This is a genomic window from Kouleothrix sp. 19917 (genome assembly GCF_057073505.1).
Map to the genome: position 1 here is coordinate 7667865 of NZ_CP097099.1, position 922746 is coordinate 8590610.

Annotated in this window: 755 protein-coding genes, 3 tRNA genes, 5 pseudogenes, 1 CRISPR repeat array and 1 riboswitch (2 of these 765 running past the window's edge); of the genes and pseudogenes, 351 read left to right on the forward strand and 412 right to left on the reverse strand. The window is 63.2% G+C overall.

Annotation, left to right across the window (positions count from 1 at the left end; all coding sequences use genetic code 11):
- The 3 genes from M1P90_RS30790 to M1P90_RS30800 form a co-directional block, all read right to left on the reverse strand.
- Positions 1-827, reverse strand: the start of a protein-coding gene (locus M1P90_RS30790) for a hypothetical protein (RefSeq protein WP_483699579.1). The gene continues 1882 nt to the left of window position 1, outside the view; the window shows 827 of its 2709 coding nt (coding positions 1-827); its start codon is at positions 825-827; the stop codon falls past the left edge of the window.
- Between the two features lie 2 nt (positions 828-829).
- Positions 830-2167 (reverse strand): hypothetical protein, encoded by a 1338-nt coding sequence (locus M1P90_RS30795; RefSeq protein WP_483699580.1) that lies wholly within the window; start codon positions 2165-2167, stop codon positions 830-832.
- A 638-nt stretch (positions 2168-2805) separates the two neighbouring features.
- Entirely contained in the window at positions 2806-3087 is a 282-nt protein-coding gene (locus M1P90_RS30800; protein WP_483699581.1) for a transposase, read from the reverse strand.
- Positions 3088-3513: 426 nt separating this feature from the next.
- Between M1P90_RS30800 and M1P90_RS30805 the strand changes: the two genes are divergently transcribed.
- The 3 genes from M1P90_RS30805 to M1P90_RS30815 all read left to right on the forward strand — a co-directional run bounded on the left by M1P90_RS30805 (position 3514) and on the right by M1P90_RS30815 (position 6823).
- On the forward strand, positions 3514-3861 hold the full coding sequence (locus M1P90_RS30805; RefSeq protein ID WP_483699582.1) for a hypothetical protein: 348 nt from the start codon (positions 3514-3516) through the stop codon (positions 3859-3861).
- 445 nt (positions 3862-4306) lie between these two features.
- On the forward strand, positions 4307-5965 hold the full coding sequence (locus tag M1P90_RS30810) for a S1C family serine protease (protein ID WP_483699583.1): 1659 nt from the start codon (positions 4307-4309) through the stop codon (positions 5963-5965).
- Between the two features lie 267 nt (positions 5966-6232).
- Positions 6233-6823, forward strand: a complete 591-nt coding sequence (locus M1P90_RS30815; RefSeq protein WP_483699584.1) for a hypothetical protein — start codon at positions 6233-6235, stop codon at positions 6821-6823.
- Positions 6824-7040: 217 nt separating this feature from the next.
- Here the strand turns inward: M1P90_RS30815 and M1P90_RS30820 are convergent, their stop codons facing one another.
- The 4 genes from M1P90_RS30820 to M1P90_RS30835 all read right to left on the reverse strand — a co-directional run bounded on the left by M1P90_RS30820 (position 7041) and on the right by M1P90_RS30835 (position 13055).
- A complete protein-coding gene (locus M1P90_RS30820; protein ID WP_483699585.1) occupies positions 7041-7253 on the reverse strand; it encodes a hypothetical protein in 213 nt (70 codons plus the stop codon).
- Between the two features lie 1204 nt (positions 7254-8457).
- Positions 8458-8829 (reverse strand): FHA domain-containing protein, encoded by a 372-nt coding sequence (locus tag M1P90_RS30825; RefSeq protein ID WP_483699586.1) that lies wholly within the window; start codon positions 8827-8829, stop codon positions 8458-8460.
- A gap of 150 nt (positions 8830-8979) precedes the next feature.
- Positions 8980-9618 carry an FHA domain-containing protein gene (locus tag M1P90_RS30830; RefSeq protein ID WP_483699587.1) on the reverse strand — a complete coding sequence of 213 codons (639 nt, stop codon included), beginning with the start codon at positions 9616-9618 and terminating at the stop codon, positions 8980-8982.
- Positions 9615-13055: a protein kinase domain-containing protein gene (locus M1P90_RS30835; RefSeq protein WP_483699588.1), complete on the reverse strand. Its 3441-nt coding sequence runs from the start codon at positions 13053-13055 to the stop codon at positions 9615-9617. Before M1P90_RS30835 ends, M1P90_RS30830 begins: the two co-directional genes overlap by 4 nt.
- A 39-nt stretch (positions 13056-13094) precedes the next feature.
- On the opposite strand from M1P90_RS30835, the gene M1P90_RS30840 reads away from it, so the two are divergent.
- On the forward strand, positions 13095-13232 hold the full coding sequence (locus M1P90_RS30840; protein ID WP_483699589.1) for a hypothetical protein: 138 nt from the start codon (positions 13095-13097) through the stop codon (positions 13230-13232).
- A gap of 195 nt (positions 13233-13427) precedes the next feature.
- Here the strand turns inward: M1P90_RS30840 and M1P90_RS30845 are convergent, their stop codons facing one another.
- The 6 genes and pseudogenes from M1P90_RS30845 to M1P90_RS30870 form a co-directional block, all read right to left on the reverse strand.
- Positions 13428-14201: a tetratricopeptide repeat protein gene (locus M1P90_RS30845; protein WP_483704713.1), complete on the reverse strand. Its 774-nt coding sequence runs from the start codon at positions 14199-14201 to the stop codon at positions 13428-13430.
- The gene (locus tag M1P90_RS30850; RefSeq protein WP_483699590.1) at positions 14182-16749 is read right to left on the reverse strand and encodes a protein kinase domain-containing protein; all 2568 of its coding nucleotides are present in this window, start codon (positions 16747-16749) and stop codon (positions 14182-14184) included. Before M1P90_RS30850 ends, M1P90_RS30845 begins: the two co-directional genes overlap by 20 nt.
- 92 nt (positions 16750-16841) lie before the next feature.
- Positions 16842-17417 (reverse strand): IS630 family transposase, encoded by a 576-nt coding sequence (locus M1P90_RS30855; protein ID WP_483699591.1) that lies wholly within the window; start codon positions 17415-17417, stop codon positions 16842-16844.
- Between the two features lie 5 nt (positions 17418-17422).
- Complete coding sequence (locus M1P90_RS30860; RefSeq protein ID WP_483699592.1) at positions 17423-17884, reverse strand: helix-turn-helix domain-containing protein; 462 nt, start codon at positions 17882-17884, stop codon at positions 17423-17425.
- Between the two features lie 349 nt (positions 17885-18233).
- Positions 18234-19325, reverse strand: a complete 1092-nt coding sequence (locus tag M1P90_RS30865) for an IS4 family transposase (RefSeq protein ID WP_483699168.1) — start codon at positions 19323-19325, stop codon at positions 18234-18236.
- A 186-nt stretch (positions 19326-19511) separates the two neighbouring features.
- Positions 19512-19679 (reverse strand): annotated as a pseudogene (locus tag M1P90_RS30870) (tyrosine-type recombinase/integrase); the annotation flags it as partial.
- Between the two features lie 723 nt (positions 19680-20402).
- Between M1P90_RS30870 and M1P90_RS30875 the strand changes: the two are divergent.
- From M1P90_RS30875 to M1P90_RS30895, 5 genes and pseudogenes are all read left to right on the forward strand, one after another.
- The gene (locus M1P90_RS30875; protein WP_483699593.1) at positions 20403-21164 is read left to right on the forward strand and encodes a P-loop NTPase family protein; all 762 of its coding nucleotides are present in this window, start codon (positions 20403-20405) and stop codon (positions 21162-21164) included.
- A 14-nt stretch (positions 21165-21178) separates the two neighbouring features.
- Positions 21179-22345 (forward strand): DNA polymerase Y family protein, encoded by a 1167-nt coding sequence (locus tag M1P90_RS30880; RefSeq protein ID WP_483699594.1) that lies wholly within the window; start codon positions 21179-21181, stop codon positions 22343-22345.
- The gene (locus M1P90_RS30885) at positions 22342-22596 is read left to right on the forward strand and encodes a hypothetical protein (RefSeq protein ID WP_483699595.1); all 255 of its coding nucleotides are present in this window, start codon (positions 22342-22344) and stop codon (positions 22594-22596) included. The genes M1P90_RS30880 and M1P90_RS30885 overlap by 4 nt, the downstream gene beginning before the upstream one ends.
- Before the next feature lie 98 nt (positions 22597-22694).
- Positions 22695-23195: pseudogene (locus M1P90_RS30890) on the forward strand (PHP domain-containing protein); the annotation flags it as partial.
- A gap of 95 nt (positions 23196-23290) precedes the next feature.
- Positions 23291-25705 carry a DNA polymerase III subunit alpha gene (locus M1P90_RS30895; RefSeq protein ID WP_483699596.1) on the forward strand — a complete coding sequence of 805 codons (2415 nt, stop codon included), beginning with the start codon at positions 23291-23293 and terminating at the stop codon, positions 25703-25705.
- Here M1P90_RS30895 and M1P90_RS30900 read toward each other — a convergent pair.
- From M1P90_RS30900 to M1P90_RS31020, 25 genes are all read right to left on the reverse strand, one after another.
- Positions 25665-26195 (reverse strand): Uma2 family endonuclease, encoded by a 531-nt coding sequence (locus M1P90_RS30900; RefSeq protein WP_483699597.1) that lies wholly within the window; start codon positions 26193-26195, stop codon positions 25665-25667. The two genes, M1P90_RS30895 and M1P90_RS30900, sit on opposite strands and share 41 nt — an antisense overlap.
- Before the next feature lie 358 nt (positions 26196-26553).
- On the reverse strand, positions 26554-27978 hold the full coding sequence (locus tag M1P90_RS30905; protein WP_483699598.1) for an ATP-binding protein: 1425 nt from the start codon (positions 27976-27978) through the stop codon (positions 26554-26556).
- Positions 27979-28400: 422 nt separating this feature from the next.
- The gene (locus M1P90_RS30910; protein ID WP_483699599.1) at positions 28401-30251 is read right to left on the reverse strand and encodes a VirB4 family type IV secretion system protein; all 1851 of its coding nucleotides are present in this window, start codon (positions 30249-30251) and stop codon (positions 28401-28403) included.
- A 10-nt stretch (positions 30252-30261) separates the two neighbouring features.
- The gene (locus tag M1P90_RS30915) at positions 30262-30945 is read right to left on the reverse strand and encodes a hypothetical protein (protein WP_483699600.1); all 684 of its coding nucleotides are present in this window, start codon (positions 30943-30945) and stop codon (positions 30262-30264) included.
- An 85-nt stretch (positions 30946-31030) separates the two neighbouring features.
- Positions 31031-31387 (reverse strand): hypothetical protein, encoded by a 357-nt coding sequence (locus M1P90_RS30920; protein ID WP_483699601.1) that lies wholly within the window; start codon positions 31385-31387, stop codon positions 31031-31033.
- An 18-nt stretch (positions 31388-31405) separates the two neighbouring features.
- A complete protein-coding gene (locus M1P90_RS30925) occupies positions 31406-31702 on the reverse strand; it encodes a hypothetical protein (RefSeq protein WP_483699602.1) in 297 nt (98 codons plus the stop codon).
- A 58-nt stretch (positions 31703-31760) separates the two neighbouring features.
- Entirely contained in the window at positions 31761-34643 is a 2883-nt protein-coding gene (locus tag M1P90_RS30930) for a M23 family metallopeptidase (RefSeq protein WP_483699603.1), read from the reverse strand.
- Positions 34643-36961, reverse strand: coding sequence for a hypothetical protein (locus tag M1P90_RS30935; RefSeq protein WP_483699604.1), 2319 nt, complete (start codon positions 36959-36961; stop codon positions 34643-34645). Before M1P90_RS30935 ends, M1P90_RS30930 begins: the two co-directional genes overlap by 1 nt.
- Before the next feature lie 11 nt (positions 36962-36972).
- The gene (locus M1P90_RS30940) at positions 36973-37704 is read right to left on the reverse strand and encodes a hypothetical protein (protein WP_483699605.1); all 732 of its coding nucleotides are present in this window, start codon (positions 37702-37704) and stop codon (positions 36973-36975) included.
- Positions 37705-37723: 19 nt separating this feature from the next.
- Positions 37724-38524 carry a hypothetical protein gene (locus M1P90_RS30945; protein ID WP_483699606.1) on the reverse strand — a complete coding sequence of 267 codons (801 nt, stop codon included), beginning with the start codon at positions 38522-38524 and terminating at the stop codon, positions 37724-37726.
- A gap of 10 nt (positions 38525-38534) precedes the next feature.
- Positions 38535-39485: a type II secretion system F family protein gene (locus M1P90_RS30950; protein ID WP_483699607.1), complete on the reverse strand. Its 951-nt coding sequence runs from the start codon at positions 39483-39485 to the stop codon at positions 38535-38537.
- A gap of 12 nt (positions 39486-39497) precedes the next feature.
- Positions 39498-41549, reverse strand: coding sequence for an ATPase, T2SS/T4P/T4SS family (locus tag M1P90_RS30955; RefSeq protein WP_483699608.1), 2052 nt, complete (start codon positions 41547-41549; stop codon positions 39498-39500).
- Complete coding sequence (locus tag M1P90_RS30960; RefSeq protein ID WP_483699609.1) at positions 41546-42796, reverse strand: AAA family ATPase; 1251 nt, start codon at positions 42794-42796, stop codon at positions 41546-41548. The genes M1P90_RS30955 and M1P90_RS30960 overlap by 4 nt, the downstream gene beginning before the upstream one ends.
- A 45-nt stretch (positions 42797-42841) precedes the next feature.
- Positions 42842-44062: an ATPase, T2SS/T4P/T4SS family gene (locus M1P90_RS30965; protein ID WP_483699610.1), complete on the reverse strand. Its 1221-nt coding sequence runs from the start codon at positions 44060-44062 to the stop codon at positions 42842-42844.
- Positions 44063-44081: 19 nt separating this feature from the next.
- A complete protein-coding gene (locus tag M1P90_RS30970; RefSeq protein WP_483699611.1) occupies positions 44082-44981 on the reverse strand; it encodes an SAF domain-containing protein in 900 nt (299 codons plus the stop codon).
- A 24-nt stretch (positions 44982-45005) separates the two neighbouring features.
- The gene (locus M1P90_RS30975; RefSeq protein ID WP_483699612.1) at positions 45006-45533 is read right to left on the reverse strand and encodes a TadE/TadG family type IV pilus assembly protein; all 528 of its coding nucleotides are present in this window, start codon (positions 45531-45533) and stop codon (positions 45006-45008) included.
- Positions 45533-46084, reverse strand: coding sequence for a TadE family protein (locus tag M1P90_RS30980; RefSeq protein WP_483699613.1), 552 nt, complete (start codon positions 46082-46084; stop codon positions 45533-45535). The genes M1P90_RS30975 and M1P90_RS30980 overlap by 1 nt, the downstream gene beginning before the upstream one ends.
- Before the next feature lie 50 nt (positions 46085-46134).
- Positions 46135-48042: a hypothetical protein gene (locus M1P90_RS30985; protein WP_483699614.1), complete on the reverse strand. Its 1908-nt coding sequence runs from the start codon at positions 48040-48042 to the stop codon at positions 46135-46137.
- Positions 48043-48064: 22 nt separating this feature from the next.
- On the reverse strand, positions 48065-48769 hold the full coding sequence (locus M1P90_RS30990) for a hypothetical protein (RefSeq protein WP_483699615.1): 705 nt from the start codon (positions 48767-48769) through the stop codon (positions 48065-48067).
- Between the two features lie 336 nt (positions 48770-49105).
- Entirely contained in the window at positions 49106-49312 is a 207-nt protein-coding gene (locus tag M1P90_RS30995) for a hypothetical protein (RefSeq protein WP_483699617.1), read from the reverse strand.
- A 178-nt stretch (positions 49313-49490) separates the two neighbouring features.
- On the reverse strand, positions 49491-49670 hold the full coding sequence (locus M1P90_RS31000; protein WP_483699618.1) for a hypothetical protein: 180 nt from the start codon (positions 49668-49670) through the stop codon (positions 49491-49493).
- A gap of 57 nt (positions 49671-49727) precedes the next feature.
- On the reverse strand, positions 49728-50633 hold the full coding sequence (locus M1P90_RS31005) for an NADP-dependent oxidoreductase (RefSeq protein WP_483699619.1): 906 nt from the start codon (positions 50631-50633) through the stop codon (positions 49728-49730).
- A 199-nt stretch (positions 50634-50832) separates the two neighbouring features.
- A complete protein-coding gene (locus M1P90_RS31010; RefSeq protein WP_483699620.1) occupies positions 50833-51438 on the reverse strand; it encodes a response regulator in 606 nt (201 codons plus the stop codon).
- 14 nt (positions 51439-51452) lie between these two features.
- A complete protein-coding gene (locus tag M1P90_RS31015; RefSeq protein ID WP_483699621.1) occupies positions 51453-52028 on the reverse strand; it encodes a CAP domain-containing protein in 576 nt (191 codons plus the stop codon).
- Positions 52029-52261: 233 nt separating this feature from the next.
- Positions 52262-53704: a two-component system sensor histidine kinase NtrB gene (locus M1P90_RS31020; protein ID WP_483699622.1), complete on the reverse strand. Its 1443-nt coding sequence runs from the start codon at positions 53702-53704 to the stop codon at positions 52262-52264.
- 456 nt (positions 53705-54160) lie between these two features.
- Here M1P90_RS31020 and M1P90_RS31025 point away from each other — a divergent pair, with 456 nt between their 5' ends.
- Complete coding sequence (locus tag M1P90_RS31025) at positions 54161-55252, forward strand: IS4 family transposase (RefSeq protein ID WP_483699168.1); 1092 nt, start codon at positions 54161-54163, stop codon at positions 55250-55252.
- A 26-nt stretch (positions 55253-55278) separates the two neighbouring features.
- On the opposite strand, the gene M1P90_RS31030 is transcribed toward M1P90_RS31025, so the two are convergent.
- Positions 55279-55977: an RNA-guided endonuclease InsQ/TnpB family protein gene (locus M1P90_RS31030; RefSeq protein ID WP_483704715.1), complete on the reverse strand. Its 699-nt coding sequence runs from the start codon at positions 55975-55977 to the stop codon at positions 55279-55281.
- A 713-nt stretch (positions 55978-56690) separates the two neighbouring features.
- Here M1P90_RS31030 and M1P90_RS31035 point away from each other — a divergent pair.
- Together M1P90_RS31035 and M1P90_RS31040 are read left to right on the forward strand one after the other, a co-directional pair.
- Entirely contained in the window at positions 56691-57014 is a 324-nt protein-coding gene (locus M1P90_RS31035; RefSeq protein WP_483699623.1) for a cupin domain-containing protein, read from the forward strand.
- A gap of 208 nt (positions 57015-57222) precedes the next feature.
- The gene (locus M1P90_RS31040) at positions 57223-58296 is read left to right on the forward strand and encodes an IS701 family transposase (RefSeq protein WP_483699624.1); all 1074 of its coding nucleotides are present in this window, start codon (positions 57223-57225) and stop codon (positions 58294-58296) included.
- On the opposite strand, the gene M1P90_RS31045 is transcribed toward M1P90_RS31040, so the two are convergent.
- The 4 genes from M1P90_RS31045 to M1P90_RS31060 all read right to left on the reverse strand — a co-directional run bounded on the left by M1P90_RS31045 (position 58262) and on the right by M1P90_RS31060 (position 60712).
- Positions 58262-58573: a cupin domain-containing protein gene (locus M1P90_RS31045; protein WP_483699625.1), complete on the reverse strand. Its 312-nt coding sequence runs from the start codon at positions 58571-58573 to the stop codon at positions 58262-58264. The two genes, M1P90_RS31040 and M1P90_RS31045, sit on opposite strands and share 35 nt — an antisense overlap.
- Complete coding sequence (locus M1P90_RS31050; RefSeq protein WP_483699626.1) at positions 58570-59685, reverse strand: DmpA family aminopeptidase; 1116 nt, start codon at positions 59683-59685, stop codon at positions 58570-58572. The genes M1P90_RS31045 and M1P90_RS31050 overlap by 4 nt, the downstream gene beginning before the upstream one ends.
- 116 nt (positions 59686-59801) lie before the next feature.
- On the reverse strand, positions 59802-60221 hold the full coding sequence (locus M1P90_RS31055; RefSeq protein WP_483699628.1) for a P-loop nucleotide/nucleoside kinase family protein: 420 nt from the start codon (positions 60219-60221) through the stop codon (positions 59802-59804).
- Complete coding sequence (locus M1P90_RS31060) at positions 60218-60712, reverse strand: hypothetical protein (RefSeq protein ID WP_483699629.1); 495 nt, start codon at positions 60710-60712, stop codon at positions 60218-60220. The genes M1P90_RS31055 and M1P90_RS31060 overlap by 4 nt, the downstream gene beginning before the upstream one ends.
- 195 nt (positions 60713-60907) lie before the next feature.
- Here M1P90_RS31060 and M1P90_RS31065 point away from each other — a divergent pair, with 195 nt between their 5' ends.
- A complete protein-coding gene (locus M1P90_RS31065; RefSeq protein ID WP_483699630.1) occupies positions 60908-61528 on the forward strand; it encodes a class I SAM-dependent methyltransferase in 621 nt (206 codons plus the stop codon).
- A gap of 58 nt (positions 61529-61586) precedes the next feature.
- On the opposite strand, the gene M1P90_RS31070 is transcribed toward M1P90_RS31065, so the two are convergent.
- From M1P90_RS31070 to M1P90_RS31085, 4 genes are read right to left on the reverse strand one after another with little or no spacing between them, the layout of a single operon-like run.
- Positions 61587-64601 (reverse strand): DNA polymerase III subunit alpha, encoded by a 3015-nt coding sequence (locus M1P90_RS31070; protein ID WP_483699631.1) that lies wholly within the window; start codon positions 64599-64601, stop codon positions 61587-61589.
- A gap of 9 nt (positions 64602-64610) precedes the next feature.
- Complete coding sequence (locus M1P90_RS31075; protein WP_483699632.1) at positions 64611-64865, reverse strand: DUF6504 family protein; 255 nt, start codon at positions 64863-64865, stop codon at positions 64611-64613.
- Positions 64862-66055: a DNA polymerase Y family protein gene (locus tag M1P90_RS31080; RefSeq protein ID WP_483699633.1), complete on the reverse strand. Its 1194-nt coding sequence runs from the start codon at positions 66053-66055 to the stop codon at positions 64862-64864. The genes M1P90_RS31075 and M1P90_RS31080 overlap by 4 nt, the downstream gene beginning before the upstream one ends.
- Entirely contained in the window at positions 66052-66819 is a 768-nt protein-coding gene (locus M1P90_RS31085; RefSeq protein ID WP_483699634.1) for a RecA family protein, read from the reverse strand. The genes M1P90_RS31080 and M1P90_RS31085 overlap by 4 nt, the downstream gene beginning before the upstream one ends.
- Before the next feature lie 499 nt (positions 66820-67318).
- Here M1P90_RS31085 and M1P90_RS31090 point away from each other — a divergent pair, with 499 nt between their 5' ends.
- Positions 67319-68479 (forward strand): nSTAND3 domain-containing NTPase, encoded by a 1161-nt coding sequence (locus M1P90_RS31090; RefSeq protein WP_483699635.1) that lies wholly within the window; start codon positions 67319-67321, stop codon positions 68477-68479.
- A gap of 4 nt (positions 68480-68483) precedes the next feature.
- On the forward strand, positions 68484-72398 hold the full coding sequence (locus M1P90_RS31095) for a hypothetical protein (protein ID WP_483699636.1): 3915 nt from the start codon (positions 68484-68486) through the stop codon (positions 72396-72398).
- A 27-nt stretch (positions 72399-72425) separates the two neighbouring features.
- Here M1P90_RS31095 and M1P90_RS31100 read toward each other — a convergent pair whose 3' ends face one another.
- The gene (locus tag M1P90_RS31100) at positions 72426-73292 is read right to left on the reverse strand and encodes an alpha/beta fold hydrolase (RefSeq protein WP_483699637.1); all 867 of its coding nucleotides are present in this window, start codon (positions 73290-73292) and stop codon (positions 72426-72428) included.
- A gap of 38 nt (positions 73293-73330) precedes the next feature.
- Here M1P90_RS31100 and M1P90_RS31105 point away from each other — a divergent pair, with 38 nt between their 5' ends.
- Positions 73331-73867, forward strand: coding sequence for a hypothetical protein (locus tag M1P90_RS31105; RefSeq protein ID WP_483699638.1), 537 nt, complete (start codon positions 73331-73333; stop codon positions 73865-73867).
- Positions 73868-73910: 43 nt separating this feature from the next.
- Here M1P90_RS31105 and M1P90_RS31110 read toward each other — a convergent pair whose 3' ends face one another.
- The 3 genes from M1P90_RS31110 to M1P90_RS31120 form a co-directional block, all read right to left on the reverse strand.
- The gene (locus tag M1P90_RS31110) at positions 73911-74438 is read right to left on the reverse strand and encodes an NUDIX hydrolase (RefSeq protein ID WP_483699640.1); all 528 of its coding nucleotides are present in this window, start codon (positions 74436-74438) and stop codon (positions 73911-73913) included.
- 89 nt (positions 74439-74527) lie between these two features.
- Entirely contained in the window at positions 74528-75820 is a 1293-nt protein-coding gene (locus tag M1P90_RS31115) for a hypothetical protein (RefSeq protein WP_483699641.1), read from the reverse strand.
- Positions 75821-75836: 16 nt separating this feature from the next.
- Positions 75837-76865 carry an NADPH:quinone reductase gene (locus M1P90_RS31120; protein WP_483699642.1) on the reverse strand — a complete coding sequence of 343 codons (1029 nt, stop codon included), beginning with the start codon at positions 76863-76865 and terminating at the stop codon, positions 75837-75839.
- Between the two features lie 350 nt (positions 76866-77215).
- Between M1P90_RS31120 and M1P90_RS31125 the strand changes: the two genes are divergently transcribed.
- From M1P90_RS31125 to M1P90_RS31140, 4 genes are all read left to right on the forward strand, one after another.
- Positions 77216-86305, forward strand: coding sequence for a polymorphic toxin-type HINT domain-containing protein (locus M1P90_RS31125; RefSeq protein WP_483699643.1), 9090 nt, complete (start codon positions 77216-77218; stop codon positions 86303-86305).
- 3 nt (positions 86306-86308) lie between these two features.
- Positions 86309-86563, forward strand: coding sequence for a DUF7660 family protein (locus tag M1P90_RS31130; RefSeq protein WP_483699644.1), 255 nt, complete (start codon positions 86309-86311; stop codon positions 86561-86563).
- A 74-nt stretch (positions 86564-86637) separates the two neighbouring features.
- On the forward strand, positions 86638-87402 hold the full coding sequence (locus M1P90_RS31135) for a polymorphic toxin-type HINT domain-containing protein (protein WP_483699646.1): 765 nt from the start codon (positions 86638-86640) through the stop codon (positions 87400-87402).
- 122 nt (positions 87403-87524) lie between these two features.
- A complete protein-coding gene (locus M1P90_RS31140) occupies positions 87525-88010 on the forward strand; it encodes a hypothetical protein (RefSeq protein WP_483699647.1) in 486 nt (161 codons plus the stop codon).
- A 231-nt stretch (positions 88011-88241) separates the two neighbouring features.
- On the opposite strand, the gene M1P90_RS31145 is transcribed toward M1P90_RS31140, so the two are convergent.
- The 5 genes from M1P90_RS31145 to M1P90_RS31165 all read right to left on the reverse strand — a co-directional run bounded on the left by M1P90_RS31145 (position 88242) and on the right by M1P90_RS31165 (position 94071).
- On the reverse strand, positions 88242-88592 hold the full coding sequence (locus tag M1P90_RS31145) for a hypothetical protein (RefSeq protein WP_483699648.1): 351 nt from the start codon (positions 88590-88592) through the stop codon (positions 88242-88244).
- Positions 88592-89581 carry a hypothetical protein gene (locus M1P90_RS31150; protein WP_483699649.1) on the reverse strand — a complete coding sequence of 330 codons (990 nt, stop codon included), beginning with the start codon at positions 89579-89581 and terminating at the stop codon, positions 88592-88594. The genes M1P90_RS31145 and M1P90_RS31150 overlap by 1 nt, the downstream gene beginning before the upstream one ends.
- A gap of 4 nt (positions 89582-89585) precedes the next feature.
- A complete protein-coding gene (locus tag M1P90_RS31155; RefSeq protein WP_483699650.1) occupies positions 89586-90410 on the reverse strand; it encodes an ATP-binding protein in 825 nt (274 codons plus the stop codon).
- Complete coding sequence (locus M1P90_RS31160) at positions 90379-91929, reverse strand: hypothetical protein (RefSeq protein ID WP_483699651.1); 1551 nt, start codon at positions 91927-91929, stop codon at positions 90379-90381. The genes M1P90_RS31155 and M1P90_RS31160 overlap by 32 nt, the downstream gene beginning before the upstream one ends.
- Before the next feature lie 879 nt (positions 91930-92808).
- Positions 92809-94071: a tyrosine-type recombinase/integrase gene (locus tag M1P90_RS31165; protein ID WP_483699652.1), complete on the reverse strand. Its 1263-nt coding sequence runs from the start codon at positions 94069-94071 to the stop codon at positions 92809-92811.
- A 1196-nt stretch (positions 94072-95267) separates the two neighbouring features.
- Between M1P90_RS31165 and M1P90_RS31170 the strand changes: the two genes are divergently transcribed.
- Both M1P90_RS31170 and M1P90_RS31175 read left to right on the forward strand, forming a co-directional pair.
- Positions 95268-95432, forward strand: coding sequence for a hypothetical protein (locus M1P90_RS31170; RefSeq protein ID WP_483699653.1), 165 nt, complete (start codon positions 95268-95270; stop codon positions 95430-95432).
- A 695-nt stretch (positions 95433-96127) separates the two neighbouring features.
- Positions 96128-99157 (forward strand): aminotransferase class III-fold pyridoxal phosphate-dependent enzyme, encoded by a 3030-nt coding sequence (locus tag M1P90_RS31175; RefSeq protein ID WP_483699655.1) that lies wholly within the window; start codon positions 96128-96130, stop codon positions 99155-99157.
- Between the two features lie 199 nt (positions 99158-99356).
- Here M1P90_RS31175 and M1P90_RS31180 read toward each other — a convergent pair whose 3' ends face one another.
- A complete protein-coding gene (locus tag M1P90_RS31180; protein ID WP_483699656.1) occupies positions 99357-100832 on the reverse strand; it encodes a DUF7379 domain-containing protein in 1476 nt (491 codons plus the stop codon).
- 237 nt (positions 100833-101069) lie between these two features.
- Here M1P90_RS31180 and M1P90_RS31185 point away from each other — a divergent pair, with 237 nt between their 5' ends.
- Entirely contained in the window at positions 101070-101426 is a 357-nt protein-coding gene (locus M1P90_RS31185; RefSeq protein WP_483699657.1) for a DUF952 domain-containing protein, read from the forward strand.
- Positions 101427-101520: 94 nt separating this feature from the next.
- Here the strand turns inward: M1P90_RS31185 and mvaD are convergent, their stop codons facing one another.
- Both mvaD and M1P90_RS31195 read right to left on the reverse strand, forming a co-directional pair.
- Positions 101521-102540: a diphosphomevalonate decarboxylase gene (mvaD, locus tag M1P90_RS31190; RefSeq protein WP_483699658.1), complete on the reverse strand. Its 1020-nt coding sequence runs from the start codon at positions 102538-102540 to the stop codon at positions 101521-101523.
- A 68-nt stretch (positions 102541-102608) separates the two neighbouring features.
- Positions 102609-103868: an alginate lyase family protein gene (locus M1P90_RS31195; RefSeq protein WP_483699659.1), complete on the reverse strand. Its 1260-nt coding sequence runs from the start codon at positions 103866-103868 to the stop codon at positions 102609-102611.
- A 276-nt stretch (positions 103869-104144) separates the two neighbouring features.
- Here M1P90_RS31195 and M1P90_RS31200 point away from each other — a divergent pair, with 276 nt between their 5' ends.
- Complete coding sequence (locus M1P90_RS31200; RefSeq protein WP_483699660.1) at positions 104145-105257, forward strand: TRM11 family SAM-dependent methyltransferase; 1113 nt, start codon at positions 104145-104147, stop codon at positions 105255-105257.
- A 230-nt stretch (positions 105258-105487) separates the two neighbouring features.
- Here the strand turns inward: M1P90_RS31200 and M1P90_RS31205 are convergent, their stop codons facing one another.
- Both M1P90_RS31205 and M1P90_RS31210 read right to left on the reverse strand, forming a co-directional pair.
- The gene (locus M1P90_RS31205) at positions 105488-106126 is read right to left on the reverse strand and encodes a response regulator (protein WP_483699661.1); all 639 of its coding nucleotides are present in this window, start codon (positions 106124-106126) and stop codon (positions 105488-105490) included.
- Between the two features lie 74 nt (positions 106127-106200).
- Entirely contained in the window at positions 106201-107127 is a 927-nt protein-coding gene (locus tag M1P90_RS31210) for a DNA adenine methylase (RefSeq protein ID WP_483699662.1), read from the reverse strand.
- A 136-nt stretch (positions 107128-107263) separates the two neighbouring features.
- Between M1P90_RS31210 and M1P90_RS31215 the strand changes: the two genes are divergently transcribed.
- The 12 genes from M1P90_RS31215 (at position 107264) to M1P90_RS31270 (ending at position 117908) form a co-directional block, all read left to right on the forward strand.
- On the forward strand, positions 107264-107446 hold the full coding sequence (locus M1P90_RS31215) for a hypothetical protein (protein WP_483699663.1): 183 nt from the start codon (positions 107264-107266) through the stop codon (positions 107444-107446).
- Positions 107443-108192, forward strand: coding sequence for a DUF2270 domain-containing protein (locus M1P90_RS31220; protein WP_483699664.1), 750 nt, complete (start codon positions 107443-107445; stop codon positions 108190-108192). Before M1P90_RS31215 ends, M1P90_RS31220 begins: the two co-directional genes overlap by 4 nt.
- A 238-nt stretch (positions 108193-108430) precedes the next feature.
- A complete protein-coding gene (locus tag M1P90_RS31225; protein ID WP_483699665.1) occupies positions 108431-108814 on the forward strand; it encodes a zinc-ribbon domain containing protein in 384 nt (127 codons plus the stop codon).
- A 133-nt stretch (positions 108815-108947) separates the two neighbouring features.
- Entirely contained in the window at positions 108948-110069 is a 1122-nt protein-coding gene (locus tag M1P90_RS31230) for a site-2 protease family protein (RefSeq protein WP_483699666.1), read from the forward strand.
- A 91-nt stretch (positions 110070-110160) separates the two neighbouring features.
- The gene (locus M1P90_RS31235; protein ID WP_483699667.1) at positions 110161-110586 is read left to right on the forward strand and encodes a zinc ribbon domain-containing protein; all 426 of its coding nucleotides are present in this window, start codon (positions 110161-110163) and stop codon (positions 110584-110586) included.
- A 150-nt stretch (positions 110587-110736) separates the two neighbouring features.
- Positions 110737-112452, forward strand: a complete 1716-nt coding sequence (locus M1P90_RS31240; protein WP_483699668.1) for a hypothetical protein — start codon at positions 110737-110739, stop codon at positions 112450-112452.
- Between the two features lie 125 nt (positions 112453-112577).
- Positions 112578-112778, forward strand: coding sequence for a hypothetical protein (locus M1P90_RS31245; protein ID WP_483699669.1), 201 nt, complete (start codon positions 112578-112580; stop codon positions 112776-112778).
- Positions 112779-112861: 83 nt separating this feature from the next.
- Positions 112862-113860: an AAA family ATPase gene (locus M1P90_RS31250; protein ID WP_483699670.1), complete on the forward strand. Its 999-nt coding sequence runs from the start codon at positions 112862-112864 to the stop codon at positions 113858-113860.
- Positions 113861-113894: 34 nt separating this feature from the next.
- Positions 113895-114281 (forward strand): hypothetical protein, encoded by a 387-nt coding sequence (locus M1P90_RS31255; protein ID WP_483699671.1) that lies wholly within the window; start codon positions 113895-113897, stop codon positions 114279-114281.
- 102 nt (positions 114282-114383) lie between these two features.
- Positions 114384-115271, forward strand: coding sequence for a DUF58 domain-containing protein (locus M1P90_RS31260; protein ID WP_483699673.1), 888 nt, complete (start codon positions 114384-114386; stop codon positions 115269-115271).
- A 40-nt stretch (positions 115272-115311) separates the two neighbouring features.
- Positions 115312-115992: a Uma2 family endonuclease gene (locus M1P90_RS31265; RefSeq protein WP_483699675.1), complete on the forward strand. Its 681-nt coding sequence runs from the start codon at positions 115312-115314 to the stop codon at positions 115990-115992.
- Between the two features lie 2 nt (positions 115993-115994).
- A complete protein-coding gene (locus M1P90_RS31270; RefSeq protein ID WP_483699676.1) occupies positions 115995-117908 on the forward strand; it encodes a VWA domain-containing protein in 1914 nt (637 codons plus the stop codon).
- A 139-nt stretch (positions 117909-118047) separates the two neighbouring features.
- Here the strand turns inward: M1P90_RS31270 and M1P90_RS31275 are convergent, their stop codons facing one another.
- Positions 118048-118713 carry a hypothetical protein gene (locus M1P90_RS31275; RefSeq protein WP_483699677.1) on the reverse strand — a complete coding sequence of 222 codons (666 nt, stop codon included), beginning with the start codon at positions 118711-118713 and terminating at the stop codon, positions 118048-118050.
- 67 nt (positions 118714-118780) lie between these two features.
- On the reverse strand, positions 118781-119815 hold the full coding sequence (locus tag M1P90_RS31280) for an SDR family oxidoreductase (protein WP_483699678.1): 1035 nt from the start codon (positions 119813-119815) through the stop codon (positions 118781-118783).
- Between the two features lie 251 nt (positions 119816-120066).
- Between M1P90_RS31280 and M1P90_RS31285 the strand changes: the two genes are divergently transcribed.
- Entirely contained in the window at positions 120067-120714 is a 648-nt protein-coding gene (locus M1P90_RS31285) for a TetR/AcrR family transcriptional regulator (RefSeq protein ID WP_483699679.1), read from the forward strand.
- 83 nt (positions 120715-120797) lie between these two features.
- Here the strand turns inward: M1P90_RS31285 and M1P90_RS31290 are convergent, their stop codons facing one another.
- Positions 120798-121958, reverse strand: a complete 1161-nt coding sequence (locus M1P90_RS31290; RefSeq protein WP_483699680.1) for a glycosyltransferase — start codon at positions 121956-121958, stop codon at positions 120798-120800.
- 240 nt (positions 121959-122198) lie between these two features.
- Between M1P90_RS31290 and M1P90_RS31295 the strand changes: the two genes are divergently transcribed.
- The gene (locus M1P90_RS31295; protein ID WP_483699681.1) at positions 122199-123104 is read left to right on the forward strand and encodes a GNAT family N-acetyltransferase; all 906 of its coding nucleotides are present in this window, start codon (positions 122199-122201) and stop codon (positions 123102-123104) included.
- A gap of 293 nt (positions 123105-123397) precedes the next feature.
- Complete coding sequence (locus M1P90_RS31300; RefSeq protein WP_483699682.1) at positions 123398-124339, forward strand: NADP-dependent oxidoreductase; 942 nt, start codon at positions 123398-123400, stop codon at positions 124337-124339.
- A 95-nt stretch (positions 124340-124434) separates the two neighbouring features.
- Here M1P90_RS31300 and M1P90_RS31305 read toward each other — a convergent pair whose 3' ends face one another.
- Positions 124435-126531, reverse strand: a complete 2097-nt coding sequence (locus M1P90_RS31305) for an ABC transporter permease (protein ID WP_483699683.1) — start codon at positions 126529-126531, stop codon at positions 124435-124437.
- 92 nt (positions 126532-126623) lie between these two features.
- Between M1P90_RS31305 and M1P90_RS31310 the strand changes: the two genes are divergently transcribed.
- The 3 genes from M1P90_RS31310 (at position 126624) to M1P90_RS31320 (ending at position 130848) form a co-directional block, all read left to right on the forward strand.
- Positions 126624-127259 (forward strand): CGNR zinc finger domain-containing protein, encoded by a 636-nt coding sequence (locus M1P90_RS31310; RefSeq protein WP_483699684.1) that lies wholly within the window; start codon positions 126624-126626, stop codon positions 127257-127259.
- Between the two features lie 410 nt (positions 127260-127669).
- A complete protein-coding gene (locus M1P90_RS31315; protein WP_483699685.1) occupies positions 127670-129511 on the forward strand; it encodes a bifunctional metallophosphatase/5'-nucleotidase in 1842 nt (613 codons plus the stop codon).
- A gap of 239 nt (positions 129512-129750) precedes the next feature.
- Entirely contained in the window at positions 129751-130848 is a 1098-nt protein-coding gene (locus M1P90_RS31320) for a Gfo/Idh/MocA family protein (RefSeq protein WP_483699686.1), read from the forward strand.
- An 83-nt stretch (positions 130849-130931) separates the two neighbouring features.
- Here M1P90_RS31320 and M1P90_RS31325 read toward each other — a convergent pair whose 3' ends face one another.
- Positions 130932-132059 carry an AI-2E family transporter gene (locus tag M1P90_RS31325; RefSeq protein ID WP_483699687.1) on the reverse strand — a complete coding sequence of 376 codons (1128 nt, stop codon included), beginning with the start codon at positions 132057-132059 and terminating at the stop codon, positions 130932-130934.
- Between the two features lie 147 nt (positions 132060-132206).
- Between M1P90_RS31325 and M1P90_RS31330 the strand changes: the two genes are divergently transcribed.
- From M1P90_RS31330 to M1P90_RS31410, 17 genes are all read left to right on the forward strand, one after another.
- The gene (locus M1P90_RS31330; RefSeq protein ID WP_483699688.1) at positions 132207-133646 is read left to right on the forward strand and encodes an O-antigen ligase family protein; all 1440 of its coding nucleotides are present in this window, start codon (positions 132207-132209) and stop codon (positions 133644-133646) included.
- 64 nt (positions 133647-133710) lie between these two features.
- Complete coding sequence (locus M1P90_RS31335; protein WP_483699689.1) at positions 133711-134679, forward strand: type I phosphomannose isomerase catalytic subunit; 969 nt, start codon at positions 133711-133713, stop codon at positions 134677-134679.
- A 350-nt stretch (positions 134680-135029) separates the two neighbouring features.
- Positions 135030-136424 (forward strand): phosphomannomutase/phosphoglucomutase, encoded by a 1395-nt coding sequence (locus tag M1P90_RS31340; RefSeq protein ID WP_483699690.1) that lies wholly within the window; start codon positions 135030-135032, stop codon positions 136422-136424.
- Between the two features lie 64 nt (positions 136425-136488).
- Positions 136489-137607 carry a phosphohexomutase domain-containing protein gene (locus M1P90_RS31345; RefSeq protein WP_483699691.1) on the forward strand — a complete coding sequence of 373 codons (1119 nt, stop codon included), beginning with the start codon at positions 136489-136491 and terminating at the stop codon, positions 137605-137607.
- A gap of 257 nt (positions 137608-137864) precedes the next feature.
- Positions 137865-139058 carry a gluconeogenesis factor YvcK family protein gene (locus tag M1P90_RS31350; protein ID WP_483699692.1) on the forward strand — a complete coding sequence of 398 codons (1194 nt, stop codon included), beginning with the start codon at positions 137865-137867 and terminating at the stop codon, positions 139056-139058.
- 402 nt (positions 139059-139460) lie between these two features.
- On the forward strand, positions 139461-140834 hold the full coding sequence (locus tag M1P90_RS31355) for a GlmU family protein (RefSeq protein ID WP_483699693.1): 1374 nt from the start codon (positions 139461-139463) through the stop codon (positions 140832-140834).
- Positions 140835-140837: 3 nt separating this feature from the next.
- Positions 140838-141824: a gluconeogenesis factor YvcK family protein gene (locus M1P90_RS31360; RefSeq protein ID WP_483699694.1), complete on the forward strand. Its 987-nt coding sequence runs from the start codon at positions 140838-140840 to the stop codon at positions 141822-141824.
- Positions 141825-142099: 275 nt separating this feature from the next.
- The gene (locus tag M1P90_RS31365; protein WP_483699695.1) at positions 142100-143203 is read left to right on the forward strand and encodes an aminopeptidase; all 1104 of its coding nucleotides are present in this window, start codon (positions 142100-142102) and stop codon (positions 143201-143203) included.
- A 49-nt stretch (positions 143204-143252) separates the two neighbouring features.
- On the forward strand, positions 143253-145334 hold the full coding sequence (locus tag M1P90_RS31370; protein WP_483699696.1) for an NAD(P)/FAD-dependent oxidoreductase: 2082 nt from the start codon (positions 143253-143255) through the stop codon (positions 145332-145334).
- A gap of 922 nt (positions 145335-146256) precedes the next feature.
- The gene (locus M1P90_RS31375; protein ID WP_483699698.1) at positions 146257-148545 is read left to right on the forward strand and encodes a lamin tail domain-containing protein; all 2289 of its coding nucleotides are present in this window, start codon (positions 146257-146259) and stop codon (positions 148543-148545) included.
- A 195-nt stretch (positions 148546-148740) separates the two neighbouring features.
- A complete protein-coding gene (locus M1P90_RS31380; protein WP_483699699.1) occupies positions 148741-149850 on the forward strand; it encodes a nucleotidyltransferase domain-containing protein in 1110 nt (369 codons plus the stop codon).
- Between the two features lie 204 nt (positions 149851-150054).
- On the forward strand, positions 150055-150321 hold the full coding sequence (locus tag M1P90_RS31385; protein ID WP_483699700.1) for an HPr-rel-A system PqqD family peptide chaperone: 267 nt from the start codon (positions 150055-150057) through the stop codon (positions 150319-150321).
- Between the two features lie 11 nt (positions 150322-150332).
- Entirely contained in the window at positions 150333-151241 is a 909-nt protein-coding gene (locus M1P90_RS31390) for a hypothetical protein (RefSeq protein WP_483699701.1), read from the forward strand.
- Positions 151238-151831 (forward strand): S24/S26 family peptidase, encoded by a 594-nt coding sequence (locus tag M1P90_RS31395; RefSeq protein ID WP_483699702.1) that lies wholly within the window; start codon positions 151238-151240, stop codon positions 151829-151831. Before M1P90_RS31390 ends, M1P90_RS31395 begins: the two co-directional genes overlap by 4 nt.
- Positions 151832-152045: 214 nt before the next feature.
- Positions 152046-153071, forward strand: a complete 1026-nt coding sequence (locus tag M1P90_RS31400; protein ID WP_483699703.1) for an ABC transporter ATP-binding protein — start codon at positions 152046-152048, stop codon at positions 153069-153071.
- Positions 153065-153877 carry an ABC transporter permease gene (locus M1P90_RS31405; protein ID WP_483699705.1) on the forward strand — a complete coding sequence of 271 codons (813 nt, stop codon included), beginning with the start codon at positions 153065-153067 and terminating at the stop codon, positions 153875-153877. Before M1P90_RS31400 ends, M1P90_RS31405 begins: the two co-directional genes overlap by 7 nt.
- Positions 153878-153946: 69 nt before the next feature.
- Positions 153947-154684, forward strand: coding sequence for a hypothetical protein (locus tag M1P90_RS31410; protein ID WP_483699706.1), 738 nt, complete (start codon positions 153947-153949; stop codon positions 154682-154684).
- 69 nt (positions 154685-154753) lie between these two features.
- On the opposite strand, the gene M1P90_RS31415 is transcribed toward M1P90_RS31410, so the two are convergent.
- From M1P90_RS31415 to M1P90_RS31440, 6 genes are all read right to left on the reverse strand, one after another.
- A complete protein-coding gene (locus M1P90_RS31415) occupies positions 154754-155467 on the reverse strand; it encodes a hypothetical protein (RefSeq protein WP_483699707.1) in 714 nt (237 codons plus the stop codon).
- A 160-nt stretch (positions 155468-155627) separates the two neighbouring features.
- A complete protein-coding gene (locus M1P90_RS31420) occupies positions 155628-158432 on the reverse strand; it encodes a VWA domain-containing protein (protein ID WP_483699708.1) in 2805 nt (934 codons plus the stop codon).
- Between the two features lie 395 nt (positions 158433-158827).
- On the reverse strand, positions 158828-159682 hold the full coding sequence (locus M1P90_RS31425) for a sulfurtransferase (protein ID WP_483699709.1): 855 nt from the start codon (positions 159680-159682) through the stop codon (positions 158828-158830).
- A gap of 53 nt (positions 159683-159735) precedes the next feature.
- On the reverse strand, positions 159736-160746 hold the full coding sequence (locus tag M1P90_RS31430) for an MBL fold metallo-hydrolase (protein ID WP_483699710.1): 1011 nt from the start codon (positions 160744-160746) through the stop codon (positions 159736-159738).
- A 350-nt stretch (positions 160747-161096) separates the two neighbouring features.
- Positions 161097-161570 (reverse strand): DUF3592 domain-containing protein, encoded by a 474-nt coding sequence (locus M1P90_RS31435; protein WP_483699712.1) that lies wholly within the window; start codon positions 161568-161570, stop codon positions 161097-161099.
- 112 nt (positions 161571-161682) lie between these two features.
- Positions 161683-162630, reverse strand: a complete 948-nt coding sequence (locus M1P90_RS31440; RefSeq protein ID WP_483699714.1) for a Gfo/Idh/MocA family protein — start codon at positions 162628-162630, stop codon at positions 161683-161685.
- Between the two features lie 294 nt (positions 162631-162924).
- Here M1P90_RS31440 and M1P90_RS31445 point away from each other — a divergent pair, with 294 nt between their 5' ends.
- Positions 162925-164580 carry a peroxidase family protein gene (locus M1P90_RS31445; RefSeq protein WP_483699715.1) on the forward strand — a complete coding sequence of 552 codons (1656 nt, stop codon included), beginning with the start codon at positions 162925-162927 and terminating at the stop codon, positions 164578-164580.
- A 209-nt stretch (positions 164581-164789) separates the two neighbouring features.
- Here the strand turns inward: M1P90_RS31445 and M1P90_RS31450 are convergent, their stop codons facing one another.
- The gene (locus tag M1P90_RS31450) at positions 164790-166850 is read right to left on the reverse strand and encodes a clostripain-related cysteine peptidase (protein WP_483699717.1); all 2061 of its coding nucleotides are present in this window, start codon (positions 166848-166850) and stop codon (positions 164790-164792) included.
- Positions 166851-167264: 414 nt separating this feature from the next.
- Positions 167265-168725, reverse strand: coding sequence for a glycoside hydrolase family 13 protein (locus M1P90_RS31455; RefSeq protein WP_483699718.1), 1461 nt, complete (start codon positions 168723-168725; stop codon positions 167265-167267).
- Between the two features lie 213 nt (positions 168726-168938).
- On the opposite strand from M1P90_RS31455, the gene ygfZ reads away from it, so the two are divergent.
- The gene (gene ygfZ / locus M1P90_RS31460) at positions 168939-169919 is read left to right on the forward strand and encodes a CAF17-like 4Fe-4S cluster assembly/insertion protein YgfZ (RefSeq protein WP_483699719.1); all 981 of its coding nucleotides are present in this window, start codon (positions 168939-168941) and stop codon (positions 169917-169919) included.
- A 35-nt stretch (positions 169920-169954) separates the two neighbouring features.
- Here ygfZ and M1P90_RS31465 read toward each other — a convergent pair whose 3' ends face one another.
- The 3 genes from M1P90_RS31465 to M1P90_RS31475 form a co-directional block, all read right to left on the reverse strand.
- The gene (locus M1P90_RS31465) at positions 169955-170938 is read right to left on the reverse strand and encodes an alpha/beta hydrolase (protein WP_483699720.1); all 984 of its coding nucleotides are present in this window, start codon (positions 170936-170938) and stop codon (positions 169955-169957) included.
- A 106-nt stretch (positions 170939-171044) separates the two neighbouring features.
- Complete coding sequence (locus M1P90_RS31470; protein ID WP_483699721.1) at positions 171045-173639, reverse strand: protein kinase domain-containing protein; 2595 nt, start codon at positions 173637-173639, stop codon at positions 171045-171047.
- A gap of 252 nt (positions 173640-173891) precedes the next feature.
- Entirely contained in the window at positions 173892-174167 is a 276-nt protein-coding gene (locus tag M1P90_RS31475; RefSeq protein ID WP_483699722.1) for a hypothetical protein, read from the reverse strand.
- Positions 174168-174585: 418 nt separating this feature from the next.
- Between M1P90_RS31475 and M1P90_RS31480 the strand changes: the two genes are divergently transcribed.
- The gene (locus M1P90_RS31480) at positions 174586-178095 is read left to right on the forward strand and encodes a S8 family serine peptidase (RefSeq protein ID WP_483699723.1); all 3510 of its coding nucleotides are present in this window, start codon (positions 174586-174588) and stop codon (positions 178093-178095) included.
- Positions 178096-178219: 124 nt separating this feature from the next.
- Here the strand turns inward: M1P90_RS31480 and lysA are convergent, their stop codons facing one another.
- Together lysA and tpx are read right to left on the reverse strand one after the other, a co-directional pair.
- The gene (gene lysA / locus M1P90_RS31485; protein ID WP_483699724.1) at positions 178220-179542 is read right to left on the reverse strand and encodes a diaminopimelate decarboxylase; all 1323 of its coding nucleotides are present in this window, start codon (positions 179540-179542) and stop codon (positions 178220-178222) included.
- A gap of 66 nt (positions 179543-179608) precedes the next feature.
- A complete protein-coding gene (tpx, locus tag M1P90_RS31490; RefSeq protein ID WP_483699725.1) occupies positions 179609-180118 on the reverse strand; it encodes a thiol peroxidase in 510 nt (169 codons plus the stop codon).
- Positions 180119-180309: 191 nt separating this feature from the next.
- Between tpx and M1P90_RS31495 the strand changes: the two genes are divergently transcribed.
- Positions 180310-181167: a hypothetical protein gene (locus M1P90_RS31495; RefSeq protein WP_483699726.1), complete on the forward strand. Its 858-nt coding sequence runs from the start codon at positions 180310-180312 to the stop codon at positions 181165-181167.
- An 89-nt stretch (positions 181168-181256) separates the two neighbouring features.
- Here the strand turns inward: M1P90_RS31495 and M1P90_RS31500 are convergent, their stop codons facing one another.
- From M1P90_RS31500 to glpA, 3 genes are all read right to left on the reverse strand, one after another.
- On the reverse strand, positions 181257-182516 hold the full coding sequence (locus M1P90_RS31500; protein WP_483699727.1) for an anaerobic glycerol-3-phosphate dehydrogenase subunit C: 1260 nt from the start codon (positions 182514-182516) through the stop codon (positions 181257-181259).
- Between the two features lie 227 nt (positions 182517-182743).
- Complete coding sequence (gene glpB, locus M1P90_RS31505) at positions 182744-183979, reverse strand: glycerol-3-phosphate dehydrogenase subunit GlpB (RefSeq protein WP_483699728.1); 1236 nt, start codon at positions 183977-183979, stop codon at positions 182744-182746.
- Positions 183980-184066: 87 nt separating this feature from the next.
- On the reverse strand, positions 184067-185911 hold the full coding sequence (glpA, locus tag M1P90_RS31510; protein ID WP_483699729.1) for an anaerobic glycerol-3-phosphate dehydrogenase subunit GlpA: 1845 nt from the start codon (positions 185909-185911) through the stop codon (positions 184067-184069).
- Positions 185912-186546: 635 nt separating this feature from the next.
- On the opposite strand from glpA, the gene M1P90_RS31515 reads away from it, so the two are divergent.
- The 4 genes from M1P90_RS31515 (at position 186547) to M1P90_RS31530 (ending at position 191055) form a co-directional block, all read left to right on the forward strand.
- Positions 186547-187860: an ATP-binding protein gene (locus M1P90_RS31515; RefSeq protein WP_483699730.1), complete on the forward strand. Its 1314-nt coding sequence runs from the start codon at positions 186547-186549 to the stop codon at positions 187858-187860.
- 152 nt (positions 187861-188012) lie between these two features.
- Positions 188013-189074 (forward strand): hypothetical protein, encoded by a 1062-nt coding sequence (locus M1P90_RS31520; protein ID WP_483699731.1) that lies wholly within the window; start codon positions 188013-188015, stop codon positions 189072-189074.
- Entirely contained in the window at positions 189059-189970 is a 912-nt protein-coding gene (locus M1P90_RS31525) for an AAA family ATPase (RefSeq protein WP_483699732.1), read from the forward strand. The genes M1P90_RS31520 and M1P90_RS31525 overlap by 16 nt, the downstream gene beginning before the upstream one ends.
- On the forward strand, positions 189967-191055 hold the full coding sequence (locus M1P90_RS31530; RefSeq protein WP_483699733.1) for a hypothetical protein: 1089 nt from the start codon (positions 189967-189969) through the stop codon (positions 191053-191055). The genes M1P90_RS31525 and M1P90_RS31530 overlap by 4 nt, the downstream gene beginning before the upstream one ends.
- A 249-nt stretch (positions 191056-191304) precedes the next feature.
- Here the strand turns inward: M1P90_RS31530 and M1P90_RS31535 are convergent, their stop codons facing one another.
- Positions 191305-191529: a hypothetical protein gene (locus M1P90_RS31535; protein WP_483699734.1), complete on the reverse strand. Its 225-nt coding sequence runs from the start codon at positions 191527-191529 to the stop codon at positions 191305-191307.
- 153 nt (positions 191530-191682) lie between these two features.
- Here M1P90_RS31535 and M1P90_RS31540 point away from each other — a divergent pair, with 153 nt between their 5' ends.
- The 4 genes from M1P90_RS31540 to M1P90_RS31555 all read left to right on the forward strand — a co-directional run bounded on the left by M1P90_RS31540 (position 191683) and on the right by M1P90_RS31555 (position 198399).
- Entirely contained in the window at positions 191683-195084 is a 3402-nt protein-coding gene (locus tag M1P90_RS31540; protein WP_483699735.1) for a GAF domain-containing protein, read from the forward strand.
- A 10-nt stretch (positions 195085-195094) separates the two neighbouring features.
- Entirely contained in the window at positions 195095-195679 is a 585-nt protein-coding gene (gene aat, locus M1P90_RS31545) for a leucyl/phenylalanyl-tRNA--protein transferase (RefSeq protein ID WP_483699736.1), read from the forward strand.
- Between the two features lie 307 nt (positions 195680-195986).
- Positions 195987-197606, forward strand: a complete 1620-nt coding sequence (locus M1P90_RS31550) for a DUF4153 domain-containing protein (protein ID WP_483699737.1) — start codon at positions 195987-195989, stop codon at positions 197604-197606.
- Positions 197607-197961: 355 nt separating this feature from the next.
- A complete protein-coding gene (locus M1P90_RS31555; protein WP_483699738.1) occupies positions 197962-198399 on the forward strand; it encodes a response regulator in 438 nt (145 codons plus the stop codon).
- 167 nt (positions 198400-198566) lie between these two features.
- On the opposite strand, the gene metK is transcribed toward M1P90_RS31555, so the two are convergent.
- From metK to mtnA, 8 genes are all read right to left on the reverse strand, one after another.
- A complete protein-coding gene (gene metK / locus M1P90_RS31560; RefSeq protein WP_483699739.1) occupies positions 198567-199778 on the reverse strand; it encodes a methionine adenosyltransferase in 1212 nt (403 codons plus the stop codon).
- A gap of 63 nt (positions 199779-199841) precedes the next feature.
- Positions 199842-200225, reverse strand: coding sequence for a hypothetical protein (locus tag M1P90_RS31565; protein WP_483699740.1), 384 nt, complete (start codon positions 200223-200225; stop codon positions 199842-199844).
- A gap of 84 nt (positions 200226-200309) precedes the next feature.
- Positions 200310-201572, reverse strand: coding sequence for an adenosylhomocysteinase (gene ahcY / locus M1P90_RS31570; RefSeq protein WP_483699741.1), 1263 nt, complete (start codon positions 201570-201572; stop codon positions 200310-200312).
- A gap of 268 nt (positions 201573-201840) precedes the next feature.
- Positions 201841-202077 carry a hypothetical protein gene (locus tag M1P90_RS31575; protein ID WP_483699742.1) on the reverse strand — a complete coding sequence of 79 codons (237 nt, stop codon included), beginning with the start codon at positions 202075-202077 and terminating at the stop codon, positions 201841-201843.
- On the reverse strand, positions 202074-203075 hold the full coding sequence (locus M1P90_RS31580) for a Gfo/Idh/MocA family protein (protein ID WP_483699743.1): 1002 nt from the start codon (positions 203073-203075) through the stop codon (positions 202074-202076). Before M1P90_RS31580 ends, M1P90_RS31575 begins: the two co-directional genes overlap by 4 nt.
- Before the next feature lie 145 nt (positions 203076-203220).
- Entirely contained in the window at positions 203221-204201 is a 981-nt protein-coding gene (locus tag M1P90_RS31585; RefSeq protein ID WP_483699744.1) for a carbohydrate kinase family protein, read from the reverse strand.
- A gap of 25 nt (positions 204202-204226) precedes the next feature.
- Positions 204227-205282 (reverse strand): uroporphyrinogen decarboxylase/cobalamine-independent methonine synthase family protein, encoded by a 1056-nt coding sequence (locus M1P90_RS31590; RefSeq protein ID WP_483699745.1) that lies wholly within the window; start codon positions 205280-205282, stop codon positions 204227-204229.
- Positions 205283-205293: 11 nt separating this feature from the next.
- On the reverse strand, positions 205294-206370 hold the full coding sequence (mtnA, locus tag M1P90_RS31595; RefSeq protein WP_483699746.1) for an S-methyl-5-thioribose-1-phosphate isomerase: 1077 nt from the start codon (positions 206368-206370) through the stop codon (positions 205294-205296).
- Positions 206371-206412: 42 nt separating this feature from the next.
- Positions 206413-206594: riboswitch (SAM riboswitch) on the reverse strand.
- Positions 206595-206798: 204 nt separating this feature from the next.
- Between mtnA and M1P90_RS31600 the strand changes: the two genes are divergently transcribed.
- The 5 genes from M1P90_RS31600 (at position 206799) to M1P90_RS31620 (ending at position 213308) form a co-directional block, all read left to right on the forward strand.
- Positions 206799-207572 (forward strand): MBL fold metallo-hydrolase, encoded by a 774-nt coding sequence (locus M1P90_RS31600; RefSeq protein ID WP_483699747.1) that lies wholly within the window; start codon positions 206799-206801, stop codon positions 207570-207572.
- A 239-nt stretch (positions 207573-207811) separates the two neighbouring features.
- A complete protein-coding gene (locus M1P90_RS31605; RefSeq protein ID WP_483699748.1) occupies positions 207812-210271 on the forward strand; it encodes a glycosyltransferase in 2460 nt (819 codons plus the stop codon).
- 9 nt (positions 210272-210280) lie between these two features.
- The gene (locus tag M1P90_RS31610; protein WP_483699749.1) at positions 210281-211333 is read left to right on the forward strand and encodes a GHMP family kinase ATP-binding protein; all 1053 of its coding nucleotides are present in this window, start codon (positions 210281-210283) and stop codon (positions 211331-211333) included.
- A gap of 161 nt (positions 211334-211494) precedes the next feature.
- Entirely contained in the window at positions 211495-212052 is a 558-nt protein-coding gene (locus M1P90_RS31615) for a PepSY domain-containing protein (protein ID WP_483699751.1), read from the forward strand.
- A 293-nt stretch (positions 212053-212345) separates the two neighbouring features.
- Positions 212346-213308, forward strand: a complete 963-nt coding sequence (locus tag M1P90_RS31620; protein WP_483699753.1) for an alkaline phosphatase family protein — start codon at positions 212346-212348, stop codon at positions 213306-213308.
- A gap of 152 nt (positions 213309-213460) precedes the next feature.
- Here the strand turns inward: M1P90_RS31620 and M1P90_RS31625 are convergent, their stop codons facing one another.
- The 8 genes from M1P90_RS31625 to M1P90_RS31660 form a co-directional block, all read right to left on the reverse strand.
- On the reverse strand, positions 213461-214852 hold the full coding sequence (locus M1P90_RS31625; RefSeq protein ID WP_483699755.1) for a HAMP domain-containing sensor histidine kinase: 1392 nt from the start codon (positions 214850-214852) through the stop codon (positions 213461-213463).
- Positions 214839-215528: a response regulator gene (locus M1P90_RS31630; RefSeq protein ID WP_483699757.1), complete on the reverse strand. Its 690-nt coding sequence runs from the start codon at positions 215526-215528 to the stop codon at positions 214839-214841. The genes M1P90_RS31625 and M1P90_RS31630 overlap by 14 nt, the downstream gene beginning before the upstream one ends.
- A 17-nt stretch (positions 215529-215545) precedes the next feature.
- Complete coding sequence (locus tag M1P90_RS31635; protein ID WP_483699759.1) at positions 215546-216913, reverse strand: bifunctional DedA family/phosphatase PAP2 family protein; 1368 nt, start codon at positions 216911-216913, stop codon at positions 215546-215548.
- Positions 216914-217096: 183 nt separating this feature from the next.
- The gene (locus M1P90_RS31640; protein WP_483699761.1) at positions 217097-219754 is read right to left on the reverse strand and encodes an FtsX-like permease family protein; all 2658 of its coding nucleotides are present in this window, start codon (positions 219752-219754) and stop codon (positions 217097-217099) included.
- On the reverse strand, positions 219751-220476 hold the full coding sequence (locus tag M1P90_RS31645) for an ABC transporter ATP-binding protein (RefSeq protein WP_483699762.1): 726 nt from the start codon (positions 220474-220476) through the stop codon (positions 219751-219753). The genes M1P90_RS31640 and M1P90_RS31645 overlap by 4 nt, the downstream gene beginning before the upstream one ends.
- The gene (locus tag M1P90_RS31650; protein ID WP_483699763.1) at positions 220460-221125 is read right to left on the reverse strand and encodes an ABC transporter ATP-binding protein; all 666 of its coding nucleotides are present in this window, start codon (positions 221123-221125) and stop codon (positions 220460-220462) included. Before M1P90_RS31650 ends, M1P90_RS31645 begins: the two co-directional genes overlap by 17 nt.
- Before the next feature lie 11 nt (positions 221126-221136).
- Positions 221137-221757, reverse strand: a complete 621-nt coding sequence (locus M1P90_RS31655; RefSeq protein WP_483699765.1) for a hypothetical protein — start codon at positions 221755-221757, stop codon at positions 221137-221139.
- Between the two features lie 151 nt (positions 221758-221908).
- Complete coding sequence (locus tag M1P90_RS31660; protein ID WP_483699767.1) at positions 221909-222208, reverse strand: hypothetical protein; 300 nt, start codon at positions 222206-222208, stop codon at positions 221909-221911.
- A gap of 469 nt (positions 222209-222677) precedes the next feature.
- Between M1P90_RS31660 and M1P90_RS31665 the strand changes: the two genes are divergently transcribed.
- On the forward strand, positions 222678-226058 hold the full coding sequence (locus M1P90_RS31665) for an ATP-binding protein (RefSeq protein WP_483699768.1): 3381 nt from the start codon (positions 222678-222680) through the stop codon (positions 226056-226058).
- Between the two features lie 215 nt (positions 226059-226273).
- On the opposite strand, the gene M1P90_RS31670 is transcribed toward M1P90_RS31665, so the two are convergent.
- The 9 genes from M1P90_RS31670 to M1P90_RS31710 all read right to left on the reverse strand — a co-directional run bounded on the left by M1P90_RS31670 (position 226274) and on the right by M1P90_RS31710 (position 237603).
- Positions 226274-227068: a PIG-L deacetylase family protein gene (locus M1P90_RS31670; protein ID WP_483699770.1), complete on the reverse strand. Its 795-nt coding sequence runs from the start codon at positions 227066-227068 to the stop codon at positions 226274-226276.
- 184 nt (positions 227069-227252) lie between these two features.
- A complete protein-coding gene (locus M1P90_RS31675) occupies positions 227253-228287 on the reverse strand; it encodes an SIS domain-containing protein (RefSeq protein WP_483699771.1) in 1035 nt (344 codons plus the stop codon).
- Positions 228288-228484: 197 nt separating this feature from the next.
- Positions 228485-229417, reverse strand: coding sequence for a 1-phosphofructokinase family hexose kinase (locus tag M1P90_RS31680; RefSeq protein ID WP_483699773.1), 933 nt, complete (start codon positions 229415-229417; stop codon positions 228485-228487).
- Positions 229414-230340 carry a carbohydrate kinase family protein gene (locus M1P90_RS31685; RefSeq protein ID WP_483699774.1) on the reverse strand — a complete coding sequence of 309 codons (927 nt, stop codon included), beginning with the start codon at positions 230338-230340 and terminating at the stop codon, positions 229414-229416. Before M1P90_RS31685 ends, M1P90_RS31680 begins: the two co-directional genes overlap by 4 nt.
- A 371-nt stretch (positions 230341-230711) precedes the next feature.
- Positions 230712-231497 (reverse strand): DeoR/GlpR family DNA-binding transcription regulator, encoded by a 786-nt coding sequence (locus M1P90_RS31690; RefSeq protein ID WP_483699776.1) that lies wholly within the window; start codon positions 231495-231497, stop codon positions 230712-230714.
- Between the two features lie 22 nt (positions 231498-231519).
- Complete coding sequence (locus M1P90_RS31695) at positions 231520-233556, reverse strand: DUF5107 domain-containing protein (RefSeq protein WP_483699777.1); 2037 nt, start codon at positions 233554-233556, stop codon at positions 231520-231522.
- Positions 233557-234185: 629 nt separating this feature from the next.
- Positions 234186-235445, reverse strand: a complete 1260-nt coding sequence (locus tag M1P90_RS31700; protein WP_483699778.1) for a Gfo/Idh/MocA family protein — start codon at positions 235443-235445, stop codon at positions 234186-234188.
- On the reverse strand, positions 235442-236695 hold the full coding sequence (locus tag M1P90_RS31705; RefSeq protein WP_483699779.1) for an alpha-L-fucosidase: 1254 nt from the start codon (positions 236693-236695) through the stop codon (positions 235442-235444). Before M1P90_RS31705 ends, M1P90_RS31700 begins: the two co-directional genes overlap by 4 nt.
- Positions 236696-236703: 8 nt before the next feature.
- On the reverse strand, positions 236704-237603 hold the full coding sequence (locus tag M1P90_RS31710) for a carbohydrate ABC transporter permease (RefSeq protein WP_483699780.1): 900 nt from the start codon (positions 237601-237603) through the stop codon (positions 236704-236706).
- 369 nt (positions 237604-237972) lie between these two features.
- Between M1P90_RS31710 and M1P90_RS31715 the strand changes: the two genes are divergently transcribed.
- Positions 237973-238953 carry an IS110 family RNA-guided transposase gene (locus tag M1P90_RS31715; RefSeq protein WP_483698797.1) on the forward strand — a complete coding sequence of 327 codons (981 nt, stop codon included), beginning with the start codon at positions 237973-237975 and terminating at the stop codon, positions 238951-238953.
- Between the two features lie 49 nt (positions 238954-239002).
- Here M1P90_RS31715 and M1P90_RS31720 read toward each other — a convergent pair whose 3' ends face one another.
- From M1P90_RS31720 to M1P90_RS31730, 3 genes are all read right to left on the reverse strand, one after another.
- Positions 239003-239890: a carbohydrate ABC transporter permease gene (locus tag M1P90_RS31720; protein WP_483699782.1), complete on the reverse strand. Its 888-nt coding sequence runs from the start codon at positions 239888-239890 to the stop codon at positions 239003-239005.
- Positions 239891-240002: 112 nt separating this feature from the next.
- Positions 240003-241544, reverse strand: a complete 1542-nt coding sequence (gene ngcE / locus M1P90_RS31725; RefSeq protein WP_483699783.1) for an N-acetylglucosamine/diacetylchitobiose ABC transporter substrate-binding protein — start codon at positions 241542-241544, stop codon at positions 240003-240005.
- A 489-nt stretch (positions 241545-242033) separates the two neighbouring features.
- The gene (locus M1P90_RS31730; RefSeq protein WP_483699785.1) at positions 242034-242252 is read right to left on the reverse strand and encodes a hypothetical protein; all 219 of its coding nucleotides are present in this window, start codon (positions 242250-242252) and stop codon (positions 242034-242036) included.
- A gap of 385 nt (positions 242253-242637) precedes the next feature.
- Between M1P90_RS31730 and M1P90_RS31735 the strand changes: the two genes are divergently transcribed.
- Both M1P90_RS31735 and M1P90_RS31740 read left to right on the forward strand, forming a co-directional pair.
- Complete coding sequence (locus M1P90_RS31735; protein ID WP_483699786.1) at positions 242638-243081, forward strand: hypothetical protein; 444 nt, start codon at positions 242638-242640, stop codon at positions 243079-243081.
- Between the two features lie 362 nt (positions 243082-243443).
- Entirely contained in the window at positions 243444-244304 is an 861-nt protein-coding gene (locus M1P90_RS31740) for a pyruvate, water dikinase regulatory protein (RefSeq protein WP_483704717.1), read from the forward strand.
- 209 nt (positions 244305-244513) lie between these two features.
- On the opposite strand, the gene M1P90_RS31745 is transcribed toward M1P90_RS31740, so the two are convergent.
- The 4 genes from M1P90_RS31745 to M1P90_RS31760 all read right to left on the reverse strand — a co-directional run bounded on the left by M1P90_RS31745 (position 244514) and on the right by M1P90_RS31760 (position 249452).
- The gene (locus M1P90_RS31745; RefSeq protein ID WP_483699788.1) at positions 244514-245476 is read right to left on the reverse strand and encodes an integron integrase; all 963 of its coding nucleotides are present in this window, start codon (positions 245474-245476) and stop codon (positions 244514-244516) included.
- A 119-nt stretch (positions 245477-245595) separates the two neighbouring features.
- Complete coding sequence (locus M1P90_RS31750) at positions 245596-247482, reverse strand: TolB family protein (RefSeq protein WP_483699790.1); 1887 nt, start codon at positions 247480-247482, stop codon at positions 245596-245598.
- 63 nt (positions 247483-247545) lie between these two features.
- Positions 247546-248232 (reverse strand): LuxR C-terminal-related transcriptional regulator, encoded by a 687-nt coding sequence (locus M1P90_RS31755; protein WP_483699792.1) that lies wholly within the window; start codon positions 248230-248232, stop codon positions 247546-247548.
- Positions 248233-248474: 242 nt separating this feature from the next.
- Positions 248475-249452: an AAA family ATPase gene (locus M1P90_RS31760; protein ID WP_483699793.1), complete on the reverse strand. Its 978-nt coding sequence runs from the start codon at positions 249450-249452 to the stop codon at positions 248475-248477.
- 309 nt (positions 249453-249761) lie between these two features.
- Between M1P90_RS31760 and M1P90_RS31765 the strand changes: the two genes are divergently transcribed.
- From M1P90_RS31765 to M1P90_RS31775, 3 genes are all read left to right on the forward strand, one after another.
- Complete coding sequence (locus M1P90_RS31765; RefSeq protein ID WP_483699795.1) at positions 249762-251021, forward strand: hydantoinase/carbamoylase family amidase; 1260 nt, start codon at positions 249762-249764, stop codon at positions 251019-251021.
- Positions 251022-251130: 109 nt separating this feature from the next.
- Entirely contained in the window at positions 251131-251649 is a 519-nt protein-coding gene (locus M1P90_RS31770; RefSeq protein ID WP_483699796.1) for a GNAT family N-acetyltransferase, read from the forward strand.
- A gap of 78 nt (positions 251650-251727) precedes the next feature.
- Positions 251728-252399 carry a hypothetical protein gene (locus tag M1P90_RS31775; RefSeq protein ID WP_483699797.1) on the forward strand — a complete coding sequence of 224 codons (672 nt, stop codon included), beginning with the start codon at positions 251728-251730 and terminating at the stop codon, positions 252397-252399.
- Positions 252400-252553: 154 nt separating this feature from the next.
- On the opposite strand, the gene M1P90_RS31780 is transcribed toward M1P90_RS31775, so the two are convergent.
- The 13 genes from M1P90_RS31780 to hemG all read right to left on the reverse strand — a co-directional run bounded on the left by M1P90_RS31780 (position 252554) and on the right by hemG (position 267928).
- Positions 252554-253678 carry a glycosyltransferase family 9 protein gene (locus M1P90_RS31780; protein WP_483699798.1) on the reverse strand — a complete coding sequence of 375 codons (1125 nt, stop codon included), beginning with the start codon at positions 253676-253678 and terminating at the stop codon, positions 252554-252556.
- A gap of 215 nt (positions 253679-253893) precedes the next feature.
- Entirely contained in the window at positions 253894-255180 is a 1287-nt protein-coding gene (gene hemL / locus M1P90_RS31785) for a glutamate-1-semialdehyde 2,1-aminomutase (RefSeq protein WP_483699800.1), read from the reverse strand.
- A gap of 144 nt (positions 255181-255324) precedes the next feature.
- A complete protein-coding gene (locus M1P90_RS31790) occupies positions 255325-256854 on the reverse strand; it encodes a DHA2 family efflux MFS transporter permease subunit (RefSeq protein ID WP_483699801.1) in 1530 nt (509 codons plus the stop codon).
- A 230-nt stretch (positions 256855-257084) separates the two neighbouring features.
- A complete protein-coding gene (locus M1P90_RS31795; RefSeq protein ID WP_483699802.1) occupies positions 257085-257696 on the reverse strand; it encodes a P-loop nucleotide/nucleoside kinase family protein in 612 nt (203 codons plus the stop codon).
- A 16-nt stretch (positions 257697-257712) separates the two neighbouring features.
- Complete coding sequence (gene hemB, locus M1P90_RS31800; RefSeq protein ID WP_483699803.1) at positions 257713-258699, reverse strand: porphobilinogen synthase; 987 nt, start codon at positions 258697-258699, stop codon at positions 257713-257715.
- A gap of 332 nt (positions 258700-259031) precedes the next feature.
- A complete protein-coding gene (locus tag M1P90_RS31805; protein ID WP_483699804.1) occupies positions 259032-259835 on the reverse strand; it encodes a uroporphyrinogen-III synthase in 804 nt (267 codons plus the stop codon).
- A complete protein-coding gene (gene hemC / locus M1P90_RS31810; protein WP_483699806.1) occupies positions 259832-260797 on the reverse strand; it encodes a hydroxymethylbilane synthase in 966 nt (321 codons plus the stop codon). Before hemC ends, M1P90_RS31805 begins: the two co-directional genes overlap by 4 nt.
- Positions 260798-261140: 343 nt before the next feature.
- Complete coding sequence (hemH, locus tag M1P90_RS31815) at positions 261141-262088, reverse strand: ferrochelatase (RefSeq protein WP_483699808.1); 948 nt, start codon at positions 262086-262088, stop codon at positions 261141-261143.
- Between the two features lie 89 nt (positions 262089-262177).
- Positions 262178-263248, reverse strand: a complete 1071-nt coding sequence (gene hemE, locus M1P90_RS31820) for a uroporphyrinogen decarboxylase (protein WP_483699809.1) — start codon at positions 263246-263248, stop codon at positions 262178-262180.
- Positions 263249-263403: 155 nt separating this feature from the next.
- Entirely contained in the window at positions 263404-264099 is a 696-nt protein-coding gene (locus tag M1P90_RS31825; RefSeq protein WP_483699810.1) for a chlorite dismutase family protein, read from the reverse strand.
- A 176-nt stretch (positions 264100-264275) separates the two neighbouring features.
- Positions 264276-265526 carry a glutamyl-tRNA reductase gene (gene hemA / locus M1P90_RS31830; protein WP_483699812.1) on the reverse strand — a complete coding sequence of 417 codons (1251 nt, stop codon included), beginning with the start codon at positions 265524-265526 and terminating at the stop codon, positions 264276-264278.
- 251 nt (positions 265527-265777) lie between these two features.
- Positions 265778-266443 carry a MerR family transcriptional regulator gene (locus M1P90_RS31835; protein WP_483699814.1) on the reverse strand — a complete coding sequence of 222 codons (666 nt, stop codon included), beginning with the start codon at positions 266441-266443 and terminating at the stop codon, positions 265778-265780.
- A 21-nt stretch (positions 266444-266464) separates the two neighbouring features.
- Complete coding sequence (hemG, locus tag M1P90_RS31840) at positions 266465-267928, reverse strand: protoporphyrinogen oxidase (protein ID WP_483699815.1); 1464 nt, start codon at positions 267926-267928, stop codon at positions 266465-266467.
- A gap of 327 nt (positions 267929-268255) precedes the next feature.
- On the opposite strand from hemG, the gene M1P90_RS31845 reads away from it, so the two are divergent.
- Entirely contained in the window at positions 268256-269887 is a 1632-nt protein-coding gene (locus tag M1P90_RS31845; protein WP_483699816.1) for a hypothetical protein, read from the forward strand.
- Between the two features lie 74 nt (positions 269888-269961).
- On the opposite strand, the gene mug is transcribed toward M1P90_RS31845, so the two are convergent.
- On the reverse strand, positions 269962-270546 hold the full coding sequence (gene mug, locus M1P90_RS31850) for a G/U mismatch-specific DNA glycosylase (RefSeq protein ID WP_483699817.1): 585 nt from the start codon (positions 270544-270546) through the stop codon (positions 269962-269964).
- Between the two features lies 1 nt (position 270547).
- Entirely contained in the window at positions 270548-270826 is a 279-nt protein-coding gene (locus tag M1P90_RS31855) for an Lrp/AsnC family transcriptional regulator (RefSeq protein ID WP_483699818.1), read from the reverse strand.
- 796 nt (positions 270827-271622) lie between these two features.
- On the opposite strand from M1P90_RS31855, the gene M1P90_RS31860 reads away from it, so the two are divergent.
- The 15 genes from M1P90_RS31860 to M1P90_RS31930 all read left to right on the forward strand — a co-directional run bounded on the left by M1P90_RS31860 (position 271623) and on the right by M1P90_RS31930 (position 286540).
- Positions 271623-271964, forward strand: coding sequence for a hypothetical protein (locus tag M1P90_RS31860; protein WP_483699819.1), 342 nt, complete (start codon positions 271623-271625; stop codon positions 271962-271964).
- A 50-nt stretch (positions 271965-272014) separates the two neighbouring features.
- Positions 272015-272572: a protein-tyrosine phosphatase family protein gene (locus M1P90_RS31865; protein ID WP_483699820.1), complete on the forward strand. Its 558-nt coding sequence runs from the start codon at positions 272015-272017 to the stop codon at positions 272570-272572.
- Between the two features lie 237 nt (positions 272573-272809).
- A complete protein-coding gene (locus M1P90_RS31870; RefSeq protein WP_483699822.1) occupies positions 272810-274957 on the forward strand; it encodes a hypothetical protein in 2148 nt (715 codons plus the stop codon).
- Positions 274954-276147, forward strand: coding sequence for a glycosyltransferase (locus M1P90_RS31875; RefSeq protein WP_483699824.1), 1194 nt, complete (start codon positions 274954-274956; stop codon positions 276145-276147). The genes M1P90_RS31870 and M1P90_RS31875 overlap by 4 nt, the downstream gene beginning before the upstream one ends.
- Complete coding sequence (locus M1P90_RS31880; RefSeq protein ID WP_483699825.1) at positions 276065-276844, forward strand: glycosyltransferase family 2 protein; 780 nt, start codon at positions 276065-276067, stop codon at positions 276842-276844. Before M1P90_RS31875 ends, M1P90_RS31880 begins: the two co-directional genes overlap by 83 nt.
- 213 nt (positions 276845-277057) lie before the next feature.
- Positions 277058-277546, forward strand: coding sequence for an IS200/IS605 family transposase (gene tnpA, locus M1P90_RS31885; RefSeq protein WP_483699827.1), 489 nt, complete (start codon positions 277058-277060; stop codon positions 277544-277546).
- Between the two features lie 92 nt (positions 277547-277638).
- Positions 277639-278313 (forward strand): class I SAM-dependent methyltransferase, encoded by a 675-nt coding sequence (locus tag M1P90_RS31890; protein WP_483699828.1) that lies wholly within the window; start codon positions 277639-277641, stop codon positions 278311-278313.
- Positions 278314-278316: 3 nt separating this feature from the next.
- Positions 278317-279516: a glycosyltransferase family 4 protein gene (locus M1P90_RS31895; protein ID WP_483699829.1), complete on the forward strand. Its 1200-nt coding sequence runs from the start codon at positions 278317-278319 to the stop codon at positions 279514-279516.
- Positions 279517-279555: 39 nt separating this feature from the next.
- The gene (locus M1P90_RS31900) at positions 279556-280254 is read left to right on the forward strand and encodes a class I SAM-dependent methyltransferase (RefSeq protein WP_483699830.1); all 699 of its coding nucleotides are present in this window, start codon (positions 279556-279558) and stop codon (positions 280252-280254) included.
- Positions 280255-280263: 9 nt separating this feature from the next.
- Positions 280264-281190: a glycosyltransferase family 2 protein gene (locus tag M1P90_RS31905; RefSeq protein WP_483699832.1), complete on the forward strand. Its 927-nt coding sequence runs from the start codon at positions 280264-280266 to the stop codon at positions 281188-281190.
- On the forward strand, positions 281187-282077 hold the full coding sequence (locus tag M1P90_RS31910; protein WP_483699834.1) for a glycosyltransferase family 2 protein: 891 nt from the start codon (positions 281187-281189) through the stop codon (positions 282075-282077). The genes M1P90_RS31905 and M1P90_RS31910 overlap by 4 nt, the downstream gene beginning before the upstream one ends.
- Positions 282078-282115: 38 nt before the next feature.
- Positions 282116-283402, forward strand: a complete 1287-nt coding sequence (locus M1P90_RS31915) for an oligosaccharide flippase family protein (RefSeq protein WP_483699835.1) — start codon at positions 282116-282118, stop codon at positions 283400-283402.
- Positions 283402-284739 carry a polysaccharide pyruvyl transferase family protein gene (locus M1P90_RS31920; protein WP_483699836.1) on the forward strand — a complete coding sequence of 446 codons (1338 nt, stop codon included), beginning with the start codon at positions 283402-283404 and terminating at the stop codon, positions 284737-284739. The genes M1P90_RS31915 and M1P90_RS31920 overlap by 1 nt, the downstream gene beginning before the upstream one ends.
- Positions 284736-285899: a glycosyltransferase gene (locus M1P90_RS31925; protein ID WP_483699837.1), complete on the forward strand. Its 1164-nt coding sequence runs from the start codon at positions 284736-284738 to the stop codon at positions 285897-285899. The genes M1P90_RS31920 and M1P90_RS31925 overlap by 4 nt, the downstream gene beginning before the upstream one ends.
- A 38-nt stretch (positions 285900-285937) precedes the next feature.
- Complete coding sequence (locus tag M1P90_RS31930) at positions 285938-286540, forward strand: sulfotransferase family protein (RefSeq protein ID WP_483699838.1); 603 nt, start codon at positions 285938-285940, stop codon at positions 286538-286540.
- Positions 286541-286674: 134 nt separating this feature from the next.
- Here the strand turns inward: M1P90_RS31930 and M1P90_RS31935 are convergent, their stop codons facing one another.
- Positions 286675-287052 carry a hypothetical protein gene (locus M1P90_RS31935; RefSeq protein ID WP_483699839.1) on the reverse strand — a complete coding sequence of 126 codons (378 nt, stop codon included), beginning with the start codon at positions 287050-287052 and terminating at the stop codon, positions 286675-286677.
- A 607-nt stretch (positions 287053-287659) separates the two neighbouring features.
- Between M1P90_RS31935 and M1P90_RS31940 the strand changes: the two genes are divergently transcribed.
- Complete coding sequence (locus tag M1P90_RS31940; protein ID WP_483699840.1) at positions 287660-289108, forward strand: CARDB domain-containing protein; 1449 nt, start codon at positions 287660-287662, stop codon at positions 289106-289108.
- A gap of 749 nt (positions 289109-289857) precedes the next feature.
- Here M1P90_RS31940 and M1P90_RS31945 read toward each other — a convergent pair.
- Together M1P90_RS31945 and lgt are read right to left on the reverse strand one after the other, a co-directional pair.
- Complete coding sequence (locus tag M1P90_RS31945; protein WP_483699842.1) at positions 289858-291324, reverse strand: Kelch repeat-containing protein; 1467 nt, start codon at positions 291322-291324, stop codon at positions 289858-289860.
- A 64-nt stretch (positions 291325-291388) separates the two neighbouring features.
- Positions 291389-292375, reverse strand: coding sequence for a prolipoprotein diacylglyceryl transferase (lgt, locus tag M1P90_RS31950; RefSeq protein ID WP_483699844.1), 987 nt, complete (start codon positions 292373-292375; stop codon positions 291389-291391).
- Positions 292376-292516: 141 nt separating this feature from the next.
- Here lgt and M1P90_RS31955 point away from each other — a divergent pair, with 141 nt between their 5' ends.
- The 10 genes from M1P90_RS31955 (at position 292517) to M1P90_RS32000 (ending at position 303236) form a co-directional block, all read left to right on the forward strand.
- On the forward strand, positions 292517-293299 hold the full coding sequence (locus M1P90_RS31955; protein ID WP_483699845.1) for a class I SAM-dependent DNA methyltransferase: 783 nt from the start codon (positions 292517-292519) through the stop codon (positions 293297-293299).
- Positions 293300-293310: 11 nt separating this feature from the next.
- Positions 293311-294081 (forward strand): type III pantothenate kinase, encoded by a 771-nt coding sequence (locus M1P90_RS31960; RefSeq protein WP_483699846.1) that lies wholly within the window; start codon positions 293311-293313, stop codon positions 294079-294081.
- A gap of 33 nt (positions 294082-294114) precedes the next feature.
- Complete coding sequence (locus tag M1P90_RS31965) at positions 294115-294831, forward strand: ubiquinone/menaquinone biosynthesis methyltransferase (RefSeq protein ID WP_483699847.1); 717 nt, start codon at positions 294115-294117, stop codon at positions 294829-294831.
- A 9-nt stretch (positions 294832-294840) separates the two neighbouring features.
- On the forward strand, positions 294841-295755 hold the full coding sequence (locus M1P90_RS31970) for a DUF4230 domain-containing protein (RefSeq protein WP_483699849.1): 915 nt from the start codon (positions 294841-294843) through the stop codon (positions 295753-295755).
- 16 nt (positions 295756-295771) lie between these two features.
- Entirely contained in the window at positions 295772-297550 is a 1779-nt protein-coding gene (era, locus tag M1P90_RS31975) for a GTPase Era (protein ID WP_483699850.1), read from the forward strand.
- Between the two features lie 225 nt (positions 297551-297775).
- Positions 297776-297907 carry a hypothetical protein gene (locus M1P90_RS31980; RefSeq protein ID WP_483699851.1) on the forward strand — a complete coding sequence of 44 codons (132 nt, stop codon included), beginning with the start codon at positions 297776-297778 and terminating at the stop codon, positions 297905-297907.
- Positions 297908-298039: 132 nt separating this feature from the next.
- Complete coding sequence (rlmN, locus tag M1P90_RS31985) at positions 298040-299161, forward strand: dual-specificity RNA methyltransferase RlmN (RefSeq protein WP_483699853.1); 1122 nt, start codon at positions 298040-298042, stop codon at positions 299159-299161.
- Between the two features lie 176 nt (positions 299162-299337).
- Positions 299338-301470, forward strand: a complete 2133-nt coding sequence (ppk1, locus tag M1P90_RS31990) for a polyphosphate kinase 1 (protein WP_483699855.1) — start codon at positions 299338-299340, stop codon at positions 301468-301470.
- A gap of 5 nt (positions 301471-301475) precedes the next feature.
- The gene (gene thpR / locus M1P90_RS31995; RefSeq protein ID WP_483699856.1) at positions 301476-302066 is read left to right on the forward strand and encodes an RNA 2',3'-cyclic phosphodiesterase; all 591 of its coding nucleotides are present in this window, start codon (positions 301476-301478) and stop codon (positions 302064-302066) included.
- 3 nt (positions 302067-302069) lie between these two features.
- Positions 302070-303236 carry an AI-2E family transporter gene (locus M1P90_RS32000; RefSeq protein WP_483699858.1) on the forward strand — a complete coding sequence of 389 codons (1167 nt, stop codon included), beginning with the start codon at positions 302070-302072 and terminating at the stop codon, positions 303234-303236.
- Here the strand turns inward: M1P90_RS32000 and M1P90_RS32005 are convergent.
- Positions 303233-303898, reverse strand: a complete 666-nt coding sequence (locus tag M1P90_RS32005) for a hypothetical protein (RefSeq protein WP_483699860.1) — start codon at positions 303896-303898, stop codon at positions 303233-303235. The genes M1P90_RS32000 and M1P90_RS32005 overlap by 4 nt on opposite strands.
- Positions 303899-304220: 322 nt before the next feature.
- Between M1P90_RS32005 and M1P90_RS32010 the strand changes: the two genes are divergently transcribed.
- The 4 genes from M1P90_RS32010 to M1P90_RS32025 all read left to right on the forward strand — a co-directional run bounded on the left by M1P90_RS32010 (position 304221) and on the right by M1P90_RS32025 (position 309409).
- Positions 304221-304688 carry an SLOG cluster 4 domain-containing protein gene (locus M1P90_RS32010; RefSeq protein WP_483699861.1) on the forward strand — a complete coding sequence of 156 codons (468 nt, stop codon included), beginning with the start codon at positions 304221-304223 and terminating at the stop codon, positions 304686-304688.
- Between the two features lie 179 nt (positions 304689-304867).
- Positions 304868-306673 carry a cellulase family glycosylhydrolase gene (locus M1P90_RS32015; protein WP_483699862.1) on the forward strand — a complete coding sequence of 602 codons (1806 nt, stop codon included), beginning with the start codon at positions 304868-304870 and terminating at the stop codon, positions 306671-306673.
- Positions 306674-306925: 252 nt separating this feature from the next.
- Positions 306926-308263 (forward strand): hypothetical protein, encoded by a 1338-nt coding sequence (locus M1P90_RS32020; RefSeq protein WP_483704719.1) that lies wholly within the window; start codon positions 306926-306928, stop codon positions 308261-308263.
- Between the two features lie 162 nt (positions 308264-308425).
- Positions 308426-309409: an HD domain-containing protein gene (locus M1P90_RS32025; RefSeq protein ID WP_483699863.1), complete on the forward strand. Its 984-nt coding sequence runs from the start codon at positions 308426-308428 to the stop codon at positions 309407-309409.
- A gap of 85 nt (positions 309410-309494) precedes the next feature.
- Here M1P90_RS32025 and M1P90_RS32030 read toward each other — a convergent pair whose 3' ends face one another.
- Positions 309495-309968, reverse strand: coding sequence for a methyltransferase family protein (locus M1P90_RS32030; RefSeq protein ID WP_483699865.1), 474 nt, complete (start codon positions 309966-309968; stop codon positions 309495-309497).
- Between the two features lie 118 nt (positions 309969-310086).
- On the opposite strand from M1P90_RS32030, the gene M1P90_RS32035 reads away from it, so the two are divergent.
- The 6 genes from M1P90_RS32035 to M1P90_RS32060 all read left to right on the forward strand — a co-directional run bounded on the left by M1P90_RS32035 (position 310087) and on the right by M1P90_RS32060 (position 317479).
- Positions 310087-310959 (forward strand): AAA family ATPase, encoded by an 873-nt coding sequence (locus tag M1P90_RS32035; RefSeq protein WP_483699866.1) that lies wholly within the window; start codon positions 310087-310089, stop codon positions 310957-310959.
- Positions 310960-310963: 4 nt separating this feature from the next.
- Positions 310964-312124: a vWA domain-containing protein gene (locus M1P90_RS32040; protein ID WP_483699867.1), complete on the forward strand. Its 1161-nt coding sequence runs from the start codon at positions 310964-310966 to the stop codon at positions 312122-312124.
- A gap of 120 nt (positions 312125-312244) precedes the next feature.
- Entirely contained in the window at positions 312245-313141 is an 897-nt protein-coding gene (locus M1P90_RS32045; protein ID WP_483699869.1) for an FAD binding domain-containing protein, read from the forward strand.
- Between the two features lie 277 nt (positions 313142-313418).
- Positions 313419-313913 (forward strand): (2Fe-2S)-binding protein, encoded by a 495-nt coding sequence (locus M1P90_RS32050; protein ID WP_483699871.1) that lies wholly within the window; start codon positions 313419-313421, stop codon positions 313911-313913.
- Positions 313910-316384: an aerobic carbon-monoxide dehydrogenase large subunit gene (locus tag M1P90_RS32055; protein WP_483699873.1), complete on the forward strand. Its 2475-nt coding sequence runs from the start codon at positions 313910-313912 to the stop codon at positions 316382-316384. The genes M1P90_RS32050 and M1P90_RS32055 overlap by 4 nt, the downstream gene beginning before the upstream one ends.
- A 114-nt stretch (positions 316385-316498) precedes the next feature.
- On the forward strand, positions 316499-317479 hold the full coding sequence (locus tag M1P90_RS32060; RefSeq protein WP_483699875.1) for an XdhC family protein: 981 nt from the start codon (positions 316499-316501) through the stop codon (positions 317477-317479).
- Between the two features lie 72 nt (positions 317480-317551).
- Here M1P90_RS32060 and M1P90_RS32065 read toward each other — a convergent pair whose 3' ends face one another.
- The 4 genes from M1P90_RS32065 to M1P90_RS32080 all read right to left on the reverse strand — a co-directional run bounded on the left by M1P90_RS32065 (position 317552) and on the right by M1P90_RS32080 (position 322169).
- Positions 317552-318028 (reverse strand): DUF2231 domain-containing protein, encoded by a 477-nt coding sequence (locus M1P90_RS32065; protein WP_483699877.1) that lies wholly within the window; start codon positions 318026-318028, stop codon positions 317552-317554.
- Between the two features lie 201 nt (positions 318029-318229).
- Entirely contained in the window at positions 318230-319699 is a 1470-nt protein-coding gene (gatA, locus tag M1P90_RS32070; protein ID WP_483699878.1) for an Asp-tRNA(Asn)/Glu-tRNA(Gln) amidotransferase subunit GatA, read from the reverse strand.
- Positions 319700-319798: 99 nt separating this feature from the next.
- On the reverse strand, positions 319799-321286 hold the full coding sequence (locus tag M1P90_RS32075) for an undecaprenyl-phosphate glucose phosphotransferase (protein ID WP_483699880.1): 1488 nt from the start codon (positions 321284-321286) through the stop codon (positions 319799-319801).
- Positions 321240-322169: a glycosyltransferase family 2 protein gene (locus tag M1P90_RS32080; protein WP_483699881.1), complete on the reverse strand. Its 930-nt coding sequence runs from the start codon at positions 322167-322169 to the stop codon at positions 321240-321242. The genes M1P90_RS32075 and M1P90_RS32080 overlap by 47 nt, the downstream gene beginning before the upstream one ends.
- A 218-nt stretch (positions 322170-322387) precedes the next feature.
- Here M1P90_RS32080 and M1P90_RS32085 point away from each other — a divergent pair, with 218 nt between their 5' ends.
- The 3 genes from M1P90_RS32085 to def all read left to right on the forward strand — a co-directional run bounded on the left by M1P90_RS32085 (position 322388) and on the right by def (position 323796).
- Positions 322388-322642, forward strand: a complete 255-nt coding sequence (locus M1P90_RS32085) for a type II toxin-antitoxin system Phd/YefM family antitoxin (RefSeq protein WP_483699882.1) — start codon at positions 322388-322390, stop codon at positions 322640-322642.
- Positions 322639-323058, forward strand: coding sequence for a PIN domain-containing protein (locus M1P90_RS32090; protein WP_483699883.1), 420 nt, complete (start codon positions 322639-322641; stop codon positions 323056-323058). The genes M1P90_RS32085 and M1P90_RS32090 overlap by 4 nt, the downstream gene beginning before the upstream one ends.
- Before the next feature lie 177 nt (positions 323059-323235).
- On the forward strand, positions 323236-323796 hold the full coding sequence (gene def, locus M1P90_RS32095) for a peptide deformylase (RefSeq protein WP_483699884.1): 561 nt from the start codon (positions 323236-323238) through the stop codon (positions 323794-323796).
- A gap of 72 nt (positions 323797-323868) precedes the next feature.
- Here the strand turns inward: def and M1P90_RS32100 are convergent, their stop codons facing one another.
- The 3 genes from M1P90_RS32100 to M1P90_RS32110 form a co-directional block, all read right to left on the reverse strand.
- Positions 323869-325623 (reverse strand): CopD family protein, encoded by a 1755-nt coding sequence (locus M1P90_RS32100; protein ID WP_483699885.1) that lies wholly within the window; start codon positions 325621-325623, stop codon positions 323869-323871.
- 92 nt (positions 325624-325715) lie between these two features.
- Entirely contained in the window at positions 325716-326348 is a 633-nt protein-coding gene (locus M1P90_RS32105; RefSeq protein ID WP_483699886.1) for a hypothetical protein, read from the reverse strand.
- A 119-nt stretch (positions 326349-326467) separates the two neighbouring features.
- Positions 326468-326968, reverse strand: coding sequence for a hypothetical protein (locus M1P90_RS32110; protein WP_483699887.1), 501 nt, complete (start codon positions 326966-326968; stop codon positions 326468-326470).
- A gap of 175 nt (positions 326969-327143) precedes the next feature.
- Here M1P90_RS32110 and M1P90_RS32115 point away from each other — a divergent pair, with 175 nt between their 5' ends.
- Complete coding sequence (locus M1P90_RS32115; protein WP_483699889.1) at positions 327144-327596, forward strand: DUF6992 family protein; 453 nt, start codon at positions 327144-327146, stop codon at positions 327594-327596.
- Positions 327593-328639, forward strand: coding sequence for a serine hydrolase domain-containing protein (locus tag M1P90_RS32120; RefSeq protein WP_483699890.1), 1047 nt, complete (start codon positions 327593-327595; stop codon positions 328637-328639). The genes M1P90_RS32115 and M1P90_RS32120 overlap by 4 nt, the downstream gene beginning before the upstream one ends.
- Before the next feature lie 205 nt (positions 328640-328844).
- On the opposite strand, the gene M1P90_RS32125 is transcribed toward M1P90_RS32120, so the two are convergent.
- On the reverse strand, positions 328845-329342 hold the full coding sequence (locus M1P90_RS32125; protein WP_483699891.1) for a ClbS/DfsB family four-helix bundle protein: 498 nt from the start codon (positions 329340-329342) through the stop codon (positions 328845-328847).
- Between the two features lie 112 nt (positions 329343-329454).
- Between M1P90_RS32125 and M1P90_RS32130 the strand changes: the two genes are divergently transcribed.
- On the forward strand, positions 329455-331179 hold the full coding sequence (locus M1P90_RS32130; RefSeq protein WP_483699892.1) for a CocE/NonD family hydrolase: 1725 nt from the start codon (positions 329455-329457) through the stop codon (positions 331177-331179).
- A 119-nt stretch (positions 331180-331298) separates the two neighbouring features.
- On the opposite strand, the gene M1P90_RS32135 is transcribed toward M1P90_RS32130, so the two are convergent.
- Positions 331299-331697: a hypothetical protein gene (locus M1P90_RS32135; protein ID WP_483699893.1), complete on the reverse strand. Its 399-nt coding sequence runs from the start codon at positions 331695-331697 to the stop codon at positions 331299-331301.
- 246 nt (positions 331698-331943) lie between these two features.
- On the opposite strand from M1P90_RS32135, the gene rpsO reads away from it, so the two are divergent.
- The 4 genes from rpsO to M1P90_RS32155 all read left to right on the forward strand — a co-directional run bounded on the left by rpsO (position 331944) and on the right by M1P90_RS32155 (position 335483).
- Positions 331944-332213, forward strand: coding sequence for a 30S ribosomal protein S15 (gene rpsO / locus M1P90_RS32140; RefSeq protein WP_483699894.1), 270 nt, complete (start codon positions 331944-331946; stop codon positions 332211-332213).
- Between the two features lie 280 nt (positions 332214-332493).
- Positions 332494-334746 carry a polyribonucleotide nucleotidyltransferase gene (gene pnp / locus M1P90_RS32145; protein ID WP_483699895.1) on the forward strand — a complete coding sequence of 751 codons (2253 nt, stop codon included), beginning with the start codon at positions 332494-332496 and terminating at the stop codon, positions 334744-334746.
- Positions 334747-334870: 124 nt separating this feature from the next.
- A tRNA-Gly gene (locus M1P90_RS32150) sits at positions 334871-334945 on the forward strand.
- 115 nt (positions 334946-335060) lie between these two features.
- The gene (locus M1P90_RS32155; RefSeq protein ID WP_483699896.1) at positions 335061-335483 is read left to right on the forward strand and encodes a response regulator; all 423 of its coding nucleotides are present in this window, start codon (positions 335061-335063) and stop codon (positions 335481-335483) included.
- A 61-nt stretch (positions 335484-335544) separates the two neighbouring features.
- Here M1P90_RS32155 and M1P90_RS32160 read toward each other — a convergent pair whose 3' ends face one another.
- The 3 genes from M1P90_RS32160 to M1P90_RS32170 all read right to left on the reverse strand — a co-directional run bounded on the left by M1P90_RS32160 (position 335545) and on the right by M1P90_RS32170 (position 337904).
- Positions 335545-335994, reverse strand: a complete 450-nt coding sequence (locus M1P90_RS32160) for a Fur family transcriptional regulator (protein ID WP_483699897.1) — start codon at positions 335992-335994, stop codon at positions 335545-335547.
- A gap of 283 nt (positions 335995-336277) precedes the next feature.
- On the reverse strand, positions 336278-336856 hold the full coding sequence (locus M1P90_RS32165; RefSeq protein WP_483699898.1) for a hypothetical protein: 579 nt from the start codon (positions 336854-336856) through the stop codon (positions 336278-336280).
- Between the two features lie 367 nt (positions 336857-337223).
- Positions 337224-337904, reverse strand: coding sequence for a hypothetical protein (locus tag M1P90_RS32170; protein ID WP_483699899.1), 681 nt, complete (start codon positions 337902-337904; stop codon positions 337224-337226).
- Positions 337905-338152: 248 nt separating this feature from the next.
- Here M1P90_RS32170 and M1P90_RS32175 point away from each other — a divergent pair, with 248 nt between their 5' ends.
- Entirely contained in the window at positions 338153-338515 is a 363-nt protein-coding gene (locus M1P90_RS32175) for a response regulator (protein WP_483699901.1), read from the forward strand.
- A 63-nt stretch (positions 338516-338578) separates the two neighbouring features.
- Here the strand turns inward: M1P90_RS32175 and guaB are convergent, their stop codons facing one another.
- The 3 genes from guaB to aroF all read right to left on the reverse strand — a co-directional run bounded on the left by guaB (position 338579) and on the right by aroF (position 341638).
- Positions 338579-340054 (reverse strand): IMP dehydrogenase, encoded by a 1476-nt coding sequence (guaB, locus tag M1P90_RS32180; RefSeq protein WP_483699903.1) that lies wholly within the window; start codon positions 340052-340054, stop codon positions 338579-338581.
- 217 nt (positions 340055-340271) lie between these two features.
- Positions 340272-340541, reverse strand: a complete 270-nt coding sequence (locus tag M1P90_RS32185; protein ID WP_483699904.1) for an acyl-CoA-binding protein — start codon at positions 340539-340541, stop codon at positions 340272-340274.
- A 29-nt stretch (positions 340542-340570) separates the two neighbouring features.
- The gene (gene aroF, locus M1P90_RS32190; RefSeq protein WP_483699905.1) at positions 340571-341638 is read right to left on the reverse strand and encodes a 3-deoxy-7-phosphoheptulonate synthase; all 1068 of its coding nucleotides are present in this window, start codon (positions 341636-341638) and stop codon (positions 340571-340573) included.
- Positions 341639-341968: 330 nt separating this feature from the next.
- On the opposite strand from aroF, the gene M1P90_RS32195 reads away from it, so the two are divergent.
- From M1P90_RS32195 to M1P90_RS32210, 4 genes are all read left to right on the forward strand, one after another.
- Positions 341969-342709, forward strand: coding sequence for a DUF4388 domain-containing protein (locus M1P90_RS32195; protein ID WP_483699906.1), 741 nt, complete (start codon positions 341969-341971; stop codon positions 342707-342709).
- Between the two features lie 319 nt (positions 342710-343028).
- Positions 343029-344744: a hypothetical protein gene (locus M1P90_RS32200; protein ID WP_483699908.1), complete on the forward strand. Its 1716-nt coding sequence runs from the start codon at positions 343029-343031 to the stop codon at positions 344742-344744.
- 182 nt (positions 344745-344926) lie between these two features.
- Positions 344927-346111, forward strand: coding sequence for a radical SAM protein (locus M1P90_RS32205; RefSeq protein WP_483699909.1), 1185 nt, complete (start codon positions 344927-344929; stop codon positions 346109-346111).
- Positions 346111-347844: an MptA/MptB family glycosyltransferase gene (locus M1P90_RS32210; RefSeq protein ID WP_483699911.1), complete on the forward strand. Its 1734-nt coding sequence runs from the start codon at positions 346111-346113 to the stop codon at positions 347842-347844. Before M1P90_RS32205 ends, M1P90_RS32210 begins: the two co-directional genes overlap by 1 nt.
- Before the next feature lie 69 nt (positions 347845-347913).
- On the opposite strand, the gene M1P90_RS32215 is transcribed toward M1P90_RS32210, so the two are convergent.
- Positions 347914-348864, reverse strand: a complete 951-nt coding sequence (locus tag M1P90_RS32215; RefSeq protein ID WP_483699912.1) for a GNAT family N-acetyltransferase — start codon at positions 348862-348864, stop codon at positions 347914-347916.
- Positions 348865-349140: 276 nt separating this feature from the next.
- The gene (locus M1P90_RS32220; RefSeq protein ID WP_483699913.1) at positions 349141-352509 is read right to left on the reverse strand and encodes a S8 family serine peptidase; all 3369 of its coding nucleotides are present in this window, start codon (positions 352507-352509) and stop codon (positions 349141-349143) included.
- A 337-nt stretch (positions 352510-352846) separates the two neighbouring features.
- Between M1P90_RS32220 and M1P90_RS32225 the strand changes: the two genes are divergently transcribed.
- Positions 352847-353860 (forward strand): NAD(P)/FAD-dependent oxidoreductase, encoded by a 1014-nt coding sequence (locus tag M1P90_RS32225; protein WP_483699915.1) that lies wholly within the window; start codon positions 352847-352849, stop codon positions 353858-353860.
- Between the two features lie 89 nt (positions 353861-353949).
- Here M1P90_RS32225 and M1P90_RS32230 read toward each other — a convergent pair whose 3' ends face one another.
- A complete protein-coding gene (locus M1P90_RS32230; protein WP_483699917.1) occupies positions 353950-355044 on the reverse strand; it encodes a DUF1786 domain-containing protein in 1095 nt (364 codons plus the stop codon).
- 147 nt (positions 355045-355191) lie between these two features.
- Here M1P90_RS32230 and M1P90_RS32235 point away from each other — a divergent pair, with 147 nt between their 5' ends.
- Both M1P90_RS32235 and M1P90_RS32240 read left to right on the forward strand, forming a co-directional pair.
- Entirely contained in the window at positions 355192-355701 is a 510-nt protein-coding gene (locus M1P90_RS32235) for a hypothetical protein (protein WP_483699918.1), read from the forward strand.
- Positions 355702-355991: 290 nt separating this feature from the next.
- On the forward strand, positions 355992-357161 hold the full coding sequence (locus tag M1P90_RS32240) for an acyl-CoA dehydrogenase family protein (RefSeq protein WP_483699919.1): 1170 nt from the start codon (positions 355992-355994) through the stop codon (positions 357159-357161).
- A gap of 172 nt (positions 357162-357333) precedes the next feature.
- Here the strand turns inward: M1P90_RS32240 and M1P90_RS32245 are convergent, their stop codons facing one another.
- The 3 genes from M1P90_RS32245 to lepB form a co-directional block, all read right to left on the reverse strand.
- Complete coding sequence (locus tag M1P90_RS32245; protein WP_483699920.1) at positions 357334-357549, reverse strand: heavy-metal-associated domain-containing protein; 216 nt, start codon at positions 357547-357549, stop codon at positions 357334-357336.
- 12 nt (positions 357550-357561) lie between these two features.
- Positions 357562-358704: a glycosyltransferase family 4 protein gene (locus M1P90_RS32250; RefSeq protein WP_483699922.1), complete on the reverse strand. Its 1143-nt coding sequence runs from the start codon at positions 358702-358704 to the stop codon at positions 357562-357564.
- 61 nt (positions 358705-358765) lie between these two features.
- A complete protein-coding gene (gene lepB, locus M1P90_RS32255; RefSeq protein ID WP_483699923.1) occupies positions 358766-359509 on the reverse strand; it encodes a signal peptidase I in 744 nt (247 codons plus the stop codon).
- A gap of 192 nt (positions 359510-359701) precedes the next feature.
- On the opposite strand from lepB, the gene M1P90_RS32260 reads away from it, so the two are divergent.
- The 8 genes from M1P90_RS32260 to M1P90_RS32295 all read left to right on the forward strand — a co-directional run bounded on the left by M1P90_RS32260 (position 359702) and on the right by M1P90_RS32295 (position 369231).
- A complete protein-coding gene (locus M1P90_RS32260) occupies positions 359702-360691 on the forward strand; it encodes a radical SAM protein (RefSeq protein WP_483699924.1) in 990 nt (329 codons plus the stop codon).
- A 236-nt stretch (positions 360692-360927) separates the two neighbouring features.
- Positions 360928-361671: a 23S rRNA (guanosine(2251)-2'-O)-methyltransferase RlmB gene (rlmB, locus tag M1P90_RS32265; RefSeq protein WP_483699926.1), complete on the forward strand. Its 744-nt coding sequence runs from the start codon at positions 360928-360930 to the stop codon at positions 361669-361671.
- A gap of 217 nt (positions 361672-361888) precedes the next feature.
- Positions 361889-362359, forward strand: coding sequence for an HAD family hydrolase (locus M1P90_RS32270; protein WP_483699927.1), 471 nt, complete (start codon positions 361889-361891; stop codon positions 362357-362359).
- A gap of 162 nt (positions 362360-362521) precedes the next feature.
- Positions 362522-365668, forward strand: a complete 3147-nt coding sequence (locus M1P90_RS32275; RefSeq protein ID WP_483699928.1) for an AfsR/SARP family transcriptional regulator — start codon at positions 362522-362524, stop codon at positions 365666-365668.
- A 376-nt stretch (positions 365669-366044) separates the two neighbouring features.
- Positions 366045-366590 (forward strand): DUF5317 family protein, encoded by a 546-nt coding sequence (locus M1P90_RS32280; protein ID WP_483699929.1) that lies wholly within the window; start codon positions 366045-366047, stop codon positions 366588-366590.
- Positions 366556-366849, forward strand: a complete 294-nt coding sequence (locus tag M1P90_RS32285; protein ID WP_483699931.1) for a hypothetical protein — start codon at positions 366556-366558, stop codon at positions 366847-366849. Before M1P90_RS32280 ends, M1P90_RS32285 begins: the two co-directional genes overlap by 35 nt.
- Before the next feature lie 231 nt (positions 366850-367080).
- Entirely contained in the window at positions 367081-368250 is a 1170-nt protein-coding gene (locus M1P90_RS32290) for a sensor histidine kinase (RefSeq protein ID WP_483699932.1), read from the forward strand.
- A 102-nt stretch (positions 368251-368352) separates the two neighbouring features.
- Positions 368353-369231, forward strand: a complete 879-nt coding sequence (locus M1P90_RS32295) for an FHA domain-containing protein (RefSeq protein ID WP_483699934.1) — start codon at positions 368353-368355, stop codon at positions 369229-369231.
- A gap of 79 nt (positions 369232-369310) precedes the next feature.
- Here the strand turns inward: M1P90_RS32295 and pstB (M1P90_RS32300) are convergent, their stop codons facing one another.
- The 5 genes from pstB (M1P90_RS32300) to pstS form a co-directional block, all read right to left on the reverse strand.
- Positions 369311-370171 carry a phosphate ABC transporter ATP-binding protein PstB gene (pstB, locus tag M1P90_RS32300; RefSeq protein WP_483699935.1) on the reverse strand — a complete coding sequence of 287 codons (861 nt, stop codon included), beginning with the start codon at positions 370169-370171 and terminating at the stop codon, positions 369311-369313.
- A gap of 9 nt (positions 370172-370180) precedes the next feature.
- The gene (pstB, locus tag M1P90_RS32305; protein WP_483699937.1) at positions 370181-370978 is read right to left on the reverse strand and encodes a phosphate ABC transporter ATP-binding protein PstB; all 798 of its coding nucleotides are present in this window, start codon (positions 370976-370978) and stop codon (positions 370181-370183) included.
- Positions 370979-371025: 47 nt separating this feature from the next.
- Positions 371026-371895, reverse strand: coding sequence for a phosphate ABC transporter permease PstA (gene pstA, locus M1P90_RS32310; RefSeq protein WP_483699938.1), 870 nt, complete (start codon positions 371893-371895; stop codon positions 371026-371028).
- Positions 371892-372869 (reverse strand): phosphate ABC transporter permease subunit PstC, encoded by a 978-nt coding sequence (gene pstC, locus M1P90_RS32315; protein WP_483699939.1) that lies wholly within the window; start codon positions 372867-372869, stop codon positions 371892-371894. Before pstC ends, pstA begins: the two co-directional genes overlap by 4 nt.
- A 122-nt stretch (positions 372870-372991) precedes the next feature.
- Positions 372992-374284 (reverse strand): phosphate ABC transporter substrate-binding protein PstS, encoded by a 1293-nt coding sequence (gene pstS / locus M1P90_RS32320; RefSeq protein WP_483699941.1) that lies wholly within the window; start codon positions 374282-374284, stop codon positions 372992-372994.
- Between the two features lie 507 nt (positions 374285-374791).
- Between pstS and M1P90_RS32325 the strand changes: the two genes are divergently transcribed.
- The 6 genes from M1P90_RS32325 (at position 374792) to M1P90_RS32350 (ending at position 384298) form a co-directional block, all read left to right on the forward strand.
- The gene (locus M1P90_RS32325; protein ID WP_483699942.1) at positions 374792-375358 is read left to right on the forward strand and encodes an LOG family protein; all 567 of its coding nucleotides are present in this window, start codon (positions 374792-374794) and stop codon (positions 375356-375358) included.
- Between the two features lie 74 nt (positions 375359-375432).
- On the forward strand, positions 375433-376404 hold the full coding sequence (locus M1P90_RS32330; RefSeq protein WP_483699943.1) for an STAS domain-containing protein: 972 nt from the start codon (positions 375433-375435) through the stop codon (positions 376402-376404).
- Between the two features lie 154 nt (positions 376405-376558).
- Positions 376559-377710, forward strand: coding sequence for a GAF domain-containing protein (locus M1P90_RS32335; protein WP_483699944.1), 1152 nt, complete (start codon positions 376559-376561; stop codon positions 377708-377710).
- A 103-nt stretch (positions 377711-377813) separates the two neighbouring features.
- Positions 377814-379958: a GAF domain-containing protein gene (locus M1P90_RS32340; RefSeq protein WP_483699945.1), complete on the forward strand. Its 2145-nt coding sequence runs from the start codon at positions 377814-377816 to the stop codon at positions 379956-379958.
- Positions 379959-380145: 187 nt separating this feature from the next.
- Entirely contained in the window at positions 380146-382830 is a 2685-nt protein-coding gene (locus M1P90_RS32345; RefSeq protein WP_483699946.1) for an ATP-binding protein, read from the forward strand.
- Between the two features lie 79 nt (positions 382831-382909).
- Positions 382910-384298 carry a hypothetical protein gene (locus tag M1P90_RS32350; protein WP_483699948.1) on the forward strand — a complete coding sequence of 463 codons (1389 nt, stop codon included), beginning with the start codon at positions 382910-382912 and terminating at the stop codon, positions 384296-384298.
- 271 nt (positions 384299-384569) lie between these two features.
- Here the strand turns inward: M1P90_RS32350 and M1P90_RS32355 are convergent, their stop codons facing one another.
- The 5 genes from M1P90_RS32355 to coaBC form a co-directional block, all read right to left on the reverse strand.
- Complete coding sequence (locus tag M1P90_RS32355; protein ID WP_483699949.1) at positions 384570-385337, reverse strand: prepilin peptidase; 768 nt, start codon at positions 385335-385337, stop codon at positions 384570-384572.
- Complete coding sequence (aroE, locus tag M1P90_RS32360; RefSeq protein WP_483699950.1) at positions 385337-386191, reverse strand: shikimate dehydrogenase; 855 nt, start codon at positions 386189-386191, stop codon at positions 385337-385339. Before aroE ends, M1P90_RS32355 begins: the two co-directional genes overlap by 1 nt.
- A 20-nt stretch (positions 386192-386211) precedes the next feature.
- Positions 386212-387309 carry an endolytic transglycosylase MltG gene (gene mltG, locus M1P90_RS32365; RefSeq protein ID WP_483699952.1) on the reverse strand — a complete coding sequence of 366 codons (1098 nt, stop codon included), beginning with the start codon at positions 387307-387309 and terminating at the stop codon, positions 386212-386214.
- 72 nt (positions 387310-387381) lie between these two features.
- The gene (locus M1P90_RS32370; protein WP_483699953.1) at positions 387382-388530 is read right to left on the reverse strand and encodes a HEAT repeat domain-containing protein; all 1149 of its coding nucleotides are present in this window, start codon (positions 388528-388530) and stop codon (positions 387382-387384) included.
- 5 nt (positions 388531-388535) lie between these two features.
- The gene (gene coaBC, locus M1P90_RS32375) at positions 388536-389777 is read right to left on the reverse strand and encodes a bifunctional phosphopantothenoylcysteine decarboxylase/phosphopantothenate--cysteine ligase CoaBC (RefSeq protein WP_483699954.1); all 1242 of its coding nucleotides are present in this window, start codon (positions 389775-389777) and stop codon (positions 388536-388538) included.
- Between the two features lie 255 nt (positions 389778-390032).
- On the opposite strand from coaBC, the gene M1P90_RS32380 reads away from it, so the two are divergent.
- Complete coding sequence (locus tag M1P90_RS32380; RefSeq protein WP_483699956.1) at positions 390033-391088, forward strand: multicopper oxidase domain-containing protein; 1056 nt, start codon at positions 390033-390035, stop codon at positions 391086-391088.
- Positions 391089-391213: 125 nt separating this feature from the next.
- Here the strand turns inward: M1P90_RS32380 and M1P90_RS32385 are convergent, their stop codons facing one another.
- The 4 genes from M1P90_RS32385 to M1P90_RS32400 form a co-directional block, all read right to left on the reverse strand.
- On the reverse strand, positions 391214-392593 hold the full coding sequence (locus M1P90_RS32385) for a UDP-glucose dehydrogenase family protein (protein WP_483699958.1): 1380 nt from the start codon (positions 392591-392593) through the stop codon (positions 391214-391216).
- A gap of 302 nt (positions 392594-392895) precedes the next feature.
- Entirely contained in the window at positions 392896-394116 is a 1221-nt protein-coding gene (locus M1P90_RS32390; RefSeq protein WP_483699960.1) for a zinc ribbon domain-containing protein, read from the reverse strand.
- Positions 394117-394189: 73 nt separating this feature from the next.
- The gene (hisC, locus tag M1P90_RS32395; RefSeq protein WP_483699961.1) at positions 394190-395263 is read right to left on the reverse strand and encodes a histidinol-phosphate transaminase; all 1074 of its coding nucleotides are present in this window, start codon (positions 395261-395263) and stop codon (positions 394190-394192) included.
- Between the two features lie 57 nt (positions 395264-395320).
- On the reverse strand, positions 395321-397588 hold the full coding sequence (locus M1P90_RS32400; RefSeq protein WP_483699962.1) for a sensor histidine kinase: 2268 nt from the start codon (positions 397586-397588) through the stop codon (positions 395321-395323).
- Between the two features lie 366 nt (positions 397589-397954).
- Here M1P90_RS32400 and M1P90_RS32405 point away from each other — a divergent pair, with 366 nt between their 5' ends.
- Positions 397955-398686, forward strand: coding sequence for a SirB1 family protein (locus M1P90_RS32405; RefSeq protein WP_483699963.1), 732 nt, complete (start codon positions 397955-397957; stop codon positions 398684-398686).
- 183 nt (positions 398687-398869) lie between these two features.
- Here the strand turns inward: M1P90_RS32405 and M1P90_RS32410 are convergent, their stop codons facing one another.
- The 5 genes from M1P90_RS32410 to M1P90_RS32430 all read right to left on the reverse strand — a co-directional run bounded on the left by M1P90_RS32410 (position 398870) and on the right by M1P90_RS32430 (position 405379).
- Positions 398870-399766: a YitT family protein gene (locus tag M1P90_RS32410; protein WP_483699964.1), complete on the reverse strand. Its 897-nt coding sequence runs from the start codon at positions 399764-399766 to the stop codon at positions 398870-398872.
- Between the two features lie 221 nt (positions 399767-399987).
- Positions 399988-401101, reverse strand: a protein-coding gene (gene prfB, locus M1P90_RS32415) for a peptide chain release factor 2 (protein ID WP_483699965.1) whose coding sequence is annotated in 2 segments (ribosomal slippage) — positions 399988-401040 and positions 401042-401101 — 1113 coding nt in all. Because the reading frame shifts where the segments join, the coding sequence is not laid out codon by codon here.
- Positions 401102-401123: 22 nt separating this feature from the next.
- Complete coding sequence (locus M1P90_RS32420) at positions 401124-401894, reverse strand: SIR2 family NAD-dependent protein deacylase (protein WP_483699967.1); 771 nt, start codon at positions 401892-401894, stop codon at positions 401124-401126.
- Between the two features lie 91 nt (positions 401895-401985).
- On the reverse strand, positions 401986-404139 hold the full coding sequence (locus M1P90_RS32425; protein WP_483699968.1) for a hypothetical protein: 2154 nt from the start codon (positions 404137-404139) through the stop codon (positions 401986-401988).
- Positions 404140-404512: 373 nt separating this feature from the next.
- Positions 404513-405379, reverse strand: coding sequence for an alpha/beta hydrolase (locus tag M1P90_RS32430; protein ID WP_483699969.1), 867 nt, complete (start codon positions 405377-405379; stop codon positions 404513-404515).
- Positions 405380-405514: 135 nt separating this feature from the next.
- Here M1P90_RS32430 and M1P90_RS32435 point away from each other — a divergent pair, with 135 nt between their 5' ends.
- A complete protein-coding gene (locus M1P90_RS32435) occupies positions 405515-408013 on the forward strand; it encodes an ATP-binding protein (RefSeq protein ID WP_483699970.1) in 2499 nt (832 codons plus the stop codon).
- Between the two features lie 112 nt (positions 408014-408125).
- On the forward strand, positions 408126-409022 hold the full coding sequence (locus M1P90_RS32440; protein WP_483699972.1) for an NAD(P)-dependent oxidoreductase: 897 nt from the start codon (positions 408126-408128) through the stop codon (positions 409020-409022).
- A 233-nt stretch (positions 409023-409255) separates the two neighbouring features.
- Here M1P90_RS32440 and M1P90_RS32445 read toward each other — a convergent pair whose 3' ends face one another.
- Complete coding sequence (locus M1P90_RS32445; RefSeq protein ID WP_483699974.1) at positions 409256-409987, reverse strand: ZIP family metal transporter; 732 nt, start codon at positions 409985-409987, stop codon at positions 409256-409258.
- Between the two features lie 289 nt (positions 409988-410276).
- Here M1P90_RS32445 and M1P90_RS32450 point away from each other — a divergent pair, with 289 nt between their 5' ends.
- Positions 410277-411467 (forward strand): aspartate aminotransferase family protein, encoded by a 1191-nt coding sequence (locus M1P90_RS32450; RefSeq protein WP_483699976.1) that lies wholly within the window; start codon positions 410277-410279, stop codon positions 411465-411467.
- 70 nt (positions 411468-411537) lie between these two features.
- On the forward strand, positions 411538-412257 hold the full coding sequence (locus M1P90_RS32455; RefSeq protein WP_483699977.1) for a rhomboid family intramembrane serine protease: 720 nt from the start codon (positions 411538-411540) through the stop codon (positions 412255-412257).
- A gap of 156 nt (positions 412258-412413) precedes the next feature.
- Here M1P90_RS32455 and M1P90_RS32460 read toward each other — a convergent pair whose 3' ends face one another.
- Entirely contained in the window at positions 412414-413157 is a 744-nt protein-coding gene (locus M1P90_RS32460) for a hypothetical protein (RefSeq protein ID WP_483699978.1), read from the reverse strand.
- 106 nt (positions 413158-413263) lie between these two features.
- Positions 413264-414856 carry a UDP-N-acetylmuramoyl-L-alanyl-D-glutamate--2,6-diaminopimelate ligase gene (locus M1P90_RS32465; protein ID WP_483699980.1) on the reverse strand — a complete coding sequence of 531 codons (1593 nt, stop codon included), beginning with the start codon at positions 414854-414856 and terminating at the stop codon, positions 413264-413266.
- Positions 414857-415076: 220 nt separating this feature from the next.
- Between M1P90_RS32465 and M1P90_RS32470 the strand changes: the two genes are divergently transcribed.
- Both M1P90_RS32470 and M1P90_RS32475 read left to right on the forward strand, forming a co-directional pair.
- Positions 415077-415952, forward strand: coding sequence for a DUF1206 domain-containing protein (locus M1P90_RS32470; RefSeq protein ID WP_483699981.1), 876 nt, complete (start codon positions 415077-415079; stop codon positions 415950-415952).
- Positions 415953-416026: 74 nt separating this feature from the next.
- Positions 416027-416911: a DUF1206 domain-containing protein gene (locus M1P90_RS32475; protein ID WP_483699983.1), complete on the forward strand. Its 885-nt coding sequence runs from the start codon at positions 416027-416029 to the stop codon at positions 416909-416911.
- A 141-nt stretch (positions 416912-417052) separates the two neighbouring features.
- Here the strand turns inward: M1P90_RS32475 and M1P90_RS32480 are convergent, their stop codons facing one another.
- The 10 genes from M1P90_RS32480 to M1P90_RS32525 form a co-directional block, all read right to left on the reverse strand.
- On the reverse strand, positions 417053-417796 hold the full coding sequence (locus M1P90_RS32480) for an SGNH/GDSL hydrolase family protein (protein WP_483699984.1): 744 nt from the start codon (positions 417794-417796) through the stop codon (positions 417053-417055).
- Between the two features lie 106 nt (positions 417797-417902).
- Positions 417903-418640 (reverse strand): HAD family hydrolase, encoded by a 738-nt coding sequence (locus tag M1P90_RS32485; protein WP_483699986.1) that lies wholly within the window; start codon positions 418638-418640, stop codon positions 417903-417905.
- A 1-nt stretch (position 418641) separates the two neighbouring features.
- Complete coding sequence (locus tag M1P90_RS32490; protein WP_483699987.1) at positions 418642-418914, reverse strand: DUF2203 domain-containing protein; 273 nt, start codon at positions 418912-418914, stop codon at positions 418642-418644.
- A 247-nt stretch (positions 418915-419161) separates the two neighbouring features.
- Entirely contained in the window at positions 419162-420259 is a 1098-nt protein-coding gene (locus M1P90_RS32495; RefSeq protein WP_483699988.1) for a lipid II:glycine glycyltransferase FemX, read from the reverse strand.
- Between the two features lie 17 nt (positions 420260-420276).
- Entirely contained in the window at positions 420277-421080 is an 804-nt protein-coding gene (locus M1P90_RS32500; protein WP_483699989.1) for a PIG-L deacetylase family protein, read from the reverse strand.
- A gap of 3 nt (positions 421081-421083) precedes the next feature.
- Complete coding sequence (locus tag M1P90_RS32505) at positions 421084-421998, reverse strand: HEAT repeat domain-containing protein (protein WP_483699990.1); 915 nt, start codon at positions 421996-421998, stop codon at positions 421084-421086.
- Between the two features lie 96 nt (positions 421999-422094).
- Positions 422095-423996 (reverse strand): hypothetical protein, encoded by a 1902-nt coding sequence (locus tag M1P90_RS32510; protein WP_483699991.1) that lies wholly within the window; start codon positions 423994-423996, stop codon positions 422095-422097.
- The gene (locus M1P90_RS32515) at positions 423993-424148 is read right to left on the reverse strand and encodes a hypothetical protein (RefSeq protein ID WP_483699993.1); all 156 of its coding nucleotides are present in this window, start codon (positions 424146-424148) and stop codon (positions 423993-423995) included. Before M1P90_RS32515 ends, M1P90_RS32510 begins: the two co-directional genes overlap by 4 nt.
- 116 nt (positions 424149-424264) lie before the next feature.
- A complete protein-coding gene (locus tag M1P90_RS32520) occupies positions 424265-425239 on the reverse strand; it encodes an ROK family protein (RefSeq protein ID WP_483699994.1) in 975 nt (324 codons plus the stop codon).
- Positions 425240-425414: 175 nt separating this feature from the next.
- Positions 425415-428858, reverse strand: coding sequence for a lamin tail domain-containing protein (locus M1P90_RS32525; RefSeq protein WP_483699995.1), 3444 nt, complete (start codon positions 428856-428858; stop codon positions 425415-425417).
- Positions 428859-429275: 417 nt separating this feature from the next.
- Between M1P90_RS32525 and trxB the strand changes: the two genes are divergently transcribed.
- The 3 genes from trxB to M1P90_RS32540 all read left to right on the forward strand — a co-directional run bounded on the left by trxB (position 429276) and on the right by M1P90_RS32540 (position 433461).
- Entirely contained in the window at positions 429276-430259 is a 984-nt protein-coding gene (gene trxB, locus M1P90_RS32530) for a thioredoxin-disulfide reductase (RefSeq protein WP_483699997.1), read from the forward strand.
- A gap of 102 nt (positions 430260-430361) precedes the next feature.
- Complete coding sequence (locus tag M1P90_RS32535) at positions 430362-432212, forward strand: SWIM zinc finger family protein (RefSeq protein WP_483699999.1); 1851 nt, start codon at positions 430362-430364, stop codon at positions 432210-432212.
- Between the two features lie 16 nt (positions 432213-432228).
- A complete protein-coding gene (locus tag M1P90_RS32540) occupies positions 432229-433461 on the forward strand; it encodes a molybdopterin molybdotransferase MoeA (protein WP_483700000.1) in 1233 nt (410 codons plus the stop codon).
- 382 nt (positions 433462-433843) lie between these two features.
- Here the strand turns inward: M1P90_RS32540 and M1P90_RS32545 are convergent, their stop codons facing one another.
- Complete coding sequence (locus M1P90_RS32545; protein WP_483700001.1) at positions 433844-434782, reverse strand: hypothetical protein; 939 nt, start codon at positions 434780-434782, stop codon at positions 433844-433846.
- Positions 434783-435081: 299 nt separating this feature from the next.
- Here M1P90_RS32545 and M1P90_RS32550 point away from each other — a divergent pair, with 299 nt between their 5' ends.
- Both M1P90_RS32550 and M1P90_RS32555 read left to right on the forward strand, forming a co-directional pair.
- On the forward strand, positions 435082-435567 hold the full coding sequence (locus tag M1P90_RS32550) for a peptidylprolyl isomerase (RefSeq protein WP_483700002.1): 486 nt from the start codon (positions 435082-435084) through the stop codon (positions 435565-435567).
- A gap of 159 nt (positions 435568-435726) precedes the next feature.
- Entirely contained in the window at positions 435727-436464 is a 738-nt protein-coding gene (locus M1P90_RS32555) for an RraA family protein (RefSeq protein ID WP_483700003.1), read from the forward strand.
- A gap of 246 nt (positions 436465-436710) precedes the next feature.
- Here M1P90_RS32555 and M1P90_RS32560 read toward each other — a convergent pair whose 3' ends face one another.
- The 9 genes from M1P90_RS32560 to M1P90_RS32600 form a co-directional block, all read right to left on the reverse strand.
- Positions 436711-436932, reverse strand: coding sequence for a helix-turn-helix transcriptional regulator (locus M1P90_RS32560; RefSeq protein WP_483700004.1), 222 nt, complete (start codon positions 436930-436932; stop codon positions 436711-436713).
- A complete protein-coding gene (locus M1P90_RS32565) occupies positions 436925-437350 on the reverse strand; it encodes a hypothetical protein (RefSeq protein WP_483700005.1) in 426 nt (141 codons plus the stop codon). The genes M1P90_RS32560 and M1P90_RS32565 overlap by 8 nt, the downstream gene beginning before the upstream one ends.
- 314 nt (positions 437351-437664) lie before the next feature.
- Positions 437665-437754: transfer RNA gene (locus M1P90_RS32570), tRNA-Ser, on the reverse strand.
- Between the two features lie 71 nt (positions 437755-437825).
- A tRNA-Arg gene (locus tag M1P90_RS32575) sits at positions 437826-437902 on the reverse strand.
- A gap of 49 nt (positions 437903-437951) precedes the next feature.
- Entirely contained in the window at positions 437952-438731 is a 780-nt protein-coding gene (locus M1P90_RS32580; protein ID WP_483700006.1) for a tyrosine-protein phosphatase, read from the reverse strand.
- A gap of 54 nt (positions 438732-438785) precedes the next feature.
- Positions 438786-439457 carry a CpsD/CapB family tyrosine-protein kinase gene (locus tag M1P90_RS32585; RefSeq protein WP_483700007.1) on the reverse strand — a complete coding sequence of 224 codons (672 nt, stop codon included), beginning with the start codon at positions 439455-439457 and terminating at the stop codon, positions 438786-438788.
- Positions 439458-439504: 47 nt separating this feature from the next.
- Positions 439505-440179, reverse strand: a complete 675-nt coding sequence (locus M1P90_RS32590; RefSeq protein ID WP_483700008.1) for a YveK family protein — start codon at positions 440177-440179, stop codon at positions 439505-439507.
- Positions 440166-440792: a hypothetical protein gene (locus M1P90_RS32595; protein WP_483700009.1), complete on the reverse strand. Its 627-nt coding sequence runs from the start codon at positions 440790-440792 to the stop codon at positions 440166-440168. Before M1P90_RS32595 ends, M1P90_RS32590 begins: the two co-directional genes overlap by 14 nt.
- The gene (locus M1P90_RS32600; RefSeq protein WP_483700010.1) at positions 440789-441880 is read right to left on the reverse strand and encodes a glycosyltransferase; all 1092 of its coding nucleotides are present in this window, start codon (positions 441878-441880) and stop codon (positions 440789-440791) included. Before M1P90_RS32600 ends, M1P90_RS32595 begins: the two co-directional genes overlap by 4 nt.
- Positions 441881-442076: 196 nt before the next feature.
- Between M1P90_RS32600 and M1P90_RS32605 the strand changes: the two genes are divergently transcribed.
- Both M1P90_RS32605 and M1P90_RS32610 read left to right on the forward strand, forming a co-directional pair.
- Entirely contained in the window at positions 442077-443084 is a 1008-nt protein-coding gene (locus M1P90_RS32605; RefSeq protein ID WP_483700011.1) for a DinB family protein, read from the forward strand.
- Positions 443071-443808, forward strand: a complete 738-nt coding sequence (locus tag M1P90_RS32610) for a hypothetical protein (RefSeq protein WP_483700012.1) — start codon at positions 443071-443073, stop codon at positions 443806-443808. The genes M1P90_RS32605 and M1P90_RS32610 overlap by 14 nt, the downstream gene beginning before the upstream one ends.
- On the opposite strand, the gene M1P90_RS32615 is transcribed toward M1P90_RS32610, so the two are convergent.
- The 18 genes from M1P90_RS32615 to mraZ all read right to left on the reverse strand — a co-directional run bounded on the left by M1P90_RS32615 (position 443805) and on the right by mraZ (position 463194).
- Positions 443805-444059: a hypothetical protein gene (locus M1P90_RS32615; protein WP_483700013.1), complete on the reverse strand. Its 255-nt coding sequence runs from the start codon at positions 444057-444059 to the stop codon at positions 443805-443807. The genes M1P90_RS32610 and M1P90_RS32615 overlap by 4 nt on opposite strands.
- Positions 444060-444152: 93 nt before the next feature.
- A complete protein-coding gene (ftsZ, locus tag M1P90_RS32620; RefSeq protein WP_483700014.1) occupies positions 444153-445325 on the reverse strand; it encodes a cell division protein FtsZ in 1173 nt (390 codons plus the stop codon).
- A 76-nt stretch (positions 445326-445401) separates the two neighbouring features.
- Positions 445402-446649, reverse strand: coding sequence for a cell division protein FtsA (ftsA, locus tag M1P90_RS32625; protein ID WP_483700015.1), 1248 nt, complete (start codon positions 446647-446649; stop codon positions 445402-445404).
- A 72-nt stretch (positions 446650-446721) separates the two neighbouring features.
- Complete coding sequence (locus M1P90_RS32630; protein WP_483700016.1) at positions 446722-447564, reverse strand: cell division protein FtsQ/DivIB; 843 nt, start codon at positions 447562-447564, stop codon at positions 446722-446724.
- 72 nt (positions 447565-447636) lie between these two features.
- The gene (locus tag M1P90_RS32635) at positions 447637-448743 is read right to left on the reverse strand and encodes a D-alanine--D-alanine ligase family protein (protein ID WP_483700017.1); all 1107 of its coding nucleotides are present in this window, start codon (positions 448741-448743) and stop codon (positions 447637-447639) included.
- Positions 448744-448799: 56 nt separating this feature from the next.
- Positions 448800-449723: a UDP-N-acetylmuramate dehydrogenase gene (gene murB, locus M1P90_RS32640; RefSeq protein WP_483700018.1), complete on the reverse strand. Its 924-nt coding sequence runs from the start codon at positions 449721-449723 to the stop codon at positions 448800-448802.
- A gap of 6 nt (positions 449724-449729) precedes the next feature.
- On the reverse strand, positions 449730-451010 hold the full coding sequence (locus M1P90_RS32645; protein WP_483700019.1) for a tetratricopeptide repeat protein: 1281 nt from the start codon (positions 451008-451010) through the stop codon (positions 449730-449732).
- Positions 451011-451082: 72 nt separating this feature from the next.
- Positions 451083-452483: a UDP-N-acetylmuramate--L-alanine ligase gene (gene murC / locus M1P90_RS32650; protein WP_483700020.1), complete on the reverse strand. Its 1401-nt coding sequence runs from the start codon at positions 452481-452483 to the stop codon at positions 451083-451085.
- An 11-nt stretch (positions 452484-452494) separates the two neighbouring features.
- Positions 452495-453121, reverse strand: a complete 627-nt coding sequence (locus M1P90_RS32655; protein WP_483700021.1) for a hypothetical protein — start codon at positions 453119-453121, stop codon at positions 452495-452497.
- Between the two features lie 116 nt (positions 453122-453237).
- Positions 453238-454515, reverse strand: a complete 1278-nt coding sequence (gene ftsW / locus M1P90_RS32660) for a putative lipid II flippase FtsW (protein WP_483700023.1) — start codon at positions 454513-454515, stop codon at positions 453238-453240.
- 53 nt (positions 454516-454568) lie between these two features.
- On the reverse strand, positions 454569-455438 hold the full coding sequence (locus tag M1P90_RS32665; protein ID WP_483700024.1) for a rhomboid family intramembrane serine protease: 870 nt from the start codon (positions 455436-455438) through the stop codon (positions 454569-454571).
- A gap of 20 nt (positions 455439-455458) precedes the next feature.
- Entirely contained in the window at positions 455459-456820 is a 1362-nt protein-coding gene (gene murD / locus M1P90_RS32670) for a UDP-N-acetylmuramoyl-L-alanine--D-glutamate ligase (protein WP_483700026.1), read from the reverse strand.
- Positions 456821-456833: 13 nt separating this feature from the next.
- Positions 456834-457919 carry a phospho-N-acetylmuramoyl-pentapeptide-transferase gene (gene mraY / locus M1P90_RS32675; RefSeq protein ID WP_483704721.1) on the reverse strand — a complete coding sequence of 362 codons (1086 nt, stop codon included), beginning with the start codon at positions 457917-457919 and terminating at the stop codon, positions 456834-456836.
- Positions 457920-457993: 74 nt separating this feature from the next.
- The gene (locus M1P90_RS32680) at positions 457994-459457 is read right to left on the reverse strand and encodes a UDP-N-acetylmuramoyl-tripeptide--D-alanyl-D-alanine ligase (protein WP_483700027.1); all 1464 of its coding nucleotides are present in this window, start codon (positions 459455-459457) and stop codon (positions 457994-457996) included.
- Between the two features lie 93 nt (positions 459458-459550).
- On the reverse strand, positions 459551-461359 hold the full coding sequence (locus M1P90_RS32685; protein WP_483700028.1) for a peptidoglycan D,D-transpeptidase FtsI family protein: 1809 nt from the start codon (positions 461357-461359) through the stop codon (positions 459551-459553).
- A 24-nt stretch (positions 461360-461383) separates the two neighbouring features.
- Positions 461384-461773: a hypothetical protein gene (locus M1P90_RS32690; protein ID WP_483700029.1), complete on the reverse strand. Its 390-nt coding sequence runs from the start codon at positions 461771-461773 to the stop codon at positions 461384-461386.
- Positions 461774-461783: 10 nt separating this feature from the next.
- On the reverse strand, positions 461784-462728 hold the full coding sequence (gene rsmH, locus M1P90_RS32695) for a 16S rRNA (cytosine(1402)-N(4))-methyltransferase RsmH (protein ID WP_483700030.1): 945 nt from the start codon (positions 462726-462728) through the stop codon (positions 461784-461786).
- Between the two features lie 34 nt (positions 462729-462762).
- On the reverse strand, positions 462763-463194 hold the full coding sequence (gene mraZ / locus M1P90_RS32700) for a division/cell wall cluster transcriptional repressor MraZ (protein WP_483700031.1): 432 nt from the start codon (positions 463192-463194) through the stop codon (positions 462763-462765).
- 403 nt (positions 463195-463597) lie between these two features.
- On the opposite strand from mraZ, the gene moaC reads away from it, so the two are divergent.
- On the forward strand, positions 463598-464092 hold the full coding sequence (moaC, locus tag M1P90_RS32705; protein WP_483700032.1) for a cyclic pyranopterin monophosphate synthase MoaC: 495 nt from the start codon (positions 463598-463600) through the stop codon (positions 464090-464092).
- 171 nt (positions 464093-464263) lie between these two features.
- Here moaC and M1P90_RS32710 read toward each other — a convergent pair whose 3' ends face one another.
- Complete coding sequence (locus tag M1P90_RS32710) at positions 464264-464707, reverse strand: hypothetical protein (protein ID WP_483700033.1); 444 nt, start codon at positions 464705-464707, stop codon at positions 464264-464266.
- A 367-nt stretch (positions 464708-465074) separates the two neighbouring features.
- On the opposite strand from M1P90_RS32710, the gene M1P90_RS32715 reads away from it, so the two are divergent.
- From M1P90_RS32715 to M1P90_RS32765, 11 genes and pseudogenes are all read left to right on the forward strand, one after another.
- Positions 465075-465383 carry a hypothetical protein gene (locus tag M1P90_RS32715; protein ID WP_483700034.1) on the forward strand — a complete coding sequence of 103 codons (309 nt, stop codon included), beginning with the start codon at positions 465075-465077 and terminating at the stop codon, positions 465381-465383.
- Between the two features lie 10 nt (positions 465384-465393).
- Positions 465394-465612, forward strand: coding sequence for a hypothetical protein (locus M1P90_RS32720; protein ID WP_483700035.1), 219 nt, complete (start codon positions 465394-465396; stop codon positions 465610-465612).
- Between the two features lie 149 nt (positions 465613-465761).
- The gene (locus M1P90_RS32725) at positions 465762-467969 is read left to right on the forward strand and encodes a protein O-mannosyl-transferase family (protein ID WP_483700036.1); all 2208 of its coding nucleotides are present in this window, start codon (positions 465762-465764) and stop codon (positions 467967-467969) included.
- A 62-nt stretch (positions 467970-468031) separates the two neighbouring features.
- Positions 468032-468700 carry a CDP-diacylglycerol--glycerol-3-phosphate 3-phosphatidyltransferase gene (pgsA, locus tag M1P90_RS32730; protein WP_483700037.1) on the forward strand — a complete coding sequence of 223 codons (669 nt, stop codon included), beginning with the start codon at positions 468032-468034 and terminating at the stop codon, positions 468698-468700.
- A gap of 239 nt (positions 468701-468939) precedes the next feature.
- Positions 468940-469425: pseudogene (locus tag M1P90_RS32735) on the forward strand (MFS transporter); the annotation flags it as partial.
- Between the two features lie 13 nt (positions 469426-469438).
- Positions 469439-469927: an MFS transporter gene (locus tag M1P90_RS32740; RefSeq protein WP_483700038.1), complete on the forward strand. Its 489-nt coding sequence runs from the start codon at positions 469439-469441 to the stop codon at positions 469925-469927.
- 18 nt (positions 469928-469945) lie between these two features.
- A complete protein-coding gene (locus tag M1P90_RS32745) occupies positions 469946-470173 on the forward strand; it encodes a PucC family protein (RefSeq protein WP_483704723.1) in 228 nt (75 codons plus the stop codon).
- A gap of 348 nt (positions 470174-470521) precedes the next feature.
- Positions 470522-471325: a tryptophan synthase subunit alpha gene (gene trpA, locus M1P90_RS32750; protein WP_483700039.1), complete on the forward strand. Its 804-nt coding sequence runs from the start codon at positions 470522-470524 to the stop codon at positions 471323-471325.
- A gap of 76 nt (positions 471326-471401) precedes the next feature.
- Complete coding sequence (locus M1P90_RS32755) at positions 471402-471632, forward strand: Lrp/AsnC ligand binding domain-containing protein (protein ID WP_483700040.1); 231 nt, start codon at positions 471402-471404, stop codon at positions 471630-471632.
- 91 nt (positions 471633-471723) lie between these two features.
- Positions 471724-472839, forward strand: coding sequence for a citrate/2-methylcitrate synthase (locus M1P90_RS32760; protein WP_483700041.1), 1116 nt, complete (start codon positions 471724-471726; stop codon positions 472837-472839).
- 267 nt (positions 472840-473106) lie between these two features.
- A complete protein-coding gene (locus tag M1P90_RS32765; protein WP_483700042.1) occupies positions 473107-474246 on the forward strand; it encodes an acyl-CoA dehydrogenase in 1140 nt (379 codons plus the stop codon).
- Between the two features lie 70 nt (positions 474247-474316).
- Here M1P90_RS32765 and M1P90_RS32770 read toward each other — a convergent pair whose 3' ends face one another.
- Complete coding sequence (locus M1P90_RS32770) at positions 474317-475369, reverse strand: hypothetical protein (RefSeq protein ID WP_483700043.1); 1053 nt, start codon at positions 475367-475369, stop codon at positions 474317-474319.
- A gap of 342 nt (positions 475370-475711) precedes the next feature.
- Here M1P90_RS32770 and M1P90_RS32775 point away from each other — a divergent pair, with 342 nt between their 5' ends.
- Positions 475712-476266, forward strand: coding sequence for a hypothetical protein (locus M1P90_RS32775; protein WP_483700044.1), 555 nt, complete (start codon positions 475712-475714; stop codon positions 476264-476266).
- 201 nt (positions 476267-476467) lie between these two features.
- Here M1P90_RS32775 and uvrA read toward each other — a convergent pair whose 3' ends face one another.
- From uvrA to M1P90_RS32790, 3 genes are all read right to left on the reverse strand, one after another.
- The gene (gene uvrA / locus M1P90_RS32780) at positions 476468-479371 is read right to left on the reverse strand and encodes an excinuclease ABC subunit UvrA (RefSeq protein WP_483700045.1); all 2904 of its coding nucleotides are present in this window, start codon (positions 479369-479371) and stop codon (positions 476468-476470) included.
- A gap of 256 nt (positions 479372-479627) precedes the next feature.
- On the reverse strand, positions 479628-481211 hold the full coding sequence (locus M1P90_RS32785; RefSeq protein WP_483700046.1) for a type III PLP-dependent enzyme domain-containing protein: 1584 nt from the start codon (positions 481209-481211) through the stop codon (positions 479628-479630).
- Positions 481212-481839: 628 nt separating this feature from the next.
- The gene (locus M1P90_RS32790) at positions 481840-484734 is read right to left on the reverse strand and encodes a VWA domain-containing protein (protein ID WP_483700047.1); all 2895 of its coding nucleotides are present in this window, start codon (positions 484732-484734) and stop codon (positions 481840-481842) included.
- 163 nt (positions 484735-484897) lie between these two features.
- Here M1P90_RS32790 and M1P90_RS32795 point away from each other — a divergent pair, with 163 nt between their 5' ends.
- Entirely contained in the window at positions 484898-486934 is a 2037-nt protein-coding gene (locus tag M1P90_RS32795; protein WP_483700048.1) for a hypothetical protein, read from the forward strand.
- 96 nt (positions 486935-487030) lie between these two features.
- Here the strand turns inward: M1P90_RS32795 and M1P90_RS32800 are convergent, their stop codons facing one another.
- Positions 487031-487816 (reverse strand): DM13 domain-containing protein, encoded by a 786-nt coding sequence (locus M1P90_RS32800; RefSeq protein WP_483700049.1) that lies wholly within the window; start codon positions 487814-487816, stop codon positions 487031-487033.
- 281 nt (positions 487817-488097) lie between these two features.
- On the opposite strand from M1P90_RS32800, the gene M1P90_RS32805 reads away from it, so the two are divergent.
- Positions 488098-488685 carry a peroxidase-related enzyme gene (locus M1P90_RS32805; protein ID WP_483700050.1) on the forward strand — a complete coding sequence of 196 codons (588 nt, stop codon included), beginning with the start codon at positions 488098-488100 and terminating at the stop codon, positions 488683-488685.
- Positions 488686-488751: 66 nt separating this feature from the next.
- On the opposite strand, the gene M1P90_RS32810 is transcribed toward M1P90_RS32805, so the two are convergent.
- Positions 488752-489405: an HAD family hydrolase gene (locus M1P90_RS32810; protein ID WP_483700052.1), complete on the reverse strand. Its 654-nt coding sequence runs from the start codon at positions 489403-489405 to the stop codon at positions 488752-488754.
- A 127-nt stretch (positions 489406-489532) separates the two neighbouring features.
- A complete protein-coding gene (locus M1P90_RS32815) occupies positions 489533-490498 on the reverse strand; it encodes an MBL fold metallo-hydrolase (protein ID WP_483700053.1) in 966 nt (321 codons plus the stop codon).
- Between the two features lie 74 nt (positions 490499-490572).
- Between M1P90_RS32815 and M1P90_RS32820 the strand changes: the two genes are divergently transcribed.
- Both M1P90_RS32820 and M1P90_RS32825 read left to right on the forward strand, forming a co-directional pair.
- Complete coding sequence (locus M1P90_RS32820) at positions 490573-491358, forward strand: inositol monophosphatase family protein (RefSeq protein WP_483700054.1); 786 nt, start codon at positions 490573-490575, stop codon at positions 491356-491358.
- Positions 491359-491392: 34 nt separating this feature from the next.
- Positions 491393-491770 carry a response regulator gene (locus M1P90_RS32825; RefSeq protein WP_483700055.1) on the forward strand — a complete coding sequence of 126 codons (378 nt, stop codon included), beginning with the start codon at positions 491393-491395 and terminating at the stop codon, positions 491768-491770.
- Between the two features lie 160 nt (positions 491771-491930).
- Here M1P90_RS32825 and rpsI read toward each other — a convergent pair whose 3' ends face one another.
- The 40 genes and pseudogenes from rpsI to M1P90_RS33025 all read right to left on the reverse strand — a co-directional run bounded on the left by rpsI (position 491931) and on the right by M1P90_RS33025 (position 515543).
- Positions 491931-492329: a 30S ribosomal protein S9 gene (gene rpsI, locus M1P90_RS32830; RefSeq protein ID WP_483700056.1), complete on the reverse strand. Its 399-nt coding sequence runs from the start codon at positions 492327-492329 to the stop codon at positions 491931-491933.
- A gap of 62 nt (positions 492330-492391) precedes the next feature.
- Positions 492392-492832: a 50S ribosomal protein L13 gene (gene rplM / locus M1P90_RS32835; protein ID WP_483700057.1), complete on the reverse strand. Its 441-nt coding sequence runs from the start codon at positions 492830-492832 to the stop codon at positions 492392-492394.
- A gap of 9 nt (positions 492833-492841) precedes the next feature.
- Positions 492842-493588 (reverse strand): tRNA pseudouridine(38-40) synthase TruA, encoded by a 747-nt coding sequence (gene truA, locus M1P90_RS32840; protein ID WP_483700058.1) that lies wholly within the window; start codon positions 493586-493588, stop codon positions 492842-492844.
- Between the two features lie 24 nt (positions 493589-493612).
- Positions 493613-493963, reverse strand: coding sequence for a 50S ribosomal protein L17 (rplQ, locus tag M1P90_RS32845; protein WP_483700059.1), 351 nt, complete (start codon positions 493961-493963; stop codon positions 493613-493615).
- A gap of 99 nt (positions 493964-494062) precedes the next feature.
- A complete protein-coding gene (locus tag M1P90_RS32850) occupies positions 494063-495031 on the reverse strand; it encodes a DNA-directed RNA polymerase subunit alpha (protein WP_483700060.1) in 969 nt (322 codons plus the stop codon).
- A gap of 89 nt (positions 495032-495120) precedes the next feature.
- A complete protein-coding gene (rpsD, locus tag M1P90_RS32855; protein ID WP_483700061.1) occupies positions 495121-495741 on the reverse strand; it encodes a 30S ribosomal protein S4 in 621 nt (206 codons plus the stop codon).
- A 21-nt stretch (positions 495742-495762) separates the two neighbouring features.
- Positions 495763-496185 (reverse strand): 30S ribosomal protein S11, encoded by a 423-nt coding sequence (rpsK, locus tag M1P90_RS32860; RefSeq protein WP_483700062.1) that lies wholly within the window; start codon positions 496183-496185, stop codon positions 495763-495765.
- 81 nt (positions 496186-496266) lie between these two features.
- On the reverse strand, positions 496267-496650 hold the full coding sequence (gene rpsM / locus M1P90_RS32865; protein ID WP_483700063.1) for a 30S ribosomal protein S13: 384 nt from the start codon (positions 496648-496650) through the stop codon (positions 496267-496269).
- A 53-nt stretch (positions 496651-496703) separates the two neighbouring features.
- Positions 496704-496820 (reverse strand): 50S ribosomal protein L36, encoded by a 117-nt coding sequence (gene rpmJ / locus M1P90_RS32870; RefSeq protein WP_409571225.1) that lies wholly within the window; start codon positions 496818-496820, stop codon positions 496704-496706.
- 119 nt (positions 496821-496939) lie between these two features.
- Positions 496940-497161 (reverse strand): translation initiation factor IF-1, encoded by a 222-nt coding sequence (gene infA, locus M1P90_RS32875; RefSeq protein WP_409571226.1) that lies wholly within the window; start codon positions 497159-497161, stop codon positions 496940-496942.
- A 16-nt stretch (positions 497162-497177) separates the two neighbouring features.
- Entirely contained in the window at positions 497178-497942 is a 765-nt protein-coding gene (map, locus tag M1P90_RS32880; protein WP_483700064.1) for a type I methionyl aminopeptidase, read from the reverse strand.
- Positions 497920-498585: an adenylate kinase gene (locus M1P90_RS32885; RefSeq protein WP_483700065.1), complete on the reverse strand. Its 666-nt coding sequence runs from the start codon at positions 498583-498585 to the stop codon at positions 497920-497922. The genes map and M1P90_RS32885 overlap by 23 nt, the downstream gene beginning before the upstream one ends.
- 66 nt (positions 498586-498651) lie before the next feature.
- Positions 498652-500004, reverse strand: a complete 1353-nt coding sequence (secY, locus tag M1P90_RS32890) for a preprotein translocase subunit SecY (RefSeq protein WP_483700066.1) — start codon at positions 500002-500004, stop codon at positions 498652-498654.
- Between the two features lie 85 nt (positions 500005-500089).
- Positions 500090-500593 (reverse strand): 50S ribosomal protein L15, encoded by a 504-nt coding sequence (gene rplO, locus M1P90_RS32895; protein WP_483700067.1) that lies wholly within the window; start codon positions 500591-500593, stop codon positions 500090-500092.
- A 41-nt stretch (positions 500594-500634) separates the two neighbouring features.
- The gene (locus tag M1P90_RS32900; protein ID WP_483704725.1) at positions 500635-500985 is read right to left on the reverse strand and encodes a DUF4332 domain-containing protein; all 351 of its coding nucleotides are present in this window, start codon (positions 500983-500985) and stop codon (positions 500635-500637) included.
- A pseudogene (gene rpmD, locus M1P90_RS32905) lies at positions 500977-501171 on the reverse strand (50S ribosomal protein L30); the annotation flags it as partial. The gene M1P90_RS32900 and the pseudogene rpmD, both read right to left, overlap by 9 nt.
- Positions 501171-501716: a 30S ribosomal protein S5 gene (gene rpsE, locus M1P90_RS32910; RefSeq protein WP_483700068.1), complete on the reverse strand. Its 546-nt coding sequence runs from the start codon at positions 501714-501716 to the stop codon at positions 501171-501173. The gene rpsE and the pseudogene rpmD, both read right to left, overlap by 1 nt.
- An 84-nt stretch (positions 501717-501800) precedes the next feature.
- Entirely contained in the window at positions 501801-502166 is a 366-nt protein-coding gene (gene rplR, locus M1P90_RS32915) for a 50S ribosomal protein L18 (RefSeq protein WP_483700069.1), read from the reverse strand.
- Between the two features lie 85 nt (positions 502167-502251).
- Positions 502252-502815, reverse strand: a complete 564-nt coding sequence (rplF, locus tag M1P90_RS32920) for a 50S ribosomal protein L6 (protein ID WP_483700070.1) — start codon at positions 502813-502815, stop codon at positions 502252-502254.
- 15 nt (positions 502816-502830) lie between these two features.
- Positions 502831-503229, reverse strand: coding sequence for a 30S ribosomal protein S8 (gene rpsH / locus M1P90_RS32925; protein WP_483700071.1), 399 nt, complete (start codon positions 503227-503229; stop codon positions 502831-502833).
- A gap of 66 nt (positions 503230-503295) precedes the next feature.
- A complete protein-coding gene (locus M1P90_RS32930) occupies positions 503296-503481 on the reverse strand; it encodes a type Z 30S ribosomal protein S14 (RefSeq protein ID WP_483700072.1) in 186 nt (61 codons plus the stop codon).
- Between the two features lie 71 nt (positions 503482-503552).
- Entirely contained in the window at positions 503553-504095 is a 543-nt protein-coding gene (gene rplE / locus M1P90_RS32935; RefSeq protein ID WP_483700073.1) for a 50S ribosomal protein L5, read from the reverse strand.
- Positions 504096-504177: 82 nt separating this feature from the next.
- Complete coding sequence (gene rplX / locus M1P90_RS32940) at positions 504178-504510, reverse strand: 50S ribosomal protein L24 (RefSeq protein WP_483700074.1); 333 nt, start codon at positions 504508-504510, stop codon at positions 504178-504180.
- 60 nt (positions 504511-504570) lie between these two features.
- Positions 504571-504939: a 50S ribosomal protein L14 gene (gene rplN, locus M1P90_RS32945; RefSeq protein WP_483700075.1), complete on the reverse strand. Its 369-nt coding sequence runs from the start codon at positions 504937-504939 to the stop codon at positions 504571-504573.
- Positions 504940-504941: 2 nt separating this feature from the next.
- Entirely contained in the window at positions 504942-505202 is a 261-nt protein-coding gene (gene rpsQ / locus M1P90_RS32950; protein WP_483700076.1) for a 30S ribosomal protein S17, read from the reverse strand.
- 17 nt (positions 505203-505219) lie between these two features.
- On the reverse strand, positions 505220-505414 hold the full coding sequence (gene rpmC / locus M1P90_RS32955) for a 50S ribosomal protein L29 (protein WP_483700077.1): 195 nt from the start codon (positions 505412-505414) through the stop codon (positions 505220-505222).
- Complete coding sequence (gene rplP / locus M1P90_RS32960; RefSeq protein ID WP_483700078.1) at positions 505411-505836, reverse strand: 50S ribosomal protein L16; 426 nt, start codon at positions 505834-505836, stop codon at positions 505411-505413. Before rplP ends, rpmC begins: the two co-directional genes overlap by 4 nt.
- Before the next feature lie 14 nt (positions 505837-505850).
- Positions 505851-506681, reverse strand: coding sequence for a 30S ribosomal protein S3 (rpsC, locus tag M1P90_RS32965; protein WP_483700079.1), 831 nt, complete (start codon positions 506679-506681; stop codon positions 505851-505853).
- Complete coding sequence (gene rplV / locus M1P90_RS32970; RefSeq protein WP_483700081.1) at positions 506682-507023, reverse strand: 50S ribosomal protein L22; 342 nt, start codon at positions 507021-507023, stop codon at positions 506682-506684.
- 2 nt (positions 507024-507025) lie between these two features.
- The gene (gene rpsS / locus M1P90_RS32975) at positions 507026-507313 is read right to left on the reverse strand and encodes a 30S ribosomal protein S19 (RefSeq protein ID WP_483700082.1); all 288 of its coding nucleotides are present in this window, start codon (positions 507311-507313) and stop codon (positions 507026-507028) included.
- Positions 507314-507436: 123 nt separating this feature from the next.
- Entirely contained in the window at positions 507437-508261 is an 825-nt protein-coding gene (gene rplB, locus M1P90_RS32980; RefSeq protein ID WP_483700083.1) for a 50S ribosomal protein L2, read from the reverse strand.
- Positions 508262-508327: 66 nt separating this feature from the next.
- On the reverse strand, positions 508328-508612 hold the full coding sequence (rplW, locus tag M1P90_RS32985; RefSeq protein WP_483700084.1) for a 50S ribosomal protein L23: 285 nt from the start codon (positions 508610-508612) through the stop codon (positions 508328-508330).
- Positions 508613-509278 (reverse strand): 50S ribosomal protein L4, encoded by a 666-nt coding sequence (gene rplD, locus M1P90_RS32990; RefSeq protein WP_483700085.1) that lies wholly within the window; start codon positions 509276-509278, stop codon positions 508613-508615. It lies immediately after the preceding gene.
- 17 nt (positions 509279-509295) lie between these two features.
- Entirely contained in the window at positions 509296-509931 is a 636-nt protein-coding gene (gene rplC / locus M1P90_RS32995; RefSeq protein ID WP_483700087.1) for a 50S ribosomal protein L3, read from the reverse strand.
- Between the two features lie 114 nt (positions 509932-510045).
- Positions 510046-510354 carry a 30S ribosomal protein S10 gene (gene rpsJ, locus M1P90_RS33000; protein ID WP_409571247.1) on the reverse strand — a complete coding sequence of 103 codons (309 nt, stop codon included), beginning with the start codon at positions 510352-510354 and terminating at the stop codon, positions 510046-510048.
- 81 nt (positions 510355-510435) lie between these two features.
- Entirely contained in the window at positions 510436-511641 is a 1206-nt protein-coding gene (gene tuf / locus M1P90_RS33005) for an elongation factor Tu (protein WP_483697167.1), read from the reverse strand.
- Positions 511642-511746: 105 nt separating this feature from the next.
- Positions 511747-513852, reverse strand: a complete 2106-nt coding sequence (fusA, locus tag M1P90_RS33010) for an elongation factor G (protein ID WP_483700088.1) — start codon at positions 513850-513852, stop codon at positions 511747-511749.
- 59 nt (positions 513853-513911) lie between these two features.
- Positions 513912-514385 carry a 30S ribosomal protein S7 gene (gene rpsG, locus M1P90_RS33015; protein ID WP_483700089.1) on the reverse strand — a complete coding sequence of 158 codons (474 nt, stop codon included), beginning with the start codon at positions 514383-514385 and terminating at the stop codon, positions 513912-513914.
- A 55-nt stretch (positions 514386-514440) separates the two neighbouring features.
- Positions 514441-514875, reverse strand: coding sequence for a 30S ribosomal protein S12 (rpsL, locus tag M1P90_RS33020; protein WP_483700090.1), 435 nt, complete (start codon positions 514873-514875; stop codon positions 514441-514443).
- A gap of 296 nt (positions 514876-515171) precedes the next feature.
- Entirely contained in the window at positions 515172-515543 is a 372-nt protein-coding gene (locus M1P90_RS33025) for a response regulator (protein WP_483700091.1), read from the reverse strand.
- Positions 515544-515727: 184 nt separating this feature from the next.
- Between M1P90_RS33025 and M1P90_RS33030 the strand changes: the two genes are divergently transcribed.
- Entirely contained in the window at positions 515728-517335 is a 1608-nt protein-coding gene (locus M1P90_RS33030; RefSeq protein WP_483700092.1) for a helicase HerA domain-containing protein, read from the forward strand.
- Between the two features lie 56 nt (positions 517336-517391).
- On the opposite strand, the gene pgl is transcribed toward M1P90_RS33030, so the two are convergent.
- Positions 517392-518135, reverse strand: a complete 744-nt coding sequence (gene pgl, locus M1P90_RS33035) for a 6-phosphogluconolactonase (RefSeq protein ID WP_483700093.1) — start codon at positions 518133-518135, stop codon at positions 517392-517394.
- A gap of 398 nt (positions 518136-518533) precedes the next feature.
- Here pgl and M1P90_RS33040 point away from each other — a divergent pair, with 398 nt between their 5' ends.
- Positions 518534-519175: a histidine phosphatase family protein gene (locus M1P90_RS33040; protein ID WP_483700094.1), complete on the forward strand. Its 642-nt coding sequence runs from the start codon at positions 518534-518536 to the stop codon at positions 519173-519175.
- A 103-nt stretch (positions 519176-519278) separates the two neighbouring features.
- Positions 519279-520211: a GNAT family N-acetyltransferase gene (locus M1P90_RS33045; RefSeq protein WP_483700095.1), complete on the forward strand. Its 933-nt coding sequence runs from the start codon at positions 519279-519281 to the stop codon at positions 520209-520211.
- A 64-nt stretch (positions 520212-520275) separates the two neighbouring features.
- Here the strand turns inward: M1P90_RS33045 and M1P90_RS33050 are convergent, their stop codons facing one another.
- Both M1P90_RS33050 and M1P90_RS33055 read right to left on the reverse strand, forming a co-directional pair.
- On the reverse strand, positions 520276-521448 hold the full coding sequence (locus tag M1P90_RS33050) for an AI-2E family transporter (protein WP_483700096.1): 1173 nt from the start codon (positions 521446-521448) through the stop codon (positions 520276-520278).
- Positions 521445-522734, reverse strand: a complete 1290-nt coding sequence (locus M1P90_RS33055) for an AI-2E family transporter (RefSeq protein ID WP_483700097.1) — start codon at positions 522732-522734, stop codon at positions 521445-521447. The genes M1P90_RS33050 and M1P90_RS33055 overlap by 4 nt, the downstream gene beginning before the upstream one ends.
- Before the next feature lie 361 nt (positions 522735-523095).
- Between M1P90_RS33055 and M1P90_RS33060 the strand changes: the two genes are divergently transcribed.
- The 3 genes from M1P90_RS33060 (at position 523096) to M1P90_RS33070 (ending at position 526987) form a co-directional block, all read left to right on the forward strand.
- Positions 523096-524139 carry a polyprenyl synthetase family protein gene (locus tag M1P90_RS33060; RefSeq protein ID WP_483700098.1) on the forward strand — a complete coding sequence of 348 codons (1044 nt, stop codon included), beginning with the start codon at positions 523096-523098 and terminating at the stop codon, positions 524137-524139.
- Positions 524140-524339: 200 nt separating this feature from the next.
- Positions 524340-525374 carry a sigma-70 family RNA polymerase sigma factor gene (locus M1P90_RS33065; RefSeq protein ID WP_483700099.1) on the forward strand — a complete coding sequence of 345 codons (1035 nt, stop codon included), beginning with the start codon at positions 524340-524342 and terminating at the stop codon, positions 525372-525374.
- Between the two features lie 227 nt (positions 525375-525601).
- Positions 525602-526987 carry a hemolysin family protein gene (locus tag M1P90_RS33070; protein ID WP_483700100.1) on the forward strand — a complete coding sequence of 462 codons (1386 nt, stop codon included), beginning with the start codon at positions 525602-525604 and terminating at the stop codon, positions 526985-526987.
- Positions 526988-526993: 6 nt separating this feature from the next.
- Here M1P90_RS33070 and M1P90_RS33075 read toward each other — a convergent pair whose 3' ends face one another.
- From M1P90_RS33075 to M1P90_RS33090, 4 genes are all read right to left on the reverse strand, one after another.
- On the reverse strand, positions 526994-527437 hold the full coding sequence (locus tag M1P90_RS33075; RefSeq protein WP_483700101.1) for a MaoC/PaaZ C-terminal domain-containing protein: 444 nt from the start codon (positions 527435-527437) through the stop codon (positions 526994-526996).
- Between the two features lie 12 nt (positions 527438-527449).
- A complete protein-coding gene (locus M1P90_RS33080; RefSeq protein ID WP_483700103.1) occupies positions 527450-528292 on the reverse strand; it encodes an SDR family NAD(P)-dependent oxidoreductase in 843 nt (280 codons plus the stop codon).
- 2 nt (positions 528293-528294) lie between these two features.
- Positions 528295-529086 (reverse strand): exodeoxyribonuclease III, encoded by a 792-nt coding sequence (locus tag M1P90_RS33085; protein ID WP_483700104.1) that lies wholly within the window; start codon positions 529084-529086, stop codon positions 528295-528297.
- A 101-nt stretch (positions 529087-529187) separates the two neighbouring features.
- On the reverse strand, positions 529188-531182 hold the full coding sequence (locus tag M1P90_RS33090) for a sensor histidine kinase (protein ID WP_483700105.1): 1995 nt from the start codon (positions 531180-531182) through the stop codon (positions 529188-529190).
- A 264-nt stretch (positions 531183-531446) separates the two neighbouring features.
- Between M1P90_RS33090 and M1P90_RS33095 the strand changes: the two genes are divergently transcribed.
- From M1P90_RS33095 to ftcD, 8 genes are all read left to right on the forward strand, one after another.
- Positions 531447-532034 (forward strand): PH domain-containing protein, encoded by a 588-nt coding sequence (locus M1P90_RS33095; RefSeq protein WP_483700106.1) that lies wholly within the window; start codon positions 531447-531449, stop codon positions 532032-532034.
- A gap of 87 nt (positions 532035-532121) precedes the next feature.
- Entirely contained in the window at positions 532122-532604 is a 483-nt protein-coding gene (locus M1P90_RS33100) for a hypothetical protein (protein ID WP_483700107.1), read from the forward strand.
- Between the two features lie 52 nt (positions 532605-532656).
- Positions 532657-532911, forward strand: a complete 255-nt coding sequence (locus M1P90_RS33105) for a CBM96 family carbohydrate-binding protein (protein ID WP_483700109.1) — start codon at positions 532657-532659, stop codon at positions 532909-532911.
- 69 nt (positions 532912-532980) lie between these two features.
- Positions 532981-533472 carry a hypothetical protein gene (locus tag M1P90_RS33110; RefSeq protein ID WP_483700110.1) on the forward strand — a complete coding sequence of 164 codons (492 nt, stop codon included), beginning with the start codon at positions 532981-532983 and terminating at the stop codon, positions 533470-533472.
- Between the two features lie 180 nt (positions 533473-533652).
- Positions 533653-534135 carry a hypothetical protein gene (locus tag M1P90_RS33115; protein WP_483700111.1) on the forward strand — a complete coding sequence of 161 codons (483 nt, stop codon included), beginning with the start codon at positions 533653-533655 and terminating at the stop codon, positions 534133-534135.
- Between the two features lie 525 nt (positions 534136-534660).
- The gene (locus M1P90_RS33120; protein ID WP_483700113.1) at positions 534661-535197 is read left to right on the forward strand and encodes a hypothetical protein; all 537 of its coding nucleotides are present in this window, start codon (positions 534661-534663) and stop codon (positions 535195-535197) included.
- Positions 535194-538292 carry a hypothetical protein gene (locus M1P90_RS33125; protein WP_483700114.1) on the forward strand — a complete coding sequence of 1033 codons (3099 nt, stop codon included), beginning with the start codon at positions 535194-535196 and terminating at the stop codon, positions 538290-538292. The genes M1P90_RS33120 and M1P90_RS33125 overlap by 4 nt, the downstream gene beginning before the upstream one ends.
- Positions 538293-538540: 248 nt before the next feature.
- Positions 538541-539434, forward strand: a complete 894-nt coding sequence (ftcD, locus tag M1P90_RS33130) for a glutamate formimidoyltransferase (RefSeq protein WP_483700115.1) — start codon at positions 538541-538543, stop codon at positions 539432-539434.
- 163 nt (positions 539435-539597) lie between these two features.
- On the opposite strand, the gene M1P90_RS33135 is transcribed toward ftcD, so the two are convergent.
- The 4 genes from M1P90_RS33135 to M1P90_RS33150 form a co-directional block, all read right to left on the reverse strand.
- Complete coding sequence (locus M1P90_RS33135; protein WP_483700116.1) at positions 539598-540863, reverse strand: DNA adenine methylase; 1266 nt, start codon at positions 540861-540863, stop codon at positions 539598-539600.
- A gap of 224 nt (positions 540864-541087) precedes the next feature.
- The gene (locus tag M1P90_RS33140) at positions 541088-542131 is read right to left on the reverse strand and encodes an SPFH domain-containing protein (RefSeq protein WP_483700117.1); all 1044 of its coding nucleotides are present in this window, start codon (positions 542129-542131) and stop codon (positions 541088-541090) included.
- A 177-nt stretch (positions 542132-542308) separates the two neighbouring features.
- The gene (locus M1P90_RS33145) at positions 542309-542896 is read right to left on the reverse strand and encodes a TFIIB-type zinc ribbon-containing protein (RefSeq protein WP_483700118.1); all 588 of its coding nucleotides are present in this window, start codon (positions 542894-542896) and stop codon (positions 542309-542311) included.
- A 62-nt stretch (positions 542897-542958) separates the two neighbouring features.
- Positions 542959-544890 carry a DUF2207 family protein gene (locus M1P90_RS33150; RefSeq protein WP_483700119.1) on the reverse strand — a complete coding sequence of 644 codons (1932 nt, stop codon included), beginning with the start codon at positions 544888-544890 and terminating at the stop codon, positions 542959-542961.
- A 243-nt stretch (positions 544891-545133) separates the two neighbouring features.
- Between M1P90_RS33150 and M1P90_RS33155 the strand changes: the two genes are divergently transcribed.
- From M1P90_RS33155 to M1P90_RS33165, 3 genes are all read left to right on the forward strand, one after another.
- Positions 545134-546735 (forward strand): DUF1800 domain-containing protein, encoded by a 1602-nt coding sequence (locus tag M1P90_RS33155; RefSeq protein WP_483700120.1) that lies wholly within the window; start codon positions 545134-545136, stop codon positions 546733-546735.
- Positions 546736-546843: 108 nt separating this feature from the next.
- Positions 546844-548031: a DUF1501 domain-containing protein gene (locus tag M1P90_RS33160; protein ID WP_483700121.1), complete on the forward strand. Its 1188-nt coding sequence runs from the start codon at positions 546844-546846 to the stop codon at positions 548029-548031.
- 399 nt (positions 548032-548430) lie between these two features.
- A complete protein-coding gene (locus M1P90_RS33165) occupies positions 548431-548901 on the forward strand; it encodes a plastocyanin/azurin family copper-binding protein (protein ID WP_483700122.1) in 471 nt (156 codons plus the stop codon).
- A 55-nt stretch (positions 548902-548956) separates the two neighbouring features.
- Here the strand turns inward: M1P90_RS33165 and M1P90_RS33170 are convergent, their stop codons facing one another.
- Positions 548957-549703: a cysteine peptidase family C39 domain-containing protein gene (locus M1P90_RS33170; RefSeq protein WP_483700123.1), complete on the reverse strand. Its 747-nt coding sequence runs from the start codon at positions 549701-549703 to the stop codon at positions 548957-548959.
- Positions 549704-549837: 134 nt separating this feature from the next.
- Here M1P90_RS33170 and M1P90_RS33175 point away from each other — a divergent pair, with 134 nt between their 5' ends.
- A complete protein-coding gene (locus tag M1P90_RS33175; RefSeq protein WP_483700124.1) occupies positions 549838-551028 on the forward strand; it encodes an alanyl-tRNA editing protein in 1191 nt (396 codons plus the stop codon).
- Between the two features lie 133 nt (positions 551029-551161).
- Here the strand turns inward: M1P90_RS33175 and M1P90_RS33180 are convergent, their stop codons facing one another.
- Positions 551162-551386: a hypothetical protein gene (locus M1P90_RS33180; RefSeq protein WP_483700125.1), complete on the reverse strand. Its 225-nt coding sequence runs from the start codon at positions 551384-551386 to the stop codon at positions 551162-551164.
- 293 nt (positions 551387-551679) lie between these two features.
- Here M1P90_RS33180 and M1P90_RS33185 point away from each other — a divergent pair, with 293 nt between their 5' ends.
- The 6 genes from M1P90_RS33185 to M1P90_RS33210 all read left to right on the forward strand — a co-directional run bounded on the left by M1P90_RS33185 (position 551680) and on the right by M1P90_RS33210 (position 559381).
- Positions 551680-554268 (forward strand): ATP-binding protein, encoded by a 2589-nt coding sequence (locus M1P90_RS33185; protein WP_483700126.1) that lies wholly within the window; start codon positions 551680-551682, stop codon positions 554266-554268.
- A 60-nt stretch (positions 554269-554328) separates the two neighbouring features.
- The gene (locus M1P90_RS33190; RefSeq protein WP_483700127.1) at positions 554329-554541 is read left to right on the forward strand and encodes a hypothetical protein; all 213 of its coding nucleotides are present in this window, start codon (positions 554329-554331) and stop codon (positions 554539-554541) included.
- A 255-nt stretch (positions 554542-554796) separates the two neighbouring features.
- Entirely contained in the window at positions 554797-556797 is a 2001-nt protein-coding gene (locus M1P90_RS33195; protein ID WP_483700128.1) for a variant leucine-rich repeat-containing protein, read from the forward strand.
- Between the two features lie 62 nt (positions 556798-556859).
- Complete coding sequence (locus tag M1P90_RS33200) at positions 556860-557861, forward strand: ATP-binding protein (RefSeq protein ID WP_483700129.1); 1002 nt, start codon at positions 556860-556862, stop codon at positions 557859-557861.
- Positions 557858-559021: a vWA domain-containing protein gene (locus M1P90_RS33205; RefSeq protein WP_483700130.1), complete on the forward strand. Its 1164-nt coding sequence runs from the start codon at positions 557858-557860 to the stop codon at positions 559019-559021. The genes M1P90_RS33200 and M1P90_RS33205 overlap by 4 nt, the downstream gene beginning before the upstream one ends.
- Before the next feature lie 105 nt (positions 559022-559126).
- A complete protein-coding gene (locus M1P90_RS33210; protein WP_483700131.1) occupies positions 559127-559381 on the forward strand; it encodes a Flp family type IVb pilin in 255 nt (84 codons plus the stop codon).
- A gap of 76 nt (positions 559382-559457) precedes the next feature.
- Here M1P90_RS33210 and moeB read toward each other — a convergent pair whose 3' ends face one another.
- The 14 genes from moeB to M1P90_RS33280 form a co-directional block, all read right to left on the reverse strand.
- A complete protein-coding gene (gene moeB, locus M1P90_RS33215; protein ID WP_483700132.1) occupies positions 559458-560609 on the reverse strand; it encodes a molybdopterin-synthase adenylyltransferase MoeB in 1152 nt (383 codons plus the stop codon).
- A 78-nt stretch (positions 560610-560687) separates the two neighbouring features.
- Positions 560688-560966, reverse strand: a complete 279-nt coding sequence (locus M1P90_RS33220) for a MoaD/ThiS family protein (protein ID WP_483700133.1) — start codon at positions 560964-560966, stop codon at positions 560688-560690.
- 83 nt (positions 560967-561049) lie between these two features.
- Positions 561050-561517 (reverse strand): M67 family metallopeptidase, encoded by a 468-nt coding sequence (locus tag M1P90_RS33225; RefSeq protein WP_483700134.1) that lies wholly within the window; start codon positions 561515-561517, stop codon positions 561050-561052.
- 83 nt (positions 561518-561600) lie between these two features.
- On the reverse strand, positions 561601-562563 hold the full coding sequence (locus tag M1P90_RS33230) for a PLP-dependent cysteine synthase family protein (protein WP_483700135.1): 963 nt from the start codon (positions 562561-562563) through the stop codon (positions 561601-561603).
- Positions 562564-562565: 2 nt separating this feature from the next.
- Complete coding sequence (locus M1P90_RS33235) at positions 562566-563003, reverse strand: SufE family protein (protein WP_483700137.1); 438 nt, start codon at positions 563001-563003, stop codon at positions 562566-562568.
- Positions 563004-563083: 80 nt separating this feature from the next.
- Positions 563084-563941 (reverse strand): sulfurtransferase, encoded by an 858-nt coding sequence (locus M1P90_RS33240; RefSeq protein ID WP_483700138.1) that lies wholly within the window; start codon positions 563939-563941, stop codon positions 563084-563086.
- 87 nt (positions 563942-564028) lie between these two features.
- Positions 564029-564343, reverse strand: coding sequence for a non-heme iron oxygenase ferredoxin subunit (locus tag M1P90_RS33245; RefSeq protein ID WP_483700140.1), 315 nt, complete (start codon positions 564341-564343; stop codon positions 564029-564031).
- Between the two features lie 10 nt (positions 564344-564353).
- Complete coding sequence (locus M1P90_RS33250) at positions 564354-564734, reverse strand: hypothetical protein (RefSeq protein ID WP_483700142.1); 381 nt, start codon at positions 564732-564734, stop codon at positions 564354-564356.
- A gap of 174 nt (positions 564735-564908) precedes the next feature.
- Positions 564909-566324 carry a Fe-S cluster assembly protein SufB gene (gene sufB, locus M1P90_RS33255; protein ID WP_483700143.1) on the reverse strand — a complete coding sequence of 472 codons (1416 nt, stop codon included), beginning with the start codon at positions 566322-566324 and terminating at the stop codon, positions 564909-564911.
- 68 nt (positions 566325-566392) lie between these two features.
- The gene (gene sufU, locus M1P90_RS33260; protein WP_483700145.1) at positions 566393-566803 is read right to left on the reverse strand and encodes a Fe-S cluster assembly sulfur transfer protein SufU; all 411 of its coding nucleotides are present in this window, start codon (positions 566801-566803) and stop codon (positions 566393-566395) included.
- A gap of 92 nt (positions 566804-566895) precedes the next feature.
- The gene (locus M1P90_RS33265) at positions 566896-568140 is read right to left on the reverse strand and encodes a cysteine desulfurase (protein ID WP_483700146.1); all 1245 of its coding nucleotides are present in this window, start codon (positions 568138-568140) and stop codon (positions 566896-566898) included.
- Between the two features lie 14 nt (positions 568141-568154).
- On the reverse strand, positions 568155-569366 hold the full coding sequence (sufD, locus tag M1P90_RS33270) for a Fe-S cluster assembly protein SufD (RefSeq protein ID WP_483700147.1): 1212 nt from the start codon (positions 569364-569366) through the stop codon (positions 568155-568157).
- A 59-nt stretch (positions 569367-569425) separates the two neighbouring features.
- Entirely contained in the window at positions 569426-570211 is a 786-nt protein-coding gene (sufC, locus tag M1P90_RS33275) for a Fe-S cluster assembly ATPase SufC (protein ID WP_483700148.1), read from the reverse strand.
- Positions 570212-570251: 40 nt separating this feature from the next.
- On the reverse strand, positions 570252-570923 hold the full coding sequence (locus M1P90_RS33280) for a helix-turn-helix transcriptional regulator (RefSeq protein WP_483700149.1): 672 nt from the start codon (positions 570921-570923) through the stop codon (positions 570252-570254).
- A gap of 167 nt (positions 570924-571090) precedes the next feature.
- On the opposite strand from M1P90_RS33280, the gene M1P90_RS33285 reads away from it, so the two are divergent.
- The 3 genes from M1P90_RS33285 to pstB (M1P90_RS33295) all read left to right on the forward strand — a co-directional run bounded on the left by M1P90_RS33285 (position 571091) and on the right by pstB (M1P90_RS33295) (position 574211).
- The gene (locus tag M1P90_RS33285) at positions 571091-572266 is read left to right on the forward strand and encodes a substrate-binding domain-containing protein (protein ID WP_483700150.1); all 1176 of its coding nucleotides are present in this window, start codon (positions 571091-571093) and stop codon (positions 572264-572266) included.
- Between the two features lie 236 nt (positions 572267-572502).
- The gene (locus M1P90_RS33290; protein ID WP_483700151.1) at positions 572503-573255 is read left to right on the forward strand and encodes a hypothetical protein; all 753 of its coding nucleotides are present in this window, start codon (positions 572503-572505) and stop codon (positions 573253-573255) included.
- 113 nt (positions 573256-573368) lie between these two features.
- Positions 573369-574211, forward strand: coding sequence for a phosphate ABC transporter ATP-binding protein PstB (gene pstB / locus M1P90_RS33295; protein WP_483700152.1), 843 nt, complete (start codon positions 573369-573371; stop codon positions 574209-574211).
- A 149-nt stretch (positions 574212-574360) separates the two neighbouring features.
- On the opposite strand, the gene M1P90_RS33300 is transcribed toward pstB (M1P90_RS33295), so the two are convergent.
- The 3 genes from M1P90_RS33300 to M1P90_RS33310 all read right to left on the reverse strand — a co-directional run bounded on the left by M1P90_RS33300 (position 574361) and on the right by M1P90_RS33310 (position 576140).
- Positions 574361-574756, reverse strand: coding sequence for an MmcQ/YjbR family DNA-binding protein (locus M1P90_RS33300; protein ID WP_483700154.1), 396 nt, complete (start codon positions 574754-574756; stop codon positions 574361-574363).
- 17 nt (positions 574757-574773) lie between these two features.
- Entirely contained in the window at positions 574774-575397 is a 624-nt protein-coding gene (locus tag M1P90_RS33305) for a TMEM175 family protein (RefSeq protein WP_483700155.1), read from the reverse strand.
- A gap of 125 nt (positions 575398-575522) precedes the next feature.
- Entirely contained in the window at positions 575523-576140 is a 618-nt protein-coding gene (locus tag M1P90_RS33310) for a hypothetical protein (RefSeq protein ID WP_483700156.1), read from the reverse strand.
- A 177-nt stretch (positions 576141-576317) separates the two neighbouring features.
- Here M1P90_RS33310 and M1P90_RS33315 point away from each other — a divergent pair, with 177 nt between their 5' ends.
- Both M1P90_RS33315 and M1P90_RS33320 read left to right on the forward strand, forming a co-directional pair.
- Positions 576318-577106, forward strand: coding sequence for a DUF2270 domain-containing protein (locus tag M1P90_RS33315; RefSeq protein WP_483700157.1), 789 nt, complete (start codon positions 576318-576320; stop codon positions 577104-577106).
- A gap of 33 nt (positions 577107-577139) precedes the next feature.
- Positions 577140-578651 carry a 1,4-alpha-glucan branching protein domain-containing protein gene (locus M1P90_RS33320; protein ID WP_483700158.1) on the forward strand — a complete coding sequence of 504 codons (1512 nt, stop codon included), beginning with the start codon at positions 577140-577142 and terminating at the stop codon, positions 578649-578651.
- Between the two features lie 159 nt (positions 578652-578810).
- Here M1P90_RS33320 and M1P90_RS33325 read toward each other — a convergent pair whose 3' ends face one another.
- From M1P90_RS33325 to M1P90_RS33340, 4 genes are all read right to left on the reverse strand, one after another.
- Positions 578811-579386 (reverse strand): hypothetical protein, encoded by a 576-nt coding sequence (locus M1P90_RS33325; protein WP_483700159.1) that lies wholly within the window; start codon positions 579384-579386, stop codon positions 578811-578813.
- Between the two features lie 217 nt (positions 579387-579603).
- Positions 579604-579831: a hypothetical protein gene (locus M1P90_RS33330; RefSeq protein WP_483700160.1), complete on the reverse strand. Its 228-nt coding sequence runs from the start codon at positions 579829-579831 to the stop codon at positions 579604-579606.
- Positions 579828-581837 carry a hypothetical protein gene (locus M1P90_RS33335; RefSeq protein WP_483700161.1) on the reverse strand — a complete coding sequence of 670 codons (2010 nt, stop codon included), beginning with the start codon at positions 581835-581837 and terminating at the stop codon, positions 579828-579830. The genes M1P90_RS33330 and M1P90_RS33335 overlap by 4 nt, the downstream gene beginning before the upstream one ends.
- 13 nt (positions 581838-581850) lie before the next feature.
- The gene (locus M1P90_RS33340) at positions 581851-583338 is read right to left on the reverse strand and encodes a hypothetical protein (RefSeq protein WP_483700162.1); all 1488 of its coding nucleotides are present in this window, start codon (positions 583336-583338) and stop codon (positions 581851-581853) included.
- 347 nt (positions 583339-583685) lie between these two features.
- Between M1P90_RS33340 and M1P90_RS33345 the strand changes: the two genes are divergently transcribed.
- Entirely contained in the window at positions 583686-585386 is a 1701-nt protein-coding gene (locus M1P90_RS33345) for a Dyp-type peroxidase (RefSeq protein ID WP_483700163.1), read from the forward strand.
- A 193-nt stretch (positions 585387-585579) separates the two neighbouring features.
- Here M1P90_RS33345 and apaG read toward each other — a convergent pair whose 3' ends face one another.
- From apaG to M1P90_RS33440, 19 genes are all read right to left on the reverse strand, one after another.
- Positions 585580-585972 (reverse strand): Co2+/Mg2+ efflux protein ApaG, encoded by a 393-nt coding sequence (gene apaG, locus M1P90_RS33350; RefSeq protein WP_483700164.1) that lies wholly within the window; start codon positions 585970-585972, stop codon positions 585580-585582.
- 80 nt (positions 585973-586052) lie between these two features.
- Positions 586053-586979 carry a ketopantoate reductase family protein gene (locus M1P90_RS33355; RefSeq protein ID WP_483700165.1) on the reverse strand — a complete coding sequence of 309 codons (927 nt, stop codon included), beginning with the start codon at positions 586977-586979 and terminating at the stop codon, positions 586053-586055.
- Positions 586976-587371 carry a VOC family protein gene (locus M1P90_RS33360; RefSeq protein ID WP_483700166.1) on the reverse strand — a complete coding sequence of 132 codons (396 nt, stop codon included), beginning with the start codon at positions 587369-587371 and terminating at the stop codon, positions 586976-586978. Before M1P90_RS33360 ends, M1P90_RS33355 begins: the two co-directional genes overlap by 4 nt.
- A 1387-nt stretch (positions 587372-588758) precedes the next feature.
- Positions 588759-589595, reverse strand: coding sequence for a 3-methyl-2-oxobutanoate hydroxymethyltransferase (panB, locus tag M1P90_RS33365; RefSeq protein WP_483700167.1), 837 nt, complete (start codon positions 589593-589595; stop codon positions 588759-588761).
- A 228-nt stretch (positions 589596-589823) separates the two neighbouring features.
- Entirely contained in the window at positions 589824-591053 is a 1230-nt protein-coding gene (locus M1P90_RS33370) for a M20 family metallopeptidase (protein ID WP_483700168.1), read from the reverse strand.
- Positions 591054-591144: 91 nt separating this feature from the next.
- On the reverse strand, positions 591145-591975 hold the full coding sequence (locus tag M1P90_RS33375; protein WP_483700169.1) for an energy-coupling factor transporter transmembrane component T family protein: 831 nt from the start codon (positions 591973-591975) through the stop codon (positions 591145-591147).
- A 332-nt stretch (positions 591976-592307) separates the two neighbouring features.
- Complete coding sequence (locus M1P90_RS33380) at positions 592308-593171, reverse strand: hypothetical protein (protein WP_483700170.1); 864 nt, start codon at positions 593169-593171, stop codon at positions 592308-592310.
- Between the two features lie 227 nt (positions 593172-593398).
- Positions 593399-595228 (reverse strand): ABC transporter ATP-binding protein, encoded by a 1830-nt coding sequence (locus M1P90_RS33385; protein ID WP_483700171.1) that lies wholly within the window; start codon positions 595226-595228, stop codon positions 593399-593401.
- A 66-nt stretch (positions 595229-595294) separates the two neighbouring features.
- Positions 595295-595882 carry an ECF transporter S component gene (locus M1P90_RS33390; RefSeq protein WP_483700172.1) on the reverse strand — a complete coding sequence of 196 codons (588 nt, stop codon included), beginning with the start codon at positions 595880-595882 and terminating at the stop codon, positions 595295-595297.
- A 283-nt stretch (positions 595883-596165) separates the two neighbouring features.
- Positions 596166-597062: an alpha/beta fold hydrolase gene (locus M1P90_RS33395; protein WP_483700173.1), complete on the reverse strand. Its 897-nt coding sequence runs from the start codon at positions 597060-597062 to the stop codon at positions 596166-596168.
- A gap of 260 nt (positions 597063-597322) precedes the next feature.
- Positions 597323-598096, reverse strand: coding sequence for an arylamine N-acetyltransferase family protein (locus tag M1P90_RS33400; protein ID WP_483700174.1), 774 nt, complete (start codon positions 598094-598096; stop codon positions 597323-597325).
- Positions 598097-598338: 242 nt separating this feature from the next.
- A complete protein-coding gene (locus M1P90_RS33405) occupies positions 598339-599421 on the reverse strand; it encodes a DmpA family aminopeptidase (protein WP_483700175.1) in 1083 nt (360 codons plus the stop codon).
- Between the two features lie 17 nt (positions 599422-599438).
- Positions 599439-600335, reverse strand: a complete 897-nt coding sequence (locus tag M1P90_RS33410) for an alpha/beta hydrolase (RefSeq protein ID WP_483700177.1) — start codon at positions 600333-600335, stop codon at positions 599439-599441.
- 465 nt (positions 600336-600800) lie between these two features.
- Positions 600801-601172: a VOC family protein gene (locus M1P90_RS33415; protein WP_483700178.1), complete on the reverse strand. Its 372-nt coding sequence runs from the start codon at positions 601170-601172 to the stop codon at positions 600801-600803.
- A 62-nt stretch (positions 601173-601234) separates the two neighbouring features.
- Positions 601235-602182: a helix-turn-helix transcriptional regulator gene (locus M1P90_RS33420; RefSeq protein ID WP_483700179.1), complete on the reverse strand. Its 948-nt coding sequence runs from the start codon at positions 602180-602182 to the stop codon at positions 601235-601237.
- A 36-nt stretch (positions 602183-602218) separates the two neighbouring features.
- Complete coding sequence (locus tag M1P90_RS33425; RefSeq protein WP_483700180.1) at positions 602219-602824, reverse strand: class I SAM-dependent methyltransferase; 606 nt, start codon at positions 602822-602824, stop codon at positions 602219-602221.
- 47 nt (positions 602825-602871) lie between these two features.
- Entirely contained in the window at positions 602872-603252 is a 381-nt protein-coding gene (locus tag M1P90_RS33430) for a DoxX family protein (protein ID WP_483700181.1), read from the reverse strand.
- A gap of 73 nt (positions 603253-603325) precedes the next feature.
- On the reverse strand, positions 603326-603571 hold the full coding sequence (locus M1P90_RS33435; protein WP_483700182.1) for a hypothetical protein: 246 nt from the start codon (positions 603569-603571) through the stop codon (positions 603326-603328).
- Between the two features lie 455 nt (positions 603572-604026).
- Positions 604027-604884 carry an AraC family transcriptional regulator gene (locus M1P90_RS33440; RefSeq protein WP_483700183.1) on the reverse strand — a complete coding sequence of 286 codons (858 nt, stop codon included), beginning with the start codon at positions 604882-604884 and terminating at the stop codon, positions 604027-604029.
- Between the two features lie 31 nt (positions 604885-604915).
- Between M1P90_RS33440 and M1P90_RS33445 the strand changes: the two genes are divergently transcribed.
- Positions 604916-605509 (forward strand): LysE family translocator, encoded by a 594-nt coding sequence (locus tag M1P90_RS33445; protein ID WP_483700184.1) that lies wholly within the window; start codon positions 604916-604918, stop codon positions 605507-605509.
- A 6-nt stretch (positions 605510-605515) separates the two neighbouring features.
- On the opposite strand, the gene M1P90_RS33450 is transcribed toward M1P90_RS33445, so the two are convergent.
- From M1P90_RS33450 to M1P90_RS33470, 5 genes are all read right to left on the reverse strand, one after another.
- Positions 605516-605680 (reverse strand): glycine zipper domain-containing protein, encoded by a 165-nt coding sequence (locus tag M1P90_RS33450; protein WP_483700185.1) that lies wholly within the window; start codon positions 605678-605680, stop codon positions 605516-605518.
- 17 nt (positions 605681-605697) lie between these two features.
- A complete protein-coding gene (locus M1P90_RS33455) occupies positions 605698-606876 on the reverse strand; it encodes an ABC transporter permease (RefSeq protein WP_483700186.1) in 1179 nt (392 codons plus the stop codon).
- 25 nt (positions 606877-606901) lie between these two features.
- Complete coding sequence (locus M1P90_RS33460; RefSeq protein ID WP_483700187.1) at positions 606902-607636, reverse strand: ABC transporter ATP-binding protein; 735 nt, start codon at positions 607634-607636, stop codon at positions 606902-606904.
- A gap of 509 nt (positions 607637-608145) precedes the next feature.
- Positions 608146-608547, reverse strand: a complete 402-nt coding sequence (locus M1P90_RS33465) for a secondary thiamine-phosphate synthase enzyme YjbQ (protein ID WP_483700188.1) — start codon at positions 608545-608547, stop codon at positions 608146-608148.
- Positions 608548-608899: 352 nt separating this feature from the next.
- Complete coding sequence (locus tag M1P90_RS33470) at positions 608900-610690, reverse strand: ATP-binding protein (protein ID WP_483700189.1); 1791 nt, start codon at positions 610688-610690, stop codon at positions 608900-608902.
- 372 nt (positions 610691-611062) lie between these two features.
- On the opposite strand from M1P90_RS33470, the gene M1P90_RS33475 reads away from it, so the two are divergent.
- On the forward strand, positions 611063-611770 hold the full coding sequence (locus tag M1P90_RS33475; protein ID WP_483700190.1) for an N-acyl homoserine lactonase family protein: 708 nt from the start codon (positions 611063-611065) through the stop codon (positions 611768-611770).
- An 89-nt stretch (positions 611771-611859) separates the two neighbouring features.
- Here the strand turns inward: M1P90_RS33475 and M1P90_RS33480 are convergent, their stop codons facing one another.
- The 3 genes from M1P90_RS33480 to M1P90_RS33490 form a co-directional block, all read right to left on the reverse strand.
- Positions 611860-614463: a S8 family serine peptidase gene (locus M1P90_RS33480; protein WP_483700192.1), complete on the reverse strand. Its 2604-nt coding sequence runs from the start codon at positions 614461-614463 to the stop codon at positions 611860-611862.
- Positions 614464-614691: 228 nt separating this feature from the next.
- A complete protein-coding gene (locus tag M1P90_RS33485) occupies positions 614692-616842 on the reverse strand; it encodes a WD40 repeat domain-containing serine/threonine protein kinase (RefSeq protein WP_483700193.1) in 2151 nt (716 codons plus the stop codon).
- 11 nt (positions 616843-616853) lie between these two features.
- Positions 616854-617501 (reverse strand): FHA domain-containing protein, encoded by a 648-nt coding sequence (locus M1P90_RS33490; RefSeq protein ID WP_483700195.1) that lies wholly within the window; start codon positions 617499-617501, stop codon positions 616854-616856.
- A gap of 334 nt (positions 617502-617835) precedes the next feature.
- Between M1P90_RS33490 and M1P90_RS33495 the strand changes: the two genes are divergently transcribed.
- The 3 genes from M1P90_RS33495 (at position 617836) to M1P90_RS33505 (ending at position 621239) form a co-directional block, all read left to right on the forward strand.
- Complete coding sequence (locus tag M1P90_RS33495) at positions 617836-618027, forward strand: hypothetical protein (RefSeq protein WP_483700196.1); 192 nt, start codon at positions 617836-617838, stop codon at positions 618025-618027.
- Between the two features lie 202 nt (positions 618028-618229).
- The gene (locus M1P90_RS33500; RefSeq protein WP_483700197.1) at positions 618230-619243 is read left to right on the forward strand and encodes a LacI family DNA-binding transcriptional regulator; all 1014 of its coding nucleotides are present in this window, start codon (positions 618230-618232) and stop codon (positions 619241-619243) included.
- A gap of 64 nt (positions 619244-619307) precedes the next feature.
- The gene (locus M1P90_RS33505) at positions 619308-621239 is read left to right on the forward strand and encodes a glycoside hydrolase family 127 protein (protein WP_483700199.1); all 1932 of its coding nucleotides are present in this window, start codon (positions 619308-619310) and stop codon (positions 621237-621239) included.
- A gap of 114 nt (positions 621240-621353) precedes the next feature.
- Here M1P90_RS33505 and M1P90_RS33510 read toward each other — a convergent pair whose 3' ends face one another.
- The 4 genes from M1P90_RS33510 to M1P90_RS33525 all read right to left on the reverse strand — a co-directional run bounded on the left by M1P90_RS33510 (position 621354) and on the right by M1P90_RS33525 (position 625119).
- Positions 621354-621971 (reverse strand): hypothetical protein, encoded by a 618-nt coding sequence (locus tag M1P90_RS33510; RefSeq protein WP_483700200.1) that lies wholly within the window; start codon positions 621969-621971, stop codon positions 621354-621356.
- Between the two features lie 740 nt (positions 621972-622711).
- Positions 622712-623521 carry an RNA polymerase sigma factor gene (locus tag M1P90_RS33515; RefSeq protein WP_483700202.1) on the reverse strand — a complete coding sequence of 270 codons (810 nt, stop codon included), beginning with the start codon at positions 623519-623521 and terminating at the stop codon, positions 622712-622714.
- A 172-nt stretch (positions 623522-623693) separates the two neighbouring features.
- Complete coding sequence (locus M1P90_RS33520; protein WP_483700204.1) at positions 623694-624362, reverse strand: zf-HC2 domain-containing protein; 669 nt, start codon at positions 624360-624362, stop codon at positions 623694-623696.
- Positions 624352-625119, reverse strand: a complete 768-nt coding sequence (locus M1P90_RS33525) for a sigma-70 family RNA polymerase sigma factor (protein WP_483700205.1) — start codon at positions 625117-625119, stop codon at positions 624352-624354. Before M1P90_RS33525 ends, M1P90_RS33520 begins: the two co-directional genes overlap by 11 nt.
- Before the next feature lie 136 nt (positions 625120-625255).
- On the opposite strand from M1P90_RS33525, the gene M1P90_RS33530 reads away from it, so the two are divergent.
- On the forward strand, positions 625256-628123 hold the full coding sequence (locus M1P90_RS33530) for a CHAT domain-containing protein (protein WP_483700206.1): 2868 nt from the start codon (positions 625256-625258) through the stop codon (positions 628121-628123).
- Positions 628124-628189: 66 nt separating this feature from the next.
- On the opposite strand, the gene M1P90_RS33535 is transcribed toward M1P90_RS33530, so the two are convergent.
- The 3 genes from M1P90_RS33535 to M1P90_RS33545 all read right to left on the reverse strand — a co-directional run bounded on the left by M1P90_RS33535 (position 628190) and on the right by M1P90_RS33545 (position 629729).
- Positions 628190-628372 (reverse strand): hypothetical protein, encoded by a 183-nt coding sequence (locus M1P90_RS33535; RefSeq protein ID WP_483700207.1) that lies wholly within the window; start codon positions 628370-628372, stop codon positions 628190-628192.
- Positions 628373-628728: 356 nt separating this feature from the next.
- Complete coding sequence (locus M1P90_RS33540; RefSeq protein ID WP_483700208.1) at positions 628729-629148, reverse strand: barstar family protein; 420 nt, start codon at positions 629146-629148, stop codon at positions 628729-628731.
- Positions 629145-629729 carry a guanyl-specific ribonuclease gene (locus M1P90_RS33545; protein WP_483700210.1) on the reverse strand — a complete coding sequence of 195 codons (585 nt, stop codon included), beginning with the start codon at positions 629727-629729 and terminating at the stop codon, positions 629145-629147. Before M1P90_RS33545 ends, M1P90_RS33540 begins: the two co-directional genes overlap by 4 nt.
- Before the next feature lie 386 nt (positions 629730-630115).
- On the opposite strand from M1P90_RS33545, the gene M1P90_RS33550 reads away from it, so the two are divergent.
- The 3 genes from M1P90_RS33550 to M1P90_RS33560 all read left to right on the forward strand — a co-directional run bounded on the left by M1P90_RS33550 (position 630116) and on the right by M1P90_RS33560 (position 633733).
- The gene (locus M1P90_RS33550; protein WP_483700212.1) at positions 630116-630709 is read left to right on the forward strand and encodes a hypothetical protein; all 594 of its coding nucleotides are present in this window, start codon (positions 630116-630118) and stop codon (positions 630707-630709) included.
- A gap of 61 nt (positions 630710-630770) precedes the next feature.
- On the forward strand, positions 630771-632528 hold the full coding sequence (locus M1P90_RS33555; RefSeq protein WP_483700213.1) for an ABC transporter ATP-binding protein: 1758 nt from the start codon (positions 630771-630773) through the stop codon (positions 632526-632528).
- Positions 632529-632944: 416 nt separating this feature from the next.
- Complete coding sequence (locus M1P90_RS33560) at positions 632945-633733, forward strand: energy-coupling factor transporter transmembrane component T family protein (protein ID WP_483700215.1); 789 nt, start codon at positions 632945-632947, stop codon at positions 633731-633733.
- A gap of 179 nt (positions 633734-633912) precedes the next feature.
- Here M1P90_RS33560 and M1P90_RS33565 read toward each other — a convergent pair whose 3' ends face one another.
- The 3 genes from M1P90_RS33565 to lipA form a co-directional block, all read right to left on the reverse strand.
- Positions 633913-636969: an alpha-mannosidase gene (locus M1P90_RS33565; RefSeq protein WP_483700217.1), complete on the reverse strand. Its 3057-nt coding sequence runs from the start codon at positions 636967-636969 to the stop codon at positions 633913-633915.
- A gap of 161 nt (positions 636970-637130) precedes the next feature.
- Positions 637131-637916 carry a phytanoyl-CoA dioxygenase family protein gene (locus M1P90_RS33570; protein ID WP_483700219.1) on the reverse strand — a complete coding sequence of 262 codons (786 nt, stop codon included), beginning with the start codon at positions 637914-637916 and terminating at the stop codon, positions 637131-637133.
- 188 nt (positions 637917-638104) lie between these two features.
- Positions 638105-639037 carry a lipoyl synthase gene (gene lipA, locus M1P90_RS33575; protein WP_483700221.1) on the reverse strand — a complete coding sequence of 311 codons (933 nt, stop codon included), beginning with the start codon at positions 639035-639037 and terminating at the stop codon, positions 638105-638107.
- A gap of 185 nt (positions 639038-639222) precedes the next feature.
- Here lipA and M1P90_RS33580 point away from each other — a divergent pair, with 185 nt between their 5' ends.
- The gene (locus M1P90_RS33580) at positions 639223-641211 is read left to right on the forward strand and encodes a sensor histidine kinase (protein ID WP_483700223.1); all 1989 of its coding nucleotides are present in this window, start codon (positions 639223-639225) and stop codon (positions 641209-641211) included.
- Here the strand turns inward: M1P90_RS33580 and M1P90_RS33585 are convergent.
- Positions 641208-644348, reverse strand: a complete 3141-nt coding sequence (locus tag M1P90_RS33585; protein ID WP_483700225.1) for an ATP-binding protein — start codon at positions 644346-644348, stop codon at positions 641208-641210. The two genes, M1P90_RS33580 and M1P90_RS33585, sit on opposite strands and share 4 nt — an antisense overlap.
- Before the next feature lie 431 nt (positions 644349-644779).
- Here M1P90_RS33585 and M1P90_RS33590 point away from each other — a divergent pair, with 431 nt between their 5' ends.
- Both M1P90_RS33590 and M1P90_RS33595 read left to right on the forward strand, forming a co-directional pair.
- A complete protein-coding gene (locus M1P90_RS33590) occupies positions 644780-645610 on the forward strand; it encodes an alpha/beta hydrolase (RefSeq protein ID WP_483700227.1) in 831 nt (276 codons plus the stop codon).
- Positions 645611-645868: 258 nt separating this feature from the next.
- On the forward strand, positions 645869-647041 hold the full coding sequence (locus M1P90_RS33595; protein ID WP_483700229.1) for an STAS domain-containing protein: 1173 nt from the start codon (positions 645869-645871) through the stop codon (positions 647039-647041).
- A gap of 107 nt (positions 647042-647148) precedes the next feature.
- On the opposite strand, the gene M1P90_RS33600 is transcribed toward M1P90_RS33595, so the two are convergent.
- Complete coding sequence (locus tag M1P90_RS33600; RefSeq protein ID WP_483700231.1) at positions 647149-648831, reverse strand: FAD-dependent thymidylate synthase; 1683 nt, start codon at positions 648829-648831, stop codon at positions 647149-647151.
- 277 nt (positions 648832-649108) lie between these two features.
- Between M1P90_RS33600 and M1P90_RS33605 the strand changes: the two genes are divergently transcribed.
- The 4 genes from M1P90_RS33605 (at position 649109) to M1P90_RS33620 (ending at position 655736) form a co-directional block, all read left to right on the forward strand.
- Positions 649109-652156: an ATP-binding protein gene (locus tag M1P90_RS33605; RefSeq protein WP_483700232.1), complete on the forward strand. Its 3048-nt coding sequence runs from the start codon at positions 649109-649111 to the stop codon at positions 652154-652156.
- Positions 652157-652211: 55 nt separating this feature from the next.
- Positions 652212-653756, forward strand: a complete 1545-nt coding sequence (locus M1P90_RS33610; RefSeq protein ID WP_483700234.1) for a UxaA family hydrolase — start codon at positions 652212-652214, stop codon at positions 653754-653756.
- A 178-nt stretch (positions 653757-653934) separates the two neighbouring features.
- Complete coding sequence (locus M1P90_RS33615; protein ID WP_483700235.1) at positions 653935-654387, forward strand: pyridoxamine 5'-phosphate oxidase family protein; 453 nt, start codon at positions 653935-653937, stop codon at positions 654385-654387.
- A gap of 29 nt (positions 654388-654416) precedes the next feature.
- On the forward strand, positions 654417-655736 hold the full coding sequence (locus M1P90_RS33620; RefSeq protein WP_483700236.1) for a sedoheptulokinase: 1320 nt from the start codon (positions 654417-654419) through the stop codon (positions 655734-655736).
- Positions 655737-655844: 108 nt separating this feature from the next.
- Here M1P90_RS33620 and M1P90_RS33625 read toward each other — a convergent pair whose 3' ends face one another.
- Positions 655845-657680 (reverse strand): binary toxin-like calcium binding domain-containing protein, encoded by a 1836-nt coding sequence (locus M1P90_RS33625; RefSeq protein WP_483700238.1) that lies wholly within the window; start codon positions 657678-657680, stop codon positions 655845-655847.
- A 722-nt stretch (positions 657681-658402) separates the two neighbouring features.
- Between M1P90_RS33625 and M1P90_RS33630 the strand changes: the two genes are divergently transcribed.
- The 7 genes from M1P90_RS33630 (at position 658403) to M1P90_RS33660 (ending at position 674572) form a co-directional block, all read left to right on the forward strand.
- Entirely contained in the window at positions 658403-660994 is a 2592-nt protein-coding gene (locus M1P90_RS33630; protein ID WP_483700240.1) for a PBP1A family penicillin-binding protein, read from the forward strand.
- Between the two features lie 238 nt (positions 660995-661232).
- Positions 661233-667862 carry an Ig-like domain-containing protein gene (locus tag M1P90_RS33635; RefSeq protein WP_483700241.1) on the forward strand — a complete coding sequence of 2210 codons (6630 nt, stop codon included), beginning with the start codon at positions 661233-661235 and terminating at the stop codon, positions 667860-667862.
- A gap of 20 nt (positions 667863-667882) precedes the next feature.
- Entirely contained in the window at positions 667883-669091 is a 1209-nt protein-coding gene (locus M1P90_RS33640) for a peptidoglycan-binding domain-containing protein (protein WP_483700242.1), read from the forward strand.
- Between the two features lie 253 nt (positions 669092-669344).
- A complete protein-coding gene (locus tag M1P90_RS33645; protein ID WP_483700244.1) occupies positions 669345-671411 on the forward strand; it encodes a substrate-binding domain-containing protein in 2067 nt (688 codons plus the stop codon).
- A 278-nt stretch (positions 671412-671689) separates the two neighbouring features.
- Positions 671690-672541: a GNAT family N-acetyltransferase gene (locus tag M1P90_RS33650; RefSeq protein ID WP_483700245.1), complete on the forward strand. Its 852-nt coding sequence runs from the start codon at positions 671690-671692 to the stop codon at positions 672539-672541.
- Between the two features lie 65 nt (positions 672542-672606).
- Positions 672607-673317, forward strand: a complete 711-nt coding sequence (locus M1P90_RS33655) for a CTP synthase C-terminal region-related (seleno)protein (RefSeq protein WP_483700246.1) — start codon at positions 672607-672609, stop codon at positions 673315-673317.
- Positions 673310-674572 (forward strand): ArgE/DapE family deacylase, encoded by a 1263-nt coding sequence (locus M1P90_RS33660; protein WP_483700248.1) that lies wholly within the window; start codon positions 673310-673312, stop codon positions 674570-674572. The genes M1P90_RS33655 and M1P90_RS33660 overlap by 8 nt, the downstream gene beginning before the upstream one ends.
- A 57-nt stretch (positions 674573-674629) precedes the next feature.
- Here M1P90_RS33660 and M1P90_RS33665 read toward each other — a convergent pair.
- Positions 674630-674695 (reverse strand): annotated as a pseudogene (locus M1P90_RS33665) (pentapeptide repeat-containing protein); the annotation flags it as partial.
- Positions 674696-674782: 87 nt separating this feature from the next.
- On the opposite strand from M1P90_RS33665, the gene M1P90_RS33670 reads away from it, so the two are divergent.
- The 5 genes from M1P90_RS33670 (at position 674783) to M1P90_RS33690 (ending at position 682505) form a co-directional block, all read left to right on the forward strand.
- Entirely contained in the window at positions 674783-675223 is a 441-nt protein-coding gene (locus tag M1P90_RS33670; protein WP_483700249.1) for a hypothetical protein, read from the forward strand.
- A gap of 23 nt (positions 675224-675246) precedes the next feature.
- On the forward strand, positions 675247-676143 hold the full coding sequence (locus M1P90_RS33675; RefSeq protein ID WP_483700250.1) for a sugar phosphate isomerase/epimerase family protein: 897 nt from the start codon (positions 675247-675249) through the stop codon (positions 676141-676143).
- A 1008-nt stretch (positions 676144-677151) separates the two neighbouring features.
- Complete coding sequence (locus M1P90_RS33680; protein ID WP_483700252.1) at positions 677152-679590, forward strand: immune inhibitor A domain-containing protein; 2439 nt, start codon at positions 677152-677154, stop codon at positions 679588-679590.
- Between the two features lie 391 nt (positions 679591-679981).
- Positions 679982-681619, forward strand: a complete 1638-nt coding sequence (gene pgi / locus M1P90_RS33685) for a glucose-6-phosphate isomerase (protein WP_483700253.1) — start codon at positions 679982-679984, stop codon at positions 681617-681619.
- A gap of 355 nt (positions 681620-681974) precedes the next feature.
- Entirely contained in the window at positions 681975-682505 is a 531-nt protein-coding gene (locus M1P90_RS33690; RefSeq protein ID WP_483700254.1) for a hypothetical protein, read from the forward strand.
- Between the two features lie 8 nt (positions 682506-682513).
- Here the strand turns inward: M1P90_RS33690 and fdhD are convergent, their stop codons facing one another.
- From fdhD to M1P90_RS33730, 8 genes are all read right to left on the reverse strand, one after another.
- On the reverse strand, positions 682514-683362 hold the full coding sequence (gene fdhD, locus M1P90_RS33695; RefSeq protein WP_483700255.1) for a formate dehydrogenase accessory sulfurtransferase FdhD: 849 nt from the start codon (positions 683360-683362) through the stop codon (positions 682514-682516).
- A 213-nt stretch (positions 683363-683575) separates the two neighbouring features.
- Entirely contained in the window at positions 683576-684463 is an 888-nt protein-coding gene (locus M1P90_RS33700) for a formate dehydrogenase accessory protein FdhE (protein ID WP_483700256.1), read from the reverse strand.
- The gene (locus tag M1P90_RS33705; RefSeq protein WP_483700257.1) at positions 684441-684800 is read right to left on the reverse strand and encodes a hypothetical protein; all 360 of its coding nucleotides are present in this window, start codon (positions 684798-684800) and stop codon (positions 684441-684443) included. The genes M1P90_RS33700 and M1P90_RS33705 overlap by 23 nt, the downstream gene beginning before the upstream one ends.
- Before the next feature lie 3 nt (positions 684801-684803).
- Positions 684804-684959, reverse strand: coding sequence for a hypothetical protein (locus M1P90_RS33710; RefSeq protein ID WP_483700259.1), 156 nt, complete (start codon positions 684957-684959; stop codon positions 684804-684806).
- A gap of 224 nt (positions 684960-685183) precedes the next feature.
- Positions 685184-686107 carry an NrfD/PsrC family molybdoenzyme membrane anchor subunit gene (gene nrfD, locus M1P90_RS33715; protein WP_483700260.1) on the reverse strand — a complete coding sequence of 308 codons (924 nt, stop codon included), beginning with the start codon at positions 686105-686107 and terminating at the stop codon, positions 685184-685186.
- A 193-nt stretch (positions 686108-686300) separates the two neighbouring features.
- The gene (locus M1P90_RS33720) at positions 686301-687164 is read right to left on the reverse strand and encodes a 4Fe-4S dicluster domain-containing protein (protein WP_483700261.1); all 864 of its coding nucleotides are present in this window, start codon (positions 687162-687164) and stop codon (positions 686301-686303) included.
- Between the two features lie 88 nt (positions 687165-687252).
- The gene (locus M1P90_RS33725; RefSeq protein WP_483700262.1) at positions 687253-689949 is read right to left on the reverse strand and encodes a molybdopterin-dependent oxidoreductase; all 2697 of its coding nucleotides are present in this window, start codon (positions 689947-689949) and stop codon (positions 687253-687255) included.
- A 63-nt stretch (positions 689950-690012) separates the two neighbouring features.
- Positions 690013-690615, reverse strand: coding sequence for a twin-arginine translocation signal domain-containing protein (locus tag M1P90_RS33730; RefSeq protein WP_483700264.1), 603 nt, complete (start codon positions 690613-690615; stop codon positions 690013-690015).
- Between the two features lie 280 nt (positions 690616-690895).
- Here M1P90_RS33730 and M1P90_RS33735 point away from each other — a divergent pair, with 280 nt between their 5' ends.
- Complete coding sequence (locus M1P90_RS33735) at positions 690896-691300, forward strand: RidA family protein (RefSeq protein WP_483700266.1); 405 nt, start codon at positions 690896-690898, stop codon at positions 691298-691300.
- A gap of 260 nt (positions 691301-691560) precedes the next feature.
- On the opposite strand, the gene M1P90_RS33740 is transcribed toward M1P90_RS33735, so the two are convergent.
- Positions 691561-692133 carry a hypothetical protein gene (locus M1P90_RS33740; RefSeq protein WP_483700267.1) on the reverse strand — a complete coding sequence of 191 codons (573 nt, stop codon included), beginning with the start codon at positions 692131-692133 and terminating at the stop codon, positions 691561-691563.
- Positions 692081-692821 (reverse strand): hypothetical protein, encoded by a 741-nt coding sequence (locus M1P90_RS33745; RefSeq protein WP_483700269.1) that lies wholly within the window; start codon positions 692819-692821, stop codon positions 692081-692083. Before M1P90_RS33745 ends, M1P90_RS33740 begins: the two co-directional genes overlap by 53 nt.
- Positions 692822-693067: 246 nt before the next feature.
- Between M1P90_RS33745 and M1P90_RS33750 the strand changes: the two genes are divergently transcribed.
- Positions 693068-693253 carry a DUF6494 family protein gene (locus tag M1P90_RS33750; protein ID WP_483700270.1) on the forward strand — a complete coding sequence of 62 codons (186 nt, stop codon included), beginning with the start codon at positions 693068-693070 and terminating at the stop codon, positions 693251-693253.
- A gap of 149 nt (positions 693254-693402) precedes the next feature.
- On the opposite strand, the gene mobA is transcribed toward M1P90_RS33750, so the two are convergent.
- Positions 693403-694041, reverse strand: a complete 639-nt coding sequence (mobA, locus tag M1P90_RS33755; RefSeq protein ID WP_483700271.1) for a molybdenum cofactor guanylyltransferase — start codon at positions 694039-694041, stop codon at positions 693403-693405.
- 167 nt (positions 694042-694208) lie between these two features.
- Between mobA and M1P90_RS33760 the strand changes: the two genes are divergently transcribed.
- The 6 genes from M1P90_RS33760 to M1P90_RS33785 all read left to right on the forward strand — a co-directional run bounded on the left by M1P90_RS33760 (position 694209) and on the right by M1P90_RS33785 (position 702521).
- Positions 694209-696323 (forward strand): NAD(P)H-dependent oxidoreductase subunit E, encoded by a 2115-nt coding sequence (locus tag M1P90_RS33760; protein WP_483700272.1) that lies wholly within the window; start codon positions 694209-694211, stop codon positions 696321-696323.
- Between the two features lie 586 nt (positions 696324-696909).
- A complete protein-coding gene (crcB, locus tag M1P90_RS33765; protein WP_483700273.1) occupies positions 696910-697287 on the forward strand; it encodes a fluoride efflux transporter CrcB in 378 nt (125 codons plus the stop codon).
- A 20-nt stretch (positions 697288-697307) separates the two neighbouring features.
- Positions 697308-697958 (forward strand): 2Fe-2S iron-sulfur cluster-binding protein, encoded by a 651-nt coding sequence (locus tag M1P90_RS33770; protein WP_483700274.1) that lies wholly within the window; start codon positions 697308-697310, stop codon positions 697956-697958.
- 70 nt (positions 697959-698028) lie between these two features.
- Positions 698029-700269, forward strand: a complete 2241-nt coding sequence (locus M1P90_RS33775) for a molybdopterin oxidoreductase family protein (RefSeq protein ID WP_483700275.1) — start codon at positions 698029-698031, stop codon at positions 700267-700269.
- Between the two features lie 92 nt (positions 700270-700361).
- Positions 700362-700937, forward strand: coding sequence for a YdeI/OmpD-associated family protein (locus M1P90_RS33780; RefSeq protein ID WP_483700276.1), 576 nt, complete (start codon positions 700362-700364; stop codon positions 700935-700937).
- Between the two features lie 426 nt (positions 700938-701363).
- Positions 701364-702521: a 6-phosphofructokinase gene (locus tag M1P90_RS33785; RefSeq protein ID WP_483700277.1), complete on the forward strand. Its 1158-nt coding sequence runs from the start codon at positions 701364-701366 to the stop codon at positions 702519-702521.
- Positions 702522-702589: 68 nt separating this feature from the next.
- Here the strand turns inward: M1P90_RS33785 and M1P90_RS33790 are convergent, their stop codons facing one another.
- The 7 genes from M1P90_RS33790 to M1P90_RS33820 all read right to left on the reverse strand — a co-directional run bounded on the left by M1P90_RS33790 (position 702590) and on the right by M1P90_RS33820 (position 710903).
- Complete coding sequence (locus tag M1P90_RS33790) at positions 702590-704569, reverse strand: ATP-dependent helicase (RefSeq protein ID WP_483700279.1); 1980 nt, start codon at positions 704567-704569, stop codon at positions 702590-702592.
- Between the two features lie 196 nt (positions 704570-704765).
- Positions 704766-705527, reverse strand: a complete 762-nt coding sequence (locus M1P90_RS33795) for an STAS domain-containing protein (RefSeq protein ID WP_483700280.1) — start codon at positions 705525-705527, stop codon at positions 704766-704768.
- A complete protein-coding gene (locus M1P90_RS33800; protein ID WP_483700281.1) occupies positions 705524-705916 on the reverse strand; it encodes a DUF7793 family protein in 393 nt (130 codons plus the stop codon). Before M1P90_RS33800 ends, M1P90_RS33795 begins: the two co-directional genes overlap by 4 nt.
- Before the next feature lie 451 nt (positions 705917-706367).
- Positions 706368-707168, reverse strand: coding sequence for an alpha/beta fold hydrolase (locus M1P90_RS33805; RefSeq protein WP_483700282.1), 801 nt, complete (start codon positions 707166-707168; stop codon positions 706368-706370).
- A gap of 23 nt (positions 707169-707191) precedes the next feature.
- On the reverse strand, positions 707192-707803 hold the full coding sequence (locus tag M1P90_RS33810) for a dihydrofolate reductase family protein (RefSeq protein ID WP_483700283.1): 612 nt from the start codon (positions 707801-707803) through the stop codon (positions 707192-707194).
- Between the two features lie 132 nt (positions 707804-707935).
- A complete protein-coding gene (locus tag M1P90_RS33815; RefSeq protein WP_483700284.1) occupies positions 707936-708946 on the reverse strand; it encodes an RNA polymerase subunit sigma-70 in 1011 nt (336 codons plus the stop codon).
- Positions 708947-709964: 1018 nt separating this feature from the next.
- A complete protein-coding gene (locus tag M1P90_RS33820) occupies positions 709965-710903 on the reverse strand; it encodes a PQLLE family protein (RefSeq protein ID WP_483700285.1) in 939 nt (312 codons plus the stop codon).
- A 368-nt stretch (positions 710904-711271) separates the two neighbouring features.
- Between M1P90_RS33820 and M1P90_RS33825 the strand changes: the two genes are divergently transcribed.
- The 8 genes from M1P90_RS33825 (at position 711272) to cas2 (ending at position 720312) form a co-directional block, all read left to right on the forward strand.
- Positions 711272-712249, forward strand: coding sequence for a helix-turn-helix transcriptional regulator (locus tag M1P90_RS33825; protein ID WP_483700286.1), 978 nt, complete (start codon positions 711272-711274; stop codon positions 712247-712249).
- Between the two features lie 177 nt (positions 712250-712426).
- Positions 712427-714622: a CRISPR-associated helicase Cas3' gene (gene cas3, locus M1P90_RS33830; protein WP_483700287.1), complete on the forward strand. Its 2196-nt coding sequence runs from the start codon at positions 712427-712429 to the stop codon at positions 714620-714622.
- Positions 714623-714650: 28 nt separating this feature from the next.
- Positions 714651-715298: a type I-C CRISPR-associated protein Cas5c gene (gene cas5c / locus M1P90_RS33835; RefSeq protein ID WP_483700288.1), complete on the forward strand. Its 648-nt coding sequence runs from the start codon at positions 714651-714653 to the stop codon at positions 715296-715298.
- A 2-nt stretch (positions 715299-715300) separates the two neighbouring features.
- Positions 715301-717061 carry a type I-C CRISPR-associated protein Cas8c/Csd1 gene (cas8c, locus tag M1P90_RS33840; RefSeq protein WP_483700289.1) on the forward strand — a complete coding sequence of 587 codons (1761 nt, stop codon included), beginning with the start codon at positions 715301-715303 and terminating at the stop codon, positions 717059-717061.
- Positions 717062-717107: 46 nt separating this feature from the next.
- Positions 717108-718034, forward strand: coding sequence for a type I-C CRISPR-associated protein Cas7/Csd2 (gene cas7c / locus M1P90_RS33845; RefSeq protein ID WP_483700291.1), 927 nt, complete (start codon positions 717108-717110; stop codon positions 718032-718034).
- Complete coding sequence (gene cas4, locus M1P90_RS33850; RefSeq protein ID WP_483700293.1) at positions 718035-718676, forward strand: CRISPR-associated protein Cas4; 642 nt, start codon at positions 718035-718037, stop codon at positions 718674-718676.
- Between the two features lie 314 nt (positions 718677-718990).
- Complete coding sequence (gene cas1c, locus M1P90_RS33855) at positions 718991-720022, forward strand: type I-C CRISPR-associated endonuclease Cas1c (RefSeq protein ID WP_483700294.1); 1032 nt, start codon at positions 718991-718993, stop codon at positions 720020-720022.
- The gene (gene cas2, locus M1P90_RS33860) at positions 720022-720312 is read left to right on the forward strand and encodes a CRISPR-associated endonuclease Cas2 (protein WP_483700295.1); all 291 of its coding nucleotides are present in this window, start codon (positions 720022-720024) and stop codon (positions 720310-720312) included. Before cas1c ends, cas2 begins: the two co-directional genes overlap by 1 nt.
- Positions 720313-720522: 210 nt before the next feature.
- Positions 720523-724449: direct repeats of the CRISPR family, unit length 37 nt; unit sequence GTCGCACCCGGCGTTCGCGTCGGGTGAGGGTTGAAAC.
- A 693-nt stretch (positions 724450-725142) separates the two neighbouring features.
- On the opposite strand, the gene M1P90_RS33865 is transcribed toward cas2, so the two are convergent.
- Complete coding sequence (locus M1P90_RS33865) at positions 725143-725658, reverse strand: DUF1684 domain-containing protein (protein WP_483700296.1); 516 nt, start codon at positions 725656-725658, stop codon at positions 725143-725145.
- A 128-nt stretch (positions 725659-725786) separates the two neighbouring features.
- On the opposite strand from M1P90_RS33865, the gene M1P90_RS33870 reads away from it, so the two are divergent.
- The 3 genes from M1P90_RS33870 (at position 725787) to M1P90_RS33880 (ending at position 728677) form a co-directional block, all read left to right on the forward strand.
- On the forward strand, positions 725787-726920 hold the full coding sequence (locus tag M1P90_RS33870) for an aminotransferase class V-fold PLP-dependent enzyme (RefSeq protein WP_483700298.1): 1134 nt from the start codon (positions 725787-725789) through the stop codon (positions 726918-726920).
- 97 nt (positions 726921-727017) lie between these two features.
- Positions 727018-727851, forward strand: a complete 834-nt coding sequence (locus M1P90_RS33875; protein WP_483700299.1) for a PPK2 family polyphosphate kinase — start codon at positions 727018-727020, stop codon at positions 727849-727851.
- A gap of 172 nt (positions 727852-728023) precedes the next feature.
- Positions 728024-728677: a Yip1 family protein gene (locus tag M1P90_RS33880; protein ID WP_483700300.1), complete on the forward strand. Its 654-nt coding sequence runs from the start codon at positions 728024-728026 to the stop codon at positions 728675-728677.
- 139 nt (positions 728678-728816) lie between these two features.
- Here the strand turns inward: M1P90_RS33880 and M1P90_RS33885 are convergent, their stop codons facing one another.
- The 5 genes from M1P90_RS33885 to M1P90_RS33905 all read right to left on the reverse strand — a co-directional run bounded on the left by M1P90_RS33885 (position 728817) and on the right by M1P90_RS33905 (position 738239).
- Positions 728817-730736, reverse strand: coding sequence for a molybdopterin biosynthesis protein (locus M1P90_RS33885; protein WP_483700301.1), 1920 nt, complete (start codon positions 730734-730736; stop codon positions 728817-728819).
- Positions 730737-730835: 99 nt separating this feature from the next.
- Complete coding sequence (locus M1P90_RS33890; protein WP_483700302.1) at positions 730836-732068, reverse strand: molybdopterin molybdotransferase MoeA; 1233 nt, start codon at positions 732066-732068, stop codon at positions 730836-730838.
- A gap of 399 nt (positions 732069-732467) precedes the next feature.
- Positions 732468-733859: an MFS transporter gene (locus tag M1P90_RS33895; RefSeq protein WP_483700303.1), complete on the reverse strand. Its 1392-nt coding sequence runs from the start codon at positions 733857-733859 to the stop codon at positions 732468-732470.
- A 480-nt stretch (positions 733860-734339) separates the two neighbouring features.
- A complete protein-coding gene (locus M1P90_RS33900) occupies positions 734340-735125 on the reverse strand; it encodes an enoyl-CoA hydratase/isomerase family protein (protein ID WP_483700304.1) in 786 nt (261 codons plus the stop codon).
- A 441-nt stretch (positions 735126-735566) separates the two neighbouring features.
- Positions 735567-738239 carry a PAS domain-containing hybrid sensor histidine kinase/response regulator gene (locus tag M1P90_RS33905; RefSeq protein WP_483700305.1) on the reverse strand — a complete coding sequence of 891 codons (2673 nt, stop codon included), beginning with the start codon at positions 738237-738239 and terminating at the stop codon, positions 735567-735569.
- Between the two features lie 332 nt (positions 738240-738571).
- Here M1P90_RS33905 and M1P90_RS33910 point away from each other — a divergent pair, with 332 nt between their 5' ends.
- Positions 738572-739336 (forward strand): 3-hydroxyacyl-CoA dehydrogenase, encoded by a 765-nt coding sequence (locus M1P90_RS33910; protein WP_483700306.1) that lies wholly within the window; start codon positions 738572-738574, stop codon positions 739334-739336.
- 132 nt (positions 739337-739468) lie between these two features.
- Here the strand turns inward: M1P90_RS33910 and M1P90_RS33915 are convergent, their stop codons facing one another.
- Together M1P90_RS33915 and M1P90_RS33920 are read right to left on the reverse strand one after the other, a co-directional pair.
- Positions 739469-739999: a hypothetical protein gene (locus M1P90_RS33915; protein ID WP_483700307.1), complete on the reverse strand. Its 531-nt coding sequence runs from the start codon at positions 739997-739999 to the stop codon at positions 739469-739471.
- 174 nt (positions 740000-740173) lie between these two features.
- Positions 740174-740788 carry a sigma-70 family RNA polymerase sigma factor gene (locus tag M1P90_RS33920; protein WP_483700308.1) on the reverse strand — a complete coding sequence of 205 codons (615 nt, stop codon included), beginning with the start codon at positions 740786-740788 and terminating at the stop codon, positions 740174-740176.
- A gap of 220 nt (positions 740789-741008) precedes the next feature.
- Here M1P90_RS33920 and M1P90_RS33925 point away from each other — a divergent pair, with 220 nt between their 5' ends.
- Complete coding sequence (locus M1P90_RS33925) at positions 741009-742466, forward strand: aspartate ammonia-lyase (RefSeq protein ID WP_483700310.1); 1458 nt, start codon at positions 741009-741011, stop codon at positions 742464-742466.
- Positions 742467-742544: 78 nt separating this feature from the next.
- On the opposite strand, the gene M1P90_RS33930 is transcribed toward M1P90_RS33925, so the two are convergent.
- Positions 742545-744914: a protein kinase domain-containing protein gene (locus tag M1P90_RS33930; protein ID WP_483700311.1), complete on the reverse strand. Its 2370-nt coding sequence runs from the start codon at positions 744912-744914 to the stop codon at positions 742545-742547.
- Positions 744915-745272: 358 nt separating this feature from the next.
- Between M1P90_RS33930 and M1P90_RS33935 the strand changes: the two genes are divergently transcribed.
- The 8 genes from M1P90_RS33935 to M1P90_RS33970 all read left to right on the forward strand — a co-directional run bounded on the left by M1P90_RS33935 (position 745273) and on the right by M1P90_RS33970 (position 755510).
- Positions 745273-746382 (forward strand): ArsA family ATPase, encoded by a 1110-nt coding sequence (locus tag M1P90_RS33935; RefSeq protein ID WP_483700312.1) that lies wholly within the window; start codon positions 745273-745275, stop codon positions 746380-746382.
- Between the two features lie 203 nt (positions 746383-746585).
- The gene (locus tag M1P90_RS33940) at positions 746586-747077 is read left to right on the forward strand and encodes a hypothetical protein (protein ID WP_483700313.1); all 492 of its coding nucleotides are present in this window, start codon (positions 746586-746588) and stop codon (positions 747075-747077) included.
- A 411-nt stretch (positions 747078-747488) separates the two neighbouring features.
- A complete protein-coding gene (locus M1P90_RS33945) occupies positions 747489-749963 on the forward strand; it encodes a glycosyltransferase family 39 protein (protein WP_483700314.1) in 2475 nt (824 codons plus the stop codon).
- Positions 749960-752152 (forward strand): glycosyltransferase family 39 protein, encoded by a 2193-nt coding sequence (locus tag M1P90_RS33950; RefSeq protein WP_483700315.1) that lies wholly within the window; start codon positions 749960-749962, stop codon positions 752150-752152. Before M1P90_RS33945 ends, M1P90_RS33950 begins: the two co-directional genes overlap by 4 nt.
- A 41-nt stretch (positions 752153-752193) precedes the next feature.
- Positions 752194-752814 carry a bifunctional phosphoserine phosphatase/homoserine phosphotransferase ThrH gene (gene thrH, locus M1P90_RS33955; protein WP_483700316.1) on the forward strand — a complete coding sequence of 207 codons (621 nt, stop codon included), beginning with the start codon at positions 752194-752196 and terminating at the stop codon, positions 752812-752814.
- Positions 752815-753042: 228 nt separating this feature from the next.
- Entirely contained in the window at positions 753043-753972 is a 930-nt protein-coding gene (locus M1P90_RS33960) for a glycosyltransferase family 2 protein (RefSeq protein WP_483700317.1), read from the forward strand.
- Positions 753972-754976 carry a lysylphosphatidylglycerol synthase transmembrane domain-containing protein gene (locus M1P90_RS33965; protein ID WP_483700319.1) on the forward strand — a complete coding sequence of 335 codons (1005 nt, stop codon included), beginning with the start codon at positions 753972-753974 and terminating at the stop codon, positions 754974-754976. The genes M1P90_RS33960 and M1P90_RS33965 overlap by 1 nt, the downstream gene beginning before the upstream one ends.
- Positions 754977-755099: 123 nt before the next feature.
- Complete coding sequence (locus M1P90_RS33970; protein WP_483700320.1) at positions 755100-755510, forward strand: FixH family protein; 411 nt, start codon at positions 755100-755102, stop codon at positions 755508-755510.
- 124 nt (positions 755511-755634) lie between these two features.
- Here M1P90_RS33970 and M1P90_RS33975 read toward each other — a convergent pair whose 3' ends face one another.
- From M1P90_RS33975 to M1P90_RS34000, 6 genes are all read right to left on the reverse strand, one after another.
- Entirely contained in the window at positions 755635-758388 is a 2754-nt protein-coding gene (locus M1P90_RS33975; protein ID WP_483700321.1) for an ATP-binding protein, read from the reverse strand.
- Entirely contained in the window at positions 758385-758972 is a 588-nt protein-coding gene (locus M1P90_RS33980) for a PP2C family serine/threonine-protein phosphatase (RefSeq protein WP_483700322.1), read from the reverse strand. The genes M1P90_RS33975 and M1P90_RS33980 overlap by 4 nt, the downstream gene beginning before the upstream one ends.
- A complete protein-coding gene (locus tag M1P90_RS33985) occupies positions 758965-759402 on the reverse strand; it encodes an anti-sigma regulatory factor (RefSeq protein ID WP_483700323.1) in 438 nt (145 codons plus the stop codon). The genes M1P90_RS33980 and M1P90_RS33985 overlap by 8 nt, the downstream gene beginning before the upstream one ends.
- A 186-nt stretch (positions 759403-759588) precedes the next feature.
- Entirely contained in the window at positions 759589-759819 is a 231-nt protein-coding gene (locus M1P90_RS33990) for a hypothetical protein (protein WP_483700324.1), read from the reverse strand.
- A gap of 80 nt (positions 759820-759899) precedes the next feature.
- A complete protein-coding gene (locus M1P90_RS33995) occupies positions 759900-760964 on the reverse strand; it encodes a 6-phosphofructokinase (RefSeq protein WP_483700325.1) in 1065 nt (354 codons plus the stop codon).
- Between the two features lie 242 nt (positions 760965-761206).
- The gene (locus tag M1P90_RS34000) at positions 761207-762244 is read right to left on the reverse strand and encodes an E3 binding domain-containing protein (RefSeq protein ID WP_483700326.1); all 1038 of its coding nucleotides are present in this window, start codon (positions 762242-762244) and stop codon (positions 761207-761209) included.
- A 209-nt stretch (positions 762245-762453) separates the two neighbouring features.
- On the opposite strand from M1P90_RS34000, the gene M1P90_RS34005 reads away from it, so the two are divergent.
- Positions 762454-763344, forward strand: a complete 891-nt coding sequence (locus tag M1P90_RS34005; protein ID WP_483700327.1) for a hypothetical protein — start codon at positions 762454-762456, stop codon at positions 763342-763344.
- A gap of 63 nt (positions 763345-763407) precedes the next feature.
- Here M1P90_RS34005 and M1P90_RS34010 read toward each other — a convergent pair whose 3' ends face one another.
- The 4 genes from M1P90_RS34010 to M1P90_RS34025 all read right to left on the reverse strand — a co-directional run bounded on the left by M1P90_RS34010 (position 763408) and on the right by M1P90_RS34025 (position 767679).
- Positions 763408-764394, reverse strand: coding sequence for an electron transfer flavoprotein subunit alpha/FixB family protein (locus M1P90_RS34010; RefSeq protein ID WP_483700328.1), 987 nt, complete (start codon positions 764392-764394; stop codon positions 763408-763410).
- A 129-nt stretch (positions 764395-764523) separates the two neighbouring features.
- A complete protein-coding gene (locus tag M1P90_RS34015; protein ID WP_483700329.1) occupies positions 764524-765300 on the reverse strand; it encodes an electron transfer flavoprotein subunit beta/FixA family protein in 777 nt (258 codons plus the stop codon).
- A 120-nt stretch (positions 765301-765420) separates the two neighbouring features.
- Positions 765421-766665 carry an acyl-CoA dehydrogenase family protein gene (locus M1P90_RS34020; RefSeq protein ID WP_483700330.1) on the reverse strand — a complete coding sequence of 415 codons (1245 nt, stop codon included), beginning with the start codon at positions 766663-766665 and terminating at the stop codon, positions 765421-765423.
- A gap of 219 nt (positions 766666-766884) precedes the next feature.
- Complete coding sequence (locus M1P90_RS34025; RefSeq protein ID WP_483700331.1) at positions 766885-767679, reverse strand: IclR family transcriptional regulator; 795 nt, start codon at positions 767677-767679, stop codon at positions 766885-766887.
- A gap of 232 nt (positions 767680-767911) precedes the next feature.
- Between M1P90_RS34025 and M1P90_RS34030 the strand changes: the two genes are divergently transcribed.
- The 4 genes from M1P90_RS34030 to M1P90_RS34045 all read left to right on the forward strand — a co-directional run bounded on the left by M1P90_RS34030 (position 767912) and on the right by M1P90_RS34045 (position 772254).
- Complete coding sequence (locus M1P90_RS34030) at positions 767912-768568, forward strand: class II aldolase/adducin family protein (RefSeq protein WP_483700332.1); 657 nt, start codon at positions 767912-767914, stop codon at positions 768566-768568.
- 888 nt (positions 768569-769456) lie between these two features.
- On the forward strand, positions 769457-771013 hold the full coding sequence (locus tag M1P90_RS34035) for a sensor histidine kinase (protein ID WP_483700333.1): 1557 nt from the start codon (positions 769457-769459) through the stop codon (positions 771011-771013).
- A 15-nt stretch (positions 771014-771028) separates the two neighbouring features.
- Positions 771029-771688: a response regulator gene (locus M1P90_RS34040; protein WP_483700335.1), complete on the forward strand. Its 660-nt coding sequence runs from the start codon at positions 771029-771031 to the stop codon at positions 771686-771688.
- A 56-nt stretch (positions 771689-771744) separates the two neighbouring features.
- On the forward strand, positions 771745-772254 hold the full coding sequence (locus tag M1P90_RS34045; RefSeq protein ID WP_483700336.1) for a cyclic nucleotide-binding domain-containing protein: 510 nt from the start codon (positions 771745-771747) through the stop codon (positions 772252-772254).
- A gap of 79 nt (positions 772255-772333) precedes the next feature.
- Here M1P90_RS34045 and M1P90_RS34050 read toward each other — a convergent pair whose 3' ends face one another.
- Positions 772334-773110, reverse strand: a complete 777-nt coding sequence (locus tag M1P90_RS34050) for a sortase (protein WP_483700337.1) — start codon at positions 773108-773110, stop codon at positions 772334-772336.
- A gap of 135 nt (positions 773111-773245) precedes the next feature.
- Here M1P90_RS34050 and M1P90_RS34055 point away from each other — a divergent pair, with 135 nt between their 5' ends.
- Together M1P90_RS34055 and M1P90_RS34060 are read left to right on the forward strand one after the other, a co-directional pair.
- Positions 773246-774091, forward strand: a complete 846-nt coding sequence (locus M1P90_RS34055; RefSeq protein ID WP_483700339.1) for a GNAT family N-acetyltransferase — start codon at positions 773246-773248, stop codon at positions 774089-774091.
- A gap of 13 nt (positions 774092-774104) precedes the next feature.
- Positions 774105-774968, forward strand: a complete 864-nt coding sequence (locus tag M1P90_RS34060; protein ID WP_483700341.1) for an alpha/beta fold hydrolase — start codon at positions 774105-774107, stop codon at positions 774966-774968.
- Positions 774969-775071: 103 nt separating this feature from the next.
- On the opposite strand, the gene M1P90_RS34065 is transcribed toward M1P90_RS34060, so the two are convergent.
- Complete coding sequence (locus M1P90_RS34065) at positions 775072-776721, reverse strand: DEAD/DEAH box helicase (protein WP_483700342.1); 1650 nt, start codon at positions 776719-776721, stop codon at positions 775072-775074.
- Positions 776722-777003: 282 nt separating this feature from the next.
- Between M1P90_RS34065 and M1P90_RS34070 the strand changes: the two genes are divergently transcribed.
- A complete protein-coding gene (locus M1P90_RS34070; RefSeq protein ID WP_483700343.1) occupies positions 777004-777723 on the forward strand; it encodes an SDR family oxidoreductase in 720 nt (239 codons plus the stop codon).
- Positions 777724-777847: 124 nt separating this feature from the next.
- Here the strand turns inward: M1P90_RS34070 and M1P90_RS34075 are convergent, their stop codons facing one another.
- From M1P90_RS34075 to M1P90_RS34110, 8 genes are all read right to left on the reverse strand, one after another.
- Positions 777848-778837, reverse strand: coding sequence for a hypothetical protein (locus M1P90_RS34075; RefSeq protein ID WP_483700345.1), 990 nt, complete (start codon positions 778835-778837; stop codon positions 777848-777850).
- Between the two features lie 362 nt (positions 778838-779199).
- A complete protein-coding gene (locus M1P90_RS34080; RefSeq protein WP_483700347.1) occupies positions 779200-780225 on the reverse strand; it encodes a phosphotransferase family protein in 1026 nt (341 codons plus the stop codon).
- Between the two features lie 118 nt (positions 780226-780343).
- Positions 780344-781102 carry a WecB/TagA/CpsF family glycosyltransferase gene (locus M1P90_RS34085; protein ID WP_483700349.1) on the reverse strand — a complete coding sequence of 253 codons (759 nt, stop codon included), beginning with the start codon at positions 781100-781102 and terminating at the stop codon, positions 780344-780346.
- A gap of 293 nt (positions 781103-781395) precedes the next feature.
- A complete protein-coding gene (locus M1P90_RS34090; protein ID WP_483700351.1) occupies positions 781396-782052 on the reverse strand; it encodes a 50S ribosomal protein L25 in 657 nt (218 codons plus the stop codon).
- A 110-nt stretch (positions 782053-782162) separates the two neighbouring features.
- Entirely contained in the window at positions 782163-783068 is a 906-nt protein-coding gene (gene folP / locus M1P90_RS34095) for a dihydropteroate synthase (RefSeq protein WP_483700353.1), read from the reverse strand.
- A 71-nt stretch (positions 783069-783139) separates the two neighbouring features.
- On the reverse strand, positions 783140-783370 hold the full coding sequence (locus M1P90_RS34100; protein ID WP_483700355.1) for a hypothetical protein: 231 nt from the start codon (positions 783368-783370) through the stop codon (positions 783140-783142).
- A 33-nt stretch (positions 783371-783403) separates the two neighbouring features.
- Positions 783404-784063 carry a DedA family protein gene (locus M1P90_RS34105; RefSeq protein ID WP_483700357.1) on the reverse strand — a complete coding sequence of 220 codons (660 nt, stop codon included), beginning with the start codon at positions 784061-784063 and terminating at the stop codon, positions 783404-783406.
- 137 nt (positions 784064-784200) lie between these two features.
- Entirely contained in the window at positions 784201-785958 is a 1758-nt protein-coding gene (locus M1P90_RS34110) for an Rqc2 family fibronectin-binding protein (RefSeq protein WP_483700359.1), read from the reverse strand.
- 61 nt (positions 785959-786019) lie between these two features.
- Here M1P90_RS34110 and M1P90_RS34115 point away from each other — a divergent pair, with 61 nt between their 5' ends.
- The 8 genes from M1P90_RS34115 (at position 786020) to M1P90_RS34150 (ending at position 793561) form a co-directional block, all read left to right on the forward strand.
- Complete coding sequence (locus M1P90_RS34115) at positions 786020-786652, forward strand: guanylate kinase (protein WP_483700361.1); 633 nt, start codon at positions 786020-786022, stop codon at positions 786650-786652.
- A 30-nt stretch (positions 786653-786682) separates the two neighbouring features.
- Complete coding sequence (locus M1P90_RS34120; protein ID WP_483700363.1) at positions 786683-787201, forward strand: GatB/YqeY domain-containing protein; 519 nt, start codon at positions 786683-786685, stop codon at positions 787199-787201.
- A gap of 57 nt (positions 787202-787258) precedes the next feature.
- The gene (locus M1P90_RS34125) at positions 787259-789475 is read left to right on the forward strand and encodes an HD family phosphohydrolase (RefSeq protein WP_483700365.1); all 2217 of its coding nucleotides are present in this window, start codon (positions 787259-787261) and stop codon (positions 789473-789475) included.
- Positions 789476-789501: 26 nt separating this feature from the next.
- The gene (gene ybeY / locus M1P90_RS34130; RefSeq protein WP_483700367.1) at positions 789502-789978 is read left to right on the forward strand and encodes an rRNA maturation RNase YbeY; all 477 of its coding nucleotides are present in this window, start codon (positions 789502-789504) and stop codon (positions 789976-789978) included.
- An 8-nt stretch (positions 789979-789986) separates the two neighbouring features.
- Positions 789987-790409 (forward strand): diacylglycerol kinase family protein, encoded by a 423-nt coding sequence (locus M1P90_RS34135; RefSeq protein ID WP_483700368.1) that lies wholly within the window; start codon positions 789987-789989, stop codon positions 790407-790409.
- A gap of 15 nt (positions 790410-790424) precedes the next feature.
- Positions 790425-791648 carry a glycosyltransferase family 4 protein gene (locus M1P90_RS34140; protein WP_483700369.1) on the forward strand — a complete coding sequence of 408 codons (1224 nt, stop codon included), beginning with the start codon at positions 790425-790427 and terminating at the stop codon, positions 791646-791648.
- 78 nt (positions 791649-791726) lie between these two features.
- Positions 791727-792422, forward strand: coding sequence for a hypothetical protein (locus tag M1P90_RS34145; RefSeq protein WP_483700370.1), 696 nt, complete (start codon positions 791727-791729; stop codon positions 792420-792422).
- A complete protein-coding gene (locus M1P90_RS34150; protein ID WP_483700371.1) occupies positions 792422-793561 on the forward strand; it encodes a phospholipase D-like domain-containing protein in 1140 nt (379 codons plus the stop codon). Before M1P90_RS34145 ends, M1P90_RS34150 begins: the two co-directional genes overlap by 1 nt.
- 171 nt (positions 793562-793732) lie before the next feature.
- Here M1P90_RS34150 and M1P90_RS34155 read toward each other — a convergent pair whose 3' ends face one another.
- Entirely contained in the window at positions 793733-794074 is a 342-nt protein-coding gene (locus M1P90_RS34155) for a hypothetical protein (RefSeq protein WP_483700372.1), read from the reverse strand.
- A gap of 530 nt (positions 794075-794604) precedes the next feature.
- Here M1P90_RS34155 and M1P90_RS34160 point away from each other — a divergent pair.
- Positions 794605-795540, forward strand: coding sequence for an undecaprenyl-diphosphate phosphatase (locus M1P90_RS34160; protein WP_483700373.1), 936 nt, complete (start codon positions 794605-794607; stop codon positions 795538-795540).
- Between the two features lie 262 nt (positions 795541-795802).
- Positions 795803-797248 carry a beta-ketoacyl-ACP synthase II gene (gene fabF / locus M1P90_RS34165; protein ID WP_483700374.1) on the forward strand — a complete coding sequence of 482 codons (1446 nt, stop codon included), beginning with the start codon at positions 795803-795805 and terminating at the stop codon, positions 797246-797248.
- Positions 797249-797348: 100 nt separating this feature from the next.
- Here fabF and M1P90_RS34170 read toward each other — a convergent pair whose 3' ends face one another.
- Positions 797349-797744, reverse strand: a complete 396-nt coding sequence (locus M1P90_RS34170) for a response regulator (RefSeq protein ID WP_483700375.1) — start codon at positions 797742-797744, stop codon at positions 797349-797351.
- Positions 797745-798113: 369 nt separating this feature from the next.
- On the opposite strand from M1P90_RS34170, the gene holB reads away from it, so the two are divergent.
- From holB to M1P90_RS34200, 6 genes are all read left to right on the forward strand, one after another.
- Positions 798114-799145 (forward strand): DNA polymerase III subunit delta', encoded by a 1032-nt coding sequence (gene holB, locus M1P90_RS34175; RefSeq protein WP_483700376.1) that lies wholly within the window; start codon positions 798114-798116, stop codon positions 799143-799145.
- Between the two features lie 235 nt (positions 799146-799380).
- Positions 799381-800481, forward strand: coding sequence for an ABC transporter ATP-binding protein (locus M1P90_RS34180; RefSeq protein ID WP_483700377.1), 1101 nt, complete (start codon positions 799381-799383; stop codon positions 800479-800481).
- Positions 800482-800502: 21 nt separating this feature from the next.
- Positions 800503-801405, forward strand: coding sequence for an ABC transporter permease (locus M1P90_RS34185; protein ID WP_483700379.1), 903 nt, complete (start codon positions 800503-800505; stop codon positions 801403-801405).
- Positions 801402-802268, forward strand: a complete 867-nt coding sequence (locus M1P90_RS34190; RefSeq protein WP_483700380.1) for an ABC transporter permease — start codon at positions 801402-801404, stop codon at positions 802266-802268. Before M1P90_RS34185 ends, M1P90_RS34190 begins: the two co-directional genes overlap by 4 nt.
- Positions 802269-802368: 100 nt before the next feature.
- Positions 802369-803610 (forward strand): ABC transporter substrate-binding protein, encoded by a 1242-nt coding sequence (locus M1P90_RS34195; protein WP_483700382.1) that lies wholly within the window; start codon positions 802369-802371, stop codon positions 803608-803610.
- 185 nt (positions 803611-803795) lie between these two features.
- The gene (locus M1P90_RS34200) at positions 803796-804266 is read left to right on the forward strand and encodes a GNAT family N-acetyltransferase (RefSeq protein WP_483700383.1); all 471 of its coding nucleotides are present in this window, start codon (positions 803796-803798) and stop codon (positions 804264-804266) included.
- Positions 804267-804411: 145 nt separating this feature from the next.
- Here the strand turns inward: M1P90_RS34200 and M1P90_RS34205 are convergent, their stop codons facing one another.
- Positions 804412-805239, reverse strand: coding sequence for a VanW family protein (locus M1P90_RS34205; protein WP_483700385.1), 828 nt, complete (start codon positions 805237-805239; stop codon positions 804412-804414).
- A 323-nt stretch (positions 805240-805562) separates the two neighbouring features.
- Here M1P90_RS34205 and hemW point away from each other — a divergent pair, with 323 nt between their 5' ends.
- From hemW to M1P90_RS34220, 3 genes are all read left to right on the forward strand, one after another.
- Positions 805563-806798 (forward strand): radical SAM family heme chaperone HemW, encoded by a 1236-nt coding sequence (gene hemW, locus M1P90_RS34210; protein ID WP_483704727.1) that lies wholly within the window; start codon positions 805563-805565, stop codon positions 806796-806798.
- Between the two features lie 14 nt (positions 806799-806812).
- Complete coding sequence (locus M1P90_RS34215; RefSeq protein WP_483700387.1) at positions 806813-808675, forward strand: MutS-related protein; 1863 nt, start codon at positions 806813-806815, stop codon at positions 808673-808675.
- A 167-nt stretch (positions 808676-808842) separates the two neighbouring features.
- The gene (locus M1P90_RS34220) at positions 808843-809151 is read left to right on the forward strand and encodes a putative quinol monooxygenase (protein WP_483700389.1); all 309 of its coding nucleotides are present in this window, start codon (positions 808843-808845) and stop codon (positions 809149-809151) included.
- 39 nt (positions 809152-809190) lie between these two features.
- On the opposite strand, the gene M1P90_RS34225 is transcribed toward M1P90_RS34220, so the two are convergent.
- Positions 809191-810054: a hypothetical protein gene (locus M1P90_RS34225; protein ID WP_483700390.1), complete on the reverse strand. Its 864-nt coding sequence runs from the start codon at positions 810052-810054 to the stop codon at positions 809191-809193.
- On the reverse strand, positions 810054-810644 hold the full coding sequence (locus M1P90_RS34230) for a hypothetical protein (protein ID WP_483700391.1): 591 nt from the start codon (positions 810642-810644) through the stop codon (positions 810054-810056). Before M1P90_RS34230 ends, M1P90_RS34225 begins: the two co-directional genes overlap by 1 nt.
- 1396 nt (positions 810645-812040) lie before the next feature.
- Between M1P90_RS34230 and M1P90_RS34235 the strand changes: the two genes are divergently transcribed.
- From M1P90_RS34235 to M1P90_RS34255, 5 genes are all read left to right on the forward strand, one after another.
- On the forward strand, positions 812041-813360 hold the full coding sequence (locus M1P90_RS34235; RefSeq protein WP_483700392.1) for a branched-chain amino acid ABC transporter substrate-binding protein: 1320 nt from the start codon (positions 812041-812043) through the stop codon (positions 813358-813360).
- Between the two features lie 89 nt (positions 813361-813449).
- Positions 813450-814784 (forward strand): branched-chain amino acid ABC transporter permease, encoded by a 1335-nt coding sequence (locus tag M1P90_RS34240; RefSeq protein WP_483700394.1) that lies wholly within the window; start codon positions 813450-813452, stop codon positions 814782-814784.
- A gap of 7 nt (positions 814785-814791) precedes the next feature.
- Positions 814792-816552 carry a branched-chain amino acid ABC transporter permease gene (locus M1P90_RS34245; protein WP_483700396.1) on the forward strand — a complete coding sequence of 587 codons (1761 nt, stop codon included), beginning with the start codon at positions 814792-814794 and terminating at the stop codon, positions 816550-816552.
- 4 nt (positions 816553-816556) lie between these two features.
- Complete coding sequence (locus tag M1P90_RS34250; RefSeq protein WP_483700397.1) at positions 816557-817402, forward strand: ABC transporter ATP-binding protein; 846 nt, start codon at positions 816557-816559, stop codon at positions 817400-817402.
- 98 nt (positions 817403-817500) lie between these two features.
- Positions 817501-818214 (forward strand): ABC transporter ATP-binding protein, encoded by a 714-nt coding sequence (locus M1P90_RS34255; protein ID WP_483700398.1) that lies wholly within the window; start codon positions 817501-817503, stop codon positions 818212-818214.
- Between the two features lie 88 nt (positions 818215-818302).
- Here the strand turns inward: M1P90_RS34255 and M1P90_RS34260 are convergent, their stop codons facing one another.
- The gene (locus M1P90_RS34260) at positions 818303-819556 is read right to left on the reverse strand and encodes an MFS transporter (protein ID WP_483700399.1); all 1254 of its coding nucleotides are present in this window, start codon (positions 819554-819556) and stop codon (positions 818303-818305) included.
- A 102-nt stretch (positions 819557-819658) separates the two neighbouring features.
- Between M1P90_RS34260 and M1P90_RS34265 the strand changes: the two genes are divergently transcribed.
- Complete coding sequence (locus M1P90_RS34265; protein WP_483700401.1) at positions 819659-820267, forward strand: CGNR zinc finger domain-containing protein; 609 nt, start codon at positions 819659-819661, stop codon at positions 820265-820267.
- A 2-nt stretch (positions 820268-820269) separates the two neighbouring features.
- Here M1P90_RS34265 and M1P90_RS34270 read toward each other — a convergent pair whose 3' ends face one another.
- Complete coding sequence (locus M1P90_RS34270) at positions 820270-820842, reverse strand: histidine phosphatase family protein (protein WP_483700402.1); 573 nt, start codon at positions 820840-820842, stop codon at positions 820270-820272.
- A 364-nt stretch (positions 820843-821206) separates the two neighbouring features.
- On the opposite strand from M1P90_RS34270, the gene M1P90_RS34275 reads away from it, so the two are divergent.
- Both M1P90_RS34275 and M1P90_RS34280 read left to right on the forward strand, forming a co-directional pair.
- On the forward strand, positions 821207-821752 hold the full coding sequence (locus M1P90_RS34275) for a hypothetical protein (RefSeq protein ID WP_483700403.1): 546 nt from the start codon (positions 821207-821209) through the stop codon (positions 821750-821752).
- A gap of 545 nt (positions 821753-822297) precedes the next feature.
- The gene (locus tag M1P90_RS34280; RefSeq protein WP_483700404.1) at positions 822298-823086 is read left to right on the forward strand and encodes a helix-turn-helix domain-containing protein; all 789 of its coding nucleotides are present in this window, start codon (positions 822298-822300) and stop codon (positions 823084-823086) included.
- Positions 823087-823229: 143 nt separating this feature from the next.
- Here the strand turns inward: M1P90_RS34280 and M1P90_RS34285 are convergent, their stop codons facing one another.
- On the reverse strand, positions 823230-823607 hold the full coding sequence (locus M1P90_RS34285) for a cupin domain-containing protein (protein WP_483700406.1): 378 nt from the start codon (positions 823605-823607) through the stop codon (positions 823230-823232).
- Positions 823608-823800: 193 nt separating this feature from the next.
- Here M1P90_RS34285 and M1P90_RS34290 point away from each other — a divergent pair, with 193 nt between their 5' ends.
- A complete protein-coding gene (locus tag M1P90_RS34290; RefSeq protein WP_483700407.1) occupies positions 823801-824520 on the forward strand; it encodes an arsenate reductase/protein-tyrosine-phosphatase family protein in 720 nt (239 codons plus the stop codon).
- A gap of 1 nt (position 824521) precedes the next feature.
- Positions 824522-824932 (forward strand): arsenate reductase ArsC, encoded by a 411-nt coding sequence (locus M1P90_RS34295; protein WP_483700408.1) that lies wholly within the window; start codon positions 824522-824524, stop codon positions 824930-824932.
- A gap of 273 nt (positions 824933-825205) precedes the next feature.
- On the opposite strand, the gene M1P90_RS34300 is transcribed toward M1P90_RS34295, so the two are convergent.
- Positions 825206-826231: a hypothetical protein gene (locus M1P90_RS34300; protein WP_483700409.1), complete on the reverse strand. Its 1026-nt coding sequence runs from the start codon at positions 826229-826231 to the stop codon at positions 825206-825208.
- Between the two features lie 124 nt (positions 826232-826355).
- Positions 826356-828356, reverse strand: a complete 2001-nt coding sequence (locus M1P90_RS34305) for a LamG-like jellyroll fold domain-containing protein (RefSeq protein WP_483700411.1) — start codon at positions 828354-828356, stop codon at positions 826356-826358.
- 695 nt (positions 828357-829051) lie between these two features.
- Between M1P90_RS34305 and M1P90_RS34310 the strand changes: the two genes are divergently transcribed.
- Positions 829052-831388, forward strand: a complete 2337-nt coding sequence (locus M1P90_RS34310) for a hypothetical protein (RefSeq protein WP_483700413.1) — start codon at positions 829052-829054, stop codon at positions 831386-831388.
- Between the two features lie 18 nt (positions 831389-831406).
- On the opposite strand, the gene M1P90_RS34315 is transcribed toward M1P90_RS34310, so the two are convergent.
- The 3 genes from M1P90_RS34315 to M1P90_RS34325 form a co-directional block, all read right to left on the reverse strand.
- Complete coding sequence (locus tag M1P90_RS34315; RefSeq protein ID WP_483700414.1) at positions 831407-834322, reverse strand: BTAD domain-containing putative transcriptional regulator; 2916 nt, start codon at positions 834320-834322, stop codon at positions 831407-831409.
- A gap of 489 nt (positions 834323-834811) precedes the next feature.
- On the reverse strand, positions 834812-837904 hold the full coding sequence (locus tag M1P90_RS34320; RefSeq protein ID WP_483700415.1) for an ATP-binding protein: 3093 nt from the start codon (positions 837902-837904) through the stop codon (positions 834812-834814).
- Between the two features lie 219 nt (positions 837905-838123).
- A complete protein-coding gene (locus M1P90_RS34325) occupies positions 838124-839089 on the reverse strand; it encodes an SMP-30/gluconolactonase/LRE family protein (protein WP_483700416.1) in 966 nt (321 codons plus the stop codon).
- Between the two features lie 310 nt (positions 839090-839399).
- On the opposite strand from M1P90_RS34325, the gene M1P90_RS34330 reads away from it, so the two are divergent.
- The 3 genes from M1P90_RS34330 (at position 839400) to M1P90_RS34340 (ending at position 843344) form a co-directional block, all read left to right on the forward strand.
- Complete coding sequence (locus M1P90_RS34330) at positions 839400-840173, forward strand: glycosyltransferase family 2 protein (protein ID WP_483700417.1); 774 nt, start codon at positions 839400-839402, stop codon at positions 840171-840173.
- Positions 840139-840810, forward strand: coding sequence for a class I SAM-dependent methyltransferase (locus M1P90_RS34335; RefSeq protein WP_483700418.1), 672 nt, complete (start codon positions 840139-840141; stop codon positions 840808-840810). Before M1P90_RS34330 ends, M1P90_RS34335 begins: the two co-directional genes overlap by 35 nt.
- A gap of 146 nt (positions 840811-840956) precedes the next feature.
- Positions 840957-843344: a hypothetical protein gene (locus M1P90_RS34340; RefSeq protein ID WP_483700419.1), complete on the forward strand. Its 2388-nt coding sequence runs from the start codon at positions 840957-840959 to the stop codon at positions 843342-843344.
- Positions 843345-843396: 52 nt separating this feature from the next.
- On the opposite strand, the gene M1P90_RS34345 is transcribed toward M1P90_RS34340, so the two are convergent.
- Positions 843397-843816: a hypothetical protein gene (locus tag M1P90_RS34345; protein WP_483700420.1), complete on the reverse strand. Its 420-nt coding sequence runs from the start codon at positions 843814-843816 to the stop codon at positions 843397-843399.
- Positions 843817-843989: 173 nt separating this feature from the next.
- Here M1P90_RS34345 and M1P90_RS34350 point away from each other — a divergent pair, with 173 nt between their 5' ends.
- From M1P90_RS34350 to M1P90_RS34370, 5 genes are all read left to right on the forward strand, one after another.
- Entirely contained in the window at positions 843990-846704 is a 2715-nt protein-coding gene (locus M1P90_RS34350) for an ATP-binding protein (protein WP_483700421.1), read from the forward strand.
- A gap of 203 nt (positions 846705-846907) precedes the next feature.
- Positions 846908-847522, forward strand: coding sequence for a Uma2 family endonuclease (locus M1P90_RS34355; RefSeq protein WP_483700422.1), 615 nt, complete (start codon positions 846908-846910; stop codon positions 847520-847522).
- A 13-nt stretch (positions 847523-847535) separates the two neighbouring features.
- Positions 847536-850073 (forward strand): alpha-L-rhamnosidase-related protein, encoded by a 2538-nt coding sequence (locus tag M1P90_RS34360; RefSeq protein WP_483700423.1) that lies wholly within the window; start codon positions 847536-847538, stop codon positions 850071-850073.
- Positions 850074-850383: 310 nt separating this feature from the next.
- Positions 850384-852624: an HzsA-related protein gene (locus M1P90_RS34365; RefSeq protein ID WP_483700424.1), complete on the forward strand. Its 2241-nt coding sequence runs from the start codon at positions 850384-850386 to the stop codon at positions 852622-852624.
- A gap of 289 nt (positions 852625-852913) precedes the next feature.
- Positions 852914-853489, forward strand: coding sequence for a hypothetical protein (locus M1P90_RS34370; protein WP_483700425.1), 576 nt, complete (start codon positions 852914-852916; stop codon positions 853487-853489).
- A gap of 90 nt (positions 853490-853579) precedes the next feature.
- Here M1P90_RS34370 and M1P90_RS34375 read toward each other — a convergent pair whose 3' ends face one another.
- The 4 genes from M1P90_RS34375 to M1P90_RS34390 form a co-directional block, all read right to left on the reverse strand.
- Entirely contained in the window at positions 853580-854818 is a 1239-nt protein-coding gene (locus M1P90_RS34375) for an MFS transporter (protein ID WP_483700426.1), read from the reverse strand.
- A gap of 6 nt (positions 854819-854824) precedes the next feature.
- Positions 854825-856414, reverse strand: coding sequence for an NAD(P)-binding domain-containing protein (locus tag M1P90_RS34380; protein ID WP_483700427.1), 1590 nt, complete (start codon positions 856412-856414; stop codon positions 854825-854827).
- A 281-nt stretch (positions 856415-856695) separates the two neighbouring features.
- On the reverse strand, positions 856696-857655 hold the full coding sequence (locus M1P90_RS34385) for an arsinothricin resistance N-acetyltransferase ArsN1 family A (RefSeq protein WP_483700428.1): 960 nt from the start codon (positions 857653-857655) through the stop codon (positions 856696-856698).
- Positions 857656-857699: 44 nt separating this feature from the next.
- Positions 857700-858068, reverse strand: a complete 369-nt coding sequence (locus M1P90_RS34390) for an ArsR/SmtB family transcription factor (protein WP_483700429.1) — start codon at positions 858066-858068, stop codon at positions 857700-857702.
- A gap of 176 nt (positions 858069-858244) precedes the next feature.
- Between M1P90_RS34390 and M1P90_RS34395 the strand changes: the two genes are divergently transcribed.
- The 13 genes from M1P90_RS34395 to M1P90_RS34455 all read left to right on the forward strand — a co-directional run bounded on the left by M1P90_RS34395 (position 858245) and on the right by M1P90_RS34455 (position 874334).
- Positions 858245-859519, forward strand: a complete 1275-nt coding sequence (locus M1P90_RS34395) for an ABC transporter substrate-binding protein (RefSeq protein ID WP_483700430.1) — start codon at positions 858245-858247, stop codon at positions 859517-859519.
- A gap of 108 nt (positions 859520-859627) precedes the next feature.
- Complete coding sequence (locus M1P90_RS34400; RefSeq protein WP_483700431.1) at positions 859628-860482, forward strand: ABC transporter permease subunit; 855 nt, start codon at positions 859628-859630, stop codon at positions 860480-860482.
- Positions 860483-860571: 89 nt separating this feature from the next.
- Entirely contained in the window at positions 860572-861363 is a 792-nt protein-coding gene (locus M1P90_RS34405) for an ABC transporter permease (protein ID WP_483700432.1), read from the forward strand.
- A gap of 360 nt (positions 861364-861723) precedes the next feature.
- The gene (locus tag M1P90_RS34410; protein ID WP_483700434.1) at positions 861724-862758 is read left to right on the forward strand and encodes an ABC transporter ATP-binding protein; all 1035 of its coding nucleotides are present in this window, start codon (positions 861724-861726) and stop codon (positions 862756-862758) included.
- Positions 862759-863156: 398 nt separating this feature from the next.
- Positions 863157-865307: a beta-galactosidase gene (locus tag M1P90_RS34415; protein ID WP_483700435.1), complete on the forward strand. Its 2151-nt coding sequence runs from the start codon at positions 863157-863159 to the stop codon at positions 865305-865307.
- A 360-nt stretch (positions 865308-865667) separates the two neighbouring features.
- Complete coding sequence (locus tag M1P90_RS34420) at positions 865668-866780, forward strand: phosphotransferase family protein (RefSeq protein WP_483700436.1); 1113 nt, start codon at positions 865668-865670, stop codon at positions 866778-866780.
- Positions 866781-866950: 170 nt separating this feature from the next.
- Entirely contained in the window at positions 866951-867514 is a 564-nt protein-coding gene (locus M1P90_RS34425) for a Uma2 family endonuclease (protein ID WP_483700438.1), read from the forward strand.
- Positions 867515-867539: 25 nt separating this feature from the next.
- The gene (locus M1P90_RS34430) at positions 867540-868955 is read left to right on the forward strand and encodes a radical SAM protein (RefSeq protein ID WP_483700439.1); all 1416 of its coding nucleotides are present in this window, start codon (positions 867540-867542) and stop codon (positions 868953-868955) included.
- A 910-nt stretch (positions 868956-869865) separates the two neighbouring features.
- On the forward strand, positions 869866-871287 hold the full coding sequence (locus M1P90_RS34435; RefSeq protein WP_483700440.1) for a dihydrolipoyl dehydrogenase family protein: 1422 nt from the start codon (positions 869866-869868) through the stop codon (positions 871285-871287).
- 191 nt (positions 871288-871478) lie between these two features.
- On the forward strand, positions 871479-872207 hold the full coding sequence (locus M1P90_RS34440; protein WP_483700441.1) for a TIGR04282 family arsenosugar biosynthesis glycosyltransferase: 729 nt from the start codon (positions 871479-871481) through the stop codon (positions 872205-872207).
- Positions 872204-873034, forward strand: coding sequence for an alpha/beta fold hydrolase (locus M1P90_RS34445; protein ID WP_483700442.1), 831 nt, complete (start codon positions 872204-872206; stop codon positions 873032-873034). The genes M1P90_RS34440 and M1P90_RS34445 overlap by 4 nt, the downstream gene beginning before the upstream one ends.
- 469 nt (positions 873035-873503) lie before the next feature.
- Positions 873504-874028 carry a glycine/sarcosine/betaine reductase selenoprotein B family protein gene (locus M1P90_RS34450; RefSeq protein ID WP_483700443.1) on the forward strand — a complete coding sequence of 175 codons (525 nt, stop codon included), beginning with the start codon at positions 873504-873506 and terminating at the stop codon, positions 874026-874028.
- An 18-nt stretch (positions 874029-874046) separates the two neighbouring features.
- Positions 874047-874334, forward strand: coding sequence for a hypothetical protein (locus M1P90_RS34455; protein ID WP_483700444.1), 288 nt, complete (start codon positions 874047-874049; stop codon positions 874332-874334).
- Between the two features lie 47 nt (positions 874335-874381).
- Here the strand turns inward: M1P90_RS34455 and M1P90_RS34460 are convergent, their stop codons facing one another.
- Entirely contained in the window at positions 874382-874921 is a 540-nt protein-coding gene (locus M1P90_RS34460) for a GNAT family N-acetyltransferase (protein ID WP_483700445.1), read from the reverse strand.
- A gap of 8 nt (positions 874922-874929) precedes the next feature.
- Positions 874930-875331 (reverse strand): DUF1801 domain-containing protein, encoded by a 402-nt coding sequence (locus M1P90_RS34465; protein ID WP_483700446.1) that lies wholly within the window; start codon positions 875329-875331, stop codon positions 874930-874932.
- A 50-nt stretch (positions 875332-875381) separates the two neighbouring features.
- Here M1P90_RS34465 and M1P90_RS34470 point away from each other — a divergent pair, with 50 nt between their 5' ends.
- Both M1P90_RS34470 and M1P90_RS34475 read left to right on the forward strand, forming a co-directional pair.
- Positions 875382-876056, forward strand: a complete 675-nt coding sequence (locus M1P90_RS34470; RefSeq protein WP_483700447.1) for a TIGR04283 family arsenosugar biosynthesis glycosyltransferase — start codon at positions 875382-875384, stop codon at positions 876054-876056.
- A gap of 144 nt (positions 876057-876200) precedes the next feature.
- Positions 876201-877385 carry a TolB family protein gene (locus M1P90_RS34475; RefSeq protein WP_483700448.1) on the forward strand — a complete coding sequence of 395 codons (1185 nt, stop codon included), beginning with the start codon at positions 876201-876203 and terminating at the stop codon, positions 877383-877385.
- Between the two features lie 278 nt (positions 877386-877663).
- Here the strand turns inward: M1P90_RS34475 and M1P90_RS34480 are convergent, their stop codons facing one another.
- The 4 genes from M1P90_RS34480 to alr form a co-directional block, all read right to left on the reverse strand.
- Positions 877664-878344, reverse strand: a complete 681-nt coding sequence (locus M1P90_RS34480) for a TIGR04283 family arsenosugar biosynthesis glycosyltransferase (protein ID WP_483700449.1) — start codon at positions 878342-878344, stop codon at positions 877664-877666.
- A gap of 21 nt (positions 878345-878365) precedes the next feature.
- The gene (locus tag M1P90_RS34485; protein ID WP_483700450.1) at positions 878366-879937 is read right to left on the reverse strand and encodes a M1 family metallopeptidase; all 1572 of its coding nucleotides are present in this window, start codon (positions 879935-879937) and stop codon (positions 878366-878368) included.
- 190 nt (positions 879938-880127) lie between these two features.
- The gene (locus M1P90_RS34490) at positions 880128-881048 is read right to left on the reverse strand and encodes a nucleoside hydrolase (RefSeq protein ID WP_483700451.1); all 921 of its coding nucleotides are present in this window, start codon (positions 881046-881048) and stop codon (positions 880128-880130) included.
- Between the two features lie 315 nt (positions 881049-881363).
- A complete protein-coding gene (alr, locus tag M1P90_RS34495) occupies positions 881364-883943 on the reverse strand; it encodes an alanine racemase (RefSeq protein WP_483700452.1) in 2580 nt (859 codons plus the stop codon).
- A gap of 557 nt (positions 883944-884500) precedes the next feature.
- Here alr and M1P90_RS34500 point away from each other — a divergent pair.
- Positions 884501-885667, forward strand: a complete 1167-nt coding sequence (locus M1P90_RS34500) for an MFS transporter (protein WP_483700453.1) — start codon at positions 884501-884503, stop codon at positions 885665-885667.
- Between the two features lie 631 nt (positions 885668-886298).
- Here the strand turns inward: M1P90_RS34500 and M1P90_RS34505 are convergent.
- Both M1P90_RS34505 and M1P90_RS34510 read right to left on the reverse strand, forming a co-directional pair.
- Entirely contained in the window at positions 886299-889760 is a 3462-nt protein-coding gene (locus tag M1P90_RS34505; protein ID WP_483700454.1) for a GAF domain-containing protein, read from the reverse strand.
- Positions 889761-891183: 1423 nt separating this feature from the next.
- Positions 891184-895602, reverse strand: a complete 4419-nt coding sequence (locus M1P90_RS34510; protein ID WP_483700455.1) for a histidine kinase N-terminal 7TM domain-containing protein — start codon at positions 895600-895602, stop codon at positions 891184-891186.
- A gap of 439 nt (positions 895603-896041) precedes the next feature.
- On the opposite strand from M1P90_RS34510, the gene M1P90_RS34515 reads away from it, so the two are divergent.
- From M1P90_RS34515 to M1P90_RS34600, 18 genes are all read left to right on the forward strand, one after another.
- Positions 896042-896266: a hypothetical protein gene (locus M1P90_RS34515; protein WP_483700456.1), complete on the forward strand. Its 225-nt coding sequence runs from the start codon at positions 896042-896044 to the stop codon at positions 896264-896266.
- 152 nt (positions 896267-896418) lie between these two features.
- A complete protein-coding gene (locus M1P90_RS34520) occupies positions 896419-897096 on the forward strand; it encodes a response regulator (protein WP_483700457.1) in 678 nt (225 codons plus the stop codon).
- 839 nt (positions 897097-897935) lie between these two features.
- The gene (locus M1P90_RS34525; protein WP_483700458.1) at positions 897936-898931 is read left to right on the forward strand and encodes an AfsR/SARP family transcriptional regulator; all 996 of its coding nucleotides are present in this window, start codon (positions 897936-897938) and stop codon (positions 898929-898931) included.
- A gap of 159 nt (positions 898932-899090) precedes the next feature.
- The gene (locus M1P90_RS34530; RefSeq protein WP_483700460.1) at positions 899091-901544 is read left to right on the forward strand and encodes a DUF4012 domain-containing protein; all 2454 of its coding nucleotides are present in this window, start codon (positions 899091-899093) and stop codon (positions 901542-901544) included.
- 445 nt (positions 901545-901989) lie between these two features.
- The gene (locus tag M1P90_RS34535; RefSeq protein WP_483700461.1) at positions 901990-904338 is read left to right on the forward strand and encodes a tyrosine-protein kinase domain-containing protein; all 2349 of its coding nucleotides are present in this window, start codon (positions 901990-901992) and stop codon (positions 904336-904338) included.
- A gap of 49 nt (positions 904339-904387) precedes the next feature.
- The gene (locus M1P90_RS34540; protein WP_483700462.1) at positions 904388-905677 is read left to right on the forward strand and encodes a nucleotide sugar dehydrogenase; all 1290 of its coding nucleotides are present in this window, start codon (positions 904388-904390) and stop codon (positions 905675-905677) included.
- Positions 905678-905782: 105 nt separating this feature from the next.
- Positions 905783-906709, forward strand: coding sequence for a WxcM-like domain-containing protein (locus M1P90_RS34545; RefSeq protein ID WP_483700463.1), 927 nt, complete (start codon positions 905783-905785; stop codon positions 906707-906709).
- Positions 906710-906772: 63 nt separating this feature from the next.
- The gene (locus tag M1P90_RS34550; protein WP_483700465.1) at positions 906773-907900 is read left to right on the forward strand and encodes a DegT/DnrJ/EryC1/StrS family aminotransferase; all 1128 of its coding nucleotides are present in this window, start codon (positions 906773-906775) and stop codon (positions 907898-907900) included.
- Between the two features lie 127 nt (positions 907901-908027).
- Positions 908028-909494 (forward strand): oligosaccharide flippase family protein, encoded by a 1467-nt coding sequence (locus M1P90_RS34555; RefSeq protein ID WP_483700466.1) that lies wholly within the window; start codon positions 908028-908030, stop codon positions 909492-909494.
- Entirely contained in the window at positions 909491-910528 is a 1038-nt protein-coding gene (locus M1P90_RS34560) for a glycosyltransferase (RefSeq protein WP_483700467.1), read from the forward strand. Before M1P90_RS34555 ends, M1P90_RS34560 begins: the two co-directional genes overlap by 4 nt.
- Before the next feature lie 16 nt (positions 910529-910544).
- Positions 910545-911798, forward strand: coding sequence for a glycosyltransferase family 4 protein (locus M1P90_RS34565; RefSeq protein ID WP_483700468.1), 1254 nt, complete (start codon positions 910545-910547; stop codon positions 911796-911798).
- Positions 911799-911828: 30 nt separating this feature from the next.
- A complete protein-coding gene (wzy, locus tag M1P90_RS34570; protein ID WP_483700469.1) occupies positions 911829-913175 on the forward strand; it encodes an O-antigen polysaccharide polymerase Wzy in 1347 nt (448 codons plus the stop codon).
- Entirely contained in the window at positions 913172-914314 is a 1143-nt protein-coding gene (locus tag M1P90_RS34575; RefSeq protein WP_483700470.1) for a glycosyltransferase family 4 protein, read from the forward strand. The genes wzy and M1P90_RS34575 overlap by 4 nt, the downstream gene beginning before the upstream one ends.
- A 39-nt stretch (positions 914315-914353) precedes the next feature.
- Positions 914354-915589 carry a glycosyltransferase gene (locus tag M1P90_RS34580; protein ID WP_483700471.1) on the forward strand — a complete coding sequence of 412 codons (1236 nt, stop codon included), beginning with the start codon at positions 914354-914356 and terminating at the stop codon, positions 915587-915589.
- A gap of 119 nt (positions 915590-915708) precedes the next feature.
- Positions 915709-917634: an asparagine synthase (glutamine-hydrolyzing) gene (asnB, locus tag M1P90_RS34585; RefSeq protein ID WP_483700472.1), complete on the forward strand. Its 1926-nt coding sequence runs from the start codon at positions 915709-915711 to the stop codon at positions 917632-917634.
- 5 nt (positions 917635-917639) lie between these two features.
- A complete protein-coding gene (locus M1P90_RS34590; RefSeq protein ID WP_483700473.1) occupies positions 917640-919850 on the forward strand; it encodes a bi-domain-containing oxidoreductase in 2211 nt (736 codons plus the stop codon).
- Between the two features lie 2 nt (positions 919851-919852).
- Positions 919853-920956 (forward strand): non-hydrolyzing UDP-N-acetylglucosamine 2-epimerase, encoded by a 1104-nt coding sequence (wecB, locus tag M1P90_RS34595; protein WP_483700474.1) that lies wholly within the window; start codon positions 919853-919855, stop codon positions 920954-920956.
- Positions 920953-922746 carry the 5' portion of a heparinase II/III family protein gene (locus M1P90_RS34600; RefSeq protein WP_483700475.1) on the forward strand. It continues 354 nt past the right edge of the window, so only the first 1794 of its 2148 coding nucleotides appear in the window; it begins with the start codon at positions 920953-920955; its stop codon lies off the right edge, out of view. Before wecB ends, M1P90_RS34600 begins: the two co-directional genes overlap by 4 nt.

A 922746-nucleotide genomic window follows, 5' to 3' on the forward strand; every position in this document is an offset into this window, starting at 1 on the left:
ACAGCTCGGGCAGCTGCCGGCGTCACCAGCGCATGCTGACTGTCCGTGCTTGATGCGGTGTGATCAGGCATCGCTCGGTTCACGTTGATACGCTCATCGGCCGCGTCTGCTGCTTTGGCCGCAGCCGAAGGCAGGCGGTTCGATCGCCTTGCATGCCGCCACTGCTTGAGACCGAACCAGTATCGAGGGAAGCGCACGGTTGGCAGGTGTAACGCCGGAAGTTCGATCCCGGGCAGCCGGGAGCGTGGAAGTCTGAGTTGCAGCAGGCGCGCCAGCAGCTGTCTGCGCGGGAGGTTCAGATCGATACCAGCGGCTGCCGCGAGCTCCCTCGTGAGCACCCCCTGTTCGGACAGGCTGCGTAAGACCCTCAGATTGCTCGCGCGGGTGACCGGGTCGGATGCGGCAAGCAGCTGCTCGACATTTTGATTGGTGTAGGTCATGCGCCGCCCGTGGAAGCGGACCAAAAGCAACGGTACGGCGCTCAGGCCCGCGAGCAGCACTATCCACGGCCAGATTGCCTGCGAGCGCAGCACGATGGCCGCAACGGGCGAAACGGCAGGCGCGCCAGATGGCACTGCCTCGGCAAGCGGGGCCGTGACCGACGGTGCCGGTGATTGGGTGGCTGCAGTCGGCGTGGGCGCTGCGAGCGATGCACCATTCGGGTCACCACCGGACAGTGCCACGCGTGTGACCACCGGCTGTGGCGCCGTTTGAAGATAGACGGGGCCGGGCGGCCGTACGAACACCAGGATGCCGGCCACTGCTCCGGCGAGCAGCAACACCAGACCAATCAGCAAGACCTCAAGACGCTGCATGACGCCGCCCATCGTTACCTCTCCCCTTCTGGCAGGTCGAGCAGCCAGGCCTGCTCGCCGCTCTGGAGCAGCAGTTCGCTGCCCTGCCACAGGCCCACCAGATCCGGTGCGACTGGCAAGCGCGGCAGCGTGGCCTCCCCAATGAAGATATCATCCTGGTAGCGCCCGATGATGACTCGGTCATTCCGAATGGTCAGTACGCGCAGCGAGCCATCGGCGAGGCGCGTCAACGCCCGGCCTTCAAGCGCTCGTTGCCGCTCGGGAATGAGCGAACTGAGTGGCGCGCTCCAGAGGAACGAGACTCCGTCCGGATCAGGCGCGAGCCACAGAAGCCCACCCGCGTCCCAAGTCAACGGCACAATCGCTCCGGCGTAGGATGCACGCGGAAGATCCGCGATCGCCGCGGCAAGCACCGTCGGCGCAAGCCGCAGGAGTGTCAGGGTCAGCCGTTCGTCCTGGAGGCTGTGGATGACCACCGCGCTGCTATCTGGCCGCCAGGAAAGCCGCACAATCTGCCCCGGCACCGCCACCACCGGTGTGCGTATCTTGGCTTTGCTCATGAGATACACCTGCTGCCCGCCAGATGCGAGCAGCTCAGCCTCCAGCAGGCTGGAGCCATCGGGTGCGAACCGCAGCAGCGCGAGTGGCGCGGAGATTGGGAGCGTCCAGGGTGCGCCCCAGCCACGCACCTCAATCGTGCCAGTGGATCGGTCAGTGAAGTCCAGGGCGGCATTCGGGCGGTACACGGCCTCGATGAGCTGGGTATGGACATGCACCTGATCGGCCAGACCGGCGTAGGCGTCGAGCGTGGGCAGTCGCTCCACGCCCTGTACGCTTACGGCCACGATCTGGCCGGGCTGCGGCGAGGGCGTTCCCTCGAGCGGCTGGGCGGTGGTGTGCTCTGCCGCAGGCGATGGGTTCAGAACGCTCTGGACGCGCCATGCGCCGTCGGCCCACCACACCTGCGCAATATGGCTGCCGGGCGCCGCCGGAGGCACGAACCGCTCGCGCGGCTCAGCCAGGCCGGTGGGAAGGGTGATGGTCAGCGCCTGGCTGGCATGCAGGGTGAGGTCGGCCCACGCGGTTCGGCCATCGGGCATGGTGGCGCGTAGGGCATGCGGGCCAGCATAGACTGGATGTGGCCAGCTGCGATCGTCGACCCACACGCGCGCTCCTGGCACTGCGACGATTGCAATTGTCGCGCGCTCGCGCCAGAACGGCGGGATCAGACCGCTGGCAAGACCGGCGCTGATGCTGACGATAATGACGACAGCGAGCGAGCGCCCGCTCCAGCGATAGATGATCCGTGCCAGCAGCGCGTCCAGGTTGATTCGGTAGCCAGCAATGCTCATACGTGTGATCGACCAACATAAAAAGCCCGTCGCGTTGGACGAGCGTCGTACGACCTCGCGCCACGCAACGGGCTCAACTGCCCCTGCTCAGGAATATGCAATTCGGGTAGTGGGTACAGCCAGACATTCTGGCGACCGTCTGGATAGTAGCATGTTCAGGGTGCGAATACCAGAGACCCGTATGTCCCAGATAGCCCTCTGCACATGGGTGGCGTCTGTCTAGGACTTATGGCGTTGAGCCAGGCTCAAACATGATACGGTCACTGGGTTGAGCGGAACTTGGCACCGTGCGCTCTCGCCGTCCCATCGCGGAGCAGTCAGTCGCAGTGGTATCTCTGGCGTACTGAGCCGATGGCCTCAAAGACAAGGGTGATTAGGACAGCAACTCGTAAACAGATGGCAAGAAGCGATAATGACGGCCCAACGGATTAGCGCTCAGTTGTTTCGGTGTCTCTCGGCAAACGGGCGATCGTGCGCGCGAAGCGGTCAACTACACCGCCGTGTTGGGCCGCGTCGAAGTCAGCGCATTTTCATCATTTGCGCACGACTGGTACATACGACCTGATCGGAGTCTGTCAAGGAGTGTGGAAATGGCACTCCGGTGGTTTACTCGGTCGGAAAGCGCCCGGCGAAACGGATTACGAGCTGATTGCGGATACGCGCCGCGCCCAATCTTGCGGCGGGATCGTCCATTTTCGTGTAATTTCACTCGTCACCAAAAACAGCAGCTTGCGCCCCGCCTCCGCGCTCGGAAATGAGCCTTTGGTTTTCGTGACCTTGCGCAGTTGCCAGTTGTACACCTCAATTGTATTCGTCGTGTAGATCAACCGTCGGATTTCCGGCCCATACTCAAACATCGTGGCCAGGTCTTCCCTATCTGTTTCCCACACCGCAACGCCACCGGATAGTTGCTGTTCCACTGTTCGGAGACCTCCAGCAGTCGGCTTTCGGTCGCCTCGCGCGTCGGTGCTTGATAGATCGCCCGCAGATCTCCGCGAACATCTTCCGGTCCTTCCAGCTCACATAACTCAAGCTCGACCGCTTTGCCGAAGAAGTCGTTAAGATTTGGCGGCGCTCACAAACTCCTGCTAGATGCGCTCATCTGGCTAGTTGAAAACCTCACCATTTACACACCCTATTTGTGCAGTCTCTCACGCACTGCTGATTTATTTTACATGCGTTGTATAGGTGCAATAAACTATACCTTTCCAAGATTGATACCTCCCTATTCTGTCAGCCATTTCGGAGATAGACAAGCGAGCGTTTTGGATGCACGTGGACTATGCTATTCCTACTGAATACATACGTCGCGCGATTGCGGCGTATCATCACTCAAGGAGGATAGCATGCCTTTTGGACAATCGTTTTTCATTAGTCGGCTGGTTGGAGGAGTAGTAGAAGCAGTGACAGGTGATAAAGAGACCGCCCGAACAGCTCGGAATATTACGCGGGTGGTGCTGTTAGTGGTAACATTGGATGTTGGTGGTCATCTACTGCATAGTGTGGCGGATCATGCAGCGGATGCCGCAACAGATCACCTCAGCGATACAGCAATTGGTCATGCCGCTGACACAATTGTGCCGCATTTCAGTAGTGCTTCGGGTGTTATCTACGACCGGACTTCAGACCTGGTCGCTGGTTATGGACACGATGCAGCAGGAAATGCTGTCGATAGTCTTGGTTATCCACGTTAAGAGACAGACCCACGGCGTCGTACACAGCAAAACCCTGCCAGATCAAAGTATTGATCTGGCAGGGTTTTGCTGCAAATGGGCAGGCGAAAGGAAGGAAATGCGCCTGAGTAATTCTAGCAGCGCTCTGGCATTTGTTGTTGCGCTGGTGTATCGCCGAACTTTCTTTTGGCGGTACGTCTGACATTGCTATAAGTGTGTAGCATTACACAACAATAGGCGTATCAATGGCTGCGCTAAGTGTATCACGACTTGCATCCTGAGCACGCAAAAAGAAGCTCACCCTACCAGCGAAAGAAAACCCCTGGACTGGTGATTGACGTACCGAATGCATCCTCCGGATTTCTTCAGGAAAACCAAAGCTTCGTGACCTCAAAAATCAGGCCGCTCAAGACTATGATGGCTTCAATCGTACTTCGACCCATATAACAAACAAAGGAGCCATCTAATGAAACGCGTACGCTTGGTCCTGTTGTTCGCTTTGCTCGCTACTGTACTCAACGCCTGTGGCTCGCTGAACGCGGGTGAGAACCCTACTCCCCCGCCATCTACCACGGAAACCAACACGCATCCAGGGGGCGACCGACCTTCGCCTACGCCAATCCGCGCGCCTAAAGAAATCGCTGCGCTGCTGCGCTCTTCGACAGTGATGGTGCGGGCTGATTTTCCAGAAACAGCGGTGAGTGATGCGGGGTATGGTTCCGGCACTGGTATTATGATCACCGCCGATGGGTATATTGTCACAAACGCGCATGTGGTAGAGGGTGCCTCGGCGGTAACTGTGGCAGCAGCGGGTTCCTCGCAGCAACGACCAGCGCGTGTTGTAGGCCGTAGCAGTTGCGACGACCTGGCTGTTCTGAAAGTCGACAATGTGGATGGCTTAACGCCGGCAACGCTTGGGCGCAGCGGCACCCTGGAAGTTGGTGAGCAAGTATATGCCATGGGCTATCCGCTGGGCGATCAGGTTGGCATCGAACCATCGTTTACACAAGGGGCCGTGTCGAAGCACGATGTGGAGCTGGATCAGTATCAAAGCCTCATCCAGACCGACGCCACGATTAACCCCGGTAACTCGGGTGGCCCGCTGATCAACCAGTACGGCGAAGTGGTGGGTATCAACTCGCTGGGAATTCATAGCGACCGAGTCAGTAATATCAATTTCGCCATTAGCATTGATGCAGCCAAAAGCGTTATTGAGCGCCTGCGGAGTGGAAGCAATCAGCAGTGGCTGGGGCTCAACCTGGTGCCTAATACCTATAAGAACTATTTCGGCACCGAGCAGGGAATGGTAGTCGCTGGCGTCGATAGCGGCAGCCCGGCAGCCAAAGCGGGAATCCTCCCAGCATCGTTGCTGCTGGCCCTGGAGGGCTCGAATGTCAACTCGATGGCCGACGTGTGCAAGATCCTGCGTTCGCACGGTGATGGCGACCAGCTGAAAGTCAAGCTATTCTACACCGACCAGAAGAAAGAGTGGCTGTTTAACGGCGAGGTCGCACTTGGCGCACCTGAGCAGACCGATGAAATCAACCCGCAGCAGATTCCCGCGCCTACACCCGCGCCGCAGGCAGACTTTAGCGATGACTTCAGCACCAACAGTTCGGGATGGGACACAAATAACAGCGCGGGTTTGCAGGAAACGCTTAGCAATGGCGCATATACCATTATCCTGAAACGGTCATCGGCCTATGTGCTGAGCGCGTTGCACATTGACCAAAACATCCCAAACAGTGCAGTGGCCGTTGATGTACTGATCCACGGGAATGCTCGCGCTGGCGTGGCGCTGCGCCATAGCAAAAACCAGCAGGGTAACAGCTACATTGCCTGCTGGATCGATGGCGGCAATCAGTATGGCTGCTTTGTCACGGTCAATAATCAGTTGACAACATTAGCCGATGCGACGACATCGGATGCCATTCAGGCAGGGCAGGTCAATCGCGTTGCGCTGCAGACGGCAGGCCAGCAGATTAAGCTGCTGATCAATGGCAAGCTCGTGGCCAGCTTCACCGACAGCCGGGTGGCAACGGGTGTACCGGCGCTGTATGTTGAGAATTTTGATGGCGCCGCGGGCGCGTCGTTCGACAACCTGGCGTTGTATCTGCCCAAATAGCCCTCAACCTGCTCATTCCGGTTCTCGTGTGCCACGCTCGGCTTCGCCGGGCGTGGCACACCCAGTGTGTGCCCTGCCAGCACTTTGCTCTCTCTACCACGTCCTCCAGCACGCCCCGCCCACGCGCCCAGGCCGGCAGTGCCATACCTGCTGGACTTTTTCGTCAGCGAATAATCAGCCAAACGGCGTGGTATCGAAGGCCTCCTTATGCGACACTAAGGCCATCGAACGAACCACTCAATAGAGAACAGCATCAAGGAGGAATGGATGAAAAAGCTCGCCCTGTTCTGCCTGACAGTCCTGATCGCGCTTCTGGCGACCGTTGCACCCGCGCCCAAATCAGCCGCCGCCGCTACGCTTGCACGCTACTATGGCACGATGACGACCACTGTTCGGCTTGTCAATGTATACGGCCAGTACGCTGGAACATACGCCTTCCGCACCAATGTCGTTATCTATGTCGAAACGCCACTGGTATACCGCGGGCTTCGCGAAACCAACCCTTTCAACCTCGCAATTCAGTCGTATCCATTACGCAATGCCTATGGCGAAGCTAGCATCTATTCTGCGCGCCCATACACATTCCTGGCGCAATACTGGCGCTATTCGATGCTCAATAGCACGCAGTTTTCAGGTTCGCTTGTCAATAACTTCGTTCCACAGGGATTGGGCGCAAACCTCATTACTGTACCGACTGAAATCGCGCCGGGTATCTGGATGCCGTTTTCACAAGCAATGGCGAATGGAACCAGAATGAGTGGGAGCATCAATGCCCAGCAGGCGATTATCAATGTGAGCGGCAATATTACCTCGCTGAGCAACCCATTCTCAATAAGCATCAACGCGCGGCGCTTTTAAACTGAATATCTGCTTTGGAGTATCTTCAGGCGGGCTTGTTAAGCTTTCTGCGCTTGGTACGGCATCCAGCGCAATTGAACTGTGGTGATGTGTGAGGCGCGGTTGGAGATACAGTTGCAAGAATAAGTTTGTGGGGCAAACATAAAAGTGGCGACGAGGCAATTTACCTCGTCGCCACTTGCTCGTTGGCGTTTATACTGCAGCGGCCTCAGCTTTCTTAGCGCGGGCGCCTTAGCTTGTCCTGACTTTCACACTGGGTTGACCGACTGGCTTGATTAGTTGTGCGACAGGTGAATCGAATCGACGATAACGCAACGGCAAGCGCTTCAGCATCGTTATTCTTGCCATAATAATTGAGCGTCTGCGCGATGATCTCGGCGCTAGAGCGCGTTGCACCAGTCTGCTTGGCTTCCCAGGTCGGGTAGGCCATGCAGCTCTGCACCCCGATCTTTCTACCCAGCCTATTATACTAAATCTCGTTGATCACTGGTATTTGCGAGCGTACATGATCGCTTACTAAAGCGGAATGTGCTCCATCGAAAACTCAAGCGATCAAGCGGATTTGGTATTATTCGTTACCGCTTATTCTCCTGACGCGTCGAGCCCTCATCATTCCGCAGGATGCAGTTCGTGTAGATGATCAGCGTGGCTACTGAGTTGTCCTTGGTTGTAGGCGCAATTCGGATGCGACACCCAGACCACCGGCGATTTTGATGATGTTTTCGTGCTTGAATAGAGCAGTCATTGTTTCTCCTTCGAAAAACAACTCAGACTGCCAGATCGTGGCATGAACGAAGGAAGAGAAACAAGTGGATCACCAAAGAGCGTGAGCGTCAGAAGACGGCGTCTCCGTTGTGCGCCAAACGCAACGATTGCCGAGGAATCAGCAAAACTTATCGGCACGAACATCAACGGATGCAGGCAAGTATGTAGGAGTGTGGAAAGCGGGGCTATATTCAAATACCAAAAAGGCGCGGTGGAACGGCAGGCGCGGATAAGAATAGGTGGGCAAGCGACAATCAACCGAGGATCGAACAACAGATAAGGTGCAGCATTAGAAAATAGCGATGATACGATTGCTCGATGCGGTCGTTCAGCAGTTTCCTGCCGTTAGGACGTTGAACGGGCTGAGCAAGCTGACAATATAGTTTCTCGCCTGGGGCAGCGTCAAACTGATAGCCGAAGGCAAGACGGCGTGGTTGCTGATCTGGGACGCGCCATGTGGCACACTCGTAAAGAAGTCAGGACGTGAGTGCGGACGCATAATCGCCAAGTCAAGGCCGGGCAGATGTGCGGTGTGCGTATTGTGATGTGCTTCTTGCCAAGTAAGAGCCCGTGGCTCAATCCGAGCGAACCGAAATGCGTTCACGGCAAGCGCCGTGTTTTTGGAGGCCAATCGAGTGCTGAGTGCCGACGAGGTTGATTAGCGCGTGTGTGCGATCTTTGCTTGTTCCCGCGAGTCTCATCCTGCTATTTGCGCATCTGTCTCTTGATTGTGCACTAGCAATCAAGATACCCGATAACGGGCGCGACACTGTAAAGTGCCACGCTCGTTATCGGCTGTGCGCATAAATGCCGTGTATTGCTAGCGTTCGTGAATTAAGTCTGCGTAGGCGACGTCGTCCGATCAGCCATCAGCATTCTGCTGGCACATCGCTTGACGGGTAGAGCGATATCGCGGTGCTTGAGCCAGCAGTGCGAAATTGAAGCACTGCGCCGTCCCCCCCTATCCCGATCAGGTCATGATCGTGGAGTATGTGCGACTGAGTAATACGGCGGCCATTGAGAAAAGTGCCATTGGTGCTACTCGTATCAATAATTAAAAATCCGTATTCGTGTACTTCTATACATGCGTGCAGCCGTGAAACAATTGCGCGGCGGATAATAATCTGGCAGAGTGGAGAGCGGCCGATTGTGCATGTGTCCGTCGTGAGGACAAACTCGTTTGGCTGAATATCTGGTTCGAGCGCAACAAGGCGCGCGCAGTTTGTGCGATAGCTCGACATCGTCGCAACATTCCTATCCGGGGCTGGATGAGCTCGCCGCCACGCTGCGGCTGGCGATAAAGTGCCCCGAAGAAGTGTAGCGCGCGAAAGAAAACACGGGAAGCGGTACAACCTCCCAGAAAGCTGACAATTTCAGGAGGTTCGCCGAAACTAGAGCGTGAGCTCATAGCCAACACCACGACGCGTTTTGATCAGATCGGCGGTTGGATCAATCTGGCGGATCTGGCTGCGCAGATTCGTCACGATCCGGTCGAGCGCATCGGCGTCCATTCCAGGATCATAGTCGCGTCCCCAAATCGCTTGCGCACAGCTTTCGCGTTGACAGATGTCGCCAGTGTGTTGATACAGGTGATGGAGCAAGCGAAACTGTGTTGGAGGAAGTTCGAGCGGTTGTGCACCGAGGAAAAACAGCATCGTCCGCTCGTCATAGCGTAGGCGGCTTGTTGGCACAAACGTCGGGTCTGCGTCAAGAAAGCGCAGCAGGGGCGCAGGGGCGCCAAGACCGATCGTGTCTCGATCGCCTAACAAGTGGGGCTCAGCTAGCTTGCGCCCATTGACGAACGTGCCATTGGCGCTGCCGGCGTCGTGCAGGAAATAGCGTGGGCCTGCGCGTTCAATCCGCGCATGAAGCCGTGAAACAAGTTGGCGCTGTACGATGATCTGACAGATCGGCGAGCGGCCGATGGTGCAGATATCGCTCTCGAGCACAAAGTCGGCCGGCTGCACCTCCGTCGTATGCTCGGCTATTGCGATCAGACGTCCCGGTGGAAGATGAATACTCGTGCTCATGGGGTTGCCTCCAGCGCACATGCAATTGCTTGATCAAGCGTCATAGTCTGCCCCTCGTCCCAGGCGGCGTGAAATGCCGCGCTGCTCACGCGCTCCTGAATGGTTTCAATCAACTGCTGGCAAAGTGGCTGATCAATCGGCGTCAAAGGAATGCGATTGACCTCACGCAGCGCCGCTGCTGCGCTTGCAAGCTGTGTTGCGCGTATGGGTTGCCCGAGGGCGTGAGCAAGGTCGGCAAACCCCTCGAGCACTTCGCATATGCCGGTTGTGTTTTTGGTATCCTGCCACAGTGCGAGACTTTGGGCAAAATGAGCATATGCAACCTGCAGCTTTCCCTGCGCAAGCTCTACGATACCGAGATTCTCATGCGTCATTGCGAGCCCGCGGCGATCGCCAAGTGCCTCGCGCAGTTTCAGTGCTTCAGCGTGAAACGAATACGCGCGTAGATAGTCTCCAGAGTAGCGCCAGGCCATGCCCAAATTATCGAGCACCACAGCTTCGCCCCATGCTTCGCCGATCTCTTTGAACAGCGTAAGGCTTCGCTCATAAAAAGAGCGTGCACGCTCCACCTCACCTTGCTCAAGCAGGCCATTCCCAATATCGACGAGCGAAGCCGCGACGCCACGCTTGTCGCCGATCGCTTGCCGCAGTGCCAGGCATTCTTCTTGTAATGTCTCAGCATATAAATACATGCGCTGGCTGCGGGCCGCTGCGGCTAGGTGATCGAGGGCAAGTGCGATACTTCGATCATCGCCCAATGTGCGGTAACGCTGGAGGCTTTCTTCGAGCGTCGCAATTGCTTGTGAATATTCCTCGAGATCTTTGAGGGCGATGCCCAGGTTTAGAAGCCCAGTCGCAATTCCATACGCATCATGTGTTTCTTGCCAGAGATCGAGCGCATTTTGGAAAAGGGTTTGCGCCTGAGTCGGCTGGCCTTGAGCGCGCGCAATACATCCAAGGGTGTTCAGCGCGGATGCACGTTCTTCCCGATCGTCAGATTGGCGCGCTAATTCAAGCGCGCGCTCTTCCCAGGCAATTCCGTGTTGATAATCGCTGAGGTCATACGCACTGCGCCCGAGTGTATTCAGCAGTTTGATGCGCCACTTCAAAGACAGCGTGTCCTGATATGCCAAAAATCCTTCGAGCCAGCTCCGCGCTTCGCTCAAGTACCCACGCGCTCCCCAAAATCGGAGCAGCCATACAATAAGCGGAACGCCAATATCAGGTTGCCGTGTTTGCTCAGCCCATTGAAGCGCCGCGCGCACATTCGCCAGCTCCGTATCTACGAGCGCGAGCCATCGGCGCTGATCGGGTCCGGACAGGTGTGGCCGGGCTTGTTCAGCAAATGCGACGTAGTATTGCGCATGCGCTTGTCGTAGCACCTGTTCTTCGCCGCTATCTCGGAGGCGTTCCTGCGCATACTCCCAAATGATCTCCAGCATCAGGTAGCGCGGCTCATCCTCATCATGCGCCACGCGATACACCAAGCTTTTGTCGTTGAGTGATTGAATACCATCCAGGATGTCGATCGGCAGGTCGCCGTTCACATTGCACACCGCCTCGACAGATGCGAGCGTTCGACCGCCAAGAAAGACACTCAGGCGACGAAACAGGAGTTGTTCGTCGGCGCTGAGTAGCTCGTAGCTCCAATCAATCGCGCCCCGAAGTGTCTGCTGACGAGTTGGCAAATCACGCGCACCTCCCGTCAGCAGCTTGAGCCGGTTGCTCAAACGGTCGAGGAGTGCTTGTGGTGTCAGCACGCGAACCCGCGCCGCCGCAAGCTCGATCGCCAGTGGTAATCCGTCCAGTCGCGTGCAGATTGCGGCGATGGCCGCTTCGTTCTGTGCGGTGGCTTGAAAATCCGCCCGTGCCGCCTGCGCGCGCTGCACAAACAGTTCGAACGCTGCAGCGTGTGGCAGCGGTGCTATTGGAAGTTCATATTCACCACGCAACCGAAGGCTTTCGCGGCTGGTCACCAGCAGCTTGAGCTGCGGTGCCGCCTCGAGCAGTTCAACCAGGTGCGGTCCAGCGGCTATCACTTGTTCGAAATTATCGAGCAGGAGTAGCATCTGTTTTTCGCGCAGAAACTGCTGGAGCGACTCACGTAGTGGTTGAGAGCTGCGCTCACGCACTTCCAATACCTGCGCGATCGCCGAAAGCACCAATTCCGGCTCGCGGATTGGCGCGAGCGACACAAAAAACACGCCATCCTTATAGGTGTGCGCAGCTTCGCTTTCTAGTAGCTCGGCTGCGATCTGGATACTCAAGCGGGTTTTGCCGGTGCCGCCCGGCCCGGTAAGCGTGAGCAACCGCAGATCGCTGCGCGCGAGCATATCGAGAGCGACGCGTGTCGCCTTGGCACGCCCGAGGATGGGTGAGAGTGTTGCCGGGAGATTATTGGGTGCGATCCATGCCGCAGTTTGGGTGGTGCGAAGATAGTCAGCGATTTGGTCGTCGATGGGCGAGGATGTGTGCAACGTGATCTCGACGGCACTCGCCTGGTGCAGACGCAAGCGTAGCTCGGCGGCGCTGGATGGCCGCTGCGATGGCTCAAGGGCAAGCGCCTGTGTCAAAAGCGTGGCGAGTGCCACTGGCACGTCGGCTCGGAGAGCGCTGATTGGCACGAGCGGATCTGGCTGTCCCGCCGCAACTTCGGCCACACGGCGCAGCGCATCGATCGGTGCGCTTCCAGTTAGTAGATGATAGCAGGTGGCCGCGAATGCAAACAGATCGCTACGGGCATCGGTTGGGACACCACGAATCTGCTCTAGCGGCGCATATTGAGGCGTATAGCCGAATACACTCTGGACAGATGCAGTCTCATCCTGATTGGATCGATTGTCTTTGGCTAATCCAAAATCGAGTAACACCAGCATGCCATCCGCAGTGAGCTTCAGATTCTGCGGCTTGATATCGCGGTGGATGATCGCCGTTTCCTGGCCATGGAGATAACTGAGCACATCCAGTAATTGGTCGGCCCAACGCTCCACTGTCATCACTGGAAATGGTGTCGATTGGCGCGCGAGCAACGTTGCTAGGTCATCGCCGGGAATATATTGCATGACCAAGAAGAGGCCAGTGGCGTCCGCAAAATAATCGCTGACAAGCGGCAAGGCTACGTGGCGCAGCCGGGCGAGCATGTGTGCTTCGCGTGCAAATCCTCGATCGAGCGCGGGAGTTCGTTGAAGTGTTTGTTTTAGTGCGACGGTCACGGCGAGCCGTTCATCAAAGGCGGCGTAGACCGCTCCCATACCCCCCTGGCCCAGAAGATGTTGTATCTGATATCGGTCATGGATGCGTGTGTGCGGTGTGAGCACGTCGTTTCTCACCCTCTCTTCCTGGCAATCCAAACTCCGGAATTCGTCAGCTTGAGCAAAGGTTATCGACCTCGTATGAGCCGTGCTGGCGATGTAAAGTATACCCAAGTCATCGCACACATTGCTTATGTATTTGCTAAGTAGCCAAGGAGAGCAGCCATGAAACTTAGTCTACGCAGTCGTGTCGCTCGTCCGCTGTTGATGGTGATCGCGCTCAATGAGATCACGATCCCAACCGAGATCTATCCCGGCTATTGGATGCCATTACCCAGGCGCTTGCAAATGGCACGCAAATGATCGGCACATTCGACCAGCAAGGCAATCTATCGATCCGCATCACGGACAATATCACGAATGAGTCGGCTCCTTTTGTTGCGACGATTGTTGCGCAGCGGGTTGGCTAGCTAGGTCTGATGCAGGAATTCGAGGTCCGCCGGGCTGATGCAATTCCTCGCATCGGCTCGGCGGACCTCGACGTGTACGACCGTGTGCTTACGTCGACCCACCCAGCGCATAATCGATCGCCTGCTCAAGTGTCATAGCGCAGCCCTCAGCCCAGGCTGTGTTGAAAGCCTCGTCACTAAGCTGTGAATGAAGGCTATTCATAAAGATACTATGTTCCTGTATTTGCATTGGTGTAATGGATTTTCCAATTGCAATGCGTATACTATCGGCTGCGGACGCCAGACGTGTTGCACGTTTCGCCTCCCCCCATTGTAAAGCTTGTCTTGCGAGCATATCCAAGGAGAGGCTTATTAATGGTTTATCCTCTAATAGGCGCTGGAGACGTAACCCTTCTTTAAAATACTCTTCGGCAAGCTGGAAGTGCTCCTGTAATTGGTACGCCATAGCGAGATAAAGCAGTGAATAGGCTATACCCCAGCGATCACTAATAGCACGTTGTATCGACAACGCTTTTTCGCAGAACTTCATGGCTTCTAGTCCATTCCCCTGCCAAACAGCGGCTATTCCTTTGTTAAGGAAAATTGTCGAAATGCCCTCTTTGTCACCTATCTCTTGGCGCATGGAAAGGCTTTCATCATGAAATTGACGTGCTTTTTCAAAATCCCCCTCTTCAGCACAAATATTGCCGATATTATCTAAAATCGAACTAATATTATACTTATCTCCAAGTGCTCGAGCTATATCTAAGCTTTCTGAGTAAAAATACCGAGCATCACTATAATTATTTTGATCCTGACACATTGCTCCTAGATTTAGCAGCGTTGTAGCAATTGCTCTTTGGTCATTGAGTTGACGAAATATTTTTTATACATTCTTCATATGATTCTCGTGCGACCGAAAAATCTCCTTGCTGGCGTGCAATGTTTCCTAAATTGCCAAGAGATGCTCCAATACCCCACTGGTCGCCTGTGATCTTTCTAATACTGAGGCTTTCCATGTGAAAAGTACGAGCTGCAGCATAATCACCACATTGTTTCGATAAATTACCAAGATTATTCAGGACTTGAGCAATTCCACGCTGATCATTCAGTTGGCGATAAAGGGTAAGAGAATCTTTCAATGATAGCTGTGCCTGTTCATAATCACCTTGAATAGTTGCTAAGTTACCGGCTTCGCAAAGCGACTGCGCATGTAATTCAGGAGAGATTTCTGTAGAGTTTGTGAGGAACAGATGCATCCATTCTCGTCCCTCGGTCAATTTTCCATATATACTCCAGAAACGAGATAATGTTATACACAATCGTAAACCTTTTTCCACAGCTTTACGTTGGACAAGCCAGCTGAATACTATCCGTTCATTATCACTTTCATCAGCTAATCGTGCTAACCAGAGCGCCTGATTCGCACCACGAAGTTCGGGTTCCGCCTGTTCTGCTAGCCACAGATAATACTCCGCGTGGGCTCGCCGCAGGGCATCTTCCTCACCGCTCGCCTTAAGTTGCTCCTGAGCATACTCCCAGATTGTTTCCAGCATCATAAATCGCGGCTCGCCATTGACGCCTTCTTGCTGGTAAAGCAGGCTCTTATCGAGCAGCGATTGTATGCCGTCCAGCACATCGATCGGCAGATCGATGGCTGCGTTGCATACCGCTTCGGCCGCCTCCAGTGTTCGCCCGCCGATAAACACACTCAAGCGCCGAAACAGCAGTTGCTCGCCAGCATCAAGCAATTCATAGCTCCAAGCGATGGTGCTGTGGAGCGTCTGCTGGCGCGTGGGTAGATCGCGCGCCCCTCCGGTTAGCAGCTTGAGGCGATTGCCTAGGCGCTCCAGTAAAGCCTGTGGCGTGAGAGCGCGAATCCGTGCAGCTGCGAGCTCAATTGCCAGCGGCAATCTATCCAATCGCGCACAGATGTCGGTGATCAGGTGTTCGTTCTGCGCGTCGAGCTTGAACTCAAACCGCACCGCTTGCGCTCGCTGTACAAAAAGCTCCACAGCTGCGGATTGCACTAAGGGAGATACTGGCAGTTCATGCTCGCCACGCAGCCGCAACATCTCACGGCTGGTGACCAGTAGCTTCAGATGAGGCGCACCTTCAAGCAAGTCAACCAGTTGCGGCCCAGCCGCTACAATTTGCTCGAAGTTGTCGAGCACAAGCAAGAGCCGCTTCTCACGCACGAAGTCGTGCAGCGCATCGCGAAGCGACTGTCCACCACTCTCACGGACCTCAAGCACCTGAGCGATCGCTGAAAGAACGAGTGCAGGGTCGCGCACCGGCGCAAGCGACACAAAGAATACGCCATCGGCCCAATATGATGGTTCATCTACAGTTGATGCCTTGATAGCGATTTCGAGACTCAAGCGCGTCTTGCCCGTGCCTCCCGGTCCAGTCAAGGTCAACAACCGAATGCTATCCTGTTTGAGCATCTCGATCGCTCGGCGTATCTCGTCCGCACGTCCAACGATCGGCGTCAATGCAACAGGCAGATTATTCGGCCGGAGTCGCGTTTCCTGTGGCTGTCTTTGCAGCTCAGCCGCTTTTTCGATCTGGGCAGCGTCAGGCACGACCACTGCTGTGATTTCGGCGACACTCGCCTGGTGGAGTAATACACGCAGTTCGGCGGCACTGGCTGGCCGTTGTGCGGGGTCGAGCGCGAGACCTTGTGTCAATACTGCTGCAATGGCAGGTGGTATTCCTGCCCACAAAGTATTCGTTATAAACAGCGGATCGGACTGACCTGCTACGACATTGGCTGCACGGCGCACCGCGTCAATCGGCGCCATTCCCGTCAGCAAGTGATAGCATGTTGCGGCGAGCGCGAAGAGATCGCTGCGCGAATCGGTGCCGGTGCCGTGGATTTGTTCAAGTGGCGCGTACTGGGGCGTGTATCCGAAGAGGCTGTGTATCGCATTTGTGCTATCGCTTCCCGTAGGGCCTTTCGCAAGGCCAAAATCGAGCAATACGATTGAGCCATCTGGCGTGCGCTTGAGATTCTGGGGTTTGATATCGCGGTGGATGATTGGCGGCTGGTGCGTGTGCAGATATGTGAGAATATCAAGCAGCTGATCGGCCCAACGCAACACATCAATCAATGGAAAAGGCGCCGACTGGCGCGCCAGGAGTGTCGCGAGATCATCGCCGGGAATATATTGCATGACTAAAAATTGGCCATCTGCCTCGGCGAAATAATCGCTCACGAGCGGCAGCATTGGGTGGCGCAATCGGGCAAGCATCTGCGCTTCGCGCTCAAACGCCCTGTCGAGGGTGGCACTGTGCTGAAGCGTTTGCTTCAGCGCGACGTTCATCAATAACCGTTCATCGAAGGCTTCATAGACGGCGCCCATACCACCTTGACCAAGCAAGCGTACGATCTGATAGCGTTCTTGCAATCGTGTGGTAGGGTGCAGCATATCCATATTCCCGTATTGGCGGCTCTACAGCACCTGCCAACCGAATACGTCGTTGCAAGTGGCAGTGCGGCGTGGGCGATACTATAGCAATCCTATGAGACTTGTAAATCAGGCAGGTACATTCGGAGCTTCTCGAAGTCAAACACTATGGTGTTGAGCGCTTCTTCAAACAACTCCATCGTGCTCTGAAAGTGCTCCTGGCACCGATACCAGCGTTTGCGCACATATTCCTTTGCCTGGAGCCACACGTGCTCGATTGGGTTCTGTTCCGGCGCGTTTGGCGCAAACTGCACGCACGTGATTGGCCAGTGCTCACGCGAGTGTCCGAGATTGACACCTTCCAGGTATTCTTGCATCTCGACACTGCGATGGTAGGACGCGCCATCCCAACATAGGATCAGCCGTTTGTGCGCGAATTGTTCGCGCAGATACTCAACAAAGATTAGTGTCCATTCAGTTGTGCCCGCTTGAAGTGGCACCACAATCAATTCGCCTGTATAAGCATCGAGCGCGCCATAGTAGGTTTGACGGTCACGCGGATTGTGGATTGGAACCGAGATGCGTGTGTTGCTCGGTCCCCAGGCATAGCCGCACACATCGTCACCACTCAGGTGGCATTCGTCGATGTACAACACAATCGTCTCTTTGGCCACGATCTGTGCTGCCAACGGCTTCAAGAGTTCCTGAATAGCTTTTTTTTCGCCGCAACTTGCGCGTCATCGTGCTTGGGATTGCGAGCGTGAGAGCGTTTATACGTAATCCCTGCTTCGGCGAACAATTCGTAATAGCTTTGCTTGGATTTGTACACCACTGCATAGGTGGTTTCGATATGGCTGCGGAGCTGTTCCAGTGACCAGGATTGCTCGGCTTTCAGCCAGGTAATGACGGCCTGGCGTTGCTCAGATGTCAGAAACGGCTGCGCACCCTGATATTTGAGCCGAAGGCCATCAACGCCAGTCGCTTCATAGGCTGCTTTGACCTGACTAATGAAACCAGGGGTCACGTCAAGCATCGCGCAGATCGTGGCATACGGATAGTCTTGGAGAGCGAGTTTGACCGCCAGGGCACGTCGATATTCGCGTGAGTCGCGATGCTCGTTGAGAAAAGCGTGTAAATCGTCTGGTATCGCATGCATCACGGTGCTCCATCCATTACTGGTTCAACCCAAATACGTGATTGGAGACACAGTGTACCACTGTTTATAATTCACGCAGGATTGCTATATATAGAGAGGATGATATGGTGTATTGTGCCCGAAGACGATGAAAAAAGCAAGATAGTAGCGACTGTTGACTTTACTCAGATATATTAAACACTGGCATTGCTACTCAAAAATACCAGTCCATGAAATGCTTGTTGCTCAGGTTGTGGGGTGAGAACTGTGTAATTCATCCTCTCACAGAGAATCTGTTTGGTGTTGAGGAGGTTAACGAACCACTGATATTCCCGCTTAGTGCTCGTAGTTTCCCAGAATAGCTATCTAGCTACCCGACAGTTTGTCTGCTGATAGGAGTGAATTGCATCACAAACGGCCGCGCGTTCTTCAGGCATCGGTAGATCCAGCGAAAACCGATCTGGAAAATGCTCAGGTCGCGCCGGTCGTGACGGTCAACCTGACTGCGCAGCCCACGCTTGACCACCCGTGCCCCGCTTGTCATCAGCCAGTCGTAGACCAGCACCACCGCCAGCGTCAGCCGCGACAGTCGCGCGAAGTGCCGCAGATGTGAGCGTTCCAGATCAAAGCCCTGCCCCTTTAAATCGCCAAACAGCTCTTCGATCCACATCCGGCGCCGATACGCCTGCAACACCGCTCGCCGCGTCGGCAGATTGCTCGCCAGCAACCACGCTTCCTTTTCGCCGGCTGCCCACTCTGCCAGCAGATTGACCTGCCGCTTGTGTGTGCGTGTCAGCCGCGCGCCTTCCAGCCAGAGATGCTGCCCAGCCTGCTCCACCTGCTGGCCAAATGCCTGCCACTCCGGCGTTTCGGCCGCTTGCACCTGATTGTTCGGTTTCTGGCGCAGCACGTAGCTCCAGCCCCACGCCTGCAGTTGCTCCTGCACCTCGCAGGCTTCGAACTCGCTATCACCGACCAGTGTCACACGGACATCGAGCGGCATCAACTGGCGGACAACGCTGAGCAGGGCCAGTTGCACACGCGCCGAGCAGTGACCTTTCGCGCCCGGCTGCCAAGTCCAGGCGATCGGAATGGCGCGGCGTCGAAACGCCACAGCGACCATCACGAGCCGATGCGAGAAGCTGACCTTGCTGGCATCGATAATCAGACGGACCTGAGCAGTGGAGCGCGCTTGGGCAAGCAGCCAGGCACGAGCAAACGGCTCATACAGCGGACGAACACGCAGGGCAGGATTGTCGAGCAGTCGTTCGAGCCGACGCACGATACTGCGTTCGGTGGCCTTGCCGGGAATACGAAGCGCGATGTGGGCGAGGTGAACCGACTTGGCGAGCAGAATACCGGCCATCAGGGCGGCTAGGGTGCGGAGACGGGTAATGCGCTGATGAGGATGCAATTGCTGCAACTGCTGCAAGCTTGTATGATACACACGGTTGATCGACATCTGGTTCCTCCTTGGACAGGGTGGATTGTGTTCACCACCACTGTACTCAGAAGGGCGATGTCGATCAACTGCCGCTCGTGATATCGTCGGTGAACCTGTACCATCACCTCTCTCTTGAAACTGTCGGGTAGCTAGAATAGCTATTAGAGAGAAGCAATTTCACAGATGCGCTTGTCCACACATCACTCATTCCAAACCACCTGATCGTGCCTCGCGTTTGGTGGTTTCGCCACAGTGATCATAGCGGCTGGTAGTCTCGGAGCTGGCGTGGCCAGCCATACGTTGCACAGTGGCAATATCGACGCCGGCGTCGAGCAGATCATTAATAAAAGTCCGCCGGAGATCGTGCGGCGAAAAGTCTTTTACTGCTGCCTGCTGGGCGCGTTACAGAAACGCGCCCAGGACGGCTTGGTCACTCAACCGCCGGATAATGATCTTGCCAGCTTTGTTCACTGGACACAGCAGCGCCCCCGTCTCCGTGCCCCGAACCGTGAGCCAATCTGCAATCGCTGCTGCTGGCCGCCCGCGTCAGCGTAGCTGACATTGGCGGAGGTGTAGACCAGCACAAGGATTTTTCTACGATACTGCCTGGGTGATGTTGGGTACGTTGGATTGTTGCGCGGCTGCAGGCATATGCGTTGTAGCATCTGTGCACATGAGGATCATGAGAAACAGAAATATAGCGGGTATACGTGAAGAGAAGAAGGCGCGCATGCTTTTCGAACTTTCTTCAAATTGGACGTTTGGTGTTATGGTGTTTGCATGATAAACGGAGCTGGAGGGGTTTTTGGGAGGGATTTTTGGGCGGACGTATGCAATACGCTGCAATGAAAGACGGCGAACACGCAGGTCGACCCTGACATTATGGGCGGACACGTAGGCCGGCGGCGGACGAGATAGAGGAATATCCCAGCATGCGACGCTCGGTCGCAGTGTACTCATTTCCGCCCCTGTCATCGTATTGTCACGTACAAATGTGCTACTTTCCTATAGGATAAACCCCCGCGTCTCAATCTTCTCTCTTGCTTGCGGGCAGCGCGGCCGACTGGCCGGGCTGTGTGTTGGATGGAGCAAGCAATGGAGGAGACGCAGGCTGCCACGCTGCAGCAGCTGATCCGCACGGTCCAGCGCCGCTGGGGTGCGCGTGCCTTGCGCTGGCTGGCGGAGGCGCGAATGCAACCACCGGCGGCCCTGGCGACCGGATTTCCGCAGCTGGATGCGGCGCTCATCATTGGCGGTGTGCCACGCGGTCGGCTGACCGAGCTACTTGGCACGCCGACCTCGGGGATGAGCAGCATTGCGCTGACCGTGCTCGCGCAGGCGCAGGCGGGTGGTGAGCTGGCCGGCTACCTCGACCTGAGCAAGACCTTTGATGCCGAATACGCCTCCCTCCTCGGCGTCGACCTCGCGACGCTACTGCTGGTGCGACCAGAATCTGCGGCTGATGCACTGGAACTCGTGCTGGCGCTGGCCGGCAGCGGCCTGAGCGTACTGGTGGTGGATTGCCTGGCGGTGCTTCAGAGCGTGCCGACCGACGCGATGCTCCTGGAGCGAGCGCTGCGGACGTTGCCCAGCGTGCTCAGCGGCTCACCGTGCGCGGTGCTGGCGCTGACTCCATTGCCCTATTCCCCCGAGATGACCCGCTCGCTTGGCTTTACCGGCTCGCTGGTGGCACATGCTGCGGCCGTGCGGCTGCATGTGGCGCGCGAGGCGTGGGTTGATGCGGCGTATGGCGCGCCCGGCTGCCACGCGCGGGTAACGGTGTTGAAGCATCAGCTGGCCGCACAGGGCGGCGACGCCCAGTTGCTGATTCGCTTTCCTGAAGGGCAGTGGCCGTGAGTCTGGTGGCGTGTGTGCAGATTGCGAACCTGCTGATTGCGCTGGCGCGGCGGGATGACGCGACGCTGCGCGACCGGGCGCTGGTGCTGTATACGATCCAGAAGGGCCGCGCCGTGGTGGTTGCGGCGTCGGACGAGACGGGCGTGGCGGCGGGAAGCGCACTGCAGCGGGCACGGGTGCGCTGCCCACACGCGAGCTACCTGCCAGCAGACCCGGTGCGGGAGGCACAGGCAAGTACGGCACTGGCTGTGCTGCTGGGCACATTCAGCCCGAGGGTCGGAGCTGTGGGCGCAGCGCCCGACCTGGTGCTGACGCTCGACCTGGGGCGGGCGGCGGTGGCGCAGGCGATGGCGCTGGTGGCCCAGCTGAGAGCGCGGATTGGGGATGAGCTGGGGCTGACGTGCGCACTGGGCGTGGGAACAACGCCGCTGGTGGCCCGGTTAGCGGCGCAGCGCGCGGGGAGTGGTGCGGCGGTGCTGGTGCCGGCCGAGCAGGAGCGGGCGCTGCTGGCACCGCTGCCACTCGAGGCACTGGGCGTAGAGGCAGCTCTGGCTGAACGACTTCAACGACTGGGGCTTCGCACAGCGGGTGATGTGGCGCGGGTACCGCTGGATGGCTTGCAGGCGCAGTTCGGCGCAGACGGACGCCGGCTGTACCTGCTGGTGCGAGGGCAGGAAGCGCTACCCATCCGAACGGTAGCGGATGCTCCCGCACTCGAAGTGCGGCGACGCTTTGCTGGGGCAGTGCGCGACCGCCACGTGCTGGGGCTGGCCGTTGCACAACTGGCCAAGCGGTTGAGCGCGCGCTTGGCGGCGGGCGGCTGGTCGGTGGGAGTGGTTGGTCTGACACTGGAGCGGGAAGATGGCGAGCCGCTTATGCTAGAGCGTCGGCTGGCCGAGCCGACGAGTGATGGTGTGCGAGTAACGGCGGCGCTGACTGGGCTGTTCGATACGGCGAGGCTGGAATGCGGCGTTGAAGCGGTCGTGGCGCGGGCAGATGGGCTGCGGGCGGAGGTAGGCCGGCAGCTGGAGCTGTTCGAGCCAGCCGGCGGACAGGTGATGCGGCTCAGTGAGATTACCGAGCGGCTGGGCGATCGCTTCGCGGGGAGCGTGCTGCGGGCTGAGCTGGCTGAACCTGGCGCAGCGCTGCCCGAGCGGCGCGTGCGGCTGGAGCGGCGATGAGCCGTTTCTGGCCGGATGGAGTGTCCATTGCGGTTGAGTGCGATGCGCTGGCGACGCCGCTGGCCTTTGTGTGGGATGGGCATCGACATATGGTCGAGCGCGTCCTTGACCGCTGGCGGGTGGACGAGGGCTGGTGGCAGCGGCGCGTGTGGCGCGAGTATTTTCAGCTGACCACCCGCAGCGGCCTACTGGTGCTGATCTTCCACGACGTCCGCGCGCGGGAGTGGCGGTTGCAACGGCTGTATGACTAGCGAGGGGATGGGGGATAGGGGTTGGGGGATGGGAAGCCGAAACCGAGAACCCAAAACCAGAGCGCAGACACCACGCACCGAATTGTGGAAAGAGGATCGTGTCGAGTCCGTGGTCCAGGATTGACTACGTCGAGCTGCACTGCCATTCGGCCTTCAGCCTGCTCGATGGCGCATCGACGCCCGAGGAGCTGGTGACGCGCGCCGGCGACCTGGGTATGGAGGCGCTGGCGCTGACCGACCACGATGCGCTGTATGGCGCGGTGCGGTTTGTGACGGCGGCGCGAGCACGCGGCATACGGCCAATCCTGGGGGCTGAAGTGACGCTGGAGGATGGTGCACACCTGATCCTGCTGGTCGAGGATGCGCGTGGCTGGCGCAATCTGTGTGCGCTGATCAGCGCGGGGCGGATGCGCGCAGCGAAAGGGCAGGCCGCGCTACTGTGGACCGAGTTGGAAGCGCACCACGACGGGTTAATTTGCCTGTCGGGCTGCCGGCGCGGGCCGGTGGCGAGCGCGCTGCTGCGCTGGGATCGGGCAGGAGCGTTTCGCGCGGCCAAGCGCCTGCGTGCAATCTTCGGGCCGAATCATGCGTGGATTGAGCTGCAACACCACCTGCGGAAAGATGACAGCGCACTCTGCGAGAACCTGGTGTCGCTGGCGCAGCACGTGGGGCTGGGGCTGTGGCGACGAATAATGTGCACTACGCGCGACGCGATGGCCAGGCACTGCAGGATGTGCTCACCGCGATTCGTACGCGCACGCCGCTTGATCACCTGGGCGCGGCGCGGCGGCCGAACTCGGAAGCGTACCTCAAAACCGGCGGACGCCTGTACCCGCTGTTTCGGCACTACCCCGAGGCGTTGACGAACACGCTGCGAATTGCCGAGCTCTGCCAGTTCACGCTCGACTATGGCTTGCAAGAGCTGCCAAACTTTCCAACGCCGCCCGGCCTGGATGTGGCGGACTACCTGCATGAGCTGTGTCGGCAGGCGCTGCCGTGGCGCTATGGCGCGCCCTCGGAGCGCGTGTGCCGGCAGCTGCAGTATGAGATCGCGATTGTGGCGCGTGCCGGTCTGGCAAATTACTTCCTGATTGTCTGGGACATTGTGCGCTATGCGCGCACGCACGGCATCCGCTGCCAGGGGCGCGGCTCGGCAGCCAACTCGCTGATTGCCTACCTGCTGGCGATCTCGCCGATCGACCCGCTCGAGCACGACCTGGTGTTTGAGCGCTTTCTCTCGGACGAGCGGCCAGCACTGCCGGATATTGATCTGGATGTCGCGGCCGACCGGCGCGAAGAAGTGATCCAGTATGTCTATCAGCGCTATGGGCGCGACCACGCGGCGATGGCGTGCACGCATATCACCTTTCGGGCGCCCAGCGCGCTGCGCGAGGTCGCCCACGCGCTCGATCTGCCACCAGTGCTGCTTGGCCAGGCCCAGCAGGCGCTCGATCGAACGGCAGATGCTGGTGGAACGGCAGCGCTTGCAGCGGCGTTGTGCCAACAGCTGGACGGGCTACCGCGCCACCTCGGGCAGCACAGTGGCGGCATGGTAATCACCGGCGCGCCATTGGCCGAGCGCGTGCCGATTGAGCCGGCGGCAATGCCAGGGCGCGTAGTCGTGCAGTGGAACAAGGATGCGCTCGAAGATGCCGGGCTGGTCAAGGTCGATATTCTGGGGTTGCGCATGCTGGCAGCGATCTCGGAGGCAGTTGAGCTGATTGGGCAGACGAGCGGCCACGCGCCGGATTTGGATCGGCTGCGGTTTGACGACCCCGAGGTCTACGCGATGATTGCGCGGGCGGACACGATTGGCGTGTTTCAGGTCGAGAGCCGCGCGCAGGCGCAGGTACTGCCGCGCTTGAAACCGCGCTGTATGGCCGATCTGATTGTGGCGATCTCGCTGATTCGACCGGGGCCGCTACAGGGCGATATGGTACACCCGTACCTGCGGCGGCGGCAGGGACTGGAAGCGGTGCGCTATGCCCACCCGCTGCTCCAGCCGGCGCTCGAAGAAACACTGGGTGTGATCCTGTTTCAGGAGCAGGTGCTGAAGGTCGCGCGCGACCTGGCCGGCTTGACGGCGGGGCAGGGCGAGCAGCTGCGACGGGCGCTGGGGAGCACACAGAGCGTCGAGCCGCTGCGCGAGGCGTTTCTAGAGGGGGCGGGGAGGAATCGTGTACCACCTGGCGTGGCAGCAGCGGTGTTCGAGCAGCTGCGGGCGTTTGGCGGCGATGCCTTTCCGAAGAGCCACGCGGCGGCGTTTGCGGTGATTGTGTACCAGAGCGCGTGGCTGAAGCACTATCACCCGGCAGCATTTTTCTGCGCGTTGCTGAACCATCAGCCGATGGGCTTCTGGCCGCCATCGGTGCTCATCGGCGATGCCAAACGGCACGGGGTACATATTCTGGGGCCGGATATCAACGCGAGCGCCGAGCACTGCACCCTGGAGAATGGCGCGATTCGGCTGGGGTTGGCGTATGTACGCGGGCTGGGGGCGGCTGCGCTCGCGCGGATTGTGGCAGCGCGGCCGTATGCGAACCTGGCTGACCTGTGCCGGCGGACGCGGCTGCCACGCACGCTCATCGAGCAGGTGATTGCGAGCGGGGCGTTGGATGGCTGGGGCGTGGCGCGGCGGCAACTGCTGTGGGAGCTAGGGACGCTACGCTATGCGGCCGATGAGCTGGAACTGCCCATTCCGCACGCCGACCCGCATCTGCCGGTGGAAACACGCGCGGAGGCGTTTGCCGGCGAAATCGCCACACTGGGGCTTTCAGCGAGCGGGCACGTGATGGCGTTCTCCCGCGCCTGGCTGGATGCCGAGGGCGTGCTGAGCAGCGCGACGCTGGAAGGAGCCGACGATGGCCAGCGCGTGCGGGTGGCGGGGCTGTGCGTCGTGCACCAGGCGCCGCCGACGGCGAAGGGCTTTCACTTCCTGACGCTGGAAGACGAGTGGGGCATGGCGAATGTGATTGTGTCGCTGGGACTGGTGGTGCGCGACGGCGCGCACCTGCACGGTGGGCGGGTGCTGCTGGTTGAGGGCGTGGCGCAGCGCGAGGGGGATGTCATCAACGTGATTGCGCAGCGGGTGGGGCCGCTGGGAGTGTAGGTCGGCCGCCGACACGCAGGTCCGCCGGGACAGGGAGGTTCGCTGGTGGATGCGGAAATGACGAATCTCGCCCAGGCGCGGCTCGACGACGAACACATCGCGCACGCCCATAGAGAGGTACCAGGGCGGATTGATGCTGAGGTCTTTTTTCGTAGCCGGGGCTGACGATTTCGATTACCGCTTCGGGCACCTGCTCCCTGGCCTCGTCGATGCCGGGTGGCTCGGCACAGAAGATAGCAATGTTGGGGCGCTTGAACGAACCATCGGGAAAAAGCAGGCGTGGATCGGAGAGATGAAAGCCGCCGCCCGCGCCGCCCTGAGCGAGCGGCGCAATGCTGGCGCGGATGCGATCAATGAGCTTCTGGTGGCGCAGGCTTGGCAGAAGCTGCCAGGTGTGCACGCCGCCGGTGATTTCGAGCTTGATCAGGCTGGAAGCCTGGCAGGTGAGGCGATCGAGCTCGGCGGCAATATTGGTGGCAGTGGATGTCATAGCAATGTTCCTTGACCGTGATGCCGAACGGTTGGGATGAGTATAGTATGGATGCGAGGGAGAGGGGCCTGTGCGGGTGGGACTCAAAATTTTGCGGCCGAAGCATGATTTGGCGCAGCAGAGCCATAGGCACAGTTTCACACATATGAGCGCTTTTCCGGTTCACCGCTTCCTAAAGCAATTGCCATACGAGCTTCGCAAAAGTTTGAGCCCACCCAGCCTGTGCAATAGGTCGCAACAGAAGTCGGCGGACAAGAAGGAGCCCCTCCTTCGAACTGCGGCCTTCGACAAGCTCAGGACAGGCCGAAACCTACCTGGACGGGACACTGGGTGCAGTTGCTCTCGGTTTGTCGGAACGTTAGCCGAGGTCATCGTAGAGTGTTGGTAGATCAACAAGCACTCCGTTGTGCTCGCGGAGCAGAGCCTGCGCTTGGGCAGTGGCACCAGTGCGCGCGAACAACGCCGGAATTGCGCGCCACCCTTCTCCTTGATCAGGAAGCGCAGCGATTGTTTTCGGTACGGTATGGCCGAGCAGCTGCCGAACAACCTGGCGGCTGACCTGATCAGTGCCCCACTTGCATTCGCCAACCAATATCACGCGCTCGCGCCAGTTGACGGCCACCACATCCGCTTGCACGCCACGGCTCCAGTGGCTTCCGATCGCCTCCGGCTTGAATGATACGCCGCCCCGCATCCCCTGATGAAATACCCAGGTGCGTGCTACTTCCTCCCAGGCGGTCTGGCCGACAAACGCACGGAGCCCACTTTGGATCTCGGCGAGCACGCTGTCGGGCTGGTAGGCGATCTCGGCTTCACGCGGTCGCAGAAAGCGGAAATAGAAGCGGTGAAATGGATCGGTCAGGTGATAGCGGCCCTGTTTCGAGCGGTGCTGGAGCGCGGGAGGTACCGTGGCTGGCACCCGGCGCTCGACGAGGCGGAGCTCTTGCAAAATACCAAGATACTTGGTGAGATTCGTGGAGGCCGTCAGCGTCGCGTTTGCGATGTCTTTGAGCGCATGGGCGCCTTCGCCGATCGCATTCAGGACGGTCAGATACGTGCGGATATCGCGAACCTCGTCGGAGAGTAGCAGCTCAATCTCTGAGAGCGCCACGCTCGATGGCGCCAGGATGGACTCGCGAATGTTGTCGCTCAGCGAGCGATTGGCATCGAACCAGGACAGGTACGCCGCAACCCCACCGACCATTGCGTAGACCGCAATCTGCGCTTCGGCACTCCACGCGGGGAAGAACTGACGGAGGATCGCGAACGGAAACGGTTGCAAGCGGTATTGCGCGGTGAGCCGGCCGAACAGCGGCGTCTGCTGGCTGAGGATGGTTTCCATGGTGCGAATCTGCGACCCGCACAGGACGAGAATGAGATTGGAGTGCTGGAAGTGGATGTCCCAGGCATACTGGAGTGCCGAGAGCATGGCGCCATCGGCCTCGATCGCCCACGGCAGCTCATCAAGCACCACAATACGTCGATCGTTACGAATAAGCTCAGCCGTATCATCCCAGAGCTCTGACCAGCTCGCAAAGGTTGGTGTCGTGGTGCTCGCAGCTCGACCTCGCAGCGCCGCGTAGAGCTTGCGGCGCTGGAGCTCGGCAGGTTCCTTCTGCGCCATCCAATAGGTCCAGGGAAGCGTGTTTTGGCTGACCCAATGGCGAAGCAACGCGGTCTTGCCGACGCGGCGTCTCCCGTACAAGAGCAGCAGCTCACCGCCGCGCTCGCGTTCCAACAGCTGTCCAAGCAGTGCCAATTCGTCGGTTCGGTCAAGAAACATAGGAGACCTCATATGGAAAGACATCGCTAGAGTATTATACTCTAGCGATGTCTCTTTTGGGTAAGATCGCTGGGCACGGTATTCGCAATCGCCGAACAATCGAATTGGTTTCGCAGGTCAAATGTTTGGCGATAGGAACACTTCAGCTTGAACGTTGCACACTGGGCCGCTTGTGTATCACAGTGCATTACCGATGCCGATAAGGTTGCACGTGGTGGTTGGTGTGTCCGTGCCTGAAGCATCGCCAGGCGGCCGGGGTGACCACAGGGTCAACACCAATACACCGCACAGCGATCAGGCGCATGCGGCGGCGTTCTGTCCAGAGACGGTCAATTGGTGCCGGCGAAGCAGGGTATCTCCTATCTTCCTGGTGCCACGTGCTGCAACTTCTCGACCACTACTTTCCGGTTGCCGTACAGCACCTACTCTGCTGCACCCGCCACAATCCGATCAATCGGCTCCGGCCAGCGCGGAATCATGAGCGGGGTGCGCTCGCCATCGGCCAGCAGAAGCGCGGTTGAGCCAACACCTTTCACCATGCGGCACGATGCCAGGTAGGCGGTCTCCTGCTCGTTTAACTCAAGAATGGCAGCTGCGCGGGTGACCGCATCTGAGTCCCGGTTGAGCCCAAGGATGAGCTTGGTTCTGGCGTTCTCCAGCAGCACGCGGGTCTGATCGCTGCCATCAAGGTCATCCAGGCTCTGCGTGATCACTGTGGCCTTGAACTGCAGCGAGCGGCCGATCCGAAAGATCGTCTGCATGGTTCGCGCGCCGGCCTCGGAATGCAACAATGCGTGCGCCTCGTCGAGCACAAGATGTGCCCGCCGCCCCGTTGGGCGATTGATTGCGACGCTTACAAAGAAGTCCATCACAATCACGGGTATCAGCCGTTCCAGGACCTCATCGTTGGAGCGCAGCAGCGCTGAGAGGTCAAGTGCCAGGAGCGGATTGTCCGTTGGGATATTCGACGGATGGTTGAACACATTGCCGACCGTGCCGTGCGTGAACAGTGTCAGTGCGCGTGCCAGGTTCTCGTTGACCTCACTCAGTTGCGCTTGCACATCGGAAAAGGTTGGCATGACGCTACTAAAGGTGCGCGGGTCGCTGGTGATGCCGCGCAGGTCATAGGCTGCGGCGATGGCAGCCTCGATCTGGGCCATGCCAACCGCGTCGACCTGTGTGCCCATGGCCTTGAGCTCACGGACGATCAGCGCCTTGACTACGCTGATGCGCTGCCCAAGCAGATCTTCTTCGAGCATTGTGACGACCTGGGCGCGCTCGGGCGTCAGCTTTGGCAGCTCGAGTGGGTTGATATGGTAGCCGCTTCTGCCGGAGAGGGAAATATACGCACCGCCGAGCGCACGCACCAGCCGACGATACTCCTGAAACTTTGGGTCAAGAATCAGCAGCGCATCTTCTCCCAGCGCCAGCTCCTGCGCCATCAGCCCGCTCATTGCATAGGTCTTGCCACTGCCTGACTCGGCGATAATCAGGGCGTGTGGGTTGGTCGCGGTCCAGCGATCCCAGAGAATCGGCGCACCGGTTCGCGGTTCTTCACCCCACACGATTGGCTGTCCGCCGCTGCGCCGCGTCAGGCCCGTTGCGGCGGTCGGCATGCCCATAGCGGCTGCCTGCCCGCTGGTATCGTGCAGCAGCCCCGGCTCCGTATACCCCAGCGGCAGCGACTGCCTATAGCCTTCCCACTGCTGAAACTGAACCACACTCAGCACAATGCCCTGCTGCGCAGCCGCCAGGCGCACTGCGTCGACACGCTCGGCCAGGCCGGCACGATCGGGTGCCGCAATGGTGATCGTCACGGCATACTGGAACAGCCGATCCGCCCCAGCCACCAGGTCGCGTCGGAGCGTCGCCGCCGCCTCCATGCCCTGCTCGGCATCCAGGTCCAAATTCGTGCCGGCCTGCAGATCGCCTGCGAGCGTGCCGAGCGCAGCGTCCTCGCTTCTGGCCAGCACACGGCGCGCCAGTGCGTCAGGGACTGGGACAATGTGCTGGTGAACCGTAATTCCAGGCGCATCAAGCCCAAGGCCCGCGTCGTTCAGCCAGGCCAGTGGCAGCACGGGCGGAAAGCCGCGCAGCTCCAGCGTCGTCAAATAGCTGTCGCCAACCTGAATCATGTGGTGCGACCGGCGATCGACGCCATCTGGAGCGAGAAGCTCCGCCAGCGTCGTCGCGCCAAGCTGTATACGGGTGCCTGCTCGTGCGGTGCCGATGGTGGAGATGATCGGCTTTTGAAGCGCATCTCGGAGTGCCATAGGATTATCCTCATTGTTTTAGCCTGCTAGGGGTCACGACTCGCCGTACGCGTTCGAGTACGGTCCCGGCCAATGGATAGCGCTGGGCGCGCACAGGATCGGCAAGACGGTAGAGCAGGCGCGCGATCTCCTCGGCTTCCATCAGCCGCGCTGCCGGCGTGCCGCCGAGTTGGCTGAGCGCGTCGGCCAGGCGACGCGCCTGCTCAACTGCGTGCGAGAGCGCTGAACTGGCAAAGGTGCTGCCTGTGACCATCTTTGCCCCAGGACGGTGGCCGAGCAAGCGTAGAATGTCCAGGCTGCTCGCTCCGCGCGCTTCTACGCCGCTCGTGACTGTGATCGCCCAAATCACCTCCTTGGCGCGGCTACCGCTTTGCGCGGCAAGCTCGGTCAGATAGTCAGCGATCGCGCCGCGTACCCCCGCAAGCACGGGCGTATCGCTGTCGTCCCGGCGGCTGAGCAAGCTCGCAATCTCGCCAGCCAGATCGGGCGGTTGGTCGACCACATAAAGGTCGATTGGGGCGTCCAGCGACAGCAGCAGCCCGTGGTACTCGCTGCCAGCCTGACCGCGTGCCGCGCGCGACAGCAGATCCCAAGGCGGCGCGCCGCCACTCACCAACCCTACCGCGACACCGTCGGGCCGCAGCAGTGCGCCGCGCACGATCTGGGACGGGAACATCTTCCGAAGCTCATCCATGGTTCTCTCCGAGAGCATTGCAACAGGCGATGTGCGATCAGAAATCCGAAAATACGCTCCCGCAATCCCGGTCTGCCCGCCCCAGTCACGTTTGCCAGCGCGGCCGGCGCAGCGTGGGCAAGGAGCTCGTCTCCGGTGGCAGCACGATGCTTCGTGGCTCAAGCCGCAAGCGATGGCGGCGCCACGCATGGCGAAGCAGAAGCCGGGTCAGCTCGGTGGTCGAGCGCCCCCAGCACCGCAGCTCAAACACGAGCAGCCCGATGACAATCAGGACGCCAGTCAGCTTGACCGTCCGCATCATATCGGCTCCGGCGACGATCATCAGCCCCCCAATGAAGATCAGCCCGGCGGTGACCACAAAGGCGCGCGCGGGAACACGCGCGCTGGCAATCTGGATGGACGACCGCACGCGCAGATTGCGTGGAACGGGCGCGCTCAGCATGCGGTTTTCTCCTGCGCACTAGAGGGCTGTCTGCGCCCACTTCACCAGTAGGTCAGCCTTGGCGGCGACGGCGAGCAGCACGACCATGATCAGCGCATCTTTGCCCGCCGCGCCAAGGTCGCGCGGCGACGTGGCAATGTGCTTAAACAAATCGATCACAAAGTAGATCGTACCGACCGCCGCCAGAATTTTGACCAGCCATTTGAAGATGTCCGTGAGCAGATTAGTTGGGTCCAGTGGTGGTGGTGAGGACAGCACTGCCAACGTGAGATCACCGGACCGCAGCAGGACACACGTGCAAAGTTGGTGGACCATTGGATTCTCCTTTGATAGCATTTGATGAAACAAGCGAGGTGAGCACGGCAGCAATGGCCTACGAACACCAGGGCCAGCCGCTCCAGAGTGAGCAGAACCAGGCCCCAACGCTGCCGCCGCCGTAGCGGCCGCCATCAGCATATGGCGACCAGTACTGGCCAGCCGGCGTGGCGTTTGGAATAGGCGTGAACACAAGCGCGTTTGGGTAGCCTGGTGGGGGCAACTGATACGGCGCGCCCTCGGGAATGATCGGCGTCGGCGTGCTGCCACGGCGTTGGTTGACCGGCGATTTTACGGCAGGCACCGCCCCGCCGGCCTGGCCGGCATTACCCGGAGCCCGTGGGAGAAACGCCAGCGGGTCAGCCATGTCGGTCAAGCAGCTGGCATCAGCCGGCGGTGTGCGTCCCTGCAGCCACTCCGGCGTGCAGATATCAATGAACGGCCAGCTGCCGTCGTAGCGCTTGACCTGCATCCCAAGGTGCAGATGCGGGCCAGTCGTCCGGCCGCTCAACCCAACAAAGCCAAGGGTCGAGTCAAGCTGATACACCCGGTCGCCGGCGCGCACGGGCGGACCACAGCCCGCGAGTGTCTCCACTGGGCTGCCAAAGCGCGGCGCTTCGACGACACACAGTTGCTCGGCCTGCTGCGGAGTACGCGGCTCGCTCCCCTGGTTCGAGCCGCCCGCGCAGCCGAGCGTGGCCCACGCGATATCAGGAAACGCGGCCTGGAGGGTCGGCACATCCCAGACCTGGAGCATCGCGCTGGTCCAGGCAACGCTGTCGGGATGCCACTCGTAGTGCCACCACTCGGCGGTGTCGCCCTGAACCGGGATGCGCTGCCAGCCGTGCGCCTCAAAGATGGCCGTGATATCCACGTTGTTCACATAGAGCCGGAACCTGCGCCCCTCAGCCACGCGCACGAACGGGCCACGCTGATTCACGTCCACGGCCCGGCCAGCCTTGTGCCAGGAGGTCTGGAGCACACCGGCTTTGCTGGTCGTGAATGATGGCGCGCGCAGTGCATCGGCCAGGACCGCCAAGGCGTCCACGCCGCTGCGCTCCGCAATCTCAGCGCGCACCATGGCGAAGCTTGCCGCTGCCGGCGCGCTCAGGCGCGGATTTGGCGCGGTCACGTTCGGCAGGCGCACCAGCGTCTGCGGCGCGCAGTCTGGCTCGCTGTGGCCAGGGCCACCAGGCTGCGCCGGCGTGTCAGTCGGGTTCGGCGTTGCAGTCGCCACGACCGGTGTTGGCGTGCCCTGTGCCACGTGCAGGGCGAGCGTGTGTCGCAGCTCCGGCGCATCGCCGTCTGGCGGCACGACGATTGTCAGATTGAGCGTCGGGTCGCCAAACGCGGCGCTCACGCGCAGTGGGATGTGGAGCTGCGCGGGCGTACGCACCGCGCAGCTGATCAGGCCAGCTGTGCCAAAACACTCGGGTGGCAGAGTGAGCGTCAGCCGCTGTGCGTCGCGCTGCGCCATGCTGATAATAATGGAGGCGGTGCGTGCTGGCGGGCCGCCAGTGATCGCCACACGCAGCACGCTGCTTCCGCCAGCGTCGACGGTTGGTGGTATGAGTGTCGCCGTCATCTGCCGTGCCGCTGGCGTTGGAGCGCTCTGGCGGACTACGCCGCCTTGACCGAGCGGCGCATCTGAGCGCTGGGATGTTGGGTTGGGTGTTACGCTTGGCGTCAGTTGAACCGTATCGCCGGTGCCGTCGTTCTGCACCGCTCCGTCGCCGCTAGTGGTTTGGGGCGGTGCGGCGGCTGCGACCCATGGATCGGGCATGCTGGCGAAACGCTCGCGCTCGGTCGGGATGTCGCTGAGGTTCCATGCGCAGCGCGTCCAGCCTCCGGCGAGTGCCGCACACAATCGTGGCCGCCCAGTGTGGCCATCAAGCGCTGCTATCGCTGACGTTGCAAATGGAGCCACAGCGCGCAGATCACCGGGCGCCGCGACCTGCGCTGGCGCGACGCTCAGGGGCGTGAGCGTGGCCGTCGCTGTGATTGGCGGTGGCGGTGGCACCAGATGCGCGCGAAAGCGCAGCGCGATATCCTGCGCGCGCTGTCCGACCTCGATTGGAGTCTGCCAGCGCAGCTCGGCGCGCTGTGGATCGCCGGCGCGCGCCACCGGCTGATCGGCAATCCAGCCGCGCCAGCCGCCGCCGCGCTGACCCCAGACCACCGTCGTCGTGCAGGTCGCGGGTCGATCGTAGAGAAATACGACCGTTCCAGGGTCGCTGCGCGTTGGAATAAAATTTGGCATGTCGTTCAAGCACATCATCTCAATGCCACCATTCGTCAGGTCGGGCGTGAGCGGGCCGCGGCCGATCGGCTGATAGCGCGCATACGCGTCATAGCGCCCATAGTCGTCGTCAATCCGTCCCTGGAGCTGCACATACAGCCGGTACGGCTCCAGGTGCGCGTAGATTGTCTGGTGATCCTGCGCGCCATTCGCCACCGTCACAATCTCACCGCCGCCCGTCTTGGACGGGTCACCACTTGCAGCCGCATCCCAGCCGACATACTGCACGGTGCCGTCGAACATCGACGGCGCGCCGCAGTGGTAGCCAAACGGGCACATCCCGGTTGGGTTGGCCAGATCAAGACCGTCGTGAAATTCGCTGCCGCCGTGCGGCGCGTCGCGCCAGCCAAAGCGGCTGCTAATCGTCCAGCCGCTGGCCTGATAGGTGCCGGCCGCATCAGTCGCAACCGATACCGGCCACACTGCGGTCGACGACTGAAACGCCGCACCAATCACGGCAACCAGCAGCACGACTAGTGCGACCACGGTAATTGCCGCCGCGACAACCGCCGCGCCCTTGACGCCGAGCGCAGCGCCGAGCTTGGTGAGCGCCTGCCTTGCAACCTGCCGGGCGGTGTGCTCGATAGCCTGCTGGGCGGCGCGCTCGGCAACCGATGGCTGCCCCTGCTCATCCCCGTCCATCAGTCGCTCTCGGTATCCGCCTGCCGGCGACGCGCGCGCAGCATGGCAATCGTCTGGGAGCGAGCGCGCGAGGGCGATGCTGTCGCGTCGGGCTGAGTCGTGCTCGCTATCGTCTGCACTGGGCGTTCCGTCGCTGCTCGGCGGTAGACTCTCCTCGTCCCGCGCTGTCCTGGCTGCACGAGCGGCGGGCGCTGCTCAGCAGGTGTCTGCGCGACCCTCACCGCGACGGCGCGCGAGCGCGCCAGCTCATTGCGGGCGTCCTGTGTCGGCGCGCCGGCGATGCGCCGGACAAATGGGCTAGCCGAGTCAGTGCCGTGACGCAATGCGTAGGGCGCGGCGCGCAGCGACTGCGGCAGCCGCTCGTTGGCGAGCGCGGCGGCTGCCGCGCGCGTCGCCGACGGGTGCTGCTGGCCTTCGCCCGCTGTCAGCACCTGCAGCCGCGCCCGGCTCGTCGTGAGGCGCCGTTCGAGCTGCCGATGCTCGTCATGCAGCGCGGACGGGTCGCCGCCGGTCGCTTCACGCATGGCGAGCTCGCGCGTGACGATCGGCAGGCGCTGCTCGTCGGCCCCGATCTGCTGCGTGAGGCCATCACGCTCCAGCGCGTGCAGGCCGCTGACCTCGGCCAGCGCTGCCCGGTGCGTGTCGCGCCGCCGCGCCCGCTCGGCGTCGCTGAAGCGCGAGGGCCGCGCGATAGTGCCGCCGCGTGCGAAGCGATCGTGCAGGCGGGCCTTGCGGCTCAGCGCATCGGCGCTGCTCGTGTCGCCCTGCGCGCGCAGCTCGCCGGCCCGCTGACGCATCAGCGTCGCGCGCCTGCGCGCCTGCTCTGGACGTGCGTTCGGGCGAGAGGCACCTCCATCACTGCTCGCTGCGGCCGTATACCGCGCGCTCGCGCGCTCGCTGGCCCAATTGGATGGGGTATCGCTCACGCGAAACGATTCAGGCGGTGCACCCTGACGCTGCGCGGCGGCGCTGTGGGCCGGGTCGCCCGTGGCTCCGCTGCGCGCTTGCTGGTCCTGGGCTGGGGATGCGGCGCTCGCCGTGCGTTCGCTCGGACCAGCAGATCCAGCAGGCGGGTGGGCAGCGCGCGCTGCCGTTGCTCCGCGCTGGCCAGCCATACCGCGCAGCGCGCTACCGGCGACCTGGTAGCGCAGGAACGCCAGCATTCCGCCACCGCCACCGCCGATCGCCGACGCCGCGATGCCGATGACGGATTTTCCTGAGAGCGCCGTGCCCATCATCACAATCGACAGCACGAAGCCGACAAATGCGTCGCCAGCGGCCTGGCCCTGATAGGGCTGCAATATCGCGCTGATGACGATGAAGATAATCACCAGGTTGATCTGGGCAAGCAGCAGCTCGATCAGCTTCTCAAACCAGCTGCGAAAGCGCGCGCTGGTTGCACGGTCCATCAGCAGCGCGCCGGCGATCGGCGCCATCGCCAGCAGGATGATGATCTGCACCAGCCGCGCAAAGCTCTTCAGAATGAGCAGCAGAATGATTACCCAGAGTGTGAGGAACAGGATGTTTGAGCCAATGTTCAAATCGCCGACATCCTGACTCGGAAATGAGAGCGACGCGCGGGCGAGCAGCAGGTTGCTCAGCCCATTGAAAAAGTCGATCAGCAGCTTGCAGATCGGGCCGGTGGCCTGAATGAAGCTGAGCGAGACCATGAAGGTGAGCAGCAGCCCTTTGCCCTCGGCGGCCAGTGCGCGCGGCCCCTCGACGATCATGTGCCCGAGCCGGACGGTAAACAGGATCGTGACCAGGCCTGCCGCGATACTATTGAGAACCGCCCAGATTGCGCGCACGCCGGGATGGTCATAGGTCAGACTGCCGGGCGTGCAGAACACAAAGTTGGTCGCGGCATTGTCGCAGCCAGTGGGCAAGACCGAGGCCGTTCCCAGAAATGCCGTAGCCGCCTTCTGCGCCATGCCGCCAAACATCTTGACGATCCCAGCAAAGATGCCCATGCCGGCGTCCAGAATCCAGTTGCCGGGGTTGAGGTCGCGCCCAAGCCATGTGATCGGACCGCTATCCTGGCCGCCTTGCAGTGCCGGAAGCGGCGTGGCACTCGATCCACGCACGAAGGCAGCCGGCGGCAGCTCGCGCACGCCACTCCAAGGCGTGCCAGTGGTGCTCCTGCCAGGCGACGTTGGTGCGTTTCCCACGCCTCCCTGGTTCTGCGGCTGCGGCCCGCGCGTGCCTGGCGCGTCGGCCAAGGCTATAACAGGCGTTAGCGCCAGGCCGAGGATGAGCGCCAGGAGCGCGAGGCCAACGGTATAGCCGATTCTGGACTGGAATGTCTTGCTGAATTGCACGGCTCGCATCCTCAACCAATCACGCTTACGCTGGCCACCGTCGTGATCTGCCAGCGCTTGCCTGTCGCGGCGCGGTGCAGCTCGTAGGTGGTATGCATCAGGATGCCGCGCCGGCTGCTGATCACCTGGCCAGCAACGCTGGTGATGTCGTCCCACTGCTCCTGCGTCTCGACACGTGCGGTGTCGCCTGTGGCGGCCACTTGCAGCACGCCCCAGCGTGTGAGTGTCGGCTCGTGGGTCTCTGCGCGAGTCGCGCGGCGCGCAAACTCAGCCTGAACCTCAGCCCAGGCGGTGCCATCGGGGGCTAGGTAGGGCGCCATGACATCGGCCCGACCGAGCAGTGCCGCCGTGATGCTGGCCTGGTTGTAGGCGGCAACGACGGCCACCAGATCGGATTGTTCAGCATTGGCTCCGCGCCGATCCGTGTCCTCGTCCAACGTGCTGAGCTGCACCACGGCGCTGCCACTCACCTGAGCCGGCCCTGCTGTGCTGGCACTGCCTGCGCTCGATATGAGGAATGGTCGCAACGCGAGCCCAATGATTAGCAGCCCGATCAGCGCCCCGAGCCACTGCAGCAGGCGCGGGTGAGAGACTGCTCGCCCGAGCATGCGATCCATCGCTGGGAGCATCATAACGCGCTCAAGGCTGACTGCCGGCTGCGCGTGCTGCTTGCCCGCGGCAGCCAGGGCGCGGCGACGCCGCGGGCGGCGAAGGATCCGGCGCGCTCGATCTGGATGTGCCATGTGGCTCGATGCTCCCGTGCTAGCCGCCGATATGTGCCAGCGCGCTGCCGCCGCCAGTCATCACAAACAGGAGGTTGCCCAGAATGCCGACGACCAGGCTGATCGCCACCAGGCCAAGCAGGTACATCGTGCGACGCTTGAGCATGCGCGTGAACTCGTCGCGCAGCAGGGCGTCCAGCGTGGCCTCGTGAGCGGCCAGAACCTGCTGCACATCGCTGCCCTCGCTCTCCGCCTGCGCGAGCGCCTCGCATACATCAGTCAGCTCCTGACAGCCGCGCGCGCGGGCAATGTGCCGCAGCGCCTCGAATGGTCGCAGCCGCCGCTCGTTCATCACAGCGAGCGCCTCAGCCACGAGCTGCTGCATCGATAAGATCCGCTTGGCGGGGCGGACGGCATAGCGCTCCAGCAGCGTCGCCGGCGGGTCGTAGCCGGCCAGCGCCACGCGCACGTAGCTGACGAAGCCGGGGGTCAGCAACCGCAGTCGCCTGCGCTGCTTTTGTGCCTGCACGATCGGTTTGCGGGGAATGATCACACCGACATAGAGGTACAGCCCGAGCCCGGCGGAAAGCAACAGGGTGCGGTTACCCTCTCCTGCGCCACCACTGAGCGCAAGCACGAGCGGCATCGCCGCGAGCGGGATCGCCGCAGCCTGGCCAAGCACGAAGCGGCCGCGCAAGCCCCAGGTTGTCGGTAGCGTGCGCACGCCCGCAAGCGCAATCCGCGCGCGCTCTAATTGCATTAAGCCAAGTGCAGCGAGCAGCACGCCTGCGAGGGCGACGCCGGCGAATGGCGCGCCGGGAGTCAGCAGAAAATCAGGCATCGAAGGTCCTCTAGTAATCAAGATCGTCGGCCCGCGCGAGCAGAAAGCCGCCAATAAACGGGGCGATCAGCGCCGTGCCAACCACCAGGCCGACCGCCAACCCTAGCGGCCCCTGATACGCCAGCGTGACGCGCGTCCACTGGGTCAGCGCAAGGTAGGCCGCCATGCTGATACCAGCCAGACCGATCGCGATCCCGCTGTAGCGCATCTGCGACAGCTCGGTCGCGGCCTGGCTGCGGCGCTGCTCGGCGGCGTGCATGGCCGTGTAGGCGGCCTGCATGCGTCGGATCAGTACATCGTGCGTCTGACCAAGCGCGACGTCCATATGCCCGAGCAGCGCCGCGTGACGGCGACTGGGCGTCTGCGCGAGCAGCGCGGCGACAACCTGCTGCGGCGTCGCCAGCATGCTGCTGTCGAGGGGGGTGCCGATGTGCCTGATGATGTATGTCCACTCGGCCTTCAGCGGGCTATCGGGCATATCCACGACGACCTTTTCGAGCGCCGGCTGGATGCCGCTGCCGCTGCGCAGCTGCGCGCCAAGCCGTCCGACGGCTGCCGGCAGCGCGCGGTCGAGCGCGGCCACATAGCGCTGTTCCTGCATCCACAGCAGCAGCCAGATCAGCAGCGCTGTGGCCGGTCCGGACAGGAGCAGCGCGACGAACAGTGGAGTCACCTTGCTCAGCACGACGAGCACGGTCAGAACAGCAGCCAGGCACACCGCCAGCAGGCGCTGCTCGCTGATGATCGGCGGTGTCCAGAGCAGCGTGGCCTCGATCACACTGCTGCGCCCGCGCGCGGCGCGCCGATGGAGAAACAGGTGCAGGCTGGCGCGTAGCTTGCCCCGCAGCAGCAACGCAAACAGCAAAATCGTCCCCATCGCGAGCCAGAGCGGCACTGCCGTCGCGATCCAGGCACTCTCCGGATGTGTGAAGGGCGAGTCAGTCAGAGCGGTCGTGTTCACGAGCACATCCTTTCAGCATGTTTCCTCAGCCAACGCCGCCTCAAGCCCGATCCGCTGCGCGCGAACTGAGCGCAGTGCCTCAGTGGATCCCTCGCCGCGCGTGAGCAGCGTTTGCATCGCGGCCTCGCGCACGCGAATGAGCGGCAGCGCGACGTGTGGCGGCAGGTCGGCGACCGCAACGCGCTTGAGAATCTCGACCGCGGCGTTCGGATGGCCCTGACCCAGCGCAGTCTCGGCCTCCATCCGCGCCTCCTCGGCCGCGGCCTCTTGCGCCAGACCAGCCTTGATCTGTGTTTCGAGCTGCTCCCAGCCGCCCGTCGGCGCCGCCGCGGCGGCGCATCCGAGACTGCTCAGCAGCGAGTCCAGCGCAGTGCGGGCATCGCGCCAGCGCCGGCCCTGTGTGAGTTGCTCAAGCTCCGCGAACTGTGCGGCCGCCGTGGCTGCGAGTGAGGCAAACGTGCCGGGCGCCTGGGCCAGCGCGCGCTGTGCGATGCCGATCAGCCGCATATCGCGGCGCTGCGCCCATGCGCTGCTGAGCGTCGCCAGCGCGCGCTCGGCCTCGCCGGCCAGCAGCAGCCGCTCGGCTCGGCCGATCGCTTCGGCGACCATGTCCAGCGTAGTCGCGACCACGCGGATCTGCGTGAGCGCGTGAGCGCGCGTGAGCTTCTCGCGCAGCGCCTCGCCCGTGCGATCTGGGCCGCCCACCCACTCCAGCATGCCGCCAGCAGTAATCCGTGCGGCGCTGCTCCATACAATCGCGCCGTCCGGCTGCACATCGACCTTGATCAGCGGGATGACGCGCGGCTTGACCAGGCCATCCTCCACACTGCACCCGTCGAGCAGCGCGATCTCGGTCACGAGACGGCGCCCACGCTCTTCCCAGAAGTCGACGTTGATCAGCACATCGAAGCCGGTGCAGGCGTCGCGCAGCGCATCATCCCGGCGCGCCTCGTACATATACGCGCCCGGCAGCGCCGCGCACGACGCAAAGCGCTCGATTGCCTCGGCACACGAGCGCGCGTGCAAGGTCGAGATCACTGGGTGATCAGACAGCACCAGCGCAAGGATGGCACCAGCCTCGTTGCCGCGGATCTCGCCCGGCAGCAGCAGATCCGGTGTCTGCCGCAGTGCCTCCCGTGCGACGCGCCCGAACGCCGTAGGGTCACGCTGGGTGTCGACCAGCTCGCGCGTCCAGATATCGGGGCGGCGGATGCCAATCTCCATCGTGTGATCCTCGATCGTCAGCATGTGCGGATCGCCCGGCCAGGAATTCGCCAGCGCCTCCAGCAGGCCGGTCTTGCCGCTGCCGGTGCGGCCGGCGATCAGCATCGAGCAGCGCGCCCGGCTGAACAGCGTGAGTAAGCCGGCGACGCTGAGATCGAGCGTGCCGCGCTTCAGAACGTCGTCTATGTCCCATGCCTCACGCCGCCCGCGCCGGATGCATACCAGCGCGCCCTCGACCGTGCGCGGCGGGATCGAGACGTGCATGCGCGTGCCGTGGGCGACCGGCAGGGTCGCCTGCGGAGTCTCGGCGTCCAGGCGCACGCCAAGCACGCTGGCCAGCAGGAGCGCGCGTGACTGAACCTCGTCGGTCGAGCCAAACGCCTCAGGCACGGTGACAAACGGCTTGCCAGCCTCCTGCACGCGGATGTGCCGCCCGACGATCTTGATCTCGTTCACACGCCCATCGTCGAGATAGCGCTGGGCCGGTCCCCAGCCAATCGTCGCGGCGAACAGCGCGACCAGAGTCTCGTCATCGGCAGGCACATGGGCAAGCGGCCCGCCGCGCTGGCGGTGCTCAGCAATTGCTGCACGCAGCACGCGGATGACCTCGGCGTTGCGCTCGGCGGCCGGCGCGAACGGGTCAAGGTACTGCGTGCGCGTCTCGTCTGCGAATGCGCGTTGCAGCACGTCGCGCGCGCCCTGCAAGATCGCGCTCTCGCGCAGCGCGGCCTCGCGCGCCAGCGTCACGTTCTGCGCGCCCATCAGAACGGCCAGCCCGCCGTCCTCATCGACGTACAGCGGCGCGGGGCGTGCGGCAGTATAGTCCGGTTGGGTACTCATCCGCGCACCTCGGCTGAGCTAAACGCCGGCACGGTGGTCGGCTCCATCGCGATCTTCTCGCCACGCAGGCGCTGCCAGAGCGAGGACTTCGGCACGGGCAGGGCAGGTGTGAGGCTGGTCTGGTCACACAGGCGCTGCACGATCTGGTGGACGGCGCGTGAAAACGCGCTGTGCGGTGCAACATCGAGCGGCGAAAGGTAGCGATCGCCCTCCTCATCGGCCATCGACACCTGGCGCGGCGCGCGCGGCAGCATCCCAAGCGTGCGCGCGCGCGGCCAGGCCTGCGCAAACAGCGGCACCACGCGATTGATCGGGACAGTCACGCCCCGCTCCGGCTCCATATACAGCAGCAAGCAGCGGTCGGTGAGATCCGGCGAGTGATGCTCGAACACCCTGAGCGCGTTGCCGACACCGGCGCGCTCCTTGCGGCCGGGCGGCGTCGGCAGCACCACGTAGCCGCCGCTGCGCGCGGCGTCAATCGCGTACGGGCGTTTCTTGATCTCAGGGCCAGTGTCGAGCAGGACCACATCATAACCGTCCAGCGCGCGCACCGCCTGCATCATCGCCTGCCACTCACCCAGGTTCAGGTCGAGCGGGTTGGCGGTCTCCTCTGCGCCGAGCAGAAAATGCAGGCCGCTCGGCGCGTGGGTGTAGATATGCCGCCGCACGTTTGCAGGCGTAAATGCGCCCGGCCCATCCTGCTTGAGATAAAGGTAGGACGGAAAGCCCGACGGAATGCGGAAGGTCGGGACAAGGCCGGAGTTGGAAAGGTCGCCGTCGACGATCAGCACCTGCAGGCCGCGGCGCTTCAGCCCTTCGGCCAGCATCGCAACCACCAGCGTCTTGCCGATGCCGCCCTTGGCGCCAGCGATCGCGATCGTGACCTGACCGGCGGCGGCCAGCTTGCGCAAGCCAAGCTGCGCGCCGATCCACCCTGCCAGGCTGGTCGCATCGCGCGCCTCAGAGACCGGCAGGCCGGCGTCGGCGAAATCGGACCGGTGCACCATGCCGACGCTCTGCAGGCCGACCAGAATGGGCACGCGCGCGCGCTGGGCCGCGCGGATCACATCCCACAGCTCGGTGAGTGTACCCTTCGTATCCTCGACATAGATCGCGTCGGGCGGCTGCTCGCTCGCGATCAGGCTTGTGAGCCGTATCAGCGAGGGCAGGGTCAAGACCTGCAGACCCTGATAGCCCCGCAGTGCCTCGGCCAGGCCGGGGGTGGTTGTGACAAGAAAAAGTTCCATGTTCGCTCCATACTGCTGCTGTTCCTGGCAGCCTGAAGATGTTCGTTAGAAACGGCCGCGCCCCCATTCGCCCTGGACCGGGTAAGCCTTCTGCACCTGCTGGGTCTGCGGGCTATAGACGAATAACGGGTTCGTGGTGTACTTGTCGCCAGTCTGCCCGCCTGCGCCCATCACGGTGACTTCCTCGATCTGGCCGACCACGCGCGTGCCACCATAGCGCCCGATATGCGCCACGAGCAGCGGCACCGCGCTCGAGGTCAGCATGCCGCGCACGATGTTGGCTGGCACGTCGCCGCTCTCGCACGCCATGCGCTCCAGGTTCTTGAGCGCGCCTTGGGTATCCGGCGCGTGGATGGTGCCGATGCCGGGGTGGCCGGTCGCCGCAGCGCGCAGCATCGCCAGCGCCTCCGGCCCACGAACCTCGCCGACCACGATCAGGTCGGGCTTCTGCCGCAACGCAAAGCGCACGCAGTCGGAGAAGGTCAGGCCGCTCCGCAGCACCTCCATCATCACACTGTCAGGCAGATCCGGCAGCTCGCGCGCCTCCTCGATCGTCACCACCCGCTTTTCCTCGCCGATCGCCTGCAGCAGCGCAGCGGCAAGGGTCGTTTTGCCGCTGCCGGTGCCGCCAGCGATCAGCAGCGAGACGCCCTGCCGGAGCGCCGTAAGCAGCAGCTCGGCCGCCGGTCGCGGCAGAATCCCATCCAGGACGAGATCGTCGAGCGTGCGCCAGCGCCGCGGCAGCACGCGCAGCGCGACGGTCGAGCCGCCAGGCGAGGCTGGCGGGCGCGTGATCGCGAAGCGCAGCCGCTGATCGGCGGTGCCGATCAGGGCATGCGCAGGCCAGGCCATGGCACGCAGGTCGCTCACATCCGCCAGCTGAACCAGACCGCTGCGCAGCAGCAGCTGGCGCTGCACGAACGCCACCCACTCGGCGTGCAGCGTGACGCCGCTGGCCATGCGCTGGCCGTGTTCGACGATCGTCACATCGCGCCCGGGGCCATTGATGAGAACGTCCGAGACCGCCGATCCGCTCGCGAGCCATGGTTCCAGCGGGCCGTACCAGGGCGTCACCGCCCACTCCGCGATCGTCATGCCGCTGGCCATGCCCGCACGCATCAGCGTGTCGCTGACGCCGCGCTGCCAGTGGCGCAGTCGCCCGGTCTGGGTCAGGAATACGAGCTCTTCGAGCCGGCTTTCGGGAGTAGCGCTGCTGTCCTCAGCGCCCGGCTCAGGGCGCTCATCGATTGCTGCTGGTGCTGCCACCGTGCATACTCCTGTTCAATTATGGCGTCGTGGCAGGCGCGGCCGTGGGTCGTGCTTCCTGGCCGGGAAGCGCGTTGCTGCTGCCTGGGATGCTGCCGCCCATGCCCTGCGGACGATACAGCGTCAGGGTGTCCGAGACCGTCATCGTCAGGCGGTCGGTCGTGATCTGGCTCGCGTCCAGGCGGTCCATGGCCGGCAACTCGTCCGACGACGCGCCGTAGCGCTCGCCCCACAGCTGCACGCCAGCCGCCTGCAGCGCCCAGATCGTATGCGACTGATAGGGCGTCATCTGCAGATATGCCAGCTCCTTGCCCTCATCGACGTACAACACCTTGACCCGCTGCATCAGGCGGCAGGCGAAAGGGCGACCCTGCGGCGCGTCGTCCGCGTTCTGGCCAGGCGCCGACGCAGGGCTGGCGTCGCCGCCGTTGGCACGGCAGAGCTGTGCGTCACCACTCGCGGCGTTGTAGCCGACGTTGACCAGATCGCGTGCGGTCAGCGGGCCGATCGTGGCGGTCGAGAACGGCACGGGCACGGTATCCTTGTCGAGCTGCTGGCCAGACGGGTAGACGGGCTGGTCTGGCGCGCGGTCGAGCAGCATGCTTGGCTGTAGCAGGTCGTTTGGCCCGATCTCGCGTGCGGCCCACCTGCCGACCACCGCGCTCGCGTCGCCGATGCCGGCGAGCTGGATTGGCCGGTGCAGCGGCAGTTCGATTGTGCCGAGGTCGTCGGCGCTGATCTGCTGGCCGAACGGCACAGCGCGCACCGCAACAAGCGCCGTTTCGGTGCGCCGGCTCTCAAAGTAGCCGTACCCTGCCGCGCCGAGCGCGATAATGATTCCAAGCACGAGCAGCAGCACTGGCGCGAGACTCGACTTCTTGGGCGTCAGCGCTTGCCCGATCGGTTGTGAGAGTGACATATCCATTCCTCCGTTGTATCGCCGCTAGGTTCCAAGGTGATCAAGCGTGTCAGCCGCGTCGATCTGCGGCGTCCAGACGCCCCAGCCGAGCAGTCCGGTCATGCGCGGCCGCAGCGTCGCGCAGACTGCCGGGGTGGTGAAGGTCACCGACGGGCGGCCGTTCGGAAACGTACAGGTTCCGCCCTGCGGCAGAAAGGTCCACTGCACGCGCGCGGACGTCTGATCGGGCGTCTCCGCGACGCCGCCAACGCCGTGCAGGTTGGTGACAAACACCGTGCAGGCCAGCGCCCGGGCGCTGCTTGCCGTCACGCTCGCGCAGCCCGTACTGCTGCTCGCGCTTTCGCGCAGCACCTGACCGTTCCGCGCAAAGGCGGCGTAGTCGAACGCCTGCACCGACGAGCGCGTGGCCTGCTTGAGCGCATCTTCAACCGCCGCCAGCTCCTGATAGCGCGCGCCGATCTCAATGCAGCTCAGGACCAGCATCATCAGGACTGGCAGGATGAGCGCGACCAGCACCAAAGCCTGACCGGACGTGCGCTGCTGGTATTGCATTACTGTGCATCCTTTTCTGCCAGCCGCGTCGCGCGGAGGTCGGCGCGCGCTAGCTGGAACGGTCCAAGCGGCGCCCAGACCGTGTCCTGATAGGTGATGCGCACGGTGATCGGATCGTAGCGCCGGCACGGCGTGCGCGCGCAGCTCACGGTAATTGCGGCCCTGGTGGAATCCGTCACCATACCGCTGTCGAGAATCACGCGCGCGGTGCTCGCGACCGTCCCCGACGGATGCGGGCCGTTGCCCCAGGTGCCGTTCTGCCCGTCGGGTCCGCCGAGCAGCGCGGCCTGGTGTGCCGCCGCACGCACCGCCTGCGAGACCGTGTACTGGGTCATCAGGATCTGCAGGCCGTCCAGACCACCCAGGATCACCAGCATGAGGATGCCGATCACCAGCGCCATCTCCACCATTGCCTGGCCGCAGACCGGGGAATGGGAGGCGGGGGATGGAGGATAGGCGGATAGCAATCGGCGCGGCGCTGGCCGAAGCCATCCCCTGCCCCACACGCGCAGGGCCACAGGTCGTTCTTGTTGCATATCATGCCTTCTCATCGTAACGGTGTCTCTCGATCTTCCATTCCCTATCCTCCATCTCCCATGTCCTACTTCGCGCTTCTCGGCATCACCAGCGATACGCCGAACGTGCCAGTCGCGGTGGTGGTGCGGCTGGCGACCACCGCCCCGGTTGCCACGTTCACGACCTCGACCACGATCCGCACCTCGACCTTCAGATCAGCCTGGCGAAGCCGGCCAAGCGTGTAGGCATAGACATCCGGGCGCATGGAGCGCGGCGCGCTGGCCGCCCAGTAGACGTGTGCCTGGCTGGCCATATCGGCTTCGGTTGGAGTGGTGCTGTCGCTGAGTGACGCACCGCCGATGTAGCGGTAGCCACAGGTTGCGCCGCTCGATCCGCTGCGGAGCGCGCCACTGCCACGGCAGCCCGCGCGGCCCAAGCCATCAGCGGCGCTGGCCGCGCGCTGGCCGAGCGAGCTGACATAGCTCCAGCCATCGACATGGGCTCGGAAGGCGTAGCTGGGATAGCTGGGCGCGGCCGGGTTGAGGACCATCTGCACGCGCGGCGTGAAGTCAAGCACCTCGCCCGCTGGCCAGGCGATCGTCCCGCCGCTGGACCGGTAGACCGCGCTGCGTGTGTCGCTATCGCCGTTCTTCGGATCCAGCGTTGAGTGAATGCTGACGGTGAAGCTGGCCTGCGGCAGCGGCGGCGGCGGCGGGAGTGGCGTGGGCGTTGGCGGCAGCGGCGCTGTGAACGCGGCAACCGTCCAGCGCGGCGCTTCAATCCAGCACGACCCCTGGCCGTTCCAGCTCCACGCGAGGTAGCTGTGGCCGGCTTGCGGGGTAAAGCGCACCAGCGAGCTGCCCAGGTCTGGCGCGATGTACTTATTCACTGCCGGCGTGCGCTGGACCGGCCACCACGCGCCGCTGTGCAGGCGATCGAAGTTGGCGTAGACCTGTGACGACTCCGGCAAAAACTGGAGCGCTGGTGCGATCTGCGCGGTGATAATTTTGAGCGTGCGGTTCCACTTGATCACCCGGCCGTCGGCAGCCTTGAGCTCCTTGGCATCGCGCGTGTCAATCAGGAGCAGGTCCTGCGCGGTCGTCAGGTCGCGCAGGCCAAAGGCGATGTGCGCCTGGCCCGGGTGGTTGTCGTCGTACGCCCCGCCGTCAACCGGGCCGGTCTTCATATGCGCGAGGTCGTAGACAATCGTGAGCGGCATTGCGAGCGGAACGGGCGCCGCCGGGCGCGCGGCTGGCGGAATGCGGGTCACGCTAAACGGGTAGGCCTCCCAGATCGGCACGCCCTGCTGGCGTGCGCCGCTTGCATCGATAGAATCGATTGGCGTGTCCCAGGCATATTCGGTCGCGGGCACGTTTGGCACATCAATGCGCAGATTGGCGCGTGTGTCGAACTTGCCACGCGAGCTGGTGCACGGCTGCGGCGGCGTGGTGGGAACAGGCACGTTGGTAGGCGGCGGCATTGGCGATGGTGTGACGCCCGGCGGCAGCACGACGGCGGTCGCGGTTGCGGTTGGGATAGCTGTGGGGATCGCCTGGCAGGTATCGTTGTGCTCGAACGCCCAGTGCTGGTTGCTCGGCCCGCTCCAATGCTCGCGGCCCTGCGCGTCAAAGGTCAGCGTCCAGTAGCCGCCGTGGTGCCAGATCCCGGCCGACCAGTAGTAGTCGATGCTGCCAATATGGCATTTGTCACGCGACACATAGGTCGGGTAGCCGCCGTGCTGCGAGCGATCCGCGCCCACGGCAAAGTCGCGCCCGACCGACTGGCGATCCGGCTTGTACTCATACAGCGTTGGGCTGCCGGGCTTGACGCTGCTGCTGCAATGGCCGGCGGTGTCGCAGCCTCCGCTGACCACCTGGGCCTTGACCCAGCCGGCGGGTGGAGCTGCCGCAGGTGCAGCAGCGGCAGGTTGCGCAGCAGGGATGAACGCGGCGCTCGTGGCGAGGATGAGAATCAGGATGAGAGAACGCTTCATGGCGAAGACTGCTCCTTGGCTGCTACTGGACGAGAATGACGGCCGATGCCATATCCCAGGCTGCCTGGGGTGGAAAGACGGCAATGCCAATGTGGGCTGCGCGGCCGGTCAGCGGCAGCGTTGTCGCATCGAACCCGTCCGCAGCGCACCCACTCGCAGCCGCATCACTGGAGTGATTATGCAGCGGCGCCCTCGCCTCAGCAGGTGTGTCCAGGCCCAGCGGCAGCACGCTGCGCACGGTGTATGTGCCTGGCAGTTGCATCAGTGAGAACGAGGGCTCGTGTACGAGGCGTAGCCAGGCCGCGCCGGCTGTCTTGTTCAGCTGTGCATCGAGTGTCAGAGCGGGCAGCTGTCGCGCCTGCCGCGCGCAGTTGATGGCGGCGAGCAGACTGGCCTCCCTCTGCTGAAGCAGAGCGGCGCTCCAGGCGGCCTGGGCCGCTGCCACCGTCTGCGGGCCAGCGTCGGCAGGCGCCGGCGTATCGAGCACGCTCGCGTTGGCATCCGTAAGCGCCGCCGGGCTGGCGTTTGAATTGCTGCTACGCGGCAACACCATACCAGACGCGCTATTCGAAACCGAACGCGGCGCGCCGGCGTCGCCGAGCAGGTGGACGCCGAGCGCCGGGCCGCCCCATCCGACCAGTGCCAGCGCGACAAGTGCCAGGATGACGATCCCGCCCGCAGCGATGCCACGCCAACGGTTCCACAGATAGAACAGCCAGATTCGCATACCATCTCCTTGAGATACCAAAAAGCCCGCCACGCGGCGTGAGCGTCAAAAGACCTCACACCACGCAACGGGCTGCACCTGCCCCTGCTGAGGGATAGATTGTTCCAGATATTACTGCACTTACTATAGCGCGTGTATTGCCATGCGGCTAGATACCTGTATGTCCCTATCTGTTGCCGCCAAGCGGGCTATGCATGCATAGGACTACTGGAGACTGTTACTGGGATCCGTCTCGGCCATTGGCCAGGTAGCGAAGTTGTCAATGCGTTGGTCCAAGGCGCGACAGGGGTGAAATTGGGTGTTGGTCGGCGTCTTTTGGACTGCTTGGAAGCTGTCCTAGCGAGCGCCGAGCTGGACTTCGCGCGCCGTGCCGTGCAGTGGATCGAAGTACAGCCGCGGTAAGATCATGGTGTTAGCGCCAAACAGCACAAACTCGTAGACTGGCGCGCCGTCCAGCCCCTGTTGAGCATGGATATCTTTCGGTGGCGGCGGCAGGACGGCCACATCGCCGGCTTCGAGCACGCGCTCCTCGACCAATTCCACGCGCGGAGCCTGGGCCCTGGCCGTCGTCCAGCCGTCGCCAGATTTGATAGCGGTCGCGCCCGCGGTAGACCCCAACGATCCCCCAACTGCCATGGTTATGGATGGGCGTGAGTGCGTCTGGGTCGAAGCGCCCGCGCACCAGCGTGAGACCACTTTCATCGGTATACTGCGGCCCGGATTATCGCCCGTGGTGGATATTGCCGGCCAGTTCGTCATGCACCTGGTCGACGACTGGGCTTCTGACCAGATCGCTCATCACCGCCGCGAGCCGCTCCAGAACATCGTCATTCACATCGCCAGCCGCTAGAGTCGCCTTGACATCGGCGATGAAATCATCAATCGTGTGATAGCTTGGCATTGGCTCCTCCTTGCATGCACCGCCCACCATCGACAACATTCTGCATTTGCAATTACACTAGCGCGCCTCAAGCACCAGTTTACCGCGCAGGTGGCGCCCTTCGCTGACACGATGCGCCTCAGCGGCGTCGGCCAGCTTGTAGCGTGTGATCGCCGGCGGCCACACCGCGCCGCTTGCCAGCAGCTCGGCCATGCGCTCCAGGTGGGCGCGGTCGCGCTCGACCGCCGGGCGCAGCACCTGCACGTCCTGTCGGCTCGGCACGAATCCTGTCGGCGCGGCGGCGATCCACACCAGCCGACCGCCGGGCTTCAGCACCTCATACGAGCGCACCTGCACCTCGCCGCCCACCGTGTCGAACACCACGTCGCATGGGCCGGCCACCCTGGTGAAATCCTCGGTGCGGTAGTCGATCACCTGATCGGCCCCAAGCTGGCGGACGTAGTCGTGATTCTCGGCGCTCGCCGTGGTGATCACTCGCGCGCCGATGTGCTTGGCGAGCTGAATGGCGAACCCCGCCACGCCGCCAGCGCCGCCCTGGATCAGGATCGTCTCACCAGGCTTGAGCTGCGCGGTGTCTTCGAGCGCCCAGAGCGCAGTCAGACTCATCAGCCCCATCGCCGCCGCCTCGACGTGACTGAGCTGCGGCGGTTTCCTGGCGACGATCGCGGCCTTGATCGCCAGCTTTTCAGCATACGCGCCCTCCACTCCACGCTCCGTGACGCCGAACACAGCGTCGCCGACTGTGAGATCGTCGACCCCTGCGCCAACCGCGCTGACCACACCGGAAAAGTCGCGCCCGAGGATGTGCGGGAATGGCAGATCGCCATATGCGCCGCGCCGCACCTTGGAGTCGGCGGCATTGACACTGGCGGCGTAGACATCGACGACGACATCACCCGGACCAGCGATCGGGTCTGGTGCGTCGCCGTAGCGCAGCATGTCAGTCCCGCCGAAACCAGTCAACAGGATCGCCTTCATACCATTCCTCCCTGGCATTGGTCATATAGGTGTCCACCAGAGCCGAGCGAGGCTCATTATAGCCGACAGCAAGGAGCGATGGATTGATTCGGATTGTTGCTCAGGCGTGGAGTTGCAGCCATGGGTCACTCGCTGACGCGTCTCCCTCTGCCTCGGTGGATGTAGAGATTGAGTTCCTGCCAGGCTACTGGTGCGTCCTGCTGGCTTCGCGAAGCAGCTTGCGCGCCTGCAATACCTCGCGCGCCGGCGTCGCGAAGCGGCTGCAGTATTTGTCGAGCCACATCAGCGCGCGCTGAACCTGATCTTCAGGTAGCGGAGCGCCGTGTTCTGCCGCTCTTTGTGCCTGTTCCAGGAGCAGATCGCCACTCTGGCGCTGTGCCCGGATCCATGAGTGATCTGGCAACGGCACAACCTCGCTCGCGAGCGCCTGCCGCATAAGCCGGCCAAGCGAGAACACCATATCGGGATGTTTGCGGATCGGCTGCTCGCAGCCGAGTTCCAGCAGCATCGGCCAGGACTGCTCGTGTGCGCTGAATGGCAAGATGGGCACGCGCGGCGCGAGCGTGCGGATCTGCACGGCTGTCAGATTGCCGTCCATGCGGGGCATGGCGATATCAAGAACAACTAGGCGCAGCTGCCCGACGTGCTGGCGTGCCAGCTCGACGCCCGCAACCCCATCGCGCGCCCAAAAACACTGATAGCCAGGAAAGGTGCGCTCGGCTAGGCGCACGAGCGAGCGCCCCAGCAGGGCATCGTCGTCGATAATCAGGACAACGGATGGTGAAGTCATAGGGTCTTGCCGATCTAGCAGCTGAGCGGGTCGCTACACGTCGTCGTCGTGAATGACCAGGTTTTATCGAATGGTGCTCCATCGAGCATGCCGGCGACACGCACGGTCAGCTCGGGCAGGCTGGACGAGTCGGCCGAACCGCGTGCGAAGTCGAGCACGTCGACAGCTTCGACCGCGCTGCGACCGTGGCCGTAGCCCAGATAGGCGTGGGTTGGGGTGAGGATGTTGATCCGGTGAAACACCGTGGCCATCAGCCCATCGATCGCGCGGAGCGGATCGTCAAAATAGTTCATGACTTCCCAGCCGGCTGCCCACGGATAGCCGGCTGCGACCGCGCGATCGCCCGGCATTATCCCGCTGAAGCCCGGCTTGCCACGCACCTCACCGTGCGGGCCGTTTGTCCAGGCTGATGGGTCATTGTGATTGCGCAGATCATAGTCGGCGTGGTGTTGCGCCGCCGCGAGCAGCGTGGGGTGCGGCTCTAGGGGTGGAACGCCGGCCAGCGCACGATAGGCGTTGATGCGGTCGAGCGCGAGTTGCTCGGGTGGCGTGCCTGGCTGCGGCGTTGGCAGGCTGTTTGATACGCTCATCTTGGCCACCAACGGCAGCCTGACCAGGTACGGGCCGTCCGCGAAACCCGCGACACAGGTTTTGAGGTAAGAGTAGTGCAGAGTGCCAGCGCCAGAACAAGCAAGATGCAGACGTATCGTCGTGGGTGGGTGAGGTGCATGAATGTGAAGCTCCCAATGCTGCGTCGCGCGATAATCACGTTTGTGTCGTCAGAAGGTCATGACAAGAAGTATACACTATTTCGTGTTGAGCTTCAATTAAGGAACGGTTCTTGTCTACCAAGTGTTCTCGGCTGATCTTGAGGGCCGCACAGGAGATCAATTGTCACGGTCGTGCCGTGTCCTGGACAGCTTGCGACCTGGATGCTCCCACCGTGCTGCTGTATGATCTCGGCGCAGGTCGCGAGCCCGAGACCTGAGCCACGACCCGGCGCTTTGGTGGTAAAGTAGGGCTCGAACATCCGCGCCTGGGTCGCAGCATCCATGCCCGTGCCGGTGTCGCTGATGCTCAGCCGCACGTACGGGGCCGGCTGGCTGCCATCCGGCTCCAAACCTTTCTCTCCAGAGGCAAGATTCGTTGTGCCGATCTGTAGCCGTCCGCCACCGGGCATCGCATCGCGGGCATTGATTGCCACATTCAGAACGACTTGCTCTAGCTGGCTCGAATCACCCCAAACCGGGGCGAGATTTGGTGCGAGTGTCAGACACACGGTGATGTTCGGCCCGAGAAGGCGCTCGATAAAGTGCACGAACTGTTGAACCAGGGCGTTCAGATCGAGGGTGCGTGGCGAAAAGGGTAGCGGCCGGGTGAGCGAGCGCAGCTGGCGAATAAGCGTCGCGGCCTGGCTCGTAGCGTGGCTGATCGACGCAAGATCGCGATAGAGCTCATTGTCTGGCGCTAGAATCTGCATATCCAGAGCGGCAATGCCCGCGATGCCGGTCAAGAGGTTATTGAGATCATGGGCCACCGTCCCAGTAATATGGCTGATACGCTGAAGGTGCTCACAGCGCTCGATCTCGGTTCGGTGCGCTATACGATCGGTGATGTCATGGCCCACGAGGACGAGCGCTGCTTGCTGATGGTTGCCGGTGCGTGCTCCATGCGCTTCGATCCAGCGCCACGTTCCGTCGGCGTGGCGCAGACGAAACGTCGCCTGGTCAACTCCACGACCCCAGATGCGCGTGAAGTGGCTCGTGAGCTCACTCCTGTCGGCAGGATGCACGTACTGAAGCAGCGGATTGCCCAGGGCGAGGGCGGGATCACATCCCAGGATCGTTCGGAAGGAAGGGCTGGCATAGCACATCTGGCCGTCAGGAGTGGCAAGAGCAACGAGCGCCGCTGGCTGTGCGCTGACGAGCTGCCGCAGCCGGGCTCGGGCTTGGAGCGCGGCCCGGTGCCATCCGAGGAGACTGTTGATTGTTGCGCCGAGCATGAAACAAACGCCTGAGCTACCGATGACCGCTGAAGAGCGGAATATGGACATGTCGCTGAAGCGTGCAAGCAGACCCGCAAGGAGCAGCGCCAGCAATGTGCAGCTGATGCCGAGCAGCAAGCGGTCGGCGTGGCGCAGGCTGATTTCGCTGAGCGTACCGCGGGTGACACCGTTGAAGGAGTGTTTCGTGGTTGCGTATGACTTGTAGCTGCGTTGGAGGGCGCCGAGGAGGGACCAACTCCTACGCTTCGTTATGGTTTCCACACCACTGATCTTTGTCCGGGTGTCGTGCTGGTTCTTCGTTCCATGAGCGACACCAATCCGAATCCATTGTGTCCAGGCCACATGCCATAGGCGGGCGTTGAACAGACCGAGTATATCAAAAGAACGTCGGGCGTACAGATATATTTATTGACTTTTTGGTAACTATTTCACCATTATCTATGATGACTTTGCATTAATCGTTATATATTACTGCATAAATTGACAATAGACTTCGCTGGTGTACGATATATGACGCAAATGCGTATATTACATTCAACGAGCATAAGTTCTACCGAATCGGCTATCACAGTTCCTTTGTGACTAGCTACCCGACAGTTTCAAGAGAGAGGTGATGGTACAGGTTCACCGACGATATCACGAGCGGCAGTTGATCGACATCGCCCTTCTGAGTACAGTGGTGGTGAACACAATCCACCCTGTCCAAGGAGGAACCAGATGTCGATCAACCGTGTGTATCATACAAGCTTGCAGCAGTTGCAGCAATTGCATCCTCATCAGCGCATTACCCGTCTCCGCACCCTAGCCGCCCTGATGGCCGGTATTCTGCTCGCCAAGTCGGTTCACCTCGCCCACATCGCGCTTCGTATTCCCGGCAAGGCCACCGAACGCAGTATCGTGCGTCGGCTCGAACGACTGCTCGACAATCCTGCCCTGCGTGTTCGTCCGCTGTATGAGCCGTTTGCTCGTGCCTGGCTGCTTGCCCAAGCGCGCTCCACTGCTCAGGTCCGTCTGATTATCGATGCCAGCAAGGTCAGCTTCTCGCATCGGCTCGTGATGGTCGCTGTGGCGTTTCGACGCCGCGCCATTCCGATCGCCTGGACTTGGCAGCCGGGCGCGAAAGGTCACTGCTCGGCGCGTGTGCAACTGGCCCTGCTCAGCGTTGTCCGCCAGTTGATGCCGCTCGATGTCCGTGTGACACTGGTCGGTGATAGCGAGTTCGAAGCCTGCGAGGTGCAGGAGCAACTGCAGGCGTGGGGCTGGAGCTACGTGCTGCGCCAGAAACCGAACAATCAGGTGCAAGCGGCCGAAACGCCGGAGTGGCAGGCATTTGGCCAGCAGGTGGAGCAGGCTGGGCAGCATCTCTGGCTGGAAGGCGCGCGGCTGACACGCACACACAAGCGGCAGGTCAATCTGCTGGCAGAGTGGGCAGCCGGCGAAAAGGAAGCGTGGTTGCTGGCGAGCAATCTGCCGACGCGGCGAGCGGTGTTGCAGGCGTATCGGCGCCGGATGTGGATCGAAGAGCTGTTTGGCGATTTAAAGGGGCAGGGCTTTGATCTGGAACGCTCACATCTGCGGCACTTCGCGCGACTGTCGCGGCTGACGCTGGCGGTGGTGCTGGTCTACGACTGGCTGATGACAAGCGGGGCACGGGTGGTCAAGCGTGGGCTGCGCAGTCAGGTTGACCGTCACGACCGGCGCGACCTGAGCATTTTCCAGATCGGTTTTCGCTGGATCTACCGATGCCTGAAGAACGCGCGGCCGTTTGTGATGCAATTCACTCCTATCAGCAGACAAACTGTCGGGTAGCTAGCCTTTGTGACACTCCGCACGGCCTAAAGACCGGCGGCTTCTTGGGGCAACCCGCCCACTGGCGAGCTTACGCCCCAACGGACTTGTCCAGCCCGGTTCAGGATGTTGATGGCTGCGTTGTGATCTCGATCAATACTTAGGCCACAGCAGCAATCAATCCACCGATCTGATAAAGAAAGCGTCTCGAAGATATGCCCGCATTGGCTACACGTTTTGGATGTATTCCGCGGGTCTACCAAACACACCACACGGCCAGCCTCTGCCGCTTTGCTCGTGAGGTGTCCAACAAGATAGCCCCAGGAGGCGTCCAAGATGCTTTTTGCCAGATGTCGGTTCCGCACCATGTTCGTGATGCGGAGGTCTTCAAGCGCGATTCGGTCGTAGCGCGAAATCAGCCGATGCGCCAGCTTGTTCAGAAAATCCTTGCGCCTGTTGGCGATCCGTTCATGCTCGCGCTGAAGCGCCAAAACCACTTTACGTCGGTTTGCGCTTCCCTTTTTGCACCGGGCAAGGCGTCGCTGCAACACTCGCAATTTACGCTGCGCGGTGCGATACAGAGCAGGATGCCCTTGCTTCTCGCCGTCGCTCGTGGTGATCAGACTGGCGATCCCAACGTCTACACCTACATCCCGTCCGACGAGGGTCTGCGGTGCGGCTTCGACTGCGCAAGCGAAGCAGGCGTACCACTTGTTGGCGCGGCGGGTGATGCGAAGCGTTTTGATCTGCCCTTCGAGCGGGCGATGCTAGCGGACAGCCACACGACCGATACCCGAGAGTCGCAGCCGCCGTCTGTCGATCTTGAAGCCATTTCCGTACTCCTTGAAGCCGAAACTGGAAAAGCGGTTGCGGCTCTTAAACCTCGGGAAGCCGGGCGTCTCGCCTCCCTTGATGCGTCGGAAAAACGCCTGAAACGCCTTGTCCAGATCAGTGACGACGATCTGCAAGACGTGACTATGGATACCTTTGGCGTAGGGGTTGCTGGTCTTTTGCTCCTTCACCAGAGCCAACTGAGCGAACTTACCCACCGTCTCAGCGCGCTGTGCATAGGCATCTCGACGTTCCGCAAGACACTGGTTATACCAGCGACGGCAGGTCTCGAGCGTGCGAGAAAGCAGCCGTGTTTGCGGCTTGCTGGGATACAGACGGTAGCGAAAGGTCTTGATCACCATGCGAGAATGTTACCCGAAACTATGTTCGACTGCAAGTGTCTTTACCGCATCAAGACAGCAGAAACAGCGTGCGCCCTGGACGTAGCTAAAGCCAGCGCCTAACCGCACGCGCTCAAGCGCGGCGGCTTGCGGCGGGCTCTATAAGGTCAGGATAGCGGAATTAGTATAGCTTGCCTGGGTCGGACGTGTGGTGAGGGTTATTCGCAATGCAGTCTCCACGACTGTTGGCTGCACATTCCTAGGTTACAAGAAAGGATCGATGCTCCATGTACATCACCGACTATCGCGATCACATCGGCTCCAGCGGGGAGAAGTTCTTCAAATCAACGCTGTTTCAGAGCTCGCACTTACTGCTTGGCTTGAATTGTCTGGAGGCCGGCCAGACCCAGGCGACGCATACGCACGCCGACCAGGACAAGTTCTACTTTGTCGTCGAGGGCCAGGGCGAGTTTGTAGTCGCGGATGCGACCTATCAGGCTGGGCCAGGCATGGTGATTTGGGCTCCGGCTGGGGCGCCGCATGGCGTGACGAACCGCGGCGATACACGGTTGGTGCTGCTGGTGGGAATCGCGCCGGCGCCGGGTGGATAAACGCAATCGATTGTATCGCGATCAGCTGGCGTCCCAATAGCCAACAACCGGCAGCGCCTCGTGCGCGCCAGGCCAGGGCGGCATGGTCGCAATCAGCAGGTGCAACTCGTTCACGCCAATCGCGCGAAACTGAAACTCCGTGCCGACCGGAATGGTGATACACTCACCTTACGCAGCAGGCATCGTGAGTGTGTAGTAGACTGCTGGTATGAAAGACAACGAACTGCTTGACTTGTATAGCGACTATCTGATTAGTGCGTTTGGGCAGACCACCGCGACCGGACTTGCGACCTTGCTCGATGGTCACATCAGTCATGACCGCGTGCAACGCTTTTTGGCCGGTACCAAACGGACTTCGAGCGACCTGTGGCAGACGGTCAAGCCACATGTGCGCGCCATTGAGCAGCTTGATGGCGTGCTCATCCTCGACGATAGTATTGCGGAAAAACCCTACACCGATGAGAACGACATCATCTGCTGGCACTACGACCACACCCAAGGTCGCTCAGTCAAAGGCATCAACTTTCTGACCGCACTCTATCACGCCCAAGGCCTCTCCCTGCCCGTCGGTATCACCCTGATTGCCAAAACGGAACACTACGTCGATCAGAAAGACGGCAAGACCAAGCGCCGCTCACCGACGGGCAAGAACGAGTACTTCCGTGCGATGGTGCAGCAGGCAGTCACCAACCAGATCCCGTTTCGGTACGTGCTTAACGATGTCTGGTTTGCTTCTGCTGAGAATATGATGTTCATCAAGCATACGGTCAAGAAAGAGTTTGTGATGCCCTTGAAGACCAATCGCAAGGTTGCCTTGAGTGCAAGCGACAAAAAGCAAGGTCGTTATGTGAGAGTGGACACGCTGGTTCTGGAAGCACACGCTGTGCGCGAAATCGAGCTCGAAGGAGTGGATTTTCCGCTCCTGCTAGTCAAGCAAGTCTTCGAAAACGAAGATGGAAGTCGCGGTGTGTTGTATCTGGTGACAAGCGATACCACGAGAAGCTACGACGACGTGACCACACTCTATCGCAAACGGTGGAACGTGGAGCCATATCACAAATCGCTGAAACAGAACGCCGCGTTAGAGCGTTCGCCAACCCAAACGGTGACCACACAAACGAATCATATCTTTGGTGCCTTGTGTGGCTACATTAAGTTAGAGTTGCTCAAACAGCGAACCAGCCTGAACCATTTTGCGCTGCGGGCCAAGCTATACACTCGTGCCGTGCGTGTTGCCTTTGATGCCCTCAGCGAGTTGCAACCAACCCGCTTGGCTGCGTAAGGTGAGTGATACACATTCCAGGCACGAGATCGCTAATCTCTGCTTCCACTGGCCCGCGACGCCACACCTGGCCACGGCCTGCCAGGCAATACCAGATCTCCTCGACCGTCTGGTGGACGACCGCGTGCGAGACTGCGCCGGCGGGCAGCGTGCAGTAGGCCAGACTGCCGCCGCGCACGCGCAGCAGGCTGCGTATGGCCGACCCATCCGGTGCGAGGTGATCCGGCGCGGCTGGTAATTGCATACTCTGGAAGTGTGCTGGTGTCTCAGGTGTCATACAGCTCCTCCAGTGCGCAGGAGCGTGCGCACCTGGTCGAGAGGCAGTGCGCGGCCGACGTGGCCGCGATAGCCTTGCACGGTTTCGGCCATGCACAGCGAATTGTCGATCGCTTCCTCGGTGGCTTCAATCACCGCCTGAAACAGCGGCGAAATTGCATCATTGGCAAGCTCCGGTCCAGTTGGCGGGGCCGCACCCCTGCGGCGGCGCACACTTTCAGCGGTTGAGAAAGCGATGACGTAGTCGCCCGAGCCATTGCTCATCGCCGCGCCGGTGCGCGCCAGGCCAGCGAGTGCGCGGGCAGCCAGGCGCCGCAAGTTGCGATCGCTCAGCGGCGCGTCGGTCGCGACGACGATCATGATCGAGCCATCTGCGTCCCCGCGATCGAGCGCGTCTTTGAGATAGTACTGGCCCAAGGCTTGACCGACAGGAGCGCCAGCCATCTGGAGCACTCCGCCGAAATTCGACTGTACCAGCACGCCGACGGTCGCGCCGCCAAGCGACGCTGGCGACACCCGCGAGCTCGTTCCAATACCGCCCTTCCAGCCAAACGCGATCGTGCCGGTTCCCGCGCCGACCGAGCCTTCTTCAACCGGGCCACCGCGCGCCTGCGTGATCGCCTGCTCGATCGTCGCAGCGGTTAGCCTTCGCGCGCGGATGTCGTTCAAGTAGCTGTCGTTGGTCTCGCCGACCAGCGCATTGATTGAGACCACGTCGTGATTGGCCGGATCGGCGAGCGTCCAGTCGAGGATTGCGTCGGCGGCGCGTGGCACAGCCAGCGTGTTAGTGAGTACGATCGGCGTCTCGATCTCGCCCAGCTCGTGCACCTGCGTGTAGCCCATGAGCTTGCCGTAGCCATTGCCGACGACAATCCCGGCCGGCACGCGCTCACGGTACAGATTCCCCGCGTGTGGCAGGATGGCGGTCGCGCCGGTGCGAATGGATTCACCCTCGATCAGCGTGATATGCCCTACCAGCACACCATCGACATCGGTGATCGCGTTGAGCGGGCCAGGAGGCAGAATGCCGGGGGCGATGCCCAGACTGCGCGCGCGAGCACGCCGTGTGGGGATGCCTGTAGGCGTGAAATCGTCATGTTCTGGCATCAGCATTGCGCGCTCTCATACGCCTGGACAAACGGCAAAACGATGGCGAGCAGATCCTCAATTGGCTGGTCGGAAGAGACGATCAACGTATCTGCTGGGAGATGGGCATACCAGGCGGTTTCTTAGTCGAGGGTCGTCTGGTCGTGTGTCCATTGCGAAGGGCCAGCGGGCCGCGCCTGCAATCGGGCTTGGCGGACAGCGAAGGGTGCGATACAGCGAACGACTTTCAACTGACCTCCTGCCTCCTGCGCGATCGTGCGCGCACGCTGGAGGATAAACGGCTGCCGCCCGGCGGTATCCAGAATCAGCGATTGTCCTTGCTGAACCATCAGCGCATGGGCGAGCGTCAGCGCAAGCTCGTAGGCCAATGGCCCAGCCTGCACTTGGGTGAGCGATGCCGCGAGCAAGACGATATTGAGCAGATCTTTATCGATAACTGGCCATCCCAATCGGCGTGCCAGCGCAATAGCAAGCGTCGATTTGCCCGTTCCCAGCAGCCCAGCCAGTAGAACCAAGGTTGGCTTCGCAGGCGCATGAATCATTGTATCTCCTCGTCCCAGCCGTCCGGTTCCAGCGCGACGATACGCCTGGCCGTTGGCGCGATATAGACGCGATAGGAGGCACCGTTCTTCACATCCCAGATGTGTACCGGGAGCCGGAAGGATTGTCCGTCGATCAGGAGATTCCAGCCGGCGCGACTGCGCATCTGAACGCGGATGGCTCCCGTAAGGCATTCGACGCGCGCCTCACTGGCCGCCTGCCGTGTTCGACGGAAGTCGATCGCGCCGACGACCAGGTCCGCAGCGGCGAGGACAGCTGCGAGAATCCATTGGATCGGGGCCAGCGGCTTGCTGGCCACAGCGTACAGAATCGCGGCGAGCGCCAGACCGATCAGGAGCGCGCCCAGCAGATTGCGAACGCCGCTCCGGACAAGCGCGCGTGCCTGCCGCTGGCTGAGCTGGCCACGTCGGTTGGCCTCCAGATCCTCACGATCAAGGTGGAAGCGGCGCAGCAACTCCTCGCGGTGACCCATCTGACACCTCGCGCTCATCGGGCGGGGCTGTCTCCAAAGTCCTGGAGGGCACTCTACGTATCACACGTATTCCGACACACAAAAGCGCGCACAAGTGTACCACAGGAAATGCTGCTGGCAGAAGGCGTACCGCCGCATTCTGGCTGTGCAGCTATGCTAGAATAATCGTCTTGATGCCCGAAAGGGAAAGATTGCATGGCTCAATCCGAAGAACAAGCACGCTGGTCGCACTACTATCAAGCACTCGTTGGTCGTCCACCTCGACCGCTCTTGATTGAGGCGCTTACCGCCTGTGGTGACGGAGCCGTAGCCGCACCGACGCGATGGGCGGCTGACTTGGGCTGTGGTGATGGTACCGAAATGCTCGCCTTGCTCGAAGCCGGCTGGCATGTGCTCGCGATTGATCGACAATCCGAAGCGATTCAACTGGTGCAGCGGAAAGTCGCACCTGAGCTTCAGCCGCGATTACAAACGCGCGTGACCGCGTTTGAGCACGTGGTGCTGCCCCCGGTGGATTTTGTCTATGCGGGCTTCAGTCTGCCGTTCTGTACGCCACAGCACTTTCCGCGCTTGTGGGCCGGTATTGTCGTGACCCTCGCTCCGGGCGGGGTGTTCGCTGGTCAGTTGTTTGGCGAGCACGATAGCTGGGCATCGAACCCGGAAAGAACATTTCATACCCGTGCAGACGTACAGACACTTCTTGCACCTTTTGAGATCGACGTGCTGCGGGAAGTTGAGGAGGATGGGAACGCCGTCAGCGGCCCAAAACACTGGCATGTCTTCCACATCATCGCTCGCAAGCGCCATGCTCCATAGAGACAGGTGTTTGATTGCACAACCTCGCATAATACGATCGTTTGGCGGCAGGGGAGATCTAGGATATCGCCAGCGGCTCGACACGCTGCGCGATGACGTTGATGACCTCGGCCTCGCGCTGCACCACCCCTTCGACCAGCAGCACGCGCCCGCTGTGCAAATGCCGGCCATCGCGCATTATCAGACCAGGCGAAACAATAATATTGGCCATACCATATTCGTCGTCCAGGCACAAAAAATGGAATCCCTTGGCAGTTGGTGGCGCCTGGTGGACGACGCACAGGCCGGCTATGCGCACGCGCTGGCCGTCGTCACAGCCTTCCAGCGTCGCACTGCTGTGCATCCCAGCGGTATCGAGCCAGGCGCGATAGAAGGTCATAACGTGCTCGTTCGGCGAGAGACCGAGTGTATCCATCTCGCCCGCGAATGCCTCGGCGCGCGACTCTGGCGGCAGCTGCACCTCGGTGTGCGGAATGGGCAGGTCAAGCTCGTCCTCCGCATAGCGCAGCGTGCCCAGTTCCCAGAGCAGCTCTCGCCGCGCGATGCCCCAGCGATCGAGCGCACCTGCCTGGATCAGCCGCTCGATCAGCAGTCGTGGCAGTCGTGTGCGGCGACACAGATCCGCCAGGCTTGAGAACGGCCCAGCGCACCGAACTTCTTCGAGCTGGGCGAGACGATTGGCGCCAAACCCAGCGACATAATCCAACCCCAGGCGGATGCCGTCCCCCTCTAACGAACAGCGCGTAGCGCTCTGCGCAATATCCACGGGCAGCATAGGGATGCTGTGGCGCCTGGCGTCGCCAACGATCACCGAGGGAGGCCAAAAACCCATGGGTTGATTCCGCAGGATCGCACAGTAGAATGCAGCTGGATAATAGCACTTCAGCCAGGCCGACTGGTAGACGATTACCGCAAACGCGGCCGCGTGGCTTTTCGGAAAGGCATAGCCACCAAACGCACGCAGTTGATCGAAGACCGCATTGGCGACCGATGCCGGTACCCCTTTGGCTTGGGCGCCAGCCATAAACGCGTCGTGCAGCTGCGCGATCGCTTGGTCAGCGCGTTTGTTCCCCAATGCTCGTCGTAACTGCTCGCCCTGTCCAGGCGTGAAGCCTGCCAGGTCGCGCGCTACCTTCAGCACCTGCTCCTGGAACAGGATGACGCCAAGAGTCTCCGCGAGCGCGCCTTTCAACAATGGGTGTTTATAGGTGACGGATTCCAGGCGCTGGCGACGCCGCAGGTACGGATGCACCATATCGCCCTGGAGCGGCCCTGGCCGGATAAGCGAGATCGCGATGATCAGGTCGCCCATGCTTCTGGGCTTCAGGCGCGGCAGGATTTGCGCCTGCGCGCGACTCTCCACCTGAAATACTCCTATGGTGTCGGCTCTGGCGATCAGCTCAAACACCGCTTGATCGTCGAAGGTCAGGCGGTCGAGATCGAGCCTGGCGCCTGTCGCTGCATGCACCAGGCGAACCGCCTCGGTCAGCGCCGAGAGCATGCGCAGGCCAAGCAGGTCAACCTTGACCAGTCCAACTTCCTCCAGCGCATCTTTATCCCATTGGACGACCACGCGCCCCGGCATCGCCGCTGGCTCGATCGGCAGCCGCTCAGCCAGCGGTGCAGCGGTGATGACCATGCCACCGCTGTGCTGCCCAAGATGGCGCGGCAGACCGTCGATCTGCCCACAAAGCTGGGCAATCATGGTCAGTACGCCGCCGTTCTGCAGTTGCTCGGCCTCAAGCGCCTGCTCGGCCTGCCTCAGCAGCTCGACTGGCAGATCGAGCGCCCTGGCGATATCACGCAGCGCGCTGCGGGCCTGAAAGGTGATCACGGTGCTGACCATCGCCGCGTGCTCATGCCCATAGCGCCGATACACATACTGGATCACCTCCTCGCGCCGGTCGGCAGCGATATCGAGGTCGATGTCGGGCATCGATGGCCGCTCGTCAGAGAGGAAGCGCTCGAACACCAGATCGTGCGCGAGCGGGTCGATCGGGGAAATTGCCAGTAGGTAGGCGACCAGCGAATTCGCGGCCGAGCCGCGCCCCTGGCAGCGGATGCCTTGGGTGCGCGCAAAGCATACGATATCCCAGACAATCAGAAAGTAGTTCGCCAGGCTGGCGCGGGCAATCACCGCGAGCTCGTAGCGCAGCTGCGTGCAGACTCGCTCGGGCGGGTCGCGGTAGCGCCAGGGCAGCGCTTGCTCGCAGAGTTGCGCCAGATAGGCAGCCGGACTCAAGGCATTGGGCGTCGGGAATCCTGGTAAGTCTTGCAGCCCGTAGCGCAGCTGGAATGTGCAGCGCTCGGCGATGCGACGGCTGTTTGTCAGCGCATCCGGATAGGCGCTGAACAGTGGCAAGAGGCGCGCGCCGGTTTTCAGATAGTATTCGGAATTTGGCCGGAGCGCCGTGCCAGCTGTATCCAGAGGTGCGCGCTGCCGGATCGCGACGAGCACATCCTGGAGCGGCTGACCATCGCGGCGGGCATAGTGCACGTTGTTGGTCGCCACATAGCCGAGCCTGAGATGGCGGGCTAGCGAGACCAGACTTTCCGCGAGCATCGCATCGTCTTTGCGCAGGTGCTGCTGGATTTCGATCCAGAAGTGGTCAGGCCCGAACAGGTCGCGCAGACGGCGCGCTCGCCGAAAGGCGGCGGTACGATCCCACGTCCGCAGCGCGCAAGCGATCGGCCCTTGCCGGCAGCCTGACAGGCAGATCAGGCCATCAGTGTGCCCATCGAGATCGGCCCAGGCCAGCTTGGCCCGGCCTTTGAGCGCGCGCATCCGCGCGCGGCTGATCAGCTGGCACAGATTCCGCCAGCCAGCCTCGTTTTCGGCCAGCAGGGTCAGGTGGTGATCGCTTTCCAGGGTGAGCTCGGCGCCCAGAATCGGGCGGATGCCGCGCGCCCTGGCGGCGGTCACGAACGGCACCGCGCCATAGAGCGCATCGTGGTCGGTCAGCGCCAGCGTGTCCATGCCCAGGTCGGCCGCGCGTGCGACCAGCTCAAATGGCGACGAGGTGCCATCAAGCAGGCTGTAGTAGGAGTGGCAGTGCAGCTCCACGTAGTCCATGGTGCGCCGCTAGTCATACACGCGCTGGAGCCGCCAGGCGTCGTCGCGCACATCGTGGTAGATCAGCACCAGTAGTCCACTCTGGGTGGTCAGCGTGAAGTACTCGCGCCAGACACGTCGCCGCCACCAGCTTTCGTCCACTCGCCAGCGCTCGAGAATCGTCACAACGATATGCTTATGGCCCTGCCAGGCAAACGCGGTCGGCGCGGCCAGCGCGTCGCAACTCACCGTGATTGGCAGCCCGTCTGGCCAAAAGCGGCTCATGCCCGATCACGCGGCTCGAAGCGCACGCGCCGCTCGGGCAGCTGTGCGGCCGAGTTGGCGACGGTCGCGCGCACGAAGCTGCCGGCGTAGCGTGTGCTGAGGCGCTCCAGTGCGGTGTCCAGTTGCTTGGGCCGGCAACTCGCCGGAGCGAAGAGTTCGAGCTGTGCGGCTACCGTTGGTACAAGCTCGCTGATCTCTAGGGTGAGGGCTTCAATGCCCGTGTCGAGTATCGCGGCGCGGCTGAGCGCCAAGAACACCTCCCTCAGCTTGCTCGGATCAGCGGTTGGCGCGCTGAGCGTTCGCTGCTGCGACCACGGCGCGCCGTCTTCGAGGTGCAACGTTAGCCTGATCGCCCGCGCAGCCCACCCGCCGGCATCAAGCTGCGCAGCGAGGCGATCGACGAGCCGGCCAATCGCCGCTTCGAGGAGCGTGCGATTGGAAAGCGGTCCGGCGAATCGCGCGGTACGGTCGAGCGCCGGTAGGGTTGTGGTCACGCCGATCGGCATGTCGTCGCCGCCGCGCGCCAGCTGGTAGAGCAGAGGCGCGCTCGCGCCGAACTGCGCCTGTAATGCGTCCAGCGGGAGTCGCGCCAGGGTGCCGATCGTGCGCAGTCCCAGCAGGTGCAGCCGCTGGACAATCTCAGCGTCGATCGGCAAGGCCGCGACTGGTTGCGGAGCAAGCAGTGACAGCTCGTGGCCCGGTGGGATAACAGCTGCCGAACCCGAACCAGCAACCGCCGCCGCGCGCCGCGCGACGAATCGCTTTGCCGCGACCCCGAGCGCGGGCGCGAGGCGGAGAGTCGTCTCGATCTGCTGGGCAAGCCGCTGTACGACGGCAATCGCCTTTGGGAGGCCGATGCGCCCCAGGTCGAGATCGACGAGCGCGTCTGCACCGGCCATGCTAAACTCCACGCGCGGACTGAACGTCTCGAGCAGGTTTCCAAGCCCGGCGCATGCCTGGCGGTCGCGCTCGGGATCGGCCGCCTGGTAGACGGCCTGTGGGCAGCGTGCGATCGCCTGCCGTAACGGCATGCCTGCGGTTGCGCCGGTATCGTCGGATGCGGCGGCGACGATCGTGCGCTGTCGCTCGGCGGCGTAGAGAATGAGTGGATGATCGGCCAGCACTGGCTGATCGCGTCGCGCAACGGCTATTGCAATGTTTGGAATCAGGACACTCGCGATGAGAGTCATATCGGTTCCCCGCGATCTTCAAAGTGAATCAGCACGCGCGCCTGTCCGTCTGGCGCCGCGAGCCGGTGCTTGAGCACGGCGATGCAGGCGGCCGCGCCGGGCAGGCCCAGTCCTGTGGGCAGCCAATCCTCGCGCGCGACATGCAGCCGGATGGTCGCGGCGTGACCAAGCAGCGAGCCGCCGAACGCGAACGATCGCGTCATCGCCGGGCTGTAGGGTAGGAGTGTGAGCGCGATCAGTGCGCAGGGCGAGGCGGCCAGCGGGCCGGGCAGGACGCGCAGCGCCTGCCCCAGCAGCGCCGCGTCGCGCGGCTCGGATTGGAGGAGCGCCAGCGAGTCGACGACCAGCACGCCGACGCCACCGCTGGCGACGAGCGCGTGGATAAGTTCTAGCGCGTCGGCGGCATTTGGCGGGCGCACGAGTAGCAGCGCCGCTAGGTCGACGCCGACGCTCGCGGCATACTCTGGGTCGAAGGTGCGGCTAAGATCCACATAGGCTACAACATCGCCCTGCGCCTGTGCGCGCGCCATTAGGCTGAGGACAATCGTGGACATGCCCGATGTTGGCGTGCCGAGGAATTCAGTGATCCGACTACGTGGAACACCGCCGATGCCGAGCGCTGCGTCTAGCTCAGCGAAGCCGGTCGAGACGACTGGAATGGAATCGTTCGTTGGCTGACCGAGGCGGCGCAAGGCACGAGCGCCCCAGCGTCGCTGGATCGTCGTGATAAGCTGCTGCAACGTGGCACTATGGTCGCGGCCCACAGGCGAACTCCGCAGATATTCAAGCAGACCGAACAGCAGGGTTCAGTCGCCCGCGACCGGATTGTGAACGAATGTGCGGGTAAATATCCTATGTCAAAATAGCACATTTGTACGTGACAAAGTGATGACATGCAAGATCTTTGGCAGAATGCTATAGTTCATCGCAGGAACGAGCAGCACATAAGCGGAGGATAGAGCGTTGGTTCGGTGACTACGCGCTCCATCACTCAGTGGCTGACTCTGTCGTGTCCTGTGCGTAACCATGACGAGGATGTGATTGTCACGAGGCATCCTGAACACAATACTGCAGATGGCGAGAGGTGCCAGATCGAGCAGGCGCTTGCATAGGTGGTCGGTCTGCATTCTCAGATAGTGCCCTGGCATCCATAGTGAGGGTGGGTTAGAATAAGCTGTAACCTTTATCCTTGGCTATGTCCAACCTCAAGGAAATCTGCGAACAGATGGAGCCCGAACAAATGCAACAGCCAGAGCTAGAGCTATGAGCAGCGGTGGTGTCTCAAGTCCTATCTCCACTGGGGGAGGCGGAACCTTCTTCGAGCAGCACGTGAACGCCCACTGGCTCGCTCTGCTGCTCGTGGGAGGTATCCCGCCGATTCTCCACGACTGCAGCGTAGTGGAAGTCCACCTGCAAACCGAGCATCTCGGCTGGCACACGGACGACTTTTTGATCGTCGGCCGAAATGGCGCGGGCGGTCGCCGTAAGCTCGTCGGACAGGTGAAGCGGACGTTCACAGTGAGCGCGACCGATGAGGAGTGCAAGAAGACGATTAGTGACTACTGGGCTGACTTCAAAAGTCCTCAGCAGTTTGCCTCTGATGTTGACCGCTTCGCCCTTGTTATCTTACGTGGGACAAACGTCTTACTTGAACACTTCTCGGGGCTGCTTGATTGCGCTCGCTTCGCCCATGATGATGCTGAGTTTGAGCGTCGGCTTGCCAAACGTGGGTTGATCAGCACGCAGGCAGTTCGCTACTGCGCCGAGCTACAGACTATTGTGAATGATGTTGAAGGCCAAGTTGTCTCACGCGCAAGTCTCTGGCCCTTCTTACGTGTGTTGCATGTGCTCAGCCTGGATCTTAACAGTTCAACGCGGCAGACAGAGGGGGTGATTAGGAGTCTGCTTGCACATACTGCTCGTGAGCAGGATGCACTTGGCGCCGCAGAGGCAACGTGGAACGCACTTCTCCGTGAAGTCGGCGAAGGCATGCCCGGGGCACGCTCATTCCGGTACGAAGATTTACCGGAGGTACTGCGCCACCATCACTCCGCCCTCGAGGGGGCCGAGCAGCGCATCATGCGAGCACTGCAAGATCACTCAACGCTCATCCTTGACGGCATTCGATCCACGATCGGTGATAATCTACATCTTGAGCGGAACCAGCTTGTGCTACAGGCGATGGAGCACCTTGAGGCGAGCCAGGTTGTTCTTATTACGGGTACCTCAGGCAGTGGAAAGTCGTCCATCGCAAAGGAGGTCATTACCCTCCTGGCTGAAGATCATTTTGCATTTAGCTTCCGGGCTGAAGAATTTGCGCAAGCTCACCTCGACCAAACGCTCTGGCAAGTCCAGATCCCTGCGAGCGCGGTCACGGTAGGTGCATTGCCTCGCTGGGCAGAGCCGAAAGGTACTGCTCGTTGAGAGCGTGGAGCGGCTGCTCGAAGCTTCTACCCGCGAGGCCTTCACTGACTTGCTGTCATTGGTGGGGCGCGATCCTAGCTGGCGTCTCGTTCTAACCTGTCGTGAATACTCGGCAGACCTCGTCCGAGCGAGCTTCCTGCAAGCGGCACGTATCCAGCATGCTGTCATGTCAGTTCCGCCATTGAGTGATGATGAGTTATCAGCGGTGGAAATCGCTTACCCATTGCTCGCTCGCCCACTTGCCCATCCAACGCTCCGTCGTCTGCTGCGTATCCCCTATATTCTTGACAAGGCCATCCAGATCAATTGGGCAGAGGAGCGCTCTCTTCCGGAGAGTGCACGGGACTTAAGGGAGCTCTTCTGGCGTGACATCGTACGCGTGGCTCATCGCGTGGCTGGTGGCATGCCTCAACGTCGTGAGCATGGACTCACCGAGATTGCGCTTCGACGAGCTCGTGCGCTCAGCTTATATATTGCATGTAACGATCTCGATGCAGAGGTAGTTGCGAGCCTTCGGCACGACTCGCTTATTGCGGCGTCGCCCGGAAGTAATGCCCTGGTAGCGCCCGCCCATGATGTTCTTGAGGACTGGGCGATCCTACGCTGGGTAGATGATCAATACCAATTATACGAAGGTGCAATTCAACCATTCTCCACAGCACTCGGGACGTATCCAGCCATACGTCGAACCTATCGCGCCTGGGTAACTGAGCTTGTAGCACGTGATTCTGAGATGGCGGGACGCCTATTTCGAGATGTCATTCAGGCAGATGAGCTACCCGCTCACTTCCGCGACGACACGCTTGTCTCTCTTCTGCGCTCGCCATCCTCGCCGATGTTTCTTGAGCGCCATAGCGCTGCGCTTCTGGCACAGGATAAGCAGTTGCTCCATCGCGTTATTCACCTCCTACGTGTCGCCTGTGTGACCCTCCCTGATTGGGTAGCGAACATAGCTACCTCTGGCTCTCAGTTTAACGTGCCAGATGGCCCGGCGTGGGCTTCTCTTTTGGGTCTGATAGCGAGACAGCTTCACCTCTTCGTTGACAGAGAGCGCCTCCTACTTCTGGGTCTAATCGAGGACTGGGTACGAGGCGTCTCCTGGCAGACACCCTATCCGCCAGGCGCTGACTCTGTTGCGGCAATCGCATATTGGCTTCTTGCAGGCTTTACTGACTATCAGTCGGATGGTCTGCGGAATCGGACTCTCAAGGTCATCGCTAAAATCCCAAACGCTGATCGTGAGCGCTTCACAGCTCTATTTCAGGAAGGCCCTAATACCAACAGGCGCAACCGTGTACCGAGAGAGCTGCGGCAGATCATCTTCGATGGATTGGAAGGAATGCCGGTTGCGCGCGACATGCCAGAGCTTCTTATAACACTTGCGAAAGAGTACTTGCTCTGCTCAGAGGATGATCTTCGACGTGAGCGCGGCTTTGGTGGCAGCGTACTGGAGCGCGAGGAGCGCTTTGGCATGCGGCACGGCACCAACCACGACTTCTTTCCTCCCAGCGCATATCATGGCCCGTTTCTTCCACTGCTTCGCGATCACCTGCGCGAAGGGATTACACTCATCATTGACATAGTTAATCACAGCGCTGATTGGTATGCTCACCCACGAGTAGACCTTGGATCCATTGCTCCACCCTACGAGATCAGCCTGAGCTTCGCAGATGGAACGTCACGAAGGCAGTGGTGCAACGAGCGCCTGTGGTGTCTCTATCGTGGGACGTCTGTCGGCCCGCATGCGCTGCAGTCAATCCTGATGGCCCTGGAGCTGTGGCTGCTAAACTATGCGGAGGAGCAGCCTCGTGAGATAGACGCCCTTTGCCTGGACATTCTAAAGCGAAGTGACTCTGCGGCGCTTACAGCGGTTGTTACGAGCGTGGCAACCGCCTTCCCGCATGTATGCGGTGAGACTCTCTTAGTTTTGCTCCAATCTCCCGTGTGCATGCAGCTTGATCGATATCGGCTTGCTCATGAGTCCTCCGCCGGGCGGAGTCTCATACCCTTGCCGATCAGACACCGGCTTTACGAGGAGGAGCGGACGGCGTCACATGCACGGTCGCATCGGCGGAAGGATTTTGAAACAGCCATATTAACACTTCAGTTAGGGCCCCATGCGCCGCGAGTACACGCTATTCTCGATCAGCATCATGCGGCACTGCCTCCTGTAGAGGAGCAGACGGAAGCCCAGCGCATCTGGCGACTTGCCCTGGCTCGTATGGATCTGCGAAAGTACCGTGTTGCTGAAAATATACCTGAGGTCGCTGATCCTGGCTCAACAGATGACCCCCAGGAAGTCCCTCCGAACAGCAGACAGAGCTATGTGAGTCTTGAGCCCACCACGCCCGATCCTGACATACAGGAGATGATGGAGCGAAGCGCTGCTCATATGCGATCGTTGGAAACGGGACTCGGCCTGATGATGTGGGCGCATAAAGCCTTCGATAGAGATGCGGCTGCCGATCCTAGCCAATGGCGGCAACGGCTTACGCAGGCCCGCGAGCTCACAGAAACTACTTCGAGTACCGAGGAGAATAATCTAGGACGCGATGGTCCAGGGTTTGTCGCTGCCGTCTGCGTACGCGACCACTGGGAGGAGATGTCAGCCGAGGAGCAAGACTGGTGCATCCGTACTACCTGCTCGGAGGTAGAGCGAGATGCTGATCGCTGGAATCAAAATGCGCGTATCCAGCGGAACGGGATGTCCGCTGATCGGGCCTGTGCGTGGGTGCTGCCAATATTACTTGGAAAAAGCCTCGTTGATGGGCAGCGTGCTCACGTTCATCAGAGATTTGTCATGGCCCTGACCCATGCAATTACCGAGGTTCGCGGGTACACAGCACAGAGTGTTGGCAGGCACCTATGGTCATCCAATCGAGAGTTGACCCTTCGCTGCATCAATGCGCTGGCGGCAGAAGCGACACTGGCAACCTCTTTGATGGAGGAGGAAGATAGACGACCCTATGAAACTCGTCGGCAGCCCGATCTGGTTGAGGCAGAGGCGGCTCTCGCTGTGCGTCAGCAGCTCTCTATTGGTGCTATCGCAGCAGATGCTTACCAGGCCATGGATCCAACGACATGGTTTGGGATGGATGCAAATCAATTATGCCTTGCCATCCTGAGTCAGGCACCATCTGAAGAGCTCTCAATTATGGCATTCGAGCGGCTTGGGCAAACATTCGTAGAATGGTGGGATAGAGACGAAGATCGACATCAAAGGGATTACGAGCAAGAAGCAACGTTAGCTCAGCTTCTTGAATACTTCCTGTTACGCACATCCACTGCTGCAGCTACAAGAATTCTCCAGCCTATTCTCGAAGCTGTTGAACGCCATCCGAAAGAGGTGAAATCCATTTTGGAGGGACTTATCGTCGCTGAAGCTCATGAGCACAATACCTCGCACTTCTGGGCACTTTGGGATCTGTTCGCAGTGCAGATACAACGAGCTAGCTGGCTCAGGACGATTGATAGCGAGCACGCAACAGGAGGCGAGATGATATCAATCATCTTCCTCGGAATAAGCTGGAGGGAGGGTGTCCGCCACTGGCAAAGCCTGGAAGGATATGCTGAGCGCCTTCACACCTTGTTTGAGGCACTGCCACCTTCATCCACCGTCTTGGAGGCGTACGTGCTGCTCCTCTACAGTATCGGCGAACAGTCACTCCCTCAAGCATTCAGTCATATCGCGAGGCGCATCACGCAGGGAGATGCTCGGCAGATGATGAAAAGTTCGAATACTGTCTTCCTGCTTGAGGTGCTGCTTCAGCGCTACGTCTATGGGCGACCACTGGAGCTGAAGAGCCAGCCAGAGCTACGGCGGGACGTTCTCTACCTGCTTGACGAGTTGGTGGAGCAAGGTTCGTCTGCGGCTTTCCGCATGCGTGACGATTTTGTGACGCCTGTTGTAAGAAGCTGAGAATTATTTCTAGTACGAAGGATAATCTCAGATGTCCCAGCTGCTCGCCCCAAGCTCCTCGACATACGCTCGTAGCACTCCTCGTAGCGTCTCAGCATGCGTCACCCAGAGATGATGATCGGCGCCTGCAATCATGTGGAATGAGGCATTGGGGAGCAGCTCGGCGACCTGCTCCATGGGCCAGCTTGGGCGAATATCCTGGTCGCCGTACACAAACAGCGCGGGCTGCTCCACCTGGCTGATCTCCTTCAGCAGCGACGGACGCTGAATATATGCTTTCCAGGAGCGGTTGACCTGGGCATTGACCTCCATATTGGGTGGATAGTCAAAGGGCGGGAGTATCTCCAGCCCCTGGTCGCGCCGCTCGCTGTAGATACGGTGCCACTCGCGGTCATTATGGATGCGCCCGCCGGACATGCAGACGAAGCCCAGCACGTGCTCAGGATAGGCCAGCGTATAGGCCAGCGCGAGATCGGCTCCGGCTGAGTGCCCAGCGACAATCCAGCGCTCGATGCCATAGTGCTGGCGTACCGCCTCCAGGTTAGTCAGACAGGTCGCAACGCTATAGGCTGGCAGCGGGTCAGAGCGACCGCAGCCGCTTGCCTCAAAGCGAATCACCTGCGCCATGTCATCCAGCATTGCCCCTACCGGTGCCAGGTAATCGCAGCAGCCTGGCCCACCGCTGCAAAGCACAAGCGGTATGCCATTGCCTTGCGTAACTGTCCAAAGCCGGGCACCCTCGCTACCCACAAACTGCTCGCTCAAGCTGTCCTCCACTGTGTATTCCAGGTCGTATAGAACGGGTACAATCGCGCTTGCGATCGACTGCACGCCTGAGGCGCAGGTCTGCATACCTAATCCATACCCTCCTCCTGCCGCCAGCAGGATGTGCATAGTGTACTGCTTTGTTGAGCAGTCCAAGGAGGAATACGATGTCCACCGCTTCCCGACGCTCGCGCCAGCCCGTGCCTGATACTCCGGTAAAGCTCCCGACACCACCGCGTGTGCTGCATCAGACTGAGCATGTTGCTGTCGGGATTGTGCAGCATCCCCGAACCGCGCTGTGGGTCGCCTGGCTCTGGAAAGACCCCTATTTCTGGTACCTGATGGGCTATGAGCAGCAGGAAGAGGCCATCGCATGCGCCCACGCCTGCTTCGGGGTGTTTGCACAATCAGCGCTGCAGCGAGCTGAAGGAATCAGCGCTGCTATCAACGAGATTGTGTGGCAGCGGGATCATGACCTTTTCCCGCCACCGCACGAGGCACGCGTCGAGATTATGGAGCTGCTGGGCCATCCACTATCTGAGCTACCTGCCCTTGTCTGGCCAAAAAAGGATCTGCGCTCTACCCAGGCTGTAGAGGAGGCGTTTGTCGATCTTATGGCGCATATCATTATCCGGATTGCGCAAGAGCAGCAAGCTGAGCAAGCGAAAATAGCTAAGCCTACTGAGCCTTCTTCTGCGGAGTAAGAACGGGATGCGAGCCGCAGCGTGATTAGCATGCATCCCGAGCTCATGACTTCCACAGTGCAGCGAGGAGCGCCCGTTCGCCCTGCGAGATAGGTAATGTCTCGACCGTTGCGCGTGGCTGAAAACCCGACTCTAGCTCATAGCCATCAATCTCGCGCATTCCTGCGTCGTAACGGTCGGCGATTGCTGTATAGACCAAGTGGAGAAAGTCGGGATAGGGATAGCGGTACTCCTTGGGCCTCGGTGTGAGGTGCTGGAAGTGGACCAGGCCAATCAGGTGGGCATCTCGAATGCTCCAGCCGGTCTCCTCCAGCACCTCGCGCTGCAGCGTCTGCATAATTGTCTCGCCCGGCTCACGCCGTCCACCTGGCAGGATATGCACACTGATGGGGTCGCGTACCACCAGAAGCTGGTCGTCCTTTCGCACCAGCGCACGCACCGAGCTGACCAGGTCGAGCGGCGGCAGCGTGGCTGTGAGATACGTGCGCACTCGAAAACGCAGCGGTGGCCAATCCGCCTGCTCATCAGCCTGGAGCACAAGTGGAGCAACAATCTGGCTCACATCGGTCATACGTGGAATGTTCCTTCAGGCGAGACTTCTCCCAAGAGGCTAATTGCACAAAAAACCAGTTGCGCCTTGGCACCGAGCTGAAACACGCTTTATGCCTCATCGCGTGCCTGGATCTCCTGGAAGACCTGCTCCAGGTAGTGGCGAAAGCTAGGATAGCGAATCTCGCCTGGTACCCAGTGCGCGAAAAACCAGGTCTGCCAGGCGTCTCCATCTGCCTGCGGCGGAATCAGCAGCACCAGCTCCGCAGCGTCACGCTCGCTCACCTGGATACAGGTATCCATAACAGTAGGCATGTCATCGCCGGGGTACGTTTTCAGAATAGCAAGCATCTCCGCATCTACGACGTTGCGCAGGTAAGCGATCTGCTCGACCGGGAGCAGTGCTGGTACGGTGCTCGAAAGCGCGCGAAAGCCATTCGATGTGATAGTCTGCTGGCAATGGACGCCAAGGCGCTGCTCCGTAGCTGCTATGGCCTGCTCGCTGGAGGGTGCCTGTCCTAGCCAACGGCTCTTCCGTGCGACACTGCTGGTGCTCTCCGGGTTGTTCAGGATCGCCTGCGTGCTCAACGCCTTGAGCAGACGTTCCCACGACCAGGCTCCATAGACCAGCGTGCGTCCCTGTCGCATGCGTGCCGCAACCGCAGCCTGGAGATCACGCAGATAGATCTGGCATGTTTCCGGTGTCACTCCAAGCGGCTCGGCCAGGATACCCTGAAGCAGCAACGGTGCGAGGTGGCGATTAGAAGCCATCGTGGGAAAGAGATACTGATGCTGTGCATACTGCTCGGCCCAGCGCTGTGCGTAACCTATCGCCTGTGCAGTCAATCCGTTGCGTGCTGCCAGCTCAGCGGCCAGGCAGGTCGCACTCGCAAATAAATAGTCTGGCTGATTGTGGTCATCAAACTGAACGATGTATTTCTCCAGACCTAGCAGCGCTTCACGCTCAGCATCAGGCGTAGGCATCCTACCGAGTTTGCCTGGACAGGCTAAGCGGCGGCTTCGACGAAAGAGATCGAGTCCGGTGAGATCCTGCCACGAGCCCGGCTTGAGCGGGATACCCCAGCGGTCATCTGCCATATACCAGCGATGCGCAACCTCAATCGATGCGATTGACTGCGGCGCAAATGGGACGCCTGCAGGACGGTGCCCCGCGGCAGCCCAGAGCACCTCCATCGCCTGATCCGGCAGCCAGGTGTGTCGTCCATGCGGCCAGCCAGAGCCCCAGAGCGTTGTGAAAAGCTGGTTGGCCTGGTCGAGATAGCCTGCGGTCGCCAGGTAGAGCGCGGCATCGGTCACAGTGCCGTACATCCGGTCGTTGTCGCCGGATTGGATCGTCTTGAGCGCATGCACGCCAAGGATGTGTGCAACACGGGTTTTGGCCATGAGAGCGCTCGCAATGTTAGTCTGAAAGGCTGCTGCCCAGATCAACCAGCACTTTCCCCGCCGTATGGCCCGTCTCGACCGCCTCGTGGGCGGCGGCAACCTCGTCTAGGCGGAAGCGTTGCACCGCGACGGGATGCAGGAGCCCAGCTTCGAGCGCGGTGGTGATATCCTTGATGGCCTCCTGGTGGGCTGCCTCGCCCATGACATAGACCAGCACGAAGCGCACCGTGATGTCTTTGCCTAAGAACTGACCAAAGGGAATGCTCGGCGTTGGATCAGCGTCAGAAGAGTAAGTCGCTATCACACCGTTGGTCTTGAGCACCTGGAGGCTGATAGGCAGGTTGGCGCCGAAGGCCACCTCGACGATGCGGTCGACGCCTGCACTGCCGGTGATCTCCTGCACCTTTGCGACCACGTCCTCCTCGCGATAATTGATGACATGCTCAGCCCCGATGGCGCGCGCCTGCTCGGCTTTCTCGGCTGAGCTGACGGTGGCAATGACTGTCGCCCCACCCCACTTCGCAAGCTGCACCGCATACTGGCCCACGCCGCCTACCGCGCCAGTCACGAGCACCGTCTTGCCCGTAAGTGGGCCATCGGCAAACAGGCAGCGATGCGCGGTCATGGCGGGAACGCCCAGGCAGGCTCCGTCAATGAAGCTTACACCATCTGGCAGACGTACGGCGTTGCTGCTTGGCACGACCACGTACTCTGCGCCCGTCCCGAAGGCTCGCCCGCGCTGCGCCTCGTAGATCCAGACCCGCTCGTCCACGCGTGACGCTGGCACAGCTGCGCCCACGGCATCGATCACGCCGGAGCCATCCTGGTGAGGGATAACACGTGGGTATGGCATGCTCGGCTGCCTGCCCCAGCCGGTCCGCCCTTTGGTGTCAGAGGGGTTGATACCGGAGACGGCAACCTTTATCCGTACCTCGCCAGCGCCAGGCTGCGGGATAGGAATCTCGCCGACCTGGAGTACCTCGCGCGCAGGCCCGTTGCGCTCGTACCAGGCCGCGCGCATCTGCTGAGGACTTGATGTAGCCATGACTTTTCTCCTCTCAATGATTTGCCTGGATGCTACCACTAGGTTGCAATGCTGTCACGAGGGCAGTGAGACCTACGCCCTTGCCTAAATACAGAGAGCGCTGCATTGATAACAAAAGCACTCTTTTCGCATTTTGTAATGCTGTTTTGTATCAAAAACCACAAATGCGCTCACATTACAATTCGTTGTCACTTCAAACGCCTTCTTGGAGCGGTGGAACAGATCTTGATACATAAAAACCCCTCTTATTTCACTTTCATACAATTTTGTGTCTCCAAAGGAATGATAGGATAGTTTCCGCCTAAGATATGTACCCCACAATTTCTCTGGAACGAGAAAGGTCATCCTCGATGGGACGCTATTCGCCGCTCGATACCGCTATCCGCCTCTTTCTCGTTCTGGTTATTCTTTGCTCCAACGGTGCCGCACTATCGGCACCGTTGGTTTTTGCCTCAAATCAGACATCATCCCTAGCTGCACGCACTGCTGCACCGCCTCACTTGATATATGCTGATCCCGAAAATCTTCCTACAGGTGCTGGTGCAAGTGCTGCCATTCCGCAAACTATGCGCGATCAGGTATCACTTCCAGGGTATACCAACATTGTCGCTATCGCGAATAACTACACCCAGCTATGGTTGGGAGATACCTATGGATGGCAGCCAATTACTCCACCAAAAAGCGGCTGGAAGTGGCTCAATATTGTCGCTAGTCCTCTCAACCCTGAACATTGGATGCTTTATGGCCTTCCTATTACGGATACCAATAACCTCCAGGTAGCTGATAATCACATTGTGGGACGTGGAAGCACCTTCTCGCCCTTCTGGCGAACGATGAATGGTGGCCGAACTTGGCAAGAAGTTATCTTACCTATTCCTACAGATGGTACACGCAACGGACAAAACTTTGTTGCGCACACAACAGATATAAGTGCATCGGGACAAGAATGGTTTGACGTCGCCTGGAGCCGTGCAGATGCTGATACTGTTTCCATCTTTGGGATGGTCAATAGCGGTGATTTTAGTGATGTTCTTCCTGTTGTCTGGCGAGGATCGAGTACCACCCTGTCAGCTATTGAGATCCCGCTTCAGCGTAAGGAAGATGGGAATTGGATAACTATTAGCCTTGGCGGTAGGGGAACTGGGAGTATTGCTGCTGGAAACAATGGTGACACGGTCGTGCGTGTATCGTATAGCGGCGCCTATACTGTTTACGGGTATATTCCGCCAGCATCAACGACGTTTATGCGCACTGGACGTATTGAGTCGCTGGACTTCACGCCACTTATTCTCTGGCCCGGAAATAATCTAGGGCTCCTGGGCTATAACCTTAGTACCCGTGAGCTCGTCAGAAACAATGATTACACTGCTAGTGTATGGGCAGATAGTCGAACCAATATTGGTGATGATACGCCCGATGATTGGTCATGGAATCACAAGCTGTTTGCCGTAACCCGTGATGCTGTATTTATTGGCAGTCACAATCTTAACGACAATCACGGTGTAGCTGCTATTCGCAATCTCGATAGCTTTCCTTCGACATCGATAGAGCTGGATCCACAGCCGGGCCTGCCCTATGCGCATGATTCCTTCAACTATATTCGCGCTGACCGTCAGCAGCAGGTCGCGGTGGCGGCCTTGTCTTCCCCAGGAGCGCTTTATCTCAGAGAAAATGGCGGCTGGCTCTCGCAATGGAGACGCCTTAGCCGACCACGTCTCTCGCCAACCAGCGATGAGCTCGATATCAATGCCTTCGAGATTGTTCGTGTACCAGGAGCTGTTTCCTCTGAGGTAGCGCGTAATCCAGGCAAGCAACTTGGCTGCGTCTGCGAGTTTGTCCATGATCCAGTCAGTGTACGTAGCGGCAACTACTGGACTCAGGCGCTCGATCTTCGTGTTGAAGGCACGGGACCAGATATAAGCTGGGCACGCACCTATTCAGCTCAGGCTGTACCCGAGCAAGCTCAGAGCGCTATTAGTCCAGGCTGGCGACATTCCTTCGGGATGCAGCTGAGTACACCCGATGATAAAGGGCGTATACGTATCCTGAGCGATCAGGGCAATAACCTTATCTTTTTATCTACCTATGATCCCACAACTTTCCGTCCGTCGGTAGGAGTGCATGGGCTCCTTACGCACGACGTAAGCAGTGGCAGCTATACCTATACCGCTCCTGACAACACTCGCTGGATCTTCAACTCGACAGGAAAGCTTACTCAAACTATCGACCAGCTCAACCGTGGAGTGAGTCTTGTCTATAGCGGGGGGGATTTGGTACGCATTGAGGATGAGACAAATGCAAACCGCAAGCTCACCCTGACCTATCAGAGTGGGGATATTCGTACTATTAGTAGCGGCAGTCGCACCGTTACCTATACCTATGACCTGGCCCACACAAAGCTGGAGCAGGTCACGGATGTCATGCAGCGCTCAACGGACTATATTTACGGAGATGTTGCGACTATCTCCGGGACACTTGGACTCCTAGAGGAAATCAAGGACACAACCGGACATACGACCGAGAGTATTGAGTACGACTCAAATATCCGTGTGACTCATCAAGACCTACCAGATGGCACCTCGCGTACTTTTAGCTATAGCGCAACCCAAACAACCATTACGACTAGCAGTGAATCAACACAGCTTGATGTTGATATCTACAGCTTCGATCCTGTAACGAAGGGTCTGACAGGCGTGTCCCATAATGGTGCCAGCGTTTATGCAGTTGCGCTTGATGGCAGCTACAGTCCGGCAGTCGTAAGCAACGGAAATGGTGGGCTTACCCAAACTATTTTTGATAATGATGGCCGTCCGATTTCCAGCATCAATGCGAATAGTGGCGACACATATATCACGTATGACAGCGCGGGTAAAGGTCGTGTTACGGATGTCGTTGATCCTTCAGGCGCAAGCAGCCATATTGTGTACAAAGATTGGGGTGGTATAGAAAGTCAGACCGTCGGTATCAAGGCGGGATGGTCTGATGGTGAGACCACAACCTTCGAGTATGCCGAGGTCAATGGTGCTCATCTCTTGACCAAGCGCACCGACCCGAACGATGTCATAACAAGCTATGAATACTATACCGGCACGACTGAGCTTGCACGCCGCAATCTGTTGCGCTGGGTTAAGGTTGGTACCGGCCCAAGTGCAGTGGTTACAACATACGACTATGATGCGCTTGGGCGACGTACCAGTACTACCATCGCCCCTGGTACTTTGCTTGAGCGCACTGACAAGACCGAGTACAACGCCGACAACACCATTGCTCGAAGCATCCTGAACTACAAGGATGGCGTCTTCGCTCCCGAGCATCCAGATGAGGATGTCATTACGACCTACTACTACGATACGCTAGGTCGATTGGTCGGCGAGAAAGACACCTATGGAGTCGTCAATACAACACGCTATGACGAGCAAGGTCGAGTTGCCTGGACACAGCGTAATGTTGTGACAGACCCTTTTGTCGATCCATTCCCGCGTGATGACTATCTACAGCCAGAGATTCAATCCTTCAACAAGGCATTCCCCTATCAGAATATATATACCACGTACACCTATGATGGACGGGGTAATGTCACGGATATTCAGGAGTACGGCATCCTGAAAGGAACATTCGACACGACATCACGACAGTTCCACTCGCCTGGGAGTCGCGTCACACATATTGAATACGATATTCTCAACCGGCCAACTATTGTCACCCGAAATTACAACCCGAGCGAGCCAGTTGACACATTACCTGATGTCAATGTACGCACGATTACCTACTACGATGGCAATGGTAACCCGACCTGGCAGCGCGATGAGCTTGGGCGCTGGACTCGTACCCAATACGATAACCTCGATCGTCCAGAGCTCATTATTAGAGACTATGTTGATGGTGACCCTGAGACGAAGACGGAGTATGGCGAAGATGACTTTACAACTAATATGTTCTATGACCAGCTTGGCCGTCTGAGCTATCGCGTTGAAAACTATGTTGACTTAGGATTTGACCCAACAAAGCCCACAGAAGACCGCATCGAAATCTTCCAATATGACACATTAGGCCGCATTACGCAGCGAAAAGCCAATTCCTATAATAGCGGAACATACACAGGTACAGATGTTAATCTTACATGGAGATATATTTACAATGCGAAAGGGCAGCTTATTGCTGAGCAGAGTGAGCGTGGTGTTTGGAACGGCTACACGTATGATGCGCTAGGTAGAGTAGAAACAACTACCGAGAACTGCGATGGTATCTATACAAGTAGTGTTTTTGAGGGCTGTGATGATGCAGCCGGGGCAGGTTTATTCCCAAGAAGGAATATTCGTAGTCATACTACGTATGACAAGCGTGGTCGGGTTTCGGAAACGATTGCGGGCTATGAAGACGGCATGTTCGATCCGGATCTTCCCGATCGCGACGTTGCGACGCTTTTCACCTATGACGCGCTAGATCATATTGTAGGTACCACATACAACTACCAGCCAGGTGCTCCTGCGGATGAATCTACGAATGTCGCTGAAGAGCGGCAGTACGATGCGCTGGGTCGTATCACCGCCAGCATCGATCCATTAGGCAAGCTTACTCAGTACGAATATAACCGGCTTGGGTTACTGCGCGCACAGACAGACCCGCTTGGGCGGGAGACGAGCTTCGGGTATCAGGCTGACGGAACTTTGCGCTGGACAGTGACGCCCGATGGGCGCTTCCAGGTTCACTTTCTCGATGGTCTGGGACGCACCAATATCACGGTGGTGAACTACGAGGATGGCATCACCACTGCATTGGTTCCCGACACCGACCTCCGAGCAGAAACGGTCTACGACACTGGTGGACGTATCACGGATGAGATTGATGCAGCCGGACGAAAAACGAGCTTTGGCTATGATCGGCGCGGCTTGTTGACAAGCGTCACCGAGAATGCCCAGAGTGGTACATGCCTGAATAGCCCCTGCAATGTGGTCACGCACTACGAGTATGACCGCATGGGCAACCGTACAAAGATTACGGACGCAAATGGCAATATACGTACGGCTCTCTTTGATGCCGCAGACCGCCCATATGAGACATCTGATGGCGCAGGCCATACTACGACCCGCACCTACACGTATCAGAACAATGAATTACATCTGCGTCAAGAAGATGAGCGTGGCCCGGACTATGCCCTGACCTATCAATTCAACCCAACTGGCGATCTGGAAAGCATTGCGTCTCCAAGCCTAGCGCACATTACTAGCCTTAGCGACTCAGCGGTGTACAACCAATACGATGTGCTGGGGCGAAGAACGCGGGTTGAAGACGGCATAGGCTGGCGTGTTGATACGCTCGATCCGCTGGGGCGGGTGCGCCAGAGCGAGCGCCATACCTACGATGAAGAAGAAGCAGACTATGTACTGAAATATGAGTACAACGCGCGTGGGGATCGTACAAAGCTCACCTATCCAGAAGATAGCACAGTCCTTACTTATGAGCACTATGATGATGGACAGCTTGAAAACGTCAAACAGGATGGGCAGCCGCTTGTTCATTACACCTATGATGAGGCTGGGCGACTTTCGGCAATGGGACGGATGGAGCCGCTCGCAAACACTGGTCTGCTGACTACGACCTATGAGTATGACGATGCCGATCGACTGATCGCACAGCATACTGATACCCTCTCCGGGATATTAGGCGTAAGCATTCTCCGCGACCTGGCGGGATTACCGGCCAAGACGACCTGGCTTGAGATGGCTTCGTTGATGGCGGCAACGGCTACTCCGCGCTCGCTCTTGCCCTATACACCAACCGCGACGGCAACGCCCACAGCTACTGCGACCTCCACGCCTACTGCAACGTCTACTGCAACAAGTACAGCCACGGCGACCAGCACGCCAACGGCTACGGCAACTCCAACGGCAACCAGCACACCGACTAGCACGCCAACAGCATCGCATACCCTGACGCCAAGCAATACCTATACGCCCTCCAACACACCGACGCGCACCCATCCGCCCACCTATACGCCGGTGCCCTATGGACGCTTCCAGATCAACTTCCAGCCTCTAGCGGCTGCTGCGCCCTCTGGCTATACAACTGATGCCGGTCGAGTCTTTGGCGCGCGTGGGGATGGCACGTACTCGTATGGCTGGTCGGAGAGCGTGGAAAGCCTGACGGCTGACCGCAACGCGGTGAGTGACCAGCGCTACGACACCTTTGCGCCGTTTCCCTCGGCGGCTGGCTCGTACTGGCGCATTGATCTTGGCAATGGCGAGTATGACCTGACGCTGGCGGCGGGCGATCCGAGCGGCACCACCGACTACGAGCATGTGCTCGCGAACGGCGTCACGCTGGTGGACGGTGGAATCTCGGCTTCCCAGCCCTGGGTCATGGGCAAAGCACGCGTGACGGTCTCGAATGGCACGCTGTACCTGACCAAAGGCGCGAACGCAGTCAATACGAAGCTGCTGTTCCTGCATATCGTCAAGGCTGACACTGCCACTACGCCCACCAGCACGGTGCAGCCCACCATCACGCCCAATCCGGCCCAGAGCAGCACATCCACGCGCACGCCTGCGGCATCGCATACGCCCACCAGCACGGCGGTGCCCTTTGCCACACCCATGGCGATGTGGGTGAACTTCCTGCACTACACCAGCGTGCCGTATGTGCCGGGCTACTCCTTCGACATCGGCTCGCCCTATGGCATTCGCTCGCAGGGGCAGCACGCCTTTGGCTGGTCACGTGAACTGTCGCAGACGGGCAAAGACCGCAACCTGGTGGATGACCAGCGCTTCGACACCTTTGTGCGACCGAATGCGGGCGACGAGTGGACGGTGGATGTGCCTAACAACCGTTACTACAGCGTGTTCATCGTGTCGGGTGATCCGATTGTGCTGCAAGATGCCGAGGCCGACCTGCGCGTCAACGGAACGCCCGTGGTGGAAGGGCTGGCGAGCGAGGAGGCACCCTGGCTGAGCGGCGACGCCACGCTATACGTGAGCGACGGCAAGATTCACATCCAGGCAGGCGGCAATCACTACCTGCTGCCGATCAACTTCGCGCATATTCGCGAGGTAGCGAATACGCCCACTACGCCGCCAACGCCAACCTACTCGATGGCACTGACCCGCAGTCCGACGCCAACGTACACACCGAGCAATACACCAACCAACACCCGCACGCCCACGAATACGGCGACACCAACGCGCACGTACACACCCAGTACTACTCCTACGCCGACGGCAACGAACACACCAACGAGCACCTTCACACCCACGCCGACCAATACGCCGACAAACACCTTCACACCGACGCCGACGGCAACCTTCACGCCGAGCAACACGCCCAGCGTGACCAATACCCCCTCATCGACGAAGACGCCGCCGCCGCCGCTGCCAACCGTGAACACGACCGGCGTGAGTACGCACGTCGAGTACGCCAGCTATGATGGGTTGTACCGCCTGCGTGGGACGGTGCGCCATGCTGATAACCTGATTAGCTCACAGGCGATGTTCTATGACGCGGTAGGCAACCGCGTGGGCCTGGCGCTGGGTGATACCCCTGCGCAGGCGCTGAGCTTTGACGGGGCCAACCGGATTGATGACCCGCAGGTCAGCTATGACGGGGCAGGCAACCGGACGGGTGTCCAGGGTGACACAGCAACGTATGATGCCTTGAACCGGCTGACGAGCACGACCAGGGGCGGCGTGACCACCGACTATGCCTACGACGGTGACGGCAACCTGCTCTCCATTACACGAGGTGGCGTCACCACGGAGATTGTCCAGGACACCACGCTTGGCCTGCCGCAGATGCTCCAGAAGGGCAGCACCAGCTATCTCTACGGGGCTGGGGACGACCGCCTGGCGCTCTTGAACGGCACGAGCCGGATCTGGACGCTGGATGACTACCTCGGCTCGGTGCGTCACCTGATGGATGACGACGGTGATATTCTCGCAGCGTATGACTACGACGCCTGGGGCGTGGGCAAGACCGACGACGGGCTGGGCTTTACGGGCGAGCTCCAGGATAACGGCCTGATCTATCTGCGTGCGCGCTGGTACGACCCGCAATTCGGTACCTTCACGAGCAAGGATCCATTCGAGGGCTTCGAGCGGTCGCCGTATTCCATGCATCCGTATCAGTATGGCTACTCCCAGCCGACGAACCTGACCGATCCCAGCGGACGCTGTCCGAACTGGGCGCTCTGCCCACCGTCCCTTGATCCACGCAATTGGGATTATCAAGGCACCTGGGAGTACTTTCAGTCGCTTCATGGCGTTAAGCGAGGTGCAAATGCCATCGAAACCTTTGGCCAAATTTGGCTCAATATCACCGGACCTGGAAATCCTGTGAATATGTATCTCACGGTAGAGGAGACGCGTAAACGGAACGAGCAAATCTTAGAGTTCGCACGTCAAGCTCGTGCTGCGGGCTACGGGCCGGTCGATATTTATGCCATGCTTGCGTCCCAACAATGGTTTGAGTTCTGGCAGGGCGTGCGTCGACCAATCGATAATCTTGTAACGGGTTGGAACTGCGGCGACAGCTATGTTTTTGGAAGCGGAGTTATCGGGACAGGTAACTATCTGATTGCTGCGGCTGGATTCATCGAAAGCGCAGGAGCCTGGCTGAAAAGTCAGGGTGCCTTCTCAAGGGTTGCTCCCGCTGTACGGGAGGGGCCAATTATCGAGGAAGCTCCTCCAGGCAAGCTCAAACCTGCGGTGGAAAGTCTCCCGTGCAACAGCTTCGCCGCTAATACGCCTGTACAAACGCCTGATGGCGACACGCCCATCAGCGACATTAAGGAAGGCGATCTCGTCCTGGCGTATAACGAGGCATTAGGCACGACGGGGACGTACACCGTTACGGATGTCCTGATCCACAATGACCCGCTGATCGAAACGCTCACGCTCGACGGTGAGCAGATCGAGACCACGCCAGAGCATCCCTTCTACGTGCTGCTGCGCGGCTGGGTGGATGCGGGTAAGCTACGTCTCGGTGATAGCGTGCGCAAGGAGGACGGCAGCTACGGCACGGTAGACCAGAAGGCGATTGAACGCCGTACCCAGCCGATGTACAATCTCACCGTGGACACCGCCCACACCTTCTTCGTGGGACAAGAAGGCTGGTTGGTGCACAATGGCGATTGCATTCTTCGCAACCCTGGCGAGATTCGATATACCCAGGACAGCATTAGTGCTAGATTTAAAGACGGTGGAAGTGTGGATGATTTGATAGATGGTTTAAAAAGTGGCAGCATCTCAGCCGATGAGATACCAGCTATTCGCATATTTGAGAAGGAAGGTAAACTTTATACACTTGACAATCGAAGACTCTATGCTTTTCAACAGGCAGGCGTACCAGTACGTACTGTTCTCGCTTCGCCACGCGAAGTACTTGCAGAAGCTTGGAAGTTTACAACCAAGAACGATGGGGTTTCTATCATCGTCAGAGGAAGGAGATAGGAAATGGAGTTACACCAAGAGGTAGCAGGAATTACAACTCGTATGGAACTGATAGAATTAATAAATAAATTACGTGCAGATTTCATAGAGCACCCAGATACCTGGGAAAACCCCAATATTGATTCTTTTCTAGAAGCAATGTCTGCATGGTTACGGGATATTGATGGTTATTATAAAAATCGAGGAGAGACTTTCTCGGAAACGCCTAATTGGCGTACTATAGGAGAACTTCTCTTGGCAGCAAAGATTTATGAATAACCTCAGCTTGGCGCTGCTATATTGGTCATCGGTAGTATAGTCCTCTGGCTGACACACGCTGTCAGCCTTTTTCTTTGTGCAACAGCTTCGCCGCTGATACGCCTGTACAAACGCCTGATGGCGATACGCCCATTAGCGCGATCAAGGAAGGCGACCTCGTCCTGGCGTATAACGAGGCATTAGGCACGACGGGGACGTACACCGTCACAGATGTCCTGATCCACAACGATCCGCTGATCGAAACGCTCACCCTCAATGGCGAACAGATCGAGACGACGCCAGAGCATCCCTTCTACGTGCTAATGCGTGGCTGGGTGGATGCGGGCAAGCTACGTCTGGGCGACAGTGTGCGTAAGCAGGACAGCAGCTACGGGACGGTAGACCAGAAGGCGATTGAACGCCGTACCCAGCCGATGTACAATCTCACCGTGGACACCGCCCACACCTTCTTCGTCGGTGAAGCAGGCTGGCTGGTGCATAATGTTGATTGTGCAGGCAACACTAAAGTTTATCATGGGACAGATGCTGCTTCTGCTGCTGACATTGAAGCGAATGGACTTAACGCCAACAAGTGGCAGAATGCTGGTGGTAGCCAGGTCTATGATCAAAAAGGCTTTTCTGTCACCACGGATCCCGAAATAGCACAACAGTGGGCAGAATGGCGGGCAATGGAGCGAGGTGGCAAACCAGTCGTGCTAGAAGCAGATCGTGCAACTCTACAAAATGTTTTACACGATACGCATCCCCAATATAGTATCGATCCTTTTGAACTCTTTATTGCTCCAAGGGATTTTTCTAAAGTACGTGGTGGTGTTTTTCGTCAAACTAATGCAGAGTAAGAGTTTGCGCTACAGTAATAACACTTGGTACTGTAGTGCATCTCATGCAAGAGTGACCTTGAATATTATAAATTCGAGCCACTTTTGATAGCCTTATGCAACAGTAATCAGAGGAGCTAAGTATGAATATTGCAGCCGAAATTGATTATTACGGATCAAGTGTTGCTGTGTTTGACCCTCAGAAAGTACTCGAACGGCTTTCGGAAGCATTCCCGATGGTCACTATCGATTACCAGGATCTAGCACAAAATGAAGTAGATAGCCTTATTGATTTTCTTGACACAAATAAGACTCCTGAACCGAGACGCGGTCACATGCTGCGCCAAATTCAAGGTAAGGCCAGCAGGATTGGTCCAGTTTATAGTTTCTCTCTAGATGTTCCAGAGCAAGGGATCTTGAGTGGTAAAGCTGGACGCTATCATGTCACGTTTTTTTTCGAGCGTAGCTTAAATAGCGCAATAGAACAGGCAATTATTCGGTTTCTTCAGTCGCTTCAGTTAGGTACGATAAGAAGCGATACTGAAACCTTATACTTTCGAATGCCGCACCCAGAGTATCCAGAATATTGGGTTCTTGGAACAGACTTACCTTCTCCTACTCAGCTGTAGCCAAATTTATCCATAATTTTGAGGCAAAAGTGACGAGTAGCTTCACAGGTGATGCTTTTGGCATTAACCAGACTGGCTGCAGATGGGTAATCTACCTCGTATGTATTAATGTCTATCTTGCGCGTGTTTGTTTCATTTAGAACTCCATCAAGAAGCGTTGTTTTGTCACACATATGTACAGAAGTCGATGATAAACTCGCGATAGTTAGATTACCCATCAATTGGTATTGACTAAACCTCGACACCGATTACAGCGAACGGGTCGTCCGAGTGCATTATTGATTGATCAGGTTGCGCACTGCATTGCCCTGTACTCTCAATGCTTGCATTGTTTATAGTTTGCGGAATACCAGCTTCGGGTTGCACTAAAAGAGGTCGCAGCTTATCAAATACTTCTAACGCTAAATCCTCCACCAACAGTCCAGCTACCTCGCGATCCATTCCATCTAGGTCAAGCCCGGCAGCCTCAGCACCCAGAATGATCAGGGCACGGGTTGCGGCATTCACCGGCCCGGCCTGATCGATGAGCGCGCGCAGCGCCGGGCTGACCCGCACCGGCAGCATTTTCAGCTTCGTTGTCATCAAGTGACCCTAGCGCTGGCTAAGCGTCGCGCCAGGCGCGCATAGCCCCGCGCAATGGCGGTCTGCGGCTGCGGTACGACCTGGGCATGCTGGAAGCGGCGCTGGATGACACTGACGAGTTGCTCTATCTCCGCACCACCACCGCCCAATAGCACCGCATCGAATTGCCCACCGCTGCCCCAGGCCTCGACCAGACGCGCAGCAATCGCCTCACCGTTTTCTCGCAGTGGTCGATCCCAGCCTGCGGGAAGCTGCCGGGATTTCGCCGCTATTACCACCTCGCCTGCGCGTATGGCCTGGTCAGTCTCATAAAGCGTAAGCTCGCGCTCGAAGGCGGCGCTGAGATGAGCACGCATCTGCTGAAGCGGGCGTGCAGTTCCAAGGTTGTAGGTGTCCAGGCTGGTGGGAATGGGCACGAGCTTGCGCAGCACCGCCACGTCGACCGTGTGGTGCCCCAGGTCGATCACTGCGACTTGCCCATTGAGCAAGGCCGGGTCGCCGACGATCTGACCGTGGTTGTCCAGGGCAGCAGCATAGACCAGTCCCAGTGGTTCGGGAATGACCCGAATGCCCGTGTAGCCACTGTGCGCCGCGCGCAGGTGCTCGCCCAGCAGCTTGGCCTTCTCGACATCACTCGCCCAGGTCGCTGGGAGACCCGTGACGCAGTAGCCGGGGAGCCCACTGTTCATCACGCCTAGCCGCTGGAGCGCGCCATGCACCAGCACCGGAATAAAGGCTGGGTCGAGGAGACGCTCCTGCGCCAGGATGGTGAGCGGCGAGGGTGCCAGCAGGGCATCTTCGCCGACCCACCAGGTGGCGTTCGCATGCTCGACCGTTTCAGCCCTGGCAATCGCGCCAGCAACCATTCGCGCGGCACGACCAACCATTGCGGGGAAGATGACCGGCTCGCGCTCCACGCCGTCGCGGTCGATGATGACGTACTTCACATAGCCATGCCCAATGTTCGGGCCGTGTCCTGCCAGGTTCATGGTGTTATCCCTTTCGCTGCTGGTCAGATGCTGTTGTCGTGCTCAACCGGCGGCGGTAATCTGCCGCCTGGATAGGAATGACCTCCCCATTGATCGCGGGATCGTACATACGTGAGGCGATGCGCGGGTCAAGCTGGTCGAGCCGCACATTGCTGGTGAAGATGGTTGGTAGTCGCTCGTTGTAGCGATGGTTGATGAGCTGGTAGAGCTTTTCCCGCGCCCACAGCGTTGCGCTCTCGGTACCCAGATCGTCCAGCACCAGCAATCCCACGTTGCGCACCAGGTCGAAGCGCTCGTCGTAGGAAACGGTGCTTTCCGGGCTGAAGGTGGCGCGCAGGTGGTCGAGCAGGTCGGGTACGACCACGAAGAGCACCGGCACGCCGTGAGCGAGCACCGCGTGGGCGACCGCCGCAGCCAGATGCGTCTTACCACAGCCGTAGGGACCAAGCAGGGTCAGCCAGCCCTCCGGGCGACGTGCAAAGGTTTCTGCTCGCTGGTAGGCGACCTGGACACCAGGCACAAGCTGGTCAAAGCTGGCGAAGGTCTTGTCCCGAAATGCCGCCAGGTTGCTCAGACGCTCTAGCTCCGCCCGGCGCTTGCCTTCGATCTCGGCCTGCTTGCAGCGGCAGGGAAAGAGCTTCGCGAAGTCGGGATGCCCATATGGCACCTGCCTAGTCAGCCAGCCGAACCCATCGCACGCCGCACATGCTTCGGGTTTGGTGGGCTCTTCGGTTTCCTGGGCTGACCCTGACTGAGCGAGCAGGCGAAAGTCGGCCATGCTGATGGGCTGTGGCGTCTCAGCGTCGGGCGCTGCGTGCAATGAGCGCACGGTACACCTCCTCGTTGCTGTGCTGAGAATCGTCGACTACCTTCCTGCGCGCGATTCGCTCCAGGGCTTCCGTCTCGCTCACACCTTCCGTAAGCAGCGTGAAGAGCTCCAGCAGCGCCTGCCCACTGGTCCCTGGCGGAGCAATTGCGCGAGCCCGCTCCGCAAGCAATACCTGGTGTTCGTTGTCGGGTGGAGCTTCAACCGGCGCGATATGCCGCCATGCTTGGCTCATGTCCTTGCGCTGCGCATGTGCTGCCCAGCGCTCCAGCTCGTCAGGGAGGGGCGGAGATAGTCGCTGCTTCATCTGCGTGATAGCGAAGCCAACCGGGTCGGTGAAGCGTGCCTGCATGCCTGGATGGCTGACCACTGCCTGCCACTGCGCAATGAGCGCTACCGGAACACCTGCGAGCGCCGCCAGGTTTCGCACGCCCATGGCGCGGAGTATGGCTTCGACTTCGGGACTGACGGCAGCGCTGGTTGCCGGTTTTTGCTGATGCTGCTGAACGAGCGAACTACCACCGCCACCTCCCTGATCCCCTGGCGGTGGATTCATTCCTTCCGTCCTTGAATTCCATGAATCCCATGCATACGATGTGCTTGTCTCACGTACACGGGCTTTTGGACGTTCTGGAAGGGAATACACGATGGTTCCTGACGCAGGCTTTTTCGATCCGCTCGCTGATCTGCTCAGTGATCCGCTAAGCGATCCGCTAAGCGATCCACTCGGTGATTCGCTCGCTGATCTGCTCTGGCAATCACGCTCGTCATCGGAGAGATCACCGTCTGAAGACCGCCGCAATCTGCGCCAACCGAAGGTACTGAGGCGAATAGTGGCCTGCTCACCTTCCCCTCCACATCGCACATGGCCATCAGCCACTGCGGTGAGCAGGTCATCCAGATTTTGTGGTATCTGAGGCTCGCCGTCTCGCAGCAGCCCAAACTGCCACAACCGCTCCGTTGGCATGATCTCAGCAATTGTCGCAATCGCGTATGTCCCGATGTCAACGAGATCGAGCAGCGGATGGTCGAAGTAGCGTGTAATCAGGGCGGGTCGCCGCCCTGGCTGTGCGTCGCACCTTCCCAGGTAACTATCGAGGAGGTCGAGCGGAACACGCCGCGTATGGACATCAGCAGGTTTTCCAAGTCGTAGATCGTTGAACTGCCAGCAGTGGTTGCCCCAGGTCGGCAGCAGGCGAAGTTTGACCGTTTGCTCCCGTAGAGCGAGGAGCCAGCCCGTGGCAATGAGCTGCTGAATGCGTCGCATAATCGCGGCACGGCTATGATGGTTGCCAGACCATGCTGCCAGGTCATTTGCGGAAAGTGGTGCAGGGCCGCGCTCGGTCAGTGCGCAACGGGCGACTGCAATGTAGACTCCTATTGCCAATGGGTCGTACACGAACGCTCGTAGTAGTTTTTCGGGAATACGCAGATAAGGCCGCACCCGTTCGGCGATGGGTGCTGCGATCTGTCGTTGATTAGAGGTAGGCAATAGCTGGCCCACCTGCTTCGGAGAGGACATCAGAGAGTGCTCCTTCACACCTGGAAGGCGTCTTGACACGCGATTCCGTGGGTGCTCTAGTGAGCGGCAACACGAGGCCGGGTGGCTGAAAAGCTTCAGCTACCTGCGCAGGGGGAGGCTCTTCGACGGGTTTGGCAGCCGGTGTCGATGAGCCTTTTTGCTCCCATGTTATTGCTCACGGCAGAAGAGTTTATCCGAGAGTAATCAGGCAGGCGCTAAGGTGGTATCGGTGCCGGAAGGTGTGGGCAATCTCCAGGTCTTGGAGGCACCTGGTAGCTACTACGTTCTCGCAAGCGCATCGGGTATCTGGTGAAAAGAGACGGGGTAGGTCGTTCCGACGGAGATCGAAGGTTCGATTTGTGCGCACGTGTACATACGTAATAGCGCTTCAGGATGCGGTCAATAGCTCCGGTTTCATGTAGCCAAACATGTAGCCAAAGTGATGAAAATGGGCGTACATGGGCGGATGTGGGCAGATACCCGATCCTGACTAGAATGCGGAAAAGTACGTGTGCGGACACGCGCGAATTGGCCCAAATCTGACTTCCAAGCAGAATGTCGTCGGTTCGAGCCCGATCACCCGCTCCACATTTTAAGGCATTAGGACGCGATCGGCGACCATGGCTGATCGCGCCTTTTTGCCCGTTTACCCCCCTCATGTAGCCAAAAATGTAGCCAAACGTGTAGCCAAACTCCGCGAATTCGTGAGTACAACGGCGTACGCTGGCACGCGGAATTTTGAAAAGTGCCACTGCTTTTTCCAAAAAGGGCATGTGTAAGGCGTTCTCGGAGCGCTGGTTTGCGGCATCAGGAAAGCCCAGAACGGCACTACGCTCAATATGCCTTTCATGTGAAACAGATGCATGATACCCCTGGTCGTTAAAATGTAACGGCATAGCTGTACCTCTCGCTTAAACTTTTGCGCTCCCGCAGGGTCTTTAGCCCCTTCTGGGGTTTCGCTGGCGGCTCCGGCTTTGCCGTGTCTTCGTCAGTCGCCTGGAACAGGCTATCCATCGCTCTAGCTGCCACACGGCGGGTTTCCGGGAGCACATGCCCATAGGTATTCATGGTCAGCCCGATCTGGGAGTGTCCCATGATATCCATCACGATGCGCGGGTGAACGCCCTGCGCGATCAGCATGGTTGCGCAGGAGTGGCGTAGGTCGTGAAAGCGGATCTCTGGTAAGCCCGCCTGCTCCAGCACCGCCTTGAAGTGGCGCACCAGGCTGCGCGGCTCCAGTGGCGTGCCGCGCTCCGAGGGAAAGACCAGCCCATGGTCTTCCCAGTCCTCGCGCCGTGCGCGCTCTTCAGCCTGGCGCTCTGCATGCATAGCCAATACGCGCTCGACTTTGTTCGGCATGGGCAGCACGCGCACGCCGCTGCGGGTCTTGGGCTGGGCAATCACGATCCTGTCCCCAACGCGCTGGATCGTCTGTATGACCTGCAGCGTATGGGCCGCAAAGTCAATGTCTTGCCAGCGCAGCCCCATGATCTCGCCCTTGCGCAGCCCGAGCAGCAGCGCCACATGGTAGAGCGCCTCATAGCGATGCCCGGCTACAGTGGTGAGCAGACGCTGCCCCTGCACGTGACTGAGTACCGCCATCTCCTTACGCTCGACCCGTGGCGTCTCGACCAGGATGGCCACATTGCGCATAATCAGCCCCCAGCGCAGAGCCTGGTTGAGCGCGCGCTGTAAGACGGACTGCGCGTACTCCACCGTGCGTGCGCCCAGCGGCCCGCCGTTGCGTCTGCCGCGCGTCAGGAGATCGTTGATAGCTGCCTGAACCTGCTCCGGCGAGAGCCTGGAGAGCTGGTAGCGACCCAGTCGTGGAATAAGGTAGCGCTGCACAACCTCCGTATAGCTGGCTGCCGTTTTGGGGCGTCGGTGGGGCCGCACGATCGTATCCAGCCAGCGGTTGAGAAACTGCTCAACCGTCTGCCGCTCGACCACCAGCGACACCCCCGCAGCCTGATCGCGCTGTAGCGCCCTAAGCTTGTCGGCGACATCCTTGCGCGTTGTGCCGTACACGGTCTTGCGGCGACGCTTGCCATTCACAAAACCCAGATCGACCGTAGCGCACCACTTCCCGTCACTTTCGCGCTGGTAGATGCCACCCTCGCCTTTTCCTCTGCGACTACTCATTGGGTCCGTCTCCTATCAGGCGTATGAATATCTCCAGTCTGTCTGGAGAGCGAGTCGTCCAAGACGGCATGTGCAATGCGCCTGGTCGTCGTATATATAATGGAAGGAGCTGCATCTCTCCCTCTGTAGCGGTGTCCTGGATTGGCTCTGTCATCCCATGGAGTGCCGCACTTGACAGAAAGCACAAAACGCCCGACACTCTCCGCAGAGAGCATCAGGCGTTTTGGAAAGCTATGCTGGGCTATGGCTATTGGCGCGCAGGCGTATGCACAGGTATACGTGCGGACAGGCGACGAAAAGCGCTCCTGAAAGCCCTGAACATCCCCTCCTGCATGTAGCCAATCATGTAGCCAGAGGGACAAAAATGGGCAGATAGCGGCGAACGAGATGTTCCCACAAAACCTGATTGGAATGCGGAAAAAGATGCCTGCGAACGCGCGCGGATGGCGCTGCGCCGGACTGTTAATCAGTAGGTTCCAGGTTCGAATCCTGGTCGGGGAGCCAGCATCAGAAGGCCCTGGACAATGGCGTCCGGGGCTTTCGCTTTGTCCTTTTTTTGGGCGTATGCGATACGCCTTTGCCCAGGGCGCTTCGCCCCGTACCCTCGCTCTGGGTATTGAGTCGGGGCCTGCGCGGCCCCGTTCCCCGCGGTTAGGGGGCTTTTCGCAGGCCGCTTCGCCCCTACACCTCGATGGGTGGTTGAGTCGGGGCCTGCGCGGCCCCGTTCCCCGCGGTTAGGGGCGGCCGCCCGCCCCTAACAACCCCGCCGTCGGGGCGCTGCCCCGAACCCCAAAAAGAGCGTGGCCGGCTGACGAAATGATCTGCGTTCATGCCTCCGTTGTGCTCACCGCCGGCATCAAACGATCAGTGAAAGAGTGGATATAGAAAGCTGGTACATCATCATTCGACTGTTGCCAGCTTTTGGCACAACGGAGGCATGACAGACAAGCTTGACCTGTGATACCCACATCAAATTTGGGGTTCGGGGCGATAGCCCCGACGCCGGGTGCCGGGGCGGCGTGAGCCCCTGCGGCCTTGCGGCCTGAGCAAACTGGTATACTCGCAGGTACTGCGTAGGTGGGGCGCGGCGGACACGCAGGTCCGCCCAGACATCCAAATACAGACAGCGTATAATACGCTGCACGGCGACGTATGCAATACGCCGCGACCACTTCGCCCGTGAGAAAGAAAGTACCATGAACCTCCAGGAACTCAACCTGCGCAAGCTCTTTGCGCTGCTTGGTCTGCTCTTCGTCGTCGCGTCGGTTGGCGCGATCTTTCTTGCGCCGGGCACCTTCTGGAACTGGGGGCTGCTGCTGGTGGCGCTTGCGTTTCTGTTTCTTTCGCGCCGTGCGGCGTAGCCTCCCGCGTTTGGCGGGGAGCTTTGCCCCTGCACCCCGCTCGGGTGATTGAGTCGGGGCCTGCGCGGCCCCGTTCCCCGCTCTGGGTATTGAGCCGGGGTCTGCGCGGCCCCATTCCCCGCGTTTAGGGTGCTTTTTGCTTTTTATCGGGCGCTTCGCCCCTCTGCCCCAATCGCGGTATTAAGTCGGGGCCTGCGCGGCCCCGTTCCCCGCGGTTAGGGGCGGCCGCCCGCCCCTAACAACCCCGCCGTCGGGGCGCTGCCCCGAACCCCAAAAAGAGCGTGGCCGGCTGACGAAATGATCTGCGGTCATGCCTCCGTTGTGCTTACAGCCGGCATCGAAAATGAATGAAAGAGTTGATTAGAAAGCTGGTACGCCATCATTCGACCGTTGCCAGCCCAATGGCACAACGGAGGCATGACAGCCAAACCTCGCGCTTGATACCCACATTAAATTCGGGGTTCGGGGCGCAAGCCCCAGCGCCGGGTGCAGGGGCGGCGTAGCCCCGGCGGCCTTGCGGCCCGAGCAAACTGGCATGAAGCTGGCACTGGCAAAGATGCAAAAGAAGGCACTGCGGCCTGAGCAAATTGGCATGGGGCAGGCACTGCCTGCGGCCCTCGCGGCCCGAGCGAGTTGCAAATTCCCCCACTATCGCTACCATAGGCGCACACCGTTTGAAGGAAGCGAGAGCACCTGTGAAATTCACCCCTGCCGAGGCGGCGCAGGCCGCCCGAACGCTCTATGGCATTGTGGCGGAAGCCCAGCCGCTGCCCGGCGAGTACGACGACAACTTCCACCTCCAGGCTGCCGACGGCGCGGTCTATGTGCTGAAGATCATGCACGCCGACCGCGAGGCTGCGCTGATCGCGGCGCAGTGCGGCGCACTGGCGCACCTGGCCGAGCGCGCGCCCGAGCTGGCGCTGCCCCGCGTGTTGCCCGCGCTCGACGGCGCGACAATCTCCGCCATTACCGATGCGAGCGGCGCGGCGCGGCTGGTGTGGCTGCTGAGCTACGTGCCCGGCGAGCTGTACGCACACGCCCGCCCGCACACGCCCGCCCTGCGGCGCAGCCTGGGCCAGCTGCTTGGCCGCATCGACGCCGCGCTTGGGGATTTCGAGCACCCGGCGGCGCATCGCGAGCTAAAGTGGGATCTCCTGCGCGCCGGCTGGGTTCGTGAATCGCTCGATGCCGTTGCCGCGCCCGAGCGGCGCGCGCTGGTGGCGCAGGCGCTGGCGCTGTACGATGAAATTTCGCCCACGCTGGCCGGGCTGCGCCAGAGCGTGATTCACGGCGACGCGAACGATTACAACGTGCTGGTCGGCCCGCCCGGCATTGCCCGCGCCGCGCTGAGCGTGATCGACTTTGGCGACATCATGCACACGGCCACGGTGGGCGAGCTGGCGATTGCGGCGGCCTACGCCGCGCTCGGCACGCCCGATCCGCTGGCGGCAGTGGCCGAGGTCGCGGCGGGCTACCACGCCGCGCTGCCGCTGGCCGAAGAAGAAGTGGCCGTGCTGTTCGCGCTGGTGTGCGCGCGCCTGGCCGTGAGCGTGGTCAACTCCGCGCAGCGCGCCGCCCTGCTGCCCGACGACCCCTACGTGACGATCAGCGAAGCGCCGGCCTGGGACGCGCTCGAACGTTTGCTGGCGAACAACCCGCGCTTTGCCCACTACACCCTGCGCGCCGCCTGCGGCCTGCCGCCCGTGCCGCGCAGTGCTGCGGTGGTCGAGTGGCTGCGGGCGCAGGAGTGCGCGCCGGTGCTGGGTTTCGACCTTGACGCCGCGCCGAGCGTTACATTCGACCTGAGCGTGGGCAGCCTGCTGCTGGGGGCCGACCCGCACAGCGCAGAAACGGCCGCGCTGACCGAAACGCTCTGGCGCGAGATGCAGGAGCATAGCGCGCGCTATGGCATCGGCCGCTACGACGAGCCGCGCCTGATTTACACCAGCCCGGCCTTCGCCTCTGGCGCAAGCGCGCTCGACGAGCACCGCACAATTCACCTTGGCATCGACCTGTGGATCGAAGCGGGCGCGCCAGTCTATGCCCCGCTGGCCGGCACGGTCGAGCTGGTGGCGAACAACGCCGCGCCCAAGGACTACGGCCCGCTGGTGGTGCTGCGCCACATGGCCGGCGACGGCACGCCCTTCTTCACGCTCTATGGCCATTTGGGCGAAGAAACGCTGACGATGGTCCAAGCCGGCCAGCCAGTCCAGCGCGGCCAGCAGATTGGCGTGATCGGCGCGCCGCCCACCAACGGCGACTGGCCGCCGCACCTGCATTTCCAGATCATCACCGACCTGCTCGACTTTGGGCGCGATTTCCCCGGCGTGGCCTACGCCAGCGGGCGCGCATTGTGGCGCAGCCTCTCGCCCGATCCGAACGCGATCCTGGGCATCCCAGCCGAGCGTTTCCCCGCGCCCGCGCCAAGCCTGGGCGAAACACTCGCTGCGCGGCGGGCGCTGCTGGGCGGCAACCTGAGCATTTCCTACCGCGAGCCGCTGAAGATCGTGCGTGGCTGGCGGCAATACCTCTACGACGACACTGGCCGCGCCTTTCTGGATGTGTACAACAACGTGCCGCTGGTGGGCCACAGCCACCCGCGCGTGGTGCGTGCCGCGCAGGCGCAGCTGGCCCTGCTGAACACCAACACGCGCTACCTGCACGACGCGATTGTGCGCTACGCCGAGCGCCTGACGGTCCTGATGCCCGCGCCGCTGCGGGTGTGCTACTTCCTCAACTCGGCCAGCGAGGCCAACGAGCTGGCGCTGCGCCTGGTGCGCACTTTCACCGGCCAGCGCGACATGATCGTGCTCGACGCGGCCTACCACGGCCACACCAACGCCCTGATCGACATCAGCCCCTACAAGTTCAACGGGCCGGGCGGCGCGGGCCAGCCCGATTGGGTGCATATCGCGCTCATCCCCGACGACTATCGCGGCGCGTACCGGCGCGGCGACCCACAGGCCGGGCCGAAATATGCCGCCCACGTTGGCGATCTGATCGCGGGCGTGCAGGCGCAGGGGCGCGGCCTGTGCGGCTATATTGCCGAGACGCTGCCAAGCGTCGGCGGGCAGATCGTTTTCCCGCCCGGCTACCTCGCCACGGCCTACGAATACGTGCGCGCTGCGGGCGGCTTGTGCATTGCCGACGAGGTGCAGGTGGGCTTTGGGCGTTTGGGCACGCAGTTCTGGGGCTTCCAGACGCAGGATGTGGTGCCTGATATTGTGGTGCTGGGCAAGCCGATTGGCAACAGCTTCCCGCTGGCGGCAGTGGTCACCACGCCCGAAATCGCGGCGGCGTTCGACAACGGCATGGAGTTCTTCAGCACCTTTGGCGGCAACCCGGTGGCCTGCGCGGCTGGGCTGGCGGTGCTGGATGTGTTGGAAGAAGAGAAGTTGCAGGCAAATGCACAGCAGGTGGGCGAGTACACCCTCGGCGGCTTGCGAGCGCTGGCCGCCCGCCACACGGCCGTTGGCGACGCGCGGGGTATGGGGCTGTTCCTGGGGCTTGAGCTGGTGCGCGACCGCGCCACGCAAGAGCCTGCCGCCGAGATTGCGTCCTATGTCGTCAATCGCCTGCGCGAGCGCGGCATTCTGGCCGGCACCGACGGCCCGTTCCACAACGTCATCAAAATCCGCCCACCGCTGGTGTTCGCCCGCGCCGACGCCGACGCGCTGCTCGCCGCCCTCGACGATATTCTGGCCGAAGATTTCGCGCGCGTGTGAGGGCGTATGCAATACGCCCGTGCCTCAATGCCCGTGCCTCAATGCCCGTGCCTCAATGCCCGTGCCTCAATGCCCGTGCCTCAATGCCCGTGCCTCAATGCCCGTGCTTCAGCAGCGGGCGTATTGCATATGTCAAGGGCGGGTAAGCCAGGTAGCGGGTAAGCCAGGTATGGGTGTATTGCATACACCCATACCTGGCTTACCCGCCCGGCGCGAGGTGCTGCCGAATAAAGGCCTGCACGCCCGCATCCTGAAAATAGCTGGAATGATCGACGGCGGCGCGAAACTGCTGGTCGGCGGTGAAGGTGCGCGAGCCGGCGTCGATGTCGAGCGCGCTGGCAGTATTCACCACCAGATCATTCGCTTCGCCCATAAACACCTGCATCGCCAGCGCGGCAAATGCCTGCTTGAAGCCCTGCTGCATCACATCCGAAATTGCGAAGCTGGAGGTGACGGCCGCGTAGGGCACGCGATCATTCACGCCCGCCGGGTTGGCCGCATTGATCTGTTTCTGGAAGCCGCTGCCAGGCGTCATGGCGGCGATGCCGGGCAGGTCGAAGGTGCTTTGCGCGGCGGCCTTCAGCACCAGCTCCAGCAGCGCCGGTGCCCAGAAGCCCGCGCCGCTCAGCGTCCCCAGCCAGCTGCCCAGCGTCAGCCCCACCGACACCAGCCGATCCCAGCGCGCCGGTTCGGCCAGGCGTGTGCCGGCGTGCGGCGAGCCAGCCGTGAGCAGGCGGCGCGGGCGGAATTTCGGCGTGCTGTCAATCAGCTCGACCAGGCTGCGGATTACCAGTCCGCCGCGGCTGTGCGCCACCAGATCGACGCTCAGCTGCAGGTCGTCGGGGATCATTTCCAGCAGAGTGCGGGCATTTTCCAGCGGCGTGCGCGTGGCGGTCGGGTGGTCGTAGCCGATCACGGCATCGTAGCCGCTCGCCAGATCGGGCACGAATTGCCCGCCGCCGCTGCCCGCCACCGAGCTGCCAAAGCCGTGCACATACAGCAGCACGCGTCGCTCGCCGCCGGCGGGCAGCAGATTGCGCCACATCTCGAAGCCTTGCAGGCGCTGCCAGCCATTGCTGCCATGCGAAGAAACCACCGGCTCGGGCTCGAAGTGGCGCACCGTCGCCAGCAGCGCTTTGTCGAGCGGGCTGCGGATGACCTGCAACACGCGCTTGGTCACGACGCCAGCCACCGCGCCGCCAATCGCGTCTTCCAGCCCCAGCGTGCGCGCGCGGGCGCGTGGGCCGGGCCCGCCATCGCCAGCGACTGGATGCACCGGGAAGCGCAGCACCGTGGGCGTTTCGTCGCCAAGCGTGCGGGTTGCCACCGTGCCACGCTCGGGCAGCGTCACGTCGTAGATGATGCCGTCGGGCGTGTGTACTTCTTGCAGCAGCGCATACACCGCCGCCTCGCTGGGCCGGTATTCCAGCGCGCCATCGGCCGCTTCGTCGCCAAGCGTGCGCGTGGCGGGCGGCGCCTGCACATCCAGCGTAATTGCCGGCTCGGCGGGCGCAAACACCTGCAGCGGCGCCGTGATCGGCGGCAGGTCGCGCTCGCTCAGCACCGCCGAGTCTTTTGGCGCGACATTCACACTGCCATGCCAGGCCGGCGCTGGCTGCAACTGAAGTTTGGGCGTCAGGTCGATCGGCGGTGAGTTTGGGGGTATTGCGGGCATACGAACCTCCTTGGAATAGTGACATTCCAGTGGTATGCGCCATTGTACCATTTGGCAGAAAAAATGCTTCAGGGGCCTGGCGAACCAGACCCCTGAAGCAAGAGAAGAGAGGAGAAGGAGATAATGGGATTATATCATACCTTTAATAGTTTGCAAGCACCTTTTTCTCCTGATGGCACAGAATATGCTATGCTACGCGCCGCTTGAAAACGCGCACGACGAAAGTGAAGGGAACACATGATCTACCACCTTGCGCCGGCCGAGCGCTGGCACGCCTGGCCCGCCGAACAGCCTTATTTGCCCGCCGAGTTCGCTGCCGACGGTTTTGTGCATTGCACCGGCGAAAGCGATACCATGCTGGCCGTGGCAAACCGCTTCTACCGGGGCGCGCCCGGCGATTTCGTGATGCTGCTGATCGACCCCGAGCGGCTGAGCGCGCCGCTGCGCTGGGAAGCGCCCGCCGACCCCGCGCCGAATGCCGGCCCGCAGCTAGCGCCGCTGTTCCCGCACATCTACGGCCCAATCGACCGCGCGGCGATTGTGGATGTGCGCGCGGTTCAGCGCGCAGCCGATGGCGCGTTTGTGGGCTGGTAGAAGCTATTTCGTCCGATTCTTTACCAGGAAGACACGAAGGCACGAAGACTCATGAATCTTCGTGCCTTCGTGTCTTCGTGTTTATAACAGGAGTTTACCCAACGACGCGAGCGCCCGCGCCGGCGTTGTTCGCAATCGTGAACTGCACGCCCGGCAGCTCGCGCAGCCGCCGCTCGACCTCGGCGCGGTCGGCCGCCGCGCAGATCACATGCACATTCGGCCCGGCGTCAATCGTGAAGTACGATTGCAAGCCTTCGGCGCGCCATGCCCGCACCGCGTGGATCACCGCCAGCGTGCCGCTGTTCCAGTAAAACGAAGGCGGCGTCGAGGTCATGCAGACGACGTGCATGGAAACTGCGTCGGCCTCCATGGTTGTGCCGAGCAGCTCGAAATCGCGGGTGGCGATGGCCGTGCGCGTGGCGGCCATGCGCGCCGGGATCTCGGCCAGGCGCGTGGGGAAGTAGGCGCTGGTGACGGCAAGCTGGTGGTTTTCGGCGCTGCCGATCTTTTTCGCTCCGGCATCGACCACCGCCACCACATCGGCCAGCGCCCAGTGCTCGGGTGGGGCCAGACTCACCGCATACGATTCCGTGTCCCAGCGCCCCGCATCAAATGGCCCTTCGGGAATGACCCACTCGACATAGCCGGTTGGAATCGAGCGGCAAGCCGAGCCCGAGCCGCCGTGGCGCGTCAGGATGGTGAGCTGGCGCTCGTCGAGATCGAGCCGCAGGGCAGCAGCGCCCGCCAGCGTCAGGGCGGCAAACGCCGCCGCCGACGAGGCAATGCCCGCGTCCGACGGAAAGGTGTTGGCCGATTCCACGCGAGCGCACGCCGCCACGCCCGCCAGCCCACGCAGCCGGTCGAGCTGGGCCACCACGCGCTCGCGCGGGCGGCCAGTCGCGGGCGCGGCGGCCTGCCCGAACAGCGTGATCGTCACCTCGTCGTCGGGCAGGTCGGGGTCGAAGGTCACGCTGGTCGTCGTCAGGCAGGTGTCGAGGTTCAGCGAGATCGAGCCGTTGAACGGCAGGGTGCGGGCGGCATCCTGCACGCCCCAGTATTTAATAAAGGCAATATTCGCCGGCGCAATTGCCGTAGCAGAAGTGGTTGTGCTCATAGGCGTTCTCATGCTCCCGTGCAGAATTACGCCATAGCATACCACATCGGCGCGTGCCGCCGTTTGCGCTACTGGCCCAGCAGGTTCAGGCTGCCATACAGCGCCGTGCTGTAGCCCGGGTCGGCCCAGTTCGACCATGTGTAGGGCCGGTGTTCGGCCAGCACGGGCAGGTAGGCTGGCGAGCGCCAGTAGGCATACGCCACCTCCCAGCCCGAGCGGTTCGCTGGCGGTACACAACTATTCGCAGGGTAGGGCCAGGTGCAGCGCTTGGTAAATGCATCCATGACCTTGGGTGCCAGGAAATCCCAGCCGTTTTTCAGCCCCACGCCGCGTGGCGTGCGATAGGTGTACAGCGAGCCGTCGCCCTGCCGCCGCAGGACTTCGGCGAACACGGTTTTCATGCTCATTGCCACCTGGTTGTAGGAAAGCGGGTCCTCGCGGCGATTTTCCTCGGTGATCGAGCCATCGCGGCACATGCCATAGATCCAGTCGTTGTCGATACATGAGTCATCCGCAGTCGCGGCGCTGCTGGTATCCGGCTGGCCGTCGAGAAGCTTTTTCCAGTTGGCGATGGCGGCGCTGCGCTCGCCCGGCAGGTTGGCGTACACCGCCACGCTGAGCCAGAGCAGATTGCCCGCGTCGGCCCAGTTGTTTGTGCGCCGAGCGGCAATTTCGGCCTGCGGCAGCGCGAATTTGCGCAGAAACGCAATAAACTCGGCACGGTCGCCTTCACCCCAGCCTGGCGTGCTGGTGAGCAAATCGGCGCCCCAGATCATGGCCGGCATCAGCCGGCTCCAGTCAAGATTCGATTGTTTTTCGCCACCGTTAATTGTGGTAAGTGTCCGCATCCAGACGCGGATAAACTCAGCGCTCTTGTCGCTATACGCGGTGTTGCCCGTCATTCGGTATGCAACCGCCAGCAGGTAGGCGTTTTCCGACGCAAGATTTAGGCAGTCGTAGCCTTGTTTCACAGTGTTTGTATAAACGCTCACGGCGCAGGGCGTGTCGCCCATGGCCTCGTCCGCGTTTTTGAAGAGCGAACGGACCGCAGTGCGCGCCGGCTCGATCCGCGCATCGTACTGCGCTTTTGCGAACAACAGCTCGCTGGGCTGAATGATCATCCCCAGCGGCGGGCGCGGGCGGCGGGCGATTGGCACAAACACCGTAAATGGCGCTTCTGCGGCGCTGCGAAGCTGTGCGGGTAATAGAGGGGTGGAGGGAATAGGCTGCGCCAGTGCGGCCAACGAAGGAACAAGCGCGAGAACCATCAGGAGCAGTGAACCTACCGTGCGGGCAAGACGATAGGAGAAGCGGCAGGAATGCGGCACGAAATTCTCCTTTTATTCAATTCTTAACAAGCTCCTGGAAGGCGACTCTAGCATATCGGTACAGCCGAGTCAACGTGTCGGAAAGTGATTCCGATGAGAACTTGCTCTCAATCTTTTCATTGCCCGAACGGGTTTACGTGTCAGCGATTCGGAAAGCGGCTACACATGGGGATGTGGATAAGTCGAAAACATGGCGTTGATTTGGCATGATTGGCTCTTGCCATTGCATGAGTTTTTCGGTATGATACGCCCATCGCACAACAGCAAGGAACATCTATGCACCAGCTGCTCCCGCGCATGGCCCCGATCGACGACAGCCCGTTCGAGCTGGCAGACGAGCCGCTTGTGCTCGACCGCGCACAACTGCATGGCGCGCTGACGCGCCTGGCCGAAGCGGCCACCATGCCCGCCATTCGCCAGGGCATCGACGCGCTCGGGGCGCAGCTTGCCGACGCCGCCAGCCCGCTGCGCGCCGCCGAGGGTGTGCGTTTCGCGCCCGACTACCTGCGCGCCGAGCTGGCGCAGATTCGCGCGGCCTACACCGTCGAGCGCGCGCGCTACTACATTGGCCGGCTGATCAAAAGCGTTACCGAGGTGCGTACCGGCGCGGTGAACGACATCAACCTGAATCGCTGGAAGGAATACGAGGATATTTACACCGACAGCCTGTGGGTGGTGAACCGGCGCGACAGCACGGGCGCGCACCACGCCGGCTACTGGGGCAACTTCATCCCGCAAATTCCGCACCAGATGATGCGGCGCTACACCCGCCCCGGCGATTGGGTGATCGACCCGTTTGCCGGCTCGGGCACCACGCTGATCGAAGCGCGCCGGCTGGGCCGCAACTGCCTGGGCGTCGAGCTGCAAGCGCCGGTGGCCGAGCGCACCCGCGCCCAGATCGCCGCCGAGCCCAACCCGCACGGCATTGTCACCGCCCTCGCCAACGACGATTGCCTGGCCGCCGATTACCGCGCCCTGCTTCGCGCCCACGGCCGCGATTCGGCGCAGCTTGTGATCCTGCACCCGCCCTACTACGACATCATCAGGTTCAGCGACGACCCGCGCGACCTTTCCAACGCCACCTCGCTCGACGCCTTTCTGACGATGTTGGGCACGCTGGTCGATCGCGTGAATGAGGTGCTCGACTCGGGGCGCTACCTCGCGCTGGTGATTGGCGACAAATACGCGAAGTGCGAGTGGATTCCGTTGGGCTTCCAGGCGATGAATGAGGTATTGCAGCGCAATTTCCTGCTCAAGAGCATTATTGTGAAGAACTTTGAGCAAACCGCTGGCAAGCGCAGCCAGGCCGAGCTATGGAAATATCGCGCGCTGGTGGGCGGATTCTATGTCTTCAAGCACGAATATATTTTCGTGTTCCGCAAGCGCTAGGCCAGCGGGCAGAAGGCAGTATGCGGCAGGCAGTGAGCAAATTAAGCTCAAACTGCCCCTGCCGCCTGCCACCTGCCGCCTGCCGACTGCCGACTGCCGACTGCCGACTGCCGACTGCCACCTGCCGACTGCCGACTGCCGACTGCTCGCTGCCGACTGCCGCCTGCCGACTGCCGCCTGCCGCCTGCCGACTGCCGACTGCCGCCTGCCGACTGCCACCTGCTCGCTGCCTACAGTTCCACCAGCCCCAATTGCGCGGCACGGCTGACGGCCTCGGTGCGGTTGCCCACGCCCAGCTTGGCCAGAATGGCCGAAACGTGAAATTTCACGGTGCGCTCGCTGATCGTCAGCTCGCCCGCGATCTCCTTGTTCTGCCGGCCACGCGCCAGCAGGCGCAGCACATCCAGCTCGCGCTCGGTCAGCGGCTCGGCGAGGCTGCTTGCGGCCGGGCTGCTGACCTGGCGCAGCAGGCGCGCCGCCACCACCGGCTGCAAAAGCGAGCCGCCGCCGTGCACCACCCGAATCGCCTGAAACAGCTCGTCGCGCGGCGCGCCTTTGAGCAGGTAGCCCTGCGCGCCGGCCTGCACCGCCGCCAGAATGCGCTCGTCGGTATCGAAGGCGGTGAAGATCAGCACGCGCGCCTCGGGCCGCGCCACGCGAATCGCCCGCAGCGCCGCCACGCCATCGAGCTCAGGCAACTCTAAATCGAGCAAAATCACATCGGGCTGCAGCGCGGCCGATTGCGCCACGGCCTCGGTGCCGCTGGCCGCCATCCCAACGATCGCAAAATCCGCCTGGGTCTCGAGCACGGCGCTCAGGCCCTCGCGCACAATCGGGTGGTCGTCGGCGATGAGAATACGGATCGTCATAGATTACGAAAGGGTGAAAGGGTGAAAAGGTGAAAGGGTGAGGCTCTGTTTCACCCTTTCACCTCTTCACCCTTTCAGGTTCCCGGCGTGTAGCCGCACACGATTAATTCTTCGACATTGCCACGCTTGCGCCCGTCGCAGTTGATTTTGCGGCTGGCCAGCACCACGGAGGTGCTGACGGCGTGCGCAGCGTACAGCTCGCGCGACAGCGGCGTGTGCGAGTTGCTGAGCATCACATACACTCCGCGCTCCATCAGCTCATCGAACAGGTGCGCCAGGCGGCGCTGATCGTCGGGGCCAAATGTCTGCCCGGTGTAGTGCGTGAACGACGCGGTCGCGCTCATCGGCACGTAGGGCGGGTCGAAATACACCAGGTCGCCCGGCTCGGCGCGCGCCGCGACATCGCCAAAATCGCCAACAAACAGCTCGGCGCGCTTGAGGGCCGCGCTGGCCGCGCGCATGTTGTCGGGGTCGCAGATCAGCGGGTTTTTGTAGTAGCCAAACGGCGCGTTGAACTGGCCCTTGTTGTTCAGGCGGTACAGGCCGTTGTAGCAGGTGCGGTTGAGGAAAATCGTGCGGGCGGCGCGCTCGACCGCGCCACGCTGCGCGAAATCGGGCCGGCGATCCCAGCCGCGCACATCCATGAAATACTCGCGGTCGAGCCGGTGGCGCTCGTGCTGCTTCAGCGCGGCAATCAGCGCCTCGGGTTCGTCGCGCACAACCTGGTAGCACAGCACCAGCTCGGGGTTGAAATCGCACAGCAGCGCGCCATCGTGGAGGCGGCCGGAGTTATATAAGTGGAAAAACAGCGCAGCGCCGCCCACAAATGGCTCGTGGTAGCGGCGAAACTTGCGCGGCAAACGGCGCGATAATTCGGGCAAAAGCTGGCCCTTGCCGCCCGCCCATTTCACAAACGGGCGCACAGCAGAGAGGGCCTCGATCGCCATCGAGGACTGGGTCATGGTGCCAACCGGCTCTGTTTCGCACGCGGTCAGAGACATGGTCCCGCGACAGCGCTGATACTTCTGAATGCCGGCCGATTATAGCATACCTGGTAACACATTTGTTGCATATATGGACAATGATTCTGCGGCGCTGTATAATACTCGGCACACATTCCACTGGCATCGAGGTGCTATGAATCGCATCGGCACGAATCGCTGGCTCATTCTTGCGGCGGTGCTGCTGGCCGTCTGGCTGATCTGGAGCCGGCTTCGGATCATCTTTGTGGTGCAGCTCAACATCTGGAGCCTGCTGCTGATCACGGGCCTGCTGGCGCTCGGCATCTACGCCGCGCTGCGGCAGTTGCGCGCGCCATGACGAGTGTTTCGACCGAAGAGCCAAGCGCGCGCATTACCACCCCCGAGCGCCCCACAATGCTCGGGCCATCGGTACGCCCGCTCACCGCCACTGAGTTCAACACCGCCATGGTGCACCTTTACCGCGGCGAAGTTGGCCGCGCCAACACCTGGCGCATGCGCCTCGACGGCACCACCAACTGGGCCGTGCTCACCACCGGCGCAACGCTCTCGTTTGGCTTCAGCAGCGAAAAAAACACCCACGTGATGATTCTGGTCAACTCGCTGCTGATCTTCTATTTCATGTATATTGAAGCGCGCCGCTATATGTTCTACGACCTGTGGCGCACGCGCGTGCGGCTGATGGAAACCGAATTTTTCGCCGAAATGCTCACGCCCGAGCGCCCCGACGAGATCGACAACTGGCGGCAGCTGCTGGCAAGCGATCTGCTGCACCCGCGCTTCAGTATTAGCCTGTGGGAAGCGCTGGGGCGGCGGCTGCGGCGCAACTACATCTGGATCTTTGGCGTGCTGCTGATTAGCTGGTGCGTCAAAATTGTGATCCACCCCAACTCGCCGCCGTCCTTCGCCGAGCTGTTTGAGCGCATGCGCATCGGCCCGATCCCCCCGTGGGCTGTGCTGCTCACCGGCGTGATCTTCAACGCATTCCTGGTTGTGCTGGCGATCAGCAGCCCCGAGCGCACCAGCGACGAAACCGCCTCGCGCCAGGAAACGCGCCGCCGCCTCACGGGAGACCGTCTCGCATAGGGCGTCCTGGTGCTGCATTGGCCCGTAAAAGTTGGGTATACGCGTTGTTGTCGTGCGCAAGAAAACTGCCTCTTGAAACTATGTACAATTTATGCTATGATGTCGCCATGTTCAAACGGTTTGGTTGCTACGAGATGCCTCAGACCCCGCCTGCGCCCCAGGACGTGTGTTCCCCGCTCATCGTTTTCCCAAGCCTGCTGGACAGCGAGTTTTTTTCACTACAAGGAGTAGGCGAGCGATGAGCTACGCGGACAAGACCCTCACGTGTCGGGATTGCGGTTCGGAATTTGTCTTCACAGCGGGCGAGCAAGAGTTCTATGCCCAGAAGGGCTTCACCAACGAGCCCACGCGCTGCCCGGCTTGCCGGCAGGCGCGCAAGGCATCGGGTGGCGGGCGCAGCAGCAGCTACAGTGATCGCGGTGGTTACAGCGATCGCGGTGGCTATGGCGACGACAGCTATGGTAGCAGGGGCGGCTACAGCAGCGGCGCGCGCGAGATGCACACCACCACATGTGCTTCCTGCGGCAAAGAGGCCAAAGTGCCGTTCGTGCCCCGCGGCGACAAGCCGGTGTACTGCTCGGATTGCTTCCAGCAGCAGCGCCGCGCGACTTCGCGCTGGTAAGCACCACCTCGGCAAATTTGCGGCGGCTGGCTTCCAAGCCAGCCGCCGTTTTGATTCTCCGATGGTATAATACCGGGCGCGCGCTGCTTTACTGGCCGATCGGCCAGGCGTACTGCGCGCCCACATATACCCTATGCCGATACTGACAATCGCCACAATTGCGGGGGTGCCCATCCGCTGCCGCTGGAGTTGGCTGGGCATGCTGGTGCTTGCCACGGTTTTGCTGCACTGGATGTACACGCCGCTGGCCGGGCCATCCGGCGCATGGCTGCTGGCCGCCGTTGCGGCGCTGTTGCTGTGCGCGTCGGTGGTGCTGCACGAACTCGGGCACGCGCTGGTCGCGCAGCGCTACGGGCTGGAAGTGCATGGCATCACCTTGTTTGCGCTGGGCGGTGGCACCGAGATCGGCGAAGCCGCGCCCGAGCCGGTGCGCGACCTGCTGGTTGCGGTGGCTGGCCCGGCAGCGAGCGTTATTCTGGCGCTGCTGGGCGGGCTGCTCTGGTGGCTCCTTCCTGTGCCGGCCTTGTCCACGCTCGCGCTGCACCTGGCCCTCACCAATGGTGTCGTGGCGCTGTTCAACCTGCTGCCCGGCTACCCGCTCGACGGCGGGCGCATTCTGTGGGCCATGCTTTTCTACCTGAACGACGACGCGGTTGGCGCAGCCTGGGTGGCCGCGCTGGCCGGGCGGGTGTGCGGCTGGCTCTTGTTTTTCGCGGGCCTGCTGTATACCTTTGGTACGGGCGACCTGCTGAACGGCAGCCTGGCCAGTCTGATCGGCTACTTTCTGGCCCGCCACGCGATTATTGGCTACCGGCGTTTTAGCGTGCAGCACGCCCTGAGCAACCTGTCGGTGCACGACCTGATGCAGCGCGGCTTTCGCGCCGTTGCGCCCGAGCTGCCGCTCGACCAGTTCGTTGGGCGCTATGTGCTTGGGCAGCTCGATCAGGGTTTCCCGGTGCTGCTGCTGCCCGAAGCCGATGCGCCACAGCCGCTGCTTGGAATGATCACCATGCGCAACCTGCGGCGCTTCCAGTTCAACGAATGGGCGCGCACCCGCGTGGGCGAAGCGATGACGCCGCTGCACCGCATTCGCGCGCTGCCGCCCGAAATGCCCGCTGGTGAGGCGTTTCGCACCCTGCTGGAAAGCGGCGAAGAACAGCTGCCAGTGATGGATGGCGCGGTGCTGCTGGGCATGCTGCGGCGGCGCGATATGTTTGGCTATATCGAGCGCCAGCGCAAAGCCCAACGCTCATAATAACGCAGCGCGCAGCGCCCGGGAAGGTATGCTATACTGGCGGCATCAGGTAGGCATTGCTGAATACCAGGGCATCAAAGGAGCACAGCACATGGTTGAACGTATCTGCCCGGCATGCCAGCACGGCAACCCGCTGAACGATCACTACTGCGGGAAATGCGGCGCGCCGCTTGAGCGCCAGCTTCCCGCCCGCCGCGATGCCGCGCCGATGGTTGTTGCTGGCCGCCAGCTCCCGGTGACCTGGCAGCAAGTTGGCAAAACCGTCGCGCTGAGCGCCGCCGCGCTGGTGGCCGAAGCCGGCCTGACATGGTTGCGCCACCGTATGGAAAATACTGCGCCCGCATCTACCGCACTGGCGCGCCCCACCACGGCAGCCGCCAGCACTCCCGCAATCACAAAAAGCCCGGTTGGCAGCGTGGTGACGATTGTGAGCCAGCGCGTGATTGAAGTGTGGGAAGGCGCGGACGGGAAAAAGCAGATCAGCGAACGCCACTTCTGGCGCCGCACCGAAGAATAAGCTCCCTATCAGGCGCGCGCTATTCTGCTGGCGCGCAAGCCGTGCTATCGTACCCTTGCGGAACATAACTTGCTGTTATTTCGTCATACTGACAGCGGGCAGGCAATGGGCACGGCCTGATAAGCGGGGCGCTCCTGTCGGAAACCACCTATGGCTCAGGCACTATCAACCAGCGAATATATTCAACGGCGGCTTCAACCCATGCGGCGGCGGCTGCAGCTGCGCGACTGGCTTTTGCTGGCGACGCGCACGCTTTGGCTGGCGCCGGCGGGCTTTGCGTTGCTGCAAATTATTGGCCGCCTCACGCCCATCCCCAACCTCCTGCTGTGGTCGCTGCTGCCGCCGGCGCTGTGGCTGCTCTTCATCATTGGCGCGCTCTTGTTCCGCCGGCTGCCTGCCGCCCAGGTGGCGCGGCGCGTCGATCTTGAGCTGGGGCTGCGCGAGCGCCTTTCTACCGCGCTTGAGCTGAGCAGCCAGAAGGCCGAAAACCCGCTGGCTGGCCAGCAGCAGGACGATGCGCGCACGTTCGCCGAAACGTTGCGCCCGCGCATGCTGCCGCTTGCCATCGCAGTTGCGCGCCGCCCGCTGCTCATGGCACTCGGCGCACTCGCGCTTGGCCTGGCGCTGGCAGTGCTGCCCAACCCGCAAACGGCGGTGCTGGCCGAGCGCGCGGCGGTGCAGCAGGTGGCCGCGCAGATCGCCGACCAGACGCAGGAACTGCGTCAGCAGATTGCGCAAAACCAGGCGCTCACACCCGAAGAGCGCGCTGCGCTCGACAAGCAGCTTGCCGAGCTGGAGCGCCAGCTGCGCGAAAACCCGGGCAGCCGCGAGCAGGCGCTGGCCGATCTTTCGTCGGTGGAGAACCAGCTCCAGCAGCGCATCGACCCGAGTAGCGATGCCCGCCGCTCCGCGCTGGAGAACCTTTCGCGCAGCTTGCAGAACACTTCGGGCCAGAATGGCCAGCAAACCGGCGATGCCAGCCAGGTCGCCCAGCAGCTTGATCAGCTTGCCCAGCAGCTCAGCCAGATGACGCCCGAGCAGCGCCAGCAGCTTGCGCAGAACCTGAGCCAGCAGGCCCAGCAGCAAAGCCAGAGCAACCCGCAGCTGGCGCAAAATCTGAACCAGGCCGCGCAGGCGCTCCAGCAGGGCAATACCCAGCAGGCGCAGCAATCGCTTCAGCAGGCCGCGCAGCAGGCCCAGCAGGCGCAGGCCCAGCAAGCCCAGCAGCAAGCGCTGCAGCAGTCGCTCTCGCAGCTGCAGCAGAACCGCCAAAGCGTGGCGCAGGCTGGTCAGCAGAATCAGCAAAACCAGCAAGGCCAGCAAAACCAGCAGGGGCAGCAGGGCCAGCAAGGCCAGCAAAACCAGCAGGGGCAGCAGGGCCAGCAAGGCCAGCAAAACCAGCAGGGGCAGCAGGGCCAGCAGGGCCAGCAAGGCCAGCAAGGGCAGCAAGGGCAGCAAGGGCAGCAAGGGCAGCAAGGGCAAAATGGCAGCTCCGGGTCGGCGCAGAACGGCGGCCAGCCGGGCAACCCGAACGGCCAGAGCAGCCAGCAGGGCCAGAACAATGGCAATGGCGGCAACGAAGCTGGCAGTGGTCACGACGACATGATCTACCAGCCCTACAAGCCCGGCAATGGCGCTGCGCGGCCCGAGGAAATCCAGGGCCAGCAAGGCCAGGGTGGCTCAACGCAGACGCAGCAGGGGCAAACCAACCTGCCCGGCGCGGCTGGCCCGGCGCAGGTGCCCTACCAGGAAAATCTGCCCACCTATCAGCGCGCCGCCGGCGAAGCGCTCGACCAGAGCGCCATTCCGCCGCATCTGAAAGACTATGTTCGCGACTACTTTTCTAACCTCGAGCCCAGGCGCTAAACGCCCTGGCGCAGTTCTTACTCGATTGCAGACGTTTTTACGGACAGTGGCGTCCCTCATTGCCGGTCTCGGTCGAGACGTATACGCAAAGCAGCACCAGGCCGTGCTGCGTAGAGGGTGATACCATGATCGTACCTATTGTTGGAATGCTTGCAGTGTTTGTGCTGATCGGCAGCATGTTTCTGGTGTATGGCGCGCGGCGTGCGTCACAGGTTCCTTCCAAAGCAATCACGGTTGCGTTTGCGCTTACCGCAGCATCCTGGTTTGCATTTCTGATCGCGCTGATTGGCGCAACGGTGATTCTGCTGGCGCTGCCACGCGTGTAAGCGCGGCGGCTCACACTCACCGAGCGCGTGCACAAGCGAAGCAGGGCGGCCCAGCCAGCGTGCCGCAGGAGCAGGAGTTTCACATGACCAACCCAACCTCAGCGCCGCGCTTTGGCCCGGAAGAATTCCGCCAGCGCGCCGCAATGATCGAAGCCGAGATCGGCCAGGTGATTGTGGGCCAGCGCGACCTGATTCGCCAGACGCTGATTGTTCTGCTGGCGGGCGGCAATGCCCTGCTCGAAGGCGTGCCCGGCCTGGCGAAAACAACCCTGGTGCGCACGCTCTCCGACGTGCTCGACTGCTCGTTCAACCGCATTCAGTTCACCCCCGACCTGATGCCCGCCGATATTGTTGGCACCACGCTGATCAGCGAAGATGATGCCGGCCACAAGGCGTTTCGCTTCGAGCCCGGCCCGATTTTCGCCAACCTGGTGCTGGCCGACGAGATCAACCGTGCCACGCCGAAAACGCAAAGCGCGCTGCTGGAAGCCATGCAGGAGCACACTGTCACGGTGGCGAAAACCATCCACCAGCTGGCCGACCCGTTTTTCGTGCTGGCGACGCAGAACCCGCTGGAGATGGAAGGCACCTACCCGCTGCCGGAAGCGCAGCTCGACCGCTTCTTCTTCAAGATCCTGGTGCCGTTCCCCAGCACCGCCGAGCTGGTTGAGATCGCCAACCGCACTACCAGCGAGCGCACGCCGCAGACGCGCAAAGTTGCGAATGGTGCGCTGGTGAGCGCAATGCAGAAGCTCGCCCGCAGCGTGCCGATTGCCAGCCATGTGCTGGCCTATGCCGCCCGCCTGATTTCCGCCACGCACCCAACCGACGCCAGCTCGCCAGCTGTGACGCGGCAGTATGTGCGCTATGGCGCCAGCCCGCGCGGCATGCAGGCGCTGATCCTGGCTGGCAAAATTATGGCCCTGCTCGACGGGCGCTTCAACGTGGCGTTCGCCGATTTGAAACTGGCTGCCCTGCCCGCACTCCGCCACCGCATCATTCTGAACTTCGAGGCTCAGGCCGAGGGCATAGATCCCGACGATGTGATTCGCCAGCTGGTCGAAACGGTCAAGACCGAGTAGGCCAGCTTCGCCTGAATGCCAAGCGGAGCAAAGCATGGTGGTGCGTATCCCCGCAGTGGTGGTTGCGCTGGCCCTCGGGCTGGCGCTCGATGCTGGAACATTTGCGCTGGCGGTTGGGTTGAATGCTGCGGCGGTGGCGATTGTGCTGCTGCCACTGTGGGCCGCGCTTGGCGGCACCGTGGCGGCCCGCTGGGCCAGCCGCACCGCGCCTGCGCCGGGCCTGGCGGTGGGTGTGCTGCTGGTGGCCTGCCAGCTTGGCGCAGCCTTTGGCCCCTACCCCGCCATCCAGCCACTGATCGACCCGCGCCTGCTGCTTTTGCAGCTGATTGCCGCGCTGGGCGGCGGCATGATCGGGATGGTACTGGTGCGCCGCGCCGCCGGGTCGGTTCAGCCCGCGCCAACGCTCACGCCGCTTTCGTAGCAGCGACATTGCTGGAAGCGTGAACGCGCATCCTGAGTAGCGCAAAGCGCGTATCGAAGGGTGCGCTTGCCTATTTTGAGCCCACGAAAGTAGACACAAGGCATGACTGTCGCCCCGGCACCCTTATTCGACCCAACGTTTCTGCGCAAGCTCGACCGGCTGGCGCTGCTGACGCGCCGCGCGATGGCGGGCGACTTGCAGGGCGAGCGCCGCAGCCCACGCCGGGGCAGCTCGGTGGAATTTGCCGATTTCCGCCCCTACGCGCGCGGCGACGACATTCGCCAGATCGACTGGAACCTGTACGCACGCATGGAGCGCTTTTTCCTCAAGCTGATGGTGGCCGAGGAAGAGCTGACTATTCACCTGCTGCTCGACAACACCGCCTCGATGGATTGGGGCGAGCCGAACAAGCTGCTCTACGCCCGGCGCGTGGCGGCGGCGTTTGGCTACATCGCGCTTTCCAGCCTCGACCGCGTGACAGTGACGGCACTGGCGGCCGGCAAGGGCCAGCAGCTGCCCAGTGTGCGCGGCAAGCGTGGCGCGCTGCCCCTGTTCGATTTCATTCAGAAGCTGCCCGGCGGCGCGGGCGGCAACCTGCAGGCCACCGCCAAGCGCTATATCCGAACGGCGCGCAATGTCGGCCCGCTGCTGCTCTGCTCGGACCTGATGGACCCCGAGTGGAAAGAAGCGCTGCGCACGCTGACGGCACGCCCGTTCGAGATCACGATTGTGCACACGCTGGCCCCGCAGGAATTGCGCCCCGACATCGACGGCGACTTTCGCCTGCTGGATGCGGAGGGCGGCCCTGCGCTCGAAATCACCGCCGACCTGGAGGTGCTGCGCCAGTACGACGAGCACCTGCGCGAGTGGCGCGCCGAGATCGAGAGCTTTTGCAGCGGGCGCGGCATCAACTATATTTTTGCCGACACCTCCGTGCCGGTGGAAGATTTCGTGCTGTCGAATTTGCGGCGGCGCAGTGTTGTGCGGTAGAATCACAGTGTGACGGCGAAGATAGTACACGAGCAAGCCTATGAGCATACAAACATCAATGCTTACCAGCCGGGCCGTTGAATACCCCGATAGCGATGGGCAGCCTATGGCCGATAATACTAGACAGTTCCGCTGGATTGTGACGATTCAGGGTGGGCTTGACGCGCTGTTTCAAGGTGACCCACAGGTCTTTGTGGCTGGCGATTTATTGTGGTACCCGGTTGAAGGCAGGCCGCAGATCCGTGTTGCGCCCGACGTGATGGTGGTATTTGGCCGCCCCAAGGGCGACCGTGGCTCGTACCAGCAGTGGAACGAAAGTGGTGTTGTGCCGCAGGTCGTGTTCGAGGTGCTTTCACCCGGCAACACACTGCCAGAAATGCTGGGCAAACTACGCTTCTACGAGCGATATGGCGTCGAGGAATTGTACCTGTACGATCCCGACAGTGGCGCGCTCAGCGGCTATATTGGCGGCCAGGGCGAGCTTACAGCCGTGCCTGAAATGCATGGCTGGGTGAGCCCGCGCCTGGGCGTGCGCTTTGAAATAGCAGAAGGTGAGATGCGGCTGATCCGACCCGATGGCCGCCCCTTTGAGTCATATGTTGCTCTGGAACGCGCCCGCGAACAGGAACGTCAACGCGCCGAGACAGAACGTCAACGCGCCGAGCGCTTGGCCGCGCAACTTCGCGCGCTAGGCATCGAACCCGATCAGGCGGAACCGTAGCAGTGTCCTTTCTCACACCACTCGCGCTGATTGGCGCAGTTGTTCTCGGCCCGATCATCGTGGCCATGTACCTGCTGAAGCTGCGCCGCGAAGAGCGCCGCGTCTCGTCCACGTTTCTGTGGCAGCGAGTCGTGCGCGATGTCGAGGCCAACGCGCCTTGGCAGAAGCTGCGCCGCAACCTCTTGCTGCTGCTGCAGCTGCTGCTCCTGCTTCTGCTGGTGCTGGCGCTGGCACGGCCCTTTTTCCTCACCAATGGCATTGCGGGCAAGAACCTGATCATTGTCATCGATCGCTCGGCCAGCATGGGCGCGGCCGACGGCTCGCCCACGCGCCTCGATGCGGCCAGGCAGCAGGCGCTCGCGCTGATTGGGCAGCTGGCCGATGATGGGCGCGCAACCGTGATTGCGGCGGGCGGCCAGACCGAAAACCTCGTGTCGGCCAGCACCGACCGCCGCCAGCTGCGCGACGCGATTGAGGGCATTCAGCTGCGCACCGGCGGCGGGAGCGACCTGACACAGGCGCTGACGCTTGCCGCTGCGCTGACCGCCCGCACCGCCGACAGCGAGATCGCAATTATTTCCGACGGCAATGTTCCCTCGCTCGAAACGCTTCAGCCGGTGCCGGCCACCGTGCGCTACTTCCCGGTTGGCACCAGCCGCGATAACGTGGCGATGAGCGCGATGGCAATGCAGCCCAGCCCGGCTGGCCAGACACTTTTCGCCCAGGCCACGAACTACGGGCCGAATCAGGTTTCCCGCCGCCTTGATCTCTACCTCGACGACCAGCTGTTCAACGCCTACAACCTGACGCTCGCGCCCGGCGCTGATCAGTCGGTGGTGGTGGAAGTGCCCGCGCAGGTGCGCAAGGCCGAGGCGCGCCTGACCGACCCCGGCGCGGCCGACGCGCTGCCGACCGACGACCGCGCCTGGGCGGTGAGCACGCTGGGCGAAGGCACGACGGTGCGGCTGGTCAGCCCCGGCAACCGCTTCCTTGAAGTTGGGCTGGCGCGCTTGCCGAGTATCAAGGTTTCGGTCGTGCCGACCAGCACGGCCACCTTTACCGAAACGGCTGCGCAGGTGCCGCTGACGATTTTCGACGCAGTGGTGCCGACGCAGCTGCCGCCCGGCAACCTGCTGTTTATTGCGCCACCACGCTCCACCAGCTTCTTCTCGGTCACTGGGCAGATCGATTTGCCGGCGCTGCGGCCCGTTCCCGGCGACGAGCCGCTGCTGCGGAATGTCAAGCTCAGCGATGTGAGCGTGCTGAAGGCGAACAGGATTCAGCCGGGAGCGTGGGCGCGCACGGTGGTGGATGGCGATGGCGGGCCGATGCTGGTGGCGGGCGAGCGCGATGGCCGCAAGATCGTGGTGCTGGCGTTCGATCTGCACAATTCCGATCTGCCGGTGCAGGTCGCTTTCCCGCTGCTGCTGTCGAATTTGGTGAGCTACCTGGTGCCGGGCAGCGGTGCCGACGCCGCGCAGCTTGCGCCGGGCCAGCCGCTGGCGCTGCCGGTGGATGCGAGCATTACGGCGGTGCGGATCAGCCACCCCGACGGCAGCATTGTGACGCCTGAGGCGCGCAATGGCCAGGTGATCGACGCCGACACGGGCACGCCCGGCGTGTATGTGGTTGAGCAATTTCAGGGCGAGAAGCTGGTGGCACGGCAGCGTTTCGCCGTCAACCTGTTCGACCCGGCCGAGTCGGCGGTTGGGCCGCAGGCCGAGCTGAAGGTGCCACAGGTGAGCGGCTTGCAGCAGGCCACCACGGCCGAGCGCGTGGGCCGGCAGGAGTTCTGGCGCTGGCTGGCGGCGCTGGCGCTGGTGGTGCTGGTGGTGGAATGGCTGGTGTACCAGCGCAACGGCATCGCCTTCCTGCGGCAGCGCTGGCGCAACTGGCGCACGCGCCCGGCGAGCTAGATTCTTGGGTAACATTATTGCGGGTGTCCTGACGAAAGACGAAGGACGAACGACCAACACAACTTGGTCGTTCGTCCTTCGTCTTTTGCCCCCAAAATCTTTTCGGGGAGTGTTTGCGATGCTGACTTCTGCGTGCTGCCTACTGCTTCAGTGTCCCGCGCACAATGCGCGGCGCAGGCAGGTCGGTGTTGTCAATCACCAGTGTGGCGTGGTGCGCGGGCGCGCAGGCGCGCATGTAGAGCTGCTGGCCGAGAATATAGCGCTGGTTCATGGGCGCGTCGAGCGCGGTTGGGCCGGCGTCGCGGGTGGCGAAGCGCGGCACCGACACGGCAAAATCCACATCCAGAAAGATCGAAAAGTCCCAGTAGCCGCGCAGCTCGGGCCGGTGCAGGAAAATGCCATCCAGCACAAGAATGTCGCCGGGGGCGGCCTGCGCCTCGGGAATGTCCACCGCCGCGTCGCTGCGATGGTCGAACGCGGCGGTGCGGTAGCGCCCGCTGCCGCCCGGGCTCAGCGGGTCGAGCAGGGCGGCGCGCAATTGGGCGTAGTTGTAGGAATCTTCGAAATAGCCCTGCGGCGAGTTGCGGCCCTGGCGGTAGCGCAGCGCGCGTGGGTTGTGGAAGCCATCCACCGAGGCGCGAATGACGGGCCGGCCACGGGCAATCAGCGCCGCCGCCAGCTCGTCGCCAAAGACGGTCTTGCCGGCCCCATCCACCCCGTCGATGCCCACGCGCAGCACGCCGGGTGCCGGCAGGCGCACAATCACGGCGGCCACCCGTTCGATAAGCATGTCGCGCTGTTCCATAGTGCTCGCTCCGTAATAGGATCGAGCGCCATGGTATGGAGAACAGCCGCGCGCGTCAATGTCGTTCTTACCGCGCCGACGGCGCAAGCTGCGCGGGCACTTGCGTGGGCTGGTTGGCGCGAAACCATGCTACTTCGTCGCGGACGGTTTCGGCAAAAGGCCGTAAGTTCGCGCCCAGCTCGCGCACCGCCTTGGCCGAGCTGGTGGTGTTGCGGCGGTAGACGCTCTGTACCGCGGCGCGCGTGATCAGCACCGGCCGGCCCGTCAGCCGATTCCATGCTTCCAGCACGGTTGCCAGCGCCAGCGCGCCGGCGTAGGGCAGGTGCCAGCGCGGCGCGGGCACGCCACTGTTGTGCTGCAGCAGCGCAAACAGCTCGGTGAAGGGCACAAAGGTGTCGCCGCCAACGATGTAGCGCTCGCCGCTGCGCCCACGCTCAACCGCGTTAATCATCGTTTGGGCGACATCGCGGGCATCGACGGGTGCGCCGCCGCCATTGGGCACGCCCGGCAGCCGGCGGTTGAGGTAATCGAGCACAAGCTGGCCGCTGCTGGTTGGCGCGGCGTCGCCGGGGCCAAACATCCAGGCCGGCAGAATCAGCACCACCGGCAGCGCGCTGTGCTTGAGGAATTCGGCGATGCGCTGCTCGGCCAGCACTTTGCTTTTCATATACAGGTTTTCGGTCGCGTAGCTGTCGGGTGGCGTGCGCTCGTCGCCCACCAGCGTGCCCGGCTCAGCGCCGATCACGCCGTTCGAGCTGGCGTAGATCACTTTCCCCACGCCTTGCTGCTCGGCAGCACGCAGCAGCGCCATGGTGCCATCGACATTAATCGCCTTTAAGGTGGCCCAGTGGTCGCCCGGCTGGTAGTATTCGCGGAAGTAGGCCGCCGTGTGAAACAGCACATCGCAGCCGGCCAGCTCGCCCGCGAAATCAGCCACGTTGGTCATATCGCCTTCGACCAGCTCGACATCCAGCCCCGTCAGAAGCTGCGCGGCCTTGGCGCGCGAGCGCACCAGCACGCGCACGCGATGCCCCTGCTGCACAAGCAGCCGCACAAGATTGCCGCCCAACAGCCCGGTGCCGCCCGTCACAAATGCTTGCATGGAAACCTCGCTTCTTGCTTTACGCTGCGCCGTGGGGTATAATGCGCGCCAGATATGTGAGCGAAAGCTCATGATTATAATATGAGCAATGGCTCATATTGTCAAGAGCTGGATTCATACTATTTTTGCGCTGCTGCGCGCAGGATGACGAGCCACAGAGAACACCGAGAACACGGAGTTGGATCTCCAGCCCAGTGCCCTCTGTGCGCTCTGTGGCCCAAATGCTATTTCGCCAGAAGGAGCCGCGCCCCTTGCCGAACAAGCCCACAAACGAAACCGCCACAATGCGGCGCAGCCCGCAGCAGGCGCGCGGTCAGCAGCGCGTGGGGCTGATCCTCGACACAGCCGAGCAGCTGTTTGCCGAGCGCGGCTACGACGCGGCCAGCACCAACGAGCTTGCGGCGCAGGCCGGTATTCCGATCGGCTCGGTTTATCAGTTCTTCCCAAACAAAGAGGCTATTCTGCACGCGCTTCTGGCGCGCTACCGCCAGGAGCTTGCTGCCCTGTATGCCGAGCGTCCCACACCCGCTGGCGAGCCGCTGGCCGATGCGCTGGCGCGTGTGCTGGACGTGCTGACGAGCTATGGCGGCGATCATGCCGGCTTCAGCCGCATGGTGCTGCAAGCGCCGGCTGGCTCGGCGCTCGCCACTGCCTGCAGCGACCTTGCGAACGACATCATGGCGCGTATCGACGCGGTGCTGGCCGCGCACGCGCCCGCGCTCCGTGCCGAGCAGCGCCGCCTTTTCACCAGCGTTGGTTTCACCGCCGTGGGCGCGATCCTCTCGCAGGCGCTTTCCGCCAAGCAGGCGGGCGACATCGACGTCGGGCACGCGCTGATTGAGCAGGCGACGACGCTGCTGGTGGGCTACCTGGGCGCGGCGCTGGGCAGTGCGCGGTAGCTGCTGACGACCACCGACCGCGGACAACCGACGATGGGCGAACCCCTTTTCGTCTTTCGCGTCTTATGTGTCGGCCAAAAAAACTACCGAAACCTGCGCCCCTTCCATGTCACGCCGCGGCCCAGGCGCAGGCGCAGCAGCCCCCAGCCCGCCAGCCCGAAATAGATCGCCGTGCCAAGCGGGAACAGCGCGCCCCACCACGGCGCGAGCCGGTAGCGCCGCGCCGCCAGCACGCCCCAGCACAGCAGCGCCACGCCCAGCAGCGCCACGCCATGCGCCAGCAGCACCAAGCCCAGCGCCGCGCCGGGCCGCGCCCAGGCCAGCAGGGCACCCGCCAGCAGCAGGTAGCCCGGCGCAAACGCCACCAGCGACTGCCGCGCACCCACCCAGAACGAGCGCGCGCCGCCGCTCTGATAGCCCGCCACCGCATTCTTGCTCAGGCCCTCGGCCAGGCTGGCCCAGCCGTCATACATGCGCACGGCAATGAGCTCGGGCGCGTGCGCCGCCGCAATGCGGTAGCCCGCCGCCTTCACGCGCTGGCCGAGGTCGGTATCTTCCAGAATGCTGGCGCGCACCGCCCGATGCCCGTCGGTAGCATCGTAGACCGTGCGGCGCAGCATCAGGCAGGGTCCGTTGGCAAACGCAACCGGCGAGCGCGGGTCGCTCACGCGGGCGAGCGGATACAGCGCGGTGAGCAGCGCGAAAAAAGCCGGCAGCACGATCTTCTCGGCGGGCGTGCCCAGGCGCAGCTGCGGCAGAAGCGTCAGCAGGTCGAGCTCGCCCGCCTCGGCGCGCTGGACGAGCGCGGCCAAAAGCTCGGGCGCGGGCAGCACGTCGGCGTCGAGAAACAAGAGCCACGCGCCGCGCGCCTGCCCGGCCGCCTGCCAGCAAGCCCAGCACTTCCCAGCCCAGCCGTCGGGCAGGGCAGCGCCGGAAATCACATCAAGCGCAGGCAGGCATTCCGCATAGCTGCGCGCCAGTTCCGCCGTACCGTCGGTCGAGCCGTCGTCCACCACAATCACCTCGAAGCTGCGGTAGCGCTGCGCGGCCAGCCCAGCCAGGCAGTTCCCCAGCCGCGCGGCCTCGTTGCGCGCCGGAATAAGCACCGACACCAGCGGGCCGTCGGGCGGTTGCGCCAGGGCTGGCCTAAGCGTGGGCGCGCGCGCGTCGGCCAGCAGGTCGGCGGCATACAGCGCGGCCACGCCCAAAGACAGCAGCGGAACCAGCAGCAGGAACACAAGCATGGCGGGCCTTATGCAAGCGCGCAAACCGGCGCTTCGGAAGACGGGCGAGGGCGCGGCGGATTTTTCTGCACAATGGCTGTTCGCGCTCTGCCCAGCCGTAAACGACCGGGCTGCAAAGCGACGCCCGCTGAAGCAGAATTATCCATCACACCTGCCCGGCGATCATACCATGCCTGGCGCAGGGCATTGATGTATAATAGGATACTCACTCGTTGCCCACCCGCAGAAGAACCGACGGTTATGCGCTTGTTCCGACGCAGTCTCGATCTCAGCCTGGCGGACGTTCGCCCGGCCACGCTGGATGATCTTGGCGCTATTTCACGCCTGCTGCGGCACGGCGCGCATCACTATGCCAGCTACCCCTACCCACATTTGCCTTCGCTGCTGGCGGGCGCGCCGGCGGTGGTGCTCAGCACTGGCCGCGAGGTTTGGGCGGCGGCGCTGGCCGGCTGGAACGTGCAGGGCGCGAGCTGGGTGCGCGCCTTTGGCATTGGCGACGGCCTGCTGGTCGGGCCGGTGTTCGATGCGCTGCTGCCGCTGTTCCACGAGCAGTTGCGCGCCCAGCAGGTGCAGGCGGTGTTCTATGCCGGCGATGAGGCGGCCGACCTGTGGATGCAGCCGGGTCTGGCGGCGCGTGGCTATGTGCGCGAAACCGACGTGGTGGTGTACGAGCAGGTGACGCTGGAAGTGCCCAGCACTGGCAGCACCGCCGCGCGCCTGCGCCGCGCCGAAGCTGTCGATCTGCCCGACGTGCTGGCAGTCGATCGCGCCTGCTTCTCGGCACACTGGACCAAGGACGATCAGGTGCTGGGGCAGGCGATATTCGAGGCGCCCTTCTTCGTGGTGGCCGAGCTCCAGGGCCGGGTGGTCGGCTATGCCTTCGCCACCAGCCACTTCGGCGGGCGGCTGGTGCATCTGGTGCGCATTGCGGTGCTGCCCGAGCTGCAGGGCCAGGCGGTGGGTGTGCGCCTGCTGGCCGAAGTGGTGGCGTTTGCGCGCGGGCGCGGCGCTGGCACGCTTACGCTGAACACACAGGCCCACAACCTGCGCGCCCAGCGCCTGTATGAGTGGTTTGGCTTTCACCGCACCGGCGAGCAGCAAACCGTGCTGCGCTTCGATCTCCAGCACCGCGCTGAAGATACGTAATTCTCACGATAGTATCCCAGCGAAATACACGCTATCCTCTCTCTATCGCGCAGATGTGGTACGTGGTGGCTTGGCGGCAGGGGCGCGAACTCCTCGGCACAATCGTTTCTGGCATGCCTGAATAATACGCGCTTCGCCGTAGCACGCTCAATGGCTATTGGTGCCCGATGGCTGGCCTTGCTGTGCCTGCCTGTTGCTGCCCGGCAAGGCGCTTGGGGTTCATCGTGAGTCTATCGCCCAGGTCACTCTGGGCGGCTAGATACGTTTTTCGTTCCTACAAAGGAGATTGCACGATGGCAATGATGCGAGCGGTTGGGATGGATGGCTATGGCGGGACTGACGTGCTGCACTACCAGGAAATGCCGCGCCCCGAGGTCGGGCCGGGCGAGCTGCTGGTGCGCGTTCGTGCAACAACAGTGAACCCATTCGACACGGTGATGCGCGCGGGCTACGTGGCTGGCTGGTACCAGTACGCATTTCCGCTGGTACCGGGCCTGGATGTTGCGGGCGTTGTCGAAGAAGTTGGCGCAGACGTAGAAGGTTTTGCGCCCGGCGATGAAGTGTTTGCACGCCTCGACCCCGCGCGCAATGGCGCAAATGCAGAATACGCTGTGGTTGCTACTGCCGACGCCGCGCCCAAACCGCCATCGCTGAGCTTTGCCGAAGCGGCCGCGCTGGCCCATGCCGGGCTCTCGACCTGGCGCTCGCTTATGGACGACGATCTGCTCGTGCCCGGGCAAACCGCGCTGATCCATGGCGGGGCGGGCGGCGTCGGCAGCATTGCCATCCAGCTTGCGAAATCGCATGGCGTGCATGTGATCGCAACGTCGTCGCCCCGCAATCTCGATTTTCTGCGCGAGCTAGGGGCCGACGAAGTGATCGACTACACGGCCACGCCCTTCGAGCAGGTGGCGCACGATGTGGATGTGGTGCTCGACACGGTGGGCGGCGACACGCTGGAGCGCTCGTGGGGCGTGCTGAAGCCGGGCGGTATTCTGGTGTCGCTGGTGCAGCCGCCCGGCGAGGAAGCTGCCGCTGCGCACGGCGTTCGCCAGAAGTTTGCCGTGGGCATTGGGCCCGCCAGCGCGGTGCTGCACGAGCTGAGCGCGCTGGTGGCGGAAGGCAAGCTGCGGCCAATTGTCGACTCGGTGCTGCCGCTGAGCGAAGCCAGCCACGCGCACACGCTGGTGGAAGGCCGCCATACGCGCGGACGCGTGGTGCTGGTGGTGGAATAAGCTTGGGCTTGATTAGAACGGTTCGCACAGCGCACGACGTTCTGCAAAGAGCGTCGTGCGCTGACTCCTGAATTCTGACTCCTGACTCCTGCGTATCACGCCTCGCGCGGCTTGGCCGTTCGCCCAAACAGCCGCCCCAGCCCGCGCCGCGCTTCGGCCGGCTGCGCCGAGCGCCGCGCCCGCACAAACACCGCCAGGTACAGCGCCAGCCCGAAGTAGAGCGAGTTCAGCGCGCGAATATCGAGCAGCGCCAGCACGCCCTCGCGCGACGTGTTCAGGCTGTCGAGCCACGCGCCGAGCAGCGGGATGCCGAGCTGGTCGATACCCGCCACCAGCAGCGCGCCCAGGATCGCGCCCGGCACGCTGCCCGCGCCGCCAATCACCACCATCGCCAGCACCATGGCCGACACGCGGAAATCGAACTGGTTGGGATCGACATAGCTGAAAATGCTGGCGAACAGCGAGCCAGCCAGCCCGGCGATCACCGAGCCAATCACAAAGGCCAGGTGCTTCGAGCGGGTGATATCGACGCCACAACTGGCTGCCGCCACCTCGTCGGCGCTGAGCGCGGCCCACGCCCGCCCGATCCGCGAGCGCGCCAGCCGCATGCACGCCACCGTTGCCAGGATCAGCGCCAGCGCGGCAAACAGATAGGCTTCGGTGGTGGTGCCGAGCCGGTAGCCAAACAGAATCGGTGGCGGCAGCGCCGCCGCACCGCGCTCGCCACCCGTCCACTGATCAAGGTTCACAAAGCTCTGCGGGATGATCAGGCCAAACGCAACCGTCACAATCGCCAGGTAATCGCCGCGCAGGCGCGTGGCCAGCGCCCCGTTGATCACGCCAAAAATCATCGAAACGACCGTGCTGACCGCCAGCACCAGCAAGAAATCGAGCCGCGTGGGCAGCCATGCGCTGAGCTGCCCGCCCGTGAGCATCGCCACTGTGTAGCCGCCCAGCGCGAAACACGCGGCATAGCCCAGGTCGAGCAGGCCGGCATAGCCCAGCACAATGTTCAGGCCCACCGCCAGCAGCATAAACAGCAGAATCTTGATCGCCACCAGCTCGTAGTGCAGGCCCAGCGCCAGATCGAGCAGCGGATAGGCCACCACCAGCAGCAGCAGCGCAGCCGTCAGGCGCGGGCGCAGCCGGCTCACCGGGCGCTCGCCCAGCTCGTCGGCGCTGATACGCGCGCCCGAGTCGTCACTTTCCGCGCCGCCAAGCAAGCCACCCGGCCGCAGCGTCAGCGCGCCGATCAGCACCACCATCAGCAGCACCGGCGTCCACTGCGAGGCCAGGAAATAATCGCTGAACGCCGCCAGAATGCCGAGCAGCAAGCCGCTCAAAAACGCACCGCGCGGCCGGCCAATGCCGCCGAGCACGGCAGCAGTAAAGGCGAACAGGCCGCTTTGCACGCCATATTCGGTGTAAGGGTGCTGGTAATAAATCGTGAAAATAAACGCCGCCGCGCCCGAGAGCGCGCCGCCAATCGCAAAGGCTAAGCGAATTGCGCCGTGGTGGTCGATGCCGCACAGCCGCGCCATTTCGGCATCCTGCGCGCAGGCGCGCAGCGCCCGCCCGGCCCGCGAGCTGCGCAGAAACCAGCCCACCAGCAGCGCCAGCGCCACGGCAAAAAGGAGCACCAGCAGGTCTTTCAGCGTGTAGCTCACTTGGAGTTTCAGCCCGCTCGCCTGCACCAGATCGAGCTTGGGCAGCAGATCGTGCACACCCAGGCGCGGCACTTCGGGCACACCCGGCGTGCTGTGGTGCGCGCCCGGCACCGATTTGTCGCTGGTGCGCCACAGCAGCGCGGCCTCGTAAAGCATGAACGACAGCCCGACCGTGGCGATCAGCGGGGCCAGGCGCGAGCCGCCGCGAAACGGCCGAAACGCCACCCGCTCGACGGCGACATTCAGCGCGCTGCCAAAGGCCATTGACGCGAAGAGCGCGAGCGCCAGCCCGCCCACGAGCGGCAGCGCGGCCATGCCCGGGATGAGATCGAGCCCGCGCACCACCACCACCACCAGCACAGTCGTCAGCGCAAACAGGTCGCCATACGCGAAGTTGAGCATGCGCACCGCGCCATACACCAGCGTCACGCCAATCGCGTTCAGCGCGATCACCGCGCCGTTGGAAAGCCCGATCGCCAGGATCTGGAGCATGATCTCGGCGCAGCTTGTGGTGCCACAGTTCATAGTGTTCCTTTTGGCCGAAACGCCGAGCTGTGCTATTATTCTAACCGCCAGGGTGGTTAGAATCTAGCCGAAAAGCGAAGCGCTGTCAAGCGATGACGACGACCAGAACAATCAATACCTTTGCGGGTGATCTGCGGCTGGTGGGCGGGCGGCTGGGCCTGGATTTTGTGAATACGGTGAACGACCACGCGCTGCCGCAGCCCCGCGATCACTGGCGTGATTACGGGTTATTTCTGATTTGGGCGCAGCACGCCAGTGCCGCCACGCCCGCCCAGCTTCAGGCAGCATCCCGCGCCGCCACAGCCCAGCCCGCTGCCGCGCAGGCCGCGCTGGAGCTGGCCCGCCGCACGCGCCGCGCGCTGTATGGCGTATTCAGCGGCAATGCCGCCGGTCGCCCCTTCGCCCCCGCCGACACCGAGGCGCTCAACGCGGCGCTGGCGCGCATGCCCGCGCCGGCCCAGCTCGACCCGGGCACAAACCCGCTCGGGTGGCGCTGGCCCGCCGATGCCAGCCCGCTCGACGTGCCGATCTGGCCGGCGCTGCTTTCGGCGGCGGCGCTGCTGGCCTCGCCCGAGCTGGCGCGCGTGCGCGAGTGCGCCGGCGAAGGCTGTAGCTGGCTGTTTCTCGACACCAGCCGCACCGGCAGCCGGCGCTGGTGCTCGATGGAAGATTGTGGCAACATCGCCAAGGCGCGGCGCTACTACCGGCGAATGACAAACGACGAATGACGAACGGCCAGAACTACCGCAAAGAGCGCAAAGGGCGCAAAGAATTGTGGATTGCAGGTTCAGCAGTTCTGCGGCTCTTGATTCTACGGTTCTCTGCTCAGCCGATCACCCCGTCATCTTGTCATCTTGTCACCCTTGTGCCGACTGCCAACTGCCAACTGCCGTCTGTTTGGTTCTGCGGTTCTGCGGTTCTTCGCTCCCGGTTCTGCGGTTCTCGGTTCTGCGGTTCTTGACATCCGCCTAACGATATTTTAACCAGAGCTTGCGCCAATCGCCCTCAAGAAGTGTGGTAAGATAGCCCCGTCCACACTGCACCTCGATAACGCTCAATACGCTTGCGGCACTCGGGCAGCCCTTGCCCGTGCCCGCCTGTTCAGCATCGCCACTTGAGATTTGCAAGAGGGAGGGTTATGAACATCTCGCGACGCTCGTTCATCCGCTACATGGCCGTTGGCGGCAGCACGCTCGCCTGGGCGTGCACCAGCATCTCGTTCGCCCACGCGGCCGGCCCGGAAACCTTCAAGCTGCGCATCATCCACACCAACGACCATCACGCCCGCATCGAGCCGGTGACGGGCGGCACACCGCCTGCGCCCATCCACGGCGGCGTTTCGCGCCGCAAAAAGCTGATCGACGCGATCCGCGCCGAGGGCGGCAACCAGGTGCTGGTCGACGCCGGCGACATCTTCCAGGGCACCTTGTGGTTCAACCAGTACCTCGGCCTGGCCGACCTGGAGTTCTACCACTACATGGGCTACGAGATGATGACGATCGGCAACCACGAGTTCGACAAAGGCCCCGAGCCGCTGGCGAACTTCATCAAGCAGGCGAAGTTCCCGGTGCTGAGCGCCAACATCGTTGCCAGCTCGTCATCGCCGATCAGCGGCCTGTACAAGCCCTGGATCATCAAGGAAATTGGTGGCGAGAAGGTCGGCTTCTTCGGCCTGACCACCGAAGAAACGCCGGGCATCTCCAGCCCGGGACCAACGCTGCAGTTCACCAACTATATCGAAGCGGCCAGGAAGGCTGTGGCCGACCTGAAGGCGCAGGGCGTGAACAAGATCATTGCGCTGACCCACATCGGCATCACCTTCGACCGCGAGCTGGCGCGCCAGGTCGATGGCATTCAGGTGATCATTGGCGGCCACTCGCACACCCCCATGGGCCCGATGGTCAGCCCGGCCGACCCGGCCCGCCCCTACCCCGAGGTGATTGCATCGCCGTCGGGCAAGCCGGTGGTGATGGCGACCGACTGGGAGTGGGGCCGCTGGCTGGGCGACCTGACGGTTGGCTTCGATGCAAATGGCGACATCACCAATGTGCTGGGCGCGCGCCCAACCGAGGTGGCCGCCAGCCTTGCGCCCGATGGCGCGCTGGAAAACCGCATTCAGGTGCTGGCCCAGCCGCTCACAGCCTTGCGCACCAAGGTGGTTGGCGAATCGGCTGTGGCGCTGAATGGCGTGCGTGGCGATGTTCGCACCAAGGAAACCAATCTGGGCAACCTGATCGCCGACGCCATGCTGGAAAAAACCCGCTCGGCCGGCGCGCAGGTGGCGCTGATGAATGGCGGCAGCATCCGCGCCAGCATCGACGCGGGCCAGATCACGCTGGGCGAGCTGCTCGACGTGCAGCCCTTCAGCAACACCATCGGGCTGGTAACTGTCACCGGCGCGCTGCTGAAAGAAGCGCTGGAAAATGGCGTCAGCCAGCTCGAAACGGTGGCGGGCCGCTTTGCGCAGGTGTCGGCAATCCGCTATAGCTTCGACCCTTCGCGCCCGGTGGGCGACCGCGTGACGGGCGTGCAGGTGGCGGATGGCAAGGGCGGCTATGCCCCGCTCAATCCTAGCGCCAGCTACCGGCTGGTTTCCAACTCGTTTGTGATCGCCGGCGGCGATGGCTACACCGCGCTTGCCAAAGGCACCGACAAGATCGACACTGGCATTCTGGATATCGACACCACGGCGGATTATGTTGCGGCGCACTCGCCGATCAATGCGCAGGTGGAAGGCCGCATTGTGGTGAGCGGCACGCTGCCCGGCGCGTCGGCCCCGGCACCGAGCAGCGGCGCGGGCCAGGTTCCGGCGCAGCTGCCCAACACCGGCGGCGATCTGTCGCCCGTGTGGATGCTGGCCGCCCTGGGCGCGGGCGCGATCGGCAGCGGCTTGCGGCTGCGCAACCGTGCGCGCGTGGCCGAGGGCGCGGAAGAAGTGGCCGAAGAGGTGGCAAGCGAAGAGCAGGAGCCGGTTGCGTAGCCCCTGGCTTCCCGGCACGCAGGGCGGGGTGACGCTGTCGCCCCGCCCTGTTGTTTGTATGTTTCTGACGAATACCAAAAAGATCAAGCCACGGAGAACACAGAGCGCACGGAGCGAATAAGCACGAACAGCTTCGGAATACAAGGCGTCCGAAAGCCAAGAGCACCCTAAATAGAACCAAAATTCCGTGTCCTCTGTGCGCTCTGTGGCTAGTTTCTCCTCACAGCAAAGGAGCACCCATGCCAGCCCGCGACCTGAACATTGCGATTGTTGGCTGCGGCAATATTGCCGGGCCATACGCCCACACGCTCAAGCCCTACGAGCACATTCACCTGCTGGGCGCAACCGACATCGACCCGGCGCGCGCCGAGCGGCTGGTGGCCGAGTATGGCGGCACCGCCTACCCCTCGCTCGACGCGCTGCTGGCCGACCCAAACGTCGATGCGGTGGTGAACCTTTCCATCCACCACGCCCACCCCGCCGTGATCACGCAGTGCCTGGAAGCGGGCAAACATGTGTACAGCGAAAAGCCGCTGGCGATGCGCTACGCCGAGGCGCGCGCGCTGGTCGATCTGGCCGAGGCAAAAGGCCTGCGCCTGAGCTGCGCGCCAATGACTTTTATGGGCGAGGCGCAGCAAACGATCTGGCGCGAGATCCGGCGCGGCACCCCTGGCCCGGTGCGCATGGTGTATGCCGACGTCAACTGGGGCCGCATCGAGAGCTGGCACCCCAACCCCGGCCCCTTCTACGAGGTTGGCGCGCTGTTCGACGTGGGCGTCTACCCGCTCACGCTGGTGACAACCTTCTTCGGCCCCGCGCGCCGCGTCACCGCCTTCAACACCGTGCTTTTCCCCGACCGTGTTACAAAAGAAGGCGTGCCCTTCCACATCGACACGCCCGACTGGGCGGTGGCGGCGGTGGAGCTGGCCAATGGCACAGTGGTGCGCCTGACCACCAATTTCTATGTTGGCCACCATGGCAAGCAGAAAGGGCTGGAATTCCACGGTGACCTGGGCTCGCTCTACCTCGGCAGCTTTCAGGATTTCAACGCCGCAGTGGAGTTTGCGCCGTTTGGTGGCAGCTACGCCCCAATTGAGTATGCGCGCCCGCCCTTCACCACCACCATCGGTGAGCGCGTGATGGCGATTGAATGGGCGCGCGGCGTGCTCGACCTGGCCGAGGCGCTGGGCGAAAACCGCCCGCAGCGCGTAACCGGCGCGCAGGCCGCGCATGTGGTCGAGATCTGCGAGGCGATTAGCACCTCGGCGCGCGAAGGCCGCCCGGTCGATATTCACTCGGAGTTTGTGCCGCCCACGCCGCTGGACTGGGCGGAGTAGTCTCGTACTCGTGTGAATGCTTGATGATTACGCACTACGCACTACGCTCTTTTCAGAAGAGTGCGTAGTGCGTAGTTCTGTTTCTAGCGCCCTTCGCCCTCGGTCACAGCCGGCGCGTCGCGGCGGGGCGGGCGGGCCGGCGCGGGCACTTCCAGCGGCACCGCTGGCACAACTTCCTCGAAGCGGTAGAAGTGATCGAACAGCACCTGCAGCACCACCGTGAATGGCACCGCCAGCAGCGCGCCCATAATGCCGCTCAGCTCCGCGCCAATGAACAGCGCAATAATAATCACCAGCGGGTGCAGGCCCACGATGTCGCCCACCACCTTGGGGTAGACAATATTCGCCTCAACATTCGCGATGACAAGGTAGAGCACCAGCACCCCCAGCGCCAGCCACGGCGACGACGACGACAGCGCCACCAGCATGGCCAGGCCGGTCACAATTGCGCCGCCAACGTAGGGAATCAGCTCCATAAAGGCCGCAGCCAGCCCAAGCGCAAAGGCGTAGGGCACGCCCATCAGCCCCAGACCAATGCCGAAACATGTGCCATAGAACAGGCACACCAGCAGCTGGGCGCGCACCCAGTGGCCCAGGCGCTCGCCGATCTGGCGCGCAAGCTCGGCGGCAGTGGGGCGCTGCGTGGGCGGGAAAAAGCGCGCAATAAAGCGCGGCGCAAACTTCCCGTCGACGGTCAGGATAAAGGCGATCACCAGCACCAGCAAGCCACTCAGCAGCGCCGAGGTGAGCGTGCGGCCCAGGCCCACCAGCAGCGCGCCCAGGCCACCCACCACCACGCCGATCTGGTCGCTGAGCTGCTGGGCCAGGTCGTTGAACTGCAATCGCTGAGCAAAGGCCGGCAGGTAGGGCGCGATCCACGTGCCCGGCGCGTCGATCAGCGTTTGGGTGAGCGTGGGCAGGCTGGTACTGAGCTGATCGACCTCGTCGAGCAGCACTGGCACCATAACCGCCGCCACCACGCCCAGCACCAGAAACAGCGCCACGTAGATCAGCACAATGCCAACCGCGCGCGGCACGCGCTCGCGCTCGAACCAGCTCACCGCTGGCGTGATTGCCACGGCCAGCAGGATGGCGATAAACAGCACCAGCAGGATACTGCTGAAATTGAACACCAGCCACACCAGCGCGGCGGCTGCCAGCAGCAGCGCCACCCCGCGCGCCGTGACGGTGAGGGAGATCGATTTGGGCATGCGTTCCTCGTTCTGCTTGTTGCTGCCAGCGGCGTTCATGCATGCTTGAGTATAGCACTGCGAGTGCCAAGAGGCACGGCCTACGCCCTGGTGTGGTACAATCGGCAGGAATTCGACCTTTGCTTCGGCCACACGAAAGAAACACGGATGCCCGCACTCCGCGCACGGCTGACCGCGCTCGAAATCCTCGTCGGCATGGCGCTGGCGCTGGCGATTTTCCACTTTGGCGGCGCGCTGCTGCCCGCGCTGCTGGGCCTGGCATTGTTTGGCGCGCTGGCCCTGCTGCGGCCCGACCTCGCGCTGCTAGCCGTGCCGGTGACAGCGCCGCTCTACCTTATTCCAACCGCAATTGGCGGGTTGCGCGCGCAGGGCTTTATGCTGCCGCTGCACGAGGCCGCGCTGCTGGTTACGGCGCTTGCTGCGGCTGCGCGCTCGGTGTGGGAATTGGCGCGTGGCAATGCCAAAGTGCCGCGCCTCAGTGTTGCGCTGCTGGCGCGCGAATATGCGCCGCACATCTTGTTTCTGCTGGCTGGCGCGCTCGGCGTGGCGCTGGCGGTCGCGCGCGGCCCGGCGCTGATCGAGTTCCGCCGCCTGATCATCGAGCCGCTCGTGTTTTACGCGCTGGCACGCCACCAGCTGCGGGCCGCGCCCACACGCAGCGACAATGCGCCGCCCCTGGTGGCCGCGCTGGTGCTGGCTGGCGCGCTGGTTGGTCTGCTGGCGCTGCTTCAGTATGTTGGGCTCGATCTGGTGCCGTTTTTCGGGCAGAAGCAGTGCTTCGCGCCCGACGGCGGGCCGTGCAGCAACATTGTGGTGGATGGCGGCCTGCGGCGCGTGCAGTCGGTGTACGGCCACCCAAACAACCTCGGCCTGTTTCTCGGGCGGGTGTGGCCCTTCGCCACCATGCTGACGCTGGCCGCGTGGCCGCGCCGCAATGCACGCTGGGCCTGGCTATTAGGCACGCTGATCTGCCTGGGCGGGCTGGTCGTCTCGTTTTCGCGCGGGGCATGGCTGGGCGCGCTGGCGGCTGCGGCGGTGCTGGGTTTCGGCCTGTTTGGCGCGCGCCTGCGCGGGCGCTCGCGTGGTTCCGCGCTGGGCGTGGCGCTTGGAATCGTTATTGCTGCGCTGGTTCTGGGCGGGCTGGCGCTTTCGCTGCGCGGCGATGTGCGCGGCGGCAGCACGCCAGTGCGTTTGCTGCTGTGGCAGGAAGCGCTGGGCTACGTTCGCCTGCACCCGCTTGGCATCGGGCTCGATCAGTTTGGAACCTACCACGACCCCAAGTCGGGCCTGAGCCTGATCGACCCGGCGCTGATCGGCACCAGCGAGCAGTTCGCCGCGCACCCGCACAACCTGCTGCTCGACATCTGGCTGCGGCTCGGGCCGCTCGGGCTGCTTGCGTTTGGCTGGCTGCTATGGCGTTTTTTCCGCAACGCAATGCGGCCCGAACATACCGCGTTGATGCTGGGCGCGCTGGCGGCCATGGTCGCGGCGCTGGCGCACGGCCTGGTCGATAATTTCTACTTCGTGAGCGACCTTGCGATTGTGTTCTGGTTGTTGATTGCGCTGAGCGAGTCTGATCGGGCGTGACGGGCGGTAACCCTGTGTGAATACGCAACAGCCGCGCAATCTGCACATATAAAGGAGCATCGCGATGGCACTTTCTCCGCTGATTCTGGAGCGCAAGCTCGACAGCCGCCTGTGGGGCGGCGATACCCTGGGCGATTGGCTGGGCCTGCCCAGCGCGCCCGCGCACCTGGCCGAGTCGTGGCAGGTGTACGAGCACAATCGCGTGGCCGAAGGGCCGTTCGCCGGGCGCACGCTGGCCGAGCTGGCGCAGGAGCAGGGCGCGGCGCTGCTTGGCACGCGCCCATTCGCGCGCGGCGGCGCGGATTTCCCGCTGCTCGCGAAATTCATCGACGCAGCCGACCACCTTTCGGTGCAGGTGCATCCCGACGACGCCTACGCCCACACGGTCGAGGCGGCAAGCGGCTTCCACGGCAAAACCGAGGCGTGGTACATCCTGCGCGCCGCGCCGGGCGCCGATCTGATCCACGGCCTGACGCGCCCCACCAGCCGCGACGAGTTCGCGGCGGCGCTGCACGACGGCACGCTGATGGAGCTGATGCGCCGCTCGCCCGCCCACGCTAGCGACACGGTGTTTGTGCCGGCCGGCACCATCCACGCGATCAACGCCGGTATTATGCTGTTTGAAATTCAGCAGAAATCCGACCTGACCTACCGCGTCTACGACTACGACCGCCGCGACGCGAACGGCCAGCTGCGCGAGCTGCATGTCGAACGCGCACTCGACGTTTCGAACTTTGGCGAGCAGCCGCCCGCGCTGGTGGCGCCCACGCCAATCGACGAAGTGCGCACGCTGCTGGTCGAGTGCGCCTACTTCGCCATGGAGCGCTGGGATGTGCGCGCGCCACTGCCCGCCAGCACCGACCCCGGCAGCTTCGAAATTCTGACCGTGATCGATGGCGCGGCCGAGCTGGCCTGGCCGGAAGGAACGCGCAAACTGGTGCGCGGCGAGTCGGTGGTGCTGCCGGCCGCGCTGGGTATGTACCAGCTCAACCCCGCGGGCGCGGCCACGCTGCTGCGCTGCACGGTGCCGTAGCGTGCCAGGGGAAGCGCAGAGCGCTGGGGCGCAGAACATAGAGCGGTTGCAGTTTGGCAGGACGCAGTTGGCAGGCAGCATAGAGCCAAGAACCGCAGAACCGGCACTTGCAAACCTGCAACCTGCAACTTGCAACCCTAAAACTCCGTGCCTCTGTGCCTCTGTGGTGAAAGTTCCTGGCTTCTTTATGTGAACGATTTTGCTTTTAGAAAAGCGCCAGTTCTTGACGGAATAAGATCTTTCATTTACCATCCATTGCTGCAAGTCAAACCGCTTATCTCATGCTCTTTCAGCCACTCGCGGCGCTCGGCGCTTGCGCCGTCGGGCCGGCCTCTGCCGAGGATCTACGCATGACCAATGCTGTCAATCCCACGATTTTTCGCGCCTACGATATTCGTGGTGTGGTCGATGTCGACCTGTCCGTGGCGGTGTATGGCACGTTAGGCCAGGCCGCCGGTACCTATTTTCGCGGGCGAAACCCCGACCGCAGCAGTTTGCGCGTGGTGGTAGGCCGCGACGCGCGCCTGACCTCGGCCGACTACACGGCGGCCCTGATTGCGGGCCTGCGCTCGACTGGCTGCGACGTGATCGACATTGGCATGGTGCCCACGCCGCTGATGTATTTCGCGGTGGCCTACCTCAACGCCGACGGCGGCGCGGTGGTGTCGGCCAGCCACAACCCGCCCGAGTTCAACGGCCTGAAGCTGCGCCAATCCTCGGCCCAGTTCGGCGGCGAACCACTTGCGAGCGACCAGATCCAGGAAGTTGGGCGCATTGCCAACAGCGGCGAATTCGCCAGCGGCGCGGGCAGCTACGAGCAGATCGACATCAGCGACACCTATGTGAACGATGTCGTTGCGCGCATGAAGCTCGAACGGCCAGTGAAAATCGTGCTCGACGGCGGCAACGGCTCGGGCGGCCCGCTCGGCCTGCGCACCTTTGAAGCGATTGGCTGCGACGTCGTTCCGCTCTACATCGAGCCCGATGGCACCTTCCCCAACCACCACCCCGACCCGCTGAAAGAAGCGAATATGCGCGACCTGATGGCCAAAGTGCGCGAAACTGGCGCGGCGCTGGGCATCGGGCTGGATGGCGACGCCGACCGCCTGGGCGTGGTCGATGGCAGCGGCACCATGGTCTTTGCCGACCGCTATATGATCGCCATGGCGCAGCACGCCCTGCAAAGCGGGCCGGGCGCGGTGATCTACGATGTCAAGTGCAGCACCGTGCTGCGCGACGCAATTCGCGCCTTTGGCGGCACGCCCGTGATGTGGAAAACCGGCTACCCGAACGGTTCGGCCAAAATGCGCGAACTGAACGCGCCGCTGGCCGGCGAGCTGAGCGGGCATATTCTGACCAACATCCAATACCACGCCTTCGACGACGGAATTTTCGCCGGCTGCTACCTGCTGAAAGCGCTGGAAGCGCGCGGCGAAACGCTTGAGCAGGCGCTCGCGCCCTACCCAATCCTGCCATCGCTGCCCGAAGACCGCATTCATGTGGACGAAGCCAGCAAGTTCAAGATCATCGAGCATGTGCGCGACACCTTTGCGCCCACCTACGATGTCAGCGACGTCGATGGCGTGCGGGTCGATTTTGGCGACGGCTGGGGCGTTGTGCGCGCCTCGAACACCGAGCCAGCCATCACCACGCGCTTCGAAGCCAGCACGCCCGCGCGCCTGGAAGAAATTCGCGCCCTGATGCTGGGCGCCGTTGCGGCCTACCAGCCAGCCAGCGCGCACTAACCCGCTAAACAATGCAACTCGCCAATATACAACACAACACACGCCAATGAGCCAGCGCCCGCGATTGACCCGACAATATTGGGATGGCACCACCGCCGCCGATTTCACGCTCGACGGTGTGTATCAGCGCTGCCAGCAGATCGGCCAGGTGCTGCAGGCACAGCGCTGGCGCTGCCTGGTGACGCACGACACGCGCTTTATGGCCGGCCAGTTTGCGCGCTACGCCTACCAGGTGCTGCAGGCGCAGGGCGTCACAACAGCGTTTTTCAGCCCGCCCGCGCCTTTCCCGGCCGTCGAACTGGCGCTCGAGCAGCGCCGCGCCGACGCCGCCCTGCTGCTTTCGGCGCGCAACTTGCCATTCTGGTATAGCGGCATGGTGCTGATGACGCCGCCGCTCGATCAGCCGCTGCTGGCAGCGCCCGCAATACCCACGCCGCGCGACCCGGCAATTGGCTTCCCGCTGCCGCCCTTCGACGCGGGCGACCCGGTGCAGCTCGATCTGCGCGCGCCCTATCTTGAAGCCCTGCGCAGCGCGATCGATGTCGACCTGATCCGCCGCGCCACGCTTACGGTCTTTGTCGACCCGATGAATGGCACGACCAGCGGCTACATTCCCGCCGCGCTTGGCGATAACGGGCAGACCAAGGCGATCGAGATCAATCGCGAGGTCGACCCGCTGTTTGGCCGCCAGCCGCCCCAGCCCACCGAGGCCGGCTTGCAGCGCCTGCGCAAGCTGGTGAAAGAAAGCGACTCGCACCTGGGCGTGGCGCTTTCGGCCGATGGGCGCGCAATTGCCGCCGCCGACAACACTGGCGAGCTGGTGACGCCGCACGACCTGGCGCTGCTGCTGGCCGACTACCTGCACCGCGAGTATCGCCAGCGCGGCATCGTCGTCGTCCCGCCGATTGCAGAAGGAATGGACGTGTCGGCGCTGCGCAGCTGGGAATCGGCGGCTGGCCTGAAGGTGGAGTTTGCGGCCGACCCGGCGCAGCGCATTGGCGACCTGCTGGCCGGCGACCGCAACAGTCTGCTGGTGGGCGTGACGCCCAACGGCGAAGTGACGCTGGGTCGCTACGGGGCATCGCCCGACGCGGTGCTGGTATCGCTCCTGCTGATCGAGATCGCGGCGCGTTTTGGCAGCCGCCTGCGCACCCTGCTCGATCAGGTGCGCGGCAAACAATAGTTCGCATTGTCTTGGTGCACGCTAATTTCTCTGGAAAATAAATACCCTACACCCAGCTTCCAGGAAGCTCAAGCCAGTTTTCTTTCAACCTGATACTCAGATAAGCTTCCTGGAAGCTTGCCCGTTGTATGAAATAACGTATTTTCCAGAGTACTAATGCATACGAATGCAGGAATGGGCCGTAGCTCCCTGACCTGCCTGGCAGCGCCGATGGCCATGTGCGCCGTTGCGGCGCTGCCCGCACCATGAGATCTGGAATGCAAATAATCGCGAAACGGCTCGCCGCCCTGCGCCATTTGTGGTCGCCGCTGATCCTGGCGTCGTTGGGCATCGTTGGCATATCGCTTGGGCTGGCCTACTTCGTCATCGCCTTTTATCACACCGTGTCGCTGCCCGGCTTCTTCTACTACCTCACGCTCCAGTTTCTTGATCGCTGGCTGCGCGGCTGGCTCCTGCTGCTTGTCGGGGCAATTCTGCTGGCCGCCGGCATCTGGAAGCTCAGCGGCGTCGCCGTCATCCCGCTCGACGCCACACCGCGCGGCGAAAACGAGTTTGTGCTCGGCTTTCGCCGCTCCAGCCGCGCGCCGCGCATCACCGTGCTGTCGGGCGGCGCGGGCCTGCTCATCCTCGCCAGCCTGGGCCGCTACGCCAGCCGGCTCACCTGCATCACCCCCGTGCAGGACCCGGTGGAATACTACTATCGCGCTTCGAGCCTCTACCATTTCGAAAATGTGATCTTTGTGCCGCCCATCCCGTCGCAGCTCGAAGTCGAAGTGGAGCTTGACGATGGCACGCATCACAATATCAAGGAAAATATCTCGCATCGCGAACAGCTCGCGCAGCGCCACGCCATCGATTCGCGCCTGATGAGCAGCGACAGCCATCCCTTGCCCGCGCAGCAGCCGATCTTCCGGCAGGCCAGCGACGCCCTGCGCAACGCCGACGCGATTGTGCTGGGGCCGGGCAGCCTGTTCGAAAGCATTCTGCCCAACTTGCAGCTTCCCGAGGTGCGCACCGCCATCCGCGCCAGCCGCGCGCGCACGATCTATATTTGCAGCCTGATGACCGAGCCGGGCCTGACCACCGGCTTTGGCGTGGCCGAGCATATTCGCCAGATCGCGCGCTACGGCGGCTTCACGCCCGACTACGTGCTGGTCAACGCACAGCGCATCGACCCGGACGTGCGCCAGATGTACGAGGCCGCACACCAGTCGCCGGTGTTTATGAACCCCGAGGAATACGAAGAAACGGTGGTGAGCAACACCGACCGCGTGACCTCGCGTGATGTGGTGGTGGAAGGCGCGGTGGTGATCGAGGCCGATCTGGCCAGCTCGGTGGTGCAGCTCACCGCTTCGCTCGACCAGCCCGGCGAAGGCCGCACCGTGCGCGTGCTGCGCCACGACCCCGACAAGCTCGCGACCGCGATTCTCGAAATTCTGCGGCGCGAATAGCTATGCGGGTTTGCAAGTCGCAGCCGTGGCGTATCGCATACGCCTGTTGCAAGTCGCAGCCGTGGCGTATCGCATACGCCTGTTGCAAGTCGCAGCCGTGGCGTATCGCATACGCCTGTTGCAAGTCGCAGCCGTGGCGTATCGCATACGCCTGTTGCAGGTTGGCGGATCGATGGCACCCTTCGATACGGCCTGGCGGCCTACTCAGGATGCCAGAATGTCGCATCTTCGCGCTCTTTGCGTTTCGTTCTTCTCGTCGTCAATCGTCCATCGTCACTCGCGCAATCGTAAATCGTAAATCTTCGCGCCCTTTGCGCTCTTTGCGGTTCATTCTTCTCGTCGTCAATCGTCCATCGTCACTCGTGCAATCGTAAATCATAAATCGAAAATCGAAAATCGCACATGTCCGACACAGTTATTCTATTCGAAGACGAGGGCTTTCAGCTCTTTCTGCCGCTGGTGTATTCGCGCCCGGTCTACGAGCTGCGCTGCGGCATCTTCACGCTGCGCGAGCGCCTTTCGGCCATGCTGGTGCGCCAGCCCGCCGCGATCTGCCGGCCCCACCTGGCGGCGGTCTATGGCGCGGGGCGCTGGCCGCTGCGCCTGCTGGCCGAGCAAAACCCGCTTCTGTTCGTGAATGGCCGCGCCACCGACGTGCCCTGGCTGGCCGCGCTCATGGCCGAGCCGCTCAATACTATCTACATTTCCGCCGGGCCACAGGGCCAGCCCGTGCTGGTTGGCGCGCGCCTTTCGCCTACGCTCGCCAGCGCCGTGCTGCTCGACATGCTGGAGCAGCGCGTGGCAAGCGCCCTGGAAGAGCTGCGCCGCTTTGCCCGCGTGGTCGAAGTACAGGCATCGCTGCTCGTTTACCCGTGGGATCTGATCACTGCCAATGGCGAACAGATCGCCCGTGACGTGCCGCTGCTGAGCCGCGCCGCCGGCTGGGCCAGCGCCGCCGACCGCCCAATCGAGCGCGCCGATGTGGTGGTGCACAATCCTGCCCAGGTCTGGCTGCACCCGCAGGCACGGCTCGATGGCCCGCTGGTGCTCGACGCGCGCGACGGCCCGATTGTGATCGACGCGGCGCATGTCGAGCCCTTCTCGTTCATCCAGGGGCCAACCGCCATTGGCGCGGGCGCGCTGGTGGGCAGCGCGCGCATTCGTGGCGAAACCACCATCGGCCCGGTCTGCCGCATTGGCGGCGAGGTTGAAGCCAGCATTGTGCAGGGCTACAGCAACAAGCACCACGATGGCTTTCTTGGCCATTCCTACCTGGGCGAATGGGTCAACATTGGCGCGATGACCACCAACAGCGACCTGAAAAACACCTACGGCACCATTCGCGTCGCCCTCGAAGGGCGCGGGCAGGTCGACAGCGGCGTGCTGAAACTGGGCTGCTTTCTGGCCGACCATGTCAAGCTCGGCATTGGCCTGCACCTCAACGGCGGCGCGGTGATCGGCACCGGCTCGAACATCTTTGGCGTGCACTTCGCGCCCAAGACCATTCCGCCCTTCACCTGGGGCGGCGAGGTTTTTCGCGAATACCGCATCGACAGCATGGTCGATGTCGCGCGCAAAGTGATGGGCCGCCGCAAGCTCACGCTCGCCGCCGAGTACGAAACGCTTCTGCGCGAGGTCTTCGCCATGACACGCGGCAGCCGCGCCGAGATCACCGACAGCGTGCTCGACCTGCCCGCACGCGCCGCCAATGGCCGCGCCCTGGCGCAGGCCGAAGCCGATGCCGTGCGCGCTTTTGAGCCGATTGGCCGAGGATAATCAATGAATGCTTCCCCGCATATTGTTGCGATTGGCGGCGGCGGCGGCGCCAGCCAGGTGCTGAAGGCCGCCCAGCCCTTTGCCGAGCGCCTGACCGCTATTATTGCCGTCACCGACACTGGCCGCTCGACCGGGCTGGCCCGCGCCATTGGCGGCATTCCCGCGCCCGGCGATCTGCGCGCCACCATCGCCAATTTCGCCACCGACCCGCAGATCGCCGCCTTGTTGCAGCACCGTTTCAGTGGCGCAGGTATTCCCCAGCTTGAAGGCATGGCCGTGGGTAATCTGCTGCTGGCGGCGCTGGGCCAGCAAATGGGCGATTTCGGCGCGGCGGTGCAGTTCCTGGCGCGGCTGGCCGGCACGGCCGCCACCGTGCTGCCCGTGTCGGCCGCGAATACCGACATCTGCGCCGAGCTGGCCGATGGCACGCGCGTCGCGGGCGAAGTGAATGTGCGCGGCCTGGGCAAGCCGCCGATTGCGCGCCTGTTCCTGCGCGAGCCCGCCCCCGCGCTTCCTGCCGCCCTCGACGCCATTCGCGCCGCCGACCTGGTGGTGATTGGGCCGGGCAGCCTGTTCACTTCCGTGCTCGCCGATCTGCTGTTCGACGGCATGGCCGACGCGCTGGCCGCCACGCGCGGTCGGGTCGTGTTCGTGTGCAACACCACCACCCAGCCCGGCCAGACCGACGGCTACACCACCCTTGATCACATTCGCCGCGTCGTAGAGGCGCTTGGCCCCGGCACGCTCGACGCCGCGCTGATCAACCGCAGCACGCTCGACCCGGCGCGGCGCGCGCGCTTCGCCGCCGAGGGCTTGTTCCTGCTCGAACCCGCCGACGCCGAGATCGCGGCGATTGCGGCGCTGGGCGTGCGCCCGATCGTGCGCGATTTCAGCGAGCCGCCCGGCGAGCAGCGCGCCCTGTGGAACAAACAGGACACCGTGCGCCACGACCCGGCCGCGCTCGCCGCCGCCCTGCGCGAACTTGTGTAGCGCAGCGATACAGCACGCGTGCTTGTTCGTCTACCTTGTGTGAAGCAACTCATCGACCTTCAGCTTTGTTTCGTTCTACACTAGAGCTCAAGGTCAGTGTGCGCGGAAGCTGTATAGCGGTTTGCAGAATAATGGAACGCTCGTATGCTGGCGAGAAGGCGTTGCAGCGCGGAAAATGCAACTGCCTTCTGCGCCCTGCCGACTGCAAACTGCTATAGAAAGCCAGCGCGTTTCTGACCCATGAAGACTGAAGGCTAACAGCAAGGAGGTGTGGAATGGGTGACCCACGCGTGGCAAAGCTGGCGCATGTCCTGATCAACTATTCGCTGGAGGTCAAGCCCGGCCAGGTGGTGCAGATCAACGCCGACGCCGTCACCGCGCCACTGGTGCGCGAGCTGGTGCGCGAAACGCTTCAGTCCGGCGCGCGCCCGCTGCTGCGCCTGACGCTCACAGGCCTCGACGAAATCCTGTATAAATACTCCTCCGACGAGCAACTGAGCACCATTCTCGACCTCGATCGTCAGGAAATCGAGACGATCAGCGGGTTTATTTATGTGCTTGGCAGCGAAAATACCAAATCGCTCTCCCGCGCCGACGCCCGCAAAGTCGCGCTGCGCGCCCAAACCAACCGCTCGCTCAACGCGCGCTTTTTCGAGCGCGTCGATCAGGGGCAGCTCAACTGGGTGATCACACAATTCCCCACCGCTTCCGCCGCCCAAGACGCCGACATGTCGCTCCGTGAGTACGAAGATTTCGTCTACAGCGCGGGCAAGCTCGATCTCGACGACCCGGCTGCCGCCTGGGCGGCGGTGCGCGCCGAGCAGCAGCGCCTGGCCGATCTGCTGGCCGCCCGCAGCGAGTTCCGCATCGTCGGCCCCGACACCGACCTGACCTACCACACCAGCCGGCGCAGCTGGATCAACGCCGACGGCAAGCGCAACTTCCCCGACGGCGAGGTCTTCACCAGCCCCGACGAAAGCCGCACCGAGGGCCACATCCGCTTCACCTTCCCGGGCGTATACGCAGGGCGCGAAGTTGCCGACGTGCGGCTCGAATTCCGTGGCGGCACGGTGGTGCAGGCCAGCGCCGCCCGCGGCGAAGACCTGCTGAACCAGCTGCTGGGCATGGACGAGGGCGCGCGCCGGCTCGGCGAGGCCGCCTTCGGCACCAACTACAACATCACCAACTTCAGCCGCAACACCCTGTTCGACGAAAAGATCGGCGGCACCATCCACCTAGCGCTGGGCGAGTCGTTTGCCGAAATCGGCGGCCAGAACCACTCGGCGCTGCACTGGGACATGGTCTGCGACCTGCGGCAGGGCGGCGAGGTATTTGCCGATGGCGATCTGATCTACCGCGACGGCAAATTTTTGATTTAATGAGCGCTGCGGCAGCCCAAACGCCGGCGCACTGCACGAAAGTTATACTATGCTGACCCACCTGCGCCGAACGGGCGAGATCAACGCGCCATATGCCGAAGTTCAGGCCACGCTGGCGCGCCCCGAGCTGTGGCCGCGCCTCATTCCCAACGCCGATCAGCTGGGCGCGCACTGGCTGTGCGGCGGCGAGCTCTTCGCCGTCGAGCATAGCGTGGCCGGGGCGCAGCACAGCTGGCAGGCGCGCTCCGCCGATGGCGCAACAGCCCTCACCATTGTGGTATCGCTGCGCGACGCGCTCATCACCACCCACGCCACCGTCGACATCGCGCTCCAGCAGCCCTTTCGTGCCGCGCGCTGGCTTGGGCGCGCCGCGCAGCGCGAATTTCTGGCCGAGATCGTTCGCTACGCCCAGGGCGCGCTTGAGCGCCTGCTCGCGCCGCCACCCGCCGCCGACCTGGCGGCGCGCTACCCGCGCACCGTGGCTGCATTCGAAGCCATGGGCGCGTGCGAGCACCTCGACCGCATCGCGCATCTCGACGCAGTGTGGGCCGGCATTCGCACGGGCACGCCGCCGCCCGCAAACGAATCGATCTACACGCTCACGCACGCGCCGCTGCCCGCCCCCGAGTACGACTTGATCTACGCGGGCGGCGGGCTGGGCCTGCTCCACGCCGTCGTTATGGCACAGCGCGGTCATCGCGTGCTCCTGTTTGATCGCGGCGAAGTAGGCTGCGCGCACCGCGAGTGGAACATCTCGCGCGCCGAGCTCGATGCCCTGGTGGCCACTGGCTTCTGCACCTGGGATGAATTGCAGCCCGTGATCATGGCCGAGTATGAGAACGGCGTGGTGCGCTTTCACGCGCCCGCCAGCACCGCGCGCGAGCTGTGGATGCCCGAGGTGCTGAATGTTGCGCTCGACGCCACTGCGCTGCTCAGCCTTGCGCGCCGCAAGCTTGCAGCCGCTGGGGGCACCGTGCTCGACCAGCGCAGCTTTCGCGGGGTAGAAGCCAGCGCGGCAGGCGCGCAGGCGGTGCGTGTGCAGCTTGCCCGCCCCGACGGCACTGCCGAGCACTACAGCGCACGGCTGCTGCTCGACGGCATGGGCAGCGCCTCGCCGCTGGCGCTGCGCCGCTTCGGCGGCCAGCCCTTCGCCGGCGTCTGCCCCACAGTCGGCACCGTCGCCTCGGGCTTTGTGCGCGGCGCAGCGCCCGACGAGCACAACCCACGCGTGGGCGACATCCTGCTCAGCGTCGCCGATGCCCAGCGCGGCCAGCAGTACATGTGGGAAGGCTTCCCCGGCCGCGCCGACGACCTGACGGTGTATCTCTTTTATTACGATACGCTGCACACCCGAAAATCTTCACCTTCCCATCCCCCAACTCCCATTTCCTACCCCCCCTCCCTGATGCAGCTCTTCGAAGACTACTTCGCGCTGCTGCCGAGCTACAAGCGCCCCGGCCACGATTTCGCGCACCACAAACCGGTGTACGGCTACATCCCGGCCCGTCACAGCCTGCGCCGCCAGGAAGCTCCCCTTCTGCGCGGTGTGCTGCCAATCGGCGACTCGGCCGCGCAGCAGTCGCCGCTGACGTTTTGCGGCTTTGGCTCGCATGTCCGCAACCTGGCGCGCACCACCGGCCTGCTGGAGTTTGCGCTGCATCACGATCTGCTTGCCCCCGCGCAGCTTCACCCGATCAGCGCCTACCAGGTGAATGTTTCGCTCAACTGGGTGTTCAGCCGCTTCATGCAGCCCTGGGCCGCGCCCGACGACGTGAACCAGCTGCAAAATATCTTTCTGGGCGTGCTGAATGATCTGGGCGGCGCGCTCGCGCAGCGCTTCTTCCGCGACCGCATGATCTGGGGCGACTACCACAAAATGATCCTCGGCATGTTTCGCCACCACCCACAGATTGTCCTGATCGCGTGGCGCGTGCTTGGCCCGGCTGGCGTGCGCCAGTGGATCGCCGACTACCTGGCATACAGCCGCGCGGCATTGCTCGCACAAATCGCGCGCGCCATCCCTGCGCCGGCGCGAAGTACGCTGCTTGCGGCACTCGGCCATATTGCGCCAGCGTGGGCCTTGCGGCTGCGCGCGCGCCTGGCCGAATGGCAGGCAATGGGCTGGACGTGACGATTTGTTCTCAAGCATTGACAGCGATCTGCAACCTGCGTATACTCAAAGTACGAACCGTACGACTTTGACCGAGCCCGGCGCAATGTCTGCGCACCCATAACTGGACTGATGAGAAAATTCGTCATTCTGATGCGGCGTGCAGCTTCCCGGGTGCATTGACAACCAAACGGTGCTTGCAGTACCCCTCGTGATCCTGGGCCAAACGTGTCCGCAGCGGCATTGTTCGCCCAGGAAATAACAAGAACGTCATCCTGGCAATCATTTGTGCCGTTCTTGTTCTGCATTCGCCAGCACAATTCCCTGTACGAATTCGGCTTGCCATCGCCTCGCTTGGTGCTGGTTGGCAGCTTGCGTTTGCGTTCCAGCGAGCGCAGCCCTACGAAGCTGCCTCGCAGCACCGGCGTGCGGCGGCTGGATAACAAAAGGTTCATTATGATGCAGCCTAATGTCACAACCTGTTCAATCCAATTAGGTATGCTTGATATACGTGGCTCGCAACTGGCGGGGCCGTGTGCCTTGCCAGCCGACCATCTTCCCTTCATTCGCATTTATCGTCACAGTATCTAATTTCGCTACGCCCGCGTCGGTGCTCGCCGCGCCGATAGAAAGGAGAATGTGTATCGCATTGTCGTGAAGTACGATCTGGCGGAACCATTGCAGCTTCAGCCCTTGCTGTGGGCACAATGTTTCCACGGGCTTTCTTATTACACCCCTTCCGCCGGAACGTAGGGTTTGGAGACATGTTTACGGTGCTTTTGCCGCCCATCTCCACATCCTGGTATTAAGATCTATTAAGGAGTGAAACTCGATGAAGAGAAAGCTATTTGCTTTCAGTATGACCCTGGCACTGCTTTTGAGCATGCTTTCGGTAGCCGGGGTTGGCGCCCACTCGATTAGTATTGAAAACTCAGCTAGTTTAGTGCCCAGCCGAACCGACTGGTTTGGCCTGAAGCCCTCCGCCGGTTATAGCATGGTCCAGCGCAACAACGCCCAGCAGGGTGAGGTTGTGTTTGGCGATGCGGTGAAAACGGGCAGCGTGCCCGACGCGCGCCAGATCGTCGGCACCGGCAGCATCACCCGCGCCGCCAACCTCGACTATTTCAGCGTAACGGCCGATGCCGACCGGATCTATTTCCTGGCCAAGGTAGATCGCTACCAGGGTATTACGCAGAACCCGTCGATCAATCTCGTTATCACCATCGACGGCGACCACGCCAACAACTCTGGCAGCGTGGCCGTGCCGGTTGGCACTGGCAGCTTCACCCAAACGGTGAATGTGCCAGCCGATGCGGCATGGGAGAAGGCGATCAACCTGCAGTTCAAGCCCGGCAACAACACCAGCAATGGTGTGGTGGCCGCCAATAAAATTTTGGTCTATACAAACCCGTCGACAAGCAGCAACTGTGGCAGTGGCTGTGCAGCCCAGCTTGCCAGCTCGGCCGTCGCCAAGGGCAGCTTTGTCGAGCTGAGCATTCCGTGGGGTAAGGCGGGCGATCCGCTGTTCAGCCTCCGGCCGGCTGCGGATAGCGCAAACTTCCTGCGCTTCACCGTCTCGACCACCTACAACAACCTGGCGCTTCCGCCGGACGGCTTCAGCTCGCCAGTGATCGACGTGCTGAGCAACACTGGCAAGACGACGTTTGATGAGATCAAAGATGGCGCGCTCGACACCAGCTTCGACGTGCACTTCGACACCAACGCCCCGCAGGGTGGTGGCACGGCCAGCTACGAGCCCTACGCGCCGCTGCTGATCACCGAGTTCCAGGCCAACCCAGTTGGCAAGGACACCCCTGGCTCGGCGTCGGCCGGCGACAGCGAGTGGATCGAGATTTACAACCCGAACAACTTCAGCGTTCAGCTGAGCGACTACAAGCTCGGTAACGCCGCTACGCGCGGCTCGTCGAGCCAGGGCATGTTCAAGTTCAAGAGCCTCAACCTGGCTTCCAAGGGCGTGGTGGTTGTGACCGCCAGCAAGAGCGACTTCGCCAAGGCGCACCCGAGCTACCCAGGCACGCTCCTGCAGTTCGGCACCGACCTGACCAAGTACACCGCCTGGGCCGGCGGCGATGTCAGCCTGGACAACATCGCCCCTGCACAGGTTGAGGAGCAGGTTGTGCTGCTCGACGCCAAGGACGACATTGTCGACCTGGTGAACTACGGCAACCCGCTCACACCGACGATTGGCAATGTTCCGATCCGCGTGGCCGACGTGCCCGAGAGCACCAGCTACGAGCGCTGCCCGGCGGGCCTGGACACCAACGGTGGTTTCATCGACGGCGTCAACGACCCGGCCACCAACACCGACTTTGTGGCGCACGATGGTATCAGCGCCCAAACGCCGGGTATGGCCTGCGAAGGCCGCCCGGGCCTCGACAACAGCATCGCCAAGAGCGGCCCGACGACGGCCACAGTTGGCACTGATGTTCCGTTCACGATCACCTATAGCAACATTGGCTCGGAGACTGAGCTCAGTGGCGTGAAGGCGACCATCGTCGACACGCTGCCGGCGGGCATGACCTTCCAGTCGGCGGCGCTGCCTGACGGTACGCCTCTGACACCTGTGGTCAATGGCCAGACTGTCACCTTCAGCGTGGATGCGCCTGGCAAGCAGATCGATGGCTTTGGCCCGTACACCATTGTTCTGACCGGCACGATCTCGCCGAGCGCGCCGCAGAACACGGCGATGATCAACCGCGTAACGATCAGCTCGCCGAACGAGCTGGCGGATACCACGACGCAGGCCAACAACCAGGCTGAGTGGACCGTCACGACGCTTGGCCCGGCTGTGCTGGCCACCAGCATCACCCCAGTGCTGTTCGCGGCCCCGCCCGGACGCGCCTTCAGCCTGACGCTGAACTACGCCAACACCGGCCAGAGCGTCGCCGCAGGCGTGCAGGTCAAGCTGGCAGTTCCGGCGGGCGTGCAAATCACCAGCGTGAACTCGGGCGGCGCAACGCCAACCTTCTCGCTGCCGGTGAACGGCCCGACCACGCTCACGTGGAATGCTGACCAGCTCGACGCAGTGCAGAATGGCGCGATCTCGGTCGCGGGCAAGGTGCTGAGCACCACGCCTGAAGGCACCGAAATGACGTTCACCTCGACGGTGTCGAGCACGACCGGCGGCGTGGCAAACGCGACCTTTAGCGCCAAGCTGAAGGCCGAGTTCATCAAGCTCTTCATCCCGATTGCGCGGTTTGTCGCCCCGTAATCGTGGTAGAGCCTAATCGGTCAATGTGGGCGCGGGGTTACCCCTGCGCCCACATTGTTTGTGCAAAACTGGCGCTACCAAACTGAGCGGTTTGATGGTATAACCCTGGTGTAGCAATTCCATCTCACTTCCAATTGCTGAATATCACCCAAGCCTCGGCGCAGGCGCGCCACACCGCAGTTGAGCCCGAAATCTATGAATAACGAACAACGAATTCTGTGCCTTGCCGCGCGCTTATACCCCAGCCCCGCAGCCGAGCGCGAGCTGATCGAGCGCCTGCGTGGCCCGATTGATTGGGAGCGGCTGTGGCAGCAGGGGCATCTTCATGAAGTGCTGCCGCAGCTGGCGACGACAATGCGCCGCCTGGCAAGCGAAGTAACCCCGCCCGCCGAGTGGCGTGTGCGCGCCCAGCGCCGGCTGTATGCCACCCTCATCCGCAACACCACCCTCGCCGACGCCATGCTCGAAATACTTGGCGAATTTCGCGTGGCGGGAGTTGTCGGCATTCCTGTGAAGGGTATTGTGCTGGCCGAAACGCTCTATGGCGGGCTGGGGCTGCGCTCGCTCGGCGACCTGGATGTGCTGGTGCGTCCGGCCGATTTGCCGGCTGCGCGTGCTGCGCTGGCGCGGCTGAACTTCACACAAGAAGCCGAGCCAGGCTTTGAAAACGCCCACCATCCCTTTCACGATGCCCCGTACTACCGCCCAGCCCCTGGCGGCAGCGTCTGCCTTGAGCTACACTGGGGGCTGTGGGCTAGCCGCTTCTTCCGGCTCGGGATCGACGCGCTGTGGCAGCGCTCGGCAACCGCGCAGATTCACGGCGCGGCATTGCCCATCCTCTCGCCCGAAGATACGCTCCTGCATCTGGCGATTCATCGCTCGCGCTCGCCGCTGCGCCTGCGCTTTGTGTGCGATATTGCGAACCTGCTGCACCACCACGGCACCACAATCGACTGGGAATACACGCTTGTGCAGGCACGCGCGGCCGGGGCGCGCACGGCGCTGTATGTCGCGCTGGCGCTGGCGCACGAGCTGCTCGCTGCTCCGGTGCCGGCGGGGCTGCTGCCGCGCCTGCGTGTCAGCGCGCCCAAGCGCCGCCTGCTTGAATACACCTGCGGCGCCACGGCACTATTCCGGCCGGCCGCGCCCGGCGACCTGAAGCAACAGCCTTCGCTGCTGCTGCGCGTGCTGGAACAAGATGGCCTGGCGCATATTGGCCTGAATGTCGGCGTGTCGCTGCTGCGCAAAGGCCAGAAACAGCTGTATCGCGCCCGTCGCGCTGGTGCCACGCCCGCAGCCGAATGAGAGAATTGTCACTTTTGCCGAAAAGCGCGCTCTGGTAAGGCCAACTCGGCATTGCAAAGAGTGGATGGGCGCGCAGTGGAATGACGAAACTGTTATACGCCAAGCTTGCAGTCTCTGCTATACTTGATCCACAGCGTCGCATATAACCCTGCGTATTCACCAGCATCGTACGGCCAGCAGTTGCTTGCGGTACGCGGAGCACCAATGGAGACCAGCACCACACCCGCGCAGAACTCGGAAGTCACGCTCCAGCGTGTGGGGAACGAAGCCATTCTGCACGATCGCCGCAATGGCCGTGCCCATGTTGTGAACGAATCGGCCGCGCGCCTCTGGGAATTGTGCGATGGTCACACCTCGCTCGACGATATTGTGAGCGCCTTTGCCACATCCTACGGCCTGCAACCCGCCGACTTGCGCGACGATGTTCTATATATTCTTTCGAAATTTCGCCAACTCGGCGTTCTGGCATAGCTGGCAGCGAAATGGCTGGAGCACTTTCAACGCAATCGCATATCGCCCCCGACAATGATGTCGCGTTCAGCGCGAGCTATGATGTGCTGGGCGTGCCGGTTCATGTGCTGGCGAACGACCCGGAAGCATTCGCGCGCGTCAGCGAAACCTACGCCGCTTTCGAGCGTCCGCACACCGCAGCCCCTATATTTCGTGCCTGGCTGATGCGCGGCGCAGCAGGGGTGGAGGTTGGCGACACACGCGGCGATACGCGGCGCTGGCCCGACGTACACACCGCAACGATCGACTTGCTCGACCGAATGGTTCATGGCGTGCTGGCGGCATTTCACGCGCGCGGCATCTACGCCATCCACGCGGGCGCATGTGTTCACCGTGGCGCGGCCGTGCTCCTTGCCGGGCGCAGTGGGCAGGGCAAAACAACTTTGGTATTGGGGTTGCTGCGGAAGGGCTTGGGATTGCTGTCTGACGAATTTGCGGTGGCCGAGCCAGGTACGCAGCGGCTGCTGCCCTACCAGCGCAGCATCCACATCCGCCCGGGCACGCCCGAGCTGATCCCTGAGCTGGCCTGGGTGGCTGAACGCCCGCAGGTGCGCCTGGGCGGCGGGATCGAATGGACACTGACAACCAGCGATCTGGCGCGTTCGTTTCCCGGCTGCCTGGCCGAGCCAGCACCGCTGCGGCACGTATTACTACTCGAAGGCGCGCCGCAGCCCACCGCCGAGCCAGCGATCGAGCCGGTGGCAGGGGCAGTTGCCGCCATGGCACTCGTGCGCGGCACCTGGGCGGCCTCGCAAGATTTCGCGGCTGGCCTGGCACGCATCGCCAGCCTGCTCGACGGCGTGCGCTGCGCCCGCCTGCGTGTTGGCGCGCTGGGCGCAACCACCGAGTGCATTGCGAGCTGGCTCGAGGCGCGGCCATGATTGACATGACCCGCAAATGGCAGCACCAGGCGCGCCGCACAACATTTGAAGATTATCGCCGCCGCCGGGTTGTGACGTGGATTGCGCCGCGCGGCACCAGCATGCGCCCGCTGATTGGCAGCGCCACCTGGATGCAGGTTGAGTTTGGCGCAACCGACGCGACCATCGGCGACATTATTCTGTTTCCGCTCGGCGATATGCTGGTTGCGCACCGCGTAGTGGCCACCCGCCAGCGCAACGGGCAAACCATTCTGGTGCCGAAGGGCGACGCCGAGCCCTACTGCGACCCGCGCGTGCCACTTGCCGATGTCATCGGCGTTGTGCGCGCAGTGCGCCAGGGCCGCAACGGCGCCGGCAGCAGCCTTGGCTGCACCGGCACGCTTGCACGGCTGATCGCTCACGGTTCGCGGCTGCATGGCCGCGTCGCTAATGGCTGCCGGCGTGCAGCCGCATTCCTACCGGACCCGCTGCGGCAGATGGCGCTTCGCGCTATTCCGCCGCTGGCCAGGGTTGCCGCCCGCACCCTTCTTACACCACTCTTCTGGGCGGCCTGGCTTCATATGCCAAATTTCTTCAGTGGAAGGAGGTGAAACCCATGAAGTACGAGCGCCCCGAGGTCCTTGCGACCTACACCGAGGAGGAGCTGGTCGAGGAGGCCGCCGTTTGTGTTGTGTACGGTGGTATCCCTGGCAGCTAGTGTTCGCCAATTATCGTGGCGCTGAGATCGCATGGTCTCAACGCCGACAGTGCAAGGGCAGCTGCAAAGCTGCCCTTTGCGCTAACGAAGTGAAAGCATAGGAATCAATGCAGCCCGCGATCGAAACGCACGGCCTGACAAAACGCTTTCGCAAACTGCACCGCTACCGCGACCTTGTGCTGTACCCGTGGCGCAAAGCCAGCCACCTCGCCGTCGATCAGGTGTCGCTGGAAATCATGCCCGGCGAGCTGTTTGGCCTGCTCGGGCAGAACGGCGCGGGGAAAACCACGCTGATCCGCATGCTGTGCACCGCGCTCCTGCCTTCCGAGGGAAGCGCGGCTGTGTGTGGCTACGACGTTGTTCGGCAGGCGCGGCATGTGCGCGAACGCATTGGCCTGGTGAACAGCGAAGAGCGCTCGTTCTACTGGCGGCTGACGGGCCGGCAGAACCTTGAGTTTTTTGCCGCGCTTTACCATGTGCCGCACGCCGAGGCCGCCGCACGCGCCAATGCCCTGATCAGGCAGGTGGGCCTGGAAGAAGCCGCCGATCGCCCGTTTCGCACCTACTCCAGCGGCATGCGCCAGAAGCTGGGCATTGCGCGCGGCCTGCTCAACCACCCACAGGTGCTGTTTATGGACGAGCCAACGCGCTCGCTCGACCCGATCTCGGCTCAGTCGATGCGCCGCTTTATTGCCGACTATATTATTCGCGAGCTGGGCTGCACGGTCATTCTCGCCACTCACTCAATGGTCGAAGCCGAAGAGCTGTGCAACCGCATCGCACTGGTGCAATCGGGCCGCGTGGTTGCGCAGGGCTCGCTCGCAGAGCTGCGCCAGCGTTTGAATTATGGCGTACGCTGCGTGATTCGGCTGCGGCGCATGCCGCCCGACCTGCCCACAGCTCTGGGCCGCCTGCCCGATGTGCTGGGCGTTGCTGCCGAGCGCGCCGAAACCGAGCAGCGCCTCGCCGTGACATTGCGCGAAGAAGGCCCGGCCCTGGCCGCCCTGCTGCGCGAAATCGTCGAGAGCGGGGCGGAAATTTACCACTTCGAGACGCACGAAATCTCGCTGGAAGAAATCTACCTGCGCACGCTCAGCGCGCCGGCCCAGCCGGCAGAGGCCGCCTTATGTTAAACCAGCTGCGTGTTCCCTGGGCCTTTCTGGTGCGCGATTACCGCCTGGACGTGAGCTACAAGCTCGGGTTTATGTTTCGCGTGCTGAGCGCCGTGCTGAACGTCGCGATCTACTACTTCATTGCGCGCGTGTTCAACGCCACCGCCGCGCCGTACCTGAGCGCCTATGGCGGCAGCTATTTCGCCTTTGTGATCCTGGGCGTGGCATTCAGCGAATATATGTCGATTGGCATGAGTGCGATTGGCGAAAGCGTGCGCGACGGGCAAACCACTGGCACGCTCGAACTCTTGCTGCTCAGTCCCACGCAGCTTCTAACTACATTGTTCTCGTCTTCACTCTGGAGCTACGTGTTTGCTACGCTGCGTGTCCTAGTCTATCTCGTCGTCGGTATCTTTCTGGGTATCGATTACGGAAATGCAAACGTACCTTTTGCCCTGCTTACACTCGTTATAAGTATTGTCAGCTTTAATGCGCTGGGGCTGTTTGCGGCGAGTGTGATTATTCTTATGAAGCGTGGCGACCCGCTGGGCTGGGCGCTGCGGGTGGGCTCGCTGATGCTGAGCGGCGTGTACTACCCGGTGGATGTCCTGCCGGGCTGGCTGCGAAGCGTCGGGCAGGCGCTGCCGCTGACGCACTCGCTTGAGCTGCTGCGGCGCTCGCTGCTGCTTGGGGAGGGATTTGCACAACTGGGCGGCGAGTTGCTTTCGCTGGCGCTGCTCACGGCGGTTCTGGTACCGATTGGGCTGGTGGCCTGCCAGATTGCGATCAACATTGCGCGCGTCGATGGGAGTTTGTCGCATTATTAAACATTTTGCGCCGAGCGTGCAGTGGGTCGAAAATAGTCATTTTGTCACAAAAGAAAAAGGGGGAAATCAATGCGACGGTTTTTGTTTGTTTTGATGATCATGCTGTTGACTGCGTGCGGTGCGCCCGACACGGGTGCTGTGCCAACAAATGCTCCGGCGAGCGAGCCGACGGCCGATACCGGGCCGTGCGCGCCGGCAGCCCTGCGCGCATACCAGACAAACTACACCAATGTGATTGATCGCTGGGGCACAGCATTGATTCAGGCCGGCCAGGTCAAGCCAGCCGACCTCGATGGCCCGATTGGCACGCTGCAAAAGATTGCCGACGACCTTGGGCAGGTGCAGCCGCCCCAGTGCGCGCAGGCTGCACACGCCGCGAGCATCGACGCCATGAAGATGTCGATCAGCGGCTACCGCGACCTGATGGCGCAGAAAGATGTCGGCTCGACGCTGCGCGAGGCGATTGACAAGCTGGCCAGCGCGCGCACCACGATCAACGCGCTGCCAAACGCCCCGCAGGCGACGGCCACTGCGCTGCCGACCCTGACGGCGCAGGCGACGTATACGCCAATCCCAACCACTGCGCCTACCGCCACCGCTGTGCCGACGGCGACGCCGCAGCCGCGCAATGGCGTGGTTGGCTCGAGCCGCACGCAGGTCTTTGAAACGTCAGTCAGCGATAACCCGATCAAGACGCTGCTGAAGAACACGCCAGTGCTAGCCTTTGAAGTCGACCATGGCCGCCTGCACATTCGCGCGGGCGACGTGGAGGGCTGGGTGTCGCAGTCGTCGATTGTGATTAAGTAGGCCGAAAACAAGCCCGCCGCCCGGATGGTTCGTCCGGGCGGCGGGCTTTTGTTTTTGCGGGTGATGTTTCTAGAGCGCGGATTCGGTGGCGCGGCGGCCAGCCGGGCGCTGCAATTCGCGCAGCAGCGCGGAAGCCTGCTCGTAGGTCAGGCCGTGCGCCACAACGCCAAAGCGGCGGCGCGCTTCCATGTCGAGGTCGAGCCCCTGCTGCTGGGCCAGCCGCTCCATGGCGTGGATCTGCTTCTCGTTCACGGGCGTGGCGTCGGCAGGGCGCGCGGGCTCGGCCGGGCGGCCGGGCGCTTCGGCGCGCGGGGCTGCCGGCGCGGCGGCGCGACCATTGGCAGTGTAGCTGGTGCGCTCTTCCGAAAGCTTCTTCAGGCCGTCGATGAACACGCTGGCCTGGCCTTTGGTCATGGTCACCAGATCAACCGACTGCTCGCCGGCATAAGTTGCCAGCTGCTCGCTGCCCCAGTTCATCTGCTCTTGCAGGGTGGCAATATAGTTGCGCTGCTTGTCGCTGGCGGGCGAATCGGGGTCGCGCACGGTGATGGGCGCGGGCGCAGCGACATTAGCGCGAATGTCGGCGATCTGCGAGTCGGCGGCTTCGCGCTGGGCGCGGAAGATTTTCCAGCCGAGATCAACCGCCTGCTGCACCTCTTCCTCCGAGGCGTCGATGGGCAGGGCAATCGTTTCTTCCAGGGTGATGAAATCTTCGCCGATGCGGATGGCGGCGCGGTAGGTGCGCGCGACGGTGCGGTCGTCGTTCTTGCGTGGGGTTGCCATGCTGTGTCCTCCTGGCCCGGCGGCATAGGCTGGCTGCGCTCGACCGGGCTTGTACTCTTGCTTTGCGTCTCGTCTCGTGTTCTTCGGTCGCTCCAGCCCGCAGCGACGCTGGGGAAGGACGTTGCGAGCATTATAGCATAAATGTTCGGTTTTCGCAAGCTTATTCTTCGCCGCGCGCGCGCCGCCGTGCGCGATCCTGCGCTTCACGAAGCCTTTCCAGCTCGGTGGCGCGCGCAGATTGCGGCGCGGGCTTTTCGCGTTTGGGCCTGGCCGGAGTGGGGCCCTGTAGCGCTGGCGGGGCTTGCGGCTCGGCGGGCGGGCTGGCCGAGCTGAGCGATGGCGTGGCGCGGGCAAAGCGCCCAAGCCCAAAGCGACGCAGCAGCGCGGCCTGCTGGCCCGGCGTGAACAGCAGGCGGCGCAGCGCGATGTCGAAGGGCAGAAGCAGCAGCGCCAGCCACAAGAGCGGCAGGCCGATTTCGCGCACCGCGCCCGCGCTGCTGGCGTTGGCGTCGAAGGCCTGGGCGGGGCTGATGCCGCTGCGGCCGCCAGTGGCGCGCGCCAGCGCGTCGAGCAGGGCCGGGTTTGCGCCACGGCTGCGATATTCGGCGCTTTGCGGAACGACCGCCCCGGCAGTCAGCGCGCCGGCAGGCTGGCCCTGCGCGTCAAGCGCGACGAGCTGCAGGAGGTATGCGCCGGGTGGTGCGCCGCGCACCACAGTGCGATATTCGCCCGGACCGGTTTCGCGCAGCGTGAGGGCGGTGCTGATGGCGTCGGTGGCGAGCAGGCGGCCACTGAGCGTGAGCCCGGTTTGTGGCTGGCCGAGCGCATCGGTGGCGCGCGCGCGCAGCACCAGGCTGGCACCTTCCAAGCTGGTTTCCAGGCTCAGGTTTTGGCTGGACTGATTGGGCAGCAGCCAGCCGACGAGCTGCGCGGCGAAGCGCGGGAAGCCCTGCCAGCCTACCCAGTCGGCGGCCCACTGGCCCTTGAGATCGCTGGTCCACGCCAGAGCGCGGCCCAGGCCATACTGCCAGGAAGCCAGCAGCGGGTCGCCACGCGGGGTAGCCAGCAGCACCTGCGCGCTCTGGCGTGGCGACGTAATAACGTACCCATTCAGCGGCGGGGTTTGCTCGATGCCGCGCAGGATCGGGTGCGGCGCGGCGCTGGCAGGGGCAAAGCGTTCTTCCACAATATATGGCTGAATCACGGCTTGCGCTTCATCGACCAGCAGGGTCGGCAGGTTGGCGGCCTGGTCGGTCAGAAAGGTGCGCCCGCCGCCGATGCGCGCAATATCTTGCAGGAAGGGTACATCGCTGCCATTGCCGACCGCGATGGACGTGAGCGTGACCTTTTCATTGTGCAGTTGGGCCACCAGCTCGCGCGCGCCTTCCTGCTGCACCGAGTCGCCGCCGTCGGTGATGGTGATGATGTGGCGCACGGGCAGCTCGCTCTGGCGGATGTATTGCGCGGCCTTGGTGAGCCCGTCAAACATATTGATGCCGCCGCCGCCAGCACTGGCGCGACTGAGCGCGTCGATTGCTTCGTCGCGGCGGCGGCCGGGCAGCGGGCCAATCACCTGCTGCGCGGCAGAATCGAACATCACCACGGTCAGCTCGTCGTCGTCGCGCAGCAGCGAGGCAATCCGTTGCGCGCCCTCGGCCGCGAGCGAGATTTTGGTGCGGCCATTTTCGTCCGCGCCCATGCTGCCCGACACGTCGATCAGAATGACGATGCCGACCGGCGGCAGCTGCACCTGCGAGGGGATGTCCATGCTCACTGGCAGGGCGGCCTCGATTGGCGTGTTGCGCCAGCCGCCCGCGCCAAACGATTGGTCGCCGCCAACCATCAGCAGGCCGCGCCCGAGGTCGTGCACATAGGCCGAGAGCAGCGCCTGGGTTTGGCGCGGCAGAGCGCGCTGCGACACATTCACCAGCGCCACGGCGTCGTAGGTGCTCAGCGCGGCCAGGCTGGCGGGCGCGTCGGCGGGCGCGGCAACGGTGGGTTCGAGCTGGGCGGCGCGCAGTGCTGCCGCCAGGGCGTCGGCCTCGCCGGGCTGGCCGGCCAGCAGCAGCACGCGCGGCGGCCCGCTGATGGCGCTGTAGGCTTCGGCGGCGTTGTTCTCGGGCCGCGCATCGCCGGGCGCTTCTAGTCGCACCACGTAGCGGTTGAAGCCGGGCTGGCCGGCCGGCAGCGTGAGCGTGAACTCCTGCTCGCCGCCGGGGAGCTGCACGGCCTGGCTGGCGAGGGTTGCGCCGCCCGGCCCGCTGACGGTGAGCTGGCCGCCTGTGGCGGTGTTGCTGTCGAGGTGGATGGTCATGCGCAACTGCTGGCCGGTGCGCGCCGCTGCGGGCAGATCGATGCCGCTGACCTGCGCGTCGGGGCCGTCGGCCAGGCCGCTGAGGGGCAGGATGTCGATTGGCACGCCGCGCGCGGCAGCAAGCTGCGCGGCCGCCTCGGCATCGCCGCCGTTCGCGCCGCCGTCGGACAGCAGCACCAGCCGGGCGTGGCCTTCGCTGGGAAGCAGTGCGAGGCTCAGGCGCAGCGCCTGCTCGATGTCGGTGGCGCTGCCGCCTGGCTGCACGGCAACCTGCCCAAGCGCGCGCTCGGCGGCGGGCGGGCGCTCGACCAGGGCGCGCTGGCCGAACACCACCAGGCCGGCACGGTCGTCATTAGGCATGGCGGCAAGCGCGTCGTGCACAAATGCCTCGGCGCGGGCGCGCTGCGAGAGCGACACCGAGTCCGAGCCGTCGAGCAGGAAGATCGTGGTGGTGCTGCCGACTGGCTGCGTGAGCTGCGCGCCGGCCAGGCCAAGCACGACGCTGGCGATGGCGACCGTGCGCAGCAGCAGGCTGGCCCAGAAGCGCGGGCGCGACAGGCGGCGCGGCGCGGCCAGCGTCAGCGCCCACAGCGGGGCCAGCACAAGCAGCAGCCAGAGCAGCGATGGAGCGATGAAGGTCAGGCCGGGCATGGCGCGTTCCAGCGGTGGAAAAGTGGCGGGGCACGTCCCGCCGCTAGGGGCAGTATAGCACGGGCGACGACCGCGCAAGGGTTTAGGGTCTGGGGTTTTGGGGGCTTCAGCCTGCAACCCGTCGACGTAATTATTCACCGCAAAGAGCGCAAAGAGCGCGAAGGTTTGAGCGTTGCAGGTTTGCAGGTTTGCAGGTTGCAGGTGGCGACAAAAGGCAACGTAATTTTTCACCGCAGAGGACGCGAAGAGCGCGAAGGTTTGGGAGTTGCAGGTTGCAGGTGGCGACAAAAGGCGACGTAATTATTCACCGCAGAGGACGCAAAGAGCACGGGTCGGCCAGGACAGGTGAGAAATTAGGGGTTTAGCTGTCAGGGCCGACCTGCGTGTCGGCCCTACTACGCCTCGCCCGGGCCGGTCGCCACCGGGCGCGTGGGATCGCTCGACCAGTCGCTCCACGAGCCTTCGTAAAGCAGCGCGTCGGTGCGGCCGGCCAGGTGCAGCGCGAAAATGTCGTGCGCGGCGGTGACGCCCGAGCCGCAGTAGCACACAATCGGGTCGGCGGCGTCGGCGCCAAGCGCGAGGTAGCGGTCGCGCAGTTCGTCGGCGCTTTTGAATGTGCCGTCGGCGCTGAGATTGCCGGCAAAGGGCGCCGAGCGCGCGCCGGGGATGTGGCCGGCCTGCGGGTCGATTGGCTCGACTTGCCCTTCGTAGCGCTCGGTCGCGCGCGCGTCGAGCACGAGGGCGCGTGGGTCGCGCCGCAGCCGTTCGACCTGCTCAGCATCGACGACGCGGCCAAAGTGCGGCACTGCCACGAATTCGCGTGGCGCGACTGCGGGCGCTGCTGTTTCGGTGGGGAAGCCGGCCGCCTGCCAGGCCGCCCAGCCGCCATCCAGCAGCGATACCTGCTCGTGGCCGAAATAGCGCAGCAGCCACCACAGCCGGGCGGCATATGCGCCACCGCTGGAGTCATAGGCGACAACATGCGTGTCGGGGCCGATGCCAGCGCGGCCGGCGGCCGCCGCGAACTGCTCGGGCGTGGGCAGCGGGTGGCGGCCCGGCCCCTGCCCGCGCGGCGCGGCCAGGTCGGCATCTAAGTCCATAAATGGCGCGCCAGCGACGTGGCCCGCATCATAATCCGCCCGCCCGCGCCCGGGTTCCGTCAGATACCAGCGCACATCGACTGGAAGCACGTTCGGGTCGCCCCGGCGCGCGTTTAACCATTCCGCCGTCACCAAAGGTTCAACAGACATCACGGCCCCTTTTGCAATTCAAGACAGGTGAAACTCAGCAAATTCCGCGCCACTCACAGGTGGCAGTAGCGCGGCGCAACCCGCTCGTCGGCGGCGACCTCGGCCAGGTTGGCCACGGCCAGCTCGCCGCGCTGGTCGAGGTATTCGACATGCGCGCCGATTTCTTCCAGCGCCAGCAGAATGTTGTAGCTGCCGACGTTCGGGTAAAGCTGTTTGGAAAGCTCGGAGATGGTGTGCGGCGTGGCGCAGGCCTCGTGCACGCGCGCGAGCTTGCGCTGGTGCGAGGCTTCGATTTCTGCAATGCGGGCGGGCAGATCGTGGATGGGGCCTTCGTGGCCGCCCAGCGTCAGGCGCACGCCCGACACAGCCGCAATTGCGCGCAGCGCAGCCAGATAGTGGCCCAGCCCGGTCGAAGGCGTGATGCTTTCGGGGGCCATGTGCGGCGTGGTATGCGGCAGCACATGGTCGGCGCTCAGCAGCACATCGTCGATCTGCAAGCAGACCTGGCCGGGGCAGTGGCCGGGCGCGTGGAACACACGCATGCGCCCGTCGAGCGTGTCGCCGTCGTGCAGCACGGTGGCGACCTCGACCGAGCGGAACAAGCCCTTGCTCCAGCCGTGCATCGCCATCAGGCTCCCGTGGCCGGTTTCGGAAACGCCCGCGCGCCAGAGAAAGGCGGAAACGGCGCGGCTGGACAGGATGCGCCGCTCTTCGTGGTTGGTCAGCACACGCCGGTCGAGCTCGTGCACGGCCACGGGCGCGTCGGTCAGCTCGCGCAGCGCGCCCAGCCCGCCGTAGTGGTCAACGTGCGCGTGCGTGATCACAATGCGCGTCAGGCTGCGCCAATCGGCGCGCTCGCCCCAGCTGGCGCGCACCTGCTCGAAACCCTGGCGCACGTGCAAGGTGCTGTCGCCCAGGCCGCTGCCGGTGTCGATCAGCGCGGCGTAGTCGCCTTCCAGCACGAGATAGACATTCCCCGTGAGCATGGGGAAAACCTGCGCGGCAATACGGTAGATCCGCGCGCCGCCGGATGTTTCGTAGCGCGCCACTGGCTCGATCGACACGGCGTGGTTCCTGCCTGTTCAATGCAAAACCGAGAATTACCAAATCACGAAGTACTTTGGAAAATACATTTCCTTGTACTCAGCTTCCAGGAAGCTCAAGCCAGTTTTGCTTCAACCTGATAACCAGATGAGCTTCCTGGAAGCTTGCCCGTTGTATGAAAGAATGTATTTTCCAGAGTGCTAAGATTCAAGAGTTGGCGGCGGAAGGTTTGAAACGGAAATACTCAGGCAGTAGTATACACCGTTCTTTGGCGCGACTGGCGGCGCGCTGTGAGGCGAATGAGGTGATTTACAGATTCGGCTTTCTTACGCGAACAAGCAATCTGTGTCATCTGTGGATGACCCGACCGCTATGCACTGTTTGTGTAGCCATGCGTGGAATCGAACGCGCCGCCGGGACGGAACAGCCAGAATATCACGCCGCCAATAATGGTGAAGAGCATGCCCAGCCCGCCCAGCACCCCCGCCGCCAGCCACAGGTCAGTTGACGAATCGATTGCGGCGTGAAATGGCAGCGCGGGGTCGTAGCGCAATGGCACACGCGCGCCGATGGCGTAGCTGCGCGCGCCACCCGTGCTGGATGTGAACTCAATCGGCTCCTCGGCACCGGCGGGCGTAAACTCGATGACGGGAAAGTAGGAGATTTCGCCCTCGCTGTTGGTGCGGCGCGTGTAGCCAATCACCTCGCCGGTGGCGGTGCGCGCACTGCGCAGAAATTCCTGCGTCGAGCGGTAATTATAAACCGCGCCGGCCAGCAAGCCCAGGCCAACCAGCACAAAGATCAGCGGGATCAGGCGAAAGAGTTTGATTGGGTCGTTGAACATGAGTATCCAGTAGTCAGGATTCAGAAGTCAGGCGGACTTACGTGGCGACGTGGAGGTCACCTGCACGAACCGTTGCACACGCGGCTATGCTGAATGACGCGGGCGTGGGGTTTCAAAGAAGTTCTACTGCCCGCCCCACCCGCAAACTCTCCAGCGCGGCCAGGCTGGCGCGCAGCGCCTCAAAGGCGTCGCTGGCGCTGGCGCGTGGTGCCGGCCCGCCCGCAAACCAGCCGATCGCATCGCGCATTTGCAGCGTGTAGGGGTCGTCGTCGCCCGCGCTGGCCGGCACCGCCACGCCGGCAGTGGCCTCGGGCGGCGGCGCGTCCTGCCAGCTATCGTGCGTGATCGTGCCGTCGCTGCCATGCAGCACGAATGTTGTGTGGAAGGGCGTGGTCTCGGCCCAGCTGCCAGTGATCTGGCCGTCCGCGCCGCTCGTAAAGCGCACTTCGGCTACCACGCGATGCGGCACCGGGCTGTGCGCGCTGATTTCCGCAATTGGCCCAAACAGCCAGCGCGCCCAGTCGAAATCGTGGATCATCAGGTCGAGCGCGACCCCACCACTGCGCGCCATGTCGGCGTACCAGCCGCTCGCCACGGTGGGGAAGGGACCGCCGCGAGTCGCTTCCAACCGCTTCAGCACGCCAAGCTCGCCGCTCTGCGCAACGAAATGGCCGACGAAATAGGCCCCGAAATAGCGCAGCACCTGCCCAACGGCGAGCTGGACGCCCGCCCGCTCGCACAGCTCAATCAGCGCCGCGCCATCGGCCAGGGTGCGGGCCAGCGGCTTCTCGCAAAAAATGTGCTTGCCCGCCTGCGCAGCCGCGCGCGCCAGATCGAGATGGCTGTCGGTTGGCGTGGCGATCACCACGGCATCAATATCGGCCCGCGCCAGCAGCCCGTTCGCCGCCAGCACCGGCACGCCGTATGTTTCGCCAAGCGCGATTGCTGCTGCCGTGGGCGCGCGCACGCCAAAGCCGGCCAGCTCGGCCCCGGCGATGCGCGCCAGCGCCGCCGCATGGGTGCGCGCCATTGCGCCAGCCCCCAGAATTCCTACGCGCATAAATCTTCTCCTTTACGCGTCTGTATGCGCTCATTATAGCCCAGGGCTGGCTATACGATGCGAACTAGTAGAGATTGCATGGCGCGAATTGCCCTAAAGCCGCCGCCCTCCCCGTTCAGTTGAATAGAAGCACGCAATAGCAGTTTCATCATTCCGCCTAACGATATAGCGTTTTTGCGCCGTTGTGATGCTCTCCGCCCGCGCAGAGTGTGCGATTGATGTGCGTGGGCGGCGAATTGAAGGCAGCCGCAAACAAAGATTGCGAGGGCGGCTGCGAGACGAAAGGATTGAGCTATGACCACTGTGGAACGCGAGGAAATCATCGACGGCCTGCCCGACGCCGACCCCAGCCCCGACGCCAACGCGAATGGCGGGCCAACCACGCCTACCACCACGCCAACCGACACCCCGGCGCAGGCTGGCTCGCACTTTGCTTCGGCACCGCGGCGGGCGCATGGCACGGGCGTGCGCGGCGAAAACCTGTCGCGCCAGTCGTCGCAGTTTGAAGGGCGCTTTGGCCGCATGTTCCGCACGCTGCCGGCTGCCTTTCACACCGAAGATGAGCTGGTGCTGCTGGCCCAGAAGATGAATGCCAAAGCCGAGGGCGCGCCGACACCCGAGGAGGAGCGCGACAATGAAGAGAACCTGGGCATCAGCGCGGGCTACACCTACCTGGGCCAGTTTATCGACCACGACCTGACCTTCGACCCGAACAGCAGCTTGCAGCGCCAGAACGACCCCGACGGCCTGACGAACTTCCGCACGCCGCGCTTCGACCTCGACTGCGTGTATGGCCGCGGGCCCGACGACCAGCCCTACCTGTATGCCGACGACGGCGTGCACATGCTGCTGGGCCGCCCGCTCACCGGCAACCCGGCCGACCCGGACACGCGTGATGTGCCGCGCAACACGCCGAACAAGGGCGAGCCGGCGCGCGCGCTGCTGGGCGACCCGCGCAACGACGAAAATGTGATTGTGTCGCAGTTGCAGGCCACCATGCTGCGCTTCCACAACCGCATGGCCGACATGATGGCGGGCTTGCCGTTCGAGCGCATTCAGCGCGAGGTGCGCTTCCACTACCAGTGGGTCGTGCTGCACGACTTCCTGCCGACCATCGCCGGCGAGCAGGTGGTGCTCGACCTGCTGCCCCAGCTGACGCTGGATGGTGAGCGCGGCGGCGTGCCGGCCTTTACGCCGCGCCTGCAGTTCTACAAGCCCCAGGTTGAGTCGTTCATCCCGGTGGAATTCAGCGTCGCAGCCTATCGTTTCGGCCACTCGATGGTGCGCCCGATCTACCGCCTGAACACAACCCTGCCGAACCGTCAGGAAATCTTCGCCACCAATCCATTCCTGAGCCTGGGCGGTTTTCGCGCCTTCCCCAGCACGTGGGCGGTCGATTGGAATCTGTTCTTCGACATGGGCAACGGCGCGCCCGAGCTTGGCCCCGAGCGCGTGCAGCCATCCTACAAGATCGACACCTCGCTGGTGAACCCGCTGGGCAACCTGCCACCCTCGGTTGCGAAAGGCCCCGCCAGCCTGGGCGAGCGCAACCTGCGGCGCGGCCTGCGCATGAGCCTGCCGTCGGGCCAGGCGGTGGCGCGCGCGATGGGCATGCCGGTGGTGCCGGATGTGCGGCTGCGCGTGGGCAAGGCGACCGAGGAAGATAAGCGTTCGAACATTCGCCTGACCGACATTTCGCCCAACTTCGCCAACAATGCGCCGCTGTGGTACTACATCCTGGCCGAGGCGCAGCAAGCTTTTGAGGACGACAACACGCCGATCCGGCTGGGGCCAGTGGGGGCGCGCATTGTGGCCGAGGTTTTTGTGGGGCTGCTGTGGGGCGATTCGCACTCGTACCTGCGGCAGGAGCCGGGCTGGCGGCCGCGCGACGAGTTCGTGCGTGGCGGCACCTTCGGCATTGCCGAACTGATCCGCGCCGCGCAAGGCTAGGAACTTCTACCGCAAAGAACGCAAAGAGCGCGAAGATACATTAATCGGGACGAAAGACGAAGGACGAATGACCAAGTGCGTGTTGGTCGTTCGTCCTTCGCCATAGGAATTTTGAGTGTTGAGTTTAGCTGCTGTGGAAGCTCTACCTCACCATCTCCGTGCCTCTGTGTCTCTGTGGTAGTTCTTTCTGTTGTCGTTCGTCGGCTGGCTCAGGGCGCAGGCGGCAGCGCGGTGCCGTGCGGGCTCTCGACCGTCACATCGGCGTACTGGTCGCTGATCTCGCCCGCCACATCTTCCACCATCAGGCCCAGCACATAGTCGCCGCTGGGGGCCGCGCCTTCGAACAGGGTGAGTGGCGCGCTGGTAAAGACTATCGCATCACCTTCGACGGTGCTGTCGTCGCCGGTTTGCGCATTGTAGGTTTCGATATCGGGCACGAAACGGTCGCCAGCGCGCGGCTTCAGCTCACGCGGGCGCGGGTTATCGCCGCTGCCCTTGTCGAAGGCCCAGATGTGCTGCAGCGCACCGCGCCCATTTTCCACCACAAACTCCAGGCTGGCGGGCGTGCGCTTGCCGGTTTTCGCGCTCACATAGCTGCCTTCCACGCTGTAGGTCGTCGTGCCGTAGTCGATCGGCGCGAGCGGCGCAAGCACCACGCTTTTTCCGTTACTGAGGTACCAGCCAGTCGAAGGCCAGCGCAGCTCGACCGGGTCGCCATCCTGCCAGCTTGCCTCGGTATCGCTGGGCGCAGCGCCGGGCGGGTAGAGGTAATCCATCGACAGAATCTGCACCGTGTCGGGGTCGTTCGGGTCGAGCGCGCCCACGAAGTAGTACACGTCGGCGGTGTCGTCGCCACTGATGGCGGAGGAAAGCGTGACCGGCGCGTCGGGCGCGGCCTCGGGCTGGCTGAGCTGTGGCGGCGCGAGCGTGGCGCGGGTGCTGCTGCCTTTGCCGCCCTTGTAGAAGGCCTGCAGAAACTCATCCCATCGCGTAGCAGCCGTTAGCGGCGAGCCGTCGAGGTAGCTGCTGTCGTAGTCTTTCTTCTTCCACGGGAAGTACACCGACATCCCACTCGATTTCGGGTGATCCGCGCCAAATCCACCGGCAATGCGCGCCCCCTGGATCGTTGCGCTGAGCGTGCGGGCGGCGTCCGTTACCTGTGGGCCGAGTTTGGCGGCGGCCAGCGAATCGGCCAGGTAGCCCAGGTCGATCGCGCTGATATCGGCGTCGCCGGACGCGTACTCGGCGGCGTGCGCGCGGGCCTTGCCAATCGCTTTGTACGATTTGGGCATAGCTGCGATCAGCGCGTTCGCCAGTGTGTCGAGCTGCCCCGAGAGCTGGCCGATTTTGGCAAGATCAAAGGCCGCCAGTGTCACCGAGGGGTCTTTTTCCTTTTTGTAGAAGGCCGCAAAGCTCTTGATGATGCTTGGCGCGAGTGCGGCGGCGTCCTGCGGCGGCTTGGCGGCCAGGTCGCGCAGCCACGCGTTCCAGGCCCAGCCCTCGCCCGGCTCGAGGTCGGCGCTGCCAATGGCGATCTGGCCGAAAGGCGCAACCGCCTGAAACACGTCGATCTGGCTCATCAGGCAGGCGTCAAAGCCGATCAGATCGAGTTTCTGCACGCCCGTGCGCTTGCGCGCGTCGCCCAGCGCCTTCGCCAGCTCGGGCAGTGTCAGCATATCGCCATCGCTGGTGTCGTCGCTGGCAACGCCCGGCCACGACGCGCCGTGGTCCCAGAAGATCAGCGCGTAGTGGCGCGCCGGGTAGCTTGTGATGCCCCAGGTGATGAAATCGGTCAGCGTGCGCGGGCTGCCCATGTTTTGTTCGCCCAGGTCGGCAAGCTGGTTGCCTTTGGCGGGCTTCTTGTTGCGCTCGACGCGAAAGCGCTTGGTGCCGCGCCAGTCGCCGCTTGAGGCGTCGTCCCAGTCTTCATCCGAACCAATCCGGTCGAACTGAACGATGATATTCATCGCCGCGCTCGACCCGACCGTCGCCATTTCGGCGTAGTCGGTCAGCGCCTCGGGCTCGAGGTCGTTGTCGCCGTCGAGGTAGACCAGAATGGTCCATTCGGCCTGCGCGGCTGCCTGGGGTGTCGTTTTTGGCGTTGGGGTGGGGCGTTTGGGCGTGGCGGTTGGTCGTTTGGGTGTGGCAGTTGGCGGAACAGATGGTGGCGCGTCGGCCAGGCATCCGGCCAAACTTAGCGCCAGCAGCGCGAGCGCGAGGCAGCGGGCAAGCAAGGAAGGGCGGCGGCGCGGGGTGGGGCGGGCGTGCATGGCTGGCTCCTGCAAGACGATTCGTGTTTCACATACAATAACGCCAGCCAGCGCCCGCCCGATGCGCGTGATTGCGTCGGGTTCGGGGCAGTATCGCGCCGACGACCAATGGCCGAGAAGAGATTACCACAGAGGCACAGAGGGCGCGGAGATTTAGGGATTGACGATTGACGATTGGGATGAACGACGACCGCATTATTCACCGCAAAGACGCAAAGAATGCGGAGTGCAAGCGGGATAAAGGTTGCAGAGCCTCATCACCTACGGCATCCTGAGTAGCGCGTAGCGCGTATCGAAGGGTGGCGTCTGCCTCGCTGCTACAAAAGACGAAGGACGAAGCACGCGCCTTTCGTCCTTCGTCTTTCGTCTTCTGGCCTATCTGCGTAATCTGTGTAATCTGTGGATTAACGTATCCTACCGCGCCACGTGCAGCACAACCCCATCGCGCGCGGGCACGGTGATGCGAACTTTGCCATCCTCAACACGCGCGCCGGCTGTGCCGTAGAGCGCCGCCAGCTCGGCACCTTCGGGGAAGTGCTCGCCCGTTTGCACCATGATCTCGCGCGCTTCCTCGCCGGTGTTGGCGGCTACCAGCAGCGCCTCGCCATCGTCGGTGCGGGCGAAGGCATAGCTCGCGTCGTCGGCATACAGCCGGTGGTACGCGCCCGTACGCAGAGCGGGGTGGGCATTGCGCAGTGCAATCAGCTGCTTGTGGTAGGCTAACAGCTCCATGTCCCAGGTGTCGCGGTGCTCCCAGGGCATGCCGCGCCGCGTGTCGGGGTCGAAGTTTGTGCCGGGCAGGCCAATTTCGTCGCCATAGTAGATGCTCGGCGCGCCCGGGTAGGTCATCTGCAAGAGCGTCGCCAGGCGCACGCTGGCCGTGTCGCCGCCCACAATACTGATCATGCGCGCGGTGTCGTGGCTGTCGAGCAGATTGAGCTGCGTGAGCTGAATTTCCCACGGGTACAGGGCCAGCAGCCAGTCGATCTTGTCGGCGTACTGCGTGCCGGTGAGCGCGGGAATCGGGTGGTACGAGCGCCCAACGACCTGATCGGCCAGCACGCGCGGCCCGCCCGCAAAAGCCATCGCCGACTCGGTGAACAGATAATTCATCACCGCGTCGAACTGGTCGCCCTGCAGCCACGGCCGGCTGTCGTACCAGATCTCGCCAACGATATACGCCTCGGGGTTGATCGCCTTGACGCGCTGGCGGAACTCGGCCCAGAAGCCCTCGGTGCGAATTTCGAATGGCACATCGAGCCGCCAGCCATCGATGCCCTGGCGGATCCAGAATTCCGCCACCTGCATAATGAACTCGCGCACCTCGGGGTTGTCGGTGTTGAGCTTGGGCAGCGCGCGGTTGCCAACCCAGCCCAGGTAATTCGCCGGCTTGCTGCCGTCGTAGGGGCTAAGCGGCCAGTCTTCGACGGTGAACCAGTCGATCCAGGGCGAGTGCGGGCCGTTTTCCAGAATATCGTTGAACTGAAAGAAGCCGCGGCTGGCGTGGTTGAACACGCCGTCGAGCACGACCTTCAGGCCGCGCCGGTGGCATTCGTCGAGCAAGGTCGTAAAGGCTTTGTTGCCGCCCAGCAGCGGATCAACCTGGTAGTAGTCGTGGGTGTGGTAGCGGTGATTCGAGGCGCTCTGGAAGATCGGCGTGAAATAGATCGCGCTGACGCCCAGATCCTGAATATAGTCGAGATGTTCGACGACGCCAAGCAAATCGCCACCCTTGTAGCCCTCAATCGTTGGCGGCGCATCCCACGCTTCCAGATTGCGCGGCTTGCTGACAGCATCGCTTTTTGCAAAGCGGTCGGGGAAAATCTGGTAGAACACAGCGTGTTTGACCCAATCGGGCGTATGAATTTCGGTCATTGTTTCTCGCTTTCCTTTTGCCTGCGGCAGCAAGGTAAATTCCGACGTTTATGTACGGTGTGGTCGCGCTATGCGCGACCACACCGTACATAAGAAATAGTAGAAGCTCCACTATCCTAGCAGAATTCCGGCCACGCGCCGCGTTGCGCCGCCAACGGCGGCGTGGTATCATGCCGGGCGCGGCGCAGGGCCGCACCTGCAGGAAGAACAAGCATGACCCAGATACTTTCCACCAGCACGGCCTACGACGCCGCGCTCCACGGCGCCGCGCTGGCCGAAGAACATAGCGCCGGGCGCATTCTGATGCGCGGGCGCGACCGCGCCGCTCTGCTGCACCGCCTTTCCACCAACGACATTCAGCGGCTGCGGCCCGGGCAAGGCGCGCGCACCGCGCTGACCACGCCGATCGGTCGGATCATCGACCTGCTGACGATTCATGCGCTCGATGATGTGCTGCTGGTGGCAACTGGCCCCGGGCAGGGCGGCGCGGTGTGGGCGCATCTGAAGAAGAATATTTTCTTTCAGGATCAGGTGACGCTGGAGGCGGCCGGGCGCGCCTACGGCCAGCTTGCGCTGTATGGCCCGCAGGCGGTTGCGCTGTTAGAACAGCTCGGCGGCACGGATCTGAGCGCGCTGCCGCCCTTTCACCAGCGCACGCTCACCCTTGCCGGCGCACCCGTGATCGTGGCCGCGCGCCAGCCGATTGGTGGGCCGAGCTTCACGTTGTACATCCCGACCGCGCAGGTGGACGACGTGCGCGCCGCGCTAGAAGCGGCTGGCGCGGCCATGCTCGACCCGGCGACGCTGGATGTGCTGCGCGTCGAGGCAGGTTTGCCGGCGACCGGCAACGAGCTGAGCACCGAGTATATTCCGCTCGAAACCGGGCTGCAAGACGCCGTGAGCTTCACCAAGGGCTGCTATGTTGGGCAGGAAATTATTGCGCGCATGGACAGCCGCGGCCGCCTGGCAAAACGCCTCATGGGGCTGCGCCTGAGCGCGCCGGCCGCCGCGCCCGCCAAGCTCGATGTGGGCGGCAAGGAAGCGGGCGACCTGACCAGCGTGGTGGTTTCGCCGCGCTTCGGGCCGATTGCGCTGGCGTATGTGCGCAGCGCGCACGCCGAGCCGGGCACGGTCGTCGGGATTGCGGGCAGCGACGCGCGCGGCACGGTGCTTGAGCTGCCGTTCGGCGAGTAAAATTTTCACCGCAGAGACACAGAGACACGGAGATTTTAATTCGAATCTCCGTGTCTCTGTGTCTCTGTGGTAATTTTTTGTTCCGTTGCTACCCGCAAGGCGCGACTGATCAGCGGGAGGGCCAGCGCGGCAAAGGCGTCGGCGGTGCGCCAGGTGTGGTCGCCATCGGCGAATTGCGTGTGTGGCAGGGCATTGGCGATGCCGCGCGCGGCCAGGCACGCCACCAGATGCTCGCCGCGATAGTAGTTGGCCTGCCAGGGCTCGTTGCACTCGGGGCCATAGCCAATCAGCCAGGTCACGCCGGCCAGCGCACTTGCGTCGCCGCGCAGAATGAGGTTCGCCGGGCTGCCATGCGCAATCAGGCGGGTGTTGCGCGGCACGCCAAAAGCCGCGTCGAACATGGGGTTGCGGATCACGCTGTCGGTGGCACGCACGCGCCGCCCGCGATCAACGGCGTAGAGAAAGGTGCCGTCGTAGGCGCCAGCCGCCGCAAATAGCTCGGGGCGGCGCGCTGCGGCGGAAATCGCCATAGCCCCGCCAAGCGAAAAGCCCAGCAGGCCACGCGCCCGCCCGCCCTGTGTCGGGAACTCCGCGTCGATGAAGGGCAGCAGTTCCTCAAAGAAGAAATCGGCAAAGCGCCCGCTGCCAATGCCGGGCGCGCCATTCGCCAGTTCGGGCGCGGCCATGTTCAGCAGCACGCTCGGCACGGTGTTGTCGTCGCTGGCCAGGCCGGGAAACACCAGCACCAGCGGGCCGATCTGGCCGGCGGCGCGCAGGCGCAGGTAGACATCAATGATGTTTGTGCCGCCGCGCGACTGATCTTCTTTGGTGTTCAGCCATTCGCGCTCGTGCCCGCGCAGAAAAAACACCGCCGGCACTCGCTCGCCAGCAGCCAGATCGGGCGGCACGTAAACATACACGCGCCGGGTGAGGCCCAGTGCCGCGCTGGGCAGCGCGATTTCCTGCACGCGGGGATCGTATACCGGCGTGGCGGGGAGGGGTGTGCTGCGGCGTGGCACGGCGGTCCTTTCCAGCAAAACGAATGCGGCGATTGTACCATTCTTTTGCGCTCCCAACGCACAAGGCCGGCCATTGTGGCCGGCCTTGTGCGTCGCGTTTAGCGGCTTATTTCAGCGCGTCGAGCGCGCCCTGCGCGTCGACATTGCCATTGTCGAGCGCGCTTTTGTAGGCTTCGCGGGCTTCATCTTTCCTGCCCAGGTCTTCCAGCGTGCGGCCCAGCCCATAGAAGGCGTCGGCGTAGTGCTCATCCAGCTCGGTGGCGCGGCGGAATGCCTGCTCGGCATCGTCGTACTGCTCCAGGCCGCGGTAGCTCCAGCCCAGCGCGTTGTGTGCCGACGACTGGGTTTCTTGCAGCGCCAGCGACTGCTTGAGCACATCGACCGATTCCTGGTATTGTTTCGCGTCGCCGCTCAGGTTGGCCTGGTCTTGCAGGATCCAGCCCAGCCCGGTAAACGCCTCGGCATATTTCTCGTTGAGCTGCGTGGCCTTGCGGAAATTCTGCTCGGCCTGCGCATATGCGGCTTTCTGCTCGTCGCTGCCATACGAAAGGCTGTTGCCCTGCGCGCGCAGCAGCCAGCCCTGCTTGGTGGGCACGCTTGGCACGTCGGGCGCGATGCTGGCGGCCTGCGCCAGCACGGCGGCGGCGGCGGCATATTCGGGGGTGGGCTGGTGCTGGAGCGCCGCACTCTTGCCGAAGTAGGCATCCAGGTCGTCGGGGTTGGCGGCAATCGCCTTGTCGAACTCGCCCAGCGCGCCGGCATAATCGTCGCTGTAGTACAGGTTCCAGCCCAGGCCAGCGTGCGTGTGGCCGTAGGCGTCGTCGGCGGCGAGCGCGTCTTCAAAGGCTTGTTGCGCCTTGTCGTGCTCGCCCTGCGCGTCGTAGAAATAGCCCAGGTTGCTGTGGAACACGGCCATCTGGCCTTGCAGCCCGATCGCCTGTTCCATCGCGTCAATCGCCGTTTCGAGCGTGTCGCTTTCGCCGGTGAGCGCATAGCGCTGGTAGGCTACAAAGCCAATCGCGCTCTGGGCCATGGCCTTGCTCAGCGGGTCGTCGCTGGCGGCCAGGCTCAGGCTTTTCTCCGCGTCCTGCTCGGCAGTGTCGAGCAAGGCAGTGTCGGAGTTTTCGAGCCCGATGTTGGCCTGCACCTCGGCGCGCGCGCTATAGGCAAAGGCCAGCTTGTCGTTCAGCTCAACTGCTTTGTTGGCTTCGTCCAGCCCGGCCGGGTATTTGTTCTGGCTGCTGAGCGCCTCGGCCAGCAGGGCGTGCGCCAGCGCGGAATTGCTGTCGAGCGCGAGCGCGGCGCGGGCCTCCGTTTCGGCCTGCTTGCTGCGGTCGCGCAAAATGGCGATCAGCGCAAGCTGATTGTGCGCCTGAATGTTCTTTGGGTCGGCGGCGAGCACGCGCCCGTATGCGGCGGCGGCGGCATCCAGGCCATTCGGCTGCGCCAGCGCGGCCTGCCCATCCTGCAAGCCCTTGGCAATCGCCGGGTCGGGCCCGCGCAATGCCACCAGATCAAAGGCCAGCGCCAGCACAATAATCAGCGCCAGCGCGCCAAGCGCGAACCACAGCCCGCGCCGCGAACGGCGCTCGGGCGTGGCGGGCGCGGTGGGCACGGGCGTTGCGGGCGATGTGGGTAGTGGCGTTGCTGGCGCGGTTGGCAGGCCGCCAAAGCCAGCGGCGGGCTGCGCCAGTGGCGTGGCCGGGCGGGCTGCCACCATGGGTGGCGGGGTGGCACTTGGCGCAACCGGCTGGCTGTTGCTGGCTGGCAGGGTTGGCGCGCTGGGCACGCCAACGGGCGGGCTTGCGGCGGGCGTGCCCATTGGCGGGCTTGCTGGCCGCTGCTGCGGAGTGAGCGCGCGCGTGCCCAGGCCAGAAGCCTGCTTCAGCGCATCGACCAGAGCGGTGGCCGAAGGGAAGCGCGCCTCGGGCCGGCGCGCCAGCGCGCGCATGATCACATCTTCCACGGCCAGCGGCAGGTCGCCGCGATAGTCGCGTGGCGGGCGCGGCGCGTATTGCAGGCGCGCCACCAGCATGCCCATGGGTGTGTCGGCGGAAAAAGGCACCTTGCCGGTGAGCAGCTCGTACACCACCACGCCCAGCGCGTAGATGTCGGTGGCCGGCCCGATTGTGGCAAGCCCCTGCGCCTGCTCGGGCGACATATATTCGGGCGTACCCATCACAGTGCCTGCCAGGGTCAGGCCCTGCGAGGCGTCGCCGCCGCGCGCAAGCCCAAAGTCGGTCAGGTAAACCCAGCCATTTGGCTCGACCATCATGTTCGAGGGCTTGATATCGCGGTGAATGACACCATTGCTGTGGGCGTAGTCGAGCGCGCCGGCCACCTGCTCGAGCAGCGTCGCCGTTTGCGCCAGGCTCAGCGCGCCATCGTCCTGCGCGACCTCCTTGAGCGTGCGGCCGGCAATGAACTTCATGGCAATATAGTGAAAGCCCTGCGCCTCGCCAATCGCGTAGATCGGCACGATATGCGGGTGTTCGAGCGCGGCGGCGCTGCGGGCTTCGTGCAGAAAGCGGTGGAGGTAGCTCTGGTCGCGCGAAAGCTCGGGCGGCAGTATTTTCAGCGCCACCATGCGCTGGAGGTCGGTCTGGCGGGCTTTGTAGACAACCGCCATGCCGCCGCGCCCCAGCTCGGAAATAATTTCGAATGGGCCGAGCGTTTGCCCGTTGACGAGCTCGTTGTTCATGCACTTCCCCTGCGTTGTGGCTATGCGCTGCGCCCCGGCTTGTGTGAAGCGGTGCTGCTGCTAAGACGTTTGCCAATAGCTGTGTGGTTCCACCTGCCATGAAATAAACGTTCCAGGGCCTATGGTATCGCATAGATCGCGGCAGAATTTGCGCAAAACGCCGCCGCTTAGCCAACAAAACGCGGCGCGGCTGCGGGCACAGCAGCGCCCCGGCAACACCATGCTACCGGGGCGCAGGGTGAAAAGCAGACACTACGAGAGGCCGTCGTTATCGCCTGCTGGGCGCGCGCCTAACAGCTGGTATGCCGCGAACAAGGCAGTGCTGCCAAGCAGCAGCAGCAGCGCGGCGCTGGCGAAGGGCTGGAGCGATGCGTAAAAAGCGCGTGCAAGCGCCGGCAGTGGCGTGGGCTCTGTGGCCGGTTGGGTGAAATTCCACTGCAGGAAGCACAGCCCGGCGCACAGCAGGATCAGAAGCTGGCTGACAAAAAAGATCGAGGTATGCCGCCAGACAGGGGCAAACATCCGCATGTCGACCTCCATTTCAGCGAAGGACATGCGTAGTGTAGCAGAGGCGGTTAAGGGCATTAATGATGCCAATCTGAAATTGAGGTGGCACAGGATAAATATTTTGTTACCGATGCATTTTTTTGGTCATCACTGCAATGGCTTTCGCGCCATCGAGATAAATAAAAATTCATCGTACTACTTGCGCGCGTATGGTATGATACATGCTACTTAAAGCCCATGCCCGCACCGAAATAGAATATTGAAATCGATGCCAGCTTTTGCTTGCCTGGCGTAGCTGTGCTGATAATTGCTTTTGAGTTGTACTGAGCTAGAGCGTACGAAAGATTGTAGTCTGGAAGGGCCAAAGCAAAACTGATGCTTCTCTAGGTCTGTTTCCCGCAGCACACCCTTACCACGGCGTAGGGGCAGAGGAAAAATCATGCGTCAACGAAGAATTACGTCCCTGCTCACATACCTGAGCGCCGCACTCATTGCGATGGCGCTCCTGCCGGTTGCTTCTTTTGCCCAGCCGGCGCTTCCGCCCGATGTCTACACCGAACCGGGCGGTTTAGGCGTGCCCACCAGCGTGTCTCCTTCAAATGGCCTGGTAACGGCGATGGTTCAGCTTGCCCCGAACCCGCCAGCTGGCACGCAAAGTACCCTGACTCAGCAGCTTGCTTCCATGCAGGCGCGTGTGTTGTTTCGCACCCACGCGGCGTCGAATGGTCTGGTAGTTACCATGCCGGCCAGCAAGCTTGGGCAGATTGCCAGTGCAGCGGGTGTTGCAAGTGTGCGGGTTATCCCCCCGAAGTACCCGGCCACACTGAACGCAAACGGCACGACACCGGGCGAAGCGGCTGCCGCGGCTATTGCTGGCGCAACCGGCGCTGGCGTGCGGATCGGCCTGATCGACCGCGGCATCGATTACACGCACGCCGATTTTGGCGGGCCTGGCACCCCGGCCGCGTATGCGGCCAATAACCCCGCGATCATCGAGCCGGGCAGCTTCCCAACCGCAAAGGTGATTGGCGGCTACGATTTTGCCGGCGATGCCTATGACGCAAATGCCACCGGCGCTCGCGCCATGCCCGTGCCCGACCCCGACCCGCTGGAGTGCCGCACGGTGCCGGCTGGCATGGCCGCGCCCCCCTACATCGGGCAGGGCACGCATGTGGCGGGCCTGATGGCGGGCTTTGGTGTGATGAATAGCGGCGCGACGTATCGCGGCCCCTATACCCCCGCGCCCGACACAAGCACCATGCGCATTAGCCCCGGCGTCGCGCCCGAGGCGACGATCTATGCGCTGAAGGTGTTTGGCTGCACCGGCGCGACTACCCTGCTCACCGCAGCGATTGATCACGCGCTCGACCCGAATGGCGATGGTAACACCGCCGATCATCTCGAAGTGCTGGTGATCTCGCTTGGCACGCCGTTTGGCAGCCCCGACGACCCCGACGCGCTCGCAATTGACAATGCAGTGCGCAGCGGCATGGTAGTGGTTGTGGCGGCTGGCGATACACAAAATACCTTTTACTCCGTGAATTCACCGGCCAGTGCGCGCCTGGCTATTGCTGTTGGCGCAACCAACAACAGCGCGCAGGTGAGCGCGAACAGCGCGCGGGGCCTGGTGCGCGGCAATGGTGTGCTCAAGCCGGATATTGTCGCCGCAAGCATAAACATTCCTTCGGCGGCGGTGGGCACTGGCAGCAATGCCATGGCGATGTCGGGCACTGCCGATGCGGCAGCGCAGGTTGGTGGCGCGGCGGCGGCGCTGATTCAGCAGCACGCTAACTGGCCTCCGACAGCGATCAAAGCCGCGCTGATGAACAGCGCCACGCCGTTTGATGCGCCGCCATCCCTGGTGGGCGGCGGCCGGCTGAATATGAGCACGCTCAGCACCATCAGCGTGATGGCGTATGCGCCCGGCACGGCTGGCGGGCTTTCATATGGCGCGCCGTGGGTGGCGAACACGATTCAGCCAACTCGCACGCTGGTGCTGCTGAATGCTGGCGCGACGGATCAGGACGTAACACTGGCGGCGACGGCTGTGGCAACCGAGACGGGCGTGACGGTGCAGCTTCCAGCCGGGCCAATTCACCTGCCCGCCTATAGCGCGGTGCAGACAACCGTTGGCCTGACGATCGACCCAAGCCAGCTTGATTTCTCGCCCGATCCATCAACCGCCGCGAGCCAGAACGGTCGCCCGCGCTTCTACCTCGCCGAGCATGGCGGCTATATTCAGGTGATTGGCGACCGTGGCGTAACTGGCACGCGCGTGCGCCCAGCCCACGCCGCGCACTTCCCAAGCGTTGATTTCTACCTCGACGATACATTGCTGGATCATTCGCTCGACTCGCGCGAGGTGCAGGAATATATCACTACCACCGCTGGCCTGCATGTTGTGCGCATCCGCCGCGAAGGCGCGGCGCCAAACTCGGCCCCGCTGTTCAGCGCCACGGTGAATTTGCAGGATGGGCACGACTATACTCTGGCCATGGTTGGGCGGCCGGGCGCGCTTGCCATTCTGCCAATCGACGATACGATTACGTCGGCCCCACCCGCCGCTCAGGCACTGATACACTACGCCAATGCCAATATCGAAGAGCCGAATTGGAAGATCGGCCCGGTGGATGTGTACCTCGACGGGGTATTGCAGGTGGCTGCCCTGAACGTCGGTGCCGCCTCGCCGTACTTTGCGATCTCGCCGGGCAGGCACGAGGTGGCCTTCTTCCAAACCGGCGCAAACACAGCCACCGAGAAGGCTCTGACTCGCAAAACCTTTGATGTGATAGCGGGCCAGGCGCTGCTGGTAGGTACCGGCCGCCACGACGACGACGATGGCGACCTGAGCGATCTTGAGCAGCGTACCTTTATTGGCCGAAGCACGATTCGCATTGGCAGCGCAATACTGGCAACGGTACCGTATACTGTGCTGCCAACCACTGCGGCATTGTCGCGTGTTAATCCAGTGCTGAACATCCCGCCCGGCGCGCGCAGCTTTGCCCTGCCGATTACTAACACGGGCGCGCGCAACACCGGGCTGGTGAATGTGCCGAACCGGCCGGCAACGCCCAATACGCCGCTGGCCAGCGCCTATGAACTAACTGCGGGCAGCCCGGCGCTCAGTACAATTGGCGCAACACTGCGCCCCGCCGATGTTCGCTTTGTTGGCGTCACAAGCAGCTACTCGGTGACGCGCAACCTCGATCAGTTTACTTATGTGTATTTCGGAATGGCAAGCTACGCGCCCTGGGCAACGCCGAACGAGGTTGAGTACCAGGTCTGGATCGATGCGAACCGCGATGGGCGCGACGACTTCTTGCTGGTGAATGCGAACCAGGGCGAGCTAGCGGGCGGGACGCCGAACGACGTTTTCATTAACGTGCTGTACCCGCTCTCGGCCAGCGGCACGCCCATTCCAACCAATCAGTTCATTTTCTGGGGCACCTACACGCCGCCCATCCAGTCGAGCATCGACCTGGCGCCGTTCAACAGCTCGGTGATGTTCCAGCGCGTCAAGGCGTCGGATCTGGCGCTGCCGAGCAACCCGGCCGACCCAAATAGCCCGAAGGTAACGCCAACGCGCTTCTGCTACCATGTCGAGACGCGGGCGCGCGCGCTGAATGGCTTCAGGCAGGTCGTCGACCGCGTGCCCGACGCATCGAGCGCGCCAGCGGCGGTGTGCGGTGGGCGCAGTGGCGTGCTGTACTACGACATTCAGAACCCGGCGATTGCGCCGATCAACACCAGCAACTTCATCTTTAGCACGCCAGTGGCGGCACGCCCGATCTTCCTGGATGTGCAGGGTGGGGCGATTACAGGGCTGGTGCGCGGCGATGTGCTGACGGCGCGCGGCGGGGCCAGGCTGCTGGTGCTGCACCATCACAACGCGCCATTCCCTCAGGCCGAGGTTGTGGATGTGCGCCAGCTCGCTGTGGGGACGCCATAGCGCCAATATGTAAAATCTCTGCGTGCCGACAGGGGCGCGGTGGGTCGAACCCGCCGCGCCCCTGTCGTTGGGGGAGAGCCAGGAGTCAGAAGTCAGAAGTCAGGAGTCAGGAGTCAGCTCTGCGCTAGAGGAACGCATCCCGCGCCACCAGATCGTCGTAGGTTTCGCGGCGCTGGAGCACGCGCGCGTGGCCGTTCGCCAGCAGCAGCAGCGCGGGGCGCGGCACAAGGTTGTAGTTGCTGGCCATGCTGAGCGTGTATGCGCCGGCCACGGCCAGGGCCAGCAAATCGCCTGGGCCGGCGGCGGGCAGGTCAACATCGCGCAGCAGAATGTCGCCGGACTCGCAGTAGCGCCCGGCAACATGCACGCGCTCGCTGGATGGCTCATTGGCGCGGTTGGCCAGCAGCGCAGTGTAGCGCGCGCCATACAGCGTGGGCCGAATATTGTCGGCCATGCCGCCGTCGAGGTGCAGAAAGCGCGGCAGGCCCGGCGCGGCCTTGGTGGCGACGACGGTGTAGAGCGCCACGCCCGCGCGCGCAACAATCGAGCGGCCTGGTTCGAGGATCAGGCGTGGCAGCGGCAGGCCACGCGCCGCGCAGCCGCGCACCAGCGCATCGCTGATCGCCGCCACGTAGGCGTCGAGGTCGGGCGCGGTTTGCGCGGCAGTGTAGGGCACGCCCAAGCCGCCGCCCGGGCTGATCTCGCTGATTGCGAGGCCGCGCGCGTGCAATTGCGCCGCGCAATCGAGCAGCACGCCCAGCGCCTGCTCGAACGGCGCGCGCTCGAAGATCTGCGAGCCGATGTGCGTGTGCAGCCCAACCAATCGCAGACCCGGCGCGGCCAGCAGGCGCGTGGCGGCTTCGTCGAGCGCTTCCAGCGGGAAGCCGAACTTCGAGGTGGCGCGGCCAGTTTCGATGTGCGCATGCGTGTCGGCGGCGATGTCGGGCGTGAGCCGCAGCATGACCGCCTGCGGAGTCGAACGCCCGGCGGTGAGACTCGCGAGCAGATCAAGCTCGTCGAGCGAGTCGAGCATTATTTTCCCAATGCCCGCAGCCAGCGCCGCTTGAAGCTCGGCACGCGGCTTGGCGTTGCCATGCAGGTGAATATGCGCGGGCGGCACTCCTGCGCGCAGTGCCACAAATAGCTCGCCGCCCGACACCACATCCAGCCCTAGCCCCTCGCTGTGCGCCAGCTGTGCCACGCCCGTGTTCAGCAGCGCCTTGCCGGCGTAGTGCACCTGATGCTCGCCGGGGTAATGGCGCGCGAGCGCGGCGCGGTAAGCGCGGCACTGTGCGCGGAAGGTCGCTTCGTCAAGCACGTAGAGCGGCGTGCCGAACTCCTGCGCGAGCGCGGGCAGATCGCAGCCGCCGATGGCGAGATGGCCGTCGGGCCGCAGTTCGGCGGTGAGCGGCCACAGCGCGGGCGTGAAATCGGGCTGGTTTGGCATTGTGTTCCCCAAAATGAAAATGCTGGCTTCCCGCAAGAAACCAGCCCATTCAACCGAAACAAAAAATTACAGCAGCGCTTTGAGCGCCGCCAGCGCGGCGTCGTAATCGGGTTCGCTCCCGGCGACCGGCACATACTCGACATGGCGCAGCGTGCCGTCGGCCGCGACCACAAACACCGCGCGACAGTCGATGCGCAGCTCTTTGACATGCGTGCCATAGGCGTCGCCAAAGCTCATGTCCATGTGATCCGAGCCCATCACGACCTTGTCGATCCCTTCGGCCCCGCACCAGCGCCCCAGTGCGAAGGGCAGATCGGCGCTCACCGTCACGATGCTCACGCTCTCGCCCAGGCGCGCAGCCTCTTCATTGAAGCGGCGGGTCTGGCGCGAGCAGACGCGCGTGTCGATTGAGGGGACGACGCTGATCACCAGCGGCTTGCCAGCAAAACGTTCGCTGCTGATTGGCTCGTTGCGCGGGCTGGCGAGCGTGAAGCTTGGGGCTTTGTCGCCTACATGCAGCTGCGGCCCGATCAGCGTTTTCGGGCCAGCAAAATCAAATGCGCGTTCCTCGGCCATGCTAATTCCTCTCACTGAAGTGCGTATTGCAAATAGTACGGATGCGAATGCTGTGCGGTTTTCGCTTCACCGCTGAAACGCGGGCATTCTAGGTTCGTGGCCGCGCTTTGTCAATTCGCGTGAACTGGCACGCCGATTGCTATAGCAACGGTAGACCGAATGATATCTGGTTCACAGCAAAGGAGTGTGAGATGAATACAGTGATTGGCGTTTTTGATGACCCGATGGCGGCGCGGCGCGCAATGGAACGCCTGCGCGACGGCCCGCTGATGCTCGACGATATCTCGATCATTTCGCGCAACGCCGAGGCGACAGGCGCAAGCAGTGAAGATGTGTCGGCGGGCGAGGGCGCGGCGGTTGGCGCAGTCTGGGGCGGCCTGGTCGGCCTCGGCGCGCTGCTCATTCCTGGGATTGGGCCATTTGTGGCCGGCGGCGCGCTGTTTGCCGCGCTCACCGGCGCCGTAACGGGCGCGGTGGTTGGTGGCGTTTCGGCGGCGCTGATCGACTTCAGTGGCATCCCGCAGGAAGATGCGCGCGGCTACGAAGAAGAAGTGAAGGGCGGCAAAACGCTCGTGGCTGTGCGCGCGCAGGACGAAGATACGGCAGAGGTGCATCGCCTGCTGTCGGAAGATGGCGCGAGCAGCGTGCGCGACGACATCCACGAGGCTGGCGCTGCCGCGACGGTTGGCGCGCCGCCCCGCATTGCCATGTACGATTCGGCGGGCAAGCGCGTGGAGCAGGCCGCCACTATGGGCGCTGCGGCCAGCACGCCGCGCCGCTATGGCTACTACAACACGCCCGATGGCCAGTGGACCAGCGGTGAAGTGGTTGGCGAAGGCCAGGGCAGCGGCCCGCGCACCGACACCGGCACGTATGACGCCGATCAGTGGGTGGGCGAGGGCCAGGGGCCGGGCAAGACGCCGGGCGACACCTGGACTAGCGGCGAAGTGGTTGGCGAAGGCCAGGGCGACGGCCCGCGCACCGATACGGGCGAGTATGATTCGAAGCAGTGGGTTGGCGAGGGCCAGGGCGACAAGCCAGCCAGCTAGGCTACGCCGAACCTCTAGCCATAACCTAGTATTGACAAGGTGAAGGGGTGAAAGGGTGAGTAATATCACCCTTTCACCCCTTCACCTTGTCACCCGTATGCCTCGCGCAAAATCTCAATCGGGTGGCGCAGCTCCTTGCCGGTGCCGTGCGCGATCTGCCAGCGGCAAATCTCCGAGTCGCACACCGCGGTGTCGCTGCCGCTCGCGCGCACAAACTCGAACAGGCCCGCGCCCACATCCATCGCAATGTCGTACTTCTCGGCCTTGTAGCCATAGCTGCCGGCCAAACCGCAGCAGGCTGCCGTGCTCTCGTTCAGCTCCAGCCCTGGTACCAGCTCAAGAATATCGAGCGCGGGGCGGCCCAGGTTGTGCGCGCGCAGCTGGCATGGCGCGTGGTAGGGCAGCGTGCGGTCGAGCGGCTTGAAATCGGTGTTCAGCTCGCCGCGCTCGTAGAGCAGGCGCAAGAACTCGAAAATGTCGTAGGTGTTTTCGGACACCAGGCGCACCGCAGTTTCGTGCATGCCCAGCAGCTCAGGCGCTTCTTCCTTGATGGTGAGCGTGCAGCTCGTGCTGGTGCCGACGATTGGGATGCCCTTCTGCGCATAGGGCAGCAGCTGCTCGACGTTATATTCGTGGTGGCTGCGCGCCGGCTTGAACGCGCCGTTCGAAAGCAGCGGCAGCCCGCAGCAGCCCTGCTTCGCCAGAATCACCTCGAAGCCGTTGCGCTCAAGCACCTCGACGGCGGCCTGACCCACGCGCGGCTCGTAGTAGTTGGTCGAGCAGCCGTGGAAGTAGACCACCTGCTTGCGCTGGCCGGGCGGCGCCTGTTCGATCACGCCGGCGCGCACTTTTTGCAGCTCGGCGCGGCGCTTAAACCAGCGGCGGAAGCTGTAGGTGCTGAAGGTTGGCAGCGGTGCCTTGCGCGCAATTTTCACCGTACGCTCGGCCAGCAGCCGCAGAATTGGGTTGCGCGCGCCGAAGTTCGCCAGCGGGGCCAGCGGGCCGCACGCCAGCTTGCCGAACACGTACTGGTAGCCCAGCAGCCATGTGCGCAGCGGCACGCCTTTTTCTTCAACAATCGCAGCCTTGGCGCGCGTGTTCAGCTCCATGATCTTCACGCCGGTGGGGCACACTTCGTTGCAGACGCGGCAGCCCGAGCAGTAATCGACCGAATCGTCGGGCGAGGGCTGGCCGGGCTTGCGGAAGCGCTGCGCCTGCGGGCCGACATACTTCGGGCCGGGGAACAGGTCGGTCACCGCGCTGACCGGGCAGGCCGCCGTGCAGATATTGCACTTGATACAGTGATCAAGCGAGTTTTCGAGCGACAGCTCGATATGGTCTTGTATCATAGTTTTAAGTGTTGAATGTTGAATTTTGAGTTTCCAAGAACTCAAAACTCAACCGATATATGGATATTCACAATCAACGTTCAAAAAACTGCATGTTGCCTGCGGCAGCAAGGTAATTTTATTTTTGTGCATGGTTTTTCCGTGCGTGGCGCGGGAAAACCATACACAAAGAAAAACGTAAGTACGGCTCTGCCGAAGGCTCAAAAGGTGGCGTGCGTAAGCCTTGGTTAAGAATTCAAAGTTTGCGCAGCACGCCAGCCCGTCGCCAATGCCATGCCGCTGTAGCAGCGCTCGCGGATGGGGTCGCTGCCGGCCAGCGCCGCGCCTGCCACGGCCAGGTTCGAATACACGGGCGCGCCATCATCGCCCAGCGGGCGCATCTGCGCGTCGGTGGCGATGCCTGCGCCATAGATCGGGTGGCCGTCTTCGTTGAGGAAGCGCGGCGCAAACCACTCGCCACGCCCGGCCGGGGCGCGCAGTGGCAGGCCCAGCGCAGTTTCCCACACCGCCCCGGTATGGTCGGTGCGCACGCCGCCGCCCGCAATCCCGCCCGTGGCAAGCAGCCAGCGGCTCCCCCGGTGCGCCTGCTCGCGCGCGGCGGCAGCCGAGTAGACTGCGTTCAGCGTGCCGTCGGCACCCTCGCCGCGCAGCACCTCCGCGCCAATCTGCACGCGCGCGCCCGCCCGCACCAGTGCCTCGCGGAAGATCGTAAACAGGCGCAGGCCGGGCATCGAGGGCGGCAGCGTCGGGATTTCGAAGATTTGTGCGCCGCTAAGCTGCTGCAGGTGTGCCACCACGCCGAGTGGGTCTTTCAGACCCAGCACCGCCGGCAGACCAATGCGGGTGGCGTCGCCACGGGCCTGGCGCAGCTGCCGCCCAACATCTTCGCGGAAAGCCGGGTCGTCGAACAACTGCGCGAAGGTGCGGGTGTTGAAATCGAGCTTGCGCGTGATCGGCGGCAGGCGCAGGTAGATGCCGCGCGCGCTCACGCCCTGCGCCACAAGGTTGCTGGCCGCCAGCGGCGGGAAGAAATCGCGCAGCTCGTGGAAGCCAGCCAGCAGCACCGGGCCGGGCAGGCGCATGTCGCCGGCGGCCATGGTGGCGGGGAAAAAGGCGGCCGGGCGCAGCGCGCCCAGCGCGGTGGGCAGCAGCACATTGCGCTCGAAGCTGCCGACATACGGGTAGCGCGCGGCTTCGGCCAGTGCGCGGAAGCGGTCGATCGCCGCTTCCAGGCCTTCCACGCCAGCGCGGGCGTAGGGGTGCTGCGGCTTGCTGGCCGCCAGCCCGGCAATCGCGTCGCGCAGGCTGCCATCTGCCGCGCCCCATACGTCAATGGTGCCAGAAGTCCAGTGTGTGGCGCCCTGGCCCTTGGCCAGCAGCAGCGGGCGCAAACCGGCATCGGCCAGCGCGAGCGCGCCCATCAGGCCGGCCAGCCCCGCGCCAATAACAACAGTGTCTCGCATATAGTTCCTGCAAGGGTGAAGGGGTGAAGGGGCGCGAGTGAAGTGCCATCGTAGCCTTTCACTCGCTCACCTTTTCACCCGTTCACGCTAGGCGGCGTGATACTCCGTCGCGATGGCCGGGTGCGCCGTGACCATGTCGGGCGCGTTTTGCTCGGCGGGCGCGGGCGTGGGCAGCAGGTCGATGCCCAGCGTATCGAGATAGATGATCTCGTCGAGCCGCGCCTGCCGCAGCTGGTCGCCCCAGGCAATTGCCGTCAGGCCCTTCCAGCGCTCTTGCAGGAAGTGGCGCAGCAGCGCAACGCTGTGGCTGCCCGATTCGGGCGGCGGGTCGCCAATTGGCGGCGTATTTGGCGGCGGGTCGTTCGCGGGCGGCGCGCTCGGTGGCGGGTCGTTCGCGGGCGGCGGCGTTTCGGGCTGGCCGGGCGGCGGCGGCTCGCGCACTGGCTCTTTGGGCGGCACAAGCGCGCCGGCCGGGCGGGTTTCGTTCCACAGCGCCACGGCGCGGTAGGTGCAGAAACCGCCCTGGCACGGCCCCATGCCCAGGCGCGTGTCGCGGCGAATGTCGTCGATGTTCGAGGCCCGCCCGGTTGTGATCGCCTGCAGCACGCGGTCGCGCGTGACCAGCTCGCACTCGCAGATCAGGTCGCCATAGCTGTCGGCGGATTCCACATGCGCCAGCGGTTCGCCCATCCAGAAGTAGTGCGGCGGCGGGCCTTCGCCACCGGCAGCGGGCGGCACCGCCTGGCCGGAAAGCACCGGCTGGCCGCGCCCCCAGTCGCCCAGGTTCGGCAGCGGCTCCAGGTGCGTGCGGCACTCGGCGCTGACGCCCAGCTTTTTCGCCACCGCGTCCACCGCTTCCTGCGCCATCATGCGGTAGGTCGTCCACTTCCCGCCCACAATGCTCAGCATGCCTTCCACGCCATCGCGGGCCGCATGGTCGAGCAGCTTATACGTGCGCGAAATGTCGCGGTCGTCGGTCACGTCCTGGTCTTTGTAGAGCGGTCGCACTCCCGCCCAGGCCCGCAGCACCCGCGCGCGGCTGATGCCGGGAACGAGCTGCTCGCCCTCGTTCAGCATGCGCTCGACTTCCCAGGCCTCGATGCCAAACACATCCGGGTCGGGCACGTGTACGTCGGTGGTGCCGATCACGGCCACTGTGCGGATGGGCACGATGATGTCGCCGTCGGCGGGCGGCTTGCAGCGGTTCACCACCGTGTTCAGCACGCGATGGTTCATGGCGACCATGGTGCCTTTGCCCGGCACCACCGTCACTTTCAGCCCGGCCAGTTCGGCAATTTTGCCGGCCCACGCGCCGGCCGCGTTGATAATATAGCTGGTGTGAATATGCACGTCTTCGCCGGTGCGCATGTTCTCGCATACCGCGCCAGTCACGCGGTCGCCTTCGCGCACCAGCGCCTTGACCACATGGTAGGTGCGCACCTGCGCGCCGTGGCGCATGGCATCTTCGGCATTGACATGCGCGGCCAGAAACGAGTCGGCCGAGCCGTCGCGCACTTCGAAGGCGCGGCTGATGCGCGGGTTGAGCAGCGGCTCGCGGCGCAGCGCCTCGCGCACCGGGATCTCGTTCACCGGCACGCCGGTGGCGTGGCAGCCCGCCACAAAACGCTCGGCGTAGCTTTCGTCGTCGGCGGGCGTCACCACAAACAGGCCGCCCGTGTCTTCCAGGCAGTGCGGCATGATCCGGCGCAGCACTTCGTTTTCGTGCGCGCACTCGGTGGCCGATTGCGGGTCTTTCACCACATAGCGCCCGCCGCTGTGCAGCAGGCCGTGGTAGCGCCCGCTGGTGCCGTGCGTCAGGTCGCCCTTTTCCACCAGCACCGCGCGCACGCCGCGCAGCGCCAGGTCGCGCAGCACGCCCACGCCAGTGGCGCCGCCGCCAATCACCAAAACATCAGTGTCTATGGTTTGCATAGCTTGGGGTCATGCCTCCATTTCCTTTCAGCAACAAGGCGGATTCTTGGCATGAGTTCGGGTCGGCCCGGCTATTATAGCACTTGTTCTTGGCACCTATCGCCCGCCGCGCCCGTGCAGCCAGCGCCGCGCATGTGTTCATGAAAAAAGAAGCGCGTCCTGATGCGCAGCGCCGTGCCCTATGCCCCGCCCGGCCCGCGCTTCTGCCCGTTTTGGGGAACAAACCTGCGCCGACGGTTACCGAGCGGCAACCGAGGGGCGGACGGAGGACGACAGACGACTGAAACAACCGCAAAGAGCGCAAAGAGCGCAAAGGTTTGCGAGTTGCAAGTTTAGCCGTTATCGGTTCTATGGTCCTGCGGTTCTATGGTTCTGCGGTTCTGTGGTTCTGTGGTTCTGCGGTTCTGTGGTCCTGCGGTCCTGCGGTTCTGTGGTTCTGTGGTTCTGTGGTTCTGTGGTTCTCGGTTCTCGGTTCTCCGCTGCAAATTTTACAATGCTGCAATCTCGGCGCGAAGCCATTGCCCTAGCCGTGGACACTATGCTATACTGCCCGCGCATTATCCAATTTTATGTGCATCAGAAACGGGCGCAGCCGCGACCGTGCCGCCCGCTAAGGGTTCCTACTGGAGGCAAGCATGCAACAGCCCCTGACATCCGTGCCCGTGAGCGCCCCGCCATCGCAGCAGCAGCAACAGCAGCAGCTGCCGCCGCGCCCACGCAGCATCGACGATACTGGCCTCTCGATGACCTTTGTCTCCGACCTGGTTGTGCGCGCGCTCTACCTGATTGGCGAAATGACCGGCCAGCAGATCGTCGACCTGCTGCACCTGCCCTACGACAATGTGATCGACCAGGCGATCAACTACCTGCGCCGCGAGCAGATGTGCGAGATCAAGGGCACCGGCGGCATTGGCGAAAAAGCCTACCGCTACCAGGCTACGGTGCGCGGCGTCGAGCGCGCCAAAGAGATCGGCGAGCGCACACAATACCTCGGCCCCGCGCCCGTCACGCTCGAAGCCTACATCGCCATGATGCAGCAGCACAGCACACAGGGCCTGATCATCACCGAAGACTCGATCCGCCAGGCGTTTTCGCACCTTGTCATTGGCGAGGCGCTCTTGCAGCAGCTTGGCCCGGCGATCAACTCCGGCAAGTCGATTTTCCTGTTTGGCCACGCTGGCAATGGCAAAACCAGCATTGCCGAGGCCGTCGCCAAGCTCATGTCCGACACAATTATGATCCCGCACGCCGTGATCATCGACGGCCAGATCATTCGCGTGTTCGACCCGATCCACCACGACCGCGTGCCGGTGCCGGCCAGCCTTGAGCATACCTACGACAAGCGCTGGGTGCTTTCCAAACGCCCAATCGTGATCGCTGGCGGCGAGCTCAACCTCGACTCGCTCGACCTGGTGTACGACGAGTACAGCAAATACTACGAGGCCCCGCTGCAGATGAAGGCCAATGGCGGCCTGTTCCTGATCGACGACTTTGGCCGCCAGCAGGTGCGCCCGCGCGAGCTGCTGAACCGCTGGATCGTGCCGCTGGAAAAGCGCCAGGACTTCCTGACCCTGCATACCGGCAAGAAGATCGAGGTGCCCTTCGACCAGCTGATCATCTTCTCGACCAACATCGAGCCCAAGCAGCTCGTCGACGAAGCCTTCCTGCGGCGCATCCGCTACAAGATCGAGGTTGGCAACCCTTCGCCGCCCGAGTTTCGCGAGATCCTGCGCCGCATCTGCAACGCCAAAAGTGTGCCATACAGCGACGAAGGGCTGCGCTACCTGCTCGAGCAGGAGTATGGCAAGCGCAGCATGGAGCTGCGCGCCTGCCACCCGCGCGACCTGATCGACCAGCTGATCGACATTGCGCGCTTCACCCGCACCCAGCCAACCATGTCGCGCGAGCTGCTGGCGGCGGCGTGCAAATCGTACTTCGTGGAAGTCTAGTGCTGAAATTGTGCAAGGGCCATTGCAGCACGACGCTCAGGCGCGATAACAAGAAAGCTGTGGAGCGCATCCTGAGTGGGGCGGCGCGCTGCGCGAATTGCCTGCGCGCCAGCGTTTGTTCAGTAGGAGCCGCGCAATAGCATTGTACTCTTATGTCTGAAGACGACCAGAAAAATTTTTCTGAGCGATTGCGCGAGCAACGTCGTCTATTGAGCGTGAACCTCATCAATCTCATGAGGGTAGGCTATGCTTCTTCCGGGCCACTTCTGCTTCAGATCGAAGATATCCGCGCTGACATAGCCTACCTCAAGCAAACCCTGCGCGACTGGAACGTGCAAGTCGATGACCACCCCGACGATGAGCGTTCCGCTATTCCCACTGCCCCAATGCCCGGTATGCCTGGTAATTCTGCCGATATGCAGCTGCTGCTCGCAATCGAAGCGCAGCGCCAGGCGTCTGGCGATGGCAAGCTGTACGGAGCGTTAAGCAAACTGAACTACACCTTGCAACGGTGGCGCTTCAAGAGCACGGTAAACAAACAGAACGTTGCTGCTATTCTGATCGATGGGCAGGACAAATATGGCCAGCAGTGGCTGCTCAATCTCTTCCTGAAGGAATATGAAAGCTCTATCAATGTAACGTCCATCGATCTGCGACGCCTTGGGCTTGGCAAAAGCATTGCCGACCTGTGCCAGGAAATCGGGCGAAAAGCCGAAGTTGCCGCCAGCACGCCCGAACAGCTCGCCCCGGTGCTGTGCCGCTGGTGGGAAACCCAGCACACAATCTTGATATTTCACTCGGTTGAGCGGGCAGGCGAGCAATACTTGCGCGAGCTGCTTACCAATTTCTGGGCGCCGATTGCCGCGCATGCATGCGCGCCGGGCCGCCACACAGGCAAGCATAAGCTGCTTTTGTTCCTTGTCGATAAAAAAGGCGTAACGAGTCGCTGGAACCTGCCCAGCGCGCAAAGCCCGGCCGACGCTGCTGCTTTACTCAGGCGTTTGCCACCGATTACTCGTTTTTCGGCAGATGATTTGAACAGCTGGATCGGTACATCGATCCTGGAACTGCCCGACGATTTTTCCGATCTTGCCGATGTATCTACTATTCTGGAAAACACAGATGACGGCGTTCCTGAAAGCGTGCTGGAAGAAATTTGCGCGCTGTGCGACTACAGCTGGAACGAGGGAGCGAGCCGATGGCTGAAGCACTGAAGGCGCTGGCATATCGCGAGCAGGCCGCGAATGCGCCCGCCAGCGCCGCGCCGCCCTACCTGCCCAGCCCCGCGCTGGTCGATGCCGTGAACCTGGCGATCTTCCTCCAGCGCCCGCTGCTGATCAAGGGCGAGCCGGGCAGCGGCAAAACTCGGCTGGCGCGCGCCGTGGCCGGGCAGCTTGGCCTGCCCTACGAAGAATGGCACATCAAATCCACCAGCCGCGCCCGCGATGGCCTGTACACCTACGATGTGGTTGGCCGCCTGCGCGATGCCCACCTCGCTGCCAACAATCAGCTCGACCCAGCGGCGCTTGAGCGCAGCAAAGACGCTTCGTCCTATGTGCAGATGGGCCCGCTTGGCCGCGCCTACGAAAACGAACAGCGCACCGTGCTGCTGATCGACGAGATCGACAAGGCCGATATCGACTTCCCCAACGACCTGCTGCTCGAGCTCGACGAGCAGCGTTTCACCATCGAAGAAACCGGCGCGCGCGTGCAGGCACGCCAGCCACCGATTGTGTTCATCACCAGCAACGACGAAAAAGACCTGCCCGACGCCTTTCTGCGGCGCTGCCTGTTCCACTACATCGCCTTCCCCGCCACCGCCCGCCTGGAACAGATCGTCGCCGCGCACTTCCCTTCCGCGCCGTCGGGCGTGGTCACTGCGGCGGTGCAGCGTTTCGAGCAGCTGCGCGGGCGCATGCTGCAGGACAAAGGCGAGTCTGGCAAGCGCGTCAGCACCAGCGAGCTGATCGACTGGTTTCGCGTGCTGCAGCGCTACCCCGAAGATCAGGCGCTGGCGCGACTGGGCGGCGACCTGCCCTTTGCCGAGGTGCTGCTGAAAAGCTGGGACGACCACCGCCGCTACCTGGCCCAAACACCCGAGCAGCCATGAGCAGCGCGCCGCTGCCGCTGCTGGCGCTCTTCGACGAGCTGCGCCGCGCTGGCCTGCCGCTCGGCACCGGCGAGTACCTGCTGCTGGTGCGCGCCCTGCGTGGCGGCTATGGCCTGGCCGACCGCGCGGCGCTGCGGCGCTTGTGCCACACCCTTTGGACGCACAGCCTGGAAGAGCAGCAGCTGCTTGATTATCATTTTGACCAGCTGCTCAGCCAGCCGCCCCCCGCCACTTCAGCCGATACTTCTGGCGAAGCCCCGCCGCCTGCGCCCGAGCTTTCTGCGCCAAAACCGTTAGTGCTTGGCGACGAGGATGACGCCCCCGCTCCTGCTGGCGCTGCTGCACCTTCGCCCGCGCCCGTTGCCGCCGACCAGGCTGCGCGCGTGCTGGCGCACCTGGGTGGCGTCGGCGCGGGCATGGCCGTGTTCGCCAGCGCGGGCGAGCATTTCCCGCTCACGCGCCGCCAGATGAAACAAGCCTGGCGGCACCTGCGCCGCACCGGGCGCGCTGGCCCGCCCGCCGAGCTCGACCTCGACGCGACAATTGCGCAGATCGCCCGCCACGGCATGCTGCTCGCGCCGGTTCTGCGCCCGCGCCGCGTCAATCGCGCCGAGCTGCTGCTGCTGGTTGATCGCAATGGCTCGATGGTGCCGTTCCACGCGCTCAGCCAGTACCTGATCGACACGGCCACGCGCGGCGGGCGGCTCGGACAGGCTGGCGTGGGCTATTTCCACAACTGCCCGGCCAGCCATCTCTACCACGACCCCGGCCAGCAGCGCGCCGAGCCGCTGAACCTTTGGCTGGAACGCCTGAGCGCCGAGCGCACCAGCGTGCTGATCATCAGCGATGCGGGCGCGGCGCGTGGCGGCCTGAGCGCCGAGCGCGCGTTTCGCACCGCCGCGTTTCTCAGCACGCTCAAGCGGCGCTTCGCCCAGCTAGCCTGGCTCAATCCCATGCCGCGCGATCGCTGGCCGGGCACCACCGCCGAAGTGATCGCCCAGATCGTGCCGATGTTCGCAATCACGCGCGCCGGCCTGGATGGCGCGATCGATGTGCTGCGTGGCCGCGCCAGCCGGGGGATGTAGGGTGAGCAGGTGAGCGGGTGAGCAGGTGAGCGGGTGAGCAGGTGAGCGGGTGAGCAGGTGAGCGGGTGAGCGGGTGAGCGGGTGAGCAGGTGAGCAGGTGAGCAGGTGAGCAGGTGAGCGGGTGAGCAGGTGAGCAGGTGAGCAGGTGAGCAGGTGAGCAGGTGAGCAGGTGAGCAGGTGAGCGGGTGAGCAGGTGAGCAGGTGAGCGGGTGACTGTTAGGGCGTATCGCATACGCCCCATACGCCCCATCAACCGATCACCTGCCGGGAACGGCTGATCACCTGCCGGGAACGGCTGATCACCTGCCGGGAACGGCTGATCACCTGCCGGAAATGGCTGATCACCTGCCGGGAACGGCTGATCACCTGCCGGGAACGGCTGATCACCTGCCGGAAATGGCTGATCACCTGCCGGAAATGGCTGATCACCTGCCGGAAATGGCTGATCACCTGCCGGGAACGAGTGATCATCATCCGACAATCGTCAGTCATCTTATTTCGGCCTTCATCCGTCGGTTGTCCAATCGTAAATCGCAAATCGTCAATCGTAAATCTTCGCGCCCTTTGCGTGCTTTGCGGTGACAAATTCTTCGGTCGTCGTTCGTCAGTCGTCAGTGGTCGTCATCCATGACACACGCCTCCACAACCAGCTTCCCGCGCCACCCGCGCCTGCGCTCGTTTGCGCGCCGCTTCGGGCGGGCACACCTCGATTTCGCCTGCCACGCGGCTTTCCCACTCGCGCTCACGCCCGACCTGCTGTACTTGCTGTGGGCAGCCTTCCCGCGCGACGCGCGCGACCAGCCAATTGGCGCGCCCTGGGTTGCCGTGGCCGACCTGCTGCTGTCGAGTTTGTGCGACGAGGTCGGGCACGAGCTGTTTGAGTTCGAGCCCGAGGTGCGCGACGAGCTGCTGGCCGAGCTGAAAAGGAGCCCACGCTTTGGCCCGGCGCGCATCACCGCGCTGGCCGCCTTTGTGTCCGAATATGTCGGCCAGCAGCTGCGCAGCAGCGACCCATTCGTGCGCGATTTTGCCGAGGCGCAGCACTGGGCCGCCCGCGCCGCCACCGACCCGGCCAGCGCCGCTGCCGAGCTGGCGCGTGCCTATGCCGAGCTGCGCGGCACCGAGCGCGACCGGCTGCTGCGCCTGGAAGCGATCATCGAAGCCATCGCCCGCCCCGAGCGCGCCAGCGACATCGAGTCGCTGCTGCCCTACGCCCGCGCCCTGGCCGACTGGGCGCGCGGCGACCAGGCCCGCGCCGCCGTGGTGCTGCGCAGCATGGTCAACAGCACCGGCCAGATCCGCCTGGGCGGGCTCGTGCTGCCGGTGCCGCCCGCAATTGCCGCGCCTGCTTCTCTCACCGCTTCAGAAGCACCGCCGCAGCCAATGTCAGCACCATCCGCGAACGATGAGAAGATAGCGGAATTGCGTGAGCGACGCTATAACAAGCAGCGAGAATTGCACCTTCTTGAACAGCAGCGCGCATATTTTCGGCCTGCTGCGCCTGTGCATGTGCTTAACGGCATCGAGGAAGCGCGGGCGCAATTGGCGCAGCTCGACGCGCAGATCAGAGAACTGTCTGGCAACATCGATGCGACTGCGGTTAATCCAGCCGAAGAGATTGCGCATTTGCAAGCGCTGCGTGTTATTCAACTGCGCCGCCTGAGCATTTTGGAAGAGCAGCGGGCGATGCTTGGCAGGACGGTGCCAACAGAGATAGCAATTGAAATCAGCGAACTTACGCAGGAGCTCGAAGCAACTGAGCAGCAATTGCGCGAGTATGGCGCGTCGCTGGAAGCTCCTTCCTCACCGGATGAAGGCCCGGCTCCAGGTACTGCTGAGGAGCGAGCGCAGTTAGAAGAGTTGCGCGAGGCGCACCAGCGGCGCTTACAAATTCTACAAGAGCAGCAGGTAAGGTACGACATCCATACTCCTCCGCATATCATCATGGATATTCAAGATGCGCGGATGGCAATTGCGCGAATTGATAAGCAATTAAGTTTTGATCAAGGCAACGAAGCGCGTATTGCACAACAAGATAGTTCTGCTGACGCGCGTATGGAAACACTACTCGCAAATATTTCAAAGGAAATGAGCCAGCTGAACGCAGCCGAGGTGCCAGCGTTTCTGCTTGCCAAAGCCTTTGAAATGGTCGCATCAGACACAGGCACTGTGCATGGATACGACGCGCATACCCGCGAATTAGTGCTCCTTGCCGAGCGTGGGGTGGGGTCGCAAATGCCCCACCGGCAAAGCCTGAATGAGGGCATCACTGGGCTTGCTGCCAAGGAACGCCAAAGTATCAGGCTCGACAATGTTATGCAGTCGGAGGAATATATTCGTGTCGTGCCAACAACCACCTCCGAGCTTGCCGTTCCACTCCTTGATGGCGATGAGCTGCGCGGTGTAATAAATCTTGAAAGCGCGAGCGAGGCCCAATATAGTGAAGCAGATGCGCGCTTCGTGCAGGCTCTGGCTGCGCTTGCCGCGCGCGCGCTTCGCACAACCGAGCCAGCCGAAACTCAGCAAGAGGCAGCGCCCGAAGGCACACCCACCCGCCCCCAGCTCGAGCAGCAGCGCGCCGACATCCAGCGACGCTTGCAGAAACTGGAGCAGCGTTCGCACCGCACGCCCGAGCCCACACCTCAAAGCGCAACCGAGGCCGCCGAGCTGCGCCGCCAGCTTGACGCGATCGAGCGGCAGCTTGCGTCGGTGCCCGCCGAAGAAATTGCGCAGTTACCAGTGCCCGACATCGAGATTCGGTCCGACGAAGCACCACTCACAACTATTTCGCTGCACATTGCGCGGCAGGGCAGCGGCTACAGCATCAGCCTTGTGGGCGACGCGGGCATTGCACAGGCCGCGCTGGCACCGAGCGAGGCGCAGCTTGAAGAGCTTGCTGGCCTTGCACGCCGCAGGCTCGACGAGGTAGTGAATACGCAGGTAGGTGGGCAGTTTGTCTATCAGAATGAGCGAACAAGCATTGAGCCCGAGGTTTATGCGCAATCGCTGCGCACGCTGGCCGAGGCGGGCAGCTTTCTCTACCACCAGCTCTTTTTCGGGCCGGGCAGCGGCGAGGATTCGCACGCGCTTGGCAACCAGCTGCGCGAGCTTTCGCAGCGCGCCCGCCTGCGCATCACCATCATCTCCGAGCGCGTGTTTCTGCCCTGGGCGCTGCTCTACGATGGCCCGCCTTCCCCGTCGGAAGCAGTCAATCCTGAAAACTTCTGGGGCTTCAGGCATGCGATCGAGTGCCAGTTGCCCTCGACATCGGCCAACCTGCCGGCCATAGCGTCGGGCGCGCTGATTGCGCCAGGCACCGCGCTTGAGCTGGCATTCGTTGGCGATAATGGTCTCGATAGCCAGCTTGCCCAGCCAGTTGTCGAACAGCAACGCGCAAGCCTGAGCGCATTGCCCAATGTGCGCTTGCAGGATTATTCCAACGTCAGCGATCTGTATCGCTTGCTGAGCGACAGCTCGATGGCGACAGATGTGATCTATATATATGCTCTTATGCTTGGGAACTCGGACGCTGATGCGGATGATACGCGAATTTGCCTTGGCGACGAGCAGATTATGCTCACTGAGTTACGGGCGCGTCTGTCCATAGAGCCATTAACTGGCCGACCGTTTGTGTTTATGAACGCCCAGCGTCTGCTAAGCGCCGACCCCACGCAGACCGACAGCTTTGTGCCCTACTTTCTCCAGCGCGGCGCGCGGGCGGTGCTGGGCGGCGAGGCGAGCTTGCCCGTGTTCTTCGCGGCGCAATTTGGGATGGAATTCGTGAGTCGCTTTGTGGCGGGCGAGGAAAGCGCAGGCAACCTGCTGCTGGCGCTGCGCCGCGCCTACCTCACGCAGCGCCGCAATGTGCTTGGGCTGCTGTATGCGCTCTACGGCCACGCCGACGCGCGCGTGAAAAGATCGGCACCCGGTGCCTCGAATGTTGCTTTCGACGAAGAAGAATTTGATCCAGAATCGTTTGACTTCCAGGATTTTGGCTCAGCAGCAGATAATCACCCACCAATATTCTAGCCTGGTGTGTATGCAACTCACCCCCGAAAACCTGATCGCCGGCTACTGCCAGGGCCTGTTCCCCATGGCCGACGACGACGGCACGATCAACTGGTACGATGTCAAGCGGCGCGCAATCATCCCGCTCGACGCCTTTCACGTGCCCAAACGGCTGGCGCGGCGCGTGCGCAACGGCGGCTACGACATCCGCGTGGATACCTGCTTCCGCGAGGTAATGCTAGCCTGCGCCGCGCCGCGCCCCGACCACGACGGCACCTGGATCTCGGATGAGATGGTGGAAGCCTACGCTGCCCTGCACGAGCTGGGCTTCGCGCACAGCGTTGAGGCGTGGGCCGGTGGCGAGCTGGTGGGCGGGCTGTATGGCGTCGCCATTCGCGGGCTGTTCGCCGGCGAAAGTATGTTCAGCCGCGCCACCGACGCCAGCAAAGTCGCGCTGGTGCATCTGGTCGAACGGTTGCGGCGCGGCGGGTTTCAGCTGCTCGATTCGCAGTATATCGTTGGCGAGCATATGCTGCAGTTTGGCACGATCGAAATCTCGCGCGCGGAATACCAGCGCCGCCTGGCGGTTGCGCTCACAGTTGAAACGACGTTCTGATTTCTTCACAGATTACTCAGATTACGCAGATAGGCCATCTGCATATCCTCCAATTCAATGCTCTAAAGATCCTGATCCTGTTCTTCGGAAATTTGTTGCTGGTTTGACCAAAGACGAATGACGAATGACCAATTGCTTCGTCATTCGTCCTTCGTCCTTCGTCTCAGCAGCCGAGCCGCACTTGCTTGCTTCGTCTGCAAACACCCGTCAAGCACTCGGGTGCGTGCCGCTTTGCACCCACACGGTCGCACGCCTCGCGCCGTTCTGGTATAACAAGCATGAGCAATTGGTTCAACGGAGCACGTCCATGCTTGCAACACTTCGCAACCACCACTCGATCTTCTACGCGGCGCTGGCGCTGGGCCTGTGCGCCGACTACCTGTTCTACGAGCGCGCGGCTGGCATTTCGGTGCTGCTGTTTGTGGCGCTGGCGCTGGCGCTGCGCGGTGTGCTTGCCCGCGCCGAAGGGCGCTCGATGGCGCGTGGCAACCTTCTGCTGGCGGGCGCTGCGCTGTTTTTTGCTGCCTGCCTGGCATGGCGCGCATCGCCCACGCTCACTGCCCTGAACACGCTGGCGCTGCTTGGGCTGCTGGCGCTCAGCACCGTGCTGTATGGCAACGCCGAAGCGCTCTGGCACGCGCCCGCTGCGCTGATTGCCCGGCTGGTGGGCGGCCTTGCCGATGCGGTTGGCTTGCCGCCGGTGCTGGCGGCGCGTGTCGCGCGCGACCTGCCACGCGAGCGCGGGCGCATCCGCCACCTGCGCCCGATTGGCTGTGGCCTGCTGCTGGCGCTGCCGGTGCTGGCAGTTTTTACGCTGCTGCTCGCCAGCGCCGACACCGTCTTTGCCAGCTATGTCGATCAGATCTTTAGCTTTGAGCTGCCATTCGAACTCGACTCGCTGTTTGGCCACGCCTTCTTCATTGGCGCAATGGCGTGGGCCTGCGCGGGCGGCCTGCTGGTGTCGCTGCTGGGCGGCCAGCTTTCGGCTTTTGGCAGCGCCTTTGCCGACCTCACGCGCGCAATTGTGGGTATTGTGTATGTTGCGCCGGGCGAGGCAACGGACGAATTGCCCGCCGAGGGCGACACACAGGAGCTGCGCATGCCGCGTCGCGCGCTCATTTCGCTGGGCGCAGTCGAAGCGCTGACCGTACTTGGCGCGGTCGATCTGCTGTTTGGCAGCTTCATGGCAATCCAGGGCGCATACTTCTTTGGCGGGCTCGATACCCTGGCGCGCACGGGCATGACCTATTCGGAATATGCGCGGCGCGGCTTTTTCGAGCTGCTGGCGGTGGCGTGCCTGGCGCTGGCGCTGCTGTGCGCGCTGGCAATCGTGACGCGGCGTGAGGGCGGGCGCGAGCGGCGGCTGTTTCTGGGCGCCAGCGCAGTGATGATTCTGCTGGTGCTGGGGCTGCTGGCCTCGGCGTTTCAGCGCATGGCGCTCTATGAAGCGGCATATGGCTACACCGAGCTGCGCATCTACACACACAGCTTTATGATCTGGCTGGCTGCCGTGCTGGGGCTGTTTCTGCTGGCGCTGCTGCGCAATCGTGCGCAACTCTTTGTGGCGGGCGGCCTGGCAGCGGCGCTGGTGTATGTGGCGCTGCTAAACCTCGCCAACCCCGATGCATGGATTGTGCGCGAGAATATCGGCCGCCTGCATATGGTGGTGGAACAGCCGCGCGGCGACGAGCAAGTCGATGCCTACTACCTCACGCAGCTCTCCGCCGACGCCACGCCCGCGCTGGTTGGCGCGCTCGGCCAGCTCGACCCTGCGTCGTGGCACACGGTTGCGGCGGCGCTGGCCGAGCAGCACGCAGAGATCGCCACCCGCATGACCACCAGCGGCTGGCCGGCCTGGCACCTCGGCCGCGCCCAGGCGCAGTGGGCGATTGAGCGCGCTGGGCTGGCAACGCCGGGTACGCGCTGATGCGCTTTCAGCGATATTCGATTTTTTCTTTGTGTGCGTTTTCCGCGCGTAGCGCGGAAAACGCACACAAAAAGAATAGCTCATACCTTGCTGCCGCAGGCTAAAGACCACGCAATGTGCGTCACCGCGTAACTCGTGTAATGAAACAAATATTTGAAAACGATATGCACTAACATTGCATTGATAATGCACAAATATACACATTACATCTATAGTAAATATGTAAGTATTGAAAAGTATATGCACCATCGATGCATCAAGATGGCACAAATAATTAATACTTTAAACTTTTAGAAAGTGATATAATGTGTATGAAGAGGAGAATTATGAGGCTCAATTGAAGAAAGAAGGGGAGATGCAAAACAAGCGTATTATCGTGGTCAATCACGACGACGTCTATTTGCAGCTCGTGCAGGATCTGTTAAACGACGAAAACTACACAAACGTGAGCTGCCTGCAAACAGCTGGCGCGTACCCGGTGCTGCTGCGCGAGCAGCCCGATCTGGTTATTCTCGATATCCCGGTTGTCGCCACACAAGATAGCTGGACGCTGCTGGATCTGCTGCGGCTTGATCCGCGCATGCGCACAACTCCGCTCATCCTCTGCTCGACCGACGCTAAACTGCTGGCCGAGAAGCGCGCTTTTCTGCAAGGGCGCGGCTGCGAAACGCTGGAGAAGCCGTACCTGTTCGACGAGCTGCTGACGAAGATTCAGCACGCGCTTGGCGAGCGTTCGTTCGCGCCAGGCTATGCGCTTCCAGCTGCTGCGCCGCAGCCAGCTATGGGGCAGTAGCCTGCATCACTGAAAACGAAACGCGGCCCTCGCACAATGCGAGGGCCGCGTTTTTGTTGCGTGCTAATCGAGTGAGACATCATTGCTAGATCAAGCAGAGAACAGTGTTTTCTTTCACCAAGAAAGAGCGTATCTGTGTAATCTGCGTAATCTGCGGATGGCCTGCGCTACAGGCCGGCGGCGCGGCGCAGCGCGTCGGCGCGGTCGGTGCGCTCCCACGGCAGCTCGACATCTGTGCGGCCAAAGTGGCCGTATGCGGCGGTCTGGCGGTAGATCGGCCGGCGCAGGTCGAGGTCGCGGATGATCGCGCCCGGCCGCAGGTCGAAATGCTCATTGATTAGCCTGACAATCGTTTCCTCGGCGATTTTGTTGGTGCCAAAGGTTTCGACGCTCACCGAAAGCGGGCGCGCCACGCCGATCGCGTAGGCGAGCTGCACCTCGAAGCGGTCGGCCAGGCCGGCGGCCACCACGTTCTTCGCCACCCAGCGCGCCGCGTAGGCCGCCGAGCGATCGACCTTTGTCGGATCTTTGCCGCTGAACGCGCCGCCGCCGTGGCGGGCCACGCCGCCGTAGGTGTCGACAATGATCTTGCGGCCGGTCAGGCCGGCGTCGCCATGCGGGCCACCCGTCACAAAGCGGCCGGTCGGGTTGACGTAATACTTGGTGCTGGCGTCGATCATCTCAGCCGGCACGACCTTGTGGAAGATGTCTTCGATCACATCCTCGCGAATCTGCTCCTGGCTCACGTCGGCGGCGTGCTGCGTGCTGATCAGCAGCGTGTCGACGCGCACCGGCTGGCCGTGCGAGTACTCGACCGTCACCTGGCTCTTGGCGTCCGGGCCGAGGTAGGCGATCTGGCCGCTCTTGCGGGCCAGGGCCAGCTCGCGGGTGAGCTTGTGCGCCAGGCTAATCGTCAGCGGCATCAGCTCGGGCGTTTCGTTGCAGGCGAAACCGAACATCATGCCCTGGTCGCCCGCGCCGACGGCCTCGATCTCGGCTTCGGTCATGGCGCCCTGCTTGGCTTCCAGCGCCTTGTCGACCCCCATCGCAATATCGGCCGACTGGCCGTGCAGCGCCACAATCACGCCACAGGTGTCGGCGTCGAAGCCCACGCCCGTGCCGGTGTAGCCAATGTCGCGGATGGTTCGGCGCACCACTTCCTGAATTTCGACATAGGCCTCGGTGGTGACTTCGCCCATCACCAGCACCAGGCCGGTCGTGGCCGACGTTTCGCACGCCACGCGCGAGCGCGGGTCTTTTTCAAGAAAGGCGTCGAGAATCGCGTCGGACACCTGATCGCACAGTTTATCGGGATGCCCTTCTGTCACAGATTCCGAGGTGAAGAAGAGCTGAGGTGATTGCATAAATGAGGTTGGCATGGGGAAAACTCCTGGTTTGTGAATAGTATGGAATTTTCGTATGTTCGCGCCGGTGGTGCTGGCCTAGCGCAGCTGGTCGCGGAAGCTTGGGTCGTTGATCATGCGGGCGATGATTGTGCCGTAGACGGCGATTGCCCCGACCAGCACAAGCAGGAAGAGCGCGCCCAGGCCCACCGCCAGCCAGCCATACAAGCGCGCCCGGCTCGGGTCAACGGCATTTTTGGCTTTGGTGAGCGTCACAATGCCGACAATCAGCGGCACCAGCGGCGACAGGCAGTTCAGGCCCGGCACACAGCCGATGAGCGTGCTGGCAACAATCGCCAGCGCCGCAATGGCCCAGCGGTCGCCGCTGGCGGCGGGCTGCGTTTCGGTGATGCCGGCGGGCGGGTAGCTTGGGGCGGGCGGCTGCCAGTCTTGCTGCTGCTGGCCTGGGTCGTAAATTGTCATCGCGCACTCCTCTGCCAGACAAGGAGAAAGGGAGACAGGGAGACAAGCGACTGCTGCTCGTGCCTCCCTGTCTCGCGTCTCGTCCTACGTGCCTTCTTCCCACGAGTTCAGGTACTTGTCCTGCTCGGGCGTGAGCGTATCGATCGAGACGCCCATGGCCTTGAGCTTGAGCGCGGCGATCTCGCGATCGACTTCCTTGGGCAGCGCGTGCACGCCATTGGCCAGCTTGCCCTTGTTCTTCTGCAAGAACTCCGAGGCCAGCGCCTGGTTGGCGAACGACATGTCCATCACGGCGCTGGGGTGGCCTTCGGCGCTGGCGAGGTTGATCAGGCGGCCTTCGCCAAGCAGGTTGATCACGCGGCCATCCTTCAGCAGGTACTGGTCGATGAACGGTCGCGGCTGGCGCTTCTCGTTCGAGAGCGCTTCGAGCGCCGGGATGTTGATCTCGACGTTGAAGTGGCCCGAGTTGGCAACAATCGCGCCGTCTTTCATCACCGCGAAGTGATGCCCGTCCAGCACGTTGATGTCGCCGGTGGCGGTGCAGACGAAATCGGCCAGCGGCGCGGCTTCGACCATCGGCATCACGCGGAAGCCGTCCATTGCGGCCTCAAGCGCCTTGATCGGGTCGATCTCGGTGACGATGACATTGGCACCCAGGCCGCGCGCACGGTCGGCAATGCCACGCGAGCACCAGCCGTAGCCGCCGACCACAAAGGTCTTGCCCGCCAGCAGCACGTTCGTGGCGCGGATGATGCCGTCGAGCGTGCTCTGGCCGGTGCCGTAGCGGTTGTCGAACATGTGCTTGGTGTCGCTGTCGTTAACGGCGATCACCGGGAAGTTCAGCACGCCGTCGGCGGCCATGGCCTTGAGGCGGATGACGCCGGTGGTGGTTTCCTCGGTCGAGCCGAGCAGGCCGTCGAGCAGCTCGGGGCGCTGCTTCAGGATCGCCGTCACCAGGTCGGCACCATCGTCCATGGTGATGTGCGGCTGGTGGTCGAGCGCCGCGCCAAGGTGCTTGTAGTAGGTCGGGTTGTCTTCGCCCTTGATCGCGTAGACTGGGATTTCTTCGTAAGCCACCAGCGCGGCGGCCACGTCGTCCTGGGTGCTGAGCGGGTTCGAGGCGCACAGCACCACGTCGGCGCCGCCGGCGGCCAGGGTGCGCGCCAGGTTGGCGGTTTCGGCGGTGACGTGCAGACAGGCCGACACGCGCAGGCCGTTCAGCGGGCGCTCCTGCTCGAAGCGCTCGCGCAGCAGGCGCAGCACGGGCATTTCCTTTTCGGCCCAGTCGATGCGCTTGCGGCCCTGCTCGGCCAGGTTGAGATCCTTGATGTCGTAATTGGTTGCCATTGGGTGTGTGTTCTCCTTTATTTATTATGATGTTGGGGCGCAGCAGGCAGCAAAGCTTTCGTACGATAAAGGCCCGGTGGCCTGCTGCGCCCTTACTTATTATGATGTTGGGGCGCAGCAGGCAGCAAAGCTTTCGTACGATAAAGGCCCGGTGGCCTGCTGCGCCCTTACTTATTATGATGCTGGGGCGCAGCAGGCAGCAAAGCTTTCGTACGATAAAGGCCCGGTGGCCTGCTGCGCCCTTACAATCCGCGAGTCGTCTGCGCCCTTACTTCAGGCTTGCGACCCACTCCGGGTCGACCCACAGGTCGATATGGCCGCACGCGACGCACGCTGTCGCCTCGGTGGGGTAGTGCTCGTTATACACCACGTCGAGCGAGCGATGGGCGTGCCCCGGCGCGATGGCAGCGGGTTTTTCGCCGGCGGCCGGGCCATGATCCTCGATCAGGATCACGCGCTTGACGGCGCTGCCGCAAACCGAACACGTTCGCTCATTCTCGTTCATGGTTCAACCTCCACTGCGTGGCCCGCATGCGCGCTGCGCAGCAGGGCTTCAATCGTTGCCATGTTGTCGAGGGTTTCGGCCAGCGGCATGTCGGGCAGACCCGCCGCATTGTGCCCGGCCTGGACCAAGCGCGCAAATCCTTCGGCTTCGAGCTGGTACTGGTTGACGGGCGCGAACTGAATTTCTTCGGTGCGGTCAGGGCCGGGGCCGTAGTGTACACGCATGCGCCCGCGCTGGTCGGCTGGGATGTTGAATGCGGTGTCGATGTCGATGCTGCCGCCCGTGCCAATGATCTGCACCTGCTGGTGCCCGCTGCCCGCCAGCGTGCAGCTGATCTGCGCCAGCGCGCCGCCCGGGTATTCGAGCGTGCCGGCCAGCGTTTCGTCCACGCCCGAGCCGGCCCACTGCGCCGCCGCGAGCGCGCGCGACGGTGCCTGGCCCGCCGCCAGCCGCGCCACATTGACGCAGTAGCAGCCCACGTCCATCAGCGCGCCGCCAACCAGCTCGGCGTTCAGGCGCACGTTGCTCGGGTCGGTCAGGAAGAAGCCGAATGATGCGCGAATGATCCGCACGTCGCCAATGGCGCGCTGGGCCAGCAGCTCGCCCAGCTTGAGCGTGCGCGGGTTGAAGCGGTACATAAACGCTTCGACCAGCCAGACATTGTTGGCCCGCGCTGCGTCGTACATGGTGAGCGCCTCGGCGCGGCTGACGGCCAGCGGCTTTTCGCACAGAATGTGCTTGCCGGCCTGCGCGGCTTTGATCGACCACTCGGCGTGCATGCTGTTCGGCAGGCCGATGTACACCGCTTCGACCTCGGGGTCGGCCAGCAGCGCTTCGTAGCTGCCATAGCCGCGCGCAATGCCGTAGTTGCTGGCAAAACTCGCCGCCCGCTCGGCGTCGCGGCTGGCGGCTGCCACGACATGCTCGCTCTCGGAAGCGCGCAGCGCGTCGGCAAATTTCCCCGCGATATGGCCGGTGCTAATAATTCCCCATCGCATAGCGTGTGCCTGTGCTTTCCTTAATCTCGCGTCGGCCCTCTACACTATCAAGCCGGAAGATTCATCCACAGATTACGCAGATTACGCAGATAGAGCTTTTACGAGCCAAACTATAATCTGTGCAATCTGTGGATTATCCTCGGCGTCAGGCGCGCGCGCCCTGCCCCGCCAGCGCCTCGACCTCGGCGCTTGGGCCGAAGGCGTCGGCATAGCGCGTGGCAAACTCGCCGGTTGTAAACGTGTGCTCCTGGCAGCCGCGCATTTCGATTGCGTAGGCGGCAGCCAGCGCCGCGATGCGGCCCGTCACATCGAGCGGCAGTTCGCGCGCCAGGCCGAACGCCAGCCCGCCCAGGTAGGCATCGCCCGCGCCGGTCGGGTCCACCACCTCGCTGATCGGCGCGATTGGGATTTCGAGCTGCCGCTGGTTTGTGTTGTCGTAGATGATCGAGCCTTCTTCGCCGCGAGTGACAACCGTGAGCGGTACGGAAGCGATCAGCTCGGCCTCGCTGCGGCCAGTTTTCTGCGCCATCATGCCGAATTCGTAATCGTTGCCCACCAGCACGCTCGCGCCGCGCAGGCCATCCAGAATCTGGTCGCCCTCCAGGCGCGGCGTCTGCTTGCCGGGGTCGAACAGGAACGGGATGCCCGCCTGACGGCATTCGTGGACCGAACGCTCCATCGCCTCAGGGTCGGTTGGCGAAATGATTGCCAGGTCGCTTGCGCCGAGCCCGCGCTCCAGCAGCGAAAGGTTGCGCGACTGGGCCATTGCGCCGGTGTAAAACGCGACGATCTGGTTGTTCGATTTGTCGGTGTTGATAAAGCACGACGCGGTGAATTCGTCGTCGATCAGGCGGATGCCCGAGGCATCGATGCCCTGCTGCTCCATCCAGGCGCGGTACTCGCCAAAATCCTGCCCGGCCGTCGCCACCACTCGCGGGCGCTCGCCCAGCAGCGCCAGCGTGTAGGCAATATTGCCCGCCACGCCGCCGCGCATGCGGCGCATGGAGTCGACCAGAAAGCTGACTGTTAGCATATGCACTTTATCCGGCAGGATGTGATCCTTGAAGTAGCCGGGAAAGTTCATGATGTAATCGTAGGCGAGTGAACCGGTGACGACGATACCCACGTCTTGCTCCTTGAATTAGCCTTGCTTATTCGTTCGGGCCATCCAGCCCGTGTTGTTCGCGCAGCAGTGCCGATGTTTCGGCCACCAGCTGCATGGCGCGCTCGGCGCCGGCCACCGACAGGCGGCTGATTGTGCCGGCGGTGGTGACGACACAGCGGCGCAGCACGCTTGCTGCGTCGTGCCCGCCCGGCGCAATCGCGCCCGCAAAATTGCTGGCCTGCTCGGCCAGGCGCTCGGCGCTGGCCCGCGCAATCGTTTCGTCCTCGGCGGGAACCAGCCCCAGGCCAAGCATGCCATCGCGCTCGAAAAACTCGGCCAGGGCCGGCGCGGCGGCCACCAGGCTGGCGCTGTTGTCGGCAACATTCGCAATCAGCATGTCGATACTTAATTGCAGCACTTCCGCCCAGTCGCACGCGCCGCCGGCAAACAGCGCCTTGCACGCGCGCACATCATCCAGCACCTGATTGATCTGCTGGCGCACCCGCGCCCAGTCTACCGGCACAAACGGCAGGCCAACCATTTCGAGGAAGGGCTCGTCGACGCAGATAATTGTCGTCGGGTTCCATTCGCTCAGGCGGGCCTGCTGCCACTCGGCGCGCAATTCCAGGTGCTGCACCAGCGCGTCGAACAGCATGTCGTCGTAGATCAGCGGCCGGTCGCGCTCGTCGGTTATTTGCGCGGCCAGGCTGATCGGCCCCATCAGCTGGCCCTTCAGCGCGCGATACGTGCGCAGCGATTCGCCGTGGCGCAGCATTTCGTCCAGGCCCGCAGCATCGTCGGCGCTGAGCGATGTGTACGAATAGCGATCTTCCAGGTAGGCCAGCCCGAGCGCGTCCATCTCCTGCTCGGCGCGCCGCCGGTCGACATACAGCCGCGATTGCGAGGCGTCGACCACCAGGCCGGGAAAGCCCTGCATGCTCTGGACATAGCTTTCTTCGCGGAAGCTGCGCCGTGGCAGCTGCGGCCAGGCCAGCAGCGCGCCAGCATAGCGCCGCGAAATCTCAAGCGCCTGCGCTGCGTTGTGGTGCGGCAGCCCGCCGAGCAGCAGCGGCAGGCAGGCAGGTTCGAACGGCAAGCTCATACACTGTCGGTCTAGCCTGCCGCCGCGTCGCCGCCCCCGGCTGGCGCGAGCAGCTGGCGCAGGTTGTCGGCAAAGGGCGGGCGAATCACGCCGCGCTCGGTAATCAGGGCGGTGATGAGCGTGTGCGGCGTGACGTCGAAGGCCGGGTGCGCGGCCACCACACCCGCCGGCGCAATCGGCTGCCCGCCAATGCTGGTTACTTCTTCGGTGGCGCGCTGCTCGATTGGGATGGCATCACCATCGGGCAGGCGCATGTCGATCGTGGACGAGGGCGCGGCGACATAGAAAGGAATGCCGTGCGCGCGCGCCAGCACCGCCAGCCCGTAGGTGCCGATCTTGTTCGCAACATCGCCGTTCGCCACCACCCGATCCGCGCCGACAATCACGCAGTCGATTGCGCCCTGGCGCATAAAGTAGGCGGCCATGTTGTCGGTGATCAGCGTGAGCGGCACGCCCGCGCGCTGCAGCTCCCAGGCCGTCAGGCGCGCGCCCTGCAAAAATGGCCGCGTTTCGTCGACAAAGACATGCATGGCGCGCCCGCGATCGTGCGCCACGCGAATAGGCGCCAGCGCGGTGCCAAACCCGGCGGTGGCAAGCCCGCCCGCATTGCAGTGCGTCAGCACCTGCCCGCGCGCAGGAATAAGATCCACGCCATATTCGCCAATCGCGTGGCACATTGCCAGGTCTTCGGCCATGATTGCGTGAGCTTCGGTGAGCAGAAGGTCGCGCAGCTCGGCGGGGCTGGCGCTGGCGTGGCGCTGGGCGGTGCGCAGCATGCGCTCGGTGGCCCAGGCGAGATTCACTGCCGTGGGGCGGCTGGCGTCGAGGGTGGCTTTGGCCGCTTCGAGCAGCGCCAGCAGCGCGGCGCTGGTGCCGGCGGGCTGGCGGGCGGCCAGCGCCATGCCATACGCGGCCGTGCAGCCGATCGCGGGCGCGCCACGCACCTGCATCGAAGTAATCGCGTGCGCGACCTCGGCCACGCTGGTGCAGCGCACGGACGTTTCCTGATTGGGTAAGAGCCGCTGATCGAGCAAGCCGACGGCGTCGCCATCCCACCAGATATGCTGATATGCTGTGTCAGTACTCATAGAAAAAGCCGCCCGCATCGCGAGAGGCCGTTGTCGTGCTACCTCTCATCTTTCAGGCGCATAACGCGCCTGCAGGAATTGGCACCTTCCCGCCATTTACGATTGACGATTGACGATTGACGATTGACGGCAGCGCCTCATCGTAAATCCAAAATCGCAAATCATAAATCGGCAGGGGTTGCCGGGCTTCGTCGGGCCAGTCCCTCCGCCCCTCATGATGAGCATTATGATGCATTTTTCAAGCCGCGATTATAGCATAGTCGCGGGCGCGCTGCAACCACGGGCCGTTTGGCGCATTTGTGCATCTGCGCTGTGCCACGCAGCCGCGCCCGAAGCCGGTGTGCTATAATATTGAGCACACAGAATTCATGCAGCGACGGCGCAACCTGTGGGGCGTGCCGCGCGATTGCCATACGCCAGGCGCAGGTATGCGATTGACATTTTTGGGCACCGGCACCTCCATGGGCGTGCCGGTCATTGGCTGCGAGTGCGCGGTGTGCACCTCGCCCGACCCGCATAACAAGCGCTTGCGCACATCGGCATTGCTGGAAGCCGATGGCAAGGCAATTTTGTTCGACGCCGGCCCCGATCTGCGCCAGCAGGCGCTGGCCGCCGGCATTCGTCGCGTCGATGCCGTGCTGCTGACGCACGCCCACGCCGATCATATTTTCGGCCTGGATGATTTGCGGCCACTCAATTTCGCGCAGCGCGCCGCCATCCCGCTCTACGGCACCGCCAACACCCTGGCCATGGTGCGCGAACGTTTCGGCTATGCGTTTGTGAATACGTCGGAAGGCTCGACACGGCCGGCGCTTGAGCTGGTTGAGATCCAGAGCGGCGTGCCTTTCGACATTGGTAGTGTTACCATCGTTCCGTTCGATGTGCAGCACGGCAGCTGGACGATCACGGGCTTTCGGATTGGCCGCCTGGGCTATGTCACCGATGCCAGCAGCATTCCCGCGCCGTCGCTGGCGCAGCTGCGCGACCTCGACGTGCTGGTGCTTAATGCACTGCGCGCCAAGCCGCACCCGACACACTTTTCGCTTGGCGAGGCCTGCGCCGTGGTGGCCGACCTTGAGCCGGCCCGGGCGCTGCTGGTGCATATGACGCACGATGTCGAGCATGCCAGCGTTGACGCCGAGCTGCCCGCGCCGGTACACCTTGCCTACGACGGCCAGGTCGTCGAGATCAGCGAACCCTGATCTACGATTGCGTATCGTAAAACTGGCATTGGCCGGGCGCAGGAATGCATGAAGAAGCGGTTCTGTGGTACGATAACAGTGCGATCAAGCAACGTTCATATCAACAGTACTTTCCCTGCGACGCGTGTGTCGCGTGGTATTTGGCCAGCCTCGCGCAGAGCGCAGCCTTTACCGTTGCGCGCGAGTGCGCCTGGCCGGCGCATTGCTGGCACGCCGCAGCTGCATAGATTCGGAAAACCATGCGTATTGCGATTGATGCGCGCCTGAACGCCTACCGCCAGGGTGGGATTTCTCAGTATACGCGCCAGCTACTCACGGCTTTGCCCGATACAGCCCGCGACGACCAGTTTGTGTCGTTGCAGCACCGCGACCACCTGCGCCCGCTGGCGCTTGCGCCAAACGTGGTGCGGCGCAGTGTCTATACCCCTCCCCATCATCGCTTCGAGCAGTGGACGATGCCGCTGGAGCTGCTGCTGGCTCGCCCGAATGTCGCGCACTTCCCCGATTTTGTGGCCCCGCTGCGCCGCCCCTGCCCAGCCGTTGTGACCATTCACGACCTGGCGTTTATGCACTACCCCGAGATTCTGGACGACGCCGCGCGCGCCTACTATGGGCAGGTGCGAACCAATGCGCCGCGCGCCGAGGGCATTATTGCCGTTTCGGAAGCTACGCGCCAGGACATTGCGCAGTTCATCGACATCCCAATCGAGCAGATTGACGTGATCTACGAAGCCGCCGCGCCGCTGTACAAACCGATTCCGCTGCGCGCTGGCGAGGCGCGCGTGCTGAACTCAACGCCGGTGGAAGCTGGCTCGTTTATGCTGTTTGTGAGCACGCTTGAGCCGCGCAAGAATCTGCCAACCCTGCTGCAGGCATTGCGCATCTGCCTCGACCGGCGGCCCGACGCGGGCTACCGGCTGGTGATCGTCGGGCGGCGCGGCTGGCGCGACGAGCCGATCTTTGCGGCGGTGCGCGACCTGAAGCTGGCCGACCATGTGTTATTTGCGGGCGGCGTGGGCCAGTACGACCTGCGCTGGCTGTACAACGCCTGCCGCATCTATATCAACCCTTCGCTGTACGAAGGCTTTGGTCTGCCGCTGCTTGAGGCAATGGCCTGTGGCGCCCCCTGCCTGGCCGCCGCGACCTCGAGCCTGCCCGAGATCGGCGGCAACGCGGCGATCTATGTGCCGCCGCTCGATGCCGATGTCTGGGCCGACGAGATCGAGGCGCTGTGGGATGATAGTGTGCGCCGCGCCGAGATGGGGCGCATGGGCCAGGCCCGCGCGCAGCAGTTTTCGTGGGCGCGGGCCGCGCGCGAAACAATGGCGGTGTATCGCCGCGCCGCTACCGAGCGGGCGCTGCCCACCACGGCCACGCCGGTGCAGGCCGGCCTCGACCTGCCCATCCCCACGCGCGCGCCAATGTCGCCGGCTGGCCCGCGCACCTGCGTGCAATGCGGCGCGGATCTCAAGCCCACCAGCCTGCAGCATCGCCTGGCGATGCGCGCCGATGCCATGCCCGCCAGCGCCGAGCCGATCGCGCCGCGCGCCTGGGCATGCGCTCGCTGCGGCCACGTCGAGCTGGTGGTCGATTGGGCCGGGGCCGGCGACGGCACGGGCGTATTGCACTACGCCCCGCTTGACGAAGGACGACCGACGGCGGCAGATGCTGCCGAGCTTGAAGACGTGCCTGCCGAAGCAGATGGCGGCGACGGCAAGGGCGTATTGCAATACGCCCCGCTTGACGACGGACAACCGACCACGACAGATGCTGTCGAGCCAGAGGTTGTGCTTGCCGAAGCATATGACGCAACTGCCGAAGCAGATGGCGGCGACGGCAAGGGCGTATTGCACTACGCCCCGCTTGGCGACGGACAACCGACCACGGCAGATGCTGCCGAGCTTGAAGAAGCCCCTGCCGAAGCATACGACAGCACTGCCGAAGCAGATGGGAGCGGCGGCAAGGGCGTATTGCAATACGCCCCGCTTGGCGAAGGACAACCGACGGCGGCAGATGCTGCCGAGCTTGAGTCAAGTGCTGCCGAAGCATATGATGCCCCTGCCGAAGCATATGACGCCACTGCCGAAGCAAATGATGCCACTGCCGAAGCAAATGATGCCACTGCCGAAGCATATGACGCAACTGCCGAAGCAGATGGCGGCGACGGCAAGGGCGTATTGCAATACGCCCCGCTTGACGAAGGACAACCGACGGCGGCAGATGCTGCCGAGCTTGAGTCAAGTGCTGCCGAAGCATATGACGCCACCGCCGAAGCATATGACGCCACTGCCGAAGCAAATGATGCCACTGCCGAAGCATATGACGCAACTGCCGAAGCAGATGGCGGCGACGGCAAGGGCGTATTGCAATACGCCCCGCTTGACGAAGGACAACCGACGGCGGCAGATGCTGCCGAGCTTGAGTCAAGTGCTGCCGAAGCGAATGGCGCGCTGCCGGAAAGCGAAATGCTGCCCGCCACAACGCCCGCGCTCCCGCCCGAAAGCGCGCACGACGGCCAGCCCGCGCTGGCACTGCCCGAAGATGCGGCGCTCGATGGCGGCGTGCCGCATTCCAACGGCAAGCACACTGCACCAGCCGCCAGCGTGAAATCGAACGCCCGCTCCACGCGCCGCAGCAGCGGCGACACGGCCACGACCACCACAACCAAACGACGGCAGAATAAGACCAAACGAAAGTAAACAGACGGCATGGCTCTGCAGCCCTCGCCCCGCCTGATCCACAGCCACGCGCCCATTCGCGTCTGCGACAATGGCGGCTGGACCGACACCTGGTTCGCGGGCCACGGCGCCGTGTGCAATATTGCGGTGTCGCCCGGTGCCACGGTGCAGATCGCCGCCACGCCGCGCGCGCCCCGCACGCCGCATGTCACACTTCACGTCATCAACTACGATCAGCGCATTCACTACGAGCCAGCCGCGTGGGGCGCGCGCCCGCCCTTCGATCACCCGCACCCGCTGCTCGCCGCCGCGCTGGCCGAAATCGCGCCGCCCGACGACCTCGCGCTCGATATCGAGATCGCCTCGCCCATTCCTGCCGGCGCATCCACCGGAACCTCGGCCGCCGTCACCGTGGCGCTGCTCGGCGCGCTCGACGCCCTGCGCCCTGGCCGCCGCACCGCCCACGAGATCGCCTACGCCGCGCACCGCGTGGAAACCGTGCGCCTGGGCCAGCAAAGCGGCATTCAGGATCAGCTTGCTTCGGCCTATGGCGGCGTTTCCTACATCGAAATGATGCGCTACCCGCATGCCAGCGTTTCGCCCATTCGCCTCGCCCCAGCCCTGCGCTGGGAGCTTGAGCGCCGGCTGCTGCTCGTGTTTCTTGGCACGGCCCATAGCTCGTCGGAGGTGCACGGCAGCGTGATTGCGCGGCTCGAGCAGGAAGGAGGCGCATCGCCGCAGCTTGCCGGCCTGCGCCACTGCGCGGCGCTCATGCGCGATGCCCTGTATGCGGGCGACTGGCCGGCGCTTGGCCGCGCCATGGATGCCAACACCGAATTTCAGCGCGCGCTGCACCCCGAGCTGGTGAGCGCAGGCGCGCAGGCGCTGATCGAGCTGGCGCGGGCGCATGGCGCGCTGGGCTGGAAGGTGAATGGCGCGGGTGGGGCTGGCGGCACAGTGGCGCTGCTGTGCGGCCCCGACAACGCGGCCCGGCGCGCGCTGCTGGAGCGTATACCTCAGCTCGATTCTTCCATGCGCGTCCTCCCCATCGCCCTCGACGCCGACGGCCTGCGTGTGTGGTAGTGCGCGAACGGCGCAGCAAACACATTCCGCACCCACTTCCAGCGCCTCATCAGCGCGTCGGTTTCTTCAGAGATAGTTCATGTTCACTTCATGTCTGGCTTCTATAGTGGCAATACGTCGCTCGTTGGGAGCGGCGGAATGCAACACAAGGAGCACACAACATGATGAAGTGGATTCGCGTTATTGCGCCGTTCGCCGCGCTAATGGTCGTGCTGGCTGCCGGCTTTGCGGCGCTTGGCAATGGCCAGGCAAACGCGCAGCGTGCTGCGGCCCCGGCAAGCGCGCCGGCAGCACAGCCGCCCGCGCCCACCGAAGAGCCAAAGAACGGCCCCGACACTGACACGGTCGATCAGCAGGACGGGCCGCAGGATGGCGCGCAGGATGCGGAAACGCCGGACGGCGCGGCTAACACGGAAACGCAGGACGGCACCGAGCAGCCCGACAACGAAGCCGCCGATGCTGCGGCACTGGCTGGCAAGGCAACCGTCACCGCCGACCAGGCCAAAGCAACCGCGCTCGCCGCGAACCCCGGCGCGACGGTGGTGAAGGCCGAGCTTGGCGACGAGAACGGCGTGATCATCTACAGCGTCGAGCTGAGCAATGGTGCGGATGTCAAGGTCGATGCCAACAGCGGCAAGATCCTGAGCACCGACCAGGCCGGCAGCTCAGCGAGTGACGGCGCGGGCGATACGGAGACACCCGACTCGTCCACAAAGTAGGCGCTTCAGCACAACCCAATGCGGTCGAGGAAACAGTAACTCTGTTTCCTCGACCGCATTATTTTTTATGCAGCTTTTGCCGGCGAAAGCATTTCTCCTCGTTTCATGTCAGCTTAATCTGGCAAAACTATAGTAGAACCCAGCACACGCCGCGCATGCATCGTGATGCGCAGGCGAGGTGTACAGTCCAGTTTGTACTGGCTGTCGCGGTCATGCTGACACTGCCCTGGGGCTGCAATACACGCCCTCGTTCGGGCAAAATGTCGCACCAATTTGCAAAGAAAGAAACATCCATGTCATCGTCTTCTCGCATTACTGGCGGGCTCAGTATTATGCTTGCCGGCATTCTGGCCGTCTTCGCCTTCAGCGCGTTCCGCAGCCCACCCAGCTCGCCCGCTCATTCTCCGGCGACTGCTGCTTCGGCGCTGCCAGTGCCGGCCTTCAAACACATCTTTGTGATTGTGATGGAAAACAAGGATTATGCGCGCGTGATCGGCAGCGACCAGGCACCGTATATGAGCTCGCTCGCGCAGCGCTATGGCGTTGCAACCAACTACTATGGCATTCGCCATCCGAGCCTGCCGAACTACCTTGCGCTGACTGGCGGCGACACATTTGGCGTCACAAGCAACTGCACCGATTGCTTTGTGAATCAGCCTAATCTGGCGGATCAGCTGGAGGCGGGCGGCAAATCGTGGAAGGCGTATATGGAAGGTATGCCGAGCCCCTGCTTTATTGGCGACGCGGTGCCGCTGTACAAGCAAAAGCACAATCCGTTTATCTACTACGACAGCATTCGCACGAACCCGGCCCGGTGCAGCAATATCGTGCCGTTCACACAATTTGCGGCAGACATCCAGGCCAATACGCTGCCGGATTTCGTTTGGATCACGCCGAACATGTGCAACGACATGCACGACTGCCCGGTTAGCACTGGCGACACCTGGCTCAAAACCGTTGTGCCCCAAATTTTCGAAACGCCAGCCTGGAAGGATAACGGCGTGCTGTTCATCACGTTCGACGAGGGTTCAGGACGGGCTGGTTGCTGCGGGAATGCGGCCGGTGGTCGGCTCGCAACGCTGGTGCTGTCGCCGCTCGGCTGGTCTGGCTTCACATCGGATGTGCCGTACAGCCACTACTCATTGCTCCGCACAATCGAAGCGGCGTGGAAGCTGCCCTTGCTTGGCCAGGCGAACTGCGACTGCGCGATGCCAATGGCCGATTTCTTCACACCCGCCGCGCCGCCAGCGCCATGACGATTGGGCCGCGAGCGCATTCAACAAAGAGCTGTAGCTGAAAGACAATGTGAAACGCCGGAAGTGCCAGGGAGAAAATCTCTGGCACTTCCGGCGTTTCGGACTCTTCGCCTTCCCGACGCGCCATGCTCTCGTTCAGGGAAGCCTGGTTTTCAGGAGCTACACGGCAGTGTAACTGTGGCGGTGGTTCCAGCGCCGGGCGTGCTCTCGATGGCGATGGTACCGCCGTGCGCGTGGATGATTTCCTGCGCGATTGCCAGCCCAAGACCGGCGCCGCGTGTCGTGCGCGAGGCTTCGGCGCGGTAGAAGCGGTCGAAGAGGCGCGGCAAATGCTCGGCGGCGATACCGCTGCCGGTGTCGGCAATCGATATTTCTACGGCATCGGAATGGCGATTAGCGGCGACGGTGATGCCGCCCTGGCGCGTGTATTTGATGGCGTTGTCGAGCAGATTGACGAACACGCGAATCAGCGCATCGCTGTCGCCCTGCACGATTAAATTCGGCGCGATGGCGCATTCGAGCGTGAGGCTGCGCGCTTCGGCCAGCGGCACGAGCGAATCGGCGACGTCTTGCAGCAGCAGGCTCAGCTCCACCGGGCGGCGCTCCGCGAGCGCCTGGCCTTCGCCGCGCGCCAGCCGCAGCAAATCGTCCACCAGCGTGCGCAGGCGATTGGCTTCGTTGGCAAGGTCGTCGAGCGCTTGCTCGTAATCTTCGGGCGTGCGGCGCTGCTCGCGAATCACGCCGAGGATCGCCTGCATGGCCGCGAGTGGCGTGCGCAATTCGTGCGAGGCGTCGGCAGTGAACTGGCGTTCGCGCTGGAATGCCGCTTCGAGGCGGGCCAGCATCGTGTCGAACGTGGCCGCCAGCCGCCCCACTTCATCATCGGTCGCGGGCAAGCCGAGGCGCGCGTGCAAATCTTCGGCCGAAATGCGGCGCGCCGTGCGTGTGATCTGGTCGATTGGAGCGAGCGCGCGGGCGGCCAGCAGGTAGCCGCCACCTGCTGCGGCGCAGATAAGCAGCGGAATGCTGACTAAAAGCGCTGTCAGCAGTCGCTGCAATGTCGCCTTGACGTCTTCGAGGCTTCGCGCCACTTGCACCGCGCCGATAACCTGATTGTTTTCGGTGATTGGCGCGCTGTACCAGCGAACGGTGTCGCCGCTGGCGGAATCAGTCGTGGTTGCGAATGAGCTTTGGTTCAACGAACTGGAAGCCGTGGTCGAGGCGAGCGGCTGGCTGTGGTATGGCCCGACGGCCTGCAACACATGCCCGGCCGGGTTCAGCACGCGAATAGTCAGGCCGCGCTCGCGCAAGCCAGCGAGGGCCGATGTTTCGGGAATGCTGTCGGAAATGGAGAGCACGCCGTTCTCGATATTCACGGCTGCAATCGCCTGCGCGGCGCTGAGTTGAAGCGAATCGTCGGCGTTTGCGTACAGGCTGCGCGAAAGATTGGCGTACACAAACGCGCCGAACGCGATCAGCGCGCCCAGAAGCAGAATGGCGACCCAGAATGCGAAACGGACACGCAGCGTTCTAATGCGGCTCATCGTCGCCTTCCGCCAGCCGGTAGCCCGCGCCGCGCACGGTGTGAATGAGCTTCACCGCGAAGGGATCGTCGATTTTGCGCCGGAGGTTGCGGATGTACACATCGACCACGTTCGACTGGTTGTAGACTTCATAGTTCCACACCTGGTCGGCGATCAGCGTGCGCGTAAGAACGTGGCCGGGGGCGCGCATCAAGCATTCGAGCACCGCGATTTCCTTGGTCGTCAGCTCGATCGACTTGCCGGCGCGCGCCACCTGGCGGGTGCGCGTATCCAGCGTCAGGTCGGCAAACTCTAGCGCCGAAGTGCGCGGGGCGTCGTCGGCGCGGCGGATGAGCGCGCGCAGCCGGGCCAGCAATTCGCGCAGCGCGAAGGGCTTGACGAGGTAATCGTCGGCCCCGGCGTCGAGGCCATCCACCCGGTCGTCGACGGTGTCGCGCGCGGTCAGCATCAGGACGGGCGTGCGAACGTCGCGGGCGCGCAGTTCGCGGCACACGGCGAGACCGTCGATTTCCGGCAGCATGATATCGAGTATGATCAGCTCAAAGGTGGCGCTTTTGGCCCATTCCAGCGCCTCGCGCCCGGTTTCCGCCAGATCGACCGCATACCCCTGTTCTTCAAGGCCGCGCTTGATGTACGCGGCGAGCGTGTGTTCGTCTTCCACCAGTAAAATATGCATGACCTTTTCCCAAATATTCACGCGACCGTCGACCTATCCGTCGACGTCGATTCCAATATTACTGCCTGCCTTCGCGGTGGCGCAACACGATATGCCCAAGCGCTCAGGCAGGTGGCCAGCCAACATGTTCCCGCCGCGATTCCCGCCAGCACATCGCTGAGGTAGTGGACGCCGAGGTACATGCGGCTGAAACCAATCAGGCCGATCAGAAACAGCGCCGCAAGCGCAACTGCAACTTGCCAGCGCCACTGGTGCATTCGAGCGATCAACATGAAGGCCAGTAGCCCGTAGGTAATCGTCGCCATCAGCGCGTGTCCGCTTGGGAAGCCCCAGCCGAGCGCGGCGTCGAGTGGTGCGGCGGCCAAATGCGGGCGCTGAATCAGCGCTTTCAGCAGAAGCGTCAGCAGCCCGCCGCCGCCGAGCGCGCCAACCCAAAGCACCAGCTTGGCCCAGCGCCGCCGCGCCACAAACGCAACTACGCCGACGAATGCGATTGCCACGAGCGCCGAGCCGCCGAATGCCGTCACAACGCGCATGGCCTGTGTGGTCAGCGGCGTCGCCACGCGGTGCAGTTCGAGCGCCACGCGCGTGTCGAGTGCGGCGAGCGTTTCCTGCCCCAGCGCGCTATCGGCGATCTGCGCGAATGCCAGCAATGCCGCCAGGCTCACGCCGAGGCCGATGGTGGTGTGAACGCCCAGGTACGACCACAGCGAAAGGCGTGCGCGCCACGTGTTCATCGTGCGGGCGAGCCACGAGCGCGCAAAACGCTGCCGAACGCTGCCGAGCCGGGCCGCGACACTCGACTGGTGCCGAACCAGCCAGCGCCAGAGCAGCACGCCCAGCACGGCTGCGAGGGCGATGCCTGCGAGACCCCAGCCGATCTGTCGCAGCCACGATTCGATCACGGTGAGCTGGCTGCCGAACGCGAAGCCAAGCGCGCCCACCACCGCCGCCCAGACGATGCCGCCAAGCGCGTTGTAGAACAGAAACTGGGCGTAGCGCATCCCGCTCGCGCCGGCAAGAACGGCCGACAGCACTCGCAGCAGTGCGACGAAGCGGCCCAGAAAAACCGTCTTTGCGCCGTGCCGCTGGAAGAAGCCGGTCGCATGCCCGACGTGCTCGGGCGTGACCCGCAGCCAGCGCCCGTAGCGCGTGAGCAATGCCACGCCGTAGCGGTGGCCGAGCCAGTAGCCGAGGTTGTCGCCGGCAATCGCCGCGATGGCTGCGACCACGACGACGCCGCCGATCGGCAGCACGCCCTGTGAGGCGGAAGCGGCTGCCAGCAACAGCATCGTCTCGCCGGGAAGCGGCAGCCCGGCGCTTTCCAGAAAAATAAACAGGCCGAGTGTAATCAGCCCGTACTGCATCAAGAGTGTTTGCAACATTGCCATTCCCTGCGTGCTTCCCCAGCCTGCTGCGCCGCAAATATCTCGTCGCAGCGGGCAATTCACCTAAGCTGAGTATAGCGAGCCAAGATGAAATCTGCGTGAAGCGCAGGGGTGGACTCTGGGGTCTGGGGTCGGGAGCGTTCTGACTCCTGACCCCTGATCCCTGATCCCTAAACATTTCTATAGCTCGCGCAGCCGCTCGACCACGAGCCGTGCCGACACGCGCTGCGCGATCAGCATCGCCGCGCACGTTGCGACGATTGCCGCGCCCAGCATCAGCGCGAGGTAGCCCCACGGCACCACCAGCGCCTCGGGCGGCGGGTCGAACACGTGCGTCAGCAGCGCGACAAGCATGGACGCAACGCCGACGCCCGCGCCGACGCCGACAATGCAGCCGCCGACGAGCAGCAGCACGCCTTCGCTCCAGACGAATGCGCCGAGCTGGTTGGCCCGCGCGCCGAGTGCCGCCAGAATTGCGAACGTGCGCTGGCGCTCGATCAAGCTGAGTCCCAGCACCAGCCCGGTCGCGCCGACGACGAGCACCACCGCGAAGAACAATTCCAGCGCCGTCAGCCCGCGCAGGTCGACCGCTGTCAGGCTTGAGCTGATTGTGCGCTGCGTCGCGCCAATATCGGTCACGTGCGCGCCGGGCATCGCCGCGACCACGCCCTGTGCAGCGTGCGCGACTGCGGCGATGTCGCCGTTCGTGCGGAGCAGCACAGTTTCCGCCGCGCTGTTGCCGGTCCGCTGCGCGATGTAGCTCGCATTCGCTACCAGAAACGAGTCTTTCGGCGCGGTTGGAAATTCGCGGACGATGCCGACGAAGTGAAACGGCACCACCTGGTATTGATTATCGCCAGCGTGCTGAAGCCGCAGATTGATCTGGTCGCCCGGTGCGAGCTGGAAATCCTTTACAGTTTCTTCCGACACAAGCACGCCGTCGGGCCGCGCTGCGAGCGCCGCCAAAGTCCCCCGCGCGTTGCCATTCGCGAAATACGCATTCGCCATGCTGGTCGCGTTGCCGATGCGCGCCGGGTCGATGCCGAACAAATCCTGCAAGTCCGCGCCGACATACGCGAACCGATGCTGAAGCGGCTCGGCGGCGGCGACACCAGGAAGCGCCGCAAGTTCGCGCAGTTTCGCGCCCGCCGGTGCTGCCGTCGAGCCGCGCACCTGAACGTCCGCGCCGTTGGTCAGTTCCGCATCGACGCGCGCCTGAGCGTTGTAGGTGGTGTTGAACATCGCCGTCGATGTTGCGAACGCGCAGGCCAGCGCAACCAGCACGACGCCGCGTGTGTGCAGGGCGCGTTGCCGCCCGAGCGAGCCAGCCACGACATCCGAGAGCTGCCGCGCGATTGGGCGCAGCGCTGTTGCAAGCGCACGTCGTCCGCGCGCCAGACCGCCGTTCCACAGCCGCATTGTCAGCAGCGCCACGCCCAGCCACAGCCCGAGCGGTGCCAGAAACGCCTCGTATGAAACCGCGGTCTGCGGCACGCCTTCGGGCGCGAGCACAAGCTGGTAACCGGTGCTTGCCGTTCGCCAGAACATCACGCCCGCGACGACCAGCAGAATGGCGTCAAGATACAGCCGCTGCCAGAATGGCGCGCGCTGCCGCCCAACAACCGTTCGCGCGCGAACGACCGTGCTGCCGCGTGACGTTCGCCAGGCCGGAACCAGCACCGCAACGGCCGCGAGCGCCAGACCGACTGCCACGGCGGCGAACAGCCAGACCAGCGTTGCGGCGGAAAAGATCTGCACCTGCGGGACAAACACCGCTGCCGCGAGGTAGGCCAGCGCGCCGCCCAGCACGCTGCCGAGCACGCCTGCCACCAGCGCTTCCAACCCTTCCAGGCGCAGTATCTGGCTCGTCGTTGCGCCGCGAGTGCGCAGCAATGCCTGCTCGTGGCGGCGGCGCGTCTGCCCGGTGGCGGCGACGGCGAGCGTCAGCAGCATTGCCACGATTGCGCCGGGCAACCCGAGAAACAGAAACAGGATCGTCGCGTAGAGCGCGTCGGCGCGCGCCCCATCCAGCCGCGCGGCCAGGTTGTCGCCCACCACGGCGCTGCCCGCGACACGCGCCTCGAAGTTGCGTGCACGCTGCTGCACGGCGATAAACGCCGCGCCCGGATCGGACGGCAGATCGTGGCCGAGCCGCACGTGCAGTTGCGTGCGCACCGAGTCGGGCCGCACCGCTGCCTGCGGATCAAATAACGTGTGCCACTGCTGCGCCGGAAGGAGCAGAACATTGTCGGGCGGCGCTTGCGGCGCGGTGCCCGGCGGCACGCCCACGGCCTGAAACAGCGAATCGGCCTGCGGCAGATCCACCACACCCGCAACGACCACGTCGGCGGGCGGCACACCCTGCCGCTGAATGGTGATGTGGTCGCCCACGGTCACATGCAGGTTCGCAGCCGTCTGCTGCGCGACCAGCACGCCGTCGAGCGAGCCAAGCAGCGCTCGAAGTTCGGCAGGAAACTGCTGGCGATACTGCGGATCAATGCCCAGCACTTTGCCCGCGCCTGTGGTTTGCACGGTTCCGCCCGTGCTGGCGCTCAAACCCGCCACATCCGCATAGCCGACGGTTTCGATTGCGGTGGACGGCGTGGCGGCCTGCAACGCCTGTGTGACGCCGGCTTGATCCGCGCCGGGCGCCAGCAGAATTTGCCAATCGACCGGCACGCCGTCGATCGCGCGCTGTGTCATCGACGTGGCGCTTGTGGCCACAAACGCGCCCAGCGACGCCAGCAGCGCCACTGTGAGCGCGCACCCAACGGCGACGCCGAGCAAACGCCCCGAACGCCGCGCCAGAATACCCCTGAGCCAGAGAAGAAGTGTCATTGTATATCTCCGTGAAGCGTGCCGTGTTCCATATGCCAGGTATGTTCGAGCCGTTCCGCGACGGCGCGGTCGTGTGTCGCCACCACGAGCGCCGCGCCGGTTCCCGCCAGCGCCGCCAGCAGTGTGTCAAGCAGGTGCTGTGCGGTTGGCCGGTCGAGCTGGCCGGTTGGTTCGTCGGCCAGCACGAGCTGCGGGCGCGTCACGAGCGCGCGTGCCACGGCGACACGCTGCGCCTGCCCGCCCGACAATTCTTCGGGCAGCTTGTCGGCGAGGTGCGAAAGTTCGAGCCGCGCCAGCGCTTCGAGTGCATCCCTGCGCGTTCGCGACGGATCAGCCGTTCCCAGCAGAAGCGGCAATTCCACATTTTCGACGGCGGTGAGCGCGGGCAAGAGGCTTGGCGTTTGGAACACAAACGACACCAGCGATGGACGCAGCGCCTCGCGTTTGCCGAGCGCGGGCCAGGTGATTTCGCCAGCAGTTGGAACATCAAGCCCGCCGAGCAAGTGCAGCAGCGTCGATTTGCCGCTCCCCGAGCGCCCGACGAGCGCGATTCGGTCGTTCGGCAGCACGGTGCAACTTGCCTCGCGCAGCGCCACAACGTCGGTGCCGCCGCGCCGGTAGCTGCGCTGCAAGCCGTGCGCAATGACCAGCGCGCTATTCGTGAGCGGTGGCATCGTTTCCTCGCGCTCTAAAACAATGGTTGTGCTATGATGCGGCTGCATATATCCTCCCGTCCTGCAAGCGCACAACGCGGCTCGTCTGTGCGGCGAGCGCTTCGCTGTGCGTGACGATCAACGCGGCACCACCGGCGGCGCAATGCGCAGCAAACAGGCGCAGCACGTCGGCTTCGGTTTCGGCATCCACCTCGGCAGTCGGCTCGTCGGCCAGCAGCAGCGCTGGCTTGGTTGCGAGCGCGACCGCCAGACCGGTACGCGCGGCCTCGCCGCCGGAAAGCTGTGCCGGGCGCGCGTGCCGCCGATGCGTCAGCCCGACCTGCTCCAGAACCTCGGCGGTGCGTGGCTGAATGGGCCGATGTGCCATATGCAGCTGAAGCTGAACATGCTGCTCGACCGACAGATGTGGGAACAGATTGCCGCTCTGCATCAGCACGCCAATCGTCGATGCGCGTATTGCCGCGCGTTCGTGTTCGGGTCGGCGGCTCACGCGCCGGCCAAGCACGTCCACCGCGCCGCCGTCGGGGTCGTCCAGCCCGCTCAGGCAAGCCAGCAGCGTCGATTTGCCGCTGCCCGACGGCCCCATCACAGCGACCATTTCGCCCGCCGCGATCTGCAAGTTCACGCCACGCAGCGCCAGCGTTTCGGAGTCGCCCACGTGGTAGAACCGATATAAATCGTGTGCTTCAAGAATCATCAGACACCTTCTTAATTCCAGCTAAAGCTGCCGGCAATGCGCTGCCACTGGTCGACGTTATCGGCACCCTGCGGCGCCCAGAGCGTCAGGGTTGCCAGCTTGCCCGCGTTGTAGAACAAGTAGATGTTTTGTTCCAGCCGAACCTGCTTGTTTGTCACCGGGTCCGGGTTCGAGTTCGCGCTGCTTTTGACCAGGATAGCGTCTCCGATCGGCAGCTTCACCGCGTCGACACTCGCGACCGACATGGCGCGGCCAGCCGCAACCAGCGCGGCGACCTCGTGATCGCGTGCGCTCTGCACGGTTGGGGCGGCGCTCGCAGAAGAAACAGCCACAGCCAGGCCGTCGAGCTTGCTTTCAAACCGAACATTTGCCGCGTCGGTGGTGCGCGCCCAGCCTTCCGGCACTTCCAGCGAATAGCCGCCAGATGCCGCTGCATAGCGGACAAATGCCTGCGTGTCGGGAATATCGCCAACCGGGTTTGTTTCCGGGGCGACTGGTTGCTCGGGTGTTGCGGCGGCGCTTTGTGCTGCGGGCACAGCCGTTGGGGTGATAGTGGTCTGTGCCGTGCCGCAACCGGCCAGCAGGATCGCTGCAATGCCGACGATGCCGGCCCAGGCGGGAAGATTGCGCATTATTTCTGCTCCTTATGCTGAAATGTTGTTGTGAAACTGTGTCCACGCTCGTGATTATGAAATCAGAACATGAAGCCGGCATGAAATCGGCGCAAAAAAAGAACGGGACCGCAGTCCCGCCCTCAGAGAAATATTGGCTTGTGTTCGGCGTTTACAAATCGCGCCCGCCGCTTGCGCGCACGCTGCGAATCGCCAGCGCGCTGCCCACAATCACCAGCCCCAGGTAGGCCAGCAGCACCATTGGCGGGCCGTCTTCCGGCGCGCTGCTATTCGTGCCCACGCTGGCCGGCGAAACCATACCGCCAAGCAGCAAGCCCTGGCTGTTCACATTAATCACGCTGCGCGCCCCCTGCGCCACGCGCCCGCTGCTCTGTGCCGCGCTCGTCAGCGGCGCCGTGGTGAAGCCGGCGCTCAACACCACTACAAGAATTGCGGCAATTGCAATCGCCATCCTGGCCATTTTGTCCTCGCGCTATGATAGGCATCTGTATACAGGTCGAAGATTAACCCAGCATCAAGCCGATGCTATTATTTTGGAAAACCTGCGGTAGGTGCAAAGCAAAAGTCGTGCCACCATGCCCGGCCAGCGCCCGCGTGTTTCGCGCCCGGCGCGGGGATGGTTGCAGGTTCTTGGTCTGGGCGTATAGCAATACGCCCTTCGTCTCTTGGTCTGGGCGTATAGCAATACGCCCTTCGTCTCTTGGTCTGGGCGTATAGCAATACGCCCTTCGTCTCTCGGTCTGGGCGTATAGCAATACGCCCTTCGCCTCTCGGTCTGGGCGTATAGCAATACGCCCTTCGCCTCTCGGTCTGGGCGTATAGCAATACGCCCTTCTTCTTTTTTGCCGCGCAGCGGCAGGAGATGGTATACTCATGATGCAGTGCGGCATGGGGCTGCTGCACAAGGTTTGGTGGGGGCAATGGCCGACGAGCTGCGCATCAATATGCTTGGCCCGCTGCAAATCGTTCGCGGCGGTCGCGCCCTGCCCGAAAGCGTCTGGCGCTCGCGGCAGGAGCGGCGGCTGCTTGGCATGCTCTTGGCCGCGCGTGGTCGCCGCGTTTCCGCCGAGCAACTGATCGACTGGCTGTGGCCCGAGGCGCACGCGCAGGCCGCCGCCACCACGCTGCGCAGCACGGTCAGCGCGCTCCGCCACCTGCTCGAACCCGCCAGCGGGCGCGCATCGGGCCAGTTCATCCTGACACGGCCGGGCGGCTACGCCTGGAATGCCGCCAGCGGCGCGCAGATCGACGCCGAGCTGTTTCTTGAGCTGCTCGACCGCCGCCCGCCCAGCACGCAAGCCACTGAGCGCGCGCTGGCGCTCTACAATGGTGACTACCTGGCCGACGAGCCCGACGCGCCCTGGGCCGAGCAGCCACGCGACATGCTGCGCGAGCGCTTTCTTGGCGCGCTCCATGATCTTGCCGAGCAGCGGCTTGCCGCCGGTATGGACGATGCCGCGATTGCGCTGGCCCGCCGTGGCCTTGCGCACGACCGATTGCGCGAGCCGCTGTACCGCACCCTCATGCGCGCCCAGGCCCATTCCGGCGACATCGCGGGCGCGCTGCAAACCTACGAGCGCTGCCGCCACGCGCTCGACGAAGTGCTGGGCGTTGCGCCCTCGGCACAAACACGCGACCTGCACACCGCCATCCTGCGCGACGACGCCGCGCCGCGCCCGCCCGAAGCTCGTTCGCCCGCCCGCGCTCCCGAGCCGCCCACCAGCGACACGCCGCCCTTTGTTGGCCGCGCCGCCGAGCTGGCCGCGCTGAACGGCTGGCTGGCCGCGCTGCGCGAGCGCCAGGGCGGCGTGGTGGCGATTGTTGGCGAGGCCGGCATTGGCAAAACGCGCCTGGTGGCGCAGGCGCTGGCCGGCGCTGGCCCGCACCTCGCCATTGCTTTGCGCTGCACGCCGCTTGAGCGTGGCCTGCCCTTCGCGCCGCTCAGCGAAGCCCTGCGCCCCTTGCTGCGCGCCGCGCCGATTGAACTGCTGCGCCGCCTGCCGCCGGTTGCGCTCGCCCAAACCGCCGACCTGCTGCCGGTGCTGCGCGAGCGCCTGGCCGACTTGCCCGCGCTGGCGGGCGCGCCGGCTGGCGAAGGGCATAATTACCTGCTGGATGGGATTGTCGATGTGGCGCTGGCCCTGGCCCGCGAGCAGCCGCTGATCGTCTGGTGCGACGACGCGCAGTGGGCCGACGAAGCCACGCTGGCCGCGCTGGGGCGGCTGGCCCGCCACGCGACGCGCCGCGCCCTGCTGCTCATTCTGGCCTACCGCTCGGAAGAACTGGTGGAGAATGCCGCGCTGCACCAGCTGCTGCGCACGCTCGGCCGCGAAACGCTGCTGCGCCCGCTGCTGCTGGGCCGCCTGGCCGAGAACGATGTTGCGACGCTGCTGGCCGGGCTGGCGCAAACCGGCACCGCCCAGGTGGCGCGCCTGGCGCAGCGCCTGAGCGCCGCCAGCAGTGGCAACCCGCTCGTGCTGGGCGTGGCGCTGCAATCGCTGCTCGAAGAACACCGCGCCCATTCGCTCAGCGCGCTGCTGCCTGCGCTCGATGCGGGCGCGCCCCTGCCCGACCTGGCGGGAGCGCCCGCGCTGCGCGAGCTGGTGCTTGGCCGGCTCGAACACCTGCCCGCGCCCGCGCGCACCCTGCTCGAACAGCTCGCCGTGATCGGGCGTCCCGTCTCGCTCGATCTGGTCGAGCAGCTGGCCGACGCAGGCGCGCTGGAAGCGGCGCAGATGCTGATCGCCCGCCAGTATCTGGCAGAGGCCGATGACGGCCGGCTGGCGTTTCGCCACGACCTCGTGCGCTCGATTATCAGCGCGGCGCTTTCGTCGCCGCAGCGCCGGCTGCTGCATCGCCGCGCCGCCGAAGCGATTGCTGAACTGCATGGCGAAAATCCTGCGCGCGCCGCCGAGCTGGCATTTCACTTCGAGCAGGCTGGCCGCGCCGATGCCGAGGTGCTGCGCTACGCCGCGCTGGCGGGCGACCATGCGCGCCGCTCGTTTGGCTACCGCGCCGCGCTGGCGCACTACGATGCTGCGCTGCGCGCTGCCGAGCGCATGGGCCAGCGCGCCCCTGCCGAGGCGGTGCGGCGCGTGTTTGTGGCGCGCCTGCTCATGGCCGAGTCGCTGCTCGATTGGGATGGCGTGCTTGCCACCGCTGCGCGCTATGATCGCTGGCGCGCAACACGACCGAGCTTGCCGCCCCTGCTGCCGCCGCGCCGCATGGCGGTGCTGCGCGCACTGCTGGGCGATCTGGCTGGCGCGGCTGAACTGAGCGGCGCGCACGCGAATGGCTTGCCGGGGCAGCCCGCCGCGCTGGACGACCTGCAGTGGCGCACAGCCATGATTTTCCAGCCGCTCGATGCGCCATCCCGCCCACGCGAGAGGGACAGCTGGCCGGCAAGCCCGCCGCCCGCGCCGTGGCTGGCCCCGCTCCCGCCCGACGAATCGTCGCACTGGCCGCATTTCGTGCCGGTGGCGCGCTTGCCCGGCGCGCCCGCCGACGAGCTGCCCGAGCTGCTGGGATCCGAGGCGGCGGCGCTGGCGCTGTTCCAGGTAGGCTGGGCCGCACTCATGCAGGGCCTGCTTGGTGATGCCGAGCCCTGCCTGCTGCGCGCCTACGAGCTGGCGGTCGAAACCAGCCAGGCGGCGGTAGCGGTGATCAGCGCGCTGCAGCTGGCGCACATGCACGATCTGCGCGGCGACGCGGCCGCAACTGCACACTGGATGGGAAGGAGCCTGGACACGGCACAGCGCGCGCCCGAGGCGGCTTGGGCCGCCATCTGGCCGCAAATTCACCAGTCGTTTCTGCACCTGCTCGACGACCGCTTTGCCGAGGCGCGCGCGGGCTTCGAGACGCTGGCGGCGCAATTGCGTGACCAGCCGGCCTTTCAGTCGCACCGCATGGGGGTGGAAGTGGGGTTGGGGCTGCTCGATCTGGCGGGCGGCAACCTCGCCCGCGCCGAAACGCGCCTGCTGGCCGCGCTGGCGGTGCCACAGCTGCTGTATGGCTTTGTCTACGCCGCCGCGCAGCACGGGCTGGCGCGCATTGCGGCGCTGCGCGGCGACGTTGCGGCGGCGCGGGCGCGGCTGGCCCACACGCTCGAATACAGCGCCAGCCGCCGCCTGCTGCCCGAGTATGTGCGCACCGCCATCGAGGTTGCCCGCATTGAGCGCGATTTCGGCACCCCGGCGCGGGCGCTGCCTCTGCTCGCTTCTGCCGCCGAGCTGGCCGACACCGCTGGTTTTGGCCCGCTTGCCGCCGCCGCCCGCGCACTGCTCGCCCGCCTGAGGGCGTAGGGTCAGGGGTGCGGGTTCGCAAGAAGTGTTGAATGTTGAGGTTGCAGGTTTACAGGTTGCCGGTTGCAGGTTTGCAGGTTCGCACGTTTGCGGGTTTTTTGGTCCAATCCCAAAACCCCAGACCCCAAACCCTCATACTGTTCTCGGTCCTTCGCATCCTTTGCGGTTCATTGTTTCAATTGTAGTACCTTGCAACCTGCAGCTTGAAACCCGCCCTACCCAATCTGCCACACGCGCTCGCCATAGCGCGCCCCGGCTGGCGCAACCCCTGCCGCGTAATCCGTGATCTGCTGCTCCATCTGCGCCGCGCTGCCAAACAGCTCGTAGAGCTGGCTGGCGTAGGCATGAATCGCTTCGATCTTCCGGGCCAGCGTTGTGTCAATCGCAACCGCGTAGGGCGTGAGCGTTTCGCCGGCAAGCTGCGCCATGCGCGCCTGGTACGCGCTCGCCGCGATCGAGTAGGGCAAATCTTCGTAGAAGCGCACGCCCGCGCCGAAGACCTGGCGCAGCATAGTGTGCGCGATCAGGTGATCGACGTGCGAGCCAACGCCAAGCGGGCCATAGAACTGTGCGGCGGGCATGCGCGCGCGCAGTTCGGCAAAGAGCGCGCCCAGGTCGGCGAACTGCGGGTCGCGCGCGTCGGGCGCATTGAACAGCGACTCGCGGGTGTTGTAGGCGTCGGGGAAGCGATAGATTGCGTCGAGACGGCCCGCCCACCAGTGGTCGAGGCCAGGCATGCGCGCCATGGCTGCGCGCTCTTCGGCCAGCCGCGCCGAAACTGCCTGCGCAGCGGAAAGCTTCCACTGGCTGTGGAATTCGTCGGCCAGCGCGCTAAACGGCCCGGCCGGGTCGGGCGCGGCGGTGCTGAGCGTCACCGACAGCACGCGCTCGCCGGCGGCGAGCTGCGCGGCTACCGCGCCGCCGCACGAAATGACCGTGTCGTCGAGGTGCGGCGAAATATAGACGTGGTTGTAGGTGTCGCCCAGCTGGGCGAGGGTTTCGATCTGCATTATTTTCTCTCAATATTTACTCGGCGTGCGCTGTCCTGCTCGGGGTGGTTTGGAGGGCCAACGGCCATCCAAAGAATTTCCCTTCAGGCGCTGGTCGCCACCAATGTGGCGACCAGCGCCTGAGAGATTTTTTCCGGGGAGGCTATGCCTCCCCGAACCCCACCACAGCGCACGGCAGCGCTGATTAGCGCGTCAGCGTCACTTTGCTGAGGCCGCGCGGGCGGTCGGGGTCGCCGCCGCGCCCGACGGCGAGGTGCAGCGCCAGCGCCTGCCCCGGCACAATCGCCGCAATCGGGCTGAGCCACTCGGGCAGGCCGCCCGCAAACGGCAGCAGCGCGTCGGCACCCTGCGCAGCGGCGGGGTCATCCGAAATCACCAGCAGCTCGGCGCCGCGATCTTTCAGCTCGCTCGTCAGTTCGCTCAGGTCGGCGAAGGTCGCGCCGCGCGGGCGGAACATCAGCACCGGCATGCGCTCACCAACGGTGGCGATCGGGCCGTGGCGGAAGTCGGCCGAGGAGTAGGCCACCGCCATCACGTAGGTCAGCTCTTTCAGCTTCAGCGCAAGCTCAAGCGCGCTGGCGAAGTTGAAGCCGCGCCCAATCACGACGTACTGCTCGTTGCTGCGGTAGCGCGCCGCCAGCTCGGCCACCGGCCCCATGCCCGCGAGCGTGCTCGCCAGCGCGGCGGGCAGTGCCGCCAGCTCGGCCTGGCGCGCGGCGTCGCCGCTCAGCGCGGCGGCCAGCATGGCCATGATTGCAAGCTGGGCAGTGTAGGTTTTCGTTGCGGCGACGCTTTTCTCGACGCCGGCATGCAGCTCGATCACATGGTCGGCGGTGGCGGCCAGTGGCGAGCTGCCGTCGTTGGTGATGGCGAGCGTGGGGCGCTGCTGGCGCTTGGCTTCTTCCAGCACTGCCACAATGTCGGGCGACTGGCCCGACTGCGAGATGCCGACGACCAGCGTGTTGGGCAGGCGCGGCGGCGTGTGGTAGAGCGTGTACAGCGCGGGCGTCGCCAGGCCCACCGGGTAGCCAGCCAGCGAGGCCCAGGCGTATTTCGCGTAGATCGCGGCGTGGTCGGATGTGCCGCGTGCCGCGATCAGCACGTGCTCGAAGGGCGGCAGCGACGCGACGATCTGCTGCACGCGCGCGCCCTCGCGGTCGAGCAGGTGCGCGAGAACGTCGGGCTGGCTGTTGATTTCCTGTTCGAGAAATGTTGTCATTGGAATATCCTTGTGTGTTACAGATTAGAAGGTTGCAGGTTGTCGCCGCAGCGTATTGCATACGCTCGTGTTGCAGGTTGTCGCCGCAGCGTATTGCATACGCTCGTGTTGCAGGTTGTCGCCGCAGCGTATTGCATACGCCTTTTGCACGTTTCTTTTGGAAACTTCGTGTCTTCGTGGTGCTCGTATTCTTACGCTCACGCCATTTGCACAAGCGTTGTGCGCGCCAGGAGGTCGCGGAAAGCCGGCAGCTCGATGCGCCCGCCGCCGATCAGCAGGGCATTCGCAGCACCGGCGGCGACGGCGTGGCACAGCGCGGTGGGCGCATCCGCGCCGCGTGCCAGCGCGACGGCCAGGCCCGCCAGCGCGGCATCGCCGCTGCCCGCCGAGCTGGCCAGCGTAATCGGCGGCGGCGCGGCGTGCCAGCTCCCGGCTCGATTCGCCAGCACCGCGCCCGCGCTGCCAAGTGTGATGATCACTGGCCCGCCAGTACGGGCGTGCAGTTCGCGCGCTGCGGTGGCGGCATCGGCTGGCTGGGCGAGGGCGCGGCCCACAAGCTCGCCCGCCTCGGCGGCATTGACCTTGATGCCCAGGCCGCCAAGCTCGGCGGCGGCGCGCAGGCCCGGCCCGCTGGTATCGGCCCAGAGTGTGCAGCCCGTTGCGCGCACATGCCGCAGCAGCATCGCGTAGTCGGCCTGCGTCGTGCCCGGTGGCAGGCTGCCGCTTACGCACACAACGTCGGCGGCGGGCGCGCGCTCGACCACCTGCGCGGCCAGTCGCGCCCAGTCATCCGAGGCGACCGTCGGGCCGGGTTCGTTGATCACCGTGGCGTCATGCGACTGCCCGTCGATCAGAATGATGCAGGTGCGCGTTTCGCCCGCGATCCATGTCCACGCCGCGCCGAAGCCTTCACGCTCAGCAAGCTCGGCCATGAGCCGCCCACTGTGCCCGCCCGCGAAACCGGCACACACGACGGCACTCCCAAACGTGCGAACGGCGCGTGCCACATTCAGGCCCTTGCCGCCCGCCGCCGCAAACGCGCTCGTCGCGCGCTGCGACTCGCCAGGCTGGAATGCTGGCACCGTCAGGGTGCGGTCGACGGCGGGGTTGGGCGTGACACACAGGATCATAGCGCCGACCGCGCTTCGGCCAGGGTTGGCTGGGCCGCGGTGCCACCGGCTGCGCGCGTCGAAAGTGAGCCGCAGGCACAGGCCAGGCGCAGCGTCGCCTCAAGATCCCAGCCCTGCAAGAAGCCGTAGACAAAGCCTGCATCGAAGCTATCGCCCGCGCCAGTGGTGTCAGCCACGCGCACCGGCAGCGCAGGCGCGCGCGCAGTCGTGCCGCCGCGCCGCGCCACGCCACCCTGCGCGCCCAGCTTGGCGGCGACGGTTTGCTTTGGCCCGGCCAGCCGCGCCAGCGCCGCGTCGGTGTCGGTGGTGCCTGCTATGGCGTGCAGCTCGGCTTCGTTCGGCAGAAACACGTCGGTCAGGCGCAGGGTGTTGCGCAGCCCGCCATCCCAGCGCTCGGTCGGGTCGTAGTTTGTGTCGAGCGAGGTGGTTAAGCCGCGCACGCGCGCCTCGCCAAACAGGCGCGGCACATCCGGGCGCAGCGCGTCGAGCATGAAGAATGCGCCGAGGTGCAGGTGGCGCGCGCGGTCGAGCATATGCATGTCGAGCATGTCGTAGCGCAGCGCCGCAATCGAGCCGGCAAAGGTCAGAATCGCCCGGTCGGCGCCGCGCGAGAGAATGACGCTAAAGCCCGTGCGCAGCGCCGGGTCGACCCGCACCGCGCTGGTGTCGATGCCGCGCGCGACCATCTGCTCGCACATATACTGGCCAAATGTGTCGTCGCCAACAATGCCGGCAAAGGCAACGCGCAGGCCCAGCCGCGCCGCGCCGCACGCAAAAATCACCGACGAGCTGCCGATCGTGAGCGTCGCGTCGTCGACCATTTTTTCGACCTGCCCAAACGCGGGTTCGACATCGCCGCGCAAAATCAGGTCGGGGTTGATTTCGCCCACCACAAGAAGATCGAATGGCTTAGATTCAGTCATAGCGTAAACCTACTATAGCAGGTTGCAGTCGGCAGGATGCAGAAGGCAGTTGTCTTGCTGCTACTACGTTCTTGCCAGCATATCAATGGTCAATCGTTTGCAAAGCGCTATAGAACCGAGACCGCAGGACCAAGAACCAGAAACCGTAACCACGAAGACACGAAGACACGAAGGGATGAGAACCTGCAAACTTGCGAACCTGCGAACCTGCGAACTACATGAGGGTTTGGGGTCTGGGGTTTTGGGATTGGGCCAAAAAAACCCGCAAACGTGCGAACCAGCAAACTTGCAAACTTGCAACCTGCCAACCTGCCAACCTGCCAATCTGCAACCTTCAAACCTGCAACCTGCCGACCTTCAAACCCGCCGCCCTACGCCTTCATGACGCGCGCGCCCTGGCTGGTGAGGGCGATTTCGATCTCGGGATCGAGCTCGCTGCCGGTCACGATCAGGTCGCTGGCGTTGATGGGCGCGAGAAACGCGGTGGCGAGCCGCCCGAACTTGGTGTGATCCGCCACGACAATGACCTTGCGGCCAATCTTCAAAATGGCGCGGTCGGTGATTGCCTCGAGCAGGTACTGGCTGGTCAGGCCGTGTTTGGCGTCGATGGCGTGTACGCCGATGATGACCTTGTCGGCGCGCAGTTCGGCCAGCGCCTGCTCGGTAATATGCCCGATCATCGAGAGCTCGGCGCGGCGCAGCTGCCCGCCCAGGCTGATCACCGTGGCGTCGGGCGAGTCGGCCATGAGGTTGAGCACCATCAGCGAGTTAGTGATCACGGTCAGGTTTTTGTGCGCCAGCAGGTTACGCGCCACTTCGAGCACCGTCGTGCCATTCCCCAGGAAGACCGTGTCGCCGTCGGCGATCAATTCGGCAGTGGCGTGCCCGATGCGCTGCTTCTCATCCAGCTGATCCGCGATGCGGCTGACGACCGGCAGCTCGGGCGGGGCCTGGCGAATCGGGATCGCGCCGCCATGCACGCGTTGAATCTTGCCGCGCTCGGCCAGCGCGTCGAGGTCGCGCCGCGCGGTGGCCGGGCTGACGGAGAAGTAATCGCAGATCTGTGCGACCGTGACGCGCTGGCGCTGCTCGATGAAGTGCAGCAGGTGCGTCTGGCGTTCCACGCTGGAGATCAGTTGTTCGGCCCCCCGCTCCATGCTTGCCCCTTCCTGCGCGTGTTCAGGCCAATTTCATGCGATAGTCGATCGATTGCGGCGGCGGGTACCGCTGCGCGGCGGTGGCACGCAGCGCGTCGTCGAGTGGCTGGCCCGACTCGGCGGCCATGCGCCGCGCCCACAGCTCGAACCACAGGTCGGTAAGTTCGGTTTCGCCTTCGCGGATGTCGGCGTATTCGTGCCCCAGCGCCTGCTCCACTTCGTCGAGCTTGCCGAGTGCCAGCGCAATGCGCCCACTCAGGATGCGAATGCGGTCGCGGGCGCGGTAGGCTGCGGGCAAGTGCGTGGCGACGGCGTCAGCTTTCTCGTATTGATCGGCGGCGCAGAGCAGGTATAAGTATTCTTGCGCCAGCGCAGCCGGTATCTGCTCGGCGGCCAGCGCCAGCTCCCATGCGGCAGCGTACAGATCGAGGGCTTCGGCGGCTTGCCCTTCGCGCCCGGCCAGCACCGCGAGGTTGCGGTAGGCCCATGCCGAGGGCGCGCGCGCCACCGATTCGCGCCACGACGCGCCCGCGCCAGCCGGGTCGTCGCTTTCGAGCTGCTGCACGCCCGCATGGAGCAGGGCATACCAGTGGCGTCCGCCCGGTTGCTCCAGGCTGCGCTCGGTCAGCGCGGCCCATTCGGGCTGAGTCATCCACGCGCCGGGCGCGGCAGAAGGTGCATGTTCGGGCAGGCAGCCGTCGCGCAGCAGCGCCAGCCAGGGCGCTTGCTCGGGGCCAAGTGTGTGCGCGGGGAACACAAACGTCGCTGGCACTGCGTTGGCTGTGCCGTCGGCGGCGCGGCGCACAAGCTCAAGCGCGCCCCAACCCGCGCCGTGGTGCAGCAGCTCGTTGGCGGGCGCGTCGGCGCGTGTGCGCGCGGCAGATTCGAAGCTGGCCAGCTGTGCGGGCGAAATCTGCTGCTCGACCGCGCGACCAACCGCCCGCCGCGCCGCGCCCCAGTCGGCGTTGTGCGCGTCGGCGGGGTCGGTTGCCAGCAGCCCGAACGCCTGAGACCAATCCCACGCGCTGTGCGGCGGCATGGGCTGGCTGTGCAGTTGGGTTGGCGCAAGCCCGCCCTGAATTTCGAGGTACGCTTGCCCCGGCTCGGAAAGAAATTCCTGCCAGCGCCGCCCGCCCGTGTGCGTGCCCCAGCAAAACAGCTTGCGGTAGGCCAGCCGTGGCGTCGAGGCTTCGAACAAACCCGCGCCGCCCGCGTCGAGCGCGGCCTGCCAGGGCAGTGCGGCAGCTTCGCACTGGAAAAAGAATTCGTTGGCGAAGGGGAAATTCAGCGCATAGCTGGCGTCGCGGCCGGGCAAACTTGGCAGCTCGGGCATATTGGCCGCGCCAAAACTCAGGTCGCGGAAGTCGTCGAGGTAGATCACCTCGTCGGCAGGGGCGAGCACGCGCGTGCCGGGCGCTTCGGGCACGGCAATATTCGTCCACCAGTACATCCATGCCGGCTGCGCGGACGGATTCACCACGCGTGTGTAGGTGAGCAGCTGCGGCGAGCCGGGCGGCAGGTAACAATCGATCTGCCAGAACACGCTTTTGCAGCGCTCGAACTCGTACATGCGCAGCCCCGGCTCGCCATCCGCGCCACGAATGGCGGCGGCGAACAGTGGGGCGCAGGTGCCGAAGGTGTGGCCGAACTGGCCGATGTTCCACTCAATGCCGCCAGAAAACCAGGCGTTGCGGATGGCGAGGTTGGCGGGCTGAAATACCGGGTTGCGCGCCAGCAGTTCGCGGCCAAGCGGCTTGTGTACCAGCGAGTAAAGCCGCCCGCCCAGCGCGGGCAGGAAGGTTGCGGCCAAAATGTCATTCTCTAGCACAATCGCCGTGAAGGTGAGCGGCTGCCGCGCGCGCCCATAGTCGTCCTGCATGCGGTAGGGCAGCACGCGAAACCCTGCCTGTGCGCCAAAGCCGGCCTGTTTCTCGGGCGCAAGGCCCGGCAGGGCGCGCACGGCCCGATCATGCTGCGGGTCGCGGAAGAAGGGCAGGGGATTTTCTTCGCCAAGCGGCGCGCCGGGCAGCGTCAGGCTCTCGATCCGCAACGCAGTCATTGGGTGCTCCAGCAGAAACGGCGATGTTTTTTCCGACGACCGACCACCGACGAAGGGCGAATGTACCGGCGTGTCGCATACGCTGCGAATGATGAAGGACGAATATGCGGGCGTATCGCATACGCTGCGAAGGACGAAGGGCGAATGTACCGGCGTATCGCATACGCTGCGAATGACGAAGGGCGAACACCACCTTCGGAACTATTTTTTAGCTGGAAAAATGGATTGTGACCACCTTTGGAACCATTTTTCCGTGATCCCCAATGGCCGAACACACCTGCGCAAGCATTGTTTCATCATCCCCAATGGCCGAACAGCAGGTGCGCAAGCATTGTTTCATCATCCCCAATGCTCGAACAGCAGGTGCTCAAGCATTTTTCCGTCATCCCCAATGGTCGAACACACCTGTGCAAGCATTGTTTCGTCATCCCCAATGGTCGAACAGCAGGTGTGCAAGCATTGTTTCGTCATCCCCAATGGTCGAACAGCCGGTTTGCATCCGATCTTGGCCGGGCGAACACAAGGTTCGCCCTTACATCCTGTACGGTCGCAGGTAATGCGCCATGCAATAACGTGCAACCTGCCAACCTTCAAACCTGCAACATTCAAACCTGCACCCCGCAACTGGGCTACACCGCCACCACGCGCCCTTCGTGGCGGGCCTGCTCGGCGGCAAACACCATCAGGTGCGACTCCAGCGTTTCGTCGGGGCCAGAAAGGATCTGCCCCGGGTCGTTGTGCGCCAGCGCGGCCACGAAACTGCGCATCACGCCCTCGTCGCCGCCGCCGTGCCCGGTGAGAATCGTGCCGTCGGTGCTGGTGTTTACGTCGATGGTTTCGCTTGTGCCCGTGCGAAAGTCGTCGATGCGGATCTGCGCGCCATCGCCATAGATCTCGCCGTGCGTGCCAAACAGGCGCGTTTCGCGGTCGCGCCCACGGGTGAAGGCGGTCATGGTGAAGTTGGCGGTTGCACCATCCTCAAACTGCATGTTCACCACCTGATGATCGACCACATCGTTGTCGCAGGCGTAGACACAGCGCCCGTATGGCCCGTCGCGCAGCGCGGCCAGCACGCCCGCCTCGGTGCGGTCGTCGGTGATCACATCCACCGGCCAGCCCGTGTTGCCTTCGCGCACGCGCCCCAGGTAGAAACGTGGCGCGGAGTAGGGGCATTCGGCCTCAACTGCGCAGTCGAGGCAGCGGTCGGCCGCGCCCGCCGGGCGTTGGTCGGCGCGGAAGTGGCGCAAACTGCCAAATGAGCTGACCTGCGTGCAGCGCCGGCCCATGATGTAGCGGATCCAGTCGAGGTCGTGGCACGATTTTGCCAGCAGCATGGGCGACGACATGGCTTCGTTGCGCCAGTTACCGCGCACAAACGAGTGCGCCTGGTGCCAGTAGCCCACCGGCTCAAGGTGCTGCATGCTCACGATTGTGCCAATGCGCCCGGCATCGAGCAGGCGTTTGAGCGCCTGGGTGTAGCGGGTATAGCGCATGACGTGGCACACGGCCAGGATCACGTTGTTGCGCTTCACGGCGGCCACAATCTGGCGGCATTCTTCGGCGCTGGGGGCCATGGGTTTTTCCAGCAGAATGTGGTAGCCGCGCTCGGCAAAGGCAATCGCCATCTCAGCGTGCATGGCATCCTGCGTGGAAATGATCACCCCATCGGCAAGGCGCGGCCGTTCGGCCAGCTCGCGCCAGTCGCGCACCACATTCTCAGCAGGAAGATCGTGCAGGTTGTCGAGCCGCTCGCGCTGGAAATCGCGCGGTTCGGCCACGCCAACGATCCGCGCAGCGGCCGGGTAGTGCTCGGCGAAGCGCGCATACTGCGAGCCACGGCTGCCCGCGCCCAGCACCAGCAGCCTCACCGGCGCAGACGTGTTCGTCATGCTGCCCCCGCTTCTGTTGCGCTCAGCACCACCACGGTGGCGAGCGGGTCGCGCCCTGCGTGTGGCAGCGTGATCGTGAGCGTGTTGCCCTCGCGGGCCAGTTCGGCGGGCGCGTTGTCGGGCAGAATGGCGGCGTGCGCGAGTTCGGGCGGCACGTCATGGAGCGTCACGCGGTCGGCGTCATTCAACACCACCACATACTGCGTGTCGCCCTTGCGCGTGCTGACGGCATCGGCGCTGGGGGCGAGTGTGCCGGCGCTTGTGCCATAGATCGCCCGGCCATTGCGCGCCAGCCACGCGCCCACCGCGCGCAGCTCGGCGGCGTGCTCAGGCACGATCTCGCCCTGCGGCGTTGGCCCGACATTCAGCAGAAGGTTTGCGCCCGCGCTGGCGGCGCGTGCCAGCGTCACAACAAGCTGCCGCGCCGGCTTCAGGCCCGCGTCGGTACTGTGGTAGCCCCAGTTCTTGTTGATCGTCATGCACACTTCCAGCGGCATACCCGCCGCCGGCTTGGTGACGTTGAAGCCGGCCGAGTTCTGGCCCGGCAGATCCTGCTCGAAGCCCTGTATGTCTTCGCCGGGAAGCGGCACCTCGTGGCGATTGTTGATCACCACCGCATTGGGCTGGAGCGTGTGGATCATGTCGTAGAGCTGGCCGTACTCAAACGAGCCGCCGGGCAGGAAGTATTGGTTGCTGTCGTTGGCCTCATGGTGCGGCCAGTCGCCGTCGAACCAGACGCATGCCAGCTCGCCATAGTTGGTGCACAGCTCGCGCACCTGCCCGTGGAGAAAGGCAAGATAATCGTCCCATGTCTGCCCGGTTGCTTCGCGGAAGCGGTAGGCCGGGTGCCGCCAGTCGAGCAGCGACACATAAAAGCCCAGCTTCACGCCCTCGGCGGCGCATGCGTCGGCCAGCTCGCGGATGGGGTCGCGCCCGAACGGCGTGTTGGTGATTTTGTAGTCGCTCAGCGCGGTGTCATACATGCTAAAGCCGTCGTGGTGGCGGCTGGTAATCACCATGTAGCGCTGCCCGGCGTCGGCGGCCAGCTTGGCCCAGGCGCGCGCGTCGAACGCGGTGGGGTTGAACTGCCCGGCCAGCCGGGCATATTCGGGCGGCGCGATACTTTCGTGATGCATCACCCACTCGCCACGCGCCAGCAGGGCATATAATCCCCAGTGGATGAACATGCCAAAGCGCGCATCCTGGAACCATGCCAGCCCCTCGGGCGATACCTGCTTCTGTGCTTCCATTGTGAAGCTTACCCCTTGACCGCGCCGGCGGTCATACCCTTCTCGATCCGGTCGTTGAAAATCAGGTAGACCAGCAGCGTCGGGATCATCACAATCGTCACCGCCGCAAACAGGCCGCTCCAGTCGCTGCCATAGAACTGCTTCGCCTGCAAATAGTACAGACCCTGCGACAGCACATAATGTGTGTTGCCGGTCTCGTTCGTGATCATCAGGGTGTTGGGCAGAATGTACTGATTCCACTGCCCGAGGAAGTTGAAGATGCCCATGGTGATCAGGCCGGGCTTGGCGAGCGGCAGGTACACGCGGAAAAAGATATCGTACTGGCTTGCGCCGTCGATCAGCGCGGCCTCACCCAGCTCGCGCGGCAGTGTGCGGAAGAAGCTGATCAGGAAAAAGATCGTGAATGAGAGCGAAAAGGCGACATACACCAGAATAAGACCCTGGTAGGTGTCGAACAGCTGGAGTTTCTGTGTCACGAAGTAGAGCGGCACCAGCGCAAGAAACAGCGGGAAGATCATGCCGACCAGAAACAGGTTGGTGATAAACGCCCGCCCGCGAAACTCAAAGCGCGCCAGCACATACGCTGCCATTGAGGACAGCAGCAGCGTGAGAAACAGCGAGGGAATGACGATGATCAGCGTGTTGACAAAATACTCGCCCAGGCGTGCCGTGGTCCATGCGCGCGCAAAATTATCGAGAATTGGCGTGGCAGGCAGCGCCCACGGGCTGAAAAAGATTTCCTGATCGGTTTTGAACGCAGTCATGATCGCCCAGAGCATGGGGAAAATGACGATAATCGCCCAGACCCCCAGGATGAGATAGATCGCAAGCTTCGCCAGCAGGGCGAGCGGGCTGCGCGACCGCGTGGCGGCGACCTCCGTGGTAGGCTGGCTGGTGGCAGTTGCCATGGCTACTTCCTTTCACACGCGGGTTTCGTACCAATACCTTTCAAATAACCACCAAGACACCAAGACACCAAGTTTTGTAGCTTTCTAAAACCCTCCGTGCCTCTGTGTCTTGTCTAAAAAGCCGCCAAGTGGGGCGGGTCAACAAAAGACCAATGAAGGCTCGCAGAAGTGGCTTGGCTCTGCTATCCTATGCCTTGATGCATCTCAAGGCCGCAAAAGACCGATGCGCTCGACGCTGTCACAGAGAATGGCTTTCGATGCATCGTATCGCTTGTTTCACAAGACCGTGTAAGATCCCAGTGCCCACGAGCACGTAGCCTCAAGACTGGTCCGAAACAAGCTCCTTTTCTTGTCCTTTGGAGAGCTATCATGCACATTCTCGGCATTGACCTCGCCAAACTCACCTTCGATGTCACCCTGCTGCGTGAGGGTGGCGACCGTCGCCACAAGCAGTTTCCGAACACCTCCGCTGGTTTTGAGCAGCTCCAGCAGTGGCTTCGCTCCCAGCACATTGAGCACGTGCATGCCTGTATGGAGGCAACCAATGTCTATTGGGAAGCGCTGGCTGCCTTCCTCGCCGATGCTCAGCACATCGTCAGTGTGGTTAACCCTGCCCGTATCAAGGGTTTTGCCCAAAGCCAGATGATGCGCACCAAGACCGACAAACAGGATAGCCGCATCATTGCGTTGTTCTGCTTGCAATGCCAGCCCGAAGCCTGGACACCACCCTCTGCCGCCCAGCGCCGCTTGCGTGCGCTCACACGCCATCGCGACGACTTGCTCCAAACGCGCACGCAACTGTCCAATCGCTTGGGCGATACCAGCGACACGGTGGTGCGCACGTCGCTTGAAACGGTTCTGGCAAGCGTAGAGGAGCAGATCACAAGCGTCGAGGCACAACTCAAACAGCATCTCAAAGACGAGCGTGACCTGGGCGAGCAAGCTGCGCTTCTCACGGCGATTGTCGGAATAGGTACAATCACTGCCGCTAAGTTGCTGGGGGAGTTCTGCGATATCGACGCGTATACATCGGCCAAGGCGCTGGCGGCAGACGCGGGAGTAACACCGGCGCAGCACGAATCGGGAACGAGTGTGCGGCGGCGAACACACCTCTCGAAAGTGGGCAAGGCGAGCGTGCGAGCGGCGCTGTACTGGCCGGCAATTGTGGCGATGCGACGATGCGAAGGGTTCAAGGCGTTTGCGGAACGGCTGGCAGCGCGCGGCAAAGCCAAGGGTGTGATCATCGGTGCGGTGATGCGCAAGTTGTTGCACGTGGTCTATGGTGTACTCAAGCATAAAACGCCCTTTGACCCAAACAAAGTCCTTGGCCCGACCCGTTCTTCAACGTAATATCTCTGTGGTTAACGTTCCTCTCGTCCGTATTTGAATGGTATTGGGTTTAGTACTCAAGTGTTTCGCGCGCGGTGAAGCGCAGGCTCAGCACCGACAGAACGAACACCAGCAGCAGCAGCACCAGCCCCATTGCGGTGGCATAGCCAAACTGCCCATCGCTAAAGGCCGTCTGGTACAGGTAGGTGGGCACCACATCGGCGGCGCGGCTTGGCCCGCCGCTGCCATTCGTCATCACCTGCACCTGCGCGAACAGATCCATCGCGCCAATCGCCAGGAACACAATCGCGGTGCGAATGGTGTCCCACAGCAGCGGCACAGTGACGCTCCAGAACTTTACCCACGATGTTGCGCCGTCGATCTCGGCAGCCTCGTAGTATTCGGGTGGAATGCCCTGCATACCCGCGACGAACAGCACCATATAGAAGCCAACCGACTGCCAGACCACCATTGCCAGCACCGCGCCAAACACCGTGCCGCGGTCGCCCAGCCAGGGGAAGCTGGCAAACTGCGACAGGCCAATGCCGGTGAGGAAGCCATTGAGCAGGCCGATGGTCGGGTGGTAGATAAAGCTCCACAGCACCGCGATCACCACCACCGACATGACCTGCGGGAAAAAGAAGGCGACGCGGAAAAAGCGCGCCCATGTGATGCCCTGCGTGAACAGAAAGGCGAAGAACAGGCCGAGGCCAATGATAACAGGGGGCAGCACCACCAGCGCGATGCCGTTATGGCGCAGCGCATTCCAGAACTTTTCGTCGCCGTAGAGCTTGATGAAGTTGTTGACGCCGTTAAAGCGAATATTTGCCGACAGGCCGCTCCAGCGCGTAAACGCAAACACCAGCGCCGACAGGTAGGGGACCAGCACAAAGGTGGTGTAGAGCAGCAGTGGCAGGGCCAGGAACGAGACGATCAGGCCGTTTTTGCCCCGGTTCATACGCAAATCCCTCCGCGTGGTAGAGAAGCAGTATGCAGCTGGCACATGGCAGCTGGCGGCCAGAACGACCGCCCACTGCGCGCTGCCAACTGCATACTACAACAAATTGCCGTTAGCGGTTGAACTTCTTGATGTCGGGGTCGGCCGCGACCTCGTCGGCCTTCTTCTGCATGATGCTGATGAACTCGTCGGGCTTGATCACGCCCGTCATCAACTCGCCAGTGCGCTGGTCAATTTCCTTGTTCATCGCGCTGTACCAGTTGGTGAAGTTCATGTTGATCGCCACGCCCTTGGAGCCTTCCGCCAGCGCGACGCCAGCCTTCATGCCTTCCGAAAGCTTGGCACCTTCGGTGCCGCCGGTCACTGGCATGATCGCGCGCACGTTCTCAGCGAAGTACTTGGCCGAGTCCTTCGAGAGCAGGGCGCGCAGGTATTCCATACCGCCAGCGGTGTTCTTGCCCTTGGCCGGGACGATATAGGTTTCGCCGCCGTTGGCGTTCACGGCGTTCTGATCGCCCTTGCCGTCGGCGTAGCCGGGGATGTTCGCCACGGTCATGTTGAAGTCGGCCGGGGTGGTCGTCTTCATTTCGTTCTCGAGCCAGTTGCCGCAGGGGATGAACACGGCCTTGCCCTTCAGCCACTCGGTCTGCGACTCCGTGTGCGTCAGGCCGGCGGTGCCGTCCATGATGTAGCCCTTGTCCCACAGCTGGTAGAGGTCTTCGGTGGCGCGCTTGATCGCCGGGTCGCTCCACGCATTCGGCTCAAGGTTGTCGAGCTTCTTGATGACGTCGTCGCCGCCAGCGTAGTAGACCAGCATGTTCCACACAATACCCCAGATGTAGTAGGGGTACTTGCCCTGGTAGGTCCACGGCGACTGCTTGCCGTCCTTCTTGATCTGCTCGCACAGCGCCAGCATGTCGGCCCAGGTCTTCGGGTAGGTGTAACCAGCCGCTTCGAAGGCGGGCTTGGAGTACCAGATGCCCGAGATGGTGTAGGCGATGTTGATGCCGTACTGCTTGCCGCCGAAGATCGCGCTGGTCTGCGAGCCGGGGAAGAGCGTGTCGCCAAAGGTCTTGCCAGCAGTGTCCCAGGCCGGCGCGGCCAGCAATGGCGCCAGGTCGAGCAGCTGATCTTCGGCCACCAGGTCGGCCATGGGGATCAGGCCCGCGCCCGAGTTGTCGATCACATCCGGCGGGGTGCCGGCCACAAAGCGCGGCTGGAGCTGCTCTTGCACCTTCTGGATGCTCTGGATCTTGACAGTGGTGCCCGAGTGCGCCTTCTCGACGAGCTGGCCGGCGTACTTGATGTAGTCGTCGCCGAAGCCGCCTGCGAAGAACACGCCATCGACCTCGCCCGCCGCCAGGTTGAACGGGTTGCCAACGTCGGCCGCGCCACCGGCAGCGGCAGCGGCAGTTGGCGCCTCGGCCATTGCGGCGGTGGGGGCTTCTGCCATCGCCGCGGTAGGAGCCTCGGCCATCGCAGCGGTAGGCGCTGCCGCCATTGCGGTGGGCGCTTCGGCGGCGGGGGCAGCAGTGGGCGTGGCAGCCGTGCCGCCGCCACAGGCCGCGAGAATGGACGCGACGATCGCGCTGCCGCCGGAGAAGGCAGTGACCTTGAGGAATTTGCGCCGGGAAATCTGTTCGCTTGAGGACATGAGCAACACCCTTTCTGTGAGCATGACCGATCAAACGCCACATATGGGGAACCACACATAGCAGCGCGGGGCGCTGGGTGTGGGCGGACGACGTGGTCGTGGCTGGCGTGCTCCTTTCCTGTGGATTTGCGATCCGAAGGCGGGCTGCGCTGCCGGGTTGTGCCGCTGCGGGGTGCCTGAGTGTGCGCGCCGGCCTGGCACGCTGCGGGTATGATCGCGCACGATTGCTGCACGATCAATCACAAAGCGTCATGATTTGGTGAAAAGATGATTGATTACGGCGTGATGGTAGCACGATGTTGCGCGTTTGTCAAGCGAGGATTAACTGCCGCGCACTGCGCTTGAGGATTGAGGCTGGGGAGGAAAGTGGAGTTTGTTGACGGAAACGTTGATGATTATTCGTGACAACTTATGATTGTTTTTCCGATAAAGCGCGCAGCACTGTTTCTTTGGCCAGTCGCGCCCGCCGCCATGGGCAGAACAGCGCGATCATGCCTTTGCTCCTTCGGAGCCAGGGCGTTCGGCCGCGCGCACCCGCACCTCGATCACAGGCACGTTCAGCACGTCGAACACAAACGTGAACAGATCGTCGTACAGCTCGCTGGCGCGCTCGGCGGCGTCGGCTGGCAGCTCGATGGTGGCGCGGGAATGAGCGGCGTCGGTGGAAATGGTGAGGGTGAGCGAGCGCGGGCGATTGACGATCATCATTGGGAGGCTCCTGCGATGCGGTATGCACGCTTGCGCCGGCCATGTTGCAAGCAGTTCGTTTCCGTGGGCACAGACTAGCACGCAGAAATCCCGGCGTCATGAGGCAGCAATCCCGATCACGTCGGGAACCTGTTCGTGGATTGCATTTTTATATAAGCACTAAGTACTTTGGAAAATAGGTTATTTCATACAACGGGCAAGCTTCCAGGAAGCTTATCTGGTTATCAGGTTGAAAGAAAACTGGCCTGAGCTTCCTGGAAGCTGAGTACAAGGAAACTTAAAGGTACCAGGAATCGCATTATATTCCTGGTGCCTTTGCTTCCAATTCGCAGCTGATGGCTGCGGTAGAATACGGCTGGAATCGTTGCGAACTGTGGAGATGCCCATGCCAAATGACGATGCCGCGCTGGTCGAGTCGTGGCGGCCCGCCTTTGCGGCGCTGTATGCGCGCGATGCGCAGAACGCCCGCCGCCAGCCGTTTGAGGAATACTGGCGCTGGGTGCAAACCTGCCTGCTGGAGGGCGGCGCGGGCAACCCCGGCTGGCTGGCCCAGCGCGCCACGCTGCTCGCCCGCGTGCGCGACGCCGAAGCCCGCGCCCGGCTGGCGCCCCTGCTCGAAACGCTTGGCCGCGCCATCGCTGGCGAGTGGGCCAAAGACAGCGCGACCCGCCGCATTCACTCGACTTTTTTGCAGGGCCGGCCCAACCTCATGAGCTGGGGCCGCGCACTCGAAACAGCCGCCCGCCGCGACACGGGCGATGGGCAGGCGATCGAGGCGGTGGTGCGCGCCATTCAGGCCGAGCTGGATGCGCTGTTCGGCATGAATTAGTGCACACTGAGGAAGTCTGGTTTCGGTTCTGCGGTTCTGTAGCAGCTGAACTGCAGAACCACAGAACCATGGAACCGTGACCAGAAAGCTATTCCTGAAGCGTGCCATTTGTGGGCCAAGGGCAACCCCGCGTTGCGGTTTTGCTACGGCCATTCTACCCACGAATGCTAGAGTGTGCGCAGCGGTGCAGAGCCATGTCAAAGGTGGAATGGGAAGCGAGATTTATCCACAGATTACGCAGATTCCACAGATTAGAAATTTTCATATCTGTGGAATCTGCGTAATCTGTGGATGGATTTTGGGACTTTGACGTAGCCCTGACAGCGATACGAAATACAGGCATAAAGAGGTGCGCCATGGAACTGTGCGAACGGCCAAATCAGGATCTTGCGCCGATCTTCATCATCTCGGGCGGGGCGGGCGCGCTGGGCAAGCACCTTGCGCGCGTGGCGCTCTCGCAGTTCCCCGGCTGCTGCCCGGAAGTGATTGTGGTGCCACAGATCGGCAGCGTCGCGCAGCTTGGCGAAGCGATTGAGCAGGCGGCTGCGCGCGGCGGCACGATCATCCACACCATGGTCGAGCCGCACCTGCGCGCCGCGCTGACCGAGCAGGCCGCTGCGCGCAACATCCCCACAATCGACACGGTTGGCGGCGCGTTGGCGCAACTTGCGCAGCAGTTCGGGCGCGCGCCGCTTGGGCAGCCCGGCCTCTACCAGGGGCAGGACGACGCCTACCTTGAGCGGATCAAGGCGATTGAGTACACCGTCGACCACGACGACGGCCGCAGCCCGACGCACCTCGACCAGGCTGACGTGGTGCTGACGGGCGTGTCGCGCGTGGGCAAGACGCCGCTGAGCATCTACCTCTCGGTGCTGGGCTGGAAGGTGGCGAATGTGCCGCTGGTGCGCGAGGTTCCGCCGCCGGCTGAATTGTTTGAAGTCGACCGGCGGCGCGTTGTGGGCCTGACCATCGACGTAGACATTCTGATGCAGCACCGCCGCTGGCGGCAGAGCAATTTCGCGGGCATGGGTGGGCGCAGCTATTCCGACCCCGAGAAACTGTATGAGGAGATCGAGCATGCGCGGCGCGTGTTCCGCAAGGGCGGCTTCGCGGTGATCAACGTGACGAACAAGCCGATCGAGGAAAGCGCCGATCAGGTGATCGCGCTGATCAGCCGCTCGTTCGAGCACCGGCTGCATGTGCCGGCGCTGATTGCACGCTAGCGCGCAATCAGCGCGGGGATAGGGGATAGGGGTTAGGGTTTGGTCATTACAATGTGGAAATTCTCTCCTGATTTCCGCATCGCTTTTTGGATAATGCACCAGACAATCTGTGCAAGTCATGTTTTATCCACAGATTACGCAGATGGCACAGAAACGGCTTGCTGAAGCAAAAAAGCAATCTGCGCCATCTAGTGGATGTTGATTCTGTGCTACATATCGAGCGGGCTGCGCACACCGTGCCCGCCGCGGTTGAGCACGTGCGTGTAGATCATGGTGGTTTTCACATCGCGGTGACCCAGGAGCTCCTGCACGGTGCGGATGTCGTAGCCATTTTCGAGCAGGTGGGTGGCAAAGCTGTGCCGGAAGGTGTGGCAGCTGGCCGGCTTGGTGATACCTGCCGCGCGCACGGCATTGTGCACGGCACTTTGCAGCATGCGCTCGTCGCGGTGGTGGCGGCGCTGGACATTGCTGCGTGGGTCGAGCGAAAGCCGGTCGGCTGGGAACAAATACTGCCAGCCCAGCTCGCGCTCGGCGTTGGGGTATTTGCGCTCCAGCGCGAAGGGCAGATAGACCGCACCAAAGCCGCGCCGCAGGTCGTCGGCGTGCAGGTGGCGCACCAGGAAGATCTGGTCGCGCAGCGCGGGCCCAAGCGTGTCGGGCAGCATGGTCAGCCGGTCGCGCATGCCTTTGCCGTCGCGCACGGTCACCTGCCGCTGCTCGAAGTCGATGTCTTTCACGCGCAGGCGCATGCACTCCATCAGGCGCAGCCCGCTGCCGTAGAGCATCTGGCCCATCAGGCGCTGCGTGCCGGCCAGCTGGTCGAGCACGGCGCGAACCTCGTCGCGCGTGAGCACCGTGGGCAGGCGGCGGGGTGCTTTCGCGGCCACCACGTCGCCGGGCGCTTCAATCTTGATATTCAGTACGTCGCGATATAAAAACAATAGCGCACTGCGCGCCTGGTTCTGCGTTGACGCAGCGACGTTGAGATCGACTGCCAGATGCGTCAGAAACGCGCCGATCGCGTCGAGGCCAAGCTCGCGCGGGTGCCTGAGCTTGTGGAAGCGAATGTAGCGCGCGATCCAGTCGACATAGGTGTCTTCGGTGCGGCGCGAGTAGTGTTTGCTGCGGATGACGGCGCGCACCTGGTCGAGCAGGCGAGATTGTGGCGGCATGGCTTTCTACCCGAAATCGTGTACGATGCGAGTAGTATAGCACAGGTGTGTGGGTTTGTCACGCACAAAAAAGTGGCCGCCGGATCGTTCCGTCGGCCACAGTGCTGGTTGGGGCGGGTTTAGCGCGCCAGCCCGCTGATTGCGGCGGGCGCGTCGGCCAGTTTGGTGCGCTGGCCGTTGCCGCCAATGTCCCAAAACCACAGCGCGCTCGGGCCGCTGCCGGGAGCGAGTGGGCCGCGCGGGCCAGCGGCGGCGTTTTGCTGCGTCACATAGGCCAGGCCAGTGCCAACCGTTTGTGCCGCGCCAAAGCCGCCAAGCGTGGTGCCCGCCGCCAGCGTGCGGTCGTCGCCGGTTTTGGCGGAAAGGGCGTGGAGCGTGTAGCTCTGCGCGGCGGTGCTTTCGCAGGCGCTGGTCAGGTAGAACAGCGTGCCGTCGCTGCCCCAGGCCAGTGGCCGGCTCCAGAACGCGCTTGTGACGGGCGGGATGACGTTTGCGGTGGGCGTGGGCGTGGCCTGGCTGCCCGACTGCGGCGTTGGCGTGGGCTGCGCGCCGGGGAGTTGCAGCGCCTTGCCATCCGGCCCAAGCAGCAGCAGGTCTGCGCCGCCCTGCACGCGCAGGCCCTCAACGGCGATGGCGCTGCCGTCGGGCGCGGCCAGCGGGCGGCCCAGGCTGGCGTAGGTGCTGCCGCGCTGAATCTCGCCGCCAATCTCGCGCTCGGCGCCGTCGGCGCTATGCGTGAACAGCGTGCTGCGGCCATCCTCGGCGCGCGCGGCATAAACCAAACGGCCTGCGCCAAGCCACTGCGGCGCGAAACGGCTCCACTCGTCGCTGGCGGGAGTGACGCGCTGCTCGCCGCTGCCATCGGCCCCAACCGTCCAGATGCTCAGGCGCGGCGGGTTTGCGCCAGTTTCATCGACCGTCAGCGCGATGGTCTTGCCGTCGGGCGAAAATGTCGGGTCGTCGCACGATTGGCTTTGCAGGGGGATGGATTGCAGGTTCTTGCCATCCGCGCCCAGCACCCACAGCGTGCGCGGGGCCACACGGTCGCCCACATCCGCGCCGGGCGCAACCGCGCAGAAAGCGATCTGGCTGCTGCTGGCGGCCAGCGCGCTTATGTCGCCAAACTGGTCGTTGCGCTGGTCTTTGGTGAGGTTCGTGGCCGTGTCGCCATCGAACTTCCAGGCGTCGCCACCCTGGATGTAGAACAAGGGCGCGCTCGGCTTAGTGTCGCTGGTGGCGGGCAGGCCCAGCATGTCGTTATTTGCGGCCGGCGCGCCACTCTTCGCCACATCGAGCACCAGGCGCAGCGGGCTGGTTTCGAGCTTCAGGCGGAAAGGCTGCGGCTGATCCATACCAAACGCCAGCGTCGCACCTGCGTCGCCAGTGGCCGCGCGCAGCTCGAGGCTTTTCAGCACGGTGGTGCCAGAAAGCGCCAGCGTCGGGCTGATCGTCGTGGCGGAAAAGCCATCGTCGTGCAGCCAGCCGCCCATGTCGACCAGCAGCGTGTAGGGCGCGACCGTGCCGGGCGCTGCGCCCGTGTCGTCGGCAGCGCTGACGCAGCTGGCTTCTGCATGGGGCGCAGCCGAGTCGCCGGGCGCGCTCAGGCCGATTGTGACGCGCTCGAAGGCCGGCTCCAGCGTGGTAGTAATCGCCGTGATGCGCGCCGAGAAGCGCCCGCCATCGGCTGCGCCGGCCCCCTGCGCGCACAGGCTAAAGCCCGCCAGCGCCGGATTGGGCGTTGCGGTGGGCGGCAGCGGCGTGAGCGTCGCGCTGGGCGGCGGTGATGTGGGCGTTGCGCTGGGCGCAGTTGTGGCCGTAGGCGACGGCCCGGTGGTTGGCGTGAGTGTGTTGGTGGGAACATTCGTGGCCGTGGCCGATGGCGTGGTCGCCTCAAGCGTCTGGCGGGTTTTGATCTGTTCCTGCTCGGCGATCGACTGCTGCTCGCAGCCGGTGGCGAACAGCAGCGCGAGGCTTGCGAGCGCCATGGACAGATGATAACGATTCATACAGTACGCAGAAAGCAGCTGCCCCGCGCCGGCGAAGCGAGCCGGCGGCAGGGGCGGCTGCGGCTAATCCCCCGGCAGCACAACCTTGATCCAGCCGCGCCGCATTGCATACACCACGGCCTGGGTGCGGTCGTTCACCGCCAGCTTGCGCAGAATGGAGGACACATGGTTCTTCACCGTCTGGTTGCTGATATCGAGCTGCAGCGCGATTTCCTTGTTGGTGCGCCCGGCCGCGACCAGATCGAGCACTTGCAGCTCGCGCGGGGAAAGTGGCGAATAAATGCTCTGGGTTTCTTCGTCGACGGCCATCTGGCGGAAGGCCATCAGCACCTGCGCGGCCACGTCGGGCAGCGACAGCACCAGATCGTTGATCGGGTACTCGCCCATGCGCACCTGCTTGATCACGCGCAGCAGCTTGTCGGGCGCGACATTGCGCGGCTGGTAGGCGGCCACGCCGGCCCGAATGGCCTTGACGACCTGCTGCCCATCCATCGAGGCGCTGATCAGAATAATGCCAACGTGCGGGTGCGAGCGCTTGATTGCGCGGGCGACCTCCAGCCCGTTCACGCCGGGCAGGTCGGTCTCCATCAGCACCATATCGGGCTCGGTATAATCAACAAGCTGGATCGCCTGCTGGCCGTTGCTTGCTTCGCCCACGATCCGATAATCGGGCGAGTTGGCCAGAAAATGGCGCATCCCCTCACGAAAGATCGTGTGGGCGTGCACAAGGACGATTGAGATTACGCTCACGTCCACCTCCTGACCATTCGCCTGCGATGCCAAGCCCGGGGTTTGCAATGCCTGGATGGAAACGAAACCGGCTTCCTGCGGGTGAGCGTAAAGCAATGCGGCAACAAACACTCAATAGTTTGTGCGCCTGCGCGCCGGGCTAACCCTCATCGGAAACAGGCTGAAGTATTTTCGTGCGGCGAAGATTGCCGCCATTATACTTGATGAGAAGGCTTTACACAAGCCTTTTCGCTCCGGCGTGCCTAACGCGCCGCCGCTGCGTTGCGCTCGAAGCGGCCAGCCCGCGCGCCCGGCACTGCCACAGCATTCAGAATATCGTTCATAACGACCTGCGCGGTGACGTTGCGAATGCGCGCGGCCGGGCTGATGATCAGGCGGTGGCCGAGCACTGGCGTCGCCAGCAGCTTGACATCATCGGGAATGACATAATCGCGCCCGCTGAGTGCGGCCTGCGCCTGCGCGGTGCGATACAGCGCCAGCGAGCCGCGCGCGCTTGCGCCGAGATAGACATCCTCGTGGTGGCGGGTGGCAGTGGCCAGCCCAACGATATATTCTTCGATCAGCTCGTCGACATAAATCTCTTTGATCTGCTCTTGCAGCTCAAGCAGCCGGTCGGCACCAATGATCTGCTCCACCGCATCGAGCGGGTGGCTTTGCCGCTGGCGGCGCAGAATGGCGATCTCGTCCATCTTCTCGGGGTAGCCCAGGTTCACGCGCAGCAGAAAGCGATCGAGCTGGGCTTCGGGCAGCGGAAAGGTGCCTTCATACTCAATCGGGTTCTGGGTGGCCAGCACGATAAACGGCTTGGGCAAGGCATAGGTCGTGCCGTCGACGGTGATCTGGCGCTCTTCCATCGCTTCGAGCAGCGAGCTTTGCGTTTTGGGCGTGGCGCGGTTGATCTCGTCGGCCAGCACGATCTGGGCGATCACCGGGCCGGGGCGGAACTCGAACTCACGCGACTGCTGGTTGAAGATCGAGATGCCGGTGACATCCGAGGGCAGCAGGTCGGGCGTGAACTGGATGCGCTTGAAGGTGCAGCCAATTGAGCGCGCGATGGTTTTTGCCAGGGTGGTTTTGCCGGTGCCCGGCACATCTTCCAGCAGCACGTGGCCCTTGCAGAGCAGCGCAATCAGCACCAGCTCGACGGCCTTGCGCTTCCCCACAATAACCTGCTCCACATTGGCGGCCACGCGCTCGACCGCCTGCTTGATATCCTCCATACAGCCCCTTGTTATCTTCTGGCGCGCATCAAACGCTGATGCACCGCGGCAGTATACCACATGAAGCGTGGCCGGGGCATGTCGCACCTGTGGCTCAGCCTTCTTGAAGCAGGGCGCGGATGAACGCAGCAAACGCGGACGGATGGCTTTGTGCTGGACAGTTCCGTGTTCTCCGCGTCCCATGTGTTCTAAATCCACTCTGGTTTGCGCCCCCTGCCGCCCTCTGCTACAATCGGTGCTTCTTCACACCTTCCCCGATGGCGCTGCCGGCGCCCTGGCCGCGCCGCCGCAACAGATTGGAGCACAAGCATGAGCACACCCGCCAGCCCGGCGCTGCAACCCCAGCGCACCATCGACGAGCTGAAAGAATTGCGCGCGCTCACCGGCGACCCCGAAGGCGCGCAGCGCGTGGCCTTTACCGACATCTGGGTGACGGCGCGCGCCTGGATGCGCGAAAAGCTGGCGCAGCTGCCGGTTGAGGTCGAGATCGACGCGGCCGGCAACCAGTGGGCCACGCTGCGCGGCGCTTCCGAGAAGGAACTGCTGATCGGCGGGCATATCGACTCGGTGCCGAACGGTGGCTGGCTGGATGGCTGCCTGAATGTGCTGGCCGGGCTGGAAGTGCTGCGCCGCCTTGCCGCCGAAGGTACGCCGCCCGTAACGGTGCGTCTGGTCGATTGGGCCGACGAAGAAGGCGCGCGCTTTGGCCGCAGCCTGTTCGGCTCCAGCGCGGCGTCGGGCAATTTCGACCCCGAGGAGCTGGCCGAGCTGGTGGACAAAAACGGCATCACGCTGCCCGATGCGCTCACGCGTGTGGGCATCGACCTCCACGCGGCGCGCCAGGCCAGCGAGCAGCTGAAGAACGCCGCCGCCTACCTGGAGCTGCATATCGAGCAAGGCCCGGTGCTGGAAAGCATGGACCTGCCGCTGGGCGTGGTGCTGGGCACCTTTGGCGTCGAGCGTCACCGCATCATCTGGAAAGGCCAGGCCGCACACTCGGGCTCGACGCCAATGGACAAGCGCCGCGATGCGCTGGCCGGCGCGTCCAAGCTCGCGCTCGAAATCCGCGACATCGCGCGGCGCGCTGGCAATGGCGCGGTGTGCACCAGCGGCGGCGTGGTGTGCAAGCCCGGCATCGTGACCTCGGTGGTGGAAACCGCCGAGCAACTGCTCGACCAGCGCCATCTCAACCCCGACACGCTGGCGACGATGTTGCAGGAAGCGAAAGACGCCAGCACGCGCTTCGCCCAGGAAGAAAAGATCGACGTGACGTGGGAGCGAATCTGGAACATCGAGCCAATTCCCTTCCATCCCGACCTGATCGAGCTGTGCGACCAGGCCATTCTCGAAACCTGCGGCACTTCGCACCGCCTGCCGAGCGGCCCGCTCCACGATGCGGCAGAAGTGTGCCGCGCGGGCGTGCCGACGATTATGCTGTTTGTGCAGAGCCTGCGCGGCATTTCGCACAACAAAATCGAAGACACCAAGGAAGAGCATATTGCTCTGTCGGTTGAGGCGCTCGACCGCCTGGCCAGCAAGACGATTGAGTGGATTGTGGCGCAGGGGTAGGGCATTACACTTCAATCGGACGCCTGGAACGTTTACCACGAAGACACGAAGGCACGAAAGACTCCATCTTCGTGTCTTCGTGCCTTTGTGGCTATGTGAGGAGAAACGCGTGTCCCTGACTGTGCTGGAAACCGAGCGCCTGCGCCTGCGGCAGTTTGCCGAAAGCGACGCCGCCTTTGTGCTGGAACTGCTGAACGAGCCCTCGTGGCTGCGCTTTATTGGCGACCGGGGCGTGCGCACGCTCGACGACGCGCGCGGCTATATCACGAACGGCCCGCAGGCCATGTATGCGCGCCACGGCTTCAGCCTGCTGGTAGTCGAGCGCACAACCGACGGCGCGGCGCTGGGCATGTGTGGCCTGATCAAACGCGACACCCTCGACGCGCCCGATATTGGCTACGCCTTTCTGCCGCGCGCCTGGGGCCAGGGCTATGCGCGTGAGGCGGCGGCGGCCATGCTGGCCTACGGCCACGGCGCGCTGGGTCTGCCGCGCATCCTCGCCATCACCGACCCCGAGAATGCCGCCTCGATCAAGCTGCTCGAAGACATGGGCATGCGCTTTGTCGAAGTCATCCCATTCGCTGGCGGCGGCCTCTCGCGCCTGTTCGAGCATCGCCAAGATACGTAATTCCCTCGATTTCATTGCGCCCAACCTTCTTCTATCATAAGCACACCGACGCGAATTGGGAGAGAAGGAGAAAACGCCATGAAAATAGGTCGTTACCGATGGGCTGGCAGTATTGCATTGCTGCTGCTGGCCTGGGCGGTCGTCTCGCCTGCGCAGGCACACCCGCGCGCGGCAAGCAGTGTTGAGCGCCCGCCCGATGGCAAATATCTGTTTGTCGAGCTGTGGGTTGAGGTGAGCGGCACGGGCAATCTGCCCCCGTATATTGTTGACTTCCCCGGCTACCGCTTCGACGCGAATGCGGGCACGCTTGAGCCCTTCTTCACGTCGCAACCCCCGCTGCCTGCGCTTTCGCCAAATAGCTGGGGCGCGCTGGGCAATGGCGAAAGCCGCAGTGGCGCGGCGGGTGGCGGCATCAGGAGCAACCTCGGCATTCTCCCCACCATTCCCTACACCACGTCGATCGGGATTGGCGATGGCACCGCCGGCCCGTACACCGAGCACCTGCGCACGGCAACGGTTGTGCTGCGCGGCGTGGCCGCCGACGGCACGCTCGACGTGGTGATCGACGGCGAGGCGCAGCAGCTTGCGCCGGGCGCGCAGTGGCAAAAAACGGTGGGCGCGGATCTGGTGAGCACGGAATACAACGGCCACTATGATGTCATTTCAACCGTCACGAACTACGGCTGGCAGGATCGCGCGAAGTTCGACGGGCCGACGCAGTTCGCGTGGGTGCCGCTCGCGGAGCGCTGAGGCTTTGAGAAGCGGAACCACAAAGGCACGAAGACACGAAGTATTCTGGAAAATACGTTATTTCATACAACGGGCAAGCTTCCAGGAAGCTTATCTGAGTATCAGGTTGAAAGAAAACTGGCTTCAGCTTCCTGGAAGCTGAGTACGAGCACTTTTAGGCAGGCAGGCCAAGCGCACCAGCCAGCGCCGCGATCACCTGTGATGGCAGCAGCTCGCGCATGCAGAGGTGGCCTTCGACCAGGCACGCCTCGTTTTTGAAGCGATTCTCGACGCACACGCGGCAGGTGGCTGGCGTGCGCAGTACTGTCGCGTTGGGCGCGCGCGGTGCCCACAGGTTGATCGGGCTGGCCCCGTAGCCAGCGGCATCATTCCCGAAAATACAGATCGTCGGGCAGCCAGCCGCCGCCGCAATATGCATCGGCCCGGCGTCCACCACCACTGCCGCGCGCGCCTGCTGGAACGCGCCCACCAGCTCGGGCAGGGCCGTTTCGCCGCGCAGGTCGATCAGCGCGGTTTCTTGCAGCAATTCCTCTTCCCAGCCGCCCGCGTGGTAGCGCTCGCGCTCGACCTGCGGCTTGCCGCCGAGCATGCCCACGCTCAGGCCCCGCGCTGCGCACCAGTCGATCACCTCGCGCCAGTAGGCAGGCAGCCACTGCTTGGCACTGCGCGTGGTGGTCATATGCAGCAGCACATCGGGCACGGCGGTGCGCGGCGGCGCGCTGGCCAGCTCGGCGCGAAAGTAGTCGGTTTCGACATAGGCGATCTGGCAGAAAATTTCGGCAAGGTAGTTGCTGCCCAGAATTTCGGCGTAGCGCGCAAGAAAATCGGGGCTGTTCCAGTCGGCGTCGCGCAGCATGCGGTCGCGGATGTCGTCGCCGGGAGGCATTTTGCGCCGAAAATCGGGCTGGAGCGACGCGCCAACGAGGTAGCGCGGCGCGACGGCGGCCACCACCACGAGATTCAGCTCGCTAAACTCGTCGCAGTTGATCGCCAGATCATAAGCTCCGGCCGCCGCGCGCCGCTCGCTCACAAAGGTATTCAGCTCGGCCAGGTAGTCATCGCGCGCGCCATACAGCGAGAAGCGCGCATCGACGTAGGGGCAGCCTTCCTCGAGGTCGCGGGTGGTTTCGCCGCCAAAGAAATCGAGCGTGGCGGCGGGGTATTTTTCTTTCAGGCCGCGCAGCAGCGGCGTGGTGAGCACGAAGTTGCCAACCTTATCGGAGCCAAATACCGCCAGGTGCGGGCGCGGCCCCAGCGGCTGATCGGTGAAGCGTTCCATAGTTCTCCTGCCGGTAGGCGCGGTTCGTGGCGCTATTATACTCAATCCCGCTTGTCGTTCTGTTTCACGCAGAATCAAGAAATCCACAGATTACGCAGATTTCACAGATATGGCTCGCTCAAGCAAAAAATCTGTGGCATCTGTGCGATCTGTGGATAATCCTGCGCCAGACACGCCGTGCTACGTACTGCTGATTTCGAAATGCTGCTTCTGCTTTATGCCGCCTTCATCGCCGCCCGCGCCGCGTCGAGCGTAAAGGCCACCGCCGCGTCGTCGTGCGCAAGCGAGACGAATGCCGCCTCGAACTGCGAGGGCGCGAGGTACACTCCCCGATCGAGCATGGCGTGGAAGAAGCGCGCAAAGCGGGCGGTGTCGGCGTGCTGTTTGGCGCTGGCATAATCGCGCACGGGCGCGCCCGCGAAGAAAAAGCCCCACATGCTGCCCACCGCCGCCGCCTGGAGCGGCACGCCGGCTTCTTCTGCCGCCGCCGCAAAGCCGTCGCGCAATTGCGCCGCCACGTCGGTAAGCCGCTCGAACGCGCCGGGCGCGCTGATCGCGCGCAGCGTCGCTGCACCAGCGACCATCGCCAGCGGGTTGCCCGACAGCGTGCCGGCCTGGTAGACCGGGCCAGCCGGCGCGATCTGCTGCATGATCTCGCGCCGCCCGCCATAGGCCGCCGCCGGCAGCCCGCCGCCGATCACCTTGCCCAGGCAGGTCAGGTCGGGCGTGACGCCATACAGCGCCTGCGCGCCGCCAAGCGCCACGCGAAAGCCCGTCATCACTTCGTCGAACACCAGCAGTGCGCCGTGCGCGTCGGCCAGCGCGCGCAGGCCTGCCAGGTAGCCATCGACTGGTGGCACCAGACCCATGTTGCCCGCCACCGGCTCGACAATGATCGCCGCCACTTCGCCGTTGTGCTGCTCAAGCAGTTGCTGCACGGCGTCCAGGTCGTTAAACGGCGCGCTGAGCGTATCGGCGGTGGCGGCGGCAGGCACGCCCGGGCTATCGGGCAAACCCAGCGTCGCCACGCCCGAGCCGGCCTGCACCAGGAATTCGTCGGCGTGGCCGTGGTAGCAGCCCGCGAACTTGATGACCTTGGCGCGCCTGGTGTAGGCGCGCGCGAGCCGAATCGCGCTCATGGTCGCCTCGGTGCCCGACGACACAAAGCGCACCAGCTCGACCGCTGGCATGGTGGCGGTGATCAGCTGTGCCAGCTCGGTTTCGATGGCAGTGGGCGCGCCAAACGAGGTGCCGCGCGCGGCCTGCTCGCTCACCGCCCGCACGATGTCGGGGTGGGCGTGGCCGAGGATCAGCGGCCCCCACGACAGCACATAATCGACATATTTGTTGCCGTCGGCGTCGTATAAGTACGCGCCTGCGCCGCGCTCGATAAAGCGCGGGGTGCCGCCCACGCCGCGAAACGCGCGCACGGGGCTGTTCACGCCGCCGGGAATGTGCTGCTGGGCCTCGGCAAAAAGTTCGGCTGAGCGGGTGCTTGCCATGGTGCTCTCCTTCTGTGCAAAGGGCGTTTGCGCGCCCGTGAAACTCGACTTGGCCTGGAGCGTGTACCCGAAAACGCATCCTGAGTAGTGCGAAGCGCGTATCGAAGGGTGCGTAATTTATCCTGCTGTCAGGTGCCGCAAACCTCATTCCAATGCGGTCGCTGGCCCGCGCACAAACACCGCTGCCATTGCTGCGCTCAGCCAGGCCAGCCCGGCGCAGGCCAGCATCACCACGCGAAAAACGTCGGCAAAGGCCAGGCGAATCGCCTGCCGGGCGGCATCTGCCTGTGCAGCCGGGAACGCGGGTGGCAGATCGGCGGCGCCAAGCTGCGCACCCTGCCGCAGCTGCGCGCGCGCGGCCGGGTCGAGTGCCAGCGCCGCGCCGTGCTGCTCAAGCGCGCCTGCATACAGCGCCAGCGCCAGCGCGCCCACAATCGCCAGCCCCAGCACGCCCGCAATGCGCGAAATGGCATTGTTCACGCCCGAGGCCGTGCCAGCCGCCCGCGCCGACACCGCGCCCATCACCGCCGCCGTGAGCGGCACGATTGTGATCGCCATGCCCAGGCCCAGCAGCAGCACGCAGGGAAAAAACGTCCACCAGTAGTGCGCTGGCCCGCCGGTAATGCCCACCAGCGCAAAGGCCACAAAGCTCGCGCCCACGAGCGCCGGCCCAGCGATCAGCGGCATGCGCGGTCCGTGCCGGTCGGCCAGCGTGCCAGCGCGCCGCGAAAGCAGCGCAAGCACCACCGCGAAGGGCGTAAACGCCAGACCGGCCTGCGACTGGCTGTAGCCCTGTACGTTCACCAGATTGAGCGAAAGAAAGAAGGTCGAGACGGTCAGCGCGCCGTACAGGAACAGCGTGAGCAGGTTGGTGCCGCTGAACGTGCGCGAGCCAAACAGTCGCAGCGGCATCATCGGGTGGGCGCTGCGCGTTTCCACCAGCACAAAGGCCGCCAGCCCGGCCAGCCCGCCCAGCAGCGTGCCCGCCACCAGCGGGTTGGCGAAGCCGCGCTCAGGCGCAGCAAGGCTGCCATAGGCCACGCCCGCCAGTCCCAGCGAGGCCAGCGCAGCGCCCACGTAATCGATTGGTGGCGCGGCAGAAACGGGCGGATCGGCGGGCAGACGCGCGAGCGCGACCAGTGCCAGCAGGCCGAGCGGCAGGTTGATCAGAAAAATGCCGCGCCACAGCCCGGCCCCGGCCAGCACGCCGCCCAGCACCGGCCCGGCGATCGTCACCAGCGTGGTGGCCGACGACCATGTGCCAATCGCGCGGCCGCGCTGGTTGGCAGGAAAGGTGGCGCTGATCAGCGCCAGGCTGCTCGGGATCATCAGCGCGCCACCCAGGCCTTGCAGCACACGTGCCGCGATCAGCAGTTCAATCGAGGGCGCGAGCCCGCAGCCAAGCGAGGCCAGCAGAAACACGCCAATGCCGCTTTGAAAGACCCGCTTGCGCCCGATGCTGTCGCCAAGCGAGCCGCCAAACAGGATCAGCGCGGCCAGCATCAGCAGGTAGGCGTTCACTACCCAGAGTAGCTGCGCCCCCGTCGCGCCGAGGCCGGCTTGCAGCGCGGGCAGAGCCACATTCAGCGCCGACGAGTCGATAAATGCCATGCTGGAGGCCAGGATCGCAGCCAGGAGTGCCCGCCGCTGGTGCGGGTTTGCGCGAGATTGCACCGTGGTTCTTTCTGCTGGAAATTGGAGCGAGAAGTATTGTGCCAGTGCCTTTCAAATAAGGCAGCTAGGAACGATTACCACGAAGGCACGAAGACACGAAGGGCTTTAGAATGCTACAAAATCTAGGAGGCTTCGATTCTTTGTGGCTGTTTGAAAGGTACTGTGCCTGGTGCGGTATCAGCCAGGCGATGCGGAAATTGCGAAAATAGTAGCATAGCAAGCGCCAGTCCCTATTCCCCATCCCCTAACCCCTGCGCTGATGCGGCGAGGCGTGCCAGCGCGGCCTGCACCTGCCCGAGAATGAGCGGGTAGTCGAGCGCATCCAAATCGTTCGTGTCGATGTCAACGCGCTCGCCGCCAATGTCGAGAAAATCGTTGCGCGCGCCCGCGCCTTCGCGCACAATCGGCTCGTACACTTCGATGTTCAGGTGGTCGAGGTGGCCGGGGTGGCGCGCGCCGCTCAGCACGCGCTGCCGGAAGCGCTCGAAAAGCACCGGGCCATCGGCCATGCAGCGCACCTGCAAGGGCAGAAACGGCCAGTGTTCGCGCAACTCGTGCAGATGCGGCAAGTCGAGCACCGGGTCGAAGTTGCTTTCGATGATCTGCGAGCAGCCGGCCCGCAGCAGCGCCTCCGTGGCTTCGTACAACATCGCGTAGCTGGCCCCGCCCAGGCGCTGCGACCACACAAGATCGCTGGTGCCCAGGCTGTCGAACAGCGCTTCCTTGAAGTTGTCGCGGTGGAACAGCGGCAGGCGCAATTCGCCCGCCAGCCAGCGCCCAAGCGTGGTTTTGCCCGCGCAGGGCGGGCCGGAAATGATGATCAGAAATGGCGGTATTGGCATAGCAATCGGGTGGCGGCTATTCTTGCGCGAGCCAGCGCACCGCTTCCTTGGCGTAATAGGTGATGATCATGTCGGCACCGGCGCGCTTGATGGCGATCAGGCTTTCCAGCGCGGCGCGGCGCTCGTCGATCCAGCCATTCTGCGCGGCGGCCTTGATCATAGCATATTCGCCGCTCACCTGATACGCCGCCAGCGGCAGGTCGTGCTGCGTCCGCGCCGCGCTGATGATGTCGAGGTAGGCGCCGGCCGGCTTGACCATCAGCATATCCGCGCCTTCGGCAGCGTCGAGCGCGACTTCGCGCATGGCCTCGCGGGCGTTGGCCGGGTCCATCTGGTAGGCGCGGCGGTCGCCAAACTGCGGGGTGCTTTCGGCCGCCTCGCGGAACGGCCCATAAAAGGCCGAGGCGAACTTGGCGGCATAGGCCATGATCGGAATGTCGTGGTGGCCAGCCGCGTCGAGGCCGGCGCGAATGGCCGCGACCTGCCCGTCCATCATCGCGCTGGGGGCGACAATATCCGCGCCTGCGTCGGCGTAGGCCACGGCAGCGCGCGCCAGCAGGTCGAGCGTCGGGTCGTTCAGCACGTCGCCGCTGCCCGGCTCGGGCGAAAGAATGCCGCAGTGGCCGTGGTCGGTGTACTCGCACATGCACACGTCGGCCACCACCAGCAGCTCGGGTGCGCGCGCCTTGATTGCGCGAATGGCGCTTGGCACCGGGCCGTTGGCGTCCCATGCGCCGCTGCCGGTTGCGTCCTTATGCACAGGAATGCCGAACAGCAGCACGGCCGGGATGCGCAATTCCATCAGCTCATCGATCTCGCCGCCAAGCTGGTCGACCGAGCGCTGGGCGTGGCCGGGCATGGAGCTGATCGCGCGCAGGACGTTCCGGCCCTCGGCAATGAACAGCGGGGCGATCATATCGGCGGCGCTGAGCGTGGTTTCGCGCACCATCCGGCGCAGCGTGGCGGTGCGGCGCAGCCGGCGCGGGCGGTTCAGCAGGTTCATATTTTTCTCCTTTGGGATTGTAATTTTTTACCACGGAGGCACGGAGACACGGAGATTTTGTTTTTGAACGTTCGTGTTCTCTGCGTCTTTGTGGCGCGCAAAAGGGACGATTTCGATTTCACCACAGAGACACAGAGAACACGGAGAATTTAGTTTTAGAGCGGTTTGCGGAACAATTGACCACTCACGGACCGGCAAGAAACGCGTTGGAGCGCGGAAAATGCAACTGCCTTCTGCATCCTGCCGGCTGCAAACTGCTATAGAATCTTGGTGTCTTGGTGTCTTGGTGGTTCGGTACTTTCCTGGCTCTTCGTGCCTTCGTGTCTTCGTGGTTAGGGTATTTTTGCGAACCACGCAACCAGCGCATCGACCACGCCCGCGCCAGTGAACTCGCGCGCCTCGGCATCCACGCGCAGCCCTTCCGCGCGTGCCGTTTCGGCGGTGATCGGCCCGATGCAGACGATTGCGGTCTTATTCAGCAGCGCCGCCGCGTCGCTGCGCTCCATGCCGGCACGCTCCAGCCCGTCGAGCGTGTAGCGCACCGTAGACGAGCTGGTGAAGGTGATTGCGTTGGCGCGACCGGCGTGGAGATGATCGGCAAGCGCGCCCACGCCTTCGCCCGGCACGGTATGGTACACCGCAATTTCGTCTACTTCCGCGCCTCGTTCGCGCAGGCCAATCGCCAGCGCGGCGCGGGCAATGTCGGCGCGGGGCAGCAGAATGCGCTGGCCGGCCACATCGCCAATTTCAGCCAGAATTGCCTCGGCCACGTACTCGCCGGGCATGAACTCGGCATGAAGGCCATAATCTTCGAGCGCGCGCGCCGTGGCTGGGCCGATTGCGCCAATGTGCAGGTGGGCGAGCGCAGCAGGCTTCACGCCCAACGCCTCCATGCGTCCGAGCAGGGCATGCACGCCATTCACACTCGTCACGATCAGCCAGGAATAGGTGGGCAGGCGCGCAATCGCCGTATCGAGCGGGGCATAATCGTCGGGCGGGACGATTGCAATCGCCGGGCAGACCAGCGGCTCCGCGCCAAGTGATTCGAGCTGCGCAATCAGCTCACGCGACTGCGCGGCCGGGCGGGTGACGACGATGCGGCGGCCGGCGAGTGGCCCGTGTTCAGCGCTACTCATGGTGCTTCGTTCAGCAGCGCCTGCCCGCCCTTGTCCAGCAGCTGCTCGGCAAGCGTCGAACCAAGCGCGGCAGGCTGATCGATTGGGCCGGCAAGCGTGCCGCGTACCACGCGACCGTCGCGCGCGCCAATCAGCCCGCTCAGCGTGATCGTCGAGCCTTCGAGCCAGGCGTAGGCGGCGATTGGCACCTGGCAGCCGCCGCCAATGCGCCCCAGGAACGCACGCTCGGCCGCGACGGCGCAACGGGTTGGTGCGTGCTCGAGCGGCGCCAGCAGCTCAAGCGTGGCTGCGTCGCCGGCGCGCGTTTCGATGCCAAGCGCGCCCTGTGCGACCGCTGGCAGCATCACGGTTGGGTCGAGCAGCTCGGTGATCTGGTCTTCCAGCCCGAGGCGGCGCAGGCCGGCCGCTGCCAGCACAATCGCGTCGTACTGGCCTTCGTGCAGCTTGCGCAGGCGCGTATCGACATTGCCGCGTAAGTCGGTGATGCGCAGGTCGGGGCGGGCGGCGCGGAGCTGGCAGGCGCGGCGCAGGCTGCTGGTGCCAACGTGCGCGCCAGCGGGCAGGGCGGCCAGCGCCGCGCCGCCGAGCGACACAAGCGCGTCGCGGGGGTCTTCGCGGGCGGGAATGACGGCCAGGATCATGTCGGGCGGCAACTCGGAAGGCAGGTCTTTGGCGCTGTGCACGGCCATATCCACCCGGCCGGCGCGCATTGCGTCTTCGATCTCGGTGACAAACAAGCCCTTGTCGCCAATCGCGCTGAGCGGCCGGTCGAGGATGATATCGCCCTTGGTGGTGATGTGCTCGACGCCGACGTCCAGCCCGGGCCAGCGCGCCAGCAGCGTGTCGCGCACAAAATGCGTCTGCACCAGCGCGAGCTTGCTGCTGCGGGTGCCGATCACGACCACCGACGTGCTGGCTGCGCGGGCGGTGGGTTCAAGTGCCTCGATTGAGCGATGGGTCATTGCTATGCCTCTCTGTATCGCCTGCGCGGCGGGCGGCAGGGCGCTGCCGTTGCCCTGCACCCACGGCCAGGATCTGCGCCCTGCACCCGGAATGGAACGGTCGGCGCATTGAAAGAAAACCCTCATGCCTGCGTCAATCCTGCAGGAGCATCGTCATGTCTGGGCCGGGCGGGGCATGAGCCGCACACCCTGGTGAAGCACCAGCGTTCTTTTTCCATCTCCAATTTTCGGAAATCCGTTGCTGTTTCTGACCAAAGACGAAAGATGAATGACCAATTTTGGCTTCGTTCTTCGTCTTTCGTCCTTCGTCTTAGCACGAGAAATAAACTTCAACCAAGCTTTACTACCCCTGCGTCGTCTCAGCCGGCACGTTTTCGAGCGCGACGGCGCGAATCAGCTCGACGAACTCGGGGTCGGCGTTGGGCATGCGAATGCGCTTGAGCATCATGCCAAGCTCCTGCGCCTTGGCCTGCGCCTCGGTGTCGATGTCCCACAGCACCTCAAGATGCTCGGCCACAAAGCCGAACGGCACGCTCAGCACGGAGCGCACGCCTTCGTCGTAGAGCTCCTGCAGGTAGTCCACAATATCCGGCCCAAGCCAGGGCTCGGGCGTGGGCGCGGCGCTCTGGAAGCAGAAGCGGTGGTCGGGCAGGCCGACCAGCGTGGCAATGGCGGCGGCGCTTTCGCGCAACTGGTCGACATACGGGTCGCCCTGGGCGATGATTTTTTCGGGCAGGCTGTGCGCGCTGAACAGCACCGTGACCTTGCCCTGCGCCTCGGGCGGGAACTCGGCCAGCGCAGCGCGAATGCGGTCGGCGATCAGCGCGCGGAACAGCGGGTGGTCGTGCCAGTGCTCGACGAAGTGGAAGCGGAACGGCTCGGGAAGCTGCGCGAGCGCCTTCTCGGTGTAGGTGCGGTAGCCCTCAAGGCTGTAGCGTGAATAGTGCGGGGCCAGCACCAGACCCACAACGTCGCGCAGGCCGTCGGCGGCGATCTGCGGCACGACCTCAGCGATATAGGGGTGCCAGTGCTTCATGGCGAGGTAGACCTTGTACTGGCCGGGGAACTCGGCATCGAGCCGCGCGCGCAGGCCGTCGGCCACGCCCTTGGTCAGCTCGTACAGGGGTGTCTGCCCGCCGACCTTCTGGTAGCGGAAGATCAGGTCTTCAAGCTGCTCGGGCGAGGGCTTGCGCCCGCCGCGAATGTGCGTGTAGTAGGGCTCGACATCCTCAAGCGTCTCGGGCGTGCCGTAGGCCATGACCATGATGCCGGTCGGTGTATTATTCTTCATCGTTACCTCTATTCTTCTGAACCGCAGAGGCGCAGAGTACGCGGAGTTTGCAGATTGTGGAACCTGCCAACGTTCCAACCTGCGACCTGCTAACTCGTTGATGAGTATTCGTGCACGAAGTTGGCCAGCCGCGCAACGTTTTCGACCGGCGTTTCGGTGAGGATGCCGTGCCCCAGGTTGAAGATATGGCCGGGGCGGCCGGCGGCGCGATCCAGCACATCGGCGGCGCGGCGCTCGATCAGCTCCCACGGCGCAAAGAGCGTGTGCGGGTCGAGGTTGCCCTGCACCGCGAAACCCGGCCCAAGCTGCGCCCAGGCATCATCCAGCGTGCTGCGCCAGTCGACCCCAATCACATCCGCGCCGCTCTGGCGCAGCAGGCCATACATGCCGCCCAAGCCCGTGCCGAAATAGATAATTGGAGAATTGGAGGCGCTTCCTCGTTCCGCTGCCGCGCTTTCGCGAATCGCGGCGATGACCTGCTGCACATACGGCAGCACAAACGCGGCATAGTCGGCGGGGGCGAGCGCGCCAGCCCAGCTGTCGAACAGCTGAATGGCGTCGGCACCGGCCTCGATCTGCGCAATCGCGTAGTCGCTGATCAGGCGCGCGAGCTTGCCCATGAGCGCATGCCACGCCGCTGGCTCGCGGTACATCAGCTGCTTGGTGCGGCGATACTCGCGCGAGCCGCCGCCCTCGATCGCGTAGCTGGCAAGCGTGAATGGCGCGCCGCTAAAGCCGATCAGCGGGATGCGTTCGCCGAGCTCGCGCTTCACCAGACGCACCGCGTCGAGCGTGTAGGCCACGGTTTCGCGTGGGTCGGGCTGGGCGAGCGCAGCAATGTCGGCCATGCTTGCGATCGGGTTGTGGATGACCGGCCCCTCGCCCTGCTCGTAGGTCAGCTGCAGGCCCATGCCCTCCAGCGGCGGCAGGATGTCGGCGTAGATGATCGCCGCGTCGATGTCGAAGGCCTGCACCGGCTGCATGGTGATCTCAGCCGCCAGCTCGGGCGTTTTCACCATGTCGAGAAAGCCGTGGCGCGCGCGAATAGCGCGGTACTCGGGCATGTAGCGGCCGGCCTGGCGCATAAACCACACCGGAGTGCGGTCGGTCGGCTCGCGGCGGCATGCGCGGAGAAAGCGGGATGTGTGTAGCTCTGGCATATCTCTATCTATGTTGTTGGGGGCGAAGCATTTGCGTGGAATGCATTGCCATGCGAAGGCCTTTCAACGCAAATGCTTCGCCCGTGCTGCTATGAAAAGTGCGCATGCTGGGTCGGAAGCTCGAATGCTTCGCCCCTCCTTGGATGCGCCCGCGATTATCCAAGCAGCGCCAGCGCCTCGCGCAGCGGCCGGTGAATGCCGGTGATGATCGGCGTATCGCGCAGGGTGTAGCGGCGCGCTTCGGTGTTGCGCAGGGCAGTCACCAGCTCGCTGAAGCGCGGCATGTCTTCCATCTCGTAGGCGACCACAAATTCCTGGTCGTCGAGGCCGGTGGTGTAGAGCAGCACCTGGCGAATGTCGGCGAACTCGTGGCCCACGCGAATGTGCTCGTTCATCATGCCCTGGCGCGCTTCCTTGCTCATCAGGTACCACTCGGTGGTCTTGCTGAACGGGTACACGGTCAGGTAGGTCTGGCGGTCGTTCAGGTCAATCGCCTGCTCCTGCGTGGTTGGGCGCTTGGTGTAGTTCGAAGGGCGCGTGAAGCCGTACAAGTTGTGCTCGATCGTCAGGTAGGCACCCAGCCCGCTTTGCAGCAGCCGCGCGGTCATTTCCTGCATGGCGAGCGGGTCGATGCCGCGCCGCCACAAGAGCAGCTCGCAGCCGACTTTCAGGCCCAGCGTGCTGTAGGCCCAGGTGGCGATGTCGGGCGCGTACTCCTCGATCACGCTGGCCAGCGACTCGCGGCCGTCTTCGCGCGCGCCGTGGGGCAGCCGCCGCCACGCCGGGTCGGAGCGAAAGGCGGTGTACTGCACGAAATAGCGCTGGCCGGGGGTTTCGGAAGGGCTGGACATAGGGGGTTCCTCGCTTCTCTTTGTGATATGAGTCGGCAGTTGGCAGTTGGCAGTTGGCAGTTGGCAGTTGGCAGTTGGCAGTTGGCAGTCACCCTGGAACATTCAGACTTTCGAACTTTCAAATCTGCGAACGTTCAAACCTGCAACCTTCGAACTTTCAACCTGCAACATGGTCGTTATTTCGCGCTGCCAAGCTGAAACAGCTCGTGCACGGCGCTGACCAGCTCGCCGTCGCGATGATCCTTGAGCGTGGCGATCGGCTGGTGCAGCAGCTTGTTGACAATCGCGGCGCTGAGCGCGCCAATCGCGGCCTGCTCCTGCGCCGACAGGTTGGGCATGCGCGACAGCGTGCGCTGAAGCTCGGCGGTGCGGATGGACTCGGCGCGCTCGCGCAGGGCGCGGATGGTTGGGACGACGCCCTGCTCATTCCACCACTGCTGGAACTTTGCCACCTCGCCGGCCACAAGCTCCTCGGCGTGGTTCACCTCGGCGGCGCGCGTGGCGCGGTTGGCGTCGCAGATCGCTTGCAGGCTATCGACATCCCACAGGCGCACGCCCGGCACCGCCGCCGCCAGCGGCTCGACATCGCGCGGCACGGCCAGGTCGAGCAGAATTAACTCGCCTTCGCGGCCGGCCATTGCGCGAACCGCCATGTCGGCTGTGAGAACATAATTCGGCGCGGCAGTGCAGCTCAGCACCACATCGGCGTCGGCCAGCCCCTGCTCGATCTGCGCGAAGGGCAGGGTTGCCGCGCCATAGCTGGCGGCCAGCGCGGCTGCGCGCTCGGGCGAGCGGTTCGCCAGCGTGACGGTCGCGTGCTCGCCGCGCAGGTGCTTGAGCGCCAGCTCGGCCATGCGGCCCGCGCCCAGCACCAGCACGCGCCGCCCGGCCAGTTCGCCCAGCCGCTCGCGCGCAATATCCAGCGCCACCGAAACCACCGACAGGTGCTGGCGGGCGATGCCGGTTTCGGTGCGCACCAGCTTGCCCACTGCCAGCGCGTGCTGCAGCAATCGGCTGATCATCTGCCCGGCCATGCCGGCCTGCTGCGCGGCGGCCAGCGCGCTTTTCAGCTGCGTCTGGATCTGTTCTTCGCCCAGCACCATCGAGTCGAGGCCGGCGGCCAGTCGAAACAGGTGCTGCGCGGCGGCCTCGCCAGTGAAGATGTAGAGGTGCGGTGTCAGCAGTTCGGCGGGCACGCTGTGGCGGCTGCCCAGAAAACCCACCAGCGCCGCCGGGCCATCCACCTCGTCGGGCAGCAGGCCGCCGATTTCGACGCGATTGCAGGTCGAGATAATAAAGCCCTCAGCGGCATAGTCGCGCAGCCCGACGAGCGCAGATTGCAAATCCTCGGCGCTGAAGGCGAGCTGTTCGCGCATGGCCACCGGGCAGATGCGCTGGTGTGTCCCGATAATAACAAGTTGAGCCACAGCAATTTCCTATGTACTAGTGCGCGTGAATGCGCAGGGTTTAGGGGTTGGGGGTTAGGGTTTGGGGATTGCGATGCGCAACGAAGCCCTTCACTGCCCTAAAACCTCACGTGGAATTGCACTACGTGTAGACCACAGAAACAAAGACGAATGTGAAATTGAATCGTTGCTACACAAGCAGAGTATGATCGATAGCTGTTAAAAAAGTATGTGAAATCTGTTCGTTTCTTCCAAATGTTTGAACATTGCGTTTATGCGCCCTGTTTCTCGAAACCCGCAATCACGCCCAGCAGAATCGCGTCCATAAAGCGATCGAGCCGCGCATGCAACCCGGCCGCCTCGGCCAGGTCGGTGGGCTGGGCGATGCCCGGCACCGGCATGGCAAGCTGCGCAAAGGCGCTGCGAAAGAACAGAAACGCCTCGACCGTGTCGTGCAGGCTCACGCCGGCCACGCGCGACTCGCCGCCGTAGCTTTCGCCCACCGCGCGCGCCTCGACCAGAAAGCGCGTATCGTCTTCGCGCCGATTGATGTACTGAATGAGCAGGCCAAGCAGGCGCTGACCCAGGCCGCGCATGCGGTTCGTAAGCGGGCCGCTGGTGAAGCGCGTGTGCCATTCCTGCTGCGCCAGCGTGTGGCTGTCGAGCGCCCAGGCCCCGCCGTGCGCGTGCGGGTTCATGCTGTGCGCGGTTGGGTGGGGCGCGGCATGCGGCACCAGCGCGGCGGGCGGCGCGGGCACCAGGCGCACAATCTCGGCGCGCGCAAAGCGGCGGTGCCCGCCCAGCGTGCGGCGCATGGTCACGCGCCCGCTATCGCCCCAGCGGCGCAGTGTCGAAGTATTTACGCCCAGCAGCTCGCTGGCTTCCTGCAGCGAAAGCCACTCGGCGTCGGCGGTTTCGGGCTGGTGCTGCTGGTTCATAGCGCTTCTCGGCAATCGCTCTCAGGCCAGGGTTGGAACGCGAAGCTGCTCCAGCGCGGCGCTGGCGGCAAGCTGCGCCTGCTGAATGCAATCGGGCAGGCCCACGCCGCGGTACGAGCTGCCGGCCAGCAGCATGCCAGCGGGCAGGCGTGCTTCCACGGATGCCACGCGCTCGCTGTGGCCAATCGCGTACTGCGGGTGGCCGTTCGGCCAGCGGAAAATGCGGCTCCACAGCGGCGCAGCGTCGATCTGCAACATCGAACGCAGCTCGTCGCGCACAATCGCCAGCACTGCATCGTCGTCCAGCGCGACAGTTTCGGGCGTGCGCGCGCCGCCGGCAAACACGCGGATGAGCGTATAGCCATCGGGGGCGCGGCCAGCAAATTTCTTTGAAGTAATAGTCAGTGCGTTGATGCGCCGCCCTTCGCTCTGCGGAATAACCAGACCGAAGCCTTCGAGCGGCGCGCGGATCGCCGCGCTTGGGTAGGCCAGCGACACGGTGGCGGTGCTGACATAACGAATGTCGCGCAGCGGCGCGGCCAGCCCCGGCTCGATTGTATCGAGCAGGGCGGCGGCCGCCGAGGCGGGCGTGGTCACAATCACGGCATCGGCGTCGAGCGATTCGCCCGTATTCAGCCGCAGGCGGTAGGGGTGCGCGGCCGCCGGGTTGTGTGCGAGCGCCACGACTGAACGATTGGGCAGCAGTGTCGCCGCCAGGCGCTTCAGCAGGGCGGGCAACAGCGTGCCAATGCCACCGCGCAGCGTCAGGAAGGGCGGCGGGGGTGCGGCTGCGGCGGGCGCGGCTTCGCGGGCGCGGCGGGCTGCAAGCAGCGCGCGAATCACGCTGCCGTGCGTGCGCTCCATTTCCAGAAAGCGCGGAAAGGTCATGTGCATGCTTTGCTGCTCGGGGTCGGAGCTATGAATGCCGGCCAGCAGCGGCTCGCCCAGGCGGTCGAGCGCTTCTGCGCCAAAGCGCCGCCGCATGAAATCGGCCAGCGTCTCGTCGACGCCGTCGGTGCGGGCAGGCACCCACTGCTCGCGCAGCATGCGCAGCCGGCCCTGCCACGAGAGCAACGGCGAGGCGAGGAACGGCCCAAACTCGGTTGGGAAGATCAGCGACATGCCGGCTGGCATGGCGACGGGCCGGCCTTCGATCAGGAAATGCGTGGTGATCGGCGTGGGTGTGGTTGTCAGCAGCTCGGATTCCAGGCCCAGCGCGCGCACCAGCGCAAGCGCGGCGGGCTTCTGCGTCACAAACGAGTCCGGCCCGCCCTCGACTAGGAACGCGCCGGCAGGCGTCTCGACCGACTCGGTGACGATCTTGCCGCCAAAGCGCGCATCCTGCTCGACAATCGTGCAGCGCAGGGGGATGCCTGCCTGGCGGGCGGCCTGCTCCAGGTAAAAGGCCGCGGCAAGCCCGGTGATGCCGCCACCAATGATGACAACCGGGCTCCCTGCATTGGCGCGATCGCGTTGCTCTGTCATGGAGTTAAATCTATCAAATCTATCAAATCTATCGTAACTCACTATAGTGTATCGATCATGCTACAAGCTGTCAAGATAAGCGAGGTGGCCCAAATGGCCGATTCTGTTGCACAACGCTGACACATTTGTTGTTCAAACGATGCGCAGCATTTCTGCCCGCGCAAACTCTAGCGTGGTCCTGTCGAATCGCTCTCGAAATGCCGCATCGGTTATGTTTCCTGCACGACAGATTTGGCAGCTTTTGAAAATAGAAACGGGCGAAGAAGCAGTTTTTGGGGCGTTTTGATACCTACTAGAGTGAATCGTGATTGTGAGCAAGGAGCCCGTATGAGAGGATTGACCATTGCGGCTGTGCTGGCCGTGCTGCTGGCAGGTATCGGCGCTGCGCCGGCCGCAAAAGCCGCGCCGGCTGCGCCGCCCGCGCCCGCCAGCGCGGAGTATGCCGCGCGCCCCGGCGGCCGCGTAGTGCGCGCCGACGCGCCCGACCGAGTCGCCGTACCGGCGGTTCATTCGACCACAACGGTGCAGGCCTGTGCCGCGCTGGCCCCGCAGCTGCTAACGCCGGCGAATGGCGCGACCAGCAACGATCTTCAGAACCCGCGCTTCACCTGGAATCGCGTGGCGGGGGTGAGCGAGTTCGTCTTTCAGCTGGCCGCGAACAGCAGTTTCACCAATTTGCTGGCGACCGAATCGAGCGGAACGCCAGCGCATCCCGGGCCGGTGGCGCACACGACCTTTGCCGACCTCGATCCGCTTTCGACCTACTACTGGCGCGTGGCAAGTGTGTGCGCCGACGGCCAGATCGGCGCGTTTTCGGCGGGGTTTGTGCTGCACGCGGGCGCGGGCGCGGGGAATGTGAGCTGCACGCTGCCGCCGCCAGCCCTGCTTGCGCCCGCCAACAATGCGCAGGTGAACACGCTCATCCCGCAGATCGCCTGGCAGCGCGCCCCGAACACCTACGAATACTACTACCAGCTCGCCAGCGACAGCGGGTTTAGCAATGTCGTCGATTCCAGCTATTTCATTGGCGTTGATCCCGAGCTGAACGCGAATGTTTCGACCCGCCCGCTCGACAACCTTGCGCCGAACACGCGCTACTACTGGCGGGTGTTGAGCATCTGCGCATCGATCGATAAAGCAGGCAGCTTTGGCGCGACCTTCTCGTTCCGCACGCCCGCCGACACCAGCGCGCTGCCGCCCGCGCCGCAGCAGATCGCGCCCGAAGATGGCGTCACCACCGGCTCGATCCGCCTGACGATCCTGTATTCGGCGGTGGCGCAGGCCGAGCAATACAACGTGCGCCTGTACGAAACGCGCACCGACGCTGAGCAGGACAATTGGCGCTCAGCCTATTCGCCGTTTGGTACGGTTGCTGTGCTTGTGCGCCAGCCCGAGCAGACCTTTTTCTGGCGGGTGAAGGCGCGCAACGCCTTTGGCTGGGGGCCACTGTCGGGCATTCGTTCGTTCCGCACGCCCGCGCTCACGGCCAGCGCAACGATCACGCCCCAGGCGGGCGGCACGCTCAGCCCCAGTGGCGGCTTCCTGACGGTGAACTTCCCGGCTGGCGCGGTGAGCGCGCCCACCTTACTTGACTATTTGCTGCTGCCAAGCCCGCAGCACAGCCTGCCGGGCTATCATTTCGCCAACCGCGCCTTTACGCTCAATGCAACGTCGAACGGCCAGCCGCTGCACCAGTTCAACAAGCCCTTCACCATGCTGGTGCGCTACGACCCGAGCGACCTGCTGGCGGCGGGCATTTCGAACCCGGCGACGCTGAATATGGTCTACTGGAACGGGCAAGGCTGGCAGGCGCTGCTGCCATGCGCGGGCTGTGGGGTCGATACGGCGCAGCGCACGGTGACGGTGGTGCTGAACCACCTGAGCGAGTTTGCGCTGGTGGCCCCCGGCGCGGCGAGTGTAGGCGGCGGGCGCGTGTTTGTGCCGCTGGCGCGGCGTTGATAGGATGGTGCGAACCTGTGTGCTGGTGAAGTTGCGAGTTCGGGAGTGGCTTGCGGCCCACGAATTTCTTTTGCTTACACAAGCCCTTGTTCGGCGGCCTGGCGCAGCTCGCCATACACGCGGGCGAGGTCGGCCAGCTGGTAGTGGGCGTTCAGGCCCGAGGGGTTGGGCAGAATCCACACTGGCGTCGCGCCAAACGGCTGCTCCTGGCGGCCCAGCACGGCGCGCGGCTGCCCAAACGCGGTGCGAAAGGCGGTGACGCCAAGCACGGCCAGCACGCGTGGGCGAAACGCATCGACTTTGGCTTGCAGCCGCGCGCCGCCCTCGACCAGCTCGTGGGGCGCCAGCTCGTCGGCGGTGGCAGTGGCGCGCGCCACCAGGTTGGTGATGCCATAGCCCAGCGGCAGCAGCTCGCGCTCTTCGCTGGGGTGAAGCTGGCGCGGCGTGAAGCCAGCCGCGTGGAGTGTGGGCCAGAAGCGGTTGCCTGGCCGCGCAAAGTGGTGCCCGGTGACACCCGAGTACAGGCCGGGGTTGATGCCACAGAACAGCACGCGCAAATTCGGGCCGATGATGTCGTCGATTGTGCGGCCGGCGGCGGCCAGCAGCTCGGCGCGGGTGGGGCGCGGGTCGGGGGCGCGCTTGGCGTCTCGCTCAGCCAACTCAGGAAACTCCGATGTCCCAGGCGGCGCTCAGATCCTGGGCCGAGAAGCGGCGGAAGGCCAGCACGGTGCTGGTTTCCAGAATGCCGTCGATCTGCGACAGGCCCTCGGGCACGGCCTCGGCAAGCTGCTCGTACTCGTTCAGGCGCAGCACCACCAGAATATCGAACTCGCCGGTGACGCTGTAGACCTCGGCGACGCTCGGCATGTTCGCGATTTCCTGCGCGATCGCAGCGATCTTGCGCGGCTCGGCTTTGACCATCACAAAGGCGGTGAACATCGGCGTTGCTCCTTTGGTTCGGCGGCTCGCGCGCAGTATAGCGCAAGCGTGGCGGTGGTGCAATGCGTGCCTGGCCCATCCCAGGCGTTTGCGAGGGCTACGCGCCCTCGCGCACCGCGGCAAGAGGCCGCCGCCGGCCACACCCACTTCGTGGGTACCCGACCTCGCCGTCGGGGCCTTGCCCCGAACCCCAAATTTGATGTGGCCGGCATAAAAAAGATTTGCGGCCATGCCTCCGTTGTGGATGAAAGCAAGGCATCGGTCGAATCGTGTTGTACCTGCCTTACAAGCTGCCGCCCTCGCTCGTCAACTGTTGCCAGCGCTGAGCATAACGGAGGCATGGCAGCATTGCTTTGCAATAGCTTCTGCATTCACTCGGGTTCCAAGGGCGCTAGCCCTTGGCCGGGGTGCTGGGGCGGAAGCCCTAGCGGCCCTGCGGCCTGAGCAAGCTGCGTTGCATAAGTGAAGGCACCTGAAAAGGCAAGGCGGGCGGACACGCAGGTCCGCCCAGACAAGGCCGTCCAGACAAAACCGTCCAGACAAGGCCGCCCAGACAAAACCGTCCAGACAAGGCCGTCCAGACAAGGCCGTCCAGACAAAACCGGCCAGACAAGGCCGCCCAGACAAAACCGGCCAGACAAGGCCGCCCAGACAGTGGCGTATCGCATACGCCGCATGCACACCAAAAATTAACCAATCCTATACCCCAAAAAGGAAATCCTGCACGTCTAATACAACAGAGCGCCCAACCAAGCCGCACACCGCCAGCGCGCCCATCACTGATAGTGGGGAGAGTATGCAGAAGAATTTCAGCAACGACGGGCCGAGCGCGCACCGCCCGCTCTACGAGCGCACCATGCGCCAGGGCGGCAGCCTGGTCAGCGTGCCGACCCTGCACTGCAACTGGCTGGCGGGCGACGTGGTCTACCCGATCACCATCAGCCAGGCCGAAGTCGAGACCGGCGCGCGCCACGTTGCGGAGTTCTACACCCCCAGCGGCGAGCCGTACCGCGTAGCAATCGACCTCGTGCCCGGAACGGCGCACGGCACGCAGATTGTGATTGTGGGCGCGGGCGGGCCGGCGCGCGAGGGCAATGGGCGCGGCGACCTGATTGTGCTGGTGCTGGTTGCCTCGTAGGCACGCGTGGTATACTGGGCGCGGATCCGCGCTTCTGAGTGCCGTGCCCTATGCCAAAAACAATCGTCCCTGCCCCGCCAGACGCCCGTTTCGCTGCCTTGTCGCGCCACCCCGAGCTGATCGGGCGCTATGCCGCCACGCAATGGCAGCGGGCTTTTGGCCTGAACATCAGCAAAATCGACGACTTCCTCTATGTTGGCGGGCAGTTTCGCCCATCCCAGTGGGCGGGGCTTCACGCCCTCGGCATACGCGCCGTCCTGAGCTTACAGGATGAATACGAAGATCAGTTCGCTGGCCCGCCCGCGCCGCGCAGCCTGCGCCTGCGCGTGCCCGATTTCTACCCGCCATCGCTTGATCAGTTGCAGGAAGCAGTGGCGTTTATTGCGGCCGCCCGCGCCGAGCAGCTGCCCGTGATGGTACACTGCCACGCCGGTGTTGGCCGCGCCTCGCTCACCGCCAGCGCCTTTCTGGTGGCGCAGGGCGCGCCGCACGCCGAAGCATTTCACACCATTCGCAGTGCGCGGCCAATTGTGATCCTCAACGGCCGGCAGCTTGCGCGCCTGCGCGAATGGGAAGCGCACATCGCAACCCAGCGGGCCAGCACATAAGCAGCTTTGACACCCCTACCCCCCTATCGTATAATGCCGCCCGCCGAGCAAGGAGCGCATTCCGGCGCATGAAGCTGCCGTGAAATGCCTTTTGGGAGCGTTTGGTCTTCCCGGCTTGCTTGTTCGTGCCTCGTCAGTCGGGGCACGACGACAGGAGCGAAACGGCGGCATTCGCGCGTGCGGATGCGCGCCACGCATAGACGCCCGGGTGCATTCCCGTGCGGGTGATGGCACGGTTTGGAGCGAGCGGTACAGCCAGGGATTGTATACGCGCGCTGGCGCATGCCGGCGCTGCTGCTGATCGGCGCGCTGCTGCTGGCCGGGGCATTGGCGCTCGGCGGCAGCAGCGCGCTTGTGCTATGGGTGGTGAATGGCCTGGTTAGCGCGTTGCTGCCGGGCCTTGCGCTGGCCTTGCTGTACACCACCCCCGGCCTGCTGCTGCTGCGGGCGCTGTGGCCGCGTGAACACGCGCTGGGCTTGGCCGAGCGCCTGAGCCTGGCGATCGGCCTGAGCGTCGCGCTGCCGCCGCTGCTTTTGCTTCTGGCGCAGCAGCTTGGGTTGCCCTGGGGCTCACCTGCCACCTGGGCCTTTCTGGCGCTGTGTACCGTGGGCTGGGCGGCGCTGGCCGTGCGCGATGCGCGGCGCGAGCGTGCGCTGCCCGCGCCTGACGCGCCAAGCCTGGTGCTGCTTGGCATTGCGCTGGCCGGCTTGCTGGTGCGCCTGTATGCGGTGCGGAATGTGCCGGTCGGCCTGCTGGGCGATTCCTACCAGCACACGCTGATGGCGCAGCTGCTGGTCGATCACCAGGGCTTGTTTCAATCCTGGCAGCCCTACGCCGCGCTGAAAACCTTCACCTACCACTTCGGCTTTCACGCCAACGTCGCATTCACCCACTACCTCACCGGCATCGACGTGCCGCGCAGCCTGGTGCTGGCCGGGCAGGTGCTGAATGCCCTGACCATCCCGCTGGCGTTTACGCTGCTGCGGGCGCTGGGCGGCACGCGCTGGGCGGGTGTGTGGGCGGCACTGGTGGTGGGCTTTGTGGGCAACATGCCGGCATTCTTTGTGAACTGGGGGCGCTACACACAGCTCGCCGGGCAGCTTGTGCTGATGGCGCTGGTGGTGTGCTGGGTCGCGCTGGCAGAGTATCGAGAACCAGGAACTGAGAACCAAGAACCACATGCTGAGCGGCGCGGCCTGCGGGCTTCGCTCCAGGGCTTTCCATACCGGCTAGCGCTGCTGACTGCGCTGCTTACTGCCGGGATGCTGCTGACGCACTATCTTGTGACGGTGCTGGCCGCGCTGTTTGTGCTGGGCTACTTTGTGATGCTGGCGCTGGCCCGCCGCGATGCGCGCCTGGTTGGGCGAATGGCGTTGCGCGCCATCCCAAGCGCCGCCGTTGCCTTGCTGCTGGCGCTGCCCTGGCTGCTGAATGTGCTGCGCGGCCAGCTGCTGCGCAACGCCAATGGCATGGTGTCGGGCGGCTCGGGCAAGGCCGTGATTACGCAGATGTCGGCGCTGGAGCCGGTGGCGCCGCGCTATGTCGGCGGCGGGGTGCTCGTGCTGGCGCTGCTGGGCCTGCTGGTGGCGGGCTGGCGGCGCGACTGGCGCATGGCGTTGCCGGCGCTGTGGGCGGCGCTGCTGGTGCTGATCGTCATCCCGTATGTGGTGGGTTTGCCCGGCGCGGGCGTGATCGACACGGTGACGGGCCTGGGCACACTGTTCATCCCGGCGGCGCTGCTGGCCGGCTATGCGCTTGGCTCGGCGCAGGAGGCGCTGGGAATGGCGGCGGCGCGCTTCAACCTCCATGCGGCGCTGCCTGCGGCTGTGGCGGGCGTGGCGCTGCTGGCGACGATTGCGGTGACCACGGGCCGACAGGCGACTATCGTTACTGGCGAAACGGCGCTGGTGAGCGATGCCGATCTGGCCGCAATTGCATGGATCAAGGCGAATACGCCGCCCGACGCGCGCTTTCTGGTGAATAGCTTCCCGGCCTATGGCGGCACGCTCGCTGCCGGCTCGGATGCCGGCTGGTGGCTGCCGCTGCTGGCGGGGCGCTGGGCCAGCCTGCCGCCGCTGACCTACGGCAGCGAACAGGGCGAGATCGTGAACTACCAGAAACACCTGAACGATTTCATTGTGGCGCTGCGTGGCCGCCCGCTGAGCGACCCCAGCCCGGTGCTGGTTGATCTTACTAAGCGCTCGGCATGGCGGGCAGTGCGCAGCGCCGGCACAGGCTATGTGTATAATGGCGCGCATCCCTACCCTGGGCCAGGCGCCGTCGACCGTTTCGACTCGGCGATTTTGCGTGCGGACCCGCGCTTTACGCTGGTGTATGATCAGGGTGGGGTCGAGATCTTTCAAGTCAATTTGAGCACGCAATGAAATTTGTGGTGATCGGCCCAACCTTCCCATTTCGCGGTGGCATTGCGCACTACACCACGCTGCTGGTGAAGCACCTGCGCGAGCGGCACGACGTGCGCTTTTTTTCCTTTAGCCGGCAGTACCCGCGCCTGCTGTTTCCGGGGAATGTCAGCGCCGACCCGAGCGAAGCAACGCTGTACGAGCCGTGCGAACGCATAATCGACACCATGAACCCGCTGACATGGCTGGCGGCGGCGCGGCGCGTGGTGGCCGAACGGCCTGATATTCTGCTGCTGCAATGGTGGACGCCCTTCTGGATCCCGCTGCTGCTGCTGGTGTCGCGCGCGGCGCACCGCGCCAACATCCCGGTGCTGTTTATTTCGCACCAGTTCATCGAGCCCGACAGCTCGCTGATCGAGTGGTTCTTTGCGCGCATGACCCTGCGCCTGGCCGACGGCCTGATTGTGATGACCGAGGAAGAGTTTGGCATGGCGCGGCGCGTGCTGCCCGGCAAACCCATCCGCGCCGGGCACCTGCCGCCCTTCGATGTGTTTACGCCGCAGCACCTGACGCGCGCCGACGCGCGGGCGCAGCTGAAGCTCGATGCCGACGCGCCATTGCTGCTGATGTTTGGCTTTGTGCGGCGCTACAAAGGGCTGCGCTACCTGCTCGACGCGCTGGCGCACACGGCGGTGCCGGCGCACCTGCTGGTGGCGGGCGAGTTCTGGGAAGATGAGCAAGCCTACCGCGACCAGATTCGCCAGCTTGGGCTCGAACAGCGCGTGACGCTCGACAATCGCTATATCACCAACGAGCAGCTCGAACCCTATTTTGCCGCCGCCGACGCGCTGGTGCTGCCCTACCTGAGCGGCAGCCAGAGCGGTGTGGGCATGACGGCGGTGCACTACGGTCTGCCGGTGATCGCCACCGCCGTTGGCGGACTGGCCGAAACGATCACCGACGGCGAAAGCGGCCTGATCGTGCCACCCGGCGACGCGGCCGCGCTGGCGCGGGCGATCGACCGCTATTTTCAGGATGGCCTTGAAACTCCTATGCGCGCCGGGATGGCTCAGGCGCGCGCGCGGCTTTCCTGGGCCGCGCTCATTCGCATTATTGAGGAGCTAAGCAATGAGCTTGCCGAATCACGCGCGAACCGACGCGCACGCGGCCCCGCTGCCGATCGGCATCACGGCAATCGTCCCAGTCTATAACGAAGCCGAAACGATTGAAGAAATAGTGCGACGCCTGGAGCGCGTGCCGGTCATTCGCCAGATTGTGGTGGTGGATGATTTTTCGCGCGACGGGACGCAGGCAATTGTGCAGCGGCTGGTGGATGAGGGCCGCGTGGTGGCACAGTTCCACGAGCGCAACCGCGGCAAGGGCGCGGCGCTGCGCAGTGGGCTGGCGCTCGTCACCGAAGAATATCTGGCGATTCAGGATGCCGACCTGGAATACGACCCACGCGACTTCCTGAAAATGGTCGAACTGATCGTGCGCCACGACGCGCAGGTGGTGTATGGCTCGCGCTTTTTGGGCGCCGACCGCACTGGCATGCTGTGGACGCACTACCTGGGCAATCGCGGCCTGACGCTCTTGTTCAACCTGATGTTTCAGCGCTGGATCACTGACATGGAAACGTGCTACAAGCTGTTCCGCACCAGCCTGCTGCGCCAGATCGGCATCGACAACGACCGCTTCGACGTGGACCCCGAGCTGACCGCCAAGGTCGTGCGCGCCGGCCACAAAATTTATGAAAGCCCGGTTTCGTATGTGGGCCGGCCCTATATCGCCGGCAAAAAGATCAAGCCGCATGATGCCTTCACCGCCGTTGAGACGCTGTGGCGCTACCGCCGCTGGCGGCCGCAGCCCGTCGCCGCGCCCGAGCCGGCTGGCGTTGCGCGGGGGTGAAGTCGCACGAATGCGAACGCGCGGGGCTGAAGCGGGCTAATGCGAACGTGCGAATGCGAACGCGCGGGGCTGAAGCCGCCGCGCTACCAAGCGACGCCCGCTTCAGCGGGCTAATGCGAACGTGCGAATGCGAACGCGCGGGGCTGAAGCCACCGCGCTACCAAGCGACGCCCGCTTCAGCGGGCTGTGTGGAACAAGAGCGAAAGCACACATATGCCGTATTGGCAACTGTTCTACCATCTTGTGTGGTCGACAAAGGGGCGCGAGCCGCTTTTGACACCGGATGTTGAACCGCTTGTGTATGATTTTTTGCGTCGCAAAGCGATTGGTTTGGGCGCTACAGTATTTGCGCTTAATGGCGTTGCCGATCACGTCCATTTGGTCGCCGCTGTGCCACCAAAGCTGGCGCTGGCCGCATTTATTGGGCAGGTCAAGGGCGTTGCTTCGGCAAAGATCAACCAGCAGAGAAGTACAAATGAGCCATTCCGCTGGCAAGAAGAGTATGGCGCGTTCTCGTTCGACGCTAAGCGACTGCCCAATTTTGTAGCCTATGTCGAGGCGCAGAAACACCATCACGCGCTTCATACCGAAATTTCTGCGCTTGAGCGCACCGACGACAGCCCAAAGCCGATGTTGCGCGAAAACCGTGAGGTTTTTTCACTCGATGATGAAGTGTGGCGTGCTGAATTGAAAGCACGCTGATGATGAACATATCGTAGCCCCGTTCACGGGGCGCTGCTCTCAGCGCGGCGGCTTTAGCCCCGCGCAGTAGCCCGAAAAGAGTTCGTACCCATATGACAGAAACCATTCCCATTACCCCGCACTTCGCGGCCTACTACCGCTCCATGCTCATTCGCGATCAGCTTGGCCTGCCCACCCAGGCGCAGCGCGTGCTCGACGTGGGCTGCGACGACGGGTACATTATGAGCAGGGTTGACGCAGCATTGCGCCTGGGCGTCGATATGAGCCCGCGCCTGCGCCCTTCCGCCACAATGTCGGTTGCGCGCGCGTCGGCCACCGACCTGCCGACGCTGGAAGGCAGCTTCGATTGCATCCTGGCCTTCGACATTCTTGAGCACGTCGAAGACGACCGCGCGATGATGCGGGAAATGCTGCGCGTGCTGGCGCCGGGCGGCACGATCTGGTTTACCACGCCCGCGCTGGGTTTCCGCATGTTCCCAAACTGGCTGACGCCCTACACCAATCGCAGCTTCGGGCATGTGCGCAATGGCTACACGCCCGAGGTGCTGGGCGCGCTGCTGCCCAACCGCGAGGAATGGACGGTGGAATATTTCTACTGGAACGAGCCGACGCTGCGCCTGCTGTTTGCGCCGCTGCACTTCCTCAACCTGGCTGTGCCATCGGCCGCCGCTGCGCTGACGCGGCTGTGCTACCGGATCGACTCGGTGTTTCGCGATGGCGAGCGGGGCCACCTGCTGGGCCGCGTGCGGCGACGCAGCGAGATCTGATCGATGCGCGTGCTGTTTCTTGGTACCTCGAGCCTGCAAGATCCGTCGCCACGCGGGCGCTGGCTGCCGCTGGCGCGCGAGCTGGCGGCGCTGGGTCACCAGCCCGAGCTGGCGCTGCTGCACCCAACCTACGATCGGCTTCCCCACGCGCTGCGACGCCAGGAGCGCGGGGGAGTCGTGGTATACTACGCCAGCCAGATGCACGTGTATGGGCCAGTGACGGAGCGGCGCTACTATGGCGCGGCGGCGCTGCTGCGCGTCACATTTCAGGCCGCGCAACGGCTGCTGCTGGCGGCATTGCGCGCCCGCCCCGACGCGATCCATGTCTGCAAGCCCCAGCCAATGAATGGGCTGGCTGGCCTGCTGGCGGCGCGGCGGCTCGGCGTGCCACTGTATGTCGATTGCGACGACTACGAGGCGGGCGGCAACCGCTTTGCCGCGCCGTGGCAGCAGGCGCTGGTGCGCTACTGGGAAGACATGCTGCCGCGCCGCGCCGCCGCCGTGACGGTGAACACGCGCTTTCTGGAAGCGCGCTGCGCCGGGCTGGGCGTGCCGGCCGAGCGGATTGTGTATGTGCCGAATGGCATCGCGCCCGAGCGCATTGCCGCGCCGGATGCGCGGGCGGTGGCGGGCCTGCGCGCCGGGCTTGGGCTGGGCGATGCGCCGGTGGCGATCTACGCCGGCACGCTGAGCGAAACCAGCCATAACGTCGGCCTGCTGCTGGACGCCTTTGCCCTGGTGCACGCTGCCATGCCGGCAGCGCGCCTGCTGCTGGTTGGCACTGGCCCCGATGGCGAGGTGCTGCGGGCGCGGGCGGCGGCGCTGGGTTTGAATGGCGCGGCGCATTTTCTTGGCTATGTGCCCTACGGATCGGTGCCGGCCTACTTCGGGCTGGCGCGCTGCTCCGCCGACCCGGTGGCCGATGATGCGGTGGCGCGCGGGCGCTCGCCGCTGAAGATTGTGGAAAGCATGGCCGCAGGCGTGCCGGTGGTCACGGGCGATGTGGGCGACCGCGCCGAGATGCTTGGCGCTGATGGGGGCACGATTGTCGCCCCCGGCAATGCCCGCGCCCTGGCCGATGGGCTGCTGGCTGGCTTGCGCAGCGCGCCCGACGTGGCGCGGGTGCAGGCGCAGGCGGCGCGCTTCCGCTGGGGCCAGCTTGCGCAAACGTGGCTGCGGGCCTACACAAAAACGCCCGCCTGATGTGGAGCGAGATACACTTCAGGAGAAGGAAAAGTGCCGATGAATGTTCAACAGCTCCTGGCGCGGCCGCCAAAATTGCATGGGCCCGAGAATGCTCTTTTTGATCACTACCGGCTTGAAGACGAGCTTTTTCATTTTTTAGATCACAATATTCGCGAAGGAATGAAAACGCTTGAGATCGGGGCCGGTTCAAGTACGATCATTTTTGCGCTCAAAAAGGCAAAACACGTTTGCATTGTTCCTGATCAGCAGCAGATCGAGCGAATCAAACACTACTGCTCGGATACGAATATTTCGCTGGATGATGTAGAATTTATTGCAGATACAAGCCAATCGGCCCTGCCAACAATCGAAGCGAAAGATTTCGATTGTATTCTCATTGATGGTAATCATGGCTTCCCATCGGTCTTTGTCGATTGGTATTACAGCGCGGGGATTACTAAAGTCGGTGGAATCATTATTATTGATGATTTACATATCTGGACGTGCAGCACGCTGGTAGATATTCTGCGCAGCGAGCCTGAGTGGCAATTAGTAAAAGAAACAAGCAGAGCAGCAATTTTCAAGAAAATTGCGCATGGCAGCGAGCAAAAAGAGTGGGTATATCAACAATACGTCACGTCGCGGAGCCGTCGCCGGGCTTTGCTGCCGAAATTCTACTATATGCTTCAGCTCATACGCAGAGGCGATTTCAAACTGCTGTTTCATAACGTGCTCCTTCGCGTCAGACGTTCGTAAATATCGCTGATGAACAGCTTTTTTTCTATCGTTATACCCAATCTGCATTCCCCGCTGATCGACGAGGTTGTGGCCGCACTGGAGCGCCAGAGCGCGCGCGAGCAGATCGGCGAGATCATTGTGGTTGGGCAAGATCGCTACGGCAAAATCCCGCCCGCTGCGCGGGCCATTACCACGCCCACACCCGTTTCGGCGGCTGCGGCGCGGAATATTGGCGCGCGCCAGGCTCGCGGCAAGTACCTGCTGTTTCTCGACGCGGATTGTGTGGCCGCGCCCGACCTGCTTGAGCGCCTGCTGGCGTGCCACGCCGCTGGTCACGCCGTGCTTGGTGGGGCGATGAGCCTCGCCGCCGAGAACTACTGGGTGCTGTGCGACAATCTGCTTTCATTTGGCGACGTGCTGGCGACGGCACCGGCTGGCGCGCGCACCTACCTGCCAAGTTTCTGCCTGAGCGTGGAGCGTGCCGCGTTCGAGGCGGCTGGTGGCTTCGACGAAGGCTACCCCGGCGCGGCGGGCGAAGACATTGAACTATGCCTGCGCTTGCGCCAGCTTGGCCTCGATTGCTGGTTCGAGCCGGCGGCTGTGGTGACGCACCGCCCGCCGCGCGCCTCGGCCCGCGCCATGTGGCGGCACCAGCGCGCCTTTGGCCGCGGCTACTATCAGGTGGTGCGCCAGCTGCCAGAACTCCTGCCATCGCCGCTGCTGCGCCTGTCGCCATCTGCTGCACCATTGCTGGCGGCGGCAGCGCCACTGCTGGCGTGCGCCGATCTGGCGCGCTTGCTCGCCTCCTCGCCAGCACTTCGGGCGCGGCCATTCGCTGCGCCGGGCATGGCGCTGGGCCGGCTTGGCTGGTATGTCGGGGTGGCGAGCGCCTGCCTGACTAGCCGACAAACTCTGCCGCCGCGCCAGAAATCCGCAGGTTCCCCCCACCAATGATGATCTCCGTGATCATTCCCAACCTCCACTCCCCGCTTGTTGCCGGGGTGATTGCCGCGCTGCGCGCGCAGACGCCAGCCGGGCAGGTGGGCGAGATTATTGTGGTGGGCATGGATCGCTTCGGGCAGGTGCAGCCCGACGCGCTGGTGCAGTTCATTCGCACCGAGCAGCCGGTTTCGGCGGCGGTGGCGCGCAATCTGGGCGCGGCGGCGGCGCGTGGCGAGTATCTGCTGTTTGTCGATGCCGACTGCCTGCTCGAACCCAATGCAGTGGCGCAGCTGCTGGCGGCAATTGGCGCGGGCTATGGTGCAGTGTTGGGCGGGGTGGTGCCCGAGCGTGAACGCTACTGGGTGCTGTGTGGCAACCTGATGGCCTTTCCCGAGTTTCTTTCCGTCGACCCGCCCGGCGAACGCGGCGTGCTGCCCAGCTTCTGCCTGATGCTGTCGCGCGCGGCCTGGGCAGCGGCCGGCCCCTTCACCGAGCGTTACGCCGGCGCGTCGGCCGAAGATTTGGATCTGAGCTTTCGGCTGCGGCAGGCTGGCTTTCGGCTGGGCTGCGCGCCAGCGGCGCATGTGCGGCACCGGCCGGCGCGTAACCATCCCGGCGCGGTGTGGCGGCAGCATGTTGGCTTTGGGCGCGCCTTCTTCGATATTTATTATCGTTATCGAGAGTTCATGCCGTTTTCTGAAGCGATCTGGGTGAGCGAAAACCTGCCGTCGCCGCTGGCTGCTGCCGCGCATCTGCTGATAGCGTGCGCCTTTGTGCTGCGGCTGTTTCTGCGCCGGCCGCAGCTGCGCCCATTCTGGCAGGCAGCGCCGGGCATGATCTGGGCGCAGATGGGCTTGTATGCAGGGATGCTGGAAGCGGCGAGCGCTCGCCGCACGTGATGCGGATGCCCAGCAGGCCCTGGAAATAGGATACAACCATGCGTTCGCGTTTCATTCAGGCGACACGGAAGCTGTCGCTGCGCGATACTCCCACCTCGGCGGGCGGCCTGGTGCGCGTGCTGGCTGGCGGCGTTACTGCTGCGATCTCGGGCATGTTCCTTTCGCGTGCGCTGGGTACGCTTGCGCAAATCCTGATTGTGCGCACGCTTGGCCCGGCCCTGTATGGCGAATATACCGCCATCGTCGTGTCGCTCAGCCTGTTCGCCAGCCTGCTTGGGCTTGGACTCGATACATGGCTGCTGCAGGAAGGCGGGCGCGACCCGGAGAACGTTTCGTACCCCATGCTGCAAGTGCTGGCGATCAAGGCAATTACCGCCACCGCACTGCTCGTCGTTCTGGCGATTGCCTGGTCGAACAGCGTTGGGCAGGCGCCAGCCTTTGTGATTGGCGCGGTAGGGACGATCTTCGAGAGCTTTGCGCAGACGGGCTACAGCGCGCTGCGCGTGCGGCGGAAGAACACGCTGGTCGCAGTGTTTCAAACCATCACGCCGCTGCTGGTGGTTGTGCTCCTGCTGGCACTGTCGCGCACTGCCGTGAACGTACTGCTGCTGATGAGCATTCAGGCAACCAGCAGCATTCTGATGGCAACGGTGGTGCTCACCCGCATCTGGCAGCAGCGCCGGCGCGGCATCGAGCGCCCGCGCCTGACGATCTGGCCGGCTGTGCGGAAAGGCTGGCTGTTTGTTGTGTCCGAAGGGCTCTCGAATATCTACACGCAGGCCAACCTGGCCGTTCTTGGCGCAACCGCCGGCACGCTGGCGCTGGGTATTTTCAACCCCGCGCTGAACTTGATCAGGCTGACCTATCTGGTGCCAAATCTGCTCTTCTCAGTGGGTCTGCCGCTGCTCATGGCCCCAAACCTGGCGCTGGCAGAATATCGCCGCGTGACGCGCCTGATGATGCTGGTGTGTGTGCTGTATGGGCTGGGCGCGATGATCGCGATCTGGTTCTTCGGCCAGTTGCTGATTGTGCGGATCTTTGGCCCCGAATTTACCGCCTCGCTGACATATGTGCGCATTATGTCGCTGCTCCCGCTGCTGAAAGCCTGCAATTTTGTGTGGGTCGCCATTCTGCTGGCGAACCTGCAGCAGAAGCTGCGCGTGATTGTGCAGGGCTTTGTGGTGCTGGTGTGCCTGGGGGTCGGCTGGCTGGTGATCCCTTCTTACGGTGCCACTGGCGCGGCGTGGGTCTACCTCAGCATTGAGGGCTTGCTGTTCGTGATGTACGGGCTGGCGGCCTGGGCAACCTCGCGGCAGAGGACATAATGCGCATTGTTGTCACCAACAATCATTCCATGCTGAATGCCGGCGACCATATGATCCTGCGCGAAACCGTGCGCATGCTGCGCGAAGCCGATCCAGCTGCCGAAATCGATCTGGTCTTCAACGAGCCAGCCTCCGGGCAGGCGGCCTTTCCCGAACACCGTATTCACGCCAGCCCGGTGAACTGGGTCGCGTCGCTGCGCCCCGATGGCAGCTACGCGCTGGCTGGCCGCACAGCGCGCTGGGGCTACCTGTTGTTGCTGCTCCTCAGTGCGCTCTGGTTTCGCGCGACATCGCGGGCGCTGTTCCTATTCTTCGATGCGCGCAAGCGTGGCCTGCTGCGCGCCATCGCCCGCGCAGACCTGGTGCTGGTGTGCGGCGGCGGGAACTTCTATACGTCCACTGCGGGCGATGGCCTGACCGGCTGGTTTGGCTTCACCCTAAGCTGCTGCGCGGTGGCGCTGCTCATGGGCAAGCCGCTGGCACTACTGCCGCAATCGATTGGCCCATTCCACAGCAGTTCGCAGCGCCGCGCCATGGCGGCAATCATCCGGCGGGCGCGGCTCACGTGCGTGCGCGAGCGCGCCTCGCTCGGTGTGCTCGAAGCGCTTGGCTGCGCACAGCGTGCCCTGTGCCTGCCCGATATGGCATTTGGCGCGCAGGTTGATGCGGAGGAAGAAGCACGTGCCTTGCTTGAGCGCGTGGGCGCGCTGCATCAGGAAGCGTTGGTTCGCGTGGGCATGAGTCTGCTGAACTGGAGCGATCAGTACCCGCAGTTTCAGGGGCAAAATACCTACGAAAGCGCCATTCTGGCATGCATCGACGCCATCACCGCGCAGGGCGGGCAGGTTGTTTTGTTCGCGCAGTGCTGCGGGCCAAGCGCCGCCGAAGACGATCGGCGCACGGGCGCGCGCATTCATGCGCAGGTAGCCGATCCGCGCCGCGTGCATGTGGTGATGGAAGAAGTGCCGCCTGATGTGTTGCAGGCGGCGTATGCCCGGATGGACTATTTCATTGGCACGCGCATGCACGCGGTGATTCTGGCGCTGAATGCCGGCACGCCCGCCCTGGCGATTGGCTACCTGCACAAAACCCGCGGCGTGCTCGAGGAGCTTGGCATGCGCGAACACTGCCTCGACATCAGCACGATTACGTCGGAGCAGCTTCTTGCTGCCTTCGAGCAGCTGCGCCGCGATGCTAAACGCGACCCTGCCGCGCCCTACCTGCGCCACGCCCGCCGCGCAAAAAGCACGCTCGGCCGTATTCTTGCCAGCATCGCGGCGCAGCCCACGCGCCCGCCCGCACTCGATTCGCTTGCTACTGAGCAGGAAGCTCCATGAAAAAATCGCGACGCATCCGGGTAACGCAGCTTCTGCGCGGCCTGGCCATTGGCGAAGTAAATGGCGGCTCGGAGGTTTTTGCGCTGCGGCTGGCACAGCTGCTCGACCCGGCAGTGTTCGATGTCTCGATCTGCGCAATCTGGTCGCACAACTCGCCAATCGAGCGCCGCTGGAAGAAGAAAATGGAAGATCAGGGCTTCCCGGTCTTCTTCGCCACGCACTACCGCTCGCAGTTTCGCCGGGATCTTGAAATGGCCTACCTGGGCGCGTACCCCATCATCTGGCGGCTGCGCCCGGATATTCTGAACAGCCACACCGAGTCGCCCGACATGGTCGGCGCGGCGATCAAGCTGACCGGTGGCGTGCGCCGCCTGGTGCGCACCTCGCACAACAGCCTCGAATGGTCGTTCGACCGGCGCATCTGGCGGATGACCTCGCGCATCTACCCGCTGGTGTGCGATAGGGAAGTGGGCGTTTCGTCGCTGGTGGCCGAAATTCTGAACACCAGCCCGGTGGCGCGCCTGCTCCACAAACACGCGCCTTTTGTCGCGAATGGCGTTGACGCTGATGCCGTGCTGGCGCAGCGCAGCACACGCGACATGCGCGCGGAGCTGGGTATTCCGCGTGACGTGCCTTTGTTCGGCATGGTTGGCCGCTTGAGTGAGCAAAAAGGCGTTCCCGATCTGATCCGGGCTATGCACACCGTGCGCGCAGCTTTGCCAGGCGCGCAGCTGCTTATTGTTGGCGATGGCGAAGATCGCGTGCAGCTGCACGCGCTGTTGCAGCAGGAAGGGCTGGCTGAAAGTATTACCTTTCTTGGTCCGCGCACCGACGTGATGGATCTTGTGGCCGCATTCGATGTGTTTGTGTCGTCGTCGTGGTGGGAAGGGTTGCCAACCGTGGTGATGGAAGCAATGGTGCTTGGCACGCCAGTTGTCGCTACGAATATCCCGGGCAGCCGCGAGCTGATTATTGACGGCGAAACTGGCTGGCTTGCGCCTGTTCGCCAGCCGGAGGCGCTCGCCCGAGCAATGCTCGATTGCTATGCCGACCGGGCTGCGGCAGAATCGCGCGCCCGCAAGGCCCGCGCGCATGTCGAGCAGTTCTCGATGCGCCAGGCCGCCCGCGCCTATAGTGAGATTTATGCTGCGCTGGTGTGAGCCAGCCCGCAGATACACCCATAAGAATGGAAACGCACATGAGCAAAGTTTTTGGCATTGGCTGGGCGCGCACAGGCACAACCACGCTCGGGCAATGCTTTCAGATACTGGGCTACGATCACCAAAGCCAGGATTTAGGCCTGGTGCCCGACCTGGGCCGAAACGATCTTTCGCGCATTCTCGCACTGGCTGAGCGCAAAGAAACCTTTGACGACTGGCCCTGGATTATTTTGTACCAGCAGCTCGATCAGGCTTTCCTGGGGAGTCGTTTTGTGCTAACGAAGCGGAAAAGCGAAAACTGGCTGCGCAGCTACAAAACGATTCTGGCGGCTGAGGGGAAAACATCCGAGGAAATGCTGGCGATCCGGCGCATTCTGTATGGCTTGCCCTTCCCGAATGTGACGGATGCGCAGCTTGTTGAGCGCTATGAGCGCCATAATGCGGAGGTCGCCCAGTATTTCCGCGACCGGCCCGCCGATCTGCTTGTGATCGATTGGGAGCAGGCCCATGGCTGGAATGAACTCTGCGCCTTTTTGGGCAAACCTGTGCCCAATACCCCATTCCCACATGCCAACAAGAGTGGTGCGCAAAAAGGCTACCTTGCGCGCCTTGTGGATGCGGTTGCCAGGCGCGTTCGCTAGCGGCAATCGTCATGTTCGCTGATTGGGCCTGCACACACAGGCAGGGGCGGTTTTCCGCCCCTGCCTGTGTGTTTGCGTGGCATACTCTGCCAAATCAGCTTGTCACGCGCTGAAACGCTCGGCCAAAATATGTGCTATTTATTCACTTGCACATCGGCTGGCATCTCAAACTTGCCAATGTCAAAGATCTGCCCGGCCTGTGGCTGAAAAATACGCGCGTTTCCGTTGCTTTCGCGCAGGACATCATTTCGCCCATAGTAATCGCCAACAATAATCGCATATTCCGCAGGCTGCACTTTCGAGAAAGCAAAAAAGCCATTTTCATCGGTCTGCGCTGCGGGGCTACTACTGATATTCAGCACAAACGCCGCTTCCTTATGATCCGCATCCCAGTGAATTTCTGCCAGGTACACGGGGGTGCGCTTGATTGGCTGGTTTGTGTTTGCGCCTACAACGGTTCCAGTCACGGTACTGTTGCCCGGCTCAGCCGTAGGCACGATCGACTGTTTCACTGCCGGCTGCGTCCCTCCCGATTGCTGCGGGGTGGGGGGCGTGCCACTGCTGCACGCAGCGAGAAGTGGGACAAGCAGAAAAAGTAACAACAGAGAGATTCGCAACTTCATTTTCAAACCTCCAAAAATAAAACAGCAGGTACATTTTGTGATTGGTAAGCGCCGCTCGTTACCAAGGTTAAGTATAGCACGACTGCATGGCCTGTCACCTTATCCAAAAAGAGTATAGTGCTTTCTTGGAAGGCGTGTATGCTCAAAGCCCCGCTCTGTTCTGCCAGCAGGGAAGATCTTTGCTGGCTGGAATCTGCACTGTTCTTACACGCATATCCGCCTGCCCTCAATCCTGCCATCATGGTAAAGAATTCGCAATCTGAATAACCTTTTGTAAAGATTCGGTGGAAATAAATCCTTCTTCGTAATATGGCTTTCTAATGCCTGAAAATACGACGATAACCCGATCGGGTTATCGCACTACTCCGGCAAAATAAGCCAGATTCTGCGAAGAAATTATGCTAGAGAAGTATGGAGCAAAGGGTGCTTCTCCGTTATAGTACCCACAACGAACCTGTCGTTCGACCAATCCGTTATTGCTTTAGGAGGTTTTTGGATGAAACGGTTCCTTGTTGCTTTGAGCCTTGTGATGGCGATGTGCTTTGCAATTGTGCCGAACGCAGCGTTTGCTGCCTCGGCCTACCAGACGCCATTCTCGGTCTCGATTACGTATCAAAATGTTGGTTCCGCTGTAGCGACCGTGAATGTGAGCTTCTTTGCTGAGAACAATGGCACGGCGCAGAACTTCTCGGCCGGTACCCTGGCTGCAGGCGCGAGCGCCTCGCTGAGCGTCGGTAAGGCTATCTCCTCGGGCTCCTTCAAGGGCTCGGCGGTGCTGTCGTCGGATCAGCCGGTTATCGCGACGATTGTGCAGTTCGACTCGACGAGCACGGTCAAGAACCGCCCGCTGTCCAATGGCTTTGGCGCGGCCGATGGTGCTGCCAAGCAGCTGATCGCCACTGTGCTGAAGAATCAGTTCAGCAGCTCGACGATCTTCTCGGTGCAGAACACTGAGTCGTCGCCTGTGAACGTCACCGCCCAGTTCTTCGCTGTCGGCTCGACCTCGGCAACGGCCACCGTCACGGCGAACAACCTGCCGGCGGGGGCAGCCAAGTACTTCGATGTTGGCTCGATTGCCCAGCTGCCGAATGGCTTCAACGGCTCGGCGATTGTGACTGCCAAGCTTTCTTCGAACAACAGCACCGCCGGCAAGGTCGTGGTGACTGTCAACGAGCTTGATACGGCCGGTGGTATTGCCAAGAGCTTTGAGGGTTCGTCGGTCAGTGGCGCGAAAGTGTACATGCCGTCGGCGACCTGCAACGCCTTTGGTGGCCAGTCGACCTCGTACGCCGTGCAGAACGCCGATCTGTCGAACAGCGTGTCCTTCCAGGTTCGCTACAAGCGGACGAACGCTGCTGACCTGATCGATGGCCCGTACTCGCTGGCCGCTGGTGGCAAGAAGAGTATCATCACCTGCAACAAGATGCCGGCTGGCACGTCGGGCTCGGCTATCATCGAGCGCACCGCTGGCTCGGGCACGCTGGTTGCCGTCGGTAAAGTTTCGGGCAACGTCTTCCAGACTGCCTTCCTGGGCATTGTTGAAGGCACCGGCTCGGCCAAGATTGCGGTTCCGTACGTTCGCTGGGCGTCGGATGCCAATGTGAACGCCGATCAGCGTTCGGCTCTGGCTATCCAGAACATCGGCAGCGCGCCGGCCACCAACGTTACCGTGAAATACATTGATCGCAACGGTGTCGTTAAGGGTACGCAGCTTCTCGGTACACTGGCCGTCGGTGCCAAGGGCAACTCGAGCCCCAAACTGGCAAACGCGCTGGATGGCTGTGGCCGGTTCGGTATCTATGGCGATGGCTGCGCCTCGCTCCAGTTCGGCGGTGGCGCGATTGTGACTGCTGACAACGGCGCGCAGCTGGCGGTGGTTGTCCGTGTTATCTCGGGCACCAGCAACCAGTCTGGCGAAGACTACAACGGTATCAACGTTCAGTAGTTAAAATCTCCACTTTTTATCACGGTCGAAGATAGGTTCGTACCAGGCCCTGCCATCGGCAGGGCCTGGTTTTGTTCTGCGCACCCATCTGGTGCTGCACCCATCGACACTAGGCGCAGTATCACAAAGGGCGGGGCAGCTAGGCTGCCCCGCCCTTTGTGGAAATATTCTCGCTGATTCATGCCAGATACGGATCATCAGTTCAGAATGATGATCCTGAGCCCTTGGGCTTCGCTCAAAGTTACACTCCGTGAAGCATATTTTGCTCGTGGAATGGAAGATTCTTCACTTGGCTATGGCTTCGTCAAGAATGACAAAGGAAAAGTAGTTACCCGTATTTGGTATCCGTATTCTGGAAAATAATTTTCCTTGTACTCAGCTTCCAGGAAGCTCAAGCCAGTTTTGCTTCAATCTGATAACCAGATAAGCTTCCTAAAAGCTTGCCCGTTGTATGAAAGAACGTATTTTCCAGAGTAATCAGTATGGCAGATACTGCCTCGTTTCGCTGATAACACATCTTCGAATAGGCCACATAATCGCGGCGCATCAGGCAGTGTAGAAAGCATTTGAATGCCTGCATAGTATTCGCTGTGCAGACGCGCCTGTAGCTGGAGAAGCGTGGTTCACAGGCACCGTTCTACAGAGCATTACGGCTGTGCCCCAAAGTGGGTATGCTTCTGCCTGCAGCTATCAAAGAGGTATCTGCCTGGGCATATGCGAACGATACCCGATCTCTCTGCGCCTGGGAATTAGTTGTTGATAATGGGGACTAGTGTAGAGTAGAGTACCTGGTATTCGCTGACGGCGCCCGGTTGCCTGGCGCTAGTTGGGCCGAAAAGGAAAATACTGGTACTCAGTGCCACTGCTCGCGACGAAAGACCAATCTCATCTGGCACGGGCACTGGTGTTTGCCACGCGTCGGCGGTGGGGCTGTACTCAGCGGCAGTACGCTTTTGTGGGTCAAACAGCAGCACACTGTTGACGGTTCCCACAACGGCTGGGGCCGCAACTGGCTCGCTTAGGGGAACAACACTTTCCCACACGCCGCCACTGTCGTTCGTCGGGTCGAAGCGCTCGTTGGCTGCAAGCGGCCCACTCTGGTTTTCGCCGCCAATGATATAGATGCGCTCTTCCACCAGGGCAGCACCGGCATTGGCGCGCGCTGTGCGCATTGGTGCGCTTTCCGCCCACGTTTTGGCGCGTGGGTCATACACAAACACTTCGCCCCGATAGCTTGTGCCGTCCCAGCCACCGAAGAGGTAAAGCTGCCCCTCGAAATCGGCCAGAGCGTAGCGGCTGCGCGGCGCGGGCATTGGCGGCAGGCTTTCCCACTGCTTGGTGCGCGGGTCGTATACTTCGCAGATCGCCAGCACCGCGCCGTCTTGCCCTTCCCCACCTGGCACATAGATTTTCCCGCCAAGCGTCACGGCCCGTACATTGCGCACCGCCGTGGGTTTAGCGTTCAGTGCCACCAGCTGATCCTTGCTGGGGTCGTAGCGATCAACGGCTGCGCTCACGGTGTTGCCCTCGGCACCACCAATCAGGTAGAGCTTGTTGTCGGCAGCGGCGATGGCGAAATCGGTGCGGGGCTGTGCCCAGGCGCTATGTGATTTCCAGCGGCTTGGTGGCGCAGATTGTATTGGTGTTACGGATGCGGTGGGATCGGATGGTTGGCGCTGCATAAGCAGGTAAACCACCGCGCCAGCGAGCAGAACCACCAGGCCGAGCGCAGCGAAAAGCAGCGCGCGCGCCCGACCTGAGCCGCCAGGAGACGCGGCAATAGGTGTATCGGGTGGTAGTGGGGTGGGATCGAATACGATCGCTGGCTCAACAGAAGTTGGCTGGGTTTCGAGTGTATTGGCTGGCGCGCTGGTGTTTGCCGCGGGGGCAGTTTCTAAAAGGGTTGCAGGCGCGTCGATTGGCACCGCAACGCCGATATCGCCGGGCAACTCATCTTCCGGCAAAGCCGAGGCCACTTCGGGTGCGCGATCGAGCTGCACCAGGCCCTGCCGTATGGCAAAGACCGTCGCTTCGGTTCGTGACGCGGCGCCAATTTTCTCGAAAATATTCCGAAGGTGAACCTTGACGGTGTTGATGCTGATGTTCAGCTGGTTGGCGATTTGCTGGTTGGTGGCGCCCATGGCCACCAAGCGCAAAATATCGCGCTCGCGCTCGCTGATTTGTGCGGAATCGCTGGACATACGCTCCGATGTCATCTCAATCTCCGCACGCGATCATAGCACGAAGGTTCGGGCCCCGCAAGGCAATCGGATGAGAGAATTATGACGATTGCTGGTCGCTTGCGGCCGGTAGCGTGTTGTTCAAAAGTTCGCTCGAAGTGGGCCGCGTGCTGGCCGGCAGGTCGTCGCTTTCGCTTGCGAACGGCTCAGCATCTTCTTCCACTGCCTCGGCAGCAGGGGGCGGCAATGCACGGCGGTGGTTCAGGTACATGCCCACGATGCCAATCAGCACCAGCAGCAGGCTTGCAATCTGGGCGGTGCGCAGTGCGCCACCGCACTCGCCGCCAATGCCGTTGGTGCACAGGCTGTCGGTGCGCAGGCCCTCGATCCAGAAGCGCCCGATGCCATACCAGATTGCATAGAACAGTGCAATATCGCCGGTGCGCAGCCAGCCGCGCAGCCGCCGCTCAAGCGTGAGCAGCAGGCCCACGCCAACGACATTCCAGATCGATTCATATAAGAAGGTTGCGTGGAACAGCGTGCCGGGCGGGTAGGCCGTCATGTCGTTGTAGGGCGGCAGCCGCCGGTCGGCGTCGATGCTTACGCCAAAGGGCAGCGATGTGGGCCGGCCATAGGCTTCCTGGTTCATGAAGTTGCCCCAGCGCCCTACCGCCTGGGCCAGCAAAAAGCCGGGCATGCAGATGTCGAGGAATTCGATCAGCGGAAGCTTGTTGCGCCGGGTGTAGATCAGCGCGGCAAGCACCGCGCCGATTAGCGCGCCATGAATCGCCAGGCCGCCTTTGGTCGTATTAATCAGGTCGAGCCAGGGACGGCCGGCGAAGCTTTGCCATTCGAATGCGACATAATAGATGCGCGCACCAGCGATGCCAAGCACCATGCCAAGCAGCAAGAGGTTCCAGATATGGTCGGCGCTATAGCCGCGCCGCTCGGCGCGCCGGGCCGAAATCCAGCCAGCCAGCATTGCGCCACCAACGATTAGCACGCCGTACCAGCGCACCGCGATCGGGATGCCAAACAGGCTGGTGTTGATCAGGAAGGGATCGCCCGGGGGATGGAGTGGAAACATACACTTTTCCTTAGCTTATGGACATGCGGCCGTATTGTACGCCGCGCTTCCGGTGATGTCAAAGCTGCGGGCAGGCATGGTACAATACGCGCCGAGGCGTGCGAATCTGCCTCCACAGCTAGGAAACAAGCAGGAATTGGCGTGACAGCATACCAGAATTACGCGCCCTACTACGATGCCACCGGGCAAATTCGCTTTGCGGTGCTGATGCACCAGTACTTGCGCGAGGTGCTGACACGCCATCCGGTCCCCGGCCACCGCATGCTCGATCTGGCCTGCGGCACGGGCACGCTGGCGCTGCTGTTTGCCGATGAGGGCTGGGAGGTTGTGGGGCTGGATACCTCGTCGGCGATGCTGGCGCAGGCGCGTGCTAAAGCGGCAAACCTCGATACAGTGGGCCGCGTGGCGTTTGTGAAGGGCGATATTCGCCAGCCTGGTGTGGCGCTTGCTGGCATGCCCGAAGCGCGCCCAGGCTCGTTCGACCTGGCGACGTGCGTGTACGACAGCCTGAACTATTTGCTGGAAGAGGGCGATCTGGCGGCATGCTTCGCTGGCGTGGCCGAGGCGCTTGCGCCTGGCGGCGTGGCCTTGCTCGACATGAACACGCATTATTTTCTCGAGCACGATTGGCTGCCAAGCGAGGTGCTGGAGCTGCCGGGCTTTGTGCAGGTTTCGCAAAGCCATTTCGACCCAGCGACGGCTTGTTCGACGATGGTGCTGACGGGCTTTAGCGGCGATGACGCCGAGGGCTACCAGCGCTTTGACGAAACGCATATCGAGCGTGCGTATTCGCCCGATCTGGTAGCAGAACTGCTTGTGGCGGCGGGCTTGCTGATTGAGGCAACCTACGATTGCTTCACCTTCCAGCCGCTGAGCGAGCGCACGCAGCGCATTGCCTGGGTCGTGCGCAAGCCGACAACCTGAAAAGCATAACAATGCTCTTAACGATTGATATTGGCAACACAAACATCAAACTCGGCGTCTACCAGGGTGACGAGCTGCTGGCGCACTGGCGCATGGCCACCGAGCGGCTGAAGCTGGCCGACGAGTACGCCGTGATGATTCACAATCTGTTTGCGCTAGCCGGGCTGAATGTGAAACAGGTGCAGGGCTGCGCGATCTCGTGTGTGGTGCCGCCGCTGACAGGCCAGTTCCGCGTGCTGAGCCGCAGCTACCTCGGCGTCGAGCCAGTGATTATTGGGCCGGGCGTGGCGAGCGGACTGCGCTACGAAATCGATACGCCCGACCAGCTTGGTGCCGACCGGGTGGCGAACTCGCTGGCGGCCTTTCGGCGCTATGGCGGGCCGGTTATTGCGATTGCGTTTGGCACCGCCACGGCATTCGATGTTATTACCGAGGCGGGCGTGTATATTGGTGGGGCCATTGCGCCGGGCATTGGCATTTCGGCCGACGCGCTGTTCCGCCTGGCCGCGCGGCTCTATCAGGTCGAGCTGGCCCGCCCGCCGCAGGTGATTGGCAAAAACACGGTACACTATATGCAATCGGGCCTGATTCTTGGCTATGCTGGCCTGGTCGAGGGTCTGGTGCGGCGCATGCAAACCGAACTGGGCACGCCATGCACTGTGGTGGCCACGGGCGGCCTGGCCGAAGTGATCGCGGGCGAAACCGACGCGATCACCGTCGTCGAGCCGTTGCTGACGCTGGAAGGACTCAAGATGATTTATGAAATGAACCGCCCGGCGTGAACCGCGCCGGCACCATATGCTAAGGATTGATCCGTGTCTGTTCTACCGCCAATTGAAGAAAAAGCCGCCTACGTCGAGCGCATGTTTGCGCGCATCGCACCGGGCTACGATCGTATGAATCGCGTGATGACCATGGGCATGGACCGCGGCTGGCGCGATTATGCCGCCAACCTGATCGCGCCACCTGCTGATGGCCGCGCGCTCGACGTCGGCACCGGCACCGGCGATTTCCTGCCCATCCTGGCCGCGTGGATGCCGGAAGGTTTTGCCGTGGGCCTGGATTTCACCGTGCCAATGATGCAGGCTGGCCTGCCCAAGCTCGATCTTGCCGACGGGCGGGCAGGTTTTGTGGGCGGCGATGCGCTGAGCCTGCCCTTCACCGACAGTTCGTTCGATGCGATTACTACCGGCTTTACCATGCGCAATGTCGTCGATATTGGGCAGGCATTTCGTGAGATGGCGCGCGTGGCGCGGCCGGGCTGTGTGCTGGCCTGCCTGGAAGTGGCGCGACCCCGCAACCCACTATTGCGCCTGGGCCACCGCATTTATTTCGAGCAGGTGGTGCCGCGCATCACGGCGCTGCTGGGCGGCGACCCCACTGCCTATACCTACCTGCCACAGTCGGCGCGCGCCTTCCCGCCGCCCGAGGCGCTGGCGCGAATCATGCAGGAAGCAGGTTGGGCCGAAGTACGCTTTTCGCTGCTTGGAATGGGCGCGGTGGCGGTGCATACCGCAATCAAACCGCGATAAAGGGGGCTTATGGGGCGCTACGATGATGATCGCCCGCGCCGGCGCGATAATGACGAGTACGACGACTACCCCCGCCGCCGCGATTCGCTGATGGATCGGCGGCTGCGCCGCGCGCAGGATGAAGAGCTCTACGACGACGATTATGAAGAGCCGCGCTACTCGCGCCCGCGCGCTGGCGGCGGTGGCGGAATGGGCTATGGCACCATGGGCGGCGGTGGCTGCGCCAGCTCGGTTCTGTATGTGCTGCTTGGCGGCATTGCGCTCTTGCTGGTGGGGCTGATTGTCGGCCCGCAGCTGATGAGCAACCTGGTGCCGAATGTGCCGCAGCAGGTGCGCGAGATCGTCGCGACGCCCACCACCACGCTGCGCGACCGTGGCGGCACCATTCTGCAAATTCGCAGCCTGAACCGCCTTGAGACGCAGAGCTTCGCGGCCGAGCGCGTGATCGAAGCGAAGGTCGAACGTGGCAACCCGCTCGACCTGCTGCTGGGCGACCGTCTGCTGCTGATCGCCAGCGGCGAGGTGGTGGCGGGTGTCGACCTGAGCAAGCTGCGCGATGGCGACGTGACGATTTCGCCCGATGGCAAGAGCATTACGCTGAAGCTGCCGCCGTCGGAGATTTTCAGCAAGAAGCTCGACAACGACCGTACGCGCGTGTACGATCGCCAGCAGGGCGTGCTTGCGCCCCAAAACAAAGACCTTGAGACCCAGGCGCGCAGCCAGGCCGAAGCTGAGATTATGAACGCTGCCTGCGAAAGCAACATTATGCAGAAGGCCGCCGACGATGCCAAGCGCTCGATGGAGCAATTTCTCAAGCTGCTTGAGTTCTCGCAGGTGACGGTGACAAGCTCGGCCGGGCCGTGCGTGGCGCCGGCTGGCTTGCCCGGCGCGCCCACTGCCCCTGCGGCCACAGCCACACAATAGAAGTATAAGGGTTTGTATGGTAACTGTTTCCTTTGATCCCGAGGCTGGGACACTGTACTGGTATTTCACCGAAATTGAAGCCGGCAGCACCGAGCTGGAAGGCGAGTGCAACGGCACGCTGCTGCTCGATGCGCGCGGCGATGTGATCGGCCTGGAGCTTGAGCTGGACGAAAGCGTGCGCCCCGCCGACCTGGCCCTTGCGCTGGCGCACCCGAATGTGCGCTACGACCGCGCCGCCGCCACGCTCACGGTTCTGCTGTTCGACGAAGAGCCGGGCGGCGTCCAACCGCTTCACGAGGCCGTCATTCTCGATTTCGACGGGAGCGAGCGCCTGCAGGGCTGCGATGTCCTGGCATCGCGCGAGTTCGAGCTGGCGCTGCGCCTGGGCCGCTTGCAGCCCTTCATGGTCGAGCTGGAAGACGAGCCGCCGCCTGCCTTCGCGCTCGACGACGCGGAACTGGAAGACGACGAAGAGCTGGAAGACGACGAGCAGGGCGACGAGATCGATTTCGAGGAAGCCGAGCTCGACGATTCGGCGTTTGAAGAAGATGCCGCGCTTGATGACGCGATCGAGCTTGATGACGACGATTCAGGCGACGAGCTGCTCGCCGCCGACGAGCTTGAAGATGGCGAGCTCGACGCCGAAGACCTCGCCGACGCGGCCGCACTCGACTCCGACGAAGAAGACGATGACGAGCTGCTCGCCGCCGACGAGCTTGAAGATGGCGAGCTCGACGCCGACGATCTCGCCGACGCGGCCGCACTCGACTCCGACAATGACGATGCAGAGGGGGACGGCGCCAGCCTGGTAGCTCAGCTGCCCGCCAATGGCGAGGCCGACCTGGCGGCGGTGGTGGCGCAGGCGCTGGCCGAGGCCGACACCGGGCAGGGCACCCCTGCCCCGGCTGCCGGCTTCCGCGCCGGCTTTGTGGCGCTGGTGGGCAAGCCGAATGTCGGCAAATCAACCCTGCTGAACGCCATGCTTGGCCAGAAGGTCGCGATCGTCTCGCCCAAGCCGCAAACCACACGCATGCCCATGCGCGCCATTCTGAACCGGCCCGACGCGCAGATCATCTTTGTCGACACGCCCGGTATTCACGACCCGCGCACCAAGCTTGGCACGTTTATGGTCGAGCAGGCACGCCGCAGCATCCCCGACGCGGATGTGGTCTGCTTTGTGGTCGATATTGCCACGCCGCCGAACCGGATCGAGCAGCGCATTGCCGCGCTGGTGGCGCGCTCGCACGCGCGGCGCATTCTGGTGCTGAACAAACTCGACCAGCGCACGCGCGCCGGGCAGGACAACCTGGCAGCCTACCGCGCGCTTGGCCCGTGGGACATGGAAGTGGCGGTTTCGGCGCTGCTGAACAAGGGCCTGGAAACGCTGCTCGACGAGATTGTAGCGCGCCTGCCGCCTGGCCCGGCCCTCTACCCCAGCGACCAGATCACCGACCAGACCGAGCGCGAACACGCCGCCGAGCTTGTGCGCGAACAGGTGCTGCGCCTGACCGAGCAGGAGGTACCGCACGGCGTGGCAGTTGAAGTTGAGGAATGGGAAGAAAAAGAAAACGCCGTGTATGTTCGCATGACCATCTATGTCGAAAAGGAATCGCAGAAAGGCATCCTGATCGGCGCGCAGGGCGCGATGCTGAAGAAAATCGGCAGCGGCGCGCGCCCTGGGATCGAGGCGCTGATTGGCCGGCGCGCCTACCTTGATCTGTGGGTGAAGGCTCGCCCGAACTGGCGCGATGACCCTTCGTCGCTGCACTGGCTGGGCTACCGGAGTGACGATTAGCTCACAAAGCCCTGATATGTCTGCCAAAATCCAGCGGCACTCATCTTGCACATGTAGCGCGTATTGGCTGTAAAAAAGCGGCACGCGCTACGTTTATTTCATAGAGTACCTGATTGGCCTAGTACACATAACCTATGGCAATTTGTGAATGAACATGGTATAGTGAATGTAGCCGCAAATCCGCTGCACCGCCCGGTGTAGCGCACCCACACTGAAGGAGTTGTTATGGCACTCTTCGCTTTGTTGGCAATTGTCGCTCTGATGGCTACACTGGTCGCTCGCTCGGCGCAAGCACGCCGCGTTCCGGTTCGCGTCCCTGCCCGTGTGGCGCAGCGCCGCGCAATTCGCCGCCGCTAAGCCGCTTACATTGCCGCTGTGGCCCCGCCGCAGCGCTTCATATAGATGCCGTGCAGGCGAGAAGCTCAGGCTTCTCGCCTGCGTGTTTGTTGGGGGCACCCGCAAGCCGCGTATGGTATAATTCCGCCCGTTATGAACACACAAATTCCACATCTCTATAATCTCTCCCTGCCCGAAATCGAGCAGTTGCTGGCCGGCTGGGGGCAGCCCGCGTTTCGCGCGCGCCAGGTCTATCGCCAGCTCTACACGAAATTTGCCAGCAGCCCCGCCACAATGACCGACCTGCCGCTGGCGCTGCGCGAACGGCTCGCCGCCGAAACGCGCATCGCCACGCTGGAGCTGGTGCGCCTGCAAACCGCCGACCAGGGGCAGACGCGCAAGGCGCTGTTTCGCATTCCCGGCGGCGAAGTCGTCGAAAGCGTGCTGATGGTCTACCCCGACCGCGCAACGGTGTGCGTTTCGACGCAGGCGGGTTGCGCGATGGGCTGCGTGTTTTGCGCGACCGGGCGGCTGGGCCTGCTGCGCAACCTCAGCGCGGGCGAAATCGTCGAGCAGGTGATGTGGGCCGCGCGCGAGCTGGAAACCCTGCGCGCCGAAGCTGCCGCAGGCCAAAGCGCCGCGCCTGGTGTGCAGCACCTTACCAACGTCGTGTTTATGGGCATGGGCGAGCCATTTGCGAACTACGACCGCTGGTGGCAGGCGGTTGAGCGGCTGCACGACCCGCAGGGCCTGAACATGGGTGCGCGCAGCCTGACGGTCTCGACGGTCGGGCAGGTGACGGGCATTCGGCGCTTGGCCGGCGAGGCGCTGCCAATCAACCTGGCGATTTCGCTTCACGCCCCCGACGATGCGCTGCGCTCGGAGATGATGCCAATCAACCGGCGCTACCCGATTGCCGACCTGCTGGCAGCGACGCAGGACTATATCGACACAACCCACCGGCGCGTGTCGTTTGAATATGTGCTGCTGCAAGGCAAGAACGACGCGCCCGAGCAGGCCGCCGCGCTGGGCGCGCTGCTGAAAGGCATGCTCTGTCACGTCAACCTCATCCCCTGGAACCCGGTGCCGGGCGCGCCGCTGGGCCGCTCGGAGCGCGCGCGTGTGCTGCGCTTCCAGCAAGTATTGCACGAGCAGGGCATTGCCTGCACCGTGCGCGTCGAGCGCGGCGTTGCAATTGCGGCGGCCTGCGGCCAGCTTGCCGGCGTGCCACTTGAGATCAGCGAGCCAGCCGAGATCATCGCGCTGAGCGGCTAGCGCCGCGCACCATCCAACGACTCTGAAAAGCATTCGATACAGCACGAATGCTTTTTTCTTGCGCGGCGTGAGTCTTGCCGGTGATGATCCATAATGCTATACTGAACCCGAACGTGCTGCCGCCCGCACATTGCCGCCAACAAAGGCCCAGCTGCTGAAAGAGAAGGAAGGTTTCAATGGCGATTGCCACTGAGATAGCGCCCGAGGCCGAGCTGCGCAACCCCTACCAGAGCCTTTCGCGCTACATCAACCGCGAGCAGAGCTGGCTTGAGTTCAACAAGCGCGTGCTGCAGGAAGCGCTGGAAGAGCGCCACCCGCTGCTGGAGCGCGTCAAGTTCCTTTCGATCTTCAGCACCAACCTCGACGAATTCTTTATGATTCGCGTGGCCGGCATCAAGCAGCAGATCGCCGCGCGGGTGGTGGGCCGCTCGCCCGACGGCATGACGCCAACCGAGCAGCTTTTTGCCATTCGCCGCGCCGTGACCGAGCTGGCCGACCAGCAGCGCAATTGCTGGCTCGACGATATTCAGCCCAAGCTGCGCGCACAAGGCGTGTATATTCTCGATTACGACGAGCTGGATGACCATCAGCGCGCGTACTGCAAAGACTATTTCGAGCGCGAGGTCTTCCCGGTGCTCACGCCGCTGGCCTTCGACCCCAGCCACCCCTTCCCGCAGATCTCGAACCTGAGCATCAACCTGGCGGTGGTGATCAACGACCCCGAGGAAGGCGAGCTGTTTGCGCGCGTGAAGGTGCCGGCGGTGCTGCCGCGCATGATCCCGATCGGCGGCAATTGCCCCGCGCCGGAAGAAATCCAGCCCGAGCGCCGCTTTGCCTTTGTCTGGCTCGATCAGGTCATCGCCAGGCATGTCGATGCGCTGTTCCCGGGCATGGCAGTGACGGAAGTATACCTGTTCCGCATCACGCGCAACGCCGACGTTGAAATTCAGGAAGAAGAAGCTGCCGACCTGCTGCGCACGATCGAGCAGGGCGTGCGCCGCCGCCGCTTTGGCGCGGTGGTGCGCCTGACCATCCAGCACGACATGCCGCAGCGCATCCGCGATTTGCTGCTGGCGAACCTGAAGCTGACGCCCGAGGATGTGTATGAAGTGCGCGGCCCGCTCGGCCTTTCCGAGATCATGGCACTGACCAGGATCGACCGGCCCGAGCTGAAAGACCCGCCGTTCTACCCCAAGGCGCCGGCGCTGCTGCGCCACGCGCGCACCAGCAACGAGATCTTTGGCGCGATCCGCCAGCAGGACATTCTGCTGCACCACCCGTATGATTCATTCCAGCCGCTGGTGGAGTTGATCGAGGCTGCGGCGGAAGACCCTGAGGTGCTGGCGATCAAGCAGACGCTGTACCGCGTCGGCAGCAACTCGCCGATCGTCAAGGCGCTGATGCACGCGCGCGACCAGGACAAGCAGGTGACGGTGCTGGTCGAGCTAAAGGCGCGTTTCGACGAAGAAAACAACATCACCTGGGCGCGCGCGCTGGAGCGGGCCGGCGTGCACGTTGTCTATGGCCTGGTGGGGCTGAAAACGCACGCCAAGATCGCCCTGATCGTGCGGCGCGAAAATGATGGCCTGCGGCGCTATGTGCACCTGGGAACTGGCAACTACAACGCCGGCACCGCGCGCGTGTACACCGACCTGGGCCTGCTGACCTGCCGGCCCGACATTGGCGCTGACGCGTCGGATCTGTTCAATTTCCTGACTGGCTACTCGCGGCAGACGCGCTACCGCAAGCTGCTGGTGGCGCCCGTGAACCTGCGCGAGCGGCTGACCTGGCTGATCGAGCGCGAGATTGCGCACGCCAACAGCGGGCGCGCAGGCCGGCTGATCTTCAAGCTCAACGCGCTGGTTGACCCGGCGATGATTCGCCAGCTCTACGCAGCATCGAGCGCGGGCGTGCAGATCGACCTGATCGTGCGCGGCATTTGCTGCCTGCGGCCGGGTGTGCCCGGTATGAGCGAGAATATCACGGTGCGCAGCGTGATTGGGCGCTTTCTGGAGCACAGCCGCGTGTACTATTTTGGCAATGATGGCACACCCGAAGTGTACCTGGGCAGCGCCGACCTGATGCAGCGCAACCTCGACCGGCGCGTCGAAACGCTGTTCCCGATTGAAGACCCGGCCATGGTGTCGCATATTCGCGACGACATGCTTGAAATTTACCTGCGCGACAACACGCGCGCGCACCTGCTCGAGCCCGACGGCTCGTATACGCGCGCACAGCCGCAGGAAGGCGCGCGACCGATCGACAGCCAGGTTGCTTTTGGTGCCGGCCACGATTTACCACCAGAGTAAACGCTATGGAAAGCACCCGCCTGTTTATTGCGGCCCCGCTGCCACTGCCGGTGAAAACCGCACTCGTGAGCGCGCAGGCGCGATTACGGCGGGTGGGTGCCCCGGTGCGCTGGGTGGCAGCCGAGGCTATGCACCTCACGCTGCACTTCCTGGGCGAAACCGACACTGCGCAGGTGCCAGCCATTGAAGCGGCGATCCAGCAGATCTGCGCGGAATATTCTGCGCCACAGCTTCGCCTTACCACCACGGGCGCATTCCCCAACTCGCGGCGGCCCAATGTGCTGTGGGCGGGCATTGGCGGCGATACCGAATTGCTGGGCCAGATGGCGTCGGCACTGCGCGGCGCGCTGGCACAGATTGGCCTGGCCCGCGACGAGCGCCCGTTTCGCCCGCACCTGACGCTGGGCCGCACACGCCGCGATGCCCCACCGCAGATGATCGAGCGCCTTGGTGATACCATTCGCGCCCTGCCGCAGCTGACACCCGCCGCCTGGGTGTGCGAGCGCATTGTCCTGTTTCGCAGCGAGCTCCGCCGCGAAGGCCCGCACTATACCGCCCTGGCGGAGTGCAGCCTCTTGCCGGCCCAAACGAGATGAGCTATGTTTGCTGATCGTCTTTCGCGCATTCTGATCTGGATGCTGATCGTGGCCGTTTCGGTCTACCTGCTTGAGCGGCTGTTTTTCCTGACGGCGCTGTTTGCCACGCCGCTGCTGCTGTTTAGCCTGGCCTGGCTGGTATCGCTGATCCTGAAGCCGCTGGTCGACCGGCTGACGCTGCCGCTGCCAACAACTCCCGGTGGAGCAAAGCGGCACGGCGGCTGGCGCATCCCGCGCAGCATTGCGGTGGCGCTGGTGTACGCCGCAATTGTCGCGCTGATTGCTGTGCTGGTGATTTCGCTGGTGCCGATCATCGAGCCGCAGCTGGTGGGCATTGACGAAACGCTGCCCGATGCCGTGAGCCAGATTTCGCAATGGATCAGCGGCCTGGAAGGCGAGCTGCGGCGGGTTGGCTTTCGCGGGAACCTGAACGGCATTGCGCAGCCAGACACGCTGGCGCAGCAGGCCACCGCCGTTGGCAGCACGCTGATCCAGCAGTCGCTGGGGATTGCGAGCGGCATTGCGACATGGCTGGTGAATATCACACTGGTGCTGATTATCAGCTACTACATCACGCTCGACGGCCCGCGCATTTCCGCGCGCGTGCTCGACCTGATGCCCGAGCAGTGGCGCGGCGACACCACGCGCTTTTTCAGCATTGTGAACTTTACGTTTGGCGGATTTTTGCGCGCCCAGCTGCTGCAAGCCATGATCTATGGTCTGGCGACGGCTGTGGTGATGGCCGGGCTGGGCCTCGATTATGTGGCGCTGGTGAGCGTAAGCGCGGCGGTGCTGGTGCTGGTGCCGATAGTGGGCGGGCTGCTGGGGGTGATCCCACCGCTGGTGGTGGCGATCATCGGCAACCCCGACCGGATCTGGCTGATGCTGTTGATGCTTGGGGCCGTGCAGCAGGTGCTGTTCAACATGATCATGCCGCGCCTGATGGGGCGGATCGTCGGTTTGCACCCGCTGTTGGTGTTTGCGGCGATTCTGGTGGGCGCGACGGTGGCGGGCGGCTGGGGTATTCTGTTTGGCATCCCGATTGCGGGCGTGCTGGCTGCGGTGCTGCAATTCGTATATGGCCGCGCAACCGTCGCTGCCGACGAGCCGCTGCCCGAAGCGCGCGATGAGCAGCGCCTGGCGGCTGGCGACCGGCGTTCGCTTTCCTAGCTGGGGCGGCGGCTTTGCGCGGCCACGCGCTCGATGATCGTTGCGGCCAGGCGCGCCACTGCCTCGGGCGCAATCACGTCACTGGCCTCGCGCGCGGCCACCACATCGCTGAGCCAGTCGTAGGTGTGATCGTTCACCGTAATTACTACTTCCCACTCGTTCGCACCCAAGCGCGCGACGCGCTGGCGTGGCTCGGCACGGTTGAGCGGCAGCTCGGGCGCGGGAGCCTGGGCAGCAGGGTAGCTTGCGCCATTGCTCGCGCCATTGCTCGCGCCGTTGACGGTTGTGACGGTTGGGGCGGGCTCAGGGCCGCGCTCGAAGATTGCCTGCTGATGCTGGTAGGACGCCTCGAACTCGCGCAGCACGCCAATCGCCAGATGGAAGTAGTCGATCATCCCAAAATATTCGCCGCGCTTCACGTCTTTGCGCATGGCCTCGGTCACAAGCGCGTCGCGCCGATTGACGAGCGTATGCCAGCGCTCAAGCGCGGGCGACTCTTCGCCAAACACCAGCCGCGCCACTGCCTGCACCGCATTTTCCCACGATTGAAACTCGCTATACCGCATCATCACCGAGGAAGGGACGTGATCGCGACCTTTCTCGGCGCTTTGGTGCAGGCGCGCGATCATGTTGCGAGCGTCTTCGATGAGGGGTTGAAACATGACACACTCCTTGGATTGTGGCCGGGATGTTCCGTCTGGAATGCCCGACGTTCGCATTGTATCGTATCAGGTTGACGCGAGTTGTCAAGGGTTTTGCGCGCCCAAACGCGCACAGCCAGCCAATAGCGCGTGCTACGAGCGATGAAAACAGGCTATGCTAGTGCAGAAATCGCTTGCATGCCCGCTATTTGACGCTCCTTCCCCTCTCCCATATAATACGCGGGCTTATTCGGCTGCTACAGCTACTCGTATCGCCTCGCTGCTATCCCAGCGCCTAGAAAGTGCGTAACCCCCAATGGCTGTTTCTGAACGACGCAAGCCTATGATCGCCATCTGCGGCGCTGGCCAGTGCGATGGCGGCATTGCCGCGCTTGCCGAGACGGTGGGCCGCGGCGTGGCAGCCGGCGGCGCGACGCTGATCTGTGGCGGCCTGGGCGGGGTGATGGCGGCGGCCTGCCGGGGCGCGCGCGCCGCTGGCGGCCTGACGATCGGCTTGCTGCCTGGCGGCGACACCAGCGCAGCGAACCCCGATGTGGTCGTGCCAATTGCCACGGGCCTGGGCGAAGGCCGCAACCTGCTGATTGTGAGCAGCGCCGACGTGGTGATCGCGATTGGCGGCGAGTATGGCACGCTGTCCGAAATTGCCCTGGCGCGCAAGATCGGCCGCACGGTGATCGGGTTGCGCACCTGGAACCTGGGCCGCGATGCCGCTGGCGAGCCGCACCTGCTGGCCGTCAATTCGCCCGAAGCGGCCGTCGCCGCCGCGCTGACGCACTGCAAGCGCCGTTAGGCGCGTGCCTCTTTCTCGCCGTGGCAGGCGTATACCGCCGCCCGCGCAGACATTAACCCAATGGTAATGCCTGTATCAGATACCTCTCAGCAGCACGTCAGCCGCCACACGTATAATCTCTGCTACAGAGCCGTTGATCCTAACGAGGCTTACAACAAGGTACCGAATAGGAGTTGACAATGCGGAAACGTGCCTTTGCCATCCTCATGATTCTTGCGCTTTTTGGCTCCTATGCGGCAATGCCGCAGGCGGGTTCAGCGGCGCCAAACAAGCCGGGCGATGTGCCCGATACTATTCCGCCGTTCTTGTCGCAGTATTTTAACGAGACACAGCACGCGGCGATGAATTCGTTTGCGGCCTTCTGGCAGCGCACCCCCAATGCCCTGTTTGTGCTGGGCTACCCGATCTCGCAGCCCTTTATCGAAGAAAGCTTTACCAACCCGGGCGAGTATTACCGCGTGCAATACTTCGAGCGCGCTGTGCTGGAAGAGCACCCCGAAAACGCTGGCTCGCAGTACTACATCCTGGGCCGCCTGATGGGCAACCAGATCATTCGCGGGCGCGAAAACGAAGGCCCGTTCCTGCCGGTGGGCGATCCGGGCGACGGCACCTTCGACAGCGCCACCAGCCACACCCTGCGCGATGGCCCGGCGCCCTTCCGCAACTTCTGGCTGAACAACGGCGGCCTGGAAGTATTTGGCCGGCCGAAGTCCGAGCAGTTTCAGGAAGTGAACCAGGCCAACGGCCAGACCTACTGGGTGCAGTATTTCGAGCGCCAGCGCATGGAGTGGCACCCCGACGAGCCGAACCCGCAGTATCAGATCCTGCTGGGCTTGCTGGGCAATGAATACCGCGACGCCAAGCACCGCGGCGAAAGCGCGTTCCAGCCGATCACTGCCGACCAGGTGCCCAACCCGCCGGTCCAACCCGAGACGCAGGGCTTTGTGTACGGCTTCAACGCAATTCTGTATGGTCAGGGTCAGCCCTGGCAGGATCGCCAGCGCGTGCTGTCGCTTTCGAAGAATGCGGGTGTGTACTGGATCCGCCAGCAGGTGCGCTGGCAGGACTTGCAGGGCGCGCCGGGCACGCCATGCTACCAGGTGTGCTGGGGCGAGCTCGACAATATCGTCAACGACGCATCCAGCGCGGGCGTGAAGCTGCTGATTAGCGTGGTGGCCGCGCCAAGCTGGGCTACGTCCGATGGCCGTAACGGCATGCCTTCGCGCGACCATTTTGGCGATTTCAACTTCTTCATGGGCAAAATGGCCGAGCGCTATCGCGGCAAGATCCAGGCCTATGAGATCTGGAACGAAGAAAACCTCGCGCACGAGAATGGCGGGCGCGTGGCGAATGCCAGCTTCTATATGGACATGCTGGTTGGCGCGTCGCAGGCCATTCGCGCCGCCGACAGCAACGCGATCATCGTGTCGGGCGCGCCTTCGTCCACCGAGACCAACCGCTCCGATATTGCGGTGAGCGATATTACCTTCCTGCGGCAGATGTTCGCCGACCCGCGCTTCCGCGCCAGCGTGGACGTAATCGGCGCGCACCCGGGCGGCCAGTCGAACCCGCCCGACACAATGTGGCCCGACAATCCCGGCCCTGGCCCGGGCTGGACGACCAGCCGCGAGTTTTACTTCCGCCGCCTGGAAGACGTGCACCAGGCCATGCTCGATGCCGGCCTGACCGACAAGAAGGTCTGGGTGACCGAGTTCGGCTGGGCCACGCGCAACAACACGCCGGGCTATGGCTTCGGCAACAACACCTCCTTGCAGGAGCAGTCCGACTATATCGTGCGCGCCTTCCAGATGGGCCGCAACGAGTATGGCTCGTGGATCGGCGGTATGTTCCTGTGGCAGATCAACTTTGCCGTGCTGTGGAAGTACCAGGGCAACGAGCTGCACGAGCAGGCGTCGTTTGGCGTGCTGAATGGCGACTGGAGCCCGCGCCCGTCGTACTACGCCATCCAGGCCATGCCGAAGTAGCATCGTTCGCGAAGCTGGTGCGTAGTGCGTAGTCTGTAGATCCAGAATCTACGCACTACGCACTACGCATCTCCCCTATATTCCCCGCCCAACGAAACGAATTTCCACATTTGCGCGTCATCATAAGGGGTTGAGCCAGGCATCAGAAATGGCTCAGCCGCGCATTATTTCAGCGCCAGCGTGAATTCGTGTACAATACGGCGATCCTACAAAAGATAGCGAGTCGTTGTATCAAGGAGATTATCTGTGAACATGCCTTTCGGCAATATGCGTACTGCGGCGGCGGCTGCGCTTGCTGTGTTGCTGCTGCCCGTGCTGGCGGCCTGCGGCGGCAGCGCGCCTGAGCCAGCGGCAAACCCCACGGCCGCACTACCCACCGCGGCGGTGGTTTCAACCCAGCCAACCAGCGCGCCCACCGCAGCGGCCGATGCCACGGCTGCCCCCGAGGCCACGGCCGCGCCTTCCGAGCAGCCCACCACTGGCCAGCCCGCGCCCGAGCCCGGCACGCCGATCAAGCTGCCATATATGAATTTCGGCATTGTGAACCACCTGTACTACACCGACCGCGAGCGCGTGCTGACGCTGGATGGCATCGCCGGCTTCGACTGGGTGCGCCAGCAGGTGGTGTGGAAGGACGTGGAAGGCCCGAACCCCGGCGACTATGCCTGGGGCGAGCTCGACAAGATCGTCGACGACGTGGCAGCCAAGAACCTCAAGCTGCTGATTAACATCGTGCAGGCGCCGACATTCTACAACTCCACCAATGGCCTGCCGCAAGACCCAGTGTCGATGGGCAACCTGGTCGAGGCAATGGTCAAACGCTACGGCAACAAGGTCGCGGCCTACGAGATCTGGAACGAGCAGAACCTGGCCCATGAAAATGGCGGCACCGTCACCGAGGCCGACGCCGGCCACTATGTCGATATTCTGGTGGAGTGCTACAACCGCATCAAGGCGCTCGACCCAAGCATTATTGTGCTGGCTGGCGCGCCTTCCTCCAGCGGTGTGAACGACCCGGCGATCGCCGTTTCGGATGAGAACTACTACCGCGCGATGTACCGCTACAAAGACGGCATCATCAAGTCGCACTTCGATGCGCAGGGCGTGCACCCCGGTGGCTCGGCCAACCCGCCCGACACCATGTGGCCCGACAACCCGAGCAACGCGCAGGGCTGGACCAACGACGCGACCTTCTACTTCCGCCATGTTGAGAACGTGCGCAAGTTTATGGAGCAGGAAGGCGTGGGCGACCATCAGATCTGGGTGACGGAGTTCGGCTGGGCGACCCAGAACAACACGCCGGGCTACGAGTTTGGCAACCAGGTTTCGCTCGACCAGCAGGGCGAGTATGTTGCCGACGCGATCAAAATGGCCTACGAGAAGTATCGCTACGAGGACGATTCGCCCTGGATGGGCAATATGTTCCTGTGGAACATGAACTTCGCCGTGGTCTGGTCGCAGAATAACCCGCCCAACCCGCTGAACGAGCAGGCCTCGTTTGGCATCCTGGAGCCCGATTACACCCCGCGCCCGGCCTTTCTGAAGCTGCAAAGCTTGCTGCCACAGCTCAAGCAGAAGCAGGGCCGCTAGCACCTCCGGCGACCGACGACCGACGACCGACCACGCGCTGTTTGCGAATCGTCGGTCGTCGGTCATTTTCTTTCTGATGCGCTACGCACTACGCACGACGCACTACGCAATACGCACTATAGAGCCAAGAACCCTGCTGATGAGCATGATTGAGCATTCGCTATGGCAAATTTAGTGCCGGTTCCATCAATCGAAGCAATCGCCGCTGCGTTTGAACGTGGTGACTCCGACGCGCTGCGCCAGGGGCTGGTTGCGCTGCTCGGCAGCCCTGCTGCCGCCACGCACCTGCGCGCGCTCGACGCGGCTGGCCTGCTCACGCGCATCATTCCTGAGCTAGAGCCCGCGCGCGGCACCGACCAGCCGCACGTACACTTTCTGGCGGTGCTGGCCCACTCGCTCGAAACCGTGGCGGGCGTGGCGTGGCTGCTGGCGCAGATCGCCGGCGAAACGCCCGAGGATGCGCCATTGCCGGCTGGCATTCGCGCCAACCGGAGCCTGGCCTACCGCAGCAAATTTCAGCCCCAGCTTGCCGAGCACTTCGCCGGCACGGTCGGGCGCTACCCGCGCGCGGCGCTGTTCAAATTCGGCGCGCTGCTGCACGACAACGCCAAGCCGCAAACGCTGCGCCGCACCCCCGACGGCACGGTCAGCTTCCACGAGCACCAGACAATTGGCGGCGAGGTGGCGGCTGCCGTGGCGCAGCGCCTGGGCTTCGACGCCGCTGAAACGCGCTACATCCGCACGATTGTGCGCGAGCATATGCGGCCCGGTCAGCTCGCCATCCTGCCCGAAGTCACCATGCGCGCCGTGCAGCGCTTCTTCGCCGCCACGGACGACGCCGGCCCGGATGTGCTGCTGCACCTGCTGGCCGACCACATGGCCACGCGCGGCCCGCAGCTCAATGTGCGCAGCTGGATCGCGCAGGCGCAGTGGATCGACGCGCTGCTCGACGTGCTGTGGGGCGAGCCGGCCGAGATCACCCCGCCGCTCGCCAACGGCAACGACCTGATGCGCGAATTGGGCATTCCCCCCGGCCCGCAGCTTGGCCGGCTACTTGCCGCGATTGGCGAGGCCCAGGCCGACGGCACAATCACCACCCGCGACGAAGCGCTGGCCCTGGCGCGCCGCCTTGCTGAGCGGAAGTAAACCGCAGACAAACGACGAAGGATAAACGGCGAAGCCTGCTGCGTGACTGTCTGTTTGTCCGTTGTTTCGGTGCTGCGGTTCTCGCCTACCACACCCGCCGCCGCACACGCTCGGCATATGACTCATAGCCCGGGTACTGCGCGCCCAGCCATTCTTCCTCGCGCCGCGCCTTCTGGTCGAAAAACAGCCCCAGCAGCACGCTCAGCAGCAGCGAGGGCGTGCTTGCGCGCAGCAGCGACCAGCCAAGCGCGCCCAGCAGAATGCCAGTGTAGATCGGGTGGCGCACAACACCGTAGATGCCGGTTTCGACTAGCTCGCCATCCGCGATTGGCCGCGGGAAGGGCGTGAGGTTGCGGCCCAGCGCCCGCGCGCCGGCCACTGCTACACCGCCGCCTGCGAGGCCCAGCAGCACGCCCGCGATGCCGAGGGGCGAGCGCAGCGGCTCGGGCCACTCGGGCAGGCCGGCCAGCCGGCGCGGCGCAAGCAGAATTGCGGCCAGCAGCGCAAACTGGCCTGCTACCCATAGCTCGCCACGATTGTTTCCTGCTTTCCTTGCCATTGAATTGCCTTCTGTTTACAGCGACTGCTTGTGAAAAAGCGCAAGATGTTGCGGGGTATCTGGCAGCGTATTATACTGCGCGAACCCCGTTTCACGTTTCAAATACATGCAGGTAACGATGCCATTGGAACTGCACAGCATTGCAGATGTTGCTGGCGCGTTGGCGCAACACGCGTATGTGGCCGACGTTGGTTTGTCTACGAGTCTGTTTCTTGCGCTGAAGATGGGCAAGGCGCTCCTGCTGGAAGGCGAGCCCGGCGTCGGCAAGACCGAGGTTGCCAAGGTGCTGAGCGCCGTGTCCGCGGCCCCGCTCATTCGCCTGCAGTGCTACGAAGGCATCGACATTGGGCAGGCCGTGTACGAGTGGAACTACCCGCGCCAGTTGCTAGAGCTGCAATCGCGCCAGGGCAGCAGCGCCGCCAGTGTATACTCGGAAGAATTTCTGCTGCGCCGCCCGCTGCTCCAGGCGATCGACCAGAGCAACGAGCGCGCGCCGGTGCTGCTGATCGACGAGCTCGACCGCGCCGACGAGGAATTCGAGAGCTTTCTGCTCGAGCTGCTTTCCGACTTTCAGATCACCATCCCCGAGCTTGGCACGCTGGTCGCCCGCCACCGGCCAATCGTTATCATCACCTCCAACCGCACGCGCGAGCTGCACGATGCCCTGAAGCGCCGCTGCGTCTACCACTGGATCGATTATCCATCGCGCGAGAAAGAGCTGGAGATCGTGCGGCGCAAGGTGCCCGGCGCGGGCGAGCGCCTTTCGGCGCAGATCGTGGATTTTGTGCAGGCCGCCCGCCAGCAGGAGCTGAGCAAGAACCCGGGCGTGGCCGAAACGCTGGATTGGGCCGAGGCGCTGCAGCACCTGAATGCCGAGGAGCTGAGCCGCGAAACGGTGTATGCGACGCTGGGCGTTATTCTGAAATACCAGGACGATGTGGATAAGCTGCGCGGCGGGGTGGCGGAAGAGCTGCTGGCCCAGGTGCAGTGAGTATATGACCACACGCGACCGCGCATTTCTGCATAACTGCGTGCTGTTCACACGCATGCTGCGCCGGGCCGGCATCCCGATTGGCCTGGATCAGGTGCTGGAATTCGTGCGCGCGCTCGAATGGGTCGATCTGCGCCAGCGCGAGCAAGTGTACTACACGGCGCGCAGCCTGCTCATCCGCCGGCACGAGCATCTGCGCCTGTTCGACGCAATGTTTAGCCGCTTCTGGCGGCGCGCCTATCCCGGCGAAGGGCCGACTCAGCGCACCATGCCGCGCGCGCCGCGCCACCGCCCGCGCCAGCAGCCCTTTACCATTGTGACGTATATGGCCTACAAGGCGCGCCTGGGCGACCCCGAAGTCGATGTGACCGACAAATCGGGCACGGCCAGCGACGCCGAGCTGTTGCAGCGTAAGGAATTTTCCGAAATGACGCCCGAGGAGCTGGCGCAGATCAAGCAGCTAATCGCACGGCTGCGCTGGCGCATCAGCCAGCGCGAAACACGCCGCCGCGAGCGCGATGCGCACGGTAACCTTTTACATATGCGCGCCGTGATTCAGGATGCCGCCCGCCACGGTGGCGTGCCGCTGCGCCTGTTCTGGCAGCGCCGCACCCGCCACGAGCGCCCGCTGGTGATTCTTGCCGACATCAGCGGCTCGATGGAGAAGTATGCGCGCCTGCTGCTGCAGTTCCTGTACAGCGCGGCCCACGGCCTGCGGCGGGTCGAGTGCTTTGTGTTTGCCACGCGGCTTACGCGCATCACCGGGCAGCTCAAGCTGCGCAATATCGACCAGGCGATCGACGGGGCGGCGCGCGAGGTGGTGGACTGGGCTGGCGGCACGCGGATCGGCGCGAGTCTGCACGCGTTCAATCGCCACTGGGCGCGGCGCGTGCTTGGTCGCGGCGCGGTGGTGCTGCTGATCAGCGATGGCTGGGAGCAGGGCGAGCCAGCCGTGCTGGCGCGCGAGCTAAGCTGGCTGCGGCGGCGCTCGTACCGCCTGATCTGGCTGAACCCGCTGGCCGGGCGAACGAGCTACCAGGCCCGCGTCGGCGGCATGCAGGCGGCGCTGGCCGAGATCGACGATTTTCTGCCTATTCATAACCTGCAAAGCCTCCAGGCGCTGGCGCAGCAGCTGGCAACCCTGGACGAGCGCCGCCGGCTGTGAAGCGGCTGTTCGCTGGTGTGGTGTGTATGAGCAGAAAGAGGTGTGTGTAGTCACTGGTTGAGGGTTGGGCTAGAGTTCACGCTTTTGTGACGGATAGACCCCTACGTGAAGGGAGCGACGATGATCCCGGCAGCCTTTGAGTACCTGGTGCCGCGCTCGCTGGACGAGGCGCTGGCGGCGCTAACGCAGCACGGCGACGACGCGAAGATCCTGGCCGGCGGGCAAAGCCTCATCCCGGCAATGCGCTTCCGGCTGGCCGCGCCCAGCGTGCTGATCGACATCAACCATCTTTCCGACCTGGAGCATGTGCGCGCGGAAAACGGTCACCTCGCAATTGGCGCGCTGGCCCGCGAACACGCGCTCGAACACTCCGCCGAGCTTGCGCATGACTTCGCGCTGCTCCACGACGCGGCGGGCGTGATCGCCGACCCGCTGGTGCGCAACCGCGCCACGGTGGGCGGCAACCTTGCCCACGCCGACCCCGCCAACGACCACCCCGCCGTGATGCTGGCCTATGGCGCCGAAGTGCTGGCGCGCGGGCCGGGCGGCACCCGCAGCATCCCCATCGACGATTTCTTCCTGGGCCTGTTCGAAACCGCGCTGGCTCCCGACGAGCTGCTGACCGAGATCCGCATCGCCCGCCCCGGGGCGGGCAGCGGCGGCGCCTACCTCAAGCAGGAGCGCAAAGTCGGCGACTATGCCGTGTCGGCTGTGGCTGTGCAGCTCACCATGCAGGGCGGGCGCTGCACCGCCGCGCGCGTGGCGCTTACCAACGTCAACCCGGTGCCGATGCGCTCGGCCGGCGCAGAAGCCGCGCTGGTGGGCAACGAGCTCACGGCCGAGGTGCTGGAAGCCGCCGGGCGCGCCGCCGCCGACGAGTGCGACCCCAGCGCCGACCTGCGCGGCAGCGTCGAGTACAAGCGCGACCTCACGCGGGTGATCGCCAAGCGGGCCATCCGCAAAGCGGCCGAGCGGGCGTCGGGAGCGTCGGGAGCGTCGGGCGCGTCGGGCGCGTAGAGGACGCTATGTAAGGGCGAAGCATTCGCCCATGGAAGCCGTGACTCTGAATAAACATATACTGGGCGAATGCTTCGCCCCAACATCGGCGAACGCATCGCCCCAACATCGGCGAACGCATCGCCCCAACATCGGCGAACGCATCGCCCCAACATCGGCGAACGCTTCATCGGCGAACGCTTCGCCCCAACATCGGCGAACGCTTCGCCCCAACATCGGCGAACGCATCGCCCCAACATCGGCGAATGCTTCGCCCCAACACCAAGGATCAAATTGCATGAGCAAACACACAATATCCGTCACTATCAACGGCGAGCAGCGCAGCGTCGAGGTCGAAAGCCGCACGCTGCTGGTGCACTTCATCCGCGAGCAGCTTGGCCTCACCGGCACGCACATCGGCTGCGACACCACCAGCTGCGGCGCGTGTACCGTCCACCTCGACGGCACGCCCGTCAAGAGCTGCACGGTCTTCGCCGTTCAGGCCGATGGCCGCGCAGTCGATACGATCGAGGGCGTGGCGCAGGGCGGCGCGCTGCACCCGCTGCAGGAAGGCTTCTGGGAGCAGCATGGCCTGCAGTGCGGCTTCTGCACGCCCGGCATGATCATGACGGCCAAGGCGCTGCTGGCGCAAAACTCCAACCCCAGCGAAGACGAGATTCGCCACGCGATTTCGGGCAACCTGTGCCGCTGCACGGGCTATGTCAAAATCGTCGAGGCCATCCAGTACGCGGCGGCCAAGCTGCGCGAGCAGCCCGAGGAGGTACCCGCATGAGCGATAACCCGATGAAGGATCTGGATCTGAGCAGTGGTCGCCATCTCGACGACCGCGTTGAGTTCCACACGCCCGCGCCGGCTGGCGCGTCGGCCACGGTCGAAACGACCCACGATGTGCGCGTCACCACGCCGGCAAACGTCTGCGGCATGGGCCACCGCATGAAGCGCAAGGAAGACCCGCGTTTCATTCAGGGGCGCGGCAACTACGTGGACGACGTGAAGCTGCCGGGCATGCTGTACATGGACATTGTGCGCAGCCCCTATGCTCACGCCAAAATCAAGAAGATCGACGCCAGCGAGGCGCTGAAAATCCCCGGCGTGCTGGCCGTGATCACGGGCGAAGACCTGAAAGCGGCTGGCAACCTGCACTGGATGCCCACGCTCATGTCGGACACGCAGATGGTGCTGCCGATTGAGAAAGTGGTCTATTACGCGCAGGAAGTGTGCGTGGTGGTCGCGACCGACCGCTACACTGCCGCCGACGCAATCCAGCATGTCGATGTCGAGTACGAGCCGCTGCCGCCAGTTGTCGATCCCTTCGAGGCGCTCAAGGACGAAGTGATCGTTCGCGACGACAAGGAAGACAAGACCAACCACATCTGGCACTGGGAAGCTGGCAATAAAGACGCGACCGACGAGGTGTTTGCCAGCGCGGCCAAGGTCGTCGAGCAGTACATGTACATCCCGCGCATCCACGTCGCGTCGATCGAAACGTGCGGCATGGTTGCCGACTACAGCAAGATCACCGGCAAGCTGCGCATCTACATGACCTCGCAGGCCCCGCACGCGCACCGCACTGTGTTCGCGCTGGTGAGCGGCATCCCCGAGCAGAAAATCCAGATCATCTCGCCCGACATTGGCGGCGGCTTCGGCGGCAAAGTTCCGGTCTACCCCGGCTATGTCTGCTGCGCGGTCGCCAGCATTGTGACGGGCAAGCCGGTCAAGTGGATCGAAGACCGCAGCGAGAACCTGCAGGCCGACTCGTTTGCGCGCGACTACCATATTACCGCGCAGATGGCGGCCGACGCCGACGGCAGGATTACGGGCCTGCGCGTGAAGACGCTGGCCGACAACGGCGCGGCCGACGCTGCCGCCAACCCCTCGAAGTTCCCGGCCGGCCTGTATTCGATCTGCACCGGCTCGTATGACATGAAGGCCGCGCACGTGGCCGTGGATGGCGTCTACACCACCAAACCGCCGGGCGGTGTGGCCTACCGCTGCTCGTTCCGCGTGACCGAGGCCGTGCACATGATCGAGCGCATGGCCGACATCATGGCGCACGAGCTGGGCGAAGACCCGGCCGCCTTCCGCATGAAGAACTTCATCAAGCCCGAGCAGTTTCCCTACAAATCGCCAACCGGCTGGGAGTACGACAGCGGCAACTATGGCGCGGCGCTCAAGGTGGCGATGGACATTCTGGGCTATGACGATCTGCGCAAGGAGCAGGCCGAAAAGCGCGCCCGCGGCGAGTTCATGGGCATCGGCATTTCCAGCTTCACCGAAGTGGTAGGCGCTGGCCCCTCGCGCGACTACGACATCCTGGGCATCAAGATGTTCGACAGCGCCGAGATCCGCATTCACCCGACCGGCAAGGCGATTGCGCGCTTCGGCACGAAATCGCAGGGCCAGGGCCACGAAACCACCTACGCGCAGATCGTGGCCGAGGAGCTGGGCCTGCCGGCTAACGACATCGAGGTGGAAGAAGGCGACACCGACACCGCGCCCTATGGCCTGGGCACCTACGCCAGCCGCTCGACGCCAACCGCTGGCGCGGCGGCGGCCATGGCTGCGCGCAAAATCCGCGCCAAGGCCCGCAAGATCGCGGCCTACCTGCTCGAAGTTGGCGAGGATGACCTGGAGTGGAACATCGACCGCTGGCAGGTGAAGGGCTCACCCGAACAGGCCAAGACCATTCAAGACATCGCGTTTGCAGCGTACACGAACCACCCGCCGGGGATGGAAGCGGGCCTCGAAGCCACCGACTACTACGATCCGCCGAACCTGACCTTCCCGTTCGGCTCGTACATCGCGGTGGTGGATATCGACTCGGGCACGGGCGAGGTGAAGGTGCGGCGCTTTGTGGCGGTTGACGACTGCGGCAACATCATCAACCCGCTGGTGGTCGAAGGCCAGATCCACGGCGGCCTGACCATGGGCCTCGCGCCGGCGCTGTTCGAAGAGATTGTGTACGACGAAAACGGCACGAACCTGACCGGCACGTTTATGGATTATCTGCTGCCCACGGCGGTGGAAACGCCGAAGTGGGAGCTGGGCAAGACCATCACGCCCTCGCCGCACCACCCGATCGGCGCGAAGGGCGTGGGCGAGTCGCCAACCGTGGGCGCGCCACCCGCGATCGCCAACGCGGTGGTCGATGCGCTATGGCACCTGGGCGTGCGCCACGTCGACATCCCGATCACGCCGCAGAAGGTGTGGAAGATCCTGCGCGATCACGGCGTCACCGATTGATCGGTAGGGTCGCAGCAGACCGGCATACGGATTGACCGTTAGGGGCGCAGCAGCCAGGGAAGCTTTCATATACCAGATGCTTTGTGGCTGCTGCGCCCTTACTTGAGGCATGCCATGTACGATGAGTTTTTTTCCAAAGCCCACGCCTTGCGCGAGGGGGGCGTGCCGTTCGCGACGGCGACGGTGGTGCGCGCCGAGCGGCCAACTTCGGGCAAGCCCGGCGACAAGGCGATTGTGACGGCCGATGGCACGATGTACGGCTGGATCGGCGGTAGCTGCGCGCAGCCGACCGTCATCCGCGAGGCGCTGGCGGCGCTGCGCAGCGACGAAAGTCGCTTCGTGCGGCTCTCGCCCGACCCGGCATCGCAGCCGCCACGCGAGGGCTTGCTGGATGTGCCAATGACCTGTTTTAGCGGTGGAACACTGGAAATCTATATCGAGCCGCAGCAGCCGCAGCCACGCCTGATCGTGGTAGGCGGCCTGCCGGTGGCGCGCGCGCTGGCCGAGCTGGCGCGGGCGATGAGCTACCGCACAATTGTGGTCGACCCGGCGCACCACGGCGCCGCGCCGCCCTATGCCGACGAGCTGCTGACCGAGCTGCCCGCGCTGGCCGGGCGCGTCACGCCGGTGACGTTCATTCTGATTGCCACGCACGGCCAGTACGACGAGCTGGCGCTTGAGCAGGCGCTGGCGACTCCTGCGCCCTATATCGGGTTAGTGGCGAGCCGCAAGCGTGCCACGCAGGTGCGCGATTATCTGGCCGATCAGGGCTTTGCGCTCGAGCAGCTGGCGCGCTTCAAGTCGCCGGCGGGGCTGAATATTGGGGCGCGGCGCGGCGACGAGATCGCGCTGAGCATTATGGCGGAAATCGTGCAGTGCCGGCGCGGGCTGGCCGACCTGGCGTGGCAGGAAGTGGCGGAAGCGCCGCCCGCAGCCACCCCGGCGGAGGCAATCGACCCGGTTTGTGGCATGAGTGTCGAGATCGCGGGGGCCAAATACACCTGCGAACATGGTGGCGAAACGTTCTATTTCTGCTGCCCGGCCTGCCGCAAAAGCTTCGTGCGCGCGCCCGATGAGTACCTCGTCCACAAGTAGCCGAACTCACCACAGAGGCACAGAGAACACAAGTGGCTTAAAACCTCTGCGTTCTCTGTGCCTCTGTGGTGCTTAATCGTCGGCAAAAAGCGAGTTTGGCGCGTCCAGGTTGGCGTCGTCATCGACCGAGACGCCCATGCGCTGCACCAGCTCGCCGCCAAACCAGCCCACCGCGCCAAGCGTCGCGCCGCCAAGCAGGGCCAGAACTGTCGCCTTCATGGGCGGGTTTTCGGGGTCGTGGCGGCGCGCCCACCAGCTAGCCGCAAACAGGTTGATGGTCGTGTCGCCGATGATCGCGTGGATCAGGCCGATGCGTTTGGCGCGCGTGCCCCACGGCAGAAACCACCAGTCGATCGCGCCGGGAACCATCGAGACCCAGCCACTCAGGCAGCCGGCGGCCATGTTCCAGAAGGCGATCTGGCGCCACTTCTTATCGCCAGTGATCAGGCCCAGCAGATCGAAGCCAACTGCGCTGGCGAGCAGGCCGATAGGCAGCCCAACCAGAATCGGGTGGGTGCCGTGGCCGAGAACTTTCACGCGACTTTCCATGGTGCTCCTCGCAAGACGAAAGACGAAAGAGGGAGGACGAAAGCGCGTCGTCGTTCGCCTTGCGTCCTCCTTCGTATCAGCCAGAATCGTGCCTGTGCTTGCATATCGGGAACCACGAAGTTTCGAAGCTGAGAAGTTCGCGAAGCGTTTGAAGCAAAACTTAAACGCTTCGTGTCTTCGTGTCTTCGTGGTTTGGAACTCCTACTCGTCGGGTGTGAGCGCGGGCCGGCGCGTGTGCCAGTCGGTCACGCGCTGGTAGGCGTCGCCCACGCGCAGCAGCGTGCTTTCGTCGAAGGGCCGGCCGATCAGCTGCAAACCTACCGGCAGGTCTTCGCTGAAGCCGCACGGCACGACCAAGCCCGGCACGCCGGCCAGGTTGATCGGCAGCGTGCAGACGTCTTCGAGGTACATCGCCAGCGGGTCGTCGGTTTTCGCGCCAATCTTGAACGCCACGGTTGGCGCGGTTGGCGCGGCCAGAATGTCGACCTGCGCAAAGGCCTGCTCGAAGTCGCGGCGGATGAGCGTGCGTACCTGCTGGGCGCGCTTGTAGTAGGCGTCGTAATAACCCGCCGACAACGCATAGGTGCCGAGCATGATGCGGCGGCGCACCTCCGCGCCGAAGCCGCTGCCGCGCGTGCGCTCCAGCTCGTCCCAGTAGCTGTCGCCGGGCTGCTTCTCGCCATAGCGCACGCCGTCGTAGCGCGCCAGGTTGGCGCTGGCCTCGGCCGGGGCGATGATGTAGTAGACCGGCAGGGCGTACTTGGTGTGCGGCAGCGACACTTCCACGAGCTCGGCGCCATTGTCACGCAGCACGTCGAGCGCGCCGCGCACAGCCGCCTCCACGCCCGGCTCCATGCCATCCACAAAATACTCTTTCGGCACGCCCACGCGCAGCCCGCGCACATCGCCGCTAAGCGCGGCGGCGTAGTCGGGCACGGGCTGGGGCGCGGCTGTCGAGTCGCGCGGGTCGGCACCCGCGATTGCGCTCAGGATCAGCGCGCAGTCACGCGCCGTCCACGCAAATGGGCCGATCTGGTCGAGCGACGAGCCAAACGCCACCAGGCCATAGCGCGACACGCGGCCGTAGGTCGGCTTCAAGCCGGTGACGCCGCACAGCGAGGCGGGCTGGCGGATGCTGCCGCCCGTGTCGGTGCCGAGCGAGCCAAGCGCGGCGCTGGCCGCCACTGCCGCCGCCGAGCCGCCGCTGGAACCGCCCGGCACGCGCTCAAGATCCCACGGGTTGCGCGTGGGGAAAAAGGCGCTGCGCTCGGTGGATGAGCCCATGGCAAACTCGTCGCAGTTGGTTTTGCCGAGCAGCACCGCACCCGCGTCTTTCAGGCGCGCGACAGCAGTGGCGTCGTAGGGCGGCACAAAGTTCTCAAGAATTTTCGAGCCGCAAGTGGTCGTCAGACCTTCGGTGGTGATCACGTCCTTGATCGCGAGCGGGATGCCGTCGAGCGGGCCGGCGCTTGCGCCCTGCGCGCGGCGGGCATCGGCAGCGCGGGCCTGCTCCATCGCCAGGTCGTCGCTAATGGCGAGGTATGCGCGCACCTGATTATCCACCGCCGCAATGCGGTCGAGCAGCGCCTCGGTCAGTTCGGCCGACGTGATCTCGCCGGCGTCGAGCCGCGCGCGCGCTTCGGCGATTGTGAGGTTGTAGAGTTCGGCCATGCCAGCTCCTCAGTATGCAGCCAGCAGTACGCAGTACCGCTGAGAGTCGTTGAATTCCTGGAACACCGTGTGCCTGCCGACTGCCGACTGCCGGCAGCGTCAGTATCCCCGATTTTCGCCCTGCAGAATTGCAATGCCGGTTTGAATAATGATCTTGATGTCGAACAGGAGCGACCAGTAGTCGATGTAGTACAGGTCGTAGCGGGTGCGCTCCTCGATGCTGGTGTCGCCACGCAGCCCATTCACCTGCGCCCAGCCGGTGATGCCGGCCTTGAGCTTATGGCGGCGCATGTAGCGCGGGATGCTCTGGCTGAACTTTTCCACCCAGACCTGCTGCTCGGGGCGCGGGCCAACCACGCTCATTTCGCCGCGCAGCACGTTAATGAACTGCGGCAGCTCGTCGAGCGAGTAGCGCCGCAGAAACGCGCCAATGCCCGTCACACGCGGGTCGTCTTTGGTCGTCCAGTTGCCAAGCGCGGGCGCATCGACGCGCATGGTGCGGAACTTGATCGTCGGGAAGGGCTTGCCATCGAGCCCGACGCGCTCCTGCGCGAAAAACACCGGCCCGCGCGAATCGATCCGTATCAGCGCGGCGATCAGCAGCATCACTGGCGAGGTGAATGTCAGCACCAGCATCGAGACGACGATGTCGAGTGTGCGCTTCAGCGCGCGGTTGAGCGGGTTGTCGAGTGCGACGTTCTTCACGCCAATCAGCGGCAGCCCGCTCACGTCGCCAATCGACACGCCATTGTTCGTAATCAGCTGGAAGGCGTCGGGGTAGAGCTTGATCTCAACCGACTCGTCCTCGGCCAGTGCGACGACGTCGAGCACTTCGTTGGATGAACGGCCCGACAGCGCGATAATCACTTCGTCGGCCTGCGTGGCGCGGATCACGCGGCCCAGCGCCTGCGTGCGGCCCAGCACCGGCACCTCGTCCACCATCTCGCCAACGGGTGTATGGTCGGAAAGAAAGCCGCGCATGCGGTAGCCCAGGCTCGGGTTGCGGCGAATGGTCGCCAGCACCAGCCGGCCCGGCTCGCGCGCGCCAACAATCAGCACGCGCCGGGTGTCGATGCCGCGCTGGCGCAGCATTGCCAGCACGCGCCGGTAGATCAGGCGCAGAAAGGTGGTGATGACAATGGCCGAAAGCCACGCCAGCGCGACCACCTGCTGGTCGAGCGGCAGATCGTCGCCGTTGAACAGGCCCAGCGACAGAAGCGCGTTGGCCATGTAGAGCACAAAGGTGCCGAGCGACACGCCCAGCACGATTTTGAATGCCTCGTCCACGCGCGACGCGCCGCGCCGCAGTGTATATAGCCCAACCGCCGCAAACGTAATCGCAAAGATCAGGTTATACAGCAGCACGAAAATTTCGGCCACAAACGGGCTGCTGGCGGCCAGCTCGGTTTGCAGGTCGGGGTTGGCGAGCAGGCCCCAGCGGTAGGTGCCAAGAAAGGCAATATTCACAGCCAGCGCATCGCACCCCATCACCGCCAGCGTGAGCAGCAGGCGCGATACCCAGGGCCGTGGGCGCACGCGCCTACCCGACGCGGCGTGCGGCTGAGGGGCGGAGGAGATTGCGGCCAAGGCTCAGATACTCCTTCAGCGTAATGCCCGCTTCGATCGCGAAATTCAGGGGCGCGGGCGTGGTCGCGGCGTAGTGCTTGCGGTGAAACACGCGCATCGCGTCGTAGAAGGCGCGGATCGACTGGAACGGGCGCTGGCGGCTGGAGGCGCGCTTGTAGTGGTGCACCGTCGCGCTCGGCACATACATGATCTTCCAGCCATACTGCTTGATGCGGTAGGCCCAGTCGAGGTCTTCGCCATACATAAAGTAGGCTTCGTCGAGCAGGCCAGCCTCGCGCACGACGCCGCCGCGCACCAGCATGCACGCGCCCACCACTGCGTCGACCTCGGTCTGCACATCGGGGCTGAGGTAGGTCATGTTGTAGCTGCCAAAGCGTTTGCTGCGCGGAAATAGCTTGGAAAGGCCCAGCGCGCGGTAGACGAATGCACTTGGCGCGGGAAACGAGCGCCGGCACGCCAGGTCGAGCGAGCCGTCGGCAAGCAGCAGCTTTGGCCCGCACGCGCCAACCTCGGGATGCGTTTCCATGAAGCCCACCAGCGCGTCGAGCGCGCCCGCCGGCACAACTGTGTCGGGGTTCAGCAGCAGCACGTATTCGGGGGATGGGATGCTCTGCGCATCCTGCATTTCCTGCCCTGCATCTGCCGTGATCCTCCGCAGCGCGAGATTGTTTGCGTAGGCGTAGCCGCCGTTGCGCGGGCTGTCGATCACATGAACATGCGGGAATTCATCGCGCACCATAGTGGTGCTGCCGTCGCGCGAGGCATTGTCGACCACCCAGATGTCGAGTGGGAATTGCGCCGCGCCGGGCTGGATGGATTGCAGGCAATCGCGCAGCAGGTCGCGGGTGTTATAGCTGACGATAACGATCGCAAGCGTGGGCATGCCACTTCCTCATCATTCCAATGCGCCGCGTATTATACCATAGGCGATAGATGGGCAAGCGAAGTGAAAATATACCAGATAGCAAACCTGAAACCTTTAACCACCAAGGCACCAAGGCACCAATCATTCGGGCTAGTTAAAGAAACTTGGTATCTTGACGTATATTTCGATTAACAATATAATCTAGACAGTCTAGACAGATACGAAAGGACGACAATATGGCGCGCACCTGGCAATTGCAAGAAGCCAAAAATAAGTTCAGTGAAGTGGTGGAAGAAGCGCTGAAGAACGGCCCGCAGCTCATTACCAGGCGTGGGGTTGAAACAGCGGTTGTGCTTTCGTATGCGGAATATCGCAAACTTCAACTGGCGCAACAGCCGCTGTCGGCGTTTTTTCGCGAGTCGCCGCTGGCTGACGCGAAACTCGATCTCACCCGCGACACCAGCGCCGAGCGCGGGACGCTTGAGCTATGAACTATTTGCTCGATACGAATGTTATTTCTGAGCTGGTTGCCAGAAAGCCCAACCCGCGCGTGCTGGAATGGATCGACAGCTGCGACCCGAGCCACATTTTTGTGAGCGTAATCACGATTGGTGAGCTGCGCAAAGGCATTGAGAAATTACCTGCTTCGGCGCGGAAAGACGCGCTGGCTGAGTGGCTTGCGAATGATCTGGTGCTGCGCTTCAGCGGGCGCATCCTGACCCTTGATCTTGATGTGATGCTTGTGTGGGGCCAGCTTACCGGCGAGCTTGAGCGTGCAGGTCGGCCCTTGCCAGCAATCGACTCGCTGATTGCGGCGCTGGCGCTGCACCACGGAATTACCCTGGTCACGCGCAACGCAGCCGATTTCGCGCACGCTGGCGTCGCGCTGCTCAATCCGTGGGAATGAAATTCCGGGGGTGGGAGATGGAGACACTGTGGCATGCAACAACTCGGTGGTCTCCGTGTTCTCTGTAGCCAGATATTTCTGCGCTTTTTATAATGGCAAAACACCACACAGCGCGCCCCGAAGTCCTATGCTATAATAGCGCCAACTACTGGTTCTACGCGATAAGGAAGCCACACCATGGCGCAGCGACGCATTTTACAGATAGAAGACCCCGACGACAAGCGCGTGCTCAAAACCCGCGCCCACGCCGTCAAGCAGTTCACGCCCGCGCTCCAGGCGCTGGCCGCCGATATGTTCGAAACCATGCACGCCGCCAATGGTGTGGGCCTGGCCGCGCCGCAGATCGGCATCAGCCAGCGCATCGCGGTGATCTGGATTCCGCCCGAGGAAGAAGAGCAGCCCGACGGCAGCGTCATTGAGGTTGCGCCCGAGCAGAATTATGTGCTGATCAACCCCGAAATTGTGAAGCAGAGCGACAAGGAAGAGATCGGCGGCGAAGGCTGCCTGAGCCTGCCCGGCCGCTATGGCGAGGTGCCGCGCGCCAGCTGGGTGACGGTCGATTATACCGACCTGAAGGGCAAGCGCCAGCGCATCCGCAAGGCCTATGGGCTGCTGGCCCGCGCACTCCAGCACGAGCTCGATCACCTCGACGGCGTGCTGTTCACCGAGCGCATGCGCGACCTTTCGACCCTGAAGGACATTCGCGAGGACGCCGACGCCGCGCCAGTCGAGGCGTAGTTTTCTCGCACAATTGCAAGAAACGCCCCTGACACACAGTCAGAGGCGTTTCTTTTTGCGATTGCGAAAGCACTATTCTGTAATCACAAATGGCGCGCCGCGCAGAATATCCACCTCAAAGGTGTGCTGCACGTCGTCGAAGCCGGCGCGGCGCAGGGTTACGCCAATATGCCAGCGCCCGCCCATGGTGGTGAAGTTGCCGCGCGCCAGGTAGCGCTGGCCGGTGCTGGCCTTGGCCTCGGTTTGCACGCCCTCCATTTCCATGCCCTGCATGTCGAAATGCATCAGTACTTTGGTCTGCGCGGCTTCTGCGCCGGGCCGGCGGTCGGTCACATCCACCGCAAACTCGTTGTCGCCAATCTGCGCGGGCGCGATCCGCAGCGTCAGGTCAACATCCCCTTGTGTGGCAGTTTGCGCAATGCCCTGCTGCTCATGCGCTTCCCAGGCGGCCAGGCTCGGCGCGACGCCCGTCATCACGGCGGCCAGCAGCAGCACCAGCGCGCCAACAAGGAGCTCGACGCGCACGGTGCGGCCAAACGCCCGCGCCGGAGTCTGGTTGCCGCCGCGCAGCCGCCGCGTCAGGATGAGCATGTTCAGCGCGCCCAGCGCCACCAGAACGGCGAACACCACAACTTTCACCACCAGCGCCCGGCCATAGGTCGTGGCCGCCAGCAGGTCGAGCTGCTGGATGTGCAGGGAGTACTGGTACACGCCGGTCAGCGTCAGCGCAACCACGCTGGGCAGCGCCACGCGGGTGAAGCGCGGGATGAGCAGGCTCAGCGGCAGGGCGCGCTCGGGCGCGCGGCGCGCGGCCAGCACCGCCGCCAGCAGGCCGGGCAGGCCGCCCAGCCACGCAACCATCGCGGCCAGGTGCAGCCAGTCGAGCGGCACGGCAACCAGCGCCTGCGTGCTGGCGGCAGCGTGCGAAAGCAGGCTAAACGTCAGCAGCACCACGCCGCCGATCGCCAGCGACACCCACCACAGCCGCGCTGGCCCGCTGCCAGCCAGCGGCAAGCGCCATGCCAGCACCACCAGCTGAAGAATGAGCGCCAGGCGCGCCAGCCACAGCAGACCCGTGCTGCCGCGCAGCAGCTGCACCAACGGCGCGCCGATGGCGGCGAGCAGCGGCACCTCGGCGGCAGTGGCAGCCTGCGTGAGCAGAAAGAACAGGTTCGTCAGCAGAAACGCGATGCTGCCGACGAACAGCAGCCGCCGCAAAACGCCCGTCATGGCGGCATCGGCGGCAAGGCGCGCGTCGTCGTTTTCCTGCCAGCGGCGGAAGGCCGGCCGCCACACCAGCACAGCGAAGGGTGCTGCGCCCAGCGCCAGCATGGCCGCGAGGTAGTTCAGCCAGCGCGCCAGCGCGTCGGCGGGCGCGGGCGTGAGCGTGGCCGGGTCGGGCGTGCCGGGCGCGGGGATGAGGCTGCCGGCGCTCGCGGCCACGCCCACGCCAAAGGGCAAACTCCCCTGAGTGATATGCCCATCGGCGGATGAGCGCACGCGCCAGATCGCGGTGTAGCTGCCTTTTTCCAGGTCGGGGATGATCAGGCGCATGATTTTCGTGTTTGCGGGCGTGACTTCGCCGGGCCCTTTTTCGATCAGCTGATTCCTGCTGTCGAAAAGCTGGATGCGGCTGAAGCTCGGGTCGAGGTCTTCGGTAAACTCCATTTCAATCGAGGGCGGGCTGGCGTCGAGCGTTGCGCCAGCCGCAGGCACCGAGCGGACGAGGTTGGCGTGCGCAAGCGCGGGCCGCGCCACCAGCAGCGCAAGGAAAAAGGCCAGCGTCGCGCTCAGCGTGGCGCGAAACCAGGGATGGCGGGTTTTCATAGTTGTTCCTTTGCGCTGCTGCGCGCGTCGAGCCAGTATGAGAACGGTGTGGCAGCCGCGCGCCGATAGCAAGGCGCGCGGCTGCCGGTCGATTAAACTGTGCGCTGTGGCTGTGTGTTGGCAGCAACCGGCTTGCGGCTGCGCAGCGCCAGCACCGCCACGGCCAGCCCGGCCACGCCAATCAGCGCGCCAAGCCCGCCAACGATCAGCGCGGTCTGGGCGGTCTGTGCGGCGGCTTGCGCCTGCGCATTCAGCTCGGCTGGGGTAGACTCGGCAGCCGGGAAGGCCACCGTGCTCTTGGCCTTCACTGCGCCAAAGGTTTCGGGCCCGCTCATCATGGAGACATCGACCGGCGTGTTCTCGATCGTGCCCCAGATGTGCCAGGTATAGTCGCCATCGGCGGTTGGCAGCACATCCGTGGTGTACGCGCCATCTTCGCCCCACTGCGGGCGAAGGGTCAGCTCTTTCTTCGACGCGCCAAACAGCAGCTCGATTTTCAGCGTGTCGGCCAGGTCGTTGACCTTCTTGCCGGTTTTGGTGTTGGTGACGCTCAGATCGAGGCCGTTGGGCTCGCCCTGGTAGGCCGGCTCGTTCTTGAAGCCAATCACCAGTTCGTAATCGCCAACCGTGGTGTGGCCATGGGCCAGCGCCAGCGAAACAGTCAGCGGCAGCAGCAGCGCGGTCGCCAGCAGCGCGAGCGCGCTGCGCATCAGGGTGCGAGGCATGGAGGTATATCCCTTTCACAATCAATACCGAAACGGCGGGCGCGCGGCACAGTGCCGCACACCGGTGCGAACGGCGAACCAGCGCCAATGGCGCAGTGTTCGGGTAGGTTCAGCGCACGTTACGCGATTGTGATCAGGCGTGGGGGACGCAGGGGTGGTGGCGGGTAGAAGTGCGGCGGGCGGCCCGGCGGCGCGGGCAGCATGCGCAGCAGAAGGGTGAGCAGCAGCAGCACGAACGCGAAAGCCGGCAGAACTTCGTGCACGGGCGAGGGTGGCACGTGGAATGGCACATCCGAACCGCCCGCGCCACGCAGGTGGCAGGCAGCCGCATCGCTTGCCGCTTGGCCCGCGACGCTGGTTTCGTCCATTGCCATGCCGGGCATGTCGTCCATCGCCATGCCTGCCATGTGGTGGTGGTGCATGTGCTGCATGCTCGCCTGGCTGAACAGCAGTGGCAGCCAGACCTGGCAGTGCACCACGCACAGCAGCGGCTCGCCCAGCCCAACGACCAGCGCCACCAGCACCATCGCCAGGTTGCGGCTGGGGCGCAGGCGCATCCGCCAGCGCCAGAGGCGCCGCCAGCGAGCAATGCGTTGCTTGTTCAGAAGGGCAAGCGACATAATCGTTCAAAAGCTGCGTGCTATTTCACAAACATACTTATACTTGATCGTGCCGGCATCGTCAATCCGGCGCTGGTTGCAATCTTTTCACCTGCGGTTATGGCCTGCTAACCGACCACAACCCTGCGCGCCTGTGGTATAGTTGCCGCACATCCGCCAGCTTTGTGAGAAAACGATGCGCGCACAAACAGGCTTTTTTGCCTTTCAGCACCGGGCGCTGGGCGGGCTGCTGGCCTGGGGCCTGAGCAGCATCGCCGCCAGTGTGCCGCTGCTGGCCAGCCGCAACCCGGTGCTGCGCCACGCCGGCTTGCAGGCCGCCACCTGGGGCGCAATCGATGCGCTGCTGGCGGCTGGTGGCCGGCGCGGCGCGCGGCGCAACATCGCGCGCGGCAGCACCGACGGCGTGCGCGAGGCGCGGCGCTTCCGCCTGATCCTGCTGGTCAACGCCGCGCTCGACGTGGGCTATATTGCCGGTGGCGTGGCGCTGCTGCATGGGGCGCGCGGCCGCGCCGAGCGCGCGGGCATGGGCGTGGGCGTGGTGCCGCAGGGCGTGTTCCTGCTGGGCTACGACCTGCTGCTGGCCTGGCTGGCCGGGCCGTGGGCGCGTGATGAATTCGAGGAAACATGAACACCGATGCAATTGCAGCCGCCGTGCGCCATGCCCTGCAGGGCGGGAACGTTCCGGGCATCCTTGTGGCAGTATCGCGGCCCAGCGAACCGCTTGCTTTTGTTGCGCAGGGCAGCGACGCAGCCGGCACTGACCTCGCCGCCGACACGCTGTTTCCCGTCGCCTCGGTGACGAAAATGGCTACTTCGCTGGCGGTGCTGCGCCTGTGCGACCAGGGCCAGCTCGCGCTCGACGACCCGCTGGAGCATCACGTCCCCGAAGCCGCCGCCGCGCAGCCCGGCGTGACCTTGCGAGCGCTCTTGTGCCACACTGCTGGCATGCCAATCGACGTTGCGCCGCGCCACGCCGCCTACGCCAAGGGGCTCGACTGGGCTGCGCTCAGCACGGCCTGCCTGCTCACCGCGCCCGACGCGCCGGCTGGCAAGCGCGTGCAATACAGCAATGTTGGCTATGGCCTGCTGGCGCTGGCCGTCGAGCGGCGCACCGAAAAAGCGTTCCCGGCCGCCCTGCACGACCTTGTGCTTGGCCCGCTGGGCATCACCGCAACCCTCGGCAGCGAGCCGCCGCGACCCCCGGCGCGGCTCGCAGGCGTGCGCGGGCAACATGCCGAAACCGAGCTTGAGCCGTTTAACTCGCCGTTCTGGCGCAGCCTGGCGCTGCCCTGGGCCGGCCTTGTCACCGACGCGGCGGGCGCAATCGCGCTGGTGCGCGCCTTTCGCGGCGGGCAGCTCCTGAGCGCCGAGCTGGGTGCCGAGGCTACATGCGACCAGACTGGCGGCCTGAGCGGCGGTTTTGTCGAGCCGCTGTTCTGGGAGCCGTGCCCATGGGGGCTTGGCCCCGAAGTGCGCGGCCAGAAGTCGCCGCACTGGGTTGCGCCCGCTGCCGGCCCCGACTCGTATGGGCACAGCGGCGCGTCGGGCTGCCTGGCCTGGTACGTGCCCGCCAGCGACACGGCCTTCGCCATCCTGGGCGCGCGCACCGCCGACAGCGGCTGGCTGCTGCGCCGCGCCCCGGCGATCTGCGCGGCGATTTTGGGTGCCTGAATGGGGAAGGACGAGCCGCAAGTGCGCCCGCCTGGGCATCGGCGTGCGGCGTTATATTGCCAGCCACGGTGTGCCGCAGATGGCGCTCAAGCGAACACAACGCCTTTTTCAACCGTCAAAAAGAGAAGCCACAGAGCGCACCGTGGCCACTGAGAAGAAAATAAACTCAGTGGCCTCGGTGCGCTCTGTGATTTTTCGCTCGGCGCTATTTGTTCTGCGCCTGAATCGCCGGCAGGTGCTCGGCATAATGCTCGTAGGTGTCGCCCGCGATCAGCTCCAGCACCGAGCCGCCCAGCAGCGTGCTGAGCGCGCCGGTATCGCCCAGGTCGGCGTCGCGCAGGCGCGCCAGCGTTGCCACTGCCCGCGCATACGAATGCTCCAGATCGGCACGGATCGTATTGGCCGGCAGGTCGCGGGTGGCGGCATAGTGCGCGGCGTTCACCCGGTCGACCGTTGCAGCAATTTCTTCGCCCGGCTCGCTCAGTGGCGTGGGCGCGCTGCCGCTCAATACCGCTTCCAGCAGCGCGGCCATGCGGTTGTGCCAGAAGCTCACATGCGCCAGAATGTCCTTCACCGACCACTCGTCCTGCGCGCCGGGCCGCTCGATCTGCGCGGCGCTTAGCGCATCCACCGCGCCAGTAAACTCGGCATAGCTCCCTGCCACGCGCTCGCGCAGTGCGGCTGCGCTCATAGAATCGCCCATTGGCTTGCTCCTTTGCTGTATGGTGCCTGATCTTACACAGCCGGGCGCTTGCGTGTTTCGCGCCGTGCAGTACAATACGCCAACCCCCACGCTATTATAAGGAAGACGAACAATGAGCGACCAGATTTCGGTTGAGTTCGACGTTCCTGCCGCCATGCGCGATGGCGTCGAGCTGCGCGCAAATATCTTTCGCCCCGCCGATGGTGGCCCCTACCCGGTGGCGCTGGTGCGCACACCCTACGGCAAGGATTTTGCCAGCGTGCTGCCCGTGGGCGATGCCCTGCGCATGGCGCGCGCCGGATATATTGTGGTGGTGCAGGATGTGCGTGGTCGCTTTCGCTCGGGCGGCGCGTGGGCAGTATTTGAAAACGAAGCCAGCGACGGCTACGACAGCGTGGAGTGGGCCGCGCGCCTGCCTGGCTCGACCGGCGCAGTGGGCATGTATGGCCTGTCCTACCTCGGCTTCACGCAGTGGATGGCCGCCCAGTCTGCGCCGCCGAGCCTGCGCGCAATCGTGCCCGCGCTGACGTGGTGGAACGCGCTCGACGGCACGGTTGGGCGCGGCGGCGCGCTTGAGCTGGGCCTGCAAGCCTACTGGCAGCTGAACGCGCTGGCGCTCGACGTGGCGGTGCGGCGCGCTGCCGGCCAGCCGCCCGCCGAGCTGATGCAGGCCCTGGCGGAGGTGGTAAACGAGATCGACGGGCTGCGGGGCGAGGGTTACGGCGCGCTGCCGCTGGGCGAGTTTGCGCCACTGGCGCGCACGGGCATGCTGGGCGATTTGCAGGCCGCGCTGGCGAATGCCGAAAACCCGGCCTACCTCGCGCCCTACTCCATCCGCGCGGGCTACGCGAATGTGCAGGTGCCCGCGCTCGTCGTCGGCGGCTGGTACGACATCTTCACGGGTGGCTCGCTCCAGAGCTTTGCGGCCCTGCGCGGCGCGGGCAGCACCCCGGCCGCCCGCCAGTCGAAGCTGGTGATGGGGCCGTGGTCGCATGTGAACTACTCAAACGCCGTGGGCGATCTCGACTTTGGCTTTCGCGCGCAGATGGCGCTGATGAACCTGCAAAGCGACCTGACCGGCCTGACGCTGCGCTGGTTCGATCACTGGCTGAAAGGCGTGGAAAACGGCATTGCCGCCGAGCCGCCGGTGCGCCTGTTTGTGATGGGCGCGAATAGCTGGCGCGACGAGGCCGAATGGCCGCTGGCCCGCGCTGTGAATACGCCCTTCTACCTGCGCGCAGGCGGCGCGCTGTCGGCCGAGCCACCCGCCGCCGAGCCGCCCGACGGTTTCGTTTACGACCCGGCCAACCCCACGCCAACGCTTGGCGGCAACCTGCTGATGCACACCCTTTACAATCCCGGCCCACGCGACCAGCGCCCAGTCGAGGCGCGTGCCGACGTGCTGAGCTACACCACTCCCCCGCTCGAGCGCGACACCGAAGTGACTGGCCCGCTGCTGGTCAAGCTGTGGGCCACCAGCGACGCGCCCGACACCGACTTTGTGGCGCGGCTCGTAGATGTGCATCCGAACGGCTTCGCGCAAAACCTGGCCGACGGCATTGTGCGGGCGCGCTACCGCAACGGCCCGCGCGCCGAGCCGCTCGAACCCGGCCAGCCCACCGAGTTCACCATCGACCTGTGGGCAACGGCGAATGTCTTCAAAGTCGGCCACTGCATCCGGGTCGATATTGCCAGCGCCAGCTTCCCGCGCTGGGATCGCAACCTGAACACCGGCGAAGACCCTGCCACCGCCACGGCTATGCGCCCGGCGCAGCAGCACATCTTGCACGACGCCGCGCACCCATCGCATATTCTGCTGCCGATTGTGCCGGGATAAAGTCGCAGGTTGGCAGGTTAGCGGGTTGCAGGTTGGCATAGTGCAACACTCCGAATAATCCGAAGAGTACTTGGAAACTGCTGCCTGCAACCTGCTGACTCCTCGTTCCTGACCACTGGCTAAAACGGCGCCTCGTCGCTCGCGGGCTTGCGCGCGCTGCCCGGCGGCACAATCCGCAGCTGCCCGGCGCGGGCGCTTTCCTTGCGCGCCCGCAATATCAGGTTCGCGATCTCATCCTCGCCGCGCGCCTGCAAATATTCCACAATGCCATCAATTTCTTTTGCATCGTAGCGGGTTGAAACGCCTGGCGAGGTGATCGTCAGCCGGTAGCCCTCCGACTCGGCGCGGCCGCCCATTTCGGCCAGCACCTCGGAGATCTGGGCGCGCAGCTCGGCCTTTTCCGCCTCAAGCGGCGCAATCTGCGATTCAACCTCGCCAAGATCGGACAGCAGGCGGCGCATTGCTTCGCGGTGGCTGATCGCGCCGGATTGCCAGCTGGGAAAAGAATCGCTTGGCATACAGCAAACCTTTCGTTGAGCGAGACCATTCGAAAGCAAGGCGTTTGAGCAGGGTAGCAAGCTGAAAAGAAAACTATACCATATCTCAATCCCAATTTTGGTTCTGCTTTCGGTTGCTTTCAAGCCCAGAAAAGCGATATGAACACACAATGTGCGCAAAATTGCAAGATATGCTATAATGCCGTCTGGCTTACAACAGAACGACGGGCTGCGCCAGGCCTGCTCGCGATTAGTAAGGAGACATCTGTGGCGCTGGAAAAAGAAGAAAAGACTGGTATCATCACCGATTACCAGGTTCATGGTGCCGACACCGGCTCCCCCGAGGTGCAGGTTGCCCTCCTGACTGAGCGGATTAATCAGCTCATTGAACATTTGAAAACACACGCGCACGATCATCACTCGCGCCGTGGTTTGTTGAAACTGGTGGGTCGCCGGCGCCGCTTGCTGGCCTACCTGAGCAGCAAAGATAAAGATCGCTATCGGCAGCTGATCGAGCGGTTGGGTCTGCGCCGCTAATGCGCGAGAGCGGTCGAACGAGGATGCTATCAGCCCAGTTGCTGACCAACCAGGCTGGAATGTCGCGTCGACCATTCCTCACGCATGTTCAATTTGGCTCGTGTTGCGCAAGCCCAGAGCATAGTGCCCTGGGCTTGCGTCTGTTGTAGGTTCGTGTTTATTCGTTTGGGGCCGTTAGGGATTGGAGCTTGAACGGGAAGGCCCATGCCAGCCCGCGCAGCCTCCAGTACCTAACGACCCATCACAAGCCGCAAGGTGCGGCTCACCAAGGAAAGGGTGTATGTCAGAACGGCAAATTCATTCCGTCAGCGCTGAGATAGCTGGACGGACGCTGACCCTCGAGGCGGGTCGGCTGGCCGAGCAGGCCGATGGTGCGGTGACTGTTCGCTATGGTGATACGGTATTGCTGGCCACAGTGGTCGGCGCAAAAGAGCCACGCGAAGGGATCGATTTCTTCCCGCTGACCGTCGATTACGAAGAGCGCATGTACTCGGCCGGCAAGATCCCCGGCAGCTTCTTCAAGCGCGAAGGCCGCCCCACAACCACCGCCATTCTCACGGCGCGCCTCACCGACCGCCCGCTGCGCCCGCTCTTCCCCAAGGGCTACCGCAACGAAGTGCAGGTCATCATCACCACCTTCTCGATTGACATGATCAACGACCCGGGCCCGCTGGCGATCATTGGTGCCTCGGCGGCGCTGGCGATCTCCGACATCCCGTTCGCCGGCCCGGTCGGCGCGGCGCTGGTTGGCCACCTCGACGGCCAGCTGGTGATGAACCCCGAAATGCCCGACATGGCAAACAGCCGGCTCGACCTGGTTGTGGCTGGCACCAAAGAGGCCGTGCTGATGGTTGAAGCGGGCGCGCACGAGCTGACCGAAGACGAAATGCTCGACGCTGTCATGCAGGGCCACGCGATCTGCAAGCAGATCTGCGAGCTGCAAGAGCAGCTGGTGGCGCTGGCCGGCCGGCCCAAGCGCGAGTTCGTCGCGCCCGCCGCCGACACCTCGCTGAATGAGGCTGTCACCAGCTACATGGGCCGCCGCCTGAAAGACGCGATCAACAACTCGAACAAAGGCTCGCGCGACGAGGCCACCGAAGCACTGCGCCAGGACGTCCTCGCGCACTTCACCGCCGACGAGCCCGAGGAAGAAATGCCCGCGCGCGTCAAGGCGGTGCAGAAGGCGTTCGATGCGCTGCTGAAGGAAGAAGTTCGCTCAACGATCCTTGAGCGCGGCCAGCGCGTCGACGGTCGCAACACCACCGAGATCCGCCCGATCTCGATCGACACCGGTGTTGTGCCGCGCGTGCATGGCACGGGCCTCTTCACCCGCGGCCAGACGCAGGTGCTCACCATCACTACGCTTGGCGCGCCAGGCGACGAGCAGCGCCTCGACGATCTTGGCATCGAGACGACCAAGCGCTACATCCATCACTACAACTTCCCGCCCTACAGCACTGGCGAAGCGCGCCGCATTGGCTCGCCGCGCCGCCGCGACATTGGGCACGGCGCGCTGGCCGAGCGCTCGCTGCTGGCGGTTCTGCCCAGCAAGGACGAATTTCCCTACACGATGCGCCTGGTCTCCGAGGTGCTTTCGTCGAACGGCTCCTCGTCCATGGCGTCGGTCTGCGGCTCCAGCCTCTCGCTGATGGACGCAGGCGTGCCGATCAAGCGGCATGTCGCGGGCGTCGCGATGGGCCTGATCACCGGCCCCGAAGGCCAGTGGAAGGTGCTGACCGACATTCAGGGCCTGGAAGACGCGCTCGGCGACATGGACTTCAAGGTCGCCGGTACGAGCGAAGGTGTCACCGGGCTGCAGATGGATATCAAGACCACGGGCATCACCTATGACATCATGCGCCAGGCGTTTGCGCAGGCCCGCGATGGCCGGCTGTTTATTCTCGGCAAGATGGAAGCGGCGATCAGCTCGCCGCGCGAAGATCTGTCGGAATTCGCGCCGCGCATCATCACAATCCAGATCAATCCCGAAAAGATCGGTGCGCTGATCGGCCCGGGTGGCAAGACCATCCGTGGCATCACCGAGAGCACTGGCGCACAGATCGATGTCGAGGACGACGGCCGCGTGTTTGTCTCGACCGCCGACGGCGAAGGCGCGAAGAAAGCCGTCTCATTGATCGAGGCGCTGACGCGCGAGATCAAGATCGGCGACGTCTTCCTGGGCAAGGTTGTACGAATTATGCCGTTTGGCGCGTTCGTCAACCTCGTTCCTGGCAAAGACGGCATGGTCCACGTTTCCGAGCTGGACGTTAACCGCGTCGAGAATGTGGAAGACGTCGTCAACCTGGGCGACGAAATCAACGTCATGGTCATTGGCGTTGACTCTGGCACTGGCAAGGTCAGCCTCTCGCGCCGCGCAATCCTCACGGGCGAGTCGCCCGAGGAGCGCCGGGCCGCAGGCGGCGCGCCGCGCTCGGGTGGCGGTGGCCGTGGTGGCCCCGGCGGCGGCGATCGTGGCCGCGGCGGCCCGCCCCGCAATGGCGACCGCGATCGGCCGCGCCGGCGCGATTTCTAAGTACCACTACATCATCGTGTTACAGCCCCGGGCAAAATATATTGCTCGGGGCTGTTATTTTGCGCATGCCGGGGCGTTTTACGCTCCTTGACAAGCCTCTTGAAAACTGCTAGAGTAGGGGCGCGCGGGAGTGGCGCAATGGTAGCGCATCTGCTTCCCAAGCAGAGGGCTGCGGGTTCGAATCCCGTCTCCCGCTCCACTAGTACAGGCGTGCGATTGCACGCCTGTATTTTTTACCGCTTATGGTTGCTTCGTTGGTAATACAGCACTAGTATGATGGCTACAGTTCTTATAAGGACTTGAGAGGAACTGCCATGATAGCAACAAACAACCAAGTCAGTGCCACTCGTGAGATCACGGCTGCGGGAAAACCCAAAGTACTCATCGTTGAAGATGATGTCGACACCCGATTGATAGCGCGTCGCGCGCTAACACTCCACGGCTACGATGTGATTGAGGCTGGGGATGGCGTCAGTGCTTTTGAGCTTGCCAGGCGGCAATGTCCCGCGCTCATCGTTCTTGACATGGGCCTTCCCGGCATAGACGGTTGGACAGTGGCTGGCGATATTCGTGCCGAACCCGCGCTTCAGCACGTTCCAATTCTTGCCATTACGGGCTACGGGATGGCTACCGCCCACCGCGCTGCTATTGAATATGGCTGCACGCAGGCTATTTGCAAGCCATTCAAGATGAATACGTTTGTGCAAGTTGTAAGCCAGTTGCTCACAGCACAATAACGCATCTATTCAACGACACATAAGCGCCAGAACAAACTATGCGTCTTCGCGTACTGAATGTTTATACTTGGCGCTGGCAAACTTGGCAAAGACCGTATATTTCGAGCCAATGCCCATCGACTCGAAAATTCAGTCGTTTCGCCAAACCCCCTACCAAAACATCAATATCACATCCTTCAAATGCGGTAGCAGCGCCACATTTGCGGCATATAAGGTGATGTTGATGCCTCTGCTCAATAGGTACATAAGCGTGGTCGTCGGGCGTTGTACTTGAGCGCGCAGAGCTCCAATGAACGCGCGCGAGCCAGTGATCATCATAGAGCAATTCGACTGTTCGGTAGACAGTGGCCCGACCAATTGGGCCTTGCTCCCCCCCTGCATCCTTAAATAATTCCTCAGCGCTAAATGGGTGATTATACTGCGCCATAAGTTCGAGAATAGTGCGGCGTGGCGCGGTAACACGATGCCCTTGAGCACTTAGGTAGGACAATACTTGTTCAACCCAAGCCATAAAAACCTTCTTAATCCCTCACAAAATCAGTTCTATGCACAATTCGCGTATATTGCTGTGCGCGAAAAAGTATTTTGCGCGGCGGCAGCAGAGAAAATACGCTGGCGCACCTCAACAAGCAGAACTGCGAGCCAAAACCTACTATAAGCCAATTGAGTTGCACATAAGAGTAGTGTGGAAAAACACGTTCCGGTGATTATTATAGCATGAGCTTCACAACGCCAAATGGCGCGATCTGTTACGATCGCGCCACGCTATTTTGCGCCTTTAGGTGAGGCTTCAGTTAGGGAAAAACAATCCCATCGGCTGGGTCGAGGCCTACGTGTGCGGAATGGAACGCCAGCGCAGCTTTAAGAGAAGCAATTTTACCGCCAGCAGTCAGATCGCTGAATGTGCGCGCGAGGTGCGGCGATTTTCCCTCGTATATACGCACAAACCAACCGTGAGTACCACCATGGACGCGATTGTTGAGCATTTTGGTGGGCTGATCAACGCGGGTAATTCCTTTGAGCCGCCCAAGGTGCGCCGCAATCGTGCTTTTTGAAGTCCAGATCATGGCGTTGTTAATAGCAATCTGGACATGTGTCCAGATGCCATCTTGACGTATTCGCACGTCAAACACAACGCCAATAGCTTCCTCGGGAGGTGAGCCAGCAGGCGCACGGAGGCGCACGACATCGCCCACGCGCGGAATCATGCTGAGTGGACGCGGTTTGCCGCTTAGAAAGATCATCGCAGGGCGTTCAACCCAAGTATAGCGATCATCAGCGGCGCGCGAGCGAATTGCTGGGGCAGAGGCCCAAGCTTTTGCATCTTCTGGTGAGACTTTGCGAAATGTTGGCATAACTTCAAACCACATCATGGTGTTGGCGCGTGCGGGGGCACGCAGCGACTGTCGGACAGGGACAAGCCGTTGAAGCGACTAAAAATGCCCGCAGGAATGAGATGCGAGCAGACTATGCTTATTGTAACATATCCTTTGTGATTCGAAATGGGTATTTAGTACTGTGCGAGTATTATATAGGCTGAATTTATCTAACTTCAATTGCCGCCGCCCTGCGATTTAGCCTCGATACGGCGTGCAGCTAATGCGCAATCGTTTCTCAGTGCACTCTGAGATGCTGTTCGATTGGTAAAACGTTGGGGCACCGGTCAATTCAATAACCGGTGCCCCAAGAAGATTAGCATTGATGTGTCACTCAGGTGGCCGCGAAATAGTTTGGCGTTTCTTACGATTTGAAGCGATTGCGCAGTTTATCGGTGAAGCTTTGGGCGGTACCGACAACGGTTTCGCCAACCTTGCGCGAACTGTCAATGACCTGACCAGCCTGGGTACCAACCTCGGTACCAAAGTCGCGGGTGCGGTTCCATGCCTGTTCGGTTTGCTCATAGCTGGCGCGCAGCTTCGCTGGCCCCTGCTTGCGAACCGTGCGGGCAGCCTGTTCAGCCCGGGTTGCGCCTTGCGCTACCATACCCGGCGCCTGCTTGCGAACCGTGCGGGCAGCCTGCTCCACCCGTGATGCCCCATTCACAAGCACACCAGGCCCATTTTTGCGGAGCGATCGGCCCCACTGCTCAAGCTGTGAACCGCTGCGTTCGACATACGATGGGCCTTGCTTGCGAATTGTGCGAGCTGCTTGTTCAACCTGCCCGGCACCGCGCTCGACCAGCGAAGGCGCTTTTTTGCGAACGGTACGAGCAGCCTGCTCGGCGCGGCTTGCGGCATTGGCCAGTGTCGCTTCTGCCTGCTGAATGCGTGTTGGTGGGCGACGCGTGCGCACTGCCAGCCACACGCCTACGATAATAGCCAGCACGGCGCTAAGACCGCCAGCTAACATAATTGTTTGCTGGTGCTTCTGCTCTTGGGCGCGCTCATAGTAGGATGGTGAATTAAACTCAATGCTGCTCATCGACTGCCTTCCTTCCTAGCTAGTTCTGTTATAGCTCCACGAAAGTGCTTACAAATGTTTGCTGCCAAACTTCAATTTTGATGTTCAGAGCAATTTTTCTTCTTCCTACATATTTGCAAGCTTCGTGCCAAGCATGCACAGAAAATCAGTCTCGATACTGATGCCGACAATTGCCAAATTGGTTAAGGTCTCATACAGGCGTTTGTATATGGGCTTGCTTGGTAGCTGATTAGCGAAAACATACAGCTATGGCTTGGATCCTGGTAGTTGACGACGAGTATGTGCTCGTAGAAATGGTTGCCTCCCTGATTGAGGACCTTGGCTTTCGTCCCGCGATGGCCGCGAATGGCGAGGAAGCACTCCAGCAGCTGCTCGTTGCTTCAGAGCAGCCTGGGCTCGTTATTTCCGATATTATGATGCCACGAATGAATGGGCTTGAATTAGCGACGGCGGTGAAGCACAATCCGCGCCTGCATGATGTGCCAGTTGTGCTGATGAGCGCAGCCGGCAAGCCGCCAGATGTGAGCATTGCCGACGAATTTATTCATAAGCCGTTCGATATGGATGAATTAGCTGGGCTGATCGAACGATATATGCAGGATAGCGAGTAACCTCGAGTGCCACATAAGAGAAGCCCCGGCCAGCAATATGCGCTGGCCGGGGCTTTCCTGCGTTTATCGGCGCTCGTAGTTTGGGGCTTCTTTGGTGATGGTAACGTCATGGGGATGGCTTTCGACCAGGCCTGCCATTGAGATGCGAATGAAACGCGCATCGCGGCGGAGCGCCTCTATATCTTTTGCGCCAACATAGCCCATGCCCGAGCGCAGACCGCCGACAAGCTGGAAGATGGTGTCGCCAAGCACGCCTTTGTAAGGCACCATGCCTTCAATTCCTTCGGCAACGAGCTTTTTACCAGTGCCAGCGCTCTGGAAGTAGCGGTCGCCGCTTCCGCGCTGCATTGCGCCAATCGAGCCCATGCCACGGTAGCTCTTGTAGCTGCGCCCTTCATAAAGAATGGTCTCGCCCGGGCTTTCCTCGGTGCCGGCGAAGAGCGAGCCGATCATCACGCTGTGCGCGCCGGCTGCGAGTGCCTTAGCGATATCACCGCTGTACTTGATGCCGCCATCGGCAATAATTGGCACGCCGAAGCGCTCGGCCACGCGCGCGCAATCGCTGATCGCGGTGATTTGCGGCATGCCCGAGCCCGACACTACGCGGGTCGTGCAGATGCTGCCGGGGCCCTGCCCAACCTTGACGGCATCGACGCCGCGCTCGCAGAGCGCGGCAGTGGCTGCGCCGGTGGACACATTGCCCGCCACAATTTGCATATCGGCGAAGGCTTCACGCACGCGCAGCACTGCTTCCAGCACGCCCTGCGAATGGCCGTGCGCCGTGTCGATTACCAGCACGTCGGTGCCAAGTTTCACCAGTGTCGCCGCGCGCTCAAGGAAATCGCCGGAAGCGCCAATGGCCGCGCCAACGCGCAGGCGGCCCTGCTCATCTTTGCAGGCGTTCGGGTGCTCGATCTGCTTCATAATATCTTTCACGGTGATCATGCCGGAAAGTTTGCCGCGCCGATCGACAACCAGCAGCTTTTCGATGCGGTGCTTGTGCAGGATTTCTTTGGCTTGTTCAAGCGTAGTGCCTTCGGCAACGGTAACAAGATTTTGGGCAGTCATCAGCTCGCGAATCGGCCGGCTGCGCTCGGTTTCAAAGCGCAAATCGCGATTGGTGAGAATGCCAACCAGCTCGCGCTCGGCGTTGGTGATGGGAATACCCGAAATGCGATACTCGGCCATGAGATCGAGAGCATCGCCAACGGTTTTGTCTGGCCCCATGGTGATTGGGTCGGTGATCATGCCGCTTTCGGAACGCTTGACTTTGCGCACCATTTCGGCCTGCTCGTCGATCGAAACGTTTTTGTGAATAAAGCCAATTCCGCCTTCGCGGGCCAGCGCGATGGCGAGCCGATGTTCGGTGACGGTATCCATAGCCGAACTGGTGATAGGAATATTCATGCGAATATTGCGTGTGAGCAGCGTGCCGACATCGGCGCGCGAGGGCAGCACATGCGACTCCGCTGGCACGAGCAGCACGTCATCGAATGTCAGCCCATCGCGCGCGTATTTGTCGTCCCAATCGATTGACATGATCTCTCCTTTACGAAGGTTTTGATAATGCAGAAGTATCACACAGTTGTGTTACACGGCCGTCGGTAACAAAAAGCCCCCCGCGCGCTGGGGCGCAGAGGGCAGCAGCAACGACTGCCAGTGTTTTCGATAGATTTATGTAGCGCAGCTGCGGTTGCATGGCTCCACATGAGATGGCGATATGTTCCACGTACTATACGCCGATGGCATCAATTCGTCAACCGCCGTTGGCACCTTTTAGGCGCGCGGCGAGTGCGACATAGCGTCGCATTGCCTCCTCGGCACTGGTGCCTTTGAGTTTATCCCAGGCATCGTACTTAGCTTGGCCGACAGGGTCAAACATGCCAGGCCGCTTGCCTGTTGCGTTGCCCGCAGTGGCCTGCTTGTAGAGGGCGTAAATTTCGAGCAGGGTGGTGTTGTCCGGGCGTTTGGGCAGCGCCTGAATTGCGGTGGCGGCGGCTTCAAACTGGCTTTTGAGATCGCTCATTCTCACATCTTTCTACTCAAACAACGCCTTTATGCGGCAAATGTTGAAGTGAGGGGCTGGGCCATGGGGCGATCGAGCGCGGCAGCAATGCGCTCGACCTGCTGCATCATGGCGGCAAAGCTGGGCGGGGTGAGTGCCTGTTCGCCGTCGCAGGTGGCGAATGCGGGTGCATGGTGCACTTCGACAATCAGGCCATCCGCGCCGGCAGCGACACCCGCCCGTGCAAGCGGCACAACCCGGTCGGCGCGGCCGCTGGCGTGCGATGGATCAACGATTACTGGCAGATGCGAAAGTTGCTTGATCAGCGGAACAGCGTGGAGATCGAGCGTGAAGCGGGCGCTGTCGTCGAATGTGCGGATGCCGCGCTCGCACAGAACAACATTGGGATTGCCTTCCGAGAGAATATACTCGGCGGCCAGCAGCAAATCGGTAACCGTGGCAGCGAAGCCGCGCTTGAGCAGCACAGGCCGGCCACTGCGGCCAACGGCGCGCAGCAAGGGATAATTTTGCATATTGCGCGCGCCAACCTGGAGCATATCGGCGCAGGAAAGCACCATTGGCAGCGTTTCAACGTCCATGATCTCGGTGACGACTGGCAGTCCTGTGACCTCGCGCGCCTCGGCCAGCAAGCGCAAGCCCTCGATGCCAAGCCCCTGGAAGGCGTAGGGCGACGTGCGTGGTTTGTACGCGCCGCCGCGCAGCATCACCGCGCCCGCGTCTTTGACGGCTTGCGCGACTGCCAACACCTGGTCGCGCCCTTCGACGGTGCACGGCCCGGCGATCACGGCAACCGCTGCGCCGCCAATCTCGGCGGGCTGGGCTGCGCCAAGCTCGGTGCCCAGGCGTACAACGGTGTCGGCCTCGTGGAACTCGCGCGACACCAGTTTATAGGGTGCAGTGACGCGGATTAGCTCGCGCACGCCGGGCAAGCGCTCGATGCGGTCGCCGTCGGCGATTGGGCCGCGATTGCCGGTGATGCCAATGGCTGTGCGTGTGGGCCCGGGCATGGGGTTGGCGGTGTACCCAAGTTCGGTAATCGCGCGACAGACCTGCTCGATCTGCTCGGGCGTTGCGCTGGCATTCATCACAACAAGCATGTGTGTATCCTTACTCAACATTGTGCAGGAAGCGAACTATACTACTATTGCTAGTAATCGGCCTGGATTGCATAGCAATTTTGTCATAGTTCGGCGTGCGCGCGAGCAGCGTTGCCGCGCGCGGGCGCAGTGTAACACCGGGCACAGGCGTGGTCAAGCGTCAATGCAACGAGAGACAAGAAAGAATACCGCTTTCTGAAGGGAAATTTCGCACTACCTCTCGCATGCTTAGTAATGAGACGAGTCTCTGTTTGAGGCGTGAAAAATAGTATTGCTATGGTATGGCACCTATGATACGATACCGACACTACCAATAAAGGAGCGCAGCCAGTGCAACTTGAAGGCACGCTTGATACATTTCCACTTCGCGAACTTATTGAGATGGTGGTATATAGCTCGGTGACCGGAGCGCTACAGGTCCAGGTCGATGGCGGCATCGGGCGGCTGTATTTCCGCGATGGCCGGCCCTATCATGCGGTGGCGGGCGAACACACCGGCATCAACGCGGTTGGCGCGATGTTCGAGCAGAAAAACGCGCGCTTTCGGTTCGCAGCCGGCGACGTGAGCACCGACACAACATTGTGGATGGATCCACTGGAGATGATCGAGCACGCCGAGGAACTGGCGCGGCTGTGGCAGAAAGTGCGCCAGGTCATTCCTGATGTTGGCCAAATTCCGTACTTGCTGGGAAATGTTGCGCAGAGCCAGGTTCATATCAATGAAACGACCTGGCCAGTGCTATCAGTAATCGATGGCCAGCGAACGGTGGAAGAAATTTCCGCGCATCTGAATTTGGTTTTGCTCGATACTTGCCTCGCGCTTGTGACCTTGATAGAACAGGGCCTGGTGGGAGTTAAACGTTCGCCCGCAGCGAAACCACCGGCGATTGTGCTCCCGGCGACACTGCCGAAAGCCCCTGAGCCGGCTCCAGCCCCGGCAGTGAACTCTTCTGGATTCCTCGAACGCCTGCTGGCCGATGCGAAAGCAAAGGAGCAGCAGCGCCCGGATCTCACCGATGATCAGGCGCAAGAGAGCAAACAGGTCTATCGCTACGTCGACGATCGACGTTAAGGCGCCACCGTGGCTGCCGGCGCGGCGCCGGCTGATTGCGACAATCCTCTGCTGTACAGGAGTTGCCTGGCTGGCTGGCCCAGCCGGGCATCTGCTTGTGTTGCTGCCGTTTCTTCTGCTTGGCCCCGGCTACCTGCTTGAACGACTTCTGCGGCCTTTTCCTCGGCCCACACCGTTTCTTCTGCCACCAATCTGGGTCGGCCTCAGCCTCAGTGTTATTGCTCTGCTGTATGAATGGGCGACCGCGTTTGGCCTTGCATTAACCCTGCCTGTGCTGGTGCTGCTGGCAATAGCATGCGCTCTGGGATGCATCGCCCGCTTGTGGTGGGGCAATGCAGGCCGCGCCGAGGCACGCGCGCATATCGGTGGGTGGTGGCTGGCGCTCGTGGCGGTGCTCGTGTTTACCGCGTGGACGCGCGTGTATGAAGTGCGCGACCTGGCGCTGCCAAACTGGGTTGATCCAGTGCACCACGCCCTGCTCATTCGTGTGGCGGCGGAGCGCGGGCTTGCGCCGCTCGACTTGCGGCCCTACCTGCCGATTGTGGAACTACCCTACCACTGGGGCTACCATGTGTTTGTCGCGACGCTGATGCGGCTTGCGCAGGCGGAACTGCCGGTGGCGATGCTGTGGAGCGGGCAGGCGCTGAATGTGCTTCAGGCGCTGGCGGCGGCGAGCTTTGCGGCCTACCTGTGGCGGCGACCAGCGGCCGGCGTAGTTGCGGCGATTATAGTTGGGCTGGTTTCGATCATGCCAGCCTATTACGTAAGCTGGGGCCGTTATACACAACTTACTGGCCTGCTGCTGGTGGCACCGATTGCGACGTGCTGGCTGGAGCTGCTGCGCAAACCCTCACGGCGGCTGGTAGCGACACTGGCGATTCTGCTGGCTGGGCTGAGTCTAATCCACTTCATTGTGCTGCTGTTTACCCTCATGTTTATGGCGGTGAGTGGCGCGCTCTGGCTGCTGCGGGCAGAAAAAATTGAACTGCGCGCAGGCGTGCTAGCGGCGGCTGCGGCGGCCGTGCTGGCGCTGGGAATGGCGCTGCCGTGGATGCTGGTGCTGGCGCGCCAAAAGCTGGTGTCGGCGCCCGAAGGCTCGGCGCTGCCGCTGGTGGGCGGGGGCACGTTTAACGCGCTGGACATGAACCTCGTGTGGGCAGGGCAGAACCGCTGGCTGATTGCCGGGGCGCTCGCGGCGGCGCTGTGGGGAATTCGGCGGCACCAGCGCGCCGCGCTTGAGCAGATTGGCTGGGTGGCGGCGCTGGTGGCAAGCGCGAACCCCTGGCTGGCATTGTATGTGCTGCCAGTGGCGGGCGGCGCGCTGGGACTCTGGGCGGCGCTGCGACGGCGCTGGCTGCTGATGCTGCTCGGGTTGTTGTTGGTGCTGGCGAACTCCAGGCTGCTGCGCCTGCCCTACCTTTCGCTGCTGACGAACGAGTCGGTGGTGATCAGCCTGTTTCTGCCGATGGGTGTGCTGATTGGCGGCGCAGCAGCTTGGGCGTGGGACGCGCTGGCCGCGCCGCGCCGCGCGTGGGCGCGAGGGCTGGCGGTGCTGCTGGTGGCGGGCGTGGCGACCTGGGGCGGCTGGAACCTGCGCGACGTGGTGAACCCAAGCACGGTGCTGGTGGGCGCGGGCGACGTGGCGGCGCTGGAGTGGGCGGCCGCGAACACGCCTGCCGATGCACGCTTTCTGGTGAACACTGCTGGCTGGCTGCGCACCGGGCGCGGCAGCGATGCGGGCTGGTGGCTGCTGCCGCTGGCCGGGCGCTGGGTGAGCGCGCCGCCGGTAATTTACGACTATGCGCCGCCCGCGTTTGCCAATGCGGCGCGCGCACGCAATGCCGTGGTGAGTCGCTTCAAGGCGGGGGATGAGCAGGAACTCTACGCGCTGATCGACCGCGAGCGGATCACATATGTGTTTCTGGGGACGCACGGTGGGCCGCTGAGCGCGGCGGCTTTCCCGGCCAGCGCGGGCTTTGATAAGGTGTACGAGCGCGACGGCGCGACGATTTTTGCGGTGCGTCGCGCGAAGTAGAATACCCATCCACAGATTTCGCAGATTTTAGAATTGTTTTGGCTATCGGAAAAGGCACTCGCAGCAGCACGCGCGATGTGCCTTTTCTGCATTTGAGCGCGTGGAGTGAAACGCCTGTGCGAACCGGCGGCGGGGTGTTATAATGCCGCAGGCGATTCGTTTGGCGACGGCTTGCGAGCGGCATGGACCTCGATCAGAAACTCGAAATACTTTCCCCGGCGGCGCGCTTTGATGCCTGTGACACATTCAGCCAGGGCGGGCGGCGCTATGCCCCCAAAAAGCCGGTTTGGAACGATAGTGGCGTTACGTCCGACAACGGCCCGGATGGCAAGGCGCGGCCGGTTTTCCGCTTGCTGATGAGCAGCAAGTGCGAATGGAACTGCGCGTACTGCCCTTTGCGCTCGGGCAACGACATGCCGCGCGCGTCGATGTCGCCCGAGGAGCTGGCGCAGGTGTTTCTGCCGCGCGCCGAGCGGGGCGCGGTGCAGGGCTTGTTTCTCTCGACCGGGGTGGAGCGCGACGCGCACGCCGCGACCAGCAGAATGCTCGATGGCGTGGAGCTGCTGCGTACGCGCCACGCGTATGCTGGCTATGTGCATGTTAAGCTGCTGCCCGGCGCGTCGATCTCGGAGGTGGAGCGGGCTGCGCGCCTGGCCGACCGGGTGAGCCTGAACCTCGAAGCGCCTTCGCAGGCGCGCTTGCAGCGCATTTCGCCCGAGCGGCGCTGGGACGACGACCTGATTACGCGGCTGGTGTGGGCGCGCGACTGGCAGCGCGCCGGGATGATCAAGAGCGGGCTGGCGACGCAGTTTGTGGTGGGCGCGTCGGGCGAGAGCGACCGCGAGCTGCTGCTGACGACAAGCTGGCTGTACCGCGAGCTGGATATGCGGCGCGTGTATTTCGGCGCGTTTCGGCCGGCGGCAGGCACGCCGCTGGAAGGCGAGCTGCCCACGCCGTTTGTGCGCGAGCAGCGCCTGAAAGAAGCCGACTGGCTGCTGCGGAACTATGGCTTCAACACTGCCGAGCTGCCCTACGACCCGGCCGGCGACCTGCCGCTGCATATCGACCCGAAGCTGGCGTGGGCGCTGGAACATCCCGAGCAATTCCCGGTTGAGCTGAACACGGCCGACCAGGAAATGCTGCTGCGCGTGCCGGGCCTCGGGCCGATCAGCATCAAGCGCATTCTGCGGCTGCGCAAGCTGAACCGCTTCCGCGAGCCCGAGCAGCTCAAGGGCCTGGGCGGCGCGGCCTCGCGCGCGCAGGATTTTGTGACGCTGAATGGGCGCTATTTTGGGCGCGACCCCCTGACGCGCGCACGCCACTATGCGCGGCGCGCACCGATTGCTGAACAGCTGACGCTCTGGTGATGCAGAACAAACCTCGTACCACGGCCCGTACTGCGGCTACGCACCTTTCGTTGCGCGGCTCGCCGGCGGCTGCACTCTGGCTGGCCGGTCTGGCGATGGTGGCGTGCTACCTGGGCGCGCTTCTGCGCTTCCCGCTGCTGGCGATCTACGCCGAGCCAATTCAAAACCTCGCCAAGCTGACGAACTCGAACGGCTGGATCGGTCTTTCGCTGGCGGTGGGCGTGCTGGCGCTGTTTCTGGCCTATGGCGCGGGCGCGCTGGCGCTGGCCGAAAGCGGGCATGAACAGCGCAGGCGCAGCGTGCTGATTGCGCTGCTCGGCTTCCCGCTCGTATGTATCGCCCTGCTGCTGTTTGTCTACCCCACCACCTCGCTCGATCTGTACGACTACCTGTTTCGCGGGCGTATGGCGGTGCGCTATGGCGCGAACCCGTTTGTGCAGGTGCCGAGCGACTTCAAGAGCGACCCGCTGTTCTGGTTTACGGCGTGGCGGCGCGCAGTGACGGCGTATGGGCCGGTGTGGGAGGTGTTCAGCCGCGCCACGGCATGGCTGGCGGGCGAGCGCCCCGGCGCGCCGGGCCTGAACCTGGCCCCCGAGGTTGCCGGCGAAATTATTGTGATCGGCGCGCGCGACGCCGAACTGTGGCGGCTGGTGATCGCGTTCAAGCTGCTGGGCGTGCTGGGCTTTGTGTTTTGCGGCGCGGCGATCTGGCTGGTGCTGCGGCGCACCGCACCGGGCTACCGCTGGCTGGGCCTGTTTCTGTGGCTGTGGAACCCGCTGGCGCTGTGGGAATCGGTGGCGGCGGGGCATAACGACGCATGGATGGCGGGCCTGATTGTGCTGGCGGTGGGCGTGCTGCTGCCGCGCGCGGCCAGCGCAGATTCGCCGGCACAGCCGAGACGGCATTTCTTGCTACCCTGGCTGATCTCGTTTCTGGTGCTGACGCTGGGCGGGCTGGTGAAGTACCTGGCGTTGCTGGTGGGGCCATTGCTGCTGAGCGCGGCGCTGCGCCGCCAGCCGAATGCGCGCGCCCGGCTGCGGCTGGTTGCGGTGGGTGGGCTGGCCTGCGCGGCGCTGGTGGCAGTGGCCTACTCGTTCTTCTGGGTTGGGCCGGCCACGCTGCGCAACTTCAGCGACCGCGGGACTCTGTTCACCAGTTCGTGGCTGGCGGTGCTGCAAGCACCCCTGAAGCTGCCCGGCGTGCCGGCGGCGCTGGGCGCGCCCAACCTGCTCGCGCTGGTTGTGCCGACGGATGTGGTGCAGCCACTGACGGTTGGCCTGGGGCTGGGCTTGCTGGTGGCGGGCGTGCTGTGGGCGGCGTGGCGGGCCTGGGAAGCGCCCGACGAGCTGGCGCGCCACGCGCTGTGGCTGCTGCTGTGGTTCTTGTTCCTGTGCAACACCTGGTTCCAGCCCTGGTACATTCTGTGGGGGCTGGCACTGCTGGCGATTCAGCCGTGGCGTTTTGCGGCGGCGCGCGTGGTGGCGGTGTTTTGCGCAACGGCAATGCTGAGCTACCTGGCGGGCGTGTTTCTGCTGCCGGTGCTGGGCTGGCCGGGCGATAGCGCCGAGTGGAATGCGCTGGCTTCGCTGCTGATCTACTTGCCGCCGCTGTTGACGCTGCTGTGGGGGCGGCGCTTGCGGCTGGCGCAGCAGTTTGGGCGGCTGCGGGCGGTGGCGCTGCGCACCCGTCAGTCGAGCGAGGACGGGATTCAGGAGTCGGGAGCTGGGAGCTAGTAAGTTTTGGCTTTCTGAAGCCTTTGTGTGGCGCGGCTGGGCATTATGCTTGGCCGTGCTGTTTTGTGTTTAAGAAGAAAGCGTAAGGACCAGCCGCACTTCGGCGCGCTCGCGGCGAAAGCCCAGCCGCAAATTGAGCGCGAGCAGCGTGGGGCTGGCGGTGTGCGTTACCAAAGAAATGTAGCCGCGCTGGCGGGCGAAATCGAGGGCGCGCAGCTTGAGCGCAGTGGCAATGCCGCGCCGCCGCAGGGCCGGGCGCACCGCCGTGCCAACCGTTTGGAGCTGCTGCGGCGCGCTGGTGGTGTGCGCCAGCCCGCTGTATCCCACATATACCCCGCCCTGCCGGGCAATGAAAAAGCCCTCGGCAATGATTGCAGATTGATAGAAGCGGCGGGCATATTCTTCGAAGCTGGGCGGGATGGCTGGGCCGGGATCGGCGTTAGGCCAGTCGTCGAGCGCGGCGGTGTGGAGATCGTAGAGCTTGCGCAGGGCATTGGGGTCGTGGGCGCGCTCGTAGGCGAGGGTGCTGATGGTGATGCCCTGGCTGGCAAGCTGCGCTTCGATTGCGCGCCAATGCTCGGGCGTGGGCGTGGCGAGGTCGAGGCGCATGCGATACATCCGCTGCGTTTCGACAAAGCCGCTGCGCCACAGGAAGGTTTGCGCTTCGAGATTTTCTTCGTCGGTGCGCGCCTGGACTGAGCTTGCGCCGCGCAGGGCCAGGTCGTCGAGCATTTGGCGCAGCAGGCGCCCGCCCAGGCCCTGCCGCCGCCACGCGGGGTGCACCATCAGTTCCAGGCGGTACTGCTCCTTCCGCACGCGCCAGAACGAGCCATAGCCGCGCACCTCGGGCGGGTCGCCGGCCAGCGCGACATAGCGCACCGTGCGGCCCCTATCGTCGGCGCGGGCGTCGGCAGATTGCCAGCTGGCGGCAAGCGCGGCGCGCTCAGGTTCGAGCGCATTGGCGAGCGCCACCGCAGGAACGTAGTCGCCTGCCTGGATCGGCCGAATGATCGTCGGCATGGTGCGCCTTCCTTTTGCTGCGACCAGGGACGAAGGATCGCATTGAACTCGGTCGTTTGCTATTCGCCTTCGATCATAGCCAGCAACGGATTTCCAAAAATAGATTGTATATGAGTTGAGCCACAGAGCCCACAGAGAACACGGAGTACAAGACCAATTTCGGCGTTTTGGATTCAATTGATCTGAAATTCGCTGTAGGGCAGTGAAAGGTCTTGTTGCGCATCGCAATCCCCAATCCCTAACCCCCAACCCCTAACCCCTGCGCGTTCACGCGCACTAGGGAGCGCTTACTGTCAGTGGCTGCGTGGCAATGTTGGTGCCGTCGAAGCTGTTGGCGCGCAGCTCGGTGCTGAGCCGGTAGCTGCCGGGTGTGTCGCCGCGCAGCACGAAGGTGATGGTGTGCGGGCTGCGCTGCGCGGTAGCTGGCGTGATGCTGAGAATGGTGCCGGCTACGGGGAGCGTGCCAGTGCCGCGCGCGCCGTCGCCCTCGACTGTGTCGACATAATAATTTGCGCCAATTGTGCCGTCGGCATTTTCTGCGCCCACGGTTAGGCGGTCTTCGGCAGCGGTGTTCGGCCCATATGCTATGTGAATGCGCTCGCCGCCGAGTTCGATCCAGACTTGAAAGCTATGGTGTGAAACAGCCGGGTCGCGGCCGAAGCGCGGCACATCCTTCCACTCGGCCACAAACCATGTTGTCGAGCCATTCGTGGATGTGACGTTGGCGGCCGACCATGCGCCACCGCCCGGATCGCTTGCCAATGTGCCGCGCATGTCGAGGTCGGTCCAGTAGGGCGCGACGACATTGTTGGGCGTGGTGGTGCTGGGAAATTCCTCATTATCGGGTGCGACAACCACCCTGTCGCCCAGGATCAGGTAGCCGTTGCTGACCATTGTAACACTTGTGTAGTTTGCGCCGTTGAAGGAAAACTGCGCAGTTTTATAGGTGAGCGCCACTTCGTCGCAGACGTTGCCGCACGGGCTGGGCTTGACGCCAAGCGTTGCGAGCGGCACAAAGCCAAACGGCAGCCCAGCCGGGTCGGGCGCAATCGTGAAGGAAGCCGGGCGGTAGGCGGGCAATGTGCCGGTGTAGCGAATCTGGCGCGTGCCAGGATCATAGCTCGCGCCGCTGAGGGTGCCGGGGCGGAGCGTGAGGCCGGCAGGCACCGTGCTTTGCAGCTGGATATTCGCGTTCGCAGTGCTGTTGTTGGTGGCGGAGATGGTGCAGCTTGTGTCGCTCCCCGCCGCGAAGGCTGTGGGCGCGCACTGCTGAGCCAGCACGACATTCGGCGCGGCGCGCACCCAGCTGACGGGTAGGTGCAGCGAGCGCGCGCCACTGCGAAGCAGCACGCTGCCGTGGTACGCGCCGGGCGGCTGGCTGACTGCATCGACAGTGACGGTGAAGGTAGCAGTGCCGCGTGCCGCAAGCGCAAGCGTGGCTGGCTCAACGCGAATGCGCGCGCCGGGCGGCGCGCTGCTGCTGAGCGACCACAGGGCCGGCTGATCGATCACGCTGCGCACGGTGCGGGCCACGCTCTGGCGGCCGGGCATGATCGGCAGCGAGATGCTGGGGTAATTCACCGCATAGAGATGCGCGGCCAGGCTAGTGAAGGCGCTGGCGGGCGCGTCGATGGTCAGGCCCGGGTCGCCAGCATTGCGCAGATCGAGTCGGCCCGCGCCAGTGTCGTAGGGCGTTGCGAGCGTGCGACCATCTTCTTTCAGCACGCCAGTGCGCGCGGTGGTCATCAGCGCCGACTTGATTTGGCCGGGCGTCCAGTCGGGGTGCAGCGCCCGGAGCAGCGCGCCCGCGCCGGCAACGTGCGGCGCGGCCATGGAGGTGCCAGCAATTGCCTGAAAGAACTGGCCGGGCGGCCCTGCGCCGGGGGTGTTCGGCTGGGGCGTTTGGCCGGCGAGGATCTGCACGCCGGGCGCGGCAATATCGGGCTTGCTGATGCCGAGTTGCTCGGTGGGCAGCGGGCCGCGCGAACTGAATGCCGCGATCTGGTCGGCGCTTTGCGAGTCGAGCACCGCCTTGCCGCCACTGATGTCGGCGGTGACGGGCTGAGATGTGTGCGCGGCAAGGAAAGCGAGCAGCTGATTGGCGGCGGGCGTGTCGATATGCACGGCGGGCAGCCAGTGGTTGTCGCTCACGACGTCGGCAGGCTCGGGGTTATAGAGGATCATGCCGACGCCGCCGCTGATGCGGACATTGCTGCCTTTTTCCACACGCGGATTCACGCCGCGCTGGCACAGCACGATCGCGCCACGCGCTGCGGCCGGGAGCGGGCCATCGCAGAGTGGCACGCCCAGAGCGGCTGCATACACCAGCGGGCGGTTCAGGATGCCACCCGTGATCGACGCGCCGCTGAGCGTGAGCGTTTGCCCGCCCGCACGCACCGTCAGCTTGCCAACGAAACGCTCGTCGGTGGTGCTGGCGGCCACGGTCATCACCCACGGGGCGTTGGCCGGGCTGTCGAGTGTGCTGGCGGCCGGGCCATTGTTGCCAGCCGAGGCGGCCACAAACACGCCCGCGCGATAGGCATCGAGAAAGGCCAGCGAATCGGGCGATTGATAAGGGTCGGTGAGAAACGTGCTGCCAATCGAGTAGTTGATGATATCGACGCCATCGGCCACGGCCTGATCGATTGCGCTGACCAGGTCGGATGTCAGGCCGCCGCTGTTGCCCAGCGCTTTGTAGGCGGCAATCGAGGCGCGCGGCGCAATTCCCGAAACCACCCCGCGCTGCTGCCCGAGCACCGTGGCGACCACCCCGGCATTTCCGGCGGCGGTGCTGGCGGTATGCGTGCCGTGGCCCTCATTATCACGCGCCGAATCGAACTCGGTAGGGTTGAGGCCAAAAAAGAATTTGTAAAGATCCAGGTGTTCGCGCGCGCCAATGAGCTTGTGGTTGCACGAAATGCGCGCCGACGCATCGCCGGGCGGTTGGCAGGTGCCATGCCAGCGCGCTGGCGGCGGCGGGTAGCTGCCGTCGTCGGCGAAGGAGGGATGCTCGGGCCAGATGCCGGTGTCGATCACGCCCACGATCACGCCTTGGCCGCCGTCGCCCAGCTGCGGGTTGGCGGCCAGCGCGCGCCAGATCACATCCGCGCCAATGAACTGCGGGCTGCGGTCGGTGTCGGCCTGGTGCAGGGTGTCGGGCTGCACCCAGCGCGCGCCCGGCAGCGCGGCAAGCTGCGCAATTGCCCCGGCTGGAATGATCATTGCCACGCCGCCCAGCACCACGCGATAGCGCGCGGCCAGCCGCGCCTGGGGAATGGCGGCCTGCGCGCGCGCCACAAAGTCGTTCTGCTGCCGTTCGAGGTAGGCTAGATAGTTGCGGCTGGCCGCGCTGGTGGCATCGAGCCGGCGCGCGCCGGTTTGCGCGGGCGCAGTGGCGGCCAGCCCGGCGATGCTGCCGCTATACGCGGCCAGCGGCGCGTCGTCGAGCTTGACGATCACGCTGATCAGGCCGCGCGCCTGCGGTTTCACGGGCGTGCGCGCGTCCCAGCCCGCTTCGCGGCGCGCAATAATGGTGGCGGGCTGGGCGCGCAGGCCGGCCTGCGCCTGAGCGACGCTGAGTGGCAGCGCGCCGAAAAGAAACACCAGCAGCCAGAAGATCACACGCTGGCGGTGATGCTGTACCATAGCTGTGTTCCTCTCGTTAGGTGGCGATGTGCAAAATGCAAAGAGGAGGGTTTCATACTACGAGGAATGCGTGCCAGTGTCAACTGCGAAATGTGCCAGCAGCGCGGCACGGGCGGAACGGAACGTGGCACGCCCAGCCTGCCATACTACCTGCCTTCGGCGGGGCATATCGAGCAACAGGAAGCGTTTGCGCGCGCTCGCTCCGCCTTCCGGTACGTTGAGCATTGGCCGAACCTATTCCTCTGGAACTGTTACGCTCTGTCATGTTACTGTGTGTTTGCCGGCACTATGGCCTGGCACATACGCGAGGCGCAGTTAGCGCCAGAGGAGTGGTGGCATGAGCGGTCTAGCTTCCGAACCAGACAACAGCTACGATATTGCGATCATCGGCGCGGGGCCAAGCGGCCTGTTCGGCGCGTTTTATGCCGGTATGCGCGGCATGAAAACCCTGGTGCTCGACGCGCTGCCCCAGGTCGGCGGCCAGGTCGCGGCGCTCTACCCCGAAAAATACATCTACGACGTGCCGGGTTTCCCTAAAATTTTGGGCCGCGACCTGGTGGGCCAGCTGGTCGAGCAGGCGCGCCGCTTCGAGCCGCATGTGCGCCTGGGCGAGCAGGTGCTCGACCTGCGGGTGCTGGGCGAGCGCAAAATTATTCTCAAAACCAACAAGGGCTTTTACCGCACGCGCTCGGTGCTGATCAGCGCGGGCGTTGGCGCGTTTGCGCCCAACCGCCTGCCAAACGTGGATGCCGAGCGCTTCGAGGAGCACGGCGTGTACTATTTCGTGAAGGCCAAGCGCGCCTTTCAGCAGCAGAACGTGCTGATTGTGGGCGGCGGAGATAGCGCGGTTGACTGGGCGCTGAACCTGAAGGACGAAGCGCGCCATGTGACGCTCATCCACCGGCGCGACCAGTTCCGCGCGCACGAGCAGAGCGTGGCAGAATTGCGCGACTCAACCGTCGATATTCGTACCTTCCACGAGCTGAAAGAGCTGCACGGTAATGGCCACCTCACCGCCGCGACGATCTTCGACAACCGCACCAAGGCCGAGCAAACGCTGCCGATCGATAGCGTGCTGGTGTTTCTTGGCTTCAAGGCCAACAGCGGCCCGATCAAAAACTGGGGCCTGGAGATGGAAGGCAAAGGCCGCGCAATCAAGGTCGGCCCGCATTTCGAAACCAATTTGCCCGGCGTGTTCGCGGCGGGCGATATTGCCGGCGCGCCAGCCAAGCTCGACCTGATTGCGGTGAACTTCGGGCAGGCCGCGATTGCGGTGAACAGCGCCAAAGCGTATGTCGACCCGACGGCGAGCCTGTTCCCCGGCCACAGCTCCGAGGCGAACGGGCATTAACGTTTGTGTATCTGCGCGGAAGTCTTTCGGTTCTGCGGTTTTGTGGTTCTGCGGTTCTATAACCAGGGAACCGCAGAACCAGTCAGGCATTACCCCGCCAGCGCCGCCGTAATCGCGTCGGCCGAGGCAGGCACGTTGGCCGCGTAGGCGCGCAGCAGCCCATAGCAGCCGGCCAGCATCATGTCGCCGTGCGGCACCGCGAAGTATGGCCCGAGCGCCGAGCCGCGTAGCGCCGCGCGCCGCGGCCCGGTAACGGCCAGAAACGGCTGCGCCTCGGGCGTTGCACGCAGTACCAGCGCGCCATGGCCCATGCTCTCGAACACTTCGCGGTTGGTGATTGCGCCGCTGCCCAGGCGCGTAAGCAGCGTTTCGAGCTGGCCGGGCTTGAGCTCGCCGGTGTGGTGCTCGAAGCAGCCGGCAATCGCGCCATCGACGAGATGAAACGCCAGGCAGTGGAAGTTGCCGACATTCGCCACCAGCAGGTCGGGCTGCTCGGCTACGCGTGGGTCGTCGAGCGCGCCCAGCACCGCCGCTGGCGCAGTATCCATCAGCACCGCGCTCAGTCCCGCCGGGATAGAATCGGCCACGGCGCGCAGGCGCGTCATGGATGTGGGCACGTTGGCGCGCGGGAAGCCCAGCGCCAGCAGGCCGCGCCCGGTCGAAAAGCGCTCGGCCAGGTAATCGAAGCGGAACACGCGGTCGCTGATGTCGGGCGGCGCGTTGCCGTGGTCGAACACCGCCACGGCGATGCCGTCGTAGTCGGGCGCGACGCCAAACGCCGCCAGCGCGGTGTTGATCGCGTTCAGGTCGAGGTCGGCCATGCGAATGCGGCGCACTTCGCTGCCCAGCGCGGCCAGCTCGTCATCCGAGAGCAGCTGCACGCCCATGTCGCGCGCAACCCACTCGAGGTCGTCGTTGAAGGTCGCGGCCGCGCCAGCAGTGGCATACACCGGCAGACCGGCGCGCAGGTGGTCTTCCACCGCCCAGTGGCACGGCCCGCCGCCCATAATCACGCCATCGAGCGCGATTGGCGCGCGCTCGGCGGTGGCGGCGCGCACGGCCTGCGCAACAATCTGCGTTGGCGCGGGCATCACCAGTTGCGCGCCATTTTCCACCGGGCCGTCGCTGTCGAACAAGAGAATATCCTGCGTGCCGGTGCCAATATCAATCGTCAGAATGCGCATGGTTCCCCCTGTGCTGGCGGCGAGCAAGCTGTATTATACCCATTTTGGCCGCGCCGGGAACGTCCCCTGCTGCCCAGGCGTCATAGGTGTGGGCGCGCTGTGCGCCGTGAGAACGCCAAAGTTTTGGGAAAAATAAGGATCGCCGCTATGCATATGCTTCGTTATTTTCTGGCCGCCGTGGCGGTGCTGATGCTGGGCGCATGTGGGGGCACGCTAGGCACCAACGCGCCGCAGCCCGCCAGCACGAGTGTTCCTGCGCCAAGTACGCCGGGCGCAACCGCCGCCCCGGCACCTGCACCCACGGCCGGGGCTGGCGCGCCGCTGGTGGTCTACCACAAATCTGGCGGCATCATCGGTCTTGATGATACCCTCACAGTCAACGCCGATGGCACCTTCACGCTGAAAGATCGTACAGGCGCGCAAAGCAGCGGGCAGGCCACCGCCGATCAGCTCCGCAAGCTGAACGACCTGCTGAACAGCATGGATTTCGCGGTGGTGCCACAAAGCATGCCGGGCGCGGTTGCCGATGCCTTTATCTATGAGATTCAGGCGCCAGCGCAGAACAAAACTGTCACCGCGATGGACGGCGTCGAGTTCCCGCAGGTTGTGCACGACATCATCGACGTGCTGGAGGCCATGCGCTCGCAGGTGCAGTAGGCGAACGGCGAACGACGATTGTGTTGCCAAAGCAACCTTGCAAGGCCGCGCCAAAGCTATGTCAAAAGGCCAAAATTCATCTACAGATGACGCAGATTACACAGATTTGAGATCAATAATCTGCGCAATCTGCGTCATCTGTGGATGGATCTCGTTTCCCTTCCAACGTTGATATAGCCTAATGCCGCAGTGCGTCACGTTGACGGCGGGCGCGTTGCGCTGCTATAATCGGGTACCCACAGCGAATACCTGCCGGCGCCCGCGCTGGCTGCCACGAAAGGAACCCGACAATGGAGTACGAGCTTCCCGAAGACATCCAGATGCTGCGCCAGGCGGTGCGCGAGTTTGCCAACAAAGAAATCGCCCCGATCGCCCGCGCGATCGACGAAGAAGAGCGCGTGCCCTTCGAGGTGCTGCGCAAGGCTGGCGACCTGGGCCTGCTGGGCGTGCCCTTCCCCGAGCAGTATGGCGGCGCCGACTCGGGCGTGATCGGCTACTGCGTGCTGATGGAAGAGATCCAGCGCAAGTGCGCCTCCACCGCGACGATTATTGGCGCGCACGCCCAGCTCTGCGCCATGTCGATCTACCTGAGCGGCACCGACGCCCAGAAAGACCGCTACCTGCGCCAGCTCTGCGAGGGCAAGAAACTCGGCGCGTGGGCGCTCACCGAGCCAAACGCCGGCTCGGACGCCGCGCACATTCGCACCACCGCCACCCGCGACGGCGACAGCTGGGTGCTGAACGGCTCGAAGATGTGGATCACCAATGGCTCGTTTGCGGATGTGCTGGTGGTGTTTGCCGCCAACGACCGCGGCCTGGGCGCGCGCGGCGGTGTGACGGCATTTATTGTCGAAAAAGACTTCCCCGGCTTCAAAGTCGGCAAGGTCGAGCCGAAGATGGGCCTGCGCGCCTCGCACACCGCCTCGCTCTTCTTCGAAGATTGCCGTGTGCCGCAGGAAAATGTGCTCGGGCAGGTGGGCGCGGGCTTTGCCACCGCCATGCAAACGCTCGACATCGGGCGCTGCGGGCTGGGCGCTTCCAGCCTGGGCGCAGCCAAAGAAGCCTACGAGCTGTCGGTGAAGTACGCGATCGAGCGCCAGCAGTTTGGCCGCGCCATCGCGGATTTCCAGGCGATTCAGTTCAAGCTGGCCGACATGGCGGTGAAAATTTACGCGATGGAGCAGATGGTCTACGACTGCGCGAAGAAGGTCGATCGCGGCGAAAACGCCACGCTTGAGTCGAGCATGGTCAAGCTGTTTTGCACCGAGGCGGCCTCGCAGATTATTGACGAGGCGATCCAGATCCACGGCGGCATGGGCTTCTCGCGCGAGCTGCCGCTGGAGCGCATGTACCGCGATGCGCGCGTGACGCGCATTTTCGAAGGCACCAACGAGATCCAGCGCCATGTGATCGCGAGCGAGCTGCTGAAGCGCGCCGGGCATAAGATCAAGCTGTACTGATTGCGATTCTTCACCACCAAGACACCAAGACACCAAGATGCTATTGTTTTATAAAAGCCTTGGTGCCTTGGTGTCTTGGTGGTAAACGTTCCTATTCTATGCTCCTGTAAAAAAAGGACGAACGGCATTGCGCGCGTTCGTCCTTTGTCGTTGGTCTTTGGTCGTTCGCGCACTACGTCAGCACAGCAATTTCTTCGTAGCCAGCCTCGTTGATCGCGTGCATAATCGCCGCCAGGTCGGTGCGGCGGTCGTGCGCGACGCGCACGGTTTTGCCCGCCAGATCGACAGTGACGAGCTGCACGCCGGGCAGGGCGTTCACCGCCTCGCTGATGGCGCGCACGCAGTGATTGCACGAAATTTCGGGAACCAGGAGCTGTTCAGTTTCCATGGCTTGTTTCCTTTACTTGGCGCTTGGCATCACGGCGTCGCGGTAGGCGCCCAGCGTGCGCTCGGCGGTTTCGCGCCACGAAAAGCGCTGAGCCTGGCGCAATCCGCGCTCGCGCAGTTCGGCGCGCAAATCCTGGTCGTTCAGCAGCCGCAGCAGCGCCGCGCCAAGCGCGTCGGGGTCGTACGGATCGACCGTCAGGCCGGCGTCGCCCACCACTTCGGGCAGGCTGCTGGTGTTGGACGTGACCACTGGCGTGCCACAGGCCATTGCCTCCAGCGGCGGCATGCCAAAGCCCTCGTAGAACGAAGGGAACGCGAACACGGTGGCGGCCGCGTACCAGAGCGCCTGGTCGGCCGCGTCGATATAGCCGACAAAGCGCACGCGCTCGCCCAGATTCATCGCCTCGACCTTGGCGAAAATATCGTCGTACAGCCAGCCCTTGCCGCCGCCAATCAGCAGCGGCGCGTCGGTGTCGGCGGCGATGCGGGCATAGGCTTCGATCAGCGTGGGCAGGTTTTTGCGCGGCTCGAGCGTGCCAAGAAAGAGAATAAAGCGCTCGGGCAGACCGGCGCGCAGCCGGAAGGCCGCCAGCCGCGCCGCGTCGGGCGGGGTGAAGCGCGGGTCGCAGGCGTCGTGCGTCACCACGATCTTCTCGGGCGCGATGCCGAGCAGGCGCACAATTTCCTGCTTGGTCGCTTCCGACACCGCCAGAATGCGCGATGCGCGCCGCGCCGAGACGCGCGTGGCCCACGACAGGTAGGTGCGATTGACGCGGCGAAAGGTTTGCGGAAAGCTCAGAAATGCCAGATCGTGAATGGTAATGACGCTTGGCACCGGGCACAGCGTTGGCGCAACATTCAGCACGCCGTGGAACACATCTGCGCCGCTGGCGCGCAGCATCAGCGGGGCGTAGAACTGTTCCCAGGGGATGCGCACGCGCGGGTTGATGGTCGGCAGGCGGCTGGGTTTGACATGAAAATTCGGTGGCAGGTTCAGATCCGTGCTGCCGAGGCCGCGCGTCGTGTAAATGCTGTAGCGGTTGCTGTGGTCGATCTGGCCGAGGTGCGTCAGGAGCGCTTCGACATAGTTCGATACGCCGGCCCGCCGAAAGCTGCGGGTGTGGGCCAGCAGGTGCGCATTGATGGCAATATGCATAGGTGGCTGGTGCTGTGATGGGGCGCAAGCGCCCCGATGCTTGCTTCGTGCGAAAGGAGCCTTATGGCTGGGCGGCGTAGGTGGCTGATGGGATCACACCCCAGTAGTCGCGCGGCCAGTACGACACCCAGGCCTTGCCAATGATGCCATCGAGCGGCAGCGCGCCCCACTCGCGTGAGTCGCTGCTGTTGTTGCGGTTGTCGCCCATCACAAACACGGTGCCGGCCGGCACTGTCACTGCCTGCCCGAAGTTGCACGGGTCGTCGCCGCGGCAGATCGTCGGCACGCCTTCCAGGTATGGCTCGTCGAGCAGCTGGTCGTTCACAAACACCTGCCCATCCTTAATCGTCACTCGGTCGCCGGGCAGGCCAATCACGCGCTTGATATAATCTTTGCTCATGTCGCGCGGGTATTCGAACACCAGAATTTCGCCACGGCGCGGCATATGGAAGGGGTAGACGATCTTGGCCGGCATGTCGGCATTGCCGGGCAGAAGCCGCAGCGGGGCGTTCAGGTCGAAGTGGAAGTAGACAATTTTATTCACCAGAATATACTGGCCGGTGTGGAGATTCGGCTCCATGCTCTGGCCTTCGATCTTGAAATTCTGAATCACGCCGCGCACAATCAGGAACACCAGCAGAATGAAAATTGCCGTTTCCAGCAGCTCGCGCAGCACGCCGCGCAGGCTTGAGGTGTTGCGTGGGGCGGGTTCGTCGGCGGCGCGTTCCCAGCCGGTGGGTGGGGTGTTGGCGGGCGGGGTGGGCTGCTCGAAGTTCGAGCCGCGCTCCATGGGAGTATTATCCATTCGCGTTCTTATCTCATTCTTAGCGCGCCATCGGCACAGGGCAGCGATTGCGGGCGCCAGATTGTAAACAGTTAGCAGATGAGATCGGCGGCAGAAATGCGAGAATTGCCACCCTTTAGCGCCGATCGCTTGATACGGCAGCCAGAAATGCATTATACTCCATAGCACAGGAGAATGCCAGCAGGAGCGACCATGCGTCTTACCGAACTTGTTGAGCAGAGCGGGCCAGAACGCTTTCGCTGCGGGGTATGCCAGTGGCGCTGCGAGCTTGGCCCGGGTGAGGCCGGGCAGTGCCAGGTGCGCGTGGGCACGCCCGAAGGCATTGACGTGCTGAATGACGGCATGATCAGCGCGGCGAATTTTGCGCCGGTTGAAGAGTTCCGCCTGTGGCACTTCTTCCCCGGCACGCAGGTGCTGGCAGTGGGTGGCTGGGGCTATGCCTTCCCGGCCGACCAGCAGCGCGGCCAGTATGGAGCGCTGCCCGACGACGAAAGCAAGCGCCGCCAGCTTGCGCCCGAGCGCGCCGCCAATGTTGCGCTTGAGCGGCTGGCGCGCGGCGTGGTGTGGAGCTTCAGCGACCCTTCAGTCTCGCTCGAATATGTTACCGACCTGCTGAAATCGAGCCGCGCCACGAGCCGCTACACCGCGCTGGTCACATCCGGCTACGCCACGCTCGAAGCGCTCCATCAGTTCGGCCCCTACCTCGACGGCATGAGCCTGGAGCTGCGCGCCTTCGACCATGGCGCGTACCGGCGGCTGGCTGGCGTCGAGCAGTGGCGCGGCATTCTCGACCTGGCGGTGCAGGCCAAAGAGCAGTGGAACTGCCACCTCGAAATCACCACGCGCCTGCACCCCAATGTCAACGACGCGCCCGAGCAGATCCAGACCATGGGCGCGTGGGTGCGCGACGCGCTTGGCCCTTTCACGCCCTGGCACCTGCTGCCCGGCGATGCTGGCGCGGCTGCATCGGCGTCGGTGGCGCGCGCGCGCCGGCTCGCGCACGAGCTTGGGCTGCACTATGTGTATGGCGCGGAACCCGGCCAGCACACGCGCTGCCCAAATTGCACCGCCGTGCTGATCGAGCGCGAAAAATCGCAGGGCCGTATCGTTGGGTTGAATGATGGCGTCTGCGCTGCGTGCGGCGCAGACCCGCACCTGCACCTCTCGATCTTCCGGCGCTGATCCCCGCATTCTGCTCCTTCTGGCCGAGAACAACGATTGAGCCACAGAGCGCACAGAGAACACTGAGGAAGACAATCAGAGCCTGCTGAAGCCCGGTGAGTTTGCGGCTTAATATGTCAGTGGCTTGCCATACGATGGCTCGTGGCGGGCCGTGCCTGGCGCGACCCCAGGCCACGCAGATGCGGCCAGCGGGCATGGTATACTACGCCGGATATTCGACAGTTCAAGGTAGAAGCATGACAGAGATCCTGTACGGGCGCAATGCGGTGCGCGAGGCACTGCGCGCCCGGCGGCGCACCTTCCAGCGCCTGATGGTTTCCGCCGGCGCCCAAGAAGCCGGCACCCTGGGCGAGGTGGTAAAGCTCGCCGAAAAGATCGGTGTGCCGGTGGCGCGCGTCGATCGCCACGAGCTCGATCGGCGGCTGCGCGAAGCCAACCACCAGGGCGTGGCGCTTGAGTGCGGCCCATACCCCTATGCCGAGCTGGATGATTGCATGGCGCTGGCCGCCGAGCGCAACGAGCCGGCGCTCATCCTGCTGCTCGACCATTTGCAAGACCCGCAGAATGTCGGCACGCTCATCCGCACCGCCGAGATCGTGGGCGCGCATGGCGTCGTGCTGCCCGGCCGCCGCGCCGCCGAGCTCACGCCCGCTGTGGTCAACGCTTCTTCGGGCGCGACTGAGCACCTGCGCGTGGTGGTGGTGAGCAACCTGGCGCAGGCGATTGGCGAGCTGCAAAAAGCCGGCGTGTGGGTGGTTGGCGTGGAAGACGACGAGCGCGCCCAGGAGTTCGACCAGGCCGACCTCGATATGCCGCTTGGGCTGGTGATTGGCGCCGAAGGCCCGGGCCTTGCGCGCCTGACCCGCGAGCGCTGCGACTTCCTGATCAAGTTGCCGATGCGCGGCCAGATCGCCTCATTCAACGCGGCGGTAGCCGGCTCGATTGTGCTGTATCATGCCTGGCGTGCCCGGGCGCGCTGATGCCGTTCTTGCCCTTTGTAAAGCGGCTTTTGCCCAGAGGAATACCGAATGGGAACCACGCTTGATCGCGCAACCGAGCTGCTCCACGAGTGGGTTCAGTCCGACAGTCTGCGCAAACACTGCTACGCGGTTGCGGCCTCGATGCAGCATTTTGCGCGCCTGAACGGTGCCGACGCCGACGAGTGGGGCGCGGCCGGCCTGCTGCACGACATGGACTATGAGCAATACCCCAACTATGCCCGCGCCCGGCCCGGAAACCACCGCTGCGTCCAATGCCATTCTGGCGGGCGCTGCCGCCGAGCCGCCGATTGCGATGCACCCGTTTGTGGGCGTGACCTACCTGCGCAAAAACGGCTGGAGCGAAGCGATCTGCCGCGCGATCCTGGCGCATGCCGACTACAGCGGCGTTCACCCCGAGACGCCGATGGAAAAAACACTCGTCGCGGTCGATGAGCTGTCGGGCTTTGTCACGGCGGTGGCGCTGGTGCGGCCCACCAAAAGCGTGCACGAAGTTGAGGTGGCGGGTGTGCGCAAAAAAATGAAAGACAAAGCCTTTGCGCGCGCCGTCAGCCGCGAAGACATCATACGTGGCGCGGCTGGCCTGGGCATCCCGCTCGAAGAACTGATTGCACAGGTGATCGCCGCGCTGCGTTCGGATGCGGAACGGCTGGGGCTGGCTGGCGGTTAGGCTCACGCGCTCTACGACGCATTGTCGATATGAGTATGCTATACTGGCAGACAGGGCAGAGCGGCGGCTTGCGCCGCTTTGTCGTTTGTCGCAACTATGTGCAGCGCCAGCAGAGCGGGTGGGCTGCCTACCGCCAGCCGATACGCCCGGCGCGTCACCGCCATGACATTGCGCTTTCAGCACAAGCTGAGCATTCCATCAGCCGCGTTTCCACTCATCAAGCGGCCTGAATTACTCGAACGACTCGAACAAGCCATTACGAGCAAACAGGTTGTAGCGGTTGCGGCGCTCGCAGGATGGGGCAAAACCACTGCGCTCGCACAATGGGCGCAGCAAACCGTGCTGCCGGTGGCGTGGTACACGCTCGACAGCACTGACCGCGATCCCTGCCAGTTTCTTGATTATGTGCTGGCCAGCGCCGAGCCGTATGTTCCCGGCGTGGCCGAACTGCTGCAACGCCTCGCTGGCACTTCACCTCAAGCGCTCCCCGACCTGTTTCGCCAGGCCGCGCTGCTGGTTGCCGCTGCGCCCAAGCCCTTCGCGCTCGTGCTCGACGACTTCCATGTGCTGGAAGACGAAACCCTGCCGGTGCTGCCGGGCAGCGAGCTGATCTTCGAATTTCTTGCCAAAATCGCCGAGTATGCCACCAACTGCCATCTGGTGCTCACTTCGCGCATGCTGCCCAATATTCAGGGTTTGGCGCGCCTGATCGCGCAGCGCCGAGCGGTTTTTTTCGACTATGCCGTATTACAGTGGAGCGCCGACGATATTCAGCAGCTGGCGCTTAGTAGCACTGGCGTGCAGCTTAGCCCTGCCAATGCCGAGCAGCTGGCGCTGCACATGAACGGCTGGGTCACTGGCATCATCCTCTCGCTCGATCAGGATGTGCGCACGCCGCAGCCGGTGTTTGATCTCGCAGCCGACGCGAGTCATGTGTATGCCTTCTTCGCCGAGCAGATCATTGCGCCGCTACCGCCCGACTTGCTGCGCTTTCTGGAAGACACCAGCGTGCTCGAAGACCTTTCGCCGCAGCGCTGCAACGCCCTCCGCCACACCCACGACGCGGGCGCATTTCTGGCCGAAATCACACGCCGGGGGCTGTTTATTTCGCAGAAAGACAACTGGCTCTCCTACCACAGCCTGTTCCGCGATTTCCTGCGCGCGCGGCTGGCGCACGACCCCGTGCGCGAGCGCGAGCTGCTGCTGCGCGCCGCCGAGCTGTATCGCAACGACGACGACCTCGACCGCGCGCTGGAGTGCTACCTGGCCGCGCGCGCCGACGAGGCTGCAATCACGTTGCTGCGCGACCGCATCCCGTCCATGCGCCAGCGCTCGCGGCAAAACACACTGCTGGCCTGCTTCGAGCGCCTGGCCGCCTACCTTGAGCAAACCGGCCGCGAGCGCATTCTGCCGCCCGATTTGCTGCTGGCACAGGTGCGGGTGTACCTTGATCTGGCACTGTGGGAGCAGGCAAACCTGGCGCTACGTCTCGCTGAGACTTTGGGCGATGCCCAGATTAACGCCGAAGCAATGATCTTATCGGCCGAGGTTGCGATGCTGCAAGGGCGACGTGATCTTGCGCAGGAACTTCTTCAGCACGTAGTATTTGCCACGCTTTCACCGCGTTTGCAGCTTGAATATTACCTAACACTGGGGCGTGCCCAGGTCTTGGGTGGAATGGCAGGGCCGGCTATTGAAGCCCTGGAATTAGCTTACGAAGCTGCACCTCAGATCGTGCCAGCCCCTGAATTGCCACTGAAGCTAGCGCTCATTTCTGATAATTTAGGTTGGGCCTATGCTACTCAGGGCGAGCGAACTACTGCATTACGCTATCTCAAACGCGCTGACGCATGCTGGCAGGCGTCGGGAAATCAGGGGCGGCGTGCCATGACGCTCAATAATCTCGGTGTCCTGGCAACAGAAGAAGGTCTTTTCAGTGAAGCGCGCGCGGCGTTTGTTACTGGCGTAGATGTAGCGCGGCAGACCGCGCGCTACCGTGAAGAGCTGTATTTGCAGCACAGCCTTGCCGAGTTGGAAATCGTGGAAGGCAATGCTGCGCGGGCGCTCGATATTTTCCAGGCTGCATACGAGCTCGCTGTTCGCGTAGAAGTAGCTTCGGGTATTGCTACGGCGGCGGCTGGCGCGCTCTGGGCTGCGGCGCTGGCTGGCCGCACCGAGCTGGCGCGGCAGTGGGCGGCTCATTTTGCCCCACTTTCCGAGCGCGCCGCACCGGCTTTACGGGCGCGGGCGGCCCTGGCGGGCAGTTTGCTTGGCAGCGCGCCGCTGGCGACTTCGGCATTTTCTGCTGTGTTCGCAAAAGCCACCGCTTGTGCTGAAGCGCTTACCCGCCCTGAACGGGCTTACCTGGCATTGCTGCAAGCATCTGCTGCGTTCATGGCGCAGGGCTGGCAGGCGGCCGAGCCGCACTGGCAAACGTTTGAGCAATCCGCCGATTTGCCAGAACCACTTGTGCATCGCCTTGCTCAGAGCCAGCGAACATTGCTCCAGGCTGCGGCAAATGCTTCTGAATTTGCGCGGCACCTGCTGGCGACCATCGATCTGCCGATTCAGGTGCGCTGGCACATTGTGACACTCGGCCAGTTTAGCTGCCTGGTGGATGGCGCGCCAGTGGAGCTTTCGCCGCTGCACCGCGCCCTGCTGGTGCGTTTGCTCGATGCCGGCGAGGCGGGCCTGACTGTCGACCGTTTGTGGGAAGAAGTGTGGGGCGACAGCGATTTGCGGATGAGCGCCCTGCACAAGGCGATCTTCCGCGTGCGCGAGCAAACGGGCATGGCTATGGCAGCGAAGGCCGGCCACTGCGCGATCCAATCGCCCTGGAGCACAATCGAATACGATGCGCAACTGTTCGAGCGCGAGATTGCGAACGTTGGCACAGCTGCTGAACTGGAAGAAGCGTTGGCGCTCTATCGTGGCGATTTCCTGCCCGGCGCGGCGTTGAGCGCGGCGCTGTGGATTGATCGGCGGCGCTCGCTGCTGCAACAACAGTACCTCGATGGCATGGAACGGCTGGCGCATTTGCTGGAAGACAGCGACCCGCGCCAGGCGATTCAGATCTACCAGCAAATCCTCGGCATCGATGGCTGCCGCGAGGAAACTGCGACCCTGCTTATGCGGGTGGCGGCCCGCCAGCGCAACCTGGCTCTGGTAAACGCTACCTACGAGCAGCTTGCCAGCGCCCTGCGCATCCTCGGCGCATCCCCCGAACCGGCTACAGTCGCGCTTTTGCAGGCCACGACGCGCGGCACGCTGCCGTCGCGCCAGCGCGCAACCTACGAGCACCCGGCCTAATTTCAAAATTCCCCCCAAATTTCCCCAAAGTCCACGAAAAGTCCACGGGCGGTCCATAGCGTTCGGTATAGTGCCCTCAGTTATTCATCGCACGAAGAAAAGGACTGAGGAGGCACCCAATGCGTATCACACGTATCACACTCGTTCAGGCAATCACCGCCGCAATGATCGCCGCAACCTTGCTGATGGCCGCCCTGGCACCCTATGGCCCTCCTGGGGTGAGCTAGTTCTCGAAGCAAGGAGGCACTCAATGCGTATCACACTTGTTCGGGCAATCACCGCCGCAATGATCGCCGCGATTTTGCTGATGGCCGCCCTGGCGCCCTATGGCCCCCCTGGCATTAACTAGGTTCGCGTCAGACCAGATACACTGGCTATGATGTTTGTTGCAATCGCACTTATTGGCGCGCTGGCAAGTGCTGCAATTGCCGTCTGGCGCAAGCCGCAGCTGCCGGGCTACTGGCCGGTGCTGGCGCTGGCCCTGCTGCCGCAGATTGCGAACCTTGCCGGCTTCCAGGTTGCAGGGATGTTCTTCTGGGCAATTGTGGCAGTGTTTGTGTGGTGTGTGCTCAACTACGCGGTGAGCGGGGCGCTCGTTGTGGCGCTGGGCGTGGGCATGAACCTGCTTCCGATGGCGTGGCACGGCGGCTACATGCCAATCCGCACCGATATTCTCGCCGAGATCGGCCAGGTCGTTTCACCTGGCACAGTGCTGCTTGGCTCGAAGGATATTGCGGTGCTGAGCTCGCCGCTCTGGCTGCTGTCGGATTGGGTCATTCTGCGGCTGCCTTCAGGCCCGATTGTGGCAAGCCCTGGTGACGCTGTGGTAGTGGTTGGCATTGTGTGGTGGCTCATGTTTAGCCACCGCCCGGAAAAGGAAGCTGTAGATGTTGACACTCTCTGTGACCCCAATGTCGCTTGAGCGGCGCACGCCACCGATGCGTGGCCAAAGCAGCCGCCCGGCGCTAACGCACCTGGTGCTGCTGGCAGCCGCTAACCCAATCATTGCCGAGCGCCTGCTGCGCGGCGAACCGTTTGATAGCGCGCTGAGCCACCCGCAATATGTTGTTCCGCTCGACGCACGCGACCGCGCGACGCTGGCCGATATTTGCTCGCGAACCAGCAGCGTGCACGATTTTATGATGACACTTGCCGCTGCCGCCGATGGCACCGTGGTGTAATTGCTTGAATGCTGGGCAGGCCGAAGGCTGGTGAAGCGCTGCAAACCAACGACCACAGAATTAAGACTTCAAAGCGTGGAAATGGGGAACACCCATTTCCACGCTTCCCTGTCTCTCTCGCGGCATTTCTGGGCCTTGCGGGAAGGTGCGTACTAGAGATCCGTTTCAACATTAGCGTTCTGGGGTGTTATGAAGCATCGTCTGCCTTTTTCTTTGCAGCAGGAATCGCGTATGTCATCAGATCCAGCCATGCCTTCTGCTGGCGCTTCGACGAAACTGAGCTCGCTGCTGCACGCACTTGTCATTGCTGCCGATTGGCATGAATGTTGTGCAGAGCTTGCGCGTTTTCAGCCCGAGATTTTCCCTGCCACTCGCCTCGATATCTATGTGCCCGGCGCCGATCAGGCGCTTGCGCGCGTGTTTTCGACACACGCACCCTGGCCGGAAGAGCGCGCCATCGAGGGTGGCGAGCGTGCGCTGCGCGCCTGGTATTCGCGCCTGTCGTATTTCTGGATGCTGAAACCATTGATGGCGGCTGGGCAAGTGTGTGGCTGGATGGTTTTGGCACGTCGGCATGTCCAGCTCGACATGGGCGTGCAAATGCTGGCCGATCAACTTGCGCCGATGCTGGCACTGCGCTTGCGCGACGAGCAGTCGCAGCAAATCCTGGCAATGAATCGCCAGCATACGGCGCGGCTCGAACAGCGCCTGCGCACGAACGATACGCTGATGATGCACGCGACCCTGGCGGCCGGTACCGCGCACGATCTGAGTAACCTGTTTACGTCGCTGCTGATGCACTCGCAAATGCTGCTGCAGGATGTTCCTGCCGAGTTGCAAAGCGATGTATCGGTGATTTTGCGCGCTGCCGAAGATGGCCGCCACCTGCTGCATCGCTTGCAGCATGGCGTTGCGCCGCCCGAAACTGGCCTGTCCGTGGTCGCTGATCCTGCCACAACGATTCAGGATGTGATCGAGCTGACGCGACCACTGTGGGAAGCACGCAATACCATTCGGGTGAAAACCGAAATTGCCGAAACGGCGCTGGCTCGCATTCGCCCGGCCGACTTGCGCGAGGTGCTTGTCAATTTGCTGATCAATGCCATTACGGCGCTTTCGAGTGGTGGCGAAATCACGTTTGGCGCGCAGCTTGCGGAAGGGCAGGTGGTTATTACGGTGGCCGACACCGGGGTTGGCATGTCGCCTGAACTGCAGCAAACAATTTTTCAGCCATTTGCCTCAACCAAAGCACAGGGCCGTGGGCTTGGGCTCAGCATCAGCCGCGCGCTGCTCGAGCTGTATGGCGGGGCAATCAGTGTGCGAAGCGAAGAAGGGCAGGGCTCGGTCTTTTCGATTATTCTGCCTGCTACCCAGCGCGACCGGGCGGCTTCGCTGGCGTGAGACTGCACAGGCGTTTGCGCGTGAAACCAGGCGTTACGAGGCTCTTGCGCGGTGTGATAGAATAGACATACCGCGGCCTGTCAAAATACGCTTGGAGATGGTATGTTCGGGCACCTCCATATCGAGGAGCGCGGCCGTCCGTCGCGAATTGTCGATCTGGTCAGCTCTGCGACGATCGGGCGCACGTCCGACAATGATATTGTGCTCGATTCGGATGGGGTTTCGCATGTTCACGCCATGTTGCTGGCGCAGGCAAGTGGCGTTGACCTGGTTGATCTTGGCAGCACATTCGGCACGTTTGTCAACGCGGTGCCCGCCGAGCCCGATGAGCCGGTGCGCCTTTCCGATGGCGCGCAGATTCGTATTGGCCGCGCTGCGCTGCGCTTTCTTGCCCCACGCGCCACCACCCCCATGGCACCACTGGTGCCGGGCAAATCTGCCGCGCCTGCCCTTGCGACCCCGCACCTCAATACCCGCCTGGAAGGCTGCTCGATCGACGCACCGCTAGAGGTGGGCTGCAGTGTGTCGCTGCTGGTGTGGGTGGGCGCGCACATCGCCACCGACGAGCACCAGAGCAGCCGCCCGCTGAAGCTTTCGAGCGCGCACCTGGAAGCCACAACCTCGCTGCGCGTGAGGGTGCGCGCGGCGTCGCCGAGCTGGCGTATCATTGCCGAGCAGCCGACGATTCTGGCTGCACGCTGGGGGTCGGCGCAAATTGCCCGGTACAGCATCCAGCCGATGCGCGCCGAGCGCACGCGCCTGGGCATTCGCGTCGAGCAGATCGATAGCGGGCACCTTGTGCAACAGCTGGCGCTGGGCGTGATGGCCGATGCGGCAGCGCGCCCTCGCCCGCCGCGCCACGAGTCGCGTGTGCCTTCGCTGGGCGATGTATCGAGTTCGCCTGTGCGGATGTGTCGTGCATGTTTTGCGCCAACTCGCGCTGGCGCGCGCTTCTGCCACCATTGCGGCGCGCATATGTAGCCCAAACCGCAGGGTCGAATAAACGCCGCGCCTGGAGAAATTCTCCAGGCGCGGCGCTTGTGTTAACCTGGGGCGGGGCCTAGCCGAAACGGCCAGTCACATAATCTTCGGTGCGCTTGTCGCTGGGGTGGGTGAAGAGCTGATTGGTTGCGCTGAACTCGATCAGCTGGCCCGCGCGCGTCGCCGGGTCCATCAGCATAAAGGCAGTGTCGTCGGAGGCGCGGGCGGCCTGCTGCATGTTGTGCGTCACAATCACGATCGTATACTCGCGCCGGAGGTCTAGCATAAGCTCTTCGACCTTGAGCGTGGCAATCGGGTCGAGCGCCGAGCAGGGTTCGTCCATCAGCAGCACCTCGGGGCGCGGCGCGATTGCGCGGGCGATGCACAGGCGCTGCTGCTGCCCGCCCGAAAGGCCCAGTGCTGATGCATGGAGACGATCTTTTACTTCGTCCCACAGCGCGGCCTGGCGCAAGCAGTGCTCGACGCGCTCCACAATCTGCTTGCGGTCGCGCCAGCCTGCCACGTTCAAGCCAAACGCCACATTCTCGAAGATTGATTTGGCAAAGACATTTGGGCGCTGGAAGACCATGCCAACGCGCCGCCGCAGCAGCACCGGGTCGGTTTCGGGGCCATAAATATTCTGCCCGTCGAGCAGCAGCTGCCCTTCGCCACGCGCGCCGGGCGTTTGGTCGTGCATGCGGTTGATTGCGCGCAGCAAGGTCGATTTTCCGCAGCCCGAAGGCCCAATGATCGCGGTGACATTGCGGTCGCGAATGCTGAGCGAAATATCGCGCAGGGCCTGGAACGCGCCATAGTAGAAGTTGAAGTTTTTTGCTTCCAGCTTGCGCTCCTGCGTTTCGGCGTGTTCGCGCTCGCGCGCCAGCGCGCCGATGGTGACGGTATGGGGCAGGCCAGTGGCGGCCAGTTGTGTGTTTGTCATGCTGCCCTCCTAGCCGACGCGACCGCTAATATACTCTTCGGTGCGCGGGTCGCTCGGGGCGGTGAAGATTTTGTTCGTGTTGTCTTCTTCGACCATGACGCCCAGTGGCCGCGCCTGTGTGCGGTCGACCATAAAGACCATGGTGCGATCGGCGATGCGTGCAGCCTGCTGCATGTTGTGTGTCACGATGACGATGGTGTAGTTCTGCTTGAGTTCGATCAGCAGCTCTTCAATCTTGTAGGTCGAAACCGGGTCGAGCGCGGAGCACGGCTCGTCGAGCAGCAGCACCTCGGGCTGGAGCGCGATTGCGCGGGCGATGCACAGGCGCTGCTGCTGCCCGCCCGAAAGCGCCAGGCCGGAGTGATTGAGCTTGTCTTTCACTTCGTCCCACAGCGCGGCGGCCTTCAGGCTCAGTTCCACGCGCTCGTCAATCAGCTTGCGCGCAAATCCTTCCAGGCGCAGGCCAATCGCCACATTTTCGTAGATCGAAAGCATGCGCAGTGGGTTGGGCTGCTGGAAGACCATGCCGATGCGCCGACGCACTGCCTGTGGCTGGATGCCCGCCCCGTAGATGTTTTGATCGCCCAGCAGCACCTGGCCCTCTGCGCGCGCGTTCGCCACTTCCTCGTGCATGCGGTTGATGCAGCGCAGCACGGTTGATTTGCCGCATCCCGACGGGCCAATAATCGCGGTGATAGCGCGTGGGCGGATGACGACATTCACGGGCAGCACCGCCTGGGTGGGGCCGTAGAATGGTTTCAGGTCTTTGAGCGTCACTTGCTGGCGCTCGATGGTTTGTGATGTCATATGTTTGTATTCAACGCACGACGCCGGCGCAATCGCCGCATCGCGCACTATTTGACGCGGCTGCGCGTGGCCCAGCGCACGGCCAGGTTTACAGAAAGAACCAGCAGTGTGAGCACCAGCGCGGTGCCCCAGGCCAGGGTATTTTGTGCCGGAAAGGGCGTGTCGGTGTATTTATAGGTCAGCAGTGGCAGCGCGGCCATTGGCTCAAGCAGCTTGACGCTGACGTTGTTGTTGCCCAGCACGGTAAGCAGCAGCGGCGCAGTTTCGCCAGTGGCGCGGGCAAAAGCCAGCAGCACGCCGGTTACGATGCCGCTGAGCGCCGTCGGCAGCACCACGGTGAGTGTCAGCCACCACTTGGGCGCGCCCAGCGCCATGGCCGCCTCGCGCATTGTTTGCGGCACCAGCTTGAGGATTTCCTCGGTGGTGCGCGTGATCACCGGCACCATCAGCACCGTCAGTGCAACACTGCCCGCCAGCGCCGAGAACTGATGCGTGCGCTGGACGATCAGCACATAGGCCGCCACGCCGATCACAATTGAAGGCGCGGCACTCAGCACGTCGGTGCAGAAACGCACAGCGGTGGCGATGCTGTTGCTGGGGTATTCGGCCAGGAAGATACCGGCCATAATGCCGATTGGCAGTGCCATCAGCAGCGCCAGGCCGACAATAATGAACGAGCCGATAATGCCGTGCAGCACGCCGCCGGCATTGCCGACCGCGCCATCGAGCCCCACCACCGGCGGCTCGTAGGCTTCGGTGAAGAAGGCAACGTTGAACGCGCCCGCGCCCCGGTAGATCACATAGCCCAGAATAAGAACAAGCGGTATCAGCGCCAGCAAAGTTGCGCCAATCGTCAGGCCGCGCATAAGGAAATCGACCATTTTGCGGCGGTTGTAGTTGGGTGCCTGGCTAATCATGAGCGTGCGCTCCCGACTGGCCCGCGCCCGGCCCGCCATACCAGCAGCCGCGCGAAGGCATTGACAAGAAGGGTGATGCCAAACAGCACCAGCGCAATTAAAATCAGGGTCGACTCGTGCATGCTGTCGTTGGCGTTGGGCAGCTCGCTCGCCACCAGCGACGCGGCCGTGATTCCGCCGCCGAACAGCGAGGTGCTGATCTTATCTTTCACGCTGCCAATTACCATCAGCGCCGCCATTGTCTCGCCGAGCGCGCGGCCCAGGCCGAGCATCAGGCCGCCAATAATGCCGGCGCGCGCGTAGGGCAGCACGGCCTTGCGGATCATTTCCCAGCGGGTTGCGCCAACCGCCAGCATCGCTTCGCGCTGGTGGTTGGGCACCACGGCCAGCACATCGCGGGTAATGGCGGCAATGGTGGGCAATATCATGATCGCCAGGATGATGCCGGCCACCAGCAGGCCGCGACCGGCTGCCACTGGCCCGGCCAGCAGCGGGAAGCTTTTGCCCACGCCCTTTGCCAGCGGCGAGGCAACCCAGCTCCGAAAAAAGGGCACAAACACAAACACGCCCCACATACCGTAGATGACGCTGGGGATCGCTGCCAGCAGCTCGACCATGAAGGAGAGCGGGTTGCGCAGCCGCTGCGGGCACAGCTCGGCAAGAAACACGCCGATCAGCATGCCCAGCGGGCCAGCCAGCAAGAGCGCAATCAGCGACGACACCAGGGTGCCGTAAATTGCGGGCAGCGCGCCAAAGTTTTGTGAGTTTGGGTCCCAGCCGGTGCGGAACAGGAAGCCGATACCAACGCGCCCGCGCGCCTCGCCCGAGCCAATCCATGTCACATACCCGACGGCAAAGACCAGGGCTACAACAAGCAGGGCGAAAAAGAGTGTCAGCAGCCAGAAGATCACGTCGCCGTGCTTCGTGCGCTGCTGAAATGCCTGCCAGGTGCTGAGTCGCTCGACTCGTGCCATATCTACCTCGTTGCTTTGATATACAAGTGTTCAGATGAAGGTATCAATACTCAATTTTTGTGTTTCTAAAGCGAGTTTTGGGGGCCGCCACTCTGGCGGCCCCCAGCCCCGTGGCTTTGTTCCTACGGCATTGTGAAGGCTGGCTTGCCATTCACCATAATCTCGCCGAGCTTGGCAATTGCCTTCTCGCGCACCGAGTCGGGCAGCGGCGCGTAGTTCAGCGACTTGGCCGATTCGCTGCCTGCCGTCAGCGCCCAGTACAGGAAGTCGGTCAGTGCCTGGGCCTTGGCCTCGTCCTTCTGGTCTTTCGCCACCAGGATCCAGGTGTAGCCCGAGATTGGGTAGGCGTTGTCGCCCGTCGCCGGGTTGACGATGTTGACGCGCAGGTCGTCGGGCGTGTTGGCCAGGAAGCCATCGGCCGCCGCGCTCACGCTCTCGAGCGAAGCCACCACATACTTGCCGGCAGCGTTCTTGATCGCGGGCTCGGGCAGGTTGTTCGCGGCAGCGTAGATCAGCTCGACATAGCCAATTGCGCCTTCGGTCTGCTGAACAATTGCGGCCACGCCGGGGTTCTTCTCGCCGCCCTGGCCGGTCGGCCACTGCACGGTGTCGCCCGCGCCGACTTTTTCTTTCCACTCAGGGCTCACGCTGCTCAGGTAGTTGGTGAAGATGCTGGTCGTGCCCGAGCCATCCGAGCGGTGCGCAACCACGATCTCCGTGTCGGGCAGCTCGACGCCGGGGTTGTCGGCGGCAATCTTCGGGTCGTTCCAGGCGACGATTTTGCCCAGGAAGATGTCGGCCAGCGTCTCGCCCGAGAACTGCAGCTTGTCGACGCCCGGCAGGTTGTAGGTGGCAACCACCGCGCCCAGCACGGTCGGGATGTGCAGCACGTCGGTCTTCAGCGTGCCAGTGTTCACGTCGGTGGCGGCCTTCAGCTCGTTGTTGCTGGCAAACTTGTCGGTGCCGCCGAAGTCGGTCACGGCGCCAAAGAAGTCTTTGCGGCCCTGGCCCGAACCAACGCTCTGGTAGTTAATTTCGACGTTCGCAGCGACGGCTTTGTAATCCTTGATCCACTTCTGGTAGATCGGGTCGGGGAAGCTCGCGCCCGAGCCGGTGAGCTTGGCGGTGATGTCGCGCGGCGTGAATGTGCCCATCGCGCCACCGCTGGCGGTGGTCGGCGCTTCGGCCATTGCGGCGGTCGGCGCTTCGGCCATTGCGGCAGTCGGCGCTTCGGCCATCGCGGCGGTTGGCGCTTCGGCCATCGCGGCAGTTGCGGCGGCTGGCGCGGCGGTTGCGGCAGCCGGCGCGGCGGTTGGGTTGCTGGCCGGGGTGGCACCGCCACACGCGGCAAGGATCGGGATAACGAGTGCCAGCAGCAGCGCGAGCATACCGTGGCGTTTGGCGTTGATGGTCATACGAGTGAATTCCTCCATGATTTCGACAGTCATCTTTCGGCGTAGAAAAGCGCGGCACATCTGCTGCGGCTGAAACGATCGCGAACGAGCGTGCACACCCATTCGTGATTTCCTGATTTGATGATGCCATCATAGGCGGGCTCTGTTAAATCACTCACAAGCCATTGTTAAGTCTCGATTAAATATTTGGCGGTTTTTGGGTGTGGAAAAATCGGGCTCGTGGCTGGTGAACATGCGTATTCTCGGCATCAGAGAGCGGCGTGTGTTTGAGCCACGCCGCAGGTGCCCGCGCGCCTGCCATCTCCACGGCGCGCGTTTCTTTAAGGAAGTCTCTGTGTTAACCGAGCCATTCCAAGCGAGTACGCCATGACACGGAGCCGGGCAGTCTGGTCAGGCTGGCATTGTCGCGCAGCGGCGTGGGTGGTATAGTCACCGCGTGGTTTCGCGTAATTTCATGGCGCGGTGTGGCGTATCACGCCGGGCGCCTGCTGCCAGAGAAGGGCACGTATGGAAATTTGTGTGTATTGCGCGTCGAGCAACGCGATAGCGGAAGACTATTTCACGCTGGCGCGCGAGCTTGGCACCGCAATGGCTGGCCGAGGGCTGGGGCTGGTGTATGGCGGCGGCAGCGTGGGGATGATGGGCGAGCTGGCGCGCGCGGTGCATGCCGTTGGTGGCCATGTTGTTGGCGTCATCCCGCAGTTCCTGCTGGATCGCGAAGTGGGCTATTTGCAGGCCGACGAGCTGATTGTAACGACGACCATGCGCGAGCGCAAGCGCCTGATGGACGAGCGCGCAGCCGCGTTTGTGGCGCTGCCCGGTGGCTTCGGCACGCTGGAAGAGCTGCTTGAGATCCTGACGCTGCGCCAGCTTGGCTACCACGACAAGCCGATTATTATCGTGAACGCAGATGGCTTTTTCGACCCGCTGCTGGCACAGTTCGAGCGCGGCTTTGCGGGCGGCTTTACGCACGAGCGCTACCGGCGGCTGTATGCGGTCGCGGCGAATGTGGGCGAAACGCTGGCCCTGCTGGCGGCCGAGGCTCCTGGCGGGGTGGGCACGCCTGGTTTGTAGGTGTGCGAGGGTTGGGCGCGCAAAATTCCTGGCTTTTCGCTATAATACGCCAAGCTGCTGATAGAGGAACCATCATGGACGATCTTGCAATGTTGCGTCGCCGCCTCGATGCCCTTGAATCGCTCGTTAATATTGCCGATGCCCTGCGCCCGGATATTCCCGAAGACGAGCTGTACGAGCTGGCGCTCCAGTCGTTTTGCAGCCTGGCCGGCTACGAGGCCGGCACGCTGTGGCGCTACAATGGCGGCGCGTACACATGCGTGGCCCGCTATGGCCTCGAACGGCAGCGCGCCGCCCTGGCATCCAGCCAGCCGCTGAGCGATGCTGACGCGCAGAACCTGCTGGCGCTTGGCACGGCGGCGGGCGGCATGCACTGGCTGGCGCACCCGCTGCCCGAGCCTGCGCCGCCACTGCTGCGCGGCCCTGGTGCGGCAGGCCATACCGTGCTGGTGCCGCTCGCTTTCACCGAGCGTATTGGTATTGTGGCGATCGAGTCTTCCGAGCCGGCTCCCGACCCGCTGGCAATGGAGCTGCTGGGCCGGCTGAGCGACCGGGTGGCGGTTGCGCTCGATACTGCGCGCGCATTTCAAACCCGCCAGGAAACGATCAACGATCTTCAGCGCCTGATGGAAACGCAGCGCGTGCTGCAGGAAACAGTGTTCGAGCTTTCGGCGCCGCTCTTGCCGCTGCTGCCGGGTGTGCTGGTGCTGCCGCTGATCGGCTCGATCGATGCAGCCCGCGCCGATCGCATTTTGCAGGCCGAATTGAGCACAATTATGCGCGAGCGCGCGCGCGTGGTGCTTGTCGATATCACCGGCACGTCGGTGGTCGATACGCATATTGCGATGCAGCTCATCCATTCTGCCGAGGCCGCACAATTGCTTGGCTGCCGGACGATTCTGGTCGGCGTGCGGCCGGAAATTGCGCAAACCCTGGTTGGCCTCGGCGTCGATCTGCGCGGCGTCACAACCTATGCGACACTGGCCGATGGCCTGCAGCACGCGCTGCGAATTGTGCGCCGCCAGCTTGTCTCGCTTGATACATAGCGCGGGCTGGATGAATTGCCGCCTGTTCATTAGTCACTCATCTGTCATCGAACTGTAGCCCGAGTGGCTAGCGCGCAGGCGGTGCATCGCATATAATAGGCGCGAATTGTGAAGGTCTCAATCTAGCTCCTTCGAAGCGGAGGCGCCGTTGCCCATGCCACAGCCGGGCCAGCAGCATACTCAGGCGGTGGTGCCTGCGCGAACCGCAGCCCCGATCGACATGCTCACCGCGCTGCATCAGTTCGCCCTTGATCTTGTGTCGCGCCCCGCTCTTGGCGATACGCTGGCGCAGGCGTTGCGTACTGCCGCGCAGCTAACCTGTTCGGCCCACGCCACGCTGCTTGTGCTCGATGCCGACGGCCAGATTTCTTACCGAGTGGCGCTTGATAATGGCAACCTGGCCCCGCTGGCAATGGTTGCCCAGCCGATGATGCAGCGCGGCCTGGCTGGCTGGGTGGCGCGCGAGCGGCGCGCAACGCTGGTGCGCGACACTGCGGATGACGAGCGCTGGCTGCCCGGCCCGGGCCTTGGCGATCTGCGCTCGGCGGCGGCGGTGCCAATTACCTACCGCGAGCGCGTGCTGGGAATATTGACAGTGGGCCATGAGCTGCCCGAACATTATGACGCCGAGCAGCTCAACATGCTCGAAATCATTGGCACGCAGGTCGCGCTGGCGCTGGAGCTGGCTGCGCATACGGGCGGGTCGCCGCGCCCGGCAGCGCCGCCCTGCACCGCCAACATGGTGATGCTGGCGGTGGAGCTGCCGGGCCTGAGCGCTGCAGCAGATCGGGTGCCGGGCGGCTTTGCCGGGCTGATCAGCCCGTTTTTCCAAACTGTGCGCGAGCTGGCCGAGCGCCGCAAAGGAACCCTTGCCACGATCGCCAGCGACACGGCACACATTGTCTTTCCTGCCGAAGATGGCGCGCTGCGCGCAGTGGTTATGGCCGCCGAATTGGCTGCGGCCACGCAGCACCTGAGCGATACCTGGCGAAAGCGCAAGGTCTTGCCGCTTGGCAGCCTGAATGTTGGAATTGGCGATGGGCAGCTGACGCTTGGAACCTTGCCAATGCTTCCGTCGGCCCTGCATGCCAGCGGCGCTGCTGCGGCACGCGCACAGCGATTGTGCGAGCTGTCGCGCGGCGATGTACTGGCGACGCAGGGTGTAGCAATGGCGCTGGATGGCCACGCGGCGATTATCGTGCGTGCGCTGCCGCCACTGCGCATTGAGCGCGAAGTGATGCCAATTTTTCACCTTACGTGGCGCGTGCCGGCTGCCGCACATGCAGCAAACAGGTCTGGGCGCTAAATCATCAGTGAACGAATGTGAAGAGTAGCGGCATCGGACGCGCTTTTGGGCAACAATCGCGACACCGCTGTTCGGCTTGCGAGTAGCAGTTGGGAGACTGGCTTTGAGAGAATCACCGACCGCCGAGATACGCATCGACGCGCTCACACGCATCACGGAGGCGATCGAAACTGCCGCCACGCTTGATGAGCTGTTGCTGCTGGCGCTGCGCGAACTGACGATATTGTTCGACCTGCCGCGCGGTGGCGTGGCCTTGCTGAATGACGAAGCCAGCGCCGGCCAGATTGTGTGCGAGTACCCGCCCCAGATCACGCCGGCCATGGCACTCACACCAGCCGATCTTGCGCTGCTCCAGCGCGTGGTGCGCCGGCGCGCGCCCGTTCAGGTGCACGATGCCGATTATTCCAATGCGCAGCGCCCGGCGGTGCTGCTGCGCGCCTTCAATCTGCGCTCGGCGCTGATTGTGCCGCTGATTGCGCAAGACCACGCCACTGGCGTGCTGGCGCTTGGCACGGCCGACATGCGGCGCTTTACGAATGACGAGATTGCGCTGGTGCGCACGCTGGCCAGCCAGCTGGCTGCCGCGATCTCGGCCTTCCGCATTTACGACGAAGCCCAGCGCCGCAACCAGGAACTCAGCACCCTGAACGAAATCGCCTCGACAATCACCTCGACCCTCGATACTGGCGAGGTATATCGGCTGGTGGTGCAGCGCCTGAACACCTACTTTAATGTGGAAGCCGGCTCGCTGCTGCTGACGGATGAGAACACTGGCAACTTGAATTTTGTGATGACGATCGAAGGCGGCGAGGCCAAGCTGGCTGGCGTGAGCGTGCCAATGGGCCAGGGCGTCGTGGGCGCGGTGGCGAAAAGCCGCCAGTGGGAAATTGTGCCCGATGTCCAGACCGACCCGCGCTTTTATCGCAAGATTAGCGAAGACCTGGGTTTTGTGACCAAGTCGATCTTGTGCGTGCCGATGATTGCGCAGGGCAACGTCATTGGCGTGATTGAGCTGCTGAATAAGCTCAACGGCCAGTTCACCCCCGACGAAGCCGAGCGCCTGATGCGTATGGCCGCCTTTATTGGCGTGGCAATCGAAAATGCGCGCCTGTTTACTCAGGTGGCCAATGGCCGCGACCGGCTCGCCGCAATTCTCAACTCAACCGCCGACGGCATTCTGATGACCGACACGCGCGGCATGGTGCTGACTGCGAACCCTATGGCCGCCGACCTGTTTGGCGCGCCCGAGGCACAGCTGGTTGGCCGCCAGATCGACGATCTGCTTCAGGCGCTCCACAGCCAGGCGCGCGAAGTCAACCAGCGCTCGCGTAACGATACAAGCGCGGCCGAGGGCGAAACGCCAGTGCATGTGAGCGACATGGAGTTGGGCGGCGCGCATCACCGCTTTATTCGCCACCTGAGTATGCCCGTGCACGATGTTGGTGGTGTGGTCTATGGCCAGCTCACGGTGCTGCGCGATATCACCCAGGAGCGCGAGCTTGAGCAGCTGCGCGACGACTGGACGAGCATGCTGGTGCACGATCTGCGCGCGCCGCTCACATCCATTATGAATGGCGTGATGATGGTAAAGCGCGGCATTGGCGGGCCCGTCACCGACGCGCAGACCGAACTGCTTGATATTGCGCACCAGGGCAGCACGGCCATGCTCGAACTGGTGAATAACCTGCTTGATATTTCCAAGATGGAGCAAGGCCGCCTGACGCTTGATATCGACCAGGTTGCCCCGTACACGATGATCGACAAGGCGCTCGACCGCCTGCGCGTCTCGGCGCGCAGCAGGAATATTGGCCTGGAAGAGCGCGTGGCGCTGAATGTGCCACTGCTGAATGCCGACGACGACAAAATTGTGCGCGTGCTTCAAAACCTGCTCGACAACGCGATTAAATTTTCCTCATCTGGCTCGGCGGTGACGATTGGCGCGCATCCCTACGATGCCAATCATGCACTCCCAGCCGACGTGCCCGTGCATCCGCTCTTCAACGATGGCGAGTGGGTGATCTTCTGGGTGCAGGATCGTGGTATGGGCATACCCGCTGCCTACCATGAACGAATTTTCGAAAAATTTGGGCAGGTGCGCGGCCGCAAAGTGCGTGGAACCGGCCTGGGCCTAACGTTCTGCAAGCTTGCAATCGAAGCACACCAGGGCCGGATCTGGCTGGAAAGCGAAGAAGGGGTGGGCAGCGTGTTCGCGTTTGCCTTGCCGTTAGACTTGCAAGATGAACAATAGTAAATAAATACTTTACAGTTTTGTCATCTTCAAGTCATCTTGATTCGCCTTGTCAGTTCGTATATAATGTGTCTACCCTTCAGCCAGGCTACTAAGGCGTGTAAAACTATTCTTTATATGGCTGAGGCAGGTCTTCATGCGCCGGTTATTGCAATTTATTCAGTCACATATCCGCTATAAGATTATCATGCCGTTTCTGGCACTGACGATCTTTGTGATGCTGGCCGGCGCGGCTATTGTGCTCTTTCTGGTGGCGGCCAACGCCCAGGATGTGCTCACAAACCAGCTGGCCAATAACGCGCGCATTGTGAGCGCGGCGCTGGTTGAGCGCGAACAAAATCACGTCAACTTCCTGCGCCAGGCGGCCTTTGCGGGCGGCAGCCTTGAAGCGAACACGCCGGCAGTTGCCGATGCACTTTCCAGCGGCAACACCGATGTCGTTTCGCGCACACTCAAGGTGTTCTACCTGAGCGGCATCAGCAACCCCACCCTCGATTTCGACCGGCTGATTGCCTTCGACAAGAACGGCCAATCGCTGCTCGACTGGCAGCGCGTGAAGGACGACCCGCGCGAAGAACCCTACCGCAACGGCACCACCGACCTCACGCCAATCCGCGACGTTAAGCGCATTATCAGCAACACGCTTGTCGATGGCGCGGATAAATTCTCGGGCCTCATCCAATTCGGCAACGACCCGCAGCCGCACTTCTACACGGTCGTTCCGGTGAAGAAGAATGCCGCAGTGGTCGGCGGCCTGATGGTCGCCATCAAGATCGACCGCTTGCTTCAGTCGCTTCAGCGCAACACCCAGGTGCCGATCACCACGGTGTACAACCTCCAGGGCGAAGCGATTGGCACAACGTTTGTGCCGCGCGCCGACCTGCCAAGCCTGAACATGCGGCCGGAAGTTGTGCAGGCGCTGGTGTCCAATAGCGCGCAGTCGGTGATCAATGCCGAAAACTCGCCAGTTGTGCCAAAATATGCGCTCAGCAACATCCAGCAGCGCGATTATGAAGTGGCGTATAGCCCGCTCTACATCCAGAACAAGCTGGCGGGCTATTTCTCGGTCGGCCTGCCTACCGACTTCCAGGTAAACTCTGTGCGCATTAACCGCACAGCCATTACGCTTATTGCGCTGGCGCTGGCCTTAGGCTCGATTGTGCTTGGCTATATGATTGCGCGCAACATTACCCGCCCGCTGTCGGCGCTGGTGCGCACCGCCGAAGCAGTGACCAGCGGCGATTTTGAGCAGCGCACCGACGTGCGCACCGGCGACGAAGTTGGCCGGCTGGCGCAGGCATTTAATCAGATGACCGAGCATTTGCTGCGCCTGTATCGCACCAGCCGCGAGCTTGGCACGGCGATCGAGGTTCAGCAGGTGCTGGATGTGACTCAGCGCACGGTCGACGCATTTGTGCCCGGCACCGAAGTGCTGGCCCTGCTCGACGAACGTGGCATTTGGGGCTACCGCCTGCGCAGCGAACCCGCGCCTGAAGTGCTTGGCTTGCAAAACCTGCGCGTTGCGCCGGGCGACCCCCTGATCCGCAGCCTTGGGAAGAACCAGCTGCCACAAGTGCTCGACGTCGCCAGCGAGCCGCGTCTGGCATCGCTGGGATTAAGCGATGTGGCTGGCTTCCAGAGCTTGCTGCTCACGCCGCTGGTGGTGCAGGGCATGGTGGTGGGCGTGCTGATTTTTGGCAACTCGGCAGCGAATGCCTTTGCGGGCGTAAACGAGCCAACGCTGATGGCAACCGGCAACATGGCCGCAAGCGTGCTGTATAACGCTGTGCTGTTTGATCGCGTGCATAACGAAGCGAGTGAGCGCGAAGCCATTCTGAAATCAATTGGCGATGGCGTGGTGGTGTGCGATCAGCAGCGCAACATCATGCTGGTAAACCGCACTGCCGAGCAGATGCTGAACCTGCGCGACTGGCATATTGTGCGGCGCAACTGGAATGCCATCCCGCTGGAGCGCGTGCCCGTCGCCAAAGACATGTTCGGCAACGACATCGTGAACCTTGAACACTACCAGATTGGCGAGCGCGTGGTGAGCCTCAGCAGTGCGCCGGTAATTGGCGAAGACGATACTGTGCTGGGTGAAGTGATCATCTTGCACGACGTATCGGCTGAAGCTGCGGTGGATCGCGCCAAGACGCGCTTTATCGAGCGTGTTTCGCACGAACTGCGCACGCCACTCACGCCGATCTGCGGGCACACCGAGCTGCTGCTGCGCGGCTACCTTGGCCCGCTCACCACCGAGCAGCGCGAAACGCTCGAAGTAGTGCGCATGCGTGGCGAGCAGATGCGTGATCTGGTGAATAACTTCGTGATGATTGCCAGCATCGAAGCGAACACGCTGATCACCGAGCCCGAGCCGCAGGATGTGTGGGTTGCGGTTGAGAGCGCCCTGGCGCCCATGCGCAATGCCTTCCTGAAAAAGGGCCTTGACATCATTCTCGATATTCCCGATGCGCTGCCGCCAGTGCGCGCCGACCGCCAGCAGTTGCAGGTCATTCTGACCCAATTGTTCGATAATGCGCGGCGCTACACACAACAGGGGCGCGTGACCATCCACGCCAGCCACCAGGGCGAGTTCGTGCAGATCGACGTGACGGATACCGGCCCGGGCATTTCCGACGAAGAGTTTTCGCAGCTCTTTACCCGCTTCCATCGTGTCGAGGGCAACACTTCGCCCGAGCGCGGTGGTGGCCTGGGCCTGGCAATTGTGCGCCAGCTTGTCGAACGGCAGGGCGGGCGCGCCTGGGCCGAAAGCACGCTTGGCGAAGGCAGCACTTTCAGCATTGCACTTTTGGTAGCACATGAACACGCAGACATCGTTGCCGAGCCAAACAACTCAGAGCGATCAGCGTGACCCGTTGCGCTGGCTCATCCCAGCCGCGCTCCTGCTGCTTCTGTTAGCAATTTGCTGCGTCGGGCAGATTGTGATTGTCTTGCTGTCCCCTCGTAACGAGGGCTCAAACCTGAATCTGCTTTCCAAGAAAGTTGCCGATTACGCCCCCTGGGAGCTCGATCTGCAACTGCCGCCGATCGCGGCAGAAGCCGCTGCCGCAGAGGCTAACGAGCGCTCGACGGCGCAGGTGCTGGCGACGCAAAGCCCAACCCCACTGATTGCCGCCAATGTGCCCACGGAAGATGTGGTTGTGATCGCGCCGCCGGCAAACGCGCCAACCAACACGCCAGGCGTAGTTCAGCTCACACCCGAGCCTACCGTTACGCCGCGCCCTGTAATAAGCGGCCCAACTGATACAGCAGTGGTTGGTACGGTGCCGCCAAACACGCCGGTACCCGCGCTTCCTTCTGCCACACCAACGCAACGCGCCAGCGTGGCAACGCAACAGCCCACTCCAACCCCCACCCAGAACGAGCCGCCAACGCCGATTGTGTCGCCATCACCGACAGTGCAGCCGACGATTGCCACGCCTTCGGCAACACCGCGCACCGCGACAAACACACCGCGCACGGCGACCAATACGCCAACCGTAGTGATAAGCACGCTGGTTCCGAGCAACACGCCTACCGTGGTGGTGAATACGCCAACGGACACGCAGATCGTGATCACGAACACGCCGTTTGTGCCCACGAATACGCCGCGCCCGCCAACGAACACGCGCACGCCAACCGATACGCCGCGCCCGCCAACGAACACGCGCACACCGAGCGATACGCCTACGCCAAGCGATACGCCCACGCCAAGCGATACGCCCACGCCGAGTAACACGCGCACGCCGACGAATACGCGCACACCCACGCACACACCAACCGACACGGCCACCGCGACGGCAACCGATACGCCGACAAACACGCCAACCGACACGGCCACCGCGACGGCAACCGATACGCCGACGGCGACGTTCACGGCCACGCCTTCGAATACGCCAACCCCAACCCAGACGCCTGGCTGTTCGCCGCAACCTGGTATTTTCAAGATGGGCAAGCAGCGCCTTGGCGCGGCCACGGTCACGACAGGCCAGGCAGTGACCTACCAGATTTGTATCTACAATCGCAGTGGCGGCCCCAAGCAAATCCAGCTCGTCACCGATACGTTCCCGCAGCAATGGACGTACATCAGCTGCAATGCGTCGGATGGGGCGATTGCATGTATCAACGACGGCAACCCTGGGGGCGAAACGGTGAGCTGGGGCAAGGCCGACAATACCGCCTACACGCTGCCCGATAATACCGACCTGCTGCTGACTGTGACAGGCAGCTATGGCGCAGCCAACCCGGCGTGGTGTAATGATCCGGGCAACTATACCCTGTTCTATGCCGGCGGCGGCACGCTTGGCGGCACAGATCGGCCGTGCGTTGCTGTGAATTAATACTCTGGAAAATAAGTTATTTCATACCGCAGGCAAGCTTCCAGAAAGCTCATCTGGCTACCATGTTGAAGCAAGACTGGCTTCAGCTTCCTGGAAGCTGAGTGTAAGGGAATTTATTTCCCAGAGTAATTAGGAGCCTGCAGAAATCATACTAAGTTCGCGAGAATGCGAACACAAAAAGAAACGTCGGGGCGGCTTTGCCGCCCCGACGTTTCTTTTCTAATGCTGCACCCTGGCTTTGCTGGCGTGCAGCATTAGAACAATAGAAGAATTACTTCAAACCCCAGAGCATGAGGTAGGCAAGCGCGCCCAGGCACAGAAATGAGCCATAGGAAATATACTTTGGTACATTCGGGCGGCCAGCCGCGCGCAGCGCCAGCAAAATCACGGAGAAGATGCCCGCCAGCACCATGCCATAAAAAATCGCTGGCATCAGGTTCAGCAAGCCCACCGCCGCGCCGATAAAAATCGCCAGGTAGACATCGCCCAGGCCGAACGGCACCGCCGTGCTGCGGAAAAGTACCCGTGCCAGCACAAAAAAAAGCGCGAACACAAAGCCAGCCAGCAATGCGCCAAGCAGCGCGCTCAGAAAGCTGTGGTGTGGGATGAGTGTGGCAGTGAGGAGCGCGACGAGCGCAGCGCCCAGGATCACAAACGTGTAGATCGAGCGGTGCAGCCAGTCGATCGCGCCGGTGAGCACCAGAATGATCGCGACAAACGACAGGTAGAAAAACGCTGCACCAACGCCATAACGTATGTAGAAAAGGGTCAGGCTTGCGCTGATTAGCAGTTCGTTGAGCGGGAAGATCCAGTGCAGCGATTGGCCGCAGCAGCGCCCGCGCCCGCCCTGTGCCAGCCAGCCCACCACCGGCAGCACCTGCCACCACGCGAGCGGCTGCCCGCAGCGCGTGCAGTGTGGCCAGCCCCCCATCGCGCCTTCACGTGGCAGGCGCACAACCACCACATTCACCAGCGCGCCCAGCAGAAGCCCGACAAGTGCTACCAGAATGGCGGCGGGATCGAGCATGGTACTCACCATCAGGCGCGCATTGCGGCGCGCATAACATCGAGCGGCGCGGTGCGGCCCGTCCAGCGCTCAAAGGCCAGCGCCGCCTGCCGCACCAGCATGTGCGAACCGTCGAGCGTGCGTGCGCCGCGCGCGGCCGCCTCGCGCAGGAGGCGAGTCTGCCGATAGACCATGTCGAACACCAGCGCATCGGCGGGAATGAGATCATCCGCCAGCGGTGTTTCATCGCCATGCCAGCCCAGCGACGTGGCATTGATGATCAGGTTGCTTTCGGCCAGCAGCGCCGGCAGGGCGGGGTCGTCGGGCGCGGCGGCCAGCAGAAACGGATCACTGTCGGCGGCGGCAAGCACATCGGCCAGCAGCTGCTCAGCTTTTTCGGGCGTGCGATTGACGACGACAAGCCGCGCAATGCCCGCCCCCACCAGCGAAACTGCAGCCGCCCGCGCCGCGCCACTCGCGCCGAGAATAAGCGCGCTGCTGCCAGCTGGCTCGTAGCCCGCGTCTTCGCGCAGTGTTGCCAGGCAGGCGGGCGCGTCGGTGTTTGCGCCCGTCAGCGTGCCGTCGGCCTCGCGGATGATCGTGTTGGCCGCGCCAATCACTGCCGCCGCCGGGTCGAGCCGGTCGAGCAACTCGAGCACGGCGATTTTATGAGGCAGGGTGACGTTGGCCCCGAGCGTGCCTTCTGCGCGCAGGCTGGCCACGCGGGCGGGCAGCTCGGCCGCGCTGGTGGCCCACAGCTCGTAGTGGGCTGGCAGGCCAAGCGCGGCAAAGGCGGCATTCTGGATGCCGGGCGAGCGGCTGTGCGACACCGGGTCGCCAATCAGCCCGACGCGCAGTGGCGCGGTTGGTTCAGAAGTGTGCGGCATAGTTTTCTGTGTACGTCGCCTTATTTCGGGCAGGCCAGGTATTCCTGCTCGTAGCGGCTGAATTCTTCAAATGATGTCGCGAACTTGTGGGTGCCGGCCTGCTCACACGAAGCAACGAAATACAGGTAGTTGTTAGCTTCGTCGGGCTGGGCGGCGGCGCGCAGGGCGTCCAGGCCGGGCGTGCTGATTGGGCCGGGCGGCAGGCCGCCGTTTGCGCGGGTGTTGTAGGCGTAGCGGTCGGTATTCGCCCCAACTTTGTCGATTTCTTCTGCGGTGAGCGTATCGAGCTTGGGCCACCAGGTGCCTTGCTGCCCAAGCAGATATTGCACGGTGGGGTCGGAACCGAGCTTGCCGCCGCCAAACTGCGCCTGGTTCTCGGGCTTCAGCCGGTTCCAGAACACCGAGGCGACCTGCGGCATCTCGCTTGCCACCGTGGCCTCGCGCTGCACAATCGACGCCATCGTGACGATCTGGTGCACGCTTGCATCCGGAACGCGCACAGCCGTCTCAAAGGTAGCATACTGCTCGTCGAAGCGGTTCAGCAGCAGCTCAATCACATCGGTGACGGTGGCCGTCGTGGCAATGCGGTAGGTATCGGGGAAGAGGTAGCCTTCCAGCGACGCGCCTTCCGGCAGGCTGTTCAGGCGGAAATGCGTGGCTTTAAAAGCGGCTCCATCGCGCGCCGCCGCCAGAAATTCCTCGGCGGTGACGGCTGGCAAACCGGCCTGGCCAACGCGGTCGGCAATTTCTTCGAGCCGCAGCCCTTCAATAATCGTGAGCTGCGTTTCTTCGATTTTGATGCCGGTTTGTAGCGCGGCCATGATCTGGCCCATGGTCATGTCGGGGCGCAGCATGTAGCGCCCTGCGCGCAGTTTGCCGTCGAAGCCCTGCGACTTCACAAGGTAGGTGAAGAGCTGGGGGATGCGAATGAGACCGGCGCTGCGCAGCTGGGTGGCGATAGCACTGGTCGATTCGCCTGGCTCAACGACGAACTCAACTGCAGTCGAGTCGTCATCTGCCGGGCGGCGGATTTCGCGCAGCAGAATTGCGCTGACACAGGCAACCATTAACGCAATCAGCGCCACCCCGAGAAAGAGGGCGCGCAATGTTCTAGACAACGAAAACCTCCCTGGAACATGGTATTGGCGAGCGGCGCGTTGCGAAAACAAACACGCCGCTGGCAATTGCAACTATGGCGCGGCTGTTGGTGACTCGTCGGGGGTGCCCGAAAGATCGTTTGGTTCATTTTCGACTGGAACGGTGCCTTCTGGCTGCGACAGGAGCGAGCGATTAACCCAGCCCTCGCCATTGGCGCTTGAGATCTGCGACGAGGATGCGAATTTTTCGCCCAGCCGAATATGGTACCACTGCCCGTCGGCCGTAACCCCAAGAAACACAACCTGGTCGCCCTGGCTGATGCGCCCAATCACCTCGCCGCCGCTGACCTGCGGCAGGGCGCGCACATTCGCTGCCGCGCGCACGGTGCCGGTGATCAGCGTTTCGCTGGTGGCGGTTGGCAGCGGGGTGCTGTCGGCTCCGGGGGTTGCCACTGCGGGAAGGGCGGCGCTGGTGTCGGCAGTGGGCGCGGGCGCGGCCAGCACGGCCGGATCGACTGGCTCGAAACCAACTTCGCGCAGCTGCGTGCGCAGATCGCCCAGCATCTTCCACGCCACAATCAGCGCGACCAGCATCAGCACACAGGCCACTGCAGTTTTGATCAAATCGGCGCCGCGCAGCAGCATGTTCTGGCTTTGCATTTCGTTCAGCGCGCTGCGCGCAGCCCCCGCCACCGACTCGCCCCAGCTGGTTTTGCCACGGTCGTCGCGCGCAACCCGGCGCAGCTCGATCAGGGCCCGGGCATCGCCAACCACGGCCAGCGCGCGCACTGCGCTCCAGCGCACATTGCTGTTGGGGTGGCGCAGCGCTTCCAGAAGCGGGCCAGCCGCGTGCCCATCGCCGATCTGGCCAAGCGCCTCGGCGGCGCGGTAGGCAACCAGCCACGGCCGGTTTGGGCTGAGCGCTTCGTTGAGGGCCGGAACAGCCGCGGGGCCAATTTCCACCAGCTTGTCGACGGCGCTCTGGTGCAGGGGGTTGCTGGTGTCGCCCAGGGCGGCAACCAGCGATGCAACGCGCTCGCGCGCGACCTGCTGGGCGGCGCGCTGCTCGGCGCGGCGTGTGGGCGACGTGCGATCTTTGCTGAGAGGCTGGGTGCTATTTGGCTGCCCCACAACGACCATGCCGACCTGCGTATCGTCGCTGTCGTGCGTTTCGGGGGTGTGGAGCGGTTGTGATTCGCTGCCGTTTGTGCGGGGATGAGTGCGTGTATCCTGTTCGTCCATTGTGCCTAACCTGCCTGTGCCGCAAGCCGCTCGGGCCAGCGTTTGAGAATTGCTTCTACGATCTGTGCTGCGGCCTGGTCCTTGGGCTGGCGCGGCAGCGTTTCGCTTCCGTTGCCATCGTACAGCGTCACGGCAATATCATCGTGCCCGATGCTGGCGACCGCTTCGTTGGCGATAATAAGGTCAAGCCCTTTGCGTTCGAGCTTTGAGCGCGCATAGGCTTCGAGTTCGTGGGTTTCGGCGGCGAAACCGACTTTAATGAAATCGCGGCGCGTGGCGAGCCCGGCCAGAATATCTGGATTACGCACCAGCCGCACAAGTAGTTCTTCGTCGTCGCCTTTTTTGATCTTGCGCTCTGCCAGCTCGGCCGGGCGGAAATCGGCTACCGCCGCGTTCATAATCAGCAGGTCGGCCTGCTCGATGCTGGCGTACACGGCGTCGCGCATTTCCAGCGCGGTTTCTACGCGCACCAGATCAACGGCGGTGGGTGGCGCGAGCGCAACTGGCCCGGCGATCAGCGTGACATGCGCGCCACGGTCGCGCGCGGCGCTGGCAAGCGCAAAACCCATGCGCCCCGACGCGCGATTGCCCACAAAGCGCACTGGGTCGAGCGGCTCGTGTGTGCCGCCCGCGCTGACCACGACGCGCCGCCCGCGCAGCGGGCCAGTGTTGCGGCCCAGCAGTGCGCGCGCGTGGGCTTCGATCGTGCCGGGCGCGGGCAAGCGCCCCACGCCTTCCACTGGCTCGGCCAGCCGCCCCGAATCGGGTTCCAGCACGGTGATGCCGCGCCGGCGCAGGGTGGCAATATTTTCTTGCGTCGCGGCGTTGGTGTACATATGCGTGTTCATTGCGGGAACGCACAGCACCGGCGCCCGGGTGGCAAGTAGGGTTGTCGTGAGTAAATCGTCGCCCAGGCCGGCAGCAAGCCGCGCAAGCGTGTTGGCCGTTGCCGGCGCGAGAACGACCAGATCGGCGCTGCGGCCCAATGCCACATGCCCCACCACGCCATCTTCAGGGAGCGACCACATATCGGTGAGCACAGCCCGCCCCGTCAGCGCCTGAAAGGTTGGCGCGCCAACAAAGCGCTGCGCCGCCTCGGTCATGATCACATCGACAATTGCGCCCGCCAGGGTCAGGTTGCGCGCCAGCTCGGCCACTTTATAGGCTGCGATGCTGCCGCTGACGCCAAGCACAATATGTTTGCCGGCAAGCACATCCATCGCGTTCACTGCCGCTCGTTCACTCATGACGGCGCATTGTAGCATTGGGAAGGGTCATAGTCAATTTTGGCGAGGCACGGAGCACGGCGGCGGGTTACTGCCAGCTATAAAAATGGGGCTGCCGCGCCCCGCGCCGACGGTGTTTGGCCCTCTACTCTTGGTTAACGCAACGCAACCTTTGATTATCGTTCCTTTCCTCACAAACCTTCGTGCCCTGCGTATTATAGCCATAGCTCATTCGTACACGGGCCGCGTAGCCCACATTGAAAGGACGATCCCCCTATGGCTTCTTCACTGAATGAACTTATCACGCGCCGCAATTTTCTGAAAGGTGCTTCGCTCGGCGTGGGCGTTCCCGTCATTGGCACGCTGCTGGCCGCGTGTGGCGCGGCGCCGGCCGCCCAGGAACCCACGGCAATGCCAGCCGACCACAACATGACGCCCGAGACGCAGGCCAGCGGTGGCATGAGTGCCGACGATATGGATGCCCACCACGAGGCAGGCATCAAAGCCTTCCTGGCTGGGAAAGAAACCACCAGCAAGGGCAACCAGCCGCTTGAGCCAAAACTGGACGGCGACGTCAAAGTGTTCGAGCTTACCAGCAGCGTGATTCAGTGGGAATACAGCAAAGGCCAGAAGGTCGAGGCCTGGGCCTATAACGAGCAGATTCCTGGACCGCTGCTGCGCGTCACCGAGGGCGACAAGGTGCGCGTGATCATCAATAACAAGCTGCCGGAAAGCACCGCAGTGCACTTCCATGGTGTGATACTACCAAACAACATGGACGGCGTGCCCTTCATCACCCAGCCGCCAGTCAAGCCGGGCGCGAGCTTCACCTACGAGTTCACCGCCAAGAACCCCGGCTCGCACATGTACCACTCGCACCACAACTCGACCAAGCAGGTTGGCAAGGGTCAGCTGGGCGCGTTCATCATCGATCAGAAAGACAAGAGCAAAGACCCAGCCTTCGATGTCGAGCACGTCATGATCCTGAACGACCAGCTTGGTGGCTTCACGATCAATGGCAAGGGCTTCCCGGCCACTGAGCCGGTAGTCGCCAAGCTCGGCCAGAAGCTGCGCATCCGCTATATGAACGAGGGCCAGCTCATCCACCCGATGCACTTGCACGGCCTGCCGCAGCTGGTGTTTGCAAAAGATGGCTGGAATCTGCCGCAGCCCTTCTACTGCGACACGCTGAACGTCGCACCGGGCGAGCGCTGGGACGTGATTGTGGATTGCACCGAGGCGGGCGCGTGGGCGTTTCACTGCCACATTCTCTCGCACGCCGAGGGTGAGAATGGTATGTTCGGTATGGTGACGGCGCTGGTCATTCAGTAGTCGCACTGTTTGCCAGAAGCGCCACTGCGTCAATGCCGCAGTGGCGCTTTTTCAACCCAACAGCAAGGGCCGCGAGAGTGTTTTCTCGCGGCCCTTGCTGTAACCAATTGTGTGGATGTTAGCGATTATTTGGGCGCCATGTACGGCGAACCCACCGCAATGTAGCCGTAGCCGCGCTCGGTCAGCTCGTTGTAGTCGGGGATCATGCGCCGGCCGTCCAGCACCAGGAAGGGCGGCTTCACCGACTGCTCGATCGTGCGCGAGAGGCCACGGAACTCTTCCCAGTCGGTCGAGATGAACACCATGTCCGAGCCGGCCAGCGCTTCCTTGGCGCTGTTGTGGTAGCTGATCTTCTCGAACAGATGGTTGTTCTCGGGGTTGAAGAAGCGCTTGGCCTCGTTGGTGGCCACCGGGTCGTAGGCGCGGATCTCGCTCACGCCACGCGCCAGCAGGGTTTCGACCACTTTAAGCGACGAAGCGTCGCGCATGTCGTTGGTGCGCTGCTTGAAGGCCAGGCCGAGCAAAGCCACCTTCTTCTGGTTGAAGCGCGCGCCAGCCTCGCGGCCGGCCCGGTCGATCAGGTAGGTTTTCTGGTATTCGTTGATACCATAGACCGACTGCAGCATGTCGGTGGGCTGGCCGGCCGTCTTGAGCTGGTAGATCAGCGACTGGATGTCCTTGCCGAAGCACGAGCCGCCCGCGCCGTTCGACACATACGAGCCCCAGGTGCTGATACGGTTGTCGGCGGTGACGCCGCGCTTCAGGTCTTCCATACGGATGTTCTGGAAGGTTTCGCCGAGGCGCGCGCCTACGCCGTTCCAGAAGGAGATGTAGGTCAGCAGCAGCGTGTTCGCCACATACTTGATCGCCTCCGCCGTTTCGGGCGTCGTCTCGATGTAGCGGATGCGCACGTGGTTGACGAACTGCGAGTAGATGCGGCGGATGATGCGGAAGTCGTCTTCGGTGTCGGCGCCAACCGTCACGCGGTCGGGTCGGCGCGATTTCTCGACGGCATCACCTTCGGGCAGGAACTCGGGGTTCGAGGCAACACCCGCGTTCGGCACATTGTACTCGCGCAGTTTGCGCTCGAGCTGGCGGGCCGTGCCAATCGGCACAGTGCTCTTGTTAATCAGCACAATGCGGCGCGTGTCTTCGCGCTTGGCCAGCAGGGTGCAAATGTGCTCAACGGCCTTGAAGTAGAAGCTGAGGTCTGACGAGCCATCGACATTCGGCGGCGTCGGCAGGCACAGGAAGATCGCGTCGGTACCTTCGATGATGCTTTCCAGATCGCTTGAGAAGAACAAGTAGCGATCTTTATTCTCGGCAATGATGTCGGCCAGGCCGGGCTCATTGACGTAGTGGTTGATCTTTTCTGCTTCTGCCGAGCGGTATGCATCGAGCTTGCGCTCGTCGATATCGTAGGCGTAGACTTCATGGCCATATTCGGAACACACAGCTGCATGGGTCAAGCCTACAAAACCAGTACCAGCCACAATGATTTTCATTCGTTCTCCTTTGGGTGAAAATGATTCAAGGCGCATAGAATAGCGCCTTGGGCTAAACGCCGCCTGGTGCAAAATAACAGGCAATACAGGCTAATTTGGTGAATTCCCCGATCGGCGTTGAGGGGTTGTGAGCAATGCACGATAAGTATGATACCGCACTTTATGCCGAAATGATATTACGGTACGCTGATGTGTAGTTTTCAGTTTCTTAATGTAGGTAATATTTCGGTTTAAATTGCTGATAAAAACACCTGCCAGCAGCAACGCAATGTGCTGCCGGCAGGTCTTACAGGCCAAAAGGCTTATTTCACTGCCGATACAACCAGGTTGTCGAATGTTACGGTGACGTTCGGGTCATCGAAGGTATTGACGGCGAAGGCTGCCTTGCCACGCGAGAACGTGGCGTCGCTCACTTCGTCCAGCAGTTCGTCATTGGCGAACAGGCGGATTGCGTCGCCCTGAGTTTCGACGCGCAGGGTGTTCAGTTCACCCGGCCCGTGGATCGCGGATGAATTCGTCCAGTCGATCAGCTGCGTGAGTTCGTCGTTTTTGTACAGGTCGAGGCTGTAGCTGCCATCTGCGGCCACCGCGAAGATGTAAAAATTTTTATCATCCTGGTAGTGGAAGATAATGCCGGCGGCGCTATCTTTTGGCCCATCGATCGTTGCGTCGATGGCGATCGAGGCGTTGCCGTAGTCGCCGCGCATGGTCTTCCACAGAATGAGCTTGGGCTGCTTCATCTTCATGGTGTAGGCGCCATCGACAAAGGAATACACGGCGTTGTCGGTTTCGCCTTCGTCGAAGTTGCTGGTTGCGGCGTCATCGAAGGTGTCGCGCAGCAGCACCGCGCCAGTTCCGCCTGTGTCGCCAGTGCTCGTTTCCGGGGTGGCTTCTGGCTCGGGCGTGGCTTCGGGTTCGGGCGTGGCTTCGCCGTCATCCGGCGTGGCGTCGGCCTCGAAGGTGGGGAAGGGCGCGAAGGTTGGGAATGCCTCAACCGTTTGCAGGCCCGCCGCTGCCGCCGTCGAGAGCGCGGTGCTGGCCTGGTTGGCAGCGCGGCCGATCAGAATATATGCGCCGACCGCGAGCGCGACACAGGCCAGCACGCCAATGCCGACAATAATGCCAAGAATTTTCCAAATATTATTGCCCGATTTAGGCGGCGGCGCGGCTGCGCCGGGCGGGATGTTCGCGCCAGGGTAGCTTGCGCCCGGGTAGCTCGGTGGTGGAAGCGGCGTGGTTGGCGGCATCTGCGCGCCCTGCGGCGGTGTAGACGGCGTAGATGGAAACTGCGCGGGCGGGATCGGCGCGGGCCCGGCGATGATTGTTTTGTCGGGCTGCCCAGCCGGCGCAGTGGGTGTGCCCGACAGGTCGCTGGGGACGGTGGGCAGAACCACGGTTTCCTTGCCGGTCATCGGTCGCGCAGGCGGCGGGGTGGCCGGCTGCTCGGGCAGGCGCCCGCCGCAGTTGCCACAAAAACGTTCTTCTGGTTTAACCTCGGCATGACATGTTGGGCACTGTAGCATAATGCAAAAACTCCCTTTGTGCGAGCGTGTTGGTACTCATGACGTATACCGATGGCTAAGCGCCGCAGGTGCGTCAATTATGCCCAAGAACCTGGCGCAGTGCTATGAAAAAGCGCACATTTTCTTCCTCGGTACCAAATGAAATACGAATATGCCCCGGAATCCCCCACCCCGAGAGCGGCGTGACGGTGAAGCCCTGATCCATCAGCGCGGTGGTGACTTCCATGTCGTCGCCAACTTCGACGGCGATGAAGTTGGTGTTGCTGGGAATCGGCTTGAGGCCCATGCCGGCCAGCTCGCTCATAAACTGCGCGCGGCAGGCGTTGGCGTGCGCGCGGCTGCGCGCAACATGCTCGCCATCTTCCAGCGCGGCCAGCCCGGCGGCCTGCGCCAGCGCGTTGACATTGAATGTCGGGCGGGCGCGTTCGAGGTAGCCCATGACATCGGGATGGCCGAAGGCATAGCCCAGGCGCAAACCGGCCAGCCCATAGATTTTCGCAAAGGTGCGCAGCACGATCAGGTTCTGGCGGCCGGCGCGCAGCTCGGCCAGCAGGTCGGGGTAGTCGCTGCGCTCGACAAACTCGACATAGGCTTCGTCGGCAACAATCAGCACGTCGTCGGGAACGCGTGCGAGCAAGCGGCGCAGCTCGTCGGCGGAGTTGGTGGTGCCGGTGGGGTTGTTCGGGTTGCACAGAAACAGCAGGCGCGTGCGCGCAGTGATCGCGTCGGCCATGGCGTCGAGGTCGTGCGTGAAGTTGCGCAGCGGCACGCGCACTGCTTCGCCGCCCATTTCGATTGTGCGCAGGAAATAGCTGATGAACGAGCCGTGCGCCATCACCGCCTGGTCGCCTTCGCCAAGAAAGGCCAGCGCCAGCAGGAAGACCATTTCATCCGAGCCGTTGGTGCAGATTACCATGTCGGGCGCAATGTTAAAGTGGCTGGCCAGCGCGTCGCGCAGCCCGGCCGATCCAGCGTCGGGGTAGCGGTGCACCTGCGCGGCGGCGGCCTGAATGGCGGCCAGCGCGCGTGGCGACGGGCCGAGTGGGTTTTCGTTCGAGGAAAGCTTGACGACACCGGCGGGCTGCTTGCGGATGAGCTTGGGCGGCTTGTAGGGCGGGAGCGTGGCGATGTACGGTTTGAAGTGCATGGGGTTCCTTTTCAACAGCGGGAAAGAGCTGGCACGCGAAGCGGCGCGGCGGAGATATTATGCTTCGTCGGTGACGCCATTGCTGTGCTCACAGACGAGGGGGAGCGTGAAGAAAAAGGTGCTGCCCTGGCCTTCGCGGCTTTCGGCCCAGATCTCGCCGCCGTGGCGGGCAACAAACTCGCGGCTGAGGTATAAGCCCAGGCCGAGGCCCTCCGCGCGTCGCTCGCGCCCGCGCGCATAGCGCCGGAACAGGCGGCTGAGCTGATCTTCCGAGATGCCCGAGCCCTGGTCGCGCACGGCAACCAGCACCTGCATGGTCTGCGGGTCGGTGTTGGCGGGGATGCTGTAGAACGGGTGGTTCGCGGCGATTGCGGCGACCGGGAGCGACGCCAGCCGTACGCCAATATGTGTGCCGGGCGCGCTGTAGCGGATCGCATTGCCGACCAGGTTGGTCAGCACCTGGCGAATGCGCAGCGAGTCGCACACAATCTGCAGCTCGGGCCCGGGTGCTTCCAGCTCGATCCAGCGGTCGCCCGCGCTGGGGCGCTGCTGCTCGATCACCTGCTCGGCCAGCGCGACAAGGTTGACCGGCTGCACCTGCAGGCTGACCTGCCCGGCGTCGATGCGCGAGACGTCGAGGATATTGTCGACCATGCGCAGCATGTGCGTGACCTGCTGGGCCAGAATGTTCAGGCCGCGCAGCTCGGACGAATCTTCTTCGCCGCGCCGCTGCTCGCGCCGCACCAGCAGGTCGGTGTAGCCGCGCACCGCCGCCAGCGGGCTGCGCAATTCGTGCGCGGCCACGGCCAGGAAATCGTCTTTGGCGCGCTCAAGCTTCTGGTTGGTGGTAATGTCGCGAAAAATCGTCACCGCGCCGTCGATATTGTTGTCGTCGTCGTAGACGGGCGCGCCGCTAAAGCTCAGCACGGTATCCTGGCCGCTGGCGCCATGCGAAAGTAGCCGATAGTCGTGAAAAATCTCGCCGGCCAGCGCGCGCGTCATCGGCAGGCGCTCGACCGGCAGCGGGTTGCCTTCCAGATCGCGAATGCCATAGAAATCGGGCATTTCCGTCACCGACTGCTCGGGCGGCAGCCGATCGACCGAAAGCAGCTCGATTGCCGAGCGGTTGCCCAGCACCAGGCGGCCTTCGCCATTGCACAGCACCACGCCCTCGGCAATGCTATTGATGACGGTGGCGAGCTTGAGACGCTCGGTGCGGGTGTCCTGATACAGGCGCACGTTGGCAATCGCCAGGCCAAGCTGGCTGCCCATGGTCATCAGCGCCGGCACATCGACCCGGTCGCGCAAATTCGCGTCGCCATACACCCCCACCACGCCCACCACCGTGCCGCCAGCCAGCAGCGGCAGGTAGACGCAGCTGTTGAATCCGGCGTCGAGCAGCAGCTCTTCGCCGTCCTCGGCGATCAGCGGGCGGGTGACGGTCTGGCCGTAGCGCACCGTTTCTTCGTAGGGCGAGTGCGCCACACCCGAGGCGCCAAGGCGGCGCACGAAACGCTCGGGCAGGCCGCGCTGCACGGCAATCGAAAGCTCGCCGCGGGCGAGATCGTGCAGCAGCAACATACCCGCCGAGGTTTCGAGCACATGCAGGATCACGTCGAGCGCGTTGGTCAGCAGCTCATCCAGGTCGGCGGCCATGCTCACCACGGTGCCAATCGCGCCCAGCGCTTCCAGGCGGTATTGCTGCGCCTGCATTTTGGCGTGCAGCTGGGCGTTATTGATCGCGCCCGCCACCAGATCGGCAAAGGTTTGCAGCATCTGCAAGTCGTGTGTGGCGACGGTTGGCTGAAGCTTGGGGTGGAATAGCTCAAGCACACCAATGATCTGCTTGCCGATATGGAGCGGGATCAGCACAGCCAGGCTGCTTGGCGGCACTTGCGCCAGCAGCGCGTGCACGTCGTCGGCAATGCGCTGGCTGACGCGCCCGGCCTGCTCGGTGTAGCGCCCATGCCCTTCGACTTCCAGTGCTTCGCCGCGCTGCCAGACCAGGCCAATCAACCCTTCGCCGGGCCGCAGGCGCAGCCGCTCCATGAGCGCAGGATCGGGCGCGGCTTGCAGGCCATAGAAGGATTTCAGCTGCAGGGTACCCTGCTGATCCTGAAGCCAGAGCAGGCCGGAAGATGCGCCGGGAACCACCTGCACTACGCGCTCGATCAGCGTGGCAATCAGCTCGTCGGGGTCGAGGGTCGAGATAAGCTGGGTGGAAACGTCAAGAATATCGTTCAGCAGCTGGGTGTGCTGAGCGTCGTTTGGCGGGGCCGGTTTGCTGGCGTTCGAGTTGAGTTGTCGGGCGGCTTTCGAGCTCATGGGTGGGCCGTTTCGTTCTTCTGCTGGGCGTAGCGATGTGATGCTGCTGGTGCCAGTGCCTGCGCGAATTGCTATGCGCGGCCCACGCGGCGAGATGGGAAGCTCGCCACTCGTCACCTTCGTCGGCAGTGCCATCACGGGCGAAACACGCAGTTGTGCTGAAAACGCGCTGCTATACGCGCATTCTGATTATAGCATGAGCTTGCATGAAAGAGAATGAAAGAAGGCTGCCCGATGATCATGTGCTATCATATCGCAATGAATCCGCAGCACCCTGCCCGTATCAGATTGCGCACCCTGTTGCGCCGCCAGCCGCAGCCAAAACTGGCGGAGGCGGCGTTATGTATTGCATGGGAAGATCAGGGTGTGGCGAATATTGCGGCGGCGCTGCGCGAGCTGGATGGCCTGGCCGAAGCGGCGCAGCCACGCCTGCCGGCTGGTGGCACACCCTACGAAACGGTGCTGGCGCTCAACCGCTTTTTGTTTGGCGAGCTGGGCTTTCGCGGCAACACCTGGGATTACAGCGACCCGGCGAATAGCTTCCTGGATCGCGTGCTGGCGACGCGCGCCGGCTTGCCGATTACGCTTTCGGTGGTGTACATGGAAGTGGGCTGGCGGCTGGGCCTGCCGGTTGCGGGCGTGGCGCTGCCGGGGCATTTTCTGGCGCGCTATGCGGGCAATGGCGAAGAGCTGTTTATCGACCCTTTTAACCGCGGGCGGCTGTGGAGCCGCGACGAGTGCCTGACGCAGATCAACACCTTCTATGGCGAGGCCGGGCCGGCGCTGGCCGAGCATGTGTTACAGCCGCCCTCGCACCGCGCGATTCTGGCGCGTATGCTGCGCAACCTGAAAAACCTTTATCTCGAACGCTCGGAGTTTGCGCCGGCGCTGGCCGCCAGCGAGCGAATTGTGCTGCTGGAGCCGCAGCAAGCCGCCGATGTGCGCGACCGTGGGATGCTGCGGGCGCGGCTGAACCAGCTCAACGGCGCGCTGGAAGATTTCGAGCGCTACGCCCGCCTGGCCCCGCGCGCGCCCGACCTGCCGCAGATCACGCGCCAGGCGCGCACCCTGGCCGAGCGCGCCGCAGCGGGGAACTAGGGCAAGCCTCAGGCTATCGAGTAATCCGCAGATTTTGCAGATGACACAGATGTTGCTATTCTTGCAGCCCACAGGCGGCAGAAACAAGCATGCAGCATCTTGTACCTATACCTTGCAAATAGCCACCGAGAGATCAAGATTTTATAGGTTCTGAAGCCTTTGGTGCCTTGGTGTCTTGGTGGTTTATTTTTCTACCTGTTGCGCTTCGGGTGCGCTGCGCGGTTCTGATGGCGGCGCGTGTGGCACAAAACCTTCGCCGCGCACCTCCTGCGCATCGCCAATCACCACAAAGGCGCGTGGGTCGGCGCGGCTGACGGTGGCGTTCAGAAAGCTGACTTCCGAGCGCGAAACCACGCACAGCAGCACCGCGCGCGCCGTGCCGGTGTAGCCGCCCTGCCCTTCCAGCAGCGTCACGCCGCGCCCCAGGTCGTGAATCAGGGCTTGCGTAATCACGGCCGGCTGGTCGGTGATGATCAGCGCCTGGCGCGCGCCACTGCCGGCGGCCAGCGTGTAGTCCAGCGTCACGCTGCCAATAAACGCCACCAGAATCGCGTACAGCACCTTTTCGGGGCCATAGGCGAAAAAGGCCGCGCCAAACACGGCCATGTTCATCACCAGGATGCTGCGGCCGGGCCGCCAGCGCCATCGCCGTTCGAGCAGCCGCGCAATGATATCGACGCCGCCAGTGGTGCCGCGCGCGCGAAACACCAGCCCCACGCCCAGCCCATCGAGCAGGCCGCCATAGAGCGTGTAGAGCAGCGGGTCGGCGCTGACCGGGCGCAGGTAGGGCGCGAGCAGGTCGATGGCCAGCGCCATCACGACCGTCGCGTAGATCGTGCGCAGGCCAAACATCAGCCCGCCCAGCGCGCGAATGCCAATGATGAACAAGGGAATATTCGCGATCAGCGTCACCAGGCCGATGGGCGTGCCGATTGCGCTTTGCAGCAGCTGCGCGCCGCCGGTCAGCCCGCCCATCACCACGTCGTTTGGCGTCAGGAACATATTCACCGAGGCCGCGACCAGCACGGCGCCCAGCGTGATCAGGAGGTAATCGCGCAGAACAGACCAGGCGCGTTTCATGTTCCACTCCAGATGGCAGCAAAAAGACGCGCCACGGGCGCGCGCCTTTTCGCCGCGAATTGATTGTTTCAGGTTTTTCGCTCAAGCGGATTTTACGCCTGCGGCGGGCAAGGAAGGCGATCTTTTCTTGTCACTTTTTTGCACTACAGCGCAAAAAAGTGACAAGGGGTGGTGTTCCGCGCATAGCGCGAAAAACCGCGTACAAAAAGGATAGAATGCCTTTACTCGTCGCCGTCGCGGCCAATATTCCAGCGCAGATAGGCCTCGGCAAAGGGATCGAGCGCGCCGTCGAGCACGGCCTGGACGTTGCTGGTTTCGTGCTCGGTGCGATGATCTTTCACCAGTGTGTAGGGGTGCAGGTAGTAGGTGCGCATCTGGCTGCCGAATTCGGCCGAGCGGTGTTCGCCCTTGAGCTTGGCGCGCTCGTCGCGCTGGCGCTGCAGCTCGCGTTCGAGCAAACGGCCGCGCAGCACGCGCATTGCAGTTTCCTTGTTTTGCAGCTGTGAGCGCTCGTTCTGGCAGATCACAACGATCTGCTCGGGCGTGCCGGGCTTGTAGGTCAGGCGCACCGCCGAGTCGGTGGTATTCACGCCCTGCCCGCCGTGGCCGCCTGCGCGAAACACGTCTACGCGAATGTCGTCGGACTTGAGCGAGACTTCGGGCGCGTCGTCGACTTCGGGCAGCACCTCCACCAGCGCAAACGAGGTCTGGCGCGTGTTGCCCGAGTTGAAGGGCGAAAGGCGAATCAGGCGGTGCACGCCAGCCTCGGCCTTGGCGAAGCCGTAGGCGTAGGGACCACGAATTTCCAGCGTGGCGCTTTTAATGCCCGCCTCGTCGCCCTCGCTCTGGTCGACCAGGGCAACCTTGTAATCGCGCGCTTCGGCCCAGCGCGTGTACATGCGCAGCATCATGGCCGCCCAGTCTTGCGCGTCGGTGCCGCCCATGCCCGCTTTAATGGACAGGAATGCGTCGCGGTCGTCGTAGGGCGCGCTGAGCAGCAGGTCGATCTCCTGCCGGTCCATCGCCTTGACGGCGCGGGCGTACTCGGCGGCGATCTCCTCGCGCAGCGAGTCGTCGTCTTCGGCGTTGGCCAGCTCTTGCAGTTCGACCAGTGTGGTGATCTGCGATTCAAGCGACTGCCAGCGGTCGAGCTCGGCCTTGAGGGCCGTGAGCCGCTGCATGATTCCCTGAGCTTCCTGGGGGTTGTTCCAGAGTGTGGGGTCGGCGCTGCGCTCTTCTAGCGCGTTGATGTTCGCTTGCTTGCCAGCGAGGTCAAAGCCGCCCGCGGACGCTGGCAAAGCGCGCCCGCAGGGCCTCCAGATCGGTGTTATCCACGGTTCCTCCAATAATTGGCGGCCTAGCCGCCCACGATGCGCTGGTTTGGCGCGGCCAGATTTGCCAGCAGAGCGGGCAGCGCCTCGGCCACATCCTCGTGCAGCACCACGTCGGCGTGGGCGTCGAGGTAGGTGCAGCCCTGGTTGATAATAATCAGCTTCCCGCCATGGTCGAGCGCGGTCAGCGGCAGCTCGCAGGCGGGCGCAACTTCCAATGCCGTGCCGGCGATGATCATCACGTCGCAGGTGCGGGCGGCGCGCTCGGCCAGCCAGTAGATCCCGCGCGGCAGCATTTCGTCGAACAGGACGACGTTGGGCTTCAGCACCCCGCCACAGCTGCAGCGCGGGATGGCTCCCTTCCGCACGCGGGGCAGCACCGCGCTTGCTGGCACCTGCTGTTCGCATTCCAGGCAGATGGCGCTGCGCAGGTGGCCGTGCAGCTCAAGCACTTCGCGCGAGCCAGCGCGCTGATGCAGCCCGTCGATATTTTGCGTGACGACGGCAACATGTTTGCCATGCTGTTCGAGCCGCGCCAGGGCCTGGTGCGCCGGGTTGGGCTGCGCCACCGCAATTGTGTCGAGCAGCGGGCGCACCCAGCGGAAAAAGCGCTGCGGGTCGGCCCGAAAGCCGCGCAGCGACGCAACTTCCATTGGGTCATCGGCCCGCCACAGGCCCGCATCGCTGCGAAAATCGGGGATGCCCGACGGCCGGCTGATGCCTGCCCCCGTCAGCGCGGCAATGCGCGTGGCGTGGTGGAGAAGCTGTGTTGCGCGTGCAATCGCGTGCTGGTCCATCGTCGCACCAACTCTTTCCGAACGCAGCCCGCATGCTACCACGCCGGACGGCTTTCGTCCAATTTGCGCGTTTGCAATGCGCTATGCGCCGCTAGGGCGTGCTGTCGTCGGGCGGGGCGGCGAGCGCCGTGGGCATGCCGCGCACCACCAGCCAGCGCTGGCCGTTGTGCTGCCATTCCTGGGCCAGGTAGCCGGGCAGGCCGCTGCTGGTGGGCAGCGCTTCGATGGTGGGCAGCGTTTCTGGCACCTGCATATGCACAAAGTCGCCAAAGTGGTAGCGCCCGATCTCGGTGATATTGTTGATCTGCGGCGGGTCGCGCTGGACGCGAATGGCGGCTTCGGCCTCGGCGGCGGGCATTGGGTCGGCATCCAGCAGGAAAATGTAGGGCCGGCCGATTGTGCGTGTGTCGAACCAAACCTGCTGGTAGCGCGGGGCCAGCGCAACCACGCGCTGCATTGCTGCCAGCTCTTTGTCGGCATAAAACCATGTCGATTCGGCTTCGGCGCGGTGTTCTGTGCGCAGGGCCGTGAACCACGCGCCCGCCTGCCCGGCCAGCACAAGGCACAGCGCCGCCGCGCCGATTGCGCGCGCCCAGGCCGGCGCGGGGGCGGGCAGGCGGCCAAGCGCGCGCCACCAGCCGGCCAGCCCCAGCCCAACCAGCGCGGCGTACACTGGCGCCAGCGCCGACGCGCGAAAAGCGTGCGGGTTGCCGCTGGTCAGGCTGGCGGGCAGCGGCGCGATCAGCAGCGCCAGCAGCAGAAACAGCCAAACGTGGCGCGGCACCGCCGGGCGCGGCTCAGGCGCGGGCAGCAGCAAGCCCAGCAGGCCGATCAGCGCCACGCCTTCGGCGGCGAGGGCCAGCCCGTGCCGCTGCACGCCCTGCACGATTTTGCGCAGCCCGCCGCTGCCATAGTAAAAATCGGGCTGGAAGTAGACGCGGTAGTTCGCCCACCAGAGCGTCAGCCACTGGCCGGGCGTGTCGGCGTGGAGCGCGACGAGCTGCAGGCGCGCGCTGCTGCTTGGGTTGAACAGCGTGCTGAGCGCGAACGGCAGCCACAGCAGCGCCAGCAGCGCGGCGGGCAAGAACCAGCCCAGCAGCGCGCGCGGCCCGTGGCGCAGGGCGGCCAGCGCCACGGCGGCCAGCACCAGCAGCGGCACAGCCATTTTCAGCGTTGGGTAGGCGTAGAGCGCCGGGCCAGCAGCAGCCGCCAGCCAGAAAGCGTCGCGACGGCGGCCATAGATGATCAGGCGCGCGCCGGCCCACAGGCACAGCGCGACCACCGTTGGCACCAGCGCGGGCGGAATGGCGACGCGGCTGAGAAAGACCTGCCAGGGCGAGAGCGCCGCCACCAGTGCCGCGCCCCATGCCGCGCCCGGCAGCCGCAACTCGCGGCCCAGGCCGTACAGCGCCGGCACGGCCAGCGCGCCAAACACCGCCACCACCACGCGCGCCACCAGCGGCTGCGGCCCGAACAGCGCGACCCACGGCAGCAGCAGGTAGGTCAGCAGCGGCGAAATCCAGTCGCCAAAGCCCTCGAAGGCGGCGATGGGCAGGAAGTGGCCGAGGTGATCGTGGGCGGTGTGCGCGAGGTGCCATGCATCGACCAGGCTCACGGTTTCGTCGCGGTGCATGAGCGGCGGCGCGTCGCCAAGCCAGGCGAGCCGCAGCGCCAGCCCAAGCAGCGTGAGCGGCACGAGCAGCCCATAGCCGCGCCGCATGGCCCATGCGCCAACCCAGGCCAGCGGCAGGCTCGCCAGCGCGCACAGCAGCGCCAGGCCGATTGCGCGGGTGGGCAGGCCAGAAGGCCGCGCCGCAATCGACAAGACCTGCACGCCCAGCCAGCGCCAGTCGCCGGGCGGCTGGCCGAGCGTCGAGCGCAGGCGCAGCGAGCTTGCGCCGGGCGGCAGCAGGATCGTGAGGTGCTGGCGCTGCGGGGTGACGCGGTATTCGCCCAGCGCGCCGGCATCGCTTTCCAGCCACACCTGCGCAGAATCGCGGCCGGGCCAGCTCGAAAATTGCAGCGCCAGATCAACCACGGTTGGCCCGCTGTGCGGCGCGAGCGGGAAATCAGCCTGCGATCCCGTCCAGCGCAGCGTGTTTTCGGCCTGGTACATGCCCGTTCCTGCCGCCAGCAATGGCGCGGACGGGCGCATGAGCAGCGCCAGCGCGGCACAAAACACGCCCGCCGCCAGCAGGCACAGCAGCGCGACACGGCCAAGCGGCGCTTCAAGGGCGCGTGGCAACACAAATTTCCGGCTTGCGATCATCGCCGCAGATTGTACCCGAAAACGCTCCGCGCCGTGCAGCCGAAAAGCCCTTAACCACCAAGACACGAAGGCACGAAGAATAGGATTGGAAAATTTCTGTACAATTCACAATTCGAGTTGTTTTGGATGCAGACGAACGCAGAGAATGCGGAGCAGCAGCCACAGTCATCTGTGTCTTTGCTCGGGGAAGTCGGACAGATGCCAATTTCCATCAAACCTTGGTGTCTTGGTGGTGAATTTTCGCAATCTAGTGCATTGGGAGAAAGGGGTGGGGAAATCAGGAAAGAATTTCCGCATTGTAATAACCAAACCCTATTCCCTATTCCCTAACCCCTGCGCTGAAAGCGCACTAGCGCACCACCCGCATCATGCGCAGCAGCGCGCTGCACAGCGGGCTTGTCGCGTCCATGAAATCCGCGATGGCATTGAAGTGGTGGCGCTCGGGCTGGGGAATAAATGTGCCGTCGAGCCCTTTCGCCTGCCACGCCTCCAGAAAGGCGTCGGACTGGCGGCGGAACTCGCCCGGCTCGTGCCCGCCATACGAAACCAGCAGCGGCGCGGCCCGGTCGGGCAGGTGCAGGATCGGGCTGTTGCGCAGCACTTCGCGCCAGGTGAGCTGGAGCGACTGCTGCACAAAGGTGTAGGGCAGCGGCGCGAGGTCGAACAGGCCGCTCACCACGCAGCCGCCCTTGATGACGTCGGCAGGCAGCCCGTAGTCGGCTTCCCAATCGGTTTGCATGGCCATTGCGGCCAGGTGCCCGCCGGCCGAATGCCCCGCAACATAGATGCGATTGCGGTCGCCGCCAAAGCTCGCGGCGTTGCGGTAGGCCCAGGCAACGGCGGCGCGGGCCTGGCGCACAATCTCCTCGATGGTGACATCCGGGCACAGCGCGTAGTTGACCAGCAGCGTGGTCACGCCCGCCGACACCGGGCCGCGCGCCACGAGGTTGTATTCTTTGCTCGACAGCGAGCGCCAGTAGCCGCCATGAAAAAAGATCAGAATAGGCGCGGCTGGTTGCTCGGCGCGAAAGATGTCGAGATGCTCGGCGCGGGTTGGGCCATACGGCACATCAAGATCGCTGGGCAGGTCTTCGCGCACGCGGGCGCTTTCGCGCATGTAGAAATCGATGATGGCGGGAAAATTGTTGACCGACCGCCCAACGTCGTATTCGGCGTTGAGCGCTTCCTGGCTGGTGAAATGGCGATAGAGAGCCATGAATGTTCCTCCTGTACTGATTGCGCGAGCACGATGCTGGCGTGCTATACTCGCATTGAACCAGAACCGGGGTCGCGCCGGGTCGCCCTTTGGGATACAGGAAGGCGACTGCTGCGGCCAGCCCACAGGAATGCGATGGACGAAACCACAACATCGTTTGGCTACTGGGTGCGCCGTCAGCGCCGCGCGCTCGACCTGACGCAGCGCGCCCTGGCCGAATGCGTTGGCTGCGCGGTGGCGACGATCAAGAAAATTGAAGCCGATGAGCGCCGCCCTTCGGCGCAGATGGCCGAGCGCCTGGCGGCCTGCCTCGCTATTACCGATGATCAGCGCGCCCGCTTTTTGCTGGTGGCGCAGCAGCAGCGCGCCGTCGATACGCTGCCGCTGGCCGCCGCGCCAATTCTCGCCCCTGCCGCGCTGCCGCTGGCTGCGCCCTTGCGCCCGGCCACCAGTTTTGTGGGCCGCGCCAGCGAGCTGCGCACTATCGAGGCGCGGCTGCTTCAAGAGAACTGCCGCCTGCTGACGCTGACCGGGCTGGGCGGGGTTGGCAAAACCCGGCTTGCGCTTGAAGCGGCTGCCGCGCTCGCGCCCGCCTACGCCGAGGGCGTGTGCGTGGTGCCGCTGGCCGGGGCCGAAGATGCGGCGGGCGTGGCGGCGGCGGTGCTGCGCCGGCTTGGCCTGCCGCCCGTCGGCGGTGATGCGGCCGGGCATTTGCTGCGCGCATTGCGCCGCCGCCACCTCTTGCTGCTGCTCGATACGGTTGAGCATCTGGCGCGCGACGCGGGCGTGCTGGCGCTGCTGAGCGAGCTGCTGGCCGCCGCGCCGGGCGTGGCCTTGCTGGTCACGTCGCGTGAGCGGCTCAACCTTCAGGAAGAATGGGTGCTGCCGCTTGAAGGCTTGCCGCCCGACGAAGCCGCCATCGCGCTGTTTAGCGAGCGAGCGCGGCAGGCGGGTGGCGATGTGCCGCTGGACGGCGCTACGGTCGCGGAAATTTGCCGTCTGGTAGAGGGGCTTCCGCTGGCGCTCGAGCTTGCGGCCGGCTGGGCGCAGTTCATAACGCCCGCGCAGATTGCCGCCCAGCTTCGCGCCGGGCTGCCGCCGCTGCCCGCTCGCCTGCGCAACATCCCCGAGCGCCACCGCAGCCTGCAGGCACTGTTCGACCAATCGTGGGCGCTGCTGCCCGAGCCGCGCCGCACACCGTTTATGCGGCTGGCCGTGCTGCGCGGCAGTTTCACCAGCGATGCCGCCCTGGCGGTTGCGGGCGCAGACCTGCCCGCGCTGCTTGAGCTGGTGGATGCCTCGCTGGTGCGCGCCGAGGGCGGCGACTGCTACGACCTGCACGCGCTTGCGCGCCACTACGCCGCCGCGCAGCTTGCGGCGTCAGGCCTAGCTCAGGAAGCGCAGCGGGCGCACGCCGGCTACTACCTTGCGCTGGCAGGGCGCGATGCCGGGCAGGATGCAATCGAGCGCGAGTACGACAACATCAGGGCCGCCTGGCTGTGGGCGCTGCGCGCAGGCGAGTGGGCCGCGCTGTGGTCGGCGGCACAGCCCTTGTTCGATTACTGGATGAATCGCGGCTCGTGGGACGACGGGCGCAACCTCTTGCTGCGCGCCGTGCAAGAAGCGCCACCCGACGACACACGCGGCTACGCGGTGGCGCTGGTCGCGCTGGCGACCTTGCTTGCGCGCACGGGCCACGCTGCTGAAGCGCAGCCCTATGCCGAAGAAGGCCACGGGCGCGCGCTCCAAACCGGCGACCCAAACACCATCGCGCTGGCCGAGATGCACGGTGGCCTGCTGGCCACTGATCATGCGGCGCGCGAGCGCCACTTTCTGGCCGCGCTTGCTGCGGGGCGGCAAGCGCAGAATCGCCCGCTGCTGGCACGCACGCTGATGCTGTATGGCGATTTTCTGCGCGACGCGGACGCGCAGGCGCAGGCGCATGCCGCGTACGACGAAAGCCTGGCCCTTGCCCGCGCTCTGGGTGACCACGCGCTGGCGATCTACCCGCTTGGCAACCTCGGGCGGCTGGCGCTGCTCGATGGCGCATTGGAGCGCGCCCACGCGCTGTTTGCCGAGAGCGTGGCGCTGGCGCGCGCCCAGCACGCCCCGATTGCGCTGGCCGACTGGCTGCTGCGCCTGGGCGTGGCGCAGTGCTACGCGCAAACGCCCGCCTTCGCCGCCGCAACCCTGGCCGAATGCGCGCACCTGACCGACGAGCTGAACCACTGGCGCAACCTGCCCAACGCCCAGATCTGGCTGGCAATTGCGGCGCTCCAGAACGGCGATGTCGCTGCGGCGGATGCGATTCTGCCGCTGGCGCTCGCGGAATACACTGCGCGGCTGCACGATCTCGAGTCGCTTGCGCCGCCAACCGAGCTGGCCGAGGCGCTGCTGGCGGTTGCAATGCGCCATGTGGCTGCGGCACGGTTCGCGGAAGCTGCTGGCGCGCTGGGCTGCGCCGAAACGCTGGACGCCACAACTGACCCGTTTTTCGCCGCAATGGCCGCCGCGCTGCGGGCGCGTGTCGCAGGCGCGCTGGGCGATGCCGCGTTTGCGCAGGCGCTGGCGCAGGGCCGGGCCACGCCTGTAGGCGCGCTGCTCGCCGCTTCTGCCCGCGCCAAAACCGTTTGATCGGCGCTTTGCCGGTCTGCACGGCACGCGCGCAAATATGGTAGAGTCGCCGGCACAGAAGGTGGCGACATTCCGCTGAATTGGTACGCTGCACAACAAGAAGGAGCAAGGCATGAGCGAGCGAGTGGGCTTTATTGGCCTGGGCATTATGGGGCGCGGGATGGCGCGCAACCTCCTGAAAGCCGGCTTCCCGCTGCGTGTGTGGAACCGCACTGCCACGCGCATGGACGAGCTGGCCGCCGACGGCGCGCAGCCCAGCGCGAGCCCGGCCGAGCTGGCCGGCCAGTGCGACATCATCATCACCTGCGTGAGCGATACGCCCGATGTGGAAGCGGTTTTGCTGGGCGAGAATGGCGTGATCGCGGGCGTGCAGGCTGGCGCGCTGGTGATCGACATGAGCACGATCAGCCCGCAGGCTACGCAGTCGTTTGCGGAGAAACTGGCCGCGAAGGGCGTGAATATGCTTGATGCGCCGGTGAGCGGCGGCAGCGAGGGCGCGGCCAAGGGCACACTGAGCATCATGATTGGCGGCGATGCGGCGGATGTCGAGCGCGCCATGCCGGTGTTTCAGGCCATGGGCAAAACGATCACGCACGTCGGCGGCACTGGCGCGGGCCAGACGGTCAAGCTCGTCAATCAGATTTTGGTGGTCGGCTCGATGCAGTCAATGGCGGAGGCGCTCTTGTTTGCGCAGGCTGGCGGCGTCGATCTGGAGAAAACCCTGGCGGCGGTGAGCGGCGGCGCGGGCGGCAGCTGGACGCTCAGCAACCGCGGGCCGCAGTTGATCAAGCGCGACTGGCGGCCGGGCTTTATGATCGACTTGCAGGCCAAAGACCTGCGCCTGGTGCTGGATGCCGCCGACGACCTGGGTGCGCCCTTGCCGAGCACCGCGCTGATCTTCCAGCTTTACCGCACCTTGCAGGCGCAGGGCCTGGGCGCGGAAGGCAACCACGCGCTGGTCAAGGCGCTTGAGCGCATGTCGGGCATTGAGGTCGGCGGCGAGGGTTAGAGCATTTACGATTGGCGATTGACGATTTTCGATTATCGATCAGCACATTCCAATCCTCTGTTTGCCCAGACAAAAGACGAAGGACGAATGACGAAGCGTGTTTCGTCATTCGTCCTTCGTCATAATCAGCGACGAGTTCCGAAAAGCTGTGCAGAACCAAGAAGTACACAATATAGCTTGGTGTCTTGGTGTCTTGGTGTCTTGGTGGTGAAAAACATCTCGCTTCGGACCGGCTACCCCTCGACGAAGCGCGTGACCACAAAAATGAACAGCGCGCCCAGCACCGTCATCAGGATTGTCACCGCCGAGCGGCGCTGCGAATGCGCCTCGGGCAGAATGTCGGCCGCGCTGATGTAGAGCAGAAAGCCGGCAAAAAAGCCCAGGTAGAGCGCGAGAATGCCGGGCGAAAGCTGGAAGAACAGCGTCGACAGCGCGCCCAGCAGCGGCGCGGCGGCATCCAGCCCCAGCAGCACCAGCGAGCGGCGCGTACTGTTGCGGTGGGTCAGCATCAGGCTCATGGTATTCAGGCCGTCGGCGAAGTCGTGCGCAATCACCGCCACCGCCACTGACACGCCAATCGTGCTCGAAACCTGAAAGCCCAGTCCAATCCCCACGCCGTCCATCACGCTATGGCCCACCAGCGCCAGCGCCGAGATCAGCCCAACCTGCGGGTGGTGATGCTCGGCGTAGTTTTCTTCCTGCGCGTGGTGGATGAGCGTGAGCTTTTCGGCGCTGTGAAACAGCAGAAAGCCCACCACCAGCGCAATCATTGCCCGTGTTGGGTCGAGCCCGTGCTCGGCGCTGAGCGCAAACACCTCCGGCAGAATATCGAAGCTGACGACACCCAGCAGCACGCCAGCCGTAAAGCCCAGAATTAAATGCAGATGATCGCGAAAGCGCAGCGCCAGCAAGCCGCCAGCCGCTGTGAAAACAAACGCGGTGAGCGAAAAAAACAGGACTCCCATGTGTTCTCCCAATAGCCATTGCGGCGCATAGTATACCAGAGCGCGCAGGATGTTACAGGAACGGTGCCGCGGCATGGCCGCGCCAGCGCTGGAATGGGAGCGAGTTCTATCCGCAGATTCCACAGATATGAGGAACATAATCTGCATAATCTGTGTCATCTGTGGAATGAATTTTGAGATTTTGACATGGCCCTGATGCCGCAATTGTCCCTGTGTTCCTCCCCGATGAATATGCTATACTTGCGCCTGTTTTGCGAAGCGCCGCCAGGCCCCACCACGGAGGAATGCTATGACCGCCGAGGATGTGATTTCCGCCGACCACGACTTTATTCTGCAAACCTACCAGCGCCCCGATTTCGTGCTTGAGCGCGGCGAGGGCAGCTACCTTTTCGATACCGAAGGCCGCCGCTACCTCGATTTCGTTGCCGGAATCGCAGTGAATGCGCTTGGCTACGGCGACCCCGACGTTGCGCGCACGATTGCCGAACACGCGAACGGCCTGATTCACACCTCGAACCTGTTCCATACGCGCCCTGCCGCCGAGCTGGCTGCCAGCCTGGCCGAGCGCTCGTTTGCCGATCGGGTGTTTTTTGGGAACAGTGGCGCCGAGGCAATTGAGGGCGCGATCAAGTTTGCCCGTAAGTACGCCCGCGAGCACGGCCACGAAGATAAGACGACTGTGGTGGCGTTTTCTGGCTCGTTCCATGGCCGCACCATGGGCGCAGTAGCCGTGACGCACCGCGAAAAGTATCGCCAGCCGTTTATGCCGGTGATGCCGGGCGTGCGTTTCGCGCCCTTCAACGACCTGGCCGCCGCCGAGGCCGCGATCACCGACGATGTGTGCGCCGTGCTGGTCGAGCCGGTGCAGGGCGAGGGTGGCCTGAGCACGGCCACGCCCGAGTTTCTGCGCGGCCTGCGCGCCGCCGCCGATAAAGCTGGCGCACTGCTGATTCTGGACGAAATTCAGTGCGGAATGGGTCGCACCGGCACGCTGTGGGCGCACGAGTTCTACGGCATCACGCCCGACATCATGACGGTTGCCAAGCCGCTGGGCGGCGGCTTCCCAATCGGCGCGATCCTGATGACGCAGGCCGTGGCTGATGTGGTACATGCCGGCGAGCATGGCACGACCTTTGGTGGCGGGCCGTTTGTCACTGCGGTGGCGAAAGTCGTGCTCGACAAAATTGCCGACCCGGCGTTTCTTGCGCATGTGCGCGACATAAGCGACTACCTCGACGAGGCGCTGCACGACTTCGCCAGCAGCCATCCGCAGGTGCGCGAATTGCGCGGGCGCGGCCTGATGCGCGGCATCCAGATCGACGGCTCGGCGGCGGCGCTGCGCGAAATCGCCCATGAGCACGGCCTGATGATCGCCACCGCTGGCGACGACGTGGTGCGTCTGCTGCCGCCGCTGATCATCGAGCGCGCGCAGGTGGACGAGCTGGTGGAAAAACTGGGTGCTGCCTTTTCTCAGTTATAAATGCTGAGGGTTGAGTGTTGAGTTGAAATTCGTACAACTCAACACTCAACATTCAGCATTCAACACTCACATGATCCCAATTAGCGACCGCAACCCAACGCGTAATTTCGTGTTCATCAACTATGTGCTGCTGCTGGCGAACATTGCCGTGTTTGTCTACGAGCTGCAACTGGGCGGCCGGCTCGATACGTTTATCGAGCGCTGGGGCGTGCGCTCGCCCGAGGTGATTGCGCTGCTGGGCGGGCAGCTCAGCCTGCTCCAGCCGGTGCTGCTCAAGTCGCTGGTGTCGATGTTTCTGCACGGCGGCTGGCTGCATATTATCTTCAACATGCTGTTTCTGTGGATCTTTGGCGATAATGTCGAAGATAATTTCGGCAGCTTTGGCTACCTCATTTTCTACCTGCTGTGTGGCGTTGGCGCGGTGCTGGCGCAAGCCTTCCTGACGCCACGCGCCGACATCCCCTCGATTGGCGCGTCGGGCGCGATCAGCGGCGTGCTGGCAGCCTACCTGCTGCTCTACCCGCGCGCGTCGGTGCGGGCCATCCTGCCCATCCCGATCTTGTTCCTGTTCTCATTCTTCGTGCCGGCCTGGCTGATGATTATTGTGTGGTTTGGCGGGCAATTACTGAATGGCTATGCCGTGCTGACCGATGCCGCCGAGATGACGGGCGGCGTGGCGTATGGCGCGCATGTTGGCGGCTTCGTGGCCGGGCTAATTCTGACCTTCTTTTTCCGCCGGAAACAGCGCGCGCCGCGCTACGAAAGCTACCAGTATTACCGGCAGCGCTGATCACCACGAAGGCACAGGACCGCATGAGGGTTTAGGGTCTGGGATTTTGGGATTGGGCTTGCAACAGGCGTATGCAATACTTCTCCAACGCAACCTGCAAACCTGCAACCCGCCAACCTGCGAACCTTCCAACATTCCAACCTGCAACCCGCGCATTTAATCGCCCAGCGGCGGCGGGTAGCTGCCGATGGTCGGCGTGGGAGCGGCGGGCGCGGGGTAGGGCGCGAGCGTGGGCGTTGGCAGGGCCAGGGTGGCGCGCAGCTCGTTGCCGAGCAGGCCGAGCAGAACGTTGTAGGGCGGCTTGTTCTCGGGGTGCAGCTCGAAGCGCGCGCGCTCGAACCACTGCACGGTGTACTGCCGCCCGTCGCTGAGCGTTTCGGTTTGCGGTTCGCTCAGTGGCAGGCCAAACAGCGCCAGATTTTCCGCCTCGCTCTTGCCGGCGCGGCCATCGAACTCCAGGCCGTTTTTGCGCCATGCCGCCAGAATTTCGCCACAGGCGGCGTGCCGTGTCTCGGTGAAGTAGCGGCAGCCCGCCTTGACCGCGACAGCCGCGAAGCCCAGCCAGTCGCGCCCCTGCTGCTCCAGCCGCACCGCGCCGAGCCGGCCAAGCAAGACATCGTAGGGCGGCTTGTTCTCGGGGTGCAGCTCCAGGCGGTTGCGCTCGAACCACTGCACCTGAAAGGGCTTGCCTTCAATCAGCTCCTCATGTTGCGTCGTCACCGGGTAGCCAAACACTGGCAGTCCGCCGTTCTGCTCCCAGAATGCGCGAATGCGCCCGGCGATGCAGAAGCCCGTTTCGGAGAAGCAGCGTTGCGCCGTTTGCGCCTGGCCGGGCGTGCCAAAAAACAGCGCGAGAGCAACCGAAATGGCAATCAGCGGCAGTGCGGCGCGTCGGTTCATGCGTTTTCTCCAGTTGGCGGTTGGCGGTCGGCAGTCGGCAGTCGGCAGTCGGCAGTAACGTGCGAACGTGAAACCTGTAAACCTATAACTCCAAAACCTCCGTGTCTCAGTGTCTCTGTGGTGAACTTTCGTACCCCATTGCTTGTAACACATCCCGCGCCGCGCTGGCCTCATCCCAGGGCACTTTCTCGGTGCCGTAGATAATGCAGGCCTCGTGGCCCTTGCCGAGCAGCAGCACAATATCGCCGGGCCGCGCGCGCTCAAAGGCGGCGCGAATCGCCGCAGCGCGGTCGGGGATGCTGAGCGCGGGGCAGGGCTTGCCAGCGACCTGATTGGCCTCGACTCCAGCGGCAATCTCGGCAATGATTGCCTCGCGGTCTTCCAAACGCGGGTCTTCATCCGTCAGCACGGCGAGGTTGCAGAAGCGCGCCGCCACCGCGCCCTGAATTGCGCGCTTCTCGCGGTCGCGCTCGCCGGCGCTGCCAAACACCGCAATCAGTTGGCCGCTGGTGAGCGGGCGGACGATGCCCATCAGCTTCTCGAAGGCGCCGGGCGTGTGCGCGTAATCCACCAGCACCGTGAAGGGCTGGCCCTGCTCAATGCGCTCCATGCGCCCGCGCACGCCAGGAATCGCTTCCAGCGCGGCCGCGGCGACATCGAGCGGCACGCCTTCGGCCAGACCTACGGTGAGCGCGGCCAGCGCGTTCGATACGTTGAAGTCGCCTGTGAGCCGCAGATTGAGTTCGCGCGCGCCCCAGGGCGTTGCAACGCGGAAGCGCAGCCCATGCTGGCTGGCCTGCACGTCGTGGGCGCGCACGTCGGCGGGGCTGGCGATGCCATAGGTCAGGCGCGTGGCGCTGGCTGGCGCGGCGTCGAGAAACATCTGGTGGTTCGGGTCGTCGGCGTTGACGATGGCCAGTTTTGAGCGTTGAGTTTTGAGTGTTGAGTGAGGCGTCGGCTCGCTGTTCGTCGTTGGTCGGTCGTCGGTCGTCCCTTCACCCAGCATCTCAAACAGCCGCGCCTTGTCGCGCCGGTACTGCTCGACCGAGCCGTGGAAGTCGAGGTGCTCGTGCGTGACGTTGGTGAGCACCGCCACGTCGAACTGCGCGCCGCCCAGCCGGTTCCAGCGCGCCGAAAGCGCGTGCGAAGTCGACTCGAGCACGGCGTAGTCGCAGCCGGCCGCCACCATCTCGCGCAGCATGGCCTGCACTTCGGGCGCTTCGGGCGTGCTCTGGCGCGTGTCGTTGGCCCATTGCCGCCCGGCAATCTTGAAATCGACGGTGCCCATCATTCCCGTGCTGTGGCCGCCCGCCTCCAGCACCGCGCTGGTCAGGAAGGTCGTGGTGGTCTTGCCGTCGGTGCCGGTAATGCCCACCACGCGCATCTGACTGCCAGGGTGGCCGTACCAGGCCGCCGCCAGTGGGGCCAGCGCCACGCGGGCGCTCGGCACGCGCACATAGGCCACGCCGGGCGGCAGCGCCAGCTCGGCCGGGTCGCGCTCGCCAACAATGGCAGCCGCGCCACGCGCCAGCGCCTGCGGAATGAAACTGTGGCCATCGGTGTGAAAGCCGCTGATCGCCACAAACACGCAGCCGGGCTGCACTGCGCGCGAATCGTAGGCCAGCCCGCTCAGGGCGATATCGGTCGGGCCGTGCGCCTGCGCGTCGGGCAGGCCGGCCAGAAGTTCGTGAAGCTGCATGAAAACCCCCAAGAATAGCTGCGAGCGCCCATTCTAATCGGCGCGGCGGGCGGCGTCAATCCCGCGCAGAGTGCCAGCACATGCCTGCGTCTTGCAGCCGTGTTCGCGGTTGCGTCGGCACGAAACCTGCTTGTGACTCTTTATTCATCTCCGTGCATGGTGGCCTTTCTCTGGGCGCGTCTGCGCGCATCGTGTTGAGTTAGAAACCCCACTTACCGCTATGACAGAACGTGAGTATTTCCCCGCTGCTGAGCTGCTGGCAGGAGATGATCTTGTCGAACAGATCGCGGTCGCTGGCGAACAAGCCGTTCAGCACCCCTGGTTCGACCTGTTTGCACGCTCGGGCTATGCCGCCAAAGGCGTGGTCTACTTCCTGGCCGGTAGCCTTTCGGCGCTGGCGGCGATTGGCTTGCGCCGCAAGGCGGCCAGCAGCGTCAATGCGCTGGAAGAAGTGTTCACTGGCTCGTTTGGCTATGTTGCGCTGCTGGCAATGGCGGTGGGGCTGGCGGGCTACGCGCTGCTGCGCCTGGCCCAGGCCCTGTTCGATCTGGAGCGCAAGGGCTCAGGCCTGAAAGGGCTGATAATTCGCGCCGCCTTTGTTGGCAGCGCAATCTTTTACGCCGGCCTGGCGTTTGCCACGCTGCGCCTCGCATTTGGCGGCGGGGGCGTGCCCGATGGCCAGGAAGAAGGCTGGGTGGCATGGGCATTCGGCCTGCCCTTCGGTAACTGGGCCATTGGCATCATCGGCGCGATTGTGATTGGCGTGGGCGTATGGCAGGGCTACCTGGCCTACCGGGCGCGTTTCAACGAGCGCTTTTGCTGGGACACAATGAGCACAGGCGAGCAGCGCTGGACGACCTGGATCGGGCGGGTTGGGCTGGTGGCGCGCGGCATTGTGATCACTCTAATAGGTGGGTTTCTGGTTGAAGCGGCGCTACTGGTCGATGCCAGCAAGGTCGAAGATTCTGCCGAAGCAGTGCAATCGCTGGCTGGCCCATTCGGCTGGTGGGCAGTCGCGATTGTTGCGGCCGGGCTGGTTGCCTATGGCATGTACCTTTTTGCAGCGGCACGCTACTGCAAGATCGCGCCGGAGTAGCAGGAAAGTGGTACAGAGTTTGCTAATAAGCCGTGTAGTGGGGGAGACTTTAACTTCAGGAAAGTGTGAGGACGATGGCACAGCGTGGGGTAAGCGCCGAGGCAGTGAAACAATCGGCGCAACAGGCAGTTGATCATCCCTGGTTCGAGAAGCTGGCGCGTTTCGGCTATGCTGCGAAAGGCATTGTATACCTGCTGGCGGGCGTGCTGACGGCGCGGGCGGCATTTGGCCTGGGCGGCGCTGCTACCGATAAGCAGGGCGCGCTGCGCACGATCCTGGCCCAGCCATTTGGGCGCGTTCTGCTGGTGCTGATTGCAATTGGCCTGATCGGCTACACACTCCTTCGTTTTGTGCAGGCCACGCTCGATCCCGAGCACAAGGGCAGCGATGCCAAAGGCATCGCGCAGCGTGTGGGCTATGTGCTGAGCGGGCTGGGCTATGGCGGTTTGGCAATCACTGCGCTGCGCTATGCCCAGCGCGGCGCGGCAACCCCGAGCAATACACAGGCATCCGAGCAGGGTCTGGTCGCGCGAATTTTCAGCTACCCGCTTGGCCGCTGGCTGGTTGGCCTGGTTGGCCTTGGCGTGATTGGCGCGGGCTTGCAGCAAATCTATCGCGGGTGGACATCCAACTTCAGCGAGCATATGCGCTGGGACGCGATGAGCCAGACAGAACGGCGCTGGGCCACCATTCTTGGCCGCGTGGGCCTGGCCGCGCGCGGGATTGTGTGGGTGCTGGCCGGCGGCTTTCTGGTGCAGGCGGCCCTGACGCTCAACCCGCAGCGGGTGCAGGACTCGGGCGGCGCGTTGCAGGCGCTGGCAGGCATGACGCCGCCCTGGGTGGTTGGCCTGATCGCGCTGGGCCTGGCGGCCTATGGCGTGTATATGCTGGCGGCGGCGCGCTATGCGCGAATTGTCACCAGCGCGCCACAGAAGCGCCAGACGGCGCGGGCGAGCTAGGACATTTGGGCAAATCACACGATAGTTCGAGGCCACGGAGTAAACGCTCTGTGGCCTCGGTGTTTTTGCTGTTTTGTGTGTCGCGATTCGTTTTTCCACAGGAGTACGAAGCTACACGCCCAGATTTCTGACTCCTGACTGCTAACTGCTGACTTCTGCCCTTCCTGCTTCCCCAAGCATTGCGCGCACCGTCGGCAGCATCGTTTCTGCCACCAGCGCCGCGCCAGCCGGGGCAAGGTGCGCGCCATCGCAGAGCAGACGGTAGCCGCGCTGTTGCGATAAACCGGCGTAGCTCGCGCCGCGCCACGCAATCGCCAGCGCGTCCTGCACCGGCACCCAGATGCGGTATTCTGGCCCGATGCGCGGCTCGGCCACGAGCGCCTGCGCAAAGGCTGCGCGCACATCAATCAGCGGCAGCCCCTCCTGCGCGGCAATTCCCCGAACGATGAGTGAATAGCCGTCCACCAGGTGCTGCACCGGGTCGGCGGGGTCTTCGCCGACGGTGGTAAGCGTGCACAGCGCAAGCTGCGCGTGCGTGCGGGCGCGCAGCTCGCGAATGAGCTGGCGGTAGGCGTGGATGAAGCGGCGCGGCGCAACCTGGGTATGCAGGTTTTTCAGCGCGTGGTAGTAGGCTTTGCTGGAGCGCAGGCCGTAGACGGTGGTCAGGTCGTTCAGCCCAACCATGATCGTCACCACATCGGGCTGGTGGGCGATGACATCGCGCTCGACGCGCCGCAGCAGGTGGATGACCGTGTCGCCGTTGACGCCAGCGTTGATCACGCGCACGCCGGACAGCGTTTCGCACACAATATCGACATACGACGCGCCAATCACGCCCTCGGTGATGCTGTCGCCGAAACAAACCAGGGTTTTGGCGGTGTTCATAAATTCCTCGGCAGAATAAGAGTGGACATAAACGCAAAAACTCGAAGACGGCGGTATTGTTAGCACCTTCGCGTCTTCGAGTCTTCGTGGCAATGCGCCCAGTAGCCTAAAACCAGTTATCCAGAATGGGCAGCAGCTCGGGCAGCGCGCTAATCGTAGCGTTGGGCTGCACCGCGCCAAGCGGGAACTCGCGGCTGCGCATCCACACCGCGCGCATACCAACGCCTTGCGCGCCCATAATGTCTTCGCGCGGGCTGTCGCCCACGAAGATCGCCTGCTCGGGCGTTGTGTCCAGCAGCTCCAGCGCATGGCGGAAAATGGCGGCGCTGGGCTTCCACATGCCAACCTCGCCCGAGAACAGCGGGTGCTCAACATAGGGCAGCACGCCAATGGTTTCGAGATCTTCCAGGTGCAGCTCGGCCGGCCAGATCGTGTTGGAAATCAGGCCCAGGCGGTAGCCGCGCGCGCGCAGGGCGGCCAGCGTTTCGAGCGCGCCGGGCGTGGGGCTCACACCCTGGCGCAATGGGTGGGCGTAGCGGCGCACGGCTTCCAGCAGCGCCGAATCGTCCAGCGTCAGCGCGTGGTCGGCCACGCTGGCGCGAATGAGGTCGATGGCGCGCATGTTGATCGCGCCGCCAGTGGATTGTTCCCAGCCTTCGGCCAGGCGCCTGAACATTGCCGCGACAAAATCTTCCTCGTGCGACTCGATCGGATGGCCCTGCTCGACCAGGTAGCTATACACGCCGCGCAGCCCCGGTTCTTCGAACTCGCGCCAGCTGCCGGTGCCCGGGCGCACGAAATTCATCAGCGTGTTGCCCATGTCGAAGATCACAGCGTTGGTCATATCAGCCTCCTCGCTTGGGTGTTGCCGCCGCGATGATTTGCTGCAGGTATGCCTGCCAGGCGTCGCGGTTTTCAAGCGTGACACGGCGCACGCGCTCCAGGTCGCCACTTTCGGCGGCGTCGTACGAGCGCGCCAGCGATTCCTGAAAGGCGCGGGCCAGCTCGGCCACGGCGCGGCGCATTTCGCCATTCAGCTCGCGCTGGTGGTCAAGCTCGCGCTGCAACCAGTCGATCATGCGCTGCGCTTCGCTTGGGTCGGGCAATTCGTCAGTCATTGCAATTCTCTACGACTTTTTGCATTTTCACGCTGCAATCGGTATTTCGCAGATTACAGAGAGAGTGTGTCATATAACCTAATTACTCTGGAAAATAAATCCCCTTACACTCAGCTTCCAGGAAGCTCAAGCCAGTCTTGCTTCAACATGGTAACCAGATGAGCTTCCTGGAAGCTTGCCCGTTGTAGAAAAGAACGTATTTTCCAAAGTACTCATCATCTGTGTAATCTGCGGATTAACTTCTTCACTAGCTGCCGAAACGGCGCATCCACACGCGGTAGAGCGGCGGCAGAAAGGCGTGGTCGTAGGCAGGCAGGAAGCGCACCACCTCGCTGCCAAAGCCCTTCTTGAAGCGAAACACACCATACATCGGGTCGTTGCGCGCTTCCGCTTCGAGCTGGGCGCGCTCGGTGTCGCTCCCCGCCGAAAGTGCGCGCCCAAACTGGTCGGGCACGCCCCAGAAATCGTAGGTAGTGCAGCCGCGCTCGCGCGCCCATTGCAGGGCGTGCCATTGCAGCAGGTGGTTTGCGCCGCTGCGCAACCCTTCGTCGGTTGAGCCGCCATACAGGTACAGCCCCGCGCCGGCCCAGGCAAACACCAGCGAGGCCGCCACAGTTGCGCCAGCGCGCTCGGCCAGCAGCAGGCGCGCGCACTCGCCGTGGGGGGTGCTGCGGAACTGCTGCCAGGCGCTATTGTAATAGGCGCGGCTGTGGATGCCAAACTCGGCACGCCGGCCAGTTGTTTCCATAATCGCGTAGAAGGCATCGAGGTCGGCAGGTGCTGCGCCCACGCGCACGCTTACGCCATCGCGGGTGGCGCGCCTGATGTCGGCGCGGTGGCCCTTGCTCATGCCAGCCAGCAGCTGCTCGGGCGCGGGCGCGAGCGCGAGGTGCAGGCTGGTACGCGGTTGCAGCGGCGGCGCGGGAACGAAGCCCTGCGTAAGCAGCCAGCTATGCAGCGTGTCGGCACCGGGCGCGCCTTCCAGCACATTTGGCTCCAGGCGCAGAAATACCGCCCGCGTGCGGCGGGCCAGGCGGTGCAGCGTATGGAGAAGCACACGGTTCGCGGCGGGATTGTTTTCCGCCAGCAGCGGGCCGCGCGGTACATACGCGGCGCTCAGGCCCAGGCGCGAACGGATCAGCAGTTGCGCGCCGGCGCAAGGCCCCTCTGGCCCTTCCACCAGCACGCGCTGCACCGCCCAGCCAACCTCGGCCTTGAGCGCGCCCCAGCCGCTTGATTGCAGCAGGTGGCCGTGCGGGTGGCCGTGGGTGAAGGCGTCCCAGCGGGCGGCATCGGGCTGCGTCACCGCCAGCGCGGCGGGGGCTTCAGGCTGTTGTATCGCCATATCTGCTCGTTGATATTTCAGTCGCGCGCGCGGCTGCCAGCGTGCCGCCAGATCCGCTCGCCATAGCTCGCGCCTGCCGGGCGCACGCTGTCGGCGTAGTCCTCAACCGCCTGCGCCATCCCGGCAGGGCCGCCAAACAGCACGTCGAGCTGGCTGGTGTAGGCTCCAATCGCCGCGATCTTCTGCTCCAGCGTGGCCGTAATGTCGATTGTGGTGCTGGCGAAATCCTGGCCGAGCGCTTCCAGCCGCTTTTCCAGCGCGCCGGGCTGCTGAACATACGGGTAATCTTCGTAGTAGGCCAGCCGCCCGCCAGCCGTCAGCGCCGCAATATACGTGACCTGATGGTCGACATGCCCGCCCACGCCCAGCGGCGCATAAATCGTCGCGTTTGGCAGGCGTGCGCGCAGGGCGGCGATCAAGTCGCGCAGCGCGGGCAGCAGGGTGTCGCTGCGGGCGGGCGTGCCGAACAAGGCTTCGCGGCTGTTGTAGCTGGCTGGCATGCGGTAAATTGCGTCGAGCAGGTCGGCGCGAAAGGCGTCGGCGCGGAGCTGCTGGAGCGCACCTTCGTCTTCGCGCAGGCGTGCGGCCATTGCGTCGCGCGGGTCGAGCCGCCATTCGTTGGTGTGAATGTCGTGCGCCAGCGCGCTGAAGCGGGCGTTGGGCGCGGGTGCGCCAGTGCACAGATCCACCACCAGCACGCGCTCGCCCGCCGCAGTTGCGCGCGCAATCGCCCCGCCGCACGAAAGCGCGGCGTCGTCGAGGTGCGGCGACAGGTAGACGTGCGCGTAGTCGCCGATCTGATCGAAAGCAGGCAGCAGCATCGGCTACACCAGGCTGTCGCCGAGCATCAGCTCGTCGAGCGCGTCGGTGGCGGCCTGGCGGCGGGCGTCATCGCCTTCTTTCGCAACCTGCTTAAGCAGGCGCTGCGCAGTTTCGCCGCCGATCTGGCCGAGCGCCCAGATCGCGGCCAGCGACACTTCGCTGTCTTTGTCGTTCAGCAGCGGCAGGATTTTTGGCAGTAGCGAGCGCGCATCTTCGCCCATTTCGCCAGCGGCGCGGGCGGCCTCGTAGCGCAGCGCGGGCGAGGGCGCAACCAGCGCCTGCGTGATGTTCGGCAGCCAGCGCGGCAACATCGAGCGGCCCATCGCCACCAGCGCGCTTTCACGCAATAGTTGCTCGCTGCTGCCATAGGCCTGCGCCACCTGCTCCTGAATTGCGTCGTTGCTGGCGAAATAGCCGGCCGTTTCCAGCGCGCGGCGGCGCACATCGACCGGCTGGCGCGTGTCGAGCACGGCGCGCTCCAGGGCGGCGCGCAGCGTTTGTTCGTCGCTGGCGGGCAGTTCTTCCATTTCGGCGCGGTACGCGAAGCGGCCAAGTGCCATGGCAGCAGCGGCGCGCACGCTGGCGGCCGGGTCGCTTTGCAGCGCCTTCACCAGGCCTTCCAGCACCACGCTGCGCTCGCTTTCCCACAAGCCCTCGGCGGCGGCAGCACGCACTTCGGCGTCATCATCGCCAAGCAGCCACACCAGCGCCTGCGCAAAATCGAGATCGACATTATCTTCGGCCAGTTCCACCATTGCGTGGGCGATCTCGGCGCGGCGGTGCGCGTTGATCGTCGCCCAGGCCGGCCAGAATTCGTTGTATGCATCGCCGCCCAGGCCAGAAAGCGGCTTCAGGCTGCGCATCGCCAGCTTGTGGCTGGGCGAACCAATATCGTACACAGTGTCGGCAAGAGCCATTGTTTCTCTTCCTTATAGAGTATGGAACAAGAAGCGCAGAGACGCGCCAGCGGCGCGTCTCGTCGTCCAACAGATCAATCGTGTAAGTGTGCTAGCCTACTCGTCGTCGTCATAGTCCAGGTCGTCGTCGTCTTCCTGATCGTCGACCTCAACCGGCGGCGGCGCGTAGGTCCAGGTGTCGCCATCGTCCTCGAACTCGTCGTTGTCCTTGAGCAGGTGCGCAAGGTACTCGCGCGAGGCCGGGCGCAGCGCGTTCAAGCCCACATACAGCTGGTCGAGTGTAGCGCGGTAGCGCGGCTCCGAGCGCGTACCAACCGGGTTGCCAACCGTCTCGAACACATGCTCGATCATTGCGTCGCCCTTGCGGCGTTCGTTCATCGGCAGTGACTTGAGATTGCGCAGGCGACCGAACTGCTGCTGGTTGACCAGCATGTCCTCGTCCACCGCCGCATAGTAGCTGACATTGGCGAACGCGAACTTGTTCTTCTTCTCGTCGAGCACCAGCAAGCGATCCTGCTGCTCGGGCTGCTCTTCGTAGGTGATCGTGAAGATGTGCGGCTCGGCAGTGCGGGCCAGCGTAATCTGCGCGCCCGGCACCAGGTGCTCATGGAAGAAAGTTTCCAGGCCCTGGAGCCAGCCGCCACGGTTGCCGGTTGGGAAGCGCAGCTCGGCCAGTGTCGAGGTGTAGTGCTGGGGCGACTCGATCCGCAGCACTGCGCTGCGCTGGTCGGCCAGCAGGGCGGTGGGCAGCAGTGCCGCCAGCGCCTTGGTGTAGGGCAGAATGCCATACTCCCACTCAAAGAAAGTCAGGATGTGGCTGAGCGTGCCGTTTTTGCGAATCGCGTCGGCGCTCTGCTCGGCCAGGCTGTCGTCGAAGCCTTCTTCGAGATAGCCAGTAATCTGGCCCATTTCGCTGGCCTTGACGCGCTTGGTGCCAATCGCGGGCATGCCCTTGGTCGACCACAGGCGCGCACCGTCGACGCCCACAAACTCAAAATCCTTCTCGCGGCTCAGCCGGTAGTCGAGCGCAAAGCGGAAAGTCTCGTAATCGGACTGGCGCGGGTTGTGGTAGAAAATGTCGGCAATAATCTGCGCGTCGGCCATCGGCTCGCCCGTCTCGACCAGGTAGTCGCGGATGCGGCGCAGGTCGTTCTTGCCAAAATTGTCGACTGCGGCCTCGGGGTAGGCGTCGTTGCCGAACATCACAATCCGGCGCAGCGGGTCGTTTTCGAGCGCGCTGCGGAATTGTGTGATCAGCGTCGGGCCATACTGCGCCAGCAAATCGGCCGTCGGGCGGCGCAGATCGATCTGCACACCGTTCGGCAGCGTGATCATGGTGTTCTGGATGCTTGAAGCTGCCTTTTCGGCCACTGGCGCAGCTGTTTCTTCCACGGCCTCGGCGGGCTCGGCAACCACGGCTGGCTCGGCAGCGACGGCGACGGGCTCGGCGGCCTCAACTGGCTCGGCGGTTTCAACTTCCTCCACCACTGGCGCAAGTGTCGCTTCTTCGGCAACGCTTTCGTCCACGCTTTCGCCCGGCACAATCGGCGTCAGGCCGGCCTGCTGCTGCCAGTAATCGGAAATATACACCGGCTCGACGGTGGTCAGCGCGGGGCGGGTTGTTGTCACCACCACGCTGATATCATCGACGGGCAGGGGGTTATCGGGCTCGTAGAGCCGCTGCTTGAACATATGCGTGTTTTCGTCGCGGCGCGGGCGGTAGGCGCCCATGCGCGAAATGACGTAGATCACGTCGTCGCCGCGCTCTTCGCGCGTGAAAATCGCATCGTTCTTTTTCAGCGCGGCCTCAAGCTCCTGCGCGACTTTCGCCGGGTCGGATTTACCCTGTCCGACCAAATAATCGGTCAGGTTGCCGAGTGTCTGGCGGATCGGCGCATCGACCGCGAAGAACGAGCCCTGCGCCTTCATGATCTCAAACACCTTTTCGGCCAGGGCCTTCTGCTCGGCGTTACCACTAAATGTGGGCTGATCGCTCATCCGCGTTTCTCCTCTGCTATCACCAGATCGCGCAGGATGTCGAGGTAGCGCTCAACCAACTTGGCGATATCCTGAGGCTGGCCGCTGGCGCGCAACATCTGCACCAGCTTGTCGAGGCCGGTCTCCCCAAAAAGTACGTTTTTGGCGTCCATAGCTCCCGTTATTTCTTGGCCCGAAAGCCGAAAAAGCGGCGCGCACGAAAATACGCGCACACGCAGCGCAACTAGCCGAGCATTATAGCATTGCGAGGGCGGCGGCGCAAACGCGCTTAATCGCGCATGCTTTCGAGCGCCAGCGCCAGCGCGCCAATCGAAACGCTTTCAAAGCCCAGCACCGACGGCACAATCTGCACCGGGCGCTCGATCAGCGACGACATATAGGCCGGAATGCGGGTTTTGATCGCGTCGATCAGCGCCTCACCGCCGTGGCGCGCAACCACCCCGCCGAGGATGATCATCTCGGGGTCGATCAGCGCGATGATTTGCGAAAGGCGCACTGCCAGCAGGTCAGCCGCTTCTGCAATGATCTGCGGGCCAACCTGTGGGTTGCTGAAGATCTCGCTCAGCAGATCGCTCGACTGGCCCAGCTCGCTGGCGCGCTGCAAAACCCCACCAATCGACAGGCGTTGCTCGAGCGTGCGCGGCGGCTCGTTCGGGTAAACCGGGTCGATCGCGCCGACCACGGCATGCCCGACTTCGCCGGCCATGGTTGTTGCGCCATGATGCAGCCGCCCGTTCAGCACCAGGCCGCCGCCAACGCCGCTGCTCAGGTGGAGATAAAAAAGGTTCTGTACATTGCGCCCAACGCCAAAGGTTGCCTCGCCCAGCGCGATCAGGTTGGCGTCGTTGTCGAGCAGGGTCACTGCGCCAAGCGCATCTTCGATATGATCTTTCAGTGGGAACTGCTCCCAGCCGCCAATGCGATGCGAGCGCTGGACAATCCCGCGGCGCGCGTCGACCGGGCCGGCAAAGCCCACGCCAATGCGCACCAGCCGCTCGGGCGCAACATCGTACTGGCGCATCAGTTCGTGCGCCTGTTCGAGCGAGGCCGCCAGAAGCTGGTCGGCGCTGCCGCCGCTGATTTCGCGGGAAGAGCGGTGGTAGGTATGGTTTTGCAGATCGACCAGCGCGGTGCGCAGGCCATAGCCGCCGATATCCATGCCAAGAATATAGCCCTGGCTGCCCAGAAGTCCCCAGCTGTTGTGTGCGAGCCGGTCTTGCACGAGGGGTTGCGGGTCGTTCATGGCGATCCTCTTTCTCGATGATGACGGCATGAGGGAGTGTTCGGGTGGGCGTACAGGGGCATTATAGCACACTCCTTCGCGGGGCAAGGGAAAGCCGCGCCAGAGCTGATACTGACGCGGCGTGCCGAACTTTCAGAAGAATTATTCGCCGTCTGGCGCGGCTTCGGGCGCCTGGTTATTTTTCTGCCAGTTTTCGGCGGTTGCCCCAGGCATACCAACCAGCAGCAAGCACAAGCAGCGCGAGAACGATCGGCACAGTTGGCAAATTGGGTTTTGCGGGCGCAGGGCGGGGTGCTGCGGCTGTGTGCAAGCGTGGCGTCGGGCTTGGCGGAATGGCGCTTGGGCTGGGCAAACCCGTGTAACGCTGGCCCTTTGATGCAAGCGCATATGGTTGCGCGGCGGCTTGGTTCATAAACTGGGCGGGTATGCGCGCTGGCGCATGGCGCGGAACGCCAGCAACAGATACTGAGGCAGACAGGTCTTGGTTGCTGGTGGGGCTGGCCTGGGCCGGCAGCGGCGCGCCGCTCCCAGCGAGGGAATTGGGTGCTGCTGTGTTTGCTGGCAGCGGGCTTGCTGGCGCGGCTACGCTGCGGTTGGGTTGTCCGGGCGAAGGCTCGCACTGCGCCACCCACGCCCCGTCAACTCGGCAGACACTTTTGTCGGCTGGGGTCGCGCCAAAGCGATATTCGTCGGCGGTGCTGCCATCGGGCCGCAGCAGGCGCACCGTATCGCCACCATTATTCAGTAGCGCTTTTGGCAACTGCACGCGCAGCAGCCCATGCGCAGCTATCTGCGTGCCTGCGGGCAATTTGAACGGACTGCCGCCGCCTGGGCCGTCGTCAAGCGCCCAGCCACCAATGCTGGCAGGCGTGTCGCCCCGATTTTCCAGCTCGATCCACTCATTGCTATAGTGCACTCGCGGATTCGGCAGGGCTTCGTTCAGCACAATGACGTATGAATTTTCTGTGGTTTGTGCGAGCGATGGCGAAGCCGCCGGAAGTTGTGCCGCTAGCTGAGCATCGGGTAATGGCGTTTCAGCAATCTCGGTTGTCAAAATATTATTGGGCGCGGCTGGCGAAGGATTGTCGGTGATATGCCAAGCCCCATCGGCGGCGCGGCTATAGCTGGTGTCGGCGGGCGAATTCGGTAGCTCAACCAGATCGGCCACGCTGCCGTCGGGGCGCAGCAGACGTAATGTGTCGCCGCTGTTGTTCAGCAGCGCGCCTGGCAGGGTGATAACGAGATACTCGCCGGGCAATAGTGTTGTGCCGGAAGCAAGCGTGTATGGCTTGCCACCGCCTTCGCCGTCATCTATTTGCCATTCGCTCAAGTCGGCAGCTTCACTTCCAGCCTGGTACAGCTCGACCCATTCTGCATCATATACAGTGCGCGGGTTCGCCAGCGCTTCGCTGAGCAGAATGCCAGCAGGCCAGACTGCTGGCGTTGGGCTTGGGGTGGCCGAAGGCGTGGCGGTGGCTGTGTGCGTAGCTGTTGCTGAACGCGTTGGTGTCGCAGTCCGTGTGGGCGAGGGCGTCCGTGTGGGCGAGGGCGTCCGCGTAGATGTTGCGGTGCTGCTTGGCGTCGGCGAAGGTGTTGCAGTTGGCTGGGCTGGCGGCGCGTTCGGCTCGCCTGGCGTGTTCGCGCTGCTGAGGTACCAATCGCCGTTCTCGGCGCGGCTATAGCTGGTGTCGGCCTGGCTACTCGTATAGATAACCTCATCTGCGACGGTGCCATCAGGCCGCAACAAGCGCACGGTATCGCCATCGTTGTTGAGCAAAGAAGTGGGTAAGGCGATAACAACATACCCATGCGGCTCAATTGTTGTGTTACCTGGAAGCGTGAACGGCGCGCCGCCGCCCTCGCCATCATCCAGCTTCCACCCGCCGAGGCTGGCGGCAGTTTCGGCGCGATTGTGCAGTTCGATCCATTCGGCTGCATAGCTTTGCTTTGGGAATGGCAGGAATTCGTTGATCTGAACGCCATTGGGCATGGCGGTTGGACTTGCCGTTGCGGTGGCAGTGGGCGTTGGGCTCGATGTCACAGCTTCGCTGGTTTCGAGCGGCTCGATTGTTGGCGTGCGTGTGGCAGTTGCTGTCATCGTCGGCGTTGCAGGGAGAAGATTCAATTCGCCGGGTGTGTTCAGGCCGCTGAGCAACCAGCTGCCATCGGGCGCGCGGCTCCAGCTCAGGTCGATCTGGCTATTTGTGTAGGTGGTTGCGTCTGCAATGCTGCCATTAGGGCGCAGCAATCGGACGCTGTCGCCGTCATTGTTCAAAATCGTGCTGGGCAGGGTAATCACCAGATAGCCGTGTGGCGGGATGGTCGTGCCGGCAGCAAGCGCAACTGGCGCGCTGCCGCCTTCGGCATCGTCCACTTTCCAGCCAGACAGGTCTGCGCTGGTTTCGGCAGCATTGTAGAGTTCGATCCATTCGTGCGTGTACACGATTTTTGGGTAGGCGAGAAATTCCGAGATCATTATGCCAGCCGGGTAGGGCGTGGCTGTGCTTGTGGCAGTTGCTGTGTTCGTAGGTGTTTTCGTAGGTGTAGGCGTTACGGTAGATGTGCTTGTGGCGCTGGGAGTGTTGGCGGGTGCCTGGCTGGGTGTAGCGGTGAACGTCTGCGTGGCTGTATGTGTGGGAGTGTGCGTAGCAGTTGCTGTGTTCGTGGACGTTGCGGTGGGCGTGTTCGTAGGGACCGCGCTTGGCGTCATTGTGGCTGTATTTGTCGAAGTCGCACTGGGTGTGCTGGTTGGAATGGCCGTGTCGGTTGCAGTGGTGGTGGGTGTAACGCTTGGTGTTTCGGTTGGAATAGCCGTATCGGTCGCGGTAGGTGTATTGGTAGGCGTGGCACTGGGAGTTTCGGTGGGCGTGGGTATGTCGGTCGCGGTCGGTGTGGATGTGTCGGTCGCGGTCGCGGTAGGTGTATTGGTAGGCGTGGCACTGGGAGTTTCGGTGGGCGTGGGTATGTCGGTCGCGGTCGGCGTGGCCGTGTCGGCCGCGGTAGGCGTGGCACTGGGAGTTTCGGTGGGCGTGGGTATGTCGGTCGCGGTGGGCGTGGGCGTGTTGGTCGGTGTGGCCGTATTGGTCGCGGTGGGTGTGACACTGGGTGTTTCGGTAGGTGTGGCTGTGTTGGTTGGCGTATTTGTAGGCGCAGCGACGTTCCATGTGCCCTGGCTGGGCGTACCTTTCACAAAAGCGCCAGTGCCATCCGGGATGCGCGCAAAGCTCATTTCCTTGGTTGCGCCGCTATAGGTCACGCTATCGATCAGATTACCTGCCGCATCCGAAAGCTGAACTGCGTCTGTGCCCATGTCGTTGAAAAAGGTAGATGCGTTCGCAATGACCAGCAGGCTGTGGCCAGGAATACGCGTGCCGTTGGGGATCGTCGTGCGCGTGCCGCCAATCACGTCGTCGTCGATCTTCATATTCGAAAGGTCGATTTCGGCATCGCCCATGTTGATAATTTCGACCCATTCAGGGCCAAGTGACGAGGAAGGGAGAAACTCATTGATCGCAATCGGCGAAGCAGCCCGCGCGGAATGAGACGGCTGCAAGAGTGTAGGTGCAAACAGTGCTATCAAGATGGCATGGATAATGATTTTTCGGCGAAAATAAGCCATGCAACACTCCATTTTTGCGTAATATGAACGTCTTTGTATCGAAATTGCGCTGTATGGTGTTTTAGGAGTTGAATGGTAAAAAGGGCATAGTAAGTAGACATAGTGCATCACTACGCCTGCGAATTCTCGTTATGTCACAAGAGATTGGAGAAGGTATATCAGCGTGGATATATGCGCCGAAACAGACTGGGGTGTATAGTACAATCGCTACATTACAAATAAGCAACCAAAAGGTATGAGATCGGAGCAAGCTGCCCGCCTCGCGCAAGGGCTTGCCATGCCGCCATGCCTGTGCTATACTATACCCATACCCAGGGGGGGTATGCAGTTCGGAAATGCTGGTGCGGAATGTGCTATCATACAGCGCAGCATGTGGCACTGGCGAACGAATCGTCACTATATCCAGGAGTTATTCCTATGCATAGCAAAGTCGTTGTTATCGGCTCCGGCCCGGCCGGCCTGACGGCCGCACTCTACGCGGCGCGCGCGAACCTTGAGCCACTGGTGGTGCGCGGCCTGCAGCCCGGCGGCCTGATCGCAACTACCAGCGAGGTCGAAAATTACCCCGGCTTTGTCGAGGGCGTGGGCGGCTACGACCTGGCCGATAATATGGAAAAGCAGGCTGCGCGCTTTGGCACGCAGTTCAAGGATGCGCTGATCGAGAAGATCGACGTGAGCGCGCGCCCGTTTACGCTGACGACCGACGGCGGCGAGACGATCACCGCCGACACGCTGATTGTGTCGACCGGGGCGTCGCCGCGCAAGCTGGGCGTGCCGGGCGAAGAGAAACTGGCGAATCGTGGCGTGTCGTACTGCGCCACCTGCGATGGCTTTTTCTTCCGCAACAAGCGCGTGGTGGTGGTGGGCGGCGGCAATAGCGCGCTCGACGAGGGCCTGTTCCTGACGCGCTATGTCAGCGAGCTGGTGATTGTGCACCGCCGCGACACGCTGCGCGCCGACCCGGTGCTGCAAGAGCGCGCGTTCAGCAACCCCAAGGTGCGCTTTGTGTGGGACTCGACCGTGAGCGAGATCCTGGGCGAGCAGGGCGTGACGGGCGTGCGCATCCAGAACCTGAAAACCGGCGAGGAAATCCAGCTCGAAACCGACGGCGTGTTTCCCTACATCGGCCACATCCCGAACACATGGCTGTTCAAAGGCACGCTTGAACTCGACGAGAATGGCTACATCGTCACCGATGGCCGCACGCGCACGAACATTCCCGGCCTGTTCGCGGCCGGCGATGTGGTCGATCATGTCTACCGGCAGGCGATCACGGCGGCGGGAGACGGCTGCAAGGCGGCGATGGAGGCGACGTGGTTTCTGGCTGAGCAGGAACACGCCGCAATGAAAGCACAAAGCCAAAGCGAAGAAGTCGTTTCGCCAGCACTGGGCCAGTGGTAAGCGCCTCAGGCAACAGGGCGGGTGCAGGCTGTGGCCTGCACCCGCTTTGTTTTTCCGCGCGGGCAAGTGCTATACTATGGCAACCGTGTGGGAGATACGAATATGGCAATTTCTGAACTAAGCGAAGCGACGATTCGCGCCCATGCCGCCCCCGAGTCGTTTCAGCGCGGCTGGAGCTACTACAAAAACGGCGCGGTGCACGACCTTGCCCTGCGCGGCAATGTGCTGCACGCCAGTGTCGAAGGCAGCCAGCACCCATCGTACCGCGTGAATGTGACCTTCGACAAAGGCGGCGTGACGGCGGCAACATGCACGTGCCCCTACGACTGGGGCGGCTGGTGCAAACATATTGTCGCCGCGCTGCTCCGCGCAATCCACCATTCTGGCGAAGTCGTTGCGCGCCCGCCGCTCGACGAGCAGCTCAAGGTGCTGGATCGCGGCCAGTTGCAGGCGCTTATTTTGGCCCTGGCGGCGCGCTCGCCCGACCTGGCCGACTCGATCGAGCGGCAGCTGGCGCTGTTGCACATCGCCAGCGCGCCGCCCTCGGCGCAGAAAGCCGCCGCGCGCCGCTCGCCAATCGACACAAGCGCAATCAGCAAGCAGGTGCAGTATGTGCTGCGCAATTCGCCCGACAGCCGCTATGAATACGACTATTACGACGACGAAGACCCCGCGCGCGATACCGTCGACGCGCTGCGGCCAATTCTGGATCAGGCGCGTGGCTTCATCAGCGGCGGCGACGCCCTGAGCGCGCTGGCGATTCTGGAAGCTTTCACCATCAGCTATTTGGCGCACGGCAGCACGTTTTTCGAAGAAATTGAAGAAATGTACGGCAGCTTTGAAGGGACGCCGGGCGATTTCTTCGAGGAGCTGGCCGAAACCTGGGCCGAAGCGCTGCTGAGCGCCGACCTGAGTCCTGATGAGCGCGACGAGTGGGGTGAGAAGATCGCGGGCTGGAATGACGAGATCGACGAGCTGGGCGGCGAATCGCTTTTTGGCGTGGCGCTTGTTGCCGCCGAGCAGGGCTGGGAATACCCGCCGCTCCAGCGCGTGCTGGCGGGCGAGATCACGGCACAGGGCGCGTGGCAGGGCGAGCCGCCCGATTACGCCGACGCGCTGGCGCTGCTGCGCCTGAAGATACTTGAGCGGCAGGGTCGCTTTCAGGAATACCTCTACCTGGCCGAAGCCGAAGGCCAGCTGAACCTGTATGTTCTGATGCTCGCCAAGATGGGCCAGAGCGACCAGGCGCTGGCCGAGGGCACGCGCTACCTTGCCAGCCCCGACGATATTCTGGCCGTGGCAACGGCCCTGCGCGAGCGTGGCGCGCTGGAGCAGGCGCTGCGTCTGGCCGAGCATGGTCTGGCCTTGCCGGTGCCGCATTCCAACAGCCCCTATGCCATTTCGGCCGAGGCGCAGCGCGCGCCACTGGCGAACTGGGCCGCCGAGCTGGCCGCCGGCATGGGCGAGCGCGAACGTGCCTTGCGGGCGGCGGATACTGCTCTGCGGATCGCGCCCAGCCTTGCGGCCTACCGCATGGTGCAGGAACAAGCCGGCGACGAGTGGGAAACGCTGCGCGGCGCGGCCCTCGCGCGGCTGCGCAATTCTCCCGCGGTTGCCGCCAAAGTCGATATTTTCCTGCACGAAAACATGATCGACGACGCGATTGCCGCCGTGCGCGAAAGCCCCGACTACAGCCTGCTTGAGCGCGTGATGACGGCGGCTGTGCCGCTGCGCCCCGATTGGGTGATCGAAGCCGCTTCCAAACAGGCGCAGCGCATAATGGAGGCAGGCAAGTCCGACCGCTATTTTTACGCAATCACCTGGCTGACCCTGGTGCGCGACGCCTACAAGGCGACGGGCCGCGCCGACGACTGGCGCGCGCATGTGCAGGCGATTCGCGCGCAGCACGGGCGCAAATACAAGCTCATGGGAATGATCGATCAGTTGCGATGAGTGGAAGGGACGCATAATGCAGCCAATGCGACGGGAGTCGCCCTACCCGATGGTGCCGATCGACGAGGCGCGGCGCATTATTACCAGGCACGCCGTGCCGCTTGGCGCTGAAGCGTGCGACAGCCTGAGCGCGGAAGGGCGCGTGCTGGCCGAGGATGTGTATGCCGACGCGCCGCTGCCCGATGTGCCGAAGTCGGCGGTGGATGGCTATGCGCTGCTGGCGGGCGATGGCATGGCCGCGCGGCGCGTGCTGGCCGAAATTACTGCCGGCGCCGATGCCCTGGCTGGCGCGGCGGTGCCGCCCGGCGCGGCCGTTCGGATCATGACTGGCGCGCCCGTGCCGCCCGGCGCGGATGCCGTGATCATGGTCGAGCAGACCGAGGAGCACGATGGCATGCTGCAGATCGCGCAGCCGGTGCGCGCGGGCGATAGCATTCACACCGTTGGGCAGGATATTGCAGCTGGCGCGCTGGTGCTGGCGCGTGGCACTGTGCTGCGCGCCGCCGACGTGGGCCTGCTGGCGACAATCGGGCGCGTGCGCGTGCCGGTGTTTCGGCGGCCGGTGGTGGCGGTGCTGGCAACTGGCGACGAAGTGTACGAGCCGGGCCTGTCCATCCCACCCGGCGGTATTCGCGACAGCAACCGCTACGCGCTGATGGCGGCCGCGCGCGAGGCCGGCTGCGAGACGATTTCGCTTGGCATTGCCCGCGACGATGTGCAGGTGCAGCGCGAAGCGATTCGCGACGGCCTCGCGCGCGCAGATGTGCTGCTCACCAGCGGCGGCGTCTCAATGGGCACGCGTGATTTGATCAAGCCGCTGCTGGCCGAGCTTGGCACGGTGCATTTCGGGCGGATCGCCTTCAAGCCCGGCAAGCCCACCACCTTTGCGACGATTGGCGAGAAGCTGCTGTTCGGCCTGCCCGGTTTCCCGGTGTCGTCGCTGGTGTCGTTTGAGGTGTTTGTGCGCCCTGCCCTGCGCCGCCTGCAGGGCGACGCGCATCCCGAGCGCGCGCAGGTGCGCGTGGCGCTGGCGAACCCAATCGTCGCCGCGCCCGACCGCCCCGAATACCAGCGTGCGATTGTTTCGTGGGAAGGCGGGCGACTGGTGGCGCGAGGCACGGGCGCGCAAGGTTCCAGCCGCCTGCTTTCGCTGCGTGGCGCGAATGCACTGCTGCTGGTTCCCGGCGATGGGCAAACCTACCCGCCCGGCGCCGAGCTGGACGCGCTGCTGACCGGCCCAATCGAGTAGGGTAAGGCTGAGAATCCAGGCGAACGACAAAGCGAGGATAGGTTAGCGTTGAAATAAGAACGAGATCGATCCGCAGATGACGCAGATTCCACAGATATGATACCAAATACGGATGATTACTGCTGAATTGTCATGCTGAGCGCAGCGAAGCATCTCTTGTTACTGTGAATAGGAGATTCTTCACTCCGCTGACGCTCCGTTCAGAATGATAAAATGCAAGTCTTTACCCGAACTTGGTATGAGGTCTATAATCTGCGTAATCTGCGTAATCTGTGGATAAAAATTTAAAGACTTTGCTGTAGACCTGACGACAAAGGACGAATGACCAAAGTTCACGCAACTTTGGTCATTCGTCCTTCGTCTTTCGTCACTCGTCAGTCGCCTAGTCCTCGGCAATCGAGAATTCGGTGACGCTGCCCTGGGTGACTTCCTGCGCCTCGATCTTGACCTTCAGCTCGCGCTGGCCCTGCGTCAGCGTGTATTTCCACTGGCCGTCCTCAGGATCGTGGTCGGTGTCCGCGATGGTCCAGCCGCTGGCGGCGAAGGCGCTTTCGTAGAAGGCTTTCACATCGGCAGCGGGCGCATTGGCAATGTACGTATTATCCAGCTTAATCTGGCCGTTGTCGTCGTCGCGATCCTGCTTGGTGCAGGTGGCGCCTTCAAAAACGGGCAACCCTGGCACGGCGGAGCAGTTGCCAATCACGTCTGCGCCGGCTGGAGCAGCCGGGGCTGCGGGCTGCTGATCGGCCGGGGCTGGCGCGGCAGGCTGCTGGGCGGCTGGCGCGGCGGGCTGCTGCGCAACTGGGGCAGCCGGCGCGGCGGGCGTGGCCGCGGTCTGTGGTGCCATGAAGCGGTAGGCCAGCAAGCCGACGACCAGCAGTATCACGAGCAAACCGGCCAGCGCAACCATGCGGCGGCGCATATACGCGGCGCGCTCTTCGGCGGGCGTCAGCGCAACGCTTGGGGTGGCTGCGGCTGGCGCGGCGGGCGGCGAGTTGACGGCAATCGTCGCGCCGGTGGCGGGCAGGGGCGCGGCTGCTTGTGCCGGTTCGGGCTGCGGCGCTTGCATCTGCGGCGCGGCTGGCTCGGCCGGGGCGGGTGCTGCGGCGGGCGGCATAAACTCGGGCTCGGGCTCGTTGTGCATCACCGGCAGCGTCAGCGTCGGGGCGTCGTTCAGCTCCTGATCGCCAGCTTCCAGCACCACAGAGTTCGCTGCGCCAAGTTCCAGCGCCTGCTCAGGTTGAATGGTTGCGCTGGCGGTGCGGGCATTGCGGGTGGCCGGGCTGCTGGCATTGCGCTTCGGGCGTTTCGTCGTTGCCATGTCTTTCCTCCTTCGGCAAACTGTTGTCGATGCGATCGAGCCGCTGGGCAGTGCGTTGGTGTGCCGACCGCGTCGTTGTTTGTTGATGGCACTACTATACGCCCCGAGAGCCGCAAACAGAATGACACACGCCATCCGCGAGTGATCGTATTCCTGACGAACGCCGCCCGAAGGCTAACTGTTCGCTGTGGTATAATGGCGCGGTTGAACCTGCCGGCTGAACGCGCGGGCGCATGTTGATGCCAAATTCCGCATAACGAGCGCCTGGGCCGCCGGTTAGAAATTGGAAAGGAGTTCCTGTGGCTACACAGCAATGGAGCACGCCGCCGGCGATGGAGATCGACGCCAGCAAGCATTACCAGGCAACACTCGAGACGAATAAAGGCACGATTGTGCTGGCCCTCAACCCGCAGCATGCGCCCAAAACGGTCAATAACTTTGTGTTTCTGGCGCGCCAGGGCTTTTATGATGGCCTGGTTTTCCACCGCGTGATCAGTAACTTCATGATCCAGGGTGGCGACCCAACTGGCACCGGGCGCGGTGGCCCCGGCTATAAATTCGAAGACGAAACGCGCAACAACCCGCTCAAGCACGAGACGGGCGTGATCTCGATGGCGAACGCCGGCCCGAACACTAACGGCAGCCAGTTCTTCATCACCCACTCGCCGCAGCCGCACCTGAATGGCGGCCACACGGTGTTTGGCAAGGTGATCGACGGCCAGAACGTCGTCAACGCCATCCGCCAGGGCGACACCATCACGAAAGTCACCATCAGCGAAAGCTAGGCTGCTCGGCTTGTTCTCATCAGCTCGCTGCGCTCGTTTCTGCGGGCGCAGCCAGGCGGAGTTGCGATACTGCAAGGTTGCACGCCTGCGCGCAGGCAAGAAGGCATCCGGCGTAAAGGGGTGTCTTCTTTCTATTGGCAAGGAAAGCGAGGGAGCATCGTGATCGAAACGCAAGACATTGTGCGTCCGCCCAGGGAGCTGGTCGAGGGATTAGCGAAAATTGGCTCGGCAACCGCCAGCGGCGAGCTGAGCCGCCTGGGCATTCGCGACCCGCATATTCGCGGCCTGCGCCCCTGGACGCCTGGAAAGACGGTGGTTGGCCCCGCGCTGACCCTGCAATTCATGCCCAAACGCGAAGACCTGTACCGCGTCGACGAATATGCCGACCCCGAGAAGCAGCTGCATCGCCATGTGCTCTATCACACCCAGCCCGGCGATATTGTGGTGGTCGATGCGCGCGGCGACCTGGGCAGCGGCGTGTTTGGCGAAATGATGCTGACCTACTTCAAGGGCAAGGGCGGCGCGGGCGTGGTGATCGACGGCTGCATCCGCGACTACACACACGTTCAGCATCTCGACCTGCCGCTGTGGCTCAAGGGCGTGACGCCGAACTTCCACACGCAGACGAATATTGTGCCGTTTGCGGTGAACGTGCCAGTGGCCATGAACAACGTGCTGGTGATGCCGGGTGACCTGATTGTGGCCGACGACGACGGCGTGGTGGTGGTGCCGATCAAGCTCGCGCCCGAGCTGCTCCATGCGGCCAGCGAGCACGCCGACTGGGAAGTGTTCTCGCGCGAGCGGCTCGCGGAAGGTGGCGACCTGCGTAAGTACTACCCGCTTTCCGCCGAAGCGCGTGTCGAGTACGAGGAATGGCAGCGCAAGCAGGAGCACTAGCTGCAACAAGGCTAATTGCTGTGGTGAACTCGGGGCTGCGTGGCGGCCCCGGGTTTTCTTTTTAGCGAGGTCAGCGCAACGCGGCGTACGCCAGCATTTGGCGGTGGCTTTCAGCTAGAAAAAGAAAATTCGGGGGCGGCGAAGCCGTCCCCGAACCCCCGGTGTGCAAGTATTCTTGCGGATTTAGTATCACATACCGTGTGTTTTACCAGGAATAAGTTTCCTGAGCACAGTTTTGTACCGTGCCTACTTCTCCTTATAGTGAAATACTTCCTCAAGAGGAACCCCAAATACTTGTGCGATTAAAAATGCGACCTCCAGCGAAGGTGAGTATTTGTTCCCCTCGATTGCATTTATCGTCTGACGTGTAACCCCAACTTGATCTGCAAGCTCTTGCTGCGTCATCTCACGATGGCGGAAACGAAGTGTACGAATGTTGTTTGTAAGCTGACCGCCACCTTTACCCATGCGTTGAGGCCTCTCGCCGATACAGCAATAACTGCGAAGCAATCTCGACCAGTTGAGCAAGCACCCAGAACCCCAGCAGCACATGCGCGAAGATAAAGTTTCCATCTGTTACGAGTGTCGTGCAAAGTGCCAAGAAAACCCCTGCCGCCAATACATATGCACCGTTTCGCTTACCCTTCAACTCGATCAGCCAATCTCGTTCATCCGTTCTTGTATTGCGATCAAAAGATGCAATAAGAATGTGCCCTACGATCTGTGTGATAACAAGAAGCACGACCGCAAGAACGAAGAATATCACTTGATTGGGCATTAAGTTGACCGCATAGGCTGGCAGCACCATCAGAAAGTAGAAGCTGAAACTGGCAACAAGGCCAATCAACATCGACCAGAGGCTCTTCTCCTGAAACGACAACCCCATACCAAACCCTCCTTTGTGTTGCAGTATCCATATGTTGGAATGTCAAACATTTTTGACATTGAGAACTATACCATTAATGCTGTATGATGTCAAGTATTTTTGACATCATACGAATGAGTCAAACGATGTTGGATAGAATCCAACGCATCATATTAACTTCGTTTGATTACTTTCGTTTTCTGGTGCTGCGGCCAAGTTTCGCCGGGCGCAGCACCAGAACCAAGAGAGCAAACGGAGCTACTGCAAAAGCCGAACCAACGTGTAACGCCCTGATCTACCGCATTGGTGTGCGATAAACCAGGGCGTTTTCTGCGTGGCGGGGAGGGTGGGATTCGAACCCACGTGGGTTTTCAGGCCCAACTCGTTTTCGAGACGAGCACGTTCAACCGCTCTGTCACCTCCCCGGATTGTTTGGGCTGCCAGTATACCGGAAGGGCGGCCCGACGCCGATTGGCGCGACCGCCCTCGTGGTTTGTGGCGACTCTGGGGCGACTCGAACGCCCGACCTCTTCCTCCGCAGGGAAGCGCTCTAATCCACTGAGCTACAGAGTCTCGTCTCCCAACACGGCGCATCATACCACGGCTTGGCGATTTGTGCAAGTTAGAAGAGCCACCAGCGCCGCTTCAGCGGACGCACCGGCGTGGGTGCTGGCAGGCGCACTGCCTTGTCGGCCAGCAGCGCGGCGGGCGTGCCCTCAACCAGCGCGTCGGCGGCGGGGCCGCCAATCATTTCGGCGGCGCGGTCGCGGGCGGCGCGCAGCAGCGGTGGGCGGCGCGGGCGCACGCCGTGGGCGTCGCTGGCGAGCACATGCGCCAGGTTGTGCATCAGCAAGGTTTCGGCGATATTGCGCAGGCGCTCGCCCTGCCCGCCCAGCAGTGCCTCGGCCGTGAGCTGCATCAGCACGCCGCGCTCGACCAGGGTGTCGAGCCGGTTTGGGTTTTGCTGCACCTCGGGGATGCGCTCGGGATGCGCCAGCAGCACGCGGTAGCCAGCCAGTTGCAGGTTGAACAGCACCGTGTCGAGCGAGCTTGGAATCGTCGCGCTCACCAGCTCCAGCAGGATCGTGTGGCCTTGGCCGTAGGGCAGCAGCTGGCCGCGCTTGAGCTGCTCGGCGAGGCTGCTCACAAAATAGATCTCGCTGCCCGTGATGACTTCGAGCGGGATGCCTTCCTGCAGCAGCGCGGCATTGATCTGCGCCACGCGCTCGCGGATGAGCGCAGGGTCGTAGACGCGGCAGGCGCTTGAGCCAGGGCTGTGCGGTGTGGCCGCCAGAATGCGCGTGCCGTCGCGCGCGGCGACTTCGGCCATGGCCAGCGACTCGGGCAGGCTGGCCGCGCCGTCGTCGACATCGAACAGGATGTGGGAATGGAGGTCGATCATGGCAATGAACGAGTAATGGAAGATAGGCAGAACAAAACGCCAGGGTCGCGCATTCTAGCCGTAGTAGCCATAGCCGCGCTCAAGCTCGGCATTGTTCAGCACCACGCCAACAATATTGGCCTTGCCTTTTTCAAGCATCTGGCGGGCGCGGCGGGCGCGCTCGCGGTTGGTTTTTTTGGCCTGGAACACCAGCAGCACGCCATCCACGCGCGTCGCCAGCACGGCCGCGTCGGTCACGGCAATCACGGGCGGCGTGTCGAACAGCACAATGTCGGCCTGGCTGCGCAGCCGCCCAATCACCGCTTCCATGCGCCGCGAGCCAAGAATGTCGGCTGGGCGCGGCGGCAGCGGGCCGCTGGCGAGCAGGCTCAGGCCCGGCACGCCCGTGTCGTGCAGCGGGATCTCGGCATCTTCCTGCGCCAGAATCAGGCTGGTCAGCCCGGCGTCGTTCGGCAGGTCGAACAGGGTGTGGAGCGTGGGCCGGTGCAGGTCGCAATCCACCAGAATCACGCGCTGCTCGGCCTGCGCCATTGTCACCGCCAGGTTTGCGATCGTGGTCGATTTGCCTTCGTCGGGCGCGGTGCTGGTGGCAAGCAGCGTGCGCAGCGGCTTGTCGAGGCTGGAAAACTGGATGTTGGTGCGCAGCGTGCGGTAGGCTTCGGCCGCCGGCGAGCGCGGGTCGCGCAGCGCGATCAGCTGGCTGCGTTCGGGTGATGGTGTTTTCATGCTATTGTGATGCGTGCCAATTCAAGCGTGGCTTCTTTCGCGTTAGGCTAGCGGTCGACCGTGGGAATGGCGCCGAGGGTCGTCAGGCCCACGTAGCGCTCGATGTCGTTGGCCGTTTTCAGCGTGTTATCGAGCGCCTCAAGAATGAATGCGAAGATCAGGCCGAGCACCAGGCCCAGCAGCAGGCCGGCCGGCACCGTCACGGCGGCGCGCGGCGGCCAGTACAGGGTGGGCGCGCGCGCCGACTGGATTTCGATGACGTTGATGCGGCTGCTGCCTTCCAGCGAGGCGTTTTGCGCGGCCACCAGGCCCACCATGTTCGCGCCAACCGCGTCGGCGAGCCTGGGTGCCGTCGCTGCGTCGGGGTAGGTCGCCTGAATGACCATTTTCTGCTCGTCGGGCAGCACCTGAATGGCGATATGTTTGTTCAGCAGCCAGTCGGCGTCGCGGTCGAGCTGCAGCTGCTGGCTGATCTTGTCCAGCTCTTTGGGTGCCAGCGCGAGGTTGCGGTAGCTGTTCATTTTGGTTTGCAGCACGAGGTACAAACCCTGGTCGAGCTGGTTCGCAACCACCTGGTAGGTCGCTTCCGAGCGGTACAGCGTGTTGCCAAGCGCGAACTGGATTTTGCCAAAGGCATAGCCGCTGGCGGCTGCCACAAAGGCGGTGAGCACAATCACCCACCAGCGCCGCCGTAAGATATTGACATAATCAGAAAGAAGCATCGTATTCTTCCTTGTGTGGGCGGGCCAGCGCCAGGGCAATCGCCAGGCCTGCCGCCGCGCCCAGCCCGAGCCCGGTGCGCAGCGCCAGTTGCAGCGCCTGCGCGCGCGGCCCGTTCAGCCGCGTTGGCGCTGCGGGCGGGTCGAGCACGCTGATGTTTAGGCCCGGTTGCGCCGCCGAATCGCCCCAGTAGCGCAGTCCGTTCGTTTGCAGCAAGGTTGTCGCGGTTTCGGCCAGCGCGGTGGCAGTGGCCGGGTCGCCCGCTTCTGCCGCAAACGTGACGGTATGCTCGCTAAAACTTGCCGCCAGCGCGCCCGTTTGCGCCGCATCGGCAGGAACGCCGCGCCGCGCCAGTTCGGCCGCCAGGTCGGTGCGAAACGCGCTGCCCTGGACAATCGTCGGCACGTCCTGCGCGGTGGTGTCTTCGCCGCGATCCGACAGCCCGGCCGCGCCAGCAGCACCCGGCGCGCGCGTGACCAGCAGGCGCGTGCCCGTGCCGTAGCGGGCCGGCTCGCGCAGCGCGGCAGCCGCGCTCACAATCAGCACCAGCAGCGGCACCGCCAGCAAAAGCAGCCAGCGCTGGCGCAGCGCGCCAAGGTACTCGGCGGGGCTCATCGTGCCCGCGCGCGCATCTGCTGATCGACCACAGCGCGAATTCGCTCGACAAACAGCTCGCGGCCAAAAGCTTCGGCGTGCTGGCGAATAACCATTGGGTCGTAGGTGTCGCCCCGCGAGGCGGCAACCGCTGCGGCCAGCGCGCCCGCGCTCTGCTCGGCAAAAAAGCGCCCGGTCACGCCTTCAATCACGGTGTCGAGCGCGCCGCCCGCGCCATACGCAATCACTGGGCGGCCCGCCGCCATCGCCTCCAGCGGCGTGATGCCAAAATCTTCTTCGCCTGGGAACACAAACGCCCGGCACTCGGCAAAAAGCTCGTGGCGCTGCTGCTCGCTCACCTGCCCGAGGAACTCGACATTCGGCCCAGCCAGCCGTTCGAGCTCCGCGCGGTCGCGCCCATCGCCAAAGATTTTGAGTGGCAGCTTCAGCGCAGTAAATGCGCGCACCGCCAGATCCAGGCGCTTGTATGGGATCAGCCGGCCGCCGGCCAGATAGAACTCGCCGGGCGTGCGCGGGCAGAACGGTGCCAGCTCGACCGGCGGCGGAATCACCAGCGCGTCGCGGCCATAGTAGCGCTTGATCCGCGCCTCGACGGCCCGCGAATTCGCAACAAAACAATCAACGCGCGGCGCAGTGCTGACGTCCCACAGTCTAACATAGGAGAGTGCGACGGGCAACACAGTGCGCTGGAGCTGCCCAAAGCCCTCGCGGCTGACATAATCGTCGGTGCGCCAGGCGAAGCGCATGGGCGTGTGGCAATAGCAGATGTGAAGTGCGTGCGGCGCAGGAATGACGCCTTTGGCGTAGGCGCTGCTGCTGCTCAGAATCAGGTCGTACTGGCTCAGGTCGAAGCTTTCGAAGGCGCTGGGGTAAAGCAGAAAGTACTTGCGGAAATGGCGCCGCCAGCCGGGTAGCTGCTGCATCCACGAGGTGCGAATGTCCCATGCGCGATATGCTTCGGGCATGGCATCGGCATCGTAGATCGAGGTATAAACCGGGGCCTGCGGATACAGGCCGTGAAGCGCTTCGAGCACGCGCTCGGCGCCACCGTACTGGTTCAGATAATCGTGAATAATTGCGACGCGCATGGTCAGTTTCGTTTGCTTTGAATGCCGCGCATAAGCTACCAGCAAAACCGCATGGCGTCAAACGCGCAGAACGCTGGCGTGTATGCGCCGCACTTGCGAAGAATCTCCGATCACCATATAGTAGTACAAGCAACGTCGCTGCCAGGCACTGGAGCGATATGGCGTTGGTATACCTTAATGGAGGCAATTAAAAGAAATGACATCCGATCAAGCCGAGCTGCGCCGTGTGTTTACAAGCGCGAGCCTCGGGCACACGGCGTACCGCAGCTGGGCGGCTCAGGCGCGGCACGAGCGGCGCTTCAATATTGCGCGGCTGTTCGAGGCGCTGGGCGCTTCCAAGCTTGCGCGTGCCGAAAGCGTGTTCCGCCAGATGGGCGAGGCCGGCTCGACCAATGGCAACGTCGACCGGGCGCTGGCCGGGCTGGAGCCCGAGGCGATTGGTACCGGCCCGATTACCGGCACCAACCCGCTGGCGCGCGACATGCTGCTGCGGGCGCAAACTGCGCTGAAAGAAAATCGCGACCTGCGCGCCGACGAAATTGGCGACATTTTTGTCTGCTCAACATGCGGCACGCTGCGCGAGGGCCAGCTGGTGGGCGCATGCCCAAACTGCGGCACGGTTCCCGAGGCGCACCGCTCGTTCCGCGCGCTTGAGGCAATGGGCACGCTTGGCCCGCACGCGATCATGGCATCGCTGGAGCACACCGAAGAAGGCTTGCGCAAACTGCTCGACGGCATCGACGAAGATTTGCTGGCCAAGCGCCTGGCCGAGGGCAAGCCTTCGATCAAAGAGCTGGTGGGCCATCTGGTCGATATCGACGCGGTGTTCCGCGAGCGCGCATGGCTGCTGCTCGAAACCGACCGCCCCGAGCTGCCGCCCGCGCACCCGCCACGCCTCGATGCGGCGGTGGCCTACCGCAGCCAGCCGGGCGAGGCGATCCTGGGCGCATTTCACGCCACGCGCCGCCAGACGATCAACCTGCTGCGCGGCCTGACCAGCGCGGCCTGGCACCGGCCCGGCCACCACGAGCTGTATGGCGAAGTGAACCTGCTGCACCAGGGCAACTGGATGATTGCGCACGAGCGCGCCCACCTGGTTGAGCTGGCGCAGCTGCGGCACGATCTGCTGGTGCATAATGAAGCCTGCAAGGCACCCGTTGACCTGGGCGAGGCGGTGACGACCGAGAATAATGAAGGCGAGTAGGCGGCAAGCATTCGACCTTGACGAAGTCGCACCGAACCATTTTGCGATTGGCAACCCGCACATTACCAGCGCAATCAAATCGGAAGGCGTAGTGACTGGGCGCATGTTCGAGCTGACCGGCTGGCGGCGCGAAGGGCTAATCGCCCGGCTGCGCGAGCGCGGCTTTGCGGTGCGCACCATCGCCGACCGCATTGCCAAGCTGCCCGCGCCGCCCGCGCCGCTGCCAATTGGCGCGCCGGGCTGGCGCGCACAGGCAACCGCGATCGAGCAGTTCAGCCATTTCGACCTGGGCTTGCTGCGCTGGCATGCGCTCGCGCCCGAGCAGCGCGATGGTGTGTCGGGCGTGACGATCTGCGATGGCTGGGTGCTGCGGCGGCGCAAGGGGCGCAACCCGGCCACGTTCTACCTGGCGCATCGCGAGCGCGCTGGCGGGGTGGGCTTGCACCCGCTGGACGAAACGGCGGCGCTGCTTCAGGGCTATGCGCAGGCGCTGGCCTTTGATGCGCGCCCGCTGCTGGTTGGCCCGGCTGGCGCGGCCGATGGCCCGCTGCTTCTGCCCGCGCTCGAACTGCCGCCACCCTATCGCGAGGCGATCACGCTGTGTGCGAAGCAGGGCGCGGATGGCTGGCTGGTCGAGCGCGGCGGGTGGCCGCTGGCGCAGGAGCTGTTTGCCCGCCTGGGCGTGCGGCTCACGCTCGATGAGGCTGCGCGGGCGCCAGCTTAATGCTCGGTGCTGTAAAGCTTACTGCTACCAAGTGAAACGAACACTATGCTAACAAACGAAGAGGCCACCCCAATTGTCGGGGTGGCCTCTTCGTGCTGACGGCGAGTTATGATGCGATAGCGCCATGTTTGGCTGCTTAACCGCACCTGGCATTCAATTGGCGGGGCGATTTCGTCGGTATACCAGCGGCGCGGCAGCATTCCGCTACTTTGCTCAAGTTCTTCCAGAATATCGCTCGCTACGTCGATCATTCACGAGCCTCCGTAGTACAAAGCCCTAAACGTGCCGAACCGGAGACAGCCTAACGCTGTCTCCGGTTCGGTGCTGCGTATAGCAGACGGGATTTACCGGCCGCGGTTGCGGTTGCGCAAGAATGGCGGGATGTCCAGGTCGTCGCTGCTGCTGAACGTGGGCGTGGCGCGCGGCTGCTGCGGCTGCGGCGCGGGGCGCTGCGGCTGCACCGGCTGGGCAGCCGGCACCGGCACCTGCTGCTGCTGCGGCTGGGCCTGTGGCGCGCCGGCAAACGAGCGCGAGCGCTGGACATTCGGGCGCGTCGAGTCGAAGCCGGTGGCGATCAGCGTGATGCGCACCTGCCCGGCCGGGAAGTTCGGGTCGACGACCGCGCCGAACTTGATGTTCGCGTCGGGATCGACCGACTTGGCCACAATGTCGGCAGCCTCGTAGATTTCGAGAATGCCCAGGTCTTCGCCGCCGGTGACGTTGAACAGCACGCCCTTCGCCCCGTCGATCGAGACTTCCAGCAGCGGCGAAGCAATCGCCTCGTTCACGGCATCGACCATGCGCGTGTCGCCGCTGCCGTAGCCAATCGCCATCAGCGCCGAGCCGGCCTGCGCCATAATCGCCTTGACGTCGGCAAAGTCGACATTGATCATGCCGCGCTGGGTGATGACATCCGAAATACCCTGGATGCCCTGGCGCAGCACGTCGTCGGCCATGCGGAAGGCCTGCAGCATCGAAGTGTTCTTGCTGGCGGTCTGCAGCAGGCGGTCGTTCGGGATGATAATCGTGGTGTCGACCATCGGCTTGAGCTGATCGATGCCCTGCTCGGCGGTTTTGCGGCGGTGGTTGCCTTCAAAGGTGAAGGGCCGCGTGACCACGCCCACGGTCAGGATGCCCAGATCCTGCGCAATTCCCGCAATAATCGGCGCTGCGCCGGTGCCGGTGCCGCCGCCCATACCGGCGGTGATGAAGACCATGTCGCAGCCCTTCAGCGCCTCGTAAATTTCCTCGGTGGTTTCCTCGGCGGCCTTCTGGCCGATCACCGGGTTGCCGCCCGAGCCGAGGCCCTTGGTCAGTTTGTCGCCAATGCGGATGCGAATATCGGCCTGCGAGTGCATGAGCGCCTGCGCGTCGGTGTTGACGGTAATGAACTCAACGCCCTGCACGCCATCCGACACCATGCGGTCCACGGCGTTCGAGCCGCCGCCGCCAACGCCAATTACTTTAATCGTTGCGTGCGGCTCGGGCCCGAGGTTGAAGTTGCTGAAATCTGCCATGCGAAAACCTCCTGTTGTCAGTCGCCAGTCGCCAGTCGTCAGTCGGCGACAACTGCCGACCGCAACCTGCAACTGCTTATGGAAGAAATTCTTTGAGCCAGCCTTTAAAGCGTTCGTATGCCGAGCCGCCGGGTGAGCGGTCGGATGAGCCGCCGGATGGTGGGAGCATCGCCATACCGTGGCGCGAGCCCCAGCGCAGCAGGCCAATGCCGGTTGCGTAGGGCGGGGTGTCGATCGAGTCGGACAAACCGCCCAAATCGGTGGGTGTGCCAACACGCACGGGAATGCCGAGCATGTCGCGCATCAGCTCATCGAAGCGCGGCAGCTGAACCGCCCCGCCGGTGAGCACCACGCCGGCCGGCAGCAGGCCCTCGTAGCCGCTGCGCCGGATCTCGTTGTAGATTTGCTCTATCACCTCCTCTGCACGCGCTTGCAGCACTTGGTTCAGGAGCGAGCGGCTAATGTGCTGCCGCTCGCCGGGCGCAAAGCCCTCGGCTTCTATCAGGTCGGTCGCGGGGTCGGCTGCCTCGTCGGCAATTGCCGCGCCGTATTTGAGCTTGAGATATTCGGCGGTGTTGTGGGGCGTTTTCAGCACCACCACGATGTCGTTGGTGAAATGGTTGCCGCCCACCGGCACAACGCTGGTGTGCCAGATGCCGCCTTCCACAAACACGGCAATGTCGGTGGTGCCGCCGCCAATATCCACCAGCACCACGCCGCGATCCTTGTCGTCGGGTGTGAGCACCGCCTCGCCCGAGGCCAGCGTTTGCAGCACCAGGTCGTCAATTTCCACGCCCGCGCGCTGCACGCTTTTGATCAGGTTCTGGATCGCCATCACTTCGCCGGTGACGATGTGCGTTTCGACTTCCAGGCGGAAGCCGCTCATGCCGATCGGATCGCGGATGCCTTCGTGCCCATCGACGACGTAGGCGCGCGGGATGACGTGAATGATCTCGCGCTGGTTGGGCATGGCGATGGTTTGCGCATTTTCCACGGCGCGCGCCACGTCGTTGCGCGAGATCTCATGGTCGGCGCGCGATACGGCCACCACGCCGCGGCTGTTGAGCGACGAAATATGCCGGCCCGATACGCCCACAAAGGCGGTGCCGATGCGGTAGCCCGAAAGGCGCTCGGCCTTTTCGACGCTGGTGGCAATGGCGTTGACGGCGTCGTCGATATTCACCACCACGCCTTTGTCGAGCCCTTTCGAGGGCGTCAGGCCCACGCCCAGCACATTGACGCGCCCACTGTCGTGGACTTGCGCCACAATCGTGCAGACCTTGGTGGTGCCGACATCGATACCGACGATAGTGCGTTGAGCCATACTGTTCTCCAGATTGAAGATTGAAGATTCTCGATTGCAAAGACAATCTGCAATCTGCAATCCACAATTGCCTTATGGTTGTGCTGCTGGTTCGGCCGGCGTCGTGGCCGGCGCGTCATTGCGATAAAATGGTGTCGCTGGCCGCAGGTCGAGCGTGGTGAAGGCGGTGCCATCGCCAAGCAGCGTGCCAAGCACGGCCAGCTTTTCGTCGAGCCGTTCGGATGTGCCAAAGATAATCGTTCGGTTGTCGGCGGTGGTGATGAACATGCGCCGATCCTGGTTCCAGCCAATATGCGCGGGTGTCAGGCCATACTCGGCTGGCAGCCGCAGGCTCAGCAAGCGCCCAAGCGTGAGCGCATCGGCGTCGACGGTGTCGTTCGGCTGGAGCGGGCGACCGCTGCTGTCCTCGATCACCAGCGTGTTCGTGATTGGCGCGCTGGCGTCGCTGTCGAGCACGCGCCCGGCCGAATCGACCAGGTAGAGCGATGTGCCCGATTGCCAGCGCAGCTCGGGCTTGCGCTCGCGCACGGTGATGTTCAGGCGGTCAGGCAGCGTCAGGCTGGCGCTGGCATTTTCGATATAGGCGCTGGTCTTCAGCCGCGCAACGATTGCGCCCGTGTCGAGCTTCCAGATCGACTGGCCGTGCGCGCCGCTCAACTCGGCCACGGCCTCGGGGCGCATGGCTTGCGCGCCCTGCACATCAATCTGCTGCACGGTGAAGCGCGGCGCGGACGCGATATACACCAGCCCGCCAATCGCGAAAATCAGCAGCACCAGGCTTACGGCGCGGCCACTGCTGGCCCACGAGCCAACCGCACGGCGCGGGCCGGGGCGCGTTGCGCCAGTGTTGCGGGCGCGGCGGCGGGCGGCAATGCGCTCGCGGGTATTCGGCTGGTTGTAGTCGAAACGATCCATAGTTTTGTGCCAGTTTGCAGTCGGCAGTTGGCAGTTGGAACGTCGTGCATACTGCAAACTGCCTGCTGCTTGCTATTCCTCGTTGCGCTCCAGCGCCAGTTCGATCAGGCGATCCAGCAGCTGCTGGTAGGCGAGGCCGCTGGCGTCCCACATTTTGGCGTACATGCTCACCGACGTGAAGCCGGGCATGGTGTTCGCTTCGTTCAGGTAGAGCGCGCTGCTGTCCTTGTCGAGCAGGAAATCGACCCGCGCCAGGCCCGCGCCGTCAATCGCCTTGAAGGCGCGGATGGCCAGCTCGCGCACCTGCGCGACCTGCGCCGCGTCGATTGGCGCAGGAATGAGAATTTGCGACTCGCCGCCCAGGTATTTCGCTTCGTAGTCGTACCACTCGTTCGAGGGCACGACTTCGCCGGGCACGCTGGCCGCGACCTCGTCGTTGCCAAGCACGCTAATCTCGATCTCGCGGGCGTTGATACCCTGCTCAATCACGATCCGCCGGTCGTAGCGCGCCGCTTCATCCAGCCCCGCCGCGAGCGTGGCGCGGTCGGTGGCCTTGGTGATGCCAACGCTGCTGCCCATATTGGCGGGCTTGATAAACATCGGGTAGTGGAGCGCGGCTTCCACGCGCGCGGCCACCGCATCGGGCTGTTTGCGCCAGTCGGCGCGCTGCACCAGCAGCCAGGGCAGCAGCGGCAGGTCGGCGGCGGCAAAGGCGGCTTTCATCATCGCCTTGTCCATTCCCACCGCCGAGGCCAGCACGCCACAGCCGACATAGGCCACGCCGGCCAGCTCCATCAGGCCCTGAATGGTGCCATCTTCGCCCATTGGGCCGTGCAGCACCGGGAAGACCACGTCGATTGCGCCCAGCACCGAGGAACTGCTGCCCTCGGCCAGGCCACTCGCCTCCAGCGCGGTGTCGCTGCTGGCAAGCGTGCCCACGTCGGCGTCGCTGGTTTCCTGCGCGCCGCCCGGCAGCTTGAGCGGGTCGGCCGCGCCGACGAGCGCGGGCATCGCGCCCGTGCCAGCCACCCAGCGGCCATCTTTATGGATTCCGATCGGCGTCACATCGTATTTGCTCGGGTCGAGATTTTCGAGCACGGCCTGCGCCGAAACCAGCGACACCTCGTGCTCGCCCGATTGCCCGCCAAACAAAACGCCGACGCGAATTTTCTTTGCCACAGCAGACCTCACTCGTGCGTAGTACCCCTGAGCCTATCCCTGCGCTGAACGCGCCCTTACACGATTTGAACTTCCAGCGCCAGCGCGATGCCAAACTCGCGCAGCACGCGCTCGCGCGCCAGCTCGATCAGCCCTAGCACGTCGTCGCTGCTCGCGCCGCCCAGGTTGACAATATAGTTGGCGTGCTTCTGGGCGATTTCGGCCTGCCCGACGCGCGTGCCTTTCATGCCAGCGGCTTCGAGCAGCTGGCCGGCGCTGCGACCGGGCGGGTTCTTAAACACGCTGCCGCAGGACGAACCCCACGGCGTTTTGCCCTTGCGCTCGGCGGCGGTGCGCTCCATCTGCGCGGCCAGCGCCTGCCGGTCGGCCCGGCGCAGGGCGAACTCGGCGGCGAGAACAATCGGGCCGACGGATGACGAAGGACCGAGGACGAAAGAGTGCTGATCGTCGGTCGTCCGTCGTTCGTCTTTTGTCTGCTTGAGCGCGCTGGTGCGGTAGCCGTATGCGAACTGCGCAACCGGCCATTCTTCCACCGCGTCGTTCACCAGCAGCCATGCGCGCTGGAGTACACTGGCGATATCGCCGCCATAGCAGCCGGCATTCCCGAACACCGCGCCGCCAATCGTGCCGGGCAGGCCCTCGGCCCATTCCAGGCCGGCCCAGCCCTGCGCGGCCAGCCGCCGCACGGTGCCGGCCATCGGTGCGCCCGCGCCAATGAGCGCTGTCGCCGTGTCGCCGCTCGCGCCGAGCTGCAGGCTGGTGTCGCGGTAGCGGATCACCAGGCCCGCGAAACCAGCGTCGCGCACCAGCAGGTTGGTGCCGCCGCCCAGAACGAACACGGGCAGCCCCTGCTCGCGCGCCCAGGCCAGGGCGTCGCGTAGTGCGTCCGGGCTGGCAACACTGGCGAAAAAGCGCGCCGCGCCGCCGATGCGCCACGAGGTGTATTTCGCCAGCGGCTCGTTTTCGGTCATTGCGTCCATCAGCAGTTATTTCCGCGGTGTGTGGCCGCTGCGAATACGCTCGCGCAGCTCGGCCGCTTCGTCGGCGTGGTGCAGGGCTTCGCGAATCTTCAGCGCCTCGATCCAGTAGACATTCGCCTTGTCGCGGCGGCCTTCTTCCAGCGCCAGGTCGCCGCTGCGCTCCAGCGCGCGCGCCAGGCCAAGCTGGTCGTTGTCGCGGCGGGTGAGCACAATTGCGCGTGTGTAGCAGCTGCGCGCGTCGTCGTAGCGGCGCTGCGCGCGGGCGACATTGCCCAGGTGCAGCAGGGCGATGCCCTGGCCGCGTGGGTTTTGCAACTGCCCTTCCAGCGCCACGGCCTGCTCAAGCTGGGCGGCGGCTTCGGCATACTGGCCGAGCTGCTGCAAAATCATGCCGAGCACCGTGTGCGAGCGCGCCTGCCCGACAACATCGCTGATCTGCTGGCGCAGCGACAGGCTTTCCTGCGCGTCGGCCAGCGCCTCGTCGGTTTTGCCCTGCGCCAGCCGCGACAGCGCAATCTTGTCGCGCAGAATGGCCTGGCCGAGAATGCTGCCGCGCCCTTGCTCGAGGCTCAGCGAGCGCAGGTAGAACGTCATTGCTTCGCGGCTGGCCCCCAGAATGCGATAAATGTCGCCAATGCTGCTGAACACGCGCGCCAGGAGCAGGCGGCCATCGTGCTGCTCGGATTCTTCCTGCGCCAGCTGCAGCTCTTGCAGCGCTTCGAGATGCCGTCCCTGCAACTGGTGTACTTTCGCCAGGTGCAGCCGCGCCTCGGCCTCCAGCTCGCTCAGCTCGTCGCCGGTGGCGAGGCTGCGCGCCTGCTGCAACACGACCTCGGCGCTGGCAAGCTGCCCAAGCTCGCGCTGCATGCGGCCAACCGACAGGTAGGCGCGGATGGTGGCCTCGGTGTTGTTGCGCGCCTGCGCAATGCTGAGCATGCGGCGGGCGTAATCGAGCCCTTCGCGGTACTGACCGCCAAACTCAAGCACCGCCAGCGCCAGCGCGTAGGCGCGCAGATCGTAGCTGTGGCGCTGCTCGCCATCCAGCCGCTCGATCAGCGTCAGCGCCCGCTCGGCCCAGCGCCGCGCTGAGGTGAAATCGAGGCGCGTCATGCGCGCCTCGGCTATCTCTAAAATCGCTTCAACTGCTTCTGCAAACGCTCCCGCCTGTTCCCAGTGCCAGGCCAGCGCTTCACGCCAATCGGGCGGCGCTTGCGTGCTACTACTGTAGCGCGCCTGCAGCGCCTCGGCGGTGCGTCGGTGGAAGCCTGCGTTGTCTTCAGTCGTCACGGTTGGTTCTTTCTCGAATGTCGTGCTGCCCAAGCATAGCAGATGTGGTACGACGTGCCATAGCAGCGGGTTTTACTCGTGCAGTGCGGCCAGCACCTGCTCGCCGACCTTGTAGCCATCGCCCGCGCCCAGCGTGAGCACGACATCGCCCGGCTGTACGATTTCCTGCAACGCCACGGCGGCTTCTGCCGGGCTGCCGGCGGTGCGGGCGGCCGGGTGTGCCAGCCGCTGCACCAGCAACTCCGCGTCGATGCCGAGCGTGTCGGTTTCGCGGGCGGCGTAGATGTCGCCCACCAGCACCAGGTCGGCGTCGCCAAAGGCGCTGGCCCAGGCGTCCAGCAGCGCGCGTGTGCGCGAGTAGGTGTGCGGCTGGAAGTAGGCCACGATCCGCCGGTTGCCGTAGCGGCTGCGGGCCGCCGCCAGCGTTGCGCGAACCTCGCTCGGGTGGTGCGCGTAGTCGTCCACCACTGTCACGCCGCCGGCTTCGCCCTTCAGCTCGAAGCGCCGCCGCGTGCCGCGATAGGTTGCCAGCGCCGCAAGCGCCTGCGCGGGCGCGACATCTGCGGCAAGCAGGGCGGCCAGCGCGCCAAGCGCGTTGCGCACATTATGCGCGCCACTGAGCTGGATGCGGGCCGGCCCCAGGCTGCGCGTCGAAAGCGTGCGGCGGTCGTAGTGCCATACGTCGAAGCTGGTGCCACTGGCGTCGGCGCGCACATTCGCGGCCATCCAGTCGAGCAGCGTGCGCCGGCACGACACCGGGTCGCGCCACACGTCGTCGTCGATCCCATACTGCTGGGCTGCGGGCAAGGCCAGCGCGCGCTGCGTGCCCGCGTCGTCGCCGCACACAATCAGGTTTTCGGGCTGCGCCACCGCGCCGGCAAAGGTGCGAAACGCCGCGTCGTAGTCGGCTTCTGTCGCATAAATATCGACGTGATCAAGCTCGATATTTGTGATCACCGCGATCTGCGGCGCAAGCGCCAGAAAAGTGCGGTCGTACTCGTCGGCCTCGATCACCAGCGGCGCGGTTGGGTCGCCCCAGCGCGCATTGCTCGGCAGGTCGGGTGCTTCGCCGCCAAGCAGGAAGCCCGGGTCGCGGCCGGCCTGCATCAGCGCCAGCGCAATCATGGCCGTGGTGGTGGTTTTGCCGTGCGTGCCCGCCACCGCAATAATCGCCCGCTCGGCCGACCACTGCCGCCACAGGTCGGCGCGCTTGAGCACCGGGATGCCCGCCGCCCGCGCTGCCTGCACCTCGGGGTGATCGGGCCGCGCCGCCGACGTAATCACCAGCGCGTCGGCCCCGGCGATATGCGCAGCCGCGTGCCCTTGCACAATGTGCGCGCCACGGGCGGCCAGCGCGCTCGTCAGGGCGTTCTGCTGCAAATCCGAGCCACTGACCGCGTGGCCCTGGTCGAGCAGCACATTCGCGATTGCGCTCATTCCCGCGCCCGCAATGCCGACGATATGGTAGTGCATACCAGTGGTCGCTACTTCCACACGCGGTTGAACCGCAGCAGAATAATCACGATCAGCAAAATAACAAATGCGCCGATCATGGATGGGATGACTGCGGCGTAGTTCGGCAGGCTCGTCAGCGCGCTGGAAATCAGGCCGCCGCGATTGAGTGTTTCCGGCGCGTCGGCCCAGAACGCCGATGCCGCGCTGATGCCCAGCACGCCGACATACAGGCCGGCCAGCAGGCCCAGCAGACGCATGTTCTGCGCTTTGTCGTTGGGCTTGAGCGGCGGGCCTTCCCACGGCCAGGCGTTCGCAATGCCCACGGCCAGCAGCGCAATAAACACAAGAATGCGCAGCAGCAGCGGAGCCTGGAAGTTATCGGGAATCAGCGGGTTGAGCGGCTCGACGGTGTTAAAGTCGCGGCCGAGGGCAAAGGCGATCAGCTTCGGAAAGTTCGTGTAGAACCGATTGATCAGGCCCACAACGAAATTTCCGCCCTGGACAGTCAGCAGGTAGCCAATTGTGATGAAGATTGCGATGCTAAGCATGTAGCGGAAGCCTTTGCGCCAGCCCAGGGCCGCCAATCCGATCAAGATGGCGTAGGTGACGATGGAGCTTCCCAGGTTGATGATGATTAAACCGTTGTCTGTAGTCATGCTGGGCTTCTCCTGGTTGCCAAATCAAATCGCACCTCGGCCGAACGTTGCACGGTGCCCGACTGGTGCAGCTTTGCTCGTCCAACGATGTCCACACTCTTCTTTGCCAGGTTCCGTCAGCGGACTCGGCGCGGGCTGCGGCGCGCTGTGCCAATCGTGCCGCGTGTTCCTCGCCGTTGTTTGCCCAGGCTGCCCAGGCCCGGCCGCCACCACTCGGCCAGGCGCGCGCGCAGCGCAATAGGCGGTCGTCGGAGCAGGCGCGGCGCTTGTTCGATCTGGTCGCGCGGGCGCTCGACCTGATGCCGCGAGATGCTCAGGAGTATTCCTGCCGCTACCATACACATAATCAGCGACGAGCTGCCGTAGCTGATGAACGGAAGCGTCAGGCCGGTAAAGGGCAGCAGTGTCGTCACCACTGCCATGTTGATCAGCGCCTGAAAGACCAGCCAGGCCGTGATGCCCGTGGCCAGCAGCGCCGCGAAAGGGTCGGGCGCGCGCCCGGCGATGCGCAGCCCGCGGTACGCAATCACCAGAAAGCAGCCGACCACGAATAAAGTCCCCAGAAGCCCGAACTCTTCGCCAATGACGGCGAAGATGGCGTCGGTATGCGCTTGCGAGAGCCAGAGAAACTTCTGCCGGCCTTGCCCGAGCCCGACGCCGAAGAGGCCGCCGCTGCCGAGGGCGTAGAGCCCGTGAACCGGCTGCCAGCCTGCCCCCTTATAATCGGCGAAGGGGTCGAGCCAGGCGGCGATGCGCCCAACCCGGTAAGGCGCGATTTTAATCATTGCCCAGAAGGCCCCGCCCGACACCACGCCCGCCCCGGCGATATGCAGCAGGTTCGCGCCGGCGGTGAAGTAGACGATCCCGGCGATGACGATCATCACAATCGTTGTTCCCAGGTCGCCTTCCAGCATCACCAGTCCGCAGACGATACCAAGCATTACTGCGAAGGGGATGAGCCCGTAGCTGACGTTATCGAGCTTTTCGCCGCGCCGCGAGAGCCAGTCGGCGAAGTAGATGATCATCGCGAGCTTGGCGAACTCCGATGGCTGCATACTGAAAAAGCCGATGCGGATCCAGCTCTTTGCTCCATTCACGACTGTCAGGTCGGAAGGGAGCACCAGCACCACCAGCAGCAGGAGCAGCGCCGCGCCGATCAGGTGAACCGAGTAGGTACGCCAGAAGCGGTAGTCGATACGCTGCGCGACCAGCAGGCCAACCGTGCCGAGGATCAGGCCCACCAGCTGGCGGATGGTGTAGTAGAGCTGGTTTTCGTGCTGGATGAAGGCGTCGACAAACGACGCGCTGTACACCATCACGATCCCCAGCGGCACCAGAATGCCGACCGCAGTCAGCAACTGGTAATCGGGTTTGCGGGTAGAAGTGTCGAGCATAGGTCCATCAGCAGTCAGCAGCCAGCAGCCAGCAGCCGCGCTGCATCTGCTGCCTACTGGATAGGCGGTTGAATGGTTAGGATCAGGAACACCAGAAGCGCCAGCACCGCCAGCGCGCCGGCCCAGCCGCCCGGCAGGTTGCGCCGTGTGATCTGCGGTGGGTACAGCCGCTGGTCGATTTCCAGGCGCGGGGCCAGCAGCCAGCCCACCAGCGCGCCGCCGATCAGGCCGCCAATATGGGCGAAGTTGTCGATCCGCCCACCGGAGCTAAACCCGATGAACATGTTGATCATAATCACGGTGATCAGGCTGCCAAGCTGCTGGCGCGAAACCTCGCCCAGCACCCGGCGCGCAAGGTAGAAAAACGCGGCCAGCGCGCCCACTAGCCCGAAAATCGCGCCCGACGCGCCCACTGCCGGGTCGGGCGAGAACATGTACGATGCCACGCCGCCGGCCAGCCCAGCCAGGAAGTACAGCGCCAGAAAGCGCCCGGTGCCATAGATCCGTTCGGCCTGCGGCCCCAGCGCGTACAGCGCCCAGGCATTAAAGCCGATATGAAAGATCCCAACGTGCAGGAACATCGACGTAAGAAATCGATAGTACTCGCCGCTGCGAATTGCCGCGTTATCCTTTTGCCCAAGCAGAAGCAGGAAATCATTCACCGGGATACCGTTGAACCGCACTCCAAGGATTTGCAAAACCGTTGGAATCACAAAAATCCCGATGTTGAGTGCCAGAAGCACCCAGAATATGCGCGCCTGGCCAAACGGCAGCTGGAGCCGGAAGGTTTGTTGCTGCGGTATTGGCTGCGCTTCGCCCACCTCGGGCGTGGCCAGGTCGGCGCTGCGCCGCTGCCCGAACTCGCTGCCGAGGTCGTCGAGCCGCGGGCGCAGGTCGTTGTTGTCGTTGGGTGGTTGTGTCATGTGTGTATTCTGTGCGGCGGTTACAGGGCGTGAACGATGCGCCGGAATTCCTCGCCGCGATGAAATTCGTTCCGAAACATCCCAAAGCTGGCGCAACCCGGCGCCAGGAGCACCACATCACCCGGTTCGGCAAGCTCGCGCGCGGCAGCAATTGCCGCGCCAAAATCGCTGAAAGGCCCGCGCACTGGCGGAACCGCCTGTTGGGCCAGCGCCGCCTGGAGCTTGGGTGTTGCGCTGCCGTCGAGCAGCACTACGGCTTTGGCGCGCTCGGCGATGGCGGCGGCAAAGCCCGCAAAGGGCAGGTTTTTGTCGGCCCCGCCCGCGATCAGCACAATCGGCGCGTTGAAGCTGTGCAGCGCGGCAATGGCGGCATCGGGCGCGGTGGCGGCGGTGTCGTTGATGTAGCGCGCGCCATCGACTTCGCGCACAAATTCGAGCCGGTGTTCGACGCCGCCAAAGGCGCGGGTTGCAGCGCGAATGTGCTCGGGCGCGATGCCAAAGGCGCGGGCCAGCCCGGCGGCGGCGGCAACGTTCGCCAGGTTGTGATCGCCGGCCAGCGGGATGTCGGCGCGCGCGAGCAGCAGCTCGTTTCCCTGCCACACGCCATCGTCATCGAACCAGGTGCCCGGCCCGTCGGCCTCGGCGCGGCGGCCAAACCAGGCCACCCGGCCCGGCGCGGCGGCGGCCCAGCCCGACACAATCGGGTCGTCGTGGTTTAGCGCCACGGTGTCGCTGGCCGCCTGCCAGCGGAAGATCGTTTGCTTGGCCGCGCCATAGGCCTCCATCGAGCCATAGCGGTCGAGATGGTCGGGCGAAAGGTTGGTCACGGCGGCGAAGCGCGGGCTGAGCTGCACCTCGTCGAGCCCTTCGAGCTGCCAGCTCGACAGTTCCAGCACCACCGGCGTATTCGGCCCAATGCGGTCGAGCTGCTCCAGCGCCGAGATGCGCAGGTTGCCCGCCACCACGGTGTCGGGGTGTTGCGCGCCCACCATTGCCGCCAGCAGCAGCGTGGTGGTGGTTTTGCCCTTGGTGCCGGTGACGCCCAGAATTGGGCCGGGGCACAGCCGGAAAAACAGCGTCATCTCCATCTCGATGCTCGCGCCGGCCGCGCGGGCGATCTGGAGAAAACGTGATTCGCGCGGAACGCCGGGGTTGCGAACAACGAGGTCGGTGGAGCGGAAATCGGCCTCATCGTGGCGGCCGAGAACAAAGCGGATGGGGTAGCCAGCCAGGGCGTCGAGCGATGATTGGAGCAGCTCGGGCCCGCGAAGGTCGGTGACGGTGACGTGGGCGCCGTGGTCGGCGAGAAAGCGTGCGACGCCGAGACCGCCGCCGTGAACGCCCAGGCCCATCACGAGTGCGCGTTTGCCACGTAGGTTCATGATGTTGTTCGGATCATTGCCCGCTCGATTGCACTGATTGAACCTGCACGTTCGCCGGCTGGTTCTGGAGTTTTGCGCTCTGGTCGGCATCGCGCAGCGTCAGCGCCAGCGAGATGCCAATCAGGGCCGCGACCATGCCCACCAGCACGAAGCGCTGCATCACCTGCGTCTCGCTCCATCCCACCAGCTCGAAGTGGTTGTGCAGCGGCGACATTTTGAAGAAGCGCCGGCCTTCGCCAAAGCGGCGTCGTGTCCATTTGAAATAGCTCACCTGGATCATCACCGAGATCGCTTCAGCCACAAACACCGCGCCGACGATTGGCAGCAAGAGCCATTGCTGCGATTGCAGCGCGATGACCGCCAGCACCGCCCCGAGCGCGAGCGACCCCAGATCGCCCATAAAGACTTGCGCCGGGTGGGCGTTGAACCACAGAAAGGCCGCGCACGCCCCGACCATGGTGAAGTTAAACGCCATCAGGTTTATGAACTTCTGGTCGAGGAAGGTGATCACGCCGTAGGCCGCAAAGGCAATCGTCAGGTTCCAGCCGGCCAGGCTATCGAGCCCGTCGGTCAGGTTTACCGCGTGGCTGGTGCCAATGATGATAAACGTCGCCAGCGGGATGTACCACAGGCCAATATCCCACTGCCCAACAAACGGGATGATTACCGGGCCTTTGAACTCGGCCTTTTGCAGACCGAAGGGAGCTGGCAGGTAGAGCACCAGGCTGGCCCCCAGCGCGATGATAATCGTCAGAATGAGCTTGCGGCGCGGCGTAAAGCCGTAGGTGCGCGAGCGCGTGCCCACCAGCGACATATAGTCGTCGATGCCTCCCAGCACTGCAAAGCCTGCCAGCACGGCCAGCGGCAAGAGCATCGACCAGCGATCGACCAGGTTAAAGAAGATCGTGAGGAAGATCACCGGCAGCAGGATGATGATCCCACCCATGGTTGGCGTGCCGGTTTTGATCACATGGCTTTGCGGGCCTTCGGCGCGAATCTGCTTGCCAATGCGTTTTTCGCGCAGAAAGCGCACCCAGTAGCCGCCCGTGGCCAGCGTCAGCGCGAAGGCCGCCGCTGCCAGCAGCAGCGCGCGCGACATATTGTCCACCAGCACTGCGCGTAATGCACTTCCCACGATAGGTTCTCCTCAGGATGATGCAGCCGCCCGCGCCCTTATGAGGCTACCGGGCGAGGCTGCTGAAGCGCCGTCACGATCGCTTCCATGGCGACCCCGCGCGAGCCTTTGACCAGCACGTAATCGCCAGTTTGGAGCGAACCGCTCAGCGCCGCAATGGCGTCGTAGTTATGCGCAACATGGGTGATTGCAGCGGTGTCCATTCCGGCGGCGCGCGCTTCGTCGGCGATCCATTCGGCGCGTGTGCCGACGGTCACAAGCTGGTCGGCCACTTCGGCGGCGCGGCGGCCCACCTGGCGGTGCGCTTCTTCTTCGACCGAACCAAGCTCCAGCATGTCGCCCAGCACCGCGATTTTGCGGCCATCCAGGTCGGCCAGCAGGTTCAGCGCGGCCAGCGACGATGCCGGCGACGCATTGTACGAGTCGTCAATAATGGTTGAGCCGCCCAGGCCCGGCACCGCCAGCAATCGCAACTGCGCGCTTTCGTCGCGCAAGCCATCGACAATTGCGTCCCACCCCAAGCCCAGGATCAGGCCGGTGGCGGTAGCCGCCAGCGCGGTATGGACGCTGTGCCGGCCAAGCAGCGGCAGGTTCAGGGTCACGCTTTCGCCGGCGTGGTGAGCGCGAAACGAGATGCCAGCCAGCCCGCGCCCCTCGATCGCGTCGGCCCACAGGTCGGCGGCCGGGTCGAGCCCGTAGAAGAAGGGCTTGGCGGCCGTGACCTCGGCCATGCGGCGCACGCGCGGGTCGTCGATATTCAGGATGGCGTGGCCATTGGCGGGCAGCGCGCGCACAAGCTCGCTTTTGGTGCGTTCCACCGCGTCGATGCTGCCCATGCGCTCCATATGCGATGGGCCGACATTCGTCACAATGCCGATGTGTGGCCGGGCGAGCTGCGCCAGAAGCGCAATATCGCCCGGCACATAGGCGCCCATCTCCAGCACGGCCACTTCGTGTTCGTGGCCGAGCTGGAGCAGGGTTAAGGGCAATGTGGACTCGTTGTTATAGCTTCTTGGATTTTTTAAGGTGCGATACCGCCGCTGCAGCACCGCTGCCGCCACTTCCTTGGTTGAGGTTTTGCCCACACTGCCGGTGATACCAATCACCATTGGCGCGAACTGGCCCCAGTGGAAGGCCGCCAGCCGGTGGAGCGCCGCCAGCGGTTCATCAACCGCTATCAGCAGCACTGCGCCGGGCGCTGCATTCTCGAGCCCCGCCCCGGTGGGTTCAACCACCGCGAAGGGTTTGCCCGGCTGCAGCGTTCCGGCCCGCTCGCGCCGCACCAGCGCCGCAGTGGCGCCACGCGCGACGGCGTCGGCCAGGAAATCGTGCCCGTCCACCCGCTCGCCGCTCAGCGCGACGAAGAGGGAGCCGGGAGTTGCCAGCCGCGAGTCGATGACCGCCTCGTCGAAGGCAACCTGCCCGAAAGGCGCTGGCACTGTGGGCGACATGCGCCCAGTTTCCAGCTGCACTCCGGCCAGCACTTCGTCCAATCTCAACACCGCGAAATCCTCCAGAATAAGCCCGATTTCGGCGGCATTGTAGCATAGATTATCTGGATCAGTTACAGATGCGCGCCCGGCGCACCTGCGGGCCTAGTGCGCGGCAATCGCCACGCCTGGCACCTGGTCGGGGCCGACGAAGTTCGGGTCGGGCGCGATGCGTTCGTAGCGCATCAGCTGCTCGACGATTTTGCGATACACCGGCAATGCGGTGTTCACGCCGAACGGGTCGTCCTTCGGATAATCAATTTTCACCAGGATGGCGTAGCGCGCGTTGTCGATCGGGGCCAGCCCGGCCACCGAGCCAATCGTGCCTTCGCTGTAGCCGCCATGCCCGTCGGGAATTTGCGAGGTGCCGGTTTTTGCGCCAACTGCGTAGCCCGGCACCAGCCAGAGCGTGTCGGGCTTGGCTGGGTTGACGTAACCATTGCCCGATTTCACAATCATGCCGCGAATGGTTTGCGCCACCTCCGGCGACACCGGCTGGCCCTGCGGCTGGGGCTGCGTGGTGGCGCAGTTGTCGGCGTGGCAGACCTTTTCGACCACGTAGGGCCGCATCATCTGCCCGTCGTTGCCAAGCGCCGCGACCATGCGCACCTGCTGCAGCGGCGTCACCAGAATGGCCTGCCCGAAGGCGTTGGTGTCGAGGTCGAGCGGGCTCCAGCTTTCGGCGGTCGGGTCTTTCACAATCCCTTCGGCCTCGCCCGCCAGATCGATGCCGGTGGCCTTGCCGTAGCCAAAGGCCTGCACCATCGCATAGAACTTGTCTTTGCCGGTCATTTCGTTGAACTGCAGCGCCGCGACATTGCTGGAGTAGTAGAGCATATCAGCGGGCGTGATCGCGCCGTGCCCGCCGCCGTTCCAGTTCTTGAGCGACCAGCCGTAGCGGTCGATCGCGCCGCCATCTTCCACCGTAGTGTCGGTGGTGAAGGCGTGCGCCTGCAAGCCCGCCGCAACCGTCACCAGCTTGAAGGTCGAGCCCGGCTCGTAGCCCTTGCTGATTGCAGGGTTCAGGTTGTACATCTCGGGGTCGTAGTCGTAGTAGCGGTTCGGGTCGAAGGTCGGGTAGCTTGCCATTGCGCGAATCGCGCCGGTTTTTGGCTCGATGACAATGACGGTGCCGCCGTCGGCCTGGTGCGCGTCAACCGCGTTCTTCAGCTCAACTTCGGCCAGGTGCTGAATGAGCGGATCGAGCGTGAGCTGCAGATCGGCGCCATCGCTGGCGGGCTTGCTCTGCTGCGGCGCGATCCAGATCGGCTGCGACTGGGCATCCACCTCGGCGGTGATCATGCCGGTGCTGCCGATCAGGTCGTTGTTGTAGAAACCCTCGATGCCGCTAATGCCCACACCGTTGAGGTTCACCGCGCCAATCGTCTGGGCGGCGAAGCTTTGCTGCGGGTAGACGCGGCGCGGCTCGTAGACAATGCTGAAACCCGGCTCGTTTTCGAGAATTTTCGAAACCTGCTCGGCAATCTCGGGGTCGAGCCAGCGCTTGAGCGGCATCCACATGCTGTCGGGGTCTTGCATGGCGGCGAGCAGATCGGGGGCGGGCTTGCCCAGCAGGCCGGCCAGCATTAGCGCCAGGCGCGGGGCTTTTTCCTTGTCGATCTCGGGCGGCACGGCAAACAGGCTTTCGCGGTCCACGTCGAGCGCCACAACGTTGCCGGCACGGTCGCGAATGGTGCCGCGGCGCGGATTGAGCGTGATCTGCTGCTTGATTTCGCTGTGCGCCATTTCCGAAAGTTTGGCGCTCTGCACCACCTGCAAATTGCCGAGCCGCAGCGTCACAATCACAAAAGCCAGCGCGCTTGCCAGCAGCACGGTGTTGATCCGCCAGCGCGAAATAGCGACCGGCCGGGTCGTTTTTTTCGGGGTTTTCAGTTGTTGGCTGCGTACTGCCATAGCGGTTAGCGATAACCCATCGGGTTATCGGCTGGGCGCGTCCTCAGCGGGCGCGGCGGGTGCGGCGGGCGGCGCAATCGTGACGTAGCGAACCTGATCGGGCGTCATGGGCTGCATGTTCAGCGCCTTGGCGCGCTGCTCGATCTGCAGCAGCGATTGCGCCTCGGAAAGCTGAAGCTGCAACGCGCCATGCGTGCGCAGCAGCTCGCGCTGTTCGCGCTGCAGGTTCGCCAGCTCGTAGCCCTGGGTGGCGAGCCGCCCGGTCTGGCCAAGCGAGATCAGGCTAAGCAGGGCAAACACTACCGCCGCCGCGATCAGGTAGCGCCCGCCGTCGAGCTGAAGGTAGCGGGGCAGCTGGACGCGCCGCGCGCGCGCCTGCTCGATGGGGAAGAATTGACGGATGTTGACTGCCATGGTCGCCCTCTCAGTTCTCTTCGCTGGCCTTCGCCGCGATGCGGAGCTTGGCGCTCCGGCTGCGCGGGTTGCGGCGTGCCTCATCGTCCGAGGCTTCGATTGGCTTTTTGGTGATGATTGTCAGCTGGTTGCGCGGGCTGCCGCCATAGCCCGATTCGGCGCGAAAGAACAGCTTGACGATCCGATCCTCCAGTGAGTGAAACGAAATAACGGCCAGCCGCCCGCCCGGCTCGAGTAGCTCGGTGGCCTGCGGCAGCGCCGCTTCAAGGCTCCCGAGCTCGTTATTGACGGCGATGCGCAGCGCCTGAAAGGTGCGCGTTGCCGGGTGAATTTTGCCGTGCCGCCCGCCCAGCGCGTGTGCCACCAGCTCGGCCAGCTGCGCGGTGCTGGTGATGGCTGCCTTGCGCCGCGCTTCGGCAATGAAGCGGGCGACGCGCCGCGAGCCGCGCTCTTCGCCATACTGGTAGATGATGTCGGCCAGCTCGTCTTCCGGCGTTTCGTTCACCAGGTCGGCCGCGCTTGGCCCTTCGGTCGGGTCCAGCCGCATGTCGAGCGGCGCGTCGGCCGTGAACGAGAAACCGCGCTCGGGCGTATCGAGCTGGTGCGACGAAACGCCCAGGTCGAGCAGAATGCCGTCGACGGCGGTGAAGCCGTGCGCCTGCGCAATCGCCCCAATGTCGCGAAAATTGCCGTGCGCCAGGGTTGCGCGCTCGCCATACAGCCCTAGCCGCTGCCCGGCGGCCGCCAGCGCGGCCGGGTCGGTGTCGATGCCAAGCAGCCGCCCGTCGGGCGCGCTGGCCGCGAGTGTGGCGAAGGCATGGCCGCCGCCGCCCAGCGTGCCGTCGATATAGCGCCCGCCTGCGCGCGGCGCCAGGCCGCTGATAACTTCGTTCAGCAGCACCGGCACGTGGCGGAACTGCGGCTGGGAGCTGGCAGATTGCAGATCATCATTCATCGACGGCGTGCCATTCCATCTGCAATCGGCAGATTTATATTCCCAGCGCCGAAAGCTGCTCGGCGATTGCGCTCACGCTGGTGTCGAGCGAGTCGAGCACCTGTCCCCAGCGCTCCTGCGCCCAGATTTCAAAGTGCGTGCTCAGGCCCGCGACAATCACCTGATCGCCCAGGCCGGCGTATTCGCGTAAATTTTGTGGCAGCAGAATGCGCCCCTGCCGGTCGAGCGCCAGGTCGGCAGCGCCGGAAAACAGGTGCCGGCGCAGGTTGCGCGCCTCGGCCTGCCCAAGCGACAGCTCATTGACGCGGGTGGCAAGCTGCTCCCAGGCGTTGCGCGGGAAGCCCATGAGACAGCGATCGAAGCCGCGTGTGACGACCACACCATCGCCAAGCTCATCGCGAAAGCGCGACGGCACGGCCAGGCGCCCTTTGTCGTCCAGGTTGTGCTCGTACTCGCCAAGAAACACGGCCGCGCTCGCTTTTTGAATGAATTTAGAACAGAAGTTCTAATTATTCCCCACTTTGCCCCACATTCCCCCACAAGTTTGCACATTATATACCACCACCCCCACTTTTTCAATAGAAATTATGCGAATTTTAGGGAATGTCACAGTTTTGCCACCTACGAGCGCCGCTAGCATCAGCGATTGTTTGACGCAGCCCCAGCCAAGCCCTATAGTGCGGGCGAATAGCCTTTCGGAAATGATTGGCGCGGCAGGTGGCTGGCGGGAGCGTATGCACTACGCATTTCGCGCTATGATTCGTGAAACGTCGTGCGTAGTGCGTACATCTGGTGGCAAACGTGGCAGGGCTGTCGGCCACAAAAGTGGCCGACAGCCGCCGAAAGATCGTGCAGAATAAAGGAACACAATGAGCGAACTAACGCATCTGGATGCGGCGGGCCACGCGCATATGGTGGATGTTGGCGCGAAGGAGATCACGCAGCGCGAGGCGGTGGCGCGCGGCGCGGTGCTGATGCAGCCAGCCACGCTGCAACTGATTGTTGCGGGCGCGCTGCCCAAAGGCGATGTGCTTGCAGTGGCGCGGGTGGCGGGCATTATGGCGGCCAAGCGCACCGCCGAGATCATCCCGCTGTGCCACCCGCTGATGCTGACGCACGTGGCGGTGGAGCTGGCGCCCCAGCCGGCCAGCGATGGCGCGGCGCTGGCGGCCATTCTGGTGGAAGCGACCGTGCGCACGAATGGCAAAACCGGCGTTGAGATGGAAGCGCTGACGGCGGTGAGCGCGGCAGCACTCACGATCTATGATATGTGCAAGGTGGTTGACCGGGCCATGCGCATTAGCGATATTCGGGTGGCGCAGAAACGCGGGGGGAAAAGTGGGGAATGGATCCTGGAAGAGTGAGCGAATAAACGAAGGGCGTATTGCAATACGCCCAGACTAAACGGCGTATTGCAATACGCCCAGACCGAATGAGGGTCTGGGGTTTAGGGTTTTGAGATTGAACTTACAACCTGTGAACTTGTAACCTGCGAACCTGCGAACCGCAACCTGCAACCTGCAACCTGCAAACCGCTACGCTCCGCTGAGCCGCGCGCGGGCGCGCTCAAGCACTTTTTCGCGCGCGGCCCAGGCTGCGGCGGCGGCGGCGTGCGCGCCCTCGGCGGCCTGCACCTCGGCGGCAAGCTGCTCGACGGTGAACATCTGCTGGAGGGCATATTCCTCGGCGGCGGCGCGGCGCTCGCGCAGCACGGCCAGCTCGCGCTCAAGCAGCGGGTCGCGCGGGCCGGCCGGCTCGTCGGCCAGGTCGCGCAGGCGCTGCTCAACTTCTTCCAGCTCCCAGGCTGCGTCGCTGAGGGTGGCACGCGCCTGCTTGAGCGTGTCGCGGCGGGCGCGCTGCTGCCGCTCGTGGTCGGCGTGGGCGGCGCGGCCCAGCGCCAGCGCGCGCTCGACGCGCGCCAGGGTCTGCGCCCGGGCATCGGCGGCGGGGTTTGGTATGTGAATGGGTTTGGCTTCCATAGCATATACGACGAGCAGAATACCACGCTGTTGCAGCCGCCCATACCTGCATGCCATCAGCATACCACGCTCGCTGGCGCTGTGCATGGGGAAGGAGTCAGAAGCCAGGATTCAGGAGTCAGGAGGGGTGACAAGGTGAAGGGGTGAAAGGGTGAGCATAGAACCAAGAACCAAGAACCAAGAACCTGTAACTTTCAAACGTGTAACTCAAAGCCTTTGCGTTCTTTGCGCTCTCTGCGGTTAACAACTCATCGTCGGTCGTCGTTATATTTCGCGAACGTGTGTGCTGAAATCTATTGACAAGAACGCATGTTCTGGTATACTGAGAGCCAGCAACTCGTGATTAGAAACAGAAGGACGACGCGCGATGATTCAGCACATCAGCGCTGGCTCTCCCGCCTACGCGAGCGTTTTCGCGCGGGGCTGGGCATGGCTTGTGGCGCTCTGGCAGCGGTCCGAGCCGGTCGATGTTGTCGAGCAGCGCTTCAACTTCCTGCCGGATCGGTTTCGCTGGCGCGGCGACACGCGGCGCGTGCGGGCCGTGACGCGGGTGTGGGAGCGGCCTTCCGATGGTGTGCGTCCGGCGCGGCGCTATTTCGAAGTTCGGTGCGGGCAGGATCAAAACTTTGTGTTGTTTCAGGATGTGCAGATTGGCACCTGGCATATGAGCATGTAGGAGGATCGGTATGTACCTCGGGTGGTTCGACGACAACCCCAAGAAGTCGGCCTCGCTGAAGATTACGGAAGCAATCGACGCGTATATGGATCGCTTCAAGACGCGCCCGAACGTCGTGCTGGTGAACGAGGCCGATTGCGCCGAGATCAATGGCGTGAAGGTGCGGCCGGAAGGCTATATTCGGCGCAACAATTTCTGGGTGGGCTGGGAGGACGCGGCGCGTGTGTAGCGGGCCGCCACGGGCGCTCCACAACCGAAGATGATCGCGCGGGCACGGGCTCGCGCGATTTTTTTGCGCGCAATTTGACCCACCTGCGGCGCTCGGGTACAATCCGCCGTCGGTGGTGCGCCGCCCGCGCCGCCCACGACGAAACCACTATGAAACGACCTGCGCGCCTAACATTCCACCTTCTTCGCCAGCCCGCCGTGGCTGGCGCGCTGCTGTTTGTGCTGGCGCTGGCGCTGCGCCTGTATCGCCTGGGCGCGCAAAGCCTCTGGCTCGACGAGGGCGGCACCTGGGCCGAAGTGACGCAGCGCGGCTGGGGCGCATTGCTGCGCGACCTCGCCAGCCCGAACGCCGCCTATCCACTGTATCACCTCTTGCTCAAGGGCTGGGTTGGCCTGGCTGGCGACAGCGAGTGGGCGCTGCGATTCCCGTCGGCGCTGGCGGGCGCGGCGGGTGTGGTGGCGATCTTTTTCGCCGCGCGCGAGCTTGCCGGGGCGACGGACGACGGACGATCGAACGGGCGTATTGCAATACGCCCAGACACCAACCTGCAACCCCTCGCCGCCGCGCTTCTGTTTGCCGCCGCGCCCTTTGCGCTCTGGCAATCGCAGGATGCCAAAGCCTACAGCTTGCTGACGCTGATGGCCGCGCTGCTGGTGTGGGCGCTGCTGCGGGCGCTGCGCACCGCCGCCCCGCGCGACTGGCTCGTGCTTGCGGGCGTGGCGTGCGTGAGCCTGCTGGTGCACCGGCTGGCGCTGCTGGCGGTGCTGGCCGCGCTGCTGGTGCTTGTGCTGCTTTGGCCGTTTCGGCGCGCGGGCGTGGCTGGCGCGGCGCGCTGGCTGCTGCTGCTGGGCGTGGCGGCTGGCGCGCTGGCGGCGATTTATGGCGTGGCGCAAGCCGTCGGGGCCGAAAATCGCGGCGGCAGCGGGCATGTGCCGGCTGGCCCGCTTGCGGGCCTGTGGCTCTCGCTGGCGCACTTCGCGCTCGACCGGGGGAACATCGATGGCTGGCTGGGCGTGCCGCTCGTGGTCTGGGCGCTGCCCGCGCTGGCGCTGACGCTGTGGGGGTTCGTGCGGCTGGCGCGGGCGGCATGGCGTGGCAACCGGGCCGCGCTGGCGGCGCTGTGCATGTTTGCGGTGCCACTGCTCTTGTTTGCTGGCGCGCTGCTGGTGGTGCGCTTGTTCGAGTCGCGCTATGTCACGGTGGCATTCCCCGCCTGGGTGCTGGTGATCAGCGCGCCGCTCGGTGCGCGTGGCCCGGCGCAGGAGAAAACGTCGGCGCGGGCGGGCGGGCTGGGTGGCGTGCTGTGCGCGCTGGTGCTGGCGGTGAACGCGGCGGTGCTGTTTCAGCCCGAGCACGGCCTGTTTTCGGGCGCGGCGGTGAAGGAACAGTGGCGCGATGGCGTGGCAGCAATTGCGGCACGCGCGCACCCCGACGACCTGCTGATTGTGCATCCATACTATGTAATGCCGATGTGGCAGTACTATGCGCCGCGCGTCACGCCCGACCCGCTGCCGCAGCCGGCGACGTTTAACGTGCTGGGGCAGGGCGATTGCATGAACCAGCGCGTGCCAGTCGAGTGCTACCGCCGCGAGTATGAGAAGGACTTCGACGCGGCGGCGCGTGGGCATGCCCGCATGCTCATGCTGATTGCGCCCGAGCACGCCCGCACCATCGACCCACCCAAGACGCTGGCAGAACTGCAAGCCGAGTGGGACGCGAGCCCACATGCAGACCCGAATGCGAAGCCGCCCACCGAGCCAGACAAATATGGCGTGCTGGGTCTGCGCTTCCAGTTTGCCAGCAATCAGCGCACCTGGCCCTGCGGCGGCGATGTGTTTGTGGGCGTTGAAGTGATGTGCGCCAGCTTCCCGTCGCGCTATCAGGAAAAGGGCGCGGCCTCGATCCCGCAGCCAGCCGTGCCGCTGGTGGGCATTTTCGGCGGCGAGATCGGGCTGCGCGGCTACACGATCGCGCCGCTGGGTGGCGAATTGCGGCCCGGTGGGCATTTGCCGATCACGCTGTTCTGGGCAGCAGCAGCGCCACCCACGCGCGACTACACCATGTTCCTGCACCTGTGCCGCGATTGCAACGCGCCGCCGCTCGCGCAGGACGACCGCCGGCCGCTGGATGGTTATTTTCCAGCCGGGCAAACCACCACATGGAAAGTGAACGACCCCGTGCACGACGAGCGCAGCCTCGCGCTGCCCGCCGACCTGCCGCCCGGGCGCTACACCCTCTTGCTGGGCGTCTACCCCGCTGGCGACCCGGCCGAAAGTGCGCGCCTGCCGGTGCAGAGCGATGCGCCCGTGCGTGGTGGCACGCGCCTGGTGCTGGGCGAGGTCGCCATCGGCCCGTAGCTGAAACAAACCAACTTGATCGGGAGTATAATGCTCAAAGGCTCACCGACGAGGAGGTTCATGTGCTGGCTCGTAGCATCCCCAACTTGTTAGGCATTTTCCGCATTCTGACCACGCCGCTGCTGGTGTGGCTGATTCTGCTCGACACCAGCGCCGGCTACTATGGCGCGGTAGTTTTGCTGCTGGTGATGGCGATCAGCGATATTGCCGACGGCCCGCTGGCGCGCAGCATGGGCGTGGTGTCGCCGCTGGGCGTGTTTCTCGACACGATTTCCGACAAGATCTTTGTGGCCGGCGCGCTCATCCCCATGGTAGAAGGTGGCCTAATCTCGGGCTGGATCGCGCTGCTGGTGATCGTGCGCGACTTTGCGGTGTCGGGCCTGCGCTCGTTCGCCGCCGCCGAGGGCGAAGTCATTTCGGCGCGGCAGTATGGCAAGCAGAAGCTGGTGATCACCGTCACTGCGCTGGTCTGGTGCCTGCTGGCGGCGGCCTACAACGGCTCACGTGCGCCGATCTTCCAGGCCACGCCGGCCGACGCCAGCGGCCTGCAATGGCTGCTGTCATGGCTGTTCAGCCTGTGGCCGGTGCCAATGTTCCTGGCCGTGGTGTGGACTGCTTTCTCGGGTATTGAGTACTTCTGGAAAGCCTGGCCCTTGCTGAGCGGCAAGCTGGCCCCGGAAGTGCGCGCCGCGCCACCCGCAACCCCGCCGAGCAAATCAACGCCCAAGTAAGCTACGCCTACGGCAGCGCGCAAACGCGTCATGGTGCTCAGGCAGGAAGAACACAGAGCGGTATGCTCTTAACTCAGTGCTCTCCGTGTTCTCTGTGGCTCGTAAAATCTGTTCTTTGCTAGAACCACATCCAATGAAGGAGCACGGTATGGCCGAAGCGATTGCCCCTCCGCTGGCCGTTTCCGCGAGCCGCCCGCGCATGAGCGCCTGGCAGCTGGCCGCGCTGAGCCTGTACTGGTTTGGTAGCAGCGCACTGGACGGCCATCCTGATCACGCTGCTGCCGCTCCAGGCCGAGGCGATTGGCGGCGCCGACTTCAAAGGCCAGACACTGGCGAATATTCTCGCGATTGGCGCATTGCTTTCGATGGTGGTTGCCCCGCTGTTTGGCGCGTGGAGCGACCGCATCCGCACGCGCTGGGGGCGGCGCAAGCCCTTTCTGGTGGCGGGTACGCTGGGTAATGTGGTGGGCCTGATCGCGCTGGCATTCATCCCCAGCACGTCCGCCGCGCTCGTGCCCTACATCCTGGCCTATATGTGCATCAACCTGTTCAACAATCTCGCAACCGCGCCCTACTCGGCGCTCATCCCCGACGTGGTGCCAGCCGAGCAGCGCGGTGCGGCTAGCGGCTGGATGGGCCTGATGCAGATGCTTGGCAACTTCCTGGGCGGCATTACGGGGCTGCTGCTTGGCGCGCTGGGTGGCGTGCGCGGCGCGTACCTGGGCATCGCGGTACTCGATGCTGGCGACGGTGTTTACCGTGCGCGAGCCCGACCCAGGCGCGGTGCCGCCATTCCGCTGGGGCGAGTTTCTGCGGGGCCTGATCGCGCCGTTCCGCTCGCGCGATTTCAGCTGGGTGTTCTGGACGCGCTTTCTGGTGGTGATGGGCACCTTCACCGTGCAGGGTTTTATTCTCTACTATATGAAGGACGTGGTGGCGGGCGGCGCGGAAACGTACAACTATACGTTTTTCGGCATACCGCTGGCGAAGGATGCTGCCGGCGCGACCTCGTTCTTCATTCTGGCGCTGCTGGTGGGCGCAATCATTAGCTCGCTCGCGGCTGGCTCGCTTTCCGACCGCTACGGCCGCAAGCTGATGGTGTATATCAGCGGCGCGCTCCAGGCGCTGGTGGTGCTGGTGTATATCTTCACCGGCAACTTCGAAGTGGCCGTGCTGATGGGCATCGTCTTTGGGCTGGGCTACGGCGCGTACCAGGCGGTCGACTAGGCGCTGGCGAGTGATATTCTGCCAAGCGAAGACGACTACGCCAAAGACATGGGCGTGTGGCACGTGGCAATGACGCTGCCGCAGTCGATTGCGACGCCGATTGCCGGCCTGCTGCTCGACAACTTCAGCCGCGTCGGGCGGGCCTCGGGCCAGCCGACCCTGGGCTACACGGTGATCTTTGGCATCGCGTTTGTCTATTTCGTGCTTGGCACGGTGCTGGTGCGGCAGGTGCGCGGCGCGCGGTAGGGGCAGTAGGCAGTAGCCAGTGGGCAGCGGGCAGTTGGCAGTGGGCAGTGGGCAGTTTGCACGGGGCGAATTGCATACGCCTGTTGCAGCCGGGGCGTATTGCATACGTCTGTTGCAGCCGGGGCGTATTGCATACGTCTGTTGCAGCCGGGGCGTATTGCATACGTCTGTTGCAGCCGGGGCGTATTGCATTCGCCTGTTGCAGCCGGGGCGTATTGCATTCGCCTGTTCGTTCATCATTCGTCGTTCAATCCAAAATCTCCGTGTCTCTGTGTCTCTGTGGTAAAAAATCGGACGTCATTCGCCAACCTGAAAACCTTCCACCCTGTAACCCTTTACGGAGCCATAATGAGCCGAATTGCCGAAACTTTTGCCCGCATCAAAGCCGAGGGCCGCGCCGCCCTGATGCCCTACCTGATGATTGGCTACCCCGAGCGCGACTCGGCGCTGGAGCTTGCGCCCGCGCTTGAGGCTGCTGGCGGCGACCTGTTCGAGCTGGGCGTGCCGTTCTCCGACCCGCTGGCCGATGGCGCGACCGTGCAGCGCGCGGGCGAGCGGGCGCTGAAGAATGGCGTGAACCTGACGTTCTGCCTCGACAATGTGCGCGAGATGCGGCGGCGCGGCGTGCAGGCCCCGCTGGTGCTGATGGGCTACGTCAACCCGTTCATGCGCTACGGCCTGGCGAAATTCGTGCAGGATGCCGCCGCTGCTGGCGTGGATGGCCTGATCATTCCCGACCTGCCGCTGGAGGAAGCCGGCGAGTGCCACGCGCTCTGCCAGGCCGCCGGGCTCGATCTGGTCTTCCTGATCGCGCCAACCACCCCCGACGAGCGCATTGCCGCGATTGCCGAGCTGGCGAGCGGCTTTATCTACTGTGTGGCGCTGACGGGTGTGACGGGCGCGCGCCGTGAGCTGTGGCCGGGCCTGCCCGATTTCCTGGCACGCGTGCGCCGCCACACCGATGTGCCGCTGGTGGTGGGTTTTGGCATCAGCACGGCAGAACACGTGCGGCAGGTGGGCGAAATTGCCGACGGCGCGATTGTTGCCAGTGCCCTGATCGACCGGATGGAGCAATCGCCCGCCGACGTTGTCGCGACCGCAACAAGCTATCTGCGCGAGGTGCAGGGCGCCGAACCGGCTGTGAGCGGCTAGCCCTGTGCTATAATGGCGCTGTCGAAACCGCAATGGGGCGGTGCGCGGCGTCGCCCTACGGCCTGGGAGGAACACCATGCAGTCAAGGGCATATGTGCTGATCGAGGCGGAAGCCGGCCAGGTCGGCTCGATTCTTGAGCGGCTGCGCAGCGTGGCAGGTGTTGCGCGCGCCGACGCAGTGACTGGCCCGTACGATGTGATTGCGACGCTGGAAACGGACGAATCGCGCGAAATCGGCCGGCTGGTGATGAATGAAATCCACGGCGTGGCTGGCATCAAGCGCACGGTGACATGCCTCGCCATCTAAGCCGAGTTTGTGTTCAAGGGCGAAGGGCTGCGTTCTGAGTGCGCGCCCTTCGTTTTTTTGTATCGCCAGCAGCTGAAAGAAAGGGACAGCGATGGGCAAAGGACTTGAAGGCATTGTTGCGGCGGCAACCGCAATTAGCTACATCGATGGCATGAACGGCCGGCTTTTCTACCGCGGCATCGAGATCAACGAGCTGGCCGAAAAGTCGACATTCGAGGAAACCACCGCGCTCTTGTGGTATGGCAAGCTGCCGACGCAGAGCCAGTTCAGCAGCTTCCAGACCAAGTTCTGCAATAATCGCCAGATTCCCAACGAAATCCTTGCGCTGCTCATGTCGCTGCCCAAAAAAACCTCGCCCATGGAAGTGCTGCGCACCGCCGTCTCGGCGCTTTCGGCCTACGACCCCGACGACCTTGACAACACGCTGGAAGCGAACGTCCAGAAGTCCATTCGCCTCACGGCCTCGATGCCAACGATTGTGGCGGCCTGGGATCGCATTCGCAAGGGCCAGTGGCCCATCCTGCCCAGCACCACGCTGAGCCACGCGGCCAACTTCCTGTACATGCTCACCGGCAAAGAGCCGCCCGAAACCGCTGCCCAAGTGCTCGATACCTGCCTCATCCTGCATGCCGACCACGGCCTGAACGCCTCGACCTTCTCGGCGCGCATCACCGCCTCGACGCTTTCCGACCTCCACTCGGCCATCACGTCCGCGATTGGCACGCTCAAAGGCCCGCTTCACGGCGGCGCGAATGAGCAGGTGATGCACATGCTCCGCGAGATCGGCCAGGTCGACCGGGTCGATCAGTATATTCGCGGCGCGATCAATGCCAAGAAGAAAATCATGGGCTTCGGGCACCGTGTCTACAAGGCCGACGACCCGCGCGCCGCGTGGTTGCAGCGCCTGTCGCGCGACCTGGCCGAGTCGTCGGGCACGCGCAAGTGGTACGACATGTCTGAGCGCATTCGTGTGCTGGTGCAGGAAGCCAAGCCGCTGCCAGTGAACGTCGATTTCTACTCGGCCTCGGTCTACTACACGCTGGGCATTCCGATCGACCTGTTCACGCCGATCTTTGCGATCAGCCGCGTGGCGGGCTGGACGGCCCACGTCTACGAGCAATATAGCGACAATCGCCTGATTCGCCCCGAGTCGGAGTATATTGGCCCGATGGACGTGCACTACGAGCCAATCGAGAGCCGCCGCTAGTTCGAACAAGGAAAATAAGGCGATTGCCACGAAGACTCAAAGACTCGAAGGGCTTCAGAATACTATAAAATCTTGGTGTCTTTGAGTCTTTGTGGCTATTTATAAGGTATTGTCGTTAGATCGCCTTCATTAGCCCAGCAAACCAGCGCCCGCCGCGATGCAACCGTCGCGGCGGGCGCGTGTGCTATCATGGCGGGCGGCGGCGCTGTAACTTGCTGCCGCTATGCTTCTGGCAGAATCAACGATGGCTACAAGGAGGTGCCTCCCATGAATTTTGCCCCCACCGAAGATCACGAAATGCTGCGCCAGGCCGTGCGCGATTTCGCTGAGAAAGAAGCCAAACCCACCGTTGCCGCGCGCGACGAGCATATGGAATGGCCCGCCGACCTGGTGAAGAAAATGGGCCAGCTGGGCTTTCTGGGCGTGGCCGTGAGCGAAGACTACGGCGGCGCGGCGCTCGACTACATTTCCTACGCGATTGTGATCGAAGAGCTCTCGCGCGTGGATGCCTCGCTCGGCGTGATCGCCTCGGTCAACAACTCGCTGGTGTGCTACGGGCTGGAGAAGTTCGGCACTGAGGAGCAGAAGCGCGAGCTGCTGGTGCCGCTGGCCTCGGGCCGCGCGCTGGGTGCGTTCTCGCTTTCCGAGCCCGGCGCTGGCTCAGACGCGGCTGCGCAGAAAACCACGGCCGTGCGCGACGGCGACGAGTATGTGATCAATGGCGTGAAGAACTGGGTAACGAATGGCGACCACGCTGACACGATCATTCTCATGGCCATGACCGACCCGTCGCAGGGCGTGCGCGGCATCAGCGCCTTCCTGATCGACACGCACGCGCCCGGCTGCAGCGTGGTGAAGGTCGAGAACAAGCTGGGCATCCGCAGCGCGCATTCGTGCCAGATGGCCTACGACAACTACCGCGTGCCGGCGTGGCGGCGGCTAGGCGCCGAGGGCCAGGGCTTCAAAATCGCCATGACGATCCTGAATGCGGGCCGGATCGGCATTGCCGCACAGGCGCTTGGCATTGCGCAGGGCGCCTACGAGGCCGCGCTTGAGTACGCCAAGCTGCGCGAGCAGTTCGGCAAGCCGATCCTTGATTTCCAGGCGGTGGGCTTCACGCTGGCCGACATGGCAACGCGCATCAAGGCTGCGCGCCTGCTGACCTACGAGGCGGCCTGGCGCAAGGACAACCATCTCGATTACATCAAGGATGCCTCGATGGCCAAGCTCTACGCATCTGAGACGGCCATGTGGACGGCAACCAAGGCAATTCAGGTGCATGGCTCGAATGGCTACTCGAAGGAGTACCCCGTCGAGCGCTTTTTCCGCGATGCCAAGATCACCGAGATCTACGAGGGCACCAGCGAGATCCAGCGCCTGGTGATTTCGCGTGAGATTGCGCGCTAGCGCGCCCACGTTTCACAGCCAACAAGAAAGGACGAACCACACGGTTCGCCCTTTCTTGTTTTGCTCCTGATTAGAGGCAGACCGGCGGGCAGAGCGCCCCAACCACAGTTGGGATGACTGGCGGCGGCGGCTCGGCTGTGGGCGGCTCGGCTGTGGGCGGCTCGGCTGTGGGCGGCTCGGCCGTCGGCGGGTCGGTCGGCTTGGGCTCGGCCGTCGGCGGGTCGGTCGGCTTGGGCTCGGCCGTCGGCGGGTCGGTCGGCTTGGGCTCGGCCGTCGGCGGGTCGGTCGGCACTGGCGTACTCGTTGGGCGCGGTGTGCGCGTTGGCCGTGGCGTGTTCGTCGGCTCGGGCGTGCTGGTGGGTGGCACCGGCGTGTCGGTTGGCGGCACTGGTGTGTTTGTTGGAATGGGCGTCTTGGTTGGCGGCGTTACACTGGTGGCACTGGGCACGGCCGTCCTGGTCGCGCTCGGCACGGGCGTGCTGCTTGCGCCTGGCACAGCCGTGCGCGTGGCGCTTGGCACTGGCGTGCGCGTGGCACTCGGTTCAGGCGCGCCATTGATTGGGGGCGTGGTTGCGCCCGGCTGCCCGGCAGCTGCGGTGGGGCGGCGACCGCCGCCACCACCGCCCGAAGCAGTGGTTGGCGCTGCGTCTACTGGCGCAACCGGCGCATTTGCCCCGCTGCCAGCATCATCGGCCGGAACCGCGCCCGCGTTAGGAATCGGCGTGCCAAAGCGATTGGTTGGCACCGTGCCACCCGAACGCGGTGTTGGGCTGCTGGCAGCCTGCGGCCGCAGCACGGTGGGCTCGACGGCAAGCTGCACGATGTCGCTGCCCGCCCCCGCCTCGGCGGCAATGTAGGCTGTGGCTGTTGGCTCAGCAGCTTCGGTCGGATCGTCGAACAGCGAGTCTGCCAGATTGCCGCGCTGCGGATCGTAGGCCAGCAGCGCCGGGTCGAGCAGATCGCTTCCGCCATTGCTCGAGCTGCCGCCGCCAAACAGTGGCGAGTAGCCGCCCGACGCCAGCAGGCTGATATTCGGTGTTACCAGTTCGAGCAGCCCAATCGTTGCCAGAACAACAAGAACACAGGCAGTGATAATAATGCCAATTCGCTGATTTCGATACACGGAAACTCCCTCTCTGCGAGGCAAGTGGTGGTTGCGGGTGTGCGGGCGCCTCGATATACTCTTTTCAGGGCTTGAAGCTTACATGGGAATCTGTGTGCGTTCGGCCTCTTCAAACGTGCTGCTGGCGAACCAGGCAAAACGAGGCGCTGTTTTGTACACTCACACGGTTCTTGAGCAAGCTCTCCCTGTAAGATCACAGCCTACCCGATCCTTATAGGTGATTGGTGAGTCTTATGCTGATACGGAGATATCAATATTGTCATTTGATCGTAGTACAATAGCCTTGCAAGGCCAAATAAACCTCATTCTAAAATATAACAGTTTGTTCATCCGGGGTGAACTGTGGCGCAACTGCCGAAATACTGGCTTGTCACCGTGCCAGCAAGTCTCGTTCTTGCGTGCCTGCTGCTGAGCGTGTTTTCGTGGTCAGAAACGCCGGCACAGCGGCGCCAGCAGGCAATGCAGCGCTGGCAGGCACGGCCATTCACAAATTACCGAATTACCATTCGTGTGGAGTATGGCGGCAATGCCTGCACGCAAGAGCTGGAAACGGCGGGCGAACAGCTCAACCGTGTGGTGGCAAACAGCTGCCGGGTTTCGTGGATTGGGATGACGACAGTGATGCGCCTGTTCGAGGTGAGTGCGCTGCTCGACAGGCCAACGCCGTGCTATACACAGGCCCAGGCATGTTCCTGCCTGCGGGTGCTTCAGCAGCCCATCGCCTACGACGCGAGCCTGGGCTACCCTGCAACGATTATCTACCAGCGCGCGGTGCAGCCAAACTACGGCGACATGGCCTACTGGCGGCGGCTCTGGCAGACGCGGCGCGTGCCAAACTGCGGCCCCACCAACTACGACGTGACCGTCAGCGTGCTGTCGATTCAGCCGCTGTTCTAGAGCCACTACCTTTTAAATAACCACCAAGGCACGAAGGCACCAAGATTTTAGTGCATTCTGAAGCCCTTGGTGTCTTGGTGTCTTGGTGGTAAACGTTCCCGGCATGCTACGTGGAAGGCATTGCTTCTAGAGCAGTAGGCTGCACGCCAATACAGCATAGTTTCCTGCCAACTGCTACGGGTTCAGAAAAATGCAATCGCCTTACAGCAGCGGGCGCAGAAATGTGCCGGTGTACGAGCCTTCCGCCGCCGCGATCTGCTCGGGCGTGCCGGTCGCCACCACCTGCCCGCCGCCGTCGCCGCCTTCCGGTCCCATATCCACGATCCAGTCGGCGCTTTTGATTACGTCGAGGTTGTGCTCGATCACCAGCACGGTGTTGCCCGAATCGACCAGGCGCTGTAATACCTGCAAGAGCCGCTCGATATCCGCGAAATGCAGGCCAGTGGTTGGCTCGTCGAGGATGTAGAGCGTGCGCCCGGTGGCGCGGCGCGCCAGCTCGGTGGCGAGCTTGATGCGCTGCGCTTCGCCGCCCGAAAGCGTGGTGGCCGATTGCCCGAGCCGCACATAGCCCAGGCCCACATCCACCAGCGTTTGCAGCTTCTCGCGGATGGCCGGCACGCGGTCGAAAAATGCCAGCGCTTCTTCCACCGTGAAATCAAGTATTTCAGCGATGTTCTTCCCGCGATACAGAATATCGAGCGTTTCGCGATTGTAGCGCGCCCCGCCGCAAACCTCGCACGGCACAAACAGGTCCGGCAGGAACTGCATTTCGATCTGCATCAGGCCCTCGCCATTGCAGTGCTCGCAGCGCCCACCCTTCACATTGAACGAGAAGCGGCTGGCGTCGTAGCCGCGCGCGCGCGCCTCGGGTACCTGCGCAAACAGCTGGCGAATCGGGTCGAAGGCCTTGGTGTAGGTAGCCGGGTTCGAGCGCGGCGTGCGGCCAATTGGCGACTGGTCGATGTCGATGACTTTGTCGAGGTTTTCGATGCCATAGATCATGTCGTGCGCGCCAGCGCGCTGGCGGGCGTTGTAGAGCGTTTGCGCGAGGCGCGGGTAGAGCGTGTCGGTGATCAGCGTCGACTTGCCCGAGCCGCTTACGCCGGTGATGCAGATCAGCGTGCCAAGCGGCAGCGCCACTTCGACATTCTTGAGGTTGTGCGCCCGCGCGCCTTTGATCGTCAGGCGCTTGCCACTGCCGCGCCGCCGCCGCTTTGGCACCGGGATGCGCCGCCGCCCGCTCAGGAACTGCCCGGTGATCGAGCGCGGCTCGGCAATAATCGTCTCAATCGGCCCGCTGGCGATCAGCTCGCCGCCGTGCTCGCCCGCGCCCGGCCCAATATCCACCAGCCAGTCGGCGGCGCGAATCGTGTCTTCGTCGTGCTCGACGATCAGCACGGTGTTGCCGAGGTCGCGCAGGCGCTGGATGGTGCCGAGCAGGCGGTGGTGGTCGCGCGGGTGCAGGCCAATGCTCGGCTCGTCGAGGATGTACAGCACGCCCATCAGGCCCGCACCGATCTGCGTGGCCAGGCGAATGCGCTGCGACTCGCCACCCGAAAGCGTTGCGGCGGTGCGGTCGAGCGTCAGGTAGCCCAGACCCACATCCACCAGAAAGGCCAGACGCGCCCCTACTTCTTTGAGAATTGGCGTGGCGATCATACGCTCGCGCGCGCTCATGGCGGCAGCGCCATCGTCGAGCGGTCGCTCATCCAGCAGTGTTTCCGCCCACACGCGCCCTTCGGCCACCGGCAGCGCCGATACCTGCGCAATATTGCGGCCCTGCACCGTCACGCCCAGCACCTCGGGCCGCAGCCGCGCGCCATTGCAGGTGCCGCACACACGCGGCGTCATATACTGGTCGATGTCGGCCTTTTCGGTCTCGTCGGTCGCTTCGTCCAGGCGGCGGCGCAGGCTCGGCACCACGCCCTCGAACGGGCCGTTGATTACGCGATCTTCGCCGCGCAGGTGGTAGCGCAGCGGCATGATGTCGCCGTTCGAGCCGTACAGGATGGTGCCGATCACATCGGCGGAAAGGTCGCGCACAGGCGTTTGCGTGGAAAAGCCCATATGCGCCGCCAGTGACTCCAGAATGTCGTCGAAGTAGCGGCGCTGGTTGCGGTTCATGCGACCCCACGGCACAATCGCGCCTTCGGCCAGCGAGAGTGCGCGGTCGGGCAGCACAAGGTCGGGGTCGATCTCGCGGATCACGCCCAGGCCGCCGCAGGTCGGGCACGCGCCGTTGGGGTTGTTGAACGAGAAGTCGCGCGGTTCCAGGCTGCCCAGACTGATCGGGCCGTGCACCGGGCAGGCGTAATTCTGCGAGAACGTTAGTTCCTGCGCGGGCGGGCCGACGATCTGCACGGTCATCATGCCGCTGCCGATTTTCAGCGCGGTTTCAACCGAATCGGCCACGCGAATGCGGTCAGGGTGCTCGGCGGCGCTGGGGCGTTGGGCGTCGCTCGCCGGGTTGCGAATCACCAGGCGGTCGACCACCACTTCGATGGTGTGGGTTTTGTATTTTTCGAGCTTGATCTCTTCGTCGAGGTCGCGCACGGCCCCATCGATGCGCACGCGCACAAAACCGCCGCGCCGCGCATCTTCCAGCACTTTCTGGTGCTCGCCTTTTTTGTCGCGCACCACCGGGGCCATCAGCAGCAGACGCGAATTTTCTGGCAGCGCCAGCACCGCGTCGACCATCTGCTGGGCGGTCTGGCGCTCCAGCGGGCGGCCATCGATCGGGCAGTGCGGGTGGCCGATGCGCGCATACAAGAGGCGCAGGTAGTCGTAAATCTCGGTGACGGTGCCGACCGTCGAGCGCGGATTGCGGGTGTTGCCCTTCTGGTCAATCGCAATTGCCGGCGAAAGGCCGTCGATCGCATCGACATCGGGTTTGTCGAGCTGGCCGAGGAACTGGCGCGCATACACCGAGAGCGACTCGACGTAGCGGCGCTGGCCTTCGGCAAAAATCGTGTCGAACGCCAGCGTCGATTTCCCCGACCCCGAAAGCCCGGTGATGACAACCAGCTTGTCGCGCGGGATGGTGACGTCGATGTTCTTCAGGTTATGTTCGCGTGCGCCGCGCACAATGATCTGGTCGCCGGGCATTGTGGGGTTGCTCTTTCCATCTGCAAGGGTGCCACAAAGGCCGAATCGTAGCACAGGTTGGCCGTGCCGACAAATATGAAGCCCCGATTCAGAAAGCATTGGACGCAGACACACGCAGAGAAGGCGGATCAGCGTAGTGTGAAGGATCTGTCCGCGCTCGTCGGCGTTCGTCCGTGTCCTACACCAAAAAAAGCTGAATAAATTAGCCCCGAAGGCACTTTATCCTTCGGGGCTGAAATCGTGTAGGCCGGGTGTGCTAGCGCGCTGGCGCGGCCGGGCGGCTGCGGCCCGAGGTGCGCAGCCGCGCCATTGGCGGGCGGCGCGGCGCGCGGATGGGCTCGCGCACGGCACGCCGGTCGATCGGCATGGGCTGCGGGCGCGCGACCGGCTCCAGCGGCTCGCTGCCATAGCCCAGCAGGCTCATAATCGTGCCCAGGTTCTGCGGCGCGATCTCGCGCACCACCAGCGCGCCCAGCCCTGAGCCGGTCGAAGGGTCGCCGTCCTGCTCGATGATGATCCGCCGCATTTCGGGGCTCAGGCAGTGGTGCGCGCCGCCGCGGCCCGAGATCATCTGCTGGTATGCGCCGACGCCAAACACCGCCACCACCAGGCCGGCGCCGTCTTCCGGCAGCATCAGCGCGGGCTGCGACGGGCGCGGGAACATGTCGTCGGAGTCGCAGGTGCGACGGCCGCCCAGGCGCACGCCCTGCGCGGGCTGCTCCCAGCGGTCGAGCGGCAGCACAATGAACTGCTGATCTTCCACAATCAGCGTGTCGGGCAGCGTCACCATCAGGCTGCTGTTCAGCAGGTACCACGGCTCGCCGCCAGTGGCCTGCGCGCTCTTGGTCGTGCCAACTTCCAGCAGGTACAGGCTGTGGTTCGCCACGGTGTAGCGCCCAAACTCGCCAATGATGTCGGGCTGGGGCACGCCATGCCCGGCGCACACGGCCGCCATCGTTTCCATCAGGCGCGTCAGAAAGCCCTGGTAGTCGAACGCGAAGTCGAGCGCGTAGGCCGAGGTGGGCATGCCGCCGCCAAAGTTGAAGGCGCGCAGCGTCGGCACCTGCTGGCGCAGCTGGCAGTAGGCCGTCGCCGAGCGCTCCAGCCGCGCCATCCAGCCATCCATATCTTCGAGCTGGCTGCCAACCATGGCGTGGTACACCACCAGCCGGTGCGGTGTGCCAGCCAGCCGCCGCGCCGCAATCGCGATCTCTTCCTGCGTCAGGCCAAAGCGCTCGCCGCCCGGGTGCGCCGGGTTGACCACGTCGGCGAAGTGGCGCTCGCGCACGCCCAGCAGCAGCGGCGCGTTGCAGCGCTCCAGGTAGGCATCCAGCTCGTCCAGGTCGTCGAGAATCGGCACCACGCGCTCGAAGCCGGCCTGGCGCAGCGACACAATCGCGTCGATGTAGCTGTCCTCCTTGGAGCCGTTGCAGAACATATAGCGCCGCTCGGAAAGTACGCCCTGCCGCCACAGATGGTGGGCGATCAGCACGTCGGCGGTGGCGGATGTTTCGTAGTGAGCGCCAGCCGCCAGCGCGGTGCGCACCACTTCTTCGGCAAAATTGGCCTTGGTGGCATAGGCGTACAGAAATCCGCCGTGGTAGCCGGCGGCAGCGCGCGCCGCGCCAGCCCAGCCGAGCATGCGCTCGACCTGCTCGGTGATCAGCGGACAGTAGGCGATTTCAAGCGGAGCGCCGTAGCGTTCCATCATTGCACTAAGGTCGATGCGGTCTGCCAGCAGCAGCCGCCCATCCCGTCGACTGAGAAAATCAGTCAGCATACCTTCGGACTCAATGCCGTACCGATTCTGAACGTAGTCGAGATAGGACTGCTTGCTCAATGCTGGTGCCCTCCTTGGTTGGCGAAGATCGAATACAAAAACAGTGCGCGGCAGCGCAAAGCCGGCCCCAGCGCCAGTGGCGCGGTGCGTAGCTTGCCGAGTGTCAATTCCGGGTTACCGCAGGTGTGAATTGTGTGATTGGGTGTTCCTCCATCCTGGTATGGCGCGCAAGCCATACAACGCATCAAGTCGGGGCGACCTGTGGCGTGCCAGGCTGGAAGGGAAGAAAAAACCCCTGCACCGGATGGTGCAAGGGCGCGTGCAGCAGAAGCGTGCGTCGCTTAGCGACGGCAGGGCAAGACAGCAGGCGCCGAGCCACCAGCCAGGTGATTCAGCATGGCACAGCGCGACAAGTCGCAGTGCTGTAAGTTGGCCTTACCGTCCATAACCCCTCGGGGAACGCTCGCCCGGGCCTGCCACCCCAGATGGCCGTCGCACTTCCGACGCCATCCCCCCTGACAGTACACGCTGGCCAGTTGCCGCAAAACGGCGGTTGACCGCGCGCCGGGAGAGCCCGAATACAGTTGGTGATTTCGTTCACCAGTGCGAAATTATAGCGTGTTTTGACCGTTTGTCAAGGGCTAAAACACACTTTTTTTGTTAAGAAATTCGTGCGGCTTTGTGATGCTTACTGGCGCTGTTTGCGGGCGCGCTGCTTGGCGGCAAGCAGCCGCGCAAGCTGGTCGTCGTCGCTGGTGGGGGCGGCTGGCGCCGCTTCGGGGGGCGGGGTGGCGGCCTGTGGAGATGAGGCTGCCTGTGTCGTTGCGGGTGCGGCCGTGGGCGGCGCGGCGGCAAGCGGCTCGGCCGGGCGGGCGCGCAGCTCGGGCACGGCGCGCAGATCGCGGGCGCGCTGCTTGGCCGCGCTGAGCCGCGCCATCGATGCGCCCGCGCCAGCCGCTTCTTCGGCGGGGTGTCGGCGGCGCAGCCGTGCCAGCGCAGGCGCGAAATCGCCCAGGCGCGGGAACAGCCGGCGCAGCGCAATATCGAGCGGCCAGAGCATCAGCGCCAGCCAGACCAAGGGCAGGCCGATCTCGGTCACGGTGCCCACGCGCTGCGCCGGCGAGTCGAAAATCGTCTCGGGGGCCGGGTCGACCCGCCCGCCCGTGATGCCCGCCAGGTCGCGCAGCAGTTGCGGGTTGTCGCGCGTTTCGCTGTACTCGGGCGAGTAGCTCACCACCAGCCCGGTCGTGGCTGTGCCAACCGGCTGACCATCCGGGCCGAGTGCAGCCACCTGCGCGAGGTACACGCCCGGCGTGTCGGCCGGGGCCACGGCGCGGTAGCGCCCGGGCGCGATCTGCGAGAACTTGAGCGGCGCTCCAGCATTGTCGGGTGCGACCAGCGTGCCGCTCAGCGCCAGCTGGTTGAGTGTGCGGCCCTGCTCGTCCTGCGCGCTTAGCTCCAGCGCGGTTTGCCCGCCCGAGCTGCTGGCGCGCAGCGTCAGCGTGCCGGCGTCGGGCGGCGGCAGCAGCATATCGGCCAGGCCGCCCACAAACAGCGGGAACTGGTTCCAGCTCACCCAGTCGCGGCCCCACTGCCCCTTGAAATCGCTCGTCCAGGCCACGGCGCGGCCCAGGCCATACTGCCACTGCGCCAGCAGCGGCTTGTTGTCGGGCGTAACGATAATCGCGCGCGCCGACTGTTTCAATTCGGTGCCATTGTAGCCATACAGCGCCGGCAAACCGCCCAAATCGCGCACCACCGGCGCTTGCAGCGCCACAGCCGGGGCAATCTGCCCTTCAATAATGTCGCGCCCGGCCACGATCACGGTTTCCTGCAGGAAGATCGCGGGAATTTGCGAAACGTCTTCGACGCGATAGTAGCGCCCGCCGCCCTGCTTGGCAATATTTTCCAGATTCGCGTCGGCGTCGCTGCCAATCGCCACGGTCGAAATCGTGACGCCCGCGTCGTGCATTTGCTTCACCAGTTGGCTGTAGTTGCTGGGCGCAAGGCCGTCGGTCATCAGGATGATGTGTTTGATCTTGGTATTTGCGGCGGTGATCGCCTGCGCCGCCGCCTGCAAGCCCGGCAGAATGTCGGTGCCGCCGCCATCGTTGAAGCGCCCCAGCACCTGTTCGATCTCCACCGCCGACGGCAGCTTCTGCAAGGGCAGGATCGTCTCGGCCTGATCGTCGAACACCACCAGCCCAATCTGGTCGCGCTGGCTCAGGCCGAGCGTGGCCTGGTAGACCGCTTCTTTCGCCAGGTCGAGCTTGGTGCGCTGGCCGCCGGCTGGCTCGCTCATGCTGCCGCTGCGGTCGATCACCATCACCAGGCCAAGATCGGGCTGCTGGGCGGTGTCGAGCGGGTCGAGGCTGACGGGCAGCATGCTTTCGATGTTCGCGCCAGTTGCGTCGGTCGGGGTACGGCGGTAGCCGCCCGCGCCAAACGAGTCGGTGCCGCCGATCATTGCAAAGCCGCGCCCAAGATCGCGCACATAGCCGGGGAGCGCCTGCAGCAGCGCGCGCGGCACATCACGCGAAGGCGTGTCGAGCAGCACGACGCTGGCGTAGGTACTGAGCTGATCCAGGCTGGCAGGCGCCTGCGCTGGCGGCAGCACATCCACGCGCACGCCCGCCGACTCAAGCGCGGCGCGCAGGTTTGCGGCGCGCCCGGCTTCGCTGGCGATAATCAGCACACGTGGCGGCCCGGTCACTTCGACAAAGCTGCCGGCGCGGTTGTTCTGTGGCTCGGTATCGCCCTGCGCTTCCAGCCGTGCCTCGATGCGGCGGAAACCAGCCGTGCCGGCGGGCAGGCGCGCGCTCACGATGCTGCTCCCGGCTGGAATAGTCACGTCCAGCTCCTGCGCAAGCTGGCCGTCGACAAAAATCTGCAATCGCCCGCTGGTGGCGTAGTTGGCGTTCAGCCGCACGCTGACGGGTACTTCCTGATCTTCACGCGATTGCGGCGGCGCATCGACGCCCGTGAGAATCACATCCGCGCCGTGCTCGCTGGGCAGAATCACAACGTCGAGCGGCACGCCACGCGCCAGTGCCAGCCGGGCGGCATCGGCTGCGCGCCCGCTGTTCTCGCCACCGTCGGAAAGCAGCACCAGTCGTTTCTGCGAGTCGGCTGGCAGCAGCGCCACGCCAAGCTGAATAGCTTCCTGAATATTCGTGCGGGTGGTGACGGGCACGGAGTTGATGCGCCCAAGCGCGGCCAGGCTCGCCGGTGCGCGTTCCACCAGCGCGCCCGCGCCAAACGCAACCACCGCGGCGCGGTCGCCGGGCGGCAAGCCGGCCAGCGCCCGGTCGACATACTGAATGGCGCGCTCGCGCTGCGCCGGGGCGATTGAGTCCGAGGTGTCGAGCAGGAACACTGTGGTGAGTGTGCGCACTGGCTGCACAAGCTGCGCGCCAGCCAGGGCCAGCACCAGCGCCACCAGAATCAGCGTTCGGAGCAGCAGGCCGCCCCAGAAGCGCAGTGGCGCAACGCGGCGCGGGGTGAGCAGCGCAAACGCCCACATCAGCGGCACCAGTGCGAGTGCCGCCAGCGCCACGGGGGTGATAAACGACAGTTGCGGCATGCCGTGTCACCGTGCGCCGAACGTTCGGCCTAGGGGTTGCAGCGGGCGCGTGAATGGCCCGTTTCGGCCAGGGTTTGTGCGATGCCTGGCAGTATACCACGAGATTGTGTGTTTTGCCGCTGGCGGTATAATGCGCAGTATCCGCGCGCTATGATGGGGTACGATGAACCGCTACTGGCATTTTCCACTGGCGCTTTTCGGGCTGCTGGCGGCGCTGGTTCTGGTGGCCTATGGAAGCTCGCCGGTCCGCTGGTCGGAGGTGCGCGGATGGTATGCGCCGGAAGGCGCGCCGGTTGAATTCCGCTGGACGGGTAATCGCCTGCTTGTTCCGCTCACGCCGCGCTCGGTGCCAATCGATCTTCGTCTCACGCTTGGCAGCACGCGCTGGCCTGGGCGGGCCGCCCCACGCGTGGCGCTGCTGGCCGACACACAGCCGCTGCTGGCCTTTGACGCGCCCGAGCTACCAACCGACTACAAAGTGACGGTTCCGCCCGGCACAAGGGCGCTGGTGCTGCTCAGCGGCGTCGATCGCTCGCCGTTTGACGGACGCTACCTGGGCGTGCAGGTCTTTTCCATTGATGCGCGGGCGCAGGGTTTTGGCGCGCGGGCTGCGCTTGAAATTACGGCGGCGCTGCTTGCTGTGGCCTTGCTGGCCCTTGCGATGGCCTGGTGCATGGCGCACGGCTACGGCGCTCCGGCGGGCTTGCTCGCCCTGGCCCTGCTGGTGCGCCTGCTGTGGCTGCGCTGGGCACCGCCTGGCTTCGCTCCCGCCGAGGCTGCCAGCCTTGTCGATGCATGGAGCCTGCGCAGCACTGCCCGCGACGCAGCCGGCCATGTCCTGGGTTTCGCGCCGGGCGCTCCCAACGCGCCGCTGCTGGCCTATTTCGAAATACCGTTTGTGACGCTGTTTGGCCCGGTTCTGCTGGCCGCCCGCCTTGCCGGCGCAATCCTCGGCGCGCTGCTTGCGCCGCTGGTGTATGGCTGCGCGCGCCGGCTGCACCTTCCAACTGCGGCGGCGCTGCTGGCTGGCCTGACGGCGGCGCTTGCGCCCTGGCAACTGGCGCTGGGCTGGCTGGCAACGCCCGCCGTGCTGGTGATGGTGGGCTGGGCTGCCTGCGCGCTGGCCGCGCTCTGGTTCGTTCAGCGCGCCGAGCGCGGGCCGGCGCTGGCCTTTGCCGGAACCGCTGGCCTGTGCTGGTATGCCGACCCGGCGCTGCGTCTCCCGCTTGTGCTGCTGGTGCTGGTCGTGCTCGTATTTCTGCTGCTGCGCCAGGGCTGGCGTGCCGCGCTGCGGAGCTGGCCGGCGCTGGCTGTGCTGACGCTTGCCTGGCTCCCCGCAAACTACCTGACATTGTCGCTGCCAAATGGCGGCGAGATGCTTGTGCGCGCGGCGCTGGCCGAACCGTCGGTTCCTTCCGCGCACACCCTGCGCGAGTTGCTGCCGCCGCGCGACCTGCTTGGCGCAACCAGCTGGCTGCTGCTCGCTCTCGGTGTGGCGCTGCTGCTCTGGCAGCTTGGTTTGCGCGCTGTGCTGCGCCCCGAGCGTGGGCCACGCGTGCGGCATTCCTCGCCCTTCGACTGGTGGCTGCTGCTGGCGGCGGCGCTGATCCCGCTGGGGGTGAGTTCAACTCAGCCCGATGCGGCCGCGATCTTTCTGGCGATGTTCCCGCCGCTGCTGGCGGGCGCGGGTGTGGCGGTGCTGTGGCGCGGTGCCGGGCTGGTGGTGGGCGGGCGCTGGCGGCGGCTTGCGCAGGCTGTGCTGGCGGCAGTGCTGGCTGCGCTGATCGGCTGGCCGCTGGCAAGCCGCATTCCCGCGCAGGAGCCGGCCCTGCCGCCCGCGCCCGTGCTTGCAGACACGCAGCCGGGCCTGCTCGAAGCTGTGCGGCTGGCTGGCCGCCACGCCGCCGCCGACGAAGTCTGGATCGATGCCGACGCCACACGCGATGCCTGGCTGTATGTGCTGGCCGCGCAGCTTGTTTCCCCGCAGGAATTACAAAGCGAGCGCGCCGACGCATCTTCTGCAGCCGGCGCGCCCGAACGCCTGGGGAAATATCGCTTCACGAGCCTGGCCGCCGTCCCCGACAATCTGCTCCTGCTCGATGTTGTGCCCGACGGCGTTGCACAATCGGGCTTTCTGGTCGAGCGCTGGGATCGCGCCGGCCAGCAGATCGTCGTGGTGCGGCATATGCCCGGCGCGTAGACTTCACCCACAGATTACACAGATGCCGCAGATTATGGTTGTTGCCAGCCTGAATATCTGCGAAATCTGCGTAATCTGTGGATCGCTTAATTCCTGCTAGGCTTTGGGCGCTAGTGTTGCATAGCCGAACACAATATTGAAGGTGCGACACCAGATCACCACCGACTTATAGCCGCTCGGGTCGAGGTCGGCGGGCAGGGTGTAGTTCTGGCTGCCCTTGTTGCCTTTCAGCGCTTCCAGCTGCACATAACTGCCCTTGTCGCCAATGCCGTCGGCGTCGGGGTTGGCGTTGCGCGACAGCACCACAAACAGGTCGGGTCCATTGGTGGTCGCAAATTCTTCCAGGCGCAGCACATGACTCTGGTCGGTCAGGCGGTAGATCGTCGCGCTGCCCGAGGCGCGGTCGCCGGGCGTGCTGCCGGGCACCAAACTCCCCGTCACCAGCGCCAGCGGCTCAGTTGCAGCCATGGCCGTGGGCTCGGCCATCGCGCCAGCATCGGCCATTGCGGCGGTCGGCTTGGCGTCGCTCATCGCGCCAGCATCAGCCATTGCAGCAGTTGGTTTCGCCATCGCGCCAGCGTCGGCCATTGCCGCAGTGGGTTTTGCCATTGCGCCAGCATCGGCCATTGCAGCAGTTGGTTTCGCCATCGCGCCCGCATCAGCCATCGCGGCGGTCGGTTTGGCGTCGCTCATCGCGCCAGCATCGGCCATGGCGGCGGTGGGCACGGGCGCGGCAGCGGGGAAGGGTTCGTCGACCTGGCGACTATACAGGTAGGGCGTAAGCGCCCAGATCGCAAAGCCAATCAGGCCAATCGAAATCACCCGGCGAACCTTGCGCACCGGCGACATCTCATTCCAGCCGCGAACAATATTGCCAATCATCGTCAATCCTCCTCATGCGTGTGGCAGGGTCATCTCACTCACATGCCGAGTATCGCCGCGATTTCTTACACCGCCAGCAGCAAGTTCTTACAAAAGTCTCACGGCACGGTTAGAGCAGAGACAAAATGGTTGAGCCACAGAGAACACAGAGACCACTGAGCTATGGATTTCAAACTCGGTGTGCTCCGTGTTCTCTGTGGCCGAATACTACTGAACTTTGCTATAGTGGTACACTTGGGTGCCGCCAATGAAGCAGCAAAAGTATGGAGAAAGGAAGCATCATGCAGCCGAACGATAGCGAGCGCATCAGCCGCCTCCGCGTGCCCGACGAGGCCGCCCTGCCCGAAGATATTGCCGCGCAGTTCGAGCAGATGCGCGCCAAACCGGGCTTTGTGCCGAACGTCTACCGCGCCTACACGCTGCGCCCGCAGCAGTTGCGCGGCTTCATGGCGCTCTACGACTCAATTATGATGGACGATTCAGGACTGAGCAAGGCCGAGCGCGAGATGATCGCCGTGGCCGTTTCGGCGCAGAATCACTGCTTCTACTGCCTGACCTCGCACGGCGCGGTGTTGCGCGTGCGCAGCAAGGATGCGGTGCTGGCCGACACAATTGCCGCCAACTACCGCGCCGCCGACATTTCGCCACGCCAGCGCGCCATGCTCGATTTCGCCGTCAAAATCACCCGCGCCTCCGACACATGCAGCGACGAGGATATCGACACGCTGCGCGGGCACGGCTTCAGCGACGAAGACATCATGGATATAATCCAGACCGCGGCGTTCTTCAACTACAGCAATCGCGTCGCCAGCGCGCTCGAGCTGCGCCCCAATCGCGAGTACCACTCCATGGCGCGCAACCAGACATGATCGCAAGTAATCGCTTGCGATCAAGCAAATCTTGGTGTCTTGCTGCCTTGGTGGCTAGGTGCGCAATCACCCCAGCAGCGCCACAAGCTCGGTCAGCCGCTGAATTTCGTGCAGCGGGCGCGGCAAATGCTCGGGGAATGGCTCGCCGCGCGGGTTCATCCACACAAATGGCATGCCCGCCGCGTCAGCGCCCGGCAGGTCGAACTCCAGCGAGTCGCCCACATACAGCGCCTGCGTGGGCGCAACGCCGAGCTGTTCCAGCGCCATGTGGAAAATCGCCGGGTCGGGCTTGGCCACGCCCGCTTCCTCCGACACAATCAGCAGGTCGAGGTAGTCGTCCAGCCCGAATTGCGCGATCTTGGGGCGCTGGGTGCGGCTGGGGCCGTTCGTCACCAGCCCGAGCTTGAAGCGCGGGCGCAGCGCGCGCAGCGTGGCTGGCGCATCCCCGTTCAGCACCAGCCGCGCAAACCAGTCGCGCGCAAACACCTCTTTGGCGCTGGCAATTAGTTGCTCGTCGTCCACGCCCTGCGCGCGCAGAAAGGCCGGCAGCCGCTCGATATACACCTTCTCGCGGATGGCCTGCTGCACCAGCGCGTCGCGCTCGAAGTGCGGGTAGCGCGCCAGCACGTCGCCAAGCGCTTCGTGGAGCCGCCCGCGCCAGTAGGATCGCAGGTCGTACAGCGTGTCGTCAAGATCGAAAAGAATCGCTTGGTATTGCATAGTCGTGTGTTGTCGCTCTGCTACTTATAGCAAGGTGCAGAAGAATTGGCCACAGAGAACACGGAGCGCTCTGAGTTTTGACTATTCTCCTCAGTGGTCTCTGTGCGCTCTGTGGCTCAACCTTCGGCTAGTGCATCTGTCGGTACATCAAGTGTGGCTGTTCCACCCGCTCAACGCGCCCCTCAAATGCCAGGTACTCAAGGTGCGCCAGCGTCTCAGCAATTGCAAAGCGTAGCTGGTGCGGCGAAAGCGCGCTGGTCGGGAATATTTCCTGACAAACCGCGAAGGCCGTCGCGCCATTGCCCGCCGCTGCCTCAATCGCGTCGAGACGTTCGTCGTGGTGGTGGCGCAGCTCGCCCAGACGCTGCCGGAAGGTCGTGATCAGCGGGCCGTGCCCCGGCAGCGCCAGATCGACATCCAGCTCGCCCAGGCGCTCCAGCGAGCGCAAGAAGTCGGCCAGCGGGTTCAGGTGCCCATCGGGCCAGCGGCTGACATTTGGCGTAATCTTGTTCAGCACCGCATCGCCGCACAGCATCATCCGCTCAGCGGCGCAGTAAAACACCAGATGCTCGCGGCTGTGGCCGGGCGTGGCAATCACCGCAAACTCCCTCGCGCCAATCTGAAGTGTACTGCCCGGCTCCAGCAGCGTCAGCTCACGCGGCAGCGGCGGCGTCATGCTGCGGTTTTCTGCCATGCTGGCGCGCAACTGCTCGGCCAGGTCGGCGGGCATGCCATGCGCGCGGAAAAATGCCGTGCTGGTGCGCTCGTTCGTCTCGCCGTCGAACCACACCTGCTGCGCGAAGGCTGCCTCGCCGGGGGAAATCAATACGGGCGCGCCGCTCATGTCGGCCAGCCAGCCCGCCATGCCAAAATGGTCGGGGTGGGCGTGCGTCAGCACAATCCGCGCAATCGCCGCCGGGTCGATTCCGTGCGCCGCAAAGGCCGCGCGCCAGGCCGCCTCGCCCGGCGGGTAGTGAATGCCCGTGTCCACAATCGTCCAGCCCGCGCCATCGCGCAGCGCGTAGCAGTTGACAATTTTCAGCGGAAACGGCAGCGGCAGCTGGATCTGCACAATATCGTTGGCGACCTGCACGCCTCGCTCCTTCTTCTCGCGTCACCAGCCAGGTATGATACCATACAGGCGCACGATTGCAGAAGGGAACGCCTGTGGAAACAATCAATATCGAAACGCCAATCGCCTGGGCGCGCGAAGCCGGCGACATTGCGCTGCGCTCGTTCAACCACGTTGCCGCCCAGCGCAAACCTGATCACACCATCGTCACCGAAGCCGATGTCGCGATCGAGCGCCTGCTGGTGGCGCGCATTGCCGAGCACTTCCCCGATCACGGCATTATTGGGGAAGAACAAACCCGCCGAACATTAGAGCGTGAGTTCGTCTGGGCCATCGATCCGCTGGATGGCACCGCTATTTTTGTGGCTGGCCTGCCGATGTGGGGCGTCTCGCTGGGTCTGCTGCGCCACGGCCGTCCCTACCTGGGTGTGATCTACTTCCCGCTGCTGAACGAGTGCTACTGGGCCGGCCCGACGGGCGGCGCATTCTGGAACGGCCAGCCCATTCATGTCGCCGAAACGCGGCCTTTCACCGGCGACGACTGGATGATCACGCCTTCTAACACGCATCGCCGCTATGATATCGACTTCGTGGGGAAAACGCGCAGCATTGGCGCAACCGTCGGCGCATTTTGCTACACCGCGCGCGGCAGCGCAGTTGGCGCGCTGATCAACACCTTTGCGATCTGGGATGTAGCTGCCGGTCTGGCAATTCTCAATGCCGCTGGCGGCACTGCCGAAGAGCTGTCAGGCCAGCCTTTCGATATTCAGTCGATTGTGGATGGCAGCACCTTCCGCGCGCCGGTGCTGTTGGGTTCCAAAGACAATATTGACACATTGCGTCACTCGATTCAGCTCCGACCGCCAAGGCCTATGCTATAATGGCAATACGGTTACATGCCCTGGGGAGCTGTCCATGAAACAGGCGGGCGACATTTTAGTCGTCGACGACGAAGCGAATATTTTGAGCCTTGTGGTGGAAGTGCTTGAAGAAGAAGGCTACGCAGTGCGCTCGGCTACCAATGGCGTTGATGCGCTTCACGCCATTGCTGCGCAGCGCCCGGGCCTCGTCATGGTCGACATGTATATGCCGCACATGAGTGGCATGATGGTGGTCGAACACCTCGCCGCCAACGGCCTTGCCGATCTTCCCGTCATCCTGATGACGGCCAGCACCTCCGCTGCTGAGCAGGTTCTGAGCCAGAGCAATGTCGATTACCTGCCCAAACCGTTTGAGCTCACCCAACTGCTCGATCTGGTGGCGCGCTACCTTCCTCCACCTGGCGCACTCTGAAATAAACTCCTTCGAACCAAAGCTTTCGCTTGCAGCAGCGCCTTGCATCAGTTCCTTGCCCGCCGCCTCTCCTGAGCTTGCCGAAGGGCAGGCGTAAAATCTGTAAAGAAAAACCCTGCCGCGTAGGCAGGGTTTTTCGTTCCAGTAGCGTATCGACGTTTTAGCGCTTGGTATACTGTGGCCGCTTGCGCGCGCGCTTGAGGCCAGGCTTCTTGCGCTCTTTCATACGCGGGTCGCGTGTCAGCAGACCAGCCTTCTTCAGCGTCGGGCGCAGCTCGGCATTCACGTCGAGCAGCGCGCGGGCGATACCATGCCGCACCGCCGTCACCTGCCCGGCCACGCCGCCGCCGCGCACCTTGGCCAGCACGTTAAACGCCGAAGCGTTGCCCGTCAGCTCCAGCGGGCGCGCAACCTCGCGGGCAAACAGCTCGCGATGCCCGAAATAGTCGGTGATGCTCTTGCCATTCACCAGGAACTCACCGCTGCCGGGGAACAGCCGCACGCGCGCCACCGCAGTCTTGCGGCGCCCGGTGCCCTGATAGTAGCGTTTCTCAGTCATTCATTCCTCACAAGGTGTAGAGTTGTATACTGCCGCACGTTTCGCCGGCGGCACGTCGTCGGTTATCCGCGCGGGCGCGGCTCGTACACCTTGGGCTGCTGTGCAGCGTGCGGGTGCGTGGGGCCGGCATAAATCTTCAGCTTCATAATCTGCTGGCGGCCCAGCCGCGTCTTGGGCAGCATACCCTTCACCGCGAAGCGCAGAATGCGGTCGGGGTGCGTATTCATCATGCGGCGGTAGGGGATGGCCTTGAAGCCGCCCGGGTAGCCCGAGTGGCGGTAGTACATCTTCTGGTCTACTTTGCGGCCGGTCAGGCGCACCTTCTCGGCGTTCACCACCACTACAAAGTCGCCGCCATCAATATTCGGGCTAAACGTTGGTTTGTGCTTGCCGCGCAGCAGCGTTGCAATCTGCGTCGCCAGGCGGCCCAGCGTCTGGTCGGTCGCATCGACCACATGCCAGTCGCGCTGAACCTCCGACGCTTTCTGCGAATAGGTCTTCATGATCGTTCCTTATGGATAACTCACAGACATAAGATACAGGCCGTGGGCTGGAACAGTATCGCCAGCCTTCCGGCGGTCGCGGGCTTCAAGCAGCGCCGCGAAATCTTCGATGCCGCGTTTGTTGTCGCCAACCTGCAGCAGCGTTCCCACGATATTGCGCACCATATGGCGCAGAAAAGCATTTGCGGCAATGTCGATCGCCAGGAGTGGCTGCCCCCAAACCTCAATCGGCTGGCAGCGTGCCACAGAGCACGTTCGCACCGTCGTGCCTTCCTGCCCCGCCCCCGCGAACGCCGCAAAATCGTGCGTTCCCAGCAGCGTTGCCATGGCACCGTTGATCGCTGCTACATCCAGCTGCCGGGCTACATGCAGCGCATGGTGCCGAAGCAGTGGCGACGCGACCCGACCATTATCGATCAGAAAGCGATAGTCGCGACGGATCGCCGTGTGCCGCGCATGAAACTCCGATGAAACGTCCCATGCCTCCCGCACAGCAATGTCGTGCGGTAAAATCGCCGTCAGCGCGCGCTGGATAGTCCCGACATCGCGCTGCGTTTCCGTCCACACATTCGCTACTTGTCCGCGGGCATGGACGCCTGCGTCGGTGCGACCGGCCAGGTGCATGCGCTCGTGCGCCTGCGTGAGCTGCTCCCACGCCTGCTCAAGCTCACCCTGCACCGTTCGCCCATTCGCCTGCAGCTGCGAGCCGGCAAAATCGGTGCCGTCGTATTCGAGCCGCAGCGCAACATTCCGCATCGTCGGCGTTCGGGCGCGGCCTCGCTACAGCAGTTCGAGCAGCACCATTTCGGCTGCGTCGCCAAGGCGCGGGCCAAGTTTGGTGATGCGGGTGAAACCGCCATTGCGGCCGGCATACTGCGCTGGTGCGAACGCGAACAGCGAGCGCATTGCGGCCTTGCTGTCAAGGCGCGAAAGCGCGACCTTGCGGGCCTGCGGCGTATCCTGGCGGGCCAGCGCAAGCAGGTTTTCAATCTCAGGCTGCACCGACTTCGCCTTGGCGGCGGTCGTCTGGATCTTGCGATGCTCGATCAGCTCGATCATTAAGTTCCGCAACAGTGATTTCCGGTGCTCAGCCGAGCGCCCGAGTTTGCGGCCAACTCGTTGGTGTCGCATGATACAAATCCTCTACGTGTCATACAAAGGCAGTGAACAGCAAACGTCGCACCGATTGCGCAGCGCTTGCCATTCGCTGCCCCTGCCTGGTTCTGCGTGTTACTCGCCCGCTACGCCATTCCCCGAGGGCAAGCCGCTCGGCTGTGGGATGTAGCCGCGCTCGATCAGCTTATCGCGGATCTCTTCCATCGACTTCTGCCCCAGGTTGCGCACCGAGAGCAGCGCCTTCTCGTCCATCTCAAGCACCTGGCCAACCTTGGTAATGTCAGCGCGCTTGAGACAGTTGTACGTGCGGGTCGACAGGTCAAGTTCTTCGATCGGCGTATCGTAGATGTCCGCCGGAATAGCCAGCCCGTCGGGCGCCTTGGCAATGTCGGTATCGACCGTCAGCTGGTTGAAGGCCGAGATCGTCTGGCAGTACTGCACTAGCACCTGCGCGGCGTGGCTCAGCGCGTCGCCGGCCTTGATGGTGCCGTCCGTCCAGATCTCAATCAGCAGGCGATCATAATCCGTTGCCTGCTGCACGCGCGTATTCTCAACGACGTAGTTTACCTTCGGCACCGGCGTGAAGATCGCGTCGACGGGAATTTCACCAATCGGCAGTGCGTCGCGCTGATCGGCCGGCAGGTAGCCACGGCCGCGCTCGACGGTCATCTCGATCTCAAGGTGGCCATCGTCAGAGTCAAGCGTGCAAATATAATGATTTGGGTTCACCAGCTCGACGTTGCTGGGCGTGTCAATATCACTGGCGCGAACAATGCCGGCGCCCTGCTTGGTCAGCAGCACCTTCACCGGGCGCTCGGCATACGAGCGCAGGCGAATGCCCTTGATGTTCAAGACAATTTCAGTGACATCTTCTTTTACGCCGCTGATCGTCGAAAACTCGTGATACACGCCATCAATTTTGATCTTTGTGATAGCCGAGCCAGGGATCGACGACAGCAGCACTCGGCGCAGCGCGTTCCCAAGGGTATGGCCATAGCCGGGGTCAAGCGGCTCTATTTTGAATCGACCATAGTTCTCAGCCGCCTGGACGACCTCGATTTTCGGCATGGCGATATCAAGCACGGATCGCCTCCTCTACACATTTAGATTGCAGATTGTATCTTGCAGGCCATCAAAGCGAGGCCGCAAACTGCAATCTACAATCTGCATTCTTAGCGGCTGTAAAATTCGACGATGAGCTGTTCGTTGATCTCGGGCTCAGCGTCTTCGCGGCGCGGCATACTCACAATGTCGCCAGCGAGGTCGGCTGCATTCAGGCGCAGCCAGTCTGGCGTGTTGCGGCGATTCAGTTCGCCACTATCCACCAGGTTCTTGAAATATTGGCGGCGGCGGCTTTCTGGCCGAACCGCGATCACATCGCCAACCTTTACAGTGTAGGAAGGGATGTTGGTCTTGCGGCCGTTGACGGTGATGTGGCCGTGGCTCACCAGCTGGCGCGCCTGCTGGCGCGTCGTCGCAAGGCCAAGGCGATACACAACGTTGTCAAGTCGGCGCTCCAGCAGAATGAACAGGTACGCGCCGGTCTCGCCGGGGTAGCGCTGCGCCTTCTCGAAGATGCGCTGGAACTGACGCTCCAGCACGCCATACATATAGCGGGCCTTCTGCTTCTCGAGCAGCTGCAAGCCATAATCCGAGACTTGCCGGCGGCGAGCGCTCGGGCCATGCTGGCCGGGCGGGAAGGAGCGCTTGTTCAGCACGCGCTGCCCTTTGTCGGTGATACCGATGCCGAGGCGGCGGCTAATTTTTCCTACAGGTCCACGATAACGAGCCATGAGTTTATCAAACCCTCCTCATTAGACGCGCCGGCGCTTGGGCGGTCGGCATCCATTGTGCGGGATCGGCGTCACATCAGTGATTGCAGTTACCTGCAAACCATTCGATTGAAGCGAGCGAATCGCGGCCTCGCGGCCAGCGCCCGGCCCCTTCACAAACACTTCCAGCGAGCGCATGCCGTTTTCCAGCGCCTTGCGAGCGGCAATCTCGGCGGTGATCTGCGCAGCGTAGGGTGTGCTCTTGCGTGACCCCTTGAAACCATTCTGGCCGGCGCTCGCCCAGCACACAACATTGCCCGAAGGGTCGGTAATAGTAACGATCGTGTTGTTGAACGTGCTCTGGATATGCGCCTGGCCGCGTGGCACGTTCTTCTTCTCGCGCCGCTTGCCGCGCTGGCGCTTGGCTGCTGCCGCTGCGCCGCCTTTGGTCGGTTGCTTGGCCATGAAACCTCCACTGATCAGCCGCTTCGTGGCGGCCGAGCAGATATTGCCCGCAGCCCGCCGTTCGCGTGCTGGAAAAAACTGTTACTTCTTCGCCGTCTTCTTCTTAATACCAATCGCCTGGCCCTTGCGGCCGCGGCGCGTGCGCGCGTTGGTGCGCGTGCGCTGGCCGCGCACAGGCATACCCTTGCGATGGCGCAGCCCGCGGTAGCAGGCAATGTCCATCAGGCGCTTGATGTTGAGCTGAATCTCGCGGCGCAGGTCGCCCTCAACGCGGTATTCGCGGTCGACAACCTCGCGAATGCGGCCAACTTCCTCTTCGGTCAGGTCGCGCACCCGTGTAGTCGGGTTGACGTTCGCCTTCCGAAGGATATCCATGCCATTCGAGCTGCCGATACCATAGATATAGGTAATCGAAACCTCGATCTTCTTGTTCCGCGGGATGTCTACCCCAGCGATACGAGCCATGTGATTCTCCCTGTTCCTTATGTGGGCGGTAGGCATCGCCCGCCACTGAGTACCTATCCTTGCCGCTGCTTGTGGCGCGGCTGCCGGCTGCAAATCACCCGAAGTACGCCTTTGCGCTTGATAACGCGGCAGTATTCGCAGCGCGGTTTGACCGACGCATGAACTTTCATTGCGCTCTCCTGTTCAATCAAGAGCGGGTCGCCCCGCGATAGTTCCAAATAAGAGAATTAACACACACATACACTGCCCCACGCTTCCTGGCGGGCAGCTGATTTGCTTTTGCCGTGCCCTATCGATAGCGATACGTGATGCGCCCGCGCGTCAGATCGTATGGCGAGAGCTCCACCAGAACGCGATCACCTTTGAGGATACGGATATAATTCATGCGCATTCGCCCCGAGATATGCGCTAACACTTCGTGGCCGTTTTCCAGTTGCACGCGAAACATTGCATTAGGCAGTGGCTCGGTAATGGTGCCCTCCATCTCGATGGCGTCCTTCTTCTTGGTCATACCTCTCCTTGTCGCGTTAGTCTTGTAGGGTGAGTATTTCTGGCCCACCACTTTGCGTAATTGCGATCGTGTGTTCAAAGTGGGCGGCCAGGCTTCCATCGAGGGTTACCACCGTCCATCCATCTGCCAATTCGCGCGTGTCATAATGGCCGTTCGTGATCATTGGCTCGATCGCAAATGTCATCCCTGGCTGCAGGCGCATGCCTTTGCCGGCCTCGCCATAGTTCCTGATTTGCGGATCTTCATGAAGCGCCCGGCCAACTCCATGGCTGATATATTTCCGAATGACGCCGCAGCCACGCTCTTCGGCGTAGCTCTGGATGGCGTGCGAAATATCGCTGAGCCGAGCGCCAGCCTGCGCAAATTCAAGCGCATGGTAAAGTGTGTGCTCGGTTACATCCATCAATCGGCGTGCTGCTGGCGAAACTGTGCCGACAGCATAAGTCCAGGCTGAATCGCCATGGTAGCCTTCCCAGATCACCCCAATATCGATGCTGACAATATCACCATCGCGCAGCTTGCGTGGCCCGGGTATGCCGTGCACAATCTCTTCATTGACCGAAATACATGTCGCTGCTGGGTATGGCGTCGGGCCAGGATACCCCAGAAAGGAAGGCACTCCACCTTGCTTGACGATGTACTCGTGAACGAGCGTATCGAGCTGGCTTGTTGTGATACCGGGCCGTATTGCGTCGCGCAAGAGCATATGGCATTCGCCAACGATACGCCCCGCGCACCGCATCTTTTCGAGTTCGGCCTTATTTTTCAGTGTCACTGCCATGAATGCCCAATGCCGACGTCATCGCTTCCGTCACCAACGAGATTTCGCGCTGCCCATCGATCTCAATCAGTGTGCCGTGCCCACTGTAGTATTCGATGAGCGGCCTCGTTTGTGCAAAATATACGTGCAACCGATGCCGCGCTGTTTCAAGCGTGTCGTCGTTGCGCTGATAGAGCTTCCCACCGCAATGGTCGCAAACATCCGCTCGTTTCGATGGGAAATAGTATATATTATAAATATACCCGCAGGTTTTGCAAGTTTGCCGCCCTGCAATCCGCCGCAACAGCACGTCGTCGGGCACGCGCAAGTATAACACATAATCGATCTTGCGCCCATGCTCGAGAAGTTCGCGTTCCAATGCCAGCGCCTGGTCGCGTGTTCGCGGGAAGCCGTCGAAAATCACCCCATCCGCGCAATCGTCCTGGCTGATACGTTCGATGATCATACGGATAACGAGCTCATCAGGAACCAGCTCCCCGCGATCCATGTATGATTTCGCAAGCATGCCTAGTTCGGTGCCCTGGCGGAGTGCCGCGCGAAACAAATCCCCACTGGCGACATGGACAAGACCAGTATGGTTTTCGAGATATTGGGCTTGCGTGCCTTTACCGGCGCCGGGGGCGCCAAGTAGAATGACATCCATGCCGAAGCTCTTTCCGCTCATCATCGAGCCGCCGAGCAGCTCTGCTGGTCCTGCCGCCTTATTATGCTAGCGGGTAATAAAGCCTTCGTAGTTACGCATAACCAGCTGTGCTTCGAGTTGGCGCATGGTGTCAATCGCTACGCCGACAACAATCAGCAGTGCTGTGGCGCTGAGACCGATCTGTACCCCCGTAATTTGCTGCGTCAGGAAGGGCAAAATCGCTACAAGGCCAAGGAAAAAGGCGCCGACCAGAGTGATACGATAGACTACTTTGCTCAGGTATTCCTCGGTGCGCTTGCCTGGGCGAATACCGGGGATGAACCCGCCATTGCGCTGGAGCGAGTCGGGAATATTCTGCTGGTTGAAAATCACCATTGTATAGAAATAGGTGAAGCCAACCACCAGCAGGAACAACAGCAGCGAATAGATCAGTGTGCCACGCCCAAACTGCGGGCTAAAGGTCTGGTATGTCCAGCAGGCTGCCTGCTTCAGAAAGCTCGAGCCTTCTGGCGCAACCTGCTCGGGGCACCCATACGAAGCAATCGTGCCCGGGAAGATAATGATGCTTTGCGCGAAGATCAGCGGGATCATGCCCGACATATTGACCTTGAGCGGGATGTGGCTATTCTGGCCGCCATACACGCGATTACCGCGTACGCGCTTGGCATACTGCACCGGCACGCGCCGCTGCCCTTCCTGCACAAGCACAATCCCGACAATGGTGAACAAGCCAATTACCAGGAAGGCAATCAAACCAATAATCGTGGTCGCATCGCCAAGCGTGCCAGTCGTAAATGCCTGGCTGATCAAGCTCGGCAAGCGCGACACAATGCCCGCGAAAATGATCATCGAGATGCCATTGCCAATGCCACGCTCTTGGATCTGCTCGCCCAGCCACACCAGCAACATCGTCCCGGCAACCATTGCTGTGATAATCGTAAAGGTTGGGAAGAAATTACTGAAAATATTGAACTCTGAACGAAACACAGCCGAGCCGCCGCTCACGCCCCGAACAATCGTCAGCGTTTGGCCGTAGGCCTGCAGATACGCCATCGGCACCGTCGCCCAGAAGGTGATGCGATTGATGCGCATGCGGCCCTGCTCGCCTTCTTTCTGCAGGTTTTCCAGCGCAGGAATCAGCGGAGTGAGCAGCTGAACAATAATTTGGGCAGTGATATATGGGTACACACCCATTGCCGCAACCGAAAGGTTCTGCAGCGCGCCACCGGCGAAAATATTAAGCAGCGCGGCGAGCTGATTGTCGCGCAGCGCTTGCTGAAGCGTTGCCAGCGCGCTTGGGTCAATGTTTGGTACAGGAATATGCGCAATAAACCGAAACACCAGCAGCATCAGCAGGGTAAATATGATCCGCCGGCGCAAATCTGGAAGCTGCAGCGCCCGTAAAACCGATTGTAGCATCGACGATGTCTCCTCAATCAGGTAGCCAATACTCGGCCCAGGCGATAAACATAGGGTTTACCGCCTGGTGGCCAAACAGGCATCCCTACTTTCGGTTGCGCATGGCCGGGTTTGGGCCAGCGCTGCGGCTGCGAGTCTCCACATTCCATGGCTCTTCAACCACCGAGCCGCCAGCTGCTTCGATCTTGGAGCGCGCGCTGTTGCTAAACTTATGCGCGTGCACCGTCAGCTTGACATTCAGATCGCCTTCGCCCAGGATCTTCAGCGGCTTATTCTTGTTGATTGCGCCTGAAGCAACCAGATCCTCGATGGTCAGCTCGTGATCTGCTGGCAGCTCACTCAGGTCACCAACATTCATCACCTGATACTCAACCCGCCAGCGGTTTTTAAAGCCACGCAGGTAGGGCATACGCCGAACCATACGGTTCTGGCCACCTTCAAAGGTGCGGTATGGCCCAGGGCCCGAGCGGGCTTTCTGACCCATCATACCTTTGCCAGCCGTCTTGCCTTTACCGGAGCCAGGGCCGCGACCAACCCGCTTTCGTTCGCGGTGTGCGCCTTCAGCTGGCTTCAGATCATGTAATTTCATGGTGTTATCCTCCGCCCGTACGAGCGTTCAATAAGCGTGCGCTAGTCGCGCCGTCCGGCGTTGAGGCTATCTTGCAGCGCTTTGAGCTCGTCCCACTTGCCATCCGCAGCCAGTTGCGCTTGCTCAGGCCAGGTGGTCGGGTCGGCCAGGCGCAGGTTTGCCTTCTGCAGAATTTCCGTGAGCGTGCTCACGTCGGCGGCGGCAAGCTCGGCAAAAGTGCCGATGCCAGCGTCGCGCAGCAGCCCGGCGATCTTTGGCCCAATGCCCTCAACGATTTCGATATCGTCGGCTTTGGGCGCCTTTTTCGCGGGTTTCTTCTCAGGCGCCGCTTCAGGCACCAGTGTTGCGCGGGTGGCCGGGGCTGCCTTTGCGGGTTTCGCCTTCGCCACCACGTCTTCCGCAACTTCCTCAACGGTCACCAGGTGGCGCACTTTGAAGGCCATGCCGCGAATGGCCGGCGTGTCGTTATGAAGCACCGAGCTGTTCAGCTTGCGCAGACCCAGCGACGCAACGGTCGCCTTCTGGTCGATGCTGTAGCCAATTGCGCTCTTGGTATAGGTAATTCGCAGCTTAGCCATCACGAAGCCTCCTGCTGCTCGGCCTTGGCGTGAATGCGCCGCTGGTGCAGTTCCTGTGTTGTCATGCCGCGCATGCGAGCCTGCTCTTCAAGCGAAGTCAGCTCGCTCAGTGCCTTGAACGCAGCCTTCACCACGTTGACGGGGTTGTTGCTGCCGTAGCTCTTCGAAAGAATGTCCTTGATGCCGGCAGCCTCGATGACGGGGCGCACGCCGCGGCCCGCAATAACACCCGTGCCCGGCGCAGCCGGGATCAGGCGCACGCGCGCCGATGAGAACTCGGTCTCGATGTCGTGCGGGATGGTCGTGTTGTTCAGCGGAATGCGAATAACATTCTTCTTCGCCGCTTCCACGCCCTTGCGAATTGCCTCAGGCACTTCGCCGGCCTTGCCCATTCCCACACCAATATGGCCTTTGCCATCGCCAACTACGACGACGGTGCTGAAGCTAAAGCGCCGGCCACCTTTGACAACCTTCGAGACGCGGTTGATTTGAACGACGCGCTCTTCAAGCTCGAGGCCGTCTGCGTTAATGCGTTTCTGTGCCACAATTCCTCCAGTAAGCAGTAGGCATCGCCTGCGGCTGTTGCGGGTGGTAAACCATCAACCGCCAGCCACACGCTGGCTACAGAGTTAGAAGTTTAGGCCAGCTTCGCGCGCCGCATCGGCCAGCGCTTGCACGCGACCATGGTACTTGAAGCCACCGCGATCAAAAACAACTTTATCGATACCGGCGGCTTTGGCGCGCTGAGCGATCAGCTCGCCCACTGCTTTAGCACGCTCAGTCTTGGTTTTGCCCGTCAGCGCACTCGCCAGCTCGGAGTCTTTGGTCGAAGCTGAAACAAGCGTGTGGTTCTGGCTATCGTCGATAACCTGGGCATAAATATGAATGCTGCTGCGAAAAATGCTCAGACGCGGCCGCTCGCTGGTACCACCAACGCGCTTGCGCACGCGCAAATGCCGCCGAACACGCAGCTCTCGGGGTGAACGTCCTGCCATGATAGTTTCACTCCTGGCGACAGAGATTATATCCCCTGTCTAATATGCTTGAGTTACAAGCGCCCAATGGCGTGTAACCGAAACGCTACTTCGTCTTGCCAGTCTTGCCGGCCTTGCGGCGGACTTTTTCGCCCTGGTAGCGAATGCCGTAGCCCTTGTAGGGTTCCGGCGGTCGCAGCCCGCGCAGTTTGGCCGCTTCTTCGCCAACCGTCTGCTTGTTGATACCGCGGATGATCACCTGCTGTGGCTCGTTGGCGCTGCGGCGCTCGACGATATCGAACGTCACGCCCTCGGGCGGCACCACGCGAATCGGGTGCGAAAACCCAACTTGCAGAATGATGTTTTTGCCTTCGCGCGAGGCGCGGAAGCCAACACCGGTAATCTCAAGCACACGCTGGTAGCCATCGGTCACGCCAGTGACCATATTCGCCAGCAGCGACCGGGTCAGGCCGTGAAGCGCGCGCATGCGCTGCTCGTCCGAAGGACGTGCGACGGTCAGCACGCCACTATCCTGAGCGATCTGAATCTCTGGCGGCAGCTGCTGCTCAAGGGAACCCTTCGGGCCCTTGACTTTGACATAGTTCTCGTCAGAGACCTGGATCTCCACACCCTTGGGAAGGGAGATCGGTTTTTTACCAATACGCGACATACTCGTTGCTCCCCGCTACCAAACGTAGCAAAGCACTTCGCCACCGACATGCTGCTGCCACGCTTCGTGGCCGGCCATCACGCCGCGCGGAGTCGACAGGATGCTCAAACCAAGGCCATTGCGCACGCGTGGGATGTCGGCGCGGCCGGTATAAATACGCAACCCCGGCTTGCTCACACGCTTCAGGCCGGTTATGACCGAGCGGCGATCACTCGTATACTTCAGTGTAATAACAATGGTATCAGCCGGCTGGCCCTTCTGCACCTCATAGTCGCGAATAAAACCTTCGCGCTTCAGAATATCGGCAATCGCAACTTTCATTTTCGATGACGGCACTGCCACAGTTGTGTGGCGGGCCATGCACGCGTTGCGGATGCGGGTCAGCATATCTGCAATCGGGTCGTTAACGCTCACGGCGCTCCTCCTTGAAACCAGTATTAGTTCTGGGCCGCACAAAATACGCTTGCTCAACAGTGGGCACTACCAGCTCGACTTGGTAACGCCAGGAATCAGCCCCTTGAGTGCATTCTCTCGGAAGCAGATACGGCACATGCCGAACTTGCGCATGTATGCGCGCGAACGGCCACACAGCTTGCAGCGATTGTACGCACGAACCCGATACTTGGGCGCCCGCTGAGACTTGACGATTAGAGATTTTTTGGCCAATGTAAAGTTCCTCCTATGCCCGAGCTGGTCAGTGGGGCGAATGTTTTCGTGGCCCCTGCTCCTGGCCCGTGCTAATCACGAAATGGCATACCAAGGCGCTTCAGCAGCGCATAGCCCTGGGCGTCATCTGGCGCGTTAGTGACGATCGCTACTTCCAGGCCGCGAATCTTGTCGACCTTGTCGTAATCGATCTCGGGGAAAATAATCTGCTCGCGCAGGCCCAGGCTATAGTTGCCGCGCCCGTCGAACGAACGCCGGCTGATGCCACGGAAGTCACGCAAACGAGGCAGCGCCAAATTCATCAACCGATCCAGGAAATCGTACATCTTCGGGCCGCGCAGCGTCACCATTGCGCCAATCGATTGGCCCTGGCGCAGCTTAAACGCCGCAATCGACTTTTTGGCCTTGGTGATCACCGGCTTCTGGCCGCTGATTGCGGTCAGGTCGCCCACGGCAGCATCCAGCGCCTTGTTGTTCTGCAGCGCCTCGCCGAGGCCGATATTCAGCACAACCTTCTGCAAGCGCGGAACCTGCATCACGGTCTTGTACGAGAATTCCTGCATCAGCGCCGGAACGACCTCGTTTTCATATTTTTCTCTGAGTCGCGTTGCCATTGTTACTCCTCAAGGGCTTGGAAAGCCGACTATCAGCATTCCGGCCTTGATATGTTCAATTACCTGCTAACCGTACGCTGCTTTATTCATCCACCGCCGCGTCGCAGGCCTTGCAGAAGCGCACTTTGCGCTGGCGACCGCGATCGTCGGTTTCTTCCAGGAAGCGGTGGCCAGTTCGCGCGGCGCGGCCGCACTGCGGGCAAATCAGCATCACATTCGATGCATCAATTGCAGCTTCGCGCTCGATGATGCCGCTGGGCTGGCCTGGGCCACGCTGTTTGGTGTGGCGTTTGATGATGTTCAGCCCTTCAACAATCACGCGGCGATCCTTGGGCTGCGCTTCCTTAACCTTGCCGCGCTTGCCCTTATCTTTGCCGGTGATCACCAGAACTTCATCACCACTTTTGACGTGCATATCTCTCAACCCCTTACGATCTGCGTTGCGGGTGGTTCCCACAAGCCGCCAATCGCTGATTTACAATACCTCGGGCGCCAGCGAGATAATCTTCATGAACGCTTTTTCGCGCAGCTCGCGCGCCACCGGCCCAAAGATGCGCGTGCCGCGCGGGTTGTTCTCTTTGCCGATGATCACCGCCGCATTGTCGTCAAAGCGGATGTGCGAGCCATCCGGGCGAACATATTCTTTGGCGGTGCGCACAATCACGGCGCGCACAACCTCGCCCTTCTTTACGGTACCGCCCGGCGTCGCTTCCTTGACCGAGGCAATAATCACATCGCCCACAAAGCCATAGCGCACGCGCGAGCCGCCCATAACGCGGATACACATGATTTCTTTCGCGCCGGTGTTATCGGCGACGCGCAGGCGAGTTTGTTGCTGAACCATTGCTAATTCTCCTCGCCGTGCTGAATGATCTCAATCACTTCCCAGCGCTTGGTTTTGCTCAAGGGCCGGGTTTCGCCGATGCGCACCACGTCGCCGACGTGGCACTGGTTGCTTGCATCATGCGCGTGAAACTTGTTCGTTTTACGAATGATCTTGCGATACAGTGGGTGCGGGCGCAGGTAATCGACCGCGACCACAACCGTCTTGTCCATTTTATCGCTGACCACCCGGCCAATTTTGTACAGGCGTCGTTGTTCGGCCATCTTCGCTCTCCTGGTCGTTAGAGGCCAAGCTCGCGCTCACGCAGGATCGTCTTGATGCGCGCAATCTCGCGCTTGACGATCCGCGGGCGGCCGCTGGCGGTCAGCTTGCCCATAACCTGCTGGAAACGCAGGTTAAACAGTTCCTCGTAGTGCTCCTTCAGCTGGCTCTGCAGCTTCTCGGAGTCGAGGTTGCGTAGCTCGTCGGTGTTCATTCGGCGGCCTCCACATCCTCACGGCCAATGATTTTGCACTTGATCGGCATTTTCTGCGCGGCCAGGCTGAGCGCTTCCTGAGCGATCTCGGGCCGCACGCCGCCAAGCTCGAACATGATCCGGCCCGGCTTGACAACGGCGACATAGTGGTCGACCGCGCCCTTGCCGGAACCCATGCGCGTTTCGGCTGGTTTCGCCGTCACTGGCTTGTCTGGGAAAATCCGGATCCAGATTTTGCCACCGCGCTTGACGTGGTGGGTAATTGCGCGGCGGGCCGCCTCGATCTGGCGTGAGGTGATCCAGGTTGCCTCAAGGGCCATCAGCCCGAAATCACCAAATGCTACCGAGTTGCCGCGCTGGGCCATGCCCTTGGTGCGGCCGCGCTGCTGCTTGCGGTATTTCACCCGCTTTGGCATCAACATAGTCGTTGCTCCTATTAACCGCGGGGACGTGCGCCGCCACCGCGGCCACCACGCCCACCGCGACCACGGTCGCCGCCCTCGCGGTCGCCGCCGCTGCTGCCACGATCACGATCGCCACGGCCACCGCCGCGGCCACTACGCTGGCGCGGCCGGTTCTCTTCTTCGGCGGCCTGGGCGCGTGCCGAGGCCGTCTGCACGACCTGGAGCTTGCCCATTGCGTCGGGGAAAACTTCGCCCTTGTAGATCCAGACCTTCACGCCAATACGGCCATAGGTCGTGTGGGCGTGCACCTGCGCGTAGTCAATGTCGGCGCGCAGTGTGTGGCGCGGCACCCGGCCATCGCTTTCGTTAGCAATGCGGGCCATTTCAGCGCCGCCCAGGCGGCCCGAGCACTTGATCTTCACGCCCTGCGCACCCAAACGCATGGCGCGCTGCACGGCCTGTTTCATGGCGCGCTTGTAGGAAACGCGCTTGTTGATCTGCTCGGCAATGCTTTCGGCCACAAGCTGCGCCTCAAGCTCAGGCTGGTGAATTTCCTGAATGTTCAGCTTGACTTTCTTGCCGGTGCGCTTCTCAAGGTCGGCTTTCAGCTCATCGACCTTGGCGCCGCGCTTGCCAATCACAATGCCGGGCTTGGCGGTGTACACCGTCACCTCGACACGATTGGCCGCGCGCTCAATGTCGACGCGCGCAACACCTGCGTTCGCCAGCTCTTTGATGATTAGTTGGCGCAGCAGAATATCTTCATGGAGCTGATCGGTGTATGTCCGGTCAGCGAACCACTTCGACTGCCAGTCCTTGATGTAGCCAAGCCGGAAACCAATTGGATGTACCTTGCGTCCCATTTAAATCTCCTCGCCGTCGTCCACGATCACGGTAATATGCGTGGTGCGCTTGCGGATGCGGTCGGCGCGGCCACGGGCGCGCGGCATAAAGCGCTTGAACGATGGCCCTTCGTCGGCGAAGATGGTTTTCACCGTCAGCGCCTCAGGATCCATCTCGAAGTTATTTTCGGCATTAGCAGCCGCCGACTGAATAGTGCGCGCCACTTCCTTGGCTGCCTTCTGAGGAAGGTAGCGCAGAATGGCGAGCGCGCGCTCAACCGGCTTGCCGCGAACCAGATCCATGACCGGGCGCACCTTGGTTGGCGAGATGCGCACCATTTTGTTAACAGCCTTCGCTTGCATGGCTATTTCACCTTCCCGCGCTTGTCGGCCTTTTTGCCACCATGACCGCGGAAGAAGCGCGTCGGCGCAAACTCGCCAAGCTTGTGGCCCACCATGTTCTCGGTGATGTACACCGGCACATGGCGTCGGCCGTCGTGAACGGCGATGGTGTGCCCCACCATCTGCGGGAAGATCGTCGACGGGCGCGACCACGTGCGCAGCACGCGTTTTTCATTCGCGCGGTTCATGTCTTCGATGCGACCCAGCAGCCGTATATCCACGTACGGCCCTTTTTTCGACGAACGAGACATTCAATCCCTTCCTTTGTGTTTGGGAGGAGGGAGGGGTTGAGCATGAGCCCATTGCCCCCGGCGCGTTAGAACGCGCTCCCACCTTGTTGATATCGTCAGCGCAGACGTGCTGCTGCGCCCAAACTACGGTTTCCGGCGGCGAACAATATAGCGGTCGGTGCTGGGGTTCTGCCGCGTGCGAACGCCGCGCGCCGGTTTGCCCCACTTGGTTTTCGGCGACATACCACGCGGTGCGCGGCCTTCGCCACCACCATGGGGATGGTCGCGCGGGTTCATAGCCGAACCACGCACCTCGGGCCGGCGACCCAGCCAGCGCTTGCGGCCAGCCTTGCCAATCCGAATATTCTGATGGTCGAGGTTGCCCACCTGGCCAATCGTCGCCAGGCAGTCAATCAGCACCTGCCGCATTTCGCCCGAGGGCATACGCAGGGTGGCGTAGTTGCCTTCCTTCGCCATCAGCTGAGCTGAAGCACCGGCACTGCGCACCATCACCCCACCACGGCCAAGCTGCAGCTCGACGTTGTGCACCTGCGAACCAAGCGGGATCGAGCGCAGCGGCAGCGCGTTGCCCACGCGCACCTCAGCCTCGGGGCCGCTCATCACGGTGTCGCCAACACTCAGGCCCAGCGGCGCCAGAATATAGCGCTTCTCGCCATCGGCATAGTTCAGCAGGGCGATGCGCGCGCTGCGGTTTGGATCGTACTCAATCGACGCAACGTTGGCAGGAACGCCATGCTTGTTGCGCTTGAAGTCAATGATGCGGTAGGCGCGCTTGTGCCCGCCGCCGCGGTGCCGGGTAGTAATGCGGCCATAGTTGTTGCGGCCACCGCTCTTGCTCAGCGGGGCCAGCAGCCGCTTTTCCGGGTCTTTTTTGGTCACTTCCTCGAACGTTGCAACCGACATGTTGCGGCGGCCGGCCGAGGTTGGTTTGTATCGTCGAACACCCATCGTTTACTCCGTGAAGTGCTGAGCTTTGCGCGCTGAGAAGAACGCAGGCCCAAAGCTCAAAACTTGTTACACGCCTTCGAATAGCTCGATGCGATCACCCTCGGCCAGCGTCACGATCGCTTTTTTCCAGTCGGAAGTGTAGCCAAAGCGGTTGCCACGCCGGCGCAGCTTGCCGCGCACATTTAGCGTGTGAACGCCCGTAACCGTGACGTTGAAAATTTCCTCAACTGCCTGCTGGATCTGGGTTTTGTTCGCCGAACGATCCACCTCGAAGCTGTATTTGTTCAGCGACATGAGGTTGGTGTTCTTCTCGGTGATCAGCGGGCGGATGATTATCTGATGCGCATTCATTTAGGCCTCCTCGTTCGCCGCATCGCTGTCGGCTTCGCCATTGGCCTGGCTTAGAAAACTCGCCAGCACGTCAATCGCCGCACGCGAAATCACGACATTGTCGTGGCTCAGCAGATCGATCACATTGACATAATGTGCAAGCAAGGTTTTCACGCCCGCAATATTGCCAGCCGATTTCTGAACAACCTCGTCTTTGCGGTCAAGCACGATCAGTGTCTTGCCCGCAAGCTCCAGCGACGTCAGGCTCTGGATGAAGTCCTTCGTTCGCGGCTTTTCGAACGAGAACGCATCAACAAAGCGAATCTCGTCGGCGGCATATTTTGCCGAAAGCGCCGAGCGAACCGCCAAACGGCGCATTTTGCGCGGCATTGCCTGCGCATACGAGCGTGGGTGCGGGCCGTGGGCAACGCCACCGCCTTTGCGGTGCGGCGCGCGCACCGAACCCTGGCGGGCACGGCCAGTGCCTTTCTGGCGGAACAGCTTGCGTGTGCTGCCAGCGACCTCGCCACGGCCACGCGTGTTGTGCGTGCCCATGCGCGCATTCGCCTGCTGGCGAACCATGGCCTGGTGCATTACCGGCACATTTGGCTCGATGCCAAAAATATATTCATCCAGCTGGATGGTTCCGACCTCGCTGCCGGACTGATTAAAGATCTTAGCTTCCATCGACGCGTACCCCTCTGTTAATTGGTGGATTTGACTGCGCGGCGAACCATCAGCAGCCCATTCTTCGCGCCCGGCACCGAGCCTCGTACCAGCAGGATGTTCTTGTCGGCAAGAACCTCAACAACCTGCAGGTTTTGTACGGTTACGCGGCGATTGCCCATACGGCCCGCCATACGCGTACCCTTCCACACCCGGCCGGGGTCGGTACCCGCACCAATCGAACCGGGGGCGCGCCAGCGGTCGCTCTGGCCATGGGTCTTGGGGCCACCACTAAATCCGTGGCGCTTCACAACACCCTGGAAGCCGCGACCTTTTGATGTGCCAGTGACATCGATCACCTGGCCCGGCTCAAAAACTTCCACAGTCAGAACCTGACCAACCTCGTGCTCTTCGATATTGTCGGCACCGAACTCGCGCAGATAGCGCACCAGGCGGCCTGCGCCGGCCAGGTGCCCCTGCTCGGGCTTGGTCAGGCTCTTCGCCTTCGCTTCGCCAAAGCCAATCTGCACCGCTTCGTAGCCATCGCGATCTTTGCTGCGCACTTGCGTCACAACGCACGGGCCAAGCTCGATCACCGTTACTGGGATGGCCTCGCCCGCAGGGCTAAAGACCTGGGTCATCCCAATTTTGCGGCCTAGCAATCCTTCAATCATAATTGCACCTCGGCAGCGTGCGGGCTCACGGTACATACCTGCCGCAGCGGCTGCGTTTCAGAAGAACAAACCCAAAGAACGCTTTTCTTGCGAGCGATACGTTGCCGGTTGTTCTTAGAGCTTAATCTCGATATCGACACCCGCCGGCAGGTTGAGCTTCATCAAGGCGTTAATCGTCTGCTGGCTTGGGTCCAGCACGTCGATCAGGCGCTTGTGTGTGCGAATCTCAAACTGTTCCTGCGAGTCCTTATCGATGAACGACGAGCGAATCACACTGTACTTCTCGATCTTGGTCGGCAGCGGAACCGGACCGGCGACAAGCGCACCAGTTCGTTCAGCCGCCTCGACGATCTGCCGCGCCGATTGATCAAGAATTTTATGGTCATACGCTTTGAGGCGGATGCGAACCTTTTGCTTTGCCATTCTGCGCTCCTGTGCGGTAAACACACAAGAAAATGTCGAGTGCAGAGCGAGAACTCCGCACTCGCCATCTTCTATGCTTGCCTACGACTCAATCTTGGTCACAACGCCCGAGCCGACCGTGCGGCCACCTTCGCGGATTGCGAAACGCAAGCCTTCCTCGATCGCCACCGGCACGATCAGCTCCACGCCCATCTCCACGTTGTCCCCCGGCATCACCATCTCCATCCCTTCCGGCAGCGTGATCGAACCCGTCACGTCCGTCGTTCGGATGTAGAACTGCGGCCGGTAGCCTGGGAAGAATGGCGTGTGCCGCCCGCCTTCTTCTTTCTTCAGCACATACACCTGCGCCTTGACCTTCTTGTGCGGCTTGATCGACCCCGGAGCCGCCAGCACCTGCCCGCGCTCCACGTCCGTCCGCTCAATACCGCGCAGCAGCACGCCCACATTGTCGCCCGCTACGCCTTCGTCCAGCGTTTTCTGGAACATTTCCACGCCCGTCACCACCGTCTTGCGCGGCGCACCCTCGCTCATACCGATGATCTCGATTGTGTCGGTCATCTTGACCTTGCCGCGCTCGATCCGGCCCGTCACCACGGTGCCGCGACCCTTGATGCCAAACACGTCTTCGATTGGCATCAGGAACGGCTGGTCGATCGCGCGCTGCGGCGTGGGGATGTAGCTGTCCACCGCGTCCATCAGCTCCAGGATGCTCTTGTACTCCGGCGCGTTCGGGTCGGTCGAGGTCGACGACAGCGCCTGCAGCGCCGAGCCGCGAATGATCGGAATGTCGTCGCCGGGGAAGTCGTACTTCGAAAGCAGCTCGCGCAGCTCCAACTCGACCAGCTCCAGCAGTTCCGGGTCGTCCATCATGTCGACCTTGTTCAGGAACACGACCATGGCCGGCACCTGCACCTGGCGGGCGAGCAGGATGTGCTCGCGGGTCTGCGGCATCGGGCCGTCTGGGGCCGACACGACCAGGATCGCGCCGTCCATCTGGGCAGCGCCGGTGATCATGTTCTTGATGTAGTCGGCGTGGCCCGGGCAGTCGACGTGGGCATAGTGGCGGTTGTCGGTCTGGTACTCGACGTGGCGGATGGCGATGGTAATACCGCGCGCGCGCTCTTCGGGCGCGTTGTCGATCTGGTCGTAGGAGGTATACTTGGCCGCGCCCTTCATCGCCAGCACTTTGGTGATGGCGGCGGTCAAGGTCGTCTTGCCGTGGTCGACGTGACCAATCGTCCCGACGTTGATATGCGGTTTGGTTCGCTCGAACTTCTGCTTCGCCATAAAACAGTTACTCCTTACAGTCCGTCAATCAGTAGTACATACGAGAGCCGTGAGAGAAGCGCGGCCTTGAGCCATCATTTCTCTCACAGCTCATTTAGGTCTTTGTTAGACGCGCCGCTTTTCGATAATCTCTTTCGCCAGCGCTTCGGACAGCGGCTGGTAGTACGCAAACTCCATCGAAGAAGTCGCGCGCCCCTGTGTTGCCGAGCGCAGGTCGGTGGTATAACCGAACATCGACGCCAGCGGAACGAATGCGCGTACCACCTGGGCGTTACCGCGTGCTTCCATGCCTTCAACCTGGCCACGGCGCGAGTTCAGGTCGCCGAGCACTGTGCCAAGAAAATCCTCAGGCGTAGTGACTTCGACCTTCATCACTGGCTCAAGAAGCTGCGGGCGACCTTTGCGCACGCCTTCCTTGAGGCCCATCGACGCGGCGATCTTGAACGCCATTTCCGACGAGTCCACTTCGTGGAACGAGCCATCGTACAGCGTCACTTTGACGTCGACTACCGGGAAGCCGGCGATCACACCGCTCTGCATCGCTTCCTTGATGCCCTGCTCGGTCGGGCCGACGTATTCCTTCGGCACCGAACCGCCAACAATCGCGTTGACGAACTCAAAGCCCTTGCCGCGCTCGAGTGGCTCAAGCTGAAGCTTGACGTGACCGTACTGGCCTTTACCACCCGACTGGCGCACGAACTTCGAGTCAACATCCGCCGGAACGCTGATCGACTCGCGGTAGGCCACCTGCGGCTTGCCCTGGTTGGCCTCAACCTTGTACTCGCGGCGCATGCGGTCGACCATCACCTCAAGGTGAAGCTCGCCCATGCCGGCGATAATCGTCTGGCCGGTTTCCTCGTCGGTGCGCACGCGGAAGGTCGGATCTTCCTCGCTCAGCTTCTGCAGCGCAATACCAAGCTTGTCCTGGTCGGACTTGGTCTTGGGCTCGATTGCGAGCTGGATCACCGGCTCCGCGAAGCGGATGGTTTCGAGCGCAATCGGGTTTTCCGGGTCGCAGATCGTATCGCCAGTGAAGGTGCTCTTCGGGCCGACCATCGCGGCGATATCGCCGGCGTAGACTTCCTTGATTTCTTCGCGGTGGTTCGCGTGCATCTGGATCAAGCGACCCACGCGCTCGCGCTGACCACGCGAGGTGTTCAGCACATACGAGCCAGCTTCGAGCTTGCCCGAGTAGACGCGGAAGTACGCCAGCTTACCGACGTACGGGTCGGCCATGATCTTGAACACCAAGCCGGCGAACGGCGCTGACTCGCTGGTTTCGCGCGAGATCGGCTCCACGCCCTCTTCGCCCAAAATCTGGCCCGGCTGCGTGCCGGTGATTGCGGGAATGTCGAGCGGCGACGGCAGATAGAAGACAACCGCGTCAAGCACGCGCTGCACGCCCTTGTTCTTCAAGGCCGCGCCGCAGAGCACTGGAACCAGCTTGCCTTCAATCGTTGCCTTGCGAAGCGCGCGCTTCAGCTCCTCGACGCCTAGCTCCTCACCCTCAAGATAGAGAAGGGTCAGTTCGTCGTCGGTCTCGGCAATCGCCTCAATCATCTCTTGGCGCAGCTGCTCGGCCTTGGCCGCAACTTCCGCCGGGATTTCCTGCAGCTCTTCGCGCTTGCCAGCATCGTCGAGGTACAGAACCGCCTTGTTGTCCAGCAGGTCAACAATGCCGCGGAAACGATCCTCGGCGCCAATCGGCAGCTGGATCGGCACAGCCCGCGCGCCCAGACGATCTTTGATCATCTGCAAAGTGCGGTCGAAGTTAGCGCCGGTGCGATCCATTTTGTTCACAAAACAGATGCGCGGCACTTTGTACTTATCGGCCTGCCGCCACACAGTTTCCGACTGCGGCTCCACGCCAGCAACAGCGTCGAAGACGACTACGCCACCGTCGAGCACGCGCAGTGAGCGCTCCACCTCGGCGGTAAAGTCGACGTGTCCGGGGGTGTCAATGATATTGATCCGGTAGATCTCGTCGTTGACACTCCACTGCGCCGTGGTTGCCGCCGCGGTGATGGTGATGCCGCGCTCGCGTTCCTGCTCCATCCAGTCCATGGTGGCAGTGCCTTCATGAACTTCGCCGATCTTGTAGGTTCGGCCGGTGTAGAACAGAATGCGCTCGGTCGTCGTCGTCTTTCCCGCATCAATGTGGGCAATAATGCCGATATTTCGAGTCCGCTCTAATGGTATTTCGCGGGCCATGATATGCTCTTCTCCCTAGTAGTTAGTAACAATCGCTTTGCTATGATGACCAACCGTGTTTAGAACTTGCCGTAGTGCGAGAACGCGCGGTTGGCTTCAGCCATACGCTGAACGTCTTCCTTGCGCTTGATGGTGCTGCCCGTGTTATTAAAGGCATCCATCAGCTCAGTGGCCAGGCGCTCGTGCATCGGCTTGCCGCTGCGGCCACGCGCCGAGATCAGCAGCCAGCGCATCGCCAGCGACTGGCGGCGGTCGCTCTTCACCTCGACCGGAACCTGGTACGTTGCGCCGCCAACGCGCTTGGGCTTGACCTCGATGGCCGGGCCAGCGTTGCGCAGCGCAATCTCGAATACTTCCATCGGCGTCTTTTTCAGGCGGTCGGCCGCCATCTCAAGCGCCTGGTAAACGATCTTCTCAGCAGTGCTTTTCTTGCCGCGCTGCATCACCTTATTAATAAACTGCTGCACGACCACGCTGTTGTAGCGCGCGTCGGGCGAAGGGATGCGCTTGACAATCGTTCCTCGACGGGGCATAGGTTTACCTCATATCAGGCGTGCGTGCTGCGCCGGGGCGCACCGAGCACGAATGTTACTTCTTCTTCGCCGGCGTGCCGCCCGACTTCTTCGTGCCGTACTTCGAGCGACCCTGCTTGCGGTTCGCCACGCCCTGTGCGTCGAGCACGCCACGAACAATGTGGTAGCGAACACCTGGCAAGTCCTTCACACGGCCGCCGCGAATAAGGACTACCGAGTGCTCTTGCAGATTGTGGCCCTCACCAGGGATGTAGGCCGTGACTTCCATGCCGTTGCTCAGGCGCACGCGCGCAATCTTGCGCAGCGCAGAGTTCGGCTTCTTTGGGGTCATGGTCTTCACCTGAGTGCAGACGCCTCGCTTGAACGGCGAGCCTTTCCCACGCGTCAGCCGCCCCTTGATGGCGTTGTATGTGAAGCGAAGCGCAGGAGCTTTCGTCTTCTTCACTACCGGCTTGCGAGGTTTGCGTACCAACTGATTGATTGTCGGCATCCTGTGTACTTCCTCCCTTAGGCGCCTGTGCCGTGCACACGGCAGGAACGAGTTCCATTCTGAGAGCTAAAAACCATTATTTCTTGGTGGCGAATGTGCCGCTTTCGTGCCACCCTTTATTACAAAACAAAACTCGAACCCCGTTCTGGTCGTGGCGAATGCATGACGCCACGCCTTAGATAGGGTTCCGAGATGTGCGCAAGCCATTAGCTTTGGTTTGCACAGCAGTTGCGGAGTATATCACAGCGCCGTAGGGCTGTCAAATATTGGGGGTGTTGGCTTGTTTGTGCTGGGCTTTAGGATGCGCTCTTATGTGGCAGCCATGCTTCGACGATTTCGCGAATCTGGCGCATGCTCAAAGGTTTATAGAAGAATGCCGATACGCCAGCTTCTTGCAGCATCTGCTCGACGGTGACATCGGCCGAGATGACGATAAAGGGGAAGGTGTAGCCGTGCTCGCGTACAGCGCCCAGCAGCTCTACCCCTGTCATGTTTGGCATACGCTGGTCGCTGATGATTAAATCGCAGCCACGCTCGAGTACGAGTGCCAGCGCATCCGAACCGTCGGCAGCCGCTGAAATTGTGGCGGTGGGGGCGGCCCGCTGGACTGCGCGCGTCAAAAACTCGCGAACGTCGTCTTCATCTTCAGCGATAATAATGTGTTGCACAGTTGCTCATCCTCAGTGTAGTGCGAGATCCTGACGTTCAGGCGTACCTCTGCTCAGGCGTGCGAGCTTGACACAGCTACGCTTAATGGTATATTTGTTCTACATATCCTGATCTGTACCGTCTAACCCCCGCTTCTCGATGCTCCAATACTCGTGTATTGTAGCATGCTGTGGAGTAGTCTGTATGTCCCTGCTCACCCGAACTCGGCTTGGCGTCGTCACCAGTGGCTCGCTGGTCGAAGGATTATGTGCCCGCCTCGAAGGCCGCGAGAGCGTTGAAGATATGCGCGTCGGCAAATTCGTGGTTATCCAGGGCCAGAAAAACGAATTCTTCTCTATGATAACCGATGTCGTGCTGGAAGCGACCAACCAGAAAGTACTGGTTGATCCACCCAATGGCGACGCGTTTATTCATGAAGTGCTGGCCGGCACCTCGACATACGGCTCGATCACGCTGAAGCCGATGCTCATGCTGCCAAGCGATGTCAACGAAGGCTTGCTGCCACCCAAAACCATCCCGCGCCATTTCTCGCAGGTGCTGGAAGCGAATGAAGATGATTTCCAGCGCGTGTTTGGCCAGGAAGACAGCCGCCATTTCGAGATTGGCCGCCCGCTCGACATGGACGTGCCGGTGTGTATCGACCTTGAGCGACTGGTCGAACGCTCGAATGGTGTGTTTGGCAAGAGCGGCACCGGCAAGAGCTTTCTGACGCGCCTGCTGATCTGCGGCACAATCAAGGCGCGGGTGGCCGCCAACCTGATTTTCGACATGCACAGCGAGTATGGCTGGGAAAGCACCTCCGAGCAGGGCGGTTTTGTGAAGGGCCTGCGCCAGCTCTTTGGCGGCGAGGTGCTCGTGTACTCGCTTGACCCCGCGACCTCGCGCAATCGCAATGTGCCAATTGATGCCGAGGTGGTGATTGGGCTCGACCAGATCGAGGTCGAAGATGTGATTCTGCTGCAAGACGAGCTGAACCTGACATCGACGGCGGCGGAATCGGCTTACCTGCTGGTGGATCGCTTCAAAGAGGGCTGGCTGCGCTCCTTGCTGGCGATGGACGCCGAGACGCTGAACGAATTTGCCGAGACGTCGGGTGGGCATGCGGGCGCGCTGAGCGCGCTGAAGCGCAAGCTTGAGCAGGTGGCGCGCAAGGGTTTTGTGAAAGAAACTGCGCCAGCTGGCATGCTCGACAAAATGATCGATTACCTGGCGAATGGCCGCCACGTAGTGCTGGAATTCGGGCGCTACAGCGATACGCTTTCGTATATGCTCACGGCGAACATCTTGACGCGGCGTATTCGGCGGCGCTGGGTGGAAAAAACCGAGCAGTATATTCGCACAAAAAATGCAGCCGACAAGCCGCGCCAGCTGATGATCACGATCGAGGAAGCGCACAAGTTCCTCAACCCCGCCGCCGCCAAGCAGACGATCTTTGGCACAATTGCGCGTGAGCTGCGCAAGTATAGCGTGACGCTGCTGGTGGTCGATCAGCGCCCTTCGTCGATTGACGCCGACGTGATGAGCCAGATCGGCAGCCGCGTGACGGCGCTGCTGAACGATGAGAAGGACATCGACGCGGTGTTCACGGGCGTGAGCGGCAGCTCCAGCCTGAAATCGGTGCTGGCCAGCCTCGACACGCGCCAGCAGGCGCTGGTGCTGGGCCACGCGGTGCCAATGCCGGTGGTGATTCGCACACGCGCCTACGACGCGGCATTTTACCAGGCGGTGGGCCGGCGCGAGGTTTCGGCGGCAAAGGCGCAAGAAGAAATGGACGAGTTGTTTCCCGATTAGGGTTTTGGAAATGAAGAAAGGTCAGGCGCACCGTGCGTCTGACCTTTTTTGTTGCGCTAGTGCGTGGCCGCCGCCTGGTCGACCAGCCAGACCAGGCTGCCAGCAGTGGGTTGCACGCCCTGCGCAGGCAGATGCGCGCGGTTGGGCGGGCCGTGCAGAATGCCGTCGAGCGCGCTGGCTTTGTCGGCGCCGGTGACAACAAACATGATTGCGCGCGCGGCGTTGATCAGGCGGTAGGTGAAAGAGATGCGGTCGGGCGGCGGCTTGGGCGAGTCGTACACTGCGACGACGAGATCGTCGCTGGGCGCGCTGGGCTCGGGCTGGCCCGGAAAGAGTGATGCGGTGTGCCCATCGGGGCCAATGCCGAGCAGAATAAGATCGAACTGCGGCACATCCTGCCCGAACTGCGCGACCATCGTTTCGGCGTAGGCGCGGGCCGCATTGGCAGGAGTGCCACCCACAGTTGGCGCGGGGACGATGTTGGCGGCTGGAATTGGCACGTGTTCCAGCAGGGTATCGCGGGCCATGCGGTAGCTGCTGTCGGCGTCGTCGGGCGGCACCATGCGTTCGTCGCCCCAGTACACAAACACGCGCTCCCAATCAATTGCGCTGCTGAAAGGCGGCGCGGCCAGGCGCTGGTACATGGCGCGGGGCGTGCTGCCGCCCGACAGCGCAACCGTGAAGCGTCCGCGCTCGGCAATGGCGGCCCCCGCCAGCGCCGTGAAACGGCGGGCGGCATCGTCGGCGACGGCGGCGGCATCGGGGAGAACGACGAGCTCGCCGCGTTGAGTTTGGCTCATAGTGTGCCTCTTTCTGTGCCTGTGCGGCCGGGCTCGGCATGGCCGCGTGAGCGGGGCTAGCGAAGTGCGGAAATAGTTGGCCACTGAGAACACGGAGAGCACCAAGTTCGAGATTCGTACTCAGTGGCCTCTGTGCACTCTGTGGCTCAACTATTTGACCCTTTTGATCTAGTGTACCACTGCCGCGCAGACCTGTGCAGATCGGCGGGGCATGGCACACCGGCATTTCGCGTGCCGCAAGGCTTGTTTCAACATATGCAACATCTGGCCGAGCGCGCGCCGAATTCGGCTATAATGCCGCGGGCCACAGTGCCGTGGCTGCTTGTGTGCCACCGCCGGCGATTCGCAGGCGGGCCGCGCGCCCGCAGTTTCGGCCCCGCGCCGAGTGTGAGTGTACCATGCGACTGATTATTGTTCGCCACGGCGAAAGCGAATGGAACCGGATTGGCCGCTATCAGGGCCAGCAAGATGCCCCGCTTTCGGAGCTTGGCGCGCGCCAGGCCGAGGCGCTGGCCGGCCGGCTGCAGCGCGAGCCACTGGATGCGATTTTTTCCAGCCCCTTGCAGCGCGCCGCGCGCACGGCCCAGGCGATTGCGCGCTACCACCCGACCGTGCCACTGACCCACGAGCCGGCGCTGCTGGAGATCAACCACGGCGACTGGGAAGGGCTGATGGCCGAAGAAGTGATTGAGCGCTACGGCGACGGGCTGCACGAGTGGCGCTGGCACCCGACGCGCGCGCAGATGCCGGGCGGCGAAAGTTTCAGCAATATTCTGAAGCGCGTGCTCGACTTCAAAGACCGGCTGTGCAGTACCTACGAAAACCAGAACATTCTGATCTCGACGCACGACGTGGTGGTAAAAATTCTGGTGGCCGATGCGCTGGGCATGAATATGGATCGCATCAACCGCATCTGGGTGACGAATGCGAGCATCAGCGTAATTGAGTATGGCGACGACCTACCCTACCTGATCAGCCTGAGCGAGGCGTGCCACCTGGGACGGCTGGAAACCGTGCGCGAGCGCCAGAAGGCGATTTAAGCAGAGGCCAACACCTCGAAGGCACGAAGAAATAACGTAGTTGGCAGAAATTATTGGGCGGTGCAGGATGCATTTCGAACATCCTGTCACAGTGAGGTGAACGATGGCTCAGGCGGTATTTTGCGCGCGCTGCGGCGCGGCAATGGAGCGGCGCGTGGTGGACGATCGCGAGCGCGATGTGTGCCCGGCGTGCGGCTTTATTCTGTATCGCAACCCGGTGCCGGCAGTGGGCGTGGTGGTGGCGCTGGAAGGCAGGCTGGTGCTGGTGCGGCGGCGCTACGAGCCGCGCGCAGGCTGCTGGGCGCTGCCGGCCGGCTTTATGGAGCTGGGCGAAAGCGCCGAAGATGCGGCCATACGCGAGTGCCACGAAGAAACCGGCCTGCTCGTGCGCGTCGATCACCTGCTGGGAGTCTACTCAATTGGCGAGGGCGAGCGCACTGGCCTGCTGATCATCTATGCTGCAACGGCGACGAGTGGCGAGCTGGTGGCAGCGGATGACGCGACCGAGGCCGGCACATTCGCGCCCGATGCACTGCCCGAGCCAATGGCCTTCCCCACGCATGTCCAGGCGATCAGCCGCTGGCGGCGCGAGCAGCAAACTAGCGCGCAGCTGGTGGGCGCGGCGGGCGAAGGGGATGTGCGCTACGCCACCCGCGCCGATGTGCCGGCCGCGCTCGATCTGCTGCTGGGCGGGCGCAGCTGGGACGAGACTGGCGTGGTGGCGGCTGAGGCGTTGCTGCACGACCGGCTCGACGATCCTGACAAGCCGGTGCTGGTGCTTGAGGCGGATGGGCGAGTTGCTGGCGTGGCGCTGCTGGCCTTTCATCAGGCGCTGCGCGGCTGGTATGCCACGCTGGACGAGCTGGCCGTGCGCGCCGAGCAGCGCCGCAGTGGGATGGGTCGGGCGTTAGTAGATGCGGCGGCGGCGCTGGCGCGGGCGCGTGGCTGCACGCGGCTGCAAACTGCCTTTGATGAGCAGGAAGCAGCGGATTTCCTGGCTGCCTGTGGCTTTCAGGCGGGCGTGCTGCCGCTATAAGAGAACCAACAGCAAGGCCGCCCGGCGCAAAAATGCCGGGCGGCCTTGCTGTCAGCATGAACTGCTAATTATTCCCCAGTACTGTGCGCGCTTCGGTCAGCAGGTCGTCGCTCCGCCGCATCGAGCTCACCAGATCGACGCGCTCAGCCTCTGGCAGCCCCTTTATGCGCTCCAGGCGCTCACACAGCAGATCGATCACCGACTGCTGCGGCTGCACCGCCGTTGTGGTGGTCAAAATACCCGCGTACAGCACCTGAATGAGCGCGGCCAGTGGCGGCGCAAAAATCATGGCCCAGAAGCCGCCAAGTTGGGCGAGGGCCAGCAGCAGCAATACCTGTAGGAAAGCGTTCACCTTCAGGGCATCGGCCTGCATGGCCCGCTCAGCGAATACGTGTGTGGCATATTGGATCGACAACCCAATGAGCAGCACAATCAGCGCCATCCATGGTGGCAATGCAATCAGCGCCACAGTAAAGGCTAACAGCACCGACGTTACTGGCCCCAGGCGTGGAATAAACTGACTGAAGCCGCCAACCAGCGCCAGCGATGTGGCGAACGGCAACTGAACGACCCGAAACAACGCCAGCAGCAGCAGCGCAGCCACCGCCACCGCAATCACAGTCGAGCGAATATACGCGCCCACGGCGATCTCGGCATTGCGCCAGATCGTGCGCGCCTGCTGCCGCGCGGTGATCGGCAGCAGCGAAAGCCAAAGCCGCTCGAAGTGCGCAACCTCGATCAGCCAGTAATATGCCAGGCTAAGCGCGGCAAAGGCAAACAGCAGGAAGCTCACCAGGTTGCTCGACAAGCTTAACAGCGAAATGCCAACGCCCGTGACACCGCCACTGCTATTCACCAGCCCAGCCAGCAATTCCTCGAACGAAGGCAGGTTTGCGGCAACAGTTTGCTGCACTGGTGTGCCATTCTGGAGTAGAGTCGTCAGTGCTGCGTAGCCACGCGGCAAATCTTCCGCGCCGCGCGAGAACTCATCACTGATGCCGACGGAATAGAGCATGAAGCCAATCACCAGGCCGGCGAGAATAAGCAAGTACCAGATTAAGATTGCATAACCGCGCCTGATGCCACGCCGTTCGAGCTGCTGTACCAGCGGGCGCAGCGCCGCTGAAATGGCCAGCGAGCCGGCAAACAATACCAGCGTGGGCTGAAATACCCACATCAAGCCAATTGCCAGCAGCGTGGCGCCAATCGTTACTGTAATTTGCGCGAGGCGTTTCATGCGCGTTGCTCCTGTGCCGATGCAAGCAAGTTGTCGAGATCCACGAGCAGTGCTTCCAGCTCTTCTTCCACAACGTCTTCTTCCGGGTCGACATCCGTTTTGCTGCGGAAACGCGCCCGCAAGTCGCCAGCGAGATCCTGCGTCTGGTAACGTAGCAGCGCCAGCCGGTCGCGCCCGCCAATATTTTGTTCATTGGGCGTATTCAGCCGCTTCATTGCATGATCAATCATGACCTGAATGACAGCAGCCAACGGCACTGCCAGCAGCGCGCCCAACAGGCCAAACAGGTCGCTGAACACTGCCAGTGCCAGCAAAGTCACCACTGGGCTCACGCCCACCGCCTGGTCCATCACACGTGGCACAATAATAGTGTTTTCGAGAAACTGAATGATCATCGCAATGCCAACCGCGTATAAAGCCATTTCCTGCGAAACTGTCAGACCCACCACGCCAGCCAGCACCAGCGTAATAATCGGCCCAACATAAGGCACCGCTTCGAGAATGCCCGCGATTACTGCGATTGTCAGGCCATAGGGCAAGCCAATTGCCACGTAGCCAACTGCCGAGCATGCGCCAATCACAAAGCTCAGAATGGCGAGGCCACGCACAAACGCGCCGATTTTCTGCTCGCTCTCGTTCCAAATTTCCACAGCCCCGGCGCGGCTATTAAGCGGCAATAGCAGCGCAACCGATTGTATGGCGAGCGCGCGATAGTAAAGCCAGTAGTAGCTCAGCAGAAGCACCAGCACCGAGAAAAGGAGCCCCGAGCCAAAGGTTGGCACAAGCGCGGTAATTTGCGAGCTGATCATACTGCCGCTGTCATTCGAGAGCGAGGCAAAGGCATTTGCAGGCAACTGCGCGCCCAGCCCGCGCAAAAAGCGCGAGTTCGATTGCACAACCGTTGCACGAAAACCCTCGTACGAGCGGGGCAAATCGGTGATGGCCTGCACGGCCTGACCAATAAAAAATGGCACGAGTGCCGAAAGAATGCCAATCACAACGGCGACCAGCAAGCTGAACACTACTAAGCTCGCCAAACTTTGCGAAAGCCCCCACTTGCGCAAGCGCTCCACGAGCGGTGCCAGCGCTGTTGCAACCACAATTCCCAGGAACAACATAAGAAAGACATAGCGGAGTGCGGCGATTAGCACGAGCGCGGCGATTACCAATGCAACCACTGCCGTGCCAATCGCAACCTGCCGCAGCGTAATGCGCTGCCAGAGGTCGGCCTGAACTGCGCCAGATCCATTTCCGGACGCACCATTCAGTGAGGTCGTGTCGCTCATAGTAGACCTGCAATGTTCTTTTTTCAGAGTGAAAAATGGAAGTGCGATCAGCTGAAGGCCAGGAGCGAGTAGCTTTGCGACCCTGTGCATAGGCAGATTGCTTCAACACACAAAGCAAAAAATGTGCCATGGAATTATTGCCTTTGCCAATGCCGAGAATTGCTGGTGGTACGTAGTCTGCTTTATCCATATCAGGGGCTATTTTTGCGTAAATTCATAGCCAGTATATGGGTGTACAAAACGCGTTCAAATCCTGTACAATGCGGAACCTTCGCTTGACTGATGCCGAAATTGTGATATATTTAACAGTGTTATCTATCACAAAACGGCGCGCACTCCGCTTCGAGAAAGGCACTGTTTTATGGCCACCCCAACGCTTCAGCGTGCGTTACCGACCGTGAGTGTCGGGCAGCGATCTGTGCGTGTGGCCCCCTCAAACCTGGGGGATGTAATTCAGCAGGCTGCGCTGGGCGACGACATGGCATTTGTCGAACACACAATGCTTGAGCGCACCGCCTCGCAATCACGGCCGCTTGCTGCAGCGGGTGCCTACACCGTTGCCGCAGGTGGGAAACGCCTGCGCGCCATGCTTGTATTGCTGGCCGCGCGGTTGGGCCACTATGATCTGGAGCGCGCCGCCCGCCCTGCCGTTGCAATCGAGCTGCTGCATGCCGCCTCGCTGGTTCACGACGATCTGGTCGACCATACGCTGCGCCGGCGTGGGCGCGTTACCGTGCATGCCCGCTGGGATCGGCATGTTGCGCTGATGCTGGGCGATTATTTCTTCGCCCTGGCAGCTGGCGAACTTGCTGCTGAAACCGACCCGCGGATCATTCGCTTCTACGCGGATGCCGCGCAAACGGTGGTTGAAGGCGAGCTGCGGCCAGTCACCCAGCTTGAGCCAATCGACGTGGCGCTGGAGCAATATTTTTACAAAACTGGCGCAAAAACCGCCGCGCTGTTCGAAGCTGCCTGTAAAGCAGGCATGGCTGTTGGTGGCGGCACGGCCGAGCAAGTTGCCGCGATGGGTCGTTTTGGCGCCGATCTGGGCGTGGCCTTCCAGATCATAGATGATGTGCTTGACTTTGTGGGCGATGAAGCGACCCTGGGCAAGCCAGCCGGTAACGATTTGCGTGAAGGCACACTGACTCTGCCACTGATCTATGCCGTTGCCCAAAGCGACGAACCCCTGCTGCGCGAGCTTGCCCGCACCGCCCGGCCCGACCCGGCCAAGGTTCCTGAGCTGATTGAAGCGGTAATTGCAGTTGGTGGCACGAGCCGCGCAGTGGAAGAAGCCAAGCGTATTGTTGGCCGCGCGCGTGAGAATCTGAACATATTCAGTAACGAAAGCGCCGTGCGCGCCTTGCACGAAATATGTGACTTTGTGCTTGCCCGGCAAGTCTAAGAAGGAGATGATAGTACTCTAGTCTGGTGTGTTTTCGCGCAACTTTCCCTGCACTGCGACGGTACTATACATGTTCAGATGGCGCGAGGCGCCCATCCATTGCGATGATGCCGCCTCGGATTGCGTTTTATGCCGCTGAACAGTAGGCCAGAAGCAGATAGTGGCAAGCTCGCCAAGCGTTTGCCATGGAGCGAATGTACATGAGCGAAATCGTTACCTCACCAGATTATATTGTCGCTCCCGATCATTTAAACCCCGACTCAGAGCTGCCCTGGCTCGAAGATGTGGCCGACACGAGCATCGAAGAAACTGAGCACGATGCCGAACCTGTTGAAGACTCTGTGCAAACCTACCTGCGCGAAATTGGCCAGGTAAACCTGCTGACAGCCGAAGACGAAGTAACACTCGCACAGGATATTCTAAGCGGTACCGAGGCGCGCGCTGCGCTTCACCAGGCAGGCTGCCTGCCGTGGTGCGAACGTGTAGCCTATGAGCGCGCAGTGGTACGCGGTGAAGAAGCGCGCCGTCGCTTGATCCAGTCGAACCTCCGGCTGGTGGTAAGCATCGCGAAAAAATATCACGGCGGCCCGCTCTCCTTTATGGATCTGGTGCAAGAAGGCAATATTGGCCTGATGCGCGCGGTTGAGAAATTCGACTACACACGCGGCAATCGCTTTTCGACCTACGCGACGTGGTGGATCCGCCAGGCAGTATCGCGCGCGATTGCCGAGCAAGGCCGGATCATTCGCCTGCCGGTGCACCTGAGCGACGCGATTGGGCAGCTACGGCGCGTGATGCGCCAGCTTGAGCAAGTGCTTGAGCGCACGCCCACGCCAGAAGAGATCGCCGAAGCCCTGGGTATTAGCGTGCGCAAAGTCGATCGTTTGCTGCAGGCGTCGGTGCAGCCAATCTCGCTTGAGCAGCCGCTGGGCGACGAGGGCGAAGGCCAGCTAAGCGATCATCTGGCCGATGACGAAGCTTCCGCGCCAGTGGAAATTGCAGCGCAGCGCATGCTGCAGCAGGATTTGAACCAGGCGCTGATGGAACTGCCCGAACGTGAGCGCGCCATTCTGCAGCTTCGCTATGGCCTGATGGATGGGCGGCGGCGAACGCTGGAAGAAGTCGGCGTGACTTTTGGCATCACGCGCGAGCGCACACGCCAGATCGAGGCAGAAGCGCTGCGCCACCTGCGGGCACCGGCGCTGGGTGCGCGCCTGCAGGCCTACCTTGAGTAATCGTGCTGTTTGGTATGGCGGCCTCAGCCGCGCTGTAACGGGCTAACTCCCGCATAGCAAACAGTTGATCATAGAAGAGCGGTTGTGCACTGCGCACAGCCGCTCTTCCGTTTCTCATCATTCCACGCGCAAATCTTTGGTATGATGAGGGCCGGGCATCGCAGAATACACCGCCGATTGCCCCTGGCAGCGAGTGCTGCGCTGATGTGACGGTGACGAGGGAGCGAATGACGGGCAACATTTTCCTGGAAGTGTTGATTATTCTTGTTTTGATTTTGGCGAATGGCTTTTTTGCAGCATCTGAAATTGCGATTGTGTCGGCGCGCAAAGGCCGCCTTGAGCAGCAGGCACAGCTTGGCAAGCGTGGCGCTGCCGCCGCGCTGGCGCTGGCCGAGAATCCAAGCCATTTTCTTTCGACAGTTCAAGTCGGTATTACGGTGATCAGCACCTTTGCGGCAGTATTTGGCGGCGCGGGCCTGACTGATGTGCTGGCCGGGCAGCTTCAGGCTGTGCCATTTCTCGCATCGTATGCCAACACAATTGCGCTGGTATTAGTTGTGCTGATGATTAGCTACCTGTCGCTGATTTTGGGCGAACTAGTGCCCAAGCGCCTCGCGCTGCAAAGCGCCGAGGGCGTTTCAAGCACGGTGGCGCCATTCATGCGCATGCTGGCGCGCGTGGCCGGGCCAGTGGTGAGCCTGCTGACGTTTTCCACCGAAGTAGTTTTGCGCTTGCTGGGCCGCCATAATGTCGCTGAAACACCTGTGACTGAAGATGACATTATTGCGCTGGTGCGTGAAGGCGCTTCGGAAGGCACCGTCGATGCAGCCGAGCAGGAACTCATCACAAACATCTTTAGCTTCACTGACCGAAGCGTGCGCTCGCTGATGACGCCACGCACGCAGATCACAGCCGTGGCGGATGATCTGCCGTTTGACGAGACGCTGGCACTGATTACGGCAGCGGGCTATTCGCGTGTGCCGGTGTACCGCGAGACGCTGGACCAAGTTGTCGGGCTGGTGTATGTGAAGGATCTACTGCCGTGCTGGCGCCAGCCCGACCCGCCGGCGCTCACGGCACTGCTGCGGCCGGTGCGCTATGTGCTGGAAAGCCAGCGCGCGGCGGCGGTGTTTCAGGAGCTGCGGCAGGAGCGCGGCGCCCTGGCGATCGTGCTGGATGAGTATGGCCAGGTGGCGGGCCTGATCACGCTTGAGGATATTCTTGAGTCGGTGGTGGGCGAGATCGACGATGAGTATGACGATGCGAGCCAGACGCTGGTGCGGCGCGAGGATGGCAGCTACCTGGTCGATGGCTTGATGTCGTTTGTTGAGCTGCAGGCGCAGCTTGGCTTGCCTGAACCAACCGAGCTGGCACCGAGCCAGGATTTTGAGACAATAGCCGGCTTTCTGCTGGCTTTGCTGGGCGCAATTCCAAAACCGGGCGCGCAGGTGGTATGGCAGGGGTATATTCTTGAGGTGGTCGATATGGATGGCCGGCGGATCGACAAGATTTTGCTGGTGCCGCCTCCACCCACGTCAAACGAGCAGAGCGAGGGCGCGCTTGCGAGCGGCGCGGTGCTGCCCTTGCCGACGGCTCCTGCGGCTGAGGAATAAAGCGCCTTATGCCGGGCGGCGACGGATCATAAAGGTGAAATCGCCCTGCTGAACGATTTCGGCGCGCTGGTTGATGAGCTGAATCGCCTGGCGCACAATGCCGCGGTCGGGCTTGCTGGTGGGGCGACTCTCGGCGATGTGTATGCGGGCGTGGAGCGTGTCGCCCAGGCGGATGGGGCCGGCAAAAGCCCATTCGATGGCCAGAAATGCCATGACATACGTTTCATCGATGATGCTGCCATAAGCCAGGCCGTTGACAAGCGACAGCCCTAACAAGCCGTGGCTGATACGCGCCCCGAAGATTGTGCCACGCGCATAGCTGTCGTCCAGATGCAGCGGGTGATGGTCGCCGGTGAGGGCAGCGAAGGCGCGCACATCGGCGTCGGTGACCGTGCGCGCCGGGGTGATATGTTCGCTGCCGACGCGGTAGTCTTCAAAATACGTCAGCATCTTTGTTCCCCGCTACTCCAGCCCGGCCAGCCGCATGCTGGTTTCCCACACTGCGCGCCGTAAATTGGGGTCGCGCGCTGCCCGCAATGGCTCGATCTCGCGGCGGCGCTTGAATATGCGACCGGTGACGCCAGCCAGCTCGCGCGAGCTTGCCAGGCGCACGGCCGGCTGCGCAGCGCGTTCGGGGCTGGCCGCAGCAAGCCGCCAGACCCAGCGCACCGGCGCGGGCGCTTCGCGCAGCAGATTGGTGCGCACCAGGCCAGGATTGATCAGGTTGATCGTCACGCCGCGCCCGTCGAGCTGGCGGGCCAGCTCAAGGCTGCACAGCTGGCTGCACAGGCGCGCGGCCGCAAAGGCGTCGACGGTGTGGAACATCACTTCGCTTTGCAGGTTATCGAGGTGCAGGCTGGTGCTGGCTGGCCCGGTGACCGTCACGATGCGGGCAAGCGCGCCGGCCTTGAGGGAATCGAGCAGCAGCTGCGTGAGCAGAAATGGCCCGAGATGATTGGTGGCGAACATCGTCTCAAGGCCATCGGGCGTGAGCGTGCGGCGGCTGACCAGCACGCCAGCGTTGTGAACCAGCACGTTCAGGCGGCTATGGCGGGCGCGGTATTCCTCGGCAAAGGCGTGCACCGACGCCTGCATTGCAAGGTCGAGCTGCATCAGCTCGATGTTGGGGTTGCCGCTGGCGGCCTGGATGTGTGCCTGCGCCGCTGCGCCGCGTGCCATGTCGCGGCAGGCCAGCACGACGGTTGCGCCCTGGCGGGCCAGCCCGGCGGCAATTGCCCGGCCCAGACCGGAGCTTGCGCCAGTGACGACGCACACTTTATGCTGCATGGCAAGCGCGTCGGCCATGGCTAGCTCGGCTCGTCGGGCAGGCGCAGCGTGACGCTCACCGGGCAGTGATCCGAGCCGACAATGTCGGGATGAATGGCCGCATCCACAATGGCGTCGCGCAGATTTTCCGACACAAAAATATAGTCGAGCCGCCAGCCAATGTTACGTTCGCGCGCGCCGCTGCGCTGCGACCACCAGCTATACGCAGCGGTGTCGGGCCGGTGGTGGCGGAAGCTATCGACCAGGCCGGCCGCGAAGAACTCGCCCAGCGCGGCGCGCTCTTCGGGCAGAAACCCCGATGTTTTGGAATTTTCCTTCCAGCGGGCCAGATCGAGCGGCGCGTAGGCGGTATTCACGTCGCCCAGCACCACAATGCGCTCGCCAGCGGCCAGGCGCGGCCGAATGACGTCGAGAAAGTGCGCGTAAAAGGCCAGCTTGTGCGCGACACGCTCGGGGCCGCTGGAGCCGCTGGGAAAATAGATGTTGTACAGGGTGAACTGCGGAAAGGCCGTGACCAGCACGCGCCCTTCGGTGTCGAAGAGTGGGTGGCCGAGGCCGCGCGCCACGGCAACCGGCTGCTGGCGCGAGAAGGTTGCCACGCCGCAGTAGTGCGCAACATCGCCGGCACACCATTCGCTGTGGTAGCCGTCGGGGCGGTGCAGGGCGGCGCTGAGTTTGTCGGGGTGGGTTTTGGTTTCCTGCAAGGCCAGAATGTCGGCCCCGCGCTCGTGGAGCCAGCCAAGCTGCCCGCGACCGGCGACGGCGCGCACGCCATTCACATTCCAGGAATAAATCGTTTGTGTTTGTGGCATGGCCGTTTGCTTATTCGCCAGCCTGCGTGGCCGGCGGCGGAGGTCGCGGCTATTATAGCCGCATCGGGCCATGCGAACAAGTGGGCGAGTTGTGAGAGGAGCTACGCGCCGACGGCCAGCTCGCGCTCGAAGTTTTCGGCGGTGACGACGGGCAGGCGCACCGTCATGGTCGTGCCCTGAGCGGGCGCGCTTTCAACATCGATGGTTCCGCCGTGATCCTGCACAATGCCATACGAGACCGAAAGACCCAGGCCGGTGCCGGGCGTCTGGCTGCCACCGAGTGCGCCTTTGGTTGTCATAAACGGCTCGAAAATCTTGTCGCGAATCTCGTCCTCAATACCCGAACCGGTGTCGCTGACGCTGAGCTCGATCTGGTCGCGCCGCTCGCGCAGGCTAACTGTCATTGTGCCGCCGGCGGGTTTCATGGCGTCGCGGGCGTTGGTGATCAGGTTCAGCACAACCTGCGAGAGCTGGCCGAGATCGCAGACGGTGAGGGGGATTGGTTCGAGCTGGCGCACGACCTTGATATGCGACTTGGTCAGGTCGATCTCGACCAGGGTGAGCGTCTCGACCACGGCGTCGGTGATGTCGGCCATGGCGCGGTGATGCTCCTGGCGGCGCGCAAAGGTCAGCAGGCCGCGCGTGATGCTGCGCCCGCGCTTGCACGCCTGCGTCACCACTTCCAGCGCGCGATCCTTTTCTTCGACATCGCGGATCTGGCGGCCAAGCTCGGCGTAGCCCAGCATGCTGCCAAGCAGGTTGTTGAACTCGTGGGCGATGCCAGCCGCAAAAGTGCCGACAGCGGCGAGCTTGGAAGACTGGATCAGCTCGGCCTGCTTGCGGCGCAGCTGGTCGAACAGGCGCGCATTTTCGATGGAAACGGCGGCCTGGTGCGCGAAAGAGCTGAGCACGCGCTGCTCGTCGGCATCGAGCCCGCGCAGCCGGTTGAAGGCCAGGCAGATCGTGCCAAGCACGGGCGGCGTGCCGTTTGGACCGGTGCTTTCGCCCAGGAGCGGGATGCACAACACCGCCAGCCATTCGGGGCGATTATGCGGCTGGCCGCCCGGCACCAGCGCCTGGGCGCGCTCGTCGGTCACCAGCATCACGCGGCCACGTTCGAGCAGCGTGACATAGTCCTGTGAATCGACTTCAAGCGGCTGGGCGACGCCGCCCAGATTGTGCGAGGCCATGAGCTGAAGGTGCGCGCTTTCGTCGAACAGCAGCACCCAGCCAGCCGGCGCGTCGAGCAGGGCGGCCAGCCGCTGGCACAGCAGATCGAGCATGGGCTGAATGTCGAGCGTGCCGAGCATGGCGGTTGCCAGCGCCTGCAAGCGCTCGACGCGCGCGTTCAGCAGCTCGCGCTGCTGGGCGATTTGCGCCAGATCGGCGCTGGTGCGGCGCAAGGCAATGGCACTTGTGAACAGATGCTGAGCAACCACCAGCGGCGCGAGCGCCAACCCGAACAGCCAGGGGTTGAGCGTCCACAGCGCGCCGATCAGGCCACCAAGCGGCACGATTGCCAGGCCATACCAGCGCACCGCCGTGAGGCGGCGGCGCAACCTGCGCCAGCGCGAAATACTCTGGTCGCCATCGACGCCAATAATGAGCTTGACGGAGTAGGCGATCAGGCCAATGATCAGCAGGCCAAACAGCCCAAGCGGCGAACTGTAGGGCAGCAGGCCAAAGCGCTCGGTGGCGTAGTACACCGGCACCGACATGCCAACGATCAGGCAGTGGCCGCCCGCCTCGACAAAAATTTGCTCAACGGCGCGGCGGCGGTAAATCAGGGCGGAGAGGGAGCCGAGCAGCGCAGCCAGCAGCAGGAGCGGCCAGCTTACCATCGTGAGGCCGGCAACCAGCAGCGCTGGCGTGGGAGTGAGCGCGCTGCCGTCTTCGAGCTGAACCGAAAGCCGCTGGCCGATGCCGATCAGCAGCAGCAGCACTGCGGCAGGGCGGAGCTGGCTGAATGTCTCGGCAGGGAAACCAAGCGTGAAAAGCAGCGCCGTGGTCATCAGCAGCGCCGGCAGCCAGATGCGGAACATCGGCTGGTCGAGCAGCTCGGCGGGGCGCGACATGGGCGATTGTTCAGCTAGCATACCTTCTCCTCGCGATACGCTTTTTTATAGCACAGGGCATTGGAATGCACAAGCCGCCGCAGGGAGCCTCGGATAACAGTTTGATAACAGATTATTCAGCGTTGCGATGCGTAGCAGCTACCTTACCACGCTGCGAACCGTTCGGCGGGTCGTGGTATCATGCGCGCTGCCGGGCTGCGCAGGCGACGCGCGCCGGGCGCTAATGGTTTCTTCATACAGATATGCGAAGCTATTGCTGCGGCGGTTTGCAGACAGGGAGAACTGATGACACCAACACGTTTCGACGCCGCGCCGCTCGACTCCTATGCCGAGCAGATCACCAGCGGGATTGCCATGCTGGGGGGCGTGCTGACGCTGCCGGCACTATTTCTGTACCTGAGCGGCATGCTGCTGAGTGGCGTGGCCGTGACGGGTGTGGTCACCACGATGGCGGTGGCGCTGGCGCTGGTGGTGTGGCTGCTGCTGAACTACGCGGTGCAGCCGACCGCCTATATCATTGAAGAGAAGCGCGTGCTAATCAAGCGGCGCTGGGCGCGGGCGATGCCGGTGCCGTTCGAGCAGATCGCGGGCGTCTCGACGGCGGCGGGCCTGGCAGACATGCCGCGCTTCGGGCTGCGGCGCTCGTTTAACGCGGGCGTGTTTGGCTACCAGGGGCCGTTTCGGCTGGAGCAGTATGGCGCGGTGTTTTTTGTGGCCACCAACCGCGAGCGCCTGGTGGCGCTGGCCCGCCGCGACCGCACGCCGCTGATCATCAGCCCGGCGCGCCCGCGCGATTTCGTGGAAGATTTGCGCGATGCACTGGCGAAACGGCCAGATGTGGCTGAGGAGGCGTTGCCCGCGGCGCGTGGCTGATTGTGACGACCCAGTAACACGCTACAGCTTGCGCGCCCGGCGCTCATACGCACTGGGCGCGCAGCCACATCAGAAAGACCGAACGCTATGCCACGCTTTATTCGCAACCATCCGATCTGGTTTGCGCTGCTTGCACTACTGCTGGTCTGTGGTCTGTGGTGGCTCTATCAAGATTATGAATTGCGTGCCTACCCGCAGCAGGTTGCAGCAATCCTTCCTATTCCGCCTGATGTAGAAGTTGTTTACACGGCCTCAAACTACAGTAGAAAATGTAAATCGTCTAGTGCAGTCCAGTATTTCACGACGAATGAAACCTGGAATACGATCGTTGACTTTTATAACGCGCATTTACAAGAACCTTGGCAAATGAGAGGGAGCGGGCAGATATTTGAACAGTTTCCAGCGGTATATTCAAGGGCTTCTATTCAGTTACATCAAATTGATATAACTATGGCGGAGGAATATGAGCAAGAGCCACAGTTAAGGCAGAAATTGTTAGGAGGAGTAACTCCTTATTTAATCCAGATTGCCTATAATCAAGATTTACGATTATGTCGGTCAGAAGACTAAAATTTGTCTGTATGTCACGAACGACTCGACCAGCGGGGGCAGCTTCAACAGTGTGAGCAATACCAGCTGGGCTGAGAATATTACTTGGAACAATAAGCCTGCGATTGACGGGCCATTGCTGGCGACACTTGGAGCGGTGACGCTCAACCTGAGCTACGAAGTCGATGTAAGTTCGGCAATTACTGGCAATGGCAGCTACAGCTTTGCAATCACGCTGCCGGATACGAATACCAACACATTGGGATATGCCTCGCGCGAAGCCTCTACAACCGATAACCGCCCGCAGCTGATTGTGACGACCCAATAACATTCATAATACTGTGCTCTGCTCTCTACGCTAGAGAGCAGAGCATATTTATCGATTTGGAGAAAAGCTATGAGCTCTTATTTACACAAATATCGTATGTTGATCATTATAATAATGCTTTTGGTGGCTTATGGCCTCTTTCGTATTGTTCTAAATATGGAAGCGCGTAATTACTCACAGGAAGTAGCAAATAATCTTTCTATTCCTAGTGATGTAATTTTAGTTGATTCCCAAATAATATATATTGATAGATGTAAATCTTCAAATATAATTCAGTATTTTACTACCGATAAATCTTGGGATACGATATCATCCTATTATGTAAAACAACTTCAAAGTAACTGGCAGCCAGCTGGGGGTGAACTTTCGTTTTATAAATATCCAAGTGCTTATGAGCAGATTTACTTGGTGGTTCATCGTATTGATCTATCACAGGAAGAATTTCCAAATAATCCGTTACTAAAGCAATCTCTGATGAAAGGGAAAACTGCCTATTCAGTACTAGTCGACTACAAACAAGATACCCGAGCTTATTCTGGCATCTGTAAATCAGAAGATTGATAATTTACGCAATCACGCTGCCGGACACGAACACCAACACGGTATGCTACGCCTCGCGCGAAGCTTCTACAACTGATAACCGCCCGCAGCTGATTGTGACGACCCAGTAACACGCTACAGCTTGCGCGCCCGGCGCTCATAAGCACCGGGCGCGCAGCCACATCAGAAAGACCGAACGCTATGCCACGCTTTATTCGCAACCATCCGATCTGGTTTGCGCTGCTTGCACTACTGCTGGCCTATGGTCTGTGGTGGCTCTATCAAGATTATGACCGCACTGCATATCCTCGCCGAATTGCGGCAAGTCTGCCTATTCCACCTGGATCGGAATTAGTGGATACAACTCTTAATGGCTACAGACAGTGTAGATCTGCGGGCATACGACAATATTTCACTGCGAATGATTCGTGGGATAGAGTTGTAGAATATTACAAGGGAAATGTGCACAAACCGTGGCAATTAACACAGAGCGAATTGATCTATGATCAGTATTCGAATAATTACGAATTGTTCTCTATAGGGCTACACCATATTGATCTGGCAACAGAGAATGAATACCGAAACAATCCGCAGCTACAACGAGCATTATCGAAAAGGGCGACGGCATATTTTGTACAGATCTTTTATAATCAAGACACACGTGTATGTAAATCAGAAGACTAAAGGTTTAGTTGTCGTCAGCGAGCTGCTGGCCGGCGCAGTGGTGCAGAACGCTAAGCTACAGACGGCGCTGCTCTCTCAACTCGCCGCACACAATGATACCCGGATTGCGTTCTAATCCTTGCATTTAGTGTGAGCAGCTTCAACAGCGTTAAACTTTCCTGCCTTTGTTCTGCCGCCCTTCGACATCTGCTATCAATTCAGCGCTTGCTTTTACCATCGCCGCAGGGCATGACAACGAGATTTGCATGCGACACTGGCGCCCTTTGCCGGAAAGGTTTTAGGAAAACCGGCAAGGGTTTTCCTAATCGGCCTGTCCTGAGCTTGTCGAAGGAGGGCACGGGGGCGAAGCGCCCCGTAAAAAGGAAAGTGACGCCCACGCACCCTTCGATACGCGGCCCGGCGGAGGGCACGGGGGCGAAGCGCCCCGACAAAAGGAAACGCAACACGCCCCGCGAAAATGGCGTTGACGCCAGCCCCGCCAGTGGGCTACAATGCGCGCGAAACAAGCCAACAGAAAGCAACGCAATGCGTTTCCCTAATAGTGAGCAACTCAATCTGCCGTGCGTATTCGAACGTTTTGTGCCCGGCCAGCTCCACCCCGATGGCCGGCGCTACCTGCCGCTGATCGTGCTGCGCGTGGCAGGCATCGAAGCACCGATTGGCGTGGTCGATCGGCATCACCGCGTGGATGCGGCGCTGGAAGGGCGATCGGGCAGCGCCAAGCTGGTCTTTCTGCTCAGCAAAGTGCGGCTGCAAACTGGCGAGGCACGACAGGGGCTGGTGCCCGAGGATGGCATTGCGCCCGGTCGCGCCAGCACCGTGCCGACCGCCTATGGCCGCGTGCTGGCGGTGCCCTCGTGGGAGGCCGAGCGCGAGCATTTGCCCTATGAGGCGCTGTATACCGAACTGCTGCTCGACATTGGCGCTGGCGTACTTGGAGTGCGCACCAGCCTCACAGCCGCCAACCTGGCCGAAGTGATTGGCAAGCCGCAGATCGAGCCCGGCGACTGGATTGAGGTGGCCCGTTCGCGCGTTGATATTCTGGCGTTTGAGGCCGAGTGACGCACGATCTGCTGCTTCCACCATTCGTAGCGCTGCTGCTGTGTTGTTTCCTGGGCTACCCGCTGGCCCGGCTGGCGCTGCCGGCCGAGTTGCGCGGTGAGCGCTGGCTGGTTGTGCCGCTGCTTGGGCTGGCGCTGCTGCTGAACGTCTGCGCCGCGCTCACCACCACAACTGCGCTGCGACCCCTCCAGATAGCGTTAGGCCTGGCCGCGCTGGCGCTGCCGCTGAACCTGTGGCTGTTGCTCTGGGGGAAGAACCGCATAGAAGGGCGTATTGCTATACGCCCAGACCAAAACCACAGAGCCGCAGAGCCAAGAAAAGGCGTATCGCATACGCAGGAGCCGAGAGCCGAAAAGCAGCATACTGCCTTGCTCACAGCGGCGGTGTGGGCGCTGGGCGGGGCGGCCTTTGCGCTGGCGATCTTGCCGCCCTGGCGCTGGGGCGTTGCGCTGCCGATTGGCGTGAACTGGGATGCTGCCGAGTTTTATGTGCCGCTTGGCCGCGCGCTTCAGCTAGCCTCGCAGCGCGACCTCGGCGCGATTGGCCGCAACCCGCTGGTGACGATCATCTCCACGCCGCCAGTGTCGGGCCGCATTCACGCCTTTTCCTATCTCCATGCGCTGGCAAGCAGCCTTGCGGGTGCAGACCCGGCGCGCAGCTACGCTGGCATGATGGCGTTCGTGCTGGCGCTCGTCCCGCCCGCCGTCTACGCGCTCGGGCGGGCGCTCGGGCTGCCGCGCCTGGCGGCGCTGCTGGGCGCGGCGCTGGCCGCGCTGGGCTGGCTGCCGCTGTGGGTGGCGTACAACGGCTTTTCGAACCACCTGATGGCGCTGCCGTTGCTGCCGGCCGCGCTGGGCGCGAGTGTGGTGGCGCTGCGAGCGGGCGGCTGGCGCGCTGTGCTGGCTGGCGCGCTGCTCACCGCCGGCTTGGCGACTGGCTATTACCCCGCCATGAGCGCCTATGTCCTGTTTTTCGCGCCCGCTGCGCTGTGGTTGCTTGTGCGCGGCCCTGGCTGGCGGCCTGTGCTCCGGCGCGGCCTGGCGTTGGGCGGACTGTCTTTTCTGCTCAGCGGCGCGGCGCAGGCATATTTCTTCCTGAAGTCGGGCTTTCTGCAAGAAATGGCCGAGGGCGTCAATGGCTTTCAGGTGAACGAATTCGTGGGCGCGGCCGATGTGCTTGGCCTAAACGCGACCTTCAATCGTGAGGCGCTTTCTGCTGATGCGCGGCTGGTGCTGCTGGCGCTGGTGGCATGCGCCGCGCTTGGGCTGGCGGCTGTCGTTGGGCGGCGCGCACTGCTCCTGTTCGCGCTCCTGCTGGGCGCGGCAGCCTACCAGGGCTATACCGCCGCAACCGGCTACTACTACGGTTTCTACAAGGGCGCGACTTTTGCCGCGCCGCTGCTGGCGCTGCTGCTGGGCGCGGGCGCGGCTGCCCTGTGGCGCATGGGTGCGCGCTGGCGGCTGGCCGGCTGGGGCGTGCGGGCCGTGGCTGTCGCAGCAATTGGCCTGGTTCTGGCGCTGAATATTGCCACCGTGCGGGCCGTCGAGGCGCGCTACACCGCCGCCGGGCCGCAGCTCTGGTCGCTCGATGAGGCCGATGCACTTGAGCTGCGCGCCGAAGTGCCGCCCGCAGCGAGCGTGCTGGTGGTGCCGCCGCCGCGCCACCCGGTCGTGTTCAACAGCCTGATCAGCTACGCTCTGCTTGGCCACCCGCTGTCGGGCCGCTACCCGACCGGCTACAACCGCATCGACACGGTCGACAACGACCCGCCGCCCGAGATGGCGCTCTTGCCCGAGGAGGCCGCGCCCGGCGATTACGGCTACCGCCCGGCCGACCTGCGCTGGGCCGGGGCCGACATGCGTCTGTATGGCCGCGCGCCGGGCGTGCAGTACCATCGCGTGTTTGGTGGCAACGGCAGCTACGCCAAAGTCGCGCCGGGCGAGCCGCTCGTGCTGCGCGTGGGCAGCCGCATTGCGCTGCCCGGCGAGCGCGCCCCCGACGCCACGCCCAGCGACCCGGCGCGGCTGGTGCTGGCGGCGGCGAGCTTCGGCCCTGCCACGCTGGAGCTGCGCGGCGCGGGCGCGAGCGAGCGTTTCGAGCTGCCGGGCGGGCTGGCGCAAGTCACTAGCGCGCCGCAGCCGTTGCCCGGCCAGGTCGAGCTGCGCGTGCTGGATGGCGCGCCCGTGTTCCTGTGGTGGGGCGAGCTGTGTGTGCCCATCGCTTGCGCGGGCGGCGCGGAGTCGCGCGACGACGTGTTTGCGCAGGTGGCTGCGCAGCCGGGCGCAAGCCCTTCCCAGGCGGCATTCGATGTGCGCGTGCGCACGGCGCAGCTACCCGGCGACCTGCCGCAAAAGCTCACCGCCGTGCTCGCGCTTGGTTTTCGCCCGCCCGAAGGCGGCGACTGGCGCGAGGCCGGCCAGTGGGTGTTTTTCCCGAACGGCGGCGAGGCGTTGCGGCTCGATCTCGACATGGCTGCCATTCAGGCTAGCCTCAGCGCGCGTGGCCAGCCACGCGACATCTTTGGCGCGCCGCCGCCACCCCAGGATGGCAGCTACCAGCTTTCGCTGCTGCTCGCCAACGACGCGCGCGTGGTCTACAGCACCAAAATCGCGGCCTGGCAGCTGGTGAACGGCACGGTGCGCAAGCCAGCCACCGAAGGAATTGAATTCGAAATGGTGCCGCTGCCAACCCCGGCCACCGTGCGCGATGCCCCGCTGGCCAGTGGCGCATTGCGCCTGCGCGGCTACACCCTTCCGCGCACACAGCTGCGCCCCGGCGAGCGTTTCGAGCTGGCGCTGGTGTGGCAAAGCCTTCAGAAAATCGAGGGCGACATGAGCGCCCATGTGCGGCTGGCCGATCCGCAGGGCCACGTGCTGGCCGAGCAAACTCTCGCCCTGGGCGCGCCCGAGCACGGCACGCACACCTGGCAGGAAGGCGAAATCTCCGAGCATAACTTCGCGTTTACCCTGCCTGCTGACGCGCCCGCCGGCCCTGCCGCCCTCACCGTCGAGCTGCGCGACCAGCGCGGCCAGCCGCTCCCCTTCCGCGATGGCACCACGCCCCTGCCTATCGCTGACCTCACAGTTGTGCGGTAAAATGGCTGCGCGCTTGTTCCATTCATTACTGACGTACGCATTTGTGTAATTTCATGCGCGAACGCCGTGCTTTTTGCCTGCGGCAGCAAGGTACTCACTTCTTTTTTGTGTGCCGATTTTGGCGCGGAGCGCCAAAATCGGCACACCTTAATCGTAAAGTACCGCTCTGCCAAAGGCTATAGCTCCAGGCCGCGAACGAGGCGGCGCATATGTCGCCAGGCAAATACCAAAGAATTGAGGAGCACCCCATGATCGAATGTATTCCCAACTTCAGCGAAGGACGCCGCCCCGAGGTCGTGGAGGCGATTGCGGCGGCAGTAGCGGCGGTGCCGGGCGCAACCCTGCTCGACCAGACGTCGGACGCCGATCATAATCGCAGCGTGATCACCTTTGCCGGGCCGGCCGACGCAGTGGCTGAGGCGGCCTTCCAGGCGGTGCGCCGCGCCGCCGAGCTGATCGACATGACGCAGCACAGCGGGCAGCACCCGCGCGTTGGCGCAACCGATGTGCTGCCGTTTGTGCCGCTTGGCGGCGCAACGCTGGAGCAGTGCGTGGCGCTGGCGCGCTCGGTTGGTCAGCGCATTGGCGACGAGCTTGGCATCCCGGTCTACCTGTACGAAGCCGCCGCCACCCGCCCCGAGCGCGCCGCGCTGCCGAATTTGCGCAAGGGCGAGTACGAGGGCTTGCGCGACGCCATTGGCACCGACCCGGCGCGCGCGCCTGATTTTGGCCCGGCGCGGCTGGGCACGGCCGGCGCAACGGTCGTGGGCGCGCGCCAGCCACTGATCGCCTATAACGTCTACCTCAACACCGCCGATGTCGATGTCGCCAAGCGCATCGCCAAGGCGATTCGTGGCTCGTCGGGCGGGCTGCGGGGCGTGCGCGCGCTGGGCATGCTGGTGGAAGGCCGCGCCCAGGTGTCGATGAACCTGGTCGATTTTCGCACCACGCCCGTGCATCGCGTGGTGGAGATGGTGGCGCGCGAGGCGGCCGCCTATGGCGTGCTGGTGGCCGAAAGCGAGCTGATCGGCCTGATCCCCGAAGACGCCCTGCTCGACGCGGCGCGTTTCTACCTGCGCCTGCATGGCATGAAGGACGAGCAGATCCTCGAGCGGCGGCTGCGCGAGCGCGCGGGGGCGTAGCGGGAAGTTTACCACGGAGGCACAGAGACGCGGAGGTTTGGAGTGGCAGGTTTGCAGGTTCCACGTTTGCAAATTGCAGGTTACCGCCAAATGCATGGTTGCAGGTTGGAACGTTGCTGGCTACTGCAAACTGCCTACTGCCCATTGCCTTGTATCTTCGTAGTCAATCTTCACTGGCGAGCGTTTCGCGGTGGCCGGCCAGGGCGGTGTGCTCGGCGTGGCGTAGTTGTGCGCCCAGGGCTTCGGCGCTGGGGCCGGCGTGCGTTCGCGTTGTGTCAGTAATCAGCACAAACTCGATGTTCAGCGGCTTGCGCGAGAAGCGCTGACTGCTCACGCGGTAGCGCTTGTACTCGCGCTGCACCAGTTGCGTGTGCCCGCGCGCGATATTCAGCTCCAGCATGCGCTCCAGCGGGATCATGCCGTCGGTGCTGTAGCTGGTGAGGATGGCGCGTGCGTCGAGCGTTTCGAGCAGTGCGGCATAGGCGCGCTCGGCTTCGCCGCGATAGTTGTAGGCGCTGCGCCGCTCGGTGCGCCAGTCGGCGCGGATGGCGGCTTTGTTGCGCCCATCAATGTGTTCGCTCAGCGCTGGCCGATCCCACAGCGCCAGCGAGTTCAGCACATGGTAGTTGCTGCCGTAGGGGTGCTGGTTGTAGGGCGGGTCGAGGTAGGCGATGTCGAGCGGGCTGGCGGCCGCCAGCTCCCCGGCTAGCGCCAGCGCATCCTGGCGAAACGCCGCGTTCGGCAGGCAGTTGTCGTGAAACGTCGCTGGCCGCAGTTCGACCGGCGCGAGGATGCGGTAGAGTGCGGTGCGCGTCTGCCCGCCCCAGCCCGCGTGAAAACCCTTGAACACGCCGCTGGTGTTGCTGGCATAGCAGGCGCTATACAGCAACGGCGCAAGCAGCGCGGCGCGCTCGGCTGCGTCAAGCAGGTCGTCTGCTTCCCAGGCGGCGATCTGCGCGCGCATGGCATCCAGGCGCATGCCGTTCGCCCGGGTGAAGAACATGCGCTCGCGGCTGGTGTCGAACTGTTCGTCGTCGGCGGGGCAGAGGTGGCGCGTCACCCAGTCGATGCGCGGCGGCAGGGCGTTGAGCTGCGCAATCGCGGCCTGATAGCCGCCCAGCGCGCGAAAGGGCGGTGGCGCGTTGCTTTCCACATAGCACTGGTTGATCGCACAGGCATAAGGCTCCCAATCGTTTGCCAGCACGCGGAAACCAAGCTGCTTGGCCATGCGCGCCACCACGCCGCTGCCCGCAAACAGGTCGGCAAAGGTGCCGCCGGGCGGCGCGCCAGCCAGCTCGATTGCGCGACCGATCAGGCCCAGCAGCTTGCGCTTGTTGCCAATGTAGGGGATGAGCTGGTGAAAGACGTAGGCATCGGTCCAGGCGGCGGCGTGCCGCTCTTTGGTGTAGGCGAAGTCGGTTGGGGCCATACGCGCTCACCCGGCAGAAAACGAGAGCACCGAGATTATACTGTATCTCGGTGCTCTTCGCGTTTGGGGCAAAAGAAATGCAGAGCTACGTCAAAAGCCTGCAATCTATCCACAGATTACGCAGATGACGCAGATTAGAAACCTCATATCTGTGTAATCTGTGTAATCTGCGGATAAATGCCGTTTCCCATTCCAACGTATGGCTCTGGGAAAAGTGGCCGGTTTTACCCGCCCAGCTCCTTCAGGCGATCTTCCCACTTTTTGCTCATGCGGTTGTAGGTGTCTTCGCTGATTTCGCCCTTGGAGAAGCGCATATCCAGCGCGTCAATCGCGTCCTGCACCTGCGCGCGCGTGAGCGGGCCGGCGCTGGCCGCCGCCGCAGCCGGGGCCGCCTCGGGCGGGGCTGCCGGGCGCGCGGGCTGCTGCATGGCCTGGCCGAGCGCGCCAGCCATTGCGGTGCCAAGGCCCACGCCCGCGCCCAGGCCCACGCCAGTGCCGGCCGCGCCGCCGGGGTTGGCGGCGGCATCGCCCATTGCGCGCGCGGCCTTGAACTTCATGTAGGCGTCCATATCGCCAATTGCGCCCATCGAGGCGCGCTCGTCGATCGCCTTGGCGGTGTCCTCGGTGGGCGAGATCGAGCCAACATACAGCGCGGCCAGCGTCAGGCCCACGGCGGCGAAGTCGTCGGCCAGCTGCGCCTTGGCGCTGGTGCTCAGCTCGCTGAACTGGCCGGCCATGTCGAGCAGGCTGCGCTGCTGCTCGCCCAGCACGTCGGTGAAGCGCTGGATGATAAAGCTGCGCAGGTAGTTTTCCAGCTCGCCAGTGGTGAAAATGCCCTGCTGGCCGGCGATCTGGTTGACAAACTGCATTGGCTCTTTCACCTGGAAGGCGTAGGTGCCGAACGCGCGCAGCCGGATCATGCCAAAGGTCGAATCGCGCACGGTGATGGGTTCGGGCGTGCCCCACTTCTGGTCGATAAACTGGCGCATGTTGACAAACACCACCTCGGCCGGGAAGGGCGTGCGCCCGCCAGTGGCCATGCCAATCAGGCCCGACAGGATGGGCAAGTTGGCGGTGGTGAGCGTGTGCCGGCCCGGCCCGAATGAGTCGAGTGCTTGGCCATCGCGGAAGAAGATCGCGACCTGGCTTGGCCGCACAATCAGCTGCGAGCCAAAGCGAATGTCGAATGCCTCGCCCTCGGGCTCGCGGTGAATGATTTCGCGCCCGGTCTCGTCGACAAACTCGATGACATCAATAATTCGCGCCATTCAATCCTCCTTAATAAGTTGCGGGTTTCTCAGCCGGGGCGTATCGCATACGCCTCGCTGCAACAGGACGCGGAATGAACCGCCAAGAACGCAGAGTCCGCAAAGGGCTTGCAGTGCTTTGTGTCTCCCTTTCTCCTTGTCTCCTGTCTCCGTGCCTCCGCGCCTCCGTGGTGAAAACTACGCCTGCGCGGCCGGCGGGCTGGCGGGCGGCGGCGTGGGCGTGGCCGTGGTTTGCGGCGCGCCGGGCGGGATGAACAGCTCCGCGCCGCAGTACTGGCATTTCACAATGCCCTGCCCCACCAGCTCGCGCACGCCGCCGCAGTTCGGGCATTTATTACTGCCCACCTGCGCGGCATCCTTGGAATAAAAAGTATTGGTGCTCCAGTCGATATAGCCGGTGAAAAGGCCCTGTTGCACCAGCTCGTAGATGTCCTGCTTGACTTCATCGCGCGTCATTTTCAGCTCGACAATGATGCTGTTGAGCTGGGCCTTGCCCTGCGCCTGAATCAGGCCAAGCAGGCGCTCTTTCTTGCGCACGCCGGCCAGTTCCACCTCTTCGCGCTTGCCCTGCGTGAACAGGTAACCGCCCAGCCCGCCCAGGATCAGCAGCGGCAGCACGCCAAACAGGCCAATACCCAGGATCGCGCCCGAGCCACCGGTTTGCCCCGAGGTCAGCCCCGAGCCAACAAACAGGGTGACAATCAGGAAGATTACCACGCCGGCTCCCATCAGGATCATGCCGACGGTTTTCCCGCTTCCACTCATGCGTTTATTTCCTTTGTCAGCAAGTCAGAAAAGTGGTATATCGCCAGCTTTGGCTGGTACGCCTAACCGAAACCGCTCGAACCGCCACCACCGCCGCCGCCGCCGCCACCACCGCCGCCGCTCCATCCGCCGCTGCCGCCGCTGCCCGAGCTGGATGGCGCGCTGGTAAAGATCGACGAGGTCGAGTTGAGCATGTCGAAAAAGCCCGAGCTCATCGCGTTCAGGCCGCTGAATGCGCCGCCCGCCATCTGGTCGAGCGAGGGCATGCCGCCGCCCTGGCCGCCCTGGCCAGCCGGCGTGCCAGTGGTGTCGCGGCCGTGATGGGTTTGGCTGTGCGGGTAGCCGTAGCCATAGCCGTAGGGGTAATACCACGTCGGCGCGGGCGTGTTCACCTGCTCGAAGCGCTGCACCCAGCTGCGCTCCAGGCCAAAGGCCACGGCGTAGGGCAGGTAGCGCTCGAACTGGTCTTTGGCTTCGGCGACATTGGTGTATTTATCAATGCGCTCGAGGTAGCGGCGGAAGGCCTGCCACTTGGCGGCCGATGTCGCGCCCTGCGCCGATTTGCGCGGCATGGCGCGGCTGAGGATCAGGAAGCCCACCGCCAGCGCGATCAGCACAAAGCCCAGCAGCGGTGCCAGCGGCGTGTAGAGGGCCACCAGCGATGTGCCGAAGCAGCCCGCCAGCACAGCCACCACCAGAAACAGCACAGCAAAAAGGGTGTAGCGGTTGCGCACACTGTTGGGGTTTTCGTCGAAGTAGCCCTGCTTCACCACCTCTTCGTACATCTGCTTTTTCAGCGTGGGAATGGTGGTGTAGAACTCGTTGCGCAGGCTGTCGAGCGTGCGCTGGTCGCGCGAGCTGCCAAAGATTTTTTCGAACAGTGTGCGCTCGTAGGGGCGCAGCTCCCGCAGGTCGGCGTTGCCGCGCACAAAGGTGAAGTCGCGCGAGCTGCCAATAAAGCCCTGCTTGGTTTCTTCCGAGATCTGCAGGTAGCCGCGCCGCGCCAGGTCCACCAGCGTCGCGACAATATCTTTCATGTCGGCGCGCTCGTCGATCAGCGTCCCAACGACGCCGGGCGGCACATCATCGGGCGGGGTGGGGTAGAACTCGGCCACCACGCCGCTTGGCACGTCGCGCCCGCGCCGGTACCACATCAGGTACAGGCCGCCAAAGCCGCCCAGCCCAAGCAGCATCGAGCTCACCAGCACAATCAGGCTGTAGAAGGGCTGCCTGGCCTTGCGCGCTTCTTCTGCCGCAATCGCTGCGTCGTCGGCAGCCTGCCAGCTTGGCTTGGCAGCGCTCACCACGCCATGCGGGAACTGCACACGCACTTCCCACTCGGCGCCGCCACTGAACGAGCGCCCATCGAACACGGCCGTGCCGTCTTCGTCGATGCGCGCGTGCCCACTTTCCTCGCTCGTGTTGCGGTAGGTCGAAACCTTCATCTGGCTGGGGGTGACGCCCTGCGGCAGGTGTACCGTCACCTGCGACTGGTTGATGGTGTAGCCACGGTCGGACTCAATAAACTTCCAGAAGAACTGGTCGCCCGCGTCGTAGATGCGCAGCGCGCCCTTGAGCGTGTAGCGCAGCGTAAAGGTGCGGGTCTGGTTGGTGGTGGCGGGGAAATACCAGGTGATTTTTTTCGAGCTGCCGGTGTTGTCGAGCGTGAAGGTGTTCGGGCTTTCGCCGCTGGCCTGGCGGTACTGCTGCCCATTTTCGCTCACGCCCCAGCCGGTAATGTCTTCCACCCGGTTGAGCGGGATGTCGCGAAAGGCGAAGCGGAACGGCCCACCGTCGAAGCGCGTCTGCCACGTTTCGATCATCTGGACATCGCCGTTGGGCAGGATCGTCGCGTCGCCGTTGCGGCTTTCGACCGTGACGGATTTGGATTGCGCGGCGGCGGGCGCGGCGAAGGGCAGGGCGGCAAGCAGCAGCACAAAGCCGAGTATCAGCCGGTGCCCCCCATGTCGCCAGCGAAACAGGAGTGTATTCATCGATGATCACCTACCTTCAGTCGCGGAAACGGTGGCCGGCGTGCGTGGCGCGCTGGCCAAGAGAGAAAGGGTGAGACTGACGTCGGTTGTTCTCACCCTAGTATATACGCTTTTTCGTGCCGCTGGGTCGCAGCGGGGCCGAAATTGCGAATTCGGGCGTCTTCGCGCAATGCGCATACGCCGTTCACAGCATCTTCACAGCCGCGCGCTACGCTGACATCAGCGATTTGGGAGGAACGACATATGAACATGAACCGACGGCAATTTCTGCGCACCTCGGGCATGGCCGCCGCATACCTTGCGCTGCCGGCCTGGCTGGGCGCGTGCGGGCGGGCTACCCCTTCGGCTGGCGCGGCGCTGGCGAACCCGGCAACATGGGCAACTTCCGCAGAAGCACCCGCGCTGGCGCACCTGCTCAGCCGCATTACCTACGGCCCGCGCCCCGGCGACCTGGCGCGCGCGGCGCAGCTTGGCTGGGATGCGCTGATCGAGCAGCAGCTTGCGCCCGAGCAGATCGACGACTCGGCGCTCGACGCGCAGTTAGCGCGGCTCAAAACCCTTTCGCTCAACGCGACTGAGCTGCTGGCGCAGTACCCACGTGGCGGCAACCCCGGCCCGCGCGCAATTATGCAGGAGCTGGAGCTGGCGGCGATGCTGCGCGCGTGCTTCAGCGAGTGCCAGTTGCTCGAAGTCATGGTCGATTTCTGGAGCAACCACCTCAATATCTATATCGGCAAGAACCAGGCCAAGTGGCTGAAAACTGTTGACGATCGCGAGGTGGTGCGGAAATACGCGCTCGGCAAATTCCGCGACCTGCTGCTGGCCTCGGCCAAAAGCCCAGCCATGCTGATCTACCTCGACAACGCCGACAATGTGCGGCCGGGAGCGCGGCGCGGCAAGCAAGCCGCCGGCCTGAACGAAAACTATGCGCGCGAGGTAATGGAACTGCACACCGTCGGCGCCGATGGCGGCTACAGCCAGGACGACGTGCACACCGTCGCGCGCGTGCTGACGGGCTGGACAATCCGCCGCGCCAACGACGATGCTGCCGGCACCTTTCAGTTTGTGCCGCGCCTGCACGACGCCGACGCTAAGCGCGTTGAGTTTCTCCAGCTCGATTTCCCAGCGGGCGGCGGCATGGAAGAAGGCGAAACGCTGCTGGCGCGCCTGGCGACGCACCCTGCTACCGCGCAGCGCATTGCTGCCAAGCTCTGCACGGCGTTTGTGTCGGATGACCCGCCGCCCGCGCTGATCGAGCGCGCCGCGCAAACCTACCTCGCCAGCGACACTGACGTGCGCCCGGTGCTGCGAATGATCTGGCAGTCCGATGAGTTTCGCGCCTCGGCAGGGCAGAAGATCAAGCTGCCGGTGCGCGTGCTGGCCTCGGCGGTGCGCGCGCTGGGCGTGCCGCTCACCGACGCGCTGGTGAGCCCAAGCCGCCCCGGCCTTGGGCTGCTCGGCCAGCTTCAGCTGCTCGGCCAGCCCTTTTTCGGGTGGCAATCGCCGAATGGCTACCCGCAGGCGGGCGCGGCCTGGGTGAATACGGGCGCGATGCTGGCGCGCTGGAACACGGCCTTTGCGCTGGCCGAAGGGCGCGTGCGCGGCGCGCAGCCGAACCTCGCGGCGCTGCTGCCGGCGGGGGCAAACACTGCTGGCACGCTTGCCGATGGCCTGGCCATGGCGCTGCTGCCCGCGCCACTGCCCGCCGACGCGCGCGCCGCGCTGGTTGAGTACATTGGTGACGGGCAGGGCGAGCAATATGTGCCGGCCCGCGCCGAGCTGAGTGCGCGCCTGCCCGAACTGGCCGGCCTGATCATGGCCTCGCCTGCGTTTCAGGTGCACTAACGACCCTTCGACAAGCTCAGGGCAGACTGAAAGACGAATGACGAAGGACGAATGACGACCGTGGTCGGTGGTCTGTCGTCCGTTCTCGATACATGAGAGGAACACCCAATGACAACCCAGGAACAAACGAATCACGCAATGCGCCTCGCGACCGCCAGCGAGCAGCCGCGCGACGTGCTGATCTGCGTTTTCCAGCGCGGCGGTGCCGATGGCCTGAATATGGTGGTGCCGCATGGCGACAAAGACTACTACGCCCAGCGCAGCAGCGTGGCGATCGGCCAGCCCGGCACCGACGGCGGCGCGGTCGATCTCGATGGCTTTTTCGGCCTGCACCCCGCGCTTGGCGTGCTCAAGGAAATTTGGGACGCCAAGCAGCTTGCGGTGGTGCACGCCTGCGGCTCGCCCGACCCCACGCACTCGCATTTCGACGCGATGGACTACATGGAGCGCGGCACGCCCGGCCAGAAAAGCACCGCCAGTGGCTGGCTGGGCCGGCAACTCGCCGCCACCACCGCTACCGACGACTCGCCCTTTCGCGCGGTGGGTTTTGGCGCGTTGTTGCAGGCTTCGCTGCGCGGCGGGGCTGCCACTGCGCTGACCAGCCTGGAAGCCTTTACGCTGCAATCGCGCCCGCCCGAGCTGCCGAAGGTGCGCGCCGCGCACGGCCAGCTGTACCGGGGCGCGGGCCTGCTGGCGGGCGCGGGTCAGCAAACCCTGGCCGCGCTCGACCTGATGGCGAAGCTCAACCCCAGCCAGTACCGCCCCAGCGACGGCGCGAAATATCCCGAAAGCCCGTATGGCCGCGCGCTGATGCAGATCGCCCAGCTCGTCAAGGCCGACATGGGGCTGGAAGTGGCCTGTGCCGACATTGGCGACTGGGACACGCATGTCAACCAGGGCGGCGCGGATGGCGAGATGGCGGCCAACCTCAAAGAGTTTGCCGACGGCCTGCACGCGCTGTACACCGACCTGAGCGCGAATCTCGGGCGTGTGACGATTGTGACGATGAGCGAGTTTGGCCGGCGCGTGGCCGAAAATGGCGGCGGCGGCACCGACCACGGCCACGGCAATGCGATGTTCGTGCTGGGCGGCAATGTCGTGGGCGGCAAGGCCTATGCGAGCTGGCCCGGCCTGCACGCCGAGCAGCTGTACGGCCCGGGCGATTTGCAGGTCACCACCGATTTCCGCGATGTGCTGGGCGAGATCGTCGCAAAGCGCCTGGGCAACCGCGCGTTGGGCGATGTGTTTCCGGGCTACAGCGCATTCAACTTTCAGGGGATTGTGCGCGAAGGGTAGCGTAACGCGACGGAATTCGCTGTGGGGTATGATCAAAGACGAAGGACGAAAGACGATGCTGGCTTCGTCCTTCGTCCTTCGTCTCAATGAGCAGAAACGAACGCCAACCAAGCTATACTATTCCTAGTCATCTGCGCAGCCGCCCGGGCACTGCGCCCGCGCTCGGGCTGAGATGGCCTTGCCACGGAAACAGCCGAATTTCTGCCACATGCTTCTTTTTTCTTCTTCCCGGCACGCTGGTTGCTATATGCGCTAGGCGAGGCGGGTGTATGCCAAATATCACAGGCCCAGTTGGCCAGTATCACGCGACTTTCGGCTTCTATTTGACAATGAAGTCGATTGTGAGATAATACACACGGTCAATTTCCTGGCAGATGTTTAGAACAAAGGAGTTGATGAATGAAGCTCAATGGACGGAAATGGCTGGCGGGTGTGGCGCTGGCGAGCGCGCTGGCCCTGGCGGCGTGTGGCGGCGGTGGTGGTGGCACGGGCGGCGGCGAGGGTGGTGCTTCGAGCGTAAATGTTTCGACTGCGGGTGAGGCCCTGAATTTTGCCCCGGCGAACCTGACGGCCAAGCCCGGCGATGTCAAGGTCACCTTCAAGAACGGTTCGGCTACCCAGAAGCACAACTGGGTGCTGGTTAAGGGCGGCGACGATGTTGCCACCAAGGTCGATGAAGAAGGTGTTGCTGCTGGTGATGCCAAGGGTTATATCCCTGAGGATGCCAATATCGTTGCCCACACCAAGCTGCTCGACGGTGGCGCGACCGACTCGGTAACCGCCAAGCTCGACGCTGGCACGTATACCTTCCTGTGCACCTTCCCCGGCCACCACGCGGCCGGCATGAAGGGCACCCTGACGGTGAAGTAACCCACGCCGGAAGCACAACCCCCGCCGCGCACGCGCGGCGGGGGTTTTTTTGTTGCTACATCGCCGGCACGCCACTGCCCAGCCAGATATCGCGCGAGCCGCTCAGCAGCCGCCCGCTGAGCCAGCCAAACAGCGGCACCCCGCCCTCGACGCGAATGTAGCGTGAATACCAGGCATCGTGGTCGGATTGCGTGGGGAAGACCGGAAAGTAAGTGCGCATCGGGTAGGCAGCGTTGAACTCCTGCCGCGAAAGCGTGCGATTGCCGGGGAACTCTTCCACCGCGCCGTCGTTGTTGAAATCCCAGTTGTTCGACTTCAGCGAGAACTGCCCGAGCGCCGGCCACTGCGCGTCGACAATATAGTATTCCTCGTGCGCCTGGCCCTTGCCATCGTGAAAGGGCTCGCTGTAGCCCACCACCACCACCGAGTGCTGGCCAGAAACCGGCACATTGCCCATTTTCACCACGCCCAATTCCACAATCACCGGGATGTTACGGTCGATCAGGTCGCGAATCACGGCCTCGTAGTCGGTTTGCTGCAAGTTGCCGAAGTGCGTGCCAAAGCCGTGCCGGTGCAGCAGCCAGGATGTGACCGGGCTGGGCGTGCCGCCCCACTGCGGCTGGAAGAACATGCCAGCCTCGCGAACAAAATCGTCTTTGCGGTAGCGCAGTGCATGCGCAACGAGGTTGCCGGCGTTTGATGCGGCTGTGCAGCCGCACTCGTTCCATCCCTGCCCCTCGACTGGCCAGTCGCCATCGGCGATATTTCGATTAACCGTATGAACAAACGCCGGAAATGTCATGCTATCCTCCGAACAGTTGCGGTGCTTGCGGCCTTTACAGTATAAACGGTTTGTGGCGCGCTTTTCAAGCACATGATCACAGGCGCCCGGGCTTGCGCTACAATAGGCGCGGTTGCTCGCAGCGAGGAGAAGAGATGCAAACAGAACGACTGTATTTCGCCGACCCCTACCTGGCGCAGTTCAGCGCGCGCGTGGTTGCGCGGGCCGAGCGCGCTGGCAAGCCGGCGGTTGCGCTCGACCAAAGCGCATTTTACCCCGAGGGCGGCGGCCAGCCCGCCGACACTGGCCTGCTTGGCGGCGTTGCTGTGCTGGATGTGCAGGCCGACGATGGCGTGGTGTGGCACACGCTGGCCGCCCCGCTCGCCGACGAGCTTGTGCAGGGCCAGGTCGATTGGGCGCGTCGCTTCGACCACATGCAGCAGCACCACGGCCAGCACCTGCTCTCGGCGGCCTTTGAGCGCGCGCTGGGCATGAAGACGGTGTCGTTTCATCTTGGCGCGCAGGCATCCACCATCGACCTCGACGCGACCGCGCTCGACGCCGCGCAGGCCGCCACCGTCGAAGACCTGACCAACGCCGTGATCTGGGAAGATCGGCCGGTGCTGGCGCGCTTTGTTTCGCCCGAAGAGCTGGCCCTGCTCACGCTGCGCAAGCCGCCCACCGCGCACGACGCGATTCGCGTGGTGTCGGTGCCCGATTTCGACCACTCGGCCTGCGGCGGCACGCACCCGCGCAGCACTGGCGGCGTGGGCATGGCCCACATTCGGCGCTGGGATCGGCGCGGCACCACCCTGCGCGTGGAGTTTGTGTGCGGCGGGCGCGCCGCCCGCGATTTGCGCTGGAAGAACGCCGCGCTGGGCCGCATTGCTGGCGCGCTGAGCGTCGCGCCCGAAGAAGTGGAAACCTCGGTGGGGCGCGTGCGCGATGCCGAGGAGCGCGCCCGCAAGCGCCTGGAGGCATCGGGCGAGCAGTTGATTGGCTTTGAAGCGGCCGACCTGATCAGCCGGGCCGAGATTGCGGGGATTGTGCAGGTGGTGCGCCAGGCCTTTGCCGACCGCGACCTGAACGAGGTGCGCGCGCTGGCGAAGGCGGTTGCCGAGCGCGGTGGCGTGGCGCTGCTGGGTCTGCGCGCCGAGAAAACGCAGCTTGTTTTCGCCCGCGCCGAGCACCTTGAGGTCGATTGCGGGCGGCTACTGCGCGAAACGCTGGCCCAGTTTGGCGGGCGTGGCGGTGGCCAGCCGGCGCTGGCGCAGGGCGGCCTGCCCGATGGCGGGCAGCTTGAGGCCGCGCTGGAAGCAGCGGTCGAGCGATTGCGCGCTTCCTGACGGCCGTTGACCGACGACGTAAATAACCACCAAGACACGAAGACACCAAGTTTTATGGCTTCCTGTAGACCTTGGTGCCTTGGTGACTTGGTGGTAAAGTGTTCCTGGCGTTCTTACTTGACCGAGTATTGATTTAGTTCAGGCGGTAGCCTCGTGGCGCGCTGCGCAGCTCCTGCGCCGAAAGTGCGCCGCGCTCACCTACTGCCGGCTGCTGCCGGCCCAGCCGCGCCCCCAGCCAGCTTGCCAGCCGGCGCAGCATCCCCGGCCGCTCGACGTCGTCGTAAATCGCGTGCCGGTCGCGGAGCTGCTGCTCGGCGTATGCCACCTTGGTGGCTTCGTATTGCATCCAACTGCTCATCACATTCCTCCACTATCATCATGCGGCCCGGCGTGCAGGCTGCGTTTCTGACGTATCAACGGGGTCGGCGTATGCGATACGCGCCGGCAGCAACCTGCAACGCTATTAAGCCACAGTGGCGCGTGGCGTTGGTAGCGCGGAGGGATACAAAAAGTGATACTCGGTAGCAAATATATTCTAAATTTGCTATCATACGAAGCACAGCTCTTTGCGAAACACAGGCGCGCATGCCCCGCTGATCCAGACGTTTCAGTTCGGCGCAAGGTGGCATGCCAGCGGAGGAAGTTTGGCCCATGGAGGCAACGGTATCGTTTGGCGAGTGGGTGCGTCTGCGCCGCGAGGCGCTGGGCCTGAGCCGGCCCGAGCTGGCCGTGCGGGTGGGCTGCGCCGTCGTCACCATTCGCAAAATCGAAGGCGACGAGCGGCGCCCTTCTGCGCAGGTGGCCGAGCTGCTGGCCCGGCAGCTTGAGCTGGCGGTTGCCGACCGGCCGGCATTCGTGCGCGCCGCCCGCGCCCAGCTCGCCCCCGACCGGCTGCCCTCGCCGGGCGGCGCGGCTGCATTTATGCCGGTGCTGCCGCTGCCGCGCAACCCGCTGATCGGGCGCGAACCCGAGCTGGCCGCGCTGGCCGATCTGCTTGGCAGCGGCGACACGGCCCTGGTGACCCTGATTGGCTCGCCCGGCGTAGGTAAAACTAGTCTGGCGCTGTTGGCCGGGCACAACGCCGCCCGCGATTTCCCCGACGGTGCATACTTCGTGCCGCTTGCGTCGCTGCCCTACCCTGCCGCGGTGGAACCGGCAATTGCCCAGGCGCTCGGCGTGCAAACCACCAGCAACCAGGCAGTGCACGACGCGCTGCTGGCCTGGCTGCGCAACAAACGCGTGCTGCTGCTGCTCGACAACTTCGAGCACCTGCTGGCGGCTGCCCCGCAGCTCGCCGCGCTGCTGGCGGCCGCGCCGGGCCTGAAGGTGTTGGCCACCAGCCGCGCCGCCCTGCGCCTTTCCGCCGAGCGCGAGTTTGCGGTGCCGCCATTGCCCCTGCCCGCTGGCGGCGACGCGCCGCCCGCCGAGTTGCTGCGTTCGCCAGCTGTGCAGCTGTTTGCGCAGCGCGCCCGCGCCGTGCGGCCCGATTTCGTGCTGGCCGACGCCGATGTGCCAACCGTCGCGGCGATCTGCCGCCAGCTCGACGGCCTGCCGCTGGCGATTGAGCTGGCGGCGGCGCGCAGCAAACTGTTCGGCCCGGCCGCCCTGCTTGCGCGCCTGGCCAATCGCTTGCAGCTGCTCACTGGCGGCATGCGCGACCTGCCCGAGCGCCACCAGGCGCTTCACAGCGCGATCGGGTGGAGCTACGATCTGCTGGAGCCGGCCGAGCAGGCGCTGTTTCGCCAGCTTGGCGTGGTGGCGGGCGAGTGCACGCTGGCAGCAGTTGCCGCGCTGGCTGGCAGTGCCGCGCCGCCACTGGCGCTGCTCGAGTCGCTGATCGACAAAAGCCTGCTTGCGCAGCACGCTGGCCCCGATGGCGAGCCGCGCTTTAGCATGCTTGCAACCGTGCGCGAATACGCGCTTGAGCAGCTCGCCACGCAGGCCGATGCCGAGACGGTGCGCCTGCGCCATGCGCAGTTCTGCCTGGCGCTGGCCGAAACCGCCGACGCTGGGCTGCAAGGCGCGGAACAGCTCGCCTGGCTGGCCCGCCTCGACGCCGAGCACGACAACATGCGCGCCGCGCTGGCCTGGTGCCTGGGCGAGGCCACGCCCGACGGGCCCGCGCCACGCGCCCTGCGGGCCGAAATTGCGCAGCGCATGGGCGGCGCGCTCTGGCTGTTCTGGCAGATCCGCAGCTTCTACCGCGAGGCGCATAGCTGGCTCGCCCGCGCGCTCGCCCCCGAAAACCCGCCCACACCCGACGCGGCGCGCGCCCGCGCCCTGAATGGCCTGGGCTTTATTCTCTACTGCGAGCACGAGCTTGAGCAGGCCGAAGTTTGCTTGCACCAGGCGCTGGCGCTGGCGCGCGCCGCCAGCGATCTGCCGTCGGTGGCGCACATTCTGAATAACCTGGCCACCCTCGCCGTGGATCAGCAGGACTTTACCCGCGTCGAAGAGTTCGCCGCCGCGAGCTTCGAGATAGCGCGTGAACAGGGCATCACCTGGCTGTGCGGCTGGAGCCAGCTTACCCGCGGCCGCGCCGCCTTCGAACGCCAAAGCCTCATTGAGTCCAAACAGCTATTTGAACGCGCCTATGCCGATTTCCGCTCGATCGGCGCGCTGCGCGGCGAGGCGTTTAGCCTGATGTTTCAGGCCGAAACCGCCTTGCGGCAGGGCGACCTGGCGCGCGCCGAGGTGCAGTACAAAAAGGCGCTGCTGATGGTGCGTGCGCTGAACGACGTTCACGGCATTATCTACTCGCTCGCCGATTGCGGGCGTATCGCGGCCCTGCGCGGCGACTACGACACAGCGCGGGCTATGCTCACCGAAAGTTTGCAGCTGTCCCGCGAACAAAGCGACGCCCAGGGCGCATGCTGGGCGCTGGTTGGCCTGGCCTACGTATTGGCGTCAGGAGGTGATACTGCTGGCGCACAGGCGCACGCGCTCGAAGCAATTGCGCTGGCGCAAACGGTCGACGACCCGGTGTCGGTGTTTGCCGCCATGGCCACAATTGCGTACGCCCAAACCAGCGTCGGCCAGGCCGAAATTGCCGCCCACCTGATCGGCTCGGCCGAGGCCCTGCGCGACCGGCTCCGGCTGCAATTGTTCAGTATCGACAAGGCCGGTTGCGCGCAGGTATACGCTGCTGTGCACGCGCTACTCGCCCCAGCGGCACTTGAAGCTGCGCTAGCGCGCGGGCGCGAGCTGAGCTTCACCGAGGCGATTGATCTGGTTGCCTGATTGCGTGGTGCGCTACAATAAGAATGCTGGCCCTGTGTTCAAGCTCTGCAATGAGGAGGAATGGCCGTGTTCAAAATGGTGCTGGTTGGCTGTGGCGCGCTGGTGGGCGGCTACCTGCTGGGCCTCTTCGGGGGCATGCTGCTCATCAATCTGTTTTCCTCGAATACGCACGACCGCGGCATGGAAGCCGCAATGACCTCGGCTTTTGTGATCGGGCCGATCACTGCCATCCTCGCGGCAATCGTGACCCTGATCTTCATGCCACGCTCCTGAGCAGAATAAAAACGCTTCGGTTTTCTCCTACAACATATCGTTAGGCGTATACGTCTTTCATTCGTTTGAAATGGCAACGCCACTATCAACAGATTGTGCAGATATGAAGTCTCTAATCTGCGTAATCTGCGTAATCTGCGGATGAATTTTGGCACTTTGACCTTGGCTGCCCATTGCGACCTGCTGTAGGTGTAGACGCTGCCAGGCGAGTGTGCTATGCTGGCGGCGGAATAATGCTGCGCGCAGAAGGTGCTCATGACCAGCGATTCCCTTCCTGCCCCCGAAGCATACGACGACGCTGCCAATCCGGCCACTCCCGCGCCGCGCCTGTGGGAGCTGGCGCAGCATCCCCAACTCGCGCCGCTGGTTGCGGCCAACCCCGCCGCCCCGGCCGAACTCCTGCGCGAACTCGGCGCGCGCATGCTCGACGCCCTGCCGCTTCCTGCTGCCCAGGCCGTCGCCCTGATGACGCACGGCACGCCCAGCATCGCCACTGCGCACCTGCAAGAATTGGGAATGCGTGCCGACGACCCGGTGCTGGCGGCCGTCGCCGCAAACCCGAACACGCCGGTCGAAACGCTGGTGCGGCTGGCTGGCATTGTGCCGGCACATTTCTGCGCGAACCCGGCCTTGTTCCTCTTGTTGCTGGAAAACCCGAACCTGCCCGGCGAGATTCCAGTGGCGACGGTGCGCGGCCTCCTGCGCTATGCCGGCGTGCCGCGCATGTTTCTCGAATGGCTGGTCGCCTACGGCCTGCCCGATGTCGCTGCCGCCGCGCGCCTGCACGTCGCCTACGCGGGCGAAACGCACGATTGGCCCGCCCAGGCCGCCGCCGCGCTCGCGCAAGCCCCACTGCCCGATAGCCCCGACCTGCTGCTGGAGCTTCTTACGCTGGGCGCTGTGCCCGAATGGCTGCTGCCGGCTATTGCCGCCGCGCCAGAGCGCCCACTGCGCGCCGCATTGGTGCGTAGCCCCGCCAATTCGCGAGCAGCGTTGAGGTTTTTACGTCGTGCAGGTGCAAGTGGCAACCTGGCGCGCTATGCCCCGCCCGACCCGACGCTGGATGTGTCTGTTCTGGCGGAACTTGCCAGCAGCGGAACCTACGCCCGCCGCGTGGCTGCGCGCAACCCGCACACGCCCGCCGACGCACTCGCCACGCTCGCCGCCGACCCGGATCGCAGCGTGCGGCAAGGTGTGGCGCGCAATCCATCCACCCCACCCGAACGGCTCGCGCAGCTCGCCGCCGACCCTGCGACCGATGTGCGTCAGGCGCTGGCCCGCAACCCTACCGCCGCGCCCGAGCTGCTGGCCCGCCTCGCCGCCGACGCCACGCACGACGTGCGCTGGGCCGCAGCGCGCAACCCGCACACGCCCGCCGCCGCATTGACCGAGCTGGCCGGCGATGCCAACCGCGTGGTGCGGCAGGGCGTGGCGCGTAACTCCGCCGCGCCAGGCGCTGTGCTGGAAGCGCTGCGCAATGATGTACATCCACGTGTGCGGGAAGCTGCCGCGCGCACGCTTGGAATACCAATTGAAATAACCAGCCCGCCCAGATCTGCGCGACCTGCTTCGCCTGATGCGCCGCACGCCACGCCCACCGAACTGCCCGAGGATGCGCGCCCGGCCGTCCGCGCCGAGTTCGCCGCCCGCCCCGATGTCGACCCTGCGCTGCTGGCCCGCCTCGCCAAAGACCCACACGCCTCCGTGCGCGCCGCCGCAGCGGGCAACCCCGCGCTGCCGCCCGATCTGCTGGTGTGGCTGGCCGACGACGACGTTCTGGCGGTGCATCGCGGCGTCGCCAAAAACCCGAACACGCCCGAGCCCATTCTGGCGCGCTTCGCCGCCGATTACTCGTGGTCGAATATGCGCGTGCGCCTGGCGGTGGTGCAGCACCCGAATGTCTCTCCTGCGATTCTTGAGCGGCTGGCCGGCGACCTCGCCGTCGATGTCCGGCGGGCCGTGCAGGCGCACCCGCTCACGCCACACGCCGCGCGCGAGCTGATTCTGGAGCGCTCGCTTGAGATGTGCGCGCGCGGCAGCGAGAGCTTTTATCACATGCTGGCGCTGGCGCACCCGCTCGCACCCGCTGCCTATGTACAGGCGCGCGCCGGCTCGCCCGAGTGGCTGGAGCGCCTGGCAATTGCGCGTAACCCGCGCGCCCCGCGCAGCACGCTTGCCCGGCTTGCCGACGATGGCAACGCTCTCGTGCGTGCCGCCGCCCGCGATGCCCTGGCGCAGCTTCCACCTGAGCTTTAAGCATTTGAACTGCGAAGGTACGAAGCTTTGAAAGCGCGCACATTTGAAGAGAAGGAGCACCGATGCGACCCAGCGACCTTGCGAACTACCTCGACGCGCTTGTGCATAACCGCCTGATGCTCAGCACGATGATCTGGGGGCCGCCCGGCATCGGCAAATCGAGCATTGTCGCGCAGACCGCCGCGCGCCACAATCTTGGCTGTATCGACCTGCGGCTGTCGCAGCTCGCGCCAACCGACCTGCGCGGCCTGCCCGTGCCCGAAAATGGCGTGTCGCGCTGGTACCCGCCCGAGTTTCTGCCACGCGACGGCGCGGGCATTCTCTTCCTCGACGAGCTGAATCTCGCGCCGCCCGCCATGCAGGGCATGGCCCAGCAGCTTATTCTCGACCGGCGCGTCGGTAGCTACGAAGTGCCCGAAGGCTGGTTTATCTGGGCGGCTGGCAACCGCAAGGAAGATCGCGCCGCCGTGTTCGACATGCCCGCGCCGCTGGCGAACCGCTTTGTTCACCTCGACGTCGAGCCCGATTTCGAGAGCTTCAAAGCCTTTGCGCTTGAACACGGCGTCCACGAGCAGATCATCGCCTTTCTGTCGTTTCGCACCACGGTGCTGCATCAGCTCGATCCGCGCCAGCCGGCCTGGCCTTCGCCGCGCTCGTGGGTCATGGCCGCCAGTCTGCACACTGTCGGGCTGGATATTGCGCCAGTCATTGGCGCGGCTGCGGCGGCTGAGTTTGCTGCCTTTGTCGAGCTGTACACTGCCCTGCCCGACCTCGAAACCATCCTGCGTGGCGCGGGCGCGGCCATCCCCTTCCCCGCCGAGCCGTCGGCGCGCTACGCCACCACAATCGGCCTGACCATGCGCGCCACCGATGCGGCCGCCGCGCACCACGCCTTCACCTGGCTGGCCGATCAGGCCGCCGCCGAGTGGGTGCAGCTATTCGCCGCCGACATCTTTCGGCGCATGCGCGCCAGCGGGCAGATGGGCGCGCTCGCGCAGTTGGTGATGAACGACAACCGTCTGCAAGGCTTTCTGAAAGACTACCAGCGGCTGATGAGCGTATGACGCCGGCAGAAACGCCAATCGAGCGTCTGATCAGCGCGGCGCTGCTGCGCTTGCGCATGCGCACGCCCTTTTTCGCCACGCTGGCGCTGTTCGCCCGCATCGAGCCGAGCGAGGCAGTGGAAGCCGCCGCAACGGATGGGCGCAGCGTGTTTGTGAACCCAACGCTGTTCCAGTCGCTCGCGCCGCCTCAGCAGGACGAGCTACTGCTCCACGAGGTGATGCACGCCGCGCTGCTCCATGTGCCCCGGCGCGGCACGCGAGACCCGCAGCTGTGGAATGTGGCCTGCGACATTGTGGTGAACGGGCTGATCGCCGAGATTGAGGGCGTGGCGCTGCCACCCGACGCGCTGCGCGACCCGCGCCGCGAAAAGCTCAGCGTGGAAGAAGTGTACGAGCTGCTGCAGCGCGACCCGCAGCCGCCGCAACCGCGCCGCGTCGATCTGCTCGACGCGCCGCACGGCCCGTCTGGCGAAGGCGGCGCGGAAAGCGATAGCATCGCAAGCGGGCGGCAGGCCGCGCTCGAAGCGCACTGGCGCGACGCCCACCAGCACGCCGGCATGATCGCGCTCCACGTCGCGCAGGGGCGGCTGCCGTCTGGCTTGGCGCGCGAGCTTGGCATGCTCAGCCCGGCGCGGCTCGACTGGCACGCGCACTTGTGGCGCTACATTGTGCAAACGCCCAGCGATTTCGCTGGCTTCGACCGGCGCTTTGTGCACCAGGGCCTGTATCTCGAAGCGCTCAGCAGCGACTCGGTGCGCGTGTTTGTGTGCGTCGACACCAGCGGCTCGGTCGATGAGCGCCAGATCCGCGCGCTGGTAAGCGAAGTGCAGGGCATTCTGCGCGCCTACCCGCATGTCGTCTGCGAGCTGTTTTACGCCGATGCCGACGTCTACGGCCCCTACGAACTCACCGCCCACGGCGAGGTTCCTCCCCCAATTGGTGGCGGCGGCACCGACTTCCGCCCTTTCTTCGCGGCCGTGCGTGAGCGCTACGATGGTCGCGAGCAGGCCGTTTGCGTCTACCTCACCGACGGCTACGGCGACTTCCCGGCCGAACCATCCGAACTGCCAACACTATGGGTTGTCACCGCTGGCGGGCGCGCGCTCGACGCCTTTCCCTTTGGCGAGGCGGTGCGCCTGCTGGAAAGCGAGCCGCGCTAGGCTGTGTGGGTCATAGGCAGCTAGTCATAATATCCTATGGCGTTGGATACGGCGTGCTGGTATTCTGTGCAGTACGTTATTGTTCCAATCGTCTAGGAGACTTCCATGTTTCTTTTTCTCCCGTTTCCTGCACGGTTCGTGCACGCACTGGCCCGCAAGAGCCAGCGGCACACCCAGGCTGCTGGCCAGGGGCTTGTCGAGTACGCCCTTATCCTGGTGATGATCGCAATCGTGGTCATTGGGATTATGAGCTCGGTGGGCCGCAAAACCAGCGATGTGTTTGAAGAAGCGAACTGTACGCTTAGTGGCGGCACGATGCATACCGACAACGGCAACGGCAACAGCAACCGCTGCCGCTGAAGCCCAGGTTTTTAGCACAACAGAAGGCGGGTCGGCACACGTGCCGACCCGCCTTCTGTTGTTGAAGTGTTGGCGTTTAGTACTTCGGGATCGAAGGGTCCACGTCATCCGACCAGCGCAGAATCCCGCCGCTCATGTTCTTCACCTTGCGGAAGCCGGCCTGCTTCAGAATACCTACCGCCTTGGCGCTACGCACGCCGCTGCGGCAGTACACCACCATCTCGCGCGCGGTGTCGAGCTCGTTCAGGTGGTTGGGCAGCTCGTTAACTGAGATGCGTGTCGCGCCGGGCAGGTGGCCGATCTCCCATTCATTGGCTTCGCGCACATCCAGCAGGAAGGGCGCGTCGGGGCGCTGCAGCCACTCCGCCGTTTCGGCTGGCGTGATCTCGCCGCTGGTGTCGGTATGCACCGGCTCGGGGAAGATACCGCAAAACTGGTCGTAGTCGATCAGCTCGGTGACGCTCGGATTGTCGCCACACACCGGGCAGTTCGGGTTGCGGCGCAGCTTGAGCTCGCGGAAGCGCATATTCAGCGCATCGTAGAGCATCAGCCGGCCCACCAGCGTGTCGCCAATGCCAGCCAGCAGCTTGATCGCCTCGGTGGCCTGAATCGTCCCGATCACGCCCGGCAGCACGCCCAGCACGCCACCCTCGGCGCAGCTTGGCACCAGCCCGGGAGGTGGCGGCTCGGGGTAGAGGCAGCGGTAGCACGGCCCGCCATCCTTCGGCGAAAAGACCGTCGCCTGCCCCTCGAAGCGGAAGATCGAGCCATAGACGTTCGGCTTGCCGAGCATCACGCTGGCGTCGTTGGTCAGGTAGCGCGTCGGGAAGTTGTCGGTGCCGTCCACAATCACGTCGTAGGGGCGCATCAGCTCAAGCGCGTTGTCCGACGTAATTTGCGTTTCGTAGGTGGTCACTTCAACGTTCGGGTTCAGGTCGGCCAGGCGGCGCTTCGCCGATTCGGTTTTGCGCACGCCCAGCGTGCCGGTGCCATGCACAATCTGGCGCTGCAGGTTGCTTTCGTCCACCACGTCAAAATCCACCAGCCCGATATGCCCCACGCCCGCGGCGGCCAGGTACAGCGCCAGCGGCGAGCCAAGCCCGCCCGTGCCGATCAGGAGCACGCTGCCCTGCTTGACCCTGCGCTGGCCGGCCATGCCAAACTCGGGCAGGATCAGGTGGCGCGAGTAGCGGGCGATTTCTTCATTGGAAAGCTGAACTTCTCTCATTTGTTTCCACATGTTTTACGATTGGAGATTTGTGATCAGGAGCGCACACGCCGTAAATCGCAAATCGTAAATCCTAAATTACTTGCCGCCAGCGATTGCCGGAATAATGCTCACCGTTTCGCCATCGGGCACGGCGGTATCGGTGCCTTGCAGGTAGCGAATATCTTCGTCGCCAACATACACGTTCACAAAGCTGCGCAGTTGGCCCTGCTCGCTGTACAGCTGCTTGCCAAGCTGTGGGAACTGCTCGAGCAATTGGTTGAGCAGCTGGCCGACGGTGCCTGCTTCAAGCGAGACGCTGCCGCTGCCGTTGGCATACTGGCGCAGCGCGGTGGGGATGGAAATGTTGACCGCCATCGAATGCTCCTCATACCGTGAGGGCGAAGCAGTCGCCCACAATCTAGATCGACGCACAACTGAGAGCGACTGCTTCGCCCTTATCATTCGGTGATACATTCTTCGGAAATAAAGCGCTCGCCATCTTCGCTGAGCAGCCAGCTCGTCAGTTCGGCGGCCAGCCCACTGCGCACGCTCTGGATCAGGAATGAAAAGCTCGATCCGCCGCCCACGCCCTGCGCGCCAACGCGGTCGCGCTCAGAGGGGATGGCCGGGTGATCGGGGTGCGAGTGGTAGCAGCCCACAATATCCAGCCCCTGCGCGCGCGCAGCCCGGTCGGCCTTCATGTAGTCGCGCGGGTCGAGGTAGAAGCGGTCGGCCAGTGAGTGCTCGTGCTCGGCATTTGTCAGGCCAACTTCGCTCGTCCAGGTGTTCTGCGCGCGGTAAATCGCCTCGACGTGCTTGCGCTGGCCTTCGAGCCGCCCGATCAGCAGGCCAACACATTCGTGCGGGAAGCTCTCGGCGGCGTGCTGCTCGATGCCCTGGCGGGCGGTGTTTGAAAGTATGATCATAGTGCTAGTGCCTGCCTGGGCGAAGCAGTCGCCACGTGGCTTTCAGTCGTTCAAATCCGTAGGCGACTGCTTCGCCCTTACGGTTAGATTCCCTCGCCGCCCTCGCAGTTGCCTGGCTCGTCCCAGAAGCGGTCGCTCAGGTACTTGGAAGCGCCGTCGCACAGGATCGTCACCACCACGCCCTGGCCGAGCGTGCGCGCCACGCGCAGCGCCGCCGCCACATTCGCCGCCGCCGAAATGCCCACCATCAGGCCCTCGGTGCGGGCCATGCAGCGCGCCATGTCGAAGGCTTCTTCGCTGGTTACTTCCAGCGTCTCGTCGGCCAGCGCGGGGTCGTAGATGCCGGGAATCAGCGCCACGCTGCTCAGGTGCTTCACGCCTTCAAGCGCGTGGTACGGGCCATCGGGCTGCACCGCCAGCAGGCGCACTGCCGGGTTTTCGGCGCGCAGCCGCCGCCCGGTGCCAACAAAAGTGCCGCAGGTGCCAAGCGCAGCCACAAAATGTGTCACTGCCCCGCCAGTCTGCGCCCAGATTTCGGCCCCGGTGGTGGCGTAGTGCGATTCCACATTTGCCGGGTTATTATACTGGTCCGGGTAGAAATAGGCGTCGGGATTCTCGGCCACCAGTGCGCGAATTGCGCGGATGGCCCCGTCGGTGCCTTCCATCGGGTCGGTCAGAATCAGCTCGGCGCCCAGCGCCTGCAAAATGCGTTTGCGCTCGGGGCTGGCATTGCCGGGCAGCGCCAGCGTCACCTTGTAGCCCAGCGCCGCGCCAATTGTGGCGTAGGCAATGCCGGTGTTGCCGCTGGTCGCGTCGGCGATGCGCACACCGCGCCGCAGCTGCCCGCTGGCTTCGCCAGCCCGGATCATAAACAAGGCCGGCCGGTCTTTTACCGAGCCGCCCGGATTATACCACTCGGCCTTGGCATAGATGGCGACATCGGGCGGCAGATCGGGTGCAATGCGCGCCAGACGCACCAGTGGCGTATTGCCCACCAGCTCGATCACGCCGCTGCCACGTGGCAGCCTGGCCGCTTGAGTTTCCACGCTTATTTGCCTTGCAGGGTGCGCGCCGCCGCCCGCTTCAGGTGCAGCAGCATGAAGTGCATGCCGTTGAGCCGCTGTGGAGAAAGGGCGCTTTGCAGGCCCATGGTGTAGTACAGGTCGCCCGGCAGATCAAGCACCTGTTCGGGCGTGACATCTTGCAGCCCATCGTTGAGAATGGCCGCAAAGCCGCGCACCGTAGGCGACTCGGGCGGGATGTCGAAGTAGAAGCGGATCTTTTCGCCCTGGCGCTCGGTGGCAATGGCCACCGGTGTGGCGCACTCATCGACATGTTCCAGCGGGGCAGTGCGAAACTGCTCGGGCATGTCGGGAAGCTGCTCGGAGTATTCCAGCAGGCTTTCCAGCTTTTCGTCGCGCTCCAGGCTGCGGAAGTCGTCGATGATCGCTTGCAGGCGTGGTGGCAGGGGTGCGTGCTCGCTCATAACCGTTGGTGCCTCAGGAAACAGGTGTGGCGGAAGGGACGCCACGCCGCGCCCCTTGCCACACGATTTCGAATGACGTTTTAGCCTTTGTAGGTCTTCTCAATCGGCAAGCCCACGCCGTTGCCCCACTCCGTCCAGCTGCCGTCGTAGTTGCGCACCTGCGGGTAGCCCAGCAGGTAGGTCAGCACAAACCAGGTGTGGCTTGAGCGCTCGCCAATACGGCAGTACGCAATCACGTCTTTGTCGGATGTGACGCCCTTGCTGCCATACAGCTCCCCCAGGTCTTCCGGGCTTTTGAAGGTGCTGTCTTCCTTCACGGCCTGCGCCCACGGAATGCTGACTGCGGTGGGAATATGGCCGCCGCGCAGCGTGCCTTCCTGCGGGTATTCGGGCATGTGGGTGCGCTCGCCGCTGTATTCCTGCGGGCTGCGCACATCCACCAGCGCCACGTCACTCTTCTTGATGTGCTCTTTCACTTCGTCGCGGAAGGCGCGGATCGTCGCGTCGTCGCGTTCGGGCGCGGAATAGCTGCCCTGCGGATAGCTCGGCACGTCTTTGGTCAGCTCGCGGCCTTCGGCAATCCACTTGGCGCGGCCGCCATTCAGAATGCGCGCGTCCTTGTGGCCAAACAGCTTGAATACCCAGAAGGCGTAGGTGGCCCACCAGTTGTTCTTGTCGCCGTAGAACACCACCGTGGTGTCGTTGCTGATGCCTTTGGCGGCCAGCAACTGCTCGAAATGCTCTTTGTCGAGGTAGTCGCGCACCACCGGGTCGTTCAGGTCGGTCACCCAGTCGATCTTTACGGCGCCAGGAATGTGCCCCTGATTGTAGAGCAGAATGTCTTCGTTACTCTCGACCAGGCGCACCTGCGGGTCGTTCAGGTGGTCGGTCACCCAGGCGGTATCGACCAGCACTTCGGGATGTGCATACTCGGCCATTGCGAACCTCCTCACTTCTCATTCTGAAGTAGTTTGTGCAAGATTATCAACTATTCTACTTGCATGTCCGCAATGCGTCAAGAAAGGCTATAGCTCTACCAGAATATCGTCGCCATCAACCGAAACCGGGTAGGTGGCAACTGGCTCATAGGCGGGCAGCGCGAGCGGGTTGCCCGTGGCGAGGTCGAAGCGCGCGCCGTGAAGCGGGCATTCCACCGTGGCGTCGTCGGCGTCGAGCCAGCCCTCGCTCAGGTAAGCGTGCTCGTGCGAACACACGTCGTCGGTGGCGTAGATCGTCGCGCCAGCGCGATACACCGCGATGCGCCGGCCACCGTATTCAAACGCCGCCATGCCCGGGTCGGGGATGTCGCTCAGGGCTGCGAGCCGCACACGTTCAGGCATACGCTCCTCGTTATAGTCCCAGCGCCGCCACCAATTGCGCCGGCTCGTCGTCCAGCCAGTCGGTCGCGGCGGCGCTGCCACTAATCACCAGCACCGAGGCGATTGGCGGCACAAAAATAATATCGACCATGCCGTCGTCGGTTACCAGCCCAATGCGGTCGAGCTTGCCACTGCGCACTTTCACCCACAGGCGCAGCGACATAATGCCGATTTTCGCGATCGTTGGCGCGGCGCGCTCGAAGGCGGGGTTGCTGGCCCACAGGCACTGCCCGTTCAGCGCGCACAATGCCGCCGACTCAATGCCATAGCGCCCCTGCATTGCGGTGCGGATGTGCTGCGCGGCGCGCGCCACCAGGGCCGGCGTCAGGGTAAACTGTTTGGTCAGAGCCATGGGCGACTCCTGCTAATCTGGGCGGATCGGGTCCCGGCGAGCAACCTGCGCCGAGTAGCTACACTATACGACGGGTGATGGCAATCGGTCAATGTGACTCTTGGGCTAAAAAGCGGCGCGCGCCATTTGCAGAGCAAACAGTGCACGCCGCTATTCCAAACGCAACGCCGCGAACTAGCCGACCGAGCCTTCCATTTCGAGCTGGATCAGGCGGTTGAGCTCAACCGCGTACTCCATGGGCAGCTCACGCGTGAACGGCTCCATAAAGCCCAGCACAATCATCGAAAGGGCGTCGGCCTCGGGCAGGCCACGGCTCATCAGGTAGAACAGCTGCTCGGCGCCGATGCGGCCAACGGTGGCCTCGTGCGCCAGCGTGCAGTTTTCTTCCTCGATCTCGATAAACGGGATCGTATCCGACGCCGAGCGGTCGTCGAGGATCAGCGCGTCGCAGTTGACGTTGATCTTCGCGCCATACGCGCCCGGCGCAACCTTCGCAAGGCCGCGATAGGTCGTCTTGCCGCCATCCTTCGACACCGACTTGTTGGTGATGCGGCTGGTCGTTTCTGGCGCAATGTGCACCATCTTCGCGCCGGCATCCTGGTGCTGGCCCTTGCCCGCATACGCCACCGAAAGCACCTCGCCGCGGGCCTTGCGACCCATCAGGTAGACCGAGGGGTACTTCATTGTCAGGCGCGAGCCGATGTTGCCATCCACCCACTCCATGCTGGCTTCTTCATAGGCCACTGCCCGCTTGGTGACGAGGTTGAAGATGTTGTTGGCCCAGTTCTGGATGGTGGTGTAGCGGCACTTGCCGCCCTTGTTCACAATGATCTCGACCACGGCCGAGTGCAGCGAGTTGGTGCTGTACACCGGTGCGGTGCAGCCCTCGATGTAGTGCACCGACGCGCCTTCATCCACCACAATCAGCGTGCGCTCGAACTGGCCCATGTTCTCGGCGTTGATGCGGAAGTAGGCTTGCAGCGGAATGTCGACATGCACGCCCTTGGGCACGTACACAAACGACCCGCCCGACCACACGGCCGTGTTCAGCGCGGCGTATTTATTGTCGGCCGAGGGGATGATGGTGCCAAAGTATTTCTTGAACAGCTCGGGATATTCCTTCAAGCCGGTGTCGGTGTCGAGGAAGATCACGCCGAGCTTCTGCCACTCTTCGCGCAGCGAGTGATACACCACCTCGGACTCGTACTGCGCGCCTACGCCGGCCAGGAACTTGCGCTCGGCCTCGGGGATGCCCAGCTTCTCAAAGGTGTTCTTGATCTCGGCCGGCACCGCGTCCCAGTCGGTCTGCGGCTTGTCGCCCGCGCGCACGAAGTAGTGAATATTGTCATAGTCGAGCTCGGCCAGCTCGGGGTTGGCCCAGTTGCCCACGAGTGGCACGGGCTTCTTGCTGAAGATCTCCAGCGCTTGCAGGCGGCGGCGCAGCATCCACTCCGGCTCGCCCTTCATGCCCGAAAGCTCGCGCACGACCTTTTCGTTCAGGCCCTTGCCCGATTTGAAGACATACTTTTCTTCGTCGCGGAAGCCGTACTTCGAATAATCAAATTCCAGGTTAGGTGCCTGAACTGCCATGGTATTTCCTCCTCAAGCGCGTGAGTGCTTAGGTTCTGATGGTGCTGCCGCTTGCAACGCGGCAGGATTTAGAGTTCCTCGTCGTCGGTGTCGTCGGCATGCGCGCCCATGTACTCATACACGCCACTTTTCAGGGTTTTGAGCGCCAGCAACGCACACTTAATCCGTACGGGATTTTTGTCGAGCGGGATGCCGATCAGTTCGAGCATGTCGTCTTTCGAGAATGCGCGCACCTCGTCGAGCGTCTTGCCCTTGATCTCGTCGGTCAGCAGCGATGCGGCGGCCTGACTGATCGCGCAGCCGCGCCCCTGAAAGCGAATATCGGCTACCGCGCCATCAGCAACCGCCATGTCGATGCGGATACGGTCGCCGCAGAGTGGGTTGCTGTCTTCGTGCGAGATATCGGCTGCTTCAAGCGTGCCCGCGTTATGCGGGTGCTTGTAGTGCTCGAGAATAACCTCGCGATACATATCGTCCATAACAGTCTCCAGTCGGCAGTTGGCAGTCAGCAATGCAAACAACGAACTACAATGTTGCTCGACGATAACTGCACCCTGCAGTCTGCCGGCTGCTAACTGAACATTCGTCGTGCTTTCTCCAGCCCGGCCGCCAGACGGTCGATCTCTTCCGGGATATTGTACAGGTAAACCGAGGCGCGTGCCGTCGCCGGGATGTCGAGAATGTCGTGCAGCGGCTGGCAGCAGTGATGCCCGGCCCGCACCGCCACGCCTTCGCCGTCGAGCACCGCCGCGATGTCGTGCGGGTGCACGCCCGCGAGCGTGAAGCTCAGCGCGCCGCCGCGCATCTCCAGCGAGGGCGGGCCGTAGAGTGTCAGCCCTTCCACCTCGGCAAGGCGCTCCAGTGCGTAGCCCAGCAGATGCTGCTCGTGCACAAAAATCTTGTCCATGCCAATGCCGGTCAGGAAATCGACCGCTTCGCCCAGCGCAATCGCCTCGCCAATCGCGGGCGTGCCAGCCTCGAAGCGGGCGGGAATGTCGGCATAGGTCGTTTCGTGCAGTGTGACCGTGCGGATCATCGAGCCACCGCCCAGAAATGGCGGCATGGCTTCAAGAATTTGCCGCCGACCCCACAGCGCGCCAATGCCGGTTGGCGCGCACATCTTGTGGCCGCTGAAGGCCAGAAAGTCAGCGCCAAGCTCCTGCACATTCACCGGCATGTGCGGCACGCTTTGCGCGCCATCCACCAGCACCAGCGCGCCGGCATCGTGCGCGCGCGCCGCGATCTCGCGCACCGGGTTGATCGTGCCAAGCACATTCGATTGCTGGGTGATCGCCACCAGCTTCACGCCGGCCAGCTGCGCGTCGAGATTGTCGAGCACGAGCCGGCCCGCGCCGTCGATCTGAAGAAACTCCAGCTTCGCGCCAGTGCGCTGGGCCAGCTGCTGCCACGGCACCAGGTTCGAGTGATGCTCCATCACGCTCAGCAGAATGCGATCCCCGGCGCGCAGGTTGGCATCGCCCCAGGCGCGCGCCACCAGGTTGATCGCCTCGGTGGTGTTGCGGGTGAAGACAAGCTCTTTCGGGCTGTGCGCGCCAATGAAGCGCGCTACCTTGCCGCGCGCCCGCTCGAAGGCAAAAGTCGCCTGCTCGCTGAGCTGGTAGACACCGCGATGCACATTTGCGTTAGTGTGCTCGTAGTACTCTTCCAGGCAATCGATCACGCGGCGCGGCTTCTGCGACGAAGCCCCGCTGTCGAGAAAGGCCAGCGGCTTGCCATGCACCTGCTGCCCCAAAATCGGGAACTCGCGGCGCAGCGCCAGCACATCGAAGAGTGTGAATGTCGCGGGTGCTACCATATGCGGCACAGCCTTTAGATCTTCGCCTCGATGATTGCGGCGGCGCGCTCGCGCAGTGCTTCGAGCGGGATACGATCCAGCACTGGCTCGAAGAAGCCCGTGATGATCATATGCACGGCCTCGGTGCGGTCGATGCCGCGCGACTGCATGTAGAACAGCATTTCGTCGTCGATCTGCCCGCTGGTCGAGGCGTGGCCGGCGCGCTGCACATCGTTGGTGTCAATCATCAGGCCTGGGATCGAGTCGTTGCGGGCTTTTTCGCTCAGGTGCAGCGCGTGCTCTTCGAGCCGCGAAACCGTGCCCCGGCTGCCCTTTTCGATCTTGATCATGCCGTCGAACACGGCATAGCCAGTGTCTTTCACCACGGTCTTGAAGTCCATATGGCCTTCGGTGTTTGTGCCAACATGGCGCAGCCACGGCGCGGTCACAAGGTTTTGCGTCTTTTCGCACAGTGTCGCGGCAACCCACTGGACGTTCGCGCCCGTGCCTTCGAGGCTGGTTTCGGCCTCGACGTGCTGCACCTGCCCGCCCAGGTTCACTGCCACCCACTCCAGGCTGGCGCTGTCGCCCACGCGGGCGCGCTGCGCGCCGATGTGGTAGAAGTTCGCGCCCCAGCTTTGCACGGTCACAAAGCGCAGGCTCGCGCCATTGCCCACAAACAGCTCGGTGGCCGGGTTGCACAGCGCCTGCTCAGCGGCGTCGGGCGAGCTGTATTCCTCAATAAAGCTGGCGCTGGCGCCATCATCGAGCACAATCAGGTTGTGCGGGAAGGTGGCCTGGCTGCCGTCGGCCAGCGTGAAGATCGCGTGGAGCGGCATTTCGACGCTGATGCCTTTGGGCACGTACAGAAACACGCCATCCTGCCACAGCGCGGCATGGAGCGCGCTGAACTTGTGCGCCTCGGCATTCGTGGCGGTGCCCAGGTAGCGCTCGACCAGCTCGGGATGCGAGCGTACGGCGGCGGCAAGCGTAGTGAAGACCACACCCTGCGCGGCCAGGCTTTCGTCCCACTGCACGGCGGTGCCCTGCGCGCTGGTGGCGGGCGCAATCGCGTCGGCGGCGAAGTTCGCCAGGTTGGTGCGCTTCCAGAAGGGCGGCGCGCTTTCGGCGAAGTGGCGCCAGGCGGCGGCGCGGCGATCAGCCAGCCAGGCCGGCTCGCCAGCGGCGCGCGCAGCTTCAGCGATTGTGGCGTCGTCGAGCTCGGAAAGTGTCGGTAAGTAATTCATAACACGCTGCAGTGTGCAGTATGCAGTATGCAGTCGGCATTGTGCCAACCGCCGGCTGCCTACTGCTGGCTGCCGACCTCCTCCCGAATGAAGTCGTAGCCCTTTTCTTCCAGCTCAAGCGCCAGCTCGGGGCCACCCTCGCGCACCACGCGGCCATTCATCAGCACCGACACAAAGTGCGGCTTGATGTAGTTCAGCAGGCGCTGGTAGTGCGTAATCACCAGCACGCCCATTTCGGGCTGCTGGCCGTACAGCGTGTTCACGCCCTGCGACACAATCCGCAGCGCGTCGATGTCCAGGCCCGAGTCAGTCTCGTCCATGATTGCCATGGTCGGCTTGAGCATCGCCATCTGGAGGATTTCAATGCGCTTCTTCTCGCCGCCCGAAAAGCCTTCGTTCAGGTAGCGGCGCACAAAGCTCTCGTCGATCTCAAGCGTGGCCATCTTCTCACGCAGCTCTTTGCGGAACTGTGCGACGGGAATGGCGGTCGACTTCGGGTCCTTGCCTTCTTCGGCGCGGTGGGCGTTGATTGCCGAGCGCAGGAAGTTGGCGACGGTGACGCCCGGAATGGCGACCGGGTACTGGAAGGCCAGGAACACGCCGAGCTTGGCGCGCTCGTCGGCCTCAAGCTCAAGGATGTTCTGATCTTTGTACCAGACCTCGCCGCCAGTGACGGTGTAGCCAGGGTGGCCCATCAGGGTGTAGGCCAGCGTGCTCTTGCCGCTGCCGTTCGGGCCCATGATCGCGTGGATCGCGCCGGCCTTCACCGTCAGGTTCAGGCCCTTGAGAATTTCCTTATCTTCAACGTTGACGTGAAGATCCTTGATGACCAGGTCGCTGTTCATGTCCATCCTCTATACAATGGTTCGGCAGAAGGCGCGGCGCTTAGCTGTTTGCCGCTTCAGGCCCTCTGATATCTGACGATTGTGCCGCGCCCTCGGGGACGACGGTGAAGTGGCAGCTGCGCTGGCCTTCGCGAATGGTGCCTTCGAGCACAATATGCTCGCCCAGCACCTGCTCGACCATGCGGCGCTCCATGGCGCACACGCCGGCGTGCTCCTGCGCAACATCGAAATACGGGCAGGCAAACAAGCGCAGCCCTTCGCCATCGGGCTGAAGCTCGACCGGGATGCCGCGCTGTTCCAGCGCGCTGCGCAGCGCCACGAGGCGATCTTCCAGCTCGGCGCCAGTGGCCGCCCCGCCATACTCGGCGGCGAGGCGCGCGCCCACCGCATCGAGCAGCAGCTGCAAGCGCGCCGGGCCATCTTGGCTGGCGATTTCGCGCAGCAGCATGGTGGTGAGCGTGTCGTATTCCTTTGGGAACAGGCTTTGGGCCGCGCTGGTGAGGAAGTAGGCCGCGTGGGGCCGCCCCGGGCCGCGCCGCACCAGCCGCGTCGCCACCAGGTTTTTGGCCTGCAGGTGCGTCAGGTGCTCGCGCACGGCGGTGGTGCTGATGCCCAGCAGTTCTTCAAGGTCTTTGACCGTCGCCTCGCCCTGGCGCTGGATATAGTCAAGTATCTTCCCGGCCGGCGAGTCGGGCGAAAACTGTGCTGCCATACGTTCTGGCTCCTCTGCGCTAGGGCCGAAGTATACCGCAGGGGCAAACTATTGTCAATAAAAACAGGAAAAACTGTCGAAACCTGCTACGCGCAGTTTCGGCGCGACAGAGCGCGCAAAATACGGTACACTAGCAGCAGCATTCGTGCCAACTGCAAAGGGTTTCTATGCTCCGTATTTCGCGGATGATTGCGTTTGGCTACCTGGCGATCTGTCTGGCCGTGCTGGCCGCCAGCCTGCTGACTGGCCCGCTGGGCTACGCGCCCTTCCCGCTGGTGGCGGCGCGCGCGCGCCCGCCCGTGGTGGTCACAATCTGGTACGGCAGCGAAAAGAAAGAATGGTTCGAGGCGGCGAGCCAGCGCTTTCTGGCGGGCGCGCCGACGGCTAACGGCCGGCCTATTCAGATCCAGCTCAGAAGCATGGGCTCGCGCGATCTGGCCGAGCGCCTGGTGGGGCAGGATTGGCGCGGCGATGCGCCGCCCACGGTGGTTTCGCCGGCCAGCGCGCTGTGGCTGGATGCGCTCAACGCCCCGGTGCTGCGCTCGGGCGCGGATGCGCCGCAGCCGCTGGTGCTGAGTCCGTTGGTGCTGGTGGGCTGGGAACAGCGCGCCAGGGCGCTGTGGCCGCAGCCGCCCGCCAAGTTCTGGCAGGAACTGCAGGCCGCGCTGGCAAACCCCGGTGGCTGGAAGGCGCTGGGCGGCAGCGAAAGCTGGGGGCCGGTGAAGTTCGGCCACACTTCGCCCGCAACCTCGAACAGCGGCACGCAGGCGTTGCTGCTGATGACCTACGGTTTTTTCAGCAAAAGTAGTGGGTTAAGCGCCGCCGATGTGAATAATCCCGAGCTGGAAACCTGGCTCGCGCCAGTTGAAAGCGCGGTGCTCAGCTTCAGCGACAGCACTGGCGCGCTGATGGACGACGTGGTGCGTTCTGGCCCGGCCAAGTACGATTTCGCGGTGGTGTACGAAAACCTGGCCCTGCAAAGCATGGCCGCCGCGCGCCAGCGCCAGAACCAGGATCTGCGCATTTTCTACCCGCCCGCCACCATCCTGAGCGACCACCCCTATGCCCTGGTTGATGGCGCGTGGGTGCAGGCCGATGAGCGTGCGGCTGCGGTGCAGTTTCGCGCCTTTCTGACGAGCGGCGCCGCGCAGGAGCTTGCGCGCCAGTATGGCTTCCGCCCGGTCGACCCGAATGTGTCAATTGCGGCCAGCGCGCCCGACAATCCCTTCACGACCTATGCGGCGAATGGCGTGCAAACCGCGCTGGCCCAGCAGGTCGATGTGCCGCCCGCCGATGTGCTGAACGCCCTGGTTGCGCTGTGGGAGCGCCGCTTCAAGCGGTAGTTTGCAGGAAATGGCGGTTTCAGAAGCCAGGAGTCAGGATTCAGCAAGTTCGCAGCTTTCTCAATCCTGCTGATGGCATCGTAAGCCATTCTTTCCTGTGTCATTTCCGCGCAAAGCGCGGAAATGACACAGGAATAAAGTAGGAAGCACCTTACTGCCGCAGGCAACAACGACGGCGGCCGAATGCAAAATTGCGCAACTGCATACGCCAGTATGCATAGTTGAGGAATTAACCTATGGGAACAAGCACTCCCGCCTATGCCCTGGCTGCGCGCCAGCCGCTGGCGCTGCTGGTGCTGCTGGCTGCGCTCGCTGCCGGGCTCACGGTGGCACTGTGGCTGCTGCCGCTCGGGCTGGTGGCCTATGGCGCAGTGGTGTGGCTGCGCGCCCACGACCTTACGCTGGTGGCGCAGGCACAGCGCCCCACGCGCCCGCGTCTTTCCAGCCCAACCTTCCGCGCCCAGCTTGAGACAATCGAGCATGCGCAGAAAGAAATCGAGCGCAGCATCGGGCAGGCGAATGGCGCGCTTGGCCGCTTGCTCATGCCCGTGAGCCAGCAGGCGAGTGATCTGCTTGCGGAGTCGTACACGCTCTGCGACAAAGGCCAGATCATCGAGAGCTACCTGGCGACGCGCAACCCACGCGCTCTGCAGGACCAGATCAACGGCATCGACCGGCAGCTCGCCAATACGCGGGACGTGTATACCCGCCAGCAGCTCGAGCAGACCCGCCAGGCGCTGGCCGAGCGGCAGCAAAATGCCAGCGATCTCGAAACCTTCACCGGACGCATCACCGCGCAGCTGCAAAATATCTCGGCCAACCTCGACAATGTGCTGGCCGAAACAGTGCGCCTGCGCACCGCCGACGCGGCAAGCGCCGATGTGGCAACCAACCAGGTGGCGCAGCGCCTGAGCGACCTGAAGGCCGACATGGACGCATTTCAGCAGATCCTCGACACGGCGATTACACAAACCAGCGCGCAGCCGTAGCTGTACAATTTTCGTGTATACTCACAAGGCAATAAATGCATCCGCCGCAGGTGCGCACGCCCTGCATGAATGGGTGGCTCGGCTGCCCAGACACATAATGACGTATGAGTGAAATGCCCACGACCCCACGTGTCGCGCTGGCAGTGCCAAACACTGAGGCAGACGCGGATCGGCCCGATCACAAGCGCACCAAGCTCGAAGCGCGCAAGTTCAACTTTTTCTATGGAACCTTCCAGGCGCTGAACGATGTGAGCCTGGCAATACCCGAACGCAGCATCACCGCGATTATCGGCCCATCGGGCTGCGGGAAATCAACATTTCTGCGCGCGATCAATCGCATGCACGACGATACGCCCGGCGCGCGCGGCGAAGGCGAGCTGCTGCTGGAAGGCCAGAATATCTACAAGCCAGGAACCGACCCGGTGCTGCTGCGGCGGCGGATCGGCATGGTCTTCCAGCGCCCGAATGTCTTCGCCAAATCGATTGTCGATAATGTGGCGTTTGGGCTGGGCGTAGCCGGCTGGCGCAATCGCCAGCAGATCGTCGAGCGTGTCGAGCAGGCGCTGCGCCAGGCTGCGCTGTGGGACGAGGTGAAGGACAAGCTGCAAGGCTCTGCGCTCGGCCTTTCGGGCGGGCAGCAGCAGCGCCTGTGCATTGCGCGCGCCATTGCGCCAAACCCCGAAGTGCTGCTGATGGACGAGCCATGCTCGGCGCTCGACCCGATTGCAACTCTGAAGGTCGAAGAGCTGATGTTCGACCTGCGCAATCAGTACACGATCGTGATTGTGACGCACAACATGCAGCAGGCCGCCCGCGCCTCCGACGACACGGCCTTTATGCTGATGAACCCAAACACGCGCGCTGGCCAGCTGATCGAGTTTGGCCCAACCAACCAGATTTTTACGCGCCCCGGCGACAAGCGCACCGAAGACTATGTGACCGGGCGCTTTGGTTAGGGCGCTTTCAGCGCGGGGTTTGGGGAATGGGGGGTAGGGTTTAGCCATGACAATGCAGAAACGCTTCCCCAATGTCCGCATCGCTTTCTTGATACTGCACCAGAGCGAGAGCGCACAACACAGGCGATGCAAGCGGCGAGTGGCAGGTGCTACTCGCCGCTTTTGTTGGGCGGGCGGCTGGTTTCAAGCTCGGCCAGCATGCGTTTGGGCGCAACGGCGCGGTAGCTCTCGTCGATCCACGCTTCCAGCAGTGCGAATGGAAGCTCGTCGTCGCGCATGATAATCAGCGTGACCCAGCCGTGTTTGCCCATGCCATAGCCCATCGGCTCGGCCAGCGGCATTTCCAGCACATCCGCGCCAGAATGTGGCAGCTTGACGCTCAAACTTACGCCATCGTCGGGGGCAATTGCGCCATTCACAAACAGAAAGACCTTGTTCTTCACCTTGACGACGGTCTGGCCCCACGGGTGTTCGGCATACGCGCCGGGGAAGCCCAGCGCAAAGGCCTGCGCGTGGTCGCGCGGCATGATCTTCGCATCGCTCATTCCGCCCTCCAGGCACGTTAGTCGCGGGCTGCGCGCGTGTTCTGCACTGCTTCGCCGTTTCTTGCAACCGGGCTGAAGCTGTAGTAGACGATCACAACCATCAGCACCACCACAAAAATGCCGTAGCTCAGGGCAGGCATAACGAAGCCCAGCACTATTGCTACCGCATAACTTACGTTCACAAAGCCATACATGTAGAAACTTTTGTGGCTGGCCCGGTGCACCAAACCGCTGTTGAATTCGGGGTGGGCGCGCATATACAGCGCCAGCACAAAGCCGGTTGCGTTCGCGGCGATCAGGTTCAGGCCGTAGATCACAATCGGAACTGGCTGCATGGGGTAGCGGCCAAGCAGTGCGGTAGGAAAAGGCATAAAGCTGACCGCCAGCAGGTACAGAAAATTCAGCCAAATCATAAAGCTGTTCAGCTTGCCAATCAGCTGCAACGACTGATGATGCACCACCCAGTAGACCGCAATGACCCCAAAGCTGATCACATACGCAAAAATTCGTGGCAGCACCGCCCACAAGGCTGGCAGCAACTGCTCATACGCCACATCGGGCACCCGAATGTCGAGGATGAGTAGCGTGATGACAATGGCAAAGACACCGTCGCTGAGCGCTTCCAGGCGATTTTTGCTCATTCATGCATTCCTGGCACTTGGTTGCGGCTGTGCGCATTGTACGCCTGTTCCGTGTGGGACTGCAAACAAGCGCCCCGGATGAAAATCATCCGGGGCGCTGGGTGGAACTGTATTGTGTAGCCGCGTTATTCTTCGCTGAACAGATCGCCAACCGTGCTGGCGAACTGGTCGCCATAGTGCATTTGCAGGCGGCGCAGCGTTTCCGAACGCAGCCGTCGGTAGGCTTCGCGCGCCATGCGATGATCGAGCACGGCGTTGCGGCGTTCGTTCTCGTGCGTATGTGTTTCGGCAATGGCCTGCTGCAAGGCCGCGCACTCTTGTTCGATCTGGGCCTGCAGCCGGAAATCGTAGAAGGGCGCGCTGCCAACATCAAGCGCGGCGTGCAGGCGGCGCAGATCGGCCAGCAGCTCGGCGGGCGAGCTATTCGCCTCGGCGCCGCTGCGCGAAAGCAGCTGCACTTCGGGCGCGTCTTCGCTGCCGTAGAAATCGACCATCTTGCGCAGCACGCGCTTGTACAGCCGCCGCCCGCTCACTTCGCACTCCCAGCGCCGCGCCAGCGCGCTGCGCCACAGGCTCACCGCCTGCTCGCTCTGCTCGTGGGTGCGCTGAATTTCAGAATGAATGGGTTTGTGGGCTGCGATCATCTCGCGCGCAAAGGGCAGTTCAGTGTCGAGATGCATGAGCGCGGCAAGCAGGCGCTGCGATTCGCTCAAAACGTCGTCGGGGGCCAGCAGGGTTGTCATGCCAAGGTCTCCTGATCCAAAATAACCGTGTCGCCTGGCTCGATCATACTCGGCGCATTGAGCAACGTCTATAGTACTTGTGTCGCGTCCTTGCTTGGGCCAGCAGAAATTGGCTTGACGCCGCTCGCGCGGCATGGCTATAATGGCGGGCAGCGGCTTCATATAAAGGCACCCACGATGATCAAGCCGGCAATGCGCCCGCCTTCGGCGCCCCCACCTGTTGCTGCCACAATTCATATCTACCGTGGCCTGATGGATCGCGCCTCAACGTGGCGCCAGCGCATCGATAACCCCACCAACTGGGCGATTGTGACCTGCGGGACGGCGGTGAGCTTTACGCTGAGCGACGAAACGCATCCGCACGCGGTGCTGCTGCTGGTGATGCTGTTTGTCGTGATGTTTGTGGTGGTGGAAGCGCGCCGCACGCGCTATTACGATCTGTGGAGCAGCTGGCTGCGCTTGCTCGAAACCGAGTATATGGCGCCGATTTTGCAGGATAACAGTGTGACGGCAAACGATACCTGGCAGGAGCTGCTGGTGCGCGATCTGGCCTTCCCGCATTTCAAGGCATCCTTTCGCAAGATGCTGCAGCGCCGCCTGCGCGATCATTATATGGCAATCTACCTGTTTCTGCTCTTGTCGTGGCTGCTGAAGCTGCTGCTGCACCCGGCGACAAGCAGCACCTGCCCAACCGATACCTTTGTGTGCCACGCCTCGGTCGGGCCGGTGCCGGGCGGCGCGATCCTGGCGGTGGTGAGCGTGTTCTACGCGGTGCTGGCGATTGTGACGGCGCTGAGCTATTCTTCAAGCGAAACAACAATCGAGGTACTTTCGCGCGAGCGCACGCTGCAAAAGATCGTTTCTCCGGCGCAGCAGCCAGTGAGCCGCCAGCACTGGCATATCGATATTTTGCCGTTTGGCGTTGCGCGGCGCGATGATGATGATGTTGGCGAAGTTGAAGATTAACGTATTGCTTCACATCTGCGGCCAGCGCCCACTATGAACGGCTACCTCGCCATTCTGCTTACCGGGCACGTGCCCTATCTGCGCGCAGCCGGGCGCGAGCCGGCCGGCGAAGACCTTCTGCACGAAACGATTGCCGACGCAATTGTGCCCACGCTCAATGCGCTCTACGATCTGCGCGATCTGGGTGCGCGGCCTGCGGTTGGGCTGGCCTATTCGCCCGTGCTGCTCGATCAGCTGGCTGATAATGTTGTGCAGAAGCATGCCTTTGTCTGGATGGAACGGCGCATTGCGCGCATTGCGGCGGCCGTGGCCGAGTGGGAGCGCGCCGGGGAGCAGCACCAGGCCTATCTCGCGCGCTTTTACCTGGAGTGGAACCAGGGGATTCTCGATAGTTTTACCAAACGCTACAATCGCAACCTGACGGCTGCCCTGCGCGAGCTGTGCGCCGATGGCGTTGCCGAGCCGCTCAGCAGCGCCGCAACGCACGCCTACCTGCCATTGCTCGATTCGGGCGCGGCGCGGCGGGCGCAGATCGATGTGGGTGCGCTGGCGCTCACGCGAATGATGGGCACGCGCCCGCGTGGCCTGTGGCTGCCCGAGTGCGGCTACACCCCCGCGCTCGAGCCGCTGATCCGCCCCAGCGGCGTGCAGTACGTGGTTGTCGACCCTTCGAGCATTGCGCAGGCCGATGTGCCACACCTGCGCCCGCGCTGGCTGGCCGCGCGCCGGCTGGCGGTGCTGGTGCGCGACCCGGCGGCGGCCCAGCAGATCATGCAGCCCGATCTGGGCTATGTTGGCGACCCACTGTACCGCGCGCCCGAGCGCGAGGCCGAGTCGGGGCTGGCGCTGTGGCGCATTGGCTTCGGCGGGCCGCGCCAGCTCTACGATCCCTACGATGCATTCCGGCGCGCGCAGGAGCATGCCGTACATTTCAGCAGTTTTGTGGCGGCCGAGCTGGAGCTGTTCCGCGCGCGCCACGACCGCCCCGGCATTGCGGTGGTGCCGCTCGATGTGGATGTGCTGGGGCGCGGCTGGTTTGAAGGCCCTACCTGGCTGCGCGCGATGATCGAGGCGTTTAGCGAGCAGCGCTCCGTCGCGCTGACCACGCCCTCGCCCTACCTCGCCTCGGTGCGCCCGCGCTTTGGTGTGACTCTGCGCGACGGCTCGTGGGCGGCGGGCGATTTCCACCGGCTGTGGAATGCGCCGGCCGCGCGCCCGCTGCACTGGGCGCTGGGCGAAGAAGCCGAGCGCGTGGCGCGGCTGGTGCAGCACTACCCCAACGCGCAGGGCGACCGCGAGCGCGTGCTTGATCAGGCCGTGCGCGAGCTGCTGCTGGCTCAGTCGAGCGATTGGCTGCTGGGGGTGGGCGCGGGCGCAAACGACGACGCGCTGGCCCGCCCGCTGGAACATTTGCGCCGCTGCGAGCGCTTGTGCGGCATGGTCGCCGCCGACGCGCTAAGCGACGAGGACAGCGCGTTTCTTGACGCGGTGGAAGAGTGGGATAATCCCTTCCCGATGCTCAACTACCGGGTGTTTGCCGACTGACTGTTTTTTTTGGTTTGCCACGAAGACTCGAAGACTCGAAGGTTTGATGAAGATGTTTCGGGTCTTTTCTCCGTGAGCAGGTGGCAAAGGGTGAAGGGCGAAAGACGACAGCCGCTCTCGTCCTTCGTCCTTCGTCTTTCGTCCACATCCTTCCCGCGCTTACTCCCCCAGCTGCGCGCGCAGGCGCTTGTTCTCGCTTTCAAGTCGGGCGATCTGCCGCTCGATCTCCTCGATTTCCATGGATATAGATGGATCGGCCATGGTGCCGAAGATGGCAAGCTGCTCGCGGCGCTTTTGCAGCCGTCGCTGGTGTGTGCTGATCAGGCGGGTATTGTTGCCGATCTGCTGGTGCAGTGCCGCGCGGGCCGGGCCGGATGGCGGCGGTGGGGCCGGGCGCGGCGCTGGGGCGGGCGCAGGAACGACATGCACCGGCAGTTGCAGCGTGTCGATGTGGTAGGCAGCGCCAAGCGAGTCGCGGAACGAGCAGTTGGGGCTGGTGATTGCCCACTCGCCGGGCTGCTGCGGCTTGATTTTCAGCGCGTGCCGCGCCGTTTCGCCAGCGGGCAGTTGCTCAAGCACAATGTTTTCGCCGCCCAGCAGCAGGATGCTGGCGGGCAGCGCCAGCCGCACCCGGATGTTGGTGAGTGGCGCGGCAGTTGGGTTGCGCAGCAACACCACCAGCTCGGTCACGCCCCCAGCTGCGCACACCGCCCGTTCAAGCCATATCTCCAGCATGCTTCTGCCCCCCGCGCTTGTGCAATTCCACGAAAGGTTTTATAGCAGTTTGCAGAGCAATTGAGCACTCCATATCCTGGCGAGAAGGCATTGCAGCGCGGAACATGCAACTGACTTCTGCATCATGCCCGCTGCAACCTGCTATAAGGCTGGGAAAAGCCTGGTTGTGCATCGCAACCCCTAACCCCTAAACCCCAAGCCCCTAACCTCTGCGCGTTCATGCGCGCGAGCTATGGTGTTTCTTTTTGCATGCCGCGCAGTGGTAGGCGCTCGGCTGGTTCCGGCGCGTGCCCGCAAAGGCCGAATCGGCTACGGCGATGCGGTGGTGCTGGCACAGTGGCTTGCCACAGTGGTGGCACACCGCGTCGATCACCACGGCGTCGCGCTTGTTTTCGGCGGTGTCAATATCTTCTGCCGCGTTGCATTCGGCGCATTCCACTTTCATGATGAGCCTCCTACCTCGTTTTGCAGCATTTCGTCGTCGTCGAAAGCCTGGTCGAGCTCGGCAGCAATCGCCTGTATTTCGCTTTGAATGTCTTCGGTGGAGAGTTCGCCGCGCCCGATTGCGTCGTGCAGGTCGAGCAGGCGCGCGCGCAGCTGTTCGACGTCGATCATGGGCGCGGGCAGCCATTCGTCGAGCGCAAGTGTGTCGGCGTCGGCGGGCTCGGCCGCGTGCTTGGGCGCGCTATAGTCGCTGGCACTGGCGGCGGGCTGTTCGCCCGCGTGGTGCCTGAGCAGCGCGTCGATGCCGGCGTGCAGCTCGTCCCACAGTTTGACGATGCTCGCCTCCATTTCGGTGTTGGCGAACGCGCCCTGCACCGTCAAATGAATGTGGGTGGTGTCGCAGGGGATGCGCGCGCGGGTGCGAAACCCTTCTTCGCCACTCACCACAATATGAAAATCGATCGGGTAGATTTTGTCGTAGACGCGGCCGCCAATGTCCCAGTAGCGGTGATGATGGCGGGCGTGCTCGCCGGTGCTGGGTGGGTTTTCGATAATGCGCTTGATGTAGATCTCGCGCCCGCTCAGCGTTTCGGTAAGCGCGCTGACGGTCAGGTGGTTCGGGGCAATACCCGCGTATGTTGCAGCTTTGTGCCGGCTTTCGTCGTCTTTGCGCTTGAGATCAGGCACAACCCGCGTGTCCTGGTAGCGCAGGTGCGCCAGGCATAGCGTGAAGTCTGTGGTAATGACGGTGACTGGCTTGCCGGGTACGGGCCTTTCGCGCGTGCCAAGTGGCGAAAAAACCTCTACGCCAGCCAGGCCAGAGAGAGCGCCCGCAAATTGCACTTCGGCATGGGCGGTGATCGTTGCGTCGCAGTTGATTTTGTTTTCAAAGTGAATGCTGAAACGCCGGCAGTTGCGCTGCCAGTTGGGGTGCTCGCGGTCGAGTTCGAGCTGCGACCATTCGATCCGCCGGATGCCAGTGTCCGTGAGGCGGCTGGTCGCTTCGCTGCTGATGCGCTCGATGTTACCCCATTTGCTCGGCACGTCGAGTGTGAGCGAGAGAATGCGCTCGATTTCGAGCGGCTCGGCATTCCACTGGCGCGGGGCGTTCCACTGCAGGTCGAGCGCCAGCACATGCTGGTCGCCTTCCTGCATCAGCGACGGCACCAGATTGATTGCGAGCGCCATGGGTTTGAGTGGATCGCAGACCACATAGGAATATGTGGGGTTAAAAAGTTCGCTTGCGCGTAGCGAGCTGCCATTCAGCACGGGCAGCGCGGCGCTGTTGGCGCCCAGCGCAAGCACGTTGGTGGCGCATAAGCTCTCGCGCGCGGCGGGCACGAAGCGCAGGCTGGCCTTGCCAAGCAGTGCCAGCCAGCCGGCATTGCAGGGCAGGTTCTGGCTGGGCGGCACCATGAACTGCTTGCGGTAGGCTTCCAGCCGCTCGCGCTCGCCGCTTTGCATGCGCCCGAAGAGCTGGATGCTGCCAATCGCTGGCTGCTGCGCAATATGGTATTTGCCGTCTTCGTTCACCGAGACGCTGGCATGCACCTCTTCGCGGATTTTTGCGTTGCCAAAACGCGGGAAGATTGGCAGCGGCGGCCGATTCTGTGCCGAGGCACGCGCGCGCATGCTCAGCACGGTGGTGATCAGCACGATCACAAGACCCAGCGCGGCCAGCGCCAGCGCGGCCAATGAGCGATTCCAGAAGGCCAGCGCCACGCCAATCGCGGTGAGGGCCGCGCCCAGCTGGAACACCAGTGGGCTGGGCGCGCCCAGTCGGTGCGCACATTCGGCGCAGTGGGCGGGCTGGGTGCCGCGCAGAGCTTCGGGCAGCAGCTCGGCACCGAATTCCTGGCTCAGCAGCAGGCGCGCAAGCTCGCCGGGGTGGTGGATGTGGGCAGTGCAAAGCGCCACACCGCAGTGGTGGCACAGGCTGGCCGCGCCGGGGGCACCACATTCGTTGCAGCGCACCTGTGCCGCGCGGGGAACGATGCGTGTAATCATAGCAGCTTCCTCCTTAGCGCATGGCGCGCAAGCGCGCAAAACGGTCGTAGAGCGCGGCCTGAATGTCGTTCATGCACCGCACAAGCGGCCGGCTGTCGCCGGGCAGCGCGCCCAGCAGATTTATTGTGAGTTCGCCACTGTCGACAAAGCTGGTATATACCTGCCCGCCAGCCAGCTCGGTCTGTCGCTCGGCCAGGTAGTGCTTGCCCTCCACCAGCACCAGCAGGCGCATGATGTGCTGGCCCTCGCCCCGCTCGGCCTGAATGATATGGCGCAGTGTTTCTGGCTCGCCGGGAACGTCGTACTTTCTGAAGTTGCGGAAGCCCTGGTCGCTCAAAATGGTGTGAATGTCGGCCATGCGCATGTCGTCGGGGATGATTTCGGGAAAAACATGGTGCTGGTAGGGAAAGAATTCGCGATTGGCGAAGGCGTCGGCCAGCACCAGCTCGATCTCCATCACGATTCGCGTCACCAGCTCGTGCGTGCAGCGCTTTTCGTCCACGCGCGCGCCCGTGCCATCGAACACACGCATCTCGGTGCCCGAAAGCAGCATGCCCTTGATCTCGACTTCGACGGTGTATTTCAGCTTTTCGTGCCCATACAGTTCGCCGGGGTGGCTGACCCGCAGGTGCATGGGCCGGCTTTGGAAGCGGAGCGGGCGCGCAGGGGCAGTGTCGGGCGCAGCGCCATTCGTGGCAGGGGCTGGGGTGGGCGCGTCGCCGCGCGGGTGCATCTGCACATTTTCCCATTCGATGCAGGCTTTGGCCGGGTTGTAGCGCAGCACCGGCAGGGTTGGTTCGTCGGCAATGCGCAGGTTGTAGGTGCGGAACGAGGTAAGCGTGGGCCATTCGAGCGCCACGCGCGCCACGCGCGCCACGACTGTGTCGGGCGTTTTGGCAGGCAAGGACAGCAGCGCGCGCAGGTGCAGGCCAAGCGCGGGGCTAAAGCTGCTCTGCTGGGCCACTTGCGTGAACACCTGCTCCCACGCAACGGGCTGGTTTGAGCTGAGCTGCTCGAATAATGCGCTGAACGACTCTTCGTCGGTGATTTCCAGCTCGATATTCAGCGGCACGATGTCGGGGTGTTTGGGCGTGTAGCTGTAGGTAACCTGCGCTGCCTGCTGGTCGTCATATAAATGTTCGGATTGATCAAAGGCACCGCACACCACTGGCACGCAAATCGGCAGGCTATCGTGCTGCATAATTGCCGCCAGCTCCGGTTCATCCTTGATATTTGTGCGATCGTAGCTGGCCAGCAGCAGATGCCCAATCTGCGCATCCACATCGTCGGCCGGGTTGGTGCTGCCCAACTGCTGCTCGACATCGGCGCATGCCTCGCGCGTAAAGAATTGCTGGCCGTCGTAGGGCACCACAATCTCGATTGTGCCGGTTGGTGTGCCGCTGTTGGTGGACGGATTGCGCGAAATCGTGCGTGTGTAGGTGTAGATTTCCTTCAGGGTCACGCGCTCGGGGCAGCCGCGCGCGTAGATCGTTTTTGCCACCCATCCCTCCTCGCATTCAGTCGCCGCGCAGAGATGCTGCGGCCGGGGTTTGGCAAGCGCCACCCCGCGACTTCACAATGGGTGCGAAAGACCAGGCTACTGGGGCCTGTGATGCAGACGCGAAACCGGCTCTGGTGCCGAAACGCTCCGTCCGACAGAATAGGTTGCGAAACGTGGTAATGCAGCAGGGGAAAAAGGAAAATACTACAAACGTGCGTTGCTATTATAGCCGATTTGGCAAAACGTGCCATAAAAGCAGATCGCATGTCGTTTATTCCAGTGGGTACCCGGGGGAGTGACAATACATGCGGGCGTTTCCGATGAAGTGGCCCGCAAGGAGTGCAAGTATGGCAACCCGAACCAACGCAGCAGTTGCGGCAGCGCAGGAGCTGCCACTCCGTACCTCCGACGAAATCCAGGGCAACATCCTCGCGGGCTTCAATAAAGACCTGCAAACCTTCCTGTTCGTTCAGTTCAAGAATGCAACCGCCGGGCGGGCATGGCTGGGTGCGCTGCTGCCACGCATTGCGACGACGCGGCAGGTGGCGGCGTTCAACGATCAGTTCAGCTCCGCGCGGCGCGCAAGCGGCGGCGACGACCCGCAGGCGCTCAGGGCGACGTGGGTAAACGTGGGTATTACGGCAGGCGGCCTGCGCAAGCTGGCCCCCGGCCTGGCCAACGACATCAGCCAGTTCGGTTCGTTCAGCCAGGGGCCGGTGCCACGCGCGGCGGAACTGAATGATCGCGGCGCAAGCGCGCCCGACCGCTGGTTGTTTGGCGGCCCGCGCCAGCCTGGCATCGATGCGCTGCTGACGATTGCCGCCGATGACGCCAGCGACTTCCAGCTGGAGATCGACCGCCAGCGCACATTGCTGGCGACTCACGGCCACACGCTGGTTTTCGAGCAGCGCGGCGCAACCCTGCCCGAAGATCGCGCCGGCCACGAGCACTTTGGCTTCAAGGATGGCGTGTCGCAGCCGGGTGTGCGCGGGTTTCACCCCGCCGAGCCAAGCAACCCGAACGAGCGGCAGGGCCACCCCGGCACCGAGATGATCGCCGCGGGTGAGTTTATTCTGGGTTTGCCCAACGAAAGTGGCGCTGCCCAGCAGGTTCCGGCCTGGATGGTGAACGGCTCGTTCCAGGTGTTTCGGCGTTTGCGGCAGGATGTGCCGGGCTGGTGGGCGCAGGTGAGCGCCAACGCCGACACATTGGCCGCCACTGATCCCATGCGCGTGCATGTCGAGCAGCTTGCCGCCAAGCTGGTTGGTCGCTGGCGCAGTGGCACACCGCTGGCGCACGCGCCCGAGCAGGACACCAGCGTGACTGGCGAGCATGGCAACGACAACGATTTCAACTACGACGACGACTCGAATGGCTTTAAGACACCGCGCTTTGCGCACATTCGCAAGATGTACCCGCGCAACCGTGGCTTTGCCGACAACCAGCACCGGATCATGCGGCGCGGCATCCCGTTTGGCGCAGCATTCGACCCGGCGGCGGGTGCGGGCCACGGCATCGACGGCGACCGCGGGCTGCTGTTCAATGTGTTTCAGGCCAGCATCGAGAACCAGTTCGAGTTCTTGCAGAGCACATGGGCGAACAATAGCTTCTTCCAGCAGCAGGGCGACGGCCCCGACCCGGTGATTGGCGACGCCGACAACCGCACCTGCACCTTCCATCGCAGCGGACAGGCCGACACCACGCTGGATTTCCACCGCTTTGTGCATACCTCGGGCGCGATCTATGCCTTTGCGCCTTCGCTTTCCGCGCTGCGCAGCCTGGCCAGCGGCGAGATTGTGCCGCCGGTGGACGATACCCTGCGCGTGGGCGACACGGCCTTTGTGAAGCGGGCGGGCGGGCTGCCGCTGCGTTTGCGCAGCCAGCCTTCGGTGAGCGCGCAGGTGCTGAGCCTGCTGGCCCCTGGCACGCAGATGACCCTGCTGGAAGGCCCGCGCTCGGCCGATGGCCACCCGTGGTGGCGCGTGCGCACGACCGACAACCGCACCGGCTGGGTTGCGGGCGATAACCTGCTGAAGAACCCGGACTAAAATAGTCAGTTAGTCTTTGGAGTAACCACCAAGACACGAAGGCACCAAGGGCTTTGGTAATAACTCAAAACCTTGGTGCCTTGGTGTCTTGGTGGTAATGTTTTCGGTTACATGCCTTCCAATAAACAACAGGCTACCTATTATGAGGCCATAGATAATGGGTAGACCGTTATTTATTTGTGGAAGATGGCACTTACTCGTCGGCCACGAGGTCGAAGCGCGGGATGCTCGCGTCGAACTCCGTGTCGTCGGAGCAGACGAAGTGGTAGCTGCCTTCCATCGTGCCGCTGGGCGACTTCAGGATGCAGAAGCTGTTGTACTCATGCGTGTCGCCTGCGTGCAGCACCGGCTGTTCGCCCACCACACCCTCGCCCACCACCTGGTAATCTTCGCCGGCCGAGTCGTGAATGTACCAGTGGCGCGACATTAGCTGCACGGTGCGCTGGCTGACATTCTCGATGCGGATGAAATACGCAAAGACATAGCGCCGCAAGGCCGGGATCGACTGCTCGGCCAGGTAGAGCGGGCGCACAGTGATGCGGATGCCCTCGGTTTCGCGGTAGTAAAAGGGCCGCCGAACATTCATACCTGCTCCCTCCATACGGGGCGCGGCGGTGCGATGTGGTGCAGAACCAGTGTGTGCGACGTATTATAGCAAACTCGCGCCTACCTGTCGCGGATTCGTTGGGCCGCGCTGGCATCGAGGGCGCGCACAAGCTGCGTGAGCAGGGTATTCACGGGGGTGGGGATGCTCAGGCGCGCGCCTTCGCGCACAATTGCGCCATTGATCGTCTCGATCTCGCTGGCGCTGCCGCGCAGTACGTCTTGCAGCATCGAGGAGCGATTGGCCCCGGTGGCGCGCGCAACTGCTAGCACATGACCAAGCGCATCGTCGTAGGGCAGCGCGGTGCCGCGCCCATGCGCAACCGCTACGGCTTCGGCCACGGCAGCGGCGACAAGATCGCGTGCTTCCGGCACCGCATCGAGCGCGCCATTCGGCACCCGCAGCAGCGCCGTCAGCGCGTTGATGCCAGCGTTCACCACCAGCTTGCCCCACACCAGCGCATCCAGGTCGTCGCTCAGCTCGGCCGGCAGCCCGCAGGCACTGAACACGCCCGCCAGCGCGGCCATGCCTGCCCGATCGGGCGCGCTGCCGAACACGGTTGCGCCCTGACCGGCGTGGCGCACCTGCCCCGGCCCGAGTAAGGTCGCGCCCAGAGCCGTGACGCCCTGGCCCACACGCGCTTCGCCCAGGTGCGCGGCCAGCAGCTCGCGGTTGCCAACGCCATTTTGCAGTGTCACAACCAGCGTGTGGGGCGCGCAGAGCTGTTTTGCCCGCTCGGCGGCCCAGGCAGTTTGCGCCGCTTTCACTACTACCAGCACCACATCGCAGGGGCCAGTTGCGTCGGGCGCTGTGCTGGCGCGCGGGTGGCGCGTTTCAAGTACGCCACCCAGCTCGCGCAGGAGCCCACTCGCGTTGATCGCGTCGACATGGGCCTGCCAGGGATCGAGCAAGCACACCTCAGCGCCCGCGCTCAGGTAGAACCCGAGCAGGCTCCCCATCGCGCCCGCGCCAACGATGCCGATTTTCATGCGCCGCCAAGCAGGGGAACGTTGCGCCTGACGAGCTGGATCGTCACGTTCCAGGGGTCGCGCAGGAAGGCGAGCTGATCGCCGGCGGGTGTGGTGTTGATCGGCCCGGCGGCGGTTGCGCCAGCGGCGACAAGCGCGGCATGCGTTTGCTCCATGTTGTCCACATTGAAGGCGAAATGCTGCTGAAGCGGGTGCACGGTGCTGTAATCGGGCACGGTGGTGGCGGGGTTGTTGTACAGCTCAACCACACTCTGCCCGGCGCTATCGGCCAGGAAGTGGGCAAAGGGCGACACACTTTCCGAGCGAACAATCGTCATGCCCAGGTGTTCGACATACCAGGCGGCCATGGCGACGGGGTCGTGAACGTCGATTGCGACGTGTTCGAGGCGCATTGTCTGGGTTCTCGCTTTCTTGCTTCAATTCGGTGGGCTTGGGCAGTGGGTTTGGGTTCGTTGGCGCGGTTGGCCCTCATCCCGCCGCGCTGCGGCCCCCTTCTCCCAGAACGGAAGAAGGGGCGGAAGGATTATATGCTCTGCGCTCGCGCATTATACTCGCCCTGAGCGCGCTGCAAAACGTGGTTCATGGGCGCATGGGAACGATCCCTCATGCCAGACAACCTGCCCATCAGGCACATGGGAACCATCCCCAATAGTACACAGGCTGTTCGCATACACAGGGGAGCGCGAAAAAACGCTGGATGACCTGCTCATCAGGCACAGGGGAAAACGAAAAAATGCTGGATGACCTGCTCACGCGCGCATGGGATCGTTCCTCCGTGCCAGACGAGCTGCTCATCAGGGACTAGGGATGGTGCACAAATGCCTGCCTGCCTGAGCTTCCTGGAAGCTGGGATGGGAAAATCTTCGAAGTGGCAGCCACATAAGCTTCAAGGAAGCTTAAAAAGGTTTTGCCTGCCTGAGCTTCCTGGAAGCTGGGGTGGGAACATCTTCGAAGTGGCAGCCACATAAGCTTCCAGGAAGCTTAAAAAGGTTTTGCCTGACTGAGCTTCCAGGAAGCTGGGATGGGAACATCTTCGAAGTGGCAGCCACATAAGCTTCCAGGAAGCTTAAAAGGGTTTTGCCTGCCTGAGCTTCCTGGAAGCTGGGGTGGGAACATCTTCGAAGTGGCAGCTACATAAGCTTCAAGGAAGCTTAAAAAGGTTTTGCCTGCCTGAGCTTCCTGGAAGCTGGGGTGGGAACATCTTCGAAGTGGCAGCCACATAAGCTTCCAGGAAGCTTAAAAAGGTTTTGCCTGCCTGAGCTTCCTGGAAGCTGGGGTGGGAACATCTTCGAAGTGGCAGCCACATAAGCTTCCAGGAAGCTTAAAAGGGTTTTGCCTGCCTGAGCTTCCTGGAAGCTGGGGTGGGAACATCTTCGAAGTGGCAGCCACATAAGCTTCCAGGAAGCTTAAAAAGGTTTTGCCTGCCTGAGCTTCCTGGAAGCTGGGGTGGGAACATCTTCGAAGTGGCAGCCACATAAGCTTCCAGGAAGCTTAAAAGGGTTTTGCCTGCCTGAGCTTCCTGGAAGCTGGGATGGGAACATCTTCGAAGTGGCAGCCACATAAGCTTCCAGGAAGCTTAAAAGGGTTTTGCCTGCCTGAGCTTCCTGGAAGCTGGGATGGGAACATCTTTGAAGTGGCAGCCACATAAGCTTCAAGGAAGCTTAAAAGGGTTTTGCCTGCCTGAGCTTCCTGGAAGCTGTGATGGGAACATCTTCGAAGTGGCAGCCACATAAGCTTCCAGGAAGCTTAAAAGGGTTTTGATTATGAGTGCGGCACGCGCTACCCTTCCAGATCGCGCAGCAGGTCGGCGTCCATTGGGAAACTATTTTCGGGGCCGGGGAACGCGCCGCTGTGAATATCGTCGGCGTACTGGCGGATGGCGGCGCTCATGAATGCGCCGGCGTCGGCGTACTGCTTGCCCCAGGGCAGGCCCAGGCCCGGGAACAGGCCCAGCATCTCGTGGGTGAGCAGCACCTGGCCGTCGCAGGCCGCGCCCGCGCCAATGCCAATGGTCGGCACGCGCAGGCGGCGCGTGATCAGCGCGCCCAAATCGGCGGGAACTGCCTCCATCAGCACGGCCCAGCAGCCTGCTTCCTGCATCGCCAGCGCATCATCGAGTATTTTGCGCGCAGTTTCGCTCGTGCCGCCCTGCACCGTCACGCCCCCCAGGCTCGCAGCGGTCTGCAAGGTCAGGCCGATATGCCCGATCACAGCAATACCTGCGTCGACGATTGCGCGGGCGATGGGTGCCTGCTTCGCGGTGCCTTCGAGCTTGACGCAGTCCATGCCCGCTTCTTTGATATGGCGGCCCGCGTTGCGGATGGCTTCGGCTGTGTCGGCCTGATACGACATAAAAGGCATGTCGCCCACCAGCAGGGCGCGCCTGGCGGTGCGGCCCACGGCCTTTGCGTGGTGGATCATCTCGTCCATGGTGACGGGTGCGGTGCCGGGGTAGCCCAGCATCACCGCCCCAAGCGAGTCGCCCACCAGAATGACATCGATTCCCGCCTCGTCGACGAGGCGCGCAACCGGCACGTCGTAGGCGGTGAGCATGGTGAATTTCTGCTTGCCCTTGCGGGCCTGGAGTTCGGGGATGGTGACTTTGGGCTGCGCCATTGCGTGTTCCTTTCGTTGTCGTGCCGATGTGCCTGCGGCAGCAAGGAAGTTATGATTTATTCTTGCTGGTTTTTGCGCGCCGCGCAAAAACCAGCAAGCGTCAGAGGTCTCCTTGTGGTTTGCGCGCTGCGCAAACCACAAGGAGAAGGAGTGGCTGTGCTATGTTTTGCGCATCGCGCAAAACATAGCACAGAAATAGAATACCTACCGCTCTGCCGAAGGCTATACTTAACCTTTCAAAAAGCCGAGCGCAGCGACGATATAGACCTGCGCGGCGCGCACAACCTCGTCGATCTCTACGAACTCATCGGGCTGGTGCGGGATGCGCTTGCCGCCGGGGCCATACACCACCACCGGGATCTGGCGGTCGCGGGCGAGGATGACGCCGTCGGTGGCGCCGGGGACGCCGCCAAGCACCGGGGCCGCGCCATAGATCGCGGTGTGCGCCGCGCCCACGGCGGCCACCAGCGGGTGGTCGGCGGCGATCTCGGTGCTGGGGCGGTCGTCGATCACCTCAAGATCGAAATGGTAGGCCGGGAACTCGGCCACGAGCGCGGCCATGATCGCCTGGAGGCGCGCAATGACGTCGCTGTGGCGCTGGCTGGGCAGGCTGCGAATGTCGAGAAAGGCGTCGCAGGTGTCGGGCAGGCAGTTGATCTGGCTGGCGTCGCCGCTGAGCGGGGCGCGGGCGATGGTGGGCGTGATGTAGGGCTTGCCCAGCAGGGGATGAACGCCGTGGGCGCGCTGCTCGTCGGCCTCGAGATCCAAAACATGCGCAAGCAGACGCACCATTGCGGCCAGCGCGTTGACGCCTTCTTCGGGCATGGCACCGTGCGCGATGCGGCCATGCGACACGAGGCGCAAACGCAGCGACCCTTTGTGTGCCACGCAGACCTCGCGCTCCTCGGGCTCGCAGATAATCGCGCCCGCTGCGCCGTCGGCGTGGCCTTGCGCAACCATGTGCTTGATGCCAAGCATCATGCCTTCTTCATCGACTGGCACAAGCAGGCGGATCGTGCCGGCGAAGGGCGCTCCGGCCAGCTGGATGGCGCGGGCAGCAAAGAGCATGGCCGCCACCCCGCCCTTCATGTCGGCAGTGCCGCGCCCATACATGCGCCCATCGACGATCTCACCACCGAAAGGATCGCGCGACCAGGCTGTGGGGTCGCCAGGAGTGACCACGTCGGTATGCCCTTCGAGGATCAGCGTGCGGGTTGAATTGCCAGCACGGCCGTGCAGATCGGCAATCACGTTCGGTCGCCCCGGTGCTACTTCTTCCCACCTCGGCTCCCAACCCCACTCACACAGCAGGTCATGCACTAATCGGGCGGCGCGCTGCTCGCTGGCGCCCGGCACACCCGGCAGAAATACGCTGGGGGTGCGCACAAGCTCGCGCAGAAACGCGATCATGCCGGGTGCGTCGAGCTGGGCGAGCGCGGCGGCGGTGGCGTCGGTCACAGCGATCTCCTTGGTGAGAGCGTTGCAGGAGGGGCGAAGCATTTGCACCGCTTGCCCGAGGCACGTTGTCGATATCGGCAAATGCTTCGCCCTAACCGACGACGCGACTCACGAGCACCGCGCCCACGGCCAGCAGCGCGACAACCAGCAGCGCCAGCGCGTCGATGCGGTTGAAGCGGAGCAGGCGGCGCTTGGTGCGCCCGCGCCCGCCACGGTAGCAGCGCGCATTCATGGCGGTGGTGAGCACCTCGGCGCGGTTGAAGGCGTTGACGAACAGTGGGATGAGAATTCCGCCGACTTTGCGGGCGCGCTCGACCAGATTGCCCTGGTTGAAACGCTCGCCGCGGGCAGCCTGAGCCTTGACCAGGCGCTCGATCTCCGCGACGAGCAGCGGCACAAACTTCAGCGCGATCACGGCGACCATTACCAGCTCGTTCACCGGCACGCGCAGGCGCTTGAGCGGGTCGAACATCACCTCCAGACCGTCGGCAAGGTCCATCAGCGGCGTCACAAACATGAGCGTACTGGTCCAGTAGTAGAGCAGCACCACGCGCACCAGGAAAATAACGCCCTGCAACAGGCCGTCGGTCGAGATCGAGATGATCCCCCACTGCCAGAAGGTGCCGGCGGGCGAGGGGTTGGGGTAGAACAGCACCTGAAAGACGAAAATGATCAGCATGGTGCTGAACAGCAGGCGCATGCCGCGCAGCACATAGCCGAGTGGGATGCGCGAAATGAGCTGGATGATCGCGACGGCAGCGAGCAGCACCGCGTAGCCGGCGAAGCTGGAGCGCACCAGAAAGGTTGCGAGCATCAGCAGCGCGACGCCCACGATCTTGGTGCGCGGGTCGAGGCGGTGGATGGGCGAGCGCAGATCGAGGTATTGCCCGAAGGTGATGTTGCGCGAGAACTCAACGGCCATAGCCATGCCTTGTTATCGGGTTGACGAAGGACGAATGACGAAGGATGAACGGAAGAATAAACCGCAAAGAACGCAAAGAGCGCGGAGATTTTGGATTTACGATTGACGATTGACGATTGCAGCGACGAAGGACGAGAGAAATTAACCACGGAGACACAGAGGCACGGAGGTTTTTGGGTTGCAGGTTTGAAGGTTTGAACGTTGCGGGTTGTACGCTCAATCCCAAAACCCTAAACCCCAGACCCTCATGCGGTTGCGAGTTTGCAGGTTTGCAGGTTTGCAAGTTACAGGTTGCACGTTCGCAGGTTGAAAGATGTCACCCTGTCATCTCGTCACCCCTTCACCTTGTCACCCTCTTCCCCCACGCTCCCCTCGGCGGCGAAGAGCGCGCCAAGCGCAGTGCCATATCCGGCGTCGGCGGGAAGGGTCAGTGGAAGGCCATACCAGTCGCCCACGAGCTCCAGCACGCGGCGCACACTGGGCATATCGGTCAGGTGGCCGATCACAATCACGCGATCGAGCTGCTGGGCGCGCGCGGCATTGATTGCCGTGACGGCGATCACCTGCCCCACCAGCGTCACCAGCGCGGCGGCGAGGTCTTCGCGGCGCACGTCGAGGGCATGGCGGGCAAGGCGGCCAAAGTTGACGGCGGTGGCGCTGGCGGGCAGGCGGCCAATCGGCCCGCCCACCACGTCGCCCAGGCTCAGGTCGGCGCCGTTGGGGTCGCCGCTGCGCGCCAGCGCGTCGATCTCGTGCGGGTCGGCGGTGCCGATCAGCAGGCGCGCAAGCCCCAGCAGCGTGCCGCCGCCCACAGCCGAGCCAGTGATGTGGGCGTAGTCGTAGCCGCGCGCCGCAATCGCGGCGGTGCCCGAGCCGGCGCTTACCACCAGCGAAGGAGCAGCACCGTAGCCGGCCAGCTCGGCCAGCGCCTGCCCGCCGCGCCCAATGGCAGGAACCTCGCCCACGCCCACAACCGCCGCGCCGCCAATGCGGGCGGGTAGCTCCTGGTGGCGGCCGCCCGTCACCGCGATGCGCTCGACGATATCGGGGTCGACGCCGCCGTTTTCGAGGATGGCGCGCACCAGCGCGGGCGTGGGCGGGCCGTCGCTCGGCTGCGTCCAGCGGCGCAGGGTGCCGTCGATGGATTGGGCGACGGCGTCGGTGTTGCTGATGCCGAAATCAATTGCTGCGTGCATAGGTTTTCATGTTTGCAGGTTGCAGGTTTGCAAGTTACGCTGGGCATGATGGATGGTTGAACCGCAAAGCGCGCAAAGAGCGCGAAGAACCGAGAACCAATAAGTAAAACAGTTGGCAGGAGGCAGGAGGCAGTGCGCCGTGATCTGCGCATAGCACAGAAAACGGCACACAAGGATAAGAACGAGCGCTCCGAACGCAAACGCTACAAAGAATGATGTTTCCCATTTCAACTAACATCCATCGTCTTTGATTGTTGGTCGGGCGTATGCGATACGCCTGTTCGGTCGCTGCTTGCCAGCCGCGCCAGCATTGCTTGTTCCAATTCGTCGAGGCTGAGCAGGTCGGTGGGCAGGCCGGGCAGCACCGAACGCAGGGCCAGCGCGATCTCGGCTGGCTCGCTCAGCTCTAGGCCCAGCGCGTGCAGCTCGTCGGCGCGGCGCAGCAGTGTGCGCAGCGGGCCTTCCATCGCCACGCGGCCATCGTGCAGCACCAGGGCGCGGTCGGCCAGCTCGGCCAGCTCGTCGATGGCATTGCCGACTAGCACGACGGTCAATCCTTCGCGGCGGGCGAGCCTGGTGATCAGCGCGGCCAGCTCGGCGCGACCACGCGGGTCGAGCCCGGCCACCGGCTCGTCGAGGATGAGCACGCGCGGCTCAGCGGCCAGCGCGCCAGCAATCGCCACGCGCCGCTTCTGCCCGCCGCTCAGCGCGTAGATATAGCGCAGCCGAAAGGTCTCGTAGTCGAGCCCGACCTCGGTGAGCACGCGCTGGACAATCGCGCGCGACTCGGCGGGCGGCAGCTTCTTGCGACGCGGCACAAACGACACATCTTTGCCCACGGTGTCTTCGAGCAGCTGGCTTTCAGGCTGCTGGAACACCATGCCGACGCTCTGCCGCACCGCGTCGAGGTCGGCCCTGGGCGCGCCAAGATCCTGCCCGTCGAAGAAAACATGACCCGGCGGCGGCACGCGCAGTGCGTTGAAGAACTCGATCAGCGTGCTTTTGCCGGCCTGCGTTCCGCCCAGGATCGCCAGCGTTTCGCCCTCGTAGAGCGCGCAACTCACGCCGCGCAGGGCTTCCTGCGCCAGCGGCGTGCCGGCCATATAGGTGAAATGCAGGTCGCGCACGTCAATTAGTGTTGAGTGTTGAGTGTTGAGTGTTGAGTTTACGTTTTCATCTACCTGAAGTTGCTGGTTCTTGTCATATAGTGGTCGGTCGTCCGTGGTCAGTTGTCGACGAGGAGTGAGCGCATCTGCCAGCTCGGCGGGCGTCAGCACCACCTCGGGCAGCGCAATGCCGCGCGCGCGCAAACGGCGGCCCAGATCGGTCACCAGCGGCGGCGCAAGCCCGACGGCGCGCAGCTCGTCGGCGCGGGCGAAAACCTCGCTCGGCGTGCCCTGCATCAGCACGCGCCCGGCGTCCATCACCACCACGCGGTCGAAGCTGACGATCTCATGCATGAAGTGGGTGATATGCAGCACCGCCAGGCCGTGGCGCGCGCGCAGATCGTGGGCCAGCGCGATCAGGTTGCGGGCGAGGGCCGGCGCAATCATGGTGGTGGGCTCGTCGAGGATAAGGTAGGCCGGCTGCATCGCCAGCACGCCAGCGATTGCGACGCGCTGCTTCTCGCCGCCCGACAGCTCCGAAATCTGCGCGTGCGTGAGCGCGCCCAGGCCCAGCGCAGCCAGCACGTCGCGGGCGCGCGCCTCGATCTCTTCGCGTGGCAGGCCCAGGTTTTCCGGCCCAAACGCCACGTCGTCGATCACGGTATTTGCCACCAGCTGGTCGTCGGGGCGCTGGAAGACCATGCCGACGCGGCGGCGGATTTCCCAGACATTCGCGGGCGTGGAGTCGATGCCGTCGACTGTGATTGTGCCGCCGGTTGGTTCGATCATGGCGGCGAGCAGCTTGGCGAGGGTGCTCTTGCCGCTGCCGTTGTGGCCGATGATCGCGACCAGCTCGCCGGGCGCAACGCGCAGGGTGATATCGCGCAGCGCCAGGATGGCGTCGGGGCTGCTGGCGTTATACGCAAACGAGAGGTTCTGGGCGTCGAGCATTGCAGATTGCCGATCGCAGGATGCAGATTGGATTTCGACCAATCTGCATCCTGCGGTCGAGATTCATCAGAAGGAGGACTTATCGCGTGGGGTGGTGTCGGTGGCCGAAGTGCGCCCCGAGCGTACCAGGTTCACGCCGCGCACAACCAGCGGAGTGAGCACCGCTGCGATTACCAGCTCAGCAATCGCCTGGGGGATGATCGAAACCACGGCGGCGGCGGGGATCAGGCCGAACGCCACCAGCATACCAACCACCAGAATCGTGTTAGTAAGCGTGCCAACCACACCGGCTACTGCCGCCGCAAGGTCGACATTCACCCGCGACAGGCTGCGGTAGGCGAGCCAGGCCATCAGGCCGATGAGCAGGCGTGGCACCACAGAAATAAGCGGATTGGTGAACAGGCCAGTGGTATCTTGCAGCATGCTGAAAACGCCAAAGATGCCGCCGGCGAGGATGCCGACGATTGGCCCTTCCAGCACCGCGCCGATGATCGCCGGGATGTGCATGATCGTGGCGCGCCCGCTGACATTCGGCACAGGAATGAAGCCCAACTGCGTGTAGCCCAGCACAATCGCGATTGCGCCCAGCACGCCAGCGACGACAATCCGCCGCGTGTTCAAAGCCGTCGGCCGGTCCTGCGACATTGTTGCCATTGCTGGTTCCTTTCTACTGTCTACAATGGTCCGTTACGGTTGCGATTCGCGTTCCCTGCTGCGATCTCACACCCATGACTGTGCGGCTGCTGCTGGCAGCGACCGCACGCAAACCGCGCCCCATTGGCGGTTTGCCCCACGAAAACGGTATGGCTGCATGCTCGAGCAACCTGCGGACCTGTGGCGACACTGTCGCGCCCTGAAGCGGACGAGTAGAATCGATCCGGCAGTTCTTCATTTGTTCGGGCTCGTGTTTAGGATGGCGAATAGTAGCATTGCGGGATCATTTTGTCAAGGCATGTTCCAGCAGGTGCAACAGCTCCTGCGGGCGTTCGTGCTGCGGGTTGTGCCCGCTGTCGGCGACCGCGTGCAGCCCGGCGTTGGGCAGCAGGGCGGCCATGGCCGCGCCAGCTGCGGGCGGCACAATATGGTCGTCATCGGCCCAGATGATGTCGGTGGGGGTGGAGCATGTGGCGAGCTGGGCGCGATACTGCTCGGCGCGAAAGGCTTGCTCAACCGCGAGCCAGCGCAGGGTGGAAAGAAAGGCCCGCCGCTGCGTGCTGCTCCACACGCGCGCCCACACACGCTCGCGCAGAAAGGCCCGCTCGTCCTCGGGCAGCGCGTCGAGGTCGTGATAATAGGGGCGCAGCGTGTCGTAGGCACCCTGCTGTGAGCGGCGCAAGCTGGTGTAGAAGGCTTCGCCCAGGCCGGGGGTGAGAAAGAACCACAGGACCGGCGGCGGGCGGTGCGCCACAATCGGCAGCCCGCCATCGATCAACACCAGCCGCTCGCCAAGGGTGGGCGCGGCCAGCGCCAGCCGCTGCGCAATTGCCGCGCCAAGCGAGTGGCCTACCAGCGCGGCGCGCTCGATGCCGTTGGCGGCCAGCAGCGCGGCGAGCGTGCGCGCATAGAAGGCCAGCGTCGCGCCCGAGCGCGGCCCTTCGCTGCGGCCAAAACCGGGCAGGTCGGGCGCGAGCACGCGCCGCCGCTGCGCCAGCGCGGGCATGATCGCGCGCCAGGTGTCGGCTTCGTCGCCCAGGCCGTGAATGAGCAGCACGGGCGGCGCATCGCCGGGCGCGCTGCTGCTGTCGTAGAAAAAGAGCTGCCGGCCATCAACGGTTGTGCTGCGGGCGTCGTGTTGCAGCGCGGGGTGCGGCGGCATCGAGTCGGGGCGGGACATGGGCGTACCTCGTGTATGCAGGAGACGGGAGAAAGTGGGCAGTAGCCAGTTAGCAGTCGGCAGGAGGCAGGAACCTTTAACATGCGAACGTGGAACTTTCAAACCTTCAAACCTTCAAACTGCAACTTGCAACTCCAAAACCTCCGTGCTTCTGTGTCTCTGTGGTTCATTCTTCTGGTTGTTGTTTGTCGCATGCGCTCTTTGCGTTCTTTGCGGCGAAAATGTAGCGCTAGAGCGTATGCAATACGCTTGTACGGGCGTTATTCATCGTCGAGCGCAATGCCGAAATGGTTGCGCAGTGCGTCGGTGACGGCGGCTTCGTCGGGCAGGATGTGCTCGCTGCGCTGGCCGTGCTCGGTGCGGATCAGGCGCATGCCGCTGATGGTAATGCGCCCGGCGGGCGTTGCCAGCGAGCACACGCGCCCCTGCGTGAAATGCGACTCAGGCGATGTCTGGTGATAATAACACATCCCGTCGTAGTCACCGAAGTCGCGCGCCTGGAGCGTGAAGGTGTATTGCGGCTCCCAGGGCGCGCTGCCGGCCTGGCGTTCGAACAGTGTCCAGCGGCCAGCCGTTTCTGTGAGGCGATAGGCCCGCCCATCCTGCGTTTGCACGGCGTTGGCTTCCAGCCGAAGTGGCTGCGCAAACGAGTCGCCAAAGCCAACATCCACCAGCCATGGCCCGGCCTGGCCCTGCGGCGGGCGCACCAGCAGGGCCATGTGGTCGAACTCGGGGCCGAAGCTGCCATCGCCGCGCGCCACGCCAGCCGCGAGCAGCGTGACATCGTAACCGAGGGCGCGCAGCAGACGGGCGAACAGGCCGTTCAGCTCGTAGCAAAAGCCGCCGCGCCGCCGCGTCACAATCTTCGCGAACAGGCCATCGGCGTCGAGGGCGAGCGGGTGGCCGCGCCCAATGTCGAGGTTTTCGAAGGGCACGGCGAGCAGGTGGGCGCGCTGCAAGGCCGCGAGCGTCGTGTCGTTGGGCGTGCGCGGGCCAGCGTAGCCGATGCGCGCAAGGTAGGCGTCGGTGTTCATGTGAGCCTCAGTTCAGGGCGAATCGGTGAAAGGGTGAAAGGGTGACAAGGTGAAGGGGTGAAGTGATGACTGGCAGTATGCAGTAGCCAGTTGGCAGTATGCAGTCGGCAGTCGGCAGTTGGCAGTAGCGTTCAACCTGCAACCTGCAACTTGCAAACCTGCGACCCTTCGCGCCCTTTGCGTTCTTTGCGGTGAAATATTCCGTTCGTCTTTCGTCCTTCGTCCTTGGTCTATCGGGCATTCTAGCGCAGCAGCGCGGCGACGGCGTCGTGCGGCAGGGCGTGGGCGGTGTGGCCGTCGCGCCCGGTGGTGGTTTCGGCGCAGCTCAGCGAGTTGAGTACCGCTTCTTCGACGCAGGCGGCCACAGCGGGGAACAGCGCGCCCAGCACGCGCTCTTCGTCGGCCACGACGGTGCGGGCGGCGCTTGGCGCGGTGCGGTGGGTGGGGATGCGCCAGGCGGTGCTGAAGGCGATCACGAAATCGCCGCTGCCGTGGCCGTAGACGCTGCCGACGCGCGCCAGGCCGGCGGCGGCGCGCACGCACAGCCGGTGCAGCTCGCGGCTGTCGAGTGGGGCGTTGGTGGCGAGCACAATCATTACCGAGCCGTGCTCGGGCGCGGGGGTGTGCGCGGGCGGCAGCAATGTGCGCCCAACCGGCACGCCGCGAATCGTGAGGTCGGCGGGCTGGCCGAAGTTGCTCTGCACCAGCGCGCCAAGCGTCCAGCCGCCCAGCGCGGCGGGCAGCTCGCGGCTGGCGCTGCCGATGCCGCCCTTCCAGCCGAAGCAGCGCGTACCGGTGCCCGCGCCAAGCGCGCCTTCGGCCACTGGCCCGCCGCCCGCCGACTCAATCGCGGCAACAACATGCTCGGCGCGCACGTGGCGGCCCTGAATGTCGTTCAGGAAGCCGTCGTTGCACTCGCCAACCAGCACGTTCACCGTGCTCGCGCCGATGCCGATCTCAGGATTTTCGCGCACGGAATACTGCACCAGCGCATCGGCCACCAGCCCGACGTTGAGCGTGTTAGTGAGGGCGATTGGCGCTTCGATGCGGCCCAGCTCGCGCACCTGCTCGAAGCCGAAGGGCTTGCCGTAGCCGTTGATTGTGTGCACCGCCGCGACAACCTGGTTGCGAAACAGGTTGCCCGCATGCGGCAGCACCACCGTCACGCCGGTGCGCGCCGGCCCATGGCCGGGCTGGAGTGGCCCTTCTCCCGCGACAAGCGTGCAGTGGCCCACGCGCACGCCCGGCACGTCGGTGATGGCGTTGTGCGGGCCGGCGGGCAGGTCATCGTCGGCGATCCAGCCAAGATCACGGGCGCGCGGCATGGCGGAATTCCTTGCTGCTAAAATTCCCACCACTGCTCGGAGCCGCTGCCGGCCAGCGCGGGCTGGCGCTCGGGCGCGAGCAGGAAGCGCAGCGCGCCGGGCAGGCGCCGCGCCCAGGCGGCCTCGTTGTGCGCCGCTTCTTCTTCTTCGTCGTAGCGCAGCTGCGTGCCGGGCAGGTAGCCCTTGGCCGCCAGCATGTCGGTCAGGCGGCGGGCCGATTGCAGGTAGCGGCTGGTGTACTTGTGCGGCGGGCGCTGCGCCGGGCGCGGGTCGCCACCCTCGTGCGTGCCGATGTCGAGGTAGATGCGGCCGGGCTTGTAGGGCGCGGACTGAACGATCGGAAAGATCGCTTCCTGCCCGAACCACAGCGAGGGACTCATCACGCCCGCGAAGCCAAACACGTCGGGCCGCGCGAAAAAGGCGTACAGGCTGATCAGCCCGCCCATGGAGGAGCCGATCACGCCGGTGTGCTCGCGCGCGGGCAGGGTGCGGAAATCGGCGTCAATCAGCGGTTTGACGGTATTCGCCATAAAGGCGACATACCAGTCGCCGCGCCCGCCGCGCCGCAGTCGCGCATCTTTGAATGGGCTGTACTCGTCGATCCGGCGCGTGCCCATGTTCGGGATGCCGACGACAATCGCTTCCAGCCCTTCGCTGCTGAGCGACTGCATGGTCTCGTCAACCTGCCATTCGCCCGCGTAGCTCAGCGTCTGATCGAACAGATTCTGCCCGTCCTGCATATAGATGACGGGGTAGCGCCGCTCGGGTTCGGTGGCGTAGGAGGGCGGCAGGTGCACATAGAGCCTGCGCCGGTTATGGAGCTGCGGGCTGTACACCGCGTCGGCGGCGCGCAGGTCGCCAACGACTGTGTGCTGCACGCGGTAGTCGGTGTAGCTATACCAATGCGTATTCATGAACGTTGTGTTGTCACCATTTTCAAAAATGAACCGCACCAACTATACCACGTTCCCGCTTCGGAAAAGCTGACAAGAGCATAACAAAGGGTTGAAACACGACGACACTCCGAGCCTGCGCCCGGAGTGTCGCGAAACAACGGTATGAGGGTCTGGGGTCTGGGGTCTGGGGTTTTGGGATTGCGCTTACAAGCTGCAACCTGTAACCTTCAAACCTGCGAACAAGCGTATGCAATACGCCCCGGCGGCAACCTGTGAACTTACAACCTGCGAACAAGCGTATGCAATACGCCCCGGCGGCAACCTGTGAACTTACAACCTGCGAACAAGCGTATGCAATACGCCCCGGCGGCAACCTGTGAACTTGCAACCTTCAAACCTGCAAACCTGCAACCCTCTGCGTCCTTTGCGCTCTTTGCGGTGAAATATGCCGTCGTCCGTCCTCGCTCGTCGGTTGTCGAAACTCTAGCCGACCGGCGGCGCGTGCAGGCCCACGCGGTTGCCCTCGCTGTCGCGAATGACGGCAATCGCGCCCTGTTCGCCAATCGAGGTTTCGGGCAATAACACCTGCCCGCCCGCCGCGCCAACCCGCGCGATCATGGCGGCCAGCGTGTTGCCAGCGTTCAGGTAGATCAGCGGGCCGCTGGTGGACGGCGCGGCGTCGGGCGGGGCGATGATTGCGCCAGCCACGCCTTGCTCTTCGGCGGGGAAGAAGCCGTGGGGCACGCCCATGAACTCGCCAGTGCGGATTTCTTGCCCCAGCACGGTGCGGTAAAACGCCACGGCGCGGTTGAAGTCGGTGGCCGGGATTTCGAACCAGTTGATTGCGTTGCGCATTGCTGCCTCCTTGTGCGCTCGTATGACTTACCTGTTCATCATAGTGCGCGCAAGTGACAGCCCTATGTCAGCAGCGATTCGTGATTTTTGATGATCTGGGCGGCCTCTTCAGCCAGCAACGCGCGCAGCCCGGCCGGCTCCAGCACGCGCACATGCGCGCCCCAGCCCAGCAGCCAGCCCAGCAGGTCGCGCTCGTGGCGCACGCGAAACGTCACCAGCAGGCCGTCGGGGTGCTCCTCTTCGCCCACCGCGAAGAAGGACGGCGCTTCGCGCACCCAGTCGGCCACGGCGGGGCTGAACAGGGCGCGCACAAGGAGCGCGCGCTCGCTTTCGTCGCGCTGAAGCGTGAAGCCCAATGGGCGCGAGAAGGTGTCGGCGCGCACCCGCAGCTCGTCGATCCGCTCGACGCGGAAGTTGCGCCGCGCCTGGCGGGCATGGTCGTAGGCCACAAGGTGCCACGCTCCGGCCACATTCACCAGCCCAAGCGGGTCGGCGCTGCGCTCGCTCCAGGTGCCGCCAGCGAGCTGCCCGCTGCGCGCATGGTAGCGAAACTGCACGGCGTGCCGGCCAACCAGGGCGCGGCGCAGCTGGCGCAGCAGGCCGGTTTCGCGCTCGCTCGCGCCCTCGGCCACGAAGCGGATGCTTTCGCGCAGGGCGCGCACTTCGTCGCGCAGGTGCTCGGGCAGCGCGCCCGCGATTTTGCGGCCAGCCGCCTCGGCGGCGAACTGGTATTCGGCGTCGAAGCTTTGCGCCATCACATCGCCGCCCAGCAGCAGCATCAGCGCCTCGTCGGGCGTGAAGCGCAGCGGCGGCAGGAAGTAGCCTTCGAGCAGGCTGTAGCCGCGCCCGGGCGCGGCAACTACCGGCACGCCGGCCTCGCACAGCGCCTGAATATCGCGGTAAATTGTGCGCTTGCCCACCTCGAAGGTCGCGGCCAGGTCTTCGGCGCGGCGGTGGCCGGCGGCCTGAAGTTCAAGCACAATTGCGAGCAAACGGTCGGTTCGGTTCATAGCAGCAGTCAGGGGTCAGAAGTCAGGAGGCAGAAATCACACATCGGTTACTTTTTCGGCCAGCACCGTGTGCCACAGAATGCCGGGCCGGTAGCTGTCGGCATCATCGTGCTGCTCAAGCGTGGCCAGCCCGGCAGCCTGGAACATCGCAGTCAGCTGCTCATCGCTAATTGGCGTGAACAGGCGACCATCGGGCTCGCGCAGCGCGCCAGCGCGCCCCGAGCGCACGCTCAGCAGCAGGCGCCCGCCCGGCAGGAGAATGCGTGCCAGCGCGGCAACTGCGGCGGGCTGCTCGTCGGCGGGCAGGTGCATCAGCGTGGCGTTGCACAGCGCATTCATGTAGCTCGCGCTGGCGATGCTCCCAAGGTTGGGCAGGCTTTCGTGGTACACGGTGATGGTAGGGAAGGCGGCGCGTGCCTCGGCCAGCATGGCCTCGGCGGCGTCGTAGCCGGTGGTTGGGAAGCCCTGCCCGTCCAGCCAGGCCACGTCGCTTCCGCTGCCGCAGCCAATGTCGGCGGTGGGCTGGCCTTTGTGGAAACCAGCCGGCACAAAGCGGCGCAGCTCGTTCGGCAGGATCAGCCGGTAGCGCTCGCAGCGCTCGGCGGCGGATGTGTTGTAGGCAACAATGGTTTGCTCATCCATGAATGCGGTTCTCCTGCCGCGAAAAGCGGCTGTGGGAAACGGCGTGTCTACGCTTCTTCGGCAGTGACACGCCACACCCACGCGATCAGCGCGGGCTGAAGCGGCAGGCGCAGCCAGAGCAGCGCGGGTGGAATGCTTCCGTAGCGGTCGGGGTGCAGGGCCATATGTAGGTTCGCCGGGAATACCGCCAGCAACAGGGCGGTGAGGCCCCAGCGCGTCAGGGTGCGCAGCTGTGGGAACAGCGACGCCGCGCCAAGCAGAAGTTCGGCGTAGCCGCTCAGCGCCACGAGTTCGCGGTGCCAGGGCAGGTAGTCGGGCATGATCGCCTGGTACATGCGCGGGCGGCGAAAATGATTCGCGCCAGCGGCCAGAAAGCCCAGGCCAAGCGCGGCGCGGTTGAGGGTGCGGATGCGGGAAGAATGGGACATGGCGGCATGTTCTCCGTGGCGTGCGGCATGCCCACGCTGCCAGGCACAGCATACCACCAGAAGCGGGGTCGTGCTACAGGGTTGTGCAGCCGAGTTGGGCGGCGCGCCCGGTGGCGGCAAACATGCCCAGCTCGGCGCGGCGCGTGTCGTGGCGGCTCAGGTGGCAGCTTGCCGCTGCGGTGGCAACAGGCGCGGCAAAGCTCGCCTGTGCTGCGGGCGAGGAATGCGCCAGGTCGGCCAGGCCGCCCGCCACAATCGCCGCGACAAACGCCCCGCGCACAACGAAATCAATTGGTTTGAACGATTTCATAGCTCGCATCTGCACCTCCCTGGTTTGCCTCCATCGTGTTGAAAGTCGATTACCAAGCGAATATGCAAACTGCGTGCCTCGGGTGTGGGAGCGCGACGGGGTGAAGCGGCAGTAGTTGGCAGTATGCAGTCGGCAGTTGGCAGTTGGCAGTCGGCAGTCGGCAGTTGGCAGTCGGCAGTCGGCAGTTGGCAGTCGGCAGTCGGCAGTCGGCAGTTGGCAGTAGGCAGTCGGCAGTCGGCAGTTGGCAGTTGGCAGTCGGCAGTCGGCAGTTGGCAGTTGGCAGTCGGCAGTCGGCAGTTGGCAGTTGGCAGTTGGCAGTTGGCAGTAGCCTTCAATGTGCGAACGTGGAACTCGCAACTTTGAAACCTTCAAACTTGCAACATGGAACCTGCAAACCTTCAAACTTGCAACCCAAAACCTCCGCGCCTCTGTGGTAAATTTTCGTTCGTCCTTGGTTGGCGCAATCAGTCTGCACGCAGGGCCGCATAGCGCGCGGGCGTCAGGCCAAACGCGGCGCGGAACATGCGCGTCAGGTGGGCCTGGTCGGCGAAGCCCGCGTCGAGCGCGACCTCGACCAGCGGCGCGCCAGCGGCGATACGCTGGCGGGCGGTGTCGAGCCGGCGCATTAGCAGGTAGCGATAGGAGCTGGTGCCGTAGCGGCGGCGAAACTGGCGCGCCAGCTCGTAGCGGCTGAGGCCGCTGAGCGCTTCCAGCTCGCGGGAATGCACCACGCGCGCATGTTCCGCGCTGAGAAATTGCCGCACGCGCTCCAGCGCGGCAAGGTCGAGATGCACAGGGACGTGCGAGTAACCCGGCGCGGCGGCCAGCAAGCCCTCGGCCAGCTGCTGCACCAGGCTGTCGCGCGCCAGCGGCTCGTTCACTCCTGCAAAGGCAATATGAATCGCCGCGCTCAGCGTTGGGCTGGCAAGCACTGGCTGGCGCGCAAATGGCAGCGCGCCCGTGCCGCGCAGCGCCTGCACCGCCGCAAAAATCAGCGCCGGGTCGACATACACGATCCGGTAGCCGAAACCGTCCGCCGTGGCCGCGCTGCCATCGTGCAGCTCGTCGGGGTGCAGCACCACCACCTGCCCCGGCACGCTCGTCTCGGAAGCGCCGCGATAGCCAAAGGCCTGCACGCCGCTGGTAGTGACGCAAAACGCATAGCTGTCGTGGCGGTGCGGGCGGTACGCTGGCCCGCGAAACCATGCTTCCATGCACTCGATGCCGTGGGCCGGCGCGCTGCTGCGCATCCAGCCGCCCGCGCCGTCGCCGCACGATCGTTCAAGACCCACGCCGCTGGCTTTGCTAGGATTGTTGGGCATATGGCATTCCTGCGCGAAAAGGAGGCGGGCTGTGACGGCGGAACAAGCGCTGGCGTTTCTGGTCTTCGCGACGGTGGCGGCGGTGACGCCCGGCCCGAGCAACATGCTGCTGACGGCGGTGGGCGCGGCGCGTGGCGTGCTGCGCGGGCTGCCAAGCCTGGCTGGTGTTGCGATCGGCATGGGCCTGATGATGGCGCTGGTTGCCTTTGGCCTGGGCAGCCTGGTGCTTGGCAGCCCGGCTATTCTGCTGGCCTTGAAATGGTGCGGCAGCGCCTTTCTGGTCTGGCTGGCCTGGAAGATCGCCAGCGCCCGGCATGGCGAGGCGGCTCAGACTGCGTCCATCCTCGGCTTCTGGCGCGCGGCCGCGTTTCAGTGGGTCAACCCGAAATCGTGGCTGGTGTGCGCCAGCGCAGTTGGCACCTACCTGCAAGGCGGCAGCGGCGCGCTCCCGCAGTCGCTGGCGTTTGGGCTGCTGTTCGCGCTGGCCGCGCTGCCGAGTTGCCTGGTCTGGCTGGCGTTTGGCGCCAGCATCAACCGCGTGCTGCGCACCGAGCGCGCCGCGCGAATCTTCAACATTGGCATGGCGCTGCTGCTGGCCGGCTCGGTGCTCGTGTTCGTGTGGTAGGTGCGCCTACTGGCTGTTGCGCTGGGTCATTGCGGCGCCAATCGCCACGCCCAGCGCCACCCCAACGCCCATTCCAAGTGCCATGCTGTTGAGCGCCACGCCAATCGCCGCGCCAAGCGCGACGCCGATAGCGATGCCAATGCCCATATATTTGTTTCGCCCGTTATTCATACGAATTCTCCTTCTCGCTATTTTCCAAACACAATTGCTTCGCGCATGTACAGCCGCAGGGCAATGCGCAGCAGCAGCGCGCCAACCAGCAGCGTCACCAGCGTCGAAACCAGCACATTCAGCAGGCTGACGGCTTCGCCGCGCATGAACTGGTTGATCAGCAGCTGCTGGCCGAAGGTCGGAATGGCCATGGTCCACAGCTCGGGTTTGAGCGGCAGAAAGGCCAGCACCAGCCCGGGCAGCGCCGGCACCAGCGGGATGAGCTGCAAGTAGCTTTGCGCCTCCTTGGGGCCGCGCGTCACCGCCGCAACGATCATTTGCATGCTGCTGGCCAGCACAATCATTGGCAGGGTCAGCAGGTAGATTTTCGCCAGCGCGAGCGGGCTGAAGCTGAGCGGGACGCCAAACATAGTGCCGAGCGGCACGACATTCAGGATCAGCCCGAAGGCGAGCACTGTTTCTGCAACAAGCACCAGCGTCACCACCAGCACCAGCAGCAGCTTGCCCAGCAGCACATCGCGGCGCGGCACCGGGTTGAGCAACAGCGGCTCAAGCGAACCGCGCTCGCGCTCGCCGGCCGTCATATCCACCGCCAGCCCTGCCCCGCCCGAGAACACCGCGAAGATAATGAAGTAGGGCAGCAGATTGAGGAAACTGGCCGCGCGGCTTTGCGAGGTTGCCAGGTCCACATCTTCGATGGTGAGCACCTGAACCACTTCCGGCGCGACGCCGCGCGCTTGCAGGCGCTCGGCAGCAATCTGCTGGTTATATTCTTCCAGCAGTTTTTGTGCCCGCCCAACCGTCACATTCGACGAAGAGCGCGAATTATCCTGCAGAAGCTGCACGGCGGCCGGCTGCTCGGCGGCAAAACTGCTGGCGAAGTTGGGCTGAATCACCAGCACCGTGTCGACATCGCCGGCGCGCACAATGCCCTGCGGGTCGGCGGGTGCGGGCTGCACTGCGACGTTGTGCTGTTTGAGAAATGCGACCAGCGCGGGCGCGTTTTCGGCCCCGGCAACCGGCAGTTCGAGCGCATTCTCGGTGCGCTGCGCGACCGACTGCCCCAGCACGGTGAAGACCAGCAGCACGATCAGCGGGCCCATGAGCGGGTAGAACAGCGAAGTGATGATCGTGCGCCGGTCGCGCAGGTGGTCGGTCAGCTCTTTGCGGAAAATAACGCCAATCCGGTCGAACATGCTATCCCTCTGCTGCCGCGCAGCGCTAGAGCATAATGCCTTCGTCGGTGCCAATCGCGGCGACAAATGCGTCTTCCAGACTTTCCTGATGCGTTGCGCGCCGTAGCTCGTCGGGCGTGCCGTCGGCAGTGACGCGGCCATGCGCGATCACCACCACGCGGTCGCACAGCGCAGCCACTTCCTGCATGATGTGGCTGGAAAACAGCACGCACTTGCCTTCGTCGCGCAGCCGGCGGATGAAGGTGCGCAGCGCGCGCGTGCTCATCACGTCCAGGCCGTTGGTTGGCTCATCGAGCATGATATTTTGCGGCTCGTGCACCAGCGCGCGCGCCAGTGCCACTTTGACGCGCTGGCCCTGCGAAAAGCCTTCGGTGCGGCGGTCGGCAATATCCTGCATGTCGAGCAGCTTGATCAGCGCGTCGATCTGCTTTTCCAGCGCGCTGCCGCCGCGCCCGTGCAACTGCCCGAAGTAACGAATATGCTCGCGCGCAGTCAGGCGCGGGTACAGGCCGCGATTGTCGGGCAGCACGCCAATGCGCTGGCGCACCGCCATTGTGTCGGCGGCCGAGTCGCGGCCATCCACCAGGGCGCGGCCCGAGTCGGGCGCGAGCAGCGTGTACAGGATGCGCAGCGTGGTGGTTTTGCCCGCGCCGTTTGGGCCAAGCAGCCCGGTGATCTGGCCGTCGCGTGCGCCAAACGACACATCTTCGACAGCGGTGATCGCGCCAAACGATTTGTGCAGATGCTGCACTTCGATCATATCGTTGTGTCCTAGCTCGAAAACAGAACCGAGAACCAAGAACCAAGCGAAGGGCGTATTGCATACGTCCGAACCAAGAACCAAGGACCAAGAACCAAGCGAAGGGCGTATTGCATACGTCCGAACCGAGAACCAACAACCAAGAACCAAGCGAAGGGCGTATTGCATACGTCCGAACCGAGAACCGAGAACCAAGCGAAGGGCGTATTGCATACGTCCGAACCGAGAACCAAGAACCAAGCGAAGGGCGTATTGCATACGTCCGAACCGAGAACTACGGGACCAAGGACCAAGCGAAGGGCGTATTGCATACGCCCGAACCGAGGGCCGAGAACCACATAACCAAGAACCAAGCGAAGGGCGTATTGCATACGTCCGAACCAAGAACCAAGAACCAAGCGAAGGGCGTATTGCATACGTCCGAACCACAGAACCAAGAACCAAGCGAAGGGCGTATTGCATACGTCCGAACCGAGGGCCGAGAACCAAGCCCTGCGCTGAATGCGCGCTCAGTCTTCGAGCAGCTTGAGCAGCACGCGCCGCGTGCGCGGGCCGTCGAACTCGGCCAGGTAGATCGCCTGCCAGCGCCCCAGCACAAGCTGGCCTTGTTCCACAAACACAAAATGCGAAAAGCCCATCGCGCTGGCCTGCAAGTGCGAAGCCGAATTATCTTCGATATGGCGGTAGCGCGGGTCGTCGCGCGGGGCGATGCGCCGCAGCAGCAGCAGCATGTCGTGCTGCACGCCCGGGTCGGCGTTTTCCTGAATGGTGATGCTGCAGGTGGTGTGTGGCACGTACAGCAGCGCCGTGCCCGCGTCGATGCCACTTTCATGCACTACGCGCGCCACCTCGGCCGTTATATTCACCATGCATTCCTGTGCAGCCGTGCGCACGCTCAGCTCGTGAAGCATACTTATTCCTCTCATCCAAATGTGCTGGAAAATCTCTATGCCGGTGTTTGGCTTGGTAGTGCGTAGTGCGTAGTGCGTATTCGCCAGTTTGGTATATCTCAGTGTACTACCAAATCCATCTGGCCACGCACATGAAGCTTGGACAAGGCTTTATCAAAGGCCCAAATAAATCATCCACAGATTTCGCAGATGACGCAGATGAGAGACCTCATATCTGTGTAATCTGCGAAATCTGTGGATTACGGCGTTTTGCAGAACTATTGACCATTCAGGTACTGGTGAGAAGCGCGTTGCAGAGCGGAAATGCAACTTCCGCCTGCATCCTGCCGACTGCAAACTGCTATAAAAGCCGCTACAGCGCCGCGTCGAAGCAGTGCGGGTTGGCGCGCACCAGGTCGTCGACGCCGCGAAAGCCCTGGAGCACCAGTGGCGTGCCGAGGCTGCCCAGCGCCACAATCGGGCCGGTGAGCATGAAGGTGTAGCGCCCGGTGCGCTTGGGGTCGGGCAGCGAACAGTAGCGCGCAAAGCCTTCTTTGCCCAGCTCGGTTTCGACATACTCGCGATCCGCGCCGAGCTTGAAGCCCTGGCCGAAGATTTTCACCTGCAGCTGGCGCAGAATGGTTTTGTCGAAGTCGTGCAGCGTCTGCGTCACGAACATCCAGCCCACGCCGTACTTGCCAGTCATGCGGATGCTTTGCGCCAGCAGGCTGCGCGTGCGCGAGCCGTCGCTCGATTCGCTGGCGTGCTCGCCGGCAAACAGGTGCGCCTCGTCCAGCAGCACCAGCGCGTTCGAGCTTTGCCCGCTCTGGAACGAGCGGTGGATGACATAACGCAGACGGGTCAGAATTTCGTTGAGCAGGAAGTAAGGTGTTTCGTCGGCGCCTTCCTGCGCGAACGACAGCACCACCACGGCGCGCTCGGTCAGCACGCGCGCGATTAGCTGCGAGAGCGGCACGCGCCCAACCGGGCCATCGGTGCGGAAGTGGCGCAGCGCATCGTCCCACAGCCGCCGCAGCCGCGCCTCGTCGAGGTTGAAACGCGCCAGCACGTCGGCGGCGCGCGCGCCTTCGCCGGGGGTGGTGCCCGGCCGCGTGGCGTAGATCACGTCGGCAAAGCGCGCCAGGTCTTTCACCAGCGCGGCCATGTCGGCGGCGCGCAGGTCCCGGATGGGGCGGTGCTTGCCGTGGCCGTCGCTCAGCTCTTGCAGCAGGCTGGCCAGGCGCTCGGCGGCCTCGCGCTCTTTGTTCGCGCCCTTGAAGCCCAGGCTTTCGAAAAAGCCGGTGCGGCGCAGCAGCTCGGTAAAAGCCTCGCAGCCCTCCAGCGCCACTTCGTCGGTGGTCAGCACCGTCACTTCGCGCTTGACGCGCAGGCCGCCAATCATGCGCCTGATGCTGAAATCGACGCGATGATCGCCCGCCGCAAAGCGGTCGCGCCCGAACTCGCCCTGTGGGTCGAGCACGAGGATGCCCAGGTCGCGGTTGGCGGCGAAGCCGGCCAGCACCTGCGCGGCCAGAATGCTCTTGCCACTGCGCGTCTGCCCGAAAATGCCCAGCATCACCGCTTCGCCAAAGCCGCCCTGCTCGGTGCTGCCGAAATGGCGCAGCGTGAGCGGCACGGGCAGGCCATCGCCGGGCGACTGGCCGGCGTAGAAAATGCCCGGCTCGGTATGCACCAGGTCTTGCAGGGTCGCGGCGTCGGCGGGGTAGACGGGCGTGCCAGAAGGTGGCGGCGTGGAAAGGGTGGTGCGCCGCAGCACGTGGCCGTTGTCGTCGAGCAGGAAGACGCCCAGCGCGCCAAGCTGCGCCGAGGTCAGGTCGCTTTCGCCCGAGAGTGCTGGCAGCGCGCCCTGGTGCTTGATCACCGCGCGAATCACCGGGTCTTCATGCCAGCGGTTGCGCGTCACAATGCCGCCAAGCTGGCACAGCGCGCGCTTGCGGTAGGTGCGCCCGTTGAAGCGCTCGGCAACTTCAAACGTCACCCAGGCGTGGTCGAGCGCGCGGTCGCGGGCGGCTTCGAGAATATCGACCGTGAAGTTGGTGGTGGAGTTTGGGCTGCCAATCACCGCGATGGGCGCGGCGAGCGTGGGCGCAGGTAGTGTGCTGCGCTGCGGCGGTGATTCCTGGCTTTCGCGGATGTGGCGCATGGCTGCCTCGCTCCTGCTCAACGCGGCGAATTCTCTGGCTTGGTTTAGTGCGAACAAAATTGCGAAACATTTGTTCCGAGTATAGCACCCATGTGCGGGATGTCAAGAGTGTATTGACAATAAGGTGTAAATAGTTAATCGAACGAATGTTCTGTATGCGACAAACGACGGCAGGGTATTAAAGCGCAAAGCGCGCAGAAGACGCAAATGTTTTGGAAGGCGACATCTGGCATTGACAGGTTTCAGAACGTATGATCTAATCCTGTCACGTGATAACGGCAATTTCATTGGGTCGAAGCATTATTTCTCTTTCGAAATGCGGCCGTTTCATACTTGCCCATGTGCCTCGCCGGTTTCTTTTTTGGAGGTGTGATGATGAGCCAGAATGCCGTGCAGCGTCTTTATCTTATGCAGGTTGGGTCCATGCCGGAATACGACATCCCGATTGTGTGCTATCTGGTGCAAACGGGCGACGGCAGGAATATTCTGATCGACAGTGGTCTGCCCGAGGTTTTGCCAGAAGGAGAATCGGAGTTCGAAAATGGGCAGGACGTTATCGCGCAGCTTGCAAGCCTTGGCTTGAAACCTGAGGATATCGATACCGTCGTTTCGACGCACTATGATGGCGACCACGCTGGAAGGCACGCGGCATTCACGAAGGCGCAGTATGTGGTGCAGCGTGCGCATCACGAGGATGCGGCCAGCAACCCGCGTTTCGAATTCGTTCGGCCGCAATGGGATCAGCCAATCGAGCGCATTCGGCTGGTGGATGGCGACACGGAGCTGCTGCCGGGGCTGGAGCTGATTGAGACGAGCGGGCATGTGCCTGGGCATCAATCGGTGCTGCTGCGGCTGCCCAAAACCGGGGCGGTGTTATTGACAATCGACGCTGTACCCTTCGGTGAGGGTTTTACCCGCGACCCGCAGGACGACGGCGGGAGCCCGGATGGCGAAGCGACCCGCGCCAGCACGATCAAGCTGCTGGATCTTGTCGAGCAGGAGCATATCGGGCTGGTGATTTTCGGCCATGACAAAGATCAGTGGGACACGCTCAAAAAAGCGCCAGCGTTTTACGAGTAAAGCACCATTCGCAGCCACTGAAGGCGAACAACGAAACCCCTGGCCAGGAAACTGGCCAGGGGTTTCGCGTGGTGAGGAGCAAACAGGCCCTATTTGCGCGGCGTCTTGGCGCTGGCAGTATTCGAGTAGGCCGAGTTGCCATTGGCGTTGGTCGCGCGAACCCGGTAGTAATAGGTCGTGTTCCCAGTCAGGCCCGTGCTTTGGAAAGTGGTCACACCGGCGGCAGTCGTGCCAATTTGGGTGAAGCCGGTGGTTGCGCTGGTCGAGCGCTCGATCTGGAAGCCAGTTTCATCGCTGGAGTTGTCGACCCAGCTCAGGTTGATCTGCGTCTTCGAGGCGGCTGTGGCCGCAAGGCCGCTTGGCGCAGCCGGTGGTGACACCACCGCCGGGCCAGTCAGGCTGCTCGCGCCGCGAACCACCAGCGCAAAAGGCTGCGGGCCATTCGGCACGTTCGCCCCGCTGACCGTGATCGTCCACGTGCCCGCCGCAGCCGACTGGACATACACGTTCTCGACGTTGTTGACCGTGTCGGCGCTGCCCCCCGTGGCCGACCAGCCGCCAGCGAAGACGTTGCCGCGATACACGGTTGTGCCGTTCGGCGCGGTCACGGTCAGGTTGAGGTTGTTGACCAGGTTGGCCGCCGCCGCCGCCGTTGAGGCGTAGTCGCTCCACACCAGGCTGATCTTCAGCGCGCCGGCCGTGGCGACGCTGGCCGTGTAGGCCGTGCTGCTGCCAGTCGTGGCCGAGCGCGTGTCGTCGTACTGGGCCGAGCCGTCGGTCGCCGTGCCGATGTTGATGCGCCCCCAGCCCTCGTGTACGTTCGGGATGGGGAAGTCGTTGTCGTTCGCGCCGTCGTTGTTCTCGTCGAGCATATCGACGGCCGAGTTGATCAGGGTGGCCTTCACCAGCGCGGCGCTGGCGTTCGCGCCATAGGCCTTCTGGTAGAAATCGCGCACCACGGCGGCTGCGCCAGCCGTCAGCGGGTTCGACATCGAGGTGCCGCCGAAATACTTGTAGTACGGGTTCACCGGCATGCCCCAGCCGTCGGACTGGTAGGCGTTGTTCTTGGGGTTGATCGGGTCGCCGTAGCCCTCGCGGTATTTACCCGAGTAGGTCGACAGGATCCACGTTCCGGGCGCAACCACGTCGGGTTTGATGCGGCCATCGTCGGTTGGGCCGCGGCTGGAGAAGGCCGCCATCTGCCCGGAATTACCGGCGGTTGGGTCGGTCGAGATCGGCGGGGTGGTGAAGCCCCAGCGCTGCCCGGGCGTGCCGAGCGCGTTTTGCCCGCCCATGCTCGAACAGGTCTGGCCGCTCTGGTAGGTCGTATCGTGCGAAACATAGGCCAGGCCAGTGTCGCACTGGTAGTTACCCTGGCGGTCGTTCTCGCTCGCGCCCACGGTCAGCACGTTCTTGGCGGTTGCCGGCGAGCCGATCGAGTCGTTGTCGACCACACCATCGTTATTGGCGTCGGCGCCTTCGTTGCCGGCCGAGAAGGTGATCAGCATGTCGCGATGGCCCCAGATGAAATCGTCGGCATTCGCGCTGTTGGTGGTGTAGTCGCCGGCCGAAGCGCTGCCCCACGAGTTCGAGTGGATGCGCGCGCCCGCGTCGTAGGCCTGCTGGAACAGCGTGTGCAGATCGGCTGGCAGGCCCGTCAGGTAGTAGCCGTTCTGGTAGCCATACAGGCTTTTGCACAGGCTCGACGTGGTTACCCAGTTTTCAGTTGCCTGGAATACCAGATGCGCCGCTGGGGCCACGCCCTTGCCCTGGCCGCCCGGGCTGTTCGCGCCGTTGCTGAGCACCGAGCCAGCCACATGCGTGCCGTGGCCGCTATCGACATCCTGCGCGCCGTCGTCGGTGATAGTCTTGAAGCAGGAGTCGGTCACGCCCGGCCAGTTGTAAACCTGCGTCACCCGGCCATTGATATCGGGGTGGGCGGTTGTGGTGGTGCCGCCGCCCAGGCCAGTATCGGCCACTGCCACGGTTTGGCTCGAGCCGTCGTACGACGAGCCATTCGAGTGGGAAGCATTCGCCGCGTTGGCGCCAATGATCCCACGCGCATACTCGTCCAGCGTCTTGGGCAGGGCGAAGTTCTCGACCCACGCCACATCGTCTACTCGCGCAATCGCGCTGAGCTGCGCCGAATCGGCTGCCACAAGCAGCAGCTGGCCATCGCGCCCAACGATCTGCGCGCCGCTTTGCGCAATAGTGGCCATGGCCCCGGCTGCATCAGCGCCGCGCTCGACGCGCACGCGATACAGCTGCGCACCCGCGCGCTTGAGCTTGGTGTCGAGCTTGTAGGCCGGCTGGAACACGCCGACCCAGGCAACGTCTGCCAGCGAACGGGCCTGCCGCGCCTGCGCAGGCGTCATGCGCACTTTGAACGCATAATCTGGCACATAGTCAAGCAGCTCAATCCCCTGCCCCGCCAGCCGATCTTTCCATGCTTGTTGCACCGGGCCATGAAATTGCACCAGGTAGTAGCCGCGCTGGCCAGCCGCCGGGCCGGCGCTGGTCAGGTCGGGCGCGAGCGCGGGCAGCTGGCCGCTGCTGGGCACAAAGGTTGCGCCCTTCAAGCGAATGGCTGCGCCTTTTCCACCCTGTAGCAGCGGACTGGCCGTGGCCGTGCTGATGCTTGCCGCAATCAGCATGATCAACAGGCCGAGGGACATGAGCGCGTGACGTTTCACCAATTTCTCCTTACTACGGCAACACACATGCCGGGCCGATAGGGCATCGGTCCGGTGAGGAAAGGGCACGTACAGGCGGGCAATTCAAGCAATATGCCATAGCGCGATACGCGAGCGTCGCTGCTCGCTGCGTAAGGTTCGGGAAAGGACGGATATTCACTGGATAGTAAAGAGAGCAGAAACAGCGCCGAAAAATACATGCAGGCCAGGCAGATTCCCGGAATCGGCTTAGACCTGCCAGAATCGCACGGCCCGATCCATCCCGCCCGTGGCAAGCGCATTGCCGTTCTGGCTGGCCGCAAGCAGCAGAATGCGCGCGCCGCGTTCGAGCAGCGTGCCGCGCTCCCGGCCGTCGCGCACGCCCCACAGGCGCAGGCTGCCATCCCACGACGCGCTGGCCAGCGTGTCGCCGCCCTGAACAAAGGCAATGCCGCTGATGTAGCGCGTGTGGCCGCGCAGCGTATGCACCAGCCGGCCGTCGCGCACATTCCACAGCCGCACCGTCGCGTCTTCCGAGCGCGAGGCCAGCAGTTCGCCGCCGGGGTGGAAGGCCAGCCCGCTCACCGGCAGCGTGTGGTCGCGCAGCGTGTGCAGCAGCCTGCCATCGCGCACATTCCACAGCCGCACACTGGTGTCGCGCGCGCACGAAGCCAGCGTGCGCCCATCCGGGCTGAACGCGATCTCGCACACGGCATCGGTGTGATCGGCGAGGGTGTGAATGAGCGCGCCACTGCGCGTGCTCCAGATGCGGATTCGGCCATCTTCGCCAGCCGACGCCAGCCGGCCGCCGTCGGGCGAAAGCGCCAGGCCCACCGTGCCAAGCGAGTGCCCTTGCAGCGTATGCAGCGGCGCGCGCTCGCGCAGCCCCCAGACAATGATCGTGCCATCGGTGGCGGCAGAAGCCAGCAGCGGGCTATTGGCAGCCACGGCAATGCACGAAATGCGGCCGCGATGCTCGTGCAAAATGCTTTGCTGTGCGCCATCGCGCGCCTGCCAGATCCGCACCGTTCCGTCGTCTGCCCCCGAAACCAGCAGGTCGCTCGCGGGCGTAAAGCCGATCTGCCGCACAGGGCCATGGTGCCCGCGGCAGACAATCGGCGCTGCGCCGCCAGTGCGCCAGATATGGATTGCGCCATCGTTCGCGGCCGAGCCAATCAGCTCGCCGTTGGGGGCAAAGGCCACGCTCAGAATTGTGTCGGCGTGCATGCCCAGCGCGCGCTTCGAATGCCGCCGCACGCCCGAGCCAAGCGCAAACAGCGTCAGCAGGACGATATAGGCAATCACGGCGATTTTCACAAGCTGCGCTGGATCGGTGATGAATGGCACGCGCCGTAATGTGCCTGGCGCGACCGCGATCAGCACCATCAGGGCCAGCATGCCAATGCTGAGTACCAGCGCCAGAATGAGCAGTGGCGCAGTGCGGGCAGGTGCTGGCACGCGTGGCGCTGCGGAAACACTCACCGAGTCGGCGCTTTCGCTGGCGTGGGGGGGTGGCAGCGTGGGTTCGGCGTGGGTTCGCGCAGGCACAACCGGCAGCGCAGGCGGTGGCGTGGGTGCTGCCCGCAGCTCGGCGCGCAGCTCGGCGGCGCTCGCATGGCGATCTTCTGGCTTCATTGCCAGCGACTTGCGCAGCGCCGCGTCGATTTCGGGTGGCAGGTTGGGCACGCGAATATTCAGTGGCGGCAGCGGGTCGGGCTGATGATCATTCTGTGCACCCACGCGCGTTGGCGCGTTGGGCGGCGGCACGCCCGCGAGCAGGTGGTAAAGCGTTGCCGCGAGCGCATACAGGTCGCTGCGGGCGTCGGTGCCCGCGCCGCGAATCTGCTCGAACGGCGCGTATTGCAGGGTGAAACCATGCACGCTGCGCCCCTCGTGATCGGCGCCATTCGCCCCAGCCGCGCCTTTTGCCAGCCCAAAATCCAGCAGCATAATCTGGCCGTTTGGCGCGAGCTTGAGGTTGTGGGGCTTGATGTCGCGGTGAATCACGGCGGGCTGCTGCTTATGCAGGTAGTTCAGCGCATCGAGCAGCAGATCGGCCCAAAGCAGCACCGTGCGCGCATCAAACGGCCCGCCATTCGCGCGCAGCAGCTCGGAAAGATCCTGGCCTTCGATATATTCCATCACCAGGAAATGGTCGCCCTGCTCGGCGAAATGGTCGTGCACTGCCGGTAGCGCCGGGTGATGCAGGCGCGCCAGCAGCCGGGCTTCGCGCTGAAATGCCGCCACGCGCTCGGGCAGCGGGCTGAGCAGCATGCGCTTGACGGCCACATTATTATCAAGCCGCATGTCGAGCGCACGATACACCGCGCCCATGCCGCCGTCGCCAATATGCTCCAGCACCTGGTAGCGCTGGTGAAGAATCGTGCCTTGCCTGAGCATGGGTGGGCTTTCTATGTACTGAGGTCGAGGTAGTAGCCGATGCCGTGGCGCGACTGAATGATATCGCTGTCCGGGTCGATCGCGCGGAATTTCTGCCGCAGCTCGCTGATCTTGCGATGCACCAGCTCGATTCGGGCTGGATCGAACTTTTCGCCCGGCCAGATCGCCAGCACACAGCTTTGGTGCGTGCAGATCTCCGACAGGTTGCGGCGCTCGTAGAGGTGTTTCAGCAGGTGCAATTGGCTGGGCGAAAGCGTGAGCGGCACACCATGAAACTCAAAGCGCTGCTCGTAGGCGCGAAACAGCAGTTTTTGTGGCGAAAGGTCGGTTGTTTCCTGATCGACGAACTCAAGCAGCGGCTGTGGGCTGCCCAGCCCAATTCGGTCGCTGTTGCGCAGCTGGTGATCGCCGCTGAGCCGGTGGCCATTCACAAACGTGCCGTTTGAGCTGCCAATGTCGCGCAGCACAAAATGATTATTGTGGTGCTCGATCAGGGCATGCTTGCGCGAAACCGCCCCGCGCTCAATCACAATATCGTTTTTGGCGTCGCGGCCAATGCGGCAAGAAGCGCCGCTGAGTACAAATTCTTCAGGCTGGACGACGTCGTCGTGCGCGCGCAGCCTCGCACTCCCCGCGTAGGGGCTCGTGTCAGTAGGCACGTTCGTTCCTTTCGATGCAGTGCAGAACGAGCAGCAATACCAACGGGCGCAAGGAAATGCAAGATACTACAAAAGATGGTAACCCCTAGTATACCAGATATGGCCGCGCTTGGCGCAGGCCGATCAGGAGGAAAACAGGAGAATCCGGAGGAATTGCGGAGGAATCAGGAGAAATCAGGAGGAATCAGCAGGAAGGCGAGAAATGGAAGAATCAGGCAGCAGGTCGCAAGGAAAATGGATAAACTCAAATTGGCGCGTTTCGGCTAGACTGTATCCATCGCACCACTGCATCGGAGCCACGACGCAAGCCGTTCAACCGCACAGGAGGAAGGGTATGAGTTCTGTACTGCTGATTTGTGTGCTCGCTGTGGTTGGGTTTGTGATGCTGCGCCCTGAGCCGCGCTCGCAGGTGATCTATGTGCCGATTGAGGTCACCGAAACGCGCCGCCGCCTGGGCTGCATGCCATTCATCTTGCTCGGCCTGATCATCCTTTTCCTGATGGCGCTGGGCATTGTTACGCTCTAAGCATTCGCCGCCCCGCGTCGGCGTTCGCAATAGGTTTTGGCTGCAAAGCGCATCCTGAAGGGCATCAGGGTGCGCTTTCTGCATGCCCTTCCCAAACGCGCCACAGCAAATCGCCACTTGACACCGCTGCGGCCTGCGCTATAATCTAACCGATTAACCCACTGCCCCCAACCAAGACATGACCAAAAAACGAGTGACCCACATGGACGTGGCGAAGCATGCGGGCGTGTCCACCGCCGCTGTGTCCTACGTCATTAATAATGGGCCGCGCAGCACCTCGCCCGAGGTGCGCGAGCGCGTGCTGCGCGCTATTCGCGAGCTCGATTACCACCCGAATGCATCGGCGCGCAGCCTGCGTGCGCGGCGTACCAACACGATTGGCTATGTGGTGAACGACTACAATGCCATGGATGTGTTCACGTCCTCATACAGCGCGGGCATTCTGACGGGCCTGACCGCCGAGCTGAAACAGCAACAGCACTATGTGCTCGTCTACCCGATGCAGATCGGCGAAGATTTGCGCGCCTTCGAGATGCTGCTGCGCAGCGAACGGCTCGACGGGGTGGTGCTGCGCCTGGTGCAGGAAGCGCCCGCCACCGATGGCCTGCTTGAGCTGATCAGCGGCGCGAACGTGCCGTGCGTATGTATCGAGCGCCCGGGCGCGCCGCGCTTTGGCATGCCCGCGCTCACCTACGACGACCACGGCGGCTCCTACGAGGCCACGCGCTACCTGATCGGGCAGGGCCACCGCCGCATCGCGCACATCGCCGGCGACATGCGCTACTCGACGGCGCGCGCGCGCCTGGCAGGCTACCGCGCCGCGCTGGCCGACCACGGCTTGCCGGCCGATGAGTCGCTCATCTTCGGCGGCAACGACTGGTCGCCCAAGCTGATCGACGCGGTGATCGGCCCGCTCCTGCAGCTTCCGGGCCGGCCCAGCGCGGTGGCCGCCGCCAGCGACGATTTTGCGCTGCGCCTGCTCGAACAGCTACAGGCACGTGGGCTTCGTGCCCCCACCGACCTGGCGGTGGTGGGTTTTGACGATGTGCTGGCGGCCAGTGGCGCGGCCCCGCCACTGACGACCGTGCGCATTCCGCTGCTGGAAATGGGCCAGCGCGCCGCGACGCGCCTGCTCAGCCTGGTGCTTAACCCCAACGACGACAACGCCCAGGCCGACGTGCTGCCGGTCGAGCTGGTGCGGCGCGCCTCGGCCTGAGCGGGGTGGCATTGCGGGTATTTTCTAATCGGTTAGCATCCGATACTCGTGAAAGGAACATAGCTTGGAAACGACCACCGACATACCGACCACGCGCTACACGCCCCTGCCCTTCACCGCCGTTCGCTTCACCGATCGCTTCTGGGGGCCGCGCCAGCGCATCAATCGCGAGCGCACCATCCCGCATATCGACAAACAGAACAGCATCACTGGCCGCATCGACGCCTTTCGGCGCGACTGGAACCCTTCGCCCGAGGTCACCCGCCGCGACGGGCGCTGGAATGGTACCACCGTGATGTTCTGGGACTCGGACGTGGCGAAGTGGATCGAGGCCGCCGCGTACAGCCTTGCCACCACCCCCGATCCCGCGCTCGATGCTCGGCTCGATGCGATCATCGCGCTGATTGCCGAGCGGCAGGAGCCCGATGGCTACCTCAACACATGGTTTCTAACGGTCGACCCCGAGATGCGCTGGGCGAACCTGCGCGACTGGCACGAGCTGTACGACGCCGGCCACCTGATCGAAGCCGCCGTTGCGCACTACGAAGCCACCGGCAAGCGCTCGCTGCTCGACGTAATGTGCCGCTACGCGGATTACATTGGCGCAACCTTTGGGCGCGGCCCCGGCCAGAAGCGCGGCTACTGCGGCCACCCCGAGATCGAGCTGGCGCTCATCCGCCTGGCGCGCGCCACCGGCGAGCAGCGCTACCACGACCTGGCGCGCTACTTCGTCGACGAGCGCGGCCAGCAGCCGCACTACTTCGACCAGGAAGCGATTGCGCGGGGCATTCAGCCCGATCAGTTCTGGGCGCGCTCTTACGAGTATAACCAGGCCCACCTGCCGGTGCGCGAGCAGACCGAGGCGGTCGGCCATTCGGTGCGCGCCGTGTACCTCTACAGCGCCATGGCCGACCTGGCCGCGTCGGAAGGCGACCAGCAGCTGCGCGACGCCTGCGCTACGATCTGGCGGCACCTCACCACCAGGCGCATGTATGTGATGGGCGGAATTGGCACCTCGGCTAAGAATGAGGGCTTCACCAGCGACTACGACCTGCCGAACGAAAGCGCCTACGCCGAAACCTGCGCCGCCATCGGCCTGGTGTTCTGGGCGCAGCGCATGCTCCGGCTTGGCCTCGACCGGCGCTACACCGACATTCTTGAGCTGGCGCTCTACAACGCCGTGCTCAGTGGTGTTTCGCACGATGGCGAAAGCTTTTTCTACGACAACCCGCTTGCCAGCGAAGGCACCCACCACCGCTCGGAATGGTTCACCTGCCCGTGCTGCCCGCCCAACCTGGCGCGCATCATTGCGTCGCTGGGCGAGTATGTATATGCGCAGAATGAGCACGAGGCCGTGGTGCACCTGTATGCGCAGGGCAGCGGGCAGTTCCGCTTTGGCGAGCGGGACGTCACGCTGCACCAGCAGACCGACTACCCATGGGACGGGCGCGTGACGCTGCGCGTTGCAACCAGCGCGCCGGCCAGCTTTGCGCTGCGGATGCGCGTGCCAGCCTGGAGCGGCGCGCCCGATCTGCTGCTGAACGGCTCGCCGGTGAATGCGCCGGCCGAGGGTGGCTACCTGCAGATCGACCGCGAGTGGAGCAATGGCGACGAAGTCGTGCTGACGCTGCCCATGCCGGTCGAGCGGCTCTACGCGCGCCCCGACGTCACGCCCGACCTGGGGCTGGTGGCGCTGCGCCGCGGCCCGCTGATCTACTGCGTCGAGCAGGCCGACCAGAGCGTGCCAGTCGAGCGGATTGTGCTGCCCGCCAGCGCCGAGCTTGCCAGCGAGTTCCGCGACGATGTGCTGGACGGGCTGGTGGTGGTGACGGGCATGGCACTCGCGCCCACCAGCGAGGGCTGGGCCGACGACGAGCTGTACCGCACGGTGCCACCCGAGCTGCGCGCCTGCCCGATCACCGCCATCCCCTACTACGCCTGGGACAATCGCGCGCCGGGCAGGATGCGCGTGTGGCTGCCAGTTGCCGAGGCGTAGCGCGAGCACTTGTCCTTTTCCGCGAATAAAGCCATACACAAACAATCCCGGAGTGGCTGCGAAGCCGCCCCGGGATTGTTTGTGAGCCAAGAGAATTGGAAAAAATTGCGCCGATTAATTTGTTGCAGGCCCGACGAATACCAGGTTCAGGTCCGGCCCGGCCGGGTCGGTAAGCAGGGCCGCTGGCACCATGCCAAGCCGCGCCCAGCCTTTCGCATCGAACGCGGCGTACAGATATATGTCGCCGCAGCGCAGCTCGATCACACAATCCAGTGGCGCCACGCTCTCGACATCGATCTGGTAATCGCCGGGCGCGGCCTCGGTGGCCCATATGGTGCACAGGTGCGCCCCTGCCTCGTCAACCAGCGTTTCGGAAAGAACGCGCCGCCGATCGGCACCGCGAACAGTGGAGCGCGGGGACGACTTGGGCAGCAACACATTCAGATCGTTGCGCGGAACGCAGATCGGGCGTAGCCATTCGAGCGGCGCTGCTGCGCCCGGCTGGTGCAGCGCCCAGTTCCACGGTTGGTGAGCATCGAGCAGCGTTCGGGTCAGCGCATATGTTTCGGAACACTCGGGGCAGATCCAGAGGTGCCACCAGACGCCGGGGTAGGTTTGGGCCGCTTCGGCCGCATTGACATCTTTGAGATCGATAAAAGCTGGCAGGTCTTCCAGGCATTCGTCGCAGGAAATCGATTGTGGGGCCGGTGCCATATCACTTGCGCGGAACATCAGCAAAATGCTGGCCCGGCAGAGTGGGCACTCGCTGAGATGACGGCGCGTATTCTCGGATACTAATGCTGGGTTGCCAATAGAGATCGCGACCGCTAGATGGTGCATCGCCTCATCGCATCGCAACAAGTCTGCAGTCATGTTCGTGTTTTATCCTTTGTTCGTCGTGTGCCTAATGCACATCAAACCACTGTCGGCATTCCCCTCGTACCTACAATACAATTGCGACCAAACTAAGTGCAAGATGTTCGTTAGGTATTTGTGTTTAACGACCGTTATTTTGTTAGAGGCTTTTTTGTATTTTTTGTTTACTTATTTTAAGAATTTTTTGGCAGGTCGTCAAACTGCTTTACGATCGGAAGGAATTTTGTGGCCAATTGGTGGTTTATCTCATTACGATAGCAGGCTTCTTACAGCGGCTTGCAGAACAATTGATCATTCACGCCTAGCGAAAACGCGTTGTAGAGCGGAAATACGACCGCCCACTGGCGTCTGCCAGCTGCAAATTGCTATAGGATTCGGCGCGCAACGGCGAAAGACTTTGGGTAAAATGGCGTTTTGGGCAGATACAGAGCAAATTCGTTCGGAGCACAAGCAGCAACCGCTGGGTTGGCAGCGCGGCCTCTGCCGGTAGCAGAAATGGCGGTGTAAAAGAAGTTTACTATCCTTGATAATAAAAGATAATAAAAGCAGGCCGAGCACATTGCTCGGCCTGAATTCTAACGCCCATAGAAGCGCGGCTATGACGGATGAAGCGTATCGTCATCTTTACCGAACCAGGCACGCAACGAGGTGTTTTGTTGAAGGATTTTGATTGCCTGTTGCATAATACCGTATACACGGGCCGGGCTGAGGTGAAGTTTTTTGCCGATCTCACGCAGCGTGAGCTGATTGTCATAATTTAACGCGAACACCGTCAGGAGGCGCTCGTCGCGCTGCTGCAGCAGAATATGTTCGATCAGTGCGCGCAACTGAGCATCGAGCGCGGAAACATCAGGCGGGAGGTCGGGCGCTTCGGGCGGGGGCGCGCCATCCTCGATATGCTTTTCGAGCGAGCACGCTTCGCCGCCGAGCGCGCGCTTTTGCGTAGCGCGCACCTTTGCAACCTGCTGCAGCTGGCGGATAGCAACGACATGGATCCAGGTGTTCAGGCGGCTTTTGTAGGCAAAAGTATCGATCTTCTGCCAGACATTGATAAGCGCGCTCTGCACCAGATCTTCCAGGCCAGCCAGCCCGTCGTCGGGGCGGTGGGCGCTTGCCGATTTGCTCGCAAGAATGCGCGTGAGGGTTGCACGCAACTCGAGCATTGTGCTCTGGTGTTGCGCGTGGCCCGTGTCGCAAATAGCCTCGACATGCTGATGATCGGCGTGGTAATTCTGCACGCGTGTTTGCAGATGGTTTACCACGAGCTGAGGCTCGCGTTCCAGGGCAGTGATGGCAAACTCGTAATAGTTCTGGAGCGTGCTTACCGATAAGTTCCAGCTATGCGTTGCATTGAGCGAATCGACAACCAACTTGCAGGTTCGATGATTCTCGGCGTCGTGCAGCATAATTGTACTACCTGAGCTTCAGGAAAAAGAAGCTTCCCTGCCCCGCACCTACCCCACTTATTAGTACCAAATTAGGATTTTGTTAGTATCGCATATTATTTTCTTAAATACAAGTATTTTTACACGTTGTATGGTACAAGCTGCATAAATTGTTATATTTCTCGCAATTACCTCACGTTGGCAGCGGGTGAGCGCGCAGTTCCAGCTGCTCGCCGTTGGCGATGGCCACGCCCGCAAAGCGCGCAATGCCCTGCGCATCCGTGCTGGCGTCGCGGTTGCTGCCCGGGGTGGCGAGTGTAACCTGCCATCGGCTGGCGGTGTTCTGCACTGCCACCAGCAGATCGGGCGGCTGGCCGGCCGCGCCGGGCACCAGCGACACAAGCAGCAGCGGCGTGCCAGCCACTTCAGCCAGCGTGTCGGTGAAAAGGTTTGCCGACGCTGCGCCGCTGAGCGCCCCCGTGGCTGGCAAGCGCACGTTGAGTTGCAGCTGGAAGGCCTCGTGCAGCGCGCCAAGCACTGTGAGTATCACGTTCTGGCTTTGGCGGGCGGGCAAGAAAAACGTTGGCGCGGGCGAAAGCGCGGGCAGCGTTTCGGCGGGATTGAGCGCTGCTTCGAAGTTGGCCGCCAGCTCTTCGTACAGCGTTATGCAGTCGGCACAATGATCAAGGTGCTGTAGCAGCGCTGCGAAGGCTGGGTCGGCATCGACATCCTGGCCGGCAGCCTCGGCTTCAACAAAAGCAGGAAGCTGCTCACGCGCTTCTTCGCAGCTGAGCGGGTTGGGCGCTTCGAGGGCGCGCAAGAAGCGCGCGGCGGCAGCATTGGGTTCGGGCTTATTCGTCATCGTTGGGTGCTCCTGTGTCGCCCATGGCCCGCGCTGAGCCGCCATACAGATTGCGCAGCCAAGCCTTAAACTCTTCGTCGCCGCTCAGCTGCTGAATTGCGCGCGATTTTGCCAGCCGAATACGCGGCGCGGGAATGTTCAGATCGGCCGCAATATCGCGTGGTTTAGCACCATGAATCATGGCGCGAATGATAACTGCCCGTTCAAGCTGGTTGGATAATCGAGCGTTTATTCGGGCAACAATCTCCGCCTCGGCCAGCCCATTCTCAACAGCCTGCGTGAAATCATGCTCGTCAAGTGTTTCGTGCTCTGGGGTTGGATCAGGGGAGTGCTCACGGGCATTTGCTGTTTCGAATTCGAGCCGCACAGTGCTTGCAATACGCAGCGCCCAGGTCAAAAAGCTTGCTGGTGATCGAAGCGCCGGCAAATTCACAAGAACCCGTAGCACTGCTTCCTGCGCCATATCTTCCGCCACATCCTGCCGTGTGCCGCGCTTCATTGCTGTGCGAGTGAATAGTTTCCACAACTCTTGCGCGCCCAGATCATCTCGCTCGCGCAAGCGCTCGTATATGAGTGCCCCATAAACCCGCCAGATACATGCGCGAACACTGTCTGGCTTGCCCGCCGCTTGGAGCTGCTGGCGCTCGATCAGCGCGCGCTCGACGAATGCCGCTTCGTTGGAAACGAGCGACCAGCCGTAGCGGCGCGACATCGCATGCCACGCGGCCTGCACCTCGGCGCGTTCGGTTGTGGGCACAGCGCGCCCCTTTCCCGCAAGAATTGTGCGGGAAATGGTACCACAGTGGCGCATTTTCCGTCAACTGCTCATTGTCGGCCCAAAAGTTCAGAATTCTTCACCCTGATGCGCTGCGGGCGTGGTACAATACGCGGCTATGTCACTGCATGCGACAAATGCGCTTTCACACTGTGCGCGTATTCAGGCACTCGCCGAGCGCGACCCGCGCCGTGCCGTCGCGCTGGCCGAGCGGGCGCTGGCGCGCTGTGCTGGCAGCGGCGATGCACCACTTGCGGCGTATACACTCGGTTGGGCATTGCTCTGCTGGGAGCGTTTCGACGATGCGCGCGCGCAGCTGCATGCCGCGCAGGAACTGCTGGCCCAGCAGCCCGATCGGGCCGCCGGCTTGCGCTGCCGCCTGGCCTTGCTGATGGCCGATGTTTTTCAGCACGGCAGGCCCGACTTGTTGCCCCGGCTTGCGGCACTTGCAACCGAGTTCGCTGCCGCTGGCCTCCCCGCTGAGGCAAATCGCGCCCAGCTGTACCGGGCGATTCTCTTCAACATCCTCGGCAATGTGCGCGAAGGCGCTGCCCAGCTCAGCGCCATCGAACCCGCGATGATGGCGGCGCAAAACACCGACACGGTGCGCTGGCTGCGCGTGCGCGCGGTTGCTGCGGTTTCGCAGCATGAACAAGAACTCGCTCAGGAGCTGCTGCGCCGTTCCGGGCTGCTTGCGGCGGCGCTGCACAGCCCGCTTGAGCATGCCAAATGCCTGTATGAGCTGGCCTGGAGCGACCTGCAAGCCGAGCGGCTCGGGCAGGCGCTGCATGGTTTCCGGCAGGCCCGGCAGATTTTTCAGCAGCTGAAAATGCCGCGGCGCTATGCGCTGAGCCTGCACGGTTGCGGCAGCGCCCTGATGCGCCAGGGCCAGTACCACCAGGCCCTGCCCGATTTACTCGCTGCGCTCGAGCTGTTCCAGCAGCTGGGCCAACGCCATCATATCGCCCAAACTCAGCTTGAACTTGGCAACCTTTCCTTTTTCACCGGCCAGTGGGAAGCTGCGCTGGCCTATTATCTGCGCAGCGAAGCAACGTTTGAAACTGCTGCCATCCACGGATCAGCGATTGCAGCGCGCCGTAACCGTGCCACTGTGTATCGCGCCCAGAAGCGCTATGCCGAAGCCGATGCCTTGCTGCACGATTGCGAGGCCCGCGCGCGCGAGCTGGGCCTGCAAAGCGAACTTGCGCCAATCTGGCAGGAGCAGGCCAATCTGCTGGCAGCGACTGGCGCGTATCGCGCGAGCACCGAAAAATTTCGGCAGGCCCGGCAGGAATTTCTGGCCGGCCAGAACCAGCTTGGCGCGGCCGATTGCGCAATCGAACAGGGCCAGCACGCGCTTGATCGGCGCGATGTGGCTACAGCCGAGGCGTTGTTTCGGCAGGCTGAGCCGGCGCTTGCCCAGCACCCACACCACCTGTGGCGCGCGTTGGGCGGCCTGGCGCGCTGTGCGGCGGCACGTGGCGACCGGGCCGAGGCGCTGGATCGCTACCGGGCCGCGCTCGGCACGATTGCCGCCCTGCGCGAACGGCTGGCGACCGAGGCGATTTCGAGCAGTGTCTACCAGCTCGCCAGCGATCTGCACGCCGAGGCGCTTGGGCTGGCGCTGGCGGCCAACGAACCCGAAACCGTGCTGGCGATTGCCGAAGATCAGCGCGCACTGGTGCTGCGCCGCCTGCTGGCCGCCGAGCGCGGCATGGTTGAAACGCCCCATCTGGCCCGCCACGATGCGTTGCGTGCCGCGATCACCGGCGTGCTGCCCAGCGCCGCCGATGGCGACATAGCTGCGAATCAGCAGCTCGACCGGGTGCTGGCTGACTATGGCGAGCTGCTGCTGCACACGCGGCACCGATACGCGCCGGCCGAAAGCTCCAGCGATGCCGCGCCCAGCTTCGACCTTGCGCGCACACGCGATGCGCTTGCGACAGCCTATGGCGACGACTGGACGGCGCTGTGTTACACCGAGCATGCGGGCACCTTGCTGCTGCACGTTCTGACACCCGGCGATTTGTGGGAATACTCGATCGCAGCAGACGATGCATTCGCCCAGCTGATCAGGCGCGCAAGCTTGCCAGAATACCGCCATTACACCTACCGGGGCAGCGCGCCGAGCCAGCCCGCGCCAGCTGCCTGGAATCACCCGCGTGCCCTGGCCGATCAGTTACTACCGCCAGCCGCGCGCGCGCGCCTGCACCCCAACCACCACCTGCTGATTGTTCCGGCTGGCACGCTGCATGGCCTGCCCTGGCCGGTGTTGCGCCTGGGCGACACATGGCTGGTTGAGCAGGCGATTATTCAGCTGGCCCCGTCGCTCCAGGCGTGGCAGGCACTTGGCAACCGCGCCTCAACATCTGGCGGCGATGCCCTGATTATGGGCTGCAGCGAGTTCGGCACGCGCGCTTTGCCGCTGGCAACCGTAGGCGAGGAAGCGGCGCTGGTGGCCCGGCGCTGGCCGGGGCGCAGCCACACCCTGCTTGATGCGCAAGCCACCCGCAGCGCACTTCTGGCCCTGGCGGCGCGTGGCGAGCTGCGGCGCTACGGTCTGCTTCACTTCGCCACGCACGCCCAGCTGCTGCCCGGGCGCGGGCTGGTTGCCCGCATCGAGCTTTGGGATGACTCTCTGCTGCTGCCCGAAGTTGCTGCACTCAATCTCAATAATCCGCTGGTGGTGCTAGCCACCTGCGATGGCGCTGCCGTCGATACCTTGCCCGGCGAAGAGCATTTTGGGCTGGCGCGCACCTTGCTGGTGGCCGGCGCTGCTGGCGTTGTCGCCAGCGTGTGGCCGGTTTCGAACGAAGCGGCGCTGGCCGTTGTCGATGCTCTGTACGCTGCCATGGCACAACAACCCGATGCGGCCAGCGCGCTGGCCCATGCGCAGCGTGCCCTGCTGGCGGCTAGCACTGGCGGCGAGGCCAGCGCGCCATTTGACTGGGGCGGCTTTATGCTCATGGGTCGCTGGCGCCGCTGATTTCTGCCCATAAAAGCGGGACGGTGTGCGGAGGAGGGTTGCTCCTGCCGCACACCGCCCGGTGTGCTAACCGCCGCCTGTTCCGCTTCCGCCGCCGCCGGGGTTGCTGTTGGTGCCCTCGGCAGTGGGGGTTGGGGTTGGCCCGCCGCCATAGGCAGTGGGCGGGCGGCTGGCCCCGAACGCGAGGCTGATGCCGAGCAGCAGGGCGGCGGTGCCGGTCGCCAGAACCTTGATCAGTCGTTTGCGCATGGCTCCCCTTCACTTTCGTGTGTGTTCTGCGAACTACACTGAAGAAGAAGGGGAGGCGCGAAAAACGTATCAGCCAGGGGCAGTGGGCAGGGGCAGTGGGCAGTGGGCAGGGGCAGGAGGCAGTGGGCAGGAGGCAGTGTGCAGGAGGCAGTGGGCAGGAGGCAGTGGGCAGGAGGCAGTGGGCAGGAGGCAGTGGGCAGGGGTCTGGGGTCTAGGGTTTTGGGATTGAGCTTACACCCCGCAACCTGCGAACAGACGTATGCAATACGCCCCGGTGGCAACCTGCAACCTGCGAACAGGCGTATGCAATACGCCCCGGTGGCAACCTGCAACCTGCAACCTGCAAACCTGCAACCTTAGCGCCCCCGCACGCCGCGCAGCAGCACATAGAAGGGCGTGCCCGCGCCAGCCGAGCGCGTGGCGGCTTCGGCCAGGATGCTGCGGGCGATGGCCCACTCGGCGGGCTGGGCGCGGGCAAAGCGCGCCGCCTGCTCGTAGAGCAGCACGTGGCCGGCGGCGGGCGCCCAGCTCAGGTCGTTCACGCATTCCTCGAAGGCATCCCAGTTGTGCCCGAAGTAGGCCGGGAACGCCATTGTGGCGGCGCTGGCCGCCAGAAACGTGGCCTTGGAGTCGATTGCGGTGCCATCGAGCGTGAAGCAGCGCCAGCCGCGCCCGGCCAGCGCCGCCGCCAGCGCGGGGGCCTGCGCGCGCGAGCGGAGCGTGTAGAGCGCGGGCGGCAGCGCGCCGCCGAGCAGATCGCGAAGTGTTGCGTTCATTCGGGTATCACCTGCACAAAGGTATCGTAGTGGTCGGCGGTGTAGAACAGCTCGCCCGCGCCGCCGGCAATGATCCGCCGCGCGCCACGATCTGGCGAGCCGGGCGTTTCGACGGTGTATTCGTGGTAGTAGTTGGCGGGCTTGCGCGGCAGGCGGCGCTCGCGGTTCTGGAAGATCGCGCCATCCTGCCGGTAGGGGAACGGCCCGCCCCGCGCAATCAGCGCCAGGGTGTCGCGCGCTTCGGGCGGTAGCTCGCCGGCTGCCACCGCGTCGAAGCCGGCGATGGGCGTGATGGCAGGCGCGGGCCTGGGCGTTGCGGCGGGCCGTGTGCTTGGGCGCGCTGTGGCGGCCGGCCTCGTGCTTGGGCGCGCTGCCGCCGTAGGCGTGGCCTTGCTGGGCGGTCGCGCAGTGGCGCGGGCGGTGGGCCGCGCTGTGGGTCTGGCAGTTGGCCGCGCTGCCGCCGTTGCTGGCGCGGCGCTCGGGCGAACCGCCACGGGAGCGGGCAGGAGCGTGCAGCCGGCCAGCAGCCAGCCGATCAGCAGGGCCAAACAGATTGCGCGCCAATGAGCCACCCGCTCCATTCATTTCCTCATACAATCCGTCACACCGCGCCATTATACCCGAGACGGCATCCGGTGTGGTTGCCCGACCAGATTGGAAGCGGACCGGCGCAGATAAACACGGACGAACAGGTTCTTTCCGCGTTCGTCGGCGTCCCATAGCCGAATTGGACACGGACCGGCGCAGATAAACACGGACGAGCAGGTTCTTTCCGCGTTCGTTCGCGTTCGTCTGTGTCCAGTTCAGAACGTGTGAACAGCGCACCGCAGCCGCTTGCACGCTCCCGGCTTTCGCCGTACAATACGCGCACCCAACTGCATTTCCATGGTTTGTCGCACCGCTGCGAACAACGCGCACACTCGGCCCTCGGCCGCTGCTGCTTGTTGCCACACGAAATGGAGGCCCCATGAACACGCGCCAGATCGCGCTCGCCGCCGCATTCCTCGCAATCGTTTTCATCGCGCACACCGCCGGCCGTATCCTGCAGATCGGCGGGGCGCAGCTCGCGCCCAGCATTGCGATCTATGTGCTGATGGCGATGCTGCTCGCGCCCAGCATGGGCTGGGGCGCGCTGACCGGCATTGCGCTTGCCACCGGCCTGCTGACCATGTTCGCCACTTCCAGCCCCTTCCCGCTGGCGAACATCCCGGCGCACGGCGGCAGCTTCCTGGTGGCCTGCTTCCTGACCAAAACGCTGGGCCGCGGTGGCCGCGAGCTGAGCACCGCGCAGGTGATTGGCATTGTTAGCTTTGTGCTGCTGGTGTCGTGGACGCTGTTTTCGCTGTTTACGTGGCTGGGCCTGCTCGGCGCACCCTTCACAAAAGGTTCGTTCTCGCGCTTTGGCGCCGATTTCGGTACTGGCTTCGCGGCCTGGTGGATCTCGGGCTTCCTGGGCGTGGCCGTGCCAACCTGGATCATCGCGCTCATTCTCACGCCGCTGCTGTACCGCGCCGTGCGGCCCGCCCTCATCCGCCAGGGCATGATCGCCGCCCGCGCCTGACCCGCCCGCGCCAGTGCGCCGCGTTTCCGGCGCGGCGCTCTGGCATCACTTCCCTGAACGCATGACCAACGACATTATTGCCGTGCGCGGCCTGCACTACCGCTACCCCACCGGCACCGCGCCCGTGCTGCGCGGCGTCGACCTGAGCATCCGGCGCGGCGAGTTCATTGGGCTGGTTGGCTCGACTGGCGCGGGCAAAACCACGCTGTGCCAGGCGCTGAACGGCCTGATCCCGCACTACAACCAGGGCGAAGTCACTGGCAGCGTCCATGTCGATGGGCGCGACACCGCCGGGCTGACGGTGGCCGATCTTTCGGCCAGCGTGGGGCTGGTGTTTCAGGATGCCGACGCCCAGCTTGTGATGTCCACCGTCGAGGAAGAATGCCTGCTCGGCCCGCTCAGCCAGGGGCTCAGCCGCGCCGAGGCGCAAACCCGCGCCCGCGAAACGCTCGAGCTGCTGGAGATCGCGCAACTGGCCCAGCGCGCCCCGCAAGCGCTTTCGGGCGGGCAGAAGCAGCGCGTCGCTATTGCCGCCGTGATGGTGGCGCGGCCCGAGGTGTTGGTGCTCGACGAGGCCACCAGCGAGCTTGACGCGCTGATGGTGCAGAAGATTTTCGCGCTGTGCGCGCGGCTCAACCGCGAGCTTGGCACGACGATTGTGCTGGTTTCGCACGAATTGGAGCTGCTGGCGCGTCACGCCCAACGCCTGGTGGTGCTGCACGAAGGTCGAGTGCTGCTCGACGCCGCGCCGCGCGAGGCATTTGCCCAGCCCAAGCTGTTTGCCGAGGCCGGCGTGCGTCTGCCGCAGGTGACGCAATTTGCCGAGGCCAGCGCGTGGCTGCCCTGGCCCGCGCCGCCGCTGACAGAAGAAGAAGCGATGCCGGTGCTGCGCGAGGCGTTTGCCGCCCATGCCCCCGCCGCGCCCACATCCGCTGCCGAACCGCCCGCAGCGCCCGCCGGGCTGCCCGCCACCGCCGAGCCGCTGATCGTCGCACGTGACGTGCGTTTCGGCTATACGCGCGGCGTGCCGGTGCTGCATGGCATCAACGTCACTTTCTCGCGCGGCGAGTTTACTGCGATCATTGGCAACAACGGCTCGGGCAAATCCACGCTGATGAAGCTCATTCTGGGCCTGCTGAAGCCCAGCGACGGCAGCGTCACGATTGGCGGGCTCGACACGCGCCGCGCCAGGGTGTCCGATCTTGCGCGGCGGATCGGCTTTATCTTTCAGGAGCCAAACGACCAGCTCTTCGCCAACTCGGTGATCGACGAAATTCGTTTTGGTCTGCGCAACCTGGGCCTGCCCGAAGACGAGATCGCCGCGCGCAGCGAGGCCGCGATCGAGCAGTTTGGGCTGGCGGCGGTGCGCGATACCTTCCCGCGCTTTCTGGCGCGCGGCGACAAGCAGAAGCTGTGCATCGCGGCAATCGTCGCCATGCGCCCCGACGTGCTGCTGCTTGACGAGCCAACCACCGGGCAGGATCATCGCGACGCGCGCCAGATCATGGAGCTGGCCCAGGCGCTGAACGCGCAGGGCATCACCATCCTGCTGGTGACGCACGACATGGGCAATGTTGCGCGCTACGCCCGCCGCGTCGTGGCGATGCGCAACGGCACCATTCGCGCCGACGGCCCGCCCGCCCAGGTCATGGCTTCGGCGGCGCTGCTTGAGTCGTGCCACCTCGCGCCGCCGCAGATCACGCGCCTGAGCCTCGCGCTGGCTGAGTTCGGCGTGCCGCCCGCGCTCACGCCCGAGGCGCTGGCGGCAAGCGTGCGTGCGCTGGGAGACAAGGTGACACGAGCAGGGGAGACAGGGTGACAGGGGTGCGCAGTGGGCAGTCGGCAGTGGGCAGTCGGCAGCGGGCAGTCGGCAGTGGGCAGTTCGCAGTAGCATCCTGAGTAGGCCGCAGGCCGTATCGAAGGGTGCGAAGCTGGCAGTAAGCCGTGAGCCGTAGCATCCTGAGTAGGCCACAGGCCGTATCGAAGGGTGCGCAGTCAGCAGTCGTCAGGAACCTGCAACTTTCTAACCTGTAACCTGCAACCCTTCGCGCCCTTCGCGCTCTTTGCGGTTTAATCTCCCGTCGTCCTTCGGCAGTGGTCGCTCGGACCAATCGTAAATCGCAAATCGTCAATCGTAAATTCTTACTCTCCGTGCCTCTGTGTCTCCATGGTGAATCTTTTCGTCGTTCGGGCGTATTGCTATACGCCCGTAGCGCATCAGAAAGCGCAGCGCCCATGATCTTCAACGAGCGCGGCCGGCTCGGCCCAATCGACTCGCGGGTGAAAATCACCTGGCTGCTGGCCACGCTCGTCGCCGGCCTGATCTTTGCGCAGCCGGTGTCGCTGCTGCTGGTGCTGGCGAGCATTGTGGCGGTGGGCGCGGTTGGCGGCGTGCTGCGCGAGACGCTGCGGCGCATGCGCGGGCTGGCCGCGATTATTGTGGTGGTCGGGCTGATCTTCGGGCTGACGGTGCCGGGTACGCCGCTGATTTACCTCATCCCGGCGGCGATTCCCTTTGGCCCGGCGCTGCCCGTCACCGAAGAAGGCTTGTACCTCGGCCTGGTGTCGGTGCTGCGCATTTTCGTCTTTTCGATGCCGCTGGTGATTGCGGTGATGACGACCAACAACTCCGACCTGATTCGCGGGCTGATGTTCTTTCGCCTGCCGCTCGACTACGCGCTGATGATTGTGCTGGCGCTGAATTTCGTGCCAATCGTGCTGGCCGAGTTCGGGCGCATTGCCGACGCGCAAAAAGCGCGCGCGCACGCGCTGATCGAGCGCGGCCTGATCGGCAAGGCGCGCGGGCTGGTGCCGATCTTCGTGCCGCTCACGCTCAACGCCGTCGACCGCGCCGACACCGTGGGCAAGGTGCTGGAAATTCGTGGCTTTGCGCGCCGCCGCTTCCGCGCCGACTTCGAGCCGCTCAGCGCGGGGAGCTGGCTGCTGCTTGCCGTCGCCGCGCTGCTGCTGGCGGTGGCGGTCGCGTCGGCGCTGCTCGGGCGCGATCTACTCGCTATGGTGTAGCGCGAGCCGTTTCGCCACGAAGACACGAAGGTTTGGGAGGGCGGTAACCACGAAGGCACGAAGGCGCGAAGGTTTGGGGAACGAAAGATTGCTTGATCCACAGATTACGCAGATTACGCAGATATAGTGTTTTATCAACCTAATCTGTGAAATCTGCGTAATCTGTGGATTTATTTCTCCTACCCTACTGTCAAGCGTAGGGTTTTGATCTCGAACGGTCGGAACTGCAATGCCACGCCGTTTTCGCTCACGTCGAGCGCGGTTTGCGCTTCTTCCAGCAGCGTGGCTTCGGCGGCGGCGCGCAGTGGCGGGCCAAACTGCACGCGCGCGCTCGCGCCGCGCCCCTCGGCCTCGTACAGCCGCACAACGAGGTCGTCGCCGTCCTCGGCGCGCTTGACCGCCTCGACAATCACATTTGGCGCGTCAACGGTGAGCAGCGAGGCGCTGGTGGGCAGGCTGCCGCCCTGCGTGCTGGCCGCGATTGCCAGCAGCGGCACGTTGAGTGCGTAGGCAGCTTGAATCACCCCGCCCGCGATATGGTCGCCGGCGTGCGGGAACAGCGCATAGGTGAACTGGTGGTCGCACTGGTCGGTGATGCGGTCGTCGGGCTCGCCGGGCGCGGGTTCGCCGGCAACGACCGAGCCGGGGTGGGGCACGCTGCGCAGCAGGTTCAGGTCGAGCGTGTGGCCCTTGATTTTGTGGCCGTACTTCGAGTCGTTCAGCAGTGCCACGCCATAATCGCGCTGCGAGAGGTCGACCCACCTGTGCGCCGAAACTTCGTCGCGGGCGAGATCCCAGGTGGTGTTGCGATGCGTGGGCCGCCGCACGTGCCCGAACTGAATTTCGAACGTGGCCTCGTCGGCGCGCACGGCCAGCGGGAAACTGGTGCGCAGCATGGTGTGCGTCTCGCGCCAGCGCAGCGTGGTGGCGAAATCCAGCCGCGCGCTGCCCGCCGTCAGGGCAATGTCCTGCCGCAGCTCGGAATGGCCGATCCGGTAAGTCTGCGTCACAATCGCGCGCGGCCCATCCAGGCGCGCTTCCGCGGCGGCCAGCGACATGTGCCGCACGGGCTGCTCGGCATAGTCGAACGGAATGTCCCAGGCGTCGCCCGCGTCGTGGTAGACGGCCAGGCGATTGGCAGGCTCGCCATCGGCCAGCACCTCGCGCCCGGCGCGCTTGTCGTACACTGACGTGATTGCGCCATCCGGGCCGAATTGCACGCGCAGCAGGTCGTTTTCCAGCCGCTCGGGTGTGGCGGCCAGCGCGCCCAACGCGTCGCGCCCGGGCTGGGCGGCCGCATCGACGACGGCATATCCAAGCGGTGGGACGGTGACATGCAGCCAGCTTGTATCATTCCTGATCCACTCGCTGCGCGCCCACGAGAGCGGGTTCCACACCAGCAGCGGTGCATCCATTCCGTGTGTGTCGGCCTGCGCGGCGATGCGGGCCAGGTGCGCGTCGGTGCGCTCGCGCAGCTCGGCCAGCATGGCTTCGTAGCGCGGCAGGCTTTCGTCGTACACGCGCTTGATCGACGAGCCGGGCAGAATATCGTGGAACTGGTACAGCAGCACCTCGCGCCAGATCAGCTCCAGGCGGTCGGCGGGGTAGCTGCCGCCGGCCCACAACACGTCGCTCAACGCGGCGATTTCAAGCGCGCGCAGCGCCAGCTCGGATTGGCGGTTGGCGCGTTTGTTGCGCGCCTGCGTGGTGTAGGTGCCCTGGTGCCGCTCCAGGTACAGCTCGCCCACCCAGGTCGCGAAGTGGTCGGCGTCGGCCTGCCAATCCTCGAAAAAGTCGGCCACGCTTCTTTGCTGCACCGGGCTCAGGCCGGCCAGATTGCGGATGCGCGCCAGCCGCTCCAGATGTTCCTCGCCGGGGCCGCCGCCGCCGTCGCCAATGCCGAACACCATCAGGCTGTGGCCCGAAACGCCCGAGTCCTTGTAGTTCTGCTCGATCCTGACGACCGAGCGCGGCAGGGCCGGGCCGTTGTAGGTTTCTTCGGGCAGCATGTGCGCCAGAATGCGCGAGCCGTCGATGCCCTGCCAGTGGAAAGAGTGGTGCGGAAAGACGTTGATCTCACTCCACGACAGCTTCTGCGTCGAGAAGTAGCGCAGCCCGGCCAGGCGCAGCAGCTGCGGCAGCGCGGCGCTGTAGCCAAACACATCGGGCAGCCACAGGTAGGTGCAGCGCACGCCGAATTCCTGCTCGAAAAAGCGCATGCCGAGCAAGAGCTGACGCGCCAGCGCTTCGCCGCCCGCGATATTCGTGTCGGCCTCGACCCACATTGCGCCTTGCGGCTCGATCCGCCCGGCGCGCACCTGCGCGCGAATGCGCTCGTAGAGGGCCGGGTAGTGCTCGCGCATCCACTGGAAGTATTGCGGCTGGCTCGCGCCGAACACATAATCGGGGTAGCGCTCGATATTCGCCAGCGCGGTGGAAAAAGTGCGCGCGCCCTTGCGAATGGTTTCGCGGATCGGCCACAGCCACGCCAGGTCCATATGCGCGTGCCCGATTGCGCTGATCGTCAGGGACGGGTCGCCGCCGCGCTGCGCCAAGAGCGGGGCCAGCCGTTCGCGGGCGGCGGCGGCATTGGCAGCGATTCCGCCGCCGATCAGCTGCGCCGCGTCGGTCAGGCCGGACAGGATCTGCTGGGCGCGTGGCGTGTTCGCTGGCAGGCATTTCAGGAAATCGAGCAGCACCTCGAAATCGTAGAACAGCGCCAGCACGGTGTCGTCGCAGGTGGCAATATGCGCAAGCTGAATGACCCCACCTTCCTGCACGCGCCCAAACAGGTCATTGCACGCCGCATCGGCCCAGACCGCAATTGGCTCGCCGCCGGCCGCGCGGGCGCTGATTTCCAGCACGCGCTTGCCGGGCCGGCCCAGCCGGTAGTCGAACTCCGAGGCGCGGTTGGTCAGGCCGCGCAGCGGCTCGCCCGCCTCGTCGACCACGCACAGCTCGCCATTTACATCGAGCAGCAGCACGACATGTTTCCCGGCGGCCTCGGCCGGCACTTCGCCGCTGAACAAAAACCACGCGCAGTCGAACAGCTGGCCCCAGGCTTCGCCCAGCGCCGGGTGGCGCGGCTCGCCACTCATGCGCTCGGCGAAGGGCAGCGGCTCGCGGCTCCACCACGCGGCAATGTCCAGCGTGCGCAGCGGGGTGTAGCATGCCGCTTCGAGCTGGGCGAGCGCCCGATCCAGCGCGGGCAGGGTGTAGGGTTTGAAGGTGGGCATGCGAAAGCTCCGTTTGTGCTATAGCAAAGCGATCTAGCAAGGGCGTATGCGATACGCCCAGACAATGAAAGGCGTATCGCATACGCCCAGCCCGAGAACTACACACAACGCACTATCAGGCCAAGGCCGAAGTGCGCAGTGCGTTTTACGGCAAACCACAATCACGCATCGTCGAAGGGCGGGCGCGGGTAGCCCACGCCGAACGGCTCTTCGGGGCGCTTCCATTCGCCCAGCAGCGCGCGCCGCAGCGGCGTGGTTCGCTCCACAAATTCGGCGTTGTTCTGCATGCGGTCGGAGGGAATGAGCCACGGCGGCGCGTAGACCATATGCATCGTGAAGCGGTCGAAGTCGCGGTCGTTGCGGCCGGTGCGGTGGAACACGCCCTGGTGGAACAAGAGCGCGGTGCCGGGCTTGCCGCACACCACTTCGCGAATGTCGATATCATCCTCATCGGCCTTGACGCCGCGCGGCAGGGTGCCGGAGATGTTGTGGCTGCCGGGAATCATCACCATGTTGCCCATGCCATCTTCCGACTGATCGGTCAGGTAGTAGCCAATGCGCAGCTGCAAGAGCGGTGTGGGCGTGGCCAGGCGGCGGAACTCATACACGCCCGAGCCGTCCTGGTGGTAGCCGCCGCCCTTGGTGGTAGCGGGCTGCACGGTGCACCACGCGCTTTGCAGAATGAAATAATCGCCGAGCAGCGCGCGCACCTTGGGGAAGACGGACGGGTGGTCGATCAGCGCCTCGATCGCGGGCTCGCTTTCGTACAGGTGGCCAAGCTGCCGCCACTCGCCGCTTGGGTAGGGCGCGTGGGCGCGGCGGGACGCTTCCAGGCACGCAGCGGTTTCGTCGGGCGAAAGCGCGTCGGGGATGATCAGGTAGCCGGTGGTCTCGAACAGAAACCGCTCGCGGTCGGTGAGCGGGCCGGGCTGGCCAATCGGGGGCATGGCGAGGCTCCTTTTTACTACGCTGTAGCGGGGCTATTATCGTGCAAATCGGTTAGATTGCAAGTGGCGCAAATTGGGCTGCACAATGCAAAGACACGAAGGCTTCGTGTTTGAACCTTCGTGTCTTTGTGGCTTTGTATTCTGTTAGAAACGCTTCCCTATCCCTTAACCCCTGCGCTGAAAGTGTGCTAGCGCTGCGGGACGTGCTCGTGGGCGTGGTAGCTCGAACGCACCAGCGGGCCACTTTCGACATGCTTGAAGCCGCGCGCCAGCCCTTGCTGCTTGAACATCGCAAACTCGGTTGGCGTGACGTAGCGCTCGATCTGCCAGTGCGAGGTTGAAGGGGCAAGATACTGGCCGATTGTCATCACGTCGCAGTCCGCGCCGCGCAGGTCGTCCATCACATGGAGCACTTCGTCGTTGGTTTCGCCCGCGCCCACCATAATGCCGCTCTTGGTCACAACCTCGCTGCCGCCCATTTCGCGCGCGCGGCGCAGCAGCTCAATCGACTGATCGTAGCCGGCCTTGGGGCGGAAACGCCGGAAGATGCGCGGCACAGTTTCGATGTTGTGGTTCAGCACGTCGGGGCGCGCGTCCATCACCATCTTCAGTGCGTCCCAGTTGCCCTCGAAATCGGGAATAAGCACTTCGATGCGGCACTCGGGCAGGCGCTCGCGGATCAGGCGGATCGACTCTGCGAAGATATGCGCCCCGCCGTCGGGCTGGTCGTCGCGGTTGACGGCGGTGAGCACGGTGTGCTTGAGGCGCAGGTGCTCGACGGCCTCGGCAATGCGCTCAGGCTCCTGCTCGTCGAGCGGGCCGGGCTTGCCTTTGGCGATGGCGCAGTAGCGGCAGCCACGCGTGCAGACTTCGCCGAGCAGCAGGAAGGTGGCGGTGCGATGGTTCCAGCACTCGCCAATATTCGGGCAGCGCGCTTCTTCGCACACCGTATGCAGGCGCTTTTCGCGCATCAGGTCGCGCACATCTTCGTAGTTGGCACCGGCCGGCATTTTGGCGCGCAGCCACTCGGGGCGGCGGGCGCGCGGCGCGGGCGGCTCGGCGGCAGGCGCTGGGGTGGGCGTGGGCGCGCCGGCCGGCGTCAGCGGAATGAACTCAGCCATATCGATAACCTTTCGTAGGCGCGAGGAATGCGGCAGAATGCGGCAAACGAGTTCGCAGCATGGCGTTTTCGTTGCGCGTAGTGTACCATATCCGTACGGTTTTGCCCACGCTCGGCGCTTGCGGGCGGGTGCGCGGCCAGCGCATAATGAAACGCCGGCAAGCGCCGCTGTAAGGAATAGAAAGCATGTCGCGATCGTCCGCCAAACCGCCACAAAGCACCGACGCACCGCGCTGGCGTGGCCGCGTGCGCGTGGCTGCCCGGCTGGCGCAGCTGTTTCAGCCCAAACACTCGCCCAGCCTGTGGAAAGTGCGCGAGCAGCTGTTGACAATGGTGATACGGGTTGGCGCGCTGTTTGGCTCTCTGATCTTTCTGCTTGCGGCTGTGCCACGGCTGCGCGACGCGCAATGGGGCGTGCTGGTGCCGCAGGTGCTGGTGCTTGCGCTGCTCGGGTGGCTGGCCGTTGCGCGTGGCCTTCCTTACGCTGTGCGCGGCGCGGCGCTGCTGGCGGGCTTGTATGCGCTTGGCCTGAACGAGCTGCTGCACTTCGGCTACTCGGCGGGCGCGCTGCTGTTTCTGGCGGCATTTGCCGTGCTGGCGCTCTTGTTCTTCACGCCACGGCTGGGGCTGGCTGCCTTGCTGCTGGGCCTGGCGTCGCTGGCGCTTGCTGGCGCCCTGATCGCCAGCGGAGCCCTGGGAGCGCGTGCATTCGCGCCGCGCGCGCCCGTCGCTGTGCCCATGATTGCTACCTGGCTTTTGTTCGCGCTGGTGGTTGGAACGCTGCAGGCCACGATTGCCACGCTGTTTCAGCATATTCAGGACGCCTGGCAGAACGAATACGCCGTGCGCAGCACCTTCGAGCAGGGCATTGCCGAGCGCACCGCCGAGCTGGCCAAAGCGAACGAGCAGGCCGAGCTGGCCCGCCGCGCCGAGGCCGATCAAAAGGAATTTCTGGCCGCGCTGCACCAGAGCGCGCTGCAGCTCTTTAATCGTCAGGAAATCGATAGCCTGCTGCAAACGATTGTCGATCAGGCGGCGCATATTCTCGACGCGCCCTATGGCGAGCTGCTGCTGCTGGATGGCGAAGATCTGGCGGTGCGCGCCTTCACCAGCAACCAGCCCTTTCTGGCGGGCGATCGCGCCAAACGCGGCGAGGCTGTGCTGTCGTGGCAGGCGTTCGACACGCGCCAGCCAGTGATTATCCACGACTACGGCGCGTGGCAGGCGCAGCGCGAGATCTATAAAGAAGTGGACTTACACGCCACCGCCGATTTCCCGATCATTGCGGGCAATGCCTGCCTGGGCGTGCTGGCGATGGGCCGCAGCCGGGGCAGCCAGCCCTTCGCGCCCGCCGACGTGCGGCACGGCGAGTCGTTTGCCAACCTGATCGCGCTGGCGATTGACAATGCCAACCTGCACGCCACCGCGCTGCGCGAGATTGCCGAGCGCAAGCAGGCCGAGCATGCGCTGCAACGCTATGCCGCCGAGCTGCAATCGCATAACGCCGAGCTCGATGCTTTTGCGCACACCGTCGCGCACGACCTGAAAAACCCGCTCACCTCGCTGCTGGGCTACACCGAAATTCTGCAAACCAGCCAGGATCTCATTTCGCCTGAAGAAGCGCTAACGTACCTGAACGACATTACGCGCGTGGGCGAAAAGATGACGCTGATTATCAACGGCCTGCTGCTGCTGGCCAGCACGCGCGGCCACGGCGCCGTTGCGATGCACCAAGTTGACATGAGCGCAATCGTTCACGAGCTGCAAATTCGTTTTTCGCAAACCATTGCCACCAGCCAGGCCACCATTGTCGCGCCCGAGCGCTGGCCGCTGGTGCGCGGCTATGCGCCCTGGGTGGAAGAGGTGTGGGCCAACTACCTGAGCAATGCGATTAAGTATGGCGGCAGCCCGCCGCAGATCACGCTTGGGGCCGACCCAGCGCGCGAAGATGGCTTTGTGCGCTTCTGGATGCGCGATAATGGGGCGGGGCTGAGCAAAAGCGAGCAGGCGAAGCTGTTCACGCCGTTCACGCGTTTGCACACGCACCTTCAGGAAGGGCACGGCCTGGGGCTGGTGATTGTGCAGCAGATTGTGTACAGACTGGGCGGCAGCGTGGGGATGGAAAGCGCGCCCGGCCAGGGCAGCACCTTCTACTTCACGCTGCCGGCCGCTTAGTTGAGCTGCTGGTAGAGCGCGGCCGTAGCGGGCATGGGCGCGGTGCCAAGGCTGCGCAGCGCGCCTTTCAGATGCTCAAAGGTGGTGTTCACCAGCGAGCGGTTGCCATAGCGCGCCGCCAGCCGCATAAGCTGTGCAGCGGTTTGCTCGCGGCAGCCATCGACCTGCAGCACCTGCTGGTAGTAGTGAATCGCGAGCTGCGGTGTGTCGCGCTCGGCGGCGCTGGCAAGCTGCTCCAGCGCGTCGAGGTAACGCTCCTGCAAGAGCGCGCGCCGCGTATCCACCCACAACCCGGCGCTGAGCGGCGCGCCCGGCAGAAACTCGCCCTGGTATAACGTCACTGCTCCCTGGGCCCGCTCGCGCACGAGCGGCGGGGCCAGCGCCGCCTCGAAGCGCCGCACGTCGTAGTCGATTGCGTCCCAGCTGCCGCGAATGGCGCAGTGGCCATCGCGCGCGGCCACCGGCAGGCCAGTTTGCACGCGCAGGCGGCGCAGCGCCTGGTGCAGCGCCGACATGGACAGCTCGGTGTCGCCCCAAACCGCTTCCCACAGCCGCTCAACCGTCAGCCCCGCCGAGCCAGCGTCGAGCAGGCGCACCAGCAGGGCGCGGTGCAGCGGCGAAAGCTCGCATTCCTCGCCGGCAATCTGGCAGGAAAAGGCGCCCAGCGTTTGAACACGCCAGCGGATCGGGTTTGCGCCGTGGAGCAGCCCGCGCACACGCTGGGCCAGTGCATCGTCGCTGGGCGCGGCGGCAAGCAAAGCCATGTGCTGCTGGAACAGGCGCGCCAGCAAACCATCGGGCAGCAGCGCCGCCGCTTCCGCGCAGGCACGCCAGAACGGCTGGGCTGCAGGCCATCCGCCCTGCATGGCCGCCAGAGTGGCCTGGAGCAGCGCCAGATAGGCTTGCTCGGGCAGCGCAAGCACGGCAGCCTGGCTGGCGGCTTCGGCGGCCAGATCGGCTGCGCGCGCGATACTCGGTCGCTTTTGTGCCATACAAAGCAGCGCCTGCCCAAGCGCCAGCCGGCCAGCTACCTCGGCGTGCGCCTGCCCATCGAACGACGACGCAATATCGAGCCAGGCCTGCGCCACCGCGACCTCGCCCTTTAGCGCTGCCGCCCATAGCGCGCCGACGGTAGCTACCGCAATGCTGCTGCCAACATCCGTGCGCATGGCCAGGGCGTGCGCCTCGGTGAAGCGCGCCAGCGCGTGCGCAAGCTCGCCTTCCAGCAGGTCGACATCGGCCAGGCTGCAGCGCAGCAGCGTTTCTTCGCGCCGCCGGCCGGTTTCGCGGGCCAGCACCAGCCCCACTTCCAGCGCGTCGCGCGCCTCGTCGTAGCGGCCTTCCTCGGTGGCTAGCGCGCCCAGGTTGTTGAGCGTCAGCGCGCGCCGCCCCAGGTTGCCCGAAACCTGCCAGCAGGCGTCGGCCTGTTTGAGATGACGCAGCGCCGTGGCTCGGTTGCCTTGTGTGGCGTAGGCCCAGCCCAGGTTGTCGTGAATGTCGGCCAGCAGCGCCGGGTCGTCGGCCGAGGCCAGCGCGCGGGCTTCTTCCAGCGCCGCAATCGCGATTTCGAGGTCGCCATTCAGGATCAGCACGCGTCCGTGGATGATATGAAATTCAAGCTGAAGCTCGGGCGGCAGCTGTGCCACCGGCAGATCGGCCAGGCTGGCAAGCGCGCCGTGAGCATCGCCCTGCAGGTTCAGGAAGTCGGCCCGCAGCATGGCCGCTTCCCAGCGGGCGCGCTGGCCGCCAATTGTTTCCACCAGCTCGATCGCGAGGTAGGCGCGCTCCCAAAGCGCGAGGTCGCTGTACACGCGCGCCTGCGCCAGCAGCAGGTCGGGCGGCAGCAGCAGCGCGCCGGGCGCGGGGGGGGCGGGCGCTGCGCCAAGCTCAAGCGCGCTTTCGCCACGCTCGTGCTCAAGGCGCTCGAAGCAGGCCAGCAGCGTCATCTGGCGCGAGCGCTGGCGGAAACGAGGGATGGCGGCCCGCAGCAGCGCGAAGCCTTGCTCGGGCGCACCGGCAGCGCGGTAGCAGTCGAGCGCGCGCGGCAGATCGTCTTCGTCGCGGTAGAGCGCCGCCGCGTTCAGCAGCAGCGCCCGCTCGCGCTGGGGGTCGCGCGCCAGCCGCGAGCGCAGGAATTCGCGGAACAGGCTGTGATACGAAAGCCAGCCGGCGCGGCTGGACACAAACAGCCCGTAACGCTTCACTTCGTCAAACAGCTCGGCCGAGTCGCCGCTGTGGCGCAGGGCCTCGCAGCGCTGGGGCGAAAGGTCTTCGAGCACGCTGGTGTCTTCCAGAAAGCGGCGCAGCTTGGGCGCGAGCGGCGCAATAATCTGCTCGGCAAAAAAGGCATACACCTGCGTGGTATCGGTTTCCACCGACACGCTCGGCAGCGCAGCGCCGTTTTCGCCCTGCGTTGCCCGGTCGAGCGAAAGCACCACGCCCGTAACCCAGCCATCCAGCCGCGCCTGGAGCTGCTCGGCGTGGTCGGTGCTGAGCGTGAGCGCGTAGGCGTGGCCGGCCAGCTCCTGAATCTCGTCGGCGGTGAGCTGGAGGGCGGTGTAGTCGAACACCGCCGCGCGGCCCTGCGCAACCATCCGCACCAATCCGCGCAGCGCCGGCATGGTGCGCGAAACCAGCACCAGGTGGCAGTTGCTGGCATACTGCGCCACCGAGGCCAGCAGGTCGAAAATCAGGCCGGCGCTGGCTAAGCCGCTGGGCGCGGGCGCGTCGAACACATGAAAATCATCCAGCACCAGCACAAACGGCGCGCGCGCAGCCGAGATCGCCAGCGCCGCCGCGTGGAAAATTTCGGGCAGGCTGTGCGGCTGCGCGGCGGCCAGACGCGCCACCAGCTCGGCCGCGCCGCTCACAAACGAGGCGACGCTATGCAGCAAATAATCGAGAAACAGCTTGGGGTCGCGGTCGCTGGGGTCGAGCGTATACCACGCGACGGGCAGGCTGCTGGCGGCGGCCCACTGCGCCAGCGCGGTGGTTTTGCCCCAGCCGGCGGGCGCTGCCAGCGACACAACCCGGCGCGAAGGAATGGTTTGTTCGAGGCTGGCCTGCAGGCGCGCGCGCGCAATCAGCGGCCGGCTATCGGCGGGAATAATTAGTTTCTGTTGAAAGCGCAGCGACATGGATCATCTTCTTTCATCCGTCACGGCGCCGGTGGCAAGGGTGCGTGCAAAAACGTTCGGCATTGGTGATCGTAAGCGGTTATGCGCGCGATTGTCAATCGCAAATCACGATATTTTGCCAAAAACCGGGGTGCATGTAATGGTTTTGTAACGATCGCGCTGCCTGTGATCCGGCGTTGCGCCAAACTCGTGTGGGCCTATAATAGAGCCGAGAACCGGGAACCGGGAACCGCAGAACTGCAGAACCGCAGAACTGCAGAACTGCAGAACCGAGAACCGGGGACCGCAGAACCGCAGAACCAAGAACTGCGAAACTGTGGAACTTGCAAATCTGCAAACCTGCAACTTGCGGACCTTCTAACCTGCAACCCGCCAAGCTGCAAAACATGAAACTGGCGTATCGCATACGCCCGAGCCGAGAACTGGGAGCTATGCAAAAATCTCAACCCAACGAAAGCAATGGCCGCGCCGCCGCGCCGTTTTTCGAGCAGCGCGGCGCAGTGGGCGTGCTGATGCTGCACGGCTACAGCGGCACGCCCGCCGAGCTGTGGCCCATGGCGCAGGAACTGGCCGCGGCGGGCTACACCGTGCACGGCCCATTGCTGGCCGGCCACGGCGGCGCGCCAGCCGAGCTGTTTGGCGTGCGCTGGGAAGACTGGCAGCAATCGGCGGAGGAAGGGCTGCGGCGGCTGCGGGCCGTTTGCGGGCAGGTTTTCCTGTGCGGCTTTTCGGCGGGTGGGCTGCTGGCGCTGCGCCTGGCCGCGCGCGAGCCGGTTGCTGGCGTCGTTGCGCTCGCGCCCGCGCTGCGGCTGCGCGGCGGCAACCTCCTACAGCTTACTGGCCTGCTGAAACACGTGATGCCGTGGTACTACCCGCTGGCGCGGGCGAATTTTGCCGACCCGGCCGTGCGCGCTGCCGTGCTGGAGCGCGCCCCCGAGGCGCAGCTCGACGACCCCGAGGTTGTGGCGGCCATTCGGCGCGAGGCGAAAGTGCCGGTTGGTTCGCTCTACGAGCTGGCGCGGCTGCAACGCGCCACCCGCCGCGAGCTGCCGCGCGTGCGCGTGCCTGTGCTGATCATGCAGGGCCGGCGCGACCAGACGGTCGACCCGCGCTCGGCGGAGATGGTGGCCCGCGCCATCAGCTCGCCCGACCAACAATTACTCTGGTTCGAGCAAAGCGGGCACCAGCTGCCCAACGAAGCCGAGCGCGCAGCAGTGTGGGCTGCGGCGCGTGAATGGCTGGGCGAGCGGGCGCAAGGCTAAGGCCCCTCCATCTGCTCCAACACTTGCACAGCGCGGTCGAGTTACGACGACGTGTGCGTGGTCAGTGGTCGGGTGTCAACCAGCAACGGATTTCCTCAAGGTTGTACTAGCCAGCCGCGCAAACGCCGTTTTGATGCTGCAATCGCTTGTATTTGGCTACGGTGCCGCAAGAAACGGCAGCAGACGCCTATGCTAAGATGGGGCGCATCTGTGCGGTTCGCACAGGTTGAGCGGGGTTGCCGATCGCGAGAACATACTATGCAACAATTCTTACCGCGCTGGCTTCACAAGCTTACCATCCCCAACCCGATCGAGCGGCAGCAAGCGTACATATTTCAGATTTTTCTGCTCGTCTGGCTGATCGTTGCGGCATTTGGTATTCCTGGCCTGTATTTTCAAACAAGTGGCGCGCCTGCATCGGCCAACAGCGACGCTTTTCGCTCCACGTTTGCGCTTTTAGGTGCCGCCAGCTGGCTGCTCATCATCACCCCGGCGGCGGCGTTGTGGCAGCTGCGGCGTGGGCATTTCACGGCGGCTGTGAGCATTGCTGCGCTGGGCCTGCTGTTTGCTCATAGTATTGCGGCCTTCCTGCTTGGCATCGGCAATGCCTCGGTGCTGATCGTCTACCAGATCCCGATAGCGATTGCTGGCCTGGTGGGCACGCGGCGCTTGCTGCTCATGACAGCCGGCCTCTGTATTGCGGTGGTTGTAGCCATAGCGATGCTGGAGCTGCAAACGCCCCCGCTGGCCGGCTATTTCAGCTCACTGGCCGCCAATTCCAACCAGCCGCTCGCTAGCTCGCTGGCAAACCAGTTTGTTGGTATGATCCTCGGCTTTTTCATTGTGGTCACCTGCCTGCTCACGGTTTTGCTCGACCGTTTCAGCAGTGTGCTGCGCAAAGCACTCGCCGGCTCGCTCGAGCGCGAGGCCGAATTGCAAGCCATTCGCGCATCGCTGGAGTCGACGGTGCAGGAGCGCACCAGCGCGCTGCAATGCGCCCTGGACGAAGCGCAGGCGCGTTCGGCTGAACAAACGCGCCTGCTGAGCGAGCTCGACGCGCAGCGCTCGACCATTCGCGATCTCAGCGTGCCGGTCATTCCGGTGAGCGCGGGTACGCTGGTGATGCCACTGGTGGGCGAGCTTGATGCAACACGACTGCAGCAGCTTCAGGAACAAAGCCTGCGCGCAATCGAGCGCTCGGCCACGCGCCTGCTGGTGCTCGATATCACCGGCGTGCCGCTGGTCGATACACAGGTGGCGCAGGGTTTTCTGGCCACGGTGCGCTCGGCCGGGCTGCTGGGTGCGCAGGTTGCGCTGGTTGGTATTCGCCCCGAAGTTGCGCAAACCATGGTGAGCCTCGGGATTGATCTGCACGATGTCGCAACATTTAACGATCTGCAGTCGGCATTGGCTTTTACAGGGCGCCTGTAGTTCTTCACCCGTAACGCTGCATAGCCTGTCCAACAATCGTTGGGCAGGCTATGTTTTTGTGCGCAATAACGTGTTGTAATGCTTCGGGAAGCTATATCACCGGATGCTTATGCCCGGCTGAGCTTGGCATCCAGCCGTCGCTCGGCATCCAGCCGCTCCAGCGCATAGTCGGCCATGTCGACAAAGCGCATGCTTTCGGCCAGGGTTGGGTGCACCGCCTGAATATGCGCGGCGATCTGCTGGGCGATCTGGCGGTAGGCCGGGTGCCCCTGCGGCGCGGAACGCAGCTCGGCCAGGTGGTAGGCTGCGCGCAGGTTGATGGTGATGCGCCAGCGCACGCGGAACGCCAGCGGCACGGCATATTGTGCTGCGTCGGGCAGGCCGGCGGCTAGCTGCTCGGCCAGCGCGGCGGCACGTTCCAGCGCGGCGCGGTAGGGCGCGGCCAGGCCATAGTCTTCCAGCTCGGGCGGGGTGACATAGCCGTGGCGGGTGCTGTAGCTCTGGCGCTCCTGCGTCAGGATGCGGTGGCGCTGCAAATCGCGGTAGGCGCCAATATCGGCCAGAATGTCGAAGGTGTAGATCGGCGTTTCGAAGGCGCGGCCGGGCTTGTGGAAGCGGCTGCCGCGCTCGCCGACATAGGCGCGAATGATTGCCAGCCGCTCGTCTGCGGGCAGGGCTGCAGCCAGGGCGCGCACTTCGGCCAGGGGCAGCGTGCCGTGCGGGTAGAGGATGGCGGCCACGACCCTGGCCTCGGCGTCGGGGTCGTATTCGACGAGGGCCACACCCTCAGGCAGTATGGGCGAAGCATCCGAACCGTGATACCGATCACTCTGCAGGTTTGCGGCGGATACTTCGCCCGAACGTGTTTTAGCCGACAGATACGCATCCCCCAGCGCAGCAACACGCTCGCGCATGCCACGCAGGTATTCCTGCTGGGCGCGGCCGCGCTCGGTTTTGGCGCGCTTCACGAACGAAGGAATCAGCGCATCCAGCGCGCGCTGCATGTCGCTGGCCAGGGCATGCAGCTCGCCGTGCGGCGCGGCGTACAGGCGCGTGAGCAGGTACTCGAAGGCGCGGCCGTTGCCAAACAGCCCAACATTCGTCAGCGCGGCCATGGGCAGCAGCCCGCGCAGCAGATCGCAGGCTTTGGCGCGGGTGGCGCTGGCGTAGGCGCGCTCGGAGGTCTGCTCGTCGCGTGGGGTGCGCGCCCGCACCGCTGCGATGGTTGGCTCCAGCAAGGAAGTATAGGTATCGAACAGGCCATCCATTGCGGCAGTGTAGGCGCTGGCGTGGCGCGATTCCATGATCTGCGGCTCGCGCAGGTAGCGGTAGCGCCCATCGACCTTGCGGTTGAACACGACGTAGCGGGTCGATTTTTCCAGCGGGCTGATGCCGATGCGCGCATCTTCCAGCGCCTTGGCCGCAATGTTGCTCACGCCCTCGCAGGCCAGGTGCGCGCCGCCCAGCTCGGCGACCGAGTCGTCGCCATAGCCGATCAGCACGCGCTCATAGAATGCCTCGGCCTGGCGCACCGCCACCAGCTGGCTGGCGTGATCCGCGCCGGCAGAGCCGACAATCGCTGCAAACCCCGACTCGGGCGCCTGAATGAATTCATCCAGCAGAATGCGGCGCAGACTTTTGTCGGTGCGGCTGTAGCGCGAAAACAGCGCGCCTTTCACCACTTCGGGCAGGTTGCGCAGCCCAAAAATTGGCGCGTCGAGGTCGGTAACAAACGGCGCCAGCAGCGCGCGCTCGTCGCCGCGAAACTGATCGCCCCAGGGATCGGACATATGCGTGCCCCTTTGCTGGCTTTGCCGGGTGCGCATTGCTGTGCTGCCCAACAAGGTAATGAAGCGATACCAACGCGCCGTGCAGCCTGCGCGCATTCAGTGCTACACTCTATCGCAAGCAGCACGATACGGCGGCGGCGCTGCGGCGGCCATTCTATCACACTGCTTGCGATAGGTGGTAAAATACAGCCATCGCCGATTCTGGCCTCCATCTGCCGCGAATTCCACCGAAGGCCACTGCTATAAACGTGTGAATGCCAGCCAAAGGGCCAATGCCATGACCCATGGGCAGCACCTTCCCCTGGAAATTGCCGGCGAAATCCATACTTTGCTTGCTGAAGCGCCCTGGTTCCTCGCGTTTACATCGCCAGGGGGCGAGGTTGTTGCGTGTAGTGCCGCGCTGTGTGGGATGCTTCAGCTTGCCAGTGGCGAGTTCGTTGGGCGCAACCTGGCGGAAATACTGGCGGAAAGCGATCGCGAAGCCCTTCGTGAAACATACGCCGAATTAAGCCCCCGCGCGCCACGGGCGCTGCGCGCGAACCTGCTTGTGGCCGGGCAGCTCCCGCTCGCCGCCGATATCGAGCTACAGCGCGTTGAATCGCTACCCGGCGAAACCGTGCTGGTCGCGATCTATCCCGATGCGCCACAGGCCACGCCACTGCTGCCCGCATTCAATGCCCTTGCGCCGCATATTCAGGCCGCCCAATCACCCAACGAGCTGTTCAGCGGCTGCATGCGTGTGCTTGGCCCGCTTGGGCTCAGCATGTGGGTGGCGCTGCTCGACAGCCAGGGCGCGGCATTGCACACGGCCTATGTCAGCGTCAACCCGCGGCTGCTGGGCTTGCTGGCGCGCACCGCGCAGTTCGACCTTGAGCAGTGCGAAATTTCGCTCGAAACGCCAGTGCTGGGGGCGGCGCTGGCGCAGGGCCGTGCGATTGCCGCCGATAGCATGCAGCCCCTGATCGAAGCACTGCTGCCCAGCCACTTTTATGGTGTGGTTGCCGCGCTGCTGCGCTTTACGGGCCGGCCAAGCGTGATCGCCGCGCCCATGCTGCGCGCGGGTGTGCCCGGCGGCGTTCTGGTGCTGTGGGGCCAGGCGCTGCCGCCCGCCGCCATCCCGGCGGTCGAAAGTTTTGCCAACCAGCTGGGCGCGCAGCTCGGCCAGTTCGCGCTGCAGCGCCACCTCGAACGCCAGGACGAACTGCTGCGCGCGCTGGGGCAGATTGCGCAGGCCACCAATACCATGAGCACGCTTGAAGAAGTGCTGCGGGCCGTGTGCGAGCAGGCGCAGCAGCTTTTGCGCGCCACCTACGTCACCATTGCGCAGCCAGTGGCGGGCGAGCAAGTGCTGGAATGTACGATGGCGCTGGGCGATGCTGCCCGCTGGCTGGGCGCGCGCGCACCATATAGCGCCAGCGTGGCCGGGCAGGTCATGCATACGGGCGCAGGCGTTCTGGTGCCAATTGTCGAACAGGAGCCGGCTGCCCACGAAGGCGTGCGCGCCAGCGCCGTGGTGCAATCGTCGCTGGCGCAGCCGCTGCGCAACCAGGAAACGATCACTGGTGTGCTGACCGTGGGCCACCGGGATGCGTATTTCTTCGGCCCCGACGACCTCGAATACCTGGGGCGTTTCGCCAGCTACGCTGCGGTTGCAATTGTGAATGCTGGCTTGCTGGCCACCACCCAGGCGGCTGAAGAAGCGCAGCGCCGCCACCAGCGCGAGCTGACCGAGCAGCTGGCATGGAGCCGCACACTCAACGCCACCAGCGACCTCGACGCCACCGTGCAGGCGACCTTTCACCTGCTCGAGGCGCAAAACCTGGCGGGCATGGGCAGCGTGTTCATCACCGACGCGGATTTTAATCATGTTCGCTATGAGGCGTATCATGGCATTCCGTCTGAGCTGCACGAGCAGACGCGCGAAACGCTGCGCCACCCGGCCTTGATCCAGGCCTTGCGCGCGGGCCGTATGCACGCCTATGGCAGCGACACTGGCCGCCAAATCACCTGGCAGAACCCGGCGCTCACGCCATTTCTGCCCCAGCAAGCGATTGCCCTGCCGCTGTATACCGCCGAGCAAGCCCAGGGCGTGCTGATTGCTGGCCGGCAGGGCGGGCACGACTACACCGCCGACGAGCGGCGCGTGCTGCAAACCATTGCGAACCAGCTGGCGCAGGCGATCGCCCGCATTCAGTCGCACACCATCATCAAAACTGCCGCCGACCAGTATGCAAACCTGTATCGCGGGGCCGAAACGGTGCGCACCTACCTCGACACCCTGATTCAGCACAGCCCGATGCTGCTGCTCAGCGTGCGCCCCGATATGACGGTTCATATTATCAACCCCGAGCGCCTGGCCGAAACCCCGCACCGGCGGCGCATTCGCGAAGGGCAGCACCTGAACGAGGTTGTGCCAGGCCAGCTCCACGGCGAACTGTTTGATCGCTACCGCCGGGTGCGCAGTGGCCAATCACAATACTTCGAGCTTGATCTGTCGGACGACGGCGCTGCGCTTCAGGTGCGTTTAGCCGCCACACTCATTCCTGCCTATGACGAAGTGCTGGTGATTGTGCAGGATGTGACGGAGGCCCGCCATGCCGATGTGGAGCTGCGCCGGAATGAGAAGCTGGCTGGCATGGGGCGCATGCTGGCCGGCGCAGCGCACGAGCTGAACAACCCGCTGGCTGCCATCCTTGGGCTGGCGCAGCTGCAGTTGCTCGACGGTGCCCACCCCGCCGAGCTGCGCGACGACCTGGGCAAAATCGAGCATGCCGCGTTGCGCGCCCGCGCAATTGTGCAGCAGCTGCTGAGCCTGGCGCGCGCCCAGCGCCCCGGCGCGCACCCGGTTGCGCTGGCTCCCCTGATCGAAGCGATTTTGCAGCGCCTGGCCCTGCCGCTTGCCGCCGCCGACGTGCATGCGCAGCAGGCGTACGACGAAACCCTCTCCCCGGCTGCTGGCGACCCCGACCAGCTGCAGCAGGCGCTGTTCAATATCATTCACAATGCGATTCAGGCGCTGGCCGACAAGCCGCCCGGCGAGCGGCGTGAGCTGACAATTCGCGCCCAGCTGGTGCGCCAGCATATTCTGATTGCAATCGCCGATAATGGCGCAGGTATTTTGCCCGAACACCAGCCGCATATTTTCGAACCCTTTTTCACCACACGCATCGTGGGCCAGGGCACCGGGCTGGGTCTGGCGCTCAGCCACGCGATTATTCTGCAGCACAGTGGCACAATCTGGGTGCAAAGCCAGCCCGGCCAGGGCGCAACCTTCTTCGTGCAGCTGCCAGTTGCCTCGCACAGCCCTGCCCATTCGGGCGTATAATCTTCTCATTCTGCTTGCCCACACGGCGCCTTCCAAAGGAGAACAGGAGCTTCCCATGCTGATCACCCTTCACGACACGCCCGCGATTCAGCTGCACCCCAGCGACGATGTTGCCATTGCGCTGACGCCGCTGGGCAGCAATCGCCAGATCGCAATAGCTGGCCGCAGCGTGCAGCTGCGCAGCGATATTGGCGCGGGCCACAAGCTCGCGCTGCGGCCAATCGAAACCGGCCAGCCGGTGCGCCGCTACGGCCAGGTGATCGGCTTTGCCACGCGCCCGATTGCGGCAGGCGAGCATATACACACGCAAAACATGGCCGTGGGTGGCATGCAGCTCGACTACCAGATGGGCGTGGATGCGCGCCCGGTAGCAATGGTGCCGCCCGACGAGCGGCGCACCTTTATGGGCTACCGCCGCCCGGATGGGCGCGTCGGCACGCGCAACACGCTGGTGATCATCACCACGGTGAACTGCTCGGCGCATGTGGTGCGGCAGATTGGCGCGCGCGCCCGCGCTGAGCTGCTGCCGAAATTCCCGAACGTCACCGACGTTGTGGCGATTGCCCACAAAAGTGGCTGCGCCAGCCGCAGCAGCGGCTACGAGATCGAAATGCTGCGGCGCACGCTGGCCGGCTTTGCGCGCAGCCCGAATGTTGCAGACTACCTGTTCGTTGGGCTGGGCTGCGAAACCAACCAGTTCGAAGATTTATTCCTTAGCCAGCGCGCGCGCCTGGGCGACGTGCAGCTGCCGCCATACATTGGCATTCAGGATACGGGTGGCGTAGCGGCAACAATTGACGAAGGGCTGCGCGAAATCGCGGCGCGGCTGCCACGCGCCAACGAGTGCCGCCGTGAAGAAGTTCCGCTTTCCGAGCTGAATCTGGCCCTGCAGTGCGGCGGCAGCGACAGCTTCAGCGGCGTGACGGCCAACCCCGCGCTGGGCTATGCCGTCGACCTGCTGGTGGCGCAGGGCGGCACGGCAGTGCTGAGCGAAACGCCCGAGATCTACGGCGCCGAGCACATGCTGACACGCCGCGCCACCAGCCGCGCCGTGGGCGAAAAACTGCTGGAGCGCGTGCACTGGTGGGAAGAATACACTGCGCGCGAAGGCTTTGAGATCGACAACAACCCCTCGCACGGCAACAAAGCCGGCGGCCTGACCACAATCTACGAGAAATCGCTGGGCGCGGTGGCGAAGGGCGGCAGCACGCCACTGCAAGCCGTCTACGAGTACGCCGAGCCAGTGACCGAGCGCGGGCTGGTGTTTATGGACACGCCCGGCTACGACCCGGTTTCGGCGACGGGGCAGGTGGCGGGCGGTTGCAACCTGATCGCGTTCACGACCGGGCGCGGTAGCTGCTTTGGCTTCAAGCCGGTGCCGAGCATCAAAATCGCCACCAACAGCGTGACGTATGAGCGCATGCGCGGCGATATGGACATCAATGCCGGCACGATTCTCACCGGCGCGAGCGTCGAGTCGGTTGGGCGCGAAATCTTCGAGAAGCTGATTGCTGTCGCGTCGGGCGAGGCCAGCCTGAGCGAGGCGCAGGGCATTGGCGAAGAAGAATTCAATCCCTGGATGATTGGCGCGACGATGTAGGGAGAGTATGCAGGTGCGAGGGCTGCGCGCCCTCGTGCTCTGCGGTTAGGGGGCGAGGGCCATGCGGCAGGCGGCCTTTGCGAGAACTGCGCGCCCTCGCGCTCTGCGGTTAGGGGGCCGCAGGGGCAGTGCTTGCGGCCCGAGCTAAAAACGAGTGCCATGTCAAAGGGAGAAAAAGATGCCTGAGGTATCATTCGACGAGCTGGCCGCGCCAATGATGGAACGTGTGCGCACAATGGTCTGGTGCAATATGGCGACGGTCGATGCGCGCAGTCGGCCACGCTCGCGGGTGATTCACCCGGTGTGGGATGGGCCGGCGTGCTGGATCGGCACGCGCCCTGGGTCGTTCAAGGCGCGCCACCTTGCCAGCAATCCCTACGTATCGCTCGCATATGTCGCCGACGCAGTGAACCCGGTGTACGTTGATGCGCGCGCCGAGTGGGTGGACGACATGGACGTGCGCCAGCAGGTGTGGGATTTGTTTTTGCGTGTCGAGCCACCGCTGGGCTACGACCCCGCGCCGATCTTTCGCGATCTGGCGGGCTTTGGGCTGCTGAAAATTATTCCGTGGCGCATCGAGCTGGCGTCGGCGCTGCCGCCGTTCGAGAAAATCGTATGGCGCGCCGCGTGAGGCGGGCAGAAGAAGGCGGAGAGAAACGCATGCGCTACCTCGGCATCGACCTGGGGACGACCTTTATCAAAGGCGCAGTGCTCGATCTGGCGAGCGGCACGCTTGGCGCGATTCAGCGCCGGCCATTCCCCGAGCCAGTGCCGGGCCTGCCCGCCGGGCATTTCGAAGTCGCGCCGCGCGCAGTGGTTGCAGCAGTGCGCGACCTGATCGCCGAGCTGCTGCGCGCCGCGCCCGATTGCAGCGGCCTGATGCTCAGCAGCCAGATGCACGCGCTGGTGCTGTGCGATGCGAGCGGCGAGCCAGCAACAAACGTCATCACCTGGCGCGACAGCCGCGCGCTTGGGCAACACCCGGCTGGCGGCACGTTTTTCGAACGGCTGGCGGCGCAGCTTTCGGAAGCCGACCGCCAGTCGCTGGGCAATGAGCTACGGCCCGGGCTGCCGCTCTGCGCGCTGTTCTGGATGCGCGAGACGGGCGCGCTGTCTGCAGGCACGGTTGCGCTTGGGCTGGTCGATTACGTGCTGTGGCAGCTGTGTGGGCGCGAGCCCACCACCGAGCCAACCATCGCGGCCGCGCAGGGCACATTCAATATTACCGCTGGCGACTGGCACCATTCATTGCTGGATCACCTCGGGCTTGGTGGCGTGCGCTGGCCGCGCATCGGCGCGTTCGACCAGCCTGTTGGCGAGATGCGGCTTGGCGGGCACACGCTTGCCTGCTTCCCCGGCATTGGCGACCAGCAATCGGCGCTGGCTGGCGCGGCGCTGCAGCCGGGCGAACTTTCGCTGAATATTTCCACTGGCTCGCAGGCCAGCCTGCTGCGGAATGAGATCGTGCCGGGCAATTATGGAATACGACCATACTTTGGTGGGCAATGGCTGCATACCATCACCAATGTGCCGGCTGGGCGCGCGCTGGCGCTGCTGGTCGATCTGCTCACCGAACTACCACGCGCGCAAGGCCTGCCGCTGGGCGAGCCATGGGGATATATTGCTCAGGCCGTGGCCGCAACGCCCACAACTGATTTAACAGCCGATCTTTCGTTTTTTGGGGGAGCCAGTGGCGGCGCGCTTGGTAATATTCACGAAGGCAACCTGAATGCTGGACACCTCTTCCGCGCCGCGTTCGAGTATATGGCCGGGCAGTACAACGCCTGCGCGCAGCGGCTGGCACCCGCTGCCGATTGGGAGCGGGTGGTTTTTTCGGGCGGTCTGGCGCAGGCGATGCCGCCGCTGCGCGCCGCAATTATGCAGCAACTGGGCGGAACATACCGCCTGTGCGATACCAATGAAGATGCGCTTGCCGGGCTGCTGGCGCTGGCTCGCCTGGCTGATACTCATACGAAATAACTTCAATTTTGACCCGCGCCATTGCTCTATTTCCAGTTGTAAGAAACAGACAGAGGGCGACACAATCGCCCTCTGTCTGTTTGTTGGTGAATTGGTTGCTTTGCTGTGCTACCGCGTGATTACTGGGATGAACAGCCGAATGGCGTTTGCAACCAGCGGGTTCGTTCCAGCCTTGTATTCTTGCAGGTTGCTCTGGTTGTCCTTGTCGGGGTCGCCCGATGCGCCATCGCGCCCAACCGTGCTCTTCGGGTTGAAACCGTATTGAACTTCCCAGCCGTCTGGCAGGCCGTCGCCGTCAGTATCCTTGTTCTTCGGGTTCGTGCCAAGATCGACTTCTCGTTTGTCACTGAGCCCATCGCCGTCAGTGTCCTTGTTCTTCGGGTTCGTGCCGATCTGATATTCCTTCAGGTTGTTCAGGCCGTCGCCATCGGGGTCGGCGCTCGCGCCATTCGCGCCGGCGTTGCTCTTGGGGTCAAGGCCATTATCGACTTCCCATTTGTCGGGCAGGCCATCGCCGTCGGTGTCCGCGCTCTTCGGGTTCGTGCCAAGCTGGTATTCGCGCAGGTTGCTCAGGCCATCGCCGTCGGGGTCGCCGCTCGCGCCATTTGCGCCAACGCTGCTCTTCGGGTCGAGGCCATACTGCACTTCCCAGCCGTCGGGTAAGCCATCGCCGTCAGTATCGGCGTTGTTTGGGTTGGTGCCGGCAGCAATTTCTTCAGCATTGCTCAATCCATCGCCATCGGCGTCGCCACTTGCACTGTTATCGCCATTGCCATTAGTCGGGTCGAGATTGTTATCAACTTCTTCCTTGTCGGTCAGGCCGTCGCCATCAGTGTCCGGGTTGTGCGGATCAGTACCGGCGGCATATTCACCCGCATTGTTCAGCCCGTCGCCGTCGGGGTCGCCATTCGCGCCATTGTTGCCAGTGTTGCTCTTCGGGTCGAGGCCGTTGTCGATCTCCCACTTGTCAGGCAGACCATCGCCGTCGGTGTCGTTGCTGTGCGGGTTGGTGCCGGCAGCCTGCTCCTGCAAATTCGTCAGGCCATCGCTGTCGGGGTCGCCACTCGCGCCATTGTTGCCGGTGTTGCTCTTCGGGTCGAGGCCGTTGTCGACTTCCCATTTGTCGAGCAGACCATCACCGTCGGTGTCGTTGCTGTGCGGGTTGGTGCCGGCAGCCTGCTCCTGCAGGTTCGTCAGGCCATCGCTGTCGGGGTCGCCACTCGCGCCATTATTGCCGGTGTTGCTCTTTGGGTCGAGGCTGTTGTCGATTTCCCACTTGTCGAGCAGACCATCGCCGTCGGTGTCGTTGCTCTTTGGGTTTGTGCCAGCCGCATATTCCTGGGCGTTGGTCAGGCCATCGCTGTCGGGGTCGCCACTCGCGCCGTTCGCGCCAACGTTGCTGTTCGGGTCGAGGCCGTAGGTGGTTTCCCAGCTATTGGGCAGTCCGTCGCCGTCGGTGTCGGCGGGCACAGTCTCAGCTGCATCGATAAAGGATGCCGACAGTAAACTCGTGAAGCGAACGAAACGATAGGTGGCTGGCGCACCAGAGTGCGTGACGGTCGCATTATGTGTGCCAACCGCCAGATCAACAAGGTTGGCTGTGCCGCTGCCAACCACCGTATGGCTTGAGTCCAAAAACTCGACATTCGTCGTCACACCTACCGTTAGCCCAGAGTAGTACACAATCAGGTTGCCGTCACCTTCTTCGCCTGCGCCCATGTCAAGCGTCAGGTTCTGCCCGGCTATCCCAACTACGGTGGCCACATTACCATCAGGCGCGCCAACTGCGTTCGCCGGGTTAAGAATTAAGCCGCTTGCCGAGTCGACAGCATCGGCGTAGGGGTCGGCGGGCGGACCGGCCAGGGCAAAGCTCGCTGGCGCGAGGAGAAGCAGTGCGATGGTGAAGAACGAAAGAAGCTTCCTTTGGGTAGAGCGTTGTGCCATGATAAAGAACTCCTTTGTGACGATGACGTGGTTACGTGTGCCTGCATGCGCGGAGGCAAATTGCCCGCAGGGTGAAAGCTGGCTATTTGGGGATAAAATCCTTTCTAGCTAGGGATAACCAGCAACAGCGAAATATTAGAAACACTATATTTTCTATTGACAAAAATTTATATGGCCTAATAGAGGGTATTACGAAGAACCAGTCAGGTGATCGGCAACTGGTACTTTTGTCCTGTCGCGTTGCGCCGTACTACTGAGATGAAGTACGTAGATTTTCTCCGTCACAGCCCAGGGCATGTACGTATCTGATGTTCCAAACCGCTTTGCAGAAGCGTCCGCAGCGCCCTGGCCTGCTTCCGCGCCTTGTATTGGTGCTCGTGGGATTGGCTTGTATTCCACATCTCAGTGTGCACCCAGAAACGATGTGGCTGCGTATTTTCGAGAAATTGATAGCGTGTTTTGCCACTTGCCAAACGCGGGAATGCAGTACTATCATGCGTTTATTCAACAAAGCGCTTTGCCCGCGCAAACCTGATTTCATGTGTGCCCATAGCTGGCCCGCCATTCATCTCGCTCTCAGATGAGCGTCATTCCGCACCCGTATGCCGGCGCGTATGATGCAAAAAGACGGCAGCTACCCCGCCGGGCCTTCCTGCACCCGGCACGCCGAAACTCCATCGCTGGTCAGCTCGTCTTGAACAGTGGATTCGCTGGAGGCTTGTATGGCGGCGCCACCCTTCCCACAACCTGCTTCGCGGTTGCGGCGCGCGCGGCAGCTGGTCGTTCGCGCAGCGGGGCTGTCGCTGGTGCTGCTTGCGATTGCTGGCGCAGCCGTCTGGTTTTCCACCGAGCTGCCCACGCCTGAGCACCTGCGCGCCCGCGCTGCGCTGGGCAGCACGCGTATTCTCGACCGGCGTGGCCAGCTGCTCTACGAGCTGCCCGACCCGCTTAGTGGCCGGCAGCGCCCCGTGCTGCTGGAGGCGATTCCGCTCGCGCTGCGCCAGGCAACGGTTGCGGTGGAAGATGCCAGTTTCTACAGCAACTCCGGTGTCGACCTGCGCGGCATTGGGCGCGCCGCCTGGGAGAACCTGCGCAGCAGGGCAATTGTGTCGGGTGGCTCGACGATCACGCAGCAGCTTGCGCGCGGCTTCCTGCTCGACCCGGCAACGGCGCGTGAGCGCACATTTTCGCGCAAGCTGCGCGAGGCCACGCTGGCGCTTAAGCTCACCGCCGCCTATTCCAAAGACGACATTCTTGCGCTGTACCTGAACCAGAGCTACTACGGCGGTCAGTCGTATGGTGTAGAAGCGGCGGCGCAGCACTTTTTTGGCAAGCCCGCGCGTGACCTCGACCTGGCGGAATCTGCGCTGCTGGCTGGTTTGCCGCAGGCACCTTCACGCTACGACCCGTTTGCCGCCCGCGAGGCCGCGCTGGCACGCCAGGCCGATGTGCTCGACGCGATGGCGCGCGCGGGCTACATTTCGCCCTCACAGGCGGCCGCCGCCAAGGCCGAACCGCTGCAATTTGGCGGCGGCGACCAGGCCCCGCGCGCGCCGCACTTCGTCAACTATGTGCTCGACCAGCTTGTTGCTCAGCTTGGCGCAGATACCGTGGCGCGTGGCGGCCTGACCATCACTACCACGCTCGACGCCGACCTGAACGATGCCGCGCAAAGCAGCCTGCGCCGCCAGATTGGCCTGCTGGGCACGCCGCGCAACGGTGGCCCCGACCATCGCGTGCGCAACGGCGCGGTGCTGGTGCTCGACCCGCACGACGGCGCGATTCTGGCGATGGTGGGCAGCCCGAACTTCAGCGACACGCGCACGCAGGGGCAGGTGAACGCGACGCTGGCGCAGCGCCAGCCCGGCTCCGCGATCAAGCCGCTGACCTATGCCGCCGCCTTTGAGCGCGGCTGGACGCCAGCCTCGCAAATTCTCGACGTGCCCAGCACCTTCCAGACGCGCGAAGGCCAGCAGTACACGCCGCAGAACTACGACCGCACCTTTCATGGCCCGCTGCTGCTGCGCGAGGCGCTTGCCACCTCCTCGAATATCGCGGCGGTGCGCCTGCTCGACGCGATTGGCGTGCCCGCGCTGCTGGACATGGCTGGCCGGCTGGGCATCGGCTCGCTGGGCGAACCGGCCAACGCGGGCCGCTACGGGCTTGCGCTCACCCTGGGCGGCGTCGAGGTGACGCCGCTGGAGTTAACAGCCGCCTACGCCGCGTTTGCGAATAACGGGCGGCGCGTCGTGCCGTTTGCAGTTGTCGCTGTTACCGACGCGGCAGGCCAATCCTTGCTCGGCGAACGCGCCGCCGCGAAAGACACGAGCACATTGTCGGCTGAACCCTCTCAGGCTGTGTCGCCGCAGATCGCCTACCTGATCAGCGATATTCTGTCCGACCGCTATGCGCGCATGCGGGCATTTGGCGCGCAGAGCGTGCTGGATATCGACCGGCCGGCGGCGGCGAAAACCGGCACGACCAGCGACTGGCGCGACAACTGGACGCTGGGCTACACGCCCGACCGCGCTGTGGGCGTGTGGGTTGGCAACGCCGACGGCCAGCCAATGGAGGCGATCAGCGGCATCAGCGGGGCCGGGCCGGTGTGGCACGACGTGATGCTGGCCGCGCACAAGGGTCTGCCGCCGCGCCAGTTCGAGCGCCCCGATGGCATTGTCGAGCGGGCGATCTGCGCCGAGGGCGGGCTGCTGCCGGGGCCGAACTGCCCGGCCACGCGTGGCGAGCGCTTTCTGGCGAGCAACCAGCCCACCCAGACCGACGCCAGCCACATTGCGCTTGCGCTCGACCGCGAGCTGGGCTGCCGCGCGCCAGCTGGCTACCCCGCCGCCCGCGTCGTGATGCGCGTCTTCCGCGTGCTGCCGCCCGAGGCCGAGTCGTGGACGATTGCCGCCGGCCTGCCGCAGCCGCCGCGCGCGCAATGCCCCGCGCTTGCCGACACGCCCGCAGCCGATGGAGCGCCCGCTGCGGCAGCGCAAAACCCGCCGCCCGCCACAATACCAGCAGGCCCCGCGCTGCTCCTTCCCGCGCCCGGCGCGACCTTTGTGCTCAGCCCGGGCATCCCGGCCGAGCGCCAGCGCATCGAGCTGAAGGCGCGTGCTGGCCGCGACGACGCGACGACCGTGACGATTCTGGTGGATGGCCAGCCGCTGGCCGCGCTGAGCGGCCCGCCCTACCGCGTCTTCTGGCAGCTTGCGCCGGGCCGCCACCGCGCCGAGGTGCGCGTGACAGATGCAAAAGGCCGCCAAGCGCGCAGCGCGCCGGTTGATTTTGTGGTGGAAGCGGCGGGTCGGTAAGTGCAGAATTGATCTGGCGATCAAAATTGCCTCTGCCTTTGTCGCTTTGTGCTTTCGAACAGCCTGAAATATTTGAACCACCAAGACACGAAGGCACCAAGCTCTTTATAAAACCTACTTTGCGTATCTGCCAAACAAGTATGATTACTTCTTGGTGTCTTGGTGCCTTGGTGGTTGTTTTCCAATGATTTCTCAAATACCAAACAACGCTGCCGCATAACAAACGAAAGAAACGACTATGGAACGCCTACGATCCTGGTTCCGCTGGCGCAATATCAACATCATTCTTGCCGCGCTGGTGCTGCTGGCGGGCGGCCTGGTGCTCGGCCCGCTCGCCGCGCGCGGCCCGCAGATTGTTTCGATCTCGCCCGCAAATGGCGCGACCGACGCCAACCCGCAGGGCGGCATCCAGATCGTGTTCAGCCAGTGGGTGCGCCCCGATTCGGTGCGCGCGGCTGTGCATTTCGAGCCGCCGCTGCCCTTTGCCGTGCGCATGGCCGAGTTCCCGCGCGCTGGCGCAACCACCGTCACCATCGAGCCTGAAGGCGGCATGCGCTATGGCTCGGCCTACCGCCTGAACATTGGCGGCGAGGTCAGCAATCTGTTTGGCCGCGCCTTGCAGGAGCCGCAAACCGTGTCGTTCGCGACGGTGCCATATGCGACTGTGGCGTCATTTGGCCCAACGCAGGATGGCGGCGAAGCCAAGCTGAACGCGCCGATTCTGGTGGAGTTCGCCAGCCCGGTCGTGCCAGCCGCAACGCTCGCCGCCGCCGCCGACGATCCGCGCCTGGCCGACACGCTGCCCCAGCCGCTGGCGCTGGAGCCAGCCGCGCCGGGCGTGGGCCGCTGGATCTCGCCCACACAGTTCGGTTTCTACCCTACGCGCCTGTTCGCCGCGACGCGCTACACCGCCACCGTGCGCAGCGATGTCTCGTCTGACGGGAAGTTCCGCATGGAGCAGCCAGTAAGCTGGAATTTCATCACCGCCGCGCCGCTGCTGGTTGGCACGCGCCCCTTCGATGGCGCAATCGACGTGCCCGACGCTGGCGAGATCGAGGTGCGGCTCGACCCCGGCGTGGACGCCGATTCGGCCGGGCAGAATTTCACGCTGCGCGATATCGAAAGTGGCGCGACGGTTGGTGGCACAGTCACGCGCTCGCCGGGCGGTTTCCACTTCAAGCCGGCCGCGGCGCTGACGCGTGGTGCGACCTACGAGGCCAATCTTGCCCCTGGCATTACATCCAGCCAGGGCGCGAAGCTGAACACGGACGCGATCAAATGGCGTTTCACGGTGATCGGCGATCTGGCGGTGGCGAATGTCGAACCGCCCACATCCACCAGCCAGGTGCTGACCGACACCGCCCGCATCAGCGTGCGCTTCAACCACCCGGTCGTTGCCTTCACCACGCTCGACGACCAGAAATCGCTGCCGCAACCGCTTCAGATCACGCCCGCGCTGGCCGGCACCGGCCGCTGGCTCGACACCAGCACCTACGTGTTTGCGCCAAGCAACGGTCTGCTGCCCTCAACCGATTACAGCGTGCGCGTGGCGGCCGGCCTGCGCGACCAGACCGGCGGCGCGCTGCGCGGCGAGTATAGCTGGCAGTTCAGCACGATCACGCCTGATGTGTACGGCAGTACGCCGCTTGATGGCGAGCAGTTCGCCGCGCCCGACGAGCCGCTTGAAATCTACTTCAACCAGCCGGTCGATCTGGGCAGCTTGCGCGGCGCGCTCGCCCTGCTCGACGCAAATGGCGCGTCCGTGCCCGGCACATTCAGCCAGGGCGGCACCAAGCCCAACCTGCGCACCGACTACGACGAGAATGGCGTGCCAACCCGCAGCTACGACGGCGTGATCGTCCGCTTCGCGCCCAACGCGCCGCTTGCGCGTGGCGGACGCTACACGCTGGCAATCGACCCGGGCGTGCGCTCGGCGGCTGGCAGCGGCACGCTCGCCAATCGCTACCGCGCACGCTTCGACGTTGCGCCGCTGCCGCGCATCACAAGCACGCAGCCGAGCGCGGGCGAAACTGCCGCCTCGCTGAGCAATCCGTTCACAATCAGCTTTAGCGCGCCAATGGACTGGGACTCGGTCGAGCGCAACCTGACGATCACGCCCGCGCCCACTGACATCTACACCAACACTGGCCGCGTCGAATATTCAGCCTATTTCGCGCCCAAACCCGACACCGACTATACGGTCACCATCGGCGGGGCCGCGCGCGATGCCTGGGGCGTGCCGCTGGGCCAGGATGTCACCGTAAGCTTCCACACCGCGCCGCCCACGCCTGCGCTCTCGCTGGTGGGCACTGGCCAGCGCATTGGCGCGTATAACGCCTACGTCAACGCGCGCGTGCTCATTCAGCACGTTGGCACGCCAGTGGTGGGCTATGCGCTCTACCGGCTCGAACCCAGCGACGTCGCCAGGATGCTGACCGACTACGAGTTCTGGGATAAATTCCAGCCCGGCAGCGGCGCGCTGGTGCAGCAGGCCGACATCAGCTTGCCCGGCGACCGCAACACCAGCCGACTCGACACGCTCGACCTCGGGCGGCTCGACGCCGGCCTGTTTTACCTCGTCGTCGATGCGGGCAGCGGCCTGATCGACCGGCAGGTTATGGCCGTCAGCCCCTATGCCATCACCGTCAAGCGCAGTGCGAACCAGACGTTTGTCTGGGCCGTCGATATGGCGACGGGCAGACCGGTTGCCAACCTGCCGCTCGTCGGCGCGACCTACAACTACGACACGCGCCAGCCCGAGCCCTTCGAGCTGGGCGCGACCGACGCCGACGGCGTGGTGCAGCGCGACACGCCCGCCTCCGACGCGTCCACGCCATTCTTCCTGTGGACGCAGGGCACCGATCGTTTTGCGTTCAGCACCAGCATCTGGGGCGAGGGCGTGAACCCGTGGGACTTCGGCCTGCCCGTCGACTACGGCAACAGCCCGGTGGTTGGCGCGCTCTACACCGACCGGCCGATCTACCGCCCCGAGCAGAATGTCTATATTCGCGGCGCGCTGCGGCTCGACCAGCGCCGCCTCGCCTACGACCTGCCCAACGATCAGCAGCAGGCCGACCTGACGATTGGCGACCCGGAAGGCAACACGATCTACTCGACCACGCTCACGCTTAGCGAGTTTGGCAGCTTCAACACCAGCCTGGCGCTGGCGCGCGGCGCGAAGCTCGGCATCTACAGCATGAACGTCGTCGTAAGCGACCGCAAGGCCCAGGCGCAGAGCGCGCCGCTTGGCTCGTTCTATGGCTCGTTCAGCGTGGCCGAATATCGCAAGCCCGCCTTTGAGGTGAATGTCACCGCCGCCAAGCCCGACGTGGTGCAGGGCGAAACGCTTGACATGCAGGTGGCCGCGAGCTACTTCGCCAGCGGGCCGGTTGCCAACGCGCCATTGCGCTGGCGCCTGCTCGCCAACCCCTACTTCTTCCGCCCCGACAACGAAAGTAACTACAGCTTCGAAGATATCGACGACGCCTATATGTGGTATCGCGGCGACGAACCGCCCCGCGCTGGCGGCGAACTGGTGGCCGACGGCCAGGCCAAAACCGACGCGCAGGGCCATTTCGCGCTCAAGCTGCCGGCCAGCCTGGGGAAAGAAACGCACAGCCGCACGCTGACGCTGGATGTTGAGATCACCGATGTGGATGGGCAGGTGATCGCCGCGCAGGGCACGGTCAACGTTCATGCCGGCGCGATCTACATCGGCCTGCGGCCCGAAGGCTATCTTGCGCAGGCTGGCAAACCGCAGAACTTCGCGATCATCACGCTCGACCCGCAGGGCAACCCCGCGCCCAACAGCGCGCTCACGCTCTCGCTGATGCAGCGCGAGTGGAACAGCGTGCGCCAGCAGGGCGCCGACGGTCGTTTCTACTGGACTTCAACATTTAGCGACACGCTGATCGAAAGCAAGCCCGCCACCACCGACGCGCAGGGCCGCGCCACTGCCAGCTTCACGCTGCCCAAGGGCGGCGAGTACCGCGTGGTGGCCGAGGCGCGCGACGACGCCGGCCATACGGTCAAAACCAGCGCCTACACCTGGGCCTATGGCGGCGACGTCTTCTGGGGCATCAACGACACCGCCCGCATCGACCTGATTGCCGACAAGCGCAGCTACCGCCCCGGCGACACCGCCGCCGTGCTCGTCACTGCGCCCTACGAAGGCATGCAGGCGCTGATGACCATCGAGCGCGGCGCGGTGATTGAGCATAAGCTCCTGACGCTCAAGAGCCGCACCGAGGTGTTGCAGGTGCCGCTCAAGGCCGAATACGCGCCGAACATCTACGTTTCGGTAGTGCTGATCAAGCCCGCCGGCGGCGATGTGCCCGTGCCCGACGTGCGCGTGGGCCTGGTGAACCTGCCGATCTCCACCGAGCAGCAGCAGCTCAACATCGCCGTTACGCCCGACAAGGCGCAGGCCGGCCCGCGCGACGAAATCACCTACTCGATCAAGGCGACCGACTACGCCGGCAATGGCGTGCGCGCCGAGATCGGCCTGGCGCTGGTCGATAAGGCGGTGCTCTCGCTGGCCGACGACCCCAACCCAAGCATGACCGACGCCTTCTACACCCGCCGCGCGCTGGGCGTCTTCACCGCGCCCTCGCTCACCGCGCTGGTCGACCGCGTGACGCTGAAGCTGCAGCCCGGCGACAAGGGCGGCGGCGGCGGCCTGGGCGCGGATGTGCTGCTGCGGCGCAATTTCCCCGACACCGCCTACTGGAACCCCAGCGTCGTCACCGCCGCCGACGGCACCGCGCAGGTCAAGCTGACGCTGCCCGACAGCCTGACCACCTGGCGCATGACGGCGCGCGGCCTTTCCGCCGACACCCGCGTGGGCCAGACCACCGCCGATCTGGTGGCGACCAAGCCCCTGTTGCTGCGCCCGAGCCTGCCGCGCTTCCTGACGGTTGGCGATACGCTCAGCCTGCAAGCCGTGGTGCAGAACACCGGCACAAGCCCAATCGAGGCCACCGTCACGCTTGAGCAGGCGCAGGACAACGGCCGCGTCGCGCTTACGCTCAAGGGCGATGCTAAGCAGACCGTTTCGGTTCCTGCCAACGGCACCGCGCTGGTGCGCTGGCCGGTTGAGGTGCCGAATGCCGGGCAGGCCGTGCTGCGCTTCAGCGTGGCCGGCGGCGGGCAGCAGGATGCTGTCGAGCAGGCGCTCGCAATCAATCGCTACACCACGCCCGAGGTTGTCGCCACCGCCGGCCAGGTGCTCGACACCACTGTCGAGACGATTGCCGTGCCCGCCGACGCGCCGGTTGCGCCCAGCGGCGCCACTGCCGGCGAGCTCGACCTGGAGCTTTCGCCCTCGCTGGCGGCTGGCGTCGACCGCACGCTGAGCTACTTGCAGTCCTACCCCTACGACTGCTCGGAGCAGACGGTCAGTCGCTTCCTGCCCAACGCCGTCACCTACCGCCTGTTCACGCAGCTTGGCCTGGCCGATCCCAAGCTCAAAGCCGGGCTGGACGCCAACCTGAGCACCGGTTTGCAGCGCCTGTACGCGCTGCAGCATCTGGATGGAGGATGGGGCTGGTGGGCCGATGATCCGAGTCGCCCCTACCTCAGCGCCTACGTCGTGCAGGGGCTGATCGAGGCGCGGAAAGCCGGCTACGCAGTCGATCAAGCCCGCCTGGATCAGGGCATCGCCTACCTGCACAACGCGCTTGCCGACGACGCGAAGCCCGCCGATGCCGCGCTGCGCCGCAGCCAGCTCAACGCCCGCAGCTACATCCTGTTTGTGCTGGGCGAAGCCGGCCAGCCCGACCGCGGACGCAGCACGGCGCTGTTCGACTCACGCGCCCAGCTCAGCGTCTATGGCCGCGCCTACCTGCTGATGACGCTCAAAGCGCTTGGCGGCAACGACGACCAGATTCGCACGCTGGTGGGCGAGCTGATGAGCACGGCGATCATGCACGCGACCGACGCGCACTGGGAAGAACCCGTCGCCGACAGCTGGAACCTCAGCAGCGACACGCGCACCACCGCGCTGGCGCTCCAGGCGCTCGTGCGTGCCGACCCGAACAACTTCCTGGTGCCAAATGCCGTGCGCTACCTGATGGCGCAGCGCGACCACGGCCACTGGCAAAGCACGCAGGAGTCGGCCGTTTCGCTGCTGGCGCTGGCCGAGTACCTCACCCAGAGCGGCGAGCTCGACGCCGACTACACCTACCGTGCCGTGCTCGACGGCACCACGCTCAGCGAAGGCGCAATCAATCGCGCCAACCTGTCCGACCCGATCAGCGTCATCACCGCGCTGGCCGACATCAAGGCCGGCGGGCAGTCGCAGCTTACCTTGCAGCGGCAGGCCGCCAGCGGGCAGACGGGCAAGGGCCGGCTGTATTACACGCTGCGCATGCGCTACTACCAGGACGCCAGCAAAGTCACCGCGCTCGACCAGGGCGTGGGCGTGCGGCGCGAGTATGTTGCCGTCAACACCGACACGCTTTCGGTCACCGGGCAGCTGGTGAATCAGGTGAAGCTGGGCGAGGTTGTGCAGGTGCGCCTGACGCTCACGGTGCCGGAGGATATGCCGTACTTCGCAGTGGAAGACATGCTGCCCGCCGGTCTGGAGCCAATCGACACCAGCCTGAAGACATCCAGCGCGGCAGCGGAAGGCGCGAACCTCGGCTCGTCCGACACGCCCTACTGGCAGTATTTCGGCCAAACCAGCATCCACGACGACCGGGTGGCACTGTTCGCCAGCGACCTGCCGCGCGGCACCTACACCTACACCTACCTGGCGCGCGGCACCACGCCCGGCGCCTTCCAGACGCTGCCCGCCACCGCCTACCAGATGTACCAGCCCGAGATTTTTGGGCGCAGCGACGGCGCGGTGTTTACCGTAAATCCGTAGTTCTAGCTGAAAGAAACGCAATGCACCATCAACATTCCATTCAGCGCCTGGGCCTGCTCCTGATCGGAATGGCGGCGCTCAGCGCCTGTGGCGCGCAACCACAGGCGCCCGCCACAACGGCGGCTGCACCCGTTGCTGCCACTGCCCTGCCCGCCACCGCCATCCCGCCCGCGACTGCTGCGCCCGCCGCTGCCACTGCCCTGCCCGCCACAGCCCTCCCGCCTGCGACTGCTGCGCCCGCTGCGCCCGCGCCCGTGTCTGGCCGCACGCTCAGCCTCGCCAGCCCGCCCCTGGAAGGCGACGATGTGCGCGTTGTGCAGCAGCGTCTGCTCGCTCTTGGCTTTGCGGAAGCAGGCGCAGATGACGGCGTGTTTGGGCCAAAAGCCGAGGCAGCGGTGCGCGCCTTTCAGGCCGCCAATGGGCTTGAATCCGATGGCATTGTTGGCCCGCAAACCTGGGCACGACTGTTTAGCGCCAGCGACGCTGCGCCATCGGTTGCGGCAATTGTCGACGCCGAACATGGCTGGCTGCTGGGTGGCGTGCAGGCCGGCCAGTGGCTCGACGCTAAGGCAGTGGCCGCCCAGCTGCGCGGCGGCGAGCGCTACCAGCTTGTTTCCAGCACTAGCCCGGCCGGAATGGTTGCTGGCAGCCGCCCCGAAGCCAACAGCGAGCCCTGCCCCGAGCTCGTCAACGTTCGCCTGGGCACGGCCACGCCCGCGGCTGGGGCAATTGGCGTCGCAGGGGCCTGGAATCCCCTGCCGCGCACCCCGGCCGCTGTGCCCGCAAATTCCCCCGAGGTAATTGGAACTGTCACGTCCCTGCTCAGCGCGCAGGGCATCGCCCAGCCCGACGTGCGCATAAAACAGGCCGTGCGCGCCGACCTTGATGGCGACGGCGCTGAAGAAATGCTGATCGCAGCGACGCGCTACCTGAATGGCGGCGATTTCCCCTCCCCCGACGCCGCCGCAGGCGATTACTCGCTGGTTGTGATCGTTAAAAATCAGGGCGGCAGTGCGCAAACCATTCCCGTTGCGGCCGAGTATTACCCTGCGCCAAAAGAATTCAATGCGCCCAACCAGCACGACCTTGTTGGCGTGCTCGATCTGAATGGCGACGGGCGCATGGAGCTGGTTCTGCACGAAACCTATTACGAAGGCGCGGCCACAACCGCCTACACCTTCGACGGCGGCCAGGTCGCGCAAGTCCTCGGTGCCGGCTGCGGCGTGTGATGCCACATCCGTTTTCTTTTCTTTCAGATGCCGCGCCCAGCGTCGCCGGGCGCGGCATCTGAATAAGAACATACTGCGCCCAACGAATTCAAGAACACCTCGCTCGCCCACTATTACAGCCGCTCGTTAGATCACGAATTGTAACCAATTCTGGTAATTCGGAAGCGGCGTACGTGCGTATAATCAAAAAGAAAAACCTTCCTCAGCTGAGCAAGGCATTCTGTCGTATCACCCCAGAAAAGAGCTCATTATAATGACACAGCCACGGACGCTGGGCATCGTAGCACGCTTCCCTTTCGGCTACTTTTTTAACACAGTGCTGTTTGGCGTGCAGGCCGTTGCGCGTCAGCACCACCTCAATGTGCTGGTCATCCAGGGCACTGCCGAAGACGTTGCGGCAACCCAGATCGCGCGCGGCAACGTCGACGCATGGCTGGTGATGTCAAATGGCGGCGATGCCAATGCGCTCCTGCCGCAAGGCAAGCCCACCGTCAGCATCGGCATGCGCACCGCGCCGCTGCGCTGCTCGGCGGTGCTGCCCGACAATAGCGGCGGCATCGAAGCGGCTATGCAGCACCTTGCAGCGCACGGCCACGAGCAGATCGCGTTCGTTGGCTGGACCGAGCTTGGCGATATTCAGGAGCGCTACGAGGGCTACCAGTCCGCGCTTGCGCAGCGCGGGCAGGCGCTCGATCTTAACCGCGTGGTGTTTGCGAGCGACACCTCGGTGGAAGCGGGCAAGCGCGCAGTGCAAACGCTGATAGAGCGTGGGATGCCCTGCACCGCCATCGTCGCCGCAACCGATTTGAATGCGCTTGGCATTATGCAGGCGCTCCAGCAGGCGGGCTACAATGTCCCCGGTGATGTGGCTGTAATTGGCTTCGACGACGTGCCGCTTGCGCAGTCGGTCAAGCCCTCTTTATCCACTGTGCGCCAGAGCTTCGAGCAGCTCGGCGTTGCTGCCGCCCAGCAAGCCCTGGCCGAGCTGGCCGCCCCGGGCGAACCGCAGATTATTTTCACGCCGGTGCAGTTTCTGCCGCGCCAATCGTGCGGCTGCCAGAGCAGCGCGCAGATCGAGCTTGCCGAAGGCGACAGCGCCGACGAGCAGGAATGGCAGGCGCAGCTTGGCCGCGCGCTGGTGCAAACGCTCGCGCACCCGGTGCCAATCGCGCCCGACGCGGCAATTGCCGAGCGCTGGCCCGAGGTCGCCGCGCTGGCCGCAACCGTTTCTGCCGCGCTGGCCGGCACGGCCGATACCGACCTTAGCGCGCTTGGCGGCCTGTGGAATTCCGACCTGGCCCTGCGCGCCAACATCGAGTCGCAGCAAGCCACCATTGCGCTGCTCGAGCGCGCCATTACTGCCCGCTACGGCAGCGATCTCAGCGAACAGGCCCGCGCGCTGCTTGATCGCATGCGCCTTGAAATGATGCGCAGCTACCGGGCCTACCAGGAAGGGCGCATTCGCTACCTCGAAGCTGCCGTTCAGCATACCAATCGCATCAGCCTGCTTCTGCTCGACGAATCGAACCCGCAGGCCCAGCAGCTCAACTGGCTGATGAACACGCAAATCGTGTGGGGCTGCCTGGGCCTCTGGCAGGGCGGCAACCCCTCCTCGGGCATGCTGCTGATCGACCAGGCCTACAGCGAAACACCCACCAGCCGCGCCCAAGCTGGCCAGCGCTACCTCGCAGCGCAATTCCCGCCGCTGGAACTTTTGCCCGCCCCGCAATCTGCCGCCGACACGCCCACCACGCTGCTGCTGCCGCTCAAAACCAACAACCAGGATTGGGGCTACCTCGCGCTGGCGGGAACGCTGGTGCCAGCCGAGCTGCGCCTCGCCGAGGGCGGCACCGACCAGCTGATCATGTGGGCTACACACCTCGCCACCATGCTCGAGCGCCGCCAGCTGGTGAATGAGCTGCGCCAATCGTATGAGAACGAGCGCGTGCTGGCGAGCACGGTGCGCGATCTGGGCGCGCCAATTATTCCGCTGCTGGCAGGCGTGCTGCTCATCCCGCTCGTCGGCGCGATCGACACCAGCCGCGCCCAGCACGTGATCAACGCCGTGCTCGAAGGCGTGAGCCAGCACCACGCCAGCACCGTGCTGCTCGATCTTACCGCCGTGCCGATTGTCGATACCCAGGTGGCGAACACGCTCATCCAGACCGCGCAGGCCGCCACGCTGCTGGGCGCGCAGGTCATTCTGGTGGGCATTCGCCCCGAGATTGCGCAAAGCATTGTGAGCCTGGGCATCAACTTGCAGCAGATCATTACTCAGCCCTCGCTGGAGGTCGCCCTGCGCTCGCTGGTGCGCCGCTAGAAGCCTTTCCAATAAGGTTGTCAGGAACGATTGCCACGAAGACTCAAAGGCACGAAGGTCTTTCGGAAATTCTACAGTCTTCGAGTCTTCGAGTCTTTGTGGCTATATGAACGGGATTGCCACCAGCATTCTTGCATCACCAATGTACGTGCGCAAAAGCACCCGTTGCCGCCGTTTACTCCATAAAGGCGCAGATTGTACGCAAGCGTAAACCAGCCGGACCAACCCGAAACTGCGAAGGTCGTTTGGGCGTTTTGAACCATACGGAGGTATGAACAATGCAGATCACCGTGTATTCGCAAGCGCAGCAGTTTCAAGCGCGCACCCGCAACTGGCTCGAAGAGCGCGAGATTGTGCACAATATTATTCTGGGCCTCAGCGCGCGCCTGGCCGTGCACCCACCCGAGCAGCCGCCCTACCTGGCCACGATCGATTCCGACAGCCCGCTGCTGGCGGCAGTGCTGACGCCGCCCTTCTTCCTGACGCTGGCTGGCCAGGCAAGCACCATCGCGCTCGATATGCTCATTCATAATCTGCATGAAAACGGCTGGTCGCCGCCCGGCGTGGTTGGCGAAGTGGCGCTCTCGGAAGCATTTGCGCGCCGCTGGTCGGAAGTGACGGGCGAGCCGTTTGGCGTGTTTATGAGCCAGCGCATCTACCAGCTGCGCGAGGTGCGGCTGCGCACCGGCATTCCTGGCGCGCTGCGCGCCGCCACCCCCGACGACGCGCCAATCGTGGCCGATTGGCTGCATGCTTTTTCCACCGAGGCGCTTTCAGCAATTTCCCTGAAAGGGGCGCGCGCGATGGCGCAGCAACGTATCGCCAATCGCGAAATTTTCCTGTGGGACGATGGCGAGCCTGTGTCGATGGCCGGCAGCGCCCGCCCGTCGCGGCGCGGCATCTGCATCAACGCGGTGTACACGCCCCCGGCGCGCCGCAAAAGCGGCTATGCCAGCGCCTGCGTGGCCGCGCTCAGCCAAATGCTGCTCAACCAGGGCTACGAGTTCTGCATGCTTTACACCGACCTCACCAACCCCACTTCCAACGCGATCTACCAGGCGATTGGCTACGAGCCAGTGATCGACTCGACTATGTATCGCTTCGGCACCGAGCTGCACGGCCGCGCCTGATCCTGCTCTCGGCGCGGCGCGAGATGCGCTATAATCAGCGCGAGCCGACGAGACAGGAACACAGCATGACGACCACGATTCGGGTTGCCCTGATTGGCGACCACGACCACGCGATCACCGCGCACCGTGCCATTCCCCACGCGCTTGAGCTTGCCGCCACCCCCGCTGAGTGCCGCGCCGAGCCAGTGTGGCTCGGCACCGCCGCGCTCGCGGCCAGCACTGCCGCGCTCCGCGACGTTCAGGCGATCTGGTGCGTGCCAGGCAGCCCCTACGAGAGTATGGACGGCGCGCTGGCTGGCATCCGTTTTGCGCGCGAGCGCGGCGTGCCATTTCTTGGCACCTGCGGCGGCTTTCAGCACGCGCTGATCGAGTATGCGCGCAATGTGCTTGGCCTGGCCGAGGCCGACCACGCCGAGTCGAATCCCGACGCGACCCTGCCGCTGATCGCGCCGCTGGCCTGCTCGCTGGCCGAAACCACCGCCACAATCGAGCTGTTCGCCGGCTCGCGCATTCGCGCAATCTATGGCCAGCCCAGTATCCACGAGGGCTTCAACTGCAATTTTGGTGTGAACCCTGCGTATGCAGAATTACTGCGCGACAGGCGGCTCCATATCACGGCTGCCGATGCGGCCGGGGATGTGCGCGCCGTCGAGCTTGACGATCACCCGTTTTTCATTGCCACGCTGTTCCAGCCCGAGCGCGCCGCCCTGCGTGAGCAAACCCCGCCGCTGGCGGTGGCGCTGTTGCGCGCTGCGCGGGAGCACCACCATGAATGAAACCGAGCGGCGCGTGCTCGACGCAATCGATTTGGACGGCCTGCTGGCGCTGCTGGGCGAGCTGGTTGCCATCCCCAGCCTGGATGGCACGCCGGAAGAGTTTGCCGTGCAGCAGCATGTGGCCGAGTGGATGCGCGCGGTCGGCCTGGAAGTCGATGCCTGGGAGCTTGATTTCCCCGCATTGCAGCGCCACCCGCAAGCGTCGTGGGAAGTTGAGCGGGCGCGCGGGCTGGGCGTGGTTGGTTCGCTTGGCGCGGGGCAGGGCGGTCGCAGCCTGATCTTCAACGGCCATACCGACGTTGTTCCTGCTGGCGACGTGGCGAACTGGCAGCACGCGCCTTTCGCGGCCACCGTGGCGGATGGGCGCGTCTACGGGCGTGGCGCGGTAGATATGAAGGGCGGGCTGTGCTGCGCGCTGGCTGCTGCGAAAGCGATTCAGGCGGCGGGTGTGCAACTGCGCGGCCGGCTGATGATCGAAAGCGTGATCGGCGAGGAAGACGGCGGCATCGGCACACTGGCGGCCGTGCTGCGCGGCTACGGTGCCGATGGCGCGGTGATTATGGAGCCGACCGAATTGCGGATCGCCCCGGCGCAGGCGGGCGCGCTCAACTTCCGCGTGACGGTGCCGGGCCTGGCTGCCCACGGCTGCGTGCGCGAAGAAGGCGTCAGCGCGATCGAGAAGTTCTTCCCGGTCTACATGGCGCTGATGGCGCTTGAGCGCGAGCGCAACGCGAACGCCGCCAGCGGGCTGTATGCGCGCTATGCGCTGCCTTACGCGATCTGCATTGGCACGGTGCGCGCAGGCACCTGGGCTTCCAGCGTGGCCGAAAGCCTGGAGTGCGAAGGGCGCTACGGCATCGCGATTGGCGAAGATATCCCCGCCGCGCAGCGCCAGCTTGAGCAGGCCGTCGCCGCCGCCGCCGCCGCCGACCCGTGGCTGCACGATCACCCGCCCGTGGTGGAATGGTGGGGCGGCCGTTTCGAGCCCGCCGCCATCGCGACCGACCACCCGATTGCGACGACAGTGGCGGGCGCGTTTGCCGACGCGGGCGGCATGCCCCAACTCGAAGGCATGACCTATGGCGCGGACATGCGCCTGCTGGTGAATGTTGGCAACACGCCAACGGTGATGTTTGGCCCCGGCGATGTGCGTGTGGCGCACCGCCCCGACGAGTTTGTGCCGCTGGACGATCTGCTGGCCGCGACGCGCACGCTCGCGCTCACCGCGCTGCGCTTCTGCGGCCACGACGGGTGACGAAACGGCGCAGGACGATTTCACCACGGAGACACGGAGAAGTTGCAGGTTTGAATGTTGCAGGTTTGAATGTTGCAGGTTTGAATGTTGCAGGTTTGAATGTTGCAGGTTTGAATGTTGCAGGTTGCAGGTTCCGTGGTTCCGTGGTTCCGTGGTTCTCGGTCTGGGCGTATTGCAATACGCCCTTCGTCGGTTTCAGGAGATCGCGCTATGGGTTCATGGGTTGAGCTCGACGCCTACTACCCGCCCGGCACGCTCACGCCAGCCGCTGCGCTGGTTGTTGCGCTGGGGCACATGGCCGGCGCGCGCAGCGCCTACGCCAACCCTGCCACCGGCGAGCTTGCCGGCTTCTGGCCGCGTGGCCCGCGTGGCATCGCGCCCGACCGCGACCTGGTCGCGCGCGTCGAGTATTTCCTCGCCGAGGTGCCGTTCGACGCCTTTCTGGCCGAAGCCCGCGAGCGGCTCAACCCCGGCCAGCGCCGCGCCCTGCTGCTGAATGTGCTCGACGCGGCACTGGCGAGCAGCCCCAACCTCGCTGAGCACCCGCAGGTCGGCGCGCTGGCCGAGGCGCTTGGTGTTGCGCCCGAATGGCTGGCCGAAGCCCGCGAGCTGCTTGAGCAGAAAAACGACCTCAGCATCTTCCCGCAGTAGCGCCACCCGGCGGGTGTGCTAGAATGCCGCATCCGCATTCGCCGCAAGGCCGCGCCGCGCCACCCGCGACGCCGCACTGGAGCCGTATGTACCGCACACTAAGCCCGCACGCGCTGGGATACCGCGTTGACTTGCCGAGCGCGATTGAGCTGGCCGCGCAAACCGGCTGGGAAGGCGTCGAGATCGGGCTGGCCGAAGCCGCCGACCTGGCCGCCCAGCGCTCGGCCGACGACGTTGCGCATATGCTCGAAGCCTCGGGGCTGCGCGCCGGCGGGGCTGGCCTGCCGCTCGACTGGCGCAACGAGTACGAGCAGAGCGCGCTCGACCTGCTGGCGACCCAGGCCGCCGTCGCGCAGCGATTGGGCTGCACGCGCGTTCACACCTGGATCATGCCAGCCTCGAACGACCTGCCCTTCCGCGAAAACTTTGCCCACCACGTCGCGCGCCTCCAGCCCATTGCCGCCGTGCTGAACGAGCATGGCTGCCAGCTGGGGCTGGAGTTCATTGGCCCGCGCCATATTCGCACCGAGCGCCGCTATGGCTTTATTTCCAGCATGGACGCTATGCTTGGCCTGGCCGAGGCGATTGGCCCGAACGTTGGGCTGCTGGTCGATAGCTACCACTGGTACACCGGCCTTGGTGCGCTGGCCGACCTGCGCAGCCTGCGCCGCAACGACGTGGTGTATGTGCATGTGAACGACGCGCCCGCCGGCATTGCGCCCGAAGACCAGCACGACCAGGTGCGGCGCTTGCCCGGCGCAACCGGCGTGATCGACCTGGCCGGCTTTTTGGGTGTGCTGCGCGAGCTGGGCTACGACGGCCCGGTGACGCCCGAGCCATTCGACAAGAGCCTGGCCGCGCTTGGCGCTGAAGAAGCGTGCAAGCAGGCAGGCGAGCATATGCGCGCCGCTGGCGTGTGATCTCCGTCCGTGCGATTATGCCCATAAAGGCTGGTGGTCGGGGGTGGCTTTGCTGCCCTCGATTTTTATTGCTGCGCCCGGTGCAAGAAAAAATCTACGGCTGCTTCGGGCGCCCAAAATTTCCTAAACTGCCAGGCTCATTACTCTGGAATGAAAGCTCTTTTATACAACGGGCAAGCTTCCAGGAAGCTCATCTGGCTATCAGATTCAAGGAAACTGGCTTGAGCTTCCTGGAAGCTGAGTACAGGGAAAGTTATTTTCCAGAGTACTCATTGCTGCCACGTGGAACCAGATCTTAACGAAAAAAATACCGCTATGACGAAAATGTTATTTTGTTGGTTTGCCCGGGCCGATGTGGTGCTGCGGGCGCATGCCTGTACCGTGTGTATCACTAATATCGCATAACAGGGTTTGTACCTGTGCGCTGGCATAATGATGCTGAATAGAACGGGATAACATAAATACACTGATTGCGAGAGATTCTCATTACAATTCTTTCATATGTTTTGACAGATGAAGAACAGATGAGTATACTAGCGCTATCTCATTAATACTAGTATAAAGTTGATGTTGGGCCATGTGAACGGCCCGCTTTGCCATAGACTCTGGTTGTTCCAGTGTCTTTTCGTTGTTGTATGGCGCTTTTTTTGGCAAAGTTTGTACCATGTCGCGTTTCGTATCGTTCAATGGCGAGCGGTATCGCGCGTGAGTGTAGGCAGAGTTGCTTGCATGCTGGTTGTTTCTTCACGCAAAGTCTTTGCGCCCGATCGCCCGTGCGTCGCGCAAATTTCCCCGGCAGCGCAGCAATATGCTTCGCGGCTGTGTGTTGTTCGCCGCCAGTTTGCTACTGCGGCGGCTTTTTTATGCCCGCGAAAGGAGGTTCGCGCATATTTTGAATGCATGGTAGCTGCGGCGGGCCGTTTGCCTTGCCGGTAGTTACGCCGCCCTGTACAACAGGGTTGTTCCAGCGCTTTTTGCAATTCATAGGAACAGAAGGAAGGACAGAGAATGCGAAGTCGTCGGACGCGAATGAGCATAATGCTGGTGCTCGGTGTTATTCTGAGCATGCTGGCAAGCTCGGCTTTCGCCGCACCGCCCGCCCCACGTGCCCCAAGCACAGGCGATGGGCCGGTGAAGAATGTTAGCGACAACTTAAAAGGCCCGCTCACCGCGCGCGAAAACGCAATGCGGCAGCAAGCGCTTCAGGCGCGGCTGAATGGCAAAGCGAATGGCCCGGTTGTCCAGGTCTCGAATGGCAAGTATGTCGAGCTTTCGCGCGAGCAGACCGACAAGGTCTTTGTGGTTATTGCGGAATTTGGCAACACGCGCCACTCGGCCTACCCCGACACCAACGCCGATGGCACGCCCGCCAGCGATGCGCTGACGTTTGACGGGCCGATGCATAACAGTATCCCTGAGCCGGATCGCAAGCTCGACAACTCGACGCTGTGGCAGGCCGACTATGATCGCGCCCACTACGAAAACATGTACTTCACCCGCATGGCGAAGTACTGGGAGTCGCAGTCGTCGGGCCGCTACTCGGTTGCAGGCGAAGTGACCGAGTGGGTGAAGGTGCCGTTCAACGAAGCGCGCTACGGCCGCGACGTATGTGGCGGCATCACCTGTAGCAACACCTGGTTCCTGATCCGCGATGCCCTGGCCTTCTGGGTGCAGGAGCAGCTGGCGGCTGGCATGACCATGCCGGAGATTCAGGCCTACCTGAAGACCTTCGACGTGCAGGATCGCTACGATTACGACGGCGACGGCAACTTCGACGAGCCAGATGGCTACATCGATCACTTCCAGATCGTGCACGCGGGCGGCGACCAGGCGGCCGGCGACCCGCAGCAGGGCTCGGACGCGATCTGGTCGCACCGCTGGTACGCGCAGATCAACCCGTTTGGCTCGGCCGGGCCGGATGGCTTCGCGCCATTTGGTGGCGTTCAGATCGGCGAGGGCGGTGTGTCTGACCCGAATGGCGCCAATGTGACCATTCCGGCAAACCCAACCGGCGTGTGGGTTGGCGACTATACGATTCAGCCCGAGAACGGCGGCCTGGGCGTGTTCGCGCACGAGTTCGGCCACGACCTGGGCCTGCCCGACCTGTATGATACCTCGGGCAACACCGGCGGCGCCGAGAACTCGACCGGCTTCTGGACGCTCTACTCCAGCGGCTCGTATGGCAATCATCGCGGCACCGACGGCATCGGCGACGACCCGACCGATCTGGGCGCGTACGAGAAGTTCCAGCTTGGCTGGCTGGGCTGCCCAAGCTGCCCCGGCGGCGCGTTCTACCAGGTGGTACGCCATGGCGAACAGGCTAGCATCAAGCTTGGCCCGGCGAATAGTGCAACCAAGAACACCCCGCAAGCCTTCTTTGTGGTGCTGCCCCAAAATGAAGTCGCCACCGACATTGGCGCGCCATTCGCTGGCAGCAACTTCTACTACAGCGGCTCGGGCAACGACCTCGACAACCTGATGTATAAGCAGGTCACTCTGCCGGCCAATGCCACGCTCACCGCAAAAGCGCGCTACGAGATCGAAGAAGGCTGGGATTACGCCTATGTCGTCGTTTCGACCGACGGCGGCGCAAGCTGGACGGGCGTGCCAACCAACCTCTCGGCCGCCGACGACCCGAACGGCCAGAATTTTGGCAATGGCATCACCGGCAGCTCGGCCGGCGCGTGGGTTGACCTGACGGCCGACCTGAGCGCATACAGCGGCAACGTGCTGCTGGGCTTCCGCTACTGGACGGACGGCGCGGTTGCCGAGCAGGGCTTCGCGGTCGATGAGATCTCGATCGCGGGCGGCGCGGCCGATGGCGCAGAAACCGACGGCGGCTGGACGTACAGCCCGGCCGAGGGTGGCTTCCATGTCTCGACTGGCGTGGAAACCGCTTCCTACTTCAACGCCTATATTGGCGAGAACCGCGGCTACCGTGGCTACGACGCTTCGCTGCGCAACGCCTACAACTTTGGCTACGGCACCACCAAGCCCGACTGGGTGGAGTTCTTCCGCTACCAGGACGGCCTGCTGATCAGCTACTGGAACGACCAGTACACCGATAACAACGTTGGCGATCACCCCGGCGCTGGCCTGGTGCTGCCGGTCGACGCGCACCCGCAGCCGCTGCACTGGTCGGATGGTACGCTGGCGCGCCCGCGCATCCAGTCGTACGACTCGACTTTCAACCGCGACCGCACCGAGTCGATCACGCTCCACAAGAACGGCGTGCCCACGCGCTTCCCGTCGCTGCCGGCGCAGCGCGTGTTCGACGACAACCAGACATGGTGGTACGCCAGCGATGGCCACACACCCGAAAGCCATGGCCGCTACCAGGTGGGCTGGTCGGGCGTGGATGTGCCGAAGACTGGCACGACCATTCGCGTGCGCAACACCGCCGATCACGGCTTCTACATGTTCATCGACATCGGCCCGTCGAAGTAACATTCGGCGGAAGGCAGCGCGTGGGGTAAAAGCCGCAGCTGCATAAACATCATCGGAACACCGCGCCCGGGCAACCGGGCGCGGTTTTTTGTGCCCGCCGGCGAAGGCGCTGGCGGTGGCGCGTATGGCACCAACGCGATCTGGTCGCACTGCTGATATGCCTTCTGCAAAACATTGGCCTCACCGGCCCTGCCTTTAACCTCTTCGGCATCCAGATTGGCGGCACCAACCTTTTTTTGTGCCGCGCGCCGTTTCGCTCTATACTAGGGCAAATCCATTCACCGACGCTGCCAATGCACAGATTATGATGTGCGTAAGCATGCCATAGCTGCATAATCTGTGGATTGCATCACGCCGCTTGCAGAATGCTCGAACGATAGAGGAGGCCACGATGGCAGAAAACACCCCCCGGCTGACGACCCTGCCGGCCTGGCAGGCCCTGGCTGCACACGCCGATGCCGTGGGCGGCACGCACCTGCGCGAGCTGTTCGCCGCCGACCCGCAGCGCGGCACGCGCCTGACGCGCGAGTCGCTCGGGCTGTATTTCGATTTTTCCAAAAACCGCCTGACCGACGAAACGCTTGGCCTGCTGCTCCAGCTTGCCGAAGCGATTGGCCTGCGCGCCCAAATCGATGCCATGTTTCGCGGCGACAAGATCAACCGCACCGAAAATCGCGCCGTGCTGCATGTGGCCTTGCGCGCGCCCCGCGACGCCGAAATCTTGGTCGATGGCGTGAATGTTGTGCCCGAGGTGCATGCCGTGCTCGACCGCATGGCCGCCTTTGCCGATCAGGTGCGCAGCGGCGCGTGGCAGGGCTTCACTGGCAAGCGCATTCGCAACATCGTCAACATTGGCATTGGCGGCTCGGACCTCGGCCCGGTGATGGCCTACGAGGCGCTGAAATTCTACACCGACCGCGCGCTCACCTGCCGCTTTGTGTCGAATGTCGATGGCAGCGACTTTGCCGAGGCCACGCGCGACCTCGACCCGGCCGAGACGCTGTTCATCATCTCGTCGAAAACCTTCACCACGATCGAAACCATGACCAATGCCGGCAGCGCGCGCGACTGGCTGCTGGCCGCGCTGGGCGACCCGGCGGCGGTGGCGAAGCACTTTGTGGCGGTTTCGACCAACGCCAAAGCGGTGCAGGAATTCGGCATCGACACCGCGAATATGTTTGGCTTCTGGGATTGGGTCGGCGGGCGCTATTCGATGACCTCGGCCATCGGCCTTTCCAACATGATCGCGCTGGGGCCAGACAACTACCGCGCCATGCTGGCCGGCTTCCACGCCATGGACGAGCACTTCCGCACCGCGCCCTTCGAGCAGAACCTGCCGGCGCTGCTGGGCCTGATCACGCTCTGGTACAACAACTTCTTCGACGCGCAGACCGTCGCCATCCTGCCCTACGACAACTACATGAAGCGTTTCCCGGCCTACCTGCAGCAGCTCACCATGGAAAGCAATGGCAAGAGCGTCACGCTCGACGGGCAGGAAGTGAACTACCAGACCGGGCCGATCTACTGGGGCGAGCCGGGCACCAACGGCCAGCACTCGTTCTACCAGCTCATCCACCAGGGCACCAAGCTCATCCCGGCCGATTTCATTGGATTTGCGCGCTCGCTCAACCCACTGGGCCGCCACCACGACCTGCTGATGGCGAATATGTTTGCGCAAACCGAGGCGCTGGCCTTCGGCAAAACCGCCGACGAAGTACGCGCCGAGGGCGTTGCGCCCGAGCTGGTGGCGGCGCGCACCTTCGCGGGCAACCACCCGACCAACAGCATTCTGGCCGAAGAGCTGACGCCCGAGATGCTGGGCAAGCTGGTGGCGCTCTACGAGCACAGCGTGTTCACGCAGGGCGCGATCTGGGGGATTGGCTCGTTCGACCAGTGGGGCGTGGAGCTGGGCAAGGTGCTGGCGAACCGAATTGTGCCCGAGCTGGAAGCCAGCGATGCGCCTGCGCTCAAGCACGACAGCTCGACCAACACGCTGATCACGCGCTACCGCGGGCTGCGGCGGGGATAGTGCGCGTGAACGCGCAGGGGTTGGGGTTTAGGGTTTGGGGATTGGATGCGCAACCAGGCCTTTCGCTGCTCTACAACCTCACTTGGAAGTGCGTTAGGAACAGCCATGTGACGAAAGACGAAAGACGAAGGAGCACGCTGGCTTCGTCCTTCGTCTTTCGTCTTTCGTCCACCTGAAGCGCCGCAAAAAATTACGCATCACTGCGGCCCCGTTCCCCTGCCCCTCGGCCCTGCGGCGGAGGCCATGCACCGCTCACGACCGAGACACCAACCCGCCCTTTAGCGCTTACCCACGCGCCCGCGCCCTGCTACACTAAGCTCCATCATACGCAAAATGTATGATAAAGGAGCGCAGCATGATTGAACTTTACCGCAGCGGCGCATTTGTTGATCCGCAGCTTCCCAACGATAATAACCACGAGGCGCGGGCGCGCATCCGGGCGATTGAACGCTACAATCGGATCTGGCTGCGCAGCTATATGCACGCTTTATGGAATACACTATTGCGCCGCGACAGCCGGCTGCGCAGCTTGCCCACTGATCAGCACTACGCTGTGGCACGGGCGGGCATCCCCGAACTGCGCGCCGTGTCAATCGCCTGTATCGTCGGCAGCGAAAACCGCAGCAGCGATTTCGACAGGGCTTTCGCGCCGCTGAACGAACATATGGAAGGGCGCTGGATCAGTGTGGCGATGGCGTGGGAGCTTGGCACCGGGCTGCCAGCCGTCGATCTGCTGCAGGTGGGAGGCGAATACTATGTGCGCGATGGCCACCACCGCATCTCGGTGGCGCACGCCTATGGCCTGCGCGAGATCGACGCGCGTGTGCTGGTGTTGCAGGCCGCGCAGCCGGCTGGCACGATGGAGCTGTGCGCCGTGGCGGGTTAAGCTGCCATTCAGGGCAGCAGCACGCGCTCCGCGCCAGTGTAGATGCGCATCTGGTGGGCGCGAACATAGCCGATCAGCGTAATGTTCCACGCCTGCGCCAGGCTGATCGAGGCGACAGTGGGCGAAGTGCGCGAGATCACAATCGGCGCTTCCATCTTGCGGGCTTTGCTGATCATCTCGGTGGAAATGCGCCCGCTGCTGATGAGAATGCGGTCGCGGGTTGGGCGGTTTTCCAGCAGGCACGCGCCACGAATTTTGTCGAGCGTGTTGTGTCGCCCAACGTCTTCGGCCAGCACCAGCAGCTCGTCGGGGCTGGCGAGCGCCGAGGTATGCACGCCCCGGCTGGTGCGATAGAGTCCGGCGGCCTCGTTGAGCTGGCGCATCAGGCCGAACACCTGCTCGGGTGCGATGCGCACATTGCTTTGCAGGGCCGGCTGCCGCGCCGAAAGGTCGTCGAAGGTCAGGCCGCCGCCGCAGCCCGAAGTCAGGATGCGCTTTTCGGGGCGGGCCGGCAGTGGCGCGCGCAACCGCACGTCGATGCTGCCGGTGGCTTCTTCGCAGGTGGGCATGCTGCGCGCCTCGCACACGCCAGCGTCGGGGAAGAACAGAAACACGCGATCTTCGTCGAGGAAGACCTTGAGCTGCCACACGTCGTCCAGCCCGCCGATCAGTCCTTCCGAAAGCAGAAACCCCAGCGCCAGGTGGTGCAGCCCAACCGGCGAGCACATAAACGTCACGAGCTCGCGCCGGTCGACATACAGCACCCACGGCGTTTCGGCAATCACCGGGCGAGTAACCTGCTTGGCCTGCTGGCCGTCGTATTCGATATATTCCAGATCGATAATTGGATCGGGCATGGGCGGAACCTCGCGGCAGGGCGGGCAGTTTCGGCTGTATTATCGCATATCCTGCGGAAGGCAGGAATCGGCCAGGGCTATGTCATAATTCCATATTTTATCCGCAGATTACACAGATTACGCAGATGATAGACCTCATATCTGTGTAATCTGCGTAATCTGCGGATAGATGCCGTTCCTTATTCCGACCTTGACATGGTCCTGAGGAATACGCTAGCCCGCCCCGCCGTAGCCGCGCTCCAGCGCGATCATGTCGAGGTGCAGGGTGGCGAGGTCTTCGACCAGCAGCGCGGCGGGCGCAAGCGGCGCGAGGGTCGCCAGCACCTTGATGTAGCCGTGGCAGTTGTCGCATGTCGCGGCGCGGCGCTGCTCGTCGTCTTCGGTGTGCAGGTAGGCAAGCTGCTTGTGGTCGCGCGTGCCGCAGAACGGGCACCACAAGCGGTCGGCCTGCCATTCGCTGGCGCACAGGCCGCAGCGCAGAAACCGCAACTGCTCCAGGCCGCGCTGCTCGGCCAGCAGCGGCGCGCTGCCGCAGGTTGGGCAGAAGCCGTGCTCCCAGCGGGCCGCGCCATGCAGGGGCGCAAGCTGCGCGGCCAGCGCGCTGAGCGCGGGAAAGAGCGCGAAGCGCAGGAGCGTGCCGAGTAGCTCGCCATTCAGGTTTTGGGCGGCGGTCTCGGCGCGCAGTTCGCTGGCGGTGCCGCCCAGGGCGTGCGCGGCCAGCGCGGCCGGGCTGATGGTGTTTTTGCGCAGGGCATCGGCAATCGCGCGCGCATCCTTTGGCTCGGCAATCTGCGGCGCGCAGGCCGCGCACAGCTCGCCCAGCAGCGCGCCCAGCGCCGGCATGTCGATCGGCAGTGATTCGCCAAACACAAGCGGCTCGCCCAGGTAGCGCTTCTCGGCGGCGCGCTGCGCATCGAGCGACCACGCGCCAATCACGGGCGGGCGGGCGTAGGCAGTGCGCAGCAGCGCGGCCTGAATCGCGGCGGCGTCGCGCAGCTCGGGCGCAGATTCCGCCAGCGCGCTCAGGCGCTCCAGCGCATCCTGCACCTCAGGCGGCAGCGCGGGCCGGCGGAAGATCTTACTGATTGAACGTTTTGCCACGGCGTTTTTCCCTCTGCCCGGCGTTTTCGCGCACGGCCTCTTCGATCAGCCACTCCATAAAGCCGGGCGTGCTGGCCGCGTCGGCGAACTCGTCGCGGATGCTGGCGCACAGCGCGCGCGTTGGACCCTGCGGCGGCCCAATCTCCTGCGCGATCTGCATCAGCGTCGCTTCCAGCCGCTGGGCGGGCGGCGCATAGGAAACGATCAGATCGAGCACGCGGCGCTTCAGCTCAAGACCAGCCAGATCGGCCTGCTGGTCGCGGGCGCGCTTGCGCGGCTGCATATCGCCCGAGGCGAGCAGAAACAGCGCAAAGTCGGCAGGAGTGATCTCGCTCATTTTCTACTGAAACACCTTGCTCTGCGGCACAACCACCGCCGGCCGGTTGCCGCCGTCGCCGCCCGCGCCGCCGCCACGCGCGCGCCCATCTTCCGGGCCGCAGGCCGCCAGCAGCGCGAGCGCGAGCAGCAGCAGAATGATCTGTTTTCGGATTGGCACCGCTACCTCCTGTTGGGTTGCAGGTTCGAAGGTTTCAGGTTGACGACCGACGACCGGAAATGAACCACAGAGGCACAGAGGCACGGAGGTTTAGGATGTATAGGTTGTACATTTCAAGTTTACAAGTTGCACGTTATTGGTGCATGAGTAAAACTCAGCACTCAACATTCAGCACTTAAAACTGCCACCCCTTCACCCCTTCATCTTGTCACCTTGCCCCAAAGTCACCGCGCCGCCACCGCCACATACTCGCCGCTCATCACAATCGCGTAGCGCAGCGCCAGCCCGCCCACCAGCGCCAGCACGGCCGCCACCATTGCCCGGCGCGAGCCGAAACGCTGCGCCCGCCAGCTAATCAGCAGCGGCAGAATTACACCAACGACCAGCGTGCCGCCCACCAGCAGCCAGCCATACACGCTCATCAGCAGCGCTGGCGCGAGCCCGCCCAGCGAGATCACAAAGGCCACCAGCAGAATCAGCTCCAGCAGCATGACCCAGCGGTCGGTGTGCTCCAGGTTGGCAAATGAATCAGCCGGCGCATCGCGGCGCATGCTCAAGAGCAAAATCAGGGCGGCAATGCCAGTGCTCGCCGCCGATGCCAGAAACAGCGGGGCGATCAGGGGGCTGTCGCTCCAGAATGGCTGATTAGTCGCGTTCAGCAGCGCGCCGGTGTACGACGCGATGAAGAAGCCAACGGCGGTGCCGGCGAGCTGGAACAGCGTGCCGAGAATGCCGTGGTGTAGCTGGCGCGCAATCCCGCTGAAGCGGCCCAGCCCGAAGCGGCCATCTTCCGCCAGCGTGCCCACAAACGACGCGCCGCTGAACAGGCCGAACAGCAGCAGCGCCCACGCGCCCACCGACATGGGCGACCAGTATTTGAACATCGGCCAGCCAGTGTTCGACTGGATGATCATATGCCAGAAGCGCTCGGGGCGCGTCAGGTCGAGGATGAGCAGAATACCGCACACGGCCACCAGCGGCGCGGCGATATAGAAGGCCAGCTTGGCGATCGGGCGGTCGCGCTCGTGCCCGACGAGGTCGATCAGCGTGCCCATGAAATATGCGCCGGCCGCCATGCCGCCCAGGTAGAAGTACAGAATGATCCACCAGCCCCACTCGGGGTTTGCGACGATGCGCCCAGGTTCCATATCGTCTCCTTAGTAGTCAGGAGTCAGGAGTGTGCTTTTACGCCTGCCCTTCGACGGGCTCAGGGGAGCCGGCGGGCAAGGTATTTTATGTTATTTTGTATGCATTTTCCGCGCTACGCGCGGAAAAATGCATACAGAAAAAGGAACGAGTGCTGCCTCCTGTGAACCTGATAACTGGCTGCCACTAGCGCCCTTATTCTGTCTCCTGTCTCCTGTCTCCTGTCTCCTGGCCCTGTAGCTGATTGACGCGCCGCACGCGGAACGAAAAGAGCGCCGCGAGGCCCACGGCGATCGCGCTGCCGATGCTGAGCAGCGAGGCCGGCAGGATCGTGCGGCTGGGCACTTTCGGGTTGTCGGGCAGGCCGTACACCGAGGGCTGGTCGAGCAGCAGGTAGAACGAGTTCAGTCCACCGAGGATTTTTTCGTCGGCGCCGTAGAGCTGCGCCTTGCTGAAGCCCTCGCTCTGGAGCTGCTGGAGCCGCCCTTCGGCGCGCTTGCGCAATTCGTCTATCGGGCCGAACTGGATCGACTCGGTTGGGCAGGCTTGCGCGCAGGCTGGCGTCAGGCTGTGCTGCAAGCGGTCGTAGCAGAGTGTGCACTTCTTGGCGGTGCCCTTGCCAGCGTTTTCCACGCCGCTCATATGGATGACGCCAAACGGGCAGGCGGCAATACAGTCGCGGCAGCCGTTGCACACCGGCTCCTGAATGTACACCGTGTCGAACTCGGTGCGGATGATCGCGCCGGTCGGGCAGACCTCCAGGCAGGGCGCGTTGACGCAGTGCTTGCACACATCCGACATCATCAGCCAGGCGGTTTCAGTGCGCTCGGGGTTAATCTGCTCGATGAACTTGACGTGCCGCCAGTTATTTGCGCTCAGCGAGCCGGTGTTGTCGTAGGAATCGCCAGTGATCGGCCGGGTTGCGCCGGGCGCGCTGGCATCCGGCTGCGCGGCCAGGTCGGCCGGCAGGTCGTTCCACTGGTGGCAGGCAACCTGGCAGGCCTTGCAGCCGATGCAGACGCTGGTGTCGGTGTAGAAGCCGACAGGAACCTGAGCCATATAAATCCTCCCGATTTACGATTTATGATTTACGATTTACGATTGAGAACGCTCAAATCGCAAATCGTAAATCGCAAATCGTAAATGGCTAGGCTTTCTTCACATTGCACACAAACACCTTGGCCTCGTGGATGCTCACGTTCGGGTCGCCAACCATCGCCGACAGGTTGTTCACCACGTCGCCGACGGCGATGCCTTTGTAGCCCCAGTGCCACGGCAGCCCAACGTAGTGGATCTGCTTGCCGCCAATGGTGTATGGGCGCACGCGCCGCGTCACCAGCGCTTTGGCGGTGATGCTGCCGCGCGGCGTGCTGATCGCGATCCGGTCGGTGTTGGCGATGCCCAGCTCCTGCGCGTGCTCGGGGCTGATCTCGGCGAACAGCTCGGGCTGCAATTCGGCCAGCCAGGGCAGCCAGCGGCTCATGGTGCCGCTGAGGTGGTGCTCGGTGAGCCGGTAGGTCGAGAGGATGTGCGGGAAATCGGCGCTGCCAACCGCCGCCAGGCGCTCGGCCGGCTCCCAGATCTTGGTGGCAGGGTTGGTCTGCTGCTTGTACACGGGGTTGGCGACCGGCGACTCGTAGGGCTCGTAGTGCGTGGGCAGCGGGCCATCGACTGCGCCGCTCGGCGCGAACAGCCAGCCCTTGCCGTCGCCTTTCATGATGAAGGGCGACGCGCCATCGTGGAAATCGAGCCCGACGCCGCCCGGCTTGGCCTGCGCGGTTGGCTTTTTCGTCGTCGGGAAGTCAGGAACATCCAGCCCGACCCACTTGCCAGTGATCGCGTTGCCCTGCGCATCCTTGCCGCCGTCGGCGGCCGGGTCGAAGTAGACATAGCCCGCGAACTTGCCGCCGCTCAACTGCTGCGCCAGGCGCGCTTCTTTGGGCCACGGCTTGCCGGCCGGGTCGGCCGAGGCGCGGTTGTACATCTGGCGGCGGTTGGCCGGCCACGCGAAGCCCCAGCCCAGCGCCACCCAGTCGTCGCCCTGGCGGGCGGCGGCGCGGTTGAAGCCCTCGGGGTGGTCGGCGTCGGGCGCGAAAATGCCCGAGTAGATCCACGCCCCGCAGGCGGTCGAGCCGTCGTCCTTCAGGTCGGCAAAGCCCTTCAGCAGCTTCTTGTCGGCCCAGGTGACGCCGTTGATCTCCTGCATGACGCGCGTGGCCGAGGGCTCGTCGGTGATCGCCCAGCCGTTGCGTGTGTTTTCTTCCGCGTCGATATAATCCCAGGTCAGGTTTTTGAAGCCCTGGTCGCGCGCCTCGGCGCTGTCCTTATACAGCTCCTTCAGGCGCAAACCCAGGTGCACCGTGAACCAGATGTCGCTGCGCGCGTCGCCGGGCGGGTCGGCGGCTTTGTCGTGCCACTGCACCAGGCGCTGCGTGTTGGTGAAGCTGCCATCCATCTCGGGCACGGCGGCGGCGGGCAGGAAAAACACCTCGGTCTGGATGTCGGCCGGGTTGAGCGTACCGTTTTTGACCTCGGGGCTGTCTTTCCAGAAGCTGGCCGTCTCGGTTTCAAACAGGTCGCGCACCACCAGCCACTCCAGCTTGGCAAGCGCCTGCCGCTGGAAGCCGGCGTTCTGCCCGCCAACCGCCGGGTTCTGGCCCATGGCGAACATGCCCTTGACGTTGCCCTTGTCCATCTCGACAAACATCGGCATGTGCGAATGGTCGCCCTTGATCTTGGGCAGCCAGTCGTAGCCGAACTGGTTTTCGGGCGTGGCCGCGTCGCCATACCAGGACTTGAGCTGGCTGACGATGAATTTCGGGAAGTTGCTCCAGTAGGCCGTCGGCGTCACCTCGGTGGCGATGTAATCGCCCAGGGTGTCGTGCGCGCGGTTGACGTTGGGCGTGTTCAGGTAGCCGGGGTGCAGGTTGTACAAGGTTGCGATGTCGGTGCTGCCCTGGATGGTGGCGTGGCCGCGCAGCGCCAGGATGCCGCCGCCGGGCCGGCCAATGTTGCCAAGAAGTAGCTGCACCAGCGTAGAGGTGCGGATGAGCTGCACGCCCGAGGTGTGCTGTGTCCAGCCCACGGCATAGCAGATCGCGCTGGTTTTGTCGGGGCCGCTGTTCGCCAGCAGGGTTTCGGCCACTTCGATAAACACATCGCGTGGCGTGCCGCACACCTGCTCGACCATCTCGGGCGTGTAGCGGGCGTAGTGCCGCTTCATGATCTGAAAGACAGTCTGCGGGTCCTGCAGCGTGCGATCCTGTGTGGGCGGCGGGCCAACCAGCTTGCCCACGCGCGCGCCAAAACTCTGCGCGTCGTCGCCGGGCTGGTTGGGCTGCGTGCTGGGCGTGCCAGCCTGCTGCGTCGGCTGGCCCTGGCTGGGCTGGCCGCCCGGGGTCTGGCCCTGCGTCGGCTGGTTGCCGGGCTGTTCGTTGGCCGCCATCTCGGTCTGGTAGGCCCAGGTTTTGGTGGTGTACTTTTGGGTTTTGGCGTCCCAGCCGCTGAACAAGCCTTCCAGATCTTCCGGCCCCTTGTACTCAGGGTTGATCAGCGTGGGCGCGTTCGTGTAGCTGGTGACGTATTCTTTGAAAAACGGCTCTTCGTTCCAGCGCTTGCTGTTGATAATATAGTTCACCAGCGCGCCCAGAAAGACGATGTCGGTGCCGGCGCGCAGCGGCGCGTAGGTATTCGCCATCGCGCTGGTGCGCGTAAAGCGCGGATCGACATGAATGAGCTTGGCGCCTTTGGCTTTTGCCTTCATCGGCCAGCGGAAAGCGACCGGGTGGCACTCGGCCATGTTCGAGCCCATGATCATGATCGCGTCGGAGTGCTGCAGATCCATGGAGAAGGTGGTGGCGCCGCCACGACCCAGCGAAGTGCCCAGACCGGGCACGGTAGCGCTGTGTCAAATGCGGGCCTGGTTCTCGATGGCTATGACCCCGAGGCCGCGCATGAGCTTGAGCTGCGTGTAGTTCCACTCATTGTCCATAGTCGCGCCGCCGAGCGAGAAGATGCCAAGCGTGTGGTTGGCCTTTTTCTGCACGTCGTTGCCATTGGCGTCTTTGACGGCCACAGTATCGACCCAGGTGGCGTCGCGGGTTTGTTTCACGCGCTCGGCGATCATATCCATCGCCGTGTTGAGGTCGATCTCTTCCCAGGCGGCCGCGCCGGGCTTGCGGTGCAGCGCCCTGGTGCTGCGCAGCGGGTTGACCGCAAGCTGGAAGCTGGCCGCGCCTTTCGGGCAGAGCGTGCCACGATTAATTGGGCTGTCGGGGTTACCCTCGATGTTGATGACCTTGCCGTCGCGCACGCTGATCAGGGTGCCGCAGCCAACCGCGCAGTACGGGCACACGCTGGCGAATTCTTTCGCGCCAGCCACTTTGAGCGAGCGCGCATGGCTTGCGATTGGCCGAAGATTCATGCCAAGCGCGAGCGCGCCGCCCAACCCCGCCCCTGCCCCGGCTTTGAGAAACTGCCGCCGCGTCAACGTTGCGTGCGTCGGGTCCATGCCAGTCTCCTTTATCATGCGGAAAGCGATGCCCGCCCGGCGTGCTGGGTTGCCGTGCAAAGCCTGGAAATAGCTGGTTTGGTGCGGTTCAGGTCAAATATTCAATTCAGTGTATTGGTGCGCTGTATTATACGCCAATATGCGGTTGTAGCAAGAATTGTTCCGTACCAAACTATTTTCCGGCGCAAATATACACATACAGGCGCAAAAATGCGGGCGAGAATGGCCCGCATTCGGGTGTATGCTAGGGCTGTGATTTGCAGAAAAGAAGGAGAAACCGATGGGTGTGGAGTATTTGAGCCCGCCAACCATGCACGCTAACCCGGCATTTTCGCAGGTGGTGGTGGCGACCGGCAGTGTAAAGACGATTTATGTTGGCGGCCAGAATGCCGTTGATGCCAGCGGCAATGTGGTTGGCGCGGGCGACCTCGGCGCGCAGACGACCCAGATTCTGGCGAATGTGGAGCGGGCGCTGGCCGCCGCTGGCGCGGGGCTGGAGCATGTAGTGAAGTGGACGATCTACGTGCTGGCGGGGCAGCCGATTGGCCCGGGCTTTGGCGCGTTTCAGCAGGTGTGGGGCGACCGCCCGAACCCGCCAGCGATTAGCGTTGTGTTTGTGGCCGGGCTTGGCAACCCCGCGTGGCTCGCCGAGGTCGAGGCGATTGCGGTGGTGCCGGAGGAATAAAATCCGCCATACTTTTGCCCCGAAGACACAATACTCTGGAAAATAAATTTCCCTGTACTCAGCTTCCAGGAGGCTCAAGCCAGTTTTCTTTTAATCTGGCAGCCAGATGAGCTTCCTGGAAGCTTGCCCGTTGTAGAAAAGAACTTTTCTTCCAGAGTACTCAAAGACACAAAGAAAGGAGAAAAACCCGTTCTTTGTGTCTTCGAGCCTTTGTGGCAATCCTTGATTGCTGCTGCGAAGCTGCCGTATTAGCTGCGCGCCTAGCTGCGCCGCCGGCTGGCATACAGCCCGACGCCCGCGCCCAGCAGCCCGCCGATCAGACCGAAGACGAGGTGCGTAGCCAGCGGGTAGGCCAGCCCGCCCTGCAGCGAGCCAAACTGCCATCCTGTCAGCGCGCTGATTGCCACGCGCACCAGCGGCTTGGTGGCGTGCGCCACTCCGGCCAGCACGGCCAGCGCCGGCAGGCTGGCCCGCCAGCGCGGGGCCACTCGCAGCGCGCCATCGACGAGCAGGCCGGGCAGCAGGTAGGTGAGCCAGCCGATTGGCTCGGTGCTGCCCCACAGCGGCAGCGCAGCCGTAGCCGCCGCGCCCACGCTCGCCACGCTGGTAGCCCAGCGGTAGCGCGTGCCAGTGCGCCCCGCCATCAGCAGCGCCATGATGATCAGGCCCTGGTGGCCGGGCAGCCGCAGCGGCAAGCGCAGCACTGCCGGCAGCGCCACCGCGCCCACGCCCAGCGCCAGCAGAAATAGCGCAACTGGCCAGGTCAGCGTCGCCTCGTCGTCAGTAGCGTTTGATAATGTCCTTCGCCACGATTCGCCAGTCGTATTCTGCATGGTCGGGTACCTCCTCCACAAATAAGACGGCCTGGCCACCAAGCAGCACCGGCTGCGGCCAGGGACTCACCTCGATGCGGGCGCTCAGCAGTGGCGCGGCGCCGCCAAGCGTTTGGATCTGATCAATATCAGTGGCCTGGTACAGATGGCTGGCGCGGAACACGCCGCTCAGATCGCGCAGACCGGGCAGCCACAGAAAGCGCCCGTCGTTGCCGGTGGCGCGCAGTGCCACGCCCGCCAGCGCGCCAATCACCCCGCCGCCGTCGCCGGTGAGCGCTTCGAGCAGCAGGCCGTGGTGCGCCGCCAGCGCTTCGGTTTCGGCGCGGGCAATCACTTCGCGCTTGGCGCGCTCGCCATAGCTCAGCAACTCGGGCGCGGCGACGGGCCACGCGGCGATGCACAGGCCAGCATCCGAACCCGGCGCGCAATCGCGCAGCAGAAAATCGCGGCAGAACTCGGCCAGCGCATCCACATGGGTGGCGCGCAGGGCCATACATGCGGCGCTGTTATGCGAGGTGTAAGGGATTTCGGGCGAAACAAAGAGCTGGTGACGCGTGATTGCAGCCACCTCGGCCAGCCCGGCCTGGGCCAGCAGCGCGCCAAGCTCGCGCACCCGCGCGCCAGTGCCTCGGCTTTCCAGGTTGTCGGTATCGTCAATGCCGACAAGGTAGCGCTGCGCTTCTTCCATTGGTGTGTGCCTCGCTTGGACGAATACCGAATGCAGAATGCCGAATCGCGCAAGGCAAGCGCGCTGCCTGCTGCCCGCACCTGTCAACTTTGCGCGACTGCCTGTTTATAGCCCTTGGTATGCTGTGGGCGCAAGTATAGAGGAAGCGCGCAAACTTGGCAAGCAATGGCGCGGGAGGTGCTACACTACTGGCAGCCCAGCCGCGTGGGTATCGGCGGCGGGGTTTGATAATGAAACGAGGGCACAATGAACGAAGAACAGTTCACCATGGAACTACGCAAATTTCTCAAACGCTTTGGCGTTGGCGCGCAGCAGGCGATCGAGCAGGCCGCTCAGGAACACGCCGGCCCAACGCTCAAGGTCCGCGCGGTGCTGACGGTTGAGGGCGCGGGCGAGGCGCTGGTGATCGAGGAAGAACTGCCGACCGAGTAGCGCGCCAGCGTTCAGGGAATGATGTGTGACGCCCCCTTCGATTGCGCGTTGCCCCGCTCAGGATGCCCAGTGGGAATCGTATCCTGAGTAGGCCGCAGGCCGTATCGAAGGGTGCGCTTTTTGTGGGCAGAAGCCCATCAGGCTCGGTATTACGCGCCGCGCTCCAGCCAGCTTGTCGCTTCGGCGGCTTGCTCGGGCGTGTTGACGTTCAGGAACGAGCGCCCCTGCGGATCGTAGCGTCGCACCTCGTCGGGCGCGAGCGTGGCCACGCGCACCTGCGGGAAGAAGGCCGCGATCTGGCGGCGACCCTGGTCGAGCGTGGCGCGCATGGGTGCGAGGCAGCCCTGCCCGTAGATCGCGTGGAGCGTTTCGAGGCCAAGCTGGTTGCGCGTCGCGCCGGCTTCGAGCGCCTCAGGGGCCAGCACGTCGTAGTCGCGCGGGCGGGCCAGCATGGCGCGCAGCAAATCGAGGTTGAGGAAGGGCATGTCGCAGGCCACTACCAGCGCATAGGAATACTGGGCGGCGCGCAGCCCGCTGTAGATGCCGCCCAGCGAGCCGCCGTCGGCGTAGGCGTCGGGCACCAGCCGCGCGGGCAGGCTCACCCACTCGGGCGCGTCGTTCAGCACCGCAATCACTTCGTCGCACACCTGCCCCAGCAGATCCACCACATGCTCAAGCAGCAGCGGCCCCGCTTCGCCCCACAGCCGCAGGCGGCGCTTGTCGTGCCCGAGGCGGCGGCTTTGCCCACCCGCAAGCACAATAGCACTGGTTGGCGGGTATGTTTCCATGGCGGCTCCTCTGCTGGGTTGTTGATCGGTGCGCCGCTAGTATAGCACGCTTGCTGCTTCATATCATGCAACATGGTGCATCATATGCAACAATCAGCGCGCGTGCGTCAGATCGAATATGCTATAATTTTTGCACTTTCCCCCACCGCTTCTGCCAGGAGCACTACATGAGCGCTGAGCTTTATGCGCGGCTGGAACGGCTTGGCAACGACCTCCGCTCGGGCGATGTCGACCGGGCGGCGCTGTTCTGGCTGAAAATGTTCGCCGACGAGGCCAGCGCGGCGGGCGGCACGGTCCGCTCGAACGCCTGGATCGACGCCGGGCTGGATGCTGCGCGCACCATCCCCGGGCTGGACGCAACGGCCATCGCGCCGCGCCGCCAGCTAGTCGAGCGCTACGACCTGTTTCAGTTTACGCGCATGAAAGACAGCGCCACGTTCAGCGGCGCGGCGCTGGCCGAGCTCGACTGGCAGCGTCGCTATGCGGTGGCGCTCGTGCCCGCGCTCGATGGCGCGCTCCCCGCCCTGCGCGAGTGGGCCGCTGCGCGCTGGGACGAGCTGGGCGGGGTTGCGCCGACCTATGCGCAACTGGAAGGCGTTTTGGCGCGGCTCGCGCCACAGGGCCGCAGCGCCACCCTCGAAGTGCTCCACGAAGCGCAGGCGATTTTCGGCGGCTGGCTGCCGCGCCCGGTGGTCGAGCGCGTGGCGCAGGCGCTGGCGGTGCCGGTGGCCGATGTCTACGGCGTCACCGAGTTCTACGAAATGTTTTACACCGAGCCGGTTGGTCGGCGCGTGATTCGCGTGTGCCAGGATGCTTCGTGCGCGGTGGCCGGCGCGGACGCGCTCACGGCGGGCATCTGCCAGCGGCTGGGCGTCGCGCCGGGCGAAACCACCCCCGATGGCGAGTACACCGTTGAGAAGGTGCGCTGTTTGGGTTTGTGTGACCGGGCGCCGGCAGCACTTGTGAACTTGCGGCGCTATGCCCCGCTGGACCCCGCGGTGCCTGAGCAACTCCTGAGTGACGAGCCGCCACCCGAGCGGCAGGTGCTGGGCGGGCAGATCAAAGTCGCGCTGGCGAATGTTGGCCTGAGCGACCCGGCGAGCCTGGAGGCGTACCGCGCGCAGGGCGGGCTGGCCGCGCTCCAGAAGGCGCTGCGCATGTCGCCCGCCGCCGTGATCGACGAGGTCAAGGCCAGCAAGCTGGTTGGGCGTGGCGGCGCGGCCTTCCCGGCCGGCCAGAAATGGCAGCTCACCGCCAACAACCCGCCCGGCCCGCGCTATGTGATCTGCAACGCCGACGAAAGCGAGCCCGGCGCGTTCAAAGATCGCGTGCTGCTCGAAGGCGATCCGTTCCGCATTCTGGAGGGCTTGCTGATTGCGTGCTACGCGGTGGGTGCCGAGCGCGGCTTTGTGTATATTCGCGGCGAGTACCGCCCCGCCTACGACCGCATGGCCGCTGCGCTGGAGCAGCTGGCGCTGGCGGGCTGGGTTGGCGAACATATCGGCGGGAGCGCGTGGAGCTGCCAGGTCGAGCTGCGGCGCGGCGCGGGCGCGTATATCTGCGGCGAAGAAACCGCGCTCATGGAAAGCATCGAGGGCAAGCGCGGATTCCCGCGCCTGAAGCCACCCTTCCCCACCACGGCTGGCCTGTGGGGCCGCCCCACCGTGATCAACAACGTCGAAACGCTGGCGAAAGTGCCGCCAATCATTCTATACGGCGGGCGCTGGTACGCCAACCTCGGCACGCCCGACTCGGCCGGCACCAAGCTCTTTGCGGTCAGCGGTTCGGTGCAGCGCCCCGGCGTGTACGAAGTGCCGTTTGGTGTGCCGCTGCGCCACCTGATCGACGATCTTGCCGGCGGCGCGCGCCCCGGCCACACCATCAAGGCGGTGCTGACTGGCGGCGCGGCGGGCGCATTCCTGACCGCCGAGCACCTCGATGCCCCGCTAAGCTTCGAGAGCTTTCGCAGCGCGGGCGGCACGATTGGCGCGGGCACAATTATGGTCTTCGACGATAGTGTGGACCTGCGGGTGGTGCTGGCGCGCATTGGCGATTTCTTTGCGCACGAAAGCTGCGGGAAGTGCTACCCCTGCCAGATGGGCACGCAGCGCCAGGCCGAAATCCTGAATCGCACCGCCAGCGGCCATGCCCGCGCCAGCGACCGTATCGCGCTGATCGAGCTGGGGCAGGTGATGACCGACGCAAGCATTTGTGGGCTGGGGCAGGCGGCGGCGCTGGCAATTGTGAGCGCGCGCCAGCGCTGGCCTGAGCTGTTTGAGTAGGGGTGGGTGTGTAGGATTCTTTACGGGGCGCTTCGCCCCCGCGCCCCGACCGGAGGAACCCTTGCCGGTTCCCCCGGACCCCCTCCGGCAAAGGGCGCCGGTGGTAGAAGAAACAAGCGCTGTTATGCCTTCCGCGAAAATGAACGTTGTGCTCACTTGTAAAGTTGGGCTAGACACCATCGCAGTGCTGTACACCATAGAAATTTGCTGCCAGCGGTCGGCATAACTGAGGCATGAGCGAAAGTATTTCGTAAGCCACCCACCTAAAATTTGGGGTCGGGTACCCACGAAGTGGGTGTGGCGATAGCCCCGGCCGGGGTGCAGGGTGCCGGCGCACCCTGCGGCCTTGCGGCCTGAGCAAACTGGATTGAAGCTGGTAATGCTCTAAATCAGCGCCGGGTGCAGGGGCTGCGGCTTTGCGGCCTGAGCAAAATACTTTGCGGGGGCGGACACGTAGGTCCGCCCAGACATGGTCCGCCCAGATATGGTCCGCCCAGACAGGCTGAGCCGACACGTAGGTTGGCTCAGACATGGTCCGCCCGAACAAGCACAAACAGATATGCAAACCAACCCAAGGACACGATTTGTGACCACCATCCTGATCCTGGCCGTCGGCGCGACGGTGGGCGCGGCAGCGCGCTACTACGGCAGCCTGTGGGCCGTGCAGCAGTTCGGCCCGAGCTTCCCCTACGGCACGCTGCTGATCAACGTCATTGGGAGCTTTGTGCTGGGCTGCTTTCTCACCCTGGCCGCCGCGCGGCCGGCGATTGGCCCCGAGGCGCGCCTGCTGGTGGCGACAGGCTTTTGCGGCAGCTTTACCACCTTCTCGACATTTAGCGTCGAGGCGTACACGCTGCTGGTGGGCGGGCGCTACCTGGCCGGCGCGCTGTACCTGTTCGGCAGCATGGCGCTGGGCCTGCTCGCCGTGGTGCTTGGGGTCGCGCTGGCGCGCGCGCTGGTGTAGCGCAATCAAAGGAGATAGACGTGAGCGACGCGGCAATAACTCTTACCATCAACGGGCAGAGCGTGGCGGTGCCGCCGGGCACAACCATTCTGGCAGCGGCGAAAAGCGCCGGCATCGACATTCCCACGATCTGCTACCACCCGAACCTCACGCCCAACGCCGTCTGCCGGCTCTGCACGGTTGAGGTGCAGGGCGCGCGCGTGCTGCAACCCGCCTGCGTGGTGCCCGTCGCGCCCAATATGGTGGTGAACACCGAGAGCGAGCGCGTCAGCACCGCGCGCCGCGTGATTCTGGAGCTGCTGGCCTCCACCGTCGATCTGCACGAGGCGCCCGAGATTCAGGGCCAGATCGCGCAGTTCGGTGCCGACGCGGCGCGCTTTGCGGGCGGCAAGCAGCGCGACATCCCGCTGTACGACGATAACCCCTTCTATATTCGCGACTACTCGCAGTGCGTGATGTGCTGGCGCTGCATCCAGGTATGCGCCGACGACGTGCAGTTCACCTATGCGCTCACCTGGGGCGGGCGCGGCATCGGCAGCCACGTCGGCACGGCCTTTGGCGAAGACATGCCCGACACCTCGTGCGTGTTTTGCGGGAACTGCGTGGGCGTCTGCCCAACCGGCGCGCTCAAGGGCAAGGTCGAGTTCGAACGAGAGCATTCCGATAGTTAATCCACAGATTTCGCAGATTATGTTCTTTATCTGTGTAATCTGTGTAATCTGTGGATGAAGAGGTACAGATATGCAGGCTGATCGCAGCGTTCGCACCACCTGCGCCTACTGCGGCGTAGGCTGCCAGCTCACGCTCAACGTGAAAGACGACCAGATCATTCGTATCGAGGCACCATTCGACGCCGCGCCCAACTTCGGTCGCCTGTGCGTGAAAGGTCGCTTTGGCGCTGACTATGTGCACAGCCCGCGCCGCCTGGTCGCGCCGCTCATCCGCCGCGTGCCGCAAACGCCCGGCCAGCGCACCGCCGCCACCTCGCCCGACGACTGGCGCGAGGCGACGTGGGACGAAGCGCTCGACCTGATTGCGCGGCGCATGGCCGAAATTCGCTGGAAATACGGCCCTGGCGCGATCACCATGAATGCCTGCGCCAAAGCCACCAACGAAGACAACTACCTGCTGCAGAAATACCTGCGCGCGATCATCGGCACCAACAACATCGACCACTGCACGCGCCTGTGCCACGCCGCTTCGGTTGTCGGCCTGCAGATGGCGATTGGCTCCAGCGCGATGAGCAACGCGATAGCCGAGATGAAAGACCTGGAGTGCTTCATTATCACCGGCTCGAACACCGCCGAGAACCACCCGGTGATCGCCACTTTCCTCAAGCAGGCCGTGCGCAAAAATCGCGCCCAGCTGATTGTGATCGACCCGCGCCAGACCGAGATGACGCGCTTTGCGACGCTGTGGCTGCGCCAGAAGCCCGGCAGCGATGTGGCTCTGTTTAGCGCAATGGCGCATGTAATCGTCGAAGAAGGGCTATACGACCAGCAGTTCGTGGCCGAGCGCACCGAGGGTTTTGCGGAGTATATCGGCAGCCTGGAAGAAGCGACGCCCGAATGGGCCGCGCCGATCACGGGCGTGCCAGCCGCCGACATTCGCGCAGCGGCGCGCATGTACGCCCGCGCCGGTCGCGCCGCGATCTACTGGGGCATGGGCATCAGCCAGAGCAGCCACGGCACCGACAACGCGCTGAGCCTGATCAACCTTGCGCTGCTGTGTGGGCATATGGGCGCGCCCGGCACCGGCCTCAACCCGCTGCGTGGCCAGAACAACGTGCAGGGCTGCTCGGATGTCGGCGGCATCCCGGCCTTCTACACCACCTACCAGCCCGTCACCGATGCCGACGTGCGCGCCAGCTTCGAGCGCGCCTGGCATGTGCCGCTGCCTGACAAGCCTGGCCTGACGACAACCGAGATGGTCGATGGCGTGCTGACCGGCGAGGTCAGGGCGTGGTATGTGATGGGCGAAAACCCGCTGATGAGCGAGCCGCACCTGAACCACGCGCGCCACGCCGTCGAGCAGCTTGAGTTCTTCGTTGCGCAGGACATTTTCATGAACGAAACCAGCGTCTACGCCGACGTGATCCTGCCCGCCGCCGCCTTTGCCGAAAAAGACGGCACCTTTATCAACTCCGACCGGCGCGTGCAGCGCGTGCGTGCGGCCGTGCCTTCCCCCGGCGTGGCCCGCCCCGACTGGCAGATCGTTTCGGATCTTGCGCGCCGCACCGTGCGCCTGATCGCGGATGGCGCGGCGGCACACGCGGGCGGTGCCACGGGCGCGCTCGACGCGGCGATTGCCGCCAGCGAAGAAACGCTGCTGCGCGAATGGAGCTACGCGCACGCCAACGACGTGTGGGAGGAAATCCGCAGCGTCACGCCCGAGTTCTACGGCATCAGCTACGAGCGGCTGGAGCGCGAAGGCGGCCTGCACTGGCCCTGCCCCACGCTCGACCACCCCGGCAGCCCGTTTTTGTTCAGCGAAGATTTCCCGCGCGGCCGGGCGCTTTTCATCAGCGCGACCTATAGCGAAACCAGCGAGCCAACCGACGACGAATTCCCGCTCACGCTCAACACCGGGCGCGTGCTCTACCACTGGCACGGCGGCACGATGACGCGCGCCTCGTCGCTGACGCAGATCTGGCCCGAGTGCACCGTCGAAATGCACCCGCGCGACGCCGCGCACTACGGGCTGGCGACCGGCGACTGGGTGGCGGTATCGAGCCGACGCGGCGAAATCACTGCGCGCCTGCTGGTGACGGGGCGCTCGCCCGAGGGCGTGATTTTCATTCCCTTCCACTTCGCGGAAGCCGCCGCCAACACGCTCACCGACCCGCGCCTCGACAAGCGCGCCAAAATCCCTGACTTCAAGGTGTGCGCGGTGCAGGTGCGCAAAACTGCGGCGCCCGCCCGCCCCGGCGCGGAAACACCGCTCACCGACCGTGGCGCGATCAAGGACCCGGTTGGGGTGTGAGAGCACAGGTGCAGTAGGCAGTAGGCAGTATGCAGAAGGTACTTCAACTGCATACTGCATACTGCCTACTGCAAACTCATATAAGGAGACCTATGGCCGCCGAACTGCCGACGATATTGTTTGCCGATCAGCAAGCCTGGGCTGAGTGGCTCGACACCAACCACACCAGCTCGCCGGGGCTGTGGCTGCGCCTTGCGAAAAAAGGCTCGGGCCTTAGCTCGGTGAACTATGCCGAGGCGCTGGAAATCGCGCTCTGCTACGGCTGGATCGACGGCCAGAAGCGCCCCGCCGACACGCAAACCTGGCTGCAGAAATTCACGCCGCGTGGCAAGAAAAGCATCTGGTCGAAGATCAACCGCGACAAGGCCGAGGCGCTGATCGCGAACGGGCAGATGCAACCCGCTGGTCAGGCCGCCATCGACCTCGCCCGCGCCGATGGTCGCTGGGAGGCAGCCTACGACTCGCAGAAAAACGCGACCATCCCCGACGATCTGCAAGCCGCGCTCGACGCCAGCCCGGCGGCGGCGGCTTTCTTCGCCGCGCTCAACAGCACCAACCGCTACGCGATTCTGTTCCGCGTGCAGACGGCCAAAAAGCCCGAAACCCGCGCCAAGCGCATCCGCGATCTCGTCGCCATGCTTGAGCGCAACGAGAAGATTTACCCGTAGTTGGGTTTGCAGGTTGCAGGTTTGCAGGTTTGCAGGTTTGCGGCAAATCACGCGAAAAATTTACCACAGAGACACAGAGGCACGGAGATTTTAGGAGTTGCAGGTTTATAGGTTTCAGGTTTGCAGGTTGATGGTCGCAGGTTTCTGCCAACTGCCAATTGCATACTGCCACAGGCGTAGGTTCTCGGTTCTGCGGTTCTGCGGTTCTGTGGTTCTTGGTTCCGTGGTTCTGCGGTTCTGCGGTTCTGCGGTTCTGCGGTTCTGGCTCATCCCGTCACCCCATCACCCTAGCCACCTGCAAACTCAACATTCAACACTCAAAACTCAAAACTCCCTCTCGCACTCGTAGTACAATAGCCTTCCGCACAACGACGTGCCGCGCAGCAAGGCCGCTGATGCAGACGTATGCTGATTGGAGGTGCAACGATGCGAATTGGCATCCTGACTGGCGGCGGCGACGTTCCCGGCCTGAACCCGTGCATCAAGGCAGTGGTGAATCGCGCCCGCGCCGCCGACATCGACGTGGTGGGCATTCGGCGCGGCTGGGGTGGCCTGCTGAACTTCAACCCCGACAATCCCGCCGAGCACGATGAGTGGGTGCAGCCGCTCACCCGCGCCGATGTGCGCACAATCGACCGCTATGGAGGCACGCACCTGCACACCTCGCGCACCAACCCCGCCCGCGTCAGCGAAAAAATGATGCCCGACTTCCTGAACGGCCAGTTCCCCTTCAGCGGGCCGAAAAACACCGCCGACGCCACGCAGCACGTCTTGCGCGTGATCGAGCACCTCGGCATCGACGCGATGATCCCGATTGGCGGCGACGACACGCTTTCCTTCGCGGTACGCCTGCACAAAGAAGGCGTGCGCGTGATTGCCATCCCCAAAACGATGGACAACGACGTGTTCGGGACCGATTACTGCATCGGCTTTTCCACCGCCGTCACGCGCTCGGTCGAGTTCATCAACTCGCTGCGCACGCCCACCGGCTCACACGAGCGCATTGCCGTGGTCGAGCTGTTTGGCCGCAACTCGGGCGAAACCGCGCTGATCGCCGCCTATCTGGCCGATGTCGACCGCGCGATTATTTCCGAGGTGCCGTTTGATATCGAGCGGCTGGCCGAGCAGGTGGCGGGCGACAAGCGCAACAACCCCAGCAACTACGCGATGGTGGTCATCTCTGAGGGCGCGAGCATGCTTGGCGGGCAGGTGGTGGAGTACGGGCAGGAAGATGCCTACGGCCACAAGAAGCTCGGCGGCATCGGGCAGATCACCGGCGAGGCGCTCCAGAAGCTCACCGGCATCGACATTGTGCACCAGCAGATCGCCTACCTGATGCGCGCCGGCGCGCCCGACTCGCTCGACCGCATGGTGGCGATTTCCTACGCAAACCTCGCGGTTGACCAGCTGCTGCAAGGCCATAGCGGGCGCATGGTCGCGCTGCAAAACGGCCAGTACACAACCGTGCCGGTTGACACATGCACGCAGGGCCTCAAGCGCGTGGATGTCGACGAGCTGTACGACATCGAGGAATACCGCCCGAAAGTCCGGCACGTGCTCGGCAAGCCGATGTTCCTCTATTAAGTTTTGAGTGCTGAATGCTGAGTGTTGAGTTGCGCTCATCGAACTCAACACTCAGCACTCAACATTCATCACTTCTTCGCACGTTCTTTCCCATACGCCTCGATTTCGCCCAGAAAGCGCGAGGGCTTGGCCTGCGCGCCGCGCACGCGCCCAACTGCCCACGAAAGGTGCAGCCGCTCGCCCGCGCGCGTCAGCGCCACATAGCACAGACGCCGCTCTTCCTCAATGCCGTCGGGCGTGATGAAGCTGCGCTCGTGCGGCAGCGTGCCTTCTTCCAGCCCAGCCACAAACACCAGCGGCCACTCCAGCCCCTTCGAGGCGTGGATGGTCAGCAGCTGCACCTGGTCGCGCTCGTCTTCCTTCTCGTCGGCGCTGGTCAGCAGCGCGATTTCCTGCAAAAATTCGCTGAGCGAGGTGTGCTCGCCAGCCGCGACCATGAGTTCCTGCAGGTGCTCGCGCGCGTCGGGCAGCTCCTCGGCGGAAAAGCGCTTTTCCAGCGCGGCCATGTAGCCACTGCGCTCCAGCACGTCGGCCAGCAGGCTGTCGGGCGGGGTGGTGCCCTCGGCAAAGCGCCGCCAGCGCGCCAGCAGCGAATGAAGCAACTTCGCGCCTTCGACCGCTTTGGACGAAAGGCCCTGCCACGCAGCCGGCTGGCCGAGCGCCGCCGAAACCGGCTGGCTGTTCTGCGCGGCCCAGGCCGAGAGCGCCGCCAGCGCCTGCGCGCCCAGGCCGCGCGCCGGCACATTCGCAATGCGCGCCAGGCTCAGGTTGTCTTTGGGGTTGGCGATGGCGCGCAGGTAGGCCAGCGCATCGCGCACCACCGCGCGGTCGTAGAAGCCGGTGCTGCCGCGCACGCTGTAGGGCACGCGCGCGTGGCGCAGCGCCGCCTCGAAGCCGCGCGACATATGGCGCGTGCGGTAGAGAATCGCGATCTCGCGGAACTTGCGGCCCTGGCGCGCGAGGTCGTTGATCTGGCGCGCAATCTGCTCGGCCTCGTCGCGCGCGTCCTTGGCATCAAAAATAAGTAAGGGCGACGCATTCGCCCCTGCTGCTATGCGGCCTGCGGCAGACTGCGAATACTTCGCGCCGACATCGGGAAGCGCCGCGCGCAGTGCCATGGGCGCAACGGCGCGGCTGTGACGGATAATCGCGTAGGCCGCGTCGAGGATCGACTGGCGGCTGCGGTAGTTCGTCGCCAGCTCGATCACCGATGCCTCGGGGAAATCGTGCTGGAAGCGCTCGATGATCGTGTGGTCGGCGTTGCGGAAGCCATAGATCGCCTGCATGCCGTCGCCCACCGCAAACAGCGAGCGCGGGCGCGCGGCGCTTGGCCGCGTCAGCAGCTCGATCAGCGCGTGCTGGCTTGGGTCGGTGTCCTGGTATTCGTCCACCAGCACGTGCCGCCACTTGGCCTGGTACTCTTCCAGCACATCGGGGTGCTCGGAAAAAAGCTGGTGGGTCATCAGAATCATGTCGTCGAAGTCGAGCGCGTTGTGGCGGGCCAGCGCGGCCTGGTAGCGGCGGTAGCAGCCGGCCACAAACGCTTCCAGCGGGTCTTTGGCGAAGCGCGCGGCCAGGCGCGGCGAAAGCAGGCGGCTTTTGGCGCGCGAAATCTGGCGGATCAGGTCTTCGGGTTCGAGCAGCGTGGGCGGGCGCTCTTTCGCAGCGTCGAGCGCGTCGGCGGCGAGCTGCACCTGCTCGTCGGAGCCGTAGATCGTGAAGTCGGCGGTATAGTGGCCGAGTCGCCCGGCGATCTCAGCGCGCAGGATCTTGCCGCACATTGCGTGAAACGTGCCAGTGCTCAGGCCGCGCACGCGCGCGCCAAGCAGGCCGCGCAGGCGCTCGCGCATTTCTTTCGCCGCTTTGTTCGTGAAGGTCAGCGCCAGGATGCTGCCCGGCGCGGCGTTCTGTTGCTCGATTAAATAAGCGATTCGCAGCGTCAGCACGCGGGTTTTGCCGCTCCCTGCGCCGGCGCGCACCAGCACCGGCCCGATGGGGGCGGTCACGGCGGCGCGCTGCTCGGGGTTGAGTCCGTTGAGTAGGGTCATGGTTCCTTGCATCTGTCAGGCAATAATACCGTGTCTGATGGAGAAGCGTGCATACGAAGCGCATCCTGAGTGCGCGAAGCGCGTATCGAAGGGTGCGCCTGCCCATTGCGTACTCAGGCACCGTATAACACACCGCGCCGGGCGGCTCGAACCACCCGGCGCGGTGCATTATGCCACACTTTTGCGGCGCGTGAGGCTAGCGTTCCCACACGGCTTTGTGGCTGCTGCGCATTGCCGAGGTGACGCCCATCTGGAGCGTGCTCCATGTCGCCAGACCGCGCAGGTTCACGCCCAGGTTCACGAGCGTCTGCGCAACTTCGGGGCGCAGGCCAGTGAGAATCAGCCTGGTGCCAAGCAGCTGCACGGCCTGCGCGGCGCGCACCATCATATTCGCCACCTGCGTGTCCACCACTGCCACGCCGGTAATATCGAGAATAATCGTGTGCGGGTGGTTTTCCGCCACGCCGGTCAGCAGGCGTTCCAGCATCTGGTGGGCGCGCGCCGAGTCGATGCTGCCGATCAGCGGCATCACCAGAATGTCGTCGTTGATTGGAATGAGCGGCGTGGAAAGCTCTTGAATCACAGCCGCCTGGGTTTGGATAATCTGCTCCTGCAACTGCTCGCGGTCCTGCCGCACCGCCTGAAGCTCTTCGGCCAGCATGTTCAGGCCCGCCGCCAGCGCATCGAACAAGGTGTCGTCATCGCCAATCGACGCGCGCTGGGCGTAGTCGCCGCCAGCCATGCATGTCATCACTGCAAGCAATTCGTCGCCGCGCCGCTCGGCTGCGGCAGTGTCGGCGCGCTGGCGCTCGATCTGCGCAGCAAGCCGAGCGAGCGCGCCCTCAACTGCGCCAAGCGTATCGCCATTCGGGGCAGCTGGTTCGTCGCCCAGCAGGCGCGCCAGCCGCCCGTGGATCGCTGCCAGCCGCTCGGCCTGCGCGGCGGGGTCGCTTGTCATACGTTGCTGCCTTTCATCCACGCCAGCGCATCTGCCTCGCTGGTGAAAATGCGTGTTGGAACGTTGGTGTTCGAGATGGAAATGAAGAAGTTGGCGATGATCATGCTCAGGCGCGATTCGACCAGCAGCGCAACCACGCGCACCGACTGCGCCACTTCCAGGCTGCCATAATGCTGGCGCGCATCGCGATGTTGTGCCTTCATCTTGCGCATGTCGACGAGGATGGGCAGGCGTTGCCCGGCGTTCAGGGTTAGCGCGGCCTGCGCGTTGATCTGCGCGTCGGCAAGCGATTCTTCCGCGCCCGGCAGAACCGTCACACGAATAAAATCGCCTTCATTGCGAACAATTGTTGTGCGGGTGCGGATTTCGGTCTGTGATGGTGTGCTCATAGAACCTCATATGCGGCAAGGCGCGTTCAGCCAACAGAAAGCGCGTGGAAAGCGCGGCGGGCTGATCGTAGCAGGTGACGGCGAATGAAATATGAGCAGATTTTGCGCGGAAGGGTAGCAGATGCCTGATGCGCCGCTTGTATGGCGCTGACGAGGCTGTGTCGTTGCTGGCACATTAATATTCTGGAAAGAAAGTTCTTTTCTACAACCGGCAAGCTTCCAGGAAGCTCATCTGGTTATCAGGTTGAAAGAAAACTGGCTTCAGCTTCCTGGAAGCTGAGTACAAGGAAACTTAGTTGACAGAGTAATTAGCATACACAAGCATGGTGTATTCGATTTTGTTGTTCCGTGGTTCTGCTGTTGTCGAACTGCAAAACTGCAGAACCACGGAACCATCACCGTAATCACCAACCTTCTTTCTCCATACCCAAACCCCTGCGCTGAAAGCGCGCTAGCTGGCGAAGAACTCGATCAGCACAGGCGCGAGCGCCGCCGCCGCAACTTCGTGGGTTTGCCCGCCCAGCGTGCGATGCTGGCCGTGGGGCATGGCCTGCGCCAGCGCGAGCGCCGTGCTGTGCATGAAGGGGTAGGGCGTTGCGCCACCATCCATCACCAGCGCGGGAATGGCGAGACTGGCGGCGCGCCCGGCTGGCACGGCGGCGTCTTCGCCCATCACCGCCGCGTCGTAGGCAATCGTTGGCGCAATCGATTCCCACATTGGCCACATCGGGTAGTCGCGCATCTGGGCGATGTGTTCTTCCGGCACGCCAAGCAAGCCCATAAACAGCCCAACCGCCTCGGCGTTGCGGCCGGCGGCCAGCGTGGCCGCCAGCTGCGCGCGGAAATCGCGCCAGCCCTGCATTGCGGCCGGGTCGTCGTTGTAGGGCGGCTCGTACAGCGCCAGCTTGCGCACGCGCCCGCCCAGCGCCAGCGCCGCTTCCAGGGCCAGCGCCGCGCCAGAGGAAATGCCCGCCAGCATGGCCGTGCCGCCCGCGTGCTCAATCAACGCCGCAATATCTTCGACCTCGCGCGCCACCGCGTAGGGTTGCGTGTCGCCGCTGCCGCCGCGCCCGCGCCGGTCGTAATGAATGACAGTGAAGTGTTCGGCCAACGGCCCGAATGCGGCGAGCTGCGCGGTTTCCGAATCCATGGCGCGCTGCTCGAACATGCCCGGCACCAGAACAAGCGCCGGCCCTGCGCCGACCTGATCAAAGGCGATGCGCGTGCCATCGAGTGATGTGACGGTGTGCATGATATGTTCCTTTCCATAAAAAATTACCTGACGACGCGGTAGCGCAGGTGTGTGACATCGGGCGCGGCAACGGCGTGTGTGCGCTCCAGCGCAACTGGCGCGTCGCCCGGACCGAACAGGCGCACGCCGCCGCCCAGCAGCACCGGCACGAGGTCGAGCTGCACTTCGTCGAGCAGGCCGAGGGCCAGGCACTGCTGCATTGCGCTGGCGCTGGCGACCGAAATGTTCCTCTCGCCCGCTACGGCCTGCGCCTGGCGCACCGCGCTGGCTATGCCATCGGTCACAAACACAAACCGGGAGCCGGGCTTCTGCCACTCGGGCGTGGGCGCGTGCGTCACCACAAAGCACGGCCCTTCCACCGGCGGGCGGCCACCCCACGCGCGGGCAATGTCGAACATGCGCCGGCCGGTGATCATCGCGCCGTAGCCCGCCCACAGCGGGCGCAGAAAATCCGCGCTGGTTTGCGACACGCGAAAGACCATGTCGGTGCCGGGCAGCGCGAGTGGCGTGTCGCCGCCCTGGTACCAGGCGAACAGCGCCTCGCCGCCCGCACCGAGTGGCTGATCTGGCGCATCATTCGGCCCGGCCACAAAGCCATCCAGCGACACCGAAAGCTCGGTGATCAGCTTGCCCATTGTGCCTCCTTTTCTTTACGCCAGGCGCAAGACATGCAAGCCACAGAGCGCACAGAAGTTCGTGTGCAACTTCAGCGCTTCGATAATGTGACGGGAAAATGCGAAAAAAAGTAGCGGCGTTTGCGAGGGTGTTTATTCGAGGGTGAGCGGCAGGCCAAAGGCGGGGAACAGCTCGGGCACAAAGGCGATTATTTCGGCAACCTGCCCGCCTTCGATCCGTAGCACATCCAGCACCTGCGCGCGGAAACGTGTGTCGTCGGGGAGCATGACATAATGCGCGGCGGCGGGTTGGCGGTTGGCGCTGGTGGGCAGGCTGCGCCACCGCCCGTGGTACATGGTCGATGCGGGGTCGAACACTTCGGCTGTGAAGGCGAGGATGGTGGCGCGGCCAGCGTACCAGATCGGGTGCGGCGGCATGGTCAGCAGCGCGTCGTCGCGCAGCAGCGCGGCAAAAGTGGCCAGATCGCCCTGCTCGTGGGCGGCAATGTAGCGCTGCAGAAGCGCGCGCTCGCTGGCGCTGGGTGGCAGCGCGGGTGCCCATTCGAGGCGCGTGGGAGGAAGCTGCGCCTTGATCGCCGGGCGGGCGCGCTGCAGGGCGCTTTTCACCGACGCAATGCTCATGTCAAGCATGTCGCCTGTTTCGGCGGCGGGCCAGCCCAGCACATCGCGCAGAATAAACACGGCGCGCTGGCGCGGCGGCAGGTGCTGAATCGCCGCCAAGAAGGCAAGCTCAATCGTTTCTTTGGCAACAACTGCGGCGTCGGGCTCGGCGTCGCGTGGCGCAACCGGCTCGAGCAGGTGGTCGGGGTAGGGTTGGAGCCAGGGGATGGCTTCGGGCAGCGCCAGACCGGCTGGGGCGTCTGCGCGCGGCTGGGGCCTGCGTGGGTTGCGCGCGAGGAAATCGAGGCAGGCGTTGGTGGCGATGCGGTACAGCCATGCGCGAAAGGTTGCGCGGCCCGCAAAGCTCGCGCGCCGGTGCCACGCGCGCAGCAGCGCTTCCTGCACGAGGTCTTCGGCATCCTCAAACGAGCCAGTCATGCGGTAGCAATGCACCTGCAGCTCGCGGCGGTGGCGCTCGGTCAGCGCGCCAAACGCGGCGGCGTCGCCTTCGCGCACAATTGGCAGGTCGTCGCCTGCGCTCATGGCTGGGTGGCTCGTGCGAGCCAATCGGCAGCGGCGTGGCTTGAGGTCATGGCTTCTCTCAGTACATTTGTGTTAGTTGGAGCATTATCTCTGGCTTGGGTGCGGGCGTCAAGCGGCGCGCTTTTGCGTGGGCTACGCGCCCTCGCGCTCCGCAGTTTTCTTGAGAACGTTTGTCGGGGCCTATGCGGCCCCATACCCCGCAGCAAAGGGCCGGCCGCGGCCCTCTGCACTCCCCGGTCGGGGCCTTGCCCCGAACCCCATAAAGAGCGTGGACAGCAGATGTAATGGTAATGTGTCATGCCTCCGTTGTGGATGCAGGCAAGGCATCGGACGAGATACATTTGCTTCACTTGAAAGCAATACAGATCGGCACTGCGTTCATCATTTGCTGCCAGCGCGGCCCGCAACGGAGGCATGAGAAGCAATCTTATAATGTGGCGACTACCTAAAATTCGGGGTTCGGGGCGATAGCCCCGACGCGGGGTGCTGGGGCGGCGCGAGCCCCAGCGGCCTTGCGGCCTGAGCAAGCTGCGTTTGGGTTGGTACTGCTTATTCAAAAGCTGCCAGCGCGGCCCGCAACGGAGGCATGAGAAGCAATCTTATAATGTGGCGACCACCTAAAATTCGGGGTTCGGGGCGATAGCCCCGCCGTGGGGTGCTGGGGCGGCGTGAGCCCCAGCGGCCGTGCGGCCTGAGCAAGCTGCTTTGAAAAAGGTACTGCTTATTCAAAAGCTGCCAGCGTGGAGCACAACAGAGGCATGCGCGCCAAGCGCTAAACACGAGGTTGCATCAAATTCGGGGTTCGGGGCGATAGCCCCGACGCGGGGTGCTGGGGCGGCGCGAGCCCCAGCGGCCTTGCGGCCCGAGCAATCTGCTCTGAAAAAGGCACTGCTTGCGGCACAAGCAATGGGCGGGCGGACACGTAGGTCCGCCCTGACAGCCGATTGGCCGTGCGGCCCGAGCAAAACAAAAGGCCCGCGAGCGTGGCGAGCCTCGTGACCATATCGCGAAAGTGGGTTTAGCGCTGCGCCAGCACCACCAGCTGATCGGGCTGCGCGGGCGGCTCGGCCAGCGCAATGCGCGACATAGTCATGAAGCCGCTCATCCAGCTATCGAGTGCGCGGAAGGCGCGGTCGCGCGCGCGGGTGCTTTCCAGCGCGGCGGTGCGGGCCTGGCTGCGCTGCACCATCGCGGCGGCCACGGCGGCCACCTGCGCCTGCACCGCTTCGAGCTGCGCCTGGCTGACGCCATACTCGGCCATGTGCGCCAGGAAGGCTGCGTCGGCCAGGAGGTTGGCGTAGAACAGCTGCGCCTGTACCAGCCAGCCCGACTGCGTGCGCTTGCGGGCGTTGAGATCGAGGGCGGTTTGCGCGCTGGCGTTGCCCTTGAACGCCAGCCGCGCCGTGACGACATGGCGCATGTAGAAGGCGTGCGCCTGCTCGCGGTTGGTGTCGCGGGTGGCGGCGGCGGCGCGCTGTGCGCCGTCGAGGGCGCGGGCTTGCTGGTAGAGGGTGTGGGCAGTTCGGCGGAGGGTTTGGCCCTGCACCATACGGCTGTGGTCGTAGCCAAAGGCGGCCATGCGCGCCTGCATGTCGGGGCTGCTCAGCACGGCTTCGATCAGCGTGTTCGCGGCCACCAGCCGCTTGTCCATGCGATCTTGCTGGCGGTATTGTTCAGTCAGCCGTTGTGTCTTTTTGCCCTGCGTGGTGCTTCCATTGGCTTGCGTCGTCGTTCCATTGGCCTGCGTCGTCGTTCCATTGCCCTGCGTGGTGCTTCCATTGGCCTGCGTCGTCGTTCCATTGGCCTGCGCGGTCGTTCCATTGGCCTGCGTCGTCGTTCCATTGGCCTGCGCGGTCGTTCCATTGGCCTGCGCGGTCGTTCCATTCGCCTGCGTCGTCGTTCCATTGACCTGCGCGGTCGTTCCATTGGCCTGCGCGGTCGTTCCATTGGTCGGCATTGGCAGATTGTCCTTTGTGAGTGCCGAAGCTGCTTGGCCGGCGCACAATTGCGACCGGCATACATACGCATGTATGTCGTGTGCACCGTGACAGTTAGGCGCAGGATACCCCGAGGTGTGCGCCGCTACGATTCTGTATCGGATGTGCAATTGTTTATCGAAGTGCGTTGCGAAAAGCGAATTTCTGGTATTTACTCGCCGTAGAGCTAATGCTCTCGGCTTGGATTGCGAAGACACCTGCGCGGCCTCTTTGGTTGTGACGGTTCATGTCACGATGTTTTTCTATAATCACTCCAGATCCCACCAAAAAACCGCATGATTTACGGCGTTGGCATGCTATTGTGTGCGTACACCGAACGGAGGAGCAGATGACACGAACTGACTCGCGATATAAGCGCCTCGACGATATCGAGCGCAAGCTGGCGCGCGAGCCTAAAGGATGCACAAGCGGCGAGCTGGCGCGTGAGTTTGGCGTTGACGTTGACACAATTCGCCGCGACCTTGCCGAGCTGGAGAACATGGGCACCGGCACCTACAAAATCGGCCGGCGCTATGTGCTTGAGCATCGCCGCTCGTTTCACTCCGTCAAGCTCAACAACGACGAGGCGCTGGCGCTATACCTCGCCGCGCGGCTGCTTTCGCGCCACAGCGACGAGCACAACCCGCACGTGGTCACCGCGCTCGAAAAGCTGGCCGACGCACTCGACGCCAAGTCGCCGCTGATTGCGCACCATATTTCGCAGGCTGCCGCCGCAGTGCGTTCGCGCCGCGTGCGCCGCGAGTATGTCGAGGCGCTGGAAACACTTACCTATGCCTGGGCCGAGGGCCGCAAGGTGCGGATGCGTTATCGCTCGTATACCAAAGACGAGACGACCGAGCGCACGTTTGCGCCTTATTTCATCGAGCCATCGAGTATTGGCTATGCCTGCTATGTGATCGGCTATGACGAGCTGCGCCAGAGCTTGCGCACCTTCAAAGTCGAGCGCATCTACGAGGCGCGGCTCACCGACGAGCGCTTTGCACGGCCCGAGCAGTTCGATGCGCAGCTGCTGCTGGCCTCGGCGTGGGGCGTGATCTGGCGCAACGAGGGCGGCATTGAGGTAACGCTGCGCTTCGCGCCGAGTGTGGTGCGCCGGCTCAAGGAAAGCGTGTGGCATCCCAGCCAGCGCATCGAGGATTTGCCCGACGGCGCGTGCCTGTTCACGGTGCTGGTGGGCAGCACGCTGGAGTTCAAGCCGTGGGTGCGCCAGTGGGGCAGCGCGGTGACGGTGCTTGGCCCGCCCGAGTTTCGCGCCGAGCTGGCCGAAGAAGCCCGCGCAACGGCGCGTAACTATGACGACAGATAATATCGTTGGGTTTACAAGCAAAAATTACAGGACTTTCTCTTACTCGCGCTCTTGTTTCATTTCCTTGGTGTTTTTGCGCGCAGCGCAAAAACACCAAGCATAGATTCGGAAGGTACTATGCTGCCGCAGGCACATGGTAATATGCGAAAGTCCTGAATTAAAGGAACGAGAAGCAGTATGTTGTATGCACATACTCCTGCGGAGGGCAGCAACGAGTGGCATAAGCTTGACAAACATATTCTTGAAGTCGCACGAATGGCAAAGGAATTTGCCGATGCGTTTGGCGCGGGTGATCTAGCGTATTGGCTGGGTATCTGGCACGATTTGGGCAAATGCAACCCTGCGTTTCAGGCGTATTTGAAGCAGTGTGTGATTGACCCCAATCACCGTGGGCATGGCCCTGATCATAAGGCCGCCGGGGCCTTGTATGCCCAGCAGCGTGTTGCAGCCTTAGCACTATTAGTTCAAGGCCATCACGGCGGCCTCAAATCGCCCGCCGAATACAAAAACTGGCTGGCCGAGAAACAGCACGAGCATGGCCCGGCGATCGACGACGCGATTGCTGCTGCACGCGCACTTCTGGGTACGCTCGATCCATCGCAGCAGCTGCTATTGCCAGCAGCGATACGGAACAACCCGCACGCCAGCGAGTTCTTCTTACGTATGCTTTTTTCAGCGCTGGTTGATGCCGATTTTCTCGATACCGAGGAGCATTTCAATAAACGTAAAGCAGCCCAGCGCGGCAGTTTGGTTTCGGTAGCCGATTTGTGGGCAAGACTGGAAGCACACCAGAACATGAACAGCGGGCAGAACCCCAGCCTCGTCAACCAGGCGCGCCACGCGATCTACGAAGCGTGCCTGGCCGCAGCATCATTACCGCGCGGCTGGTTCCGCCTGACGGTGCCAACCGGCGGGGGCAAAACACGCTCGGGCATGGCATTTGCGCTGCGTCACGCATTGGCCCACGGCATGCGGCGCGTGATTGTGGCAGTGCCATTCATTAGTATCACCGAGCAGACCGCCGACAGCTATCGCGCTATTTTTGGCCTGAGCGACGATGAAACACCAATTGTGCTCGAACACCATAGCAGCGCGCAGCACAGCAATAGCGACACAAACGACTTTACGCCTAGCCAGCAGTGGGCGCGGCTTGCCGCCGAAAATTGGGACGCGCCAATTGTGGTAACCACCACGGTGCAGCTCTTTCAAAGCCTGTTTGCCAGTGGCACCAGCCCATGCCGCAAGCTCCATCGTTTGGCGAACAGTGTGATCATTCTTGACGAAGCCCAGGCATTGCCGGCGCACCTGCTCACGCCAATTCTGGATGGGTTGCGCGAGCTGTGCGCGAACTATGGCGCGACGGTGGTGCTTTCTACCGCCACTCAGCCGGCATTCGAGGCCATTCCGCTGGTTCGAGATCTTCAGCCGCGCGAAATCGTACCCGAGCCAAAGCAATGGTTTGATGCGCTGCGCCGTGTACACTACGATTGGCGAACCAAAGAAGCAATGGCGTGGGAAGAAATTGCTGGCCTGCTGCGCGCCGAGCCACGGGCGCTGGCCGTGCTGAATACCAAGCGCGATGCCCTGGCGCTGCTGGATGCGCTTGGCGACCCAACCGCGCTGCATCTTTCAACACTCCTGTGTGGCGCACACCGGCGGGCTGTCATCAAGGAAATAAAGCGACGCCTAAGCGCCGGGGAGCCATGCCGTTTGATTTCCACACAGGTGATCGAAGCCGGCGTCGATCTCGATTTCCCGTTTGTGCTGCGCGCACTTGGCCCGCTCGACAGCATTATTCAGGCGGCCGGGCGCTGCAACCGTGAAGGCAAGCAAGCCCAAGGCCGCGTGGTGATTGTGCGGCCCGCCGAGGGCAGCACACCGTATGGGGCATATCGCACTGGCGTTGGCATAACCGGAAAACTGCTTGGCACTGGCACGCTCGACGTTGATGACCCTGCTGTGCCGGCGCGCTATTTCTGGCAACTGTTCGACACCGTGAATACCGACCGCGACGGCATTCAAAAGCTGCGCGCCCAGCTCAACTATTCCGAAGTTGCCCGCCAGTTTCGCATGATCGACGACGACACCGAGGACGTGATTGTGCCGTATGGCGACGAAAGCCAGCAGAATCAGGTGCAGCAGTGGATCGCACAGATCCGCCGCGACCCGGCCCAGGCACGGTACATTCTGCGGCGCTTGCGCCCATTCATGGTGTCGCTGCGCAGCCGCGAGGCTGCGCGCAGCCGGCAGCGTGGCCTGATTGGCGAAATTGTGCCCGATGCACTGCCGGGTGTTGGCATTTGGCACGGCAAATACGATGCTTTGCGTGGCCTGCGCGCCGATGATCTTGACCTGGAAAAGCTGGTTGTGTAGCCCGATACCAATGTTTACAGGAGGTGCCATGAGTTACAGCAGCGTCCCTTTAACCCTCAAAGTCTGGGGCGATTTGGCCTGCTTCACCCGCCCCGAGATGAAAGTCGAGCGTGTGAGCTACCCAGTGATGACACCTTCAGCCGCGCGGGGTGTGCTTGAAGCGGTGTTCTGGAAGCCGGAATTTCGCTGGCATGTGCAAGAAATTCGCGTGCTGCGGCCGATTCGCTATGCATCGATTTTGCGCAACGAGGTCAATTCGCGCCAAAGCGACCGGGCTGCACACAGCTGGCAGACCACAGGCGCGGGCGGCTACGATGCCACCACCGACCGGGCACAGCGCCACACGCTTGGCCTGCGCGATGTTGCCTATATCATCACGGCGCAGATTGCGCTGAAGCCACACGCCGACGCCGACCCGGCCAAATACCGCGATCAATTTCGCCGCCGCGTGCGCGATGGCCGCTGCTTCGCAACACCCTTCCTTGGTTGCCGTGAGTTTAGCGCCAGCTTTGCCGAGCCCGATGGCAGCGAGCAAACAATCGATCTGAGCGACGAGCTTGGCCCGATGCTGCTCGACCTGGCTTACGCGCCAGGCTCATCCGGGCGCGGCGTGCCACGCTTTTTCGATGCGCGCATCGAGCGCGGTGTGCTGCATGTGCCACAAGGAGGAGCGTAGCCATGCTGCTCAAGCGATTGAAGGAGTATAGCCCGCGCATTCAACCCGACGACGACGAAGAAGAAATGCCAGCAGAATATTCGTCGCAAGCAATTCCCTGGATCATTGATATCGATAGCTCAAGCTGCCATGCATCGTTTATTCGAACCTCGGGAGGCACCAGCAAGCGCGATCCGGGTAAACGATTCAATGTTCCTTTCTTAAAGCGTTCTGGTACGAATATCAAGCCGCAATTACTGGCCGACAAAGCTGAAATTGCACTTGGTTTTGCGGCTGACAATCCCGAGCGCGCACAGAAACGCCACGCCGATTTCGTTGCACTTGTTGAAGCATGTGTGCAATCAACAAACGACTGGCGCATTCAGTCTGTAGCATCGTTGCTGCGCAATCTATCGAATCAACCATTAGAGCTTCCACAAGATTTGCAGGCCAATGAGTTCGTCACCTTCGCCGTTGATGGCCTGCGCCTCGTCGATTTACCTTCCGTACGCCAGTTCTGGCTCGCTGTGGCCCCGCAGCTTGGGCAAAGAGGCCTGGCTCAGCTCACACCTGAGCTGATTGTGTCGTGGCTTTCACAGGAAGATGAGGGTGTTCAGGGGCAATGCTTGATCTGCGGCGAGTACAAGCCGATTGCGCGTGTACATCCCGTCCCGATCAAGCTGCCGCGTGCAGTGGCAGACAAACAGCTTGCCATTGTTACCGCTAATAAAGAAGCCTTTTATTCGTATGGCATGGAACAATCGCTGATTGCGCCAACCTGCCGTGATTGTGCGGCAAGCTACGCTAATGCACTGAACACCCTAGCCCGCAGCAGACAAAACAGTCTTGTTATGGGTGGCGCAATATTCATCTACTGGACGCGCGAAGATACCGGCTTCGATCTGATGGCACTGCTCGACAAGCCCGAGCCCGAGAGCGTGCGCTTGCTGTTTGAATCGGCGCGCAGCGGCAAGCAAAGCGCCACAATCGACGAAACCGCCTTCTACGCCACGTCGCTTTCGGGCAGTGGCGCGCGGGTAGTTGTGCGCGACTGGATCGACACAACGGTTGGCGAGGTGCAGGCCAATTTGCGCCGCTGGTTTGCCTGGCAGCAGATCGTCGATGCCTACGGCGCAGAGATGCGCCCGCTTGGGATGTTCCAGCTTGCCGTTGCCACCGTACGCGAAGCAAAAGATATTCTGCCAAGCACCCCGCAAGCCCTGCTCAATGCCGCGCTGCGCGGTACGCCCTTGCCGTGGGGCATGCTCTACCAGGCGGTGCGCCGCAACCGCGCCGAACAAGCCGTAACAGCGCAGCGCGCCGCCCTGATCAAGCTTGTATTCGCCAGCCATCAATCAGCACAGGAGGAAGATCGCATGACGCAGCTCGACTCTGCCAACACCAGCCCGGCGTATCTCTGCGGGCGTTTGCTCGCAGTGCTGGAAGACATCCAGCGCGCTGCCATTCCTGGCGCAAAGGCAACCATTGTCGATCGCTTCTTTGGCACGGCATCGTCCGCCCCGGCTTCGGTGTTCGGGCGCTTGATGCGTGGCGCGCAGCCGCACCTTGGCAAGCTCGAACGCGACAACCCGAACGCATACCGTGCCCTGCAACGCCGCATGGAAGAGGTGAGCAGCAGTATTCAAAGCTTCCCGCGCACGCTTACGCTCGAAGAGCAAGGCTTGTTCTCGCTGGGCTACTACCATCAGCGCGCCCACGCCCGCGCCGAGGCCAAAGCCGCCGCCGAGCGCAAACGCGCCGGGCAGACCGAGGCCGCCGAATAAACCAGTGTTCCGAATCTATTATTTGTAAGAACAAAGGAGCATCCCAATGACGACCACCACCGCCATGCACACCGATACCGAGCGCCGCCACGATTTTGTGCTGCTGTTCGATGTGACCGACGGCAACCCCAATGGCGACCCCGACGCCGGCAATTTGCCCCGCGTCGACCCCGAAACGATGCAAGGGCTCGTTACCGATGTGGCGCTTAAGCGCAAGGTGCGCGACTTTGTCGATGTGGCCCAGGGTGACGAAGGGCGCTTCAAAATCTATGTACAAAGCGGCGGCGATGCACTCAACGCCATTCACCGGCGCGCATATGAAGCGCTCGATATGAAATCGAGCGGCACCAAGCAGAATAAGGACGATGTCGAGCGCGCGCGGGCCTGGATGTGCCAAAACTTCTACGATATTCGCATGTTTGGCGCGGTGATGACCACGGGTGTCAACTGCGGCCAGGTGCGCGGCCCGATTCAGCTTACCTTTGCTCGTTCGGCCGATGCAGTGGTGCCGCTCGATATTTCGATCACGCGCGTTGCCGTAACCAAAGAAGAAGACGCCAAGGTGATTGTGTCGGAAGATACGGGCGAGGGCAAAAGCGGCAAGCAAACCGAAATGGGCCGCAAGTCGCTGGTGCCCTACGGCCTGTACCGCGCGCATGGCTTCTTCAACCCGCACTTCGCCAGGCAGACGGGCGCGGCCAGCGACGACCTAGCGCTATTCTGGACGGCATTGCAGATGATGTGGGATCTGGATCGCTCGGCCTCGCGCGGGATGATGGCCTGCCGGGGGCTGTATATCTTCACCCACGAATCGAGCCTGGGCAATGCGCCGGCGCATAAGCTGCTGGAGCGCGTAGCAGCGAAGAAGCACGACAACGTGATCGCCCCGCGCTCGTTCCGCGATTACAGTGTGAACGTGAATGACGCCGATATGCCGAACGGGGTGACGCTCACGCGGCTGGTGGAGGGGTAAATGAGCGACGAGCAGCTAATTAGCGCGGGCGGCGATGCCGACGAGAGCGACGTATTGATTTCGGCGCTGGAACACTACAGCTACTGCCCGCGCCAATGTGCGCTCATCCATGTCGAGCAAACCTACGACGAGAACCTGTATACCATGCGCGGCAAGCTTATGCACGAACGGGTAGATAGTGGCGACGCCGAAGCCAATCGCGGCGTTGCCACCCAGCGCGGCATTCCGCTCTGGTCCGAGCGCTATGGCCTGCGCGGCAAGGCCGACGCCGTGGAATGGCACAATGGTGTGCCCTACCCGGTGGAATACAAAGTTGGGCGGCGCAAGGGCGAGCATACCGACATCCAGTTGTGCGCGCAGGCCCTTTGCCTGGAAGAAATGCTGGGCGTGCCGGTGCCGCGTGGGGCAGTGTACTATGGGGCAACCCGCCGGCGGCATGAGGTTGTCTTTGATGAAGCGCTGCGCGAGCGAACGCTGGAGCTGATTACCGCCATTCGGGCAATGCATCGTTCGCAGCAGCTGCCCGACGCACCAAACGACGAGCGCTGCCCAAATTGTTCGCTCATCCACGCCTGCCTGCCCGATGTTGTTGCACAGCAAGGGCGCTTGCGAGCCTTGAACCGCGCCTTGTTCGAGCCATAGCCGGCCTGGCAACACCCGGAACAATGCGGCCGCCCGGCTTAGCCATCACAACCAAGTTGCCAAGCCAGTATGCGTATGCCAAGGTCTTGAAATCGACCACTCTGCGAATCGAGTTTTGCAGGCCCATATTCCTTTCTGCACACGAAATTGCCCAATACTCATAGGACTTTCGCTTACCCAAGCGGTTGTTTATTTTCTTGGTGATTTTTTTGCGCGCAGCGCAAAAAAATCACCAAGAAAGATTAGAAAGTACCATGCTGCCGCAGGCAAATGCTAATAAGCGAAAGTCCTAACTCAGAAGGAACAGTGCGACTATGCGCGAACTACTCAATACCCTCTACGTCCAAACCCAAGGTGCGGTGCTGAACCTTGAGCACGACACCGTTAAAATCTCGGTCGAGCGCGAAACACGCCTGCGGTTGCCATTGCTGCGCCTGAGCGGCATCGTGGTTTTTGGCCGCGTCACAATCACACCATTTCTCATCCAGCGCTGCGCCGAAGATGGCCGCAACCTGGTGTGGCTCAGCAGCACTGGGCGCTTTAAGGCGCGCGTCGAAGGCCCGGCACGCGGCAATGTATTGCTGCGTCGCGCGCAGCACCTTGCGCTTTCCGATAGCAAACGCACGCTGGGCATTGCCCGCCAGATCGTCGCAGCGAAGTTGCAGAACAGCCGCCAGATTGTGCTGCGCGGCGCACGCGAGGCGCACAACGAACCAGCGCGCACAGCATTAGCGGCTGCCGCCGCCCGCATTGGGGAAATACTGCTTCAGCTTGGTACGTGCCGCACGCTCGACGAGCTGCGCGGTGCCGAAGGCGACGCTGCGCGCACCTATTTTGGGGTGTTTGGCCACCATGTGCGCGCCGACCAGGACAAATTCGCCATGGATGGGCGCACGCGCCGGCCGCCGCGCGACCGCGTGAATGCCGTCCTATCGTTTCTCTATGCGCTGCTGCGCGGCGAGTGTTCCGCTGGCCTCGAAAGCGTTGGGCTCGACCCACAAGTTGGCTTTTTGCACGCCCTGCGCCCCGGCCGGCCGGCCCTTGCGCTCGACCTGATGGAAGAGTTTCGGCCGATCATCGCCGACCGCCTGGCGCTCACACTGATCAACCGCAAGCAGCTGCAAGCCGAACACTTCGCCGATCTGCCCGGCGGCGCCGTTCACCTCAACGACGAAGGGCGTAAGGTCGTATTACAAGCGTACCAGCAACGCAAAGAAGAAGAGGTGCAACACCGTATGCTCGATCAGAAGCTACCGCTTGGGCTCGTACCATACATCCAGGCCCGCCTGCTGGCACGCTACCTGCGCGGCGACCTCGACGCCTACCCGCCATACCTGGCACGCTGATGGAAATACTTGTAACCTACGATGTGAATACCGAAAGCGCCGAAGGCCGGCGGCGGCTGCGGCGCGTGGCAAAAGTATGCGAGCGCTTTGGCCAGCGCGTACAATTCTCGGTGTTCGAATGCGTTGTCGATGCTGCTCAGCTGGTATTACTGAAGCACCAGCTCGAACAAGAGATCGACGCAGCCGCCGATAGTTTACGCATCTACCGCCTGCAAGAGCCGCGCGAGCGCCATGTGCAGGTGCTGGGGCGGCCATTGCTGCACGATCAGCATGATCCGCTGATAGTATAACCACGCGCCCTATATTTAGTAGGTGTGGCGCGCGAACCCGAAGCGATCGGCCGATACGTGGGAGTTTCGCGCAGTGTAACGACATAATTCGCAAGAATGGGCGAGAAAGTGAGAGGTATTAGGCTTTGGCAAGGGCAAAAACACACACAATCGGCCACCAGTACCAGCCTGATAAGGCCCATCAGGCAGCCGAATCGGCTATTTAGGGCCGTCGCACCCGGCGTTCGCGTCGGGTGAGGGTTGAAACAGTCAGTGCGCTTGCTTCAATGACGTTATTATATAGGTCGCACCCGGCGTTCGCGTCGGGTGAGGGTTGAAACCAGGCAGCGCTGCAGGCAGCCATTGCGGCCATCGGTGTCGCACCCGGCGTTCGCGTCGGGTGAGGGTTGAAACACCTGTGGCGCGATCCTGACGAATCGTATGGCCGCGTCGCACCCGGCGTTCGCGTCGGGTGAGGGTTGAAACAGTCACGATCATCTCACAAACCTCTATATCGACAAGTCGCACCCGGCGTTCGCGTCGGGTGAGGGTTGAAACAACGATATGCAGGGTCGGCTCTACCTGTCGTTCAGGTCGCACCCGGCGTTCGCGTCGGGTGAGGGTTGAAACCCGTGCAATCCGCCGGGGTGGAGCATGTCTGGATGTCGCACCCGGCGTTCGCGTCGGGTGAGGGTTGAAACCCTCAACGAAGATGACGCGTAGTAGGAACGCATGATGGTCGCACCCGGCGTTCGCGTCGGGTGAGGGTTGAAACTCGTATGCGGTGTGCTCCATCTAACGTATCGAGCGGGTCGCACCCGGCGTTCGCGTCGGGTGAGGGTTGAAACTTGACACTGATGATACGCCATAGTGTGCGCGATGGTCGCACCCGGCGTTCGCGTCGGGTGAGGGTTGAAACATAGTCGTCTGGGAACGCCATCGCGCGCTTGATCGTCGCACCCGGCGTTCGCGTCGGGTGAGGGTTGAAACTCAGGACGCTCTCCTTGGCAGCGGCAAGGGCCTCAAGTCGCACCCGGCGTTCGCGTCGGGTGAGGGTTGAAACATGAATGTCGGTGGGTTCGCTGTGACCCCACCACCCGTCGCACCCGGCGTTCGCGTCGGGTGAGGGTTGAAACTCGCTTGCGCAGAGTAGCACCGTCACTCGTCAGCGTCGCACCCGGCGTTCGCGTCGGGTGAGGGTTGAAACCTCCATTTTGATGGGCATGTCGTGGCGAGCATGCGGTGTCGCACCCGGCGTTCGCGTCGGGTGAGGGTTGAAACACGCATATCAAAGGCCACAGCGGCGATCGGGATAATGTCGCACCCGGCGTTCGCGTCGGGTGAGGGTTGAAACTCCGCCCGGTCGTTCCGACGATGACCGCGCCCAAGTCGCACCCGGCGTTCGCGTCGGGTGAGGGTTGAAACCGAATGTCCGACACAAACCCCTCGGCCATGGTCGAGGGTCGCACCCGGCGTTCGCGTCGGGTGAGGGTTGAAACCATGCCGATGTGACGCCGACGATCGCCGGCCTTTGGGTCGCACCCGGCGTTCGCGTCGGGTGAGGGTTGAAACACATCCTGCAATCGCTCAAGCCAGATCAGGCGCAGGGTCGCACCCGGCGTTCGCGTCGGGTGAGGGTTGAAACACGCTGGCAGCGCCGCAGCTGGCGCCCGGTGATGGCGTCGCACCCGGCGTTCGCGTCGGGTGAGGGTTGAAACTACCGGCAGTATCACCGCTGCCGACGTTGCCAGCGTCGCACCCGGCGTTCGCGTCGGGTGAGGGTTGAAACCTGCACATGGATGTCGCCGATCCCGCTCACTGGCGTCGCACCCGGCGTTCGCGTCGGGTGAGGGTTGAAACATCGGCAAACTCCGCCCACCACGGATCGCCGCCGGTCGCACCCGGCGTTCGCGTCGGGTGAGGGTTGAAACTGCCATTGGTCGGCAAGCTCCTGCGCCCGTGCTGCGTCGCACCCGGCGTTCGCGTCGGGTGAGGGTTGAAACAGCGAATAGTAATCTTTGGCGCTAGTTAGTAGTTAGTCGCACCCGGCGTTCGCGTCGGGTGAGGGTTGAAACAATAATGTGGCGATTGTCGAGGATGCCGACACCAGTCGCACCCGGCGTTCGCGTCGGGTGAGGGTTGAAACTCACTGAAAATGGCTCACTGGCGCTGCTTGGCGCAGTCGCACCCGGCGTTCGCGTCGGGTGAGGGTTGAAACGCATACTATCCCGATTGGCGCTACACGCCGCGCAATGTCGCACCCGGCGTTCGCGTCGGGTGAGGGTTGAAACCACCACTGCCGCCGCAAACACGCACCCGCCGCGTGGTCGCACCCGGCGTTCGCGTCGGGTGAGGGTTGAAACGCGTAGGTGGCATCAATGCCGACCTGCGCGCCGCGTCGCACCCGGCGTTCGCGTCGGGTGAGGGTTGAAACGTTTACCCACTCGATGCCGTTGATGCCTTGCTTATGTCGCACCCGGCGTTCGCGTCGGGTGAGGGTTGAAACAGATGCACTTTGTCGCTGGTGTAGTAGGTCAGATGTCGCACCCGGCGTTCGCGTCGGGTGAGGGTTGAAACAATGAGTGCTGCAATGTCAGGCTGCGGCATAGCGTCGCACCCGGCGTTCGCGTCGGGTGAGGGTTGAAACTGGCAGGTCGTGCGAAGCGTGCAGGCGTGGCTGCGCGTCGCACCCGGCGTTCGCGTCGGGTGAGGGTTGAAACACAATGACGCTATTGAACGTATTCTGTCCTAACCGTCGTCGCACCCGGCGTTCGCGTCGGGTGAGGGTTGAAACTTGTTGGGGGCAATATAAATCTGGTTGTTCGTGTCGTCGCACCCGGCGTTCGCGTCGGGTGAGGGTTGAAACACATTGCAAGTATGGGAAGCCATTCAGCGTCGTCGTCGCACCCGGCGTTCGCGTCGGGTGAGGGTTGAAACGAGGTCATGGTGTATGGCGCGACGGCTGCGACGGCGTCGCACCCGGCGTTCGCGTCGGGTGAGGGTTGAAACAATTTCTTGGCACGTTTGCGCTGCCAGGCGCGCGTCGCACCCGGCGTTCGCGTCGGGTGAGGGTTGAAACTACCAACCCTACTAGCAGATATTGTGCCACCGGCACAGTCGCACCCGGCGTTCGCGTCGGGTGAGGGTTGAAACTCACTATATGGACTCGCTGCGGTATGTGGCCGCAGGTCGCACCCGGCGTTCGCGTCGGGTGAGGGTTGAAACAGCAGTCCTTTGCGCAGCGCGCCCGCAATGTTGCGTCGCACCCGGCGTTCGCGTCGGGTGAGGGTTGAAACGGCGTGCCGCGAATCGGCGTGCTCGTCGGGCTATGTCGCACCCGGCGTTCGCGTCGGGTGAGGGTTGAAACAGATCCGTCCACAGGGGAGCCACGCCGCGATAGCGTCGCACCCGGCGTTCGCGTCGGGTGAGGGTTGAAACACGATCTGGCGCGTGCGCCTGAACGGCGACCCGATTGTCGCACCCGGCGTTCGCGTCGGGTGAGGGTTGAAACAAGGGTGCGGCCGCCAGCGGGGTCGCTCTGAGCGCGTCGCACCCGGCGTTCGCGTCGGGTGAGGGTTGAAACGGCGTGCCGCGAATCGGCGTGCTCGTCGGGCTATGTCGCACCCGGCGTTCGCGTCGGGTGAGGGTTGAAACAAGGGTGCGGCCGCCAGCGGGGTCGCTCTGAGCGCGTCGCACCCGGCGTTCGCGTCGGGTGAGGGTTGAAACAACCAGGCACTCATGGCGCTGATCACCGACTTCTAGTCGCACCCGGCGTTCGCGTCGGGTGAGGGTTGAAACAAGGGTGCGGCCGCCAGCGGGGTCGCTCTGAGCGCGTCGCACCCGGCGTTCGCGTCGGGTGAGGGTTGAAACCAGTGAGCGCCCCGGCCCAACGGCGAAGGAACCACAAGTCGCACCCGGCGTTCGCGTCGGGTGAGGGTTGAAACACGCCTGTCCACGTGATGCCCGCCGCCGCATCGTCGTCGCACCCGGCGTTCGCGTCGGGTGAGGGTTGAAACATCGGCCGCGCCCGAGGTGCGCGCCAGGTCAAACGTCGCACCCGGCGTTCGCGTCGGGTGAGGGTTGAAACTGCTCTCGATTGCCCCACATCGGCTATGGTTCACGTCGCACCCGGCGTTCGCGTCGGGTGAGGGTTGAAATCCCTGCCGTATCGGGTTCGGTACTACGTCCGAAATCGGTCGTGCCCCACTGCCCCACGCCTTTGCGAGGGCTACGCGCCCTCGCGCTCCGCGGCAAGAGGCTGCCGCCAGCCTCCTGCACCTCGCCGCTGGGGCCTTGCCCCAGACCCCAAAAAGAGCGTGGGAAATGAGCGAAATGTTTTACGGTCATGCCTCCGTTGTGGATGCAGGCAAGGCATCGGACGATGAATGCAGAAGCTGCATACAAAGCTAGCACAGCTTCATTCAACAGTTGCCAGCTTTATGGCACAACTGAGGCATGACAAACAGTATTCGCTTTGCCAATCACATCAAATTCGGGGTTCGGGGCGATAGCCCCGACGCGGGGTGCTGGGGCGGCGCGAGCCCCAGCGGCCGTGCGGCCTGAGCAAGCTGCGTTTGGGTTGGTACTGCTTATTCAAAAGCTGCCAGCGTAGAGCACAACAGAGGCATGCGCGCCAAGCGCTAAACACAAGATTGCATCAAATTCGGGGTTCGGGGCGATAGCCCCGACGCGGGGTGCTGGGGCGGCGCGAGCCCCAGCGGCCGTGCGGCCTGAGCAAGCTGCGTTTGGGTTGGTATTGCTTGCGGCACAAGCAAAGGGCGGGCGGACACGCAGGTCCGCCCAGACAACCCGCCCAGACAACCCGCCCAGATAGTCTGCGAAGGCAGGCCGCTAATGCCCCGCCCCATACGCCATTTCGCCCGCGCGGATGGGCGCGACCACACGATTTTCTGCCGGTGGGATCGGGCAGCTGTAGCGGTCGTTGTAGGCGCAGTAGGGGTTGTAGGCCAGGTTGAAATCCGCCAGAAAGCTGCCGTCGCCCAGCTCTTCCAGTTCGAGGTAGCGCCCCGCGCCATAGGTCTCGCGCCCGCTGGTGGCGTCGACAAAGGGCACGAAGTAGCCGCCCCACGTCGCATAGTAAACCGTCAGCCCTGCTGGCTGGCCCTCGCTCTCGAAGGCGAAGCGCCCCCAGCGCTGGTAGACCTGCTCGCCGCCCGTGCTGGTGAGCATCTGGATGGCTTCTTTTGGATCGAACTCTTCAGGGCGCACCACCAGGCGCAACGCCTCGTTTTCGGGGTAGTAGTGCAGGCCGGCAAAGTCGGCGCGCTCGTGGCGCGGGATGGGCGATTCGGGGCTGTGCTTGAAGTAATGGTCTTTTGCGGCGCGCTGGCCGGCAAGGTCGTTCATGGTTCGTGCTCACAGTTCTTGTGGTATGATTGGCGTTCCAAAGCGTGCCAATTATAGCTGAATAGTCGCGCCAATGCGGCTGGCGTTACACTCCCTGCCGCTTCCTCTGGCTATGGAAAGGAACGACCATGCTCGACCCAACCCCCTACCGCGAGCTGTTCCCGATCGCCAAGCGGCTGGCCTTCTTCAACCATGCCGGTGTTTCGCCGCTAAACACGCGCGCCGTGGCCGAGATGCAGGCCTTCAACGAGCTGTGCGCCACCCAGTCGATCAGCGAGTATCGCCCGGCCATGGGCGCGATGCAAACGGATCTGCGCCAGCGCTTTGCGACCCTGGTGAATGCGCGCTCGGCCGACGAGATTGTGCTGATGCCAAACACCGCCACCGGCATCAACACCGCCGCGCTGAGCCTGCCGCTGCGCGCGGGCGACAATGTGCTGGTGCTGGAAGGCGATTACCCGGCCAATATCTACCCCTGGATGAACCTGGCGCACCGGGGCGTGCTCACCAAGTTCGTGCCGCAGAAGGACGGCGGGCTCGACCTGAACCTGCTTGAGTCGCGCATCGACAACCACACGCGCGTGATTGCAATGAGCACGGTTGTGTTCGCCACCGGCTTCCGCAACGACCTTGTGGCGGTGGGTAAGCTGTGCAAGCAGCGCGGCATCTATTTCGTGGTCGATGGCATTCAGTCGCTTGGCGCACTGCCCTTCGACGTGCAGGAAGCGCAGGTCGATTTTCTGGCGGCGGGCTCGCAGAAGTGGCTGCTTGGGCCGATTGGCGCGGGCTTTCTGTATGTGCGCAGCGAGCTGATGGGCGAGCTGGGCGCCGGCCCCTATGTCGGCGCGGGCAGCACCGTCGACGCCATGAACTTTCTCGACTACAACTTCACGCTCTTGCCGACGGCTGAGCGTTTCAACCTTGGCTCGGCAAATGCGCTGGGGCAGGTTGGTCTGCGCGCCAGCCTGGCATTGTTGCAGGAAATCGGCATCGAGCGTGTGGCCGAGCGCGTGCTCATGCTGGCGGGCGTGGCAATTGGCGATTTGCAGGAGCGCGGCTTCACGCTTTCGGCCAGCGCCGCCCCCGAGCACCGCTCGGGCATTGTCATCCCGCTTGTGCCCGACCCGGCCGCCGCCAGCGCGAAGCTCGAAGCGGCGGGCATCATCTGTATTCCACGCGGCAAGGGCATACGCATTGCGCCGCACTTCTACAACACTGAGGACGAGATCCTGCGCGTGGGCGAGCTATTGAGCACGTTGTAACAGTTTGCAGCTGGCAGTATGCAGTCGGCAGTATGCAGCTGGCAGTGCGGCGACTGCATACTGCCGACTGCATACTTCTGAGAATAAAGGAGGAACTATGCCCTATGCTCACAAAGTCGCGCCCGGCAGCAAGGTCGCGCTTGGCAAAATTGCGCCCGACGATAATGGCGGCATGGACAAGGAAGAAGGGCTGGCGCGCTTCGCCAAGCTCAATGCCGAGCTGGATGTGATTCAGGAAGAACTCTACGCCGCCGGCAAGCACAGCGTGCTGCTGGTGCTGCAAGGCATGGACACCAGCGGCAAGGACGGCACCATTCGCAATGTGCTGCTGAACCTGAACCCGCAGGGCGTGCGTGTCGAGTCGTTCAAAGTGCCCACCGAAGAAGAGCTTGCGCACGATTTCCTGTGGCGCGTGCACAAGGTTGCGCCGCGCAAGGGCGATTTCGGCGTGTTCAACCGCTCGCACTACGAAGACGTGCTGGTGGTGCGCGTGCACGACCTTGCGCCGAAAGAAATCTGGCAGGCGCGCTACGAGCAGATCAACCAGTTCGAGGCGCTGCTGGCCGCCACTGGCACGATTATCGTCAAGCTGTTTCTGCATATCAGCAAGGACGAGCAGGAAGAACGGCTGCGCGAACGCGAGCAGGATGTCACCAAGGCGTGGAAGCTTTCGGCCGGCGACTGGCGCGAGCGCGAGCATTGGGACGATTATCAGCGAGCGTATGAGGACGCGCTGGAGCGCTGCAGCACCGAAATCGCGCCCTGGTATGTCGTGCCGGCGAATCGCAAATGGTTCCGCAACCTTGCCGCCACCGAGGTACTGGTCGACACGCTGAACGCCTACCGCGACGGCTGGCACGCCACGCTCGACGCCATGAGCAAGGCGCGCATTGCCGAATTGCAGGAATATCGCGCGGGCAAGCCAGCGTAAAAGGCGTGCAGGTTATACGTGCGTTTTTCTTTCACCACGAAGACACGAAGGCACGAAGATTCGCAGCCGGTTCCTGGTTCTCGGTTCTTGGTTCTGGCTGCAGTTCTGCAACTCCTGGCAGCGCGGCGCGTATTATGGGGTGGAAGCGGTGTGATAGCGAAAGGAGAAAACAATGTTTCAGCAAATGCTGAACGCCAGCCGCGCGATTCTGCTGCGGCCCTCGGTTGCTACGTTTGAAGAATACGAGCGCAACGACCTGGGCTGGGCTACGATTTATATCGCCATCAGCACGGTCATCGCCGCCATTTTGGGTGTAATCAGTTTTCTGCTCAACCGGCCCTACCTCGAACAGCAGATGCGCGACTTGCAGGATCGGCTGAATGGCGAGCCGCTGCCGGCTTTCGCGACGACCATGATGGGCGGGCAAAGCGCGACGGGCGCGATCATTGGCGGGCTAATCTTCACGCTGCTGGCGTTTTTTGTCTGGACCGGGCTGGTCTACCTGCTGGGGCGGCTGTTTGGCGGCACCGGCGCGTTTGGCGAGCTGGCCTACGATATTGCGCTGTTCTGGGCACCAATTGCGGTCATCCGCGCGCTGATCGGCGTGATTGCGATTGGGCCGGTCGCGGCGATTGGCGGCATCATCGGGCTGATCGTTGGGCTGTATAACATTTACCTGAGCTGGCTAAGCGTGCAGTCGGGCATGAACCTTAGCCCCGGCAAGGCGGCAGGCGTGATCGCGATACCGCTGGTGGTGCTGCTGCTGGGCTGCTGCGCGATTTTTGGCGCAGTGGCGCTGGCAATTGTGGGGATGTCGCAGCAATAGGGGATAGGGAAGGGCGGGAAGCACTGATTTAAGAATATGCCTGTCGGCTAGTGCGTGGTGCGTAGTGCGTAGAATGGCATTCTACGCACTACGCACTACGCTCTTTTATAGCGTGTAGCTCGTTTTCACAGCCTGCGCCTCACATCTCGCGCCCCATATCGCGCACATCGTAGCCGCCCAGCGCCATCACCGCCGCGCGGTAGTCGTCGCTGGCAAGCGCGTGGCGCAGCGGGGCCAGCAGCGCGCCTTCCCAGTGGCGGCGCGGAATCGCCAGGTCGTAGCGCTCCTGAAACAGCGGCACAAAGGCCAGGCCCAGCGCCTGCGCCGCCGCCAGAATGCCCAGCCCAGCGTCGGCCGCGCCGCCCAGAATGGCTGCCGCCACGGCCATGTGCGTGAATTCCTCGCGCTCGTAGCCGCTGATCTGCTCGGGCGCGATGCCCATGCGCTTCAGGTGGTAATCGAGCAGCACGCGTGTGCCCGAGCCGCGCTGGCGGTTCACAAAGCGCAAACCGGGCTGCGCCAGGTCGGCCAGGGTGGCGAGCGAGCGCGGGTTACCGGGCGGCACAATAAAGCCCTGGTCGCGATACACCAGATTGACCAGCACAATATCGTCGTCGGGAAGCAGCTGCCTGAGGAAGGCGTGGTTATACTCGCCGCTGGCCTCGTCGAGCAGGTGCGTGCCGGCCAGGTGCGCGTCGCGCCGCTTCAGCGCCAGCAGGCCACCCATACTGCCGACATTTGCGGAAGCGAGGCGCGTGCCCGGCGCAAACTGGCGAATATGGCCGGCCAGCAGATCGAGCGCGAGGTCGTGGCTGCCAATTGCGACAATGGTGCTGGCGATTTCGGCCGGGTCGCGCAGCAATTCGGCCTGCACCTCCGCGCCAGCGTGCAAACCCTCGGAGAAGCGCGGCACCTGCACAATGCCGTCGGCCCGCACCAGCGACATCACCACGCCCGCGCCGCGTGTCAGCGGCGTTGCGATCACCCGGTCGTCGACCGCGCCAAGCGTCACGCGGATGAACTCGTCTTCGCCCATGGGCGAAAGCAGCTTGCGACTAAACACTGCCGGCATGGATGGGCGGCTGGGCGGCAGCTGGCCCTGAAGCTGATAGAGCAGCGGGCGCAGAAACAGCTCGGCCGTGAGCGCCGCCGACACTGGGTAGCCTGGCAGGCCCAGCACCGGCCGTGCGCTGGCCGTGCCCAGAATGACCGGGTGGCCGGGGCGGATGGCCGCGCCGTGAACCGCAACTTCGCCCAGCTCGGCAATCACGGCGGCGGTGTAGTCCTCCGAGCCAGCCGACGATCCGGCGTTCACCACCACCACATCGTGCGCATGGAGCGCGCCCGCAATCGCTGCCTGAAGCAGCTCGCGCCGGTCGGGCACGGGCGGCAGGCGCGTAGGCAGCGCGCCCCACTCGCTCACCTGCCCGGCCAGAATGAGCGAGTTGAACTCGATGATGTCGCCGGGGCGCGGGGCTGTTGCCACATCGTCGATGCGGATCAACTCGGTGCCGGTTGGGATAATCGCAACGCGCGGGCGGCGGCGCACCGCCACGCTGCTATGGCCGGCTGCCGCCAGCGCGCCCAGATCGACCGGGCGCAGGCGATGGTTGGCCGGCAGCACCAGCTCGGTCGCCACAATATCTTCGCCCAGCGGGCGCACATGCTGCCACGGCGCCACCGCCGCCATGATTTCCACCGTGTCGCCAAAATCCTGCACGTGCTCGGCCATGATCACCGCGTCGGCGTGCGGCGGCAGCGGGTCGCCCGTATCGACCCAGATGGCCTGTGCGCCGAGTGCGAGCCGCAGCGGGCTGCTTTCGGTTGCGCCGGCGGTGTCGGCGGCGCGCACGGCAATGCCATCCATCGCGGCGGCATGGTAGTGCGGCGACGAAAGCTTGGCCCAGATCGGCTCGGCCGTGACGCGGCCCAGCGCATCGGGCAGGCCGACCGTCTCGGCGGGCAGCGCGGCGACGCCACCAGCGCGCTCAAGCGCGGCGCGAAAGCGCGCGTGCGCCTCATCGAGCGCGAGATCTTCGAGGTAGTAGCGTCGGGGCATCAGACTTCCTTATTTCCTTACCACAGAGGCACAGAGAACACCGAGGTGGTCAAACACAAACGATAGGTCTCTGCGTCCTCTGCGCCTCTGTGGTGATTTTCAAAAAACCCTGATGTTCACCATTTCGTCGGCGTACAGACCCGCCAGATCGAGCGGCACGCGCAGCAGGCCGTCGGCGTGCGCCATGGTGTAGATTAGGTTTGATTTGCCGAACACCGGCTCGGCCCACAGCGCGCCGTCGCGCTCGACCAGCCGCACCGGCACAAAATCCTCGCGGCCAGTGCGCGATGCAACATTGCGCGCCAGCCGCGCGCTGACGCTGCCGTGGTGTGGGGCGGGTGCCGCGCCCAGCAGCCGCGCCAGCGCGGGCGCGACAAACAGGTCAAACGCAATCATGGTTGAAACCGGGTTGCCGGGCAGGCCGAACACTGGCTTCGTGCCCACCAGCGCGAGGATGGTTGGCTTGCCGGGGTGAATGGAAACGCCGTGCACCAGCACGCCGGGCCTGCCCAGCGCCGCGATTACTTGCACGGTCATGTCGCGGGTGCTTACCGAGCTGCCCGCCGAAATCACCAGCGCGTCGGCGCTGGCCAGCGCGGCGGCGGCCATTTCGTGCAGGCGCGTGGCGTTGTCGGGCGCGATACCGATGAGGGCAGGCTCGGCGCCGGCCTGCTGCGCCAGCGCGGCAATCGTGTAGCTGTTGATGTCGCGGATCTGGCCGGGCGCAACCGGCTGATCGGCTGGCACAACTTCGTCGCCAGTGGCGAGAATTGCCACGCGCGGGCGCGCCGCCACTGGCACACTGGTGATGCCCAGCCCTGCCAGCCCGCCCAGGTCCTGCGGGCGCAGGCGCTGGCCGGCCGCGAACAGCAGGTCGCCGCTGCGCACATCTTCGCCAGTGGGAATAATGTTTTCGCCCACCGCGACAGGCTTCACGATCTCAAGCGTCTGCGCGTCGAGCAATTGCGTGTTTTCGACCATCACGACGGCATCGGCCCCGCCTGGCAGCATGCCGCCGGTATGCACGCGCGCCGCCGCGCCCTTCGCCACCGACAGCTCGGGCGCGCGGCCCATTGGCACCTCGCCGCTGAGCGTCAGGTAGGCGGGCAGCCCTTCGCTCGCGCCGTAGGTGTCGGCGGCGCGCACGGCAAAGCCATCCATCGTCGAGCGCGGAAAAGCCGGCAGGTCGGCTGGCGCGTGGAGCGCCTCGGCCGTCACGCGCCCTAATGCGTCGAGCAGGGGCACACGCTCATGGCGGCCCAGCGGCGCGAGGCGGCTCAGCAGGGCGTGCAGCGCCTGCGCAACGGTAACAACCTGAAAGAGTTCGGGCATGGTGCTTTCGTCTCGGTCTATGCGTCGCGGGTGATTCTACCACAGACGACGGCTGGCGATGGACGAATCCACCACGGAAGCACAGAGGCACGGAGGGTTGTGGGAATGGAGAGTAGAGAACGAAGGACGAAGGACGAATGACGAAAGGATAATTCACCACGGAGGCACGCACGGAGGGTTGTGGTTTGCACGCCGGCGCAGGGACGAATCTTATCTTCGCCCGATAAACAGGTCGCCGGAGCAACGACGACCGCTCACAGACACAGTGGTCCGTGGTCGGTCGTCATTCCTCCTGCTAGTGCAGTATCAAAAAAAGCGATGCGGAAATCAGGGAAGAACACCAGTATTGCAAACGTCAATCCCTATTCCCCATACCCTAAACCCTGCCCTGAAAGCTCGCTACGCCTGCCGCGCCTCTTCGGGCAGCGAGCGCCCGGCGTCGTGTACCGCCCGGTCGGTGTTGGTCGTCGCCAGAATGACCAGCCCGATCAGGAACAGCGCGATCAGCGACAGAATCGCATCGCGGTAGGAGTTGGTCGCGCCCACCACCGCGCCAAAGATCAGCGGGCCGATCCACGAGGTGCCGCGCTCGGAGATTTCGTAAATCCCGAAGAACGACGCCTCGCGGCCGGGCGGAATCATGCGCGCAAACAGCGAGCGCGAGAGCGCCTGCGAGCCGCCCAGCACCATTGCAATCGCACCGGCCATAAACCAGGCCTGGGTGGTGTTCTGCAAAAAGCCATAGGCATAGATCACCACGCACGACCAGAGCACCAGCGAGAGCATAATGGCGCGCTTGGTGCCAATTGCGCGGGATATACGCTCGAACACCAGCGCGCCCAGAAACGCCACAAACTGCACCATCAGGTAGATCAGCAGCACAAAGCGCTGATCTTCGCCATTGGCGCGCTGTGTTTCGGTAAACAGCTCCTGCGAAAGAAACACCGACGCCAGGCCAATCACGGTCTGAATGCCGTCGTTGTAGAACAGGTAGCCAACCAGATAGCGTAGTGTGTAGGGCAGCCGCCCCAGCTCGCGGAAGGTTTCGCCCACTTCCGAAAAGCCAATCGTCGCATAATTTTTGCCGGGTGGCAGGCTGCGCGCCGGCGCGCGGTTGCGCAAGCGCGCAAAGGTGATCAGCGCAAAGCCGCCCCACCATACACCTGCCGACAGCAGCGAAAGGCGCACAGCCATGCCCGCGCTGATGCCCAGACTGTCCGCGAAGGTGAGCATAGCGAAGTTCGCGGCCAGCAGAATGCCGCCGCCGAGGTAGCCAAGCGCAAAGCCGCGGCTCGAAACAGTATCGACCTTGTCTTCGCTGGCGATATCGGGCAGAAAGGCGTTATACAGCACAATTGCTGCGCCAAAGCTCAGGTTGGCAAGAATAAACAGCACCCCGCCCCAGAAATAGGTGTCGGCGGTGATGAAAAAGAGCAGGCAGGTTGCCAGCACGCCGGCATAGCAGAAAATTGCCATCAGCCGCTTCTTCAGGTTGGAGTAGTCGGCGATTGCGCCCAGAATGGGCAGCATGAACACCTGAAGAAAGACTGAGAAGGAAATACACAGTGGAAAGAACGACTTTGCCGTCACTGCGCCAAACGGCCCCAGCCCAAGCACCACGCCATTTTCGCCCACGGCGCTTTGCGCCAGCGCGGTGAGGTAGGGCGCCAGCAATGCGCCGGCCACGGTGGTGCTAAACGCCGAGTTCGCCCAGTCGTACATCGTCCAGCCGAAGATCTCGCGGCGATCGTTTTTGGGGAAGGAGTGTGTTGTTGCGGTGAAGCCGGCCATGCACATGTCCTTTCAGCAAGCGCGGCGAATCAACGATTACTCTACATAAACGCCACACAAGACACGTTTTCGCATCTTGTGTGGCGCTGAGGGTATGCGGGCAGCGTTGGCATGCGGCGATGTTCCTTGGTTAGCGGGAGCTTTCGACTTTTTGAAGCCGTCGGAGTTACTCTAAAGCCCAGACAAAACGGTTGAGCCACAGAGCGCACAGAGACCACTGAGTAGGATCGCCCAAACTCGGAGACTGTTCGGCTGAGCTCACGACGAAGCCTCGGTGTTCTCTGTGGCCCAATGCTTCTGTGCTTCGCTGAAGGCGACGAGCACCCTGGCCGTTCGTCCTTCGTCATTGGTCTCAGCAAGCAGGGCCGAACCGGGCTGGCGCATTATCAGGAAGGCAATGCGGAAATGGGGAAAGTAACATCAGCATTGCACTCGCCAAACCCGATTCCCCATCCCCGCGCCCCTGCGCGTTCACGCGCACTAGCGCCCGCGCCATTCGGCCTTGCGCTTCTCCAGAAACGCGCCGGTGCCTTCCTTAGCGTCTTCGGTTTGCACAATCGTGCCGAACAGCGCCGCCTCGTACATGCAGGCGTCGGCCAGCGCCATGTCGTGCCCGCGGTTCACCGCCTGCTTAATCGCGGCGACCGCCAGCGGCGCTTTGCCCGCAATCTGCTGGGCCAGCGCGTGGGCAGCCCCGGCCAGCTCGGCGGCAGGCACCACGCGCTCGACCATGCCGATGCGCAGGGCTTCTTCCGCGCTGATCATATCGCCGGTGAGGTTGAGCAGCTTCGACATGCCCGGGCCAGCCAGGCGCGTCAGGCGCTGCGTGCCGCCCCAGCCAGCAATAATGCCCAGGTTGATCTCGGGCTGGCCGAGCCTGGCGGTGTCGGCGGCGATGCGAATATCGCAGCTCATCGCCAGCTCGCAGCCGCCGCCCAGCGCAAAGCCATTCACCGCCGCAATCACAATCTTGCGCATCTGGGCGATGTACAAGCCAAGCTGGTGGCCGCGCTCGGCCAGCTGGCGGGCCGCGTCGGCGCTGGGCAGCGCGCGCAGCTCGTTGATGTCGGCGCCGGCCACAAATGCCTTCTCGCCCGCGCCAGTGATGACCGCCACGCGCAGCTCGGCATCTTCCTCAACGTCGCGCAGGGCCGCCGCAAGGTCGGCAATGGTCGCCTGGCTGAGCGCGTTCAGCACCTTTGGGCGGTTTACCGTAATCGTCGCAACCGCGCCGTCGCGCTCGAACAAAACGTTTTCGTAGGTCATGTGGCACTCCATTGTGTTACTACGTGTGCTTTACCCAAAAATAATAAGCAGAAACCTGCTTGTTCTGAAAAATACGTTATTTCATACAACAGGCAAGCTTCCAGGAAGCTCATCTGGTTATCATTAGGACTTACGCAGTTGGTCTGCTGAGCCTTCGGCAGAGCGGTACTCGATTTTCTCTTTGTGTGCAGTTTTTCCGCGCGTAGCGCGGAAAAACTGCACACAAAAATGATCGTTTTTACCTTGCTGCCGCAGGCGAAAAGCACAGCGTTCAAATGCCAAATAGCGCAACTGCGTAAGTCCTAATCATGTTGAAAGAAAACTGGCGTGAGCTTCCTGGAAGCTGAGTACAAGGAAATGTATTTTCCAGAGTACTGATTGCATGTTCAGGAAAGCGGCACGGAAATTGGGCAAGACCATCAGCAGTGCAGTTGCCAAACCCTATTCCCCATCCCCGAGCCGCTGCGCTGAAAGCGGATTGTATCGCTCGCTGTGCAGTTCGATCGCGCGCGCAACCTCGGCCGGCGCAATCGGCTTCAGCAGCACGGGCACGTTCGCCGCCAGCAGCTTCTGCATCAGCTCATCGTTGGTTGTGTCGCCGCTTACAACAATCAGGCAGTGCAGCAGCCCGCGCTCGTGCAGGGCAGCGAAGAGCTTTTCGCCACTCATGCCGGGCATGCGGATGTCGGAAATAATGCCGTTGTACTGGTGCTGAGCGATAAGCTGCAGGGCGGCGCTGCCGTCGGGCGCACCATCGACGGTGTGGCCGCGCTGCATCAGGAAGCGGCTCATCATTTCGCGAATTGGCGCTTCGTCGTCGACGACGAGCAGGCGCAACGGTCGCGGTGCGGCTTCATCGCGCTGTGCTTGCGGCGCTGGCGCGAGGCTGCTGGCGGTGGGCAGGTCGATCTGGAAGCGCGCCCCCTGCCCCATGCTGCTCTCGACATGAATCGTGCCGCCGTGCTCCTGAATGATGCTATGCGCCAGCGACAAGCCCAGGCCGATCCCTTCGCCCGGCAGCTTGGTGGTAAAAAACGGGTCGAACAAGCGATCGAGGTGCTGGGACGCAATGCCGGCCCCAGTATCCCACACCTCCAGCGAAGCGCCAAACGGCGTGCGCGCGGTGCGGATTGTGAGCTGGTGGGCGCGTTCGACACTCTTCATAGCCTGCTCGGCATTTACAATCAGGTTCAGCAGCACTTGTTCCAGCTGCCCGGCGTCGCCTTCGATCAGCGGCAGATCGGCGGCGAGCTGCTTTTGCACTGTAATATTGCCCGTTTGCAGCGTATAGTTGCGAATATTCAGCACATGCTGAACCACGTCATTCAGGCTCACTGGCTGCTTCAGCAGATCGTGATCTTGCGTGTGCCGGGCGCTCAGGCGCAGATCGGCAACAATGCGCGCCATGCGGCTGGCTTCGTGCCGAATCGTCGTGATGTCGGTCTGGTCTTGTTTGGAATGCGATTCGAGCAGAAGCATATCACACATGCCGATAATTGTGGTAAGCGGGTTGTTCAGCTCGTGCGCCACGCCGCCAATCAGCGTGCCCAGGCTCGCCAGCCGCTCGGCGCGCCTGAGCTGGCGTTCGTGCTCTTCGGCTTTGGTGGCATCCTGAAACAGGTCGAAATACAGTCGCTCGCCGTTGGTGCCAGCCACCACGCCTTTCACAAGGTCGAGCACAATCACCTGCCCGTCGTTGCGGCGGCGGCGCACCCGGCCCGACCATTGCGCATTGGCGTGCAACTGGGTGAAACGGGCGGCCTGCTCGCGCGCGTCTTCGTCGTCGGGGATGAATTGCGCCAGGGTATAGGCTGCTGGCGTTTCGGCAGAAACGCCAAGCATTTTCGCGGCGGCGGGGTTGATAAAGCGAAAGCGCAGATCTTCGCCAAGCAGGGTAATGCCTTGCTCGATCCGCTCGAATACCATCATGAGCAGGCGCATCTGCTGGTCGCGCGCGCGCTCCTCGGTGATGTCGCGGATCATGCCATGCATGCCCACCACTTTGCCCTGTTCCCATACTGCCACGGTCGAGCCCTGGATCAGGCGGGTTTCGCCATTGGGCCGGGTAATATGCAGCTCGGCTTCGACGATTTCGGAAGCGCCGGCAACTGCATTGCCCAAAATGCGCGAGGCGTTTTCCACATCTTCGGGGGGCATGATTTCGCGGAAGTGGTGGCCAATGATTTCGTCGCGCGGGCGGCCCAGAATGCGCTCGCCAGCCGGGTTTATTTCGGTAAACAGGCCATCCGCATCAATGGCATAGATCATCTGCGGGGAAGTGGCGACCAGGCGCTGATAGTGGGCTTCGGCCAGGGCATACTGATTTTGCATGCGAACCAGCTCGGTCACATCAATCGCATGCACCAGAATGCCGGCGACGTGCTCGGTTCCTTCGTACAATGGCGAGTACGAGAAGTTGACGATGCGCTCTTCAAGCGGGCCATCGGGCGTGCGCTGAAGAAACAGCGACCGGTTGCTGGCCACAAAGGCAACGCCAGTTGTATACACGGTATCGAGCAGATCGATAAAGCCCTGCTCGATCACCTCTGGCACGGCTTCGCGCACGGGCTTGCCAATAATGTCGCGGTGCCCCACAAGCTGGTAGTAGGCCGGGTTCGCCATTTCAAAAATATGATCTGGCCCGCGCAGCGTGGCAATGGACGTTGGCGATTGCTCGGGGACGGTTGAAAAGTAGGAAGGCTCGCTCCACTCGGTCAGCTCGACGCCAATGCCAGCAAGGCGCTGCCCTTCCCATAAGGGGTAGGCCAGGAAATTGACCAGCTTGCGCGTGCCTTTGGGGTAGATGGATGCCTGGCCCTGCACGCGCTGGCGCAGCTGGATCACGGTGTTGAATGGCCAGGGGTAGCCGTCGGCGCGTGACTCTTGCAGGATGCGGCCCAGAACCTGCCCACGTACCTCGGCAAGCGATACACTCAGAAGCCGCTCGGCCGCCATGTTCAGGTAGGTGCACCGCATGCGCTCGTCGGCCAGCAGCACTGGCGCAGCCAGCTTATGAACCATTGCGGCCAGGCCCGGGCCGGCATACAGGCTGTCGGCAGGCGCTGGGCGCGAATACACCATGTCGTCATGCTGAAGCCGTTGCGGTTCCGCCATACCTCCACCTCATTGGTTACGCGCAATGCGTCAAAGCGCGCACGTTTGCTGATAGCGCTTCCCTTCTCTTCCCAGGCTTTGTTTGGCAATGGCACAGGCGCCGCCAGGGCCAAGCCGATACCGCGCAGTGAACACATCCGTGAGTGGTGGCAGAGAGTAGATTATAGCACCTTGTTCAAGTGGCACTTTGGCCGAGTGTGGTGGCCCATGATGGTGTACGACCGGGCCGGGTTTTCAGATCTTCCCACAGATTTTGGTATACTTGCGCCCGGTGCCGTTGCGCCAAAACGGCGAGCGGAAGCACGAGCGAAATGCATATCAGGGAGGATAGCATGCAGATTGCGGGACATACAGCGCTGGTGACCGGCGGGGCATCCGGGCTGGGGGCCGCCACAGCGCGCCGGCTGGCCGGCCTGGGCGCGCGCGTGGTGATTGCCGATGTCAACGAAGAAGCTGGCCACGCGCTTGAGCGCGAGCTGGCGGGCAAGGTCGTTTTTGCCCGAACCGATGTTACGGATGAGGCGTCGATGCGGGCGGCGGTAGATGCCGCCACTGCGAATGGCGAGCTGCGCATGCTGGTGTGCTGCGCGGGCATTGTGCTGGCCGAACGCGTGCTTGGCAAGCAGGGCCCGCTCGATCTCCAGCGCTTTGCGCGCATCGTTCAGGTCAACCTGATCGGCACCTTCAACGCGATTCGCCTGGCGGGTGAGCGCATGGCCGCCAACCAGCCAAACGACGAAGGCGAGCGCGGCGTGATCATCACCACGGCGTCGGTGGCGGCCTACGAGGGGCAAATCGGCCAGGCCGCGTATTCCGCTTCCAAAGGCGGCGTGATGGCAATGACACTGCCGATTGCGCGCGAGTTTGCGCGCTTTGGCGTGCGGGTGGTCAGCATTGCGCCCGGCATTTTCGAAACGCCAATGATGGGCGCGCTGCCCGAAGCGGCGCGCGAGTCGCTGGGCCAGCAGGTGCCGTTTCCCTCGCGGCTGGGCCGCCCGGCCGAGTATGCCCAGCTGGTGCAGCATATTGCCGAAAACGTGATGCTGAACGGCGAAACCATTCGCCTCGACGGCGCGATTCGCATGGCGCCAAAATAACCACGGCCCGAAACGCAACCAGGCGGCGAGATATGCTCTCGCCGCCTGGTAGTGACAGCAGCCTGTTGCAAGCTGCGTGATGAGCATCCCAACGCCGCTACCGCCTAGCAGCGATCTCAACTGTGCGGCTCATCAAGGCCCACGCGCCCCCGGCGCAACGAGCTGTGCCCGCTCTGCCGGCGTGAGTAAGCGAAATCCGCCATTGTCGTTCACATACACCACCACTTCACCGCGCACCTGCAAGAGCAGATCGACATTGCCATCGCCCGTCAGATCTTGCAGTGAAAGATACGGCACCACCGCATCGCCATCTGCACCAATCAGGTAGGGGCCGGCCAGCACCTGGAGCTTGCTGGCGTCGCCGCCGGGCAGTTCCAGAATGCTGACCTGCCGGTTCTGGTTGATCGCAATCAGGTGGGTGGGCGTGCCGCCGGTTTCGTTATGCCCAACCAGCCCATCGATCTGGGTGGTGCGTGGGTAGCCGTAGCGCAGATCGTCGAGCCGCCGCTGGCCCCAGCCCCATGCTGCCGTGAGCAGCACCGCGCCAAGCGCCAGGATCAATATATACGCAAGCGCCGTCGCCAGCCAGGGCGACAGCGCGGGCCACACCCCGCCGGGCGGCGCGGTGCGGCGTGATTTCATTGGCCGTGAAACAACTGCCATCAGCAACCTCCTGTTTGTGAGCCGCAGAGCGAGCCACGCGACGGGAGGCGCCTGAACATTCCATGAGCCCATCGTTGAGATGAGTGTAGTATACCTTGCTGGAACAGAAAGAAGAAGGGGTTTTTGCTAACTTTTTGTTAGAATATAAAGACGGTTTTGAGGCTTCCTGATGCGCTACGCGCCCCGTTCGAGTTGCTCGCGCAGCATCAGCAGACCAGTGCGCAGGCGCAGCTTCACTTTGCCCACCGGCTCGCCAATTTCCTCGGCAATCGCCGCGCACGACATCCCGCCATAGTAGGCCAGCTCGAGCACCTGTCGCTGTGCCAGCGGCAGCGCCGCCAGCGCCGGGCGCACCACCTCGGCCTCGGGCAGTTGTGCCAGCCGATCCGCAAGGCACGGCTCTTCGCCGCTGCTGGCGCGCTGCTGCGCCGCCGTGTGGCTGCCCGCCGCGCCAATTGCGTCGAGCGCGCAGGTGCGCGTAATACCCACCAGCCAGCGCACCAGCTGCGTGTCGGGTGGCGTCGCCCCCGCCGATTGCCAGACCGTCTGAAAGACATCCTGCACCACATCTTCGGCCATGGCGGGCGTGTGCGCAATGCCCAGCGCCAGCGAGTACACCAGCTTGCTGTAGCGCGTGTACAGCAGATCGAGCGCGCGCTCGTTATGCTGCGCAATCTGGATGATCAGGTCGGTGTCGGGCCATGTATCCTGTGAAAGCGCCATGGTTGCGAGCGCGGGCCGGCGCCGGGTGAAAGCGGACGAATCGGGGAAATCGCGGCCAGAGTCCATGCGGAGCTTCTTTCATTCTTTTGTGGGCGCCCGTCGGCACGCGCAGCCTTGTTTTGCCGATTGGGAAGCGCCGCAGCGCAGGAGTTTCATTGTAGCTGCATAGCAAGCCATATGCCACTATGGGTTGCCAAATCGCAACCGCTGCTGCAACCACGCTGTGGCGTTTTCATGCTACCATAGGCGCGTTCTGTTTGTATCTTTCGAGTGGAGGCAGAGTGCGATGACGCAAACATACCGAGTTGAAAAAGACTCGCTTGGCGAGATGCAGGTGCCCGCCGACGCGCTGTATGGCGCGCAGACGCAGCGGGCCGTGCTGAACTTCCCAATCAGCGGGCAGCGCCCCTACCCGGCCTTTGTGTGGGCCCAGGCGCTGATCAAGCGCGCGGCGGCCGAGGTCAACCGCGACCTGGGGCTGCTCGACGAGCGGCTGGCCGGCGCGATTGTTGAGGCCGCGCAGGAAGTGCTCGATGGCAAGCACGCCAGCCAGTTCGTGGTCGATCCCTTTCAGGCCGGCGCGGGCACCAGCCACAACATGAACGTGAACGAGGTGATCGCCAACCGCGCCAACCAGATCCTGGGCTATGCGCTCGACGACCCGAAGAAGCCGGTGAGCCCGAACGACCATGTCAACATGGCCCAGAGCACCAATGATACCATTCCTGCCGCAATTCGGCTGGGTGCGCTGTGGCGGCTGGATGCGCTGCTTGGCGCGATCGACGGGCTGGCCGACGCGCTGGATGCCAAGGCCGCCGAGTTCGACGATGTGGTGAAATCGGGCCGCACGCACCTGCAGGATGCCGTGCCAGTGCGCCTCGGCCAGGAGTTTGGCGGCTACGCCCAGGCCGTGCGCAACGACCGCGAGCGCGTCGCCACTGCCGCCGACCGGCTGCGCCGCCTGGGTATTGGCGGCACCGCCACCGGCACCGGCCTGAACGCCCACCCCGAGTACCACGCCCGCATGGTCGCCCGTTTGTCCGAATTGCTCGGCCAGCCGCTGCGCAGCGCCGGCAACCTGTTCGAAGCCATGCAGGGCCAGGCCGACGCGGCCGACTTCTCGGGCAGCATGCGCACGCTCTGCGTCACGCTCACGCGCATCGCCAACGACTTCCGCCTGCTTTCGTCGGGCCCGTCCACCGGCCTGGACGAAATTCGTCTGCCGGCAGTGCAGCCCGGCTCCAGCATCATGCCCGGCAAGGTCAACCCGGTGCTGGCCGAAATGCTGAACATGGCCTCGTTCCACGTGCAGGGCTGCGACTACACCGTGGCGCTGGCAGCGCAGGCCGGCCAGCTTGAGCTGAACGTGATGATGCCGATTATCGCACATAATCTGTTCGAGATGGAACACGTGCTGATTGGCGCGATCACCGCCTTCACCGAGAAGTGTGTGGTGGGCCTGACGGCGCAGCGCGAAAAGGCCAACGGCTGGCTGGCGCGCAACGCGATTGTCGCCACCGCGCTCAACCCGCTGATTGGCTACATGCCGGCGGCGGCACTGGTGAAAGACGCAATGAAGCGCAGCACGACCATTCGCGAGGTTGCGGCCGAGCAGATTGCGCGCGGCGAGCTGAAGAACAAGGACACCGGCGCGGATGTGACGATCGAGGAGATCGATGGGCTGCTGGGCGACATGCACAAGCTGACCGAGGGTGGGCTGGGTGGGCCGGCCGGCGGCGGCTAGGGGAATGTTGAGTGCTGAATGTTGAGTGTTGAATTTATGCAGGGACTAACTCAACACTCAGCATTCAGCACTCAAAATTTACTGAATCTTCGCTAATTCGGCCTCAACCTGGGCGCGCTGCTGGTCGTTTTTGGCATCGGCGGCGCGCCGCAGTGCTTCCTGGAAATCTTCGCGCGCGCCGTTGCGGTCGCCGGCTGCGGCGCGCGCGCGCCCCCGCTCGAAGAACGCCACAAAGCTCTGATCTTGCTGGAGTGCGGCGTCCAGCGCTGCCATGCGCTCGTTGTTCTGGCCAAGCGCTTCGTAGGCGCGCGCGAGGTCGAGTGCGGGCATGGCCGAGGTGCCAAAAAACAGATCGCTCAGCGGGCTGGTGTCATCGCGATGATCCTGAACGGCCAGCAGCTCATTCAGGGCATCCTGCGTGCGCTTGAGCCCCAGCAAGGCCAGCCCGCGGCCATAGCGCGCGGCCCATGTTTCGTTGCCACCGATCAGCAGCGCCTTCTCAAAATCTTGCAGCGCCTGCTCGTCGCGGCCGAGCGCGTGCTGCACAAAGCCGCGCAGCGTATAGCTTTCCGGGTCGGTCTCGTTAAGCGCGACGAGCTTGTCGGCGTCGGCCAGCGCGGGCTCGAAATCGCGCTGGCGCACCAGAAAGTCGAACTCGTCGCGCCGGATGCCGCCATCGTCGGGCGCGGCGGCCACGGCGGCGGCGAAATCGCGGCGCGCATCATCTGTTTTTCCCTGGCGCGCATAGATCAGGCCACGCAGGCGGTGGGCCGCGCTGTTGCTGGCGTCGGTGCTGAACACCTGCTCAAGGTCGGCCAGCGCCTGCGCTTCCTGCGACGCGTAGTACAGCAGCCAGGCGCGATCCATGCGTGCAGGAACATAGGCCGGCTCAAGCTCGATCGTGCGGTCGAGATCGCGCCGCAGGCTGGCTGGGTCGTTTTTCGGGTAGCCCATCAGGATGCTGCGCTGGTAGTAGGCGCGCGCAAATGTGGCGTCGAGCTCGATCGCCTTGCTGTAGTCGGCAATCGCGTCGTCGGGGCGATCGGTGCGCTGGTTCACATAGCCGCGCGCGAAATACACCAGCGCGTTGTTTGGCGCGAGGCTCAGTGCGCGGTCGATGTCGGCGTGGGCGGCGTCGGGGCCAGAATTGCTCAGGTTGGCGATTCCGCGCAGCGCCAGAAGGTTGGGGTCGTCGGGGCGGGCTTCCAGCGCGGGCTTGAGCGTTTCCATCGCCCCGCCGGTGTCGCCCGCGTCGAGCTGCTGCGCAGCTTTGGCGATCACGTCGGCCACCGCAGGGTCAAGCGCGCCAGCAGAAGCGGGAAGCGGCTGAGCAGCGGCGCTGGTGGCTTGTGTACTGGTGCCGCTGCTTGGGCCGCGCAGCAAGGCAAAGGCGGCTACACCAATCACTACCAGCGCCAGCAGACCGCCGGCAATGGCGAACCAGGGCGTGCCTGTGCGGCGCGGCGGCGCGGCAGGTGCAGCAACGGCGGTTGATGGTGCGGGCGGAAGTGGGGACTGCGCGGCGGTTTCCTGCGCTGGCAAGGGTAGAGGCGGCGGTGTGGCCAGGCTGGCGCTCGGCGCTGGCGCGGGCGCGTCGGGCAGTGCCAGCGACTGCGTGGCGGGCGTGCTGGCCACGGCTGCGCGCAGGGCCTGCGCCATCGCGCCAGCCGTTTGAAAGCGATCGTCGGCATTTTTCGCCATTGCCCGAAAGATGATGCGCTCCAGCGCTTCGGGAATGGCCGGGTTGATCTGGCGCGGCGGTCGCAGCGGATTGTGCACATGCATCATCGCCACAGCCAGCGGTGTTTCGGCCACAAACGGGCATTCGCCGGTGAGCGCCTGATACAGCACCACGCCCAGCGAATAAATGTCGGTGCGCGCATCGACGGCCTGGCCCTTCAGCTGCTCAGGGGCCATGTAGGCAGGGGTGCCAACCATCATGCCGTCGCTGGTGAGCTGCTGGGCTTCGCTGTAAATCTTGGCAATGCCGAAATCCGAGAGCAGCGCATCGCCGTCGCGGCCAATCAGCACATTGGCGGGCTTGACATCGCGATGAATCACACCCTGGCGGTGCGCGTAGTCGAGCGCATCGGCCACCTGCGCCACCAGCGCAGCCGCCCGCGGGATGCTCAGCGTGCCGCCCGCAATCAGCCCGCTCAGGTCGCCGCCGTCGGTGAAGCGCATGACGAGGTAGGGAATGCCGTCGTCTTCGGCAACATCGTACACGGGCAGAATGTGGCGGTGTTCCAGCCGGGCAATCGTGCGCGCCTCGCGCTCGAAGCGCGTGCGGAAGGACGGATCGCGCGCGAGGTTGTCGGGCAGCACCTTAATTGCAACATAGCGATCCATCACGGCGTGGTAGGCTTTGTAGACGGTTGCCATGCCGCCGACGCCAAGCTGTTCGAGGACGCGGTAGGGGCCAAGTGAGCGCCCGGTCAGGTCTGCCATGCATCACCTCGCGCACAGGTTTCGCTCTGCGGAAAACTTCCTGCCCATATGATACCATTAGGCCGCGCACGCCGCACTGAGCCACGGCGGTTGGCGAGTGATCCATCTGCCGACCGTGCCGCGCATACGAGTGGCGGGCGTAGGCGGGCGTATGCAATACGCCCAGACACAGGGGCGTATGCAATACGCCCAGACGCAGGGCGTATTGCATACGCGCAGACGCAGGGCGTATGCAATACGCGCAGACGCAGGGCGTATGCAATACGCGCAGACACAGGGGCGTATGCAATACGCCCAGACCGAGGATCAAGCGAAATCTGTGGATCGTAATCGCGAATGGAATTCATAGGCACCACGCATGACATCAATCACCATCATCGCTGGGAATGCCGGGCCGGGCCTGAGCCTGGCAGCCGCCGCGACCGCGCTGCACATTGCCGCGCCGGGCCAGCGCACCCTTCTGCTTAGCACGCACTCGGCGGCGGGCCTCCATGCGGCCTTCGGCAAGTTGCCCGGCGCGCAACCTTCTGAGATTGCGCCCAACCTCGACGCGCTGGCGATCGAAGGGCCGGGCGCGCTGGCCGCCGCATGGGAAGGGGCGCGCGCGCAAATGCCATCCACCCTGGCACAGATCGCTGGCGACGAGCTGCCGCTGCTGCCGGGCGCGGAGCTGCTGCTGGGGCTGGCCGAACTGCGCCGCCTCGCGCCGCGCTATGCGCATGCTGTGCTCGATGTGGGCGCATACGACATGCTGCTGCGCGCGCTGGCCGCGCCCGACGCGCTGCGCTGGGCGGTGCGCCTTCTGTTCGGATTGGATCGCGGGCCGGGGCGCAGCGCGGCGTCGATCAATCGGGCGCTGCTGCCGACCTCGTTTATTCCCACCGACGCCTACGCGGGCGTGCAGAACGCGCGCGTGCGCGCCGAGCAGCTGCGCGAAGAAATATTGGCCCCTGGCACCGCCGTGCGCTTTGTGCTGCGCCCCGACCCGGCCGCGCTCGAGGAAGCGCGCATTGCCGTGGCCGCACTCCAGCTCCACGGCCTGCCGGTGGCGGCACTGCTGGCCGGCCCGCTCCTGCCCAACGACACCAGCCACCCCGCGCTTGCGGCTGTTTCCGCGCAGCAAATGCGCGTGCTGGAAGAGGCCGCCGCCGCATGGCCGGCCATTGCGCTGCGCCAGTTCGGCTTGCACGGCGGAGGTGTGAACGAGCTAGGCGAAATCGGCGCGCAGATTGGCACAGCTGCCCCAGCCGCGCCGCCAATCGCTACCAGCTGGCAGGGCGCGCCCGCGCTGGCAATCGCGCTGCCGGGCCTGCCCAAAGGCGCATTGCAGCTCACGCTCAGCGGCGACGAGCTGATTGTGCGCGTGGGCGCGTACCGCCGCCATCTGCTGCTGCCTGAGGCGCTGCGCGGCGTGGCCAACATTCGCGCCACCCGCGAGGGCGAATATCTGGTGGTGCGCCGGCGCTAAAGCCTCGAAAGCAACCGTAACCACGAAGGCACGAAGTGAAAATGCTGACTTCTGAAACCTGACTGCTGAATCCTCGCTTTTGCCCCACCTGATAGCATTCTCATTGCTTCGCGACGACACTATCATTTACCTGATGCGCCCAACATAGTATTGTTGCTCCTATACCGGCGACCACAAGAAGTGAAGAGAAAGGGAGCACGCGAATGTTCAATCGTCGCAGCATTCAGGGCGCGGCAATCATTCTGGTCCTCGCGTTGTGTATCTACCTGGGCATCCCGCCATCCGATGATACGCTGATCCGTCGCTTTCATTCCAACTCGGCCGTTCAGCAGCTGGCCGCCCTGTTCGAGCAGGACAAGCAGCCGCTCATAGTAAATGCGAGCGGCGATGTCCGATCTGGTGATGAGAAAATCCCATCGCTTCCACCCGAGCGGCTCGACCAGTATCGCGATCTGGTGCGCCGCGCCGGGGCAAGCTGGGTGGGCGGCGATGGCGCAGGCAGCCTGACGCTCTACTACCCGCCGCCGGTGCTGCTGCCGGGCTTGTCGGTGAAATCGCTGGTCTATGCGCCCGCGCCGCCAACCGCCCTGACCGATGGGCGCACCGATTTCTATAAATTCCAGCCCGATCAGTATCAGTGGGTATGCCGGCCAATTGAAGGCAACTGGTACGTCTGTAAGGACAACGAAGACTGAGGCGCATGAGGGTCTGGGGTTTTGGGATTGGGCTAATATCTTGAAAACAGCCAACTTGCGAACTTGCAACCTGCCAACCTGCAACCGCATGAGGGTCTGGGGTTTTGGGATTGGGCCAACACCCTGCCAACTTGCCAGCCTGCCGACATGCGACATTCAAAACCTTCGCGCTCTTTGCGTCCTCTGCGGTTAAATATACTCACTTTCGGGCGAAGACGAGCTTCGACCCTACAGTTTGCTCGTCCGTCGGCCGTCGTTCGTCGCCCTTCGATACGCGGCTACGCCGCTACTCAGGACGCGATGTAGACGGTGGGCCGTCGGTTCTCGGTTCTTGGTTCGCGGTTCTTGGCGAGCGTTGCCCGTTGCCACGATGTATGGTACACTCGCGGCTTCATCAGGCAAAGGGGCGGCATGAGGCGCGATTCGACAACCTACGCGGCGCAGGCGGCCAACCCACGCGGTCCTGGCGCGCTGCCGCTGGGGGCGGGTTGGGCCGGCACGCTGGCTCGCCTGGCCGGCGCAATGCTCGCGGGCGCGCTGCTGATCGCGCTGGCCTACCAGTTTCCCGTCGCGCACGCAATCGATATTGGCGGCTACGACGCAGCCTATGTTCAGGGCTTTGGCGAGCCGCTGCGCAACACTGCCGAGCTGGCCGGCTCGGATGGCAGCGCCCGGCTGTGGGGCGTAGATGGCGCGCTGCTGCTGCCGCAGGCCGGCCTGCCCGCCGCACTCACGCTCCGCACGCGCTCGCCCGACGCCACGCCACGCGACGTGGTGGTGCTGCTGAATGGCGCGCAGGAGCTGGGGCGCTTTCAGGCCGGGCCGCAGTGGGAAGAACATCGTTTCGCAATCACGAGCGGCCTGCTGAAGCCCAACGATGTGGTGATCCAGCTGCGCGCCGCCGCACCGGGCGTGCTGCTCGACCGCGCCGAGTTTGCCGCTGGCCCGCTGCCGATCACGCCCTACCCGCCGCAGATCGTCTATGGCGCGCTTGCGGCTGGCATGCTTGCATTGCTCTTCACCCGCGCCCCGGCCGAGGCTGCGCCGCGCCGCACGATGTTCGCGCCTGGGTGGCGCATTTGGGCTGGCGCGACCCTGCTCGTGGCGCTGGCCTTTCTGCTGCTCGGTCGCGCCCAGCCGATCTATCCCTACCCGCTGCGCTCGCTCCTGCCCACGCTCGACGTGCTGCTGGCCGCGCTGCTGGCGTTTCGCTACGCGCCCGCATTGGCGCGCCGCCTGCCGGCCCTGCCCGACGCGCTGGCGCTGGGCGGTATTGGCGCGTGGGCGGCGGCGCTGCTCTTGGCCGGTCGCCAGCACCTTACGCTCTCGGTGCCGGGTGCCGAGAACGACTTTCGCGTGTTTGCGCTGCGCTCGGCGCACCTTGCCGGCCAGTTCCCGGCCGGCACCGCCGACCCCGCCCGCGATGGCGTGTTTCGCGCCGACGGCTTCTATAATCTAGGCTACCCGCTCATGCTCTGGCTCGCCCGCCCATTCGCCAGCGACAACGCCTTTCTGGCGGCGCGCGTGGTCGCCACGCTCAGTGGCGCGCTGCTGCTGCTGGGCGGCTGGCTGCTTGCGCGCCGCCTGCTTGGCCGCAATGGCGCGCTGCTGGCTTTGGTGCTGCTGGCGCTCAGCCCGCTGGTGGTGGAATATGGCCTCTACCTCGGCACCGACACACCATTTGCGGCGCTGTGCGTGCTGGCGCTGGCCCTGCTGCTGCCTGCGCGCGCGCCACGCATCTGGCTGCTGGCGCTGGCTGGCGTGGTGGGCGGCGCGGCCTTTCTGGTGCGCCACCCGGGCTTCTTGCTGCTGCCCTTCGGCTGGCTGGCGCTCTGGGCCGGCGCGCGCATCCACGCCGAAGCCCGCCCTGCCTTGCGCATCCACCTGATCGCCTTCACGCTGGCCTTTCTGATCGCCATTCTGCCACAGGTGCTTGTGAACCTGCGCGACACCGGCCAGCCGCTGTACAGCCAGCAGGCCAAGAACGTCTGGCAGGGCATGTTTGGCGGCGGCGACTGGGATCGCTGGGCGGGCGTGCGCAACGACATTGGCATCACCGAAGTGATCGCGCTCGATCCGGGGCGCTTTCTGCTGAACTGGTGGAACAACGTTCGCGGCTTCATTGGCACGGGCGGCGAAGATACCCGCGAGTTCGGGCAGGCTTTGCAGCTGCGCTTGCTGGCCTTTCCGGCAAACTGGCTGGCGCTTGGCGGCTTGCTGGCCTGGCTGGCGCTGCTGTTCGCGTCGGCGCGATGGGGCGAAGGAACGACAGTGGGAGAAGGTGAGACACGAGACACGAACAACATATCATCTTCACCCCTTCACCCTTTCACCCCTTCACCTTGTCTCGCTCCCTCCGTCTCCCCGCCGTTCATCTTCCTGCTGCTCTGGGTCGCGCTCTACGTCGCCGCGATCAGCGTGGGCCTGCCCTTGCAGGGGCGCTTTGTCCTGCCGCTCGCGCCGATCTATGCCGCTGCCGCCGCCTGGCTCGTTTTGCGGCTGCCGGGGCGCGCGCCGCTGCTGGCCGCGCTCCTTCTGCTGGCATTTCTGTGGGGCGGTTTTGCCACCGGCACGCAGTATGTCCTGCGCGCCCAGCCCAGCGCGTCTTCGCCCGGCCAGCCCGCCGACGAGCTGGCAATCATTCGCAGCGTGCAGGCGCGGGTACAGCCCGGCGAGCGCATCATTGTGCGGGCCGACCCGCGCGCGCCGGTGGGCAAATACTCGGCTATCGCGCACCTTGTGCTGCCTGCCCCCGCCGCCGACACGCCCGACGCATTGCGCGCCAGCGGCGCATCCTTCCTGATCTGGTCGTCTGCGCTTGGCCCCGCGCCCGCGCTTGGCCCGCCGCTCGATACGGCTGGCATCTATCAACTGTACCATCTATGACACACGTTTCCCTTGCCGCCGCGCAGCGGGTGCCGGCCGCCTGGCGCGCCGCTCTGGCGCGGATCGACTGGCCGCTCGTGCTGCTGGTACTTGCTGGCGTGGCGCTGCGCCTGTGGTTCATTGGCGTCAGCCCGCTCGACCCGCGCTTTTCCACCGCCGACGACGGCGATTATTTCCGCCGCGCGCTGCGCTTTGCCGCCACCGGCCAGTACATCGACGATAGCTGGCTGATCCGCCCGCCGCTGCATGTCTTCTTTTTCGCCTTCTGGCTGCGCATCGCGCTGCTGTTTGGCTCGCCCACGCTTGGCGTGCAGTTGGTCCAGTTCGCGCAGGTTGGGGTGAGCGCGCTGTCGATTGTGCTGGCCTTTGCGTGTGCGCAGCGCTTGTTCAGCAGCCGTCGCGCTGGCCTGTGCTTCGCCGCCTTTCTGGCGCTGTGGTACTCCTTTGTCGAGCAGCCCAGCGTCCTGTTCAGCGAGCTGCTCTACCTGACGCTGTTTGCGCTGCATTTCTGGCTCTTGCTGCGCTTCGACGCCAACAATCGCCGGCGTGACCTCGCGCTCTCGGGTGTGGCGCTCGGCGCTGCCTCGCTCACCCGCTCGCCCGCGCTTTACTCGGTGGCCTTTGTGCTGCTGTGGCTGTTTGTTCGCGCCTGGACAAGCGGCGATGCTATGCCAAAAGCATTCTTCGCTCGCCTCGGCGCGATCATTCGTCCTTCGTCCTTGGTCGTTCGTCAGGCTCTCGTTTTCGTCGCCTGCACGCTGGCGATTGTGCTGCCCTGGACGGCGCGCAACTACGTGCTCTACGGCCACGTCATCCCGGTCGATACGCTCGGCCAGGTCAACCTCTGGCTCGACCTCGACGCCGACAGCCAGCGCGAAGCGCATATCAACGCCCTGCGCGCCCTACCGCAAGCCGATCGCGCGCCCTACGCCATGGCCCAGGCCCGCGAAATCCTGGCTGCCGACCCCATGCGCCCGTTCGCGCCGATGTGGGGCACCTTCCGCTACATCTGGAAGGCGCAGTTCATCGAAGATTATTTCGTCAAGCGCGGCTTCTTCACGCGCCCGCTGCGCGAAACCGCCGCGCTGGGCCTGCCCGGCGACCTGCTCTGGTTCGTGTTTACGCTGGCTGGCTTTGCCGGGCTGGCGCGCCCGCCCCGCGAAGGCTGGCACAATCGCCTGTTTATTCTCGCCTGGCTTGGCTACTCCTTTTTCACCGTACTGCTCTTTCACGTCGAGCCGCGCTACCTGCTGCCGATCTGGTGGTTCATTGGGCTGTATGGCGCGTGGGTGCTGGCCGACTGGCTGCCGGGGCGCGTGCGAACGTTGGGCCGCGAGGGTTGGAAAAAAAGAATGCCAAACCCGGTGCAAGCCCTGCTCATGCTTGCATTCCTGGTGCTCTTGCTGAGCTACCGCGATTACCCGCAGATCATTGCGCGCGGCGCGGCGCGTGAGCGTGCCATGATTGCGGGCGACCGCGCCTACATGGCCGGCAATTACCCTGCCGCCGAGCAATCGTATCGCGCCGCGCTCGCCGCCCAGCCCGATTTCATCGACGCGCACACTAGCCTTGCGCTTGCGCTTGCCGCCGAGGGCCGCAGCGCCGACGCGCGCGCCGAGCTTACGCCCGGTGCCTCGCGCCGCAGCGATCTTGTGCGCGGCGCGCTCGCCCGCGACGCCGGCGACCTGGAGGCCGCGCGTGCACCGCTCGCCAGCGCCGAAAACCGTGCCGGCGAAAACATTCAGCGCTGGGCACTGGACTGGCTGCGCCCGCCCGCTACAAATTTCTTGCAGTTCAGCCAGGGCCTCGACCTGGGCTATATCGACGGTTTCAGCGGCGGGGAAGACGGGCCGGCTGGCACGTTTCGCTGGCTGAGTGGTTCGGGGCGCGTCCAGCTTCCTTTATCCCATCCACTCGCGCCCGGCAGCGAGGTGCTATTGCGGCTCACCAGCGGTCGGCCCGGCCCGGTGCCGCTCGACCTGTGGGCGGGCGATCACTGGCTTGGCCAGGTACAGGTCGCCAGCGGCGAGTGGCGCGTCTACCGCTTTGCGCTGCCGCCCGAGCTGGCTGGCACACAAACGCTCAGCCTGCGGCTCAGCGCGCCAACCTTTGTGCCCGCGCGCGACACGCCCGGCAGCGACGACGCCCGCGCGCTGAGCTTGATGATCAGCCAGCTTCGGGTACAATAGGGCGCCTGTTTACTGAAACAACAACGTGGAGATAGAACATAATGCCATCGCTTCCTACGCTGCTCGCCACCGACCTTGAAGGCGTGCTGGTGCCCGAAATCTGGATCGCCGTCGCCGAGCGCACCGGCATCGAGCGCCTGCGCCTGACCACCCGCGACATCCCCGACTACGACGAACTCATGCACGGGCGCATCGCGATTCTGCGCGAGCATAAGCTGCGCCTGGCCGACATCCAGGCCGTGATCGACACAATCGACCCGCTGCCCGGCGCGCAGGAATTCCTCGACTGGGCGCGCAGCCGCATGCAGGTCATCATCCTGTCCGACACCTTCTACGAGTTTGCCGCGCCGCTGATGCGCAAGCTCGGCCAGCCCACGCTGTTCTGCAACGCGCTCCAGATCGACGCGGGCGGCAGCATCGCCGGCTACGAGCTGCGCCAGCCCGACGGCAAGCGTCACGCCGTCGCCGCGCTCAAACAGATCAACTTCCGCGTCATCGCAATGGGCGACTCGTACAACGACACGACCATGCTCGGCGTGGCCGATCACGGCATTCTGTTCCGCCCGCCGGCCAATGTCATTGCCGAGTTCCCGCAATTCCCGGTGCATACCGAATACGCCGCGCTCCAGGCCGCAATCAGCGCGCTTGCCAGCGAGGCGTAGGGCGGGCAGGTGGCAGTGGGCAGGTGGCAGTGGGCAGGTGGCAGTGGGCAGGTGGCAGTGTTGCATGTTCAATCACAATACGAAGGCAGATATCACCTACGCACTACGCACTACGCACTACGCACTACGCACTACGCACTACGCACTACGCACTACGCACTACAAGCGTATCTTCGTGTCTTCGTGGTTACGGTCAACCCATAGTTTGCAACCCAACGGAGTGAACCTATGACCCTGATCGACGTCGAGCGCCCGCGCGCCGAGCCGGCCCCGCGCCCCGCCGCGCCACCGTGGCCGTTCAGCATTAGCATCGTGGTGCCGGCCATGAACGAGGGCGCAACCATCGCCCAGGTGCTCGGCGGCGTGCGCGAATACGTGCCCGATGCCGAGATCATCGTCGTCGACGACGCCTCGCGCGACAACACCGCCGCCGCCGCCGAGGCTGCCGGCGCGCGCGTGATCCGCCGGCCCTACAACATTGGCAACGGCGCGGGCGTGAAAACCGGCGTGCGCGCCGCCACCGGCGACGTGGTGGTGATCATCGACGCCGACGGGCAGATGGACCCAGCCGACCTGCCGCGCCTGCTCCAGTACATCGGGCCCTACGATATGGTGGTGGGCGAGCGCGACCGCAGCGGCCAGCAGAACACGCTGCGCTGGCTGGGCAACACCGCGCTCAACCGCTTCGGCACCTATCTCGTCGGCCTGGAAATGCGCGACCTGACCTCGGGCTTTCGCGCGTTTCGCCGCCCGGTGATGATGGAATTCCTCCACCTGCTGCCCAATCGCTTTTCATGGTCCACCACCAGCGCCATGGCATTTGCCAAGGCCGGCTACCACATCCGCTTCGAGCCGATTGAAATGCGCAAGCGCCAGGCCGGCCACAGCACCCAGAAGCTCCTGCGCAACGGCGTGCGCTTTGGCCTGATCATCCTGCGCATCGTCACGCTGTTCAACCCGCTGCGGGTGTTCTTCCCGATCTTTCTGGCGCTCGAATTCCTGGCACTCGCGGCCTACTTCTGGTCAATCGCCAACGGCGACCGCTGGCTGCACATTCCGCCTTCCACCGGCATCTTTTTTCTTGGCGGCATCATCATCTTCCTGTTCGGCCTGATCGCCGAGCAGATCGCCAGCCTGCGCTTCAAGGGACCCGAATAATGAACAAATACGCCCGCTGGGCCATTCGCCTGATCGGCCCGGCGCTGCTGATCATCTTCCTGTGGCGCAGCGATTTCAGCCAGCTCCTCGCCGGCCTGAGCCAGATCCGCATCGCGCCGCTGCTGCTCTCGCTGGCGCTGTTCCTGCCCTTTGTGGCGATCAAGGCCTGGCGCTGGAATGCGCTCATGACCGAGCTTGGCATGCAGCCGCCCACGCTGCGCACGTCCATGGCGCTGTATATGATCGGCCTGTACCTCGGCGGCACCACGCCCGGCCAGTCCGGCGATTTCATCAAGGCGTGGTATCTGCGCGAGCGCGGCCAGGCCCTTGCTCCCGCGCTATTCAGCATCGTGCTCGACCGGCTGTTCGATTTTGTGATTATGGCGCTGCTGGCGCTGCTCTCGCTGGTCGCCTTTCTCGACATCCTGCCCCAGTCGGCGCAGATCGCCACGGTCGCGTTTGCCGTGATCGTCTTTCTTGCCACGCCCGCGCTGATGGCGCGCGGCCCGCGCGAGTGGCTGTTTGGCATCCTTGCGCGTATCGCCCCGGCACGCCTGCGCCCCGCGCTCGAACGCTGGCGCGGCCAGTTTTCCGAGCTGAGCCTGCGCCCCGCGCCGGCTGCCAAGCTCATGCTGGCCTCGGTGCTCTCGGCCACCTCGACCATGCTGCGCATCTACTTGCTGTTTCAGGCGCTGCCGCTGGAGCGCGTGTCCGTGCTGACGATCGTCTCGTCCACCGCGCTAATCGCCATTTTGCAGGCGCTGCCGATCAGCTTCTCGGGCATTGGCGTGCGCGACGCAATCCTGATCGCGGTGCTGGCGCGCTACGGCTACCCGTCCGAGCTGGCGCTAATCCTGTCTGCGCTATTCCTGCTGCTCAACATCGAGCATATCATCCTGGGTTTTCTGGTGTCGCTGCGCTACCCGCTTGGCACGCCGCCCAACGCCGCCGCCGCCGAGCCAGCCGACCCGGCTGCGAGCTATGGCCAAGGGCCAAACAATTGAGCCACAGAAAACACCGAGATCACCGAGCAAGAAAACCAAACTTAGTGCCCTCTGTGCGCTCTGTGGCTCAACTGATCTGCTGTTCGTCGCTATTGGCCGATTGATTGTGTGAGAAAAAGCGTGATGATCCGATTGAAAATCGTGCTGCTTGGCTGCCTGTTTGCCACTCTGGCGCTGGCCGCCTGCGCGGGCAGTTCTTCCAGCACAACCACCGACACACAGGTTGTGGATGGCCTGACCTTCGCGCTTGAGCGCCCCAGCAGCATCACGCCGCTGCAAGACTACGAGCTTACCCTCACGCTCAGCGACGCGGCCGGCAAACCCCTCGACGGCGCGACAGTCTTTCTTGAGCAAGACATGCCGGGCATGCCCATGGGCTCAACCCAGCCGCTCGGCGAGTCGCTTGGCAGCGGGAAATACCGCATCAAAGGCGTGTTCACCATGGACGGCAAGTGGATTTTGAAGATACACGCAACCGTTGCCGGGCAGGATCATGTCGCCAGCTTCGAGCAGGTCGTCAGCCCCGCGAAATAGCCAACAGAAAAGCGCATCGAGGCGGTTTTAACCACCCCAATGCGCTTTTCGCTTTGATACTCCGCGTCGGCTTCAGCAAGCCAGGAAAATCCTGACCCCTGACTTCTGACTTCTGAGCCCTGCTTTACGCCGCCGGCACCACCAGGCTAAACGTGCTGCCCTCGCCTAGCTTGCTTTCCACCCAGATGCGCCCGCCAAACAGCTTGATCAGCGGCCGCACCAGCGAAAGCCCCAGGCCCGTGCCGCCAGCCTCAACCTTGAGCGGGTTTTCGGTGCGGTAGAAACGCTCGAAGATGCGCTCCAGCTCTTCGGGCGCGATGCCCACGCCCGTGTCGCGCACTTCCACCAGCGCATAGCGCCCCTTGGGTTTCAGCCCATCGTGCAAGTATGCGGGTATCGCGTCAATGCCCACCTCGCGCGCGTCGAGCACGATCTGGCCGCCGCGCGGCGTGTACTTCACCGCATTCGAAAGCACATTCCCCAGAATCTGGTTGAGCCGCCGGCCATCGGCCCGCACCAGCGGCAGGCCAGGCGGGATGCTGATCGACAGCTCAAGGTCGCGGGCTTGAATGGCGGACTGCAAATCGAGCATCACCGTGCTGATCGCCTCGGCCAGGTGCAGCGGGCGCAGGTCGACCTCGACACTGCCGGTTTCGATCTTGGTGATGTCGAGCAGGTCGTTGATGATCGAGATCATGCGCTCGGCGTTGGATTGAATGATCTGCAAAAATTCTTTTTGCGTATCATTCACTGGGCCAAGGCTGCCCATCGAGAGCAGCTGCGTGAAGCCCTTGATCGAGGTCATTGGCGTGCGCAGCTCGTGCGAGACGGTGCCAATAAACTCGGTTTTCAGCCGGTCGGATTCGACTTCGCGGGTGGTATCGCGGAACAGCGCCACCACGCCAAGCAGCGACTCCTTGCTGTTCAGCACTGGCCCAAGCGTCACGCTAATCGTGCGCGTGCCCATCTGGAATACGGTTGCAAAGGCGCGCGGCAGGCGCTGCGAGTCGATCGGATTGGCCAGTAGCTCCTCAACTGGCACCTCGTCGGCGCGGCGGCCCAGCAGGCGGCGCAGCAACTCGGGCAGATTCCAGATCACCAGTTCCTCGATTGAGCGCTCCAGAATGCGCTCGCAGGCCATGTTCGCCGTCAGCACCGAGCCGTCTTCGCCGCACACAATCACGCCATCCGAGAGGCTTTGCAGGATGGCCTGGCTCTGGCTGGCCTCGGCTTCCTGGCGCTGGAACATCTCGCTGCGGTGCATCAGCTCTTTTTCCAGCTCGGTGTATAGCTGCGCGTTGTTGATGCCAATCGCGATCTGGCCGGCCGAGGCGCTCAGCAGGCGCAGGTGGTCATCGTTGAAGTAGCCCACATCTTCGTGCGAAAGCTGCAGCACGCCCAGCACCTGGTGGTGCGCAATCAGCGGCACCGCAATCAGCGATCCGCTCGATTTGCGCGTGCTGCCCGGCATTTCCGGCAGCGTCATCCAGCGCGGGTCTTGGGTCACATCGGCAATGACGGCCGGGCGCTTGTTTTGCGCCACCCAGCCGGCAATGCCCTCGCCAATCGGGAAGCGCGTAAAGCCGCGATCATTGCTGCGCCCCAGCACCGCCCCGTCAATCAGCTGATCGAGCTCGGGATCGACCAGCATAATCGAGCCATATTGCACATTCACCAGCTTGGCCAGCGCGTTCAGCGAGGCCTCGATCAGCGAGGCGTGCTCGAGCGTGCTGCTGGTCTCAATCGCAATCTGGTTGACAGTTTCCAGCGTGTCGCGCTCCATCTGCAGCTGCTTGGTGCGCTCGGCAATGCGCTGCTCAAGCACCGAGTTGAAGCTCAGTACCTCGTTATACAGGCGCGTGTTTTCAAGCGCAATGGCCGACTGGCTGGCCACCGACATGACGAAATCCTGCTGCGAGCGGTCGCTGAGCGTGTTCGGGTCGGGGTCTTGCAGCGCGATCACGCCAATGGCCTGCCCTTGCGCAAGCATCGGCGCGGCGAAGATTGCGAAGCCCGGCTGATACCAGAAGCCCTGCCCCGCGCCACTCGGCGCTTCGTCGAACAGCACCTGCCGGCTGCCGAATGTTTGCACCAGCATATCATCCGCCGCATCGAGGCCGATCTGGGGGTGCGCGGGCACATCGTTGCATGCAAAGGTTTCGGCGTGCCAGTGGTGCGCGAGTGTGAGCGCGCTGGCTGGGGCATCGTAGAGCCAGATCGAGATGCAGGCGACTTCCAGCGTCAGGTGCAGCTGTTCGCCAACAATCGCAAGCTGCTGCGTCCGATCCATGGTTCCGGCCAGGCCCTGCGCAATCGTGTTGAGGTTGGAAACCTGCAGTGTGGTGCGGTCGGTGGCTTCGGCGTCGTGGTACAGGCTTTCGACCAGCAGCTTGGTTTCGGTCAGCTCGTGCTGCACGCGTTCGGCCGCGCGCGACCAGTGCGCCGACAGTTCAACCGTTGCCTGCTCGACAAGCTGATCGAGCTGTTCGACGAGCGTGGCCCAGCGCGAAAAGCCCGCTGCTTTGCTGGGGCGCTGGTCGGGCTCGTTCAGGCGATCCCAGGCGGCGCGACGCAATTGCAGCACCAGGCCAATGTAGAAGGGCAGCTCGGCCTCGTTGGCTTGCGTGCGCAGCATACGCACATGGCGCAGGCATTCGTGCAGCGGCTCCATGTCTTGCCCGGCCGCGCTGATCATCGCTTCGTAGAGTAAATCGAGCAGGAGGTTCTGCTCATCGGTGTTGGCAGGCACGCCGGGCGCGGCTTCCGGGGGCGCTTCGCCCGGCGAAGTCGCCAGCACAGGCGCGGCGGCAAGCGCATGCCAGCGCGCCAGCAGCTCGCTGCGCTGTTCCATCAGCCATTGTTGGAAGAGGGTGGTCATGCGTGCTCTGATGTTTTTATCACGAGGACCGTGGCATCATCACTCGTTTTGCCATACCCGGCCAGAATTTTGTCGGCCATTGTTTGGGGTGGCTGCCGGATGCTGATGCTGGTGTCCTGGGCGAAATGCTGCGAAATACCGTCGCTGTATAACACAAAAAGGTCGCCGGGATCGTAGGTGTAGTGCAGTTCCAGCAAGGTGGGCAAGCGAAAACCGAGAATACCGTTTTTCGAAATTGGCTTGATTGGCTGGCGGCTGTACACCTGAACGCCGATATTGCCGACGCCAATGTAGCTGGCCTGCGCCTGCGCGATGTCGAGCCGCACCACGCCGATCACCGCGCCGCGCGAGTTGTGCAGGGCCGTGTGCGCCTGGCGCATGAGCTCTTGCAATGGCATGTCGGGGTGCTTCTGGAGCGTATTGAGCGCCAGCTGGGCGGCGCGAGCCGCCTCGACCCCGCCGCCCAGCCCGTCGATCACTGAAGCGATGAGCTTGCCCTCGGCGTACTCCTGCACAAAATACATATCGCCAGAAACGGTTTGCCCTTGCTTTGCGCGGCACACAGCGCCCCATGAGCTACTCATTGTGCGTTGCCCCGTTCTGGCCGCGCTGCCGCTGGCTGAGCCATTTCACCGCGCGGATGGTGGTGCCGACGCCAACTTCTGAAGAAATTGCAAACTCATCGGCCAGGCGGCGCACGCCCGGCAGCCCGGCGCCAAGCGTTTGCGCGGTGCTGTAGCCGTCGCGCATTGCTAAGTCGATGTCGGGGATGCCCGGGCCGCTATCGCTGGCAGTGATGGCCATGCCCTGGCGCGTGTTATCGCTGATCGACGCCAGTTGAAGCTCACCGCTGCCGGCGTGCGCCAGCAGATTGCGTGTCAATTCGAGAATAATGATTTCAATGCGGGTTCGGTCGATGTCGCCAAACCCAATCGCTGTTGCTATATCGCGCCCGCGCCCGATGGCGAGGTACACATCCACCTCACGGCGAATGGCACAGGTGACTGTATGCATGAATGTACCCCCGAAGGCCGGCTATGCCTAGACTGTGGTATTACAGTTCGCTAACGGTCATAGCTGTTGTGTGCGGCCTTAGTGTACTGTGGCAAGCGATGTACGCGCCTGATCAAAACAGCAACAATCCGGGTACGGAACGATTCAGGCCGAATCGGATGCCGCGAGTGTGTGTCGTAGAGGCGTTTATGCGCGCGCGCCGCGCCAGTAGCGCAGGCGTTGGCGCAGATGGTCGATCGACCAGCTGGAGGGGAGGTATACGCCTTCGCCGGTGACGACGATTGTGCGCACATTGGTTGGCACGCGGCCATATGCGCGGATGATGCGGGCATCCAGCGAAGGGTGATAGTGTAAAATCACCGCTACATCGGCGTAGCGAACCGTGAGCCCATCATAGCCAAGCCAGAGCTGATCCATGGTCGTTACGATTGACGATTTACGATTTACGATTTGACGCTGGTGTCTCGTAAATCGTAAATCGCAAACCGTAAACCTTGCTAGTCGCCAAAGCTCACGCCAAGGCCGCGCGCGGTGCGGATCAGGTCGTTGTGCGGCCGCACCGTTTTGAGGTGGCCAATCACCGATTCGATTGGAACGGTGATGATGTCCTGGGCGCGCAGCGCGACCATTTCGCCGGTGATGCCTTCGTGCAGGGCGGTAACGGCGGCCGCGCCATAGCGCGTGGCGAGCAGGCGGTCGGCCGGGGTGGGCGAGCCGCCGCGCTGCAGGTGCCCAAGCACCACGCAGCGGCAGTCTTTCCCGGTCATCGCGGAAAGCTGGTCGGTCACGGCGAAGCCCACGCCGCCCAGGCGGCCGGGCGCGGTGTAGAAGGCCGTGCCGCCCTTGGGCATCGTGCCTTCGGCCACCACAATAATGCTGAATGTGCTGCCGTGCTTGTCGCGATCCAGGATCTTGTTCGCAACTTTCTGGATGTCGAACGGAATCTCGGGGATGAGAATCACGTCGGCGCCGCCGGCGATGCCGGAGTGCAGCGCGATCCAGCCGGCGTGCCGGCCCATTACTTCAAGCACCATCACGCGCTCGTGGCTGGCGGCAGTGGTGTGCAAGCGGTCGATTGCGTCGGTAGCCACCTGCAGCGCCGTGTCGAAGCCGAAGGTGCGGTCGGTGCCGGGCAGGTCGTTGTCGATCGTCTTCGGCACGCCGATGATTGGCGCGCCCATGCGCACCAGCTCAAGCGCAATGCCCTGCGTGCCTTCGCCGCCAATTGTGATCAGGCCGTTGATGCCCAGCCGCTGGATGTTTGCCAGCGCTTCGGTGTAGGGGTCGTTTTCGGCCCCTTCGATGTGCTTGCCGCCGAAGTGCCCTTTGTTGGTGGTTTGCAGCACGGTGCCGCCCATTGGCAGCAGGCCGCGCACATCGGCGCCCGTAAGCACTCGGTAGTCGGCATCGCCAAGCAAGCCTTCATAGCCGCGCTGGATGCCCAGCACTTCGTAGCCCAGGCCATTGCCCATTTTGACGACTGCGCGGATGACCGCATTGAGCCCAGGGGCATCTCCGCCACTGGTGAGCACCGCTAGCCGACGTCCCTTTTTCCCAGTCATTACCTGCCTCCATGTACGCATTGCGAGTTCAGCGTACCTGATCGCCACGGCAGCCCCAAGCCATCTGGCCGGGGCCAGAAACGTCGATGTTCCTATCGTGCGCCATGTGCGAGCATACTGGCGCCCATTATACACCAGCTAGCGGGTTTGGATATTGCAGTTTCTACATCCAGTCGTTGGTGGCGCGGCGCATTCTGCTGCGTTGTTTGCGCGTGTTTTGAAAGAACAGGCCACCAGCGTTTTTATGCAGCGCGGGCGAGATACGCCACCACTGCGCGGAGAAAGGCGTCGGCATAGGCGTGATCGGCCACGCGCGCGTCGTAGGCGAGTGTGAGCGTAGCGCCGAGACGCGCTGCAAGTGGCTCGTTGGCGGCAAGCACGGTGGGGCGCGGGCGGGCCGCGCCAAGCACAAGCGCGGCGGTGCTGGTGGCGGGCGGCTGTTGCCACTCGGCGCTGCTGGCGAAGAAGTGAAAGGTTGGCGCGGCGTCGGGCGCGGGCTGGGCCATGGCGCGCGCAATGCCTTGCAGGTTGCGATCCTGCGCGTCGGTGACCGTGCCGGCGTGCCCCGGGGTCTGGCAGGCGAGCTGCACCCGGCGCGGCACGATAATTCGGTCGCCATCCCACCAGCCATTCAGCAGCGGGTAGCGTATCAGTGCGGCGGCAATCGCCTGCGCCACGCAGGTGGCCAAATCAATAGCGAGGCCGCGCCGCGCAAAAATCGGGCCGAGCTGCTCACACAGCGCGGCGGCGGCGCTCAGGTCGGCGTGCATTGCCGTGAGCACGTAGGTGTCGGCGCGGGCGGCGAGCTGCGCCACCGGCGCGACAGGGTGCTGCGCTGGAACTGGGGTGGCAGGCGCGGCTGCTTCTGGCGCGGGCGCAACGGCGGCCAGCACGTCGGCGCGGGTGATGCGCCCGCCCGGCCCGCTGCCAAGCAGCGTTTCGAGCGCGACCTTGTGGGCGGCGGCAATGCGCCGGGCCAGCGGCGTGGCACGCGGCGTGCGTGGGGCGCGTGCTTCTTCAGGCGTGGGTGCATCGGCAGTGGCTTCTGCCTCAAAGGCGGCGATGCTTGCGCCAGCCGGGTGCGTGCTGCCTTCGTCGGTGGCGCGCGCCAGCACGCCGGATGCGGGCGCGGGCAGGGCGATCTCGGCGCGGGTGGTGAGAACTATCAGCAGCGGCTCGCCTGCGGCGACCTGCTCGCCGGGGCGCCTGAGCCAGCGCAGGATGGTGATATCGCCACCGCCAAACGGCAGCGCGGGGAGGGTGTATTCAGTCGACGTCATTGTCTTCTTTGTGTTGTAGCAGGGCTATGCGAAAGGACCAAAAACATCCACAGATGACGCAGATTACGCAGATAGAGACCTCAAATCTGTGTAATCGGCGTAATCTGTTGATACATCTCGTCCCTATTGCAGCGTTGATATAGCCCTGGCGCGGCGAATCGAACGATATTATACAATACAGCGGCGTGTGAGCATGTGAAGGAGCGGCGATGGACGTGCAGGAAACTGACCAGCCCGATTTTGATGCGCTGTGGGATTACAACAACCCGGGCGCGGCCGAGCAGCGGTTTCGCGCGCTCGTGGCACAGGCTGCGCAGAGCGGGAATCGCGACTACCATGCGCAACTGCTGACCCAACTTGCGCGGGCGCTTGGCTTGCAGCGGCGTTTCGCTGAGGCGCACGCCACGCTCGACGCGGCAATTGCACTTCTTTCTCCCAATCTTGCTGTGGCCGGTGTGCGCCACACGCTCGAACGTGGCCGCCTGTTCAACTCGGCTGGCGAGCCCGAAGCTGCGCGGCCGTTCTTTCAGGCGGCGTGGGAAGCGGCGCAGGCGGCTGGCGACGACGGCTATGCGGTGGATGCCGCGCATATGCTGGCGATTGTGTCGCCGCCGGCCGAGAAGCTGGCCTGGGAGCAGCGCGCGCTGGCGCTGGCCGAAACCAGCCCGCAGCCGCGCGCGCGCAAATGGCTCGGATCGCTCTGCAACAACATGGGCTGGTCGTACCACGCGCTGGGCCAGCACGAGCAGGCGCTGGCGATGTTCGAGCGGGCGCTGGCCGAGCGGCAAGCGAATGGCGACCCTGCGAGCATTGCGGTGGCGCGCTGGTGCGTGGGGCGTGGGCTGCGGGCGCTCGGGCGCTATGCCGAGGCATTGGCCGCCCAGCAGGCGCTAGCCGCCGACCTTGCGGCGCGTGGCGAGCAGGATGGCTATGTGGACGAGGAGCTGGGCGAGAATTTGCTCGCACTCGGGCGGGCCGAAGCGGCGCGGCCATGCTTTGCGCGGGCCTATGCCGCGCTGGCGGGCGATGCCTGGATGGCCGAGCAGGAGCCCGCGCGCCTGGCGCGATTACGTGAGCTTGCGAAGACAGACGACCAATGACGAAGGACGAATGACCAAAAAGAACTTTGGCCCTTCGTCCTTCGTCATTCGTCCTTCGTCTGCTTAATGGCTGCGCTGCTTGATCTCGTTCGTCAGCAGGGGCAGGATCTCATTCACATCGCCCACCACGCCGTAGCTGGCCACGCGGAAGATCGGCGCATCGGCATCCTTGTTGATTGCGACGATGGTGCGCGAGGTGCGCATGCCGGCGAGGTGCTGGATCGCGCCCGAGATACCACAGGCCACGTACAGCTTCGGGCTGACGGTCTTGCCCGTCTGGCCGACCTGATGCTCGTAGGGCACCCAGCCGGCGTCCACCACCGCGCGCGATGCGCCATACGCGCCGCCCACAGCCTCGGCCAGCGGCGGGATGAGCTTGAAGTAGTTCTCGGGGCTGCCCAGGCCGCGCCCGCCCGACACGATCACCGCCGCGTCGGCCAGGTTGACCGCGCCCTGCTTGGGGGCGACATTGGTGACCTTGGTGCGGATCTCGACGCCGGGCATGGCCTCGTTCACCAGCTCGCCGCTGCGGCCAGCCTGCTCGGCGGCTTCGGCAAAGCTCTGCTTGCGCACCGAGACGACGGCAGGGCGGGCCGCGCCAAACTGCAGCGTGTTGATCACATTGCCACCGTGCGAGGGCCGCAGCGCGCTGATCTGCCCGCCCTCAAGCGTGACGCTGGTTGCGTCTGCCGCCAGGCCCACGCCCAGCTCGGCGGCCAGCGCCGCGCTGAAATCGCGCATCTGGAAGGACGCGCCGGTCAGAAACAGTTGCGGCGCATACTTTTGCGCCAGCGCCGCTGCCGCGCCCACAAAGCCATCGGTGGTGTACTGCGCCAGCGCCGCGTCGTCGACCACATAGGCCTTGTCGGCGCCATAGGCGAAGGCGCGCTCGGCCAATGCGCCGACGCCCGAGCCCAGCACCACGGCGGCCAGCGGCGCACCGGCGGCATCGGCAAGCTGGCGACCCTTGCCGAGCAGTTCGCGCGAAATGGCGGCAATATTGTCGGCGTTGCGCGCTTTTTCGATCAGCACCCAGATTTCGTTCGACATCTATGTCCTCCGTATGCAGGTTGCAGGTTCGCACGTTTGCAGGTTGCAGGTTGACTCATCGCAGCACAACGGTTTGCTTCGATGTGCGATGGAAAACATTCCAACGTTCCAACCTTTAACCTGCAAACATCAAATAACTTGGCCTTCCAGCAGCTTCTCGACCAGCTTGCGCACTTTTTCGCCCACGTCAGCGCCTTCGATCATCTCGCCCCTGGCGCGTGGCGGCGGCGGCACCCGCGTGGCAATGCTGGCAGCAGTGCCGTCGGCGCTTACGCCCAGGTCGGCCGCGCCCCAGGTTGGGATCTCGACCTTGGCGACCTTCTTGATGCGCAGCAGCGAGGGGTAGCGCGGCTCGTTGATGTCCTTCACCACGGTTGCGACGGCTGGCAGCTTCGCCTCAACCGTTTCGATCTGCTCTTCCAGGTGCCGCTCGGCCGTCAGCGTCTTCGCGCCCTCGTCGATGCCAAGGAACTTGCCGACATAGGTCACCTGCGCCCAGCCGAGCGCGCGCGCCAGCGCCGGCCCAAACGCGCCCGACTCGTCGTCGGTCGAGTTGCGGCCCGCCAGCACAAGGTCGACATCGCCAAGCTTCTTGATCGCGGCAGCAACCACGCGCGCCGCGCCAAGCACATCCAGCTTCTCAAAGCTCGGGTCGCTCAGCAGCAGCGAATCGGTTGCGCCCATCGCCAGCGCGCGGCGGATCTGCTCTTTCCACGCATCGGGGCCAAGCGAAAGAATCGTGACCTTGCCGCCCAGCTTCTCGTTCCATTCGAGCGCTTCTTCGACGGCATACTCGTCGAACAGGTTCATAATCTGCTCGATCCCCTCGGCGTTGATGCTCAAATCACCATTGATTTTCACCGAGTTGTCGCGCGGGACTTGCTTCATGCAAACAACGATGTGCATGACATTCTCCTCTTGAATGAAACCATATGACGCAGTGCATTATACCATCGGCAGTCGTGTTGTACAATGAAGAAAAGGTAACGTGGGTGTCAGGGTCGGCAACTGTGCCGCATGCCCCGCTTATTCCCAGTCTTCGGCGCTGTAGGCGGGCAGCTCGCGGCGCAGCGGCTTGTTTTCGCGGGTGCCAAGCGCAAAATCGGCTTGCAGCAGCTCTTGCAGCTCGCGCGTCCCCTCGTAAATAATCGCGCCACGGGCATTGCGCAGGTAGCGCTCGACCGGGTATTCGTCGCTGTAGCCATACGCGCCATGCACCTGTATCGCGTCGTCGGCGGCCTCGAAGCTGCTGACGGTGGCGTGCCACTTTGCCAGCGTGGTTTCGCGGGTGTTGCGGCGGCCCTGGTTTTTCATCCAGCCAGCGCGGTACACCAGCAGGCGGCTAGTGTCGAGCTTGCGCACCATATGGCTGAGCATGCGCTTCACGAGCTGGTGGTCGGCAATCGGCACGCCAAAGGTCTGGCGCTCCTGGGCGTACTTGAGGCTGGCTTCCAGGCTGGCCTGGATCAGGCCGGTGGCGCCGGCCGCCACGGTGTAGCGCCCGTTGTCCAGCGCCGACATCGCAATCTTAAAGCCTTCGCCTTCTTCGCCCAGCAGGTTGGCGGCCGGCACGCGCACATCCTGCAGCACCACCGAGCCGGTGTTGCCCGCGCGCACGCCCAGCTTGCCGTGGATCGGGTGGCTCGACACGCCCGCAAACGCGCGCTCGACAATAAAGCACGAAATGCCACGGTTGCCCTGCGAGCCGTCGGTTTTCGCAAACACCAGGAAGTGGTCGGCAACGTCGGCCAGGCTGATCCAGGTTTTTTCGCCATTCAGAATGTACGAGTCGCCGTCCTTGCGCGCGGTGGCGAGCATCGCGCCCGCGTCGGTGCCGCTGTTCGGCTCGGTCAGGCAGTACCCGGCGAACTTCGTGCCTTCGGCCTGCGGCTTGAGGTATTTCTGCTTCTGTTCTTCGCTGCCCCACTGCAGCAGCGACAGCGAGTTCAGGCCGGTGTGTACGCTCAGCACCACGCGCAGCGCGCTATCGACGCGCTCCAGCTCTTCGCACACCACTGCCAGCGCCAGGTAATCCATGCCCGCGCCGCCGTAGCGGGCCGGCACACAAATGCCCAGAAAGCCAAGCTGGCCCATTTTCTGCAGCAGTGGGCGAATGTGCGTGCGCGTTTCCGGGCCTTCCGCGCCCGCGCCGCTGCGATCCCACTCGCGGATGTAGGGCGCAACTTCCTTCTCGGCAAAATCGCGCACGGTTTTGCGCAGCAGCTCGTGCTCGTCGGCAAGGAACATGTCGTAGTTTGCGGTAAAGTCCATACAGCCTCCTCTTGGGTTTGCGGGTTTCAGGTTTGAAGGTTGCAAGTTCCAGGTTGGAAAGTTAGCAGGTTCTTGGTTCTCGGTTTTGCGGTTCTGTGGTTCTCGGTTCTGCGGTTCTTCGGTTCTCGGTTCTGCGGTTCTTCGGTTCTTCGGTTCTGCGGTTCTTCGGTTCTGCGGTTCTGCGGTTCTTCGGTTCTTCGGTTCTTGGTTCTCCGCTTCCTACCCCGGCGCGTAGCCCAGCGCCCGCGAGATGCGGCCCGCCGTGGCCACCACTGCCGGCGCAAGGTCGTTCGCCAGCCGCTCGGCGCTGATGCTGCTGACCGGGCCAGAAACATTGATCGCCGCAACAGCGCGCTGCGTACGGTCGCGCACCGGGGCGGCCCCGCCGCGCAGCCCAATCGCCAGCTCCTGGTCGCTGAGCGCATAGCCCTGCTGGCGAATCGCCGCCAGCTCATGAAGAAGCGCGGCGCGGTCGGCCAGTGTGTGCTCGGTCAGGCGGGCCAGCTCGGCGCGCTCCAGCCGCGCCAGCAATTCGGCTTCGGGCAGGTCGGCCAGCAGCACCTTGCCCAGCGAGGCCGAGTGCGCCGGCAGGCGCGAGCCAATGCCCAGCACCATGCCCACGATTGCGCGGTTGCGGATGCGGTCGATGTAGATGATATCGAGGTCGTCGAGCACAGCCATGCTCACGGTTTCACCCAGCTCCTGCGCAAGCTGCTCAAGAAATGGGCGCGCAAGCTGCTGCAGATCGAGGCCCGCCAGCGCGGCGAAACCGAGCTGGAAGACATGCAGGCCCGGCCGGTAGCGGCGCGTCGCGGCATCCTGCTCAAGGTAGCCAAGCTGCTCCAGCGTGGCGATGATGCGAAAGGCGGTGCTTTTCGCCAGCCCAAGCTGATCGACGATTTCCTGAAACGAAAGCGCCGGCCGCGCCGCCGTGAAGAGCGAAAGCACCTCAAGGCCGCGCGCCAGCGCCTCAATTGTATACCGCGACCTCGTTGTCGTTTCGGTTGGTTTCATTAGAAGAAACTCGGTTTTGCTAAATGAACATGGCTAGTCTACCACCGCCCGCGCCGCCTGTCAATCGCGCCCTAATTATGGTGTAGCATGTGCGCCACAGTCGAGGGCTAACGATTCAGCCACGAAGAACACAACGATCACCGAGAAGCGAAACCAAACTCAGTGCGCTCTGTGTGCTCTGTGGCTCAATTGATCTGCTCTTCGCTCTAGAATCGCATCGAGGAGAAACACCATGCTACTTGCCGAACTTCGCGAAGAGGTCTTTCGCTACGCCTGCCAGATGGCCGCCGACGGGCTGGCGCACGGCTCGCAGGGCAATATCAGCGCGCTCGACCACGCCACGGGCCTGCTGGTAATCACACCTTCCGCCGCCGACTACGCCACCATGACACCCGAAGACATTGTGGTGATCGACCGCGAAGGCGCGGTGGTGGAAGGGCGCTGGAAGCCAACCATCGAAACGCCGCTGCACACGCTCTTTTTTCGCCGCCGCGCCGATGTGGGCGCGGTGATGCACTGCCACGCGCCCTACGCCTCGGGATTTGCGGCTGCGCTGCGCCCGATCCCGCTGGTGCTGGCCGAGGCGGCGGCGTGCATCGGGCACGAGGTGCCGGTTGCGCCGTTTATGCCTTCGGGCACGGATGCGTTTGCCGAGCTGATGGTGAACACGGTGGGCGCGGGCTGCGCGGCCGTGATGGGCCAGCACGGCATTGTCACGTGTGGCAGCAACCTGCGGCGGGCGTTTGCCACGGCGGTGGCGGTGGAGGATACGGCGCGGGCGTATATCTTTGCGCGCCAGATCGGGGTGGAGCCAACGCCGCTGCCGCGTGAGGCCTGCGAGGAGCTGCACGGCTGGTGGCTGAACAAATATCAGCGCACGGCGGTGTGACTCTGGGGGCTTGGGGTGAAAGGGTGAAAGGGTGAGCGCAGTTGGCAGTGGGCAGCGGGTAGTGGGGAGCGGGCAGTTGGCAGTGGGCAGGAGTGACAAGATGACAGGGTGAAAGGGTGAGCGCAGTGGGCAGTGGGCAGCGGGCAGTGGGCAGGAGTGACAAGATGACAGGGTGAAAGGGTGGCAGTGGGCAGTTGGCAGGAGTGACAAGATGACAGGGTGAAAGGGTGAGCGCAGTGTGCAGTTGGCAGTGGGCAGTTGGCAGTATGCACTCTTCTGCGTCCTGAGTAGCGCGCAGCGCGTATCGAAGGGCGCGCGTGCACAATCTCATTCGCAGACGGCACCCTTCGATACTATCTGACGGCCACTATCGCAAATCGTCCATCGTAAATCCTAAATCTCCGTGCCTCTGTGTCTCTGTGGTGAAATTATTTCGTTCTTCATGGGTCGCAGGCGGCCGCGCTCGCAGCGCAAAAACAAACGCGCACCGCTGAGGGTGCGCGCTGCAAGTATCAATATGGCTAAGCGCTAGCGCATTAGCATTTGGGGCAATCATCGTCAACATACGGCCCGTGGTCGGGGCAGTCGCAGCCGTGATCTTCGTCGTTGTACTGGTACATTGCTGGCTCCGTTAGGTTTAGTCAATACGTTGGGTGTATCGTAGCACTTGCGGATTTATACTAACAAGCCGCGTACATTACAGTTGGTTAAATGCGATCTGCGCGATTTTCCACGATGCTCCGTCAAAAGTCTGAGCAAGCCACTGCCAAACTGACAGGCTGCACTCGGGCGCTGATACGGCGTGCCAGTCGATAGTGTGCGCTATAATGCGTTTGTTCGTGCTTTTAACCAATGTCGAGCCGCCCGTTAGGCGTGCAAAGAACGAGTATGCAGAACACACTGCTGCGCCGCTTTGGCACCATCCGCTGGAAGCTCGCCGGCTCGTATGTGCTGGTGGCGCTGCTGGTGGCGCTGGTTGGCGAGCTGCTGCTGGTAGCTGCGCTGATCTTCCTGTTCAACTCGCGCCTGATCACCGACGCATTCCAGGCCCGCGCCAGCACCTATGCCGCCGCCCTGCGCGCCGATTTCGTCCAGCCCGCCAACCCTGCCGCAGCGGTTGCCGCGCGCATTACCGACCTGATTCAGCGCGACACCCAGCAGCTCAATACGTCCGAGCCTGGCCTGCAGATGAACCTGGGCGGCGAAAACATCACTGTGCAGACCTTTGTGATCGACGCGCGTGGCGCGCTGGTGGCAGCCATTCCACGCGGCAATTACCAGCCGGGCGCTGCGCTGGCCACGCTTGAGCAGCCCGACGTGTACAGCTATGCCGAGCGCGCGCTGCGGGGCATCACCGACACGGTGCAGCTCTCGGGGTGGGTAGGCACGAACCGGCAGCTTGTGTCGGCCGCGCCGGTGCAGGGCGAAGATGGAACGGTGCTGGGGGCGGTTGTGATGCGCTCCGATCCGCTGCCGATTGCTGAGCTGATCGGCGGCGTGTCGCTGTCGCTGCTGATCGTGCTGCTGCCGGTTGTGGGCATCAGCGGGCTGCTGGGCCTCCTGTATGGCTGGTTCGCCGGGCGCGGTTTCAGCCGCCGCCTGGTGCGCCTGACGCGGGCCAATGCCGCCCTCGCCGCTGGCGACCTGGCCCAGCGCGTGCGCGACAATGCATCCGACGAGATCGGCCAGCTTGGCCGCCAGTTCGACACGATGGCCGACCAGCTTGCCGACACCCTGCGGGCGCTGCGCCAGCTGGCCGACCAGAATGCGCAGCTTGCCGAGCAGGCTGGCCACCTCGCGATGGTCGAAGAGCGCAACCGCCTCGCCCGCGACCTGCACGACAGCGTCAGCCAGGAGCTGTTCAGCCTTTCGATGCTGGCAGCCGCCGCGCGCCGCACGCTCGAACGCCAGCCCGCGCTGGCCGCCCAACAGCTCGACGAAATTCAAACCATGGCCCAGCGCGCCCTGCAAGAAACCCGCAGCCTGATCTTTGCGCTGCGGCCAGCCGCCTTGGGCGACCGTGGCCTGGCCCCGGCGCTGCGCGACCTGGCAGTGGCCGCGCGCGACCGGCAGGGTCTGGCGATCGACCTGCAGATCGATGGCGAGCGACGCCTGCCGCTTGAGCACGAGCAGGCGCTGTTCCGCATTGCGCAGGAGGCGCTGGCGAATGTTGCGCGCCACAGCGGCGTGCGCGCTGCCCGCATTGCGCTGGAATATGGCGACGAAGAAGTGCTGCTGACAGTTGCTGACGCCGGGCGCGGCTTCGACACGCGCGCCGCGCCGAGCGATGGCTCGCTGGGGCTGCACAGCATGCGCGAGCGCGCCGCCGCCCTGGGCGGGCAGATCGAGCTGCGCAGCGCGCCCGGCCAGGGCACGACGCTGCGCGTCTGCCTGCCGGTGGTGGATGAAATCAAGCGCCAGGCCGGGCTGGCCGCCGCGCGATAAAGGAAGGAGCGCCGTATGAGCGAGACAATTCGGGTGCTGCTGGTGGATGACCACGGCGTGGTGCGGCGCGGCCTGGGCGCGCTGCTGGCAACCTATGACGACATCGAGGTGGTGGGCGACGCCGGCAGCGGCACAGAAGGCGTGGCGCTGGCGCAGCGCCTGCTGCCCGACGTAGTGCTGATGGACCTGGTGATGCCCGGCATGGACGGCATCGCCGCCACGCGCCAGGTGAAACAGGCCAGCCCCAGCACGCAGGTGATTGTGCTGACCAGCTACAGCGAAGACGAGCGCATCTTCCCGGCGATCAAGGCCGGCGCGCTTTCCTACCTGCTGAAAGAAGTTGGCCCCGACGAGCTGGTGCGCGCCATTCGCGCAGCCCGCCGCGGCGAAGCCACGCTGCACCCAACTGTGGCGGCGCGCCTGATGCAGGAGCTTTCGGGCGCGCGCAACTCGCCGCTCGACCAGCTCACCGAGCGCGAGCGCGACGTGCTGGCCTGCATCGCGCGTGGCATGAGCAATGCCGTAATTGCCGACCATCTGGTGGTGGGCGAGCGCACGGTGAAAACGCATGTGAGTAATATTCTTTCCAAGCTGCACCTGCAAGATCGCACGCAGGCGGCGCTGCTGGCGCTGCGCGAACGGCTGGTGCCGCTGGACGAGACCAAGGAGCCATAAACGGCTGCGTTTGTGCTATACTACCCCGGCCTCGCCCGTGCAACAGAAAGACGGCCATGACAAACCCAAAACTGATCGATCATCTGCGGCGCGCCGAAATCTTTCTTGGCCTGGTCGATAGTGAGCTGGTGAAAGTGGCCGCGCTGTGCAGCGGGCTGAAGGTCGGCGCGGGCCGGGCAATTTTCAAGGAAGGCGACAGCGGCAAAGAGCTGTATGTCATCCTTGAGGGCTGCGTGCGCGTGATGATCAACACGCGCGGCCCCGACGGCGCGTTTTCACCCTCGACGATCAATCGCCTCTACCCCGGCCAGTGCTTTGGCGAAATGATCCTGCTGAACAATGCCGCGCGCTCGGCCACGGTCGAGGCGGTCGACCCGACGACACTGATTGTGATGCACGAGCAGGATTTTCGCCAGCTGTGCGAATCCGACCCGCGCATTGGCTATGTTGTCATCCGCAATCTCGCGCAGGATCTGGCCTTCAAGCTGCGCTCGTCGAACTTGCTGCTGCGCGGCCAGATCCGCTGGCAGCACGACGAGCTGGGCAAGGTGCATTCTTCGACATAAGCAATCTTTTGGGAAAAGCAACGCGGCAGCCAGTCGATACTGGCTGCCGCGTTTTTGTTGTTTGGTGGAATTGAGCGCACTACGCCGGCTCGGCCACCACAATCAGTCGATGGCTTTCGTCCACCACTTCGCCATTCTGGATGACTTTGTCGCCAATGCACGACACCATCGTGATCATCTCTTTGCCCTGCGGCAAAATCACCTCGACCTGGTCGGGCGTGACCCAGAAGGTGCGCGTGACGGCGTAGTTGTGTGGTTCGCCCCCCGCGTCGTACACCACCACGCTTGAACCTACATTCAGCTCTTTCATGCGTGCAAACGGCGCGGGGATTTTTGGCGCGTTGCGGAAGCGCAGCACATGGCCCCAGAACACAACATTTTCGCCCTGGCCTGGCGCGGCGCCCAGGTTATACCAGCCCACGTCGTGATCGGGCACAACCGGAACGCGGTTGCGATCAAGGCCAACCGACACGGGCGTGTAATCCAGCCCAATGTCGCCAATCACAATGCGCGAAGGCGCGCGCGCAGCGGCGGGCGGGTTTTTCGCGGCGGCTGCGGTGGGCTTGGGCACAAGGGTTGGTTCAAGCGTTGTGGTTGGCGCTGGTGCTGCGGTTGGTTCTGCTGCAACAGTTGGTGCGGGTTCGGCGGTGGGAATGGGCGTGCTGGTCGGCACCACCTCGGTTGGCGCTTCGGTTGGCGCGGCAGTTGGCTCGGCGCGGAACAGGTTCGGGTCGTCGGTGGGAAGCGGCGCGCTGGTGGGCGCGGGTATGCTGGTCGGCTCGGCGGCCTGATCAGCCCCGCCACACGCGCTCAGAACTATAGCTACGGGAATACAAAGCCACAAATGTCGTCGCATGCCGTTCTCCAAAATTGCTTTCATACTGACGCTTGACCCTGTAACTATACCATGCAGAACAACTGCGCGCCGGTGCGTGCTATACTGGCGCGTAGGGCGCTGCCAGTCGGCGTGCCGCATGTGAAAGGCCACCCGATGCCTCACGAACCGCAGTTTCTGCCCGCCGCGTCGCTCTCGCTCGATGCGCTGGCCGATCTTTTTACGAGCTCATTCGAGGGCTATTTCTACCCGGCGGTTATTTCGGCCGAGGCGCTGGCGCTGCGTGTGCGCGGCGAGCAGATCGACCTGGCGCGCTCGGTGGTAATGCACGTAGATGGCGTGCCGGCCGGGCTTGCAATAGTGGCGCTGCGCGGCGATCAGGCCTGGTGTGGCGGATTTGGGATTGTGAGCGCGCAGCGCGGGCGCGGCCTGGCCCTGCCGCTGGCCGAGGCTATGATTGCGGCTGCGCGGGCGGCTGGCGCGCGCCGCCTGAGCCTGGAAGTGCTGACTCGCAACGCGCCGGCAATTGCAACCTATCGCCGCGCTGGCCTTCAGCAGGTACGCGATCTGCACATTCTGCGCTGGGAAGGCACGAACGACGCACCACCGGCCGAAACAGCCCGCCCCGGCGCGCTGGTGGAAGCCGAGCCGCGCGCGCTGCTGGCGCACTTCGACGCCCTTCACCCGGTGCCAGCCGCCTGGCAGCGCGATCTGCCGGCGCTGCTGGTGCGCGCCGGGCTGCGCGGCCTGGCCCTGATCGAAGACGAGCGCCCGGCCGCGTATGCGCTGTTCCACGGGCAGGACGGCGAGCCGCTGCGCATTGCCGACCTGGGGGCCACACGCGCCGAGGGGGCACGCATTGTGCTGCACGCCCTGCAAGGGCGCGGCGCGCCCATCAGCAGCAGCAACGAGCCTGCCAACAGTGCGCTGACCGCCGCCTTCGAGGAACTGGGCTTCACCGAGGCCGAACGCCAGCACGAACTTTCGATTGACCTGACATAAAGGGGAGAAGGCCATGCCACTATTCGATTGGTTCCGCCGCACGCACGAATCAACGGGCACGGCGACGGTGAACGGTATTGCGATGCGCTACCGCGACGAAGGGCAGGGCGAGCCGATCCTGCTGGTTCACGCCTTTCCGCTCAGCAGCGCCATGTGGGAAGACCAGATCGACGCGCTCTCGACGCGCTTTCGCGTGATCGCGCCCGACCTGCGCGGCTTTGGCGGCACGGCGCGCGGCACAGGCATGGCCAGCCTCGACCAGGCTGCCGACGACCTGGCGGCGCTGCTGGTAGCGTTGAAGATCGAACACGCCACCGTGGTGGGCCTCTCGATGGGCGGCTATATTGCGTTTGCGCTGCTGCGCCGCCACCCCGCCCGCGTGGCGCGTCTGGTGCTGGCCGATACGCGCGCTGGCGCCGATACACCTGAGGGGCGCGCTGGCCGCGAGCAAAGCGCGCAGCTGGCCGAGGCGCAGGGTGCCGAAGCGGTTGGCGCGGCCATGCTGCCCAGGCTGCTCGCGCCGGGCGCAAGCGAGGCTGTGCGCGAAGAAGTGCGCAAGATTGTGGCGGCGAACGACCGCGCCGGAGTAGCTGCCGCCCAGCGCGCCATGGCTGCCCGCCCCGACTCCGCGCCTGATCTGGCCGCGCTCCATATTCCCACGCTCATTATTGTGGGCAGCGAAGATGCGCTGACGCCACCGGCCGAGGCGCACGCCATGCACGAGAAGATCGCCGGCAGCCGGCTGGTGGAAATCGCGGGCGCGGGGCATCTTTCGAACCTCGAAGCGCCGGACGCCTTTAACGCTGCGATAGAAGAATTTTTGATTGGACGGCAGGCGCTGGGCCGCGCGGGCGGTGGGCTGGCCGGGCAGTGGTAAATCGCGGGAAATAAAAAAACTACAGGCTAGGCAGAAGGCGCAGATTAGGCTCTCTCAAGCCGAATCTGCGCCATCTATTTAGTCTGTGGACAGCGCTTCTATGCTAGCGTCGCGGCGGGCGCGCAATGCTCGGCGCAATCTTGCGGCCACGAATAGTCGTGTGGCGCAGCGCGCGTAGCACCTTCTCAGCGGCGTTGCTCGGCACTTCGACCAGCGCGAAATGCTCGAACAGCTCGATCGCGCCGATTGCACGGCCAGGAATGCCGGCCTCGTTTGCAATTGCGCCCACAATATCGGCCGGGCGCACATTGTCGTCGCGGCCAACATCGATGTACAGTCGCGTCATGCCCTGGCTTGGGCCAAACTCGCGGGTGCGTGTGCGCTGCGGCCGGCGCTCGCGATCATCGTCGAAGCGATCCTGATCCATGCCCGCCAGTGGGTCTTCCGTCTCCATCAGCGACTGGTCGAGCAGTAGCTTGAAGGCCGCCGCCGCCAGATCGGTCGGGCTGTATTCCTCGCCCAGCTCCTCGGCCATAATCTGGTATGGCTCCAGCCCCGCGCCCGTGATCGTCTCGCGCAGCGTTTCCTTGAACGACTCGCGGCGGCGCGCAATCACGTCGGCGATGGTGGGCAGGCGCATGCGCTGGATGGTCGCGTTGGTCATGCGCTCGATGGTGCGCAGCTGCCGCCGCTCGCGTGGCGTCACAAGCGTGATCGCGCTGCCAGTGCGGCCGGCGCGGCCGGTGCGGCCAATCCGGTGCACATACACCTCGGGGTCGAGCGGGATGTCGTAGTTGATCACGTGCGATACGTGCTCGATGTCGAGGCCGCGCGCCGCCACGTCGGTGGCAACCAGCAGCTCGACCTGCCCGGTGCGGAAGCGCTGCATCACGCGGTCGCGCTGCACCTGGCTCAGGTCGCCGTGCAGCGTTTCGGCCGGGAAGGCGCGCGCAATCAGCCGCTCGCCCAGCGAGTCAACTTCGCTTTTGGTGCGGCAGAAAATAATCGCCGACGACGGCATTTCGAAATCGAGCACGCGGCCCAGGATCTCGAACTTGTCGCGCCCGCCAACTTCGTAGTAGATCTGGCGGATCTGCGGCACCGTCATGTGCTCGGCCTGAATGGTGATGCGCTCGGGTTCGCGCATGTAGTTCTTGGCCAGCGCGGCAATCGGGCCGGGCATGGTAGCCGAGAACAGCGCGGTCTGCCGGTCTTCCGGCGTTTCCTTCAGGATCGACTCAATGTCTTCGATAAAGCCCATGTCGAGCATTTCGTCGGCTTCGTCCAGCACAACGGTGCGCACCTGATCGAGCTTGAGCGTGCCGCGCTGAATATGGTCGAGCAGGCGGCCGGGCGTGCCGACCACCACATTCACGCCGCCGCGCAGCGCGCGCAGCTGCCGGTCGATCGGCTGGCCGCCATACACGGGCAGAATCGCCACATGCTGATGAAACTTGCCATACGAATGCAATGCCTCGGCCACCTGCACGGCCAGCTCGCGTGTTGGCGTCATCACCAGCGCCTGGGGGGCGCGCAGTTCGGGGTTCAGCGCCTCGATAATCGGCAGCGCAAAGGCGGCGGTTTTGCCGGTGCCGGTTTGCGCCTGCGCGATCACATCGTTGCCGGCGAGCATCTTCACGATGGTGCGCGCCTGAATCGGGGTTGGTTCTTCATAGCCCAGCTCACCGATCGCCCGCAGCGTCGGCTCGCTCAGCCCAAGCTCAGCGAAGCTTATGGAAGGGGGTACTGTCACAATAGAATCCTTGATCACGAAAAAATTAACGAGCGCAAGAATTGTTCTTGCGCTCAATCACATCACATGCACGCGGCGAGGCGTTCGCAGGTTGTTGACATCACAAGCGCTTCTGTTTCACCATCGTGCTACAGCGGCTGTTTTCTACAGCAGATGTTATTATACCGCGCATTGGCGCTTTTTGCACGCGAGGCTCTGCGCCGCGTCAGCATGCGGCGGCAGACCGAGTGCACAGGAATGGTATAATCGCGCCACGAACCGTAGCACTAGAACGAGGCTTGCATGAAGCTACAAGGGCGTGTCGCCGTGATCACAGGCGCGTCCAGCGGCGTTGGCTATGAAACTGCCCGGCTGCTCGCGCGCGAAGGCGCGCTGGTGGCGGCAGCGGCGCGCCGGCGCGATAAACTCGAATGGCTGGTCGGCGAGATCGCCGGCGAAGGCGGGCAGGCGCTCGCCATCCCCACCGATGTCACCAGCTCGGCGCAGGTAGCGCGCCTGGTCGACAGCGCGTTTAACCTGTTTGGCCGCGTCGATATCCTGGTGAATGCGGCCGGCGTGATCATGAAGATCGCGCCGCTTGAGCAGTTCAGCGACCAGGAGTTTCGCACGGTTGTCGATACCAATCTGACGGGCGCGTTCTATACCTCGCGCGCCGTCATCCCGCACATGAAGCGCCAGCGCGGCGGTACGATCATCAATATCAGCTCGCGGGTGGGCAAGCTGGGGGTGGCGAATATTGCGCCGTTCTGCGCGGCCAAGTTTGCGCTGTCGGGTTTGTCGCAGGCGCTCGGCCACGAGCTGCGGCCCGCGAATATTTTTGTCACTACGCTCTTCCCCGGCATGATCAACACCGATATTCACCCGCTCAACCCCAGCGAAGATTTCCGCCGCCAGCTGATGACCGCGCACGATGTGGCCGAGGCCGTGCTGTGGACGTGTACGCTGCCGCCCTCGCTGCGGGTGGACGAGCTGCCGGTGATGCCGCGCCAGGTCGAGATGTAAACCTCACTCCAACACGTTTTTAAACAACCACCAAGACACCAAGTTTTATGGCTTCCTGTAGCCCTTGGTGTCTTGGTGTCTTGGTGGTAAAAACTCCCGGCGCCTTTATTTGAAAAGTATTGCCCTAATCCACCCAGTCGTCGCGGCAATCGACGCTGTGCGCGCCGTAGTGGAAGGGGAAGTTGGCAGGCCAGCCGGCTTCGGCCAGCATGGCGGGCAGCATGGTGCGGTGCGCGAAGTTGCGGCGCGCATATGCCCCGCGCGCAAAGATCGCCTGCCACGCGCGCCAGCCCACCAGCGGCTCACGCGTGGCGCGCAGCACGGCGCTTGCCAGGTCGCCCCATTCCTGCTGCTCACGCGACAGGCGCAGCGCATCGGGCACATTCGCCAGCGCAGGCTCGCCGCGCAGGCTGGCATAGGCGCGGCCCAGCGCATACTGGCTGAGCGTGATCGCGGCTAGCTCGTTCAGCCAGGGCAGGCGCTGGTAGTGCTCGCCGCCGTCGGCCATGCGCTCGTGAATGACGGCGTGAACCTGCTCGTGCAGCAGCGTCTCGATAAATTCCAGCTCGGGGAATGGCCCGCGCAGGATGGTATCGATCTGCACCGCCACCGCCGCCAGCCAGGGCACATACTGGCCGGTGCTGGCCTGCCCGGGCGGCGCAATCGTCACATAGGCATCGCGGAAGGGTTGCGCGCCGGGCAACGTTGCGCCAAGCTCGGCCAGCACCTCCAGCGCGCACGCGGCCAGCCGCCCATACGCCGAGTCGGCCAGCCCATGGAGCCAGATCTCGATCTGGCTGGCGGTTTGCTCCAGCTGGGCGCGGTCGTCGTGGTTGCGCACAAATGCCCGCAGACGCTGGGCATAGCTCTCAGCGGCATCCTGCCCGCGCTGGATCGCGCCCAGCCGCACAGCGATCTCGGCGGCGAGCGTATGGAGCTCCAGCGTATCGGGCCGCGCCATCACATCCTGGCACAGCTCGCGATACAGTGCCGCAGCGGCGTCCTGCCCGTGCAGCCCCTGCGCGGTGTGCCAGCTATGCAGCCCCACCATACATTTCATCATGGCCGCCGCCGATGCGCGCAGCACCACCGGGCCAAGCGTTACATTCGCCATATCGGTATTGTTGCTAGCCGCCCAGCTTCAGCGCGCTGGATCTGCGACTATACCACAGCTTGCCGGGCGCGTTGCCAGTTCTACTACTATGGACGTGCAAGAAACGCTTTTTCGCAGATGAGTTTGTGCGCAAAAAGAGCGCCCGGCCGCCATAGGGCGGCCGGGCGAAGTGTGGTAACGGCCGCGTGAGCAGCCGGGAGGGATAGTGAAGGCGGCTGTGGGGTCCAGTGTGCGTTTGGTCCTAAGCAGTGCGCTCGCCGCAAGCATTCACCACTTCTGATCTATCAAACGAAATCTGGCACCCAATTGTTCCAGCATGAAGATGAGGAAAAGATGAGATATGGCTGAGACGCGTGGCCGGCTCATGCCCCGCGGGTAAGCAGGCGGCCGAACTCTTCCACAAGCTCAGCAACACTGGTGGGTGTATGCGCAATCATCGCCAGGGCGGCGGCTTGCTGATCTTCGCACTCGGCAGTGGTGAGGTAGGCCAGTGTCGAGCGGCCGGCCACGCGCGCCAGCAGGCAGCCAAGCGCATGGCGCACGGCGCGCGCTTCCAGCCCACTCGCCCACGGCACGCTGCCCAGGCTGGCGCAGTAGGCCTCCCAGAAGCGCAGGGCAGCCGCCAGCAGGGCATCGCGCTTTGCGGCCACATGGTTCGCCTTGCTGAGCAGGTGCGCCAGCGCAAAGCCCGGGTCGAAGGCCGGGTCGCCAAAGTGAATCGTTTCGTGGTCGATCAGGATGAGCTTGCCGGCGTGGATGAGCATATTCTTGGGGCTGTAATCGCCATGCACCAGCACCTGGCGGTGCGTGCGCGTTTCGTGGATCAGGCGGTCGTAGAAGGCTGCTGTTTCGGGCAGGCGCGTCCAGACATAGATATAGTATGGCTCGGTGCGCAGCGTCTCGAAGAACGAGCGGTCGTTGAACTGGGCCGGTAGTTCGGCCCGCCGCTGCGACGAGTTGCGCTGCAGCGTGCCGAGGATCGCGCCAAACTGCCCAACATAGCGCAGATCGACTCGCCCTTCGAGCAGTTGCGCTTTCCACGGTTCGTGGGGCTTGCGCACTGCGCGCATGGCCAGCAGGTGCCTGGCTTCGTCTTCAAACACCAGCGGCGTGATCGTACCGGCGGGCGTGAGCTGTTCCAGCCACACCAGGCCCAGCGCCTCGCGATGAATGCGTTCGGGCGGGCTGTACCATTCCACCGGCACACGCAAGCGGCGCAGGGCTTGCTTGATAACCCACGCTTCGCCATTTGCGCGCTCGACAAGCACGGTGCGGTTCGAAACGCCGCCGCCGAGAGTGTGGATGCTGGCTTGTTCGTTTGGGCCAATGCGGCCGTTTGTGCGAAGATAGTTGAGGAGCGCTTCGGGCTGTTCGATGTCGAGGGGCATACGTGCTGCTTGCCTTTGGGTTTGCTATATTTGCCGAGCAGCGTGTGGCTAGAGCCCAGCGAATCCAGCCATGAGTATACGCACATTGCGGCGGCGGCGCATCGGCAATTCGGCGGAATTATTGCGCCCTCTGCCGGCCTTCGCGCCAGGCCGCCCACAGGAACAGCGGCACCGCTTCCACAATGCGCCGCCAGCGCCACGGCTGGCGAATCAGGCGGTATAGCCACTCCAGCCCGATCCGGCGCACCCAGGCGGGCGCGCGTGGCACCGCGCCGGCCAGGTAGTCGAACACGCCCCCCACGCCAATCGCCACTGGCACGCGCAGGCGCGGCTGGGCGCGCGCAATCCACAGGTCTTGCGCGGGGTGGCCATAGGCAACCAGCAGCACATCGGGCCGCGCCGCCGCCACGCGCGCCACAATCGCGTCTTCGTCGGCGGGGCGCGGCGAGCCAGCATAGCAGCCAGCGATACGCAGGCCGGGGTGGCGCGCCTGCAACGCGGCGGCGGCGCGCTCGGCAATGCCGGGCTGCGCGCCCAGCAGGAAGAGCGACCAGCCCTCGCGGGCCGCCAGCGCCGCAATACGCTCGGTCAGTGCCACGCCCGTTACGCGCCCGCGCAGGGGTGTGCCGCGCCAGCGCGCCACCAGCACCAGGCCCACGCCATCAGGCGTCGCCAGGTCGGCGGCGGCCAGCACGCGCCGGAAAATCGGGTTGCGCCGCGCTTCCATCACAAACTCGGGATTAACTGTGACGACATGGTGCGGCTGGCCGCTCCTAAGGTAGCCTGCAATGTGCTCAAGCGCGCCCGCTTCGTCGATATTGTCGATCGCAACGCCCAGAATACGGATGCGGGCGGGTGATTCAGGTTCAGAAATCATGTTCGAAATTGCCCCAAAAAGGTCTTGACAGCGCCATTTCTTTCGGGTATAGTTACCGCATCATCCTGATATGCCGTCCAGGCGCAAAGGAGGTGATGCCCATGAGTAATGAGCGTAAGGGCATCACCGGGGGAATGGCAGTATAGTCATCCCGGTGATGCCCGTCCTTAAACAAAAGCCCTCGCCACTGGCGGGGGTTTTTGTTTTTCCAAAAATGCTGGCCCGTCTGGCGGGCAAAACACAGCCCCCACCGTTTTTGGCAGGGGCTGTGCGTAACAGGCAGCATGGTACGACTACTCGTCGCCTTCGCCCTCGTCGTCCGCGCTCTCTTCGCCCACCAGCTCGGGCTCGCTCTCGCCAGCCTCTTCCTCGGCGGCCTCTTCCTCCTCGTCGCGGGCCTGCGACAAGCTGACCACCAGCTCGTCGGCCGGGGTCACGATCTCGCCTTTGGATTCAAGCGACAGATCGCTGACGTGGATGCTCTTGTCGAAGCTATCCAGCCCGCTCACGTCGACCGAGATCGACGAAGGGATATCGGCCGGCAGCGCGCGCACGGCCAGCGAGGTCAGCACCTGGTTCAGCAGGGCATCGCCGCGCTTCACCAGCTCGGACTCGCCAACGATGTGCAGCGGCACATCGACCGTGACTTCGGTGCGCAGGTCGACGGCCAGGAAGTCGACATGGATGATGTTGCGCGTGACCGGGTGGCGCTGCAAGTTGTGCACGAACACCGAAATGCTCTTCTGGCCAGGGATGCTCAGGTCGATCAGGCCCGTGCGGCCAGCGTGGCGGTAGGTGTCGCCGAACGCGCGTGCATTCATCTGCACCGAGATCGGGCTGACGCCCTTGCCGTACACAGTCGCAGGGACGATGCCTTCGCGCCGCAGCCGGCTGACTTTTTTGCCAACCAGCGTGCGGTTTTCAAGTGAAAGACTCAAACGATCTGCCATGGGGTTGTGTGCTCCTTAAAGAGTTGCAAATACCTTCGCCATCAGCTAGGGGCATTGCCCGGTAGCTCCGAGTCGGAGAGTATACCATTCGTGGCTGCGATGCGCAAGCGCTACCCGGCCGTTCGCAGAATTGCGTCGGTGATGCGGGCGGCGCGCACGTTCATTTGCACGTTATGCACGCGCACAATGTCGGCACCGGCCGCTATCGCCAGGGCCGTAACGGCGGCAGTGCCTTCGTCGCGCTCGGCGGGCGGCAGGTTGAGCGGCAGGCCGATGAACGATTTGCGCGATGCGCCAACCAGCAGCGGCAGGTCGAGCGCGCGCAATTCTGCCAGGCGGCGCACCAGTTCGAGATTCTGCGCGGGCGTTTTGCCAAAGCCAATGCCGGGGTCGGCAATGATGCGGGCGCGCGCAATGCCCTGCGCCTCGGCAAAGGCCACCGCTTCGCGCAATTCGGCAACAATTTCGCCCAGCAGGTCGCTGTAGCGCACGTCGCGGTAGTGCCCGCCCAGCGCGCCAATGGTGGCCTGGGCGCGGCGGTTGTGCATCAGCACGATTGGTACGCCGCGCTGCGCCACAAGCTGCGCCAGCGGCGCGTTCCAGCCCCACTCGGGCGTGCGCAAGCCCCAGATGTCGTTGATAATTTGCGCGCCGGCATCCAGCGCGGCGGCGGCCACGTCGGCGTGGTAGGTGTCGATTGAAATCGGCAGAGCAATCTCGGCGGCGATGGCGCGAATGGTCGGCAGCACGCGGCGCAATTCTTCTTCCGGGCCAATTGGCGCGGCGCCGGGGCGGGTCGATTCGCCGCCAATGTCGAGGATGTCGGCGCCTTCGGCGGCGGCGCGGCGGGCCTGGGCAAGCGCGAGCGCGGCAATGTCGGCGCCGGGCTGCGCCAGCCCATCGGCGCTGAACGAATCGGGCGTGACGTTGATGATTGCCATCACGAAAGTGCGCGCGCCCCATTCCAATGCGCCATGGACAAGCGGCAGCGCGGGCCGAGCGGTGTGTTCGGGCATGAACCGCGTCCTTTCCAACCAAAAAGCGGGAAGCCGTTGCCGACTCCCCGCCCTGCATATCCATCTGCCGATTAGCTCGTTTCGCCCGCGATTGCCGCGCGCTCTTTGCGGTAGGTGCTGACGCCGACCCACAGAAGCAGCGGCACCAGCACGGGCCACCAGGGCTGCAAATCGCGAAAGTTATCCCAGAACAGGCGCGCCGCGCCAAGCTGCGGGATGGCCATGATCTGCTCGACAATCGAGCCGCTGGCCCCTTCGGGTGGTTCGGGCAGTTGCCGCCCAATCAGCTTGCCAAGTGCCATGCCAACTCCTTTGCGCAAGCTGCCGGCCTGCGCCTACGCGGTTTCTTTTGCCACCGTGGCCTTGGCGCGGCGGCTGCGAATGTACTCGAACACCATCGGCAGCACCGAGATCAGCACAATCGCCAGCGTGACGATCTCGAAGTTCTCTTTCACAAACGGCACATTGCCGAACACATAGCCCAGGAAGAGAAAGATCGCGACCCAGGCTATGCCGCCAACAATGTTGAATGTAATGAATCGACTGTAGTTCATGCGGCCAACGCCGGCCACAAACGGCGCGAATGTACGCACAATTGGCACGAAACGTGCCAGGATAATCGTTTTGCCGCCGTATTTCTCGTAGAACTCGTAGGTGCGGTCGAGGTGCTCTTTTTTCAGCAGCGGGATGTTGTATTCGAACAGCTTGGTGCCGAACTTCGCGCCGATCATGTAGTTCACAGTGTCGCCAATTACTGCCGCGAAGGCCAGCAGCGCGAACAGGAAAAACACATTCAGCGTGCCAGTCGTATCGATTGCCGCCAGTGCGCCGGCCGCAAAAATCAGCGAGTCGCCGGGCAGGAAGGGCGTGATGACCAGGCCGGTTTCGCAGAAAATAACCAGAAAGAGGATCACATAGGTGAGCGTGCCATACTGCTGAATAAACTCACCAAGATATTTGTCAATATGCAAGACAAAATCGATGATCTGACCCATTGTGTGTAAATCCTTTACGAATAGTGATAATAAAGTGCGGGCGAGGGCTTTGCTGATGCCCGCCATCCGTTCGGATTGTACTAGATCGGCAGAATGACTGTCAACACGCGTACGCTGACAATCTGTTTATGAAATGATTACACTACCGGGCTGCGTGGCGCGGCGCGAATGGTGCGCTCGGCATGGTAGCTCACCAGCCCAACCGGGCCATTCGGGATTTTGCGCACCTGGCTGCGCCGCGCAATGTCGATTTCGACGGCGGCTTCGCTGCGTGCCTGCGAGAAGTAGGCGGCCAGCTCGGCGGCTTGCTGAAGTGTTGCGGGTGGCACCTCGCGGCCACCGCTTTTGATGATGACATGCGCGCCGTGCAGGCCGCGCGCGTGGAGCCACAGGTCGTCGGCGGCGCCAAGCTTGAAGGTGACTTCTTCGTTCTGGCCGGCACTGCGCCCAACATAGATCGTGTAATTTTCGGGCGAGACGACCCGCAGCGGCGGCTGGCGGCGCGTTTTTGGCGCGGCGCGGCGCGGGTTGGGGCGCACCAGCCCTTGCTCAACGATCTCGCGCGCAATGCCCTCGATCTGCTCGAAGCCCTCGGCCAGCTCCAGCAGCGCAATCGTCTGGTCGATGCCAGCCAGGCGCGTTTCGGCTTCGCGCAGGCGCTCGGGCACGCCGGCCAGCGCACCTTTGGCCTTGTCGTAGGCGCGGAAGCGCTCCTGGGCGTTTTCCACACCGCTCTGGCGCGGATCGAGCGTGATGGTACGTTCTTCAACTTCCAGCGCGGCCTGGCCGGGCGCAAGCGTATGCAGAAAGGCGTAGATCATCTCGCCTTCCCAGCGCAGTCGGTCGAGTTCGGCGGCGCGTGCAAGCTGCGCGGCCAGGCTGCTGCGCTGGGCATCCAGCCGTTCGCGCGCATCGGCCAGCTGGCTGCGCAGGGCGGCACGGCGCTGCTGGTGTGAGCTAAGCTGCTCGTAGGCGCTGTAAAATGTTTCGAGCGCGCGGCTCATTGACGGCACGGGCGCGGGGTCGGGCAGGTGCGTGAGCGGATAGGGCGCATAGGCTTGCGGCCCTTCCGCGCCCGCCACGAGCGATGGCTGTGGCTCGTCGGTCCACAGCCCGCGCAGCGCCAGCGCCAGCCGCGCCCACGGCAGATCCGGCCCAAGCGCGGTGTCGGCGGCACCAGTGGCGCGAAACGCTGCTTCGCGGGCGGCCAGCGGCGACAGGCCGCGGTAGGTGTTGACCATGGCGCGCCACAGCTCGCGCGTATTCGTTTCGAGCATGGCGCGCAGACCATCGGGCGTGGCCTGGCGCGGGTCGCGCTTGTCCTGGCGCGGCGGCAGCTCGTAGGCTTCGTGCGGGCGAATCGGGCGGCGGCTCTGGCGTGGCGAGATGTGGCGCACACTTTCGAGGATAATATTGTCGTCGTCGATCAGAATGACATTGCCGCGCCGCTCCTGCGTTTCCACCACCAGCTCGGTGCGCCAGGCAGTTGCTTCATCAAAAAGTGGCTCGTCGTCGGCTTCTTCTTCGGGCGGCGCGTCCTCGTCGTCGGCGGGCGTGTTGCGCGCTTGCGACGCTTTGACTATACTTAGCACCAACACCCGTTCAAGCTCTGGCTGTTCGATCGCAACAATGCGCCCGCCAACGATGTATTTGCGCATCAGCAAGAGCAGGGGCGTATCGCGCTCGACGCCGCGCGAAAGCTTGGCGCTGCTGAGGTGGGCGCGCGTAAACTGCGGGTGCGCCGACAGCAGCAGGTGGTAGCGGCGGCCGGTGGCGTAAATTTCAAGCCCGACGCTCAGATCGCTGGGCAGCAGCGCGCGCTGAATGCGGCCCCCAAGAATACTGTCCCGCAGCTCATCGGCCACTGCGGCAAGGGTAAGCGAATCGAAATACATTGCTCGGCGTCCGTTTGGCGGCAAGAGTTCCGGGCTGTGATTATAGCATGCAGGAGCGCAGATGACGGAAGAACAACGCAACCCCCTGCTCGATGGCAAGGCTGCGCCGCCCATTCTGGTGGTGCTTTCGGGGCCGTCGGGTGTTGGCAAAGACTCGATCCTGATGCGCATGCGCGACATCGGATTTCCGTTTCATTTCGTGGTAACGGCCACCAGCCGGCCCATGCGGCCCGGCGAGCGCGACGGCTACGACTACCACTTCCTGAGCGAAGAGCGCTTTCGCAGCATGATCGACGCTGGCGAGCTACTGGAGTGGGCCGAGGTGTACGGCCACTACAAAGGCATCCCGAAGAGCGAGGTGCGGCAGGCGCTGCAAAGCGGGCGCGACGTGATCTTGCGCATCGACGTGCAGGGCGCTTCGACAATCAAGCAGCTTGCGCCCGACGCCGTGTTTGTGTTTCTTGCGCCGGGGAATTTCGACGAACTGCGCAACCGCCTGCAATGGCGGCGCACCGAATCGCCCGACCAGATGGAGCAGCGCTTGCAGATGGCGGCGCGCGAAATGGAAGCGCTCGACCAGTTCGACTATGTGGTGGTGAATCGCGAAGATCATCTTGACGATGCTGTTGGCCAGATTCGTGCAATTATTGTGGCCGAGAAGCATCGCGTGCGGCCGCGGCGGGTTTCGCTCTAGGCGGCCAGGCAACAGAAATAGAGGAATGCAATGAATATTCAGGAACAGATGCAGCAGGATGTAAAGGCCGCCATGCGCAGTGGCGACCGCCAGCGCGTGGATGTGCTGCGCATGGCGCTGGCCGCACTCAAGAACGCCGAGATGGCGCTGGTGAAAGACGCATTTGACGCCGCCGCAAAGGCCGACGAAACGGCAGGCGATGGTGCGCCGATTACCGCGTCGCTGAGCGAAGTGGACATGCAGCAAACGATCACCAAGGAAGTGAAGCGCCGGCACGACGCGGCCGAGCTGTATACCAAGGGCGGGCGCGCCGACCTGGCCGCGCAGGAAGAAGCCGAGGCGGTCATTCTGGAAACCTACCTGCCGCGCCAGCTCACCGCCGACGAGCTGCGCCCAATGCTGGCCGAGGCGATTGCACGCCAGGGCGCGAGCAGCATCGCCGACATGGGCAAAGTTATGCCCGCGCTGATGCAGGAATTCAAGGGCAAGGCCGACGGCCGCATGATCAGCCAGCTTGCCCGCGAGATCCTGGCTGGGCCGCGCGCGTAGCACATATTTGCCAGCGAGAGGCTTGTGAATCGGACGACCGCAGAAGGCGGGAAGACTATGCGACGCAAATGGGAACTCAGGCTGTGGCGGGGCTGGCGCGATGCGCGCGCGTTCCGTGCGAATACGGCAACCAGCAAAACACACCGGCCAGCCGAGCGGCTGCAACGCCAGCGCAATGCGCTGATTGGCGTGTCGGTTTTGTTCGGCTTGTCCCTGTGGGCCATTTTTATCATTCGCCCACTGGCCAACCCAAATCTGCGGCCGGGCGGCCCCAGCCCGATCGACGTTCGCGCCTCGCGCACGGTCACCTTCCCCAGCGAGCAGCAAACCGAGCAGGAGCGTATTCGCGCAGAAAGCTCGCCCGACGCGGTGGTATATACGCGCTCGGCCAGCATCCCGATCGAGCAGCGCAACCAGCTTGCCAATGCGCTGCAAACCATTACGCAAGTTCGTTCCGACCCAAGCCTGACCACCACCGAAAAGCGCGAAAAGCTGGTTTCGCTGCCCCTGCCGAATAGCACGCTGATCATTTCGCCGGCGCTGGCCCTGCAGATCATGCGCCTGGCCGACACCGATTGGACCACAGCCCGCGAACGCGTTCTGGCCGTGTACGACCGGGCCATGAATACCTACGATTATGAGCTGACCGAAGACGATGTGAACGACCTGCGGGTACGCTCAATACCATACTGGAGCTCGCAGGTTGGCAGTGCCGATGTTCAGCAGCTGGTGCTGTTATTCAGTCAGGCATTTTTACGCCCCAACCGCTTGCTCGACGAAGCTGCGACACGCGCCAATAAGCAAGCCCTGCGCGAGCAGGTTCAGCCGGTAATGGTGACCGTGCAGGAAGGCGAAAATATCGTCCACGCCGGCGATATTGTGACGCCCGCAACGCAGGAGAAGCTGGAAGCGCTGGGCTTGCTGGAAACATCGATCGACTGGCTGAGCGTGGGCGGCAAAGGGTTATTAGCCCTGCTGCTGGCTGCGACGTTTGGCGTGTATCTCTACAAAATGCAGCGCAGCATCTGGATGACCACGCGCACCTTGCTGGTGGTGGTGGTGCTGATGGTGCTGAGCGCGCTGGCGGCACGTCTGCTGCTGCCGCTTGGCCGCGAATGGGTGTATGCCTTTCCGCTTGGCGTCACCGCCCTGCTGCTCGCCACCATTTTCCCGCGTGGGCTGGCACTGGTTGTCATAACAATCATGGGCGTGGTGATCGCGTTTCTCGACAACAACCATGCTGGCGCGGCACTTGCCCTGATGCTGGGCAGCATGGCTGGCGTGCTCCTGATCGGGCGTGGCGAGCGCTGGGTACATTTCGTTGGCGCGGGGCTGGTGATCGCGCTGGTGACCGGGCTGACACAGGCGGTGTTCTGGGTCACTAACCCGGCCGGGCTGCTGGCCGATCAATGGGTCATGATTCTGATATCGAGCGCGATCAATGGCGCGGCGTCGGCGTTTATCGCGCTGGGTCTGTTCAATGCGGTGGGCCACCTGGCCGACGTGGTGACGCCCCAGCAGCTTATGGAGCTGGCGCACCCTTCGCATCCGCTGCTGCGCAAGCTCATTCGCGAAGCGCCCGGCACCTACTACCACAGCCTGTCGGTTGGCAACCTGGCCGAAAGCGCGGCCGAGATGATCGATGCCGACGCTTTGCTGCTGCGGGTGTCGTCCTACTATCACGACATTGGCAAAACCATCCGCCCGTACTTCTTCACCGACAACCAGAGCGACCGCGAGAATGTCCATAACGACCTCGACCCGCATACCAGCGCCGAGATCATCTGCGACCATGTGATCGAGGGCGATAAAATGGCCCGCGCCGCCGGCCTGCCGCGCCAGGTGCGCGAGTTTATTCGCACCCACCACGGCACCAGCGTGATCAAGCATTTCTACCAGCTGGCCTTGCAGCAGGAAGACACCGTAAATGAGGACGACTTCCGCTACCCTGGCCCCAAGCCGCAAAACCGCGAGCAGGCGATCATGATGCTGGCCGACTCGGTTGAGGCGACGGTGCGCTCCAAAGCGCAGGGCGGCAAAATCGTCTCGTCGCGCGACGACCACGGCAATGGCGGCGGGCGCAACCGCCAGGGTCAGACGCTGGAAGAACTGGTCAACTCGATCATCGACGAGCGCGTGCGCAGCGGCCAGCTCGACGAAAGCAACCTAACGCTGAGCGACGTGGCGAAAATTCGCCAGGCCTTTATTACCACCCTGCAGGGCATCTACCACCCGCGTGTCGATTATGCGCCGCAGATTGTGAAGCCTTCGTAGCCGCCGGGCTGCGCGCGAGAAATTGCATGCTAGAAATTGATGTTCAGATCAACCCGCCGTTTGAAGGCCAGGCCGACGCCGCCTTGATCGAGCGCGCAGTGGCGGGCGCGCTGGCTGCCGAAGGCGTGAGCGAGCCAATCGAGATGGGCGTGCTCGTCACGGACGACGCCGAGCTGCACGAGCTGAACCGCACCTACCGCGGCGTCGACTCCCCAACCGACGTGCTCTCGTTTGGCGACGATGAGGACGAAGCCGCTGGCCCGGCGGCGTTTGTGCGCCCGCCCGGCACGCCGCGCTACCTGGGCGATCTCGCGATCTCCTACGAGCGTGTAGCCGTGCAGGCCGCCGAGTACGGCCACTCCGCCGAGCGCGAGCTGGCCTACCTGACGGTGCATGGCGTGCTGCACCTGCTTGGCTACGACCACGAGCGCGGCCCCGACGACGCGGCAGCCATGCGCGCGCGCGAAGAAGCCGTGATGCAGCAGCTTGGCCTGACGCGCTAAGGGTACGCATGAGCGAACAGCCACCATCGCCGGCACCCGCGCCGGGCGCGCATATGCGTGCCGGCACGCTGCTTGCCTCGTTCCGCTATGCCTTTGCCGGTATTCGCTACCTGCTGTGGACGCAGCGCAACGCCAAAATTCATAGCGCCTTGGGCCTTGTGGCGGCGGCGCTTGGGCTGGCGCTGGGCCTCGATCGCTACGAATGGCTGGTGCTGCTGATCACCATCACCATGGTGCTGGCCGCCGAAGGCGTGAATACCGCCGTCGAGGCCGCCGTTGACCTGGCCGCGCCGGGCTACCACCCGCTGGCGAAAATTGCGAAAGACGTGGGCGCGGGCACGGTGCTGCTCACCGCAATCGCCTCGGTGCTGATCGGGCTACTCCTGTTTGTACCGCATCTCTGGCCGATTGTGGTGGCCTGGCTGCTGTGAAAGGCGCGCACGCTTGTGAACATCCTGGTTCTGGCCCCCTACCCACCATTTCCGCCGCACGGTGGCGGCACCATGCGCATCTACCAGCTCATTCGCGGGCTTTCGCAACGCCATAGCGTCACCTGCCTGACCTTCGCGCCCGACCTCGCCGCCGAGCACGCGCTGGCCCCACTCCAGCGCATCTGCCGCGTGCTGACGGTGCGCGGCCCCGAACACCGCACCCTCACGCGCCGCGCCTGGTCAACCCTCACATCGCCGCTGCCCGATATGGCGCTGCGCAACGCCTCACCCGCCTACCGGGCCGCGCTGCGCAGCCTGCTCGCCACCGAGCAGTTCGATGTGATTCAGGCCGAAAGCATTGAGATGGCTGGCTACCTGCCAATGCGGGAAAAAGCAAGCCCGTTGCTGGTGCTCGACCAGTTCAACGCCGAGTACGTCATACAACAGCGAGCCTTTTTCGCAGATGCCCGCAGGCCGCGCCGCTGGCACGCATCTGCCTACTCACTCGCGCAGTGGCTCAAGCTGGCGCGCTACGAGGCGGCGGTGATGCGCCGCTGCGATCTGGTGCTGGCCGTGGCCGACGACGACCGGCGCACGCTGGCGCGGCTTGCGCCGCGCGCCCGCATTGGCGTGGTGCCAAATGGCGTCGACACCGCCGCGTTCGACCGGGGCACGCTCGTGGCTGAAGGCGTGGGCGCGCTGGCTTTTGCGCCCGACACACTGGTATTCAGCGGCACACTCGACTACCGCCCAAACATCGATGCGCTGGTCTGGTTTGCCCGCGAGGTGCTGCCGCTGCTGCGCGCGCGCCGGCCCAACCTGCGCGTGCTGGCGGTGGGCCGCCGCCCGGCTCCGGCGCTGCAACAGCTTGCCCAGCAACGCCAGATCGTGCTCACCGGCGAAGTTGCCGATGCGCGGCCGTTTCTGGCCGGCGCGGCCGTGTATATTGTGCCAATGCGCATTGGTGGCGGCGTGCGCCTGAAGCTGCTCGAAGCCCTGGCCCTGGCCGCGCCGGTTGTGAGCACGCGCATGGGTGCTGAGGGCGTGGCGGGGCTGCACGACGGCACGCACTGCCTGCTGGCCGACCAGCCGGCCGATTTCGCGGCGGCGGTGCTGCGCCTGCTCGACGCCCCGGGCCTGGGCGCGCGCCTCGGGACGGCGGGCCGCGCTCTGGTGCGCGAACACTACGACTGGAGCGCGATCGTCCCGCGTATGGAAGCGCTCTACAACCGTGCGTAGGGCTGGTTACTGGGCAATGGTATACTGCCGCCGGTTGGCAAAAATCACACCCTCTGAAAGCCGATTGGGAGCAAAAGTATGGCGAATGTCTCGCGGCAGCAATTAATCGTCGAGCGTTTTCTGGAAGACGAGCGTCTACGCGGCGACCTGGAAGATGCGCCCGCCACGGCTCTGCTCGATTGGGCGACGGCACAGGCCGGCCCAATTGCCGCCGACGATTCGCGCTCGGACGAGGATGTTGACGCCGCCGTGCAGGCCATTCGCAAGGCCGCCATGCAAGCCGCGCACTCGGGCGAAAGCGACCCGAAGAAGGTGGTTGCTCAGGCCGCCGCCGCGCTGGAAACCGCCTCCGCGTCTGTCGCAAGCTCTGCGCCGGCTCAGGCAGCAGCGCCCACACCCGCAACACTGAGCGAGCGCGAAGCCGGCGCTTCTGCGCCCAGCGACGAGAACGCTCAACCCGCTGCCACAGCGGATGACAAACAGAAGCATGATGCTGCTGCAGCCAGCGACACAAAAACCCAGCCGACGGTTGCCACAGCCGATGACCAGCAGAAGAACGATGCGGCTGAGATCAGCGACACAAAAACCCAGCCCGCTGTTTCCGCCACGAATAACGAACAGAAGCACGATGTTTCTGCGGCCAGCGATGAGCAGAAGCACCACACCCCGGCCACCAGTGAAGCAAAGCCAGCCGCCACAAAACCTGCGCGCAAGCCGCAGCGGCGTCGCAACCGCTTTGCCAAACTGCTCAAGCAGCTGCGGCGAGGCTCGTAGTGGCAGGCACAACGCGCCCGGGTGCGCGACGTCCACTACTGGTTGTGGCGCTGCTCGTCGCCTTGCTGCTGGGCTACCTGTACCAGGCGGGCACGCTCCGCCCGCTGGCATTTGCTGCTGCTGAGCGCGCCGGCCTTGCCACCGCTGCCCCAGCCAATCCACGCTTGCAGGCGTTTTTCACCACACCAACGCTGGTCTACCCCGACAAAACCTGGCAGCGGCCAGCTGTTCCACTGCTTCAGCAGCTCATCGCCGACATCGATCGGGCGCGCAGCCGGGTTGATATTGCAGTGTTCGATTTCGACCTGCCCGAGCTAGCGGATGCGCTGCTGCGCGCCCAGCGGCGTGGCGTGGCGGTGCGCCTGGTGGCCGACAGCGAAAATCTGCTGACGCCCGAGGTTGCGCTGGCGCTGGGCCGGCTGGAGCGCGCTGGCGCGACCGTGCACGTGGATCGGCGCGAACCGTTTATGCACGACAAAATTGCCGTGATCGACACGCGCATAGTGTGGTTTGGCTCGTGGAACATGACCGAAAACGACACCTGGCGCAACAACAACAACATGATCCGCGCGGTGCATCCTGAGCTTGCGGCAGCCTACCAGGATGAGGTCGCGCAAATGCTGGCCGGGCGTTTCGGCACCGCCAAGGCACGGCGCGAAAGCATCCCGCAATTCCGCATTGGCACGGCGCGTTTGCAGGTGCTGTTCGCCCCGCAGGACGGCGCGGCGAAGTACCTGCTTGCGCGTATCGCCGCCGCAAAGCGCAGCATTCGCGTGCTGGCATTTTCATTCACATCCGCGCCGATGATTGACGCGCTGCTGGAGCGCGCCCGCGCTGGCGTGCAGGTTCAGGTGGTGCTGGAAAGCCAGAACGCTACCGGGCAGAACGCCGCCTTTGCGCGCCTGCGCGAAGCAGGACTTGATGTGCTGCTTGACGGTAATTGCTACAACATGCATCACAAAATGCTTGTCATCGACGAACAAACGGTGATTACTGGCTCATACAACTTCACGAACAGCGCCGAGCGAAGTAATGATGAAAATACCGTGATACTGGACGATCGCGACGTTGCTGCGGCATTTACTGTGGAATTCGGGCGTGTCTACGCGCAGGCGCTAAATCCGGCACGCTGTCAGTGAATTTTTAGCAGCAAAGCAAAAAGCAAACAAGAAGCGCGCCGCAAAATGCAGGCGCGCTTCTTGTTTATCAATCCCTGTATAGCAGGGCTGGTGCTCGCAGAGCAAACCGGGCGATTTTTGCACGAGAGCCGAGCAAGCATCGATTTGCGGTAAACTGGCAAGAAATCAGCGTTAGCTTGCTTTCTTCTTGCGGCCGCGAGTCTTTGGCTCAGCTGGCGGCGGTGGCTCTTCGATCACTGGGGCAGCGTTGGCACCAACCACCTGAAAGCGCAAAATATCGTCTTTTGTGCGGCGGAAATCGATTGATAGACTGCGACGGCGCGCTGCAGCTTTCAATCGGTTGCGAACAGTGAGACGATTTTCACTCGGATCGAGGGAAGCTTCGCCATAGTCGCCTTCGGCGTACTCGTCAAGGATTCGATCGTATTCTTCCTCAACAAGCTTGCGTTGGCCCTTGCCTTTGTTTTCCAGCGCGCGTACTTCGTCTTGGGAAAGTTTCCTGACACTCGGCATAATTCACCTCTGCTAACGAATACTCATCCGACTAATTTCTATCATAATACGATAATTCTTTTTTTGCAAGCCTTTTTTCTTGTTCTTAATAATTTACTCACGAAATCGCTGCGAAATGAACAACAATCGAAAAATATACAGATACAGCAGAACATGTTCGCAGTATAAAAGAGCTTGGTATTAGTAGCTCATATGAGCCAGGTTGCTCGCAAACCAAGCCAGAATATGTATTCCCTGAGCGCGTGATACCTTGCGCTTGCGCCTGAGAATTGTTCGTCTTGCAATGCGGTCTATCCGATTGTGTCGCTTTATCCACGTCTTCTGCTCGGCTGCGACACATTGTATAATTGTGCATTGTTTCTGCTCTTGGGTAGTTTCGTTTATGCGATAAGCTAATGACTCGGGGCATAGAGTGATTTTTGGTATAATCGCTTGCAGGATTGGCAGCGATTGCCAGGCAGAATTTTTACTATGGTAGTATTACGCTATAGATAGGTAAAAGAAGCAATTTTACTGTCAAGGAACAAGCAATGCCGGCTGCACAAGAATCGAAGAAATCTGCATTTCAACCGCGCGTGGCGCTATGGGCAGGGCTCACTGTGGTGGCATGTGTTGGGCTTTCGCTGCTTGGCTATGCGCAGCCCGTGATTATGGGTGTGGTGCAGGGCCTGGGCGAATTCCTGCCGATTTCCTCGTCGGCGCATTTGATCCTGGTGCCGTGGTTGTTTGGCTGGCACGGTGGCGTGATCGACTCGCTGACATTCGATGTTGCGCTGCATCTGGGCACGCTGGTGGCGCTGGTTGTGTATTTCTGGAAAGATTGGGTCGCTTTGCTGGGCGCTTTGCCCGGCTTGTTTGGTTGGGCGCGCGCCAAACTGCGCGGCGATGCCAGCCGCACCCGCACGCCGGCCGAGCATATTCTCAGCTCGGTGATCATTGCGACGCTGCCGGCTGCGATCATTGGTGTGCTGCTCGAAAAGGTTGCCGAGCAGGCATTGCGCGCCCCGCTGCTGATTGCGGCAACGCTGATGGTGATGGGCATCCTGCTGTATGTGATCGACCGCTGGCTGCCGCAGACCAAGCCGCTGGAAACGATCTCGTGGCGCGACTCGCTGCTGATTGGCTTTGCGCAGGCCTGCGCGCTGGTGCCGGGTGTTTCGCGCTCGGGCGGCACAATCACCATGGGGCGTTTGCTTTCGTTCAATCGGCAGGCAGCGGCGCGCTACTCGTTCCTGCTGAGCGCGCCAATCACCGCAGCGGCGATGGTGCTGAAGCTGCCCGATATTCTCGCCATTCCCGCGAGCGAGATCGATGTGTTTGTGATCGGCATTCTCGTGTCGGGCGTGGTGGGCGCGCTGGCAATCAGCTTTTTGCTCGATTACATTCGCCGCGCCGGTTTTGCGCTCTTTGCGATCTACCGGATTGTGCTGGCGATTATCGTGGTAGCGGTGTATTTCCTGCGCTAGTACGGCATTCCAAAGGGTCGTTGCTGGTTGTAGCTGGCAGTTGGCAGTCATCATTATTACTGCTCACTGGCAACTGCTTACTGCTAGCCAAGCCGAAACGGATGCTTACTGACGTGTACTAATTTGCTCTTACCCCGGTATCGAGCGGGCACGGCTGGCCGTGCCCGCTTTGTGTTGCCGCACCCTGATGCCCATGCTATAATTCGTGCCCGCAGCAATCGTCGGTGCCGCCATTGCGTGCCGATCAGTCCGAGGAGTTCCGATGCCCAGATCTTCCACCCTTCAGCCTATGTCGCGCGCGGCTTTGCGCCAGCGCTTGCAGCAGCTTGTGCAGCCCGGAGCCTCGGAAGCTGAAATCGAAACGCAAATCGACGATCTGCTGGAAGAAATTTTGCACGATGATCAGCTGATCGACGATGCCGTTTCCACACAGCCCGTGCCAGCCTGGGCCGAAGCGCGCGACGAAGACAGCCGCATTGTTGTAACGGGCATGGGCGTTCTTTCGCCGCTGGGCATCGGGCTCGATACCTTCTGGAGTGGGCTTGCCGAGGGTCGCAGCGGGGTGGGGCCGATTACGCTGTGCGACCCCGGCGAGTCGCCCAGCCGGATTGCGGGCGAGGTGCGTGGCTTCGACCCGCGCGAGTACCTGGAAGCAAAAGAAGCGCGCCGCGTTTCGCGCGCCAGCCAGTTTGCAGTGGCGGCGGCGCGCATGGCGCTGGCCGATTCGGGCCTGGCAGTGACGGACGCGAACCGCCACGAGATTGGCGCGCTGATCGCAAATGGCAGCTCGTCGCCGCCCGATACCGAGCTGGCCGCCCGCACCATGATCGAGCGCGGTTTTGGCAAAGTGAACCCCTTCTACATCACTGGCTCGCTGCCGAACATGCCTTCCTGCCAGGTCGCCATTCAGCTTGGGCTGCTGGGCTACAACACCGCGATTGCGACCGCCTGCGCGGCCAGTTCGCAGGCGATTGGCGAGGCGGCTGAGGTGCTGCGGCGCGGCGATGCCACGGTGATGCTGGCCGGCGGCACCGAGGCCCCGATCTGCCAGCTGACGCTCGCCAGCTTCTGCGCAATTCGTGCGCTCTCAACGCGCAATGCCGAGCCGGGGCGTGCTTCGCGTCCATTCGATGCCGGGCGCGATGGCTTTGTGCTGGGCGAAGGCGCGGGCGTGCTGGTGCTGGAGCGCCTGGGCGACGCACGGCGGCGTGGCGCGCGCATCTACGCCGAGATCATTGGCTATGCCTCGACGTGCGACGCCTACCATGTGACTGCGCCGCACCCCGAGGGCGACGGCGCGGCACGGGCGATTGGCCACGCCTTGCAGCGCGCCAAAATCACTGCCCAGCAGATCGATTACATCAACGCGCATGCCACCAGCACGCCCGCTGGCGATGTGGCCGAGACCATGGCGATCAAGCGCGCGTTTGGCGAATATGCCAACAGCGTGCCGATCAGCTCCACCAAGTCGATGACTGGCCACCTGACCAGCGCGGCGGGCGCGATCGAGGCAGCGGCGACGATTATGGCGCTGCAGCACGGCCTGATCCCGCCAACGATCAACCTCGAAACGCCCGACCCGGCCTGCGACCTCGACTATGTGCCGAACGAAGCGCGCCCGGCCGCGCTGCAAATCGCGATGTCGAACTCGTTTGGCTTTGGTGGAATCAATGGGGTGCTGGTGTTTGCGAAGCCGACAGCGGTGTAGGGGTGTTCCCACGTGTGTGAATAATTACGTGTTACGCACTACGCACTATCAAGCCAAGCAGGTAGTTCGTAGTGCGTACATTTTACGGAGAGATTTGGTCTCAGGCAGCGAGCGGCGCGGCCGGCATCTCGGGCAGCAGGCGCTCGATGCGGCGCAGCAGGTCGTCGATGTCGTAGGGCTTGTCGACGAAGTCGTTGCAGCCGAGCCGGCGCACCCAGGCCCAGGGCAGCAGCGTGTTGTAGAGCGTGGTGCCGAGGATGGGCGTGACGTCGAGGGTGGGCTCGGAGCGCAGCTGACGTGTGGTTTCCCAGGCCGGCTGGCCCGGCAGCGACAGCGCGGCGAGGATGAGATCGGGCCGTTCGGCGCGTGCCTGTTGCAGTGCTTCTTCACCTGGCGTCGCCTCGATAACGCGAAACCCGACGCTGCGAAGCAAAAGCCCCACAATTGTGCGATGATCGGGCGTTTCATCAATTATCAGGATCGTGCGGTGCGCCATGGGTGTCCTCGTGCGGTCGTGTGGGCCTCATCTTAACAAATGCGCCAGCATGCGCAAAAGGTTCGCCGCCTAATCAATTCTTACAAAACGTTCATTACTACGTTGATGCGTAGCGCCTTTAGGCCGTTGTGCTGCGCAAAAACACCTGCGATTGAGCTGTAATCTTGTGAGCCAGGCGTAAGACTTGGCGTTGTGGGGCGCTCCCTTTGTGAGCGCCCCAGCCGGCAAGCACAATCTGTGCGTTTACGGTATCATGCTGTGCTGGCGGGCGCGTGCTCAGTTTGTTGGCGCATCTGAAGCGCCTGGGCTCACTTTACTATTCGTACTACACGCGCGCGTAAGTTCATTATTTATAGAAAAGAACGATTCATGGGCTGGGATCTTGCGGGCCACGAATGGGCAGTTGATTTTCTGCGGCGCTCGATCGCTGGCAGAGGGGCGGCGCACGCCTACCTGCTGAGCGGGCCGGCGGGTGTCGGCAAGTCGCGGCTGGCGCTGCGGCTGGCCCAGGCGCTCAACTGCGAAACGGGCGGCCCCGACCCATGCCTTGTGTGCCGCACCTGCAAGCGCATCGAGCGCGGCAACCACCCCGACGTGCGCATTGCCGGCATGGCCAGCCAGACGGTCGGGCTGAAGCCCGAAGAAGCCGCCCGCCAGCGCGACCTGAAGATCGACACCGTGCGCGACTGGCTGGCCGACATCAACCTGCGCCCCTACGAAGCCCGCCAGCGCGTCTTCATTCTGCACGACGCCGAGCGCCTGACCGAGGCGGCCTCGAACGCCATGCTCAAGACGCTGGAAGAGCCGCCGCCCTACGCCACGCTCATTCTGGTGGCGCACACCGCCGGTGAGCTGCTGCCAACAATCGTCTCGCGCTGCCAGCCGCTGAAGCTGCGCCCGCTGCCGCGCGCAGCCGTGGCCGAAACGCTGCGCGAGCGCCTCAACGTCGCCGCCGACGATGCCGACCTGCTGGCGGCCTGGAGCGGCGGGCGCGTCGGCTGGGCGATTCGCATGGTTGAAAACCCCGACGAGCTGGAAGCCCGCCAGGAGCAGCTCGATGCCCTGCTGGCGATGCAGAACCAGCCGCGCACTGCTGGCTTCCGCTGGGCCGAAGAGCGCGCCAAAGACTACCGCTCGGGCGAGCAGGCCGCCGTATTTGCAGCAATCAACCTGTGGCAAAGCTGGTGGCGCGACGTGCTGGTGGCGGCGGCGGGCTGCCCCGAGCAGATCGTGCATATCGACCGGCGCGACGAAATTGTGCAGGCCGCCCGCCGCTACCGCCTGGCCGACATTCACGCCTTTGTTGCGCGCCTGGCCGACACCGCCACGCAGCTCCGCGAAAACGTCAACCCCCAGCTCGCACTGGAAAATGCGCTTCTGCACCTTCCTGGCGCGGCATAATCCCCGTTTCAACCAGCCCCGCAGAGTATGGTATAATCCGGCAACTCCGAACCGGCAAACGGTTTTTTACCCACGTGGTTGTGTGCATGGCGCGCGTATTTTCCAGCGCGGCAATTCGAAATGCCACAGGGGGCACCGGCGACCAGGCGACAGCGGCTTGGCAAGCACTGCTGCACGCCCGGCGTTGCCATGCATTTGATCGAGGCTCTGTAAGAAGTGCTAGCGGAGGCTTCCTGTGAAAGATGGCTACGCGATTGAGATGCGCGACGTCGTCAAACGCTTTGGCGAGGTGTACGCAGTTGATCATGTGTCGATGGAAATTCGCAACGGCGAGTTCTTCTCGATGCTTGGCCCGTCGGGCTGCGGCAAAACCACCAGCCTGCGCATGATTGCCGGCTTTGAATACCCCACCAGCGGCGAGATCTACCTGAACGGCACCCCAATCGGCAGCACGCCCCCGTTTCAGCGCAATGTCAACACGGTCTTCCAGTCCTACGCGCTGTTCCCGCACATGAGCGTGGCGGAGAACGTGGCATTTGGCTTGCAGATGAAGAAAGTGCCGCGTGAGGAGATCGGCCGGCGCGTGGACGAGGCGCTGGAAATGGTGCGCCTGGGCGGCTATGGCACGCGCCGGCCGCGCCAGCTTTCGGGCGGGCAGCAGCAGCGCGTGGCGCTGGCGCGCGCCCTGGTCAACCGCCCCGACGTGCTGCTGCTCGACGAGCCGCTTGGCGCGCTCGACCTCAAGCTGCGCAAGGAAATGCAGCTTGAGCTGAAGCGCCTGCAGGAGCGCGTGGGCATTACGTTCATCTTCGTCACGCACGATCAGGAAGAAGCCCTGACGATGAGCGACCGCATCGCGGTGATGAGCGAGGGCAGGGTCTTGCAGATCGGCACGCCGACCGAGATCTACGAGCGCCCGAACTGCCGCTTTGTGGCCGATTTCATTGGCGAATCGAACTTTATTCGCGGGCAGGTGAGCGCGCTCGGCGCCAGCGATGTGACCGTGACCGACGGCAACGGCACCACGCTGCGCGGCCAGATCGTGCAGCCGGTGCAGGTTGGCGACGAAGTGTATGTGTCGGTGCGGCCCGAGAAGGCGCGCCTTTCGGTGCAGCCGCCCGCCGACGCGCCGGCCAACGTCTTTCCTGTTACTGTTGACCGGGTGGCCTACATCGGCAGCGACACCCGCATCATGGTGCAGCTCGGCCAGGACCGGGTGTTCAATGTGTGGGAGCAGAACACGCGCTCGACGGTTGACCGCGACGCCTACTGGCAGCGCGGCGAGCAGGGCTACCTGTGGTGGCCGGCCGAAAACGCGCTGGTGCTGAAGGATTAGCGCGCCAGAAAGAGGCAATCAATGGCAACTGAGTCTGTTCCGATGGCGCAAAGCCAGCCGGCCACGCTCGACGCGCTGGCCCGCCGCGAGCGCCGCAGCCTGTTTGGCCTGCTGTTCCCCGGCCTGTTCTGGCTGATCCTGTTCTTCGCAATGCCGCTTGTCGTCATTCTGCTGTATAGCTTCCTCACGCCCGGCCCCACTGGCAACGTCATCTGGCGCTTCACCCTCGACAACTACATCACCTTGTTCACCAAAGACCTGTATGTGAACGCCTATGTGCGCTCGCTCTGGATCGGCCTGGTGACGACGGTGATCTGCCTGCTGATCGCCTACCCGCTGGCGCTGTTTATTGTGCAGCGCACACCGCGCTGGCGTGGCTTGCTGATTTTCCTGGTGCTCATCCCGTTCTGGACGAACTTTCTGGTGCGCACCTACGCGTGGATGATCATCCTGGCGAACAATGGCGTGATCAACTCGCTGCTGCAGGCGGTGGGCCTGCCGCGCCAAACCCTGCTCAACACCACCGGCGCGGTGCTGGTCGGCCTGATCTATGGCGAGCTGCCATTTATGGTGCTGCCGATCTACGCCTCGATCGATCGCTTCGATTTCACGCTGCTCGAAGCCGCTTCCGACCTGGGGGCCAGCCGCTGGCGCGCGTTTCTGCGCGTGATGCTGCCGCTGACCATGCCCGGTGTTGCCGCTGGCTCGGTGCTGGTGTTCATCCCGACGGTCGGGCAGTTCGTCGTTTCCGACCTGCTGGGCGGCGCGAAGGTCGACATGCTCGGCAACCTGCTCCAGCGCCTGTTTACGCGCTCGAACCCGCCGAACTGGCCCTTAGGCTCGGCAATGGCGCTGATCTTCATGCTGGTGCTGACGGTCGCGATTATCTTCTACTTCCGCACAACCACTGAGGAAGACCGATGATTGAAGCAACATCGCAAGCGCAAACGCGCGCCACCACCAGCAGCGCCGCCGAGCGCCGCGTGAACTGGCGCACCTTCCTGCTGGCGGCCCACTCGGTGCTGATGTACGTCTTTCTGTATGCGCCGATTGTGATTCTGGTGCTGTTTTCGTTCACCACCGACAGCTTTGGCGCGCGCCTGACCGGCTTCACCTTTTCGTGGTACACGCGCCTGCTGCAGGACGAACGCCTGATTGGCGCGGCCTGGAACACCCTCACGGTGGCGCTGGTTTCCACAATTGTGTCCACGATCATTGGCACGCTGACCGCGCTGGCGATGGAGCGCTACCGCTTCCGTGGGCGCACCGCCACCGACGCGCTCTTGTACCTGCCGATTGTCATCCCCGAGATTGTGATGGCGCTGGCGCTGCTGGCCTTTTTTGCCTTCTCATTCGGCATTATTCAGGGCATCACCGGCAAGCAGCTCAAAATGAGCCTGACCACCGTGATCATTTCGCATATTGCGTTCAGCATTTCGTTTGTGGTGGTGGTGGTACGCGCCAGCCTGAAGGGCTTCGACCGGCGGCTGGAAGAAGCCGCGCGCGACCTGGGCGCGAACGAGTGGCAAACGTTCTGGCGCATCACCTTCCCGCTGATTCTGCCGGGCATTATTGGTGGCGCGCTGCTTGCATTCACTATTTCGCTCGACGATTTTATCATCAGCTTTTTCACCACTGGCCCGGGCACGTCGCTGCTGCCGATTGAGGTGTATGCGCAGGTCAAGCGCGCAGTAACGCCCAAGATCAACGCAATTTCAACGATCATGCTGGTGCTTTCGATGACGCTGGTGGGCCTGTCGCAGTTTGTGCAGCGCCAGCGGCGCTAGCCCGCACGGTGAAGGGAGATACAGAGGCAAGGGCGACATCGCGATGCTCCCTTGTCTCTTTGTCTTTTTCTGGGAAGGTTCCGTGATAAAGGAGGTTTGTGTGCAACGACTGAAACTTCTGGTTCTGCTGCTGGTGGTGCTGCTAGTTGCCGCCGCCTGTGGCAGCAATGGCGGCGCCGCGCAGCCAACTGCCGCGCCTGCCGATTCAAATGCCCCAGCAACGGCTGCCCCGGCGGCCGAGCCAACTGCCCCGGCGGCCGAGCCAACCGCCGCCACCGCAGCCGAGCCAACTGCCGCCACCGGCGCGGCCCCGGCCGAGCTGCAGGTCGATAAGTCGAAGCTCTCCAAGGAGCTGCATATCTACAACTGGGCCGACTACCTCGACCCGACTGTGCTCGACGACTTCGAGGCCGAATATGGCGTCAAGGTCACCATGGAAGTGTACGACAACAACGAAGACATGATCGCCAAGATCCGGCCCGGTAACTCGGGCTACGATGTGGTCTTCCCTTCGGACTATGCCGTGGAAATTATGTGGCGCGACAAACTGCTGGCCCCGCTCGACAAATCGCTGCTGCCGAACATGGCGAACAACCGCCCCTCGAACATGGACCTGTACTACGACAAGGGCAATATGTACTCGGTGCCCTATAACTATGGCACGACCGGCCTGGCCTACGACAAGAGCAAGTTCTCTGCGCCGGTTGACAGTTGGGCGGCAGTGTTCGACCAGGCGCAGCTGGAAGCCAACAAGGGCTATATCAGCATGCTGGATGACGAGCGCGAAGTGCCCGGCGCAGCGCTGCACTACCTCGGCAAGTCGATGAACGACACCGAAGCGGCCGACCTGAAGCAGGCCGAAGATCTGCTGAAAATGCAGAAAGAATACATTTCGGGCTACGACAGCAGCAACGTCAGCCGGCGGCTGGCCAGCGGCGAAATTGTGGCCGGGCAGATCTACAACAACAACGCGCTGCAGGCCCGCACCGGCATCGAGGGCGACTACTCGGGCAACGACAATATTGTCTTTGTTATCCCGAAAGAAGGCGGCACCGTGTGGCAGGATAACGCCTGCATCGTGGCTGACTCGCCGAATATGTACACCGCGCACGTCTTCCTCAACTACCTGATGAAGCCTGAGGTGGCAGCGAAGAACACGGCCTTCAACCTGGGCGTGACGCCCAACGCCGCGGCTGAGAAGCTGCTCGACCCCAAGATTCAGGAGCTGTACAAGGAAGGGTTTGCGCCCGACGACGCGACCCTGAAGCGCCTGGAGTGGATCGTGCGCAACGACAAGACGGTAGCATTCACCGACCTGTGGACGGCGGTGAAGGGCGAATAACACGCGCCCAAATCGAGCGTCTTTCCACAACGGAGCAGCCGCGCGCTGCTCCGTTGTGGTGCATAGAGCGAAGCGCAGAAGTACTGGGCCACAGAGAACACCGAGCACACCGAGTTTACAGTCAATCACTCAGCGGCCTCTGTGCGCTCTGTGGCTCAACCGTTTTCTCCCGGCTAGAGGTGGCAATGGACTTTTTGTTTCGGCCGTTGGGCTGGCACGACACGCAGACGGTAGCGGCGTGGCGCTACCCCGCGCCGTACGAACTCTACGACCTGAGCCGCTCGTCGCTGCTGGTGGGCGTTGGGCTGCACCGGCTGCTTGCGCCGCTGCGCGCGGTGGGCTTTTACGCCGTGCAGTGGCGTGATATTCCGCTGGCGGGCGTGTTTTCGTTTCGGCGGCAGGGAACAACCGTGGAGCTGGGGTTGGGCCTGCGCCCCGATCTGACGGGCCGCGGCATTGGGCTGGTATTTGTGCAGGCTGGCATGGCATTTGCACGCGGCGAATTTGCGCCTGTGGCCTTCCGGCTCGACGTGGCGACCTTTAACCAGCGCGCAATTCGCGTGTATGAACGCGCGGGATTTGCGCCGGGCCGCCGCTTTGTGCGCTACACGCGGCTGGGGCCGCACGAGTTTATGGAAATGACGCGCGCCGCATAGGGAACTGGCTGAGGAGTAACCACCAAGTCACCAAGACACCAAGAAATACCGATTGCTATTATGGCTTAATTGCTTACGATTTACAGCTTGGTGCCTTCGTGTCTTCGTGGTGAAAATATTTCCGACGGTTTCGACCGTGGCGCGTTTAGCGCGGCGGCGGGTGATCCCACAGCAGCGCCGTCACCGTGATCTTTTCGCCCTCGCGCACAACCAGAAATTGCAGCCAGCCGCCCGTAGTGTTGGTGATCTTCAAATCCTGCTCGCCGGGGCCGCCACCAACCGCCCAGATCGCCACCGAGTCGCGCGCTGGCACGCCCGCCAGCCGAATGCCATTGGAGCGCAGGTGGTTCACAAAGCGAAACGCCCTGGCCGGCAGGATCGGGCGCGCAGCCATCACAAAGCGGCTGGCGAGGTCGCACAGCCCGCCGCCCTGAATGCGCTCGATCTCGCCAGCTGGCGCGTCGGGCGGGGCGTCGGGCACGGCGGTGGGCTTGATCTCGACATATTTCCACGGCAGGCGCTGTGGCCGCAAGCCAAGCGCGGCATTGAACGAAAAGACTTCGCCCGGCCCAAGCACCACATTTTCCAGCGCGCCCTGGTACATCGCCAGCGCCAGCCGAATGTTGGCGCGCACCGCCCGGCTGCTGGGCGTAAAATTCACCGATTTTGCGGCCAGCATCTGCGGAGCCGGCGTGGCCGTGGCGGTTGCTGTGCTGGTGGGCAGGGGCGTATTCGTGGCGGTTGGCGTGTGGGTGAGCGTGGGCGTGCTGGTGGCAGTGGGCGCGTGAGTTGGGGCTGGCGTGTTTGTCGCCGTTGGGATGGCGCTTGGCGCAACGGTGGCGCTGGGCGCTGCCGCCAGAGCCTGCGGGGCGCCGAAAATGCGCGCTTCGGGCTGCTGGAAGCCCAGGCCCAGCAAGGCCAGCGCAAGCCCACCGGCAACACAACAGAGCGTAATAAAGACGTAGAATCGCATGGTGCTCCTTTTCGGCGCAGGCGCGCTGCGACGGGCTGTATACTAGCATAGTTTTATACAGAAAATCAACTTTTCCCATGTGAATCAGGTCATGCCAGGGTAGGAATCTATCCACAGATTACGCAGATTACACAGATATGAAATTTCTCATCTGCGTAATCTGCGTAATCTGTGGATGATATTTGGACCTTTGCCATGGTCCTGCGCGCCGAAAGCGCCCCGCTATTCGTGGGCGAAATGTGCTATCATGCCGCGCTATGACTGACACGATCGAACTTGTGCCCGCCCCGCCGCGCGACCTGCGCATTGCAGTGCGGCCGGGCCTGCGCCACCTGTATATACATATTCCGTTCTGCCATCGCCGCTGCGCCTACTGCGATTTCAACACCTACGCGAATATGGACGACCGCATGGCCGCGTATGTGGGCGCGCTCTGCGCCGAGCTGGCCGCACTGCGCGTGCCCGGCGCTGTGCCGCCGCCCACGCGCCCAGCCAACGCCCCGCCCGAAGCACTCACCCGCGCCGACCTGCGCCCGACGATTTTTCTGGGCGGCGGCACGCCAAGCATGCTGCCACTGCCGCTGATGGAGCGCGTGCTGGCCGCCGCCGACGCGATCATTCCGCTGGCGGGTGCCGAAGTGACGGTGGAAGCTAACCCCGGCACTGTGCTTGGGCGCGACTACCTGCGCGGCCTGCGCGCGCTGGGCGTAAACCGCCTGAGCATGGGCGTACAAAGCCTGCACGACCCAACGCTGCGCGTGCTGGGGCGCATCCACACCGCAGCCGAGGCGCGCGCTTCGTATGAAGATGCCCGCCGCGCCGGCTTCGACAATGTCAATCTCGACTTTATGTTTGGCCTGCCCGGCCAGGACGTGGCGCAGTGGGAAGCGACCCTGCGCGAGATCACGACCTGGGATGCCGAGCATTTCTCGCTCTACTCGCTTATTCTCGAAAAATCGACGCCGCTGTTCGCGCAGGTAACGGGTGGCCGCACCAGCGTGCCCGACGACGACGCGACCGGCGAGATGTACGAGCGCGCCATCGAGCTGCTGGGCGCGGGCGGCTATGCGCAGTACGAAATTTCGAACTGGGCGCGAACGCGGGGGATGGAGGGCGCTCAACCAACCCCCAACTCCCAACTCCCATCCCCCACGGAGCTTTACGCCTGCCACCACAACCTGGCCTACTGGCTCAACGCCAACTACCTGGCGGCGGGTGCGGGCGCGCACGGGCATGTGTTCCCGCAGCGCTACGCCGACGTGCTGGGTATCGACGACTACATTGGCCGGGTGGCGGCGGGGCGCATGCCGGTGGCGGAAATCACCGATCTGAGCGCGCGCGACCTCTACGCCGAAACCATGTTTATGGGCCTGCGCTTGAACGTCGGCGTGAGCTACGCGCACTTCCGCGAGCGCTGCGGCGCCGAGCTGGATGAAATCTATGCCGCCGAGCTGGCCGAGCTGGCCGCGCGTGGCCTGCTTGTGCGCGACGCGCTGGGCGTGCACCTTTCCGAGCGCGGGCGCATGCTGGGCAACCAGGTTTTTGAAGCATTTGTGTAGGCTGCCGCCGCGCTATGACGATTGCTACCCCTGACCATACGCCCGAAGCCGCCTACCAGCAGCGCTGCGCCATGTTTGCCGCCCAGCGCGACCGCTATGCGCGCCGCAGCAGCCTGAACGCCAACGTCAGCTTGCTGCTGGTGGGCGCTGCCCTGGCCGTGCTGGTCGCGGCGCTGTGGCTGAATAGCGCCGCGCTGCTGGGCGCGGCCGGCCTGCTAGGGCTGGCATTCGTGGCTTCGTTCATCCACCACGGGCGGGTCGACGCGACCCTGCGGCGCTATGCCGAGCTGCTGAAAATCAACGAAGAAGGGCTGAGCCGCCTGCGCCGCGATTGGGACGCCCTGCCCCTGCCGCCGCCCGCCGAACCCCTGCCCGCGCTCGCCGCCGACCTCGATCTGCTGGGGCGGGCGTCGCTTGAGCAATTGCTTGGCACGCCCGCCATGCCCATCGGCCGGGCGACCCTGCGGGCGTGGCTGCTCCTTCCCGCCGCGCCTGCCGTGGCGCGCGCCCGCCAGCCCGCCGTTGCCGAGCTGGCCCCGCTGCACGATTTCCGCGATGGGCTGGCGCTGCGCGGGCGCTTGCTGGGCCGCGCCCAGGCCGGCTACGAGCAATTCCTCCGTTGGGCCGAACGCCCGCCCTACCTGCCCGCCCACGCATGGCTCGTGTGGGCCAGCCGCGCCGTGCCGCTGATCACGCTGGCGCTGGCGGCCTTGCAGTGGCTGGGCGTGCTGGCCGGGCCGTGGTGGCTGGCCGGCGTGGCCGTGGGCGTGGTGCTCACCGCCACGGCCGGCCGCGCCGTTGACGCGCTGCTCGACGAAGTGGCCGAGCGGCAGGAAATTTTCGCCACCTACGCGGCGCTTTTCGCGCAGATCAGCGATCAGCCCTTTGCCGCGCCGGCGCTGCGCGAGCTGCAAAACAGCCTTTCTGCTGGCAGCTTGCGCGCCGATGCACAGATGCGGCGGCTGGCGCGGATCATGGCGCTGGCCGATTTGCGCGGCTGGATGTTCTTCTACCCCATCCAGATCGCAACGCTGTGGAATGTGCATGTGCTCTGGCTGCTGGAACGCTGGCGGGCTGTGGCCGGCGCGCGCGCGCGCGACTGGCTGGCCGCGCTGGGCGACGCCGAGGCGCTGGCTGCCCTTGCCACGCTCGCGCACGACAACCCGGCCTGGGCCTTCCCCGCCCTGCTCGACGCCCGCGAAGGCGATGCACCCGTGCTGGCGGCGCAGGCCATGGGCCACCCACTGCTGCCGCCCGACCGCCGGGTTGTCAACGACGTGGCGCTTGGGCCGCCCAGCCGCCTTCTGATGGTGACCGGATCGAACATGTCGGGCAAATCGACGCTGTTGCGCGCCATTGGCCTGAACGTCGTGCTGGCGCAGTGCGGCGCACCTGTATGCGCCACGAATGTGCGCCTCGCCCCCGCCGAGCTTGCCACCAGCATGCGCGTGCAGGATTCGCTGGAAGCCGGCGTTTCCTACTTCATGGCCGAATTGCGCCGCCTGAAAGCAGTGATCGACGCAGCCGAGCGCGCCCGGGCAGAAGGATCGCGCACGCTGCTGTTTCTGCTCGACGAGATTCTGCACGGCACCAACAGCAGCGAGCGGCAGATTGCGGCGCGGCAGATCATTCTGCGGCTGCTGGCGTTGGGCGCAACCGGCGCGGTTTCCACCCACGACCTCGCGCTGGCCGACACGCCCGCGCTGGCGGCGGCGAGCGAGCTAGTGCATTTCACCGAGCAGTTTTCGCGCGGCCCCGAGGGCCCGGCCATGCAGTTCGACTACCGGCTGCGCCCTGGTATTGCCACCTCAACCAATGCCCTGGCCCTGATGGAAATGCTTGGCCTGGCAGCGGGCGATCTTTCTGACGAAGCATAAAGAAGCTGGCTACAGAGAGCACGGAGATCACCGAGCTTTCTTTTCTCAGTGATTTGTGTGTGCTGCGTGGCTGCTTCTTCAGAAGAACAAGGCTGCGAGCAGCGCGCATTTTTCGGGTAGTATAGAGGTGGTTTTTGCGCGCTTCGGTGCTGAAAAGGAGAGCGATCATGATTGCGCTGGTTGTTTCGATTGACGTAAAGCCCGGGCAGATTGACGACTTCATTGCGGCGACGCTGGCAAACGCGCGCGGCACGCGCACCGAGCCAGGCAACCTGCGCTTCGATGTGCTGCGCGGCGAAGACGACCCCAACCACATCACGCTCTACGAGGTCTACGTTTCGCCCGAGGCGCTGGCCGCGCACCGCGAAACGCCGCACTTCCAGGCGTGGGCCGCCGCGGCCGAGCCGATGATGGCCGCGCCGCGCACGCGCGTGCGCTCGCATGTACTCTTTTATGGCGATGCAGCAGCCGAATAATACAGCTGCTGCTGAAACCTTGGCGTCTTGGTGGTAATGTTAGAACGTTTCCCACAAAGCGCCTTTAATTGCGCCCTTCCTATCGCCCAGTGCACAGACCTGCGCGGCCAATGCTTCTGGCCAGGGCCAGCCGTGCTGCGCCGCAATGCTCGCGCACGCCGCCTGCGCCAGCCGCGCCGCCGCCGCAAACGCCCGCTCGATATCGGCGTCGCCGCGCACAAAGCAGGCTGCGAAGGCTGCATAGCGCGCCGGGCTCAGCGCTGTGTCGATGCCCTGCACCGCCGAGCTGTTGCGCCAGCGCCCGGTTGCGCCGGCCTCCAGCCGCAGCAGGGCCGCAAGCAGCGCCAGCATGATCGATGTGAGCTCGTGCTGGGCAAGCAGGCGCTGGCCGCGCACGACTTTGGCCCATGTGCGCAGCGCGTAGTACCAGAAATCGCCGCACACCTGCTCGAAGGCTCCCGCCGGGTCGGCCGGGCCAAGCGCCTGCCCAACGATCTGCGCCACCCCCGCGCTGATCGCGCCGCCGCTGCCGTCGTATAGGACCATATGCGCAACCGAAAGCGGCGCGCAGGGCCAGGTGCCAATCCGCTCGATCTCGCCAATCGGGTAGAAGTTGAAGTCGACCCGCAGCGGCAGCGGCGCAGCCTCGACCACCGCCCACGGCTTGCCCATCCCCGAAATGTAGGCCAGCAGCACCGGCGCGAACTGGCCCAGCCACTCCTTCCAGCCGCCCTCAAATGCTGCCGCGTCAGCATCGCGCAGAAACACAACCAGATCAACATCCGACCACTCGTCGCCACGCCCTTCGCTGGTCGAGCCATAATCGAGCACGCCGACAATGCGCGGGTCGGTGGTGGCGCTGGCGAGCAGGCGCGCAAGAAATTCGCCGCGCGTTGCGGGCATTATGGCACCGCCTCGATGACGAGAATCTGCTCAAGCGGTGGGTCGGGTGGCAGCGTAAGCACCAGCGTCAGCCCGCGATCGGACGAAACCGGCACGCCCAGGTCGAACGGCGTTGACTGGTTGGGCTGCAGGGTTGTGCCGCCGCTGGTGGTGGTGGCGTAGGAGATGCCCCGGCTGTCGCGAAAGGAAAACGCGCCGGGCGGGATCGTCAGCGCGCCGCTGGAGATGTTTGTGACAGTGCCGTTGATCTGCAGATGATCGCCGCTGCGCTTGACCTGGCCAACCTCGACGCGCGCGCGCGGCCCGGTGGCCACGGGTGTGAGCGCGGGCACGGCCTGTCCGCCCAGCAGGCGGTCGCGCAGGCTGGTGATCTGCTGCTGAATCGCGGGTGGCAGGCTGGGCAGGTTGACCTGCGGCAGCGGGAACGACGAATCGGGCGGGGCGTTCGGGTCGGTTGGGCGCGGGGCAAACTTCTGAATCAGCACCGGGTTATTCAGGCCGCCGCCCGCGCGCGTGCTGATGACAATGAGCAGCAGCGCGACGACTACGCCACCCAGCCACATCAGGGTTGTGTTTTGGTTTTCGCCCATTTGGGTGCTCCAACAATCGCTTTTGTGCATGATACCATTTCTTTTCGTGGCGCTGGCTGCTTGCTTGGGCCGCAGGCAGTACTCCTTTCAGAGCAGTTTGCGCGGGCCGCAGGCAGTACTGCCTTCGGAGCAGTTTGCGCGGGCCGCAGGCAGTACCCCCTTCAGAGCAGTTTGCTCAGGCCGCAGGGCCGTAGCCACTACTGTCTTCAGAGCAGTTTGCTCAGGCCGCAGGGCCGCAAGGGGCGGCGCCCGCCCCCTGCACCCCCGGCGCTGGGGCTTGCGCCCCAGACCCCAAATTTGATGCTGGTGTCAAAACGAATGTGTGGTGTGCATGCCTCCGTTATGCCTGCCGCAGGCAACGCAAGATCGAAGTTGTACTCTTTTGGGATGCTATATACACTCATACGTTTGGTCGTCCGATGCCTTGCTTCCATCTACAACGGAGCCATGATCACGGGCATCTCATATGCCGGCTGCGGGTCCAGGGACGCAGTCCCTGGTGCGGGTGCAGGGGTGGCAGAGCCCCTGCCGCACGCCGCGCAGGCGAGACCCCTCACTTCTGAAAGACCCGATTTCTCTATTTTTGATGACTTGCTTCCATATTGAAGTCTGTACCACTTTTAACGCTTGTTGCTCAGGCCGCAGGGCCGCAAGGGGCGGCGCCCGCCCCCTGCACCCCCAGCGCTGGGGCTTGCGCCCCAGACCCCGAATTTGATGTGGTTGGCTTGTTTGAAGTTTGGCCTGTCATGCCTCCGTTGTGCCATTAAGCCGGCAACGAACGATTAGAGAAGTACACAAATAGCGAAGCTTGTATTGCAATTCTCGTCTGATGCCTTGCTCCCATCCACAACGGAGGCATGACTGCAAACCACCTCGCCAGACGTCCACGCTCATTAGGGGGTTCGGGGCAAGGCCACGACCGGGGAGTGCAGAGGGCCGCGGCCGGCCCTTTGCCGCGGGGAACGGGGCCGCGCAGGCCCTGACAGTCTTCTCGCGGAGAACATGCGCACAGCCCTGCCGCACGCCGCGCAGGCCCAAAAAAAACACGCTCTACGAGCCTGTATGCATGGCTTTCCAATGCCTAGTGAAAAGCTTTTCTTGACAAACATCAAGGCATCGAATACACTACGCCGCACACCCAAACCCAGAGTTGAACTTAACTTGGATGGCCTCAGTGGCGAGCTTGCCCCATGTCACATCAGGGCGTTCTGATGCAACGTTTGATGTTAAAGGAGGTTGATCGGCTGATTCTGGCTATCGCACTCCCAGGCGTAGTGTAAACGAATGCCGCGAACCGAACGCGCAATGGCTGGCTGGCCCCCACCCCATGACGCGTAATGACCCTACCCGAAAACGCTCAGTACAGATTTCCCCTCATCATCTTTAAGGAGATACCATGAAACAGCGCGTAAGTTTCTTCCTGTTGGTCTCCATTATGGCTGGCCTGCTGGCCGCCTGTGGCGGCGGTGGCACCGCTGCAAGCCCGACGGCGGCCCCGGCTGCTGGCGGCGGCACGACCACCGAGGCCACGGCAGCCCCTGCGGCTGGCGCGGCGACAGCAGCCCCGGCAGCCAGTGGTGGCGGCGAAGGCGGCACGATCAAGATCGTCTCGTCGCTGCCGCGCACCGGCTCGTCGAAGGCGCAGTCCGACACGGTGGTGAACGCGATCAACCAGCGTCTGAAGCAGGATAACAACACCGCCTGCAACGGCAGCATCAAGATCACCTACGAGGACATGGACGACGCCACCGCCGCCGCCGGCAAGTGGGACCCGACCCAGGAAGCCAACAACGCGAACAAGGCCGCCGCCGACAACAGCGTGATGGTGTACATCGGCACCTTCAACTCGGGCGCGGCCAAGGTCTCGATCCCGATCCTCAACCAGGCTGGCCTGGTGATGATCAGCCCGGCCAACACCTACCCGGGCCTGACCAAGACGGCGGGCGCTGAGGCAGGCGAACCCGACAAGTACTACCCGAACGGCAAGCGCAACTACACCCGCGTGGTGCCGGCCGACGATATCCAGGGCTCGGCTGCGGCCAACTGGGCCAAGGATCTGGGTGTGAAGAGCGTCTACATTCTGCACGACACCGAGACCTACGGCAAGGGCATTGCCGACGTGTTCCGCGCCAAGGCCAAGGAACTCGGCTTCACCGAGGCGGGCTACGAGGGTATCGACAAGAAAGCCCAGGACTACAAGGCGCTTGGCACCAAGATCAAGAGCGCCAACCCCGACCTGGTCTACTTCGGTGGTATCACCCAGAACAACGCCGGCCTGCTGCTGAAAGACCTGCGCGCCGCTGGCTTCACCGGCAAGTTCATGGGCCCGGACGGCATCTATGAGGAAGCCTTCCTCGAGGCTGCCGGCGAGGCTTCCGAAGGCGCCTACATCACCTTCGGTGGCGTGCCCGGCCCGAAACTGACCGGCAAGGGCAAAGAGTGGTACGACGCCTACAAGGCCGCCTTCAACAGCGAGCCTGAGGTCTACGCGGTCTACGGCTACGAGGCCACCAACGTGGCGCTGGCCGCCATCAACAAGGTCTGCAAAGCCGACCGCGCGGCCATCCTCGACGCCGTGTTCCAGACCAAGGACTTCGACGGCGTGACCGGTAAGTTCAGCATTGACGCCAATGGCGACACCAGCCTCACCACCATGAGCGGTGTTCAGGTCAAGGGCGGCAAGTTCGACACCGAGAACACCGCAGTTCTGAAGTAACAAACGTGTAGGGACGCGACAAGCGCGGGGCAACAGCCCCGCGCTTGTCGCATCGGGCACCAGAATACGCACAACGTGAAGGAGTCCCCATGGCTACTACGGCGCAATCTGCTTCCCGCCCCGCAACCCAGAACCTTGGTCGCTGGATCGTTGGCGGGTTGCTGGGGCTGGTGTTGGCGCTGGTGCTGTTCCGCATCCTCAGCCAGGCGGTGCAGAACCCGGCCCTGCTTGCCCAACAGCTTATTACTGGCGTGTCGAAGGGCGCGATCCTGGCGATTATTGCGCTCGGCTATACCCTGGTGTACGGCATTATCGAGCTGATTAATTTTGCCCACGGCGATGTGTTTATGCTTGGCTCGTTCGCGGCGCTGATGCTGATCGGCTTAAGCGGCCTGAATCGCAATACGCCGCCGCTGGAGCGCGGCCTGCTGCTGTTTGTGATCCTGATCGTCGTGATGTGCTTCACGGCCTTTCTGAACTATAGCATCGAGCGAATTGCCTACCGGCGCCTCAGAAATGCGCCGCGCCTCGCGCCCCTGATCTCGGCGATCGGCGTTTCGTTTGTGCTGCAGAACCTGGGCCTGCTGTGGGGCAAGCTGCCCTGGCGGCGCGGCGACACTGGCGCGCTGTATGGCCTGTTTGTCTTTGTGGTGCTGTTTGCCATCGGCCTGTGGGGCATCGTGCAGCTCAACCGTCGCTTCCGCCCCGAGCGCGCAATCGCGCGGGTGGCGATGTGGGTGCTGCCGCTGATCGTGCTGACCGCCATCTCCGTCACGGCGCTGAATGCCACGCGCGATGCCGTGCTTGGCCCCGAAGGCAGCCCGGCGCGTGTTGAGCTGGAAGATCGCGCCAAGCACCCCAAGATCATGGGCTCCACCGACGTTGCGCCGAAAGACGTGCCGGCCGGCCTGGTTTCCACCGATAATCTGTTTGGCACCGATGCGCCGATCAGCCTGAGCTGGCTTGATATCGCGGTGGTGCTGGTGAGCGTGGCGCTGATGCTGAGCCTGTACCTGTTTGTGCAGCGTACCAGTGCCGGCAAGGCCATGCGCGCTACCGCCCAGGACCGCGATGCCGCCCGGCTGATGGGCATCGATGTCGACCGCACGATTTCGCTGGCCTTCCTGCTTGGCGGGGCGCTGGCCGGCGCGGCCGGCCTGATTGCCGCGATCTACACCACGCAGGTCGTGTTCGACCTGGGTTTCAAGGCTGGCCTGCTGTCGTTCACCTCGGCGGTGCTCGGCGGCATTGGCAATGTTGCGGGTGCAATGCTCGGCGGTTTCCTGATCGGCCTGATCCAAACGCTCTCCGACCAGTATCTGGCGACGCAGTGGACCAACGCCGTGATCTTCGGTATTCTGGTGGCCATCCTCGTCTTCCGCCCCACCGGCCTGCTCGGTGAGGATGTTGGACAGAAAGCATAGGTGGGCGATGAGTAAGATACGATTTGGCTTCTGGGCCGGTATCGCGGGCATCGCCACAATCATGATCGTCGGCGGGAAGACGATCTGGATGGTGTCGCTGATCATCGGCCTGATTATTGGCTTGCTTTCGGCCAACAACGACTCGATCAAATCGCCGCAGGAAGGCGCGCGCTTCGGCGCGATCAATGGTGCGGTGGCGGGCGCGCTGATGCTGGTGGGCCAGCTGCTGCGCAGCCTGTGGATCGACACTATTGCTGGCCAGCCAGTGCTCGACATTGGCATAGGCGCATTTGGCTCGGCGCTGGTGGCCGGCATCATCGCGATTGTGGTTACGGCGCTGGTGGCTTCGCTGCTGAGCGCGGGCCAGCATCTGCACGGTCTGCGGCGCACGCTCACTGTGGGCGCGATCGTTGGCGCGTTCCTCCTGTTCCTGCCGCAGATCGATCGCGGCCTGGGCCTGGCCTGGCTGGGCGACATTATCCCGATCATGATCTTCATCATCCTGGCGCTCGGCCTGAACATCGTGGTTGGCTACGCCGGCCTGCTCGACCTGGGCTACGCCGCGTTCTTTGCGATTGGCGCGTACACCGCCGGTATGCTCTCGTCCACCCATCTGTCGGGCCAGTTTGGCTCGAACTTCCAGCTTTCGTTCTGGCTGGTGATCTGGATCGCGGCAGCAGTTGCGGCTATATTTGGCGTCATTCTGGGCGCGCCAACGCTGCCACTGCGCGGCGACTACCTGGCGATTGTGACGCTGGGCTTTGGCGAAATCGTGCCGATCCTGTTCACCAACCTCGACGCGGTGGACTGGATCAAGACCGCGAATGGCGACCCGCTGAACCTGACCGGCGGCGACCCGGGCATCAGCGCGATTGCGCCGCCCTTCCTGCCGATTGTGAACAGCCTCGACGGCTCGCTGGCAATGTTCCTCCAGCTGCTTTCGTTTGTGCTGGTGGTGCTGGCCGCTGCCTACCTCGTGCGGCGCGTGCTGGACGATGATCGGCGCGCGGGCAAATCGACGACGCTGACCACCATCGTCGCCGTGCTGCTTGGCATCTTCCTGCTGTACGGCTTCTTCTACGGCACCAAGATCGGCGACGGCACACTGGCCATCCCCGGCACGGGCGGCGCAGGCCAGTTCCTGCCAACCGAGCGCACGCCCTGGTACTACCTGATCATTGTGATCTTCGGCTTCTCGATCTTCTTCATCAACCGTCTGCGCCGCTCGCGCCTGGGCCGCGCCTGGATGGCAATGCGCGAAGATGAGCTGGCCGCTGCGTCGATGGGCATCGACCTGGTGCGCACCAAGCTGCTGGCCTTCGCGCTGGGCGCGATGTTCTCGGGCTTCGGCGGCGCGTTCTATGGCGCCTACCTCGGCTCGATCACGCCGTCCAGCTTCCAGTTCGACAAGTCGGTGCTGATCCTGTGTATGGTCATCCTGGGCGGTCTGGGCAACATCCCCGGCGTCATCCTGGGCGGCCTGATCATTGTGTCGGCCGACATCTTCTTCCTCAATCGCCTGACCGACCTGCTGAAGCAGATCGCCTCGAACTCGAACAGCGCCGCGCTGGCCGATTTCAAAGCGTCGGACTACCGCCTGATGCTGTTTGGCATTGTGCTGGTGATTATGATGCTGGTGCGGCCCGAAGGCCTGGTGCCGAGCGCGCGCCGCCGCGCCGAGCTGCACGCCGACGACGAGGTGGCCAAGCAGGAAAACACGAGCGCATTCGATGTTGAGCATAACAACGCTCAGCTGAGCACGGAGTAACCATATGGCGCCTGTTCTTGAGGCTACTGGCATCACCAAGCGCTTTGGCGGCCTGGTTGCCGTGAATAACGTGGACTTCGTGATCGAGCGCGGTTCAATCAGCGGTTTGATCGGACCCAACGGCGCGGGTAAGACCACGTTCTTCAATATGATCACCGGCCTGTATACGCCAACCGAGGGCACGCTGCTGTTCGACGGCATGGTGCTGAATGGCCTGAAACCGCACCAGGTCACGGCGCTGGGCATTGGCCGCACGTTCCAGAACATTCGCTTGTTCGCAAACATGACTGCGCTGGAGAATGTGATGGTTGGCCAGCACCCGCGCATGCGCTCCGGCGTGTTTGGCACGCTCATCCGCTCCAAGGCTATGAGCGAGGAAGAAGAACGCGTGCGCAAGCGGGCGCTCGACCTGCTCGATTTTGTGGGCCTGGGCCGCAAGCGCGCCGAGGAAACCTCGAAAAACCTGCCCTACGGCGACCAGCGCCGGCTTGAGGTGGCGCGCGCGCTTGGCACCGACCCCAAGCTGCTGCTGCTCGACGAGCCGACCGCCGGCATGAACCCGGCCGAAACCGACGACCTGACCCGCCTGATCTTCCACCTGCGCAGCAACTACGAAAGCCCCGCGCGCAAGGAGAAGGGCCTCACAGTGCTGCTGATCGAGCACGACATGAAGGTCGTCATGGGCATTTCGGAAAAGGTCACCGTGCTCGACCACGGCGCGAAGATCAGCGAGGGTCTGCCTGGCGCCGTGCAAAGCGACCCGCAAGTGATCGAGGCCTACCTGGGCAAGGGCGCGGCGGCGCACGGCAAAACTGGCCGCAAGTCGGCTGCGACCTCGGCGATCAACTAGGCGTGGCGGTTGTGTTCATCCACAGATTACACAGATGAAGCAAATGCGCGTCTGTGGGTCTGTGTAATCTGCGAAATCTGTGGATAGATGAGGGTAATATGGCGCTTTTGGAACTCAACGACGTCCATACCTACTATGGCAATATCCACGCGCTCAAGGGCATCTCGATCACCGTCGAGAAGGGCGAGATCGTCACGCTGATCGGCTCGAACGGCGCGGGCAAAAGCACCACGCTGCGCACGATCTCGGGCATCACGCCGCCGCGCCAGGGCCAGGTTGTGCTCGAAGGCCAGCGCATCGACCAGATTCCTGCCCACAAGGTCGTGAACCTGGGCGTGCTTCAGTCGCCCGAGGGCCGGCGCATTTTCCCGCGCCTGAGCGTGCGCGAAAACCTTGAGATGGGCGCGTTCACGCGTACCGACAAGGAAAATATCGGGCCTGATATGGAGCGCGTGTTTGGCCTGTTCCCGCGACTGAAAGAGCGCGTGAGCCAGTACGGCGGCACGCTTTCGGGCGGTGAGCAGCAAATGCTGGCGATTGGCCGCGCGCTGATGGGCCGGCCCAAGGTGCTGCTGCTCGACGAGCCGTCGATGGGCCTCGCGCCCGTGCTGGTCGAGCAGATCTTCAATATCATCAAGGACATCAATGCGCAGGGCACGACCATCCTGCTGGTCGAGCAGAACGCCTTGATGGCGCTCGGCATTGCGCACCGCGGCTACGTGCTGCAAACCGGCCAGATCGTGCTGGCCGACTCGGCCAAGGCGCTCAGCGAAAACGAGACGGTGCAGAAAGCCTACCTCGGCATGGAGTAGGTAATTCCGACGGAAGACGAAGGACGGAGGACGAACGACCAATACGAGCTTGGCCGTTCGTCCTTCGTTTTTGCTGGCACCCATCCTCTTACGCTTCTGCCACCACCGGCAACTCCACCAGCCCGCGCAGCGGCGACCAGATCACCCACGCCGCCGAAAGCAGCAGCCCCACGCCAGCCACCACCAATGCCGCAAACAGCCCAATCTGCTCGGCCAGCGCGCCGCCAAGCACAAAGCCCACGGCCGCCGCGCCCCACGAAACAAAGCGCGAGCTGGCGGTGACGCGCCCGAGCATGTGCGCGGGCGTGCTGAGCTGGCGCAGGCTGGCGGCATTCACCACGTAGAGCGGCAGCCAGAAGCCCCAGAACGCCTGCACCAGCGCGAGCAGCGGCAGCGCCAGCGCGCCGGTTCGGCTGGCGAATGGGATGAGAATCGCCGCCACGCCCACAGCAATCGACTCGCCAATGACTGCGCGGCCCACGCCAATCCGCCGCGTGATCGGCCCGGTGCCGAGCGCGCCCAGCAGCCCGCCCACACTGCCCGCCGAAAAGATCAAGCCGATCTGCGCTGGCGAGAGGGCGATTTCGCGCGTGAGGTACAGGATGATGCAGGCCAGGTGCATGTTGATAAAGATATTCGCCGATGCCGAACACAGCGTCAGCGGGCGAATGTAGGGGTTGCGCAACACCGCGCCCAGCCCGGCGCGCAATTCGCGCCACAGCGATTCGCGGCTGGCGTTCGCGGTGCGGGCTGGCTCCTCGGGGTGCATCCACGCGAGCGCGCCCGCCGACACCAGAAACGACGCGGCATCGCCCAGCAGCGCGCCCGCCGCTGTTACCGCGCCCACCAGCCAGCCGGCCAGCCCTGGCCCGGCGATCTCAGCAACGGCGGCGCTGGTTTGCAGCTTGCTGTTGCTCGGCGCAAGCTCGCTGGCAGGCACCAGCGCGGGCAGAATCGCGGCGTAGGCGGCTTCAAAGAACAGATTGAGTGTGCCCATCACGAACGTGACCGCATACAGCACTGGCATGCTCAGCCAGCCGCCCCACGCCGCCACCGGCACCACTGCCAGCGCCAGCGCGCGCCCGAGGTCGGCCGCCAGCATCACCGGCCGGCGCGGCAACCGATCGACCCAGACGCCCGCCAGCAGGCCAAACAGCAGAAACGGCAGATACTGCGCGCTTTGCATAAGGCCCATCTGCACGGGCGTGGCGGCAAGCTGGGTTGCGGCGGCCAGCGGCAGCGCCAGCAGGGTGATATTCGAGCCGAACAGCGAGACCGTCTGCCCGAACCAGAGTTTGGCAAAATTGCGGTTGTGCCAGAATGCCGGAATCGCAAGCTGCATATCATGTCCTCGCGTAACCTGCTATAATAGAAATGCTGGTTACAGCATACGTCATAAGTCTATAACCTGTCAAATTCATTTTGATGGTTACGAGGTGATGTCATGAACATTCCGCCAGCCGTGCCCGAGGAACTGTGCCTGTCCTTTGCGAACACGGTTCACTGGCACGCCAGCGAGCACCCGCTGGAGATGGTGCGCTCATACGAAGAATTGCTGGCGTGGGAAAAAGAGGCGGGTCTGCTGAGTGCGCCCGACGCTGCGCAGCTTGCCGAGCTTGCCGCCGCGCAGCCCGATGCTGCCGCCGGTGTGTGGCGGCGCGCGGCAGCTCTGCGCGAGGCGTTCTACCGCGTGTTTGTCGCGCGGATTGGCGGGGAAGCGGCCGCGCCGGGCGACCTGGCGTTGCTGAATACCGAGCTGGCGGCGGCAATGGCGCACGCCGAGCTTCAGCCCGGCGCGGCCGGCTTTGCGTGGGGCTGGGCCAGCGCGCCGCGCCTGGAGCGCGTGCTGTGGCCGGTTGTGCGCTCGGCGGCGACGCTGCTGACCGACGGCGCGCTGCTTGAGCGCGTGGGCCAGTGCGCCGACGACCGGGGCTGCGGCTGGCTGTTTCTCGACCTGAGCAAGAACCGCAGCCGGCGCTGGTGCGACATCAACGATTGCGGCAACCGCGCCAAACAGCGCCGCCATAACGCCCGCCGCCGCGCCGGAATGTGAGCTTAGCGCGTATGCAGCTCGGCGGGCAGGTGCCCAATGTCGTTGAACGACTCCACAATGCGCAACCCATCGCCAAAGATGTGAATGATCGTCAGGCCGCAGTTGTGCGTGTTGAAGTTCAGCCAGCTTTCGATGGGCAGGCCCAACGCCCGGCACACGAACGAGCGGATGAGGTTGCCGTGGCACACCAGCAGCTCGCGGCGGTTGGCGCGGCCCGGCCGCTTGAAAAAGCGCTCGTAGGCGGCCAGCGATTGCGCGGCGCCGTGCTCGATTTCTTCGGGCTTGGTTTTGGTGAAGTAGTGGGCGAAGGCGGGCGGGATACATGGCACACACTCGCACAGCACCCGCGCCCGCTGCACCTCCGCGCCCGGCAGCTCGGCGGCAATGATCGCGGCAGTTTCTTCGGCGCGGCGCAGCGTGCTGCAATACACTGCATCGAACTGAATTGCGCGCAGGCGCTGCGCGATCTTGCGCGCCTGTTCGCGGCCCATCTCGGTCAGGCTGCCTTCGTGCGCGCTCCTGTCTTCGGTGTCGTACTGGCCGTGCCGAACCAGAAAAAGCGATCTGCGCAGCATCGTGCCCTCCATCGCAGCAGAATACCGCGCCATTATAGCCGAGCGCTCGCGCTTCTAAAATCAGTATTTTCCAGTAACCACCAAGGCATCAGGACACCAAGATTTTGGAGTATTCTACAGCAGTTGGCAGGATGCAGAAGGCATTTTCTGCTCCACAACGCGCTCTCGTCGTCACATACATGGTCCATCGTTCTGCAAACTGCTAGAATGCTCTCCGTGACTCTGTGCCCCTGTGGTAAGTATTCGTGGCGTCCGTATCTGAAAAGCATTGTTCCTAAAACGCTGCTGCCGCAACGTTCAGTGTCTACCGAGAATGTTCTCGGCAGACATGCGCGCAGGCGCAGTAGCTATAGGGAGATGCATCGTGGAAGAACTTTCGAAATCGTGGACCAGCGTGGGTTCGGCGGGGAGCCTGAACAATAGCGACCTCGCCAAAGTAACGATGAACCAGTCGATTGTGCAGCTGGGGACAGAGCTGATCCCAACGGCCGTGACGGAGAATATGTTTGCGCAGTTCGCCAGCGCCGTGGAAAGCCTGGGGCCGGCGATTCCCACCAACCACGCAGTGGTGCGCTACAACATCACTGCCACCGACGGCTTGTTTGCCGAGCATAGCTTTCGCTATCACCTGTACATCCGCTATCGTGGCCGGGTCGTTGCCGCGCTGATCGAGGTCGATCTGGAGACTGGCGCGGAAGTCGAGCGCATCCGCTTCGACAGCAGCCAGTTTCCATCTGCGCCTGGTTTTCAGGTTCAGGCGGCGTATGAAGGCGTGGACTCGACGGTGATGGATTTTGTGAACAAAGCCTATTATGTGCAGGCCACGCTGAGTGCGCCAGCCATCGTTGTGGGCCACCCGGCGGCGATTGCGATGGTGCGGGTATCCGCAAACCTCAATTTCCCCGGCTAGCGCGCCTTCAACGCAGGGTTTAGGGTCTGGGGAAGAGGGTTTGTACTCTGGAAAATAAGTTCTTGTATACGACGAGCACGCTTCCAGGAAGCTCATCTGAGTACCAGGTTGAAGGAGAACTGGCTTGATCTTCCTGGAAGCTGAGTACAAGGAAATTTATTTTCCAGATTTTTTAGCCATCACAATGCGGAAATCAGGAAATACTATCCGCGTTGCTTTCCTGACAATGCACAGCGCAGCAAGGGAGTCACAGAGCGCACCGAGGGTACTGAGTTTGGTTTTCTTGCTCAGTGCGCTCTGTGCGCTCTGTGGCTCTATCGTTTTGACTTTAACTATAATCTGCGTAATCTGTGTCATCTGTAGATTGTTTTCTCACACTCACCCAAGCGGCGCGCAACCGCTCACATAGGCCAGCAAGGGCGCGCCAGTCGGCCCGCTGCGAATGCCGGCATAGCCCGCCTCGGCGTCGAGCGTGGCGTACTCGGCAATGCTGGGAATTGAGCGCGAGCAGCTGGCGGCTGTGCTGTGAACGCACCGAGGTGTTTATGCCCGAAGCCATTGCCTGCGCTTTTCACCAGCGCTTTGCCACGCTCGACGCCGATTGGCGCACGTTTCCGCACGACTACCTGCTGTATGCCTCCAGCGGCGCGTTTCAGCTCGATGTCGACGACGCGACGTGGGCGCTGCCGCCGCACCGCGCCGCGCTGATCGCCGCCGGGACGCCGATCCGGGTGCAGTTGCTTGCGCCGGCAACATGCGCCTCGGTGCTGTATACGGCGGGCGCGCTGCCGGCGTTCGGCTTTTCGTGCCGCGTGTTTGCGGTGCCGCCGCTGGCGCGCGAAATGATCCAGCACGCCATGCGCTGGGGGCCGGCGCGCGACCCAAACGACATAACGGCGGATACGTTTTTCATGGCGCTGGCAAACGTGTGCCTGGAGCTGGCCGCCGCGCCGGCTGCGCTGTGGCTGCCGCGCGTGCGCTCGCGCGAGCTGAGCCGCGCGGTGGAATACGCGCTGGCGCGGCTCGATGCGCGGCTGCACATGCCCGATGTTGCGCGGGCCGCGGGCGTTTCCGAGCGCACGCTGGCGCGACGCTTTGCGAACGAGGCGGGCATGCCCTGGCGCGAGTTTCTGCTGCGCGCCCGCATGCTTCGGGCGATGGAGCTGCTGGCCGGCAGTGGGCCGGCGCTGGCCGAGGTGGCATACAGCGCAGGATTTGAAAGCGTCAGCGCGTTCAGCACGGCCTTCCGGCGCTTCAGCGGCGAAACGCCGGCCAGCTACCGGCGGCGCGTGGCTGGTGCGCCTTCGGCGCAGGGGTTGGGGGATGGGAGATAGCGCATGGAGAGGAAATACGACGCACTACGCACTACAAACAAGCGCGTAGTGCGTCGTGCGTAACGTGTCTATGGCTTCTGCGCCCCAATGCCTGAAAACTGCAATCTTCGTGTCTTCATGCCTTTGTGGCAAACAGGTTTCCCCTACTTCGCCCACTCGGGGAAAGCTTCTTCGCCGCTGGTGTGGAAGAAGCGCACGCCGCCCGGCGCGACCAGCAGCCACTCGGCCGGCGCGCTGCCGGTGTTGCTGACTTGGTGAGGCGTGCTGGCCGGCACAATTGCGGTGTCGCCGGCGGCCAGTTCCACTCCTTCGCCCCCTACCGTCAGGGTAACGTTGCCGCTGAGCAGCACCAGCGCTTCTTCCTGATCGTGAGTGTGGGCGGGGTTGCCGCCACCCGGCTGCACGCGCTGGCGCACAATGCTGATTGTGCTCGCGCCGTGGCTTGGCGTGGCGACGGCGGCAGACTCGTTGCCGCCCGGGGTGGGAATACGGTTCAGGTCGGCATATCGGCGGATAATCATGGCTGTGCTCCTTTCGCCCGCCACTCTGGCGGTGAAGAAAGCATAGCCCGGGCGGGCGCTGCTGTCTTGCGCGATTCTGCCAGCTTTGTGCGCCACGCTGCCACACTTTCTTGGCATGGGCAGGCAAGCCTTGACGCGACCGGGCCGCTATGCTATGCTACAAGAGAATTAGTTCAAACTATTTTGAACGATTATGCATCAGCCCCCGCCTCATATCTTCAAACTTCTGGGCCACGACCTGCGCTGGCAGATGGTGCGCGCGCTGGCGCGTGGCGATTGCCGGGTGGGCGATCTCAGCAGCGCACTGGCCCAGCCCGCAAACGTACTTTCCTACCACATGGGGCAGCTGCGCGCCGCCGCGCTGGTGCGCGAGCGCCGCAGCGACGCCGACGGCCGCGACTGCTACTATCAGCTCGATCTTGTTTGCCTGCGCGAGCAGATGCGCGTGGCTGGGCTTGCGCTGCACCCGGCCTTGCTGGGCGAATCGGCACGCGCAGCAGGCAGCGCTCGCCAGCAGCAGGTGCTGTTTCTGTGTACACACAACAGTGCGCGCTCGCAAATGGCCGAAGCACTGCTGCGCGCCAGGGCTGGCTTTGGCGCATGCAGCGCGGGCAGCCAGCCTGCCGAACTGCACCCGGCCGCGCAGCGCGCGCTTGAGCGCGCCGGCCTGAGCACGGCGGGCCTGCGCGCAAAGCACCACAGCGAGTTTGCCGGCCAGTTGTTTGATTACGTGGTGACGGTGTGCGACCGGGTGCGCGAGCAGTGCCCGTCCTTCGCTGGCGGGGTAAGGTACCTGCACTGGAGCATTGCCGACCCTGCGGCGCAGGGTGATGACCAGGCCTTTGATCGCACGCTGCGCGAGCTGGCAGCGCGGATCGCGAATTTTGCAGCAATGGTAGATTGGGAGGAATAGCATGAAACAACGTGCCCTGATCCTGTGCACGGCGAATTCGGCCCGCTCGCAGATGGCCGAAGGCTTGCTGCGCGAGCTGGCGAGCGACCGCTTCGCGGTGTTTAGCGCCGGCACGCGCGCCACGCAGGTTAACCCTTTTGCAGTTCAGGCCATGCAGCTGCGCGGCATCGACATCAGTGGCCAGCGCTCGAAGGCGCTGACCGAGTACCTGGCCGAGCCGTTTGATTATGTGATCACAGTGTGCGACAACGCCGCCGAGAACTGCCCGCTCTTCCCCGGCCCGGCCGAGCGCATCCACTGGGGCTTCCCCGACCCGGCCGCCGCCGAGGGCGGCGATGCCGAGCGCCTGGCGGCATTTGTAACCGTGCGCGACGCGATCGAGGCACGCCTGCGCGAGTGGCTGGCCGCGTAGGGAATAGCGCAAATGAACTGACGGACGCCGCCTCGGCACTACGCTGAGACGGCGTCCGTGTTTGTTTCATCGTTTCGATACGCGGCTGCGCCAGGGGCACACTTTGCGTGCAGGGTGCTGATATGGCTTTGCGCGAGCCCTGTCTATAGAGAAGCAAGCTTTTGATTGGCGCGGCACGTGTGCGTTGGCTTGCGCGTTTGGCCGCAATGGGCGTAATAGTTTACTCCCTCGTGTCTGCGTGTCTCTTGTTTCCGTGGTGAATTTCCACCAGCGTCACTCGGAAAGAAACGCGAACTCTGCCACCGGCACCGCGCCGTGCCGCACCGCCACGGTGACACACATGCCGCCGCTGGTGCTGCGAACCGAAATCGTCGCGCTATCGCCTTCGCGCAGCGGCAGCGAGCCGGCCCGAACGGCGGCAATCCGCGTGTTCGTGGCAAGCAGGCGACCGCGTACGATTGGGTCGCGTGGGTGTTCCCAGCCAAGCACAAGCTGCGTGCCACTGGCTCTGGCGACAATGAACTGGCAGGCAAAGGGGTCGTGCCCCGTGCCGAAATCGGCGTGCGTGGTGTCGGTGAGGGCAAACAGCGCCCCGCTAATGCGGTCGCCCGCGCTAACTGCCAGCTCATCAATCTGCTGCCTGCCATCGGAAATATAATCCACAAAGGCGTGCGTGTCGATCAGCTGCTTGCGGGCGGGCGGCGCGGCATCGCCTGGCTGGGCAAACAGGCGCAGCGCGACCGTGCCGGGCTGGCGTGCTTCATTGCCAAACGCAAAATCGACATGCTGGCCAGCGGCAAGCTGAACGCGCTCGTTCCAGCGCACAATCTCATATGCGTTGCGCGTGCCATGCCTGCCAGCTGGCGCGCTGAACCAGTATTGCCCTGCGCCTGCGCCACTGACTGGCTGCCACATGGCCTTGAAAAGGTAGCTGCCCTGCGCTGGCGCAGTGAAGCGCACAACGGTGCAGGGCTGCTCGCCGCCGCCCGACGTGAGCAGAATATCTTCGGGCTGGAAGCGCCACTGACCAGGCAGAAAGGTATCGCCCTGGCGGCCAAGCGCGATGCTGCCGCCCGCAGGGTAAGTATTGAGGTCGACGCGGTTTGTGCTGGTGGCGTTTAACCATGTGGTGCGAAAGATTGTGGTCTGTGAAGTATCGAGCAGCGCGAATGTGCCGGCTGCTGTGCCCCAGCCATACGACCAGGGCGGTGCTGGGTTTGCTGTAAGCTGGGCGAGGATGGGTGCAATGGCAAAACCTTCGTCGCTGCCCGCGCATGCCACGAACTGGGCTGAATGCATGTCTCTTTCCTCACCAGCAAGGCTTTTGTTCAGATGCGGCGACACGTGTGGGGAACACATCGGGTGCTGCACCACAAAGCCCCGCCCGAGCAAGCGGGGCTTTGTGGTGCGCTAGGCGCGGGCGTTAGCGGCGGCGCATCAGCGCAAAGGCCGCAAGTGCCACCACCACCACACCAATCACCACCAGCAGAAGCGGGTTCGAGAACAAGCCACTCGCGGGGGCAGGAGGCTGTTCGGCCGCCGGTGCGGGTGCCGACGCAGCCGGAGCTGCGGTTGCTTCGGCAGGCGGTGCCGCCGTTGCGGCCTGCGCAACAGCCGTGGCCGGGACGGCAGTGGGCTCAGCGGTTGGCGCTTCGGTCGCCACAGCAGCTTCGGTTGGTGCCGCAGTCGCCTCGGTAACCGCAGCCGCAATCACCGTTTCAGGCTCAAGCATTGCGGGCGGCGCAACCAGGTCGGCAGCTGCAGGCTCAGCCTTAATATCTTCGCTGACGACTGCCGCGCTTTGCGCGAAGGTTTCATCGCCGGTTGCGGCCACATCGTAGGTGCAGGTGTAAAGCGCAAACCCGCCGTCTACCGCCACTTCCTTGCATACCTCGACGGCTTTCTGAATCGCCTGCGGCTCGATATCGTTGAGTGTGAGCTGGTCGCCTTCAGCCTGGCTGGCCGGCGACGAAACACTCATAGCGAAGAAAAAGTGTGATTCATTCGCTGTTTTGGTCTCGTTCATAGCCACCGGCTTGCTGAACAGCGATTCTGCGGCCGGCACACGCCAGCTGTCGCCGAATTTCTTGAAATCTGCCGCCGCAACCGGCTTGTGGTCTTTGGTAAATGCCAGCGGGAGGGCTGTGGCTTCGCCGCGAACCTGCACGTCGTTCTTCGAGTCTTTGTCGAGGTTCCCGATCAGCCCCTCGTAGGTCAGCGTGCCATTCAGCCGGGCGACGCCAATATCAAAGCTCCTCGTCCCATCCACAATCACGCGGGCGGCAGTGCTGCCATCGGGCCAGGCGATGACGAAACGCCCTTTTTCCTTACACGGGATGATGCGGCCGCCGCCCGGAAGATCGAGATTGCTGGCAGGCAGATCGGCTGGCTTGCCATTGATCAGGAAGCTGAACTGCGGCTTCATGTAGAATTCAAGCTTGTCGCCACCAACCGAGAGTGCCACAGCGGTGTTGATGGTGACATTGCGGTTCGTTGGCGATACCTCCTGCCGCGCCTGCACCACGACATCGCCCGAAGTGGAGCGCGTGAGGATGAACTCGCCCGCTTCCTGGAAATCGTACCCCAGCAAATCAGGTGTCTTGATGTGGACATCGCCAAAGCTGTTTACCGGAATGGTCACGCACTTGTCGATCAGCGGCGCGCTGGGCGTGGGTGTTGCGACTGGTATCTGCTCAATCACCTCTTTGGGCAGGGCCTTGTCGTAGAAGCGGACATCGTCCATGGCACCTTTGAACCATTGCGGGTCGCCAGCGTTGTGCCGCCCGAACCGAAACATGGAACCGTCGAAGCCGCTGTTCGTGGGGTAGGGCTGTTCTGCCACCAGCTGCATTGGCTCGGTTTCGGTGCCGAGGTACAGTTGCATGCTGTCGCCGTAGGTCACAAAGGCGTGGTACCACTTGCCCGTTTCGATTTTGCGGCCTGTGTCCCAGAAGCCGTTGTGATACTGAACGTCGAGGCTGCCGTCACGCGGGGTGTCATTTTGATTGTTCGGGTCGTCGTAGCCGATGATCAGCGAGTGGCCGTACTTTCCACTTTCGTCGCTGTCCACGAGCGAGTGTTCACCAGAGGTGTCGTCGGCGCGAAACCAGACCGAGAAGGTAAGCGGTTTGATGTTGCTGTTTTCATTGGTCTGAATGTAGTCGTCCACGCCATCGAAGAGCATGGCGCCATTTGGGTTGCCAAATCGGTCTGTCGTGGTTTGCGGGTTGCCAAAAGCCTGGCCGTCCGCAGTTTTCTTGCTGGCGTCGGGCACGCTGTCATCGACCTTGCCATTGTCGAGCGAGTAGATCGAGATCGGCTCGAAGCCTGGCGGATCGCCCTGCGCAAAGGCTGGTGAGGCCGACATGAGAACGAAGTTCAGGAGCAAAAATCCTGACGCGAGGGCTGCGGCGATGCGTTTCATGGTAGAACAACCTCCTGATGCATGATGTACGTTGCTGATAAACGACCTTCCCCCCGACCACTACAGCGAACCCAACTGGCACGCTTCGCGATGGCAATGTCGAGCTTTACATACGCTTCCCTTCTCGGCTGGTGGCGAAACCGCCACGGCATGTGCTGATAGCTGGCGTCCAGAAGGCTTCGCCCCTGTGCCCCGAAGCCAGGCTTGTCCCTGCGCGCCTGCCCCAACTATCGGATGCGCAGACAATATCACGCAGGGCGCTTCCAAAACGCTTCCAACTTTCTGCTTGCCCAAAGAGCGAAGATCGGCCACGCTTGTGGAGGGCATGCATGGCTTCTCAGCACGCGCGCGAGTCGAGTTGATCAGCACTCTGGAAAATAAATTTCCTTGTACTCAGCTTCCAGGAAGCTCAAGCCAGTTTTCCTTCAATCTGATAACCCGCTTAGCTTCCTGGAAGCTTGCCCGTTGTAAAAAAGAACTTTCTTTCCAGAGTAATCAGTGCGCGAGTCGATGTGCAGCGTGCGCGAGTTGGGTTGAGCAGTGCTGCCTCCTGAATCCTGACTCCTCTCATCGGTGTATAATTTCGGCACCGACAGACGCAATGTGGAAGATGGCAGTGGGCCAGGAGGGCGCGTGGCCAACGTGTGGCAGTGGTGGGCAGCGGCGTGTGCAGCAGCGTTGAGAAGGAGAGAACAATGGCAGCAGTGAGATTTGGCGCGATCGTGCTTCTGCAAAATACCGCATCCGGCACCTACCTCGACACCTACGGATGGGTGGCGAACAGCCCCGCCTTCTGGAACGTTGCCGGCACCGAGCGCATCTTTGTTTCAACCTATGCCGAGAAAGATCGCGGCGGTGGAACGACAAGCTGGCAGATCATTTCGGCCGAGGGGAAAAAGGAAGGTGCGCCGCTTTGCATTGGCGATCGAGTGCACCTGCGCAACATGTACTCCGACGCTGGCTACCTCGATTGCTGCGGGTGGGTGGAAGACCTGGGGCCGTTTCGCGATCAGGAGTTTGCGCAAGGCCAGGGCAACGAGCGAATTGTGCGCTGCGGCGTGTTTACCTCGGGCGCGGCCAACCGCGATAATGGCACCGGCATCTGGGTCATTTGGTCACCGCACAAACCTGTGGGCGCGCCGCTTCAGGAAAACGACGCGATTGCGCTGGTGAATGCCTACCCCGCCAACAACCAACCCACCGATAGCGCGCACGCCGAAACTGGCTGGCTGGTTGCCTATGGTGATGTCAATTCAATTGGCGCGTTCAGTGACTTCAAGGAGCGCCAGGAGCTGGTGTTTACCAGCACCAATGCCGGTGTTCAGCAGGCATATGGCATCTGGGAGATCATGCTCAGCCCAGCCTTTCTCACGAATGGCGCCGACACCGCGTGGTTCGATCTGTCGCGCCCGGAAACGCTGAAGGGCCGCACCCGCAGTATGCAGAGCGTCAGCAACTTAACCCGGTTTCTGCTGGTGGATGCGCTGCGGGCAATCAGCGGCATTGATATCGAAGCGCCAGGCAACACGGAATTGCTGAGCGAGCTGCTGGAAAGTGAAGCGGCAGACGACGGCCGGCCGAGCAGCGCAGGTGCCGCGCAGGGCTCCCTGCAAGAAAAGAATCAGCAGCTGCTCGGCAAGCTTTTGCGCGCAAAAACCGAAGAAGAAAAGAACGATCCAGAGATCCTCGACTACGATTTTCAGGTCACACAGCTTTGGAACCTGCTGGCATTCAGCAAGGCGCTGCAATTGTTCGATAAGAACACGCTGCAGGTGCTGATGCAGCAGGTGCTGGACACAAGCCAGCGGAAGAAAGAATTGCCGCCGCTTGATTTGATTCGAAGCTGCTTTCGCGCAATTGCAAGCGATCACGAGCTGATTCAGCGCGCAACCATGCAGCGGCGCTGGAGCCATTCGCAGGGCGGGTTTTCGCAAAGCTCGCTGGCGGGCGACCTTGTGATCATGGATAAGCTCGCCACCAAAGCGGTTGCGCCCTTTCAGCATCTGCTCACGAATACGGCCGATACCCTGGCGGTTATTACCTACTTCAGCGAAGATACGTATATTCACCATATGCCCTACACCGACCAGTGTATTCTGGTTGGCATTAATTACGACCGTATTTCGCCGGGCGACACATTTGCCGACGATGCGCCAGAAACTGCGCCTGCCGACGCCAGCTCGCTCACCGAAAGCAATTTCGCCTCGTTTGAACTGCTGGCGATTCCGCATGAGGTCGGCCACTACATTTACCAGCATGGCAGCATTGGTGACAAACCAATTGCGCAGATCAGCGAGCGATTTCGCAACAAACCCTATTACTGGTGGTGCGAAGAGGTTTTTGCCGATGTGTATGGCTGCATTATCGCTGGGCCACTGTCGGTGTTTAGCATGCAGGCATTTCTTGAATCGGGCGATAAGCAGCGCGCCTGGAACGAAGATAACGAACACCCAACGCCGCGCCTGCGCCCGTATATTCTTTCCGAAACCTTGCGCATCCTTGGCGAGCTCGACCCGCAGTACCAGTTTGCCGACGTGCCCGATATGCTTGATGAAAAATGGACGGCGCGGCTGGAGAGCTGGGGCACCATTCGTGTCGATGCTGGCACCGGGCGGCCGGCGCGCCTGTACCTGCCCGATGCTTCTTCCACGCAGCTCGAGCAGATCGTCAATGTCGACCGGGTGCTGAAAAGTATTCGCGAGATGATTCGGACGTTTGCGGGCCTTTTGCTCGGTTCGCTTCAGGCGAGCGGCGGGCCAGCGGCGCACGGTATTCCCTGGCACAGCGGCAGCAGCGCAGAAGTAACCGAGCCAGCAGCCCGCTCCACCGTGCAGCACTACGCCCGCGAAATGGCGCTTCTGACTGGCATGGCAAAATCGCACGAAGCTGTGCAGCCTGCGGTGTTGCTTGCTTCTGCGCCGGGCATTGCGGCGGCTGCAACCGATGATGCCGAGCAGGCCGAAGCGCGTTTGCAGGCGTATTTGCGGATCTGGGGCGACAATGGGCCAATCGGCACTGGCGGCCACCCCTAAGGCAAGCCTCTAGAAATACTAGCTCAGCCACTCGGCGAGATGCGGATTGTTCAATTCACGATTAAGCTGAAGGGCGAGCTGCTTCTCGCTGAGGCTTTGCTCGCCCTGCCCGATTTCGGCATACAGCTTGAATAGGTAGTAGTGGGAATAGGCTTGCTCATAGGTATCACCTACCTCGCCAAAAATATCCAGGCTTTCCTTGAGGAGCGCCAAGGCCTGCTGCGGGTTTTGCTTGGCCTGGTGGAGCAAGCCGAGCTGTGTTTTGGCGATGGCTGCCCAGCGCAAGCTCCCAAGCTTTTTGAATATATCTAAGCAATCATAGCCATACGCAAATGCCTTGTCGATTTGGCCGCGCCTTTTACACAGTAGGACGCGCTCATACAGCACGGCCGCGTACTCGCCCATATTTCCCTGCTGCTGGCTTACCTGCATCGCCTCGTCGAGGTGTGCCTCTGCTGCCGTATACTCTTCCGACCAACTCTTGATGCGTGCCAAATAACGCAGCGTGTCAATATAATCGGCTGTTAATGGCAGCCGGCGTTGCATAGCAGCGGAATCTTGCAAATATGTTTGGGCCGTTTGGAAATTGTCAGGCTGTTTCATAGAACAAATGGCGAGCAGATTGAGATTTCGGGCGATGCCGAGCCAATTCTGCTCTGCTTCAAAAATGCGTTTTGAATCGGCGCTCAACACGAGCGCTTCATGATCCTGCGCCTGCTCTAGCTTGATGCGGCTGAGGAAGTATTTGCTGTTTGCTATCCCCGGGCCATCTTCCAGCCGCGTGAAGCGCCAAATCGCATCGGCGAGGTGCGTTTCGGCAGGCAGGTAGTTATTCTGCTCGATCTCGATCTCGCCCAGGCGCAAGAACGTGTGCGCGAGTGCCGGCTCGTTGTGCAGGGCGCGCGCGGCGTCGAGCGCAAGCGTCAGCGCTTCGCGCATGTCGGCAAAGCGGATCTGGTGGAACCACGGCTCGTCGAGCGCCTGCACAATATCAAGAACATCCCGCCAGATCTCCAGCGCGTGCGCTTTACCAATGGCAGCGGAGAAATTGCGCCATTCGGGCTGCAAACCGGCGTAGTCGTCGCGGTGCGTGCGGGCGAAATCGTGGAAATACGCGACAAAGGCGCGGTCGATGGCTGGTGTTTTTGCGGCCAGCTTGTCGGCGGCGAACTGGCGCAAGAGGCTGTGCATACTATAACGTTCGTGCTCGTGCTGTTGCTGGAGCAGCGACTTCTCGCACAGCGCGTCGAGGTCGAGCTGGCTGGCCCCGGCAATGGCGCGGGCAGCGTCGGCGGTGAACGTGGCGGGGAAAGCCGACAGCGCCGCCAGCACGGCTTGTTCTTCCGGCACTAGCTGCTGCCACGACGCCTCGAACACGGCGCGCATGCTGCGGTGGCGCGGGTCGGCGTCGCGCTGGCGGGTGCTGAGGAAATCGAGCGAGCGGCTGATTTCGTCGCGGATCTGCGCGAGCGAGCGGCGGCGCACCCATGCGGCGGCCAGCGCGATGCCCAGCGGCGAGCCGTCTACTAATTCGCAAATCGCCTGCACCTGCGGCAGATTTTCGTCCGATACACTGAAATCGTCGCGGGCCGCCCGCCCGCGCTCGGCAAACATCGCTTCGGCGGCATTCGTTTTCGTCGTGCCTGTGGGCAAGCCACCGAGCAATACTACCGACTCGGCGGCGAAGTTCAGCGGCTCGCGCGAGGTGGCGAGCACCGCGATTTGTGGGGCGCGGCGCAGCCATTCGGGAATGAACGCAAGTTCGTCGAGCGCGACCTCGCAGTTGTCGAAGATCAGCAGCGCGCGTTTGTCGCGCAGAATCGCCAGTACCTGCTCGCCACTAAGCTGTTTGCCATCCTGCGCCAGCCCGGCCGCCGCGCCAACCGCGATTTTGATCTGCTCCGCGCCGCCGTTTACCGCATCCAGCGCGACAAACCACACGCCGTCGGGAAAGCTGGCCCGCGCCTGTCTGGCCGCCTCGATCGACAGGCGCGTTTTGCCTATGCCGCCCGCGCCAACGATGGTAATTAGGCGGTAGCGCGGGTCGACCAATCGTTCCAGCAGCTGCGCCTGCTCGGGTTCGCGGCCAAAGAACACGCCCATCTGCGGCGGCAGGTTGTCGCGAGTATCGATGCCACCTCTCGCCAGCGGCACGCCGTCGAAAATGCGCTTGCGCAGCTGCTCGGTTTCTTCCTCAGGCTCCACGCCCAGCTCATCCCACAGCACACGTTCGCACAGCTCGAACTGCGCCAGCGCGGCATTGCGATCATGGAGCTGGGCGTGCGCGATCATGGCGGCGCGGTGGGCCGCTTCCAGCCACGGCTCCAGCGCAAGCTGGCGTTGCGCAATGTCGAGCGCGGCGGGCCATTCGCCACGCGCCAGCCGCGCTTCGCGCAAGAGCGCCATGGCCGCAAGTGCTCGCTGCCCATAGTGCTCGCGCTGGGCAGCCAGCCAGGTTTCCCAGGTTTCGCTGGCGAAGTTCAAGCCGGCTAACACGTCGCCACGCACCAGCGCGACGGCTTGATCGAGTCGTGCCAGACAGGTCGGGCAGCCAGCCAGCTCGCGGTGGGCGTGCGCTTCCACTGCCACCACCTGCCGCTCGAACACGGCCAGATCGACGGTGATGTCGTCCCCACTGCGCAGGGCAATCTGCTTGCGGTCGATATCGAGCCAGGGCGGCGCGGCGTGTTCGTCGCCAATCGCGTCGCGCAGGCGGGCAAGCCGATTGCGCAGGTAAGTCAGCGCCTCGACGTCGGGGCGGTCGGGCGCGAACAGGCTGGCCAGCGTGTCGCGGCGCTGCGCGCTGCCCTGGTGCGCGGCGAGGTAGGCCAGCAGCACGCGCTCGGCGTCGGTGCGAAACGTGGCGGCAGCGCCCGCCAGCCGCACCTGAAGCGGCCCAAGCAGCGCAATTTCCAGTCTGGTGTTCCCACTCATCCTTCTTCTCGTGGCAACGCACCCAAGCGAATTGCGTTCTGGGTGCGCTATGGGTGCGGGGTTTTCCTATCGTGCAGCCACCAACACGGCTCACCGCGAGCCGGGTGAACGCACAAGGAGACCCCAATGGAACGCATTCGTCGCTGGAAGCTGATCGTCCTCGCCGCCGTCGTGCCCACGCTCATCGCCCTGCAGCCGATTGTTACCTTCGCAAGTGACTGCACTGGCTCGCACTGCGGTGGCTAGTGCGCTTTCAGCGCAGGGATTAGGGTTTGGGATTCGGTGTTTGCAATGCTGATGTTCTTCCCTGATTTCCGCATTGCTTTCTTGATAATGCACTAGGCGCAGGTTTCTTGGATAAAGATATCGAGAACTTTACCACCAAGACACCAAGACACCAAGATTCTAAAACTCTTGGTGTCTTGGTGTCTTGGTGGTTATTTGAAAGAGGAACACCATACACCGCCGCACGTGCATCGGCAGAACGTATCACGCAGACAGATTCTGGTCTTTGTGCGCAGCAGATGTTCTCAGGGCGCGAGCAACTGCACTGGCTCGTTCGATGAAATTGGGATTTCCAAGTTCTTCGGCTATGCTCCCTGCGCTGGCAATCAACTGATGCGCCTGGCGTGGGTCGCTGTGGGCCAGCAGCTCGGCCAGGCCAATCAGCGCATTGCATTCGGTGCGCTGGAGTTTGTCGTGCTGGGCGAGCTGAAGCGCCTGGCGATACAGGGCTTCGGCGCGCTGGCTGTCGCCAAGCTCGCGTTTGGCTTCGGCCAGGTTGAGCATTGCAATCGCCATTGTCGAGCGACTCCCCAATTGCTCGGCAAGCTGTAGTGCTTGCTCGTGATATTCTGCGGCGCGACCGAAATGACCCTGCAACAGCGCATTTCGGCCCAGGTTGTTAAGCATCTCGGCCTGCCCGGTGGCATTGCCGCTGCCTGCCGCCAGCTCCAGCCCGTGTTGCAGGTAGTGATGCGCGCCCGTGTAGTCGCCGCGCTCGGTGGCAACAATGCTCAGGTTGTTGAACAGCAGCGCCTGCAGATGGCGGTTGTCGATCTGTTCGCACAGGCGCAGGGCGTGTTCCATAAACTGCTGCGCGGCGGGCAGATCGCCCCCGTGGTGGCACACCAGGCCCAGGCTGTTCAAACTGACGCTCAGGGTTGTGGCGTTGCCCAGGCTGCGCCAGGCGTCGCAGGCGCGCTGCAGGTGTTTGTGCGCGGCGTCGTAGCGGCCCTGAATGTCGTCTATGATGCCGAGGTGGTGGTGCACCCAGCCAATGAGTTGGGTGGAACCGATGGCCTGGGCAATTTCTAGCGCGTACCCGAGGTTGGCGCGCGCCGCGTCGTACTTGCCGAGCCGCCACAGCGCTTCGCCCCACCAGACATGCGCCATCCCTTCGGCCCAGCGGTCGGCGCAGGTAGCAGCCAGTTTCAGGGCCGCTTGCGCACTTTGCATGGCAGGCCAGTGCTGGCCAAGCCGGTTCTGGAAGCGCGCCCGCTCAACGCTAGCACGAGTCGCCAGCGCGACGCCGTCCGCGTTCCAGCCAGTCGCCGCATCAGCGGTTGCGTGCATCACTGCCTCGCCCTCGCGCGATAATCCGCGCAGCTGGTAGTAGATCGACAGCGCGGTGAGCGCATCGAGCAGCCAGCTGGCGCGGCGCTGGGCAATGCCCGTCTGCCAGGCCAGCCGCACATTCTCGATATCCGGCTCCAGCAGCCCAATTGAGTCTTGCGGCCTGTGTCCTTGCAGCGGCTCAGCGTGCGCGGCCAGCAAGGCCAGAAAGAACTGCGCGTGGCGCTCGGGTGTTGGGTCGTTTGATACGCGTTTGGCCGTCGCAAATGCGCGGATCACTGGGTGCAGCCTGTAACGCTGGCGTTCTGGCTGGTATGCAAGAAGCGACTTTTCGCACAGCGCGCCAAGCTGTTCGGCATCGGCCCCAGCGACCTCGTGTGCCGACACTGCGCTGAAGCCGCCGCGAAACACCGACAAGCGCGCCAGCAGGTGTTGCAGCGCCGGGGCCAGCGCGCGCCACGACATCTCGAACACGATCTGCATGTTCTGGTGGCGCTGTGGCCGGTCGCGCATGGAGGCTGTGAGCGCGCCGAAGCCGCTATGCAGGCCATCCGCAATCGCGCGGGCCGTGTCACGGCGGGTAAGCGCGGCGGCCAGCTCAATCGCCAGTGGCAAGCCCTCGACCATCTGGCAGATCGCGCGCACCGCAGCCAGCTCGTCGCCGGCCAGCGCCCCCGCATGCTGCTGCTCCCACCGCGCCGAAAACAGCTCGACCGCCTCCGCAGGCGCGTCGTCGGCCTCGTCGCGCGGGTAGCTCAGGCTGTCCAGCGCAACCGCCCACTCGGCCCGCAGCCGCAACGCCTCGCGCGAGGTCACCAGTAGCTGCACGTTTTCGCAGCGCTGGGTGATGTCGAAAACAATCTGGCTGCCGGCGAGCAAGTGCTCGAAATTATCCAGAATGAGCAGGGCGTGTTTGTGCTGCAAATAATCGAGCAGCTGCTTTTCAGGCGTGGCTGCGCTGGCAAAGCGCAGATCGAGCACAGCGGCAATTTCCACCGCAATCGCCTCGGCCAGGTTCTCGTCGTTCGGGTCGACATCGGCCAGATCAATCAGCCACACGCCGTCGGGGTAGCGCTGAAGGCGTTCGCGGGCAACCATGGTGGCGAGGCGGGTTTTGCCCACGCCGCCCGGCCCAACAATCGTCACCAGCCGGCACCACGCCTGATCAAGGCGCGCGTGCAGACTGTGCTGAATGGCGCTGCGGCCAAAAAACTGATCGTGGGCGGCGGGCAGGTTGTGGCGCGTCGCGGCAACCGGGCGCGGGGGCGTGGCGCGGTGTGGCTGCACATTTTTGATCAGCGCCGTCATCGCTGCGGGCGGCGCGATGCCCAGCTCGGCGCGCAGCAGCGCGGCAGATCGCTCGTAGTGGGCCAGGGCTTCGCGGGTATTGCCGCTTGCCAGCAGAAATTGGAGCAGTACAGTATGCGCAGCTTCGTCGAGCGGGTCGGCCTGCAGCCAGCGCCGCGTGATCGCGATCCCATGATCACATTCGCCGGCCGACTGCATGTAGCGCGCCAGCTTCTCGTAGGCGGCCACTACCTCGCGGTGAATGTGTTCGCGTGTTTGCGCGGCCCACTCATCGAAGCGCGGGGCATTGCGCACCTGGAAGCCAGCCAGGAAATCGCCGCGATAGCTGGCCAGCGCGCCATCGGCGGTGTTTGCTGCGGCGGGGGAACTGATCGCCCCGACACTGGCAAGTGTTTCCAGCAACCGGCGCGAATCAACGTCGTTGCGGCTTTCTGGCGCAAGCTCAAGCGAGCGCGGCGCAACCAGCAGGTCGTCGCCCACTTGCTGCTGCACGCGCGCCAGCACCGTGCGCAAATTCGATAATGCCTGTTTGGAAGAATCGCTTTCCCACAGCAGATCAGCGATCAGGTCGCGCCGGTGGGCCTGCCCGGTGTGGGCGAGGTAGCATAGCAGGGCAAGCTCTTTCTGGCTGCGAAAACGGCGCAGTGGCTCGCCATTGAGCAATAGCTCGGCGTGACCAAGCAACGTGAATGACAGCATGGTCACTCCCTCCCGATGACATTGCGGCCTTTCTATTATATATGCGTAGTGAGCCTGATCGTTCGGATCTTTCCAGTGGAAATAATAAAATGACTAAATTGAAACGTTGGTTGGGAATTGGTTAATGGAGTATGCGGTGGCAAGGGAAGACAGAAGCCGATTGTGAATGTTTTCCACACTGCGCGGAAAACATTCACAAAGAAACAGTAGTACCCCGGCCTACGGCGTTTGCGCGCCCAGCGCCTCGACGTAGAGCGAATACAGCGACTGGCTGCCGGTCATAAACAGGCGGTTTTTCTTTGCGCCGCCGAAGCACAGGTTCGAGCAGGCTTCGGGCAGGTGGATCTGGCCGATCAGCGTGCCATCGGGCGCGAAGCAGTGCACACCATCGAAGCCCGCGCCGCCCCAGCCTGCCGCCGACCACAGGTTGCCGTCCGTGTCGGTGCGAATGCCGTCCGACCCGCCCGGGCTCATTTTCACAAACACGCGGCTGTTGCTGAGCGTGCCATCCGCCACGTCGAACACGCGAATGTGCCCCGGCGCGCCCGTATCCACGATGTACAGCAGCTGCTCGTCGGGCGAGAAACACAGGCCGTTCGGGCGGTCGAAGTCGTCGGCCACCACCGTCGCTGCGCCGCTGTCAGGGTCGATTCGGTAGACATGGCGCGGCAGCTCGAACGGCGCTTTGTAGCCTTCGTAGTTCATCAGGATGCCATAGCCCGGGTCGGTAAACCAGATCGAGCCGTCGGAATGCACGACGACATCGTTGGGCGCGTTCAGGCGCTTGCCCTCGAAGGAATCCATCAGCACCGTGATGCGGCCATCGTGCTCGGTGCGCGTAACGCGGCGCGTGCCGTGTTCGCAGGTCACCAGCCGTCCCTGGCGGTCGCGCGTGTTGCCGTTGCTGTTGTTCGACGGCGCGCGAAACACCGTCACTTCGCCAGTTTCCTCGCTCCAGCGCAACATGCGGTCGTTCGGGATGTCGGAAAACAAGAGGTAGCGCCCATCGCCAAACCACACCGGCCCTTCCGTCCAGCGCGCCCCCGTCCACAGGCGCTCGACCACGGCGCTGCCAATGCGGTAGGGGTTGAAGCGCGGGTCGAGCGTTTCGACGGCCGGGTCGGGGTAGCGCACGATGCTGCGATCCTGGCTCCAGGCCAGCGCCGCGGGGCGTTCGTCTGCCATAGCAATGCTCCATCTTTTTGCGCGGGTGATGCTGTATCGTACCACAGGCGCGCCACGCCGTTGCAGCGCCGATCTCGGGTATAATACGCGCACCTGAAGATAGCCGCTTGCATTGGTGGCCGGGCGCGCTGCTGCGCGTGGCCCCGGAAATTCAGCCCACGCTGGCTGAGGGAACTGCCCAGTCCCTTCTTCCACAGGCAAATGCGACGTCGGTGGTACGCAGCTTGATAGCTTGGCTCTGCTCCGTGCGCACAGCGAATGCTGGATGCGCAAACCGCCCGGCGGAGCAGGCAGAAGAAGGAGTGCCGGCATGAGCCAGCGCATCGGCATTTTCGTGATCGCTTACAATGCCGAGTCCACATTGTCCGCCGTTCTGGAACGCATCCCAGCCGATATTGTCGACAAAGTCGAAGAGATTTTTGTGATCGACGATTGCAGCACCGACCGCACCTACGAAGTCGGGCAGGGCTACACCGGCGGGGCCGCCGCTGCGCAAAAGCTCACGGTGCATCGCAACCCGGTGAACCTGATGTATGGCGGCAACCAGAAGCGCGGCTACGAATACGCGATCGAGCGCGGGCTCGACATTGTGGTGCTGCTCCATGGCGACGGCCAGTACGCGCCCGAGGTGATGGGCCGCATGCTCGAGCCGCTGGAGAGTGGCCGCGCCGAGATGGTGATGGGCTCGCGCATGATGGTGCAGGGCGCGGCGCTGCGCGGCAACATGCCGCTATACAAGTACGTCGGCAATCAGGTGCTGTCGTTTGCGCAGAACTGGCTGCTTGGCACGCGTTTCACCGAGTTTCACTCGGGCTACCGCGCCTACTCCACCCACGCCCTGCGCACACTCGACTTCAGCAAAATGACCGATAGCTGGCACTTCGATACGCAGATCATCCTGAACTTCCTCCGGCGCGGCTACCGTATCCTCGAAGTGCCAATCCCAACCTACTACGGCGACGAAATCTGCCATGTCAATGGAATACCATATGCCTTTGAATGCATCCGTGCAACCGCCGCCCACGCCTGGCACACCCGCGTCCGCCGGCTTGCACTACGTTTCGCACAGCGACCCACAGAGTAGCCACCAGCAGATTCTGCGGCTGGTGCGGCAGCTGCAGGCGCGTGGGCCAGTGCTGGATGTTGGCGCGGCGCAGGGCATGCTCGGGCAGGCATTACGCGGCAGCGGCGCAACCATCGACGCAGTCGAGCCGCACCCGCGCTGGGCCGAGCACGCCCGGCCTTTTTACCGGCAGGTGTTTGCCAGCGGTATTGAAGACGCGCCGCTGGCGGCTGAAACATACGCGGTGGTGGTGTGCGCCGACGTGCTCGAGCACACCGCCGACCCGCTGGCGGTGCTGCGCAGGTTGCGCGCGGCTGCCCGTCCCGGCGCGATCTTCATCATTTCGCTGCCGAACGTGGCGCACCTTTCGGCGCGGCTGCTTTTGCTGAGCGGGCGCTGGCCGCAGATGGAGCGCGGCATCTTCGACCGCACACACCTGCATTTCTACACCCGCGCCACTGCCGAGGGCCTGCTGCGCGACGCCGGCCTGCGCCCGCTGCGCGCCCGCCCAACGCCGGTGCCGCTGTATATGGCCTGGCCCCGGCAGCTTGGCGCGGGCATGCTGCGCGCGGCAATGCTGGCGCAGCGCGTGGGCTTGCTGGCCGCGCCGTCGCTGTTTGGCTTTCAGTGGGTGCTGGTGGCGCGGAATGATGTCTAGTTCTAGAGCAGAGAAGATAACCGCGCCACAGAGGGCACAGAGAACACTGAGAAAGTAGGGCAATCGTGCCGAAGTTTTGTCATGCTGCGCGCAACGAAACAACTCTCCTTATTCGCCAATAATAATCTGTGAAATCTGTGCAATCTGTGGAAACGAACCCCGTCGGCACGCGCCCGGCACGCCCCTGGGCCATCCCGCTGGTGCTTGCGCTGCTGCCCTTCCTGCTGTTCCTTCCGCTCACGCTTGGCCAGCGCACCTTTTTCGTTCACGACCTGCAGTATTACTTCTACCCCTACCATATCGTCAGCGCGAACATCCTGCGCGGCGGCAGCCTGCCGCTGTGGAACCCCTACGCCTTTAGCGGCATCCCGCTGATTGGCGATGGCCAGACGGCCATGTTCTACCCGCCGAACTGGCTGTTCTTCCTGTTCCCCGGCGCGCTGGCGCTGAGCTACGCAGTGCTGCTGCAGTTCAGCATTGCGGGCGTGGGCATGTATTTCTGCGCGCGCCACTTCGGGCTGGGCGCGCTGCCCGCGCTGATTGCCGCGCTCGCGTATATGTTCTCGGGCTTTCTGACGGCGCGGATCGTCCATCTTTCGATCATGAGCGGCGCGGCGCTGGTGCCGCTGCTGGCGTGGCTGGCCGACCGCGCGCTGACCCTGCGCACGCGCCGGGCGTTTGTGCTCGCCGCCGTGGGCGCGGCATTGCACGCCTTTTCCGGCCACCCGCAAATTCCAGTCTACACCGCGCTTGGCCTCGGCCTGCTCGCGCTGGTACGCGCCGCCGAAAGTGGGCGCTGGCGCAGCTTTCTGACGCTGCCGCTGCGGCTTGTTGGCATCTACGTGTTTGGCTACGCCCTGGCCGCCGTGCAGCTTGCGCCGTGGATCGAGCTTGGGCTGGCCTCGCCGCGTGCGGCTGGCGCGACCTTTGAGTTTGTGATGGGAACGGGCGTGCATGGCACCGACTGGCTCTTGTTCCTGTTTCCCTTCTTGTACGGCCAGATCGAGCCGCACCTGTTTGGCAATGTGCCAATGGGCATCAGCGCGGCGGTGCGCGCGTGGGAGCATAGCGCGTATGTGGGCATGTTGCCGCTGGCGCTTGCGCCACTGGGCGTGGCGCTGCTGCTGGCTGGCACACTGCGCCGCCAGTTCAGCACGCGCTGGTTCACGCTCGTGTGGCTGCTGCTGCTGGCGCTCGCGGGCGTGATCGTTGGCGCGGGCAAGTATTCGCCGCTGGCTGGGCTGGTGTACGCCACGCCGGTGCTCGGCAAGCTGCGCGATGTCGAGCGGGCGCTGGTGCTGGTTTCGTTTGCGCTGGCGCTGTTTGCCGCGTTTGGCCTGCAATGGCTGATTGAAACGCGCAGCGCGGGCGCGCGGCTGGTGACGATCCTGAGCGCCATATTGATTGTGATCGCGCCCGCCTTCTGGCTGTGGTTCGCGGGCCGTCCCAATGCGCGCCCAATCCTTGACATCGAGCCTGCGAACATGCATCATCTGGTCGAAAGTCGATTGAGCGGGTATGTTCCGCTGGCGCTGGCGCTGGCGAGCGGCGCGCTGCTCGGGTTCTGGGCGCTGCGCCGGCCCGGCCCGCGCTCGCTGACGCTGGCGGCGCTGCTGCTGCTGGCCGACATGGGCGTGTACGCGGTGAGCTACCAGCCGCTGATGAATGCAGCACAGTTCGAGCGCCGGCCCGCAGTGCTGAGCGCGCTCCAGAGCGACGGGCAGCCGTTCCGCAAGGCGACGTTCCTGAGCGGCTCGAACGACATGGTGCCGGGCGCGGCGCAGGAAACGCTGGCGGTGAGTTGGGCGATGGCCTTTGGCGTCGAGGATATCAATGGCTTCAATTCGCTGCAGCCGCGCCGCTACACCGACTACCTGTACGGCACCAGGGTTAGCGATGTCTCATATGGCTTTCTGGCGAACCCTGCCCTCTTGCAGCCCAGCAGCCCGATCCTGCCCGCGCTGAATGTGCGCTACCTGCTGGTGCCGGTGGATATGAAGCAGCCGCTGATCGGCCCGCAGTTCCGCCAAATCTACCGCAGCCGCGAGGTGCGCGTGTTTGAGAACACGCTGGTGTGGCCGCGCGCATTTTTCGCTGGCAGCGCGCGCAGCGAAAACGACCCCGCCGCGGTGCTGAGCACTGTCACCGCGCCCGGCTTTGATGCGCGGCAAACGTCGCTGGTCGAAGGCGCGTTGCCAGCCGACCTCGCCACGGGCGCGGGCGCAAGCAGCGCCAGCGTTACGGGCCAGTCACCCAACCGGCTGGAGATCGCCGCCAGCACCGATGCGCCGCGCCTGCTGGTTGCGAGTGAGATGTTCTTCCCCGGCTGGCGTGCCACGATCGACGGCGCAGAGGTGCCGATCCTGCGCACGAACTACCTGTTTCGTGGCGTGGTGGTGCCGCCCGGCGCGCACACCGTCGTGTTCGAGTACCGCCCGCTTGTGGCCATGTTCGGCGCGGCGCTTTCGCTGGTGGCCTTAATGGTGGGCGGCTGGCTTTTCTGGTGGGGGCGTTATCCGGGTTCTGGGAAATGAAGGGTCTGCGCATCCTGAGTAGCGCGAAGCGCGTATCGAAGGGTGCGCGTGGCTAATGCGCTCCGTTCGGTAAACCAACACCCGGCCACGACAGGTGAATGTATCGCCGCAGCCTAATTTTGGCGACATCAGGACGCAGCGGCTCAACCGTGAGGTACGTCCATTCCCACAGCTCGCCCACCCCGATTGGCATGGCGTGGCTGTAGGTTTGCGCCAGCGCGCCATAGCCAGCCGGGCCATCGCTCGCCCATCCCGCCGCTTGGAGCTGCTTGCCAAGCTCCGATGACCACGGCGCTGCCTTGGGCACTCGGTAGCTGATCTGCCATTCATTCCAATTCAGCCGCGTCACTTGAACATCCGTTGCTGCGGGCACAACCAGCGATGCCAGCGGCGGGCGCGCCGCCATCCACGCGCCCAGCGTGCCAGCCGAAATCAGTATCAGCGCGCCCATAATCGCAAGCAAGCGAGTCATGTCGCTTTCCTGTCTGCTGTGTGGAAGGTGCCTGCATGACAGCATGTTTGCGCGGCCAATTGGTATCGCTTGTGATACAATTTCCTGTATCGCTCCCGATATTTCTCAGCGTATATGTTCTGAACCCGTCTGCTTGCCCCCGTGCGAGCGGCCGGACGTGCCAGGATGCGCCAATGCACGAGATCGCTTCATTGGGTCACTGGCTTAAAATCCGCCGCGTGGCGCTACAGCTTACCCAGGCCGAGCTTGCCAGCCGCGTGGGCTGCGCGGCGGTAACTATCCGCAAAATCGAGGCGGATGAGCGGCGGCCCTCGGCGCAGATTGCCGCCTTGCTGGCGCAGCACCTGGAGCTTGCGCCCGACGAGCGCGCAGCATTTCTGCGAGCCGCGCAGGAGCTGATCAGCCCGCTGCGGCTGGCTGCACCTGACCAAACAGCAACCAACACGCCGCATCCTGGCGCTCTGCCTGTTGCGCCCACAGCGCTGATTGGCCGTGCAGCCGAGATCGCCGCCGTGCGCGCTCTGCTGCGACGCGCAGATGTGCGCCTGCTTACGCTGACCGGGCCGGGTGGGGTAGGCAAAACGCGCCTGGCGCTTGAAGCGGGCAGAACCGCGCAGCCGGCATTCAGCGACGGCGTGTGCTTTGTCGCGCTTGCACCAATCTCCGAGCCGGCGCTACTACTTTCGGCCATTGCGCAAACGCTGGGCACGCAGGAGCTGTCCGGCCAGGCATTGCAGCAAACCGTGCTGGCCGCCCTGCGCGACCGCCAGATCCTGCTGGTGCTGGATAATTTCGAACAGATTCATGCAGCCGCGGTGCAGCTTGCCGAACTGCTCGCCGAGCTTCCGGCGCTGAAATTGCTGGTGACGAGCCGCATTCCGCTGCGAATCGCGGCCGAGCACCAGTTCCCCGTGCCGCCGCTCGCGCTGCCGGATGCACAGATGGCCGATGCCACCGAAGCGCAGGGTTCTTCAGAAGCGGTTACGCTCTTTGTCACGCGCGCGCAAGCCGTCAAGGGTGATTTTGCCATTACGGCTGCAAACGCGCCCGTAATCGCGGCGATCTGCGCCCGGCTTGATGGTTTGCCGCTGGCGATCGAGCTGGCTGTGCGGCGCAGCAAATTTTTTTCACCCACGGTGCTGCTGTCGCGCCTAGAAAACCGGCTCGGAACGCTGACCGACGGCGCGCGCGATCAGCCGGCGCGGCAGCAAACATTACGCGCAACCATCGACTGGAGCTACCACCTGCTCTCGCCCGCTGAGCAGCAGCTTTTTGCCCGATTGGCGGTATTTGTGGGTAGCTGGACGCTCGCGGCGGCTGTAAGGGTATGCGCCGCAACAGTATCCAGAGAAGATATGGAAGCCGGTATTGCCTCGCTGCTCGACCAAAGCCTGCTTCAGGAAGACCAGCAGTTTCGGGATGCCGAAGATCAGCGCTTCATGATGCTTGAAACGATTCGCGAGTATGCGCTGGAAATGCTGGCAACGAGCGGAGAAGCAGACGCAGTGCATTCGCGCCACGCGGCACACTTCCTGACGCTGACCGAAACTGCCGCCCCGCACCTGCTCGGGTCGGAACAGCGCCTTTGGTTCGCCCGGCTCGACCACGATTGGGAAAATATTCGCGCCGCGCTGGCCTTTCTGCTGCGAGAAAACCGCATCATCGAAGGACTGCGCCTGGCTACAGCGCTGCATTCCGCTTGGATCAGGCGTCGCGCGCTGAGCGAAGGTCGGCAGTGGCTCGAAGCGCTGCTGGCACAGGCCGAACATGAACCCCTGCCCGATGCGATGTATGCGCAGGCGCTGCTGGTGATTGGCGACCTGGCCCGCTATCAGGAAGATGTGGATGCCGCTATTCCTTCGCTTGAACAGGCACTCCAGCATTTTACGGCGGCAAGTGAGCATCGTGGCGCTGCCGATGCGCTTCATTCGTTAGGCTGGGTGTTGTGGATGCGCGGCGATGTTGCTCGCTCGGTAGAAATATTTGACCAAAGCCTGACGCTCTATCGCGAGCTTGGCGATACCCACGGGATCGCCACAACGCTGATCCCGCGTTCTTATCTTGTTGCCCACTGGGACGGCCATTTCGATCAGGCGCTGCCACTGGGTGAAGAAAGCTTGCGCTTGTTCCGCGAAACGGGCGATCTGCGCAGAATCGCCACCGCTTTGCGTTTTATGGGCTGGCTGGTTCATGATCTCGGCAACCTGGAACAGGGCGCGCAATTTGTGGACGAGGCGCTTGTTCTGACGCGTGAACTCGAGGATAAACCTGAACTTATGGACACCCTGTCCGACCGCGCGATGATTGCGGTTCGCCTGGGCGATTTTGTGCGCGCTGAGCAGCTTTTTGGTGAGCAATTGGCGCTGTCGCGCAGGCTCGGGCATACCGGCGGCGTAAGTTCTGCGCTCGGCGGCCTGGCGATGGTGGCGCGCTACCAGGGCAAGTTCGACTATGCCCAAAGCTTGCTCGAAGAAGCTCGGAAGCTCGATCAGCACAGCGCCGTTCCTTTCAACACTGGCGTGCGCGGGCTGATTTATGGCGCAGTGGCGTATGATCAGGGCAATGTTGCGCAGGCGGCGCGCCTGTACCGCGATAGCCTGGTCATCTTTCGTTCTATGAAGGCCAAATGGGATTGCACCGCCTGCATCGAAGGGCTGGCTGCCGTCGCAAGCGCAGAAGGCAACACGGCACGCGCTGTGCGGCTGTGGGGCAGCGCCGCCGCGAGCCGGGCCGCGCTCCATGCGCCCCTGCCGCCCGTCGACCGCCCGCGCCGCGATGCCATGCTGGCCGATCTGCGCCGAACCCTGGGCGATGCCGCGTTTGAGGCGTTGTGGGCCGAAGGGCAGGCGCTCACGCTCGAAGCAGCGGTGGAAGAGGCGATGGCGTAAGTGCGCAGGACCGTGTCACAGTCGCAAAATTTATCCACAGATGACGCAGATGAGATGCCTCATATCTCTATAATGTGCGTCATCTGTGGATAGTTCTCGTTTCCATTTCAACGTTGACATGACCTGGTATGTAGCCCGCCGGTTCAGGGGCCGGGCGTGGCGCTATGCTATACTGATGCCCTGCACGCAGGAGGAACAGCGCGATGGCAACTGACCTGACAACTCGCGGATGGCGGGTCGTCGCCCCAAACGACGATGTGTTCAGTCTGAAACCTGTTCAATGGTTCTGGACCGAGGAGCAGTACCTCATTTTGAGCGACAATGCCACAGGCCTGATTGAGTTCGACGATGGATCGATCGAGGTGCTGCCCATGCCAACCGATAAGCATCAGGTTATTCTGCTGTTTCTGTACGATCTGCTGCGTGCTTTTCTGCGCGCGTCAGGCGGTAAAGTGCTGGTTGCTCCACTCCGCCTGCAAGTGCGCCCCGGCACGTTCCGCGAGCCCGACATTCTGCTGGTGCGCGATGCGCGCGACCCGCGCCGCCAGGATCGCTTCTGGCTTGGCGCCGATCTTGTGGTCGAGATCGTCAGCCCCGACGACCCCGAGCGCGATACAGTAACCAAGCGCGCCGATTATGCGGCGGCCGGCATTCCCGAGTACTGGATCGTCAATCCGCTCGACGCGACCGTTTCGGTGCTGGCGCTCGATGGCGCGAGCTACCGCGAGGCGGGCGTGTACCGTCGCGGCGAGCAGGCCGCCAGCGTGCTGCTCGAAGGCTTCCTTGTGGCGGTCGACGCTGTGCTCGACGCCGAATAACCCCATTTTTGCCATGATTGATCTCGCCCCCGCCCGCTGGATCTGGCTGCCGGCCGGCCGCACCCTGCCAAACAGCTTTGTGCTGTTCCGCCGCGTTGTGCAGCTCGATACGCTGCCGCGCAGTGCCACTGGCTGGATCACCGCCGACAGCCGCTACTGCCTGACGGTCAACGGCCAGCGCGTGCAGTGGGGCCCCGCGCCCTGCGACCCGCGCCAGATGGATGTCGACCCGGTCGATCTCGCGCCCTTTCTTCGCGTTGGCGAGAATGTGCTGGGCGTCGAGGTGCTGTATTACGGGCAGGGCGAAGGCACCTATGCTGGCGGCAAGCCCGGCCTGCTCCTGCGCTTCGACATCACGCACGCCGACGGCCGCAGCGAGACGATTGTGAGCGACGCGAGCTGGCTGGCGCTGCTTGACCGCGCACACCGCCCCGGCCAGTACAAGCGCTGGTTTCTGCGCGCCTTGCAGGAAGAATTCGATGCGCGCCTGCACCCGCACGGCTGGGACACGCCCGACTTCGTGCCCGACGCGCGCTGGCTCCCTGCCCACATTCTGCCCGGCCGCGCCGACAAGCCCGCGATCTGCAATGGCGCCTACGAGTACCTCGGCAGCGACGGCGCCGACCCCGAGGAGTGCGCGCTGCGCCCGCGTGAGATCCCGCCGCTCACCGAAACGATTATTCCCGCGCTGCGCCTGGCCGCAACGGGCCGCGTGCGCTGGCTGCGCGACCCGCTCGACTGGTTTGAGTTCCGCATTCCCGGGGCATTTGAGATCGAAATGGACGACGGACGACCGACGGAGGGGCAGCAGCACGAGACCCGAAACACGAGACACGAGAAGGGCGAGCAGGCGCCGATGAGCCAGGCGGGCGTGTCAGGTAACGACGAGTCTTGGTCGTTCGTCCTTGGTCCATCGTCGCGTGAAGCGTTCTTCCTCACCTTCGAGTTCGCTGAGCAAATCGTGGGCTGGCCGATGTTCACGATTCTTGCGCCGGCCGGCACGGTGGTCGAGCTGATGACGCAGGAGGCGCACGATCCCGCCGGCCCGCCCTGGCTCGACACACATTTCTTTGCGTGGTCGCGTTTTGTGTGCCGCGAGGGCGAAAACCACTTCGCGTGCTTCGACTTCGAGTCGCTGCGCTGGCTGCAACTCCACATCCGCCAGCCCTACGGCAGCGACGCCGCACCCGCCCGCGTCGCCGTGTCGGGCGTGGCCGTGCGTCGGCGCGTCTTTCCCTGGCCGCACGCGCCCGAAATCGAAGTTGCCGATCCCGCGCTTCAGCGCCTGTTCGACGCCGCGATCAACACGCTGCACAACTCCGCGCAGGAAACCGCCGTCGATGGCATGGGCCGCGAGCGCCAGCAGTACAGCGGCGACTGCGGCCACCAGCTTGTGGCCGTGCGTTACGCCTTTGGCGAAACGCGCCTGCCGCGCCGCGCGCTGCGCACCTTCAGCGAGGGCATCACCAGCGACGGCTTCTTTCTCGATTGCTGGCCGGCCTACGATCGCCTCGCGCGCCTGATGCAGCGCCAGACCGGCGTGGCCTGGTGGGGGCCGCTGCTCGATCACGGCGTTGGCTTTGTGTTCGACTGCTGGCAGCACTACTGGGAAACTGGCGACCGCGACGCCGTGCGCGAGCCCTTCCCGCGCCTCCTGCGCTTTGCCGCCTACCTGGCCGCGCTGCGCCGTGCCGACGGCCTCTTGCCCGTGACCGATCTGGGCGTGCCTGCGGTCTGGATCGACCACGAGGCATACACGGAGCAGCGCCACAAGCAGTGCGCCTTCAACCTCTACGCCGCCGCCATGCTCACGCACGCGCTCCCGCCGCTCTGCCGCATGTTTGGCGAAGACCCCGCGCCGTGGGAGCAGCTTGGCGCGGAGCTGCTGGCGGCGACGCAGGCGCGCTTCTGGGATTCATCGCGCGGCCTGTTTGTGAACAACCTGCCCTGGCTCCATGAAGAGGCCGGCCCGCGCCTGTGCGACCGTTCCTTGGCGACGGCGGTGCTGTTTGATCAATGTGTTGGAAATGATGTGGCCGGCAGTTTAGAAGCCCTTGCCACATGCCCCGCCGATCTGGGCATTTCCTACCCGGCCAACGCGATCTGGCGCTTGCAGGCGCTCTGCCGGGGCGGTCGTGCCGACGTGGCCGTGGCCGATCTGCGGGCGCGCTGGGCGACCATGCGCTCGGTGCGCGAAAACAACACCCTGCAAGAGTTCTGGCACGCCCGCCCCGACTCCGGCGACCAGTGGAGCCACTGCCCGATTGCGCCGCTGAATATCCTGTTCCAGAACATCGCCGGCATTACGGCGGCTGCGCCGGGCTTTGCGCATGTGCATATTCGCCCGCAGCTTGGCGGCATTGGCGCGCTGGCGCTCACGGCGCGCACCGTGCGCGGCCCCATCCATTTCGTCGCCGCGCCCGCCGACGGTGGCGTGCAGCTCGCCCTCGCTCTGCCGCCCGATTGCGACGGCACGCTCTTCCTGCCCGATGGCGAGCGGCGGGCGCTGGCCGGCGGCGAACCGTTCACCACAACCCTGCCCGCCGCATAGCGAAAAGATTCGATTAGGCCACAGAGCGCACAGAGCGCACAGAGCAAGAAATTTACACTCAAAACCTGAAAATCTGCCTTAACAGTATTTCTTGGTGTCTTGGTGCCTTGGTGGTTACTTCTCTAGCGATTTCTCAGCGCCCTCTGTGCTCTCCGTGGCGCTGTCGTTTTGCCCGCGGCTATACCCTGCGTACTGCACAAAATAGCCCGAATGGGTAGCTTGCATTCCCCGCGCTCCCGGCTATGATGAGTGTGCCTGGCTGCTGCGCCGGGCTTTTTTTATGAGCAATCTACGACAACGAGGTGCAATCGTGCTATTGTTCCCTGCTTCCTCACCCGCACGACCCTTCAACCGCCTCGCGCTGTGGGCGCTGGCGGCCCTGGCGCTGCTGAGCGGCGGCCTGCCGTGGGCGCGTCTGGCATCGGCTGCCCCTACCACGCCCTACCCGATCATGTTTGTGACCCAAGTGCCGGTGCGCGCCGATTTCACCACGATTGGCTCGGTGTTCGGCAACCACCACGCCGACGTCCAGTCGGCCACGCGCGGCGGCGACCTGTGGATTCGCTACCCGAACGGCACGCTGAAGAACCTCACCGCCGCAGCCGGCTATGGCAGCGCCGGCCAGCAGGGCGCAAACGCCATTGCCGTGCGCGACCCCGATGTCTACTGGGATGGCAGCAAAGCCGTGTTCAGCATGGTGATTGGCGCGCCAACCAAGCAATATCAGGTGGCAACCTTCTTCTGGCAGCTCTACGAAATCACCGGCCTGGGCGTGAACGACATGCCTGTGATCACGAAGGTGCCGCGCCAGCCCGCCAACTTCAATAATGTCAGCCCGATCTACGGCACCGACGACCGCATCATCTTCACCAGCGACCGCCCGCGCAATGGCGCGGCGCACCTCTACCCGCAGCTCGACGAGTACGAGCTTGCGCCAACCAACTCCGGCCTGTGGAGCCTCGACCCGGCCAACGGAAACTTGCGCCTGCTCAACCACGCGCCGTCGGGCGATTTCACGCCGCTGATCGACAGCTTTGGGCGCGTGCTGTTCACGCAGTGGGATCATCTCCAGCGCGACCAACAAGCCGACGCCGACACGACGGGTTCCAACACCTACGGCACATTCAACTACTCCGACGAAAGCGCGGGCGCGCAGCGCCTGAACGACCGCACCGAAATCTTTCCCGAGCCGCGCAGCACGCGCACCGACTTGCTGGCCGGCACGAATCTGGCCGGGCATTCGTTCAACCAGTTCTTCCCCTGGCAGATCAACGAAGACGGCACCGACTCGGAGGTGCTGAACCACCTGGGCCGGCACGAATTGCACGGCTACATCGCCGGCGCGCGCACCGATGATACAAACGTTATTGAGTACTATGGGCAGTACAGCCGCTTCAACACCAACCGCCTTGAGAACATGCTGCAAATTGCCGAAGACCCGCAGCACCCCGGCCGCTACTACGCCGTCGATGCGCCCGAGTTCGGCACGCACGCCGCCGGTCAGGTCATTCGCCTCGACGCGCCGCCCATCACCGACGCCGACCATGTGGCGGTCACCTACGTCACGCATCGCGACACGGCCAGCACCACGGCCACGCCCAACAATTCCGGCCACTACCGCGACCCGCTGGTGCTGAGCGATGGCACGGTCGTCGCAGCGCATACCGCCGAGACTGGCGAAGACGCCAAGAACGGCGGCCCGCAGGCGTCGCTCTACGATTTCAAGCTCAAGCCGCTGACGGTGAATGGTTCATTCTCGGTGGCGGGCGCGTCGCTCACCGGCGGCATCAGCAAATCGATCAGCTACTGGGACCCCGACACGCTGCAAAGCTATTCTGGCCCGCTGTGGGAAATGAGCCCGGTGGAAGTGCGCGCCCGCACGCGCCCGCAGCGTCTGGCCAGCCCGCTGCCCGCGCCCGAGCAGGCCGTCTTCCAGCAGCTTGGAGTCGACCCGGCCGCCCTGCAGGCGTACATGGTCCAGCGCAATCTGGCTCTGCTGGTTACGCGCAACGTCACCCGCCGCGACGACCTCGACAAGCAGCAGCCGTTTAACCTGCGTATCCCCGGCGGCACGCAAACCACCGGCGCAAGCGGCAAAATCTATGATGTCGCCTTTGCGCAGTTCTTCCAGGGCGACCAGCTGCGCGGCTGGACGGGCTGCTGTAGCAACACGCCCAACCCTGGCCGGCGCGTGCTGGCCCAGGTCATGCACGACTCCACTGCGCGCATGCTGAATGGCGCGAAAGGCCCGGCCGGCAGCGTGGCGCTGGCCAGCGATGGCTCGCTGGCGGCATTTGTGCCTGCCCAGCGCGCAATGACGTGGCAGATCACCGATGCGGCGGGCGTGGGCGTGGTGCGCGAGCGCTATTGGCTGACCTTCCAGCCCGGTGAGGTGCGCGTCTGCGCAAGCTGCCACGGCCTAAGCCAGTACGACCAGGCTGGCCACACCGCGCCGACCAACTCGCCCGAGGCGCTGCGCCAGCTTCTGAAATCGTGGAAGCTGCTCATAACGCCGACCAACCCGGTTTATGTGCCGCTCTCGCGACAGTAGCGCGTGGCTTACTTACACAAGCGCCGGGTGGTATGAACCGCCCGGCGCTTTTTCGTTGCTGCCTTCGTGCATGATTGTGAAAGCGATGTGCAAATAAGGCAAGTCAGCATTGCAATCACTAACCCCCATTCCCTATCCCCCAACCCTGCGCCCAAAGCGCACAGCTTTACACATCAAATTCCAATCTCGGCTTCATCCTTCCCGTATGTTTCGCGGAGTATCGTGTGCCTGGAACAAAACTCATTGGTGTGCGCCCGCCCGCAGAGCGAAAAGCGCAAGGAGAATCAGAATGGCGCAAGTACAAACCCAGCGCGCAGCCCGCGTTATCAGCGCGCTGCAAATCGCGATCATCGTGCTGGTAGTCATCACCGCATTCGTTCATTTGCAGCGTGGCATTGGCATGTTCGCCGGCGGCGGGCCGGGTGGTTTTGCAGGCCGTTCGCGCCTCGGCAACGGGCAGGGTGGCCCGCCGCCCGGTGGCTTTCAGGCGAACGGGCAGAATGGCACCGCGCCGGCTGGTGGCTTTCAAGGTGGCGGGCGCGGCGCTGCCTTTGGCATCATGCGGCTCCTGCCGATTCCGCTGCCCTATCTGTTTCTGCTGAATGGTATTGGCTACCTGGTGCTGGTAGGTGCGCTGAACCTGCCCGCGCTCAGCGCCTACCGCTCGGCAATTCGCTGGCTGCTGATCGCCTTTGCCGCCGTGACCATCGTCATGTACTTCCTGATCTCGGGCTTTCGCTTCAACCTGATCGGCTATCTCGACAAAGCAGTGGAAGTTGTGCTGATCGTGCTGCTGCTGATCGATGGGCAGCGCGCAACTGCGCAGACCAGCCCGCCAGCCGTTACGCCAAGCCCAAGCACTTGATACGGAAGTCAGGAACTACGCACTGGCCAGCATAGTGCGTAGTGCGTAGTTCCTGACTTCTGACTTCTGACTTCTGACTCCTCACCCTGCCTACGCCGCCGCACCCCGCATTGCCACAAACACTGCCCCCGCCGCCCCGAACGACAGCAGCGCCAGCAGCCCGAGCACCGGCGGGTAGCCGCCCAGCCCGGCGCGCAGCGCGCCCGCGCCAACCGGGGCCAGCGCCTGCGCACAGGCCAGCAGCAGCGCCACCGCCCCGCTGATGCTGGCGTAGGCCGCCGCGCCAAAGCGCTCGGCCAGCAGCGCCGGTCGCGCCAGCGTTGTTGCCCCGCTGGACGCGCCAAACAGCGCTACCGCCAGCAGCACTCCCGCCGCGCCCGGCGCAATGATCAGCACCAGCAGCGCCACGCCTTGCAAACTGAACAGAATCGCCGCCAGCACACGCCGCGGCAGGCGCGCATCGAGTGGCGCAAACAGTGCGCGGCCCGGCAGTTTCATCGCGCCAATCAGGCCGGTGGCCCAGGCCGCGAAGCCCGCGCTGTAGCCACGCGTGCCGAGAAAGGGGATGAGGTGAATGAGTGCGGCGGTGGCAGCCAGATTGGTGAGCGTAAACGCGGCGGCGAGCCACCAGAAGGCCGATGTGCGCAGCGCCGCGCCAAAGCGCACGCCCGCCAGCGGCGCGGCCTGTGCCGGCCTGCCGGGCAGTAATGGCTCGCCGTCGGGCTGCAGCCCCAGGTCGTGCGGGCGGCGGCGCAGCACCAGCGCATGGAGCGGAATGGTGCCAAGGCCCAGGATCGCCGCCAGCACAAGCAACGACGCGCGCCAGCCGTAGGCCTGCACCAGCGCCGCGCTCAGCGGCACAAAGATCGTGCTCGCAAAGCCAGCCGCAAACGTGACAATTGCCAGGGCGCGGGCGCGCCGCCGCACAAACCACACCGTGACCACTGCAAAGGTTGGCTCGTAGAGCAGCGCGGCCATGCACAGTCCCAGCCCGGCCCAGATCGCGTACAGCGCCCACAGTTGCTCAACCCGCGCCAGCGCCACCAGCAGCAGCATGGCCGCGCACGACCCGGCGGTCATCAAGCCGCGCGCGCCGTGCCGGTCGATCCAGCGACCCACCGGCACGGCCGCCAGCCCCGCCATCAGCAAGGCCAGCGAAAACGCGCCCGTCACCGCCACCTGCGACCAGCCTTGCGCCGCGCCAATCGGCCCTTGCAGCACGGCAAAGGCGTAGTACACCACGCCCCAGCTGATTGTTTCGGTAAAAGCGAGCGCGCCGACGATCCACCAGCCGTAGAATGCGCCGGCGCGCGTTTGGCTTGCGAGCACTGGGCGCTACCCGCAGCAGCCGGCGCTGGTCGCCACCGGCGCAAGCTCGATCTGCTGCGCCGGCGCGTCTTCCGTCGCGCAGCAATCGTCATCGCAGCAGCCAGCCGTGGCCGTGCCGCCGCTACAGCAGTCGTCGCCACAGCAGCTCGCGCTCGCCACCACCGCCACTGGCGCGGCGGCGGCAACCGGGCCGCAACAGCCCGCGCTCGCTGCCACCGGCGCGAGGTCGATCACGCCAATGCTGCTTGTAGCGACGGGCGCGGCAGCAACCGGCCCGCAGCAACTTGCGCTTGCCACCAGCGCAACGTCGGCTTGCTCGGCGGGCTGCGAAACCCCGCAGCACGAGCCGATCTCATAGTCGGTGAAGCACACGCCCGTCTCAGGCAGCTCCAGCTCGACCCGCGCCGCGCCAGCCGCGTCGCCGGTAAGCGCGCACGCAATCGAGCGCACCTGCTCATAGCCCGTCAGCATCAGGAAGGTCGGCGCGCGGCCATAGCTCTTCATGCCCGCGATGTAAAAGCCAGGCTCAGGGTGGCGCAGTTCGGCCTCGCCGTGCGGGCGCACCGTGCCGCAGCTATGGAAGTTCGGGTCGATCATCGGCGCGAGCTGCACCGGGCTTTCCACCGCCGGGTCGAGCGCCAGCCGCAGCTCGCTCAGTGGCGCGAGGTCGGGCCGGAAGCCGGTGGTCGCAATAATCGTGTCGACCGGCGGCAGCACGCGCTCGCCATCGCTTGCCACAATGCCCGCGCCGGTGCGCGCCAGCTTGCCAATGCGGAAGCTCTGCTCCAGGCGGAAGGTGCCAGCATCCACCAGCGCGCGCACGCGGCTGCCCAGTTCGCCCCGCGCCGGCAGCAGGTCGTTCGCGCCGCCGCCAAACATCTGGCCGGGCGCGCTGCGGCGGATGGCCCAGGTCACCTGCGTGCCGGGCGCCTGCTCAGCCAGCTCGGCCAGGTCGAGCAGCGCATTAAAAGCCGAATGCCCGCTGCCCACCACCAGCACGCGCCGCCCGGCGTAGCGCGCCCGTTCAGCCCCCAGCACGTCGGGGATGCCATAGAAAACATCGTCGCGCAGCGCCCGCTCGCCCACCGCCGGCATGCCATTCGCGCCAAGCGGGCTGGGCGTGCCATACGCGCCCGAGGCATCGATCACCGCGCGCGCCAGCAGCATCTCTTCGCCGTCGGGCGTGGCGATATGAATTTGAAATGGCGCCTGCTCGCGTCCGGCGTTTTTCATTTTGTCAACGCCCTGCCGGCTGATGCCCAGCACGCGGGTGCCCACGCGGATGTGCGGGGCCACGGTCGGCAGCGCTGCAAGGGGTGCCAGGTAGCGCTCGACCAGTTCGCGCCCGGTCGGGAAGTCGTCGCCCTCGGGCATAGCCCAGCCGCTCGCCTCCAGCAGCGCGCGCGCCGCCGCGTCGACATTGTATTTCCAGGGCGAGAACAGGCGCACGTGTCCCCAGGCCCGCACATTCGCGCCTACCGCCGGGCCAGCCTCAAGCACCACTGGCGTCGCGCCACGGGCCAGCAGTTGCGCCGCCGCCGCCATTCCCACCGGGCCAGCGCCAATCACGGCTACGGGAAGTGTGGATGTGTTCATGGGTTTCTCCTTATATTGATACGCTTCGATATAGAAAGTACAGAAATGACCTTGTTACCAGAGCCATGCCAACGTTGGAATGGGAATACGTTTCATCCACAGATTACGCAGATTACGCAGATTATAGACCTCATATCTTGGCAATGTGTGCGTGAATTTTGCGACTTTGACCTGAACCTGCCGTGTTACGTGCTGCCCTCGACAATTGAGAAACAAGAGATATAGTGCGTGGTGCGTAGCCGTGCAAAATCCACTACGCACTACGCACTACGCATTACGAACTACGCATTGCTTGCAATCAGCAGCTCAACAATCACCACATCGCGCCATGCGCCGTCGAGTTTGCCGTGTTTTTCGTACACGCCCACCTCACGGAAGCCCAGCGACCCGAGCAGCGTGCGGCTGGCGTGGTTCTCGACAAACACGCGCGACACCAGCTTCCAGAAGCCCGCCGCCTCGGCCGCTGCAATCAGCGCCCGCATGGCTGCGCCACCCGCGCCGCGCCCACGCGCCTCGCGCGCTACATACACCGAAAACTCGGCAATGCCGGCGTAGCACTCGCGCGCGCGGTAGGTCGATGTCGAGGCAAACGCGACCATTGCGCCATCCGCGTCTTCTGCCACCACCACGGGATGCTGCCCATCGAACCAGGCGCGAATATCCTCGGCGCTGCGCAGGCGCGTTTCAAACGTACCCACGCGATCATCGATGCCCTGGTTGTAGATCCGTGTGATCGCCTCGGCATCGGCGGGGGTAGCCGCGCGCGTGGTGTAGCGCGCCAGCTTCAGGCGCATGGCTTGCGCGCTGGCCGGGCACGCGCCCGTGAACTCCACCGACTCCTGCACTGCTGGCGCGACCACGCTGCGCACAATCGGTGCAAAGCCCAGCCGCTCGAAAAACAGCGCCGCCGTTTCGGTGAGCAGGTAGACCTCGCCCGCGCCGCGCTCGCGCGCCAGCCGCAGCGCGGCGCGCACCAGTTGCTGCCCCAGCCCCTGCCCGCGCAGCGCGGGCGCAACCGCCACCGAGCGCAGCAACGCGGTGTTGTCATACAGTTCAAGCGCCGCGCTGCCAACCACCGCGCCATCCTGCCGCGCCACCAGCGCCGCGCCCATGTGCTCGCGCAAGCCGTCGAGCGGTAGCGCGCTCGCGCTCAGCAGCGCCTCAATCGCGTCCACGTCGCCGGGGGTGGCGGGCGCAATCGCGGGCACTGGCAGAGTTTCGGGTACATTGACGATGTTCAATATAAGCTCCGCAGTTCACCAGAGAAAGGAAACCGAAAAGAACGCTAGCCAACCAGCCCTTGCAGGTGCCCATTGACGCGTCGGTACAGCGCCTGGAGGGCATCGCGCTGGATGAAATAGTGCGCCCACAGCCCGTGGCGCTCGCAGTCGATCAGGCCGGCGGCGCGCAGCAGTTTGAGGTGGTGCGAAACCGTGGGCTGCTTCACGGGCAGCGCGGCTTCGAGATCGCACACGCAAACCTGGCCGGCGTTGCGCGCCAGCATGTCGAGGATTTGCAGGCGAATCGGATGCGCCAGGATGCTCACATCGTCGCTCAGGCTTTGCGCCTCGGGGGTGCTGAGCTGGAGCAGGTCTTCGCCCTCGCAGCAGCGTGTGCCAAGCTGCCGTGCTTCAAGTTCTATAACGTCGCTCATTGTCGTTTCAGCCATTGTGCGCAGCCAGGTTGCTGCTGAGAAGAGCATACCATCTATATCGAAGCTTGTCAATATATATTTCGCCGCGCATAATCAGCATCCAACCGCACTCCCCACATCGCATACTGTAGCGAGCCTCGCTTGAATTGAATATTCTGAGAAGAAGGAGGACGCGCATGCGCCGAATATGGCTGTGTGCAATGTTCGGGATGCTCCTGCTGCTGAGCGCGTGCGGCGCGCCGGCTGCCCAGCCTGGCGCTGCTGCCGGGGCCACGAGCGCGCCGGCGGGCACGTTCGAAGATAGCTTTCGTTCCATGTCGTTCGAGCAGATTGCGGCGGCGGCCAAAGGCCAGACGGTGAACTGGTATATGTGGGGCGGCAGTGACGCGATCAACACCTATGTGAATGGCTACGCAGCCCAGCAACTCAAGGAGAAATATGGCATCACGCTCAAGCAGGTGCCGGTGAAAGACACCGCCGAGGTGGTGAACAAGGTGCTGGGCGAGAAGCAGGCTGGCAAAAACAGCGGCGGCTCGGTTGATCTGATCTGGATCAATGGCGAAAATTTCCGCACCATGAAGGAAGGCAGCCTGCTGTTCCGCAACTGGGCCGATCTGCTGCCCAGCCAGAAGTTTGTCGATTGGAAGAACCCCGCCATTGCCAACGATTTTGGCTTCCCGGTCGAGTACGACGAGTCGCCGTGGGGTTCGGCGCAGTTTGTGATGGAATACGACAGCGCCAAAATCCCCGACCCGCCCAAGACCATCCCCGACCTGTTTGCGTGGGCCTGTGCGAACAAGGGCAAGTTTACCTACCCCGCGCCGCCCGATTTCACCGGCAGCGTGTTTGTGCGCCATGTGTTCTACGCGGCGGCGGGCGATTATACCAAGCTGCTTGGGCCGTTCGATGAGGCGAAATATAGCGAGGCAGCCGCCAAAACCTGGAAGATGCTGAACGACGTCGAGCCCTGCCTGTGGCGCGACGGCAGCACCTACCCGGAAAGCAGCACCAAGCAGGCCGACCTGTTTGCGAACGGCGAGGTGTGGATTTCGATGAACTACGGCCCGTCGCACGCCGCCAGCGAGATTGCCACCGGCCATTTCCCGAAAACCACGCGCACCTGGGTCTTCGACAGCGGCACCATCGGCAACACGAATTATCTGGCGATTCCCTTCAATTCGCCTAACAAAGCCGCCGCCATGCTCGCCGCCGACTTCCTGCTTTCGCCCGATGCGCAGGCCGAGGGCGCCAAGCCCGAGGTGATGGGCTGGAGCACGCCGCTCGCGCCCAGCCAGCTGCCCAGAGAAGCCGCCGATAAGTTCAACGCCATCCCGCGCGACCCCGCCACCCTCGACGGCGACACGCTGGCCAAGCACAAGCTGGCCGAGCTGCAAGCCACCTGGCTGACGCGGATCGAGAAGGATTGGAAGACCGAAGTGCTGGAGAAGTAGGCCGCCTGCGTGGTGGGGGTTCGGGGGCGGCTTGCCGCCCCCGAAATTCCCTTTTTTGGCCGGTCTCGGCCACGTTCGTGGCCGAGACCGGCCAAAAAGAAGAGGATTTTGAACCATACGCTCCGTATCTGGCTGCTGCTTGCGCCCGCGCTGTTTGTGATTGGTGGCCTGTTTCTGGGCGGCTTGCTGCTCGGCCTGGTTCAGTCGCTGGGCTACGTGCCGCTCGCGGGCGCGCACGACCTGAGCCTGCGCGCCTACGCCGAGGTGCTGGGCAGCCGCTCGTTTCTGCGCTCGCTGCTGCTGACCGTGCATGTCGCGTTTACGTCCACCGTGCTGGCCTCGATGCTGGCGCTTGGGCTGGCGCTGCTCCTGCGCCAGAGCTTTGCGGGCCGCCGCGCCATGACCTTTATCTTCCAGCTGAACCTGCCCATCCCGCATCTCGTCGGGGCGATTGCGCTGGCGCAGGTGCTTGGGCAGAGCGGCCTGCTGGCGCGCGTGGCGGCGCTGTTCGGCCTGATCGACGACCCCGGCCAGTTTCCGCCGCTGGTGTTCGACCGCTGGGGGCTGGGGATTATTGCCGAGTATGTGTGGAAGGAAACGCCGTTTATTGGCGTTGTGCTGCTGTCGCTGCTGCACACGCTCGGCCCCGACTACGAAGATGTGGCGCGCTCGCTGGGCGCAAGCCGCTGGCAGCGCTTCCGCCATGTGCTGCTGCCGCTGCTCCTGCCCGGTCTGCTCTCGGCCTCGGTGATCGTGTTTGCGTTTGCGTTTGGCGCGTTCGAGGTGCCATTCTTTCTGGGGGTGGCGTTTCCGCAGGCGCTGCCGGTGCTGGCCTACAAAAGCTACACCGACGTTGACCTGAACGCGCGCCCGGCGGCCATGGCTATGAGCATGATTATTGCCGCGCTGGTGACGGCGCTCGCGCTGCTGTACTTGCGGCTGGGGCGGCGGGTGCGTCAATAATCTCCGTGCCTCCGTGTCTCCGTGGTTCCTTTCTATAACTCGCAGATATGCATCAGCGCCTGCCAACCAATCACATAAAGCCTGCCGCCTTGCGAGCCGTCGCGCTGGGCCTGATGTGCATCGCCGTGCTGGGGCCGTTTGTGCCGCTGCTGCTGTGGTCGTTTGCGTTTCGCTGGGCCTTCCCGAGCGTGCTGCCGGCCGAGTGGAGCCTGCGCGCATGGCGCTACATCGCCGCGCCCGAGTCGCAGGTGCTGCCGGCGCTGGCGAATAGCCTGGCGCTGGGCGTGGCCGTGACGGTGCTGGCGACGCTGGTGAGCGTGCCCGCTGGGCGCGCGCTGGGCATGTATGATTTTCGCGGCAAGCGCCTGGTCGAGTTCCTGATCCTCGCGCCGGTGATTGTGCCGGGCATCGCCGTGGTGCTTGGCATCCATATTGTGTTTATTCGCTACAACCTGACCGAGCGCTTTTTGGGCGTGGCGCTGGTGCATCTCATCCCAACCGTGCCATATATGACGCTGGTGCTCGCCAGCGCGTTTGCGAACTACGACGCGCAGTTCGAGCAGCAGGCGCGCGTGCTGGGGGCCGGCCCGTGGCGCGCGTTCTGGCTGATCACATTGCCCGCGATCTGGCCGGCGCTGGTGGTTGGCGCGCTGTTTGCCTTTCTGATTTCGTGGAGCCAGTACCTGCTCACTCTGCTGATCGGCGGCGGCGCGGTGATTACCCTGCCACTGCTGCTGTTCTCCTTTGCGGGCAGCGGCGACAACGCGATTGCGGCGGCGCTGTGCCTGGTGTTCGTCGCGCCAGCCGTGCTGCTGCTCGTCGCCACGGCGCGCTACCTCGGCGGCGAGCCGGGCGCGATGGAGGGCTTTGGGAAGATGTAGGGAGTGTTGAGTTTTGAATGCTGAGTGTTGAGTTTTGTGGAACCAAGAACCAAGAACCGCAGAACCGAGAACCAAGAACCGCAGAACCTGCAACTCCCTGCGCTCTTTGCGGTCAATAATCCTAATCGTCAATCGCAAATCGTAAATCCAAAATCTTTGCGTCCTTTGCGCTCTTTGCGGTCAATAATTACTCTGGAAAATAAGTTATTTCATACAACGGGCAAGCTTCCAGGAAGCTCATCTGGTTATCAGGTTCAAGCAAAACTGGCTTTAGCTTCCTGGAAGCTGAGTACAAGGAAATTTATTTTCCAGAGTAATAATCCTAATCATAAATCGTCAATCATAAATCGTAAATCTCGCATGACAAGCGTTCATCTCGATAAACTCACAAAAAGCTACGCCCGCGGCAGCAACGCCGTGCACGATCTCTCGCTCACCGTTGGGTCGGGCGAGCTGGTGGCGCTGCTTGGCCCGTCGGGCTGCGGCAAAACCACCACCCTGAAAGCCATCGCCGGGCTGATCGAGCCGAGCGGCGGCGACATCCGCTTTGGCGAGCGCTCGGTGCTGGGCATCCCACCCGAGCGGCGCGGCGTGGCCATGGTCTTTCAGAAGCCGCTGCTGTTCCCGACCATGACTGTGGGCGAGAACGTGGGCTTTGGCCTGCGCATGCGCGGCGAACCACCGGCCCAGATCGCCCGGCGTGTGCGCGAGATGCTGGAGCTGGTGCGCCTGCCCGGCCTGGAGTCGCGCCGCCCGCAGCAACTTTCTGGCGGGCAGGAGCAGCGCGTGGCCCTGGCGCGCGGCCTGATCATCGGCCCGCAGGTGCTGCTGCTCGACGAGCCGCTCAGCCAGCTCGACGCCAACCTGCGCATCGAGATGCGCGAGCTGATTCTGCGCGTGCAGCGCGAGCTGAAGATGACGACGATCTTTGTGACGCACGATCAGGAAGAAGCGGTGATGCTGGCCGACCGCATTGCGCTGCTGTTTGCTGGCGATCTTCAGCAGTACGACACGCCCCGCGGATTCTACGAGCGGCCGGCCAGCGCGGCGATTGCACGCTTCTTCGGTGGGCTGAATTTCATTGCCGGGCGCAAAGCTGCCGGCCAGTTCATCAGCCCGCTGGGCGCGTTTGAGCTGAATGGCGTGGCCGCGCCCGACGGCCCGGGCGTGCTGACCATCCGCCCCGAGGCGATTGCCTTTGGCGCAACGGGCGCAAACACTGTGCGTGGCGTCGTGCGCTCGGCCATGTACCTCGGCACGCAAATGCGCTACTGGGTCGATGCCGGCAGCGCCGAGTTGCAGGTGCTGGCCGACCCCAGCCAGCCGCGCCAGCCCGGCGACGCCGTGAGTCTGGCACTGCCCAAAGAACGGCTGTGGGTGGTGCCCGAGGAGTAGGCCGTGTTGCAGGTTACTAGGTTCCAGGTTGTCAGGTTCCCGAATGATACTTGTTTTCTGCCCGCACCCTTCGATACGCGCTACGCGCTACTCAGGACGCTATCTCGTGTCTCGTACCTGCCGACTGCCGACTGCCGACTGCCAACTGCCAACTGTCGAGTGCCGACTGACTGAGGAATTATTCACCGCAAAGACGCAAAGCGCGCAGAGGTTTTGGATTACCGAGCCACGAAGAAGTTACAAGTTTGAAGGTTGCAGGTTCGAAAGTTACTGCGCGCACCGCTACCTGCCAACCTGAAACTCGCCAACTGCCAACGTTCTAACCTGCAACCTGTAAACTTGCACCCTGCTAACTCAACAATCAACACTTAGCATTCAAAACTTACTTCGAGGAGCCCATGCCCGAACCATTCTTCCCGCTTGGCGCGAGCTACTACCCGCCCCACCACGAGCCCGCCGACTGGCCGCGCGACGTGGCGAACATGGCCGCCGCTGGCATGAACTGCATCCGCTCGGCCGAGCTGCTGGCGAGCTGGGATTATATCGAGAAGGTGCGCGGCGCGCCCGACTGGGGCTGGCTCGACGCGCTGTTTGACGAATCGCACGCGCATGGCGTGAAAATCCTGCTTGGCACCGGCTCGTGCAACCCGCCGATCTGGCTGCTCGACCTTTACCCCGACGCGCAGATCATCGACCGCGAGGGACGCCCGTTTCCCATCGGCACCGTCTGGGGCTGGGCCTGCCGCAACCACCCCGGCTATCGCGCCGAAGTCGAGCGCTACCTGCGCCTTTTGCTGGCGCGCTACAAAGACCACCCGGCGCTGTGGGCCTGGCAGATCGACAACGAGCCGGGCTTCCCGTTCGTCACGCGCCGCGGCGAGGAAAACCCACGCCTGCACGACTACAACCCGCACACCGCCACCGCCTTTCGCGCCTGGCTGGAAGCGAAGTATGGCGACCTCGATGCGCTGAATGTCGCGTGGCGCTGGGATTGCACGCACCATCAGTACAGCAGCTGGGCGCAGGTGCAGCCGCCGCGCTCGATGCCGCAGGAGTGGGGCGTAGTGACGGCCTGGCTCGACTGGCGCACTTTTCTGAACGAAAACATGGCCGCGTTCATCGGCTGGCAGCACGCGCTCATCAAAGAGCACGACCGCGAGCACCCGACCATGACGAATATTTTCGCGCCGTCGGGCCGCGATGTTGAGATGGCGCTGGATGTGTGGCGCATGGCCGATCAGGCCGACGCGATTGGCTACGACCTCTACCCCGGCATTATCCGCGAGCCGGGCGGCAAGCCGCACCTGCACGAAGCGCCCGAATATATCTCGATGTTTCTCGACATCGGGCGCAGCAGCGCCATCCACGCCGGGCGCGAGTTCTGGCTGCCCGAGCTGGAAAGCGGGCCAATCAACGGCTGGGCGCTCGGCCCCGACTACACCACCACGCCGCAGGACATCACGCGCTACAACCTCGAAGCGCTGGCGCACGGCGCAAAAGCCATTCTCTACCAGGGCTACCGCGAGTGGCCGTGCATTCCCATTCACTGGGGCGCGCTGGCCGATTTGCGCGGGCGGGCGACCGGGCGCTACCACGCGGCGGCGGCGATCAACCGCATGGTGAACGAGCACGCCAGCTTCTTCCTCAAGGCCCAGCCACCGCGCGCCGAGGTGGCGCTCTACACCGACACGCGCAACGAAATGCTGCTGCACGGCATGGGCGCGAACGACCTGCTGCGCCGCTGCGTGCGCGGCGCGTACCACACCTTCTGGCGCGCTGGCTACCCGGTCGAGTTTGCCGACAGCGCCGCGCTGCAAAAGGGCGACCTGCCCTACAAGCTGATTGTGCTGCCCTGCGCCATGCTGGTCGACGAGCCAACTGGCGCGGCGCTGCGTGGGTTTGTCGAGCGCGGCGGCACGCTGCTGGCCTTTGCCAAGGGCGCGTGGGTGGATGGGCGCGGCTGGAGCTGGGACGAGCAGCCCGGCGCGGGTTTGAGCGCGCTGTTTGGCGTGCAGGCTGGCGAGATCGAACGCAGCGCCGAGTGCGCCATTCATCTGGGCGAAGAAAAGTTTGGCGCGGCAGATCTGCCACCGGCTGTTGCTGGCTACTGGCACCGCCAGCCGCTCGACGCCGCCGAGGGTGGCGAAATAATTGCGCGCTTCGCCGACGGCAGCGGGGCGATTGTGCGGCGGCGCGGGGGTGCGGGGCAGGCGATCTATGTTGGCACCCACCTTGATGCAGCTGCTCTGACCGAACCAAGCGCGGCGGCGCTGCTGCTGGCGCTGGGCGAAACGGTCGGCCTTGCGCGCTCGCTCGAATTGGTTGATACGCCGCCCACCATCGACGCGCACCTGCTTCAGGCAAACGGCCAGCGCATGATCATCCTGACCAACAACGGCCCGGAAGAGGTGCGCGCGCGCGTGCGCCTGCCCGGTGCGCCGGTGGTGGCCGCTGCCGAACTGCTGCGCGGCGGCGCAGTGGTGTGCGACCCGACTGGCTGCGCGCTCACGGTCCCGGCCTGGGATGGGGCGGCAGTGCTGCTTGGGTGAGGATGGGCGAAGAGTGACCAAGCACCGGCGACGGAAGGGCGAATAGCAATACGCCCAGACTGCGCACCAGCGAGCGAAGGGCGAATAGCAATACGCCCAGACTGCGCACCAGCGACGGAAGGGCGAATAGCAATACGCCCAGACTGCGCACCAGCGACGGAAGGGCGAATAGCAATACGCCCAGACTGCGCACCGGCGAGCGAAGGGCGTATAGCAATACGCCCAGACTGCGCGCCCGGCCCGTGAACGGGCGGGCTACACGTTGCGAAGTCTGCAGGCTGACAAGGCCGCGCAGGCGGCCTTCGCCCACGGGAGCCGAGCGCTTCAGCGCCACGGCGGCACCGCACAAGGGGAGAATTCATGCTCGCAACCGAACTGCTGCCCGCGCTCCATGCCTACGTCGCCCGTCCCGACGTGCGCGATGCCCTCGGCCTCGCGCAGGGCGTGCACGCCACGCTCGAATTTCTGGCGCAGGGCGAATACAACATCAACTACCGGCTGATGCAGGGCGGCGAGACCCACTGCGTGCTGCGCGTGAATGTTGGCTCGCAGATCGGGCAGGCCGGCGGCGCACAGATCGCCTACGAAGCGGCGGCGCTGCGCCTGCTCGGGCCGCATGGCGTGGCCCCGCGCCTGCTGTACCTTGACGACACCCTGGCCGCGCTGCCCTATGGTCTGCTGGCGATGGAGTATCTGCCCGGCGGCCCGCTCGACTACGCCAGCCCCGCGCAGATCGCCGCCGCCGCCGGCACGCTGGCGCGGCTGCACAGCATCCCCGCGCCGCCCGGCGCGCCCTTCATCCGCCGCCGCGCCCTCCACGACGATCTGGCCGAAGGGCGCGAATGGCTTGCGCCCTACCTCGCCTGCGAGCGCGCCCCTGCGCACCTGCGCGCCTTGTTCGCTACGCTGCTCGAACGCGCTGCTGACTCGGCCGCGCGCGATGCCGGGCGCTTTCCCGCGCCCTTCGCGCTGGTGCACACCGACGTGCAGGCCCATAACTGGATCGTCAGTCAGCCGTTGCCAGCCGGCAGCGAGCAGCAGGCAACGGGCGCTTGGCAGATGGCTGATGGCATACTGCCAACTGCATACTGCAAACTGGTGGACTGGGAGCGCCCGCTGATCGACGACCCAACCTACGATCTCGCGCATTTCCTCATTCCCACCACCACCCAGTGGAAGTGCGGCGTGACCTTTACCGCGGCTGAACGCGCACATTTCCTGGCCGCCTACGCTGCCGCCCGCCCCGACCTCGATCCAGCCGAGCTGCGCGAGCGCTTACGGCTGCGTCTGCCCTTCATCCTGCTGCGCGCAATTGGCTGGTGCGCGGGCGCGTGGGTCGAGTACACCGGCCCTGGCCGCGCCATCGACAACCGCGACACGCTGGCGAAGATCGAAGAATATTTGCAGGAACCCTACCTGCGCGCTTTGTTCCACGACTGGCTGCGGGAAGAGAGCCTGGGGGGTGGGGAATAGGGTATGGGCGTAGGGGCTTGTTTACTCGTTCTTCCGCGCTGCGCTCGTTCGCTCTTTCGCTCATGGGCGCACATCCAAACGCCAGCTTCCTTGCGCATATTCTGCTGAATCCCTGCCCTCATTGTAATTCGGCAAGTGCGCGGCTATAATTTCGGCAAAAGGAGAACGCCATGGCAATTGAAAGCAGTGTGGTAAGCGCACCGTTACTTAGTGGCGCCGACCTGGCCGAGCTTGTGGGTATTGAGCCGTGCGAATTAGTAGAAGGGAGAATTGTGCCAATGAGTCCAACCGGCTATGAGCATGGGCTAATCGAAAATGCGCTCGGTGCCGAATTGCGAGCGTTTGCTCAAGCGCACAAGCTTGGCAAAGTGCTGGTTGGCGAAGTTGGCATTTATACCCGCCGCAACCCCGACACCATTCGCGCCGCCGATGTGCTGTTTATTTCAAATGCGCGCTATACGCAGCGTCAATCGAAAAGCTATTTGGATGTTGCACCTGAGCTTGTGGTTGAAATCATGTCGCCCGGCGATGCCTGGGCCGATGCCATGCGCAAGCTGCGCGAGTATTTTGCTATTGGCGTGCTGCTCGTTTGGGTTGTTGATCCAGCTGCACGAGTGGTATATGCTTACCGCTCGATGACCGATATTCGCGAATTCGCGAGCGGGAGCGAACTGCCTGGCGATGCAATTCTGCCTGGCTTTTCGGTTGCCGTTGCGCAACTATTTGAGGAATAATACTCCCCACAACAAGGAGGAACCCATGGCCGAGATCGCGCTGATCGCCCCGTCCATCCCGCGCGCCGGGCGAACGCTCAAAGAAACCGCCAGCATCTGCGAGGTCTGCCAGGCGCAGATCCCGGCTGCCTACGTGGCCGACGACACGGGCCACGCCCATTACACCCGCGAATGCCCAACGCACGGACGCTTCGCCACCGATCTTGGCCCCTACGCCGATTTCTACACGCGCATGTTCGAGCTGGACGAGCGCATCAAGCAGCGCTGGCCCGATAAAGTCACGCAGGAGCCGATCCGCACGCACCCCTTCCAGATGCGCGACCGCGCCAACCTCGTGATGCTCGAAGTTACCGAGAAGTGCAACCTGACCTGCCCGATGTGCTTTGCGGGCAGCAGCCCCGCCGGCCGCCACTACACGCTCGACGAGATCAAGGCGCGCATCGACGAAGTGATTGCGCTGGAGGGCAAGGGCGTGTCGTTCCAGATCAGCGGTGGCGAGCCGACTGTGCGCAAAGACCTGGATAAGATCGTCAAGATGTGCTACGACGCCGGCTGCGGCCATGTCGAGGTCATTAGCAACGGCATCCGCATCGCCAAAGACGCGAACTACGCCAAGCAGCTCAAAAGCTGGGGCGTTACCTCGCTCTACCTGCAATTCGACAGCACTGACGACGACCATATCGAGCAGCTGCGCGGCGAGCGGCTGTGGTGGGTGCGCGAAACCGCGCTTGAGCATCTGGCTGACGCGGGTATGCCGGTGGTGCTGGCCGTAGCGATCATGCCCGGCCTGAACGACAACCAGGTCGGCCCGACCATGGAAGTGATTGCGCGCAGCCGCGCCAACATCGTCGCGGTGAACTTCCAGTGCGCCACGCCTTTTGGCGGGCGTTTCGACATCGACGCGCCGCGCAAGCTGCGCCTGCCCGACATGTTCGAGCTGATGCGCCAGCAGTGCGGGCTGGAGCCGTCGGGCTTCTTCCCGGTGGGCAGCGGCTCGCCCTTGTGCAACGCCTACGGGCGCGTGGCCTATATCGACGGGCAGTGGCGGCACGCGCTGAAAGACCTGACTGTGGACGACTTCATGGACCTGATGGGCGACGACCCGGTGGATTTCGTGCGGGCGCTGACGGTGGGCCTGAGTGAAAGCGTGCCCTACATGGCCAAGCAGGTGATGAAAAACCCGCGCCTGCTGAAGAAGGTTGTGCCGCTGGTGGGCAACGACCCGCTGGGCTGGCTGCGCGGCAAGAAAGGCCCCAAGCAGACGACGATCTACATCAAGCCGTTTATGGATTCGAGCGACTTCGACATCGAGCGGATCGAGCGCTGCTGCTACCACAACGCCTCGCCGCGCGGCATCGTCAGCTTCTGCGCCATGAACAACCTGACCCGCGCCGAAGCCGTGCCCGAAAGCGCATTTGTGCCGCCGGTGCATAGCGCGTAGACGTGTGTTACGGGGTAGCAGTTGGCAGTCGGCAGTCGGCAGTCGGCAGTCGGCAGTCGGCAGTTGGCAGTTGGCAGGTAGGGTGCGCGCAGTAACTTTCGAACCTGCAACCTTCAAACTTGTAACTTCTTCGTGGTTCGGCAATCCAAAACCTCTGCGCACTTTGCGTCTTTGCGGTGAATAATTCGGTCGGCAGTTGGCAGTCGGCAGTTGGCAGTTGGCAGTTGGCAGTCAGCAGTTGGCAGTTGGCAGTTGGCAGTTGGCAGTTGGCAGGTAGGGTGCGCGCAGTAACTTTCGAACCTGCAACCTTCAAACTTGTAACTTCTTCGTGGTTCGGCAATCCAAAACCTCTGCGCGCTTTGCGTCTTTGCGGTGAATAATTCGGTCGGCAGTTGGCAGTTGGCAGTTGGCAGTTGGCAGTTGGCAGGTAGGGTGCGCGCAGTAACTTTCGAACCTGCAACCTTCAAACTTGTAACTTCTTCGTGGTTCGGCAATCCAAAACCTCTGCGCGCTTTGCGTCTTTGCGGTGAATAATTCGGTCGGCAGTTGGCAGTTGGCAGTTGGCAGTTGGCAGTCGGCAGTTGGCAGGTAGGGTGCGCGCAGTAACTTTCGAACCTGCAACCTTCAAACTTGTAACTTCTTCGTGGTTCGGAATCCAAAACCTGCGCGCCCTTTGCGCCTGTGCGGTGAAACTGAGCCTCAATCGTAAATCGTAAATCGTAAATCCCTGGCTGCTGTTTGGCTGCGCTATGAGGCACGTACGAGTACCGTAGGGCGGTTCGGCTAGACTGCTTTCCAGGCAGCGTTTGCGTCGTTTGTGGGCGTGGAGGTCGCGGAGCGGGACGTGCCAGCGCTGCCGGGAACACACCGCTTTCCCTTCTCACCGTGTGTGCATAGCAGGAGGAACACCATGGCGCGCTATACCTACGACATTACGATCATTGGCGGCGGCTCGGGCGGGTTGACGGCGGCGCGGCTGGGGCAGTCGCTCGGCGCGCGTGTCTGCCTGATCGACAAAGAGCGGCTCGGCGGCGACTGCCTGCACTACGGCTGCGTGCCCAGCAAGTCGCTGATCCATGTGGCGAAAGTTGCGCAGCAGGCCCGCCATGCCGCGCAGATCGGCCTCGCCGCCGCCGAACTGACGCCCGACATGGCGAAAGTCACGGAGTATGTGCAGGGCGTGATCGAGCGCGCCTCGCTGGCCGAAAAAACCTACACCGAGGGCGTGGATGTGCGCCTGGGCGCGTTCGAGTTTCGCGGCGCGCACGAGTTCTCGCTCAACGGCGTGCCGCTTTCCAGCCAGTCGTTTATTGTTGCCACCGGATCGCGCCCGGTTGTGCCAAAGGTCGAGGGTCTGGCCGAAGCGGGTTTTCTGAGCAACGAGCAAGCCTTCGACCTGATGCACCTGCCGAAAACGCTGACGGTGGTTGGCGGCGGGCCAATTGGTGTCGAGCTGGCGCAGGCATTCGCCCGCCTGGGCGCGAAAGTCACGATTGTGCAGGGGGCCGAGCGCATCCTGCCGCGCGAAGAGCCCGAGGTGGCAGGGGCAGTGGCCGAGGCACTTGAGCGCGACGGCATCAGCATTCTCACCAATGCGCGCATGCAGCGCGTGCGCCGCGACGGCGGCCAGAAGATCGTCGTGGCGAAACAGGGCGAGGGCGAAATCGAGATCGCGGGCGACGAAATTTTGATCGCGCTGGGCCGCGCCGCGAATGTTGATGGCCTGGGGCTGGACGCGGCGGGCGTGAAGTACGACAAAAAGGGCATCAAGGTCGACGACTACCTGCAAACCGCCACCACGAACATCAGCGCCATTGGCGACGTGATTGGCGGCTACCTGTTCAGCCATGTTGCGGCTTACCATGCCGGCGTGGCGGTGCGCAACATCCTGGTGCCAGTGGGTAAGAAAAAGGTCGCCTACGATGTGCTGCCCTGGGTGACATTCACCGACCCCGAGGCGGCGCGGATCGGCCTGACTGAAGAAGAAGCCATGCAGAAGGGGCCAGTGCGCGTGATTCGTTTCCCCTACAGCGAGATCGACCGGGCGCAGGCCGAGGCCGAGACGCACGGCTTCATCAAGCTGGTGCTGGGCGCGAAGAACGACGACATCCTGGGCGCGCATATTGTTGGCGCGCATGGCGGCGAGCTGCTGGCCGAGATCGCGCTGGCGATGAAGTATAAGCTCGGCCTCGACGCGATTTTCAGCACCACACACGCCTACCCGACCTACACCACCGGCTTGCAGCAGGCGTCGTTCGAAGCCTATCTCGAGTCGGAATCGATCAAGGGCGCGCGCAAATTCATTCGCCCGGTGCTGTCGTTGCGGGGCTAGCCAAGAAGCATCGATGGGCGTATAGCAATACGCCCAGACTGGAGAACCAAGAACCAAGAACCGACGCCAGGGCATTGAGACGAAAGACCAGTGACGAAAGACGAAGCGCATCTTGCTCATTCGTCCTTCGTCTTTCGTCTCAGCAAGCAGGGCCAAACTTCAGCCGCACTCTACTGGTTCCTGACATCACAATGAATCGAACCCTGATCATTTTTGCCCGCGAGCCGGTGGCGGGCCGCACCAAAACGCGCCTGTGCCCGCCGCTCGATGGCGCGGCGGCTGCGCGGCTGTACGCTGGCTTTCTGGCCGACACGCTCCACGCTGCGCGGTGCGTGCCGAGCGCGCAGGTGCGCATCGCGCACACGCCCGAGTCCGACGCGGCATGGTTCGTGGGTTTCGCGCCCGGCATCGCGGCCAGTTCGCAGCGCGGCGCAACGCTGGGCGAGCGCATGGCGGCGGCGTTTGGGGAGGCGTTTGAGCGCCAAATGGACGATCGACAACCGACCACCAACGACCACGACGTTGTGTGCGCCGTCAGTGGTCAGTCGTCGGTCGTCATCATTGGCAGCGACAGCCCCGACCTTCCTCCTGCCTATTTGCATGAGGCGTTTGCGCGGCTGGAACGCGGTGCCGACGTGGTGCTCGGCCCGTCCGACGACGGCGGCTACTACCTGATCGGGCTGCGCGCGCCACAGCCGCGCCTCGTGCGCGAGGTGCCGATGAGCACGCCGACGGTGCTGGCCGATACCCTCGCGCTGGCAGAGGAATTGCGCCTGCGCGCCGAGCTGCTCCCGCGCTGGTACGACGTGGACACCGCCGCTGAGCTAGCGCGCCTGGCCGCACACCTGCGCGCCGCCCCGCCCGACGTTGCGCCGCACACGCGCGCCGCGCTGCACGCGCTCGCGGAGGCAGCGCGGTGAGCCAGCGTTTCGCGCGACTGCCGCGCCACTATGCACGCTTTGCCGGGCGGCGCGTGGCCTATGCTGTGCGCGGGCGCGGCCCCGCCGTGCTGCTGCTCCATGGCCTGGGCGGCACCGCCGATTTCTGGCAGCCGGTGATCGCACGGCTCGATGATCGCTTCACGCTGATTGCGCCCGACTTGCCGGGTTTTGGCTTTTCCGACCGCTCGCGCGGCAGCTACGCCCTGGCGCGGCACGCTGGCGCAGTGCTGGCAGTATTGCGCGCGGCGGGCATTCGTGAGCTGCATGGGCTGGTGGGCCACTCGGCGGGCGGCGTGGTGGCGGTGGCGCTGTGCGCGATCAACGCCGTGCCGGTTGGGCGGGTGGCGCTGGCGGCTACGCCATTCCCGTCGCCGCGCTTTCCGCTGCGCGAGGAATTGATCAGCACACCGTTCTTTGGCCGGCTGCTCGACAACCGCCGGCTGGCGCGCATTGACCATTTTGTGTGGCAGCGCATGATCTGGCCCCTGCTGCGGCTGGTGCCAATGCAGGAATACCTGCGTGGCGGCTGGGCCGGCTTTATGGACTACAGCGCGGACAGCTTCTACGACACCGCCGCCGAGCTGATGTTTCGCGCTGATCTCGACCCGCTGCTGCCCGCGCTGCGCGACCGACCGACCTTGCTGCTCTACGGCCCGGCGGATGGCACCATCCCGCTGGTACACGGCCAGCGCCTGGCCGCCGAGCTGCCCACGAGCAGGCTGATCGAGGTGGCGGGTGGGCACTACGCCGTGCTGCGCGAGGGTTTGCGCCCGCTGGCCGAGTGGCTCGAAGCTGAAAACGGGTAGAATAGTGCGGGAAGCCGGAGATAGCCGGAGGCAGTGGGCAGTGGCAGGAGGCAGTGGGCAGTGGGCAGTGGGCAGTGGGCAGGAGGCAGTGGGCAGGAGGCAGTAGGCAGTGGGCAGTGGGCAGTGGGCAGGAGGCAGTAGGCAGTGGGCAGGCGGCAGTAGGCAGTGGGCAGTCGGCAGTGGGCAGTCGGCAGGAGGCACGGTGAAAGGGTGAAAGGGTGGCTTTAACCTGCAAACCCGCAACCCGCAACCTGCAAACCCGCAACCTGCAACCCGCAACCCGCAACCTGCAAACCTGCAACCCGTAACCTGCAACCCGCAACCTGCAAACCCGCAACCTGCAAACCTGCAACCCGCAACCGGCAACCGGCAACCTGCAACCCGCAACCTGTAAACCCGCAACCTGCAACCCGCAACCTGCAAACCCGCAACCCGCAACCTGTAAACCTGCAACAACGAATGAGGACCTATGCCCGACGGCGACGAGCTACGCCAGCGTATCTATCACATGGTTGGGCGGCTCTACACACGCATGCCCTGGATGGCGCGGCGCTGGGGCCGCCGCTTCGACGCGCTGGCCTTCGACACGGTGCCGTTTGTGCCGCTGCGCGCGCCCCTGCGCGAATGCCGCATTGCGCTGGTCACCACGGGCGGCGTGCATCGGCGCAGCCAGCCCGGCTTCAACATGGCCGACCCACGCGGCGACGCGAGCTACCGCGCCATCCCGCCCGACACCGCGCCCGAGGCGCTGACGATCACCCACGACTACTACGACCACCGCGACGCCGAGCGCGACATGAACATTCTGCTGCCGATCGGGCTGTTTCGCGAGCTGGCGGGCGCGGGCACGATCGGCGCGCTCGGCACGTGCTACAGCTTCATGGGCCACATCGAGCCGCCGCACGTCGCCACGCTGCTGAACGTCACCGCGCCGCAGGTGGCGGGCAAGCTCAAGCAGGAGCGCGTGGACGCCGTGCTGCTCACGCCGGCCTGAGGGATTTGCAACCAGTCCGTGGGGCTGATCGCGCGCACCATTGAGGCGGCTGGCATCCCAACCGTGACGATTATTGGTCTGCGAGAAATTGCCGAGCGCGTGCGCCCGCCGCGCGCCGTGCATCTGAAGTGGCCGTTCGGGCACCCGCTGGGCGAGCCGGGCAACCGCGCCCAGCAGCTGAGCGTGATTCATTATGCGCTGCGGGCGCTCTACGAGGTGCGCGAGCCGGGGGCAATCCTTGAGCCGGGCTGGGCCTGGCGGCGGCAGGAATATACTACGCCGCACGATTGGAAGATGGGCGAGTAGAGCAAGGGAACAGTAACCACGAAGGCACGAAGACACCAAGATTTTAATTACAGTCTTCGTAGTTCGTGCGCATCGCTCAGATCAATTGCGTAGAGCAGCGTGCGGAAATTGCGGTTGCGCGTGTTGAAGTAGTCGCCTTCGTAGCGCAGGCCGAGCTTTTCGGCAACGCGCCGCGAGCGGTGGTGGTCGTGCGCCATGTTGGCGACAACGCGGGTGATGGCGGGCTGCATGCGCGCAAAATCGAGGGCGGCGCGGGCAGCTTCGAGCGCGTAGCCCTGCCGCCAGTGCGGGTGGTGGAAGATATAGCCCAGGTCGATCTCGTCGCGGCCATTGACTTCGGAGCGCATCAGGCCCGCGTCGCCGAGCAGCGCGCCACTCGCGCGGCTGAGTACCGCCCAGTGCCCGAAGCCGTGCGCGGCGTAGCTGGCGATCTGGCGGGCGATCCAGGCGTCGGTTTGCGCGGGCGAAAACGGCGCCGGCCAGAACTGCATCGTCGTCGCGTCGGAAAGAATTGCGTGGAGGGCGGCGTGGTCGCCGGGCTGGTACTCGCGCAGCGTGAGGCGCGGGGTTTCAATCACAACGGGCATTCTTTTTCCTACTTGCTGCGGCGAACCGTAACGGCAATTGCGGCGGCTTCGGCAATCAGCGGCGCGAGCGCGGCCGGGTCGGGCGTGTCGCCGGGGCGGAAGGCGACATAACGCACCTGCGAGCCGGCGCCTTCGAGCAGGCCCGAGTCGTTTGCCATCAGCACGCCATACTCGAAGCCCAGCGACACGCGATCGGCCAGCGGCGCGACATAGCAGAAATAGCGCGTCTTGCCGCCGTCGGGCACGCGGTAGCCGATCAGCTTCCAGCCGGGGTAGACCGCCTCAACGGCGTGTGGCATGGTGTCGCGCACAATCGCGCAGAGCTGGCGGGCCAAGTCCTGAATGGCGGCGGGATATTCGGCCAGAAACTGCTCGGGCGTGGGGCGTTCGGCGCTGGCTTTTGCGCTCACAGGCGGCTCCTTTTTGCGGGCGTTTGCGGCAGTATAGCACGGAGGTGCGGGTGGACATATCAGTCGTTATGCCGGTGCTGAATGAGGCGCAGCTTGTTGCGCGCACGCTGGCCGACACGCGGGCGGTGATTGGCGACGCCGAGCTGATTGTGGTGGATGGCGGCAGCGGCGACGGCACGCCCGAGCTGGCGCGGCCCTACGCGCATGTGCTGAGCGCGCGGCGCGGCCGGGCAGTGCAGATGAACGCGGGCGCGATGCTGGCGCGCGGCGAGGTGCTGCTGTTCCAGCACGCCGACACCTGGATGCCGCCCGGCGCGCTCGACATGGTGCGCGACGCCATGGCCGACCCGGCGGTGCTGGGCGGGGCGTTCGCCATCCGCTTCGACGAGCCGGGCTGGATGTACGAGAAAATGGGCCGTGACACCAGCGCGCGCTCGCACACCGGCTCGTACACTGGCGACCAGTGCATGTTCATTCGGCGCGACGTTTTCTGGCGCATGGGCGGCTACCCGGCGCTGGAAATTATGGAAGATGTTGAATTGAGCCACACGCTGCGGCGGCTCGGCCCGGTGCGCCTGATCGACACGCCGGTGGTCACGTCGGCGCGGCGGCATCGGAAGTGCGGGCTGATCAACGTGCTGCTCTTGTGCTGGCGGATTCGGCTGCTGTATGCGCTCGGCGTGTCTGACCGCGCGCTCAAGCGCATGTACCCCGACGTTCGGTAGGAGCTTTGGAAATACTCCGTTAGGCGGAGCGAAACGCGGAACCGCGTAACGCGCGTGTTCGTCTTCATAGCACGTGCAGGAGTGGAAAGGGTGGAGCTGTGAGCGATTTATTTCCCTGCACAACACGCTACGAAAAGGAACACCATGAAGCGTTTTTATATGCCGGCCCGCTACCTGCCCGCCTTGGCCCTGGCCCTCGCGCTCAGCGGGTGTGGCACCCAGTCGCCGGCCGCGCAGCCCACGGCTATTCCCGCCACTGCGGCCCCCGCGCCGACCAGCGCGCCCGCCGCGCAGCCAACTGCCGCCCCAGTGGCGACCGCCGTGCCCGCGCCGACCAGCGCGCCTGAGCCAACCGCGCAGCCGGCGAACCTGCCCGAGCTCTACTATGTTGACGGGAACGCCGTGTTTGCCCAGGCGATCGGCGGCGCAGCGCACCAGATCGCGCCAGTCGACGGCAGCGTGCTCGACACGGCGCTGAGCGGCGACACGCTGCTGGTGCTGCGCGACAGTGGCATCGAGCGCGTCCACCTGCCCGACGGCGCGGCCAGCGATGTGCTGGCGTTCAAGTCGCCCGCGCAGCCCAGCTCAAGCCTGCTGGCCACCAGCGACGGGCGCATCTTCTATGCGGCGCGTGTCGAAGACCCGAACGCCGTGTTCGGCAAGACCGAAATTGGCGTGTACGATGTGGCCAGTGGTGCGATTGCGCCGCTGCAAACCGCTGACGGCGCGGCGCGACCGCTGGGCCTGACGCCCGACGGCAAAGGGCTGTACGTGCTGCCGGTCGGCGGCGATCCTTCCTTCGGGCAGGTGCGCGTGATCGACGCGGCCAGCGGCGCGGATCGCGCCGAGCTGGCGGTTGAAGGCGAGGGCGCGGCAGTGGTTTCGCCCGATGGCCGCATGCTGGCCGTGACGGCGCGCCGCTTCAGCGCCAGCGACCCCAACGCCGAGCCCGACAGCCTGATCTACCTGTACGACCTGACGCAGCAGCCGGCCAAGCGCACCGAGATCGTTCCGCCGCAGGCACCGAGCGCCGCCAACAACCTGTTCTGGTCGCCCGATAGCCGCGCGCTGTACTTTGCGCTTGGCGCGGGCAACATCTACGAGCTGAACAAGTCGTATGGCCTGTGGGTGTACGACATCGCCTCCGCCAAAGCCTCGAAGCTGTCGGATGTGAATGTGCTGAATACGTTTGTGACCGACAGCGCCGCCAGCACTATCGTGCTGCTGCGCCGCACCATCAGCAGCGACTCGGTAGTGCTCGACCTGGCGACGGGTGCGCCGACGCCGTTCGACATTGCGCCAAACGCGATGGTGGCGGGCTGGCGCTAGGCTCTGCAACCGCAAGCAGCACGATTGAGCCACAGAGCGCACAGAGGACACCGAGGTTTGAACCTCTTCCTCTGTGCGCTCTGTGGCCTCCGTGGCTCAATTATTTTGTTCGTGGTTGGGTAATATTTGCGAAAGTATGCGAAGTAGCTTGGGCAGGGCGGCGGCGCGAGGAACAATGAGAAGTGCGTTGGGCACCGCCGCCCAAGAAGAAGTATCGCAGAACGGCGTGAATAGCGCGTGAACACAGCACGCCGCTGCGATAACGACTTATTCAGCGGCTACTCGGGCACGCGGCCGTAGTACAGGCGGTGCAAACCAAACGGCGGCATCCCCAGCCGGTACAGCGCCTGGTACAGCCAGCCGGTCGCGACCACGCGCACAGGGCCGTGCTTGCGGTGCCGCCGCGCCGACACCAGCACCGGCGGGGTCAGCACGCGCACCTCGCCCAGGGCGCGCAGCCGCCGTGCAAACTCAATATCTTCCATCAGCGGAACGTCGGCAAAGCCGCCCATGCTGCGGAAGGTCGCCGCGCGCACAAACATCGCCTGGTCGCCAGTGAAGCCGCGCCCGAGGTGCGAGCGCAGCGTCGTGCTCCATGCGATCAGGTCATACAGGCGGCCCGGTTCGTCGAAGCGCAGCCCAAAGCCGCCGCCCAGCACGCGGCGGGCGCGCAGCGCGCTCATGATTAGCGGGAGCGTGTCGGGCGGCAGGCGCGTGTCGGCATGGAGAAACAGCAGCACGCGGCCATGCGCCAGCGCCGCGCCAGCGTTCATCTGGCGGGCCCGCCCGCGCCGCGTCGAGACGACATGCGCGAAGGGCGCGGCCAGCTCGGGCGTGCCATCGTCGCTGCCGCCGTCGGCCACAATCAGCTCCGAGCCGGGCGCGGCGGCGCGGGCGGCCAGCAGCGCCGCAACGATCTGCTCGCCCTCGTTCAGGGTGGGGATGATAATGCTTAGCATACAACTCTACTATGCGAACAATTACGGTGCAGCGGATCTTCCCACCCACTCCGCGAACAGCGCCCCAAGCGGCTGTCCGCTGGCCTGTTCACATGCCTGCTGAAAGGACGCCGCCGTGCCAACGCCATAGCGATTGCGCGTGTAGTAATCTTGCAGCGCAGTGAAGAATGCCGCGTCGCCAAGCTGTTTGCGCAGCGTGCGCAGAAACACCGGCCCCTTCCCATACACCGTGCGATAGTACACAGTAAAGCTCGGGTACTCGTCGATTGCCAGCCCGATTGGCAGGTTGCCATCGGCCAGCGCGCCCTGGTAGCGCCGCGCCACCTCGCGCTGCCAGTCGGCTTCGGCCACCGCTGGCCCGGCCACATCTTCTGCATACAGAATGCCGCTGTACTGCGCCAGCGCCTCATCCAGCCAGGGCTCGCGGTAGATGTCGTTGCCGGCCACGCCATACCACCACTGGTGCGCAACCTCGTGCGCCGTCACATAGCGCGTGCCCGCGCCCACCGCCCCGCCGGCATACAGCAAGATCAGGCCGGGGAACTCGTCGCCGCCGTCGTACTCATAGGGCAGCAGCTGAATATCCAGCTCGGCGTAGGGGTAGGCGCCAAAGCGCCGGTCGAAATCGGCCAGCGCCGCCGCCGCCACGCGTGCGACCTGCGCAGCATCCAGCCCGGTGCCGCGCTCGGTGTACACATTCACGGCCACGTCGCCAGCGGCGGCCTGCGCGCGCGCAAAATTGCCAGCCGCCAGCGCAAACTCGCGCACTGGCCCGGTGCGTACCAGGCGCGTGGTGGTGCCGTCGGCATTCTGTGCCTCGCCAATCGTGCTGCCGCTGGCGATCACCGTCAGTCCGGATGGCGCGGTGATTGTGGCGGCGTAAAACGCACTTTCGGCATACACATGGTCGGCAAAGCGCGTCACATCCAGCCGCCACGCGTCGCCCTCGCGCACCGCCAGCATGGGGTAGTAAGAAGGCAGGGGAAAAGAGCCATCGCGCCATGCCACAATGCTGGCCGTAAAGCTCAGCGCCAACGTCGTGCTTGCGCCCGGCCCAAGCGGCTGCGGCAGGTCCAGCAGCACGGCGGTGTCTTGCGCCACCAGGCGTGGCTCAATCGCCTGCCCATCGGCTGCGGCTTCCGTCACATCCATATGCACGTCGCCGCCCTTGCCAAACACATCCTTTGGGAAGTTCGGGTAAAGCCGCAGCGCGATGTCGGTGAGCGGCGCGCCGGTGCGGTTGGTGTAGCGAATCTGCTCGGTGCCGGTCAGCACGCCGCTGGCGGGCGCAAGCCAGAGCTGGAGATCATAGCGCGGCATACCCGCATTTCGCGCAATGTCGCCGGCAAAGGCCGGGCGCATCGCCGCCGCAAAGGCTGCGCCCATGTCGGGCGTGGGCGATGGCGCGGGCGTGGGCGTGGCGCTCGGCGCTGGTGTTGCGCTCGGTGATGGCGTGTGCGAGGGGACAGGTGTGGGCGTGGCGCTCGGCGCGGGAGTAGGTGTGGCGCTTGGGGCGGGCGGTAATGTTGGGGCCGGCGCAGCCTCGGGCGCGCACGCGGCCAGCACAGCAAGAACCAGCAGCGCGCATGGCACGTTTATGGCAGCTCGTAGCCCCAAAATCAACCTCGGCAATAGGAAGCGTTACCGCCAAGAGACGACTGACGACCGATGACCGACGACCTGTAATTTCGCCCGGCGAAAACAATCTTCGTCCCTACGGCAATCTGCAACCCGCCAACCTGCAACCTGTAACTCGCCAACCTGCAAACCTGCAACCCGGTTCTCACGCCAGCAGGCGCAGCAAACGGCACCATGCCCCGCACTCGGCTGGGCTGGCGGGCGGCGCGAGGCGCAGCGCGCCTTCCAGCATGGCGTTGTAGCGCGCCGCGTCGAAGTCGCGGCAGACCAGCGCATTGGCGCGGGCGGCCCGCGTCGCCAGCGAGAAGCCGCGCCAGCCAACGCGCACGTGCCGCCGCTCAAGCGCGGCTAGCGTGGGGTCGGCGGCGACGGCCACGGCCAGCGCGTCGTGCAGAAAGGGCACGCGGCGCTTCCAGGTGCGCCAGGCCAGCACGCAGCGCGCCAGCAGGCGGGCCAGCGGGTCGCGGCTGGCGAACAGGCTGTGCAGCTGCGCGGCGCGCATTTTGGTGCGCAGCGTGACGTGCATGCCAACCATGGTAATCGGCATGCCCGAAGCGAGTACGCGCCGCGCCGCCGCCGGGTCGCAGCGCAGGTTCCAATCCGGGTAGGGCGGGCCGAGCGTGCCAGCCATTGCCACCACGCGCGCGCGCCGCGCCAGCGCCGGGTCGCGGTCGAGCGCGGCGGCGATGTTGGTAAGCGGCCCCAGCGCAATAATCGTGAGCGGCTGCTCAGTGCGCGCGCAGGCAAGAATCAGCCCTATGGCGTCGGGCGCAGTGGCGAGCGGCGGCGCATCGGCCAGCAGTGGGGCGTGCGAGAACTTTGCCGGGCCGGGCCGCCCGTCGCGCATGGCGCTGCTGCCAGGCGCGATTGGGATGTTATTCTGGCCAGCGGCTGCCGCCACCAGCGCAGCTAGGCGTGCGCGCTGTTTAACCGGGCCAGCCACGGTGGTGACGCCGCAGACGCGCAGCACCGGCAGGCGCAGTGCCAGCGCCAGCGCAAACGCATCGTCCACGTCGTCGCCAATGTCGGTGTCGATCAGCACGGGCTGGGGTGATTGGTGCCACATGGTGAGAGCCTTTTATAGCATCCACAGATTACGCAGATGCCGCAGATTATGTATTTAGAATTTACGCGGTTGCGTCAATTGGCGTACCAACGTCGTGCTTTTTGCCTGCGGCAGCAGGGTGGAAACGATCTTTTTTGTGTGCGATTTTTCCGCGCGTAGCGCGGAAAAATCGCACACAAAGGAAAAATGAGTACTGCTTTGCTGAAGGATTAGCAGGTCAACTGGGTAAGTTCAGTATTTTGAAATTGCGCGACTTGCAAACGAGTGCTGTCTATTATTATCTGTGTAATCTGCGTAATCTGTGGATAATACCACTTACTCCAGCCGCTCTTCGATGGTTCGCGGCACGCGTGGCAGGATGGTCGCCACGACTTCGTAGCTGATCGTGCTAAGCCAGCCCGCCACCTCGTCGGCGCTGATTGCGTCGTCGCCCTGGCGGCCAATCAGCGCCACCGGGTCGCCGCGCCGCACGCCAGCGATGTCGGTCACGTCGAGCATGGCGTAGTCCATGCAGATGCGGCCAACGATTGGCGCGCGGCGACCGCGCACGAGCACTTCGCGCCAGGGCGGGGCGCGGCGCAGACCGTCGGCATAGCCCACCGGGATGGTTGCGATACGCGAGTGGCGCGCGGCGACCCAGGTGCCGCCGTAGGAAACGGGCGCGCCGGCTGGCAGCTCTTTCACCTGCGCGACCTCGGTGTGGAACGACAGCGCGGCGCGGAAATCGGGCGGCAGCGGCGCGGCGGCGGAAGGGGCCAGCCCGTAGCACGCGATCCCTGGCCGCACCATGTCGAGCCGGGCGGCGGGCAGGCGCAGCAGCGCCGCGCTGTTGGCGGCGTGCGCGCAGGGCGGGCGCAACCGGGCCGCTTCCAGCTCGCGCAGCAGCCCCGTGAAGCGCGCAAGCTGCGCCTCGGCGCTCGCGAGGTCGGCGCTGTCGGCGCTGGCGAAGTGCGTGTAGACGCCGTCCACACGTAATGCCTCGGCGTGGGGCGTGTCGCGCAGGGCGCGCAAGAACGCCAGCGCATCGTCGGGCGGCAGGCCCAGGCGCGCCATGCCGGTGTCGATCTTCAGGTGGGCGCTGGCGCTGCGCCCGAGTGCGGCGGCGGCCTCGGCCAGCGCGCGTGCCGTGTCGGTGTCGAACAGGGTGCAGGCCACACCGAGCGCCACGGCTTCGCGTGCCTGCCACGGAGGCGTGTAGCCGAACACGAGGATCGGCGCGGCAATGCCAGAATCGCGCAGTGCCCGCGCTTCGCTCAGGGTGGCAACGCCCAGCGCCGTCGCGCCATTCGCCAGCGCGGTGTGGGCTACGCGCACGGCACCGTGGCCGTAGGCGTCGGCTTTGAGCGTGGCCATGAGTGGCACGCCCGCGATGGCGCGCAGCCGGCGAATGTTGTGCGCAATTGCGTCGAGGTCGATCTGGAGCCATGTCGGGCGGTCGGGGGCGGCGGCGCGCACACTGCGCCAGGCAGGTTGCTGCCGCACCAGCAGGCGCGAAGCCTCGGCTGGCTCGGCCAGCAGCGCGGCGACCAGGCGCTCGGCGCGTGCCGGGGTGTCGCCCTTCACCAGCACAAGGTCGCCCGCGCCGAGGTCGGGCGGCAGGGCCGCCAGCGCTGCGCTGCTGGTGTGCGCAACCGTGACCGTGGCGGCGGGGTTGGCGCGGCGGGCAGCCTGCGCGGCGATCACGCCCCAATCGCCTCGGAAGATGATACAGTCGGCGGTGTGGGCGGCGGCGCTGCCAATCTGGGCATAGGCGGCTGCAGCGTCGGGGCTGGGGCTGGCGGGCGCGGCGAGCAGGGCAATGCGGCGGCGGGCGGGCAGTTGGGCGAGTGTATGGAGGGCCATTGGCACCGAGGGCAGTGCCGCGCTGTAGCTGTCGTCGAGGATCTGCGCGCCGCGCTGGCCAGGGAGGGGACGCAGCCGGCCAGCCGGGGCTTCGGTGCGGGCCAGGGCGGCAACTGCATGCGCGAATGGAATGCCGCAGGCCAGCGCGGCGCCGATTGCGGCGAGGCCCGCCTGAACGGCAGGCTCACCCACCAGCGGCAGCCACGCTTCTGCGATCTGCGCCCGCCATCGCACACGGAAGGTGGTTCCCGTAGCGGCGTAGCTGATCGGGCTGGCTGCCAGGTCGTTTTCCTCACGCATCCCAAACGTCAGGACCCGCGCTGCCGTGCCCTCGCGCATGGCCGCCACGCGCGGGTCGTCGCCATTGAGGATGGCCCAGCCATCGGGCGGCAGCGCGGCCGGGAGCGCGCCTTTCTCGCGCGCGACGCCGTCGAGCGTGCCGAAAGCGTCGAGGTGGGCCGCGCCCACGGCGGTGACGACGGCGACGTGGGGCGGGAAGAGCGTGGCGAGCTGGGCGATTTCGCCAAGCTGGTCGGCACCGAATTCGAGCACGGCAAAGCGCTGGTCGGCGCGCAGGCGGGCGAGCGCGATCGGCAGGCCGAGCAGCGAGTTGAAGCTTTGGCGGCTGCGAAAGGTGGGCGCGGCGGCCCCGAGCACGGCGGCGATGGCGCGCACAGCCGTGGTTTTGCCAACGCTGCCGGTGACGGCGACGACGGCAGGGCCAAAAGCGCGCAGCCGGGCGGATGCCCAGCCTTGCAGGAGCGCGGGCGGGTCGGCGCTTTGCACGACCGTGACGGGCGCGCCAGGCGGGGGCCACGCGCACAGCACTCCCGCCGCGCCCGCTTCGATGGCGGCGGCGATGTGCTCGTGGCCGTCGGCGCGGGCGGTGCGCAGGGCCACAAACAGCTCGCCGGGCCGGGTGAGCCGCGAGTCGTAAGATATGTCGGTGAAGGCGGTGGCGCGCGCTGCGCCGCAGAGCCGCCCGCCAGCCGCCAGCAGATCGTCGAGCAGAATCATGGCGCGCATGGTGGCCGAGAAGGGCGGGGATGTCAAGGGGCGGGGGATTTACGATTGACGATTGACGATTGACGATTAGGACGACCGGCGACCGAGAGTATTAACCGCAAAGAACGCAAAGGGCGCAAAGGTGGGGAAAATACTGCCACCTGCCGACTGCCGATGACCGAGAGTATTAACCGCAAAGAACGCAAAGGGCGCAAAGGTGGGGAAAGTACTGCCGCCTGCCGCCTGCCACTGCCACCTGCCCACTGCCACCTGCCCACTGCCACCTGCCACCTGCCGACTGCCACCTGCCGACTGCCACCTGCCACCTGCCACCTGCCACCTGCCACCTGCCGACTGCCGATGACCGAGAGTATTAACCGCAAAGAACGCAAAGGGCGCAAAGGTGGGGAAAGTACTGCCTATTGCCTGCTGCTGACCAATACCCGCTAACTCAACACTTAAAACTCAACATTCAACATTCAACACTCGACACTCCCGATCGAAACGCGCAACCTGCAAACCTGCAACTTTCCGACGTGCCAACTCGCTATGGTACAATCGCCCGGTTGCCCGCCATCTCGGCAGGGGAAAGAAAGCCAAGCTTGATGAAAATGTCTTTGGCGTATGCGGGCCGCACGCTGCTGCTGGCGTGCGGCGTTTTTCTTGCGGTGGGCATTGTGCTTTCGGGCATTGGGCCGGCGTTGCCCGCGCTGGCTGCGCGCAGCGGGCAGGATGTGGCCGCGCTGGGCGCGCTGTTTACCGCGCTTTCGGCGGGCGTGGTGCTGACGCAATTGATTGTCGGGCGGGCGAGCGACCGCTGGGGGCTGCCGGCAGTGCTGGCGGCTGGCATGGCAGTGATGGCACTGGGGGCGCTGCTGCTGGCGCTGGGCGCGAGCCTGCTGGCGTTGCTGCTGGCTGCGCTGCTGGCGGGCATTGGCTTTGGGGGCGTGCTGGCGGCGGGCAATGTGCTGGTGGCGCGCTTGTTCCCGGCGCGCAGCGCCGCCACGCTGAATGGCGCGAATGTCTTCTTTGGGCTTGGCTCGATTGCCGGGCCGCTGCTGGCTGGCGTGGCGGGCGCGCGGCTGGGTGTGCCGGGCGCGGCGCTCGTGCTGGGCGCGGTGGCCTTGCTGCTGCTGGCCCCGCTGCTTGCCCGGCGTGTTGCGCCGCCCGCGCCCGCCATTGCTGCGAGCGAAGAAGGAAAGGCCGGGCGCGGCGCGGGCGCGCTGTGGCTGTTTGGCGTGGTGCTGCTGATCTACACCGGCACCGAGGTTGGGCTGGGCGGCTGGATCACGGTCTACCTGATCGCCAGCGCCGGGCTTGCGCCGGAAATGGCCGCGCTGGGCGCGTCGGGCTTCTGGCTGGGCTTGACGAGCGGGCGCGCGCTGGGCGCGGCGCTGGGCTTGCGGCTAGCCCCGCCAAACCTCTTGCTGCTCAGCCTTGTGTCGGTGCTGCTTGGCGCGCTGGCGCTGGCGGCGGGGCTTGGCCGGCCACTGGCGTCGGTTGTGGGCATCGTGCTGCTCGGGCTGGCCTGTGGCCCTGTTTTCCCAACCGTGCTGGCTGTGATTGCCGGGGCGACTGGGGCCAGCAACCGGGCGGCCGCACGCGTACTGACGCTGGGCAACAGCGGCGGCCTGATCCTGCCGGCGCTGCTGGGCGTGCTGCTGGGGCGCTACGGGCCGGGGGCGATGGTGGGCGTGGTGCTGGCGTCCGCGCTGGCGATGCTGCTGCTGTGCGGGGTGGCCGTGGTGCTGCTGGCGCGGCGCGGGGGATAGGGGATGGGAGGTAGGGGTTGGTGATCTCGGCGCGCAGCAATTCCTTTTATTACCCAAAACGCATTGCGCTGGCAACATAGTTCTTTTCTGCAAGCTTCCAGGAAGCTAATCTGGCTACCAGATTGATGGAAAACCGGCTTGAGCTTCCTGGAAGCTGAGTGCGGACTGCTTGTATGCCGCGAAAGGCAGATCACCTGCCGGGAATGAGTGATCACCTGCCGGGAATGAGCGATCACCTGCCGGGAACGAGTGATCACCTGCCGGGAATGAGTGATCACCTGCCGGGAACGAGTGATCACCTGCCGGGAACGAGCGATCACCTGCCGGGAATGAGTGATCACCTGCCGGGAACGAGTGATCACCTGCCGGGAATGAGTGATCACCTGCCGGGAGCGACTGATCATCTGCCGGGAACGAGTGATCACCTGCCGGGAGCGAGTGATCACCTGCCGGGAGCGAGTGATCATCTGCCGGCAACGAGCGATCATCTGCCGGGAACGAGCGATCATCTGCCGGGAACGAGTGATCACCTGCCGGGAGCGAGAGATCACCTGCCGGCAACGAGTGATCACCTGCCGGGAGCGAGAGATCATCTGCCGGGAACGAGTGATCACCTGCCGGGAGCGATGGATTACTGCTCGACGCGGATAGCCACCAGCGTCATGTCGTCGTGCTGCGGGCGCCGGCCACTGAACGCGGCCACCGCCGCGACAATGCGCGCAATCACCTCGCGCGGTGCTTCGTCGCCGCAGTCGCGCACGATTGCCTCCAGCCGCTCGAAGCCGAACAGCTGGCCGGCTTTGTTCTGCGCTTCGACAATGCCGTCGGTGTAGAACAGCAGCAGGTCGCCAGCGGCAAGCGGCACCTCCAGCGTGGCGTAGGGTGTGTCGGGCGCGATGCCGAGCGGCAGGGTGTTGCCCGGCACTTCGAGGTAGGCGATTTCGCCACTGGCGGCGCGACGGATTGGGGCGAGCTGCCCGGCGTTGGCAAGCGCCAGCCGCCGCGCCCGCACATCGAGCGTGGCGTAGCCCATGGCCACAAACGCGCGCGGCGGGATGTCGTGCGCGATCCAGCGGTTGGTTTCGCGCATCACCTCCTGCGGCGTCTGGTGGTCGCGCGCCTCCGAGCGGGCGATCGAGCGCGCCACCGCCATCAGCATGGCGGCGGGAATGCTCTTGCCCGAGGCGTCGCCCACCACCACGGCCAGCAGCGGGTCGGGCGCGTCGCGCAGCGCGATCAGGTCGTAGAAATCGCCGCCGGTTTCGCGGGCGGGCAAGCACCATGCTGCCAGCTCCAGGCCGGGGACGGCGGGCAGCGCGCGCGGAAACAGGTTGCGCTGGATCTGGCTGGCGATCTCCAGCTCCTGCTCGACGCGCGTGACCGATTCCTGGTACAGGCGCGCATTCTCAATCGCGATGGCGGCCTGGCTGCCAAAGGCCAGCGCCACCTCGGCGTCGCGCTCGGTGAAGCGGGCCGGCGCGTAGGCGCTGATATTCAGCACGCCCAGCACCTGACCCTTGGCGATCAGCGGCACGCCCAGCCACGAGCGCAGCGGCACCCGGTCGGCAATTGGCGACCATGTTGGCGTGGCGTGGGTGTCGCCTATCACCAGCGGCTCGCGGCGCTGCACCACCAGCGCGGCGGCGTTCAGCTCATCGACGCGGAACAAGAGGCGCGTGGGCGGCTCGCTGGCGCTGGGCGTGTTTTCCTGCGCCAGCCGGAAGTGCTCGCCCTCAATCAGCAGGATCGACGCCGTATCGTAGGGAATGACGTGGCGCAGCTCGCGCAGGATCAGGTGCGGCACCTCGCTGGCGTCGAAGCTGGCGCTGATCACGCGCGCCACCTCGCGCAGCGTGTCGGCGGTGCGGCGGGCGTTCTGCTCGGCGGCAAACAGGCGCGCATTTTCGGCAAGCTGGCGCTCGCGCTCTTCGAACAGCCGCACCTTCTGGATGCCCAGGCTCAGGTGGCTGGCGACCTGCGCCAGCAGCTCGACGGTGTGCTGGCTGTACTGGCCGGGCCGGTAATCCTGCACCGAAATCACGCCAATCGGCTGGCCTTCTTTGGCGATCAGCGGCACGCCAACCCAGGCGCGCGTGTTGTTGGTGGGCGTGAACATGTTTGCGGCGATGCCGATTGCCAGCAGCTCGTCGCGCTGCGCGATCAGGTTGTCGAGCAGCAGCGGGCGGCGGTTTTGCAGCACCCAGCGCGTCAGGCTGCCTTCCACTGGCTGCCGGCCCACCCATGTATCGGGCACGCGCTCGCCGCGGTCGATGTAGGCCGAATGCGTGATGATGTGCGTTTCTGGCTCGCACACCACGAAGTAGAACACCGACGCGCCGGTGAGCGCCAGCAAGTGCTGGTGCACCTGGCCCAGCATTTCTTCCAGGTCGTACGAGGCGCTGACGAGCTGGCCGACCTGCCCAAGCGCGTCGAGCTCGCGAATGCGCCGCTCGCGCTCGGTTTGCAGGTGGACGTTCTGGACATGCAGGGCCACCTGGCGCGAGGCATCGACAAGAAACTGCTCGTCGCGCGGGCCAAACGCATCGGGCGTGTAGCTTTGAATGCTGATCAGCCCGATCACCGCGCCTTCGCGATCGTGGAGCGGCACGCCCAGCCACGAAACGGCCGGCCGCTCCGCGCCAATGATATGCTCGGCCAGGTCGGGGTACTGCGCGATCTGCTCGGGAATATTGGTGAGGTGCAGCATGCGCTGCTGGCGCACCACCCAGCCCGAGAGCGAATTGGCCGGCAGCGGCTGGTCGCGCAGGTAGGTGTAGTCGTGCCCCTCGTCGATGCCCAGGCCGTCGCTGATGCGCTGGCGCTCGGGGTCGTACACGAGTATCAGAAAGGCATCGAGCTGCATAAACGCCTGCAGGGCGGCATGCACCTGATGCAGCAGCGTGGGAAGATCGCCGGCCGTGGTGGCGGCCTGCCCGATCCGGCTGAGCGCCTGCAGCTCGGCGATCTGGCGCTCGCGCTCCTGAATCAGCCGCGTGTTCTCAATCGCCAGCGCGATCAGGTTGCCCAGCACCTGCAGCAGATCGATCTGCTCGGCGTCGAACTGGCGCGGCTGGTCATCGACTACCGCCAGCGAACCCAGCACGCGCTCGCCCACGCGCAGTGGCACGCCAATCAGCGACTGAAAGCGCGATGGCGCCTGGATCAGCGAGTAGCGCGACAGATCGCTTTGAATGACGATCGGCCGGTTGTCGCGCACAATGCTGCCAATATTCGAGCTGGAAACCGGGATGCTCGCAACGGCGCGCGCGTCGTCGGCGGGCAGGCCGCGCTGGGCCAGCAGCACCAGTGTGTTGCGCTCGGCATCGTAGCGGCGCACGTTGCCCGCCTTCACGCCGAACAAGGGCAGCAGCAGCTCAAGCGCGTGGCCCAGAAACTCGGGCAGCGGGCGCTGGAGCACCATCTCAGCGGCCAGCGCGCTCAGCACGGCCAGCTCGGCGCTGCGGGCTTCGGCGCTGGCGGCCACAATCTGGCTGAGCTCTTGCTGGCGCTGCGCCAGGCCCACATTTTCGAGCGCCACGCCCACCACGTTGCCAAAGCGCTGCAGCAGGTCGAGGTCGGTTTCACCATACACGTTTGGCGCGTAGCTCTGCACCGAGATCACACCAACCGCGTCCTGCCCGATCAGCAGCGGCACGCCCAGCCACGAGCGCGAGAGCTTCTGGCTGTTGCCGAAGCGATCGACCGGCGCGCTGGATTGCAGGCGCTCGGCCTGTAAATCGCGGAACAGCAGCGGCACGCGCCCCGCCAGCAGCCGGCTGGTGAGATGGCCGTGCTGGATATTCTCAACATACTCGACGGTTCCTTCGTCGACCATATAGGCGGCGCGAAACTTGTCGATGTGGTTGATATCGCAGACGGCGACGTAGCATGCGTCGAGGGGGAAGAGCGCGACCAGCTCGTGGTATGCGATCTCGAAGATTTCGCGAAATGCAACGCGCCCGCGACATGCCACGCTGATTGTATACAGCGCATCGAGCGCGCGACGGTAGCGATCTTCCTGGGCGCGGAGGGCGTCGCGCTGTGCCTGGAGCTCGGCGAGCTGGCGGCTGGGGGTGGTGGGTTTGTTGGACATAGCTGCGCCCGGTTTGCGCCACGGCTCCTGGTATTGAAAGCGAATCGCTGGTGCTAACTATAGCATAGATTGGGGGCGCTGCGCGGCATTGCTGCCCCTGTCAGGGCGGACCTGTCAGGGCGGACCTATGTGTCCGCCCTGCCTGAACCCGTGGCAAGGTTTGGCCTAATGAGCAAAGCAGTCGGGGCCTGCGCGGCCCCGTTCCCCGCGGCAAAGGGCCGGCCGCGGCCCTCTGCACTCCCCGGTCGGGGCCTTGCCCCGAACCCCTTAATGAGCGTGGACGTCTGGCGAGATGGTTTGCGGTCATGCCTCCGTTGTGGATACAGGCAAGGCATCAGACGATAAATGCTGCGCCAATTTGTTAGCTTCGACTTCTCTTGTCGTTCGCTGCCAGCATACTGGCATAACGGAGGCATGATAAAAGAACATCGAAAATAACGACCACCTAAAATTCGGGGTTCGGGGCGAAAGCCCCGACGCGGGGTGCTGGGGCGGCGCGAGCCCCAGCGGCCTTGCGGCCCGAGCAAAGGGCGCTAAAACCAGCACTGGCCTTGTATAAAAGCAACCGGCCTTGCGGCCTGAGCAAAGGGCCTTGAAGCTGGCAGAGGAAATATCGGTCGCTGCCAGCATACTGGCATAACGGAGGCATGATAAAAGAACATCGAAAATAACGACCACCTAAAATTCGGGGTTCGGGGCGAAAGCCCCGACGCAGGGTGCTGGGGCGGCGCAAGCCCCAGCGGCCTTGCGGCCTGAGCAAAGGGCCTTGAAGCTGGCAGAGGAAATATCGGTCGCAGCCAGCGGCAAGCACAACGGAGGCATGATAAAAGAACATCGAAAATAATGACGACCTAAAATTCGGGGTTCGGGGCAAAAGCTCCGACGCGGGGTGCTGGGGCGGCGCAAGCCCCAGCGGCCTTGCGGCCTGAGCAAAGGGCCTTGAAGCTGGCAGAGGAAATATCGGTCGCTGCCAGCATAACGGCATAACGTAGGCACGACAGGCAAACGCCGTCAACGATACCAGCATCAAATTTGGGGTTCGGGGCGAAAGCCCCGACGCGGGGTGCTGGGGCGGCGCAAGCCCCAGCGGCCTTGCGGCCCGAGCAAAGGGCCTTGAAGCTGGCAGAGGAAATATCGGTCGCTGCCAGCATACTGGCATAACGGAGGCATGATAAAAGAATATCGAAAATAACGACCACCTAAAATTCGGGGTTCGGGGCGAAAGCCCCGACGCGGGGTGCTGGGGCGGCGCGAGCCCCAGCGGCCTTGCGGCCCGAGCAAAGGGCGCTAAAACCAGCACTAGCCTTGTATAAAAGCAACCGGCCTTGCGGCCCGAGCAAAGGGCCTTGAAGCTGGCAGAGGAAATATTGGTCGCTGCCAGCGGCAAGCACAACAAAAGCACGCCGCGCAGCCGAAAAAGCAATTACCCCTGGCGCTCGCCGTAGCGCATCAGCACCGCGCGCGCGCGGCCCAGCTCATCGTCGATGCGCGCTGCCAGCGCCGCCCAGTCTGCCGGCTGGCCCGCGATTGCGGCGCGCTCGAGCTCGTCGCAGCGGGCGGCGAGCGGCGTGGCTGCCAGCATCAGGCTGCTCGAACGGAGCTTATGCGCCTGGTGCTGTAGGGCATCGGTGTCGCCGCGCGCCGCCGCCCCGTGAATAAGCGTCACCGCAAGGTCAGCGTCTTCAAGAAAGCGCGGGATGATGTGCCGCATGGTATTGGCCGCAGCATCGCCGAATGCCGCAAAGGTATCTTCAAGCCGCGCGTAGTCGATCGGGCGCTCGGTGGCGGGTGCGGGCGAACTCGCGCCAGCCCTGTGAAGTGGCGTGGCGCGCGCAAGCGTTGCCTGTAGCGTGGCGAGCGGCACTGGCTTTGTCAGAAACGCATCGATTGGCGCGTTGCTGAACAGCACGCGCAGCTCATCCTGGCTGTGCGCGCTTAGCGCCACCAGGTAGGGCCGTTCGCCCGAAGGGCTGCGCGTGCTAATCTGGCGGGCCAGCTCGGCGCCTGCCATGTCGGCCAGGTTATAGTCGAGCAGCACGGCGTCATAGCGCTCGCGGCCAAGCAGATCAAGCGCCTGCTTGGCCGTGTCGGCCACGCGGGTTTGGAAGCCAAGCTGCTGCAGCATGCGCGCCGAAAGCTGCTGGGTCACGCTGTCGTCTTCCACGACGAGCGCGCGGGGTGCGGGTGGATTATTCACATGCGTGGGCGCATCGCCAACAGCGCGCTCGGCATTAAGCGCCGCGTGGAGTGTTGCGCCCAGCTGCGAGAGCTTGAGCGGCCTGCGCAGGATGCCTTGCACCACTGGCTCAATTGCCGCCAGCGTGTCGCTGCGGGTGTCGTGCGCGGCCAGCAGCACAATTGGCAGCGCAGCCAGGCCCGAGTAGCGGCGCAGGTGTTCAATCAGCAGCGGCGCGCTCATGTCGGCGTTCTGCCAATCGAGAATCGCGGCGTCGAATTCCTTGCCGCCGCGCGCCCAGCGCAATGCCTCCAGCGCGGGGTTTGTTGCCGAAACCGCCAGCCCCCATGCGCGGGCCTGCGCCTCGATCGCCGCGCGCGTGCGGTCAAATTCTTCTACAACCAGCAGGCGCAGCCCGGCCAGGCCGGCGGGCGTGGCGGCCCTGCTTTCGGCGCGGCGCGCGCGAATCGTGAAGTGGAACGTTGCGCCGGCGCTGGCATTGTTTTCGGCCCACATGCGCCCGCCCATCAGCTCAACCAGCTGCTTGCTGATATTCAGGCCCAGGCCGGTGCCGCCATAGGTGCGCGCAATGCTGCGGTCGCCCTGGTCGAACGACGTGAACAGGCGGCTCATGCGCTCGGGCGGGATGCCAATGCCGCTGTCGGCCACGCTGAATGTCAGCTCGTAGCAGCCGGGTTCGGGCTGCTGCGCGCCCACATGCACACTTACCCCGCCGTTAAGGGTGAACTTCACCGCATTGCTGAGCAGATTGACCAGCACCTGCCGCAGGCGCATGCTGTCGCTTTCAATGGCAGCGGGCGCGGCCAGGTCGATCGTGTACGCCAGGTCGAGCTGCTTGTGCGCCGCCTGCGCGCCGACAATATCGATCGCTTCTTCCAGGCAGTCGCGCAGATCGAAGGGTTGGTGCTCGACGCGCATCTTGCCCGATTCAATTTTCGAAAGGTCGAGAACATCGTTGATCACATCGAGCAGGGCGTTGCTGCTGATGCGAATAATATTGGCGAATTCGTGCTGGTCGGCGTCGAGGTTAGTTGTCAGCAGCAGGTCGGTATTGCCGGCCAGGCTGGTCAGTGGCGTGCGCAGCTCGTGGCTCATGTGCGCCAGAAAGGCCGATTTTGCCTCGGTCGCGGCTTCGGCCATGTCTTTCGCATGGCGCAGCTCGATCTCGGCGTCACGCAGCGCGGCCTCGGTGCGGCGGCGCTCGGCCAGCTCTTGCTGCGCGGCGGCGTAGAGCTGCGTGTTGTCGAGCGCGAGCGACACCAGGCGGCTGAAGCGTTGCAGCAGCGTGATCTCGGCCGGGCTGGGGCGGCGCAGGCTATCCTGATAGGCCAGCCCAAGCACGCCAATAAAGGATGAGCGGGTGCGGATCGGCACGTTGACGATTGCGCGCAGGTTGAGCGCGTCCAGCGCGGGCAGGCGGTGCGGCCATTCGCGGTAATTGTCGATTGTCATGGTTTCGCCGCTGGCCCACACGCGCCCGGCCAGCCCTTCGCCGCGCCGGATGTGGCTGCCGCGCTGCTGTGCAAACACGCCGGTAGCCACTTTCACTTCCAGCGTGTCGCTGCCTGGATCGTGCATGTACAGGTAGCCGTGCGGCGTGTCGAGCAGCGCGCCGGCGCGCGTCACGATCGCTTCCAGCAGCGCGGAAAGCTCGAAGCGCTCCAGCAGGCCGAGCGTGGTATCGTGCAGGGCCAGCAGCTCGTCGTTCTGGCGGCGCAGCTGCCGCTCGGCGCTGATGCGCTCGCTCATATCGCGCAAAATCACCACGTACAGCGGCTCGCCATGCTCGACAAACGAGCTCACGCTGGCTTCCACCGGCACAAAGCCGGCGTCGGCGCGCTGGGCCGCCAGCACCTGCCCGTTCAGCGCAAGCAGCGACTGCGTCAGCGCAATATCGGGCTGGGCGAAGTGGCCAACGAAATCGGCGACGTTGCGTTGCAGCAGGCTGCTGCGATGAGCGCCCAGCAGCGCGCTGGCGCGCTCGTTGGTGTCGATGATCGTGCCGCTGGCGCTGGCCAGCAGGATGGCGTCGGCCGCCTGGCCCACCACTGCGCGGTAGCGCTGCTCGGAGGCTTGCAGATCGGTGAACAGGCGGGCATTGGCGATCGCCATAGCCATGCTGTTGGCAACTTCCTGCGCCAGCTCGCGATCGGCGTTGGTGTAGGCACGCTGCGACTCCATGGTGGCGAACAGGCACGCGCCCAGCACCTGGCCCTGCGCCACCAGCGGCAGCTGCAGCAGCGAGAACAGCCCCAGCTCCTTCAGCATGTGCAAATGCTGGCCGTCGTGGGCGAAATCGGCCAGGTCGTCGTGGCTGACCTGCCCGGCCAGTACGGCTTCGCCGCCAAACAAGGCGGTGAAGTAGGGCGTCATGCGCCCGCCGGGATCGATCGGGTAGTCGTTGCCAAGCTGCATCATCAGGTCGCGCTTGCCCGGGTTCGCCACCTCCTGCACCAGCAGACGAATGCTGCCGTCGGCTTCGATCAGCTGCACCACGCAGATATCGGCCAGCGCGGGAACGAGTGCGCGCGCTGCTTTCTGCAACGCAACTTCTGCCTCTTGCGTCGAGGCGAGCTGCTGGCTGATTTCGGCAAACACGCGCTGGAGCTGTTCGCGGCGTTTGCGCTCGCTGATGTCGTGAACGATCAGCAGCCAGCCGCCGGGCGTCGTGTCGCGCTGAGTGAGTGGCAGCACCTGCAGATCGTAGATGCTGGCCTGCCCGGCGCGCTCCCAGCTGATCTCGGTGCGGCCGGCGGCAATGCCGGCGCTGGCTGCGGCCAGCGGGTGCCCTGCGCCAAGCAGCTCATCGAAGCTGCGGCCGACCATTGCTTTTGCCGGCAGGCCAAGCAGCGTGGCGGCGGCCAGGTTTGCATGCACCACGCGCCGCCCTGTGTCGAGCGCGATCACGCCATCGTCGAGCGAGCGCAGAATTGTGTCGTGCGAGATCGGCGTGAGATCGAGCAGCTTCAGGCGCACCAGCGACCAGCCAAGCACAACTGCGCTCAGCCCAAAAACGAATGGCGTGAGATCGAGCGGATAAAACGGCTCGATCCTGGCGACATACAGAATGTTCGCAAACCAGGGCGCGCAGGCCGCGCCAACCATCGAGCCGGCCTGCCAGCGCATCAGGCCGGGCGAGCGCAGCGCCGACACCAGCAGGCGCAGGCTGCCCAGGCCCATCAGTATATACGAGAACAGCGCGTGGGCCGCGAACCACAGGCCGTGATCAAGCTGCAGCAGGCGCAGCCCGCCTTCATCGACCAGGCGTGCGCTGCGCCAGATCAGCCCGTGCCAGTCGCTGCTGGCCGCCAGCGCAATCGTAATCGCCGGCATGACGAGCAGCGGGGCAAGCGCGCGGCGGCGCAAGGGGCTGTTGGGTTTCGCATATGCCTGCGCCAGCGCAAACCAGGCCACCGGCGTGATCGCAATGCCAATGTATTGCAGCTTGGCCCACATCAGCTTGCCCGCCAGCGTGCCCGACGCCAGCTCAAGGCCATAGGTCAGCACCCATTCCGACACGGCCAGCGTCAGCCAGAAAAAGGCCTGGCCGCCGCGTATCTGGCGATGCCGCCAGGCATAGTACGAGAGCGCTGCGATGACCGCGAACGCCACGATAATCAAATATTCTTTCATCAACGCAAGCATAGGCGCGTGCCTCTTCCCCCACGACTGAACAAAACACCCCGAAAATCCTCTAACTCATGGAGTGCAGTGTTGTTGCCAGTGCAGAATTGCTATGGTTGATCGAAAAGTGAGTTTCGATCTTTCTATGCGATGTCTGTATGTAGAACGGATCTCAGAGTGAAATTCGCTATCCGTTTTTGATTACATTTTGGTAATAGTAGTTATGGCTGCGTAGTATTTTCTGCTGTGGCCAGCAACGTAAAACGTTGTATCGGGTGTGCAGGGCAAACATCTGCACGCCCTTTTCTGGCCATTTGCAGCCATACCGGCCCGAACGCGCCTGTGTATATGTTTTTGCCAGCGTGCCCTCAGCTTCCCTACAGCAGCTATTGGGCCACGCTGCCCGAGGCAGTTCGGGCGGGCTGCGGGCAGGGCAGTGTTGCGCGAGCAGCGGCGGTAAATGCAGCTTTTTTTGGCAACCTGCCCGCTGCAACCTGCTGCAGGAGGATACACTGCGGCGCGCTACGGCGGGCTGGCCGAATACTACACACCGGGCATAGATTGCAATCTGATTACGCCACTTGGCCAGCCCTGGCACGAAGAAGCGGGCGGGCGGCAGATGCCTCGGCACGTTTGCCGCGCTCCTGCCGCCTTTCCAGGCCCGGCAGGCAGCGCCGACGCGTGAACATCGCGCCGCAGCCGCAGACAATATTGCCAGTGCTGTTGGTGGTATACTTTTTGATATTTTGTGCTGGAAAGATATCAGGCCTGTGTGCATCTCGTAGCGTTCGCAATGTCATCCTCATAAATAGCCAGTAAACGTATGAGGTATTACATATGGCAGGCTGCGATGATCCCGTGCGCGTCTACCTAATCGACGATCATCAGCTATTGCGCGATGGGCTGCGTGTGTTGATTAACGCGCAGCCAGACCTTGAAGTTGTGGGCGAGGCGGCTGGGCGTGAGGAAGCTCTGGCGGGAGTCAATCAACTCCAGCCCAATGTGGTGTTGCTCGATATCGATCTTGGCGACGACGATGGCCTTGAGCTGCTGCCCTACCTGCTTGATCGCGTGCCGGATATGCACGTCATCATGCTCACGGGCGTGCGCGACCCCGAGGTGCATCGGCGGGCGGTGCTGCTGGGTGCAATGGGCCTGGTGCTGAAGGAAAAAGCCGCCGAGACGGTGCTGCGCGCAATCGAAAAGGTGTGTGCCGGCGAGGTTTGGCTCGATCGCGGGCTGATTGCAAGCATTCTCAACGAGCGTGTGCGCAACGGGCCGGCAAATAGCTCGCCCGAAAGCGATAAGATCGCCCGCCTGACCGAGCGCGAGCGCGAGGTGGTGAAGCTGGTTGGCGCGGGCATGCGCAACAAGGACATTTGTGAGCGCCTTGTCATCAGCGAGGCGACCGTGCGCCATCACCTGACGTCGATCTTCAGCAAGCTTGGCGTGAGCGACCGCTTTGAGCTGGCAATTTATGCCTATCGTAATCACCTGGCCGAGGTGCCGCGCTAGCGTGCGTGACGCGCAGGGTTTGGGTTTAGGGAATAGGGTTTGGCGATTGCAATGCGCAACGTGGCTTTTCCTTAGGCCCTGGAACCTCGCCTGAAGCTGCGCCAGGAAGTAATATTTACCGCAAAGAGCGCAAAGAACGCGAAGATACATTTAACGGGACGAATGACGAAGGACGAATGACCACATGCGTTTTGGTCGTTCGTCCTTTGTCGTAGGGCGCGGGCGTCGCGCCGGCGCGCTGATCGCTGAGCTGGCCCGTCACATCTCCCCCTCAGAAACCTTCCGTGCAAAGCATGCGAAACCCGCAGGCTCTCCCATATGCATATAGGAGTCTTCGCCTATACGCGCCGCGCCGCAAATAGGCGCGATTGGCTATGCCATGTAGGCGCTGGCGCAGCCCAGATGGCACATTATGGCTTGGGGAAGGGATCTGGCGCGCGCATGCTGCCTAACGCCAGCAAGCGACGCGCTGCCGAAATCGCCTGGAACGTGTACGCATGCGCGCCCATGGCAAGATGGGTGTTTGCGGCGATGCGGTCGCCTGGAAAATCACCTATGCTGTGCGCGCAAACGCCGACGCTTTTGATGTTTTGCACAGCGGCGCGTAGCCGTTTTCGCAACGATTGCCTGGCGGCATGGAAGAATCGGCGCGGAAGTATACGTGCTTATTCTGCATAAACCATGGAAGCGTGCCGATGTGCTGTGTGTGGAGAAGCGGGCGCCTTGTTTTGGCACAGTGCAAATCAGCTCGCTTCAATGGTGCAGCTACGCCTGTTGACTACGTGCCTACGCCAGAAAGACATCGCATTATGCCCAGCCTGGTTCGAATGTACTTGCCTTTGCTCACCCACAAGCAGCCCGATGTTCGTTCGCAAAGCTGCACCATCCTGCTGAGCACCTACGGCGACCGCGCGCTTACCCACCTGCGCCGCCTGCTCGACGACCCGGACATACTCGTGCGGCAGCAAGCCCGCCTGGCGCTGCTGGCCGTGAAAGAAACCGCCGACCTGCCAATTGTTATGCGGCCATTTCATGGCGTGTATGTCGAGTGCCTGGGCCGTATGCGCGCGCACATTGGCAGCCGCGAGCTGCACGAAGATGGCCTGGTGCAGCAGGGGAGTGGCCGCGCCGGGTGGCAAAAAGTGCAGGGCGCGCTGGCATACCTGGTGCATTGCGGGGCGCGCGGCGCAAGCCGCGAAGCAATTGCGCAGGCCGTCTGGGGCGATTCGTGGAGCGCGAACAGCGTAGCGCGCACGCTTACGGCCCTGCGCCAGGCCTTTGAGTGCGCGCCGGGCGGCGCAGAGTTTGCCGATACCGCGCTGACGATCGAGCCCGAGTTCTGCCGGCTCGACCCCGAGCTGTACCACACCGATGTGCGCGCCTTCGAGCGCATATTTGCCCTGGCTACGCAGCACGATCAGGACGAAGGGCTGGATGACGCGGCACCGTTGTACGGGCAGGCTACAACCCTGTACAACGGTGCCTATATGGCCGATGTGCCGCGCGCCGCGCGCTGGGGCCGCGAGCGCCGCGATTTCCTGATGAGCAGCTATGTGATTGCGAGCGAGCGCCAGGCCGAGCATTTATTCAACCAGCGCTCATTCAGCCGCTGTGTGGAAGTGTGCATGCTGGCGCTGGATGCCGACCCGGCCGCCGAAGATGCCATGATCTGGATGTTGCGCGCCTATAGCGCCGCCGGTTTGCGCGCCGAGCGCGAGCAGGCTTTTCGCAGCTATATGCGCATTATGAATAATAGCAACGAGCTGGCGCTTGGCGCGCCCGACGACGACCCCGTGGTGCAGGTGTATCGCCAGCTCACGGCGGCAGGAGCATGACAAAAGCGTTACGCTGAAATGTCAGTGCGTTCATTTGGGCCGAAATAGCGGCGGCGCAGGCACCATATACTCGGCATGTGTTATGCGACGCAGGGATTGGATTGTTGGGCTGGCAGTGCCCTACCAGCGTTGCGAGTTGAAGAGGGTAAAGGGAGCGTTGTGTCGGCAGTTGAGCTCGAAAGCAAACCTGAAGTCGTTCGCCGCGCGCCGGCTGTGCGCCGCCGGTGGATTGTGGCGGCGGTGCTGCTGCTGCTGGCTGCGGTGTTATGCACCAAGCTGTGGTTTATCTACAACCGCGCGCAGGCTGTGCGCGCCGATATACGCGCCATCCAGACACTGGCCAGGCCGCCACTGGCCCCGGCTGCCGCCGCACAGCTTGGCCCGCTGCTCGCGCAAACCCGCGCCGACACTGCGGCCCTGCGCGCCGAGGCCGGCGTGCTGCTGCCAGCCACGCGCTGGCTCGGCTGGCTGCCGCGCTATGGCGGCGAGCTGGCGGCATCCGGCCCGCTGCTCGACGCGGCCGCCGAGCTAAGCGCCGCGGCCGACGATGCCTACCAGGCCTTTGGCCCGCTGCTTGTCCCCGCCGATGGCGCGCCGCTGAATGGCCCGCGCTTGCAGGCGCGCATCGACGCGGCCGGCCCGCAGATCGGCCAGGCGCGCGCCGCGCTGGGCCGTGCCGCCGACGCATGGTCGCAGATCGATCTCGCGAAGCTTCAGCCCGGCACGGCGAACCAGCTGCGCCCGATCGACCAGGCCCTGCCGATGGCGCGGCTGGCGTTCGAGGCCGCGCCCGCCATGCCCGCGCTGCTGGATGATCTTCAGGCGCTGCAGCCCTATGCTGGCGGCAAGCCCAGCGCCGAGCAGCTGGCCGCGCTTGGCCCGCTGCTGGCCAAAACCCGCCGCGACACCGCCGCATTGCGCAGCGCCGCCGCGCCACTGCTTGCACCCGCCGCCGGGCAGGCCGCGCCGGCCGCCAGCCTGGCCAGTGCCGCGCCAATGATCGATGCGGTGGCCGATTTGGCCGCTGCCGCCGACGATGCCTACGCCGGCCTGGCGCCATTGCTGCTTGCGCGTGGCAACGCTGGCCCGCTCGGCGCGGCCGTGGTCGATCAGGTGCTGGCCGCGCAGCCCCGGCTTGCCGCCGCGCGCGATGCCGCCGCCCGCGCAGCCGATGCCGCCGCCCGCTTGCAGGCCGCCCACCCGCCCGCCGCAATCGCGGGCCGGCTGCAGCCAATCAGCACGCTGGCCGGCCTGCTGCGCGATAGCATGGCGCTGGCGCTGGCGCTGCCCGACCTGCTTGGCGCGCGCGGCCCAGCCGATTACCTGCTGCTGGCGCAAAACCCCGACGAGTTGCGCGCCACGGGCGGCTTTATCACGGCCGCTGGCATTGCCACATTCGATCATGGCCGGCCCAGCGAGATCCTGCTGCACAACTCGCCCTATTTCGACGACTTTGCGAATGTTGCCTACCCCGACCCGCCCGCGCCAATGCTGCGCTATATGGCCGTGGAGATGTGGGTGTTTCGCGATGCGAACTGGTCGCCCGATTTCCCAGCCGCCGTGCAGCAGGCGCGCGCGCTGTATGCCCTGACACAGGGCAAGCAGCCGCCCGCCGCCGTGGCCTTCGACCCCTACGCCGCGCAGATGCTGCTGGAGGTGCTGGGGCCGGTGACAGTGGAGGGCAGCTCCGCGCCGGTGTCGGCCGAGAATGTGCTGGCCTACCTGCGCAGCGAGCACGATAACCAGGATGACCAGGCCGATAAGAAAGCATATATTGGCCGGCTGGCGAATGCCATGCTGGCGAAGCTGAACAGCAATGCCGGGCAGATCGATGTCTGGCGGCTGGCGCTGGCAATGCGCCAGGCGCTGCGCGAGCGCCACCTGCTGCTGGATGTGCCAAACCCGCAGGCGCAGGCCTTGTTTGCGCGCTATGGCTGGAATGGCGCGGTGCGGCCGGGGAATGCCGATTTCCTGATGCCGATCGATACCAACATGGGCTACAACAAAATGAACGCCCTGGTGACCCGCGCCATGACGTATTCGCTCGACCTGAGCGAGCCAAGCGCGCCACAGGCGACGCTGACACTGCGCCATACCAACCCGGTGCAGTCGGCGGCGGCGTGCTCACAGCAGATCGATGGCGAGAGCAGCTATGCGCAGTGGATGCAGCGCTGCTACTACGATTACATGCGCGTGCTGGCGCCGCAGGGCAGCCAGTTTGTGGGCGCACATACCCGCCCGGTGCCCGATGCGGCCATGCTTTCCGAGGTGGGCGACGATGGCACCGTGCATACCGAGGCCGGGCCAGCCGGCACCAGCCAGATGAGTGTGTTCCAGCTGATTGGCTTTGGCGAAACGCGCGATACCGTGCTGCGCTATGCCCTGCCGCCAACCATTGTGCGGCGCGACAACGCCGGCTGGCACTACCAGCTGCGCATCCAGAAGCAGGCCGGTACGCTGGCGGCACCTGTTGTGGTGGAGCTGAAGCTGCCGGCTGGCGCAAGCCTGGCCAGCGCCAGCCCCGGCCTGGCCAGCAGCGGCGGGCAGGTGTTGCGCTGGGCCGGCACGCTCGACGCCGACCAGGAGATCGACCTGACATTTAGCACACCATGACAGAAGGTATGCGGTGGGGTTCGGGGGCGGCTTGCTGCCCTGCAATGCAGCAAGCTTCCTGGAAGCTCATCTGCTTATCCGGTTGATGAAAAACTGGCCTGAGCTTCCAGGAAGCTGAGCGGAAGATATCGTTGAAGGGTTGACGCCCTGCAATGCAGCAAGCTTCCTGGAAGCTGAGCGGAAGATATCGTTGAAGAGTTGACGCCCTGCAATGCAGCAAGCTTCCTGGAAGCTGAGCGGAAGATATCGTTGAAGGATTGACGCCCTGCAATGCAGCAAGCTTCCAGGAAGCTCATCTGCTTATCCGGTTGATGAAAAACTGGCCTGAGCTCCCTGGAAGCTGAGCACAGGAAAATGATTTTCCAGAGTACTCGGTTGAAAACAAAAAATGTAGTGTTGTGAGAGCAAAAGAAAAACCATTTGTAATTTAGGATTGTTGAACGCCATGACACCAGTACAACCAGTCCCTGAACAGCGCTATGTTGCGGCGCTGACCGCCCTGCTGGCCGGGGCCGAGGCTTTCGAGCCGCTGCTGGGCGACGATACGATGTGCGCATATCGTCTTACGCCCGATGGCACACTGATCGCGGCCAGCCCGGCCTTGCTTGGGCTGCTGGGCTACACCAGCCTGGCCGCGCTGCGCGCCGGCGAGCTGGACAAAGCGGCGTTTGACGCTGGCTATGCCGAGGCCATGTTTGCTAAATATGGCGGCGAAGTGCTGGATGCCGAAACCGAGTGGCACCGCGCCGATGGCGAGGCGCTGGCCGTGCGCGAAAGCGCGCGCGCCACCTATGGCCCGGCCGGCCAGCCATTGCACTACGATGGCGTGATTGTGCCGCTGGCCGGCGGCAATCTGCCCGCAGGCGGGCGCGCCGCGCCGCTGCTGGCCGCCGGGCCGGGCACGCCGGCCGGCCCACAAGCTGGGAGAAACCCAATGATCTTTGCTGCCAATCCGGGCGGCCGCGAGCCGCGCGCCGCCGAGCCATTGGCATTGCTGCAGTACGTTTCGATCCTTTGGCGCTGGGCCTGGCTGATTGTGCTGTGCATGGCGCTGGCCGGCGGCGCTGCCTACTTCTATAGCATCCAGTCCACGCCGGTCTATCAGTCGTCGGCCGCGCTGCTGATCAACCAGGCGCGCAGCGGCAACGGCACGCCCGATTATAACGAGCTGCTGACTGGCGAGCGCCTGGCAAAGACCTATGCCGAGCTGATGCGCAAGCGGCCGGTGCTGGAAGCAGTGATTGCCAACCTGCAGCTGGCGATCGATGCCGAAACCCTAGCCAAGCAGGTAAGTGTTGCGCCAGTGGTGAATACGCAGCTGCTGAATCTGACGGTGGAAGATAGCGACCCGCAGCGCGCCGCCGACATTGCCAACGAGATTGTGCGCGTGTTCGGCCAGCAAAACCAGGCCCAGCAGACCAGCCGCTATGGCGAAACGCGCCAAAGCCTGGAGCGCGAGCTGGCCAAGGTGCAGGCCGATATCGACAGCACACAGGCCAGCCTGGCCGCGCTGAAAAACCCGGGCACTGCCGCCAGCGACGCCGAGCGCGAGCGCATGGAAACACTGCTGGCGCAGTACCGCAGCAGCTATGCCACGCTCACCAAGAGCCTGGGCGATGTGCAGCTGGCCGAAGCGCAGAACACCGATAGCCTGGCGGTGGCCGAGGCGGCGCGCGCCGAGGCCGCGCCGGTGCGCCCGCAGCCATTGAAGAATAGCCTGCTGGCCGCGATCGTGGGCGCGCTGCTGGCGATTGGCAGCGTGTTCCTGCTGGAATACCTTGACGACCGGGTGAAGACGCCCGAGCAGGCCGGCAAGCAGGCCGGGGCCATGGCACTGGGTGCCATTGGCAAGCTGCCATCCGCTGCTCCCGGCGGCCAATTGGTGGCGCTGCGCGCCGCCAACACGCCCATGGCCGAGGCCTACCGCATGCTGCGCGTGAACCTCGATTTCACGGCGATCGACAGCCCGCTGCGCGCGCTGACGATCAGCAGCGCCGGCCCGGGCGAAGGCAAGAGCACAACGATTGCCAACCTGGCGGTGGCGCTGGCCGAGGCTGGCAAGCGCGTGATTGTGGTAGACACCGACATGCGCCGGCCAACGCTGCATAAAGTCTTCGGGCTGCCGAATGATCGCGGCGTAACGGCGGCGCTGCTTGGCCCGGCCAATGCCGATATTCACCAGCAGCTGGTGGCAACCGAGCTGCCGAACCTGCACCTGATGCCGTGCGGCCCCATCCCGCCTAACCCGGCCGAGCTGCTCAGCTCGCGGCGCATGGCCGAGCTGATCGAGGCGCTGAAGGCCGAGTGCGACATTGTGCTGTTCGATACGCCGCCGCTGCTGGTGTTTGCCGATGCGGCCCAGCTTGCGCGCGCCTGCGACGGCGCCATTCTGGTGGCGCGCGCGAACAGCACGCGCGTGGGCGCACTGCGCCAGGCCCGCGCGCAATTGCTGCAGGGCGGCGCGCGCCTGCTGGGCGTGGTGCTGAATGGCGTGGCGACGCCGCGCGGCAAGCAGCAGAGCTACTACTACTACTATAGCAATGAGCAGGAAAGCGCGCGCCGCCGCTTTGGCCTGTTCCGCAGCGCCCGAAGTGCGCCGCGCCGCGCGCCAAAACCGGCCGCATCCGCCGAGCAAACAACCGCTGGCGCGCCTGCATCGTCGCCCGCAATGCCCGTAGCTTCGAATGGCCAGCTCACGGGCGCATTGGCTGCCAGTGGCAGCATCGCGCCGGCCGCCGAAGCGCCAAAGCCCGGCGCAAACCAGCGCAAGAGCGCGGGCCGCAAGCGCGATTAAACCCAGACCTTGTATTGTGACGGTTGTATAGCTTTTTGGAGTTGCACCCATGCCAGCGAGCACACCCATTGCACAGCTGATCGACACGATCGAATCGGGCCGCGCCACCATTGGTATTATTGGCCTGGGCTATGTTGGCCTGCCGCTGGCGGTGGTATTTGCCGAGGCCGGCCATACCGTTGTCGGCATCGACCTCGATACGCGCAAAGTGGCGGCGCTGAACGCGGCCGATTCGTATATTGAAGATATTCCTTCGCAGCGATTGCAGCCGCTGGTGGCCGAAGGCCGCCTGAGCGCCACAGATGATTTTGCCGCGCTGGCGCATGTTGATGCGGTGAGTATCTGTGTGCCAACCCCGCTGAACAAAACTGGCGACCCGGACATTTCATATATCGTCAATGTTGCCGAGCAGCTGGCCCAGCACATCCACCGTGGCATGCTGGTGGTGCTGGAAAGCACGACCTACCCCGGCACCACCACCGAGATCATTCTGCCACGCCTGCACGAGAATGGCGCTGGCCTGCGCGTGGGCGAAGATTTCTTTCTGTGCTTCTCGCCCGAGCGGGTTGACCCCGGCCGCACCGACTGGACGACGCAAAACACGCCAAAAGTCATGGGTGGCGTAACAGCGGCGTGCTTGCAGGCCGGCCAGGCATTGTATGGCTCGGCACTTGAACGGATTGTGCCGGTGTCGTCGCCCGAGGCAGCCGAAATGGTAAAGCTGCTGGAAAACACCTTTCGCGCGATCAACATTGGCCTGGCCAATGAAGTGCTGCTGATGTGCGACAAGCTCGGCCTGAATGCCTGGGAGATCATCGAAGCGGCGGCAACCAAGCCCTTTGGCTTTATGAAGTTCACGCCCGGGCCTGGGCTGGGCGGGCACTGCATCCCAATCGATCCGCTCTACCTTTCGTGGAAGCTGCGCACCTTGAACTACAATGCGCGCTTTATCGAGCTGGCCAACGAAATCAATACCAACATGCCGCGTTACTGGGTGCAGAAGGTGCAGGATGCCTTGAACAATGCCGGAAAGCCATTGAAGGGCAGCAAGGTGCTTGTGCTGGGTGTGGCGTACAAGAAAGATGTGAGCGATGTTCGAGAGTCACCTGCGCTTGATATTATTCATCTATTGCAAGAAAAAGGCGCAATAGTAAATTATCATGACCCACATGTGCCAGCTTTTTATTATGATGGTGTTTCGATGGAAAGCGACATAGATATTGATAAAGCATTAGTAATAGCTGATTGCGTTGTGGTGGCTACGAATCATTCAGCATATGATTGGGTGAAAATAAAAGAAACATCTAGAATAATGATTGATACAAGAAAATCTATTTAGATCTAGTATTATTAAGTATAAGCTATTATTTATATAAAAAATTTTAGGTATAAATAAGTATTAATTTTTAATAATGTTACCTTTTTAATAAGTAGGAGATAATCGGTGACTAATTATTTCGTTCACAAAAATGGCCTTGTAGAAACCGGTGCCGAAATTGGCACTAACACTCGTATATGGGCATTTGCACATATTTTAGGTGGAGCTAAAATCGGTTCAGATTGTAATATTTGTGATAATGTCTTCATCGAGAATGATGTCGTAATTGGTGATCGGGTTACAATCAAACCTGGAGTTCAGCTTTGGGATGGTGTTCGTATTGATGACGATGTTTTTATTGGACCTAATGCCACATTTACTAACGACCCTTTTCCGCGCAGTAAACAATATCTCAGTAATTATCCAATTACACGTATTTGCGTTGGAGCATCTATTGGTGCTAATGCAACGATCCTACCTGGCATTGTTGTTGGTCGAAATGCAATGGTTGGTGCGGGATGTGTTGTGACACAAGATGTACCTCCAAATGCTATAGTGTACGGCAATCCTGCCAGAATACATTCTTACTCTACAACTGATTCAAAATCATTTAATATTTCTAGTTATAAGGAAAATGATTTACCACAAATAACAATAAATGGTGTGAAGGCTATTAATATACCTTCTTTTATTGATATGCGGGGTAGTCTAGTAGCTGGAGAAGTTGCGAAACATATACCATTTGAGCCAGCGCGCTTTTTTTTAGTATATGATGTTCCATCGCAACGAGTTCGAGGTGAGCACGCACATAAAGAATGTTTTCAGTTTCTCATTTGTGTGCACGGAAGCTGCGCTGTTGTGGTAGATAATGGTTTCCAGCGTCAAGAAATTCGGCTTGATAGTCCTATGATGGGTCTCTTAATTCCACCGATGATATGGGCTACGCAGTACAATTATTCTACAAATGCTGTATTATTAGTATTAGCTTCTCATGTATATAACTCGGGCGACTATATTCGTAATTACGATGATTACTTGCAGTTGATTAAGTAAATTAATTTCGAATTATAATGAGTATTTTGCTGTTGCAATGACTTGTAATATTATGGGTTTGACATGAAAATACCCTTTTTAAATCTAAAATCGCCTTATGATGAGCTCCGATTTGAATTAGATGTGGCTTACCAGCGTGTTATGGAATCGGGTTGGTATATTTTAGGCACTGAAGTGGAAAATTTTGAGCAAGAGTTTGCTGCTTTTTGCGGTGTAAACCATTGTATCGGTGTCGGCAATGGCCTTGATGCCTTGCATCTAATCCTTCGAGCCTATAATGTTGGACTAGGCGACGAAGTTATTGTGCCTGCTAATACTTATATTGCGACTTGGTTGGCAGTTTCATATACTGGTGCTACGCCTGTACCTGTCGAACCATTTGGACATACTTATAATATTGACCCAAGCCGTATTGAAGCCGTGATTACTTCTCATACTAAAGCAATTATTGCCGTCCATTTGTATGGACAGCCCGCAGATATGCAGCCAATAATGGCCCTTGCACAACGATACAACCTTAAAGTTATTGAAGATGCTGCGCAGGCACATGGATCTATATATAAAGGACTGCGTGCAGGCGCACTTGGCAATGCTGCCGGATTTAGCTTTTATCCAGGGAAAAATCTTGGAGCTCTTGGCGATGCGGGTGCGATCACGACGAATGATGGAATTTTGGCAGATAAGATTCGTGTTTTGCGGAATTACGGCTCGAAAATAAAGTACTATAATGATAATAAGGGATTTAACAGTCGTCTTGACGAACTGCAAGCTGCTTTTCTGCGCGTCAAGTTAAAATATTTAGATGAATGGAATGCGCGCCGCTCACACATAGCTCAAATATATCTTACATCATTAGAAAATACCGGAATAATTTTGCCTATCATTTTTGAAGGCGCAAAACCCGTATGGCATTTGTTTGTAATTCGTTCTAAAGAACGAAATGAGTTGCAAGCTTATCTCAAATCGAAAGGAATTGAGACACTTATTCATTACCCAGTGCCTCCCAATTTACAAAAAGCCTACAAGGAACTCGATTTGCCATCTGGTTCCTATCCAATAACTGAAGTAATCCACGAAGAAATTTTAAGCCTGCCAATAGGACCGCACTTATCAGATTCCGATGCGATGTTTGTTTCTGAACAAATTAAATATTTTACTGAAAATGAAGTGATAAACGATTATCATATATAATATAATTTTATCGAAATCAAAAAGCCTTATCATATATAAGATTTATTTGCAAGTTAATTATACGGTTTGATTGGTGTTTTTTTGGATCGGCCAAAAGAAAGATTGTAGTTTAGGTATTGCGATTTATATGAAAAGTATTTTTAAAGCAGCTTCCCAAACGGGCGGAGCTGCAATTATAGCAATGATATTTGGTGTAATAACTAATAAAATTCTGGCTCTCGTTCTTGGATTAGAAGGATTAGGTGTTTTTTCAATACTTGGGCAAATACAATCAACTGCAATAGTTCTAGCGACGTTGGGAGGTAGCACAGCTTTAGTACAGGGGATTGCAAGCCGAGAAGGTGAAGAGCGAGATAAATATATTATAACTACTTTTTGGCTGATTTTTATAGCCACCCTACTAACTACAGTTGGGTTTGTTATTTTCTCTTCTTGGATAAAACAATTACTCTTGTCGAAAGATAGTATTTCCGAGTATCTTATTCAATGGCTGGCTTTGCCTATAGCATTGAGTATAGTTTATTCTTATTTATGTGCGGTATTAAATGGTTATCGTGCTGTAGGAAGATTGGCTATAGTTAAGATTGTTGGGGCTATTTTAACGGCATTGATAGTATACCCAATAACAAATTATATAAAAAGTGGAAATGAATTTGGATTTATTTTGTTAATGAGTGGTGCTCTCTTATTTCAAACTTTTATTGCGTTATTTATTTTGTATCGCGAAAAATGGATTCCATCATTCAGTTATACATTAGGTCGCCAAGAATTACGGCACTTCTTTTCTATGTCTGGAGCTGTGTTCGTAACAAGTCAAGTTGGGACTATAGTAATATTATCTATTAATGCTTTAATAGTTAGCTATAGCGGTCTCGCTAGTGCGGGAATTTTTAATGCGGCTTGGAATTTAAGCATGCTCTATGTAATGCTTATTCTGACATCATTTAACACATATTATCTTCCAGAAATGAGTCGTACTAATAGTAAGGGAGATTGCGTTAAATTGATGATAAACGTTTCTCGGATTAGTTTGTTTGCGATGATACCGTTAATAACAACTGTTATTGTATTAAAGCCACTTATTATTTCAAATTTATACTCGCCAGATTTCATTGGATCTACAAAAATACTCACATGGACTTTAATCGGAGATTATTTTAAAATATCTTCTTATGTAATTGCTACACCGGTGGTGGCTTATGCTCGTATGAAAGTGTATTTTTGGACAGAGTTAGCCTGGAGTGTAATTTTTCTTGTATTATCGATAATTTCAGTTGTTTTATTTAGGTCGATTCAGGGTGTTGGTGTTGCTTTTATGGTTGTTTATATGCTTTACTTTGCTTATTATTTATATTACACTCGAAAAAACTACAATTTTGCAATATCCGGTAAAATGAGCAGGGTATGGTTATTAGGTATATGTTTGATTTTATTTGCTTCAATATATAGCTGGAGTTTTGATTTTGTTGAGTGGTATTCTGCGTGTGTTTTTATAGGAATATCGGTAATTCTAATTTATAATTTACTTGAGATACAAGAAAAAAAGAATATACTAATATTCTTAACCTTGAGATTAGGATGGAAAGTAGAATGACTAATAGTACTCTAGTTTCATTTCTTATTTTGGCATATAATCAAAAAGACTTTATAGACGCTGCGATACAAAGCGCGTTAGATCAAACATACTCTCCTCTCGAAGTGATTATATCAGACGACTGTTCTAACGATGGTACTTACGATGCTATATGTAGAAAAATATCAGAGTATGATGGCAAGCATAGCATTATAGTCATAAAAACTCCACGCAATTCTGGAATTTGCGCGAATATCAACTGGGCTATGCAGCATGTCAAAGGCCAACTAGTAGTGGTTGCTGCTGGAGATGATATATCTCTGCCAAACCGCGTTGCTGAAATTTATAATGTCTATCAGGCCTCTGATGGAAAGGCTATGTCTATTTATTCAAACGCTATTGTTATAGATTCTTCTGGTAATCATGAAGGCTTGCATCTCATCCCGCCTGAACCAGAGATGCTGTCTGTAGAATGGATGGCTAAACACGGTACTGGAGTATTGGGCTGTACGCACGCATGGGATAGGCGTGTTTTCGATCTTTTTGGTCCGTTGAGAGAAGATGTAATACGAGAAGATATTGTTATTCCATTTCGTTCAGCGCTACTCGGAGAAGTTAAGTTTATTAACTCGCCTTTAGTACTGTATCGAAGGCACGCTAATAATATTCATTTTAAACTTGCAAGGCATGTAAATATTGATGAGATATATTTTTTGCTTTCTCGCCATGCTAGGGGAAATATTGCTATTTATGAAAATCGAATTAGTGATTTGAAAAAAATAGCTTCTTCATATCCTGGGAATCAAGAAGATATTTTGAACTTTAAAAAGAGTTCTTTATATTTATTGAGGGAAATGGAAATTGAACATCTGATTTTATCTGAAATTAGATGGAAGAGATTGTTGATCATTTTGAAATTATTTTTTCAAAGATATAATTTTAGAAAAGTTGTTAAATGGTCGTTAATTGGGTTATTCCCACGAATATATATATTTTATCAACGATTTATATCTTTGCGTGTTAATATAAAGAAGTTGAATATCAAATATCCATAATTTGAGGTATTAATCTATGAAAAAATACGATAAGGCTATCGTGGTATTATCTGGAGCTCGTGATGGATATCAATTGCCAATAGCATTGGATGAAGGTAATTTGCTGCAAAACTTAGTGACCGATTTGTACTGGCCGGCTGACAGAAAATGGTTTTTCCTATTTACTCAATTTAAGTCGATGAATAATTTAATAGCTGCGAGGTATCGAGTAGATTTAGACAGTAGGAAAGTGATAATTTCTGGTTTTGCATTGTTTTCTACTATTGTAATGACTGTATTTCCAAAAATAAAGATAAATAGATTTAAAGATAAATATTTAAGTAAGAAATCTAAAGATATTGCCGCGCAATCTGACTGGCCTTTGTTTTGTTACAGTTATTATGCTCATGTTGCATTCACATTTGCGGCTGATTTACCAAAGTATCGTTTTATTTTCCAGCTCCACCCACATCCACAAACACTTCGCCAAATTTTCTTGGAAGAAATAGAGCGTGTGCCACAGGCAAAATCATCGTTACTTATGGAGCATGAGCTATCACTTACAGCAGACGAGTTTGATGATCTTGCAGAAGAGCCACATCTTGCGAATGGCTGGGTGGTCGCAAGTACATATACTGCAGGCACGCTTGCCGAACACGGCATTCCGCAAGAGCAAATTCACGTGGTTCCATATGGTGTAAATAGTAGTGCTTTTCCCTGTCGTCCAAGGGAGCATCGACCGAGTGGGCCTTTTACACTTATATTTGTTGGAAGCATGATACAGCGTAAAGGGCTTTCTTATCTTCTTGATGCTATGCGAGCATTGAAAGATCAGGATGTCAGGCTAATTTTGTGCGGCCGTGGCTTAATAGATCAAGACCTGCTTGCACAATATTCCGATTTGCAAATCGAAATTAATATAGGTTTGCCACGTGAGCAGCTCATACAATTATTATGGCAAAGTGATGTTTTTGTATTCCCATCTTTGGCTGAAGGATTCGCGCACGTTATTCTGGAAGCAATGTCGTGTGGCTTACCGATAATTACAACAGATCATACTTGCGGCCCTGATGTAATCGATGAAGGGACGCATGGATTTATTGTTCCCATTAGAGATGTCAAGGCGATCACTACAAAAGTCGAATGGGGGATTGAACATCGGCAAGAGCTTTTCGATATGGGCCAGGCGGCTGCCGTGCGCGCGAGGTCCTTCACGTGGGAGCGCTTTAGAGCAGGTATTCGCGATGCATATATAAAAATGATCGATGCTGTTAACCTTGGGGATGAGTAAATATATTTCTTTGGAATCTAAGGTGGGGCTATGCAGGCACTTGAATTAATTTTATTGGTAGATATTCTCGTTGTGTTTTTTTGCTCGCTAATTCTCGTCAAATTTGGTCGCTTAGGCCATTCGCATCCTGCTACTATTTATCTGTTCTTTCACATTTATACTTTTACTCAGCGAATTTTCGGCGTTTTTTTTGGCGCGCCCACGCTTTTCTCAACCTGGGGAGCGGCTTTTGAGCCTGTTACGATTGCTGAGCTTGTTAGAGCTGCGATTCTGGCTGATGCGGCTTTGATTATTATGACAATTGCCTGGGTAAGGGCTAGTATAGTAGACGCTCGACGAAATAATTACCGAAAATATAATAGCGCATCATATAATCATACACTTTCTATTGAACATATATGGCGAATTGTTATTATAGCTTTCCCCGTAGGAATAGTGGGCCTAGCGCTATTATCTCGGCTACCAGGAGTAGATAATTCTTCAAGCGCGATGTTTGGCGAATGGCAGTCATCAAGCTGGATTACAATTACCCAGGCTTGGGTTGGACTTTGCTTATTGGCGCTTATATACTGGTATGGCTTGCGTTGGTGGTTGATGCTACCCATGATAGCCTATCTTTTTATTATGGCGTATCAAGGCTATCACCGTTATCGTGTTATTATTCCAGTTATTTTGCTTTTACAAATATATTTAGATCGAAAAAAATTGCGGTGGCCATCCTTGCGCATAGTAGTTTTGATAATTACATTTACTCTAATTTTCTTTCCATTAAAGGCAATTGGTAGAATGGCTCAGGAGGGATCGTCACTTAGTGATATCGTTTCCTATTCAAAGATTTCTATCAGCGATGCGATTAGTGGTTCAGCTGATGATCAAACGTTCTTAGATCAATATGCTTCGGGATTAACACTAATAGATCATAATGGAATATTTTATTATGGGAAGACGTATTTATCTGTTTTGACATTGCCCATACCTCGGCAATTATGGCCAAATAAACCCGGATTAGTTGAATATATGAGTGATTTTTCTAGACCTTGGAGGCCAATGAAAGAATCTGGCATGATTATCACATTCTTAGGTGAATCGTATGCAAATTTTGGATATATAGGTATTATTGTAGTGCCGTATGTTCTTGCATATTTCATTGGTCGACTGTATTTTAAAGCATATCGAAAGAATTATTATTCAATTGAACGATTTGTTTATTTAATAATTGCTTGTAATTTCTTCCAGGTTTTTCGCGATGGCTTAATCTCAATAATCATATTTACATTTGTGAACATGATGCCATTAATGGTCATTGTACTCTTACATTGGGTGTTTCCGATAAGAAAAAAAGAGTCAGTTGCAAATTGGAGATGGATAAGGGAATGATACCACTGACAGTTTGGATGAATCACCCATCATTTTACCAGAGTGATATGTTTCGATCACTTGTCAAAACTGGGCGTGTTGATCTGCAGGTAATCTATGCTAAAGATCTTCCAGGTGATCGAAAAGGACTTGGGTGGCAGAGTGATACACAAGGCTATCAGTACCAATTTCTCGACCATAACCACCCACTTGTAGATGCGCTTCGTATTGCATATCGTCAGCGTCGAAGAATACACATTGTCAACGGTGTTTGGGCCGAGCCAGCGTTTGCAGTTGCATTAGCCACGCTAGCTAGTATGCGGAGTTCCTATGCAATCTATTCTGAAGCCGCCAACACGGGTGTTATTCGCACACTAGGAAAGAGGCTAATACGTAATGGATTTGGCCGGTTCATTCTTTCGGGTGCGAAGGGTGTACTGCCTGTATCACGAATGGGCGCGCAGTTCTTTCGCGAGCTAGGAGTAAAGGATCAGCAAATTTATCCCTTTGGTTATTTTCGCTCGGACGCAAATGTACAGCATATTCAGCTTCCCGACTCGGAAACAAACCGCATGGAGGTAATTTTTGTTGGTCAACTAATCTATCGTAAAGGAGTTGACCTGCTATTAGAAGCTATGCGACCATTCTTTGATTTATACCCCTCGCTTAATTTGGTATTGATCGGCAGAGGAGAGATGCAGAAGACTCTTCTGGGTGAAATACACCGTCTTGGATTTGAGGAAAGAGTAAACTTTGAAGGGGTTTTATCGCCAGGTGATATCCCTGCACGAATTGCAAAATCAGATTTGCTGGTACTACCTTCGCGCTGGGATGGCTGGGGCCTAGTCGTTAACGAAGCGCTGTCGGTTGGCGTTCCAGTAGTTATATCCGATCGCTGCGGAGCAGCCGATCTAATACAGCAAAAGGTCAATGGCTATATCTTCCGCAACGAAGATGTAGCTGATCTGCGTGCATGTTTGGCTCACTTCTTCGCCCGTAGAACTGATTGGCCGGCGATGCGCATGGCAGCGGCTGAATGTGGCCAGCGTATTTCGACCGAGCACGTCGCACCGTATTTTCTCGAGTGTTTAGAACATATGATCGGGAACTTGAAATCATACCCAACTGCTCCTTGGATTTATCAAAGTAGCCTTGACTGAATGTAGTAATGATCTCGATCTCAGTGGAGCCGCAGCCAAATGAAAATAGTATATATAGCTGATGCACGCAGTCCAATTGCTCAGAATTGGATTAATTACTTTGTTGATAACCACCACGAAGTTTTTGTTATTTCTACCTATCCGTGTGCTCCTGGCACAATTCGCAATGCACAAATATTACAGTCTTTGGTTGCTTTTTCTCAGTTTGCAAAAGTTGGACGTGAAGGAACACTGGGGCAAAAAAAAGAACAGAATTTGCTTTTTCCTTTATTGTCACAGTTACGCGTCGGAGTAGGTGCTGATCGGTTGCGCAATGTACATCGATGGTTGTCGGCGCTTGATCTCGCTCGGCATGTTCAGATGACGCATCGCATGATAAAGGAGATTGCACCCGATTTAGTACATGCAATGCGTATCCCCTTCGAAGGCATTCTCGCAGCGAAGGCCACACCGAAAGAAATACCACTACTTGTTTCTGTGTGGGGGAACGATTTTACTCTGCATGCTAGCCAAAGTAGATTAGTTGGCCATCAAACTCGCTCTGCTATGAAACGCGCGAGTGCTCTTCACTGTGATTGCCACCGTGATCTACAGATGGCAAAATGTTGGGGTTTTGACAGTCAAAAGCCCGATATTGTTTTGCCTGGTGCAGGTGGTATTCAGAGCAGAATTTTTGCTCCAGGCCCTGTTAATGTGCAATTGAAAAAAGAGTTGCACATTCCATCACATTCTCAAGTAGTGATTAATCCGCGAGGTTTCCGTAACTATGTTTGTAACGACGCTTATTTCCAGGCTATTCCATTGGTTCTGCAGAAGTATCCTGATACGATCTTTGTAAGTAGCGCAATGCAAGGGAATCCCACTGCAGAAAAATGGTTGAGCCAGCTTGGAATTAAACAATCGGTACGTCTATTACCATTGACAACGCGAAAGCAGATGGCTGAGCTATTTCGCCTTTCCACGGTTACCGTGTCTCCCAGCTTGCACGATGGAACACCTAATACCCTGTTAGAAGCGATGGCGTGCGGTTGTTTTCCAGTGGCAGGAGATATTGAGTCTGTAAGAGAGTGGATTGATCATGGCATTAACGGGCTTTTATGCGAGCCTACTAATCCTGCAGCAATTGCTGCAAATATTATCCATGCGCTTGATGATACTGTCTTGCGCGAGGCGGCACAAAAACATAATTTGCATCTAATTGCAAAGAAAGCTGACTATGATATGGTTATGGAACAGGCTGAAAAATTTTATTTAGATATAGTCAGTATAGTATAAATTTCCATAATAGTAATGCTAAGATTGGGAAACACCGCTATTATTTTTGGTAATATTTCAACTAAATCACATCGTTCTACCGCATGCATGAATTAAAGCTTTATATGTAAGGTATTGAGATGTGCGGAATTACTGGAGCGATTGCCTGGGGCGACAATATAGTATTGCAAGCTATGACAGATGTACAACACCATCGTGGGCCTGATGATCGAGGAACTTGGCAAACTCAACTCCCAAATGGCAACTGGGTAAGATTGGGGTCGAGAAGATTGGCAATTCTTGATCTTTCGCCTGCTGGCCATATGCCAATGCAAACTGTCGATGGCCGATTGACAATTGTTTATAACGGAGAAGTGTATAACTACCCACAACTGCGCGCCCAGCTTGAAACAAAAGGATATCAGTTTCGCTCGAACAGTGATACCGAAGCCATCCTTTATATGTATCAGGAGTATGGCCCTGAATGCGTTCGTCAGCTTAATGGAATGTTTGCGATTGCCATTTGGGATGCAGCGCATGAGCAATTATTTTTAGCACGCGATCACTTTGGCATTAAGCCGCTGTATTACACGCAACAAGGCGAGCAATTTGCGTTTGGGTCAGAAGTCAAATCGTTTTTTGAACTGCCTGGTTTTGTGCGTAAGCCATGCCTTGCAGCTTTAAATCAATATTTGACGTTTTTGTGGGTACCTGATCCGTTGACCATGTTTGAAGGTGTTTATAAGCTGCCTGCTGGGCATTACGCGATTTTCAAACATGGCCGGTTACATGTAACTCAATTCTGGGATTTAGCGTTTCCACCACGCGAGCATATATTCCAGGCCAGCCAACCTGATCTCACTGCCGAACTTAAGCAGCGTTTTTTTCAATCGGTAAAATCGCAGATGTTAAGTGATGTGCCTTTAGGCGCATTTCTGAGCGCTGGTTTAGATTCAAGCAGCATTGTTTCAGCTATGGCTGCACATACGGATCAACCAGTCCGCACATTTACAATTGCGTTTCCTAAAAAGTATCGTGTCGGTGAAGTGGGCATTGACGATCCTGCAGTGGCAAGGCGCACCGCACAACATTTTGGATGTAAACACACTGAAATTATTGTTGATACAGATGTTGTTGGGCTATTACCCAAACTTATATGGCATATGGACGAACCAGTGGCCGACCCAGCGATTATTACGGCCTATTTGGTCAATCGTGAAGCGCGCAAAGATGTAACAGTATTACTCTCCGGCATTGGCGGCGACGAGCTATTTGCCGGCTATCGCAAATATCAAGCACACTTTCTGGCCGAACACTATCGCCGTATCCCAAGTTTGCTACGCCAGCATGTAATAGAGCCATCGGTGCTACGCTTACCTTCGATGCGTGGAACTCCGATGAAAGGATATATCCGCCTTGCAAAAAAAATGGCGCGGAGTGGCTCGTTAGCACCACGTGATCGCTATCTCATGGATAGCGTGTATCTATCCCCTGCTGATCGACAACAATTATACAGTGCTGAATATAGCTATCTGAATGCGACTGATGCTCGCTCCCAGCATCTATCCTATTTTGAACATGTTGAGACATCGGATTTTCTCAATCAAATGCTGTATCTCGACGTCAAAACATTTATGGCGAGTCTGAATCTCACGTATAACGACAAGATGAGTATGGCGTCGTCGGTTGAAGTGCGCGTACCTTTCCTCGATTGGCAATTAGCTGAATGGGTTTCCTGGAATGTACCACCTTCGATGAAGATGCGTCAAGGTACGTCGAAGTTTATTTTGCGTGAAGCAATGCGCAACGTTTTGCCTGCAGAAGTTTTACAGCAAAGAAAGGCGGGTTTTGGTGCGCCGGTTGATTATTGGCTTACCTATGATTTACAAGAGATGGTTCGTGATCTGTTAAGCGAGCAGAGAATCTCTCAACGCGGATTTTTTCAGCCCAATGCTATTAACAAAATCCTATCTGAACAGCGCAGTGGAAAGAATGATTGGTCGTTACAAATATGGGCATTGCTGACATTAGAACTCTGGTACCAAGCGTTTATTGATTGTAGGTAGTGTACATGAAACAGCTTATTCAACATATTCGTACTGGCGAGGCATTAGTAGCCGATGTTCCAGTTCCCAGCCTGCGCCCACAGTCGATCTTGATCCAGGTATCGGCGTCGCTGGTTTCGGCCGGCACCGAGCGCATGGTTGTCGATTTTGCCGAGAAGAATTTGATCCAGAAAGCGCGCTCGCGGCCCGACCTGGTACGCCAGACGCTCGACAAGGCCCGCCAGGAAGGCGTGCTTACCACCTTCGATGCCATCCAGAACCGGCTCGATCAGCCGATGGCGCTGGGCTACTCCTGCGCTGGCACGGTGATCGATGTTGGTGCCGAGATCGAGGAGTTCGCGATTGGCGACCGCGTGGCATGTGCGGGCGGCGGCTTTGCCACGCACGCCGAGGTGGTGGCCGTTCCACGCAATCTGGTGACAAAGCTGCCGGCCAATGTCGATTTCGAGGCCGCCGCTTTCACCACGCTTGGCGCAATTGCGCTGCAGGGCATTCGACTGGCCGAGGTCAAGCTGGGCGAGGTTGTGGCAGTGATCGGCCTGGGCTTGCTGGGCCAGCTCACGGTGCAAATGCTCAAGGCCGCCGGCTGCGTGGTGCTTGGAATGGACATTCAGCCGCAGCGCGCCGAGCTTGCCCGCCAGTCGGGCGCCGATGCGGTGGCAAGCTCGGCCGACGATTTGCGCGCACTTTGCCAGCAGCTAAGCGGCGGCTATGGCGCGGATGCAGTGTTGATCACCGCCGACACCAAGAGCAACCAGCCGATCGAGCTGGCCGGCGAGGTTGCGCGCGACAAGGGCATTGTGGTGGCGGTCGGCGCGGTCGGGCTCGATATTCCGCGCAAAATCTACTACGAAAAAGAGCTTGATTTTCGCATCTCGCGCTCGTATGGCCCGGGCCGCTACGACCTGGAATACGAAGAGCAGGGCCGCGATTACCCCTATGCCTACGTGCGCTGGACGGAAGGGCGCAATATGCAGGCCTTTGTGCAGTTGCTTGGCGAAGGCAAGCTCGGCATGCAGCCGCTGATTTCGCACCGCTTCCCAATCGACGATGCGCCGCAGGCCTACGAGCTTATCACCGGCAAAACCGGCCAGCCTTTTCTTGGTGTGTTGCTGGCATACCCTGGCCAGCCCGATCTGAGCCGCACGATCAAGCTCGCCCCGGCCGCTGCGCCAGCTCGGCGGCCAGCGCAGCCGGTTACGGTGGCGCGTGTGCGCCTGGGCGTGCTTGGCGCGGGCAACTTCGCCAATGCAACATTGCTCCCGGCAATCAAAGATCTTGATCAGCTGGAGCGCGTTGGTATTGCCAGTGGCAGCGGCATCACTGCGCGCGCCTCGGCCGATCGCTTTGGCTTTGCTTACTGCACCACCGATACCCATGCACTCATCAACGACGCCGCAATCAACACTGTGGCCATCCTCACCCGCCACGATCTCCATGCGCGCCAGGTTATTGCGGCGCTGGCGGGCGGCAAGCATGTGTTTGTTGAAAAGCCGCTGTGCTTAACCAACGATGAGCTGGGCGCGATCGAGCTTGCGTACCGGGCAGCCAGCGAGCGGGGCAGCCAGGATGGTCGTGGCGCTCCCGTGCTTATGGTGGGCTTTAATCGGCGCTTCGCGCCCTTTGTGGTAGAGCTGAAGCAGCAGCTTGATCGCATTCGCGAGCCATTGGTGCTGAACTACCGGGTAAACGCTGGCTATATTCCGCTGCAACACTGGACCCACGATCCAAAACAAGGCGGCGGCCGCCTGCTGGGCGAAGGATGCCACTTCATCGATCTGCTGATCCACCTGGCTGGCAGCACCCCACACCGCGTAACAACTCGCGCCCTGCCCGACAACGGCCGCTATGCACAAGATAACCTGCTGATCACGCTTGAGTTTGCCAATGGCTCGCTCAGCACGATCACCTATGTTGCCAATGGCGATAAAGGCTTCGGCAAAGAATGCCTGGAGGTGTTTGGTGGCGGCCTTTCGGCCCGGCTCGACGACTACCGCACCCTCCGCATTCGCCAGGGTGGCAAAGCCACCGATCGGGTGGCGCGCCTGCGCCAGGATAAGGGGCACCAGGCTGAGTGGCAGGCGCTGATCAACTGCCTCGCTCAGCGCGGCCCGCTTCCAATCGCGTTCGATGATATTGTCCGTTCGACTCGTACAACCCTAGCAGCACAGCGCAGCCTTGCAAATGGCGAGCCTGTCCTGATCGATGAGGAATAACAATGCAGCAGATCGTCCATGTTGTTGGTGCCCGCCCGAACTTTATGAAAGCCGCGCCGGTGCTCGCCGCCCTCCAGCGCAAACCGAACGTCCGCCAGCTGCTGGTTCATACCGGCCAGCACTACGATGCAAGCATGTCGGATGTATTTTTTCAGCAGCTTGGCATGCCACACCCCGATGTCAATCTTGAAGTTGGCTCGGGTTCGCACGCCGTGCAAACCGCCCATGTCATGATGCGTTTTGAAGAGTTTGTGCAGACCCAGCGGCCCGACCTGGTGCTGGTGTATGGCGACATCAACTCAACCGTGGCCGCCGCGCTGGTGTGCGCCAAGCTCCATATTCCGGTGGGCCATGTCGAGGCTGGGCTGCGCTCGTTTGATCGCACCATGCCAGAAGAGATCAACCGCCTGATGACCGACCAGATCGCCAATGTGCTGTTTACACCCTCGGAAGACGGCGATGTCAACCTGCTGCGCGAAGGCGTTGCGCGCGAGAAGATCCACATGGTTGGCAATGTGATGATCGATACGCTGGTGCGCCTGCTGCCGCAAGCCGAGGCTGGCTGGCCAGCCTTGCAGCAGCGCCTGCAGCTCGAAGCGCAGGCCGGCGCGGTGCAGCCGTATATGCTTGTGACACTGCACCGCCCCTCGAATGTCGATCACCCCGAAATGCTGGGCGCAATTGCCCGCACGCTGGATGATCTGGCGGCGCAGATCCCGGTGATTTTCCCGGTGCATCCCCGCACGCGCCAGCGCCTGCACAGCCTGGGCATCGAATTGCGCAACCCCCAGCTGCGGCTGGTCGATCCGGTCGGCTACCTCGATTTCCTGGCGTTGCAGCGCTACGCCACGCTGGTCGTAACCGATTCGGGCGGCATTCAGGAAGAAACAACCTTTCTGGGGATTCCATGCCTGACGGTGCGCGAAAACACCGAGCGCCCGATCACGGTTGCAATTGGCACAAACAAGCTGGTGGGCCAGGATATGAACCTGCTGCGCGAGGAAGCCACCCGTATTCTCGAAAGTGGTGTGGCTGAAGGCGCCATCCCGCCGCTGTGGGATGGCCACGCCAGCGAGCGTATTGCCGACCTGGTTGTGCAACTATGACACGTTCTGCCCTGCACGCATTCCAGGCAGTGCGCCAGCTTGGCCCGCGCTGGCTGGCGTACCGCATTGGTTATGCTGCGCAGCTGCGTACAGGCGCGCTGCGCCGCCGCACACCAACCGTTGCGTGGGACGATATTCCCCTAGCCGAGCTACTAAGCCGGCCCGAGCTTGCGCAGCCGCAAGCATATGTGGAATATCGGCGTACGCACGCCCCAGGCTTCTTTTTTGATGCCGCACAGCGCGCCGAGTTTGGGCCGCTATTTGCCCAGTGGGACGATCAAACAACAACGCCGCAGCAGATCGGTGCCGAGCTGGCAGCGGGCAGATTGCGCTACTTCGAACACGAATCGGCCGAAGTTGGATGCCCACCAGATTGGCACACAAACCCTTTTACCGGCCAGCGCATCGCTGCCGAGCAACACTGGAGCCAGATCAGCGACTTTAGCAGCGGCGATATCAAAGTGATTTGGGAGCCGAGCCGCTTTGGTTTTACCTACGCACTGGTGCGGGCCTATTGGCGCACCGGCGACGAACAGTACGCCGAACTGTTCTGGCAATTGCTTGAAGATTGGCGCGCGCATAACCCGCCACAGATTGGGCCAAACTGGAAATGTGGCCAGGAAACAAGCTTGCGTGTTATGGCCTGGTGTTTCGGCCTGTATGGCTTTCTCCATGCCGCAGCAAGCAGCGCAACGCGCGTTGCAACCCTGGCGCAGATGGTTGCCGTATCGGGCCAGCGCATTGCGGCGAACCTAAGCTATGCCCTGAGCCAGCGCAATAATCACGGTATCAGTGAAGGGCTTGGCTTGTGGACCATTGGCGCGCTGTTTCCCGAGCTGCGCGGCGCTGCCGAATGGCGCACAAAAGGCCGCGACGTGCTCGAAGCGCTTGGGCGCGAGCTGATCTATGACGATGGCGCGTTTATTCAACACTCGCTGAACTACCACCGGCTCATGCTGCACGACTATATCTGGGCGGTTGGCCTGGGCGATTGCCTGCACGATTCATTGAGCGACGAGCTGCGGGCGCGGCTTGGCCGGTCCGCCGAATTGCTCTACCAGCTTCAGGATGAATCAAGCGGACTGGTGCCAAACTATGGGCACAACGATGGCGCGCTGGTTCTGCCGCTCGATAATTGTGATTACAGCGATTTTCGGCCGGTTATCCAGGCGGCGCGCTACCTGGCAAGCGGCAAGCGAACCTATGGGCCAGGCGCGTGGGACGAGGGCCTGCTGTGGATGTTTGGCGCAAAGGCATTACAAGCCCCGCTCGATGCGCCGGCACGCACCGATCTCCAGGCTACAAGTGGCGGCTATTACACCCTGCGCGCTGCGCACAGCTTTGCCTTTGTGCGCGCTGCAACACTGCGCGATCGGCCCGGGCAGGCCGATATGCTGCACACCAATATCTTTTGGTGCGGCCAGCAAGTGACGCTCGATCCCGGCACCTACAGCTACAACGCGCCCGCGCCCTGGAACAATGAGCTGGCACACACGCGCTACCACAACACCGTCACTGTCGATGATCGCGATCAGATGGATCAGATCGGCAAATTTCTTTGGTCGCCCTGGCTAACATCGACAGTGTACCCACAGCGCCAATTACCGGGTGGCACAGTAACGGTGTGGGAAGGCGAGCACGATGGCTACCGGCGTTTGAATGCTGCGGCACGGCATCGCCGCTGTATTCTGAACCTCGGCGGCGACCGCTGGCTTGTGCTCGATGCGCTCGCCAGCAGCGAAGCGCATCGGTACAGGCTGCACTGGCTTTTTGCCGATCTTCCACACGTT

Excerpts from the sequence above, each read along its gene's own strand:
- M1P90_RS30990 (WP_483699615.1), bottom strand. The coding sequence starts at position 48,769 with ATGCGAATCTGGCTGTTCTATCTGTGGAACCGTTGGCGTGGCATCGCT.
- M1P90_RS33820 (WP_483700285.1), bottom strand. The coding sequence starts at position 710,903 with ATGCCGACCAATGGAACGACCGCGCAGGCCAATGGAACGACCGCGCAG.
- M1P90_RS34010 (WP_483700328.1), bottom strand. The coding sequence starts at position 764,394 with ATGTCGAACGAAATCTGGGTGCTGATCGAAAAAGCGCGCAACGCCGAC.
- rpsS (WP_483700082.1), bottom strand. The coding sequence starts at position 507,313 with ATGTCTCGTTCGTCGAAAAAAGGGCCGTACGTGGATATACGGCTGCTG.
- M1P90_RS32035 (WP_483699866.1), top strand. The coding sequence starts at position 310,087 with ATGCCATTGGAACTGCACAGCATTGCAGATGTTGCTGGCGCGTTGGCG.
- M1P90_RS31805 (WP_483699804.1), bottom strand. The coding sequence starts at position 259,835 with ATGAGTAGCGCTGAACACGGGCCACTCGCCGGCCGCCGCATCGTCGTC.
- M1P90_RS34075 (WP_483700345.1), bottom strand. The coding sequence starts at position 778,837 with ATGGCGAATGTAACGCTTGGCCCGGTGGTGCTGCGCGCATCGGCGGCG.
- M1P90_RS31265 (WP_483699675.1), top strand. The coding sequence starts at position 115,312 with ATGAGCATACAAACATCAATGCTTACCAGCCGGGCCGTTGAATACCCC.
- M1P90_RS33095 (WP_483700106.1), top strand. The coding sequence starts at position 531,447 with ATGACACCAACACGTTTCGACGCCGCGCCGCTCGACTCCTATGCCGAG.
- rplX (WP_483700074.1), bottom strand. The coding sequence starts at position 504,510 with ATGCACGTCAAAAGTGGTGATGAAGTTCTGGTGATCACCGGCAAAGAT.
- M1P90_RS31675 (WP_483699771.1), bottom strand. The coding sequence starts at position 228,287 with ATGACAACATTTCTCGAACAGGAAATCAACAGCCAGCCCGACGTTCTC.
- M1P90_RS31335 (WP_483699689.1), top strand. The coding sequence starts at position 133,711 with ATGGCACTTTCTCCGCTGATTCTGGAGCGCAAGCTCGACAGCCGCCTG.
- M1P90_RS30960 (WP_483699609.1), bottom strand. The coding sequence starts at position 42,796 with ATGGAACTTTTTCTTGTCACAACCACCCCCGGCCTGGCCGAGGCACTG.
- M1P90_RS33650 (WP_483700245.1), top strand. The coding sequence starts at position 671,690 with ATGCAGATCACCGTGTATTCGCAAGCGCAGCAGTTTCAAGCGCGCACC.
- M1P90_RS31630 (WP_483699757.1), bottom strand. The coding sequence starts at position 215,528 with ATGCATATTTTACTGGTGGAAGACGAACACACGCTCGCCGCGTACATC.
- M1P90_RS32000 (WP_483699858.1), top strand. The coding sequence starts at position 302,070 with ATGTTTGCTGATCGTCTTTCGCGCATTCTGATCTGGATGCTGATCGTG.
- M1P90_RS31660 (WP_483699767.1), bottom strand. The coding sequence starts at position 222,208 with ATGGCGATTGCAATTGCCGCAATTCTTGTAGTGGTGTTGAGCGCCGGC.
- M1P90_RS33245 (WP_483700140.1), bottom strand. The coding sequence starts at position 564,343 with ATGCCTGAACGTGTGCGGCTCGCAGCCCTGAGCGACATCCCCGACCCG.
- hemH (WP_483699808.1), bottom strand. The coding sequence starts at position 262,088 with ATGAAGAATAATACACCGACCGGCATCATGGTCATGGCCTACGGCACG.
- M1P90_RS34120 (WP_483700363.1), top strand. The coding sequence starts at position 786,683 with ATGAATATTCAGGAACAGATGCAGCAGGATGTAAAGGCCGCCATGCGC.
- aroF (WP_483699905.1), bottom strand. The coding sequence starts at position 341,638 with ATGCTTGTTGTGATGAATGCCAGCGCAACGCCCGAGCAGATCGAGCAG.
- M1P90_RS31685 (WP_483699774.1), bottom strand. The coding sequence starts at position 230,340 with ATGACTGAATCTAAGCCATTCGATCTTCTTGTGGTGGGCGAAATCAAC.
- M1P90_RS32505 (WP_483699990.1), bottom strand. The coding sequence starts at position 421,998 with ATGGCTCTTGCCGACACTGTGTACGATATTGGTTCGCCCAGCCACAAG.
- M1P90_RS32020 (WP_483704719.1), top strand. The coding sequence starts at position 306,926 with ATGCCTTTCGGCAATATGCGTACTGCGGCGGCGGCTGCGCTTGCTGTG.
- M1P90_RS33960 (WP_483700317.1), top strand. The coding sequence starts at position 753,043 with ATGACCCTGATCGACGTCGAGCGCCCGCGCGCCGAGCCGGCCCCGCGC.
- M1P90_RS31880 (WP_483699825.1), top strand. The coding sequence starts at position 276,065 with ATGAGCTTGCCGAATCACGCGCGAACCGACGCGCACGCGGCCCCGCTG.
- M1P90_RS31385 (WP_483699700.1), top strand. The coding sequence starts at position 150,055 with ATGGAGACCAGCACCACACCCGCGCAGAACTCGGAAGTCACGCTCCAG.
- M1P90_RS30865 (WP_483699168.1), bottom strand. The coding sequence starts at position 19,325 with ATGTCGATCAACCGTGTGTATCATACAAGCTTGCAGCAGTTGCAGCAA.
- sufC (WP_483700148.1), bottom strand. The coding sequence starts at position 570,211 with ATGAACAGCGACCTGGTCATCAAGGATCTTCACGTCAACGTTGAAGAT.
- M1P90_RS33540 (WP_483700208.1), bottom strand. The coding sequence starts at position 629,148 with ATGAACGCAACACTTCGCGATCTGCTCGGCGGCGCGCTGCCGCCCGCG.
- M1P90_RS32205 (WP_483699909.1), top strand. The coding sequence starts at position 344,927 with ATGGACCTCGATCAGAAACTCGAAATACTTTCCCCGGCGGCGCGCTTT.
- M1P90_RS34085 (WP_483700349.1), bottom strand. The coding sequence starts at position 781,102 with ATGATTTCTGAACCTGAATCACCCGCCCGCATCCGTATTCTGGGCGTT.
- M1P90_RS33780 (WP_483700276.1), top strand. The coding sequence starts at position 700,362 with ATGGCCGCCGAACTGCCGACGATATTGTTTGCCGATCAGCAAGCCTGG.
- M1P90_RS32130 (WP_483699892.1), top strand. The coding sequence starts at position 329,455 with ATGAGCGACCAGATTTCGGTTGAGTTCGACGTTCCTGCCGCCATGCGC.
- pstS (WP_483699941.1), bottom strand. The coding sequence starts at position 374,284 with ATGACCATCAACGCCAAACGCCACGGTATGCTCGCGCTGCTGCTGGCA.
- M1P90_RS31205 (WP_483699661.1), bottom strand. The coding sequence starts at position 106,126 with ATGACGATCCGTATTCTCATCGCCGACGACCACCCGATTGTGCGCGAG.
- M1P90_RS32450 (WP_483699976.1), top strand. The coding sequence starts at position 410,277 with ATGACCGCCGAGGATGTGATTTCCGCCGACCACGACTTTATTCTGCAA.
- M1P90_RS31295 (WP_483699681.1), top strand. The coding sequence starts at position 122,199 with ATGCGCTTGTTCCGACGCAGTCTCGATCTCAGCCTGGCGGACGTTCGC.
- ygfZ (WP_483699719.1), top strand. The coding sequence starts at position 168,939 with ATGACCCAGATACTTTCCACCAGCACGGCCTACGACGCCGCGCTCCAC.
- M1P90_RS32765 (WP_483700042.1), top strand. The coding sequence starts at position 473,107 with ATGAATTTTGCCCCCACCGAAGATCACGAAATGCTGCGCCAGGCCGTG.
- M1P90_RS31480 (WP_483699723.1), top strand. The coding sequence starts at position 174,586 with ATGCGTCAACGAAGAATTACGTCCCTGCTCACATACCTGAGCGCCGCA.
- M1P90_RS32500 (WP_483699989.1), bottom strand. The coding sequence starts at position 421,080 with ATGCTGCTGCCTGCTTTCGATCAGATCGGCGACTACGCGCACGTCTAC.
- M1P90_RS33330 (WP_483700160.1), bottom strand. The coding sequence starts at position 579,831 with ATGAAAGTGGAATGCGCCGAATGCAACGCGGCAGAAGATATTGACACC.
- M1P90_RS34300 (WP_483700409.1), bottom strand. The coding sequence starts at position 826,231 with ATGCATTCAGCCCAGTTCGTGGCATGCGCGGGCAGCGACGAAGGTTTT.
- M1P90_RS34135 (WP_483700368.1), top strand. The coding sequence starts at position 789,987 with ATGAGCGAACAGCCACCATCGCCGGCACCCGCGCCGGGCGCGCATATG.
- M1P90_RS32155 (WP_483699896.1), top strand. The coding sequence starts at position 335,061 with ATGATAGCAACAAACAACCAAGTCAGTGCCACTCGTGAGATCACGGCT.
- M1P90_RS33165 (WP_483700122.1), top strand. The coding sequence starts at position 548,431 with ATGAAGCTCAATGGACGGAAATGGCTGGCGGGTGTGGCGCTGGCGAGC.
- rplQ (WP_483700059.1), bottom strand. The coding sequence starts at position 493,963 with ATGCGACACCAACGAGTTGGCCGCAAACTCGGGCGCTCGGCTGAGCAC.
- M1P90_RS33915 (WP_483700307.1), bottom strand. The coding sequence starts at position 739,999 with ATGGCAGTTGTTTCACGGCCAATGAAATCACGCCGCACCGCGCCGCCC.
- M1P90_RS31225 (WP_483699665.1), top strand. The coding sequence starts at position 108,431 with ATGAGCTACGCGGACAAGACCCTCACGTGTCGGGATTGCGGTTCGGAA.
- M1P90_RS34000 (WP_483700326.1), bottom strand. The coding sequence starts at position 762,244 with ATGACGTCGACTGAATACACCCTCCCCGCGCTGCCGTTTGGCGGTGGC.
- M1P90_RS32080 (WP_483699881.1), bottom strand. The coding sequence starts at position 322,169 with ATGCCCACGCTTGCGATCGTTATCGTCAGCTATAACACCCGCGACCTG.
- M1P90_RS34145 (WP_483700370.1), top strand. The coding sequence starts at position 791,727 with ATGGCGAATGTCTCGCGGCAGCAATTAATCGTCGAGCGTTTTCTGGAA.
- apaG (WP_483700164.1), bottom strand. The coding sequence starts at position 585,972 with ATGAATGTTCGGCGGCCCTTTTACTACCGCGAAACCGAGGGCATCCGC.
- M1P90_RS33595 (WP_483700229.1), top strand. The coding sequence starts at position 645,869 with ATGCAACAATTCTTACCGCGCTGGCTTCACAAGCTTACCATCCCCAAC.
- M1P90_RS31760 (WP_483699793.1), bottom strand. The coding sequence starts at position 249,452 with ATGGAGGATATCAAGCAGGCGGTCGAGCGCGTGGCCGCCAATGTGGAG.
- M1P90_RS31200 (WP_483699660.1), top strand. The coding sequence starts at position 104,145 with ATGCACCAGCTGCTCCCGCGCATGGCCCCGATCGACGACAGCCCGTTC.
- M1P90_RS31040 (WP_483699624.1), top strand. The coding sequence starts at position 57,223 with ATGAAAGACAACGAACTGCTTGACTTGTATAGCGACTATCTGATTAGT.
- M1P90_RS33405 (WP_483700175.1), bottom strand. The coding sequence starts at position 599,421 with ATGCCGCGCGCCCGTGATCTTGGCTGGATCGCCGACGATGACCTGCCC.
- M1P90_RS33630 (WP_483700240.1), top strand. The coding sequence starts at position 658,403 with ATGGCGGCGCCACCCTTCCCACAACCTGCTTCGCGGTTGCGGCGCGCG.
- thrH (WP_483700316.1), top strand. The coding sequence starts at position 752,194 with ATGCCATCGCTTCCTACGCTGCTCGCCACCGACCTTGAAGGCGTGCTG.
- M1P90_RS33815 (WP_483700284.1), bottom strand. The coding sequence starts at position 708,946 with ATGAGCGCAGGCGACGACCTGCCAATTGTGCGCGAAGGCGACGCCGCC.
- glpB (WP_483699728.1), bottom strand. The coding sequence starts at position 183,979 with ATGCGAGACACTGTTGTTATTGGCGCGGGGCTGGCCGGCCTGATGGGC.
- rplP (WP_483700078.1), bottom strand. The coding sequence starts at position 505,836 with ATGTTGATGCCAAAGCGGGTGAAATACCGCAAGCAGCAGCGCGGCCGC.
- M1P90_RS33435 (WP_483700182.1), bottom strand. The coding sequence starts at position 603,571 with ATGCGAGCTATGAAATCGTTCAAACCAATTGATTTCGTTGTGCGCGGG.
- M1P90_RS32060 (WP_483699875.1), top strand. The coding sequence starts at position 316,499 with ATGTACGATGAGTTTTTTTCCAAAGCCCACGCCTTGCGCGAGGGGGGC.
- aat (WP_483699736.1), top strand. The coding sequence starts at position 195,095 with ATGCAACTCACCCCCGAAAACCTGATCGCCGGCTACTGCCAGGGCCTG.
- M1P90_RS31540 (WP_483699735.1), top strand. The coding sequence starts at position 191,683 with ATGACACACGCCTCCACAACCAGCTTCCCGCGCCACCCGCGCCTGCGC.
- holB (WP_483700376.1), top strand. The coding sequence starts at position 798,114 with ATGGGCTGGGATCTTGCGGGCCACGAATGGGCAGTTGATTTTCTGCGG.
- cas5c (WP_483700288.1), top strand. The coding sequence starts at position 714,651 with ATGAGTTACAGCAGCGTCCCTTTAACCCTCAAAGTCTGGGGCGATTTG.
- M1P90_RS34220 (WP_483700389.1), top strand. The coding sequence starts at position 808,843 with ATGATTGCGCTGGTTGTTTCGATTGACGTAAAGCCCGGGCAGATTGAC.
- M1P90_RS32260 (WP_483699924.1), top strand. The coding sequence starts at position 359,702 with ATGCGTCTTACCGAACTTGTTGAGCAGAGCGGGCCAGAACGCTTTCGC.
- M1P90_RS31290 (WP_483699680.1), bottom strand. The coding sequence starts at position 121,958 with ATGCTTGTGTTCCTGCTGCTGGTTCCGCTGCTGTCTTTGGGCGTGGCC.
- panB (WP_483700167.1), bottom strand. The coding sequence starts at position 589,595 with ATGGCGCAGCCCAAAGTCACCATCCCCGAACTCCAGGCCCGCAAGGGC.
- M1P90_RS33285 (WP_483700150.1), top strand. The coding sequence starts at position 571,091 with ATGCTCCGTATTTCGCGGATGATTGCGTTTGGCTACCTGGCGATCTGT.
- rsmH (WP_483700030.1), bottom strand. The coding sequence starts at position 462,728 with ATGAATGATGATCTGCAATCTGCCAGCTCCCAGCCGCAGTTCCGCCAC.
- M1P90_RS31720 (WP_483699782.1), bottom strand. The coding sequence starts at position 239,890 with ATGAACCGGGGCAAAAACGGCCTGATCGTCTCGTTCCTGGCCCTGCCA.
- M1P90_RS32025 (WP_483699863.1), top strand. The coding sequence starts at position 308,426 with ATGGCAAATTTAGTGCCGGTTCCATCAATCGAAGCAATCGCCGCTGCG.
- M1P90_RS32760 (WP_483700041.1), top strand. The coding sequence starts at position 471,724 with ATGGGCAAAGGACTTGAAGGCATTGTTGCGGCGGCAACCGCAATTAGC.
- M1P90_RS33055 (WP_483700097.1), bottom strand. The coding sequence starts at position 522,734 with ATGAGCGACACGACCTCACTGAATGGTGCGTCCGGAAATGGATCTGGC.
- ftsW (WP_483700023.1), bottom strand. The coding sequence starts at position 454,515 with ATGCTCGACACTTCTACCCGCAAACCCGATTACCAGTTGCTGACTGCG.
- M1P90_RS31555 (WP_483699738.1), top strand. The coding sequence starts at position 197,962 with ATGCAAAACAAGCGTATTATCGTGGTCAATCACGACGACGTCTATTTG.
- coaBC (WP_483699954.1), bottom strand. The coding sequence starts at position 389,777 with ATGAGTGAACGAGCGGCAGTGAACGCGATGGATGTGCTTGCCGGCAAA.
- M1P90_RS33045 (WP_483700095.1), top strand. The coding sequence starts at position 519,279 with ATGGCTCAGGCGGTATTTTGCGCGCGCTGCGGCGCGGCAATGGAGCGG.
- M1P90_RS33565 (WP_483700217.1), bottom strand. The coding sequence starts at position 636,969 with ATGCCCACCTTCAAACCCTACACCCTGCCCGCGCTGGATCGGGCGCTC.
- M1P90_RS31845 (WP_483699816.1), top strand. The coding sequence starts at position 268,256 with ATGAGAGGATTGACCATTGCGGCTGTGCTGGCCGTGCTGCTGGCAGGT.
- M1P90_RS34550 (WP_483700465.1), top strand. The coding sequence starts at position 906,773 with ATGAAAATACCCTTTTTAAATCTAAAATCGCCTTATGATGAGCTCCGA.
- M1P90_RS32275 (WP_483699928.1), top strand. The coding sequence starts at position 362,522 with ATGACATTGCGCTTTCAGCACAAGCTGAGCATTCCATCAGCCGCGTTT.
- M1P90_RS31640 (WP_483699761.1), bottom strand. The coding sequence starts at position 219,754 with ATGACACTTCTTCTCTGGCTCAGGGGTATTCTGGCGCGGCGTTCGGGG.
- M1P90_RS31240 (WP_483699668.1), top strand. The coding sequence starts at position 110,737 with ATGGCTCAGGCACTATCAACCAGCGAATATATTCAACGGCGGCTTCAA.
- M1P90_RS34280 (WP_483700404.1), top strand. The coding sequence starts at position 822,298 with ATGCCCGAAGCCATTGCCTGCGCTTTTCACCAGCGCTTTGCCACGCTC.
- M1P90_RS32225 (WP_483699915.1), top strand. The coding sequence starts at position 352,847 with ATGAGCGGTCTAGCTTCCGAACCAGACAACAGCTACGATATTGCGATC.
- M1P90_RS31980 (WP_483699851.1), top strand. The coding sequence starts at position 297,776 with ATGGCACTCTTCGCTTTGTTGGCAATTGTCGCTCTGATGGCTACACTG.
- M1P90_RS33530 (WP_483700206.1), top strand. The coding sequence starts at position 625,256 with ATGTCACTGCATGCGACAAATGCGCTTTCACACTGTGCGCGTATTCAG.
- M1P90_RS31945 (WP_483699842.1), bottom strand. The coding sequence starts at position 291,324 with ATGACATCGGAGCGTATGTCCAGCGATTCCGCACAAATCAGCGAGCGC.
- M1P90_RS31580 (WP_483699743.1), bottom strand. The coding sequence starts at position 203,075 with ATGCGATGGGGAATTATTAGCACCGGCCATATCGCGGGGAAATTTGCC.
- M1P90_RS34435 (WP_483700440.1), top strand. The coding sequence starts at position 869,866 with ATGGCGCGCTATACCTACGACATTACGATCATTGGCGGCGGCTCGGGC.
- M1P90_RS33410 (WP_483700177.1), bottom strand. The coding sequence starts at position 600,335 with ATGAATACGCATTGGTATAGCTACACCGACTACCGCGTGCAGCACACA.
- M1P90_RS32355 (WP_483699949.1), bottom strand. The coding sequence starts at position 385,337 with ATGGTGAGTACCATGCTCGATCCCGCCGCCATTCTGGTAGCACTTGTC.
- M1P90_RS31340 (WP_483699690.1), top strand. The coding sequence starts at position 135,030 with ATGACCAATGCTGTCAATCCCACGATTTTTCGCGCCTACGATATTCGT.
- rpsK (WP_483700062.1), bottom strand. The coding sequence starts at position 496,185 with ATGGCCAAGCAACCGACCAAAGGCGGCGCAGCGGCAGCAGCCAAGCGC.
- M1P90_RS31170 (WP_483699653.1), top strand. The coding sequence starts at position 95,268 with ATGAACCTCCAGGAACTCAACCTGCGCAAGCTCTTTGCGCTGCTTGGT.
- M1P90_RS33395 (WP_483700173.1), bottom strand. The coding sequence starts at position 597,062 with ATGTCCCGCCCCGACTCGATGCCGCCGCACCCCGCGCTGCAACACGAC.
- M1P90_RS34345 (WP_483700420.1), bottom strand. The coding sequence starts at position 843,816 with ATGACTCGCTTGCTTGCGATTATGGGCGCGCTGATACTGATTTCGGCT.
- M1P90_RS34080 (WP_483700347.1), bottom strand. The coding sequence starts at position 780,225 with ATGCCCCTCGACATCGAACAGCCCGAAGCGCTCCTCAACTATCTTCGC.
- M1P90_RS32185 (WP_483699904.1), bottom strand. The coding sequence starts at position 340,541 with ATGAGCGATCTCAAAAGCCAGTTTGAAGCCGCCGCCACCGCAATTCAG.
- M1P90_RS33705 (WP_483700257.1), bottom strand. The coding sequence starts at position 684,800 with ATGAGCGAGATCACTCCTGCCGACTTTGCGCTGTTTCTGCTCGCCTCG.
- M1P90_RS33690 (WP_483700254.1), top strand. The coding sequence starts at position 681,975 with ATGATTGAACTTTACCGCAGCGGCGCATTTGTTGATCCGCAGCTTCCC.
- M1P90_RS30945 (WP_483699606.1), bottom strand. The coding sequence starts at position 38,524 with ATGCCTGATTTTCTGCTGACTCCCGGCGCGCCATTCGCCGGCGTCGCC.
- M1P90_RS33240 (WP_483700138.1), bottom strand. The coding sequence starts at position 563,941 with ATGGCCGAGTATGCACATCCCGAAGTGCTGGTCGATACCGCCTGGGTG.
- M1P90_RS33235 (WP_483700137.1), bottom strand. The coding sequence starts at position 563,003 with ATGAGCGAGCACGCACCCCTGCCACCACGCCTGCAAGCGATCATCGAC.
- M1P90_RS33300 (WP_483700154.1), bottom strand. The coding sequence starts at position 574,756 with ATGAGCGATGCGAAGATCATGCCGCGCGACCACGCGCAGGCCTTTGCG.
- M1P90_RS33870 (WP_483700298.1), top strand. The coding sequence starts at position 725,787 with ATGCTCGACCCAACCCCCTACCGCGAGCTGTTCCCGATCGCCAAGCGG.
- M1P90_RS34260 (WP_483700399.1), bottom strand. The coding sequence starts at position 819,556 with ATGCAGCTTGCGATTCCGGCATTCTGGCACAACCGCAATTTTGCCAAA.
- M1P90_RS31370 (WP_483699696.1), top strand. The coding sequence starts at position 143,253 with ATGCTGACCCACCTGCGCCGAACGGGCGAGATCAACGCGCCATATGCC.
- ftcD (WP_483700115.1), top strand. The coding sequence starts at position 538,541 with ATGATCGAATGTATTCCCAACTTCAGCGAAGGACGCCGCCCCGAGGTC.
- M1P90_RS32485 (WP_483699986.1), bottom strand. The coding sequence starts at position 418,640 with ATGACCAACGCTGTGATCTTCGACATGGGCAACACGCTGATGAATTTC.
- M1P90_RS31565 (WP_483699740.1), bottom strand. The coding sequence starts at position 200,225 with ATGACAATTTACGACCCAGGCCAGCAGCAGCAAGACTGGCAGCCGCCC.
- M1P90_RS31420 (WP_483699708.1), bottom strand. The coding sequence starts at position 158,432 with ATGCCCGGCCTGACCTTCATCGCTCCATCGCTGCTCTGGCTGCTGCTT.
- M1P90_RS34070 (WP_483700343.1), top strand. The coding sequence starts at position 777,004 with ATGAAGCTACAAGGGCGTGTCGCCGTGATCACAGGCGCGTCCAGCGGC.
- M1P90_RS31315 (WP_483699685.1), top strand. The coding sequence starts at position 127,670 with ATGAACATCTCGCGACGCTCGTTCATCCGCTACATGGCCGTTGGCGGC.
- M1P90_RS34325 (WP_483700416.1), bottom strand. The coding sequence starts at position 839,089 with ATGGCAGACGAACGCCCCGCGGCGCTGGCCTGGAGCCAGGATCGCAGC.
- M1P90_RS33775 (WP_483700275.1), top strand. The coding sequence starts at position 698,029 with ATGCAGGCTGATCGCAGCGTTCGCACCACCTGCGCCTACTGCGGCGTA.
- M1P90_RS34510 (WP_483700455.1), bottom strand. The coding sequence starts at position 895,602 with ATGCTTGCGTTGATGAAAGAATATTTGATTATCGTGGCGTTCGCGGTC.
- M1P90_RS33040 (WP_483700094.1), top strand. The coding sequence starts at position 518,534 with ATGCGACTGATTATTGTTCGCCACGGCGAAAGCGAATGGAACCGGATT.
- M1P90_RS31775 (WP_483699797.1), top strand. The coding sequence starts at position 251,728 with ATGAAAATAGGTCGTTACCGATGGGCTGGCAGTATTGCATTGCTGCTG.
- M1P90_RS33635 (WP_483700241.1), top strand. The coding sequence starts at position 661,233 with ATGGAACGCCTACGATCCTGGTTCCGCTGGCGCAATATCAACATCATT.
- trxB (WP_483699997.1), top strand. The coding sequence starts at position 429,276 with ATGCATAGCAAAGTCGTTGTTATCGGCTCCGGCCCGGCCGGCCTGACG.
- M1P90_RS32595 (WP_483700009.1), bottom strand. The coding sequence starts at position 440,792 with ATGAGCCCCGCCGAGTACCTTGGCGCGCTGCGCCAGCGCTGGCTGCTT.
- cas7c (WP_483700291.1), top strand. The coding sequence starts at position 717,108 with ATGACGACCACCACCGCCATGCACACCGATACCGAGCGCCGCCACGAT.
- moaC (WP_483700032.1), top strand. The coding sequence starts at position 463,598 with ATGAGCGAACTAACGCATCTGGATGCGGCGGGCCACGCGCATATGGTG.
- M1P90_RS32665 (WP_483700024.1), bottom strand. The coding sequence starts at position 455,438 with ATGACACAACCACCCAACGACAACAACGACCTGCGCCCGCGGCTCGAC.
- M1P90_RS33910 (WP_483700306.1), top strand. The coding sequence starts at position 738,572 with ATGCAGATTGCGGGACATACAGCGCTGGTGACCGGCGGGGCATCCGGG.
- M1P90_RS31825 (WP_483699810.1), bottom strand. The coding sequence starts at position 264,099 with ATGTCCAGCCCTTCCGAAACCCCCGGCCAGCGCTATTTCGTGCAGTAC.
- M1P90_RS32210 (WP_483699911.1), top strand. The coding sequence starts at position 346,111 with ATGCAGAACAAACCTCGTACCACGGCCCGTACTGCGGCTACGCACCTT.
- M1P90_RS32015 (WP_483699862.1), top strand. The coding sequence starts at position 304,868 with ATGCGGAAACGTGCCTTTGCCATCCTCATGATTCTTGCGCTTTTTGGC.
- M1P90_RS33185 (WP_483700126.1), top strand. The coding sequence starts at position 551,680 with ATGGAGGCAACGGTATCGTTTGGCGAGTGGGTGCGTCTGCGCCGCGAG.
- M1P90_RS32540 (WP_483700000.1), top strand. The coding sequence starts at position 432,229 with ATGCAGCCAATGCGACGGGAGTCGCCCTACCCGATGGTGCCGATCGAC.
- pgl (WP_483700093.1), bottom strand. The coding sequence starts at position 518,135 with ATGAGCCAAACTCAACGCGGCGAGCTCGTCGTTCTCCCCGATGCCGCC.
- M1P90_RS34030 (WP_483700332.1), top strand. The coding sequence starts at position 767,912 with ATGCTACTTGCCGAACTTCGCGAAGAGGTCTTTCGCTACGCCTGCCAG.
- M1P90_RS33950 (WP_483700315.1), top strand. The coding sequence starts at position 749,960 with ATGACACACGTTTCCCTTGCCGCCGCGCAGCGGGTGCCGGCCGCCTGG.
- M1P90_RS32290 (WP_483699932.1), top strand. The coding sequence starts at position 367,081 with ATGTCATCAGATCCAGCCATGCCTTCTGCTGGCGCTTCGACGAAACTG.
- M1P90_RS31920 (WP_483699836.1), top strand. The coding sequence starts at position 283,402 with ATGCGCATTGTTGTCACCAACAATCATTCCATGCTGAATGCCGGCGAC.
- M1P90_RS30840 (WP_483699589.1), top strand. The coding sequence starts at position 13,095 with ATGAAACTTAGTCTACGCAGTCGTGTCGCTCGTCCGCTGTTGATGGTG.
- M1P90_RS32295 (WP_483699934.1), top strand. The coding sequence starts at position 368,353 with ATGTTCGGGCACCTCCATATCGAGGAGCGCGGCCGTCCGTCGCGAATT.
- M1P90_RS32565 (WP_483700005.1), bottom strand. The coding sequence starts at position 437,350 with ATGGGGTTGTCGTTTCAGGAGAAGAGCCTCTGGTCGATGTTGATTGGC.
- M1P90_RS32655 (WP_483700021.1), bottom strand. The coding sequence starts at position 453,121 with ATGACTACAGACAACGGTTTAATCATCATCAACCTGGGAAGCTCCATC.
- M1P90_RS32390 (WP_483699960.1), bottom strand. The coding sequence starts at position 394,116 with ATGCTACAGTGCCCAACATGTCATGCCGAGGTTAAACCAGAAGAACGT.
- rplF (WP_483700070.1), bottom strand. The coding sequence starts at position 502,815 with ATGTCGCGTATTGGTAAAAAACCGATCTCCCTTCCCAAGGGTGTGGAG.
- M1P90_RS33900 (WP_483700304.1), bottom strand. The coding sequence starts at position 735,125 with ATGACCTACGAAAACGTTTTGTTCGAGCGCGACGGCGCGGTTGCGACG.
- M1P90_RS30875 (WP_483699593.1), top strand. The coding sequence starts at position 20,403 with ATGGAGGAGACGCAGGCTGCCACGCTGCAGCAGCTGATCCGCACGGTC.
- M1P90_RS32385 (WP_483699958.1), bottom strand. The coding sequence starts at position 392,593 with ATGAAAATCATTGTGGCTGGTACTGGTTTTGTAGGCTTGACCCATGCA.
- hemE (WP_483699809.1), bottom strand. The coding sequence starts at position 263,248 with ATGCCAGAGCTACACACATCCCGCTTTCTCCGCGCATGCCGCCGCGAG.
- M1P90_RS32240 (WP_483699919.1), top strand. The coding sequence starts at position 355,992 with ATGGAGTACGAGCTTCCCGAAGACATCCAGATGCTGCGCCAGGCGGTG.
- M1P90_RS31075 (WP_483699632.1), bottom strand. The coding sequence starts at position 64,865 with ATGAGCCGCTTTTGGCCAGACGGGCTGCCAATCACGGTGAGTTGCGAC.
- M1P90_RS32115 (WP_483699889.1), top strand. The coding sequence starts at position 327,144 with ATGCGCGCACAAACAGGCTTTTTTGCCTTTCAGCACCGGGCGCTGGGC.
- M1P90_RS34330 (WP_483700417.1), top strand. The coding sequence starts at position 839,400 with ATGAGCCAGCGCATCGGCATTTTCGTGATCGCTTACAATGCCGAGTCC.
- M1P90_RS34560 (WP_483700467.1), top strand. The coding sequence starts at position 909,491 with ATGACTAATAGTACTCTAGTTTCATTTCTTATTTTGGCATATAATCAA.
- M1P90_RS31450 (WP_483699717.1), bottom strand. The coding sequence starts at position 166,850 with ATGCACGCCCGCCCCACCCCGCGCCGCCGCCCTTCCTTGCTTGCCCGC.
- M1P90_RS33890 (WP_483700302.1), bottom strand. The coding sequence starts at position 732,068 with ATGCCCGAACTCTTTCAGGTTGTTACCGTTGCGCAGGCGCTGCACGCC.
- M1P90_RS33865 (WP_483700296.1), bottom strand. The coding sequence starts at position 725,658 with ATGAACGACCTTGCCGGCCAGCGCGCCGCAAAAGACCATTACTTCAAG.
- sufU (WP_483700145.1), bottom strand. The coding sequence starts at position 566,803 with ATGGACGATATGTATCGCGAGGTTATTCTCGAGCACTACAAGCACCCG.
- M1P90_RS32230 (WP_483699917.1), bottom strand. The coding sequence starts at position 355,044 with ATGCGCATTCTGACGATTGATATTGGCACCGGCACGCAGGATATTCTC.
- M1P90_RS34240 (WP_483700394.1), top strand. The coding sequence starts at position 813,450 with ATGGCTACTACGGCGCAATCTGCTTCCCGCCCCGCAACCCAGAACCTT.
- M1P90_RS33320 (WP_483700158.1), top strand. The coding sequence starts at position 577,140 with ATGAACGGCTACCTCGCCATTCTGCTTACCGGGCACGTGCCCTATCTG.
- M1P90_RS32715 (WP_483700034.1), top strand. The coding sequence starts at position 465,075 with ATGATTCAGCACATCAGCGCTGGCTCTCCCGCCTACGCGAGCGTTTTC.
- ahcY (WP_483699741.1), bottom strand. The coding sequence starts at position 201,572 with ATGGCAACCAATTACGACATCAAGGATCTCAACCTGGCCGAGCAGGGC.
- M1P90_RS34395 (WP_483700430.1), top strand. The coding sequence starts at position 858,245 with ATGCGCCGAATATGGCTGTGTGCAATGTTCGGGATGCTCCTGCTGCTG.
- M1P90_RS30795 (WP_483699580.1), bottom strand. The coding sequence starts at position 2,167 with ATGAGCATTGCTGGCTACCGAATCAACCTGGACGCGCTGCTGGCACGG.
- M1P90_RS34370 (WP_483700425.1), top strand. The coding sequence starts at position 852,914 with ATGGCGCAAGTACAAACCCAGCGCGCAGCCCGCGTTATCAGCGCGCTG.
- M1P90_RS31140 (WP_483699647.1), top strand. The coding sequence starts at position 87,525 with ATGAATATTGCAGCCGAAATTGATTATTACGGATCAAGTGTTGCTGTG.
- M1P90_RS33985 (WP_483700323.1), bottom strand. The coding sequence starts at position 759,402 with ATGCATACAGTCACCTGTGCCATTCGCCGTGAGGTGGATGTGTACCTC.
- M1P90_RS34415 (WP_483700435.1), top strand. The coding sequence starts at position 863,157 with ATGCCCGAACCATTCTTCCCGCTTGGCGCGAGCTACTACCCGCCCCAC.
- M1P90_RS33675 (WP_483700250.1), top strand. The coding sequence starts at position 675,247 with ATGCCGCATCCGCATTCGCCGCAAGGCCGCGCCGCGCCACCCGCGACG.
- M1P90_RS31015 (WP_483699621.1), bottom strand. The coding sequence starts at position 52,028 with ATGAGCGTATCAAACAGCCTGCCAACGCCGCAGCCAGGCACGCCACCC.
- M1P90_RS34160 (WP_483700373.1), top strand. The coding sequence starts at position 794,605 with ATGCCGGCTGCACAAGAATCGAAGAAATCTGCATTTCAACCGCGCGTG.
- M1P90_RS31405 (WP_483699705.1), top strand. The coding sequence starts at position 153,065 with ATGTTAAACCAGCTGCGTGTTCCCTGGGCCTTTCTGGTGCGCGATTAC.
- sufB (WP_483700143.1), bottom strand. The coding sequence starts at position 566,324 with ATGGCAGTTCAGGCACCTAACCTGGAATTTGATTATTCGAAGTACGGC.
- M1P90_RS32460 (WP_483699978.1), bottom strand. The coding sequence starts at position 413,157 with ATGAACCGACGCGCCGCACTGCCGCTGATTGCCATTTCGGTTGCTCTC.
- M1P90_RS32465 (WP_483699980.1), bottom strand. The coding sequence starts at position 414,856 with ATGCAGCTTCACGAACTTCTGGCCGGCCTGCCCGACGCGCAGGCGCAC.
- murD (WP_483700026.1), bottom strand. The coding sequence starts at position 456,820 with ATGAACCTACGTGGCAAACGCGCACTCGTGATGGGCCTGGGCGTTCAC.
- M1P90_RS34020 (WP_483700330.1), bottom strand. The coding sequence starts at position 766,665 with ATGGACTTTACCGCAAACTACGACATGTTCCTTGCCGACGAGCACGAG.
- M1P90_RS34565 (WP_483700468.1), top strand. The coding sequence starts at position 910,545 with ATGAAAAAATACGATAAGGCTATCGTGGTATTATCTGGAGCTCGTGAT.
- M1P90_RS33550 (WP_483700212.1), top strand. The coding sequence starts at position 630,116 with ATGAACACGCGCCAGATCGCGCTCGCCGCCGCATTCCTCGCAATCGTT.
- M1P90_RS31380 (WP_483699699.1), top strand. The coding sequence starts at position 148,741 with ATGAATAACGAACAACGAATTCTGTGCCTTGCCGCGCGCTTATACCCC.
- M1P90_RS33990 (WP_483700324.1), bottom strand. The coding sequence starts at position 759,819 with ATGGATCAGCTCTGGCTTGGCTATGATGGGCTCACGGTTCGCTACGCC.
- M1P90_RS33030 (WP_483700092.1), top strand. The coding sequence starts at position 515,728 with ATGTCCCTGCTCACCCGAACTCGGCTTGGCGTCGTCACCAGTGGCTCG.
- M1P90_RS33905 (WP_483700305.1), bottom strand. The coding sequence starts at position 738,239 with ATGGCGGAACCGCAACGGCTTCAGCATGACGACATGGTGTATTCGCGC.
- M1P90_RS34265 (WP_483700401.1), top strand. The coding sequence starts at position 819,659 with ATGAACATTCCGCCAGCCGTGCCCGAGGAACTGTGCCTGTCCTTTGCG.
- pstA (WP_483699938.1), bottom strand. The coding sequence starts at position 371,895 with ATGATTAGCCAGGCACCCAACTACAACCGCCGCAAAATGGTCGATTTC.
- hemB (WP_483699803.1), bottom strand. The coding sequence starts at position 258,699 with ATGAACCTGCTGAACCGCCCGCGCCGGCTGCGCCGCACCGCCACGCTG.
- M1P90_RS31535 (WP_483699734.1), bottom strand. The coding sequence starts at position 191,529 with ATGATGATCACTCGTTCCCGGCAGGTGATCAGCCATTTCCGGCAGGTG.
- M1P90_RS33740 (WP_483700267.1), bottom strand. The coding sequence starts at position 692,133 with ATGCAGAATACGACTGGCGAATCGTGGCGAAGGACATTATCAAACGCT.
- M1P90_RS30910 (WP_483699599.1), bottom strand. The coding sequence starts at position 30,251 with ATGGCACTCCGAGATGCGCTTCAAAAGCCGATCATCTCCACCATCGGC.
- metK (WP_483699739.1), bottom strand. The coding sequence starts at position 199,778 with ATGCCAACCTCATTTATGCAATCACCTCAGCTCTTCTTCACCTCGGAA.
- wzy (WP_483700469.1), top strand. The coding sequence starts at position 911,829 with ATGCAGGCACTTGAATTAATTTTATTGGTAGATATTCTCGTTGTGTTT.
- M1P90_RS33810 (WP_483700283.1), bottom strand. The coding sequence starts at position 707,803 with ATGGGCAAGCTGATCACCGAGCTTTCGGTGTCGCTGGATGGCTTTGTG.
- pstB (WP_483699937.1), bottom strand. The coding sequence starts at position 370,978 with ATGACATCACAAACCATCGAGCGCCAGCAAGTGACGCTCAAAGACCTG.
- rpsJ (WP_409571247.1), bottom strand. The coding sequence starts at position 510,354 with ATGGCAAAGCAAAAGGTTCGCATCCGCCTCAAAGCGTATGACCATAAA.
- M1P90_RS32055 (WP_483699873.1), top strand. The coding sequence starts at position 313,910 with ATGAGCGATAACCCGATGAAGGATCTGGATCTGAGCAGTGGTCGCCAT.
- M1P90_RS31355 (WP_483699693.1), top strand. The coding sequence starts at position 139,461 with ATGTCCGACACAGTTATTCTATTCGAAGACGAGGGCTTTCAGCTCTTT.
- M1P90_RS33655 (WP_483700246.1), top strand. The coding sequence starts at position 672,607 with ATGACGACCACGATTCGGGTTGCCCTGATTGGCGACCACGACCACGCG.
- M1P90_RS31065 (WP_483699630.1), top strand. The coding sequence starts at position 60,908 with ATGGCTCAATCCGAAGAACAAGCACGCTGGTCGCACTACTATCAAGCA.
- murC (WP_483700020.1), bottom strand. The coding sequence starts at position 452,483 with ATGCACTACCATATCGTCGGCATTGCGGGCGCGGGAATGAGCGCAATC.
- M1P90_RS32725 (WP_483700036.1), top strand. The coding sequence starts at position 465,762 with ATGAAACGACCTGCGCGCCTAACATTCCACCTTCTTCGCCAGCCCGCC.
- cas4 (WP_483700293.1), top strand. The coding sequence starts at position 718,035 with ATGAGCGACGAGCAGCTAATTAGCGCGGGCGGCGATGCCGACGAGAGC.
- M1P90_RS31060 (WP_483699629.1), bottom strand. The coding sequence starts at position 60,712 with ATGGGTCACCGCGAGGAGTTGCTGCGCCGCTTCCACCTTGATCGTGAG.
- M1P90_RS31115 (WP_483699641.1), bottom strand. The coding sequence starts at position 75,820 with ATGGCCAAAACCCGTGTTGCACACATCCTTGGCGTGCATGCGCTCAAG.
- M1P90_RS31000 (WP_483699618.1), bottom strand. The coding sequence starts at position 49,670 with ATGCCAAGCTATCACACGATTGATGATTTCATCGCCGATGTCAAGGCG.
- M1P90_RS31245 (WP_483699669.1), top strand. The coding sequence starts at position 112,578 with ATGATCGTACCTATTGTTGGAATGCTTGCAGTGTTTGTGCTGATCGGC.
- M1P90_RS32515 (WP_483699993.1), bottom strand. The coding sequence starts at position 424,148 with ATGGACGCCAAAAACGTACTTTTTGGGGAGACCGGCCTCGACAAGCTG.
- M1P90_RS30805 (WP_483699582.1), top strand. The coding sequence starts at position 3,514 with ATGCCTTTTGGACAATCGTTTTTCATTAGTCGGCTGGTTGGAGGAGTA.
- M1P90_RS32040 (WP_483699867.1), top strand. The coding sequence starts at position 310,964 with ATGACCACACGCGACCGCGCATTTCTGCATAACTGCGTGCTGTTCACA.
- M1P90_RS31620 (WP_483699753.1), top strand. The coding sequence starts at position 212,346 with ATGTCATCGTCTTCTCGCATTACTGGCGGGCTCAGTATTATGCTTGCC.
- cas2 (WP_483700295.1), top strand. The coding sequence starts at position 720,022 with ATGGAAATACTTGTAACCTACGATGTGAATACCGAAAGCGCCGAAGGC.
- tnpA (WP_483699827.1), top strand. The coding sequence starts at position 277,058 with ATGCCGTATTGGCAACTGTTCTACCATCTTGTGTGGTCGACAAAGGGG.
- M1P90_RS31500 (WP_483699727.1), bottom strand. The coding sequence starts at position 182,516 with ATGATACAAGACCATATCGAGCTGTCGCTCGAAAACTCGCTTGATCAC.
- M1P90_RS32585 (WP_483700007.1), bottom strand. The coding sequence starts at position 439,457 with ATGAAAACACCATCACCCGAACGCAGCCAGCTGATCGCGCTGCGCGAC.
- M1P90_RS34005 (WP_483700327.1), top strand. The coding sequence starts at position 762,454 with ATGGACGTGCAGGAAACTGACCAGCCCGATTTTGATGCGCTGTGGGAT.
- M1P90_RS33940 (WP_483700313.1), top strand. The coding sequence starts at position 746,586 with ATGTTCAATCGTCGCAGCATTCAGGGCGCGGCAATCATTCTGGTCCTC.
- M1P90_RS31655 (WP_483699765.1), bottom strand. The coding sequence starts at position 221,757 with ATGCGCAATCTTCCCGCCTGGGCCGGCATCGTCGGCATTGCAGCGATC.
- M1P90_RS33205 (WP_483700130.1), top strand. The coding sequence starts at position 557,858 with ATGACGCCGGCAGAAACGCCAATCGAGCGTCTGATCAGCGCGGCGCTG.
- M1P90_RS31855 (WP_483699818.1), bottom strand. The coding sequence starts at position 270,826 with ATGTTCACCGCCTTTGTGATGGTCAAAGCCGAGCCGCGCAAGATCGCT.
- M1P90_RS34360 (WP_483700423.1), top strand. The coding sequence starts at position 847,536 with ATGATTGATCTCGCCCCCGCCCGCTGGATCTGGCTGCCGGCCGGCCGC.
- M1P90_RS33120 (WP_483700113.1), top strand. The coding sequence starts at position 534,661 with ATGCGTTTCCCTAATAGTGAGCAACTCAATCTGCCGTGCGTATTCGAA.
- M1P90_RS31795 (WP_483699802.1), bottom strand. The coding sequence starts at position 257,696 with ATGCCAATACCGCCATTTCTGATCATCATTTCCGGCCCGCCCTGCGCG.
- M1P90_RS33785 (WP_483700277.1), top strand. The coding sequence starts at position 701,364 with ATGCGAATTGGCATCCTGACTGGCGGCGGCGACGTTCCCGGCCTGAAC.
- truA (WP_483700058.1), bottom strand. The coding sequence starts at position 493,588 with ATGCGGAATGTTGCGCTGCGGCTCGAATACGACGGCACCGATTTTGCC.
- M1P90_RS33140 (WP_483700117.1), bottom strand. The coding sequence starts at position 542,131 with ATGGCGCGAATTATTGATGTCATCGAGTTTGTCGACGAGACCGGGCGC.
- M1P90_RS33745 (WP_483700269.1), bottom strand. The coding sequence starts at position 692,821 with ATGGAAGAAGCGCAGCGCTACCTTGTCGGCATTGACGATACCGACAAC.
- M1P90_RS31215 (WP_483699663.1), top strand. The coding sequence starts at position 107,264 with ATGAATCGCATCGGCACGAATCGCTGGCTCATTCTTGCGGCGGTGCTG.
- M1P90_RS34205 (WP_483700385.1), bottom strand. The coding sequence starts at position 805,239 with ATGCGATTCTACGTCTTTATTACGCTCTGTTGTGTTGCCGGTGGGCTT.
- M1P90_RS34490 (WP_483700451.1), bottom strand. The coding sequence starts at position 881,048 with ATGTGGCACCAATCACCCCAGCCCGTGCTGATCGACACCGACATTGGC.
- uvrA (WP_483700045.1), bottom strand. The coding sequence starts at position 479,371 with ATGCCCGGCGACCAGATCATTGTGCGCGGCGCACGCGAACATAACCTG.
- def (WP_483699884.1), top strand. The coding sequence starts at position 323,236 with ATGGCGCAGCGACGCATTTTACAGATAGAAGACCCCGACGACAAGCGC.
- M1P90_RS34420 (WP_483700436.1), top strand. The coding sequence starts at position 865,668 with ATGCTCGCAACCGAACTGCTGCCCGCGCTCCATGCCTACGTCGCCCGT.
- M1P90_RS34480 (WP_483700449.1), bottom strand. The coding sequence starts at position 878,344 with ATGCTAAGCATTATCATCCCCACCCTGAACGAGGGCGAGCAGATCGTT.
- M1P90_RS34460 (WP_483700445.1), bottom strand. The coding sequence starts at position 874,921 with ATGCCCGTTGTGATTGAAACCCCGCGCCTCACGCTGCGCGAGTACCAG.
- M1P90_RS31400 (WP_483699703.1), top strand. The coding sequence starts at position 152,046 with ATGCAGCCCGCGATCGAAACGCACGGCCTGACAAAACGCTTTCGCAAA.
- M1P90_RS34320 (WP_483700415.1), bottom strand. The coding sequence starts at position 837,904 with ATGCTGTCATTCACGTTGCTTGGTCACGCCGAGCTATTGCTCAATGGC.
- M1P90_RS32165 (WP_483699898.1), bottom strand. The coding sequence starts at position 336,856 with ATGATGTGGTTTGAAGTTATGCCAACATTTCGCAAAGTCTCACCAGAA.
- rpmJ (WP_409571225.1), bottom strand. The coding sequence starts at position 496,820 with ATGAAAGTTCATGCGTCGGTCAAACCGCGCTGCGAATACTGCCGCGTT.
- M1P90_RS31325 (WP_483699687.1), bottom strand. The coding sequence starts at position 132,059 with ATGCCCAAATCGATCTCCCTCACCGTCACGGCGCGCGGGGTGGCGCTG.
- M1P90_RS33790 (WP_483700279.1), bottom strand. The coding sequence starts at position 704,569 with ATGACCCTACTCAACGGACTCAACCCCGAGCAGCGCGCCGCCGTGACC.
- pstC (WP_483699939.1), bottom strand. The coding sequence starts at position 372,869 with ATGGCACGAGTCGAGCGACTCAGCACCTGGCAGGCATTTCAGCAGCGC.
- M1P90_RS32370 (WP_483699953.1), bottom strand. The coding sequence starts at position 388,530 with ATGGACGAACAGGATACACGCACTCATCCCCGCACAAACGGCAGCGAA.
- M1P90_RS33975 (WP_483700321.1), bottom strand. The coding sequence starts at position 758,388 with ATGACCACCCTCTTCCAACAATGGCTGATGGAACAGCGCAGCGAGCTG.
- M1P90_RS33515 (WP_483700202.1), bottom strand. The coding sequence starts at position 623,521 with ATGCTGCACGACGCCGAGAATCATCGAACCTGCAAGTTGGTTGTCGAT.
- hemL (WP_483699800.1), bottom strand. The coding sequence starts at position 255,180 with ATGGCAAGCACCCGCTCAGCCGAACTTTTTGCCGAGGCCCAGCAGCAC.
- M1P90_RS33625 (WP_483700238.1), bottom strand. The coding sequence starts at position 657,680 with ATGGCACAACGCTCTACCCAAAGGAAGCTTCTTTCGTTCTTCACCATC.
- M1P90_RS32790 (WP_483700047.1), bottom strand. The coding sequence starts at position 484,734 with ATGCCGCAACTGTCGTTTATCACCCCCGTGGCGCTGGCGGCACTCGCA.
- M1P90_RS34410 (WP_483700434.1), top strand. The coding sequence starts at position 861,724 with ATGACAAGCGTTCATCTCGATAAACTCACAAAAAGCTACGCCCGCGGC.
- rplB (WP_483700083.1), bottom strand. The coding sequence starts at position 508,261 with ATGGGTGTTCGACGATACAAACCAACCTCGGCCGGCCGCCGCAACATG.
- M1P90_RS33930 (WP_483700311.1), bottom strand. The coding sequence starts at position 744,914 with ATGGCAGACCTGACCGGGCGCTCACTTGGCCCCTACCGCGTCCTCGAA.
- fabF (WP_483700374.1), top strand. The coding sequence starts at position 795,803 with ATGCCCAGATCTTCCACCCTTCAGCCTATGTCGCGCGCGGCTTTGCGC.
- M1P90_RS31900 (WP_483699830.1), top strand. The coding sequence starts at position 279,556 with ATGAATGTTCAACAGCTCCTGGCGCGGCCGCCAAAATTGCATGGGCCC.
- M1P90_RS33825 (WP_483700286.1), top strand. The coding sequence starts at position 711,272 with ATGACACGAACTGACTCGCGATATAAGCGCCTCGACGATATCGAGCGC.
- M1P90_RS32740 (WP_483700038.1), top strand. The coding sequence starts at position 469,439 with ATGCTGGCGACGGTGTTTACCGTGCGCGAGCCCGACCCAGGCGCGGTG.
- M1P90_RS34040 (WP_483700335.1), top strand. The coding sequence starts at position 771,029 with ATGAGCGAGACAATTCGGGTGCTGCTGGTGGATGACCACGGCGTGGTG.
- M1P90_RS32545 (WP_483700001.1), bottom strand. The coding sequence starts at position 434,782 with ATGGCAACGACGAAACGCCCGAAGCGCAATGCCAGCAGCCCGGCCACC.
- M1P90_RS34055 (WP_483700339.1), top strand. The coding sequence starts at position 773,246 with ATGCCTCACGAACCGCAGTTTCTGCCCGCCGCGTCGCTCTCGCTCGAT.
- M1P90_RS31145 (WP_483699648.1), bottom strand. The coding sequence starts at position 88,592 with ATGACAACGAAGCTGAAAATGCTGCCGGTGCGGGTCAGCCCGGCGCTG.
- M1P90_RS33360 (WP_483700166.1), bottom strand. The coding sequence starts at position 587,371 with ATGCGCCTCGAACACGTCGCAATCGACGTTCACGACCCCGTCGCCATG.
- map (WP_483700064.1), bottom strand. The coding sequence starts at position 497,942 with ATGGCAGTGACACTGAAAAATAAGGCCGAACTCGAAAAGATGCGGTGC.
- M1P90_RS31395 (WP_483699702.1), top strand. The coding sequence starts at position 151,238 with ATGATTGACATGACCCGCAAATGGCAGCACCAGGCGCGCCGCACAACA.
- M1P90_RS33555 (WP_483700213.1), top strand. The coding sequence starts at position 630,771 with ATGACCAACGACATTATTGCCGTGCGCGGCCTGCACTACCGCTACCCC.
- M1P90_RS32135 (WP_483699893.1), bottom strand. The coding sequence starts at position 331,697 with ATGCCAAGCGATTCTTTTCCCAGCTGGCAATCCGGCGCGATCAGCCAC.
- rplO (WP_483700067.1), bottom strand. The coding sequence starts at position 500,593 with ATGAAATTACATGATCTGAAGCCAGCTGAAGGCGCACACCGCGAACGA.
- M1P90_RS33500 (WP_483700197.1), top strand. The coding sequence starts at position 618,230 with ATGGACGTGGCGAAGCATGCGGGCGTGTCCACCGCCGCTGTGTCCTAC.
- M1P90_RS33195 (WP_483700128.1), top strand. The coding sequence starts at position 554,797 with ATGACCAGCGATTCCCTTCCTGCCCCCGAAGCATACGACGACGCTGCC.
- M1P90_RS34290 (WP_483700407.1), top strand. The coding sequence starts at position 823,801 with ATGCATCAGCCCCCGCCTCATATCTTCAAACTTCTGGGCCACGACCTG.
- M1P90_RS31970 (WP_483699849.1), top strand. The coding sequence starts at position 294,841 with ATGGGGCGCTACGATGATGATCGCCCGCGCCGGCGCGATAATGACGAG.
- M1P90_RS31350 (WP_483699692.1), top strand. The coding sequence starts at position 137,865 with ATGCAAATAATCGCGAAACGGCTCGCCGCCCTGCGCCATTTGTGGTCG.
- M1P90_RS34155 (WP_483700372.1), bottom strand. The coding sequence starts at position 794,074 with ATGCCGAGTGTCAGGAAACTTTCCCAAGACGAAGTACGCGCGCTGGAA.
- M1P90_RS32380 (WP_483699956.1), top strand. The coding sequence starts at position 390,033 with ATGGCTTCTTCACTGAATGAACTTATCACGCGCCGCAATTTTCTGAAA.
- moeB (WP_483700132.1), bottom strand. The coding sequence starts at position 560,609 with ATGAGAGAAGTTCAGCTTTCCAATGAAGAAATCGCCCGCTACTCGCGC.
- M1P90_RS33520 (WP_483700204.1), bottom strand. The coding sequence starts at position 624,362 with ATGACGAATAAGCCCGAACCCAATGCTGCCGCCGCGCGCTTCTTGCGC.
- M1P90_RS31235 (WP_483699667.1), top strand. The coding sequence starts at position 110,161 with ATGGTTGAACGTATCTGCCCGGCATGCCAGCACGGCAACCCGCTGAAC.
- M1P90_RS31865 (WP_483699820.1), top strand. The coding sequence starts at position 272,015 with ATGCCAAAAACAATCGTCCCTGCCCCGCCAGACGCCCGTTTCGCTGCC.
- M1P90_RS34060 (WP_483700341.1), top strand. The coding sequence starts at position 774,105 with ATGCCACTATTCGATTGGTTCCGCCGCACGCACGAATCAACGGGCACG.
- M1P90_RS33970 (WP_483700320.1), top strand. The coding sequence starts at position 755,100 with ATGATCCGATTGAAAATCGTGCTGCTTGGCTGCCTGTTTGCCACTCTG.
- murB (WP_483700018.1), bottom strand. The coding sequence starts at position 449,723 with ATGGACGCAATGACCGAAAACGAGCCGCTGGCGAAATACACCTCGTGG.
- M1P90_RS31860 (WP_483699819.1), top strand. The coding sequence starts at position 271,623 with ATGCAGAAGAATTTCAGCAACGACGGGCCGAGCGCGCACCGCCCGCTC.
- mraY (WP_483704721.1), bottom strand. The coding sequence starts at position 457,919 with ATGTCGCGCGCGCTGCTGCTGGCAGCGGCGGCCTTCGCGCTGACGCTG.
- M1P90_RS33880 (WP_483700300.1), top strand. The coding sequence starts at position 728,024 with ATGTTTCAGCAAATGCTGAACGCCAGCCGCGCGATTCTGCTGCGGCCC.
- M1P90_RS32030 (WP_483699865.1), bottom strand. The coding sequence starts at position 309,968 with ATGGCAAGGAAAGCAGGAAACAATCGTGGCGAGCTATGGGTAGCAGGC.
- glpA (WP_483699729.1), bottom strand. The coding sequence starts at position 185,911 with ATGCAAACCATAGACACTGATGTTTTGGTGATTGGCGGCGGCGCCACT.
- rpsC (WP_483700079.1), bottom strand. The coding sequence starts at position 506,681 with ATGGGACGCAAGGTACATCCAATTGGTTTCCGGCTTGGCTACATCAAG.
- M1P90_RS31165 (WP_483699652.1), bottom strand. The coding sequence starts at position 94,071 with ATGAGTAGTCGCAGAGGAAAAGGCGAGGGTGGCATCTACCAGCGCGAA.
- M1P90_RS33610 (WP_483700234.1), top strand. The coding sequence starts at position 652,212 with ATGCTGATCACCCTTCACGACACGCCCGCGATTCAGCTGCACCCCAGC.
- M1P90_RS33150 (WP_483700119.1), bottom strand. The coding sequence starts at position 544,890 with ATGAATACACTCCTGTTTCGCTGGCGACATGGGGGGCACCGGCTGATA.
- wecB (WP_483700474.1), top strand. The coding sequence starts at position 919,853 with ATGCAGCAGATCGTCCATGTTGTTGGTGCCCGCCCGAACTTTATGAAA.
- M1P90_RS33060 (WP_483700098.1), top strand. The coding sequence starts at position 523,096 with ATGGCCACCCCAACGCTTCAGCGTGCGTTACCGACCGTGAGTGTCGGG.
- M1P90_RS33335 (WP_483700161.1), bottom strand. The coding sequence starts at position 581,837 with ATGATTACACGCATCGTTCCCCGCGCGGCACAGGTGCGCTGCAACGAA.
- M1P90_RS32795 (WP_483700048.1), top strand. The coding sequence starts at position 484,898 with ATGAACCGCTACTGGCATTTTCCACTGGCGCTTTTCGGGCTGCTGGCG.
- M1P90_RS32245 (WP_483699920.1), bottom strand. The coding sequence starts at position 357,549 with ATGGAAACTGAACAGCTCCTGGTTCCCGAAATTTCGTGCAATCACTGC.
- M1P90_RS33925 (WP_483700310.1), top strand. The coding sequence starts at position 741,009 with ATGACGCAAACATACCGAGTTGAAAAAGACTCGCTTGGCGAGATGCAG.
- M1P90_RS32325 (WP_483699942.1), top strand. The coding sequence starts at position 374,792 with ATGGAAATTTGTGTGTATTGCGCGTCGAGCAACGCGATAGCGGAAGAC.
- M1P90_RS34350 (WP_483700421.1), top strand. The coding sequence starts at position 843,990 with ATGCACGAGATCGCTTCATTGGGTCACTGGCTTAAAATCCGCCGCGTG.
- M1P90_RS32235 (WP_483699918.1), top strand. The coding sequence starts at position 355,192 with ATGCATATGCTTCGTTATTTTCTGGCCGCCGTGGCGGTGCTGATGCTG.
- M1P90_RS33920 (WP_483700308.1), bottom strand. The coding sequence starts at position 740,788 with ATGGACTCTGGCCGCGATTTCCCCGATTCGTCCGCTTTCACCCGGCGC.
- M1P90_RS33600 (WP_483700231.1), bottom strand. The coding sequence starts at position 648,831 with ATGTCCGATCCCTGGGGCGATCAGTTTCGCGGCGACGAGCGCGCGCTG.
- nrfD (WP_483700260.1), bottom strand. The coding sequence starts at position 686,107 with ATGGAACCTGGGCGCATCGTCGCAAACCCCGAGTGGGGCTGGTGGATC.
- M1P90_RS31680 (WP_483699773.1), bottom strand. The coding sequence starts at position 229,417 with ATGATCCTGTGTGTCACGCCCAACCCCGCCGTCGACCGCACCCTGACG.
- M1P90_RS31125 (WP_483699643.1), top strand. The coding sequence starts at position 77,216 with ATGGGACGCTATTCGCCGCTCGATACCGCTATCCGCCTCTTTCTCGTT.
- M1P90_RS31440 (WP_483699714.1), bottom strand. The coding sequence starts at position 162,630 with ATGCGCGTAGGAATTCTGGGGGCTGGCGCAATGGCGCGCACCCATGCG.
- M1P90_RS31940 (WP_483699840.1), top strand. The coding sequence starts at position 287,660 with ATGAAACGGTTCCTTGTTGCTTTGAGCCTTGTGATGGCGATGTGCTTT.
- M1P90_RS34215 (WP_483700387.1), top strand. The coding sequence starts at position 806,813 with ATGACGATTGCTACCCCTGACCATACGCCCGAAGCCGCCTACCAGCAG.
- M1P90_RS32270 (WP_483699927.1), top strand. The coding sequence starts at position 361,889 with ATGAGCAATACCCCAACTATGCCCGCGCCCGGCCCGGAAACCACCGCT.
- M1P90_RS32805 (WP_483700050.1), top strand. The coding sequence starts at position 488,098 with ATGCAGCCGAACGATAGCGAGCGCATCAGCCGCCTCCGCGTGCCCGAC.
- M1P90_RS31550 (WP_483699737.1), top strand. The coding sequence starts at position 195,987 with ATGCTTGCAACACTTCGCAACCACCACTCGATCTTCTACGCGGCGCTG.
- M1P90_RS34315 (WP_483700414.1), bottom strand. The coding sequence starts at position 834,322 with ATGAGTGGGAACACCAGACTGGAAATTGCGCTGCTTGGGCCGCTTCAG.
- M1P90_RS31185 (WP_483699657.1), top strand. The coding sequence starts at position 101,070 with ATGATCTACCACCTTGCGCCGGCCGAGCGCTGGCACGCCTGGCCCGCC.
- M1P90_RS33220 (WP_483700133.1), bottom strand. The coding sequence starts at position 560,966 with ATGGCGGTCAACATTTCCATCCCCACCGCGCTGCGCCAGTATGCCAAC.
- M1P90_RS33265 (WP_483700146.1), bottom strand. The coding sequence starts at position 568,140 with ATGGTAGCACCCGCGACATTCACACTCTTCGATGTGCTGGCGCTGCGC.
- M1P90_RS33805 (WP_483700282.1), bottom strand. The coding sequence starts at position 707,168 with ATGCACACCGTCACATCACTCGATGGCACGCGCATCGCCTTTGATCAG.
- pstB (WP_483700152.1), top strand. The coding sequence starts at position 573,369 with ATGCCCACGACCCCACGTGTCGCGCTGGCAGTGCCAAACACTGAGGCA.
- rpsQ (WP_483700076.1), bottom strand. The coding sequence starts at position 505,202 with ATGGCCGAACAACGACGCCTGTACAAAATTGGCCGGGTGGTCAGCGAT.
- M1P90_RS30905 (WP_483699598.1), bottom strand. The coding sequence starts at position 27,978 with ATGTTTCTTGACCGAACCGACGAATTGGCACTGCTTGGACAGCTGTTG.
- M1P90_RS32330 (WP_483699943.1), top strand. The coding sequence starts at position 375,433 with ATGGACGATCTTGCAATGTTGCGTCGCCGCCTCGATGCCCTTGAATCG.
- cas8c (WP_483700289.1), top strand. The coding sequence starts at position 715,301 with ATGCTGCTCAAGCGATTGAAGGAGTATAGCCCGCGCATTCAACCCGAC.
- M1P90_RS32010 (WP_483699861.1), top strand. The coding sequence starts at position 304,221 with ATGATCGCCATCTGCGGCGCTGGCCAGTGCGATGGCGGCATTGCCGCG.
- M1P90_RS34045 (WP_483700336.1), top strand. The coding sequence starts at position 771,745 with ATGACAAACCCAAAACTGATCGATCATCTGCGGCGCGCCGAAATCTTT.
- M1P90_RS34025 (WP_483700331.1), bottom strand. The coding sequence starts at position 767,679 with ATGAAACCAACCGAAACGACAACGAGGTCGCGGTATACAATTGAGGCG.
- M1P90_RS31600 (WP_483699747.1), top strand. The coding sequence starts at position 206,799 with ATGCGATTGACATTTTTGGGCACCGGCACCTCCATGGGCGTGCCGGTC.
- sufD (WP_483700147.1), bottom strand. The coding sequence starts at position 569,366 with ATGAATTACTTACCGACACTTTCCGAGCTCGACGACGCCACAATCGCT.
- M1P90_RS33305 (WP_483700155.1), bottom strand. The coding sequence starts at position 575,397 with ATGAGCAAAAATCGCCTGGAAGCGCTCAGCGACGGTGTCTTTGCCATT.
- M1P90_RS31070 (WP_483699631.1), bottom strand. The coding sequence starts at position 64,601 with ATGGACTACGTGGAGCTGCACTGCCACTCCTACTACAGCCTGCTTGAT.
- M1P90_RS32455 (WP_483699977.1), top strand. The coding sequence starts at position 411,538 with ATGATCCCAATTAGCGACCGCAACCCAACGCGTAATTTCGTGTTCATC.
- rpsG (WP_483700089.1), bottom strand. The coding sequence starts at position 514,385 with ATGCCCCGTCGAGGAACGATTGTCAAGCGCATCCCTTCGCCCGACGCG.
- M1P90_RS32495 (WP_483699988.1), bottom strand. The coding sequence starts at position 420,259 with ATGGCGATACAACAGCCTGAAGCCCCCGCCGCGCTGGCGGTGACGCAG.
- M1P90_RS34110 (WP_483700359.1), bottom strand. The coding sequence starts at position 785,958 with ATGTATTTCGATTCGCTTACCCTTGCCGCAGTGGCCGATGAGCTGCGG.
- M1P90_RS33585 (WP_483700225.1), bottom strand. The coding sequence starts at position 644,348 with ATGTCGCTGCGCTTTCAACAGAAACTAATTATTCCCGCCGATAGCCGG.
- tuf (WP_483697167.1), bottom strand. The coding sequence starts at position 511,641 with ATGGCGAAGCAGAAGTTCGAGCGAACCAAACCGCATATCAACGTCGGG.
- M1P90_RS33390 (WP_483700172.1), bottom strand. The coding sequence starts at position 595,882 with ATGGCAACAATGTCGCAGGACCGGCCGACGGCTTTGAACACGCGGCGG.
- M1P90_RS33135 (WP_483700116.1), bottom strand. The coding sequence starts at position 540,863 with ATGGCCCCAACCGACTTCGCCTACACCAAAGAGCGGCACGCCGCCGCC.
- M1P90_RS33735 (WP_483700266.1), top strand. The coding sequence starts at position 690,896 with ATGGGTGTGGAGTATTTGAGCCCGCCAACCATGCACGCTAACCCGGCA.
- M1P90_RS33945 (WP_483700314.1), top strand. The coding sequence starts at position 747,489 with ATGAGGCGCGATTCGACAACCTACGCGGCGCAGGCGGCCAACCCACGC.
- M1P90_RS32100 (WP_483699885.1), bottom strand. The coding sequence starts at position 325,623 with ATGAAAACCCGCCATCCCTGGTTTCGCGCCACGCTGAGCGCGACGCTG.
- M1P90_RS33280 (WP_483700149.1), bottom strand. The coding sequence starts at position 570,923 with ATGGCAGCACAGTTTTCGCCCGACTCGCCGGCCGGGAAGATACTTGAC.
- rplV (WP_483700081.1), bottom strand. The coding sequence starts at position 507,023 with ATGCAAGCGAAGGCTGTTAACAAAATGGTGCGCATCTCGCCAACCAAG.
- lepB (WP_483699923.1), bottom strand. The coding sequence starts at position 359,509 with ATGGATAATACTCCCATGGAGCGCGGCTCGAACTTCGAGCAGCCCACC.
- M1P90_RS33875 (WP_483700299.1), top strand. The coding sequence starts at position 727,018 with ATGCCCTATGCTCACAAAGTCGCGCCCGGCAGCAAGGTCGCGCTTGGC.
- M1P90_RS31615 (WP_483699751.1), top strand. The coding sequence starts at position 211,495 with ATGATGAAGTGGATTCGCGTTATTGCGCCGTTCGCCGCGCTAATGGTC.
- M1P90_RS31390 (WP_483699701.1), top strand. The coding sequence starts at position 150,333 with ATGGCTGGAGCACTTTCAACGCAATCGCATATCGCCCCCGACAATGAT.
- M1P90_RS31280 (WP_483699678.1), bottom strand. The coding sequence starts at position 119,815 with ATGCAAGCATTTGTGACGGGCGGCACCGGGCTGTTGGGCGGCAATCTT.
- M1P90_RS33470 (WP_483700189.1), bottom strand. The coding sequence starts at position 610,690 with ATGCGCCACATCCGCGAAAGCCAGGAATCACCGCCGCAGCGCAGCACA.
- M1P90_RS31780 (WP_483699798.1), bottom strand. The coding sequence starts at position 253,678 with ATGGAACGCTTCACCGATCAGCCGCTGGGGCCGCGCCCGCACCTGGCG.
- pstB (WP_483699935.1), bottom strand. The coding sequence starts at position 370,171 with ATGACAAACACACAACTGGCCGCCACTGGCCTGCCCCATACCGTCACC.
- M1P90_RS34355 (WP_483700422.1), top strand. The coding sequence starts at position 846,908 with ATGGCAACTGACCTGACAACTCGCGGATGGCGGGTCGTCGCCCCAAAC.
- M1P90_RS33085 (WP_483700104.1), bottom strand. The coding sequence starts at position 529,086 with ATGCCACAAACACAAACGATTTATTCCTGGAATGTGAATGGCGTGCGC.
- M1P90_RS33450 (WP_483700185.1), bottom strand. The coding sequence starts at position 605,680 with ATGAATAACGGGCGAAACAAATATATGGGCATTGGCATCGCTATCGGC.
- M1P90_RS31915 (WP_483699835.1), top strand. The coding sequence starts at position 282,116 with ATGCGTTCGCGTTTCATTCAGGCGACACGGAAGCTGTCGCTGCGCGAT.
- M1P90_RS30885 (WP_483699595.1), top strand. The coding sequence starts at position 22,342 with ATGAGCCGTTTCTGGCCGGATGGAGTGTCCATTGCGGTTGAGTGCGAT.
- M1P90_RS33145 (WP_483700118.1), bottom strand. The coding sequence starts at position 542,896 with ATGAGTGGAAGCGGGAAAACCGTCGGCATGATCCTGATGGGAGCCGGC.
- M1P90_RS33465 (WP_483700188.1), bottom strand. The coding sequence starts at position 608,547 with ATGCTTCACGAGCTGAGCGTGCGCACGGCTGCACAGGAATGCATGGTG.
- M1P90_RS32175 (WP_483699901.1), top strand. The coding sequence starts at position 338,153 with ATGGCTTGGATCCTGGTAGTTGACGACGAGTATGTGCTCGTAGAAATG.
- M1P90_RS33070 (WP_483700100.1), top strand. The coding sequence starts at position 525,602 with ATGACGGGCAACATTTTCCTGGAAGTGTTGATTATTCTTGTTTTGATT.
- M1P90_RS33200 (WP_483700129.1), top strand. The coding sequence starts at position 556,860 with ATGCGACCCAGCGACCTTGCGAACTACCTCGACGCGCTTGTGCATAAC.
- ftsZ (WP_483700014.1), bottom strand. The coding sequence starts at position 445,325 with ATGGCAGATTTCAGCAACTTCAACCTCGGGCCCGAGCCGCACGCAACG.
- M1P90_RS31605 (WP_483699748.1), top strand. The coding sequence starts at position 207,812 with ATGCGTATTGCGATTGATGCGCGCCTGAACGCCTACCGCCAGGGTGGG.
- M1P90_RS31150 (WP_483699649.1), bottom strand. The coding sequence starts at position 89,581 with ATGAACCTGGCAGGACACGGCCCGAACATTGGGCATGGCTATGTGAAG.
- M1P90_RS32090 (WP_483699883.1), top strand. The coding sequence starts at position 322,639 with ATGAACTATTTGCTCGATACGAATGTTATTTCTGAGCTGGTTGCCAGA.
- M1P90_RS30970 (WP_483699611.1), bottom strand. The coding sequence starts at position 44,981 with ATGTCACTCTCACAACCGATCGGGCAAGCGCTGACGCCCAAGAAGTCG.
- M1P90_RS33415 (WP_483700178.1), bottom strand. The coding sequence starts at position 601,172 with ATGCGCAACGCAATCAACTGGTTCGAAATCCCGGCCACCGACTTCAAC.
- M1P90_RS31665 (WP_483699768.1), top strand. The coding sequence starts at position 222,678 with ATGGCCGACGAGCTGCGCATCAATATGCTTGGCCCGCTGCAAATCGTT.
- M1P90_RS33885 (WP_483700301.1), bottom strand. The coding sequence starts at position 730,736 with ATGCCCCGACGCTACTACCTCGAAGATCTCGCGCTCGATGAGGCGCAC.
- cas3 (WP_483700287.1), top strand. The coding sequence starts at position 712,427 with ATGTTGTATGCACATACTCCTGCGGAGGGCAGCAACGAGTGGCATAAG.
- M1P90_RS33495 (WP_483700196.1), top strand. The coding sequence starts at position 617,836 with ATGAGTTCTGTACTGCTGATTTGTGTGCTCGCTGTGGTTGGGTTTGTG.
- M1P90_RS34295 (WP_483700408.1), top strand. The coding sequence starts at position 824,522 with ATGAAACAACGTGCCCTGATCCTGTGCACGGCGAATTCGGCCCGCTCG.
- M1P90_RS32720 (WP_483700035.1), top strand. The coding sequence starts at position 465,394 with ATGTACCTCGGGTGGTTCGACGACAACCCCAAGAAGTCGGCCTCGCTG.
- M1P90_RS33385 (WP_483700171.1), bottom strand. The coding sequence starts at position 595,228 with ATGCTCGACGCCCAGAACCTCTCGTTTGCGTATAACGCCAGCAGCCCC.
- M1P90_RS30985 (WP_483699614.1), bottom strand. The coding sequence starts at position 48,042 with ATGAAGCGTTCTCTCATCCTGATTCTCATCCTCGCCACGAGCGCCGCG.
- M1P90_RS31255 (WP_483699671.1), top strand. The coding sequence starts at position 113,895 with ATGGTGGTGCGTATCCCCGCAGTGGTGGTTGCGCTGGCCCTCGGGCTG.
- M1P90_RS33090 (WP_483700105.1), bottom strand. The coding sequence starts at position 531,182 with ATGCTAGCTGAACAATCGCCCATGTCGCGCCCCGCCGAGCTGCTCGAC.
- M1P90_RS30860 (WP_483699592.1), bottom strand. The coding sequence starts at position 17,884 with ATGCATGCGATACCAGACGATTTACACGCTTTTCTCAACGAGCATCGC.
- M1P90_RS32615 (WP_483700013.1), bottom strand. The coding sequence starts at position 444,059 with ATGATCGACGTAGCGAGCGATATTCTGGAAGAACTTGAGCAAAGTAGC.
- M1P90_RS32065 (WP_483699877.1), bottom strand. The coding sequence starts at position 318,028 with ATGGAAAGTCGCGTGAAAGTTCTCGGCCACGGCACCCACCCGATTCTG.
- M1P90_RS31635 (WP_483699759.1), bottom strand. The coding sequence starts at position 216,913 with ATGTTGCAAACACTCTTGATGCAGTACGGGCTGATTACACTCGGCCTG.
- M1P90_RS32435 (WP_483699970.1), top strand. The coding sequence starts at position 405,515 with ATGGACGAAACCACAACATCGTTTGGCTACTGGGTGCGCCGTCAGCGC.
- M1P90_RS33980 (WP_483700322.1), bottom strand. The coding sequence starts at position 758,972 with ATGAGTAGCTCATGGGGCGCTGTGTGCCGCGCAAAGCAAGGGCAAACC.
- M1P90_RS34090 (WP_483700351.1), bottom strand. The coding sequence starts at position 782,052 with ATGGCAGATCGTTTGAGTCTTTCACTTGAAAACCGCACGCTGGTTGGC.
- hisC (WP_483699961.1), bottom strand. The coding sequence starts at position 395,263 with ATGCACTTCAAACCGTACATCGCCACGCTCCCGCCCTACAAGCCGCCC.
- M1P90_RS30955 (WP_483699608.1), bottom strand. The coding sequence starts at position 41,549 with ATGAGTACCCAACCGGACTATACTGCCGCACGCCCCGCGCCGCTGTAC.
- M1P90_RS30830 (WP_483699587.1), bottom strand. The coding sequence starts at position 9,618 with ATGAGCACGAGTATTCATCTTCCACCGGGACGTCTGATCGCAATAGCC.
- M1P90_RS32520 (WP_483699994.1), bottom strand. The coding sequence starts at position 425,239 with ATGAACGACCCGCAACCCCTCGTGCAAGACCGGCTCGCACACAACAGC.
- M1P90_RS31105 (WP_483699638.1), top strand. The coding sequence starts at position 73,331 with ATGTCCACCGCTTCCCGACGCTCGCGCCAGCCCGTGCCTGATACTCCG.
- M1P90_RS33170 (WP_483700123.1), bottom strand. The coding sequence starts at position 549,703 with ATGACATTTCCGGCGTTTGTTCATACGGTTAATCGAAATATCGCCGAT.
- M1P90_RS32600 (WP_483700010.1), bottom strand. The coding sequence starts at position 441,880 with ATGCGCGTCGCAATTATTCACGATTATCTGAACCAGTACGGTGGCGCC.
- rplE (WP_483700073.1), bottom strand. The coding sequence starts at position 504,095 with ATGGCAACGCGACTCAGAGAAAAATATGAAAACGAGGTCGTTCCGGCG.
- M1P90_RS33730 (WP_483700264.1), bottom strand. The coding sequence starts at position 690,615 with ATGGACCCGACGCACGCAACGTTGACGCGGCGGCAGTTTCTCAAAGCC.
- M1P90_RS32590 (WP_483700008.1), bottom strand. The coding sequence starts at position 440,179 with ATGCTTCTTTCTGATTATGTCAATATCTTACGGCGGCGCTGGTGGGTG.
- M1P90_RS34255 (WP_483700398.1), top strand. The coding sequence starts at position 817,501 with ATGGCGCTTTTGGAACTCAACGACGTCCATACCTACTATGGCAATATC.
- M1P90_RS31750 (WP_483699790.1), bottom strand. The coding sequence starts at position 247,482 with ATGAATCGTTATCATCTGTCCATGGCGCTCGCAAGCCTCGCGCTGCTG.
- rlmB (WP_483699926.1), top strand. The coding sequence starts at position 360,928 with ATGACAGAGATCCTGTACGGGCGCAATGCGGTGCGCGAGGCACTGCGC.
- M1P90_RS33760 (WP_483700272.1), top strand. The coding sequence starts at position 694,209 with ATGAGCGCTGAGCTTTATGCGCGGCTGGAACGGCTTGGCAACGACCTC.
- M1P90_RS32475 (WP_483699983.1), top strand. The coding sequence starts at position 416,027 with ATGGCACAGCGTGGGGTAAGCGCCGAGGCAGTGAAACAATCGGCGCAA.
- M1P90_RS33355 (WP_483700165.1), bottom strand. The coding sequence starts at position 586,979 with ATGAAAATCGGCATCGTTGGCGCGGGCGCGATGGGGAGCCTGCTCGGG.
- M1P90_RS32480 (WP_483699984.1), bottom strand. The coding sequence starts at position 417,796 with ATGAACACCGCCAAAACCCTGGTTTGTTTCGGCGACAGCATCACCGAG.
- M1P90_RS34500 (WP_483700453.1), top strand. The coding sequence starts at position 884,501 with ATGAAAATGTCTTTGGCGTATGCGGGCCGCACGCTGCTGCTGGCGTGC.
- M1P90_RS30915 (WP_483699600.1), bottom strand. The coding sequence starts at position 30,945 with ATGGATGAGCTTCGGAAGATGTTCCCGTCCCAGATCGTGCGCGGCGCA.
- M1P90_RS34450 (WP_483700443.1), top strand. The coding sequence starts at position 873,504 with ATGCCCGACGGCGACGAGCTACGCCAGCGTATCTATCACATGGTTGGG.
- M1P90_RS34475 (WP_483700448.1), top strand. The coding sequence starts at position 876,201 with ATGAAGCGTTTTTATATGCCGGCCCGCTACCTGCCCGCCTTGGCCCTG.
- M1P90_RS33115 (WP_483700111.1), top strand. The coding sequence starts at position 533,653 with ATGCCACGCTTTATTCGCAACCATCCGATCTGGTTTGCGCTGCTTGCA.
- cas1c (WP_483700294.1), top strand. The coding sequence starts at position 718,991 with ATGCGCGAACTACTCAATACCCTCTACGTCCAAACCCAAGGTGCGGTG.
- M1P90_RS30810 (WP_483699583.1), top strand. The coding sequence starts at position 4,307 with ATGAAACGCGTACGCTTGGTCCTGTTGTTCGCTTTGCTCGCTACTGTA.
- M1P90_RS33620 (WP_483700236.1), top strand. The coding sequence starts at position 654,417 with ATGCGCTACCTCGGCATCGACCTGGGGACGACCTTTATCAAAGGCGCA.
- M1P90_RS33560 (WP_483700215.1), top strand. The coding sequence starts at position 632,945 with ATGATCTTCAACGAGCGCGGCCGGCTCGGCCCAATCGACTCGCGGGTG.
- M1P90_RS33680 (WP_483700252.1), top strand. The coding sequence starts at position 677,152 with ATGCGAAGTCGTCGGACGCGAATGAGCATAATGCTGGTGCTCGGTGTT.
- folP (WP_483700353.1), bottom strand. The coding sequence starts at position 783,068 with ATGCCCGAACACACCGCTCGGCCCGCGCTGCCGCTTGTCCATGGCGCA.
- M1P90_RS31735 (WP_483699786.1), top strand. The coding sequence starts at position 242,638 with ATGCCAAATGACGATGCCGCGCTGGTCGAGTCGTGGCGGCCCGCCTTT.
- M1P90_RS34555 (WP_483700466.1), top strand. The coding sequence starts at position 908,028 with ATGAAAAGTATTTTTAAAGCAGCTTCCCAAACGGGCGGAGCTGCAATT.
- M1P90_RS31310 (WP_483699684.1), top strand. The coding sequence starts at position 126,624 with ATGACGACGACCAGAACAATCAATACCTTTGCGGGTGATCTGCGGCTG.
- M1P90_RS31930 (WP_483699838.1), top strand. The coding sequence starts at position 285,938 with ATGAGCAAAGTTTTTGGCATTGGCTGGGCGCGCACAGGCACAACCACG.
- M1P90_RS31695 (WP_483699777.1), bottom strand. The coding sequence starts at position 233,556 with ATGACTGCGTTGCGGATCGAGAGCCTGACGCTGCCCGGCGCGCCGCTT.
- M1P90_RS32885 (WP_483700065.1), bottom strand. The coding sequence starts at position 498,585 with ATGGATGTCATTCTACTTGGCGCCCCCGGCGCCGGTAAAGGCACGCAA.
- M1P90_RS33440 (WP_483700183.1), bottom strand. The coding sequence starts at position 604,884 with ATGCCCAACAATCCTAGCAAAGCCAGCGGCGTGGGTCTTGAACGATCG.
- rplM (WP_483700057.1), bottom strand. The coding sequence starts at position 492,832 with ATGAAGACCTATTCGCAGAAAGCGTCGGAGGTTCAGCGCGACTGGCAT.
- M1P90_RS33510 (WP_483700200.1), bottom strand. The coding sequence starts at position 621,971 with ATGTTCCGCGCAAGTGATATGGCACCGGCCCCACAATCGATTTCCTGC.
- M1P90_RS33065 (WP_483700099.1), top strand. The coding sequence starts at position 524,340 with ATGAGCGAAATCGTTACCTCACCAGATTATATTGTCGCTCCCGATCAT.
- M1P90_RS31590 (WP_483699745.1), bottom strand. The coding sequence starts at position 205,282 with ATGAGCTTGCCGTTCGAACCTGCCTGCCTGCCGCTGCTGCTCGGCGGG.
- tpx (WP_483699725.1), bottom strand. The coding sequence starts at position 180,118 with ATGGCCGAGGAACGCGCATTTGATTTTGCTGGCCCGAAAACGCTGATC.
- M1P90_RS34575 (WP_483700470.1), top strand. The coding sequence starts at position 913,172 with ATGATACCACTGACAGTTTGGATGAATCACCCATCATTTTACCAGAGT.
- M1P90_RS31435 (WP_483699712.1), bottom strand. The coding sequence starts at position 161,570 with ATGTTCAACGACCCAATCAAACTCTTTCGCCTGATCCCGCTGATCTTT.
- M1P90_RS31520 (WP_483699731.1), top strand. The coding sequence starts at position 188,013 with ATGTCTGAAGACGACCAGAAAAATTTTTCTGAGCGATTGCGCGAGCAA.
- M1P90_RS31410 (WP_483699706.1), top strand. The coding sequence starts at position 153,947 with ATGCGACGGTTTTTGTTTGTTTTGATGATCATGCTGTTGACTGCGTGC.
- M1P90_RS31360 (WP_483699694.1), top strand. The coding sequence starts at position 140,838 with ATGAATGCTTCCCCGCATATTGTTGCGATTGGCGGCGGCGGCGGCGCC.
- M1P90_RS34390 (WP_483700429.1), bottom strand. The coding sequence starts at position 858,068 with ATGAGCGACGTTATAGAACTTGAAGCACGGCAGCTTGGCACACGCTGC.
- mvaD (WP_483699658.1), bottom strand. The coding sequence starts at position 102,540 with ATGAGCACAACCACTTCTGCTACGGCAATTGCGCCGGCGAATATTGCC.
- M1P90_RS31875 (WP_483699824.1), top strand. The coding sequence starts at position 274,954 with ATGAAATTTGTGGTGATCGGCCCAACCTTCCCATTTCGCGGTGGCATT.
- M1P90_RS32525 (WP_483699995.1), bottom strand. The coding sequence starts at position 428,858 with ATGGCTTATTTTCGCCGAAAAATCATTATCCATGCCATCTTGATAGCA.
- M1P90_RS31305 (WP_483699683.1), bottom strand. The coding sequence starts at position 126,531 with ATGAACTGTGGCACCACAAGCTGCGCCGAGATCATGCTCCAGATCCTG.
- M1P90_RS34520 (WP_483700457.1), top strand. The coding sequence starts at position 896,419 with ATGGCAGGCTGCGATGATCCCGTGCGCGTCTACCTAATCGACGATCAT.
- M1P90_RS33995 (WP_483700325.1), bottom strand. The coding sequence starts at position 760,964 with ATGACTGGGAAAAAGGGACGTCGGCTAGCGGTGCTCACCAGTGGCGGA.
- M1P90_RS32490 (WP_483699987.1), bottom strand. The coding sequence starts at position 418,914 with ATGACTGACGAATTGCCCGACCCAAGCGAAGCGCAGCGCATGATCGAC.
- M1P90_RS33175 (WP_483700124.1), top strand. The coding sequence starts at position 549,838 with ATGCAAACAGAACGACTGTATTTCGCCGACCCCTACCTGGCGCAGTTC.
- M1P90_RS32170 (WP_483699899.1), bottom strand. The coding sequence starts at position 337,904 with ATGAGCAGCATTGAGTTTAATTCACCATCCTACTATGAGCGCGCCCAA.
- M1P90_RS34310 (WP_483700413.1), top strand. The coding sequence starts at position 829,052 with ATGGCAGCAGTGAGATTTGGCGCGATCGTGCTTCTGCAAAATACCGCA.
- M1P90_RS31425 (WP_483699709.1), bottom strand. The coding sequence starts at position 159,682 with ATGTCTGTTGAACCTTTGGTGACGGCGGAATGGTTAAACGCGCGCCGG.
- M1P90_RS30930 (WP_483699603.1), bottom strand. The coding sequence starts at position 34,643 with ATGGACGGGGATGAGCAGGGGCAGCCATCGGTTGCCGAGCGCGCCGCC.
- rplD (WP_483700085.1), bottom strand. The coding sequence starts at position 509,278 with ATGGAAGCTAAGATCTTTAATCAGTCCGGCAGCGAGGTCGGAACCATC.
- M1P90_RS31320 (WP_483699686.1), top strand. The coding sequence starts at position 129,751 with ATGCCAGCCCGCGACCTGAACATTGCGATTGTTGGCTGCGGCAATATT.
- M1P90_RS31055 (WP_483699628.1), bottom strand. The coding sequence starts at position 60,221 with ATGATTCATGCGCCTGCGAAGCCAACCTTGGTTCTACTGGCTGGGCTG.
- M1P90_RS33645 (WP_483700244.1), top strand. The coding sequence starts at position 669,345 with ATGACACAGCCACGGACGCTGGGCATCGTAGCACGCTTCCCTTTCGGC.
- M1P90_RS34235 (WP_483700392.1), top strand. The coding sequence starts at position 812,041 with ATGAAACAGCGCGTAAGTTTCTTCCTGTTGGTCTCCATTATGGCTGGC.
- M1P90_RS33580 (WP_483700223.1), top strand. The coding sequence starts at position 639,223 with ATGTCGCGATCGTCCGCCAAACCGCCACAAAGCACCGACGCACCGCGC.
- M1P90_RS31045 (WP_483699625.1), bottom strand. The coding sequence starts at position 58,573 with ATGACACCTGAGACACCAGCACACTTCCAGAGTATGCAATTACCAGCC.
- rpsM (WP_483700063.1), bottom strand. The coding sequence starts at position 496,650 with ATGGCTCGTATCGCTGGGGTAGACATCCCGCGGAACAAGAAGATCGAG.
- rplC (WP_483700087.1), bottom strand. The coding sequence starts at position 509,931 with ATGATTGAAGGATTGCTAGGCCGCAAAATTGGGATGACCCAGGTCTTT.
- M1P90_RS33570 (WP_483700219.1), bottom strand. The coding sequence starts at position 637,916 with ATGCCCCCGATTGGCCAGCCCGGCCCGCTCACCGACCGCGAGCGGTTT.
- M1P90_RS33590 (WP_483700227.1), top strand. The coding sequence starts at position 644,780 with ATGCAAAAATCTCAACCCAACGAAAGCAATGGCCGCGCCGCCGCGCCG.
- ftsA (WP_483700015.1), bottom strand. The coding sequence starts at position 446,649 with ATGGCTCAACGCACTATCGTCGGTATCGATGTCGGCACCACCAAGGTC.
- M1P90_RS31090 (WP_483699635.1), top strand. The coding sequence starts at position 67,319 with ATGAGCAGCGGTGGTGTCTCAAGTCCTATCTCCACTGGGGGAGGCGGA.
- M1P90_RS34440 (WP_483700441.1), top strand. The coding sequence starts at position 871,479 with ATGAATCGAACCCTGATCATTTTTGCCCGCGAGCCGGTGGCGGGCCGC.
- M1P90_RS34380 (WP_483700427.1), bottom strand. The coding sequence starts at position 856,414 with ATGAACACATCCACACTTCCCGTAGCCGTGATTGGCGCTGGCCCGGTG.
- M1P90_RS33725 (WP_483700262.1), bottom strand. The coding sequence starts at position 689,949 with ATGGATCTGCAGCACTCCGACGCGATCATGATCATGGGCTCGAACATG.
- M1P90_RS34200 (WP_483700383.1), top strand. The coding sequence starts at position 803,796 with ATGGACTTTTTGTTTCGGCCGTTGGGCTGGCACGACACGCAGACGGTA.
- M1P90_RS30925 (WP_483699602.1), bottom strand. The coding sequence starts at position 31,702 with ATGGTCCACCAACTTTGCACGTGTGTCCTGCTGCGGTCCGGTGATCTC.
- M1P90_RS34170 (WP_483700375.1), bottom strand. The coding sequence starts at position 797,744 with ATGGCGCACCGCACGATCCTGATAATTGATGAAACGCCCGATCATCGC.
- M1P90_RS34285 (WP_483700406.1), bottom strand. The coding sequence starts at position 823,607 with ATGATTATCCGCCGATATGCCGACCTGAACCGTATTCCCACCCCGGGC.
- M1P90_RS34540 (WP_483700462.1), top strand. The coding sequence starts at position 904,388 with ATGCCAGCGAGCACACCCATTGCACAGCTGATCGACACGATCGAATCG.
- M1P90_RS32800 (WP_483700049.1), bottom strand. The coding sequence starts at position 487,816 with ATGATTGGCAATATTGTTCGCGGCTGGAATGAGATGTCGCCGGTGCGC.
- M1P90_RS31515 (WP_483699730.1), top strand. The coding sequence starts at position 186,547 with ATGCAACAGCCCCTGACATCCGTGCCCGTGAGCGCCCCGCCATCGCAG.
- M1P90_RS31495 (WP_483699726.1), top strand. The coding sequence starts at position 180,310 with ATGAATACAGTGATTGGCGTTTTTGATGACCCGATGGCGGCGCGGCGC.
- M1P90_RS33795 (WP_483700280.1), bottom strand. The coding sequence starts at position 705,527 with ATGACAAGCGACCCCGCCGCGCAGGCCGAGCGGCTGGCAGCGATCCAC.
- M1P90_RS31625 (WP_483699755.1), bottom strand. The coding sequence starts at position 214,852 with ATGAGCCGCATTAGAACGCTGCGTGTCCGTTTCGCATTCTGGGTCGCC.
- M1P90_RS32400 (WP_483699962.1), bottom strand. The coding sequence starts at position 397,588 with ATGAGCTCGAAAGCCGCCCGACAACTCAACTCGAACGCCAGCAAACCG.
- M1P90_RS32050 (WP_483699871.1), top strand. The coding sequence starts at position 313,419 with ATGAGCAAACACACAATATCCGTCACTATCAACGGCGAGCAGCGCAGC.
- M1P90_RS31110 (WP_483699640.1), bottom strand. The coding sequence starts at position 74,438 with ATGACCGATGTGAGCCAGATTGTTGCTCCACTTGTGCTCCAGGCTGAT.
- M1P90_RS31080 (WP_483699633.1), bottom strand. The coding sequence starts at position 66,055 with ATGACTCTCATCGCGAGTGTCCTGATTCCAAACATTGCAATAGCCGTT.
- M1P90_RS32630 (WP_483700016.1), bottom strand. The coding sequence starts at position 447,564 with ATGGATCGTTTCGACTACAACCAGCCGAATACCCGCGAGCGCATTGCC.
- M1P90_RS31455 (WP_483699718.1), bottom strand. The coding sequence starts at position 168,725 with ATGACCGAAATTCATACGCCCGATTGGGTCAAACACGCTGTGTTCTAC.
- M1P90_RS31025 (WP_483699168.1), top strand. The coding sequence starts at position 54,161 with ATGTCGATCAACCGTGTGTATCATACAAGCTTGCAGCAGTTGCAGCAA.
- M1P90_RS34425 (WP_483700438.1), top strand. The coding sequence starts at position 866,951 with ATGGCAATTGAAAGCAGTGTGGTAAGCGCACCGTTACTTAGTGGCGCC.
- M1P90_RS32085 (WP_483699882.1), top strand. The coding sequence starts at position 322,388 with ATGGCGCGCACCTGGCAATTGCAAGAAGCCAAAAATAAGTTCAGTGAA.
- M1P90_RS32810 (WP_483700052.1), bottom strand. The coding sequence starts at position 489,405 with ATGCAATACCAAGCGATTCTTTTCGATCTTGACGACACGCTGTACGAC.
- rplN (WP_483700075.1), bottom strand. The coding sequence starts at position 504,939 with ATGGTTCAGCAACAAACTCGCCTGCGCGTCGCCGATAACACCGGCGCG.
- M1P90_RS32440 (WP_483699972.1), top strand. The coding sequence starts at position 408,126 with ATGAGCGAGCGAGTGGGCTTTATTGGCCTGGGCATTATGGGGCGCGGG.
- M1P90_RS31910 (WP_483699834.1), top strand. The coding sequence starts at position 281,187 with ATGATGATCTCCGTGATCATTCCCAACCTCCACTCCCCGCTTGTTGCC.
- M1P90_RS33210 (WP_483700131.1), top strand. The coding sequence starts at position 559,127 with ATGTTTCTTTTTCTCCCGTTTCCTGCACGGTTCGTGCACGCACTGGCC.
- M1P90_RS33430 (WP_483700181.1), bottom strand. The coding sequence starts at position 603,252 with ATGTCCCATTCTTCCCGCATCCGCACCCTCAACCGCGCCGCGCTTGGC.
- rlmN (WP_483699853.1), top strand. The coding sequence starts at position 298,040 with ATGAACACACAAATTCCACATCTCTATAATCTCTCCCTGCCCGAAATC.
- M1P90_RS31705 (WP_483699779.1), bottom strand. The coding sequence starts at position 236,695 with ATGGAAGCACAGAAGCAGGTATCGCCCGAGGGGCTGGCATGGTTCCAG.
- M1P90_RS33190 (WP_483700127.1), top strand. The coding sequence starts at position 554,329 with ATGGCCGTGTTCAAAATGGTGCTGGTTGGCTGTGGCGCGCTGGTGGGC.
- M1P90_RS31365 (WP_483699695.1), top strand. The coding sequence starts at position 142,100 with ATGGGTGACCCACGCGTGGCAAAGCTGGCGCATGTCCTGATCAACTAT.
- ppk1 (WP_483699855.1), top strand. The coding sequence starts at position 299,338 with ATGGCGATTGCCACTGAGATAGCGCCCGAGGCCGAGCTGCGCAACCCC.
- M1P90_RS34035 (WP_483700333.1), top strand. The coding sequence starts at position 769,457 with ATGCAGAACACACTGCTGCGCCGCTTTGGCACCATCCGCTGGAAGCTC.
- M1P90_RS31710 (WP_483699780.1), bottom strand. The coding sequence starts at position 237,603 with ATGGCAACTGCCACCAGCCAGCCTACCACGGAGGTCGCCGCCACGCGG.
- M1P90_RS31475 (WP_483699722.1), bottom strand. The coding sequence starts at position 174,167 with ATGCGGATGTTTGCCCCTGTCTGGCGGCATACCTCGATCTTTTTTGTC.
- M1P90_RS32215 (WP_483699912.1), bottom strand. The coding sequence starts at position 348,864 with ATGCCGACGATCATTCGGCCGATCCAGGCAGGCGACTACGTTCCTGCG.
- M1P90_RS32610 (WP_483700012.1), top strand. The coding sequence starts at position 443,071 with ATGAAGGCGAGTAGGCGGCAAGCATTCGACCTTGACGAAGTCGCACCG.
- M1P90_RS31260 (WP_483699673.1), top strand. The coding sequence starts at position 114,384 with ATGACTGTCGCCCCGGCACCCTTATTCGACCCAACGTTTCTGCGCAAG.
- M1P90_RS33605 (WP_483700232.1), top strand. The coding sequence starts at position 649,109 with ATGACCCATGGGCAGCACCTTCCCCTGGAAATTGCCGGCGAAATCCAT.
- M1P90_RS34590 (WP_483700473.1), top strand. The coding sequence starts at position 917,640 with ATGAAACAGCTTATTCAACATATTCGTACTGGCGAGGCATTAGTAGCC.
- M1P90_RS31690 (WP_483699776.1), bottom strand. The coding sequence starts at position 231,497 with ATGGAGCGGGGGGCCGAACAACTGATCTCCAGCGTGGAACGCCAGACG.
- M1P90_RS31300 (WP_483699682.1), top strand. The coding sequence starts at position 123,398 with ATGGCAATGATGCGAGCGGTTGGGATGGATGGCTATGGCGGGACTGAC.
- M1P90_RS33310 (WP_483700156.1), bottom strand. The coding sequence starts at position 576,140 with ATGACAACCCTGCTGGCCCCCGACGACGTTTTGAGCGAATCGCAGCGC.
- M1P90_RS34270 (WP_483700402.1), bottom strand. The coding sequence starts at position 820,842 with ATGCTGCGCAGATCGCTTTTTCTGGTTCGGCACGGCCAGTACGACACC.
- M1P90_RS34115 (WP_483700361.1), top strand. The coding sequence starts at position 786,020 with ATGACGGAAGAACAACGCAACCCCCTGCTCGATGGCAAGGCTGCGCCG.
- M1P90_RS30975 (WP_483699612.1), bottom strand. The coding sequence starts at position 45,533 with ATGCAATACCAGCAGCGCACGTCCGGTCAGGCTTTGGTGCTGGTCGCG.
- M1P90_RS34430 (WP_483700439.1), top strand. The coding sequence starts at position 867,540 with ATGGCCGAGATCGCGCTGATCGCCCCGTCCATCCCGCGCGCCGGGCGA.
- M1P90_RS31730 (WP_483699785.1), bottom strand. The coding sequence starts at position 242,252 with ATGATGATCGTCAATCGCCCGCGCTCGCTCACCCTCACCATTTCCACC.
- M1P90_RS32535 (WP_483699999.1), top strand. The coding sequence starts at position 430,362 with ATGGCAATTTCTGAACTAAGCGAAGCGACGATTCGCGCCCATGCCGCC.
- M1P90_RS31180 (WP_483699656.1), bottom strand. The coding sequence starts at position 100,832 with ATGCCCGCAATACCCCCAAACTCACCGCCGATCGACCTGACGCCCAAA.
- M1P90_RS31670 (WP_483699770.1), bottom strand. The coding sequence starts at position 227,068 with ATGCAGATCGAAACCCTCGCCCAGCTGGGCGACACCTACAACCACGTC.
- M1P90_RS30940 (WP_483699605.1), bottom strand. The coding sequence starts at position 37,704 with ATGGCACATCCAGATCGAGCGCGCCGGATCCTTCGCCGCCCGCGGCGT.
- M1P90_RS33400 (WP_483700174.1), bottom strand. The coding sequence starts at position 598,096 with ATGAACACCGACGCCTACCTTGCGCGCATCGGCTACGCTGGCCCGCGC.
- M1P90_RS33460 (WP_483700187.1), bottom strand. The coding sequence starts at position 607,636 with ATGATCGAAGTGCAGCATCTGCACAAATCGTTTGGCGCGATCACCGCT.
- M1P90_RS32005 (WP_483699860.1), bottom strand. The coding sequence starts at position 303,898 with ATGTTTCAACCCCTCATCGAAGACGCTCGCAACATGATCGCGCGCCTG.
- M1P90_RS31905 (WP_483699832.1), top strand. The coding sequence starts at position 280,264 with ATGAACAGCTTTTTTTCTATCGTTATACCCAATCTGCATTCCCCGCTG.
- M1P90_RS33110 (WP_483700110.1), top strand. The coding sequence starts at position 532,981 with ATGAGCTCTTATTTACACAAATATCGTATGTTGATCATTATAATAATG.
- M1P90_RS31835 (WP_483699814.1), bottom strand. The coding sequence starts at position 266,443 with ATGAACCAGCAGCACCAGCCCGAAACCGCCGACGCCGAGTGGCTTTCG.
- M1P90_RS33475 (WP_483700190.1), top strand. The coding sequence starts at position 611,063 with ATGATGAGCCAGAATGCCGTGCAGCGTCTTTATCTTATGCAGGTTGGG.
- M1P90_RS31445 (WP_483699715.1), top strand. The coding sequence starts at position 162,925 with ATGACCACTGTGGAACGCGAGGAAATCATCGACGGCCTGCCCGACGCC.
- M1P90_RS31925 (WP_483699837.1), top strand. The coding sequence starts at position 284,736 with ATGAAAAAATCGCGACGCATCCGGGTAACGCAGCTTCTGCGCGGCCTG.
- guaB (WP_483699903.1), bottom strand. The coding sequence starts at position 340,054 with ATGTCAATCGATTGGGACGACAAATACGCGCGCGATGGGCTGACATTC.
- lgt (WP_483699844.1), bottom strand. The coding sequence starts at position 292,375 with ATGTTTCCACTCCATCCCCCGGGCGATCCCTTCCTGATCAACACCAGC.
- M1P90_RS31330 (WP_483699688.1), top strand. The coding sequence starts at position 132,207 with ATGCCCGCACTCCGCGCACGGCTGACCGCGCTCGAAATCCTCGTCGGC.
- M1P90_RS33250 (WP_483700142.1), bottom strand. The coding sequence starts at position 564,734 with ATGGCTCTGACCAAACAGTTTACCCTGACGCCGGCCCTGGTGGCGCGC.
- aroE (WP_483699950.1), bottom strand. The coding sequence starts at position 386,191 with ATGCCGCACACTTCTGAACCAACCGCGCCACTGCGCGTCGGGCTGATT.
- M1P90_RS34515 (WP_483700456.1), top strand. The coding sequence starts at position 896,042 with ATGCAGCTTTTTTTGGCAACCTGCCCGCTGCAACCTGCTGCAGGAGGA.
- M1P90_RS32410 (WP_483699964.1), bottom strand. The coding sequence starts at position 399,766 with ATGAAACGCGCCTGGTCTGTTCTGCGCGATTACCTCCTGATCACGCTG.
- rpsI (WP_483700056.1), bottom strand. The coding sequence starts at position 492,329 with ATGACTGAGAAACGCTACTATCAGGGCACCGGGCGCCGCAAGACTGCG.
- rplR (WP_483700069.1), bottom strand. The coding sequence starts at position 502,166 with ATGGCAGGACGTTCACCCCGAGAGCTGCGTGTTCGGCGGCATTTGCGC.
- M1P90_RS32335 (WP_483699944.1), top strand. The coding sequence starts at position 376,559 with ATGCCACAGCCGGGCCAGCAGCATACTCAGGCGGTGGTGCCTGCGCGA.
- M1P90_RS33080 (WP_483700103.1), bottom strand. The coding sequence starts at position 528,292 with ATGGCCGACGCGCTTGCCATGCAGCATAAAGTGTGCGTCGTCACTGGC.
- M1P90_RS30850 (WP_483699590.1), bottom strand. The coding sequence starts at position 16,749 with ATGCTGCACCCTACCACACGATTGCAAGAACGCTATCAGATCGTACGC.
- M1P90_RS31250 (WP_483699670.1), top strand. The coding sequence starts at position 112,862 with ATGACCAACCCAACCTCAGCGCCGCGCTTTGGCCCGGAAGAATTCCGC.
- M1P90_RS33545 (WP_483700210.1), bottom strand. The coding sequence starts at position 629,729 with ATGGAGCGGGTGGCTCATTGGCGCGCAATCTGTTTGGCCCTGCTGATC.
- M1P90_RS34050 (WP_483700337.1), bottom strand. The coding sequence starts at position 773,110 with ATGCGACGACATTTGTGGCTTTGTATTCCCGTAGCTATAGTTCTGAGC.
- M1P90_RS33290 (WP_483700151.1), top strand. The coding sequence starts at position 572,503 with ATGGGAACAAGCACTCCCGCCTATGCCCTGGCTGCGCGCCAGCCGCTG.
- era (WP_483699850.1), top strand. The coding sequence starts at position 295,772 with ATGGTAACTGTTTCCTTTGATCCCGAGGCTGGGACACTGTACTGGTAT.
- M1P90_RS31700 (WP_483699778.1), bottom strand. The coding sequence starts at position 235,445 with ATGACGAACACGTCTGCGCCGGTGAGGCTGCTGGTGCTGGGCGCGGGC.
- M1P90_RS32755 (WP_483700040.1), top strand. The coding sequence starts at position 471,402 with ATGCAGTCAAGGGCATATGTGCTGATCGAGGCGGAAGCCGGCCAGGTC.
- M1P90_RS30815 (WP_483699584.1), top strand. The coding sequence starts at position 6,233 with ATGAAAAAGCTCGCCCTGTTCTGCCTGACAGTCCTGATCGCGCTTCTG.
- M1P90_RS32220 (WP_483699913.1), bottom strand. The coding sequence starts at position 352,509 with ATGGTACAGCATCACCGCCAGCGTGTGATCTTCTGGCTGCTGGTGTTT.
- M1P90_RS32250 (WP_483699922.1), bottom strand. The coding sequence starts at position 358,704 with ATGCATATTGCCATCAATGCGCACCTGCTGGCCCACACCCGCAGCTTT.
- M1P90_RS33455 (WP_483700186.1), bottom strand. The coding sequence starts at position 606,876 with ATGTTCGACCGGATTGGCGTTATTTTCCGCAAAGAGCTGACCGACCAC.
- lipA (WP_483700221.1), bottom strand. The coding sequence starts at position 639,037 with ATGGCTGAGTTCATTCCGCTGACGCCGGCCGGCGCGCCCACGCCCACC.
- pgi (WP_483700253.1), top strand. The coding sequence starts at position 679,982 with ATGGCAGAAAACACCCCCCGGCTGACGACCCTGCCGGCCTGGCAGGCC.
- M1P90_RS34190 (WP_483700380.1), top strand. The coding sequence starts at position 801,402 with ATGATTGAAGCAACATCGCAAGCGCAAACGCGCGCCACCACCAGCAGC.
- M1P90_RS32280 (WP_483699929.1), top strand. The coding sequence starts at position 366,045 with ATGATGTTTGTTGCAATCGCACTTATTGGCGCGCTGGCAAGTGCTGCA.
- asnB (WP_483700472.1), top strand. The coding sequence starts at position 915,709 with ATGTGCGGAATTACTGGAGCGATTGCCTGGGGCGACAATATAGTATTG.
- mtnA (WP_483699746.1), bottom strand. The coding sequence starts at position 206,370 with ATGAGTACTGACACAGCATATCAGCATATCTGGTGGGATGGCGACGCC.
- M1P90_RS31895 (WP_483699829.1), top strand. The coding sequence starts at position 278,317 with ATGCGCGTGCTGTTTCTTGGTACCTCGAGCCTGCAAGATCCGTCGCCA.
- M1P90_RS33375 (WP_483700169.1), bottom strand. The coding sequence starts at position 591,975 with ATGGCCGTTGAGTTCTCGCGCAACATCACCTTCGGGCAATACCTCGAT.
- M1P90_RS34535 (WP_483700461.1), top strand. The coding sequence starts at position 901,990 with ATGACACCAGTACAACCAGTCCCTGAACAGCGCTATGTTGCGGCGCTG.
- M1P90_RS32045 (WP_483699869.1), top strand. The coding sequence starts at position 312,245 with ATGATCCCGGCAGCCTTTGAGTACCTGGTGCCGCGCTCGCTGGACGAG.
- M1P90_RS33660 (WP_483700248.1), top strand. The coding sequence starts at position 673,310 with ATGAATGAAACCGAGCGGCGCGTGCTCGACGCAATCGATTTGGACGGC.
- thpR (WP_483699856.1), top strand. The coding sequence starts at position 301,476 with ATGGAAAGCACCCGCCTGTTTATTGCGGCCCCGCTGCCACTGCCGGTG.
- M1P90_RS33100 (WP_483700107.1), top strand. The coding sequence starts at position 532,122 with ATGCCACGCTTTATTCGCAACCATCCGATCTGGTTTGCGCTGCTTGCA.
- M1P90_RS34105 (WP_483700357.1), bottom strand. The coding sequence starts at position 784,063 with ATGGGTCAGATCATCGATTTTGTCTTGCATATTGACAAATATCTTGGT.
- M1P90_RS32445 (WP_483699974.1), bottom strand. The coding sequence starts at position 409,987 with ATGGGAGTCCTGTTTTTTTCGCTCACCGCGTTTGTTTTCACAGCGGCT.
- M1P90_RS33225 (WP_483700134.1), bottom strand. The coding sequence starts at position 561,517 with ATGATCATACTTTCAAACACCGCCCGCCAGGGCATCGAGCAGCACGCC.
- M1P90_RS31765 (WP_483699795.1), top strand. The coding sequence starts at position 249,762 with ATGAGCACACCCGCCAGCCCGGCGCTGCAACCCCAGCGCACCATCGAC.
- M1P90_RS32125 (WP_483699891.1), bottom strand. The coding sequence starts at position 329,342 with ATGGGCGATTCTATGAGCGCAGCCGCACTGCGCGAGCGCGTGGCAGGG.
- secY (WP_483700066.1), bottom strand. The coding sequence starts at position 500,004 with ATGCTACAATCGGTTTTACGGGCGCTGCAGCTTCCAGATTTGCGCCGG.
- M1P90_RS33615 (WP_483700235.1), top strand. The coding sequence starts at position 653,935 with ATGCCTGAGGTATCATTCGACGAGCTGGCCGCGCCAATGATGGAACGT.
- mobA (WP_483700271.1), bottom strand. The coding sequence starts at position 694,041 with ATGGAAACATACCCGCCAACCAGTGCTATTGTGCTTGCGGGTGGGCAA.
- M1P90_RS31575 (WP_483699742.1), bottom strand. The coding sequence starts at position 202,077 with ATGAACGAGAATGAGCGAACGTGTTCGGTTTGCGGCAGCGCCGTCAAG.
- M1P90_RS32110 (WP_483699887.1), bottom strand. The coding sequence starts at position 326,968 with ATGTCGCTTGCCCTTCTGAACAAGCAACGCATTGCTCGCTGGCGGCGC.
- M1P90_RS33420 (WP_483700179.1), bottom strand. The coding sequence starts at position 602,182 with ATGAACCGAACCGACCGTTTGCTCGCAATTGTGCTTGAACTTCAGGCC.
- M1P90_RS34250 (WP_483700397.1), top strand. The coding sequence starts at position 816,557 with ATGGCGCCTGTTCTTGAGGCTACTGGCATCACCAAGCGCTTTGGCGGC.
- M1P90_RS32825 (WP_483700055.1), top strand. The coding sequence starts at position 491,393 with ATGAAACAGGCGGGCGACATTTTAGTCGTCGACGACGAAGCGAATATT.
- M1P90_RS33720 (WP_483700261.1), bottom strand. The coding sequence starts at position 687,164 with ATGGCTCAGGTTCCTGTCGGCTTCTACACCGACACCAGCGTCTGCATC.
- M1P90_RS32690 (WP_483700029.1), bottom strand. The coding sequence starts at position 461,773 with ATGGCAGTCAACATCCGTCAATTCTTCCCCATCGAGCAGGCGCGCGCG.
- M1P90_RS33425 (WP_483700180.1), bottom strand. The coding sequence starts at position 602,824 with ATGGATGAGCAAACCATTGTTGCCTACAACACATCCGCCGCCGAGCGC.
- M1P90_RS31890 (WP_483699828.1), top strand. The coding sequence starts at position 277,639 with ATGACAGAAACCATTCCCATTACCCCGCACTTCGCGGCCTACTACCGC.
- M1P90_RS33160 (WP_483700121.1), top strand. The coding sequence starts at position 546,844 with ATGACAACCCAGGAACAAACGAATCACGCAATGCGCCTCGCGACCGCC.
- trpA (WP_483700039.1), top strand. The coding sequence starts at position 470,522 with ATGAGCCGAATTGCCGAAACTTTTGCCCGCATCAAAGCCGAGGGCCGC.
- M1P90_RS33640 (WP_483700242.1), top strand. The coding sequence starts at position 667,883 with ATGCACCATCAACATTCCATTCAGCGCCTGGGCCTGCTCCTGATCGGA.
- M1P90_RS31275 (WP_483699677.1), bottom strand. The coding sequence starts at position 118,713 with ATGGAACAGCGCGACATGCTTATCGAACGGGTGGCCGCCGTGATTGTG.
- lysA (WP_483699724.1), bottom strand. The coding sequence starts at position 179,542 with ATGCCAAACCAGCCCGATTTCACGCCCGCGCTGTGGCCGCTCACCGCC.
- M1P90_RS33075 (WP_483700101.1), bottom strand. The coding sequence starts at position 527,437 with ATGCTGACGTATTTTGAAGACTACCGCGTCGGCAGCGAACATATCACC.
- M1P90_RS31010 (WP_483699620.1), bottom strand. The coding sequence starts at position 51,438 with ATGACTTCACCATCCGTTGTCCTGATTATCGACGACGATGCCCTGCTG.
- M1P90_RS32120 (WP_483699890.1), top strand. The coding sequence starts at position 327,593 with ATGAACACCGATGCAATTGCAGCCGCCGTGCGCCATGCCCTGCAGGGC.
- M1P90_RS34015 (WP_483700329.1), bottom strand. The coding sequence starts at position 765,300 with ATGCACATCGTTGTTTGCATGAAGCAAGTCCCGCGCGACAACTCGGTG.
- M1P90_RS32160 (WP_483699897.1), bottom strand. The coding sequence starts at position 335,994 with ATGGCTTGGGTTGAACAAGTATTGTCCTACCTAAGTGCTCAAGGGCAT.
- M1P90_RS32285 (WP_483699931.1), top strand. The coding sequence starts at position 366,556 with ATGTTGACACTCTCTGTGACCCCAATGTCGCTTGAGCGGCGCACGCCA.
- M1P90_RS31470 (WP_483699721.1), bottom strand. The coding sequence starts at position 173,639 with ATGAACAACGAGCTCGTCAACGGGCAAACGCTCGGCCCATTCGAAATT.
- M1P90_RS33325 (WP_483700159.1), bottom strand. The coding sequence starts at position 579,386 with ATGCTGGAGATATGGCTTGAACGGGCGGTGTGCGCAGCTGGGGGCGTG.
- M1P90_RS31050 (WP_483699626.1), bottom strand. The coding sequence starts at position 59,685 with ATGCTGATGCCAGAACATGACGATTTCACGCCTACAGGCATCCCCACA.
- M1P90_RS34505 (WP_483700454.1), bottom strand. The coding sequence starts at position 889,760 with ATGTCCAACAAACCCACCACCCCCAGCCGCCAGCTCGCCGAGCTCCAG.
- hemG (WP_483699815.1), bottom strand. The coding sequence starts at position 267,928 with ATGACAGAGCAACGCGATCGCGCCAATGCAGGGAGCCCGGTTGTCATC.
- M1P90_RS33800 (WP_483700281.1), bottom strand. The coding sequence starts at position 705,916 with ATGAGCACACCATCACAGACCGAAATCCGCACCCGCACAACAATTGTT.
- M1P90_RS34230 (WP_483700391.1), bottom strand. The coding sequence starts at position 810,644 with ATGGGCGAAAACCAAAACACAACCCTGATGTGGCTGGGTGGCGTAGTC.
- M1P90_RS30820 (WP_483699585.1), bottom strand. The coding sequence starts at position 7,253 with ATGGCCTACCCGACCTGGGAAGCCAAGCAGACTGGTGCAACGCGCTCT.
- rplW (WP_483700084.1), bottom strand. The coding sequence starts at position 508,612 with ATGAATGCGCATCAGATAATCATCCGCCCGCTGATCACCGAGAAGAAC.
- M1P90_RS31525 (WP_483699732.1), top strand. The coding sequence starts at position 189,059 with ATGGCTGAAGCACTGAAGGCGCTGGCATATCGCGAGCAGGCCGCGAAT.
- M1P90_RS31645 (WP_483699762.1), bottom strand. The coding sequence starts at position 220,476 with ATGCAGCCGCATCATAGCACAACCATTGTTTTAGAGCGCGAGGAAACG.
- M1P90_RS33345 (WP_483700163.1), top strand. The coding sequence starts at position 583,686 with ATGGCAACCCGAACCAACGCAGCAGTTGCGGCAGCGCAGGAGCTGCCA.
- M1P90_RS31715 (WP_483698797.1), top strand. The coding sequence starts at position 237,973 with ATGCACATTCTCGGCATTGACCTCGCCAAACTCACCTTCGATGTCACC.
- M1P90_RS34125 (WP_483700365.1), top strand. The coding sequence starts at position 787,259 with ATGCGACGCAAATGGGAACTCAGGCTGTGGCGGGGCTGGCGCGATGCG.
- M1P90_RS30900 (WP_483699597.1), bottom strand. The coding sequence starts at position 26,195 with ATGACATCCACTGCCACCAATATTGCCGCCGAGCTCGATCGCCTCACC.
- M1P90_RS32345 (WP_483699946.1), top strand. The coding sequence starts at position 380,146 with ATGCCGTTTCTGGCACTGACGATCTTTGTGATGCTGGCCGGCGCGGCT.
- M1P90_RS31415 (WP_483699707.1), bottom strand. The coding sequence starts at position 155,467 with ATGGCAACCCCACGCAAGAACGACGACCGCACCGTCGCGCGCACCTAC.
- M1P90_RS33965 (WP_483700319.1), top strand. The coding sequence starts at position 753,972 with ATGAACAAATACGCCCGCTGGGCCATTCGCCTGATCGGCCCGGCGCTG.
- M1P90_RS33670 (WP_483700249.1), top strand. The coding sequence starts at position 674,783 with ATGGGTTCATGGGTTGAGCTCGACGCCTACTACCCGCCCGGCACGCTC.
- infA (WP_409571226.1), bottom strand. The coding sequence starts at position 497,161 with ATGACCAAGAAGAAGGACGCCATCGAGATGGAGGGCACCATTACCGAG.
- M1P90_RS34305 (WP_483700411.1), bottom strand. The coding sequence starts at position 828,356 with ATGAAACGCATCGCCGCAGCCCTCGCGTCAGGATTTTTGCTCCTGAAC.
- M1P90_RS32580 (WP_483700006.1), bottom strand. The coding sequence starts at position 438,731 with ATGATCGACCTCCATTCCCACATCCTGTTCGATGTCGACGACGGCGCG.
- M1P90_RS31610 (WP_483699749.1), top strand. The coding sequence starts at position 210,281 with ATGGCTCTGCAGCCCTCGCCCCGCCTGATCCACAGCCACGCGCCCATT.
- M1P90_RS32710 (WP_483700033.1), bottom strand. The coding sequence starts at position 464,707 with ATGGAAGCCAAACCCATTCACATACCAAACCCCGCCGCCGATGCCCGG.
- M1P90_RS30825 (WP_483699586.1), bottom strand. The coding sequence starts at position 8,829 with ATGTCGAGCTATCGCACAAACTGCGCGCGCCTTGTTGCGCTCGAACCA.
- gatA (WP_483699878.1), bottom strand. The coding sequence starts at position 319,699 with ATGGCCGAACTCTACAACCTCACAATCGCCGAAGCGCGCGCGCGGCTC.
- M1P90_RS32510 (WP_483699991.1), bottom strand. The coding sequence starts at position 423,996 with ATGAGCGATCAGCCCACATTTAGTGGTAACGCCGAGCAGAAGGCCCTG.
- M1P90_RS31220 (WP_483699664.1), top strand. The coding sequence starts at position 107,443 with ATGACGAGTGTTTCGACCGAAGAGCCAAGCGCGCGCATTACCACCCCC.
- M1P90_RS33535 (WP_483700207.1), bottom strand. The coding sequence starts at position 628,372 with ATGCGCAAACGACTGATCAAGGTTCTGGCGACCGGCACCGCCGCCCTG.
- M1P90_RS33180 (WP_483700125.1), bottom strand. The coding sequence starts at position 551,386 with ATGAGCAGTTGGATGCAATACGAAGCCACCAAGGTGGCATACGCCGAG.
- fusA (WP_483700088.1), bottom strand. The coding sequence starts at position 513,852 with ATGGCCCGCGAAATACCATTAGAGCGGACTCGAAATATCGGCATTATT.
- M1P90_RS34580 (WP_483700471.1), top strand. The coding sequence starts at position 914,354 with ATGAAAATAGTATATATAGCTGATGCACGCAGTCCAATTGCTCAGAAT.
- hemC (WP_483699806.1), bottom strand. The coding sequence starts at position 260,797 with ATGACCCATCGCTCAATCGAGGCACTTGAACCCACCGCCCGCGCAGCC.
- M1P90_RS32605 (WP_483700011.1), top strand. The coding sequence starts at position 442,077 with ATGACATCCGATCAAGCCGAGCTGCGCCGTGTGTTTACAAGCGCGAGC.
- M1P90_RS34185 (WP_483700379.1), top strand. The coding sequence starts at position 800,503 with ATGGCAACTGAGTCTGTTCCGATGGCGCAAAGCCAGCCGGCCACGCTC.
- M1P90_RS31035 (WP_483699623.1), top strand. The coding sequence starts at position 56,691 with ATGTACATCACCGACTATCGCGATCACATCGGCTCCAGCGGGGAGAAG.
- fdhD (WP_483700255.1), bottom strand. The coding sequence starts at position 683,362 with ATGCCCGATCCAATTATCGATCTGGAATATATCGAATACGACGGCCAG.
- M1P90_RS33750 (WP_483700270.1), top strand. The coding sequence starts at position 693,068 with ATGAACGAAGAACAGTTCACCATGGAACTACGCAAATTTCTCAAACGC.
- M1P90_RS31960 (WP_483699846.1), top strand. The coding sequence starts at position 293,311 with ATGCTCTTAACGATTGATATTGGCAACACAAACATCAAACTCGGCGTC.
- M1P90_RS34225 (WP_483700390.1), bottom strand. The coding sequence starts at position 810,054 with ATGCCCGCAACGCGCGGCGAATTTCTTGCGCGCCTGCTCGCCAGCGCC.
- rpmC (WP_483700077.1), bottom strand. The coding sequence starts at position 505,414 with ATGAACACCGACGAGCTACGCAACCTCGACTCCGAGAAGCTGCAGAGC.
- M1P90_RS33380 (WP_483700170.1), bottom strand. The coding sequence starts at position 593,171 with ATGCACGCAGCAATTGATTTCGGCATCAGCAACACCGACGCCGTCGCC.
- M1P90_RS32560 (WP_483700004.1), bottom strand. The coding sequence starts at position 436,932 with ATGGGTAAAGGTGGCGGTCAGCTTACAAACAACATTCGTACACTTCGT.
- M1P90_RS31130 (WP_483699644.1), top strand. The coding sequence starts at position 86,309 with ATGGAGTTACACCAAGAGGTAGCAGGAATTACAACTCGTATGGAACTG.
- M1P90_RS31230 (WP_483699666.1), top strand. The coding sequence starts at position 108,948 with ATGCCGATACTGACAATCGCCACAATTGCGGGGGTGCCCATCCGCTGC.
- M1P90_RS32105 (WP_483699886.1), bottom strand. The coding sequence starts at position 326,348 with ATGCCTCGCACCCTGATGCGCAGCGCGCTCGCGCTGCTGGCGACCGCG.
- M1P90_RS33485 (WP_483700193.1), bottom strand. The coding sequence starts at position 616,842 with ATGCTCAGGCAAGGCACGATTCTTCACCAGCGCTACCAGGTGCTGGAG.
- M1P90_RS31210 (WP_483699662.1), bottom strand. The coding sequence starts at position 107,127 with ATGTCTCTGACCGCGTGCGAAACAGAGCCGGTTGGCACCATGACCCAG.
- M1P90_RS33050 (WP_483700096.1), bottom strand. The coding sequence starts at position 521,448 with ATGAAACGCCTCGCGCAAATTACAGTAACGATTGGCGCCACGCTGCTG.
- M1P90_RS33895 (WP_483700303.1), bottom strand. The coding sequence starts at position 733,859 with ATGGCCGGCTTCACCGCAACAACACACTCCTTCCCCAAAAACGATCGC.
- M1P90_RS31100 (WP_483699637.1), bottom strand. The coding sequence starts at position 73,292 with ATGCACATCCTGCTGGCGGCAGGAGGAGGGTATGGATTAGGTATGCAG.
- pnp (WP_483699895.1), top strand. The coding sequence starts at position 332,494 with ATGTCAGAACGGCAAATTCATTCCGTCAGCGCTGAGATAGCTGGACGG.
- M1P90_RS31745 (WP_483699788.1), bottom strand. The coding sequence starts at position 245,476 with ATGCCGCCACAATCTCGCCTGCTCGACCAGGTGCGCGCCGTCATCCGC.
- M1P90_RS32430 (WP_483699969.1), bottom strand. The coding sequence starts at position 405,379 with ATGGCTCTCTATCGCCATTTCACCAGCCAGGAAGCGCTCAACGCCGAA.
- ybeY (WP_483700367.1), top strand. The coding sequence starts at position 789,502 with ATGCTAGAAATTGATGTTCAGATCAACCCGCCGTTTGAAGGCCAGGCC.
- rpsD (WP_483700061.1), bottom strand. The coding sequence starts at position 495,741 with ATGGCTCGTTATCGTGGACCTGTAGGAAAAATTAGCCGCCGCCTCGGC.
- M1P90_RS31120 (WP_483699642.1), bottom strand. The coding sequence starts at position 76,865 with ATGGCTACATCAAGTCCTCAGCAGATGCGCGCGGCCTGGTACGAGCGC.
- M1P90_RS33155 (WP_483700120.1), top strand. The coding sequence starts at position 545,134 with ATGAACATGAACCGACGGCAATTTCTGCGCACCTCGGGCATGGCCGCC.
- rpsL (WP_483700090.1), bottom strand. The coding sequence starts at position 514,875 with ATGCCGACAATCAATCAGTTGGTACGCAAACCTCGCAAGCCGGTAGTG.
- M1P90_RS34245 (WP_483700396.1), top strand. The coding sequence starts at position 814,792 with ATGAGTAAGATACGATTTGGCTTCTGGGCCGGTATCGCGGGCATCGCC.
- M1P90_RS31650 (WP_483699763.1), bottom strand. The coding sequence starts at position 221,125 with ATGATTCTTGAAGCACACGATTTATATCGGTTCTACCACGTGGGCGAC.
- M1P90_RS31160 (WP_483699651.1), bottom strand. The coding sequence starts at position 91,929 with ATGTCCTCTCCGAAGCAGGTGGGCCAGCTATTGCCTACCTCTAATCAA.
- M1P90_RS33935 (WP_483700312.1), top strand. The coding sequence starts at position 745,273 with ATGACATCAATCACCATCATCGCTGGGAATGCCGGGCCGGGCCTGAGC.
- M1P90_RS32685 (WP_483700028.1), bottom strand. The coding sequence starts at position 461,359 with ATGGCAGTACGCAGCCAACAACTGAAAACCCCGAAAAAAACGACCCGG.
- M1P90_RS34100 (WP_483700355.1), bottom strand. The coding sequence starts at position 783,370 with ATGGCACTTGGCAAGCTGATTGGGCGGCAACTGCCCGAACCACCCGAA.
- M1P90_RS33315 (WP_483700157.1), top strand. The coding sequence starts at position 576,318 with ATGATCAAGCCGGCAATGCGCCCGCCTTCGGCGCCCCCACCTGTTGCT.
- M1P90_RS32420 (WP_483699967.1), bottom strand. The coding sequence starts at position 401,894 with ATGGACCAGCACGCGATTGCACGCGCAACACAGCTTCTCCACCACGCC.
- ngcE (WP_483699783.1), bottom strand. The coding sequence starts at position 241,544 with ATGTCCTCAAGCGAACAGATTTCCCGGCGCAAATTCCTCAAGGTCACT.
- M1P90_RS30920 (WP_483699601.1), bottom strand. The coding sequence starts at position 31,387 with ATGCTGAGCGCGCCCGTTCCACGCAATCTGCGCGTGCGGTCGTCCATC.
- M1P90_RS32470 (WP_483699981.1), top strand. The coding sequence starts at position 415,077 with ATGACAGAACGTGAGTATTTCCCCGCTGCTGAGCTGCTGGCAGGAGAT.
- M1P90_RS30980 (WP_483699613.1), bottom strand. The coding sequence starts at position 46,084 with ATGAGAAGGCATGATATGCAACAAGAACGACCTGTGGCCCTGCGCGTG.
- M1P90_RS31530 (WP_483699733.1), top strand. The coding sequence starts at position 189,967 with ATGAGCAGCGCGCCGCTGCCGCTGCTGGCGCTCTTCGACGAGCTGCGC.